This is a genomic window from Pseudonocardia endophytica (genome assembly GCF_004339565.1).
In the GTDB taxonomy this organism is placed as follows: Bacteria; Actinomycetota; Actinomycetes; order Mycobacteriales; family Pseudonocardiaceae; genus Pseudonocardia; species Pseudonocardia endophytica.
In genome coordinates this window covers 1256926-2177754 of record NZ_SMFZ01000002.1, presented here as the reverse complement: position 1 = coordinate 2177754, position 920829 = coordinate 1256926, and the positions used below count along the sequence as shown (strand labels likewise).

Sequence of the window (920829 nt, the reverse complement as noted above, 5' to 3'; positions counted from 1 at the left end):
TGCGTTCGGGCCGGGCCTCAGGCCAGGACGGCCCGGATCTCGTCGGCCGCCGCGCCACCGAACGTGTCACTCAGGCGGGTCAGCGCCGCGTCCACGTCCCACGCCCACTCCTGCGGACCGTCGGACTCCAGGACCAGCGTCGCGATCAGGGCGCCGAGCTGGGCCGAGCGCTCCAGCGACAGGCCGCCGCCGAGGGCGGTGAGGAAGCCGGCACGCCACGCGTCGCCGACGCCGGTGGGGTCGACCTGCGCCGTCGGCGGCACGACGTCGACACGGGTCTCGGTGCCGTCCTTCGTGACGATCACCGCCCCCTTCTCGCCGTAGGTGGTGATCCGGGTGTCGACCTTCTCGGCGAGCTCGGCGGCGCTCCAGCCGGTCTTCTTGAGCAGCAGCTCGTACTCGTAGTCGTTCGTGACCAGGTACGTGGCGCCCTCCACCAGCTTCTTGACCTCGGGGCCCTCCATCCGGGCCAGCTGCTGGGAGGGGTCGGCCAGGAACGGGTAGCCCTTGGCGCGGCACTCCTCGGTGTGGCGGACCATCGCGTCCGGGTCGCTCGCACCGATCAGCACCAGGTCGAAGCCGCCGACGCGGTCGGCGATCGGGGCCAGCTCGATCTCCCGCGAGCGGGCCATCGCGCCGGTGTAGAACGACGCGATCTGGCGCATGTCGTCGTCGGTGGTGCAGACGAAGCGGGCGGTGTGCACGTCGTCGAACGTGTGCACCCCGGAGGTGTCGACACCGAGGTCGTCGAGCACCTTCTTGTAGTCGGCGAAATCCGGACCGACCGCCCCGATGAGCACCGGGGACTGCTTGAGCACCCCGAGGGCGAACGCGATGTTGCCCGCCACTCCGCCCCGGCGCACGACCAGCTCGTCGACCAGGAAGCTGACCGAGATGCGGTCCAGCTGGTCGGCGAGCAGCTGCTCGGAGAACTTCCCGGGGAAGTGCATCAGGTTGTCGGAGGCGATCGATCCCGTCACGGCAATAGGCACTCGGGCACCCTACGACAGCGCGCGGGCCCCGTCAGGATCGGAGTGATCCCGACGGGGCCCGCGCAGCGCCGTGAACTGGGGTTTTGCTACCCGTCAGTTGAACGAGTCACCGCAGGCGCAGGAGCCTCCTGCGTTCGGGTTGTCGATCGTGAAGCCCTGCTTCTCGATCGTGTCCACGAAGTCGATCGTCGCGCCCTGCAGGTACGGCGCGCTCATCCGGTCCACCCCGACCTGGAGGCCGTGGAAGTCACGGAAGAGGTCACCGTCGAGCGAACGGTCGTCGAAGAACAGCTGGTAGCGCAGGCCCGCGCACCCGCCCGGCTGCACCGCGATGCGGAGGTGCATGTCGTCACGGCCCTCCTGCTCGAGAAGGGTGCGGGCCTTGACGGCGGCGGCGTCGGTCAGCTCGACGCCGTGGGTCTGCTCGGTCTGGGTGCCGGCGGCGTTCTCCACGGTCATGATTCTCCCAACAGCGTGCGGGACCGGCGTGTTCCCGGCGTCCTGCAACCAGGATAGGCCCAACCCCCGACAACGCGAGGGATCGCACCGGGGGTGAGCCGTCTCACCCGGCGTGTCACCGCGACCAGCGCGCCGCCACGTCCTCCGCCAGGGCCGACAACGTGCCCGCCGGATCGGCCATCGACGCCTCCAGACCGGCCGCGTCCGCAACGGCGTAGGCCGCGGCCACGCCCGCGGCGCCCATCTCCCGCCGCCCGACGGACACCTGCCCGGCCAGCACCACGCACGGCACGCCGCGCTCGGCCGCCCCCGCGGCGACCGTCGTGACGAGCTTCCCGCGCAGCGACTGCCAGTCGAAGCTGCCCTCGCCGGTGACGGCCAGCTGGGCCGCGTCGAGCTCGGCGTCCAGGCCGGTCAGCGAGCGGACCAGCCCGGCCCCCGGTTCGACGGTCGCGCCGAGCGCCAGCAACGCGGCGCCGAGCCCGCCCGCCGCACCGGCGGCGCGCTCGTCGGCGACGCCGGGGCGCAGCCCGGCGAGCACCGTGCCGAACACGGCCAGCGCACCGTCCAGCTCGGCCACGGCGTCCGCGTCGGCGCCCTTCTGCGGGCCGAACACGGCGGCGGCCCCGTGCCGCCCGAGCAGCGGGTTGTCGACGTCCGCGGCCGCGACGAGCGTGACGCCGTCGAGCACTGGCGTCCCGTCCAGCCGGGCGCACCGGACGAGAGCGGCGCCGCCGTCCTCGAGCGGGGCGCCGCCGTCGTCGACGGGGACGGCACCCAGGGCGGCGAGCATCCCGGCGCCGCCGTCCGTCGTCGCAGAGCCGCCGAGGCCGACCACGATCCTCGTCGTTCCCGCGTCGCGCGCCGCGGCGACCAGCTCGCCGACACCACGCGACGTCGCGCTGCGGGCGACGTCCGGCGTGCGCTGCTCGCGCGGCACGTGGTGCAGCCCGCACGCCGTCGCCGACTCGACGTAGGCCGTGTCCCCGACCTCCAGCCACGTCCCGTCCACGGGCGAGCCGAGCGGGCCGGTCACGGACAGCTCGTGCAGCGTCCCGCCGAGCACGGCGTGCAGGACGTCCGCGAACCCGGTGCCGCCGTCGGCGAGGGGGACGGCGCGAACGTCGTCGGCCGGTGCCCCGCGGCGCCATCCCGCGGCGATCGCCTCCGCCGCGTCCGGGGCGGTCAGCGTCCCGCCGAAGGAGTCGGGCGCCACGACGACGTGCATTCCCGGACGATAGTGCGCGTCCGTATCCTGACCGGTGTGAGGTTCCTGCGCCGTTCCGAGAACGCCGAGTCCGCGTCCGACACGACCACCGTGGACGAGGAGACGGACGACGGGCGCACGCCACGCGGGCACACCACACCGGGCAAGGGCCGCGCGACGCCGAAGCGGCGCGACGCCGAGGCCGGCGGGCGCCGTCGTGGCCCCGCGCCGCCCCCGCCCCGCACGCAGCGCGAGGCCTCGAAGCTCGCCCGGCAGAACCGGCCGTCGAAGGAGGCGCGCCGCGAGGCGTCCGCCGACCGGCGCCGCCGGATGGACGCGGGCGACGACCGCGTGCTGCTCCCCCGCGACCGCGGGCCGGTCCGCGCCTACGTGCGCGACATCGTCGACTCCCGGCCGCACGTGATCGGGCTGTTCCTGCCGCTCGCGGCGCTCGTCGTGGTCGCGGCGCTGATCCAGGTCCCGGCGATCCAGAGCTACATCACGCTGTTCACGTTCCTGATGCTCGCCGTGATGATCGTCGAGGGCACGCTGCTGGGCTACCAGACGACCCGCAGGGCGCGCGCGAAGTTCCCGGGCGAGAACGTCAACCCGCTCGCGACCGGCTGGTACTCGTTCTCCCGGGCCACCCAGCCGCGCCGGATGCGGGTGCCGAAGCCGAAGGTGGAGCGCGGCGCGACCGTCGCCTAACCGAGCACCCGGCCGTCGATCCGGGCGGTCAGCGCCGGGGTCTCCCCCGCGCGGACGACCACCGGCCCGTCGGCGCCGACCGCGTCCAGCACGGCGCGCACGCGGGCCGGCTCGGGGTGCTCCAGCACGAGCTCGTCGAGCGTCGCACCGCCCGGCAGCGATGCGCTCGGGTGCGCCGTCGTGCCCCAGTCGATGAGGAACGGCATCACGCCGCCGAGATCGTCCGGCGGGAACGCCAGGCGCCAGGCCAGCAGCTCCCCGTCCGGTCGCCGTCGCGACATCGCGCGGGCGACACCCGGGTCGTGCCCGGTGCCACGGGCCGCCTCCAGCGCCGCGTCCAGATCGGGCACGCGCACGGCCCAGGTGACCAGCCGCGCGTCGGTGAGCTCGTCGATGTGGAACGGGCGGGGCGCGTCCGGCTCCGGCTGTTCCGGATCCGGGCCGACCACCTCGAGGTAGCGACCGGGGCCGAGCCCGGCGAGCCGGTTGCGGGTACCGACGCCGATGTGCGGGCCACCGTCGACGAGCGTGATCCCGTCCCGCGTCACCGCGACGCTGGTCGCGTCCAGGTCGGGGGTGGCCAGCACGAGGTGATCGAGCACGGGGGGACGATAGCCCGGTGAGCCCGCACCGCACGCTCGTCCTCGGCGGCACCCGCTCCGGCAAGTCCGGGTACGCGGAGAACCTGTTCACCGCGGGCGACCAGGTCCGCTACGCGGCCACCGCCCGTCGCATCCCCGGCGACGACGAGTGGGACGCCCGGATCGCCGCCCACCAGCTCCGCCGTCCGCCGGACTGGGTGACGGTCGAGGAGCCGGACCTGGTCGCGGAGCTGGCGCGGCCGGGACCACTGCTCGTCGACGACCTCGCGACGTGGCTGACCGGCGTCCTCGACGACTCGTCCGCCTGGACGTCGGCCCAGCCACCCCCGCCCGTCGGCTCCGCGGTCGACGGGCTCGTCGCCGCGGTGCGGGACACGGCGGCGCGGGTCGTCCTCGTCTCCGCGGAGGTGGGTCTCGGCGTTGTTCCGGAATCGCGGTCCGGACGGCTGTTCCGCGACGCACTCGGCTCGCTGAACGCGGAGCTCGCGGGCGTCTGCGACGAGGTGGTGCTCGTCGTCGCCGGTCTCCCCCTGCGTCTGCGCTGACCCCGGCGCGGTAGGAAGGGCGGGTGAGCACCCCACAGGACTCCGCCGTCCCGGCCACTGACGCGACGGGCGAGACGGCGCACGCCGGAGCCGGGACGCCGGTCCGGCGGCCGGACCAGAACGTCCGCCGGGAGGCCGTGGCCCGCGTCGCCGAGCTCGCCATCCCGCTCGGCGGTCTCGGCAGCCTCGCCGAGCTGGGGTGCTGGCTGGCGGCCTGCCAGGGCGAGTGCCCACCGCGACCGCCGGTGCGGGCGCGGGTACTGCTGCTGGCCGCCGACCACGGCGTGGCGGCGGCGGGTGTGTCCGCGTATCCGGCGTCCGTGGGGCGGGCGCGGGCTACCGCCGCGGGCTCCGCGCGGCTGCCGGTCGCCGCGGCGGCGCGGGCGGCCGGAGCGGCCGTGCGGGTCGTCGACGTCGGGCTCACCGAGCCGGCCGGGTCCGGCGAGGACGGGCACGTCGTCGTACGCGGTAGCGGCCGGATCGACCGCGAGGACGCGCTCGACGAGCAGCAGGCCGAGCGCGCCTACCAGGTCGGGCAGCTGCTGGCCGACGAGGAGATCGACGCGGGCGCGGACGTCCTTGTCCCGGCGTCGCTCGCGGTCGGTGCGACCACGCCGGCGTCGGTACTGGTGGCGGCGCTGACCGGGGCGGAGCCGGTCGCCGTCATCGGACGTGGGAGCGGGATCGACGACGCCGCGTGGATGCGCAAGGCGACCGTCGTCCGGGATGCGCTGCGCAGGGCCCGCCCGTACGTGCGCGACCCGCTCACGTTGCTGCGCAAGGTCGGCGGCATCGACATCATCGCGTTGGCCGGTGTGCTCGCCCGGGCCGCGGACCGGCGGGTGCCGGTCGTGATCGACGGTCTGACCGTCGGGGCTGCGGCGCTGATGGCCGAGGAGGTCGCCCCTGGCGCGCGCGAGTGGTGGCTGGCCGCGCAGGCGTCGTCGGAGCCCGCGATGACGCTCGCGCTGGAGCACCTGTCGCTCAACCCGGTCCTGGACCTGGGGATCCGCACCGACGACGGCACCGCCGCCGTCGCCGTCCTCCCGCTGCTGGTCGCGGCGGCCGGTTTGCTCGCCGAGACGGGCACGGCCGCCGACACCGGGATCGTCCCGCTCTCCGGGTGAGCCGCGTCGTCGTCACGACGGCACCGCCGGTCGGGCGGTGGACCGCCGCGCGGTCGGGTGGCGTCCCGTGCTCACGTGGTCGCACGCTCACCGGAGCGGCGACGCACATCGACCGGGTCGCCCTGCCGTCGGCCCGCGTCCCCTCTCCGAGCCGGGCCGGCGCCACCGGTGCGGCTCCGGACGGCAGCCGTCTCACTGCGGTACCTGCCCGCCCGCGGACGGAGCCGTCCCGGTGAGCCGGGTCGTCGGCGGGGCGGCACTGGCGGTCAGCTGGCTCACCGTCGTACCGGCCCGTGTCCGGACCGAACCGGACGGGTCGCTCCCCGACGGGGCCGCGCCGTGGGCACTGCGCTGGGCACCGGTCGTCGGACTCGTCCTCGGCGCGGCGGGCGGAGGGTTGCTGCTCGGGCTCGTCGCGCTCGGCGTGGCGCCGTTCGTGGCCGGGCTGCTCGTGGTCGGTGCGGGCGCGCTCGGCACCCGCGGGATGCACCTGGACGGGCTCGCCGACACGGCCGACGGCCTGGGCACCTACGGCCCATCCGAGCGCGCGCTGTCCGTGATGTCCGACGGCGGCGCGGGCCCGTTCGCCGTCGTCACCGTCGTCGTGGTGCTCGGCGCCAGAGCCGGTGCGCTGGCGCAGCTGGCGGGTGCCGAAACCCCGTCCGTCCTCGCCGCGTGCGCCGTGGCGGCGGCGACCGGGCGGGCGGGGTTCTGCTGGGTCGCGCGACGCGGGGTGCCGCCCGCCCGACCAGGCGGACTGGGCGCGACGGTCGCGGGTTCGCAACCGTCCTGGATCGCTCCGCTGTGGTGGGTGGTGCTGGCCGCCGCGTCCGTTCCGCTGCTCGGCTACGCGCCCGCCGTGGGGATCGCGCTCGCCGGGGTCCTGGTCGTCGGGCTGGCCGCACACACCCGTCGGAGACTGGGCGGGATGAGCGGCGACGTCCTCGGCGCGGCCTGCGAGATCGCGACGACGACGGTCCTCGTCACCCTCTCCGCCGCTCTGGGCTGACCACCCCCGGCCGTGATGGGCAGGCTCCCCGAACCGCATGATCACCCGTTGCGGAGCCGGTCGTTCGTCCGCCGAACGCCCCGCCCCACAACTGCGGATCATCGATTCCCGGCATGCGCCCCGGACCGCATGATCACCCGTTGCGGAGCGGGTCGGTCGCTGGGCGGACGCACAGCTCCGGAAGAGTCGATCGTGCGGCTGATGCCGAGCGGTGCCGGATCGGTCGGGCGTTCGCGGCCGCACACGGTTCGGCCGGTTCGTGCCCGCCGTCACGGGCGCGCGGCCATCGTCGTCGCGTGATACTCGCCGATCTGCTCCGACGACAGGACGGGCTGCTGAGCCGTGACCAGGCACGACGGTCGGGCGTGTCCCTCCAGGCCGTTCGACGCCGGGTCCGGTCCGGCGTCTGGGCCGAGGTGCACCCTGCCGTGTACCTCGTCGCGGGGCACGAGTTCACCCGACGTGGCCGCGTTCGTGCCGCATGGCTCTGGGCCGGCCCGGACGCGATCGTCGACGGCACCGCTGCGGCGTTCTGGTTCGGGATGACGGACCGTCCGCCGCCCGTCGTCGGCGTCACGGTGCCGCCCCGGACACGGCGTACGCCGCCGGACGGGATCAGGATGCGTCGCCGCACCGTTCCGGCGCCGGACCGGGCACGCCGCGACGGCATCGCGCTCACCGGAAAGGCACTCACCGTTCTCGAGACCGCAGCGGTGCACCCGGACGGGATCACGTTCCTCGATCGCGCTCTGCAGGTCAGCGTGACGGCCGGCGACCTCTACGCGGCCTACTGCCGGAACGCCGGTGCGCACGGCATGCGCCGGGCCCGCGCCATGTTCGTCTCGGCCGCCGACGCAGCGGAGTCGGTCACCGAACGCCGGCTCGTGGCCGGACTGCGCCGAGCCGGGATCGAGGGGTTCGTGCAGGGGCTGCCGCTCGGTGACTGGAAGATCGACATCGCGTTCCCGGCGGCCCGGTTGGCCGTCGAGATCGACAGCTGGGCGTGGCACACCGATCCCGTCCGCTTCGCCCGCGACCGGGCCAAGGGCAACGCGATCGTCGCCGCGGGCTGGCGGCTGCTGCGCTTCACGTGGCGCGACGTGACCGAGCACCCCGACCGGTGTGTCGACCTGATCCGCTCCGAGCTGGCCCGGGCAGCATGATCCCCGGTCCCGGAGCAGGACGTTCGGGGAACGACTCCATAACCGCCGATCAGCGGACCGGGACCGTCGCCCCCGGATGGCGTGATCACCGGCTTCGGAGCAGGGCGTTCGGCCGGCGAACGATCCGCTCCACGACGGCTGATCACGGCGTGGGAGGGCGCTCCGGCGGCATGATCGCCGGTTCAGGAGCGCCGCGTTCGGCGAACGAACGGTCCGCTCCACGACCGCTGATCATGGAACCGATGACCGGGGTCAGACCGACGCGGGGGCTCCGACCAGCGGGTACATCCAGCCGTGCAGGTCGGGCGCGGAGCCGCGCTGGACGGCGGTGAGCCGCTCACGCAGGGCCATGGTGACCGGGCCCGGTTGCCCGTCGCCCATCGTCACCGACCCGCCGTCGTGCTTGACCGTGCCGATCGGGGTGATCACGGCCGCGGTGCCACAGCCGAAGGCCTCGGTGAGCACGCCGGAGGCCGCGCCGCCGAGCCACTCCTGGCCCTGGATCCGTCGCTCCACGACCTTGATGCCCATGTCCTCGGCGATCGCGAGCAGCGAGTCCCGGGTGATGCCCGCGAGGACGGCGCCACGCAGGTCCGGCGTGACGAGCTCGACCGCGTCGCCCGCCGTGAACACGAAGAACAGGTTGTTCGAGCCCATCTCGTCGATCCAGATGCGCTCCTCGGCGTCGAGGTAGGCGACCTGGGCGCACCCGTGCTCGGCGCCGATCGACTGCGGCAACAGCGACGCGGCGTAGTTACCACCGCACTTCGCCTCACCGGTGCCGCCGAGCGCGGAGCGCGTGTACGTGGTCTCCAGCCACACGTCCATCGGCTTCACGCCACCCGCGAAGTACGGGCCCGCCGGCGAGGCCAGCACGGCGTACAGGTACTCCGACGACGGGCGGACACCGAGCCCGACCTCCGTCGCGATCATGAACGGCCGCAGGTAGAGCGAGTCCTCGCCGCCGGCGGCCGGGACCCATTCGGAGTCGACCGAGAGCAGCGCGGACAGCGACGCGAGGAACAGTTCCTCCGGCAACTCCGGCATGGCGAGACGCCGCGCGGAGCCCTGGAAGCGGGCCGCGTTGCGGTCCGGGCGGAACGACGCGACCGACCCGTCGGGCTGGCGGTAGGCCTTGAGTCCCTCGAAGATCTCCTGCCCGTAGTGCAGGACCATCGACGACGGGTCGAGCACGAGCGGTCCGTACGGCTTCACCTCGAAGTCGTGCCAGCCGCGGCCCGCCGTCCACCGGATCGTCGCCATGTGGTCGGTCATGTACCGGCCGAAGCCGGGGTCGGCCAGGATCTCGGCGCGCCGCTCCGGGCTCGTCGGTGCGGGGTTCTGTGTGACGGCGAACTGCGGCGCGCTCATCCCTCGACGGTATCCCGCCGCGCAACGCGGTTGAAGTGCAAGCCCCTACCGGACGTGCGAGGTGACGAACGGCGGCTTCACCACCTCGGCCGGCAGCGACCGCCCGCGCACCTCGATCGACACCTCGGAGCCCGGCGACACCCCGGCCGACGTGTCGACAAGGGCGAGCGCGATACCCGTCTTCAACGTCGGCGAGAACGTGCCGGACGTGACCGTCCCGATGGTCCGACCGTCGGCGGAGGGTTCGAGCACGGACATCCCGGCCCGGGGCACCCCACGCCCGGTCGCCCGCAGGGCCCGTAGACGCCGGACCGGGCCGCGCTCCTTCTCGGTCAGCAGCGCGTCCCGGCCCCAGAACGCGGGCTTCGACCAGCCGACCGCCCAGCTCGAGTTCGCCTGCAGCGGGCTGATCCGGTCCGACAGCTCGTGCCCGTGCAACGGATAGCCCATCTCGGTGCGCAACGTGTCCCGCGCGGCCAGCCCGCAGGCCAGCCCGCCGACGTCGCGCACGGCGGCCAGCAACGCGTCCCACATCGGGGGCGCCGCGGCCGCGTCGAGCACGAGCTCGTAGCCGTGTTCGCCGGTGTACCCGGAGCGGCAGACGCGCACGGCGCCGCCCTCGAGGTCCCGGAACGCCATGTAGTCCAGGTCGTCCAGCACGCCGGCCGCGTCGCCGAGCGCGGCAGCCAGAGCCTCCTGCGAACGCGGTCCCTGCACGGCCAGGACGGCCATCTCCGCGTGCCGGTCGGTGACCGTGACGCCGTCCGGCGCGTCGGCCTGCAGCATCTCGACGATCTGCGACGAGTTCGCGGCGTTCGGCACGAGCAGCACGTCGTCCGGGCCGGACAGGTAGGCGATCATGTCGTCCAGCACGCCGCCACCGGTGGTGCACGCCATCGTGTACTGCGCCTTGCCGGGGCCGATCTTCTCCAGGTCGGCGGTCAAGCAGGCGTTCAGGTGCGCGGCCGCGCCGGGGCCGACGACCGGGACGGTGCCCAGGTGGCTGACGTCGAACAGGCCGGCGGCCTCGCGGACGGCGGTGTGCTCCGCGACCGTGCCCTCCGGGTACGAGATCGGCATCGACCATCCGCCGAACTCGCCGAGCGTGGCGTCCAGGGCGGTGTGCCGGTCGTGCATCGGGCTGGTCAGCAAGTCCTCGGCGTCGCTCACGAGTGGACCGTACAGGCGGGCACCGACAGTCCTGATCAGGCCGCCTGCTCGTCCGGACCGTCGGTCTCGACGGGCTCGGAGCCGGCCCTGCGTCGCAGGTGCGCCGACCACGCGCTGGCCAGCCAGCCCGCCACCAGCAACGACACCGTCGCCACCACCGCCCAGATCGGCAGCGTCACCGCGAGGGCCGTGCAGGCCACGATGCCGACGGACGCCACGGCCGTCGCCCTGCGGGTCCGTCGCTCGAGGTACAGCACCGAGGCGTGCAGGAGCGCGTAGTAGACGAGCAGCGCGCACGCGGAGACCGCCAGCGCCGTGACCGGCCCGACCAGCACCGTCACCAGCACGGTCGCCGCGCCGCCGAGGAGGTCGGCCACCCACGGCGTCCCGCGCGGACCGGTGCGACCGATCCAGCGCGGCAGGTCCCCGGCCTGCGCCATCGTCGACCCGGTGCGGCTCGCCCGGGACAGGACGCCGAGCAGTGCCGATGCTGTCGCGACGGCGGCGCCGATCCGGACCAGCACGCCCAGTGCGGGGCTGCCGCCGTTGTCGATCAGCGACGCGAGCGGCGTCGAGGACTCCGCGAGCCGCTCGGGGCCGAGCCCGTTCAGCAGCGCACCCGTCACGCCGAGGAAGATCACACCGGCGAGCAGGACGGCCACCGCCGAGGACGTCCGGACCGTGTGCAGCGGGTCCCGCAGGCTGCCACCGAGCTCGGCCGCGCGGGACACGCCGGTGAACGCGACGAACACGAACGCGGTCGCGGTCAGCACACCCAGCGGCCCGACGACCGGTGCCGCCTGCAGGGTCGCCACGGCGGGCTCGGCCGCGGTGCCCGCCGCGGCGGCCGACTCCACCGCCGACGACGGCCGCTCGGCCGCCGGGAAGATCCCGACGATCATCACGAGGACCAGGACCACCAGCGAACCCGCGACCAGCGCGCGCGACGCGCCGACCGAGATCCGCACGCCCGTCGCGTTCAACCCGACGACGACGAGTACCGCGACCACGGCGACCGGCAGCGGCTGGGACGGGAGGACGTAGGCCCCGAACACGCCCGCCGCCGCGGCAGCGGCCGCACCCCGCGCCACCAGCCGCGCGATCCCGGCCAGGCGCGCTGCCGGGTGGGGCAGGTCGGTGGGCAGCACCTCGCTGCCGGGGCGGGCCGCGGCGAGGTCGGCGACCGAGGACGAGTTCAGCAGCGCGACGAGCGCCGCCGCGACGACGGCCAGCGCCAGCCACGGTCCGGCGGCCGCCGCGGCGGGCGCGAACGCCGCGTAGAGACCGGTGCCGAGCATCGCCGCGAGCACGACCGCGACGGCGGACGCAGTCGTCAGACGACGGATCGACGTGGACACGGCGCCACCATCCCATCCGACCCGGTGTCCGCGGGCGGTACGGGGGTGTCATTACCATTTCGGTCCGGTCTCACCGCGGCGCTCCACCGTCGCGGTCCCCCCGATCGGATCGACCCGCAGGAGCCGCACGTGAGCCAGCCGACCAGCCCGTCCCCGTCGTCCCCGGACCCCGGCCCGCTCGTGACGCTCCCCCGGCTCGACGCGCTGGGCGGATCTCCGTCGACGGCCTCCGCGGACGCCGTCGTGATCGGGATGTTCACCCGGTCCGGTGACGGCGACGGGTCGGCTCCCGTGCTCGCACCCGGCGCCGCGGACGTCGACGCCGCGTTCACCGGCGGGCTGGCCGACCTCCTCCACACGCTCGGCGCGACCGGGAAGGCCGAGCAGGTCGTCAAGGTGCCCGCGGGCGGTGCGCTGACGACTCCGCTGCTGGTGGCCGTCGGGCTCGGCGCGCAGCCGGACGACGACGATCACGCTCCCGACCCCGACCTGGTCCGCCGCGCGGCGGGTGCGGCGTCCCGCGCGCTGGCCGGCACCGGTCACGTCGTCAGCACGCTGTCCGCCGTGGACGCGGACGCGGCCGTGCAGGGCGCCGTCCTCGGCGGCTACGTGTTCGACGCGTTCCGCTCCAAGCCGACCGACGCCGCGTCGGCACCGGTGGGCAGCTGGGAGTTCACCGGCACCGACGCCGAGAGCGTCCGCCGGGCGGGCTTCGTCGCCGAGGCCGTCGCCACGGCGCGGTCGCTGGTGAACACCCCGCCCAGCGCGCTCTACCCGGAGACGTTCGCGGCGCGCGCCGTCGAGCTCGGAGAGGCGGCCGGGCTGACCGTCGAGGTGCTCGACGACACCCAGCTGCGCGACGGCGGCTACGGCGGCGTGACCGGTGTCGGCCAGGGCTCGTCGCGCAAGCCGCGGCTGGTGCGCCTGACCTGGTCCGGGGGCAGTGGAACCGGCCCCGTGCCCAAGGTGGCACTCATCGGCAAGGGCATCACCTTCGACACGGGCGGGATCTCGATCAAGCCCGCGGCGAGCATGGACCACATGACGTCCGACATGGGCGGCGCCGCGGCCGTGATCGCGACGACCGTGCTGGCCGCCCGCCTGGAGCTGCCGGTGGCCGTCACGGCGACCGTGCCGATGGCCGAGAACATGCCGTCGGACACGGCGTACCGCCCGGGTGACGTGCTGACCATGTACGGCGGCACGACCGTCGAGGTGCTGAACACCGACGCCGAGGGCAGGCTGATCCTGGCCGACGCGATCGTGCGGGCCGGCGAGGACTCCCCCGACTACCTGCTCGAGACGTCCACGCTGACCGGGGCGCAGCAGGTCGCGCTCGGCATGCGCACGATCGGTGTGATGGGCTCCGACGAGCTGCGGGACCGGGTCGCCGCGCACGCCCGGGCCACCGGTGAGGACGGCTGGGCGATGCCGTTGCCCGGCTACCTGCGCTCGGACCTCGACTCGCGGGTCGCGGACATCGCCAACGTCACCGGGCAGCGCTACGCGGGCATGCTCGTCGCCGGGATCTTCCTCAAGGAGTTCGTCCCGTCCGGCCTGCCGTGGGCGCACCTGGACATCGCCGGCCCGGCGTTCAACGCCGGCTCGGCCCGCGGCTACACGACGAAGGGCGGCACCGGCGTCCCGGTCCGGACCCTGCACGCGTTCCTCGAGGACGTCGCCGCGAACGGCTGACGGTCAGCGCCAGCCGTCGAGCACGGCGTCGACTCCCGCGCGGATGCGGTCGCGGGCGTCCTCGCGGGCGACGCCCGCGGCGAGCATCGCGTCGTAGTCCGTGTCCTCGTGCCGCACGGACGCGACGACGGCGGCGGCCAGCGCGTCGTCGTCCAGAGCCCGTCCCGCGGCGCTGCGCCCGACACGCCCGCTGCCCCGCAGCGCCGTGTGGTCGGCGATCGCGCGGGCACGGTCGGCCGGGCAGCCGGGGAACAGCTCCCCGATCCGGGCGGTCATGCGCTCGACCAGCTCGGCGTCCTGGCGGACCGCCCGCTCCCTGGCGCGCTCGCGCTGACGGGCCCGCGCGTCGGCGTCGGTGAGCAGGCTCGCCTCGGCCCGCTCCAGCGCGTCGACCTCGACGAGGGCGCCGCGGCGCTCGTTGCGCTTGCGCCGCCGGTTCCACCGCACGACGACGGCCGAGAGCGTGCTCTGCGCCCGCGCCCGCCGGGTGAGCGTGGCGTCGCCGGACGGCAGGAACACGAGGTGGTCGAGGTCCGCGCAGGTCAGGCACACCGGCCCGCGCTCCTCCTCGGTGAACAGCCCCTCGTCCGCGCCGCACCCGACGCACGTGAACGCGAACACCGGCTCGACCACGATGAGGTCCGGCGTCTTGTTCTGCTTCTCGACGACACGGTCGCGCTTCGCCGCGGTCAGGTCCGGCGAGAGCCAGTGCGTGCGCATCGCGAGCTCGAGCGCGGGCGGGCCGTCCTCGGCGAACCGCAGGGGGCGGCGGTCCCGTCCGACCGTCAGCTGCTCACCCTCGACGGCCTGCAGCCCCCGCTCCGCAGCCCAGCGACCGGCGACGTCGAGGACCGAGGTGACCCGCTCCAGCGGTACCGGGAGCACCGACGCCAGGTGCGGCATCCGTCCGGACCGCCAGCGCTCGACGTTCGGCGGCGCGACCCAGCCGAGCCCGCACAGCACGTCGCACGGGGTGACCACGCCGGACGCGGCGAGCGCCTGCTCGGCCGCGGTCCGCACGCGGTTCTGCAGGGACGGCACGCGACCATTGTCCACTCCCTACCGACCGGTAACTCCTACCGGCATACTGCGCGCCATGATCCGGCGAGCACCGCACACCGTCCCCTCGCACGCCCCGCGATCGGCCGTCGTCACCGGCGCCGCGCGCGGCATCGGTGAGGCCATCGCCCGCGAACTGGTCCGCAGCGGCTACCGGGTGCTCGTCACCGACCTCGACGAGGCCCAGGCCACGGACACCGCCGAGCGGATCGGCGCCGCGGGCGGGGCCGCCTACGACGTCACCGACCCGGCCGCCGCGCGCGACATCACGGCGCAGGCCCGCGAGATCGCCCCACTGGGCGCGTGGGTCAGCAACGCAGGCGTCGGGTTCGACGGCACGGTGGCCGACATGGACGAGGGCAAGCTGCGTGCGCTCGTCGAGATCAACATGCTGGGCCAGCTGTGGGGAGCCCGCGCGGCCGTCGCGGCGTACCGGGAGCAGGCCGCGACGGGCGTCCGCGGCGGCGAGATCGGGGCGACCGTCTCGCTCTCCGCGCTCGGCCCGGTGCCGGGGCTGTCGGTCTACGCGGCGTCGAAGGCCGGGGCGCTGTCCGCCATGAGCGCGCTCGCCTCCGAGGTGCGCCGCGAGGGCATCCGGGTGCACGTGATCAACCCGGACGGCGTGAACACCGAGTTGCTGCGGTCGATGGAGCCCGGCGGTCAGGGGCAGGCGCTCGTCCGCTCCGGGATGCTCGTCACACCGGAGCAGGTCGCGAGCGGACTCGTCGGCATGTTCGGCACGAGCCGCGTCTACCGGACGCTCCCGTCGTGGCGGGGCGCGATCCTGCGCCTGACCGGGTTCGCCCCCGGCCCGGCGCTGCGGATGGAGCCGGCGATGCGCGCGATCGGCGCCCGGAAGGCGCGCTCCCTGCGCGCGCCCCACTGACCCGCGCCCAACCCGACCCGAACGAACGGCACCTTCGGGCAATCACATTGCTCGAAGGTGCCGTTCGTTCGGGAAAGTGGGAAGGGCGGGGCGAGTCAGGGACGGGGCGGGGCGTCAGGCCGGGTCCTCGCCGAGCAGCTTGCGCAGGTCGTCGTCGGTGATGCCGCGCAGTTCGTCGCGCTCGGCGCGCTTGCGCTCGATCCGCTCGCGGGCGTCGTGGTCACGCATGCGCTGCGGGTAGCCGACCACCTGCACGTCGTAGATCGGGATCTTCAACGACCGTGCGAGCTTCGCCGCCCGCGACGGGTCGCCGACCCGCCGTCGCGTCCACTCCCCGTCGTGCGCGACCAGCACGACGGTCGTCTCGGTGATCACCGTCTGCGGCTCGACGAACGCCTCCACGCCGATCCGCGCCTGCGTCCAGCTGCGCAGATGTGCCTCCGCACCGGCCGCGGCCTTCCTGTCGGGCTTCGGCTTGCGGGACCGGAACCTGTCCAGCAGACCCATGCCATCCCCCTCCGTCCCCACCCGGGTCACACCTGATCTCCCCCGACAACGCGCGAGGCGCCGGATTCGCTCCCGTGCCGGCGTCCCGGCGCGGCGGCCGCCGACCTCGGTGCCCCACATGGCGGCGTCGGGCATGGGTGACAAGATGGGCGTCGCGGGTGGTCACGTGCGTCGAGAGGGGTGTGTCGGTGGCCGAACAGACAGCCGACCTGGTGATCCTGGGCGGTGGGTCCGGCGGCTACGCCTGTGCGTTGCGGGCCGCCGAGCTCGGCCTGTCGGTCGTGCTCGTCGAGAAGGACAAGCTCGGGGGCACGTGCCTGCACCGCGGCTGCATCCCGACGAAGGCGCTGCTGCACGCCGCGGAGGTCGCCGACCACGCCCGCGACGGGGGACGCGTCGGCGTCCGGTCCACGCTGGACGGCATCGACATGGAGGGCGTCAACTCCTACAAGGACGGTGTCGTCTCCAAGCTCTACAAGGGACTGCAGGGGCTGGTGTCCTCCCGGGGCGTCACCCTGGTCGAGGGCGCGGGCCGGTTCGTCGGTGACCGCACCGTGGCCGTCGGCGACGACCGGTACACCGGCACGAACGTGGTGCTCGCCACCGGTTCCTACGCCCGCACGCTGGACGGGCTGGAGATCGGCGGCCGGATCGTCACGTCCGACCAGGCGATCTCGCTCGACGAGGCACCGCAGCGGGTCGTGGTGCTCGGCGGCGGCGTGATCGGCGTCGAGTTCGCCAGCGTGTGGCGCTCGTTCGGTGCCGACGTCACGGTCGTCGAGGCGCTGGGGCACCTGGTGCCGAGCGAGGACGAGTTCGCGTCGAAGCTGCTCGAGCGCGCGTTCCGCCGTCGCAAGATCAAGGCGAAGACCGGCGCGACGTTCGCGGGCGCCCGGCAGACCGACGACACGGTGACCGTCGCGCTGGAGTCCGGCGAGGAGATCGAGGCGGACCTGCTGCTCGTCGCCGTCGGACGGGGCCCGAACACCACCGGCCACGGCTACACCGAGGCGGGCCTGACCATGGAACGCGGCTTCGTCGTCGTCGACGAGCAGCTGCGCACGAACCTCGACGGCGTGTACGCCGTCGGCGACATCACACCCGGCCTGCAGCTCGCGCACCGCGGCTTCGCGCACGGGATCTTCGTGGCCGAGCGGATCGCCGGCCTGGCGCCCGCACCCGTCGCAGAGGCAGGCATCCCGCGCGTGACGTACTGCGAGCCGGAGGTCGCGTCCGTCGGCCTGACCGAGGCGCAGGCCCGCGAACAGCACGACGACGTGCGCACCGTCACCTACGACCTGGGCGGCAACGGCAAGTCGCAGATCCTGCAGACCTCCGGCGCGGTCAAGCTGGTGCAGGCCGGCGAGGACGGCCCGGTCGTCGGCGTGCACATGGTCGGCTCCCGCGTCGGTGAGCTGATCGGCGAGGCCCAGCTCGTCTACAACTGGGAGGCGCTGCCGACGGACGTGGCGGCGCTGATCCACGCACACCCGACCCAGAACGAGGCACTCGGCGAGGCCCACCTGGCCCTGGCCGGGAAGCCGCTGCACACCCACGGCTGAGCCCACCACCCCGACCCGCGAACCCCCACAGGGAAGAGGAGCACGACCCGACATGGCGACCACCGTTCAGATGCCCGCCCTCGGTGAGAGCGTCACCGAGGGCACGATCACGCGCTGGCTCAAGGCAGAGGGCGACACGGTCGCGGTCGACGAGCCGTTGCTCGAGGTCTCCACGGACAAGGTGGACACCGAGATCCCGAGCCCGGCGGCCGGTGTGCTGCAGCGGATCGTGGCCGCGGAGGACGAGACCGTCGAGGTCGGTGGAGACCTGGCCGTGATCGGCGACGAGGGCGAGGCCCCCGCCGACTCCGGCGGCAGCGACTCCGGCGAGGCCCAGGAGGAGGCGCCCGCGCAGGAGGAGGCGCCCGCCGAGCAGCAGGCCGCCCCGGAGCCCGAGCCGGAACCCGAGCCGGAGCCGGCTGCGGCGTCGTCCGGATCGAGCGGCGCCTCCGGCGGGAGCGGCGGTGGCGAGGGAACGCCGGTCACGATGCCCGAGCTGGGCGAGAGCGTCACCGAGGGCACGATCACCCGCTGGCTCAAGCAGGTCGGCGACGAGGTGGCCGTCGACGAGCCGCTGCTCGAGGTCTCCACGGACAAGGTGGACACCGAGATCCCGTCGCCGGTGGCGGGCACCGTGCTCGAGCACACCGTGAACGAGGACGACACGGTCGAGGTCGGCGGACAGCTCGCGGTGATCGGCGACGCGTCCGCGGCACCGGCCGGTGGGTCGTCCGGCGGCGGCTCGTCCGACGGTGAGCAGCAGAAGACCGAGGAGAAGGCGCCCGAGCCGGAGCCCGAGCCGGCCCCGAAGGCCGAGCCCGCCCCGAAGGCCGAGCCGCGCACGGTCGTCGAGGAGAAGGCCGGTTCGGAGCCGAAGCAGCAGGCCTCGCCGCCGCAGGAGGACTCGCCGGCTCAGGAGGACGCCGCCCGCCAGGAGGCCGCGCCGTCCGGGAACGGCTCCGGCGGAGACAGGCCCTACGTCACGCCGCTGGTGCGCAAGCTGGCCTCCGAGCACGGGGTGGACCTGTCGTCGCTGACCGGCAGCGGTGTCGGCGGGCGCATCCGCAAGCAGGACGTGCTGGCCGCGGCGGAGTCGAAGAGCGCGCCGGCCGCCTCGCCGTCCGCGCCCGCTTCCGCGACGGCTCCGCAGGGCGGTGGCGCCCCGAAGGAGCCGCAGACCGTCCCGACCCGCGCCGAGGGCTCCCCGGAGCCGGGCACGACGGTCAAGCTGCCGCGCCTGCGCCAGGTGATCGCGCAGCGGATGACGGAGTCGCTCGCGACGTCCGCGCAGCTGACCACCGTCCAGGAGGTCGACCTCACCCGGATCGTCAAGCTGCGCAACCGGGTCAAGGACGAGTTCCGCCGCCGCGAGGGCGCCAACCTGACCTTCCTCGGCTTCATCGCGAAGGCCACCGTCGAGGCGCTCAAGGCGTTCCCGTCGGTCAACGCGTCGATCAGCGAGGACGGCAAGCAGGTCACCTACCACGGTGCCGTCCACCTGGGCATCGCCGTGGACACGCCGCGCGGCCTGCTCGTCCCGGTGATCAAGAACGCGGACGACCTGTCCCTGGCCGGCCTGGCCAAGAAGATCGCCGACGTGGCGGGCCGCACCCGGGACGCCAAGATCGGCCCCGACGAGCTGTCCGGCGGCACGTTCACGATCACCAACATCGGCTCGGCCGGGGCGCTGTTCGACACCCCGATCATCAACCAGCCGCAGGTCGGGATCCTGGGCACCGGTGCGATCTCGAAGGAGCCGAAGGTCGTGCAGGGGCCGGAGGGCGACGACGTGATCGCCGTCCGCTCGGTCTGCTTCCTGCCGATGACCTACGACCACCGCCTGGTCGACGGCGCCGACGCGGGCCGGTTCCTGTCGGCCGTCAGGGCACGCCTCGAGGAGGGCGCGTTCGAGGCCGAGCTGGGGCTGTAGGCACGCTCGGAGGTGGGGTCCGTCGCACGCGGCGGACCCCACCTCGCGCGATCTTCGACCCTCCGGAAGGATTCCCGCCGTGCGAGTCGTCGTGGCCGGTTCGTCCGGCCTGATCGGAACCGCCCTGGTCGCCCACCTGCGGGGAACCGGGCACGAGGTGCTGCGCCTGGTGCGCCGCTCCCCCGCCGCCCCCGACGAACGCGGGTGGGACCCGCCGTCCGGGACGATCGAGGACGGTGCGCTGGACGGCGCCGACGCCGTCGTCAGCCTCGGCGGCGTCGGGATCGCGGACCGGCCATGGAGCGGCGCCCGCAAGCAGGCGATCAGGGACTCCCGGACGGTCCCGACGGACGTGTTGGCGACGGCCGTCGCCCGGCAGGGTGTGCCGGTCATGGTCAGCGGGTCGGCCGTCGGCTACTACGGCGACACCGGGGACCGCGAGGCCGACGAGTCGACGCCGTCGGGTAACGGCTTCCTCGCCGACGTCTGCCGCGACTGGGAGGCCGCCGCGGAGCCGGCGCGTCAGGCCGGTGCCCGCGTCGTGAACGTCCGGACCGGCCTGGTGCTCTCCCCGTCGGGCGGGCTGATGTCACGGGTCCGTCCGCTGTTCAAGGGTTTCCTGGGCGGCCGGATCGGCGACGGCCGCCAGTACTGGCCGTGGGTCTCGCTGGACGACGAGGTGAACGCGATCACGTTCGCCGTCGAGAACGACGCGCTGTCCGGCCCGGCGAACGTCACCGGCCCGGTGCCGGTGACGAACGCCGAGTTCACCGCCGAGCTGGGTGCCGCGCTCGGGCGTCCGACGCCGCTGCCGGTGCCCGCGTTCGCGATCACCGCGGCGGTCGGTGAGATGGGTCGCGAGATGCTGCTCACCGGCCAGCGGGCGGTGCCGAAAGCGCTGCTGGACGCGGGGTTCCAGTTCCGGCACCACACCGTCGGCGACGCGCTGTCGGCGGCGGTCGGGTCGTGAGCTCTCCCGCCGGCGCCGTCCGTCCCGCTGAAGCGGCGCTCCGTCCCGCCGGGGCGGCATGAGCACCGCGGAGCCGGACGCGGACGTCCTCGTGGTCGGGGCCGGGCTCGCCGGGCTGCGCGCGGCGCGTGTGCTGCAGCGCGATGGGCTCCGGGTCCGGGTGCTGGAGGCGTCCGACCGGGTCGGCGGGCGGATGGCGACCGACGTCGTCGACGGCTTCCGCTGCGACCGCGGTTTCCAGGTCCTCAACACGTCCTACCCGGCGCTGAAGGCCGCGCTGGCTCCACACGGCCTGGATTCGCTCGGCGCCCGCAGGTTCGCGCCCGGTGCCGCGATCCGGGCAGGCGACGGCGAGCTGCACCGCTTCGTGAACCCGCTGCGCCGCCCCGCGCAGGCGCCCGCGACGGCGACCGACGACCTGTTCGGTCCACTGGACAAGGCACGGCTCGTGGCCTGGACCTCGCGGGTGCTGGGCTCGCCACCCTCCCGGACGGCGACCCGGATCAAGCGGTCCGGTGCCGACGACCTCGCCGCGGCCGGCCTCGGCGGTCCGGTCACCGACCGGTTCCTGCGCCCGTTCCTGTCCGGCGTGCTCGGCGAGACGGCGCTGGAGACGTCCGAGGCGTTCGTCCGGCTGGTGTGGCGCAGCTTCGCGCTCGGCACGATCGTCGTCCCCGACGACGGCATGGAGGCCCTCCCCCGCCGTCTCGCGACCGGGCTCCCGATCTCGCTCGGGGTGCGGGTGCACTCCGTGCACGGCGGGTCGCAGCCGTCGGTGCGCACCGACGACGGGTCGCTCTCGGCCAGGGCGGTCCTCGTCGCGGCGGACCCGCGCACCGCGGCGTCGCTGCTGCCCGGCGTCGCCGAGCCGACGATGAACGCGCTGACCACGTTCTTCCACGTCCCGCCGCACGCCCCGACGTCCGAGCCGCTCCTGCACCTGGACGGCACCGGTGGGCCGGTGGTCAACACGATGGTCATGACCGCCGCCGCACCCGGCTACTCGTCCGACGGGAGGCCGCTGGTCGCGTCGTCCATCGTCGGGACGGAGATCGACGGCGGGGAGTCCGCCGTGCGCCGCGAGCTCGCCCGGATCTGGGGCGTTTCGACGGGTGACTGGGAGCACCTGCACACCGCCGAGGTCCCGGAGGCCCTGCCGCTGTTCCCGGCCGGACGACCGGTCCGCCGTGACGTGGAGCTGGGCGACGGCCTGTTCGTCGCCGGGGACCACCGGGACACCCCGTCCACACAGGGAGCCCTGGTCAGCGGCCGTCGCGCCGCGCAGGCCGTCCTGAGCGCGCTGGGCCACTGATCCCTCGCGCGTCGCCCCTCGCGCCCGTGATCAGCAGACGGGTCTGCTTCACGGCCAGGTCCCGCCTCGATCCGGACCGACCCGCCGATCATGGACCGGGATCGAGGTACGGCCCCGCCGCGGGAGTGGACCGGGTCCCGACCGACCGCGGCGTAGCCTGACGCGCATGGGCGCGCACGGGACCTGTCGCAAGGGTGATGAACCGGTCCGGGTCGACCGGCTGGGGACCGTCGAGTACCTCGAGGCGTGGGACGCACAGCGGGCGAACGCCCAGGCGCGCCGCGACGGCACCGGTCCGGACGTGCTCATGCTCGTCGAGCACCCACCGGTCTACACAGCGGGCCGTCGCACGCAGCCGGAGGACCGGCCGACCGACGGGACACCCGTGGTCGACGTCGACCGTGGCGGTCGGATCACCTGGCACGGGCCGGGGCAGCTCGTCGGGTACCCGATCGTCGGGCTGTCCGAGCCGATGGACGTCGTGGACTACGTGCGACGCCTGGAGGAGGCTCTGATCGCCGTCTGCGCGGATCTCGGGCTGGACGCCGGACGGGTCGACGGGCGCAGCGGCGTCTGGCTCGCGGCCGACTTCCCCCGCCCGGAGCGCAAGGTCGCCGCGATCGGGGTGCGAATCTCCGGCGGCGTCACCCAGCACGGCTTCGCGATCAACGCGAACCCCGACCTCGGCGACTACGGCCGGATCGTGCCCTGCGGGATCGCCGACGCCGGTGTGACGTCGCTGTCCGCGGAGCTCGGCCGGGACGTGACCGTCGAGGAGATCACCGACGCCGTCACGACAGCCGTACTGGACGCGTTGGACGGACGGCTCCCGGTGCGCGACCACACGCTCGCGCGACCGACGGCTGCACCCGCGCACTGATCGGCGTCCGGGTACCGGAACGGCAGGCTCCGGACGACGACCCGGCGGTCAGGTCGGCGCCCGTTCCGAGCCCGCCGGTCCCGGCCCACCGCCCCGCCATCGCCCCGCCACCGCCCCTCCATCGCGAACGAACGGCGCCTTCGAGCAATGGCATTGCTCGAAGGTGCCGTTCGTTCGGGAGATGGGTTCGACGGGGCCGGTCGGCGCCGGTCGGCGCCGGCTCTCCGGTCGTCGCCCGGCTCGTCACAGCTGCGAGGCGACCTCCGACGCGAACTGCTCGACGTGGTCCAGGTCGGCGACGTCGAGCACCTGCAGGTACACCCGGGTGACGCCGATCTCGGACCATCGCCCCAGCGCGTCGACCAGCTCGCCGGTCGTCCCGCCCATCGTCGAGGACCGCACCGAGTCGGGCGCCCACCCGATCGCCCCCGCCCGTCGGGACACCTCGGCCTCGTCCCGCCCGAGCACCAGCGTCTGGGCCACCGAACGCACGATCTCCGACGGCTCCCGCCCGGCCGCGCGGCACGCGTCGTCGACCCTCGCGAACTGCGCCGCGCACTCGTCGACCGGCGAGAACGGGATGTTGAACTCCGAGGCGAAGCGCGCCGCGAGCTCGGGTGTCCGCTTCTTCCCCTTGCCGCCGACGATCACCGGCGGGCCGGGCTGCTGCACGGGCCGGGGCAGCGCGGGCGAGTCCGTGATCGTGTAGTGCTTGCCGGAGTAGGAGAACCGGGAACCGGGCGGCGTCGCCCACAGTCCGGTGAGGATCTCCAGCTGCTCGGTGTAGCGGTCGAAGCGCTCGGCCAGCGACGGGAACGGGATTCCGTACGCCGTGTGCTCGGCCTCGAACCAGCCGGAGCCGAGGCCGAACTCGATCCGGCCGCCGGACATCTCGTCGGCCTGCGCGACGGCGACGGCGAGCGGGCCGGGCAACCGGAACGTCGCGGACGTCACGAGCGTGCCGAGGCGGATCCGGGACGTCTCGCGACCCAGCGCGCCGAGCGTCACCCAGGAGTCGGTCGGGCCGGGCTCCCCGGACCCGTCGCCCATCGCGAGGAAGTGGTCGGAGCGGAAGAACGCGTCGTATCCGGCGCTCTCGGTGGTCTGCGCGACGCGCAGGAGGTCGGTGTAGGTGGCGCCCTGCTGGGGCTCGGTGAAGATCCGGAAGTCCACGCCCACGCACGCTAGCGGCCGGGATCCGGTGGTGCCGCACCCCGCTCCGGCGTGCCGCACCCGTCGCACCAGGTGCGACACGCCGAGCAGCGGTGCGGCACCGAGCCGAGGGGTGCGGTACGGGGCCGAGGGGTGCGACACCGAGCCGAGGCGCGTGCGACACCGAGCCAAAGGCTGCGACACCGAGCCAAAGGCTGCGACACCGAGCCAAAGGCTGCGACACCGAGCCAAAGGCTGCGACACCGAGCCAAAGGCTGCGACACCGAGCCAAAGGCTGCGACACCGAGCCAAAGGCTGCGACACCGAGCCAAAGGCTGCGACACCGAGCCAAAGGCTGCGACACCGAGCCAAAGGCTGCGACACCGAGCCGAGGGGTGCGGCGCACTGCCTGGGGCCTCCCCCGGGACGGAACGTCGAGCACCCCGGCCGGAATGGTTGGTGTGCCGGGCCGACGGATACTGGTCGGCGATACGGTCCGCGCGTGTACGCGTTGCCTGATCTGTCCGGTCGGACCGTGCTCGTGACCGGGACGACGTCCGGGCTCGGCCTCGCCGCGTCGACGGCGCTGGCACGGGCCGGCGCACGGGTGCTGACGACGGCGCGGGACCCGGAGCGCGGGAAGGTCGCCGCAGCGCAGGCGGGCGGAGAGCTCGTCCTGCTCGACCTCGCCGACCTGACGTCCGTGCGCGCGGCGGCCGACGAGGTGCGGGAACGCACCGGCGACCGACTCGACGTCCTGCTGAACAACGCGGGCGTCGCGATGGGACCGCGACGCGAGACCGTCGACGGGTTCGAGCTGCAGATCGGCACGAACCACCTGGGGCCGTCCGCCCTGACCTGGCTGCTGATGCCCGCCCTGCGCGCGGCGGGCGACGGCGACGACTTCGCCCGCGTCGTGACGACGACCAGCCTCGGGCACCGCAACGGCGGCCTCGACGTCGCCGACCTGCACTGGGAACGGAGGCGCTACCGCCCGAACGCGGCGTACTGCGCGTCGAAGCTGGCGAACCTGCTGTTCTCCGCCGAGCTGGACCGCAGGCTGCGTCTGGCCGGTGACCCGGTCGTCTCGGTGGCGGCGCACCCCGGGATGACCGAGTCGCAGCTGCTGGCGAACGGAACCCGTCGCGGCCGGACGCTCGAGGCCGCGCTGTTCGCGCCGTGGGACCGGTGGCTCACCCAGCCCGTCGAGGACGGCGTGGCGCCGCAGCTCGCGGCCGCCGCGGGTCCGGTGCACGGCGGCGACTTCCTCGGCCCGTCCGGCCGGATGGAGCTGCACGGTCCGCCGGCACCGGCCCGTCGCAGCAGATCCGCTGCGGACCCGACGCTCGCCGGGCGGCTCTGGCACGCGACCGCGGAGGCCACCGGGGTGACCCCCGACCCGGCATAGGCCAAGGCGGGTCGCACGCGTCACAGCGGGGCGTCGTGCGGCCGGTCGGTCGATCACCCGGGGCGTACGGTGGACGCCGTGACCGTTGCTCCGGAAGGCCGCAAGCTGCTCCGTCTCGAGGTCCGCAACGCGGAGACCCCGATCGAGCGCAAGCCGTCCTGGATCCGCACCCGGGCGCGCACCGGTCCGCAGTACACCGAGCTCAAGGGCCTGGTCCGCTCCGGTGGGCTGCACACGGTGTGCGAGGAGGCCGGGTGCCCCAACATCTACGAGTGCTGGGAGGACCGGGAGGCGACGTTCCTGATCGGCGGCGAGCAGTGCACGCGGCGCTGTGACTTCTGCCAGATCGACACCGGACGTCCCGCCGACCTGGACACCGACGAGCCCCGCCGGGTCGCCGAGTCGGTCCGCCAGATGGGCCTGCGCTACTCGACGGTGACCGGTGTCGCCCGCGACGACCTCGACGACGGCGGCTCCTGGCTCTACGCCGAGACCGTCCGGCAGATCCACGAGATGAACCCGGGCACCGGCGTCGAACTCCTGATCCCGGACTTCAACTCCCGCGACGACCAGCTCGGCCCGGTCTTCGACGCCCGCCCCGAGGTGCTCGCGCACAACCTCGAGACCGTCCCGCGGATCTTCAAGCGGATCCGCCCCGCGTTCCGCTACGAGCGCTCGCTCGAGGTGATCACCAAGGTGCGCGACGTCGGGCTGGTCACGAAGTCGAACCTGATCCTCGGCATGGGCGAGACCCCCGACGAGGTCACCGACGCGCTGCGCGACCTCCACCAGGCCGGATGCGAGATCATCACGATCACGCAGTACCTGCGCCCGACCAAGCGCCACCACCCGGTGGAGCGCTGGGTGAAGCCCGAGGAGTTCGTCGAGCACTCGACGGCGGCCGAGGAGATGGGCTTCGCCGGGGTGATGGCCGGGCCGCTGGTGCGCTCGTCGTACCGGGCCGGGCGGCTCTACGCGCAGACCGTCGCGCACCGCGGCGAGGAGCTGTCGCCCGACCTGGCGCACCTGGCCGAGTCCGGTCCGGCGTCCCAGGAGGCCAGTTCCCTGCTCGCGCGGAGCTGATCGGACCCCGACTGTAGGCTGGTCACATGGCCGGCAAGCCCACCAAGGAAGAGAAGAAGGCCGCGCGCGCGGAGAAGCGTGCCGCGTCCCGCCAGCGCTACAAGCAGATCTGGCAGGCCTTCCAGATGCAGCGCCGCGAGGACAAGACGCTGGTCCCGATCATGGTCGGGATCGTCGTCGCGGCGGTCGTGGTGCTCAGCATCGTGGGCTTCCTGTTCTTCGACCCGGTCACGGCGTGGACGTTCGTCGTGCTCGGCGTGCTGGCCGGTGCGCTGGGCGCGTTCTCGTTCTTCGGCCGACGGGTCCAGAAGTCGGTCTACTCGAAGGCCGACGGGCAGCCGGGCGCCGCCGGATGGGCCCTGGAGCAGATGCGTGGCCAGTGGCGGGTGTCGCAGGGCATCGCCGGCACCACGCACCTCGACGCCGTGCACCGGGTGATCGGCCGGCCCGGGATCATCTTCGTCGCCGAGGGCGCCCCGCACCGCGTGAAGACGCTGCTCGCGCAGGAGAAGAAGCGCCACGCGCGGGTCGCGGGCAAGACGCCGATCTACGACGTGATCGTCGGCAACGAGGAGAACCAGGTCCCGTTGGGCAAGCTGCAGCGGCACCTGATGAAGCTCCCGCGCAACATCGCCGCGAAGGACATGGACACCCTGGAGCAGAAGCTCACCGCGCTGGGCAGCAAGGGTGCCGCGATGCCGAAGGGACCGATGCCGCAGGGCGCGAAGATGCGGTCGGTCCAGCGCACGGTCAAGCGCCGCTGAGTCAGCGGGTCCGGACGGCGATCGTCGTCGACGCGCGGTCGTGCCAGCCGCGGCCGTCGCCGTCGCGGGCGAGCGGTGGCAGCACGAGCACGATCAGCAGCGTGCGCAGCATCGCGCGCGGGACGCCCACGAACTGCGCCATGTCGGTCCGTGCGACCCGGATCCTGGCCACGACCTTGCCCGGCGTCATCCCGATCACCGCGACGCCGAGCACGGTGATCACGTACCAGATGGCCAGCACGATCCAGCGGATGTTCGGGTCGGCGAGACCGTCCACGCCGAGGAAGGCGAGCGCCACCAGGTAGGCCAGGATCCAGTCCAGGAACAGCGCGACGAAGCGGCGGCCGAGCCCCGCGACGGCGTTCGGCCCGTCGGCGGGCAGTCCGAACTTCTCCCCCGGGTGTGTCTCGGCGGCGTCCGTTCCGGCGGGTGATCCGGGGAGCCACGACTCGATCCAACGGGCCATGACCTCTAGCCTAGGCGCCGAACCTGCGATGCGACCGGGCCGGATGTGAGCTTCGTCCAGGTCGGTCCCGTTAACGTCCGTGAAACCGACGGGTGACGGGTGGGCAACACGCGAGCCATAGCGTGCCCGCAGTCGCGCAGTAGACAGCGAAGGAGCGCATCAGCGTGTTCAGCAACTCCGAAGAGGTACTCAAGTACATCTCGGACGAGAAGGTCGAGTACGTCGACATCAGGTTCTGTGACCTGCCCGGCGTGATGCAGCACCTGACCGTCCCGGCGACCACCGCAGGTGACCTGCTGGAGAACGGCGCCGCCTTCGACGGCTCGTCGGTCCGCGGGTTCCAGGCGATCAACGAGTCCGACATGGCGCTGTTCCCGGACTCGGCGACGGCGCGGCTGGACCCGTTCCGCAAGCACAGGACGCTGAACATCAACTTCTTCGTGCACGACCCGATCACCGGTGAGCCCTACTCCCGTGACCCGCGGAACGTCGCCCGCAAGGCCGAGGAGTACGTCGCGTCGTCGGGCATCGCGGACACGGCGTTCATGGCGCCGGAGGCCGAGTTCTACCTGTTCGACTCGATCCGATTCGGCGAGGACGCGAACCAGTCGTTCCACCACATCGACTCCGCTGAGGGCTGGTGGAACACCGGCCGCGACGAGGAGGGTGGCAACAAGGGCTACAAGGTCGGCTACAAGGGCGGCTACTTCCCCGTCCCGCCGGTCGACCACTACGCCGACCTGCGCGCCGACATCGTCTCGAACATGATCACCAGTGGCTTCGAGGTGGAGCGCGAGCACCACGAGGTCGGCACCGCCGGGCAGGCGGAGATCAACTACAAGTTCAACACCCTGCTCCACGCGGCCGACGACATCATGCTGTTCAAGTACCTGGTGAAGAACACGGCGTGGGCGGCGGGCAAGACCGCGACGTTCATGCCGAAGCCGCTGTTCGGTGACAACGGGTCCGGCATGCACGTGCACCAGTCACTGTGGAAGGACGGCTCGCCGCTGTTCCACGACGAGGCAGGCTACGGCGGGCTGTCCGAGACCGCGCGCTTCTACATCGGCGGCCTGTTGCACCACGCGCCGTCGCTGCTGGCGTTCACGAACCCGACGGTGAACTCGTTCCACCGCCTGGTCCCGGGCTTCGAGGCGCCGGTCAACCTGGTCTACTCGGCGCGCAACCGCTCGGCCTGCATCCGGATCCCGCTGTCCGGCGACAGCCCGAAGGCCAAGCGCATCGAGTTCCGTTGCCCCGACTCGTCGGGCAACCCGTACCTGGCGTTCTCGGCGATGCTGATGGCCGGTCTGGACGGCATCAAGAACAAGATCGAGCCGGCCGCGCCGATCGACAAGGACCTCTACGAGCTCCCGCCGGAGGAGGCCAAGGACATCGCGCAGGTCCCGTCCAGCCTCTCCGCGGTCATCGACCGGCTCGAGGAGGACCACGAGTACCTGCTCGAGGGCGGGGTGTTCACGCCGGACCTGATCGAGACCTGGATCGGCTACAAGCGGGAGAACGAGATCGACCCGCTTCGCCTGCGTCCGCACCCGTACGAGTTCGCGCTCTACTACGACGTGTGATCCCGAGGTCCTCGTGACCTCGTGACGGACCGCGGAAACGGTGGTCGACCCGCACGAACGCTCGCCGGCGTTCGTCGGCGTCGACCACCGTTTTCCGTTCACCCCCCAGACCGCCCCGGACTGTCGACTGTGGACGTCCGGGCGGCTGGCTGCCGGTCGACGGGGCTCGGGTCCCGGTCGGCGCCCTGCTCGCCGGTTCGGCTCCGGTCGGAGGCTCGCGCGTGGTCCGCGGGCCGGCGGACAGGCAGGCTGGTCGACATGGACGTCAAGAAGCTCGAGGCCTTCTGCGTTGTGGCCGACCAGGGATCATTCACCGCCGCGGCGGCCACGCTGCACATGACCCAGTCGGCAGTCTCCCAGCAGATGTCGAGCTTCGAGCGGGAGATCGGTCAGGACCTCATCCGGCGGCATCCGCGCGGGGTCTCGCTGACCGAGGTCGGCACCACGCTGGCCCGACGAGGGCGGCAGATCCTGGGTGATCTCGCCCAGCTCGAACGCGACCTGACCAGGATCGCGACGCCACGCACGAGGGTCGGTCTCGGCCTGTTCACCACGGCGGGCGCGTTCCTGGCGCCGACGGTGGTGCACGCGTTCCGGGAGCGCCACCCGGAGATCGCTCTGGAGATCCGGCCGTGCCAACCCGACGAGCTCGCCACCCAGCTGCGCGCCGGGACGATCGACGTCGGACTGAGCTGGGACTACGACTTCATGGCCCGGCCGCTATCGGCGTTGCGCCGTATCCACCTGCTCGACGACCCGATGCACGCCGTGCTGCCGTCCGATCACCCGATGGCGGACGGTTCGCGTCCGGTGCGGCTCGACGAGCTCCGCTCGGAGCCGTGGGTCGAACGGGTCCACGCGGAGCCGTACCGGCACGTCGGAACGGAGATGTGTCGCATCGCGGGCTTCGAGCCGGACGTCGTGTTCGAGACCGAGGACTACCAGTCGGTGCAGGGACTCGTCGCCGCGGGCGTCGGAGTCGCGGTGGTGCCGCGGCTCGCGTTGACCACCCGCCGGCACGACATCGTCAGCCGTCGGATCGTCGAGCCGGGGTTCCTGCGCCGGATCGAGGCCGTCGTGCTGCCGACGAGCACGTTGAGCGATCCGGTGTCGTTGATGGTGGACCTGCTCGTCGAGGAGTGTCGGGCGCTGGCGACCCCGCCCTCCGCGGAGTGACGTCCGCCAGGACGGGGTTCACATGTAGCCGCCACCGTTGACCGCCACGACCTGGCCGGTGATCGGGTCCGACGCGGGCGAGACGAGGAAGACCACGGTGTCGGCCAGGTCGTCGGACACCAGCGCCGCAGGCAGTACCTGGCCGGCGGTCGCCTGCGCGTACCGGGCCTCGGTGGGCTCGGGCTCGCTCAGCACGATCCCCGGCGCGATCGCGTTGACCCGGATCCCGGAGGGTCCGAGCTCGGCAGCCAGGGTCCGGGTGAAGCCGAGCACCGCCGACTTGCTCGCGACGTAGTGGATCCGGTTGGGCGAGCCCTTCAGGGCCGTGTCCGAGCTGACGTTGAGGATCTTCCCGTAACCCTGCCGGCGCATGTGCGGGACGACGGCCCGGCATGCGAGCCACGTCCCGCGGACGTTGACCGCCATCATGCGGTCCCACTCGGCGATCGAGATCTCGTCGAACGGCACCCGCGACATCCCGACGGTCAAGAAGATCGCCGCGTTGTTGACCAGGATGTCGATCCGGCCGAAACGTGCCGCCGCCGCTGTCGCCATCGCCTCGACCAGAGCGCCGTCACCGACGTCGACCGGCACGGCCATGGCCGTGCCGCCCTCCCGCCCGATCCCGGCCGCAACGTGCTGCGCGCCCTCCTCGTCGAGGTCGGCAACGACCACGGAAGCGCCCCGCTCGGCGAGGCGGCGGGCGTAGGCCCGGCCCAGACCGTTCGCCGCTCCGGTCACCACCGCCACGCGCCCGTCCAGCAGACCCGGTCCCGGGTTCACGCGGCACCTCCCGGCGCCGCGCGCAACGACAGGTTCTTGGTCCGGGTGAAGCTCAGGAGCTCGTCCAGGCTGTTCTCGCTGCCCAGCCCGCTGAGCTTGTAACCGCCGAACGGCGCGCCCAGTGGCCGTTCCCCGGCTCCGTTGACCCACACGTAGCCGGCCTGGACCTGCTTCCCGAACGACACCGCACGTCCGAGGTCGTTGGTCCACAGGTTCGCAGTCAGGCCGAGCGGTAGCTCGTTGGCGATCCGCAGCGCCTCGTCCTCGTCGGTCCAGCCGAGCACGGCCACGACCGGACCGAAGATCTCCTCGCGGGCGATGATCATGTCCGGAGTGACGTCGTCGAACACGGTCGGCGCGACGAAGTAGCCCCTGGACAGCCCCGTGGGGCGTCCGGGGCCTCCGGTGACCAGCCTGGCGCCCTCGGAGACGCCGCGGTCGACGTAGCCGAGCACCCGTCGGTAGTGGCTCTCGAACGCCAGCGGGCCCATCGCCACCCCCGGGTCGAGCGGGTCACCCACGGTCAGCGCCTCCGCGGCGGCCACGAACGCGTCCACGAAGTCCCGGCGGATCCTCTCGTGGATCAGCATCCGGGAGGGCGACCCGCAGGACTGTGCCTGCCCTCGGTTGAAGTTCATCGCGGTCACCGCGGCGCGAGCGGCGGTCTCGACGTCGGCGTCCGGGAACACGACGAGCGGGTTCTTGCCACCCAGCTCGAGGGTGACGGTCTTCAGGCGTTCCGCCGCGGACCGGACGACCGCCTGTCCGGACCGGACGCTCCCGGTGAACGCGATCCGCCCGACTGCGGGATGGTCGACGAGTGCCGCACCGGCCTCTCGTCCTCCGGTCACCACATTCAGCACGCCCGGTGGCAGCACGCCCTCGGCGAGCTCGGCCAGCCGCAGCGCCGAGATCGGGGTCGTCTCGCCGGGCTTGAGGACGACGACGTTGCCCGCCGCGAGGGGTGCCGCGATACCGCTCGCCGCGAACTGGACCGGGTGGTTGAACGGGACGATCCGTCCGACCACCCCGAACGGCTCGCGCAGCGTCATGTTCAGGGCCGGACCGGGCACCTCGATCGTCTGCCCCTTCAGCTCGCCGGCGAGCCCGGCGAAGTACCGCAGCGTGTTGACCCCGTTCGCGACGTCCTTCGCCATGCCGTCCACGGGGATGCCGGCGTCGACGGCGTCGATCCGGGCCAGCTCCCCCGCGTGCTCGGCGACCAGGTCGGCGAGCGCGGCGATCCGGGACGCCCGCTCCTGCCATCCGCACGCCCACCATCGGGGCGCGGCCTCGATTCCCGCGGCGACCGCGCCGTCGACGTCGGCCGCCGACGCCACGGCTACCGACGCCGTCGCCTCCTCCGTGGTCGGGTCCACGCTGTCGGACCGGGACCCGTCGCGCGCCGCGATCCAGCGGCCCCCGACGTGGAGGCCGTATCGCTCGCGGATCCCTGCCCGTTCGCGCCGGACTGCGGCGCGTTCACGATGCCGCATGCTCATGACCTTCTCCCTCCTGTCGGTCGACGGCCCGGGTCCGGCCATCGTGCGGGAACGTCCACGAGGTCTGCCCGTGGAGGTGTGGGGTTCGGCGGTCACCCGTCGAGGCGGGCGCGGAGCCAGTCCGCGGCGGCCGGACGGATCCGGTACCCGATGTTGTGCAGGACGTGGTTGCCGTCCGGCTCCAGCGTCAGCTCCCCGTCCGGTCCGAAGTGCTTCGCCATGCGCTCCGCCTGCTCGGTGTCGAACAGCCGGTCCCGCTCCCCGTGGACGACGAGGAACGGGACGCCGCCCCGCGCGGGAGCGCTCGCCAGGGTGAACCGGTCCGCCTCGGCGGACGCCGCGTCCATGTCGGAACTGCGAGTGCGCACCCGGAACGCGTCCCGGCTGAGGTGCTTCAGGTGGGGCCACGACTCGCCCATGCTGTAGCAGCCACCGAGGGACACCCCGGCCCGGATGCCGTCCGCCCGGGCCGCGGTGCGAGCCGCGTAGTGGCCACCGAGGCTCACACCGACGACGCCGACACGCGCGCGATCAACCTCGTGGCGGCCGCGAAGCACGTCCAGGACCGCCTCGGCGACCTCCTCCCACTCCGCGGTCAGCGGCAGGTCGAACTCGCTCTCGCCCTGCCCTGGACCGTCGACGACCATCGTCGCCATGCCGCGGCGGAGGAAGACCTCGCTGAGCAGGTGCAGCTCCTCCTTCGCGGCGTCGAGGCCCGGCACGAGCAGCACGGTCGGTGCCGGCCCGCCGGCTGCGGGCGTACGGAACACCCCGGGGAGCGTCCGGTCGCGGTACGGGACGTCGAGGACCCGCCCCGGCCATGGCAGGCGGACGAGAGCCCGCCGGTACGCCCCGGCCGCTCGCTCCGTTCCGCGCCGCAGGGCAACGACGTCGTGGACGAACAGGAACTTCCCGAAGTGGAACTCGAGCGCGGCCACGAGGCGTAGCTCGGCCGCGGTCTGGTGCGCCCCGGCTCGGTCCGCGGCCTCGGCCTCGGCCATGCGGGCGTCGCCCGACCGCTGCCACGCCTGGTTCCAGGAGGACCAGTCCGTCAGGTCGCTGCGGATCTGCTCCACGTCGGCCAACGGCACACCGTTGCTCACGAACCGGTGCACGAGATGTTCGAGCTGCGCGACGGCGTCGGGCTGGCTCATCGCCCTTCCTTTCGGGTCGGCGGATCGGAGGTTCTGCCGGTGTGGCCGGGCCCAGCTCGAGCCGGTCCGGGCCCGGCCACCCCGCTCAGCCGACGCTGCCCGACCAGAACGTGAGACGGTTCTCCAGCCAGGCGACCCCGCGGGTCAGGACCACGGCGACGACGGCGATCACCCCGATCGCGGCCATCGCGTTGTCCATCTCGAAGTTCGACGTCTCCGCCTGGACGACGTAGCCCAGACCGCTGGTGCCCATGAACAGCTCGGCGACGATCGCGCCGACCAGTGTCCGGCCCACGGCCTGCCGCAGACCGGCCAGGATGTACGGCATCGTCCCGGGCAGGGCCACCGACCACAGGGTGCGGACCCGTCCCGCGCAGAAGCTCCGGGAGACCTGTAGATAGCTGGCGTCGAGATTACGGGCCCCCGAGACCACGTTGATCATCAACGGGAAGATCGCGCTCCAGACGACGATCACGAGGCGCGCCGAGTCGTCGATCCCGAACCAGAAGATGATGATCGGCAGGAACACCACGAACGGCACCGAGTACATGATCCCGATCAACGGTTCGAGCAGGCCGTGCAGGACCACGCTGCGGCCGATGACCAGCCCGAGCGGGATACCGGCGGCCATCGAGATCAGCAGGCCGAGACCGACCGAGCGGAGCGTGTCGAGAGTGGGGGCCACCAGGTTGCCCGACTCGTAGAGGTGCCCCAGCCCGCCGAGGGCCCCCAGCGGCGACCCGCTGAACGCCGGGTCGACCCATCCGGCCCAGACCGTGGCCTGCCAGACGGCCAGCACGACGAACCCGCCGACCAGGCCGAGCAGGACGTCGCGGTTGCGCGCGAGGAAGGTCGGTCGCCGGTCGAACGCCGTCGCCGGCAGCACGCCGTCCGGTGTGGACAGATCCGCGTCCCGGGTGTCCGATCGCGTCATCGCGCCTCTCCCCTGCTGATCGCGGCCTGCTCCATCACCAGGCCGAGCACGTGCTCGTTGAGCCGGGCGAACTCCGCCGACCGCTTCACCTCGGGAGGCCGCGGACGGGGGAGGTCGACCGTGACCGACTCGACCAGCCGCCCAGGACTCGCCGAGAACACCAGGACGCGGTCGGCCAGGTAGACCGCCTCGGGAACGTCGTGCGTGATGAACAGCGCGGTCTTGCCGCCACCTGCGGTGTCGGCCTGCCAGACCCGCGTCAGCTCGTCCTGCATGACCTCACGGGTCTGCGCGTCCAGCGCGGCGAACGGCTCGTCGAGCAGGAGCAGGTCGGGATCGGTCGCGAGGGCCCGGGCGAGGTTGACGCGCTGGCTCATCCCACCGGACAGCTCCCGCGGGTACTTGTCCTCTTTGCCCGCCAGCCCGACCAGCTTGACCAGCTCGTCGACCCGCCGCGAGCCGCTCTCGTCGAGCCGGCCCTGCGCCTCGAGCCCGAATCCGACGTTCGCCGCGACGTCGCGCCACGGGAACAGCGAGTGCTGCTGGAACACCATCGAGCGGTCCGGACCGGGCGCGGTGATCGGCCGGCCGTTCAGGTCGAGGTCACCCTCTGCGATCGAGAGGAGCCCGGCCACCGCGGACAGGAACGTCGTCTTGCCGCACCCGCTCGGCCCGACGATGGCGATGAACTCATTGTCTCGGATATCGAACGTGAGATTCTCGACGGCAGCGAAGAAGCGGCCCGACCGCCGTTCGCGATATCCGATCCGAACGCCTCGTACCGATAACTTCACCACTCGATCGTCGACCGAGATCTTCTCGACCGTGCCGCCGCTCGAATCGGGTCCACCATGACCCACGACATTCACCTCCGGCCTTGCGTTGTCGGCTCGTTCATTGAGCTGCCACCGGCCGATCGCCAGTCACACTGTCGACACTTGACCTGTCGCGAGTGAAGCAGGCGCAGCCACGACCTGTCCAGAGACCGCCGATCGCTCCCACTTACTGACGTTCTGACCCAAAAAATCGCTGGTCATTGCCATGATTCACCGGCCGCTTCGTCCGACCCGAGACCCTCCGTCCCTCGCAAACTGTCGACATACGAGGACTCTGCGTGACAGAGCACCTCAGGCCGGAATAGAACCGTCCGGACCAGCGATCCTCCGAAAGGAACCTGGCGGACTCGACATGACGACGTACCGGCGTCAGCCGACGTTCTCGTCGACGGCCAGCAGATGCCCCATGCGTTCCTGCTTGGTCCGCAGATAGCGGATGTTGTGCCGGGTCGGTGTCGCGGGCAGGGCGATCCGGTCGACGATCTCGAGTCCGTACCCGGTCAGCCCGCGGTACTTGACCGGGTTGTTGGTGAGAAGGCGTACACGGGCGATCCCGAGATCGGACAGGATCTGGGCACCGGTCCCGTACGAGCGGGAGTCGACCGGCAGGCCCTGCGCCGTGTTGGCGTCGACCGTGTCCAGTCCGGAGTCCTGGAGAGCGTAGGCACGGATCTTGTGCGCGAGACCGATCCCCCGGCCCTCGTGCCCCCGCAGGTAGACGACGACCCCGGCCCCTTCCGCGATGACCGCGCGCATCGCGTGCTCCAGCTGGGCGCCACAGTCGCACCGGAGGGATCCGACGATGTCGCCGGTGAGGCACTCGCTGTGCACCCGCACGAGCACACCGCGCTCCGTACGGCCGGCGGCAGCCGCGTCGCCGTGGACCAGAGCGAGGTGCTCGGATCCGTCCCACGTCGAGCGGTAGGCGACAGCGCGGAACTCGCCGAACGCCGTGGGCATCGCGGCGGCGGCGACCGTCTCGACGGACCGCTCGGTCGCCCGCCGGTACCGCACCAGGTCGGCGATCGCGAGCACCGGCAGCCCGTGCTCGGCGGCGAAGCGCTCGAGCTCGGCGCCGCGCGACATCGCCCCGTCCGGCGCGACGATCTCACCGATCACGCCCACCGGCTCGCACCCGGCCAGGCGCAGCAGGTCCACCGTCGCCTCGGTGTGCCCGGCCCGCACGAGCACCCCGCCGTTGCGTGCCCGCAGCGGGAAGACGTGCCCGGGCCGCCGGAGCTCGCCGGGAACGGTCGCCGGCTCGGCCAGAGCGCGAACCGTCAGCGCGCGGTCCCCCGCCGACACCCCGGTGCCCGCCTCCCGGTGGTCCACGGTCACGGTGAACGCCGTGCCCTGCGCATCGGTGCCCTCCGGAACCATCAGGGGCAGGCGCAGTGCGTCCGCCCGCTCCGCCGGCATCGGCGTGCAGATGATCCCCGTCGTGTGGCGCACCATGAACGCGATCTGATCCGCGGTCGCGGTCCCCGCCGCAACAATCAGGTCGCCCTCGTTCTCCCGATCGGCGTCGTCGGTCACGACGATCATCCGACCGGCCGCCAGCGCGTCCACGGCACGCTGCACCGCGAAGGTGCCGGGAAGCGAACCAGGCGGTACGGCCCGCGTATCGGCGGGGACAGTGGTCGGAGTGGTCATCTCCGGCTCCTTCCGAGGTCAGGTCGGTGCAGGCCGGCGCCGCTGCGCGATGTGCTCATGCGAGGGCGACCGCCGACGCCCCGTCGGCGCGGCGGCGGGCGAAGCCGGTCAGCTGGTCGGCCAGGACGTCGAGCTGCCGGACCAGATGGGGATCCGTCACCCGTCCCTCCGGGTCGACCGGCGGGACCGAGGAGTTGACCGTCACCCCCAGCGGGGTCGGCCACCCGCGCAACGCGTGGACCGTCGAACGCAGGGCGGCGAGCGTGCTCACCGCGGCTTGCCATCCGGCTGCCGCCACGATGCACCCGACAGCCTTGTCGTCCAGGTACGGGCGGTCGTCGCCGGCGAGCTCCTGCAGGAAGTCGAGCGCGTTCTTGAGCAGGCCCGAGACGCCCCCGTGGTATCCGGGTGTGGCCACGATCAGGCAGTCCGCGGCACGGACGGCGGACAGGTACCGGTCGACGGCCGGGTCGCCGCCCGGGTACGGCGGGTCGTACATGGAGAACTCCAGCTGATCGGCTGCGATCAGCTCGACCTCGGCGCCGCGCGCACGGCAGGAGCCGAGTGCCGCCCGCAGGAGGCGGTTCGACGAGGACGACGACCGCTGGGTGCCGCCGATCCCGAGGATCCGGGCCGGGCGGGCAACGGCACTGGTGGTGGGACTCATGGGCGACTTCCTGGCTCGACGGGTGCGCGGAAGCGCGACTCAGGCGGGAACGGCGGTGCGCGGGCCCACGGGATCGAGCCCGAGCTCGCCGCGCAGGGTGTCGTGCTGGTAGTCCTCGTGGAACAACCCGCGGCGCTGGAGCTCCGGCACGAGCAGGTCGACGACGTCGTGCAGGCCGGACGGCAGCATGTCGATCATCAGGGTGAAGCCGTCGGCACCTCCCGCCTCGAACTGGCGTTGCATGGTGTCGGCAACCTGCTCCGGTGTCCCGATGACCTCCTGGTGGCCGCCGCCGTAGCGCATGCTCAGTTCCCGCGTCGTGAGCCGTTCGGTCACGGCGAGATTGACGATGCTGCGCCGGAAGCCGATCGACCCGGAGAACTCCGACTCGGGGACGAGCTGGTCGATCGGGAACGGCCGATCCGGGTTCGCCTGCAGTACCTCGAGCGAGACCCCGACCCGGCGGGCGAGCTTGGCCAGGTTCGGGCCCAGGCCGAGGGCTTCCTCCAGGGACCGCTTCCGCGCCCAGGCGTTCTCCTCGGTGTCGCCGAGGATGATCGAGAGTCCGGGAAGGATCTTGATCTGGTCGGCGGGTCGCCCGGCCCGCTCGGCCCGGGTCCGCATGTCGTCGCGGAAGGCGATCGCGTCCTCCAGCAGATGCGCCGCGGTGAACACCGCGTCGGCGTGTGTCGCCGCCTGCGCTCGTCCGAGCTCCGACGAGCCGGCCTGGAAGATCACCGGTCGCCCCTGGGGGCAGCGCGCGAACGGGAGCGGGCCGCGCACCGAGAAGTTCTCGCCAACGTGGTTGATCTCGTGGACCTTGGTCGGGTCACCGAAGATCCTGGCGACCTTGTCACCGACCAGCGCGTCGGCCGCCCAGGAGTCCCACAGCTTCTCCACCACCTCGAGGAACTCCTCGGCGCGGCCGTACCGGTCGCCGTGATCGGGGTGCCGGGTACTGCCGAACTGCTCGGCCGTGTGCGGGTTCTGGGTGGCGATCGAGTTCCAGCCGGCCCTGCCTGCGCTGAGGTGGTCAAGGGTCGCAAACCGCCGTGCCAGCTCGTAGGGCTCGTTGTAGGTGGTCGAGGCCGTACCGATCAGGCCGACGCGCTCGGTCGCCGCGGCCATCGTGGCGAGAACCGTGATCGCGTCCAGGGTGCCGCACGGCCGGTCGACGCCGTTCTCCTGGTTGGTGATCTGCTCGGCCAGGAAGACGGCGTGCAGCTTGCCGCGCTCCGCGGTGCGGGCGAGGTCGAGGTAGAGCTCCGGCGAGACGTAGTCCGTCACGTCTCCGTCTCGCGCCATCCAGGCACCGAGGTGGATTCCGAGACCGTGCATGAGAGCGGCCGTGACGATCATCTTCGGCTGGGCTTCAGACAATTCTGTGCCCCTTTTCGAGAAGGATTTCCGGCACCCTCGGGTCGAGCGTCGCATCGCGCTTCTGACGAATGCCGGTCGAATACGTATCAGCCTAGGTCCGGTCTCGGCGCACGACAATCAACGTCTGCTTGGGCCTGCCATCAGCCAGGCTCATGGCGGCGACCGTCGACCCGTCCGTCCCATTCCGGCGGCGCCACATCCGGGATCCCGGCCCGGCTCAGCGCCCTGCGCACCGTGTGGTCGACGATGTCCTCGGCGGTGCGGGGAAGGGTGTAGAAGGCAGGGACCGGCGGCATGATCACGGCGCCGTTCTCGGCGGCGGCCGTCATCGTCCGCAGGTGCCCCAGGTGCAGCGGCGTCTCCCGGACGAGCAGCAGCAGCGGCCGCCCCTCCTTGAGCATGACGTCGGCCGCCCGGCCGATCAGGTCGGCCGCGTAGCCGTACGCGACCGCGGAGAGTGTCTTGATCGAGCACGGCAGCACGAGCATGGCGTCCACCCGATACGAGCCGGAGGCGATCGTCGCGCCGATCGCCGTGGGCCGGTGGACGACGTCGGCGAGCCGTTCCACGTCCCGTACCGACCAGCCGGGGCACTCGTGCGTCACTGTCATGCCGGCCGACCGCGACATCACGAGGTGGGTCTCGATGTCCGCCCTGCCGCCGAGGATCTCCAGCGCTCGCACCCCGAAGGGCGCACCGCTCGCGCCGGTCATCGCGACCACGACCCGCATCCGAACCTCCCGTTCCGGTGCCCGTGGTCCGTGCGGCGCCCGTGTGGACGACGTACCGGTCCCGGACCGCACGATCTTGACCCCGCCGTAAGTCGACACTTGAGACGCTAGGGATGCGCTGCCGCCGACGTTACAGGTCGTTCCGGCCTCGCCATACGATCGGCCGCATCCGGCGCGCCATCGTGCCCAGCACAGCAACTACCTGGTCATCTGCCGTCACCTGAAGCAGCCGCGCGGCACGGACTCGCCGCGCCGACCTGAACCGGCGGAGTTCCCTCTTGACGACACCTGCTGTCGACACTTTAAAGTGTCGACAGTTCTTCGTGGCAGTCGCCACGACATCCGTCGCCACCGTGGTCGACAGGCCTCGACGGCTCGACGCGGACAGCCGATCTGAGAGGTGTGGGATGCGCAGAGGAACGGGCGTGATGGGCGTGCTGGCGACCCTGTCGTTGCTGCTGGCCGGGTGTGGCTCGGGAGCGGGCGGCAGCGACGGGGGGCTGCGCTCGATCCGGGTGGGATACCCCTCGGACACGGCGTCGTACGGGGACCTGTACGCATGCCAGGACCAGGGGATCTTCGAGAAGCACGGGCTGAAGGTCGAGCTGACACTGCTGAAGACCAGCTCGCAACTGCTGGCCGGGCTGACGAGCGGATCGGTCCAGGTGGCAGGGGGCGACGGGACGGCGATCGCTGCCGGCGCCCTCGGCGGCACCGACGTGAAGATGGTGGAGCTGAAGATCCCGGTCTACTTCACCGAGCTGTGGGCGGGGCCGGAGGTGCGTTCGCTGGCCGATCTCGCCGGGAAGAAGGTCGGGGTGACCGCCCCCGGCTCGGTGACCGACAAGTCGACCCGGACGATGCTGGCCGACCAGGGCCTGGACAAGGACGTGCAGGTGGTCAACCTGAACTCGCTGCCCGCCCTGCTGTCCGCCGGTCAGAACGGCGCCGTCGACGCGCTCGTCACCGCTCCGCCCCAGGGGGCGACGACTCAAGCATTCGGTTGGCACAAGGTCACCGACACAACGAAGTATCCGACGGCCGCGAGCGTGTACACGGTCACCGGATCCTATGCTGCCGAAAATCGCGACGTGGTCTCCGACTTCGTCGCGGCCGACGTGGAATGCCTGCAGTTCGTGAAGAACCCCGCGAATCGTGACGCGACGGTCGCCTCCATCGCGAAGTACACGAAGACCGATGATCGCGCGCTCGCTGAGTACGGATACGACTTCTTCTCGAAGGTCTGGACGACCGAGCCGGTCGTGGACGAGAAGCTCGTGAGGCAGACGATGCAGGACGTGGCAGGCAGCAACCCGGTTCCGGACGACATCTCGCCCTTCATCGACAACAGCTTCGTGGAGGCCGCTCTGGCCGGCACCAGCGGAGCCGGGCGATGAGCACCGGGACCCCGGGGCAGATCGACGACCTGCGGGCGTGGCTGGACGCCGCACGGGATCTCGGAGACGTGCGCGACGTGCGGGGGGCCGACTGGAACCTCGAGATCGGCGCGGCCTCGGAGGTCAACTACCGCTCGGCGAACCCGGCGGCGCTGCTGTTCGACAGCATCGAGGGCTACCCGGACGGTCACCGCGTGCTGACCGGCAGCATGTCGAACGCGCGCCGGCTCGCACTCACCCTGCGGCTCGGATCCGATCTCGACGACCACGCACTGGTTCGGGCGCTGCGTGGGAAGCCCAGCGAGTGGATCGCCCGGGCCGTCGACTTCCCACCCGTCGAGGTCGCCTCGGGACCCGTCACCGAGATCGTCGAGTCCGGCGACGACATCGACCTGACCGCGTTCCCGGCCCCGCAGTGGCACGAGGACGACGGTGGCCGGTACATCGGAACCGGATGCGCCGTGTTCACCACCGATCCGCACACCGGACACGTCAACGCGGGCGCCTACCGGATGCAGGTCCAGGGGCCCCGCCATGCCACGATCAACATCGAGGCGGGCAAGCACGGAGCGATGCACGTGCGCGAGTGGTTCGCCGAGAAGGGCCGGTGTCCGGTCACCGCCACCCTCGGCAGCGACCCGCTCCTGGTCATCGCGGCCGGGACCGAGGTACCGGTGAACGTCTCCGAGCTCGCCTACGTCGGCGCGATCCAGGGCCATCCCGTCGAGATCGTCCCGGGCCAGGTGACCGGCCTGCCCGTGCCGGCCAACGCGGAGATCGTCGTCGAGGGCTGGCTGCACCCGGACCGCCGCTCGCACGAGGGTCCGTTCGGCGAGTGGACCGGCTACTACAGCGGTGGCGGCGGCCGGGAGGAGGTGCTCGAGCTCGAGATCGAGCGGGTGTACCGCAGGCCCGACCCGATCCTGCTCGGGACCCCGCCCGGCAAGCCACCGCACGACTACTCCTACATGCGCAGCGTCATGAAGTCCTCGATGATCCTGGACGCGCTGGTGGCAACCGGTCTCCCGGAGGTCCGCGGGGTCTGGGCGCACGAGGAGGGCGGCGGTCGGCAGCTGCTGGCCGTGGCGATCGACCAGAAGTACCCCGGCCACGCACGGCAGGCCGGCCTGCTCGCCTCACAGATCCCCGCGGCCGCGTACATGAACAAGTTCGTGATCGTCGTGGACGGCGACGTGGACACCCGCAGTCTCAGCGAGGTGATGTGGGCGGTCTGCACCCGGACCGAGCCGGGCCAGGACATCGAGGTGCTCCGACGGACGTGGGGCAGCCGCGTCGATCCGCTCGATCCGGGCGACGGGCCTCCGTTCAACACCCGGGCGGTCATCGACGCCTGCCGGCCGTTCGAGCTGCTGGACAGCTTCCCGAAGGTCGCAGAAGCCAGCGCCGACCTGTGCCAGAAGGTCGTCGCCAAGTGGCCCGACGTCCTCGGGGGGCGCTGAGATGGCGCACCCGGTCACCGGTGACGGCGCCATCCACGCGCTGAGCCGGGCCGAGCTCCTGCGGGTGCTCAACAAGCAGTCCGGTTCGAGCCTGGTGGACGAGATCATCATCAAGGTCGGCACCGACATCATCGAGGGCCGCATCAAACCGGGCGACGACCTCAACTCGGTCGAGCTCGCGCGGACGTTCAACACCAGCCGCACACCGGTCCGGGAAGCGCTGCTGACACTGCAGCGGGAGGGTTTCGTCGAGATCGCCGCCCACCGGAGGCCGCGGGTCGCACCGCTGTCGCTCAGCGAGGTCCAGGACATGTACCGGGTCCGGGCCTATCTCTACGAGATGGTCAGCCACCAGGTGGTCGACCGCGCGACCGATCGTGACCTCGACGCTCTCGACGAGGTCCAGCAACGGTTGGAGGCAGCCGCGGCGACCGGGGACGTCGACGGCTACTTCTGGACGAACGTGGAGTTCCGCAACACCGAGGCGGGCCTGGCACGCAACCCGACCCTGGTCCGGGTGATCGACACCATGGGTCTGAGGATGCTCCGGCTGCGCCACCTCAGCCTGTCGATGCCAGGACGTCTCGCGACCTCGGTGGAGGACCACGAGCGGCTGATCCGTGCGTACCGCGACCGGGACGGCAAGCTCGCCGCGGCGTTCTCCGCGTCCCTGGTCATGCGCGGTCTGACCACCATCGAGGGGTCCGGCTGGGTGGGCATCGAGACCTGAGCGGCTGGACGCAACCACCCCGCTCAACCCGGGATCGAGGAGGACTCGTTGAAGGCGATCACCGCCGCGGCCGCCGTGCTCACCGCGGTACTCGCGCTCGCGGGCTGCGGGACACCGGCCGGCACGACCGCGGGCCGGACGGGACCGGCCGGCACGATCACGGTCGGCTACTCACAGCAGGGTGCCGCGTACTCCGACCTGTACACGTGCGTGGACGAGGGGGTGTTCGACCGGAATGGGATCCATGTCGAACTGACACAGCTGAACTCGAGCTCGCAGATGCTGGCCGCGGTGTCCAGCGGGAGCGTGCAGATCGCCGTCGGGCTCGCGGAGGCGATGGCGTCCGGGGCGCTCAAGGGTCTCGACGTCCGCTACATCGCCGTTCCGATCGACCGGTACTACCTCGAGATGTGGGGAGCGACCGACATCGGCTCGCCCGCCGATCTTGCGGGCAAGCGGGTCGCTGTCAGCTCACCGGGTTCGCAGAGTGACATTGCACTGCGCACGATGCTGGCGGACGAAGGTCTGACCGGCCGCGTCACGGTCCAGTACCTCAAGACCGTCTCCGCCGAGATCACGGCTCTCGAGCAGGGCGCGGTGGACGCCATCGTGAGCCAGCCCCCGAACGCCACCAGGACCGGCGAGCGCGGATTTCACAAGATCCTCGACTTCACCGGTTACCCCGCCGCCGCGAACGCGTACTCGGTGACCGGGGATTTCCTCGACACGAACCGGGACGAGGTGGCCGCGTTCGTCCGGTCGCAGGTCGAGTGCACCTCACTGCTCAAGCAGCGCGAGGCGGAGTCGGTCGCGAGCATCCGGCGGCACAGCGGCACCGACGACCAGGAGCTGGCCACCTACGCGTGGGACTTCTTCCGCCGCCTGATGCGCGAGAAGCCGTACGTCGACGAGGAGTTGTTGCGCGCGTCGTTCGAGAGCGCGGCGGACAAGCAGGACACCACCGCACCGCAGGACGTCTCGAAGTACGTCGACAACAGCTTCCTCGACGAGCTCGACCGGTCCGGCTTCATCGACTCGCTCTACGGGCGATGAGGCCGGATGGCCCGGCGCCACGAGGGGATCCGGCGGGCCGCGACCGCACCGGGTCGTCGCCCGGTGCAGCCCTGACCATCGCCCGCCGCAGGGGCGGGACGAGCCGAGAGGAACGAACGTGACCGACGAGCCGACACCGGGGACCGGCGTCCCCGTCGTCGACTGCCACGCCCACACGGTCCCCGAGACCTTCCTGGCCGACCTCGCGCGACGGCCGGCCGGAGGCGGGATCGAGGTGTGGCGGACCGACGGCGGCTTCGCCATCGTCGTGCCCGGCGCGCCGGAGCGCCAGATCCGCCCACGGATGTCCGGGCTTGCGCCCCGACTGGCGTCGATGACCGAGCAGCGGATCGACCGCCAGCTCGTCGCACCGTGGCTGGACATCCAGCCGACGGCCGCGATGCCCCCCGCGGACGCCCGCAGCTGGGCACGGCGGATCAACGACGCACTGCTTGGGATGGCCGACGAGGGGGCGGCGGCGGCCGCGGGAGTGTTGGGCAGCGTCGCGCTGCACGATCCCGACCATGCCGCCGACGATCTGGACACGGCGGTCGGCGCCGGGATGGCCGGCCTGATCCTGAGCACCGATCCCGCGCACTGCGACACGCTCGGCGACCCGCGCCTCGAACCGGTCTGGGCCGCAGCCGAGCAGCTCGGGATCCCGGTGATGCTCCACCCGTCGGCCGACGGCCCGTCGCGGGCGCTGCCGGGGAGCGCTGCGTTCGGCAACGTGTACTGCCGCCTCGTCGACACCAGCTTCGCGGTCGCCCGGCTGATCCTCGCCGGGGTCCTGGACCGCCATCCGAAGCTCCGGCTGATCACCGTGCACGGCGGCGGGCTGGTGCCGTTCCAGAGCGGGCGGCTCGATGGCGGGCATCGCGCGGACGCCCTGTCGTCGTACCGGATCGACCGGGACCGCCCGTCGGACTATCTCGCCGATCTTTACTACGACACGGTGGCCCTGTCCCCCGCCGCGATCCGCTTCCTCGTGGAGGCCGTCGGGCCGGGCCGGGTACTGCTCGGCACCGACTACCCCTTCGCGCTGGGAGACCCCGACCCGGTCGGAGCCGTCGAGTCGGTCCAGCTCGACCGGACCGACCGGGACGCCATCCTCGGCGGGAACGTGCTGTCCATCCTGGAGAGGAACTGACATGTCACCGTTGTCTCATGTGGATGGACCGGCCGGGCGGATCGCCTACCGGCGGCGTGGCGACGGCGACCCGCTCGTACTCCTGCACCCGCTGGCGCTCTCCGGCGCGGTCTGGGAACCGGTCGTCGACCTGCTCGCGAATCGCTACGATGTCATCGCACCGGACGCCAGGGGCCATGGCGCCAGCGGGTGGGACGGGGCTCCGTTCGACGTCGGAGACATGGCCGACGACCTGATCGCCCTGCTCGACGGGCTTGGCCTCCCGCAGGTGCACCTGCTCGGAATGTCGATGGGCGGCAGCGTCGCGATCGACGCGGCCGGACGGCACCCCGACCGGGTGCGGACCCTCGGCCTCGCCGACACCACCGCCTGGTACGGCGACGACGCCGTCCCGGCCTGGAACGAACGTGCCGACCGCGTGCTGGCCACCAGCCGGGCCGACCAGGTCCCGTTCCAGGTCGACCGGTGGTTCACCGAACGCTTCCGCCGAGAGCGCACGGACGAGGTGCAACGGGTCGTGACGATCTTCGTCGGCACCGGCTCCGAGGCGCATGCGCACGCCTGCCGAGCACTTGGCGCGATGGACGGCCGTGCCCTGCTCGACCGCATCACGGCTCCGACCCTGGCCTTCGCCGGAGAGGAGGACTACGCCACGCCACCGGAGATGGGCCGGGCAGTGGCCGACGGGGTCGCGCGAGGGCGGGCGATGACCCTGCCCGCACTGCGCCACCTGTCGATGATCGAAGCACCCCGGCTGGCCGAGCTCGCGGCGGCACACATCGAGGGTCGCCCCCTGCCCGACCCGGCGGCCCTCCAGACAGTGACGGGTGCGGTGCGATGACGCTCCGCCCCCGACTTGTCGCAGCCGGGGCCGTCCGCCCGGCAGCGGACGCCCCGCGGTGGACGAGCGACCCGGGCACTCGCCCGGGGGCCCGTTCGGTGGACCGCCCCGGCCTACCGGGTCTCGCCGAACGTCGACGCCAGGCTGGTCAGCAGCGCTGTGGTGCGGTCCCAGTGCTCGACGTGCGCGATCTGCGCGCTGGTCCGGAAGCTGATCGGGTCCAGCGGGATCCCGAGGCTGTCGGCGAGCACGGCGACCGGCGTGAGCTCGCAGCCGAGGATCTCGCCGTCGGTGCGGTGACCGGTCAGCGTGGCCTTCACGTAGTGGGCCGTCGTGCCGCCGACGGTCACGAGGGTCGCTCTCCGGGTACGCAGCAGGTTGCTCGCGGTGCGGCGGCTCGCCACCGCCGCCAGCACGCGCTGTCGGTCCGGCGTGACGTCCAGCTCGGTGCGCGAGAGCAGCGCGACGTGCGGGAAGCCCTCGAGGTCGGCGGTGAGCAGCGGGAACGCCTGCTCCCGGGCGTCGAGCCCCGGCCGGCCCTCCAGCTGGTCGGCGACCTCGGCGGGGAGGACCTCGTGGCTGCCGTGCGGAGTCATGCCCCGAACGTAGCCGCCGGGAACGGCCGGTGACCGCGACCGTCCCGCTCGGGACGCTCCGACCGGTCGTCGAGCTGCGCGGCGACGAGATGGCGCGGGTGATGTGGGATCTCGTCCGCGACCGCATCGTCCTGCCGTTCCTCGACGTGGACCTCGTGACGTTCGACCTGTCCCTTCCGGAGCGGGATCGCACCGCCGACCGGATCACCGTCGAGGCCGCCGAGGCCGTACGGGACGCCCGCGTCGGGACGAAGTGCGCGACGATCACCCCGACCGCGGAACGGCTCGGCACCGGAGAGGTACGCCGGCTGTGGCCGTCGCCGAACGGCACGATCCGTCGCACGCTGCGCGGCGTGATCTTCCGGGAGCCGGTCGTGCTGGGCGCCGTCCCACGGGTCGTGCCCGGCTGGACCCAGCCGATCGTGATGGCCCGGCACCCCTACGGCGACCAGTACCAGGCGGTCGACTTCGCCGTCCCCGGCGCCGGTCGGCTCACGATGACCTACGTCCCGGACGACGGCGGTGTCGCGGTCGAGCACGAGATCACCCGATTCGGGGCGGACGGTGGTGTCGCGCTGGGGATGCACAACGTCACCGACTCCATCCGCGAGTTCGCCCGGGCCTGCTTCGCCCACGGCCTGACCCGCGGACTGCCCGTCTACCTCTCGACCAAGGACACCGTCCTGCGTTCCTACGACGGCGCGTTCCGGGACACCTTCCGCACCGTCTTCGAGGACGAGTTCGCCGACCGGTTCGCGGCCGCGGGCCTGGCCTACGAGCACCGGCTCATCGACGACATGGCCGCCTCGGCGCTGAAGTCCGGCGGCGGGTTCCTGTGGGCCTGCAAGAACTATGACGGCGACGTGCAGAGCGACGTCGTCGCCCAGGGTTTCGGGTCACCGGGCCTGATGACCTCGGCGTTGCTGGGTGAGGGTGGCCGGGTGCTGCTCACCGAGGCCGCCCACGGCACGATCGCCCGGCACCATCGGCGGTGGGTCGCGGGCGAGGACCCGTCGACCAACCCCACCGCGACGATCCTGGCCTGGAGCCGGGCACTGGCGCAGCGGGCGCTGCTCGACGACGCGCCGCAGGTCGGCGACTTCGCAGAGCTCGTCGAGCGCGTCACCGCGGGCGCGATCGAGTCCGGGTGCATGACCCGCGACCTCGCCTCGCTGGTCGGGCCCCACCAGGCCCACGTCGGCACCCGGGAGTTCGTCGACGAGGTGGCCCGCCATGTGCGCGACGAGCTGCACCGCACGCGTACCCGTGCTCACGCCGACGGCCCGGCGGGTCGCGCGGGGATGGTCTCGTGACCGGCACCCCCCGCCCCGAGCTGGTCGGGTTCCAGGCCGCGGTACCCGGTTTCCGCGCCGGCCGGGACACCCCACGGGACTTCCTGGAACGATCCCTGGAGCGGCTGCAGCGGTGGGAACCGGCGCTGCAGGCGTTCGCGGCGCTGGACCTGGCGGCGGCGCGGGCCGCCGCCGACGACGCCACACGGCGATGGCGCTCCGGCCAACCACTGTCCACCGTGGACGGCATGCCGGTCGGTATCAAGGACGTCATCGGAACCGCGGACCTGCCCACCGGTCTGGGCATCGGCGTCCTCGCCGACCACCGTCCGCCGGTCGACGCCGCGGCGACGGCGGGGCTCCGGCGCGCGGGTGCCGTGGTCGTGGGCAAGACGGCCACGACGGAGTTCGCGATGACCCATCCCGCGCCCACCCGCAACCCACACGACCTGGACCGCACGCCGGGCGGGTCCAGTTCCGGCTCCGCGGCCGCGACCGGGGCGGGGATAATCCCGGCTGCGCTGGGCACGCAGGCGATCGGGTCGATTCTGCGCCCGTCGAGCTTCTGCGGCGTCTTCGGCTACAAGCCCAGCGTCGGGTCCATCAACCGCGGTGGCAGTCACGACACCCAGAGCCAGAGCGTGATCGGCGTCCTCGCCGCGAGCCTTCCGGACCTGTGGTGCACGGCGTGGGAGATCGCCGCCAGGGTCGGTGGTGACCCCGGTGCCGCCGGTCTGACGGGCGACATGCGGCCGACCCCGGCGACAGCTCCGTCCGCGGTCGTGCACCTCGAGACGGACGGGTGGGCGGCCGTGTCCGACGTGGCCGGCGAACGGTTCGCCCGGACCCTCGATACCGTGGCCCGTGCCGGTGTCCGGATCCGGCACCGCCGCAACGACCCGGCCGTGGCCGAACTGGAACTGGCGCTCCGCGGGGCACTCGACCGGGCCCGCACCTTGATCAACATCGAGTCGCTGTGGCCGCTCGAGCAGATCGCCGCCCGCTACCCGGGGAGCCTGAGCGAGACGCTCACCGAACGCATGCAGACGGCCGCCGCGGTCGGGCGGGACGGCTACCGCTCGTTGCTGGAATGGCGTCGTACCGCGCGCACCGCGTACACGAAGGCGATCGGCGAAGGCGACCTCGCCGTGACGCTGGCTGCTCCGGGCCCGGCGCCCCGCGGTCTGGCCGCGACCGGCGACGCGGCGTTGACCGTGGCGGCCACCGTGCTCGGCGCACCGGCGCTCTCGCTGCCGGTCTACGAGCAGGACGGCATGCCGGTCGGGCTCCAGGTGATCGGACGACGGGACCACGACGCCGCACTGTTCGGGATGGCCGACTGGCTACGGCAGCGCGCGTGACAACGTCCGGTACCGCGGCACCCACCCGACCGGCGGACGACTCCACGCCGCTTCGGCCGCTCACGACGGATCACCATCACCGCCCTGCTCGCCGAGTGCCGCCTCGACCGGCAGCACCTCCCGCAGCGGCCGAACTCGCCGTGACAGCGCTTGTCAGCGCGGTGAGGCGTCGGACGTGGTGCCGAATCCTTGGACCACCCGGTTCGTGGACGCGGTGACCGCAGAGCGCAGCGCACGGAACGCGGCCAACCCGAACGCGACCGTCGAGGTGTACGACGGACCGCTGGCGGCGTGCTCGAACGCCTCTCCGCCGACGCCGAGCTACTCGTCGTCGGTCACCGCGGCCGAGCCGCGATCGCAAGCCGGCTGATCGGCTCCGTGAGCCTGAGCCGCGTCGTTCACGCAGCGTGCACCGTCGTCGTCCGCGGGTGCCGCCCAGCGCATCACCTCGGGCGAGCAGAGCCCCACGATCCACCAGGGCTATCCGGCGTTCCTCGGCCTCGAGATCGCCGCGTCCGGTACGGGCACCGGCGCGACAGGGGCGGTGATCTCCGGGGTCGTGAGCTCGTCGCCCGCCGCGGCGGCCGGGCTGACCGCGGGCGACACGATCGTCTCGGCCGGCGGGACGTCGGTCGCGAGCTCCGACGGGCTCTCCGCCGCGCTGGCCGACCGGCAGGTGGGCGAGCACATCTCGGTGGGATGGCTCGACGCCTCGGGCGCCCGCCACACGACGACCGTGACCCTGGCCGCGGGCCCGGCCGACTGACCCCGGCTGCTGACGGTCCCTGGCGAGCGGATTCGGCCGAACAGGCCCGGGGACGTGGGCTTTCCTGCATAGTCGTCACGGAGCGGATGCCGTCTCCGGGAGAGGTGCGATGAGCGGGCCGACACGCACGACACCGGCGCGCCGGCACGGTGATCTCGTGTTCGGGCTGATCGCGGCCGTCATGCTGGGCCTGTCGACGGCGACGTGGGCGGTCGGACGCGGTGTCCCGCCCCAGATCCTGCCCAGGACGGGTTCGGTCACGGTGAGCGCGGTGGCCACCGTGGTCATCGTGGTCGCCCTCGTGATCGGTCTGCGACGGGCGCGGGTCGCCCGACGGGTCGTCGTCGCCACCGGGTGGGCGCTCGGCGCGGTGACGGCGTGGCTGCTGCTCGGCCTGATCACCGGCACCGACCTGCTGATGCTGTTCGCGCTGATGTTCACGGTGATGTTCACGTACTGCCTGCTCACCAGGACACCGGCGCCGGCGGGCCGGTCGTGACCACATCGGACACGGTGACGGCCTCGCTGCGACGGCTCCACGACCGGGCGGCGCAGGCCGCGGCGAGGGCCGCCGCCGCGACCGCACTCATGCCGCCAGCCTGCGAGGGAGCCGACCCCACCTGCGCCGTCGCCGTCACCCTCGACGCCACGGGTCTTCCGACGGCCGTCCGGGTCGCCGCCGACTGGCCGCGACGGGTGGGCCCGGACGCGTTCGGCGCTGCGGTGACGGCCGCCTGCCGGAACGCGCAGTTCGCCCGGCTCGACGAGTGGGGCGACCGTCTCGTCCGTCATCCACTGGCACGCTCCACTCCGGACGAGCCGTCGGCGGGGTCGGGCACCGTGACGACCGTGGAGGACCTGCAACGCAGGCTCCACCACGCCACGTCGGCCCCGCCGGCGACCATCGAGTGCGCCGGACGCGACACGACCGGACGCATGGGCGTCACGATCGGTCCCGATGGCGTGCGCGGATGTACCGCCGACGCCCGGTGGGTCGCCGACCGGAGCGCCGCCCGCCTCGCCACGGCTGTCGCGGAGGCGATCCGGCAGGCCCGCGAGGAGCGAGACGTCCGCGCCGCCGAACCGGATCCGGCAGAGGGTGCTCCGCGGCATCGGGGAGGACGCGGTGGCCCTGCTGAGGCACCTCGCGAGGACGGCACGGTGAGCGTCCCGACCCCCGACCAGGTCCGGGTCGCCACGAACACGCTGCGCGCCGAGGCCGAGCGCTGGGACCAGCAGGCCACGGTCCTGCGCGAGACCGCCGCGCGGGCCACCGACCTCGGGATGAGCGGGCTCGAGGCCGGCGTCTTCGCGATGCTCACCTCCACCTACCGGCTCGCCCAGGCCCAGATCGCCGGACGCGCCCAAGAGGCCGCTCCGGCCATGACGCGCGTCGCCACGACACTGCGCGACGTCGCCGACACCTACGACCGCGAGGAAGCCGCCAACGAGCACCGCTTCCGCAACCTGTACTGACATGTCCGACGACGCGGTCGCCACCGAGCGGGTCATCGACGAGATCCGCCGCGGCGTCGACGACATCGCGCGCTACGCCTCCGAGATCCCCACCGCCGTCGACGAGGTGCTCACCCGCATCGTCTTCTCCCCGCCGGTGCGCGACTTCCTCGTCCGGGCCGCAGTCGAGGCCGTCGAGCTCGTCACCGAGACCCTCGACACCCTCCACCAGCTGCTCGTCGGCGCCGCGGCACCGATCTGGTTCTACGAGTACGCGCACCGCTGGCAGGACCTCCGCGGCACGACCACCGGCGTCACCGGCGCGCTCGACCCGGACCTCATGCCCGCCGCCTACACCTGGTCCGGCCGCGCGGGCGACGCCTACACCCGCGCCACCGGACCCCAGCGGGACGCCGTCGACCGCCTGTCCACGCTCGCGGACGAGATCAGCGGTGCTCTCACGTTCTGCGCCACCGCCGGGGTCGCGTTCTACGTCGCTCTCGGCGTCGTGGTCGTCCAGTTCGTCGCGAGCCTCGTCGCCGCGCTCGCCGCCATCGCCACCGGCGTCGGCGCCCCGGTCGGACTCGCCGGGCTGCTCGCGAGCATCAGCGTCGACACGTTCGCCGTGATCAGCGCCGTCACCACGCTGACCGCCGTGCTCGCGGTCGCAGCCCAGCAGATGACCGCCCTGCACGGCGAGGCCGTCGACGACGGCACGTTCCCCGGGGGGCACTGGCCCGACCCGGTCACCGCCGCCTACTCCGACGGCACCGTCACCGACGGCGACGCCGACTGGAGCCTGCACCACTAGACAACCGGTGCCCGCCGCGCAGAGGTCCGTCGAGGAGCACACTGTGCGTCGGATCGGGGGGTGCACGATGGCGACGGCGGCAACGGCGGAGGCGCCCGGCGAGGCGCCGGACACCACCGGACGGCGGGCGATGGCGCTGTTCGCGCCGTACAAGGGCCGCCTCCTGCTGATCGCGCTGGCGATCCTGACGACGTCGGCGCTCGGCGTCCTCACCCCGTTCCTGACCCAGCGTGTGTTCGACGACGCGCTGTTCGTCCCGGGTGGTCCGCGCGTGGGCCTGCTGGCGTGGCTGGTCGGCGCCATGATCGCGATCGCGGTCGTGTCCGCGACGATCGGGATCGGGCAGACCTACCTGACCACCATGCTCGGCAACGAGGTCATGCAGTCGTTGCGGGACAGGCTGTTCGAGCACCTGCAGCGCATGCACCTCGGGTTCTTCACCTCGACGCGCACGGGGTCGATCCAGTCCCGTCTGGACAACGACGTCGGCGGCGTCCAGTCGGTCGTGACCGACACCGCGTCGTCGATCCTGGGCAACGTGGTGACGGTCGTGGCGTCGGTCGTCGCGATGCTGGCGCTGTCCTGGCAGCTGTCGCTGGTCGCGTTCGTGCTGCTGCCGGTCTTCGTCGCGCTGCAGGTGCGGGTCGGGCGGGTCCGGCGCCGGATCGCGTCGAGCACGCAGTCGTCGCTGTCGGACATGAGCGCGATCACCCAGGAGACGCTGTCCGTGTCCGGGGTGCTGCTGGCCAAGGTGTTCGGCAGGCAGGACCACGAGATCGCCCGGTACCGCGAGGAGAACCGGCGCCAGACCGAGCTCCAGGTGCGGCAGACGATGAGCGGGCAGTCGTTCTTCGCCGTGGTGACGGGCTTCTTCGCGCTCATCCCGGCCGTCGTCTACCTCGTCGCGGGTCTGCTGGCGTCCGGCGGCGGCGCGGGGCTGTCCGCGGGGACGCTGGTCGCGTTCACCACGCTGCAGACGCGGCTGCTGTTCCCGATCGTCAACCTGCTGCGGGTGTCGCTGGACGTGCAGACGTCGCTGGCCCTGTTCCGGCGGATCTTCGAGTACCTCGACCTCGTCCCGCAGCTGCGCGACTCCCCCGCCGCCCGGCCACTGAGCAGGACCGAGGCCCGCGGGGAGGTCGAGTTCCGCGACGTGTGGTTCCGCTACCCGGGCGAGGACGCGGGCGCCGAACCCGGCCCGTGGGCGATCGAGGACCTGTCGTTGCGGATCGCACCCGGTCAGCTCGCCGCCGTCGTCGGACCCAGCGGTGCGGGAAAGACCACGCTGTCCTCTCTGGTCCCCCGGCTCTACGATGTCGACGCCGGCGCCGTGCTGCTCGACGGGAACGACGTCCGCGACCTGACCCTCGGGTCGCTGCCCGACCTGGTCGGGATGGTGACGCAGGAGAGCTACCTGTTCCACGCCACGATCGCCGACAACCTGCGCTACGCCGCACCGGACGCCACCGACGAGCAGCTGCGCGCGGCAGCCCGGGCGGCGAACATCGCCGAACACATCGGGTCCCTGCCGGACGGCTACGACACGATGGTCGGCGAACGCGGCTACCGGCTGTCCGGCGGGGAGAAGCAGCGCGTCGCGATCGCCCGCGTGATCCTGTCCGACCCGCGCATCCTCGTGCTCGACGAGGCGACGTCCGCATTGGACACGACGAGCGAACGTCTCGTGCAGCAGGCGCTGGAGACCGTGATGGCCGGGCGCACCACGATCGCCATCGCGCACCGGCTGTCCACGATCCTGTCCGCGGACGTGATCTTCGCCCTGGACGGGGGCCGGCTCGTGGAACACGGGACGCACGACGAGTTGCTCGACCGCGGCGGCCTCTACGCCCAGCTCTACGCCGAGCAGTTCGGCGGTGGCGCCGTCGAGGCCCGCTGCGCCGACGGCGTCCGCTTCTCCGACGGGAAGGTGCTGGCCCAGCGCGCGACGAAGGGCCCGAACGCCGCCTGATGCGACTCAGGCCCGTCCGGCGGCCCCGCCGCGTCGATGACGGCCTGCAGGGCCGTGACGTGCGTGGCGAACGCACCGCGCCCCAGCGGCGTCGTCGCGTAGCGGGTCGTGCGGCGCTTGCCCCGCCACGACTCGGTCGTGGCGGCGTACCCGGAGTCGACGAGGACGGCCAGGTGGGCCCCGAGGTTGCCGTCGCTCAGCCCGAGCGTGCGGCGCAGCGCCGTGAACGTGATCGACGCGCCGTCCGGCAGCCCGTTCAGGGCGGCCTGCAGGCGGAGCCGGACCGGGTCGGTGAGCACGGCGTCGAACGGGCTCCGCAGCAGCTCCGCGATCTCGTCCGGCACCGGCGGCTCCGGCCCCTTCACCGGACGGCCCGCATCCGCACGAGCCCCACCCCGACCGTCGCCGCGCCCCAGCCATCCACGCGACACCCCACAGGGTCAGCGGTACCGCGGAGAACCCGGCCCGGGCGAACCGGCTGGTCCGGGCGCCGATCGCGTCCAGCTCGTCCAGCGTGCGGGCGGCCTCGGACGCGCTCGGCTCCGACCGGCCACGAGCCTGCTCCGGCATGCGGACGCCCTCCCGTCACTCTGCCGGGCAGAGCATTCAAGCCCTACGGCGCAGAGCGGCCGTACCGGAGGTCCGACGATGACCGCTCCCGCACCGCTCGTCCGCACGCACTCCCCGCGCGACACCTGGACGGCCGTGGCCGGCGTGACGCTGCTGTCGTGGGTGGTGATCGGCATCGGCTGCTTCGGGATCGGCGCCGCCGTCGTCGCAGCGGGATTCGGCCCGACCGTCACCGGGCCTGATCCAGGGCATCCTGTTCGGCGTCGTCGCGATGACGGCGTGACCCGGCCCCTGGGACACGGTCCCCGGGAGTCAGCCCGGCCGGGTCGCCGTCACCAGGCTCGTGCCCGCCCACGGACCGCCGTACCAGAACCGCCAGCCCATGCCCCGGCGCTGCGGCGCGAGCCCACGCTCGGTGAGCCGCGCGGCGTAGTCGCCGGTGTGCCGGAAGTCCGCCACAGCCAGCCGTCCTCCCGGCGCGAGAACGCGCACGATCTCGTCCATCGCGGCCTGCCGTCCGTCCGCCGACGGGATGTTGTGGACGGCGAGACTGGACACGACCACGGAGAACTCGCCGTCGGCGAACGGGAGCGAGGTCATGTCGCCGGTGTGCAGCTCGATCCGGTCGGCCACCCCCTCCGCCTCGGCGTTGGCGCGGGTCGCCTCCTCGGCGTTGCCGGACTGGTCGGCGCTGCGCCACAGGTCCACACCGACGGCGCGGCCGGTCGGCAGGCGCTCGGCCGCGAGCAGCAACACGGCTCCGCGCCCGCAGCCGACGTCGAGCAGGCGCTCGTCACCCCGCAGGTCGAGGCCGTCCAGAACGTCCGACCACACGGCGAACTTGCCGCGACGGGTGGTGTAGAGGTAGCTCGCGGCGAACCCCAAGAACAGCACGCCGGGGACAAGGAAACCCCAGTCCCCGAGCACGATCCCCAGCACGACGCCGACGAGCCCGACCGCCGCGAAGACGCCGGGCACGTAGGGCGCGTCTACTCCGTAGTCGCCACGCCGCCGGGTCACGACGGGATTGTTGCACAGCGCAATCCATCCGGCGTCGTCGACGCGGTGCGGGGACCGTCTCCGCCGCGGCCCGGGATCCGGACCACGGCGGAAGAGCCGGCGCTGGGCACCGACGGCGTCAGCCCAGCGTGAAGCCGGCAGCCCCCGGAGGCGGCGCCGACGCCTGGCTCGCCCGGTAGAGCGCCCCCCACGGCGCGGGTGTCCCCGGCAGGCGGGCGTCCTTCGCCGGGTCGTCCAGGGCGAGGTCCAGGCGTCCACCCTGGACGGTGACCTTCTGCCCGGAGATCGTCGGCAGCCAGTCGTTCGTCATCGGTATGCCCGGCTGGATCGTCCCGATCTCGACGGCGAGCGAGTGCCCCTCCCGCAGCGTCCAGTCCGTCGACCTCAGCTGGAGCGAGGTGCTGCCCGGCCGCAGCGCGGACACCTGCTGGTTGACCATGACCGCCTTCCCGTCCGGCGCGACGTCGTGCAGCCGCACCATCACGTTGCCGGTCCCCTGCGTCGTGAGCGCGACGCGCGGTGTGCTGGTCAGGCGGGTCGGTCGCGCCACGGGCTGCGAGCGCTGCGTGTACGACGACGTCGCGCCGTCGTCGGTGTAGGACCCGCCCGCCAACGGCACGGTCGCGGTGCGGTCGGCCCGCGGCCAGCGGCCCTCGGAGCGCCAGGCGCCGGTGCTGTCCTCGACGGCGACGGCGGGATACCTCGTCGGGGGCGCGACGCCCTTGAGGTACTGGTCGTAGAACGAGAACACCTCGTCGAACCAGCCCTCGCGCCCCAGCTCCAGGCGCCCGTCGGCGGTACGTTCACCGCCGCGCTTGTGGTCCCACTGCCCCAGCCAGGCCCGCTGCGGACCTTCGTGGTTCGTGAGGAACTCCTGCATGCCCTCGGCGTCGGTGTTCCATTCCAGGAAGCCCTGGGTGACGAACAGCGGCGTCGTCGTTCCCTTCGCCCGCTCAGCCAGGTTGCGGACCTTCCAGGCGTCCGCCGCCGGGTTCGGTTCCGTGTACGTCGCCGTGTTCAGGATCGAGCACTCCGGGTGCGGTCCCGTCGGGCCGTCGTACGCGGCGTTAGCCCGGTAGCGCGGGTCGTCGTCGGGCATCTGCGGCTGCGTGGCGATCGTGTTGTAGATCGTCGCGACGGAGTTCGTCGTCGACCGCGGCACGCCGCCGGAGCGCATGTTCCGCTGGATGTCCCAGATCGGCTCCTGCGCGATCACGGCCTTGAGCGCCGGGTGCCTGAGGTTGTTCCCGACGAGTGCGGTAACGCCGTCGAGCGACTTGCCGTACATGCCGATCGACCCGGTGGACCATGGCTGGGCGGCGGCCCAGTTCAGCGACGCCGTCACGTCCGCCTGGTCGGCCGCCCCGCCGAGCATCTCGGTGCAGCCGCTGGAGCCGCCGAACCCGCGCACGTCGACCATGACCAGGCCGTAGCCCCGCTCCAGCAGGCGACCCTCGCCGGTCAGGTCGTCGAAACGCTGCGACGGGCCGGTGTGCGCGAAGCCGTCGACCGCCAGCTGGCCGGAGTGGCCGAAGTAGGACCCCGCGGACAGCACGAGCGGGACCTTCGCGCCTCCCGGCAGGTTCTCGGGCAGCAGGACGTCGGCGTGCAGCTCCACGCCGGGCGCCGACGGGAAGTAGTGCTGGGTCCAGCTCGCGCCCTCCGGGACGCGGCCGTTCTCGGCGTGGGTGACAGCGCGGGTGTCGGTGGCGACGACGGCGGCGGGCCCGGCGGCCGCGGTCGTGCATCCGGTGAGCGTCGCGACCGACAGCGCCAGGACACCCGCGGCAAGCAGCCGCCTCACGACAGCACCACCATGGCGAGGGCGAGCCCGTTGCAGACCACGTGGGCGAGGACGCCGGGCCAGACGGACCCGGTGCGCCGCAGCAGGATCGCGGCAAGGAAGCCGATCACGGCCGCGGACACCACACCGACCGACGCGGTCGGCAGGAACATCCAGACCAGCAGGGCCGCGCCGGCGCTGAGCACGGTGCTGCCGAGGATCCCGGCGACCGCGCCGTGGCGCAGCAGGGCGGTGGTCACGACGCCGCGCAGCAGCAGCTCCTGCGCGACCGGGATGGCGAGGCCGAGCACGACCAGACCCAGGACCGTCGTGTCCGGGCGCGCGCCGGCGGCCGGGACGCCGAGGCTCTCCAGCCCCGCGGTGATCCCGATCGTCGCCGCGAGTGCGACGACGCCCAGCCCGACGCCGGCGAGCAGCGCACCGGGTGACGCTCCGCGTATCCCGATCGCGGGCAGCGTGCGGATCCGGGGCCGTGCGGCGGCGAAGAACCCGCTGAACGCGGCGACCGCGGGCAGCGCGAGTAGCGCGACGTCGGCCCAGTGGCCGAGCGCGGCCGCGTTGTCCCGGATCACCGGGGGCAGCCGGTACAGCGCGACGCCCATCAGGACCAGGCCGGCGACGATCTCGCCCCAGCCGGGTGCGCGGGCCGCTGCGGTGTCCGTCGGGGGCGTGGTCGGTCGGGTCGTGGTGAACATGGACCGGACGCTAGGAACGCCACCCGGCCGCCCGGATCGATCGGCGGACCACGGCTCCGGCGTCCGAAGTCGGAGCCGCGTCCGACTTCGGACGGAGTGACGCCCGGCCGCGGATCAGCCGACAGCGTGCAGCGTGGGCCGGTAGACGAGCTCCTGGGTGTTGCCGTCGAGCGTGCGCTGTTCGAGCAGCTCCAGGTCGAAGTCGTCGGCGCCGCCGAAGATCGGGTCCTCCCCGGTCCGGCCGGTGACCACCGGGAACACCGTCACCTGGAGGCGGTCGACGAGGCCCGCGGCCATCAGAGCCCAGTTCAGCGACAGGCTGCCGTGCGAGCGCAGCGGCACGTCGGACTCGGCCTTCAGCCTGCGGACGACGTCGACGGCGTCGCCGCGCGCGACCGTCGCGTCCGGCCAGTCGAACGGTCCGTCCAGCGTGGACGACACGACCGTCGTGGGCATGCCGCGCATCCGGCTCACCCACGGGTCGCGCACGTCGTCGCCCTCCGAGCTGGCGGCGAGCATGTCCACGAACCCCCGGAACGTGGTGGAGCCGAAGACCATCCGGTGCTCGGCGTCGAACGAGCGCAGGCGGTGCTCCAGCAGCTCGGGGCCCTGTTTGCCCCAGTAGCCGCCCCAGTCGCCGTCGCCTCCGTAGGAGCCGTAGCCGTCGAGGCTGGAGAAGACGTCGAACGTGTAGGTCGCGGTCATGATGATCCCCCTGTGATCCTCGAGCGTCGGGACTGCAGGAACGCCCGTTCGGTGTCGTTGGTGGTCAGTGCGATGGCGTCGTCGTAGGCGGCGCGGGCCTCGTCGGGCCGGTCCAGGCGGACGAGGAGGTCGGCGCGGGTGGCGGGGAGCAGGTGGTAGCCAGGCAGGTCGAGACCGGCGATCTCGTCGAGGGCGCGCCCGGGTCCGTGGACCTCGGCGACGGCGACCGCCCGGTTGAGCACGACGACCGGGGTCGCCTCGATGCGCAGCAGCTGGTCGTAGAGCGCGAGCACCTGGGCCCAGTCGGTGGCGTCGCCGTCGGTGTGCACGGCGCCGATCGCCGCCTGGATCTGGTACGGGCCGGGCCGGTTGCGCCGCAGGCACCGCCGCACGAGCTCGTGGCCCTCGTCGATCATCTCCCGGTTCCACAGTGCACGGTCCTGGTCGGACAGCCGGACCAGCTCACCGGACGGTCCCACCCGCGCCGGGCGGCGCGCCTCGGTGAGCAGCATCAGGGCGAGCAGCCCGAGCACCTCGGGCTCGTCCGGCATCAGGTCGGCGAGCGCCCTGGTCAGGCGCACCGCCTCGGTGGACAGGTCGGTGCGCAGCAAGGGGCCGGTGGTCGCGGCGTAGCCCTCGTTGAAGATCAGGTAGAGCACCGTCAGCACCGGTGGCAGCCGGTCGGGCAGCTCGGCCTCGCCGGGCACCCGGTACGGGATGGCGGTGTCCCGGATCTTCTTCTTGGCCCGCACGATGCGCTGCGAGATCGTCGCCTCCGGCACGAGGTAGGCCCTGGCGATCTCCGGCACCTCGAGCCCGCCGAGCAGGCGCAGCGTCAGCGCGGTCTGCGCCAGCGGCGCGAGTGCCGGGTGACAGCAGGTGAAGATCAGTCGTAGCTGGTCGTCGCGCACCGGTCCCACCTCCTCCGGCTCGTCCGGTGTGTGCAGCAGCAAGGCCTCGGCGTGGCGGGCCTCGCGGGTCGACTCGCGGCGCAGGCGGTCGATCGCCCGGTTCCGGGCGGTGGTGACGATCCAGGCGCCGGGGTTGGGCGGCAGCACCTCCCAGCGCTGCATCGCCACCGCGAACGCGTCCTGCACGGCCTCCTCCGCGAGGCCGATGTCGCCGAGGACGCGGGTCAGGGTGGCGACGCACCGGCCGTACTCGGCCCGGTAGACGCTGTCGAGGTCCATGACCGGTCAGTCCTGGGACGCCTCGTCGAACGGGCGCACCTCGACCGGGGCGCCGCAGGCCTCGGTGCACTTGCCGGCCCAGGCCAGCGCCGCGTCGAGGTCCGGCACGCGGATCACCCAGAACCCGCCCAGCTGTTCCTTCGTCTCGGCGAACGGCCCGTCGGTGATCGTGGTCCGGCCGTCGGTCACCCGGACCACGGTCGAGTCGTCCGGCGGTCCCAGCCCGCCGGCGAAGACCCAGATCCCGGCCGACTGCATCTCGTCGTTGACCCGTCCGACCCGGTCGAACATGACCTGCAGCTCGTCGTCGGTGGGCTGGGGGCTGCCGTCGTGCTGGACGGCCATGAAGTACAGCATCGTCGTCTCCTCCTCCGTTCCGGTCCGGTGTCGTCCGGGTCAGGACCGCAGGCGGCGGGCGACGGCGGGGATCACGATCGCGGCGGCGACCAGGTGCGTGACCATCAGCAGCGCCTTCGTCGACGTGGCGGCGTCGGCGAGCACGTCGGGCACCAGCGACAGCGCCGTGAGCACCACGGTGGTGCGGATCCACGCCGTGCGCGGGCTGCCGGCGAACCGTCGCAGCACCAGCGCGATCAGCAGCCCGACGACCGAGAAGATGCCGGTCAGCACGGCGAAGCCGGACACAGGGATCGGGGCGCCGGACATGTCCAGGCTGATCCCGGCGGCGTGTCCCGCGGCGGCGACGACGGCGGTGGCGGCCGCGGCGGCGACGGTGGCCCCGATCCCGCCGCGCAGGAGCGAGCCGACCGACGGCGCGGTGACGGTCGTGGTGGCGGCGGTGTGGGTGGTGGTGGACATGGTGACCTCCGGTGGTGGTTGTCGACCGGCCCGTGTGTGCCGGTCTCTACTCAGACCACGAACGGGCGCCGGACTGTTCGACATCTCCCGGAGAAATTCTTGTCGAGTCGTACGCTGGCCCCCATGCCGCAGGCCGTCGACTTCACCACCGTCTCCACCGCAGGGCTGGAGTCGTCCCCGTTCCCGGACGCGCTGGCGGGCCTGCGCGCCAACGAGGCCCGCTACTTCAAGAACAAGTTCGACCACGAGTTCACGGTCGACCCGGCGGCCGAGGCGACGGAGCCCGTCGACCGGGTCACGCGGGTGCTGTCCGAGGAGCGGGGTCTCGAGATCGCGGCCCGCCCGCTCGAGGCGACCACGTTCGTCGTCGACGGGACCCGCTTCGACTACGTGTTCTACGAGTCCGGTCTGGTGATCAACCTGATGTACGCCCTGGAGGACGGCGGGAAGCGGGCCGTCGGGTTCAAGCTGTCCGACGGCATGCCGGTGCCCGACGAGCTGGAGTCACGGTTCAGGTTCGCCCGCCAGCGCTCGAAGCTGGCCGGGACCATCCGCGGCAGCTTCTTCGTCGTCAAGGGCACCTACTGATCCCTCACGCGACGGCCGGGCCCGCCGCGGCGACGACCTGACCGGCCCGCACGAGCGCCGTCGCGGCCTCGACCTCGGGTGCGAGGAACCGGTCCGGCCCCGGCCCCGCGACGTCGGCCCGCAGGCGGTCGCGCACGGCTCCGGTGGCCGAGGCCGGCGTGAGCGGTGCACGCAGGTCCAGCGCCCGCGCCGAGACCAGCAGCTCGACGCCGAGCACGGTCGCGAGCCCGTCCAGCGCCTGGCGCAGCTTGCGCGCGGCCGACCAGCCGAACGAGACGTGGTCCTCCTGCATCGCGCTCGTCGGGATGGACTCCACCGACGCCGGGACGGCGAGGCGACGTAGTTCTCCGACGAGCGCGGCCTGCGTGTAGTGGGCGATCATCACGCCGGAGTCGACCCCCGGCTCGGAGGCCAGGAACGCGGGGAGGCCGTGGCTGCGGGCCGGGTCGAGCATGCGGTCGGTGCGGCGTTCGGCCATCCCGGCGACGTCCGCGGCGGCGATCGCGAGGAAGTCCAGCACGTAGGCGAGCGGGGCACCGTGGAAGTTGCCGGAGCTGCGGACCTGCCCGTCCGGTGTGACCACCGGGTTGTCCACTGCGGACGCCGCCTCCCGCTCGGCGACGACGACGGCGTGGTCGAGCGTGTCCCGGGCGGCGCCGTGCACGGCCGGGACGCAGCGCAGGCAGTACGCGTCCTGCACCCGGGTGTCCGACGGTCCACTGTGGCTCTGCACGATCGCCGACCCGGCCAGCAGCGACCGGAGCGCTCCCGCCGACGCGGCCTGGCCGGGGTGCGGCCGCAGCGCCTGCAGGTCGGCCGCGAACGCCGCGTCGGTGCCCAGCAGCGCCTCCACGCTCATCGCGGCGGTGACGTCGGCGGAACGGAGCAGCAGGTCCAGGTCGGCGCAGGCGAGCATGACCATGCCGAGCATCCCGTCGGTGCCGTTGACCAGCGCCAGGCCCTCCTTCTCCACCGGGACGACGGGCGTGAGCCCGGCCGCCGCCAGCGCCGGGCCGGCCGGTCCGCGCACGCCTGCGGCGTCCCGGACGACGCCCTCCCCGGTCAGCACGAGCGCGCAGTGCGAGAGCGGCGCCAGGTCCCCCGAGCAGCCGAGCGAGCCGAACTCCGGCACGCACGGGACGATCCCGGAGTTGAGCAGAGCGGCGTAGGCCCGCGCCGTCGAGACCCGCACGCCGGTGTGGCCGGTGGCCAGTGTGGACAGCCGCAGCGCCATCATCGCCCGCACGACCTCGGGTTCGACGTCCGCTCCGGCGCCCGCCGCGTGCGAGCGCAGGATGCTCTGCTGCATCCGCGTCCGGTCCGCGGCGCCGACCCGCGTGGTGGCCAGCGCCCCGATGCCGGTGGACACGCCGTAGTGCGGGTCCGGACGGTGGGCGAGCTCGTCGACGACCGCCCGTCCGGCCGTGATCCGCTGCTCGGCCTCCGCGGTCAGCTCGACGTGGGCGCCGTGCCGCGCGACGGCGACCACGTCCGCGCAGGAGAGCGGACCGGGCCCCACCCCGACCACCGGTTCGGTACGACGCAGGGAACTGACCATCCCGTCAGGCTAGGCCGGGGCCGGGCCTGCCCGGCAGTCTCGACAATCCCGCTCCGTGAGGGTAGGAGCACGGAGCGCGCTCGACCGGCGACGGAGAGGAGCACGGTCACCCGGCAGACCGTCGCCGGACAGCGGTCACTGGTCGTCTCGCGGCGCCACGACACGCCACTCGACCGGCCCCGGGCGATCGAGTGTGACGTTCCGGCGGGTTCAACCGCCACAACCCACCACTCGATTCGTCCGGGGCCCGTCGAGCGGGACGTTCCGGCGATCACGACGACCACGGCGGCAGCCGAGGCCGCCGTCAGGAGTCGGGCGTCAGCCGCAGCCGGCTCTCGGCGGCGGCGAGGACCGCGTCGCGGGTGTAGGCCAGCGGGAACGCCTCGCCGTCGGCCCACATTCCGAGCTGGTCGTCGTAGTGCGACGACCGCGGGTCACCGGACTGTCCCGGCGAGTTCAGTACCAGCGTGGAGTCCCACTCCCCCACGTCGACGGCGATCCGGAAGCTCGAGCCCATCACGGCGTTGAACGACGGGTCGTGCCCGGTGAGCCCGACCGTGTCCCCGCTGCCGGCGCGCGGCACCGACGGCAGCGCCCGCCACCGCGGCGGCGCGTCCGGGACGTGCGAGAACACCGCGTGCCGGAGCTCGGTGCGGTGCAGCGCACCCCACGTCCACTCCGCGTCCCCGAGCAGGTCGACGATGTCGGCCAGGGCCGCGCCCAGCGTCGCGTCGACGCCGTCCCGGAGGAGCTCCGCGTCCTCGGGGCCGAACAGCGCGACCATCCGCAGGTCCGGGCGCAGCTCCGAGAACAGCGTGTCGGCGCGCAGGAGCCGGTGCCGGGCCGCCGTCGCCGCGGCGGGGTCGGCCCCGAGCCGCTCCAGGCACCGGTCGACCAGCCACGGCCGCAGGTGCCTGCGCACCCAGACCTGGAACACCAGCGCGGCACGGGAGTCGGCCGTCTCGACGCCGTCCCACGCCTGCAGCGCGGCCCACTCGTCGGCGTGCCGCATGTCCCCGGTCACCGTGCTCAGACGGTCGAGCAGGCGACGTCCGTGCAGGTTCATGGCGTCACCCTGCATCCGGACGCTGGCCACGACGTCCACCGGGTCGTCGCCGCCGAGCAGGCCGACGAGGCGCTCGTGGCGCGCACTGGAATACCAGTCCGTCGTGATCGTCGGACCGTCGTAGCCGTCCGGGGAGTTCTCCTCGTTCGACGTCGAGAACCAGCCGGCGTCCGGGTTGCCGACGCCGGGCAGCTCCTCGAGGCGCGCGAACCCGTCCCACTCGTAGCGGCCGTCACCGGGCACCGGCACCGAACCGTCCCACCCGGGCCTGCGCGGCACGAGTGCGCACGCCTGCCACCCGATGTCACCGTCCGCGGACGCGAACAGCTGGTTCGCGCCGGGCGCGCCCCATCGGCGCAGCGCGCGCCGGAACTCGTCGACGTCCTGAGCCTCCTGGTATTCCAGGCTGGCCAGGTAGGGCGCCATCCCGGGCTCCAGCCAGACCGCCCGGACGGCGACCGCCACGCGAGCAGCCGGGTCGACGTGCACGACCGGACCGTGCCGGGAGTACGTGAGCCGCACCGTCTCCGGGTCGCCGCCCGCGACGTCGGTGGTCTCCTCGACCACCGTGAACGCCTCCCACGCGCCGCGGTAGCGGTAGCGCCCGTCGTCGTCGGGGTGGAGCTCGTAGACGTAGAGGTCCTCGTGGTCGACCGGCCAGATCGTCAGCCCGAAGGCGACCCGCCCGTTGTGCCCGATCGACACGCCCGGCAGGTTCGGCTCCCCGGCACCGATCACGCTCATGCCCGGCGCCTCGAGGTGTGTGAGGTAGCGCAGCGACGGCACCGTGACCGCCCGGTGCGGGTCGTTCGCCAGCACCGGCCGTCCGGTGCCGGTCCGGTCGCCGGACACGACCCAGTTGTTGCTGCCCGACGGCGCCGACGACCCGGCCGACCCTGCCGCCCGCTCCGGGGCGAGCTCCGAGAAGTCGGCGGGGGCGAACGCCAGGCGGTAGACGTCGAGCACCCCGTCGGTCAGGTGGGCCAGCGCGTCCGCGTCCGGGACGACGAGGTCGGTGTGCGGGTCGCGGACCGAGCGGAGCTCCTCGGCCGCCGCGCCGAGGTCGCGCACGGTCAGCGCGCGGCCGAGCTCCTGCTCGGCGTTGTAGAGCAGGCCGTGCGTGCGGATCCGGACGACGTCGTCGGGCGCCCAGTGCGCCGGGGTGTGCCCGAGCGCAGCGAACTCCGGCGGCAGGCGCTCGTCGGGCACCTGCAGGGCCCAGTCGACGTAGGCGTTCACGCCGGACACGAACGCCGACACGACGTCCCGGGCGGCGTTGCCGTAGGCGAGCCACTCGGAGCGCATGTCACCGCGGTAGAGGAACAGCCGGGTCGCCCGGTCCTGGGCCAGGAACCGGCTGCCGAACACCTCGGACAGCCGGCCGAGGCCCCGTCGTCGCCAGAGGTCGATCTGGAACAGCCGGTCACGCGCGGCCTGGAACCCTTGCGCCACATAGGCGTCGTGCCGGGTCGTGGCGTACACGTGCGGGACGCCCCACCGGTCGGTGATCACCTCGACGTCGCCGTCCAGCCCGGGCACCGCCCGCGACTCGGTCGGGACGTCATGAGGCGCCGTCATCAGGCCCAGCCGGAGTCGGCCGGCGCGGGCTCGACGCCGCGGACGTCGGGCAGCGCGAACTTCGCCTCGTCGGTCTCGTCGTCGACCCAGGCCTTCGCGATCTCCTCGATCGTCGCGAACCAGACGCCCTCGTGGCCCGCGATGTACTCGACGAGCCGCTCGTACCAGAGCATGTGATGCGCCTGGCCGATGATCTGCGGGTGGACGCACGTCGCGAACACGGGGTTCGTCTCGTTCGCGTACCCGTAGTCGAAGATGTCCTTCCACCGGTTGTAGATCGTGTTCGAGTCCTGCATACCGGCCTGCGGACCGGTGTAGGCCAGCGGCGGGAAGTCGTCGAGGTACCAGTTGACCGGGATCTCGAGCACCCGGCTCGCCCGGCCCGCGACGTTGCCGCGCTCCCAGCGCACCTGCCAGCGCTGCGGGTGGTACGGGTGGAAGTCGCGGCCCATCAGCGACGTGTCGTAGATCAGGCCGGAGTCCTCGATGATGTCCAGTGTGGACTCGCTGTAGTCCCAGTACGGCGACCGGTAGCCGACCGGCCGGATGCCCAGGACGTTCTTGAACGTCTCGAACGCGAGGTTCACGAGCCGGCGCTCGGTGTCGCCGGAGATCATCGTCGGGTTCTCGTGGTAGTAGCCGTGGTGGCCGAACTCGTGACCGTCGTCGAGCACCTTCTTGCACGCCTCGGGGAACGTGTCGATCGAGTGGCCCGGCGTGAACCACGTCGTGCGTACGCCGTAGCGCTTGTAGAGCGACAGCAGGCGCGGCACGCCGACCTCGGCGCCGAACTCGCCGCGCGACATCGACGCCGGGGTCGGCCGGTTGAACGCGCCGAGCCAGAGGCACTGGGCGTCGAAGTCGGTGCCGAGGTTGACGGCGATCTTCTTCCCGGGTGGCAGCTGCAGGTGTCCCATCACGTCTCCGATCGTGGGCGGGTCTCGGTTTCGGAGAAGCTAGGAACGATCGGACCGCCTGCCATCGTCAGATGTACGTAGCGCATCGTCAGGTGCGCATCCGTAGGGCATGCTCGACGGGGAGGGCGGGAGGTGCCGCGATGTGGTCAGGGGCGGCCTTCACGGTCCAGATCCGGCCGGACGGCGGCCTCGGGCTGGCCGACCGCGGCACGCACGACGACGTGCCGCCGGAGCTCGTCGCGCTGGCCGCCGCGATGGGACGGGCGGAGCTGGCCCGCTGCACGTTCCACTGGCGGGTACCGCTGTCCGGGAGGCTGTGCCGGGTCGTGCTGGAGGCGCGGTCGGAGCACGGCTTCGACCACGTCGTGCTCAGCGGGGAGCCGGTGGACGAGCTGCCCGCCCGGCTGTCGCCGCGTGAGCTGGAGGTCCTGACGATGCTCGTCGTCGGGCTCTCGAACGCCGAGATCGCGCGCGACCTCGGCATCACCCAGCGCACGGCCGCCACCCACGTCAACCACCTGATGCTGAAGCTGGACGCACCGACGCGCACGGCCGCCGCCACGTACGCGCTGGACACGGGCCTGATCTGCGTCCCGCTCCCCGGCCCCGCCGCCCACTACGCGCACCTGTCCGTCGGGCGCCTCGTCGCGGCCACGGACGCACCGGTCACGCGCAGGCCCCGGGTCCCGGCTCCGCGGCGCGAGCTCGTCGTCGGGGCCGCGCTGCCGCTGTCCGGTCGCGGCAGCGACGACGGGCGCGAGATGGTCAACGGCCTGCGGCTGGCGATCGAGGAGATCAACGCCGCCGGAGGCGTCCGCGGACGCCGGATCCGCGCCGTCGTACGCGACGTGGAGGTGAGCAGCGGCGCGTCGGTCGAGACGGCGTTCGGGTCGCTGATCCGGGACGGGGTCGACGTTCTGACCTCCGGCTACCTCGCGGCGCAGGAGATCGGCCACGAGCTCGCCGCGGCGTCGGGAATCCCGTACCTGCACGCCGCGACGAGCGGCGCGATGGAGCGCATGGTCTCCGGCGACCCGGCCCGGTTCGGCCGGGTGTTCCAGGTGTGCGCCAGCGACACCGGCTACGCGCCGCGCTTCGTCGAGTTCCTGACGGCGCTGCGGGACTCCGGCGAGTGGGTCGCCCCGTCGCACCGCCTGGCTGTCGTCGTGAAGCACTGGCACGGCGTCGACTTCGGCATCGGGCGGGCCCGCGTGGACGCCGAGGCGCAGGGGTGGGAGCTCGACGTCGTGCCCGTCACCGGCACCGACGACGGCTGGACCCGCGCGATCGCCACCGCCGTCCGGGAGCCCGCGGCCGCCGTCATGATCGGCAGCTTCTTCGTCGACGACGCCGCCGCGGCCGTCACCGCGCTGCGCGCGCTGGGCTCGACCGCGCTCCCGTACGGCATCTACGCGCCGTCGGTCCCGGCGTTCCGCCACTGCCTCGGCCCGCTGGCCGATGGCGTCGTGTGGGCCACGACGACCGGCACGTACTCCGACGCCGTCGGTCACGGCTTCGCCCGCCGCTACCGGGACCGGTTCGGCGTCGTCCCCGGCCGGTCGCACGCCGGGCTGGCCTACGACCGGATGCAGCGCGTGGCGCGCGCGTGGGCGTCCTGCGGCGACCTGTCCGACGGCGAGGGCGTCGCCGCCCACCTGCGCGCGGAGCCCTACCGCGGCGTCAACGGCACCTACAACTTCGACACCCCGAGCCAGACCGCGCTCGGCATCGACGACCACGGCGACCCGTCACTGGCCCAGCCGCAGCTCGTCTACCAGATCCAGGACGGACGCCAGGTCATCGTCGGTGGCGGGCCGTTCCGTACCGGGTCGTTCCGGGTGCCCGGCTACCTGGCGTGCCGCTGATCCACCACCGCGTCGTCCGGCCCGACGTCCCGCCCGCGTCTCGCGTCCCGCGCCCATGATCGGCAGTCGGGTCCAGGTCAAGGCACTCCACCGCCCCGATCCGGACGCGGTCACCGATCATGGTCGGTTCGGCTCCGCCCGCCGACGCCCGGGACCGCGCCACGCGTAGGCGCCGCGGAGCTCCCAGCCGCGCCAGCGGGCGAGGAGGGTGACGGCGGCACCCACCGTCGTGCCGGCCACCAGTCCGGCGGCCGGTGCTCCGACGGCGTGCAGGGCCACCATCGTCGCGGCCCCGATGAGTGCGGACGTCGCGTACAGCGTCGTCCCTCCGAAGATCAGCGGGATGCGGCCGAGCACCACGTCTCGTACGGCGCTGCCGCCGACGGCCGTGACGATCCCCAGCAGGATCGCCGCCCACCAGGCGAGGCCCGCGCCGAGCGTCTTCTGCGCACCGGCGGTCGCCCAGCAGCCGACCGCGCACGCGTCGACGACCGGGAAGCACCGACGCCACAACGCGCCGTCGAACGGCAGGAAGAACGCCACCAGCGCCCCGGCCGACGCCGTCCCGATGTAGGCGGGGTCGACCAGGGCGACCGGCGGACCGAACTGCAGCAACGTGTCCCGGATGATCCCGCCGCCGAGCCCGGACAGGATCGCCAGCACGACGAAGCCCACCGGGTCGAGGCCGCGGGAGCGGGCCAGGACGCCACCCATGACGGCACAGCCGAACACGCCGGCGAGATCGAACCCGCGCAGGACCTCGCCGACCATCGTCGTGTTCAGACGGTCGCGGGCTCGGGCAGCGCCGCGACGAGCGCCCGCACGCGGGCCAGTGCCTCGCCGCCGAGCGGGTTCAGCGGCTCACGGGGCGGGCCGACCGGGAGACCGCGGGCGCTCAGCGCCGCCTTCACGCCGGGGATGAAGGCCGTCGACAGGAGCGTGTCGATCAGCGGGTAGATCCGCTCCCACTCGGCGCGGGCACCGGCCAGGTCGCCCGCCGCGATGGCTCGCTGCACCGCGACGAGCTCGGCTCCGACGACGTTGGCCGTCCCGCACATCGCGCCCGCCACGCCGTCGCAGAGGGCAGGGAACGCCAGGCTGTCCCAGCCGACGATCGTCGAGATGACGTCGCCGTGGTAGCGCACGAGCTGGCCGGCCTGGGCGAGGTCGCCGCTGGTGTCCTTGACGTAGGCGATGTTCCCGACCTCGCGGGCGAGCGCACCCACGGTGTCCGGGTCGAGGTTGACGCCGGTGGCGGGCGGCAGGTTGTAGAGCATCACCGGGATGTCGAGGGCGCCCGCGACGGTGCGCAGGTAACGCAGCGTCTCGTCCATGGTCAGCGGCTCGTAGAACGGCGTGACCAGCATCAGCACGGACGCGCCTGCGGCCTGGGCGTGCCGGGAGTGCCCGACGGCCTCGGCGGCGGTCAGCCCACCGGTCTGCGCGACGACCGGGACGCGCCCGGCCGTGTGCTCGACGACGGTCTCGACGACGTGGCGGCGCTCGTCGGCGGTCATGGCGGCGAACTCGCCGGTCGACCCGCAGGCGACGACACCGCCGACGCCTGCGTCGATGCTGCGGTCGACGACGGCGCGCAGCAGGGTGTCGTCGATGCGGCCGTCCGCGTCGAACGGCGTGACCAGTGCGGACAGGATGCCGGACAGCTGGGACATGGTGCGGGTCCTCTCAGGAGAAGGGGAGGGCGTGCTCGGAAGCCAGGACGGTGCGGACGTCCTGTGCTGCAGTGAGTCCGGTGCTCACGGCCGTCTCGGTGTAGAGCGTGCCGAGGTAGTCGCCGGCCAGGAAGACGACGCGGCCGCCGCGGCGGCGGGTCAGCGTCGGCTGGAGCTTCGCGCGGCCGGGGAAGCTGTAGGGCGACCCGTTCGGCCAGCGCCGGACGTGCGCCTCGACGATCGTCCGGTCGACGCCCGGCAGGACCTCGGACAGGTCCGTGCGGAAGCGGCGGAGGATCTCGTCGTCGTCGAGGTCGATCACCGCGCGCGCGGCGTCGGCGGGCGAGAACACCATCAGGCTGCTGCCGGGCACGCGCTCGGACGAGCCGCCGTGCACCACGTTGGACATGTTGAGCACGACGTTGAACGAGCGCTTCGGCGTCGCGATCGCGTACGAGTCGTCCCAGCGCTGCGGCGACGTCTCGCCGGTCAGGAACGCGGCGCTCACGAACGGCCCGTAGACGATCTCCGACAGCGCATCGCGCAGGTCCCGGTCCAGGTCGACGGCGATCCGGCGGGTGACGTGCGCCTGCGTCGCCAGCACCGCGGTGCGGGCCTCGACCTCGTGGTCGACGCCGCCGTGGCGGTAGCGCACGACGACCGACGCGTCCCGCTGGACGACCTCGTGCACCGCCGCGCCGCGCTGCACGCGCTCGCCGAGCGTCTCGGCGATCGACCCGGTCAGCGTCGACGGCCCGCCGAGGATGTTGCGGTTGAGCCCGCCACCGATGTTCCAGACGAGGCTGAAGTACCCGACGCCGGCACCGGCCGCGATCTGGTCCAGGTTCCCCGACGAGCGGGTCACCGTGGGCTCGAACAGCGCCCGGGCGTCCGCGGGCAGGTCCCCGACGAAGTCGGCGAACGACCGGTCGTTCATGAAGTCGTAGACGCGCTGCTGGCGGGCGGCCTCGCTCTCGCCGGTCCGCCGGGCGAGCACGCGCGCGTAGCGGGCGACGGCGAGCCGGACCGTGAGCCCGGCGCGGGCCACGTGGAACCGGTCGTTCCAGGACATCGGGATCCGGAACGGGAACGTCTCCACCCGGCCGCGGGTCAGGGTCCTCCCGTTCATCGACAGCCCGGCCAGCGAGCCCGGCACCTCGGCCGCGTCCACGCCGACGTCGTCCAGCAGCCACCCGGTGGCCGAGTCGCCGCCCGCGTAGACGTGCCCGCCCCAGTTCAGCCAGTGCGCTCCGCGGCGCTGCGACTCGACCCGGCCGCCGACGCGGTCGGCCGACTCCAGCAGCAGCACGTCGGTGTGCCGCAGGCGCCACGCGGCGGACAGGCCGGCCAGGCCGCCGCCGACGACGATGACGTCCTTCATCTCATGCTCCCGTGCGTCGTGGTCCGGCCCCGACGATGACGGCACGCTGGTGCCCGGCACTTCCGACAGCGTCACGAAACCTCGGCCCCGGCGTCCGACACTCTGTCGGAACGACAGCCCTACGCTGCGCGGACCGTGTGACCCTGCTCCGACGGCGCGCCCCATCGGAGAGCGGATGCGTCACGATGGGGGCCGACAACGGGGAGCGCGCATGACGATCCACAGCTCGCACTGGGGAGCCTTCCGGCCGCGCGTCGAGGACGGCCGGCTGGCCGAGGCCGTCCCGTTCGAGCTCGACGGCGACCCGTCACCGATGCTGAGGTCGGTACCGGAGGCGGTGCACGCCGCGAACCGGGTGACCCGGCCCGCCGTCCGCGCCTCGTGGCTCGACGGGTCCGGCGGACGCCGGGGGGCCGATCCGTTCGTCGAGGTCGGCTGGGACACCGCCCTGGACGTCGTCGCGGACGCCCTGCGCAGGACGTACGAGCGGCACGGCCCGTCGTCGGTGTTCGGCGGGTCGTACGGCTGGTCCAGTGCCGGACGGCTGCACCACGCGAAGACGCAGGTCGGGCACTTCCTGGCCTGCCTCGGCGGGTTCACCGGACACGCCGGCAACTACAGCTACGGCGCCGCCGACCACCTGCTGCCCTACGTCGTCGGCGACGCGAGTTCGGTGACCGGCCAGGTCACGACGTGGGCCGAGATCGCCGAGCACACCGACACCGTCCTGATGCTCGGCGGGGTGCCCGCCAAGAACTTCCAGATCGAGTCCGGCGGGACCGGCGACCACACGTCGCGCCTCGGGCTCGACGCCGCGCTGGACGCGGGCACCCGGCTCGTCAACGTCAACCCGGTGCGCTTCGACGCGCCGGAGCGCGCCGAATGGTTCCCGATCCGTCCGGGCAGCGACGCGGCGCTGCTGCTGGCGCTCGTCCACGAGCTCGACCGCACCGGTCGCCTCGACGAGGACTTCCTGCGCCGCTGCACCGTCGGGCACGAGCGGTTCCTCGCCTACGTGCGCGGCGCCGACGGCGGTCGGGCCAGGACGGCGCGGTGGGCCGCGACGATCACCGGTGTGCCTGCCGAGCGGATCGAGGACCTGGCCCGGCGGATCGCGAACGGCCGGACGCTGGTCACGGCGACCTGGGCGCTGCAGCGCGCCGAGTCCGGGGAGCAGCCGTACTGGGCGGTGATCGCGCTCGCTGCCTGTCTCGGACAGATCGGGCTGCCCGGCGGCGGGTTCGGGTTCGGCTACGGGAGCATCGCGGGCACCGGCAACACGTACCGGCCGTTCGGGACGCCCGCGTTCCAGGCCCGGAAGAACCCGTGCTCGGCGCGCGTCCCGGTCACCCGCCTCACCGACATGCTGTCGGATCCCGGCGGCACCTACGAGTTCGACGGCGCCGCCCACCGCTACCCGGACATCCGCGTCGTCTACTGGGCGGGCGGCAACCCGTTCCACCACCACCACGACCTGAACCGCCTGGTCGAGGCGTGGCAACGCCCGGAGACCGTCGTCGTGCACGAGCCGTGGTGGACCGCGACGGCCCGGATGGCCGACGTCGTCCTGCCGGCCACGTCGTCGCTCGAGCGCGACGACATCGCGGCCGCGTCGAAGGAGCCCTACGTCGTCGCGATGAAGCGCACGGTCGACCCGCCGGGCGAGGCCCGGACCGACCGTCAGATCTTCGCCGCACTCGCCCGCCGCCTCGGCGTCGAGCAGGAGCACAGCGGCGGCCTCGACGACGCGGGCGCGCTGCGGGCGATGTACGAGACGGCCAGGACGTCGTCGATCGAGCACGGGCACCCGCTCCCGGAGTTCGACGAGTTCTGGGAGCGCGGGCACCACCGCTACGAGCTGCCGGCTCCCCCGCCGCCGTTCGCCGCGTTCCGGGCCGACCCGGACGCCGCGCCGCTGGCCACGCCGTCCGGACGGATCGAGCTCTACTCCGAGACCGTCGCCGCATACGGCTACGACGAGTGCCCCGGCCATCCGGCATGGGTCCCCGGCAGCGAGTGGAGCGGCACCGCCGGCACACGGCACCCGATCCACCTGCTGTCGCCGCAGCCGTCGTCGCGCCTGCACAGCCAGCTCGACATGGCCGGGGTCAGCCGCGAGTCCAAGATCGACGGTCGGGAACCGGTGGTGCTCAACGCCTCCGACGCGCGAGCACGCGGCATCGCCGAGGGCGACGCGGTCCGCCTGTTCAACGACCGCGGCGAGACCTACGCGGGTGCGGTGCTCTCCGACGACGTGCTCGCCGGCGTCGCCCTCCTGGCCACCGGTGCCTGGTACACGCCAGCCGACCCGGCCGCGACCGGATCGGCGGAGCTGCACGGGAACCCGAACGTGCTGTCCCAGGACCGGCCGACGTCGCGGCTGACCCAGGGCAGCACGGCCCAGTCCGTACTGGTGCAGGTCGAGCGCGCCGAGCGGGCCCCGTTCCGCGACCCGTACGCGCTACCCGCGTTCGTCACCCGGAGGTAGGCGCCACCTCGAGCAGCCGCGCGGCGAGGACGGTGTTGCGCAGCAGCATCGCGATCGTCATCGGTCCGACGCCGCCGGGGACCGGGGTGATCTGCGACGCGACCTCGGCGACGGCGTCGGTGTCGACGTCGCCGCACAGTCCGGACTCGAGGCGGTGCATGCCGACGTCGATCACGACCGCGCCGGGCTTCACCGCGTCCGCGCCGATCATCTTCGGCACGCCGGCGGCCGCGACGAGCACGTCGGCCCGCCGCGTCACCTCGGCGAGGTCCCGGGTGCGGGAGTGGCACGTCGTGACGGTCGCGTTGCGCTCCAGCAGCATCTGCGCCTGCGGCTTGCCGACCAACGACGACCGTCCGACGACGACGGCCTCGCGGCCCTCGAGCTCGACGCCCGCCCGGTCCAGCAGGTACATCACGCCGGACGGGGTGCAGGGCCGCAGGCCGTCCTTGCCCAGGATCAGCTTTCCGGCGCTGCGCTCGGTGAGCCCGTCGACGTCCTTCTCCGGCGGGATCATCGCCAGCAGCGCGTTCGTGTCCAGGTGCTTCGGCACCGGCAGCTGCAGCAGGATGCCGGTGACCTCGGGGTCGTCGGCCAGTCCCTCGAGAACGCCGGACAGCTCCTCCTGCGAGATGTCCGCGGGCAGGTGCTGGTGCAGGTCCCGGATGCCGACCTCGGTCGACATCCTCCGCTTGTTCTTGATGTAGATCGCCGACGCGGCGTCGTCGCCGACCAGGAGCGTGGCCAGTCCGGGGGCGGTCGGCAGGCCGGCGACGTCCGTCGCGACGTCGGCGCGCAGCTCGGCGGCCGCAGCCTTGCCGTCGATGATCGCTGCGGTCATCGGGCACCACCGGCGAGCGTCGCGGCACCGGATGCGAACCCGGTCACCTCGATCCCGAACTCGGATCCCGCGTCGAGCAGCATGTCGGCCAGGAACTGGCCGGACGACCGCTCGCAGTGCAGGAGATAGGACAGCTCGCCGTCGACGTCGTCACGAACCATGTCGGTGACGATACGGGCGACGGACGTCCGCAGTGCCGACCCGTCCGGCACCGAGTCGTCGGCGAGGTCGATACCGCAGACCTTCGCCAGCGTCCGGCGCGCGTCCGGACCGTGCAGCCGGACCAGGCACCGCCCGTGCGTGATGTCGACGGCCGAGGCGAACTCACCGCTCGCGGCCAGGCGCTCGTGCAGGTCGCCGAGCAGCCGGATGCCCGACCCGATCGGTCCGAGCACGACCCACTCCCCCGGCGCGGCGCCGACGACGAGCACCTGCCCGACGCCCGCGACGTCGGCCCGGGTCGTCCGTCCGAAGGAGACACCGAGATCGGTGCGGACCGCGCCGGTGAACGGCGCCCGCACCACGATCTTGGACAGCGGGGACTCGTCGCGCAGCGTCAGCCGGGCCGTGCTCACGCCCGCGCCGATCTCCCAGCCGTCCCGGACGCGCCCGTTGACGACGGCGACGGCGCTGCGCGACACCGGTTCTCCTGCGTTGTACTGATCAGACACGCTGACGCTCCCCCTCGGGGTCGACGTGGGTGGTGCCGGTGACCTCGGCCGTGACGAGACGCCCGTCCCGCAGGCGGACGCGTACCGACGTGCCGAGGGCGGAGAGGCTGCGGTCGATCTGGGCCAGGCAGATCGACCGGCCGAGCGTCGGCGAGTGCCGCGACGACGTGACCCGCCCGGCGATGGTGCCGTCGCGGTGCAGGATCTGGCTGGCCTCCTCCGGGACGACTCCCCCGTCGTGCGGGCGCAGACCGACCAGCGTCGGCCCGTCGCCGCGCTCGTGCTGCCACTCCAGCTCCGGCTTGCCGACGAAGTCGTCCTTGTCCAGCTTGATCAGCCCGTCGATCCCGGCGCTGAACGCCTGGGTCAGGCCGTCGGTGTCCTGCCCGACGATGAAGTGGCCCTTCTCCAGACGCAGCACGCGCTGGGCCTCGACACCGAAGGGCGTGACGCCGAGGTCGGCGCCAGCGGCCATCAGCGCCTCCCAGACGTGCAGGCCGTACCCGGCCGGGACGTGGATCTCGTAGGACAGCTCGCCGGTGAAACCGATGCGCCACAGCACGCAGTCGGGCACCCCGGCGACGGTGCCGGTGCGGACGCGCATGTACTCGAACGCCTCCGCGGACAGGTCGACGTCGTCGCACAGCCTCCCGAGCAGCTCGCGCGAGCGGGGTCCGGCGATGTTGATGCTCGCGTACGACGTCGTGACCGGCGTGACGTGCACCTGCCACTCGGGGTGCCCGGTCTGCAGGTGGTCCTCGACCCACTCCCAGACCGTCGCGGCACCCGAGGACGTGGTCGACATCAGGTAGTGGTCCTCGCCGAGCCGTCCGGTGACGCCGTCGTCGAGCACGACGCCGTCCTCGGCGCACATCACGCCGTACCGCACGCGGCCGACGTCGAGCTTCGACCACTTGTTGACGTAGAGCAGGTTGAGCAGCTTCGCCACGTCCGGGCCGCGCAGGTCGAGCTTGCCGATCGGCGTCACGTCGATGATCCCGACCCGCTCCCGCACGGCGCGCACCTCGGCCACCGGGTCGCCGTAGTGCTCGGGGCGGATCCACTGTCCCGCGACGAGCGGCACGGCACCGTGGCGCTCGTGCCACGGCTGCATCGGGGACACCCGCCGGGGCTCCGTCGGCCTGCCGGCCAGCGCGCCGAGCGTGACCGGTGCGTACATCGGCCGCCACGTCGTCGTCCCGGTCTCGGCGATCGTGGCCCCGGTGGCCTGCGCCAGGATCCCGACCGTGTTGACGGTCTCGAGCTTGCCCTGGGTGTGGCCCATGGTGACGGTCGTGTAGCGCTTGATCAGCTCGACCGAGTCGTAGCCCTCGGCGATGGCGGTCGTCAGGTCCTTCGCGCTGACGTCCTCGCAGAGGTCGACGAAGCCGCCGGTGCTCGCCGTGAACAGCTCCGGGTGCCGGGCCGCTGGCAGGTCAGGAACCGCGGGAGCGGCACCGTCCACCGTCGACCCGAACTCGACGCCGGGAGCGGCGACGAACGACCCGCGGGTGGCGGCCGCCCGGTGCGCCGCCAGCGCGCCGACGGCAGAGCCGTGCCCGGCCAGCTCGTCGGTCGTCCCGTCACCGAGGATCCCGCCGGTCACGAGCACCTCGTCGGGCAGCCGGGCCGGGTCCGGCCGGAACCGGGCCGTCGACGGGTCGTAGGTCGGGTCGTGCCCGGACTGGTTGATCAACGACGTCGGCGCCGTCCAACCGGTGGCCGTGACGAGCAGGTCGCAGTCGATCCGGCGGCCTCCTCCGAGCTCCACCGACGACAGCGCGCCACGCCCGTGCGCCCGCACGACGCGACCACCGGTGCGGGCGTCCACGACCTCGGCGACGTCGACGCCCGCGGCGGCGAGATCGCCGGCCGTGGCGTCGCCCGCGTCGTTCGCGGTGAACACGACGGCGCGGTCACCGGGACGGACGGAGTACAGGTTCGTCAGCCTGCGCGCCGCGCCGGAGAGCATGACGCCGGGCAGGTCGTTGCCGCCGAACACGTACGGGCGCTCGATCAGCCCGGCCGCGACGACGAGCGTCTTCGCCCGTGCCTTGATCAGTCGCTCGTGGACACCCGGCAGGTTTCGCTGGACGACCGGGATCCAGTTGTCGTCGTAGCGCGCGAGGGCGACCGAGTCGGTCAGCACCTCGATCGCGGGCTCCGCGGCGACCCGGGCGACGAGCTCGCGCAGCGCGGCCTGCTCGGCCGGGTCGCTCGTCCAGCGCAGGTGTCCGCCGAGGCCGTGCTGCTCGTCGACGAGCATCACCTGTGCCCCGGCGCGGGCGGCGGCGACGGCCGCCGACAACCCGGCGGGACCGCCACCGACGACGAGGACGTCGGGGTGGGCGTAGCGCTTGTCGAACACCGGCTGCTCGGTGTCCCGCGAGACCTCGCCCGCGTGCACGAACTGGCGCAGGACCTTCTCGTATGCCGGCCACAGGCGTTCCGGCTTGATGAACGTCTTGTAGTAGAAGCCGGTCGCGAGGAAGCGGCCGGCCAGGCCGTTGACGGCCTTCAGGTCGAACTCGAGCGACGGCCAGGTGTTCTGCGAGCTCACCTGGATCCCGTCGCGCACCTGCACGTGCGCGCCACGGACGTTGGGCTCGTCGCCGACCTGGACCAGGCACCCCGGGTCCAGCCAGTCGGCGGTGACCAGGCCGCGCGGGCGGTGGTACTTGTAGCTGCGCGAGAACACCCGCACGCCCGCCGCGGCGAGCGCCGAGACGATCGTGTCGCCGGGGTGCGCGCCGTACGGCCTGCCGTTCCAGGTGAAGCGCAGCGTGCGACCACGGTCGATCACCTCGCCGGGACGGCCGGGCAGGCGGTGGGTCTGCGGTGGCGCCTCCGCGGCCGCGCTGCGGCGTCCGGGCTGAAGGAGGGTCATGGGATGCGCACCTCGTTGGTGGCGGTGTCGCGCTCGGCGGTGAAGTACTTCCGGCAGCCCGCCGAGTGGTACCAGGTCTCGGTGTCCCACCCGCGCCGGTTCGGCTGGGTGTAGAGGTAGCGGCGCCACTGTTCCGGGGTCGTCGTCCCGGGGTCGGGGCGCGTCGTCGCGGTTCCCCCGTACCGGAACTCGGTGACGTTGCGCGGCCCGCAGTACGGGCACGGCAGCAGCATCATGGCAAGCGTCCTTCCACCTGCGGCTCCGTGGGCTGCAGGGATAGTCCTGACGTTCCGGTGTCCGTCCTCAGTGGCCGACGGCGGCCGCACCCTTCTCCCCGACGAGCCTGCCCGCGGCGAAGCGGTCGATCCCGAACGCGGAGATGATCTCCGGCGGGCGGCCGTGCGCGATGCAGTCGGCCATCGCCTCGCCGGACACCGGTCCCGCCTTGAACCCGTAGGTGCCCCAGCCGACGTCGACGTAGAAACCGTCCACATCGGTCGGACCCATGATCGGCGAGTAGTCGGGCGTCATGTCGCACAACCCCGCCCACTGGCGCAGCAACCGCATCTTCGACAGCGCCGGCATCAGCTCCAGCACGTGCCCGCCGAGCCCCTCGGTGAACTCCAGCGACCCGCGGATCGAGTACGACGCGAACGGGTCCACCGACGCGCCGAACACCAGCTCGCCGCGGTCGGTCTGGGAGACGTACGTGTGCAGCGTGCCGGACACGACGACGGTGTCCAGGAACGGCTTCACCGGCTCGGTCACCGCCGCCTGCAGCGGGAACGTCTGCACCGGCATCTCCACCCCGGCCATGTCCGAGATCAGGCTCGACCAGCCCGCCGTGCAGTTCACGACGACCGGCGCCGAGATCCGGCCGCGGTCCGTCCGTACGCCGGTGACCTTGCCCCCCTCGACGTCGATGCCGGTGACCTCGGTCTTCTGGTGGATGTGCACGCCGTGCGCGTCGGCCGCACGGGCGTAGCCCCAGACCACGGCGTCGTGCCGGATGATCCCGCCCGGCGGGTGGTAGAGCGCCCCGAGGATCGGGTAACGAGCTTCCGGCGAGACGTCCATGAACGGCACGAGCTTCGCGATCTCGTCCGGCCCGATCACCGAGGAGTCGACGCCCTGCACCTTGTTCACCTCGGCGCGCCAGTGCATGGTGCGCAGCGAGGAGTCGTTGTGCGCCAACGTCATGTGCCCGCGCTGGGAGAACATGACGTTGAAGTTCAGGTCGGCGGCGAGGTGCTCGTAGAGCTTCACCGAGCGGTCGTAGAACCGCACACCCTCTGGCGTGAGGTAGTTGGACCGGATGATCGCGGTGTTGCGACCGGACCCGCCGCTGCCGATGTAGGACTTCTCCAGCACGGCCACGTTCGTGATGCCGTGGTTGGTCGCCAGGTAGTACGCGGTGGCCAGACCGTGCACGCCACCTCCGACGATCACGACGTCGTAGCTGTTCCGGAGGTCGTGGTCGTGCCAGGTGCGCGGCCATTCGGGACTGGCCGACAGGCCCTTGCGGAACAGCTGCCACGCCGAGTAGTCGCGCAGCCGGCCCGGGCGGTGGCCGTTGCCGTTCCGTCCGCTGCCGTTGTGCGACGGGTGGCCGTTGGTCGAGCTGGCCATGGATGCGATTCCTTCGGGTCAGGACGGTGTCAGGACTGGGTCAGGTAGCGCTGGATCTCCCAGTCGGACACGACGGAGTGGTACTCGTCGAACTCCCGCTGCTTGACCGTCGCGAAGTAGTCGATGAAGTCGCCGCCGGACACCTTGCCCAGCGCCGCACGGAGGACGTCGTCGTCCACGAGCTCCTCGACCGCGCGCTCGAGCGTGCTGGGCAGCTGGCGGATGCCGCGGCGGCGGACCTCGTCGGTGGGGAGCTCGAACAGGTTGTCGTCGGTCGGCGCGCCGGGGTCCATCCCGCCGTCGATGCCGTCCAGTCCGCTGGCCAGCAGCGCCGCCGTGGCCAGGTACGGGTTGGCCGAGCCGTCGACACCCCGGTGCTCGATCCGGCCGCCCTCGGGTACGCGCATCATCAGCGTCCGGTTGTTGCCGCCGTGCGCCACGTAGGCAGGCGCCCAGGTCGCGCCGGAGGCCGTCGACCCGACACCGATCCGCTTGTAGGAGTTGACCGTCGGGCAGATCACCGCGGCACAGGCGCGGCCGTGCTCGACGAGACCGCCGAGGTAGCTCCGCCCGAGCGCGGACAGCCCGAGCCCACCGCCGTCGTCGGCGAACAGCTCCTCGCCGTGCGCGCTCCACAGGCTCTGGTGGATGTGCAGGCCGTTGCCGGTCTTGTCCCGGAACGGCTTCGGCATGAACGTCGCGACCATGCCGTTGTCGTGTGCCAGCATGTGGATCATGTAGCGGAAGAACACGGCGCGGTCCGCCGTGGTGAGCGCGTCCGAGTAGTGCCAGTTGTTCTCGAACTGGCCGGTGCCGTCCTCGTGGTCGTTGGCGTAGTTGCCCCACCCGAGCGCGTTCAGGTTCTTCGAGACCGCGGACAGGTGGTCCCACATCCGGGTCAGGCCCTTGATCTCGTAACAGGGCTTGTGCGACGTGTCGTGCGGGTCGGCGAACTCCAGCGAGCCGTCCTCGGCGCGGCGCAGCAGCGTGTACTCGAGCTCCATGCCGGTCTTCATCGTCCAGCCGCGACGCTCGGAGAGGTCGTCGAGCAGGCGGCGCAGGATCACGCGCGGCGCGTACGGCCACGGCTTCCCGTCGACCCACGGGTCACAGTGCAGCACCGCGAGACCCGGCTTCCAGGGCAGCGGGGTGTACGACGACGGGTCCGGCACGGCAGAGATGTCCGGGTCGGCGGGCGACTGGCCGAGGTCACCGGCGGCGTAGCCGGCGAACCCGGCCCCGCCGCCCACGAGCAGGTCGAACGCCTCGATCGGCACCGCCTTGGCGCAGGGCTTGCCGTGCAGGTCGACGAACATCGCGAGGAAGAACTCGATGCCGTCCTGCTCGGCCCGGCGACGGAGGTCCTCGTGCGCGTCTGCCATGTCCATCTCCCTCGTCCGGCGGCCGGATTCCTTGATGGTGTGGTGTTAGAACCATTGCAGAGGCAACACCCGGCGTCGACGGATGTCAACCCCGTCACATCGTGTTCACGAACGTCCCCGCAGGCCGGCCCGGGTAGCCTCCGGACCATGGCGAGACCGGTGACGTCGACGACGCTGGCCAAGGCCGTCGCCGACCACCTGCGCACGCTGATCCACCGCGGCGAGGTCGGCCCCGGCGGACGGCTCCCTCCCGAGCGCGAGCTCGCGGAGCAGCTCGGCGTCGCCCGGATCAGCCTCCGCGAGGCGATCAAGCAGCTCCGCGAGGAGGGGTACGTCGAGGTCCGCAGGGGCGCGACGGGCGGCACGTACGTCACGCAGCTCGACCAGCCGGCCGCCGCATGGCAGGCCCGGATGCGCACGCAGACCGGCGAGATCGACGACATCCTGGACTTCCGGATCGCGCTGGAGACCGAGACCGCGGTGCTGGCCGCGCGCCGCCACGTTCCCGAGGACCTGGACGTCCTCTCCGACGCGATCGCCTCGCTGAAGAACGTCGGCGGGCGCACGGCGTTCCGCCAGGCCGACTCGCAGTTCCACCTCGGACTCGCCCGCGCCGCCCGCAGCGACCGGCTCGCGGAGGCGATCGAGGCCTGCCGCGGTGACCTGTTCAGCCCGCACGACCTGCTCCCGTTCGCCGACCCGGTCGAGGAGACGCTGCGCGACCACCAGGAGATCCTCGACCTGGTGGCCGTCAGGGACGCGGACCGCGCGAGTGCGGTGATGCGCGAGCACCTGGACCGCACGCGCGCCCAGCTCCGCGCGATCGTGTTCGGCCCGGACGGCGACCCGGCGTCCCCGGACGTCGCGGCGCGCGGGAACGCCTCCGCCGGCTGATCGCCCGCGGCCCCCACGACCCGGGGTTGACTTTCCTCGACGTTGCGTGTTGCCTTCCTCAAAGGTACTAAGACAACACCTTCAGTTCTCCGGCCCGCACCGTCGACCGCCCATCGGTGTGACGACTCCCGACGACGGGCCGTCACCGCCGACTGCGTGAGAGGCAACGCCATGCCCGACCCAGCCGTCCTGCCCCGCCAGGACGCGATCCGGACCGGACCCCGCACGGGCCGTGACAGGGGTGTCGACACCGCCCGCCTCCTGACGTCCTGTCAGGACGGTCCCGGGATCGTCGCGGCGATCACGTCGTTCCTGCACGCGCGCGGCGCGAACATCATCGCCTCCGACCAGAACTCCACCGACGCCGAGGGCGGCACGTTCTTCCAGCGCATCGAGTTCCACCTGCCGGACGTGAGCACCAGGCTGCCGGAGCTGGAGCGGGAGTTCGACGCCGAGGTCGCGATCCGCTTCGGCATGACGTTCCGGCTGCGTGCCGCCGAGGTCCCGCAGCGGGTCGCGGTGTTCGTCTCGAAGTTCGACCACTGCCTGCTGGACCTGCTGTGGCGCTACCGCCGGGGCGAGCTGCCGGTCGACATCGTCCAGGTAGTGTCCAACCACCCCGACCTCGCCGAGGACGTGGAGTCGTTCGGCATCCCGTTCGCGCACATCCCGGTCACGAAGGCGACCAAGCAGGAGGCGGAGGCCAAGCAGCTCGCCCTGCTCGACGGCCGCGTCGACCTGATCGTGATGGCCCGCTACATGCAGATCCTGTCCGGCGACTTCCTCGACCAGGTGGGCGTCCCGGTGATCAACATCCACCACTCGTTCCTGCCGGCGTTCGCCGGGGCGAGCCCGTACGAGCAGGCCAAGAACCGCGGCGTGAAGCTCGTCGGGGCGACGGCGCACTACGCCACCGTGGACCTCGACGAGGGCCCGATCATCGAGCAGGACGTCGCGCGCGTGACCCACCGCGAGTCGACCCACGAGATGACCCGGCGCGGCGCGGACATCGAACGCCTCGTGCTCGCCCGCGCGGTGGCCTGGCACTGCGACGACCGGGTCCTGCTGCACGGCAACACCACCATCGTCTTCTGACCATCTCGAAGGAGGGTTCCCATGTGCGGGATCGTCGGACTGCACCTCCGTGACGCCGAGCTGTACCCGCAGCTCGGACGGCTGCTGGAGGAGATGCTGGTCGGGGCGACGGAACGCGGCCCCGACTCGGCTGGCATCGCCGTCTACGGGGACCGTTCACGCTGCCCCGACGGTCATTCGGCGGTCTCCGTGCTCGGCGCATGGGCGAATCCGGTCGCGGACCTGCGACAGGTGCTGCCCGGCGTGGCCGACGTCGACGTCCGGCGGGCCGGAGCCACCACCGTGATCACGGCGCCGGTCGGTCCGGACGCGCTCGCCGCGGCGGTCCGGGCCGTCGCGCCGGACGCGAAGGTCGTCGGGATCGGCACCGACCTCGTCGTCTACAAGGACGTCGGGCACCCCGGTGACCTCGCGAAGGCCTACGACCTCGCGTCGGCGACCGGCTGGCAGGCGCTCGCGCACACCAGGATGGCCACCGAGTCGGCGATCACGCCGGAGGGCAGCCACCCGTTCTCCGTCGGGGCCGACCAGTGCCTCGTCCACAACGGATCGTTCTCCAACCACGCCACGATCCGCCGGGAGCTCCGACGCGAAGGCGTCGTGTTCGACTCGGAGAACGACACCGAGGTCGCGGCCCGCTACGTCGCCGCGTGCCTGGCCGACGGCGACGACCTGGAGAAGGCGCTGCACCGCCTCGGGGGTGAGTTCGACGGCTTCTACACGCTGCTGGTGACCACGGCCGACGGGTTCGCCGTCGTCCGCGACGAGATCGCCTGCAAGCCCGCGATCGTCGCGGAGCACCCGCGCTGGGTCGCGATGGCCTCGGAGTTCCGGTCGCTGGCCGGGCTGCCGGGCCTGTCCGAGGCGACGATCTTCGAGCCCGAGCCGGGGAGGGTGTACGCATGGCAGCGCTGAGTGCGGGGGCCGACCACGCGAACGACCACGTGATCGACCTCGCGTCGACGAGCGTGCGCAAGCTGAACGCCGAGCTGCACGCCCCGACCGCGACGCGGTACCGCGTGCTGTCCCCGCGCGGCGCGCACGCCGTCGCCGTGGGCATCGACGACGACCTCCACGTGCATGTCGAGGGCGACGTGGGCTACTACTGCGGCGGCATGAACCAGGGTGGCCACATCGTCGTCGACGGCATGGCCGGTCCCGGCCTGGCCGAGAACATGATGTCCGGCACCGTCCGGGTGCGCGGCGACGCGTCGCAGGGTGCGGGCGCGACGGCCCGTGGCGGGCTGCTCGTGATCGAGGGCAGGGCGTCCATGCGCTGCGGCATCTCGATGAAGGGCGTGGACGTCGTCGTCGGCGGCGACGTCGGCCCGATGAGTGCGTTCATGGCACAGGCCGGCCGGCTGGTCGTCTGCGGCGACGCGGGCGACGGCCTCGGCGACTCGATCTACGAGGCGCGGATCTACGTGCGCGGCAAGGTCGGCACGCTCGGCGCCGACTGCGTCGAGAAACAGATGCGCGACGAGCACCGCGACGAGCTCGCAGAACTGCTCCGCAGCGCGGGGGTGGACCACGACCCGTCGGAGTTCCGCCGGTACGGCTCGGCACGCACCCTCTACCACTTCACCAGCGAGCACTCGGGGAGCTACTGATGACCTCGCCATCTCAGCGCGGCCTCCGCGAGTCCGCGACGTTCGACCGGGCGACGATCGCCGCGATCCAGCACGCGGCCGACACCGGCGTCTACGACATCCGCGGCTGGGGCGCCAAGCGCGCCGTCCCGCACTTCGACGACCTGCTGTTCCTCGGTGCCTCGATGTCCCGCTACCCGCTGGAGGGTTACCGGGAGCGCTGCGACACCGACGTCGTGCTGGGCGACCGGCACGCCGAGCGGCCGCTGCACCTGGCGACGCCGGTGACGATCGCCGGCATGAGCTTCGGTGCGCTGTCCGCACAGGCCAAGGAGTCGCTCGGGCGCGGGGCCAGCGAGGTCGGCACGTCCACCACGACAGGTGACGGCGGCATGACCGACGAGGAGCGCGGCCACTCGAAGACGCTCGTCTACCAGGTCCTGCCCAGCCGGTACGGGATGAACCCGGATCACCTGCGCGCGGCGGACGCGATCGAGGTCGTGCTGGGCCAGGGCGCCAAGCCCGGCGGGGGCGGGATGCTGCTGGGGCAGAAGATCTCCGACCGGGTCGCCGAGATGCGCACGCTGCCGGCCGGGATCGACCAGCGCAGCGCGTGCCGGCACCCGGACTGGACCGGCCCGGACGACCTGGCGATCAAGATCCTCGAGCTGCGGGAGATCACGGACTGGCAGAAGCCGATCTACATCAAGGTCGGCGCAACCCGCACGTACTACGACGTCAAGCTCGCCGTCGCCGCGGGCGCCGACGTCGTCGTCGTGGACGGGATGCAGGGCGGCACGGCGGCCACCCAGGACGTGTTCATCGAGCACGTCGGGATCCCGATCCTGGCCGCCATCCCGCAGGCCGTGCAGGCGCTGTCCGAGCTCGGTCTGCACCGCAAGGTGCAGCTGATCGTCTCCGGTGGCATCCGCACCGGCGCCGACGTCGCGAAGGCGATGGCGCTCGGGGCCGACGCGGTCGCGATCGGCACGGCCGCGCTGATCGCGTTGGGCGACAACCACCCCCGTTACGCCGCGGAGTACGAGAAGATCGGCTCGGCGGCCGGCTACTACGACGACTACCAGGACGGGAAGGATCCGGCCGGGATCACCACCCAGGACCCGGAACTGTCCCGGCGCCTCGACCCGGTCGAGGGCGGGCAGCGGATCGCGAACTACCTGCGGGTGCTCACGCTGGAGGCGCAGACGATCGCCCGCGCCTGCGGCAAGGCCCACCTGCGGCATCTCGAGCCGGAGGACCTCGTCTCGCTGACGATCGAGGCGGCCGCGATGGCCCGCGTCCCGTTGGCGGGCACCAGCTGGATCCCGGGGCAGACGGGCCCCTGAGTCGGGGCGTCCCCGTTGCGCGGTGCAGCGGTGACCCTTGACACAGCGTAGCCACGTCGCCGTATTGTCCACGACCGAGGTATTTGGTCCGGACCGAAGACCATCGGGCCGGACGGCACGACGCCCGACATCCGTCCCGACGACGTGACGCACTGCTGCACAACGTCTGTCACCGCTCGTCGGCAGGAGCCAACGGAGGCTTCGTTGAAGACATTCGAGGCGCGCATCGACAGCCTGCTCAGACGGGACCGGATCCTCGCGGTGGCGTTCGCCGTCGCGATGTGGGTCGTCCTGGTGTTCGTCTGCGCGGTCGCCCTGACCACCTCGCCGAGCCCGAGCATCTCCGTCGCGCTCGTCGTCGCGGCGATCCTGCTCGGCGGGTTCAACACGGCATCGGTGGCGGCGATGGTCCGCCGCTACCGGCTCTCCAAGGAGAGCGTCTACGGCCCGGACATCGAGTTCTCCGACCGGCTCAGGGAAGCCAGACAGCAGGCGCGCAACGCGAAGCGCGGGAGCGCGTCGTGAGCGCCCCGAGCGAGCGGAAGGCGCCCTACGAGCCGCCGCGCCAGTCCCTGCGCGGGCAGCTCCTGGACGCGGCCGTGATCCTGGTGCTGATCTTCGCGACGCTGTTCGTCACGACGTACCTGACCGGTGACGAGAGCGAGGACGCCACCGGCACGTCGCAGGTGCGGTCGGTGAGCCAGCTTCCGGTGACGCCCGGCGAGAAGGCCCAGTACCAGAAGATGATCGACACCGGTACGGCCGACCTGCCGACGATCGCCGCGGGCGTCGAGGCCAACCAGCCGGACCCGCACAAGTACGACATCGACTGGCTCGCACTCGTCGGCACGGCCGTGCTGCTCGCCGTCTACCTGGGCTTCGTCTACCGCGTCTCCTTCAGGGAGTACCGCGAGGTGATCGAGGAGAGGTTCGGGCCCCGCTCCCGTTCCGATGAGGAGGTGTCCGGATGAGTGTCGTCGGCATCGTCGAACTGCTCGCCTGGCTGATCAGCGCCGCGATCGCGATCTGGATGGCGCAGGACATGATCCGGGTCGCCCGGGGCCACGACGAGGCCTCCCTGGTCAACGCGCCCGACCCGCTCGAGGAACCGTACGAGCCACCCGCCACGGCGGAGAGGGGATCCGCATGAGCGTCGAGGAAGCACCTGCCGAGCGCACGTCGGCGGCCGGCGCCGAACGACCGGCACTGCGGCGGGTGCTGTCCCCCTTGCACATCTGGGCCCTCGGCGTCGGCATCGTGCTCGTCGGCGAGTTCATGGGGTGGAACTTCGCCGTCGAGAAGGGCGGCATGTACGGCGCGCTCGTCGCCGGCTGGGTCGTCGGGCTGCTCTACACGTGCATCGTGATGATCAACTCCGAGATCACGTCGGCGATCCCGGCCGCCGGTGGCCAGTACGCGCAGGCCAAGCACACGGTCGGGCCACTGATGGCGTTCAACGTCGGCCTGTACCTGACGCTCGCCTACACGATGCTCGAGGCGTCCAACGCGAACGTGCTCAGCTACCTGCTGACCACGCTGGCGAACCTGATGGGCTCCACGGAGGAGCTGTCCCCCTACCCGTTCGCGGTGCTCGCCATCCTGGCGCTGGCGTTCCTGAACTACCGGGGCGTGTTCGCGACGCTCACGCTGAACTTCGTGATCACCGGGTTCGCGTTCGTCACGCTGCTCCTGCTGTTCGTCGGCCTGCAGGGATGGAACCCGACCGCGTCGCTGGACCTCTCCGGCCTGGCCGGCTCCCTGGACAACGGCCTGCCGTACGGCTGGATCGGCGTGATCGCCGCGTTCCAGTTCGGGATGTGGTTCTACCTCGGCATCGAGGGCACGGCACAGGCCGCCGAGGAGTGCCGGTCGGCGCCGCGGTCGGTGCCGCTCGGCAGCATGGCCGGGATCATGACGCTGATCATCGCGGCGTCGCTGACCTGGTTCCTCTGCGCGGGCCTGCTGCCGTGGCACTACCTCGGCACGGCGATCACACCGTTGTTCGACGCGGCACGACTGTCCGGCAGCGGCGTGCTCGTCGTGCTCCTGCTGCTCGGGACCCTGTGCGCCACACTGGCATCGGCCAACGGATGCATCAACGACGCGTCGCGGGCCTGGTTCTCGATGGGTCGGGACCGCTATCTGCCGGAGTGGTTCGGCGCGGTGCACCCGAAGTACCACACGCCGTTCCGGGCGATCGTGTTCCTAGTGCCGGTCGCGATCGCGTTCGCGATCCTGCCGGTCCTGCTGGACCAGCCGACGCTGCTGTCCACAGTGATCACGTTCTCGATCCTGTCCGGACTGCTGATGTACAGCTTCATGGGCCCGAACTTCATCCGGTTCCGCACGCTGTGGCCGATCGGGTCGATCAAGCGGGCCTACACGCTGCCGCTGCACCCGGCCCCGGCGATCGCGCTGCTGGTCCTCGCCGCCGCCGTGTTCTTCGCGACGTTCCTCGGATACGGCGCAGCGCTGCTGTCGATGCTCACGTTCTACCTGCTGGCGTCGATCTGGTTCGTGGCGCGGCGCTACAAGTTCGTCCGCCGTGGAGCGCAGTTCACCGCCGACCTGCCGCGTCCGCGCGGTTACTGAGGGGCGCGCCGTGTCCCTCACGTTCCTGGGCGCGCTCGCGCTGGTCGCCCTCGCTGTCGCCGTGCTCGGCACCGTCCACGCGGGCGCCCGCAACGCCGCGATGCGCGACCGCGCCCGTGTCTTCGACGACGTGCTGTCGGCCGTCGAGGACCCGGTCGTCCTCCGCGGCGACGGAATCGACTACCCCGAGCTGCGCGGCCGGGTCGGCGGCCACCCGGTCCGGCTGCGGGTGATCGTCGACGCGCTCGTGCTGCGCAAGCTGCCCGTGCTGTGGCTGGAGGTCGTCGTGCACCAGCGCGTACCGGTCACCGGCACCGTCAGCGTGCTGCTGCGCCCGCACGGTGGCGAGTACTTCTCGTCGAACCCCGGTTTCCGCTTCGAGCTGCCGACGCCGGCGTCGTTCCCGCGGACGGCCCGGGTGGCCGCGTCCACACCGGACACCTCGCTCGACGTGCTGGAACCGTTGGCGGCGTTCGTCTCCGAGCCCGAGACGAAGGAGGTCGGAGTCGGCCCGGGCGGTCTGCGCGCCGTGCGGCTGCTCGCCTCCGCCGACCAGGGCGCCTACCGGGTGAGCAGGCGGGCCTCGTTCTCCGGTGCCCGGGTGCCCGCCTTCGAGCTTCTGCGGACCGTGGAACTGCTGACCCAGAGGGAGGTCACGACGTGAGACGCCCGTGGGTGGTGCTCCTGGTGGCGATCGTGCTGCCGGGCGTGGGCCACGTACTGAACCGGCTGCCGACCCGCGGCCTGATGTTCGTCTTCTACACGATCCTGCTCGGCGTGATCACCTGGCACCTGACCACACCGGACCACTCCCTGGTCGGCCGTCTGGCCGGAGGCCTGTTCGTCTACGCGATCAGCATCGTGGACGCCTACCAGTGGGCCGCCGTCCGGGCGAGGTCGACCGCCGTAGCGGCCGGCACCGGGGTCCGCGCCGGTTCGTAGCCGACGGGGCGACGCGGTTCGCGCTGTGATCCGGTGTTCGCGCACCGGTCCGGAGTTCGCGCGCGTCCCGGCACGCGCGTTCACCGGATCACCACGCGTTCACCGGATCACCGTGCACGGGTCGTGGCACCCGGCGAGCGGCTGGTCCGGCCCGGGTGAGATGACGTCCATGGCTGGCCGGCTACCCCGGGGGAACCACCGGCGTCATCTCACGGGGATGGTCGATCCGGTCCCGGACGAGAGCAGCTCTCGCGCCTCCACATCGGATCGGCGGAGCTCTCGTCCACCACGGTCGGGGCTCCGCGTCACCACCCGTCGTGGACTCGCACTGTGATCCGGGCTCGCACCGGTCGGGGGTTCGCACGCCGGTCCGAATTCGCACGCCGGTCCGGAGAACGCACCCCGGTCCGGAGTACGCACGCGTCCCGGCACGCGCGTTCCGCCGGATCACCGCGCGTTCCTCGGATCACCCTGCGCTCCCCGGATCACCGGCCGCTCCCCGGACCACCGCGCGCTCCCCGGATCACCGGCCGCTCCCCGGACCACCGCCCGCTCCCCGGACCACCGCCCGCTCCCCGGACCACCGCGCGCTCCCCGGATCACCGGCCGCTCCCCGGACCACCGCGCGCTCCCCGGATCACCGGCCGCTCCCCGGACCACCGCGCGCTCCCCGGATCACCGCGCGTTCACCGGATCACCGCGCGTTCACCGGATCACCGTGCACTCGGGTCGTGGGACGCGGCGCGCGACGGTCCAGGCCAGGTGGACGACGGTGGTGGCCGACCGGCTGCGTCGGCGGCATGATGATCGCGAGCCGGTGCGGATCCGGCCACACACACGGCTGTCGTTGCACCGAACCGATGACCCTCAGCCGGCGGAGCGCTCGCGGGACGACGCCCGGGTTGCACGCCGGACCGGCTGGGCCCTGGCACGGACGCACCGCGGCGGGGATCAGAGCAGCCCTCTGGCCCTCGCGTTCGTGATCACCTGAGCGCGGTTGCGGGCGTCGAGCTTGCGCATCACGTTGTGCAGGTACGTCTTCACCGTGTTCGGGGACAGGCTCAGATCCCGGCCGACCTCGCCGTTCGTGTGCCCGGTCGCGACGAGGCGCAGCACGTCGTACTCGCGAGGGGTGAGCGGCGCCCGTTCCGGGTCGGGCACGCGGCCGCGGTAGCCGCCGGTGCGGGCGACCTCGCGGATCGCGTCGCCCAGCACCGTCGCGGACGCGTCCTTGACCAGCAGTCCCACCGCACCGGCGGCGAGCGACGGCGCCACGGCCGAGTGCTCGGGGAACGCCGTGAACAGCAGCACCCGGCTGGCCGGCGACACGGCGTGGAGGCGCGGGACCACGTCGGCGGCGAGCGCGTCCGGCAGGCGCAGATCGAGAAGCACGACGTCGGGTCGTTCTGCGGCACAAGCCGTCTCGGCACCGGTAGCGCTCGCGGCGTGACCGACGACGTCGATGTCGCTGTAGCGCCCGAGCGCGGTGACGACGCCGTCGCGGACGACGGGGTGGTCGTCGACGACCAGCACCCGGACGGTCCCCGCCCTCAGCACGGCAGCTCGAGCCGCCACGTCGTACCGCCCTGCGGATCGGGGACGACGCGCAGCGTGCCGCCGAGCCTGCGCACGGCGTCGGTGCTGGCGGTGAGCCCGATGCCGGGCGTGCGGCCCGCGCCGATCCCGACGCCGTCGTCGGTGACGGCGACGACGAGCACCCCGGACCGGACCGCCACGCTGACGACGACCGCCGACGCGCCGGCGTGCTTCTCCACGTTGAGCAGCGCCTCGCGCACGGCCGCGACGACCGCCTCGCACCGGGACGGCGCGAGCGCGGGCGGGTCGTCGAGCATCACGAGCTCGGCGGGGACCCCGGTGCGGTCGCTGAACGCGTGGCAGTCCGCGCGCAGCGCCACCGACAGCTCCAGCGCCGCGGGTGAGGCACGCAGCGTCCGCAACGAGTCGCGCAGTGCCGCCGACGCCTCGTTCGCCTGGTCCTGCAACCGCTGCAGCCGGGTCGCGAGCTCCGGGTCGGCGCCGACCGCGTCGGAGAGGCCGGCCACTCCGGACCCGATCGCGAACAGCAGCGCGCCGACGCTGTCGTGCAGGTCGGCGGCCAGGCGGGTGCGCTCCTCGTGCACCGCGACCTCGCGCGCGAGCCGGGCCCGTTCCGCGACGGCGACGGCGAGCGCCACCTCGTCGGCGACGGCCTCGGCCCGCTCGGCCGCGCGCCCGCCGAACGACCCGTCCGACCGCGCACCGACGGCCAGCACGCCGAGCAGCGTGCCGTCGCGCTGCACGGGCACGGCCAGCAGCCTGCGGATCCCCTCCAGGTCGATCAGCCGGTCGAACGTGTGGGTGATCTCGGCGGAGCCGAAGTAGTCGTCCACCCACGCCGGGGTCGCGGTGCCGTGCACCTTGCCGGTCAGACCGAGACCGCGGGACACGGCCAGCCCACGCAGCAGCCCGGTGTGGTCGCCGGTGACCTGGGCGAGCGTCAGTTCGGGGGCACCCGGGTCGACGGACTCGCCGAGCCACGCCACGTCGCCCTCGGCACTGAGCAGGTCCAGCGCCGCCCGCACGGCGGCGCGGCGGTCGAGCAGGCCGACGAGCTCGGTGTGCTCGCGCGTCAGCCGCTCCGTCGGGTCCACGGTTCCATGGAACACCGGTGCTCCCCGGGTGTCACGGGGTGAACTTCTTGATCAGCTCGCGGCGCATGATCTTGCCGGTCGACGTGGCCGGGAGCGCGTCCACGAACCGCACCATGCGGGGCCGCTTGTAGGCCGCGAGGTGCTCCCCCGCGTACCCGACGAGCTCGTCCTCCGTCGGGTCCGTCCCCGTGGCGGGCACCACGTAGGCGCAGGCCAGCTCGCCGCGCACCGGGTCCGGCACCGGTCCGACGGCGACCATCGCGACCGACGGGTGCCCGGCCAGCACCCGCTCCACCTCGGCCGGGTAGACGTTGTAGCCACCGGTGATGATCATGTCCTTGCGCCGGTCGACGACGAACACGTGCCCGGTCGCGTCCATCGTCGCGACGTCGCCGGTGTGCAGCCAGCCGTCCGGCTCGATCGTCTCGGCGGTCGCCTCCGGGTTGCCGTGGTAGCCCGACATGACGATCGGGCCACGTACCATGAGCTCTCCCGGCTCCCCCGTCGGCGCGTCACGGCCGACGTCCTCCAGGTCGGCGATCCGCAGCTCGACCCCCGGCAGCGCCACCCCGATCGAGCCCGGCACCGGCGGCGCGTACAGCGCGTGCGTGGTACCCAGCCCGGCCACCTCGGTCATCCCCCACAGCTCGATCAGCGGGGCGCCGGAACGGGTCTGCCAGCGCTCGATCGTCGAGATCGGGATCGTCTGGCCGCCGACCGTGCAGCGGGTCAGCGACGAGAGGTCGGCCCCCGCGAGGTCGGGGTGGGCCAGCAGCATCGCGTACATGGCCGGGACGCCCTCGAACAGCGTCGCGCGGTGCTCGGCGATCAGCCGCAGCGTCTCGGCCGGGTCGAAGCGCTCCATGAGCACGACCGTGCCGCCGGCCAGGAACGTCCCGTTGATCACGACGTTGCCGTAGACGTGCGGGGCGGGCAGCGCGGTCACGACGACGTCGTCGTCGCGGCGTCCGTGCATGGTCGCGGTCAGCGCGCAGTTCAGCAGCACCGCCCGGTGGCTCTGCACGGCGCCCTTCGGGTGCCCCGTGGTCCCGGACGTGTACCCGATCGTCGACGGCGCGTCCGGGTCGGTCTCCACAGAAGGGACCGGTCCGTCGGAGGCCAGCAGCGCGTCGAACGCGAGCGCGCCCTCCGGGGCGTCGCCGAACGCCACGACCGTCGACAGGCCGGGCAGGTCGCGGGTCAGCTCCAGCACCGTCGACGCCTGCTCGGCGCTGGTGAACACGGCCGCAGCACCGCAGTCGCGCAGCACGAACGCCAGCTCCTCGGGGGTGAGCATGACGTTGACCGGGTTCACGACGGCGCCCGCCTTCAGCGCGCCGTGGTAGGCCACCACCCACTCCCAGCGGTTCTGCGCGTACAGCGACACCGGGCTGCCCGGCCGGACGCCACGAGCCGCGAGCCCGGCCGCGACCCGGTCGCTGAGCGCGTCCAGCTCGGCGAACGTGAGCGTCCGCGTCCGCGTGACCAGTGCCGGCTTGTCCCCGTACCGGGGTCCGACCGTCCGCAGGATGTCCCCGGGTCCGTGCACCGCTGCACCTCCATGTCGACGTGGCGGCAGCACATCGCACCCGGGACGGCGGCGGCACACCCGAACGGGTGTGGCGGCGGCCACGGTGCTGCGTAGCGTCGGAACGCATGACGACGACGTCGGTGCTGGACGAGGCACAGCTCGGTCACCTGAAGCACTGGGACAACCTGTCCCGTCGGCTGCCGCACGACTGGTCGCTGATGCAGGGCAAGGGCGCGGGCGAGGACGACTTCGGGAGCTACCGCTTCCAGCTCGCCTACATGATCTACGGGCTGGCGCTCGCCCACCGCCACCGGCTGCCCGCCGCGCCGGGGCTGTTCCGCCCGACGATCCAGCGGCTGATCGACAAGCTCCTGATGCCCGACGTCTGGTTGTACTGGCGCGACGTGTCGCGCGGCGGGATGGTCTTCAACGCCCACCTCGCGGACGGCTACCACGAACAGTGGGACCCGGTCGCCCGCGACAACATCATGTACTCCGCCTACGTGCAGTCCTGCGCGCTGCTGCACGACCACCTGTTCGCCGACGACCGCTACGCGCAGCCGGGTTCGCTGACGTTCGAGCACTGGTCGTTCTTCTGGGGTGGCGAGGAGAAGCGCTTCTCCTACGACCGGGACTCGCTCAACGAGCACCTCTACTGGCAGATGGTCCAGAACGGCTACCTCGGCGTGGCGTGCGAGCCGAACTGCGTGTTCCAGATCTGCAACCAGCCCGCCATCCTCGGCTTCCGGCTGCACGACGTGATCACCGGAGGCGACCGCGCCGACGAGGTGGTCGCCGGCTACGAGAAGGCGTGGGCCGACTTCGGCCGCCTCGACGACGCGGGCCACTACAACCAGATGATCCTCGAGGACTCGAAGGTCGTCTCCGGAAACGCGATGACGTTGCCGTGGGTGGACGCGTGGTGCGGCGCGCTGATGAACACCTGGAACCGGGACTTCGTGCACACGAACTACCCGACCCAGGTCACCGACTTCCTCGTGCCCGGCCCGGACGGCACGTTCTCGGTGCGTTCCGGCCCGACGCTCAACGTCATGGGCCGCGACGTCGTCACCGACACCTGCGACACCGGCTGGGTCGCCGCGTGGGCCGCCGAGATGGGTGATCGCTCCACACTGGACGGCATCCTCGCGCATGCCGACCGCTTCATGTCGCCCACCTGGGCCGACGGCGGGCTCTACTACCCGCGCAACGACACACCGGCCGACGCCGACGGCCACCGCACCGAGATGGAGCCGATGACCGGCAACGTGCTGCTCGGCTACGCCCGCCTCGACGTCCCGGACGGGTTGCACCTGCTGTACCAGAAGCCATGGGGCGCAGAGCACTTCGCGGAGCCAGCGCTCGTCGGGGTGGGTCGCGACGTCGAGGTGAGCCGCGCCGAGGTCGTCGACGGTGTGCTGCATGCCCGGCTGCGGCGGACCGGCGGCGGCGAGACCACCGTCGAGATCGGACGCGTCCCGGACGGCGCCCGGCTGCGGATCGACGGGCAGGAGGTGGCGGCCACCACCGTCCGTACCGGACTCACCCTCGACGTCCCACCCGGCCCGGCCCACGACGTCGAGCTCGTGCCGTGACCGCCGCACCCACCGACGTCGCGTTCGACCTCCTCGACCACCACGGCACGCCGGTCGGCATCGACTCCTACCGCGGCGACTGGCTGCTCGTGCAGTTCGGGTTCACGTCCTGCCGGGTCGTCTGTCCGCGGGCGCTGACGAAGCTCACCGCGGCGCTGGAGGAGCTGGGGGCCGACGCGGCCCCGTTGCGCCCGCTCTACGTCAGCGTCGACCCGGAACGCGACACCCCGGACGTCATGCGGGACTTCCTCACCGCGTCCTACCCGCGCTTCACCGGGCTCACCGGTACGCCCGACCAGGTCGAGGCCGCCAAGCGCGCGTTCCGTGTGTTCGCCCGGCGCCGCGCCGACCCGGAGGACCCCGACGGCTACGCGATGCCGCACACGGCGATCACCTACCTCGTCGACCCGGCGGGTCGCCTCGCGCGGCACTGGCCGGATACGGCGGACGCCTCGACTGTCGCGGACGGCCTGCGCGAGGCACTGACCGGCTGAACCGTCTCTCAGCGGGCCCTCAGCGACGGAGACCGTCCTCAGCCATCCCACAGGAGACGCCGTCTACTTTTCGTCCCGTGCGCACGGTTTCGGTCGTCGATGGGATGCCGGTGATGGATGCTGCCCATTCCGGTGACGCCGACGCCGCCGTCACGGCACTCGTCGATCTCATCGAGCAGCTGGAGCGGACCAGCGCGGAGCTCGCCTCGGCCGTCGAGCGCGCCCACGAGATCGTCGCGCTCCGGGAGGACGGCCGGTCCTGGCAGGAGATCGTGAGCGACGAGGAGCGCCCGCTGATCATCGAGCGGGTCAGCCGCGTGCTCGCCGAGCTCGGGACGGCCGGCAACCGTGTCCGCCGGGAGCAGGCCCGCGCGCTGATGCGCGAGGACCTCACCGTCACCGCCGTCAGCAAGCTGTTCGGCGTCACGCGGCAGCGGATCTCGATCCTGGTCCAGGACGAGTCGGCCGAGGGGCCCGATAGGTGAGCCGTCGCAGCAGCGCCTCGAACGGGCCGGGGAGTCCCGCGCGGCGCAGGAGGTCCGCCGCGACGACGGTGACGAGCCAGGTCGCGACGCCGACGCCCGCCGCGGCGGCGACACCGAGGTCGTTGCCGACGTCGAACAGCAGCGGTTCGGTCGCCACCAGCCAGACGACCGACTGCGCGAGGTAGCAGGTCATCGAGCGCTGACCGCAGGCCGCGAGCGCCGTCGTCACCGGCCCGCGCCGGTCCCCGATCCGCTGGGCGACGAGCGCGAGGACGGCCGCGTAGGCGAGGCCGCCCGCGACACCGGTCAGGTTGTGCAGCGCGCCCGCGCCGAACCCCACCGTCGGCGACGCCGGGCTCCAGAGCCCGACGGCCTGCAGCGTGACCGGCAGCGCCCCGAGGACCGTGACCGGCAGGCCGATCCAGGCGGTACGGCGCAGCAGCGCACGGTGCCGACCGGGGAACTCCAGCAGCCGCGCGCGCCCGGCCCAGATCCCGAGCAGCACCGGACCGACCGCGCTCAGCACGCTGACCGGGAGCAGCGGCACCGCGCTCAGTACCCGGTCGGCCGCGTTGACCAGCGGGTTCGGCGACAGCTCCAGGGTGCCGCCGAGCGTGAGGACGAGCTGCATCCCGCCGTAGAGGAGGGCGCCGACCGTCGTACCGACGGCGATGCCCCACCACAGGCGGCGGCCGGACCACGCCACCGCACCGGCGAACAGCACGGCGACCAGACCGTAGACGCCGATGACGTCGCCCGCGTACAGCAGCACGACGTGCACGAGGCCGAACACGACCATCCACGCGCCGCGACGGCGCAGCAGGCTCCGGATCCCGCCCCCGTCGATGCCCCGCTCCGCGCTGCGCCGCGCGATCTGCGCCAGCCCGTATCCGAACAGGACGGCGAACAGCGGGTAGGCGCGGCTGTCGACGAACGTCGTCGTCAGCGCCTGCGCGACGACGTCGAGCGGACCGCCCCCGGCGGGCACGCTGAGCGCCGACCCTCCGATGTGGAGCAGCCGGGTGTGCGCGAGCGCGATGAACAGCAGCATCACGCCGCGCGCCAGGTCGGGGGCCAGCGCCCGTTCCGCCTGCGCGGTCGGGACGGCGGAGTGTGCGGCAGAGAGCGGGGCTGGCATGCCCTCATGGTCGGGACGCCGTCCGGTCGCCCGGATCGGCCGGGCGGATCGGTTTCCGCGACCGAAGGACGAGTCGCAGTGGCCACCAGGAGGAGGCCCCGGAGCACCGGCTCCGCCTACGCTCTGCGCCATGAGCCGGCTTCCGGAGCGACGATGGTCGTGGCCCCCACGAGCCAGGGACGTCGCGCTGATCGTGCTCCCGGCACTGGTCGGGCTGAACGCCGTGCTGAACCGGGCGGAGATCCTCGCGCCGGTGTCGTCGTGGCTGAACACGCTGGATCTGGTCGCCGGCGTGGTCGCCTGCGCGAGCCTGTGGTGGCGGCGACGGTTCCCGCTGGTCGTGGCGTCGCTCGCGGTCGCGATGAGCACGTTCGCCGAGTCGGCCTCGCCGGCCGCGCTCGTCGCGCTGTTCACCGTGGCGATCCACTGCTCGGTACGGGCGACGGCCACGATGTTCGTGACGAACCTGGTGGCCCTCGGGGGCTACGCGGCCCTGCGGCCGGACCCTGCGGTCCCGTTGTGGGCGCTGGCCGGGCTGTTCGTGTCCGGGACGGCCGCCGTGGTCGCCTGGGGACTGCTGATCCGCAGCCGCCGCCAGCTCGTCGCCTCACTGCGGGAGCGCGCCGCGGCGGCCGAGGTCGAGGCGACGCTGCGCGCCGAGCGCTCCCAGCACGAGGCACGGGAGACGCTCGCCCGGGAGATGCACGACGTGCTCGGCCACCGGTTGTCGCTGCTCAGCGTGCATGCGGGCGCGCTGGCCTACGCCCGGGAGGCGTCGCAGGAGGAGACCGCGCGCGCCGCGGACGTGATCCGGGAGAACGCGCACCGCGCGCTGCAGGACCTGCGCGAGGTGATCGGCGTGCTCCGCGCCCCCGTCGGTGAGCTGCCGCTCCCGACGGTCGAGGACATCGCGGAGCTGATCGAGGAGGCGAGCCGGGCCGGGACGCCGGTCGAGCTCCGCGACGGGCACGGCGTGACGACCGGTGGACGCGCCGTCGGGGACACGGTGGGGCGCACGCTGTACCGCTTCGTCCAGGAGTGCCTGACCAACGCGCGCAAGCACGCGCCCGGCGCGCCGGTGGTCGTCCGGATCACGGGGGACGACCACCTCGTCAGCGAGGTCGAGAACCGGGAGCCACCTCCCGGAACCGCCGATCGGGTGGAGCATCCGGCCGGCTCCGGGGAGGGGTTGCGGGGGCTGGCCGAGCGCGCGGCGCTCGTCGGCGGCGACGTCGAGTACGGCCCGACGACGTCCGGCGGGTGGCGGACGAGCATGCGGCTACCGTGGCCGGCGTGAACGATCCCGCCCCGGACGTCGACGTGCTGGTCGTCGACGACGATCCGGTCGTCCGGTTCGGACTGACGATGATGCTGCGCGGCGCACCCGGCCTGCGCGTGGTCGCCGAGGCGGGCGACGGCGCGGAGGCGATCGAGCTGGTCGACCGGCACTCCCCGGACGTGGTGCTGATGGACATCCGGATGCCCGGCACCGACGGCCTCACCGCGACCGAACGCCTGCGCGGCCGCCGGGAGGCACCCCAGGTCGTCGTGCTCACGACGTTCGACGCCGACGAGCACGTCCTGCGAGCGCTGCGGGCCGGCGCGGCCGGGTTCCTGCTCAAGGACACCCCTCCGGACGAGCTCGTGCTCGCCGTCCGGCACGCCGCCGAGGGCCGCCCGGTGCTCTCGCCGGAGGTCACCCGCAGGCTGATCGACCGCGTGGCCGGGTCCGATCAGGACACCACCCGCGACGCGGCCCGCCGCCGTCTCGGGCTGCTCGCCGACCGGGAGCGGACGATCGCGCTGGAGCTGGGTGCCGGGCGGTCCAACGCCGAGATCGCCGCGCGGCAGCACCTCAGCGTCGCCACCGTGAAGACGCACGTGTCGGCCGTGCTCACGAAGCTCGACCTCAACAACCGCGTGCAGGTCGCGCTGCTCGTGCACGACGCGGGCCTTGACGCGCCGGAGTAGTCAGCCGAGCAGCGCCGATGCGAGGACGGCGACCGCACGGTCGTCGTCGGTGGACAGTCGCGTGAGGACGTCGCGAACCGCGGCGGCCGGCAGCTCGGCGAGCGCCTGGGTCAGGCGTCGCCGGACCGTGACGTCGGCGCCGTCCAGCTCGGCGACGACGGCGGTGGTCACCCGCTCCTCACACCCGCGCTCGCGGGACAGGGCTCCGAGCGCCTCGGCCGCGTCGACGTCGTTCGTGCCGGCCACCACCATGGCGACGAGCACCGGCACGGCCGCGGTCACGCCGCGGACCCCGGACGCCAGCGCGGCGGGCCCGCGCACGCCGGGATCGGCGTCGTCGAGCGCGTCCGCGAGCGCCGCCGTCGCCTCGTCACCGGGCATCTCGGCCAGCGTGCGCACCGCGCGCCCGCGGACACCGGCGTCCGGCGACGACAGGCCGGCTGCCACGCTCGCGACGCCGTCGTCGCCGGCCCGCGCGAGCGCCCACCGCAGCGCGCCCGCGACGTTCGGGTCGGGCTCCGCGAGCACCGCCTCGGCCAGCCGCTCCACCGGGACGCCGTCGTCGGTCGGGGCCAGCACGGCCTGCTGACGACGGGTGGCGCTCGGCGAGGCGAGGCCGTGCAGCAGCTCGACCATGCGCAACACGCCATCCCAGCCGTCCGGCGCCGACGCGTCCACCGCGCGCAGCCGATCGAGCAGCTCCTGCTCGGCGCGCAGGCGCTCCTCGGTCCGGTCGATCAGCTCACCGATCAGCTCCGACGGCGCGAACGCCGGGTCGTCCAGCGCCCGTCCGATCTGGCGTAGCGACAGCCCCAGCGACCGCAGGCACTCGACGTGGAAGATCCGGCGGATGTCCGGGTCCGCGTACTCGCGGTACCCGCCGACCGTGCGGCCGGTCGGGCGCACCAGCCCCAGGGTGTCGTAGTGCCGCAGCATGCGGCTGCTGACCCCGGAGCGGCGCGCCACCTCGCCGATCAGCACCCGTCGATCTCCTCGTCCGGGCCGAGCGCGACGACCCGCCTGGCCTCGTCGACGGCGACGTCGAACGCGGCCTCGGGGTCGCGCAGCAGCCGTTCGGTCGCGCGGACGTGCACGCGCACAGCGGGATCGCCGCTCGCGAGCGCGGACCGGAGCACCGGTTCGACGACGTCGCCGAGCTCGACGAGCGCCCGGCTCAGACTCCGCTGCACGGTGCGGTCGCCGCGGCCGAGCTGCGTGGCCAGGTCCGCCGCGAGACCGGCCCGCTCCCCGTCCGGCACGAGGACGACGGCGGCGCGCCACGCACTGCGGGCGACCTCGTCGTCGGTGTCCCGCAGCAGCGTCCGTGTGATCGACGGCCACGCACTCCGGTGCCCGACCTTGGACAGCGTGTGCAACGCCTGGCTGCGGGCCTGGGCCCGCTCGGAGGTCAGCTCCGCGACGAGCCGGGGCACCGTGACGTCCGCCGGCAGGCGCGTCAGGGCCCAGGTCAGCATGTCGCGCACGAAGAAGTCCGGCTCGACGGCACACCGTGCGACGAGCGCGTCGACCGTCCCTGGCCCGGGGCGGGTGCCGATCCGCAGTGCCGCGGAGAGCCGCGCGGACGCGTCGCCTGCGCCGAGCTCGTCGAACAGGCTCGTGGTCCGTGGGGTCCCGGCCGTCGTGGTCATGGGACCAGTGAAGGCCTTGTCACCGTGTCAGGGTCAAGCAGGTTCGCCGATCGTCCACGCGGACACGTCGGCGAGTGCGACCTGCCAGAGCGTCCCGCGCTTCGACGTCGGGTCGACGCCGGACGGCGTGAGCGTCGCGTCCGCGAGGTAGGCGTGGTGGATCGACGACATCAGCGCCCCGGTCGGGAGGTCGCCGTCGTCGCGGCGGGCGGCGTGCGTCTCGAAGATCCGCGCCACCGGGTCCTTGCCCTCCGGCGGACCCGGCCGGGACCGGATCTCGGCCGCCATCCGCCGCAGCCAGACGGCCGGGTGGACGGCGCGACCGTTCAGGACACCCGCGGGGACGGCGAGCGTCAGCATCACCGACGCCGCCTCGTCCTGGTGGACCGGCGCCAGGATCGAACGCAGGTAGTCCGACGCGCCGACGTCGGGCACACGGGACTCGCTGGAGCTGCTCACCGGACCGGGTTCCCGCGGATTCCGCCGACAAACCCGTGCCCACCGGGCGTCGGTCGTCGCCCTCCGCCCGCGACCGGCGATCGCAGCGGCCGTCCCTATCTCGACGCCGGGTCGTGAGGCCGGATCGTGAGGTGCCGGATCGCGTCGCCGTCGAACCGGAACGTGAACTCGAGACGGACCGGGCTGCCCGGGAAGTCGCCGGCGATGTCGGCGATCGCCTCCTGTCCGTCCGGGGTCGGCCCGACCCTGCGCACGGAGTACGTCACGGACGGGACGGCGGTCCGCCAGGCCCGGACGGCGTCGATGCCGACGTGTCGCTGCCCGTCGTCCTCGACGACGGCGTCGCGGCTGAACTGGGCGTGATAGGCCTCCAGATCGGGGTCGGCGGCGAGGGCGAAGTAGCGGTCGACGAGTTCTCTCATGACCTCGACGCTGGGGGCTCCCGTAGCGGGAGGGTCCAGCCGGTGTGACGGCCGCCACCCGGCGCGGACCCTCCCCCGACGGGAGGGTGCAGGCTGACCGACGTGACCGCGCTGCTGTCCATCGGCGAGTTCGCCACGGTGACCCACCTGAGCGTGAAGACGCTGCGCCACTACCACGACAGCGGTCTGCTGGCGCCCGAGCGCGTCGATCCGGGCTCCGGCTACCGCTACTACTCCCCCGACCAGATCGCGACGGCACAGGTCATCCGCCGCTTCCGCGACCTGGACATGCCGGTGCGCGACATCGCCCGCCTGCTCACCGCCGCCGTCGACGAGCGCGCCGCCCTGCTCACCGACCACCTCGAACGGCTGGAACGCCGCCTGGCCGCCACCACCGACGCCGTCCGCACCCTGCACCGGCTGCTCGCCCCGGATCCGCCGCGCCTGCACGTCGAGCACCGCCACCAGCCGGCGCGACGGGTCACCGGGATCGTCGGCGACGTCCCGCACGACGGTGTCCTGGACTGGTACGCGGCGGCCGTGGCCGAGATCGACGACGCGGTCGCCGCGGCCGGTGCCCGTGCCGTCGGGCCACCGGGCGGCCTGTACGACAACGCGTTGTTCACCCACGGCGCCGGCCGGGCGACCGTGTTCGTCCCGACCGACGCAGGCGTCCACACCGGACGCGTCGAGCCGCTCGACCTCCCGGCGCGCGACCTCGCCGTCACCGTCCACCACGGACCGCACGACGACATCGACGTCACGTACGGGGCGCTCGGCACGTACCTCGTCGAGCACGCCATGGTCGTCGACGGACCGGTCCACGAGACCTACCTCGTCGGTCCACGTGATGTCGACGACCCGTCCGCATGGCGCACGGAGATCGGGTGGCCGGTGTTCAGCACCACTCCGGGCACCGGCCCGGCTTGACCACGGGCCGTCGGAGCAGCAGGATCGCGCACGTCGTCGGGCCGTCGTGGCCCGCAGGAGGTGGAGCGTGTACGGGCGGGTTCTCGTCGGTCGCCTCCACGTCGACCTGATGCGCATCAGCAGCGCGGTCTGTCGTACCGCCTGAGCCGCTACGTCCGTCGTCGGACGGCCGCTCCGACACGCACCCCCGCCGTCCGGGTCCGCTCGGCGGCGTCGCACGGTCGGATGCCGGGCCCCGGGGCGGCACCGGTACACCGACCGGCAAGCTGTACGTGATCACCACACGAGCACCGAGAGGACACACCTCATGACCCTGCAGATCGGGGAGACCGCGCCCGACTTCGAGGCGGAGACGACCGAGGGCACCATCTCCTTCCACGAGTGGCTCGGCGACTCGTGGGCCGTCCTGTTCTCCCACCCGCGCGACTTCACGCCCATCTGCACGACCGAGCTCGGCACGCTGGCGAAGGCCAAGCCCGAGTTCGACAAGCGCGGCGTCAAGCTGATCGGCCTGTCCGTCGACCCGATCGACAACCACGCGAAGTGGGCCGAGGACATCGCCGAGACCCAGGGCGCGGCCCCGAACTACCCGCTGATCGGCGACTCCGAGTTCGTCGTCTCGAAGCTGTACGGGATGCTGCCGTCCGACGTGGACGGTGACCCGACGCAGCGCACGCCCGCGCAGAACGCGACCGTGCGCAACGTGTTCGTGATCGGCCCGGACAAGAAGATCAAGCTCGTCCTGATCTACCCGATGACGACCGGCCGCAACTTCGACGAGGTGCTGCGCGTCGTCGACTCGCTGCAGCTCACGGCGAACCACAAGGTCGCGACGCCCGCCAACTGGAAGCAGGGCGACGACGTGATCATCGCGGGCTCGGTGTCCGACGAGGACGCCAAGAAGATCTGGCCCGACGGCTGGCAGTCGCCGCGGCCGTACATCCGGATCGTTCCGCAGCCGCAGAACAGCTGATCCAGACGCGCGGGGCCCGTCGCCGGTACGCCGGTGGCGGGCCCTTCGCGCGCAGCATGATCACCCGTTGCGGAGCCGGCCGATCGGTCGGCGAACGAGTCGCTCCGCAACCCGGGATCATCGCCTCCGGCTCAGCGGTCCTTCAGGCCGCCGATCCCGAGCGTCCCGTCCCCGGTGGGCTCGTCGGTGGCCGTCGGCAACGGCGGCGGGTCGTCGAGCAGGTCGGCGGACGGGACGAAGAACAGCCCGCCGGTGACCGCCGTCGAGACCTCGAGCAGACGGTCGGTCGTTCCGGGCGGCTCGCCGACGAACATCCGGGTGAGCATCCGCTCGGTCACCGACGGGTCCGCCGCGTAGCCCGCGAAGTACGTCCCGTACTCGCCCCGGGCCAGCGAGCCGAACGGCATGTTGTCCCGCACGATGTCCCGCTCGGTGCCGTCCGGGTCGGTGATCGTGGTGAGCGTGACGTGCGAGTCCGGTGCCTTCTCGTCGTCCGGGATCTCGAGGTTCTCCAGCATCCGGCGTCCCACCGAGCACTCCCGCTCCTCGACCGGCTTCGCCGTCCAGGCGTCCAGGTCGTGCAGGTACTTCTGGACGATCAGGTAGGAGCCGCCGGAGAACGCCGGGTCCTCGTCGCCGATCAGCGCGGCCGACGCCGCGTCACCGCCGGTCGGGTTCGCCGTTCCGTCGACGAAACCGAGCAGGTCGCGCCGGTCGAAGTACCGGAACCCCACCACCTCGTCGGCGACCTCGACCGCATCGCCCAGCGTCGTGACCACGCGTCGGGCCAGCTCGAAGCACGGGTACGGGTTGGTCGAGCGCAGGTGCAGGAACAGGTCCCCCGCGGTGGCCGGGGCGCGGTGCCGGTCACCGGCGATCTCGCGGAACGGGTGCAGCGAGCGGGGCCGCGGCCCGGACAGCAACCGGTCCCACGCGTCGGAGGAGATGCCGAGCACGCAGTGCAGGTCCTCGCCGGGGTGCGGGAACCCGACGGACTTCACGAGGTCGCCCAGATCGGGCAGGAAGTCGTGGACGGTCGACTCGTGTCCGGGGTGGACGGTCAGGGTGAGGAACAGGGCGCTGTCGGTGAGCGGGGCGAGCACGTCCTGCGGGGTGGGCACGGGGCCTCCGTGAGGGTTTCGGGGCGGGCCGGGAGAACGTACTCCGGCCGACGGTGGCGGAGCGTCACCTACGCCGTTCGGCGGTACCAACAAATCCGTCGTGCGGGCCCGGTCGGAATCCGTGACGACTCGTCCTTCCGCAGGTCAGCGGTTACCCCGGCCAGGACATGGACGGCGAGCGAACGTGCCGTCCCCTGGACGCAGCTCCGAGTCGGGGATACCGTTCGGTCGGGCCACGATGATCCGCTCCTACACGGATCCCTGGTCGACCTTCCGCGGGGTTCACACATGACGCTCCGGGGCCACCGGCACTTCCTCGCCGGGAAGCTGCCCTCCCGTCAGGGGCCCTCATGCGCGACCCTGTTCCGCTCGACCCACACGACGTCCCGCTGCTGAGGATGTCGGTCAGTCGGGACGGCCCGGGCGCCTACGACGACCTTCTCCCGGCCCTGGGGGCGCACGCTGCGGCGAACGCCGACGACATCGGGTACCGCGAGCGGCGCGACGAGCTCGTCACCGCGTTCCTCCCGTTGGTGCGCAACCTCGCCCGGCGCTACGCCTCCGACGGCAACGCCGACGACATCGAACAGGTCGGGATCATCGGTCTGATCAAGGCGATCGACCGGTACGACCCGGAGCTCTCCCCGCGCGGGCCACTGTCCTATCTGGTCCCGAGCGTGCAGGGCGAGATGAAGAGGCACCTGCGTGACCGCACATGGTCGGTCAAGGTCCCCCGCGGCACCAAGGAGCTGGCGGTCGCGGTGGACCGGGCGTCCACCGCTCTGACGAACGAGCTCGGCCGCAGTCCGCGCGTCAGTGAGCTGGCCACTCGGCTGGAGGTGACGGTCGACGACGTCGTGGACGCCCTGAACGCTCTCGACTCGTACCAGACCCGGTCGCTCGACGTCTCCGACCCGGTGACCGGGACGTCCCTGGGCGACCGGGTCGGCAGTGAGGACGACACGTTGGGCGTCGCGGAGATCCGCGGCGACCTGCGCCGCGCGATCGCGGCGCTGCCCGACCGGGAGCGGACCGTCCTGCTGCTGCGCTTCTACGGCAACCAGACGCAGTCCGAGATCGGGCAGCGGATCGGCGTCTCCCAGATGCACGTGTCCCGGCTGGTCACGACGTCGCTGGCGCTGCTGCGCGAGCACCTCGACGGGCCCGCCGACCTGCCGGACGCCGCCGCAGGGTGATCCCGTCGGCTGCGGTACGGCGTTTGGCGCGCAGGGGCAGGGGTAGTTGGCCCTCCGAAGGAAGGAGGGCACGTGCCGATCACCTCCCTGCTCGACGACGGCCCGCCGTCGCCACCGGACGGCGACCGTGTCGCCGCCGTGGTGCGGTACGCCCGGATCGGCGAGCTCACGCTGCCCGCTCCCGGCGCCGGTGACACGACCGGCCGCTGGCGGGCACTGGCCGGGTGGGGTCGCGGCGACCTGCCGTCGGCGCGGCTGGCCGAGGGACACACCGACGCGCTCGCGATCCTCTGCGAGGCGGGCGCGCGGCCACACCCCGGCGCGGCGTACGGCGTCTGGGCGGCCCGCTCCGGCGGGACCGGCGCGAACCTGCGCGCCGGGCGTCTGGAGGGGACGGTGCGGTTCTGCTCCGGCGCGAACCTGCTCGACCGGGCACTGGTCGTCGCAGCGGGGCCGGACGGGTCGCAGGTGATCGACCTCGACCTCACCGTTCCTGGGGTCCGCCCGGTGCGCGGCACCTGGCGGGCGGCCGGAATGGAGGCCAGCGACAGCACGGACGTCGCGTTCGACGGCGTGCTCGTCGACCCCGCGACCATGATCGGGCCGCCCGGCTTCTACACCGGGCGACCCGGGTTCTGGTGGGGCGGCGCCGGTGTCGCCGCGGTCTGGCTGGGCGGCGCAGCCGGCGTGCTCGACGGCGTCCTGGCCGCCCTCGGCAACGACCCCGACCCGCACACGCTCGCCGCCGTCGGGACGCTGCACACGACCGTCGCGGCCACCGACGCCCTGCTCCTGCGACTGGCCGCCGCGATCGACGCCGATCCGCTGCACGACCACCGCGGCGATGTGTGGACGGCAAGGGCGGCCGCCGAGCGGACTGCCCGCGCGATCGTCGACATCGGGCCGGAGGCGGCCGGCGTCACAGGTCTGAGCAGGCACGACGGGCTCGCCGCGAGGATCGCGGACCTGCAGGTCTTCGTCCGCCAGCACCACGGAGGCCGCGACCTCGCGGCACTCGGCGGCGCTGTCGTCGAGGCGTCACGTGTGCGGGAGCCGGTGTGAGGCCGGACTGGAGGACCGCCCTCGACGAGCGCGTCACCCGCACAATCGATCCCGGGGACGCCGAGCGCACGGTCGTCGTCGCGGCACACCCGGACGACGAGACGCTCGCGGCCGCCGGATACCTGCGGGCCGCCGCCCACGCCGCGGGCGTCCGGGTGGAGATCGTCGTCGCGACCGACGGCGAGGCCGCGCTACCCGAGCACGACGACCTGGACCGCGCGGCGCTGGGACGGCGCAGGCGGACCGAGCTGCACTCGGCACTGGATCGGCTCGGTCTCGGCGACACGCCGGTGCACTGGCTCGGGCTGCCGGACTCCGCACTGGACGCGGACGTGCTCGCGCCCCTGCTCGCTCCGCTGCTGGCGGACGCCGACACGTGCCTGGCTCCGTGGGCACTCGACCCGCACCCGGACCACGCCGCCGCGGGTCGCGCGACGTCCGTGGCCGCACCCGTGTCGGCGCACCGCTGGCAGTACCCGGTCTGGATGTGGACCGGGCGCTCCCCCGACGACCCGGACCTCCCCTGGTCACGGGCTCACCGGCACGATCTCGGTGACGAGGACCGGGCAGCGAAGGCGCGGGCGATCGAAGCGTTCTCGTCGCAGACCGCGCCGCTCGTCGCGGGTGGACGCGCGGTGCTGCCGCCCGACGTGCTCGCGCACTTCGGTACCGGTCGCGAGCTGTTCTTCCGTGACCCCGCAGGAGGTAGCGCGCCCGCCTCGCGTTTCGCCGGGCTGTACCGCGACGGCAACGACCCCTGGGACGTCCGGGACAGCTGGTACGAGCAGCGCAAGCGCGACGTCGTGCTCGCCTGCCTGCCGCAGCGGCACTACCGCCACGCGGCCGAGCCGGGCTGCGGGCTGGGTGAGCTGACCCGCGAGCTGGCCGCGCGCTGCGACCGCGTCAGCGCGTCCGACTACACCGACGACGCCGTACGAGCCACCGCGTCCCTCGCCGGCGGGCTGCCCGGTGTCGAGGTCGATGTGGCCGCACTACCCGGACCGACGGCGCTGCCGGACGGTATCGACCTCGCCGTGCTCTCCGAGGTCGTCTACTACCTCGGAGAGGACGACGTCGGCGCCACGGTCGACCGGCTGGCCGCCACGCTCGTCGTAGGAGGCGACCTGGTCCTCGCGCACTGGCGGGGATGGCCGGTCGAGGCGCCCGCGGACGCGGCGACGGTGCACGCCCGGTTCACCGACGACCCGCGGTTCGACGTGCTGGTCGAGCTCGTCGACGAGGAGTTCCTGATGCACGTCCTGCGCCGCCGGTGAGCGCGCTGATCCGCGCCGTCGGGGTGCTGGTCCCGGCCCGCGACGAGGAGGACGGCCTCGGGCGCTGCCTGGACGCCGTGTTCGTCGCGCTGCGGCACCTGCCGTCGGATGTGACCGCCGCCGTCTGCCTCGTCGTCGACCGGTCCCGGGACGACACGGCCGGGGTCGCACACCGGGCGATCCGCCGGTCCGGCCGCGGCCGGGCCGTCGACGTCCTGGTGAACGGGCAGGAGGTGTCGGTGGGCGCCCTGCGCAACCGGGCCGCGCGACGGCTGCTGGAGCGGCTCGCGCCCGCGCCACTGTCGTCGACGTGGCTGCTCAGCACGGACGCCGACAGCCGGGTCGACGCGGACTGGGCCCTACGGCACCTTGCCCTCGCCGACGCGGGTGCGGACGCGGTGGCCGGCGGGGTGCGCCCGGACGGGCCCGTCACCACGTGGGTCGACGACCCGGAAGGCCTGTACGCGGCGAACCTCGGACTGCGGGCGGGCCCGTTCCTGCAGGTGGAAGGATTCCCCGAGATACGTTTCGGGGAGGACGGCGGGGTGGTGCGCCGGTTCCGGTCGACCGGGCACCAGGTGGTCGTCGAGCCCGGGCTCACCGTCGCCACGAGCGCTCGGCTGGTCGGACGGGCCGACGGTGGTCTGGCCGATCTGCTCTCCTCGCAGGCCCGGATATCGCGGCCGGACGCGGGTACGCCCACTCCATGACCGACGCGAACGAGACCGTCCGGGTGGCCCTTCTGGTCGTCGGCGGTGGTCCCGCCGCGCTGTCCGCCGCGCGCGCCTACGGCGAGAACGGCGGGCAGGGCCCGGTGTGGCTCGTCTCCGACGACGACACGGCGCCCTACCTGCGGCCACCGCTGTCCAAGGAGTACCTGCGGGGCGAGAGCGGCGAGGACGACCTGCCGCTCGAGTCCGACGCGTTCTGGTCCGACGTCACGCTGCGGCTGCGGACGATGGTGACGACGCTGGGTGCCGACGACCGGTCCGCCGTGCTGGACGACGGTACCGAGATCATCTTCGACCACTGTGTACTCGCCACCGGCAACTCACCCGCGCCGCTGCCGGTCCCGGGCGCCGACGACCCGCGGGTGCGCTACCTGCGGTCGCTGGCCAGCGCCCGCGCGCTGCGGGAGGCGGCGGGGGACGCACGGTCGGCCGTCGTGGTCGGCTCGGGGTTCATCGGTTGCGAGGCGGCGGTGTCGCTCGCGCGTCTCGGGCTGACGGTGACCGTGTGCAGCCGGGAGCCGGCGCCGCAGTCGACACGCCTCGGCGACGACGTGGCCGGCCGGCTGGCCCGCTGGCTGCGCGAGGAGAACGTGGTGCTGTTCGGCGAGACCGGCGTGACCGGCATCGAGGACGGGCGGATCGCGCACGTGCCGGGGCACCCGCCGATCGTCGCCGACCTCGTGCTCGTCGCGGCCGGGGTGGAGCCGAACAGCACGCTCGCCGTCGCCACAGGGCTGGACATGGAGCAGGAGCGGGTCGTGGTCGACGAGGGCATGCGGTCCTCAACGCCGACCGTGCTCGCCGCCGGCGACGTGGCGTTCGCGCGCAACGCCGCCGCGGGCAGGCACCTCCCCGTCGAGCACTGGGGCGAGGCGGAGGCGATGGGCGCGATCGCGGGCGCCACCGCCGCGGGCGCGACCGCGAGCTGGGACTCCCCGCCCGGATTCTGGACCGTGATCGGCGACCGGGTGCTGAAGTACGCCGGCTGGGGCGACGGGTGGGACGACGTCGAGCTCGTCGGGCACGACGACGGCGGGTTCACCGCCTGGTACTCGTCGGACGGCACGATCGTCGGTGTCGCCACGCACGAGGCCGACGACGACTACGAGCGTGGCTCGGAGCTCGTCCGTACCGGGGCGAGCGTGTCCGAGGTCCGCCGGGCCGAGCAGGCGTCGCAGGTCTGAGGGCCTCGCCCCGTCCGTGCGGCGACGGTCCGCCGGGGTCACGCGCGACCCACCGATCCCGTCTGCGGGCTGAGGTCGGCCCGGCTCGCTCCTGCGCTGCGGGACCGCCGGCTGCCGTCTGTCGGCGAGCCGGGCGCGGCCGGCTCGCACGGAACCTGCCGCGGGCATGATCGGGCGTGGTCGGGCACCCGGCGGGGGTGGACCGACCGCGAACGGAACCGGCACCGGAACCCGTGACCAGGGGGCACCGGGCCGTGTCACCGCGGGGACCCGGCCACCGCGACGACGGTCGGTTTCCCGCCGGAGCCACGGGGGTATCCCCCGCTGATGGTCTCGGAACGAACGTCCTGGACGGTCCTCGCGATGTCCGACGTCGGTCGTGTCGCATGACGGGTGTGAATCCCGACGCCCTCGTCGTCGCGCTGCGTGACGCCGCGCGCTCCCTGACGGCGGACGAGGGGGCGGCGCGCGAGGTCGACGCCACGCTCGACGAGCTGGTCCATCTCGCCATCGAGACGATCCCGCTCGTCGAGGAGGGCGGTATCTCGCGCACCGGACGCGGGACCGTCACGTCCGGACACGCCACCAGCGAGGGCGTGCGACGGCTCGACGAGCTGCAGGCGGAGCTCGGCGAGGGGCCCTGCGTCACGGCGGCCGACGACGCGCCGGCGGCCGGCATCGTCGTCGCGGACGACCTGGCGGGACCGGACGCCGAACGGTGGCCGCGGTTCGCGCCGGGAGCCGTGCGCGAGGGCTACCGCTCGCTGATGTCGGTCCAGCTGACCCTGCACGGGCCACAGAGGTCCGCGCTGAACCTCTACGCGCACGAGCCGGGCGTCTTCGACGAGTCCGCCCGGCTCACAGCCGGACTGTTCGGGCTGCAGGCCGCGATCCTGCTGTACGGCACGGAGCACGCCGCCAATCTCGGCCACGCCGTCACCACCCGTGACGTCATCGGACAGGCCAAGGGCATCCTGATGGAGCGGTTCACAGTGGACGACCAGACCGCGTTCCGGATGCTGGTGAACAGCTCGCAGGACACCAACCTCAAGCTCGTCGACGTCGCCCGCTGGCTCACCGAGCAGGCGGTCCGCGCCGCGGAGAACGCGACGACGGGCGAACCACGGCTGCCAGCGCCGGAGATGGGATGACCTTCCGGTTACGGCGCGACCACCCGGGTACCCGGGTCGGCATGTCGGAGGATCCAGCGCGCCGTCTGTCCCCACCGGAGCAGCGGGCCGCGGCCGAGGCGTTGCGTGCGGGTCTCGCGCTGAGCGGACTCGACGTCGGCGACCTGTGGAGGGCGTCGATCGCCCTCGACCAGGACGCCGTTCCGCCGGCCGAGCTGCACCGGATCCTGCAGAGCCGCGAGGACGCCGTCCGGCTCACCGCGCACGAGCACGACGTCCTCGCCCAGGCCCTCAACGACCACTTCGTCGAGCGGGGCGACGGCCATCCCGTCCGGTACTCGACCGAGCTGCGGTACTTCTGAGCGGCAGGCGTCGCATCCCTCTACGGTTCGCGGAGATCGGAACGCCGAGCAGGAGGGGACCACATGGCGACGACCGTGGCCGACCAGCTGATCGAGGTGCTGGTCCGGGCCGGTGTCCGGCGGATCTACGGGCTGGTCGGGGACAGCCTGAACCCGATCGTCGACGCGGTGCGGCGCTCGGGCGGCGCTGCCGAGGGCGGGATCGACTGGGTCCACGTGCACAACGAGGAGTCGGGCGCGCTGGCCGCGTCCGCCGAGGCGCAGCTGACCGGCACGCTCGCCGTCTGCGCCGGGAGCTGCGGGCCGGGCAACACGCACCTGATCCAGGGCCTCTACGACGCGCACCGCTCCGGCGCACCGGTGCTCGCCATCGCCTCGCACATCCCGTCGACCCAGATCGGGACCGGCTACTTCCAGGAGACGCACCCCACGGCGCTGTTCGCGGAGTGCTCGTCCTGGGTCGAGCTCGTGTCGTCGCCCGCGCAGATGCCGCGGCTGCAGCGGATCGCGATGCAGACCGCGCTCGCCGACGGCGGCGTGTCCGTCCTGGTGATCCCCGGTGACGTCACGGCGGAGGCGGTGGCGCACCCGACCGGCGCGTCGGATCTCGTCGCGCCGACGTCGGTCGTCGTGCCCGCCCGCGACCGGGTCGAGGCGCTGGCCGGGCACGTGAACCGCGCCCGGTCGGTCACGCTGTTCGTCGGGGCCGGCGCGCGGGACGCACGTACCGAGGTGCTCACCTTGGCGGACAGGGTGAAGGCGCCGGTCGGGCACTCGCTCGGCGGCAAGGAGTGGATCCAGTACGACAACCCGTACGACGTCGGCATGAGCGGCCTGCTCGGGTACGGCGCCTGTTACGAGGCGTGCCACGAGGCCGACCTGCTCGTGCTGCTCGGCACCGACTTCCCGTACGACGGGTTCCTCCCGCAGGCGCACACCGTCCAGATCGACCGCGACGGGCGCCACCTCGGCCGCCGCACGCTGCTCGACCTCGGCGTCGAGGGCGACGTCGGCGAGACGCTGCGGATGCTGCTCCCGCTGCTCGACGAGAAGGCCGACCGCTCGTTCCTGGACCGGATGTTGCGCCACCACGCGGACGCGCTGGAGCACGTCGTCGACGCGTACACCTCGAAGGTCGAGGAGCACACACCGGTGCACCCCGAGTTCGTCGCGGACGTGCTGGACGACGAGCTCGCCGACGACGCCGTCGTCACCGTGGACACCGGAATGTGCAACGTGTGGGCCGCCCGCTACATCTCCCCGACCGGCCGCCGCCGGATCATCGGCTCGTTCCGGCACGGCACGATGGCCAACGCACTGCCGCAGGCGATCGGCGCGGCGACCGCGTTCCCCGGACGACAGGTCGTGTCGATGTCCGGAGACGGCGGGCTGACCATGCTGCTCGGCGAGCTGCTCACCGCCGCCGAGCACGACCTCGACCTCACCGTCGTCGCGTTCAACAACGGCGCGCTCGGCATGATCCGGCTCGAGATGATGGTCGCCGGCTACCCGTCGTTCCAGACCGACCACGGGCCTGCCGACCTCGGCGCGCTGGCCGCAGCGGCGGGACTGCACTCCGCGACCGTCACCGACCCGCGCACGCTGCGCGGCGCCCTGCGCACCGCGCTCGACCACAAGGGACCGTCCTTCGTGGACGTCCGGACGGACCCGAACGCGCTGTCCATCCCGCCGCACATCACGGGCGAGCAGGTGCGCGGGTTCGCTCTGGCCGGGATGCGCACGGTGCTGGCCGGCGGCGTCGGGAAGATGGTCGACCTCGCGCGGTCGAACCTGCGCTCGATCCCCCGCCACCCGCTGCGCTGACGGTCACCCCGGCGCCGGTCCGGTGCGCTCGGCGTCGGGCGGAGCGTGCGTTCGTGTCCGGCGGGGCGGTCGCCGGATCGGGGTCGGCGGGCAGCGCCGCGGCGAGCAGGGGCGCCGACGACGGCGAGGCTCGCCCCCTGCCCGGCCAGGCAGGACGACGCGTGCGCGGCGTCGCCGGAGCGGGCCTGTTCGCCCGCGGTGCGGACGGCAGGGGGCGTCCGGGAACCGACACCGGCACGTCGCGGTCACCTCCGTCGCACGTTCGTGCACGGCCGGTCGCCCTGCGTTCCGGCCCGGACACGACCGGTGGACCTCCGGCACACGGCGTCACCGCCGTCTCGACCCGTCGTTGACCGGCACATGGCGAAGAAGCACCTGGTCCTGCTCGCGAGCGTTGCGGCCGCACTGGCCGTCGGGGCCCCCGCGGCGATGGCCGCCGACGCGGCGCCGGCCGCGCCCGCGATCCCCGGCGTCCCCTCTCTCCCGGCCCTGCCGGAGCTCCCGGTCGGTGCCCCCAACGGCGGCGACTGCAGCGTCGAGCCGGGCTCGGCGACGGCGCAGTCCGACACCCCCGGCGCGGTGCAGGCCCCGGTGCCCGGCCTCAACGACGGCAACGAGGGCAACTGCCAGTCGCAGGGCAACGACCAGGGCAACGACGTCGAGGACGGCCTTCCGGCAGGCGCCGGCCTGCCCGGCATCCCGCAGTAGGAACGGTCTGCGCCGCAGCGGCGGGCCCCGACCGGGGTCCGTCGCCCGGCATTGCTACCCCTACCCCCTAGGGGTACCCTCTGGGTCGTGAATCCGGTCCAGCGGCTGTGCACGTTCGGCGCCGCCGTCGTGCTGCTCGCCGTGGGGGCGTTCGCGGTCGGGTCGGCCGTCGAGCCCCCCGCGACCGCGGAGCCGGACTCCCCGACGGCGAACGCCGCGCCCGCGCCCGCCGTCTCCGACGAGCCGGCGGGCCTCGCGTCCACGCGAGACGGCTACACGTTCGTACCCGCGGCGACGACGCTCCCGTCGGGGACACCCACCGAGCTCGCGTTCCGGATCACCGGGCCGGACGGTGGCACGGTCACCGCCTTCGACGTCGAGCACGAGAAGCGGATGCACCTGATCCTCGTCCGCCGGGACACGTCGGGCTTCCAGCACGTCCACCCGACCCTCGGCGACGACGGGACCTGGCGTGTGCCCGTCACGCTCGCGACCGGCGGCGCCTACCGGGCGTTCGCCGACTTCGCGCCGACCGGCGGCGCACCGGTCACGCTCGGGACCGACCTGTTCGCCCCGGGCCGCTTCACGCCGGCCTCCCCCGCGCCGAGCCGCACCGCCACGCTGCCGGACGGCTACGCGGTCCGTCTCGACGGCGACCTCGTACCCGGCCGCTCGTCACCGGTGACGCTGACCGTGACCCGTGACGGCAGGCCGGTCGACGATCTGCAGCCGTACCTCGGCGCGTACGGCCATCTCGTCGCGCTGCGCGGCGGGGACCTCGCCTACCTGCACGTCCACCCGGACGGCACGCCCGGCGACGGTGTCACCGCGCCGGGGCCGGGGATCCGGTTCCACATCGAGGTCCCGTCGACGGGCACCTACCGGTTGTTCCTGGACCTCCGGCACGACGGGCAGGTCCGGACGGCGGCGTTCACGATCCCGGCCGCCGGATCCACCGCACCGGTCCCGGAGCCGGGCGGTGCCGGCGGGCACGGGCACGACGGCGGGCACTGAGAGCGTCGGACGCGGTCACCGGACGCGGGCGCCATCACCCGTCGTCGCACCCCGGAACACGAACCACCGCAGCGCGCAGAACAGGAACACCGCCTCCGCGCACGCCGCGAGGATGCGCGCGAGCTGCAGCGGCACACCGGCCCAGGCCAGCCCGCTGCCCAGCGCCAGCACGAGGACCGCGTAGTTGACGCCGACCGTGAGCGCGTACCGGGCCGCCTGCGGGCCGACGTGCGCGTGCGACGGGAAGTTCAGCCACCGCTGCAGCACGAAGCCCAGCGACAGCGCCACCGCGTAGCCGATCGTGATCCCGACCGGGACCGGCCAGCCCATGGCGTCGCGCATGATCGTGAGCAGCAGCAGGTCCAGTCCGAACGTCGCCGCGTTGACCACGGCGTAGCCGATCAGCTGGCCGGTCACGTACCGGGCGAGCCGCGCCGGAAGCATCCGGGAGAGCCGCGTGCAGACGCGCCGGAACACGTCCGCGGCCGAGCCCCGCCGCGTCGTCCGTGCCGTCACACCACCCCACCGTAGGGCCGACCCGGCCGACCACGAGGCGAACTCCGCGCGCTGATCCCGCGAACGCACGGTGATCCGGAGAACGCGCGTGCCCTGGCGCGAGCGAAGGCCCGACCGGCGCGCGGACTCCGGACCACCGCGCGGAGAAACCCGTACGGGACGGCGCTCGGCTGAGCCCTATCCGCCCGCGGACCAGCTGCGCCGCACGAGCTCCGCGAGGACGTCACGGTCGACGTCGTCCGGACGCCGTCGGCCCGGCGCGCGTCCGGTGCCGCGTCGAGACAGGCCAGGACGTCGCCGGTCGGCTGTGCGCTCACGCCACCTGGCACGGTCCCGCTTGTCCCGTATCCGCAATGTCGGGCAGCTCACCGCGTCAGTGCCGCGACTCCCTCGCCGTCGAGCTCGCCCGCCGCGACCGGACGTCCGGAGAGCGCGAGCAGCAACGAGAGTGCCGTTCCGCGCACCTCCGGGCCGTCGCCGAGCGACAGGTCGGCGTCCAGCGCGCGGAGCCGGACGCCCGCGACGCGCTCCTTCGCCCCGCCGAACGACTCCGACGTGCGCGCCTGGAGTCGCAGCGCACGCACGACCGCCTCGATCGGGTAGGTCCCGGTGAGCCCGAGTGGCCGCCGGACGTCCTCACCGTGCACGACGGCCTCGACCAACCGTGTGTCCAGCGGCGCCGGCGGCGTCGCGGTCAGGGTCAGCGTGGCGCGCAGGCTGTCGAGCGTCTCGGGCGGCGTGGTCCCGCGCTCGCGCCGGACACCGTCGGCGTTCTGCCTGTCGAAGTCGAAGCGCGCCCGGACCATGCCGACGACGAACCCGAGCCGCGTCGTGCGCGCCGTGTCCACGAGGTGCGCGACGACGTCGTGCACCGTCCACCCCGGACACGGCGACGGCGTCTCCCACGCGCGCTCGTCGATCCCCTGCAGATCGGCGAGCAGCGCGGCCCGCTCCGCGTGCACGACCGGCCAGACGTCGTCCATGGTCCCCTCCGAAGGAAAGCCCGTTCCTGCCGGACCAGACCGGATCGGAGGCGGGAACTGAGCGGTCAGGCCGGAGCGGTCTCCCGCAGGCGACGCTTGAGGATCTTGCCCTGCGGGTCGACCGGCAGCTCGTCGACGAGATGCACGGCCTTGGGCACCTTGTACGAGGCGAGCTCGACCCTGCAGTGCGCGATCAGCTCGTCCGGCGTGAGCGTCCGCCCCGGCCGGACGACGACGAACGCCGTCACCGCCTCCGACCAGTACGGGTCCGGCATGCCGACGATCGCGGCGCGCTCGACGGCGGGGTGGCCGTAGAGGACGCGCTCGACCTCCTGCGACGAGACCGTTCATCCCGCCTGACTTGATCATGTCCTTGAGCCGGTCGTGGAAGAACAGGTTGCCGTCGGCGTCGATGCGGACCATGTCGCCGGTACGCACCCAACCCCCGCGGAACACCTCGGCCGTGCGCTCCGGGTCGTCGAGGTAGCCCAGCATCGCCGACGGCGTGCGGCAGACCAGCTCACCGACCTCGGCGTCGTTGTCCTCGGCGTCGACGACGCGGATCTCCAGGTGCGTGACCGGCTTGCCGATCCACGTCGGGTCGGCGCCGGGCACGTCGTCGAGCGTGCGGAAGAACCCGACCGTGCCCAGCTGGGACAGCTCCGACTGTCCCCAGTACGTCCCCCACATCACGTCCGGGGCGGCCGCCGACCACGCGTCGATCACGTGCGGCGGGATCTGCCCGCCGTAGGTCATGCAGCGACGGACCTGCCCGACGGTGTCCGGTCCGAACGCCCCCTGCGCGGCAAGTCCGATGTAGAACGTCGGGGTCTGGGCGATGACCGTGACCCGCTCCCGTCCGATCACCTGCACGGCCGTCGCCGGGTCGGCGGTCGCGGGCAGCACGAGCGTCGCGCCCATCAGCGTCAGGCTGGTCATCGAGCCGAGGCCGGCGATCGTGTGGAACGGCATCACGAACAGCCACGTGTCCTGCGGCCCGGTCTGCAGGCCCCAGCCCCAGGCCGGCGCCGTGGAGGCGAGGTAGTTGCGGTGCGGGATCAGCACGCCCTTCGGCGCGGCCTCGGTGCCGGAGGTGTAGACGATCAGTGCGACGTCGTTCTCGTCCAGTTCGACGGCGGGTTCCTCGGCCGGCTGGGTGTCCAGCAGCACGTCGAGCTCGGGGCCGTAGCGCAGGAGATCCAGCTCAGGAGCCGCCGCCGTGACCACGCCGGCGAACGCGTCGTCGGCGAGCACCAGCCCGGCGCGGCTGTGTCCGAGCTGGTGGGCGACCTCCGGCTCCCGGTAGAGCGGGTTGACGCCGGTGAACGCCGCCCCGATCTTCAACGCGCCGTAGTAGGCGGCGACGACCTCGACGCCGTTGCCCGCCATCGACGCGATCCGCCCACCGCGCCCGATCCCGCGCGCGAGGAACAGCTGCGCGTAGCGGTTCGCGCGCTCGTCGAGTCGGGCGTAGGTCGTCTCGGAACGGGTGCCGTCGGCGCCGTAGGAGACGAACGCGACCTTGTGCGGCTGGGTCCGGGCGTGCCGGCGGAGCTGGTCGCCGATCGTCGCGCGGCCGAGCAGCGTGCGGTGGTGTGCGGCGAGCTCGGCCATCAGACTCCGGCGCCCTCGAAGTAGGGGGCGCCGTACGTCTCGGACGACACGATGTCCTCGACGGCGGATCGGGTCAGCTTGCGCGGGAAGCCCTTCGCCGGGTAGCCGATCGCCACGTGCGCCGCGGTGAGCACGCCGTCGGGGATCTCGAGGAGCTCGCGGACCTGGGCTTCGTGGTGGCACAGCAGCGTCGTCACGGCGGAGCCGACGCCCTGGTCGCGCAGGGCCAGACAGAAGTTCTGCACCGTCGGGTAGATCGACGCGCCGCCGACGACGGAGACGCGGTCCAGCTCCGTGTCGGTGGGGTGCAGCCCGTCGATCTCGGCGCAGACGACGACGATGGCCGGCACCTCGGCCAGGTGCTCGGCGAAGTGGTCGGCGTCCTGCACCGTCGTCGGCAGCGCGCCGACGTTCACCGTGCCGTCGCCGATCGCGCCCAGGTAGGCCTTCCACATCGGTAGGTAGAGGTCGGTGAGCGCCTGCTTGCGGGCGGCGTCGCGGACGACGATCCAGCGCACCGGCTGACGGTTGCCGCCCTGCGGACCGAACCGCGCGACGTCGAACGCCCGGCGCAGCACCTCGTCCGGCACCGGGTCGGCCGTGAAGTACCGGCAGGTCCCCACGGTCCGCATCGCCTCGGTCAGCTCCATCGCCAACTCCCGCCTATCCGCAGTTAGGTTGTGGCGGCGATGCTGGTGTGACGCGATCGCGGTGTCAAGGATCGTGTCGATCGACAATCTAACGGCGGGTAGGTAACTTCCCGCTCGTGACCGACGACCTCGCCCGCGCGCTGGACCACGCGAACCTGCCCTCCCTGGTGCCGGCGCTCGTCCAGCTCACCGGCGACCGGCGCTGGCTGGACGAGCCCTACCGGCCGACCCGCAGCCGCGGCATGGAGAACAACGACTCCGGCGGCTTCCCCGACGCCGTCGCGGCCGAGATCAGGCAGGCCGTGCTGGACGCCGTCGCCGCCCACGAGGCCGGCGTCCCCGCCGCGATCCCGGCGCCGACCGGCGCGCAGCTGCAGGAGCTGCTCACGCTGGCCAACGGCGAGCCCGCTCCCCCGGAGTACGCCGACATGCTGGCCGAGGACCTCGGGTTCGCGCCGGCCCCGGCACCGGTCGCGCCGACGGGGACCGATGTGGACGCCGTCGTCGTCGGGGCAGGGGTGTCCGGGATGCTGGCCGCGATCCGGTTGCGCGAGGCCGGGATCGACCACGTCGTGCTGGAGAAGAACGACGAGGTCGGCGGCGGCTGGTGGGAGAACACCTACCCGGGCGCCGGCGTCGACACCCCGAGCCACCTGTACTCCTACTCGTTCGCGCCGCGGCACTGGAGCACGCACTTCGGCAGGCGCGACGAGGTCGAGCAGTACCTGCGCGATGTCGCCGACGACCACGACCTGCGCCGGGTGATCCGGTTCGGTACCGAGGTCACGGGCGCGACCTACGACGAGGACGCCGCCACCTGGACCGTGCACACGGGCGCCGGCGGGTCGCTCACCGCGCGCGTGCTGATCACGGCGACCGGCGCGCTGAACCGGCCGAGGGTGCCGGCGATCCCCGGGCTGGACACGTTCGGCGGGCCGGTCTTCCACACCGCCGAGTGGCCTGACGGCCTGGACCTGAGCGGGAAGCGGGTCGCCGTCGTCGGGGCCGGGGCGAGCGCGATGCAGGTCGTGCCCGCCGTCGCCGGTTCCGTGGAGCGGCTGACGGTGTTCCAGCGCTCTCCACAGTGGATCGCGCCGAACGACGTCTACTTCGAACCGATCGACGAGGCGGTACACCTGCTGATGGACCGGGTGCCGTTCTACCGCGAGTGGTATCGCGCGCGCCTGGCCTGGAACTTCAACGACCGCGTGCACTCCAGCCTGCAGGTGGACCCGGGGTGGGAGCACCCGGACCGTTCGGTGAACGCGGTCAACGACGCGCACCGTCGTGTGTTCACCCGCTACCTCTGCTCCGAACTCGACGGACGACCCGACCTCGTCGAGAAGTCGCTGCCGGACTACCCGCCGTTCGGCAAGCGGATGCTGCTGGACAACGGCTGGTTCCGGGCGATCCGGCGGGAGAACGTCGAGGTCGTGACGGAGGCCGTCGTCGAGGTCACGCCGACCGGGCTGCGCGGCGACGGCGGAACCGAGGTCGACGCGGACGTGATCGTGCTGGCCACCGGGTTCCACACGCACCGCTTCCTGTGGCCGATCGACGTCCGTGGCCGCGACGGCGCGAGCCTGTCCGACGTGTGGGGCGACGGCGACGCGCACGCCCACCTCGGGATCACCGTGCCCGGCTTCCCGAACCTGTTCGTCACGTGCGGGCCCGGCACCGCGCTCGGCCACGGCGGCAGCTTCATCACGATCGCCGAGTGCCAGGTCCGCTACATCGTCGACGTCCTGACGACCATGGCGCAGCGCGACCTGCGCGCCGTCGAGGTCCGCGACGACGTCGAACGCGAGTACGTCCGCCGTCACGACGAGGCCCACGCCCGCATGGTGTGGACGCATCCCGGCATGACGAACTGGTACCGCAACGCCGACGGCCGGGTCGTGTCCACGATGCCATGGCGGATCGTCGACTACTGGCGGATGACCCACGAAGCCGACCTGGACGAGTTCGTCGTGGAGAAGCGGTGACCGACTCCCTGCCGGTGAGCCGCCGCAAGCGCACGGCGGAACGGCGCACCGAGATCGTCACCGCCGCCGCGCGGATCTTCGCCGACCAGGGCTACGCCGCCGTCGGCATGCGCGACATCGCGGACACGATCGGCATCCGGGGCGCCAGCCTCTACCACCACTTCCCCTCCAAGGAGGAGATCCTCTACGCGATCTGCCTGACCGTCACGAAGGAGCCGGTCGAGCGGAACCTGCCGCTGCTGGACGGCCCCGGCACCCCGGCCGAGCGCCTGACCGCGCTGATGACGGCCCACGTGCGGCACCTGCTGCACCGGCGCGTCGAGTACATGGTCGGGCTCCACGAGCGCCCCGCGCTGACGCCCGAGCACCGCGCCGAGATCGACCGGTACCTCTACTACTACAACCGCCGCGTCCGGGACCTGCTCGTCGCCGGGATGCGCTCCGGCGAGTTCCGCGAGCTCAACCCGTCGGTGGCCGCGCTCGGTATCCTGGACATGCTCAACGGCGTCAGTAGCTGGATCCGTGGCGACACCGACGAGGACACCGACGAGGTCGTCGTGACGTACACCGCCATGCTGTTCGACGGTCTGCGGGCCTGACCAGGCGTATCGATCACTCGAACGGGTAACCGGATCGAGTGACCGAACCCGCCACGTCCCTCTCCGACGTGGCGCGTGCGCGCTCACGCCGACGCCCGTCCGATCTCGGTCCGGCCCTGCCGACGCCGCTCCGCGTCGCCGCGGCGTGGGGCTGGCGGTTCCTGGTGGTGGTCGCCGTGGTCGCGGTGCTCTCCGTGATCGTCTGGTACCTCGCGTCCATCGTGGTGCCGGTCGCCATCGCGCTGCTGCTGGCCGCGCTCCTCTCCCCCGCCGTCGGGTGGCTGCAACGGCATCGGGTCCCGCGCGGCGTGGCCACGGCAGTCGTGATGCTCGGCGGGCTGGCCGTGCTCGGCGGAGTGCTCACGTTCGTCGTCGCCGCCGTCGTGAACGGGCTTCCCGAGCTCGGTACCCAGGTCTCGGCCGGGCTCGACGCGATCGTCGGCTGGCTCAGCCGCACCGGGCCGCTGCACCTGAGCGAGCAGGAGCTCGTCCAGTACCGGACGGAGCTCATCGACGCCGCCCGGGCCAACCAGGGCGCGATCACCGCCGGGGCGCTGACGACGGCGCTGACGATCGGCGAGGTGCTCACCGAGTCGCTGCTCGTCGTCTTCGCACTGATCTTCTTCCTGCACGGCGGCACGGCCATCTGGCGGTTCCTGCTGGGCGCGGTGCCCGCCGGCATCCGCACCCGTACCGACGTGGCCGGCAGACGCGGGCTCGCCGCGCTCGTCAGCTACGTCCGGGCCACGGCTGCGGTCGCGGTCGTCGACGCCGTCGTGCTGGGGATCGGGCTGGCCGTCCTCGGCGTCCCGCTCGCCGTCCCGCTGGCCGCGCTGGTGTTCCTCGGCGCGTTCGTCCCGATCCTCGGCGCGGTGGTCAGCGGCGCCGCGGCGGTGCTCGTCGCGCTCGTCGTGCAGGGTCCGGTCATCGCGCTCGTCGTCCTCGCGCTGCTGATCGCGATCATGCAGCTGGAGGGGCACGTCCTGCAGCCGCTGCTGCTCGGGCGAGCGGTGAAGCTGCACCCGCTCGCCGTCGTGCTCGCCATCGCGATCGGGCTGGTCGTCGCCGGGATCGCGGGCGCCCTGCTCGCCGTCCCGCTGCTGGCCGTCCTGAACTCCGGCATCCGGTCGCTGCGCAACGACGCCGACTCCGACGCCGACCCCGAACAGATCCACACCAGCGAACCGGAGGACGCCGCCCCCGGGAGTGACCCCTCCGAGGCCTGACGACGCGCTCGATCACACCGTTCCCGGCGCTATCCTGGGACCAGGGACGGGGGGCCGCCATGAACAGCGACGACGTAGGGCAGCATCACCCGGCACCGCGGTCCGGGATCACCCCGGCGGTCGCGGTGCTGCTCTGGGTGTTCCCCGGCTGGCCGATCTCCTGGGTCCTGCTGGCGGCAGCGGGAGTGCCGGTCGGCATCCTGTTCGGGATCGGCATCACGATCGCGATGATCGTGTACGTGAGCCGTGCCGGAAGCGCGCCGCGGCCGGTCGCCTACGTCCCGCCGCAGGCTCTCCCCCGCCATCTCACGGTCCGGCGCGAGGTCGAGAGCCTGGCCGTCGTCGACGCCGCGGGCGGGTGCGGCTGGTGCGGGTCCCGGATCGCGCACGTCAACGACGACGGCCACCTGATCCCGCCGCGCTACTGGCACACGGTCGAGATCGAGGAACGGATCCGGACCAAGCTGCAGGGCTAGCCCGCCGCGTACTCCTCGTCGGTGACGTGCCTGCCCCACGTCACCACCTCGCCGGACTCGTCCTGCTGCTGCATCGCGATGTGCACCATGAACCGGGCCGGCGCGGCGCCGTGCCAGTGGTTCTCCCCCGGCTCGAAGAACACCCGGTCCCCCGGCCGGATCTCCTCGACCGGACCGCCCTCCCGCTGGCAGCGCCCGACTCCCTCGGTCACGAAGATCGTCTGGCCGCGCGGATGGGTGTGCCACGCGGTGCGCGCACCGGGTGTGAAGTGCACGGCCGCGGACGCGAACGTCGACGTGCCGGCCGGGACGGCCACCTGGTCGAGGTACACGTCGCCGGTGAAGTAGTCGGCGGGCGCCTTGCCGGTCTCGTTCTCGCTGCTCCGGGTGATCTGCACGGCCCGGATTCTCCTCCGGCCGGTCGTCGCCCGCGCGCCGTCGTCACCGTGCGGGTGCGCGGGCCACCACGGACTCCACGTAGGACCGGACCGGTGTCGCGGGGCGGCCGAGGATCCGCTCGAGCGTCGGGTCGGTGACCGCGAACTCGCCCCGGCGCGCGGCCCGGAACATCCCGAGCGTGAACTCGGCCGCGGCGGCGGGCATGCCGCGCTCGACGGCGGAGGCGACCCACTGCCCGTCGTCGACGACGACGCGGTCGATCCGCCGGCCGGTGACGTCGCCCAGGGTGTCTGCGACGGCCGCGAGGTCCAGCGCCTCCGGCGCCGTGAGCGGCGCGGTCACGCCGTCGAGCACACCCGGCTCGGCGAGCGCGACGACGGCCGCGTCGGCCAGGTCGTCGTGCGCCGTCCAGGAGACCGGGCCGTCCTCCGGCAGCGCGAGCAGGCCGGTGTCCAGCGCCTCGTCCAGGTACGTCGCGAGCGTGCTCACGTAGAAGCCGTTGCGCAGCGCGGTGAACGGCACGCCGAGCCCGGCCAGGTGCGCCTCGGTGGCGGCGTGCGTGAGCTGCGGCGCGAACAGCGAGGTCGGTGACGACGCCTGGTGGCTCGTGTAGAGGATCCGGGTCGCCCCGGCGGCACGGGCGGCGTCGATCGCCGCGATGTTGGCCTCGGCCGCGCCGTCCCCGCGGATCGCGGCGGACACCACGAGCACCTGGTCGGCAGCCTGGAACGCGCGTTCCAGCGTGGACGGATCCGTGAAGTCCCCCTCGCGCACACGGACCCCGCGCGCGGCGAGTGCGTCGGCGCTCGCGGCATCGCGCACGCTGACGCCGACCTCCTCCGGGGGCACCCGCTCCAGCAGCCGGTCGACGATCCGGGATCCGAGGCGCCCGGAGGCACCGGTGACGACGATCATGACACTCCTCCGTATCACTGATAACGACACGACGTTATCAGTGAATTTCCAGTGATACCAAGTTACTGTTATCGTCGATACATGACCGAGCGAGCGACGATCGTCGAGGCCGCCACGCAGCTGCTGCGCGAGCACGGCTCCGGTGCGGTCACCACACGCCGGGTCGCGCGGGCCGCCGGCGTGCAGGCCCCGACGATCTACCGCCTGTTCGGCGACAAGGACGGCCTCGTCGACGCCGTCGCCGAGCAGTTGATGGCCGAGCACGTCGCCGCCAAGTCCGCGGCCGAGCCGCTCGACGACCCGGTCGAGGACCTGCGGGCCGGGTGGTTCGGGCACGTCGAGTTCGGGCTGGCGAACCCGGACCTGCACGCCCTGCTGGCCGGCCCGGGACGCACGTCGCCCGCGACCGAGGCGGGCGTCGTCCTGCTGCGCGCCAAGGTCCGCAGGCTGGCCGCCGCTGGCCTGCTGCGCGTCGACGAGGACCGTGCCGTCGCGATGATCCACGCCGCCGGAGCGGGGACCGTGCTCGCGTTGTCCGACATGCCGCCGGACGCCCGCGACCCGAAGCTGGCGGACGCGATGTTCGACGCCGTCTGCGCCGCCGTCCTGACCGACGCCCCGGTGACGCAGGACGGCGGCCCGCGCGCGGTCGCGGTCACGTTCGCCGCGGTGGTGTCCGAGCTGCCGGCGCTGTCCGACGCGGAACGCGCGCTGATGACCGAGTGGGTCGCGCGCGCGCTCCGGCAGATGGGCTGATCAGAGGAACCCGAACAGCTGCCCCGCCACCCGTCGCATCTGGACCTCCTCGGCGCCCTCGGTGATCCGGTAGCGGCGATGGTGGCGGTAGATGTGCTCGAACGGCTCGTGCCGCGAGTACCCGAGCCCGCCGAACACCTGCATCGCGCGGTCTGCCGCCTCGCAGACCAGGCGGTTCGCGCGGTAGTTGCACATCGACACCCGGTGCCCGACGGTCACGGCGGGCACGCCGTCGGCCTTGCAGCGGTCGAGGTCGGCGGCCGTGTCGCGGATCAGCGAGCGCAGCATCTCGGCCTCGGTGTGCAGCTCGACCAGCGGCCACTGGACCGCCTGGCGGGTGGAGAGCGCCCGCCCGAACGTGTGCCGTTCCTTCGCGTACCCGACGGCGCGGTCGATGCAGTACTGCGCGGCGCCCAGCGACGACGCGGCCTGGCGGATCCGGTTCTCGTGCACGAACGTCTGCGCGACGGCGAGCGCGTCGCCCTCGGCACCGAACCGTGCGGAGTCGGGGACCCGGACGTCACGCAGCACGACCTCGCCGTGGTCGGTGGGCATGGTGAACGTCCACCAGTAGAACGGGACCTCGAAGCCGGGCGAGTCCGTCGGGACCAGGAACGCGGTGATCCCGCGCGCCTTGCCGGACTCCCCTGACGTCCTGGCGAAGACCAGGTCGTGGGTCGCGGCGTGGATGCCGGTGTTCCAGCGCTTCGCGCCGTTGATCACCCAGTCGCCGCCGTCGCGGACGGCCGTGGTCTCCAGCCACGTCGCGTCGCTGCCGTGGTCCGGTTCGGACAGTCCGAACGCGATGCCCTTCTCGCCGGTGATGCAGGCCTCGATGAGCTCGGCGCGCTGATCGTCCGTGCCGAACAGGTGCAACAGCTGCGGGAAGATCAGGTTCCCGACGACGGAGTGCTCGTTCTGCAGGTCGTTGTGCAGCCCGAGGCCCTGGTGAGCGAGGTGCTCGCGGATCGCGGCCATCGCCACGTCGGAGCCGTCGCGCCCGCCCAGCTCGGACGGCAGCGCGTAGCGCAGGAACCCGGCGGCGTCGGCGCGGCGGCGGGCTTCGGCGAGCAGCGCCTCCCACTCCGGGCGGGGCAGGCCGTCGTTCTCGAAGTCGGTGCGCGCCCACTCCCTGCGGTGGTCGAAGAACCGCTGGTTGTCGTCCTGTTCCTGCAACGGCGCGATCTCGGCGGCGACGAACGCGTCCAGTTCGGACAGCAGATCGACCACATCGGACGGCAGACCGCTCACGACCCGAACCTCCTTGAACGATCGTTCGACGAACGGTAGATCCGACGAGCTCTGACGTCAACAGACTGTCGAACGATCGTTCAATGATCTACGGTGGACCGATGCCGAGGACACGGACGGTGCCGACCGCCGTCACGCCGAGCGTGCTCACACGCCCGGACGACGAGCCGACGGCCGCCGCGCTGATCGCCGCGGCCGTCGAGACGATGGCCGTACACGGCTACCACGGCACGTCGGTCCGGGACGTCGCGGCGGCGGCCGGGACCAGCCCCGCCGTGCTCTACCACCACTTCGAGTCCAAGCAACGGCTGCTCGTCACGCTGCTCGACCGCGGGCTCGACGTACTGATCGCGGCCACCGAGGAGGCGCTCGACCTGGCCGGGGACGACCCGGCGGAGCGGCTCGGCGCCGTCGTCGGCGCGCACGTCGGGGTGCACCTGGAGTCCCAGCGGGAGAGCCTGATCGGGCAGAGCGAGATCCGCTCGCTGGAGCCCGCCGGACGCGCGCTCGTCGTGACCAAGCGCGACGTGCAGCAGCGCACGTTCGAGCGGGTCGTGCGGGACGGCGTGCGGCGCACGGTGTTCACGACGGCGACGCCGGACGACACGGCGCGCTTCGTCAGCGCGGCGTGCACGTCGGTGGCCGGCTGGTACCGGCCCGGCGGACCTCTGGACGGCCCGACCGTGATCGCCCGCTACCGCGCGATCGCCCTGGACGCCGTGGGGTACCGGCCGTGAGCCCGCACGACGCCGCCCTGGCCTCGGCACTGTCCGATGTGGTCGGCGCGCAGGTCACGAACCTGCGGCGGCTGTCCGCCGGGGCGAGCCGGGAGACGTGGTCGTTCGACGCCGGCGGGCGCGGCCTGGTCCTGCGCCGGGACCCGCCGGGCGTCCCGCGGCCCGTCGAGATGGCCCGCGAGGCGGAGTGCCTGCGCGCGGCCGCGGCGGCAGGTGTCCCGGTGCCGGCGCTCGTCGCGCACGGGAGCGAACCGGTCGGCACCCCGTTCCTGGTGATGGAGCGCGTCGACGGCGAGACGCTGCCGCCACGCCTGCTCCGCGACGACCGGTGGGCGCCGGTCCGGGGGCTGCTGCCGCGCCAGTTCGGCCGGGCGCTCGCCCGCATCCACGCCGTCGATCCGGACGCCGTGCCGTCGTGCACCCGCGTCGAGGACCGGCTGGCGGAGCTGCGGGAGCGCCACGACGCGTTCGGTGAGCCCCGCCCGGCCCTGGAGCTGGCCTTCCGGTGGCTCGACGCGCACCGGCCGGCCGCCGTCGCACCGACGCTCGTGCACGGCGACTTCCGCAACGGCAACGTGATCGTCGACGACGACGGTCTGCGTGCCGTGCTGGACTGGGAGCTCGTGCACGTCGGCGACCCGCGGGAGGATCTCGGCTGGGTGTGCACCCGCGCGTGGCGGTTCGGCTCGCGGGAGCCGGTCGGCGGGTTCGGCGGTCTCGACGAGCTGCTCGACGGCTACGCCGAGGTCGCTGGTCACCGCCCGGATCCGGCTGACGTGCGCTGGTGGCAGGTGTTCGGCAGCGTGCACTGGGCGGTGATCTGCCGGATCCAGACCGAGCGCCACCTGTCCGGTGCCGAGCGGTCGTTGGAGATGGCCGTGCTCGGGCGCCGCGCCGTCGAGTCGGAGTACGACGCGTTGCTGGAGCTCGGGGTGGTCGCGCCCGGCCCCGTCGCCCTCCGGGAGACCGCCGTCGAGGACGGTCCGGACCGCCCCACTCCGGACGAGCTGCTGGACGCGATCGCCGGGTTCCTCACCGACGAGCTGACCACCGACGACCCGCGCAGCCGTTACCTCGCCAAGGTGGCACGCACGGGCGTCGGGATCCTGCGTCGCGAGCGGGCGTCCGGGCCGCGGATCCGGGAGGAGCACCGGGCCCGGCTGGCCGGCATCGGGTGCGCGGACGATGCCGCTCTCGCCACCGGGATCCGGGACGGCACGCTGTCCACGGAGGACGAGACCGTCGTGGACGTCGTACGCCGGGCCGTGCTGGACCGGCTCGCCGTCGCGAACCCGCGCTACGCGGAGAGGGAGCAGTGATGCGCGCCGTACGCGTGACCGGCACCGGCGGACCGGGGGCAGTCGAGGTCGCCGACGTCCCGGAGCCGACACCCGGCCCGGACGAGGTCCTGATCGACGTCGCAGCGGCCGGGGTGAACTTCCCCGACCTGCTGCTGACGCAGGACCGCTACCAGTACAGGCCGGAGCGGCCGTTCACGCTCGGCGGCGAGCTCGCCGGGACCGTGCGCAGCGCACCGGACGGTTCCGGGTTCTCCGCGGGCGACCGGGTCGCGGCGATCACGGCGACCGGCGCGTTCGCCGAGGTCGCCGCCGCCGGGACGACGGCGGTGTTCCCGCTCCCCGACGGCGTCGCGTTCCCGAGCGCGGCGTGCCTGCCGATCAACTACCTGACGATGACGTTCGCGCTGCACACCCGGGGCGGGCTGCGCTCCGGCGAGACCGTGCTGGTGCACGGCGCGGCGGGCGGCATCGGCACGGCCACGATCCAGCTCGCGGCGGCGCTCGGCGCGCGGGTGATCTCGGTGGTGTCGACACCGGAGAAGGCGGAGTTCGTGCGCGGCGTCGGCTCGCACGAGGCGGTGCCGGCCGACGGTTTCCGGGACGCCGTGCGGGAGCTGACCGACGGCGCAGGCGTGGACATGGTCGTCGACCCGGTCGGCGGGGACCGGTTCACGGACTCGCTGCGCAGCCTCGCCCCGCTCGGGCGCCTGCTGGTGATCGGGTTCACCGCGGGCGACATCCCGACGGTGAAGGTGAACCGGCTGCTGCTGAACAACGTCGACGTCCGCGGCGTCGGCTGGGGCGCGTACGCGAACCCGCGGCCCGGCTACCAGCGCCGCGAGTGGGACGAGCACCTGCTCCCGCACGTCCGCTCCGGTGCGGCCGACCCACCGATCCAAGAGATCGTCGGGCTGGACCGGGCCGGTGGGGCCGTCGCCGCGCTCGGAGAGCGGGGCGTGCTCGGCAAGCTCGTCGTCGAGCCGGGGCGCTAACGGCTCAGCAGGTCGTCGGACCACGGCGCGCCGCGGAGCACCTGCGCGCGGAACAGCCGTTGCAGCAGGGGGTGGTTCGCGCCGCCCGCGAGGTGCAGGGCGGTACCGCGGTGCGTCGCGCGCCGGTCCAGCTCGAGCAGGGCCCGCACGCCACTGGGCGTGAGCGGCTCGACGCCGCGCAGGTCGATCACGACGTGGAGCACCTCGCCGGTCGGGTCACCGACGTGGACGTCGAGAGCCAGCACGGTGTCCTCGTCCAGCACGCCGGACGGCCGTACGACGAGCACCGTCGGCAACGGGCGGTGGACGGCGACGGTGATGCGCGCCGGAGCGCCCGAGTGCGCGGGGCGCTCGGGAAGTCGAACGGGATCGCCCACGAACACCGTCCCCGGGACAGGCCGTCTCGAGTGACGACGGCGGGCCGACGAACCGGGGCTTCGGGTCTGAACCCCATCACGGCGGGTCCCGCCCCGGGCGGGGCGACACCGGACCGCCGGACGACATTCCCACCGGCTCCCGGGGCTGTCCACTCGGAGCAGCGCGCCGCGCCGGTCCCGCGTCGTGGCCGACCGGCGGGCCGGTCGTCGCTCGTCAGACCGGGACGGCCGTCCGCTGCTCGACCGGGGTGCGCGGTTCCGGGAAGTCGACGGCGACCGGACGCGGAGTGTGGGCGGCGATCGCGGCCTCGGCCGTCGGGAACGTGCGGTGCTCGGTCAGCGCCTGCTGCACGGCCAGCGGCAGCAAGGCCCTGCGCCCGCCGCATCCGGTGAGGCACAACGCGAACCCTCCCCGCCGAGCCCGGTCGCGTGCGTGCGCGAGATCGCGGAACGCGACGGCGTCGAACGTGGTCACGCCGTCGACGTCGACGAGGACGGCGGCCAGCGACCGGCGGCCGTGCCGCACCAGTTCGGCCTGCGCGTCGATCAGGCGCAGCAGCGCGGCCGCCGCGCCGCGATCGAGGACGCCGTTCGCCCGGATCAGCACGACCCGCTCGTGTGGTCGTTCCACCGTGACCTGGACCTGCCGACCGAGCATGGGTTCGACGACCTCCTGCAGCGCTTCGTGTGCATATCGCTACCCAGAGCATCGAGGCGACCGCGATGTCCGTTCCCGCACCGGACCCGGCCGTCGGTGAGCGGTCGTCCGGACCGATTCCGAACGGCGGTGAGCGGTCAGGGACGGCGGGCCGCGAGGACGCAGAACTCGTTGCCCTCGGGATCGGCGAGCACCACCCAGCTCACGTCGTCGCCCTGGCCGACGTCGACGCGCCGGGCGCCGAGCCCGAGCAGGCGCCGGACCTCGTCGGCCTGGTCCCGGTCGGTCGGGTTGACGTCGATGTGCAGCCGGTTCTTGACGGTCTTGCCCTCCGGGACGGGAGCGAACGTGAACGACGGCGGCACCGGCCCGGAGTGCTCCTCGTCCTGCGGCGCCGACGGAGGGCCGACGACGACGAGGCCGTCCTCGGAGTCCAGCACCTCGTAGCCCAGCACCGCGCACCAGAACCGGGCGAGGCTCGCCGGGTCGACGCAGTCGATCGCGAGCTCGGTGAACTTGCTGGTCACGATCGACAGCCTGCCCTGGCCCCGATCGCCGGCCAACCTCATTTCCGTCCGGTCGCCGTGCTGTCGCGCCATGATCGTCGGAAGTGGCGGTTCCGCGCCGGACTCGGCGTGTTCCGACCACTCGGCCCGATCACGCGCGCAGTCGCTCGATATCGAGCACGTCCGGTAGGTCCGCCCCCAGCGCCACTAGTGCCGCATCGCGAAACGTCCGGCACCGATCTCGGATGCCCAGGCGCCCGCAGGCGGCGTTGCCGCCCTTGCGAAGACGCCCGGTATGAGCTGCGGGCGGCGCCGTGCCTGCGAACGCCTGGATCCGCCGGTTCCGGCACCAACGTTGCGCGACACGGCACTAGATTGGGCCGGTGGCCTCCCGACCGTCCCGGCTCGTGGGGCGCGACGACGTCGTCGCGGCCCTGCGGTCGCGGCTGTCCGCGGTCGTCGACGGCGGGCCCGGCATGGTGACCGTGCACGGCGTCGCGGGCGTGGGCCGGACGGCCCTGCTCGACGAGCTCGCCGAGGCCCACGACGGGCCGGTGCTGCGTGCGCGGGCGGCGGACTGGGAGACCGGCTGCGCGTACGGCGTGCTGTCCCAGCTCGTCGGCGACGAGGTCGCGGGCGATGCGTTCGCGGCGGCGCGACAGCTGGTCGAGAGCGTGGTCGACGGGTCGGACGCTCCGACGCTCGTGCTCGTCGACGACGCGCACGTCGCCGACGCCGCGTCGCTGCACGCGCTCGACACGGCCGTCGCGCACCACCCGCGGGCGGCGATGCTCGTGGTGTTCTCCGCCCGGCGGACGGAGGAACCCGGTCCGCACGACGTGCGGCTCGGCGGGCTGACGGCCCCGCAGGTGGCGGAGCTGGCCGCCGCGTCCGGACGGGCGCTGGGCGACCTCGCCGCGGAACGGCTGCGCCGGCACACCGGCGGGATCCCGAGGCACGTCCTCGCGCTGCTCGACGAGGTGCCGGACGAGCAGTGGGCCGACCCGTACGTCCGGTTGCCCGCCCCGGCAGCCGTCGCCGCCGTCGTGCGGCCGACGCTGGAGGCCTGCTCGCCCGGTGCCGCCGCGATCGTGGCCGCCGTCGCCGCCCTCGGGGAGGCCGCAGAACTGCACGAGGTCGCGTCCGTCGCCGGCCTGGACCATGACCGGGAAGACGTGTTCGGCCCGCTCGACGAGGCCGCCAGGGCCGGGCTCGTGAACCGGGCGGGCGGACGGCGCGGGCCGATGGCGACGACACCCGACCCGATGGTCCGCGCGGCCGTGCTCGACCACATCGGCCCGGCCCGCGCCGCGGCCGTCCGGTGCCGGGCGGCCGAGGTCGTCACCGACCCGGCCCGCAGCCTGCGCTACCGGGCCGCGGCGACACCGGGACGCGACGACGCGCTGGCCGGACACCTGGACACCCAGGCCGCGCGGGCGGCGGCGAACGGCGCGTGGAGTGCCGTCGCGGCACTGCTGGCCGACGCCGCCCGGCTCACCCCGGCCGCCGAGCTGCGCGAGGAACGCCTCGTCAGATCCGTGGACGCGCTCGTCGGCGCCGGGGAGGTCCGGGACGCCGGTGCGATGCTGCCCGCTGTCGAGAGCGCGCCGGAGAGTCCGCTACGCGAGGCGGTGCTCGGCTACCTCGCCGTCAACCGCGGGCACGCCGCGGAGGCACGGAGCAGGCTGGACCGCGCGTGGAAGCTCGTCGACGCACTGGCCGACCCGAACACGGCCGCGATGATCGCGACCCGGCACGTGCTGGACGCGCTGGCCCGCGGGCACGGCGGTGACCTCGTGCGATGGGCCGACCGCGTCGCCGGGCTGGCCGTGCCCGGGGCGCCCGCGGCCGTCGAGGCGGCCGTCGTCCGTCCACTCGGGACGGCCGCGTCCGGGCGGCTCGTCGAGGCCGCCGAGGAGTACCGGGCCGTCGCCGCGTCGATCCCGCACGGCCCGCAGACCCAGCGCGTGACGATGGGGCGGGGCTGGCTGGACGTCGTCGGCGACGACGTCGACGAGGCCCGTTTCGCGCTGGCGAGCGCCGTGCCGAACGCGCCGCTCGGCGGGTCGTCGCGGATCTCGTTGTGGGCGTTGGGCTGGCTGGCGCGGGCCCGGTTCCTGTGCGGAGAGTGGCGGCTCGCACTGTCCGTCGTGGACCAGGGCAGGGCGCTGGCCACCCGTACCGGGATCGTGCTCGCCACCCCGCTGCTGGAGTGGACCGCGGCGCAGATCCACGCGATGCGCGGCGACCGCGACCGGGCCGAGGAGGCGATGCTGCGGGGCGAGGCCGGGCCGCTGGACTACGAGGTCATGCGGATCCCGAGCCTTCTGGCCCGCGCGCAGGTGGCCGAGATCGGGGCCGATCACGCCCGCGTCGTGCGCAGGTTGGAGCCGCTCACCCGGCTCCCGCCGGACGGCACCGTCGGCGAGCCCGGCTGGTGGCCGTGGGCGGACGCGTACGCGAACGCGCTGGTGGTGCTCGGGCGCACGGGCGAGGCGGACGCGTTCCTGCGACCGCACGAGGAGCTCGCCGCCTCGCGCGGCCACCGGTCGACGCAGGCCCGCCTGGGGTACGCGCGCGGCCGATGGCACGGCGCCACCGGCGACGTCGACGCGGCCCGCACGGCGTTCGAGACCGCGCTCGGGCATCTCGACGGCCTGCCGCTGCGCTACGACCGGGCCCGGATCGGGCTCGCGTTCGGGCAGACCCTGCGCCACACCGGACGGCGCCGCGAGGCCGACCCGGTCCTGCTGGAGGCCCGCGAGCAGTTCGAGGCGCTCGGCTCGGTCGTGCACGTCGGGCGCTGCGACCGCGAGCTGCGGGCAGGCACCCGAGAGGACCGCGACGAACCCGGCGGCGGTCCGGAGCTCACGCCGCAGGAGTCCGCCGTGACCGACCTCGTCGCAGGTGGCCTGACGAACCGCGAGGTGGCCGCCGAGCTGCACGTGACGATCAAGACCGTGCAGTACCACCTGACCCGCGTCTACACGAAGCTCGGCGTGCGCTCGCGCTCCGAGCTGGCGGCCCGGCGCCGGGCCTGAGCCCAGGAGCCGCGTCGACCGGCGTTCGACGGGCCCCTCGGCGACCCGTGGTCGAACAGCCGTGATCAGCTGCCGCCCGGTGCTTCCCGCAGGTGATCCGGGTCGTCGCGCAGCTCCGGCGGTCCGGCCGGGCCGCCGCGGCCCTACGCGGGAATCCGGTCGGGGCGGCCGGTGAGCTGGACCCGCAGGTCGCGCCAGCTGCCTGCGCCGCGGTCCTTGGGGCTGATCACGGTGGGCGGGAGCGGCCAGCGGATGTCCAGGTCCGGGTCGTCCCAGCGCACCGACACGTCCTCGGTGGGGTCGTGCTCGGCGTCGATGCGGTAGCAGGTGTCGACCGTCTCGGTGAGCGCCTGGAAGCCGTGCAGGCAGCCGGCCGGGATGTGGAGCTGGTGCATGTCGACGTCGTCGAGGCGGAACGTGGCGACCCGCCCGAACGTCGGCGATCCGGGACGGGCGTCGACGACGACGTCGAACATCGCGCCGTGGGCGCACCGCACGAGCTTCGCCTCGCCGCTGCCGGTCCGGCCGTGCATGCCGCGGACGACGCCGCACATCGAGCGCGACTGGGAGTCCTGGACGAAACGCGACGCGTCGATGCCGTGCCGCAGCGCCACGGAGGTGTCGAACGTCAGGGCGCGGGAGCCGTCCACCCCGATCGCCGATGGCACGAGGAGCAGCACGCCGTCGATCACCGTCCGGTGAACCTGCACTGAAACCAGACCTCCCGGACGAATGGTGGATCCACCCTGCGTGAACCCCGCACGACGATCGGACCATCTTCGTCCTGTGGTTTCGCTGAGCGCGTGCTCCGACCAGGTGAGCCCGCGGGGTCGGAGATCACAGCACCCCCCGTTGCGCCCCCTTTCCGTCACGCTCAGGAGATCGGTCGCCGACGATCGGTGAACGGCAATTCGCGGCGCGTGCCCTCGAGAGAACGCGCGACCGACCGGGACGAGCACGTGACCGGGCGGACGCGTCCGCCGGATCAGCGCGCGGCGGCCGAACCGGACCGCGTCCACCGGATCAGCGTGCGTCCACCGGATCAGCGTGCGTCCGCCGGATCAGCGTGCGTCCGCCGGATCAGCGCGTGCCATGGGTCGGCGCACGTCCCTCGCGCCGGCAGCGCGGGAGGACCGACCAGGTCAGCCGTGCAGGGCCAGGTAGGGCGCCAGCGCCAGGAGGACCACGATCAGGACGGTCTTCAACGTCCGGGTCGGGAGGGCCCGCGCGATCCTCCAGCCGACCAGCACCCCGGCCAGCTCCGGGATGCCGACGAGTGCGGCCAGGCCCCAGTCGATCGACCCGTTCGCGAGGTACCCGACCGTGCCGACGCCGGCGATCACGATCGACTGGACCTGCGCCGCCGCCAGCGACTCCAGCACCGGCGTGCCGAGCGCGATCAGCAGCGGCACGGTCAGCATCGGCCCTCCGATGCCGACGATCCCGCTCGCGACGGCGACGGCGAGCCCGATCCCGCCGATCGTGACGGGATGCGGGTGCGGACGCGACGACGCCGACGGGTGGGCCTCGCGGTACCAGAGCAGCAGCGCCACGACGACCACGAACGCGGCCAGGACCAGGCCGAACACGCGCGTCGAGACCAGGCCGTTGACCAGCACCCCGACCGGCGTGCCGATCACCGCGGTCCCGACCAGCACGAGCGCCGTGCGGCGGATCGCCGGCTCGCGCAGGTGCCCGGACCGCCGGTAGGCCGCCGCGCCGAGGGCGCCGGTCGCGACGTGCGTGACGATCGCCGTGCCCGCCACCTGCGACGGCGCCAGGTCGGTCAGCGTGAACAGAGCGATCGTCGGCAGCACGCCGCCGGGGCCGAGCGCGGTGATCCCGATGCCGCCGAGGAGGCCGGCCAGCGCCAGCAGCACGAGCACCGGGACCGTCACGCCCGGATCGTCACACGGGCGTCAGGCGGCGGCGTGGCAGCGGCACGCCCGTCCGTGCTGGCAACCGCACGAGCAGTCGGGGGAACATCCGCACGTCGCATTGCCGACCGGGCGCAGGTGCGGGCGCCGCGGGGCGCACACCGGGACGTCGATCCGCAGGTGGTCGCCGGTCACCGGGGGCGCGTCGCCTGCCCGGCGGCGGGTCAGCTCGTCCAGCTCACGCGCGGCCGTGGCGAACTCGCGGCACGGAGCGCACCGGTCCAGGTGGTTGTCGACGATCAACCGGTCCCGCGGCTCGTCCTCGCCGTCGAGGCCCGCCGACACGGCCTCACGACATCGCTGGCACCCGTTCATGTCCGAGCAGTCGTCCCGGTGATCGCGATGGTTCCCATGGATCGCAGTGTCGCAGGAACGCGGCGCGCCGGCACGGATCAGGGGGCCAGCACCAGCGCGACGGCACCGCACGTGAGCACGACCATCGCCCCGAGCATCGGGTACTGCATGCGCTGTGCGGAACGAGGCGGGTAGAGCCGCAGCGCCCGCTCGTGGGCGGCGACGGCGGCGGCGACGTGCCCGAGCACGATCGCGAGGAGCTGGACGGCGGCGATCGCGCCGACCCCGACGACCGTGTAGTCGACGGCGCGGCCCGCCGTGCCGAACAGGTCCGCCCCGGTTCCCCACGGGTCACTGGCCAGCACGAACGGCAACTGCCCGTCGAACACGAGCAGGGAGAAGTAGTGCGCGACGGCGTACCCGGCCGCGATCGGGACGATCGTGTGCGCGAACGCGACCGGCACCGGCGCGCGGTCGGCCGGGCGGGACGGCTCCGTGCGCCACGTGCCGGCGAGCCACAGCCCGACGACGACGGCGGTCACCCCGGCGAACCCGAGCGTGCCCCACAGCGGGCTGCGCGGCACGGCGTCCGTCCACAGCGACGAGCGGGACAGCCCGTCGAACGCCGTCGTCCCGACGAGCACGAGGACGACGGCCGCCAGGCCCGGCTGCGGCCGGACGGCCTCCAGCCCGTCGAGCGGGTTGCGGAGCACGAGCCGGCCGTCGGCGCGACGACCGAGCGGGGACAGCGCGGCGAGGAGCGTGGACCAGATCTCGAAACCGTCGGCGCGCGCGAACCACGTCCGTCCGCAGAGGACACCACCGGCCAGCTGGACGACGGCGTAGCCGGTGAGCACACCCGCGACGAGACGGGGGTCGGACGGCTCCGGCGCGACCAGCTCCAGCCAGCCGAACAGCGCGAGCGCCACGGCGGCGGGCCACAGGCCGATCCGCGGGGGGAGCGCGACGATGCCGCGCTCCGGGTCGACGCGCAGCAGGCGGGCCAGGCCGGCGTGCAGCGTGCGCAGCGGGTTGAGCACCTTCCAGACCCGTCCGAACAGGACGGACACGGGCACCAGCCCGACCCAGAACGTCACGTAGAACACCCAGGGCGCGAGATTGTCCGGTGTGGACGGCGGTCCGGTGAACCCGACCGCGACGACGAGCAGTGCCACGAGCAGTACGACGGCGCGCAGCACGCCCCGGGTCACGCGCGAGTCGATCACGGCGGCGAGAGCGGACGGCAACGGGCGCCCGCCCTCGGCGCCGGTCAGCCGCGGCGCCCGCCACAGGACGCCCAGCAGCACGAACGTCCCGACCAGCACGACGCCCGCGGCGGCGGCCGCGTACTCGACGGGGACCGGCAGGTCACCGCGGGTCCCGACGCCGTGGGCCGGGACGCTCACCGGACCTGCAGCGTGGCCAGCGTGTCGCCGGAGTGGTGGAACTCCAGCTCGAACTCCCCGGGGACGTCCGCGGTGAACTCGAGCGTCGCTGTGCCGCCCGCCGGGATCAGGGCCTCCTTGTCGTAGCCGTGCAGGTGGACCTCCTCGGCCTCGTCGGACGTCACCTGGATCCGCACCTCGCGGCCGGCCGGGACGGCGACCGTGCCGGTGTCGCCGGTCACCTGTCCGCCCTTCGCGACGATCCGCAGCGTCTGCACGGCCTCGGCCGCGGGTGCGGGCGCCGGCGCCTGGGCGGAGGCGGGCGCGGGGGCCGCCGGGGTGTGCTGGTGCGGGGCCGAGGCGCATCCGGCGGCGACGAGCAGGGCGGCGAGAGGGATCAGGAGACGCGAGATCAACGGTGTTCCTCCGGGACGGGGGTGGGGGCGGGCTCCTGGTCGAGGTCGTCCGGGGTCATGGCGCGCAGCACGGCGAAGCCGGTCAGGAACAGGCCGGCGCCGATGCCGACGGCAGCGACCGTCGCGACCCGGTCGAGCGCGGGATCCCAGCCGTAGGGCAACACGGCACGGACGAAGCTGCCGGTGTCGAACACGGTCACGAGCGCGAGCACGGCGCCGCCGAGCGAGGACAGCAGCAGTCCCCACTGCACGCGCACGACCGTCAGCACGGCGCCGACCAGCACGACGACCCACGCGCCGACACCGATCCCGGCCGTCCCGAACACGGTGGGCCAGTACGCGGCGTCGACCGGGACGAGCGCGGACCCGAGCACGTGCACCAGGTGGGCGACGACCGCGGCGAGCGCCAGCACCGCGATGCCGAGCGCCGCACCACGACGGGTGGGCGCACGGGAGCCGAGCAGGGCGGTCGCGGCAGCGACGACGACCGTCGCGACCCACCAGGCCCATCCGGCCGGTGCGGGCGGCCAGACCGTCTCGCCACGCAGCGTGACCGCCTCGGACCCGACGAACAGCGGTACCGACCACGCCACCGGCGCGCCGTCCGCCGGCCGCTGCGTGGAGACGACGACCCGCCGGTCCGCCCAGTGGTCGCGTCCGCCCGGTGCGACGGTCGGTTCCTCGACGACGGCCAGCCCGTCCGGTGGGAGCACCCGCACCGTCTCCGTCGTGGCGTTCACGATCTGGAACCGGGCGCCGCCCTCGACGACCGTGACGGTCAGGCCGGGCACCGGCGGGTCGAGCGCGAGGACCCGTGGCAGGGACGCCTCCGCGGACAGCCCTGCGCTGTGCGCGGACGCCGGACCGGCGGACAGACCGAGCAGGACCAGCACGCCCACCACGACCGTGGCGAACCGGGTGAGGCGGATCATGGGTCGGTGTCCAGGGCCTTCGTTCTGTCGGTCCCGGTGGCCGGGATGTGGTCGAGCAGCGCCGCGACGGTGTCGTCGGTCAGGCGGTAGAGCCGCGACTGGCCGTCGCGCGTGGTGTCGACCGTCCCGTAGACACGCAGCACGCGGAGTGCGTGCGAGACGGTCGTCGGCTTCAGCTCGGTCCGGTCGGCGAGATCACCGACCGAGATCGGGCCCTCGCGGTGGATGAGCCGGAGCAGGCGGAGCCGGTTGAGGTCGCCGAGCACGGCGAACCGGTCCGCCCACTCCTGGTCGTGACTCTTTCCGGGCACGACGCCGATGGTGCCCGTCAGAGCTGCCCGGCCTCCACCGACGCCCGGCCGGCCCGTCGCGCGCTCCCGTCGACGAGCGCGCCGAACAGCAGTCCGATCACGGCCCAGAGCACGACGTGGATGCCGAGCGTGGACAGGCGGAAGTCGTACAGCACGACGGCCGGGAAGTCCTGCGGTGTCTCGGCGATCGTCGGCAGCAGCGCGCCGACGATTCCGATCACGACCGCATAGCCGACGACGGCGAGCAGCACGCCGTTCCACGTGCCGAACCGCGCGACGAGCCTGCGGCCCACCCAGACCGCCGCGACGGCCACCGCCACCGACAGCAGGACCATCAGCACGTAGGTGCCGGTCCGCGTGCCGATCGTGTCGTCGTCGCTGGAGGCGGGCGGGTTCGACGGGTACTTCAGGAACGGCACCAGGATCACCACGACGAACCCGACCAGCGCCAGGACGGCCGACGTGGCCCGCGGGCTCAGCCGCCCGATCCGGCCGTACACCGCGGCGTAGACGAGCGCGAAGATCCCCCCGATCGCGATGCCGTAGATCAGCACGCCGACGCCGAGCCCGAGCGTGCTCTGGATCCCCCGGCTGACCAGGGGCTCCTCACCCGCTTCGCCGGACGCCGCGGACACCATGTCCTCGTAGGCGATGCCGCCGTCCAGCGCCGGCTCACCGACCAGGTACGCGAACACCCAGGCCAGGACGGCCGCGGCCAGCCCGGACAGCATGCCGCGGACCAGCAGGGTCCTCACCATCGTCTCTGTCCCTCCTCCGAACCGGCGCGACTAGTGGCAGGGGAAACCGAGCAGGTGGCGGCCGTCGTGCACGAACTCGTGGATCATCGAGCCCGAGAACAACGACGTCGCACCCTGATCCATCCCGACCAGGTACAGCAACGCCAACAGGATCACTCCGGCGAACACCGCCCACGGCACGAGCTCCCGCAACGGGACGACCGGCAACGCCGGAGAGGACGGAACGGGAAAGGCAGCCTGCGACACGGGGAGACCTCCGATGGATGTGGCAACGTCTGAATAGATACTCAGATGAGTAGGGTCCGCAGATGGACCGTTCGTGTCAAGAGGGACCGGTGTCACATGTCGAATCCGGTCCGGGAAGGTCGGCGGTTGTGCCCGGATCGACCCGTCTGACGCTGCTCGTCCACGGCTCGACGCGGGCGACGGCGGAGGCCGCCTTCCCGGCGGACGACGCGCTCGAGGACCGGGCGCGGACCCTGGCGTCGGCGGTACTCCTCCCCCGCGCCGACCACCTGGTCCGCGGCCCGGAACGGGCGTGCGGCGAGACGTGCGACGCGACCGGCGCCGCCGACGTCGTCGTCGACGACGACCTGCGCGGATGGGACGCCGGCCGGTGGAGCGGGCGGACGCTGGACGAGCTCGCGGCCGAGGACCCCTCCGGGCTGCAGGCCTGGCTCACCGACCCCGCCGCCGCACCGCACGGCGGCGAGTCGCTGACCGCCCTGCTCGAACGGGTGGAGCGCTGGCTGGCCGACCGGCCCGCCGGACACACGCTCGCCGTCTGCGGGCCCGCGGTGCCGCGCGCCGCCGTCGTCGTCGCGATGGGGGCGCCCGCGACGGCGTTCTGGCGCGTCGACGCCGCGCCGCTCACCGTCACCGACCTGCGCGGAGGCCCGTCGCGCTGGACCGTGCGGGCGACCGGCCGGGCACCGGCGTGATGCCGGTACCCCCTAAGGGTATAGTTGAGGTCGATCGAGGAGGGACGCGATGGACGGGACGCCCGGTTACAGCGACAGCAAGGAGGCCCACGTCCGGCGGATGCGCCGGATCGAGGGCCAGGTCCGCGGGATCACGAAGATGATCGAGGCGGACAAGTACTGCATCGACGTTCTCACGCAGGTCTCGGCCGTCAACAAGGCGCTCGAGGCCGTCGCGCTGAACCTTCTCGACGAGCACCTCACGCACTGCGTCACCGACGCCGTCAGCGAGGGCGGCGAGGTCGCCGACGAGAAGATCAAAGAGGCGTCCGCGGCCATCGCCCGCCTGGTCCGTTCCTGATCCCTCCCGCTCCCCGGAAAGGACACCCATGAGCACCGCCACCTACACCGTCAGCGGCATGACCTGCCAGCACTGCGTCGCGTCCGTCACCGAGGAGATCGGCGAGATCGCCGGCGTGACCGGCGTCGACGTCGACCTCGCCTCCGGCGCGGTCACCGTGACCAGCGAGACCGAGATCACCGACGATGCCGTGCGCGACGCCGTCGTGGAGGCCGGTTACGAGGTCGTCGCGGCCTGACGCGACGATGCCCCGGATGACCGGGTGAGGAAGGAGCCGACGTGACGACGACACTGCCGCAGGCGGGCGGCGACCTCGAGCGGGTCGAGCTCGTCATCGGCGGGATGACGTGCGCGTCGTGCGCGAACCGCGTCGAGCGCAAGCTGAACAAGCTCGACGGCGTCACCGCCACGGTCAACTACGCCACCGAGAAGGCGTCCGTCACCGGCCCGGTGCCCACCGAGGACCTGATCGCGACCGTCGAGGCCGCCGGGTACACGGCCACGCTGCCCGCGCCCCCGGACGGCCGGGACACCGGTTCCCCGGACGGCGCGGACGGGCCCGACCCGACCACCGACCTGCGGCACCGCCTGCTCGTCTCCGCGGCGCTGGCGCTGCCGGTCGTCGTGCTCGCGATGGTCCCCGCGCTGCAGTTCACGTACTGGCAGTGGCTGTCGCTGACGCTCGCCGCGCCGGTGTGGGCGTGGGGTGCCGCGCCGTTCCACCGGGCGGCGTGGACGAACCTGCGCCACGGCGCGGCGACGATGGACACGCTCATCTCGCTGGGCACCACGGCCGCGATGGCGTGGTCGGTGTACGCGCTGTTCCTCGGCACGGCGGGCGTCCCGGGGATGGTCCACCCGTTCGAGCTGACCGTCGCGCCGTCCGACGGGGCCGGGAACCTCTACCTCGAGGTCGTCGCGGGCGTCGTGACGTTCGTGCTGGCCGGCAGGTACTTCGAGGCCCGCTCGAAGCGGCGGGCCGGCGCGGCGCTGCGAGCGCTGCTCGAGCTCGGGGCCAAGGACGTCGCGGTGGTGCGCGGCGGCGTCGAGCAGCGGATCCCGATCGCCGGGCTCGGCGTCGGCGACCGGTTCGTGGTCCGTCCCGGCGAGAAGATCGCGACCGACGGCACGGTCGTCGAGGGGCGCTCCGCCGTGGACGCGTCGATGCTGACCGGCGAGTCGGTCCCTGCCGAGGTCGCGGTCGGGGACACGGTCGTCGGCGGGTGCGTGAACGCGGGCGGCCGGCTGGTCGTCGAGGCGACCCGGGTCGGCGCGGACACGCGGCTCGCGCAGATGGCCACGCTGGTGGAGCAGGCGCAGACCGGCAAGGCGGCCGTGCAGCGGCTCGCCGACCGGGTGTCCGGCGTGTTCGTGCCGGTGGTCATCGCCGTCGCGAACGCGACACTCGGGTTCTGGCTCGGCACGGGCGAGGGCGCGACGACCGCGTTCACCGCCGCCGTCGCCGTCCTGATCATCGCGTGCCCGTGCGCGCTCGGGCTGGCGACGCCGACGGCGTTGCTGGTCGGGACCGGGCGCGGTGCCCAGCTGGGCATCCTGATCAAGGGCCCCGAGGTGCTGGAGTCGACGCGGCGGATCGACACCGTCGTCCTCGACAAGACCGGCACGGTCACGACCGGGACGATGGCGCTGATCGCCGTGCACACGGCCGACGGGGTGGACCGCGCGGAAGCGTTGCGGCTGGCCGGTGCCCTGGAGCACGCGTCAGAGCACCCGATCGCGCGGGCGGTCACCGGCGCCGCAGAGCGCGAGGGCGACCTGCCCGTCGTCGCGGACTTCGCGAACCACGAGGGCCTCGGGGTGCGGGGCGTCGTCGACGGGCGGTCGGTGCTCGTCGGACGCCCGCGCCTGCTCGAGGAGCACGGCATGCCGCTGACCGGCGCGCTGGCCGACGCCGCCGAGCGGGAGGCGGCGCGCGGGCACACGGCCGTCGCGGTCGGCTGGGACGGGCGGGCGCGGGCCGTGCTCTCCGTCGCGGACACGGTCAAGGAGACGTCGGCCGAGGCCGTCGAGCAGCTGCGCGCGCTCGGGCTGGAGCCGATGCTGCTGACCGGGGACAACGGGGCGGTGGCCGAGGCCGTCGCGGCCGAGGTCGGGATCGAGCCGGACGCGGTGATCGCCGAGGTGCTGCCGGAGGAGAAGCTGGCCGTCGTGGAGCGGCTGCGGGCCGAGGGCCGCGTGGTCGCCGTCGTCGGCGACGGGGTCAACGACGCCGCCGCGCTCGCCGGCGCCGACCTCGGGCTGGCCATGGGTACCGGCACCGACGTGGCCATCCAGGCCGCGGACATCACGCTCGTGCGCGGTGACCTGCGGGCCGCGGTGGACGCGGTCCGGCTGTCCCGCCGCACGCTCGGCACGATCCGGGGGAACCTGTTCTGGGCGTTCGGCTACAACGTCGCCGCGATCCCGCTGGCCGCGCTCGGGCTGCTCAACCCGATGATCGCCGGCCTGGCGATGGCGTTCAGCTCGGTGTTCGTGGTCGGCAACAGCCTGCGGCTGCGCGGGTTCCGCAGCGTCTCCGGGTGACCGACACCGATCGCGACGCCTGGTTCGACACGCACACCTGGCAGTACCCCGGACGTGGCGTTGCCGAGCTGCGCGCGCTCAAGAAGGGACGCCGGGTCTCGGTGGTGCTGCCCGCGCTGGACGAGCAGGCGACGGTCGGCGCGCTCGTCACCGGGCTCGTGCCGCTCACGCGCGGCGACGCTCCCCTGGTCGACGAGCTCGTCGTCATGGACTCGGGGTCCACCGACCGCACGCGCGCCGTCGCCGCGGAGGCCGGCGCACGCGTCGTCGCACGGGAGGACGTGCTGCCCGGCCTCGACGTCCGTCCCGGCAAGGGCGAGGTGCTCTGGCGCTCGCTCGCCGCGACGACCGGCGACCTGATCGTGTTCCTGGACTCCGATCTCGTCGAGATCGATCCCGAGTTCCTGGTGCCCGCCCTGCTGGAACCGCTGCTGGCGCGGCCGGACGTGCGGCTGGTGAAGGGGTTCTACCGGCGCCCGCTGCGGCTGGGCGCCACGGAGGCGGACACCGGCGGCGGACGGGTGACCGAGCTGCTGGTCCGGCCCCTGCTGGCCGCGCTGCACCCCGGCCTGACGGGCGTCGTGCAGCCGCTGGGCGGCGAGTACGCGGCCACGCGGGCGCTGCTGGAGTCGCTGCCGTTCGCGCCCGGTTACGGCGTCGAGATCGGATTACTGCTGGACACCCACACCCGCCACGGCCTGCACGCGGTGGCGCAGGCGAACCTCGGCGTCCGCAAGCACCGCAACCGTTCGCTGCTCGAGCTCGGCGTGATGTCCCGCCAGATCCTCGCGACCGTGCTGCGCCGCGGCCCGGACGTCGACGGCGGTGATCCGCTCGTGCAGTTCCGCCAGCAGCAGGGCGCCTGGACGCCCGTCGAGCACACCGTGGAGGAGCGGGAACGCCCGCCGATGCGCGAGGTCCGCGTCCGATCCGTGTGACCACCCGTGAGCGCCGCGGCCGGGAACCCGCTGTGCGGAACCTATGCTGGCCGGATGGACGGGTCCGGCGAGAGCGATCTGATGCTCTCCGAGCAGCTCTGCTTCGCGCTGTACTCGGCGTCACGCGCCGTGGTCGGGTGCTACCGGCCGTTGCTGGAGGAGATCGGCCTCACCTACAGCCAGTACCTCGTGATGCTCGTGCTCTGGGAGCACGACACCGTCGACTTCGGACGGCTGTGCGGCGACCTGTATCTGGACAGCGGCTCGTTGTCCCCGGTCGTGAAGCGCCTGGAGGCGAACGGGCTGCTGACCCGGCACCGCCGCGCCGCCGACGAGCGCACGGTCGAGGTCCGCTGCACGACGCAGGGACGTGCACTGCGCGACGAGGCGGTCCGGGTGCAGCGGCAGGTCGAGGAGGCGACGGGGCTGTCCCGCGACGAGCTGGTCCGGATGCGCGACGACCTGAACGCGCTCGGCGCCCGGATGCGCGGCGACGCCGCCGTCGCCCGCTGACCGGTCGTCAGGCCTGCACCACCTCGCCCCGGAAGCTCTCGATGATCTCCATGAACTCCGTGGTCTCCGCGTCCGGGACACCGCAGTAGTTCAGCGTCGCGACGATCTCCGTGGCGACCGCGTCGAAGTCGTGGTCGTTGAGCTTCATCCCGTCGTGGGCCTTCACCATGTCCAGACCCGGGTAGCACTGTGGCCCGCCGGCCGCCTGGATCGACCAGGCCGTGACCAGGAACCGGTAGCCCGGGATGTTCGCCGGGTCGCTGTGGTGGGTGTTGACGACGGGATTCGCCTTGACGTTGGCGTTCTCGAAGAGGCGATCGACGAGGATGTCGACGGCACCGGAGATCGCGTAGACACCGCCCAGGCGGTCGTACAGGGATTCGGCCATCGGATGCACTCCCTGGTGGTGGGATGGGCGCGCGTGTGATGCGGTGCACTCTCCCGTCCGGTAGTGCGCTAGTCAATCGGAAGCAAGCGATCACGCGGGCTCGACGCCGACCGGACCGACCACCGCCTCCCCCTGCCCCGGCAACGCCGGTGCGGCGACCACGAGATCGACGTTCACGCACCGACGACGACCACATCCCGTCCGACACGGGCGCTGATGTCCTCCACCGCGCATCTCAGACTTCTGATGTCTTACTGAGGTCGGATAGAGTATTTGTGCCTACACAGCGTGGTCCCTACCGTGGTCGGCATGGAGCTCCGGCAACTGCGCTACTTCGTGGCCGTCGCCGAGACGCGCCATTTCAGCCGGGCCGCCGAACGTCTGCACATGGCCCAGTCGCCGCTCTCGCAGGCGATCCGGCAGCTGGAGGCGCAGATCGGGGCGACGCTGTTCGAGCGGACGACCCGCCGCGTCGACCTCACCCCTGCTGGCGAGGCGTTCTACCGCGACGCGCTGCGCATCCTGGACTCGGTCGAGACCGCGAAACTGCGGGTCGGGCGCGTGGCGGCCGGGGACGCGGGCGTACTCACCGTCGCCGCCACCGGTCTGGCCGCGTACCGCGTGCTGCCCCGCCTCGGCCGGCTGGCCGCCCGGGAGATGCCGGGTGTCTCGCTGCGGTTCGTGCCCGGCCTGCTGACCACCGGCCAGGAGGACGCGCTCGTCGAGGGGCGGATCGACGTCGGCGTGCTGCGTCCCCCGGTCGTCCGCCCCGAGCTGTCCGTGCGCCCGCTCGTGCGGGAGCGGTTCGTCGCCGTGCTGCCCGAGGACCACCGGCTGGCCCATCGTGACGGGCTGCGTCTGGCCGACCTGGCCGACGAGCCGTTCGTGCTCTACGGGACGCCCGGGTCCGTCGTGGACTCGATCGTCGCGAAGGCGTGCCTGGACGCCGGGTTCCTGCCTCGGCGCGCCCAGGAGTCACCGGACACGCCGATCCTGCTGACCCATGTCGCGTCCGGTGCCGGGGTCGCCGTGCTGCCGGAGTCGGTGAGCGCGCTCGCCGCCGACGGCGTCCGGTACCTGCCGGTGGCCGACGACGTCGAGGTCGAGGTCGCGCTCGCCTGGCGCACCGACGACCCGTCCCCCGCACTGGCCGCACTGCTCGACACCGTGGCCGGCCACCCCGACCTCGCCGGAGGACCCGCGTGAAGATCGAGCTACTCGACGCCATGGGCGGTCATCCCGACCTCACCGGAGAAACGTCGTGAAGATCGAACGGATCGAGGCGGTCCCGTTCGCCGTGCCGTACCGCAAGCCGCTGCGGTTCGCCAGCGGCGAGGTGCACACTGCCGACCACGTGCTGGTCCGGGTGCACGGCGAGGACGGCGTCGTCGGCGTCGCGGAGGCCCCGCCGCGGCCGTACACCTACGGCGAGACGCAGGCGTCGATCGTCGCGGTGATCGAGCAGGTCTTCGCACCGGACGTCGTCGGTCTGTCGGTGTTCGACCGCGAGCAGATCCACGCGCGCCTCGACCGCACGATCGCGAACCCGGCCGCGAAGGCGGCGCTGGACATGGCCGTCTGGGACGTCGTCGGACGCACGCTCGGCGTGCCGGTGTCCTCGCTGCTCGGCGGGTACACCGACCGGATGCGGGTGTCGCACATGGTCGGGTTCGCGCCGGACTCCACAATGGTCGCCGAGGCGCAGAGGATGCGTGACGAGTACGGCATCACCACGTTCAAGGTCAAGGTCGGGCGGCGGCCGATCTCCCTGGACGTCGGCGCCTGTCGCGCGCTGCGCGAGGCGCTCGGCCCGGACGTCGAGCTCTACGTGGACGGCAACCGCGGATGGACCCCGTCCGAGGCCGCCCGCGCGCTGGACGCGATGTCCGATCTGGACCTGACGCTGTCCGAGGAGCTGGTGCCCGCCGACCAGGTGCTCGGGCGCCGCTGGCTGACCGGGCGCACGTCGATCCCGACCGTCGCCGACGAGAGTGCCACCCGCCCCGGCGAGGTGACCCGCGAGCTGCTCGACGGCGCCGCGAACATGATCAGCATCAAGACCGCCCGCACCGGCTTCACCGGTTCGCAGCGCGTGCTGCACCTGTGCGAGGGACTGGGTGTGGAGGTCGTGATGGGCAACCAGATCGACGGCCAGCTGGGCACGGCGTGCAGCGTCGCGTTCGGCGCCGCGCACGCGCACACGTCGCGCCGCGCGGGCGAGCTGTCCAACTTCCTCGACATGTCCGACGACCTGCTCACCGAGCCGTTGCGGATCACCGACGGCGAGCTGCGGCTACCACCCGGTCCGGGGATCGGCGTCGAGGTCGACCCGACGAAGCTCGAGCACTACCGCCAGGATCGCTGAGAGCAGCGTGCCGAACGAACATCAACACTGAGTCACCGAACTGTTGGGAGACACCACCATGACCACCACGGAGCACGCCACCGCCGCCGGTTCCGGCGCCTCGGCCACCGAGACGTTCCGCAGCAAGGCCCGCGGCGAGGGCCATGTCGACCACGCGCGCGTCGCCGCCGTCGCGACCGATGCGCTGACCGCGCTGCACGATGTCATCCGCAAGCACGACCTGACCTACGACGAGTACGACGCGCTGAAGGCGTGGGTGATCCGCGTCGGCGAGGACGGCGAGTGGCCGCTGTTCCTCGACGTCTTCGTCGAGCACGTCGTCGAGGAGGTCAACAGTGCCCACCGCAGGGGCGCGACCGGCACCATCGAGGGCCCGTACTACGTGCCCGGCGCCCCGGAGTCGACCGGCGAGACGACGCTCGCGATGCGGCCCGACGAGGCGGGCACCCCGTTCCTGTTCCAGGGCACGGTGTCCGATCTGGACGGCAACCCGCTGGCCGACGCATGCGTGGACATCTGGCACGCCGACGACGCCGGCTACTACTCGCAGTTCGCGCCCGGCATCCCGGAGTGGAACCTGCGCGGCCGGGTGCACACCGCCTCCGACGGCACGTACAGGATCCACACGGTCAGGCCGGCGCCGTACCAGATCCCGAACGACGGGGCGACCGGCGCGCTGATCGACGCGGCCGGGTGGCACTCGTGGCGCCCCGCCCACATCCACGTGAAGGTGAGCGCCCCGGGCAAGGAGCTGATCACGTCGCAGCTCTACTTCGACGGCGGCCAGTATGTCGACGACGACATCGCCCAGGCCGTGAAGCCGGAGCTGATGCTGTACCCGGAGCCGGCGACGTCGGGTGAGGGCGAGCAGGTCACGTACGACTTCGCACTGGACCCCGCATGAGCCGACCGACGCACTCTCTCCCGGGGAGGCCGCGTTGACACAGACCTTCGCGGTCCGCATGGTCGTCGACCTCCCGCCGGACATGGACCCGGACGCGCGCACCGAGCTGCTCGGGCGGGAGAAGGCGTACGCGCAGGGCTGGATGCGTTCCGGTCAGTGGAAGAGCATCTGGCGGTGCGCGGGCGAGTACGCGAACCTGTCGATCTTCGAGGTGGAGGGCAACGCGCAGCTGCACGAGATCCTGTCCGGGCTGCCGTTGTTCCCGTACATGACGATGCAGGTCACGCCACTGTGCAAGCACCCGTCGGACATCAACTGAGAGGCACGTGATGGACAAGACGGTCGCGTCCGCGGCCGAGGCGGTCGCGGACATCGCCGACGGCTCGTCGCTGGCGGTGGGCGGGTTCGGCATGTCCGGCGTGCCGACCGTGCTGATCGCGGCCCTGATCGACCAGGGCGCGACCGATCTCGAGGTCATCTCGAACAACCTCGGGGTCGACGGGTTCGGGCTCGGCACGCTGCTGTCCGCCGGGCGGATCCGGCGCACGATCGGGTCCTATGTGGGCAACAACAAGGAGTTCGCCCGCCAGTACCTGGCCGGTGAGCTGGAGCTGGAGCTCACCCCACAGGGCACGCTCGCCGAGCGGCTGCGCGCGGGCGGAACCGGCATCCCGGCGTTCTACACGCCGGCCGGGGTCGGCACGCTCGTCGCGGAGGGCGGGCTGCCGTGGCGGTACAACAGCGACGGCTCGGTCGCCGTCATGTCGCCCGAGAAGGAGGTCCGGGAGTTCGACGGCGTGCGCTACATCCTGGAGCGGGCGCTCGCCCCGTCCTTCGGTCTCGTCCATGCGTGGAAGGGCGACCGGCACGGGAACCTCGTGTACCGGCACGCCGCGCGGAACTTCAATCCGGACTGTGCGGCGGCCGGGAGGGTGACGATCGCGCAGGTCGAGCACCTCGTCGAACCGGGGGAGATCGATCCGGACCACGTGCACACCCACGGCATCCACGTCCAGCGGGTCCTGCACGTGCCGGACGTGGAGAAGCCGGTCGAGTTCAGGACGGTGTCATCGTGAGTCTCACTCGTGACGAGCTGGCGGCCCGCGTCGCCGACGAGCTGCCGGACGGCTCGTACGTCAACCTCGGCATCGGCATGCCGACGCTCGTGCCGGGGCACATCCCGGCCGGGCGCACGGTGGTGCTGCACTCGGAGAACGGGATCCTCGGCGTCGGACCCTACCCGAGCGACGACGAGGTGGATCCGGACCTGATCAACGCGGGCAAGGAGACGGTCACCGTGCTGCCGGGCGCGAGCTACTTCGGCAGCTCGGACTCGTTCGGCATGATCCGCGGCGGGCACGTCGACGTCGCCGTACTGGGCGCGATGGAGGTGGCCGAGAACGGCGACCTCGCGAACTGGGCCATCCCCGGCAAGATGATCAAGGGGATGGGCGGGGCGATGGACCTGGTGCACGGCGCCCGGCGTGTGATCGTGATGACCGACCACGTGGCCAAGGACGGCAGCCCGAAGATCGTCGAACGCTGCTCGCTGCCGATCACCGGCCTCGGCTGCGTGAACCGGATCGTCACCGACCTGGCCGTCATCGACGTGACGCCCGACGGCTTCACGCTGGTAGAGACCGCCGACGGCGTGACCGAGGACGAGGTCCGCGAGAGGACCGGCGCAACCCTGCACTGAGCTGTGTCCCGGGCAGCCCAGGCCCATCCCACCCCCATTTCCCAACGAACGGGCCGTTGGAGCAATCACACTGCTCGAAGGTGCCGTTCGTTCGGGGAGGGTGGAGGCTCGACCGGGGAGACCCCGCGAACGAGGGTGCCGTTCGGGCAATCTTATTGCTCGACGGTGCCGTTCGTTCGCCGACGACGGAGGAGGAGTGACCACCCATGCGGGACGCGGTGATCTGTGAGCCGGTGCGGACGCCGGTCGGCGGCTTCGGCGGGGCGCTGAGGGACGTACCGGCACACTCGCTGGCGGCGACGGTGATCTCCGCCCTGGTGGAACGGACCGGGCTGCCCGGCGACGTCGTCGACGACGTCCTGCTCGGGCACTGCTACCCGACGATGGACGCCCCGGCGATCGGCCGGGTCGCCGCGCTGGACGCCGGGCTGCCGGTGACCGCGTCCGGGCTGCAGATCGACCGTCGCTGCGGGTCCGGGCTGCAGGCCGTGCTCTACGCGGCGATGCAGGTCCAGACGGGCGCATCCGAGGTCGTGCTCGCCGGCGGTGCGGAGTCGATGTCCGGCGCCGCGTTCTACTCGACGTCGATGCGCTGGGGTGTCAAGGGCGGCGGGGTGATGCTTGAGGACGCGCTCGCCCGCGGCCGGGTCACGGCGGGCGGGGAGAACTTCCCGGTGCCCGGCGGCATGCTCGAGACGGCGGAGAACCTGCGCCGCGACTACTCGATCCCCCGCGAGGAGCAGGACGAGTTCGCCGTCCGCTCCCACCAGCGCGCCGCCGCCGCGCAGCAGGCCGGCCGGTTCGCCGACGAGATCGTCCCCGTGACCGTTCATCAGCGCAAGGGCGACGTCGTCGTGGACGCCGACGAGCACATCCGGCCGGACTCGACGGTCGAGAAGCTCGCCACGCTGCGCCCGGTGCTCGGGAAGAACGACGACCAGGCGACGGTCACCGCGGGCAATGCGTCCGGGCAGAACGACGGCGCGGCCGTCTGCATCGTGACCAGCCCGGAGAAGGCCGAGGAGCTGGGCCTGCGCCCGCTGGTACGGCTCGTGTCCTGGGGCCTGGGCGGGGTGCCGCCGACGACGATGGGCATCGGACCGGTCCCGGCCACCGCGCAGGCGCTGTCCGCGGCGGACCTGTCGCTGGCCGACATCGACCTGATCGAGCTCAACGAGGCGTTCGCCGCCCAGGTGCTGGCCTGCCTGCGGGAGTGGAAGTTCACCGACGCCGACCACGAGCGGCTCAACGTCAACGGCTCCGGCATCTCCCTCGGCCACCCCGTCGGCGCCACCGGCGGCCGGATCCTGGCCACGCTGAGCCGCGAGATGGTCCGCCGCGACGCCCGCTACGGCCTGGAGACGATGTGCATCGGCGGCGGCCAGGGCCTCGCCGCCGTCTTCGAGCGCGTCTGACCCGTCGGCCCGGACCGGAGCCGTTCTCGTACGGCGCGGCCGACCACCGGGCCGGACGGGAGCACCTCTCGCGCGCCCGGGCTGGACGAGCGGAGCGCTCGCCGAGCCCAGCCGGGTGGCGCGGGACCGGCACGCCGTCGCACACGCACGGTGATTCGGTGCCCGCGCGCGGCCGGGCACGCGCGGACAACGGATCAGCACGCGTCCTGCGGATCAGCGCGCGTCCTGCGGATCAGCGCGCGTCCCGCGGATCGGAGCGCGTCCCGCGGATCAGCGCGCGTCCCGCGGATCAGCGCGCGTTCCGATCGACGTCGCCGGCCGCGGCGGGCTGGCCCCGGTTCGCACGCCGCTCCGGCGTTCGCACACCTCCGGGCGCTCGCGTTCGCCAGATCAGCGCGCGTTCCACGCATCAGCGCGCCTTCCGCGGATCAGCACGCGTTCCGACCCGACGGCGCCAGCCGCGGCGGGCCGTCCTCGGTTCGCGCGCCGCTTCGGCGTTCGCACACCTCCGGGCGCTCGCGTTCTCCGTATCAGCGCGCCTTCCGCGGATCAGCGCGCCGTCCGCAGATCAGCGCGCGTTCCGCGGATCGGGGCGCGTCCCGCGGATCAGCACGCGTCCCGATCGACGGCGCCGGCCCGGCGGGCCGTCCCCGGTTCGCACACCGCTCCAGCGTTCGCACGCCTCCGGGCGCTCGCGTTCTCCGTATCAGCGCGCCTTCCGCGGATCAGCGCGCCGTCCGCAGATCAGCGCGCGTTCCGCGGATCGGGGCGCGTCCCGCGGATCAGCACGCGTCCCGACCGACGGCGCCGGCCCGGCGGACCGTCCCCGGTCCGCACGCCGCTCCAGCGTTCGCACGCCTCCGGGCGCTCACGTTCTCCGTATCAGCGCGCGTCCCGCGGATCAGCACGCGTCCCGATCGACATCGGCGGCCGCGGCGGGCAGGCCCCGGTTCGCACGCCGCTCCGGCGTTCGCACACCTCTCGGCGCTCGCGTTCTCCGTATCAGCGCGCGTCCCGCGGATCAGCGCGCGTCCCGCGGATCAGCACGCGTCCCGCGGATCAGCACGCGTCCCGCGGATCAGCACGCGTCCCGCGGATCAGCACGCGTCCCGCGGATCAGCACGCGTCCCGCGGATCAGCACGCGTCCCGCGGATCAGCGCGCCTCCCGCGGATCGGGGCGCTCTCACCGGACGCGCGCGCTCCGATCGACGGAGCCGGCCCTCGGCGAGTCGTTCCCCGGTTCGCGCGCTGATCCGGTCACTGCACGCCGGTCCGGCGTCTGCACGCTTCCAGACGCTCGCATTCTCCGGATCGGAGCGCGTTCTCCGGCGGTGCGCGCGGACGAACACCGCCGTCGGCCGACGGGCACGGGTCAGACCGGTGCCGGACCGCCCGGGGCGGGTTCGGACGCGCCCGCCGAGGGCTGCGCCGCCTTCCGCATGCTCATGGCCAGGCCGATGTCGGCGACGCCGCGCAGCAGGAAGCCCAGCGCCACGAACACGGCGATCAGGCCGAGCGCGGTGCCAGGGGACACGAGCAGGACCAGCCCCGCGAGGATGCCGAGCACGCCGACGGCGATGTTCCAGCCGCGGTGCTCGCGCTGGGATCCGGCGACGACCAGGTCGTGGACGCCGGCGACGAGGAACCACAGGATCAGGCCCCAGACCAGGATCAGCACGCCCCCGCCGGGCCGGAAGACCACGAGGATCCCGGCGATCAGGGCGACCACGCCGAACGCGCCGATCCAGCCGCGTCCCGCGGTCCCGGTCGGGGCGCGGACCGCCACGACGATCTCCAGCACACCCTGCACGACCAGGCCCAGACCCAGCGCTATCGCCGCCCCGATGATCGCCGCGCCGGGGAACAGCAGCGCCACGATCCCGAGCACCACACCCACGATGCCCGAGGCCAACACCCAGCCCCAGCCGGTCGCCTCGCGTCGTACCCGCATCCCACCCGTCGCGGTGTCGGTCACCGTGCGCTCCTTCCGAACGACCTCGGTTGTCGCTCGGCAGCCCGGGTACGAGCCGATCGGTCGACCGGTACGCATCGGGATGCCGCCACTGTCGGACTCGCCACCGAGCGGCGACGCGTTACGGGTGCAACATGATCGACGCGCGTGTCACGTTCACGTGGCGCGTTCCGAGTACGCAGTGGGAGGGCCGATGCTGATCACGGTGACGGGCGTGCGTGTGCCCGTGCTCTGGATGCTGGGTGCGTTCGTCGTGACGTTCGTCGTCACGCGCCTGATCGTCCGCTCGATCCGGCGCGGGAGCAGCACGTTCAAGGACACGACCGTCGGCGGAGTGCACGTCCACCACCAGGTCTACGGGATCTTCCTGCTGCTCGGGGTCGGGGCGGCCGAGTTCACCTACCGGCCGCCGTCACCCTGGCTGGAGGTGCTCGCCGCGCTGTTCGGCGTCGGAGCCGCGCTCACGCTGGACGAGTTCGCGCTGTGGCTGCGCCTCGACGACGTGTACTGGGCGGCTGAGGGCAGGCGGTCGGTGGACGCCGTGCTCGTCGCGGCCGCCCTCGGTCTGATGCTCATGGTGGGCGCCAACCCGTTCGACGCCGACGACGCCGGGCCGGGCTGGGGTGTCATGGTCACGATCGGCATCAACGTGCTGGCGTCGGTGATCGCGATCGGAAAGGGACGGATCGTGCTCGGACTGGTCGGGGTGCTGCTGCCGGTCGTGTCCTGGGTCGCGGCGCTGCGGCTGGCCCGGCCGCGTTCGTTCTGGGCGCAGAAGTTCTACCGAGCCGGAGGGGAGCGCGCCACGCGGGCCGAGCGCCGCTTCCCGCCGGGTTCGCGCAGCCGGTGGGACCGCGTGGTCGACCTGTTCGCCGACGCGCCGGCGCCCCGCGCTGCCCGGCCGCGCACCGACGGACCCGGTACCGGAGGACCGCACGCCGACGATCAGTCCCCCGCCGGTCGCTGATCACGGGTCTACGGTCTGGTCGCATGCCGATCGCGCACCCGCCGTCCGAGTCCGATCCGGACCGTCCCGGCGTCCCGGTGAACCCGGTCTTCGCCCGCGAACCCGTCGAGATCCCCCGCTTCACGCTGCCCGACGACGGCCTCGACCCGGACGTCGCCTACCAGGCCGTGCACGACGAGCTGATGCTCGACGGCAACGCCCGGCTCAACCTGGCCACGTTCGTCACCACGTGGGGCGAGCCGCAGGCGCGGCGGCTGATGGAGGAGTCCTTCGACAAGAACATGATCGACAAGGACGAGTACCCGCGCACCGCCGACCTGGAGCAGCGGTGCGTGCGGATGCTCGCCGCGCTGTGGCACGCGCCGGACCCGGCGACGGCGATCGGGTGCTCGACGACCGGTTCCAGCGAGGCCTGCATGCTCGGCGGGCTCGCGCTCAAGCGCCGCTGGCAGCAGGCCCGGCGCGCGGCCGGGAGGCCCACCGACCGCCCGAACATCGTGATGGGCGCGAACGTCCAGGTCTGCTGGGACAAGTTCGCGAGCTACTTCGAGGTCGAGCCGCGACTCGTGCCGATGGAGGGCAACCGGTTCCACCTGGGGGCGGCGGAGGCCGTCGCGCACTGCGACGAGAACACGATCGGCGTCGTCGCCGTCCTCGGCTCCACGTTCGACGGCAGCTACGAGCCCGTCGAGCAGATCTGCGCCGCGCTCGACGAGCTGGCCGCGGGCGGCGGACCGGACGTCCCGGTGCACGTCGACGGCGCGTCCGGCGCGATGGTCGCCCCGTTCTGCGACCCTGACCTGCGCTGGGACTTCCGCCTGCAGCGCGTCGCGTCGATCAACACGTCCGGGCACAAGTACGGGCTCGTGTACCCGGGTCTCGGGTGGGCGCTCTGGCGGGACACGGCCGCGCTGCCGGAGGAGCTCGTGCTGCGGGTGAACTACCTCGGCGGCGACCTGCCGACGTTCGCGCTGAACTTCTCCCGCCCCGGCGCGCAGGTGATCGCCCAGTACTACAACTTCCTGCGGCTCGGACACGACGGCTACCGCCGGGTCCAGCAGACCTGCCGCGACGTCGCGACCCGGCTGTCCGCGACGATCGCCGATCTCGGCCCGTTCCGGCTGATCACCGACGGCTCGCAGCTTCCGGTGTTCGCGTTCACGGTGGACGACGGTCAGCCGTTCTCCGTGTTCGACGTGTCCGGCGCGCTGCGCGAGCAGGGCTGGCTGGTCCCGGCATACACGTTCCCGGCGGACCGGACCGACGTGGCCGCGTTGCGGATCGTCGTGCGCAACGGCTTCTCGCACGATCTCGCCGACCTGCTCGTCGACGACCTGCGCCGGGTCCTGCCCCGGCTGTCCGCGCAGGCCGGGCCGCAGCGTGGACCGGAGGGCGCCTCGTTCGCGCACGGGGCGGGCAGGCCGACGGGAGACGACGGGCGGCACGGTTCGTAGCGCCGTACTCGAAAGTGGGTATGCCTCTTCTGCCCCCTGGGGGATCACCACAACCGGACCTATCGTGCGGTGGGTGACGGACGAGGTCGCGACGCACGCGGACGACCAGCGGGAACGGCGCCTGCACAAGCTCGAAGCGCGCCGGGCCGAGGGCACCGACTCCTACCCGTACCGCTTCGACACCGACCACACGCTGGCCGGCCTCCGCGAGGCGCACGGCGACCTCGGGCCGGACGAGCGCACGACCGGACGGGTGCGGGTGGCCGGCCGGCTGGAGCTGATCCGGCGTCAGGGCGGGCTGTCGTTCGGACGCCTGCGGGACCGGACGGGCGCGCTGCAGCTGTTCGTCGACTCCCGCGAGTGCGGCGCGGACGAGCACCGGCGTTTCGACGACCTCGACCGCGGCGACTGGGTCGGCGTCGAGGGCACCGTGATGACGACGAAGCGCGGCGAGCTGTCGATCGCCGTCGAACACGCCGTCCTGCTCGGCAAGGCGCTCGCCGAGCCGCCGGACAAGCACCGCGGTCTGGGCGACGTCGAGACCCGCTACCGGCAGCGCTACCTCGACCTCGAGGTCAACGAGCGCACCCGGGAGATCTTCCGGATCCGGCACACGGCGATCCGCGCGATCCGCCACCACCTCGAGGAGCGGGGCTTCACCGAGGTCGAGGGTCCGGTGCTGGGCACCATCCAGGGCGGCGCGTCGGCCCGCCCGTTCATCACGCACCACAACGCGCTGGACATCGACCTCTACCTGCGGATCGCGCTCGAGCTGCACCTCAAGCGCCTGATCGTCGGCGGGCTGGAGCGGGTGTTCGAGATCGGGCGGGTGTTCCGCAACGAGGGTATCGACACCCGGCACAACCCCGAGTTCACGATGCTCGAGGCCTACCAGGCGTTCGCCGACTACCACGACATGATGGACCTGGTCGAGGGCATGGTCGTGGCCGCAGCCCGCTCCGCGCTGAACAAGCCGGAGGGCCCGCTCGTCGTGCACTACGGCGGGCACGACCTCGATCTGGCCGCCACGCCGTGGCCCCGCGAGCGCTTCGCCGACATGATCGCGAACACGACCGGCGAGCGGATGCACCCCGGCATGCCGGTCGCCGACGCGCGGTCGGCGCTGGACCGGCTCGGGCTGGCCTACGAGCAGTCCTGGGGTCCCGGTCGCATGATGAAGGAGGTCTACGACGAGCGGGTGCAGCACGACGTCGTCGGGCCCGTGTTCTGCATCGACTACCCGACCGAGGTCTCCCCGCTGGCCCGCGTGCACCGTGACGACCCGGACTACGTCGAGCGCTTCGAGCTGATCGTCGCCGGGTTCGAGCTGTGCAACGCCTACTCCGAGCAGAACGACCCGGTCGCCCAGCTCGCCGCGTTCACCGAGGAGGCGAAGGCCAAGGCGGGCGGCGACCCGGAGGCGGGCGACATCGATCTCGACTACGTGCGCGCCCTGGAGCAGGGCATGCCGTGCACCGGCGGGCTCGGCATCGGCATCGACCGGCTCGTGATGCTGCTGGCCAGTGTGGACTCGATCCGCGAGGTGGTGCTGTTCCCGACGCTGCGCCCGGAGTTCACGCCACCGGACGGCGGACCGCGGGGCGCGCCGCGCGCCGTCGTCCCCCCGACGCCGCTGCCCGCCGACGGCATCCCGGCCCAGCCGCTGGCCATGCCCTCGCCCGCGGAACCGGCGCACGCCGGAGCCGGCGCGACGAGCAGCCGCGCCCCGGCCGCCGCGGTGACGGGCAGCGCGGCGGTGACCGGCGGCGCGGTCGCGGGAGGAGCCGGGGTCGCGACGGGCGGTGTCGTCGCAGCGGGAGGCGGCGCCGGGACCGTCGCCCCACTCCGGTCCGGTGACGCCGTCGCTCCACCGCCTCCGGTGGAGCCAGAGCACCGGGGTGTCCGGATCGTCGCCTGGCTCACGGCGCTGTCCGGACTGCTGCAGCTGATCTCCACCCTGCCGGTCGTGCACGCCAGGCTCGGCCCGACCGAGGGCGCGCTCGGCCCGCTGTGGGTGCCGGTCGCCGGGCACGTCGCGTCCGTCCTGATCGGACTGCTCCTGATCCTGCTGGCCGACCAGCTGCGCCGTCGCAAACGGCTGGCCTGGCGGGTGGCCGTCGTGCTTTTCGCGCTCGGGCTGGTGCTGCACCTGCTGAAGGGACCGCACCCGGTCGCGGCGCTGATCGCGGCCGGTCTGCTGGTCACGCTGATCCTGCTGCGCGAGCAGTTCCGCGCACCGGCCGACCCACCGTCGTTGCTGCGGCTGTTCCGGTTCGTGCCGATCTACCTGATCGCCGTGATCGTGTTCGGCGTCGTGGCGCTGTTCCTGGAGCGGGGCCGGATCTCCCCGGACCTGTCGCTCGGCGGCGCGCTCGGCACCGTGTTCGCCGGGCTGATCGGGCTCGACGGGCCGTACACGTACGCCTCCCCCTTCTTCGACGAGTTCTTCCCGGCCGCCCTGCTCGGTCTCGGCATCCTCGGCGTCGCCGTGCTGGTGATCCTGATCTTCCGGCCGATCGCGCAGGCCAGCCCGCACACCGGGGACGACTGGGCGCACGCGGAACGGCTCGTGCACACCTACGGCTGGGACACGCTCGCCTACTTCGCGCTGCGCGACGACAAGAGCTTCTTCTTCTCCCGCGACGGTGAGGCGATGATCGCCTACACCTACCTCGGCGGGTACGCGCTCGTCTCCGGCGACCCGATCGGGCGGCCGGAGTCGGTGCCGGTGGTGCTCGACGAGTTCCTGGCCATGTGCGACGAGCGCGCCTGGCACCCGGCGCTGCTGGCGGCACGCGAGCAGAGCATGCCGCTCTACGCGTCGCGCGGCTTCTCCGCGTTCTACCTCGGCGACGAGGCGATCATCGACTGCCGCGCGTTCACGCTGGAGGGGCCGGAGCACAAGAGTCTGCGCGCGGCCGTCCGGCGCGTCGGGCGGAGCTACTCGTTCAGGCTCGTGTCCGAGGCGAACGCGTCGACGACGCTCGTCGGACAGCTCAACGCGATCAGCGCACGCTGGCGCGGCAAGGCTCCGGAGCGCGGGTTCACGATGTCGCTGTCCCAGGACATCGCGGGTGCCGGCGAGAACCCGGAGTTCCTGCTGTGCGTCGCCGTCGACGCCGACGGCGTGCCCGGCGGGTTCCTGCGGCTGGTTCCGGCCTACGGCACGTCGTTCGGGTACACGTTGGACCTGATGCGCCACGACCCGGGCGCGCCGAACGGGATGACCGAGTTCCTGATCGCGTCGACGGCCGCGGCGCTGAGCGACCGCGGCGTCTCCCGGCTGTCGATGAACTTCGCCATGTGGGGCAGGCTGTTCGCCGACGACGTGCCGTTCACGCCCGCGCAGCGGCTCGCCCAGCGCGCGGTGCGGGTGCTCAACCCGTTCTTCCAGATCGAGTCGCTGCGCGCGTTCAACGAGCGGTTCGACCCGCGGTGGCTCCCCCGCGTGCTGGCCTACCGGCACCGGCGCGACCTGCCGCGGGTCGGGCTGCTCTACGCGGGGGCGGAGGGCTTCCTCGCCGTACCCGGGCTCGGTGAGCTGCTCGTGCCGCGCGCGGTCGGCGGCGTGACGTCGCCGTCGGCGCCGGACACCGTCCGGGACGCGGCGGCGTGAGCGACGATCCGTGGCCGACCGGGCGCCGCGGCATGACTGCGCCGCCCGCCGCCGGGGCCGCGGCATGACCGGGCCGCCCGCGCCGCCCGCCGGCAGGACCGCGCCATGACCGGACCGCCCGAGGACCCCGCCTCCGAGCCGTGGCCGACGGGCCGCCACGCCCCGTTGGACGAGAGCTCCTCTCGCACGACCCCGCCGGACGACAGCGGTCCTCGCGCAACATGGGACGCCGGAACCACTCCCGCGTCCGCGTCGGACGAAAGCTCCGCTCGCAGCACCGGGCCGGACGACAGCAGCTCTCACGCAACGTGGGGCACGGTGCTGGGGGGTGCGGTGCTGCTCGGGGTGGTACTCGCGACGCTCGCGATCGTCCAGTGGGCCGGGGACACGGACCAGGCGCCGTTCGAACCCGGGTCGGCGGCCGACGTGATCGGCGCGGTGGGACGGGCCGGCCTGCAGGTCTGCTCCGTACGCGACGAGCCGGACCCGCTGGCCCGGCAGGCGACCTCGTCGTCGACGGTCCGGATCTCGACCGACTGTGCTGCCCCCACCCCGCAGGCTTCGCCCGCTGCCGCTCCCCGGAGGACCTCCGACGACGCGACCGCCGTGATCGACCGGTACGCGACGGCGGCCGACCGCGACGCCGTCGCCCGCGAGCTCACCGCCCGGATCCGGCCCCGCGGCAGCGGCGTCGTCTACACCTGGAGGGACATGACGGTCCTGGTCCGCGGGGACGCCGACGACACGGTCCGGGAGCGGCTGGAGTCGGTGCTGCGCGGGTCGGGTGCGGTGTGACCGCCGCCCGCACGGCGAAGCTCGGCGTCCTGTCGCTGGCGATGATCAACGTCGCGGCGATCGTCAGCGCCAGGAACCTGCCGGTGATGGCCGAGTACGGCTGGGCGATGCTGGCGCTGTTCGCGTTGTCCGCCATCGTGTTCCTGATCCCGATCGCGATGGCGGCCGCGGAGCTCGGCACGGCGTGGCCGCGCGAGGGCGGCGTGTACGCGTGGGTGAAGGAGGCGTTCGGCGGGCGGGCCGGGTTCCTCGCGGTGTGGTGCGACTACTCGGAGAACATCGCCTGGTTCCCGACCGTGCTGTCGTTCATCGCCGCGTCGCTCGCCTACGCGATCAACCCGGCGCTGGCGTCGGACAACCTGTTCCTGGTGCTCGTGATGCTGACGTTCTTCTGGGGCACGACGGCGGCGAACCTGTTCGGCGTGCGCGCCTCGTCGGCGATCGGGGCGATCGGCACGGTCCTCGGGTCGATCCTGCCCGCCGTGCTGGTGGTGATCCTCGGCGCGGCGTTCCTGCTGGCCGGCAACCCGTCGCAGATCCCGTTCTCCGCCGGGGCACTGGTGCCGGACGTGTCGCTGGGCAACCTCGCGTTCCTCGGCGGGATCATCCTGCTGTTCACCGGCATGGAGATGGCCGGGTTCCACTCGAGCGAGACACGCGACCCCGGTCGCGTGGTGCCCCGCGCGATCCTGCTGGCCGTCGCCGTGACGCTCGTGTTCAGCGTGCTCGGCTCGCTGTTCATGGCGTTCGTGCTGCCGTCGGAACAGATCAGTTTGGTGGCCGGGACGATGGAGCTGTTCGCACATGTGCTGGACACGCTGTCGGTCGGCTGGCTCCTGGTGCCGCTCGCGCTGCTCGTCGCGTTCGGCGGCGTCGCGCACCTGACCCCGTGGATCCTGGGACCGGCCAAGGGCGTCGCCGCGGTGACGCGGGAGGGTCTGGCGCCTGCGGCACTGGGCCGGGTCAACCGCAACGACGTGCCGGTCACGCTGCTGCTGGTGCAGGGCGTCGGCGGGTCGGTGTTCGCGCTGCTGTTCCTGTTCGTGCCGAGCGTCAACACGTCGTACTGGATGCTCTCCGCGGTCACCGCGCAGATCGTGATCGTGATGTACGCGCTGATGTTCGCCGCGGTGATCCGGCTGCGGTACACGCGCCCGAGCGTCCACCGGCCGTACCGCATCCCGGGTGGGCTGCCCGGCGTGTGGGCGGTCGGCGGGATCGGGCTGGTGGGGTGCGTCGTGTCGTTCCTGCTCGGGTTCGTGCCGCCGAGCCAGCTCAAGACCGGGGACACGGTCGCGTACGTCGTGCTGCTGGCGCTCGCCGTCGTCGTGCTCTCGTTGCCGCCGTTCGTGTTCGCGTACCTGCGCCGTGGCAGGCCGGCGGCCGATACGGCGTCGCCAGAACCCGTGGCGGCACCGTGACCGCGCCAGAGGCGTCGCCGGGGGCGGAGTCAGCCCGGCACCCGGGCCGGGGTGGCCGGCGTCGCCCGGGCCGAGGAGCGCGCCAGGGCGGCCGTGGCCACCGCCATCACCACGGCGATGACCGCGATCAGCACCCACTCCGCGCCGGAGCTCTGCACCTGCTCGTCCAGGACGGCGATGCCGAGCACGACGGCGACGACCGGCTCCCCCACCGTCACGATCGGCAGCGACGCACCGAGCGCGCCCGCCTGGAACGCCGACTGCTGCAGCAGCGTCCCGACCGTCACGACGACGATCAGCGCCCATGTCTCCCACGCCGTCAGCACGGCGAGGACGCCATCGTCGAGCAGGCTGACCACGCCCTTGATCAGCGCGGCGGTGGCGCCGTACATCAGGGCCGTGCACGTGGCCAGCAGGACGGCGCGCACCGTCCCGCGGCGCAGCGCGGCGCCCACCAGGCATCCGGCCAGCACGACGACGATCGCGACGACGGCCGGGAACCAGCGCTCCGGCGACGCCCGGTCGGCGCCTGCCGTCGGCTCCCCCACCACGACGAACACGGCCAGCGCGACGACCAGCACGAGCGCCCACCCGCCGTCGGAGCGCGAGAGCGGCCGTCCGGCCCACCGCGCGCTCAACGGCAGCGCGAACAGCAATGTGGTCACCAGCAAGGGCTGCACCAGCAGCAGCGACCCGAGGCCCAGCGCGGCGGCCTGCGCGACGAACCCGCCGCCGTCGCCGAGCGTCCCGACCCACCACAGTGGACGACGGATCAGCGTGCGCATCAGGCCGAGCCCGCGGGCCGCCTCGTCGGGCACGTCGGCGGCGGCGCGCTGCTGGGCCGCGGACGCGACCGCGAACAGGGCGGCGGCGAGCAGCCCCAGGAACGCCGCCACGATCGTCATCCGGACATCCTGCCGTGACGCCCGACATCTCGGTGGTGCCGATCGCCGACTGGTGGCCCGTCGGTCCCGTGCTGCTGGTCCTGCTGGGTCTCGCCGTGCTGTGGTTCCACCGCGGCTCCCGGCGGCTCGTGCGGGGTGCGGCGCGGTCGGTGATCGTGCTGCTGGTCGTGCTGCAGATCGGGAGCATCGTCAACGCGCACTTCGAGTTCTACCGTACGATCGGCCAGGCCTTCGGCGAGCCGCCAGCGGACGTGGTGAGCCTGGCCGAGGCGCGCGAGGAGGAGGGCCGGGTCCCCGACGCGGGCCAGATCGTGTCACTGGACGTGCCGGCCACCGCGTCCCGGTTCTCCGCCCGCCCGACGCAGGTCTACCTGCCACCCTCGTGGTTCGCGAAGGACCGCCCGCTGCTGCCGGTCGTGATGCTGCTGCACGGCACGCCCGGGTCCCCACAGGACTGGATCGACGGCGGCCAGGCACAGACCACGGCGGACGCGTTCGCCCGGGCACACGGCGGCCTTGCGCCGGTACTGGTGCTCCCGGACGTGAACGGCTCGCTCGGCGCGGACACCGAGTGCGTGGACAGTCCACTCGGGAACGTCGAGACGTACCTGACCGTCGACGTCCCGACGGCCGCCGTCCGCGTGCTCGGTACCCGGGACCCCGGCCCGTCGTGGGCCGTCGCCGGGCTGTCCGAGGGCGGCTCCTGCGCGCTCATGCTGGCGCTGCGGCACCCGGACCGGTTCGGCGCGTTCGGCGACTTCAGCGGCCTGCTCGGGCCGCGTCTCGGCGACACGAACGCGGACACGGCGAGCACGGTCGCGCAGCTGTTCGGTGGCTCGCAGCAGGCGTTCGCGGCGCACGAGCCGATCGACCTGCTGACCGCGGGGCGCTACCCCGGACTGGGCGGTTGGTTCGAGGTGGGCGACGCCGACCAGCAGCCGTACGCCGCGATCGAGCAGCTGGTGCCCGCCGCACGGTCCGCGGGGATCACGTCGTGCCTCGTCGTGCTGCCCGGAGCAGGGCATACGTTCGACGTGTGGAGCGACGCGTTCTCCCGTTCGCTCCCGTGGCTGTCCGGACGGGCCGGGCTGTTCGGGCGCAACGCGCCGTCCGCGTCGTGCCCACAGGGGTGATACGCCCCTCCGACCGGACGGGCGTCACACCCCCCGGGCCTGTCCGGCCGGGGGGCTCCGCTGGCCGGGAGACCGGATCGCGGGCATCATCCTCACCCGGTGGGCCGGGTTCCGCCCCGGTCCGTGACGTATCAGGACGCCGCCGTCCAAGGGAGGTTTCAGGTGTCGGACCAGCAGGGACAGGCCGCTACGAGGACCTACCCGCCCGACCCGGAGTTGAGCAAGTCGGCCAACGCCCGGCCGGAGATGAAGGAGCAGGGCCTCGAGGAGTTCTGGGACGAGCAGGCCAAGCAGCGGATCAGCTGGTTCGAGGACTACGACACGGTTCTCGAGTGGAACCAGCCGTACGCGAAGTGGTTCGTCGGCGGCACGCTGAACGCCTGCTACAACTGCGTCGACCGGCACGTCGAGAACGGCAAGGGGGACAAGGTCGCCCTGCACGCCGTCCCGGACGACGGGCCGGACTCGCCGGACGCCCAGGACATCACGTTCTCCGATCTGCAGAGGCGGGTCGTGGCGTTCGCGAACGGCCTGCGCAAGCTCGGCGTCGGCAAGGGCGTGCCGGTCGGGATCTACATGCAGATGATCCCGGACGCGGTCGTCGCGATGCTGGCCTGCGCCCGTCTCGGCGCACCGCACACGGTCGTGTTCGGTGGGTTCAGCGGCAAGGCCGTCGCGGAGCGCTGCAACGACCTCGAGTGCACGGTCCTGGTCACCCAGGACGAGGCGCTGCGCGGCGGCAAGTCGTTCCCGCAGAAGGTCAACGCCGACGAGGGCCTGGACGGCGGGCCGACGTCGGTGGAGAAGGTCGTCGTGTTCCGCCGCACCGGCGGCGACGTGCCGATGGGTGACCGCGACGTCTACGCCGACGAGCTGATGTCCGACGTCTCGGACGACCCGTCGGAGTGCCCGTGCGAGCCGATGGACGCCGAGGACCTGCTGTTCCTGCTCTACACCTCGGGCTCGACCGGCAAGCCCAAGGGCGTCGTGCACACCACCGGCGGCTACCTGACCGGCGTCACGACCACGCACAACCTGGTCTTCGACGTCAAGGAGGACTCGGTCTACTGGTGCGCCGCCGACATCGGCTGGATCACCGGGCACAGCTACATCGTGTACGGGCCGCTCTCCAACGGCGTCACGTCGGTGCTCTACGAGGGTGTCCCGGGCTACCCGGACAAGGACGTCTGGTGGAAGATCGTCGAGAAGTACGGCGTCACGATCCTCTACACGTCGCCGACCGCGATCCGCTCGCACATCAAGTGGGGCCCGGAGCACGCGCAGAAGCACGACCTGTCCACGATCAGGATCCTCGGCAGCGTCGGCGAGCCGATCAACCCCGAGGTCTGGGAGTGGTACCACGAGCACATCGGCGGCGGTAAGGCGCCGGTCATGGACACGTGGTGGCAGACCGAGACCGGGCACATCCTGATCACACCGCTGCCCGGTATCACGACGCTCAAGCCGGGCTCCGCGCAGCAGCCGTTCCCGGGCCTGGAGTTCGAGGTCCGCGACGACGAGGGCAACGCCCTCGGGGCGAACGAGCCGGGCAACCTGGTGCTGACGCGGCCGTGGCCGGGCATGATGCGCGGTCTCTACAAGGACGACCAGCGCTACCGCGAGACGTACTGGTCGAAGTACTCGGACGCGTACTTCGCCGGTGACGGCGCCAAGTTCGACGACGACGGCGACCTGCAGCTCATGGGCCGCATCGACGACGTCACGAACGTGTCAGGGCACCGCATCTCCACGTTCGAGGTGGAGAGCGCGCTCGTCGAGCACGAGAAGGTGGCCGAGGCCGCCGTCGCCGCGCGGCGCGACCCGGACACCGGGCAGGCGATCGTCGCGTTCGTGTCGCTCAAGGGCGGCAACGAGGGCGACGACGAGCTCAAGCAGGTCCTGCGCGAGCACGTCGCCAAGCAGATCGGCAAGCTGGCCCGCCCGGCCGAGCTGATCTTCGCATCGGACCTGCCGAAGACCCGGTCCGGCAAGATCATGCGCCGGTTGCTGAAGAACATCGCCGAGGGCGAGGAGCTCGGCGACACCTCGACGCTGGTCGACCCGACCGTCGTCGAGGACATGAAGAAGCAGGTCGGCGCGAAGTAGCCGGCACGCACGACACGACCCCGGCCGGAACTCCGGCCGGGGTCGTTCGTCGTCCTGCTGCCGTACCCGCTCAGCGACGGCCGTTGCAGGACACCGCCGCGTAGTTGCCCTTTCCCGCGTCCTCGGCGACGACGGCGCCGTCGATGGTGATCTTGCAGGAGATGTCGCCGCCCCCGTCGCCGGACACGGCCGTCAGCGAGTAGTCGGACTCGCCCTGCGCGGCGGGCGAGACCTGCTTCCAGGGCAGGTCGGCGCTCTGCGCCTGCGCCACGGCCTGCCCGCGCCCGAACGTGATCGAGTTGGCCTTACCGTCGCCGGTGACCTCGTAGGTGACCTGCGGTCCGGCAGGCGCCTGCTCGCCGACCGGTGCTCCGCCCGGCTGGGAGGCCTGCGCCGCGTCGGACGTACCGAGGCCCGCGGTCCCCGAGGTGCCGGAGGTGCCGGACAGCAGCGGGGACTCGGTCGAGCTGTCGCCCCCACCGCTGCCGCCACCGAGCAGGGCCATCCCGACCGGCACGGCCACCGCACCCGCGACCGCCGCGGCGCCGACCATCCACGGCCACCGCCGTCGCGGGCGGTCCTCCTCGACCTGCCCGACGGCGACGGCGGGGACCTCGTTCCCGGTCAGCGTGCCGTCCATCGGCGACAGGTACTCGTCGTCGTCGGGAGCCCTGCGACGGCCGGGGCGGTACCCGTCGGGGCCGTACCCGGCGGCGTAGCCGTAGGCCTCGTCCCCCGGCGCGTCCTCGTGTGCCTGCCCCTCGCCGCGCGGGTCGGGGGCGACGTCGTCGTACGCCTCGACGGGGTAGCCATCGCGGTCGAAGCCCTCGCGGTCGAACCCGTCCCGGTCGAAGCCCTCACGGTCGAAGCCGTACATGTCGAACCCGTCGCGGTCGAACCCGTCGCGGCCGAGACCGTCCAGGTTGTACCCGTCGGTGTCGAACTCCTCGGGATCCAGACCGTCGAGATGGTCGGGGGCCGCACCGTCCCCGTGACGGGGACCGGCGTCGCGACCGCCCTCGGGCACAGGCGCGACCGCCGCCTGCCCCGGACGGGGTGGCCATCCGGGCTCGGCGTGGTCACCGGACGCACGGCCCGGCCCCGGCCGGGGCACCGGCCGGACGGCGGTCGCGTCGATCCGGGACGTCGGGTCCGGAGTGGACATGCCCGCTGCGTCGGCGCGGCCGGTGTCCCGGCGGTCCGTGCCGCGCCGGCCGGTCGCGGACAGGTCCGCCACCGTCGGATCGGTACCACCGCGGTCGGTGGAGGGCCGGTCCGTCGTGCGCGGGTCCACGCCGCGCCGGTCCACGCCGACGCGGTCGAGGTCGAGGTCGAGGTCGAGGTCGCGCGGAGCGAACCGGCCGTCCTCGCGCCGGTCCGCCGTGAACCGGTCCCCGTCGCGCCGGTCCGGGGTGGGCGCGCCCACGCTGCGCGGAGCCGTCTCGGGATGCCCGACGTCACGCGCGCCGGGCCGATCGATGCCGGCCCTGGCGTGGTCGTCATGATCCGCATCGGTCGGGTTCCAGGCGCGCCGGTCCCGGTCGCGTCCGTCGACGTCCCGGCGGTCGTGCCGATCGGGGTCCGGAGCGCGCCGATCCGCGTCGGTTCGATCCCGGCCGGAGCGGTGCGCGTCGAACCGATCGGCCTCGGGCACGTAGGCCTCGGGGCGGGCGCCACCGAGCCGATCGCTGCTGAGCCGGTCGCTGCTGAGCCGATCGCCACCGAGTCGATCGCCCTCGAACCGGTCGCCCTCGAACCGGCGTTCGCCGCCCCGGCCGTCGGCGAACCGGGGCCGGCCGTCGCGATCCGCGTCGAACCGATCCCGGCCGCGTGCCTCGGCGGCGTCGCCGCGGTCGTGCCGATCGACGTCGCGCCGCCCCGCGGCGGACCGGTCGTCGGCGGTCCGGGCCGTACGCGAGTCGGCCCGGTTGCCGTCGCGCCCCTCGCCGACGGACCGGACGGCGTCGAACCGGCCCGTGTCGCGCCGACCCCTGTCGATCCGGTCGGCATCGACGTCGGCCCGGTCGCGGGGGTCCCGGCCGCGCCGATCCTCGACGAGCCGACCATCGAGTCCGTCGGCGCCGGGACGACCCGGCTCGAACCGATCAGCAGCAGCTGAGGCCCGGTCGTGGCCGTCACCGTCGGGCCCCTCGCCGGCAGGCCGGCCGCCGAACCGGCCCGTGTCGAACCGGGTCGCACCCGAGTCCGCCTGGCCACGGCGGTCGCCGTCGCGCCGATCGTCGACGGGCCGGGCGCCGAACCGATCAGCGTCGAACCGGCCCGTCTCGAACCGGATCGCACCCGAGTCCGCCCGGTCGTGGCCGTCACCGTCGGGTCCCTCGCCGACAGGCCGGCCGCCGAACCGGCCCGTGTCGAACCGGATCGCACCCGAATCCGCCCGGTCGTGGCGGTCACCGTCGCGCCGCTCGCCGGCAGGCCGGCCGCCGAACCGATCAGCGTCGAACCGGCCCGTGTCGAACCGGGTCGCACCCGAGTCCGCCTGGCCACGGCGGTCGCCGTCGCGCCGATCGTCGACGGGCCGGGCGTCGAGCCCGTCGGCAGCGAAACGGCCCGTCTCGAACCGGTCCGGCTCGCGCCGGTCCGCGGCGAACCGGTCCGCACCGGGGTGGGCCGCACCGGGGTGGGCCGCACCGGGGTGGGGCGCACCGGGGTGGGCCGGCTCGCGAACGCCTCCGTCGCGCCGGCCGTCATCGAACCGATCGGAGTCGAATCCATCGGCGCCGAACCGGTCGGAACCGACCGGGGCCCGGCCGTAGCGGGCGCCATCGCTCCTGCCGTCGTCGAACCGGTCGGCGGGTCGATCGGTCCGGTAGCCCCCGTCGTGGGGGTCCGGAGCGCGCCGGTCACCGTGCAGATCGTCGCGGGCACGCTCAGCGGACCGGTCGGTCCGATGGCCCCCCTCGTGGGCGTCGGGAGGGCGCCGGTCACCGGGCCGGTGGTCGTCGCGCTCCCGATCGGTGTGGTCGGCGCCGAACCGGCCGTGGTCGGGCCGGTCCACGTCGTACCGGTCCCGGTCGTCGTAGCGGTCCGGATCGAAGCGGGCCGCCCGGTCACGGTCGCCCACGTCGGACGGCCGGGCGTCGCGCCGGTCCCGGCCGTACCGATCGCCGTCGGCCCGGTCCGGGAGGGACGCGTACGCCTCCGGGGGACGCGGCCCGGCATCCCCGCCGTCCCGGCCGCTCCCGCGCCGGTCGTCGGCGTCCGCCGGGTGCAGAGCGGTCCGCACGGGTCCGCCACCGGATCCGACGACCCGGTCGGCATCCGCCCCGGCTGCCGTGTCGGGCGAGCGGTGGTCCGTCGCCCCGTTCACCCCGCTGCGGTCCCCTGCGTCGGCACGGCCGTACCGGGCGCCGTTCGCGTGCCCGTTCACGACGCGGAGCGGAGCGCCGCTCCCGTCGGCGTGGACGGCGCCGTGCACGCCGGAGGGCTCGCTCGCGCGCACGGACGCGGTGCCGTTCCGGTGGACGGCCGCGGCGTCGCGCAGGTACGCGGCGCCGGCGTCCGCGGAGCCGTCCGCCTCGCCGGTCCCGGCCTCGGCCTCGCCGTCCCCGGCCAGCCCGTCGTGCCAGCGACGGTCGAACTCGCCGGGACGGATCGACTCGGGCAGGTCGGTCCGGTGGACGGACGGGCCGTCGCGCCGGTCACGGCGGTCGGCGCGGGCGGGCGGCCGACGGTCGGACCCGTTCGGGCCGTCGTGCGCACCACCGACGTCGCCGGAGCCGAGCGGGTCCGGGCGCACCGGGTCGAGCAGCGCCCAACCGCCGTCGTGTCCCGGCGGGCGGGGAGCCGCGGCCCCGTCGAGCCCTGCGTCGACACGGGGCGCACGGGCGTCCGGGGCATCGCCCCGGGCGGCCTCGAACGTGGAGGGACGGGGGTCTCGCCCGCCGAATCCCACCTGTGTAAGCTCTTCGGCCAGCGACGACGAGGTCGACCGGTCCCTGCTGTCGGTGCCCGGACGGTCGATGACGTCGACCGACCGACGCCGGTTGCGGCGATGCGCCGGGGCGTCTTCCTCACCCTCGAACAACCAGCGGCGTTTGTCCGGGTCCCACGTCGGTTGTGACATGACGTCCCCCTCCGATGCCGTTCCTGGTCAAACGACCGGACGGAATGAGGGTTACGTTTCGTTTGCAGTTGTGGGCCGAACGAGTGTCCTAGTAGCCCGGGATGCGCTCACCGTCGGTCTTCTCGGCATCGCCGACACGGACGTGCACCGACGTGACGCCGGGGCTCAGCACGGTGACCTCGAGATCGTGCGGACCGGCCCGCCCCGGCACGAGGTCCCTGCTGAACGTGTACCACTCGCACGGCTCGTCGTCCGGGCAGCGGACGTCGAGCGTCCGCTCCTCGTCGACCAGAGACCGGCCGTCCGGTCCGCTCATCCGCACGTGCACGCGGATCGGCTCGGTGATCCTCTCCGACGACTCCGGCGCGACCATCAGGTCGTGCTCGGCCGTCGCGTGCTGGACGACGAACGGGAAGCTGGTCGTCGACGGCACGGCCGCACCCGGCCCGTCGGCCTCCACCTCGTACAGCGTCTGCCCGGCCACGTCGGAGTCGAGGAAAGAGAAGACGCCCCCCAGGGCGACGCATCCCACGAGCAGCCAGATCGGCGCCTTCCACGAGACCTGCCGCCACGGCATCCGGCGCGCCTGCTCGTACACGGCCAGCCCGCCGAACAGCAGCCCGGACGCGACGGCGGCCAGCAGGATGATCATGCTCGTGGACATCACGCCCAGGCGATCACGCGCGGGCGGCGCCGGTCATCGCCAGTACGGACGATCTCCGCTCAGCCGACGTGCCGGATCTCCGGCCACAGCCCGCCCCACGGCCGCAGCGGGCCTCGGCAGACCCACACCGTCCGGCCCTGCTCCTGGTTGTCCAGGCCGACGCCGTTGTCGATCCGGGCCGCCGGCACGACGTCGCCGAACCACCGCTGCAGGACCGGCCGTTCGTAGCCGACGGCGACCACCGTCGTCGCCCTGGCCGGCGGGACGCCCCAGTACGCGTACGCGTTCTGTCCGCTGTAGACGTCCAGGTCCGGCGCGAACCGCTGCAGCGCCCCGGCCTCGCCGTAGTTCCCGGTGAGGACCACCGTGCCGGGCGGCTGCGCGCGGGCGACGTCACCGACGGTCGTCGCGAACGCGGGCCACCCGACCGTCTCCCCGACGTCGGCGACCATCGCCGTGATCGGCGTCCGGGCCAGCTCGTCCTCCGGCACGACCGGCAGCATCAGCATCACGTTCACGACGGCGGACAGCGCGACGGCGAGCCCGAGCAGCGTCGCCCGCACCCGCGACGACGCCCAGCGCAGCACCGGACCGGCCCCGGCGGCGAGCAGCACCGGGTACAGGCCGCACAGGTAGTACGGCTTCCCGCCGGTCACCGTGAACACGACGGCCAGCAGGACGAACGCGATCGGGAACGCGCGCAGCGTGCGGTCGCGCGCCAGGGCCACGACCCCCGCCACCCACACCGGGATCAGCAGCGGCGAGACGAGCACCGCCTGGAACGGCACGACGAGCCACCACGGCTCGCTGGACGTCGACCCGCCGCCCGCGATCGAGTCCGCGAGCGTCAGCAGCGGCGCCCCGTTCGCGGCCTGCCACAGCAGGAACGGCAGCCACAGCACCACCGCGACGGCGCCCGCGACCCAGAACCACCGGTCACGCAGCGGCCACCGGGGGCCCGCCACGAGCAGCGCGACGACGAGCGCGCCCAGCAGGAACGCGGTCAGCGGCTTGTTCAGCAGCCCGACGCCCGCGGCGAGGCCGACCGGGATCCAGCGCGCTCCCCCGCCGCCACGCAGCGCCCGGACGGCGAGCCAGGTCACCAGCGTCCAGGCCAGCAGGTCGGTGGTCGTGGTGGACAGCAGGTGCCCGGTCTGCAGCAGGATGGCGGACACGGCCGTGCAGACCGCCGCGAACGCCTGTTCAGCGCGCCCCCCGCCGAGGTCCCGCGCGATCGTCGCGGTCACCAGCACCACCGCACCGGCCAGCAACGCCGGGATCACCCGCAGCCCGACCAGCGAGTCACCGAACAGCTCCGTCGCGATCCGGGCGAACAGCGGGGTGAGCAGCCCCTGGTCGACGTAGCCCCACGCCAGGTGGCGGCCCGCGGCGAGGAAGTACAGCTCGTCGCGGTGGTAGCCGTAGCCGCCGGACGCGAGGAGCAGCACGACCGCGGTCAGCGCGGGTAGGCCCCAGCGCCCGAGGCGGGAGACGGGGGCGGCGGCCGGCGCGGCGGTCGTCGTCACCCGCCCCAGTCTGCCCGTGTTCGTGGCAGTCAGGCGCCGTCAGTCGCGCGCGCTACGCAGCAGAGGGCGCACGGGTCCCGGGGCGGGCGGGCTGGGTCAGGATCCCAGGGCGAGCACGTTGCAGACGTCGCCGCGCGGGCCGGTCGCGGTCAGGCCGCGCTGGGAGCGGATCCGCTCGGCCAGGTGCTCCGCGTCGGCGCCCACACCGGACAGCCGCCCGGAACCCCACGTCCACTGCCAGGGCAGGCCGAGGAAGTAGAGCCCCGGTGTGCTCGTCGTACCGCGGGAGTGTGACGGGACGCCGCGGCCGCTGAACACCGGCACGTCGATCCAGCGGAAGTCCTGACGGAACCCGATGCACCACACCACGGACGTGATCCCGGTGTCGGACAGGCGGAGCTCGGTGACCTCATCGGACGGACGCCAGACCGGCGTGTAGCGGTCCTCGACGGGCGCGTCGACACCCTGCTCCGCGATGTGGCCGTCGATCGTGTCCTTGATGGACTCGCTCACCTCGTCGGCGTGGTCGAGCGACGCGGTCAGGCTGGGCTTGAAGTGCAGCACCCCGTCACGGTGGTCGGTCATGATCCCGTAGAGCCGCATGCCGTCGCGGGCGTGCGCGCGCAGGTCGATGTCGCGCCCGCCGTCGCGCCCGGTCACGTAGTGGTTCGCCTGCGCGCGAACGGCTTCGCGGCGAGGATGCTGGGTGACGGGCATGTCGTAGTAGCCCATCTCGTCGAGCCAGTCGGTGACGTCGCGGCCGCGGTAGAAGCGGGCCACCCGAGGTGCGTCGCCGACGACGAGGTGCACCGCGCGGCCCTCGAGGTGCAGGTCCTCGGCGATCTGGGCGCCGGACTGCCCGGACCCGACGACGAGCACCTCGCCGTCGGGCAGCTGCGCGCCGGAGCGGTAGTCCTGGGACTGCACCTGCGTGATCGACGGCGGCAGCGGCTCGGACATCGGAGGCGTGATCGGCGTGTGGTAGCCGCCGGTCGCGACGACGACCTGGTCGGCCGTGCACTCGCCGGCCGTCGTGACCAGGCGGAACGTGCCCCGCATGTCCCGGGTCAGCGACGTGACCTCGACCCCCTCGACCAGCGGCGGGTCGACGAACGCCCGGTAGGCCTCCAGGTAGTCGACGATCTGGGAGCGGACCATGAAGCCGTGCGGGTCGTCGCCCGCGTACGGGAAGTCCGGCAGGTTGCACTGCCAGTTCGGCGTGACGAGGCAGAACGTGTCCCAGCGGTACGACTTCCACGAGTCGGCCGCGGTGGCGCGTTCGAGCACGAGATGGTCGATGCCGCGCTTGCCGAGGCAGCGGCTCATGGACAGGCCGGCCTGCCCTCCGCCGATCACGATCACCGGGCGGTGCTCTCCGGACAGGTCTGTCATCGAAACCGTTCCCACAACATCGAGACGGTGATCGCGACGTGTTTCCGGGTCGTGACGGGCGGACCACGGAACCGTTTCCGATTGTTTCGTAACATGATCCACACAGAGTCGGCCGGACGACCCGCCGTCGTAGTCAGGAGTCAACACCACCGAAATACACGCTCGCTTCGATGGTCACCAGCGCATCCCCCCACTCTCGAACTCCCAGGAGGACAGCAGCATGACCAGCACCGAGCTGACAGACGTCGAGAAGAAGAGCCTCGAGGAGATCCCGCACCCGTCGTTGCCGGAGGGATCGAGCATCTACGGCGGGACGAAGGTCTTCCCGGATCTGCAGGCGGAGAGCGGGGAAACGTATTTCACGCTCGTGCACGGAATCGCGCACGAGTCGTCGGTGTCGTTCGTCGCCGTTCTGCAGGCCACCCGCGCGCTGCGCAAGGGATTCGAGTCGGCCATGTACTTCTACGGCCCGGGCTCGCTGAACTGCCTCGCCACCCGCGGGTTCCCGACGACCGGGACGTCCGCGTTCCCGGGTGAGCACAACATCAACGACCAGCTCAAGACGTTCATGTCAGAGGGCGGCAAGGTGTTCTGCTGCCGCTTCGGCCTCTCGCTGCACGGCGCCCGCGAGGAGGACCTCATCGAGGGCGTCATCCCGACGCACCCGCTGGACGTCCAGGACGCGCTCATCTACTACGCGCGCAAGGGCGCGATCATCAACTCGACCTACCAGCTCTGAGCCCTCCCGCCGGGGGTGCGGTCCGGTGTGGACCGCAGCCCCGGCGTGGTCACCCGCGTTCGAGTTCCGGAGGTCCCATGTCCGCCCCGTCCGACGAGAGAACCGACCTCGGCCTGCGCGCCAGAGCCGAGATGGCCGTTCGCGGCGTGGCGATCGACCCTCCCACCGTCACCGACCTCGGGTCGGTGATCCCGCTGCGCCGTCCAGGGGGTGCGGGCCCCTCGGCCGACGGGCACGTGCTCGTCGACGGGCTGAGGACCACCGTCCCGATCGTCGCGGACAGCCCGTTCCGGCTGCGCGACGGGCGGCTCGTGCGCCGCGACGTCGGAGGCGTCACGGACATGGGCGTCGCGGTGGACACCGTGGACCGCCCCGCGTTCTACGACCTCACCACCGCCGACGGCGTGCCCTACGAGAAGATCGCCCGACTGCACGGGAACGACGTCCTCGCGTCCACCGTGGTCCAGACGTGCGTCCGCTACGCCGAGGCCGACCGCTGCCGCTTCTGCGCGATCGAGCAGTCCCTCGACTCCGGCGCGACGACGGCGGTCAAGTCCCCCGCCCAGCTCGCCGAGGTCGCGGACGCGGCCGTGCGCCTGGACGGCGTGACCCAGATGGTGCTGACCACCGGCACGTCGAACGGCCGCGACCGTGGCGCCCGCCACCTGGCCCGCTGCGTCCGCGCGATCACCGCGGCGGTACCCGGCCTGCCGGTCCAGGTGCAGTGCGAGCCGCCGGCCCCGGACGACCTGGCCGCGATCACCGAGCTCCGCGACGCCGGCGCGGCCGCGATCGGCATCCACGTCGAGTCGCTCGACGACGCCGTGCGCCGCCGCTGGATGCCGGGGAAGGCCACGGTCCCGCTGTCCCAGTACCGGCTCGCGTGGGACGAGGCCGTCCGCGTGTTCGGCCGCAACGCCGTGTCCACGTACCTGATCGTCGGGCTCGGCGAGGACCCGGACGAGCTCGTCGACGGCGCCGCGGAGCTGATCGCGCGCGGCGTGTACCCGTTCGTCGTCCCGTACCGCCCGATCCCCGGCACGCTCGCGTTCGACGATGGCATCCCCGGCCCCGACCCCGACCTGCTGGCCGACGTCACGGCGCGGGTCGCGGACATCCTGCGCGCCACCGGGATGCGCGGGTCCGACCAGGCCGCGGGCTGCGCGGCCTGCGGGGCGTGCAGCGCGCTCTCCGCGGCCGGGGGCTGAGCGTGACGCTCCTCGAACACACCTGGTCCCCCGTCCCCCGCTGGGTCGCCGACGAGCTGCTGGGCGGCCGCCCGGTCGACGCCCGGCCGTCGTCGACGATCACCGAGGCCTGGGCCGACGACCGCCGCGACCCGCTCGTCGCGGCCTACCGCGCGTTGCGCCGCAGCGTGTTCGTGCACGAGCAGGGCCTGTTCGACGGGGACTCCGACGTGGACGACCACGACGCGGACCCGCGTGCCGTCGTCCTGCTCGCCCACGACGGGCACGGCGCGTTGCTCGGCGGCGTCCGGCTCGGACCGGCCGATCCCGGCGCCGACGACATCGGCTGGTGGACCGGGAGCCGGCTCGTCGTCGCCCCCGACGCGCGACGCCGCGCCGGTGCCCGGGTCGGCGCGAGCCTGGTCCGCGCCGCGTGCGCCCGCGCCGAGTCGGCCGGGGCGTTGCGGTTCGAGGCCGACGTCCAGGCACCGAACGAGCGGCTGTTCGCCCGGCTGGGCTGGGACCGGCTGCGGGACAGCACCGTCGCCGGCCGCCCGCACGTGCGGATGCGGTTCCCGATCGACCGCGTCCGGTCCCTCGTGGCTGCCACGAAGGCGCCGCTCGGTGCGCTGCTGGGCCCCGTCGGACCGCCCGGCTTCGTCGGCGACGACGGTGCCCCCGTCCCGGGCAGCGACCTCGTCGCCGCCTGCGACGCGATCGTGCCGGCCATGGTCGAGCGCGACCCGGAGTGGGCCGGCTGGTGCGGCGTGCTGGTGAACGTGAACGACCTGGCCGCCATGGGTGCGCGGCCGGTCGGGCTGCTCGACGCGGTCGGGGCGCGGGACGCGTCGTTCGCGCATCGTGTGCTCGCGGGCGTCCGGGACGCCGCGGCCGCGTACGGCGTGCCGCTGCTCGGCGGCCACACCCAGCTCGACGTGCCCGCGTCGCTGTCGCTGACCGCGCTCGGGCACACGCCGCACCCGGTCCCCGCCGGTGGTGGCCGTGCGGGACAGCGGGTCCGGCTCACCACCGACCTCGCAGGCGGGTGGCGCCCCGGCTACACCGGTCGTCAGTGGGACTCGACGACGTCGCGCAGCGCGCCGGAACTGTCCACGATGGTCGGTGCGATCGGACCCGGTGCGGCGCACCGCCCGTCGGCGGCGAAGGACGTGTCGATGGCCGGGCTCGCCGGGACGCTCGGCATGCTCGCCGAGGCCTGCGGCACCGGCGCCGTGCTCGACGTGGCAGGCGTGCCCCGGCCGTCGAACACCTCGGTCGGCGACTGGTTCACGTGCTTCCCCGGCTTCGGGCTGCTCACCGCGGACGACCCGGGCGCACCGCCACCGGATGCCGGACCCGCGACGACCGCGGAGTGCGGGGAGCTGACGGGCGAGCGGGGCGTCCGGCTGCGGTGGCCGGACGGCGAGACGACGACGGCCGTGACGGGCTCCGTCACCGGCATGGGACGCGCAGGGGGACGGTCATGAGCCGCACGACGTTCGCCGCCGCGGCGGCCGGGTTCGTCCGCGACGTGGAGGAGGACTTCGCCCGGATCGGGCGGATCGTCGCCGAGGCCCGCGCGGCGGGCGCCGACCTGCTCGCGCTGCCGGAGGCCGCGATGGGCGGCTACCTGTCGTCGCTGTCCGGGGACTCGCCGGACGGCCCCCCGCAGCTGGACCCGGACGGCCCCGAGGTCGCGCGGCTGGCCGCGCTGGCCGGGGACATGGTCGTCACGGCCGGCTTCTGCGAGCGCGGCGACGACGCGAGCGGCGGGCTGCCCTACAACAGCGCGGTCGCCGTGACCGGCGACGGTGTGCTGGGCAGGCACCGCAAGGTGCACCAGCCGCTCGACGAGCACCACTCGTACGCGGCGGGCGACCGGTTCACGGCGTTCGACACTCCGGTCGGCCGGATCGGCATGATGATCTGCTACGACAAGGCGTTCCCGGAGGCGGCCCGCGCGCTGGCGATGGACGGGGCGCGGACGGTCGTGTGCATGTCGGCATGGCCGGCGTCGCAGACCGACCGCGCGCCGGTGCTCTCCGAGGACCGCTGGGCGCGGCGCTTCGACCTGCACGACCGCGCGCGGGCGCTGGAGAACCAGATCGTCTGGGTGTCGGCCAACCAGGCGGGGACGTTCGGCGACATGCAGCTCGTGGCGGCGGCGAAGGTCGTCGACCCGGGTGGGGAGATCCTCGCGACGACCGGACCGGAGGCCGGGCTCGCGGTCGCCGCCGTGGACGTCGACGACGCCGTGGACCGCGCCCGGCGGCACATGGGACACCTGCGCGACCGGCGCCCGGCCAGCTACGCGGTCGCGGACGCCTGACCCGTGGTGCGCCTCGCCGCGGCGGCGGCCGCGTTCACCCGGGACGTCGCGTTCGACCTCGAGCGGGTCCGGGTGATCATCACCCACGCTCGGGAGGCGGGCGCCGCCGTGCTGGCCCTGCCGGACGGCGCGCTCGGCGGGTACGTGCACGACCTGCGCAACCCCTCACCCGACGAGCTGCCGCCCGCGCTGGACCCGCACGGTCCGGAGATCCGGGCCGTCGCCGCGATGGCCGGTGAGATGGTGGTCTGCCTCGGGTACTGCGAGTACGGCGGCTCCGACGACGGCGGCCCGGTCCGCTACAACGCCGCCGCCTGTGTCAGCGGCGACGGCGTGCTCGGACGGCACCGGAAGGTCCACCAGCCGGCGGGCGTCGCGGGCGTGTTCCGCGGCGGAGAGGGCTTCGCCGCGTTCGACACCCCGGCGGGCCGGATGGGCATGCTGATCGACCACGACAAGACGTTCCCGGAGTCGGCCCGCGTGCTGGCGCTCGACGGCGCCGAGCTCGTCGCGTGCCTGTCCGCGTGGCCCGCGTCGCTGACCGACCGGGCGCCGCGGATGGCCCAGGACCGGCAGGCGCGGCTGTTCGACCTCTACGACCAGGCCCGCGCCGCCGAGAACCAGATCCTCTGGCTGTCGGCGAACCAGAGCGGGCGGGGCGGGTCGCTGCACTTCCTGGGGCGGGCGAAGGTCGTCGGGCCGGGCGGGGAGATCCTGGCCAGGACGTGGTCGAAGGGCGGGCTGGCGGTCGCCGACGTCGAGCCGGACCTGATGATCACTTCGGCGCGGGCGGTGCTGCACCACCTCAAGGAGCGGCGCCCGGACACATATCGGGACGCCGGGGGTCGGCAGCCGGCGGAGCCTGCGGGGCGGGGAGAACACTGAGGATCCGGCTCTCGACGTACTCGACGAAACCGCGTGGCGGCGTCGTGCACACGCTCGCGCTGGCCGAGGCGCTGGCGCGGGCCGGGCACGATGTGACGGTCTGGTCGCTCGCCCGCGGCGGGGACACGACGTTCTTCCGGCCCGTCGACCCGGCCGTCACGCTCCGGCTGGTGACCGTGCCGGACGTCGACGGCGAGTCGGTCGGCGCGCGGATCGTGCGCTCGATCCGGCGGCTCGCCGACGCGCTCGGCACGGCCGCGCCCGCCGACGTCCGGCACGCCCAGGACTGCCTGTCCGCCAACGCCGAGGGCGCCGCGCACGGGTACCGGACCCTGCTGCGGACGGTGCACCATCTGGACGAGTTCACGACGCCGGAGCTGGCCGCCTGCCACGAGCGCGCCGTCGTCGAACCCGGGGGTCTGGTGTGCGTGTCGGCGGCCGTCGCGGACGAGGTGCGGACCGGGTGGGGCCGGTCGCCGGACGTGATCCCGAACGGCGTGGACGCCGCCCGGTTCGCCGCGGCCGCCACCGACGGGTCGGGCGCGCGCTGGCGGGAGCGGTTCGGCCGGTACGTGCTGGCCGTCGGCGGGATCGAGCCGCGCAAGGGCACGCACGACCTCGTCGAGGCGATGGCCCTGTTGCCCGACGTGCCACTCGTCGTCGCGGGCGGGGACTCGCTGTTCGACCACCGCGCCTACCGCGACGCCGTCCTCGCCCGCGCGGCGGAGCTGCCGCGGCCACCCCAGGTGCTGGGGCCGGTGGACGACCGGGAGCTGCCGGGTCTGATGGCCGGCGCGTCGGCGTTCGCGTTCCCGTCGACGAAGGAGGGGTTCGGTCTGGCGGCGATGGAGGCGCTGGCAGCAGGCATCCCGCTCGTCACACGGGACCTGCCGGTGCTGCGGGAGGTGTTCGGGCGGGCGGCTCGGTTCGCGACGACTCCGGCCGGGTTCGCCGCGGCATTGTCCGAGGCGCTGGCGTCACCGGACCCGGCGCGGGCCGCCGCGGGACGGGAGCTGGCGTCGTCGCACTCCTGGGACACGGCCGCCGCGCGGCAGGTTCGGACCTACGAACGGTTCGAACGCACGACAGCGCCGCCCCGGACCACGAGCCCGGGACGGCGCGGACGGTCAGGCTGCTAGCCGCGGACCTTCTTGCGGCCGGTCACCTTGTTGTAGATCACCAGCACGACGATCGCGCCGATGATCGAGCCGATCCAGCCGGCGGGCTGGAAGCCGTTGAAGCCGGTGAAGATGCCCGCGATCGCACCGAACACCACCGAGCCGAGGATGCCCAGCAGGATCGTGCGCAGGATGCCGATGTCGTCCTTGCCGGGCACGACCGCACGGGCGATGAAGCCGGCGACGAGCCCGAGGACGATCCATCCCAGAATGGTCCACAGCATTGGACGTACTCCCTTCCCACGCTCCCCCGGGTCCACACGGGACCCATGTCCGACCGAGAGTAACCCTGAGGCGACCACTCGGCATCGAACTTCACCCGCGTCCACGCCGACGGGTGCCGGAACGTTATGTGTTCAGTTGTCCGGGTGACCCGCGTGAGCGCAGGATGGACGCATGACCTCGGCGATCCCCGTCCTGTCCCTGGACCGCGCACGCGGCGCCGACGGCGCGTTCGACCCGGCGTTCACCCGGCCCCTCGCCGAGGCGCTGCACGCGCCCGGGTTCGTCCAGCTGACCGGCTACGGCGCTGCTCCCGGCCAGGTCAACGAGCTGTTCGCGGCAGTCACCGAGTTCTTCGACCGACCGCTCGAGGACAGGCTCGCGCTGGACAACCGCGAGTCGCCGCACTTCCGCGGCTACACCCGCCTCGGCCACGAGATCACCGCAGGCCGTCCGGACGCCCGCGAGCAGATCGACTTCGGGCCGGAGCTGCCGCCGCGCCCGCGCGCCGAGTGGGACGCGCCGTACCGCGCGCTGGAGGGCCCGAACCGCTGGCCGGACGCGACCGTCCCGCAGCTGCGTCCGCTCGTGCTGGCCTGGGCGGACCTGCTGACCGGCGTCGGGACGGAGCTGACCCGGGCGCTCGCGCACGGGCTCGGCGTCGGGGAGAACCGGTTCGACCCGGCGTTCGACGGCGACGCGCACTGGTTCGGCAAGCTCATCCGCTACGTCGGCCGCGACGAGGACGGGCCGGAGGCCCAGGGCGTCGGGCCACATGCGGACTGGGGCTTCCTGACGCTGCTGCTGCAGGACCGGGTCGGCGGGCTGCAGGCACTGCCGACCGGCTCCCGGGACTGGGTGGACGTCGAGCCGGTGCCCGGCGCACTCGTCGTCAACGTCGGGGAGATGTTGCAGGTCGCGACGCGCGGGCACCTCGTCGCGACGCAGCACCGGGTCCTGCCGTGCCCGCCGGGACGGACCCGGCAGTCGATCGGTTTCTTCTGGTCCCCTCGCCTGGACGCGACGCTCGAGACGCTGCCGCTGGAACCGGTTCCCGGCGCCGACGAGATCGCCGCCGCGGCCGACGTTCACGCCCGGTTCGGGGACAACGCGCTGCGCGGCTGGGTGCGCTCGCACCCCGAGGTGGCGGCGCGGCATCATCCGGACCTGGCGTCTGCACAGTCGTTGTAGCGGACCGGTCACGCTCGGCCACCACGCGTTGACAGACCGCGGATGCGGCTGATTGACTGCACTCACGGTGTTCCACGTCACACGGCAGAGTCACCCGGCCCACCCGCCGAGGTGAGTCGCCGACCGTGACCCGCGGGTCGTCACCACACCCGCCGCCGGATCGAACCCCACCAGACGTGCACGTGCGTTCACGCGCGCGTGCCACCACCGCGCCCCCGGGCTGACTCGTCGCCCGGGGGTGCGGCTCGTAGCTCGGCGCCGCGTGACCGCCTCGGTGGCTACTCGGCGCCGGTGACCGCCGTCAGGCCCACCGACTCGATACCGGCCACGGCGGCCGCCTCGTCGTTCAGCGACGCGTCGCCGGTGACGCCGACGGCGCCGAGCGTCCGCCCGTCGGCGTCGCGGACGAAGACTCCACCGGGCACCGAGAAGATCTTGCCCCCGGCCAGGCCCGCGACGGACGTGAAGAACTCCGGCGAGTCGGCGGCCCGGGCCGCGATCGCCCGGTTCGTCATGCCGAGCGCGAGCACGCCGTTGGCCTTCCCGACGGCCAGGTCCGGGCGCAGGTAGCCGGAGCCGTCCTGGCGGCCGAGCGCGACGATCGCGCCGCCCGGGTCCAGCACGGCGACGGTCAGCGGGTTGAGGCCCTGCTCGGTGCCGTGCAGGTGGGCGGCGGAGATGATGCGCTGGGCCTGGTCGAGCGTGATCGTCATGCCGGGAGCCTGTCAGGCGGCCGGGGTGAGGGCGAACAGCGGGATGGTGCGGATGCCCTGGGTCTTGCGGTCGTACTCCGCGAAGCCCTCGTTCGCGTCCGTGATGCCCTTCCAGATCCGCGCACGCTCGTCGCCGGTCAGCTCCTCGGCGTGCACCTTCTTCGTCTCGACCGTGGCCTCCTTGCCGTGGCCGATCTCGACGGTGATGTCCGGGTTGGCCTTCAGGTTGTGGTACCAGGCCGGGTTGTCCGGCATGCCCGCCTTGGACGCGACGATCACGTAGCGGCCCTCGCCGCCGTCGAACCAGACGAGCGGGGTGATCCGCTCGGTACCGCTCTTCGCGCCGATGTGGTGGACCAGGATCATCGTCGCGCCCTCGAACGGCGGGCCGACCTGCCCGTCGTTGTCCCGGAACTGGCCGATCACGCGGTTGTTGAAGTCGTCGAAGTCGTTCGCCATACGGTCGATCCTTCACCCGGCGCGGACGCGATGCCCGGCGAGGGTGAGGGATGGCACGATCCGGGGACGTCGACTCCGCGGTCGGGAGGACCACCATGCAGATCGCGATCCCGCTCTATCCCCGGCTGACCGTGCTGGACGCCGTCGGGCCCTACGAGGTGCTGCAACGCGTGCCCGGCTTCGTCCCGGTCTTCGTGGGCGCCGAGCGTGGCACTGTGCGCAGCGACACCGACGCGCTCGGGCTCGTCGTCGACGCCGCGTACGACGAGGTGCCGTCGCCGGACGTGGTCGTCGTGCCGGGCGGCCCGGGATCCCGGGACCACCTCGACGGCGGACCGCTCGTCGACTGGCTGCGCCGCGTGCACCCGGGAACCCGGTACACGACGTCGGTGTGCACCGGGTCGCTCGTGCTCGGTGCGGCGGGCCTGCTCGACGGCCTGGACGCGACGACGCACTGGGGGTCGCTGCAGGTCCTGGAGCGGTTCGGGGCGCGGCCGACGACCCGGCGGGTGGTCGAGCAGCTCGACCACCGGATCGTCACGGCGGCGGGGGTCTCGTCGGGGATCGACATGGGGTTGCGACTGATCGAGCTGCTGGCCGACGAGCTCGCGGCCCGCACGGCCCAGCTGTGGATCGAGTACGACCCGCAACCGCCGTTCGACAGCGGGCACCCGGACCGGGCCGACGACGCGGTCCGCGCGAAGATCACCGAGGACAGCGGCGGTCGTCTGGTGGTCCCGCCACCGCGGTGACCCGTGACTCGGACCGCCGCGGGGAGGCGCTGATCCGCAGTTCGCGCGCGTCCGCGGAGAACGCACGCGTCCGGTCGCACGCGTTCTCCGGGTCGGAGCGCGTTCTCCGGATCGGAGCGCGTTCCCCGCGTCAGAGCGCGTTCCCCGGATCAGAGCGCGTTCCCCGCGTCAGAGCGCGTTCCCCGGATCAGAGCGCGTTCCCCGGATCAGAGCGCGTTCCCCGGATCAGAGCGCGTTCTCCGGATCAGGGCGCGTTCCCCGGGTCAGAGCGCGTTCCCCGGGTCAGAGCGCCTTCTCCGCGGGCGTCGGGAGCGTGGCCGTCGTTCCGGCTCAGGCGGGAGCGCCCGCCGGCCCGAACACGACCCACAGCGCTCCGGCCGTGACGGCCCAGGACGCGAGCAGGAACATGCCTGCCCACACGGCGCCGGACAGCGGCGTCAGCTCGGCGAGCCGGTCCGCGTCGGAGTGCCGCAAACGCCCCCGACGACGGCCACGTCGCAGCTCCGCGCACGCCCGCACGCCCCCGAACAGCAGGAACCAGCACAGCGCCGCCGCGAACCCGACCCGCCACTGCGGCTCGGCCCAGACCGCGACCACCGCCAGCAGGCCGCCGGACAGCAGCACGGCGAGCGCGCCGAACGCGTTGCGGATCTGGAACAGCGTGGCGACCAGCAGCACGATCCCGACCCAGAGCGCCACCTGGTCCAGGTCGGCCGCGACCAGCACCGCGCCGCCGAGCCCGAGCAGCGGCGGCATCAGGTACCCGGCGAGGAACATCGCGACCACGCCGGGACCGCGGCCCGCCCCGGTGGAGTACGTGACACCGGACGTGTCGGCGTGCAGCCGGATCCCGGTCAGGCCCCGCCCCACCAGGACCGCGACGAGCGCGTGCCCGCCCTCGTGGGCGATCGTCACCGCCGTGCGGGTCATCCGCCAGGTCGGCGTCCACAGCACCACGACGAGCGCGACCACGGCCGAGAGCAGCGACGCGGGCTTCGCGGCGAGCAGGTCGTAGACCTGGCCGAGCACGTCGACGGCGGAATCCGGGGCGGCGGGCACCTCGTCAGTGTGCCGTCAGCCGGCTGCGTCGAGGATCCGGGTCGCGAGATCGAGCATCGTCGCGGCGTCGTCGGCCACGTACATGAGATCGACGAACGCGTGTCCGATCTCCGTCTCCTCGGCCACCCTGCGCAGCGTCGCGACGACGTCGTCGACGCCCTGACCGGTGCGGACGTTGATCCGCAGGATCGCGTCGAGCGCACCCGGGTCCCGTCCGGCGTCCGCCGCCATCCCCCGCACCCGCTCCCACGGCGTCGTGACCGCCTTCGCCAGGTCGCCGACCCCCGGCACGATCACCGGCAGGAACCCGTCCGCGCGCTCGGCGACCCGGCGGCGGGCCCGCTCGGCGAAACCGGCCAGGTAGATCGGCACGCCGTGCGGCTTGACCTGCACATGTGACGGCGCGATCGTCGCGACCTTCCCGACGTGCCGGACCGGGTCGTCGTGCCACCAGGTGGCGAACACGTCCAGGCACTCGTCGAGGCGGTCGCCGCGCTCGCCCATCGGGACGCCGACCGCGTCGTACTCCTCGGGCGACCAGCCGGTGCCCAGCCCGAGCAGCAGCCGTCCGCCGCTGATCCGGTCCAGCGTCGTCGCCTGGCGGGCCAGCAGCGCCGCCGGGTACCACGGCGCGTTCAGCGTGCTCGTCCCGACGTGCACCCGGCTCGTCGCCGCGGCCGCCGCGGTGATCAGCGCCATCGGGTCGTGCGCCGCCCGCATCTGCCTCGGGATGCCCGGCCCGCCGGCGTAGCCGACGCGTGGGTCGACGGCGGCGAGCAACCGGTCCCCTGCCCACACGCTCGCCGCCCCGCGTTCCTCGATCGCCGCGGCGAACCGCATCGTCCCGTCCACCTCCTCGGCCGCCCGCCCGAACTGCGGCAGACCGAATCCGATTCGCACTTGACCCTCCAGTGGCTGGAACCCCGATGCTCTGTCCTGTGACCGCATCACACACCACCACTCCGGTGTCGCTGACCATCGGGCAGCTGGCCCGCCGGACCGGGGTCCCGGTCCGGACGATCCGGTTCTGGTCCGACGAGGGCCTCGTGCCCTCGGACCGGACGGCCTCGGGGTACCGGTGCTACGACGCGGTCGCGGTGGCTCGGCTCGATCTCGTCCGCACGCTGCGGGACCTCGGGATGGGGCTGGAGGACGTGCGCGAGGTGCTGGCCCGACGACGGGGGGTCGACGAGGTGGCGTCCGCGCACGTCCGGGCCATCGACGAGCAGATCCGTGCGCTCCGCGTCCAACGCGCGGTGTGCACGCTGCTCGCCAGGGGGGACACCGACGACAGGGGGATGATCCTGATGAACGACCTGGCCAGGCTGTCCGCGGCACAGCGGCAGCAGATGATCGACGACTTCGTGGACGACGTGTTCGCGGGCGTCGACGACGACGCACCGGGCGCGGGCATCGCGAACGGCATGAAGATGCTCCCTGCGGAGCTGCCCGACGACCCGACCCAGGCGCAGGTCCAGGCGTGGGTGGAGCTGGCCGAGCTGGTCGGCGACCCGGCGTTCAAGGCCCGCTGCCGCGAGATGGCCGTCGAGGGCTCGAAGGGCGACGCGAACCGGCCGCCGCCGTACGACGCGTGCGCGATGCTCGAGCACGCCGAACCGGCCCGCGCCACCGGCGTGGCCCCGGGATCCGCCGAGGCCGAGGCGGTGCTGGGCCGGATCGGCCTCGGCGAGCTGGACGCGTCAGGACGGGCCGGGCTCGCCGGCACGATCGAGACGTTCTCCGACCGGCGCGTGGAGCGCTACTGGGAGCTGCTCGGCGTGCTCAACGGCTGGCCGGCGCGGGAGACCCCGCCGTCGGTCCCGGCCATGGAATGGGTGGCCGCCGCGCTGCGGGCCTAGCTAGCGCGCGGGCACGGGTGCCGCGCCGGCTGAGGTCGGCGCGGCACCCGTCGTCGCACCCGGGCGACCGGGCAACGTGAGCGAGACGAGCGCTCCGAGGGCGGTGAAGCCGGCCGCCCACCAGAACGACTGCTGGAAGGCGCCGGCCAGCGCAGGGGCCGAGGTGGCCGAGGCCGACGCCCCGGCGAGGACCACCGCGAGCACTGCGGTGCCGAACGAGCCGCCGACCTGCTGCGCGATCCGGGTGACGATGCTCGCGTCCGGCACCTCGTCGCGCTCCAGGCCGCGGAAACCGGACGCCATCAACGGCACGACCACCACGCCGAGACCGAGACCCCGCACGAACAGGCAGGCCATCAGCAGCCACAGGGACGTCCGCGCGTCGGCGAGGGCGAACGGCACCGTGCCGAGAAGCACGACGCCGAACCCGGCGACGGCGAGCAGGCGCGCGCTCACGGTGTCCGACAGGCGCCCGGCGAGCGAGCGCGAGGCGAGCGTGCCGAGACCCTGCGGGACGAGCAGCAGGCCGGCCTCGAGCACGCTCGCCCCGCGCAGCTCCTGGAAGTACAGGGGCATCAGCACCATCGCGCCGTAGAGCGTGATGCCGGACAGGAACAGCAGCAGCGACGACGACGCCAGCGCGCGGTGCCGCAGCAGCATCAGGTCGACGAGCGCCCGCCCGCGTCGGCGCAGCGCCCAGGCGACGAACGCGGCGAGCAGCACGAGCCCGACGGCCAGGGGAGCGAGGACGTCGGCGCGGGCGAACGCGCCGGGCCCGGCCGTGTTCGACAGGCCCCAGAGCACACCGACCAGGCCAGGGGCCATCAGGGCGAAACCGACGACGTCGAGCGGCGCCCGGCGTACCGGTCCGTCCGACGGCAGGAACAGCACGGCGAGCACGAGTCCGACGACGCAGAACGGGACGTTCACCCAGAACATCCACGACCAGTGCAGGTGCGCCAGGATCAGGCCTCCGACGACCGGGCCCAGGATCGGCCCGAGCACGGCGGGCAGGCTGACCACGGCCATGATCCGCCCGAGCCCGCGGCCGCCGGCGGCCTGCATGACCATCGTCGACATCAGCGGCATGAGCAGCCCGCCCCCGACGCCCTGCACGACGCGGAACGCGATCAGGCTGCCCACGCCCCACGCGAGGCTCGAGAGCACCGAGCCCGCCAGGAACAGCGTCAGCGCGACCAGCCACAGACGCTTCGCACCGATGATCCGCTGCGCCCACCCGGCGATCGGGACCGTCACGCCGAGCGCGAGCAGGTAGCCCGTGCTGACCCACTGGACCGTGGCGACCGACGCGTGCAGCTCGCCGGCGAGCGTGTGCAGCGCGACGGCGACGATCGTCGTGTCGAACAGCACGGCCAAGCCGCCGACCAGCACCGTCCACACGGTGCGCCACACGACGGGGTCGATCCGGGTGGCGTCGGGCTCGGACATCTCAGACTCCTTGGATACACTCTGACTCTTATACGAGAGTAGACCCGCGAGGATTAGATACGCAATGTCTCCTAAGGACGGGGAGCGAGCGCCGCAGCGGCGACGGGGAGCCGCGCTCGAGAACGCGCTGCTGGACGCCGCATGGGACGAGCTCGTCGAGAAGGGCTACACCGACTTCACGATCGAGTCGGTGGCCGAACGCGCGCGGACCAGCCGCGCCGTGCTCTACCGCCGCTGGCCCTCGAAGCCCGAGCTGGTGCGCGCGGCCGTCGGGCACGCGCGCGACCGGGAACCCGTCACGGTCCCGGACACCGGCTCGCTGCGCGACGACATGGTCGAGCTGCTCCGGCGCGCGAACCGTTCGCGCGCATGGCTCGGCATCGTGATGGCGCTGCAGCTGTCCGGCTACTACGCCGAGACCGGCACCGGGCCGGCCGACCTGCGCGGCGCGTTACTGGCCGGCCGCGGCAGCGCGGTCGCGGAGCTGCTGTCCCGCGGCGTCACGCGGGGCGAGGTCGATCCGGCGAAGCTCAGCCCGAGGGTGGAGGCGGTCCCGTTCGACCTGTACCGCCAGGAGCTGCTGATGACCCTCAGACCGGTACCCGACGACGTGATCGAGTCGATCGTCGACGAGGTGTTCGTGCCGCTCGTGCGGCCGTGACCCGTGCAACCGCGTCCGCGTGTGGTGCGACGTCAGTCCCTGCGGCCGGTGACGGCCAGCCCGAGGCCCATGCCGGCGATCATCAGCCCGCCCGTCCCGCCGACCGCGGCCAGGCGGGCGGGCGACGTCGCGAACCACGAACGGGCGGCGCTCGCGGCGAGCCCCCAGCACCCGTCGAGGGCCGTGGCGAGCACGCAGAACAGCACGCCCAGCACCACGATCTGCACCGGCACGCTGCCCTTCGCCGGGTCCGCGAACTGCGGCAGCACGGCGGCGAAGAACACCAGGGCCTTCGGGTTCGTGACGCCGACGAGGAAACCCTGCCGCAGGAACCGGCGGTCGGTCGTCGACGCCTCCCCCGCCACCGTCGACAGGGCGGCCGCCAGCTCACGGCGGCCGCGGAACGTCCTCACGCCGAGCCACACCAGGTAGGCGGCACCGGCGAGCTTGATCACCTCGTAGACGACGACGGAGCGCTCGGCGAGCGGGCCGAGCCCGACCGCCACGACCGCGATCAGGACGAGGACCCCGCCCAGGTTCCCGAACACCGACTGGATCGCGGCCCGCCGCCCGTGCGCGAGCGCGCGCCCGACGATGAACAGCACGCTCGGGCCGGGCACGACGACCAGCACGATCGAGGCGAGTGCGAACGCGATCAGCGTGGACGTCGACGGCACCGGATCACACTAACGCCGCGGCCCACCGGATTTCTCCGAGTCCTCCCAGCCGTAGAACACGCGCTCGACGACGGCGCGTGCCCGCCGTGCGGTACGCCGGTAGTCGTCGGTGAAGACGCCGGGGTCGCCGCCCGCCGGGTAGCCGAGCGCCGCCGCCACGGCGGACTGCTCGCGTCCCGAGCGCGGGAGCTGGTCCCCCGGCTTGCCCTTGACCAGCATGATCGCGTTGCGGGCGCGCGTGGCCGAGCGCCAGCCGGCGATCAGCTCGTCGGAGTCCTCCATGCTGATCAGGCCGGCCTCCCGCGCCTCGCGCAGACCCTCCAACGTGGACGTGGTGCGCAGCTCCGGCATGTCGCCCGCGTGCTGGAGCTGCAGGAGCTGCACGGTCCACTCGACGTCGGCGAGACCGCCGTGACCGAGCTTCGTGTGCGTGGTGCGGTCCGCCCCGCGTGGCAGCCGCTCGGCGTCCACCCGGCCCTTGATCCGGCGGATCTCCGCGACGGCCTTCTCCGGGATCCCGTCGGACGGGTACCTGATCGGGTCGATCAGCTCGGTGAACGCGTCCCCCAGCTCGGCGTTCCCGGCGATCGGGCGCGCGCGCAGCAGCGCCTGCGCCTCCCACATCTCGCTCCAGCGCGCGTAGTACTCGCGGTAGGAGCCGAGCGTGCGGACCAGCGGGCCGTTGCGTCCTTCCGGCCGCAGGTCCGCGTCGATCGGCAGCGCCGGGTCCGGGCTGGGCGAGCCGAGCAGCTTGCGCACCCGCTCGACGATGCCGGTCGACCACTTCGCGGCCTCGTGGTCGGTGGCCCCGCCCCGCGGCTCGCAGACGAACAGCACGTCGGCGTCGCTGCCGTAGCTCATCTCGTAGCCGCCGAGCCGACCCATCCCGATCACGGCGATCGTCGCGGGCGGGTCGTCCGTGCGTGCCGACACGACCGCGTCCAACGTGGACGCGACGACGGCGTCGGTCAGCGACGACAGCGCCACGCAGACGTCCTCGACGTCGATCAGCCCGAGCAGGTCCGCGCAGGCGATGCGCAGCATCTCGTGACGCCGGTAGGACCGCGCGGTCGCGACGGCGATCTCCGGCGTCGGCTGGCGGGCGACGGTCGTGCGCAGCGCGACGGCGACCTCGGTCGGGTCGCGGGTCAGCTCGGGGCTCGCGCCCGCCGAGTTCGTCGCGAGCATCCGCAGGACCTCGGGCGCACGCCCGAGCAGGTCCGGAACCAGCGCGGACGTCCCCAGCAGGATCATCAGGCGCTGGGCGACGGCGCCCTCGTCGCGCAGCAGGCGCAGGTACCAGGGGGTGTCCGCGAGCGCCTCGGACACGCGGCGGTAGGCGAGCAGGCCGCGGTCGGGATCCGGCGAGTTGGCCAGCTCGTCGAGCAGCACCGGCAGCAGCGTCCGCTGGATCGCGGCGGCCCGGGACACGCCGCCGGTGAGCGAGCGCAGGTGCCCCAGCGCACCGTCCGGGGAGACCCAGCCGAGCGCCGCCAGCCGCGCCTTGGCGGCATCGGGAGAGAGCTGCCCGGCAGTGCCGTCGGCGCCCTCCGCGGCCAGCCGGGACACCGACGTCAGCAGCGGGCGGTAGAACAGCTTCTCGTGCAGGCGGCTGACCCGTCCGGCGTTGCGCTTCCACTCGGCGAGCAGCACGCCGACGACGTCGCGTCGCCCGTCGCTGCGGATCCGCGCGGCCCTGGCGAGCCAGCGCAACCCGTCCGTGTCGTCGGTCGCGGGCAGCAGGTGGGTACGGCGCAGCTTCTGCAGCTGCAGGCGGTGCTCGAGCAGGCGCAGGAAGCGGTACGACGCGGCCAGGTTCGCGCCGTCGTCGCGCCCGACGTAGCCGCCCGCGCTCAGCGCCGCAAGGGCTTCCAATGTGGACGGCGAACGCAGCGACTCGTCGGCCCTCCCGTGCACGAGCTGCAGCAGCTGGACGGCGAACTCGACGTCGCGCAGCCCGCCGCGGCCGAGCTTGAGCTCCCGCTCCTGCTTGTCCGACGGGATGTGGTCGAGCACGCGGCGGCGCATCGCCTGGACGTCGGTGACGAAGTCGTCGCGCTCCGCGGCGTGCCAGACCAGCGGGCCGACGGCGTCGATGTAGAAGCGGCCCAGTGCGGGGTCGCCCGCGATCGGGCGTGCCTTGAGCAGCGCCTGGAACTCCCACGTCTTGGCCCAGCGCTTGTAGTACGAGACGTGCCCGTCCAGCGTCCGCACGAGCGCGCCCTGCTTGCCCTCCGGCCGCAGGTTCGCGTCCACCTCGAAGCACGCCTCGCCCGCCACCCGCATCACCCGCGACGCGATCTTGGTCGCGGGCTGCGTGAGGTCGCCGCCCGGCTCCGCCACGAAGATCACGTCGACGTCCGAGACGTAGTTCAGCTCGCGCCCGCCGCACTTGCCCATCCCGATCACGGCGATGCGCATCTCGTCCGGCGGGTCGTGCTCGGCCATCGCGATCGCGAGGGCCGCGGTGATCGCCGCCTCGGCGAGGTCGGCCAGCTGGGCGGCGACGTCGTCGACCTCCATCACCGGCAACGCCGGGTTCCCGACGGCGGCGAGATCGGCCGAGGCGAGCCCGAGCAGCTCGTCGCGGTAGGCCAGGCGCAGGGCGGCGACGCCGTCGGAACCCGTGACCGTGGCCCTGGCTCCCCCTGCGGATCCCGGCGGCGGCGCGGACGGGTCGGCGCCCACCGCGCGCAGCAGGTTCGCGGTGCGCTGTTCCAGGCCCGGCGCCGGGTTGCGTCGCTCCGGGGTGTCGGCCAGCAGCAGCCAACGGTCCGGGTGCGAGATCAGGTGGTCGCCGAGCGCCGTCGACGAGCCGAGCGTGGCGAACAGCCTGCCGCGCAGGCCGGCGTCGTCGTGCAGGGCCTTCTCGATCTCCGGCCAGGGCTTCGTCCGGGCGAGCCGCTCGACCGCCCGCAGCGCCAGCTCCTGGTCGGGACTGCGGGCCAGCGCCCACATGATCTCCTCGGCGCCGCGGACGGGTCCGTCGTCGTTCCACCACCCCAGGTCGGTCAGCGTCTGCCCGGCGCCGGAGCCGGTCAGGCCCAGGCGTGCCAGCGACGTCCCTGTCCGGCGGTCCACCACGCGCACGATCCTGCCTCATCCCGGCCGCTGCGACGACGCCACGGGGCTCGTCGACGCCACCACATCGTGACCGCCGGATCCCCGGCCCGCTCCGGCGCCACGTCGCGGCTGCGGGCCCGACCACGAGGTGACAGCGGATTCTCCGCGGTGTCCCCGGCGCGGCGTGTGGGGGCCGCAACCGGACCGACCGGCGGCCGTGCGGTGGCCGATAGTGTCCGCTCCGGGACCGAGGCGGGAGGCTGACGTGCGACGTGAGCCGGGCCCGCGTGCCGGGGGCCGACGGGCGGTCGTCGTGCTCCGGATCGTCGCCGTCACGGCCCTGCCGTGGGCCTGGTTCGGCCTGCGCGACGCGTTGGGCCTGGCCGGGGACGTGCTCGCGATCTTCCTGCCGGCGCTGGCCGTCGTCGCGGCGGTGGGCCTCGTCGTCGTGAACCGCCGGCTCGGGGTGCCGCCCGCCGTGTCGGTCCTGCTGGCCGGGGCGGTCGCGGTGGCCGGGCCGTGGACGCCGGCGGACGCGGGCGCGGTGGCGCCCGGCCGGGGTGTGACGGTGGCCGGCGCCAACGTGACCGGCATGCCGGGGACGCTGCCCGCCCTGCGCGGTGTCGATCCCGACGTGCTCGCCGTCGTCGAGGACGCGCCCGAGCTCGACGCCCAGCTGGCGCCCGACCGCCCGTACCACCTGGCGGCGAGGGCTCCGGGGATCGGCGTGTACAGCAGCTTTCCGCTGCGCCCCCTGGAGCGGCCCGGCCCGGACTTCCCCGGGATCCGGGCCGTGGTCGCCGCGCCGACGCCGTTCGTGGTGTATGCGCTGCACGTCCCGAAGCCGTGGGTGCCGGTCGGCAGCGGCTACTTCACCTCCCCGGCGAACCACCACCGCCTGGTCACCGAGGTCGCCGCGCGGGTGGCCCGCGAGCGGCGGCCGGTCGTGATCCTCGGGGACCTCAACTCCACCGACCGCGCACGCGACTACCGGCTGCTGACCGGCGGAACCGGACTGACCGACGCGATGCGCGACGGCTGGGCGGGCCCGACGTCGGTGACGACGTGGCTGCCGCTCCTGCTGCGGATCGACCACGTGCTGGTCGGGCCGGGCTGGTGCGGCGACGCGGGGCGCCGGTTCACGCTGCCCGGCTCCGACCACGACGGTGTCGTCGCGACCGTCGGGCCGTGCTCGTGAGCACTCGACCCGCGGCCGGTCGGCGCGGCATGCTCCCCGGGTGGACGTCACGGTCGTCGGGGGCGGGATCGGTGGGCTGGTCACGGCGCTGGAACTGCACCGGCGCGGGATCCGGTCGGTCGTGTACGAGCAGGGGTCGGCGCTGCGCGAGCTCGGAGTGGGGTTCAACCTGCTGCCGCACGCCGTGCGCGTGCTCGACGACCTCGATCTCGTCGACGCGCTCGACGCCGTCGCCGTCCGGATCGGGCAGCTGACCTACGCCCACCGGCTCGGGCAGCCCGTGCTGCAGCGCGCGTGCGGGCAGGCCGCCGGCTTCGACGAGCCGCAGTTCTCCTGCCATCGCGGGCACGTCCAGCGCGTGCTGGCCGACGCCGTGCGCGAGCGGCTCGGCCCGGACGCACTGCGGCTCGGGCACCGGGTGACCGGCGTCACGCAGGACGGTTCCGGCGTGCGAGCGCGGTTCGAGGACGGCACGGAGGCCGACTCCGACGTGCTGGTGGCCGCCGACGGGATCCACTCCGCGGTGCGCGCGTCGCTGTTCGGGGACGAGGGCCCGCCCCGCTGGAACGGCGTGCAGATGTGGCGCGGCGCGACCGACTGGCCCGCGTTCGGGCGCGGCGACCTGCTCGGCCGGTCGATGATCGTCGCGGGCGGGACGGACGCGAAGCTCGTCGTCTACCCGATCGGCCCCGGCTCGTCCCCCGGCACGGTGCTGACGAACTGGGCGATCTGCGTCCGCACCGGCCGCGACGGGGATCCGCCGCCCCGTCGCCAGGACTGGTCGCGGCCTGCCGACCCGGCCGAGGCCGCCCGGCACGCGCGGCGCTTCCACCTCGACGAGGTCGACCACCACGCGCTCGTCGCGGCCACCGCGGAGATCTTCGAGTTCCCGATGTGCGACCGCGATCCGCTGCCGCACTGGGGCGGCGGCCGGGTGACGCTGCTCGGCGACGCGGCGCACCCGATGTTCCCGATGGGTTCCAACGGCGGTGGCCAGGCGATCCTGGACGCCCGGTCGCTCGCGGCGCACCTGGCGCTCTCGCCGCACGACCCGGAGGCCGCGTTGCGGGCCTACGCGGACGAGCGCCTGCCGGTCACGGCGGACATCGTGCTGCGCAACCGGACCGGCGGCCCGGAGATGGTGATCGACGAGGTGGAGCGGCGGGCACCGGACGGCTTCGACCGGCTCGAGGACGTGATGAGCACCGACGAGCGGGACGCGATCGTCGCCGGCTACGCGCAGGCGACCGGAGCGACGCCGGAGCAGATCCGCCGGGGGTGAGGCTCAGGGCAGATACTTGACCGCCTCGCGCCGGACGAGGCCGGGCACGCGGTCGCCGTGGTCGTCGAGCCACGCCGCGACGAGCTCGGGCCTCCGCTTGCCGGTCTCTCGCAGCACCCACCCGATCGCCTTGCGCACGAAGAATTCGCGTTCGTCCACCATGGAGTCGGCGTAACGGCGGAAGCGCTCCCAGTCCCCTACGCCGTCCCGCAGCGGACCGAGCAGGGCGAGCAGGGCGGAACGTCGGATCCAGAAGTGCGGGTCGGCGGCCCAACGGTCCAGCGTCGGGCCGGCGGCCGGATCGCGCACGACGACGTCGCCGGCCGCCTTCTCCGCCAGCGGATCGACGAGCGCCCACGTGCCCGCGGCGCGCAGCCACCGCTCGATCGCGTCCAGGTCGTCGGCCACGAGCACCCCGGCCCGCACGACGAGCAGTTCGACCGCGGCCAGGCACCGCTCGTGCACCTCGCCGGTCGCCCACAACGCCGTCGCCACCGCGAGGACGTCCTCGCGGGCCGCGACGCCCTGCTCCCCGGCGACCAGTCGGACGGTCCGGCGGACGTCGGGCACACGTACGCCGAGATGGCGCCGCGCGCTCTTGAGGTACGCCGCCTCGCCCGCCGCACGATCCGGGTCGGAGACGTCGCCGAGGCGCGCAACGATCTCCTCGGCGACGTCCGCCGCGCTCACGGACGCCGCCGCACGGCCGCCGTCGCGCCATGATCGGCGGACCGGTCCTGATCGGGGCGGGATCCGGCCCCCGGCCGGACTCCGACGCCGATCATCGGACGGACCCGGCGCCGTCGTCGACGATGGTCATCGGGACACCGGTGCTGCCGGACGGCGCGCGGGCAGCTCTGGCGTCCTGACCGACACGGGCTCAGTCCGCGCCGGGCACCGAGCCGGGCGGGAGGAAGTCCACGTCGTGCTCGGCCGAGACCCGCACGACCTCCTCCGGGTCGGTGAGGTCGTGCAGCTTGTCGAACAGCTGCGCGAGCCGCCCGGCCGGGCTGACCCAGAACAGGGCGCGGGCGTTCTCGTCGCCCCTGTTGTAGTAGGCGTGCGGCAGGCCCTTCGGCATCCGGACCGTGTCGCCGGGGCCGGCCTTCTCCCACTGGCCGTCCAGATACAGCGTGAACACGCCGCCGAGCACGTAGATGTGCTCGTCCTGGGTCGGGTGCACGTGCGGCGGGACGCCGGTGCCGGGCGGGTCGAGCGTCTCGAACGCGAAGCTCGTCTCGCTGGCCGCCTTCATCCAGTACGTGTGGCCCAGCACGTTCCACTTCCGACGCCACTGCGCGTCGTCGGAGTGGGTGATGCCCGCCGGGAGCGCTCCCAGGACGATCTCGTCGTCGAAACCTGTCACAGCACGGGAAGATACGTCGCCAGCTCGTGCGGCGTCACGTTCCTGCGGTAGGCGTCCCATTCCGCGCGCTTGTTGCGCAGGAAGAAGTCGAACACGTGCTCCCCGAGGAACTCGGCGACGAGCTCGGAGCGCTCCATCACGTCGAGCGCCTCGGTGAGGTTCTGCGGCAGCAGCTCGTAGCCCATCGCCTTGCGCTCGGTGTCGGTGAGCGCCCAGACGTCGTCCTCGGTGGCGGGCGGCAGCTCGTAGCCCTTCTGCACGCCGGTCAGGCCGGCACCGAGGATCACCGCGTAGGCCAGGTACGGGTTGCAGGCACTGTCCAGCGTGCGGACCTCGATGCGCCGCGACGACGACTTGCCCGGCGAGTACATCGGCACCCGGATCAGGGCGGAGCGGTTCGCGTGGCCCCAGCTCACTGCCGTCGGGGCCTCGCCGCCGACGACCAGGCGCTTGTAGGAGTTCACCCACTGGCAGGTCACCGCGGAGATCTCGCGGGCGTGCTTGAGGATCCCGGCCACGAACGCCTTGCCGGTGGCCGAGAGCTCGTACGGGTCGTTCGGGTCGTGGAACGCGTTCGTCTCGCCCTCGAACAGCGAGAAGTGCGTGTGCATCGCGGAGCCCGGGTGCTGGGAGAACGGCTTCGGCATGAACGACGCCCGCACGCCCTGGGTCAGCGCGACCTCCTTGACGACGTACCGGAACGTCATCAGGTTGTCCGCCATGGTCAGCGCGTCGGCGTAGCGCAGGTCGATCTCCTGCTGGCCCGGCCCGCCCTCGTGGTGGCTGAACTCGACCGAGATGCCCATCGACTCGAGCGTCTCGATCGTGTTCCGACGGAAGTGCGGCGCGACGTCGTGGCTGGCCTGGTCGAAGTAGCCGCCGGAGTCCGCGGGCACCGGGGGCCGCCCGTCGTCGGGCAGGTCGCGCAGCAGGTAGAACTCGATCTCCGGGTGCACGTAGCAGGTGAACCCGGCCTCGCCCGCTTTGTTCAGCGCCCGGGTCAGCACCTGCCGCGGGTCGGCCCAGGACGGCGAGCCGTCCGGCATCGCGATGTCGCAGAACATCCGCGCCGAGTAGTGCTCCCCGGACGAGGTCTCCCACGGCAGCACCTGGAACGTCGACGGGTCCGGCCGGGCGACCATGTCCGACTCGTAGACGCGCGCGAAGCCCTCGATCGCCGAGCCGTCGAACCCGATGCCCTCGCTGAACGCGCCCTCCAGCTCGGCCGGGGCCACCGCGACCGACTTGAGGAAGCCGAGCACGTCGGTGAACCACAGCCGGACGAACCGGATGTCGCGCTCCTCGAGCGTGCGGAGGACGAACTCCTGCTGGCGATCCATGGTCGCGGAGCCTAGGAAGCCCGGGTTACATCCATGTTTCCGGGGCCCCCATCAGGCGGGTGGCAACGAGCACTGTGCCCCCTCGTCGGGCTCCTTCAGGTCGATCAGGTAGGAGATCACCTTCGGGTCGATGCACGGGTCGCCGCGCAGCGACGCCGTGTGCTGGTTGCCCTCGACCTTGAGCAGGCTGCCGCCCAGCTGCTGGGCGAGGTCCACACCGGCCTGGTACGGCGTCGCCGGGTCACCGGTCACCGAGACGACCAGTGTCGGCGGCAGGCCTGGGGCGTTCGGCGTGTGCGGCGTCTGGGTCGGCGGGACCGGCCAGAAGGCGCAGGCGTCCTTGGCGGCGACCGCTCCGCGGCCGGTGGACCGGAACGGCGCGGCCTGGTCCGTGCGGTCGGCCAGCTCCTTGACCTGCGCCGGGTCGGTCACCGGCGGCTGGTTCACGCACGTGATCGCCTGGAACGCCTCCAGGCTGTTCGTGTAGCGGCCCTGCTCGTCCCGCTCGTAGTAGGAGTCGGCGAGCAGGCCGAGGACGCGGCCGCTGCCGGTGGCGACCTCGGAGATGCCGCGCTGCAGGATCGGCCAGTAGTCGGACAGGTACAGCGCCTGCGTGACGCCGGTGAGCGCGTCGTCGAAGCCCAGCGTGCGTCCGTCCCCGATCGGGACCGGCTTGTCGAGCAGCGGCCGCATGATCGCCTGGAAACGGGCGGTGGCCTGCGCCGGATCCGTCCCGAGTGGACAGTTCGGCTTCGACGTGCAGTCCTTCGCGAAGTTGTCGAACGCCAGCTGGAAGCCTGCCGACTGCTTCACCGACGAGTCGATCGGCGACTGCGTCGGGTCGATCGCGCCGTCCAGCACGAGGGCCCTGACCCGCTGCGGGAACGCCTCGGCGTAGGCCGTCCCGAGCTCCGTCCCGTAGGAGAAGCCTGCGTAGGTGAGCTTCTCGTCGCCGACGGCCGCCCGCATGACGTCCATGTCCCTTGCGACGTCGCGGGTGCCCATGTACTCCAGCTTGTCCCCGCCGGTCTTCTGAGCGCACCGGTCGGCGAAGAGCTTGGAGTCCGCCTCCGCGGCCGCTACCCCGCCGGGCGACGGGTCGGAGAACGTCTTCGTGCGCTCCTCGTCGTTCTGCTCGTCGTCCAGGCAGTCGATCGCCGGGCGGCTGGCGCCGACGCCGCGCGGGTCGAACCCGATCAGGTCGAACCGCTTCCCGAGCGGACCGTCCCCGAGCGACTTGGCCTGCGAGGCACCGAACGACGTGCCGGACACGCCTGGCCCGCCCGGGTCCATGAACAGCGACCCGATCTTGTCGCCGGTCGCCTTCCTGCGCAGCAGGGCGACCTCGGCCGTCGCGCCCTGCGGCTGGTCGTAGTTCAGCGGGACGCGCACCCGGGTGCAGTCCAGCGACGGGTCCTGGAACGACGACGCGTCGGACGAGCTGGACGCGTAGTCGGTGCACGGACCCCACTGCAGCTTCTGGCTGTAGAACGCGGCGAGCTGGGCGGGCTCCGGGGGCGGCGGCGCGGTCTGCGCCGTGTCGTCGGTCCCGGAGCACGCGCCGAGCAGGACCGTCAGGACCGCCAGCAGTCCGGCCACCGCGACCGATTTCCGCCGGACGCCCCGCTGGGGAGGCGGTCCGGACGATCTCGGGGGGAGCAGTCGGGCCAGCATGGGGGGAGCATGCCAGCCGCCACCGACGGTCCCTGTGAGGCCCCGGACCGGGTGAGGGTTCCCACACCGCGGCGCCTCGCGGGCTCCGCGCTGCCACGCTGGCGTTCGCCATGTCCTGTGAACCCGGGGACCCGCCGCGCGGGCCTCGAGGTAGGGAAGGGAGCTCACCGATGAGCACAACGTCCGAGACGCCGTCCGCCCCGCGCCGCACGCGGGTGCACCACCTTCTCGAGTGGAAGCGCGAGGGCCGGCGCTGGCCGATGCTGACGGCCTACGACGTGTACACCGCCGAGATCTTCGACGACGCCGGGATCCCGGTCCTGCTCGTCGGCGACTCGGCGGGCAACAACGTGTTCGGCCACCGCAACACGATCCCGGTGACCGTCGACGAGCTGCTGCCGCTCACCCGAGCCGTCGTGCGCGGCGCGACGAACGCACTCGTCGTCGCCGACCTCCCGTTCGGGACCTACCAGATCTCCCCCGCGCAGGCGTTGGAGACGGCGTTCCGGTTCATGAAGGAGGCCGACGCGCACGCCGTCAAGCTCGAGGGCGGCGCCCGGTTCGCGCCGCAGATCGAGGCGCTGGCGGGATCCGGCATCCCGGTGATGTCGCACCTGGGGTTCACGCCGCAGAGCGAACACGCCCTCGGCGGGTTCCGGATCCAGGGCCGCGGGGACGCGGCGGACCGGCTCGTCGAGGACGCGCTGGCGATGCAGGAGGCGGGCGCGTTCGCCGTCGTGCTGGAGATGGTCCCGGCCGACGTGGCCAAGCGGGTCACCGCCGAGCTGACCGTGCCCACCATCGGGATCGGCGCCGGCCCGGACTGCGACGCGCAGGTGCTGGTGTGGCCGGACATGGCCGGCCTGAACCGTGGGCGGGTGCCGAAGTTCGTGCGCCGCTATGCCGATGTCGGCGCCGTGCTGCACGATGCGGCGTCCCGTTTCGCCGAGGACGTGCGGGGCGGCGAGTACCCGGCGGACGAGCACTCCTACAGCTGAGGAGGCCGGTCGCGGGTCGGTCCCGGCAGGCCCGCGACCGGTTCTCCCCGTTCGTGCCGGGCGAGCATCCGCGCCGCGGGGGTGTCCCGGCGTTCCAGGCGGTCACGCAGCAGGGCCAGCCGGTCGTCGTGCTCGGGTTCCCCGGACAGGGCGGCCGCCGCAGCGTCCAGGACGGCGGCGGACCCGGCCCGCACCCGCGCGTCGTCCCATCCCCGCCGGGCGACGTCCCGGTGCGCGGCCGTGTCCGGGGTCCGGCGGCGCCCGGTCAGCGTGTCGTCCCGCAGCAGGCCGGTGAGCAGCGTGAGGAGCGCTTCGACGAGCCCGGTGCCGTCGGGACCGTCGCCGGGATCTCCGCACGGGTCCTCCCCCGGCACCACCGGCACCGCGTCGAACGCCTTGAACTCGATCCGCCCGATCTCGACCGGGATCCCGGCGTGCCGGGTCAGGGTGGGGTCGGTGCGCAGCAGCGGCGCGGACGGGTCGAGGTAGACGAGTGCCGCGGGCCGCGCCCCGGTGCGCCGCAGCGTGCGGGCCGACAAACCGCCCCACGCGCGGCCGTCGCGGAACGGCGACGAGAACGACCACGGCACGAGGTACGGGCTGTAGTAGGTCAGCTTGGCACCGGCGTCGGCGAGCGTCTCCGGGTCGGTTCCGGACTCCGGGAACGACAGGTTGAGGTCGGGTCCGTAGGTGACCATGTGCAGGTGCGCCGTGCGCTCCTCCGGCGAGTCGCGCATCTGCGCCTGCTCGTAGGTGTTGGCCGGCGGGTCGAGCCGGTAGGCCGAACGGATCGGGTTGTGCCCCACGGCGACCGGGCGCAGTCCGTGCCGGGCGGCGACGGTGCCGAGCAGCGCAGCGTCCCGGGCCAGCGCGTCGCGGGCGGCGCCGACGGAGTCGTGCACCCTGGTGCGGATCTCGATCCCCTTGGGGTCGAACCGGATCAGCTCGCCGCACTCGTCGACCCGCTCGTATCCCTCCGCGTACCAGCGCTTGCGGCGGATGCCGGCGTCGCCGACGCGCAGGTCCCCGTGGTCCGAAGGGTCCTCCGGCAGCTCGTCGACGACGGCGGCGACCTCGGCGTGGGTGAGCGTCGTGAAGTCGGCCGGTGACCCGTCGTCGCGGAGGAGTGCCAGTTCGTGCTCGACGCCGTAGCGCGCTGGGCCCCGCACGTCGTACCCGCACTCCTTCTCGATCGTCTTCGGGGGACCGGGTGAGCCTACCCTTCCTCGGGCAGGCCACCGCTGCCTCTGGACATCCCCGCCGCGGGCGTTCAGCCTTGATGTGACTTCAGCCGTCGAACGGACACGGCCAGACCGGCACGGAGGCGTCATGAGACTGGGTCGCAAGCTCTCTGAGGGATTCGCCGTGGACCGGGAGGCGGACTCCGCCGTGCCGGCACCGGTCACCGACCGCTCGGACGAGGCCGGGCGTGCCGTCCCGGTCGCCGCCGAGCCCGACCACTTCGCCGGAACCGGGGCGCCGACGGTCGCCGCCGGGCAGCCGCCGGTGGGCTGAGGCGGTGCTGCGGTTCAGCCGCACCCCTCAGGAACGTCCGGCCGGTCCGCTCGTCGGATACAAGCTCGCGTACCCCATGCTCTCGGCGGACGGGACGGTCGCGGCGTTCAGTGGCGTGACGCTCGGGCGGGCGCACGTCTACCGCTGGGTCGACGACGCGATCTGCGCGCACGGCTCCCGCCACGAGTGCCCCTCTCGCTGGTGCGACTGCGGTTTCTACTGCTTCCACGAGGTCGCCGACGCCCGCGAGCTGGCCTGCGCCCCGGAACACCAGGGCGCCGTGCAGCTCGAGATCGTGGCGTCCGGGCGCTTCCGCCGCTACGAGCTCGGCCTGCGTTACTCGCGGCAGCGCGTGCGGTCGGTGCGGCTGCGCGCCTGCCGGTGCGGGCGAGCGGGAACCGTGCTCGCCGACACCGGGTCCGGGTCGGCGGGCTGGCGGCGGCTGGACCCGGTGTGCCCCGCGTGCGCCGGGCACCGGCCGGTGCTGACGCCGGACGACTTCGGCCGGCTCGCCGGCGACGTCCGCGTGCTCTGCGACGAGGCCGCCGGTCCCGTCGTGTCGACGGCGCTCGGCCCTGTCCCTCCGGCCGAGGTCCCGCAGGACGCCGGGGCGGTCGCGGTCCTGACCGCCGAGGTCGCGCTGCTGCAGGCACAGATGGAACGCATGCAGCAGCGGCTCGACGAGCTGGAGGGACGCTAGCTCTCCGGAGCCGTGCCGTTCGCCGGAGCCGGGCCGCTCACCGGGGCCGGGCCGCTCGGCTAGAGCCAGGCCGGGAGCGGGCCGGGCTTCTTGCCGTCGGGTCCCCGCAGGCCGGTGCCCTTCGTGCGGCCGAGCAGCCACGCCGCCAGGTCCGGCGCCGCGCCGCGCACGGTGCCGACGTCGCCGCCGCCGGGACCCGGTCCGATCTCGACGATCTCGCCGGTGTCGCTCGCCTCCAGCAGGACGTGCGGGCAGCCGTCCCGGGTGGACATGTGCGCGCCGACGTCGGCGACCAGCACGGTGAGCATCGGCTGCGGCATGTCGGCGAACGACGCGCCGACGTCGAGGTCGACGGCGTGGATCCATACCTCGCGGGCCCGGCCCCACGGGATCATCGTGGCCGGCAGCCGGATGCCCTGCGGCGTCTCGACGACCGTCGACCACGCCTGTTCCGGCATGCTCCGGACGGCGTCGGCGAGCCGGTCCGACGAGTCGAGCACGTCGGCACGGATCTCCTCCGGGGAGCGCATCGCGCCCGCCTCGATGTCGCCGTCCCGGCCCGCCCGGCTCGGGTAGGCGAGCGTCGGCTCCCCGGTCTTCGCCCACGTCACCAAGTTGATCATGGCGTCGGCGTTGCGGGCCACGTGGGTCAGCACGTGGGCCCGCGTCCAGCCGGGGAGCAGCGACGGCGCGCGGAACGCCTCGTCGCCCATCCGGACCATCAGACCGCGCAGGTGAGCGGCACCGTCACCAGCCCAGGCGAGCGAGTCCGCGCGGTCCGGCAGCCGGAGCGCAGCACTCACGGCGCGACCTCGCTTCGTCCGATTCCCTCTCCGGCGCTCGGTCGACGGCTCACTGCGAGGCCCGGCAGACGTTGCGGCACTCCCCCACGCCCTCGACCGCGACGACGATCTCGGCGCCGTCGGAGAGGTAGCGCGGGGGTGTGCGCGCGTGTCCCACGCCGCCCGGTGTGCCGGTGGCGATCACGTCGCCCGGGTTGAGCGTCACGATCGCCGACAGGTACTCGACGAGCTCGACCGCGCCGAACACGAGCTGGTCGGTCGTGGAGTCCTGCATCGTCTCGCCGTCGAGCGTGCTGGAGATCCGCCACCCGCCGTCGGGCAGCTCGTCGGGGGTCACCAGCACCGGCCCGAGCGGCGTGGAGTGCTCCCACGTCTTGCCCTGCAGGAACTGCTTCGTGCGGTTCTGGAAGTCGCGCATGCTGACGTCGTTGAGGACCGAGTAGCCGGCGATCGCCGCGCGCGCCTCGTCGGTGTCCGCGCGACGGACCGAGTGCCCGATCACGACGACGAGCTCGGCCTCCCAGTCGACCTTGTCCGACTCCTTCGGCAGCTCGATCTCGTCGCGGGCACCGACGAGCGCCGGGGCGAACTTCGCGAACACGGTCGGGTACTCGGGCAGCTGGTTGCCCATCTCCTGTACGTGGTCGCGGTAGTTCATCCCGACGCAGATGATCTTCTCGGGAGCCGGGACGAGCGGCGCGTGGTCCAGCGTCGCGACGTCGTGCACCGGCCCGGCCGCCGCCGCGGCGTGCTCGGCCCAGTCGGGGCGCTCCAGCAGGGCCCGGACGTCGGCCTCGCCGGTCTCGACCGCCGAGTCCCCGTCCACCCGGACGGCCCGGGTGCCGGTCGCGGTCCGGATCGTGGCCAGCCTCATCGCACGCACCTTCTCGTCGTCGCACTGCTCACGACGAGAGTCTGCGTCACGGCACCCCGAGGTGCGGCCCGGGGGTGGGGGCCGACCCAAGAGCGGGGCGCCGCCCCTGGGGGCGCCGGCACGGGGCGCCGTCCCGTGCGCACCGTCCCCTGGGGCGCCATCCCGTGGGCGCCGGCACGGGGCGGGCCCGCCCGACGGCATACGGATGGGGGCGCTCCCGTCATGATCGGTGTGTACGGAGGATCGCGGCAGCACGTGGCCGGAATCCTCCGTGGTCGCCGATCACCGGCCCGGCGTCAGATGGCGCCGGTCTCGTCCGCCTCGTCCGCCCCGCCCGGGCGGACCGGGAGGTCGTCGAACACGTCCGGCGGCTCGTGCCAGGTCGGCTCCGGGGACCCGGACGTCGCGGCCTGCACAGCCCGCCAGATCCGCTGCGGCGAGCACGGCAGGTCGACGTGACGCACGCCGAGGCCGGACAGTGCGTCGACGATCGCGTTCTGCACCGCGGGCGTCGACCCGATCGTCGCGGACTCACCGATCCCCTTGGCGCCCAACGCGTTCATGTGCGTCGGCGTCTCGGTGGTGGAGGTCTCGAACGAGAACAGATCGGCCGCGGTGGGGATGTGGTAGTCGGCGAGGCTGCCGGTCAGCGGCTGGCCGTCGTCGTCGAACAGGACCTCCTCGTAGAGCGCCTGCGCGATGCCCTGCGCCAGCCCGCCGTGCTGCTGGCCCTCGACGAGGAGCGGGTTCACGATCCGCCCGCAGTCGTCGACGGCGACGTGGCGCAGCGGCCGGACGCGACCGGTCTCCGAGTCCACCTCGACGACGGAGACGTGCGCGCCGAACGGGAACGTCGCCCCGGCCTGCTCGGCGTCCAGCCCGGCGGCCAGGTCGGCGCCCTCGGCCGCGGCGTGCTCGACCAGCTGCGACCAGGTGATCGTCGCCGACGACGGCACACCGGTCACGCCGAACTCCCCGGTGTCGGTGAGCTCGATGTCGTCGGCCGCGGCCTCGAGGATCGTGGCCGCCCGCTTGCGCGCCTGCTCGTAGACGTCGTTCGCCGCCGCGGCGACGGCCGTGCCGCCCATCTGCAACGACCGCGACCCGCCCGTGCCGCCGCCGCGCGGGACGGTGGCCGTGTCCGACTGCACGTAGGTGATCTTGTCCATCGGGATGCCGAGCCGGTCCGACACGAGCATCGCGAACGACGTCGCGTGCCCCTGGCCGTGTGCGGACGTGCCGGCGGAGACGGTCGCCGTGCCGTCCGCGTTGATCGTCACCGAGCCGTACTCGCTACCGCCGCCGCCCGCGGTGACCTCGACGTAGACCGAGATCCCGATGCCGAGCCGGACCGGGTCGCCGGAGTCGTTGCGGCGCTTCTGCTCCGCGCGCAGGTTCTGGTAGTCGACCAGGCGCAGGGCCTCGCGGAGCGGGAGGTCGTAGTCGCCGACGTCGTAGGCGGCCCCGACCGGCGTGGTCAGCGGGAACGACGCCGGGTCCAGGAAGTTCTTGCGGCGCAGCTCGGCCGGGTCCATGTCCAGCTCGACGGCCGCCATGTCGACCAGCCGCTCCAGGTGCGCGGCTGCCTCCGGGCGGCCGGCCCCGCGGAACGCGCCCATCGGCGTCGTGTTGGTCAGCGCCGCGGCGGCGTCGTAGCGGACGTTCCTGATGTCGTACACGCCGGGCGCCATCAGGTAGGTCATGTGCAGCGGCAGCGCCCCGCCGAACCCGGCGTAGGCCCCGGAGTCACCGATCACCCTGGCGCGCAGGCCGACCATCGTCCCGTCCCGCGTGAGGCCCAGCTCGTAGTAGCCGACCTGGGCACGGCCCTGCGGCATCGAGACGAGGTTCTCGGTGCGGGTCTCCACCCAGGACACCGGCAGGCCGAGCCGGCGCGCGGCGCCGATCACCACGGTGTGCTCGGAGAGCATCCCGGCCTTGGCACCGAACCCGCCACCGACGTGCGGGGCGATCACCCGGACCTGCTCCTCACCCAGACCCAGGATCCCGCAGAGCTGGCTGCGGAACCCGTGCGGCATCTGGGTGGACACGTGCACGACGAGCTCGTAGTCGCTGTCCGTCGGGTCCGCGACGATCGCGTTGCCCTCCAACGGCACCGCCGCGACCCGCTGGTTCAGCATCCGGGCCCGGACGACCACGTCGGCGTCGGCCAGCGGGTCGCTCTCCGGCGCGCGCAGCCCGGCCGCGATGTTCGTACCCGTCTCCGGGAACTGGAGTTCGGCGCCCTCGGACAGCGCCTCCTCGATGTCGGTGACCGCGGGCAGCGGGTCGTAGTCCACCTCGACCAGCTCGGCGGCGTCCACGGCCGCGGCCTTCGACTCGGCGACGACGATCGCGACGGCCTCGCCGACGAACCGGACCCGGTCGGTGGCCAGCGGCGGGCGCGGCAGGTTCGGGTTGAGCACCATCAGGCCGTGGTGCGCGGGCAGATCCAGGTCCGCGGCGGTGAACACGCCCAGCACACCCGGCGCCGCGGCCGCCTCGGACGTGTCGATCGACCCGACGAGCGCGTGCGCCATCGGGGACCGGACGAACGCGGCATGGCCCATGCCCTCGAGCCGCAGGTTCGTGACGTAGGTGTTCGCGCCGGTGATGAGGTCGACGTCCTCCACGCGGCGGACGGACGTTCCGAGGATCGAGCCAGGCATGACCGCACCGTAGCGCGGGTCATCGGCAGTGTCGCCCTCTAACCGGAGGAGCCTTCGGTTACTCCGCACGTTCGTTTCGTCTCTCGATCCGTGCCCGCACCTGCGCGGCCGGTAGCGTCCCGGGCCATGCCCGAGTTCCACCACACGGACGTGCTTCCGCTCGGCGCCGACGAGACCGAGTACCGCGAGCTGGACCTGCCGGCCGGTACCACCGTCGAAGCAGCCGGGCGCACGTTCCTCGAGGTCCCGCCGGAGACCCTGACCGGCCTCGTCCGAGCCGCCGTCACCGACATCCAGCACCTGCTGCGCCCGTCGCACCTGGCCCAGCTGCGCGCGATCGTCGACGACCCGGAGGCGTCCGGCAACGACCGGTTCGTCGCGACCGACCTGCTGCGCAACGCGTGCGTCTCGGCGGGCGGCGTGCTGCCGATGTGCCAGGACACCGGTACCGCGATCGTCATCGGCAAGAAGACCGAGACGGTCCTGACGGGTGGCGACGACGAGGCCGCCGTGTCGCGCGGGATCTTCGAGGCCTACCAGGAGCTGAACCTGCGCTACTCCCAGATGGCGCCGCTGACGTTCTGGGAGGAGCGCAACACGGGCACGAACCTGCCGGCGCAGGTCGAGCTGTACCAGAAGCCGGGACGCGACCCGTACTACGAGTTCCTCGTGCTGGCCAAGGGCGGCGGGTCGGCGAACAAGACGTTCCTCTACCAGGAGACGAAGGCGCTGCTGAACCCGAAGCGCCTGGCCGCGTTCCTGGACGAGAAGCTGCGCTCGCTCGGCACCGCGGCGTGCCCGCCGTACCACCTGGCGATCGTCGTCGGCGGCACGTCGGCGGAGTACAACCTGAAGGTCGCGAAGCTCGCCTCGGCCCGGTACCTCGACGGGCTCCCGACTTCCGGCTCGCCGCTGGGCCACGCCGTCCGGGACACCGACCTGGAGCAGCAGGTCCTGGAGCTGACCCGGCAGTTCGGGATCGGAGCGCAGTTCGGCGGCAAGTACTTCTGCCACGACGTGCGCGTGATCCGCCTGCCGCGACACGGCGCGTCGCTGCCGGTGGGGGTCGCGGTGTCCTGCTCCGCCGACCGTCAGGCCAAGGCGAAGATCACGCCGTCCGGCGTGTACCTGGAGCAGCTGGAGCGGGACCCGGCGCGCTACCTGCCCGACACCGAGCACGAGGACCTGTCCGACGACGTGGTGCAGGTCGACCTGAACCGGCCGATGGACGAGATCCGGGCCCAGCTGTCGTCGCTGCCGGTGAAGACGCGTCTGTCGCTGACCGGCCCGCTCGTCGTGGCCCGGGACATCGCGCACGCGAAGATCGCCGAGCGTCTCGACGCGGGCGAGTCGATGCCTCAGTACCTGCGCGACCACGCGGTCTACTACGCCGGACCGGCCAAGACGCCGGAGGGCTACGCGTCCGGGTCGTTCGGCCCGACGACGGCCGGCCGGATGGACTCCTACGTGACGCAGTTCCAGGAGGCGGGCGGCTCGCTCGTGATGCTGGCCAAGGGGAACCGGTCCAAGCAGGTCGTCGAGAGCTGCCGGGACAACGGCGGCTTCTACCTCGGCTCGATCGGCGGGCCCGCGGCGCGACTCGCCCAGGACTGCATCCGCAAGGTCGACGTGCTGGAGTACCCGGAGCTCGGCATGGAGGCGGTCTGGAAGATCGAGGTCGAGGACTTCCCCGCGTTCATCGTGATGGACGACAAGGGCAACGACTTCTTCGCCGACACCTCCGCCCCCACCCTTCAGGTCACGTTCCGGACCTGACCCCGCTCCACCCCTTCCGAACGAACGGCACCTTCGGGCAATGGCATTGCTCGAAGGTGCCGTTCGTTCGCGGGTTGCGGGGTTGCGGGACGTACGAGCGGAGCGCTCGTCCAATCCGGGACGGGGCGGCGCACGTGGCGGCCGAGGCGGTCCGCCCACCCCGTCACTGCGTGCCGCACCCCCTCTCGGCGTGCCGCACCCGTTGCAGCCGGTGCGACACGCCGGGCCGGGGTGCGGCAGTTCACGCATGGCTCGCCGTGGCCGGCGTGGCCGGCGTGGTGAGCCTCGGCGGCTTCCACCGGCTCAGCGGAGGCGGCGGGGGCCCGCGTCGTCGCGGGTCGGGGGTGGGCCGAGCGTGATCCGGGCGCTGGTCACGAACGCGCCGTCGGCCGACGCCAGGATCGGGTCCAGAACCAGGGAGCGGACCTGCGGGACGTCCTCGGCGAGCTGACCGATGCGTAGCGCGAGGTCCTCGAGGGCCTCCATCCGGACCGGTTCGGTGCCGCCGTACCCGGTCAGCAGCGGTGCGGCCCGCGGGGCCCGCACCAGCCGTGCCGCGTCCTCGGTGGAGACGGGCAGCACGCGGTAGGCGCGGTCGTCGAGCAGCTCGGTCGCCAGCCCGGCGAGACCGAACGAGAGCAGCGAGCCGAACGACGGGTCGTCGGACACCGCGAGCACGCACGACGTGCCCTTGGGCGCCATCCGCTGCACGTGGACGTCCGGCGAGCCGGTCAGACGTTCGAGCTCCTCGTGCGCCGTGCGGACGGCGTCGTCGGTGGTGAGGTCGAGCCGCACGCCGACGAAGTCGCTGCGATGCCGCCAGCGCTCCCCCACCGCCTTGAGGGCCACCGGGTGTCCCAGGTCGGCGGCCGCCGCCACGGCCGAGTCCGCCCCCGTGACCAGCCGGAACGCGGGCACCTCCACGCCGTAGCAGCGCAGCAGGGCGACCGCCTCGTCGTCGCTGAGCACACGGTCGCGCTCGGCACCGAGCCGTGCCACCAGCGACCGGGCCGCGTCCGGGTCCACACCGTCGGGTACGACGAACTCACCGACCGGGGTCCGGCGCCACTCGGCGTACCGGGCGACCCGGGCGAGCGCCGACGCCGCACGTTCCGGGCTCGCGAAGCTCGGCACCGAGCCGGGGCCCGGCGACCCGTCCGGCCCGGGGACGGAGAGCTCGCCGGGCACGCCCTCGACGGCGAGGAACACGGCGAGCACCGGGATGCCCGCGCCCTCGGCCGCGTCGCGCAGCGCCTGGGCGTACTCGGCGCCGGGCACCGCCACCGGCGGGACGAACACCGCGATCAGCGCGTCCGGTGTGTCGGCCCCCTGCAGTGCCATCCGGACGGCGGAGGCGAACTGCTCGGGGCTCGCCGCGACGCCGACGTCCACCGGGTCGCCGGCAGGCTCCAGCCCCTCGTCCAGGAGGCCGTCGGTGACCAGCAGGTTGAGCGCCGTGGAGTTCCCGACGACGGCGACGCGCCGCCCGTTCGGCAGCGGCTGGTAGGCGAGCACGAGCGCGGTGTCGAACAGCTGCGGCAGCGTCTCCACGCGGATCACGCCGGACTGGTCGAACAGCGCCTTGACACTGGACTCGTCGATCGGCGCGGACATCGTCGCGTGCGACGGCACCGGCGCCGTGTGCCGGCCGCTCTTCACGGCGACCACCGGTTTCGTGCGGGCCAGTCGCCGCGCCACCCTGGCGAACTTGCGGGGGTTGCCGAACGTCTCCAGGTAGAGCAGGACGACGTCGGTCTGCGGATCGGTCTGCCAGTACTGCAGGAGGTCGTTGCCGGAGACGTCGGCCCGGTTGCCTGCGGACACGAACGACGACAGCCCGAGACCGCGCTCCCTGGCGCTGGACAGGATCGCGATCCCGAGCGCGCCGGACTGGCAGAAGAACCCGGTGCGTCCGTGGCCCGGGATCAGCGGCGCGAGCGTCGCGTTCAGCCGGACGTCCGGGGCGGCGTTGGCCACACCGAGCGCGTTCGGGCCGACCACGCGCATGCCGTGCGCCCGCGCCTCGGCCACCAGCCGCCGCTCGGCCACCGTGCCTCCGCCGCCGGCGTCGGCGAACCCGGAGCTGATCACGACGAGCGCGCGCACGCCCTTGGCCAGGCAGTCGTCCATGACGTCGTCGATCCCGGCGGCCGGGATGGCGACCACGGCGAGGTCCACCTCGTCCGGGATGTCGATCACCGACGGGTACGCCCGCACACCGCGCACCGAGCGGGCGTCCGGGTTCACCGGATACACCGGCCCGCTGAAGCCCGCCCGCAGCAGGTTCGTCAGGACCGCATGCCCGATCTTCGTCTCGTCGGCCGACGCCCCGATCACGGCCACCGACGACGGCCGGAGCAGGTTCGCCACGCTGCGGGCCTCCGCGGCCTGTTCACGGGAGTCCCGCACGGCGATCGAGCGGTTCGTGGGGTCGATGTCGAACTCCAGGTGCAGCACGCCCTCGGCGAACGCCCGCTTGACCTGGTATCCGGCCTCGCGGAACACCCGGACCATGCCGTGGTTCTCCACCAGGACCTCGGCTTCGAACCGGGACAGTCCGTTCTCCCGTGCCGCGGCGGCCAGGTGCTCCAGCAGGATCGATCCGAGGCCGCGGGCCTGGTGGTCGTCGCGGACCACGAACGCGACCTCGGCCGACGTGACCGGCGGCTCGTCCGCGCCCAGCCCCTCGTACCGGCCGACCGCGATGATCTCGTCGCCGAGCAGCGCCAGGAACGCCACCCGCGTCCGGTGGTCCACGACGGTGAACCGATCGAGCTCGCGCTGGCTGATCCGCGGGTGCGGGCCGAAGTAGCGCAGGTAGCGGGTGCGATCGGAGAGCTTCCCGTGGAACTCGAGCAGAGCGTCCGCGTCACTGGGCAGGATCGGGCGCAGGTGCACGATCCCGCCGTCGGAGGCGACGATGTCCGCCTCCCAGTGCCGCGGGTACGGCGCCTCGGGCGGCCCGGCCCCGTGCCGTGCGGCGCCGTTCGTGTCCTGTCCGGCGGGGACGGTCGCGGTCGGGGTCCCCGCGGGCGGGGTGGCCGGACCTCGGTCGTCGGTCACGTCAGTCCCGGGGGTCGTCGGGGTCGAGGCCGTGGAGCGGGAACACGGCCCGGCGCGTGTCGCGGATGGTGGAGTCGACGCGGTCGCCGCCTCCGTCCTCCCACGGCTCGTAGGACGCGTCGGCGCCGTCGCTCATCGCCACCGGCAGCGGCGCCCGGGTGTGCCGGGCGGCGCGGGCCGTCCAGCCGGCCGGGATCGAAGTCTCCGGGGCGACGTCGCGGTCCAGCGCGACGGCCTGCAGGTGGGTCCAGGACCGCGGCACGACCCGGAACAGCGCGTACCCGCCGCCGCCGAGCACCAGCCACTTGCCGCCCGCCGTGGTCTCGGCCAGGTCGCGCAGCGCCAGGTAGATCGCGCGGTGCCCGTCCACCGACAGCTCGAGGTTGGCCAGCGGGTCCTCGGCGTGGGTGTCCGCGCCGCACTCGGTGACGAGCACCTGCGGCTGGAACGAGCGCAACAGCCCCGGCACGATCGCGTGGAACGCCCGCAGCCACCCCGCGTCGCCGGTGCCGGGCGGCAGCGCGACGTTGACCGCGTAGCCCTCCCCGTCACCGCGCCCGAGCTCGCCCGGCCAGCCGGTGCCCGGCCACAGCGTGAGCGGATGCTGGTGCATCGAGATCGTCATGACGCGCGGGTCGTCGTAGAACGAGGTCTGGACGCCGTCCCCGTGGTGGACGTCGACGTCGACGTAGGCGATACGTTCGTAGCCCTGCTCGAGCAGCCAGGAGATCGCGACCGAGCAGTCGTTGTAGACGCAGAACCCGGCGGCCCTGTCGGGCATCGCGTGGTGCAGCCCGCCCGCCATGTTGACGGCGCGGTCCGCGCGTCCCTCGTGGATCTCCCGGGCGGCCCGCACGGAGCCGCCCGCGATCAGCGCGGCCGCCTCGTGCATCCCGAAGAAGATCGGGTTGTCGGACGTGCCGAGTCCGTGACCCACGCCGAACGGCGCCTCGGGGGCGGACCGGACCGCCGTCTGGAACCCGGGCGTGTGCACCCGGGTCAGCTCCTCGTCCGTCGCCGGGGCGGGCTCGATCAGCTCCACCCCGTCCAGCACGCCCAGCTCCCGGGACAGCTCCATCATCAGGTCCAGCCGGACCGGGTTGAGCGGATGGTCGTCGGAGAGCTGGTAGGTCAGGAACTCCGGCGTCCACACCACGGCCGTACGCGCGCTCATGGCCGACGACCGTAGGCGACGACGACCGGGACGGCCATGCGCGTCACGGTGACTCCCCGGTGGCGGCCGGGCGGTCCGGGTCGGCGCTCCATTCCGACCAGGAGCCCGGGTAGAGCGCGGCCGGAGCGTCGACCGGCGTGAGACCGGCACGCTCGAGGGCGAACACGAGCGAGGAGGCCGTCACCCCGGATCCGCAGTAGGCCCCGACCGGTCCGGCGCCGTCGGCACCCGCCGCACGGAAGCGGGCGGCCAGCTCGTCGGGCGGGAGCCACCGGCCGTCCTGGCCGGCGTTGCCGGCCGACGGGGCGTTGCGGGCGCCCGGGATGTGCCCGGCCCGCGGGTCCACCGGTTCGGTCTCGCCGCGGTAGCGCGCCGCGGCGCGGGCGTCGAGCAGCACCCCGGTCCGGGCGAGCCCGGCGGCGGCGTCCGCGTCGAGCACCGGCATCCCGCCGGGCCGCACGACCACGGTCCCCTGCTCCCTCGCCGGTTCCGGTGCCGCCTCACCGGCAGGCACGTCGTCGCCCGCCGCCGAGCAGCCCTCGGCCAGCCAGGCCGCGAAGCCACCGTCCAGGATCGCGACCCGGTCGGCCGCGAACCCGGCCCAGCGCAGCAACCACCAGGCACGAGCGGCGACCGAGCCGTCCGCGTCGTCGTACACGACGACCGTCGAGGAGTCGTGCACGCCCACCCTGCGCAGCGCCTCCTGCAGGCGTTCCGGCTCCGGCAGCGGGTGGCGACCGCGCGGCGCACCCGGCCCGGCGGGTGCGGCGAGCTCGGTGTCCAGGTCGACGAACGCGGCGCCGGGGACCCGCCGGGCGGCGTGGTCCGCTCGGGCGGACGGACCGCCGAGCCGCCACCGGACGTCGAGCACGACGGGTGGTGGATGCCCTGCCAGCGAGTCGGCCAGAGCCCGGGGTGTGATCAGATCGGCCACATCGCCCATCCTGCCTGGGAAGGTCGCCCGCTGTCCGGGGCGTTGCGGGGCTAGACTGGGTGACGAACGAAGGGGCCCGAGTTGAACGAGCTCATCGACACCACAGAGATGTATCTGCGGACCATCTACGAACTCGAGGAGGAAGGCGTCGTCCCGCTGCGTGCGCGGATCGCCGAACGCCTCGGTCAGAGTGGACCGACCGTGAGCCAGACCGTCGCTCGCATGGAGCGGGACGGTCTGCTCGTCGTGGCCGGGGACCGACACCTCGAACTCACCGACGACGGCCGCGGTCGCGCCGTCGCCGTCATGCGCAAACACCGCCTCGCCGAGCGCCTGCTGATCGACGTGATCGGGCTCGAGTGGGAGCTGGTGCACGCCGAGGCGTGCCGCTGGGAACACGTCATGAGCGAGGACGTCGAGCGCAAGCTCGTCCGCCTGCTCGACAAACCCACCATCTCCCCGTACGGCAACCCGATCCCCGGGCTGGACGACCTGGAGAAGGACCCGCCGGATCAGACGTCCGGCTCGGTGCCGCCGAGCCTGGAGGTCGGGCTGCAGCGGCTCGACGAGCTGGCCCGCCGCGGCGGTGGCCCGGTCGAGGTGCGCCGGATCGCCGAGCACGTGCAGGTCGACCCGGACCTGATGGGCGAGCTGAAGCTGGCCGGGATCGTGCCGGGCAACACCGTGGAGGTGCAGGCGATCCCGCGCTTCGGCGACGCGGTGCCGGTGGTCGCGGACGGCGAGAAGGCGACGGTCGCGCCGTTGGTGGCGCACGCCGTACTGGTCCGAGCGAAGTAGCGGACCGCCGGTCGACGCGGTGACGGGCTCTCCTGCCGGGCGTGAGAACGTCGTCCGGTACCGAGAACCCAGGAGGTCCCCGTGAGGCTGCTCGTCACCGGCGGTGCGGGATACGTCGGTAGTGTGTGCGCCGCGCACCTGGTCGAGACCGGCCACGAGGTGGTCGTGCTGGACGACCTGTCCACCGGTCACCGCGACGCGGTTCCGCCGGACTGCAAGTTCGTCGAGGGCGAGCTCGGCGAGGCCGCCGGGGACGTGCTCGCCGAGGGCTTCGACGGCGTCCTGCACTTCGCGGCGCGCTCGCTGGTCGGCGAGTCGGTCGAGCGCCCGGAGCTCTACTGGAACGGCAACGTCGTCGCCTCGTTCCGGCTGCTGGAGGCGATCCGCGCGCACGGCACGCCCCGGCTGGTGTTCTCCTCCACCGCGGCCACCTACGGCGAGCCGGAGCAGGTCCCGATCCCGGAGTCGGCCCCCGTGCGTCCGACGAACCCGTACGGGGCCAGCAAGCTCGCGATCGACCACATGATCTCGTCCTACGCGGCGGCGCACGGCCTGGCCGCGACGAGCCTGCGCTACTTCAACGTCGCGGGCGCACACGGCGCCTACGGCGAGCGGCACGCCGTGGAGACGCACCTGATCCCGCTGGTCCTGCAGGTCGCGGCCGGCACCCGCGAGTCGATCTCGGTCTACGGCGACGACTGGCCGACGCCCGACGGCACGTGCGTGCGCGACTACATCCACGTCGACGACCTCGCCGACGCCCACCGGCTGGCGCTGACCCACGCCACGGCCGGACGGCACGACGTCTACAACCTCGGCAGCGGCCACGGTTTCTCGGTCCGCGAGGTGATCGAGGCGTGCCGCGCCGTCACCGGCCACCCGATCCCGGCCGTCACGGCGCCGCGGCGTGCCGGTGACCCGGCGGTGCTGGTGGCGTCCAGCGCGCGGGCCGCCGAGCACCTCGGCTGGACCCCGAGCCGGACCGACCTGCACCGGATCGTCGGCGACGCGTGGACGTTCGCGCAGGGTGGTCACGGTCGGCCGTAGGCCCGCTCGAGGATCCGGCGCAGGCCGGACGGGCCGGTGAGGCCGCGCAGGGACGCCTCCACCGCACCCGCGACCGGGTGCCGGGGCCGCGCCTCGAGCGCCCGCTCGACCGCGATCGCGGCGAGCGCGCCGTCGCCGCGCAGCAGCGCGCAGACGGCGAACAGCGCGGACGGATCGGCCCGCTCCGGCGACGGCATCGCGCGCGACAGCGCCGCCCACAGCTGCTCGGCGGCCGGCGCGTCCGGGCCGAGGCAGAGCCGCACGGACTCGTCGCGGATCGTGGACGAGGTGAATGCCGCGCAGAACCGGACGACCGTGGCGTCGTCCACCGCGAGCCGGCACGCCGCTGCGTCGGACACCGCCCGGCGCAACAGCTCCCGGTGCTCGCCGGTGCGGTCCGGCTCCGGCCCGCCGCCGGACCGGGACGTCACGGCGTCGAGGTGCATGGCCCACAGACCGGCCCGCCGGTCCAGTTCCTCGTCACCGTCCGCGGCCAGCACGTCGGCGACGGCGGCGCGGTCGGGGAGCACGTCGTGGCCGCGACGGGCGGCCGCGGCGGCGAGCACCTCCGGCGGTGGCGCGGGGACCTCGCCGCGGCACCCGCAGTCCTGCCCCGGCAGGTCGTAGCAGGCCCACTCCGTACCCGGTCGCGTGCCGGACGCCCAGAGCACGGCGAGCGGCTCGATCCCGGCCTCGACCAGCGTCCGCTGCGCCGCGGCGGCGACGTCCGGCCGAGCCGGGCGCCCACCCGGGCCCGCCCGCCCGCCGACGACGACCACGGCCGCGCCGGTCGGCCCGTCGGTGACCAGCGCCGACACCGCGTCGGCGCACACGCCCGCGACGTCGTCCGGCGGCGGCAGGTCGGTCCGCACCGTCAGCCCGACCCGCTGCGTCGACCGGCCCCCGAAGCCGACCAGGACGATCGACTCCGCCGGATGGAAACCCAGCAGTACGGGCAGCGCGGCGACGAGCTCCTCGCCGCCGCGCAACCGCAGCACGACCGACGGCGCCGGGTCGGTGCCGAGGAGGCCGGCGAGGTCGTCCGCGCCGCTCAGCCCGTCGAGCCGGGCGAGGTCGGTCAGGTCGGCGTGGTCGGTGACGTCGGCGTGGTCGGTGACGTCGGCGAGGCCGGTCGGAACGGGGAGAGCGTCCGGTCCGACGGGATCGGCGCGACCGGCGGGCGGCGGCACCGGGTCGTCGGGGTGGGCGGGCGAGGACGGCGCAGGAGTCATGCCGGCAGCCTGGGCGCCGCCGGGGCCACGAGCGACGCGTTCGGCCGGACGGCTGTGGACGGCCATCCCTCCCGGTCGTCACCCGGGCCGGTTGTGGACAACCGCCGCGCATCCGGCCGATCCCGGCCCGGAACCGTCGGGGTCCGGGAGGAGGATGTGATCCGGGGGACCCCACCAGTGGCTCACCGATCGGCGGGCCACCCGCGAGGTCACCCGCGGCGGGAGCTCCCCCGCACGGTGAGCGTCGCGTCCAGCACGATCCGCTCGGCGGGGCGTTCCGGCTCGGCGATCCGCTGGAGCAGCAGCCCCGCCGCCTCGCTGCCGATCCGGCGGGCGGGCTGGACCACGACGCTGAGTGCCGGGTCCAGTACGCGGCCCCACGGTCCGTCGTCGAACGCGACGACGCCGACGTCGCGCCCGGCCAGCAGCCCCCGCTCGGCCATCGCCTCGAGCACGCCGATCGCCGTCGCGCTGTCGGTGGCCAGCACCGCGTCCGGCGGCTCGTCGTCGGCCAGGAACCGCCGCGCCGCCTGCAGCGCGCCGGATGCCCCGTGGCCGTCGGCCTGCCACCCCAGTCCCCCGCCGTCCCCGCGACCGCTGGTGCGCAACGCGTCCCGGAAGCCGTCGAGCCGGTCATGGGCGGCGGTTCCGCCGTTCGGACCGGCCAGGCAGGCGATCCGGCGGTAGCCCTCGGCGAGCAGGTGCGTGGTCGCCTCGCACGCCGCGGTGCGGCCGTCGACCGAGACCTGGTCGACGGCGGCGTCGGGCGGCATCCGGTCGACGACCACGACCGGTGTCCGACGCTCGCGCAGCGCCGTCACCCCGACACCGGCGGCGGTCGGCGAGAGCACGACACCCGCCATCCGCTCCTGCAGGGCCACGTCGACGTAGCGGCGTTCCTTGTCCGGGTCCCCATCGGAGTTGCAGAGCACCACCGAGTACCCGGCGCTCAGCGCGCAGTCCTCCACCCCACGCGCGACCGCCGTGAAGTACGGGTTCTCGACGTCCGGGACGATCAGGGCGAGCACCGTCGTCGCCTGCCTGCGCAGGTTGCGGGCCAGGCTGTTCGGCCGGTAGTCGAGCTCGGTCGCGGCGCGGAACACCCGCTCCGCCAGTGCGGGGTCGACCGTGGACTTGCCGTTGAACGCACGTGAGACGGTCGCGGTGGACACACCCGCTCGAAAGGCCACGTCGCTGATCGTCGCCATGGCGCACCCCTCCCCTCCGGGTCCGGGACAGCCGGACCGGAGCGTCACATCCCCCCACGGGACTGACGAGCCCGCACACACCGGACATCACGGGTGCTGATCACCCGGATGTGCCGTCCGGCTGCTTGAACGGTCGGGTTTCTCGTCGACAGTGAGCGAACTGTACCGGGACCGTCACACCATCGTGCAGCGACCCCGGCAGAAGGGACACCGTGTCGCTGAAACCCTGCGTGACGTGCTGTTCACCCGTCGCGGGTTGCCTGTGACCGGGCATGCGACGACGCTGGTCGCCACGGGGGCCGGGTAGGGCGCGTCCCCCGCCGCGGGAGACGACGACGGGAGCCCGACGCGTGTACGACTACGACCTGATGGTGATCGGCTCCGGACCGGGCGGGCAGAAGGCGGCCATCGCAGCGGCGAAGCTGGGCAAGCGGGTCGCGGTCGCCGACCGCGGCAACATGATGGGCGGGGTCTGCGTCAACACGGGCACGATCCCGTCGAAGACGTTGCGCGAGGCGGTGCTCTACCTGACCGGTTTCTCCCAGCGGGAGATGTACGGCGCCAGCTACCGGGTCAAGTCCGAGATCACGATCGGTGACCTGCTGGCCCGGACACAGCACGTGATCGGCCGCGAGGTCGAGATCGTGCGCAACCAGCTGATGCGCAACCACGTCGACATCCTCACCGGCACCGCCCGCTTCACCGACCCGCACACGGTCGTCGTCGAGGGCACGGGGCGCGGGGACCACAACACGGTCACCGCGGAGAAGTTCGTCATCGCCACCGGTACCCGCCCGGCGCGCCCGGACGTCGTGCAGTTCGACGGCGAGCGCGTCGTCGACTCCGACCAGGTCCTGCAGCTCACCCGGGTGCCCGGCTCGATGGTCGTCGTCGGGGCGGGCGTGATCGGCATCGAGTACGCGTCGATGTTCGCGGCGCTCGGCACGAAGGTGACCGTCGTCGAGAAGCGCCCGCAGATGCTGGACTTCTGCGACCCGGAGGTCGTGGAGTCGCTGAAGTTCCACCTGCGCGACCAGGCCGTCACGTTCCGGTTCTCCGAGGAGGTGTCCTCGGTCGAGGTCACCGACATCGGCACGATCACGAACCTGGCCAGCGGCAAGCGGATCCCGGCCGAGACCGTCATGTACTCGGCGGGCAGGCAGGGGCAGACCGAGGCACTCGACCTGGAGAACGCCGGCCTGACCGCGGACAACCGCGGCCGGATCGCCGTCGACGGCCACTACCGGTCGAGCGTCGAGCACATCTACGCCGTCGGAGACGTGATCGGCTTCCCGGCGCTGGCGTCGACGAGCATGGACCAGGGCAGGCTGGCGGCCTACCACGCGTTCGGCGAGCCGGCCCGCGAGCTGCGCGAGCTGCAGCCGATCGGCATCTACACGATCCCGGAGATCTCGTTCTGCGGGCGCACCGAGGAGGAGCTGACGAGCGAGACGGTGCCCTACGAGGTGGGGCTGTCGCGCTACCGCGAGCTCGCCCGCGGCGCGATCGTCGGCGACTCCTACGGCATGCTGAAACTGATCGTCTCCACGGCCGACCGCACGCTGCTCGGCGTGCACGTGTTCGGCACGAACGCGACCGACCTGGTGCACATCGGGCAGGCGATCATGGGATGCGGCGGCACCGTCGACTACCTCGTCGACACGGTGCTGAACTACCCGACGCTGTCCGAGGCCTACAAGGTCGCCGCGCTCGACGTGAGCAACAAGGTCCGGGCGGTGGAGGCGTTCCAGCACCGCCAGAGCACGCTCGCCGCGCCGCCGTCCGTCGCCGGCCCGGCGTCGAACGGGAGCGGCATCTCCGAGCCCGTCCCCGACCCCGTCTCGGAGCCCGCCGCGGGAGACTGAGACGGCGGTGGATCAGGTGTAGCGGAACCCGTGCTCGTCGAGCCAGGGCTTCGGGTTGATCTTCGTCCCGTCCTGGACGACCTCGATGTGCAGGTGCGGCCCGGTGCTCTGGCCGCGGTTGCCGACCTCGGCGATCTGCTGACCCGCACTGACCTTCTCACCGACGGACACAAGCGACCGGTTGATGTGGCCGTAGACGGTGATCGTGCCGTCGTCGTGCTGCACCCGCACCCACAGGCCGAACCCGCTGGCCGGGCCGGAACTGATCACGGTGCCGGCGAGCGGAACGTGGATCGGCGTGCCGATCGGCGCGGCGATGTCGAGACCCATGTGCCCTGTCCCCCACCGCTGGCCGAAACCGGAGGTGACGCGGCCGGAGAGGATCTGCACGCCACCGCCGGCGGCGGCCGTCGCGGCGGGCGCGCCGGGGTCGCCTCCGGACGCTGCGGGTGCGGCCTGCGGTGCGGCCGCGGCGGCCCGGACGTCCTGGATTCCCTTGCGGGCGCCCGCGACCGCGGACGCCGGACGACCGGCGGCCGGGGCCGTCGCGCCGGTCAGGGCCGTCGCGGCGGTCGACCGGGCGGACGCGGGGGCCGCGAGAGCGGCCAGTGTCGAGCCGTCCGCGATCGTGGCGTCGGCCGCGGTGCGCGGCTCGGGAACCGACGCGGCCGGGGCCGGCTCGGAGGAGGCGAACCAGCCCGCCATCTCCTGGGTGTCGGGCAGGAACGTGCCCTGGACCGACGCGTGGGCGGCGCCGGCCACGCCACCGACCGCGACGACCGCGGCAGCGACCCGGGACGAGCGCGACTGCAGCGGGAAACCTGACGAGGTGCCGCGGGCATGCCGGACGTGTGGGCCGCCGACGCGGTAGCCGCCGGCCGCGCCCGCTCCTGTCACCGCGAACTGCGGTGACAGGAGCGGGAGGCTCGGGCGACGGCTCTGGGGGGAGCGATGCCGTGCCACGATATTCCTCTCGGCGTCACGCCCGGCCGGACTTCCCGCTGGGGACGGGGCGGCTCATCGGGGGTTGAGCCGTGGTCCGTTTCGTAACCGGTTCGTGATGCGAGACCTACGTTAAGCCGGTCGAAACCCGCCGTCATCAGAAATGTCGAGATCGACAGGTCACCGGACGGGTCGGGGCGACGAGTGGACGCAACCTCCTCGATCGCCGTCACTCACCGTTCACCGTGCCGTCGCCCGGCGGACGAGCGGAAAACCGGGCCCTGAGCTGCCCGGACACATCCGGCGGCCGGTCCGGTGAGCGGGCGGCGCCGCCGCTCGTCGTCACTCGAGGTGTCGGTCACCACATCCCGGTCCGGGCCGTTCCCGCCCGGCGCGGGAGCCCGCCCTCAACCGCCGGAGACGCCGAGCTCGGCCAGCCGCCGCCGGTAGCGCTCGACGCCGGCGAGCTTGACCTCCTCGTAACCACGGATCTCCTCGGCGGCACGTGCGGCGGCGACGGCGGTGTCGTAGTCGGACCCGTGGTCGGACCCGTCGCCGGCCCGCAGCGAGCCGGCCAGCCGCAGCACCATGGCCCGGTACCCGTCACGCAGCTCGCGTTCGAGGCGGCGGATCTCCGTGCGACCGAACGGGTCCAGCGGCGTACCGCGCAGCACCTTCCCGCGCGCCAGGCCACGCAGCACCGGGCGCATCCACGGCCCGAGCGCGATCTTGCGGTCCCGGCCGAGCGAGCGCAGCACCGGCGGGTGCAGCCGGTAGCGCATGGCGGTCCCGCCGGGCACCTCGGCCGCCAGCCGGGCCTCGAACGCCGGGTCGGTGAGCAGCCGGGCGACCTCGTACTCGTCCTTGTAGGCGGTGAGGCGGTGCAGCCCGGCGGCGGCGGCCTCGGAGAACGCCGATCCGAGACCGGCAGCGCGCTCCGCGGACCGGATCGCGCGGACGTCGGAGACGTACCGGCGCGCCGTCGTCGCGTCCTGGAACGCGGCCAGCTCCGCGGCGCGGTGCCGCACGATCCGGGCCAGCTCCGGTGCGTCGTCGAGGTCGTCGAGCGAGATCCCGGCCGGCAGCGCGACCGGGGAGGTGGAGGCCTGCGGCGCACCGGTCGCCGCGGCGAACGCGGCCGGGTCGGCGACGGCGACGCGGCCCCATCGGAACGCGGCCGTGTTCGCCGCGACGGCGACGCCGTTGAGCTCGATCGCCCACTCGATCGCGGACGCGGACAGCGGCAGCACGCCGGACTGGTAGGCGGCACCGACGAGCATGAGGTTCGCCGGCATCGTGTCGCCGAACAGCGTGAGGGCGGCCGCCGAGGCGTCCATCGCGACGACCGACGCCGTCGCCGATCCGATGCGTTCCACCAGGGCGGCCGAGTCCGGCGCGGACACCGACGCGTCGCGCACCTGGGCGCCGGTCGGCGTCCGGCTGGTGGACACGACGGCCGTCGTGACGTCCGGGGACGCGACCGACCCGAGGTACCGGGAGTCGGAGCCGACGAGCACGTCGAACGCCAGGTAGGCGCCCGCCGCTCCGACCCGGTTGGCCGGGCCCAGCCCGTCCGCGGACGCGGCCACCCGCAGGTGCGACACGACCGGCCCGGCCTTCTGCGAGAGCCCGGTCTGGTCGAGCCCGTGCACGGCGCGCACGTCGCGGACGGCGGCCGAGCCGAGCACCTGGTTGACCGTGACGATCCCGGTGCCACCGATTCCGGCCAGGAACAGGTCCCCGCTCGCCGGGTGGCCGACGTCCGGGACGGCCGGTGGTTCGGGGCGTTCCCGCCGCGCGGAGCCCGACGACGTGGCGGGCGCCCGCACCGTCACGAACGACGGGCAGTCGCCGTCCAGGCAGGAGTAGTCGGTGTTGCACGACGACTGGTCGATCCGGGTCTTGCGGCCCAGCTCGGTGTCCACCGGCTGCACGGACAGGCAGTTCGACTTGTGCCCGCAGTCCCCGCAGCCCTCGCAGACCGCCTCGTTGATCACGACGCGGGTGGCGCGGACCGGGATCTCGCCGCGCTTGCGCAGCCGCCGGGACTCGGCGGCACAGCGCTGGTCGTAGATCAGCACCGTGACGCCGGGGGTGGATGCCAGCGTGGACTGGGCGACGTCGAACCTGTCGCGGTCCCAGAGGTCCACACCGCGCGGGAGCCGGGCGAGGGAGCGGTACCGGCCGGGCTCGTCCGCACACACGATGATCTTCGTGACGCCCTCCGCCAGCAGCTTCGCGCAGATCTGCGGCACCTCGAGGCCGCCCTCGGCGTCCTGGCCTCCGGTCATCGCGACGGCGCGGTTGTAGAGCAGCTTGTAGGTGATGTCCACGCCGGCCGCGACGCACGCCTGGATCGCGAGCTGCCCGGAGTGCGCGAACGTCCCGTCGCCCATGTTCTGGAACATGTGCCCGGCGGAGGTGAACGGGGACTGCCCGATCCACTGCGCGCCCTCGCCGCCCATCTGCGTGATGGACGTGACCTCGGACTCCGGACGCCCGGTCAGCGCGACCATCGCGTGACAGCCGATCCCGCCTCCCGCGACCGAACCGGAAGGGACGACCGTCGAGCGGTTGTGCGGGCAGCCGGAGCAGAAGTACGGCGTGCGGGCGACCGGCAGCAGCTCCAGCGACGGCGGTCGGCGCACCGGGTCGGCGAGCTCCACCCGGTCGCCGAGCACGCGCCGCAGCGGCCCGGCCAGCGCCGCCGCGGTCAGCTCCCCCGCCGACGGCACGAGCGGGCGCCCGTCGACGTCGAAGGACCCGATCACCGACGGCGCGGAGTCCATGCCGTACAGCACGTCCCGGACGCCGGTCTCGACGAACGGCGTCTTCTCCTCGACCACCAGGACGGTCTCGCAGCCGGAGGCGAACTCGCGCACCGCGGCGCGCTCGATCGGCGAGATCATGCCGAGACGCATCAGCCGGATCCCGGCGGCGGCGAGCTCGTCGTCGCCGAGGCCGAGGTCGGCCAGCGCCTGCCGGACGTCGGTGAAGGCCTTGCCCCCGGCGACGATGCCCAGCCACGCGCCGGGCGCTGAGACCTCGACCGTGTTGATCGGGTTGGCGGCCAGGAACTCCTGCAGCATCGCCGTGCGCGGGCCGTAGAGCGCCTCCTCCGCGCGCAGCGACGCTGGCGGGGCCAGCATCGGGACCTGCTCGCGCTCCCAGCGCCGCCCCTCCCACTCCAGCTCCGGCACGGTGACGTCGACCGTGCCCGCGTCCGCATCGACCGTCGCCAGCCCGTCCGCGACGTCGGCGGTGATCTTCATGCCGACCCACATGCCGGACGCGCGGGACAGGGCGACCCCGTAGCGGCCGAGCCGGACGATCTCGGAGGCGGAGTCCGGGTAGAGCACCGGGAGCCCGTAGCCGTAGAGCGCGCGCTCGGAGATGCACGGGATCGTCGAGGACTTGCAGCTCGGGTCGTCCCCTGCCAGCACGAGCACGCCGCCGTTCGGGTGCGCGCCGCAGATGTTGCCGTGCCGGATCGGGTCGCCCGCCCGGTCCACGCCGGGCGCCTTGCCATACCAGACCCCCACCGCTCCGTCGACGCTGCGACCGTGCTCGGGCACCTCGACCTGGCTGCCCCACACGGCCGTCGCGGCCAGCTCCTCGTTGACGCCCGGCACGAACCGCAGGCCGGCCGAGTCGCGCAGCTCGTCGGCCGCCGCGGCCAGGGTGGTGTCCAGCCCGCCGAGCGGGCTGCCCTGGTAGCCGGAGACGAACGACGCCGTCGTCAGCCCCGCCTCGGCGTCCGCCGCGTGCTGCTCGGCGAGCAGGCGCGGGATCGCCTGGACCCCGGTCAGCAGCACCGGGCCGGAACCCGGCCGGTAGCGGTCGGCCAGGGAGAACTCGACCGTGGAGACGGACGGGTCGGACGTGGTGGTCATGCGCGCCTCCGGTGAGAGCTACTGCCCGCGTTCGAGCGCGGCGGACACGGTGGCCGCCGCGCGCCGGACGCTCTGCACCACGGCGACCTTACGGGGACCGAGCACCCGTGGCGTCGGTCCGACGATCGAGATCGCCGCGACCGCGACCTGCCGCTCCCCCCGCCGCAGGACGACCGGTGCCGCGATCGACGACATGCCCATCGTGTGCTCGTCGCGGGACGCCGCGAAGCCGTCCACCCGGACCTGGCGCAGCACCTGCCGGTACCGGGCCGGGTCGACGATCGTGAACGGCGTCCGGCGCTCGAAGCCGCGCTCCAGGATCGCCCGCGCCATCGGCGGGTTCACCGCGGCCATCGCCTTGCCCGCGCTCGAGGAGTGCCCCGGACCGCGCCGGTACATCTCGCTGTGGAACAGCGTCCCGACACCGGTCGACTCGAGCCGGTCCACGTACAGCACGTCCGCCCCGACCGGGACGGCCAGCTGCGCCGTCTCGCGCAGCACCTCGCGCAGCTCGCCGAGCACCGGCAGCGCGACGTCGCGCAGCATCAGCCGGTCCACGGCCAGCTGGCCCATCTCGAACATCCGCAGGCCCAGCCGGTAGCGCCCGGACGAGTCGCGCTCCAGCATCCCGCCGGTGGCGAGCGCGGCCAGCATCCGGCTGGCCGTGCTCTTCGCGACGCCGAGGCGGTGCGCGACGCGCGTCGGGCCCAGCTCCGGTTCGGTGGCGAAGCAGTCGAGCACGGCCATCGCGATCGACACCGACCGCAGCGTCCCGTCGCCGCCTCCGTCCGGCGCCGGTTCCAGGACCCCCGCACGCTCCGGGGTGATCGGTGGCGGGGCGTCCGGTACGGCACTCGCGAGCAGGCGCTCGTCGACGTCACCGGTCAGGGTCATCGCGGACCTCGTCTCCCTGGTCGGCCCCGTCGTTGGAGCCGGTTGAGATGGCGCACACGGACGACTATGCCGTCACGACTCCCACTGCGGGAACTCGTCCTGCGGCGGGACGTGCACCTCGGTCACCCGGTTGCGGTAGGAGACGAACGCCGTCCGGCCGCCCTCCCGCAGCTTGACCCGGATCTCCTCGGTGTTCAGCGGTTCCCCCGGGTCGTACCCGTGCGCCCAGGTGGCGAACGCGCGCATCGGCCCGGAGTGGGTCGCTGCGACGATCTTGTGGTTGCCCGCCGCGAGCTCGTCCGGCGGGATCTCCGAGACCAGGCGCTGGAAGCCGCGCCAGAACCGTCGCACGCACAGCGCGGGCGGCTCGAAGTACATCATCGGGATGGTCAGCCACTCCTGGATCGGGTCGGCGCCGCCCAGCTGGGTCCGGTAGAACCGGTCGATCTCGACGAGCCACCGCGGCCGGTCGCCGACGGCCATCCGCTCGAGGGTCTCCATCGTGGACTGGTACTGCCGGAACGCCGACGTGACGTCGCGCAGCCCGTCCGGGGTCCAGACGCCGAAGTTGCGCAGCTCCGGGATCGGCTCCGGGTCGGTGATCGACACGTCGTGGCCCCACATGCCGAGGCCGTCCGTCGCGCCGCGGAACACCTGGTGCGCCGTCTGGCGGGCCCGGTTCGTGTCCGCGCAGACGAGCCGGACCCGGTCCCCGTCGTTCCAGCGCCGGGCCAGCTCGTGGCCACGGCGGTGCGCCTGCCACCCGCCCATCGGCGTCAGGCCGGCGTCGGTGGAGTAGCCCTGCGTGATGCCGTGCCGGAGGATCGAGATCTCACAGACGATCTTCTCCGACGACCGTCGCTCGCGCGGGGCGGCGATCTCCTTGCCGCGGCTGGCGGCGGCCAGCGCGGGGGTGAACTCCGCGCCGTCGAACTCGACGCGCGGCTGCGACGGCACCGCGGCGCCGCGCTGCCGGAAGCGGCGCAGGTACAGCGGGACGTCAGATCCGTCGACCGTCTCGGCGGTGTCGGCCGGGTCGGACGTCTCCACGGCACCGGCAGGCACGTCGGCCGCGAAGCGCGACGAGGGAGGGGCCTCGGCGCCGTTGCGGTTCTGCCGCTCGCGGTAGCGCGCCAGGTAGTTGGGTGCCTCGTACCGGTCGACGCGCCGGGCGTCCGGGCGCTCGGTGGTGCTCATGTGGTGGAAGCCCCCGCTCAGGAGTGGACGGTGAAGAAGCGTTCGTTGACCTGGCGGTGGTAGTAGAAGATCGCCCGGCCCATCTCCTCCTCGGTCCAGGTGATCGGCTCGAAGTCCGGGTCCACCCAGTACCCGCCGGTGAACAGCTCGTTGCGGTTCCCGACGGGGTCGAAGAAGTACGTCGTGTAGCCGCGGGTGACGCCGTGCCGCGTGGGCGCGACGTCGATCGTCACGCCGTGGTAGGCCAGCGTGTCCGCCGCGTCGCGGATGCCGTTCCAGTCGTCCATCCAGAACGCGAAGTGGTGCAACGCGCCGTTCGGGCCGGTGATCACGGCTATGTCGTGCGGGGTGTGGCTGTGCTCCAGGAACGTGGCGAGCTGGTGGCCGTCGTTGGCCAGGATCTGCTCGGTCATCCGAAACTCGAGGAGCTCGGTGAAGAACGCCGTGAACGCCTCGACGTCCTCGGCCATCACGAACACGTGGTCCAGCCGCGGCGGCGCGATCCCGACCAGGTCCTGCGGGCGGGGTGGCGGGTTCGTCATCGGCAGCATGTTGCCGACGCGCTCGGTGCCGTGGGTCAGCTCGACGAGGTGCCCGGACGGCGATTCGAAGCGCAGCGCCTCACCCCAGCCGGGGCCGAGCTCACGGAGCGCGTACCGCTTCGTGGCGACGCCCGCGGCGCCCAGCTTCTGCTCGAAGTACTCCAGATCGGACGCCTCGTTCAGCTTGAACGACATGTGGTCCAGCCCGTGCGTGGGCGCCTCGCGCAGGATCACCGAGTGGTGCTCGCGCTCGTCCCAGCACTTGAGGAACACGCGGTCGGCGCCGTCGCGGTTGTCCCGCGCGGACTCGATCAGTCCCAGGACCTCGGTGTAGTAGGCGGTCGCCAGCTCCAGGTCGGGCACACGGATCTCGACGTGCTGGAGGCGGAGGATGCGATCGGTGCTCATGGTGTGGTGGGCTCCCCGAGAGCTGTGTTGATGGTTCGACCCTGACGAGCAGGTCTCACGTGTGCATGCGCAGGAAGCGCTGGCTGATGACGTTCTCGTAGTAGAAGAGGCCCTTGCCGAAGTTGTCCTCGGTCCAGGTGATGATCTCGGTGTCCGGGTCGACCCAGTAGCCACCGGTGAACACCTCGTTGCGGATGCCGAGCGGGTCGAAGAAGTAGATCGTGTTTCCGCGGGTGACGCCGTGGCGCGTCGGGCCCTGGTCGATCTGGACGCCGTTGAACGCGAGCGTGTCGGCGGCCTTGCGGATGTGGTCCCAGTCGTCGAGCCAGTAGGCCCAGTGGTGCAGCGCACCGTTCGGGCCGTTGACGATCGCGATGTCGTGCGGGGAGTTCGTGCGCCCGGCCAGCCAGACTCCGAGCTGGTGGCCATTGCCGTCGAGCACCTGCTCGGTCAGCCGCATCCCGAGCACGTCGATGAAGAACGAGCTCGCCTCCGCCACCTCCTCGGCGTTGACCAGCATGTGGTCCATCCGCGGCGGCGCGATGCCGGCCAGGTCCGGCGGCGGCGTCGGACGCGGGTTGTGCTTGCCGAGGATGTTGCCGGTCTTCTCGATGTCCCAGACCAGCTCCATGATCTGGCCGCTGGGGACCTCGAAGCGCAGCGACTCGCCCTGGCCGACGGCGTCACCGCGGGAGACGCGGGTGGTCGGGCAGCCGTAGGCCTCGACCTTGCGCTCGAACTCGTGCAGGTCGTCCTCAGCCTCCACGCGGAACGTGAAGGAGTCCATGCCCGCCCGCGGGTCGTAGCGCATCCGCAGCGAGTGGTGGTCCTCCTCGTCCCAGCACTTGAAGTACGCCTCCTCGGCGGTGCGCTGCACGGACTGCAGCCCCATCACCTCGGTGTAGTAGGCCGCGGCGAGGTCCAGGTCCGGGGTACGGACGTCGATGTGCGCGAGGCGGAGGATTCCCACGGTGCGACTCCTGTATCGGGTCGGGGATCGTGGGACCGACGGTAGGCGCGACCTCGTTCCGGGAGGTAGACCTGCCGTTCCGGTATCCGGAAACCGGCGTCAGCGCGCGGCGGTCGGAGCGCCCTGCAGCACCGACGTGAACAGCGCCAGCCCGTCCGTCGACGGGCCGGTGAGCGGGTCGATCGCGTGCTCGGGGTGCGGCATCAGGCCCATCACCCGGCCGTCCGCGGAGCAGACGCCCGCGACGTCGCCGACCGAGCCGTTCGGGTTCTCGCCCGGCGCGTAGCGCACCACGACCTGGCCGTTCGCCTCCAGCTCGGCCAGCAGGTCCGGCCCGGCGTGGTAGCGGCCGTCCATGTGCTTGATCGGGATCGTGATCGTCGACCCGGCGGCGAGACCGGCCGTCCACACCGACCGGGAGCGCTCGACGACCAGCCGCTGCGGGCGGCACACGAAGCGTCCCTGCGCGTTGCCGAGCAGCGCGCCCGGCAGCAGCCCCGCCTCGCACAGGATCTGGAAGCCGTTGCAGATCCCGAGCGCCGGCATCCCGCCGCGCGCCGCCTCGACGACGGCGGACGTCATCGGGGCCAGGCCGGCGATCGCGCCCGGACGCAGGTAGTCGCCGTAGGAGAAGCCGCCCGGCAGGACGACGGCGTCGACGCCCGCGAGGTCGGAGTCCCCGTGCCAGAGCGCCACCGGCTCGGCTCCCGAGCGGGTCACGGCGCGCTGGGCGTCGGTGTCGTCCAGGGAGCCGGGGAAGGTCACGACGCCGATGCGCACGGACACCACGGTACTGCCCGCGCCGGAGCGCTCCGGCGGGACGTCCGTCACCCGCCCGAACCCACCACTCGAGCGGCGACCGGGGATCGAGTGTGACGTTTTGGCGGGCCGGACCGCCCGAACCCACCACTCGATTCGCAGTCCGGGACGGCCGATCCGCGCTGCGGAACGCCCGCGGTGTCGGCCTTGACGGCCCGCGAGCACCCTCCTAGCGTCCGAGCACCCGGTGAGAAGAGAGGTGACCGGTGTCCGAGCAGCCGGTCCCCGGCCCCGAGAAGATGCGCGCGGCCGTCGCCCAGTACGTCGCCGACCTGCACCGCGCCTACCTCGCCCAGGCGGACACGTTCCCGCCGGCCGCGCGCGGTCGGATGCCCCTGGCGGCAGGGTCCGCCACCGGCGGTCGCGTCCAGGTCGCCGCGATCGGCCTGCGGAACCTGCACCTGATCGCCACCCGCGAGGACCTCGGTCCGCTGCGCGGCCAGGAGGTCGAGGAGTCCGGATCGCTCGAGGGTCTCGAGTGGACGCTGCGCTTCTACGACCCGATCGTGATCCCCGCGCTCGGGCTCGTCGACGAGTCGGCGGGCCCGCGCCAGGCCGAGGTCCGCGGCGTGCTGGGTGTGCAGACGACCGTCTACCACGTGGTCACCCAGCCCGGCTCCGGCCTGTCCCCGCACCACGCACAGCACGTCGGGACCGGGCTGGCGTCCAGCCACTCGTCGGCGATCCGGGACTTCGACACGATCCGCAGCCGCGTGCGCGGGCGCGAGCACCTCGTCGACGAGATGGTCGGCGCGTCGGTCGCCGGGCTCCCCCGCGCCCAGGCGCTGCTGGCGCGCGCGATCAGCCCGCACGACGACGGCGTCCGCGCCATGGCCGAGGACACCGACCCGGATCCGGACAGGGTCCGCGCCGCGCTGCTCGCCGCCGTCGGTGGGCGGCGCGAGTGGACCCCGCCCGAACCGGACGGGACGCGGTGACCGACGCGCTCCTGTCGACCGTGCGCAACGCCGCGCGGCTGCTCAAGGAGTTCCGTACCCGGGAGGAGGCGCTCGGCGTCTCCGAGCTGTCGCGGCGGCTCGGGCTGGGCAAGTCGGTGGTGCACCGGCTGCTGGTCACGCTCGCCGCGGAGGGCCTGATCGAGCACGACGAGCGCGGCTACCGCCTCGGGATCGTCATGTACGAGCTCGGCGAGGCGGTGCGGGTGCACATGGACCTGCACGCCGCGGCGGCCCCGGTGCTCGTGCACGTGCGCGAGCAGACCGGCGAGTCGGTGCAGGTCGGCGTGCTCGACGGCGCCGAGGTCGTCTACGTCGACCGGCTGGAGAGCGCCCACTCGCTGCGGCTGCTCACCGAGACCGGGCGCCGCGTCCCCGCGCACTGCACGAGCTCCGGGAAGGTGCTGCTCGCGCACCTCGACCCGGTCGCCCAGGAGGGCCATCTGGAGCGGCCGCTCGCGCGGCTGACCCCGCACACGATCACCGAGCCGGACGTCCTGCGCGCCGAGCTGCGACGCGTGCGGGCCCAGGGCTGGGCGTCCGCCGTCGACGAGCGCGAGGTCGGCGTCGCGTCGCTGGCCGCGCCGGTGCGCGACGCGTCCGGCGCCGTCGTCGCCGCCCTGTCTGTCGCGGCACCGGTCGCGCGCGTCGGAGCGAAGCAGCGACGGAAGATCGCCGCCGACGTCGTCGAGGGCGCGGAGGCCGTGTCGCGGCGGCTCGGGCACTCTCCCGAGCGAAGTGTTCCGTCTTCCGGAACCGTCACGGTGACCGGCGTCGTCCCGCCCGTCAGGCTCGGTCCCGCACCTCAGCTCAGCACCGACAGGAGTGACGCCTGATGTCCGTGACCGATGCGCCGGGAAAGGCCAGGGCGCTCTACGACGCCCGCCGGTCCCGGGTCCCGATCGCCCCGTTCACCGACGAGGACCCGTCGCTCGGCATGGCCGACGGCTACGCCGTGCAGCGCGAGCTGATCGCACTGCTGCTCGCCGACGGGGACACGATCGTCGGGCACAAGGTCGGGCTGACGTCGAAGGCCATGCAGGCGATGGTCGGCGTCGACTCCCCCGACCACGGGCCGGTGCTCGCGTCCACGATCTACCGCGACGGCGACACGATCGACCTGAGCTCGTTCATCGCCCCGAAGATCGAGGCGGAGATCGTGTTCGTGCTCGGCGAGCGGCTGGCAGGCCCCGGCGTGACGCTGCTGGCTGCGCGCGCCGCGATCGCCGGCGCGGTGGCCGGGATGGAGATCGTCGACTCGCGGATCGCGGACTGGCGGATCAAGCTCGCGGACACCGTCGCCGACCTGGCGTCGAACGGGGCAATGGCGACGTCGTCGCAGCTCGTGCCGCTCGGCGGCTGGGACCCGCGGCTGGTCGGGATGACGCTGACCCGCAACGGCGAGCTGATCGACTCCGGGGCCGGGGCGGCCGCGCTGGGCGACCCGGTCGCCGTCGTCGCGTGGCTGGCGAACGTGCTCGGCGAGCAGGGCGTCGCGCTGGAACCGGGTCACCTGATCATGACCGGAGCGCTGCACGCGGCCGTCCCGATGACGCCCGGCGACGTGTTCCGGGCCGAGTTCGACCGGCTGGGTCCGGTCACCGTCCGCGTCGGAGGTACCGCGTGAGCACCGCCGGCGCACGTTCTTCCGCAGAGGCGGTAGCCAACACTGCGGAGCTCGCGGCGCGGCTGTCCAAGGCCGTGTCCGACCGCACCGCCATCGAGCAGCTCTCGTCCGACGTGCCGGAGCTCGACCTGCCGACCGCCTACCGCGTCCAGCGCGAGCTGCGGGACGCGGCCGGGCCGCTCGTCGGGTGGAAGCTGGGCGTCACGTCGCGGGCCAAGCAGGCCCAGGTCGGCGTCAGCGACCCGGTCTTCGGGTTCCTGGCCGGCACCGGGGCCGTCGACCTCGGCGAGCCGCTGGACACCTCCGCGCTGATCCAGCCGCGCTGCGAGCCGGAGATCGTGTTCGTGCTCGGCCGCGACCTGTCCGGTGAGCACGTCACCGCGACCGACGTGCTCGCCGCGACGTCCGGTGTCGCCGTCGGGATCGAGGTGCTGGACTCCCGCTACACCGACTACCGGTTCACGATGGCCGACGTCGTCGCGGACAACACGTCGGCGGGACGGTTCGTGGTCGGTACGCCGGTGCCGGTGGACGGGATCGACCTGCGGCTGGTCGGAGTGGTGCTGGAGCACAACGGCGAGATCGCGGCGACGGCGTCCGGCGCGGCCTCGCTCGGGCACCCGGCTGCGGCGGTGGCGTGGCTGGTCCGCCAGCTCGCCGCCGAGGGCGAGGGCCTGCGCGCGGGCGAGATCGTCCTGTCCGGCGGGCTGACCGCCGCCGTTCCCGTGACGGCCGGCGACGTCGTCGTCGCCTCGATCGACCGGCTCGGGACGCTCGAGCTGGCCTGCCGCTGATCGTCGACGAAGGAGGAACGCGATGCCGCTGATCCAGGTGACGCTCGCCCGCGGTCGCAGTCCCGAGCAGCTCAAGGCACTCGGCGAGGCGCTGACGAAGGCCGCCGAGGAGTCGATCGGCGCGAAGCCGGAGGCCGTGCGCGTCGTGCTCAACGAGTGCGAGGCCGAGCACTGGTTCGTCGGCGGCGAGTCGCTGGCCGAGCTGCGCGCCTCCGGGCGCAGGTGAGTTGCTCCTGCCACTGACCGGCCCCGGCGTCCTGACCTCGGACGACGGGCGCCGGTTCGTGGCGTTCCGGGTCGACGACGGGCCGCGGGGGTGGCGGGTGACCGACGCCGCGTGCCCGCACAACAAGGGGCCGCTCGACCAGGGCTGGGTGCGCGACGGGCACACCGTCGTGTGCCCCTGGCACTGGTACCGCTTCGACCTCGACACCGGAGAGTGCGAGACGTCCCCGCAGCACGTGCTGGGTGTCTATCCGGTCGTCGACGTGGACGGCGTGCCGCACGCCGACGTCGGCGCCCCACCCGCGCCGCAGAGCTGGGCCGAACGGTTGCGCGCGCACGCGCGCGGGCAGAGCTGACGCCTCCGGACGGGGCTCGATCTGCCGGAGCACCGAGCGCACACGGTATGAACACCGGTCCGCACCACATCGGACCGCCGATGGGTGACCGACCGACGTGGTCGCCGTACGAGGTCAGCCACGACCGCAGCGACGGCAGCCGGCTGCCGCAGCTGGAGGGGCTGGTACGTCGCCCCGGTCGCGGCGGACGCCGTCCCGGGCCCGGCGCTCTCCCCGCCGTGGCTCGAGGGCTGGGCGGCGGACGACACGCCGGCCGGCCAGGAGGTCCGCGGCACCCGAGCCCACCCGATCGGCAGACAGGCCGGGTCCCGGGCGCGACGGGAGTCGACACCGTCGGGGGCTTGTGGCCGCATCACGGGAGAAGCTGGGATGGAACGGTGCGCCGACTCCTGCTCCCGCTGCTCGCGAGCCTGGCGCTGATCGTCGCGATCGCCCCGGCCGCTCTCGCCGCACCGGCCGCACCGGTGGACTATGTCGCGCTCGGCGACTCCTACGCCGCAGGGGTCGGGGCGCGGCCGGACGGTGGCAGCGGCGACTGCAGGCGCAGCGACCGCTCCTACCCGGCCCGCTGGGCCGCCGCGCACGACCCGGCCACGTTCGTCTCCGTCGCCTGCAGTGGCGCGACGACGGCCGAGGTGCTGTTCAAGCAGGTCCGAACCGTCTCGCGGAACACCGACCTGGTGACGATCACGGTGGGCGGCAACGACATCGGGTTCGGCCCGGTGCTGGGCATCTGCAGCACCGCGCAGCGCGACGAGGACTGCGAGCGCGCGGTGCGGGACGGGGAGCGGCTGATCCGCTACGCACTGCCCTCGGGCGTCGTGCCGATCATCGCCGGTGTGCGGCTGCAGGCGTCGCCGACCGTCCGGGTCGTCGTCACGGGGTACCCGCGGCTGTTCGAGCCCGGCCCGGACTGCGCCACGCCGCTCGCCCCGAACGCCGCCCGCCGCGCGGCGCTGAACCGGGCCGCGGACACGTTGAACGCGACGCTGCGTGACGCGGCGGGCCGCTGGCGCGCCCAGTTCGTCGACGTGACACCCGCGTTCGCCGGCCACGGGGTGTGCAGCGGCGACCCGTGGATCAACCCGCCGACGAACCCGCCCGGCCCGGGCAGCTACCACCCGACCTCGGTCGGCTACGCCCGCGGCTACCTCCCCGCACTGGACGCGGCGCTCGACCGGGCCTGAGGGATCACGCGTCGGCGAGCAGCGCCGCGAGGTCCACGTCGATCGGGAATCCGCCGCGGCCCGGTCCTCCGGCTCAGTGCTCCGGCCCGGTGCTCCGGCCCGGTGCTTCGGCTCAGTGCTTCGGCTCAGTGCTCCGGCTCGTGCCCGACGGCCGTCGCGCCCGTCGTCGTGACCTCCCCGGTCCAGTCGCAGGAACCGCACCAGCAGTAGAACCGCCGGTCGTCGCCCTCCCAGAACTCCGTCGCCAGGCTCAACGCCCCCGCGCACCGCGGGCAGTACCGCGGGGCGTCGCGGCGGTGGGCGTCGGCGTCCGCGGCGAACCGGCGGTCGACGACCGCCGGTTCCCATGGCGCCGGGTTCGAGCTCACCGCTCCGCCTCCTTCCCCACCGGACCGGAGTCGACCTGCGCCTCGGTGTCCGGCGCGAGCGTCGCCTCACCGATGCCGCCGACCGGCGTGAACGACTGCCGCCCGGCGGCCTTGTCCTTGCCGACCTGCTCGGCGGCGCTGATGTGCACCTTCTTGATGGTGTCCAGCATCGGCGAGAACCGGGTCGAGCCCATGTCACAGAAGTCCAGCGCGAACTGTGCGCCGCCGGCGTGGAACTTGTCCTTCTCGCACGGCAGGTCGATCCGCTCGTGCGGTTCGCGGATCACGCCCAGCGGGTCCTCACCGCGCTCGACGGCCTCCATCGACTGGCGGAACATCTTGCGCAGCAGGGCGACCCCGATGTCGCTGCGGCCGAGGTGCTCGGTGGTCCGGTCCGTGATCGGACCCTGCGTGCACCAGGCCATGATGTCCTGGCCCTCCACGTAGTTGACGACGTGGTTGCCGCGGGCGTCGAACACCGGGATCTCGTAGTCCGGGACCGTCGGCTGGTCGATCGCCTCGTAGCCCTCCGGCGCGTGCACCGTGTAGAGCATGAACCGGGTGGTGGTCCGGTTGATCGGGACCCGGATCTGCATCTGGTGGATGCCACCGCCGCCGACCCGCATGTTGTACGGGAAGACGAGCGGGTGGCCGACCTTCCAGTCGTCGTTGTCCTCGGACGCGCCGGCCAGGACGCGGCGCTTGATGATGCCCCACTCGAACGCGTCGAAGCCGATCCGCTGGTGCTCCTTGCCGAACGACGCGGGCGCGGTGAAGCCCTGGTGCTGCCCGATGAACTCGAAGTAGCGGCCGTGCAGGAACTCGACGTGGTGCGGGTCGACCGCGTTCTCCATGATCTGCACGTAGTTGCACGGCAGATCGGCCCAGCCGATGTCCCGGAAGCCGTCCATCACGTACGTGTCGAAGCGCGGCAGCTCCGGCGCCGGGTCCGGGCCGACGTAGGCCCAGACCAGCCCGCCCATCTCCTCGACCCGACCCGCCGTGGCGCGCACGCGGTTGCGGAAGTTCGTGTTGTCCTTCTCGGCGGGCTGGTCGGTGCACGCGCCGTCGGTGTCGAACTTCCAGCCGTGGTACGGGCAGCGCAGGCCGTCGTCCTCGACGACGCCGTAGGCCATCGACGCCTTCCGGTGCGGGCACGGCTCGGGGATGATCCCGTACCTGCCGCGCGGGGAGCGCCACAGCGCGAAGAACTCGCCCAGCAGCTCGACCCGCTTGACCGGGAACTCGGTCAGCTCACGGGTGAACGCGACCGGGTACCAGTACCGGCGGAGGACCTCGCCCATCCGCGTCCCGGGCTCGACCTGGGTCAGTTCGTCGTTCTGCTCGGCGGTCAGCATCGCAAGCGGCTCCCCTGGCTCGTGGTGGGTACCGACGACTATGCGAGGCCGCAGCACCACGGACAAGGAGTGTTTCCCGCATGAAGGGAAAGCGTCAGGTCGTGGCGGCCGTCAGGGTCGTCTCGAACGCGGCGGCGGCGAGCCGACCGGCGGGTACTCCGGCCGACACCGCGTTGATCGCGACCTTCTCGACGGTCACCTCGACGAGGTCGGGCGACACGGTCGCGACGACGTCCGACGGGTCGCGCCCGCGCCCTCCAGCATCCGCGCGGGTCGGCCCGACCACCGGCAACCCGTCCGACCAGCCGCGCGCGAACAGCGCCCGTCCTACCCGCCCCGTGGGCTCCGCCCGCTACCGTCCCCCGGGGCCTCGTCGTCCACCGCGGTCAGCTCGATCCGCCTGGCGCGCGACGAGTCCACGCGCGTGCGGATCAGCCGCTCGCCGGCGAACCCCGGATCCTCGGTGCGCGAGCCGCAGCCGGGCCGGTACTCGGGCAGGCCGTCACCCAGGCCGCCGACGCCGGCGAGTTCCTCCCACGCCGGCCGCAGCCAGCCCTCCGCGCGCGCCGTCTCGGTCCCGCCGTCCAGGCGCAGCAGCGTCGGCACGACCGTGACGTCGAGCGCGAGGCTGACGTCGAGGTCCGTGTCGTCGACGGCCGCCACGGTGTCCGGGAACGCGGGATCGTCCTGTGTGTACACGGTGACGCCGGGCAGCTCGGCCAGCACCGGCGCGACGACGACGCACGTCGGGCAGTCGCGTCTGACGACGGCGACGAGGCCGTCGCGGGGCACCCGTGCCACGCCGGGAGTCTAGCCTTCCCGCATGACGGGAAACCCTGGCTGGAGGCTGTCGTCGGTGGCGAACGCCGCCCGGCTGCTGAAGGAGTTCTCCCGCGACGACCGCGAGCTCGGCGTCTCCGAGCTGTCCCGCCGCCTCGGTCTCGCGACGTCCACCGTGCACCGCCTGCTGGCCACGCTCACCGACGAGCGGCTGCTCGAGCGCGGCGCGTCCCCGGGCGGCTACCGGCTCGGGCTCGCGCTGTTCGACCTCGGCGCGAGCGTCGCGGCCGGTGGCGACCTGCACGGGGCGGCGCTTCCGGTGATGGCGACGCTGCGCGCGTCGACGGGCGAGACCGTGCAGCTCGCCGTGCTGGACGGGCTGGAGTCCGTCTACATCGACCGGTTGGAGAGCCCGCACACGGTGCGGATCTTCTCCCGGGTCGGCACCCGGCTGCCCGCGACGACGACGAGCACGGGCAAGGTGCTGCTCGCCGCGCTGCCCGCCGACGAGCTCGCCAGCCGGCTGACCGCGTGGGAGCCGCGCCGGATCACGCCGCACACGATCGTCGACGCGGTCACGCTGTGCTCCCGGCTCGCCGAGATCGCCGAACGGGGCTGGGCGGAGAACCTCGAGGAGTCGCGGATCGGCGTCGTCTCGGTCGGCGCGCCGGTGGTGCGCGGGGCGGACGGATCGGTCGTCGCGGCTCTGTCCGTGGCCGCTCCCACCGACCGTGCCGGGCCGTCCGCCCTGCGCCGGATCCGGGCGTCGGTGATCGAGTCCGCCGCGCTCGTGTCACGGCGCCTCGGCGCGGCGGGCGTCAGCTGATGGTGCCGTTCGCGGCGCCGATCCCGAACACGACCAGGATCAGGACGATCACCCCGATACCGATCCAGCCGAGCACGATGCCGGCGACGGCGAGACCGTCACCGCCCTCCCCGCGCTCGCGGATCTGCTGGCGGGCGAGGTAACCGAAGATCAGTGCGAGGATGCTGCCGATCCAGTAGATCCACAGGATGCCCAGCACCAGCGACGCGACGGCCATGCCGTTCGTCGGCCGGTAGGGCGGGGCGTACGGGTACGGGGCGGGGTACTGCCCGCCGTACGGCGGGTACTGCCCGGGGGGCTGCTGGTAGCCCTGCGGGTACGGCGCGGCGGGGTACTGCTGCGGGTACGGCGCGGCCGGGTACTGCTGCGTCGACGGGTCCTGCCACGCCGACTCCGGGACCGGTTCGCCGTGCACTCCCTCGCGGTATCCCGAGTAGCTCGGGCCGGACGGGTACGGCGAGCCGTACGGGTCCTTCGCCGCATCCGGATCGTCGCCGGTCCGCCCCGGCTCGTTCGTCCCCATGACGACGATTCTGCCGGTTCCGGCCCGGGAGAGGCCCCGGCGCGGCCGGTCCGCGACGAAGTCGCAATCCGGCCGGCCGGGGCCCGCGTCCCTACCGTCCCGGGATCGCCTTCCCGCTGAACACGAACTTCTGCGCGTTCGCCACCGGGTCGTAGGCCGTGGGGGCCTTCTCCCCGGACGTCACCGTCACCGGGCGGGACTGCACGATGCAGACCGGGTCCCCGGACCGTCGGTGCCGCGAGATGACCCACTCCACGTCGACCGGGTAGCCGTAGTGCTTCTCGATCGCGCAGACGGCCTCGACGATCGCGCCGACCTGCTCGTCGTCGAGCACCTTGCGGTCGGCCAGCTTCTCCGGCATGTCGATCTCGGTGACGCGGCCCTCCGCGTAGTCGAACGCCGACACGATCCGCTTGTTCGCGACCTGGTACTTGAGGATGCGCCCGTCGGACTTGCCGACCTCGATGTGGTCGGGGTCGACGACGCCCTGTACGACGGCCTCCCCCCAGCCCCAGTTCGTCTCGATGACGACCCGGTCCGGCTTCCCGGTGACCGGGTGCACGGAGAACGCCACTCCGGACGCGCGGGCGTGGATCAGCTCGATCACGCCGACCGCGATCGGCATGTCGTGGTGGCTGATCCCCTTGCGCAGCCGGTAGGCCAGCGCGCGGCCGGTGAACAGCGAGCCCCAGCAGTCGCGCACGGCCTGGAGCACCCGCTGCGGCCCGGAGACCCCGAGGTAGGTGTCGAAGATCCCCGCGAAGCTGGCGTCCGCGGCGTCCTCCCCGGTGGCCGACGAGCGGACCGCGGTCGGCACGTTGACCTCGGCACGGCGCAGGCACAGGTCCTCGTACGCCTCGGTCAGCACCGCACCGAGCTCGTCGGACATCGGCGTGTCCGCGAACAGCTGACGGATCGTCGCGGATGCCTTCTCGACGGCGGCGTCGTCCGGTGCGACGCCCAGCCCGGAGATCACCTCGTCGATCCGGCCGTCCAGCCCGGTGTCCGCGCAGTGCGCGCGGTAGGCCTCGACGGTCACGGCGAAGCCCGGCGGGACCTCGACGCCCGCGTGGTGCAGTTCGGTCAGCCGGCCCATCTTGGAACCGGCGGCGGCGACCGCGGTGGCCGGGTCGACCTCGTCGACCCAGACCACCGCGTCCTTCGGCTGTGTCACCTGTCCTCCTCGCTGGCGCTCGTCGACCATGTGACAGGTAGTGCTGTGTTGAATGGTGAGCTCGCAAGCTCGCTCACGCCCGGCCCGCCCCCACGGTCTCGTCGCTCGCCGCGTCCGCGGCCCGCTTGAGGACGGTCACCGTGCCGGTCGAGCCGTCGACCTGCACCGTGTCCCCGTCCTTGATCGCGAACGTCGCGATGCCACAGGCGGTCACCGTCGGCACGCCGTACTCGCGCCCGACGATCGCGGCGTGGCTGAGCATGCCGCCTCCGTCGCAGACCGCCCCGGCGATCTTGCCGAACGCCGGCGTCCAGGACGGCGACGTGGACTCGCACACCAGGATCGAGCCCGGCTCCAGGCGGTGCATGTCGTCGGACGACTGCAGCACGCGCGCGACGCCGGTGGCCTGGCCCTTCGCGGCGGCGAGCCCGGTGATCGTGGTCTCCTCGTGGGCGTTCGGGTTCTGCACCGCCCGCACCGACGCCGGGTTCAGGCCGAAGATCTCGATCAGCACCGGGTCCTCGACGGCCTCCGGGATCGTCCCGAGCACCTTCGGCATCTCGCTCCGTCTGGCGCTCCAGTGGTCGAAGTACTGACGGCGGTCGGAGACCAGCGACTTCAGCTCGCCGGTGTACGGCTTGCCGTTCGCGACGTCGATCAGCTCCGGCCAGAACAGGTACAGCAGGTCGTCCTTGTGGTCGCCACCGACGCGGGACGAGAGCTCCTGGCAGACCCGCCGCAGCGGGATCATGACCTTGAGATCGATGTAGTAGTTGTGGTCGTCCTGCCACCACGGGAAGTTCGCTTCCTGGTTGGACTTCAGACCGGAGTCGAAGACCTCCTGCTCCTCCTTGGTCAGGCCGGAGCGGGCCGCCTCGATCGCCTCCTCGCGCTCGGACATCGCGTTGCGGGCCGCGGCCTCGAAGTCGTGCTCGTCCTCCTTGAGCACGAAGCTGCGGATCATGTCCAGCGGGATCTGGTTGTCCTCCTTCCAGGACGGCACGCCGACGTCGCAGGTGGCCTCCTGACGGTCGCCGTAGACCTCGAGGAAGTCGTCGAAGTCGGTCAGCCACTGCGACGCCGAGCCACCCTCGGCGGACAGCGCGCTCCGCAGCGACGACCCGTCGTTCTTCTCGAACACCGACGCGAGACCGGCCTGCTTGGCCTTGATCGCGAGCTTGTAGAGCTCGCGGTCGGTCTCCATGATCTTGGTGTCCTCGCCCTGGAGGAACTTGCCGATCTGGTTCGTGTCGATGCCCATCTCGGCGCACGCGCCGTAGAAGCCGAGGAAGTTCACCAGCAGCGGGTACATCACGCCGAAGTGGATCTCCATCGAGCGCTTGTGGTAGTAGCGCGTCTGGCGGAGCAGCTCCGGGAAGTCCGACGTCGGGGCCTGGGTCAGGTCGAGCGCCTTGAAGTGGTCCCACGTGGCCTCGAGCTCGTCGCGGCCCGCCGCCCAGATCGACTGGTAGTTCTGGAGGAACGCGGGCAGGTTCGTGCCCAGCCGGTTGGCCCGGGCGCCGATCTCGCGGGGATCGGTCTCGTCGATGGCCGAGCCGTAGAGGTGCGGTCCGGCGAAGCGGGACGTGATGCCGCGCCCGGGCGGCAGCGGCAGGTTCTCGGCGGCGTGCTGGGTGCCCCAGCAGTAGCCGTCCTGGCCCCAGGTGTACGTGGCCAGCGGCGTCAGGCCCCGCGACCAGTGGAAGTCGAGGAACCAGAACTGGCCCTCGTCGGACTTCGAGAACGGCCGGGTGCCGTCCATGATGTACGGCCCCTCCATGAACTCCGGCTTGTAGCCGGGGTACCACTCCCCGGTGAACTCGTCCAGCGAGACGACGTTGGCCATGTGAACTCCTCCATCGGCGCCGGCCGCGTGGCGGGGCGGCCCGGCTGTTCCGCAGGACCGTGACAGCGGCCACACGCGGACATCAAGCAAGCCGTTCCCCCAGCCGGAACGCGCACGTCATCTGGCGTTCTCCGGTGCGACGGGCGGTGCGTTCCGGGGCACGCAACGCTCACCTTCCCGCTGCGCGGCGCGGTGCCTACCGTCCCGGACCATGCTGAGCGAGGAGAAGAACCGGCGGCTCACCCAGGTCGGTCCGGGCACGCCGATGGGCGAGTTGCTCCGCCGCTACTGGTGGCCGGTCGCCACGCACGACATGGCCACCCGCATCCCCGTCAAGCGCCGCCTGCTCGGCGAGGACCTGGTCCTCTACCGGGACGGCAACGGCACGGTCGGGCTGCTCGCCGAGCAGTGCCCGCACCGGCGCGCGGCGCTGTGGCTCGGCTGCACCGAGCAGGACGGGCTCCGCTGCGGCTACCACGGCTGGCGGTTCGACGCGGACGGCCGGTGCCTGGAGCAGCCAGGCGAGCCGTCCGAGTCCACGTTCTCCGACCGCATCCGGGCGACCGCCTACCCGGTGCGGGAGCTGGGTGGCCTGGTGTTCGCCTACCTCGGCCCGTCACCCGCCCCGGAGCTTCCCCGCTACGACCTGTTCGTCTGGGACGACGCGTGGCGCGACATCGGGCACGCCGAGCTCCCCTGCAACTTCCTGCAGATCATGGAGAACTCCGTCGACCCGTACCACGTGGAGTGGCTGCACGGGCGCTACGGCAGCTTCCTGAAGGAGCTGGGTGGCGGCGGCCCGGTCCCGGTCGTCACGAAGAAGCACGTCAAGGTCGCGTTCGAGGTGTTCGAGCACGGCATCCTCAAGCGCAGGGTGCTGGAGGGCCACACCGAGGACGACGACGACTGGAAGGTCGGCCACCCGCTCGTGTTCCCGCACATGCTGCGCGTGGGAGCGGCCGGGCTGGCGACGTTCCAGATCCGCGTGCCGATCGACGACGAGACGACCTGGCACGTCTGGTACCAGACCTACCGTCCCGAGGGCGGCGCACCGGCACAGGGGCCGATCCCGACGTACGAGGTCCCCCTCTACGACGACCGTGGCGAGCTGCTGCGCGACTACGTCGACGGCCAGGACATCTGCGCGTGGATCACCCAGGGAACGGTGTCCGACCGGTCGAAGGAGCACCTCGGCAAGTCCGACCTCGGGGTCATCCTGCTGCGCAAGCTCTACACGGAGCAGATGAAGCGGGTCGAGGCCGGCGAGGATCCACTGTGCACGTTCCGGGAGCCGCACGATGTGATCGACCTGCCGATGGAGCGGGACAAGTTCGGGTCGGCCGTCGAGTTCCGTCAGATGTGGACGCGGGAGAGCTCGATCCGCTTCTCCCCGATCCGCGACGAGATCCACGAGCTGTTCGGTGACCCGGAGCCGGCGTGGGTGTGAGGTTCTGTCCCGGGTGCGGAGCGGCTCCGGAGTTCGTCCAGGAGTACTGGGTGGGCTCCGACCGGCACTTCCTGTGCTGGTGCGCGGCGTGCGGCATGCTGTCCACGGTGGTCCTGGCGGCGCAGCTCGTCTCACACGAGCCCGAGCACTGATGGCGGAGCGCTGATGGCCGACCGCGCGCTGCTGCTCGACCTGGGTGGCACGGTGTTCCTGTCCGGCGTGGAGCTGCTCGGCTCGCTCGGTGCCGCGCACCCCGCGGCAGCGGCCGTCGCGGCCCGGCGCGGACCGCTCGGCACCGAGCCGGATCCGCTGTGGGACACCATGATCGCCGAGGAGATCACGGAGCGGGACTACTGGCGGCGCCGCAGCGAGGAGGTCGGTGCCGCGCTGGGCAGGCCAGGCTGGCCGCTGCAGGAGTTCATGCACCTGCTGTGGGGGCTCTCCGACGACATGGTGCGCCCGTCGGCCGCGGCGATCGTCGCGGACGCGCGCGCCGCCGGGATCGCGGTCGGCGCGCTGACGAACGACCTGCGCGCGTTCCACGGCGACGGCGCGATGTCGAGCCATCCGCTGCTGTCGCAGCTGGACGTCCTCGTCGACGGGTCGGACACCGGGGTGCTCAAGCCGGACCCGCGGGCCTACGCCATCGCCGTCGAACGCATCGGGCACCCGGCGGAGGAGATCGTGTTCGTGGACGACATGCCGTGGAACATCGTCCCGGCGAAGGCAGCGGGCATGATCGCGCTCGAGCTGGACCTGTCCGACCCGTCCGAGGTGTTCGACCGCGCCCGCGCCGAGCTGGGCCTTGCCCCGGCACCATGATCGGCGATCCGGCACGGAACGGTGCCACCCACGGCGCCCGACGACACCGGACCGGCGATCACCGACGTGAGGAGATGGACCCATGACCGGAACGGCCGTGGTGGTGGGCGCCTCCGGCGCGCTCGGGTCGGCGATCGCGGACCGGCTGCGCGCCGACGGGCTGCACGTCGTCGCCGTGGCACGCACACCCCCGGTCGGCGACGGGTGGTGCACCGCCGACATCGGGTCGGACGACTCCGTCGCGGCCGTCGCGGCTGCCGTGGCGGACACGCCGGGGCCGGTACGGATGGTCGTCCAGGCGGCCGGCCTCCCCGCCGCCGGGCCGCTCGAGCGGATCGAGCCGGACGCGCTCGGCCGGGCCGTCGCGCTGAAGTGCGGTGGCCTGCTGCGCCTGGTCCGTGCCGTCGACGACCGGCTGGCCGACGGGTCCCGGATCGTCGCGCTCGGCGGGCACTTCGGCGTCGAGCCCGCGCCGTACGCCTGCGCGGCCGGGGTCACGAACGCCGGCCTGGCGAACCTCGTCCGGCAGCTCTCGATCGCCTACGGTCCGCGCGGGGTGACCGCACACCTCGTCGCACCAGGGCCTGCGGACACACCCCGCCTGCGCGGCCTGTCCCAGGACACCGCGGACGAACGCGGCGTCACGCTGGACGAGGTGCTCGCCGAACGCGCCGCCGAGTCCCCGCTGGGACGGCTCGTGACGCCGGACGAGGTCGCATGGGCCGTCGGGACGCTGCTCGACCCGCACGCCGGCGCGCTGGCCGGCTCGACCCTGTCCCTGGACGTCGGCGCACGGCGCGGGATCTTCTGACACCGGCCCCGGCGGGGGCCTCAGGCCGGATACGCCTCGATGACGCCGGTCGGCCCGCCGGTCTCCACGGTCCCGACGTAGGCCAGGCCCGCCGCACCCAGGAGTGCGACGTACTCGGCCTCGGTCCGCTCGCGGCCGCCCGTCGTGACGAGCATGTGCAGGTCGTGCAGGCTGGCGAGCTCGCCGTCCTGCTCGTCGTCGGGGAGCAGCTCCTCGATCACCAGCAGCCGCGCCCCGGGGTGCATCGCCGTGCGGACGGCGCGCAGCAGCGTCAGCGCGTGCTCGTCGTCCCAGGAGTGCAGCACGAACGACAGGAGGTAGAGGTCGCCGCCCGCGGGGACCTCGGCGAGGAAGTCCCCCTCGGCCACGTCGGTGCGCGACGCGAGCCCGGCGTCGGCGAGCGAGGTGCGCGCGCGGTCCGTGCCGCCGGGCAGGTCGTAGAGCAGGCCGCGGATGCCGGGGTGCGCCCGCAGGATCTCGCCGAGCAGCGCGTCCGAGCTGCCCCCGACGTCGACGACGACGCCCCGCTCGCCCAGCTCCCGGGTCGCGGCGATGCGCTTGGCCTCGGGCTCGCTGATGTCCGGCGCCACGCGCTCGAACAGCGACGACAGCCCGTCCGGCCCGCCGGGCAGGTCGACCCCCGACCAGCCGGACCGGACGTCCACGGCGCTGCTGCTGCGGCACAGGCAGTCCGCCAGGTGTGCCCACATGGGGTAGAAGAACTCGGCGGTGACGAGCGCCCGCTCGTGCGCCCCACCCGTCGCGCCCGACTCGAACGCCCGGCCGAGCGCGGTCGTCCGGTAGCCCTCCTCGCCCACCGTGCACAGGCCGATGCCGACGAGTGCGCGCATCAGGCGGCCGAGGCTCGAGCGGGACAGGCCGCACTCTGCGGCCATCTCCACGAGCGTCAGCGGACCACCGGCGAGCAGGTCCGCGACACCGAGACGGGCGGCCGTGCAGAGGACCTGGCTACGCCAGTAGCCGTTGAGGAGGTCGTGCAGGCCGGCCGCCGCGTCGAGGACCTGCTCCTGGCGTGGTGATGTCACGCGAGGAGGGTGATCCGCTGCGCTATGAATTCCCTATGAAACACCGGTCACCCGGTCAGGGTAACTCCGCCCTTCACGCAGAGGATCGTACGCGGCCGGTGGTCGCCGGATCCGAGCTCCCGGGATCTCCGACGACGGGCGGGAGGGCTCCCGGTCAACCCCGGCCGGACCGGGCCCTGGCGTCGATCTCCGCACGACGCGCGGCGCTGGCCGGTGTCCCGCCGATACCCCAGTCGTCGGGGTCGACCGGCACGATCCGTCCGCGCACCGACGCCCGCTCCACGCCGAGGTGGTCGACGATCAGGTCGGTGAAGTCGGCCAGCAGGCGGTGCCGCTGGGCGACCGGACGTCCGGCGAGCACGAGCGCCGTGAAGTACGGCGCCGAGCGCCCCGCCTCCCCGCCGGTGAGCCACAGCTCTGGCGGGTGCAGCTCGGCGAACGCCCTGATCCGTTCGACCGGCGACTCCAGCACCGCGGCATAGCGCTCGGTGAGCGCGGAGAGCAGCCGCGACACCTGGCCCGCGGGATACCGGCCTTCGAGCAGGTGGACCGTCACGATCGGCACGGGCAGAACCCTAGAGCCATCCGCCCACCGGGCTCCCCTGGTGTTCGGGGACGGGGAACGCCGCTGGATAGACTTGCGTCCGTCCGGCACTCGTCGGTCCCCGCGTCGAGAGGAACCGATGTACCCGGTTCGGCGGATCGCACCACTGCTCCTGGTGGGTGCGGTCGTCGCGGGTTGCGGCAGTTCGATCACCCAGGTCACGCCGCGCACGGCAGCGCCGACGCAGGCGCGCGCGGTCACCCCGTTCTGCGACGCGATCGACCAGAACCGGAAGGCGGCCGAGCCGCTGTCGCGCGGCCGGATCGGCTCGCGGGTGGAGAACATCGAGCAGGTCGCCGACCAGATCCGGTCGGCGAACCAGCAGGTCGGCGCGCTGGCGCCACCGGAACAGAAGGCCGACGCGGACCGGATCGTCGCCGTGCTGGACCGTCAGCTGCGGGTGCTGGTGGACAACGACGGCGACACGGCGGCGCTCGCCCGCGACCCGCAGATCGAGCAGCTGACCCGGGACCCGGAGTACGCGGCCGCGAACCGCCGCCTCTCCGAGTACGTCCGGTCCTCCTGCTAGGAGCCTTCGACGACCGTCGGCCGGGACCGCCGCCAGCCGATGTACCGGTCCGCCTCGACGAGCAGCGAGCCGCCGAGCCACATCGCGACGACGGCGTCGTCGCCGAGCCCGAGCACGGACAGGAACATCTCCGGGATCACGTCCACCGGCGACACGAGGTAGACCAGCGCGATCGCCCACAGCAGCAGGCGGCTCCGCCCCATCTCCCGGTACGTGCCGGACATGGTGTCCGACAGCATGTCCGGCATCGCTCGCAGGCGTTCGCCGTTGCTCGGCTCGCCCGGCCGTCCCCGGGTCGAGAACGCACGCCGGAGCGTGCGGAACGCAGACAGACGGCGCGAGGTCGTCACAGCATTCATGTCCGGTGCAACGCGCCGTCCGTCCGTTTCGTTCCGTCCGGTGACGGGGAGTCAGGCGTTCTCACGCTCCGCGGCCAGCGAGATCGCCACGTCGATGATCATGTCCTCCTGGCCGCCGACGAGCCCGAGCTCGCCGCAGCGCTTGAGGATCTCGTGGGCGGGGACCTTGTAGCGCTCGGCCGCCGTCTCGGCGTGCAGCAGGAACGACGAGTACACGCCGGCCCAGCCCTGCACGATCGCGTTGCGGTCCATCTTCGGCCAGCGGTTCAGGTAGGGGCGCACCACGTCCTCGGCCGCGTGCAGCAGCGCCATCACGTCCAGGCCGGTGTCCACGCCGAGCCGGTCGAACACGGCGGCCAGCACCTCGGTCGGGCTGTTGCCGGACCCGGCGCCGAGCGCACACAGCGACCCGTCGATGTACCGGACACCGACCTCGTGGGCGATCACCGAGTTCGCGACGCCGAAGCTGAGGTTCTGGTGGCCGTGGTAGCCGACCCACGCCTCGTCGCCGACCTCGGCCAGCAACGCCTCGAACCGCGCCCTCGCCTCGTGCATGAGCAGCGCGCCCGCCGAGTCCGTGCAGTACGGCGCCTGACAGCCGGCGTCGACCATGATCCGGGCCTGCTTCGCGAGATCCTCCGGTGGCGTGCGGTGCGCCATCATCAGGAACCCGGCCGTCTCCATGCCCAGGTCGCGGGCGGCCGCGAAGTGCTGCGGCGAGACATCGGCCTCTGTGCAGTGCGTGGCCACCCGGACCATGCCGGCACCCGCGTCGCGGGCGCGCTTGAGGTCGTCGACGGTGCCGATGCCGGGCACCAGCAGCACCGCGATCGTGGCCTGCTGCGCCTCCTCGCGGGCGGCGGCGATCAGGCGCATCTCGTCGGTGTGGCTGAAGCCGTAGTTGAAGCTCGACCCGCCGAGACCGTCGCCGTGGGTCACCTCGATGACCTCGACGCCTGCCCGGTCCAGCGCGCGCACCGTGTCCCGGACCTGGGTCTCGGTGAACTGGTGGGACATCGCGTGACTGCCGTCGCGCAGGGTCGTGTCGACGACGCGGACGTCGTGGGCGAGCTCAGGGCGGCTCATGCGGGCACCTCCACACACGCGCGGGCCTTCAGCTCGCCGACGCGCGCGGCGGCGGCGGTCATGATGTCCAGGTTCCCGGCGTAGTCCGGCAGGTAGTCACCCGCGCCCTTGACCTCGAGGAACACCGCGACGCGCGCGTTGCCGCCCCAGGACTCGCGCGGCTCGTCGAACTGGGGGTCGGCGCGCAGCGTGTAGCCGGGCACGTACTGCGCCACCTCGGCGACCATGTCGTGGACCGAACGCGTGATCGCCGCGCGGTCGGCGTCGCCGGAGATCATGCAGAACACCGTGTCCCGCATGATCATCGGCGGCTCGACCGGGTTCAGGATGATGATCGCCTTGCCGCGCTCGGCGCCGCCGACCTCGGAGACGGCCCGGCCGGTGGTGTGCGTGAACTCGTCGATGTTCGCCCGGGTTCCGGGACCGGCACTGCGCGAGGCGACCGACGCGACGATCTCGGCGTAGGGCACCGGCGTCACCCAGGACACGGCGTGCACCATCGGGATCGTCGCCTGCCCGCCGCAGGTGATCATCGAGACGTTCGGGGCGTCCAGGTGGTCGTGCAGGTTCACCGGCGGGCACACCATCGGACCGAGGTGCGCCGGGGTGAGGTCGACGGCGGCGATGCCGGCCTCGGCGTACCGCGGCGCGTTCGCGATGTGCGCCTTCGCCGACGTCGCCTCGAACACGATCCGCGGCAGCGGGTCCTGGCGCAGCAACCAGTCGACGCCCTCCGCGCTGGCCTGGACACCCATGTCACGGGCGCGGGCCAGCCCGTCGGACTCCACGACACCGACCATGTACCGGACGTCGATCACCGGACTGTCCGCGAGCTTGGCCAGCAGGTCCGTTCCGATGTTGCCCGGCCCGACGATCGCGGCCGTCACCTTGGGGCTCATAACGTCCGAGCGTGCCGGGTCCGCGGCCGTCGCGGAACCGGGGCGTTCCGATGAGCGGAACCGTTCGTCAGCGGCTCGCCAGGTAGATGTCGCGCAGGACCCCGGTCTCGGTGGTCATCTCGGCCAGCCGCTGGCGCACCACGTCACCGATGCTGATCAGCCCGCGGATGCGCCCGCCGACGACGACCGGCAGGTGCCGGTGCCGGGAACGGGTCATCGTCGCCATCACCTCGGCCAGGGTGTCCTCCGGCGTGCAGCTCTCCGGGAGGTGCACCATCACGTCGCCCACGGTCCGCTCCAGCAGCGACGGCCCGTCGGCGGCGAGCCTGCGGACGACGTCGCGTTCGGACACGATCCCGTCGAGGCGGCCCCGCCCGTCGTCGGACACGACGAGCGCGCCGATCGCAGGCGGACCGGAGAGCAGCTGTACGGCCTCGGCCATCGACGTCCAGGACGGCACCGTCGTCACGTCGTCGCCCTTGATCCGCAGGATGTCGGCCACCTTCATCGCGCACTCCCTCTCGACGTTCTCCCCGTGATCCAATTGTTGCGCTGGCGCACTAGTTGCGCAAGCTAAAGTGTTCCCCAAGAGGGGGTGAGGTCGGCATGACCCGAACCGACCAGCTGGTCGACGCCGTGCTGGACGCGGCGCGTGTGCTGGTGGCGATCAGCGTGCGGTCGCTGGCGGCCACCGGTGACGTCGTGACCGTGTCGCAGCTGCGGGTGCTGATGCTGGTGGCCGGTCGGGCGGGGGTGAACGTCGCCGACGTCGCGGCCGAACTCGGGGTGCACCGCTCGAACGCGACCCGGGTCGTCGACCGGCTGGTGCGGGCCGGACTGCTCGGCCGGCGGGCCGATCCCGCGGACCGTCGCCGGCTGGTTCTCGAGCTGACCGTCACCGGACGGAACCTGGTCGCGGACGTCGACGCCCACCGGCGCGACGAGATCGCCGCCGTCCTCGGCCGGATCCCGCCGGCGGGCCTGGACGGCGCGGAGGCGGTGTGGCGTGCGTTCGCGGACGCGGGATGAGCTGGTTAGCGTCTCGGCCCGTGGCTGATGTGACCGTCGCGTCCGACGTGCTCGACGTGCTCCGTTCCGCGGGAGCGACGACCGTGTTCGGCCTGCCGGGCGTGCACAACCTGCCGTTCTGGGGTTCGACGGCCGGGGCGCCGGTCGTGGTGCGGCACGAGCAGGCGGCGGCGTACGCGGCGGACGGATGGGCCCGGCGTTCCGGGGCGCTCGGCGCGGCGGTGGTCACGACCGGACCCGGCGCGACGAACGCGCTGACCGGGTTCGGGGAGGCGGCGGCCGCCGGGTCGCCGATCGTGCTCGTCGCCTCGGAGATCCCCCAGCGGCTGCGACGGCCGGGGCGCCTGCGGGGTGTCCTGCACGAGTCCCGCGACCAGGCCGCGCTGTTCGCGCCGCTGGCGAAGACCGTGTTCACGCCGCGCACGCCGGACGAGACGGCCGTCGCGATCCGGGAGGCGGTCGCGGTCGCACTGACGCCGCCGCGGGGACCGGTCTACGTCGACGTGCCCGCGGACGTGCTGGGTCAGGCAGCCGGTCCGGTGCCACCGGCCGCCGGATCCACGTCCTCCGCCGCCGATCGGGCACCGACACGGGCGCCGGACGACGGGCGCCACGGGCACGCGCCGGGCGCCGGCGCTCCCGACCGGACCGACGCCCTGGTGCGCGCCCTCGAGGGCCGGGCCGTCGTCGTCTGGGCGGGCCGCGGCGCGCTGGACGCCCCGTCCGAGACCACCGAGCTGGCCCGGACGCTCGGCGCACCCCTGGTCACCTCGTTCCACGCGCGCGGGCTGCCCGGCGCGCTGGACGTGCCGCCGCACGAGCCTGAGGTCGCCGCGCTGATCGGCTCGGCGGACGTGCTGCTGGCCGTCGGCGGCGACCTGGACGGCATGCACACGCGCAACTGGACGATGCCGCGGCCGCCGGTACTGGCCACTGTGGATGCCGCTCCCCCTGCCGACCCTCCGGAGTGGGACGCGGACGTCGCCGTGCACGGACCGCTTCCCGGTGTTCTTGCGGCACTGGTTCACGCGGTCGGCACTCGTCGGCCGTGGTCCGGGAAGGACGTGTCCGACCAGGTGCGCTCGCGACTCGCCGACGACCCGTCCTGTGCCGACGCGCTGGCGCTGCTGTCCTCGGTGGACGCCGTGGCCGCGCGTGGCGCCGCGCTGGTCTGCGACATGGCCGTCGCCGGGTACTGGACCGGCGGCTACGCCCGCCCGGCCGGACCGCGCGGGCTCGCGTACCCGGTCGGCTGGGGCACGCTCGGGTTCGGACTCCCCGCCGCGATCGGGGTGGCCTCGACGGGTGTCCCGACGCTCGCCGTGTGCGGCGACGGCGGTCTCGCGATGGCCCTCGGCGAGCTGGCGACGATCGTGCAGGAACGACTGCCGGTCGTCGTGCTTGTCGTCGACGACGCCGGGTACGGCATGCTCCGGTTCGACATCGAGCGGAGCGCGGGCGGAGCGAGCATCGACACGGCCCGCGCGGGACACCCGCACACGGGAATGGACCTGCACACGCCGGACCTGGTCGCGCTCGCCGCGGCGTTCGGCATGCCCGCCACCGAGGTCACCGGGACCGGGCCGGAGCTCACGCGGGCGCTGACCGGCGCCGTCGACGCCGGTGGACCGCACCTCGTCCGCGTCCCGGCCCGCCTGATGCCGCCGCGCACCACGTCGCCGCGCTGGAACGACACGCCGTGACGGCCCCGGTCGCCTGCGGCGTGGAGCTCGGTCTCGACGACGTGTGCGCCGTCGCCCGCGACCGGGCGCCCGTCGAGCTCGCGCCGGGTGTCGAGGAACGCCTGCGCGCAGAGCGGAACGCCGTGGACGCGGTCGTCGACGGCGGCGTCCCCGCCTACGGCGTCACGACCGGACTCGGCCCGCGCTCCGGGTACGCGCTGACCCGCGACGAGCTCGCCGCGTTCAGCCTCCGCACGATCCGCGGCCGGGTGAACGCCGTCGGCGAGCCGCTCCCGACGGACACCGTGCGCGCGGCGATGCTGCTGCGTCTGGGCGGGATCGCTCGTGGCGGGAGCGGCGCGAGCCCGGCCGTCGCCCGTCAGCTGGCCGGGATGCTGAACGCCGGAGTGCACCCCGTCGTGCCCCGGACCGGATCGATCGGGGCGGCGGACCTGTGCCAGCTCGCGCACGTCGGCGAGGTGGTGATCGGCGAGGGACGCGCCGAGCTCAGCGGTGAGATCCTCGACGGCGCCGAGGCGTTGCGCCGCGCCGGTCTGGAACCGCTGACGCCCGGCCCGAAGGACGGGCTCGTGCTCTGCACGACGAACGCCGTGACGGCCGCGATCGCGGCGCTCGCACTCGCCGACGCCGAGGACGCATTGATCGCTGCGCAGGCCGTCGTGTCCGTGACGTACGAGGGGTTCCGGGCGAACGTCAGTCCACTGGACCCCCGCGCGCAGGCCGCACGCCCGTCCCCCGGGTCCCCGGAGGCCGCGGCGCACCTGCTCACGCTGCTGCGCGGCGGGCGGCTCACCGACCCGGCCGCCGCCCGACGCGTCCAGGACCCGATCAGCATCCGGTGCGCGTCCCAGGTTCACGGTGCGCTGGCGTCCACACTGGACACGGTGCGGCCTGCGCTGGACGCCGAGATCAACGGCTCCGGCGACAACCCCCTCGTGCGCGACGACGGCACGATCGCCTCCACCGGCAACTTCCACACTCCCGCGCTGGCACTGGTCCTGGACACGCTCGCGCTGGCGTTGCACCGGACGGCGTCGCTGTCGGTGCAGCGGATGCAACGCCTTCTGACCGGCCGCCTGTCCGGCCTGCCCGACGACCTCAGCGCCGTCGGCCCCGGCTCGTCCGGCTTCGGACCGCTGCTCAAGATCGGGCAGGCGCTGCTCACCGAGATCCGGCACCGGGCCACACCGGTGTCGCTGGACAGCCCGTCGGGCGCGGACGGCGTCGAGGACGACGCGTCGAACGCCTCGTACGCGGCGGCGCGCCTGCCGGGCATGCTGCGCCGGTTCCGGCTGGTGCTGGCCGTCGAGGCACTGGCCGCGACGCAGGCCGTCGAACTGGCCGCACCGGCCGCACTGGGCGACGGCCCGTCGCTGGTCACACGCGCGGTGCGCGAGGCCGCGGCTCCGTTGACCGACGACCGCGCGAGCAGCCAGGACGTGGAGCGGGTCGCCGCGACGGCACTGGGCCCTGACCTGATCGCCGCGGTGCGCACGCTGGATCCCGCGTACCGCCGCGGCGGGCGGTAACCCGGCGTCGCAGGAGATCCTCCGACCTCGCAGACCCGGCAGACGCTGCGAGATCGGGCATCGCACTGCGCGGTGCCACCGTCGGCGGTCGTCGTGGGCCGGATCCGCCGCCACCGCCGTCGTCCACGGCAGACTCGGGTGTGTGACCGGCGACCCCGACGCGCGCTTCCACGACCTCTGCCTCACGTTCGCCGATCAGCCGGACGTCGAACAACCCGGCGGCGACCGCGCGTTCGGCTCCGCCGCGCTCACGACCGGCAGGAAGATCTTCGCCATGCTCGTGGGCGGACGGCTCGTCGTGAAGCTGCCCGCCGCCCGCGTCGCCGAGTCGATCGCCGACGGCACCGGCGAGCGGTTCGAGGGCAGCCGCGGGCGGCCGATGAAGGAATGGCTGACGGTCGCCGACACAGCCGACTGGTCGGCGATAGCTCGGGAAGCGCATGCGTTCGTAGCTCGTCGCTGACCCGTTTCCGCAGCTCAGCCAGCTCTCGCCGGCTGATTCACCACTCGACGCGACGCTCGGGGTTGCATCATCGAGCAGTCGCGATATATCGTGATAGCACGCGAGCCGATCGAAGGAGGCTCACACGAGAAGGAGTACGATCATGAACGCATGGAACAACCCAGGTGACGGACCGTTCGGTGGACGCGGACGTGGTCCGCGAGGCCGCGGACGGCCCCCGTTCGAGCGGATGGCCGAGAAGCTGAGCCTGGCCGCCGAGGCAGCCCAGGCGGCGGGAGACGAGATGGACGACGAGGGACCCGGCCCCCGAGGGCGCGGACGCGGTGGCCCGCACGGCCGCGGCGGCCCGCACGGCCGCGGACGTCGTGGCGGGTTCGGCCCGCGCGGTGGCCCCGGCTTCGGCCCGGGTGGCTTCGGCCCCGGTTTCCCGCCCGGACCGCCCCCCGGCTTCGGCCGGCGTGGCGGGCGCCGCAACCGCGGTGACGTCCGGACGGCCGTCCTGGCCGTCGTGGCGGACAACCCGCGGCACGGCTACGAGATCATCCAGGAGATCACCGAGCGCAGCGGCGGGCAGTGGAAGCCGAGTCCCGGCTCCGTGTACCCGACGCTGTCCCAGCTCGAGGACGAGGGTCTCGTCCGCGTCGAGCAGACCGAGGGCCGCCGGGTCGTCCACCTCACCGAGGAGGGCACCCGTTACGTCGAGGAGCACCGCTCCGAGATCGACGCGGTCTGGTCCGGCTTCGACGGGGACACCGACGGCGACCCGGCCCACGAGCTCTGGCAGGAGCTCGGCCAGGTGCACGCCGCCGCCCACCAGGTGATGGCGGCCGGCACCCCCGAGCAGATCGCCACCGCGACCGAGTCGCTCGCCCAGGCGCGCAAGGCCATCTACCGCCTGCTCGCCGAGTAGGCGTGCTCACGCCCCGAGGGCCCGGCATCCACTGTGGATGCCGGGCCCTCCGGCGTCCGGTGGCTCGTGCCGCACCCCGGCCCGGCGTGCCGCACCCGTTGCAGCCGGTGCGACACGCCGAGGCGGGGTGCGACACCACGCGGCGAGGTGCGGCACCGCGCCGAGGGGTGCGACGGACCGACGCCGGGTGCCGCGCCGGCCGGGCGATCGGTAGCAGCGGCGCCCCGTCACACCTCGCGACGTGCGATGCGTGGAATGCCGCGTACCGACACGGGGCGCCACGGGTCGGTGCCGGCTGCGGCCTCAGCTGCGGTCGAGCACGCAGGTCGACGTGCCGCACCCCGGCCCGGCGTGCCGCACCCGTTGCAGCCGGTGCGACACGCCGAGGCGGGGTGCGGCACCAGGCCCCGGGGTGCGGCGTGCCCCGCCGGTCGGGGCGAGCGGCGTCCCCCGGCTCCGTCTGGGCGGAGCCGGTCAGCAGTCGCGCAGTTCCGGCGTCTGGTTCAGGACCTGGCCGCGGGGGCTCACGAACTCGCGGTAGATCTCCGAGTCGACGGCGGCGGGGCGGAACGCGGCGACGCGGTGGCAGTTCTGGAACGCGAGGACGACGCCGAAGTGCCGCTCCAGCGCACCGCGGATCGCGTTGGACGCCAGCGCGCGCAGCAACTGACCGCGCTCGGCCTCGGACGGCGGCGGGACCTCGTGCTCGCCGAACGGCGCGTCCGGGCGGGCGTCGCCGTCGGCGGCCGCGGCCGACACGACCTGCCACGCGTAGGGCAGCGAGTCGCGGACGACGCCGACGAACGCGGCGTCGTCCATCTCGCCGCGGCGGGCGTCGTCGAGGACGGCAGTGGGGACGTCGAGGGACACGGTGACCTCCTGGGGACGTACTTCTCCGGACCGGTCGGTCCGGGGTCGGTGGGCGCGACGGCACGCGGGGCCCGTGACAGGCGCCGGGGGCATGCCGGGCGGCGGCTGCGCTGCGGCGTGCAGGACGCAACGGGCGCACGCGGAGATGCGACGGCGTCGCGAGCACAGAGGTGCGGTGGACGCAGGAACACGACGGACGACTCAGCGCGCTCCGGCGGGCGCCGAGAGCCCGGCGGGCGCCGAGAGCCCGGCGGGCGCCGGGAGCCCGGCGGGCGCCGGGAGCCCGGATACGACGGGCGGCACATCGCCGACCTCGACGCGTCAGACGCGCGCGGGCGCGGGGCCCGGCACGTAGTCCGGCGCGACCTGAAGCGCCAGATCAACCCCGGTCGCGGCGTTCGCCCACGACCGGGCGTTGCGCAGGTGGAACGCGACCGTGTCGCGGTGGTAGGCGGCCCAGTCCCTGCTCCGGGCATCCACATCGGACCGGAGCTCGTCGCAGACGGCGCGGTTCGCCGGCTCCAGTTCGGACACCGGGAGCGCCCGGCCGCGCTCGGCCGCCCGCACCCACGCGGACTGACCGATCCAGCCGATCAGCGCGTCGCCGACCTCGTCGCGGAGGTAGTCGACGTCGGAGGAGTCCGCGACCTTGTTCCCCAGCACCCGCAGCGCGACGCCGTACTCGGCCGCGTGCCCGGCGTACTGCCGGTAGACGCCGACGCCGCGGCGGGTCGGCTCGCAGACCAGGACCGTGAGGTCGAAGCGGGTGAACAGGCCGGAGGCGAACGCGTCGGCACCGGCGGTCATGTCGACGACCACGTACTCGCCAGGACCGTCGACGAGATGGTTCAGGTACAGCTCGACGGCGCCGGTCTTGGAGTGGAAGCACTTCACGCCGACGTCGTCCGCGTCGAACTCCCCGGTCACGACGTACCGGACGCCCCCTTCCGAGCGGGACAGACGGGCGAGTACCGGGTCTGACGAGTCCAGTGTGGATAGACGCGAGCCGGGACCCGGCGGCGTCGTCTTGACCATCTCGTCCGACGAGCCGATCAGCGGGTTGTCGCCGCGCAGGTGTTCCTTGAGCCACGGCAGGTCGGCGGCCAGCGACGGCGGCGGGGTGCCGTCCGGGTCGGCCCCGAGCGCGACGCCGAGGTGCTGGTTGATGTCGGCGTCGACGGCCAGCACCGGCGCCCCGGTCGAGGCGAGACAGCGGGCGGTCATGGCCGCCGTCGTCGTCTTCCCGCTGCCGCCCTTGCCCACGAACGCGATACGCACAACGGTAACGGTATCCGTTCTCACTAACGAGTGATCGAATCGGGGTCTATCCCCTGCGGATCTCCCGGCGGCGCTCGCGTTCCGCCCGTCCGAGGACCTCACGCAGCGGCGGCACGTGCGTGCCCCCCTCGGCGAGGAACCGGCGGGCCTTGCGGCGCGCGACGAGCACCCCGACCGTCGCGAGGATCCACACCGGGAACTGCACGAGCCAGGCCAGCCGGAACGCGTCCGGCGTGAACCCGCCCGCCACCCCGAGGACGGCACCGACGGCCAGCGTGGCGAGCAGCGTCGTCGTGAACCCGCCGACGTTGACGATGCCGACGGCCGTGCCGCGCCGGTGGTCCGGGTTGAACGTGCGGGCGTAGTCGAACCCGACGGCCGAGCACGGCCCGTTGCACGCCAGCACGGCGACCAGCACGACGAGCAGCCACGACGGCGCGGGCGGCGGCACGAGCAGGACGGCCGCCCACGCCGCGGCCGTCGCCCCGATCACGCCGAGGACGAGCCACGACCGTCGCAGCGGATGCCGGGCGGTGAACTCGCCGAACACCGGGCCGGCGATCGCGCCCGCCGCGACGAGCACGGTGAGCAGCACCGACGCCGTCGTCGACGACAACCCCTGTCCCGCGACGAGGTACGGAACGCCCCAGAGCAGCGCGAACACCATGCCGGAGAACTGCGTGCCGGCGTGCGTCCAGAGCCCGAGACGGGTGCCGGGCTGGCGCCACGACGTCGTCAGTGCCTCCAGCACCTCCCGCGGCGAGGCCGCGGGCTCCGGCGCGGGCGAGCCCGGCGGCCGGTTCGCGAACACGGCCGCCACGGCGATCGCCGCGACCACGCCGAGCGCAGCTGCGGACAGGAAGGCGGCCGTCCACCCCGCCGAGTGCAGGACGGTGGCCAGCGGGATCGCCGAGAGCACCTGCCCCAGCTGCCCGAGCAGCGCCGTCAGCTGGGTCATCAGCGGCACCCGTCGCGGCGGGAACCACACCGACACGACGGACAGCACGCTGATGAACGTCAGCGCGTCGCCGACCCCGACCAGCACCCGCGCCGCGATCGCCAGCGGCAACGACGTCGCCAGCGCGAGCAGGACCTGCGCCGCGGCCATCGTGACGGCGCCCGCGAGCACCATCCGCCTGGCGCCGAACCGGTCGAGCAGCAGGCCGACCGGGATCTGCAGCGCGGCGTAGACGAGCAGCTGCAGGACGATGAACCCGGAGAGCACGGCGGGTGCGGCGCCGAAGCGCTGGGCGGCATCCAGACCCGCGACGCCGAACGAGCTGCGATGCATCACGCCCACGAGGTACGCGAGCAGACCGGCGGACCAGACCAGATAGGCGCGACGTGGGTGCGGCATGACGACTGTCCATTCTGCGCGACCCGGGCGCCGGACCCATAGGGTGTGCGGGCGGGCTCACGTCGTCGCAGGGCTCGGGGAGAATCTAGAGATCGCCGACCCGACGGAGGAACGTGGTGCTCGACCCCTCGCAGCTCTACCAGGTGGACCCGGATGCACCGCGTCTCGACGAGCCGGTGCTGGTGGTGGTTCTCGACGGCTTCGTCGACGCGGGCAACGCCGGCACGCTGGCCGTCGAGGCGCTGCAGGAGAACCGCGAGGTGCGGCCGGTCGCGTCGTTCGACGTGGACCAGCTCGTCGACTACCGCTCGCGGCGGCCTCCCCTGCGGTTCGAGACCGACCACTGGGAGTCGTACACGCCGCCCGCGCTGGACGTCGTCGCGCTGACCGACACCGGCGACACGGACTACCTGCTGCTGTCCGGGCCGGAGCCGGACACCCAGTGGGAGCGGTTCGTGGCCGCGATCGGGATGCTCGTCGAGCAGTTCGGGGTCCGGCTGGTGATCTCCCTGCAGGGCATCCCGATGGCCGTGCCGCACACCCGCCCGATCGGCGTCACCGCGCACGCGACGCGCTCCGAGCTCGTCGAAGGACACACGCCGTGGTTCGCGACGGCGGACGTACCCGGCAGTGCGACCGCGCTGATGGAGTTCCGCCTCGGCCAGACGGGTCAGGACGCGATGGGCTTCGCCGTGCACGTGCCGCACTACCTGGCGCGCTCGGCGTATCCGCAGGCCGCCCGGGTGCTGCTGGACCACGCCGGCCTGTCCGGCGGGCTGTACCTGCCGACCGAGAGCCTCTCCCGGGCCGCCGAGCAGGCCGAGTCCGAGATCTCCGCGCAGGTCGGTGAGTCGGAGGAGGTCGCGCAGGTGGTGAAGGCGCTGGAGGAGCAGTACGACCAGGTCGCCGCCGCGCGCGAGGAGGGCGGTCTCGCCGAGGGCCTTGGCGGTGACCTCCCGAGCGGCGACGAGCTGGCCGCCGAGTTCGAGCGCTTCCTCGCCGACTCCGCGGACGGTGTGCAGGACAAGACCGGCCCGGACGTCCCGCCTGCGCCGCACGAGCCTCCGGGCCCTGCCGCTCCCCCGCCCCCGCGCGACGACGACGGCCCGGACACCCCGCCCGCGACCCCCGCCTGACCCCGGCACCCACGGCAACCCCGCGCCCGCCGCGCGCCACCCCGCGCCCGCCGCCGCACCGCCGCGCACCGCCCCGCGCTCACCGCCCCTCCACCTTCCGAACGAACGGCACCTTCGAGCAATGTCATTGCTCGAAGGTGCCGTTCGTTCGGCTGTGGGGGGTACCCCGGAGCGGCGAGTGCCCCGGGGCGGCGGGTGGGGCGGGTCGGCGCGGGTGGGAACGTGCGGCGGCGGGTCCGGGGCGGCCTCAGAGCAGGTCGAGCGCCGCTCCGACGACCCCGTCGGCGTCGATGCCGTGGTAGCGGTACACGCTGGCCAGGTCGCCGGACTGCCCGAACCGCGTCACGCCGAGGTGCGTGGCGCGGACCTGGTTCACCCCGGCCAGGAAGCTCAACGTGTGCGGGTGCCCGTCGAGGAGCGTGACCATCGGCGCGGCCCGGCGGGCCGGGAAGGCGGCGTCCAGGATCCACGGCTCGCTCACCCCGGGCACCGGATGCCCGGAACGCGCCTGCATCGCCTCGAACAGCAGACCGCCGCTCGTCACGACGACGACGTCGGCCTCGGTCCCCTGAGACGCCAGCCGGTCCGCGGCGGTCAGTGCCTCGGTGACCATCGCGCCCGCGACGACGATCGTGACGTCCGGACGGTCGCCGGACGCCCGCCGGATCATGTAGGCCCCGGCCACGACCTGACGGCGACGGCGCTCCCGCGCGGCCGGGTCGGTCGGGACGGACGCGAGCGTCTGGTCCACCGGACGGGTGGACAGCCGCAGGTAGGCCGACACCCCGTCCGCGCGGCCGAGCCGGGCCAGCGAGGCCAGCAGCGACCACTCGACGTCGATCGCGAACGCCGGCTCGTAGGTCACCACGCCCGGTTGCTCGAGTCCCACCGACGGCGTCGTGATCGACTGGTGCGCCCCGCCCTCCGGCGCCAGCGACACGCCGGACGGCGTGCCGACCAGGATCGACTGCCCTCCGGCGTAGACGCCGAACGCCCACGGTTCCAGCGCGCGCTCGACGAACGGGTCGTACAGCACCCCGATCGGCAGCAGCGGGCGTCCCCAGCGCGACCATGTGGCGCCCAGCTCGCCGAGCGCGCCGACCAGGTTGCCCTCGGCGATGCCCAGCTCCAGGTGCTGGCCGGTGGGCCGTTCCCGCCAGTGCAGGATCGTCTCCGGGTCGTCGTCGAACCAGTCCTTGGCCTCGCGCGCGGCCCACACGCCGACCTTGTTCACCCAGCCACCGAGGTTGGTCGTCGACGACACGTCCGGGCACAGCGTGACCACGCGCCCGGAGGCCTCCGGCGCCTCCCGGGTGAGGTCGAGCAGCGCGCGGCCGAGCGCGGCCTGGGTGGTGGCCCGGCCGGACGGCGTGCGGCCGATGTCGGTCGGCAGCGTGACGGGGGGCAACGGCAACGGCTCGGTCCGGTGCAGTCGTGCCGCGGTGCCGGCGCACAGCCGGGCGGGTGCACTGTCCGGCGAGAACCGGGCCCACGGGTCGTCCAGGGAGGCTCCGACCGTGCCGGCGAGCTCCTGCATCTGCGCCTCGGTCAGCAGCGAGCCGTGGTTCTGCGGGTGGCCCTCCGTCGCCAGCCCGTACCCCTTCACCGTGTAGGCGAGGACCACGGTCGGTCGGTCGTCGTCGATCCGGGCGAACGCGTCGCCGAGCGCGGCGATGTCGTGCCCGCCGAGGTTGCGGACCGCGGCCAGCAGAGTCTCGTCGTCCAGCCCGTCGACCAGCGACGCGAGCCCGGAGTCGTTCGAGGTGCCCGACGGCAGCCGCTTCCGGACCTCGGCCGCGTCGCAGCGCAGCAGGCGCTGGTACTCCGGGTTCTCCATGCCGTCGATCCGCTCGCGCAGCGCCTCGCCGCCGGGACGGGTGAACAGCTCGTGCAGCAGGTGCCCGTACTTGACGGTGAGGACCTGCCATCCGGCGGCGGAGAACATGCCCTCGATCCGCGGCGCCCCGATGTTCGGCACGACCCGGTCCAGCGACTGCCGGTTCAGGTCGACGATCCAGACGACCTCGCCGAGCCCGGCGACCATCGGGTCCAGGATCGCCTCCCAGACGGCCCCCTCGTCGAGCTCCGCGTCGCCGACCAGCGAGTACTGCCGCCCGGACCCCAGGCCGCCGAAGTGCGCATCGGCGTAGCGGCGGGCCAGCGCGCCCCAGATCGGGGCCGTCGCGCCGATCCCGACCGACCCCGTCGAGTAGTCGACCGGGTCCGGGTCCTTGGCCCGCGACGGGTAGCTCTGCAGGCCGCCGAACTGGCGCAGCGTCGTGAGCCAGCGCTCGTCGAGCTCTCCGAGGAGGTAGTTGATCGCGTGCAGCACCGGTGAGGCGTGCGGCTTCACCGAGACCCGGTCGCCGGAGCGCAGGTGCTCGAACCACAGCGCGGTCATGATCGTCACCAACGACGCGCTGGACGCCTGGTGTCCGCCGATCTTGATCCCGCTCGGGTCCTTACGGTGACGGTTCGCGTGGTCGATGATCGCCGACGAGAGCCACAGCACGCGTCGCTCCACCTCGCGCAACGCCTCGCTCGGCTCACCGGTGGCGGGGTCGGACGGCGCGGGCGCGACGGTGCTCATCGGGTCCTCCCTGGACGCGGACACAGCAGCTTGCTCAGCAAGCGCACCACTGCGACGATCGATGCACAAGTGGAACCGTCCCCGGTGAGCATTCTGCGCATCGGGGATGGACCAACCCGGCGAGGAGCGCGCAGAGTGCCCACCGAACTCGACGAGCGGGACGCCCGTCTGCTGCTCGCGCTCGCCGAGAACCCGCGCGGGACCGTGCTCGCGCTGGCCGACCAGGTCGGGCTGTCCCGCAACACGGTGCAGGCCCGTCTCGCCCGGCTCGAGGAGCTCGGCGTGCTCGGCACGTTCGAGCGGCGCATCGACCCGGCCGCGCTCGGTTACCCGCTGACCGCGTTCGTGACCGTGCGCGTGGTGCAGCGCGAGCTCGCCGAGGTGGCGGATGCGCTGGACCGGGTGCCGGAGGTGCTGGAGGTGCACGGCATGTCCGGCGAGGGCGACCTTCTCGTGCACGTCGTCGCCCGTGACGCGGACGACCTCTACCGGATCGCCGGGCAGTTACTCGCGACCGAGGGCGTGGAACGGACGACGACGTCGCTGGTCATGCGCTCGCTCGTCGGCTTCCGGACGGCACCGTTGCTGCGGCGCCTGGCCGGGTCCGAGCCCCCGACCCCGTGAACGAGGGTGCCGTTCGAGCAGTCGCATTGCTCGAAGGTGCCGTTCGTTCGGGACGGGACGGGGCGGGGCGGGGCGGGACGGGAACGGCCGGGATGGAGAGGGCCGGGCGGGCCGGCCCGACTACGCTCGGGTCGTGTCGGCTCTGCTCCCCTCCACGGCCCGTCTCCTGGTCGCCCGCACCGCCCGCGCCCAGCGCGACGGGCGCGTCCCGTCGCTGGTCGCGGGCGTCGCCCGGGACGGAGGGCTCGCGTGGTCGGCCGGACACGGCGACCTGCCCGGGCCGGCGGACGACACCCAGTACCGGATCGGGTCGCTCACCAAAACGATCACCGCGATCACCGTCCTGCGCCTGCGCGACGAGGGCCGTCTCGACCTGGACGACCCGCTCGAGACGCACCTGCCCGGCACCCCGCTCGGCGACCGCACGATCGGCCAGCTGCTCGGACACCTCGGCGGAGTGGCCGCGGAGAGCCCCGGCCAGTGGTGGGAGCGCAGCCCGGGCGGGTCGCTCGACGAGCTCGGTCTGACCGACGACGAGCGGGTCCTCCCGGCCGCGCGCCGCTTCCACTACTCGAACCTGGGCTTCGGACTGCTCGGCGACGTCGTCGCCGGCGTCCGCGGTCGCGCGTGGGCCGACGTCGCGCACGAGGAGGTGCTGGTGCCGCTGGGCATGGTCCGGACGACGACACGGCCGGTCGCGCCCGCGGCCACGGGGTTCGCCGTGCACCCCTGGTCGCAGACGCTGCTGCCCGAGCCGGAGCACGACGCGGGCGTGATGGCACCCGCCGGGCAGCTGTGGTCGACGCTCGCCGACCTGGCACGTCTCGCCACGTTCCTCACCGGCGACACCGGCGACGTCCTGTCCCCCGCCACGGTGGAGGAGATGACGGTGCCGGCCGGCGTCGACCCGTCGCAGCCGGTCTGGGCCGGGTACGGGCTCGGGCTGCAGGTCCAGCGCGTCGACGGCGTCACGCTCGTCGGGCACGGCGGGTCGATGCCGGGGTTCCTGGCCGGGATCTGGGTGGACCGCGAGCAGGCGACCGGCGCGTTCGTCGCGGGCAACACGACGTCCGGGATGGACGGCGGCGTCCCGGCCACGCTGCTGGCCGACGTGCGCGCGGCCGAGCCACGCGTCGTCGCACCCTGGACGCCGGAGGCACCGCCGGTCGACCCGGCCGTGCTCGGGCCCTGGTACTGGGGCCCGTCGCCGTACGTGCTGCGCGCGGTCCCCGGTGGGTTGCTGCACCTCGGCGGGCTCGGACGGCCCGGCCGCTCGTCGCGCTTCCGCCCCGGCCCGGACGGTACCTGGATCGGGATGGACGGCTACTTCGCCGGCGAGACGCTCCGCGTCGGACCGGACGCGCTGCACCTGGTGACCTACGTGTTCACCCGGTCGCCGTACGACCCGGCCGCGCCGATCCCGGGCGGCGTCGATCCCACAGGGTGGTCCCCCGGCCACTGAAACGGCACGGCCCCTCGTCGACACCGAATCGAGACCTGGGCCCCGCACGACGCGGACCAGCGGGAACAGGCAATACGGGCAGAACCGGCGGACGACAGAAAGCTCGTCGTTACCTACACTCCGGGACAATGTTCGCGAATTGTCCGTTCATGCACGGTTGTGACGTCGGAGGGGAGGAGCGCCCGCACGGGCGTATCCAGTCATGACACAGGTGGAACCCACGAAGGGGGCCGACGCCCCCGATCCCGGAGGGACGGCGGCCGACGAGCCCCGTCCCCGCACCGACTGGACGATCTTCGCCGTGGCCGGCGGCGTCGTCGGAGTCTTCCTGCTCTGGGGCCTGATCGGTCCCGACTCGCTGAGCGGCGCCGTGAGTGCACTGCTCGACGGCCTGATGCGCGGCGGCGGCTGGGCCTTCATCCTGGCCGCGACGGCGTTCGTCGTCTTCGCGCTCTGGCTGGCGTTCAGCAAGTTCGGCAAGATCCGCCTCGGCACCGACGCGGAGAAGCCCGAGTTCCGCACGGTGTCCTGGATCGCGATGATGTTCAGCGCCGGCATGGGCATCGGCCTGATGTTCTTCGGCGTGAACGAGCCGCTGTCGTTCTTCACGACCTCCACCCCGCCGGGAGCCGCCGAGCCGCTGACGCCGGACGCGGCGAACGTCGCGATGGCGACGTCGTTGTTCCACTGGACGCTGCACCCGTGGGCGATCTACGCCGTGGTCGGCCTGGCCATCGCGTACTCGACGTTCCGCAAGGGCCGCCGCCAGCTGATCAGCCAGGCGTTCATCCCGCTGATCGGCAAGAAGGCCGCGGAGGGCGGCGTCGGCAAGGCGATCGACATCCTGGCGATCTTCGCCACGCTGTTCGGGTCGGCCGCGTCGCTGGGGCTCGGCGCCTACCAGATCGGCGGCGGCATGCAGTCGGTCGGCTGGACCGACGGGGCGCCCGGCGCGGGGATCCTGGCGATCATCATCGTGGTGCTCACCGCGGCGTTCATCCTGTCCGCGGTCTCCGGTGTGGCGCGCGGCATCCAGTGGCTGTCGAACATCAACATGGTGCTCGCGGGCGTGCTGGCGCTGTTCGTGTTCGTGCTCGGCCCGACGGTGATCATCCTCGACCTGATCCCGACGGCGGTCGGCGCCTACTTCACCGACTTCTTCGAGATGGTCGGCCGCACCGAGGCCTCCGGCGGCGAGCCGATGCTCGACTGGCTGTCGTCGTGGACGGTCTTCTACTGGGCCTGGTGGATCTCCTGGACCCCGTTCGTCGGCATGTTCCTGGCCCGGATCAGCCGTGGCCGCACGATCCGCGAGTTCGTCGGTGGCGTGATCCTGGCGCCGAGCATGGTGTCGCTGGTCTGGTTCTGCATCTTCGGCGGTGCCGCGATCACACAGGCCAAGCCGGTCGCCGACGGCGGCGACGGCCGGGTGTTCTCCGAGGACTCGAACGCCCAGCTGTTCGAGGTGCTGCAGGCCTACCCGCTGGCGACGATCACCGGTCTCCTGGTGATGATCCTGGTCGGCATCTTCTTCGTGTCCGGTGCGGACGCGGCGTCGATCGTCATGGGCACGCTGTCGCAGCGCGGCACGATCGAGCCGAGCCGGTGGATCGTGGTGTTCTGGGGTTCGATCATGGGCGCCGTCGCGGTGCTGATGCTCGTCACCGGCGGCGAGGACGCCTTGAGCGGCATCCAGAACCTCACGATCCTGGTCGCGGCCCCGTTCGTCGTGATCATGATCCTGCTGTGCTTCGCACTGTCCAAGGACCTGCGGCGCGACCCGATGATCCTGCGCGACGTCAAGGGCGCGGAGATCATCGAGCAAGCCGTGGACTACGCGACGGCACGCCACGGCACGGACTTCTACCTGCGCGTCCGGGCGTTCCCGGACGGGAAGAAGGCCGAGCTGACCGCCGAGGAGTACGACGCCAACCACGGTCCCGGAACCGGCCCCGGCTACCAGATGACGGAGCCAGGGGAGACCGAGGAGGTCGTGGCCGCCGAGGACGGTCCGGACGCCGACGGCTCCTCCCCCGACACGTCGGGAGGCAGCAAGGCGCCGGTCGCCGGCGACTGAGACACGGGCTCCCGACGGGCCGGGTGGGCGATCACGCCCACCCGGCCCGTTCGTCTCGCCGAGCGCGACCGGACGAAGTCGGGGTGTGACCACGACCGGACCCGCTCGTTGTACCCGTGGAGGGCCCGGGCAGGCGTCCGGGAGCGCCCGCGGAGCGTCGGAGTGGATCATTTCGACCCCGGAACCGAGCACACGGAGGGACCTGACAGAGTGGCCCGAATGCGTCTCGTGTTCACCCCCGGAGACGACCAGGGGTATGCCGAGGCCCGGCACGGACTACTGGAGCAGTTCCACGTCTGGGCCCGGCATCGCCGGGTCGAGGTCGACTCGTCGCTCGTCGCGGCCGCCGTCGACTACAAGTACGCCCGGGACCGTCGTCTGGGCCGCTGGCACCGCTCACACGTCGCGGACGCGCTCGGGATGTGGTTCCCGCGCAAGGTGACCGTGCGCGAGCCGGAGGACGTGCCGCCCGCGTTCCACGCGCTGATCGACTTCCTGGCCGACCACGAGTGGCTGGACACGCTGTCCGCCCCGCCGGCCGACCTGCACGAGCAGGTGCGCGACTCCACGCCCGCGCTGCACGACGGGCTCGCGGACGAGCGCAACTACGACCTCGGCAAGTTCTGGGGCGTGCAGATGCTGCGCAACGGCGTGGACCCGGCCGACCCGGTCGCCGTGCAGCGCTTCCTGAACCGCGCGGGCTCGGGCGAGGCGGACGTCGACCGGCACGCGCTGGACGAGATCATGCGACGGCACAACCGGCCGTCGGACCCGCTCGGCCGTCCGGAGTGGACACCCGACCTCCCGCCGGTGCTGCTGCCCGGCGCCGCGACACTGGTGTCGGCCGCGCAGCGGAGCCCCGCGCTGGACCACCTGCGGCGCCTGACGCGCTGGGTGCGGGCCGGCCGACGCCTGACCTCCGACGGGCGGCTCGGCCGCACCGACGCGCTCGACCTGGCCGCGCACCTGCAGCTCGACCACCTCTACCGGGACTCCGCGCGCACCAGCGACGACCTGCCGGAGGTCTCGCTTCTGCTGCGCTGGGCCCGTGCGGCGCGCCTGGTCCGCCCGGTGCGCGGTCGGCTGGTGCCGGTGAAGAGCGCCGCGCGTGTCCTGGACCGGCCGATCGAGCTGTGGCAGAGGGCGTTCGATGCGGTCGGGCGGCTCGGCGACAACCTCGGCGGTACGGACGTGTTCGGCTCGCCGTCGCTGTTCGGGATGTCGATGTCCGAGGCGTTCCCGATGCTGTGGGTGAGCCTGTACGCCACCGGCGGCGGCCCGGTCCCGCTGGAGCACTTCCACCGGCTCGTGCGCGACACCGTGAACGCCGAGTGCGGCTGCGTCGTCGACGACCTGGCCGGGGACGTCGAGCAGCGGCTCTGGCGCCGCGACGTGACAGCCCTGCTAGACGCGTGCGAGATGCTCGGCGCGATCGAGCTCGGCGAGACCCTCGACGGCGACGAGCTGGACCGGCTCGCCGAGGTGGCCCAGCGCGAGGACCCGGACCCGACGGTCGTGTCGCTGACGCCGATGGGTGTGTGGGCGGTGCACCAGATGCTCGTCGAGCAGGGCATGCACGTGCCGGAGCCGGGCGAGCTGACCGACGAGGACGTCGAGTACGTCTGTGTGCGCCTGTCCGGCGTGCGCCGCGAGGTCGCCGAGGCCGAGCTGACGGCGTGGGCGGAGGCCCGGCACCCGTCGGATGCCGCGGCCGAGCTGGACCGCTACCTGCGCCGCTGCGACGATCCGGCACTGCGCTCGCTCGCACTGCACACGCTGGGCCAGACCGGCGCCCCGGGGCGCACCGTCGCCGCCCGGCACCGCTCGCACGTCACCGACCCCACGGCCCCCGCGCAACGGCGGGGACACCCGGACGGACCGGCGCACCTGCCGTTGCAGCGGGACCTGGAGCCCGCGGGCTGAGGTCCTACGGCTCCAGCACGACCTTGCCGGTGACGACGCGGTCGTCGATCCGGGACAGCGCCTCACCCGCCTTGTCGAAGGAGAACGTGCCGCTGATCATCGGGTTCAGCGCGCCGGAGGAGATGTGCGGCAGCATCTCGTCCCACTCCCACGCGACGTAGCCTTCCCGGGCCAGCGCGAACGCTCCCCAGCCGACGCCGCGGACGTCGATGTTGTTCAGCAGCAGGCGGTTCACCTTGACCGTCGGGATGTCGCCCGCCGTGAACCCGACGACCAGCAGCCGTCCGAGCGGGGCGAGGCTGCGCAGCGAGTCGGTGAACCGGTCCCCGCCGACCGGGTCGACCACGACGTCCACACCGGAGGAGCCGGTGAGGTCCTTCACGGCATCCTTGAAGCCGTCGACGCCGATCGCGTGGTCGGCGCCCGCCTGCCGCGCGACGTCCTGCTTCTCCGGCGACGACGCGACACCGATCACCGTGGCGCCCAACGCCTTCGCCATCTGGATCACGGCCGTGCCGATGCCGCCGGCCGCGCCGTGCACGAGCACCGACTGGCCCTCGCGCAGGTCGCCGCGCACGGCGAGCGCGAAGTGCGCGGTCAGGTAGTTCATCGGCAGGCACGCGCCCGCGGCGAACGACACGCCGTCCGGCAGCGGCAGCACGGCCCACTCGGGCACCGCGACCGTCTCGGCGAACACGCCGGACATCGTGAACGCGACGACCCGGTCTCCGACCGCGTACCGGCTCCCCTCCGGCGCCTCGCGCACCGTGCCGGCGCACTCCGAGCCGAGCGTGAACGGCGGGTCCGGCTTGTACTGGTACATGCCCTTGGTGAGCAGGACGTCCGGGAAGTTGACGCCCGCCGCGGCGACGTCCACGAGGACGTGTCCGTCCGGGCGCTCCGGCGGTTCGATGTCGGTCACCTGGACCGACGACGGACCGTTCAGCTCGACGACCTGCACTGCGCGCACGCGCTCCCCTTCCGCGGATCCGACCGGCGTGCGCATCGAATCACGGGCCGCGCGGGGCGTGCGAGCCCGGACGTCCGTCAGCGCGTGCGCTGGCGCGGGATCGCGTCGTGCAGGACGGCCCGACCACGCTCCGCGGCGTGGTCGGTCGTCAGGTGGAAGTGGCCCTTGCGGGAACGGGAGCACAGGTAGGAGCGCTGCGGGCGACCGCCGAGTGCCTCCAGTTCGCGGGCCGCGCACTCGGCGGCGTCGCGGTCCGGGTAGATGACCTTGCCGTCGTTGCCGAACACGGCCGACCGGGGGTCCAGCGCGATGCGCTCACGACGGCCGGGCAGGCAGACCTCGGGGCGGCCGCTGCGCATGAGCCGGGCGTACCGGGCCAGCACTCGTCCGCGTTCGCCGTCGACCACACCGCGCGACGGGACCGGACGCGGCGCCGGCACGGACGGCATCGGCTCCACCGCACCGCGCGGACGCGGGATCGCGCCCGGGTCCAGCGGAGCTGCATCCGGCCTGCCGTCCATGTCGCCTCCACGTCGTCGTCACCTGTGGAATCGCACGGGCCATCCTGCACCGTTACGGGGAGCGTCCGGAGTCGCACGATCGTGTCGTGTTCATCGTCGATGCGTGACGTTCCGTGAGCACCGGTCGCGATCACGCCCGTCACCCGGCACGGTGACGGCACGGGAATCGGCGTTCACGCCGGCCCGTTCCGCCGTATCCTGGGACTCCGATCCCGCGCACGGTGCCCGGCGGCGCCTCGGCCCGGATCGGCCGAGCGGGTGCGGGGGAGCACACATGGCGATCCAGTTCGAGGACGACCGGGAGACCGTCACACAGGGCCCGTCGTGGACCGACGTGCTGATCGCGTCCGAGATCTGCGACGGCGTGTTCGACGTCCGGTGGGACGTCCGGCCCCGCCTGCGGCGCTGGCTCGCCGCGCACGACCTGCCGACCGCATGCCTGCGCGAAGCGCACCTGCCCTCCGTCGACGCGTGGGCGCTGCTGGACGGCGGGGTGATCAGCGTGTCGTCGGTGACGGTCGCCGGGGCGACTCCCGAGCCGGCCTGGTCCCCTCCCCTGTCCGCGGGGATGCGGGTGATCGGGTTCCGGGCGTTCCGCCTGCTCGTCGCGGAGCTCGCGCTGGCCGGCCCGTCGTCGACGCTGCCCGGCGAGCCGTCCACCGACCCGGACGCGCTGCGCGCCGCGTTCGAGGGCCGCGTCCCGGACGGCGCGACGACCGAGCAGGCCGAGCTGCTCGCGACGTGCACCGACCGCTCGTCGCTGCGGTGGGTCGCGGCCGCGCTGGCCTCCCCCGGCTGACGTGTCCCGCTGGATCCTGCACGTCGACCTCGACCAGTTCCTCGCCGCGGCGGAGATCCTGCGCCACCCGGAGCTGGCCGGGCGGCCGCTCGTCGTCGGCGGGACGGGCGCTCCCGGCGAACGGACGGTCGTGGCGACCGCGTCCTACGAGGCCCGCGCGCACGGCGTCACGTCCGGGACGCCGATGCGCCTCGCCCGCCGCCGCCTGCCAGACGCGGTCTTCCTGCCCGCCGACAAGCCGTACTACGAGTCGGTCTCCGACGACGTCATGGACACCCTGCGGGCCACCGGAGAGCCGGTCGAGGTGATCGGCTGGGACGAGGCGTGGGTCGGCACCGACGGCGACCCACGCGCACTGGCCGAGCGCATCCGGCACGACGTCCGTTCACGCACCGGTCTGTCCTGCGCGGTCGGCATCGGGGACAACACCCTGAAGGCGAAGACAGCGACCGGATTCGCCAAGCCCGGCGGGATCCACGAGCTGACCGCGCGGAACTGGTTCGCGACGATGGGCGCGCGTCCGACGGACGCGCTGCCGGGGCTCGGTGCGAAGACGGCGGCCAAGCTCGCCGAGCTCGGCATCACGACCGTCACCGAGCTGGCCGAGTCGCGCCCGGGTGTCGTCGCGGCCCGTCTGGGGCCGCGGATGGGGCCGTACTACGTGTCGCTCGCGCGCGGGATGGGCCGCACGGAGCTGGAGACCGGCCGGTACGTCCCGCGCTCGCGCAGCCGGGAGACGACGTTCGCCGAGGACATCACGGACCAGGACGTGCTGCGCGCGGAGATCGTCGAGCTGGCCCACCGCGTGGCCGAGGACGTGGCGTTCGAGGACCGCGACGTCGCCCGCGTCGGCGCGAAGGTGCGCACGACCGGCTTCCACACCCGCACCCGCAGCGCCCCGATCGAGCTCCCCGGCCGCGACGGGCACGCCATCGCCGCGATCGCCACGACGCTCCTCGACGAACTGGCCCCGACCCGCCCGGTCCGCCTGCTGGGCGTCCGCGCCGAGTTCGTCGAGGCCTGACGGCGCCGCCGCTCCCACCGCCACTCCGTCCACTCGCCACGCCGCGCGCGAACCCGCTCGGCCCCACCGAGCCGCGCGGTGATCCGGCAGACGCGCACGCCTGCGGAGAACGCACGCGCCCGGACGCGTGCGTCCACCGAACGGGCGCGCGTTCTGCGGATCAGCGCTCGCCACGCCGCCCGTACGCGACCGTGCGTACCCGCGCACCCGCGCCGAATGTGACATCCGTGCGCATCATCGGCACGGGTGCCGCGCTCGTCCCGGAGGTCGGCGGCCTCGTAGGGTCGGAGGCGTGGGCGAGACCTGGACCAGCGCGGAGTGTGCGGAGTTCTGGGGTGTGAAGACGCCGACGTTCCTGGGGTACGTCAGCCGCGGGCAGGCACCCGCACCGCTGGACGGGACCGACGGACGTCGCAGACTCTGGGACGCCGACGAGGTGCGGGCGTTCCCGCGCCCCGGCGCCGGGCACAGTCGCGCGGGTGCGGGGCCGGAGGCCGAGGCGCTGCTCGACGAGATGCGGGCGGCGGCCGCAGCGGGCGACCGGGAACGTCAACGTGATCTTCTCGCCGACGGTCGACGTCGTGGCCTGGAGATCTCCACGATGGCCGATGCGCTGGGCGTATCCCGGCGCACGGCACACACGTGGCTCGCCCGGTGACGGCGCTTGCGCCCGGCATCCGCACGCGGTTCACTCATGCCGTGATGCGCACCTGGCTCGAGCCGTTCTGGCCCAGCCGTCGCGTCGTGCAGTTCGACGAGTTCTGTCGCACGGCCGCGTAGCGCGGCTGATCCCCGGCCGCCGCGCGGCCTCTCGTGACCCACCCCTGAGTCGTGGGCACGTGCCCGCGACGTCGTCATCCTGGAGTTCCCATGTCCGTCACGGACGACCTGCTCGCCAACAACGCCACCTACGCCGCGGGCTTCTCCGGCCCGCTGCCGCTGCCGCCGTCGAAGGGCGTCGCCGTCGTCGCCTGCATGGACGCGCGGCTCAACGTCTACGGCGCGCTCGGCCTGAACGAGGGCGAGGCGCACGTCATCCGCAACGCGGGCGGCGTGATCACCGACGACGAGATCCGCTCGCTCGCGATCAGCCAGCGCCTGCTCGGCACGACCGAGATCATCCTGATCCACCACACCGACTGCGGCATGCTCACGTTCACCGACGACGGCTTCAAGAAGTCCATCCAGGACGAGACCGGCATCAAGCCGGAGTGGGCCGCCGAGGCGTTCGGGGACGTGGACGCCGACGTCCGCCAGTCGATCGCCCGGATCAAGGCGAACCCGTTCGTCCCGCACAAGGACTCGGTGCGCGGCTTCGTGTTCGACGTCGCGACCGGAAAGCTCAACGAGGTCCTCCAGATCGGCTAGCGTCGTCACCGGCCCGGCCCCGTACACGGGTGCCGGGCCGGTTCATGTCGCCGACCTCCGGAGGACCGTTGACCGAACCCCGTCCGTCCACGTCGTACGCGGGCGCCACGGCGCACTACCTCTCCGAGGACCGCCGGGACGCGGTCAAACGGCACTGGGAGGAGCCGGCGACACGCGGCATGATCGCCGCGGTGCTGGACGCGCTCGGGCCGCCCGGGCACGGAGGTCCGCTGCGGGTGCTCGACGTCGGCGCCGGGACCGGCGACGCCCTGCGCCTGCTCGGCGAGACGGTCGGCCCGGCCGAGGTCGACTACCTCGGCATCGACACCGACCCGGACATGGTCGAGACGGCGACGGAGCTGCACGACGGCCGCCCGGGTGTCGCGTTCACGCGGCACGACGTACGGGAGCCGCTCCAGGACGGTCCGTTCGATCTCGTGCTCTCCACCGGCGTGCCGTTCTCCCACCTGCGACCGGACGAGTTCCGCGCGGCTCTCGCCGCGTTGTTCGCCGCCGTACCGCGCGGGCACCGGTGCGCCGCCGTCGTCGACGTGCTGGGGCGGTTCTCGCTGGAATGGACACCGAACTGGGACCGCGCGACGTGGCGGTACGCGATGTCGTTCTTCGCCGGCACCGACGACGTGCTGCACAGCGAGATGACGTTCCACTCGCGGGAGAGCCTGTGGTCGGCGATCGGCGGCGCCGCCGCGGACGCCGGAGCACGGATCGCGACGGCCGCGTTCCACGACCGTTCGGTCGCCGTCGGCAGGCACACCGCGACGGCCGAGTTCGCCCCGGACGTCCGGCCGTACCGGACGCTGGTCAACCGGCTCTACGACGGCGACGTCGCGCTCGACGTCGGTGACCTCGCGATGCGCGTTCCGGACGGCCACGCCCCCGACGCCGTGCGCCGGTTCTTCGGCCGGTTCACCGACGCGTGGAACGCCCGTCTCGTGGATGCGCGGTCGCTGGAGCGGGAGCTGGGCACGACGCCCGCGGGCCGGGTCGCGCTGGCCCGGTCCCTGCAGGCGCTGGAGCACGGCATGCAGAGCGGCCTCGGCACGGCGCACTCGCTGTCCGCGCTGCTGGTGGTCGAGCGCTGAGAGGTCGAGCCCTGACCGGTCGGGCGCTGCCGGGTCGGAGCGGTCAGCCCGACGACGCGCACACCGACGTGAGGGACAGGCCGAGCGCCGACCTGTGCACGTCGTCCAGCGGCTTCGCCGCGTCGACGGCCGCCTGCGCCAGTCGCCCGGCGCACGCCTCGTGCGAGCGCGCCGGAGCCGCCTGCGCCATGGCCGCCACGAGCTCGGTGCCGATCCGGTCCAGCTCGGGACGGATCGTCGCCAGGGCCGGTCGCTGCGCGGGCTTCGTGTCCGGGCGGTCGGTCCACTGCCTCAGCAGGTCGTTCTGGACCTGCGTGCTGGCCGCGATCTGGTCGGTGAACACCCGGGCGGCCCACTCCGGGTCGACGCGGTCCTTCTCCGCCTCGGTGCGCGCGGCCGCGATCACGGCGGCCTCGCGGGGCGGGTCGGTCACCGGCTGCCCGGTGCCCACCTTCGCGGCGGCGACCTGGTCGGACACGACGACCCGTCGGGCGGCCAGCGCCACGATCCGGTCGAGACCCTGCCCGCCGTCCTCGGGCAGCGGTCCCTGGCTCAGCGGCGGCGTCCCGCTGCAGCCCGCGAGCAGCGCGAGCAGCAGGACGGCTCCAGCAACCGAACGACAGCGGATCACCCGTCGAGACTAGTGCCGTGTCGCGCAACGTCGGTGCCGGGATCGGCGGATCCAGGCGTTCGCAGGCACGGCGCAGCCCGCAGCTCCTACCGGGCGTCGTCGCACGGGCGGCAACGCCGCCTGCGGGCGCCCGGGCCTCCGAGATCGGTGCCGAACGTGTCGCGATGCGGCACTAGTCATCCGGCTCGGGAACCGTGACCGGCGCCGGTACCGGCTGCCCGAACAGCTGCGCGACGACGTCGGAGACGGTGCGCACGCCGCCGGGCAGCGTGCCGGGCGAGGGCTGCTGGTCGGTCACGGCCACGACGTAGCGCTCGTCCGGCCCCGCGAACCCGGCGGTCGCCGTCACCCAGTGCTCGCCCCAGTCGTCGCGCTCCTGCGACCAGCCGTCCTTCGTGCCGGGTCGCTGGTCGGCGCCGGCGGCCCACACGCCCCAGTGCTGGTTGCCCGCGACGCCGCGCATCGCGTCCACCAGGTACGCGCGGTCGGCGGGCGCAGCGCGGTCGAGCACGTAGCGGACCATCGCGGCCAGATCCGCCGTCGAGCACTTCACGAAGCCCCAGTAGGTGCTCGACGTGAAGCCGGGCTGGAACGCGACCGAGCGCATGCCGAACGTCGTGCGGAACCGGTCGAGCATCGCGTCGCCGCCGTGGCGCTTCCACAGCCGGTCGGTTGCCCTGTTGTCCGACGAGTGCAGCATCGCGTCCATGTCGGCGCGGTCGGCGTCGGACAGGCCACCCTGCTCGCGCAGATCGGTCGCGATCGCCACCTTGATCGTCGACGCCGTCCATCCCGGACGGTCCACGTCGCCCGCCGTCCAGGTCGCGCCGGTGACGCGGTCGACGACCGTCGCCGCGACGAACCCGGGGGCGTCCGGGCGTCCGTCGATCGTGCGCTGCGCCGCCGCGAAACGCTCGGACCACTCGCAGGGGAACCCGGCCACGGGGGTACACGATGCCGCCACCGTCGTGACCGGCGCCGACGAGGGTGCGACGGGCGACAGCGCGGGTGCCGCGGACGGCGCTACGGTCGGCGTGCCGCCGCATCCGGCGAGCACGAGCGTCACGAGTGCGGTGATCAGGACCGCGGCCCGGGGAACGACGGCCACGGTCGCGGGACGCTACCTGTCGGCCCGCGCCCGTGCGCCGCGGCGCGCCCGGTCTCGACCGCCCGCCGCCCGGACGAGTCCGCCGACGATCGTCTCGGCCCACGCGGCGTCCTTCACGATCGCGACGACGGCGTTCTCGTAGCGGTCGATCCCGGCGACCGGGTCCGGGTCGCCCGGCACATCGGTCCACGGGCCACCGCCGGCGGGTCGACCGGGTCGGTGACACCGTCGCGCAGCTACCCCGGCCCGTGACACGCGGGCGACCACCACGCAGACTGCTGTGCGCCAAGCACACCGCTCGAGGGGGAGCAGATGGACGCACGCACCGCACACGATCCACGGACGAGGTCGGCGGTCCGGACCGCCACCGTGCGCCTGCTGCCGATCCTCGGGCTCGCCTACCTGCTCAACTACGTGGACCGCGTCAACGTCGGCTTCGCCCAGCTGACCATGGGCCCCGACCTGGGCCTGTCGGCGGCCGCGTTCGGGCTCGGCGCCGGCCTGTTCTTCATCGGCTACTTCTTCTTCGAGGTGCCGAGCAACGTCATCCTGCACCGGGTCGGCGCGCGGCTCTGGATCGCGCGGATCATGGTCACCTGGGGTCTGGTCGCGTCCGCGACGGCGTTCGTGCAGGGCGAGATCAGCTTCTACATCGTGCGGATCCTGCTCGGGTTCGCCGAGGCAGGCTTCTTCCCCGGCATCATCCTGTACCTGAGCTACTGGTTCCCCCGCGTCGACCGCGCCCGGATCGTCGCGCTGTTCTTCCTCGCCGTGCCGCTGTCGTCGGTGATCGGCGGGCCGGTGTCCACGCTGCTGATCCAGAACGGCGACGGCGTCCTCGGCTTCGACGCCGGGTGGCGGTTCATGTTCTTCGTCGAGGGCATCCCGGCGATCCTGGTCGGCATCGCGGTGCTGTTCCTGATGCCGGACAAGCCGTCCAAGGCGAAGTGGCTGCCCCGCGAGCAGGCCGCCGCGCTGGAGGCGACGGTCGCCGCCGAGGACGAGAAGCAGGTGCCGCACACGACCGGCATCCGCGCGGGCCTCGCCGACCGGCGGGTGGTGGCCCTGGCCGCCACGTACTTCGGCATCGTGTTCGGTCTCTACGTGCTCGGCTTCTTCCTGCCCGAGGTGATCAAGCAGTTCCAGGCGCTGTACGGCGTGAAGTACTCGCTGGTCCAGATCGGACTGATCACGGCGATCCCCTACGCGGTGGCGTCGATCGCGATGTTCCTGTGGTCGCGGCACTCCGACCGCACCGGCGAGCGGGCGCTGCACGTGGCGATCCCGGCGCTGGTCGGCGCCGTCGGGATCGTCGCGGCGCAGCTGGCCGGGTCACCGCTGACGACCATGGTCTTCGTGACGGTCTGCGCGGTCGGCGTGTTCATGGCGATCCCGCCGTTCTGGTCGCTGCCGAACGCGTTCCTGACCGGCGTCGGCGCGGCCGCGGGCATCGCGCTGATGAACTCGTTCGGCAACCTGTCCGGGTTCGCCGGTCCGTTCGTCTCCGGCTGGCTGCAGGACCTCACCGGCAACGCGCGGGCCGGGTTCTGGGTGGTGGCGGTCATGATGGCGATGTCCGGCCTGATCGCGCTCGGATTCCGGCGTACCGCGCGCGAGCAGGTGTCCGGCGACACCGACGGCTGACCGTCCGGCGAGCGGCAGTACGGTCGAGCCGTGCTCCCCCGCCTCGTCCGTCTCGCCGCGCCGGTGCTGGCGCTCGGCCTGCTGGCCGGCTGCTCCGGCGGAGGCGGCGGTGACGCCCCACCGGCTCCGGACGCGTCCGCGCAGGCCCGCGACGCCGTCACCGCGACGTTCACGGCCTACAGCCAGGCGTTGCTGCGCCGGGACTTCACCACGGCGTGCCTGTCGCTGACCGACGACGCGAAGAAGGCACTCGTCGCCGACCTGAACCAGCGCAACATCCCGGCCCAGACCTGCGAGCAGTCCTACGCCGCGCTCTACGCGACGGACGCGGCCACCGCGCTCGACGAGCAGGGCCGCACGATCACGGTCACCGACGTCAAGGTCGACGGCGCCTCGGCGTCGCTGACCTACTCCGGCTCGGTGAAGGGCAAGCAGCTGACCCAGACCCTGCGCGCCGTCCAGGTCGCGGGCGGCTGGCAGATCGCACCGGGCGCCTGAACACGCCACCCGACCCTCGTGTCCGGTCGAGTGTGACGTTGCGGCGGTACCGACCGCCCGAACCCGCCACTCGGCGCCGCGGACCCGTCGGGTGTGACGTCGCGCGGGAACGCGGGACCGGCCGGCCGGCGTTGGACCCGGCATGGACCGGACGACGCTGGAGGCCGGGCGGGCACGGGTCGCCGAGCGCGCGGCGTCGCTGGAGCGCGAGCTCGGGTCGCTGGCCGAGCAGCAGTCGCTGACCAGCCACGACGACGAGCACGATCCGGAGGGCGTGACGATCGCGGTGCAGCGGGCGCAGCTGCAGGGCCTGCTGGAGGCGGCCCGCGTCGAGATCGCCGAGCTGGACCGGGCCGTGACGCGGCTCGACGACGGAACGTACGGGTTCTGCGCGACGTGCGGCGACCCGATCGCGCCGGAGCGTCTCGAGGCGCTGCCCGCCGCGACGACGTGCATCCGGTGCGCGGAGCGCCGTCGTCGTCCACGATTCTGATGACGTATCCCACCGTTCGGACGTACTCCACTACGCTCACGACGTGCTGATCAGCGGCTCGGCGACGTCGGTGAGCTGGATCCCGTCCGAGGCGGTCACCGGCATGACGAAGGCGTCCTTCACGACGGGCGTCACGCACTACGACGAGCCGCCGTCGGACCGCGCGGGCACTCTTGCGCAGCTGGACGCCGCGGGCGCCGAAGATCGCTTCCGCTTCGCGAACCGCCTCTCCGCGTGGGCCGAGGTGTCCGGCGGGAGGATCGTCGACGCCGGGTTCTCCGACGACAGCCGCGGCGTCATGGGCGGCACGACGCTGCGGTTCGGCCCGCTGTCCACCCGCCTCGCCGCGATCGCGCTGCCGCACCAGCGCGAGCAGCTGATCGGGTCGGACACCCGGGTGACGTTCCGGCAGACCTACGGTGGACGCCCGGCGATGCCGTTCCCGCGGCGCGTCTCCTACCCACCGTACGTGCAGGTCAGCGGCCCGCTCGTGTGGACGACGCTGGAGCTGGACCTGCATGCCGACGGCCGCGTCGTGCACCGGCTGGCCGGCGCGAGCCGGTTCCCGCGGCACTGGGTCTACGACGCGTCCGGTGTGCTGGACCAGAAGTCCGGCGTCGCCGACTTCGCCGAGTGGGCGAGGACCAGCTTCGGCGAGCACAGCCCGTGGGGCGGGCAGGACTCCCCCGCGTTCGTGTCCGCCGTGGAGACGGCGCTGGAGCGCGAGGTCGCCGACGTGATCATGCGCGGCGGCGCCCGGCCGGCGATCCGCACGTTGACCCGCGGCGAGACGCTGACCCGTCAGGGCGATCCGGCCGCCGAGCTCTACCTCGTGCTCGACGGCGTGCTCTCGGCAGCCGTCGACGACCAGGAGCTCGGCCTGCTCGGGCCCGGCTCGGTGCTCGGCGAGCGCGGGCTGATCGAGGGTAGGCGCACCGCGACCCTGACGGCGGAGACGGCCGTGCGCGTCGCCGTCGCGCCGTCCGAGGCGGTCGAGTTCGACGCGCTGCACGCGATCAGCGAGGGCCACCGGCGCGAGGACGGGCTGGCGGCGTGGGACACCGGCGAGGTCCGTGGCTGAAGAGCAGGACGCGCGCGTACGCGTCGAGCGCCGCGTCGTCACCCTGCTGTTCGCCGACCTGGTCGGTTTCACGTCGCTGTCCGAGCGGCTCGACCCCGAGGACGTCGCGTCCATCCAGGACCGCTACTTCGCGCTGGCCCACGACGCGCTGACCGACCGGCACGGGCGCGTGGAGAAGTACATCGGCGACGCCGTGTTCGGGGCGTTCGGCGTGCCGCAGGCCGGCGGACAGGACGCGGCGGACGCGGTCGCGGCCGGACTCGCCGTCGTGGACGCGGTGGCGGCGCTCGGCACCGAGCTGGGGCTCGCCACCGGCGTGCTGCAGGTCCGGGTCGGGCTGACGACCGGCGCCGTCGTCGTCACGCACGGGCCGGGAGCGGACTGGCGGCTGACCGGCGACCCGGTGAACACGGCGGCCCGACTGCAGTCCGCCGCCGACCCGGGGTCGGTGCTGGTGGACGCACCGACGGCGCTCGCGGTGGAGGGGGCGTTCGACATCGCGCCCGCCGGGGCGCTGGAGCTCAAGGGCAAGGCCGATCCGGTGCCGGCGTGGTTCGTGCGCCCCCGCACCGGCGACGACCGCCCGGCCGGTCCCGGACGGCGGGTCGCGCTCGTCGGGCGCACCCGCGAGCTGGCGCTGCTCGGGACCGCACTCGACGAGCCCGGTCCGCGACGACGGCTGGTGGTCGCGCCACCGGGCGTCGGCAAGACCCGGCTCGTCCAGGAGTTCGCGGAGCGGGCAGGCGCGGCCGGCAGGCCGGTGCGCTACACCCGCGTCCCGGCCACGCCGGGCAGCGGCTACGAGCCGATCGCCGGGCTGATGCGCGCCGGCGGGATCGTGGCCGGACCGGAGACGGCACGTCACCTGGCCCGCGGTGCCGAACCGGGGCCGCGGGAGGAGCGCGCGGCCGGGTTCCTGCGCGCGTTGCTGGACGGGCGACCGCTGGACGCGACGCCGGAGGACCTCTACGCGTCCTGGACGATCGTGCTGGAGGCGAACGCGGCCGAGGCGGACGCGGTCTGGATCATCGACGACGCCCACCTCGTCGGCCCGGACCTGGTCGGTTTCCTCACGCACGTCACGAACCGGCCCCGCAGCCCGCTGGTGGTGTGCGCCGGGCGGCCGGCGGCCACCGAGCTGATCGGCTGGAGCGGGGACGCGCTGCTGCACCTCGACCCGGTGGGCCGGGCGGGCACGCTGGCGCTGCTCGACGCGCTGACCGGGCCGGGCGTGCTACCGGACGGCGTGCGGGACGCGGTGGCCACGGCGTCCGGTGGGAACCCGCTGTTCGTGGAGGAGCTCGTCCGCTCCTGGGTGCAGTCCGGGACGCTCACGGCGGCTCCGGACGGGTGGGTGTTCGCCGGCACCGACGCCGTCACGGCGCTCCCGCTGTCCGTGCACGCCATCTACCTCGGCCAGCTCGACGGCCTGCCGCCGGAGCAGCGCCTGCTCGTCACCACCGGCTCGGTGCCCGGCCGCACGTTCCCCGCGCGGGCGGTCCCGGACCTCGGCATCCGCGAGCCCGGCGAGTCGCTGACCCGGCTGGCCGGGGCGGGCGTGCTGGTCGGCCCGCACGACGACCCGGTCGACTCGGACTCCTACACCTACCGCCACGGCGTGCTGCGCGACGTCGCGTACGCGTCGCTGGCGCGGGCCGAACGCGCGTCGCTGCACCTGCGGTTCGCGCGGTGGGCGCAGGACCGCGAGCCGTTCGCGGGCGTCGTCGACCTGATCGCGACGCACCTCGACGAGGCGTGCCGGGCCGCGCCGTCGCTGCGTGACCGGGCCGCGCGGGACGCACTGGCCGCGGAGGCCGCCGACTGGCTGGAGCGGGCGGCGGCGCTGCACCTGTCGTCGTCGCCGCAGCGGGCGGTGCAGCTGCTCGGCCGAGCCGTCGCGCTCACCCCGGACGACGACCCGGAACTCTCCCGGCGGCTGCTCGGCCTGGCGGAGGGACTGCGACGGGCCGGCGCGATGGACGACGCCGCCCGTACGTTCGCCCGCGCCGTGGACGCGGCCCCTGACGACGCGTCGGTGCTGGTGGACGCCGCGCTCGGGCACGAGCAGGCGATGCTGGCCGGGCGGCTCGTGCGCGACGGCGACGGGGCCGGTGAGCGCGGCATCGGGCTCCTGGAACGGGCCGCGGAACGGGCGCCGCGGCCGTGGCGCTCCCGGGTGCTCGCGGCACTCGGCCAGGCCCGCTACTACGCCGGGGACGCCGACGGCGCCGCGCGCACGTGCGCGGAGGCGCTCGAGGTCGCGCGCGCCGACGACGACGCGGGCGCGCTGGCCGTCGCGCTGCTGGCCTGGCGCACCACCCGGTCCGGACCGGACGGCCTGGCCGACCGGCTGGAGGCCTCGACCGGTGCCGCCGCCGAGGCGCGCCGCGACGGCGACCCGGAGACCGAGCTGGACGCGTCACGGCTGCGGATGGTCGACCTGCTGGAGCACGGCGACGGCGACGCCGCGGCCGCCGAGCAGGCGACGGCCACCGCGCTCGTGCACGCGCTGGGCAGGCCGATGTTCTCCTGGTACCCGTCGATGTGGACGGCGATGCGGGCGTTGCTCGCCGCCGACCGGGACGCCGGGACGGCGCTCGAGGAGTTCCGCGAGCAGGGCGACCGCTGGGGGTACGCGGACGCGGGCCAGGTGCACGCGATGCAGCTGCTCCTGTTCGCCGCCGACCACGGCGTGACGGCGACGACGCTGCCCCGGATCGAGGCGGCCGTCGCGGACGCGACCGCCCGCGGCGGGCCGCCGGTGCGCGGACGCTGGTCGGCGGCGCTGGCGTACGCGTGGGCCCTCGCCGGGCGGACGGCCGACGCGCGCGCGGAGCTGGACCTGCGCGCCGCCGACCGGTTCGCCGCCGTCCCGGACGACCTGGCCCGGCTGCACCAGCTCTGCCTCGGCGCGGACGCCGCCCACCGGACCGGCCACGCGGCCGCGGCGACAGCGCTGCTGCCGCTGCTGGCACCGTGGGCGGGGCACGTCGTCGTGCTCGGGTCCGGCGCGGCGTGCGTCGGCGCGGCGGACCACTTCCTCGGCCTGGCCGCCGCGACCGCGGGCCGCACGGACGCCGCGGTCGGGCACCTGCGCCGCGGGATCGCCGCCAACGAGCGGCTCGGGGCGCACGGGTGGGCGGTGCGCGGACGGGTCGCGCTGGCGTCCGCACTGCGCGGCGACCCGGAACGCGCCGGCGAACTGACCCGCGCCGCGACCGGAGCGGCCGACCGGCTGGGCCTGCCGGCGTTGATCTCCTGAGAGGCTTACCGGGCGGCCGTCGACTCCGGCCCTTCGGCACAGCGAGAGGAGCGACATGCTCGACACCGCGACGGCCCGGACGGCGCTGGCCCGCGAGTGGACCGACACGCTGGACCGTCTCGACGCGCTCGACCCGGCGGGCTGGGACCGCCCGACGCGGTGCGCGGGCTGGACGGTCGCCGACCTCGTCCGCCACACCGTGTGGGGCGTGTCGATGGAGGCCGACGCCGTGTCCGGCGCCCGCGCCCGTCGGGACACCCCTGCCGACGGGACGACGGTGACGCCGTCGGCCGGGGTGTCCGTGCTGACCACCGCACTGCGTGCCGCGGCGGCCGACCTGGTCACCGGGATCGGCGCGCTGACGCCGGAGGACGAGGACGCCCAGGCCCCGATGCCGTACGGCCCGGTGCCGCTGCCGATGGCGTTGACCGTGTTCGTGATGGAGGCCGGCGTGCACGGCTCCGACCTCGCGCACGCGCTCGGCGAGCCGGACGTGCTGGCGCCGGACGTCGTCGCCGCGACCGCGACGAGCCTCGCCGCGTTCGTGCCGCTGCTCGCGTCGAACGGGTCCGGAGCGCCCGACGGCGCCGTGCTCGCCGCCGCCGGTCCGTCGGTGGACCTGCGGATCGCGGCGTCCGGCGGGAGCTGGGCCGCCGATCCGGAGGCGACGCCGACGGCGACCGTGCGCGGCTCGGACTCCGACGTGCTGCTCTACGTGCTGGGCCGGATCCCGGTGGACGCGCCCGGCCTGACCGTCGAGGGTGACACCGAGCTCGCCGCGCGGTTCAAGCAGTACGTGCCGGGCCCCTGAGTCAGCCGAGACCGGGGAGGTAGCCGGACGCCGCGTACCCGGCGACCCCGACGGCGAGCGCGCACACCACGAACGTGGCCAGCGCGAACGGCCAGGACGCCCGCCGGTCCACGATCCGGACGATCGTGACCGCGAGCCCGGCGAACCCGGCCGCGATCGCCACCACCACCGGCCCGCCGACGGACACCAGCGCACCCGTCGCGCTCGCCGGCGGATGGGCGGCCAGCAGCACGGCCACCGTCACACCGACCGCGACGACCGCCCCGGCGAGCACGAGCGCGACGACCGAGCACACGACGTCCCGGACGAGCAGTCGCGCTCGCGGCAGGGTCGTCGGACCGGCGGTCAGCACACGACGACGCTACTCGGTACGGACGGATCGGGACAGACCGGACATCTCACACGGCAGGGTGGCCGCGCTCACCGGTCGACAGGGGGCCGGACGGCCAGGACCGACCCGGACACGTGCGCGGCCACGTCGCTGCACAGGAACGTCACGAGACCGACCAGGTCCTCCGGCTGCCCGACCCGGCCGCCCGGATAGCGGGACGCGACGCGCTCGAGGTGCTCGTCGGTGACGACCTCGCGCATGCCCGGCGTCACGGTCAGCCCCGGCACGAGCGCCGTCGTGCGGACGCCATGGCCGGCGAGTTCGGTGTGGACGATCGCCGCCAGCGAGTTGATCGCGGCCTTCGCACCCGCGTACGCCGAACCGCCGGCGTTGGCCTGCAACGACGCCGCCGACGACAGGTAGACGATCCGGCCGCCGCCGGAGCGGATCATCAGCGGCGCGAACCGCTTCGTGCACACCACGGCGCTGACCAGGTTGGACCGCAGGATCTCACCCAGCTCCGCGACGTCGGTGTCCAGCACCGGCATGCCGGTACGCATCCGCCCGGCGTTGTTGACCAGACCGTCGAGCCCGCCCCACGTCCGGTCCACGAGATCGACGGCGGCGGCGACGGCCGTCTCGTCGGCCGCGTCGGCCTCCAGCGCGAGGGCCTCGCCGGGGAGAGCCTCGATCTCGTCGACGACGGCCTGTGCCCGCTTCCCGTCGCGGGCGAGCACGCCGACCCGCGCACCCTCGGCGGCCAGCCCGAGCGCCAGCGCGCGCCCGATGCCCTGCGCCGCGCCGGTGACTACGACGACCTTGCCGGACAGGTTCACGTCCATTGCCCATCTCCAACGTTGCGGTTGTAGTTTGACCGACGGTACTCCAACCACAACGTTGGAGTCGAGTAGGCTGGCGACATGGCCTGGGACACCGAGGGCACCCGGCGGCGGCTGCAGGAGGCGGCCACCGAGGAGTTCGCCGAGCGCGGCCCGGCCGGGACGACGATGGCGCGCATCGCCGAGCGCGCCGGGATCAACAAGGAGCGCCTGTACAAGTACTTCGGCGACAAGCAGGCGCTGTTCGAGACCGTGCTCGCCGACGAGCTGGCCCGGCTGTCCGCGTCCGTCCCACCGCCGGACGGCGGGCTCGCCGACATCGGCGAGTTCGCCGGGCGCACGTTCGACTACCATGCCGCGAACCCGCACCTGGCCCGCCTGCTGCTCTGGGAGGGCCTGGACGGGACGACCGTCGACGAGCAGAACCGCACCGCGCACTACCGGGACAAGGCGGCGGCGTACGCGGCCGCCCAGGCCGACGGCACGTTCGACGACGACCTCGACCCCGCCCGGCTGGCGTTCCTGGTGATCGGGCTGGCCGCGTGGTGGATCTGCGCGCCGCAGCTGGCCCGGATGCTGACCGGCGCCGACGGCGACGACCCGGACGAGCACACCGCGCGCCGCGCGTTCGTGGTGCGGGCGGCGGAACGGCTGGCGCTACCGGCCCGACCCGTTCAGTCCTGACAGGACGGACACCAGAACAGGTTGCGCGCCTGGTGCGTGCGGTGCCGGATCGGCGTGCCGCACACCAGGCACGGCTGTCCCGTCCGGCGGTAGGCGTAGACGACGCTCGCGCACACCGCGCCGCTGTCCGGCGGTTCGAGGAGTGCCGGGTCGTGCTCCGGGCGCAGCGTCTCGATCCTCCCGCGCCGCTCCCCCTCGACGAGCATCTCGGACAGGTCGGCCCACAGCGCGTCGAACCGCTCGCGGTCGAGGTCCCGCCCGGTCGTCATCGGGTCGAGCCCGGTCCGGAACAGCGTCTCGGCGCGGAACACGTTCCCGACGCCGGCGATCACCGACTGGTCCATCAGCAGGCTGGCCAGCGGCGCGCGGGACCGACCGATCCGCGCCCAGACCCGCTCCGGGTCGGCGTCGCGGCGCAGCGGGTCCTCACCGAGCCTCGCGTGCAACGCCGTCGCCTCGACGTCGGTGAGCAGCTCGCAGGCCGACGGCCCGCGCAGGTCGGCGTAGTACTCGTCGCCGACCATGCGCATCCGCACCTGCCCGCGCGGCTCCTGCTCGGGCCGGCGCCGGTTCCCGAAGCGGCCCCACAGTCCGAGGTGGACGTGCACGACGAGGTCCGGTCCGTAGATCTGGAACAGGTGCTTGCCGTGCGCCTCGACGTCGGACAGCACCCGCCCGTCGACGACCTCGGCACCGGCCGTGAACCGCCCCTGCGGGCTGGACACCGCCACCGGACGCCCCGCGTACCGCCTGCGTTGCAGACGCGCCAGGCGGTGCACGGTGTGGCCTTCGGGCATGACCTCCACGCTGCCTGCTGCCGACCCTTCCCGCGCGCCGAGGGCGGGCTCCGCCGCGGCACCCCGCGCGGCAGCCGCCGCCCGGGTCGCCGCAGCACCCGACAGGGGAGCGCGGCGCGGCCGCCGGTGGCCCGAGTTGCCGGGCGTCCGTCGGGGGGTTTGGGTCGACCGGTGAGTGACTACTCCACGCTCTCCCATCTCGAGTGCTCCCGCGACGGTTCGACGCACGACGCCGACCGGGTCCAGGGCGTCTCCCCCGCCGGCGCACCGCTGCTCGCCCGCTACGACCTCGACCGGGTCGCGGTGACGCCGAAGGAGATCGCCGGCCGCCCGCCGGACCTGTGGCGCTACCACGAGATGCTGCCGGTCCGGGACCCCGCGCACGTCGTCACGCTCGGCGAGGGCATGACGCCGCTGCTCGACCTCCCCCGGGCCGGCGCCCGGCTCGGCGTGCCCGGCCTGCGGATGAAGGACGAGGGCCTGGTCCCGACGGGCGCGTTCAAGGCCCGCGGCGCCGCCGTCGGCGTGTCCCGCGCGGCGGAGCTGGGCGTGCGCGGCGTCGCCATGCCGACGAACGGCAACGCGGGCGCGGCGTGGGCGTCCTACGCCGCGCGAGCCGGGCTGGGCGCGCTGATCGCGATGCCGGTGGACGCGCCGGAGATCACCCGCCGCGAGTGCGTCGTCGCCGGTGCCGAGCTGTACCTGGTGGACGGTCTGATCGGGGACGCCGGGAAGATCGTCGCGGAGGCGGTGCCGCGGCGGCAGGGCTGGCAGGAGACCTCGACGCTCAAGGAGCCCTACCGCATCGAGGGCAAGAAGACGATGGGCTACGAGATCGTCGAGCAGCTCGGCTGGCGAGCACCGGACGTGATCCTCTACCCCACCGGGGGCGGCGTCGGCATCATCGCGATCCACAAGGCCCTGAAGGAGATGCGCGAGCTCGGGTGGCTGTCCGGCGACCTTCCGCGGCTGGTCGCCGTCCAGGCTTCCGGATGCGCGCCCATCGTGGACGCCTTCGAGGCCGGTTCGTCCGAGTCCGTGGCGCCACCCGACCCGCACACCGTCGCGTTCGGGATCACCGTGCCGAAGGCGCTCGGCGACTTCCTCGTGCTGGACGCGGTACGCGACACCGGAGGCACCGCCGTCGCCGTCACCGACGAGGAGCTGCTCGCCGCCGAGCACGCGCTGGCCCGCGACGAGGGCACCTGGATCTGCCCGGAGGGCGGGGCGTGCATGGCCGCCGTCGGGAAGCTGCGCGAGTCCGGGTGGCTGGACGGGTCGGAGGACGTCGTCGTGCTGAACACCGGCAGCGGGCTGATCTATCCGGACACGGTCGCCGTCGACGTGCCGACGCTGGCCAAGGACGGCCGGATCGCATGACCGCGGGCACCGGGCAGCGCGGCATCATCGGGCTCGTCGAGCGGGTCGGCAACCGGGTCCCGCATCCGTTCTTCCTCTTCGGAGTACCTGCTGCTGGTCCTGGCCGTCGGCAGCGCCGTGCTCGCCGCCGTCGGTGCGACCGCACAGCTACCCGGTGCGCCCCCGGCCGAACCGGTGCACAGGGCGCTGGACGCGAACCTGGCCGCCGTGTCGGAGAAGGTGCGCCGCCGGGGACGCCGCCCGGCGTCGAGACGTCGGTGCTGATGAACTACGTCACGGTGCTGTGGGTGCTGATCCTGGCGTTGTTCTACGTCACGGACACACCCCTGGGCCCCGGCACGACCATCCGCATCTGAGGTACCCCGGCCGACATGAACGTGACGGCTGTCGAGCCGCGATCTGGCGACCGTCATGTTCACGTCGACGGTCCGAAGGGGTGCAGCGGCGCCTCACGGATCGCGGCGGCGTCACGTCGTCCGGGACAGCCGTCGTTCGTGCCGTGCAGGTAGCGTGAGCTGCACCGCCATGGTGCGGGCGACCTCGTCCGCCAGGACGCCTCGTCGAGGGACACCTGCCCCGCGGTACCCGGTGCGACGACCATCCGGCACCCTGGTCGCATGCGTCTCCGTTCGGCACCGGAACCGCCGCCCACCCCGCTGTCGCGATACTGGAACGGCCGGGTCAAGGAGTGCTCGTCGAGCGTGGCGCGGTTCCACCGGATCACCGAGGCGCTGCCTGCCGGTCAGGTGCAGACGTGGCTGGGCGAGATCGGCTCGCGCCTGGACGCCGAGCTGGAGGCCGTGCGACGGCTCGCCACGGTCGGTGACTCGATCGAGCCGTCCCGCTTCCGCCTGCGCCTCGGTCCGGCCAGGCGGATCGCCGAGCGCCTTGCCACCGCGCAGCAGGCGTTCACCGACGCCGTCACCCAGGCCGCCGAGATCGCCGAGCAGGTCGCTCTGGACCCGACGCACAACGACGTCCGCGTCCACCTCGAGGTGCTCGGCCGCCAGGCCACGCAACTCGCCGTCGCCGCCCCGGACGCCCAGGAGCCGGAGGTCCCCCGCCGCCGCTGGCGCCGCAACGCGTCGTAACCGAGCAGCTCTCGCGCCTCCGGCCGCCGGCGCACCGCCCCCGGTTCGCACGCTGATCCGGAATCTCCGGGCGGATCCGGAGTTCGCACGCGTCCGAGCGCTCGCGTTCCCCGGATCGGCGCGCGTTCTGCGGATCAGCGCGCATTGCGGGGCAGGAGCGGGCCGAGGGGGCCGAGCTCCAGGTTCAGGTCCTCGGCGGTCAGGCCGAAGCGCTCGGTCAGCTCGTCCATCGCCTCCTCGAGGTGCATCAGAGCCGTGCCGAGGTCCTCGATCTGGTCGTCGGAGAGGTCGCCCTGGTCGACGCGGCGGATGACCTGGCGCTCCATGAGCTGGCGCAACAGCTCGATGATCGTCAGCACCAGCTTCATCAGGTCCCGCTCGACGGCGTCCTTGTCGATCTCGACCTTGCGGGCGACCCCGTCCTCGCCGCTCACCGGACACCGTCCCGGGCCGTGCGGGCCTCGAGCGCGGGCGGGTTCGTCCACTCGACCGGCGGTGGATCGATCGAGGTGTCGGCCGGCGCGATCGACGTGACGAGCGCCCGGAGCGAGATCCGGATCAGGTCGACGCCGGCCAGCGAGATCGTCACGTCCCCCGCGAGCACGACGCCGGACGACAGCACCCGGTCGAGCAGGTCGACGAGTGCCACCTCACGATCACCGAGCAGCCCGCCGGTGATGTCAGGGGACGCGCTCACCGCGAGCCCTCGTCGACGAACGAGTACGGGACCCACGGCCCGGTGACCTCGACGGACAGCCCGCTGCGCTCGCCCGCCTCCTCGACCGCGGCACGCCACCGGTCGACGTGTCCGGTGTGGACGAGGTAGGCGCCGTTGAGCACCATCGGCTCGGACCGGCCGGACAGCGCCGGCTCGTGCAGGCGGTGACGACGGGCGGCGTCGGCTCCCCCGGCGGCCGTCCCGTGCAGCTTCTCAGCGGCGTCGAACGCCACGTCCGTCTCGCGCTCGGACTCGCGCAGGACGGCCCGGCGCCGGCGCAGGTACTCCGCCCCGGACGACGCCCGTCCGCCCTCGCTGCGCTGCGGCGCCGATCCGGCCCAGGCCTTCACTCCCCACTCGGCACGGCCGCGGAGCCGGTCCAGCACGGCCGCGAACGCACCCGCACGCTCCCGCAGGATCTGCTCGACCCGCGCGTCGTCGCGGTACACCGTGGCCAGCGCGAACGGCGCGACGACCGCCTGCGCACCGACGACGTCCACGACCCTGTGGTGCGCCCGCGCCGTCTCGGAGATCCACGCGAGGTCCTGCAGCCGCTCCTCGATCTGCTCGGCCGTGAACTCGTCGGCCGGAACGGACCCGACGACCGCGGCGATCCCGCCGTCCTCGACCAGGCGCACGGGGTGGTCACCGATCCCCCTCAGGTCGGCGACCACCCCGCGCGGGATCCGGACCCCGACGGCGTACACGTAGCTGAGCTCGTCCCCCACGCGTCACCTCTCCCGCGTCGTGGATCGCTTGCTTCCCGGTTTGCGACGGACCGGCGCCTCCCGGTCCGCGCCGTCACTCGCCCGCGCCCGGCCGCGACCGCCCCGGCTCCGACCGGATCCGCCTCCCGTGTCCTCGGCGGCGTCGCCCTCGTCGGAGTCGGCCTTCGCACGGGCGGCCCGGCCGGAGCGGCCGTTGCCCCCCGTCGGTCGCTCGTCGTCGGCCGGGCCGTCGTGCCGGTCCGGTTCCGCGTCGTCCGGTTCCGCGTCGTCCGGATCCGCGTCGTCCGGATCGCTCTCGTCGAGATCGTCGACACGGTCGTCCTCGACGTCGGTGTCCTCGACGTCGGTGTCCTCGACGTCGCCGAGGTCCTCGTCCTCGTACGGCTCGTCGACGACGTCGTCGGGCTCGTCGTCCGCGGGCGCCAGCTCGCGGCTACCGGCGTCGCGGTGGCCGTTCCGTTCCAGCGCCTCGATGCGCGCGCGCAGCTCCTTGTTCTCGTCCTCCAGCTCGCGGCGGCCCGCGGAGAGCGTCGGGTCGCGCTCCCACCAGTCGATGCCCATCTCCTTGGCGCGCTCGACGGACGCGACCACCAACCGGATCTTGATCGTCAGCAGCTCGATGTCCAGGAGGTTCACCTGGATGTCGCCGGCGATCACGATCCCCTTGTCCAGCACCCGTTCCAGGATGTCGGCGAGGTTTGCGCCGTCGGCCCGGCCGTTCGACTGCTGGGCGCGCTGCTGCTGCGGGGGTGCGGGCCCGGCCCACCGGGCTGTCTCGCTCATCGGATCCTCACTCGTCGTCGCCCCGGCCGCGCGGGTAGCGGCGCACCCGGCGGTAGGACATCAGTTCGGCGTCGGCGTCCAGTTCGGCGTCGTAGATCGCGAGCACGTCGGCGGAGTCGGGAATCCGCTCGGTCTCGACGACCTCCACACCGACCAACCACCCGTCGTCGGTGCGGGTGACGGAGGTGACGCCCTCCGGGCTCTTGCCGGTCATCTCCACGACCTGTTCGACGGCGGCGCGTGCCACCGCCCGCGCTCCCAGCTTCTTCGGGGGACGCCCGTTCCTCTCCGGCCCGGACTCGTCGTCGGCGGGTTCGTCGGCCTGCGCGTCGTCGACGGCGTCGTGGCCGTCGTCCTCGTCGACGGGCTCGGGCTCGGGCTCGTCGTCGGGCTCGTCGCCAGCTTCGTCGTCGGGCTCGTCGGCCTGTGTGTCGTCGTCGACGGCGTCGTAGTCGTCGTCCTCGTCGACGGGCTCGGGCTCCTCGGCCGGTTCGTCGGCGGCTTCGTCGCCGGGTTCGTCGGCGGCTTCGTCGGCGGCTTCGTCGCCGGGTTCGTCGCCGGGTTCGTCGCCGGGTTCGTCGGCGGCTTCGTCGCCGGGTTCGTCGGCGGCTTCGTCGCCGGGTTCGTCGGCCTGCGCGTCCTCGTCGACGGGCTCGTCCACGTCCGCTCCGATGTCGTCGGCGTCGTCCTCGTCGACCAGCCCGTCGTCGCCGTCGGAGTCCTCGGGGGCATCGAGTTCGTCGACGTCACCCGGCGCCGTGTCCTCGACGACCTCCTCTTCCTCGACCGGCCGATCGTCGCCGGCGGGTGCGTCGTCCCGCTCGGGACGGCGGTTCTCGGACCGCCGCCGAGCCGGTCCGCCGGAACGGGCCTCCCCGGGTCGGCGGCGCAGCGGTCGGTCCTCGTCACCGCCGTCCGGCTGTCGGCGACGGGTCGGCCGCTCCCGCGGGTCCTCCTTCGCCGAGCGCCGACGGGCCGGCCGCTCCCGCGCGTCCTTCTCCGAGGACGGCCGACGCCCGGGTCGCCGCCCGGAGTCCCCGTCCGGGGACCCCCGGCGCCCGCGCGACTCCGGCTCCTCGCCCTCCGACGACCTCCGGCGAGCAGGCCGATCTCCGGCGTCACCCCCCGACGAACGCCGGCGAGCAGGCCGGTCTCCGGCGTCACCGTCCGACGAACGCCGGCGAGCAGACCGGTCTCCGGCGTCACCCTCCGACGACCTCCGGCGAGCAGGCCGATCTTCGGCGTCACCCTCCGACGACCTCCGGCGAGCAGACCGGTCTCCGGCGTCACCCTCCGACGACCTCCGGCGAGCAGACCGGTCTCCGACGTCACCCTCCGACGACCTCCGGCTACCCGGACGCTCGTCGGTGGACCGTCGACGGGTCGGCTGCTCCTCGGCCTCACCGTCCGAGGACCGACGCCGGGAGGGCCGCCCTCCGGCCGAGCCGTCCGACGACCGGCCACCGCCCGGACGCTCCTCGGTGGACCGTCGACGGCTCGAACGCTCCTCCGCCCCCTCCTCGTCGGACGAGCGGCGGCGTCGAGGAGCACCGTCGCGAGGCGCGGACGTCCGGGACCCGTCGTCACGACGGGGACGGTCGGTGTCGTCCTGACCGCCCGCCTCGGACGATCGCCGACGCGGTCGTCCACCGGGGCGACGCCGGGGGCGGTCACTCATCGTCCACCGGACGGGATCGGCCCATCAACCGCTCGAGCAGCTCCTCCTGCTGCTCGTCGCGGTCGGACTCGGAGATCTCGCCGCGCTCGTGGGCCCGGTCCAGCTCGTCGATCTTCGCCCGGAGGACGCCCGGATCGTTCATCTGCGCGTCCGCGCGGTCGTGCAGCTGCTCGGCGATCCACACCACGCCGCGGACCGGCGCGAGCGGGAGCGTCAGCAACCCCGTGAACAGACCCACGTCACGACTCCTCGGCCGGCTGCGGCAGGAAGTCGTAGGGCGCCACCGGGCCGATCAGCCGGAGCGAGACGCGGGAGTCCCAGTCGTCGCCCAGCGAGTCGACCGCCTGCTCGAAGTCCGAGCGCTTGTCCCGGCGGACGAGCGCGGCCAGGTGCACCGCCCCGTCCTCGCCGTCGACGTCCTTCGCGACGATCGCCTCGGTGAACGGGCCCAGCCACTGCTCGGCCGTCGTCGCGTCCACTGCACGGGCCCCGTCGACCTCGCGCGAGATCGCCTCGCCGAGCCGGATGCGCTCGTAGTACGTCGCGTCCGGGTCCTTGCCGCGGACCTGTTCGGACAGTCGCGCGATCTCCGAGTTCTGCTCCAGGATCTGTCCGAACAGGACGTCCTGGTCGTAGCGGCCGTGCAGCACGAACTCCACGACCCCGTCGAGCTCGTCGAGCGCGCGCGAGAACCAGTCGTGGTGCTCGGCGAGCAGCTCGTCGATCACCGCACGGTCGTCGGACACCACGCCGCCGAACCGCATCGGCAGCACGGTCGTCTCGGCCGCGATCGTGTTGACCACCCGCTCGTGGGCCATCAGGTCGGCCCGTTTGCCGAGTGGCTTGTCCGTCGGCACGTCGCTGACCACGGCGGCCAGGTCACCGTGCTCGATGATCGCGATGCCGTCGGCCGATCCGCCGACCGGCTCCAGGTCGGCCGGCAGGTCCGCGTCGGCGGCGACGACGGCGTACACGTACGTTCCCGTCCCCTCGCTCACGAGCGCTCCTTCTTCCGGTCGCCGCGGAACTCGTCGTACTTCTCCTTGCCGGCCTCGAGGGCGCCCTTCGTCGCACCCTTCGCACCGCGACGACCGGTACCCTCGGCCATGCCGCCCATCACCTCGCCGAGGTCCTTGCCGCCCTTCTGGTGGAGGTCGAGACGGTTCGTCGCCTCGGCGAAGCGCAGGTAGGTGTCCACACTGGCCACCACGATCCGCGCGTCGATCGTCACCAGCTCGATGCCGACGAGCGACACCTTGACGAATATGTCGATGACCAGTCCCTTGTCCAGGATCAGGTCGATGACCTGGGCGAGGTCGCCCATCTGCGCGCGGTCGACACGGCTACTGCCGCCCTGTCGCTGACTGACGGTCACGTGATCACATCCCCTCGTCGCTGCACGCGGACGTGCAGGTCACCCACGCGCACCCGCGCGGGCCCGGCGTCGCGTCCCGGTCCGGCGGCCCTCGTCGGGCTCCGGCTCGTCCTCGTCGACGACCTCGCCGTCGATCACGTCCTCGTCGGACGCGTCCGGGTCGTCGTCGACCGGCTCGTCCTCGTCGGTAATCTCGTCGTCGTAGTCCTCGCCGGACTCGTCGGCGTCCTCGTCGGAGTCCTCCACGTCGTAGGAGTCCTCCTCGTCGTACGGCTCCCCGTCGAGGTCCTCGTCCTCATCGGACTCGTCGTCGTACGAGTCCTCGTCGTACTGCCCGTCGTCGAGGTCGTCGTACTCCTCGTCGTCGTACGAGTCCTCGGAGTCCTCGGAGCCGTAGTCGTGGTAGACGTCGCGGGCGGTCTCCTCCTGCTCGATGGCCTCCTCGTGGGTCACGACGACCTCGCTGTCGCGGATCTCGCCGCGCCAGCCCTCGAGCTCCTGGCGCTCCATCAGCGTGTGCACCATGACCTGACGGCGGTAGTGCTTGAACTCGAGCCGCGCACGGCGCCCGACGGCACGCCAGAGGTTCGCCGTCTTCTCGAACAGCCCGACCGGGTAGTACTCGAGGACGAGCAGTACCCGGGTCAGGCTCGGCGCCAGCTCGTGGAACGACACGATCCCGTTGACGTAGCCCTTCTGGCCTGTGGAGCGCCAGATGATGTGCGTGTCCGGGATCTGCTCGATGATCGTCGCCTGCCAGTTGCGCTTCGACCACCAGACCTGGGCGTACCAGTTGGTCTTCTCGTCGGACTCCTGCTCGACGGTGTGGACCTTCTTCATGAAGCTCGGGAAGTCCGCGAACAGCGTCCACTGGTCGTAGGCCACGCGGATCGGCACACCGACGTCGAGCTCCTCGACGATGTTCATGAACTTGAACTTGCCGGAGCCGCCGCCACCGCCGCTGTTGCCCGCGCCGCCGCCGCTGCCGCCGCCGAACAGGCCCTTCACCTTGTCCGTGACGGAGGACAGCCCGCCCTTGATCGCGCCAGTCACCGGGTTCTCGCCCTTCGCCGCGGCCGCGCCCCCTCCGAGTGCGGCCTTGAGTCCGACGCCGCCGTTGTCGGCGACGTCGGTCAGTCGTCCGGCGAGGCCCTCGACCTGGTCGAGCGCCGCACCGACGGCCTTGTCCGCCGCCGTCTTCAGCAGCGTCTGCCCCGCCTCGCGGAGCTTGTCCGTGGGCAGCTGCGAGAGCAGCGACCCGGATCCGCCGTCGTGCTCCGTCGTGTCCTGGTCCGTGTCAGGCATCGGCCCGGTCCTCCCCGCTGCGCGCGGAGCCGCCGCGACCGGATCCGGACGTCGAACCGTTCGACGACCGTCCGGAGCCCGAGGCCTTCACCGAGCCCGTGCTGCGGCGCACCGACGACGTCGACGTCGTGCCGTTGCGCGACCCACCGGACGCCGTACGGCGCTTGGTCGACGACGACCGGCCCGACGACGAGCTTCCCTCCGATGTGGACCGCCGGCGCGTCGTGGACGACGAGGACGACGACGAGGACCCCTCCGAACCGGACCGGCGGGTGCCGGTGCGGCGGCCGGACGACGACGACCCCGAACCCGACGAGCCCGACGAGCCGGAGGACTTCCGGGAGCCCGACGAGTCCGAATCGGACTGTTCTCCGACGCGAGCCGACGCGGAGCCTGCGCCGCCCCTGGTGCGTGCGGCCGCGGTCCGCCCGGCCCCGGCGGCAGCCCGACCCGCCTTCCCGGTCGTGCGCCCCGCGGACCTCGCGGCGTCGCCAGCGGTCTCGACGGCCTCTCCAGCCGCGTCCCCGGTCTTCCCGACCGCGTCACCGGTCTTCCCGGCCGCGTTCCCGGCCTGTTCGACGGCGGCGCCCGCGGTGTCGCCCGCCTTCTCGACGCCGGCACCGGCCGCGTCGCCCGCCGCGCCCGCGACCTGCTCCACCGGCTTGCCGAGGTTCTCGACGCGGTGCACCAGCGAGTCGGTCAGCGACTCGAGCCGGTTGCTCGCGGCGGCGACGGCGGCCTGCTTGCCCGCGTCCAGCAGCCGGCCGCGCACCGCGTCGGACAGCTTGCTGAGCTCGGGGGACGCCGCCACCACCTTGGAGCCCTGCGACAGCAGGCCGGACGGCGACAGGTTCAGCTTCCGGCCGGCCAGCGCGCCACCCAGCATGATCGCCAGCTTCGCTTTCTTGGTCCGGCCCAGGACGTAGCCGCCGACGACGGCCATCCCGATCTTGGAGGCGTTGCTCATGTTCGGATCACCTTCTCGTGATGTCGGGACGGCCCACAGACACGGATTCCCAGGAATCAGAGAACGAAACCACGTCTCGACTGTGCCCGCGAAACGAAGCACCCCCCTCACGCGAGCGCTCGCCACGACGAAGAAAACTGTTGTCAGGCGGCGGCGACGTTACATCGAGATCGACTACGCGGTGCGACGGCCAGCCGGTCGAACTTCACGATCAGGCATGCGGACGTGCCCTATCGGCCGAACGGACGCGGGTACAGCACGATCCCGATCGAAATCGATTTCGATCGGGTCAGCGGCGGCGCCGGCGTTCCCGCAGCTCGACGACCTCGGCGGACATCGGCCCCGCGGGGTGATCGCACCGCCCCCGGCCACCGGTTCGACCTGGTCGAAGATCGTTTGTCGGACAACGCTTTTCGGACACCCCACTCCGAAAGACCTCCACCGTCGTCGACCTCCTCATCCGCACCTCAAACCCTCCGTTCGGCCCAATCTCGCTTGCTCTCCCACAATGCAATCGACGAAGGCGTCTGCAGGGTCGAATGCACATGCGCCGAACGGAGCGGCGCCCGACTTCCGATTCACGCCGATCAATTGGGACAACGCGTCGCAGAGTCGTTAACAATCCACTCAGGACTTTAACCGAAAGATAAGATGATCCACAAAGGACAATCACTCGTCGCACCGTGACATATTGATTGCGAATCTTCGCCTGCAGGCCCCCGTGCAGCAGGAACGCCGCTGCGGTAGATCGTTCTCGGGCACGTCTGTGATCCGGTTTCCGACGAGGGCGTGTGCCGGACCCGCCGCGGAAGGGCAGGATGGGTGCATGACCACCACCGAGCCGAAGCCCTCCGGCCTGGACCTCCAGTGGGTCGACCCGGACGTCCGGCCCCAGGACGACCTGTTCGCGCACGTCAACGGCCGGTGGCTGCGCACCCACGAGATCCCCGAGGACCGGTCCCAGGACGGGGCGTTCCGGGTGCTGCGCGACCGCGCCGAGGAGCAGGTCCGCGCGATCGTCGAGGAGTGCGCGGCCGGTGACGCCGCCCCCGGAACCGACGCGCAGCGCGTCGGGGACCTGTACTCGTCCTTCATGGACACCGCACGCGTCGAGGAGCTGGGCACGGCGCCGCTGCGCCCGCTGCTCGACGACGTGTACGCCGCCGCGGACAAGGCCGCGCTGGCCGCAGTGCTCGGCCGCCGCCAGCGGGAGGGCCGCGCGTCGCTGTTCGGCGACTTCGTCGCCACCGACGCCAAGGACTCCACCCGCTACCTGGTCAACCTCAACCAGTCCGGTCTCGGCCTGCCCGACGAGTCCTACTACCGCGACGACGACTCGGCGGACATCCGCACGGCGTACGTCGCGCACCTGGAACGGCTCGCCGAGCTCGCCGGCCTGGCCGACCCGCCGCGCGTCGCGCAGCAGGTCATGGATCTGGAGACGGCGCTGGCCGCCGAGTCGTGGGACCGGGTGACGAACCGGGACGCGGAGAAGACCTACACGCTGATGACCGGCGCCGAGCTGCGTGCGCACGCATCCGGCTTCGACTGGGACGCATGGCTGGACGCGCTCGCCGTCCCCGCGGGCTCCTACGACGAGGTGGTCGTCCGCCAGCCGAGCTTCGTGGCCGCCGCGGGACGGCTGTGGGCCGAGCGCCCGCTCGAGCAGTGGCAGGCGTGGCTGGCGATCCGCACCACGTCGGCCTGCGCGGACCACCTGTCGAGCGACCTCGTCGAGGAGGACTTCGCGTTCTACGGCCGCACGCTGTCCGGCACGCCCGCCCTGCGCGAGCGCTGGAAGCGGGGCGTGTCCCTGGTCGAGGGCTCGCTGGGCGAGGCGGTCGGCGCGCTGTACGTCGAGCGGCACTTCCCGGCGGCGGCGAAGGAGCGGATGGTCGAGCTCGTCGCGAACCTCGTCGAGGCGTACCGGCAGTCGATCACCACGCTGGACTGGATGAGCCCGGCCACCCGCGAGCGGGCGCTGGAGAAGCTCGGCAAGTTCACGCCGAAGATCGGCTACCCGGAGAAGTGGAAGGACTACTCGGAGCTGACCATCGACCCGGCTGACCTGCTCGGCAACGTCGCGCGCGCCGGGATCTGGCGCAACGACTTCGAGTACGCCAAGCTCGGCGGCCCTGTCGACCACGACGAGTGGCTGATGACCCCGCAGACGGTCAACGCCTACTACCACCCGCGGATGAACGAGATCGTGTTCCCGGCCGCGATCCTGCAGCCGCCGTTCTTCGACGCCGACGCCGACGACGCGGCCAACTACGGCGGCATCGGCGCCGTGATCGGGCACGAGATCGGCCACGGCTTCGACGACCAGGGCTCGCGCTACGACGGCGACGGCAACCTGACCGACTGGTGGGAGGCCGCGGACCGCACCGAGTTCGAGAAGCGCGCCCAGACCCTGATCGAGCAGTACAACGGGCTGTCGCCGATCGGCCTGCCCGACCACAAGGTCAACGGCGCGCTCACCGTCGGCGAGAACATCGGCGACCTCGGCGGCCTGACGATCGCGCTGAAGGCCTACCGGATCGCCTGCGGGGACGCCGAGCCGCCGGTCATCGACGGCCTGACCGGGCTGCAGCGCGTGCTGTTCGGCTGGGCGCAGGTGTGGCGCGCGGTGACCCGGGACGCGGAGGCGATCCGTCGGCTGACGACCGACCCGCACTCGCCGCCGGACCTGCGCTGCAACGCCGTCGTCACGAACCTGGACACGTTCCACGAGGTGTTCGACGTGACCGAGACCGATGCCCTGTTCACCGAGCCGGGCAGGCGGGTGCGCATCTGGTGAGAGGTCGTCAGAGCCTGCGGACGCGGATCACGCCCCACAGGCCCTCGGCCAGCGCCCACCGCAGCGCACCGCTGCGGTAGGCGTAGTCGCCGGGCCCGCCCGCGGTGAACGCGATGGAGCGCACGGCACCGGCCGCGAGCCCCCCGGTGGTCCCGACGCGCGGGGCGTCCGGGTGCTCGTCGCACGGCCAGTCGTGGCCGTGCACGGTGAACGAGTGGGCGCCAGCGCGGTCGGTGGCGGCCACGACGTGCACGCGCAGGCGGTCCCCCGGCGCGCAGGCCAGCACCGGTGTGGGCGGGTTCGGGTCGGCCAGCGACGGCCGGTCCGGCACCAGGGCCGCGCTGCGATGGTTGAACGCGGCGCTCCCGGACACGGCCGTCTCCGGGAGCGGCCGGTCCGGGCCGCCCGCGCGATGCAGGCGCAACCCGTCGGAGAGCAGCAGCACCAGCTCGCGCTCCGTCGTCCCGTCGGTGCGCCGCAGCAGCGCCTGCTCACCGACCCACCCGCTCCCGTGCCCGGACGGGTGCACGGGCGTCACGTCCGGCGGCTCCACGACCAGCACCCCGACCAGGCCCCGGTGCCGGTGGGTGCGGACGTCCGCGCGGTCGGACAGCAGGACCGGACCCGGCGCGTCGGCGAACCAGCGGTAGGTGACCGAGTGGCCGGGCTTGACCGTGGAGTCCGGGTTCGTGCCGGCCGCCGTGCCGTCGGACCCGCGGACGTCGTGGCGCAGGCCCACGGCGTGCAGGGACACCCGGTCCGACACGACCCGCTCGCCGGGGTCCTGCTCACCGGACAGGAGCGGGTCGGCGGAGGCGGCGGACGGCGGGCCGGACAGCTCGTTCGTGAGCGTGACCTCGACCCATTCGCCCGCGTGGGCGCGGAGGACGAGCGCACCGGGTCCGTCGGCACCGTCGGCACCGTCGGCGCTGTCCACGGTGTACACGAGCGCGAGCGGATCGGACCGTCCCCTGCCGTGGTCGCGAGCCGCGGCGCGGACGGTGACGCGGTACCGGCGGACCGGACCGCGCTGCGGATCCGGGGGGACCGGGAACGCGCCGGGAAGCGTCGGCAGGTCGGACATCGGCCGGTCGTGCACGCGCAGCAGTCCCCACGCGCCCGGCCAGGCGTCCTCGCCTGCGGAGAGCGACCAGAGGTGGTCCCCCGGCCCGCCCAGGTCGTCGACGTGCAGGTCGGCGGCCTGTCCCGGGCCGAGCGTCCACTGTGAACACGGCGGCGACGACGGGTCGCCCGGCCGCGACGGCCAGCGCAGACCGTGCGCGACGACGCCGTGCCGCCCGGTCCCGGCGCCCTGGTAGAGCCGGATCCGCACCCGCTCCCCCGGGTACGCCCGCGGGAGCGGGGTGCCGGGGTCGCCGTGCTCGCGGCTGGAGAACCGGTCGGCCGGGTCGCCGGGCCGCTCGTCCAGCGGCTCGCACCGGTACCCGACGGTGGCGCGGCCGGGCGCGTGCGGTTCCGGCGCGGCGCCGTGCGGGTGGCGGCGCAGCGGCACCCCGTCGGCGACGGCGAGCACCTGCTCACGGAACGACGAGCCGTCCGGCAGCGTCACGACGGCCGCCTCGGCCGACGTGACCTCTCGGTCCGGGTCGTGCGGATCGGTCCACCGCGCCCCCGCGGGCTCGACGACCAGGCTGCCGAACAGCCGTCGTTCCGGCAGCGCGTCGGTGAACACGGCCGTCCCGAGCTCACCGTCGCAGTACCAGCGGACGGTGCGGGTCCGGCCCGCTGCCACGCCGGACGCGTAGTTCCAGCCGACGGCGGCACCGTCGGCGACCAGCGGGTCGTGGCCGAGGAGGTGCACGTGGGCGCCGACGTCAGGGCCCTCCGGCAGCGCGTTCGTCAGCGCCAGCTCGACGACCTCGCCGGCCGCGGCGCGGATCGCCACCGGGTGCACGTCGCGCTCACCGGACGCGAGCTGCGCGCGGAACGCGTCGACGCCGCCCGCCCGCGCGACGTCGTCGGCCGGCACGTAGAGGACGCCGGAGTCGTCGCGGTGGTCGGCGCGTTCCCCGCGGTGATGGTGCAGGACGCCCTGCAGCGCGAGCAGGTGGTAACGGCGGACCGGCACGTCCACGGGCCCGACCCGGGTGAACGCCTCGCCCGGCCGCGGGTCCGCACAGAACGCGGCACGCTCCAGTTCGGACGGTTCCCGGTCACCGTCGGAGGGCGTCGACGGGGTCCGGGGTGGACGCGGCGGGGGTCCGGGGTGGACACCGGCGACGAACGTCGGGAAGCCGGGGCGCTCCGGCGTCGGCTCCGGCGGCGGTCGGTGGCCGGGCAGCGGGCGCAGCGCCGGGATCGGTGTGCCGTCCGGATGGTGTCCGTTGCCGTCCAGGGCGACGTCGAACACCCGCAGGACGCCCCAGACGTCGGTGCCGGGGAACTCCCACATCGCGTCCCCGGCCGCGCCGTGCACCGAGCCCGCGCCGCCGACCGGCTCGATCGTGAGCGCCTCCTGCGGCCCGAGCCCGACGGCGTCGACGGCAGGCGCCCCTGCCGACGTCCGCCACCGGTGGCCGTGCAGGTGGAACACGCGGCTGTCCCGCAGGCCCGCGTGCACGAGGCGGATCAGCGTCCGGTCGCCCGCGTAGGCGCGCAGCACCGGCGTCGCCGGGTCGCCGTGCGTCCAGGAGCTGTACCGCCGGTCGTCCGCAGGGCGCCGCGACACCGGCTCGCACCGGTATCCGGAGAGCGCGACCGGCGGCCCGTCGTCGTTCGCTGCGGCGTCCTGCAGGAACGTCACGAACTCGCGGAACGCCGTGCCGCCGGGGACGTGCACGTCGGCGGACAGACCGTCCGGCAGCGGTGCACCCGTCTCCGGGTCGGTCCAGGTGGCGCCCTCCGGTTCGACGACGAGCGCGCCGAACAGACCGTGCGCCTGCGAGCCGTTCTCGCATCCGCGCAGGTCGGCGAGGTCGCCGAAGAAGAACACGCCCTCGTTCGGGCAGTCCCAGACGTAGCGGCGGCGCCCACCCGGCTCCGCGGCGGAGTCCGGGTTGCAGCCGACCACGCCACCGTCCGCGCGTTCGACGTCGTAGCGCACGCCCTGCGGGTGGATCCCGGCACGGTGCCCGGTGTCGTTGCGGAACTGGACGACGACGCGCTCGCCGACACGGGCCCGCAGCACGAGCGGGCGCACGAGCGGGTCCGGGCGGTCACCGGTGACGGCACGCAGCGCGACCGCGTGCTCGGCGAGCGCGAAGACGGACCCGTCGGTGGTGCGGTCGCCGTGGGCGTTGTAGGCGATCGGGACGGTGAGGGCGACGACGTCGTAGGTCCGTGGCTCGGTCATGGCTCGTTCCTCGTCAGTGCGGGCCGTCGCCGTCGCGGGCGTCCGCGGCCACGCTTGTGGGCGAGTACCACCCCGTCGGCGACGATGTCGCCTCCCCAGACACCCCACGGCTCGCGACGGGCGAGCGCGCCGGCCAGGCACGCGGCCCGGACGGGGCATCCACGGCAGAGCTCCTTCGCTCGCTCCAGGAGCACGGACGACTCGGCGAACCACAGGTCGGGATCGTGGGTGCGGCACGGAAGGGAGAGGGGCTCGTCAGGATCGGGCCCGGTCACGTCACGGCGACGGGCTCACCGCCGCGCTACGGAACGCCCGCGCGATGGGCGCGGCGGACCCCTCGTCCGCCGCGCCATCCGCGGTTCGAGCGCCCGGGAGCCCTGCGGTGACCGGCCCCCGACGGGCGACCGCCCCCCTTGTGATCGCCCTGGCGCGGTCCGCCGCGGGGCTCCCGGACGTGCACCCGGGCGGATCGCCCCGCCCGGGACGGCAGCACGCGCGGGTACCCACCGGTGCGGTCCGGGGTACTCGCCTCTGCCATGTCACCGAGGCTGCCGGATCCCGCTACGAATCCGCTTTCATGCCGCTGCGGCGATCACTCCGGGTCCGGGTCGCCCGTCAGTTTCTCCGCCTCGGCCCGCATGGCCTCCGCGGACTCCTCGTCGCCGAGATCGGTGTGCACGCCGACGAGCAGCGCCAGCGTCGACGCCTGCTCCACCGGCAGCTCCAGCTCGCGCCACCGTCGCAGGGCCGACGTCAGCGAGTCCAGCGCGTCCGACGGGCGTCCCAGCGCCTGCTGGGCCTCACCGAGCCCGCAGAGGCTGAACGCCTCTCCGAAACGGTCCCGGTGCGCCCGGCGCACGACGACGGTCTGCTCGAACAGCTCGCAGGCCTCCGCCGGCGTGCCCTGGCGGAGGCGGACGAACGCCAGACGCTCCCGGAACGCGGCGACGTCGACCGGCATCGCGTCGTCCCCGAGCACCCGGACGGCCTCCAGCTGGTACTCGGCGGCCCGGTCCAGGTCGCCGCGGTCGCGGTGCAGCGTGCCGAGCCGGGACAGTGTCCACGCGAGCGTGCGGGGATCACCGACCTCGCGCAGCTCGACGAGCGCGGCCTCCAGACGCTCGCGCGCCGCGTCGAGGTCACCCCCGGCGGTCAGCGCGGCCCCCAGCCCGGAGCCGCAGAGCGCGGCGCCGAACCGGGATCCCGCCTTCCGGAAGCAGTCGATCGCCTGCTCGAACTGCGAGCGCGCGTCGTCGACCCGGTGGCGCATCAGCGACAGCTCGGCGAGCGCACGCAGGGCCATCGCCTGCCGGAACGGGTCGCCGACCCGCCGCGCGGCCGTCAGGGAGTGCTCGGCGATGTGCCGCCAGTCGTCGAAACGGCCACGGACCACGAAGAACGGACCGAGGCGGCCGCCGAGCGCCATGACCAGCTGGTACCGCTCCTGCGCGAGGGCCTGGTCCAGGACCGCCAGCAGCGCGGGCCACTCGGTCTCGTACCAGCCCAGCGGATCGGTGGCCATCCTGTCGAACGCGCCGTCCTCGGCGCGCCACCCGTCCGCCGGGAGATGGACGATCCCGAACGACGCGCTCTGCGTCAGCGCGGACGCCTTCTCGGCCCCGTGGCACCACCCGTCGAACGCGCGGGCCAGTGCGGCAGACGCCTCCTCCGGCGTCTCGTCGCGACGGGCCAGCTCGCGGGCGTAGAGCCGCAGCAGGTCGTGGAAGCGGAAGCGGACCGTGCCGCCGGGCCCGCGCGCGCCGTCCAGCAGGCGGGCGCGGACGAGCGCGTCGACGAGCTGCCCGGCGCGGGCCTGGGAGACGTCGGCGAGCGCGGCAACCGTCCACGGCGCGAAGTCAGGGGCCTCGAGCAGGCCGAGCCTGCGGAACGCCTGCTGCTCCTGTTCGGACAGGCCGTGGTAGCTCAGGGCAAGGGTCGCGCGCACCTCGAGGTCGCCGATGGTCAGCTGGTCGAGCCTGTGCCGCTCGTCGGCGAGCAGACCGACCAGGTGCGCCGCGCTCCAGAACGGGTTGGCCGCGAGCTTCGCGCCGGCGATCCGCACGGCGAGCGGGAGGTACCCGCACAGGCGCACGATCTCCTCGCCCGCCTGCCGCTCGTCGGCCAGCCTGCCCGGTCCGGCGGCCTTCTCCAGCAGCTGGAACGCCGCGTCCGGCTCCAGGATCTCCAGGTCGACGAGCCGGGCCCCCTCGAGCCCCGCGAGCCGCCACCGGCTGGTGACCAGCACGGCGCATCCCGGCTCACCGGGCAGCAGCGGCCGGACCTGGGCCTCGTCGGCCGCGTTGTCGAGCACGACGAGCACCCGGCGCCCGGCGAGCCGGCTGCGGTAGAGCTCGCCGCGTTCCTCGACGGTCTCCGGGACCCGCGCCGGAGCGACGCCGAGAGCGCGCAGGAAGCGGGCGAGGACCTCCGACGGGTCGGCGGGCCGGTCCTGGGCGCCGTGCAGGTTGACGTGCAGCTGGCCGTCCAGGAACGCACTCCGCATGCGGTGCGCGGCGTGCACGGCCAGCGACGTCTTGCCGATGCCCGCCCGGCCGGCGATGAGCGCGACGGCGACGGCCGTCGGTGGCTCGTCCGGGTCGTCGTCGCGCCTGCCGAGTGCGCCGCACACCTCGACGACCTGCTCCGCGCGGCCGGTGAAGTCGAGGATGTCCGGTGGCAGCTGGGCGGGCAGCGGCACGCCCGGCGCGTCCGGCGCCGCCGACGGGGGCGGTTCCAGCGTCGGGTCCGAGACGAGGATCGCCTTCTCCAGCCGCTGCAGCTCCGGTCCGGGGTCGAGCCCGAGCTCCTCGGCGAGGATCGTCCGGGCCTCGCGGTACACGGTCAGCGCCTCGGCGGCACGCCCGGCGCGGTACAGCGCGAGCATCAACTGCCCCCGCGGACCCTCACGGAAGGGATGGGCGGCGACGACGTCGCGCAGCTCGGTCACCAGCTCCTCGTCGCGACCGAGCCGGAGATCCGCCTCGATCCGGCCCTCGAACGCGGTGAGCCTGCGCTCCTCGAGGCGGTCCCGCGCCGGCTCCAGCGTGCCGGCCACCCCGCCGAGCGCCGGCCCGTGCCAGAGTTCCTGCGCCTCCCGGTACGCGGCGGTGGCATCCTCGGAACGTCCCGCGGCGAGCGCCTGCGCCGCCTCGGCCGTCCGCTGCTCGAACACCGTGAGATCCAGCTCGCCCGGCCGGACGTCGAGCCGGTAGCCGGCGGGCTCGGTCACGATGACCTGGCGGCCCGGGTCGGCCATGACGAACTGTTTGCGCAGCGCAGAGACGTATCCCTGGATCTGCGTGCTCGCCGTCGCGGGCGGGTCGTCCTCCCAGATCAGCTCGGCCAGCCGCGCCGGTCCGACGACGTGGCCCGCGTCGAGCGCCAGCACGGCGAGCAGCGTCCGCGGCTTCTGCCCGCCGAGCTTCAGCGAGCGGTCGCCGTCGCGCACCTCGACCGGCCCCAGCAGCCGAAACTCCATCGGGTCCCCATCGGAGGAGGGACTACGGACCGTCAGCGAGCGCGGGACAGGAACTCCACGAGGTGGCCGAACACGTCCCGCGCTGCGTTGCGGCCCATGAACACGTCCTGATGACCGTACCCCTCGAACACACGGAGTTCGTGACCCCGCACGCCCATATCGCACAGACGATCGTGACAGACCACGTTGGAATCCGTGAACACGCGATTGTGTGATCCCGTCACCAGGAGAATGTCCGTTTCCAGCTGCGACGCGGCTGCCAGATAGTCGTCCGGCAACGCAGCGTGTTCGCTCCGGTGCGGACGGAAACGGACAGCCCGCCCGGCCCGCACCATCTGGTGCATGTGCCGGTAGTAGTGCAGGCCGCTCGGTCCGAACAGGTCGGCGGCGCGCGCGTGGGTCCGATCGTCCAGGTTGGCGTGCTCGTAGAGCGCGGGCCACCCGGTGCCCCACATCATGCTGAGCAGGTGGCAGGCGGACACGTCGCACTCCCGGTGCGCGGCCGAGACCGCCCTGGCGACGACACGGCCCTTCCACGACGTCGTCCGCTCGCTCCACGACGGGTCCAGCACGTCGATCCCGACGGCGCCGAACAGCGCGGGCCCGAGCGCCAGCTTGACCGACGACCACCACGGCACCCGCGGGGTGAGCGCCACGCTGTTCAGCACGACGCTCGCGATCGGACCCGGCAGGAGCCCGGCGGTCATGCTCATCGAGAACGTCAGCGCACCCATGCAGTGCGCGACGACGTGCAGCGGCCGCCCGCCGGTCTCGCGCCGCACGTACGCGACGGCTGCCGGGTGGTCGTAGTGCGCGCCCTCGTCGAACGTCGTGCGGTGCGGCCGGCTGTTGTAGGGGTGCCGCATGCTCATCCGGCCGTCCAGGCACCACACGTCGAAGCCCTCGTCGAGCAGGTGCGTCACCAGGTTGCGGTGCTCCGGCATGACGAACATGTCGGTCGAGGTCGTGAGGCCGGGTATCAGCAGCACCGCGTCGCCCGACGTCTCCCGGGTGAACCGCATCAGGCTCAGCTCGAGCCCGTCGTCTGCGGTGAACGGGTGAGCGCTGACCGCGGCGTCGGACACCCCGTCGAGCGTGAACCGCGCGATGGGGGGCTGGGCGCGCATCGTGCCTCCTCACCGGCCGATCCTGGAATGGATCAGCGTGCGCGATCTCGCTACGACGGCTCTACGGGTGCGCTACCGGGCCGGTAGCCGACCCGTAGGGCCACCCGTCACCGTAGGACGTTCCCCGGCGTCGCCGGGCCTCGACGAAGGAGGCGAGCGTGACCACATCCCCCACCGGCGACGAGCACGTCGACGTCGTCGTCATCGGTTCCGGGTTCGGCGGCGCCGTGACCGCCTACCGCCTGGCCGAGGCCGGGCGGGAGGTGGTCGTCCTGGAACGGGGGAAGGCGTACCCGCCGGGATCGTTCCCGCGCTCCCCGCGCGAGATGAGCACCGCGTTCTGGAACCCGGACGACGGCAACTACGGCATGTTCGACGTCTGGAGCTTCGACGGCCTGGAGTCGATCGTCTCCAGTGGCCTCGGCGGCGGGTCACTGATCTACGCCAACGTCATGCTGCGCAAGTCCGAGAAGTCGTTCGTGCGCGAGGACCCGCTGCCCGACGGCGGCTACGAGTCGTGGCCGGTCACGCGCGCGGACCTCGACCCGCACTACGACGCCGTCGAGGCGATGCTCGGTGTCACGCGCTACCCGTACGCCCGCACGCCCAAGACCAGGGCGATGCGGGAGGCCGCGACGGGGCTCGGTCGCCCGTGGACGCGGGCTCCGCTCGCCGTCTCGTTCGCGCCACGGCGCGGCACCGTCCCGGAACCGGGCCTGATCCTGGACGATGCGGAGTACCCGAACCTGCACGGCAGGCCGCGCCGCACCTGCGATCTCGGCGGCAGCTGCGACATCGGGTGCAACGAGGGCGCGAAGAACAGCCTCGACCACACGTACCTGTCCGCGGCCAAGCACCACGGGGCGGATCTGCGGACGCTCTGCGAGGTCACCGGCATCGCCGCCGTCGGAGAGCGCTACGAGGTGCGCTACCGCCGGCACCGTCCGGACGACCCGCAGGCGCCTCCGGACGAACACCGGGTCGTCGCGAACCGGGTGGTGCTCGGCGCGGGGGCGTACGGCACCACCTACCTGCTGCTGCGCAGCAAGGACGGGCTCCCCTGGCTGAGCCCGGCGCTGGGCAGCCGCTTCTCCGGCAACGGCGACCTGCTGGCGTTCCTCATGCCCGGGACGACGGAGCGGATCTTCGACGCCAGCAGCGGCCCGGTGATCACGAGCGTGATGGAGGGTCGCGGCCGGCACGGGCGCGACTTCGTCGTGGAGGACGGCGGGTTCCCCGCGTTCGTGAACTGGATGATCGAGGCCCTTGGACCGGCGCAGACGGCCAGGACGGCCCGGTTCGCGGGCAACTGGCTGGTCCGCCGGTTCACCCGGCACGAGGACCCCCGGATCTCCGACGAGCTGGCCGACCTGGTCGGGGGCGGCTCGGTCTCGGCGGGGTCGTTGCCGCTGCTGGGCATGGGTCGCGACGTGCCGGACGGCGTGATGAGGCTGGACGGCAACCGTCTTGCGGTCGACTGGACGACGGAGACGAGCACGCCGTACTTCGACGGGGTACTGGACGGGATGGGCGACATCGCCCGCGAGCTCGGCACCGAGCTGCGGGAGAACCCGCTCTCGCACCTCCGACGGGTGGTGAGCGTGCACCCTCTCGGCGGCGCGCCGATGGGTCACCACCGCACCACCGGTGTATGCGACGACCACGGCCAGGTCTTCGGCCATCCGCACCTCTACGTCGCCGACGGTGCCGCGATGCCCGGACCGGTCGGGACGAACCCGTCGCTGACGATCGCCGCGTTCGCCGACCGGGTGGCCGACGGGATCCTCTCCGACCTTCCGCCGCAGGTGTCCACACCTCCCGGCAGGCCGGTCCACGGATCCACGCCGCCCACCGGGCTCTCGTTCACCGAGGAGATGCGCGGGCACGTCACGCTCGAGACGGACGAGGGGACGCGCGAGATCGACGTGGCCGTCCATCTCACGATCACCGTCGAGGACGTCCTGACGTTCGTCAGCGAACCGGGACACCGCGCGACCGTGGAGGGCTGGGTCGGGTCCAGGACGCTCGGGTGGTCCCGCACGATCGGAGAGGGGTCGTCGTTCAACCTGTTCGTGCCCGGGGCGGACGCGAGCTCGCGCCGGATGCTGTACCGGCTCCTGTTCACCGACAACGACCAGAACCACCGCACGCTGGTCGGCCACAAGGAGATTCGGGACGACCCGGGACCGGACACCTGGCGGGACACGACGACCCTGTTCACGCGGCTGCTGGACGGGACGTTCCCGGACGCGCTGCCCGTCGAGGACGGCGACGCAGGCGAACCGCTCGTCGGCGAGGGGGTCCTGCGCATCACGTGGGCCGACCTGATGGTCCAGCTGACGACGTTCCGGACGACCGGCCCCGGCGGGTTCGAGGCCCTGTTCCGCTTCGGGCGGTTCTTCTTCGGCCAGCTGTGGGACGTCTACGGGTTCGGTGCCCCGGAGGCCGACCCGCCGGGAGGGGCGAACCCGCCGACCGACTGATCGACGGCGAGCTCGGCGTCGTCCGCCGGCACCGCCTGCGCCCGCTCCGGGTCATGATCGGCGGAAGTGGCACCAGGGCGACACCAGTGGCGCGATCCGACCGGTTCCGCCGATCACCGGGCCCCGGCCACCGTTGCACGACCGGTGAGGTTCGACGGCCGCGGCGCGGGTATCCGGCGTCCATGACGCAGAAGTTCGCGAAGGGCACGAAGGTCGCCTGGAACTGGGGCAACGGCCGGCCGGAGGCCACGGTCGTCGACTCGGCCACCGACCGGATCGAGCGGACGATCAACGGGTCGGAGCAGAGCCGCAACGGGACCGAGGACAACCCGGCCTACGTGCTCGAGCAGTCCGACGGGCAGACCGTGCTCAAGCTGCACAGCGAGCTGGAGAAGGCCTGACGCGTCACGCCGGGACGGGCCGGCGGGTGAACCCGACGACGAGCGCGACCAGGACGGCGACCGGCAGCACCGCGAAGATCAGCGGAAGCTGGTAGCCACCGGGGTTCGACGCCACCCGGAACGCGACGTACGCGGAGATCACCAGCGAGACGACGGCGGCGGCGAGCAGCGGCCGGGGCCGCCCGGTCAGCGCCAGGATCGCGCAGACGCCGGTCGCGACCGCCATCAGAGCGACCGCTCCCGCGACGCCGAGCGCCTCGCTCGTCGACATCGGTTCGGCGTTGTCGGCCGTCAGCCCCATGCCGACCGCGCCGAGCAGGCTGACGCCCGCGTGCAGGAACGCCAGTACCGCCGCCGTCACGACCCACGCCCGCATTGCCGCCTCCGCTCCGTGACGGCTCTCCGGCGCCGATCGCCTGCCGTCCTCGACCACATCGCGATCAGCCTCGCGAACGTGACATCCCGGGCGGATCCGGGGAACTACGCGATCCGGCGCTGGGCCCACGCGACGTCGTGCCACGCGTCGTGCTTCCAGCCGACCGCGCGGTGCGTGCCGACGTCCTCGAAACCCACCGCCCGGTGCAGACCGACGCTGGCGTCGTTGGGCAGTGTCATGCCGGCCACGGCGATCACGAAGCCGCGTCCGGCGAGCACCGCGAACAGCTCGTCGTAGAGCGCCCGCCCGGCGCCGGTCCGCCGCCGTCCGGTGGCCAGGTAGATGCTGACCTCGCACGCGAAACGGTAGGCCGCGCGGGACTTCCACGTCCCGCCGTACGCGTAGCCGACGACGTCGCCACCGTCCTCGGCGACCAGCCAGGCGTGCGCACGGTTGGCCGCGGAGATCCGCTCGGCCATCTCCGGCGCGGTCGGCGGGACGTCCTCGAACGTGATCACGGTGTCGGTGACGTACGGCCGGTAGATCGCGGCGCAGGCCGCGCCGTCCTCCGCGGTGGCGTGTCGGATCAGCACCGCCACTACGTTAGCAGCATTCGCCACTATAGTGGCGCCCATGGAGCTCACCGACGCGCTGGCGCAGGTCGTCGCGGCCCGACGCGCGGAGCTCGGCCTCTCACCGACCGATCTCGCCCGTTCGTCCGGCGTCTCCCGGGCGATGATCGGCAAGATCGAACGTGGTGAGGCCGCGCCGACGGCCGCGTTGCTGGGCCGGCTGTCCGGCGCGCTCGGGATGACGTTGTCCCAGCTCGTGGCACGCGCCGAGCAGCCGGCGGGCCGGGTCCGCCGCGCCGTCGACGCGCCCGTCTGGACCGACCCCGCCACCGGCTACCGCCGCCGCGCGGTGTCCCCGACGACCGGAGGCCCGCTGGAGCTGGTCGAGGTCGACCTCCCGCCCGGCGCGGAGGTCGCGTTCCCGGCCGACACCTACGCGTTCGTGCACCACCAGATCTGGGTGCTGGACGGGCACCTGCGCTTCCGCGAGGGCGAGCAGACGCACGAGCTCGACGCCGGGGACTGCCTCGAACTGGGACCGCCGCAGCCGTGCGCCTACGTCAACCCGGGCACGACGGCCTGCCGGTACCTCGTCGCGCTCACCCGGTCGCGGTGAGGACGACGCCCGATCGTGGAATGGCAGCGGGGACGGGCGCCTTGTGTCGGTAGTGACGACTCATTCCGGACGATCGACATGAGCCGCCCGGACCAGGCCGGCCCGGACCACACCGGCACGGAGCACGGCACCACGGTCACCGCCGCGCCGCGGGACCCGGCGCCGACGGCGGTGCTCGCCATCGTGCTCGGCCTGCTGTTCGGCCTCGCCGGCACCAGCACCTCCGGCGTCACGGTGGCGCTCCCCCAGCTCGCCGACCAGCTCGGCGTGTCCACGGCGGCCGCGACCTGGGTGGTCAGCGCGTACGCCGTCGCGCTCGCGGTGGCGACGCCGCTGCACGGACGGCTCGCCGACATCGTCGGCATCCGGGCGCCGCTGTGCGGGGGCGCGGTGCTGATGGTCGTCGGCGCGCTCGGCGCGGCCGCCGCGCCGAACCTGACCGTGCTGCTCGTCGCGCGCGTCGTGCAGGGCGTCGGCGCGGCGTCCGTGCCGGTGCTCGCGTCCGCCCTGCTCTCCGCCCGCCTCGACGGGCCGCGCCGGGGAGCGGCTCTGGGCCGGCTCGCGGGCACGTCGGCGACGCTGTCCGCGCTCGGTCCGCTGATCGGCGGCGCCCTGGAAGCCGTCGGCGGCTGGCGTGCGGCCGTCGCGCTGCCTGCCGTGGCCCTGCTCGCGGTCCCGTACCTGTGGCGGCGCTCGGCCGTACCGGGGGACGGGGCGCGCCTCGACGTGCCCGGCGCACTGCTGGTGGCCGTGGCCGCGAGCGGGCTGGTCCTCCTGATCCAGTCGCCGTCGACGGGCGTGGTCGCCGCCGTCGTCGGAGCCGTGCTGCTCGCGACGGGCGCACCGGCCGTGGCGGCTTGGGTGCGGGCACGCCCGGAGGGCTTCCTGCCGAGAGCGGTCGTGACGAACGCCGGCGTCGTGCGCAGCGCGCTGTGCGCGTCGGCGATCCCGGCGAGCTGGTTCGCGCTGCTGCTCGGCATCCCGCTCACGCTCGCCGAGCTCGGCTGGTCCCCGCTCACCACCGGTCTGGTGCTCGTCCCCGCGGCCGCGCTCGGCCTGGTCTCGCCGTACATGGCCGCCGCGCTGCTGGGCCGGATCGGGCCCCGGCGCACGATCCTCGCCGCCTGCATCACGACCGCGACCGGGCTCGTCGTCGCCGCAGGTGGCGTCGCGCTCGGCTCGGCGTGGGTCCTCGGTGTGGCGGTGCTGCTCGTGACGGCCGCGTTCGGCACCGGCCAGCCGGCGATGATCGCGGCGGTGGGCGAGGCGGTCGAGCCGGAGCGCAGGGGCGGGGCGATCGGCGTGGCGACGCTGGCGTTCCTGACCGGTGCCGGCATCGGGGCGGCCGTGGTCGGCGGGCTGGCCACGGTGATCGGCATCGCGCAGGCGCTGCTCGTACTGCTGGTGCTGCCGCTGCTCGGGACGGCGCTACTGCTGCTCGGGCGGACTCCGACTCCCGCCTCAGCGCACTGACCGCCCGTCGGCGTCGACGGGCGAACGACCCGACGAACGGTGGCATCATTGTGCCGTGCAGCCGTTGTTCGATTTCCTCGCGCATTACTGGTGGTTGGTCTTCGTTTTCGGAGGAACCATCGGCGGCGCGGTGAAGGCGGTCGGTCGTGCCAACGAGCGCCGCATCGACCGACGTCAGGAGCGGTACCGCCTGAAGCAGCAGACGAAGATCGCGGTGGCGCAGGCGAAAGCCCAGGACCAATCCGACGAGGCGGCACAACGGCGCCAGATCGACAAGACCGTCAGCGAACATCAACAGATCGACGCGCGGTGGTTCGCCTACGAGATCGATCCGATCACGCTGCTCGACTTCCCGCTGATGACCGACATGCGCGAGCCGTTGACCGCCGACTTCCACCGGGCGCGCAGCCGCGCGGAGCTGCTCCGGCCGTCGGATCCGGAGACACTCGTCGGGGACCGCAAGGCGCAGACCGACTACCGCGAGGCGGTGCACGCCTACGTCACCGCGTTCGACATCGCCGAGTCCGAGGCGAGGCGCCGCAGGCGCGGCGGGTTCACGAGCGACGAGCAGGAGCACCTGGCGCGCGCCCAGAGCCTCCTGAAGCTGGCCATGGACAGCGGCGCCACGCCCCAGGAGCGCCAGAACGCCTACAAGAAGGCGCAACGCGAGCTCGTGGGGCTGATCGACCTCCCGGCCCCGATGCAGGCGCAGATCGAACGCCGCATCGCGGGGCAGATCGAGGCCTGACCGCGCTCCGGGTCAGGACGCCACCACACCGGCCGCACGGTAGACCTCGCCCGGCATGTCCCTGCGCAGCTTCCAGGTGATCGCGATCGGCTTCTCGCCGTGGTGGGACACGTACTCGCAGGCCCCCAGGCACAGGAACGGCGCTCCGTCACCCATGTCGTCACCAGGGGTGTCACGCACGAACAGCACGACGTGGCTGCCCTGCGCGCCGTGGTTCAGGTAGCGACGGCCGGTCTCGGACGTCGTCGACGTGGCGTTCTGCGACTCCCAGTGGAACAGGTCCGGTGCGAGCGCGAAGTCGCGGTACATCGTCGTCGGCGAGAAGTCCCGCTCGGTCTTGTGCAGGTTGACCAGCAGCGCGTCGACGCCGGTCTCGGGCGCCCAGGCGACGCCCCCGGCGTGTCCGTAGGCCTTCCGGTGCAGCGACGCCCAGTCCAGGCCGGCGAGGATCTCCTCGCGCCGGTAGTGGGCGTGGCTGCGCAGCGGCAGGTGCTGCAGCCCTTCGCCGAGTGACTGCGGCAGGTGCCGGGCCTGGTCGAGCGTGTACCGGGTGAGCTCACCGATCTCCGCGCAGACGGCCGGGTGGCGACGCAGGTGGTCGAAACCGGCCTGGTAGCCGTCGAACCCGCCGAGATCGGGCCACAGCTGGAAGAACAGCATGCGGGCCAGCCGCTGGTCGCGTTCGGCCAGCTCGGCGTAGGCCGGCCCGACCGGATCGGCGAGCCGCGCGTAGAGGTCGGCCCGTTCCGGGTCGTCGACGTGGGTGAGGTTCTTCAGTCGCCGCAGCAGCGTGGTCTCGTCCGGCCCCTCCGGCGGGACGGCGATCCCCGCCTCCCGTCGCACCGACGTCCAGGACCCCCTGTTCCGGTACACATCGGACAGCTCACTGCCGGACTCGTCGAGGTAGGCACCGAGCGCGGACGTTCCGTGTGAACGAACGTCGGCTACAAGATCCCGGCGGGTCAGCCGTAGCCGGCTCCGGACGTTGTCCAGCACGATCCGTTGCGCGACCGGGTCGAGCACCATCGCCGAGCCGGACGGCAGGAACGGGAAACCCTGCTCGACATCACGTTCCACCCCGCGACGGCTGCTGCCGGTGAGGGCCCGGTAGCGCAGGTCGAACCGGAACTCCCGCCGGTGCTGCCCGATGAAGTCCAGAACCGTGAGCACGGCCTTGCCCTCGGCGCGGCGCAGACCCCGGCCGAGCTGCTGCAGGAACACCGTCGCGCTCTGTGTGGGGCGCAGCAGGAGAACCGTATCGACCTGTGGCACGTCCAGGCCCTCGTTGAAGACGTCGACGGCGAACAGGCAGTTCACCTCGCGCTCACGGAGACGTCGTAACGCGCCGTCGCGGTCCTCGGCCGCCGTCCGGCCGGACACCGCCTCGCTGGGGATGCCGGCGCGCGTGAAGACGGCGGCCATGTACTCGGCGTGCGCGACCGACACGCAGAACCCGAGCGCCCGCATGCGTCCGACGTCGGCGACCTTGTCGCGCGTCTCCCGAATGATCTTCGCGGCCCGCGCGTCGTTGCCGGTGTAGAGGCCGTCCAGCACCGTCGTGTCGTAGCTGCCGCGCTTCCACTCGACGCCGGAGAGATCGACGTCGTCGGAGATCCCGAAGTAGTGGAACGGCACGAGCAGGTCGGCCGACAGCGCATCCCACAGGCGCAGCTCGTACGCGCTGCGCCCACCGAACCGGTCCCGGACGTCGACACCGTCGGTCCGTTCCGGCGTCGCCGTCAGGCCCAGCAGTTCGACCGGCTGCAGATGGTCGAGCAGGCGCCGGTACGTCGCCGCCTCGGCGTGGTGGAACTCGTCGACGACCACGACGTCGAAGTGGTCCGGCGGGATGTTCTCCACCCCGTAGGCAGCCAGCGACTGGACGCTCGCGAACACATGGCTCCAGCGGTGCGGGCGGTCACCTCCGACGTAGGTCTCGCCGAACGCGCCGTCGGCGAGGACGCCGCGGTAGGTCCTCCGGGACTGGTCGAGGATCTCCTTGCGGTGCGCGACGAACAGCAGCCGGGCCCGCGGCAGCGTCTCGGCCAGCCGCCGGTAGTCGAGCGCGGCGACGACCGTCTTGCCCGTACCGGTGGCCGCGACGACGAGGTTGCGGTGCCGGTCGTGCACCTCGCGTTCCGCCGCCAGTGCCTCCAGGATCTGCGCCTGGTGCGGGTAGGGGCGCACCTCCAGGCCGGTGAGTGTCGGTGGCGCGCCGGTCTGCTGGCTGCCCAGTGCCTCGGCCAGACGTTCCGAGTCGGCCGGGATCTCCGGGTCGTAGGACACGAAGTCCGGTGCGGCCCAGTAGGTGTCGAACGTGGTGATGAACTTGCGGATCAGGTCCGGCGTCGCGACAGAGGACAGCCGCACGTTCCATTCCAGGCCGTCGACAAGGGCCGACTTCGACAGGTTCGAGCTGCCGACGAACGCGGTGTCGAACCCTGATTCGCGGCGGAACAACCATGCCTTGGCGTGCAGGCGGGTCGTCGCGGTCGCGTAACTGATCTTCATCCGCGCGCCGTAGCGGCGGACGAGATCGTCGACCGCGCGCTGCTCCGTGGCCCCCATGTAGGTCGTCGTGATGACACGGAAGTCGACGCCGCGGTCGTGCAGCATCGCCAGCTCGGTCTCCAGCAGCCGGATGCCGTGCCAGCGGATGAACGCGCACAACAGATCCACGCGGTCGGCCGAGGTGAGCTCCGATCGCAGGGAGACGTGCAGCGTCGGCTCGCCTGCGGCGTTCGTGAGCAGCGCCGCGTCCGAGAGCGGCGTCAGCGGGCGCTCCAGACGGTGGACGCCCGGAGCGATCTCCCTGGTCAGTGCGACGAGCTGCTGCAGTTCGGCGTGTAGCCGCTCGTCCGCGGCGTTCTCCACGACCTCCACCAGCCGGTTCACCAGCGCGACGCGGTCCGCAGGGTCGGCGTGCGCGGCGAGCGCTCGCCGGACGACGGAGGCGATGTGGCGCGACAGCACCTCGGGCTGGGTCGCGTCGGCGACGCCGTCCCAGCGCGGCCGGAGATCGCCGGCGACGCGGGCGAGCTCGTCGTCGAGGCGTGCCGTGTGCAGGCGTTCGTGGACGCCCGCACGGAGCGGTTCGGTCACGGCGCGGAGCGTAACGATCAGCACCGACACTTCTGGGCGGCGGGCGGCACCGCACGAACGGCCTCAGGCCCTGCTGGACGTGACCTCTACCCTGCCTGCGTGAGCAAGCGACCTCCCCGCTCCCCGCGGCGTGGCTCGACGAGGTCACACGGCTCCCGGCGCCCGTCACACGGTTCCGGCCGGGCGCCCGGTCCCGAGCAGCCCACGCTGCTGACCGAGGTCGCGGTCGCGCTCGACGACGGTGAGCCGCTGTCCCTGCTGGCAATGGTGAGCTCCTTGTTGAGCGCGCTCGACCGCCCGCGGCACCCACTCGACGAGCCCGGGTCTCCCGAGCTCCCGACGCGAGCGGATCTCGTCGAGAGCTTCCTCGACGTGCAGGAGGTCGAGACGTCCGCCCTTCTGGTGGCGGTCGCCGAGCTGACCGGTGACGACCTCCTGCGACGACGGGTCCGCACCGAGATCGAGGGCCGCGGGCACCCGCTCCCCGTGTGGCTGACCGAGCTGCACCGGGCCTCGACCGGCCGTGTCGTCGAGATGCGACACGTGCTCGGCGACGGCGACAACCTCATGATCGAGGTCGCGCTCGTCCCGGACGCGCACCTCACGGTCGTCGTCTACATCGACCACAACATGGGCACGCTGGTCAAGGACGCGTTCGTCCTGCCGGAGCCGCTCGACGCCGTGGTCGGCCACATGCGGGAGCTCGCCGAACACGAGCCCGACACGACGTGGGCCGACGTCGACCCGGCTCTCGCACGGTCGCGGATCGAGGAGGCCGTCGAGCTGGGAGCGATGACCTATCCGCCGCTGGAGACCGAGTCGTGGCCGGCGTGCCGCCCGCTGGTCGACTGGGCGGTGCGCGGGCTGCCCGCCGGTGGTCCGGGCCGGGAGCGGCCCGAGTGGGACGAGACCGCGCTGGCCTCGCTCGCCGACCGCTTCTTCGCGTCACCGTTCGGCGCCGGCCACGACGACGCCGGCACGCAGGATCTGCTGGAGATGCTGCTGTCGTTCGGGACGGAGTCCGGGCCGGGTGATCCGCTGCGTTGGAGTCCGGTGGTCGTCGAGGTCCTGCTGCTGGACTGGATCCCGCGCACGATCGTGGCCGATCCCGGGTTCCTGGCGGGTGCACCCGATCTCGTGCGCCGGTTCGTCCGCTTCTGCCACCGGGAACGCGGTATCCGTTCCGAGCTCACCGAGGAGACCGTCGCGGCCGTCGACCAGTTCGAGCCGGAGTTCCGAGCCGTCGTCGGGCTGCCGTTCGACGACGGCCCGGTCTCAGTCGCCGAGATCGTGCGCACCCGGGCGGTCCGGGCGGTCGGTGAGGGCGCGCTGGACGGGCTCGGCACCGAGCCGCTGCCGGACGAACCGCTCGACCGTTCTTCGATCCCGACGGACGTCCAGGGCGCGGTCGACGAGGTGGCCGGCCTGGTGGACCGGTTCTGTGACGAGCGGCTCGACGTGGAATACCGGACGGCCTGTCGCCGGTTCCTCGGCAGGGTCGCCGTCGGCGATCCGCGGATCTTCCGACGGCGCGCACGTGCCGGGACGACGGCCGCAGCCCTCGTCTGGGTGATCGGGAAGGCGAACGACCTGTTCCACTCACCGGATCTGCAGGTCAAGGACATGACCGCCCACTTCGGTGCCCCTCAGAGTGTCTCGCAGCGGGCCGGAGCCATGCTGGCGGCCGTCGGGGTGGACCCGCACGACCAGTTCGGCGAGATGAACCTGGGTGCGCCCGACCTGCTCGTCTCCCGTCGCCGCCGGGAGATCGTCGAGCTCCGCGACCGGTATCGCGGAACGGAGTGACCGGCTCCGCCCGTCACGCCCACGAGCTGCCGTGCGGCCAGGCGAAGTCGCGCAGCGTCTCCGGCCGGATCTCCGACGAGTACCCGGGTGCGGTGGGCGGCAGATAGAACGACCCGTTCATCCGGACCGGGTCGACGAAGTGCTCGTGCAGGTGGTCGACGTACTCGACCATCCGGTCCTCGGCGCTCCCGGAGACCGCGACGTAGTCGAACATCGACAGGTGCTGCACCAGCTCGCACAGCCCCACCCCACCGGCGTGCGGGCAGACCGGGACGCCCCGCGCGGCAGCGAGGAGCAGCACGGCGACGGCCTCGTTCACGCCGCCGAGCCGGCAGGCGTCGAGCTGGCAGATCCCCATCCCGCCGGAAGTCAGGAACTGCTTGAACATCACCGCGTTGTGGCCGTGCTCCCCGGTCGCGACGTGCGTGGGCGCGATCCGTCGGGCGATGGCCGCGTGCCCCAGCACGTCGTCGGGACTGGTCGGCTCCTCGAACCACCAGACGTCGAACTCCCGGAGCCGTTCCCACCACGCAACGGCCTCGTCGACGCCGAGCGTCTGGTTCGCGTCGATCATCAACCGCCGGCCGGGGCCGATCGTGTCGCGCACGATCCGGCAGCGGCGCACGTCGTCGTCGACGTCCGCACCGACCTTGATCTTGATCGAGTCCCAGCCCGCGTCGACGGCCTCCCGGCAGAGACGGGCGAGCTTCACGTCGTCGTAGCCGAGCCAGCCGGCGCTCGTCGTGTAGGCCGGATACCCGTTGTCCCGCAGCGTCTGCTCACGTTCGGCCCGCCCAGGTTCGGCACGTTCCAGCATCGCGCGGGCGGCATCCGGGGTGAGCGCGTCGCGCAGGTAGCGCCAGTCCACGAGATCGACGATCTGCGCCGGCGCCATGTCCGACAACAGCTTCCACACCGGCTTCCCGGCCCGCTTGCCGGCCAGGTCCCACGCCGCGTTGACGACGGCCGCCGTGCCGAGGTGGATCGCCCCCTTGTGCGGACCGAGCCAGCGCAGCTGCGAGTCGCCGTCGAGGTGGCGGGCGAACGCGCCGAGATCGCCGACGACCTCGTCCACGTCCATCCCGACGGCGCGGGCTCCGACGAGCTCGGCCGCCTGCACCGCCAGCTCGTTGCCGCGCCCGATCGTGAACGTGAACCCGTGCCCGTCCGGGGTGTCGCCCTCGGTGCGCAGGACGACGTAGGCCGCCGAGTAGTCCGGCGCCTCGTTCATCGCGTCCGACCCGTCGAGCTCGCGTGACGTCGGAAAACGCAGGTCGACGGTCTCGACGCCGGTGATCACGGCACCCATGCCACTCCTCGTTACTGGTGTCGATGGCGTTCTCGTGCTCCTGGTCGTGTCCGATCCTGCGTGGAGCGGATCACACGGTCCAGTGAATCCCATCGTGGTGACCACGCCTGCTACTTAGGGTCGGGCATGACCGACATCCCGGTACCGCCCGCCTTGCGGGTCACCTTCGGCAGATGGGTCGAGAACGGTCGTCCGACGCAGGAACCCGTCAGGTGGCGACGGGCCACCTGGGAGAAGCAGTTCTCCGCGAACGTTCTCGTGCACAGGGAGCCGTACATCAGCCGGCCCGATGTCGCGCACTACGCCGGGTCGATCGAGACCGACGACGACGCGGTCCGCGCGTTCATCGCGTCGATGATCTGGGGATACGGAACCGTCGGCTATGGCGCCTACCGGACGAGGAAGATCCTCGAGGAGAACCCGGGGGCGGACGCGCGACTGCTCGAGGTGGCCCGCCTGGCGAGGACCGGCGACTGGGGCGCGGCGTTCACCGCGGCGTCCGACCCGGGGCTCACGTACCTCGGCGTGGCCTTCGGGACGAAGTACCTCTACTTCTGCAGCCTGGCCGCGGGGGTCGACACGGCGATCGCCCCCGTCCTGGACGGCGTCGTGGCGCAGTGGCTCGCCATGAACACCTCGTTCCAGCCGACGACGTCGGGATGGAACCTGGCGGACTACCGACGGTACGTCGAGCTGATGCACGGTTGGGCCGACGAGCTCAGCGGTGCCGCGGACCAGATCCCCGTGCGGGCGGACGACGTCGAACAGCTGATCTTCGACTCGGAGTGGGAGCCGCCGGAGACGCTGCAGTCGCCGAGGGCTGAGATCACCTCCCTGCTCGCGCGCCTGCGCCTGCTCGTCGGCGAGCTCGAGTCCGACTCGACCGAGGAGTGGGAGCCGCACATCGACGAGCTCCGCCGGCTCCTCGACGAGGAGGGTCCGGCCGACGACGCCGGGTGACCGACCGTCAGGCGACATCGACGAGCGCGGGTTGTCGGCGTGGTCGTTGTTGCGGGTCGATCCATCGTGGAGGGACGAACTCCGGTAGTCCGTCGCGGATGCGGACCAGCCAGTCGGCGTGGTGGATCTGTCGGTGATGCATCTTGCACAGCATCACCAGATTCCCGAGCGTGGTCTCGCCACCGTGTTCCCACGGGATGACGTGGTGGATCTCGCACCAGCTCGGCGGCCGGTCACAGCCCGGATGCGCGCAGCCCCGGTCCCGTGCGGTCACCGCCCGCCGCAACCCGTCCGGGATCGTGCGCCGGATCCGCCCGACATCCAGAGGCTGACCGGCACCGTTCATCACGACCGGCACGATCCCCGCGTCGCAGGCCAGCATCCGCAGGGATTCCGGGGTGACGGCGCCGGCGACGTCGAGGACGGCGGCGCGGGCCCGGTCCTGCAGATCCTTGAGGGTGATCAGGACGCTGATCACCGGGCGCCGCCCACCGGTCTCCGGTAACGGGGCGTGCTGCAGTGCGTGGGAGCACACGTCCGCCAGTGCTTCGGCCTGGCGTTCCGCGGGTGAGCGCTGGTCGAGGCCGTCCCGTGGTGCGGCGAGGGCGTCGACGGCGGTGGTGATCGCCTCGAACAGTGCGGCGTCGTCGAACCGGCCGGAGAGCCGACCACCCGAACCGGACCGGTTGGCGGTGATCGTGAGCTCGTTGACCTGAGGTGTCGGGTGGTCGTCGGGTTCCGGGCCGTCCTGGTCGAGCGCCTCGACCAGGCGGGTGGCCCAGGTGCGCAGCTCGTTCGGGGTGTACAGGCACGCGTGCTCGGCGATCGTGCGCTCCGCCCCGGCCAGCCTCGCCGGATCGATCCGACGCGCGGCTCCCGAGTTCAGCACCGCCGCGATCACGTGCACGTGCTCGAGCCCGATCGCGCCCGCAGCGAACCGCTCGGCGGTCGCCGGCAGCGCTTCCGGGAGCTCGGCCCCGTCCAGGCCCGTTCGTGGGTGGACATGCTCTGCGGCGCAGGTGATCCGGCGGGCATCGCCACGGTCACAACCCAGCAGATCCATCACCGCCGCAGTCGGGTTGCGGTACCCGCGCTCGGCGAAGGTGCCCCGCCGGTCCAACCTGGACGCCGCCGCCACACTGATCCGGTCCAGGCGCCGCTGCACGCCACGGCACAGCGGCAGCACCGCAAGCAGATCAGCATCCACCGCGCCCGCACCGGCAGCAGCCTCCAGCGCGTCGACCGCCTCGACGAGCAGACGGTACGCGTCAGCGACCGGACCGGAGGACATGCATTTATTCTACAGGAACATACGTTCGAATCAAGCCGTTGACGTCGAATGGAGTAGCCGGGACGCGGTCAGCCCGAGCCAAGGGACCGGGCCGTCTCCCGCACCTCGTCGCAGTACCGGGACCACAGCTCGGCCGATCGCTTCGACCACACCAGGAGCGGATCCGTGTCGGGCCCGTCCCGGGTCGAGATCTCGTCGACGTAGACCCGGAAGCACCCCTGGATGCCACGGACCAGTCCGCTGACCAGGCTGCGACCGGGCTCGCGAGGGTCGAGGACGGTCACGATCAGGCGGTGCCCGTGCTCGTCCGCCTCGACGGGCGGCGGGCCGTATCGGTCCGGGCAGAACAGGAGCCGTCCGCGCCCGGCCAGCACGGCCTCGTGCAACAGATCCCACACGACGTCGGCGTCGCTGTTGCCGGAGGCCATCGCCAACGCGCTCCTGGCAACTCCCAGGTCCTCGTGCTCGATCGCCTCGGCCAGCGCGATGACGTCCGCGGGAGCGTGCCCGACGACTCCGGCGGTCACCGTGCTCGCGGCCCGCAGCCAGCGCAGCGCGGCGATGCCCGCCGCCGTCGGCTCCACCGTCGTGTGTAGCTCCGCCGGACCGAGCGGCTCGTCGAGCAGCAGCGCATGGGCCACGGCGATCTGTTCGTCCTGCGCCTGCGGCCGTGGATGCTCGACCGCCTGCTGCGCTCGTCCACCCAGGTCACCGCCGTCGGCGGCACGGACGGCCTCCACCTCCGCGGTCACGTCGCGGACGATCGCCTCCCGGAACGCGCGACCGGGCGCCCGGGCCACCAGGCGGCCGATCTCGTGCGCCGCCTCCAGACGACCGTCGTCCTCGTGCTGCACCAGGGATCCGATCGGGAGGAACGGTCGTCGTACCGCCTCAGGGAGCTGCCGGAGCGGGATCTCGTCGACCTCCTCCTCCGCGTACGCCAGCCACAGGCGGGCGGACAGGACGGAGAGCGCGCCTGCGGTCTGTCGCGCCTGCTCGGGCGCCCACGACGGCGGCACCCGCGCCACCTTCTGGGCGACGGCGCCGTCGCCGGTCGACCAGACCGCGACGATCGCCGAGGTGGCCGGGTCGTGCCCGTAGATGGTCACGTCAGTCCCACCAGAAGTGCCAGGACCGGGTGCCGCGCAGCATCTCGGCGTACCGGCTCAGCGTGAAGAAGTCGCCGTTCTGCGGGTCCTGCTGGTCCGGGCAGAACGCGAAGTGCTCGGCGGCGACGCGGCGGCAGGCGGCGTCGGTCGTGGGCGGATGCGCGACGGAGAGGTGCAGCCGGGAGCGGTCGATGTGCACGAGCAGGGCGCCGTACCGGTCCTCCCACCGGCGCAGGACAGCGCTGAGCCGGACGTGGTCCTGGTACGGGTGGTAGTTGCAGAAACCGGCCCACCCGAGGACCGCAGGCGTGTCGGCCGGCCGCGTGGCGTCGACCACGGTGAGTGTCGCCAGTGGACCCGGCTCACCGAGGAGGTCGACGGCGTCGTCCAACGTCTCCGGGCTGCGGGACAGGTCGGGGTAGGTGTCCCCGAGCGGGTCCGGCGGCAGCTCGGCCGGAAGTCGCTCGCCGCAGGGACACTCCGGCAGGCACGCCGATCCCGGCCACCACCCGGCCAGGACCTCCTCCGCGTCCGTACGGTCGATGGCGGCGATCACGTCGTCCGGCTGCTCGAGGACTCCCGCCATCTCCAGGGCGCCGGAACCGAGCAGCACCGGGCATCGGCCGGTCCGACGGGCGTCGCGGAGCAGGGGCCCGTAGCGGGCGGGATCGACCTCGTCGTGGTCGGTGGTCGTCTGTGTCATGCCGCTTGGACGGAATCCGCGCCGATTCGGTTCCGAAGATCGTCGATCGGGAACCGGGCGCCGCGGAAATCGGCCGTCACGCCGCCCCGGCGGGCGCCACCAGCTCGCGAACCTCGGCGTCGAAGCGTTGCCGGACCTGCTCGTCCCGGTACGGCTCGGCGCACCGCGGGTCGGAACCGGACCGCCCCTCTCCGCCCTTCGCGACCCGCTCGTTCCAGGGGCGCACCGGCACGCGGGCCGCCGTCGTCGACGTAACGTCCGACGTGGACGGAGCGAGTCGGGTACATGCCCGACAACGTGCTCCCCGCACCGGCGGTGGATCTCGCCGCCCTCATCCCCACTCAGCGCGTCGCCGAAGCCGAGATCGCCGAGCCCGAGATCGCCCCCGCACCCCAGAACGTCGAGACGTCAGGTCCGGAGCGCCTCGCCCTCCTCTGGACCCTCCTCGGTGCCGTCGCCGGTTCCGCGATCGTCGCCGTCGCGTTCCTGGTGATCCTGACGCTTCTCCCCTAGCACCCGCACGAGCACGGCCGCGGCCAGCGGGACCGCAGCGAGGAGCGGAACCGCCCACGGCACGGTCCCGAGCAGCGCCGCCGCCGTCGTCGCACCGAGGACGAGCGCGCCGAGCTGGCGCACCGCACTCCACCGCCCCCTCCCGTCGACGACGAGTGCGGCGACGGCCCCGGTGAGCGTTCCCGTCAGGTAGGTGGTCGACTCCCCCAGGTCGAGGGCGATGCTGCTCTGCCCGCCCATCGCGATCGAAGCCACCGCGAGCAGCACCGGCGCCGGCGCGTCGAGCGGCCAGGCGACGGCCAGCGCCACCAGCAGGACCAGTTCCGAGGCGAGCAGGACGAGGACCGGCGCGCGACGGCGTCGGGCGAACGACCACACGCCCACCCCGACCGCGAACCCCACCACCGCCACGGCGGGCGCGACCAGATCACGGACGTCCAGCAACCCCAGCGCACGCCCGACGGTCACGAGGTTCCCGGTCACCACACCCGCGAACGCGCCGCCGAGCGATGTCACCGCCCACAGGTCGACGACGCCGGCGCACGCCGCCATCAGCGCGAGGACGATCGCGGTGGACCGGGAGGACGTCACGCGGGCGGGACGGCCTGCTCCTGCACGAGCGTGGACACGCGCTGCCTGCTCACGCCGAACATCTTGCTGATGTCGGTGATGCTGACGTCCTCACGGGCCAGCGCCAGTGCCTCCTCGCGGCGGAACCGGCTGCCGGCGACGCCGAGGTCGTCGAGCGCCTGGCTGATCCGCTCGATGATCAGCGGCCGTTGCTCGGCCCGGACGATCTCGACCCAGGTATGGCCGGAGTTGCGCAACGCGACGAGCTCGTGCGCTCGTTCCACCGCCTGTCCCAGCTCGGCGCGGGTGCGCATCAGCTGGTCGACGAGCGCGTTCAGGGCCTCGACGGCGGCGTCGTCGGGCGGCTGGGCCACGGAACCTCCAACACGGACGGGGGACCTCAAGTCTGGCACGGGTCACCGATCGAGCGCCCGGGACGTCCGGTTACGCTTCTACCCGCAATAGCTATTGCGGGCGACCGGGAGGCAGGGACACGTGGCGAGCGAACGCTTCGACTTCATCGTCGTCGGCGGCGGGTCGGCGGGGTGCGTGCTGGCGAACCGGCTGAGCGCGGACCCGTCGCACCGGGTGCTCCTGCTGGAGGCGGGCGGGTCGGACCGGCGCTGGGACCCCCGCATCAACATGCCCGCGGCCTACGCGTTCCTGGTCGGGAACCCGACGTTCGACTGGTGCTACACCTCGGAGCCGGAGCCGTTCATGAACGGGCGCCGGATGAGCCACCCACGGGGCAAGGTGCTCGGCGGCAGCAGCTCGATCAACGCGATGAACTACCAGCGCGGCAACCCCCGCGACTTCGACCGGTGGGCGGCCGAGGGCGGCGTCGCGGACTGGGACCACGCGCACTGCCTGCCGTACTTCAAGCGCCTCGAGTCCAGCGACGGCGGGCTGCGCCAGACGTGGCGCGGGTACTCCGGCCCGCAGCCGGTGGAGCGCGGATCGGCGCGCGGGCCGCTGCTGGACGCGTTCTTCGACGCGGCCGTGCAGGCCGGGCACCCGCTGGTCACCGACCTGAACGGCCCGGAGCCCGAGGGCTTCGCGCCGTACGAGCGCACGATCCGCCGCGGCCGCCGGATGTCCGCGGCGCGCAGCTACGTGCACCCGGTGCGCGACCGCCAGAACCTGGAGGTGCGCACGCACGCCCTGGTGACCGGCGTCGTCCTGCGGGACGGCCGCGCGGTCGGCGTGCGCTACCGGCAGCGCGGCATGGAGCGGACCGTGTCGGCCGGGGAGGTCGTCCTGGCCGGCGGCGCGATCAACTCGCCGCAACTGCTGCAGCTCTCCGGCATCGGGAACCCGGGCGACCTCACCGCGGCGGGCGTCCGGCCGATGCACGAGCTGCCGGGCGTCGGCGAGGACCTGCAGGACCACCTGGCCGCGCACGTCCAGCACCGCTGCACCCAGCCGATCACGCTCGGCGTCCTGCGGGAACGACGGCAGTGGCCCGCGATCGGCGCGAAGTGGCTGTTCGACCACAGTGGACCCGCAGCCACGAACCTGCTCGAGGCGGGCGCGTTCCTCAGGTCCACGCCGGACCAGCCGTTCCCGGACCTGATGTTCGGCTTCGCCGCGGTGGCGATGCAGTTCGAGCAGGACCGCCCGGTCGAGGCGCACGGCTACCAGCTGCACATCGGCGCGATGCGGCTCGAAGCGCGCGGCAAGATCACGATCCGGTCAGCTGACCCGACACGGCACCCGTCGATGCTGTTCAACTTCCTGTCCACCGAGGCCGACCGCCGCTTCTGGGTCGACGCGTTCCGGGTCGCGCGGAACCTGCTGGCCCAGCCCGCGTTCGCCGGGTTCGACGCCGGTGAGGTGTATCCCGGCGAACGGCTCGACGACGATGACGACGAGGCCGCGATCCGCTGGATCGCCGAGCGCGGTCAGACCGGCCTGCACCCGACGTCGACGTGCCGGATGGGCACCGACGCGATGGCCGTCGTCGACCCGTCGACGATGGGCGTGCACGGCGTCGACGGCCTGCGCGTCGTGGACGCGTCCGTGATGCCGTTCTGCCCCAACGGCGCGACGCACGCGCCGACGATGATGATCGCCGAGCGCGCGTCGGACCTGATCCTCGGCAACACGCCGTTGGCGCCCGAGAAGGCACTGAACGTCAGCGCGTAGCGCGGGACCGCCACAGCAGGTAGACGAAGTACGGCGTGCCGATCAGCGCCGCGAGCAGGCCGGCGGGCAGCTGCGCCGGCGCGATCACGGTGCGGCCGATCGTGTCCGCCACGCACACCAGCAACGCGCCGAGCAGCGCCGCGACCGGGAGCACCCGGGAATGACGCGGCCCGACGAGCGCCCGCGCGGCATGCGGCGCGACCAGCCCGACGAACGAGATCACCCCCACCGCGCACACGGCGGCCGCGGTGAGCAGGCAGGCCAGCCCGAGCAGCAGCGGCCGCGAACGGTCCGTGCGGACGCCGACGATCCGGGGCAGGTCCTCGTCGACGGCGACGAGGTCGAGCGTGCGGTGCCCGGCGCGCATCAGCACCGCGGCCAGAGCCAGCACCAGCAGCACGGGCAGGACCTGGGAGAACGTGCGCCCGTACGTCGAACCGGACAGCCAGGTCAGCGCCTTGGCGATGTTCCACGGGTCGCTGACCACGATGATGAACGTGATCATCGCGAGCGTCCCGTAGGACATACCGACACCGATCAGCACGAGCCGGTCGGAGTCCAGCCCGGTGCGCACGGCCAGCCCGAACACGATCAGCATCGCGACGGCGGCACCGGCGAACGCCGCACCGCCGATCGCGGCCGCCCCTGCCGTCGGCACGAACGTGATCACCAGGACGGCGCCGACGCCCGCTCCCCCGGTGACGCCGATGATGCCGGGCTCTGCGAGCGGGTTGCGGCACACGGCCTGCAGCATCGCGCCCGCGACGGCCAGCGCCGCGCCGGCGACGAGCGCGGCCAGCACGCGCGGCGCCCGGGCGTCGAGCACGTACGTCACGACCGGCCCCGCCCGGCCGGTGAGCCGGTTGACCAGGTCCCCGCCGAGCAGCATCGCGTCGCCGAGCAGCAGGCCGCCGAACGCCGCACTCGCCGTCGCGACACCGGCGACGGCGAGCACGACGAGGAAGCCGCGCCTGCTGCGCATCCGCGACCCGTGCGCGGCGGGCGCCTGACGTGGTCTGCCCGCGCGCCGGAACCGTCCGGCGAGCACGACCAGGAACCCCGCGCCGACGATCGACGTGACCACGCCGGTCGGCACCTCCACACCGCCGACCTGGGACCCGAGTGCGTACCGGACGACGATGTCCGACCCGAGCACGACGACCACACCGGACAGTGCGGACACCGGCAGCAGGGCGCGGTGCCGCATCAGGCCGGGCACCCGCGGCGCGAGCAGGCGGACCAGTGCCGGGGCGGCGAGCCCGACGAACCCGAGCGGTCCGGCAACGGTCACCGACGCGGCCGAGAGCAGCACCGCGAGCACCACCACCAGCGACCGCGTGCGCTGCGGATTCAGCCCGAGCACGGCGGACGCGTCGTCGCCGAGGCCGTGCACGTCGAGCCTTCCGGAGATCGCGAGCAGGGCCACCGCGCCCACGCCGACGATCGGGCCCATCCAGAGCAGCGAGCTCGTCGTGTACTGGCCGAGCGAGCCGCCGCTCCACGCGTACAGCCCGACCGTCTCCTCCCGGAACAGCAGCAGGAGCGTGATCGTCAACGACGACAGCGCCAGCGCGACGGCGGACCCGGCCAGCACGAGCCGGGTCGGCCCGGATCCGGCGCCGCCGGCGAGCGCCAGCACGAGAGCCGCGGCGGCCAGCCCGCCGACGAACGCCACCGCACCCGCGAACGGCGCGGGCAGCGCGACCCCGAGCACCCCGGCGATCACCAGCCCGACCCATGCCCCCGCGTCCACGCCGAGCGTGTCCGGGGCGGCGAGCGGGTTGCGCGCCACCGACTGCAGCGCCGCGCCAGCCATCCCGAGCGCGACGCCGGCGAGCAGCCCGGTCAGCAGCCGCGGGATCCGGGAGGCGACGACGACGGCGGCGGCCTGCTCGTCGTCGGCTCCCGTGAGCAGGCGTACCAGGTCGAGCGGGCCGACGTCCGCCGTGCCCTGGGTGAGGTGCACCGCGGCGAGCGCGGCGACCGCAGCCACGGCACCCACCACGACCGCGGCCACCCGCAGCGGCCGGGTCGGTGCTCCGGCGGCGACCGGCGACCGCAGGTCGGTCACGTGCGCAGCGTGCCCACGACGGCGTCGACGTAGCGCTGCACCGACGTCGGGCCGCCGAACATCCAGATGCCGTCCGGCAGCCGGTGCACGTTCCCGCTCTTCACGAACGGCAGGGACTTCCACACGGCGTTGCCGGCCAGCGCCGTCGCGAACGGGTCGCCGCCGTCGCGGTCGTTGGCGATGTAGAGGAACGTCGCGTCGCCGACCCTGGTCAGCCCCTCCACATCGGACTGTCCGAGGCCGTACACGCCGTCGCCGGGCTCGGTCCAGGCGTTGCGCATGCCGAGCCGGGTCGTGACGTCGGACAGCATCGACCCGTTCGCGAACGGGCGGATCGAGACCTGGCTGCCCTCGAGGTAGCCGTCCGCGAACAGGAACGGCTGCCCGGCGCGGGCGGCCAGCGCGGTGCGGCCCCGCTCGATCGTCGCGTCCATCTCGGACAGCAACGTCGCCGCCTCGGCCTGCTTGCCGAGCGTCGTCGCGACGATGTCCAGGTTGCGCCGCATCTGCCCGAGGCCGTCCTTCGCGTCGCCGCCCTTGACGAACACGACCGGTGCGAACCGCTCCATCTGCTGCACGGCGGAGCCCGGCAGCTCGTCGGTGGCCAGGATCAGGTCGGGGCGCAGCGAGGCGATCGTGTCGATGCTCGGCTCGCCGCGGACACCGACGTCGCGCACCGAGGCGTCGAGCGGCTCCGCGGTCACCCACTTCCCGTAGCCCTCGACGTCCGCCGCGCCGACCGGCATCACCCCGAGCGAGACGGCGTGCTCGACGACGTTCCACTCCAGACCGACGACGCGGGTGGCCGGCGCCTGCAGCGTGACCTGCTTGCCGCGCGCGTCGGTGACCGTGACCGGCCCGCCCGCGGCGGCCTGCCCCGGTTCCGGCGCGGACGGTTCGGTCGTGCCGCAGGCGGCGAGCAGCGCGACCAGCATCGCGAGCGGGACGAGCAGGGTTCTCCTCATCGAGGACCTCCGGTGTCGGGGATGCGAGGCCCGTGGCGCCCGACCGGGCGGGTCCGCAGCGCGCCCGTGCGCGGGTCGCGGTCCACCTCGATCCGGATTCCGTAGACCTCGGTGAGCAGTGCGGGGGTCAGCACGTCGTGCGCCGGACCGCGAGCACGCACCCTGCCCTCGTCGAGCAGGACGATCTCGTCGGCGACCCAGGCGGCCTGGTCCAGGTCGTGCAGCACCAGCCCGATCGCGATCTCGCCGGTGTCCGCCAGGTCGCGGACGAGGTCGAGCATCTCGACCTGGAAACGCAGGTCGAGGAACGTGGTCGGCTCGTCCAGCAGCAGCACGGACGTCTCCTGCGCGAGGCAGCAGGCGAGCCACACCCGTTGCAGCTGGCCGCCGGACAGCTCGTCGACGGGGCGGTCGGCGAGCGCCTCGACGCGGGTGCGTTCCATGGCGCGTGCGACGGCGGCGGCGCCGGTGGAGTCGGCACCGCGCCACCGGCCGCGGTGCGGGTGCCTGCCGAACCCGACGACCTCGCGCACGGCCAGCCCGACCGGCGTCTCCCGGCTCTGCGCCAGCAGCGTGACCCGGCGGGCGAACTCGCGCGAGGTCAGGGCCAGCGCGTCGTCGTCACCGAGTTCCAGGGATCCCGACGACGGCCGGTGCAGCCGGGCCAGTGCGCGCAGCAGCGTCGTCTTGCCGCTGCCGTTCGGCCCGACCAGGGCCGTGACCCGGCCGGGCTCCAGCCGCACGTCCGCGTCGTGCACGACCGTGCGGTCTCGGTAGCCGAGTTCCAGGCCAGCGCCCTCGAGCCCCGCCGAGGGCGCGACGGGACGCGCCACGGGCGGGATCGGGTGCGACATGCGGAAGATTCAGACATGTCGCCCTTGATGAAGCAAGCCTTACCTCACGAAATGTGAGGCTCCACGCCGAGGGTCAGTGGGCTGCGCGGTCCCCCGCCGGGTCCCCCAGGCGCAGGTCCGCCCGGGCCGGCGCGCCCGGCGGGACGCGGACCTCGGCCGACGCGGGCGCCAGCAGGCTGGCGACGACGGTGTACGTACCGGACCGGATGCCACCGAGCTCGTAGTTGCCCTCGTCGTCGGTCGTCGCACGGGCCACGACCTGCCCGTCCGGCCCGGTCACGACGACCGTCGCGCGCGCCAGCGGCCGGGCGTCCGGTCCGGTCACGGTGCCGGTGACCGAGCCGATCGAGGACGCGAGCACGAGGTCCGCCGTCGTCTTCCCGGCGTGGTCGACGTCGACGGTCACGGCGTCCGGCTCGAACTCCGGAACGCTCGCGGCGAGGGTCGTCGGTCCGACCGGGAGGCCGGCCATCCGGAACGACCCGTCGGTCGCCGTGTTCGCCCGGCCGACGACCGTGCCCTCGGCGTCCGTGGCGATCACCAGCGCCCCGGCCCGCGCGCACCCGTCCGGCCCGGTGACCGAGCCGGTGACCACACCGTTGCCGTCGAGCGCGAAGTCGCGGACCACCCCGACGCCGTTCAGCGTCACGGCCGCGACGGCAGGCCGGAAGCCGGGCGCGGTGGCCACGGCCGTGTACGTCCCGGGCGGGAGGTCGTGCACGGCGTACTCGCCGTGGGACGCCGTCGTGCGCGCGATCTGGTGGCCCTCCCGGTCGGTGATCGTGACGATGCCGTCCGGCCCGCCACCGGTGCTCAGGTGCCCGATCAGCTCACCCGCCTTGGCGAACCGCGGACGGTCCGCCTCGAAGTCGTCGGTGACCAGCTCGGACGGCCCGCCGGCTTCTCCGGCGACGGCCGCCAGCTCACCGCCGACCGACTCGTGCTCGGCGCCCAGGCTCGTTCCGTCTGCGCTGCTCTCGCTCCGGCGGACCTTGCCGCCCGCGAACCAGGACGCGATCGCGGCGACCACACAGGCGATCACGGCGAACGTGAACGCGGCCGTGATGCCGTCGGCGAACGGGCCGGTGATCAGCTGCGGGAAGAAGCTGCGACCGGTGAGGAACGACGCCTGGTCCGGCGGCAGCGAGCCGAGAACCGGCCCGAGCAGCTGCTGGATCGGGTTGTAGCCGAGGAACGCGGCGAACAGCACGGCCACCGGCGGCAGCCCGGCGATCTGCGACGCCTCGGCGGCCGGGACGCCGTGCTGGGTCAGCCCGGCCTCCATCACCGACGGCAGGTGCTGGGACAGACCGCCGATCATCAGGCTGAAGAAGAAGCCGATCGAGAGCACCATCGCGGCGTTCTGGAACGTCGCGGTCATGCCGGAGCCCGCGCCGCGCGACTCGGCGGGCAGGCTGTTCATGATGTCGGCCCGGTTCGGGGACGCGAACAGGCCCATGCCCAGGCCGTTGACCAGCAGGATGACCGCGAACGGCAGGTAGCCGAAGTTGATCGGCAGGAACAGCATCAGCAGGAAGCTGACCGCGGACAGCAGCAGGCCGCCGGTGGAGAACCAGCGGGCGCCGAACCGGTCGCACAGCACGCCGGAGATCGGCGCCGCGATCAGGAAGCCGACGGTCAGCGGCAGCATGTAGATGCCCGCCCAGAGCGGCGTCTCCTCGAACGAGTAGCCGTGCTGCGGCAGCCAGATGCCCTGCAGCCAGATGATCAGCATGAACTGCAGGCCACCTCGGCCGAGCGAGCCGAGCAGGTTCGCGATGTTGCCGAGCGTGAACCGGCGGTTGCCGAACAGCGACAGCGTGAACAGCGGGTTCGCGACCTTGCGCTCGATCAGGCAGAACGCGACGAGCACGATCACGCCGCCGATCAGGCAGATCAGCACGGTCGGACTCCCCCAGCCCATGACCGAGTCGCCGTAGGGCTGGATGCCGTAGGTGATGCCCACCAGGATCGCGATCAGCCCGATCGCGAACGTGATGTTGCCCCACCAGTCCATCTTCGCCGGGCGGCGCTCACCGGTGTCGCGCAGCTTCAGGTAGGCCCACACCGTGCCGAACAGGCCGAACGGCACCGAGACGAGGAAGACCAGCTTCCAGTCGACCGGGCCGAGCAGGCCGCCGATGATGAGGCCGAGGAACGAGCCGGCGATCGCCGCGACACCGTTGATACCCAGCGCGAGGCCGCGCTGTTCCCGCGGGAACGCGTCAGTCAGGATCGCCGACGAGTTCGCCATCAGGAACGCACCGCCGATGCCCTGCACGATCCGCCAGCCGATCAGCCACAGCGCGGCCGCGTCGCCCTGCTGCCAGGTCAACCACAGCAGGATGGAGGCCACGGTGAACACGGCGAAGCCGAGGTTGTACATCCGCACCCGGCCGAACATGTCGCCGAGCCGTCCGAAGCCGACCACCAGCACCGCGGTGACGACCAGGAAGCCCATGATCATCCACAGCAGGTAGCTGGTGTTGCCAGCCTCCAGCGGGTTGATCCCGATGCCGCGGAAGATGTCCGGCAGGGCGATCAGCACGATCGACGAGTTGATCGTCGCCATCAACATGCCGAGCGTGGTGTTCGACAGCGCGATCCACTTGTAGTTCGGACCGGGCCCGGCGGGCTGCTGCACCACCGGCTCGGCACCGTGTTCGACGGCGGTCACGGACGTCCCCTCGATCGCGTGATTAGTTGCCTGATGCTAACCACTCAGGCCCGACCATTGCATCACACAACGAGGACGTCACATCACCGACGGACGGGGGCGTCTGCGGCGCTCGGGTCTCGCCGATATTGCCCGGTCTCACATCAGACCGGCCATGCGGTAGAGCACGAGCGAGCCCGCGACCGCGACGTTGAGGCTCACACCGCGACCGGTCATCGGGATCGCGATCGTCTCGTCGGCCGCTTCGAGGGTGTCCGGCGGGACGCCGTGGTGCTCGTGGCCGAGCAGGACGACCGTCCGCTCGGTGCGGGCGGTCGCACGGGGCAGCGGCGTCGCGTCGTCGGTCAGCTCGACGGCGACGACGCGGCTCCCGCGGCGGCGTTGCTCGTCGAGCCAGCCGTCCTTGGTCGGCGCGACCGGGTGGACACACGTACGCCCGGGCACCGTGTTCCCGCGCGCGAGCGCGGCGCGGTAGTGCGGCGTCCAGGGGACGGCCATGCACGCGCCGACGGCGTCGCAGGTGCGCAGCAGGGTTCCGAGGTTCGCGTCGTACGCGACCCACAGCGGTGCGACGACGAGGTGGTCGCGGCAGCCGTGCCGACGGCGGCTGCTCGAGGGCCTGCGGCGGCCCATCAGACGGGGCGGGACACGCTCCGGAGATTCATGTGACAGGTGCTTCGCGGCGCACCCGGGCCATCGACGGGAGGGGTCGACTGTACCTCCCGTTCCGCGGCCACCCACGCTCTCGCCGCCCCCACCAATCCGGGGCCGGCGCGCGGAACGCGCTGATCCCACCGGCGCACCGTGACCCAGCGACGCACGGTGATCCGGCCAGCGCACGGTGATCCGCAGAACGCACGCGTTCAGACGCGGGCGTTCCGCGGATCAGAGCGCGTCCTTCGGATCAGAGCGCGTCTCGCGGGTCAGCGCACGTCCCCCGGATCAGCGCACGTCCCACGGATCAGCGCACGTCCCACGGAACAGCGCACGTCCCACGGAACAGCGCACGTCCCACGGAACAGCGCACACCCCTGGATCAGCGCGCGGCGCGGCGGTGCGCCCGCCCGTGGTGCGCCCGCCCGTGGTGCGCCCGCCCGTGGTGCGCCCGCCCGTGGTGCGCCCGCCCGTGGTGCGCCCGCCCGTGGTGCGCCCGCCCGTGGTGCGCCCGCCCGTGGTGCGCCCGCCCGTGGTGCGCCCGCCCGTGGTGCGCCCGCCGGCGGTGCGCCGTGGCGACGAGGCGTCGGCCGGATCCGTTGCGCCGGACCGCCGCTCGCGCCGGTCGGTGTGGCCCGTGCCCTGGCTCGCGGGTCAGTGGTTGCCGTAGACCTTCGCCGGGTGGACGAGAACGGCCGCGCGGCCCTCGTCGCGCATGGCGGTGTCGTAGGCGTCCCAGTCGTCGTGCGTGCCGCCCGCAGCGGTGAAGACCTCCCGCAGCAGCAGGCGCAGACGCTCCGCGTCGATGCCGTCGGCCGGGTCGTCCGGCCCGATGATCTCGCTGGTGCCGTCCACGCCGACCCAGCGCCAGCCGGCCCGGAACAGGATCGACGTCGCGGGGCGTACGCGCAGCGTGCGCAGCTTCACCGGGCCGTAGGTCACGTACCCGACGACCGGCTCCCCGGTCGTCGGGTGGTCCAGGACGCCGGCGTTGACCAGCGAGGAGTGCGGGGACCCGTCCGCGCGGACCACGCTCACCGAGCACAGTCCGTGCTCTGCGGGGACGATGCGGCGGACCGGGTCGAGGTCGAGGCTGCTCACGCCCCGGAGTGTGGCAGAGCGGTCAGCGCCAGCCGAGCTTCTTCGTGCAGGCGGGCCACGCCTTCCAGCCCTGCTCCTCCTGCACCTTCTTCGCGACCTCGATCTGCTGCTCGCGGGAGGCCTGGTCCGGCGTCGCGGCGTGCTCGGTGCCGCCGAAGCGCTTCCAGGTCGACGGCGTGAACTGCAGGCCGCCCTTGAACCCGTTGCCGGTGTCGGCCTGCCAGTTGCCGGTGCTCTCGCACTCGGCGAGCTTGTCCCAGGTGGCGTCCTTCGCCGCAGAAGGGGCGGCGCCGCCGCCGGCGTCGGGCGCCGCCATCGCGGTGCCCGCCATACCGAGCGGGGCGGCGGCCATCATCGTCATCGCGCCGGTGCGAGCGATGAAGCGGCCGGTGTTCGTGGGTTTCCGGTGCCGTCCAGCCATGACTGGTCTTCTCCGAACGCTTGGGGAGCAGTTCCGCCGACCGCACGGGGGAGCGGGCCGGACGCCGAACACCGTAACCACGCCGAGATCTGGGCCGGCAACTCGACGTTGCCTCCCGGACGCGACATCGCGGTAAGTGGTCGAACTGTGGCGGCCAGTGGCGTTTCCGAGGCCCGTTCGGCGGCAATCGACGGGCCGTACGGGCGTACGCACCGTCGACCGCGCGAATGCGACGGGTCGTCGCCCGGGCGTGGCTCAGGTGGCGGCCGTCGCCGGCGCCCGGTCGGCGACGACGCGCCCCAGCACGGCCGCCGTCAGCGCGACCACGGCGACGGCCGTGCCGTAGACCTCGAACGTGACCCCCAGCCCGAACGCCGTCGCCGCCGTCCCGGCCACCACGGCGGGCACGCTGAACGCCAGGTAGGCGATCGTGTAGGCGGTCGCGAACAGCATCCCGCGCTCGTGCGGGTGCGCCAGACCGGCCAGCGTGCCGAACGTCCCGTAGGCCGCCGACCCGAACCCGACGCCCGCGACCAGCGTCCCGACGGCGGCCAGCGCCACCGAGCCGAACACCGGGGAGGCCAGCGTGACGGCCGTACCGAGCACGAGCAGCAGCGCCGCCGGGACCGTCACACGGGCGGGGGCGCGGCGGCGCAGCGCGAACGCGGTCACCGCGCCGGTGCCGCACAGCATCGTCACGACGAGTCCTCCGACGAGGTGGCTGTGCAGGCCGAACAGCCCGGACGCGACGGACGGCCCGAGCGAGAGGTACAGCCCGCCGAGAGCCCAGCTCGCGATCAGGATCGGCACGATGGCGACGAACGGCCGCCGGATCCGGGACGGGACGCCGATCCGCGGGCGCAGCGAGGCGAGCGCGCCGGGCCGCCGGTCGATCGTCTCCGGCATCAGCGCGACGACGGCCGCCGCCAGCACCATCCCGGCGATCAGCACGGCCCACACGAGCTGCGTCGGCGCCGGGGCGTACTCGACGAGCACGCCGCACCCGAGCGCGCCGAAGCCGAGACCGGCCAGCGGGGCGACGCCGTTGATCAGCCCGGCCCGCCCGCGCTTCGGTTCCATATCGACAAGCGTCGCCGGCAGCGCCGTCGTGGCCGCCCCGGTGGCCACGCCCTGGACGACACGTGCCACGAGCAGCATCCCGACGCCGTCGGCGACCAGGAACAGCACCAGCGACACGATCTCCAGCCCGATCGCCCCGAGCAGCACCGGCTTGCGTCCGATGTGGTCGGACAGCGCGCCGACGACGAGCAGGGTCGCGATCAGCGCCAGCACGTAGACGGCGAACACGAGCGTCAACGTGGTCTCGGTGAACGCGAAACGCTCCTGGTAGACGACGTAGAGCGGGGACGGCGCGCTGGACGCGGCCAGGAACCACACGAAGATCGCCGCGACGCCGGCGAACGCGACCGGACGGGACAGGGCGGGTGAGCCGGGCATCGAGCGCTCCTTGAAGCACGTATCATTGCGTTAGGACGGACGATAGCACCTCGATCGCAACGATCACTGCGTTAGGAGGGTCACGTGACCGCGGAGCAGGTGGACGCGCCCCGGGCCCGGCCCGGAGGGCGGTCGGCGCGCGTGCGAGCGGCCGTCCACCGGGCAGTGATCGAACTGCTGGCCGAGGGACACGACGGCGCGCTGTCCGTCCCCGTCGTCGCGACCCGCGCCGGCGTGCACGCGACGACCGTCTACCGGCGCTGGCCGACACTCGCCGAGCTGCTGGCCGACGTCGCGAGCAGCCGCTTCTCCGGCGACATCGTGGTGCCCGACTCCGGCGACCTGCACGACGACCTGGAGCGGTGGGTGACCGACGTGGCCACCGACCTCGCCGACCCGGACGTCCTCGCGCTGACCCGCGCCGCGATCGGCGCGGCGGGTCCGGAGGGCGGGGACGCGTGCGTCGCGGACCGGCACCTGCAGCTGACGGCCATGCTCACGCGGGAGGCGGAACGCGGCGGCACCGTGCCGACGACCGAGCAGGCCGCCGACGCGCTGCTCGGCCCCCTCTACTACCGGGCCGTGTTCATCGGGCGCCCCGGCGACACGGGCTGGGCGCGCGGGCTCGTGTCCCGCCTGCTGGCGGACTGAATCCGGGCACACGACGGCCCCGGTCGCGTTCGTGGCGCGATCCGGGGCCGTTCGGTGCGACGGGAGCGGTGGTGGTCACCCCCGCCGGGTCGTCAGGAGGCGACTCAGGCGTCCTGAGTGTAGCCGGCGGCCTGCGCCTGCCACATCCAGCGGGCCTCCTCCAGCGCACGTGCGATCTCGATGAACAGGTCCTGCGTGACCGGGTCGGTCTTGTCCGTCTCCTCGATCCGCGGACGCAGGCGGCGCACCGCGGCGTCGACCGTCTCGAAGATCGTCAGGACCGTGTCGCGGTCGGAGACCCAGCCGTTCGGGAACTCCGGCAGGCCGGTCTCCGTGGAGACCGTCCCGGCGCGCCCGTCCGGGGACACGCCGATCGCGGCCGCACGCTCCGCCGCGTTGTCGGTGTAGGTCCGGGCCGTCGTGACCAGCTCGTCGAGGTGCAGATGGATGTCACGGAACTGACGCCCGACGAGGTTCCAGTGCGCCTGCTTCGCGACCAGCGACAGGTCGACGAGGTCGACCACCGTCTCCTGGAGGGCGCGGCCGGTGATGTCGCGCGCGCCGTCGTCGAGCGGGCTCGTGATGGGTGCCATGTGGTGCTGGCTCCTTTCGCGTCGTTCGGGTCGTGCACACCGGATCCGCGGTGCCGCACACCTCGTTCAGCGCTCGGTGCGCCTCGTGTATGCCCGGTCGTGGCGGGCCCCACACACGCCGCACGACACCTCAGGATGCGGCCGGATCCCCCGACTCCGCGAAGCGCCGTCGCCGCGCCGCGCCGCCGAACCGCTGCTGGACGGCTTGTTTCGACGTCCCGTACAGCTCGCCGATCCGGGTCCACGTGGTGCCGGACTGACGGGCCGACTCGATCGCGCCGAACTCGAACTCCTCGGCCGCCTCACGCAGGCGTCGCGCGGCGTCCAGTGTGGACGCGGGACCCACGGCGGACTCGCATTCGGAGAGCGCCTGCTTCACGCGCTTGAGGGAGCCCCGTGCGGCCATGCGTCAAGCATAGCTTGACAGGCTCCGAGTCAATGATACGTTGACGTAAGTCAATGGCTCGTTGACGAGGATAGCGGAACGGACACGAGGAGGTGACCGGATGGGCAAGAAGAAGAAGGACAAGAAGGATAAGAAGGGCAAGAAGAAGAAGTGAGCGTGTGGCCGCAGTGCGGCCGAGCCTCGACGGGCCCGTGGATCCGGCGGCGACGCCGGTCACCACGGGCCTGTCGTACGTCCGGACCGGCCCGCTACGGGGCGGCGGGGGCGAACAGGCGAGGGAGCAGCTCGCGGGCACCGGCGCGCAGGTCGTCCAGCGCCGCGCCGGAGCCCGAGAGGTGCCGCAGCAGCGCCTGCTGGAACAGCCCGTCGAATGCGGCGTAGGCGAACGACGGGGTACACGTCGGGGCGGTCCCGGTCAGCTCGGAGTACGCGACGACGACGCGCCAGACCATCCGCTGCAGGCTGTCGTCGATCTCCGCGACGTCCTCGCGGAACGACTCCTCGAACAGCGACTGGGACCGCAGGTCGTACCAGAGGCGGTGCATCAGCGCGTCCTCGGACAGGGTCGCGGCCAGCCCCTCCCCGAACGCCTCGGCGAGCGCCGCCGGGTCCGACGCCTCTGCCGCGATCCCGTCGTAGCGCAGCACGCAGGTCGCCTTGTACTGCCGCACGCAGTACGTGATCAGCTCGACCTTGTTGTGGAAGTAGTAGTGCAGCACCCCGTGCGAGAACGCCGAGTTCTGTGCGATCTCGCGCAGGCTCGTCCGCGCGTAGCCGAGGTCGGCGAGCGTCATCAATGCGGCGTCGGCCAGCTCGCGACGCCGGTCCTCGAACTTGTCGGCAGGGCGTCGCGTGCTCCGTGCCTCGGGCTTCGTCACGTGGTCATCCCGGATGGGCGGGCGGCGGTGGTGTGACTCAGCGTCCACGGCGCCTGGACACTCGTCAAGAATTTCCGTGACGGTTGTCCAGGAAACTCTTGACACTCGTCCAAACTCCCGGCCACGGTGTGCCCCACATCACGCGATGCACGACGCAGTGGATCACAGGAGGACGTACACATGGCCGGGTTGGATCTGACCGGACGGGTGGCGCTGGTGACCGGGGCCGCACGCGGTCTCGGCGCCGGTGCGGCGCAGGCGCTCGCGGCGGCGGGGGCGCGGGTGATGATCGCCGACGTTGCGAAGGACGTCGGCGAGCAGACGGCGGCCGGCATCGAGGGAGCCGCGTTCGCCGAGCTCGACGTCACCGACGACGCGCAGTGGGAGTCCGTGGTCGCGCACACCGTGTCCGAGCTCGGCGGGCTGGACGTCGTGGTGAACAACGCGGGCATCGAGGTGACCTCGCTGATCGCCGACGCGGAGCCGGACGCGCACCGCGCGATGTTCGACGTGAACCTGCTGGGCACGCTGCTCGGCACCAAGCACGCGTTCCGCGCGATGCGCCCCGGCGGCGCGGCGGGCAACGGCGGCGCCGTGATCAACGTGGCGTCGGTCGCGGCCGACATCGCGTTCCCCGCGATCGCCGGCTACTCGGCCACCAAGTCCGGTGTGGACCGGCTGACGCGGGTCGCGGCGATGGAGTCCGGCAAGCTCGGCTACGGCGTGCGCGTCAACTGCATCCACCCGGGCCTGGTGCCCACCGACATGGGCGTCAAACTCGCCGTCGAGACGTCCGGCCTCGGGCTGTTCGAGAGCCCGGACGCGGCCGTCGGCGCCGTCGTCGAGCTCACGCCGTCCGGCCGGCTGGCCGACGTGTCGGACATCGCGGACGGCATCGTGTTCCTCGCCTCCGACCAGTCCCGCTTCGTGAACGGCGTCGGCCTACAGGTCGACGGCGGCATGGGCATGTGACCAGGGGCTGACATGGCTGTGAGGTCGGGACTGACGTCCTACCTGGACAAAGGCGCGTCGCTCGGACCGGACGCACCGTGCCTGACCGCAGGCGGGACGTCGCTGTCCTACGGCGAGGTCGTCGACCTCAGCCACGCGGTCGCCAGGGCGCTGCGGCGCTCGGGTGTCCGCCCCGGCGACAAGGTCGGCGTCCTCTCCGGCAACGACCCGACGGCGTTCTCCTGCGTGTTCGGGATCGCCAGGTCCGGCGCCGTGTGGTGCCCGATCAACCCGCGCAACGGGGCGGCGGAGAACCAGGAGCTGCTGGCGCTGTTCGACTGCGCGGCGCTGATCTTCCAACCGGCCTACGACGGGCTGGTGGCCGAGATCGCGCCGGACCTTCCCGAGCTGCGCACGCTGGTGCGTCTGGGGCCCGACGGCGACGGTGCGGCCGGCTTCGAGGGGTGGCTGGCCGCAGCGCAGGACGACCCGTCCGCCGAGGCGGCACCGCCGGACGAGGTGGTCGCGCTCGTCGGAACCGGCGGCACGACCGGCAGGCCCAAGGGCGTGATGCTCACCGACCGCAACCTCGAGACGATGTCGGCGATCACGCTGATGAGCTACCCGTTCGAGGGCAGGCCGACCTATCTCGCGCTGGCCCCGCTCACGCACGCGGCGGGCGTGCTGTGCTTCCCGGTGATGGCGCTCGGGGGCGAGATCGTGGTGATGTCCCACCCGGACGTCGGCGAGTTCCTCGAGCTGGTGGAGCGGCACCGCGTCACGCACACGTTCCTGCCGCCCACCGTGATCTACATGGTGCTCGGGCACGGGGCGCTCGACACGACGGACCTCTCGTCGCTGCAGTGCTTCTGGTACGGCGCGGCGCCGATGTCGGCGTCCCGCCTCGAGGAGGCGCTGAACCGGATCGGGCCGATGGCGCAACTGTTCGGGCAGTCCGAGGCGCCGATGATGGTGTCCACGCTGTCGCCGTCCGAGCACCGCAACCCCGACGGCTCGGTCGCCGTCGAGCGGCTCTCCTCGGCCGGGCGCCCGACGCCGCTGGTCACGGTCGGGATCATGGCGGACGACGGCACGCTCGTCGGATCCGGGGAGCGCGGCGAGATCGTCGTCCGCGGCTCGCTGGTGATGGCCGGCTACTACCGCAACCCGGAGGCCACGGCCGAGGTGTCCGCACACGGCTGGCACCACACCGGCGACATCGGCTACCTCGACGCCGACGGCTTCCTGTACATCGTGGACCGCGCGAAGGACATGGTGATCACCGGCGGGTTCAACGTCTACTCCGCCGAGGTGGAGCAGGCGCTGATGGCGCACGAGGCGGTGCGCGACTGCGCCGTGGTCGGGCTGCCGGACGAGAAGTGGGGCGAGCGCGTCACGGCCGTCGTGCAGCTCCAGCCCGGTGCGCACGTCGACGTCGACGAGCTCGTCGCGTTCGTCAAGGCGCGCACCGGGAGCGTGAAGGCGCCGAAGCAGGTCGAGTTCTGGCCCGACCTGCCGAGATCCACGGTGGGAAAGGTGCTCAAGACCGACATCCGCGCGGAGCTGCTCGGCTCCTGACGTTGCCCGCCCGCTCCCGACGCGAACGAACGGCACCTTCGAGCAATCCCACTGCACGAAGGTGCCGTTCGTTCGGTGTGGGGAGGACCGGCGCACCGCGGCCCGGGCGCTACCCCCTACGTGCCGAGGAACTCCCGCAATGCCTCCGCGACCGGTTCCGGGTTCTCCAGCTGCGGCACGTGCCCGGCGCCGGGGACGGTCACCAGGCGGGCGTCGCGCAGCCGTCCGGCGAACGCGTCGCCGTAGGCCGGGTGCACCAGCCGGTCGGCCTCACCCCAGAGCAGCAGCGTCGGCGCCGCGATCCGGTGGATGCGCCGGTCCAGGCCCTTGTCCGGGATAGGCCAGATGAAGTGCAGCACGCTCGCCATCCGCATCGCGGCCTCGAACTGCGCCTGCGGGTCGTCGGCGGGCACGGTGAGTGCCTCGGCGAGCGGCCCGGTCGGGTCGGCCAGCACCAGCGCGGGCAGGTCGGCGGGCGGGATCCCGGCGATGTCCGGGATCGGGTGCTCGTCGAGCCACAGCCCGATCGGCGCGATCAGCACCAGCCGCTCCACCCGCCGCGGCGAGTTCGCGGCCAGCTCGGCCGCGACCATCCCGCCGAACGAGTGCCCGACGACGGTGACCCGGTCCAGGCCCAGCGCGTCCAGCAGCTCGTCGTAGAACAGCACGAGCTCCCAGATCCCGGTCAGGTGCGACAGGTCGTCGGCCTCCCCCGAGCCGGGATGGTGCACCGCGTACACGGTGTGCGAGCCGGCCAGCCCCTCCAGGAACGGGTCCCACATCAGCCCGCCCGCGCCGTGCAGGTACAGCAGCGGGGCGCCGGTCCCGGCGACCAGCACCCGAGCGGTGATCGGCCCGACCTCGACGGTCCGCTCCTCGACGTGTGTCCCGGTGGTCGTCTGCGCTGTCATCGTCTCCCCCTCACGCCTGCGCGGCCGGCTCGCCGACGCATGCGCGGACCGCCGCCCCGGACGGCCACCACTCGTGGGTCCAGCCCTCGTCGTCCCAGACGCCGCGGATCCGCGGCATGACCTCCTCGGCGAACAGCGTGATGTTCTTCTTCGTCAGCTCGTGCGGCATGGACCCGATCTGCAGCAGGGCGTGCAGGTTGCCGACCCGCAGCGTCTTCGCGACCTCGATCAGCCGGTCGGCGACCGTCGACGGGCTGCCGGCGATGATGAAGCCCTCCTCGACGAGCGTCTTCCAGTTCTTCTCCAGCGCGGCGGCCGCCGCGATCGCGCCGGGCTGGTTCGTCTTGATCGCGAACTCGGTGGACTTGCGGGTCCGGTAGCCGGGCGCCTCGAAGAAGTACGGCGGGATGTGCAGGCACTTGTTGAAGAAGTACGTGACGTGCTCGAGGTACTCCTGCTCGGCGCGCTCGTCGGTCTCGGAGACGCAGATCTGCTGCGCGAAGCCGGCCCGGAACGGGTTCCGGTCCACACCGAGCTCGTCCATCTTCGCCCAGAACCCGTCCATCAGCTTCTTGCCGAACTTGGCGCCGAAGAAGCTGAGGTAGCTGTAGGTGTAGTTCTTGCGTGCGGCCAGCTCCCACGTCTCGACGGACCCGCCGCCGGCCAGCCACACCGGAGGGTGCGGCTTCTGCAGCGGCTGTGGCCACGGGTTCACGTAGCGCAGCTTGTTGAAGCGCCCGTTGAACGTGAACGGGCCCGGCTCGGTCCAGGCGCGGGTGATCAGCTCCTCGGCCTCGCGGAACCGGGGCCGGGTCTCGGTCGGCGTCACGCCGTAGCAGAAGTTGACGTCCATCGACGTCCCGACCGGGAAGCCGGCGGCCAGGCGTCCGTTCGACAGGACGTCGAGCATCGCGAACTCCTCGGCCACCCGGGTGGCCGGCGCGTAGAGCGCGAGCGTGTTGCCCAGCACCATGATCGCCGAGTTGTTCGGGGTGCGGCGGGCGAGTGACGCGGCCATCAGGTTCGGCGAGGCCATGAAGCCGTAGCCGTTCTGGTGGTGCTCGTTGACCCCGACGCCGTCGAAGCCGAGCCGGTCGGCGAGCTCCAGCTCGTCGAGATTCCACTGGTAGTACTGGGCGACCTTGCGCGGGTCGCACAGCTCGGTGTTCGGCGGGGTGACCCAGATCGACTCGTAACGCTGCTCGAAGTCGGCGGGAAGGTCCCGGTACGGCATCAGATGAAAGAAGATCGACTTCATCGTCGCTCCCTGTGTGTGGCGTAGGCCACTCCATCGTGCGGTGCGCGACAGGGGAACCGCACCGCCGACCGGCTGACGCGAAGCCGCCCGCGTCCGGGCGGACGCGGGCGGTGTTCGGTCGTGGTCGACGCGGTCAGGACGTGTGGTGCGACTCCTGCAGGGCGTACACCGGTGTCGGGATGCCCTCCTGGCGCGCCTTGAGCTGCAGCGCCAGGTACAGCGAGTAGAACCGGCTCTGGTGCAGGTTGCCGCCGTGGAACCACAGGTTCTGCTGCTGGGTGGGCTTCCACATGTTGCGCTGCTCGCCCTCCCACGGACCGGGGTCCTTGGTCGTGTCCGAGCCGAGGCCCCACACCTTGCCGACCTTGTCCGCGACCTCCTGGCCGACGATGTCCGCGGCCAGACCGTTCATCGAGCCGTAGCCGGTCGCGAACACGACCAGGTCGGCGTCCAGCTCGGTGCCGTCGGCGAGCTTGACGCCCTTCTCGGTGAACTCCTGAACCTGCCCCTTGGCCAGCTTGACCTTGCCGTCCGCGACGAGATCGGCCGCGCCGACGTCGATGTAGTAGCCGGAGCCGCGACGCAGGTACTTCATGAACAGCCCGGAGTCGTCGTCGCCGAAGTCGAGGTCGAACCCGGCGTTCTCGAGCCGGGAGTAGAAGTCGGCGTCGACCTCGCGGGCCTTGTCGTAGACCGGCTTCTGGAACCCGGCCATGATCCGGTACGGCAGCGAGGCGAACACCATGTCCGCGGTACGGGTGTCCACACCGGACGCCACCGCACGCTCCGAGTACAGGTCACCGAGGCCGTACTCCATGAGCGTGTCCGACTTGATGATGTGCGTCGAGCTGCGCTGCACCATCGTGACGTCGGCGCCGGTCTCCCAGAGCGCGCCGCAGATGTCGAACGCCGAGTTGTTCGACCCGACGACCACGACCTTCTTGCCCTTGTACGCGTCCGGACCCGGGTGCTGCGACGAGTGCTGCACCTCGCCGGAGAAGTTCTCCTGCCCGGGGAAGGTCGGGATGTTCGGCTTGCCGGACACGCCGAGCGCGAGCACCAGCTGGCGCGGCTTCAGGGTGATCTTCTCGCCGTTCCGGTCGACCTGGACGGTCCACCGGCCGGACGACTCGTCGAACGTCGCGGACTCGGCTGTCGTGGAGCCCCAGTAGTTGACCTCCATGATCCGCGTGTAGAACTCGAGCCAGTCGCCGATCTTGTCCTTCGGCGCGAACACCGGCCAGTTGTCCGGGAACTTGAGGTACGGCAGGTGGTCGTACCAGACCGGGTCGTGCAGGGCGAGGCTCTTGTAGCGCTTGCGCCACGAGTCGCCCGCCCGCTCGTTGCGCTCGACCACGACCGTCGGCACGCCGAGCTGGCGCAGCCGCGCACCGAGCGCGATGCCGCCCTGGCCGCCGCCGATGATCACGACCTCCGGGTCGCGGCTGCGGCCGAGCTCGGTCAGCTCCTCCTCGCGGCGCTCCTTCCAGGTCACCCGCTCCGGGTTCGCGCCGTGCTCGGTGCCGAACGGGCGGTTCTCCCGCATCGGCTCCTCGTGGCCCTTCAGCTCGTCGAGCGTCGTGAGCAGTGTCCAGGCCTTGCCGTCCACGATCCGGACGTGCCCGCTACCACGGCCGACGGCCGTCTCGAAGTACAGCCACGCGTCGGTGACGCCGTCCGCCTCGGTCGGCTCCGCGGAGAGGTCCCACGCCGACGGATCGGTGTTCTCCAGCGTCTGGTCCAGCAGGTCGGTGACCCCGTCGTGACCCTCGACCGTCTTCATGTTCCAGGTGAAGGCGATCAGGTCGCGCCAGTAGCACTCGGCCGCGAAGAGGGACACGGCGCGCTCGACGTCGCGGGCGGACAGGGCGTCGGCGAACGCCGTCAGCCACGTCTCGGCCGTCGTGCGGGCCGCCGACTTCTCCAGGGTCTCGGTCACTCCAGGCACCTCCTGCGAGCGGTCGACAACGACCGTGGCGGGCGCTCGCGGGCCCACGCGATCCCACGGTCGTCGTGGTCTCGAGCGGCAGTCAACACGACGGGGGTGGCCCACACCACAGGTTGGACGAACGTTGCAACCGCCGCCCGGACGACAAGGTGAGGGGCCATCCCCCGGCTCAGAACGAGAGGACGGCCCGGCCCCGCATCCCGCCCGCCCCCGGCGCACGGTGCGCGTCGGCCGCCTTGTCCGCCGGGTGGGAGCCCGCGACACGCGGCGTCAGCCGCCCGGCCGACGCCGGCGCGCGCAGCGCGTCGAGCCGGTCGCGGCGTTCGACCACGATCCGGCCCCCACCGGGTGCCACGTGGTCCCGCGCTCCGGCGGCCCCTCGTGGCCGCGGTGCGGGGCGCGGGTTCACGGCGCGAACCGCGCCCCGATGCCGTCGAGCACGAGTGCGAGCTTGCGCTCGACGTGCCGCACCGGGTCGTCGACGATCGCTTCGACGACGGCACGCAGGTCCGGCGCGCAAGCGTCCAGCACGGCGCGCATGGGCTCCGACGGCCGGTCCGGGTCGTCCGGGTCGCGCAGCCGCGCAGCCTGGTCCGCGGCGTCGTCGATGAGGTCGAGGACGGCGTCGACGGCGGTCATCGCGTCGGTGAGCGAGAAGCCGCGCGCGGTCAGCCCGCGCACCAACCGCTCCATCCGCCGGGCCGCGACCCAGACCAACCGCCCCTCGTAGCGGCGCACGAGCCCGGCGTAGCGGAGCAGCAGCGACCACCGCGTCCACGCCTCCGTCTCCAGGAACGCGCGCCAGTCGCTGTCGTCCGGCGGCAGCGGCGCCTCACCGAGGATCCGCTCCAGCCCGGCCGCGACGAGGTCGTCGCGCCCGGAGATGTAGCGGTAGAGCCCTGCCGGCGCGACACCGAGCGTCGTCGCGACCGCGCCGATCGACACGGACTCCACGCCCATCTCGACGGCGGCGTCGACGATCAGCTCCCGGCTCAGCCTCGGCTTCGGTCCCGGACGGCGGCCGGGCCGCACGTGCTCCACGGCCACGCGACGATCGTAGTGCCGATGATTGCGAATTGTCTTCACAGATGACTAAGGTGTGCCTAACCAGATCGACCGGGGAGGCTCCGATGCTGTACGCGACCGTGTCCGTCGCCGAGGTGCGGGACGTCGGTCCGCACCTGCGCCGCGTCACGCTGGAGGGCGACGGGCTCGCCGGGTTCCGGACGATCGCGCCGGACCAGCAGGTGAAGCTGTTCTTCGCGCGCGACGGCGGCGTCCCTGAGCTGCCGGGCACGCCGAAGGACATGAGCGAGGTCGCCGACTGGTACGCCCGCTACCTCGCGATGCCGGACGAGGTCCGGCCGTGGATGCGCACGTACTCGATCCGGCGGGCGATGCCTGACGAGCGGCGGGTGGAGATCGACTTCGTGCTGCACGCGGACTCCGCGGGACCGGCGTCGGCGTGGGCGGCTGCGGCCGCACCGGGCGACGTGATCGGGCTGCTCGGGCCCGCGCAGAGCCGATACCGCGAGCCGCAGCCGGGCGATCCGCTCCTGCTGGCGGGAGACGAGACCGCGCTGCCCGCGATCGCGGCGTGGCTGGAGTCCCTGCACGCCGACGACCGCGCGTCCGTCCACATCGAAGTGTCCGGACCGGACGACGAGCAGGACATGGTGTCGACGGCGGACGTGACCGTCCACTGGCACCACCGCGGCGACGCCGCGCCGGGCACGTCGGACGTGCTGCTCGACGGCGTGCGCGCGGCCGCTCCGGCGCCGCCGCTGTTCGCGTGGGTCGCCGGAGAGGCGTCCGCGGTCCGGGCGCTGCGCCGCCACCTGGTCGGCGAGTGCGGACTGGACAAGCGCGCCGTCGCGTTCACCGGCTACTGGCGCAGGCGGATGACCCAGGACGACGCGCCGACGGCCGAGGACGCGGCCGACGCCGCCGAGATCATGGCCGATCTCGAGACGCAGGGGGCCTGACCGTGTCCACCGCCGTCGCCGAACCTCTCGCCGAGGCACCGCCCGCGGACGCCGAGCCGTCCGCGAAGGAGCTCGCGAAGGCGTCCTCCTCCGCACTGGCCCGCCTACGCGCCCCGGTCATGGGGCGCACCCGGATCGCGATCGTGCTCGCCGCGCTCGGTGCGCTCGCCGCACTCGTCCCGTTCGTCGCGCTGGCCCGGCTGGCCGAGCTGCTGCTCGCGCCCGGCCCGGTCGACCGCGGCGAGGTGGTCACCGTCGTCTGGCTCGTCGTGGCCGGGCTCGGCGCGCGCGGCCTGCTCTCCGGCGTGGCACTCGCGATCACGCACCTGGCCGACACGTCGCTGCAGGCGCACCTGCGCCGCAGGATGATCGACCGTCTCGGCCGGGTGCCGCTGGGCTGGTTCTCGGACACGTCGTCCGGGATGGTCCGCAAGTCCGCGCAGGACGACGTCGACGACCTGCACCACCTCGTCGCGCACCACTCGGTGGAGCTGACCGGCGCCGTCGTGCTGCCGATCGGCGGCCTGGCCTACCTGGTCTGGCTGGACTGGCGGCTCGCCCTGCTGGCGATCGCGACGCTGCCGGTCTACGGCGCCGCCTACGCGATCATGATGCGCGGCTACCAGGACCGGATCGCGCACATGAACGTCGCGTTCGGACGGATCAGCGCGGCCGTCGCCGAGTTCGTCGGCGGCATCGCCGTGGTGAAGGCGTTCGGACGCGCCCGGCGTGCGCACGAGGCCTACCGGCGCACCGCCGCCGAGTTCGGCGAGACCTACGCCGGGTGGGTCGGGCCGATGCTGAGGCTGTCGTCGCTGTCCTCGATGGCACTGGTCGGACCCGTGATCGCGGTCGTGAACCTGGCCGGCGGGATCTGGTTCGTCGCCGAGGGTTGGGTGACGCCGGTCGAGGCGATGACCGGGCTGCTCGTCGCCCTGATCCTGCCGTCGACGATCACCGCTCTCGGGTTCGGCGCCCAGTCGCGGCGCACGGCGGCTGCCGCAGCGCTGCGGGTGCAGACGTTGCTGGACACGCCGCCGCTGCCGGTCGCTTCGGAGCCCCGCGTGCCGGACGGTCACCGCGTCGAGTTCTCCGACGTCCGCTTCTCCTACGACGGGCGTTCCGACGTCCTGCGCGACGTCACGTTCGCGATGGAGCCGGGCACGGTCACCGCGCTCGTCGGACCGTCCGGATCCGGCAAGTCCACACTGGCCACGCTGCTCCCCCGGTTCCACGACGTCACGGCCGGCGCGATCCGCCTCGGCGGTGTCGACGTGCGCGACGTCGCGCCCGAGGAGCTCTACCGGCACGTCGGGTTCGTGCTGCAGGACGTGCAGCTGCTGCGGATGTCCGTCCTGGACAACATCCGGCTCGGACGGCCGGACACCTCGGACGCCGCCGTCCACGCCGCCGCGCGCGCCGCCCAGATCGACGCCCGGATCCGGGCGCTGCCGCGGGGGTACGACTCGGTCGTCGGCGAGGACGCCGTGCTCTCCGGCGGTGAGGCGCAACGGGTCTCGATCGCCCGCGCCCTGCTGGCCGACACACCGGTGCTCGTGCTCGACGAGGCCACGGCGTTCGCCGATCCCGAGTCCGAGGCCGCGATCCAGGACGCACTGTCCGAACTGGCCAGCGGCCGGACGCTGCTGGTGATCGCGCACCGGCTGTCCACGATCACCGGCGCGGACACGATCGTCGTGCTCGACGACGGCCGCGTCGCCGAGTCCGGGACCCACGAGCGGCTGCTCGCCGCCGGAGGTCGCTACGCCCGCATGTGGGAGGCCGCACGATGATCCGCGACCTGGAGGCGATCCTCGGGGCGGAGCACCGCGGCGCCCTGCGCACCTACCTGGCGACGGTCGTCGCGCACGCCGTGTGCCAGGGCCTGGCCATGGTGCTGCTCGTGCCCGCGCTGGAGCGCCTGTTCGCCGGTGACACCGCCGGTGCCGTGCGGTGGACGGCCGCGCTCGCCGTGGCCGCCGTCGCCACCTGCGTGCTGCACTACGTCGCGGCCATGCGCGGGTTCGCCGTGGCGGTGACCGTGCTGCGCACGCTGCAGGCCCGCGTCGGCGACCACGTGGTGGCGCTGCCGCTCGGCTGGTTCTCCGCGGAGCGGACCGGTCGTCTGTCCAAGATGGTCACCGGCGGAACGGTGTCGCTGGCCGGCATGTTCGCGCACCTGCTCGCACCGCTGATCGTCGGCGTGGTCACGCCGGCCACGATCGGGCTGGCGATGTTCGTCTTCGACTGGCGGCTCGCCCTGTGCGCGCTGGTGGGGGCACCGCTGCTGTTCGTGATCTTCCGCTGGTCGGCGGGCCGGATCGGCCGCAGCGACGAGCTCACCGACGCTGCCGCCGTCGCCGCAGGGGACCGTGTCGTCGAGTTCGCGCGGACCCAGCGGGTACTGCGCGCGTTCGGCCGCGGCGCGGAGGGGCACCGTCCACTGGAGACCGCCGTGGAGAACCAGCGCGCAGCCGGACGGCGCGCGGTGTGGTCGTTCGTGCCGGGCACGATCGCGGGCGGGTTCGGCGTGCAGCTCGTGTTCTCCGCGCTGATCGTCGTCGGCGTGCTGCTGGCGCTCGGCGGCGACCTCGACCCGGTCCGGCTCGTCGCCGTGCTGGCACTCGCAGCGCTGTTCGCCGGCCCGCTGTCCGAGGTCGTCGAGCTCTCCGGGGCGACCCGCATGGCACGCAACGACATCCGCCGGATCGCGGACGTGCTGGCCGAGTCGCCGCTGCCCGAGCCGGACGTCTCGTCGCCGACGACCGAACCCGGCGCGGTCGAGTTCGCGCACGTGACGTTCGGGTACGACCCGGCCGTCCCGGTCCTGCGCGACGTGTCGTTCCGGGTGCCGCCGCGGACGATGACGGCGCTGGTCGGCGCGTCCGGGTCGGGCAAGTCCACGATCGCGCGGCTGACGTCCCGGTTCTTCGACGTCGACGGCGGCGTCGTGCGCGTCGGCGGCGTCGACGTGCGCGACCGGTCGACGGACGACCTGATGGCGCAGCTCGCGCCGGTGTTCCAGGACGTCTACCTGTTCGACGACACGCTCGAGGCGAACATCCGCGTCGGACGCCCGGACGCCTCCGACGCCGAGGTGCGCGACGCGGCCGCCCTGGCCGGGGTCACCGAGATCGTCGACCGGCTCCCGGACGGGTGGGCGAGCCGCGTCGGCGAGGGCGGCACGTCGCTGTCCGGCGGTGAGCGCCAGCGGGTGTCGATCGCGCGCGCCGTGCTCAAGGCCGCGCCGGTGGTGCTGCTCGACGAGGCGACGGCGGCGCTGGACCCGGAGAACGAGCGGGTGCTCTCCGAGGCCGTCCCGGCGCTGATGGAGCGCTCGACACTGCTCGTGATCGCGCACCGTCTGTCCACGGTGGTCGCGGCGGACCAGATCGTCGTGCTCGGCGACGGTGACGACGCCGGCCGGGTCGTGGAACGCGGCACGCACGACGAGCTGCTCGCGGCGGGCGGGCGCTACGCCGCGTTCTGGCACGAACGCAGCCGCTCGACCGGCTGGCGGCTGTCCACCGGGGCCGCGCAGTGATCCGCATGGCGCTCGCGGGGGTGGCGGTGGTGCTGCTGCTCAGCGGGTGCGGCGGGGCCGCTCCGTCCTCGCCGTCGGCGGTGGCCGACGACGGCGCGTTTCCGGTGACGATCACGCACGGGCAGGGCACGGTGACCGTCCCGGCCCGGCCGCAGCGCGTCGTCGTGCTCGGGTTCGCGGACGCCCAGATCGCGACGGCGCTCGGCGCACCCGTCGTGGCGGCGGCCCGCAACCCGTCGAACCCGGACGGGAACTGGGCCGGCGTGACACCGCCGCTGCCGCCGGACGTGACGGTGCTCGACGGCGTGACCCCGAACCTGGAGGCGATCGCCGCCGCGCAGCCGGACCTGATCCTGATGACGACGGCGCAGCCGACGTTCGCCGCGAGCTACCCGCAGATCTCCGCGATCGCACCGACGCTGTCCCACCTCGGTCGCCTGCTGGAGGACCCCGGCGACGAGCTGGTGCGCGCCATCGGCCGGGCCACCGGCCGCACCGCCGAGGCGGACGCGCTCGTCGCACGCTCGGACGCGACGATCGCCGCGGCGGCGGCCCGCCATCCGGAGCTGCGGGGGCGGTCGTACGCGTTCGGCCAGTACTACGGTGGACAGACGTTCGTCGTCGTCGCACCGGACGGGCCGACAGCGGAGTTCTTCGGCCGTCTCGGTATGCGGGTCGCACCCGGGCTGGCGCGCCTGCCGGTCCAGCAGGCGGGCACGGCCGTGCTGCCGCCGGAGAACCTGGCGGCGCTGGACTCGGCGGACGTCGCGTTCTTCGGGCTCTACGCGCCGGGCGACGAGCAGCGCTTCCGCTCGCAGCCGCTGGCGCGGAACCTGGGTGTGCTGCAGGGCGACCGGTTCCGGGTGCTCACCACGGACGAGGCGAGCCTGTTGCTCGCTCCGAACCCGGCCACGACGGAGGCGATCCTGGCGCTCGTCGAACCCACGCTCGCGCGCCTCGGCTGAGTCTCGTCTCTTGTGACGATGTGATGCCGGTCACCACTGCTTCAGGCTCTACGCGGGGTCGAGCGGAGGGAGACCGGCCATGACCGGAGTCGTGAACACGGCGGGCGGCGTGCAGGCTGCACCGATGAACCCGTTGCAGGACCGGACGTTCGTGACGGACATGACGATGGAGGACGACGTCGCCCGGCCGGTCGTCGACGGAACGCGGATCCGTCTGACGTTCCGCGCGGGTCGCCTGGACGCGAACGCCGGATGCAACGCCGTCGGCTTCCCGCTGACGGTCGAACCCGGGCGGCTGCGCACCGGCGAGTCGATCTCCACGCTGATGTTCTGCGGCGAGGAGCGGATGGCGCAGGAGACGTGGCTGACCACGTTCCTCGACGCCGATCCGGAGTGGTCGCTGTCCGCGAACGGCCTGCTGCTGCGCTCCGGCCACGAGTGGATGGAGCTGACCGAGGAGATCGGCGAGCCCCGCCCGCTGTGGGACCGCCGCTTCCGGTCCGTCTCGGTGACCGGCACGCCGCAGCCGCTCGTGCCGGGCACCTCGATCCTGCTCACGTTCACCGAGGCCGGGAGCCTGGTCGTCGAGGCAGGGTGCAACACGATGACGTTCCCGTACACGACCGGCGGGGACGCCGCGCTCATCGTCGGCAACCCGAGCGGGGCGACCGAGATGGCGTGCTCGCCGGAGCGCATGGACCAGGACGGCTGGATCGCCCGGTGGCTGCCCGAGGAGCCGTTCGACGGGCTGCGGGTCGTCGGCAACACGATGACGCTGACGCGACGCGACGCCGAGCTGGTGTTGACCGAGGAGCCCGCGCAGGACACGGTCCCGGGTGTGCCGGAACCGACGTCGTCGCCCGAGGCGCCGGGCGGGAAACCGATCCTGGAGAACCGGCGCTTCCGGTCGGTCGAGGTCACCGAGAACGGGGCCCCGCGGCCGCTCGTCGAGGGCACGGTGATCGACCTGACGCTGTTCTCGGACAGCCTGTCCGCCAACGCGGGCTGCAACACGATGGGCGCGTCGCTGACCGTGACCGCGGACCGGCTCGTCGTCGGTCCGGTGGCGTCCACGCTGATGTTCTGCGGACCGGAGCTGACCGGTCAGGACCAGTGGCTCGCCGGGTTCCTCGGGTCGGGTCCACAGTGGTCGGACCCGTCGGCGGGCCTGCGGCTGACGTCGGGCACGACGACGATCGTGTTCACCGAGGTCGGTCTCGGGTTCGGCATCGAGCCGACGGAGCTGTGGGGCACGACGTTCGACTCCGTCTCCGTGAGCGAGAAGGGGATCGTGCCGGCCCCGGTCGTGCCGGGCACGACGATCACGCTCACGTTCACCGCGCCGGACCGGCTCACGGCGCGGGCCGGGTGCAACACCCTCGGGTTCCGGGTCGTCGCCGGGACCGACCGGCTGACCGTCGACGACGACTTCTCCTCCACCCGCATGGCGTGCACGCCGGAGCTGACGGCGCAGGACGAGTGGCTGGCGAAGGTCCTCACCGACGACCCGGAGTACGTGTTCACCGGCAAGGCGCTCACGCTCACCCGCGGGAGCACCTCGATCGACCTGGCGCCCCGGATGGGCAACAGGGAGGGCTGAGTCAGCCCGCCATCGTCAGGCCGCCGCTGACGGACAGCACCTGGCCGGTGATGTACGACGCGTCGTCGGAGGCGAAGAAGCGCACCGCGGCGGCGATCTCGGCCGGCTGGGCGAGCCGGCGGAACGGGATCGCCCGGATCAGCGACTGGGCCAGCTTCTCGTCGACACCGTCGTGGAACAGCGGGGTGTCGGTCGGGCCGGGACACACGACGTTGACGCCGATCTGGTGACGCGCCATCTCCCGGGCCAACGACTTGGAGAACGCGATCACGCCGCCCTTCGCCCCGGCGTAGATCGTCTCCCCGGAGCTGCCGACGCGGCCGGCGTCGCTCGCGACGTTGACGATCCGGCCACCGTTCCCGGCCTCGACCATGGCGGGCAGGAACGCGCGGCACACGTGCACCTGGCCGAGGTAGTTGATCGCGACGACCTTGTCCGCGAACTCCGGCGTGGCGTCCAGGAACGGGCCCGTCTTGTCCCAGCCCGCGCAGTTGACCAGCACCGACGGCGTCCCGAGCTTGTCGGCGACGGCGGCCGCGAGGTTCGCGACGGAGTCCGGGTCGGCGACGTCGACGGACTCGGCGACGATCCTGTCCGGGTTCTGCTCGACGGTCCCGGCCGCGCCCTCGTCGGACAGGTCGGCCGCGACGACCCGGTCCCCGGCTCCGGCGAGCGCGATCGCGACAGCCCGCCCGATCCCCGACCCGGCTCCGGTCACCACGGCGATCCGGTCGCTCATCCGCGCACTCCCTGTTCGTCGACGACGGCGTCCCCGGCGAACCTATCCGCTCCCCACTGCGCGACGCTCGGGCACGCCCGCACGATGATCGGAGGTCCGGCCCCGATCGGCGCCACGAGCGGCATCGATCCGCACCGATCCTCCGATCATGTGCCGCGCCACCCCGGGCCGGCGGTCGAGGCGAGCAGCGCCGCCGGAACTACACCGTCTGTCGCCGGGGCAGCACCCCGGCGGACCCCATGATCAGCGGTCCGGCGTCGACAGGTGCCACCAACGGCCTCGATCCGCACCAGAACGCCGATCACCCGCCACCGCCGGGCCGACCGGACACCGGTGATCGACCGTCCGGCAGCGATCCGTGCCACCCACGGCACCGGTCCGCGCCCGACCGGCGATCACGCCGGGACCGGGCCTCCCGCCCAGCGCGTCGACGGCCGGAGCGCCGCCAGCCGTCGGTACTGCTCCAGCACGTCGCGGGCGGCGGGCACGAGGATCACGCCGGACACCCCGGCGTCGGCGAGCGCGTTCAGGCCGTCCGCCACCTGCTGCTCACCACCGACCAGCGCCCACCGCTCCAGGGCGTCGAACGGCAGGCCGTACTGGCCGCCCACGAACGCGGCGGCCTCGTCGCGGGCAGCGCTGTCGTCGCCCGCACCGTCGCCGACGTGCACGAACAGCATCATCAACCGGCTCGGAACCGGTCGTCCGGCGTCGGCCGCGAACTCACCGAGGCGCTCACCCACCTCCCCCGCCCGCCGCGCCGACATCCAGACGCCCATCCACGCGTCGCCGACCCGGGCAGCACGGCGCAGCGCGGCGTCCGACCGCCCACCGACGACGATCGGCGGTACCGCGGACGGCGCCGGTTCCAGCGCGGGCGACCGGGTCGGCAACAGCGGACCCCGGTGGTCCACGGCCTCACCGCGCAGCAGCGCCGTCACGATGTCCAGCGACTCGTCGAGGCGCGCGCCGCGCTGCGCGACCGGGACGCCTGCGGCCTCCCACTCCTGCGGGTTCTCCCCGCCGACGCCGACACCCAGCAGCACCCGCCCGGGGGCCAGAGCGTCCAGGGTGGACACCTGCTTGGCCGTCCACACCGGATGGCGCATCGGGAGCAGCAGCACGCCGGTGCCGAGCGCGATCCGCCGCGTGCACCCGGCCGCGCCGGACAGCGCGCCGAGCGCGTCCAGCAGCGGCGGGTGGAAGCTCAGGTGGTCGCCGACCCAGCCGGAGTCGAACCCGAGCTCCTCGGCGAGCGCGGCGCCGGCGAGCAGCGGGATGCTGCCGGCCCGGAACGGGTCGAACGTCGGGATCATCACGCCGTACCCGCACTCCGCCATGCCGCTCCCCCGTCCGTTGACGCCCGGTCCGCACCGAACGTAGCGTCGCCCCTCCTGGCGATCGCGAAGGGGCGGGATGGACTTCGGCTTCACCGACGAGCAGGAGGCGTTCCGTGCCGCCCTGCGCGAGTTCGGCGCCAAGGAGCTGGCGCCGCACTACCGCGCCGACGACGTCGCGGCCCGGATGCGCCCGGAGCTGCCCGCGGCGATGGCCGGGATGGGCCTGACGGGGCTGCGGATCCCCGAGCGGTTCGGCGGGCAGGACGCGGACGCCGTCACGACCGGTCTGGCCGCCGAGGAGATCTCCCGCGCCGACTTCAACTCCTGCTACCTGCTGCTGAACTCCGCACTCGTCGCGGAGATCCTGCTGGCCGGCGCCACCGAGGAACAGCTGTCGCGCTGGCTGCCGCCACTGGCGCGCGGGGAGACCGTCCCGGCCCTGGTCCTGACCGAGCCGGACCGCGGTTCGGACGCCGCCCACCTCGGGCTGCGCGCCGAGCCGGACGGCGACGGCTGGCGGCTCGTCGGCGAGAAGACGTCGATCTCGCTCGGGATGTACGCGCACGTCGGAGCCGTGTTCGCACGCACCGGGCCGGAGGGCGCCCGCGGCGTCTCCGCGTTCATGGTCGACATGACCGACCCCGCGCTGTCCCGCACGGCGCTCGACGATCTCGGCAGCCGTGCGATCGGGCGCGCCAGCCTGTACTTCGACGGCGTGCGGGTCGGCCCCGAGGACATGGTCGGCGAGGCGGGCGAGGGCTTCCGGGCCGTGATGCGCGGGTTCGACTACTCGCGCGCCGTGATCGGGTTGATGTGCCTGGGCGTCGCGTCCGCGGCACTGGACGACGCGCTCGACTACGCCCGCGAGCGGGAGGCGTTCGGGCAGCCGATCGGCCGCTTCCAGGGGCTGGCGTTCCCGCTCGTCGAGTTCGCGACGCAGGTCCGTGCGGCCCGTCATCTCTGCTACGAGGCCCTGTCGCTCAAGGACTCGGGGAAGGATCCGGCCGTGCCGGCCAACATGGCGAAGTGGTGGGCACCGAAGCTGTCCGTCGACGCCGTGCACCAGGCCCTGCTCACGTTCGGGCACGCCGGGTGGTCCACCGACAACCCGGTCGGCCAGCGCCTGCGCGACGTGATCGGACTCGAGATCGGCGACGGGACGGCACAGATCGCCAAGCTCGTCGTGGCGAGACACCTCCTGGGCCGCGAGTACGCGCCCTGACCCTCCTCGCCCGCCGACCCCCCTCGCCCGCCGACCCTCCACGCCCGCCGACCCTCCACGCCCGCCGCCTCGGCTCAGACCCGGACGGCGGACTCCGCTCCCAGGCGGCCGAGCTCACCGAGCCGGGCCGCACAGTCGTCGATCATCCGGCGGGTGATCTCCGCGGCGGGCGCGAGCTCGGCGAAAGCGCCGACGACCTGTCCGATGTAGTACGACTCCAGCGCCGTCGCGCCGGGGTGCCCGGCCTCCGCGGCCTCGTCGATCCGATCCCACGCGTCGCCGGTCAGCATGGGCTGCAACGGCATCGGGAGCGGCGCCGGGCTACCCGGGCGCTCCCACTCGTCGTGCCAGGCACTGCGCAGCTGGCGGGCGGGCTTGCCGGTCCTGGCCGGGGACCGCAGCGTGTCACTGCTGCTCGCGGACAGGAACTTGCGCTTCACGGAGTCCGGCGTGATGTCCTCGTGGCTGGCCAACCAGACCGATCCGCACCACACGCCGGACGCGCCGAGCGCCAGCGCCGCGGCCATCTGCCGACCGGACGCGACACCGCCCGCGGCGAGCACCGGCGCGTCGCCCGCCAGGTCGACGATCTCGGGCGTGAGCACCATCGTCGTGATCGTGCCGGTGTGCCCGCCAGCCTCGGTGCCCTGCGCGACGAGCACGTCGACGCCGGCGTCGAGCTGGCGGCGCGCGTGCTCCGGCTTGCCGACGAGCGATGCGACGGCCACCCCGGATGCCTTGGCGCGCTCCACCATCGTCGCGGGCGGCGGGCCGAGCGCGTTGGCGACGAGCGCGACCGGGTGCGCGAACACGACGTCGAGCAGGGCCTCGACGCCGGTGGCGTCGAAGTTCGCCAGCAGCTCGCCGCCCTGCTCGTGCGGGCGGGAACGGGCCGGGATCTCGTAGCGCTCCAGAAGCTCGTCGACGAACCGGACGTGCTCGTCGGGGATCTGGGCGCGCAGGCTCGCGAGCAGGTCGGCCGGGTCACCGTGTGCGACGTTGCCGGGCACGAGCAGGTCCACGCCGTACGGGCGCCCCTCGACCTGCTGCTCGATCCACGTCAGCTGCGCGTCGAGCTGCTCGGGCGTGTACATCGTCGCGGCCAGCACGCCGAACCCGCCGGACCGGCTGACCTCGGAGACGACGCCGGGTGAGCGGTTGAACCCGACCAGCGGAGCCTCGACGCCGAGCAGGTCGGTGAGGGCGGTGCGCATCGGCGTCTCCTGATTCGTGCGACGGCATTTCCTGAACGATGGTCGTCCGTAACCGGCTCGGACGATAAGGTGACGGTCGTCGTTCAGCAACCCCCGGAAGGTCCGCGATGAGCCGCCCGTCGACCGAGTGCAGCGAGGGCGCGCGATGAGCACCGCCGCCGGTCGCCCGCGGGACCCCGAGGTCGACCGCCGGATCGCCGACGCCGCCGTGGACCTGTTCGGGCGCACCGGATGGGCCGGGTTCTCGATGGACGCGGTGGCCCGCGCGGCGGGCGTCGGCAAGGCGTCGATCTACCTGCGCCACCCGTCGAAGGAGCGCCTGCTCGCGGACGCGCTCACCCACCGGCTGGCCGACGTGGCCGACGTGGACACCGGCACGCTCCGCGGCGACCTGGTGCTGCTCACCCGGCAGCTGCTGGACATCTACCGCGGCGAGAGCGGCCGGGCCGTGCTGCGTCTGATCGTCGAAGCACCGTCCATCCCGGACGTCGGATCGCGGTGGGAGTCGCTGCGCGAGTCGCAGGTGCTCGCGGCACGGGCGATGGTGCGGCGCGGCATCGGGCGCGGCGAGATCCCGGCGGAGACGTCGGTCACGATGCTGCTGGACACGCTGTGCGGCGGAGTGCTGATGCACGTGTGGTCGGCGCCGGAGCATCTGCAGGCCAGGATGGCCGCCGACGTCGAGTCGTACGCCGCCGAGCTCGTCGACTTCCTGGTCGGTGCCGTGCGCAGGGACATCTGACCCGCCGTTGTCGCGCGGCACCGCCTCCGGTTACCGTCGATACGGACGGAGACCGTTCAGGAATAGGAGGTCCCGTGATCGACCCGAGCACGCCGGTCCTGGTCGGCGTCGGACAGGCCTCCGAGCGGATCGACGACGACGGCTACCGCGGCCTGTCCGCCGTCGACCTCGCCGCCGAGGCCGCGCGGGAGGCTCTGCGCGACAGCGGCGTCGACCTCGCCGGCCCTGTCGATGCAGCCGCGCGGGAAGCACCGCGCGACAGCGGCGTCGACCTGGCCGACGCGATCGACGTGGTGGCCGCCGTCCGTCAGTTCGAGGTGTCGACGCCGTTCTCGCACGCGCCGCTCGGGCGCTCGGACAACGTGCCGCGCTCGGTCGCCGCACGGATCGGCGCCGACCCGGCCCACGCGATCCTGGACGTCACCGGCGGGCAGTCGCCGCAGCACCTGGTGACCGAGATGGCGCAGCGCATCGCCGCGGGAACCTCCGAGGTGGCACTCGTCGTCGGCGGGGAGGCGATCTCCACCGCCCGTCACCTGTCCGGGCGCGACGACGCGCCGGACTTCTCCGAGGCCGTCGCAGGACAGCTCGAGGACCGGGGCTACGGGCTTGCCGGTGTCGCGACGCGGGCCGAGCTCGCCCACGGCCTGACCACACCGGCGCACCGGTACGCGTTGCTGGACAACGCCCGTCGAACCCGGCTCGGTCGCACCGCGGCCGAGTACGCGGCCGAGATGGGCGCACTGTTCGCCCCGTTCAGCGCCGTGGCGGCGACGAACCCGCACGCCGCCGCGCCGACCGCCCGCACGGCCGACGAGCTGGCCACGCCGGACGAGCGCAACCGCCCGATCGCCGACCCGTACACCCGCTACCTCGTGTCCAGGGACCAGGTGAACCAGGGCGCGGCCGTGTTGCTGTGCTCGGTGGGCACCGCCCGGCGGCTCGGCGTCGCGGAGGACCGGTGGGTGTTCCTGCACGGGTACGCCGACCTGCGCGAGCGCGACCTGATGGACCGCCCGGACCTGGGCACGACGCCGGCGTCGGCCACGGCCGTCCGGGCCGCGCTCGACCGTGCCGGGATCGACGTCGACGACCTGTCCACACTCGACCTGTACAGCTGCTTCCCGATCGCCGTGTCCGCGCTGTGCGACGCGTTCGGCATCGCACCGGACGACCCGCGCGGGCTCACGCTCACCGGCGGGCTACCGTTCTTCGGCGGCCCGGGCAACGACTACTCGCTGCACGCCATCGCCGAGACCGTGCAGCGCTGCCGGGCGGCTCCGGGCACGTTCGGGCTGGTGGGAGCGAACGGCGGGATCGCGTCGAAGTACTCGGCGGGCGTCTACGCCACCACACCGACGCCGTGGCGGACGCACGACGACGCGGAGCTGCAGTCCGAACTGGACGGCGTCCCGGCGGCGCCACGCGCCGAACACCCGGACGGTCCGTCCACGGTGGAGTCATGGACGGTGCTGCACGGGAAGGACGGGTCGCGCACCGGCGTCGTCGTCGGCCGCCTCGACGCCGACGGTCGCCGTTTCCTCGCCCGCGTGCCGGACGGCGACGAGGAGACGCTCGACCTACTGGCCGGCGAGCCGGCGGGTGCGTCGGTCTACGCGCGCTCGTTCGGCCACGGGAACCGCGTGACGACGGACCGGGAGCGGATGGACGCGCTGTGCCCGCGCCGGTCCGTCGGGTTCGGAGGCGGCTACGAGCACGTCCGGATCCACCGCGACGGGCACGTGCTCGAGGTGACGATCGACCGCCCGGACGCGCGCAACGCGGTGCACCCTCCGGCGAACGACGAGCTGGACGAGGTGTTCGACGCGTTCTTCGCCGACGACGACCTGTGGGTCGCGATCCTCACCGGCGCGGGCGACACGGCGTTCTCGGCCGGCAACGACCTGCGCTGGACGGCGTCCGGCAAGCCGATGTGGACGCCGAAGAACGGCTTCGCCGGGCTCACGGCCAGGCAGGCGATGACGAAGCCGGTGATCGCGGCCGTGAACGGCTACGCGCTCGGCGGCGGGTGCGAGATCGCGATGGCCTGCCACCTCGCCGTCGCCGACGAGACCGCGTCGTTCGGCCTGACCGAGGTGAGGGTCGGGCTCGTCGCCGCCGCGGGCGGTGTGGTGCGCCTGCCGCGGATCGTCGGGCCGCGCCTGGCCACCGAGATGATCCTGACCGGACGGCGCCTGAGCGCATCCGAGGCGCTCGACGCCGGTCTGGTGAACCGCGTGGTCGGCGCCGGCAAGGCCCTCGACGGCGCTCGCGAGCTGGCCGGGGAGATCCTGGCCGGCTCGCCGACGTCGGTGCGGCTGTCGTTGCGCATGATGGCCGAGGCGGACGCCGTCCCGGACACGGTCGAGGCGGCCGCGGCCCCGTCGTCCGCGGTGGACGAGCTGATGCTGCACGCCGACACGATCGAGGGCGTCACGGCGTTCGCGGAGAAGAGGGCTCCGGTCTGGCGGAACCGCTGACCTCGGCGCCGGGGATCAACCGCAGGCACACCCGCCGCAGGACGCCGCGCAGCTCGTCGTCGCCGAGGTGGGTCAGCGCGGTCGTCACCGGTCGGAGATCGTTCAGCATCCGGAACCCGGCGATCTCGTCCACGGTCGGGTGCTCGCCGAACAGCAGGCGCATGCCGCGCTCCCAGAGCTCGTCGATCCGCGCCTTCGCGGTGGGCCGGTTGCGCACCCCGGGATCCGACGGGTCCACCGGCGCCAGTGCGCGGTGCGAGCGGACGACCTGGTCGACGAACCCGTCGACGACGATCCCGATCCGATCCGCCCGGCCGGACGCCGCCTCCGCCCGGTCCAGGACCGCCTCCACGGCGTCGACGTGCTGGCTCATGAGCGCGTCGAGCAGGGCGTCCTTCGTGCGGAAGTAGTAGTAGACGTTCGCCTTCGTCACACCGTGCTCGTCCGCGATCCGCTGCAGCGACGTCGCCGTGTAGCCGTGCGCCGCGAACAGCCGCCGCGCCGTGTCGAGGATCCCCGCGCGGGTCCGCTCCGCCTGCTCCGCCCGCGTGACCACGCCCGGATGCTACAGTCGTTTCATTAGCCGATCGGCTAATGAAATCGAGGAGGCGTCATGACCGTGCTCGTGACCGGCGGGACCGGGTTCGTCGCCAGCTGGTGCGTCAGGGCGCTGCTGGAACGCGGTGAGACGGTGCGGACCACAGTGCGCGATCTCGGTCGGGAACCTCGCGTGCGCGCCGCGGTCGGCGAGCCGGGCGACCGGCTCGAGGTGGTCGCGGCCGAACTGCTCGCCGACGACGGCTGGGCCGAGGCGATGAAGGGCTGCACGCGCGTCCTGCACGTGGCGTCCCCGATGGCGGCCGGAGACCCGGCCGATCCGGAGGAGCTGATCGCGCCCGCCCGCGAGGGCGCCGTCCGCGTGCTGCGCGCCGCCGCCGACGCCGGCGTGCCGCGCGTCGTCATGACGTCGAGCTGCGCGGCCGCGACTCCCCCGCCGGGAACGGAGGGCGACGTCGACGAGCGCCTGTGGACGGACCCCGAGCAGGCGGGACTGGACACCTATCGACGGTCCAAGGTACTGGCCGAGCGCGCCGCGTGGGACGCGGCCGCCGGGTTCGGCGGGACGACGCTGACCACCGTGCTGCCCGGCGCCGTCTTCGGACCGATCCTGTCGCCGGACGGGCGCGGGTCGGTGGAGGTGATCGGCAGGCTGCTGCGCGGGATGCCGGGTGCCCCGCGGATCGGGCTGAACGTCGTCGACGTCCGGGACGTCGCGGACCTGCACGTCCGCGCCGCGTTCGCGCCGGAGGCAGCGGGGCAGCGCTACATCGCCGTCGGCGGTTTCCTCTGGATGTCCGAGGTCGCCGCCGAGCTGCGGGAGCGTCTCGGCGGGCAGGCCCGCCGGGTGCCGAGGCGCACGCTGCCGGACGTCGCGCTGCGCGTGCTGGCCCGCTTCCGGCCCGAGCTCGGCGGGATCGTGCCGATGCTCGGCCGGCGCTACGGCTACGACACGACGAAAGCGCGCACCGAGCTCGGCTGGTCACCGCGCCCGGCGCGCACGACGGTCGTCGACTGCGCCCGCAGCCTCATCGACCACGGGGTGGTGTGAGCCTCAGGCGAGGTCCGGCCGCAACGGCGTGCGCTCGCCGGCCTCGACCGGGACCGTGACGGTGTTGCCCGCGGGCGGGAGCGGGCAGGTCGCGTGCGCGATGAACGCGCACGGCAGGTTCACCGTGCGGTTCAGGTCGATCACGAGCGTGCCGTCCGCGCCCGGGTCGTCCACGCGCAGGATGCGACCGCCGCCGTACGTCTCCTGCCCGGACGTCGCATCCCGGAAGTGCAGCCCGAGTCCGCCGTCCTTGCCGGGCAACGCGCGCAGCGTCTGCGTCGCACCGCCGAGCTCGAACTCGACCGTCCCGACGACCGTCGGATAGTGGTGCAGACCCGCGACGACGGCGTCGACGGTGATCGTCTCCGGCTCGTCGTACGGGGTGAAGCGCCCGGTCACGACCCAGCTCTCGTCGACCGGGAAGACCGGCACCCCGGAGAACGCGGTCCGGGTGATCGCCTGCGGGTCGCGGACACGCAGCGCGTAGTCGTCGGTGCGCCGCGCGATCTCGACGACCTTGTCCCCCACCGACACCATCACACCCGGCAGCCCGTCGACCGGCTGCATCCCGACCGACCCGCCCACCGGGCGGTCGTCGAGCCGCACCTCGTCCTCGGCCGTGACGCCGGACAGTTCCACGGTGTCCGCGTCACGCACCCGCCATGTGCCGGGCAGGCCCGCTATCTCCGTGGGCTCCGAGGTCAGCCAGTGCAGTGCCGTGATGCTCAGCCAGCCGTGCGGCTCCTGCAGCCACTGCTCGCGCTCGTCGTGCCATGCCTGCCACGTGGTGCGCAGATCGTGCTCGGTGGTGGTCATCGCTCTCCCAACCCAGGCGTCGCCGTCCCCGGCCGCAACGCTCCGCACCGCCCGGACCTTCCCGCGCGCGGAACCGGCTCCCGCGTGGTCCGCAGCGCACGCGGCAGCACCACGATCCGCGCGGGACGCCTCAGTGCACCCGCGACGGGCGTTCTCGGTCCGGGTCGGACCGGGTCAGGAGCAGGACACCGGCGAGCGCGAGCACGACACCGACGGCGGCGGGCACCTCCCACCCGTCGCGGATCCGGTCGCCGAGCAGCACCAGCCCCACGATCCCGGGGACGACGACCTCGGTCACCGACAGCACCGCCGTCGCCGTCCCCACGGACCCGTCCCGCAGCGCGGCGGCGAACGCGAGCACGCCGAGCACGCCCATCACGACGACGGCGTACACGAGCGGGTCGCGCAGCAGGTCACCGATGGAGCTCCAGGACACCGGGCCCGGGTGCAGCGCACGCACCGCCAGTGCCGTGCCGCCGAACCCGAGGCCCGCCAGGAGCGCCAGCAGCATCGGTCGCCCGACCCGCCACACGAACGGGGCCGCGACCAGGAGCAGTCCGAACGACACCAGCAGGATCGGGGTGGCCGCCTCCGGCAGGTCCTCCGGCCGGTCCGGTGCCGCGCTCCCCGCCACCAGCACCAGACCGGCGAGCACGGAGACCACGCCGACCCGCTCCCGTCGCACCAGGTTCCACGGGCTCCACCCGTTGTCCGCCAGCGTGGTCAGCGCGATCGCCCCGGCCAGGATCGCCTGCACCGCGAACACCGGCAGGAACCGCAGCGCGACGACCGTGAGCAGCCAGGCCAGCACGTCGGCGACGAGACCGGCGATGAACCACGGCTGCAGCCACAGTGCCCGGCCGTACCGGGCGAGCCTGCTGCCGCGGGCCTCCCAGAGCGCGGCGACCGTGTTGCCGACCATCGCGCCGGCGGCGGCGAGCAGGGCGAGGATCGTCATGCGTGCGAGTGCTCAGGCCTTCGGCAGCAGGACTTCGCCCTCGAGCCCGTCCGGGTCGCGGAAGAACGTGCTGTAGACACCGCCGAAGTCGTTGACCTGCCCGTCCCCCGCCCCGGCCGCGACGATCCGCTCCCGGATCGCGTCGAACGCGTCGCGGCTCGCGGCCTGCAGGCCGACGTGGTCGATCCGGCCCCGGCCCCACATCGGGGTCTGGCGGTCGGCCTCCGTGTTGCCCTCCTGGACGACGATGTTCAGCTCGGTGTGCGGGCCGATGCGGATCGTCGTCATGGTCTCGCCGGGGCCGTGGTCGCGGGTCGGGCCGACCTCCGCCTCGAACACGTCGGTGTAGAAGCGGCCCAGACGGGCCACGTCCTTGGAGATCCAGGCGATGTGGTTGACGCCGTCGAGCAGCACGGTTCCTCCCCGGGTCGGTCCCCTCGATCCTCGCCGCCCCGGGCGCGGCCCACCACTCCGGCGCGCCGCGCGTCCTCGCTTTCTGTCGGTGGGTGATGCGAACATATGTTCGTGCGAGGCGCGGCGACCATCCTGCATGCCGATCTGGACGCGTTCTACGCGTCGGTCGAGCAGCGGGACGACGTGCGGTTGCGTGGCCGTCCGGTGATCGTCGGCGGTGGGGTGGTGCTGGCCGCGAGCTACGAGGCGAAGGCGTGTGGCGTGCGCACGGCGATGAACGGGCGCCAGGCGCGGGCGCTGTGCCCGTCCGCACGGGTGGTCCCGCCGCGGATGGAGGCCTACTCGGCGGCGTCGAAGGCCGTGTTCGCGATCTTCCGGGACACCACGCCGTCCGTCGAGGGGCTGTCGATCGACGAGGCGTTCATGGAGGTCGGCGGCCTGTGGAAGATCGTCGGCTCGCCGGAGGAGATCGCGCGACGGCTACGGGCCCGCGTGGCGACGGAGGTCGGGCTCCCGATCACGGTCGGGGTGGCGCGCACGAAGTTCCTGGCGAAGGTCGCGAGCGGGGTGGCCAAGCCGGACGGGCTGTTGGTGGTGCCGCCGGACGGGGAGACGGACTTCCTGCACCCGCTCGCCGTGGAGCGGCTGTGGGGCGTCGGACGGGTCACGGCCGAGAAGCTGCACGCGCTGGACGTGCACACGGTCGGCGAGGTGGCCGGGCTCGGCGAGCGCGCGCTGGTGTCGTTCCTGGGCAAGGCGTCCGGGCGGCACCTGCACGCGCTGGCCCACGGGCTGGACCCGCGCCCGGTCGACACCGGGAAGCGGCGCAGGTCGATCGGCTCGCAGCGGGCGCTCGGGCGTCGGCCGCGCAGCGAGGAGGAGCTGGACGCGATCCTGGCCGGGATCGTGGACCGGCTGGCCCGCCGGCTGCGCGGCGGCCGGGACTCGCCGACCGAGGAGGAGGACACGCCTGCTCCCGACGCCACGGGCCGGATCGAGGACACGGAGTTCGACGTGCCGGAGTCCGACGGGGCGGTCGCCGTCGGCTCGGGGCCGGTGCCGGAGCCACGAGCCCGCCGCGGGCGGGTGTGCCGGACCGTCGTGCTGCGCCTGCGGTTCGGGGACTTCACCCGGGCGACCCGCTCGCACACGCTGGCGGTGTCCACCGCGCACACGCCGACGCTGCTGGAGGCCGCCCGTGCGCTCCTGCTCACGGCGATGCCGCTGATCCGCGAGAAGGGCATCACGCTGCTCGGCCTGTCACTGTCCAATCTCGACGGAGACGGCGCGGTGCAGCTCGAGCTGCCTCTGGACGCGCACAGCGGCCCGGCGCTGGACGTCGCCCTGGACGCGGTGCGGGCGAGGTTCGGCAGCTCGTCGGTGAGCAGAGCCGTGAACATCCACCGCGACGACGGCCTGCTCGTCCCGTTGCTGCCGGAGCACCAGTAGGGAGGTCAGCAGGAGGGCGCGTTGGCGTGATCGCCGTTCGAGCGGATGTAGTAGTTCGTCACCCAGCCCTCCTGCGGGGAGGCGATGCGGTACCAGACGGGATCGCCCTGCACGGCCTCGCCGCGCGACCAGCACCGGACGCGCACCGGGGTGTTCGACTCCGGGATCTTCGCGACGAGCGAGGACCCGGTCGTCGGCCCGGACCGCACGGCGACACCCGGGATGCTGGTGCGTGCGCATCCGGCCACGAGCACGACGAGCAGGAGGGCGGGAACCACGCGGAGAAACCGGCGCGCCATCGGTCCCCCTCGTCGCATCACTCGTTCGGGTCGCTGTGACGACGGAGAGTAGGACTTCCGGCTCGATCCACCCGCCAGCGACACGCTCCGGAGTGGCTCGGACCGCAGGTTGGCACGCTGATCCGGACTCCGCGCTCCGGTCCGGCGTTCGCACGCGTCCGACCGGCAGCACTCGCCGGATCGGCGCACGTTCCGCGGGACCCCGCGCTCTCCGGAGCTCCTCGCGCGGCCTCGGGACACTGCGCGGCCGGGCCCGGCCGAGCCCGGCCGCGCAACGCCCGGATTCGCGCGCTGATCCGGTCTCCGCGCGCTGATCGGGAGTTCGCACGCGTCCGACCGGCAGCGTTCCCCGGATCAGCGCGCGTTCCCCGGATCAGCGCGCGTTCCCCGGATCAGCGCGCGTTCCCCGGATCAGCGCGCGTTCCCCGGATCACCACGCGTTCCCCGGATCACCACGCGTCCGGGCCGCCCGGCGAGGCGACGACCGCCCTCACCGCGTCGTGACGCTCCCCAGCATGGACTCGGGGCCGGCCGTCGAACCGGCGGCGACGTCGACGCCGTCGGCGGTCGCGCTGCCCGCGGCCCAGACGTCGGCGCCGTCGAACGCGGGGCTGGTGAGCCGGTAGTCGAACGTCCGCAGGACCGCGTCCGGCCGATGGCGGCGCGGGATCTCCAGCGCGAGCATCGCCAGCAGCGGGCCCTGCACGACCAGGCCGGGGTAGCCCTCGACGCCGGTCGCGTACTCGCGGTCGTAGTGGATCCGGTGCGTGTTGTAGGTCAGCGCGCTGAACCGGAACAGCAGTTGCGGCGTGGCGGGGATCCGGAACGCGTGGTCGTGCGCGGGCTGCGGGACCGGCTCCGGAGCCGGGGTGCCGCGGGCCGTTCCGGCCGGTTGCGAGCGGTACACGATGTCCTGCTCCTCGGTGAGCAGGTGCCGGTCGTCGGCGGCGTCGTGGAACGCGTGGCTCAGCGTCACGAACGCCATCTCGCCGCTGCGCCCGGACTTGACGTTCACTCCGGTGATCGACGTGCGGCGGCGGACCGGCACCCCGACCCGTATCGGCTCGTCCACGCGCAGCCGTCCGCCGGCGAACATCCGCCGCCGGTCCGGAACCGGCGGCAGGAAATGACCGTGCGCGGGGTGTCCGTCGTCGCCGAGTTCGGATTCCGCCGGGTGGTCGAGGAACGCGAACCAGTGCCACAGCGGCGGGACCGCCTCACCCTCTGCGGCTGCGCTGCCCGGCAGGTCGAGCATCCCGGAGAACGCCGCGACGTCCCAGGCGCCGACGGCGTCGACCGTCTCGACGGGATCCGGGGTCCACCCGTCCAGGGCATCGGCGAGTGCCGTCACGACTCCTCCAACCAGCGAAGGATCTGCTCGGTGTGCTCCCCGGCGTCCGGGACGCCGCCGTCCGGCTCCGCCCAGCCGGAGGTCACCGGCGGGACCGGCATCCGGACCGGGCCGCCGGGCGTCGGTGTGTCCCGCCAGCGGTCGCGGGCGGCGAGCTGCGGGTGCTCGGCGAACTCGCCCATCGTGCGCTGCTGCGCGTTCGCGACCCCCGCGTCGTCGAGCCGTCGTCGAGCCTCGCCCGCGGGGAGCCCGGCGAACGCGGCGTCGACGATCCGGGCGAGCTCGTCGCGGTGGGCGTTGCGGGCCGCGTTGCCGGCGAACCGCTCGTCGGTCGCCAGCTCGGGGCGCTCCAGCACGTCGGCGCAGAACCGTTCCCACTCGCGCTCGTTCTGGATCGCCAGCGTCAGCACCTCGCCGGTTGCGGTGGTGACCGGACCGTACGGCGCGATCGTCGCGTGGCTCGCGCCCGCGCGCACCGGATCGGACCCGCCGTAGTGGCCGTACAGGTACGGGAAGCCCATCCACTCGCCGAGCGCCTCCAGCATGGAGACCTCGAGGGCCTGACCTTCGCCCGTCGACGCGCGCTGGTGCAGGGCGGCGAGCACGCCGGAGTAGGCGTACATACCAGCGGCGATGTCGGCGACCGCGATCCCGGCCTTGGCCGGGTGCTCCGGCGTCCCGGTCACCGAGACGAACCCGGCTTCGCACTGGATGAGCAGGTCGTAGGCCTTGCGCTCGGAGTACGGTCCGCCCGCGCCGTAGCCGGAGATGTCGCACGCGACGACCCGGGGATGGCGTTCGACGAGCTGTGCCGCCGTGATCCCGAGCCGTTCGGCCGCCGACGGCGCCAGGTTCTGTACGACGACGTCGGCGCGCGCGACCAGTCGCTCCAGCGTGTCCCGGCCGCCGTCGGACTTCAGGTCCAGGGTCACGCTCTCCTTGCCACGGTTCAACCAGACGAAGTGGCTCGACTGCCCCAGGACGACCGAGTCGTAGCCGCGGGCGAAGTCGCCCTGCCCCGGACGTTCCACCTTGATCACGCGGGCGCCGAGGTCGGCCAGCTGCCTCGTCGCGAACGGCGCGGCCACGGCCTGTTCGACGGCGACGACGAGAGTGCCCGCCAGCGGTCCGGGTGGACGGGTCGGTCGGGTCACCGTGGCACTCCTGAGGGTCGGGGCGATCTCCCGCACCGTACGACCGGGCACCCGGCCGTGCGCGGTGTCACCCGTCACGGCTCCGGTGGCCCGCGCGGAGCAACCGCGACAGGACCGTTCGGATGAGTCGCCTACGTCGGTCGACGGATGCACTCGGACGGCCCGGAAAGGCGGCCTGACCTGGGCCTTGCCGCCGTCGACGTCGCTGCCTAGCGTCGATCACATCATGACCCGTTCGGTCCGGTTCCGGTCGCCGTGACACGCGCGGACACACCATCCGATCGACCGGAGATCGGGTCCACTCCCGCCGGGGTGTCGCCCACCGCCCGCTGGGAGATGCCGCGTCCCCGCGCGACGACGGAGGGCGAGACGCCGCCCGGCAGTGCACCGGGTCCGAGCGATACGCCGGCACCGCGCCCCGCCGAACCGGAGATCGGATCGCCGGCCGCGGCGCAGGACACCGGCACCGCGCCACACGACCCCGTCGCAACAGCGACGAGTGACTCGTCGGACAGCTCCGCACCGATGTCCACCGCCGCCGCGCCGGTGGCGTGGACGGGCCGTGAGCGCGGCATCGAGCCCGACGCGGCTGCCGCGCCCGCTGCCGCTCACTGGCCGCGAGCCGCGGAACGCCGTGCCGCGGCCCGCGCGGCGGCCGACGAGCGCAGGGCAGCCGACGAGTGCAGGGCAGCCGACGAGCAGGCCGCCGCACTGGCGACGGCACGCCGGGCCGCGGCGACGCGGGACGCCACGAACCGCGCCGCCCGCAGAGCCGCCGCACGCCGGTCCACCCGCGGCCGGATCCGGAGGTTCCGTACACCGGTGGCGGCCGCGGTGCTGGGCGTCGCCGTCGTCGCGGCGACCGGAACGGCGAGCACACCGACCGGCACGCTGCTCGACGTCCACGCCGGGCCACCATCGGGTGTCCGGTCCGACCCGCGGACCGTACCGCCGGTCACCGCGTCGCCCGCCACGACGACCGTCCCGTCCACACCGGACTCCTCCGTGCGCGGTCCGGCTCCCGGCGCGCCCGATCCCGCATCGGGATCCGGGGCCGAGCCGGTGAGCGTGCAGCCGGCGTCCGTCGCGACGACGCTGCCGGACGAGCGAGCGCGGACGGCGATCCGGGTCGCGATGTCGCAGATCGGCCTGCCCTACGTCTGGGGCGGCGACGGTCCGGAGGCGGGCGACGCCGGCTTCGACTGCTCCGGGCTGGCCCACTTCGCCTACGGCGAGGCGGGCATCGCTCTCCCCCGGACCGCCCACACCCAGTTCCGCGCCGGCCCCCGTGTCCCCGACGGCGCGCCACTCCAGCCGGGTGACCTGGTCTTCTACGGGACCTACCGGAAGGTCCACCACGTCGGCATGTACATCGGCGACGGCCGCATGGTGAACGCGCCGACGTTCGGCGAACCCGTGCAGACGGCCTGGTACCGGTGGAACGGCGACGACTACGTCGGAGCCACCCGCCCGGCGTCGTCGGAACGCGGCACGGCGCCCCTGACCGACGTCCCGGAGGTGCCGGACCCGGCGGAGCCGCCGTCCCGCGACGAGTTCGTCGCCCCGCCCGCACCGCGGCCGTCGGCCGTCCCGGAACCACGCGAGCCGCAGCCCCGCGAGCCCGACTCGGCCGACGAGAGCCGCGCCGGCTCGGACGCGGACATCGCCGCCGGCCGGGTGCCTGCTCCGCCGCCCGCGGTGTCCTCGCGCACGACCACCGCCGTTCCCGGTGCGACGACGCCGCCCGCCCGGGTACCTCCTCCGACCTCGCCGTGGGCGGCGGCCGCACCCGAACCGCCCAGACCGGTCGTCGCGGCGGCCCCGACGGCGACGCCACAGGCCGTGCCGGCTCCACCGGCCGCGACCGCGCAGTCGGCCGTCGCGCCGGGGAGTCCTCCGGCCTCGGTGACCCCGCAGAGCGCCGTCCCGTCGACGCTGCCGGATCAGCCCGTCGCACCCACTGTCACTCCGGCCGCACCAGCCGTACCGACATCGACAGGGCAACCGGCCGCGACCTCGTCGAACCCGCCGGCACCGGCTGCTGCGACACCACCGGCAGTCCGGCCACCCACGACCGGCGCAACTCCGGCCACGAGCGAGCCCGCCGGGGCCACCGCGGGGACGGCGACCCCACCGGCGCCGACAACGAGACGGCCCGCCGCAGCGCCTGCGACGAGCGCCTCGCGGACCCCGGCGAGCCCCGCTCCGGTGACGCCGTCCGCACGCCCGACCCCGGCGGTGTCGTCGGCGCACCCCGCGACGGCAGCTCCGACGTCGTCGGCATCGGCACCCGCTCCCGTGAAGGAGCCCGCACCGACGACATCGTCACCGGCGCCGTCGCACTCGACCCCCGCCCCGACGACTCCCGCGTCGCCGACACCGACCGCGCCCACGACCGGCTCGACGCCACCGAGCACGACACGTCTCCCGGCGGCCACGTCCGATGTGGACGCTGCGCTCGTGGTGGGCGGCGCACGGATACCGACGGCACGCGTCGGGACGGGCACGGACGGCCTACCGACCGGCGCCGGCGTCGTACACGGCGAACACGGTTGGATCGTGCAGCTCCGCGCCCCGCTCGCGATCGCGCCCGGTACGCGCGTCGAGTTGCACCTGCCGGACGGCCGCACGGTCGTGGGAGCCGTCGCGTCGCGGTCGGCGCCGGGTTCCCGAGCGGGTGCGTCCACCTCGGACGCCCCGCTCACACTCCTCGTTCCCGCCGTCGGCGGGCGCTGGATCGTCGTCGCCGTCCGCTGACTCGGCCACCGGATCGGCCGGCACGTCGCGGTCACCGTGCACGCCGGAACGTGACGCCGAATCCATGTACCGAACTCGGCGCAACGACGTGACAACGGGATCCGATCCGCCGCCCCGGCCGTGCCCACCTGTCCGACCGGCGTGCCGCACCCCGTCCCGGCGTGCCGCACCCGCTGCGACCGGTGCGGCACGCCGGAGCGGGGTGCGACACGCCGGGGCGGGGGTGCGGGGCGGCCCGGGGACGGCGGCGGCGGTCGGGGCGGCGGCGGGTCCGGGACGGCGGCGGCGGTCGGGGCGGCGGCGGCGGTCGGGGCGGCGGCGGGTCCGGGACGGCTCAGGCACCCTCGGACGTGACCGGGGCGTGCCTCGTGACCTGCAGGATCGTCCACGCGACGAGGGGTGGGTCGTCCACCATCGGTACGTGCCCCACACCCGGGAGCACGACGAGCTCGGCCTGGGGGACGGCGTCCATCATCGGACGGCCGTAGCGGCGGAACGGGATCATCCGGTCCGACCCGCCCCAGGCGATACGGACGGGGCAGTGCGGGGCGTCGAGAGCGCGGATCGGGCCGTCACCGTGCGCCCTCGCCAGCATCGGTTCCAGGATCGTGCACCCGGCGAGGTCGGAGAACAGCACGTCGACGTCGTCCGGGGAGTACCGCTCGGCGTGCTCGGCGACGGCGAGCATCAGCATCCGGCGGATCCAGCCCACCGTGGCAAGGCGCCGGACCGCAGGCCACCCCGTCACGCAGGCGCCGAGGCGGAACAGCACCTGCAGGCGGTACATGTCGCGCGGCACGGCCCACGCACCGGCGGGCGACAGCGCGACCACCGAGCGCGCACGGCCTCGCCGGGCCAGCTCCAGGGCGATCCAGCCACCCAGCGAGTTGCCCGCGACGTGCGGGGCGTCCAGGCCGAGCTCGTCGAGCTGGTCGCACACCTCGTCGACGAGCGCCTCGATCGACGGGGCCCGGCCGGGGTCCCACGGGCGTCCCTCGACGTGGCCGGGCAGCGTCAGCGCGACGACCTCGTGATGCCGTTCGAGCTCGGGCAGCACCGGTCGCCACGCCCGCCACGACGACGTCATGCCGTGCAACAGCACGAGCGGCGAGCCGGAGCCACCGCGGTGGAGACCGCTCATCTCGGCAGCTCCGGCGACGCGGAACCCGGGTTCAGCGCCAGAACCTCCTCGAAACCGCGGACCAGGCAGTCGGCGAACAGGTCCCGGTCGCTGATCGCGGCCGCGTCCAGGTTGGCGCCGATGCAGACCGTCTTCCCGTGCGTGATCCCCGAGATCATCGCCGCGCAGCCGGGCAGCGGCGCGTACGGGTAGACCCGCTCGATCCGTCCGCCGCAGAGGAACACGTCGTGCTGCAGGCCGGGGATGTTGCTGGCCTGGACGTCGCTGCCACTGGTCGAGCCGCCCGCGATCGTCGTCAGGACCGGCCCGGGCAGGCGGGCCAGCAGCGGCGCGACGGCGTCTGCGCTCTCCAGCGCGGGCTCGGCGCGGGCCCCGCGCATCAGCTCGCCGACGGCACCGATCCGTTCCGCCGGATCCGTGATCCCGAACGGAGCGGCCAGCCGGGCGGGCGCGAAGTGGTTACCGCCCGCCGCGTCGGACTCCTTGCGGATCGACACCGGTACGGACAGGCGCAGCGTCGCGTCCGGGGCGACCGGGTACCCGGACGCGACGTGGTAGAGCCGCAGGGCACCGAGCAGGCCGGCGAGGAAGACGTCGTTGAACGACCCGCCCGCGGCCTTCCCGGCGGCGCGCAGGTCGGCGAAGTCGACGTCGACGGCCGCGAAGCGCCAGGACATCCCGCGCGGGCGCAGCAGCTCGGACCCACCACCCGACGGCGGCGACAGCACCCGCACGGCCGAGTCGAGGTAGCGGATCGTCTCGGTCACCGCGCTGACCGGACGGGACAGCGCTCCGACGACGTCGCGCGTCATCCGCGCCGCGGCCGGCAGCACGCCGGCCTCGCGACGGAGCAGTCGGTCGACCTCGGCGAGCCGGTCGACCTCCTCCGGGTCGCGGGCGGGCGGCTGCGGCTTCTCGTCGTCGTGCTCGCGACGTCGCGAGTGCAGCTGGGACAGCAGCTGGACGATGCCCAGCCCGTCGGTGATCACGTGATGGATCTTCAGCAGGTAGGCCGCACGCCCGCCGGACAGGCCCTCGACGAGCATCGCCTCCCACGGCGGACGCTCCCGGTCGAACGGCGTCATCATGAACCGCTCGGCCACATCGGACAGTTGCGACCAGCTCGCGTCACCCGCGAGGCGCACGCGTCGCAGGTGGTAGTGCAGGTCGAACTCGCGGTCCTGGATCCAGTACGGCGTGCCGAAGCCGCCGAGCGCGTCGCGCACGCGTTCCCGGAACCGCGGCACCATCCGCGACGCCCAGTCGTGGGCCGCGACCAGCCGGTCCCACTCCGGGGTCCGGTCCAGGATCTCCAGCGCCATGACGGGCGAGCGCATCTTCGGGTCGGACTCGGCGCGCCACATCATCGCCTCGAACGGCGACATCTCACGGGCCGTACCCCACGGCAGCGGGGCGTCGCTCATGGACGCTGCCCCAGCGTCTCGACGAACCGCGACCGCACGTCGTCCACATGGGACTGGACCGTCTCCGCCGACCAGGCGTGCGTGTCGATCGGGGGCAGCACGGTCACGTGCACGGTCCCGCCGCGCACGGTCTGCGCGCCCCGCCACATGATCTCGCCGGCGTTGTGGATCACGACCGGCACCATCGGCACCTCGGCCTGCATCGCGATGTGGAACGCACCCTTCTTGAACGTCCCGAGCCGCGGCGTCGCCGAGCGGGTGCCCTCCGGCGCGATCACCAGGGAGATCCCCTCGTCGCGCAACGTGTCCACGGCGGGCTGCAGCGCCTCGCGCGCCTGCCGGGTGTTGCCCCGGTCCACGAACGCGACGTCGGCGATCCGGAACAGCTGGCCCCACAACGGGATCGAGGCCGCCTCCCTCTTCGCGACCCCGGTGAAACCGCCACGCAGCAGCTTCATCAGCACCGGGACGTCGAACTTGGACTGGTGGTTGAACACGAACACGCACGGCCGCGACGAGACGAGGTGCTCCGCGCCGGTGACCTCGACGTCGATACCGGCGAGGCCGAACCCCACGTCCGCACCGACGCTGCACGCCAGGTCCAGGAAGGGGCGCTTGGACCCGCGCAGCAGGCCCGCCCCGAGGCCGGCGGACAGCCCGCCGAGCAGCCCGCCGTAGAACACGGCGGTGCGCGCCACGTCGGTCCCGGACGGGAACAGCCCGCCGCGCGGGGCACAGTCCAGGATCGGCCAGTCCATCTCGGTCGCCAGCCGTCGCAGCTCGTCGGTCGGCGACACCGCCACCGGGTTCCCGACGGCGGACAGGAAGTCCGCGTCCTCGGTCCCGTTCGCGTAGGCGAAGCAGTCACCGAGATCGACGCCCCGGTCCGCCGCGTCCTTGCGCACGGCGGCCGCCTTGCCGGGACCCCACAGCGTCATGCCGTCCGCGCGACCGGTGAGCACGCCGTCCGAGACCTCGAGCTCGGTGCACAGCAGGCCGTCGGCGCCGAGCTCGTCGGCCATCGGCTGCACCTGGAACCGGGTCGCCGAGGACGCCATCACCACCAGGTGGCCCCGTTCCTGGTGCGCCGCGACGAGCTCCCACACCTCGGCGTGCAGCTGACCGGCGATCTCGTCGCGGAACAGCGTGCGGCCCAGCTCGTGGAGCTCGTCGGTGGTGCGTCCCTTCCACGTCTCGAGCGTGAGCGCGAGGAACTCGCGGAAGTCGTCGTCGGTGCGGATCCCGCGCATGCCGGCCGCGATCGTCCGGACCAGCTCGACCGGCCCGACGTCGAACTCGCGCAGGCGCTTGCGGTAGAACGCGCCCGCCGAGTAGCCGTCGATGACGGTGCCGTCGTAGTCGAAGTAGGCCACGGTCCCCGGGCCCTGCGGGACGGCGCGGATCGCCCGCAGCCGGTCAGCCTGCGACACCGGAGCTCCCCTCGTCGGTTCTGCGCAGAGATTACGTGCGGGTGGCGATCACCGCGCCGTCAGCTGGCGACGCCCGAGCTGCCCTCGGCCGTCTCGCCCGCCCCGTCCGGCGAGTCGCCCGCCCCGCCGAGGACGACCTCGAGCCGGGCCCGCTCCAGGCGCGCGAGCCGTCCCATGTCGTCGATCAGCGAGGTCAGCTCCTCCTGCCAGGCCCGCCGACCCGCCACGAGAACGTCCGCGTCGCCGTCCGGCGCGACCAGGTTCCGGTTCTCGGCCAGCCGCAGCGCCGTCGCGTACAGCTCCCGGGACACCGAGTCCGCTCGATCCAGCCTGTGCTGCAACAACATCTGTCGCCCCACACCCAGGCACGTCTCCAGGAACGCCTTCTCGTCGGTCATCGGAGCCTCGCCCATCTCCGCGAGCTGCTCGGCCACGACGAGCTGCGCGTCCAGGAACGACCGCAGCGTCCCGGGCGCGACGAGCAGCGGCACCCGTCGCAGGATCGCGCGCGCGTCCGCCGGGCGGGCCGGGCTCGTCTCGCCCCGTCCCGCCTGCGTCGCGAGCTCCGCCGGCTGCCGTCCCCCGAGGCGCCAGTCCGCGTCCATCAGCTCGAACTCGCCGAACACCTCCTCCCGCAGCGCCTTGCGGTCGGAGAAGAAGAACTCGAACTTGAGCAGGTCGCGCAGCCGGTTCAGCTCGTCCCACGCCCGCTCGGCCAGCTCCTCGCCGGGCGTGCCGTCCGGCATGTCCCCGACGCGCAGCAGCGCGACCTCGGTCAGCGCGCGGTTGAGCAGGTGGTGCAGGGCGCCGTTGCGGTAGAACGCCGCCACGTGGTGGCGCCCGCGGGCGATCGAGAAGACCGGCTCCGTGCCACCGGAGTAGATCTCGACGACGCGCGCCTCGGCCAGCTGGTCGAGCGTCATCCGCAGACCGTGCCGGGTGCGCAGCTCGGCGACCGGCACCGGGACACCGCGCGCGTCCAGGTAGTCGGCCAGCGGTGCGACGACGTCGCGCACCTGCTGCAGCGTCAGCGCCCGGTCGCGGGCGGTCAGCAACGCGAACGTCGCCAGCGACGTCGCGGTCGCGGCGCTGACCTTGTTGATCCCGACGCAGACCCGGAACGCGATCTTCTCCAGCTGCGCCGACCCGTCGCCGGACTCCTCGAGCGCCTGCCGGAACGAGATCGGCTCGGCGAACCGGACGCGCGCGGTTCCGATGTGCCGGCGCTGGTCGCGGAAGTAGCCGGCCAGCCAGCCCAGTCCCTCGGACTTCTTCGCAGCCCCGCGCTGCTCGGCGGCCATGGCGCCGACCTCGTGCAGCTGGTCGTAGACGATCGACACCGGCACCAGCACGGCGTCCAGCCCCGGCCGGTCCTGCAGCGCCGCGGCCAGGTAGCGCAGCAGCCCGTAGCGCGGGCGGCGGAGCTTCCCGGTGCGGCTGCGGCCGCCCTCGATGTACCACTCGAGGTTGAACCGCTTGGACAGCAGGTGGCCCAGGTACTCCTGCATGGCCGCCTTGTAGACGGTGTCCCCGCCGAACGAGCGTCGGATGAACACGATCCCGGCGCGGCGGCCCAGCGCGCCCATCGGCCAGAACGACAGGTTGTTGCCGCCGAGCACGTGGTTGCGCGGGAAGTTCCGCTCGTGCAGCACCTCGGCGAACAGCAACGGGTCCGAATAGGACCGGTGCGACGGCAGGAACACGAGCGCGTGCTCCTTGTTCAGCTCGCGGAGGCGCTCCAGCCCGGACTCGTCGACGTGCACGTCCCACGCCTTGGCGTGCAACGGACCCATCATCGCCCGGAACACGTCGATGGCGGGCGGGCTCTGGACGGCGGCCATCTCGTGGAAGCTGCGGCGCAGCCGGCGCTCGACCTCGTCGCGCGGCGTGCCGGTCTCGCCGACCAGGCGCCCGACGAGCTCGGAGAACCGCGACGACGACGTGATCTGCTCGACCATCCGCCGCGGCACCTTGTACCGGTCGCCGAGGACGCGCCGCTCCGCGCGATCGCAGGCGAGCACGGCCTGGCGCACGACGAACCGGGCGAACGCGGACGACCCGCTGCGGTCCTGCACCTGTGCCGCGAACCGCGACATGAGGTCGGCGACGGTCGCCGGCTCCCCGGCCACGACCTGCGCGGCCTCCGGACGGTGCCGCGCCAGCTGCGGGTGCAGCCGCCACCACGCGTTCCGCATGACCGCCCCGGTCGCCAGACCCGCCATGCTGCGGACCGGCCCCGCGTCGTCGTCCTCCGGCGGGACCCACGTGACCCGCACCGGCACGACGAGCGTCGCGTCGCCGTCGAGCGAGCGCTCCAGCGCGGACGGCGGCTCCGAACGCGAGCCGAGCTGGATCATCTCCGCCGACGGGAAGTGCTCGGACACCCAGGTCCGCAGCAGCATCCGTTCGGTCCCGGAGCGCGCCGAGGACAGGACCACCGTCCGTGTCCCGTCCGCCGTTCCCGCTGCCAAAGAGAGCCCCCGATCCGGGTACGCGGCTGTCGTCCGTCGGAGAACATAAGCCGCGCCGGGACGGGGAACAACCGCGACGGGTCAGGCGGCGCGGGTGAGGTCCGCGCTGAGCAACTCGACCGTGCCCATCGAGTCCCGGACGTCGTCGTCGAGCGTGCGGCCGTACCGCCGGGCCAGGTCCCGCACGGCACCCGAGCGGACGTCCCAGCCGTGCGTGGACAGCCACGCGTCCGGTCCCTCGCCGCGCGGCTCGTCGAAGAACAGGCCCGCGACGTCCGTGCCGACCAGGCGCTCGGACAGGGACCGGAAGTTGGGGTTGGCGAGGATGTCGTCCACGCTGTCCGCGAAGTGCTCGACGGCGATCCGGCTGCCCGGCGCGGACAGCTCCTGCACGCGCTCGAACAGCAGGCGCTCGGCGTCCGCGGGCAGGTACGGCAGAAGGCCCTCGGCCAGCCAGACGGTCGGGCGCGACGGGTCGAACCCGGCCGCTGTCAGGGCCGCCGGCCAGTCGTGGCGCAGGTCGACGGGCACGGCGACGCGGGTCGCCTCGGACGTGGCGCCCGCGTCGGCGAGGACCCGGTCCTTGAACTCCAGCACGGCGGGCTGGTCCACCTCGTAGACGGTGACGCCGGACGGCCATCCGAGACGGCACCCGCGGGTGTCCAGTCCGGCCGCCAGCAGCACGACCTGTGACGTGCCGGCCTCGACGGCGGAGCCGAGCGCGTCGTCGAAGAACCGGGACCGGATGCCGAGGTAGCCGGCCTGGGCGCGCAGGACGTCGTCGCCGGCCGGGTCGTCCGGGAGCGGCAGGGCGTCACCGGCCGCGTCCACGAACGCCTTGGCGTACGGGTCGTCCACCAGCCCGTCGGCGCGCGTGGTCTCGATCGCGCGCCCGACGGCCACCGCCAGCGCGGTCGCGCCGACGCTCGTCGTGATGTCCCACTGGTCGTCATCGGTCCTCATGATCATGGACTACCCGACCACTTAGCGAGGCTAACGACGACGTGAGCGGGGTCACCGCCGCGACGAGTCCTGCTCGTCGAGCCTGCGGCGGCGCTCCAGCTCCCGCTGGCTGTAGGCGGCCTGGCGGACGGCCTTCTCGTCGGCGAACCCGGAGCCGAGCGCCCCGGCGACCGTGCCCATCGAGCAGGAGAGCCAGGCGATCATGAGGTAGTCGTCGACGCCCCACTCCCGGCCGAGGTTGCTCGCCAGGTAGTGGCCCGGGATCACGATCACGGATCCGACCAGCGCGATCACGAACACGAGCACGAACATGCACAGCACGCCGACGGCCACGGTCAGCACCGTCGAGGCGTTGGACAGCGTCGCCTCCTCGCGCAGCGACCGGTCCGTGCGACGCTCCCAGAGCCGGTTGTTCAGGATCAGCCACACGACCATCGCGACGAGCGCCATCACGCAGACGACGACCTGACGCCAGATACCGAGCGCCGTGGCCAGCGACCAGATGTTGGAGTAGAAGATCCCGAACGCGGCGCCCGCAGCGGCCGCCGCGAGCGCGGGCGCCAGGCTCGGCACGAGCCGCCACGGCCGGTTCGCGCGGACCAGCCCGAGGAGCAGGCGCATCCGCCCGCGGGCGCCGGTCATCGCGAGCCGGACGTCGATCGCCTCCTCGGCGCCGCCGGATCCCGCGTCGTCGGTGTCCTCGGGGTCCGCGTCCCCGCCGGTCCGTTCACCACTCGCGTCCAGCCGGGTCAGAGCGGCCGCCGCACCGGAGCGGGTGTCGCCGCCACCGGGCACGAGATGGTCCGCGACGAGTCGCAGCACCGTGTCCCTCGCCCTGCGGTACTGGGCGACCGCACCGAGCGCGGGCAGCGACAGCAGGCCGACCCGGTGCCCCGTCGCGCCGTCCGCGGCAACCGGTTCGGTGCCCGCGCGTCGCGGCAGATCGGAGATCAGTACGACGGCATCCCATCCGCGGTCGTCGAGTGCCCGGCTCCCGATCTCGACGACGGGCAGCGCGCCGTTCTCATCGAGCTCCAGCTCGGTCTCGACGGGCTCGACGCCCCACGACCCGCCCACCTGCCTCCCGAGCAGGTCGGGAAGATCCCGGCCGAGCCGGCGGGCGAGCTCGGCGGCCGCGCCCGGGTCGGCGAGCAGGCCGACGGTGCGACGGGCGGTCGGGGCCCGTTCGGGAGCGTGCTGGTCGGAAGCGCTTGCGGTCACCACGCGGACGGTACGTCCGGCCGGTGCGTCCGGCCCGGCGAAATGTCCGGCCAGCGCCGCGTAACGGGCCGTGTGCGCAGAGCGAGCACCCGGAATGGACCTCCGCCGCGTCACCGGCTACGTCGCGCTCGCGCTGCTCGCCGGGTACTGGGTGTGGATCCTGTCCCGCACCTCTCCCGAGCTGCGCCGGGGCACCCGGGACCGGGGCCTGCGGATGAGGATCCTGCTGGTCAAGACGGCCGCGGTGGTGCTCACCGCACTGGTCGTCCTGACGATCCACTTCTGGGCGACGGCCGTGTGGCAGGTGCTCGTGACGGTGCCGGTCGCGATCGGGGCCGGGTACCTGCTGCGGCGGGTCTACCGTCGGCTCGTCGCGGTCCCCCGGCACCGGCTGCCGCTCGCCCAGCGGGTCCGCCGCGCGGGCCAGCTGCACGTGATCGCCCCGCCGCACTCCCGGACGCCGTCGCACCGCGTGGTCGCGGCGACCGTCGTCCCCGCTCCGCGGCAGACGGCCGAGACCATCGCGCCGGTCACCCCGGCGCCCGGCCCGCTCCCGGCGACCGACGTGGTCCCGCTCTCGTCGCAGGTGACCGGGCCGACCCCCACCTGACCCGCGCTCAGCCGGTGATCGCCGCCCGGGCCGGGGCGTCGTCGTGCCCCTGGATCTCCGACGCGAGGTCGGCGAGCCGGGCGCGGTCGGTGTCGTCCCGGACCGCGATCGAGAACTCGACGTCGGTGACGACGTCGCCGAAGCGCTCCAGCAGCTTCGCACCGATCTCGTCGTGGGTGCCGATCACGGCGAACCGGTCCAGCACGTCGTCGGAGACCAGTGCGGGCAGCTCCTCCCAGCGCCGCGCGCGGGACAGCAGCGTCGCCTCCCCCGCCATGTCCTCGAGACCCAGGTGCTCGAACGCGGCCAGGTAGCCGCGGGTGGACGCGTAGAACGCGATCCGGGCGCGGGCGTCGCGCACCGTGCGCTCCAGCTCCTCGTCGGTGCGCGCCGACGCGACCAGCGGCTTCATGCAGACCCGGAACCCGTCCAGCGACCGGCCGGACCGCGTGGCACCGCGCCGGGCGGCGGGCAGCATGACCTCGCGGATGTAGGACGGCGTGCACACCGGGTGCGGGCGGATGCCGTCGGCGACCTCGCCCGCGACCGAGCACATGTACGGGTTCACGGCGGCCAGGTGCACCGGGACGTCCGGGTGCTCGATCGGGCCCGCGTCGAACAGCGGCACCATCAGTGACAGGTCGTAGTGCTCGCCGTGGAACTCCAGCGGCGTGCCGTTCTGCCAGGTGTCCCACACGGCGCGCACGGCCTGCACGTACTCGCGCATCCACGGCCCCGGCGCCGACCACGCCATCCCGTAGCGGCGCTCCACGTGCGCCTTGACCTGCGACCCGAGCCCGAGCGTGAACCGGCCACGGGCGAGTTTCTGCAGCGTCCAGGCGTGCAGCGCGGTGATCGTCGGGCTGCGCGGGAACGCCATCGCGACGGCCGTGCCGAGCCGCAGATCCGTCGTGGCCTGCGCGGCCAGCGCCAGCAGGACGTACGGGTCGTCCTTCGTTTCCTCGACGACCATCCCGCCGTAGCCGACGGTCTCCAGCAACTCCGCGTTCGCGGCCACCGCGTGGATGTCCAACGGCCGGTCGGGGGCCCGCAGGCCCGGGTCCACCTTGCCCAGCGGCAGCAACGTCTCCAGGCGCATGCGTCAGAACCTACGTCCTGACAGGATCGCCGCCATGGCAGACGAGAGGCTTGAGGCCCGCCGCACCATCGCGGCGCCGCCGGAGGCCGTGTTCGCGATCCTCCGCGACCCGCAGGGGCACGTGACGATCGACAGCTCCGGGATGCTGATGTCCGCCACCGGGTCCCCGGTGAGCGCCGTCGGCGACGAGTTCGTGGTGCACATGGACCGGGAGGCGCTCGGCGACCGCCCGATCGGCGAGTACCAGGTGACCGTCCACATCACGCGCTACGAGCAGGACCGCGAGATCGCCTGGACGATCGAGGGCGGCCTGCTGGACCCGCCGCTCGGCCACGTCTACGGCTACCGCCTGGAGCCGACCGGCGACGGCGGGACCGACATCGTGTCCTACTACGACTGGTCCGAGATCAACGAGCGCTACCGCGGCCGGATCGAGTTCCCGGTGATCAACCCGGAGTCGTTGCGCGCCACGCTCGGCATCCTCACGCGCACCGTCGCGAACCCGTCGTCGACGTCCTGACGCGCCGCCGTTCGGTGGTCCGGCGCCGGACCGGCTAACCGCCGTCCAGCGCGTCGCCGACGACGCCGCGGGTGGCCGCGCGGACCGCCGCCGACAGGTGCGCGAGCATGTCGTCGACGAGCCGCGGGCCGGGGCGCGCGGCGACCGACGCCGCGATGTCCTCGGTCGCGATCCGCAACGCCGCGTTCAGCGCCGCCGCCTGCACGCGGGTCTCGACGTCGTCCGCGGACCGGCCGAGCCGTCCGGCGATGATTTCCGCCAGCACCGGCTCCGCCCGCTCGTTCACGACCAGCCAGATCGCCCGCAGTGCGGGCTCCTCGCGGGACAGGCGCACGACGGCCAGTACCAGCTCACCGTCCGTCGGCTGTCCGTCCTCGGAGAGGCGGTAGTCGGCGACCAGGTGCTCGTCGAGCGACCGGTCCTCCGGCCACCGTGCCAGGCAGGCCAGGAACGCGTCCGTGGACAGGCTCAGCACCGGCTCGACGCAGCTCTCCTTCGTCCGGAAGTAGCGCCACAGCGTCCGCGCGGACAGTCCACAGGCCTCGGCGATCTGCTCGCCGCTGGTCCGGGTCACGCCCTGCTCGCCGAACAGCCGGATCGCCTCGCGGGAGATCTCCAGCCGCTGCAGCGCGCGGCGCCGGTCGGACATCGGCCTGCGGCCACGGCGCGGCGCCGGACGGTCGTCCGCGGCGCCGGCCCCCTGCCCTGCCACGTGTGCCTCCCCTCGCCGTCCCTGGCGACGCCCGGCGGCGTTCACCTCCGGGACACGAACCGCACAGGCTAGTGGGCCGCCGTCACGGCGTGCGGGGTCGTATCGTCGCGCCCGGCGACGATCATCGGACCGGGGGTGTGGTGATGACGGAGGGCGTCCTGCGCTGGCTCTCCGCGGAGTTCGCCCCCGCACCCGTGCCGGACGGGTGGGCCGGCGCCGTCCGAGCACTCGGGGCGTTGCGCCCGTCGGACATCAGCCACAACGACCTGGCGGCGCTCGAACCGTCGCCGCGCCAGGCCGCCGTGCTCGTCCTGCTCGCCGACGACGGCCCGGACGGTCCCGACGTGCTGCTGCAACGACGGTCGGGCGGCCTGCGCTCGCATGCCGGGGAGGTGTCGTTCCCCGGGGGCCGTCGCGAGGACGCCGACCACGGCCCGGTCGACACCGCGCTCCGGGAGGCGGCCGAGGAGACCGGGCTCGATCCGTCCGGTGTGGACCCGCTGGTGCTGCTCCCCCGGCTCGTGCTCGGCACCGGCTACCACGTCACGGGCGTCGTGGCGTACTGGCGCACACCGGTTCCGGTCACCGCCGTGGACCACGACGAGACGGCCGAGGTGTTCCGGATGCCGCTCGCCCGGCTCGCCGACCCGGCCGTACGGCTGGCGGTGCACCACCCGATGGGCTGGTCGGGCCCGGCGTTCGACGTCGAGGGGATGGTCATCTGGGGCTACACGTCCGAAGTGCTCGGTGCCGTCCTGCGCGCGGGCGGCTGGGAGCGGCCGTGGACGCCCGGCGAGTCGGTCGAGCTGGACCGCGCGTGGGAGCGGGCGCGGCGCCGCTGACCCGCCGTCAGCCGACCGGCAGCGCCCGGGTCGATTCCCGCGCGTCGACGCCGTGGATCCAGGCCAGCCACGGGTCCAGCCCGGCCAGGCGGGCGTCGCGCGCGGCGGCCTCGTCGCCGTCGGGCAGATGCAGCAGGTCGGACGTGACGAGCGAGCTGCGCTGCACCTTGCGGGTGCGGGCCCTGCGGAGGCGCTCGTAGCGGGCGAACGCCGCGGCGTGCCCGCCGGTGCGGGCCTCGGGCGCCACGAGCAGGTCGGCCAGCACGGCGGCGTCCTCCAGACTCTGGTTCGCGCCCTGGCCGTGGTGCGGCAGCATCGTGTGCGCGGCGTCCCCGATCAGCACGACGCGCCCGTCGGACCAGCGGTTCAACGGCGGCAGCGTGTAGAGCGGCCACCGGTCGCTCTGCGGCACGGCGGTGACCATCTCCCGCACGGCGGGCGCCCAGCCGCCGAACGCGGCGGCGAGCGTGCCGTCCGGCACCGCCTGCGGCCCCGCGCCGCCGGACCACTCGTCGGGGCCCTCGAGGACGGCCAGGAAGTTGATCCGGCCGGCGTCCGGGTCGATCGCGTAGTGCAGCAGGTGCGCGTCCGGGCCCATCCAGAACTGGATCGCCGTCGGGTCGGGCAGCGAGGGCACGTCGGCCACCGGCACCAGACCGCGGAAGCCGCTGGTGCCGGTGTAGACCGGGCCGGACCCGGGCGCGACGCTCTGCCGCAGCCGCGAGTGCACACCGTCGGCACCGACCGCGACGGCCGCGTGCGCGATCTCGTCGCCGGCCAGCCGCAGCTCCACGCGGTCACCGAGGTCGACGACGGACTCGACGCGGCTACCCAGGCGGATCATGCCGTCCGGGCAGGCGCCGGCCAGCACGCGCTGGAACTCGGCGCGGTGGATGCCCAGGTAGGGCGCACCGAACCGGGCGCGGTACGACCCGTCCACACCCACCGCGAACCCGGTGATCCGGTCGTGCGTGCGCCAGCCGCGGTGGATCAGCTCGGACGGCTCGGTCGCGACGGCGTCGAGCTCGTCGAGCAGGCCCAGCTCGGCCAGGGGTCGCAGGCCGTTCGCGGACAGCGCGACGGCGGCCCCGACCTCGCGGAGCTCCGTGGCCTGTTCGTGGACGGTGACCGGGACGCCCCTGGCGTGCAGCGACAGGGCGAGCGAGAGCCCGCCGATCCCGGCACCGACGATCGCCACTGACCCGTCCATCTCCGGATTCTGGCACGCATACCGGGGCCGTTTTCCGACCTCGTCCGTCTGAGTGCTGACCCGTCCCGACTTCAACCGCCTTCGCCGGTACTCGGACCCGTCACGTCCGGATCGGCACGGAAGCCGTCCTGATCGGACGCCCGTGTGGACCTGTCGCCCGCCGTCGTCGCACAGCAGAATCCGGTGACCCCGATCACCCTGTGGAGAAGAGGATCCGATGTCCGAGACGTTCGTGCTGGTCACCGGCGCGTGGCACGGCGGGTGGGCCTGGCGGCCGACGGCCGAGCACCTGCGCGCGGCCGGGCACCGCGTGTTCACCCCGACGCTCCCCGGCCTGCACGACGGCGACGACCCGACCCGCCTCCACCTGTCCGACACCGTCGACGCCGTCGTCGACCTCGTGGAGCGCGAGAGCCTCTCCGACGTGACGCTCGTCGGGCACAGCTGGGGCGGTTACGTGATCACCGGTGCGGCGCACCGCCTCGCCTCACGGTTGCGCAAGCTCGTGTACTGGAGCGCGTTCGTGCCCGCCGAGGGCCGCCCGCTCTACGACGAGGTGCCGCCGCCGTACCAGCAGCTGTTCGACGGGCAGGCACAGGCGTCCGGCAACAACTCCGTCGCGATGCCGTTCGAGGTGTGGCAGCAGGCGTTCATCAACGACGCCGACGAGCCGATCCAGCGCCTGACCCACTCGCTGATAGTGCCGCAGCCGATGCAGTACTTCACCGAGACCGTCGACCCGATCGACCCGGCCACGCTCGGCGTCCCGGTGTCCTATGTGCTCAGTTCCGAGGACATCGCGCTCCCGCCCGGCGAGTTCGGCTGGGACCGCTTCGCGGCCCGCCTCGGCGTCGAGCCGCAGGCCGCCCCGGGCAGCCACGAGGCCTGCTTCACCCGACCCGCGGGCCTGGCCGAAGCCCTGATCAAGGCCTGACCCGCCGTTTCCGGTGCCACGTCCGGCGACACGGCACTAGGGTCGGGGCATGAACGAGCGGTCGTGCGTGATCTTCGATTTCGGTGGGGTGATCACGGCGTCGCCGTTCGAGGCGTTCCGCGCCATGGAGGAGGAGCGGGGCCTGCCGCGCGATCTCGTCCGCCGGATCAACGCGACGAACCCGGATACGAACGCGTGGGCGCGCTTCGAGCGCGGCGAGATCGACGAGGACCGGTTCGACGAGCTGTTCGGCGACGAGGCCCGCGCGCTCGGCCACGAGCTGCCAGGGCGCGACGTGCTCGCGCGGCTGGCGGGTGACCTCCGGCCCCGGATGGTGACGGCGCTGGACCGGCTGACCGACCGCGGCTACCGGCTCGGCTGCATCACGAACAACATGCCGTCCGGGCACGGGGCGCAGATGTCCCGCTCGACCGAGGCGGCGGACGCGATCGCGGACGTCATGAAGCGTTTCGGGCACGTCGTGGAGTCGAGCAGGGCCGGCGTCCGCAAGCCCGACCCGCGCGTCTACGAGATGGCCTGCGCCGCACTGGGTGTCGAGCCCGGGACGTGCGTCTACCTGGACGACCTCGGGATCAACTGCAAGCCCGCCGCCGCGCTCGGCATGGTGGCGATCAAGGTGACCGGCGAGGAGCAGGCGCTGGCCGACCTGGAGACGGCGCTGGATCTCGCCGAGGGGACGCTCGCCGCGTCTTGACGCGCCCCCGGTGGTCTCGCGACGCTCGGGGACATCCCGGTGAACGGAGGACACATGGACGTGTCGTGCGCGTTTCCCACGGCCCTGAGCTCACCCGACGACATCGCGCTCGCCGAGCGCATCGGCTACGACCGCGCGTGGGTGTACGACACCCCGCAACAGAGCCCGGACGTCTGGATGACGCTGGCGCTGGCCGCCGACCGGACGGAGCGGATCGGACTCGGCCCCGGCGTCCTCGTCCCGAGCCTGCGCCACCCGATGACGAACGCGGCCGCCACGGCGACGCTCGCCGCACTCGCCCCGGGTCGCGTCGCCGTCTCGTTCGGCACCGGGTTCACCGGCCGCCGCGCGATGGGATACCGGGCGATCACCTGGAGGTTCATGGACGCCTACATCCGGGCGTTCCGCGGGCTGCTGCGCGGCGAGACCGTCGAGTGGGAGGGCGCCCGGATGCGGATGCTGCACCCGGACGGCCATGCCCCTGCCCGGCCGGTCGACGTGCCGGTGCTGGTCGGTGCGCTCGGGCCGAAGGGCGACTCCGTCGCGCGCCGGCTCGGCGACGGCCTGTACGCGACGCTGTCCACACCGGACTTCATGACCGAGTACGACTGGGTCGCCTACCTGGCGTGGGGCACGGTGCTCGACGACGGCGAGTCCCCCGACTCCGACCGCGTGCGCGCCGCCGGTGGTCCCGGATGGGCGCTGGCCTACCACGGTGCGTACGAGTTCGGCGGCGCGGACGCCGTGCGCGGGCTGCCCGGCGGCGACGCGTGGATGGACGTCGTGGAGCGGACGCCGGAGGCCGAGCGGCACCTGTCCGTCCACTCCGGACACTGCGTGGAGCTGAACGAGGCGGACGCTGCGGCGTGGTCGGCGGGCGGGCACGCGATGCTGCGCGACGCCACGGTCAGCGGCACGGCCGACGAGGTCCGTCGCACGATCGACGACCTGGCCGCGAAGGGCGTCACCGAGATCGTGTTCCAGCCGTGCGGCCCGGACACGGCCCGCGAGCTGGAGCGCTTCCTCGACGCCGCCCGCGCCGCCGCGCCCGCCTGACCGGTCCCCGCAGCGTAGGGCCGGCGCCCCGCCCGCGGCGACACCCCGCTGCCCTCGCGCACCCCCCGTCGGCGTGTCGCACCGGTTGCGACGGGTGCGACACGCCGGGGCGGGGTGCGGCACGAGGTACCGGGGTGCGGCGGTGCGGCCGGGGTGCGGACCACCCCGACGCGAACGAGGGGCACCTTCGAGCAATCTCGTTGCTCGAAGGTGCCCCTCGTTCGGAATGGGGAGGGACGTCGTCGTCAGTGCACCGCGGGCGAGATCGCCACCGGCTCGCGGCGCGGGCGGTGGTGGTTCGCGTTGGGCGGGGTGGCCAGCACCTCGCTCGTGCGGTTGTCGAGCGCGACCTGGTCGGACAACGCGCCGTTGGACGAGAGCACGGTCTCCAGGGCGTTGAGCCAGTGCTCGTAGTAGTTCCACGGCTCGGAGTGCGAGCCGTCCTCCCACTGCTTGATCGACTCGATCAGCGAGAGCTGGAACTCGCTCCACCCGTAGTGGCCCTCGTGGTACGCGGCGACGGCCATGGCGAACGCCCGGAGCTCCCACGGCTCGTCGAAGCCCTTGTCCGCCTGGGGCATGTCGCAGAGCAGCCGCTCCACGCGCCTGCGGGCGTCGCCGATCTCCGTGGTGTCCTGCCGGAAGCCTCCGCGATCCTCGCCCACCTCGGTGGCGTCGAGGTCCTCGTAGGCCTCACCGTCGGCGAACGGGAGGCGGCCGTGCTCGTGTCCGTGGCCGTGACCCTCGCCCATCAGGGCTGCTTCGCGTAGGCGACGCCGATCATGGACTCACGGGTGACGAGCGCGGCCAGCTGCTCCTCGGTGAAGCCGTCGGTGCCGGCCGGACGCTGCGGCAACACCCAGTAGCGCATCTCCGAGCTCGAGTCCCACACGCGGACCTCCACCGAGTCCGGCACGTCGAGCCCGAACTCCTCGGACAGCACCTTGCGGGGCTCGCGCACGACGCGGGCGCGGTAGGCGGGCTCCTTGTACCAGTTCGGCGGCAGGCCCATCACCGGCCACGGGTAGCAGGAGCACAGGGTGCAGACGATGACGTGGTGCAGGTCGTCGGTGTTCTCGACGGCGACCATGTCCTCGCCCTGCAGGCCGCCGATGCCCATCTCGGCGCACGCGGTGGACGCGTTCTCCAGCAGGCGCTTCTTGAAGTCCGGGTCGGTCCACGCCTTCGCGACGACCTTCGCGCCGAGCTGCGGCCCGACCTCGTTCTCGTAGATCTCGGCCAGACGGTCCACCGCGGCGGTGGTCATCAGGCCCTTCTCGATCATCAGGGACTCGATCGCCTTCACGCGGGCGGCGATCTGCTCCTGGTGCGTGGCCTTTTCCGTGGTGCTCATCAGACTGTGTCCCTCGTAGGTCAGGCGGCCGGACGGATGTAGGGCTCCCACACGTCGAACGTGACGGTGCCGTTGGGCTCTGCGGCCTCGGCGCCCCAGAGCTCCTCGTTCGTGAACTGCACGGTGTAGACGTGCTCGGGCGCCTCGCCCTGGTTGTTGCCCGCCGTGTCCGGGTAGATCATCTCGCCGTGGGCGAGCACGACGACGCCGGTCCTGCCCCGGATGTAGCTCGCCTTGCGGGTGTGCCCGCGCGGCGCGTCGGAGGTGACCGTGACGGTGTCGCCGACGGAGAACTTCGCGGCCTTGCCGGTGTCGCGGCCCGCGGGCACGCCCGCCGGGATGGCGGCGTTCAGGAACGCGATCAGCTCGCCGTCCGGGTCCTGGTCGGGCGGCAGCGGCTCGTCCGGGTTGGACAGGTAGTGCTGGTAGCGCTTCTCGATCTCCTCGGCGGTCCAGAACCCGGTGCGCTCGCCGTGGTAGGCCACCGAGTCCACCCAGTGCTCGTAGTACGGCGAGGTCAGGTAGTGGACCGGCGGGATCAGCTCCATGCCGAAGCGGAACTGGTCCACCCCGAACATCCCGGCCTTGAACGCCAGCGGGAAGAACGTGTGGGCGTGCTTCTCCCACTCCGCCTTCCAGACCGGTTCCGACTCCGGGGGTGCGACGGCCCCGAGACCGTCCCGGCCACCCAGATCGTGGATTCCGTTCACGCCTGTCCTCCCACTGTCGTCAGTGCCGGCGGAGCGGGGAACCCGCCCACCGCTTTCTCGTACGCGTGCGCCCCACGCAGCACCGTGGCGTCGTCGAAGTTCTTCCCGACGAGCATCAGCCCGCACGGCAGCCCGTCGACGAGCTCGGCGGGCACGGTGCACGCGGGGTGACCGCTGACGTCGAACGGCGCGCAGTTGCCGATCATCGACAGGGCCGTCGTGAGGTAGTCCCCGAGCGGGGCGTCGTAGCCGAGCAGCGGGCGGGCGGTGTACGGCAGCGTCGGCATCGCGAGCAGGTCGTAGGACGAGAACGCCGCGTCGTAGGCCGCCCGCAGCTCGAACGCGAGGTTGCGGGCCATCGCGTACCACTTGCCGCCGCCGACCTTGTACGTGTGGCCGCCGGACAGCCCGACCAGCTTCACGGTCTTGGACAGCTCGGACCCGCGGGTGATCCGCTGGGCGCCGTAGTGCTCCATGAGCTCGGGGTCGTACAGACCCTGCGAGTTCATGCCGTAGGCGTTGCCGTCGATCATCTGGAACGCCGCGCCCTCGGTGGCGATCACATTCCAGACCGCCATCCCGTCGAGGTGCCATGGAATGGAGATCTCGTCGACGCTCGCGCCGGCCCCGCGCAGCACGTCGATCGCGGCGCGGACGGACTGGTCGACGCCCGCGTCGCTCTCCGGACGCCCGAAGCCCTCGGTGACCACGCCGATCCGGAGCCCCTCTGCCCCGCCGGACAGCGCGGCCGTGTAGTCGACGGGTGCGATCGACGTCGGCTGGCGCGGGTCCTGACCGTCCACGCCGGCCAGCACGCCGAGCATCAGCGCGGCGTCGGCGACCGTGCGGGTCATCGGACCGAGGTGGTCGATCGTCTGCTCGATCGGGAACGCGCCGGTGTAGGGCACCAGGCCGTGCGTGGGCTTGTGCCCGACACCGCCGGAGAACGACGACGGGATCCGGACCGATCCGCCCTGGTCACCGCCGAGCGCGAGGTCGACCTCCCCGGTGACGACGAGCACGGTGCTGCCGGCCGACGATCCGCCGGCGTTGCGGCTCGGGTCCCACGGGTTGCGCACCGGCCACGGCCTCGACGTGAAGCTCGCGCCGGAGAAGCAGAGGTCCTCGCACATCGACTTGCCGGTGATCGTCGCGCCCGCCGCGAGCAGCCGCGTGACGCTCGTGGCGTCCCGCCGGGGCACGAAGCCCTCGACCGAGGCCGAGCCGTTCGTCATCGGCACGCCCGCGACACTGACGTTGTCCTTGATCGCGACGGTCTTGCCAGCCAGCGGTCCGTCCGCGGCACCGGGGATGTTCGTCGTCACGTACCAGGCGCCGAGCGGGTTGTCGGTCGGCTCGGCCCACTCGCGGTTCGGGGTCTGCGGGGCGGTGGCCTGGTAGAGCTCCTCCACCCGCTCGGACGCGGCGAACGTGGACACGACGGCCGGGCCCATCTCCTCGAGCTCCGCGTCGGAGAGTCCGAAACCGAAATGCTCGTTCAGTGCCGCCAGACGGGCGGGGTCGGGGGGAGGGATCGCCACGGGCACTCCTCTGGTCGGCGGATGGGACTGAAAACTAGAAGCCCCCGCCGATCATGTCAATGCGAGCTGACGCGTTGACATGGAGTTAACCGGAACGCATCGAGCCGAACGTCGCACCCGTTGCGGCCGCCAGGTGCAACGGCGGCGCGACGGTGTCCGTCTCGTCCAGGACGACCGTGCCCCGCGGCAGCTCGTAGCGGCCGGCCCGCATCGCGTCGGCAACCGGCCCCGGCTCGGTCGTGCGGGCACGACGGGCCGCAGCGGCCCACATGTGGATCGCCTCGAACACCGACTCCGACAGCGACGACAGCGGCGGCGCCCACGGCCCGAACGTCCGCCGGTAGCGCCGCAGCAACGACGTGTTGCGCTCGGTGTCGAGGTGTTGGAAGTAGCCGGAGACGCCGTGGATGCCGGACCCGGCGCGGGCGCCGATCCGCTCCAGCGTCGCCTCGTCGATGGCCGGGGCGAGGCTGACCGCACGGTCTCGCAGTCCCATCGCGTGGCACTCGCGCTCGAACGCTGCGCTGTCCGCGCCGACGAAGGTGTTCAGCACGATGTCCGCCCCGGACGCCGCGACGGCCTCGACGATCGGCGCGAAGTCGGTGGTGCCGAGCGGGGCGTAGCGCTCCCCCACCAGCTGCCCGCCGTGTCGCGGCAGCACGGCTCTGGCGGCGGCGTGCACGCTGCGCGGCCACACGTAGTCGTTGCCGGCCAGGAACCAGCGCCGCCCGCCGGCGGCGCGCTGCAGCGGCAGGACCGCCGTCGCGAGCTGGGCGGCCGGGCGCTCGCCGAATCGCAGCCGCAGCCGGCTCTCGCCACCGCCCTCGTTCATGTGCGGCTGCACGACGAGCACGCCGGACCCCTGCAGTGCCGCGGACACCGCGTCGTAGGTCGCCGACGTCGTCATCAGCACGATCACCCGGCAGCCGGCGCGAACCAGCCGCCTGGCCTCCAGCGCCCCGGTCGCGGGGTCGGTCGCGTCGTCGCCGACGAGCAACTCGACCGGCCGCCCGTCGACCCCGCCGTCGTCGTTGATCTCCTCGACGGCGAGCGTTGCGACGTTCTGCGAGGCGGAGGCGAACAGCCCCCCGGAACCGGAGCGGCTGCTGATCAGCCCGATCCGCGGACCGGTCGCGGCACCCGGCGGGACGGCGAGGCCCTGCCTGCGCATCAGCCACTCCAGGCCGCGCTCGTCGATCTCGGCGTGCAGCCGGATGCGGGTGCCGCCCGGCGCCCTGTCGAAGCGCAGGCGGATCCGGCCCCGCCACGGCAGGTCGTGCGTGATCGTCAACGCGTGCGGGCGGCGCACGTCGCTGATCCGGCCGACGATCTCGACCGGCCCGGACGACCCGATCGGCGGACGCAGCGTCACGACGGCGCCCGCGGTGACGCGGTCGCAGACGGCGCCGAAGAGCCAGCCCGCCTCCGGGCCCGCGCCGAACCGGTCGAACACGACATCCGGCGGGGCGGAGGCGAACTCCTCCACCGAGACCGCGACGGCCTCCACGGCTACCGCGCTCGCACCATCATCATCCGGCCTCCGCCACGTCGGTGACGGGTCCATCCTCGACGGCCGACCGCGCGTCGCGCAACGAGTCGCGGAACAGGCCGTGCAGCAGGCGGATGACCTCGGCGGCCGCGCCGGACGGGTCGATGGAGTAGTAGCGGAAGCGGCCCTCACGCCGCTCGGTCACCAGACCGGCCACGCGCAGCACGCGCAGGTGGGTGGACACGGCCGTGCGCCCGACGCTCGTGATGCGCTCGGCCAGCGCACCCGCGCTCGTCTCGTCCTCCTCGGCGAGCACGCCGAGGATCTCCCGGCGGACGGGATCGGCGAGCGCGTCGAAGGCGAGGTCGGCGCCGGACCCGGGGTCCGACGTGTCACGGTCCGATGACATGGGCCTACGATAGCGCGCGATCCCGCCCCGGGCTCAACCCCGTTCCGTCTCCGGAGGCGATGTGTCCTGCGTCTCGCCGGCGTCCGTCGCCTCGTCGTCGCCGGTTTCGGCCAGCGTCCCGACGTCGTTCTCGGACACCACGCCGTCGTCCGGCTCGGGATCCACACCGGACCTCTCGTCGATGCGTTCACCGATGTAGCGGAGGACCTCCGCGACGACGGCCGCGACCGGCACCGCGAAGAACGCGCCCGCGATACCGAACAGGCTGCTGCCTCCGGTGACGGCCAGGATCACGACGGCCGCGTGCAGCCCGAGCCCCTTGCCCTGCACGAGCGGCTGCAGCAGGTTCCCCTCGATCTGCTGCACGGCGAGGATCAGGATCAGCACGAACAGCGCCTGCAGGGGCCCGGCGGACACGAGCGCGACGAGCACCGACAGCGCCCCGGCGACCAGCGCGCCGACGATCGGCACGAACGCGCCGAAGAACGTGAGCACGGCAAGGGGCAGCGCGAGCGGGATCCCGAGCAGCACCAGTCCGATCCCGATGAACACGGAGTCGACGAGCCCGATCAGCGCCTGGCTGCGGATGAACCCGCCGAGCCGACCCCACACCCGGACGCCGACGGTCGACAGGTGAGCGCCGGCGGTCGGGCCGCTCAGGCGCCGCAGCCACGGCAGGAACCGGGGGCCGTCCTTGACGAACAGGAACGCGACGACGACGGCCAGCACGATGTTGACCAGCCCGGTGGCGACGGTCGAGATGCCGGTGACGACGCCACCCGCGATCGAGGCGGCGTTCTGCTGCAGGCGCTCGGTGGCGACCTGCACGGCCTGCCCGATCTGGGTCTGACCGAGGTTGAACGGCGGCCCGGCCAGGAACGCCTGCACCTGGTCGATGCCGCCGATCGCGCCCTGCGCCAGCTGCGGTGCCTGGTCGGCGACGGTCGGGATGATCGCGACGACGACACCGACCAGGATCCCCAGCGCCAGCAGGAACACGACGGCCGTCGCGAGCAGGCTCGGCCACCCCCACGCCCGCAGGCGGGTGACCAGCGGCTCGAACACGCTCGCGATCAGCAGCCCGAGGAACACCGGGAACGCGACCGGCCACAGCCACCCGACGATCAGCCCGAGCAGCACGAGCGCGGCGGCGATCAGCAGGAGCTGCCCGCTCCACCGGGCCAGGCGACGGGCACCGTCGTCGATGACCCGTTCCCGGGTGGGGCGCGGCTCGGTCGTCATGTCGCGCAGTCTCGCAGGGACCCATCGGGCACGCCCGCAACCGCGCCCGGTCGTCGCTAGACTTCCCGGCTCGTGGCCGATCCCCGCACCCGCGCCGACCTGACCGCCGACCTGCGCGGACTCGGCCTGACCGCGGGGGACGCCGTGTTCGCCCACGGCGCGCTGCGCAGCGTCGGCCCGCTGATCGACGGCCCGGACACCCTCGTCGGCGCGCTGCTCGACGCGGTCTCCCCTGGCGGGACCGTGCTGGCCTACACGGACTGGCAGGCCCCGTACACCGACCTGCTCGACGACGACGGCAGGCTGGCGGAGCGGTGGCGTCCGCACGTGCCGGGGTTCGACGCGGCGACGTCGCACGCGATCCGCGACAACGGCGCCCTCCCGGAGTTCCTGCGGCAGTGGCCCGGCGCGCGTCGCAGCGGCTCCCCCGGCGCGTCCGTCGCAGCGCTCGGAGACCGCGCGGAGTGGTTCACCGCCGACCACCCGGTCGACTACGGCTACGGCCCCGGCTCGCCGCTGGCCAGGCTCGTCGAGGCGGGCGGGACGGTCGCGATGATCGGCGCGCCGTGGGACACGATGACGCTCCTGCACCACGCCGAGCACCTGGCCGACCTGCCCGGCAAGCGGATCGTCCGTTCCGACGTCCCGTTCGCGACGCCGGACGGCATCCTCTGGCGGACGGTCGAGGAGTTCGACACGTCCGACCCGATCGTCGACGGGTTCGACGACGACTACTTCGGCACGGTCGTCGGAGACTTCGTGGCGGCGGGGAACGGCCGCACCGGACGGGTCGGCGACGCGGACTCGCTGGTCGTGGACGCTCGGGCGATGTGCGCGTTCGCGGTGCGGTGGATGGAGGAGCGGGCCGGGCGGCCGTGACCCGGCGGAGCGGGTCACCCGGGAAGCTCAGCAGCGGGTGGACGGTGACGACGTCGGTGTGCACCCGCAGGGTCCGGGCGACCTCAGCCGACGGCGCTCGCGTGCGCCGCGACGACCCGCCAGCCGTCCACGGCGTCGTGCGCCCACGCCCTGGTGTAGCGCACCAGGGCCGCGAACGGCACACCACCCGCGACGCCCTCGACCTCGCCGAGGAACCAGGTGACACCCGTCGTGCCGGTGACCGCCAGCCGCAGCTCGTGCTCGTCGACACGGCGCAGGACCTGGTGGCCGCCGCGGTGCGCCGCGAGGTCGTCCTGTTTGGACAGGAGCGCGCCGTCCGGGCCGGTGAACAGCGCGTCGTCGTCGATCAGCGCGTCGAGAGCGGCGACGTCGGACGCGAGCTGGGCGGCCTGCAGGCGCCGCTCGGCGGCGCGGAGGGTCTGGGTGTCCGGCACGTCGCCGACCCTAGGGTTGTCCCGGGACGGACGCGCGGGCGTTCACCTGTGGCGCAACCGGTTCGCCGTGAGCGAACGCCCGACGACGTCGAGCACGGCGGCCGCGACCACGTCCGGCGTCTCGTGCACCGGCGTGTGGCCCGCCTCGACGATCCGCAGCTCGGCGTCCGGCAGCGCGTCGGCGAGCTCGCGGGCCTGGCCGACGGTGCGCGTCGCATCCTGGGTCCCGTGCACGACGACCGCAGGCACCGTCAGGCGAGCCAGCTCCGCGGTCAGGTCGAGGTCACGCTGGCTGCGCAGCACCTCCAGCACCGCCTCGCGCGGGACCCGGGCGGCGTAGGCACGCAGGGTCTCGCCGAACGCGTCGGGCAGCGGGGTCGCGAAGCTGCGGCGCAGGATCGCGTCGTGCAGGTCCGGTCCCCAGTCGCGGTCGACCCGGTCGACGATCGCGTCCACGTCGCCGTGCCCGCGCATGTGCGCCCCGGTCCCGACGAGCACGAGCCCGGCGACGAGATCCGGCCTGCGCACGGCGAGCTGCAGCGCGATCGCGCCGCCGGTGGAGTGGCCGAGCACGATCGACGGTGCGTCGAGCCGGGAGGCCAGCCGCTCGGCGACGGCCGGGACGGTCCACGGACCGGGTGCGGTCATCCAGTCCGCCGCGACCGGCCGGACCCGTCCCTCGAGACGCGCGGCGAGCGCGTCGAAGACGGCGGGTGAGCACAGCGTCCCCGGGATCGCGAGCATCGTCTCCACGGTCACCTGTCTACCCTCGAACGCGTGGGACAGCCGGTGCACGACATCGACACACTCGTCTTCGACATCCTCGGCACGCTCGTGGACCACACCGCCGGCCTGCGCGACGCGCTCGGCGCGCTGGTGCCGGCCGCCGACGTCGACGACCTGGTCACCCTGTGGGGCACGACGATCGGCGCCGAGCACCGCCGCATCGTCGACGGCGGGCGGGAGTACGCGACGACCGCGGTGCTGGACGCCGAGGCCGCGCACGCCGTCGTCCGCGCGGCCGGCCTCGAACCCGGAGCGGTCGACACGCTCGTCCGGGCCGCCGGACACCGGCCCGCGTGGCCGGACACCGCCGACGCGCTGGCCGGGCTGGCCGGCCGTTTCGAGCTGATCGGCCTGTCCAATGCGGACCGGACGTCGCTGCTGCGGATGAACGCGTCGGCCGGTCTGCGCTGGCACACCGCCCTGTCGACCCAGGCTGCCGGCTCCTACAAGCCGGACCCGGCCGTGTACCGGCTGGCGATCGACTGTGCGGGCAGGCCGCCCGAGCGGATGCTGATGGTCGCCGCGCACGCCTGGGACCTGCGCGGCGCGCAGGGGGCCGGGATGCGCACGGCGTTCCTGGAACGCCCCGGAGCCGACCGGCCGGTTCCCGGCGACGCGTTCGACCTGCACCTGGAGACTCTGGCGGACCTCGCCGCGGTCAGACGGTGAAGCCCTCCCGTGCCGCGATCCGCACGAGCGCACCGAGACGTCCGATCGGCTCGCGCGTCGGGTCGATCGTCTCGTAGACGTTGACGACGTTCTGGGCGATCCGGCTGCTCTCGTTCAGCCCGGCCCACGGCCCGAGGTCGATCGACTCGATCGCCTGGTCGACGTCCAGGCCGTCGTCGAACCGCTTGCGCGCCTCGGTGTCCACGAACAACAGGTACTCGCGGACACGCTCCACGTCGGACTTCGAGCCGACCGGGCCGTGCCCCGGGACGTACCGGTCCGCGTCCAGGTCCAGCATCCGCTCGCAGGCCGCGACCCAGCGCCCGACCGGACCGGCCCAGACGATCGGCGTCCCGCCGATGAACAGCACGTCCCCGGCGTAGACCAGGCGCGCGTCCGGGACGTGCACGATCGCGTCGCCCGGCGTGTGCGCCGGCCCGACCTGGATGAGCCGCACCTCCCTGCCGCCGACGTCGAGGCTCGTCTCGCCGGTGAACGTGCGGTGCGGCGGTGTCGCGGTGATCCCCTCGAACTCGAATGCGCCGAACACCGCGCGCACGAAGTCGCCGCGACCGTCCGGGAGCTTCTTCGCGGCCGCGAGCATGTCCACCTCCTCCTGGCTGATCAGCGCGGCGGCCGCCTCGGTCGCGACGATCTCGACGTCGCGGGCGGCGAGCAGCTCGTTGCCGTGCGTGTGGTCGCCGTCGGAGTGCGTGTTGACCAGCGTCGTGAGGGGGTTCGCGTCGGTGACCGACGTGATCCCGTCGAGCATCCGCTGTGTCAGGGCGAGGTCGAACAGCGTGTCCACCATCAGGCTGGTGCCGCCGCCGGTGATCAGGCCGGAGTTGCTCCAGCCCCAGCCGCCGTCGGGCTGCAGCCAGGCGTGGCAGCCGTCGCCGAGGTCGTGCAGGCCGAGCGTGTAGTCGGACATCGGGGGTTCTCCTCAGTATCCGGAGCGGAGCGGGACGATCGGGGTGCCCGCGACGACGGTCTGTCGCGTCTCGCCGAGACCCTCGCCGCGCAGGGACACGACGTCGCCCGGCCGCAGCCAGCGCGCCGACGCGACGTCCGGGGTGTCGACGTGTTCGAGCAGGCAGCCACCCGGCACGGTGCCGGAGCAGATCACGTCGCCGGGCACGACGTCCGTGCCGCGGGACGCGAACGCCACCATGTCGGCGAACGTCCAGTCCATCGCGTCCAGCGAGCCGGACGCGAGCTCCTCGCCGTTCAGCGTGGCGGACAACGAGAGCGCGAGCCGGCCGTCGCGGCGGTGGTCCTCCAGCTCGTCGACGGTCACGAGCGCCGGCCCGAGCGTCGACGCGCTGTCCTTGCTCTTGCCCATGCCGATCCCCTGCGCCATGTCGCGCATCTGCACGTCGCGGGCCGACCAGTCGTTGAACAGCGTGTACCCGACGATGTGCCGCTCGGCCTCGTCGGCGCGCAGGTCCCGCCCGCCCCGGCCGATCACGGCGCCGACCTCCAGCTCGAAGTCGAACATCGCGCACCCGGGGGCGACCGGTACGTCGTCGTGCGGTCCGACGATCGACGTGACGTTGGCGAAGTAGTACGCGGGCGTCTGGAACCAGGCGTCCGGCAGATCGGTCGGCCGTCCGAGCGCCTTGTAGCAGCCGCGCAGGTGGTCCAGGAAGCCGAGGCTGTCGCGCACCGACGGCGGTCGCGGCAGCGGCGCGAGCAGGCGCACGTCCTGCAGCGCAACCACTTCCGCCGGATCCCGCCGGGCGCCGTCGCCCGCCTCGCCGAGCTGGTCACGCTCCAGGAGGTCCAGCAGCGTCGTCCCGGCGGCCAGACCGCGCACGGTCTCGCCGTCCAGGATCCCGGTGCGCTGCCCGGCACCGGCGTCGTAGGTCACCCAGCGCATCCCCAGCCCCTCTCAGAACCGCACCGGCAGCGTCTGCCACCCGCGTGCGACCTTGTTCGCCACCCGACGATGCGCGGGTCCGCTGCCCGGCGCAATGCCCGGGAACCGTTCCAGCAGCCGGGTGAAGATGATCTCGCCTTCGAGGCGGGCCAGCGGCGCGCCGATGCAGTGGTGGTAGCCGGGCAGGAACGTGAGGTGCCGGTTCGGTGAGCGGGCCGGGTCGAAGCGGCCGGCGTCGTCGAACGCGCGCGGGTCGCGGTTCGCCGCGGCGATCACGAGCCACAGCAGCGACCCGGCCGGGATCTCCTCGCCGCCGAGCACGACGTCGCGCGTGGTCTTGCGGATGTCCAGGTGCAGCGGCGGGTCCATCCGCAGCATCTCCTCGACGAGCGCCGGGATCGTCGCCGGGTCGTCGGCCGCCTTGCGGGCCCCCGGCTCGGAGAACAGGAACGACAGGCCGTTGCCGAGCAGGTTGACCGTCGTGTCGTTGCCGGCCGTGAGCAGCAGCGCGACGGAGCCGAGCAGCTCGTCGGTCGGCAGCGGGTCGCCGTCCTGGTCCCTGGCGGCGACGAGCACGGACGTCAGGTCGTCGCGCGGGTCGCGGCGGCGCGCGTCGAGCACGGTCCGCAGGTAGTCGACCATCTCGTTCGCCGCGTGGATCGCCCCGGTGCGGGCCTCGCCCTGGATGCCCGGGTCGAACGTCGCGGCCAGCGCCTGCGACCACCGACGGAACTCCGACTGCTCGGACTCCGGCACGCCCAGCACGTCGGCGATGATCGCGACGGGCACGGCGCCGGCGAAGTCCGCCATGAAGTCCGCCTCCTGGCCGGGCTCGAACCGGTCCAGCAGCGCCCCGACCCGTGCCTCGACGATCGGGCGCCACCGCTTCGTCGCGACGCCGGTGAACGCCGGCATCATCGCCGAGCGCATCCGGCTGTGCGACGGCGGATCGTGGAACATGAACTGCTGCGCGCTGATCTCCATGAACGACGCCTGCACCGGGTCCGACGGGTCGTGGATCCCGGCCGGGGAGTCCCAGAAGTGCTCCGAGCTGTACGTCGCGTTGTCCTTGCCGATCGCGGCGACGTCCTCGTAGCGGGTGACGAACCAGCCCAGCGGGTCGAACGGGTGGACACCGCCCCCGGTCTCGCGCAGCTCGTCGTAGAGCGGGAACGGGTCGGGCTCGTCGCCCATCAGGCGACCCAGGATGGTCGGCGCCGTCGACGTCATCGTCTGCTCCTCGTTCGGGGTGCGACGGACGCTAGGTCGGGACCGGACGGTCCGGCTCGGACCAGCGCGCAGGGCATCCTGACCAGCGCGCAGACGCTGGTACCCGGCCGGGAGGCTCAGTAGCCTGCGAACGTCCCGTCCCACCACGGCAAGGACGCCCGGGGATGACCTACGACGTGCAGACCGTCTCGACCCGCCGGGTGCCGGCCGCCCACCGCACCGAGCTCTGGAGCGAGACCGTCACGACGTTCCAGGGCACGCACGCCTACGGCTACCCGAGCCCCGAGTACTTCCACGCGCGCGCCACCCGCCAGCGCTCGTCGCGGTTCCAGCTGGTCACGTGGCACATCGAGCAGGAGCAGACGATCAGCCGCACGCGTGCGCAGATCCGCGCGGGCGTCGAGGAGGAGTACCGGCTGCTGTTCCCGCTGGCCGGGTCGGCGGACCTGCGGACGGAGCGCGACGACGCCCGCCTCACCCCGGCCGCGGGCGTCCTGTTCGCGCCCGGCGAGCCGTTCGCGCTGCGACTCCCGCCGGGCAGCCGAGGGCTCGTCGCGACGTTGCCGCGCAGCGAGTTCGACGACCGGTCGGCCGCCGCCGGCCGTCACCACCGCCTGTCGCTCGAGCGCGGTCCCGGCCGGGTGCTCGCGCTGATGCTCACCACGCTCGTGCACGACCGCGACCACCTGACCGGCCTCGCCTTCGACACCGTCTGCGGGCAGGCCGCCGAGCTCGCCCGCCTGCTCGGCGAGGACCGCTCCGCGGTGCCGGAGCACGGTCTCGTCGACCGGATCCGGCTCGTCGTGCGCCACCACGCGTCGGACCCGGAGCTGACCGGGGCCGACGTGGCACGGCACGTCGGATGGTCGCTGCGCCAGGTGCAGGCCGTGCTGCACCGTGCGGGGACCACGCCGAGCGCGCTGATCCGGGAGGCACGTCTGGACCGCGCACGCTCTCTCCTGGACAGTCCTGATCGGACGGTCACGGCCGTGGCGGGTGCCAGCGGGTTCCACTCGATCGACGCGCTGGAGAAGGCCTTCCGACGCCGCTTCGGCCTGTCCCCCAGCGACTACCGCCGGAACCGCGCCTGACGCGTCACCTCCGCGAGCGGCGGCGCGCCGCCAGCCCGTCGATGACGAGGCCGACGCCGATCCCGAGCAGCCACACGTCCTTGGCGATCGGGGTGCCCTGCTGCGTCGGGCGGATCCCGTTCCGCATGCCCGGCGTGCGGGCGTAGAGACCGAGCAGGCCCGCGGCGAACCCGGTCAGCCCCGCACCGGCCACGGCGGGCGGCACGACCGGCGCCAACAGTGCGGCGCCCAGCCCGATCTCGGCGCCGGCGAGCACCTTGAGGAACGTCGGCGGCTCGATCGACGCCAGGAACGGATAGGTTCCCGACGCCATGCCGTGCACCCCCGCCGCGGTCTGCTCGTCGGCCTTCCACTTGGTCAGCCCCGAGTTGAGGATGAACGCGCCCGTGACCAGGCGGGTGGGCAGGTGGGACAGGTTGGCCATGGGAGCCTCCGACCAGATGAACGTTCAACTTTATCGGGACGCTACACCCCTCCACGGGCCCGATCGACCGCGGCGCGGGCGTCGTCGCGACGCAGGCCCAGCGTGATCAGGTGCCCGAACGCGACGTCGGACTCGTCGCCGTCCCAGCGCCCGTGCTCTGCGGCCCGCAGGTAGGCGGCCGACCCGCCCTCCAGCACCTCGGACAGCATCCGGGCGTCCGTGTGCGTGGCGAACACGCCGAGCTCCTGGCCGCGCCCGACCAGCTGCGCCATGACCGCGGAGAACGGCGCCATCGCGGCCCGCACCTCGTCGTCCATCGTGCGGCGGGCCAACGTGACGAGCGGGCCGTAGCGGCGGGCCGTCCCCCAGGTCCGCATGACGGCCGCGGCCAGCTCGGCGGCCGGGTCCGGGCTGTCCGGCAGGACGTCGCCCACCCGCTCCCGGAAGTCCGCCGCGGCCGTCCGCACCAGCTCGGCGACGAGCTCCTGGCGTCCGGCGAAATGCCCGTAGAGCGTGCGACGCACGACGCCCGCGCGGGCCGCGACGTCGTCGAGGGTGGCATCGGGATCGGCACGCAACACGTCGTAGGCCGCGTCCAGGATCGAGCGCCGGTTGCGCTCCCGGGCCGACGGACCTTTCCTCATCCGTGCATTTTTGCACGACGCGTGCAATTCTGGGAGCAGGAGCGGCGAGCGAGTAGGAGCGGACCATGACCATCGATCAGGACAGCAGGCCGATCGTCCTCGACGAGACGTTCTTCGACGACCCCGAGGCGCTCTACCGTGAGCTGCGCGTCGACCGGCCGGTGGCCAGGGCCGTCGCGCCGACCGGCATGACGTTCTGGATCGTCAGCCGGTACGACGACGCCCGGCCAGCGCTGAACGACCCGCGGCTGTCCAAGGACGCGGCGCGGATCCCGGAGGTCATCGCCCGGAGCGGCGACGACGCACCGCCGCCGCGGGCGTTCGCCGAGTCGCTGGTGGCGCACATGCTCAACGCCGACCCGCCGGACCACACGCGCCTGCGCAAGCTCGTCGGCAAGGCGTTCACCATGCGCGCCATCGCCCGGCTGCGGCCGCGGATCGAGCAGCTGGCCGGCGAGCTCGCCGACTCGATGGCCGCGGCGGGCCCGTCGGTCGACCTGCTCGACGAGTTTGCGTTCCCGCTCCCGATGACCGTGATCTGCGAGATCCTCGGCGTCCCGCAGGAGCGGCGCGAGGAGTTCCGGGACTGGTCGAACACGCTGCTCTCCGGTGCGTCCGACGAGGAGCGCGGGGCCGCGGCCGGGGCGATGGCGCAGTTCCTGTCCCAGCTCGTCGCGGACAAGGCCGCGAACCCCGGCGACGACATGCTCTCCGACATCGTCCGTGCCTCCGAGGACGGCGACACGCTCAGCCCGGGCGAGACGACGGCGATGGCGTTCCTGCTGCTCGTCGCCGGACACGAGACGACGGTCAACCTGATCGGCAACGGCATGCTCGCGCTGCTGCGCCACCCCGACCAGATGGCCCGGCTGCGCGCGGACCCCGACCTGATCCCGGGCGCCGTGGAGGAGTTCCTGCGCTACGACGGGCCGGTCAACCTCGCGACGTTCCGGTTCACCACGGAGCCGGTCGAGATCGCGGGCACGACGATCCCGAAGGGCGAGTTCGTGCTCGTCTCGCTGATCGGGGCGAACCACGACCCGGACCGCTACGCCGACGCCGAGCAGCTCGACGTCGAACGCGACGCGTCCGGGCACCTCGCCTTCGGCTACGGCATCCACCACTGCCTGGGCGCCCCACTCGCCCGGCTGGAGGGCGAGATCGCGTTCCGCACGCTGCTCGACCGCTTCCCGGACATCGCGCTCGACGGCGAGCCCGGCTCGTTCCGCATGAGCACGTTGATCCACGGGCTCACCCGGCTCCCGGTCCGGATCTGACCGGACGTCGCGGCGCATCCCGCCGACCCGGGCCGGCTGTCGTCACGTCGACGTCGCGCCGTTGGCGCGGCCGGCGGGCGGCGGCCCCGACGTGTGCCGCGCGAGCACGTTGATCCACGGGCTCACCCGGCTCCCGGCCCGTATCGGCACCCACCGCCCGGTGCCGGGCGGCGGATCGGCCCCCAGCATCGCGATCCGTTCGTCGACGATCCGGTCGAGCTCACGCTTCCAGGAGTCGGCCGCACCCGGGTCGTTGCGCAACGCGGCGGCGCAGAGTTCCTGCACCGCGCGCCACGTCTCGGCGAGCGAGTCCCGCCACCGGGCAGGCGGGTCGTAGGCCCTGGCCCGCTCGTCCGTCGCGTCGATCAGGCGCAGGGACGCGCCCGCCATGCCCTTCCAGTAGGAGTGCCGGAGCCCGGTGAGGTTCTCGTAGTAGACGTCGACGCCGTCCGCTTCGCTCGCCCCTCGTACGCGGGAGTGCAGACCCGGATCGTCGGCGAAGCGGGGGAACGTCGCAGGCGCGCGGTCCGGTGCCGTGCCCGCGTCGGACGTCGCCCGGATCACCGGCAGCCGCGTCCGCCAGTCCGCGTGGTCGGTGCTGTACCCGTGCAGCAGGCGGACGTCGTCGAGGTCCTCCGTCCACCCCGGGTTCGACGGCGTGTCGGCCCGGTGCCGCGCGAAGTCCCGCAGCAGTGCGAGGAGATGGGTCGACATCAGGTACGTCAGCAGGTCGTACGGCCGGCGCTCCCAGCGCTCCCGCCCGGGGAACGTCCGCTCCAGGAACTCGACGTACTGCCGTGTCCCGCGCAGGCCGTTCAGGTCCTGGTCGCCGGCCGACACCCACTCCTCGTACTCGGCCAGTACGGCGGGCGACGAGCGGCTCACCGCCCGCTCCAGGTAGCGGACGGCGCGGGTCGCCGCGTCCGCGTCGACGGCCGTGTGCCCGCTCGACCGGACGGCCCCGGCCTCGTGGGGGCGGCGCAGCAGCAGGACGGCGAACGCGGCCGCGACGTTGTAGTTGTCCTGCCATCCGCTGCGCACCAACGGGTTCCACTCGAGCGCGGCCAGGAGCCTCGCCTCGATCGCCCGGAGATCGGCCGGCGGCCACGCCGACCCCACCAGATCGCGGAGACGATCACCGTCCGTGGTCAGCGGCGGTTGCCCGTCGCTGACCATCAGCAGGTGCAGGGGCGCCCAGACCCGCAACACGTCGAGCGAGGTCTCGCTGATCGGCATGCCCGGTACCCGGCGGCCCCGGGACCAGGCGTAGTCGCGGGCGAGGTCGCCCGCCTCGACCGTCGCCACGTACCGGAGCAGGCGGGAGAGGATCCTCGCGCGCCGGTCCGCGTCCCGGAGATCCAACAGGGCCGCGTACGTCGACGGGTCGGTGCCGCCGGGCGACGCACCGAGGAACCGCTGGTAGTGCGGCTCCAGGAAGAACGACAGCCGCTCGCGGAACTCCTTCCGCTCGCGCCTGCGGATGGTGTTGATCTCGTCAGGTTCTTCGACGACGCGTGTCCACTCATCGATCACCCGGTCGCCGTTGACCAGCGCGCAGACCAACCGGTACCGGGCGATCATCAAGATCTCCAGGCCGTCGCGCCGCCGGGACCAGGACGGCCGCGGTCGACGGGGCGCCGGCGCCTCGTCCGGATCGGGGCCGTCGGCGAGCCGCTCCCGGAGCCGCCGGTCGACGCGCTCCGACTCCGCACGGATCAGGTCGACGTACCCGACCAGCGCCCCGAGATAGTTCCCGAGCTTCTCCAGGAGCTGGCAGACCTCGATGCGGATCGGCGCGTTCCGCGGGTCCAGCTCGAGTGCCCGGTAGAAGCGGTCCAGCGCCTCCTCGTAGCGGCGCTGCCGGACGTACTCGTGCCCGTCCTGGTGGGCCCGCAGGAGCTCGGGGTTCAGCTTCCGTCCCCGCCACGCCGACCAGGGACCGCGCCGGCACAGCCCGGTCCGGGTCAGGACGTAGGCGCCCGCCACGTCGGCGGCCCTCCGGGCGACGTCCTCGCGGCTCGCCCCGCGCACGGTGACCCTGCGCACCGGACCGGAGGGCTGGGCCTGCACCTGGACGACGAGTGCGTGACCGAGCGGGCCGGAGTGCTGCTGCAGCTCGGCGGACACCTCGTATCCGGTGGTCACCTGCAGCCAGCCGAGCACACCCGGGATCGCCTCGACCCACGTCGTCGCCGACCCGGATGCGGTGTGGAACGCCTGGATGACGGTGTGCGGGTTGGCGGCTCCCGGCACTGGCGTCGGTGCGCTGAGGCTCAGGGCACTCAGTTCGCGGCGGAACAGCGCGGTGACCTGGTCCGCATGCCGTTCCGAGTCCGCGTCCTGCGCGGTGAACGGCCGGACCTCGACGGCGCCGGGCCTGCGCGCCATCACCGCGTAGAGCGACCGCCGTGCCGCCCACACGGCGCCGACGCCCAACAGGGCGGCCGATCCGAGCCGGACCCCGTTGTGTCCCAACGTCGTGTTCACGATCTCGAGGACGAGACCCGATCCCTGCCGATGGAGCGCCACCAGGTCGGCGATGGCCAGTCCCGCGAGCAGCAGGGCCAGCAACGCCCATCGACCGGGACGCGGCAGGTCCACCTCGTCGTTCCGGTCCGTCCTCCTACGGGCCGTGTCGATGGCACGCATCGTGCCGGACCTCCGTCGCTCGTGGCCGTCGTCGCCGGTCCGACCAGGCTGAGGCAGACCGCGCGAGGATCCATCGCCAAATTGGACGAGAATCCGTTCCGCGTGCGAATCGTCAGGCGACGTCGACGAGCGCGGGTTGTCGGCGTGGTCGTTGTTCGGGGTCGATCCATCGTGGAGGGACGAACTCGGGTAGTCCGTCGCGGATGCGGACCAGCCAGTCGGTGTGGTGGATCTGTCGGTGATGGATCTTGCACAGCATCACCAGGTTCCCCAGCGTGGTCTGGCCGCCGTGTTCCCAGGGGGTGACGTGGTGGATTTCGCACCAGCTCGGCGGCCGCTCACAGCCGGGGTGGGCACACCCGCGGTCTCGTGCGGTGACCGCGCGGCGGAGCCCGTCGGGGATGGTGCGCCGGACCCGCCCGACGTCGAGGGGCTGCCCGGCGCCGTTCATGACGACCGGCACGATCCCGGCGTCGCAGGCCAGCATCCGCAGCGATCCGGGGGTGATGGTGCCGCCGAAGTCCAGCACAGCGGCCCTGGCCCGGTCCTGCAGGTCCTTCAGGGTGATCAGAACACTGATCACCGGACGCCGGCCACCGGTCTCCGGCACCACAGCGGACGACGCGTGATCGAGAGCGAATGCGCATAACTCGCCCAACGCCTCGGCCTGCCGCTCGACCGCGGCACGCTGATCCAGCGAGTCGCGGGGTGCGGAGACGGCATCGAGGGCAGTGGCGACGGCGTCGAACATCGCGGCGTCGTCGAACCGCCCCGAGATCCGCCCACCCGAACCGTGATCAGCGGTTCAGTCCGGTTCGGGGTGAGATCCCGCCACGAACCGGACGCAGTTGCCGATCACGGCACCGGGATGCGGCCCGTCGACAGACGCCGTACCACCCACCGTCGCCGATCACGGCACGAGATTCCGGCCGTCGACCAACGCGCCTACTGCCCCGCCGTCGCCAGGTCGATCCCCTTCGTCTCCGGCAACAGGTACACGGTCACACCGGAGATCAGGAGCAGAACGATCGTGTAGCCGAGGAACAGTCCCGGTCGTCCGATCTCCGAGAACAGCGTCTGCAGGTACGGAGCCGTGCCACCGAACAGGGCCACGGCCAGGGAGTACGGCACGCCCAGCCCTGCGGCGCGGATGCCCGTCGGGAACATCTCGGCGTAGAGCGCGGGCCCCACGGCACACGCCGACCCGACGAGTACCAGGGCGATCGCCATCGCGACGAACAGCGACCATCCGTCGTGGATCATCGCGTCCAACGGGAAGATCAGCAGGACCAGGAGCGCGCCGGGGACGAGCAGCGTCCGCCGTCGTCCGAACCTGTCCGACACCGCTCCCCACGCCGGCAGCACCAGCATGAAGATCGCCAGCGCCCCCGCTCCGGCCCACAGCGACGCCGACGGATCGACCCCGCGGGAGGAGATCGCGTACGCGGGCGCCGCGACCGACCAGACGTAGTAGACGACGGTCAGCCCGCACGTCACGAACACCACCTGCGCCAGCGCCTTCGGACGGGCGACGACCTGGCGCCACAACGACGGCCCGGACTCCGCGGTCCGGGTGGCCGCGTCGTCGGAGTAGGTGTCGGATTCGCGCATCCGCAGGCGCATGACCAGCGCGTAGAGGCCGAACAGTCCACCCAGGACGAACGGCACGCGCCAACCGAACGACGCCATCTGCTCCGTGGTCAGAACACTGGACAGGACCGCGCCGAGCACGGTGCCGACCAGGATGCCGAACGTCCCCGAGAAGTAGATGAGGCTCGACCAGAGCCCGCGCCTCTCCCGCGGCGCCATCTCCGCCAGGTACGTCTGCGCCGCGGGCAGCTCCCCGCCGTGCGCGAGCCCCTGTGCGAGACGGGCGATCAGCAGCACCAGCGGTGCGGCGAGCCCGATCGTCGCGTACGTCGGGACGAGACCGATCACCAGGCTGCCCACGGCCGCCGTCGCGACGCAGAGCGCCATCGACGCCTTCCGGCCCCTCCGGTCGGCGACCCAGCCGAACACGAACCCGCCGAACGGCCGGGCGAGGAACCCGACGGCGAACACGGCCAGCGTCTTGAGCAGCGCGGAGCCGGTGCTGCCGCCCGCGAAGAACTGCGGCGCGAAGAACGCGGAGAACGTGGCGTAGACGTTCCAGTCGAACCACTCCATCGCGTTGCCGGAGCCGATCCCGAGGATGGTGCGACGGCGGTCGGCGCGGGTTCCGGTCGGCGCGGCGGCGCCCTCCACGGCGCTCATCGCGCGCCCACCAGACGCGACGCGGCGAGCGCGGCGTAGAGGGCGGCGGCGTCGCCGAGGACGTCGTCGTCGAAGCGGGCGCGCGACGAGTGGTTCATCGGCGCCCGCGACGGATCGGTGTCGGGCGGACACGCACCCATCCCCAGGAACGCGCCCGGAATCGCGGCCAGCACCTTCGAGAAGTCCTCCGATCCGCTGACCGGGTCCGGCGCGAGAGCGAACCGCTCCTCGCCGAGCAGCTCCGAGGTCACGCCCGCCGCGAACGCGGCCTCGTCGGCGTCGTTGACGGTGCGCGGGTACTCGTCGCGCCATTCGACGTCGACCTGGACGCCGTGCGCCGCGGCGACGCCGTCGCACACCTCACGGACCAGCCGCGGCAGCAGCGCCGCGTGCGCGTCGGAGAACGAGCGGACGGTCGCCTCGAACCGGGCGGTGTCCGGGATGACGTTGCGCCGCGTCCCCGCGCTGACGACGCCGACGGTGAGGATCACCGGGTCGAACACGTCGAAGCGCCGGGTCACCATCGTCTGCAGCGCGATGATCATCTCGGCGGCGGCCGCGATCGGGTCGCGGGCGGTGTGCGGGTTCGAGCCGTGACCGCCCGCCCCGCGGACGGTGACGTCCAGCCCGTGCGACGCGGACAGGAACACGCCGGGCCGGGTCGTCACGACGCCGCGCGGGATCCGGTTGGAGAACACGTGCAACGCATAGGCGTGGTCGGCGCGGCGACCGGCCGCCTCCAGGACGCCCTCGTCGATCATCCGGCCGGCGCCGTCGAAGCCCTCCTCGCCGGGCTGGAACATGAACGCGACGTCGCCAGCCAGCCGGTCGCGGTGCGCGCTGAGCAGCTGCGCCGCACCGACGAGCGCGCTGGTGTGCAGGTCGTGCCCACAGGCGTGCATGGTGCCGGTCCCCGCGGCGAAGTCCTCACCGGACGCCTCGTCGACCGGGAGACCGTCCATGTCCCCGCGGAGCAGGACGACCGGTCCGTCCGCCTCGCGGGCGGCGCCACCGCGGAGGATGGCGGTGACCGACGTCGTCGCGGTCCCGGTGGACACCTCGAGCGGCAGTCCCTGCAGTGCGGTGAGCACCCGGTCCCGGGTCCGCGGCAGTTCCAGGCCCACTTCGGGCTCGCGGTGCAGGTCGCGTCGCAGCGCAGCCAGATCCGGCTGCAGCGACCGGGCGTCGTCGTGGAGATCCATGCGGCTTCCTCGCCCCCATCGGCTCGGTGCGACCGGGGTCACGGTGCCTCGGCGCTGCCGGTCAGTCTCCGTACCCGCTCGGCACGGACCGTAGAATCGACCGATCCGATCTGAGACGGCGCTATGACCGACGAGAACGTTCGCGATCACCTGTCCGAGGACGACATGGCGCTCGTCCATGCCCTGCAGGTGCATCCGCGGGCGAGCTGGTCCGGACTCGCCCCGGTGCTCGACGCGGCGCCGGTCACCCTGGCCCGCCGATGGCAGCGGCTGCGCGACGCGGGCTACGCGTGGGTGACGAGCTACCCGGTCGTCGGGGCGGAGTCGATGCAGGTCGCGCTCGTCGAGGTGGACTGCGCGCCCGGACGTCTCGACGAGGTGGCCGCGGCGCTCGACTCGGAGCCGTCGGTGATGACGATCGAGCACGCAGCCCGCGGGCGGGACCTGCTGCTCACGGTCAACGCACGCTCGTTCCACGCCCTGTCCGCGCTGGTGCTCGACCACCTCGGCCGGGTACCGGGCGTGGCGTCCACCCGCACGCACCTCGCCGCGGGCGTGCACGTCGAGGGCAGCCGGTGGCGGCTGGACGCGCTCGACGGGGGCCAGGCCGACGCCGTCCGCTCCCTGCGGCAGGCCGATTCGCCCCGCGCCCCTGTAGCGGTCGACCTGTTCGGCGACGTGTACGGGCCGATCGTCCGGGAGCTCGGCGCCGACGGACGGGCGGGCGCGGCCGAGGTCGCGGCCCGTCTCGGACGCCCGGCGTCGACGGTCCGTCGGCAGCTCTCGACGCTCGTGAGGTCCGAGAAGCTGGTCTTCCGGTGCGAGGTCGCGCAGCTGCTGACCCGCTGGCCGATCTGCGTGACGTGGTGGATCCGGCTCCCCACCGCCGACGTCGGCGATGCGGTGCAACGGGTCCGCGCCGACCAACGGGTCCGGCTGTGCCTGTCGCTCACCGGGCCGGCGAACTTCCTCGTGACCGCGTGGACGCACACGTTGCCCGAGCTCGTCGCGCTGCAGTCGCAGCTCGAGCACGCCCTGCCGGTCGCCGAGATCGTCGACACGTCGGTGATCCTGCGGACCCGCAAGCGCATGGGCTGGCTTCTGCACCCGGACGGCCGGAGCACCGGCCGGACCGTCCCGCTGTTCCCGGGCTGACTACCGCAGCGGCCTCCCCAGCCGGGACGCGGTCGCCTCGGCTTCGGCACGCGCGGCGTCGGCCTCGTCGCCGGGTGCGGATCGCTCGCGCAGCCGAACGGCCCGGTACCCCGCGGGGAGGTACCGGGCCGGCAGGCGGTCAGGAGCGTGCGGGTTCCGCGGTGGACGGACGGTCCGGGTCCAGGCGCTCGACCCGGTCGATGATCACCAGGAACGCCAGGAAGCCCAGCGCACCGAGGGCACCGACGAACACCAGCGCGCCGTTGAACGAGCCGGTGGCGTCCAGGATGATCCCGATGACGATCGGGACGATCGCGCCGCCCAGGTTCGTGAAGAACCCGAACACGCCGCCGGACAGGCCCATCATCCGCACCGGCGCGACCTCGGAGGCCAGCGTCCAGCCGATCGCGCTCATGCCCTGCGCGAAGAACGCCACCGCCATCACGGTGATCACCAGGCCTGGCGCGTCCGTGTAGTTCGCCAGGATGATCAGCGACGAGCCGGCGAACCCGATCATCATCGGCAGCTTGCGGGCGAACGTCCGCGAGCGGCCGCTGCGGAGCAGCCAGTCGGACAGCGTGCCGCTGAACAGCACGCCGACCAGCGCGGCCAGGTACGGCAGCGACGCCAGGAAGCCGGCCTTGACGAACGACATGCCCTTCTCCTGGACCAGGTAGGTCGGGAACCAGGTGAGGAAGAACCACATGACGCCGTTCGTGCAGAACTGCGCCAGGTACATGCCGAGCATCCGGCGCTTGCGCAGCAGGTAGCGCAGGTCCTGCCAGGTCGCGCGGCGCGGCTGCTGCGGGGCGGCGTCGGCCGCGGTCAGCTCGGTCTCGGCAGCGTTGACACCGGGGTGGTCGGCGGGCTTGTTGCGCGCGAAGCGGAACCACAGCGCGGAGATCACGACGCCGACGAGTCCGGTGAGGAGGAAGACGACGTGCCACGTGTAGGTCGCGACGAGCCAGGCCAGCACCGGCATGAACAGCGCAAGGCCGATGAAGTTGCCGGAGTTGTAGACCGCGGTCGCCCGCGCCCGCTCGCTCGACGGGAACCACGCGGTGACCAGCTTGTTGTTCGCCGGGAACGACGGCGCCTCGGCCACACCGAGCGCGATCCGCAGCCCGAACAGGCCGGCGAACCCGCCGGCCAGCGCCATCGCGCCGGTGGCGATCGACCAGGACAGGATCGAGATCCCGTAGACGATCCGCGCGCCGTAGCGGTCGAGCAGCCAGCCGCCGGGGATCTGGCAGAGCACGTAGGCCCAGGAGAACGCGGACAGGATCAGACCGGCCTCGGTACCGGTGAGCCCGAACTCCGTCCGGATGCTGGGCATCGCGATCGACAGGACCGTGCGATCCAGGTAGTTGATCGCCGTGACGATCAGGACGAGGCCCAGCATCCGGTAGCGGACCCGGGTCGGCCGCACCGTGAGCGTGGTGGGGCCGGATGGCTTCAGTGCCATGTGGATGACTCCAGAAAGGACAGACGGCCACCGTGGCCGCACCGTGGAGAGGGGGTCAGAACTCCCGGAGGACCTTTCCCGGGTTGAGGATGCGGTTCGGGTCGAGCGCGGACTTGAGCGTCCGGTGCACGCCGAGCCCGACCGGGCCCAGCTCTCGCTCGAGCCAGCCGGCCTTGAGCACGCCGACGCCGTGCTCGCCGGTGATCGTGCCGCCGAGACGCAGGCCGAGTGCCATCACGGCCTCGAAGGCCTCCTGCGCGCGACGGGTCTGGTCGGCGTCGGCCGCGTCGAAGACGATCGTGGGGTGCATGTTGCCGTCGCCCGCGTGGCCGGTGCAGGCGATCGTGACCCCGTAGCGGGTGCCGATCTCCCCGACACCGCGCACGAGCTCGCGCAGGCGGGTGCGGGGGACGCACACGTCGTCGTTGAGCAGGGAGCCGAGCTTCTCCAGCGCGAGCCCGATCGAGCGGCGGGCGGCGAGGAACAGCCGTCCCTCCTGCACGCCGTCGGCGACCATGGACTCGCCGCCGTTCCGTGCGGCGGCGGTGGTGAAGGCGTCGATCACGCCATCGTCGTCCGACCCGTCGGCCTGGACCAGCAGCACCGTGTCGGTCCCGGGCGGGAAGCCGAAGTCGCGGTGCTTGCGGACCTCGGCCAGTCCGACCGGGTCGATCAGCTCCAGCAGCGACGGGCGCACGCCGGACGTCATCACGTCGGTGACCGTGGCGCACGCGGTGTCGATGTCGCCGAAGAACGCGATCGCCGTGCGCGGTGCCTGCGCGGCCGGGCGGAGCGCGGTGGTGATGCCGGTGACCACGCCGAGCGTGCCCTCGGACCCGACGAACAGGCGCGTGAGGTCGTAGCCGGCGACGCCCTTGGCCGTGTCGCGGCCGGTCCGCAGCACCTGGCCGTCGGCCAGCACGACCTCGAGACCGCGGATCCAGTCCGCCGTCACGCCGTACTTCACGCAGCACAGGCCGCCCGCGTTCGTCGCGACGTTCCCGCCGATCGTCGACATCTCCCACGACGACGGGTCCGGCGGGTAGAACAGCCCCCGCCCGGCGACCGCGCGGGAGAAGTCCGCGTTGATCACGCCGGGTTCCACCCGTGCGATCTGGTTCTCCGCGTCGATCTCGAGGATCTCGTTCATGCGCTCCAGCGAGAGCAGGATCGAACCGTCGACCGCGTTCGCGCCGCCGGACAGCCCGGACCGGGCGCCCTGCGGGACGACCGGGACCCGGTGCGAGTCGGCGTACCGGAGCACCGCGGCGACCTCGTCGGTCGACCGTGGCCGCACCAGGGCGACCGGGATCCCGGTGGCGCACAACGACGCGTGGTCGTTGCTGTGCGCCGCCAGCACGTCCGGATCGGTGATCACGGACGCCGGCGGGAGGACGGCACGCAGGTCGGCGGCCGTCCGATCGAGAGACGTGGTCACGGGAGCTCCTTCGCTGGAAGACGGTGACCGGGGCCGGATCAGGAGGCCGGCTGCACACCCGGGGCGAGCAGCCCCGCGGCGTCGAGCGCGGCGGCCAGCTTCGCGCTGGCCTCCGGGCTCACCGGGTCGACCGGACGTCGGGGCAGACCCCCGTCGCGGCCCTGCAGGCGGAGCGCCTCCTTGATCGTCGACGGCTGGTTCGGGCCGTCGATCGCGCGCCAGATCGGGAGGATCTGCTCGTGCAGCTTCGTGGCCAGCGCCAGGTCACCGTCGGCCACAGCGTCCCACAGCGCGGTGGACAGGAACGGGGTCACGGTCGGGATCGCCGCCAGCGCACCCTGCGCGCCGAGCACGAACGCCGGCAGGTGCAGGTCGTCGACGGCGGCGAGCACGTTGATCCTGTCCGACACCGTCATCACGAGGTCGGCGAGCTTGTGCATGTCGCCGCCGGACTGCTTGATGCCGACGACGTGCGGCAGGTCGGCCAGGCGCGAGACGACGTCGGGCTCGACGAGCGCCCAGGGGACGACGTTGTAGATGATGATCGGCAGGTCGGCCGCCTCACCGATCTCGCGGTAGTACTCCACCGTCGAGTCCGGGCTCGGCGCCCAGAGGTAGTGCACCGGCGTGACCTGCAGCGCGTCGACGCCCGCGGCCTTGAGCGCGTGGGCGTAGCGGATCACCGAGTGCGTCGAGTTCTGGATGATGCCGCCGACGACCGGGAGCCGCCCGGCCACCTCGTCGACGACGATCGCGCAGACCGTCGCGCTCTCCCCGGCCGACAGCGCGTTGCCCTCGCCGGTCGTGCCGCAGGCGCAGAGCCCGGAGATGTTCGCGCTCAACAGGTACCGGACCTCGGCCCGGAGCTTCTCCTCGACGATCTCGCCGTTCTCGTCGAACGGGGTCACGACGGTTGCGATGATCCCGGTGAACCGGGGGTCGGGCGAACTCGACACGGGGCTTCTCCCTCGAAGGCTGGCCTCACTGAGATCTGAAACTTCAGATCTGGTCGACGGGATGTGTAACAGACCGGACAGGTGGCGTGCAATACTTCAGATCGCAGTGACGTGCCGTGAGCGGAGGTCGACGGAATGACGGTGTCGCGTCTCGTCACGGAGTCCTTGCCGGACCGGATCTACCGCATCCTGCGCGAGGAGATCACCAACGGGCGTCTGGAGCAGGGCGAACGCGTCGACGTGACGGCGCTGGCCGAGTCCATGGGCGTATCGAAGACGCCGATGCGCGAGGCGATCAGCCGCCTCGAGCGCGACCAGCTGCTCGTCACGCGGCCGCGGTCGGGCACCTACGTCGCGCACATCACGGACACCGACATCGACGAGATGTGCGGGCTGCGCAAGGCGATCGAGGGGTACGCGACGTACGAGGCGACCCACCGGATGCCGTCCGAGGTGAAGCTCGCGCTCCGAGACGAGATCGAGCAGGCCGACCGGGCGATGGCCAGCGGCGACTTCCAGCCGTTCTTCCGCTCGGACATGAACCTGCACCGCTCGATCATCGAGCACGCCGGCAACGCCCGGATGCTGGCGATCCGGGACAGCGTCGAGGCGTACCTGGAGTGGCTGCGGATCGCGGCCGCCACCGGTCCTGGCCGCAACGCCGACGCCGCGGCCCGGCACCGGGACATCATCGGCGCGATGATCGACGGGGACGCCGACGCCGCGCAGCGCTACGCGGTCCTGCACGTCGAGGAGGTCCGGGTCGCCACGCTGGAGGACTTCCACGCCGCGACCCGGACCGCCGTCTGATCTACGCGCCCCCCGCCCCCGACGAGGGGCACCTCGCTACGCGCCCCGCCGACCCCCATCCCTAACGAGGGGCACCTTCGAGCAATGTCATTGCTCGAAGGTGCCGTTCGTTCCGGTCGGGGTCGGCGTCAGACGCGCGGGGCGCCGTCGACCCGGCGCGGGCCGGTGGCGTCGTCGCGGAGCTCGGCCGGCAGCAGGTCCTCCGGCAGGTTCTGGTACGCGACCGGGCGCAGGAAGCGCTGCGCCGCAGCAGTTCCGACGGACGTGTGCAGTGGCGCGGTCGTCGACGGGTAGGGCCCGCCGTGGTGCTGCGCGTCGCTGACCGTGACGCCGGTCGGCCACCCGTTCCAGAGCACCCGCCCGGCGTGCTCGGCGAGACGCGCGATCACCTCGGCCGCGTCCGGGTCGCCCGGCGCGCCCTGCACGGTCCCGGTGAGGTGCCCGCCGACGACGTCCAGCACGGCCAGCGCCTGGTCCACATCGGAGTACTCGACGACGAGTGCGGCCGGCCCGAACACCTCCTGCTCCAGGATCTCCGGACGGGCGAGCACGTCGTCCGCCCCGGCGCGGAACAGCACCGGTCCGCCGGACGCGACGTCGCCGCGGACGACGGTCGCCGCCGTCGCCATCTCGCAGGCCGTCGACCGGAAGCCGGACTCGATGCGCGCGTTCAGCATCGGCCCGGCCGAGAGCTCCGGCACGGCGGCGAGGAACGCGTCGGCGTCCGGGACGAGCAGCACTCCGGGCTTCGTGCAGAACTGCCCGGAGCCGAGCGTCACCGAGCCCGCGAACCCGGTCGCGATCTCCTCGGCCCGCGTGGCCCACCCCGCCGGGGTCACGACGACCGGGTTCGTCGAGCCGAGCTCGCCGTAGAACGGGATCGGGTCCGGACGGCCGACGGCCAGGTCGAACAGCGCCCGCCCGCCTCCGGTGGAACCGGTGAAGCCGACCGCGCGGATCCGGCTGTCGCGCACCGCGTCCGCGCCCGCCTGCTCGCCCTCGACCATCCCGAACACGCCCTCCGGGAACGCCTTCCCGATCAGCGACGCGGTGCGGCGGGACAGCTCCGGGTGGCCCGGGTGCGCCTTCACCACGACCGGGCAGCCGGCCGCCAGCGCGGAGACCGTGTCGCCGCCGAACACGGAGAACGCGAACGGGAAGTTGCTGGCCGCGAACACCAGTACCGGCCCGATCGGGACGGACGAGCGGCGGATGTCGGGCCGCGCGCCCATCGACCAGTCCGGGTCGGCGTGGTCGATCCGGACGTCGTGCAGCAGGCCCCGGTCCAACCGGTCGGCGAACAGCCGCGCCTGGAACGTCGTGCGCGCCAGCTCACCGGTCAGGCGCGCCTCGGGCAGGTGGGACTCGCTCATCGCGAGCGGGACCAGGTCGGCGGCCGCGGCGTCCAGCGCGTCCGCGGCGCTGCGCAGCCATCCGGCGCGGTCGGCCGCGGACGTGCGGGCCGTCGGTCTGGCGGCGGTCGCCGCCGCGGCCAGCGCCCGGTCGACGGTGGTCGGGATGTCGGTCACAGGACTCTCCAGCTCGTGAACACTGTCTGGCTTCTGATATTTTAGCGCTCAGATCCTAGCGTGCCGACGATCGCCACACCCGGAGAACACCTGATGAGCTTGCCCTTCCATCCGCACGAGGGGGACCCCGTCCCGCCCGCGTTGCGCGGGTTCGCCCGTGCCCACGCCGACCTCGTCGAGCTGTCCGAGTCCCCGGCCTATCTCGTTGCGCGGCAACGCCACCCGGACCGCCGGGTCGGCCTGGTGTCCGGTGGCGGCTCGGGTCACGAGCCGATGCACGCCGGATTCGTCGGCGCCGGGATGCTCGACGCCGTCGCGCCCGGCAAGGTGTTCGCCTCCCCGCACAACGCGCAGGTGCTCGGCGCCTCGCGGGCCGCGGCCGGTCCGGACGGCGTCCTGCACGTCGTGAAGAACTACACCGGCGACCGGATCAACTTCGGTATCGCCTCGGAGCGGCTGCGGTTCGAGGGCGTCGACGTCCGGCGCGTCCTCGTCGACGACGACCTCGCCACCGAGTCCGACGAGACGGCCACCGGTCGTCGCGGGACCGGCGCCACCGTCGTCGTCGAGAAGATCCTGGGTGGTGCCGCGGACGCCGGTCTCGGCCTGGACGAGCTGGCCGAGCTCGGCACGCGGGTCGCCGGTGCGTCGCGCAGCCTCGCCGTCGCGGCCCGCGCGCAGACGTCGCCGCACACCGGGATGCCGGCGTTCGAGCTCGGCCCTTACGAGCTGGAGTACGGCGTCGGCATCCACGGCGAGCGCGCCCAGAAGTCGATCACCCGGCCGTCCACGGAGGATCTGGTCGACCGCATGCTCGACGAGCTGACGGCCGCGCTGCCCGGCGACGGCGAGCGGGTGTTGGCCGTCGTGAACGGGCTCGGCGGCACCACCGGGCTGGAGCTCTACGGCCTGCACGACCTGGTCTCCGACGGGCTGGAGCGCCGCGGCCTGGCGATCGCCGGGCGGCTCGTCGGCACGTTCGTCCCGGCGCTGGACATGGCCGGTTTCTCGCTGACGCTCACCCGCGTGACCGACGAGTGGCTCTCGTGGTGGAGCGCCCCGTCCGACACGCCCGCGTTCCCCCGCAAGGAGATCCGATGACGTTCGACCAGGAGGCGGTGCTGCGCGCGTACGCGCGGTCCGCGGAGGACGGTCACACCGCGCTGACCGAGCTCGACCAGCGCAGCGGAGACGGCGACTTCGGCGACAACCTGCGCGGCGGGCTGCGCGCCGCCGTCGCACGCTTCGACGAGGGCGGCACCAGCGCGTTCGGTGCGCTCGGCTCGGTGTTCCTCGACGAGGTCGGCGGCACCAGCGGCCCGCTGCTCGGCCTGCTGTTCAGCGAGATCGCTCGCGCCCTTGACGGCTCCGACGATCCGGTCGCGGCGTTCGCCGACGGCGCGCGGGCCGGGCTGGAGGCGATCCAGCGCGTCGGCGAGGCGCAGGTCGGCGACCGCACGCTGGTCGACGCCCTGTCCCCCGCCGTCGACGCCGCACCGTCCGGACTGGCCGCGGCCGCCAGGGCCGCGTCCGACGGCGCCCGGCACACGGCCGAGCTGCGCGCCCGCATGGGCCGGGCCAGCTACGTCGGCGAGCGCGCGGTCGGCGAACCCGACCCCGGGGCCGTCGGCATCGCGATGCTGTTCCGTTCCGCGGCGGCCGTCGCCGAGCCGGACGTCGACGTCCCGGCACTCGTCTGACCCGCGCCTGGTCGGGCCCGCGGCTCCCCGCGGGCCCGACCTCGGAACATGATCGGCGATCGGGCGCGGATCAGGGCCGCTCACGGCCGCGATCGACACCCGACCGCCGATCAGGACGTGGCCTCCGCCGGACAGGTGGGCAGCCGGACGATCGCCCCGCGGCCGGCGAGCCGCCCCTGCACGAACCCCACCGGCACGTCGCCCGGGTCGACGGCCGTGACCGCCGCCATGGCCGCGGTCACGCCGGCCGCCTCCCCGGTGGCGAAGCATGCGGCGGTGATCCGGAGCGTCCCGTTGGCCGCGTGATCGCTGGACAGGCACCGGCCCGCGACGAGCAGGTTCGGGACCCGTGGGACCAGGAGCGCACCCAGCGGGATCTCGTAGCCGCTCCCGACGCCGTCGGTGTGCGCCATGGTAGGGCTGTCCGCGGCGTGGACGTCGATCGGGAACGCGCCGCACCCGATGGCGTCGGCGAACGAGGCGCCGGCACGGACCTCGTCACCCCGCACGGTGTACGCGCCGAGGACCCTCCGCGATTCACGGACCCCCACCCGGTCGGCCACCGCGCTGAGGTGGCACGCCCCGAAGCCCGGCACCCGGTCCCGGAACCACCGCACGAACTCCAGTACCTGCGCGCTGAGCCGGGCGTGCACCTCGCCGCTGCGCCCGCTCGCCGGCGTCCGGGTCACGTTGACCACGACCTCGCGGCGCTGCGGCCACGCCGCGAGGTGGAGTTCCCTGCGGTGCAGGCTGAGCAGGCCGTCCCGGTACCCGTCGCCCAGCAACGTGCGCAGGCCCCAGATGTTGGCGTGCGCGGCACCGTCGTCCGCGACCACGCTGCCCGGCCGCAGCTCGTCGGGATGGTCGCGCAGGTAGGCGAACAGGGCTCCGACGTCCACGGACCCGAGCTTGAAGAGCAGGGAGACCGGCTGCGTCGCCCCGGTGTCGGGCTGCATGGGCGCCCCGGCGAGCGCCGCGACGGCGGCATCGCCGGTGGTGTCCACGACGGCGGCGGGCCGGAACCGGCGCGGGCCGTCCCGCGTGTGCACCGTGAGCTCGTCCACGCGACCGTCAGGTCCACTTCGGACGTCGATGACCGGCGCCTGGAGCACCACCGCGACACCCGCCTCGTCGAGCATGATGGACTCGGTCAGCGCCAGCTCACCGTGGTCGACGGGTGTGCGTCCGACCGTGTACCCGACGTCGTCGCGGACGTGGCCGGGCGAGCCGCCGTTCGCCGCCAGACGGTCGACCAGTCGTTGGGCCCAGCCCGCGACGACCTGGGAACCGGTCACGCTGTGGAAACCTGCGACGTGCTCCAGGTACTGCCATGCCAGCGTGCCGCCGACCGAGCCGGACGCCTCGACCAGCACCGTCCGTGCGCCCTCCTCGGCGGCGGCGCACGCGGCCGCGACGCCCGCCGACCCGCCGCCTGCGACGAGCACGTCCACATCGATCGGTTCGGCTGCGGTCATGTCCTCACTCCTCACACGGGAAGGCGGCGGTTCACGAAGCCGCCGTACATCACGGTCGTCACCACGAGCAGGACCGCGGCGACGATCAGGGCCGGGACGAATCCGCCGGCGCGGTCGACGATCACGCCGGTGGCGATCGGCGCGAAGGCACCGCCGAGGAACCCGGCGAAGTTCTGGATGCTGCCCATCGAGCCGACCATCCGGTCGGTGGTCACGACGTCCGCGGCGAGCGCCCAGTACGACGCCGTGGTCAGGCTGTAGGTGAACATGCCGAGCGTCAGCAGCACGACGGCGAGGACCGGCCCGTCGCTGAACGCCGTCGCGACGAGCGCGAGCCCGGTGAGCAGCGCACCGCCCGCGATCGTGCGCCTGCGGGCGTGCATCGCGAGCATGCCGCGCTTGACGAGCCGGTCCGAGAAACGGCCACCGATGATCACCGCGACACCGCCCGCGATGTAGGGCAGCGCCGAGATCAGCCCGGCCGCAGTGATCGAGAAGTTCTGGGCCGACTCCAGGTAGCTCGGCAACCAGGTGATGTAGAACCAGAACACGTACTGCAGGCAGAACGCGCCGAGCATCATCGCCCAGACCGTCGGGTACCGGAACAGCCGTGCCCAGTCGCGTCCCACGGAGCGGTGCGCGACCGCGACCGGCTCGCGGCGGTCCACGCCGATGTACTCGCGCTCCTCCGGGCTCAACCGCGGGTGGTCCTCGGGGCGGCGGTAGACCACGACCCACCCGACGACGCCGACGAACCCGAGCAGCCCGACCAGGACGAACATCAGCTCCCAGCCGAACGCGAGCATCAGTGCCGTCGTGATCGGGGGCGCGATCGCGAGGCCGACCTGCGTGGCGGCGATGTAGATGCTGGTCGCCCGGGCCTTCTCGTGCTCGGGGAACCACTCGCTGGTCGCCTTCAGCGCGGCCGGGAACAGCGGCGCCTCGGCCACGCCGAGCACGACCCGCAGTCCGAGGAACACCCCGACCCCGCGCGCCGCGCCGGTCAGCGCGCCGGCGATCGACCACAGCCCGGCCGCCAGGGTCATGATCAGGCGCGGACCCCACCGGTCGACCGCCCAGCCCGCGGGCAGGTTCATGATCGCGTACGGCCAGATGAAGGCCGAGAGGATCAGGCCCATCTCGGTGTTGGAGAACCCGAGGTCGTCCCGGATGAGCGGGGCCGCGACGGACAGGTTCCCGCGATCCAGATAGTTCGTGATCGTCAGGACGGTGATCGCACCGATCACTGCCCAACGGAGGTTCTTCCCCCTCGGCCGGGCCGGAGGCCCGGACTCCACCGCCGGGTCGGGGACCCGGTCGCTCTTCTCCACGGACACGCTGTCACCTCGATGTGCCGAACGCACGGATCGGGCACCACGACGAAGGATCGCCCGTCGAGATGTCACCGGTTACATTTCGCATGACAACACACCCACACCCGTCCGTGTCAACCTGTCGCTCCGCTCGCGGACGGCGAACGCCTGGCTACGATCACGCCCGTCCGGTGAGGAGGTCTGCAGTAGTGGCGAGCATCCGCGACGTGGCCCGGGCCGCCGGGGTGTCGACCGCGACCGTCGTGCGCGTCCTCAACGGCGGCGCGAAGGTCGGCCCGGACCGCACCGAGCGCGTGCTGCGCGCGGTCGAGGAGCTGGACTACGTCACGAACGGCGTCGCGGCGAGCCTGTCCCGCGGCCGGACCCGGCTGCTGGGCCTGCTCGTGTCCGACATCGCGAACCCGTTCACGGCACAGGTCGCGCGCGGCCTGGAGGACGAGGCGCTGCGGCACGGCTACCAGGTCCTGATCTCGAGCTCCGACTTCGACCCGCAGCGCGAGGCGCAGATCCTCGAGTCGTTCGCCCGCCGGACCGTCGACGCGGTCGCCCTGCTGTCCGCCGGCGAGGCGGCCGACGGCGTGCGCCGGCTGGTGCGTGGCGGGATCCCGCTGGTGCTCATCGACCGCCGCCCGCCGGACGTCGCGTCGGTGCCGGTCGTACGGACCGACAGCCTCACGGCCGCCCGCGACGCGGTCCGGTACCTGATCGAGCTCGGACACACCGACCTCGGGATGATCAGCGGCCCACCCGGCATGGCGACGGCCGACCAGCGACTGGCCGGCTTCCGCGACGCGTGCGGCGCGGCCGGGTTGACCGTGCGCGAGGAGTGCGTGCGGCGAGGGTTTCTCGGAGTCGACGGCGGTCACCGGGCGATGCTGGAGGTCCTCGATCTCGACGTCCGCCCGACGGCGGTCTTCTCGTTCAACAACATGCTCGCGATCGGCGCACTCGGTGCCCTGCGTGAACGCGAGGTACGGCTCCCCGACGACCTGTCGTTGATCACGTTCGACGACACGGACCTGTTCCCCTACGTCGACCCGCCGATCACCGCGATCGCACAGCCCGCCCGCGAGATCGGCGCCGCCGCCGGCCGCATCCTGTTCGACGAGCTCGCCGGCGCGGCCCCGGCCGGCGGGGACCGGGACGTCGTGCTCCCGACGGAGCTGCGCATCCGGCGCTCCTGCGCGCCTGTGACGCAGACGGGCTGACCGCTCCTTGACACCGGGACCGGTGGACGGCCACAGTCGAAATGTCACCGGTTACATTTCGTCGCTCGAAGCGCTGCGGACCGGACCACCCCACTCCCCGGAAGGGATCTCGACGATGACTCTCGACCTCCACGGCATCATCCCGCCCCTGGTCAGCCCGTTCACCGCCGACGAGCAGCCCGACCTGGACGCGCTGCGCGCCGAGGTCCGCTACCACCTCGACCTCGGAGTGCACGGCATCTGCGTCACCGGCAGCACCGGCGACGGCCAGATGCTGTCGCTCGAGGACTCCGTCGCGATCGCCGACACCGCCGTGCGCGAGACCGCGGGCCAGGTGCCGGTGGTCGCCGGGATCATCCAGGACAGCACGCGCGAGGTGGTGCGCTACGGCACGGCGATCGCCGGGACCGGTGTGGACGCCCTGCAGGTCACGCCCGTGCACTACCTGTTCCAGCCGGACGAGGAGCGGACCGTCGAGTACTACCGGCGGATCGCCGACGAGACCGGCCTGCCGATCGTGATCTACAACGTGATCCCGTACGCGCTGATCCCGGCCACCACCGTCGCCCGCGTGCTGAACGAGGTACCGGACGTAGTCGGCGTCAAGCAGTCCGGCGGCAACATCCACCAGCTGGCCGACCTGCTGCACATGGACCCGGCCGGCGGGACCGTACTCACCGCCGTCGACGACCTGCTCTACCCGAGCTACCTGTTGGGCGCCAAGGGTGCGATCAGCGCGACCCTCACCGTCGTGCCGGAGCTGTGCCTGGCGCAGTGGGACGCCGTGCAGCGCGGTGACCTGGCCGCGGCGCTGGAGCTGCACAACAAGCAGCTGCCCGTGTGGCGCGCGATCGACGGTCCGAACATGACCGTCCGGATCAAGGAGGCGCTGGCCATGCAGGGCCGCAACGGCGGCCACGCGCTGTCCCCGCTGACGCCGGTCAGCGACGCCGAGCGCCAGGCACTGCGCGCCGCCCTGATCGCCGCGGACGTCAAGCTCGCGTCCTGACACGTCCGGCCGGGGCGGAGCTCCTCACCGCCCCGGCCCGCTCCGCCCGACCCGGCGCGGCCCGTCCGCGCTCCCGGCGGGTGTGCATGATCAGCGGGATCGGCCGGAACGCGCCATCCGTGTCGCGCCCGTGCCACTCCCGCCGATCATGGCGGGGACCGCTCCCCCACCACACCGCACGCACGCACGCACGCCGAGACCAGCGTGATCGGCGGAACCGGTCAGAACGCGCCATCCGTGTCGCGCCCGTGCCGGTTCCGCCGATCATGGCCGGCCCGCCACCGGCGTGATCGGCGGAACCGGTCGAAACACGCCGTCCGTGTCGCGCCCGTGCCACTCCCGCCGATCATGGCCGGCGGGAGGGACCGTGCCCCGCCGGGAACTCACCAGACCTCGGGCAGGAGCAGGTCGGCAGGAGGGTTCTCCGGTCGGAACTTGCCGGAGCGGGCGCCCTCGTGGATGTCCTGCTCGGACAGTCCCTGGGCCCGCGCCTCGACGAGCTGATCCGGGTCGAACCACTCGCCGATCGGGTTCTCGGCGAACTCGCGGGCGGCCCACATCCACTCCTTGGACACTGCCCAGTCGCCGAACGCGTCGAACTGGATCTCCACGCCGTTGCCCTCCGGGTCGGCGTAGTACATCGACATCGTGATGCCGTGGTCCAGGCACATGAACGGGACGATCCCGTTGTCGCGCAGGCGGACGTAGTTGTCCAGCCACTGGTCGAACCGCTCGTACTCGAACGCCGTGTGGTGCAGCCCCGCGCTCGTCGGCTTGTCCACCGCACGCTTGATCGCGGGGTGCGAGATCAGCGCGATCCGGTGGTTGGCCTCGTCGTTGGTCAGCCAGGCGGCGGCCTCGCTGTAGTGCACCGGCTTCAAGCCGGCGACGAGGCCGTACCAGCGGACCATCTCGTCGAGCTTGAGGGTCAGGAACGTCGCGTGGTGCAGCTTCGGCGGGATGATCGGGGCGTCGCGTCGGTCGGTCATGTCTCCTCCTTCTGGCCGGCGAACGCGGGCGCGGCGCCGCGCACCCGGTCGAGCAGCGCGTGTGGGTCGGACGGGAGCTCGTCGCCCTGCCAGGCGACGTGCTGGTCGGGGCGGACGAGCACGTACCGGTCCAGCGGCGATCGCCGGACCGCGAGCGGGACACCGGCGGCATCCGCCGCGTCCACCATGGACGGCGCCGGATCGCCGGGGGTGAGCAGTGTGAACCCGGGACCGAGCAGGTCGTGCAGCGCGCGGCCGTCGTCGAGCCACCGGTGCTGGAGACGGGCCCCGCCGCCGTCCACGATCGGCGAGTCCGGGTAGGACACGTCGAGCACGAGGTCGAGCGCGTGGAACTCGGCGTGCTTCGTGGCCTGGATGCGGTCGTGCGCGGTCCGGCGGGCCGCGTCGCCGACCGGGCCGTCGCGGTCGACGTCGTCGACGACGAGATCGGCCGACAGTGTCCGCATGTTCGACTCCGCCTCGCGGATCACCCGGTCCTGCACCGGCCGTCGTTCCGCCTCGTAGCTGTCCAGCAGGCCCGGCCCGCCCCAGCCGCGCAGCACGGCGGCGAGCTTCCAGCCGAGGTCGACGGCGTCGCCGACGCCGGTGTTCAGCCCGTGCCCGCCGAACGGCGGGTTGAGGTGCGCGGCGTCCCCGGCGAGGAACACCCGGCCGGACCGGGCCCGGTCGACGAGCATCATCCGGGCCGTCCAGGGGTCGGTGGAGAGGATCTCCGCGTCCGTACGGACACCCGCGGCCGCATCGATGATCTCCCGGCCGCGGGCGCGACCGTCGGCCTCCTCGACGCCGAACGCGATGATCCACCACGTCGCGTCGCGGTCGATCGGCCCCATGAGTGCCGGCGCGTCCGCGTTCACGGTCCAGTACTGGACGGCCGGTCCGTGCCGGACGGAGTCCCGGAGCCGCGGTGCCCGGAACACCATGCCGAAGTTGGGCCGCAACGCTATCCCACCGACGTAGGCCGAGCCGATCGCGTCGCGCACCGTGCTGCGGGGACCGTCGCAGCCGAGCACGTAGTCGGCACGGACGACCTGCTCGCGCCCGTCCAGGACCACCGACACCCGGGCCTCGTGGTCGTCCTGCGCGACGCCGGCGACCGACCCGGTGACGAGCCGGCCGGTGGGCAGGCCGGCGACGACGTCGCGCAGCAGCTCCTCGAGCACGTACTGCGGCGCCTGCTGGCCCGGCTCCGCGGACCGGTCGCCGGGGTCGAGCCCGAGCACGCCGGTGAACCGCGACAGCTCGCGCCCGGCCAGCGACGTGCAGAACACGACGTCCGACGACCAGGACACGGGCAGCGGCGCGAGCGACCGGAACTCCTCGGCGATCCCCCAGCGGCGCAGGTGCTCCATCGTCCGGACGTTGACCGTCTTGCATCGTGGCCGGGCGTGCGACACGGCCGGACGCGGCTCGACGACGACGCAGTCGACGCCTCGCGACCCGAGCTCGACGGCCGCGGCGAGGCCGACCGGCCCTCCCCCCGCGACGAGGACCTCGGTGCGGTCCGGGAGCGTCATCCGTCGTCCACGGTGGACACCCACTCGACGACGGTCTCGGTGAACAGCTTCGGGTCGGCGCCGTGCATCGAGTGCGGCGTGTCCGGGAAGGACCGGTAGTCGATCCGCTGACCGGTCGCGGCGACCAGCTCGCACACGCGCCTCGCCTGCAGGTCCGACGTGGCGCCGACCAGCCGTCCGGTCTGCTCGTCGACCGTGCGGAAGTGGTGCGTGTACAGCACCGGGACGCGGACCCGGCCGAGCATCGCGGCGTGGTCGTTGGACGCCGTCGCGGAGCCACTGAGGAACGCCCTGCCCCACTCCGGGTCGTACTCGCGCAGGTTCTGCGGCGGGCCGTCGGCCGGTGCACCGTTCTCGTCCGGCGGGCTCATCCGGGCCATGGCGCGCAGCATCTCCGGCGGCATCTCGGTCCCCATCGCCCGCTGCATCCCGGCCGCGTCCCCGATCGACCACTGGTCACCGAGCCACTTGTTCAGCACGGCGAACAGCGGGCCCATGCCCTGGTGGATGCCCTGCCCGGTGGCCGGCGTCGTCTGCGACGCGAACAGCGGCGGGTCCTCCCACACCGCGGCGCGGACCTGGCCCGGCTTCGCGAACGCGGACAGCCACGCGGACAGCACGCCACCGGACGACAGTCCGCTGACGAACGTCGGGCGCCCGATCACCAGGTCGACGAACCGCACGAGATCGTTGCCGAAGTTGTCGATCGTGTACCGGCCCGGCGTCCACGTGGACCGGCCCTGCCCACGCAGGTCGACGGCGTGCACGTGGAAGTGCTCGGCGAGCAGCCCCATGGCCTGCTCGTAACCCCACCAGGACTCGGTCTGACCGGGGATCAGCAGCAGGGCGGGCGACGCCGGGTCGCCCGCCACCGCGTAGTTCATCCGGATCTCGCCGAGGTCGGCGAGCTGTTCCGGGTAGGCGTGCGGGACGAACGTGTCCGCGCGGTCGGCGGCTTCGATGTAGGTCATCAGGGAGCTCCTCAGGATCGGGCGACGAACCGGTGGTGCATCTCGCCGATGCCGGCGCACCAGGTGGCGAGCTCGTCGCCGTCGTGCAGGAATCGTGGCGGCGTCATGCCGGCGCCGATCCCGGCCGGGGTGCCGGTGAACACGACGTCCCCGGGCAGCAGCGTGACGACCGCCGAGAGCTTCGCGACGATCGCCGGGACGGCGAAGATCATCGACGACGTCCGCCCCTTCTGGACGGTGTCGCCGTTGACCCGGCAGCCGAGCTCGAGGTCGTCCGGGTCCAGGCCGTGCGCGCGCAGCTCGTCCGCGGTGACCAGGGACGGACCGATCGGTGAGAAGCCGGGGAACGACTTGCCGAGCCCGAACTGGGCGGGCGGCGCGACGAACTGCGCGACGCGGTCGGACAGGTCCTGCCCGACGGTCAGACCCGCGATGTGGTCCCACCCGTCGGACTCCGGGATCCGGTGCCCGCCGCGTCCGATCACGGCGACGAGCTCGACCTCCCAGTCCACGTTCCCCGGTGAGAGCGCGACCTCGCCGCGCGGTCCGGTGAAACTGGACGCGTACTTCGTGAACACGACCGGCTCGGACGGCGGCTCCATCCCGGACTCCGCGGCGTGGTCGCGGTAGTTCAGACCGATCGCGAACACCTGCGGCGGGCGGGGCGCGACCGGGCCGAGCGCATCGGCGTCCACATCGGACGCGTCGTCGAACGCGGCCGTCGCGGTCCACCCCCGGAACGCGTCCCACTCGTCGTAGACGGACTGGGGGTCCGGCCCGAACCGGCCGCCGGACGCCCGCTCGACGTCGACGGCGCGGTCGCCGCCCGGTTCGATGAGCACGAGCCGGCCGGCCAGGTTGGCGATGCGCATTTCCACGTCCTCCCGAGACGTCTCAGACGAGTGCGGTGACGCCGTCGGTCAGCCCGAGCAGCGCGCGTCCGTAGACCTCGGAGGAGATCGCCGGACTGATCACGGCGTGCCGGGACGCGACCTCGGAGTCGCGCCAGATCCGCTGCAGAGGGCTGACCTCGGCGAACGAGCCGGCACCGTGTGCCGAGACGAGCGTGCGGATCGCCTCGCGGGCGTTCTCGATCGCGGCGCCGGTGTCCATCCGCACGCGGGCGCGGGCGGCGTAGTCCGGGTAGACGCCGTCGACGGCGGCCTGGTCGATGTCGGCGGCCGCCCGGTAGGCGAACAGGTGCGCGGCGTCGACGAGCGAGGCCGCCTTGGCGACGGCGAGCTGGAACGTCGGGGCGTCGGTCTGGGTGTCGTAGAACGTGTAGGACACCGAACGCTTCGGCGCCTTCTCGATCACCATGTCCAGCGCGGCCTGCGCGAGACCGAGCTGCGGCCCGGCCAGCACGAGCGCCGCGACCGGGACGAACGCCGAGCGGTACAGCACCTCGTCGGCGTGCTCGGTGGCGTAGCGCCCCTGGATCGCGGCCGGGATCGAGATGACCCGGTGGTCCGGGACGAACACGTCGCGGGCGTGGAGCGTGTTCGATCCGGTGCCGCGCATCCCGGCCACGAACCAGGTGTCCTCGATGGACAGATCACCCATCGGCACCAGGGCGAGCCCCTGGTCGACGATCTCGCCGTGCTCGTCGGGCACCGGGAGCCCGACGACGGCCCACTGCGCGTGCAGGCACCCGGACGCCCATCCCCACGAGCCCGTGATCCGGAAGCCGCCGTCCACCTTCGCCGCCTCGGCCGACGGGGCGAGCACGCCGGCGATCCGGTTCCCGGGCGCGTCCGCCCAGACGTCGCGTTGGGCCCGGTCCGGGTACAGCCCGCCGAAGAACGCGCACACGTTCATCAACGTCGTCGCCCACGACGTGGAACCGCAGCCGCGGGCGATCTCGCGGGAGACCTCCAGCTTCGTGCGGAAGTCCGTCTCGAGCCCGCCGAGTCGGCGCGGCCTCATGATCGAGAAGAGTCCGGCGTCGTCGATCAGGGAGATGTTCTCCTCGACCACCCGGCGGTCCTCCTCGGTGCGGGCGGCGTTGCGCGCCAGCACCGGCACGATCTCCGACGCGCGACCGACCAGCTCCGCCCGCAGCGCGCGGGCGTCGTCGGACGTGCCGGGACGGTCGAGAAGATGGGCGGGCATCGCGCCTCCTTCGGACGGTCGGCCCCGCATCGGTGCGTGACCTGCGACACGCCGAACGCTACGTGCCTAAGTTATAAGATGTCAACGTGGTGTAGATTCAACGACCGTGTCCGGAAAGGAGGCCACGTCCATGACGGACCAGAAGCGGCCCGGCGTGCAGTCGGTCGTGTCCCGTAAGGCCTCCGCCGTGGACCTCGTGCTGCACGAGATCCGCCGCTCGATCCTGTCCGGCGAGCTTCCCCCCGGTCAGCCGTTCACGGTGCCCGCGCTGACCGATCAGCTCGGCGTCAGCCACGTGCCGGTCCGCGAGGCCCTGCGGCAGCTCGAGGCGCAGGGCCTGATCGTGCTCAGCCCGTCGCGCAGCGCCATCGTCACCCCGCTCGACGAGGACGACCTGCGGTCGATCTACCGGCTGCGGATCATGGTGGAACCCGAGCTCGCCGCGCTGTCGGCTCCCGGCCGGACCGACCGGGACGTCGACGAGCTCGACCGGATGGTCCGTGCGACGTTCGGAGACGTTCTCGGCGAGGCGTTCTGGGCGCCGCACCGCGAGTTCCACGCGGCGCTGATCGAACCGGCCGCGTCCGAATGGGACCGGCGGATGCTGGCCCCGCTCTGGGACGCGTCCGAGCGCTACACCCGCCTGGTGTTCGACCCGGTCGACGCACCCGACTCGTTCGCCACCCGGCGCGCCCACGCGCACGACACGCTCGTCGAGGCGGCCCGGTCCCGTGACCCGGACCGGATGCGCTCCGCCGTGCGGGAGCACCTGGAGAACAACGTGTCGACGATGCTCGCGGCGATGGGACACGCGACGCAGCCGACCTGGGACGACCGGGACGCGTCGGCGTAGGTGCCGCGCGACCCGACCGCAACCGTCGCGTCACACCGGTGCCGCGTGCCGGCGCGTGGCGGGGCTGCCGGTGAGGAGCCGTGCGACCGCGTCGGCGATGGGCTGTCCCGTGTTGGCCTCGAAATAGCTGAACACCGGGCTCGGGTTCACCTCCAGGCAGACGACGCGTCCGTCGGACGGGAACTTCAGGTCGAGCCCGGCCACCTCGAGCCCCAGCGACGCGGCGAAACGCACGCAACGCTCCGCGACGTCGTCGGGGAGCGTGAACGGGCTGAACCGGGCCGGCTGCCCCGCCTGCTGCGACGCGTAGCGGTAGTCGACGGCGTCGGTGTCGACGATGGTCGCGTACACCTCGTCGCCGACCGTGTGGACCCGGACGTTGGGCCCGTCGACGAACGCCTGGAACTGGACCGGACACCATCGGATGCGCTCCAGCCGCTCCCGGTCCGACCGATCGAGGGCCGCGACGATCGAGCGCTCGCCGCTGATCGACTTGTAGACGAGCCTGCCGTGCTCGTCGGCGAACGCGTCGACCCGGTCGGGGTCATTGGTGATCAGCGTCGCCGGGACGTGGAACCCGGCCTCGCGGAGCAGCTGCGACTGGAACGGTTTGCTGAAGTTCGATCCCATCGCCCCGTACCGGTTGACGACCCTCGCCTCGGCGTGTTCCGCCCAGTGTCCGATGTGGTCGTGGAGGACGCGGCTGGAGCGCCGCGCCGGCGAGTCCTCCGGCTCCCCGACGAGTTCGGGGAGGCGCCGGTCGTCCATGAAGCGCAGGTAGACGCCACCGACGTCGTCGAGGTCGACGCCGAAACCCGGTCCGGTGAGACGACCGCCGAGGCCGCTGGAACCGGTCCGCAGCTCGAGTGCGAGGTCACGGACCTGTCGCTGGTTGACCACGACGTGCGGCAGTTCCCGCCTGCACAGGGCTTCGATGACCCGTGCCAGCGAGGTCTCGCTCGGGATCCCGCAGACGAGGATCATGCCGCCAGCTCCGCGGCGATCGCCGTGACGCCGTCCTCACCGGCCGACGACAGGTCCGGGTAGGGAGTGGCATCGAGCAGGCGCCAACCGTTCTCGCCGGGGACGGCGCCGTCGAAGCGCAGTCCGAGGATCGGCGTCTCGGCGAGCGAGAGGAGCCGCGCCGCCGCCGCCCGCACGTCGTCCGGTGCGTCGCGCACGAGCATCTCGCCACCGACGGTGAGCACCGTGGATCCGCCGGTGGGATCACCGTCGGCCGTGGACGGATCGGCGCTGTCGACGGCCAGGTCCACGACGGGAAGGCCGGCTCGCCGCGCGAGCACGCGCCAGCCGGGCGCCGGCCGCCACCGCCCGCTCAGCCCCTGTGGCGTCGGAGGGTTGACGACCCGCGGTGCCAGCCCGCGTACCCAGCTCGCCGCGAACGACGTGAGCTCGCTGCGGGCGTAGTCCTCGTCGCCCTCGACGGCTGCGAGGGTCTGCGTCGCCGGTGCGCACACCATGCGGTTCAGGACGGCGTCGATCTCACCGTCGCGCAGGGTGCGTCCGTCGCCGAGTGTGATCGTCATGTGCACCCCCTCGTCGCGGATCTCCTGGCACCAGACGGTCGACGGGTCGGCGAGAGCCTCGACGAAGACGAGCTGCACCTCCCGGCGCGCGCGGGCGCCGAGACGTTCGGCCACCCATCGGGCCGAGTGGTCGCCGACATGGCAGAGAACGAGGATCATGCGTGTCCGCCGTGGTCGGGCTCGTTGCTCAGGGCACCGCCGCGGAGGTCGGGCCGCTCGTCCTGCTCGATGAAGTGCCGCAGCACGCGGGCGGACTCGTCGAGCGCGTCGGCATGGGCCAGCAGGATCCGACGGTCGAACGTCCCGGGGAGCGGGATCAGCTCGGGCTCCTTCTCCGGTCGTTTGGACTCGTGCTCCGGCTTGGCCTCCTTGTCGTCCTTGAACTCGTCCTTACCCTCCTTCGCCTCGTCCTTCTCCTGCTTCTCCTTCCACTCCTTGCCCTCGTCCTTCGACTCGTTCTTCCCCTCGGACTTGGGGTCCTTCTCCCCCTCGACCTTCGTCTTCTCGTTCAGCTCACCCTTGGTGGCGTCCTTGCCCTGCTTGTACTCGAGCCACTCCTGCTGGATCTTCTCCTGCTGCTCCTTCTCCTCCTTGAGCGTGTCCTTCGCAGGCGGCCCCTCCCGGAAGTTCTCCTTCTGCTTCTCGGGCGGGTCGAAGGCGCCCTTCGTCTCGAGTTGGTTCCGGGTCACTGTCCGCCGCCTTCGGGGGTGGTCCCGTCGGGCTCGTTGCCGAGCGGGCCGTCGGCGAGATCGGGACGCTCGCTCTGCTCGATGAAGTGGCGCAGCGATCGTGCGGCCTCCTCGAGCGCGTCGGCGTGGCGACGCAGGCTCTCGCGGTCGATCGGCGGATCGATCCGCGGCCCCTCCCCGACAGGCTTCTCCGCCTCGCCCTTGGCGTCCTTGTTCTCCAGCTTGAACTCTTTGTTCTCGAGCTTGAACTCCTTGTTCTCCCGTTTGAGCTCTTTGGTCTCCAGCTTCTCTACCTTGAACTCCTTCCGCTCCTCCTTCTCGAACTTGGCCTCCTTGGACTCCTTTCGCTCGACCTTCTCCTTCCCCTCGACCTTGAGCTCCTTCTCCGGCTTCTCCTTGCCTTCCTTGACCTCGGACTTCTCGTTCTTTCCCTCCTTGATCTCGAGCTTCTCGTTCTTGAACTCCTTGATCTCGATCTTCTCGTTCTTGACGTCCTTGTTCTCCGGCTTCTCGGACTTGATGTCCTTGCCCTCGAGCTTGTCGTTCTTGATCTCACCGGGCGGGCGGGCGCCCTCGTCGCCGGGCGCGCCGCCGGCGCGCTGCGCGTCCGGGTCGTCGCCGGGCTGGTTGCCGCCGGGACCACTCATGATCGGCTCCTCGGATACGGGATGAGGCGAGGACCGATCGCCGGTCTCGCCGCGGGGATGGACGGAGCAGGGAACGGTGTCGATGCGAACGGCGTGACGAGGCCGCGAGCGGGCCGCACGGTCCCACCGCCAAGAGTGGCGGCCGTCACACACTGGGGCATCGCCAACATTGGGGACCTCACCGGGGCTCTACCAGAACCTGAAGGCGAAGCTGCCGCAGGCGAGGATCGTCGTGATCGGCCCGATGTACCTGGGCGACACCGTGCCCGCGAACGTGGCCGCCGTGCGCGACTCGATCCGGGAAGCGGCCACGACGGCGCAGCTCCCGTTCGTCGACCCGATCGCCGCCACGTGGTTCGTCGGCAGCGACCAGGACGGCATCGCGGCGAACGAGCTGGATCTCAACGACAAGGGCCAGCAGCGCCTGTCCCAGCTCGTCGACGAGGCGCTGAAGCGCACCGGCGCCGTCCCGAACCGACTCAGGCTGCCCTCCACGTGAGGATGCGGACCTCCTGGACGAACCGGTAGCCGTCGGGCCCGCGGCAACCGGCCAGGTAGTCGCCCAGCGGACCACCGGACTCCATCCGGTCGAGCGGCACCGAGTCGTCGAACACGCAGCGCTGGAGGAAGCCCTCGACGGCCGTTCGGTCCGAACCGGACACGGTGTACCGGATCTCCTGGACCGACGGCGTCACGCCGCAGGCCTCGAGCGACGCCGCGACCTGCTCGACGCTGCTGAACGGCGTGGCGTCCGGCGCGTGCGCGGCGCGGAACAGCTCGGCGAACCGCAGGTAGTGCGACGACGTGGTCGCCTGCACCACCGCCCCGAACCCGCCGGGCCGCAGCGCCGACGCCATCCGGGCCATGCCGTCGTCGAGCTCGGAGGGCGGGATCGCGTAGAGCGCGTGGGTGGCCCACGTGGCGTCGAAACCACTGTGGACGGGGTCGAGGTCCTGCAGCCGGACCTCGTGCTCGGCGACGGGGACGAACGGCGGCCCGAGCACCGACCGCGCCTCGGCCAGCGAGAACGCGGACGGGTCGAGCAGGTCGACGTCGATCCTCACCCCGCCCAGCGCGTCGGCCAGCCCGCGGCGCATCAGCTCCGCCGGGAACTTGCCGCTGCCGCACGCCACGTCCAGCGCGCGCACCCGGCCGTCGCGGGCGACGTCCCGGAAGTCGGCGGCCCAGTCCCGGGCCGCGACCATCTGCCGGTAGTCCTCGGTGGCCAGAGCGTAGAACGACTCCATCCCGGCGCGCCCCTGTTCGGCCCAGTGCGCCAGGCTCCGCTCGAACGTGTCCGGACGGTCGACCGTGCTCATGGTGATCCTCTCCGATCTCGGGTCGTCCCGCCGCGGCACTCCGGGTGCGAGAATCCGCACCGGGGACCGTGTCCGGGGAGAACGATGCTCGCGCTCGTCGTCATCATGCTGATCCTGCTCGCCTGGGCGCTGGTCGCGGGGCGCCTCGCGCGGTTCAGCGTGACGATGCCACTGGCCATGCTCGCGGCGGGCGTCCTGCTGACCGCCGGATCGGATCCGGTGTTCGTCTTCGACATCGACGTCGAGCCGGCCGAGCACGTCGTCGAGGCCATCCTCGCGATCCTGCTGTTCACCGACGCGACCGAGGTCCCGGGTGGTGTGCTGGGCCGCGAGCCGCGTCTGACGCTGCGGCTGCTGCTGATCGCCCTGCCGCTGTCGCTCGTGCTGGCCTGGGGCGCGGGCGCTCTGCTGCTCGGCGGCGTGGCCGACGTGTGGTTGCTGGCCGTGATCGCGACCGTCGTGATGCCGGTGGATCTCGCGCCCGCCGTCGCGTTCCTGCGCGACCCGCGCGTACCGGAACGGCTGCGGGCGCTCGCGAACGTCGAGAGCGGGCTCAACGACGGCGTCCTCGCCCCGGTCTTCCTGCTCACGCTGGCCGCCGCGACGGCAGCGGGCGGGGACTCGATCGCGGAGGCCGCTCTGGACGCCGTCCCGTCGCTCGGGATCGCGATCGGCGTCGGTGTGGTCGTCGGGGCCGTCGCCGCACGCGTGCTGCGGCGGTCCATGGACACCGGGTGGAGCCAGCCGTCGGCGTTGCGGATCGGGGTCCTGGCGCTGCCCCTGCTCGCCTACGGGACGGCGATCGTGCTCGGCGGCAACGGGTTCGTCGCGGCGTTCGTCGCCGGTGTCCTGTTCGGACCGGCGGCACGGCGGCTACCGCCCGGCACGCTGCACCTCGCCGAGGACGTCGGTCACCTGCTGTCGCTGGCGCTGTGGTTCGTCTTCGGCGCGATCGTCAACCAGACGCTCGCCGGCGGCTCGATCACCTGGCGGATCGTGCTGTACTGCGTCCTGGCGCTGACCGTGGTGCGCGTGCTGCCGGTCGCCCTGTCGCTGGTCGGGACGACCCTCTCCGCGCGCGACCGGTTCGTCCTCGGCGGGATCGGCCCCCGCGGCATCGCCACCCTGGTGTTCGGCATGCTCGCGTTCATCGACCTGCCCGATCCCGAGAACGACCTCGTGCTCACGGTCACCGTGGTCACGGTCGTCGCCAGCATCGTGATCCACGGCCTGTCGACGGGGCTGGTCACCCGCTGGTACGGACGGTCGCCCGCGGGCGGGGCGCCCGTGACAGGGTCACCCCCGTGACCGACGACCTGCCGCTGCTCGGGTTCGGCCTGCCGGTGTCGGGGAACTGGGCGACCCCGGAGACGATGCGGTACGTCGCCCGCAGGGCGGAGGACCTCGGCTACGCGTCACTGTGGACGTTCCAGCGCACGCTGTGGCCGGTGGACGGCGGCCTCGAGCCGTCGCACTGGTCGGTGTTCGACTCGGTCGTCGCGCTCGCGCACGTCGCGGGCGACACCGAGCGGATCGGCATCGGGACGGCGACGCTCTGCGCGCCGTTCACCGCGCCCGCGCTGCTGGCCAAGACGATGACGTCGCTGGACGTGCTGTCCGGCGGCCGGCTGACCGTCGGCGTCGGGATCGGGTGGATGCCGCAGGAGTACGCCGCCGCGAACGTCCCGTTCGAGCGGCGGGGCGCCCGGATGGACGAGTACCTGCGCTGCCTGCGTGCACTGTGGACGGAGGATCCGGTCGAGTTCGACGGCGAGTTCTACACCGTGCCACGCTCGCACGTCCGCCCGTCGCCGGTGCAGAAGCCGCATCCACCGATCCTGGTCGGCGGCCGGGCCGCTCCCGCACTGCGACGAGCGGGGCGCCTGGCCCAGGGCTGGATCGGCAGCAGCCGCCAGGACCTCGCCGAGGTCGGAGCCTGCGCGGAGACCGTGCGTGACGGGGCCCGGGAGGCCGGGCGCGACCCGGACGCCGTGCGGATCCTGCTGCGCGGCCTCGTCGATCTCGTCGACCGGGATCCCGGACCGGACCGCAGGCCTCTGCACGGCACCCGCGACCAGATCGTCGACGACCTGCGGGATCTCCGCGCCCGCGGTGTGACCGAGGTGTTCCTCGACCTCAACCTCTCGCCGCACGTCGGGTACCCGGACGTCGAACCCGCCGCGGCGCTGTCCTACGCCGATCACGTGCTCGACGCGTTCGCGCCCGGGCACCCCTGAGCGGCCGTCAGGCGGCCAGCAGCCGCTGCATCTCGGCGATCTCGGCCTGCTGGGAGTCGACGATCCTCTGAGCGAGAGCCCTGGCCTCCGGGTTCGTGCCGGACGCCAGCTCGGTGCGGGCCATCTGGACCGCGCCCTCGTGGTGGCGGATCATCAGCTGCAGGTAGAGGCGGTCGAACACGGCACCCCGCGCCTGGTCGAGCTGTCCCATCTCCTGGTCGGTCATCATGCCGCCACCCATGCCGCTGTGGTCCATGCCGGACATCCCGGCGGCGGACTCGGGCGCGCCCCACGCCGCGAGGAACCCGCGCATCTGCGCGATCTCCGGGGCCTGGGCCTGCTCGATGCGGGCGGCCAGCCCGGCGACCTGGGGGTCCGCGCCCCGTTCGGCGGCCGGGCGGGACATCTGCACCGCCTGCTCGTGGTGCGGGATCATCCCCTGCGCGAACGCGACGTCCGCGTCGTTGTGCGCGCCCGTCGACGCCGACGACGTCGCGGACGCCTGCGGTGCCGGGGCGTGCGGGGCCTGCGACGAGCCGCAGGCGGTCAGGACGAGGGCAGCGGCGAGCGCCGCCGCGGCTCCCGCCACGGTGGTGGTCCTCATGGGTCTGCTCCGGGTTCGTGAGCGGTGATCGGTCCGGTCCAGCGCTCTGCCGCGCTGGAGGCCGATCAGTTCCGCATCACGCAGAGCCGTGCCAGCCGTACCGACGTCGGAGGTGGTCGGACGGGAGGTTCCCGGCGCCCTCGTCCCCGCTCGGCCGTGGTCGTGACGGCGGCCGGTTCCGTCCGGAGGAGGGCGATCCCGAGCAGCAGCACCATCAAGCCGGCCAGGACGGCCAGGCACAGGTGCAGCATCGGATGAGTGGACGGGCCGTGGTCCCCGTGCGACGCGTTCACGGCCGGCATCGCCGCCGGTCCCTCCCCGGCGCGGTCCACGCTGCGCGGTTCCGACGGCGCCGCTGCCGGGATCGAATCCATCGACATCGGCGCGTCGCGCATCCCGGCATCGCCCACGACCAGGGCGTGCATCCCGAGCAGGCCGAGGACCAGCGCGACGACGACCGGCAGCAGCCGTGTCGCCGTCGCGGTCATGCATCGAGCGTATCGATCACCGGGAACCCACGTGGCGCCCGGCGATCGGCGGTCCGGCCGGAAGGCCGGTGGGACCGGGCCACATGGGGGCCGGTCTACGCTCGCCGGATGACCGCTGCGGACTCCGGCGACGACACCGACCAGTACGCCCAGCTCCAGCCCGAGGACACGCTCGTCGAGGCCGGGGTGTCCGACGTCCTGGACGAGGGCTACTCCCCGCCGGAGCGGCCGTGGAACGACCGCGACCACGAGTCGCTCGACGAGCGCCTGGCCGACGAGGAGCCCGACCCCTGGAACGCGGCCGACCCGGCGCTGGCCGGGGACGACGACGAGTCCGACGTCGACGACGCCACCGGGGAGTACCTCGGCGACGCCTCCGACACGGACGGCGAGCTGCGCGACGACGAGGTCGGCGACCGTCGTGCCGGACGACTGACCGTGGACGACGCGACGTTCGACGGCGAGCCCGGCGGGACGAAGGACCTGATCGCCGGCGACGCGGGCATCGACGGCGCCGGCGCGTCGGCGGAGGAGGCCGCCGTCCACCTGGCCGACGAGGAGTGATCAGAGCGCAATGATCACCTCCTCGGCCTTCGCCACCAGCGGGAGCACGTCGTAGCCGAGCACCGGGCCCGGGTTCGCGACGAACCCACGCCGGTGCGTCCTGATCGCCATGGCGGCGAACACGACGGGCGCCTCCATCGCGACCCCGACGACACGCGGCAGCAGCACGGTGAGGTCGATCTGGCCGGTGTCGTCGTCCGGGCGCAGCACGATCGTCAGCAGGTAGCCGAGCGGGCTGTCGACACGGGCGATGTCGGCGCCGAACCGCTCGATCGTGCCCTCCGGTCCCTCGTAGGTCAGCTTTCCGCCCTCGTGCCCGGGCTGCAGCGGGCCCGGCGTCTCGGGGAAGAACGTGATCGTGGTGCGGTCACCGGTGAACGTGACCATGTTCGCGCCCAGGTCCTGTGAGCTGGGGACGAGATCGGTGGGTGTCGCGGGTGTGGCGGTCATGACGGTTCCTGTCGTCGACGGGCCGCTCCGCCGCCGGGATGCACGGGCATCGGCCGTGCGGTGCTCGCCATCGCTCCGACGTGAGCGGCGATCCAGGTCGTCGGCCGGGACTACGGCCGGCGGGGACCACCATGACCCCGCCGCCGTGCCCCGCTCATCGCCAACGTTGACGACCCGCCGGGACGGTTTCGGACAGCCTCACCGGAACCGTCGCAAGTGTCACGACGACGTCCCGGCGCGCAGGACGTCCGAACCGGACAGGCGTGCGTAGACCGCGGCGACCGTGGGCACCATCGCGAGCGCACCAGCCGGGTCGAGCCGGTCCTCGCGCTGGGTCAGGATCCCGGCCATCCGGCGTTCCGGCGGCACCTCCTCGCCGCGGGCGGCGACCAGCGAGTGGAAGTGCGGGTTGGCCTCGCCGAACGTCAGGACGTAGGTGGCAGGTGCGCCGGTGACCTCGGTGACGGCGCCGACGAGGTCCCGCGCCCGCCGGCCGTAGGTGGCCAGCTCGGCGTCGGTGAGCGCGCCGATCCGTAGCGCGTGGCGGCGCACCCGCAGCACGAACCACCCCGGGACGTCGAAGCCGGGGACGACCTCGCACGCCCACAGGTCGTCGCGGAACACGACGGCGTCCGGGTCGGCCTCCTCCATCCGGCAGGGCAGGCAGTCGCTCACGCCGGTTCCATCGTCTCGTGGAGGTAGTCCTCGACCGTGCGCGGCGCACGACCGAGCACCCGCTCCACGTCCGCGGTGACGAACTCCGACTCCCCGTCCCGGAACAGCTGGTACATCTCCTGGAAGTGCTCGGCCTCCCAGAGCGCCATCCCGCGTCCGAGCAGGTTCTCCCGCACGTCGGCCGGGGTGATGTCGATCGTGGCGGCGCCGAGCTGGTCCGCGATCTCGGCGAACGTCACCGCGCGGGAACCGGTGAGGACCAGGGTCTCTCCCGCCCAGACGTCGTTCAGCAGGACCTCGGCACAGACCTCGCCGATGTCGCGGGCGTCGACGAAGCTGATGCCCGCCCCGCCGATCGCGTTCGGGATCTTCCCGGTTTCCCGGACGGCCGGCAGCATGATCGTGCCGATGAGCGTCTGCATGAACGCGTTCGGCCGGATCACCGACCACGGCTGACCGGACGCGGCCAGCACGTGCTCGATCTCCCAGTGCTGCCGGCAGGTGTAGGGCCCGTCGGGGTTGATCGCCGAGCTCGTTCCGGACAGCTTCACGATCCGGGCTCCGGTGCGGCGCAACGCCCGGATGATCCGCAGCTGCAGGTCGGACATGTCGTGGTCGTGCTCGGAGAGCAGGAAGACCGCGTCGGCGCCCTCTGCGGCGGCGGCGACCGTCGAATCGTCGCCCGGATCGCCTTCGACGAGCTCGGTCCCCGCCGGAAGGATCGTGCGTGCCCGGGCCGCGTTGCGGGTCAGGACACGCGGTCCGGCGCCGCGGCCGAGCAGCGCGGTGACGACGTGCGGGCCGACCGTGCCGGTGGCACCGAGGACGAGGACGCCCATCAGTCGAACACCTCGACCGTCGCGTTCTCGGGAACGAAGTCCTGCACGCGGACGGTGTCGTCGGCGCGACGCCAGATCTCGTACCCGTTCTCGCGGCAGATCTTCCCGTCGCGGCACTCGAACGCGTGCACGAGCCGGATGCTGCAGCGCGTCCCCTTCGGGAAGGGACAGTTGCGGAAGCCGTCGGTCAGCAGGGTGACCTCGAAGATGCTGTCGTCGAAGACCCAGTCCTCGGTCGCGAACCGGTGCAGGTTCGTGATCGTGTGGACCTTCATCGCCTCGAAGATCTTCAGGTACTCCGCCTTGACGGTCTCCTTGTCCCGCAGGACGAGTCCCCGCGCGGGCACCTCCCAGACGATGTCGTCGGTGTAGACGCCGACGGCCTTGTCGATGCCGTCGGGGTTCTCGTTGTGGAAGTGCACGTCGACGGCGGCGAGGTTGCGGGCGACGATCTCCTCGCGGCTGAGTTCGCTGGTGCTCATGGGTCCTCCTCGCTGAGTCGCTACGATATACGATAGCGTGGTATCGACTCTGGCAAAGGAGTCGGCCGAGCACAAGCCTCGATCGGCCAACCCGCTATCGTATAAAGATCATCGACGGCCGGAGGGAGAGCACGTGGCCGAGCGAGCGTTCCGACCGGTCAAGGACCACCAGGTGTCGGCCGTCGACCTCGTCACCGTCGAGGTGCGGCGTTCGATCCTGCACGGCGTCCTCGCGCCGGGCGAGCGCTTCTCCGTCGCCGAGCTCGCGCGCCAGCTCGACATCAGCCACATCCCCGTCCGCGAGGCGCTGCGGCGGCTCGAGGGACAGGGACTGATCGAGCTCAACCACGGCCGCAGCGCGGTCGTCGTACCGCTGTCCGTCGAGGACCTGCGCGGCATCTACGGCCTGCGACTGCTCGTGGAGCCGGAACTCGCGGCACGCGCCGCCGCCCTGCACACCGAGGCTCAGATCGAGAACCTCGCGGCCCTCATCGAGTCCTTCGAGGACGACGATCCCGAAGCCGTCTGGCAGGCCCACCAGCGATTTCACCTGGACCTGGTGCGGCCGGCCGCCTCCGCGTGGGACCTCAGGACGCTCGACCAGCTCTGGGCCGCCGCCGAGCGCTACACCAGGCTGGTCTACGACTTCGCCGAGATCGCCCGCACCGAGCGGACCCGGCGGGAACGCATCCACACGGGAGTCCTCGACGCCGTCCGTGCCCGCGACGCCGGCCTGACCCGTCAGGCGGTGACCGACCACCTCGTCGGAAACCAGGAGGAGCTGACCGAGCGGATCGGGCGGCTCGAGCCGGAGGGCGAGCGCGCCGCGGGTCGCGACAGCGCCTGAGGCGATCGACCGCATCCTGCGCGACGTCGGAACAAGCGTGGGCGGCGCTCCTGTTGGACGAGACGTCGTCGCACAGCCGTCAGGCCGTGACAGCAGAAGGAGAGCCGGTATGCCGACCCCCGATGTCCCGCTCGAGAAGCTCGGCTTCCTGACCATCGGCCTGTTCGACGGCGACGATCCGGCGCCGGGGCACGAGAACGTCCTGCAGGTCATCGAGCTCGGCGAGCAGCTCGGCTTCGACAGCGCCTACCTGCGCCACCGGCACTTCCAGACCGGCATCTCCTCGCCGATCGCGATCATGGCAGCGGCCTCGCAACGCACCCACCGGATCGCGATGGGTACGGCCGTGACGCCGCTGGGCTGGGAGAACCCGCTGCGCATGGCCGAGGACCTCGCCACCGTCGACATCCTGTCCGGAGGACGCCTTGAGCCCGGCTTCTCGGTCGGCCCGCCGATCCACTGGGACGACGTCAAGGCCGCGCTCTACCCCGACACCGCCGACGCCGAGGACCTCTCGTCGGAACGGGTCGCACGGCTGCTGCGCATGATCCGGGGCGACGCCGTCAGCACGTTCTCCGGCACCTCGGGCTTCGAGGAGTTCTCCGCACGGGTGGAGCCGCACTCCCCCGGTCTGGCGGCCCGCGTCTGGTACGGCTCCGGCAGCGCCCGATCGACCCGATGGGCCGCCGAGCAGGGCCTGAACCTCCTGACCAGCAACATCCTCAAGCCCGAGCAGTCGGACCTCGAGACCGACGGCCGGTGGGACTTCGCCGCGATCCAGCAACGCCAGATCGCCCTGTTCAAGCAGCACCACCCGGACGGCGACGCCGCGCGCGTCTCACAAGGGCTCGTCGTGATCCCCACCGACACCGCGACCCGAGAGCAGAAGGCGAGGTACGAGGCCTACGTCGAGAAGCGCACCCCACGGACCGTCGCCCCGATGGGCCCGCCCGGACCCGGCCTGCTCGCCGCGCCCGACGTCCTGGGAACCTCGCAGGAGATCGCCGAGAAGCTCTACGGCGACGCCGCGTTCCGCGAGGTGCGTGAGGTCGTGTTCGCCCTGCCGTTCAGCTTCGAGCACGCCGACTACGTCCAGATCCTCACCGACATGGCCACCTCGCTCGGACCGGCCCTCGGGTGGAAGCCACCCGCGTGAACGGCCACTGACCCGGTCCGGCTCAGGCCGGCGACGGGACCACGACGACCTTGCCGCGCAGCGTCCCGGCATCGGCTTCGGTGTGGACCGAGGCCAGGTCGGCCAGCGCGACCCGGCGGTCGACGCCGATCCGCATCTCGCCACGATCGACCCGCGCCACCAGCTCGGCCAGCTGCCCGGTGTCGCTGCGCACGAAGAGGTCCACCGCCCGGACCCCGCGGGTCTCGTCGGCGGGCGCCGGCGTCGCGGGAACGGTGTTCACGACGACGCCGCCGTCGCGGACCAGCCCGAGAAGCGCCGTCAGGTCCGTCGGGGTGAGGTTGAGCAGGACGTCGACCGGTTCGTCGACCGCCGCGGTGAGACCGGTGGTGGTGTGGTCGACGACCTCGTCGGCGCCCAGCTCGCGAAGGCGTTCGCCACTGCGCGGACTGCCGGTTGCGATCACGTGGGCACCGGCGTGCTTCGCGAGCTGGACCGCGTAGCCGCCGACCGCGCCCCCCGCCCCGTTGATCAGGATCCGCTGCCCGGAGGCCAGAGCCGCGGCGTCGACGAGGGCCTGCCAGGCGGTGAGCCCCGTCATCGGCAGCGCCGCGGCGTCGACGAGCGGCACGCTCGTGGGAGCCGCGACGAGCACGTCCACCGGTGCGACGACGTACTCCGCCGCCGCACCGTCGCCGATCATCGGCAGGAAGCCGACGACCTCGTCGCCGACCTCCGGCTCGGACACACCGGCCCCGAGCGCGTCGACGGTCCCCGCGACCTCGATGCCCGGCGTGTGCGGCAGCGCCACCGGGAAGGGCCCTTGCAGGTAGCCGCCGCGGATGCCGTCGTCGACGGGGTTGAACGTCGTCGCGGCGACGCGGATCCGCACCTCTCCGGGCCCCGGATCGGGCTGGTCGACGTCCTCGAACCGGAGCACGTCGGGACCGCCGTACTCGTGGAACCGCACTGCCTTCACGTCGGGCCTCGTTCCCGTTCGTCATGCGCTTCAAATCTGAAGTACCTTCGCCGACCCTAGCGATGCTTCAGTCTCGAAGCAAGTAGGGTCCGGGGATGCCCGACGCGCCACACCCGGTCGACCCCGTCCAGCTCGGCGCCTACTTCGCACTGATCGACGTGTCGAGCCTGCTGCGCCACGCGATCGAGCAGCAGCTGCACGTGGACGGCGACCTGACATTCGTGCAGTTCCAGATCCTGCGGCGCCTGCAGCTGTCGTCGAGCGGCAGCGCGCGGATGACCGCCCTGGCGGACTCCATCGTGATCAGCCGCAGCGGCCTGACGTACCAGGCGGGCACGCTCGAGCGCCGGGACCTGGTCACCCGGGGCCCCTCCCCGGACGACGAGCGCAGCGTCATCATCTCGGTCACCGACGCCGGCCGGGCCCTTGTCGACGCGGTCCTGCCCGGCCACGAGGCCGTCGTCAAGCAGATGTTCTTCGACCCGCTCTCCCGCGACGGCGCCCGCTCCCTCACCGACCTCCTGGGCCCGGTGGGCGAGCACATGCGGACGGCGCCCCCGCCGTCGGCGGCGCCCCGGCGTCGCAAGCGCGGGTGACCCGCCCGCTCCCGCGCACGCCCCGACCGGGCACCACCACCGACCACGACCGAGCCGGCTGACCCACCGGCGTCAGGGACGCGTCAAGACGGCCCGTCCGGGCGTCAAGCAGTCGTAGCCGGACCCCGTCCGCCCCACGGACCGGACGCACGATGCGTCGGCTCCCCCGGAAGGACCGGTCGGGAGGTACGAGGAGACGTCCGTGGCCGACCTGGCATTCGCCGTGCTGCTGATCGCGAGTTTCGCGCTGTTCGCGTTGCTCCTGCGCGGTCTGGACAAGCTGTGATCGCCGACATCGTGGGCGGGCTGATCGCGCTCGCCCTCCTCGTGTACCTGGTGATCGCACTGCTGAGACCGGAGCGGTTCTGATGAGCTCGACCGTGGCCGGCCTCCTCCAGGCCGGCGTCCTCGTGCTTCTACTGGCGCTGGCCTACACGCCGCTCGGTGCCTGGATGGCAAGGGTCTACTCCGACGAGCGGCACTGGGGCGTGGAGCGCGCGCTCTACCGGCTCGTCCGTGTGGATCCGGACGTCCGGCAGCGCTGGACGACCTACGCCGCCGGCGTGCTGGGGTTCTCCTTCGTCTCGATCGTGCTGCTGTACCTGATGCAGCGGCTGCAGCCGCTCCTGCCGCTCGGATTCGGCCGCGGCACCGACGGCGCGAGCACCGTCTCGCCCGCGATGGCGTTCAACACGGCCGTGTCGTTCGTGACCAACACGAACTGGCAGTCCTACGTCCCGGAGTCCGTGCTCGGGCACACCGTCCAGATGGCCGGGCTGACCGTGCAGAACGTCGTGTCGGCCGCGGTCGGCATGGCCGTCGCGGTTGCGCTGGTGCGCGGCTTCGCCGCCCGGGTGAGCGGCGACGCGGAGGACCGCGGCCGGATCGGGAACTTCTGGGTCGATCTCACCCGTGGCGTCGTCCGGATCCTGCTGCCGCTCTCGGTGGTCGCGGCGGTCGCGCTCGTCGCGACGGGCGTCGTGCAGTCCCTGCGCTCCGGCGTCGACGTGACCACTGTGGACGGGTCGCGACACACACTGGCGCTCGCGCCGGCCGCGTCGCAGGAGGCGGTCAAGGAGCTGGGGACGAACGGCGGCGGGATCTTCAACGCGAACTCGGCGCACCCGTTCGAGAACCCGAACGCGCTGTCCAACCTGTTCGAGATCCTCCTGCTGCTGGTCGTCCCGGTCGCGCTGACCCGCACGTTCGGGATCCTGGTCGGCGACCGGCGCCAGGGACACGTCCTCGTCGCCGTGATGGGCGCGATCTGGGCCGTGTTCGTCGCCCTGACCTGGCTGGCCGAGGCGTTCCCGAACGGCCCGGCCGCGCTCGCCGCGGGCGGCGCGATGGAGGGCAAGGAGGTCCGGTTCGGCATCCCCGGCTCGTCGCTGTTCGCCGTGTCCACCACCGGCACCTCCACCGGCGCGGTGAACTCCATGCACGACAGCCTCACCGGAGCGGGCGGCGGCGTCGCGCTGCTGAACATGCTGCTCGGCGAGGTCGCGCCGGGCGGCGTCGGCGCCGGGCTCTACGGCATCCTCGTGCTCGCGATCATCGCGGTGTTCCTGGCCGGGCTGATGGTCGGCCGGACGCCGGAGTACCTCGGCAAGAAGCTGGGCCGGGTCCAGGTCACCTACGCGGCGATCTCGATCCTCGCGATGCCCGCGCTGGTGCTGCTCGGCGCCGGGCTCGCGATCGCGTTGCCCGGCACGGCCGACGCGCTGAACAACGACGGCGCGCACGGCTTCTCCGAGGTGCTCTACGCCTACGCCTCCGCCGCGAACAACAACGGCAGCGCGTTCGCCGGCATCACCGTGACCAGCGACTTCTTCCAGGCGTCGCTGGGTGTCGCGATGCTGTTCGGCCGCTTCGTGCCGATCCTCGCCGTGCTCGCACTGGCCGGATCGCTGGCCGAACAGCGCCGCGTCGAGCCAGGCGCCGGGACCCTTCCGACGCACGGCGCCCTGTTCGCGACGCTCGTCGGCGGCACCGTCCTGCTGGTCGCCGCACTGACGTTCTTCCCGGCGATGGCGCTCGGGCCGATCGCCGAGGCCCTGTCATGAGCCGGCCCGCCACCGAGGAAGGACCCGACGTCGTGAGTACCGATACCCGGACGGAGCCGCGTCCGGACGCCGCTGCGGCCACCGCGACGCCGGTCGCCGCCGGGGCGTTCCACTGGGCCCAGCTCGTCTCCTCGCTGCCCGACGCCCTGCGCAAGCTCGACCCGCGGGTGCAGGCGCGCAACCCGGTCATGTTCGTCGTCTGGGTCGGCTCGGCGCTGGTCACCGTGCTGGCCATCGTCGACCCGAGCGTGTTCGCGATCCTGATCGCGATCTGGCTGTGGTTCACCGTGCTGTTCGCGAACGTGGCCGAGGCCGTCGCCGAGGGACGCGGCAAGGCGCAGGCCGCGTCACTGCGCGCGACGAAACGGGACACGATGGCCCGCCGCCTGCGCTCCGACGGGTCCGAGGAACAGGTTCCTGGCACCGCGCTCGCGGTCGGCGACCTGGTCGTCGTCGAGGCGAACGAGACGATCCCGGGCGACGGCGACGTCGTCGAGGGCATCGCGACCGTCGACGAGTCCGCGATCACCGGCGAGTCCGCGCCGGTCGTCCGCGAGGCGGGCGGGGACCGCAGCTCGGTCACCGGCGGCACGACGGTCCTGTCCGACCGGATCGTGGTCGAGGTGACGACCCGCCCCGGCGAGTCCTTCGTGGACCGGATGATCGCGCTGGTCGAGGGCGCGGCACGGCAGAAGACGCCGAACGAGATCGCGCTGACGGTACTGCTCTCGGTCCTGACGATCGTCTTCCTGCTCGCCGTCGTGGCGATCTCGCCGATGAGTGCCTACGCCGGCTCGCAGGTCTCGCTGATCGTGCTCACCGCACTGCTGGTCTGCCTGATCCCGACCACGATCGGCGCCCTGCTGTCGGCGATCGGCATCGCCGGCATGGACCGGCTCGTGCAGCGCAACGTGCTGGCCACCTCCGGGCGGGCCGTCGAGGCGGCCGGTGACGTGGACACGCTGCTGCTCGACAAGACCGGCACGATCACGTTCGGCAACCGCCGGGCCACCGAGCTCCTCCCGGTCGGCGGGACCCCGGCCGAGGAGCTGGCCCGTGCGGCGCGACTGTCGAGCCTCGCCGACCAGACCCCGGAGGGCCGCAGCATCGTCGCGCTCTGTGCCGGCCGGTACGGGCTCGCGGCCGAGGCGGACGCGGGCGAGGCGGTGGCCGGGTTCGTCCCGTTCACCGCGCAGACCCGGATGTCCGGCATCGACCTCGCCGACCACGTGATCCGCAAGGGTGCCGCGGCTGCCGTACTGGCCTGGGCCGAGGCCGGCCGGCCCACCCCCGGGGCCGATGCGCCCACCCCCGACCCGAACGAGGGTGCCGTTCGGGCAACGACATTGCCCGAAGGTGCCGTTCGTTCGGGAAGGGAGGGGGACGGAGGGGACGGAGGGGACGCCGGCGTCGCCGCCGAGGTCCGGCGGCTCGTCGAGACGATCTCCGACGACGGCGGCACGCCACTCGTCGTGGCGGCCGCGTCCTCCCCGGACGGTACGGGCGCACACGTGCTCGGCGTCATCCGTCTGTCCGATGTGGTCAAGCCGGGCATGCGGGAGCGGTTCGCCGAGCTGCGCGCCATGGGCATCCGCACCGTGATGATCACCGGGGACAACCCGCGCACGGCGCGCGCGATCGCGGCCGACGCCGGCGTGGACGACCATCTGGCCGAGGCGACGCCCGAGGACAAGATGGCCCTGATCCGCAAGGAGCAGGAGGGCGGGCGGCTCGTCGCCATGACCGGCGACGGCACGAACGACGCACCCGCGCTGGCCCAGGCCGACGTCGGCGTCGCGATGAACACCGGGACGGCCGCGGCCAAGGAGGCCGGCAACATGGTCGACCTCGACTCGAACCCGACGAAGCTGATCGAGATCGTCGAGATCGGCAAGCAGCTCCTGATCACCCGTGGCGCGCTGACCACGTTCTCGATCGCCAACGACCTGGCCAAGTACTTCGCCATCCTCCCGGCGATGTTCCTGGCGCTCCACCCGTCGCTCGGCGCGCTGAACGTCATGCGGCTCGCGACGCCGGAGTCCGCGATCCTGTCCGCGGTGATCTTCAACGCGCTGATCATCGTCGCCCTGGTGCCGCTCGCCCTGCGCGGAGTGCGCTACCGGCCGTCGTCGGCGGCGAACCTGTTGCGCCGCAACCTACTCGTCTACGGGCTCGGCGGGGTGGTGACCCCGTTCGTCGGGATCTTCCTCATCGACCTGCTCGTCCGACTCGTCCCCGGGATCTGAGAGACATGCTGACCACGCTGCGCCGCCAGACCGGAACCGGGCTGCGCCTGCTGCTCGTGTTCACGGTGCTGTGCGGCATCGTCTATCCCTTGGCGATCTGGGCGGTCGCCCACCTTCCCGGCCTGTCGTCGAGCGCGGAGGGCTCGATCGTCGGCGGCACCGCAGGCTCGTCGCTGATCGGGATCGACCCGGTCGCGGCGGACCCGGCGGCCGACCCGTACTTCCACACCCGTCCCTCCGCGTCGTCGGAGGGCGTGCTGGGGCCTGCCGACACGACGACCTCCGGCGGCTCGAACAAGGGCGGTTTCGACGACGAGCTGCTCGACCAGGTCCAGCAACGCCGCGCCCTGATCGCCCAGCGCGACGGCGTCGACCCGGCCACCGTCCCGGCCGACGCGGTCACCGCATCGGCGTCCGGACTGGACCCGGACATCAGCCCCGCCTACGCCGCCCAGCAGGTCGCCCGCGTCGCACGGGTCACCGGCCTGCCGGTCGCCACGGTCCGCTCGCTGGTCTCGGACGCCACCGAAGGCCGGGTGCTCGGCTTCCTCGGCGAGCCCGCGGTGAACGTCACGGAGCTCAACCTCGCCGTCCGCGACGCGCGCGGGTAGAGAATCGCCGACGTGACCAAGCGGGGTGAGCTGCGCATCCACCTGGGGGCGGCCCCGGGGGTGGGCAAGACGTACGCGATGCTCGGCGAGGCGCGGCGGCGCCTGGAGCGCGGCACCGACGTCGTCGTCGGCGTCGTCGAGACGCACGGTCGGGCCCGGACGGCCGCGCTGCTCGACGGGCTGGAGGTGCTGCCGCGCAGGCGGATCGAGCACGGCGCGACCGTGCTCGACGAGTTCGACCTCGACGCGGCACTGGCCCGTGCCCCCGCGGTGATCCTGGTCGACGAGCTCGCCCACACCAACGCTCCCGGCGGTCGGCACGCGAAGCGCTGGGAGGACGTCGAGGACCTGCTCGACGCCGGCATCGACGTCATCTCCACGGTCAACGTGCAGCACCTCGAGTCGCTCGGAGACGTCGTGCACACGATCACCGGCGTGCGGCAGCGAGAGACCGTGCCGGACGAGGTGGTCCGGCGCGCCGACCAGCTCGAGCTCGTCGACATCACACCGGAAGCGCTGCGCCGCAGGCTCGCCCACGGCAACGTCTACGCCGCCGAGAAGGTCGACGCGGCACTCGCGAACTACTTCCAGGTGCCGAACCTGATCGCCCTGCGCGAGCTCGCCCTGCTGTGGGTCGCCGACGAGGTCGACGTCGCGCTGCGCCGCCACCGCACCGACAGGAAGATCACCGACGTCTGGGAGACCCGCGAGCGCGTCGTCGTCGCGCTGACCGGAGGGCCGGAGTCGGAGACCGTCCTGCGCCGTGCGACCCGGATCGCCAAGCGCGCCGGGCAGGCCGACCTGCTCGCCGTGCACGTCCTGCGCGGCGACGGGCTGGCCTCCGCGCCGGTCGGCGCGAACACCGCGCTCCGGCGCCTCGCCGACGACGTCGGCGCGTCGTTCCACACCGTGGTCGGGGACGGCGGAGCCGACGCGGTGACGACGGCGCTGCTCGACTTCGCCCGGGGCGCGAACGCCACCCAGCTCGTGCTCGGCACGTCGCGACGTTCGCGGGTCGCCCGGCTGTTCGACCCCGGCATCGGGGCGCGGGTCGTGCAGGAGTCCGGCCCGATCGACGTGCACATGGTCACGCACGACTCGGCCGGACGCGGGCTGCGCCTCCCCCGGCTCACGGGCGGGCTCCCGGCATCGCGACAGGCCGCCGGATGGGTCCTCGCCGTACTGGCCCCGGCCGTGGCCACGCTGATCGGGGTGGGCCTGCGCGACGTGATCGGGCTGTCCACCGACGTCGTGCTGTTCTTCCTCACCGCCGTCGTCGTGGCGGTCGTCGGCGGGTTGGGCCCGGCCCTGCTCGCGGTGCTGATCGGCGGCCTGGCGCTGAACTTCTTCCTCACCCCGCCGCTGTACTCGCTGACGATCGCCCAGACCGAGAACCTGATCACCGTGGTCGCGATGCTCGTCGTCGCCGTCCTCGTCGCGCTCGTGGTGAACCGGGCCGCGCGCCGCGCCGAGCAGGCGGCCCGCGCACAGGCCGAGGCGGCACTGCTGGCGTCGTTCGCCCGGACCGTGCTGACCCGCACCGATCCACTGCCCCGGCTGCTGGAGAAGGTCAGCGAGGCGTTCGGCCTCCGGAGCGTGGCGCTGCTCGAGCGGCCGGACGGCGCAGCGGGCTGGTCCCTGGTCGCGGTGTCCGGCCCGCGGGAGTGCGGGCGCCCGGACGCCGCCGACGTCGACGTCGAGGTGGAGGACGGCCTGCACCTGATCGGCACCGGCCGGTCCCTGCCCGCGGCCGACCGCCGTCTGCTGGAGACGGTCGGCGGTCAGGCGCTGCTGGCGCTGCGCGGCCAACGCGCCGCCGCCGAGACCGAGCGGGCCGAGCGCCGCGCTGAGGTGAACGAGACGCGCGGAGCGCTGCTGTCGGCCGTCGGGCACGACCTGCGCAGCCCGTTGACCTCGATCAAGGCGGCCGCGGGCAGCCTGCGCGACCCGCTGCTGCGCCTGTCCGGCGCCGACCGCGGCGAGCTGCTGGCGACGATCGAGGAGTCCGCGGACCGTTTGACCGGGCTGGTGGACAACCTGCTGGACTCGTCGCGCCTGGCCACCGGGGCGGTCCATCCGCAGCTCGCTCCCGTCGGCTACGACGAGGTCGCCGTCCGGGCGCTCGTCGGTGTCGAGGGTGCCGAGCGGGTGAGCGTCGACATCGACGTGCAGCTCCCGGACGTCGTCGCCGACGTCGGCCTGCTCGAGCGGGTGGTCGCCAACGTCGTCGACAACGCCCTGCGCCACGGCGCAGGCGCCCCGGTGGCCCTGCGCGCCAGCGCCCACGCCGACCACGTCGAGCTCCGCGTGGTCGACCGCGGTCCCGGCGTGCCGCGCGGATCCCAGGACGACCTGTTCGCGGCGTTCCAGCGCCTCGGCGACCGGAACGGGACCCCGGGCGTCGGGCTCGGGCTGTCGGTCGCCCGCGGCCTCACCACCGTCATGGGCGGAACGCTGACCGCCGAGGACACCCCCGGTGGGGGGCTCACCATCGTCGTGTCGATGCCGTCGGCGGGTGCCGTGCCGGAACCGGAGGTCATCGGGTGAGCGCCCGGCCGTCCCGCGACCAGCAGCCGCTCGCGGTCGGGTCGGCGGGTCGCGGTGCTCGAACCAGCAGGAACCGGCCCCGTCCGGCGGGCAGCTCGATCGCGTCCATCCCGATCGCCACCAGCAGCGCGGCCGTCCCGGCGCCGTCCGGGCCGCTGCACCCGTCGCTCGGCCACGCTCACCGCACACCGCTCCCGCAGGTGCCCGACGACCGTCGTCGACATGGTCTCGACGTCCGCCTCCGCGGTGAATGGCGCCATATGGCGCCATAGATGGCGCATATCTCTTGACGATGGCACCAATGTGCGCCACGCTATGCGCCATGGAGTTGGACGGATACGTCGACCGCCTGCGGACCGAGTTCGCGGCCATCAGCGAGGTGGCAGGGGACGACGTGCGCGAGGTCGCGGAACGCCTGGTGGGACCGCTCGACTCGGCGGTGCGGTTGGTGCTGCTCGAGGCGCTGACGGCCGCCGCCGACGAGATCACCCTGGAGCTCGTGCCCGGCTCGGTGCACCTGCGCCTGCGGGGTTCCTCCCCCGACTTCGTCGTCACGACCGCGGCCGCTCCGGCGACCGCCGCTCCGGCCGCCACCACGCCCGCACCACCGGCCGCTGCGACGGAAGGCGACAACGGCGCCGTCGCACGCATCAACTTCCGGCCCCCGGAGAGTCTGAAGAACCGCATCGAGGAGGCGGCGGGCCGCGACGGCCTGTCCGTCAACACCTGGCTGACCCGCGTGGCCACGGCCGCGCTCGACCAGCCAGCACCACACGCGCCGCCGTCCGGCAGGGCCGGGCGCGTCGGCTGGTTCGGCTAACCGCAGGACCCACCCACTCGCGGCGCCGCGGCGCCGAGGAGGCGATCGACCATGTCCACGTTCGACACACCCGGACCGATCACCGCAACCGTCGAGCTCCCGATCGGGGAGCTGCACGTGGTCGCGTCGGACCGCACCGACACGGTCGTCGACGTGCGCAGCAACGCCGAGGACCGCAAGCAGGCCGAGGACGTCCGCGTCGAGCTCGTCGGGGACGAGCTCCGCGTCACCGGGCCCACGCTCGGCCTCCTGCAGAAGCTCACGCCGAAGACCCCCGGCCGCTCGCTCGAAGTCGAGATCGCCCTCCCGGCCGGCTCCTCGCTCACCGCCCGGTCGGGATACGGCGGCATCCGCGCCGAGGGCCGCCTGGGCGCCTGCGCCGTCCACACGAAGTACGGCGACGTCCGGATCGACGACGCGCGGTCGGCGACACTGTCGGTCGGCTACGGGCTGGTCAGGGTGAACGGGACCGTCGACGGCGACGCCGACCTGACCGCCGACCACGGCGGCGTGCAGGTCAAGCGGGTCGGCGGCGCGGCGAGCATCCGCAGCAAGCACGGCGCCATCCACGCCGACGAGATCGGCGGCGACGCGCAGCTGACCGGCGGTTACGGCGACATCGACATCGACGATGCCCAGTCCGACGTCCGGGTCCGCACGACCTACGGCAACGTCCGCCTGGGACGCGTCGCCCGCGGCGAGGTGTCGCTGACCAACAGCCACGGCCGGATGGACGTCGGGATCGCCGGGACCAGCGCGGCGTGGCTGGACGTCGACACCACCGGCCGGTTCAGCAACGACCTGTCCCCGCGCGACGACCCGGACGGCTTCGCCGAGACCGTCTCGGTCCACGCCCGCTCGCAGGACGGCGCCATCGTGATCCGCCGGGCCTGAGCCCGCCCTCCCCTCCGCAGTTCGAGCCGCCCGACCGTTCCCGGTCCGGCGGTCACCCCGCCCTGCCCTCACCAAGGAGCGCACCCATGACGAACGACCCGGCGATCACGATCGCCGACCTGCGCAAGTCCTACGGATCCCAGACCGTCCTGGACGGGATCGACATCGAGGTCCCGGCCGGGACCGTGTTCGGGCTGCTCGGCCCGAACGGCGCCGGCAAGACGACCGTCGTGAAGATCCTGTCCACATTGGTCCGCGCCGACTCCGGCACGGTCCGGGTCGCCGGGCACGACGTCGTCGACGCACCGGACGCCGTCCGCGCCGCGATCGGCGTGACCGGGCAGTTCTCCGCCGTGGACGGCCTGCTCACCGGCACCGAGAACCTCCGGTTGATGGCGGACCTGCACCACCTGTCCCGCACCGGCGGGCGGGCCCGCGCCCGCGACCTGCTCGAGCAGTTCGACCTCGCCGACGCCGCCGGCAGGCCCGCCTCCTCGTACTCCGGCGGCATGCGACGGCGCCTCGACCTGGCGATGACGCTCGTCGGCGACCCTCGGGTGATCTTCCTCGACGAGCCGACGACCGGCCTGGACCCGCGCAGCCGCCGTGACCTGTGGTCGGCGGTCCGGAGCCTCGTCGACGGCGGCGTGACGGTCTTCCTCACCACGCAGTACCTGGAGGAGGCCGACCACCTCGCCGACGACATCGCCGTGCTCGACCACGGACGCCTCGTCGCACACGGGACGCCGGCCCAGCTCAAGGCCCGGGCGCCCGGCGGACACGTCGAGATCCGGTTCGCCGACCACGCGGACCTGGCCACGGCCGGCGCCGCCCTGCCCGCCGCGGTACCGGACCCGGACGCCCTGACCCTGCAGGTCCCCACCGACGGGTTCCCGGCGCTGCGTGCGCTGCTCGACCGCCTCGACGCGGCCGGAACCCGACCCGAGGCGCTGACCACCCACACACCCGACCTGGACGACGTGTTCCTCGCGCTGACCGGCCGGCCCGCCACGTCCGACACCCGCTCCGACACCCAGAAGGTGACCACGTCATGACCACGATCGCCGCCGCTCCGACCGCCCGCCCCCAGGCCCTGCGGGACTCGCTGACGATGGTGCGCCGCCGCCTGCTCCACATGCGGCGCTACCCGTCGCTGACGATCATGTTGATCGGTCAGCCGCTCGTGTTCCTGCTGCTGTTCGTCTACGTGCTCGGCGGACCGCTCGGCGCGGGCGTCGCGGGCCCCACGGCCGGGCGCACGCAGTACCTGGCCTACATCACCCCGACCATCCTGCTGATCACCGTGGCGAGCATCGCGCTGGCCACCGCGATCGGGGTCGCCACCGACATGACCGAGGGCGTCGTCGCCCGCTTCCGGACGATGGCCATCGCCCGCGTCAGCGTCCTCACCGGACACGTCGTCGGGGCGTTCGCGCAGACCGTGGTCGCGCTCGTGGTGGTCACGGGCGTCGCGCTCGCGCTCGGCTTCCGGACGGACGCGACGGTCGGCGGCTGGCTCGGCGCGCTCGGGATCCTGGCTCTGCTGACGCTGGCCCTGACGTGGCTCACCGTGGCGCTCGGGCTGGCCGCGAGGACCGTCGAGTCGGCCAGCAACACCCCGATGTTCCTGCTCCTGCTGCCGTTCCTGAGCAGCGGATTCGTCCCGACCGAGTCCATGCCGACCGTGCTGCGCTGGTTCGCCGAGTACCAGCCGTTCACCCCGGTCATCGACGCCCTGCGCGGACTCCTGCTCGGATCGGCGACGCCCGGTCTCGGCACCAGCGTGATGCTCGCCGTCGGGTGGTGCGTGGTGATCACCGTGGCCGGCTACCTGTGGGCCGAGCGCCTCTACAACTCCCGGACGGACGGCTGAGACGGTGAGCCCGCACCGCGTCCGCACCGCAGGACGCGCCCCGGGGAACGCGTCGATCCGGTTGAGATGGCGCTGACGGCTGCCCGGACCGTGATCGAACAACCCTCACTGCCATCTCACCCGGATTCGCGTGACCTGACACTCCCGTGGACTCAGCGGAGGTGCAGAACCGTCGTAGTCGTCCTGCGTCGGATCACCATCGAACGTCCGACCGCTTGTTCGGTCGAAGTAGCCCCGGTCTGCGCCGACCTCCGTGACCGCGGCGACCATGGCGGACGGCGATGCGTCGATACCGACGACCCCCGCCACTCCCGTGGCAACCAGCGCGTTCGTCTCCTCCCTGGTCTGCGGGCCGACGATGACGATCGCTCGCATCCGGGGCTGACGCCTGCGCAGCCCGGCGAGCATCTGCGGGCCGAGCGGTCGCTCCCCCTCCCCGGTCAGATCGATCAGGACGATCGCCGGACGGAGGTCAGCGCACAGCCGGACCAGCTCCGAGGTGGTGGCTGCCTCGGCGATGACGTCGATCGCGTCCTGGGTCCGTAGCAGGAATCGAAGCCCGCATCGCACCAACGTCGACCGCGAGAAGACCAGGAGCCGTGTGCTCGCGGCCGGCTCGTCGTCCGTGGCCCAGATGCCGTCGCGGGCACCCTGGTCGCTCGCCGATCCGCCCCGCGACTCCTCGATGTCCCTCCCGGCGCTGCAGACGGGCCCGGTGTGCGCCGCCACGATCACCCGGACCGCGGGTCCGCGATCGTGACATCCAGGCTCGCGACCAGCTCCGCGCGCAGATGGGCGGACAGGGCGTTGCGGTTCGACGGCGAGTCGCGAGCGACGGTCGCTCGACCGCCCTCGACCTCGTGGTGGACGAGCCCGGTCATGCCGGCACCTGGACCGTCGCGAGCTGGTCGGAGGTCGTCAGCGGCGCGTCGGTGGCTGCACGCACCTCGTCCTCGGTCACGCCGGGGGCAACCTCCGCCAGTACGAGTCCGCCGTCGGTGACGTCGATGACCGCGAGGTCGCTGATGATCCGGTCGACCACCTGCAGCCCGGTGTAGGGCAGCGTGTTCTCTCGGAGGATCTTGGGACTGCCGTCCTTGGCCGTGTGCTCCATCAGGACGATGACCCGCCGGGCGCCATGGACGAGGTCCATGGCGCCTCCCATGCCCTTGACCATCTTGCCGGGGACCGACCAGTTCGACAGGTCGCCCTTCTCGGAGACCTGCATCGCACCCAGCACGGCGACGTCCAGGTGGCCGCCGCGGATGACACCGAAGGACAGCGCCGAGTCGAAGTAGGACGCTCCGACGCGGACCGTGACGGTCTCCTTGCCGGCGTTGATGAGATCGGGGTCGATCTCGTCCGGATGCGGGTAGGGCCCCGTCCCGAGGATCCCGTTCTCACTGTGCAGCACGACGTGCACGTCGTCGGGGAGATAGCCGGGGATCAGGGTCGGCAGCCCGATGCCGAGGTTGACGTACTCGCCGTCGTGCAGCTCCGCGGCCGCACGCGCTGCCATCTGCTCGCGGGTCAGGCTCATCGCACTCCCTCGCTACGCTCGGTCGGCGCTTCGCGGAGGCGCTGTATCGATGACTCGCTCGCACGCTCGCTCATCGGACGGTCTCCGTGGTCGGCCGGGTGACGGTTCGCTTCTCGATGCGCTTCTCGACGCCGGGCGCGTGCACGACGTGCTGCACGAACACCCCGGGCAGGTGGACGTTCTCCGGGGCGATCTCGCCGGGCTCGACCAGACGCTCGACCTGCGCGACGGTGACGGTCCCGGCCATGGCGCAGAGGGGGTTGAAGTTCTGGGTCGTCTTGTCGAAGACGAGGTTGCCGTCCCGGTCTCCCACCGTCGCGTAGACCAGCGCGAAGTCCGTACTGATGGCCTCTTCCAGCAGGTAGTCCCGATCCCGGAACGTGCGCTTCTCCTTGGGAGGCGACGCGACCGCGACGGACCCGTCCTCGGCGTAGCGCCACGGGAGACCGCCGTCCCCGATCTGGCTCCCCACTCCGGCCGGGGTGTAGAAGGCGGGAATGCCACATCCGCCGGCGCGGAGGCGCTCGGCGAGCGTGCCCTGGGGGCAGAGCTCGACCTCGAGCTCGCCGGAGAGGTACTGCCGGGCGAACTCCTTGTTCTCCCCGACGTACGAGCTGGTCATCCGGACGATGCGGCGGTCACCGAGGAGCAGACCGAGCCCCCAGTCGTCGATGCCGCAGTTGTTGGAGACGACCTTCAGCCCACCGACACCTCGTCGATGGAGCTCGCTGATCAGCGCCATCGGGATGCCGCAGAGGCCGAAGCCGCCGACGGCGATGCTCGCCCCGTCGGTGATGTCGGCCAGGGCCTGTTCGGCCGTGACGACCTTGTCCATGCCGCTTGTCCTCCTGTGAACGGTCGGGAGCCGAAGAGCTAGATCGCCGCAGGTGCCGGCGACCGCTGTCCCGCGGGGCGACCTGCCAGACGGTGACCCGCCCGGGCAGCCCGGTCGGGCCGGCCGTCGTGAACCGGGCGCCCGCTGGGCAGGCCGGTCACGCGACGCGCTTCGGTCCGGGGCGAACGCGGCTGGGAACGGCGACACCGAGCGGCACCGGACGCCGGTGGGTCGGTGGCACGGTCTTCCGCGGGGGGCGCCCGGCGCAGAGGTCGCAGAGCGGGAGGCGGTCGAGAGGCTTGTCCTCCCAGATGCAGACCGCGTCACAACGGTCACAGCACAGGACGTAACTCATTCGCACCACCTCGGGCGAGAGCGATTCGGATGTCGACAGGCCGGCGGCCCGCGGCGAAAGCGGTGAACGCGCCTGCGCTGCTCCGCCGATAGCAGAAGACTCCCAACCGGGTGGCGTGCTCCCCATCTCTGGTCCAGACAACATCGCTCCCGGGTGTTGTCTGAGCGAGACAGCGTCGGCATTGCCGGCCGTCGATAGCGTCGTCGGTGACCGCGGCGTCCGATGCCGCACTTCGTCACCCGCGAGAGGACAAGCCATGACTCAGGCGCTGCGGCCCGGTGGGGCCCTCGGGCTGATCGAGACTCGCGGCCTCGTCGGCGCCATCGAGGCAGCCGACGCGATGGTCAAGGCCGCCAACGTCATCGTGGAGGGTTACCGGACGCTGAAGAACGGACAGGTGTCGGTACTCGTCCGCGGCGACGTCGGTGCCGTGACCGCCGCGGTCGATGCCGGACGTGCGGCCGCGGCACAGGTCGGCGATCTTTACGCCAGCCACGTGATCCCCCGCCCTGCGGGCGGCACCGAGGACGTGATCGGCGCGGCCGTCCTGCCGACTCACTGATCAGATCGGTACCGATCTGATCAGAACGGCGACATCGGTCCGTCCGGAATCACGGGAACTCGGGTGGGTCGGTGTCGTTGTCGTTCATGGCCTGCGAGACCTGAAGGAGCCGTAGCGCGAAGTCCGCACGCATTCGGTCGTCGTGGCGGGACAGATCCAGTCCGGTGAGCTGTCGGATTCGCTCGAGCCGATACCGCAGTGTCTTGTGATGGACGAAGAGCCGTTCCGAGGCGACACGCTGTGAGCAGTCCGCGTCGAAGAAGGCCCGCATGGTTGCGATCAGCGCCCCGTCGTGGTCACGGTCGTAGGCGACCAGCGGGCCCGTGACCTCCTCGAGGAACGTGTGCAGGTCCGGATCGTTCCCGGAGCCGAGAAGCAGCCGGATGATGCCGAGTTCCTCGTAGAAGAACACACTCTGGCCGCCCAGCCGTTTGGCTGCCGCGAGTGCTGTTCGCGCCTCGTCCAGCGCGGTCGGCAGTTCGAGCACGTCGCGGTGCGCGCGGCTGACGCCCCAGGTCAGCTCCAGCGCGGGCCACTCCTGATGGATGGCCTCGGAGTACGCCTCGACCTGGGCACGTGCCGCGACGCGGTCGAGGTCGGCCGCCACCGCCACGAGCAGGTCACCGCGAAGGCTGACCAGCGCGAGTTCGCGGCCCTCGAGCGTGCGAACGGTCCGGAGAACCTGGCGACGAGCGCGATCGGTCTGCGATGTGTCCCAGCCGAGTTCCGCTGCGAGCGTCTCCACGTTGGCGATCCGGGCGTGAAGGACGCGAAGATCACCGGCGAGACTGACGTTGAGCTGCTGAGCCCGGCTGCGGGCGGCGAGGCGATGTTCGACCGGCCCGTGCAGCAGGTCCCACAACACCTGCTCGGTCGCCTCGGCGCGGGCCCGGCTGGCAGCTCGCTCCCGGAGCAGGGCGAGCGAGCACGCCATCGCCACCTGGCCCACCACGGCGTCGGCCACGGCATCGACACGGAGGTCCTGTCGGACGAGCACCTGGCCGATGCGGTCGCCGTCGGCGTACACCGGGCGCGCCCATGTCCGATGATCTCCTTCGACGATCGCGTGCCCGTTCCCGTTGGTACTCCGGCCGGTCCGGGTCGAGCTGTCGGTCGGAGGGACGACGGCGGGCAGTGTCGACTGCAGGTGGCGACCGCTGTGCGCGGCCAGCAGGCCTCCGTCCGGTCCGTAGACACCGATCTCGCAGTCGAGCTCGGCGGCGACGCTCCGGGTGACCGCGGTCAGCCCACCGCCCTCGATCACCGTCTGGAGCAGCTGGTGCTGGAGGCGAGACGCACCGTCCAGGACGGCGAGCTGGCGCTGCAGCTCGGCACGAGCCTCGTCCGACTCACGCGCGGCTGCGGCCTGCTCGTCGTACAGGCGGGCGTTGTCGATCGCGATGGAGGCGAAGTCGGCGAACGTCACCATCCGACGCTGATCGCGTTCGGTGAAGACCGATCGGCGGCGTCGCCAGACCTCCAGGACACCGACGAGCTCGCCCTGCAGACGGAGCGGCACCGCCATCGCGGACCGCGTCTCCTCCTTGGCCGCCAACGACATGAAGTCGTCGCTGATGGTGCGGTCCTCCAAGTAGGTGTCGACCTTCGCCGGCTCGCCGGTCAGGAAGACCAGACCCGCGACTCCCTGGCCGCGATGCATGACCAGCCTCGCGGTCTCGGTCGCGCGATTGCCCACGCACGCACGCATCCGGACCACGTTGTCGTCCCGCAGCAGCACCCCGCAGATGTCGGAGTCGAGCAGCCGGAGGGTCCGCTCGGCGATCGAGTGCAGGACCTGGTCGAGGTCGCGGACGGAGAGCAGCTGCCGGAACACCTCCCGTAGCGCGGCAGCCTCGGCTTCCGCGTCGTCGACCTGTTCCCGAGCCGACTGGGCCAGCTGCCGCAGCGAGAGCCACGCGCACGCGGTCAGCAACAACTCGTGCGTGTCGTCATCGACGTGCGTTTCGGCGGCCCAGCACAAGGCGGCCGTTCCACCGGCAGAGACGATCATCCCTGGTCGATCGACGGTGGTCGTCTCTGGTGGGCCGTCGGCGGGCAGACCGGCGAGCCCCGTACCGGCGCCCGCAACGACCGTCCAGCGGTTCTGCGCCCAGAGCGCGACGGTCACCGGGGCACCGATCGCGAGAGCCGCGCGCGGCGCGAGGGCGCTCGCCGCCGACGGTCCGTCCCGAGGCACGGTCTTGACCAACGATGCGAGGTCCAGCGGCCCGGTCGGCGTGGCGTCGAGGACGTTGTCGGACGAGGCGGTCTCCTCGCCGTTCAGTTCATCAGCTGTCATCGCAGGAGTCGGCTAGAGGGTCAGAAGTGACTTGAGGGTGTGTCGCTCGGACATACGGCGGTAGGCATCGGGCGCCTGATCGAGAGCGACGGTCTCGGACGCGACCACGGTGGGGTCGATCGCCCCGGACCGCACGAGAGCGGTGAGCTGTTCGGCATCACGCATGAGATCGCCGATGGCGAAGCGGACCGTCAGCTCGTCGGCGAAGGCACGGTCGACGGGTAGCGGCCACGACGCATCGGTGTGCACACCGACCGAGACGACGCTGCCGCGCCGCCGGATGAGCGAGAACGCGGTCTCGAGGCCGCGCGGGCCACCGATCGCGTCGACCACGGCGTCCGCGCCACGGCCGTCGGTCAGGTCGTCGACCACCCGTCGCGCGTCGTCGGGTCCGGCGACCACGGCGCCCTCGGTCGCCGCGAGCTCACGACGTGCGGTCACGGGCTCGACCAGGACGACGACGCCGGCCGAGCATGCCTGGGCCGCGAGGCTCGTCAGCTGCCCGACGGGCCCGCCCCCGATCACGACGACGGTGTCTCCCGGACGTAGCTCCGCGCGCTGTACTGCTGCGTAGCCGGTCGCAAGGGTGTCGCCGAGGAACACGGCGGCGTCGAGCGAGACCCCGTCCGGCACGGCCCGCAGGACCGTGTCGGCGAACGGAACGCGGACCAACTCGGCCTGGGCTCCCTGCAGAGCAGGCCCGAACGATGTCCCGGTCCCGAAGAACTGCCGGTCGGCACATTCCCAGTGGTCTCCACGGCGGCACCACCAGCACGATCCACACGCGGTGAAGTCGGCCCCGACCACGAGATCACCGCCTGCGTGCCCGGAGACCGCAGAACCGACCTGGACGATCTCGCCGACGAACTCGTGTCCGAGGACGGTCCCTCGTGGGACGTCCTCGGGATGCGCGAGCAGGTGCAGATCGGTCCCGCACACGGCCGCCCGACGCACGCGCACGAGCGCATCCGTGGGGTCGATGATCTCGGGGTCTGCCACCGAGACGACCCGCACGGCGCCGTCTCCGGCGTGCTCAACCGCTCTCATGCTCGCCTCCCTCGATGTGCGCCCGGGTGCCCGTGAGTGGTCGGGGATAGCTCGGTCATGCGGCGGCGAGCTCCGCGAGCCTCTCTCGGATGCGGTCCGCCGCGGTACGGAGTGCGGCGAGCTCGTCCTGCTCCAGGTCGAGCTCGACGATCTCCTGCAGGCCTCCGCGACCGAGTCGCGCTGGCAGTCCCACGTAGACGTCACGGATGCCGTACTGACCATGTGCGAGCACGGCGGAGGGCATGACCTCACCCGAGTCACGGGCCATGGCGAGCACCATCCTGGCGGCCGACATGCCGGGCGCCATGAACGCACTACCGGACTTCAGCAGCCCGACGACCTCGGCTCCCGATCCCCTGGCGCGGTCGACGATCGCGTCCAGCTCCGCAGCCGGCACCGCGTCGCGTAGCGGCCGGCCGTCCGCGGTCGCCTGGGAAAGCGGGATGACCATCTCCTCGCCGTGGCTACCCAGGGCCCAGGCCTGGATCCGATCCGCCCGCGCGACTCCGGTGAGGGCCGTGAGTGCCTGGAAGCGCGCCGTGTCGAGGACGCCGGCCATCCCGAGCACTCGCTCGGACGGGAATCCGGAGGATGTCCAGGCGTGCTGCGTCATCTCGTCGAGCGGGTTGGTCACGACCACGATGACCGCGCGCGGCGACGTTCGCGCGACGCGCGACGCCACGTCGCCGACGATCGCGGCGTTCGTGCTGATGAGATCCGAACGGCTCATTCCAGGCGTACGCGGCTTGCCGGCGGTGATGACGACGTAGTCGGCTTGCCCGGCCTCCTCGACGGTTCCGACTCCCCGGATGCGGGTGTCGAACCCACCGAGAGCGGCGGTGTGGGTGAGGTCCAGCGCCACGCCGGCCGCGCGGCCCTCGTCGATGTCGACGAGGACGACCTCGGAGAACCGGTCCGCGTCGGCCAGGCGCATCGCGGCGATCATGCCCACGTTGCCGGCGCCGACCACGACGACCCGCCCGGAGCCACCGGCACCACCGCTCCCCGGACGTACCGCGTCCGGCAGCGGCGCTCCGCGGCGGAACAGGGCACCGGACGGCGGACGGATGGGCGTCGGGGGTGGTGTGGAGAGTCGCGGGGAGAGCCCGGTCGGCGACGGGCGCGGCGTCCTGGGCTCGGACCTCGGAGGTGGCACGGACGCGGCCGGCCGCGGTGGCGGCGGCGCTCCGGTCGGACCTGTCGTGGCGGGCGACCGGGTGGCAGGCGCGCTCGACGTGGTCGCCGCGCTCGTGGTGGTCCCGGTGCCGGCAGAGGTCGGAACGGGAGCGGACCCGGCCGGGGGTGTCGAGCCGGCGAGGATCTCGACCCCCAGTTCTCGGGCCCGCTCCCGGGCCAGGGGGGTGACGATGTCGCGCGTCTCGACGCGCAGGACTCCGCCACCGCTCGTGCCGGACGCCGCCTCGACGGCGCCGACTCCGTACACGGTCATCGCTTGGCCTCCTGGCCGTGGATGCCCTCGAGGGCGAGCACCGCGGCGTCCCGGGCGGCCTGCACGTCGCTCTCGTTGCCGGAGAGGAACATGCGGCCGAACCGGCCCACCGCCCGCAGTTCGATCACCGTGATGTTCGCCGCCTTCTCGGCCTCGTTCGCGGCCACCGAGATGTACGCCGCCGGTGCACACTCCATCACGAAGAGGCTCTGCCCCGGCATCAACATGGATCCCTTGCGCCACTTGTTGAGCAGCTGCGCCTGGTAGGGATGCACGTTCGTGATGAACTGGGTCGACGCGATCGCCGGCTTGATCCGGTCGGACTCGGACATGCCCAGCTCCGCGAGTACCGCGTTACCGGCGGCGATCACCTCGGCCTGCTGCTCGGAATGGATCTCGAGCAGGCCGAACTCACGCTCGATGATCTGCAGGGCTGGCCGAACACCGGAGGCTTTCAAGGCGATGTCCGCGGCGCGGAACACCTCGTTGCCGGGAGCCATCTCGATGTACAGCTCGGCCATGCCGGCGATCGGCACGTCGCCGGGGCTGGTGGCCGCGATGTGCGCCGCGCACTGCGGCTGCATGCGGTCGACGAACGCGTAGGTACGTAGCGTGGCGCTACTCATCGTGGTGTCCTCTCGGCGCTCCGGGCGATCCCCAGCGGGGTGATCAGCAGCGCGTGCGGGTAGGTCACGACGGTCCGGTCGAGGTACTTGGCCAGCACCTTCTCCGCGCCGGCGATCATCAGAGCGCCGCCGGCGATGTGCAGGGGCAGGTCCTCGTGCCCGACCGTCAGGGCACGGACGTTCTCGGCGATCCGCTGCAGTCCGGGGACCAGGATCGGGAAGGCCTCGTCGGGGTGGGCGCGCTTGTAGGGTTCGGCGTCCTCCAGCGGAAGGTCGAGCGCGCCGGCGAGCATGAGGTCGAGGTGGTGACCACCACCGGCCCGGTCGTCGAGCGCGGTCAGCTCGCCCCCGCGGAACACACCGACGCCGGTGGAACCCCCACCGACGTCGACCACGACGCCGTCGGAGACCTCGAGGGTGCGCCCCGCCGCGCTGACCTCGTCGACGAGCGCGACATCGTCGAAGCCGGCCGTCTCGCAGACGTAGGTGCACGCCTTGGCGTCGTTCTCCGGGATGCACGGCGGGTAGGCGGTGGCCGCTGTCCGCAGCTCGAGGCCCAGGTCCTCCTCAGCCCGGTTCTTGAGCCGGCGAATCGTGGTGGTCGCCTTGGCGAAGTCCACGACCACCCCGTCACGCAGTGCGCCGGAACCGGCACTGCCGACCCAGACCGGGCGCTCGTCGGAGAGCACGACGAGCACGCAGTTGGCCGTGCCCAGGTCGACCCCGACGCGGACATCGGCTCCGGAGGACGTGGACCCCTCCACGGGGCCACCCGCGGCCACGGCGGCGGCACGACCCAGCAAGTCGTCCGGACTCATCGACCTCTCCCGCGTGCTGGTCGGTGCTGCGGTGGTCATCTCTACAGCTCCACCGGGTCGTACACGGTGCGCCACGGGCGGACCTCGTGCGCGATCCGCTTGATGTTGATCAGGTGCAGCGGTGTGACGTTGTCCGAGCAGATCGAGCCGCTCCACGTCCCCGTACCCAGCTGGAACGACGGGTCGACCTCGGTCGAGTAGCCCATTCCACCGAACAACGCCGGCGTATTGATCACGATCCGGCCGGCCGGGAGCGAACCGAACGGTGCGATCTCCTCCGGATCGGACGCGTGCACGGCCGTCGTGTGCCCCTCGCCGTCCAGCGCCAGGATCTCGCGGCAGCGCTGCCACCCCGCGCTGGCGTCCTCGGCCCGGTAGACCGACAGCACCGGGCCGAGGATCTCCCGGGACAGCGGCGTGTCCGCGCCGACGCGGTCGAGCGTGCAGGCGAGTACCCGGGTGGACGACGGCACGGCGAACCCGGACAGCTCCGCCAACCGGATCGCGGTCTGACCGACCGCGTCGGGACGCAACGCCCCGCGCTCGTCGAACAGAACCGTGACCAGGGCCGCCTGCTGAGCCTCGTTCATCCAGTAGGCGCCGCGGGCCTCGAACGCGGGCAGGAACGCGCCGGCCACCTTCTCGTGCACGACGACCGACTGCTCGGCGACACATGCCGTGCCGTTGTCGAACGACTTCGACGTGATGATCATTTCCGCCGCTTCGGCGGCATCCGCGACGCTCGCACCGACATAGGCCGGGACGTTCCCGGCGCCGACGGCGATCGTCGGCTTGCCGCTGGAGTAGGCGGCGCGGACCATCCCCGGCCCACCGGTGGCCAGCACGACGGCGATCTCGTCACGCCGCATCAGCTCCTGCGTGAGAGGCAGGGTCGGGGACTCGATGCAGGAGACCAGACCCTCTGGCGCCCCGGCCTTCACCGCCGCCTCCGCCATGACCTCCGCGCTGCGCCGGGTGCAGCGGGCGGCCCGCGGGTGCGGTGCGTGCACGATCGCGTTGCCCGACTTGACCGCGGCCAGGCTCTTGAACAGCGTGGTCGACGTCGGGTTGGTCACCGGGATGATTCCGGCGATCACACCCATCGGCGACCCGACCGCGGTCACCCGCGCCTGGTCGTCGGTCCACAACACACCGACCGCCCGCCGCTCGAGCATCCACTTCGCGACGAAGCCGGTGTTGTACCGGTTCTTGTAGATCTTGTGCTCGTACACGCCGTAGCCGGTCTCGTCCACGGCGAGCCGGGCCAGCTCCTCGGCGGCTTTCGTCCCGGCGAGGGCCATCGCCCGCACCCAGCCGTCCAGCGTCTCCTGGTCGACGCCCTCAAGCTGCTCGAAGGCACGACGGGCGGCGCGGGCCTTCGCCCGCACATCGGCCAGTCCGGCCAGATCGGCATCCAACGACGCGGTCATCTCCACACCTCAGCTCGAAAGGAAGCTCGCCACGCACGCGCGGCCGGCTCTGCGCCCGGATGGCGGGTCGCTCCACTGTGGATCCGTCGTCGGCTACTTCGGGCGCGCCAGCACCGTCAGGATGTTCTCGGTCTCGTCGTGCGGCCGCGGGATGACGTGCACCGAGATGACCTCGCCCGCCTTCTCCGCGGCGACCGCGCCCGCGTCGGTAGCGGCCTTCACAGCGCCGACGTCCCCGCGGACCATCACGGTCACGAGACCGCCGCCGATCTCGCGGTGCCCGAGCACCTGCACGTTCGCGGCCTTGACCATCGCGTCCGCGGCCTCGATCGCGCCGACGAGACCCTTGGTCTCGATCAGGCCGAGCGCGCCACGCAGGGCGGGTGCCGCCGCGGCACCGGTGGGCGTTGACATGTCTTCCTCCAGTTCATGAGCAGGATCGTGTCGCGTTGTGGAGCTCGGAGCGGCATCCGCATCGGGAGCCGCAGCCCCGGTCGCTCGTGCGCCGGTCGGCTTTCGGCCGGCGCCACGGCGTGGGGGCTTGGAGCGGGGGGGCGGGGTACTCATGACTTCCGGTAGGTCACCTGCCCGGAATTGATCACGGTGTCGGCTATGCCGATCACCGCGAGATCGGTCGGGACGTCCGCACCGGCAGCAACGCGTGCGGCGCCGCCCGAGCTGACGACGACGAGCTCGCCGACACCGGCGCCGACCACGTCGACAGCCACATGGCTCGGGCCGTCGGTCCGCGCAGCGTCTGTCGACGAGACGTCCTGTACGACGAGGAGCGTGAATCGCCCCAGCCCGGGCTCCTTGACCGTCGAGACGACCTGGCCCAGCACCTTGGCCAACTGCATGCCCCGGTCACCTCCGTCGGTCGGATCATCGACGGCGGAAGACCCCACCGTCTCTGGTCGGCGACAGTAGGATCGGCTGTCACACAGCCGCCTTATCCAGACCAGACAACGTCCGCATGACGTGTTGTCTGAACTCGTCCTGTCGAGTAGGTCGCCGAGACGCCACTGTGCTCGGGACAGGTTCGGATGCCGGCCACGTCCTGCATCACGCCGTGCGGTCGCGGCTCGCGCGACGCACGACGGGGCCGATGACACGGCCCACCCGACCACTCCCCCTGCCCGAGGAGGTTCACAGATGATCCGCCCCGAGGACGCGCAGTTCCACGCTCCGACCAGCGACGACCCGCTCTGGGCCGAAACCAACTACTTCGGTCTCTATGCCGGCCAGGACACCGACACCCCCATGAACATCGGCCTCTACGGCTTGTTCCGGGAGCCGTTGGGCGTGGTCGGGTCCACCGTGTCGGTGAACAGCCGCAAGGTGATAGCTCCGTGGGAGGCGGACTACTGGGAGTCCCAGGAGCACCTGGTGGTCCCGCAGCCGTCGAACCTCATCGACTACGAGTTGGCGAACGGACTGAAGGTCGTCGCCACCGATCCGCACAAGATCTGGGACGTCTCGTACTCCGATCCGGCTGCCGACCTGGAGATCCGCTTCCGGTACACGGCGCTGCACGAGCCGTTCGACATCAACGACCCCGACCAGGATCCGCTCGCGGCCGGGCGGGACATGGACAAGACCTGGGGCCACGCGTATGCCGGACACTTCGACCAGTCCGGACACTACGAAGGTGAGATCAGGCTGCGCGGCGTGACGACCCCGATCGACTGCGTGTCCACGATGGACCACAGCTGGGGCGTGCGGGCGGAGCGGCAGACGTCGCGCCTGTCCTGGATGCACGCTCACGTCTCCCCGGACCTGTTCGTGCACGGGCTGTTCGACTTCACCACGGAGAACGGCCCGGACGGCGACTCGCCGCTGCGGCTCACCCATGGCTACGTGTTCGACGGCGGCACGCTGTACGGCCTGAAGGCGGGAAGCGGCCTGACCCGGCGGTCCCGTCTGTACCCCGAGCACATCCAGATCACCGTGACCGACGAGCGCGACCAGAGCTGGGATGTCGAGGGGCATGCGCTGACCACGTTCCCGTGGCAGTCGCAGCCCGGTGTCGTCGGCCACAACAGCCTGCTGCGCTGGACGCTCGGGCGCTCCGGCGAGTCCGGCCAGACCGGTTACGGCGAGTGCATGGACTTCATCGGCCTCGGCGAGCTCGGCGACGTGTACCACCGCGTGAACGCCGGCGCGTAGCGCGCGAACAGGGAAGCGAGTCAGATGAGCGGTACCAACGCGCCCACGGCACCGGTCGAGGCGGTGATCTTCGATCTGGACGGCACGCTGGTCCAGACCCGGGTGGCGTCCTGGACGATCTTCTCCCAGATCAACGACCGGTTCGAGTTGGGCGTGGACGGTCCGGAACAGTACTTCGACCTGTTCCGCGGCAACGTCTACTCCTCGCTGGCGAAGCTGTGCCGGGACGAGAGTCACGCCGGCGAGGTCAAGTCGGCGTTCCTGGATCTGTTGCGCAACGAGTACGACCCGCCGCTCGTGCCGGGGCTCAGCGACGTGGTCCGCCGTCTCGCCGGGCACTGCACGCTGGCGGTCATGTCGTCGAACGCGATGCAGGTCATGCGCCGGGTGCTGTCCGCGAACGAGCTGGCGTTCTGCTTCGCGCACGTGTTCGGAGGCGACGTCACTCCCGACAAGCGCACGGCGATGAGGCTGTTCCTCGACGACGCGGGGAACAGCTTCGGCCGACGCTGCTCGGCGGACTACGACGAGACGGGCGCCCGGCAGGCGCCCGGCCTGTCCACGACCGTCCTGGTCACCGACACCGCCGGTGACGTACGGGACGCGCGCGACGTCGGCATACGCGCGGTCGGCGTCGCGTGGGGGATGCACTCGGTCGACGAGCTGCTCGCCGCGGGGGCCGAGTTCGTCGCGCTCTGGCCTCAGGAACTCACCAGCCATCTGCTCGGGGACGGCGCTGCGGCTCCCGCGTCAGGCGCCTGTGCGATTCCCGCGCCCGCCGGCCCCGACGACCAGGGTGGTTGCGGCTGTGACACGTCCACTCCGGTCGTCGCGTCGGCCGATGCGACGGCCGACGACGCCGGTGCGGCGCGCCGGCGCAGGCGACGGCAGGCCGCCCGGGTGCTGGCACGGGGAGTCGGCACTGACGAGGTGACTTCGGCGCGGCGGGCCATCGGTGACGTTCCCAGTGCCGAGGCCGACGCGGCGGAGTCGTCGTCCCCGACCGAGCGGCGCTCGCACACCGACGGCGGCCGCAGGGTCCACTGGACTGCCGGGCCCGCGGACGAGCTCCTCGTCGCGGTCCGCCGGGTGATCGGGTGACGCCGGGCCGGGTCACCCCGGCCGAGAACCTGCACGACACGCTCGGCCTACGCGACCTCGGAGGATTGCGAGCCGGTGCCGAGCACCGCGTTCGGCCCGGCGTTCTGTTCCGGGGCCGTTCGCCCCACACGGTCACCGACATGTCCGCGGGCTACCTTGCCGACGATCTGTGGCTGGAGTTGGTACTCGACCTCCGGCCCGGTGGCAGTGCCGCCGCGCACGGCCGTGGCCCGCTGTCCGGCCGACCGGTGAGCTATCTGAACGCGCCGCTCTCCGACGTGACGCTGGATGCCGTACCGGATCATGAACGAGGCCTGCGGTTCTGCCTGCATCACCTCGCCGCCACGGACTCGCCGCTGTCCACGGCGGTCCGGTCGGTCTGCGCCATGGCCGGCCGTCCGCTGCTGCTCTGCTGCGAGACGGGGACGGGGCGCACCGATCTGCTCGTCGCGATCCTGCTCAGGATCGCCGGTGTCGACGACGACGAGATCTCGACGGACTACGTGCGCGTGGGATCGAGGCCGCCGTACACCATCCGGGCGCTGTTGGGCGCCCTCGACAACGACTTCGGCGGTGCCCTGGCATGGGCGCGACACCGCGGCATCTCAGCGCTGGACTGCCGCCGGCTCCGTGACGGGCTGCTCGTACCGGGCTGACATCGAGCGTGCAGCAGGTGGAGCGGCTGACGTCCGTGATGTCGCCCTACGGGCCTGCCGTCGCTGCCCGTCCCGACGAAGCGGTCGCGCCTGCCCCGCCCTGATCGGGCGGGGCAGGCACGATATCGGCCGGCTGGGGTCAGCCTGCGCCGAGCGCGGCCTTGCCCAGAGCGAGAACCAGCGGCCGTGTCTCGTCGAGATCGACGGCGTAGCGGCGGAAACCGAGCTGGTAGAGCTGTGTGGCCGCCGTCTGGGGGACGGAGCCGGTCAGACGCATGCCGACCGGGACGGTCCCGGTCTGAGCCTGCGCGATCCGCCCGAGCAGCTCGTGCGTCGACGTGTCCAGCTCGATGCGGGGATCACAGCTCAGCAACTTGCGCTGCAGGTAGCCGTCCAGCGGCTCCGAGGTGAGCAGCTGCCGGGCCGGGATGCCGAACATGGCCGCCTGGAGCGCCCGGACCTCGACCCAGACGTTGTCGGATGCCGCGACGATGTCACGTGCCCCGAACGCGGCCCGCGGACTGGTCAGGTAGGCCCCGACCGGAACGTTCCCGCCTTCGGCATCGGCCAGCTGTCGTAGTGCCACGGCCTCGGCCGGGTCGCCGACGTGCCGCACCGCGAGATGGACGCGCGGCGAGACGCCGCAGTCGCGAACCGCTGTCGCGAGACCGCGGAGCTGTGCCGCGATGAGAGCCGGCCGGCCCAACGGCACCGACAGCTCCGGGTGCCGGGTGGTGACTGCGGTCTGCTGCAGCATCTCCCGCGATTCGTCGGCGACGAGGTCGATCGCCCGCACGCCGACCTCGATGCCGTCGGCCGAGGCCAGGAGCGTCGTGAACTCCTTGGCCACGAGGTCCGCGACGCGCTCGAACCGCTCGTTCCCGTCACCGTCCCCGAGCAGCTGCTCGGCCAGCCCACCGAGGTGGCCGGTCGCGGCCAGGACGTCGTCGATCGCGGTCACGAGGCCCGTGGCGCCTGCCTGGCGTGCGATCTCGACGTCCGACGGGAGTGTGACGCGCGTCAGCACGCTGCATCCGGACGCCTCGGCAGCCGTCGACAGCACCGCGCCGAGCGCCCCTGTCGCGGCCGCCGGCGTCGAGCTGGCGATCTGCCCCGTGAACAGCTCGCCGCTGGCTCCGTCGAGAGAGACCTCGTCCCCTTCGGAGACGACCACGTCTCCGATCGTCACCGTCCGGGCGGACTCGTCGACCGCCATCGCCGCCGCGCCGACGACGCAGGCTGTGCCCAGCGCACGTGCAACGACGGCCGCGTGGCTGGTCGAGCCACCCGTAGCGGTGACGATGCCGTTCGCGGCGATCATGCCGTGCAGGTCGGCCGGGCTCGTGACGGCTCGGGCGAGGATGACATCCGCTCCCTCGTCGGCCTGGCTCTTCGCACGATCGGGATCGAGCACCAGCGCACCTGAGACCTGCCCCGGGCAGGCACCGATGCCGGTGGTCAGCAACCGCCCGGCCGTGCGTGCGTCGGCGAGCTCGTCCTCGTCGAAGCCGGGTCGCTGCACCTGGCGGACCTGCTCGGTGGAGAGATTCCGCAGGGCGACCGCCGGCGGGACGGTGCCCTCGGCAAGGAAGTCGGATGCGATCCGCACCGCAGCCTCTGGTGTGCGTTTGGCGCTGCGGACCTGCAGGAAGAAGAGCACGGACCGCTCGACGGTGAACTCGATGTCGAGCACGTCGCCCTGCGCCTGCTCCAGATCGGCACAGGTGTCACGTAGCTCGGCCAGGATCCCCTGCGCCAGCGCGTCGACCACCTGGTCCGGAGTGCGCGTCCCTGCGACGACATCCTCGCCCTGGCTGTTCGCCAGGTACTCCCCGAACAGGCCCGGCTCGCCGGTGGCCGGGTTGCGCGTGAACACCACACCGGAACCGGAGTCGTCGGAGAGGTTGCCGAACACCATCGACTGCACGACGACGGCTGTGCCCAGGTCGTGCGGGATTCCGTGGTGATCCCGGTAGGTGCGTGCGCGGCGGGTGTTCCACGAACGGAACACCGCCTCGATCGCGCCGACGAGCTGATCCTGGGGATCCGACGGGACGGAGTCACCGGAGTCGTCGGCCAGCTTCGCCTCGCATGCCTGCCAGATCCGGTCGTAGGCCTCGCCCGCGTCGTCGCCCGGGTCGACAGCGGCGACCAGATCGTCGATGTCGCTCCCGCCGGCATCGAGTGCTCCGAGCACGGTGTCCGCGTACATGGCGTGGAACCGGGCCACCACGTTGGCCACGAACCGGCTGTTACCGGTCGCCCGGCCCAGTGCGCTCGCGGCGTCGCGGTTGAGACCCAGGTTCAGGACCGTGTCCATCATGCCGGGCATGGAGATCGGCGCGCCGGAACGGACCGAGAGCAACAGCGGGACCGGTCCTCCACCGAACGCCTTACCGGCTTCCTGCTCGAGGTTGGCCAGACGAGCCGACACCTCGTCGAGCAGGCCCGCCGGCACCGCTCCCTCGTCGAGATAACTGCGGCAGGCGCTGGTCCCGATCACGTAGCCCGGCGGGACCCGCAGACCTTGCTGACTCATGCGGGCCAGGCCACTTCCCTTGCCGCCCAGCCAGTCCACGTCGTCGGGATCGGCTTCGGCGAATGCGCGAGTGAAACCGGAACCGGAGACGGTCGAGGTCGGTTCGCTCACTGTGCCTCCCTCACTCGGTACGTTCGCGGCCGAGGGTGCGTAGCAGGTCCTCGTGGAACTCGAACCAGATGTTGTGGACCGAGTCCGCCGTCGGCGACGACACGAGGTCGTGCTGCCCGGAGTCGATCGCCTGCATGGCCGTGGTGAATCGCTCGGAGTAGCGGCCGAACCGGGGGTCATGGCTGCCGAGCGCCTCGATCAACGAGGTCAGGCGCTGGATCAGCTTGTCCAGCCTGGCGATGACCTTCTCGTCGTAGTCCGGGTCGGAGTGGTCGTTGGTGACCTTCCTGCCGCCGACCTCGATCTGCTGCCAGGACGACATCGCGCCCAGGAACTGCGAGTTCACGGTCTCGAACTTCTCGTCGAGCGCCGCCACGTCCGGGTCCGCACGCACCGCGGCGTAGCGGCTCTCGGCCGCCTCCCGCAACGCGGGCTCCGCTCCGTCGCCCGGGAGGACGGAACCTCCGACGTCGACGACGTGCCCCTGCTCGGCAAGGCGTTCGAATGCCTGGGTGATCTCCCCCTCGGAGAGCCCCGTCGCACCGGCGACGGATCCGGCCGTCGCCATCTTCTTCAGCACTACGACGTTCAGGACGGCGTAGTCGGTGTCGTCCAGCACGGTGGCCGTCATGGTCACGATCCTTCACGCGGCGGGGGCGCAGGCGACGCGGCGCACGGCCACACCTCCTGCGCCCCCGGGTATCTGGGACGGTCGGGGTCGGTCCGGGTCAGAGCACCCGGTACTTCGAGCGGTGCGGGCTCACGCCGTCCGGGAAGGGCAGGTAGCCGGCGCCCGAGAAGATCTTGGACGGCACCGTCTCCTGCGCGAACCCACGCTTGGTGATGTCGTAGTAGTAGTTCGCGACCCGCTGGTCGATCTCCCACAGGTCGTAGTCGCGGCAGGCCTTCTCGTAGGTCCCGGCCTTGCGCATGTGCGGGAGGATCATGTCGATGTAGTAGACGTACTGCCCGTTCCAGATCAGGTCGCGGCGGCACATCTTCGACGTCTTCGCGTACAGCTTGATGGTCGCGGTCTGGACCCGACCGAGGTGCTCGGCGAGCTCGTCGATCGCGATGTTCTGGACCTCGCCCATCGGGGTGTCCCACTTCGGGCGGGCGAACACCGTGCCACCGACGATGGCGTCGATGTAGTTCTTCGGGCGGGTGAACGTCGTGGAGATGTCGTTGACCCGGATCTCGTTGAGCCCCATCTTCTCCGGGTCGATGATCATCGCCAGGGTGTAGGAGTAGGGCAGGCCGGCGTCCTCGGAGACGTCGGACCAGTGGTAGATGTCCTCGTTGACGAACAGGTCGCGCAGGATCAGCAGGTTGCCGTCCGGCAGCTCGTACGGGCCGGTGTCACCGAGCCCGAGCCGGTTGTCGTAGTGGTGCAGGAACGCGAGCAGTTCGGCCGCGGCGTTGAACTGGGTGAAGGCGTGGTGCTTCGGGCTGCCCGGCTCCAGCTCCTCGACCTGGTTGACGAGCTGGTCCAGGAAGTCCTGGTCGTGGATCCGGCAGCGGTAGCGGTCCTGGGAGTTCAGGATGTAGCCGTCCTGACGCTTGCCCCACAGCACGCGCTGCATGAACTTGAGGATCTCGTTGGACTCGGCGACGTACTCGTCGGGCTTGATCGCCTCGAGCGCCAGCAGACCGCAGCGGCCCATGCCGAACCCGACCGCACCGATGCACCAGTCGTGCACCGAGTTGACCTTGGTGCCGATCTCCCGCTTCGCGGTGGCACCGATGTCCATGATCCCCTGGGCACCGACCTCGTCGGTGGTCATGGCGAGGAGCTCCGGCCAGCGGTAGAACTCGTGCATGAAGGCCAGGATCTCGTACTCCTGGCGGGGGATCATGCCGCTCACGCCCTCGGTGGCGCGCATGACCAGCACGTCCCAGATGTTCCAGGCGAGGTAGTTGTTCAGATCGTTGAGCTCGTCGATCGTGAAGGTGTCGTGGAGGACGTCCTCCTTGGACACCTTCTCCAGCACGCCCGACCTGGCGCGCGCCTTCATCATCTTGTCGCCCTTGATCCCGTCCGTGACCGGCTCCATGCCGACGAAGTTGCCGGTGTAGGTCAGGTCCTGGAACCGCAGGCCGTCGTCGGCCTCGTTGTAGCGGTCCTTGTAGGTCGCCTTCTTGCCCTCAGTCGTCGTCACTGACTTCTGCTCCTGTTCGTTGTCTCGGCCCGGAAGGAAGGGAACTGGTGCCGTGTCGCGCAACGTGGTGCCGGGACCGGCGGATCCGGGCGTTCTCAGGCCCGGCGCCGCCCGCAGCTCGTTCCGGGCGTCTTCGCAGGGGCGCAACGCCGCCTGCGGGCGCCTGGACCTGGCGAGGTCGGTACCGAACGTTCCGCGATGCGGCACCGGCTGCTCGGCGCGGGCATCAGTCCTCGGCGACGACCCGGCCGGTCTCGTCGTCGGTGCAGTCCAGACGGACCTTGCGGCCGTCGAGCGCCTTGGCGATCTCGACGAAGTGCGCCTCGTCGGTGGAGCCGACGACGTAGCGGGACTCGCTGGACGTCAGGTGCGCGGTCATCACGCACGGGGTCTGGAACTCGCGCGACAGGATGCCCAGGTGCGACTCGGGAGCACCGGACATCGTGATCACGCCGATCGCGCCCATCGACAGCGCCGGGGCGAGGAACGTCGTGGTGCCGCCGCGCACGAGCAGGATGTGCTCGGCGAGCTTCCCGGACTGGATGAGCCCGATGACCTCCTGCGGGGACTCCAGATATTTCACCGTGCCGCTCGGCGACTTCTTGGTGTCGAAGACGTTGTAGCCCTCGGCCAACACGTCGGCCATGGAAGTTCCTCCTCGAACTTGATCGACTGACACACCGCTTCACGGTGAGGACCGAGCTCCTCACAAGCCAGCGTTGTGGCGGTCACAGTGCCGTCTGTCACCAGAGGCTCCGATGGGCGACTCAGATAAATCTCGGTGAGGGCCTTGTCGCAGTGAGACAGAATCCCAGGTCACGCCGCTGGTCAACAGCGCGTGCAGCACCGTGCACAGCGACGGTCGTGGCCCTCGGCACCCCGGACGTTCGTCGCCGTAGCCTGAGCGGGAAAGGATCTTCGCGAGCCGCGTACGGAACCGGCCCCGGACCGTTCGAGCTGGTCGCGGGGCCGGGTCCGTAGCGGGTCGGGTTCGAACCGACGACCTGACGGATCCCATGTCCGCTGTGCGACGACGTTCTGTGCGAGTCCGCCGACGTTGTATCCGCTGATCAGCAGCGGTGAGGATGTTCGGCGGTACTCGGCGGTGTACGCCCCGAGCGCGACGTGATCGTCGGCATTCTCGTTGTCATCAGCCAAGGTCCCGGACGATGACGCGTCCGCTTCCCGTGCGCGGGAACGTCGAGTGCCGGCGGACGTGGTCGGGCGTCCCCCGCTTTCCGACGTTGTCGCGGCACCACACGAGGAAGTCCTGTTCGGTGAAGTCCCGTCGGGGTATGACGTGTGCGACGACCGCGGCCCCGAGTGTGTCGTCCGCGCACGACGTGACGGCCACATCGACGATCAGAGGGCACGAGCGTAGGTCGGCCTCGAGGGTGTATGTGGAGAGGTTCTCGCCGCCTCGACGGATGATGTGCATGGCTCGGCCGCGGAACTCGAAACGTCCGCCGGGGTGACGGATCATTTGGTCGCCGGTGCGAAGCCACCGACCGTCCACGACCGTCTCGGCGGTCGTGTCGGGCTGCCGGTGATACCCGAGCATGAGGGTCAGACCGGGTATGCCCTTCACCCAGAGCTCGCCCGGCAGCCCGTCCGGGACGTCCTGGCCGTCGTCGCCGACGAGGCGCACGCCCTCGACTCCGAGGAAGGGACGCCCGATGGTCGCGCGGTCGTCGATCTCCCACGGGGCTCCACCGAGGACCCCGGTCACGGACTCGGTCTGTCCGTAGATCTGTCGCATGTGGATCTGCGGTACGCGGCGGTCCCACTCCGTCCAGTCGGCGGCCGAGAGAGTCATTCCGTAGTGGACGGCTCGAAGGGGCCCGGGATCGATGTCACCGCCCCGCTCGATCGCCTTGAGCAGGGCCATCCGCATCGGTGGGGCGACCATGGACGCGACGGTGACGCCGAGCTCGCGGGCGTCGTCGAACCACCGGGTCGCGCTGAACCGCGGGACGATCGCGATCGAGCCACCGGTGATCAGAGGCGGCGCGCAGATGTAGGCCTGCGCGTTCGTGTGGAAGAACGGCGAGCACAGATAGTGCCGGTCGGAGGGCAGGTATCCGCCGTTGCGCGCGAGCCGCTCAGCTGCGGCGACGAGGTTTCGGTGGGTGAGCTGCACTAGTTTCGGGGCGCCGCTGGTGCCCGAGGTGGGTAGCAACGAGGCGATCTGGTCCGGATCGGGGTCGGGTGCGGCGGCGGCGGGACCGAGTTGATCGAGGTTCGCGTCGCGCAGCTCGTCGGTCGAGGCGACGATCAGCCGGGTCCGGCTGCCGGTGCGATGGATGGCGTCGGCGAGGACCGCGGCGTTGGCGTCGGTGGCGACGGCGAGTGCCGGAGCGGTTGCGGCGCAGGCGCGCTCCAGGGCGAGCAGGCCCGAGTCCGGGTCGACGACCTGTACCGTCGCTCCGTTCGCCGGGACGGCCAGCCATAGGGCGATGGTCAGGCGGGTGTTCGGCAATGCCACCAGCACCGTGTGACCGTCGATCGCACCGGAGCCGGCCAGGCGGGCGCGCAGTGCGGCGACGTCGGTAGCGAGCCGTTCCCAGGTGATCGTGCCGTCGGCGTCGACGATGGCCGGTTCGGCGGAGCATGTCGAGGCCCGGTGTCCCAGGAGCTCGAGAAGTGTCCGGTCAGCCGCGACATCGGTGGTAGGCAAACTCGATCTCCTTGGCGGACAGGTCCGGTGCGGCCGTGCTCTGGTGAAGACGGTCGGGTCCTCGCCTCCACCACGACGTATGGCTAGTTGCTGACGAGGGGGCCGTGGCCGGCGAGTTCGCCGCCGTCGACGACGATCTCGGTACCGGTGATGAAACTGGACTCGTCGCCGGCCAGGTAGACCACCAGGGAGGAAACCTCCTGGGGGTCTGCCTTGCGGTTCATCGGGTTGAAGCCGCTGACGTCGAGGCCCTCGTTCATCGGTGTGGCGATCGTGCCGGGACAGATCGTGTTGACCCGAACATTCCATCCTGCCAGCTCCAGGGCCGCTGACTTGGTCAGTCCGCGCACTCCGAACTTCGATGCGGTGTAGCCGTGGAGGGCGGCGATGCCCTCGATTCCCTGGGTCGACGAGATGTTGATGATCGACGACGGCGCGGCGGCAATGAGGTGGGCGACCGAGGCCTTCATCCCGAGGAACTGTCCGGTCAGGTTGATGCCGATGATCCGGTTCCAGTCGTCGAGGGAGTAGTCGAACAGGCTGCCGGTACTGCAGATCCCGGCGTTGTTGACCAGCACGTCGAGCTTCCCGAACGTGGCGGTCGCCAGCTCGACGGCGGCCGCCCAGTCCTCCTCGAGCCTCACGTCGAGGAAGGCGAACCGGGTGCCGTTCCCGAGTTCGTCGCAGAGCTCTTTGCCCTCGGTGTCGAGCACGTCCCCGACCACCACCGAGCCGCCTTCTCGGACGATAGCCCGCGCGTGGGCGGCGCCCATTCCGCGCGCTCCGCCGCTGATCAGCGCGACCTTTCCTTGTAGACGTTGCACGTGTCACTCCTGGTTCGAACGAGAGGGTGGGGCGGTGTGGCGGGTGACTCGAATCGCCCGCGAGGGGCAGAGCTCGGCTGCGTACTCCGCGGCCTCGACGGCCTCTGCGGGAAGGTGCGGGGTGAAGACCATCTCGCCGTGCTCGTCGACGTCGAACACGGTCGGCGCGTAGTAGGTGCACTGCAGTGTGTAGACACAGCTGTCCGTGTCGACGTCGACCCGCGCTCTCCGTCCGGCCGCCATGTCAGGTCGCGGGCGTGAGATCGAGCAGCAACCTGCGCGGGGCCCGTGTGAAGACCCCCTCCTCGACAGGAACGAAGCCCTCGGACAGCCGGATATCAGACGTCCGGTCGAGCAGGACGTTGATCCCGACTTCGACCTCCTGCTTCGCGAGCAGGGACCCGACGCAGAAGTGTCGGCCGTGCACGAACGCCAGCTGCTTGGACGCGCCGGAGAACTCGCGGGCCGCGTCGACGTCTGTGCGGTGGATGTCGAAGCAATCGGGCGCGGCGAACGTGGCGGGATCGCGGTTGGCCGAGGCGATCAGACAGATCACGGTGCTGCCCTCCGGTATCGACGTGCCCGCGATGTCGATTTCCTCGGCCGTCTGGCGCATGACCATGTGCAGCGGCGGCGCGACCCGGAGGGTCTCCGCGAGCGCGGCGGCGATCAGCGACCGGTCCCGTCGGACGTCGGCGAGCTGGTCCGGGTGTTCGACGAGTTTAGCGACGAGGCTGGTGAGGACCTTGTCGGTGGTCTCCCCGCCCGCGGTGAGAAGTAGGCTGGCGAAGGACTTGATCTCCTCGTCGGACATTCGTGTGCCGTCCACCTCGGCGGTGCAGAGCGTGGACAGCAGGTCGTCGCCCGGGTTCTCACGCCGGTCGGCGATGATCGGCAGCATGTACTCGGCCATCGCGTCGCGGGCGCGGATCCCCGCCGCGGCGATGTCCTCGTCGCCGGTGAGGTTGCCGAGGAAGTCGATGATCGCCGTGTACCAGCCCCGGAACGTCTCGAGGTCCTCGACGGGCAGCCCCATCATGTCCGCGGTGACGTTGATCGGATACAGGCGGGAGAACTCCGAGGAGTACTCGCAGCCCCCGCGCGCGACGAACTCGTCGACCAGCCGGACTGCGTTCGTTTCGATGATCGGGGCGAGCTGCCCGAAGAGCACCTTGGGGCGGAACGACGGAGCGACGATCGCGCGTTTGGTGGCGTGTTCGCGACCGTCCATTTGGACGATGGTGCGTCCGTGTACCGGTTCGAGCTGCCACTCGTAGTTGCGGTTGGTGAACGCCGGGTCCTTGAACGCCCGCGCGACGTCGGCGTAGCGGCTGAGCACGTACGCCTGCAGCTGGTCGTCGTAGTAGACCGGCGCTTCGTCTCGCATGAGTGAGTAGGAGCTGTAGGGGTCCGCCTCGAACTCCGGCGCCAGGATCCCGGGGATGTGTGCGGCGAGGGTCGGCGTCATTGCTGGACCTCCGATGGTGGGCCGTCGCGACAGCGACTGATCGGGTCGGGCCGCACGGGCCCGGGCCGAGGTGGCTCGGGCCCGTGCGGTTCCGGTGTAAGACCTCAGTTGCCGGCGGTGACGCTGAACGGCAGCTGGATCTTCGGGGCGACCTCCTGCGCGATCAGTCGCAGCGACTGGAACCACGGTGCCGGGTCGTCCATGTAGTCGTGGGTCTCGACCTGCAGAACGCCCCAGCCGCCGGTGAACTCGTAGAGCTTGTTCAGCTTCTCGATCACCGTCTCCGGGGAACCGACGACCCACACGTTGTCGCAGATCCACTCGAGGTCGACGTCCGACGGGTCCCCGCCGACGTCCTTGATGTAGCCCTCGAGCATCCCGAAGCGCTCCCAGATCGGCCACAGGTAGCGCTCGAACGCATAGCCGATGCCACCTTCCATGGCGAGCTTCTTGGCCTCGGCGTCGGTCTCGGCCACGAAGACGGTCTGCGAGACGTGGTAGCGGCTGCGGTCCGGGGTGTGCCCGTGCTCCAGCGCGGCCTTCTCGTACGTCTCCCAGTGCGTCTTGAGGATCGACGAGCCCGAGTAGATCGAGACCGGCATGAAGCCCCGCTCGCCGGCAAAGCGGATCGACGGCGAGTTGACGCTGAGTCCGGTGACGGCGATGTCCATCGTGCCGCCCCACGGGCTGTAGTCGGCGATCTTGTGGTCGTCGTGGCCCTGACCGTCGTCGACCTCCTCCGGGTAGCCCGCGTTCCAGAACTGGCCCTCGTAGTGGAAGGGCTCGCGCTTCCAGATCTTCTCCATGATCTCCAGCGACTCACGCACCCGCGCCGGGTTCGTGGAGACGTCGGTGATGCCGTGCAGCTCGGCGGCCTGGGGGTAGGCGCCGGCGCCGATCCCGAGGAAGTAGCGGCCCTCCAGGATCTGGGAGAGCCATCCGACCTGGATGGCCAGTTGGGCGGGGTGATGCTGCGGCAGCAGGTGCGCCATCGGCGCGAACTTGATCCGCTCGGTCTGCACCGCGGCGGCGGCGATCACCAGCTCCGGGGTCGGGATGCACTCCCACTTCTGTGTGGCGTGCTCGGCGACCATGAACTCGGTGAAGCCGGCCTGGTCGGCCTCACGGGCGTTGGCCAGCGCCCAGTCGAACGTCTGACGCGAGGTGCGCTCCGGGCGCATGTACGGGATGTGGATGAGTCCGGATTCCATCGGTTCTGTTCTCCTGACAGTGCTGGGACTGGTCGTACTGGACAGTCGGAGGGGATGCGGTCCTGCCGGTGCCCGCTGCTGGGCGGCCCCGGCCCTTCGCGCTAGGAGGCGAAGAAGATGTCGTGGGCGTGTTTGGTGTCGAGGTACTCGTGGACCTCGGCGATTCGCCCGTCCGGCGCGACGTGGAACAGGAAGTGGCAGCGGGGGTTGTAGACCCGCCCGTCCTTGAGCTCGGCGTAGGAGTCGGCCTCGACGGCGACCTTGTCGCCCTCGGCGACCATCGAGATCGGAGTGATCCGCAGCGGTGCGGTGTAGACGTCGGCGACCCCGCCGATGAGCTGCCCGAACCCCTGCTTGTCGTAGGAGCCGGACATCCCGTCGAGCTTCCCGGAGACCCACCAGGTGACGTCGTCGCTCAGCGCGGCGAGTGTCTTCTCGACGTTGCCCTCGGAGAAGATCTCCAGGAACGTCGTGACGGCTGACTTGGTGCTCTCGGTACTGGGCATCGTTGCCTCCCTCGGTGTGACGTGATGGCGGTCAGATGAAGCCGCCGGCGGCGTCCTTGCCGGCGAAACGCGGGGCGACCTCCTCGGCGAACCGCACGAGTTCCGCGTTCTGCCGCTCGGGTTCGAGGTGGCCCTGGCCGAACATCAGGAAGCACTCGTTGAAGCCGAGCCGCTTCTGCGCGTCCTCGATCTGGCGGGAGATGTCGTCCGGGGTTCCGATGAGGACGTTGGGGAACTGCTGGCCGTGCGGGATGAACCACTTGTCCCAGAACCAGCGGTGCTCCGCCTCGAGCGCCTGAGCCTCGTCCTTGCTGTCGGTGAGGATGAGGAACCCGCCCCACGCGCCGATCTCCTCGCGGGGGACGTCGCGGCCGGCCTTCTTGGCGGTCTCGGCGTAGCGGTTCCAGAGCGCTTCGCAGAAGTCCATGTCGTTGGCGAACACGACCTGCTTACCGCCCTCGCGAGCCCACATGTCGACGGTGCGCATGCTGTAGGCGAACTGGCCATACATCCTCGGGTGCGGGTCCGTGTACGGACGCGGGGCGATGCCGATCTCGCGGACGACGCCGTTCTCGTCCTGCCCTGCGCCGAACTCGGCGTAGCCCGGGTGGCCGGCGGAGCCGTCCTCGGGCGGGAACTGCCAGTACTTGCCCTTGTGCGTGAAGGTCGAGTTCTCCCACGCCTTCTTCAGGATCTGGACGGACTCCTCGAAGATCTCCCGGTTGATCGCGTCCTGCTCGTCCCTGGCCTTGGCGTGCGCCACGTTGGTCGCGCCGCTGCCGCGGATCGCGGCGTAGGCGTCGACCCAGCGGGCGTGGTAGCCGCGGGCGAACCCGACGATCAGCCGACCCTGGAGCATGTGGTCGAGCGTCGCGATCTCCTCCGCGACGCGGACCGGGTTGTGGGTCGGCAGGACGTAACCCAGCAGGCCGGCCTTGAGGCGCTTGGCGTGCTGGCCCACGAACAGCCCCATCATCCCGGGGTGGTTGGTGATCTCGAAGCCTTCGATCTGGAGGTGGTGCTCCGGGGAGCAGTACGACTCGTAGCCGAGCTCGTCGGCGAGCTGCACGTAGCCCTTCATCTCCTCGAGGAACCGTTGGTAGAGCTCGGGCCGCTGCCCGGCCATCCCGGCCTCGAGTTCTTTGCGCCGGCCGATGACACCGGTCTGCATCAGGTGGAACTTCACCGAAAAGACTCTCCTTGCGGTCGTCGCGGGCGGTTCGTCGGCGGGCCGTCAGGCGACCGCCCCGGAGGCTTCGGCCGCCACGTCAGCGGACGAGGTCGTCTCGGGGACCCGGACACACAGGGCCGTCTGGACCGACAAGGGGTTGTAGAGGTCGCCGGCCGACCGGATTCCGAGGTCGGCAAGGATCGCGGACGTGATGGCGGCGTCCTGCCGGGTGAACGGGGCGCATGCGACCTCGCTGCGGTTGACCAGACGGCTCACCGTCGCGTCCTGCTCCTGCAGGACGCGAAGTGGGCTGTTCGTCCCGGGGCGCAGGTAGACGACGATGCCGCGGCCGCCGGCGGCGATCTCGCGCATGGCGGCGTCGAGGTGGTTGCAGCACTGGCAGCGGTGCGAACCGAACACGTCGCCGAGCAGGCACTCGACGTGGACGTGAACCGGGACGTCGTGGCCACCGAGGACCTCCCCGGTCACCAGCGCGAGGTGTTCTCCGCCGTCCGGTGTCGTCCGGTACCCGATGGTCCGCCCGGCCCCGGCGCGCGTCGGCAGGTCGGCGTCGGCGACCCGTTCGACCGACACCTCGCTCCCCCGCCGGTACTCGGCCAGCTGCGCTACGGAGACGATCGCCAGGCCGTGCTCGGCGGCGAAGTCGACCAGTTCGTCGCGGCGCGCCATCTGCGAGGGCTCGCGGACGCTGACGATCTCGCACAGGACGCCGGCGGGGCGCAGACCCGCGAGGCGGGTCAGGTCGACGGCGGCCTCGGTGTGCCCTTCGCGCTCGAGCACGCCACCCGGGCGCGCCGCCAGCGGCACGACGTGTCCCGGTCGTGAGAAGTCCGTCGCCGTCGTCGATGGGCGGGCGAGCAGCCGCGCGGTGTGCGCGCGGTCCCGCGCGGAGATCCCGGTCGAGATCCCGTCGACCGCGTCGACGGTGACCCGGTAGGCCGTGCGGTAGGCGTCGGAGTTGCTGTGGTGCAGCGGCGGCAGCGCCAGACGCGTGCACTCCTGTTCGGGCAGGGCCACGCACACGAACCCCGAGGTGTGGCGCACGAGGAAGGACATGGTGGCGGCGTCGACCCGCTCGGCGGCGACGATCAGGTCGCCCTCGTTCTCGCGGTCCTCGTCGTCGACGACGACGACCGGGCGGCCGGCTGCGATCTCGGCCAGGGCCGTCTCGACCTGCCGCATCACACGGCCGCCAGCTGCCGGAAGCGGCTGCCGTGGAAGACCAGCGGGGCTCGGTCAGGGTCGGCGCGAAGGGCGTGGATCGACAGCAGCACGATCTCGTGGTCGCCGGCGGTGACCTCGGCGTGGATCGAGCAGTCCAGCCAGGCGACGGCGCCCCGCACCAGGATCCCGCCGTCGTCGGTGCCGAACCAGTCGAGCTCGGCGAACCGGTCGCCCTGCTTCATCGCCAGCCGCTGCGCGGCGGCGTTCTGCTCCTCGGCGAGCACACTCACCCCGAGCCGCGGCAGGCGGCGGAGGCGCGGCCAGGTCGTCGAGGAGCTCTGCACGCACACCGAGACCAGCGCCGGCTCCACCGACACCGACGTGAAGGAGCTCGCCGCGATACCCACCGGCGTGCCGGTGGCGTCGAGTGCACAGATCGCGGTCACCCCGCTGGGGAAGCACCCGTAGGCGCGTCGTAGCTGGACCGGATCCCCGGTCATCGCGTCGAGCTCGGTCATGCCTCTCCTTCGAGGTCGTGCCGTGGCGTCCGAAGGCGCGCCGCGCACGGTCCAGAACCGGGCCCGCGGCGACGAACCAGAAGCTATCTACACAGACGTAAACTGTCAACGTCGACGTAAACCAGAGTCGGCAACGACTGTTAGCTGCGACAACGATCCGCGTAGCCGACCCACCGACGACCGTTGACCGTTTACACGAACGTAGATACTGTCGGCGTCGTCTGCTCCCAGGGAGGCGGCGGCCACGGCGATCGGACCTGTCCGGATCGGGCCGGCTCGGGTCGGCCAGCGTCGGCACCCCTCCCGCCACGACCGCGGAGGGAACCGCCTGTGACGACGACCCAGAAGTCCACCGATGCACTCGTCGCCGAACTCGTCGAGACCGAGAAGGTGCACCGGCTGCTGTTCGACTACGCCTTCCACCTCGACATGAACCACCCCGACGAGATCGCGGCGCTGTTCACCGAGGACTGCTACGTCGCCTATGGGCCGGACTTCGGAGCGGAGGGCCGCGCGGCCTACCGGGAGACGCTGTCGGGCATCGGCAGCTTCTTCGCCGCCACCAGCCACCACGTCTCGAACATCGTGGTCGACTTCGGGCCGGATCTCGCGACCGCGACCGTGCGATCGGCGCTCTACGCGTGGCACAGCTACGTGAAGGACCGCCCGGACGGCCACTTCTTCGGCCAGTACCACGACGAACTCGTCCGAACCGAGGACGGCTGGCGCTTCGCCCGCCGCGAGCTGCGGGCCGCGGGCGTCGTGGACTTCCACGTCAAGAAGCAGATCCCGATCGGACGCGCCCAGTCGTGACCGCCGTCGCCGAGCCCCCGGCGCAGCCCGACTACGCCTACCTCCGGATCGAGCACCGCGGGCCGATCTCCTGGATCGTCCTCGACCGCCCGGACAAGGCCAACGCCCTGTCGAACGCGATGCTCGACGAGTTCTCCGACGCGCTCGCCCGGCTGGCCGACGACGGCGGACCCGTGATCGGGATCCGGGGAGAGGGCAAGGGCTTCTGCGCCGGCTACGACGTCGACCAGGTCGGCACCCCGAAGGCCGCCGACCCCGTCGCCGACCGGGAGCGGCTGGCCCGCAACGTGAACCGGTATCTCGCGATCTGGGACCACCCCAAGCCGGTGATCGCGGCGGTGCATGGCTACTGCATCGCGGGAGCGACCCAGCTGTGCGTGTTCACCGACCTGACGATCGTCGCCGACGATGCCCGGATCGGTGAGCCGGCACTCCCGCTCGGCGGCGGCTACATCGCACCGCTCTGGGCGCCGCTGGTCGGACCGAAGCGCGCCAAGGAACTGGCGCTGCTCCCCGGCAACACGATCGACGGCACCACGGCTGTCGAGTGGGGCTGGGCCAACCATGCCGTTCCCGCCGACCAGGTCGTCTCCACCGTCGAGGAGATGGCGGCACGCATGGCGCGGATCCCGGCCGACGTGCTGCGGATCAAGAAACTGTCGGTGAACCGCACGATGGACGCCATGGGTGTCCGCACCGCCGCTGCGGCGGTACCCGAGATGGACGCCCTGCTGCACCTGTCGCCGTCAGTGCAGCAACTGCGCGAGTGGATCGGCGAGGTCGGTCTCAAATCCGCGATCTCCGAGTTCAGGAAGCCACCAGGAAGGACCCAGCAGTGAGCTCCGGCATCGAGTTCGTCAAGGACGGGCACATCGCCCGCGTCACGCTGAACAACCCGAAGGCGCTCAACGCGATCTCGCCCGCCATGGACGACGCGCTGGCGGCAGCATGGATCGAGATCGACGACGACCCCGACATCTGGGTCGCGGTCCTCTCGGCCACCCCGGGAAAGGCCTTCTGCTCCGGAGCGGACGTCTCCGGCGGAACCGACCGCGACGGGCGGATGGCCCTCGGCGGCGGCCTCACCGGAGTCGGCGGCCCGCAGTATCACCTGCGCACCCCCCTGATCGCGGCCGTGCACGGCTACGTCATCGGAGGCGGCTTCGAGCTCGCGATGTGCGCGGACATGATCGTCGCCGCGGACGACGCGCAGTTCTTCATCCCCGAGGTGAAGGCCGGGATCATCGGCGAGGCCGGCATCCTGCACCGCGCGGTCCGCCGCCTGCCGCACCACATCGCCATGGGCATGATCCTCACGGGTGACCGCCTGCCCGCCGCCAAGGCCGAGCAGTTCGGCCTGGTGAACGAGGTCGTCGCCCCCGACGACCTCGCCGCAGCCGCGGAGCGGTGGGCAGGCAAGGTGATCGCCTGCGCGCCTCGCGCGGTGCAGGCGGCCAAGCACGCGACGCTGACCGGCCTCGGCATGCGCCTCGAGGACGCCCTGACGACCCGGTACGAGCCGATCGAGGCCTACGCCGGCACGAAGGACCAGCAGGAGGGCCTGGCCGCGTTCGCCGAGAAGCGCAAGCCGGTCTGGACCGGACACTGACGACCGGATCGTGGTCATGGTCCGGAACAACTGCCGCCGCCACTCAGGACGGTTTCCGCAGCCCGTCGAAGAAGATCGCAGAGAACGTGTCGATCGTTTCCTGGGCAGTGTACTTCCCCTCGCCGGGCTTGAACCAGCGGTGCGTCCAGTTGACCATTCCGAACAACGCGTTCAGGACGAGTGGAACGGACAGATCGTCGCGGAGCTCGCCGTTCTTGATACCCGACTCGATGACGCCGATGACGATGCGGTCGAGCTTTCGGGTCTTGCGGACCATTTCCTTGGCCGACGGCGTGGACTGGAACGTAACCTTCGCCATGTCCTCCTGGATGTAGACATAGACATAAGGGTAGTTCGCCTCGTACGAGGTGATCAGGAGTTCGATCAGCCTGCGCAGCTTCTCCTGTGCGGTCGCCTCGAGCGCCGCGATGCCGGCCGCTTCGGTGAGGTTGTCGTCGAGGACCCGCTTGGCGGTGGCCTGGAAGACCTCCTGGAACAGTTCCTCCTTGCCCGCGAAATAGTAGTAGATAGCGGCACGATCGGTCCCGAAGCGGCTCGCTATGTCGTTGAGGGTCGCCGCCTCGAAACCTTTCTCCTTGAAGACGTCACCGGCGATCTGCAGGAGCTCGTTACGCTTGGCGAGATAGACCGCGCTGCCCTCGACCTGAGCACTGCGCCTGCGTTGCGACAGCCCACTTCCGGAAGCGTGCGGAGGGCGTCGAGCAGGGGAGGCCATGGATTCGATGTTACCACCGTGACCGGGCCAGAAAGACACTCCCTCGCTTCCGGAAATTCCGGAACAATAGGCGGCGAGTCCGCCGGAATCAGACCGACACCCACACCGCTGTGCGATGCCAGGAGGATCCCGTGACCGGTACGGCCCGCTGGACGGAGGTGTCGACCGTCGGCGACCTGCTCGCCCGGTCCGCCGACCTGCACCCCGACCGCGACATGCTGGTGTTCCCCGGCCTGCGCGCGACCTACGCCGCGGTGTTCGAGGGTGCTCGCAACGTCGCCCGCGGTCTGCTCGCACTCGGAGTTCGCCCCGGCGACCACGTCGCCCTGCTCGCGCCGAACGGCGTGGAGTACGTCGAGGCGTTCTTCGGCATCAGCCTGCTCGGCGCGGTCGTGGTGCCGCTCAACGCCAGACACCGAGCCGACGAACTCGGCCATGTGATCGCCAACGGCGACGCGGTCGCGTTGCTGACCACCGCGAGCGAGGGCCAGTACAGCGACCTGGCCGGCGCGCTGCGCGCGGGCCTGCCCTCACTCGCCGGCGCCGACGACCCGACCCGCCTCACCCTCGACGAGGCGCCGCGCCTGCGCACCGCGGTCCTGATCGCCGGCGAGCACAGCGACGGGTTCCTCCCCCGCTCGCGGTTCGACGAACTCGTCGAGACCGTCGACCCCGCGGAGATCGACCGGTTGCGCGCCCGGGTCCGCGTCCGGGACACCGCAGCCATCATGTACACCTCGGGCACGACGGCGAACCCCAAGGGCTGCGTGCTCTCACACGAGGCGATGACCCGCGGACCCGTCGAGCGGGCCCGGTACCGGCTCGGCACCGGCGAGCACGACGTGACGTGGTCCCCGGGCCCGTTGTTCCACATCGGAACGCTCGCCCCGTTCCTCGGCGTCATCGGTTCGGCGGGCACGTTCGTCACCGACGTCCACTTCGAGCCGTCCCGAGCCCTGGCCCTGCTGGCCGGCGAAAAGGCGACCGTTGCGTTTCCGTGGTTTCCGGCGCTGCTCCAGCCGCTGCTGGATCACCCCGACTTCGACTCCGAGGCCCTGGCGGCGCTACGTTCGATCTTCCTGATCGGTCCGGGAGTGCTGCTCGAGCGGGTGCAGGCGCTGCTGCCGGGATGTGAGCTGGTCGCCGCCTGCGGGATGACCGAGGCCGCCGGTATCTACGCGATCAGCGATCCCGACGACGATGTGGAGCTTCGCGCGAGAGCGCAGGGCAAGGCCTGTCCCGGGATGGAGATCCGCATCATCGACGTCGAGACCGGCGACGACGTCGGTGCTGGCGTGATCGGCGAGATCCTGGTGCGCGGGTACTCGGTGATGGAGGGCTACTACCGGTCCCCGGAGAAGACGGCCGAGTCGATCGATGCGGATCGCTGGCTCCACACCGGCGACCTGTACAGCTTCACCCCGGAAGGACAGGTCGCCTTCCACGGCCGCCTCAAGGACATGCTCAAGGTCGGCGGCGAGAACGTCGCGGCAGTCGAGATCGAGGCGTTCATCGCTCGCCACCCGGCCATCGAGTGGGTCGAGGTCGTCGGCAGACCGGACCCTCGCCTCGACGAGGTGCCGGTGGCCTTCGTCGAGATCAAGACCGGGCACACCGTCACCGAGGCCGAGATCCTGGACTTCTGCGCGGGTCGGATCGCTCGCTACAAAGTGCCTCACGAGATCCACTTCCTGGCGGCCGACGAATGGCCACGCTCCGCCACGAAGATCAACAAGAACGGTCTCAGGGAGCGCCTGGGGACGACAGGACCACAGCAGCTCACCAATGCCGGCGGAGCCGCACGGCCCCAGGGATGACCCGCCCGCACTGACAGCCGGGCGGTTCACAACGAGGCGCCGTCCCGACGAGCCGGGCTCGTCGGGGCGGCGCCTCGGAAGCGTGGTTCGCGCGCGACGGTCACTTCACCAGGAAACCGGCATCGACCGGGAGCTGCACACCGGTGACGAAACGGCCGGCGTCAGAGGCCAGGAAGACGATGGCGTTGCTGATGTCCACCGGGTCCACGGCCGGGACGGGCAGCGCGTTGAGGACGAGCTTCGCGAAGCCCTCGTTGACGCCCATGTACTTCTCGACCACGTCGTTCTCGACCATCGGCGTGTGCACACCCGTCGGATGGACGGTGTTGACCCGGATCATGTGCGGTGCAAGGTCCACGGCGAAGTTGCGCATCAGACCCACGACGCCGTGCTTTGCAGCCGTGTAGGCGTTCATCGCCAGGCTCTGGTTCGCGGCCGACTTCGAGGCGGCGGTCGAGGCGGTCAGCACGATCGCACCACCGTTGCCGGCCCCGATCATGATCGGCGCGGCGGCGTCGACCGTGTTCCACACACCGGTGAGATTGACGTCGATCGTGTCCTGCCAGAACCGTCGTCGCTCAGACGGATCGGTCGGCTCATCGAGCGTCAGCGCGTACACCCCCGCGTTGGCGCAGACGATGTCGAGCCGTCCGAGCTCGGCCACTCCCGCATTGACGGCCTCCCGCAGCGCCAGCCCGTCCCGGACGTCGGCGACGGACGCGACGACCCGGCGATCCAGAGCTTCGACCAGGCGCACGGTCTCGTCGAGGTCGTCCTTCGTCGACATGGGGATCTCGACCGAGTCGATCTGCGCGCAGATGTCGACCGCGATCACGTCCGCACCCTCCTCGGCCAGGCGTACGGCATGACTGCGTCCCTGACCCCGCGCGGCTCCCGTCACCAGCGCGACTTTGCCTTCCAGTACTCCAGCCACAGGTCTGCTCCTCAGATCTCGACCACAAGAGGGACGCTATCAACGTCAGCGTAAATCGTCTACGCTCGTGTAAATTGACGGAAGCAGCTGACCTGCAACGAGGCTCGCGGGCATACTCTCCAACTCAGTCCGTCACGGTCAGCCCTGTGGGGTCGGCGGACTCGTAAGACGTCACCCCAGGTCGTCGGCGAGCGTCGCCATGTCCGTCGGATGTGATCACCTGGACCGCGGGGCGGGTCACCATCGCTGAACCCCGGACCGACTCGGTACTCCGACAGTCGTCGCACGCGCCGCTATCGCCTCCAACCGCTACAGGCGGTACAGGAGACAGGCTCTCCTCGTGTCTACCGATGAGGCACGACGAGCCCATGAGCAGCAAGGCAGCAGGGCGTCGCGGCTAGAGCGTGTTTATGAAGTCGATCTTTGGTTTCGGAGTCGCGTGTCGGTGACCTGAGACAGGTGAGGTCTCCGGTAGATGGATCAACGACCAAGAAGACCATCCACCCGGAGACCTCGTGGGGACCGTACCCGCGGGCGGACGCAAGGACCTCACCGACGCGCAGTGGCGGCTGCTGGAGCCGTTGTTGCCGCCGGTGAGCGCGCTCGGGCGACCCCCGATCTGGACCCGCCGCCAGCTGATCGACGGGATCTGCTGGCGGATCCGCACCGGCGCCCCATGGCGCGACGTGCCTGAACGCTACGGCTCCTGGCAGTCGGTGTACGGGCTGTTCCGTCGCTGGCAGCGCGACCAGACCTGGGCCGGGGTGTGGGCGGCGCTGCAGCGGCTCGCCGACGGTCTCGGGCTGATCACCTGGGACCTGTCGGTCGACTCCACGATCGCGCGAGCCCACCAGCACGCTGCCGGCGCCCGCCGACAACCCGAGCTCCAGCGGGAGCCGCCCGGCGGACACGGCGCCCCCGAACCCGACGATCATGGACTCGGACGCTCCCGTGGCGGCCTGTCCACGAAGATCCATCTCGCCTGTGAACAAGGCCGCAAAGCACTCTCGCTGATCGTGACGGCTGGTCAGGCCGGGGACAGCCCGCAGTTCGGCCCGGTGCTCGACCGGGTCCGGGTCGCCCGCTTCGGGCCCGGCCGTCCGCGGGTGCGCCCGGATCGGGTGCTGGCCGACAAGGCCTACAGCTCCCGGGCCAACCGGGCCTACCTACGACGACGCGGGATCGCCGCCACCATCCCCGAACCCGCCGACCAGATCGGGCACCGCCAGCGCCGCGGCAGCCGAGGAGGCCGTCCACCGATGTTCTGCGCCGAGACCTACAAGCAGCGCCACGCCGTCGAGTGCGGCATCAACCAGCTCAAACAACACCGCGCCGTCGCCAGCCGCTACGACAAACTCGCCGTCCGCTACGAAGCCACGGTCCACATCGCCACCATCAACACCTGGCTCCGCAACTTATCAAACAGGCTCTAGATGTAAGTCCCAGCAGGGTTGTTGACGCGGGTGATGGGTGGGTGGCCGCCGAGCGCGGTGTGGCTGCGGTGGTGATTGTAGGTGTGGAGCCAGGCCGGGAGCTGCGCTGCTCGTTCGGCGTTGCTGGCGAACGGGCGCTGGTAGGCCCACTCGTCGAGCATGGTCCGGTTGAACCGCTCGGCCTTGCCATTGGTCTGGGGCCGGTAGCGGCGGGTGAACCGGGCCTGGGCGCCGAGCTCGGCCAGGGCGTCGCGCCAGGCCGCGGAGCGGCGGTAGACCAGGGCGTTGTCGGTCATCACCCGCTCGACCCGGGCGATGCCGCGGGCGGCGAACCAGGCCGCGGCGCGGCGCAGGAACGCGGCGCAGGTGGCGGCCTGCTCGTCGAGGTGGACCTCGGCGTAGGCCAGGCGGGTGTGGTCGTCGATCGCGGCGTGGATGTAGTCGAACCCGACCCGAGACCCGTAGCGAGCCCGACGGTGTTCGAGGCTGTCGCGGCCATGCGCGCGCCAGCCGCCGCCGCCGCGGAGTCGGCCGAGTTTCTTCACATCGACATGGACGAGCTCGCCGGGGCGGTCGCGTTCGTAGCGGCGGATCACCTGCCCGGTGGAGCGGTCCACCCAGGCCAGCCGGGACAGCCCGCGGCGGACCAGCACGGCGTGCACGGTCGAGGCGGCGAGCCCGACCAGCGGCCCGATGCGGTGCGGGCCGAGCTTGCGCTCGCGGCGCAGCCCCACGATCAAGGTTTCGAGTGGGGCGCTGGTGCGGGCCGGGACCCGGTGCGGGCGGCTCGATCGATCGGCCAGGCCGGCCGGGCCTTCGCGGCGGTAGCGGCCCCACCACTTGTAGCCGGTGGCACGGGAAACACCGAGCTCGGCGGCGACGTGGGCGACCGGTCGACCCGAGCGGACACGCTCGACGAGCAGCATGCGCCCATGCACGGTGAGGCGGGCATTACGGTGGGCCACTGAGACCTCCGGGTGGTTCGGGGTGAGCGTCGACAACTCACACCCCGCCCGGAGGTCTCCCCGATTTCAAGCCACCACGCCGTCAACAACGTGGATGGGCACTACATCTAGACCCGGGTGGTCGCTGTGCCTGCCGGCCCTGGAGCTCGGTGCGTCACTGGCGGTCTTGCAGCTGGCGCTCATGCTGGCCTCCCGATCATCGTCGGGCCTGTCGGCCCTGGTCCCCATGCGGGTGGCGGGCGCTGTCGGTGCGTCGACGTCGACGACGTCGACGACGTCCTAGATTTCCCACGGCGTCACGTTCACCACCGAAGGGACCGATTCGATGTCGTTCTCCCCCGATGAGATCGCCTACCTGAGCTCGAACGGGATGGGGCGGCTCGCGACGGTCGACGGCCACGGCCAACCGGACGTCGTTCCGGTGGCCGTCGAGTTCGACGGATCCGTGTTCTGGGTCGGCGGCGGAAGCACCGTCACCGCCACCCGCAAGTTCCGCAACCTCGCCGACGGCAACCACAAGGTCGCGCTGGTCGTCGACGACATGCCGTCGTTCGACCCGTTCATCGCGCGAGGCATCCGGGTCTACGGGGACGCCGACGGCCCACACGAGCGCGTCGGGATGGTCGGACCGGGTACCTACATGCGGATCACCCCCACGATCTCCTGGAGCTGGAACATGACCGGCGCACCCATCGGCGAGAACGGATTCGAGCCCACTCGCACGCTGCACTCCTGACCGGGAGACCGCCGTCGGCGAGTGATACACGGGTTCGGCGGCGGGGCGGACACGATCACCGACATCGGCGGCCCTGAGTCCGTCCAGGACGTCAGGCTCCAGGCGCTGCGCCGATCATGGAATGGGTTATGAGTTCCATGATCTCGAAAGGCGCGTTGACCTGCACAAAGTGGGGCGGGCCGGATTCGAGCCGGCGGCCTGACGGGTCCCGAGTCCGCTCGACAACGGCGGTCAGGCGCGATCGGTGGTGGTCGTCCGCGCAGGTCGACAACGCTTTGGACGTTCGGCGGTGGACGACCGCGATCGGGCGAGGCACGGCGAAAGCGTTGGCATTCTCGTTGGTTCTGATCATGTACCCGGAGTGGCTGGGCACCGGATCGGCTCTCAAGACGTCCTGCCCGCGTCGACTGCGCCCGGACGGCCGTGGGCGTACCGGGCCGACCTTGTCCGCATCAGCGCCCAGGTCACGGGCTTTCCTCATCGACCCCCGGGCCGCAACCCAGGAGTTCGCGCGCCTGCTGTCACTAGATGAACAAGTTCACGCGGCGTACCAGCTGATCCGGGACTCGTTTCTGTTCACCGATCGGCGACTCATTCTCGTACGAGGTTCAGCCGCTGATGAGCACTTATGTGACTCGCTGACCGGGGACGCGGCAGGTCCCTGAATGCTTCACCTGCTCGCGCTTCCCGCTATTCGGTCAGCTTTGGATGGCCGGGACCGGCCGCCACGACCCACACGACGCGACGGTCCTCGTCAGGGCAGTACCAGATGCGGCCTCCGGCGGTGACCTCGTACTGCCACTGGTCGAGCGTGCGGCCTGCGATGTGACGAGTAGCGAGCCGACCGCGGAGCCGATGCTGGCGCGAGGGGTTCTCGGGGCGAGTAGGTCGTTCGGTGAGCACGATCCACGCTTCCCACGTGTTGCCACGGGCCACCCGGCACAGCTCCTCCCATCCCTTGGCCGCCTCCGATGTCGCGAACCGCGCTTCCCAACCATGGGGAGGCCCGGGCGGAGCAACACGGTCGCCGCGCTTTGCTGGCAAGTCTCAGGCACCTTCTGGCGCCGGCACGGGGCCGTGGTCGTCGTCCAGGGGGCGGGTCAGCTCGTCGAGCAGAGCCGGATCGGCATGGATCGATGCGGTGGCCCTCCACTCGACAACGACCTGCGCGAGGACGGACCAGCGCCCCAACTCGGCCGAAGCCTCCACCGCACGAACGAAGTCGGTGGCGAACTGCCGTCGGTCCGGCTCGGGCAGCAGATCCAGCCAGGAGAACTCCTCGGTCAGCACCGTGACGCCTTCCTCAGCCGGCAGGTGCGCCAGAGCGTTGCGCAGAGCCCGGGCGGCACTCAGCGCGCCCACGGTCGCGGACTCGGCGGCGTCCTCGCTGATCAGAAGCAGCGGAGCACCGTCCCTGCGTCGAACGCGAACGTCTCCCTTGTCGGCCAGCGCGGCCACGCCCTTGGGGTCACGCTGTAGCTCGCTCCACTGGACCTCGGTAGTCACGAGACCAGTCTGAACTTATTCAGAAGTCCACGCAAGGCAGGCGAACGACCCGTGGCCAGAGCTGTCGACCGAGCGACCTCGGTACATGAACTCCACTGAACGCAACGCTCGCGTCGACGTGGGGTTATGAGTCCCATGATCGCCACCTGGGTCGCTGACCTGCTGAGAGTGGGGCGGGTCGGGTTCGAACCGACGACCTGACGGGTCCTACGTCCGCCGTATTGCGGCGGTCTGCGATGATCGCTCAACGTTATTTCCGCTGATCAACCGCGATCCAAGTACTTCCCGAGCGTCAACGGTGTTTGGCGGTCAGCGGTAGTAATCGTGGGGATAGTCGTGGGATTCGATCATGGCTCCGCCCAGCCGCGCCGAGCCCGGCCGGCACCGCGTGGATCCCCGGTCCCCTGCTGCAGCGTTGGTGGCCGGGAGCAGGAACAGCAGTCGACGTCAGCCCGGCATCGAGAAGGGCCGCGACGACCGGGCCGTCGCCCCGTTCGATCGCGACTCCGGTGATCTGGTGGCACTGCAGCGCGGTGACCAGTGTGGACAGTCCGGGTGTTGTGTGGGTGACGGCGAAGCGTTCGATCGCGGCGCCGCTGTCGTCGATGACGCAGACGGCGTCTTCGGGCCAGGACCAGTCCACACCGGCCCAGCGGATCGGCCCTTCGCCCGGTGCCTCGTTGCTGTTGTGGCTGGTGGTGGCCGGTTCCGCCCCATTCATCGGTGCTGGCGCTCCCGTCGCGGAGATCGGCGTCCCCGGTTGGGCGCGGCTACCGGTCGGTCACTGAAGCGCTCTCAGAGCACAACCCCATCGCCGGTCAGCACGCCCCGTCCCGCCGGGCCTCGCGTTGTCAAGGCGGACCTCGACAGCCACGCGAGCCTGGGCGATGACCCGACGGTCCGGGACACGCACCGGACCCGACGGATCCGGCAGAGCCAGCTTGCCTCCACTGACATCCAGCCTCCGCAGCGTTGACAGGCGCTCCGCGCGGAGCGGGAACGCACGCCGCCACCAGGGACGAGGCCGACAGACCCGGCGACTCTACGAAGGCCGAGCACCTGCTTAGCCTTTGGGACGCGATGTACCCATAACCGATTACACGCGCGGTGTAACTTGCTGAGCCGCGTATTCACCAAACTCACCCAGCTTGGCGACAAGAGCGGCAACATCCGCCCGGTCGTACTGTTCAGACCTCTCGGCGTATCTGGCGCTGCCACGGATGGCCGCAAGCCGAGCGTATAGCTGCTGAAATTCTTTGGGTACGTTTCCCATCTCCGACTCGCGAGCAATCCAATGATCCCGCCGACGATGCGACCCCCGGCCAGCATTTGCGGTCTCATCGAACCGACCCATAAGACACTCGATCAGCAACTCACACGCCGCGTGCGCGAGATCGATCGCCGGGGCTTTCAATTCTAGCTCCACCGCAGCGTCCGCCGCAGAGCGATACTGGTCAAACCGCTTCAGGACTTTCGCCGCACGTCCCAGATTGCGTCGAAAGTCGAACGCCACCATGCGTCTGCCGTCAGGGAGCTTCGCAACAGCAACCCAACCCGCATCCGGATCAGGGACGACAGGATGAAGGTCAGTAAGGTCTGATATGTCGGCGCTAGTAACTTCTTCGCCGTAGGCAATATCGCGAGCAGCACGGAACGTCGCCGACATCTCGAACTCGTTATCGAGAAGAACTCTAAGCTCGCCCGGCGCGGGAGGGAGCACTACGAGCGCCCTAGTGAAACTATCTCTCTCGACTTCTCGACGATCTGTCTCGGGATTTAGGAAGTGCTCATAGATTTGTTGAACTACGTTCTCGGCGAACTCATTGTCCGACTCCGCCTCCGGTTCCTGCGAGTCGCCCTCGGTCATCTTGATCCTCTCAACAGCTCTTCTCGCGGTATGCCGATAATCAGACGGTCAGCGTAGGCTACGACTAGCGAACGGTCGAACATATTTGCGCTCAGACGCAGCTGCCGGATGGGCGAGTCTGACAGCTAGCCGTGACAGCAACCCCGTCTACGCCCTTGGACCTCCTGCCGACCGCTGGACGCCGCGACGCTGGTGATGGACGGCGCAGGACACCTCCTCACCGCTTTGAAAGCGCGCAGTCCTGCGAAGGAGTGGTCCCTGCTGGGGACATCTGGGGACCACACGTGGTGCGCGCTGCTGAACTTCCCCAGCATCGGCACCCGTTCGAAGCCGCTCGACACGCTTGACGTGCGGAAACGCCAACGCACACCTCCTGGGGGTCAAGTGGTGATCGTCGGCAGCGTTCCGGCAGCGGGCGCATGGGCGTCGCCCAACGGCTGCTGGTACGCGGTGACACATTGCCGCAGGTCGAGGCGCGTACCTGATGGCCGCTCGCGGCACTCAGCGACTCCAGTCAGACGCCTTTCGGTCAGCGGGGTCATGGCGGCCGGCTCGTCGATAGTTGCCGGAGGTTCATCGACGTATTCGGGATGAAAGCTGTCCCGACGTGAGCCACCGCCAACGAGGCCCGCTACGGGATCATGTGGGGCGCGATGGGCGCTGCCCGTGACACCTACCTCGCCGCGTTGAACTACGCGAAGCAGCGCGAGCAGTTCGGCACTCCGATCGCAGCGTTCCAGCTCACCCAGCGCGAGCTCGTTGACATGGTGCTCGAGATCCAGAAAGGCATGCTCGTCGCGCTCCACACCGGCCGTCTCAAGGACGCCGGCCGACTGCGTCCGGAGCAGATCAGCTTCGGCAAGCTCAACAACGTCCGAGCAGCCATCGAGATCTGTCTCGAGGCCCGCACGATCCTCGGCGGCAACGGCATCACCCTCGACCACTCCCCCGTGCGCCACGCCTGCAACCTCGAGGGCGTCCGCACCTACGAGGGCACCGACGAGATCCACACCCTGATCATGGGACGGGCGATTACCGGCATCTCATCGTTCGGAGCGGCTGCCGGGTGACGACATCGGGTCGGTAGTGGTCTCCGGCCGACATCTCCGGTCAAAGGGGGCACGAGTACCTACATCGCTGCGGCGGCAGTTCAACGGAGCCGGGTGCGATCATCAAAACCGATGATCTCCACGGCGAGTTGTCCGAGTCATCCCGATTCGCCAAATGAGGCAGTATCCCTAACCCGGAAGGGTCGTTAAGGTCGTCGACTACCGCCCCACGATCGGAGCTACGAGTGGCCCGCACTCTAATTTCCGCAGTACTCACAGCAGTAATACTGCTTGTTTCGACCGTATGGTTGTCGTCTTCCGCCATGGCCGGGCCAGGGTGCCCTGATGTCTCGATTGTAACCGTTCCAGGTAGCCATCAAGGCGCAGCCAACGGGGACTCTTACGGTGGCGGCGTCGAGGTCGACTCGGTCATTGGGCGAGTCCGGAAAACTATAACTTCAAAGCGGCCAAATATCTCGTATAGTATCCACCCGACTGACTATCCTGCGAAGCTGGATATCCACTACTTCGAGTCAAAGAACGAAGGCTACAACACCACCTACGAATGGCTCCAGAATTTTCGTGACTGCAAGAACACCAAAGTCATTATTGCGGGCTTCTCCCAAGGTGCCCACATTGTAGGCGACCTGCTAAACACGATTGCGCGCACAAACAGCCCCATTCCGCAGGACAAGTTGCTGGGCGGCGTTCTGATCGCGGATCCTGGCTTCAACGCAGGATCGCCGGGCGCCACTCGAATCGGCTTCGGCTTTGGCGAGGGCGTTGCAGGCGCTCGACCGCCGTTCCCGAGCAGCATGCCAGTTAAGTCGGTTTGCCTCAGAGGCGACCTTGTGTGTGATAGCTACATACAGAGGCTCGCGCTTGCGCCGCCTCCCGCGCGGGCCACAGTCATCGGGCTGCAGGTGTTCGCCGAGCTGCGCAATAAGGATCACGAGAGCCGGTATCTGTATACCGACTGGCCCGGAACCAAGTCTACAATCTCCGAATACCTGGGCGGGTGGCTAAGCGAACGGGTGCTCGCCACTACTAAGTAGAGACTTAGAGGGCCGCATCTGCATAGGCGGGACCCATCCCCATACTGTCCGTGCGGATCACCTAGAACCTAGCAGTTAGAGCCACGGCCGTAATGATCAGGCCATCGGACTCGCAACGATCAATGCCCCCGTCGGGTGCGCCGAACCGAGGGGCGGTCCATCTGGTCACCGATCAGCTCCCAGGCCAAGCGGACGACGTAGCCGCGGGTCGCTTCGTCCATCTGCTCGCAGTAGTCCGCGAAGTGCTCGAGCAGGGCTGCGCAGTGCTTCGCCACCTCGGGCTCGGACAGCACGGCGATCGTGCCGCGCGCCGGTTGCTCCAGGACCCAGGCCGCCGCGGCGCGAAGTATCTCTTGGTGGGCACGTAGCCGGTCGATCTCGCGTAGGCGTCGCTGGGTCGGCAAGCTGGATCCCCCGGGATTCTGTGGTGCGGAGTGCTGGTCCCGGGGGAAGCGGGACACGTTCAGGCTCGGCAGCGACGAGTTCGGGCGCAACCCTCGCCAGCCCCTCGTGAGGGTGATCTCAACTGGGCCAGTCGCCGCCCGCCGATGTCCGCGCGGATCCGTCACCGCAGGTGAACCGTGGTGATCTGTCGGTGCGTCGTGCCACCCTGCTGGTGTGACGGCGGTCGACGCGGAGCAGATCGAGCGGATTCCCCGCGGGAATCTGCGGGTCCCGCGCGCCGAGTTCATCGCGGTCTGGGCGACGGCTACCGAGTCCGACTCGTCGGACTCCGACGCTCAGAACTGGTACGCGGGCGGCGTCGCTGCGACGTGCCAGTGGTTGGCCTGCGCGATCTACTCCCCACCGTGGGGCCGACCGCGCCCTCCACGGGCGCCGGCAACGGGGACGCGACAGTTCGCGTTCGAGGAACTGATCGAGCGCGAGTACCAGGCTGCGGAACGGCTCGCCGAACGCCGACCGACGCTGCTGGTGAGCCAGCCCGGCTGGTGCGAAGGCGTCCGCGCGACGCCGCGCTGGGCATGGCGGCACGACGGTCCGGCTCCCTTCGACTCGGACGGGCGCCCCACGGCCTGGTCGCCGAACAAGGGTCACAGTCGGTCATCCCCGGGCGACGGCCCCTCGTAGACGTCGACGAACTCGTCGTCGTCCGCAACGCCGGCGTCGGCGGTCTGATCGTCGACGTGCCAGCGAGATAGTTCCTCACCGCGTCGGTCGACGTCGTCGCCCTCCTCGGCGGAATCGCGGTAACTGATCTCGTCGAGTACCCGCTCGGCCCGGTCCAGGCTGCGAGCGGTCGCATCCGCGTCAGGTACCTGGACGACGTCCTCATCGAGCGGTTGTGGCTCGGCGGCGGCCTCGTCCCGTAGGTCGGACTGGCGGGACTCGGCCGCGTCGGCTGCACGATCGTCGCGCGCCTCGTCGCCCTGGTCGGCGGCCTCCGCATCAATCGGCCGTGTGTCGACGTCGTCCTCGGTGACGTCGCGGTGCTGCTCGTCCTCGGCGATCGCGGCGTCGTGGGCGGCCTTCCACTGAGCAGCCGTCACGCGCTCGTCGGGATCCTCGTCGGCGTCGCGCGCCGACAGCTCAGTCCGGGACAGCTCGGCCTGGCTGCGGGTCTGAGCGGTGTGCACGAGCCAGCGGGCCCGGGCGTCGTCGACCTCCTGCAGATCGGCCGCTCGCGTCTCGAGCGTGCCGGCCAGCGCTGTTGCCTCGGCTGAGCCTGTTGCGCAAAGGAGCTGACGGTGGGATCTCAGGCTGGCTGGTGGTGATCCGGATGGCGCGCTCGGTGGTGTCCGGTGCGGGTCGGTGTTCAGATGGCAGTGGCGCGGTAGAGCTTGAGCAGGTTGTGGGTGGCGGCGATGAGCTTCCACTCGGCTCGGGCGGCGACCAGCCCGCGGCGGGATAGCTGTCGGATCCCGCGGCCGTGTTTGATCTGTCCGAAAACCGGCTCAACGCTGGTCGAGCGCATCCGCATCATCTTCTTGCCGGTGTCGGTCTTGAGGCGGGCGGTCATCTGTTCGACCAGCGCCGTGGTGGTGGCCTCGCTCGGTTTGCCATCTTGTCGGGGTTTACCGCGCCGGCCGTGTCGTGCGACCGCGATGTAGAGCGTCGGACCATCGGGGCGTGCGAGGTCGGGGTGGGAGGCGTTGACGTTCTCGGCGCGCCAGTAGCCGGCGTCGGCGACCAGAGCATCGATCGGCTCGGTGATCCCGGCGGCGGTCAGCCCGGCGCGGGTGGCGCTCAGCATTGGTGCGAGTTGGGCGACGTCGTTGCTGTCGGTGCTGACCTCGGCGGCCACGATGATCTGCCCGGCGGTCGTGACGGTCTGGGCGTTGAAGCCTTGGACTCGGCCATGGCGAGACTGCATCGGGCGACTGTCCGGGTCGGTCAGATTCGTCGTCGTTCCCGGCTTGGGTGCCTCGTCGCGAGCTCGGGGCCGGAACTGGCGCGGCGGCTGTCCTTTCGCCGCGCGGGCGGCGTTGAGCTGGGCGGAACGGGCCTCGAACCGAGCAGCGCGGTCAGCGGCGACGACCTCGAGCCGCGTCCGAGCCGCTTCGAGTCGCTGGCGTGCTGCGTCGAGCGCGGCCCGACGGAGCGCCGGATCCACCGCCGGTCCCGACTCGCTCTGGTGGTCCTGATCGGACGCCGCGTCCTCGGCGGCATCGATCTCGGCGGCCTCCGCGAGGATCGCGGAGATCTGTTTGCCGAGTTCCTCACTGGTCCGGTTGCGATCGATCGAGGCGTTCGCGGCGATCTTCGTGCCGTCCACGGCGATCGCGCCGAGCGAGACCAGCCCGGCCTCGGCGCACAGCCGTAGGGAGTCCACGAACACCGCGGCCAGCGCGTCGGCGTGGCGGGCCCGAAACCTGGCCAGGGTGACGTGGTCCGGGGCCAGGCCGGCGGCCAGGATCCGATAGTCGATCTGTTCGAGGCAGCGGCGCTGGATCTGGCGACTCGAGCGCACACCGGTGCAATAGGCGTACAGCAGCACCGCCACCATCACCGCAGGGTCGTAGGCGGCACGACCGTGCCCGTCAGCTCGGTAGGAGCGGTGGAACGCGTCCAGGTCGAGAGCCTCGACGACGTCGATCACGAACCAGCACAGGTGCTCCGGGGCCAGCCAGTCCCGCATGTCCGGCGCCAGCAGAAACCGCTGCTCACGATCACCCGTGACGTAGTTCAAACCCACCCGCCGATCCTGCCACCAAAGATCAACAGAGCGTTGGCCGGTAGGTAGTTTCTGCAACAGGCTCTGTCGTGTCAGATCGTTCGCGATTGTGAACTGACATCGAGCTTCCTCCTGTGCCTCAGCACCGCGTAGGCGGCACGATCACAGGAGAACCCCGGAATGCACGAGGGACCCGGACAAACTGTCCGGGTCCCTCAGAGATCGCGATTGATCACGGAAAATCTAGCTGTCATTGATGATCCGGTCAACGATTGTGAGTATCGAGTCCCACGGCAGCCGGCGGTCCGGCGGCGCCTGCCGCGGTTCGTGAAGGACCCATACGTCCGGTCCGTACACGAGGTGGACCCCGCCGGCGCGGAGCGCAGCCAGGTGTCCCTCCCAGGCGGGGTGGCGGGCGAGCGCCGCGTTCACGCGCGGAAACACGACGACCGGCGTGGCCGGATTGCCGATCGCCTCCCCAACGGTGGTGAGCGCCTGGTTGTCAGCGATACCGAGCGCGAGCTTGGCGACGGTGTTCGCCGACGCCGGCGCGACGACGTAGCAGTTGACCGGCGGGTGCGGGCTGCGTTCGCCGGGCTGCCGCGGCGCCACCCGCACCGGGAGCCCCGTGAGGTGCTCGAGCTCGCCAGACTTGTCCAGCCACTGGCCAGCGGTCGGCGTCAGTGTGACGGCGACCCGCCAACCGCGGTCGAGCGCCGGGGCGACAAAGTCGGGCCGGATCGTCTCGACGCCACCTACCGCACCGGCGACGAGACCGACGACCGGTGCGTCGTCGGTCATCGCACCGCCCGGCACCGCTGTGCCAGGCCAAGCAAGCGTGACGAGCGGCTGCCGCCGGTCACCGGCGCCCGTCGGTGCATGTTCTTCACCGTCTCCCGTACGACGGCGCTGTGGCGTACCAGCGCCGGCGCGGTCTGCTCGGCGCTGAGCAGCAGGGCCAGAGCATCGTCGTCCCGGGCCAAGTACGAGAGGGCGCGAGCAAGGTCGATCATGTGCGTGACCTGGCGCTCGATCGGGAGGTGCGAGACGTCGACGTCCTCGCCGCGGTTGGCTACCCACGTCATGTCGCCGAGGTCTAGCCCTGCCGACAGGCGGTGGAGTTCGACGTTCGCCGGCCCGAACCCCGTCTGCCAGTAGTTCGCATCCTCCCCGAGCCGCTCAGCCGAGCGCTCCGCTTGGTTGAGAAGGTCGTCGGCGGAGGTGCGGTCCTGACGGCGCGCAGCCGCGACGGCTGTACGCAGATGCAGCATCCCGAGCAGGCTGAGTGCGTTCGGATCGCCGGCCTCCACCTGCGGAACGAGCCAGCTGGCCGCGGTCTCGCCCAGGCTCAACGCGTCGTCGTAGCGTCCGACGGCCAGAAGGGCGTGCGTTGCGGCCCGGGCTGCGGACGCAAGGACCAGCGGGTCGTCAGCTTCGTCTGCCGCCTTCATCGCGCGCTCCGCCGCGATCCACGACAGGTCTGCCTCTCCGACCTTGCTCAACGTCGTCGCCGCGAGGTGGTGTGTGCGGGCAGACATCGCCCAGGACCGACGGCGATCATCCGAGTCCCGGCCAGCCGCGGCGTCCTCCAGCTGTTGGGCAGCCTGGATCAGGCGAGGAAGCTGCTGGACGACATCGCCGATGCGTCCGCGCTGGTAGTCGGCCCACAGGAACTCGACGAGCTGCTCGGCTTGGCGAAGGTCCGGCGGCGCTCCCTCCTCCGAGGCGAACAGCACCCGGGACAGCCGGCCCGGCGCCATGAGCGCGTCGCGGATAGCTGGGATGTCGTCCCGCTCGTCGTCGTCCTCCATGAGGACGGGCTGGCCCATGAGATCGCCAAGCGAGACGCGCAAGGCGGCGGCCAGCTCGGTCAGAACGTCGACGCGACGAGCCTGGCGTTCGCCGCGCTCGATCTTGCTCAGCCAATCTGTACTGCGGCCGACGAGCCCCGCGAGCTGGCTCTGTGTGTAGCCACGACGCTGCCGGTAGAAGGCGATCCGTTCGCCGATCTGCATCTCGTCACCAGCCCCACGCACGGCTCCAGGCTACCGCTACGTGCGACGCCCTTCGGACACGTTCCCACGAAGGGCATTTCCAGGAGGTGCGAACCTGCGACCCTTTACGAAGGTAAACCGATTCCAAGCCTCTCATCTGACGACGGGCTCCTGGTGCCGAACAGCCGGACGAGCCAGGCCGAGTGACGATTCATGTTCCCAACGTATACGGTCGCTGTTGTCGCGATCCTGCTGACGATATCCGCTTCACCTGCGGGCGCAACTCACAGCCCACACTAAGTCGACGCCTCGATGGGAATATCGAGCAGGATCACATCAATCTCGCCAGGAAGTGCATGCGCACAAAAGTCTGGGCCAGAGTCGACAGTTTCTTGACATCGAACGATCTTCGTCTGAAACAAAGCAGCTGGGTTGGATCGATCTATCCGTTGATGATTCGCTGGCCATGCACCCAAGCTCTAGCCCAGTTCCCGTACGAGCCAAAGGAACTCGAACAATCAGGGTCGATCGCGACATTTCTGTTGACAGCCTGCCAGAATTTACTGATCCCAATAAGCTCTGATATCACGGCTTCTGACATGCCGGCGAGACTGCCGCTTACCTCGAAGTCCAACAAGGCAAGCCAGAGGAAGATCGGCTTCGCCTCCTCGACGACTTCCGCAAAGCCAATTGCCGGAGATCCCCAGTCAAGGCTCCATCCCACGTGCTCTGAATACAATACCTTCAGCACCTCGTCCGCGATGACATGACTAACGTGCACCTTGGTTCGCCGCCAATAGTAGCGAAGTAGACCTCTGTGCCAATCATCGATTAGGCGCCACTCGCCATCAATAATTGATACGATGACTCGTAGGGCAACGCCGGGCAATACCCCACCAAAACCTTCAGTTAAGAGGGACGGTTCAGCGCGGCGGACGTTCGGGGCATCTACGATGAGCTCGCCCGGAGATACGACGTGCCTTAGCAACCACAAGTCGACGATAGCCTGATCTATACTCAAGCCATGAGTAGCGACATATCGCATCCAAGGAACTTCTTGGAACCGACTATTACCGCCCTCATTTGCATATAGAAGCGGGCGTACTTCGTCAGCCCACCCGGCATCGAATTGATCAGCGCTACCGATTAATTCAAAGCGCGCCCACCTGCGATCTATCTCATACTCAAGGCGACCGCTTTTCGCGTGATCACGCCCGTCCAGCATCTTAGCGCGAGCGTCCCGATGTAGCTCAAAAAGAGCCGCTGATGATCGGTTCGTAGTCTTAACAGGACCAGCTTCGCGCCAGAAATCTAGACACATCTGCGGCAGGAGATCAATAATAGCTCGAGACATTGCGCAGACATTGACTGTACGCAAGCAAAGGGTGAGATAGTTGTCCGCGACAACTCCTGTCCGCCCTCTCGTCCCGCGAGCAACAAGCAACCGTAAGACCTTTTCAGCGCCACGCTCTACTCTTTCATCAAAGGCTTGGACCATAACCTCTGGCACAACAGAGCTCGGATTCGAGCGGAATACCTTCTCGATTCTATCTACTAGATGTTCTATACCATCGCTGCGACGCACGAACGCCTCAGCTGCGTAATACTCCATAAAGGTTCGATGAGTAAAGCTATAAAGTCGCCGTCCGCGAGCGTCCGTTCCCAGCCGGGAGAGGAGCCATGCGCGTCCAGAACAAAACTCAAGGAAAAGGCGTGCCCGGCGGGTACTCTCGTCTCGGTCAAGACCGGCAGTGTTCTCGAAGAAGCGGGCGATGAGGCCGGTCAATTGCGACTCCTCTACGCCAGCTTGAGCAGTTTGGTTCTCAAAGAAGAATAGGGCGATCTCATGCATGAGATAGTTGCCGTGCTGACGATGGTCAGTCGGCTGCTCGATCTGGCGACTGGCATCCCACCGCGTAAACAATAGGTCAGCGCATTCTCGATACACTAGCCGTCGGTTCCGTGGGATGTACCCCCGAGCTTGATATAGGCCACACAGGAGAGACAACATGAGCGGGTTGCTCCGAATGTCGGCGACCGACTCCGATTCTGCAATAAAGGCGTTGCGCTCAACATCATCGCGGCGAGTCAGAGCAAACCAACGCCGAACATATTCTAGGAACTGCCTGTAATCGAATTCGGCCAACGAGTACGTCTGAAAGTCATCACTGAAGCGCGCTTGTTCGTAGCCGACTTTCCTACTAGTTGCGAGAACGCTGACGGCCGGAAACTCCTCAGCGAACGCCTCGATTCGACGAATTAGCGTGCGCCGCCGAGTATGATCTAGTACTTCGTCGATGCCATCGAAGATGAGACACGCCTTGCCCAGAAGAAGCAAGTCGCGGATCTGGTTCACATTCAAAGTTAGCGAATGGTCAGCGCTCAACCGCCGCACGACGTGCTCGACAATGGAAACATCTTCCCCGCTAGGCGCCCCAATTTTCTTACAAAGCAGCACTATCGGAGTCAGCCCCAGCTCGATATCGCTTGACAATTGGAGGGCCATATGGCCAATAAGCGTACTCTTACCAACGCCAGGGTTACCGATGATCACGGCTCGGCCGCGGACGTGAGGCCTAGTAAGTTCTTCGCTATGGATGGGCGCCACCCCTGGGGCCTGCGAAACTTGACCGTCACCCCGGAACGGTCGAATAGTCCTTTGCACATAGAGTTGCGAGTCTAGGAAACGGTGATCATCCTGGATCTGCGTCATGGGGAGCTCTTCGTAGCGTCGACGCATCGCAGCACTGATCATGCTGCCAGCTTCTAAGGCGTGAGTGATTCGGCTAGTGTCGCGGAAGACTTCCGTAAGGCTACGAGAATACGAACCGAAATCGCGATGTGAGCCTCTTAGCAACTGCGAAGCGAAGACCGCCCCCTGAGTGAACTGAGCCCCATGACGAGTGTCCCTCTGCATGTACAATCGTACGCGCTCAGTTGCGGAGTCGAGCTCGCCCGCCATCAGACGCCATATGTCCAACGCAAGTGTGTGCCAGGCGTCGGTCCGATTTTCGGAACACCACCTGCCTGCAATTTCTTCGAAGGCTTCTGCGATCGCGCTTCTAGATTCCTCGGCGGCGGCCGTGTCGGATTCGCCTAGACCCGCAGCAGCGGTCGTAATAATGAGGTACGACTCGCAGATACTTCGTACTTCAGGGCGGGCTAAGAACAAGTCGATATCCCTGACTTGTGCTGTAGATAGCAAGCCAACCGGCTCATTGTCGGCATCGCGAAGCTCAAATATGCCAACATCTGCGTCGATAGAAGTAGCCAAGGCTGCCGCACCCTCTGGCCCTAGAACCGCACTTAGCGACCGCGCAGTGGCCCGTCCAGCGACTGCGCCCAGAAGCGATCCAAGTGCATCTACCAAGGCAACCCCCTCACCGATCTGACGCAATCGCACAGATGTCTGACTCTATCGCTGGTCCTGAGTAGCCGAAGGGATACGGCTGCTTCGGACTTTAGTCGTCGTACCAGCGGTGCGCTGGCCGACAGCGCACAGTCGCTGACGCCGGACCGCACCTTTGCTGACGCGCAGACCTCGACCAGGCAGCGTGGCGAATCGACGCGCAGACTGCCCTCTCGGGCACTGCAAGTACCCGACGAACGCAACGGTTGCGCCGCCGAGATCTGCCGCTCAAGATCGCCTTTCTGTCTAAGGTCGAGCTCGATTTTCCGTCATCCCCTGACATCGGCGATCAAGAGCCGATACTCAGGGCTGCCTCAGCCGTGACGAAGCGGGTGTGCGGTGGAGGCCTCTCTGCGCTAAGGCTCGCTACCCAAGGGCACCCGCGCCTGCACACGAGGCGCTCTACTCGAGCCGTCCAAGCCCGGCAGCCGACCCTTCTGGCTAGCCCCCGATGAGCCGGTGCGCGCCCTAACCGACTCATCGGCCGGTGAGTATAGGAGGTGCGACCGACGAGTGGCGCAGATCGGGCTGTTCGAGGCCCAATCCGGACCCACGCTCCCTAGGCACTGCTGTTCTGGCTCCATCGCACCCGGATCGGCACCATCAGAGGAGCACTCATGAGCTCGGCCCCATTCCTAGCCAGACCTCCGATCAATCGTGTCCCGACGGCTGGCCGCAGTCCGCTCGGTACCTATCTCGAGCACCAGACCCGGCCGTGGGGCGGTGTGCCGGTCCCGGTCGCTGGCCCGGTTCGGGCAACCATCTGGTTCATCGGCGTCGCAAACGCAGGCCTCGCTGCGTGGCTCGCGTTCGTGTTCCTCGACGTCCTGCCTTGCTCGGGCCCGGCCTGCGCGATCGCGACCTGGGGGCACCCGGTCGCGCTGCTAGTCCTCGCTGGACTCTCTCTCGCCCTGCTCGCTGGCGCTGCCTTCGTCACCCATGGCCTGTCAGAGACCGGCGTCGTTCCGCTTTGCGTGATCGTGGTGGGAGCAGGTTGCGGTGCGATCGCGGTGTCCGGCCTAGTTGCGCTCGTGCTGATTGCTCTCGCCACGTCTGTCCTGACGTTGGCCGTCGTGGCCGCCGTCGTTGAGCGGCTCTGACCGCTCCCTGTCGACGATTGGAGTCGCCATGCACTCGACTGATCTATACACCGACGTCCCGCCCCCGCGCCGGTACGACCTGACCCGGCTGTCGGCCCACCTGCACTTCCGTCACCCCGAGCTGCCCAGTCCCGTCGTTCTCCACTGGAGCGACGAGCCGGTGCTGCTCCTCGACGCCGGCCGTCCGTGGCTCTACGGCCCGGCCGGCCGGGATCCGGCTGCCGTGGACGGTCGGGCCGTGCTGCCGCGGCGGCAGGTCCGCCGTCTCGCCCAGTTCGCCGGACACGGCATCGCCCTTCATGCACTCGCCATTGCTCACGAGCTGGATCCAGCCGGGCCGGTTGCCGAGCTAGTGCCCGACCTCGCCGACGGCCCGCGGACTTGCACCGACGAGGTCGCACGCGTCGTCGTCGGACCAGTCCCGGCACACCCAGCTCTCGCGCGAGCCACACGACTGCTGGAGGGTGTGGTGCGCACGACTGCCGATCTCCTCGACCCGATCGTTTTCGGGGTCGTCGGAACCTGCAAGCCCGAGCACGGCGACCTCTGTTTGTTCTACCCCCTCACCGCTTGGCGGTGGTGACGATGCTGCGAATCGCACCCCGCCCGTCCGGGGTTGAACTCCCGCGCGGGAGCCGCCGGGTCTGCTGGTGTCTTGCCGTGCTCGACGCCGGCGTAGCGGCTTGGATGTCGGCCACCGGACCGTGGTTCGACGAGACGTCGGCACTTACGAGGGTCATCACACTCGGTGGACATCACGTGATCCTCTTCTGGGTTGCCGTCGCAGCCGTGGCGACGCTCCTGTCCGCCGCGGTCCTGACGGCGAACTTCACGACCGTCGGGCGCGCCGCGGGCACGGTGCTGACGGCAGCGATCGGCCTGTCCGTAGTGGCCCTGGCAGGTCTCGCGTCAGTCCTAGCGCTCGCCGCGACGGTCGTGTTGCTTGTCTCCGTCCTTGGGCGCGCCGTCCGCTGATCGGTCCCGGTCAGTCCTTGAGGCGGGCCGGGACCGCCCGTCATTTGGCTAGAGTCGCGTCGGCGACAGCCAGCTCGGCGACGGTCAGTCCGCCAGAGTCGTGTGCGGCATCCGGACCGCCCGGCCGAGCACTCGCACGCAGCCACTCGAGCAACGGCTCGTCGTCCATCGACGCGAACCGGTGCAGGTTCCGAAGGGACGGTGCGCCATTGCAAACGGGATCACCTTCTGGACCGTCTGCTCCGTCCCGCAACCCGACGACCGCGTCCCGTAGAAGGGGCGCAATCTCGGCCGGACGCACCGGCATCAGCACGAGCCCGCACAGCTGCCGCCACCCGCTCAGCAACGTCACGGCCTTACGTGCGCGGCGCAGGCCAGCGTCGTCGTCGTCGCTGGCCGGTTCTCGGACGACGAACACATCGAAGAGGTCGGCCCGCACCTGGTTAGGGTCAATTCCGACGAGCGGGACACGCGCCTCGAATACCGCGCGGCCCCGTGACCTCCGTCCCGGAGACAGGAGCGCGTGACCACCAATACGGCCCGAGTTGCGCTCGACGAGGCGCACCATCAGACGCGACAGCATCTCCGGCGCAACCCGGGCACCGAACGCGGCCGCGCGGACGGCGACCGTCCCGGCATCGATCTGCCCACCGGAAGTGACGCTGACCTCGGCGAGAGTCGGATCCGGGGATATTGCGAACGTCCTGGCACGCGACTGCCGTGGGTCGATCATGCTCGCGCCGGCACCTGGTGCGGCTCGGACGGCGGTCGCTGCAGGGAGTTCGAAACGCCGGGTGACCGTCCGCCGAGTCAGGTCCGCGGTCAGGTGCTCGCCTGCGGCGACGACGGCGTCGAGAGCGTGATCCTCGCCGACGACCTCGTTGGTTAACGCGGCGTATCCGTCGACCAGCGTTCGCAGTGCGGCTCTAAGAGCTGGGGCGACGGTCGCGTCCACAGCCTGCAGGAACCGGACCAGCCCGCCGGACGCCCGCCGGGCTAGCAGTAGAGACTCACTCATTACCGCGGACCGTGCGGGACCGTCGGGCAGACCAACGGCGGCGCGCATGCGGCTGACTGCGCGCTCGGCATCGAGCAGTGACTGGTCGAGCGTGAGGTGGACCCACTGATCCACCGCATCGACGACCGCGACTCGCAGCCACGGGCCGGCGCCAGCGATGTCGACGGCGACCGTCCCATCACTGCCGCCTATAGGGCCTATGTCGCCATCACCCAATCCATCGGCAGCAGACTGCCCAAGCAGGCGGGTCAACACCGGTGCCGCGCCCTCCGAGCCCAACGGGAAGGTCAGCCGCCGCCAGTGGCACGGCGCCATGAGGTCGACGTCAAGGTAGACACCGGCCCCGAGATGCACCCTGTGGACAAGGACATCGTCCATCACCGCGTATGGCGGACCGACCTCGACAAGCGCGCCATGCTCTGCATCCTCGGTCGGCAACACCGCGACGTGCACCGAACCACCTCGCACACCGCAACGTATTGCACACGACAGGGTTCCGGCATCATCGCATCAGCGCCCGTCAGGTCCAAGCAATCCGGTCCCCGCGCGCCCCCCGAGCGTGCTCCCACAATCGCTGGCAACCGGGACGTACCGGGACGGTCTCCGCACCGCGGGCGTTCCGCCACGGCGCCGGTGATTCTGCCTCACCTAGGTACGCAATCAGTTCCGCGAACCACGCCTCGTACCCTCCGGCCATCCGCCAAACCCTCGAGCTGAGGTCGACGGGTCCTGCATTCGGACGGTCGAGTCGAACGATGACCGTCGCGCGCTCGCACAGCGCTTTCCGCTGGCGAGGGGTCGGTACTGGGAATCGCGTGTGTCGGCGATCCCGGACTGCAGCGAGGAAGAAGATGTCGTGCGTCGTCCACGTGGCCTCCTGTCCGATCGCTTCGAGGAAGGCATCCGCTGGCTCGATCTCCTTGACCCGGATCGTCAGACGATCGATGCCGTGCTGCTCGCGCCACAGCAGGCGAGCGAGTCGGGCCACTGCATCGTCCACGTCGTCCGATTCGGGGGCCGGCCGTAGCGCCGCACGGGGGCATCCGTCCCCCGGGTCGGGCAAGCGGTACGCCTTCGGCAGCCGGCGCACCGCACTCCCGAATGACTCCTTGGCCCTCAGAACGTCTCCCCGCGCAAGCGCCCACAGACCGTGGGCCACTGTGAGCAGCAGCGGCGTCATTACCGCGAGATCGCTGGAGCCCAGGACAGCCACGACCCTCCAGTGCGGATCAAGCACGCGCCTGAAGTCACCGGCTTCCAAGCCGAGCACCGCCCACAGCAGCACAGACCGTGGTTCTGGAGCCGACTCGGCGACGCGCATGCCTGCCTAGCCGGGGGTGGTAGAGGTCTGAGCACGGACCTGCGTGACGGCCGCGGGGCGGCTCTGCGAAAGGACGTTCCGATCCATGCTGACCCGCCTTCTCGCCCGTAGGCGCAACCCGCTACCCTGGCCCTAGGTAACAACTTGCCTCACCCAGGGCAAGCAGGATAAGTGCATAGCTGATCGCTAGGCAAGTCCGGTTAGTAGTCAACGTTCGCGACAGGTAGCAGCCAATGTTGCCTAGATACTAGGCAAATCGGGTTAACCACGGCAGTATGTCTGCCATTCGGGTGATGAGCGACGAGGAGGCGGCGGTGGCACTCAGCAGTAGTGAGGCGGCCGACCTGGCTGGCATGCTTCGGCGCCTTCGCGAGTCGCACTGGCCAGACGACGAGGTCACACAGGGACAGCTCGCCGCGGCCATCGGGGTGACTGCCGCGACGATCAGCACCTGGGAGTCGAGCAAGAGCACGAAGTCCCCGAATGCCGAGCGACTGCGGGCCTACGCCCGCTTCTTCGCCACCAGACGGTCGATCGAGGGCGATCCGCGACTGATCCTGGACAAAGATCTCGACGACGGCGAGCTGGCCGAGCTCCGCCGACTGGAGAGCCAACTGATAGGCGCGCTCGGGGGTGATACCAACGAGCGACCCGGGATCTTTACGTTCTCCAGCGGCCCGGTCACGATCATCTGTCCGGAGGCTCCGAAGGACGTCCGAGGAGCGCTGGCGAGCCGGAACGCCCCGAACTTCACAAAGCTGCAGCAATACGCGGACCTGGACGCGCTGATCGAGATCCACGGTCACGTGCGCGCCATGAACCCCTCGCTCGACGTGTTCCACCGGCTCGCGTCCGAAGCCAAGCCGGATGACCTGTCTACCCACGTCATCCTGCTGGGCGGTGTGGGATGGAACAAGGCGAGCAGGCGCTTCCTACACGCTCTGGAGCAGATGCCGATTTCCCAGATCAACGATCCCGATCTGACGGGCGATGACGAGGACTACGGCGAGATCTTCCGCGCACGCGACAGCGACGAGGTCAAGACGTTCCGTCCGATCTGGGAGGGAACCGACGAGGATCGGGAGCTGACTGAGGACGTCGCCCTGCTCGCGCGGATCCCCAATCCGTTCAACGGCACGCGGACGTTGACCATCTGCAACGGAGTGCACAGCCGAGGGGTTCTCGGCGCGGTCCGGTGCCTGACCGACGCCCAGATCCGCGACGCGAACGAGCAGTTCCTTGCCGACCGGTATCCCGACGGGCGGTTCGCGCTCCTCCTGCGCGTGCCAGTCGTTGAGAATGAGACACTCTCCCCCGACCTGCAGAATGCCGAGACTCGGTTGTTCGAGTGGTCCCCCGAGGACGGAGTCCCCGCGTGAGCACCCCCATGCTGTCCCGGACGGGGGTGCGTCAGCTCCCCAGCCACGCACGCCTGTACGCCGACGCCCCAGCCACCCGTGCCGAGCGGATGAGCCGGGGCAGTGCTCCGGCGGCGATCGTCGTTCCGGCGTCCCGCCCGGCATCCTCGCTGGCCCACCTGATCGACGTGGCAGCACAGATGGGGGCGTTCCTGGTCGTCCTGTGCAGCAAGCAGGCGAACGTAGACCAAGTCTCTCAGCGGATGCACGAAACACTAGGGTCACGCGGGGTTGCGATTCGGGTCGACGAGTATGAGTTCCCCGGGCTGACGTTCACGACATCCGGCCCGGAATTCTCGAGCGTCAACGGCGGACGGCGCAGCGACCTCAGCATGAAGCGCAACGTCGGCCTGTGGCTCGCCCGTCTGCTCGGCTGGGAGAAGATCGTCTTCGTCGACGACGATATGACCATTCTGCCGAGCGACATCAGCCGGATCGTCCACCAGCTCGATCGATTCCCCATCGCCGGAATGCGATCACTGGCCTACCCGGACAACTCGGTTGTCTGTCACGCGCGGCGTTTGGCTCGTATGGACCAGGACGTGTTCGTCAGCGGTGCGGTGCTCGGGGTGAACTGCGCCCGTCGGGACCTGGCCTTCTTCCCCGACATCTACAACGAGGACTGGTTCTTCTTCGGGGAGGCGGCTGCCACCCGTGGCCTTCCAAGGCCGGGCGTCGCGAAGCAGGAGGTGTACGACCCGTTCGACACCGCGCGGGCCGGTCACGAGGAGTTCGGAGATCTCCTCGCCGAGGGTCTCTACTCCCTGATCGAGCAGAGTGGTGCTGACTCCTTCGAGCAAGTCGTCGAGCTCGCGTCGAGCACGTATTGGACGGACTTCATCGACGTCCGCCATAACGCCATCCTGGATGTTCGGGGACGGCTGGGACACCTCCTCGATCGGCTCGACTACGACGACCGCACGATTCATGCCGCCACAGTCGCGCTCGACTCCAGCCGAACCCGCTATGATGGACCTGCGGCGATCGCTCCAGGCCAGTGTGCCGAGTTCCTTGAACGGTGGCGCAAGGACACCAACGACTGGCGGAACGCGTTACCGGAGCCGATGCGGTACCGCTCGCTCGCTGGCGCATTGGACGGTCTGCAGATCACCGTTTGGCGCCCGGTTCGCTGAACGTCACCACCCGCCAACGTCGAGCTCAAACCGCCGCTCGATCCGGTTGCCATCCGCTGGAAGTGGCTGCTCCTCCCCGGTCGGCTTGAATCCCACGCTCGTATATGCACAGCGAGCGACGTGGTTGTTGCCTACCACCCACAGATACAGGCTGTCCCATCCAGTGGCTCGGCCGATCTCCACGGCACGACCGAGCAGAGTGCGGAACACCCCGAGCCGACGGTGGCTAGCGTCCACCCAGATCGACTCGATGTGCGGAGCCTCGGGCTCGTCCCCGACAACGAGACCGGCCATACCGATGATCGCTCTGCCGTCAACGGCCACCAGCCACGTGGCCTGTTCGAGCCGCCGCCGCCACTGGCTCTCGTCGAGGTGGGCCTCGTCGAAGTACGTCGAGGCGAACGCCTGCGGCGACTCCCACAGCGCGCGCAACCGGGTAGTCCGCAAGATCTGCCACTCCCCCGGCGACAGTTCGCGGACCGCCGGCCCCCGTTTCGACATCTCCACCCTGTCCCTGCAATCCCTAGGCCACCGAGGGCCCACTCGTCACCCGACCGAGGCACTGTTACCGCCCCGAACGGGTCTGCGCGACCGCTGGGCGTCGTCGCGGTCACGACGCGCCGCGGCGATCTACCCGTGACCAGCCCACCAACGCGACACCGGCGACTACAGCGGCAGTCGAGAAAGCGATCGGGTAACCGCCGAGATCGGCCACGACGCCGACCAGCAGCGGACCTACGACGGCGCCGGCGTCACCGACCATCTGGAATCCGGCCAACGCGGCGCCGCCGCGACCGCCGGTCGGCTGCCGGTTGACGAGGTCACCGACCGCCGCGTTAGCCGGCGGCGCGATCAAGCCGGTACCGACACCGGAGAGTGCCGAAGCGACTAGGAACTCGGCTATTGACGAACTCAGGCCCAACCACACGGCTGTCGCGGCGAGAACTGTCGTCCCGAGCAGCGAAGGGAGACGCCGCCCGATCTGATCCGCCATCCAACCGGCGATCGGCAGGCCAGCCGCGGTGCCCGCTGCAAACAACGCCAGCGAGGCCGCGGCCCAGCTGCTCGTCCGGTCGAGCATCTCAGTCACAAACACCGGGACTAGCACCACCCTGATCCCGTGGACCGTCCATCCATCGAGGAAATTGCTCGCCAAGGCCGCCCGGAACGCCCGGGTCTTGCAGGCCGTCCAGAACGTCGTAGCTCCGGACGCCACAAGACGTTCCTGGGGAACATGGGGTGGAGTGCATGCAGCGAGAAACAAGGCGACCACGGCGGTCGCGACGACGAGGAGCCCGCCGTAGACGATGAAGGGCAGGCGGTCCCCCCACGGAACGAGCACTGCCCCCGCGACAGGGCCGACAACGCTACCCAGGAGGAATGCCCCCGCCAACGCCGCCGACGCCCGGCCAAGCATTGTCCGGGGGGACATCCGGAACAGCATTAGATCGGACGACACCGTGAAGAAGGTCGACCCGATCCCACCGGCAGCCCGGAACACCAGGAGCTGCCAGAACTCAGTCGCGGCGGCGCAGGCCAAGCTGGACACCCCGACGATGAGCAGGCCCAAGAATAAGAGGGGTAGCTCGCCCAGTTTCTCCACCAGTCGACCACTCAGCGGGGCGAACAGGATACGGACCACGGCGAAGGCACCGATTACCGTCGACGTCGCGGTCAGACCGACATCAAATGAGCGGGCGAACACCGGTAGTACCGGAGCGACGATCCCGTAGCCGACGGCCACCGTGAACGACATGCCGACGAGGACCCTCACCCCGCTAGGCAGGCGGGCCGACCTGTCGGACAACGTAGTCGCCCATTCCCCGGTCTGACCGACCCGGCAGCGCGGTGTCTTACCATCATATCGCCAACGTCTGGCTGCGCTACCCGTACGCCTTACTAGACGGAGCACCCACCCTCGGCGCGGGCCTCATCGCAGAACGAAGGTTGCCGATCACATTAAGCTCTCGATCCCGGTGCTCGCATATAAGAGAGAGCAGGACCGGATTGAGGCTGATACCGTCAAATGATGACCCTTCGCGGTCCACCAGGACAGATGATCGAGCAACGGGGCGCATTGGTCCTGAGCAGCACATAGGAGTTCTTATTAAAAAACCACTTTCGATATGACACCTCGTCAGTGGCTCACGAGTCCATCCATGCCGCGTCCATAACCGCGGCACCAGCTGGGTGCAACTCGCCGCGAGCCACGTAGATATCGGTCAGTGTGCTGATCTTCGCGTGACCGGTTAGATCGGCCTTCTGGCGATCGGTCAGCACGCCTGAGTCGTGCCAGATCGTCGCCGCGGTCTTGCGGAACGTATGACTCACGACCGGCCAGTCCATGCCAGCGGCTTCGCGCGCCTCGCGGATGTAGCGGTTGATGTTGTTCGGATCCTTCCAGTTGAAACCGCTCTTCGCTGACGCGGCCGGGAATACCGGAACGTCCGGCCCTTTGGCTGGCCGAGCGCGCAACATCGTGACGACGAAGTTCGGCAAGGGAACGATCCGAAGCGAGGTGGTCGTCTTGCCGTCGTGTCGGTGAAGGCCCTTTCCGCGGTGGCGGACCACGTTGCCGGTGATCGCAACGATCGGAACAGACATCAGACCATCCGAGCTCTCGACCGGGATTCCCTCCAGGTCGAGGTCACGCTCGCGGACCGCGAACGCCTCGCCGACGCGCACCCCTGTGCCGATCATGAACGTGATGAGGTCCGGCAGGTCCCGCCGACGAGCAGCGGCTTGAGCTCGAGCTTCTATCGGGTCGGACGACGTTCCGGCCATCCATGCGAGGAAGCGGCGCCGCTCCTCGGTGGTGAGAGCACGTGGTCGCCGCGGCCCGCGCTCGATCGGGTCCAGATGCCGGATCGGGTTGTCCTGCAATGCCTCATGCTGAACGGCAACCCGAAGGACAAGTGACACCACGGTGCGGATCGTCTTGCGGGACTCCGGACTGTGCTTCGCGGCGAGTCCGGAGAAGAACGCGTCGACGTTCGGGACCGTGCACTCGTAGAGGCGCCACTGCCCCATGGCCGGCAGGACGACCGAGCGGAGTCGCTGCCGGTAGGTGTCCGCCGTCGTCACTGCGCGGGTTCCGTCGGCCACCTGAGCGTCGAGCTTGCGCAACCAGGTCTCGGCTGCACGCTCGAACGTGTCACTCGGACGCAGAGGCGCGGACGGGCTACCCGTCCGAGACCGGATCTCGTCCTGGATCGACCGTGAAGCAGCGGCCTTCGTCGACCCGCTGCGTTCGAGCCACCGAGTGACGCCGTCGTAGTCCCGGAACCGGCACCGTGCGACAAAACTGCCACGAGCGACGCCATCGCTGGTCGTCCGTCGCTTGATCGAGATTGAGCCGTGGGTCCCCATGGCCAGCGGTGGTCGTGCCATGCGCGGCGATCCGTCCCGACGTCCCCACGCATTCGTTTCCGTGGGGTTTCCGTGTGATTGGATCAGTATACGGCGCTCTGCGGGGACGCGCGATACCCTCTGAGCGGCTAGTATGTGGGGCGGGTCGGGTTCGAACCGACGACCTGACGGGTTATGAGTCCGCTGCTCTGACCAGCTGAGCTACCGCCCCTCGACACGGGAGCCTAGCGAGGACGTCCACCACGGACCGTCGTACCCGGTTGTCCCCCGGGACTCGGTGCGCTATCCCAGCACACATGGCCGACCGAGCCGACGAACGGGCCGCGATGGCCGCTCGCTTCCGCGAGCGGGGCATCGCCGACGAGCGGGTGCTCGCCGCCGTGCGTTCGGTCCCCCGGCATGCGTTCGTCCCGGAACCCCACCGGTCCGGCGCGTACGATGAAGTCCCCTGGACGATCGGCGACGGCCAGACGATCTCCGCGCCGTGGATCGTCGCGTTCAGCGCCGAGTCGCTGCGGCTTCCCGACGAGGCGCGGGTGCTGGAGATCGGTACCGGCTCGGGCTACGGCGCCGCGGTCCTCGCGGCCGCCGGAGCGTCCGTGGTCACCATCGAGCGTCACCCGGGTCTGGCCGGGAGCGCCCGGGAGGCCCTCCAGAATGCCGGGTACGGCGACGTCGACGTGCGCGTCGGCGACGGTCACGCCGGCGTTCCGGACCGGGCGCCGTACGAGGGCATCGTCGTGACCGCGATGGCCCAGGACGAGCTGCCGCCGGCACTCGTCGAGCAGCTCGCGCCGGGAGCGTCGCTCGTGTGTCCGGTCGGCCGCGGCGGCCACGGAACACTCTTCCGGTATTGCGACGGCGTCGTCGAGAAGCTCCTCGACGTGCGGTTCGTGCCCCTCGTCGCAGGGTGAGCGGCGGGGTACGAGAGCGGACGAGCGCAGAATCGGATGATTCGACCGCGTCGTACGAGGTACCCGCGGAGATGACCGAGCGATCCGAGCTGCCGATCCCCGACTACGACCACCTGCCCGAGAACGGGCTGGCGAACCGGATCCGCACGCTGGACACGGACCAGATCGACGTGTTGCTCGACTACGAGCGCGCGCACGCGAACCGGCTGCAGGTCGTCATGCTGATCGAGCAGCGTCGTGACGCGTTGCGCTCCGGCGAAGCCCAGCCGACGCCGGGCGACCCGGCCGGCACGCAGTTCGAGACGCCGTCCACGCCGGACCGCGGATCGCCGGTCGAGGACCGCGACCAGCAGCAGTACAACCAGCCGCTCCGGCACGGCGTCGCGGAGCAGACGCCGAACCGCCCGACCCGCTGAGCGAGGAGCACCACGATGACCCGACGTGACGACGCCCGCGTTGAGAAGGCCCTCCAGGGAGCCGACTTCCCGGCCGGCAAGCAGGACCTGCTCGACTACGCGCAGACCCGCGACGCCGGCGAGGAGACGCTGCAGGGCCTGCGGGCACTCCCCGACCGCGAGTTCGCGAATCTGCGCGACGCGGTCGACGCCGTCCCGCAGGAGCCCGAGGGCTCCGATGTTCCCGGTGGCACGGAGCGCGTCCCGGACATCTGAGCCTGGCCGCAGAACGGCGGCGCCCGTATGGTCGTGATCCACGTCACCGACGTCGTGGAGTGATCATGGGCGTAGCCGCAGGCACCGGGGTTCTCGGTCGCCTTCGCGCGCTCACCCCCGTGGACATGGCGTTCGCGGCGAGTGTCGACGTGTCCGGCTCGTCGTTCGTGCTCGACCGCTTCGACGGCGCGCGCAGCGGCAGCCTGCGCGGCGTGCGCAGTGCCGTCGGCGACGGGCTCGGCGGCCGGTGCATCGCGCTGGCCCGGCCCGTCTACGTCCGCGACTACGTCGCCGCCCGCGGCATCACGCACCAGTACGACGGCGCCGTCAGCGCCGAGGGTCTGCGCTCGATCATCGCCATCCCCGTCTTCGACGGCGACGTGGTCCGTGAGGTCGTCTACGCCGGCAGTCGCGGTCGGTCGGGTTTCGGCGAACGGCTCGTCGACCGCACCGTCGAGATCGTCCGCCGGCACACCGACACGAAGCCGGACGTCCGCGCCGAGCTCCGGGACATCGCCGCGGCCGTCTCGGATCCGGCGTTGCGACGCCGTCTCGAGGACCTCGTCGACCGCGTCGGCGAGCAGCCCGAGCCGGAACCCCCGGTGGTGGCACTGACCCCGCGCGAGCACGACGTGCTCGTCGAGGTGGCTCTCGGACACGGCAACAGGACTGTCGCGCAACGCCTCGGGCTGACCGAGCAGACGGCCAAGTCCTACCTCAAGTCCGCGATGTCCAAGCTGGACTCGCACACGCGCGGCGAGGCCGTGCACCGGGCGCGGGAGTCCGGCCTCCTCCCCTGACCCCCACGATCGTGGGTGTTCCCGGCGGGACGTCGTTCCTACGGTCGGTCGGGACGTGGTGACGAGGAGGCCGCTGTGGATGTTCCCGGGCTCATGCGACAGTCGGTCGCGCTGCACGCCGACCGCCCCGCCGTCCTGACCGAGCACGGCAGGTACACGTTCGCCGAGATGTGGGACCGCGGCGTCCGGACGGCGAACGCGCTGATCGCGGCCGGTGTCCGGCCCGGCGACCGGGTGGCCGGCCTGGAGGACAACAACCTCGGCGCCGCCGACCTGTTCCTCGGCGCCGCGATCGCCGGCGCGGTGCGGGTGCCGCTGTACGCCCGCAACTCCGCGGAGGCGCACGCGCACATGATCGCCCAGACGGACTCCGTCGTCGTCATGACCGACGCCGCGTACGCCGACTCGGTCAAGGGCCTGGACACCCACGTGATCGTCCGCGACGCCGGCTACGAGGACTGGCTCGCCGCGCAGTCCGATGTGGATCCGATGGTCGAGGTGGGTCCGGACGACTGGTGCGTCATCCGGCACTCGGCGGGTACGACGGGCCGGTCCAAGGGCGTCGGCTACACCCAGCAGGGCTGGCTCGTGAACTGCCGAAACTGGCTCTACCGGCTGCCGAACCTGCGCTGGGGCAGCGTCGTCGGGCACGCCGGGCCGATCTCGCACGCGTCCGGCTACCTGTTCCTGCCGGCATGGCTGCACGGCAGCACGAACCTCCTGTTCGGGGCGTTCGAGCCGCGCAAGGTCCTCGACATGCTCACCGAGCACTCCGTCACACACATGTTCACCCCGCCGTCGATGGTGCAGATGCTGGCCGCGGAGGCAGGCGGACAGGCGTTCCCGGCGCTCGAGTGCGTGCTCGTCGGCGGCGCGCCGATCACCGACGCGACCGCTCTCGCCGGCCGCGCTGCCTTCGGCGACGTCCTCTACCAGGTCTTCGGCCAGACCGAGGCCGTCCCGCTCACGATCATGACACCCGAGGAGTGGTTCGGCGATCACCCCGGCTCGCAGCCGATGCGCGCGGCCGGACGGGTGCTGCCGTTCGCGCGCATGCAGGTCCGCGACGAGGACGGCGTCACCGTCCTGCCGCTGAACAGCGAGGGCGAGCTGTGGGCCCAGGTCGAGGGCCAGATGATCGAGTTCTGGGGCGACGAGTCCGGCGAGCTGACCGCGGAACGCCTCGTCGACGGCTGGGTGCGCACCCGCGACATCGGCCGGATCGACGCCAACGGGTTCGTCTACGTCCTCGACCGCGCCGACGACATGATCGTCTCCGGCGGCTTCAACATCTGGCCCGCCGAACTGGAGACGGTGATCGCCGACCACGCGTGCGTCGTCGAGGTGGCCGTGTTCTCGATCCCGCACGAGCGCTGGGGCGAGACGCCGATGGCGGTCTGCCGGGTCGACGACCGCGACGCCGTCACCGAGCAGGAGATCATCGAACTGGTGACCGAACGGCTCGGGTCGTACAAGAAGCCCGGCGCGGTCGAGTTCGTGACCGAGCCGCTGCCGAAGAACGTCGTCGGAAAGCTGTTGCGCAAGGCCCTGCGGGAGCCGCACTGGGCCGGGCGCGAGCAACGAGTGAGCGGAGCCTGATGACCGGGTTGATCGCGGGGTACGACCTGCCATGGGCGTTCGAGCAGCACCACCTCGACTGGCGGGACACGGTGCGGAAGTTCTGCGCCGACGAGGTCGCACCCGGTGCGGCCGGGCGCAGCATCGCGTCGCGCTTCGATCCGGACCTGGTCCGCGCCGCCGGCCGCCTCGGCGTGTTCGGGCTGCTCGCACCCACCGAGTACGGCGGAGCGGGCGCCGACCTGCGGACGCACTGCCTGACCGTCGAAGAACTGGCCACTGTGGACTCATCGCTGGCCGTGACCGTCCACGTGCAGGCGATCTGTGTCTCGCTGCTCGCACACCTGGCGTCGGACCGCCCGGAGCTCTGCCGCCGCATCCTGCCCGAGGCGTGCACCGGCGAGACGTTCGTCGCCGTCGGGCTGACCGAGCCGACCGGCGGCTCCGACGCCGGCAACATCGCCACGCTCGCGCGGCAGGACGGCGGCGACTGGGTCATCAACGGCGCCAAGCAGTTCATCACGAACTCCGGCACGGAGTTCTCCCGCTACGTGATCCTCCTGGCCGCCGTCGGACGCTCCGACGACGGCCGCCCGCCGGTCTCGGCGTTCCTGGTCCCGCTGGACGCGCCCGGCGTCACGGTCGGGCCGGCCTACCCCAAGGCCGGCTGGCGCTCGTCGGACACGCACCCGTTGTTCTTCGACGACGTCCGTGTACCCGGCGAGGCGCTGCTGTCCGAACCCGGGCGCGGCTACCGCGACGTGCTGGAGTTCCTGACCTGGGCACGGTTCCCGATCGCCGCGATGAGCGCCGGGCTGGCGCGCGGCTGTCTGGAGGACGCCGTGCGCTTCACCGAGGGCCGGACGTCGTTCGGCCGGCCTCTGGCGAGTCATCAGGCCGTCGCGTTCCCGATCGCGCAGATCGCCGCGCTCGCGTCCACGGCCCGGACGATGACCTACGACGGCGCCTGGAAGTACGACCAGGGCATGTCCATCCGCGACGAGGCCGCGGTCGCCAAGCTCGTCGCGTCCGAGATGGCGGTGGAGGCGGCGAACCTGGCCACGCAGCTCGAGGGCGGGTACGGGTTCGTCGAGGAGTCCGCCGCGACGCGGCACCACCAGGACGCCAGGATCCTGACGATCGGCGAGGGCACGTCGGAGGTGCAGCGCATGCTGATCGCACGGTCGCTCGGACTGTCCGTCTGAGCCACCGCCGAACCGGACGATCCACTCTCCGGTACCGATCTCGGTCCGATCCCGGATAAAGTGCCGTGTCCCGCAACGAAGCGGGACGACGACGCTGGAGCCGCCTGATGGCCGAGAGCACCGCGACGGCGACCGAACTCCCCAGCCGGCACCTGCCCGGGGTCCCCTACGCCGACCTGCCGGAACCGCAGGGTCTGCGGCGCTACCTCGGGGCGAGCGTCATCCTCACGGCCACCGCGCTCGGGTCCGGCGAGCTGGTGCTCTGGCCGTACATCACCACGCAGGTCGGGCCCGGCATCATCTGGCTGGCCGTACTGGGCATCACGATCCAGTACTTCCTGAACATGGAGATCGAGCGGTACACGCTGGTCACCGGCGAGACGGCGGTGACCGGGTTCTCGCGGCTGTGGCTGCCGTGGGGCGTGCTGTTCGTGGCCGGCGCGATCCTGCCGAACCTCTGGCCGGGGTGGGCGTCCAGCGGCGCGACCGTGTTCACGTTCATCTTCGACCTGTCCGACTCCGCCGTCCCGGTCGTCGCCACGATCTTCCTGCTCTCGATCGGGCTGGCGATCACGGTGTCGCCGGTCGTCTATCAGATGCTCGAGAAGGTCGAGGGTCTGATGGTGGTGCTGATCCTGCTGTTCGTCCTGGCGGCGATCGTGCTCGCGACGAAGGCGAGTGCGTGGTCCGCCGTCGTCACCGAGGCACCCGGGACGGTGAGCGAGCTGCCCGCCCTGGTCACCCAGCTCGGCGCGGCGTCGCTGTTCGGCGCCATCGTGTTCGCGGGCGCGGGCGGGGCGAACAACCTGGTGCAGAGCAACTACATCCGGGACAAGGGCATGGGGATGGGGGTGCGGATCCCGAACGTCGTCTCCCCCATCACCGGCCAGGAGGTCGCGGCGCCGTCGCTCGGCTACATGGTCCCGAGCACGGAGGACAACGAGCGCCGCTGGCGGCAGTGGTGGAAGATCGCGAACACCGAGCAGCTGATCACGTTCTGGTTCGTCGGGGCGCTGCTGCTGGTGTCGATGTCGGTGCTGGTGTTCTCGACGGTCGGGCTGAACGAGGACCTCGACTCGGAGCTGTCGTTCCTGAAGACCGAGGGACAGGCACTGGGTGAGCTGGTCGCCCCCTGGTTCACGACGGCGTTCTACGTCGCCGGGTTCCTCATGCTGTTCTCCACGAACATCGGCGTCGTCGACTACGTCAGCCGGCTCGCCGGGGACTCGCTCAAGGTCACCTTCCTGAAGGACAGCACGTTCTGGAGCGAGAGCAAGATCTACATCACGGTCGTGTGGATCCTGATCGTGACCGGGTCGGCGATCATCTGGACCGGGATCGAGCCCGTCGTGCTGCTGGTGATCTCCTCGGCGGGCGGCGGGTTCGTGATGGCGTTCTACTCGGTGCTGGTCATCATGATCAACCGGCGGTTCCTGCCGGAGTTCGCCCGCCTCAAGGGCTGGCGGCTGCCGGTGATGGTGTTCGTCGCGCTGTTCTACATCGCGTTCTCGGTGTTCCTGATCTACCAGATGGTCACCGCCGGCCCGGCGTCACTCGCCTGATGGGGACGCTGCGACGGCTGTGGCTCACGCTCCTGCTGGCCCTGACGATCTTCGTGGCGCTGACCACGATCGCGTACGTGACGGGCCTGCTCGGCTGACGCCGGGAACCTCGACCCGCACTCCGGTCGTTCCTCCGGGGAACGATGACGACGAGGGGGTCATGGGATGTACGAGTACAAGGTCGTCGAGATCCGCGAAGGACTGATGGGCGGCAAGATGTCCGGCGACAAGCTGGAGCGCATCCTCAACGACCACGCCGGGCAGGGCTGGCAGCTCAAGGCCATCACGGCGGCCGAGGTCAAGGGCCGCATCGGACCCGGCGGGGTCGACGGGATCCTGGTGACGTTCGAGCGGCAGCGGGGCTGACGGGCGCCTACACGGCGGTGACCGTCCCGAGCGCCGTCCGTCGCAACCGCTCCTTGTTCTCCGCGAGGGCGACCGCGGCGTTCAGCCGCTCGACGGCGCCTCCGGTGCGGCGCTTCAGGCCGAACACCCGCAGCGTCTCCCGGTGCAGTTCGTCGAGCTCCATGCCGCCGGTGGACCGGGCCAGCGCCGCCATCGCGTTGACGATCTCGCGCAGCGGGACGTCCTCGATCGCACGCGACGCACCCTCCGGGGCGGGCCGGTAACCGGTCCACGTCTCCGGATCGCGTGTCGCGGGCCACGCGACGGTCTCGACGCGGTCGCACCGCAACCCGCGGGGAAGCTGGTGCAGGATCGCGTCGCGTCGCGAGGCATGCAGCTTCGAGAGGTCGAACGACTGGCCGACGAGCCGGGCGAGACGGTCGAAGTGGATCGGCCCCTCGGCCTCCACGACCGCGACAAGTGCTTCGCGGACCTGCGCGGCCGCCGCACGCCCGGGCAGGGCGTCGAGCACATCTCTGCCTCCCAGGCGTCGGCCGTGCCACGGCACGAACTCGGTCGCGTCGCCCGGCCATGTCGCGTCCATCACGGGGCGAGCGGGCGCACTCGACGCGAGAGTTGGGATGGCACCCGACGGGCGGGGCTCCGGTTCCGGCCGGGACACCTCCGGGCGGACCGTCGGCGCCGGGGTCGAGGTCGGCACGGGCTCCACCGTGGACCGTGCCGGGCCGTTGTCCCGCACGACCGCCATCAGCCGCGTGACCACGGAGTCTTTGTCGGCCAGCCATTCCGGCAACCACACCCGCTCCACCCGCGGCCAGCCCAGGATGTCGCCCAGCACCTCGCGCGGCAGCCGGTCCCGGTCCCGAGCCGTGAGGCGACGGCTCCAGCCCGGACCGTCGAGAAGGACCGCGACGTGCGGGCGGCCGTCGCGCTCGAGGACCAGGTCCAGGGTGAAGTCGGAGAGCCCGACGTCACAGCGCACGTCCAGACCCGCGGCACGAAGCGCTTCGGCGACGTCGTCACGGTGGCGGTCGACGACCGCCCGCCTGCGCCGGTCGGCGGGGAGCGCCGACGGTCCCCGGTCCGCCATCTCCAGGTAGGTACGGAGGTGCCTGAACCCGACGGACGATGTCTCCGCGGTCCGCATCTGCTCCGGGTCGAAGCTGGAGAACACGACGATCTGCCGCCGGGCACGGGTCACCGCGACGTTGAGCCTGCGCTCGCCGCCCGCGCGGTTGAGCGGTCCGAAGTTCGACGGAAGCACGCCGCGCTCGTTCACGCTAAACGCGGTGGAGAACAGGATCGTGTCCCGCTCGTCGCCCTGCACGTTCTCGAGGTTCTTGACGAACAGCCCGTCCGGGTCGTCGAGCGCCTCGGCGACCCGGACGTCGTCCAGGTCGCGCAGGAGTCCCTCGACGTACGCGCGTTGTTGCTGGTTGAACGTGACCACTCCGATCGACGGCAGGGCGTCCGGCGAGTCGGCGAACCGGCGACGGATCTCTGCGACGACGGCCTGCGCCTCGATCGGGTTCGTCCGTAACAGCGGTCCCTTCCCGCTGCGGTGGAACGTGCCGTCCACGCGCACGAGCGAGACCGCGGCTCCGACGGACGACGGTGCAGGGAACGACGAGAGGTCGCCGGCGTAGTAGTGGTGGTTGCTGAACGCGATCAGCGACTCGTCCTGACTTCGGTAGTGCCAGCGCAGCCGCTGCGACTCGACCCGTGCCTGCACGCACTCGGTGAGGATCGACTCCTCGTCCTCGACGGCACCCTCGATCGGTTCGGCGTCCGGGTCGTCGTCGACGCCCGAGCTCTCCGCGAACGCGGTCGGAGGCATCTGCTTGCTGTCCCCGACCACGACCACGGACCGTCCCCGCCCCATCGCACCGACCGCGTCGGCGACACGGACCTGGGACGCCTCATCGAACACCACGATGTCGAACTGGTCGGCGACCGCCGGGAAGAATCGGGCCAGCGAGTCCGGGCTCACCAGGACGCATGGCAGCACCCGCGTGATCAGGTCGCCGTAGGCGCTGATCAGCTCCCGGATCTTCTTGCCACGGCGGCTTCCGAGCTGGCGACGCAGCTCGCCGACCCGGCCGCTGACCGCGCCGGCGTCGAACTCGCGTCCGGCCAGGACCTGGTGCGGCAGTACGGACACGAGGTTCCGACGTACGACCGTCGACGCGACACCGAAGCGCTCGACGGCCCGCTCGTGTGCCCGCCGGTCGAAGCCGTCCAGCCCGGTGGTCTGCAGACGCTCGTCGACCGAGGCCCGCGCGAGACCCAGCTCGAACGAGCGGCGGGCCTCGTCGACGTCGAGACCACCGGCCAGCACGGCGGATCGGGTTGCGTGCATACCGTTGTGCCGCAGCGCATCCACGGCACCGAGGAGGTCAAGCCACTGCCGGAGGCTTTGCATCCGCGGACCGCAGGGCCCGCGGCGCGGTCCGGTCCGCCGCCAGTGCCGGAGCAGCCCATCGTCACCCGCCCACGGGCCGAGCGAGTCCGGCGGCACCCCGCAGGCGGTCGCGAGGTCGGAAGCAGCCGATGCCGCCTCCACCACCGGCCGGGTGTCCGCACCGACACCGGCGCGCAGGCTGCGGCGCAACGGTTCCCGGAACCGCTCGCGCACGGTGCCGTCCGGGTCGACGACGGCGGCGAGACCGCGCAGCCGCTCCACCCGGCGGTGCAGATCCGCCCGCGCCGCATCGTCGAACGGGTTCCACCCCGCAGGCAGCTCCAGTCCGGGGATACGCACGATGTCGACCGCCAGCGCGTCGACCCGCGTCCGGAGCGTGACCAGCGCACCGGTCGTCACTACCAGCTGCTTGCGCGCCACGGTCGCACCGGGACGGAGGGCGGGCGCCAGGGTCGCCCGGACCGCATCGACCCGCTTGCGGCGCCCGAAGAAGCCCGACGCCGCGGCCTCGTTCGCCGCACGGTCGATCTCGGCGACCGGGAGGCCGAGGGCGGACGGGGACAGCACGTCCAGGCCAGGATGCTGCTCGGACCGGAACCGGTCGACGTCGCCGAGCACCTGGTCCACCGCCGCGTTCCACCGACCGGATCGCACCTCGTCGAGCACACCGAGCGGCACACCCGCGGCGACGAGGTCGGCCAGCAGCTGCAGCTCCCGTGGCGTTCGGGCGGCGTCCAGCCCGGGCGCGAGCACGGGCGGAAGGGCGCCGAGCACGGCGTCCAGCCGTCCGGCGGCGTACCCGGCCGCGGCGACGTCGACCGCCGCCGGTCGGTCCACGAAGGACCACGGGTGGCCCGGACCGGGACGCGCGACGTCGACGACGGCGGGCAGCGCGCCGAACATCTCCCGCAGACGTGCGGCGCCGGTGCTGTCGGTTCCGGACGGGACCGACAGCGGTACCGGGATCAGGTCGGCGTCGTCGTGGGCGAGCTCCGCGCACCGCGCGTCGTAGAGCGAGAAGTCGGCCGCGTTGCGCTCGGACATCCCGAACGCGTAGCGGGTCAGCGGCCGGCGCGCGGCACGCAGCTCCTCGACCCGTCCGGCGTGCTCCGCCCGGTCCGCCTCGACGGCGAGGTCCAGCGCGGCCGCGATCTGCTGCTTCACAGCGACCGGCTTGCTCCCCTTGTCGTGCAGGTCGAGCGACAGGGGTCCGAGCCCGACGGCGTCGAGCCGGGACTGCACGACGTCGAGCGCGGCGCGCTTCTCGGCCACGAACAGGACCCGGCGGCCCTGGGCGATCGCATGCGCGAGCAGGTTCGTGATCGTCTGCGACTTCCCGGTTCCCGGCGGCCCCTCGAGCACGAACGTCCGGCCGGCGACGGCGTCGGACACGGCCCGCAGCTGCGAGGCGTCGGCCGGGACAGGGCAGTCCTCGTCGAGACCGTCCAGGTCGCTGGTGACCGGGGCCGGAACCGGGTCGGCGAAGGCCTCCGTCGGCGTGTGCAGGAGATGCGCGACCAGCGGGTTCGACGCGAACGCGCGCCAGTTCTCGTCGAGGTCCTTCCACAGCCGGAACTTGGCGAACTGCAGGACGGCCAGGTGGGCGGTCGGCTCGACGCGGAAGGCCAGGCCGCGCTCCGCGATCGTGCGACGGGTGGCGTCGAACGCTGCGTCCAGGTCGATCCCGGCGCCGTCCTCGGCCGGCTCGGCGAGACCGGGGATCGTCAGGCCGTGAGTCTGACGCAGCTTCTCGATCAGGCAGTAGTTCGGCGTCGACGTGCCGGCCTCGTCGAGGGTCAACCGGTAGTGACCGCCGCGGGACGCCGCCCGGAGCGTCACCGGAACGAGGATCAGCGGCGAGCGCAGCGACCGGCCGTCGAGGTCCCAGACCAGGGTGCCGAGCGCCAGGTAGAGGTTGTTGGCGCCGGTCTCCTCGGTGATCGTCCGTGCCTTGTAGGCGAGCCCGCGCATGCGGGCCGGATACGCTTCTCCGGTGACGTCGGCGTGCACACTCCGTTTGCCGTGCAACAAGTCCTGAAGCACGGCCTGGGGAAGGTCGCGTGCCGACCGCAGTCCTCGGGCCCCTTCGACGGCCGCGAACTCGTCGGAGGCCCGCAGCGTCACGGACGTGTTCTGGTGCAGCAGGTCCTCGATCACCGCGGCGCCGCCGTCCGGGAGCAGGAGCTCGAGACCGGCCCGTTCGGTGAAGTGGATCAGCCGGTTGCGCAGGCTCAGGTCGAGCAGCGCATTCTTCCAGCGGGTGACGCGCGGCGGCTCGGACGGGGCGGTACGCCTGCGCGGCTCCCCGACCGGCGCGGACGTCGGCACCGCAGCCGGGGTGTGGACGGCCGGTGTGTAGGTGGTGACCCGGACCGCACCGTCGGCGTCGCGGCTGCGCGCCGGCAACGGCACCACCCGGTCGAGGCGGGCGCGGTGGACGTCGACGATGCCGACGACGTGCGCCAGGTCCCCGGACAGGTGCAGGGCGGCGGGTGTGCGGCGCGCCTCGGCGACCGGGACCCGGTGTGCGCCCCGGGTCAGCGACGTCGTCTCGACCAGGGCGATCTCGCCCAGGTCGACCCGGTTGACAGCCCCGGCGACGTCTAACTCGGCGGCGGTGGCCAGCGACGACTCGTCGCGCCAGTAGCCGAGGAACGCGTGGCCCTCGACGACCCAGAGCAGCGGACGGACGCCCGCCTGTTCGAGCACGGCCGCCATCGTCACGACGGTGTCGAGGCACGTCCCGATCCGGCCGTCCAGGACCTCGCCCGGCGTGCGGACCTTCTGCCCCTCGTCGGCCCAGCTCGCGGGCGGCTCCGCGTAGCCGATGCCCCTGGCCTGCATCACCTCGTAGACGGCGTCGACGATCCGGTCCACCCGCTCCGGACCGGCCTGGTAGCCCTGTAATGACGGATCACCGGTCGTGGCGGCGAGACGGTCGGCGACCTCGGAGGCGAGTGCCGTGATCGCCGGGTGGTTCGGCATGACGTGCGCGGCGAGCATCTCGAGCGCAAGCCCGACCGGCCCGGCCGTCCACTGGTGGGCGGCGAGCAGCTGCACGGCCGTGACCTGCTCCGCCCACACCTGGCCGTCGACGTCGAGGCGCGCCGTGACGGTACCCGGGCGCTGCTCCTCGACCTGCAGCATCGCCGTCGGGTCGAGCGCCAGTCGCAGGTCAGACAGCACGGCGGAGTCGCCGGCGCGCAGATCCAGGAGGACCTCCTGCGACTCGCCGATCGGGCCGGTGGCGTCGGAGACCTGCACCTGCAGCCGGGCACCCTGCACGTCGCCCGGCGCCGGGCTGACGACGATCCGGGTGACCACGGCGATGCCGTTGTGCGCCATGGCGTAGCTGAGAACGGGCCGCACCTCGAGGTCGATCGTCATGCCGCTCGGCCGCACTGCTCTCCCCCGATCTCGTGACCAACGGTGTGTCGCCCGTCGGAACCGTCCCGTTACCGTCCGGGTGCGGCGATCGTCCGACCCGGAACGGCGCATGGCGCAGTCGATATTGCGACAGACGGGCGCACGGTCACCACCATTACCCGGGCTACTACCGTGCGCAAGACCGCGATCACCGGGGGTGCCGATGCTCAAGGCCGAACGCGGCCTCTACGACCTGCTCGTCGAGCGCCTGCTGGCCGACGCGGCGGTCGACGACGACGTCGCCGGTCTGGTGCTGGCGGCATGGTCCGGTGAGCATGACCTCGACGAGGCGCTGGCCGGTCGGAACACCGAGGCGGCCGACCCGCACACCGCTCTCCCCGCCCCGGAGCGCCCGGAGGCCTATCTGGCGGCGGTTCACGTCGAGGGCTTCCGCGGCATCGCCGAGCCCGCGACGTTGCCGCTGCGGCCCGGACCGGGGCTCACGCTCGTGACCGGGCGCAACGGCTCAGGCAAGTCCAGTTTCGCCGAGGCGGCCGAGCTGGCGCTGACAGGCGACAGCGCCCGGTGGTCGAACCGCGGCTCGGTCTGGCGCGACGGATGGCGCAACGTGCACGCGACCGGTGGGACGAGCGTGGCGGTGGACCTGGTGACCGCCGGGTCGACCGGGACGACGCGCCTCGAGCGCCGGTGGTCCGCGGACGCCGACCTGGACGACGCCCGCTGGACGCTGCAGAAGCCGAAGGCCCGTCGTGTGGACCACGACGGCGGACCCTGGCGCGCGGACATGGTCACCTACCGGCCGTTCCTGTCCTACGGCGAGCTCGGAGCCCTGATCGACGGCAAGCCGAGCGAGCTGCACGACGCGGTGTTCGCGCTGCTCGGACTCGGACCCCTGACCACCGCGCACGACCGGATCCGGTCGGCCCGGAAGGTCCGCGACTCGTCCGCCCGTGCCGTGGGCGCGACCCGCCGCGAGCTCCGGTCCGACCTCGAGGCCTGCGACGACGAGCGGGCGGCCCACGCGGCCGAGCTGCTGAAGAAGACGGCACCGGATCTGGCGGCCGTGGCCGACCTGGCCTCCGGCAGTGACCTCGACACGGAGGCCACCGGCCGCCTGCGGGCACTGGTGGAGATCACGCTGCCGGACGCCGACGAGGTGGGGGCGGCAGCGGAGCGGTTACGCGACGCCCAGGAGGAGCACGACCGGATCGCCACGACCGAGGCCCGAGCCGCGGACGAGACTGCACACCTGCTCCGCTCCGCCGTGGAACACCACGACGGGAACGGCGACGGGCCCTGCCCGGTCTGCGGATCCGGCGCGCTCGACGCCGAGTGGCACCGCCGCGCGACCGAACGGGTCACCGAGCTCGAGGAGACGGCGTCGTCCCTGCGCGCGGCCAGGCGGCGCCTGACCGACGCCCGCGACGCGCTGCGGCAGCTCCCCGTTCCGCTACCGGCCGCCGTGTCCGGCGCTCCGGTCGACACCGGTGAGCTGGTCGCGGCCTGGAGCGCGTGGACGGACGCGGAGGGGGCCGCCGCTGCCATCGCCGCGTTCGGGCCCGCCGCGGCCGCGCTCGAGTCGACCCGCAAGGCCGCCGAGGCCGAACTCGCGCACCGCGACGAGGTCTGGGCGCCGCTGGCGCGGAGGCTCGCCGCGTGGCACGACGACGCGCTCGCGGTACGCGGCGGCCAGCCGGTCCTCGACCGCCTCGCCGTCGCGGACACCTGGCTGACTGCCACCGCGGGCGAGCTTCGCGACCAACGCCTGGCGCCGTTCGCCGAGTCGTCGCGGCACGTGTGGAGCGCACTGCGCCAGCAGAGCAATGTGGACCTGGGCCCGGTCCGCCTCGACGGACGCGCAACGCGGCGCCGGGTCGCGCTCGACGTCAGCGTCGACGGCTCCGACGGCGGCGCGGCACTCGGGATCATGAGTCAGGGCGAGCTGCACGCGCTCGGGCTGTCGCTGTTCCTCCCCCGCGCCACTGTCGAGGAGAGCCCCTTCCGCTTCGTCATGATCGACGACCCGGTGCAGGCGATGGATCCGGCCAAGGTGGACGGTCTGGCCACGCTGCTGTCCGAGATCGCGCGCGACCGTCAGGTGATCGTGTTCAGCCACGACGACCGCCTCGCCGACTCCGTCCGTCGGCTCCAGGTCCCGGCCGTGATCTGGGAGGTACAGCGCCGGGAGCGGTCCGCGGTCGAGATCCATCCGAGCGGCGACCCGGTCCGTCGCTATCTCGGGGACGCCTCCGCGCTCGCCGGCGCGGGCGGTGTCCCGGCCGATGTGCGCGGTGAGCTCGTCGCGACGTGCTGCCGCAGCGCGATCGAGGCCGCGTGCCACACCCGGATCCGTCGCACCCGCCTGTCTCGGGGCGAGACCCACGCCGCCGTTGAGGCGGCGATCACGGCGGCGCACACGACCCACCAGCTGGCGACACTCGCCCTGTTCGACGACATGAGCAGGGGCTCGGAGCTGTTGCGGCGCATCACGTCATCGCAGGGGAGCCGGGCGACCGACACGTTCCAGACCTGCAAACAGGGAGCGCACGCGGGACTGACCGGTGATCTGCGACCGTTCCTGCGCGACGTGGAGAAGCTGGCGCTGTGGCTGCAGGGGTGACCTCGGCGGCCGAGCGGCTCGCCGTGGCGGACCGGCTGCTGCGCGAGCCCGAGCTGGTGGAGCGCGCCGTGTGGCCGCGGGCCTGCACGTGGCTGATCCGCCTGGCCGTCGAGCACGCGATCGACGGGTACTGGACGCACCACTGCCCGGAGCTGGTCTCGACCAACCGCAGGGCGCAGCTGATCGTGCTGAGGCACCGCGAACCGGACGTCGGCCCGATCACCGCCGAACTCTGGTCGCGTCTCAGCGGTGCTGCGCACCACCACGCCTACGAACTGGCTCCGACCGCCGACGAGCTCCGCGCCTGGCACGGCGAGGCCACACGCGTCGTCGAAGGGCTCGTGCGCTGATCCACAGGTACCTGTTCGGGTGCACTTCGGGAAGACTCCCCGCACCCACTGGCTCACGACTTACGGTCGAAACCGACGTCGGACCCTGGAGGAACTGGTGAACGACCTGATCCCCCCACCGAACGATCTGAATCCGGAGGAGGACGGCCATCCCCAACGCCCGTCCTCATGGAACCCGCAGGCCTGGTTCAGACAGCTACCTGACCACCGTGAGTTCCTGGAACAGCTGCCGAACCCGATCTCCCGCGAGGGTGTGACGGACTTCTTCGGCGAGGCCCACGTCGACGCATCGACAGCCGTGCACGCCTTCCTCGCGTCGATGGTGTGGGGCTACGGCCCGGTCGGGTACGGCGCCTACCGGACGAAGCGTGTGCTGGGCCTCAACCTGGACGCGGGCGAGCGCCTCCGCCGTGTCGTCGCCGTTGCTCGTGACGACGGCCCGATACCGGCGTTCCGGGTGATTGCCCGGAACCGGTTGACCTACCTCGGGCCGGCCTTCGGCACCAAGTTCCTCTACTTCGCCACCCGCGCGAACCGTGCCGCCCACGGTGACCGGACCGCACCGGTGCTCGACCAGGTCGTCCGCCGCTGGTTCCTCCTGCACGCCGACGTGCGATTGGACGGGACGTGGTCGGTCGCCAACTACGAGCGCTACGTCGGACTGCTCGAACACTGGGGCGACGAGCTCGGCATCTCGTCAGATCATGTCGAGGAGATCGTCTTCGAACGCCAGGTAGCACGCAACAGCGGGCGGACGACCCCACCACAGTCGCCGACCGGCGTCGAGGACGACGCAGGAGACGGCGACCCGCTGGAGGCCCTCCGGGTCGTGATCGCCCAGAAGCGGGCACGTCTCGACGAGGCGACCGAGCATCTCGACGCACTCGCCGAGATCCTCGGCTCGTCCTGACCGGCCGGCCCGCGCCGCGATGGCACGGGCCGGCTCGGTCTCACGCCATCGCGGTCGCCCCCGACGACGAGGTCTCGAACCCCTCGTACCCCTTGGCCGCCACGTCGTCGCAGAGTCCCTTGTAGACCCCCACGCCACCCATGTACGGGTAGATCCGGCGGGTCTTGCCGGGGATGTTCGCACCAACCCACCAGGAGTTCGCCTGGTCGAGGAGCGTCATGGCGCCGACCTCGTCGTGGTGCGAGATCCAGCCGTCCTCGGCGGCGAGCGTGTTCTCGATCCGGTCCCGGCCCTGCTCCCGCAACCAGCGCAGACAGTCGGTCACCCAGTCCACGTGCTGCTCGATCGAGACCACCATGTTGCTCATCACCGACGGGCTCTGCGGACCGGTCAGCATGAACAGGTTCGGGAAGCCGTTCGTGGTCAGGCCGAGGTAGCTGCGCGGCCCGGCCTCCCACTTGGCCTTCAGCGTGACGCCGTCGCGGCCGGTCAGGTTCAGCCGGAACAGCGTGCCGGTCATCGCGTCGAAGCCGGTGGCGAACACGATCGAGTCGACCTCGTACTCGACGCCGTCGACGACGACGCCCTTCTCCGTGATCGAGTCGATCGGCGTCTCCCGGACCCCGACGAGCGTGACGTTGTCCTTGTTGAACGTCTCGTAGTAGCCGTTCTCCAGCGGCGGGCGCTTGGTGAAGAACGGGTGGTCACGCGGGGAGAGCTTCTCCGCCGTCTCCGGGTCGCGCACCACACCGCGGATCTTCTCGCGGAGGAACTCGGCGGCCGTGGAGTTCGCGTCGGCGTCGAGCAGCAGGTCGTTGAACGTGGTCCCGAGACGGAACCCGCCGCGGGCCCACGCCTCCTCGAAGATCTCCCTGCGCTCCTCGTCGGAGACCGAACGGGCCGGGCGGTCCGCGATGTCGTACGGGAAGCCGAACCCGGTCTCGCGGGTGCGCGCCCAGATGTCGCGGTAGTTGGACTTGATCTCCTTGGCGTCCGCCTCGGTCATCGGGCGGTTGCCACCCGCGATGTCGTAGTTCGGCGTCCGCTGGAACACGTAGGTGTGCGCGGCCTGCTCGGCGATCTCCGGGACGGCCTGCACGGCCGTCGCGCCGGTACCGATCACGGCGACCCGCTGGCCGGTGAAGTCCACGCCCTCGTGCGGCCACTGTCCGGTGTGGTAGCTCTTGCCGCGGAACGAGTCCCGGCCCGGGAAGTCCGGCAGGTTCGTCGTCGACAGGCAGCCGACGGCGGTGATCAGGTACCGCGCGCTGGAGCGGCGGCCGTCGGACGTGTCGACGATCCAGCGGGTGCCGCCCTCGTCCCACGTCGCGGCCGTGACGGTCGTCGAGAACCGGATGTCGCGGCGCAGGTCGAAGCGTTCGGCGACGGTCTGCAGGTAGCGCAGGATCTCCGGCTGCGCGGCGAACCGCTCGCTCCAGGTCCACTCCTGCAGCAGGTCCTCGTCGAGCCGGTCGGAGTAGCTGTAGAAGTAGCTCTCCGAGTCGCACCGCGCGCCGGGGTACCGGTTCCAGTACCAGGTGCCGCCGACGTCGTCGGCCGACTCGATCACCTCGGCGCGCAGGCCGAGCGTGTCCCGCAACCTGTGCAACATGTACAGCCCGGAGAAACCTGCCCCGACGACGATCGCGTCGAGATCCGGTGTGTCGTGCTCGGCCGTGCTCATGGGCGCCTCCTGCGGCGATCGTGGGTCGGTCCTCAGGTCGGGGCGGGGAGCGTTCTCGGAGAGGTCAGAAACGGGCGATGCGGCGCAGCCAGTCGACGCGGGCGGCGCGGGCCTGCCGCGACAGCGGGGCGTCCGGCGCGAGCGAGTCGAAGCCGTGGAAGCCGCCCGGCCACACGTGCAGCTCGGTCTGCACGCCTGCGCTGCAGAGCCTCGAGGCGTAGGCGATGTCCTCGTCACGGAACGTCTCGGTGCTGCAGACGTCGACGAACGCGGGCGGCAGCCCGGCCAGCTCCGCCGCGCGGGCGGGCGCGGCGTAGGGCGACACGTCCCCGGTGCGCCTGCGGTCGCCGAGCAGCATCGTCCACGCGGTGTCGTTCGAGATCCGGTCCCAGATCCCGATGCCCTCGAACTGGTCCGCAGAGGGGGTCTCGTTCCGGTCGTCGAGCATCGGATAGATCAGCATCTGGGCCGAGATCGACGGCCCGCCGCGGTCCCGGGCCATCAACGCCAGGCCGGCGGCGAGCCCACCGCCCGCGCTCCCCCCGGCCAGGACCAGGCGCGCCGGGTCGATGCCCAGCTCGGCGGCGTTCGCGGCGGTCCAGACGAGCCCGGCGTAGCAGTCCTCGATCGGCGCCGGGTCCGGGTGCTCGGGCGCCAGTCGGTACTCGACGGTGACCGCGACGACGCCGAACTCCAGCACCCAGTCGCACAGCTGGTCGACGCCGGTGAACCGGTCGCCGAGGATCATGCCGCCGCCGTGCGTGTGGTAGACGCCCGGCGCGTTCTCGATCCTCTTCTTCGCCGGCCGCAGGATCGTGACGACGACGTCCGGGGCGCCCTCGGGCCCGGGGATCGTCCGGTCCTCGTACTCGATCGCCCGGCCCGCGATCACCTCGTCGATCGGCAGGAACGCGGCGGAGACCTGCTCGCGGACCCGTTTCAGGTCGTCGGGCCGGATGCTCGACGGGAGCACCTCGTTCACCGCGGGCAGCAGGGCGGCCAGCTCCGGGTCGTACGGCGGACGGACGGGCGCAGTCGTCATCGGATCTCCGGATCCCCGGGCGTCACCGCTGTGTGACGCCGCTCTCCTTCCGACTCTGCACCACGCCCCGGGAACCTTGCCATAGGCAACTTTATGCGATCAGGGATCACCTATCGGTTGCGCCAGCGCGGCCACCTGGTCGGCGAACGCGTCCAGCGCGGCCAGCGCGGCCTCCCCGTCGCGGTCGACGAGCCAGGCCAGCGTGACCCCGTCGGTGACCACGATCAGCATCCGGGACAGACGGCCCAGCGGTAGCGACCAGGTGACGCCGCACGCGTCGGCAATCGTTTCCAGCACCGTGCGGGCGGTGCGGTGGTAGGCCTCGTACTGCGCCTCGGCGACACCGGCGAGCTTCGGGTCGGCGAGGGCGTGCTGCGTCAGCGCCATCAGCACCGACTCACGGTTCGGGTCCGCCTCGACTCCTCGCCAGTACTCGCGCAGCGTCGCCCGCAGCGAGGCGGCGACGTCGCTGCCGACCACGATCCCGTCGGTCTGGATGTCGACGAGCTCGGCGAGCGTCTGCTCGGTCAGCTCGACCAGCAGCGCCTGCTTGGAGTCGAAGCAGTAGTGGAACGCGGCCAGCGGCGCGCCCGCCTCGGCGCAGACCCGGCGGGTGGTCGCGGCGGCGAACCCCTCCCGGCCGATCACCCGGAACGCAGCGGCCACGAGCTGGCGACGGCGTTCCTCGACGGGCACCCGCGGCATCGCACCTCCCGAGTTGGTCAAGTGTCCCAGACGGTTGACTCAGATTGTGCCGCGTCGCATGCTTCCGCGCATCCACTCCGGTGTGGGAGGTCGCATGGACGAGTTCGGCTACGCCAGCCAGTTCCCCCGCGTGCTGCGGCGGTTCGCGCTGTTCGCGATCGCGTTCTCGATCGTCTCGATCACCACGGGGATCTTCGTCAACTACTCGTACGGCATCACCCAGCTCGGACCGGCCGCCGTCTGGCTGTGGCCGGTCGCCGCCGTCGGGCAGCTGCTGGTGGTGCTCGTGCTGGCCGAGCTCGCCGGACACATGCCGCTCGCCGGGGCGAACTACCAGTGGGCCGCGCGCCTGGTGGACACGCGCTTCGGCTACGTCGTCGGCTCGCTCGGCGTGCTCTACGGCGCCGTCGGGCTGCCCGGCATCGCGCTGATCGGCCTCGCGCCGTTGACCGCGACCGTGTTCGGACTGGATCCGTCGGACACCCGGGTGGTCGTGTTCATCGCGGTGCTCGCGCTCGTCGTCGCCTATCTGATCAACATCGTGCGGGTGCAGCTGGCCGCGCGGGTGAACAACGTGGCCGTGTTCGCCGAGATCGTCGGGACGGTGGTGCTGTCGGTCGTCGTGTTCGTCGCCTGGGTGCAGGGCGGGTCCTCGGCGCCGGATCCACACGGGTTCGGGTTCCTGTCCGTCGCCTCGCCCGCCGAGGCAGGGACGCCGTTGACCGACGCGATCGTCGGCGGGGCGCTGATCGGGATCTTCACGCTCGTCGGGTTCGAGGCGGCCGCGGACATGGCCGAGGAGGCGGTCGACGCCCGCCGGACCGTCCCGCGAGCGATGTTGCTGTCCGTCATCGTGTCCGGCGTGCTCGGGATGGCCGCACTGATCGGCTTCACGCTCGCGATCCCGGACCTCGGACAGATCCAGCAGTCGGAGGTACCGCTGGCCGACATCGCCGGCTACTGGCTCGGCCCGACGCTCACCACCGTGTTCCTGGCGATCGTCGTGTTCTCGATGTTCGCGCTCGTCGTGGTCGCCGCCGCGTCGAACTCCCGGCTGATCTTCGCGATGGCGCGCGACGGGCTCCTTCCGGGCTCGCGGCTGCTGCGTCGCGTCAACGAGCGCACCGGGACGCCGGTACCGGCGCTCGTCGCCTCGCTCGTCGTCTGCCTCGTGCTGCTCGCGTTCGGGACGCTGGAGGGCGACGCGTTCGGCGTGCTCGTCGGCGCCACGGCGCTGGTGCCGTACCTGGTCTACCTGCTCACGCTCGGCGGCTATCTCGCCCGGCGGAAGCGGCTGCTCGCGCTCGGAGAGGGCGGGTTCCGGCTCGGCGCGTGGGCGATGCCGGTGGCCGGGCTCGCGTTGCTGTGGCTGGTCGCCGTCGTCGCGTCGCTGACCGTGCCGGAGGCGTTCCGCGGTGCCGACTACGTCGTGCTGGCGGCGCTGGCTCTGGCCGGCATCTGGTACGTCGCGGTGCTGCGACGACGGCTGCGGGACGGCACCGCCGGTCTCGGCACCGGTACGCCGTCGGAGGAGAAGGAGCCCGCGTGACCATCTCGGCTCGCGCACCCCACGTCCGCGTGCCGCACCCCACCCGACAGGTGCGGCGTGCCGGGGAGCGGTGCGGCACGACGCGAACGCGCCAGGGAGACGGCCGATGAGCTGGAGCAACTGGGCAGGCAACGTCCGCACCGACCCGGCGTGGACCGTCCACGCCCGTGACACCTCCGAGGTGGCAGGAGCGGTGAAGGCGGCGGCGCGCGAGGGAATGCGGGTCAAGGCACTCGGCAGCGGACACTCGTTCACCCCGATCGCCGTCGCCGACGGCGTCGCCGTGCGCGTGCCGTCGGGCCCCGGCCTGGTGCGTGTGGACGGTCCTCGTGCGACGGTCCCGGCCGGGATCACGTTGCGGGAGTTGAACCCGCTGCTCTGGCGGCGCGGTCTCGCCCTGCCGAACCTCGGGGACATCGACGCGCAGACCGTGGCCGGCGCGATCTCCACCGGCACGCACGGCACCGGCGCCGGCTACCGCAGCATCGCCGCCCAGGTCCGTGCGCTGGAGCTGGTGCTCGCCGACGGGTCCGTGCTGTCCTGTTCGGACACCGAGAACGCCGACGTGTTCCGGCACGCAAGGGTCGGCCTCGGCGCGCTCGGGGTGATCACGACGGTCACGCTCGAGTGCGTACCGGCGTTCCGGCTGCACGCCGTCGAGGCGGCGCTGCCGCTCTCGCGCGTCCTGGCCGAGGTCGACGAGATGGCGTCGGCCAACGAGCACTTCGAGTTCTACTGGTTCCCGCACACCGACATCGCGGCGACCAAGCGCAACAACCGCACCGAGGCCGACGGGCCGGTGCGCGGCCGGGTCGCCGAGTGGGTCGGCGACGACCTGCTCGGCAACGGCGTGTTCGAGCTGACCTGTCGGCTGGGCGCGCGGGTCCCGTCGCTGGTGCCGCGGATCAACCGCCTCGTCGCGGACCAGTTCGCGGCCGCCGAGTACGTCGACCGCTCCTACGACGTGTTCTGCAGCCCGCGCCGCGTGCGGTTCCTGGAGATGGAGTACGCGATCCCGCGCGAGGCCCTGCCCGAGGCGTTCGCCGGGCTGCGCGCGGCCGTCGACCGGCACGGGCAGGCGGTCACGTTCCCGGTCGAGGTGCGCGTGCTCGACGGCGACGACATCCCACTGTCCACATCGTCCGGACGCGACACGGCCTACATCGCCGTCCACGTGTTCCGCGGGCAGCCGCACGCCGCGTACTTCGGTGCCGTGGAGTCCGTCATGACCGCGCTCGGCGGCCGTCCGCACTGGGGCAAGATGCACACCCGGACCGCGACGTCGCTGCGCGCGTCCTACGACGGGTTCGACGCGTTCGTCGCCCTGCGCGACCGGCTCGACCCGGAGGGCCGGTTCCGCAACGCCTACCTCGACCGGGTCCTGGGGGTGCCCGCCACGTGCGCGTCGGAGACCTGACCACGCCCGCCCTGCTCGTCGACGTCGACGCGCTGGACGCCAACCTCGCCGACATGTCCGCGGCCCTGCCCGGGTCGAAACTCCGCCCGCACGTCAAGGCGCACAAGACGACCGCACTCGCCGCCCGACAGGCCGACGGTGGGCACACCGGCTTCACGTGCGCCACGATCCGCGAGGTCGAGGGCATGGCGAAGGCCGGGCTCGGTCAGGACCTGCTGCTGGCCAACGAGGTGCTCGACGCCCGTCGGCTCGGTGCGCTCGACGCCCGGGTCACCGTCGCGATCGACTCCCCGTCCACGTTGCGGGCCGCGGTCGACGGCGGGGTGCGGGAGGTACTCGTCGACGTCAACGTGGGTCTCCCCCGCTGCGGGATCGCGCCCGACCGCGCGGGCCGGCTGGCCGACGACGCCCGCGCGGCCGGGCTCACCGTCCGCGGTGTGATGGGCTACGAGGGGCATCTGATGATGCTGGCCGACCCGGTGGAGAGGGCGCGGCTCACCGAGGAGTGCATGGGGCGCCTGCTCGCCGCGCACGCCGACGTCGGCGGCGACGTCGTCTCCGGCGGCGGCACCGGCACGTACGCGATGAACACGTGGGTCACCGAGCTGCAGGCCGGCTCGTACGCCTTGATGGACACGGCCTACACGGCCGCCGGGCTCCCGTTCCGGCAGGCGCTGACGCTGCTGTCCACCGTGGTGTCGACGACGGACGCGGCCGGCGAGATGCCGGCGTTCGCCGTCGCCGACGTCGGGCTCAAGTCCCTTGGCATGGACCACGGCAACCCGACCGTCCAGGGTGGACACGTGTGGTTCTGCTCCGACGAGCACACGACGTTCGGGCCGGAACGACGCGTGTCGGTCGGCGACCGGGTCACCGTCCTGCCGGCGCACGTCGACCCGACGATCGCCCTGCACGAGCGCATGCACCTCGTGCGCGGCACCGACCCGGACGCCGAGGTCCTCGACACCTGGGCGGTGGACCTCCGGGGCTGGTGATCGACTCCGGCTGACATGGCGGTGATGGCTGTTCGGACGTGTCCGCGACGACCATGGGTGACATGTCGACCGGATTCCCGCTACTTCGGTGCGTTCGCGACGACGGTGGTCATGACCATCGACGCGGCCTCGTCCGCGCGACGACAGAGCTCGTCCATGCCGTAAGGCGGGTTCGGTATGGCATTGGCCTGCACGCGAACCGTCTGCCCGGGCGCGACATCGATGGCCAGCTGGCAAATCGGCGGGGAGCCAGGCAGGTCCGGCACATTCCGGACCGCACCGAAACCGTTGACCTGGGTGATGACCGCCCCGGGGACCGGGATGGCGACCTCGGCACCGATCGGAATGAACTGTGCGCTGATGCCGCCGTCATTGCCGAGCCATTTGCAGGCTGGCGATGGGAGGCCGTCCACAACCGCATCGCTGGGAGTGGGATGGCGAAGACCGAGGCGTTCGACCTGGTCGGCGACAAGCATGCGGCATGGTGGAGTCCGGTCAGCAGTCGCCGATACCGGGCGGGGCGGGAGCGTCGGGCCTGACGGAGGAGTCCCCGGACCGCTCGCCGCCGAGCATCCGGCAATGAGAGCCATCGCCACGCCCGCTATGAGCGTCGGGACGGATCTCCTCATCGAGTCGGCTTCGCAGCCAGGGAACGCTGAATCTCGTCCTCTGCATGTCCATAGGTCCGAGCTGCCTCACGCAGTTCCCCGGCCACTGCGTCGAGCTCCTCCCAATGTTTCCAGTGGACGTCGAGGAGCTGGTCGATCTTGCCACCGAAGGACTGCGGGCCAACAGCGGCGCGAGACACCGGGTCCCCGCCGCACAGGCCGAGTGCCGAGTTCACGCCGACGTCAAGCAAGTACGCACGCAGATCGTCGGCGTGATCCTGGAACGCACGGTGCACCGCCAGGACGTTGTCGCGACTGACCTGGAGCATCAAGTTGTCCATCGCCTGCCGAAAGGCGGGGTCCGCTCCGGGTGCCACGCGCAGGACAGTAGTGCGGAACAACCACCGAACGGCGCCGTTCCCGACAACCCGTTCACAGGCGCACGGATAACGAAGGCGGCACGAGCGTCGAGAACTCCCACGTGCCCGTCGGCGAGTCCGGCGACGACCCTCCCGCACGCCTCGGCCGTTCGTAGGTGATCCACACCGGTTGACATGGCACTCATGGCTGTCCGAGTGGGTCCGCGACAACCATGAGCGCCATCTCGACCGGATTTCCGCTACGTCGGTACGTTCGCGACGACGGTGGTCATGACCATCGACGCGGCCTCGTCGGCTCGATGGCAGAGCTCGTCCATGCCATAAGGCGGGTTCGGTATGGCATTGGCCTGCACCCGGACCGTCTGCCCGGGCGCGACGTCGATGGCCAGCTGGCAAATCGGCGGGGAGCCAGGCAGGTTCGGCACATTCCGGACCGCACCGAAACCGTTGACCTGGGTGGTCGTCGCCCCCGGGAGGTTGAGAGCGACCTCAGCGCCCACCGGGATGAACTGCACGTTCGTACCGCCATCACCGCCGAGCCACGTACAGCTGGGCGACTGGACCCCTTCGACGATTCCTTGGCCAGGAGTGGGATGCCGCAATCCCAACTGGTCGGCCTGATCGGCCTCCAACATCGTGCACGGTGGTATCCGGTCGGCGGCGATAGAGACCGGTCGGGGCGGAAGCGTTGGGGAAGGGGGTGTGGGAGAGGCGGTCGGTGAGCATGCCGCCAGCACGAAGATTGCCATGCTCGTGACCGCGGCGGTGGCAGAAGCCCTCATCGGTTCCGCTCGGAGGCCAGAGAGCGGGCGATCTCTTCATCGGTGTGCCCGTAGGTTCGTGCGGTCTCACGCAGTTCCCCCGCGACGGCGTCCAGCTCCTCCCAGTGCTTCCAGTGGACGCCGATCAGCTTTCCGACCTTGCCACCGAACGACTGCGGACCAGCAGCATCCCGGGACACCGGGTCGCCGCCGCACAGACCGATCGCAGCGTTCACCTGCACCTCGTACAGGTACGCCCGCAGGCTGTCCGCATGCTCCCGGAACGCGCGGTGCACAGCGAGGACGTTGGTCCGGTCGACCTGGAGCATCAGTCCGTCCATCGCCTGTCGAAACGCGGGGTCCGCACCGGGTGCCACGAGCCGGAGAGTAGTGCCGCCGAACCACCCCACGGCGCCGTTCCCGACAACCCGTTCACGACCGCACGGATCAGGTAGGCGGCACGAGCGTCATGAACTCCCACGTGTGCCCGTCGGCAAGCCCCGCCAGAGCGCGCCCGCAGGCCTCCGCCGTGCCGGCGCCGACGAGGAAGTGCTGGCTGCCGGCGTGCATGTCGCGGAAGTACATCTGCAGCGCACCGGCGCGCAGGGCCGTCGTGCCGGCCGCCTGGTAGACCTCGCCGCTGATCCGCTCGGCGGCCCACGTCGCGTGGTGCAGGGCGAGTCGCGCGCGGGTGCGCTGGTCGTGCGTCGGTCTCCCGCCGGAGGCGAGCGCGTCGGTGATCTCGCCCCAGACCTGGTGGACGAACGCGTGCGCTCCGTGCCAGGCGCCCTCCAGCTCTCCGTACGACGCGTGGAACCGCGGGCTCTCGGCCAGCGTCCCCGGGCGTCCCGCCCTGTCCCGCACCAGCGAGGACAGCTCGTCGAGCATCCGGCGGGACACCCCGAGCGCCCATCCGGAGTGGACGATCAACGCCAGGTGGATGATCCCGAGCCCGAACAGCGGCCCGCCGCGCAGGGGTGTCTCGGTCGTGGCCGGGTGGCTGAACGCGGACGGGACGTGCACGCCGTCGAGCGTGTAGTCGATGCTCGCGGTGGCGCGCAGGCCGAGCACGTCCCAGTTGTCGATCAGCTCCGCCTGTTCGACGGGCAGCACGAAGATCCGGGCCTCGCCCGCGCTCTCGTCGACGCCGAGCGTGTGGATCCACTGCGCGTGCCGCAGCCCGGATCCGAAGCTCCACGCGCCGGACAGCCGGTGCCCGTCACCGTCCGGCACGGCGCTGCCGGGGCGGGTTCCCTGGCCGGCGACCACCGGGAAACGGTCGCCCGCGAACAGGACCTCGACGGCGTCGTCGCCCAGGTAGGCACCGCCGGTCCCGGTCGCGAGGGCGGCAGCGCCCACGACCCAGGCGCAGGACGGGTCCGCCTCGGCGAGCGCCTGCCCGATCCGCAACGACGTGACCGGGTCGGCCTCCGCGCCGCCCAGCGCGGCAGGCGTCCACATACCGAAGAACCCGTGCCGGTGCAGGGCGTCCACGACGGGCGCGGAGAGCACTCCGGCCGCGTCGTGGCCCGCGGCGGAGGAGCGCAGGAGCGGCTGCAGTTCCCGTGCGCTCGCCAGCAGAGCGGTACCGGTCAGCTCGACGGTCGACGTCATCGTCACCACCTCGGTGGCAACGGTGCGTGCCGCTCACACCGGTGTCAAGCGGCGAAACGGGCGCGCAGCGCCTCCAAACCGGCGGCGAACACGCCGTTGGCGAACAGGTCGATCAGGTCGCCCTCGTCGGCGGCGTCCGCGTCGAAGTCGACCCACCACTCCCCGAACGTGTGCCCGACGGCCGTCACCGGGGCCAGGCGCACCGTGGAGACGTAGCGGCGCACCGCGAACGGCGACTCGACGATCTCGTAGGTGAGCGCGTGGTTGCGCTCGTCCAGGGCCAGCAGGTTCTCGACGACGACGCCCCCGTCGCCGAGCGTGAGTCGCCGCTGGGCGCCGATCTCGGCGTCCGAGCAGCCTCGGGTGAGCTCGGCCTGCTCGATCGCGGGATGCCAGCGGTGGATGCCGCCGAAGTCACGGACGAGCGGCCACACCTCCGCGAGCGGAGCCGGGATCACGGCACTGGAGTACGGGCGGGGCATCAGGGCTCCTGGCGGGTGAGACGGGTCTTGAACAGTCGTGTCTGCTCGGTCAGCGCCTGCTCGGTGGGCAGGCGTTCCATCGAGGACGCGCCGTAGAAGCCGTGGCAGTGCTTCGCGTTCGCGAGCACGTGGGCGGCGTCGTCGGGCATGGCGATCGGGCCGCCGTGGCAGAGCACGAGCACATCGTCGCGGACCTCCAGCGCGGCTTCCGCCCACTCGTCGACGAGCGCGACGCAGTCGTCCAGCGTCTTCGACGTCTCGGCACCGATCGCGCCGCCCGTGGTCAGTCCCATGTGGCACACCACGATGTCGGCTCCCGCCCGGGCCATCGCGCGGGCGTCGTCGGCGGAGAAGACGTACGGCGTGGTGAACAGGTCGGCCCCGCGTGCGGCGGCGACGAGGTCGACCTCCAGCCGGTAGCCCATCCCGGTCTCCTCCAGGTTGGACCGGAACGTGCCGTCGAACAGTCCGACCGTCGGGAAGTTCTGGACGCCGGCGAAGCCGAGATCGTCGAGCTCACGCAGGAACCGGTCGGTGATCATGAACGGGTCGGTGCCGTTGACGCCGGCCAGCACCGGCGTGTGCTGCACGACCGGGAGCACCTCGGACGCCATCTCGACGACGATGTCGTTCGCGTTGCCGTAGGCGAGCAGCCCGGCCAGCGAGCCGCGGCCGGCCATCCGGTAGCGGCCGGAGTTGTAGATGACGATGAGGTCGATCCCGCCGGCCTCCTCGCACTTGGCGGACAGGCCCGTCCCGGCACCTCCACCGACGATCGGCTCGCCGCGGCGGGCCATGTCGGAGAAGCGTTCCACCAGCTCCGCTCGCTGGAACCTCATTGGGCGATCACCTCCCGCCACGCGGCCACGACCGCGTCGGCGAACTCGGGGTCGTTGATGTTGTGCGGCACCCGCGCGATCCGCTCCGGACGAGCCACGGTGGACTCGATCGTGGCGAACAACGCCTCGTCGGTGGAGGGATCGTGGAACGGCTGGCCGGGCGCGTCCAGCAGGCTCACCCCGCCGGTGGGCAGCAGGAACAGCAGCGGCCCTGCGCACGCGTCGATCTTGCGGGCCAGGAACCGTCCGATCTCGACGTTCTCCTCTGCGGTCGTGCGCATGAGCGTCACCTGGGCGTTGTGCTCGTAGAACAGACGCCCGGCGAAGCGCTCCGGGACGGTGTCCGGCGCGCCGAAGTTCACCATGTCGAGCGCTCCGCACGACCCGACGTACGGGATCCGGGTGCGCGCGATCGCGTCCATCCGGTCCTCGCCGGCCGCCATCACCCCGCCGACGACGAGGTCGGCGATCTCGGTGGTGGTCAGGTCCAGCACCGAGTCCACGAGGCCGGAGTCGACGAGCTTCTCCATCGCCCGCCCACCGGTGCCGGTCGCGTGGAACACGAGCGGGTCGACCTCGTCGCCGAGCCGGTCGCGGACCTGCGTGACGCACGGCGTGGTCACGCCGAACATCGTCATCGCGGCGGCCGGGCGGTCGTCGCCGGCCGGGATCTCGGCACGGACCGCCCCGGCGAGCATGTGGGCGGCGTTGCCCAGCACCCGTCGGGAGATCCGGTTCAGGCCGGCCACGTCGGTGACCGAGTGCAGCATCGCGATGTCCGCTGCGCCGACGTAGGGCGCGGTGTCGCCGGAGGCCACGGTGGAGACCATCAGCTTCGGCACGCCGACCGGCAGCGCCCGCATCGCGGGCGTGACCAGCGCCGTCCCACCGGAACCTCCGAGCGCGAGGACGCCGCCGACGTCGTCGCGCCCGGACAGCCACCGCTCGAGCGCGACGGCCATCGCGCCGACGGCGCTGCCGCGGTCACCGGTGAACACGGCGTCAGGGCCGTCCGGGTGAGCCGCGGCCACTCCGCGGCGGTGACGTCGACATCGGCGGAGCCGGAGTCACCGCCACCGGACGTGGACACGTCCACCCGCGTCACCGCCACCCCGGCGGCATCCGCCAGACGGGCGACGTAGCCGAGCTCGTCGGATTTCGTGTCGTGCGTGCCGATCACGTACGCGGTAGCCACACAGCGCTTTCTAGCGCCCTCTCACCGGGATGCGCCACCCGAGCAGACCAGTGACCTGCACACCCTCGGTATCGTTTCCCCATCATGCTGCGTCAAACCGATCCGGCCCGCGGAGTGGTGCTCCCCCTCGACGCACGCACCGGCGAGCTGCCCGTCGGTGCGCCGGTCCGCGTCCCGGCCCTGGCCGTGGGGTGGCGTCCGGAGCCGGCCGCGACCGGCCGGCTCTGGGGCGACGTCGTGGCCGCGGGCAGCGAGCTCGCCCGGCTGCTCGGTCGCGTCGTGCACCGGCGGCCGGGCGACGGCACGGTCCTCGACGGCGGGCTGACGTTCCGCCTCGCCCTGCCGGAGGGGTTCGGCGCGGAGCCGCTGCTCGCTCTCACCGACCGCACCCCGGCGCCGGTGGACCGGGCGATCGGCCCGGTGCGGCTGCCGCTCGCCTCGCCGCAGCCGACGGCGCCCGCGACCGGCGCGTCGCTCGGGCTGCTGGCGCTCACGCTCGTCGTCGAGATCGCGGCGACCGACGTGCAGAACCGCGTGCTGCACGACGTGACCACCGCCGTCGCAGAACTCGCCCCGCAGTGCCCGACCAGCCTCGACGCGCGGGTGCGGGCGGCCGAGGAGACGCTGCGCGGGGCACAGACGGCGCTGCTCGACCGCGGCACGATCGGCGAGGACGTCGCGCTCGGCACGGCGGCGGCCAACCTGTCCGTGCTGCGCCACCAGACCGTCGCGCTGCTCGCCGGCTGGGAACGCGTCGTCGACGGACTCGACCGGTCGGGCACGCCCGGCAGCGTGGTGCGCGAGTCGCTGGGCGAGGTCGGCCGTCTGGGATGGGCCGGCTTCCCGGGCGCGGTGCACGGGGCCTACCAGGCACTCGTGCTGGACGCCCGCCGGTTGCTGCTGACCGCCGCCGAGCAGCACCTGCGCACGCCGGAGCGGTCGCTGACGTCGATGCGGCCGCTGGTCGAGCCGGACCTGGCCGCGCGCGCCGCGGATGTCGCGCGGCTGCGGCGGCTGCTGTCCCGCCTGTCCGTGACGCCGCTGTCGGTGCGCAAGCGCTCCGGCGGGATGCTGCCGAACCTGATCGCGGACGCCGCGCTGGAGAACTCGCGGACCCAGGCCCTGTTCACGCGGATGGCGAACGCGCTCACGCCGCGGGCGGGCGTCGGGTCCGGCGTGCACGACGTCGAGGTCGAGTCCCGCGCGACCGGCGACCTGCAGATCCTGCGCCCGCTCTAGACGCACGAACGCCCGGGCCTCCCGTGGAGACCCGGGCGTATCGCGGAAACGCGCTATCTGGCTGCCGCCTTCGCGCGCTTCCGCGCGTCCTTGGCGGCCGCCTTCGCCTGCTTGGCCGTCTCGGCGCCGACCTCGGACGCGCGGTCCGCGACGTCCGAACCGATCTTCGCGGCCTGCGCCTGCGCCTGGCTGGCCAGTGTGGACAGACGGTCCGCGTACTGCGGCGCCCGCTTGCGGGCGGTCTTGGCGGCGCGCTCGGCCTGCTTCTCCCAGCGGGCGCGACGCTTCTCCGCCTCCTTGATCCACCGCTCGCCGCTACGGCCGGCGGCCTTCTCCCACTGGTTGCCGCGCTTCTCGACGGTCTTCTGGAGCTTGGCCCCGCGCTTCTCGGCGGCCTTGGCCTTCTTCTGGGCCTGGATCGCGGCCTTCTCGGCCCGCTTGCCCAGCTCCTCGGACAGCCCGGAGGCACGCTCCGAGACGACCGACCCGAGCGTCGCGGCCTGCTCGGAGGCCCGTCCGCCCAGCTCGACGGCGCGCTCGCGCACGGTCGGGCCGTACTCGTCGACGGCCTCGCTCGCCTTCTGCCCGAGCGTCGACGCGGTCGCGGCGATCGTGCTGCCCGCACCGGCCAGGCCGGCCGAGATGCGGTCGGCCGTGTCCGACGCGGAGTTGCTCGACGAGGAGAACGTGTCCGCCAGCGACGCCTGGGCCCGCTCGGCGGCCTTGCGCGTCCGGTACGCCGCGGACGGCTTGCCGTGGGTGTCCGCCGCGGCGATCATCAGCCCGCCCAGCAGACTGACGTTCTTGAAGAAGTGGACCTGCTGCGCCGCACGGGTCTCCGGGTCCGTCTCCTCCCAGAACCGGTGTCCGGCGAGGGTCGTCGGGATCAGCGAGGCGGCGAGGAGCGTCGAGGCCGTCCGCGGCATCTTGCCGAGCGCGAGCATGCTCCCTGCGACGATCTTCACGCCGGCATCGATCTTGACCAGCGTCTCGTCGTCCGGACGGCGGTCGATCGGGGCGGCCTCGACGATCCGGTCGACAGCGGGGGCGGCCTGGTCGAGAACGGGTTTGGCGGCCTTGACGTGGTCGCCCGGCGAACGCAACGCGTTGATGCCGCCGCTGATGAAGACGGCGGCGAGCATGGGGCGGGCGACGCGACGGAGCACTGGCATGGAGGACCTTTCCCCGATCGACGGTCCCGCAAACCCCGCGGCGGCTGGCGCTGCGGCGTCGTCGTCGCAATCATGCGCACGTGACTCGTGAGGCAGGTGGACGGCGGGCGATCGGGCTCGACATCGGAGGGACGAAGGTGGCGGGGGCGATCGTGGCCGACGATGGCACAGTCACCGCCGAATGCCGGCGCGACACCCCGGAGACGTCGGACTCCGCCACGATGACGTCACTCCTTCTGGAGATGGTCGACGACCTGCGAGGACGCGACGACGGCGTGGAGGCGATCGGGGTCGGCGCGGCGGGCACCGTGGAGTGGCCGGCCGGGCGGATCCGGTGGGCGCCGAACAACTCCTACCGGGACTGGAACGTGCGCGCGGAGCTGGAGAAGGCGACCGGGCTGCCCGCCGTGATCGACAACGACGCGAACGTGGCCGGGCTCGCCGAGGCCCGCCTCGGCGAGGAGCGGTACGACCAGATGATCCTGGTGACGGTCGGCACCGGGATCGGGACCGGGATCGTGCTCGACGGGCGCATCTACCGCGGTCCGAACGGCCTCGGCGCCGAGGCCGGGCACATGAACGTCAACCCGGACGGTCCGCAGTGCGGCTGCGGCAACTACGGGTGCCTGGAGGCGCTGGCGTCCGGCACGGCGCTGACCCGGATGGGGCGCAGCGCGGCGGCGGGCGACCCGGACGGGATGATCGCCTCGCTGGCGCGCGAGTCCGGCGCGGAGGTGACCGGCCAGATCGTCACGATGGCCGCGATGGCGGGTGACTCGACGGCGGCGTCGCTGTTCGCCCGGCTCGGCCGCGCGCTGGGGATCGGGATCGCGTCGCTGAACGCGATCTTCGAGCTGGAGGCGATGGTGATCGGCGGCGGGCTGGTGGACGCCGGGGACCTGCTGCTCGAGCCGACCCGGCGGGCGGCCCGCGAGTTCGCCTACGCGCCGACCGCGCGCCCGATCCCGCCGATCCTGCCCGCCACCTACGGCGGCGACGCCGGGAAGATCGGCGCCGCGCTGCTGGCCCTCGAGGACGCCGGAACCCTCTGAGCGGTCCTACAGTGTGCGCGTGACGCTTCTGCTCGGACCGGTGCTGCGGCACGTCGACGAGACCTCCGCGCAGGTGTGGGTGCAGGTCGACCGGCCCTGCCGGGTGGAGGTGCTCGGCTGTTCGGCCGACACGTTCGAGGTGTGCGGGCTGCACTACGCCCTGGTCGGCGTGACCGGGCTCGAGCCGGACACCCGCACGCCGTACGAGGTGCACGTCGACGGCGAGCGGGTGTGGCCGCTCGCGACGTCCGCGTTCCCGCGGAGCGCGATCGCCACCCGGGGTCCGACGAGTGCGTCGCGCCAGCGCGTGGTGTTCGGCTCCTGCCGCTACGTCAAGCTCTCCGACCCGAAGCTCGCGCGGCAGTACGGGCTCGACGCGCTGGACGCGTACGCGACGCGGATGGCCGGCGAGGACCCGTCGGAGTGGCCGACGGTGTTGCTCCTGCTCGGCGACCAGGTCTACGCCGACGAGCTCACCCCGCAGACCCGCCGCCGGATCGGCGGGCGCAGGGGGCGGCACCCGGACTGGCCGGAGGACGAGATCGTCGGCTTCGACGAGTACTCGGGCCTCTACCGGGATACGTGGTCGGACCCCGAGGTCCGCTGGATGATGTCCACCGTCCCCACCGCGATGATCTTCGACGACCACGACGTCCGGGACGACTGGAACACCAGTGGCGTGTGGCGCAGGACGATCCGCGAGCTTCCCTGGTGGCGCGACCGCATCCGGGCCGGGCTCGCCGCGTACTGGGTCTACCAGCACCTGGGCAACCTCTCCCCCTCCGAGCTGGCGGCGGACCCCTACTGGCGGCGCGTGCAGGCCGCCGACGGCGACGCCTGGGACGTCCTGGTCGAGATGGCCGACCACGCCGACGTCGAGGTCGGTGCCGGAGCCGACGCGCACAAGGACGTCCGGTTCAGCTTCTGCTGGGAGCTCGGACGCTCGAGGCTCGTCGTGATCGACTCGCGGAACGGGCGGATCGTCGAGTCCACACCGCGCAAGATGGTGTCCGACAGTGAGTTCGACTGGATCAGCGAGCGGGTGCTCGCGCCCGGCCCGGTCGACCACGTGATGATCGGGACGTCGGTGCCGTGGCTGCTGCCGCAGGGCATCTCGGATCTGCAGGCCGCGAGCGAGAAGGCGGCCAGGAGGGGCGGGCGGGTCGGCCGCGCCGCCGAGCACCTCCGCCAGGAGGCGGATCTGGAGCACTGGCCCGCGTTCGGGCACTCGTTCGCCCGGCTCGCGGCGCTCCTGCGCCGGGTCGGCACCGAACCGTCCGCGCCGGCCACGGCCAGCGTCCTGTCCGGCGACGTGCACCACAGCTACGCCGCCCGCGCGTACCTGAACGGCAGCCTCACCGAGACCGGCACCGCCAGCTACCAGCTGACCTGCTCGCCGGTGCACAACGTGGTGCCTGCGTTCATGCGCGTGCTGTTCCGGCTGAGCTGGGCGCGTGCGCTCGCGATGCTCACCACGCGGTGGGCGCGCGGCACGGGCGCCGAAGCGGCCGCCGTCGCCTGGGAGCGACGACTGGGCCCCTACTTCGGCAACGTGATCGCGACCCTGGAGACGGACGGGCGCACCGCGACCGCACGGTTCGAGAAGCCGCGCACGGCCTCGACGCTGCGGGACGCGGGGTCGATGCGCCTGACCGGTCTCACGCCGGTGGTCGCGGCCTCTGGCGATCGCGCCTGAGGCGCCTCACGGCCCGTCGGTCATCGCCGCCAGTCCCCCGACGAGCAGGTCAAGGCCGAACCGGAACCGGTCCTCGCCGTCACCGGTGGCGAGCTTCGACGCCAGCGCCGTCGTCGTCGGGAAGCGATCCGGTGGGAGCTCGGTGAAGTACTTGTGGACCTGCGCGTAGTACTGCACCGGGTCCCGCCCGGCTCGCTCCTCGCGGGCGTCGATGGAGCCCTCGATCGCGTTGGCCGCCACGTACATCCCGATCACGTCGACGGCCCACGCCGCGGCCTGCTCCGGTACACCGCCGAGCCGTAGCAGCGTCAGGGTCGTCTCGGACAGGCGCATGGCGTTCGGCCCGAGCGGGACCCGCCCGAGCGCGACGCGGGCGATGTCACCGTTGGCCATCACGGCGTTCCGCGTGTCCGTCCAGAGCTGGGTCACCTGCTCGCGCCACCGCGCCGGATCCGGTTCCGGCAGCGGGACCTCGCCGGACACGTCGTCGAGGAGCAGTTCCAGCAGCTCGTCCTTGTGGGCGACGTGCGCGTAGAGCGACGCGGGCCCTGTCCCGAGCTCGGACGCGACCCGGCGCATGCTCAGCGCGTCGATCCCCTCGTCGCGCAACACCGTCCGGGCCGCCGCGACGATCGCCTCCCGGTTCAGCGAACGGCGCGCCACGGTCTTGCGCGGTGTCCACCACGGCGGTTCGAGCTCCGTCACGCCACGAATCCTAGTTGACGCGAACACCGTTCCCGGAGTAGAACACTGTTCGTCAACGAACGGTGTTCGTTACGCGGTCCGAACGTCTCAGCCCTGGAGTGGTCATGCCCGAACCCGCCCCCTACCGCTGGCGCTGGCTCGCGCTGGCCGCCGTCCTCGTCGCCGAGGTGATGGACCTGCTCGACGCCACGGTCGTCGCGATCGCCGCGCCGTCGATCCGCGAGGACCTCGGCGGCACCGTCGCCACGATCCAGTGGATCGCCGCCGGCTACACGCTCGCGTTCGCCATCGGGCTGATCACCGGCGGACGGCTCGGCGACCTGTACGGCAGGCGCCGGATGTTCCTGATCGGGCTCGGCGGGTTCGTCGTGATGTCCGCGCTGTGCGGGCTGGCCGTCTCGCCCGGCATGCTGATCGTCTGCCGTGTGCTGCAAGGGTTGTTCGGCGCGATCCTGATCCCGCAGGGCTTCGGGATCATCCGGTCGACCTTCGACGACGACGAGGCCGGCACGGCGTTCGCGGCGTTCGGCCCGACGATCGGGCTGGCCGCAGTCTGCGGCCCGATCCTGGCCGGCGCGCTGATCGCGTGGGACCTCGGCGGGGCGGGCTGGCGCACGATCTTCCTGATCAACGTCCCGATCGGCATGGCAGGCATGGCGCTCGGTCTCGCGACGATTCGCGAGTCCCGTTCCGAGGACGGCCCGCGTCCCGACCCGGTCGGCATGGGTCTGGTCTCCGCAGGCGTGGCGCTGCTGGTGTTCCCGCTCGTCGAGGGCCGCGAGCTGGGCTGGCCCGTGTGGTCGTTCGTCCTCATGGGACTGTCCGTTCCGGTACTGATCGTGTTCGCCCGGCACCAGTTGCGGCGCAGCAGATCCGGACGCGCTCCGCTGGTCGAGCCCGCACTGTTCGCCGCACGTGCCTACGCCGGCGGGCTGGTGGTGGTCCTGGTGTTCTTCGGGGCGATGACCGGCATGGTGTTCGCGTTCGGGCTCTACCTGCAGGTCGGTCTCGGGTGGAGCGCGCTGCACGCCGGGCTCGGGCAGGCGCCGTGGGCGCTCGGCATCGCGGTCGGGTCGGCACTGTCCGGTGCCGTGCTCGGCCGCAGGTACGGACGACGCGTGCTCCAGATCGGTGCGCTGATCGCGGCCGCCGGTGTGGTCGGCATGGTCGCGACGTTCACCTCCGCCGGTACCGGCGTGACGGTCTGGGAGCTGGCGCCGACGCTGATCGTCACCGGCCTCGGCATCGGGCTGCTGCTGGCCCCGTTGTTCGACATCGTCCTGGCCGGCGTGAGCCTGCCGATGGTCGGCTCGGGGTCCGGCGTGCTGAACGCGATGCAGCAGCTGGGTGCGACGGGCGGCGTCGCGGCCCTTGGCACGATCTTCGCCGGTGGGCTCGAGAGCGGCAACGCACTCGGTGGGCTGCAAGCGGTGCTGATCGTGACGGCGTGCCTCATCGCCCTCTGCGCGGCGCTGGCGTACCTCCTGCCCCGCCGCGCGAGGCCCGGGACCGACGCTCTCCCGTCGCCGGACGCCGCTCCCGCCACGGCGTAGCCCGCCCACCCGCGGTGGTGGGGCTCGGACCGCTGACGCGAGAACTGCTCTCGTCCGACACTGTGGCGCGAGCGGAGCCCTCGTCCCACCGCGGGCGGAGACCCGGGATTCGATCCTCGCGAACACATCCGTGACGAGGTCGCCCGCCTGCTCGTGGACGCGTTCCGCTGTGCGCTGCACGGGAGGTGAGCGTCGTCGAGCCGGGTCCACCGGAGTCCTCGACGCCTGCGCTCCGCGGCCGGGGCGAGGTCACGGCCTTCCACCGGACCGACCCCGGCCGCGTTGCGGCTACGCCCGGGCCGAGTACGAGTGCGCTCCGGTGCCTGCGAGTTTGCCGCCGTCGACGATGAGGTACTCGTCGCGGATCGCGGTGCCGTCGAGGAAGTGTTCGAGGATCTCGCGGGTGCCGGCGGCGTAGCGGGCTTGTGCGGACAGGCTGGAGCCGGAGATGTGTGGGGTCATGCCGTGGTGGGGCATGGTGCGCCAGGGGTGGTCGGCCGGGGCGGGTTGCGGGTACCAGACGTCGCCGGCGTAGCCGGCGAGTTGCCCGCTCTGCAGGGCCCGCACGACCGCGTCCCGGTCGACGATCAGGCCGCGGGCGGTGTTCACCAGGTAGGCGCCGCGGCGCATGGTGGCGAGCAGGTCGTCGTCGAACAGGTTGCGTGTCTCGTGGTGCAGCGGCGCGTTGATCGTCACGACGTCGCAGTGCGGGACCATGGCCTGGGCGCTGTCGTGGTAGGTCAGGTTCAGTTCCTGCTCGATCTCGGTGGGCAGGCGGTGTCGGTCGGTGTAGTGCAGCCGCATGTCGAACGGGGCCAGGCGGCGTAGCACGGCCAGCCCGATCCGGCCCGCGGCGACGGTGCCGACGTCCATGCCCTCGACGTCGTAGGAACGGGACACGCAGTCGGCGATGTTCCAGCCGCCGTCGAGGACCCACTGGTGCGACGGCAGGTAGTTGCGTACCAGCGACAGGATCATCATCACGACGTGCTCGGCGACGCTGATGCTGTTGCAGAACGTCACCTCGGCGACGGTCACGCCGTGCTCGATGGCCGCGTCCAGATCGACGTGGTCGGAACCGATCCCGGCGGTGAGCGCGAGCTTGAGCTTGGGTGCCTTCGCGATCCGCTCGGCCGACAGGTACGCCGGCCAGAACGGCTGAGAGATCACCACGTCGGCGTCCGCGAGGTGCCGGTCGAACTCGGAGTCGTCGCCGTCCTTGTCCGACGTGACGATCAGCTCGTGGCCCTGCGCCTCCAGGAAACCGCGCAGCCCGAGCTCACCCGACACACTGCCCAACAATGCACCGGGCGTGAAGTCGATGGCGCTGGGCGAAGGGAGCGACTGCCCATCCGGATAACGCTCCAGAGCCGGAAGACCGGCCCGAGGGAACTGCTCCGGGTAGCCGTTCACCGGGTCGTCGTAGAGCACACAGAGAACCGTTGCCATCATTGCCTCCTCGTCGTGACCAACCGCACCACCTTCACCCGTCGGCCTCCTGGGATCAATTGCGTGACAATGAGTCCTGTCGATCTGGTCATCGGTAGGATCGATCAGGCTGGCCCGGTACGCTGACAGAATGGCCGGAGACATCCAGCTACGACAGTTGGAATACCTCACCGCGCTCGCCAGGGAGCAGCACTTCGGCCGCGCCGCGGCGGCGTGCCATGCGAGCCAGTCGTCGCTGTCGGCCGCGCTGCGGGCACTGGAGCGCCAGCTCGGGGTCACGATCGTCCAACGCGGGCGTCGCTTCGGGGGGTTCACCCCGGAGGGGCAGCGGGTGGTGGGCTGGGCCCACCGCATCCTGGCCGAGCGTGCGGCCCTGCGCAGCGATCTCGACCGGATGCGCGACGGGCTCAGCGCCACGGTCCGGATCGGCGCGATCCCGACCGCGGTACCGGCCGGCCCCCGGCTGACGGAAGCGCTCACCGCCCGGTACCCAGCGGCCCGCATCCGCTTCGAGGTGCTCTCCTCCCGCGAGATCATCCACAAACTCGCCGAGTTCGAGCTCGACGCCGGGCTGACCTATCTCGACGGGGACGAGATCATGCCGGGAACCCTTCGTCTGTACCGGGAACGCTATCTCCTGCTCGCTCCGGAGCAGGCATTTCGCGGACGCGACGACGTGGGGTGGTCGGATGTCGCGTCACGTCCCGTATGTGCACTGACCCGGAGCATGCAGAACCGCCGGATAATCGACGACGCCATGGCCGCTCAGGGCCTGTCGATGGACGTCGTCGTCGAAACCGACACGGTGGCCGCTCTCTATGCCCACGTGTCCACGGGACGGTGGTCCGCGGTAATCGCCAACACCTGGTTGGCGGCATTCGGAAATCCGGCCGGAATGCGGGCGCTACCGATCCGGGACGCGGGCCCGCGGCCGTGGGTCGGACTGATCGTCGGCCGCCAGGGGCCGACGTCGCACGTGGCGCAGTCGCTGATGGACGCCATCGCCGGAACCGACGCGTTCCCGGAGCCGGACCGCGGCGTCGCGTGCGACGCTCCACGCGATCACCCGGTCGGTGCGGGCGATGCCGCCCGGTGGTAGGCGGCGAGGACGTCACGGTGATCGATCCAGCCCAGCAGGACACCTCCTCCGGTCCGGTCGAGCACCGGAAGGCCGGTCGCCTCGTGGTCGGACACGAGCACCGTGACGTCGTGCAGGGGCTGGTCGGCGAGCAGGACCGGCAGTGAACGCGCGCAGTCACCGGCGGTCCCGGTCGTCCCGGACCCGTCGCCGATCGACTCCGGTCCGATCTCCGTCGCGACCAGTGCACCGGCGTAGCGGTCGTCGTCGTCGCACACGGGTATCGCCCCGTAGTGCGCCTCCGCGAGCGCGAGCGCCGCGTCACCCATCGGCGCCGACGAGCGCACCGTCCGCGGTGCTGCGCGCATGGCGCCGGCGACGGTGAGCCCCGACAGGTCGTGGTCCGCACGGCGGTCGGCGTCGATGTCGATCCCCCGCCGGATCAGCTTGAGCGTGTAGATGGTGTCCCGGGAGACCAGGTGGCTCAGCCCGGTGGCGAGCACGACGCTGGCCATCAGCGGCAGGATGATCGAGTACTGCCCGGTCAGCTCGAACACGATCAGGACCGCGGCGATCGGCGCGTGGCTCGCGGCCGCGAACACCGCCGCCATCCCGACCAGTCCGAACGCGCCGGGAGACAGGTCCAGCCCCGGGAACACGGCGTTCGCGGCGACGCCGAACGCGGTTCCGAGCATCCCGCCGATGAACAGTGACGGCGCGAACACCCCGCCGGACCCGCCGATCCCGATGGTCAGGCTGGTGGCGACCATCTTGCCGAGCATGAGGACGACCAGGAACCCGACCGCGTACTCGCCGGAGATCCCGTCCTCGAGGACCGGGTACCCGACGCCGTACATCTGCGGCAGGGCCAGCAGCAGGCCGCCCAGCAGCAACCCGCCCACACCGGGGCGCAGCCACTCCGGCCCGCGCCACACCGCGTCGCAGAGGTCCTCGATCCGGTAGAGCACCCGCGCGAAACCCCATCCGGCGATGCCGGCCAGCAGTCCGAGCAGCCCGTAGAGAGGTAGCTCGACGGGCGAGCCGAGACCGAACGCGGGCAGGTGCAGGATGTGGTCCTCGCCCACGATCGACCGAGCGACGACGTTGGCGGTGACCGACGAGAGCACCACGATCCCGAACGCCTCCGCACTGAACCGGCGCAGGATCACCTCGAGGCCGAAGAACACGCCCGCGATCGGCGCGTTGAACGTCGCCGAGATGCCGCCTGCCGCGCCGCACGCCACCATCAGCCGCAGACGGTGGTCGGGGACCCGCAGCCACTGGCCGATCGAGGAGCCGAGCGCCGACCCGATCTGGACGATCGGGCCCTCCCGGCCGACCGATCCGCCCGTTCCGATGCACAGTCCCGAGGCCAGCGACTTCACCGCCGCGACACGCGCCGGGATCCGCCCGCCGTTGCGGGCGACCGCGACCATCACCTCGGGCACGCCGTGCCCGCGGGCCTCCGGCGCGAACCGGTACACCAGCGGGCCGTAGATCAGTCCGCCCACGACGGGCACCAACAGCAGGAACCACGGACCGAGTGCGGGCAGGTGGCTGCTGGCCACCCGCCCGGCGTCGCTGTAGTCCTCCCGGCCGGTGACCAGCCATGTGATTCCCAGGATCAGATAGCGGAACACGACAGCGCCCAGTCCCGCGCCGACACCGATGATCAACGCGAGCCCGACCAGCCCGGACTGGCTGCCGACCAGCCAGCCGTGCAACCGTCGCGGGGCATCGAGCAGCGCGCCACGGACGGAGCCTGCGGCGGGTCGCCGCGCCGACTGCTCGGACGTGCCGGTCACGCCGGCCCCGGCGCCGTCGTCGTGACCTCGTCGCGACGGCACCACTCGTCAACCGGGTTCGTCGCGGCCGCCTTCCAGCTCTGCACGTCGGGAGCCAGGCCGGCGACCGGCCCGACCACGACGATCGCGGGTGGCTGGACGTCCTGCTCACGGACCACCCGGCCGACGGTGCTCAGCGTGGCGCGCACCGAACGCTGGATGCGAGTGGTCGCGTCCTGCACGACCGTCACCGGTGTGTCGGCCGGGCGGCCGGCCGCGATCAACGTTTCGGCCACCTGTGCGAGGTTCAGCACGGCCATCAGCAACACGATGGTGCCGCGCAGCCGCCCGAGCGCCGTCCAGTCCACCAGGCAGTCCGGGTGGTCCGGGGCGACGTGGGCGGACACCACCACGAACTCGTGCGCCACACCGCGATGGCTCACCGGAACACCTGCGGCGGCCGGGCCGGCGATCGCGCTCGTGACCCCGGGGACCACGGTCACCGGGACCCCGGCCTCGGTGCAGGCGATCACCTCTTCGTATCCACGGCCGTACACGAACGGATCCCCGCCCTTGAGCCGGACGACGAACTTGCCCGCCCGCGCGTGCTCGACCAGCAGGGCGTTGATCTGCCCCTGGGGCAGGGCGCGGCCGTACGGGATCTTCGACGCGTCGATCACCTCGACGTTCCGGCCGAGTTCCTCGAGAACCTCGCGAGGGGCCAGCCGGTCGGTCACCACCACGTCGGCGCGGGCCAGCAGGCGGCTCCCCCGCACGGTGAGCAGCTCGGGGTCGCCCGGACCGCCACCGACCAGGGCGACACCGGGGCGTACCGGCTCGGCGTCGTGCTCGGACACCCGACCACTGCGCAGCGCCTCCACCAACGCGGCGCGGACCGAGTCCGCGCGGTCCGGCGAGCGCGACAGCACCCCGACCGACACACCGTCGTACTCGCCAGTGGGAGGCAGCACGACCGACCCGGGCGACGGACTCCCGTCCACGGATTCAGCTGCAACGCAGAAGATCCGCCGGCGATCCGCCGACCGGGCGACCCGAGCCCCCAGCTCCGCCCCCGGGGCGCACACGACGACGAGCCAGGCGTCGTCGAGGTCCTCGTCGTCGTAGGACCGGGGCAACCAGGTCAGTTGACCGGACGCGGCGAGAGCCTCGACCGCCGGACTCACCTGCGGTGCGACCAGCAGGATCTCCGCGTCCGCCGCCAGCAATCCGGGTAACCGGCGCTGGGCCCGGACGTCCCCTCCGATCACCAGCACACGGCGACCGGCCAGGATCAGCCCGCTCATCAACGGATGCACAGTCCACGTCGACGTCATCTCTTACTGGCCCCCTTCGTCCGGGATTCCTCGCCCGGAACAGGCAGGTGAGTTGTGGAGGGCGAGGTCTGACTCACCGGGGAAGCCCCCGGACACAGTGGCGAGACCGTCCCGGAATCGCACCGGGTTCTCGCGTCTCCGAGCTCGCCGGAACACTAACCCAGAGAGAGCTCGCCACCCAGCCTCACAACCATAATTCTTGCGTGAAGGTGAGATTTCCGCTCTAGTGTGACCCCATGCCACAGCCGGCGCGCGGACGCAGCGACACCTGCCCGGGCGTGTCGTCCCTGCACCCCGCAGAGGACGGGTATCTCGCCAGGATCCGCGTTCCCGGCGGAGTGCTCAGCCGCCAGGGGATGGACGCTGTCGCCGAGTGCTCCACCACGTTCGGAGACGGACGCATCCATCTCACGTCGCGGGCGAACCTGCAGATCCGCGGGTTGCGCAGCACGGACGCCAGTGGCGTCGCCGGGTGTCTCAGCGGGGCCGGCCTGCTTCCCTCGGTCGCCCACGAGCGTGTCCGGAACATCCTCGCGTCGCCTCTCAGCGGCCTGGTCGGCGGCACGGCCGACGTCCGCGGGACGGCCGGCGAACTCGACCGGGCGCTGTGCGCCAGCGCCTCACTGGCCGCTCTCCCCGGTCGCTTCCTCTTCGCGATCGACGACGGGCGCGGTGACGTCGCCGCCGAGGACCCGGACGTGTGCTGGCGTGCTGTCGACCCGTACCGGGGCCGGCTCGAGATCGGCGGCATCGCGACCGGGATCGTGATCGACCGTGAGGACGTCGCCGACCGCCTCGCCCGTGTCGCCGAGCTGTTCCTGCAGGTGCGCGAACACGTCGCGCCCGGAGCATGGCGGGCCGCGGAGCTCCCGGACGCCGCCCGGCATCTCGGTGCGGCGCTCACCGGTGCCGACGTTCCACCGCCCGGGGCGGACCGCCCGGTGGCGGCCGCGGCGGGTGCGCCCCCCGCGATCCCGGGCCCGGTCGGCCGCCTCGTCCGCGACGACGGCGGGACCGCGCTCGGATTCCTGCCCCTCCTCGGCGAGCTCACCGCCGTCCAGCTGCGGCGGATCGCCGAGCTCGTACCCCAGGTCGTGGTCACCCCGTGGCGCACCCTGGTGCTCGCCGACGCCCCACGGGATGTCGTGCGCCACCTCGACTCGCTCGGTCTGGTGACCGACCCGGACGATCCGGCCGTCGGGCTCAGCTGCTGTACCGGGCGCCCGGGATGCGCCAAGGCCCTCTCCGATGTCCGCACCGACGCCCTGAACCTGCTCGCCGCCCGCCCCGGGCAGCGGCGGCGCGCCCATCTCTCCGGGTGCGCACGTCGGTGCGGGCATCCCCGCACCGCACACACCGACGTCGTTGCCGACGGCGACGGCTACCACGTCGACGGGACCCGGGTGCCGTCCGACGGGCTCGCCGCCGCACTCTGGAGGACCGTGTGACCGCCTACCTCCGTGACGGTACGGAGATCTACCGTCGCTCGTTCGCCACGATCCGGGACGAGTCGGACCTGGGCCGCTTCCCGCCCGACGTCGCCGACGTGGTGGTCCGCATGATCCATGCCAGCGGACAGACCAGCCTCGCGGCGGACGTGGCGTACTCCCGCGGCCTGGTCGAGACGGCCCGCACCGCACTCCGCGCCGGCGCGCCGATCCTGTGCGACGCCCACATGGTCGCCTCCGGGGTGACGGCGGCCCGCCTCCCCGCGGGGAACGAGGTCGTCTGCACGCTGCGCGACCCGTCCGTCCCGGCCCTCGCCGCCGAGCTGGGCACCACCCGCAGCGCGGCCGCCGTCGAGCTCTGGAGGCCGCGGCTCGAGGGCGCCGTGGTGGCCGTCGGGAACGCGCCCACGGCGTTGTTCCACCTGCTCGACCTGATCGACGGTGGCGGACCGCGGCCGGCCGCGGTGCTCGGCATCCCGGTCGGGTTCATCGGGGCCGCCGAGTCCAAGGCCGCGCTGGCGGCACGCCCGGATCTGGAGTACCTCGTGGTCCACGGGCGGCGTGGCGGATCGGCGATCACGGCGGCGGCCCTCAACGCGCTCGCCCACGAACGGGAGATCATGGCATGAGCGCCGGAACCCTGTACGGCGTCGGCGTCGGGCCGGGCGACCCGGAGCTGACCACGATCAAGGCCGCCCGGCTGATCGGCGACGCCGACGTGGTCGCCTATCACTGCGCCCGGCACGGTCGCTCGGTCGCGCGCGGCATCGCCGAGCCCCACCTGCGCGGATCACCCATCGAGGAGGTGCTCGTCTACCCGGTCACGACGGAGGACGTCGGACACCCCGACGAGTACCGCAGGGCGATCGACGAGTTCTACGCCGCGGCGGCGGCCCGCCTGGCCGCGCACCTCGACGCCGGACGCGACGTCGTCCTCCTCTCCGAGGGCGATCCGTTGTTCTACGGCTCCTACATGCACATGCACAAGCGGCTCGCGCACCGCTACCCGACCGTCGTGGTGCCCGGTGTGACGTCGGTCAGCGCGGCCGCCGCCGCCGTGGGCAGGCCCCTGGTGGAGCGCGACGAGGTCCTCACCGTGCTCCCGGGCACGCTGCCCCGCGGGGAGCTGGCCCGCCGCCTCGCCGACACCGACAGCGCGGCGATCGTCAAGCTCGGGCGGACGTTCCCCGCCGTGCGCGACGCGCTCACCGACGCCGGTCGCCTGGACGAGGCGATCTACGTCGAGCGGGCCTCGACGGCGCGCGAGCGCAGCGGCCGGATCGTCGACGTCGACCCGTCGACCGTCCCCTACTTCGCCGCCGCCCTGCTGCCGGGCCGGATCGCGAGCGGCCACCTGGACACCGCGACCGGCGAACCTGCCGGGAGGCCGACCGGAGTCCCGGTGACCGGAGCCGGCGAGCTGACCGTGCTCGGGACCGGGCCCGCGGGCCGGGACTGGATGACACCACAGGCGGCCGCCGCCGTCGCCGAGGCCGACGATCTCGTCGGCTACGGCCCGTACCTGGACCGCCTGCCGGCGAACCCGCGCCAGTCCAGGCACCCGTCGGACAACCGGGTGGAAGCCGAGCGGGCCGCGTACGCGCTCGACCTCGCGGCGTCCGGACGCCGCGTCGCGGTCGTCTCCGGTGGCGACCCCGGCATCTTCGCGATGGCCGCCGCCGTGATGGAGGTCGCCGCCGCCCCGAAGTACTCCGACCTGCGCGTCCGGGTCCTGCCCGGCGTCACCGCCGCGCACGCCGTCGCCGCGGCCGTCGGCGCACCGCTGGGCCACGACCACATGGTCCTGTCGCTGTCCGACGTGCTCAAGCCGTGGGAGGTGATCGCGGAGCGACTGCGGGCCGCGGCCGTCGCCGACGTCGCGATCGCGATCTACAACCCGCGGTCGAGCGTGCGCCCGTGGCAGGTCGGCGCCGCCCGCGACCTGCTGCTCGAGCACCGGGATCCGGACACGCCCGTGGTGCTCGGGCGCGAGGTCGGCCGGGCCGGTGAGCAGATCACCGTCACGACCCTCGAGGGACTCGATCCCGAGCAGGTGGACATGCGCACGCTGATCATCATCGGGTCGTCGACCACGCGGGCGATCTCGAGCCCGGACGGCAGCGCCAGCGTCTACACACCTCGCCACTACGGACGATGACCGGACGCGAGCCCGCCGGACCCGGCCTGCGGCGCGGATGGACGACCGGGGCGTGTGCCACGGCCGCCGCCACCGCGGCCTACACGGCGCTGCTCACCGGGTCCTTCCCGGATCCGGTGCAGATCACCCTGCCGAAGGGTCATCAGCCCCGCTTCGGGCTCGCCCGCCGCGAGCTGTCCGCGGGACACGCCTGCGCCGCGGTCGTCAAGGACGCCGGTGACGACCCGGACGTGACCCACGGCGCCCTCGTCGGGGCCACCGTCCGTCCGGGCCCGCCGGGGACCGGGGTCCGGTTCGTGGCCGGTGACGGTGTCGGCACGGTGACCCGCCCCGGTCTGCCGCTGGCGGTGGGCGAACCCGCCATCAACCCGGTTCCGCGCAGGCTGATCACCGAGTCCCTGGTCGGGATCGCGACGGACAACGACGGTACCGCCGACGTCGTTGTCGAGGTCTGGATCGTCGGCGGTGCCGAGCTCGCTCGGCACACGTGGAACCCCCGGCTGGGGATCGTCGGCGGGCTCTCCGTCCTCGGCACGACCGGCGTCGTCATCCCGTACTCGTGCTCGGCCTGGATCGACAGCATCCGGCGCGGCGTCGACGTCGCGCGTGCGGTCGGGTTCCATCACGTCGGAGCAGCCACCGGCTCCACGTCCGAGGCGACGATCAAGCAGCTCTACGGGCTCGGCGACGAGGCGATCCTCGACATGGGCGACTTCGCCGGGGCGGTCCTGACCTACCTGCGGCGCCACCCGATCGACCACCTCACGGTCGCGGGCGGGATCGGGAAGCTGGTCAAGCTCGGCGACGGCCACGTCGACCTGCACTCGCGGCGCTCGCAGGTGGACCTCGGGCTGCTCGCCGCCACCATCCGCGACGCGGGCTGCGACGAGGCGACGGTCGCCGCCGTACGCAGGGCCAACACTGCGCTCGACGCGCTGCGGCTGTGCACGGACGCCGGTTTCGACCTGGGGACCCTCGTCGCCGGGCGCGCCCGCGCAGCCGCACTGGGACACCTGCGTGGCGCCCCGGTCACGGTCGATGTCGTGGTCATCGACCGAGCCGGCCGGGTGGTCGGCCGGTCCGGGGACGTCCCGGAGCCGTCCGGCGGCTGACCCCGGTCAACCGGGGAGGCGGACCCGGGTGTCCGAATAGAGGTGGCTGCCCGGGAACTGCTCGGCGGCGAGCGCAGGCCCTGCCACGATGACCGCGGTCCGCAGGATGCCCGCCTCCCGGACCGCCCCGGCGATCGAGTCCAGGCGCCCGCGCAGCACGATCTCGTGCTCCCGGCTCGCGTGCGCGACGACGGCGACCGGGCAGCAGCCGCCGTGGACCGCGGTCAGGTCGGCGACCACCTCGTCGATGCGGTGGACGGCCAGATGGACGACCACGGTCCCGGCGGCGGCGGTCAGCGAACCCAGGCCCTCGTCGGCGGGCATCGGCGTGGCCTGCGCGGCCACCCGGGTCAGGGTGACCGTCTGGGCGACCGTCGGCACGGTGAACTCCCGTCCCAGTGCGGCGGCGGCGGCCGCGTAGGCCGGCACGCCGGGGCACACGTCGAACGGCACCCCGGCCGCGTCGAGCCGCCGGATCTGCTCGGCGATCGCGGAGAAGACCGACGGGTCCCCGGACACCAGCCGGACCACGTCAAGGCCCTCCTCGTCGGCCGCGAGCATCTCCCCGACGATCTCGTCCAGGCTCATCAGGGCGGTGTCGACCAGGCGCGTGCCCGCCCGGCACGCATCCAACATCGCCGTCGGCACGAGACTTCCCGCGTACAGGCAGACCGGGGACGCGGCCAGGAGTTCCCGCCCCCGGATCGTCAGCAGGTCCGCGGCGCCGGGGCCCGCACCCACGAAGTGGACGGTCACGTCGTCGGTCCGATCACGTCTTCTCCACACATATCCATGCCCACCACCGTGATCTGCTCTTGCACGTGCACCCGCCTCAACCGTTCTTGTCGGTCACGCCGGCCGAGTCGAACGTTGCGACGTCGTGCAGCGTTCGTGCGGCGGCGGCGACGATCGGCATCGCCAGGAGTGCTCCGGTGCCCTCCCCCAGCCGCAGCCCCATGTCCAGCAGCGGCTCGAACCCGAGGGCCGCCAGCGCAGCGGAGTGAGCCGGCTCGGCCGAGCGGTGCCCTGCCAGGCAGTACCCCGTGACGTCGGGTGCGAACGCGCTCGCCACCAGCGCGGCGGCGCCGGCGCTGACTCCGTCGAGCACCACCGGCACGCGCAGCGCGGCCCCGCCGAGGACGAACCCGGCCAGCCCCGCGTGCTCGAGTCCACCGAACGCCGCCAGCAGCCCGACCGGGTCACCCGGCCCGGCCGGGTTCCGGGCCAGTGCCCGTTCGACGACGTCGGTCTTCCTGGCGAGCGTCCGGTCGTCGATGCCGGTCCCGCGGCCGGTGATCCGGGCGGGGTCGGCGCCGGTGATCCGGCAGATCAACGCGGTCGCCGCGGTCGTGTTGGCGATCCCCATGTCCCCGGTGACCAGGCAGCGGTTACCGGCGGCGACCAGGTCGCGGGCCGTCTCGATGCCGGCCTCCACCGCGCGGCGCGCCTGATCGCGGGTCAGCGCCGGTCCCTCGGTCATGTCCGCCGTCCCGGCCGCGACCTTGCGCGGGAGCAGACCCGGTACCGGATCGAGGGTGGCCGCGACGCCCATGTCGACGACGCACACCTCTGCCCCCAGCTGGTTCGCGAACGCGTTGACCACGGCGCCACCGGCCAGGAAGTTCCCCACCATCTGCGCCGTCACCTCCTGCGGCCACGGCGTGACACCCTGGGCGTGCACGCCATGGTCACCGGCGAAGACCGCGACCACGGCGGGCTCCGGCACCGGCGGCGGGCAGCACCTCGCGATCCCCGCGAGCGTCACGGCGACGTCCTCCAGACGTCCCAGCGATCCACGGGGCTTGGTCATCCGGTCCAGCTGGTCGCGAGCCGCGTCCCCGGCCGCGGGGTCGACCGGACCGATCGCGGCGAGGGTCTCGCTGAGCAGGTCCATCGGTCGCTCCCCGGGTAGGCCACGGTTGCCGAACGTGTCGTCGTGCACCGCCCAGCTCAGCGGGCGGCGCGCCGCCCACCCGGCGGTCGCCAGCTCCGGTTCGGCCGGGAACTCCCCGACGTGGCCGACGCACAGGTACGCCACGACCTCGAGGTGGTCGGGCAGCTCGAGGAGCGCGGCGAGCTCACGCTCCCCGGACGGGCTGAAGAAGCTGACCCAGCCGACGCCCAGACCTTCGGCGCGCGCGGCCAGCCACAGGTTCTGCACGGCGAGCGCCGCCGAGTAGGACCCCATGCGTGCCTGGCCGAAACGGCCCAGTGTGTGCCGGCCGCCCCGGGTCGGGTCGCACGTCACGACGATGTTGACCGGTGTGTCCAGGATCGCCTCGACCTTGAGGGCACGGAAGGCGGCCGCCCGGGGCCGGGGTAACGAGTCCGCGTACGCGCTGCGCTGTGCCTGGACCAGGTCGCGGACGCGGACCCTGGTCGCGGGGTCGCGGACGACGACGAAGTCCCACGGCTGGGAGAACCCGACGCTCGGTGCGGCGTGAGCGGCGGCCAGCACGCGAGTCAGCGCGTCCGGATCGACCGGCAGATCCGGACGGAATCCGGAGCGCACATCGCGCCGGCCGTGGACGACCCGGTAGAACGCCTCCGCGTCCCCCGCGCCCATCACATCTCCGCCGAGCCGCGCGAGGACGGCGACGCGATCACGGTGGACAGGTAGGGCAGCGGGTCCGACGGGTGATCGGGCAGGCCGAGCGGGATCGGCTGCCCACCGCTCGATCCGTGGATCGCCCGTGTGAGCCGACCGGCCGACCCCAGCATCCGCGCCGTGTCGTCCAGCCGTCCCCCGACGCGTTCGACCACGACGCAGTCGAAGTCCTTGAGCGCCGTGCGCAGGCCCGCGTCGTCGACGGTCCCCGGGAGCACCGCCAGCGTCTCACCCGGTTCCGCCAGCGAGCGCCCGTCCCGCGCGGCCAGCGCCTGCATCGGTGAGATGCCCGGAGTGAGCTCGACCCGCAGACCCGCGACCTCGTCCTGCACGCATCGGGCGAACCGCGGGAACGCCGAGTGCAGGCAGACGTCCCCGGTCGTGGCGAACACCGCCAGCGCTCCCGGGCGCGACTCCAGCCAGGAGGCGACCTGCCTGACGGCAGCTGCCCACGCCACCTCACGTCGGCCGGGGACGGCGCGATCGTGCGGGCCGAGGACGACCTGCTCGATCCGCCAGGCCTCGGCGTAGTGCAGCGCGACACGCTCGGCGTGTCCGGTCCGTTCCGGGCTGAGGACAGGGACGAACACGACGTCGGCACCGGCCAGCAGCTCGCTGGCCCTGACGGTCACCAGATCGGGATCACCCGGACCGACGCCGACCCCGTGGAGAACGCAGGGGCGATCGGCGTGGCCGGCGCGGTGATCGTGGTTCGTCGGTGAGCTGCGGTCGTCCATGTGCTGGTCGTCTCCTCGGTGTACGACGGCTGCTGTCGCCCTGGCGCGGTCCGGGCGGCGGACGGAGTTCCGGGCGCCGCGCGCCGCGCGTGAGTTCGTGCCGCGTCCACGAACCGGGCGACCGGCCTCCCGGGTAGCCGAGGGTCACGCGCCGACGGAGTGCCGCCATCAGGCCGGTCGCGATCGTGGTCTTGCCCGAACCGGACGACGGGGCGGCGGCCACCAGCGCTCGCGCGATCACCACTCGATCCCTCGCCGGGGTCGGGGACGGCGCTGGCAGGTGGTCGGCCGGTCCGCCGGCTCGACCAGGACCCGTCCCTGCGGCATCGCCCCTCCAGGCTCGCGTCGTTGCGGAGGCCCGCGCGCCGGACCCGGATCACAGTTTCTCACGTTAAGGTTAAATAATGAAGCCCCCGTGCCATGTCCGGGGGTGCGCCGACGCGCACCACTCGGCAGCACGGCATGGCTGGTCGTCGGGACTCGCACGAGCGATCCGGGTGCCGGATCGCGGTGCGAACCACCACGATCTGCCATCATCGATGTCGGTCCGGAAATCTGCTCCGGACGGAGGTTGTGGAGTACGTCAGAACACCGATCACGGAGGTATCCCGATGAACACGGACCTGTCGCCCGCCGACCTGGACGGTGGAGCCCTCGACGCGGTGACCGACCTCGAGACGCGGATCGGCGCGCCGGTGGTCGCCTACCGCGACAGCTCGCCCTACGCCCGTCTCGACGACGAGCAGCTCGCGCAGCTGCAGGCCACCGAACAGCGTCTGGGGCTTCAGCTCCTCGCCTACCAGGACTGACGCCACGCGGCGGGCTCCGCCTCCTGTCGAGCACGGACGCCGGAGCCCGCCTCGGCGAACCGGATGTCGGGTCCGGGAGTCGTGACCGTCGTCGCCGACGTCATGTCGCCGTGAGGCCCGAGCCGGCCGCCACTAGCGCCACGGTCGTGCCCAGCTCCGTGACCGCGCCCAGCACGTCACCGTTCATTCCGCCCAGACGGCGCCGGACGTGCCCGGACAGGACGACCACCACCGCGGCCGCACCCAGCACCGCGATCGGCGCGCAGGTCACTCCCGGTACGGTCACGGCACCGACCACGGCCAGGGCGGTCCACCACGCAGGCGCCGTCCACGCCGGCTGCGCGTCGGCGACGAGGGCGCCCATACCGTCCGGTCGCGCCGCCGGAACGCCTCTCCTGCAGCACCATCCGAGACCGGACCGTCCGACGGCCCCGGCCCACGCCACCACACCGATCGACGACCAGTGCACGGGCAGCGCCGCCAGCGCCGACATCTGCACGGCGAGCACGACGACGATCGTCGCGACCCCGAAAGGCCCGATCGGGCCGCTGCGCATCACGGTCAGCGCCCGTTCCGGCGGTCCGTAGCAGCCGAGACCGTCGGCGGTGTCGGCCAGCCCGTCGAGATGCATGCCCCGGGTGGTCAGCAGCAGGGTGCCCACCGCGAGAGCCGCCGCCACCGCGGCCGGAACGCCGAGCAGCCGTGCGGCCACGAGCACGGCCCCTCCGGAAGCGCCCACCGCCGCGCCGATCACGGGTGCCCACCGGACCGCGGAGGCCGCCCGCGCCCGATCGACCGGCTGCACGGGCAGCGGTAGCACCGTCAGCATGCTCGTGGCCAGCGCAGGCCCGCGCAGGCCGATGCCGATCGCCCGGCGACGCCGCCCGGAACCGGCGGCAGAGCTCCCGCTACTCAAGTCGTGTCCGCACGACCGGCATGGCGGGGGTGCCCCGACAGATCAGGTTCTCCAGCGCCGCGGTGTCGAGGTGTGCCTCGACGAGATCGCCGAGCAGGTCCAGCTGCCGCTCCCGCTCGGCGGCGAAGCTGGTCCCGGAGTCGGCGACGAACCCGGTCCGGCCGCTCTGTTCCGCCCATCGGGCCAGCAGTTCGCGGCGGAACCCGTCGTTCTCCAGGAGGCCGTGCCAGTGCGTGCCGGCAACACACCCCGCGTCCGATCCCTCGGCGACGTCGGTGATCAGCTGCGGGTCCGACGAGCGCACCACCCTGCCGTGGTGGATCTCGTATCCGCGGACCGGATGGCCCAGCGCCACGCCGACCGGGGTGGCGAGGTGCTTGTCCCGCTCGAACTCGATCTCGAGGTCGAGCAGGCCGAGCCCGTCGACGACCGAGCCACCGGCGGCCTCGACGCCGGTCGGGTCCACGATGCGCTTGCCCATCATCTGGTAGCCCCCGCAGATTCCGAACACGGGCCTTCCGGTGCCCGCATGCTCGACGACCGCCGCCGCGACACCGCTCCGGCGCATCCAGTCCAGATCCGCCACCGTCGCCTTCGTGCCCGGAAGGATCACCACGTCCGCATCGACCAGCCCCGACGGCGTCGACACGTACCGTGCGAGCACACCCGGCTCACACGCCACCGCGTCGACATCGGTCGAGTTGGAGATGCGCGGGAAGCGCACGACCGCCACCCTCAGCCACATCGAACCGCGCGGCGCAGCCGCCGGGCCGATCCCGTCACCACTGCTCGTCGACAGGGAGTCCTCGGCGTCGATCCAGACCCCGGGCGTCCACGGCACCACGCCGAGCGTGGACCGGCCGGTCAGGGTGCGAAGCTGTGACAGGCCCGGGGCCAGGATCGTGGGATCACCGCGGAACTTGTTCACCACGAATCCGCCGATCCGCGCCTGGTCCTCGGGATCGAGGGCCGCGACGGTTCCCAGCAGGTGGGCCAGCAAGCCCCCTCGGTCGATGTCGCCGACGAGGACGGCCGGTAGTTCCGCCGCCGTGGCGAGCGCCATGTTCGCCACGTCGGTCGGCCGGAGATTGATCTCTGCCGCGGAGCCGGCGCCCTCGCAGATGACGACGTCGAACGCGGCACGCAGAGCGCCCAGCTCGCCCACCACGATCTCCCGCAGGACCTCGGCCCGGTCCCGGTACGAACGCGCGGTGACCTGCCCGACGGCCCGACCCTTCAGGACCACCTGGGCCGTGTGGTCGGTGGCGGGTTTGAGCAGAACCGGGTTGAACGCCACGCTCGGTTCCAGCCCGCAGGCGCGCGCCTGCATCGCCTGTGCCCTGCCGATCTCGCCGCCGTCGGTCGTGACGACGGAGTTGTTGCTCATGTTCTGCGCCTTGAACGGCGCCACCCGGACACCGCGACGACGCAACCAGCGACAGACCCCGGCAACCAGGGCGCTCTTGCCCGCGTCCGAGCTCGTCCCCACCACCATGAGTGAACCGACGACGTCGCTCACCGTCACCGCAGTGACCGTCCCACCCGGTCGTCGGCAGTGGTACCGGGCCACGGTGCGGGGTCTCCCCCGCCCACCGCGTGGAGGGTTCGCAGCCGATCCAGCAGGACGGTGCGGGCAGAAGCCTCCCGTCCGCGGTCGCCCCGCCACTGGGCCAGCACCGGATCGGTCAGCGCTCGCCCGATCGCGAACCCCGGACGAGGGGAACGGAGCGCACGGAGAGCATCCAGGTTCCGAGCGAACCGCTTGAACGGGACGGAACCGCACAGGAACCCGACGGCACCCGGGTCCACCGGAACGTTCCGCAGGGCGGTAGCGGTTGCCGCCGCCACCTCCGACGGCTCCGCACGGGTCGCGCCTCCGGCCCCCTCGATGGCCACACACGTCACGAGAGCGACCTGGCTCGCTCCGACGTCGTGGGCCGCGATCGCGTCGAACAGGTCGCCGAGGAGCGACCCGATCACCTCGGCGCAGCGCCAGACGTCGTGATGTCCGTCGGTCAGCACGTCGACGATCAGCAGTGGGACGAGCCCCGCCCCGAGGCACGCCCGCGCGAACCTGGCCATGGTCGCCGTGTTCACGCCGACGACGGTCGGCGACGGCGTAGCACGGCCGCGTCCCTCGCTGATCACGAAGACGCCCCGCCATGACGCGTACGACGCGCCGGCCGAGGCCAGGTGTTCCAGGCGGGGCCCGAGGTTCTCCAGACCCCGGGTGACCGACTCGCCGGAGTGCCCGCGCAGTGGTTGCACTCCGCGGTCGGCACGAGCCCCGAACAGCAGTCCCGCGGGCGTGTCCCGGCCGGCCAACCGGTCCAGCTGCTCCACCGACAGCTGCACGGCGGCGACGTGCTCGCACAGGCCTTCCGCACCGAGCAACAGCTCGTGGTACCCGTCACGGAGCGATGGCTTCCCGGGGATGCCGTGTCGCCGCAGACGACGGGAGAGCTCCCTCTCCTGGTCGAGCAGCAGGATCCCCCTGGCGTCGGCGAACAGCGCGGCGGGTGCCGTCGCCGACCCCGGGCCGGGTCCGTCACCACGGTGGGTGCTCTCTCGCATGGTGGCCTCAGTTCGCCTGCCGTGCAGCGGCGACGCAGTTCTTCATCAGCCACACGTCCGTCACCGGTCCGACACCACCCGGCACCGGTGTGGCCGCCCGGGCCAGGTGCAGCACGGCGGGCAGGTCGATGTCGCCCACCAGCCGCACACGCCCCGTGTTCGAGTCGGTCACGGGATTGATCCCGACGTCGATCAGGACCGCGCCGTCCGAGACGTGCTCGGCGCTGATCAGGTCCGGCACGCCCGCCGCGACGACGAGGACGTCGGCACGCAACGTGAACTCGGCCAGGTGTCCGGAGCGGCTCGCCCACTCGTCGCAGGAGATCACCACGGCACCCCGCGCGTGGCCGAGAGCCAACGTGGGCTTCCCGACGTTGTTCGACCGTCCGACCACCACGATCGTCGCGCCCTTGTAGAAGCGGTCGCGATCCTGCCCGCTCTCGTCGAGCCATCGGTCGAGGATGTGGAAGACCGACGCCGGAGTCGACGGCAGGAACCGCGGCGTGCCCAGCGCGAGCAGGCCCGCGTTCTCCGGGTGCAGGGCCTCGATGTCCTTGCACGGGTCCAGCTGCGAGAACAGCTGCGGCTCCGGGACGTGCACCGGCAGCGGACGCAGCAGCAGGATGCCGTGCACGCTCGGGTCGGCGTTGAGCTGGTGCACGACGCGTGCCACCTCGTCGTGCGACGTCTCGGCGGCGAGCCAGTAGTGGCGGTAACGGATCTCGAGCGCGTCCGCCAGGCGCCGGAGTCTCCGCTCGTAGGCCGCGGCCGAGTAGTCGTCTCCGACCATCACGGTCGCCAACCCGCACTCGTGGCCGGACGCCCGCAGCTCGTCCAGCTCGTGGCGGACCTCCTCCTTGAGCTCCTTGGCGACCAGACGCCCGTCGAGCAGCTCGGAACGGGGTGGCAGTCCGATCCCAGGGGTCACGGGAGGAGCCTCGCCGCCACGCCGGGAAACCGTGCCGTGGCCTGGTCGGCCGACCCCCGTGCTTCGGCGGCCGCCTGCACGGCACGATCGCGGCGGGGGTCGTCCGGGACCCTCGACAGGTTGTCGACCACCATGATGGCGGCCGTCGTGGCCGCCGAGGCCGCCATCAGGGCCGCGGCCGCGGCGTCCCCGCGGAGGTTCTTGTTACCGCGCTCGACCAGTTCGGCGGCGATCCGCGCGACCTCCGCGGCCGCCTCCGCCGTGGCCAGCGGTACGTCGGCGGCGGCCGAGGTCGCCTTGATGATCGCTTCCGACCGTGCGGCGGGATCCGGCTCGCGCGGGAGCCGGACGGCCCGCAGGTAGCCCTCGTAGGCCTCCCCGTCCGCGTCCGCCAGCGGTGCGGCCTCGTCGCGCAACCGGTCGGCGGCCCGGACCATCTCGGAGATCGCGACGGTGTCGTCGCTGTCCTCGGCCTTGCGTCCCAGGCTGTACCGCCCGGCCATCGCCGCCAGGCCGGCCGCCTGGGCGACCACGATCGCCGCGACCGCACCCCCTCCGGGCGAGGGCGCGTCGGAGGCCACCGACCAGAGGAACTGGTCGACCGTCATGTCACTGAACGAACTCACGGGACACCTCCACCTCCCGGCCACCCGCCCACACGGAGTGCAGGAGTGGGGCGCCGGCCCAATAGATGACTTCGCTGGGATCGTCGGCATCCCAGAACGCCAGGTCGGCGGGAGCGCCGACGTCCACGGTGCCGGTGCCGTCCGCCAGGCCCAGCGCGCGGGCCGCGTGCACCGTCACGCCGGCGTAGGCCTCGGCGGGCGTCATCCCCAGCAGCACGACCCCGAGGTGCGCGGCCAACGGCAGACTGCCCAGCGGGGACGTACCGGGGTTGAGCCCGGTCGCGATCGCGACCGGGACACCCGCGGCCCGCAGCGCGCCGATGTCCGGCCGATCGGACTCACCCAGCTCGAGCACCGAGCCCGGCAGCGCCACCGCCGTCGTCCCGGACTTGGCCATCGAGCTCAGCGCCGCCTCGTCCGGGAAGTTCAGGTGGGCGGCGGCCTTGGCGTAGAACGCGGGCGCCAGCGAGGCTCCCGCGCTGTCGCTGAGGTGGTCGGTCTGCAGCCGGGTCGGCGTCTTGGTCTTGTACGCGGTCTCGAGCACGGTGCTCGCGTCGTCGAGCGTGAAGCCGCCGTCCTCGTCGAGGTACACCTCGACGGCGTCGACCCCGATCTCCCGGGCGGCGGGCAGCAGGTCCTTGCAGAGCGTCGTGATCCACTCGGCGGTCTGCTCCTCGTCGTCGCGGTCCACGCCGTCCGGGTACACGTGCCCGGCCAGCAGCGTGATCCGGACCCGCACGGGCAGCTCCTCGCGCAGCCGGTGGCACAGCCGCAGCAGCCTCAGCTCGGCGTCCGGCTCGAGCCCGTATCCCGTCTTGACCTCGAGCGTGGTGACCCCGCTGCGGATCAGCCAGCCGGCGCGCCGCCGGGCCGCGGCCAGGAGCTCGTCGTCCCCGGTCGCGCCGGTCGCCGACACCGTCGCCCGGACGCCGGAGGCCGCCCCGGCGAGCTGGTCGCGGTAGGTGCCGGATCCGGCCGCCCGCTCGGCGAACTCGGCCCGGCGGTCGCCACCGAACAGCAGGTGGGTGTGGCAGTCGACCAGCCCGGGCGTGACCAGCCGTCCCTCCGCGGACCACCGCCCGAGGCCCGACCACTGGTCGGGGATCTCGTCCTGGGGACCCCGCCAGGCGATGGTTCCGCCGTCGACGACGACGGCGTGGTCACGGTGGACCTCCTCGCCCGACACGGCCACGGCGGCGTCTGTGATCACGGCCGACTCTGGCACGATGATCTCCTTACGTGAACGTACGAAATTTCGGTCCGCGGCACGCTACACCGGGCGAACGCGTTCATGTGACCAGCACCGCGCGGAAGTCGTTGACGTTGGTCAGCGTCGGTCCGGTGACGACCTGGTCCCCCAGCGCCGCGAAGAACGCGTGTCCGTCGTTGGCCGCGAGTGCGGCCTCCGGGTCGAGGCCGAGCCGCTCGGCCCGGTCCAGCGTGTCCGGCGTGACGACCGCCCCGGCGACCTCCGCGGCACCGTCCACACCGTCGGTGTCGCACGCGATGGCGTGCACCGGGTTCCCGCGGGCGGCCGTGGCGAGCGCGAGCAGGAGCTCCACGTTCGGGCCACCGGACCCCTCGCCACGCACGGTGACCGTGGTCTCCCCGCCGGAGAGCAGGACGCACGGCGCGCCTGCCGGCTGGCCGTGCCGCCGGACCTGTGCCGCGATCCCGGCCAGCACCCGACCGACCTCACGGGACTCGCCCTCGATGGCGTCGCCGAGCAGGACCGGGGTCACGCCCGCCGCCCTGGCCACGGACGCGGCGGCCTCGAGGGACTGCTGCGGAGCGGCGATGATCTCGTGCGGGACGTGCGGCGGCGGCCCGTCCGGCGCGGCCCCGGCCAGGACGCGACGCACCTCGTCCGGCACCGGGATGCCGCGACGGTCGAGCACCGCCGCGGCGTCGGCCCGGGTCGAGCCGTCGGCCAGCAGGGGGCCCGAGGCGATCACGGCCGGGTCGTCGCCGGGGACGTCGGAGACGACGAGCGCGCGGACCGGCGCCGGGGCGCACGCCATGGCCAGCCCGCCGTCCTTGACCAGCGACAGGTGCCGACGGACGAGGTTGATCTCGTCGATCGGCGCGCCGCTGCGCAGCAGCGCGGCACCGATCTCCTGCTCGTGCGCCAGCGTGAGACCCGGAAGGGGTGCCACCAGCAACGCCGAGCCGCCACCGGACACGAGCGCCAGCACGCGGTCCGCGGGACCCGCCGACCGGGCCAGCTCCAGTATCCGGCGGGTCGCCCGCTCCCCCGCGCCGTCGGGCACCGGATGGCCGGCCTCGTGGACCTCGATCCGCTCGCAGTCGACCCGGTGGCCGTAGCGGGTGACCACCGCGCCCACGAGCGAGCTCCGCGGGGCGGGCGCCGCCGACCACGCCGCCTCCACCGCGCGGGCCATCGTCGCCGCCGCCTTCCCGGCGCCGATCACGATCGTGCGCTCGCCCGCCCAGTCGGACGGCCCGAGCACCTCCGGGATCCGGACGGCGGGGTCGGCGGCGGTCACGGCCGCGTCGAACATGCTGCGCAGCAGTGCCTCCGGTGCGCCGACCCCGGTCGCACGGACCGCGGTCACGCCACTCGACACGGTGGCGGCCGTCCCTCGAGGAACGCGGTGAGGTTGTCCAGGACCATCTCGCCCATCGCCACCCTGGTCTGCCACGTCGCGCTGCCCAGGTGCGGCAGCAGCACCGCGTTCGGCAGCGCCCGCAGGGCCTCCGGGACCTCCGGCTCGGTGTCGTAGACGTCGAGACCCGCCCCGGCGATCGTGCCGTTCGACAGCGCCTTCACCAGAGCGCCGGTGTCGACGATGTCGCCCCTCGCCGTGTTGATCAGGAACGCGGTCGCCTTCATCCGGGCGAGCCGCTCCGCGTCGATCAGCCGCGAGTTGCCGGCACCACCCGGCATGTGCAGGCTCACCACGTCCGCCTGCTCGAGCACCTCCTCGACGGTGCCGACACCCCGCGCGTCGGGCACGCCGGCCGAGGCCGGGTCGGTCACGTTCGGGTCGTAGTAGACGACCGGCATGTCGAACCCGAACCGGGCCCTGCGGGCGACCGCGGATCCGATCCGGCCCATGCCGAGGATCCCGATCGTCCGCCCGGTGACGTCGCTGCCGAGCAGGTGCGTGGGCCGCCAGCCGGTCCACCGGCCGTCCCGTACCTCGCGCTCGCCCTCGCCGGCGCGGCGCGCGGTCATCAGGACGAGCGTCATGGCCGTGTCCGCGGTGGCGTCGGTGAGCACGCCCGGCGTGTTGGTCACGACCACCCCGGCTGCCGCGGCCGCGTCGACGTCGATGTGGTTGAAGCCGACGCCGAAGTTGCCGAGGAACCGGGTGCGCACACCGCCGGCGAACATCTCGGCGGGGAGCCGGTCGGAGACCGTGGGCAGGACGACGTCCGCCTGCTGCAGGGCCTCCCGCAGCCGGTCCGCACCGAACGGTGTGTCGTCCGTGTTGAGCTGCACGGACGAGAAGCGCTCCCGGAGCTGCCGCTCCACCGGCTCCGGCCACCGCCGGGTGACGACGACGGTCGGGTCGCCGTCACTCACGCCGGCACCGCCAGCAGGCCCCGCTCCCGGAGCACGGCGGCGACCGTCGTGCCCATGCTCGACGGGTCCGGCACGGTGGTCACGCCGGCGTCGGCGAGCAGCTCGACCTTCTCCTGGGCCGACTCGCCCGCCGCGGAGACGATCGCTCCGGCGTGGCCCATCTTGCGTCCGGGCGGCGCGGACAGGCCCGCCACGTAGGCCACCACCGGCTTGGTCATCTGCTGGCGGACGAACGTCGCGCCCTCGGCCTCCTGCGGCCCGCCGATCTCGCCGATCATGATCACCGCGTCGGTCTCCGCGTCGTCCTCGAAGCGCGCCAGGTGGTCGCGGAACGACGAGCCGTTGATCGGGTCCCCGCCGATGCCGACCGAGGTGGACACACCGATCCCCAGAGCGCTGAGCTGGGAGGCCGCCTCGTAGCCGAGCGTCCCGGACCGCCCGATGATGCCGACCCGTCCCGGGGTGTAGATGTGCCCGGGCATGATTCCCAGCATCGCCCGGCCCGGTGAGATCGTGCCGGCGCAGTTCGGCCCGGTCAGCACCATCCGGTTGGCCGACTTGTAGCGGCGCATGTACCGCTTCACCCGCATCATGTCCTGCGTCGGGATGCCGTCGGTGATGCACACGCAGTACCGGATCCCCGCGTCCGCGGCTTCCATGATCGCGTCGGCGGCGAACGGCGGGGGGACGAACACGATCGACGTGTCGGCGTGGGTCGCCACGACGGCGTCCTTGACGGTGTTGAACACGGGGCGGTCGAGCACCCGCGTGCCCGCACGGCCGGGTGTCACACCGCCGACGACGTTCGTCCCGTAGTCGATCATCTCCTGTGCGTGGAACTGGCCGATGCGCCCGGTCAGGCCCTGGATCAGGACCCGTGAGGACTCGGTGAGCAGAATCGCCATGACTGGTCTCCTCGGATGTCGGGGTCAGGCCGGGACGGCGGCGTTCTGCTTGGCCTCGACGACCAGGCGGGCCGCTTCGGCGAGGGAGTCGGCGGTCAGGATCGGGAGCCCGGACTCGGCGATGATGCGCTGTCCCTCCTCGACGTTCGTCCCGGCCAGCCGGACGACCACCGGGATCGTCACGGACAGGCTCGTGTAGGCGGCCACGACACCCTCCGCGACCCAGTCGCACCGGTTGATGCCGGCGAAGATGTTGACCAGCATCGCGGCGACGTTGGTGTCGTTCAGGACCGCGCGGAACGCCTTCAGCACGCGGTCCGGCGACGCGCCGCCCCCGATGTCGAGGAAGTTCGCGGGCTCACCGCCCGCGAGCTTGATCATGTCCATCGTGGCCATGGCCAGGCCGGCCCCGTTGATCATGCAGCCGATGTCGCCGTCCAGTCCGACGTAGGCGAGCCCGCGGTCCTCGGCGTGGGCCTCGCGCGAGTCCTCCTGGCTGCGGTCGCGCAGCTCGGCGACCTCCGGGTGGCGGAACAGGGCGTTGTCGTCGAAGGAGAGCTTGGCGTCGAGGGCGAGCAGGGAGCCCTCGCCCGTTGCGACCAACGGGTTGATCTCCAGCATCGTCGCGTCCAGGTCGGTGAACACCTGGTAGGCGCGGCGGATCACCCGAGAGGCGTCCGAGATCTGGCCCGGCTCGAGGCCGATCCCGAAGGCGATCTCACGGGCCTGGAACTCGGTGATCCCGACGGCCGGCTCGACGACCGTACGGACGATGGCCTCCGGCGCGCGGACCGCGAGCTCCTCGATGTCCATCCCGCCCTCGCCCGAGGCGATGATCAGGATCGTCTCGGAGGCGCGGTCCAGCACGAACCCGAGGTAGAGCTCCCGGGAGATGTCGGTGGCCTCCTCGACGTAGACCCGGTAGACGAGCTTGCCCGCGGGCGCCTGCCTGGTGACGAGGCGCTTGCCGAACAGCTCGTCGGCGGCGGCGAGGACCTCGCCGTCGGAGTGGCAGAGCTTCACTCCCCCTGCCTCACCCCGACCGCCGCTGTGCACCTGGGCCTTGACGACCCATCCCGAGCCGCCGATCTCGGTGGAGCGGTACGACGCCTGCTCCGGGCTGTAGGCCAGCCCGCCCTTCGGGACCGGGACGCCGTAGCGCGCCAGGATCTCCTTGGCCTGGTACTCGTGGATGTCCACCGGCGATCAGCCCCTGCCCGCCGCGCGGATCGCGTCGTCGGTCGCGATGATCGTCTCCGCCATCCGCTCGGACGCCGCGTCGATCATCTTCCCGTCCACCGACGCCGCACCCTTGCCCTCGGCCTCCGCCTCGCGCAGCGCGGCGATGATCCGGCGGGCCTTGTCGACCTCCTCGGCCGGCGGGCTGAACACCTCGTTCGCCAGCTCGATCTGGCTCGGGTGGATCGCCCACTTGCCCTCGGCGCCGAGGGCCGCGGCCCGCCGGGCACCCGCCCGGTAGCCGTCCGGGTCCGAATAGTCGCCGAACGGCCCGTCGATCGCCCGCAGGCCGAACGCGCGGCAGGCCACGATCATCCGCGTCAGCGCGCCGTGCCACTGGTCGCCGGGGTAGTCCGGGTTCAGCCCACCGATGCTGACCGTGCGGGCCCGGTTGCTGGCCGCGTAGTCCGCGACGCCGAAGTGCAGCGCCTCGAGACGACCACCGCGGGAGGCGATCGACTCGACGTTCGCCATCCCCAGCGCGGTCTCGATCAGCGCCTCGATCCCGACCTGCGTGCTGAAGCCGCGCGCCTTCTCGATCTGCGAGGCGAGTGCCTCCACCAGGTACAGGTCGGCGGCGACGCCGACCTTCGGCACGAGGAGGGTGTGCACCCGGTCCCCGGCCTGCTCCAGCACGTCGACGACGTCGCGGTAGCAGTACTCGGTGTCCAGCCCGTTGATCCGGACCGAGACGGTCTTGCCCTTCGCGGCCCAGTCGATGTCGTTCAGCGCAGCGATGACGTTCTTGCGCGCCTGGTCCTTCTCCGGCGGCGCGACCGCGTCCTCGAGGTCCAGGAACACGACGTCCGCCGCGCTGTCGGCGGCACGGTCGATGAATCCCATGTTGGACCCGGGGACGGCCAGCTCGCTGCGGTGCAGGCGGGACACGCGTGGCGTGTACAGGGTGTAGCTCATCGTTGTCTCCTCGCTTCGATGGTGTGGGACCGGTCCGGGCGCCGTCAGGCCGCGGACGCGAGACCCGCGGCGGACGACCGGTACCAGGACTGCGCGGCGGCCACGCCCGCACCGAGCTCGACCTTCGCCCCGGCGTCGGCCAGCGACATCTCGGCCGCGGCCAGCGCCGCCAGGCAGGACACCTCGTTCAGGTCACCCAGGTGACCGATCCGGAACACCTTCCCCGCGACCTGGCCGAGCCCGCCCCCGAACGACGTCCGGTACTGCTGATAGCCGATCCGGCACACGTCCGCGCCGTCCACGCCGTCCGGCGTGCGGATCGCGGTGACCGTGTCCGAGTGCCACTCCGGCGCGACGGCGCACAACGACAGGTCCAGCGCCGCGACGCCACGGCGGACCCCCTCCGCCAGCCGGTGGTGCCGGGCGAAGACCTGGTCGAGGCCCTCGTCGACCAGCAGCATCCGCAGCGACGCCCGCAGGCCGTAGAGCAGCGGGAGCGGCGGCGTGTAGGGGAAGTACCCCTGGTCGTTGGTCTTGATCATGTCGGTGAAGTCGAAGTAGCAGCGTGCGCTGCCCTTCTGCGACGCGGCCACGTCCAGCGCCTTGCGGCTCACGCCGAGCATGGCCAGGCCGGCGGGGAGCATGAACCCCTTCTGCGAGCCCGCGACGGCCAGGTCAACGCCCCAGGCCTCCTGCTCGAACGGCAGGGACCCGATCGACGACACGCCGTCGACGAACAGGAGGGCGTCCGAGCCGGCCGCGTCCAGCACCCGGCGCACCCCTGCGACGTCCGACGTCACGCCGGTCGCCGTCTCGTTGTGCGTGGCGAACACCGCCTTGATCGACGGGTCGTCGGCGAGGACGGTCGCGAACCGGTCGAGCGGGACGCCCGCGCCCCACTCGACGTCGCAGCAGACGACGTCCAGGCCGAGGCGCTCCGCCATGTCGACCCAGAGGTGGGAGAACTGCCCGAACCGCGACATCAGCACGCGGTCGCCGGGGGCGAGCGTGTTCTGGATCGCGGATTCCCATGCCCCGGTCCCCGACGAGGGGAACAGGAACACCCGGCCGGTCTCGTTGCCGAAGACCTTCTTGACGTCGGCGAAGAGCGGGAGCGTGAGCTCCGGGAAGTCCGGGGCCCTGTGGTCGCCCATGGGCACGTTCATCGCCTGCCGGACGGCCTCCGGCACGTTCGTCGGACCGGGGACGAACAGGTGGGTCTGACCGGCTCCTGACATGGCGCCTTCCTTTCGGTAACGATCGTCGGGCACTGGGGCCCGGGGACAGCTCAGCCGGTGTTGCGCAGACCGGCGGCGATGCCGTTGACGGTCACGAGCAGTGCGCGCTGAAGCTCCGGGTCGGGAGCGTCGGTCGCACGGCGCCTGCTGAGCAGCTCCACCTGTAGGTGGTGCAGAGGTTCGAGGTAGGCCTCACGGACCTCGAGGGTCTGCCGCAGGACGGGGTGCGCCGCCAGCAGGCAGGCGTCACCGGTCAGCCGCAGCACCTCGTCGAGCGTGCGTTCGTGTTCCTCGCGGATCCGGTCGAAGATCACGTGCAGCCCCGGGTCGACGAGCCTGTGCACGTAGTAGCCCGCGATCCGCAGGTCGGTCTTGGCCAGCGTCATCTCGACGTTGCCGAGCAGGTTGACCAGGAACGGCCACTGCCGCATCTCGTCGAGCACGTCGTCGAGCCCGGCCTCCCGCGCCGCCCGCAGGCCGCTGCCGAGGCCGAACCAGCCGGGGATCACCATCCGGGTCTGCGTCCATCCGAAGACCCACGGGATCGCCCTCAGGTCGTCGAGCGACCCGGTGCCGGCGGTTCCCCGGCGCGACGGGCGGGACCCGACGTTGAGCAGCGACAGCTCGGCGACCGGTGTGGCGTCGGTGAAGAACTGCCAGATCCCCGGGGACTCGACGAGGTCCCGGTAGGCCCGCGACGCCGCGTCGCTGACCACGTCCATCGCGGCGTCCCACCGGCTCAGCACGTCCTCGCGCACCCGGGACTCGCGGTGCAGCAATGACGCGTCGAGGACTGCCGCCAGCATCAGCTCGAGGTTCTCGGCGGCCAGGGCGGGGGACCCGTACTTGTCGGAGACGACCTCGCCCTGCTCCGTCACCTTCATCGAGCCGTCGACGACGCCGAACGGGCTGGCCGCGACCGCCTCGGCCGCCGGGCCGCCGCCGCGGCCGACCGATCCGCCGCGGCCGTGGAACAGGCGCAGCCGGACCCCGTGCGAGGACGCGACGTCCCGCAGGTTGCGCTGGGCACGGTGGATCTCCCACTGCGACGTGGTGATCCCGACGCCCTTGTTCGAGTCCGAGTACCCGAGCATGACCTCCTGCACGTCGCCGCGGGCCCGCACGATGCGCCGGTAGGGCTCCTCGCGCAGCAGGCCGTCGAGCAGCTCGCCCGCGCGGGACAGCTCGGTCGCGGTCTCCAGCAACGGGACGAAGTCCACAGTGGAGCGGGTCTCGCCGCCCGAGCCGCTGTCCACCAGGCCGGCCTCGCGGGCCAGCAGGACCGCGGCCAGCACGTCGTCCACCCCGCGGCACATCGAGATCACGTAGGTGCGCACGGACTCCGCGCCGTGCAGCTCCTGTGCACTGGCCATCGCGTCGAACGTGGACAGTGCGAAGTCGACGACCTCCGGCAGCGCGGCGCGGCGCGGCGCGAGCGGGCGGTCCGCGGCCAGCTCGCCGGACAGCAGCGCGACCTTCTCCGCACGGTCCAGCTCCGGGTAGCGCCCGGCCTCGGCACCGAGACGCGCGTACAGGCCGGCGAGGCCGTCGTGGTGGACGTCGCTGTGCTGCCGGACGTCGAGCTCGGCCAGGGTCAGCCCGAGCACCTGCGCCGCCCGGACCGCACCGGTCAGCAGGCCGTCGGCGATCCGGCCGCCGAGGTGGGCGCGCAGGGACCGGTCCATGACTCCCAGGTCCCGCAGGTACTCCTCGACCCCGAGGTAGTCGCAGCCCTCCTGGTGGTGCCGTCCGGCGGCGATCCGGTCCCGCGTGTTCTCCAGGCGAGCGAAGATCATGCCGCACTTGAGCCGGTACGGTTCCCCCGCGTTCCCCCGCACGTAGTGGTTGTGCACCTCGGGGAGGTACCGCCGGTCCCCGGCCAGGCTGCGCCGCAGCTCGTCGGTCACGCCGGCGATGCGCGTGGACATGCTCAGCTGGGCACCGAGGCTCTCCACCAGGCGCAGGTGGACGTCGAGGGCACGCCGCGCGTAGAGCGCGAGACAGTCGAGGGTCGTCTGCGGCGTCACGTTCGGGTTGCCGTCGCGGTCGCCGCCGACCCAGCACCCCAGCCGCAGCGGCCGGGCCCCCTCCGGCAGCTCCATCCCCACCGCGTCCAGCGCCGTCTGCAGCTTCTGCAGCACGCGCGGGGCGGTCCGGGCGCCGATCTCCTCCAGGTAGCGGCTGATCGCGGCCGCCTCGTCGACCACGGTCGGGCGGTGCGGTCTGATCTCGTCGGTCTGCCAGAGCGCGTCGACGGCCCCGGCCAGGTCCTCGTCCGACGCGCCGTCGGTGAGTCCCTCCGCGACCTGGCGGAGGATCCCGCGCACGGACAGCCGCGACGACTCGGTCGGGTGCGCGGTGAACACCGGGCGCAGCTCCAGCCGGCTCAGCACCTCCTCCACGGCGGCGCGGTCGGCCTCGTCGTCCACACGCCGCAGCAGCTCGACCAGACCCGGACGGCGCAGGTCCCCGCTGTCGCGCCTGCGCTGCAACTCACGCACCCGGTGGACCTGCTCGGCCACGTTGGCCAGCCGGAAGTAGCAGGAGAACGCGCGGGCGAGCTCGACGGCGGTGCCGGCATCCAGGTCGGCGAGCAGTGCCGCGATCTCCCCGCGGTCCTCGCCCTCCTCGACCTGCGTCCCGGGCTGCTCGCCGGTCGCCCCGGCGGCGAGCACCCGGACGTGCTCGACCAGCTCCAGCATCGTCGGCCCGACGTGCGCGACCAGCGTCTGGCCCAGCATCGTGGCCAGCCGCCGGATCGCCGCCCGGAGCGCGTCGTGCTCGTCGCGCGAGACGACGCCGGCGTGGGTGGCGACCGACTCGCGCGCGAGCAGGGCGGTGTCCACCTCGGGATGGACGGCGCTGCTCATGTCGCCCGCCCGGACAGGCCCGCGAGGTCGATCGCGGGGTAGAGCGGGTGGCGCGCGAGCAGGTCACGGACCCGCGACCGCACCGCGGCCCGCACCTCGTCGCGCAGGTCGTAGTTCGCCTTGCTCACCGAGGTGGACGTGGTCCGGGGCTGCGCGGCGGCCAGCGCGACGCACACCAGCTCGGCGATCTCGCCGATCTCGTCGTGGCCCATGCCCAGCGTGGTCACGGCCGGCGTGCCCAGCCGCAGCCCGGACGTGTACCACGGACCGTGCGGGTCGCCCGGCAGCGCGTTGCGGTTGACGGTCAGCCCGCACTCGCGCAGGACCGACTCCGCCTGCCGGCCGGTGAGCCCGAACGACGCCCACACGTCCAGCAGGACCAGGTGGTTGTCGGTCCCTCCGGTGACGATCACGCCGCCGCGCCGGGCCAGCTGGTCGGCCAGCGTGCGGGCGTTGTCCACCACGGCGGCGGCGTAGCTGCGGAACTCCGGGCGCAGCGCCTCCCGGAACGCCACGGCCTTCGCGGCCATCGCGTGCGACAGCGGCCCGCCCAGGACCATCGGGCACCCCTTGTCCACCGCGTCGGCGAGCTCGCCGCCGGTGAGCACGAGGCCACCGCGCGGTCCGCGGAGGGTCTTGTGCGTGGTCGAGGTGACGATGTCGGCGTGCGCCACCGGGTCGTGGTCACCGACCAGGGCCTTGCCGGCGACCAGCCCGGCGAAGTGCGCCATGTCCACCATGAACGTCGCCCCGACCTCGTCCGCGATCTCCCGGAACGCCGCGAAGTCGATCGCGCGGGGATAGGCGCTGTACCCGGCCAGCAGCACGGCCGGGCGCACCTCGCGGGCGCGGGCCCGCACGTGGTCCAGGTCGAGCAGGCCCGTCCGCGGGTCCACCGAGTAGCTGTGCGCCTCGAACAGCCGGCTGGAGATGTTGTGCCGGTAGCCGTGGGTCAGGTGCCCGCCGGAGTAGAGGTCCATCCCGAGCAGGCGCTGGCCGGTGGTGGCACGGCGGAGGTTCTCCCAGTCCTCGGCGGACAGGTTCGCCGGGTTCTTCTCGCCGAGCTCGGCGAGGGCGGGGGCTTCCACCCGGGACGCGAGCACGGCCAGGTAGGCGACGAGGTTCGCGTCCGCCCCCGAGTGCGGCTGGACGTAGGCGTGCTCGGCGCCGAACAGCTCCCGGGCCGCCGCGGCCGCGCGCGACTCGATGTCGTCGACGTTGTCGCACCCGGCGTAGAACCGGTGCCCCGGGTAACCCTCCGCGTACTTGTCCGTGAGCAGGTTCGCGTGCGCCGCCTGCACGGCGGGCGAGCAGAAGTTCTCGCTGGCGATCAGCTTGACGTTCGAGCGCTGGTCGGAGAGCTCACGCAGGATCGAGCGCGCGACGTCCGGGTCGACGGCGGCCGTGGCGTCCACCGACGCGAGGAACGAGACGGCCCCGACGTCGGGCTCCGCTCCGCCGAGGGCGGCCAGGTAGGTGTGCAGCAGCCGACCCGGCTCGGGTTCGGCTCCGCTGTCCGGCCCGTTCGGCCGGACCGCCGTGGTCGTCTCGCTCATCGCTGCCTCACTCGTGTCGACTGATCCGTACCGCCACCGACGACGGCGTCCACCGACCCGGTGTCGCCGACCGGGCACACGGGGCCGCCACCGGCCCGCATCGCCGCGGCCACCTCCGCGGCGCGGACCGAGCGGGCCACGTCGTGGACCCGCACCCCCCATGCCCCGGCGCCCGCGACCACCGCGGTCACGGACGCGGTCAGCTCGTCGCGGTCGGCCGTCGGGCGGGGCGCGCCGGGGCCGGCCCCGAGCTCGCCGAGGAACGCCTTGCGGGAGGCCCCGACGAGCACCGGGTATCCGAGCGCGCCGAGGCGCTCCAGCGACCCGAGCAACGCCCAGTTGTGCTCCGCGCGCTTGGCGAAGCCGAGTCCCGGGTCGACCACGATCCGGTCGGCGTCGACCCCCGCCTCCCGGGCGGCCTCCACGCATCCGGCGAGCTCCTCGACGACCTCGGCGACGACGTCCCGGTAGACCGCCCGCTCGACCATGTCGAGGCTCGGCCCGCGGGAGTGCGCGAGCACCAGCCGCACACCGGCCGAGGCGACGTAGTCGATCATCGATGGGTCGGCACGGCCGCCGCTCACGTCGTTGACCATCACGGCGCCCGCCGCCACGGCCGCCTCGGCCACGACACGCCTTGTCGTGTCCACGCTGACCGGGACGCCGGTCGAGGCGAGCTCGGCCACGACCGGGACCACGCGCAGGAGCTCCTGCTCGACCGGCACCCGTGAGGCGCCCGGCCGGGTCGACTCGCCGCCGACGTCGATCACGTCCGCGCCGTCGGCCCACATCTCGAGTCCGTGCGTGACCGCGTCCTCGTGGTCCTGGTGGCGGCCGCCGTCGGAGAACGAGTCCGGGGTCACGTTGAGGATCCCCATGACCGTGCACCGGTCGGCGCCGGCCCAGCGGACGCTACCCATGTCCGACATCAGGACAGGTTGACGATGTTGCCGTCGGCGTCGATGTCGATCTCGTGCGCGGCCGGGTTCGCGCCAAGGCCGGGCAGCGTGCGCATCTCGCCGCACAGCGGGTAGATGAACCCGGCACCGACCGACGCGCGGACCTCGCGCACCGGCATCCGCCACCCGGTGGGAGCGCCCTTGAGCGACGCGTCCGACGAGATCGACAGATGGGTCTTCGCGATGCAGACCGGCAGGTTGCCGAAGCCGTTCGACTCGTAGCGGTCCAGCTGCTTCGCCGCGGCCGGGGCGATGTCGACCCCGTCGGCCCCGTACACCTTCCTGGCGACGATCTCGATCTTCTCGCGCAGCGACGCCTCGGACGGGTAGAGGAACTGGAAGTCCGACGGCTCGTCGGCGGCCTCGGCCACCGCCTGGGCCAGGTCGGTCGCTCCCTTGCCGCCCTCCGCGAAGTTCGTGCACACCGCGGACCGCGCGCCCATCGACTCCGCGATCTCGGCGATCGCGGCGTGCTCCGACGGGTGGTCGCCGGGGAACGCGTTGATCGCGACGACCGGCGACACACCGTGCAGCCGGATGTTCTCGATCTGCTTGCGCAGGTTCGACCCGCCCTGGTGGACCTCGTCCGGGTTCTCCGCCAGCAGCGCCTCCGGCAGCTTCTGTCCCGCGACGATCCGGTGGTTGCCGGAGTGCGCCTTGAGCGCGCGCACCGTGGTCACGACGACCGCGGCGTCCGGGACCAGGCCGGAGGCACGGCACTTGATGTTGAAGAAGCGCTCGGCGCCCATGTCGGCGCCGAACCCGGCCTCGGTGATCAGGTAGTCGCCGCCGCGGATGCCGATCAGGTCCGCGACCACCGAGGAGTTGCCGTGGGCGATGTTGCCGAACGGGCCGGCATGCACCAGTACCGGCGTGTTCTCCAGCGTCTGCATCAGGTTCGGCTTCAGAGCGTTGATCATGATCGCGGCCATCGAGCCGGCGCCCTTGAGGTCCTCGGCCGTCACCGCCCCGCCGTCCGGGCGGTACCCGACGACGATCTTGCCCAGCCGCTCGCGCATCTCCGGAAGCGACCGGGACAGTGCCAGGATGGCCATGACCTCCGACGCCGCCGTGATGTCGAACCCGGTCTGGCGCGGGATCCCGTCCAGCTTGCCGCCCAGCCCGACGATGATGTTGCGCAGCGCCCGGTCGTTCGCGTCGATCACCCGTCGCCAGGTGATCTCGTGCTGGCTCAGGCCGGACGCGTTGCCCTGGAACAGGTGGTTGTCCAGCACGGCGGAGAGCATGTTGTGCGCCGCGGTCACCGCGTGGAAGTCGCCGGTGAGGTGCATGTTCAGGATGTCCATCGGAACGACCTGCGAGTAGCCGCCGCCCGCGGCGCCGCCCTTGATCCCGAACGTCGGCCCCATGGACGGCTGGCGGATGGCCACGGTGGCCTTCTTGCCGATGTGCGAGAACGCCTGACCGAGGCCGACCGTGGTGGTCGTCTTGCCCTCGCCCAGCGGTGTCGGCGTCACCGCGGACACGACGACGTACTTCGCCTTCGGCCGGTCGGCGAGCTCGTCGACCGCGCTCAGCTTGATCTTCGCCACGTCGTCGCCGTACGGCTCGAGCAGGTGACTCGGGATGTCGATCGAGCCCGCCACCGCGTCGAGCGGCTTGAGCGTCGCCGACCGTGCGATCTCGAGATCCGACGGGAATGCCATAGCGTTTCGTCCTTTCGGCAGGTGCCGGGCCGATCGTCGGCTCGGGGGGACCCGGTCAGAAGATGTCGTCGAAGTCGATCCGCACGCGGTCGGTCCGCGCGCGGGACAGGCAGGCGAGTACGACGCCTTCCTGCAGGTCGTCCGGGCGCAGTGTCTGCAGCACCCCGGGCCTGATCCGGACCTTGCCCTCGGCGAGCTTGACGATGCAGGACGCGCAGGTGCCCTCCTGGCAGGAGAACGGCACGTCCGCGCCGGAGCGCAGCAGCGCGGACAGCAACGGCTCGTCGGCCTCCGTCTCGGCCTCGTACTCCTCCCCGCCGACGACCGCGATCACCCGCGCGGCTACCGGCTCCTCGGTCCCGTCGGCGGCGTCGTCCGGAACGAGCAGGTCGTCGGCGCCGTCGTCGTCCGAGTCGTTGAGGACGAGGTCGAAGCTCTCCTTGCGGATGTCGTTGATGTCCACGCCGCGTTCGACGAGGAACTCCTCGGCCGCGGTCATGAACTCCTCCGGTCCGCAGAGGAACACCGACAGCGGACGGGGGTCCGCGAGCGACTCCCACAGCCCCTTCAGATAGGCGGGATCGACACGGCCCCGGTCGCCGATCCAGTCCTCGCCCGGGCGGGACAGCACGTGGCGCACCTGCACCCGCGGGTGCGTGGCCAGCGCGTCCACCTCCTCGCGGAGGATGATGCCGTCCTCGGTCCGGTTGCCGTAGAGGAACGTGATCCGGTCGTCCCCGCCGCCGTCCAGCACGTGCCGGGCGATCGCGACCAGCGGCGCGACGCCGCTGCCGGCGGCCAGGATCAGGTAGTGGCGCGGCTCGTCGGTGGGGACGTAGAGCCGCCCACGCGGTGGGGCGATCTCCAGCAGGTCGCCCTCACTCACCCGGTCGACGAGATACGTCGACATCGCCCCGCCGTCGATCCGCTTGACGGTGATCCGCAGCCACGGGTCCGTCCCCGGCACCGAACTCAGCGAGTACTGACGCGAGATGTCCTCGCCCGCCGGATCGTCCTCGACCGCGACGAACTGGCCCGGCCGGTACCCGAACGTCGTGGCGAGGTCGCCGGGGACCCGGAAGTACAGGCTGACCGTGTCGTCGGTCTCCTGGACCCGCTTGTCCACGCGGAGTGTGTACGTCGCCATTGCTCGTCTCCTCCGTCCCGGCGTCTCCCGGAACCGCGTCGTCGGGGTTAGCTCGGGTACTCGTTCGCGAGCTTGAACATCTTCAGGAGGGCGTGGTTCTCCGGGAGCTTGTGCCCGTCGAGCTCCTGGGCCGCGAACCCGAAGAACACCTCGGCGCTGCCGGCGATGTGCGCGATCGCCCGCGACTTCTCGATCACCCCGTAGTGCAGGAAGTCACCGCCGTACGCCCGGCAGGCGACCAGGGCCGCTCCCAGCGAGTAGTTGATGTACTCGCGTCCCAGCTCGCGCAGGCCGGTCCACTGCGAGATGCAGTTGGAGAACGCGCAGCCCGCCGGGTAGCCGAAGCGCTCCCGGACCGCGGCGATCCCCCGCATGCACGACCCGACCGACGGCGCGTCCATCGTCCCGAGGTCGGCGATCGGAGCGGTCACCCCGATGTCGTCGAGCATCGGCTTGTAGAACTCCTCGATGAACGTGCAGCAGCCGTCCGGTGACGGGTCGGCGCCGTCGTTGGCCATGATCATCACGGCCCCCGGACGGTGCTTGCGCAGCGCGTCGAGCTCCTCGTCCTCGGTGTCCATGTTCAGCGAGGCGAACACGCACCGCTCCAGTACCCCGAGGTCGGCGGCGGTCTCCAGGCCGGCGATCCGCACCTCCGCCTCCGACGCGTTGATCAGCATCGGGGCGCGGCTGCGCTCGGCGACGAACGGGAGGAACGCCTGGATCGCCTCCGGTGACGCGGCGATCACGTCGTAGGCCATCTGCACGCCGTGCGCCGCGGCCGCCTTGTCGGCGCGCTCGATCAGCGTGTTCGCCCGGTCCCGGTCGAACTCGCCTGCGAAGGCGTCGGTCACGACGGAGTGGTTGTCGTAGAAGATCGATCCGACCATCAGGCCGGTGCTCGACCCGAGCGGCCCGCCGATCGTGACGTCGCCCAACGTGATCTCGTGCAGTTCCATCCAGCCTCTCCCGGTTGTCGTCGTACGGCCCGCGGCGCAGGTCGTCCGATCAGTCCACTTCGGTCACGATTCGGCCGTCGTTCCCGACGTCGAACCGTCCGTCGCTGAGCGCCGTGGCCCACGTCGCCGTCGGCACCACGGCTCCGAACGGGAAGAAGTGGACGGCCGAGATGAGGCTCTCCTCGTCGCGGGCCACGGCCCGCGCGACGCCGGCGAACGTGTCGGCCGGGCGGTAGACCTGGGTGGCGAGCTTGAACACGCCCCCGCTCTGCTTGCGCAGGACGGCCAGCGAGGGGCCGATCCCGCAGGACAGGCCGAACTTGAGCAGCTTGGCCGGCGACGTCAGCCCGGGAAAACCCACGTGCACGGGAAGCTTGTTGCCGTTCTCCCGCATCCGTCGTTCCCACTCGATGATCGGCTCCGCGGCGAAGCAGAACTGCGTCACGATGTGCAGGGGGAGACCGAACTCGTCGGCGATCTTGTTCTTCCTGGCGATCGCGTCGTCCACCGTCCCCGGGTCGACGCCCGGGTTCCCCTCCGGGTGCCCGGCGACCCCGATGCTGGCGAACTCCCTGCGCTGCAAGCAGTTCGACTCGAGAACCTGCATCGTGTTGTCGATCGATCCGGCCGGAGAGGAGATCGAGCCCGCGATCAGCAGGATGTCGGTCACCCCGCGATCGACCAGCTCGCCGAGCATCCGATCCATCTCGTCGAGGTCGCGGACGCCCCGGACCGCGATGTGGACCACGGGCCGCAGGCCGACCCGGCGGGTGCCCTCTGCGGCACCCAGCACCCGCTCGAACGGCACGTTGCCCAGGTACGTGATGTACACGGGCGCACCAGGGGCCAGCACATCGGCGACCTCCGGCAGCTTGCCGGCCTCGCGCGGAGTCACCTCAAGGCTGAACCCTCCCGCGAGGCGCCGTGCGGCGGCGCGCACCTCGTCGGCACCGAGCTCATCGTTCACCATCGAACCTCCCGTCGTCGGCGGCGCCGTCCGGCGCGCCGATCCAGCGACGCCCGGACAGTATCTTACGTAAACGTCAGATATCCAGAGACACGACGAACTTCTTCGGAACTTCTTCTCCGGCCTGCTGCTCGGAGGTCCCGCGCCGCGGGTCAGGCCCCGGCGGCCGCGTCCGGCCGGGACCGGGCCGACCCGTCCAGCGCCGCGTCGAGGACCGGTCCGATCTCGTCGGCGGCCGTGGCCCCGTAGGCCTCCCGCAGCCGGTTCGCGGCGTCCGCGGGGTCGATCACCCACTCCTGCGTGCCGGTGGTCTCCAGCACGTGGGTGGCCACCAGGGAGCCGAGCTGCGCCGAACGCTCCAGCGGCAGGTCGGCCGCGATCCCGGCGAGGAAACCGGCCCGGAACGCGTCGCCGACACCGGTGGGGTCGACCACCCGGCGGGCCGGGACGACATCCACGTGGCGGGTCGTCCCGTCGGACTCCACCAGGTCCACGCCCCGGTCGGACAGCGTCGTGACGCGCAGGCCGACCCGCGCGGCGATCTCCCCGGCGTCCCATCCGGTCCTGCGGGTCAGCAGCTCCCACTCGTACTCGTTGGTGAACAGGTAGGTCGCCCCGTCGACGAGCGTCCGGCACTGCTCGCCGTCCAGGCGCGGCAGCTGCTGGGACGGGTCGGCGGCGAACGCGACGCCGAGCGCCCGGCACTCCTCGGTGTGCGCCAGCATCGCGTCCGGGTCGTTCGCGCCGACCAGCACCAGGTCGACCCCGTGCGAGCGCACCAGCGGCTCCAGCCGGATGGATCGGGCCTCGCTCATCGCGCCGGCGTAGAACGACGCGATCTGGCACTGGTCGTCGTCGGTCGTGCAGGTGAAGCGCGGGGTCTGCGCCGACTGCGAGATGTGCACCCCGGCACAGTCGACCCCGTGCTTCCCGAGCCAGTCGCGGTACTCGGCGAAGTCGGTTCCCACGGCGCCCACCAGCACCGGAGCCTGCCCGAGCACGCCCATTCCGAACGCGATGTTCGCGGCGACCCCGCCCCGCCGCACCTCGAGATCGTCGACCAGGAAGCTCACCGATATGCGGTCGAGACGGTCGGCGACCAACTGTTCCGAGAACCGACCCGGAAAATGCATGAGATGGTCGGTGGCGATGGATCCGGTAACGGCAGCGGTGACGCTCACGAGAACTCCTGCGGGCTCGGCGTTGGACGGATCATTGTCTCGTCACCGCCCGCCGCTTTCTTCGTGCCGACGGACAACGCACGGGAGCGCCGGTTGTGCGGCGTCACAGCCGGGTACCGCATCTCCGGTGGCCGGATCGCCTGGCCCGCAACGCAAACGGGCCCGGATGAGGATCACCCACCCGGGCCCGGTGCCCGGCGTCGGACCGCAGCGACAGTAGTCTCAGACGCCCAGCTTCTCGGCCGCCGCGCGGACGCCCTCGACCCGGTTGTGAATCTTCTGGAACGCGATGTCCCGCGCGAAGTCCGGGGATCCGTGACTCGGCTTCTCGTCGATCGAGAACGGGGAGAAACCGCAGTCGTCGGTCGCTCCGAGCTGTTCGCGCGGAATGAAGTTGGCGGCCCGCACGATCGCGTCGCGCACCTCCTCCACGCTTTCCACCCGCGGGTTCAGCGGGTTGATGACCCCGACGAACGCGGTCTGCGCCACGCCGTTCGCGTCGGACCGGACGTGCTTGCCGATCGACTCGTAGACCGGGTCCTTGTCCCGCTCGCTGGCCAGCTGGATCAGGAAGTACCCGGCGTTCATCTGGAACATCTTCGGCAGCAGGTTGCTGTACGGCACGTCCGCCGAGTGCACCGAGTCGCGGTCACCACCCGGACAGGTGTGCACGCCGATGTTCTTGCGCTCCTCGGGGGTGAACCGGTCGAGCACCCAGTTGTTGATCTCGATGAAGCGGTCCAGCAGGCCGGCCCCGGTCCACGGGTTGCGCGGGTCGTTGCGGGTCGCCAGCCTGCCCTCGGTGAAGTCGATCGACACCCGGGCGGCGCCGGCCTCGAACGCCTTGCGGATGTCCCGCTCGGTCTCGTCGGCGAGGTCGCGCTCGAACTGCTCCTTCGGGTAGCCCGGCACCTCATCCTCGAGCGGGTAGAGCAGGTAGAGCATCGACGGCGCGATCACCGCCTGCTTCATCGGCCTCGTCGCGTAGCCGATCGACTTCGAGAAGGTGTCGGCGGCGTAGGTCTTGTACCGGAACGGTCCTCCGGTCAGCCGCGGCAGCTGGCGCCCGTGCCCGTCGGCGAAGATCGCGAAGAACTGACCGCCCTCCCCGGAGAGGTTGTCGGCCAGCCCGGTCCCGCTCAGGGTGTCCGTGATCGGGTACGTGGCGAAGCTGGACCAGCGCTGCTCGCCGTCCGAGACGATCGGCGACCCGGCGGCCTCCTGACCCGCGATCGAGTTCTTGACCGCCTCGTCCTGCACGGCCTCCAGTTGTTCCTTGCCGATCTCCCCCCGGTCGTAGGCGCCGAAGGCGTCCTGCAGCTTCTGCGGCCTGGGCAACGAGCCGACCTGCTCGGTCGGGATGCCCGTCGCCTGCCTAGGGTCGTATCCGCTCACGGGTGCGTACCTCCAGTGTCCGTCGTTGGCTCAGTGGTGTGGCGCGAACGTGTGCGTCGCCGTCGCGGCGACGCATCGGATCATATGAATGAGACAGACCGGTCTCTCTCAAGACCGGGACAGTAGGACGTGACATGACTCACGTCAAGATCGCGCGGCGATCGGTACCGGTTCAGCTCCGCAACGGCTGGGACGACGCTGCCGCCCGGCACGCCGTGACGAGGCGCTCGACGTACCCCACGTCAGCGGCCTCCGTGCCGCACACGACCAGCCCCTGGGCTCGCTCGGCGATGCCGGTCGCGAGCTCGGCGGCGATCCGGCGCCCGACCTCACGGCCCTGCGCCCCGGCGCGTTCGAACTCGCGCACCGTGGAGTCCGGGATCCGGACGTCCGGGATCTCGTGACGCAGGTACTCCACCTCGTCGAACGTCGTGAGCGGTCGCAACGACACGATCACCGGCGTGCGTCGCGGGTCGAACTCGGCGAGCAGGCGGTCGAGCCCGTCGAGCTCGTAGACCGGCTCGGTCAGCAGGAACCCGGCACCGGCGTCGACCTCGGTGTGCGCCTGGCGCAGCGCCGCGTCCAGATCGTCGCGCCCGAGGTTGACCCGTGCGCCGATCTCGAACGTCGTCGTGGCGGTGAGGCCCACGCCGTTGTGGTCACGGCCTGCGTTCAGGGCGACGAGCAGCTCGATCAGTCCGACCGAGTCCACCTCCCACACCCCGTCGACGCTCGGGTAGTCGCCCAGCAGCGGTGGGGAGCCGGTCTCGCACACGATGCGTCGCACGCCCAGCGCGTGCGCGCCGAGCAGGTCCGCCTGCAACGCCATGATCGTCCGATCCCAGGTCGGGACGCTGACGACGGGGTCGACCCCGGCCCGGTCGCCGAGGTGCACGGCCAGGTTGACGGTGCTGACCCGGGCGCGCGGGGCTCGCGAGGCGGCGACCACCACCGTGTCCACCCCGACCTCGCGCAGCGTCCGCGCCGTGGAGACCATGCGGTCGGTCTCCCCCGGCGCCGGCGGGACGAACTCGGCGGCGACCAGGAACGGGGTGCGACCGGCAACGGCCGTGGTGCCCGCTCCGGACACCACCTCCCGCACGCCGCCGACCGCGGCGGGCGTCGCGGCCGGCGCCCGCCGGTACTCGCGCACGATCTCGACCACGGCACCGATCTGCGCCGGGGTCGTCCCGCAACAGCCACCGACGACGGCCGCGCCCGCCTCCACCAGCTGCCGCACGTAGCGGACCAGGTAGTCGGAGTCGATCACGTACTCGAACCGCGAGGGGCCGACCCGGCGGGGCAGGCCGGCGTTGGGCTGCGCGATCAGCGGTGCGGTGGTGTGCCTGCCCAGCTCCCGCACCACCGAGAGGCAGCCCTGCGGTCCCAGCGTGCAGTTCGCGCCCAGCGCGGCGACCCGGTGCGGGGGCACCGCCCGCGCCAGATCGGCCACCGTGTGCCCGCTCAGCATCCGCTCGTCCTCGGCGAACGTCGCCTCGGCGATCACCGGGACGCCCCGCCCCTCGGCGATCCCCACTGCTTCCACGAGCTCGTCCAGGTGCCCGAACGTCTCCAGCACCAGGGCGTCGACACCGGCGCTGACCAGCACGTCCATCTGCTCGGCCAGCGCCTCGGCGCGCGCGGCGGCCGAGACCCGGCCCCGCTGGTGCACCGTGATCGCCGGGGAGACCGACCCGGCGACGAGTACCGGCCTGCCGACCGCGACGGCGGCCTGGCGGGCGATCTGGGTACCCGCGCGGTTGATCTGCTCGGTGCGCGCGGCCAAACCGGCCTCGTCCAGCCGCAGGCGGGTGGCGCCGAACGTGTTCGTCTGGATGATGTCCACACCGGAGTGCAGGTAACTGTCGTGCACCGCCCGCACGAGCTCCGGGTCGGACACGTTGAGATGCGGCAGCTGCTGGTCCAGCGGGCGCCCGGCGGCGTGCAGCATCGTCCCCATCGCGCCGTCGCAGACCAGGACGCCGGCGCTGCCGGCCAGAAGTGACTCGATCATTGCTCCCCCGACGGGACGAGGATCTCCACCGCGACCTGCGCCAGCAGCCGATCCTGGTAGGAGTTCAGGGACAGGCCGGTGAGCTCCTCGATCCGCCGGATCCGGTAGCTGACCGTGTTCGGGTGCACGTGCAGGCTCGTGGCCGCGCGCCGCGGACTGCAGTTCTCCCGGAAGTAGGCCGAGAGCGTGCGCAGGTGCTCCGACCCGCCGCCCGCGTCCTGCTCCAGCACCGCACCCAGGACCTCGTAGGCGAACGCGCGCAGGTCGGCCACGTCGGGAACCTGCAGCAGCAGGCGCTGCACGCCGAGCTCGGCGAACGCCACCACCGCTCCCCCACTCGTCCGGCGGCGGATGGTCTCGAGCGATCGACGGGCCTGGCTGTAGGACTGGGCGATCTCGTGCGGGCGCAGGCACCGCCCGCCGATGCCGGTGGCCGTGACGATGCCGGGGTGCCGGCGTTCCGCCTCCGCGCGGCATCGCACGGCGAGCTCCTTCACGTGCGGCAGGCCCGGCCGGCCGGCCGGGGCGGGCACGATCCCGACCACCTCGTCCTCGCGGGCGGCGACGATCGCGTCCGGCGCGTGCTGGGCGAGGAAGTTCTCGATCGTGGCGTGTGCGGCGGTCAGCGGCTCAGCCACGTCGGAACGCCCGTCATGTCCGGGTGGCCGGGCGCGCGCACACGTCGCCAGCACGTGGTGGTCCCGCCCCTCGGCGAACCCGAGATGGCCCGCCCATCTGGCGATCTCGCCCTCCTCCCTGGTGCGGCCGTGCAGCACGCCCTCGATCAGCTCCCGGCGCGCCCGGCCCGCGGCCGCGGCCACCACCCGCTCGCGACCGAGGACGACGCCGCAGATCAGCGCGGCGTGCTCGGTCAGCAGCACCTGGACGTCGTCGCCGAAGCCCTCGTCCCCGGTGCTGAACGTGACCAGGTAGGCGACGATGTCCTCGCCGGTGCTGATCGGTGCGACCACGGCCGACGAGGCGGGGTCCGCGGAGCCGGGCAGCGTCAGCGCGCGGCGGGCGCGGGCGACGGTGGTCAGCACCGGCCCCAGACCGCGCTGGGCCGCGTGTGCCCGCAGCCGGTCGACCGGCCCGGCGTCGCTGTCCTCCCCACCGGCCGAGGCCAGCACGGTGAGCGTCGGGCTCAGCACGGCGACCGCGGAGCCGACGACCCGTGCGAGCAACCGGGTGACCGCGGCCAGGTCGGTCCGTTCGGTCGCCAGAGACGACATCCGCCCGTACGCGGACACGATCTTGCGCAGCGCCGCGGACTCGCCGAGCTCCGCGGGCACGACGGCCGTGACCGGCTCGCTTCCCGGCAGGCTCACCGGCACCTCCGGACGTCCCGGTTCGAGCACTGCCCCACCGTTGGTCTCCGATCACAAAGTCGGGCTGCATCCGGCTGTGACCCCGGCCCCATCGCCCGTCTGCGCTCCGGCGGCGCGGGCAGCGCCCCCGGCGCCGCGGAGCGTACTCGGAGGTCGAGCCGCCGAGAACCGGCTTCCACCGCACACCCGCCACGACACCGGTCGGTTGTCGCCCCGACACAATGATCGACTGCTGTTCTTTGGGATCGCCGCCGATGACGGTGACCTGGGTCTCAGAGCACGCTCTCCGTCACGACGCCGACCGGAGACGCTCCGGTCCGCAAGGCCCGGATCTGCGGGCCGGCCGGTGCACGAGGACCGGCGCTGCGACGGACGACCGGCGGCCGTCGCCTCCGCTCAACGCCGACAGGAGGCAGTACATGCTCGTGGACTTCCGTCCGCACACACGCCTGCGGAGCCAGAAGACACCGATCACGATCAGCGACTCGCTCGGCCCCGTGGTGGACGCCCTCAGCGAGAGCTCGACCGACCTGTCCCGGGTACGCGTGGTCTGCGACTGGGTGCAGTACCGGCAGAACTTCCGGGACGCCGTCGAGCTGCGCCCGATCGTCTCCGCCGGGTCCGGCTCCGTGGAGCCGCAGCCGGTCCCGGAAGGCGTCCGCGACGACGACCTGGAGATCGCGATCGACGTGCGGCGCAGCGCGGACCACTCGTTGCGGGACCTGACCCACGCCGCGCTCTCCGCCCACGCCGACGGCGGCCGGGACTCCGGCCACGTCCCGCTCGAGGACTGGCGGCCCACCAGGGACAGCTGCATCTGGGACTTCAACGCCCTGTACTGGTCCGCCCTCGACCTGTGGGAGAAGGCGACCGGCCAGGCCTACGAGCAGGCGCTGCCCGGCGGCGAGAGCGACGCGCGCAACCGGGACGCCGCCCGCTCGCTGATCGACGAGCTGTTCGCGGTGTGGGACGGGCTCGCCGACGGCGACGCCCTCCCGCCCGAGCTGTACGTGGTCGAGCTGGGCGTGGGCAACGGCAACCAGGCCAAGGTCTTCCTCGACGAGTTCCGCGAGCGCGACGGCGAACACGGCCGGGGCTACTACCGCCGCCTGCAGTACCTGATGTGCGACTACTCGCCGCACGTGCTGGACCTGGCCCGGGAGACGGTCGCCGACCACGCCGAGCACGTCAGCTCGTTCGTGCTGGACGCGACCCGCCCGCAGTCCACTCTCGGGTTCCTGCAGTTCAAGGTCTTCCTGGTCTACATCTCGAACGTCTACGACAACCTCCCCACCGACGAGGTCGCGCAGCTCGGTGGGCGCACCTACCTCGTCGAGTCCCGGGCCTACCTGCCCCGGGACGAGGTGACCGAGCTCGCCGAGCTGGTCCACGCACGCCCGGACCAGATCGGCGAGCTCGTCCAGAAACTGCTCCGGCTGGGCCCCGCCCTCCTCGCCGAGGCCCGGCCGGAGCACCTCGGCGGCCCGGACGCCGCCGTCGAGTTCTGGCGCAGGGCCTGGTCCGCGGTGCGGCTCGAGGAGCGCTACGTCGCGCTGCCCGGGCTCGATCTCTACGAGCTCGCGCCGACGGTGAGCGGAGAGGCCCTGCGCCCCCTCGTCGAGTCCGGTGCGGACATCCGGATGCACGTCAACAACGGCGCCGTCGCCAGCTTCGTGGAGACCCTGCCGCTGCTGCACCCGTTCGGACGGCTGATCTGCCATGACATCTTCGTGACCGACGCCGGCGCGTACCGCACCGGCTTCAAGGGACCCGGCAAGTACGACGGCTCCGTCGTGAACTGGGTGAACGGGCAGCTTCTCGCGCACGTCGGCCGGCGCCGCGGCTTCGACGTCACCTACGCCCCCTTCGCGCACCGGACCGGAACCAACATCATCACGATGACGGCGCAGGTGAGGGACTGACATGGACACCCGCACCCTGCTGCCCACCTCGGTCGTGGGCTCCTGGCCGGTGCCGGAATGGCTGGAGCGGCTCAAGACCGACTACTTCCGCGGCCGGATGAGCCGCTCCCAGCTCGAGGAGGTCCACGACACCGCCGTCAAGGCGGCGATCAAGGACCAGGAGCTGGCCGGCATCGACGTCGTCTCCGACGGAGAGCTGCGCCGGGACAACGACGTCGACTACCTGCTCGCCCGGATCCCCGGCATCGAGATCCCGGTGCCCAGCAAGGAGTTCTACTACGACTACTACGACGTCCGGGCAGGAAAGCTGGCAGTTCCCTCGGACGCCGTGGGGCTGGGTCTGGACCGGGACTTCGCGTTCACCCGCTCGCAGACCGACCGGCCGGTCAAGTTCTCGTTCACCGGACCGTTCTCGCTGTCCCGCCGCGTCACCGACCACGCCTACGACGACCCCGCCGAGCTCGTCCGCGCCCTCGCACGGGTGCTCTCGGACGCCGCGCACGCGCTGGCCGAGTCGGGCGCGACCCTGCTGCAGATCGACGAGCCGTTCCTGGCCGGCTACCCCGACCAGGTCGGGCTGGCCGTGGAGGCGATCAACACCGTCGTCCGGGACGTGGACGTCACGTGGGCGCTGCACGTCTGCTACGGCAACCGCTATGCGCGCCCGCTCTGGCAGGGACACTACGACTTCCTGTTCCCCACGGTCCTCGACGCCCATGTCGACCAGCTCGTGCTGGAGTTCGCGCGCAAGGGGTACGAGGACCTTCCGGTGATCAAGCGGTCCGGTTGGGACCGCACCATCGGGCTGGGCGTGGTGGACGTGAAGTCCCGCGAGATCGAGCCGCCCGAGCTGATCGCCACCCGGATCCGGCGGGCGCTCGAGCTGGTCCCCGCCGACCGGCTCGTCGTCAACCCGGACTGCGGGTTACGCAACCTCCCGCAGCACGTGGCCACCGCCAAGCTGCGGGCCATGGTCGAGGGCACGGCCCTCGTCCGAGCCGAGCTGCCGGATCCGGCGCCCCCGGAGCCGGAGCCCGCCCCGGAACACCTGTCGAACGGCGTCCCCGGCCACGACGACGGCGCCGGGACACCGGCGGATCCCGGCGAACCGGCGGAGGCCGGCGCCGCCGCCCCGAGTACCGATCTCTCGACCACACGAGGAGCGTAGGAATGACCCAGTCAGTTTCGTCCGAGTACCTGTTCACGTCGGAGTCGGTGACCGAAGGGCATCCGGACAAGATCGCGGACGCGATCTCGGACGCCGTCCTGGACGCCGCGCTGGCCGGTGACCCCGGTTCCCGCGTGGCCTGCGAGACGCTGATCACCACCGGCATGGTCGTGCTCGCCGGCGAGATCACCACCAGCTCGCAGATCGACTACACGCAGACCGTGCGGGACACCGTGAACCGGATCGGCTACGACGACGGCCGCTACGGCTTCGACGGGCACAGCTGCGCCGTCCTGACAGCGCTGGACAAGCAGTCCCCTGACATCGCGCAGGGCGTGGACCAGGCCGCCGAGGCACGGGCGCTGTCCGAGGACGAGCTGGACTCGGCGGGTGCCGGCGACCAGGGCATGATGTTCGGCTACGCCACCGACGAGACCACCGAGCTGATGCCGATGCCGATCGCGCTGGCGCACCGGCTGTCCCGGCGGCTGGCCGCGGTCCGCAAGGACGGCACGCTGCCCTACCTGCGTCCGGACGGCAAGACCCAGGTCTCGGTGCGGTACCGGGACAACGTCCCGGTCGCCGTCGAGCGGGTGCTGGTCTCCACCCAGCACGCCGAGGAGGCGACCAACGAGCAGATCCGCGACGACCTCTGGAAGCACGTCGTCGCGACCGAGCTCCCGCAGGACTTCTACGACGCCGACAAGCTCCAGGAGGACCTGCTGATCAACCCCACCGGCCGGTTCGTCATCGGCGGCCCGGTCGGCGACGCGGGCCTCACCGGCCGCAAGATCATCGTCGACACGTACGGCGGGTACGCCCGGCACGGCGGAGGGGCGTTCTCCGGCAAGGACCCGTCCAAGGTGGACCGCTCGGCGGCCTATGCGGCGCGCTACGTCGCGAAGAACGTCGTCGCGGCCGGGCTGGCGGCCAGGGCGGAGGTCCAGGTGGCCTACGCGATCGGCGTGGCCCGGCCGGTGTCGGTGCTGGTGGACACGTTCGGCACCGAGCGGCTGGACCGCACGGTGATCGAGAAGCTGGTGTCGGAGCACTTCGACCTGCGCCCGGCCGCCTTCCGCCGCTACCTCGACCTGCAGCGTCCGATCTACTCGCCCACGTCGGCCTACGGGCACTTCGGGCGCGAGGACGGCGACTTCCCGTGGGAGCGCACCGACAAGGCCGCCGACCTGCGCTCGGCGGCCGGGCTCTGACGAGCCGACGAGAGAGGAGACGTCACCGATGACCGCATCCGAGACGAGCCACCCGAAGCTGCAGCACGCTGGCGGGCTCGATTTCGCCATCGCCGACATCACCGAGGCGGAGTACGGCCGTAAGGACATCCGGCTCGCCGAGAACGAGATGCCGGGTCTGGTCGACCTGCGGCGCGAGTACGCCGAGGCGAAGCCGCTGCACGGTGCCCGGATCGCCGGTTCGCTGCACATGACCACCCAGACCGCCGTGCTGATCGAGACGCTGGTCGCGCTGGGCGCGGACGTGCGCTGGGTGTCGTGCAACATCTTCTCCACCCAGGACTACGCGGCCGCCGCGGCCGTGGTCGGCCCGCACGGCACCCCGGAGAACCCGCAGGGTGTGCCGGTGTTCGCCTGGAAGGGCGAGTCGCTCGAGGACTACTGGTGGTGCACCGAGCAGCTGTTCAAGTTCCGCGACGAGAACGGCAACGTGGTCGGCCCGAACATGATCCTCGACGACGGTGGTGACGCCACCCTGCTGGTGCACAAGGGTGTCGAGTTCGAGAAGACCGGTGTCGTGCCGACCGTCGCCGACGACGACCTGACCGTCGCCGACGAGGAGCGCGTGGTGCTGGCGACGTTGCGCCGCAGCCTGGCCGAGGACCCGCAGCGCTGGACCACGATCAACTCCGACATCCGTGGTGTCACCGAGGAGACCACGACCGGCGTCAACCGGCTCTACCAGTTGGCCGAGCGTGGTGAGCTGCTGTTCCCGGCGATCAACGTCAACGACTCGGTCACCAAGTCGAAGTTCGACAACAAGTACGGCATCCGGCACTCGCTGATCGACGGACTGAACCGGGCGACCGACGTGTTGCTCGGCGGTAAGGTCGCGGTGGTCGCCGCCTACGGCGACACCGGCAAGGGGTCGGTGGAGGCGCTGGCCGGGCAGGGTGCCCGGGTCATCGTCGCCGAGGTGGATCCGATCTGTGCGCTGCAGGCGTTGCTCGAGGGCCACGAGGTCAACACGCTCGAGAACGTCATCGACAAGGCCGACATCCTGGTCACCGCGACGGGGAACAAGGACATCGTCACCGTCGAGTTGATGAAGCGGATGAAGCACCAGGCGATCGTGGCGAACGTCGGTCACTTCGACAACGAGATCGACATGGCCGGGCTGGGCCGGGTCGAGGGCATCCAGCGGATCACGATCAAGCCGCAGGTCGACGAGTGGATCTTCCCGGACGGGCACTCGATCATCGTGCTCTCCGAGGGCCGGCTGATGAACCTGGGCAACGCGACCGGGCACCCGTCGTTCGTGATGTCCAACAGCTTCTCCAACCAGGTGATCGCGCAGATCGAGCTGTTCACCAAGCACGAGGAGTACAACAAGGACGTCTACCGGCTGCCCAAGCACCTCGACGAGAAGGTCGCCCGCATCCACGTGACGGCGCTCGGCGGGGAGCTCACCACGCTCTCGAAGGACCAGGCCGAATACATCGGCGTGGACGTCGAAGGCCCGTACAAGCCGGAGCACTACCGCTACTGAGGTAGCACCACCGGCACCGACCGCCCCGGGGGTCGGCGGGACGCCCCGCCGACCCCCGGGTGCACCGACCGCCGTCCACCCGGCGGCGCGACACCGGAAGGAACCGACGGTGAGTGTGTTCGGCGACGTCGAGCTCGATCTCCTGACCGAGGGTCTGGAACCACCCCCGCGAGCCGAGCTGATCGACGGGCGGAGCGTCGCCCGGCGCCTGCGGGCCGAGGTCCGGCGCGAGATCGCGCGGCTCCCGGACGAGGCCGCGACCTGCGGGCTGGCCACCGTGATGGTGGGTGTGAACGAGGCCGCGGCGGTCTACGAGCGACGGCTGCGCGCCCTCGCGGGCCGGCTCGGCATCGGGTACCGCCATCTCTGGCTGGCCGACGGCTGCCCGACCCGGGACGTGGCCCGGGTGGTCGACCAGCTGAACTCCGACCCGAGCGTGCACGGCATCCTGCTGCTGCGCCCGTTCCCGTCCGGCGTGTCCGAAACGGACGTGTTCGCCCGGCTCGACCCGGCCAAGGACATCGAGGCGGTGCACCCGGAGAACGCCGGCCTGCTCGCCATGGGTACGCCGCGGTTCGAACCGTCGACCCCGGCGGCCGCGTTCCACATGCTCGACACCTGGCTCGACGCGACCGGTCAGGACCGTGCCCGGTTCTACCGGGGTGCGACGATCGTCGTGGTCGGCCGGTCGAACAACGTCGGCAAGCCGGCGCTGGCACTGGGGCACGCGCGCGGCGCGATCGTGGTGTCCTGCGACGAGTGGGCGTCGCGCACCGGCAACCTCGCGGAGGTCACGCTCCGGGCCGACGTGCTGATCGTGGCGGCCGGCGTGCCGAACCTGATCGGGCCGGAGCACGTCGCCGACGGTGCGGTGCTCCTGGACGTCGGGATCAACCCGGTCACCGACCCGGAGAGCGGCCGGACCCGTATGGTCGGCGACATCGACCTACCCGCCGTACTGCACCATGCGCGCGCCGCGACCCCGGTTCCCGGCGGTGTCGGACCGGTCACCGACGTGTGGCTGATGCGCAACTGCGTCCGTGCCGCGTCGCTGCGTGCCGGTGGCGAGGGGGCGGCGTGCGCTACGACCCCCGGGCGCTGACCGGGATCCCCACCGAACCGGTGGGGTCGCTGCCGCGGCCGGCCGCGCTGCAACAGGCCTACCTCGACCACGACGCCGGCCGGATCGACCGGGCGACGCTCGAGGCGGCCCAGGAGTCGGCCGTCCGGCAGACGATCAGGAGCTACGAGGCGACCGGGGCGCCGATCATCAGCGACGGCGAGCAGCGGCGGGTGTCGTTCGCCACCTACCCGGTCACCCAGACGCCGGGCACGACGGGGCTCGCGCCGACGCTGGATCCGGACGGCCAGATCCTGGCGATCTTCGAGGACGGGCACGGCCGGCGGCTCCCCCGCCTCGCCCGCGGGCCGTTCGCGTACGCGAACTACGCGGCCGACCAGCTCGCGACGTCGATCGGCTACACGACCAGACCGATGAAGCAGGCGGTGATCTCACCGTCGACCCTGGCGCTGCTCTACCCGCTCCGGGAGCGCGTGCCCGGCTACAGCCGCGACGAGTTCGAGACCCGGCTGGTCGACGAGTGCGAGCGGGACATCCGGTCGGCGTTCGAGGTCGGCGCGGCGCGGGTGTCCGTGGACTTCACCGAGGGACGGTTGGCCACCCGCGACGATCCCCGGAACCCGTGGACCGGAGCCGGGCTGCTACCGCACTTCATCGAGCTGATCAACGCCGTGATGGCCCGGTTCGACGCGCGCGAGCGGGCGCACATCGGCGTGCACACCTGCGCGGGGGCCGACCGCGACACGGCGCACTCCGCGGACGTCCCCTACCCCGGTGTGCTCGCCGAGCTCTTCCGGATCGACGCCGGCTACTTCCTGATCCAGCTGGCCGCCGAACCCGACAGGGACACGGTCTGCGCGGCGATCGGCGAGCACCTCCGCACCGACGCCCACGGCGTCACGCAGATGGCCTACCTCGGGGTCGTCGACCCGCGCAGCCCCCGGGTGGAGAGCCCCTGGGAGATCGCCGACACGCTCACCCGCGCGGCCGACTTCATCCCGGCCGAGCAGCTCGGCTCGACCGACGACTGCGGGTTCTCCCCGTTCTCGAACGACGAGAAGCCCCGGCACGGCTCACCCGACATCGCCCGCGGCATCGCGTTCCGGAAGATCAAGAGCAGGGTCGAGGGCACCCGGCTCGCCGCGGAGAAGCTCGGCATCGCCTGACCGGAGCCGGTCGGACGGCCCGGTCAGCCTCCGACGGCTGGCTCGACGTCGATCCCCTCGGTCTGCAGGAGCAGCACGCCGACCGCCCGTGCGGCCGAGGCGGCGTCCCGGTCGCCCTCCTGCGCGGCCATGATCGAACCCTTCATCAGGATGTGCCACTGGCGGGCCAGCAACGCCGGGTCGGCGACACCGGCCGCCGTGGCCAGCTCCCGCAGGTAGGCGCGGATCCGCCCCAGATGTTTCACCGCGGCGCGGAAGACGGGTGTGTCCGGGTCGTTGATCTCGACCATCGTGGTGAGGAAGACGCAGCCCTCGAAGTCCGAGCGGGCGAACCATTCGCCGAACAGGTCGAACACCGCCAGCAGCTGGTCCTGCGGGCGCGCTCCGCGCTGACTGCTCTCGTGCATCAGCCACTGCTCGGTCCACAGCTTCTCGCGGCGCGCGAGGTAGTCGAGGATCAGGTCGTCCTTCGACGGGAAGTTGCGGTACAGCGTCATCTTGGCCGTACCGGCGCGGTCGACGACGGCGTCCACCCCGACGTCGCGGACGCCGTGCCGGGTGAACAGCTCGTAGGCGGCACGGCTGATCCGTTCGCTGCCGCTCGGCCGTTTCGCCACACCCGCGGCGTCGCCGTCTGCTTCCACGTTCATCCACCTTACCGTGACACGGATGTCACCGATCCACGCGACGGGCGGCCCGACGCCCGTCTCGCGGACCGTCGTGCCTGCTCAGCCCGCACCGTCCCGGGTGTCCGGCGCTCCCGCGGCCGGCTCCGGTCGGTCCGGGTCCCAGGTGAGGCTGAGGATGAACGCCGAGTCCAGCTCCCGCTCGCAGGGGCACTCCGGGCAGTCCAGCCGGTTCGGCTTGTTCGGGCAGTTCCAGCACGTCCGGACGAGCCGTTCGGTCTTCTCCAGGTCGGCCAGCATGTAGCGCAGGCCGGCCAGGCTCTGCCGGAACGTGGTGCGGATCTCGCCGAAGACGTCGACGAGGGCGTGGCTCGACTCCTCGCCGGTTCCCGACGACGGCCGGGTCTGGGCCAGCCGGGCGATCGTCTTGATCGGGACACCGAGCCCGGCCAACCGGACGCACACCTCGAGCCTGCGGACGTCGAAATCGGAGTAGAAGCGGGTGCCCTTGTCGGTCCGCCTGGGCGAGACCAGGCCCTGCTCCTCGTAGTAGTGGACGGTTCGCGGGGTCACCCCGAGCAGTTCCGCCACCTCGCCGGCGGACTGGTAGCCTCGCCGTCTCGCCTCGCGGACATCCACCGCGCCACCGCTCCTCTCGCCCGACCTCGGACGCGCCGCCGGAACGGCTCCGCCCCTGGGCGAGGGCCACCGGGTCCCGGCGACGCCTCACGCACAGATCTCCAGTCTACGTGCAGGTCCGATACATCGCACCGATCCCGCCCGGGGGCGTCGTGTGGCGATCAGCGCTCTTCTGCCCCCTGGTTCGCGTCGGCCACCCGGCGCAGCTCTGCGGCGAACGGGTTCGGCTTGGTCAGCTTCAGCGCCGCGTCGCAGGAGTCCCCGCCCCGGCGCCCCTTGCGCCGGGGCGGAGCGGGGGACGGCGCCGCCGCCGAGCGGGTCATCAGACCGACCGTGGCGGTGAACGTCTTCGTCATGCGCCCACCGCAGAGCACGCAGACGAGCTCCAGCCCGGCCACGGTCTCGTAGCGGGCACGGACCTCACGGGTGGCGCCGCAGGCGTCGCATCGGAAGTCGTACGTCGGCATCCGTCCTCCTCTCCTACCGGGTCAGGCCGAAGCCTCGACCCTGTCCTTGACCAACGACACGGCCGCGTTGGCGTCCGAGCCGTACTCGATCCCCATCTCACGCGCGATCGGCCGGTTCGCCGCCGCGCCACCGCACATCAGCAGGTACTTGCCGCCCAGGCCCTTCTCCTCGAGCAGGTCCTTGGTCTTCTGGACGTAGACCGTCGAGGAGTTGGTCATCACCGACATGCCGATGGCGACCGCGTCGTTCTCCTCGGCCGTCTGCACGAACTGCTCGGGCTTGACGTTCTTGCCGAGGTCGATGACCTTGAACCCGTTCGCCTTGAGCATCAGGCAGACCAGGTTCTTGCCGATGTCCTGGGTGTTGCCGCGGACCAGGCCGACGACGACGGTGCCGGTCGGGCCGTCACCGGAGCCAGAGGCCTCCAGCAGCGGGATCAGGATCGGCATGGCCTTGTCCATGGTCTTCGCGGCCTTGAGCATGTCGGTGACGAAGCGCTCGTTGCGCTCGTACATGTCACCGACGATCTTCATGCCGAGCGAGAGGCCGTCGAACACGATGGCCTGGGCGCTCATGCCCCGGTCGAGGCCGATCTGCGTCCACTCCTTGGCCTTCTCGCCGTCGTAGTCCATGATCGCCTCGACGAGCTTCTCGTTCACCTCCTCCTGCGAGCCCTCCTCGGCCTTGTGCGCGGCCTTGCCGCCCGCCACCGACTCGTCGGCCGCGGTGGAGTTGTCCCGGGTACCGGGGTGCTTCGGGTGACCGGCGAGGTACACGTTGGACAGGTCGCCCAGTGCGGCGACGTCCATCGGGTACTTGATCGACGCGCACGTGTCGATCATCGCGTGCATGTTCTCCTCTGGCACGTTCCAGTCGATGTCACAGCCCGGCATGCAGACGAACCCGCCGTTGTAGCCGACCTCGGCGGCCAGCTTCTTCACCTCGTTGGCGACGTCCTCGGTGGAGCCGTGCACCAGCGTCGAGAACGGGCTCAGCGTCCCCATCAGCGAGATCTCACCGCCGATGACCCGCTTCGTGTGGTCCATGCCCGGGTACATGTCGCCGTTGAAGTTCACGCACCCGTTGTCGGCGATGTCGCGCCAGATCGGCTGGGTGAACGTGCAGGTGTGGGTGAGCCCGAGCCCGCCGATCTCGTTGATGTAGGAGAACAGCCGCTTCTGGTAGGGCAGGCCGAACTCGCGGTAGACCTCCGGCGGCAGGATGTCGCTGGAGTTGAACGGGTCGAGGATGTTGCAGGCGTCCAGGCCGGCCTCGAACATCATCCGCACCACGTTCTTCACGCAGTCCAGGGCCAGCTCGATGACCTCGTGGGCGTACTCCGGGTCGGTGTCCAGGTAGGTCAGGAACTCGCTGGACCCGGTCATCAGCTGCGCGGTCGTGATCGGACCACCGACCGGCGTGACGAGGACGTGCGTGTTCTTGTACCCCTCGCGCACGTACACCTGGGCCTCGGCGGCGATCGTGCGCAGCCGCCCGGCGTCCGGGTTGAAGCCCTTCGAGTGGTACTCGTCGCGCAGCCGGTAGAAGTCCTCCTTCGTCGGCGTCGGGTGCTTGACCAGCGACGGCTGCGCGTAGGGCAGGTAGTCCAGCTCGGCCCCCAGGTTCTCCACCGGGGTGAACAGGTCGGTGCCCGGGATGAGCACGTCGCCGCCGAACTTCTTCAGGGCCTTGATCTTCGCCTGGGCGGCGGCCTCCGGGTCACGCTGCGCGACGTCACAGGTCACGCCACCCTCGCGCAGGCCACGGGTCATCAGCAGCGGCACGCAGGGCACCTGGTCGGGGAGCTCCTTCATGGTGATGGCCGCGACCATCCGCTCCCGGCTGGACATCGTGTCAGGCACTGGCATCTCCTTGTGTGGTCCCCGGGCGGATCCCGGGGTCGGGGGACATCTCCTCTGGCAGGTTCGGCGGCGGGCGGGTACGTCCGTGCTCCTGCCGTGCGTGCGGCTCAGGTACCGGCACGCACCGTGTGGGCGGGTACGGGGGTCACCACGGGCCGGGTACCGGCAAGCTCCGGCAGCGGGGCGGCCATGGCGTGCTCGCGCGCGTTCCGCAGCACCGACGCGACCGGACCGACCGCGCGCAGCGTCTCCCAGTCCGTGGCGTCGATCGCGCGCAGGAACGCCGACGCGCGGGACGCCAGCAGCAGCTCGTCCAGACCGGCCATGCTGTCCACCGGCGCCGCCACGACCGGCCCCGACGCGGCGAGCTCGGTGGTCAGCACCGCGATCGAGCGGGCGTCGCCGTCCTGCACGGCCCTTCCGAGCGCGACGAGGTCGGTGAAGCCGTGCAACACCACCCGGTCGCCGATCTCACGGCGGACCTCGTCGATCACCATGCCGCGCGCGTCGTACTGCAGGTTGAGCAGCTCGACGCCGAGCTCGGCCAGGTCCGGCAGGATCGGGCGGATCGCGCCGCAGCTGTGGAAGCAGACCGCGGCCGAGGTGGCCCGTCGGATCCGGGAGAGCAGCGTGCGCAGCCGAGGGCGGACGAACGTCCGGAAGTCCTCGTCGGAGAGGAACATGCTGGCCTGGTAACCGAAGTCGTCCCCGTAGACGATCATGTCCGGCTGCTCGGGCAGGGCCGCGAGGTAGTGCTCGTACCCGGCGGCCACCGTCTCGGCCGCCCAGTCCAGCAGCGCGGACGCCTCCCGCCAGTTCTCCGTGAGGTCGGTGAGCAGCTGCCAGCTGTTGCGCAGCGAGAAGCTCGTCTCCAGCAGGCCGGAGCACGGCGCGTCGGCGACGACGACCTGGTCCGACGCGTCCGTCGCCAGCTGTACCTCCGCGGGCCACTCCGGCCGGGGGTGACCCGCGATCCCGAAGATGTCGGCGGTCTCGAGCGGGTGGTGCAGTGGCGCTGGCTCGCCGTCGGCCCACAGCCAGGTCACGCCGAACTGGTCCACGAACTGCTCGTCGACGATGGTCGGGGGCGGGAACAACGGCCCCACCCTCGCGAAGTCGGAGCCCGCGGCACGCGTGTCGTCGGCCGCGAGGGCGACCGTCTGGAGCACCCGGTGGCCCACCACACCGACCTGGCCGGCCAGCACCGGCGCTCCGGTCGCCCGCACACCGGTCACCGTCGAGGTGCCGATGTCGACGAGCATCTCTCCGTCCGGCTTCCCGGCGAGCAGCCTGCGGAACCGCTCCCGGGCGCTCACGTGATGGCTCCGGCGCCGTCGATCAGCGTTCCGGACATCGGACCTCCTGCCGTCGGGGGTGTCCCGTCATCGATGCCACCGGCGACGCGAGGACTCCGGTGACCGCACTCACATATACACCTTACGTGTACGTGAGATTCGCACAACCCTTGGGCCCTGTCGATGCCCACCTGATGCAGGCACCGTGGTGGACGAGCCCCGGCGTCGGGCCGACGCAGGTCCGGGCGGACGGCGTGGCGGGCCGGCGGCGGACGGCGGACGGCGGACCGACCGCGAGCCGGTCGTGCACGCCGTGGAGCGGAGGGGACGCCGCGGAGCGGTCAGAGGAGCGAGCGGCCCGACCGTGACGGCTCCGCGACCTCGACCTCGACCTCGGCGGCATCGGCGACATCGGCGGCATCGGCGGCCTGCGGGGTTTCCGGGGCCGTCCGAGCCACGTGCCCGTCCCGCGTCGCGGTCCCGCGCGCCCCGTCCGCGCACGGCTCGCCCCCGGCCGGGTCGTCCGCGTCCGGGTCGTCCGCGGGCGTCGACGAGACCAGTTCCATCAGGGCGAGCGAGATCCGGGTCGAGAGCTGGACCCCGCCGGGACGGGCGGCGGCCCCCGGGCCCGCCGCCCCTCGCCGGACCAGGCCCTCGACCTCCTCCAGGGCGGCGAGCAGGTCACGGAGCGCGCGGACGTCCTCCCGGAAGCGTGCCCGCATCTCGGCGAGCGTGTCGGAGAGCGCGCGGCCGTACTCCGCACCGGTGGTCGCCCCGACCCGCGCCTCGATCAGGTCCCGTACGGTCCGCAGCGGGACGCCGAGGCAGGCGAGCCGGACGCACACCTCGAGCCGGCGCAGGTCGGCCTCGGTGTAGAAGCGGGTTCCCCGACTGCTGCGGCGCGGGCTGACCAGGCCCATCTCCTCGTAGAAGTGCACCGTCCGCGGGCTCACGCCGAGCAGCCCCGCGACCTCGCCCGGCGCGATGTAGCCGCACTCCCGTGCCCGTCGCGCGTCCATCGTCATCGGCCGGACCCCGGGTCGGTCCGGATCCCCGGTCCCGACCTCGAGGCCGCGTCGTCTCCCATCCTCCGGTGCGTCGACCCAGCATAGCCGCCGGAGGGGGGCGCACTCTACGGCGAGGATCCATCCTTGACGTCAGATTTCTCGTCGCTCGACCGGGCTGCCGCCCGCCTGCCGCCCTGGCCGTACCGGTCCACGGCCCACCGCAGGCCGGCGGCGGCCGCGAGCAGTACGGCGGCACCGAGCGAGATCGTCAGCGCGGCGGCGAGCGGGTCGGACACGCCGGCGACGAACGGGACGAGGACGGTCGCCAACGCCGGCGGGACCGGTGCCCGGAACGCCCACATCAGCGCCGACACGACGGTCAGCGCCACCGCGGCGGCCACCCAACCGGGCTGCACCAGCACGGCCGCGGCGACACCGGCGGCTCCCGCGACGCTGAGCAGCGCCCATCGCCGCACGCCCGGCCCGGGAGCCGCTCCGGCCTGCACGAACTCGAGGCAGGCGACCAGCAGCGGCGGAGCGGCCGCGAGCGGGAGGAGCCCCAGTACGGGGACCAGCGCCAACCATCCGCAGGCGCACACGCCGAACACGGCGAGCACGCGGGCCGGCCACCTGACGGGCCGCACCGGAACCGGTGCACGCGGAGCGGTCACCGCGAGCAGCGTGCACATCGCCGCGACCAGGACGACGTAGGCGAGCTCCCCGGTGCCGAACCACACGGGGAGGACCGCAGCCGACAGTGCCGGCGACAAACGGCTGCGCAGCAGGAGCAGGAGCACCAGCGCCGCCGCGAGCGCGACGATCGCCAGCAGTGAGCGCGGCCCCGGAAGCAGCCCCACGAGCACGCCGAGTCCGGCGCACGCGGTGGGCAGCACCGCGATCCGCCAGCGCGACGCGAGCCAGTCTGGGCGGGCCGTGACCCAGACCCCGAGTGCCAGTGCGATGCCCTCGGGGAACAGCAGGGACGGCTCGCCCAGCAGGCCGGCGGTCGCGACCATCGCGACGGCGTACAGCACCGGCAGCGCCCGGACCGCCACCGCGCGCCCGCCCGCCAGCGGGGCGCGGGCCGTGCGCGCGATCATCGCCGTGTCGCGGCGGCGGCGGCCACCGGCCTCGGCGACGGCCGGGTACCGGCGTCGCCCGGTTCGGGCGCGACCTGGCCGAGCAGCCGGAACGAGCCGGTCACGACCACCGGGCAGCCGGGGGTGGCCAGCGCACACGCCCGGGTCAGCGCCTGTCGCGGGTCGGGCACCGTCTCGACCAGCGGCACCCCGTGGGCCATGGCCGCCCCGGCGATCGCCGAGGCGGGCACCGCCCGCGCCCCGGACGGTCCGTGGGCCGCAGGCACGGTCTCGGTGGCGACCAGCGCGGCCGCCTGACCGGCGAGCGCGGCGACGCCGGCGTCGACGTCCTTGTCCGCGGCCATCGCCAGCACCCAGACGCCGCCGTGCCGACTCCCGTACCGTCCGCGCACCGCCTCGGCCAGCGCGGACAGCTTGTCCGGGTTGTGCGCGCCGTCCAGCACGACCTCGCAGCCGTGCCAGCTCCGCCGGTCGAACCGCCCGGGCAGCCGGACCTCCGCGATCGCGGCGGACGTTGTCTCCGCGTCCAGCCGCCACCCGTCGCGAGCCGCGAGCTGCTCGGCGACCTGCACGGCCAGCAGGGCGTTGTCCAGCTGGTGGCGGCCGGGCACGGGGGGTGCCAGCCACGTGCGTCCCGCCGCCCCCCTGTACAGCCCGCGCCAGCAGCCGTCGGCGGTGCGGTGCGCCAGCTCGACCGACCGGTCGGGGGTGCTCCACACGAGGCGGCAGCGGCGGCGGGCCGCCGTCGCGGCCACGACGTCGTCGACCTCGGGGGCCCGGCCGCCGCTCGCGACCGCGATACCGTCCGGCGCGACGATGTCCGCCTTGTCCGCGGCGATCTCCGCCAGGCTCGTTCCGAGCACGTCGGTGTGGTCGAGCCCGACGGACGTGAGCACGGCCAGCTTGTCCGGGCGTGCGATCGCGTTGGTGGCGTCGTGCCTGCCGCCGATTCCGGCCTCCACCAGCCCGTAGTCGACGGCCCGCTGCGCGAACAGCTCGAACGCGGTCGCCATCGTCAGCTCCGCGTAGCCCGCGCCGCCGATCCGCTGCTGGTCAGGGTGGACGGCCGCCTCCGCCACCGGGTCGACGACGCCGTCGAGCTGCTCCGGCCGCACCGGGCCACCGTCGATCTGGAAGCGTTCCAGGACGCTGAACACGTGGGGCGACAGGTGCGCCCCGACGAGGTGCCCGTGCGCGCGCAGGACGGCGGCCAGCAGCGCGACGACCGACCCCTTGCCCGCGGTGCCGGCCACGTGCACGGACCGGAACTGTTCCTGCGGATCGCCGAGCCGCCGGAACAGGGCCCTGGCCCGACGCCCGCCGGCCCGCCGGCCCGCCGCGGCGGGGACCGCCAGCCCGGCGAACAGCCGGTCCACGTCGGCCGCCGTGGTGATCGCCGGGCGGGGCGAACCGGCCGGTGCGGCGATCCCTCCGCCGATCTGGGCCGCCTGGCTCACTCCCGCTCCCCCGCCGCCCGGCCGACGTTGCGGAGCAGCAACGCCGTCGTCACCGGTCCGACCCCGCCGGGCACCGGGGAGAGTGCGGTGACGACGGGCCCGACCGTGCTCGCCTCCACGTCGCCGACCAGGCCGCCGTCGTCGGTGGGGTTCGTGCCCACGTCGACCACGACCGTGCCGGGCACGACGTGCTCCGACGTCAGCAGCCCCGCCCGTCCGACGGCAGCCACCACGACGTCGGCCGCACGGGTGTGTCCGGCCAGCTCGGTGGTGCGGGAGTGGCAGACGGTCACGGTGGCGTCCCGCGCCAGCAGCAGCTGCGCGAGTGGCCTGCCGACCACCGGGGACCGCCCCACCACGACGACGTGACGGCCGGCCAGGCCGATCCCGAACGCGTCGAGCAGCGTGACCACCGCCTCCGCGGTGGCCGGGGCGAAGGCCGGCAGCCCGACGGTCAACCGGCCGAGGCTGACGGGGTTGGCGCCGTCCACGTCCTTGGCGGGGTCGATCGCCTCGCTCGCCCGCGCGACGTCCACGCCGTCGGGCAGGGGCGTCTGCAGGATCACCGCGTGCACGTCGGGAGCCGCCGAGAGCGCGCGGAGCTCCTCGTGGATGCGGTCGGCCGAGGCCGCCGCTCCGAGGTCGCGGATCTCGCAGTCGATGCCGACCGAGGCGGCCGCCCGGCTGATCGACCGCACGTACCACGCGCTGGCGTCGTCGTCGGTCGCGACGACGACGGCGAGCCGCGGTCTGCCGCCCGTCTCGGCGAGAGCCGCGCAGGTGGCCGCGACCTCCTCACGGATCGTGCGGGCGAGTTCGGTACCGGCCAGTGGCTCGGCGCCCATCCGGATCGTCCCTTCTCATCGTCGTGTCGTCGCGGGCCTCGCCGGCCCGCCGTCGAGCTCCCGGAACGCACGCAGCACCCGGGTCACCGTCCGGGTCTGCCGGGGCCGGTACGGAAGGCCGCACACCCGGGCGACCCTCCGGATCCCGCCGACGTCATCGACGAGCAGCAGCGCCGCGCACTCCACGAGGTCGTCGAGGACCAGTTCCCCGATCCGGTAGCCGACGCCGGCCGCGTCGAGCGCGTCGAGGAGCCGCTGCCGGCCGATCCACGGACGCACCCGGCCGTCGAGCGGGGGCAGGACCGGGGTCGCACCGAGAATGCCGACGACGCCGGCGCGGGTCGTCTCCAGGATCCGGTCGTCGGCGTCCACCAGGAGCGCGTCGGCGGCGGGCGGCAGCCCGATCTCGATCTCGGCCTCCACCGACCGGTCGGCGTAGGCGTACCCCGCCCGGCGGGCGTCGTCCACGCGTCGGACGTGCAGTACGGCGTCGCCGGGAACGGCGTGGTCCCGCGGAGCCACGGTGATCCGCACGTGGGCCGGGTCGTCGGGCACCGCGTGCACCCGGGCGAGGAGCGGCCCGGGACGCCCGCCGAGCGCCCGGCGCAGCGCGGACACGATGTCGGCCGTCAGCTCGGTGCCGTAGCAGTCGCCGTACGAGCGGCGCAGGCGGGACACGTGCTCGCTCAGCGCCGGGGCGCTCCCGTCCTCGACGGCGACCGTCTCGAGCAGGCCGCCGCGCTTCCTCCCGTCCGGCTCGGACCGGTCGTCCACGTCCAGCTCGCCGTCCAGGCACCGCAGCAGCGGCGCCGCCTTGTGCAGGCACTCCGCCCACTCGGCCGCCGGGCGGGAGTCGGCGGTGATACCGGCGCCCACCCCGAGCCGGGCGCTGCCGTCCGGACGTACCTGCAGGGTGCGGATCGCGACCGCCAGTTCCAGCCCGGCCAGCGGGCCGGCGTAACCGAGCGCGCCGGTGAACAGCCCGCGTGGGTCCTCCTCCAGGGCGTCGATCAGCCGGGTCGCACTGGTCTTCGGCGCTCCGGTGACCGAGCCGGGCGGGAACGTCGCGGCGAGCAGCCCGGGGTCGTCGACGTCCGGGCACAGCTCCCCGGTCACGGTGGACACCAGATGCCACACGCCGGGGTGCGGCTGCACCTCGAGCAGCTGCGGGACCCGCACCGAGCCGGTGGCGCACGCCCGGGACAGGTCGTTGCGCATCAGATCCACGATCATCACGTTCTCCGCCGCCTCCTTCGGCGACGCCGCCAGCCGCGACCGTTCCGTCCGGTCGGTGTCGGCCCCGGTCCGCGGACGCGTTCCCTTGATCGGCTCGGTGCGTACCCGGCGGCCGTCGCGGTGGAGGAACAGCTCCGGGCTGGCGGACACGGCGGCCGCCACGGTGTCCGCGACCAGTCCGGCCCTGGCCGGGGCGAGCGACTCCACCAGCCGCGCCCACGCCGCGTGCGGTGAGCCGGAGAGCTCGAGCTCGATGCCGACCGCGATGTTGGCCTGGTACACCTCACCGCGCCGGATCGCTTGCTGGCACTTCTCGACCGCGCCCAGGTAGGCGGCGCGGTCGGGCAGAGAGCGCAGCCGCACGTGCGGGGTCTCGGTGCGGCCCGGCCCGGCGAGGTCGGCGACGAGCCCGGCGAGGCGCCGCGCGGCCCCGGCCCGGTCGAGTCCGCTGCCGGCGCCGCCCGGGTCGTCGACCAGTGCCTCGTACCACCAGCGGTGGCCGTCGTGCCGGAGCACGTCCGGGTACCAGCCGAACGACGACGCGGTCGTGGCGATGTCCGGGTCGACGCCGGGGTAGGCCAGGTACCCGAACCAGCCGCCACCGACGGCGTCGGGACGTGCGGGGTCGGGCCGCACGTCCGGGACTCTGGCCAGCGCACCCGCGACGTGCGCGGCCGGCCCGCGCACGACCTCGGTCGGGTCACACGTGACCACGGACCCCCGTGACCACCGCCCTGACCATGCGGTGACCCTCGTGCGGTGGGCCAGCCGCCGCACGAGGTCCGCCACCCCGGTCGTCGGCGCGACCGGCAACGGTTCGACCACCAGGCGCGTCCACCGCCCGTCCCCTGGCGAGCTCGCCTCCGAGCCGGTTCCGAGAACCGCCGTCACGTGATCCGCTCCGCTTCCGGCCGCGACGCCGTCCGGTGGTCGAGGGGCGCGGGCTCGGCCGGGACGGGTCCGGGAGAGATCGTGTGCACGGTGCCGTTGACCGGGATGTGGGTCGGCATCCGTTCGACGCCGAGCCCGAGCGCTGCGGCGAACAACGCGCGGATCGTCTCGCCGTGGCTGACCACGACGACGTCCGGCCCGGTCGCGGCGACCCGGTGCGGGGCGCCGGCGTTCAACGCGCCCAGGAACCGCCCGGCCCTGCCGAGCAGTTCCCGCGGGGTCTCCCCACCGGCCGGCGCCCAGTCCGGATCGGCGGCGGCGAGCACCGCGGCGCGTCCGGCCACCGGGGTGCCCTCCCATATCCCGTGGCACTGCTCGCGCAGGAGCACCGAGCGGCGGACCCGCAGGTGGTGCCGGGCCGCGACGAGCTCGGCGGTCTGCACACACCTCAACTGATCGCTCGTCCAGACCTCGCCCACCGGTTCGCGTTCCAGTGCCTCGGCGACCGTGAGGGCCTGCTTCACCCCGTCCGGGCTCAGCGGCACGTGCAGGGTCTGCCCCTGCAACAGGCCCTCGGCGTTCCAGGTGCTCTGGCCGTGTCGGACGAGATGCAGGCGGGCCCCGGCGCGGCGCCCCGCCCAGCGAGCGTTCACCGCAGCAGACCGGCGGCCCGGACCGCCAGCGGATCGAGCTCCGCCCGGCCGTCCGCGGCGACCGCCAGCAGCGCCTCGATCATCCGCGGCTCCCAGAACGTCCGCATGTGATCGGCGATCTCCCGGGCCGCCGTGTCCGGGTTCCGGTCCGCGAACTGCGCCGCGATCTCGTTGGCGAGGCGGGCGCTGGGGGCGGGGCCACCGCTCATGTCCCGGCCACCGGGACCGGCTCGGCGGCCCGGTGCTCCTGGGCGGGCACTCCGTCCCCGCCGGTGCGCAGCTGGACCTGGACCGCGGTGACCTTGTACTCGGGGCAGTTCGTCGCCCAGTCCGAGTTCTCCGTGGTGACCACGTTCGCCCCGGTGGTCGGGTGGTGGAACGTCGTGTAGACCACGCCGACCGGCATCCGGTCGGAGATCGTCGCGCGCAGCGTGGTGTCCCCGACCCGGCTGCTCAGGCGCACCTCGTCGCCCTCGCCGATCCCCCGCTCCTCGGCGTCGTGCGGGTGGATCTCGAGGAGGTCCTCCGGGTGCCATGCGACGTTGCCGGTGCGGCGCGTCTGGGCCCCCACGTTGTACTGGGACAGGATGCGGCCGGTGGTGAGCACCAGCGGGAACCGGCGGGTGCTGCGTTCCGAGGTCGGCACGTAGGTGGTGGGCACGAACCTGCCCTTGCCACGCACGAACCCGTCCTCGTGCATGATCGGCGTGCCGGTCGGTGCGGCGTCCGTGCACGGCCACTGCACGCTGCCGACCTCGTCGAGCTTCTCGAACGAGACGCCGGCGAACGTCGGCGTGGTGGACGCGATCTCCGCCATGATCTCGCGCGGGTGGGTGTAGGACATCGGACGGCCCATCCGCTCCGCGATCGCGGCGACGATCTCCCACTCGTGCATCCCGGTCCGCGGCGGCATCACCGGCCGGACCCGGTTGATCCGCCGTTCGGCGTTGGTGAACGTCCCGTCCTTCTCCAGGAACGACGTCCCCGGCAGCAACACGTGGGCGAACGACGCCGTCTCGTTGCGGAACAGGTCCTGGACGACCACGAGGTCCATCGCGCTCAGCGCGGCGTGCACGTGGGCCGTGTTCGGGTCGGACTGGGCGATGTCCTCGCCCTGCACGAACAGCGCGCGGAACGAGCCGTCGATCGCCGAGTCGAACATGTTCGGGATCCGCAGTCCCGGCTCCGGGGAGATCGTGGCGCCCCACACCGACTCGAAGACCGAGCGGACCGCGTCGTCGGAGACGTGCCGGTAGCCGGGCAGCTCGTGCGGGAAGGAGCCCATGTCGCACGAGCCCTGGACGTTGTTCTGCCCGCGCAGCGGATTGACCCCGACGCCGTCGCGACCGATGTTGCCGGTGGCCATGGCCAGGTTGGCCATCCCCATCACCATGGTCGAGCCCTGGCTGTGCTCGGTGACGCCGAGCCCGTAGTAGATCGCCCCGTTCGGTGCGGTGGCGTACAGCCGCGCGGCCTCACGTACCTGGTCGGCCGGCACGCCGGTGATCTCCTCGACGGCCTCCGGCGCGTTCTCCGGCCGCGCGATGAACTCGGCCCACTCCGACCAGCCCTCGCAGCGCTCGGCCACGAACGCCTCGTCGGCCAGCCCCTCGGTCACGACGACGTGCGCGAACGCGTTGATCATCGCGACGTTCGTGCCGGGGGCAAGCGGCAGGTGGTGGGCGGCCTCGACGTGCGGGGACCGGACGAGGTCGATCCGGCGCGGGTCGAGGACGATCAGCTTCGCGCCCTCGCGCAGCCTGCGCTTCATCCGGGACGCGAACACCGGGTGACCGTCGGTCGGGTTCGCCCCGATCAGCAGGATCACGTCGGCCGCGGCGACCGACCGGAAGTCCTGCGTGCCAGCGCTGGTGCCGAACGTCTGCTTGAGGCCGTACCCGGTCGGCGAGTGGCAGACCCGCGCGCAGGTGTCGACGTTGTTGTTCCCGAAGACCGAGCGCACCATCTTCTGGACGACGTAGACCTCCTCGTTGGTGCAGCGCGAGGACGTGATGGCGCCGATCGACCCGACCCCGTGCTCGTCCTGGATCTCGCGCAGGCGCCGCGCGGTGAAGTCCAGCGCCTCCTCCCAGGAGACCTCCCGCCACTCGTCGGTGATCCGCTCGCGGACCAGCGGGTTCAGCACGCGGTCCGGGTGGCTGGCGTAGCCGAACGCGAACCGTCCCTTCACACAGGAGTGGCCCTCGTTGGCGCCGCCGTCCTTGGCCGGGACCATCCGGACGACCTCGTTGCCGCGCATCTCGGCCTTGAACGAGCAGCCGACACCGCAGTAGGCGCACGTGGTCAGCACCGTGCGGTTCGGCATGCCGAGGTCGACCACGCTGCGCTCCTGAAGCGTGGCCGTCGGGCAGGCCTGTACGCAGGCACCGCAGGAGACGCAGTCGGACTCCAGGAACGACTCCCCCGCGCCCGCGGTGATCTTCGTGTCGAAACCGCGGCCGTCGAGGGTCAGTGCCAGCGTGCCCTGGACCTCGTCACAGGCCCGCACACACCGTGCGCACGAGATGCACTTCGACCCGTCGAAGTCGAAGTACGGGTTCGACGTGTCCTTCGGCGCGTCGGCGTGGTTGGCGCCGTGCTCGTCGTAGCGGACCTGGCGCAGGCCGACGGTCCCGGCCATGTCCTGCAGCTCGCAGTCGCCGTTCGCCGAACACGTCAGGCAGTCCAGCGGGTGGTCGGAGATGTAGAGCTCCATCACGCCGGTGCGCAGCTTCGCCAGCCGGGCGGACTGCGTCGTGACCCGCATGCCCTCCTCCACCGGCGTGGTGCACGACGCGGGCGTGCCGCGCCTGCCGTCGATCTCGACCACGCACAGCCGGCACGACCCGTAGGCCTCGAGATTGTCACTGGCGCAGAGCTTCGGGACCGGTACGCCGGCCTCGACCGCCGCGCGCATCACCGACGTGCCCTGCGGCACGCTCACCGGCACGCCGTCGATCACGACGGTGGTCGTCGCGTCCCCGGAGCGGGCCGGGGTTCCGTAGTCGGTCTCCTTGAGCAGGCTCATGCCGTGTGCTCCTCCCTGGTCGGCGACTCGTCGGCCGGTCGTCTCCGGTCGAGGAAGTCCTCCCCGAAGTGCTGGACGGCGCTGCGGACCGGGAACGGGGTCATCCCGCCCATCGCGCACAGCGAGCCGTCGGTCATCAGCTCGCACAGGTCGTCGAGCAGCGCGAGGTTGTCGTCGACGTCGGACCCTTCGATGATCTTGTCGATGGTCTCGACCCCGCGGACGGAACCGAGCCGGCACGGGGTGCACTTCCCGCAGGACTCCGCCGCGCAGAACTCCATCGCGAAGCGGGCCTGACGTGCCATGTCGACGGTCTCGTCGAACACGACGATGCCGCCGTGCCCGACCATGGCCCCCGCCTCGGCGAACGCCTCGTAGTCCATCGGCAGGTCGAACCGGTCGACCGGCAGGTACGCGCCGAGCGGACCGCCGACCTGCACCGACCGCACCGGACGACCGGTCAGCGTGCCGCCCCCGAAGTCCTGGACCAGCTCGCCGAGCGTGATCCCGAAGGCGGTCTCGACGATGCCCCCGCGGGCGATGTTCCCGCCGAGCTGGAAGACCTGCGTGCCGCGCGAGCGGCCCATGCCGTACGACGCGTAGGCCTCGGCTCCGTCGCCGAGCACCGTGGTGGCCGCGCAGAGCGTCAGCACGTTGTTCACCACGGTCGGCTTGCCGAACAGCCCGCTCAGGGCCGGGATCGGCGGCTTCGCCCTGACCATCCCGCGCAGACCCTCGAGGCTCTCCAGCATCGCGGTCTCCTCGCCGCAGATGTAGGCCCCCGCGCCGACGCGCACCTCGATGTCGAAGGCGAACCCGCTGCCCAGCACGTCCGGGCCGAGCCAGCCCTGCCCGCGAGCGATCCCGATCGCCGACCGCAGCGTCTCCACGGCGTCCGGGTACTCCGAGCGCACGTAGACGAAGCCCTCGGACGCCCCCACGGCGTACGCGGCGATCGTCATGCCCTCGAGCAGCTGGAAGGGGTCCCCCTCCATCACCATCCGGTCCGCGAACGTCCCGGAGTCGCCCTCGTCGGCGTTGCAGCACACGAACTTGACCGCCGCCTGCTCCTGGCCGACGGTCCGCCACTTGATCCCGGCCGGGAATCCGGCGCCGCCCCGGCCCCGCAGGCCGGAGGTGACCATCTCCTCGACGACGTCCTCCGGCGCGAGGGAGAGCGCGCGTCGCAGTCCGCGAAGTCCGCCGTGGTCGGTGTAGTCGGCCGGGTCCAGCGGGTCGACAACGCCCACCCGGGCGAAGGTCAACCGGTTCTGGCGGCGCATCCAGGGCAGTCGCTCGACCGGTCCCAGGGATGCGCCCTCACCGTCGAACAGCCCCGCGTCGACGAGCGCGGGGACGTCTCCCGGAGCGACCGGGCCGTAGCCGACCCGTCCGTGCGGGGTGGCCACCTCGACCAGCGGCTCGAGCCAGAGCATGCCTCGCGACCCGGTCCTGACCAGGTCGATCGCCCGCCCGCCGCGGCGCGCGGCTGCCAGCAGCCCGGCGGCGACGGAGTCGGCACCGACCGAGCGGGCCGCACTGTCCTGGGGCACGTAGACCGTGACGGTGTCGCTCATGCCGCACCCGTCCTCGTGCTCACCGCGCCCGCGAGCAGGTCGTCGAGCCGCGCGACGTCGGTGCGCCCGTGCAGGACCCCGTCCATCTCGACGGTCGGCCCGAGCGCGCAGTTGCCGAAGCAGAACACCTCCTCGACGGTGAGGGCGATGCCCGCGTCGCCGGAGGACCTGTCCTCCCAGCCCCTGGCCGCGCCGTAGAGCTCCTCGGCGCCCACGGCCTGGCACGCCTCGCCCCGGCACACCCGCAGCACCGTCGACCCGGCCGGTTCGCGACGGAAGTCGGTGTAGAACGACACGACCCCGTGCACCTCGGCCCGGGACAGGTTCAGCTCGCGGGCGACCACGTCGAGCGCGGTGTCGTCGACGCGACCGAACTCCCGCTGCACCTCGTGCAGGATCGGCAGCAACGGACCACGCGCGTCGCGGTGCCGGTCGATCAGGTCCCGAACTCGGGACTCCGACGCAGCAGCATCGGGTCGATCAGGCATCTTCGCCCTCCATGGCCTCACAATATCGTACCTAAGCGTGAGATATCTTGAACCACGGTCGGCAAGAAGGGCAACCCGACTCCTCCGAGAACGATCACGATGGGGGCGTCCCGCTTACCGCCGCTTGGGAAGCATCGCCCGCCGAACGGTCGCCGCTCGCAGCACACTTGTTACCCTGACGTTAACGTCATATGTTACGTGGCGTGGCGGACGACCTGCAGGGCGCTGGATCCGGACCGGACGTACCGTCGTACTTCCGCCGCATGGTCGGCAGGAACCCTCCGGTCGACCAGGTGCCCCACCATCACGTGGCCTACGCGGCGCTCGGCGCACTTCTGGGACTGCTGGCCGTCGAGGTGCCGGCGAGGCTCGCGTCGCTCCCTTCGGCCGGCCCGCTCTTCCTGGTCGGATCGATGGGCGCCTCGGCCGTCCTCGTCTACGGAGTGCCGCAGTCACCCCTGTCGCAACCCCGCAACCTCGTCGGCGGGCACGTGCTCTCCGCTGTCGTCGGCGTGTCCTGCTACCGACTGCTGCACGTCGACGCGGGGCTGGTCGGGGCCATCGCCGTAGCCGTGGCGGTGGCGGTGATGCTGCTGGCGCGGGCGGTCCACCCACCGGCCGGAGCGACGGCACTCATCGGGGCGACCACGGAGTCGGTCCATCCACTCGGTTACGGCTACGTCGTCACGCCGGTGCTCAGCGGCTCCGTGGCACTACTGGTGGTCGGGCTGCTGCTCAACAACGTGAGCACCGACCATCGACGCCACTACCCGACACGCTGGTGGTGATCCGAGACGCCCGGGTGCGGGTGCGAACCCCTTGCGCGCGAACCACTCTCGTCCAGCCGGGTCGGACGGGCGGAGCTCTCGCCCGATCGTCGTGGCCGGGTCAGAAGCCGGTGCGGGCCAGCCAGGTGGTCCAGGTCTGCTTGTCCCCCAACACCTCCAGGCGGTCCGAGTCGGCAGGGATGCGGCGCAGCGTGCCGAGGAGCAGGTCCGCCGCCGGGCCGCGGACGGCCGCGTCGCCCTTGCCGTGCCCGTGCTCCCAGACCACCGCGCCGCCGTCGGAGCGGATCAACCACTCCCCGGCGGCGCCGAGGGCGTCGTCGGTGGCGTGCAGGTGCAGGGTCGCTCCGTCCGCGAGCGGAGGTTCGTCCCCGACGGGCCGGGCGGCGAGCAGGTCGAGCCACTCGGACACGCCGTCCGCCGCGACGTCGGGCGCGATGTCGAACGCCCGGCCGAGCGCGATCACGGCGTCACCGCGGTGCACGGTCGCCTCGTGCAGGCGGCGGCGCACCCACCACGCGGAGGGCTTCGGTCCGGTGAACGTCCACACAGGAGCGTCGACGCCGACGGACTCGACCGCGTCGAGGAGCTCGGTGACGCTGTCGCGCAACCACTCCGCAGCTCCCTCGGGCCCGCCGGCCGGCGGCTTCCCGCCGACGACCTCGCGCGGGTCGAGCACATCGGTGGCCCGGGAGGCGACCATCTGCGCCGCCCAGCGATGCCCCCGCCCGACGTGCTTGAGGAGCTGCGAGAGATCCCAGCCGGGACACGTCGGGACGGGCGCCGACGGGTCGGCCTCGGCGAGCAGTGCCGCCAGCCGGTCGTTCTCCGTGGTGAGAGTGGCGGCGTACGGGCCCGCCGGGGACTCGGACATGGCCACAACGTAACGTCTCGGGCGAGTTCCGCCCCAATCCGCATGTTGATCTCCGGAATGGGGTAGAGATCTTCCATGCCCGTTCACCGTGACTGGACGCGACACGGGGTGGGGCGTGCCCTGTTGTGGTGGCCGTTCCTGGCGTTCGTCGCGGTGGCCGCCTTCCCGGCCCTCGCCGTGCCGGGCATGATCGTGACGGGCGTGTTCCTGATCGTCGTGGGCGTCGTCGGAGGAGCGGTCCGTCAGTACCGCCGGGACCGGCGCGCGCACGAGGCTCGGCAGACCATCGCCCCGTTCGCTCCGCGCAGGATCCGGGAGGCTGTTCCCGCGCCGCGCGAGGCGCGGCAACACGCGCGGACGACCGCCGGATCCGACGACGACACGGAGGACGACCATCCCTCTGACCTGCGCTGGCGTGCCGCATAGCCCCACTCGGGTGTGACCGGCCGGACACTTGTACGTCCGATACTAGGATGTCAAACTAAATCCCGCCGGGCGCTCCGACCTGCCCGGCGGGAGGAGCGGGTCGATGGCCGACTCGGAGCTGCACGTACCCACGAATCCGGTCCGTTTCGTGACCGCCGCCAGCCTGTTCGACGGGCACGACGCCGCGATCAACATCATGCGCCGGATCCTGCAGAAGCAGGGAGCCGAGGTCGTCCACCTCGGACACAACCGTTCGGTGGACGAGGTGGTGACCGCCGCGATCCAGGAGGACGCGCAGGGCATCGCCATCAGCTCGTACCAGGGTGGGCACGTCGAGTACTTCTCCTACCTGGTCGAACTTCTCTCCGAGCGCGGCGCCGGGCACATCAAGGTCTACGGCGGCGGCGGGGGCGTGATCGTCCCCAAGGAGATCGAGCTGCTGCACTCGCGTGGCGTCGCCCGCATCTTCTCCCCGGAGGACGGCCAGCATCTCGGCCTCCCCGGAATGATCAACATCATGATCGAGGAGTGCGACGTCGACCTGAGTGCCGAGCCGCCGTCGTCGTACGACGGCGTGTTCTCCGGCGAGGCGGCGACCCTCGCCCGCGCCCTCACGCTGGCCGAGGCCGGCACGCTCCCCGACGACGTGAAACAGCGGATCAGCGAGTCCGAGCGCTCCGTCCCGGTCCTGGGCATCACCGGAACCGGCGGGTCCGGAAAGTCGTCGCTGACCGACGAGCTCGTCCGTCGCATCCGCCTCGACCAGGAGGACAAGCTCCGGATCGCCGTGCTGGCCGTCGACCCGACCCGTCGCAAGGGTGGCGGCGCGCTGCTCGGCGACCGGATCCGGATGAACGCGCTCTCCGGCGACCGGGTGTTCTTCCGGTCGATGGCCGCGCGCGGCACCGACAGCGGGCTGCCGGAGAACCTGGGCGACGCGATCTCGGTGCTGAAGGCCGCCGGGTTCGACATGGTGGTCGTCGAGACGCCCGGCATCGGGCAGGGCGACGCCGGCATCGTGCCGTTCGTCGACCACTCGCTGTACGTGATGACGCCGGAGTTCGGCGCCGCGTCGCAGCTCGAGAAGATCGACATGCTGGACTTCGCCGACGTCGTCGCGATCAACAAGTTCGAGCGCCGCGGCGCCGAGGACGCGCGACGTGACGTCGGGCGCCAGCTCGTGCGCAACCGCGAGGACTTCGGCGCGAGCTGGGAGGACATGCCGGTCTTCGGCACGTCCGCCGCCACGTTCAACGACGACGGCGTCACCGCGCTCTACCAGCACCTCGTCGGGATCCTGGCCGAGGACGGGCTGACCCTCGGCGAGGGCAGGCTCCCGAGGGTGGAGGGCAAGACCTCCACCGAGTACGCCGCCGTGATCCCTCCGGAGAAGGTCCGCTACCTCGCGGAGATCTCGCAGACCGTCCGTGGGTACCACGAGGACACCGACGCCCACGTCGACGCCGCGCGCACCCGTCAGCACCTGCGCACGGCCAGGGAGCTCGTCGGCGACTCGGTGGACGAGGCGCTGCGCAAGGCCGAGAAGAAGCTCCCGGCGGAGTCCGGCGAGCTGCTGGAGAACTGGCCGTCTGTGGTCGAGGACTACTCCGGCGACGAGTGGGCGTACACCGTGCGGGACAAGGAGATCCGCGTCCAGCTGACGAAGGAGACGCTCTCCGGCAACAAGGTCCGCCGGGTCTCGCTGCCGAAGTACACCGACGACGCGGAGCTGCTGCGTTTCCTGCGCAAGGAGAACCTGCCCGGGTACTTCCCGTTCACGGCGGGCGTCTTCCCGTTCAAGCGCGAGGGCGAGGACCCGGCGCGCATGTTCGCCGGCGAGGGCGACCCGTTCCGCACGAACCGCCGTTTCAAGTACCTCTCCCAGGACTCCGACGCCAAGCGGCTGTCCACGGCGTTCGACTCGGTGACGCTCTACGGGCACGACCCGGAGACCCGTCCCGACGTGTACGGCAAGGTCGGCACGTCCGGCGTCTCGATCGCCACGCTGGACGACCTGAAGGCGCTCTACGACGGGTTCGACCTGTGCTCGCCGACGACCTCGGTCTCGATGACGATCAACGGCCCGGCGCCGACGATCCTGGCCTACTTCCTGAACACCGCGATCGACCAGCAGGTGGACGCGTTCCGCTCCGAGCACGACCGCGAGCCCGACGAGGCCGAGCACGAGGAGCTGACGGCGCGCGCGCTGCGGTCCGTCCGCGGCACGGTGCAGGCCGACATCCTCAAGGAGGACCAGGGCCAGAACACCTGCATCTTCTCCACCGAGTTCTCGCTGCGGATGATGGCCGACATCCAGGAGTGGTTCATCGCCCACGAGGTGCGGAACTTCTACTCGGTCTCGATCTCCGGGTACCACATCGCCGAGGCCGGGGCGAACCCGATCAGCCAGCTGGCGTTCACGCTCGCGAACGGCTTCACGTTCGTCGAGAGCTACCTGGCGCGCGGGATGGACGTCGACGACTTCGCGCCGAACCTGTCGTTCTTCTTCTCCAACGGGATGGACGCCGAGTACTCGGTGATCGGCCGCGTGGCACGGCGGATCTGGGCGGTGGCGATGCGCGACCGCTACGGGGCGAACGAGCGCAGCCAGAAGCTGAAGTACCACGTGCAGACCTCCGGTCGTTCGCTGCACGCGCAGGAGATGAACTTCAACGACATCCGCACCACGCTGCAGGCGCTCTGTGCGCTGTACGACAACGCGAACTCGTTGCACACCAACGCCTACGACGAGGCGGTCACGACGCCGTCGCAGGAGTCGGTGCGCCGCGCGCTGGCCATCCAGATGATCATCAACAAGGAGTGGGGCCTCTCGATGAACGAGAACCCGCTCCAGGGTTCGTTCGTCATCGACGAGCTGACCGACCTCGTCGAGGAGGCCGTGCTCTCCGAGTTCGACTCGATCGCCGAGCGCGGCGGCGTGCTGGGCGCCATGGAGACCGGCTACCAGCGGGGCAAGATCCAGGACGAGTCGATGCTCTACGAGCACCGCAAGCACGAGGGCAGCCTGCCGATCATCGGCGTGAACACGTTCCTCAAGCCGGAGAGCGCCGACGGCGAGGAGCCGCAGGAGCTCGAGCTCGCCCGCGCGACCGAGGAGGAGAAGAAGTCCCAGCTGGAGCGGCTGGAGGACTTCCAGACCCGCAACCGGACCGAGGCGGAGCAGGCCCTGCGGCGTCTGCAGGACGTCGCGACCGGTGAGGGCAACGTGTTCGACGAGCTGATGCGCGCCGCGCGGGTCTGCTCGCTCGGGCAGTTGACGAACGCGTTCTTCGAGGTCGGCGGTCAGTACCGGCGCAACATGTGATCTAGCCGAGAAGCATCTGGATCCCGGCGAGCACGGCGAACAGGGTCGGTCCGCGTGACAGGTCCTGTACCAGCTCGACCGGGATCGAGATGCCCATCGGCGTCTCGTAGAGCGTCATCGTCGCGGCCCGTGGCGGTCGCGTCGCGTGGCGTGCGACGACCGCGAGTGCGCTGAGAGGGAGCAGCAGGAGCGACGCGGTGGTCCCGGCAGATGCGCAGACCGGCACCGTCCACACCGTGACCGCGAGCAGCGGCACGACACCCTGCAGCACGAGCAGTTCACGGTCACCACCGCCGACGATGCGACGGAGCGCGGCGGACCCGGCGACGGCGCGCAGGGCCGTCGCGAACCGGGAGCAGACGACCGTGGCGCAGGCGAGCTGCACCACCGGGACGACGAACGCCGGGGCCATCAGCGCCGCGGCGTAGGGCACGACGACCAGTCCCGCCGACCACGCCCACGCCGAGCGGTGTCGCAGGGCCGCGACAGCCGACGACCGGATGAGCGCCCGCCGACGGCCCGGCCGCCGGTTCCGTCGGGAACGGACGACCGGCCGTCGTCGCAGACGACGTTCCTCGACCACCGACGTGGCGACGCCCGCATCGAGCGCGACCGACGACGACCACAGTGCCGCGACGAGCGGGGCGCCTCGGGTGAGCGACGGTGTCCCCACACGGTCGAGCCGCCGGAACGCGACGACCCCGACGATCACCGCCGCCGGCGCGGGCGCGACGATCGCGACCACCGGCACCGCGCCATCGACGGGCGGGGGCGTGCCGCCGGCCCGGGTCACCAGCACGAGCACGAGGACGGCCAGGAGCGACAGGCCCAGCCCGGCCCTGGCGATCCCGGCAGCCCACCGCGAGACAGCGGCGCCCGCGGTCTGGACCAGCACGGCCGTCGTCGCGATCAGGGCGCCCACCGCGGCACCGACTCCCGCGACCGGGAGAGGCTCCTGGCCGGACACGCTCGCGGCGACCAGCGCGGCCACACCCGCCGCGAGGACCGCCGTCCCGGCGACGACCGCGGCGGACCGCGCGCCCAGCAGGTCCCGGCGCCGGAGCGGGGACGGCAGCAGCCAGGATGCCGTCGCCGGCCCCGCGACGATCGGCCCGAGACCGACGAGACCCGTTGCCAGACAGGCGGTCCCGCCGACCGCCAGCGCACCAGCCAGCCACCCCGCGGTCCCGCCGGACGGCGTCGCGAACGTGCCGATCGCATGGCTCAGGGCCGTGACCAGCACTCCGCCGGCGATGAACGCGTACAGCAGGTACTCGTAGACCAGGCCCAGGATCGCGCGCGGCGAGCGGGTGCCGTGGCTGCGCCGCACCGCGCGCAGGTGTCGCCGGACCGGGGTCCACGCGACAGCGGCCGTCATGTGCCGAGCCGGACGACGTCGTCGGCGACGTGCTCGATCAGCGCGCCGTCGTGGCAGGCGAACAGCACGGCGACGCCGTCGCGGGTCTCCCGGCGGAGACGCTCGGCCAGCCAGGCGCGGCCGTCGGTGTCCAGGCTCTGCTCCGGCTCGTCGAGCATCAGCACGCGACGTGGGCGGACGAGGCACGACGCGAGCGCGAGCCGCTGCCGCTGCCCGCTGGACAGCGTGACCGGCAACTGGTGCGCGACGGCGGCCAGTCCGGTCTCGTCGAGGACGGCGTCCACCGCGGCGGAGGGGCGCTCGACGTCGTGCGCGCAGGCCAGCAGGTCCAGGTGCTCCAGCACGGAGAGCTCGGCGAACGCGCTCAGCTCCTCGATCGACGCGGCGACCGAGGCGCGGACGGCCGGGTCACGCTCGTCGAGCGGCTCGCCGTCCAGGGACGCCACGCCGTCGTCGAACCGTTCGGTGCCGAGCACGCACCGCAGCAGCGTCGACTTGCCGGTCCCGTTCGGGCCGACGAGCGCGGTGGCGGTCCCGGCGGGCACGTCGAACGAGACGTCGCGGAACAGCGGGACCGGCCCGTACGCCTTGGTCACACCACGGACCTGCAACACGGCTGCTCACCCCCGGGCCACGCTATCGCCGATACTGGACGGCGTGACGCAGCCCGGTCGGAACGTCGTGATCGCCTGTCAGGGTGGCGGCAGCCACTCCGCGTTCGGTGCCGGGGTGCTCGGCCGCCTGCTCGGCGCCCCGGAACTCGCCGGGCACCGGGTCACCGGGATCTCCGGCACGTCCGGCGGGGCGATCTGCGCACTGCTCGCCTGGACCGCGCTGCGTGACGGCGACCCGTCAGCGGCCGCCGCGCGGCTGGACGCGTTCTGGGAGGACAACGCCGCCGACGGGATCGCGGCGGGCGTGCTCAACGCCGGCACGGTCGCCGCTGGCGTACTGCAGAACCTCGACGCGCTGCCCGGTGTCAGCCCGTACGCCGTACCGGAGTTCGCCGCCGCCGCGTTCCGGGAGCTGCTCGAGCGCCACGTCGACTTCACGCGCATCGCGGCCGACCCGGACGCGGCGTTCCCGCTGCTCGTGATGGGCGCCGTCGACGTGCTGACCGGCGACTTCCGCGCGTTCTCCAGCCGTCGCGAGCGGATCACGGTGGACAGCGTCGCGGCCTCCGCGGCGATCCCGAACCTGTTCCGCGCCGTGACCACGGCGGGCGGCACCTACTGGGACGGCCTGTTCTCGCAGAACCCTCCGGTGCGCGACCTGCTCGCCGCGCTGCCCGACGAGCTGTGGGTCGTCCAGATCACGCCGTCCACCGTGGACGAGGTGCCGCGCACGCTCACCGAGATCGCGGACCGCCGCGGCGAGCTGTCCGGGAACCTGTCGCTCTACCAGGAGCTCGCGTTCGTCGAGACGCTCAACGCGCTGATCGACGACGGGCGCCTGTCCCCCGGCGGGGAGATCGGCCGGACCGTCGTGCGGGTGATCGAACTGCCGCGCAGCGTCCTGCCCAGGACGCTCGGCGCCGCGTCCAAACTGGACCGGAGCCCGGCGTTCCTGCACCGGCTGCGCGACGCGGGGCGGGGCCAGGCGGATCGGTTCCTCGCCGCGCTGGAGTTCGAGCGGGCGTGGACCGGCGGCGACGCCGCTGCCGTCCGCAAGCTGGCCGCGGACGAGGCGACCCTGGTGTCCGACACGCCGTTCCCGCCGCACGGGCGAGGCACGCGGGCGCGCGTCCACGACGTCGTCGACGACGTGCTGGCGGCCGCGACACTGGACACGGCACGGATCCAGCGGGTGGGCGACGACGTCGTCTGGGCCGCGCGACGCGACGACCACCGGGGCGTGATCAGCGCCAGGTTCGACGACCGCGGCGGGCTGACCGGGCTACACCTCGGTCGCCGCCGGTAGATCTGGAACGTCCACCCGCCCCGACACGGGCCGACGTCGTGTGTGCGATCAGCGGCGGACCGGCTTGCGCCGGCCGCGGTTCCAACCACCGAGAATGCCGACGGCCTCGACGACCGACTCGGCGGCCTTGGACAGCGCACGTCCGAAGTTCTTCACCGGGAGTTCCTCCTGATGTCTTGCTGCTGGGGGCGATCTCCACGTTGCCAGATCGATACATGGACCCGCACGCGGGTCGCTGGGCCGATCGGGGGACGAATCGGACAGGCGGCGGTTCCGGATCGGCGAGATGAGGCACCAACGGCCGATCAGTTGCCGGCGTGTCGGCCGATGGCATACCCCGGTCGGCCGACAGCACCCCGTGCTCCGACGGGGCGTGGCGACGGTCGAGTGATACCACGCACTCAGCGCGCCGGACGCAGCCGATCGACCGCAAGGCCCGTCGAGACCAGGGGACCGAGCAGTCCGGACGCGCCCCGCCGTGGTGACGCGGCGATCGTGGCGGCGTCGCCGGGCAGCGTGCGGTGCTCACCGGCCGCCACACGGCCCGCGATCTCCAGCGCGGCGAGGTGGTGGGTGTCCAGCGCGCTGTGACCGGTCGCGGACAGCGGCACGAGCACGGCGTCCTGGGCGAGCCCGACGATCCGTTCCGCGATCGGGCGGGGCGTCCGGAGGTCACGGTCTCCGGACACGACGGCGAGCGGCCACGCGAACGACCCGAGCGCGTCGGGCAGGTCGAACGGCTCCCCCGCGAACTCCGGCGCGTCCCGCGCGGCGCCGGCGAACGCCCGCTGCGGGTCCAGCGGGTGCCCGTCCGGCGGCAGGCCGAAGCCGAGCTCGCCGAACGCGATGCCGCGCACCAGATCCGGTTCGTAGACCAGCGGTCGCCCCGGGCCGTCGACCTCGCTCGTCCCGATCCGGACGATCTCCCGCCAGGTCAGTCCGGCACCACGGCGGGATCGCGTCCCGAGCAGCCGCGCGAGCAGCGCCGGGCCGCCGAACTCGTAGGCGATCTGGACCGGCAGGCCGATCTCGTCCGCGGCCACGACGCCGTCGGAGACCATGCGGCGCAACAACGCGGCACTGCGCGCGGTGTCCGGGTCCAGCCCGTCCCACAGCAGGCGGCGCAGGTGGGCACGGACGGTCGCGAGGTCGTCGACGACGGAGAGCATCGGCGAGTCGAGCACCATGCCCGCGACGCGGTCCGGGTGGCGCACGCCGAACGCCTGCGCCAGGTAGGTGCCGTAGGACGATCCGTACACGACGGCGCGGGCGACGCCCGCCGCGTCCAGAACGGCGGCCAGGTCGTCGACGGCGTCGGTGACCGTGACGTGCTCGACCGCGAGGTCGGTGCCGTCGAGGTCACGCCGGGACAGACCGATGCCGCGGTGCTCGACCATGATCAGATCCAGGCCGCGCCGGGTGGCCCTGCGCCGCAACGCCCGGTACGGCAGCACGGACGCCAGTCCCGGTCCACCGGGGATCGCCAGCACCGGCGGGAGGTCGGCGCGCGGCGCGGTACGGACCCAGCGCACCAGGAGGCGGGCGTCCGGACCGGCCGGGCGCTCCACCGCGCCGCCGCCGCGCGCCACCTCCGAGCGTGCGAGACCGGACCACGTCTCGACCGTGCTGCGCGCCATGCCGCCTCCCCACCTCACCCGAACGACGTACGACGACCGTCGCCGGTTCCCGTTCCCTCCCCGACCGAGGCGGCGATCACACGGCGGACGATCACACACGGCGGACGATCACACGGCGGCGCGGACGCGTCGGAGCACGAGGGCCAGCACGAGCGCGGCGGCGAGCAGCGCGGAGACGTAGACGACGAGACCCAGCCAGCCGAACCCGTCGAACGCGAGACCGCCCGCGGCGCCACCGGCGCTGGACCCGGCGTAGTAGCCGAGCAGGTAGAGCGACGACGCCTGGGCCGGCACCCCGCCGTCGAGCAGCGCGGAGCGCCGCCCCACCCAGCTCGACGCGACCGAGTGTGCGCCGAAGAAGCCGACCGTGACGAGCAGCAGGCCGACCACGATCGTAACCAGCGAGTCCGGCGCGGTGATCCAGACACCGGCGATCGCGGTCAGCACCGACACCCACAGCACCCGCCTGCGGCCGAACCGGTCGCCGAGGCGACCGGCCGTCGTCGACGCGCCGCTGCCGGCCAGATACCCGAGGAAGATCAGCCCGACGACCGTGCCCGGCAACAGGAACGGCGGCCCGAGCAGGCGGAAGCCGAGGTAGTTGTAGACGGAGACGAACGACCCCATGAGCAGGAACGCGATGCCGAACAGGCAGAGCAGGCCTGGGTCGCGCAGGTGGCGCCGCAGCGGTCCGCCGAGGTCGCGCAGCCGGGTGTGGCTCGGCGCTGGTGCGGTAGCGGGCGGCAGCAGCATCCGGAACGCGACGGCCGCTCCGACCGACACGACGCCGACCGCGGCGAGCCCGGCGCGCCAGCCCGCGACGTCGGCGACGGTGCCGGCCACCAGCCGTCCGGTCAGCCCGCCGAGCGTGTTCCCGGCGATCATCAGCCCCATCGCGCCGCCGAGGTGGCGGGGGCTGACCTCGTGCGTCAGGTGCGCCATGGACAGCGCGGGCAGGGCGGCCAGCGTGATGCCCTGCAGCGCGCGGACGACGAGCAGCACCTCGAACGTCGGCGAGAGCGGCGCCAGCACGGCCAGCACGGCGGACGCGCCGAGCGCCCAGGTCATCACACGGACCCGGCCCCACGACTCGACGACGGCGGACAGCGGCAGCACGGCCAGCGCGAGCGTCCCGGTCGTCGCGGACAGGGCGAGGCTCGCCGTCGACGACGAGAGCCCGAACCGGTCCGCCAGCGTCGGGAGCAGGCCCTGCACGCTGTAGACGAGGACGAACGTCGCGAGTCCCGAGCACCACAGCGCCGCGCCGAGCCGCCGGTAGCCGGGGGTGCCCCGCTCGTGGGGCGCGGTGGTGCGGAACTCGGTCGTTGTCATTGCGCACGACCGTAGATCTCCGACGTTCGATGCGTCCAATGCATGTCAGAGACGATTACGATGCAGCGATGCATGAAATGCTGGCTCCGCGGCTTCACCAGTTCGTGGCCGTCGCCCGTGCCGAGCACATGACGCGTGCGGCAGTGCGGATCGGTGTGCCGCAGCCGACGCTGAGCCGGGCGATGACGCGGCTCGAGGCGGATCTCGGCGTCGCACTGTTCGCGCGCAGCGGGCGGGCGATCCGCCTGACCGCGGCCGGTCGCACGCTGCTCGCCGGTGCCGAGACCGCGCTGGCCGAACTGGCCGCCGCCACCGACGAGCTGACCGGCGACACGGACCCCGCGCACGGCAGGGTGACACTCGGCTTCCTGTCCACATTGGGCACCGATGCGGTGCCGCGGCTGTTGCGCGCGTTCCGGGACGCGCATCCCGGCATCCGGATCGAGCTCCTGCAGGGCAGGCACGCCGTGCTGCTGGACCGGCTGCGCGACGGCGTCGCGGACCTCGTGCTGACGTCCCCGCTGCCGGACGAGCCGGGGCTGGTCGCGACGGCGCTGGCCGAGGAGGAGGTGCGCCTCGCCGTCCCGTCCGGGCACCGGCTCGACCGTGGCGACGCCCGGCCGGTGCCGCTGGCCGAGGTGGCCGGGGAGCCGTTCCTGGCGTTCGCACCCGGGTACGGGCTGCGCACCCCCGTGCTGGGGTGGTGCCGCGCGGCCGGGTTCGGGCCGCGGATCGCGTTCGAGGGCGGGGACGCCGCGACGTTGCGCGGGCTGGTCGGCGCGGGGCTGGGCGTGACGCTGCTGCCGCTCGCGCCGGACGTGCCGGGCGTCGTCCAGCTGCCGGTGCGCGACCCGCGCCCGGTACGCACGCTCGGCATGGTGCACCGCGGCGGGGACAGCCCGACACCCCCGGTCCGCGCGCTGCGCGCGTTCGTCGCCGCCCGCGCTCCGGCCGTTCTCGCGCACGCGTAGCGGCGCGTCGCGGCGCTAGGGTCGGGTCATGGCCGACTCGATCGACGTCATCGACGACGAGGGACGCGCCGTTCCGGTTCCCGCCGACGTCCGGCGGGTGGTCTCCCTGGTGCCGTCGCTGACCGAGGCCGTCGCCGAGACGGCACCGGGACTGCTCGTCGGCGCCACCGACTGGTGCACGCACCCCGCCGACCTGGACGTACCCCGGATCCGCGGGACGAAGAACCCGGACGTCGCCGCCGTCGCCGCGCTGGAGCCGGACCTGGTGCTCGCGAACCAGGAGGAGAACAAGCCGGGCGATCTGGACGCGCTGCGCGAGCGCGGGATCGCCGTGTACGTCACCGACATCCGCGACGTCGACGGCGGCATCGGGTCACTGGGCCGCATGCTCGCCGCGTGCCGGCTCGACGAGCCGGGGTGGCTGAGCGAGGCACGGTCGCTCTGGGCGGCGATCACGCCCGCGTCCCCACGACGTCGCGCCGTCGTCCCGATCTGGCGCAGGCCGTGGATGGCGGTCGGGTCGGACACGTTCACCGGCGCCGTGCTGGACCGCCTCGGCGTGGACAACGTGCTCGACGACTCCCCGGAGCGCTACCCGAAGTTCGACCCGGCCGACCTGCCGGCGCACGACCTCGTCGTCCTGCCGGACGAGCCGTACACGTTCACCGCCGAGGACGGGCCGGAGGCGTTCGACGCGCCGTCGGCGCTGGTCAGCGGCCGGTTGCTGACCTGGTACGGACCGAGCCTCGTGGAGGCGGCGCGGGTGCTGCCGTCGGCGCTGCTGCCGTGACCGACGTCGACGCGCTGCTCGGGCGTCTGGACCTGCCGGCCAAGGTCCGCCTGCTCACCGGGGCGGACTTCTGGTCCACCGTCGCGGAGCCGGCGATCGGGTTGCGGCGCATGGTGCTCTCCGACGGACCGGCCGGCGTGCGCGGCGAGTCGTTCGACGAGCGCGACCCGTCGCTGTCACTGCCCTCCCCGACCGCGCTCGGCGCCACGTGGGACACCGACCTGGCCCGTCGCTACGGCGCCGCACTCGGCGCGGAGGCCCGGAGGCAGGGCGTGCACGTCGTCCTCGGGCCGACGATCAACCTGCACCGCACGCCGTTCGGCGGCAGGCACTTCGAGGCGCTCTCCGAGGACCCGACACTGACGGGCGCGCTCGCGGCGTCCTACGTGGACGGGCTCCAGTCGCACGGCGTGGCGGCCACGCCGAAGCACTACGTGGCGAACGACGCGGAGACCGACCGGTTCACCGTCGACAACCGGATCGGCACGCGCGCGCTGCACGAGCGGTACCTGGCCGCGTTCGAGCCGGTCGTCGCGCGCGCCTGGGCCGTGATGTCCGCCTACAACGCCGTGAACGGCGCCACGATGAGCGAGAACCCGCTGCTCGACGAGCCGCTCACCGGCACGTGGGCGTTCGACGGCCTCGTCATGTCCGACTGGGGCGCGGTGCGCACGACCGAGGCGTCCGCGCTCGCGGCCCAGCACCTGATCATGCCCGGCCCGTCGCCCGTGTGGGGCGACCGCCTGGTGGCGGCGGTGCGCGCCGGGCGGGTGCCGGAGTCCGTCGTGGACGACAAGGTGCGGCGGCTGCTGCGGCTCGCCTCACGGGTGGGCGCGCTGGGCCCCCCGCCTTCCGCGGACCCGACCGCCGAGGACGGGCGGGCGTTCGCCCGCGAGGTCGCCGCGGCCGGGACCGTGCTGGTGCGCAACACCTCGGAGCTCCCGTGGGACGCCGGGACGATCCGGTCGGTCGCGGTGCTGGGACACGGCGCGTCGCTCGCCAGGACCCAGGGCGGCGGCAGCGCGACGGTCCGCCCGTCCGCAGTGGTGTCCCCTCTGGACGGACTGCGGGCCGCGCTCGGCGACGACGTCGTCCGGTACCGGATGGGTGCGCGGGTCGCCGAGGGCGTGCAGCCGTTCGCGCAGGCCACGATCACGAACCCGGTGACCGGCGGGCAGGGTGTGCGGGCCGTGTTCCGCGACGCGGACGGCACCGAGCTGCTGGCGCAGGACCGGCTCGCGTCGACCCTCGTCTGGCTCGGGCCCGAGGTGCCGGCCGGCACCGACCACGTCGAGCTGCGGGCCCGGTGGGCCGCACCGGCGGGGACGCACCGGGTCGGCGGCGCCGGGGTCGGCGCGATGACGCTGACCGCGGACGGGATCACGCTGCTGGACACGACGACCACGCTCCCGGACGGTGCCGGGCCGGGCGCGGAGATCTTCGAGCCGCCCGGAGCGACCGCCCCGCTGGACACGGCAGGAGATCCGGTCGATCTCGCGCTCCGGCTGCGGCCGCGGGTCTCGTCGTCCCTGCCCGCGGTGGCCGTGACGCTGGGAGAGGAGATCGTCGTCGACGACCCGGAAGCCGAGATCGCCGCGGCCGCGGAGCTCGCCGCGGGGAGCGACGTCGCACTCGTCGTGGTCGGTACGGACGTCGAGAGCGAGGGCACCGACCGCACGTCGCTCGCCCTGCCCGGCCACCAGGACGCGCTGGTCCGTGCCGTCGCGCGGGCGAACCCGCACACGGTGGTGCTGGTCAACACCGGGGCGCCGGTCCTGCTGCCGTGGCGCGACGAGGTCGCCGCCGTCCTGCTCGGGTGGTTCGGCGGGGAGCGGTTCGGCGAGGCCGTCGCGGACGTCCTGCTCGGCGAACGCGAACCCGGCGGACGGCTGCCGACGACCTGGCCGGCCACCGGCAGCGAGTCCGCCGTGCTCACCGGCGTGCCCGACGACGGGGTCCTGCGCTACGAAGAGGGCCTGCACGCCGGGTACGCGGGCTGGCTGCGCAGCGGGGAGGTGCCGGCGTACCCGTTCGGGCACGGGCTCGGGTACACGTCGTGGACGCTGGACGCGCTCACCGTCGACGGCCCGGACGTGACCGTGGCGCTCACGAACACCGGTACCCGTGCGGGGCGTCAGGTCGTGCAGGTCTACCTGTCGCGCGACGACTCCTCCGTGGAGCGACCCGCGCGGTGGCTGGCCGGATGGGCCGTCGTCGACGCCGGGCCGGGCGGGACGACGGTCCGGGTGCCGATCGACGCCCGCGCGTTCCGCCACCACGACGGGTCCGGATGGGCCGTCGAGCCGGGCGAGTTCACCGTGCACGCCGGGTTCTCCGTCACCGACACGCCGCTGACCGCCCGGATCCTGACAGGGTGAGCACCATGGAGCAGACGCCGGTCCGTATCGACGAGCAGGACGGTCTCGCGGTCGTCACGGTGGACGCGCCGCCGTTGAACCTGTTCGACGACGCGATGCACCTGGCCCTCCTCGGTGCCCTCGACGAGCTGGAGAGTTCCCGGCCGCGGGCGGTGCTGTTCCGCTTCGAGGGCCGGATCGTGACCGGCGGCGTCGACATCGCGATGTTCGAGCGGCTCGACCGGGAGACGGCGGCGGAGGTGTTCGCGTCGCTGATCTCGATCACGCGGCGGACGGCGGCCCTGCCCGCGCCGACCGTGTTCGCCGCGCACGAGCGGTGCCTGACCTGGGGCGTCGAGCTGGCGCTCGCGTGCGACCTGATCGTCGCCGCCGACGCCGCGCGGTTCGGGCTGATCGAGGCGACCGTCGGACTGACGCCCGCGATGGGCGGGACACAGCGCCTCGCCGAGCGGGCCGGCATCGGCCGGGCCACCGAGTTCGTGCTGACCGGCGACCTCTACGACGCCGCGACGCTGCACTCCTGGGGCGTGGTCAACCAGGTCCTGCCCGTCGAGGGCTTCGACGACGCCACCCGCGCGCTGTCCCGCCGTCTCGCGTCCGGGCCGACGGTCGCGCACGCCGCGACGAAGGCGGTGCTGGCGTCCTATCGCGACGGTGGTGTGGAGGGCGCCGACGCGGACGTGCCTGCGATCGCGGGGGCGCTGTTCGACACCGAGGACCTCCCGGCCGCACTGCGGACGTTCCGCGAGTCCGGTCCGGGGCGTACGGAGTTCCGCGGGCGGTGACTTTGCGCGACACCCTCCGCCGTTCGGGGGGTGCGCCGGGTCACGTTCGGTTGAATAGGTCCCGAAGATGGTTCGCTCACGAGTCCTGCGGCGATGCACCTGGTGTCGGACAACGGAACCGAGCCACGGAGGACACGATGGACAGCGGCTACGAGCAGCGCACCCGCACCACCGCGACGACCGTCGCGGCCCCGACCACGTCCGTTCCCAGCCCGCGGAGCGCACCCGCGACCGAGTCGGCGGGGCCGGACATCACGCCGGTCGGCACCGCGCCCGTCGACACGACCGTCGACACCGGACCGATCCCCGTCGTCGCCGCCCCGGCCGTCGACACGCTGGTCGACACCGGACCGATGGCGCCGATCCCGGCGGGGCCGCCGCCCTCGGACGCCCCGCCCGCCCCGGCGCCGGTGACGAACCCGTGCCGCTGCGGCCACGACCGTGACGTGCACGAGCACTTCCGCCGCGGCACCGACTGCGCGACCTGCGACTGCGCCCGCTTCCGCGGCCCCGGCCTCCTGTCCCGCCTGCTCGGCTGAGGCCCGCCGGCCGCCCATGATCGGCGGAACTGGCACCAACGCGCCACCAGTGGCGCGATCCAACCGGTTCCACCGATCACCGCGGGTAGGATCCCGCCCCGCCGTGCGCCTCCTTCAGGAGGTCCGAGCACTTCTCGCCGATCATCATCGTGGTGATGTTCGGGTTGACCGCCGGAAGGAACGGCATGGCCGACCCGTCGGCGACGCGAAGGTTCGACACGCCGCGGACGCGGAGTTGCGGGTCCAGGACCGCGTCCGGGTCACCGTCCGGCCCCATCCTGGCCGTGCACGCCGGGTGGTAGACGGTGTTGTGGGTCTTCATCAGGTAGTCGGCGAGGTCGTCGTCGGTGACGGCGTCCGGGCCGGGCGCGAGCTCCGAGGCCACCCACTCCTTCAGCGCGGGCTGCTCGGCGATCCGGCGGGCCAGGCGGACGCCCTCGATCATGACGCGCATGTCGTGGCCCTCCGGGTCGGTGAAGTACTTCGGGTCGACCCGGGCCCGGTCGCGGAAGTCCCTGGTGCGCAGCCGGACCGTGCCGCGGGACCGGCCGCGCGTCACGTTCGGGGTGAGGCAGAACCCGTTGTCGGTCGTCGGGTAGCCGTGCCGGACGGTGTTCAGGTCGAACGGCACCGAGCCGTAGTGCATCATCAGGTCCGGCCGGTCCAGCCCGTCCTCGGTGCGGTGGAACAGACCGATCTCCCACCACTGCGTGGACTCGGTGACCATCGGGCGCGCCGCGTCCCACATCACCAGGCCTTCGACGTGGTCGTCGAGGTTGGCCCCGACACCCGGAGCGTCGACGCGGACGTCGATCCCGAAGTCGCGCAGGTGTGAAGCCGGCCCGATGCCGGACAGCATCAGCAGCTTCGGCGTGTCGATCGCACCCGCCGAGAGGATCACCTCACGGGTCGCGGTGATCGTCTCCCGGCCCGGCCCGATGCCGCGCTGGTACTCGATGCCGGTGGCCAGGGTGCCGTCGAACAGCACCTGCGACGCCCAGCAGTCGGTCCGGATCTCCAGGTTCGGCCGGGAGTCCATGATCGGGTGCAGGTACGAGTGCGACGACGACGCGCGCGTCCCGTCCGGGAACCGGTTGACCTGGAAGAACCCGGCGCCCTCTGTGACCGTGACGCCCTCGTTGAACCGCACCGTCGGCAGCCCGACGGCGGCACAGGCCTCCAACAGGGACACACCACACGGGTCGTGGGGCGGGATCTGCATCAGGTTGACCGGGCCGGAGCGGCCGTGGCCGTGGTGGGCGGGACCGTGCCACTGCCCGTCGTTGGTCTCCAGACGACGGATCAGCGGCCAGCAGTCGTCGGCCGACCAGCCGGTGAGGCCGGAGGCGGCCCACTCGTCGAGGTCCTCGCGTGGCGTCCAGAACGCGATGCACGAGTTGTGCGACGAGCACCCGCCGAGCACCTTCGCCCTGGCGTGGCGCATGTGCGAGTTGCCGCGCTCCTGCGGCTCGATCGGGTAGTCCCAGTCGTAACCGCTGTCCAGCAGGTTCATCCAGTCCGCGAGCTGCAGGATCGCCGGATCGCCCACATCGGACGGTCCCGCCTCCAGCAGCACGACGGAGACGGACGGGTCCTCGGAGAGCCGCGCGGCCAGCGCACACCCGGCCGAGCCGCCCCCGACGATCACGTAGTCGGCGGTCGTGCTCATCCCATCCCCTGTTCGATCTCGGCGGCGCGGTGCTCCGGCAGGCATCCCAGCTGGTTGCGTCCCTTGAGCAGGAACCAGGCGAGCCCGCCCAGCGCCACGATGCCGATGAAGATGAACGCGATGAACCGCAGCCAGCCCGCTCCGTAGACGTCCTCGCGCGGCCAGGCCAGGTTCAGTGCCATCGCGGCGCCCCAGACCACGGCGACGATGTTGACCGGCAGCCCGAGCTTGCCGAGCGTGAAGTAGCCCTTCTGCCCCTCGTCCGGCCACTCACCGCGGAACCGCTTGAGCAGCAACGGGATCGTCACCAGCAGGTAGGCCAGATAGATCATGATGATCGCGACGCTGGTGACGGCCGTGAACACCTCGGGCACGCCGGCGTTGGCGAACAGGATCGCGATCGCGATGACGCCGATCAGCACCGACGGGATCACCGGCGTCTTGCGCACCGGGTCGATGCGGGCCAGCACGGAGCCGGCGGGCAGCGCGTTGTCGCGCGCCATGGCGAACATCAGCCGGATCGCCGCCGTGTGCACGGCCAGCGCGCAGACGAGCACGGCGATCACGATGGCCACCAGGAAGATCGGCCCGACGATGCCACCGAACACCTGCAGCAGCACCTGCTGCCCGCCACCGGACTTCTCGCCCAGGTTCGGGTCGCCGAGGTCCGGCGCCGCCAGGATGATCCCGAGCAGGATCAGGCCGCCGATCACGAACGACGCGACGACGGCGCGCAGGATCGCGCTCGGCGCCGTGCGGCGCGGGTCGACCGTCTCCTCGCCGAGCGAGCTGGCCGTGTCGAAGCCGTACATGACGTACGCGGAGGCGAGCGCCGCGACGAGGAACACGCCGAGATAGCCGGACGAGGAGCCCTCGCCGAGGCCCTGCGTGTCGAACAACACCGACGGCGGGTTCACGACGTTGACGAACAGGCCGATCACGATGGCGACGGCGGCGACCAGCTCGATGAACACGCCCGCGGAGTTGATGCGGGCCATCAGCTTGACCCCGATCGCGTTCACGATCGTGGTGAACACGATGAGGATCGCGCCGAGCAGCACGCCGTTGAGCGCCGCGTCGTCGGCGTCCGCCGCGTCACCGATGATCTGGAAGCCGGACCACAGCTGGGGAAGCACCAGCTGCCAGGCCAGCACGACCGCGGAGATCGTCACGACGGACGCGGTGAGCATCATCCAGCCGGCCATCCAGGACGTCGCGGGTCCGCCGAGACGCTTGGACCAGTTGTAGACCGAACCGGCGACCGGGTAGCGCCCGGCGAGCTCGGCGAACGACAGCGCGATCGTGAACTGCCCGACGAAGACCATCGGCCAGGACCACCAGTACGGCGCGCCGCCGGTGCCGAATCCGAAGTAGAACAGCTGGAACGTGCCGGTCAGGATCGAGATGTAGCTGATCCCGGCCGCGAAGCTGGCGAACTTGCCGATGGACCGGTCGAGCGTCTGGCTGTAGCCGAACTCGGCCATCCCGTCGTCGGTACTGCTCTTCTCCGCGCTGCTCACGCTGGGTCTCCCTCGTGACTGTGCCGCTGGGTCACTCCGCTAGCTGGAGTTCCGGAGAACCAGCGCTGGGGTTCGGGTGCCGTGTTGTTCCAGACGTGCTTGATCTCCTGGTACTCCGCGAGACCGGTCGGTCCGAGCTCGCGGCCGTTGCCGGAGCGGCCCATGCCGCCCCACTCCGCCCCGGGGAAGTAGGGGTGGAAGTCGTTGATCCAGACGGTGCCGTGCCGCAGCGCGGACGACACCCGGTGTGCACGTCCCATGTCCTGCGTGAACACGGCGCCTGCCAGGCCGTAGTGCGTGTCGTTGCCGAGCTCGATCGCCTCGGCCTCGGTGGTGAAGCGCTCCACGGTCAACAGTGGACCGAACGTCTCCTCGCGGATCACCCGCATGTCACGCGTGACGTCGGTGATCACGGTGGGCAGGAAGAAGAACCCGTTCTTCAACGACGGGTCGTCCGGCCGGGTGCCTCCACAGCGGATCGTCGCACCCTCGGCACGGGCGGACGCCACGAAGTCCTCGATCTTGGCCAGATGTGCCGCCGAGACGAGCGGGCCGACCTCGACGCCGTCGTCGAGCCCGTTGCCCTGCCTGATGTACGACGCACGCCGCACGACCTCGTCGACGACCGCGTCGGCGATCGACTCCTCGACGATCAGCCGGGCGCCCGCCGAGCACACCTGTCCGGAGTGGAGGAACACGGCGAGCATCACGTAGTCGACGGCGAGCTCGAGATCGGTGTCCGCGAACACGATGTTCGGGTTCTTGCCGCCCAGCTCGACGGCCGTGCGCTTCACCGTCTCCGCGGACGCCCGGATGATCGCCTGCCCGGTGCTCAGGCCGCCGGTGAAGCTGACCATGTCCACATCCGGGTGCGACGTCAGTGGCGCACCGACGCTCGGCCCGTCGCCGAGCAGGATGTTCACGACGCCCGGCGGGATCCCGGCCTCCTCGCACAGCTCGACGAGCGTGATCGACGTCAGCGGCGTGACCTCGCTGGGCTTGATCACCATCGTGTTACCCGCCGCGATCGCCGGGGCGACCTTCCAGGACAGCTGCAGCAGCGGGTAGTTCCATGGCGTGATGAGCGCGCACACGCCGACCGGCTCGTGCACGACGCGGGCGACGACGTCCGCGTTGCCGGTGTCCACCACCCGGCCGGCGTCCTTGTCGGCCAGGCCCGAGTAGTAGCGGAACACGGCCGTGACGTCATCGACGTCGATCCGGCTCTCGGCGAGCGTCTTGCCGGTGTCCAGCGTCTCCGTGCGGGCGATCTTCTCCTTGTCCCGCTGCAGCATCTCCGCGATCCGGCCGAGGATCGCGCCGCGCTCGCCCGCGGTCGTCGCGCGCCACGGACCGGAGTCGAACGCGGCGCGGGCGGCCGCGACCGCGCGGTCCACGTCGTCCGTACCGGCCTGGTCGACCTCGGTGACCACGCTCGCGTCGTAGGGATTGACGACCGGCGCCGTGCCGGCCGAACCGCTCGTCCAGTGTCCGTCGATGTAGAGGTTCGGCACCGGACGACTCTGTACCGGAGAGTTGTGCAGCGCAAGACCCGTCCGGATCGGACACCGGGGTACGAACGGACGCCCCGCGCACGTGCGGTCACCCGCTCCGCGACGGACGTGAGTAGGGTTGCGCCATGAGCAACCCGACGCGGGGGCGCGAGACGGGTGTCCAGTCCGTGGACCGGGCGATCACCGTGCTGGAGATCCTCGCGCGGCGTGGAGAGGCGGGCGTCAGCGAGATCGCGGGCGAGCTCGACGTGCACAAGTCCACCGCGTTCCGCCTGCTCGGGGCGTTGGAGGAGCGCGGGCTGGCCGAGCAGATCGGCGACCGCGGCAAGTACCGGCTCGGGTTCGGGCTGATCCCGCTGGCCGGGCGCGTGTCCGAGCGGCTCGAGGTGACGCAGCAGGGCCGGTCGGTGTGCGAGGAGCTGGCGGCCCGGCTCGCCGAGACGGTCAACATCGCGATCCTCGACCAGGGCGTCGCGGTGAACGTCGACCAGGCCCGGGGCCCGTCGACCGTGACCACCTACAACTGGCTGGGCCGGATCACCCCGCTGCACAGCACGGCCAGCGGCAAGGTGCTGCTCGCCGCCGTCGACCCCGCCGACCGCGCCGAGCTGCTGAAGGACCTGGTGCGCACGACGCCGCGCACGCTCGTCACGCCGGCCAAGCTGGCCGCCGACCTCGACGACGTGACGTCGCTCGGCTACGCGTGGGCGCTCGAGGAGTGGGAGGTCGGGCTGAACGCCGTCGCGGCGCCGATCCGGGACCACTCGGGCACGGTGGTGGCCGCGCTCTCGGTGTCCGGTCCGGCCTACCGCCTCCCGCCGGACCGGATCGAGGAGATCACGGCGGACACCGTCGCGGCCGGTGAGGAGATCAGCCGGCGCATGGGGCATTGGTTGCGTTAGAGCCGCTCGAGCACCGGGGGGAGCGTCCGTTCCAGCTCGTCACCCAGGCGCTCGATCTCGCGCCTCAGGAACGGCGCGGCCAGCTTGACCAGGCCCTTGAACCTGAGGTCCGTGTGGTAGGTGACGGTGCTGCCGCCGTCGTCGGACTTCTCGACGTGGATCTCGTCGGTCGCCGTGACGGTGCTGTTCTCCCCGACGAACGTCAGGCGGTTCGACGTCCGGGTGACCAGGCGGTAGGTCAGCTCGGTCTCGCGCCCGTTGAACACCGAGATGTTGCGCCACGTGCTTCCGACGTCCACGGGGCCGCCGTCGTCGGCGCGGGTGCAGGAGCGGGTGCCCGGGTCCCAGACCTCGGCGTGCCCGAAGTCGGCGAGGTAGCCGAGCACGGTCTCGGCCGGCGTCGACACCGACATGACGCGCTCCACGCTGACCACCCGCGCTCACTCCCTTCCGGTCCGCCGGGAACCGCCGACCATCATGGCGTGCGCGGGTCCGTCCGGCCAGATGATCGCACGACCGCCCCGCCATGATCGACTCGCGGTCGGGGCGATAACGGGTGCAACCCCGTTTCCGTCGTACGCCCACGGGGGCGGGTGTCCGGATGCCAGGCTCGGTTCTCCGCGGTGACGTACGACGTGAGGGAGGTCGCGATGGTCGAGCCCGACGTGCGGGTGAACCCGGTCGATCTCGACGCGGCCGGCTCCGAGCTGGTCGAGCTCGGTACGGCACTGGCCGACGCGATGCGCTCCCCGGACGCGCTCCGCACGGATCCCGCGTTCTCCGCGGGGTTCTCGTCGGTCGGCGCCACGGCCCGGCTGGCCGAGCTCTGGCGGTCGGACATCGTGCGGCACGCCGACGAGGTCGTCGGCCAGGGGAACGCGATGCGCGCGGCGGCCGACGCGTGGCGGACGGCCGACGGCGCCGTCGCGGACCGCCTGCGGGCGGGCTGACCGGGCCGTGCCGACCTACACCGACCTCGTCGACGTCGACCCGACGGCGTGGCTGCACCAGGCACGGGCATGGGACGGTCTCGCCCACGACCTGGCCGACCGCGCGGACCGGTTGCGCGCCACGGGCGCCCGGCTCGCGGAGACGTGGGGCGGCGCCGACGCCCGCGCGGCCACGCGACGTCGCGACGAGCTCGTCGGCGAGCTCGACGCCGCGGCCGATCGTGCGGCCGCCGTCGCCGCCGTGCTGGGCCGACACGCCGGCACCGTGATGGCCGCCCAACAGCGGGTCCGCGAGGCCGTCGCCGGCGTGAACCCCGTCGTCGCACGGGTGACCGACGACGGCACGGTGCTGCCGGTGCTGGGATCCGCGCTGTCCGGCCCCGGGGCGGTGGGACTGCTGGACGCGTACCTGCGCGAGGCCCGCCGGGTCTCCGGCGTGATCGCCGACGCGCTGGACGACGCGGCCCGGTCGGACGCCGAGACCGTCGAGGCGCTGCATCGGCTCGCGCCCGCGGATCCGGACCGGCCGCCGCCCGGTGGATCGCTTCCTCCGGACGGCATCCCGCCCGACGGGACCGCGCCCGCAGCCGTCACCGACTGGTGGCGACGGCTGCCTGCCACCGAGCGCGACCGGCTCGTGAGTGAGCACCCCGATCGCATCGGCGAGACGGACGGCATCCCCACCGTCGACCGGGATCGCGCGAACCGCATGCGGCTGGACGGCGAGCGCATCCGGCTGCGACGACGGCGGATGCGGCTGGACGGCATCGGCGACGGTGTCGAGCGGGACCGGATCGACGACGCGCTGGACGGCATCGACGTCCTGGAGCGCAGGCTCGCGCTCCCGGGCACGTTGCTGCTGGGCTTCGACACCGACGGCGACGGACGCGCCGTCGTCGCGGCGGGCGACCCGGACCGCAGCGACAACGTCGTCACCTACGTCCCGGGCGTCGGGGCCGGGCTCGGGGCCGTCGGCATCGACCTGTCGCGCTCGGACGCCGTCGCGGGTGCGGCCAGGGCCGCGGACCCGGGTGCCGACACGGCCGCGGTCACGTGGATCGGCTACCGCGCCCCGTCGTCACTTCCCGCCGCCGCGGGCGACCGGGCGGCGCACGACGGCGGTGCGGCGCTCGTCCGCTTCCAGGACGGCCTGCGCGCGACCGGGCCGGACGACCGCGCCCGGCTGACCGTGCTCGGGCACAGCTACGGCTCGCTCGTGGCCGGACGTGCGGCGGCGACCGGCCGGCTGGCCGCCGACGACCTCGTGCTCGTCGGGAGCCCGGGGACCGGCACCCGTGGCGACGTCACCGACCTCCGGATGGACCCGGCCCAGGTGTGGGCCACGGTCGCGGGCAACGACCCGATCAACCACATCCCGGGCGCGCCCGCGGCAGGCACGTCGGACCCGTTCCCGCAGGCGCGGCAGCTGGCCTACGGCACCGACCCGACGGATCCCGCGTTCGGCGCGGAGGTGTTCGCGTCGGCGCCCGGCACGCTCGGGCCGGCGGCCGACGATCCCGACACCGACGACGACGAGACGTCACCCACAGCGGCCCACGGGCAGTACTGGGACCCGGGATCCCCGTCCCTGGAGGCGATCGGACGGATCTCCGTCGGGAGGCGGGACGTCCAGCGTTGACGACAGGGGCTCCGGATCACCACGCGCGTTCGGGCGACTGCGCGGAGCGATCGTGGCTTTGACGGGTACGAGATGATGTGACGCAACAGATCTCCGCCGTTCATCGTAGTCGTCGGTACCTCGACGACTATCCGTTTGAGTGTGCGTATCATTCGGGGCGTGACCGAGGTGAAGACTGCACGGCGGACGGGGCGGCCGCCGCTGACGGATCGGACCGCGCTGTTGGGAGCCGCCCGGGAGATCGGGTTTCCCGGACTGACCGTCGGTGCCGTCACCGCGAAGGTCGGGGTGAAGTACTCGACCTTCTACCGCCACTTCCCGAGCCTGGAGGCCCTGCTGGCCGCCCTGGTGGAGGACGTGCTGGAGGAGGCCAAGTTCCCCGAGCCGACCGGACCGTGGCAGGACCACGTCCGGGGGACGTGCTCGGTCATCTTCGAGCTGTTCTCCCGGCACCCCGGGCTGGCGGCGGCGATCGTCCGTCTGCCGGAGCTGCCGCGCCGCGGGATCGAGGCCTACCAGCAGATGACCGACCTGATGCTCGAGGCCGGCTTCTCCCCGGCGGACGCCGCGATCGGCGCGAACGCCGCGCTCGAGACCGTCGTCATGCCGTGGGTCACGGCAACCGACCGCGGGGCCGGTCTGGTCCGCCGTCGCCAGCAGACGACCGACACGCCGGTCGCGCTCGACGAGCGGATCCGCGACGCCATCGGCGAGACACTGGACGACCCGCCGGTCAAGTGGACCACCAGCAAGATCGACCTGCTGATCGCGGGACTGGAGCTGCGTCTCGCGGGGTGATCTCCGCTACCGTCCGGATCCATGGCAACCCGTGACGTCGACGTCCTGGAAGCGCTGGAGAACGTCCCGCAGCTGGCGGACGCGCAGATCTGGGAGATCGCGGCCCGGTGCAGGGCCTACCGCGCGCGCACCTCGGACGGCGAGGACCAGACGGTCGAGATCGAGATGAGCGTCGACACCGCGGGCCGCTGGATGATCGTGGCGCGCGACGAGGAGCGCGGGCTCACGGCCCAGGGCCCACCGATGCCCGGCCTGAACGGGGCGCTGGGGCTGGTGCCGTGGTACGAGCTGGAGGATCCGGCGAAGGACTGAGCCGGTCCGATCGCGGCCCCGCCGGTCGGCGGGGCCGCGAACCGGATCAACCCGGAACGACGTCGGACGCCTGGGGGCCCTTCTGTCCCTGCGTGACCTCGAAGGTCACGGACTGGCCCTCTTCCAGGGACCGGTACCCGGAGGCCTGGATCGCGCTGAAGTGCACGAACAGGTCCGCTCCTCCCCCCTCGGGGGTGATGAAGCCGTACCCCTTCTCCGCGTTGAACCACTTGACGGTGCCCTGTGGCATCCGGGTCTCCTCACCTTGCCGGCGTCCTACGGGCACGACCCTACCCATGCCGGGCCGGTTCGCTCAGCGGACATGTGCTGTCAACTGCTGCGACGGCCGGGAGCGGTCTGGCCCGCACGTGGGTGCGTCCTACTGGCGGATGCCGGCGTACAGCGCCTGCTCGAACTCGCCGTACAGGCCGAGCGCCTCCGGCGTGATGAACGGCAGCGAGTTCGAGTAGATCGACGCGCAGATGCCGGTCGTGCGGTCCACGAAGAAGTGCGTGTTGAACAGGCCCGCCCACGCGCCGGTGCCTGCCCGCCGTCCGCCGGGCTGGTCCTCGGTGTTGAGCAGCAGGCCCCAGCCCCACTTCCAGCCGGGGCCGAGGTTGAACGGACCGGTGATCGGGTCGTCGGCGGACGCGATCGCGTGCGGGAAGTCCAGGTCGCCGATCTGGTTCGTGAACGCCTCGTCGACGGTCTCGGACTTCAGTATCCGCTCGCCGTCGAGCTCGCCGTTGCGTAACAGCGCCCGCTCGAACCGGATGTAGTCGCGCGGCGTGGAGTGCAGGCCGTGCCCACCGGCCCACCACTGCGGGTCGTCCGGCAGGACGTTGCCGGCCGAGAACCACGCCCCGTCCTCGCCCTTCATGTGCACCGGGGTCTTGTTGCCCTGCTGGGAGTCGCTGAGGGCGAACTCGGTGTCGTTCATGCCGAGCGGGCCGGTGATGCCCTCCTTGACCACCACGTCGAGCGTCGTGCCTGCGACGGCCTCGACGACGCGGCCGAGCCAGTCGGTGTTGATGCCGTACGTGTAGCGCTCACCAGGGTCGTGCACCAGCGGGGCGGTGAACGCGGACATGTCGCCTGGCACGACGTTCGGCGTGCCGGTCAGCTCCTCCCAGCGCTTGATGTCCTCGTTCCAGAACCAGTACCCGAGCCCCGATGTGTGCGTCACCAGGTGCTTGACCGTGGCCTTGGTCTTCGGGGCACGGAGCTTCGGCCGGTCGCCGTCGAAGCCCTCGAGGACCTGGAGGTTCGCGAACTCCGGGACGTAGTTCTCGACCGGCGCGTCGAAGTCCAGCTCGCCGCGCTCGCGCTGCTGCAGCGCCGCCGTCGTCGCGACCATCTTGGTCATCGACATGATCCGGAAGTGGGTGGACGTGGAGACCTGGTCGCTCTCCCCCGCGGCCCGCGGGCCCGCCCCGAACTCGTAGAGAACGCCGTCCCGGTCCGCCGCGATCGCGGCGACGTGCGGGACGGCGCCGTTGTCCACGGCCGCCTGCAGTACGCGGTCGATGCCGCTGCCGTCGACTGAGATGCCCATCGGTCCTCCTCTGCGCTGAAGAGCGCTGACTGGTCGCATGACGCGCGCCACACGGTGCAGGTGCATCGTTGCGTTCTCGGCCGCTCGCCGCTACCGACGATCACCCGCGGTTTTCGCGGTCACGCCTCGCCGGACGGCGGGTCCGGCGGCCCGGCCCCGCCGATCACGCGGCTGCCGTCGTGGGCGCGCGACGCCGGAGGCCCGCCGCCGCCGGCCAGTGCGTCGAGCACGCGAGCGGCGAAGGCCTGCGGCATGGCGGCACGGGCCTCGTCCGCTGTCAGCCACGCGACGGCGGACGTCTCCTCCCGCGGTCCCGCATCGCCCGCAACCGGACGACAGCGGTAGGCGAGCACGACGACGTCGCGCACGACGTTCTTGTAGACGCCCGTCAGGCGTTCGACGGCGACCGTCACACCGGTCTCCTCGAGGACCTCGCGCGCGACGCCGGCCTCGAACGTCTCGCCGGACTCGAGCACCCCGCCGGGTGGCTCCCACCGGCCGTTGTCACGGCGACGGGCGGCCAGCACGCGCCCGTCGTCCCGCACGACGACACCGACGACGGCCACCGAGTGGATGCGGTCCATGGGCACCACCCTGCGACACTGAGCCATGCGGGTCGGCATCGCGCACCACTTCGGCTGGGCTGTCGCGGTCACGGCCGCTCCCGATTTCCGGGTCGTCGACCGGCGGCGGATCGAACTGGTCGAGCCCGGCACGCCGCCGGCGCCGGTGCACCACGACGGCGTCGATCTCTCCGACGACGCGCTGGCCGCCCTCGTGTCCGACGTCCGGGCGTCCGCCGTGCGTGCGACGTCCGCGTCCCTCGACGCGCTCGCCGCCGACGTCGGGGACCCGATCGTCTCGCTCTCGCTGCGCGCATGGCCGCTCGACTTCCCGACCGACATCGCCGTCGTCCGCCGCGTCCCGTACGAGGCGCGGGCGGACTCCGTCATGTACCGGCAGGTCCTCGACGACGTCGCCCGCGCGCGGGGCTGGGACGTGCACGTGTTCGACGCGGGCTCGGTGCTCGATCGGGCGACGCGCATCGTGGGCGAGACCGTCCTGTCCGGGCCGAGGGCGACGCTCGGTCCACCGTGGACGAAGGATCACCGGATCGCGCTGGCGGCGACCGTCCTGGCCGGTCAGACCTCCTCGAACACGTAGGTCCCTGGCGCCTCGGTGATCGCCGGGTGCGTCGTGTTGCCCGGCTTCTTCGGCGCCTGCTGCGCTCGTCGCCGGTCGCGGCCAGGTGGTTCAGCGCCGCCGCCGCGGTGATCCCGCCCGCGCACAGGCCCATCAGGTTCACGTCGGGCGAGCCGGTGACCTCACGTACTTGTTGATCTGCGGCACGACGATCACGAGCGGTCGCTCGTGGACCGTCGCCGTCGTCGGCGTGTACTGGATGACCTCGGCGACCTCGTCGCGGTCCACGACGGCGCCCGGGGAGAGTGCGAGATCCCGGCCGACGACGAGCGCGTCCTCGAAGATGTGCGACGGCATGCCCTTGTTGGTGCGCAGGTCCCCCGCCCAGTTGCGCAGGCCGGCCAGCACGCTGCCGCCGCCGGTCTCGAACGCGCGCTTGAGCGCGGCCGGGTTGCCGAACAGCGAGTTCGTCGGGGACAACGCCGAGGTCAGGACGTCGGCGACGAACTGGACGCGCTCCTTGTCGCGCCAGTTCAGGTCGGCGCCCTTCACGAACCCGTCGATCGCCTGCTGGCAGGCGAGGTACTCCTGCTTGAGCCTGCGGTAGAGCGGGTGGTCGTCCCAAGTCGGGTCCCGGAAGCGCTTGTCGCCCTTCTCGGGCTCCACCTCGGACGTTCCGGCGACGACCCGCCCGGTCTCGCCGGCCAGACCCGCCGTCGTCGACGCGATGCGGCCGACCTGCGTCGCGAGCTGCCAGACGGTCTGCAGGCCGGGGATCCTGGTCGTTTCCTCGCTCACGAGTACCTCCGGGCGGTCGAGATCAGCGGAGGTTACGTCGGAGTTGCCGGACCGGGTCGGCTTGCCCGGTCGACCAGCTTGCATCTCAGATACAGATCTGACCTCGACTTCGAACGTCAGTTCGAGTACCCTGGAAGCGTGACAGTTCCCGAGAGTCGCGACGTCCCGGACGCCCCGCCGTCCGGACCGCTGGAGGCCGTCCTCGGTCCCCTGCGCGCGGCGATCGCCCATGCCGCGAGCTGGTCCCCTGCGCGCTTCGAGCGCGCCGAGCAGATCGACGGGATCGCCGGGCTGGAGACCGTGAGGAACGCGGTCGAGGCGCTGCAGGCGGAGTGGACGCTGGGATTCGCCACGGCCGAGGCGGCGCACCAGACCCGGAACGGCCAGGTCGAGCCCGAGAAGATCGAGCGCAGCATCGGGGCACAGGTCGGACTCGCCTGCCGCGTGTCACCGACGGAGGGCCGCAGGCGCGTCCGCACGGCGCGGGACCTGAACGACGGGCTCGACCACCTGCGCGGCCTGTTCGGCGCGGGCGAGGTGGGCGGGTACCGGGTGTCGACGGTCGTCGGCGCCACGTCGCATCTCGACGCCCGCGAACGAGCCGAGGTCGACCGGTTGCTCTCCGACTGGGACATCACGCGTCTCGGAGTCGGGCGGCTGCGTGATCTGGCCCGGAAGTTCGCGGCGCAGGTCGCGCCCGACAAGTTCCGGACCCGCTGCGCGGCAGCACGTTCCGGCCGGCGCGTCACGCTGCGCCCGGCTGCGGACGGCATGACCGACCTGATCGCCCACCTCCCCGCCGAGCAGGGCGCCGCGTGCTACGCCGCCCTGCAGAGGGCGTTCACGGAGGAGCAGGTGAAGCCCGCTCCGATGACCCGCGGCCGCGGGCAGGTCATGGCCGACACGCTCGTCGAACGTGTCACCGGACAGACCACCGCCGAAGCCGTCGGGCTCCAGGTGCAGGTCGTCGTGCCGGTCGAGGCTCTGGTCGACCCGGCCAGTCCGCTCCCGGCCGAGATCCCCGGCCACGGACCCGTCCCGGTCGATCTGATCGCGACCGCGGCGGGCCGCAAGACATGGCGACGGTTCGTCACGCGTGACGGCGTCGTCATCGGTGGCGACTCGAAGCAGCAGAGGTTCACCGGTTTCCTCGCCGAGCTGGTCCGGGCCCGCGACCGATGGCGATGTTCCGAGCCGTACTGCGACGCACCCGTCCGCCAGATCGACCACATCCGTCGACGCGCCGACGGCGGCCCGACCACGTTCGACGACGGCCGCGGCACCTGCGTGCTCCACAACCTGCTCCGCGAGGATCCGGAGTGGACGGTCGAACGCGTCCCGGACGGCGTGCGCACGACGACGCCGACCGGCCACCGGTACACCGCACGTCGCGGACGATGACGTCAGCCCTGCGCGGTCGGACGCACGACGATCTCCCCGACGTCCACGTCGGACGGTTGCTCGATCGCGAACGCGATGGCGCGGGCGACGGCGGCCGGTGGCATCGCCATGTCGAGCAGGTGTTGCGGGGCGGCGGACTTCGTGACGAACTCGGTCGACGTGACGCCCGGCGAGACCGCGGTGACCCGCAGGTTCGGGCCCGCCTCCTGGCGCAGCCCCTCGGACAGCGTGCGGACGGCGTTCTTGGTCGCGGCGTAGACGACCTGGTCCGGGACGATCCGCAGCCCGGCGGTGGAGACCACGTTGACGACGTGCCCGGAGGACTGCGCACGGAACACCGGCAGCGCCGCGGCCAGGCCGTGGAGCACCCCGCGCAGGTTGACGTCGACCATCTCGTCCCAGCCGACGACGTCGAGGTCGTCGAGCGGGCGGACATGGGCGACGCCGGCGTTGTTGACCAGCACGTCGAGCCGGCCGTGGGTCTCGACGGCAAGGTCGACCAGTGCCTGCACGTCCTCGCGCCGGCGCACGTCCGTCACGCGGGTCACGGCACCGGTCGCGGCCGCGACGGTGTCCAGACGGTCGGCGCGGCGCGCTCCGAGCACCAGCCGCGCCCCTCTCCCCGCGAGCTCGTACGCGGTCGTCTCGCCGATCCCGCCGCTGGCACCGGTGATCACGACTACCGGGTCGTCCATCGGAACGCCTCCTGAGTGATAGGGCTATCGCTCTATACGATAGACCTATCACATCGTCGGGAGGAGGCGCTGTCGTGCCGGGAGGTCCGCGGAGCCGGGGCCGCTACCACCACGGTGACCTGCCGTCCGCGCTGCTCGACGCCGGCCTGGTCCACCTGGCCGCGGCAGGACCGTCCGGGTTCTCGGTGGCCGAGGTGGCGCGGAGGGTCGGCGTCAGCACGGCGTCGCCCTACCGGCACTTCACGAACCGGGACGGGTTCCTCGCCGCCGTCGCGGCCCGGGCGGCGAACCTGCTGGCCGCGTCGCTGGCCGAGGCGACGACCGCCGCGGGCGCCGATCCCGGCGACCGGCTGGCTGCCGCGGCCGGCGCGTACGCGGCGTTCGTGTCCGAGCGCCGCGTCGGCCTCGACACGATCTTCTCCCCCGCCCTGCGCTCCGTACAGGACGTCGACCTCGCCCAGGCAGGCCGTGCGGTGATGGACCTGTTCCTCGACCCGGCCCGCGAGCTCGCCGGCGAGCGCGGGCTCGCCCTGACCGAGAGGGTCGTCGCCCTGGCGCACGGCTACGGCACGCTCGACGCCGACGGTTTCCTGACCGCGGACCGTGTCACGGACGAGCCGACCGCCACCCGCGCCCGTCGTGCCGCCCGCGCCCTGATCGACGGCGACATGATCTAGACATGCCCCACCTCGTCGTGGACTCGAGGCGCGATCGGTTCCCGGCTTCGGTCAACCCTTCGCGCGGCGTTCCACATGCCGTCGGTGACGATCTCTGGGGCGGATCTTGGTTCGCCCCGGAAGACGGGCCTGACCTGGGGAGGAAGCTCCTCCGACTGGACTCGAACCAGTAACCGCCCGATTAACAGTCGGGTGCTCTGCCATTGAGCTACGGAGGACCGTGAGCCACGAGAGAATGCCCCGCGACGTCGTAGACGGTACATCACCACCCCCACGCGATCCGATCCGGGGGCCGTGCCGCGCAGGGCCCGAGGATGCCCCCGGTACGGTCGCGTCAGGTGGAGGTGAGGGGCATGGTCAGGTTCATTCTCGGGGTGGCTCTGGGCTACGTGCTGGGTACACGCGCCGGGCACGAGCGGTACGAGCAGCTGGTGCGCGCGTACCAGCGCACGGCCGATCACCCCGCGGTGCAGGGCGCGGCCGGTATCGCCCGCGCGACGGTGGAGGGTGCGGTGCAGAACGTCCGCAAGGGGCCGGAGGACCGCTAACGGTCGGGCCGCGTCTGCTCGGGGATGCGGGCGGTCTGCTCGGCTGCCGCGAACAGTCGTTGGAGACGGGCCGCGAGCGCGTCCCGGCTCAGTGGCGGGTCGGCGAGGCGGCCGAGCTGCGCGAGCGACAGGTCGGCGCGTGCGGCGCGGAGGCGGCCCGCTTCCCGCAGCGACTCGGGCGCCGCGTCGCCGAGCACGTCCAGGGCGCGACGTGCCCGCTCGGCGGCTGCCGCGCCGGCGGATGCCGCGCGTTCGGCGTTGCGGGCGTCGAGCTCGTCGACCCCGATCGGCGCGACCGGCCCGTCGGGCCCGCGCACGGCGTCCGCGGTGACCGGAGCGCCGGTCGCCCGGAGGAGCATGGTGAGGCTGTCCGGGTCGCGGACGAGCACCTGGTGCCGGTCCGCGGTCTCGCGGTCGCGGACCGCGACGCCGAGCACGCGCGCGGCGCCGACCAGGGCAAGCGCGACGTCCTGACCCGGGCAGACGACCTGGACCTGCGCGCGCCCGCGCCACCACCCGACGCCGCCGCCGGCGAGCAGAGCACCGCGCCATACCGCCGCCGCGGTCGTCGCGTCGGCCGACGACACGACCGGGAATCCGGCGACCGGAAGGCCGTTGCGGTCGACCAGCCCGGTCGCGCGGGCGAGATCGGTGCCGGGCGCCACGACCCGGACACCGCAGCGCAACGTCCCCTCCGGACCCGCGATCGTCTCGACGATGCCTCCTCGTCCGTACATCGAGGCGATCCCGTCGCGCAGACGCGTCGCGACCTCCGGCACACCGAACTCGGCTCGGATCGTCGTCCGGCCGCCCGCGGTGGACACGTCGCCGGCGATCCGGAGCATGGTCGCGATCTCCACGTGCCGGGCGGGCGGACGTCCGGCGTCGGCACGGGCGAGCTCGTCGACGAGCATCGCGGTCGTCGTGACGGGGTCCAGCATCTCGCCTCCCGCTGAGGTGGTGACCGGGACGGGGCCCGCCCCCGAGGGAGCCCCGTCCCGGCCGGGCGGCGGTGGAGGCAGCAGGCCGAGCTGCGTCACCGCGGGTCGGATGGGGTCAGTGGCGTGCGTGCATCTCGCACCGGGGGTCGACGGCCGGCTCGTCCGACTGCCCGGACCGGAAGGCGGCGTTGGCGAGCACCGAGCAGCGGCAGCCGCGGCTCTTCGCCCGGGGCCCGCCCGGCGCCATGTCGCTGGCCGGGTCGAAGCTCGGCTCCGGGCCGCGGTCGTCCGCACCGTCAGTCATGCGTTCCTCCGTCCGGTGCCGCCGCCGACTGCGGCCGTCGACGCACTTCAGCGCGCCGCCGGACGGTATCTTATACGAGCCGTAACGGGTAACCGGGCAGAGGTTGCGCTCAGTGCGTGCCGAATGGCGAGTCCGGGTCCAGGTGGACGCCGTAGAGCCGCGCGGCGCCCTCGATCTGGACCCAGACGAACGTGGTCAGCTGCTCGGTGACCTCGTCGCAGTCGATCGTCCTGGTCTCGAGCCACCACTCCGCCGTGTTCTGCACGAAGCCGACCAGCCCGTGGGCCCACACCTTCCCGGTCTCGGGATGCACCGCGATCCCGGCGGACCGGATGTACTCCGACAGCACCCCCGCGAGCGCGGACGCGACGAACTCCTTGTGGGCGCGGACCACGTCGCGCCCGGTTCCGGCCGCCGCCCGGGCGAAGAGCCAGTACACGTTCGGCGACTCGTCGAGGAACCCGATGAACGCCCCGATCACCGCGCGGATCCGGGCGAGGTTCGCGACCTCGGAGTAGAGGGCCGGCATCATGCGCTCGGCGAGCTGGTTGGTGGCCCGCTCCCCCATGGCCTCGATCAACGTGGCGCGGTCGCCGAAGAACCGGTAGATCACCGGCTTGCTCAGACCGGCCCGCGCGGCCACCTGCTCGAGCCCGAACTCGGGTCCGGTCTCCGCCAGCAGCTCCAGCGCGGCGTCGACGATCTTCTCGCGGCGTTCGGCCCGGTGCGCCGCCCACCTGGTGTTCCGGCCGTCCGCACGGGAGGTTCCGGACTCGTTGTCCGACACGGTCCGCACACCTCCCGTCGCATCCGCGTCAGGTGATCCTGCACTCCCGGTGACCGCGCACCCGACGCGGCCCCACCCGGTCGTGCGGTCAGCGGACGTGCGCGACCACGAAGATGCGGCGGAACGGGAACCACGTCGACCCGTCCGCCGACGGCGGGTAGGCGGCGCGCAGCCGTGGAGCGAGCTCGTCGGCGAACCTCGCGTACGCGGCGTCGTCGAGGGCGTCGCGCACCGGGCGCAGGGCGGTGCCGCTGATCCAGCGCAGCACCGGGTCGTCGCCGGTCAGGCGCTGCAGGTACGTCGTCTCCCACGCGTCGACCTGCGCGACGGGCGCGAGCGCGTCCGCGTAGCCGGGCGGGTCGTACACGGTCTCGGCCCCGCGCAGCGCGACCCGGTCCCGCCACCGCGGGCCGGCGGCGACGTCGCGGGTGAGCGCGTGCGACGGCGCGTCGAAGTTCCCGGGGACCTGGACGGCGAGCCAGCCGCCGGACGGCATCGCCTCGGCCCAGCGCCGCATCAGGGCCAGGTGCGTCGGCTCCCACTGCAGCACCGCGTTCGCGACGACGACGTCGGTGTCCGGTCCCGGCGTCCAGTCGACGACGTCCCGCACGACCGCGTCGACACCGTTGTCGCGGGCGGCGAGCACCATGTCCGCCGACGCGTCGAACGCCTCGACGGCCGCGTCCGGCCAGCGCCCGGCCAGCACCGACGTCAGGTGGCCCGGCCCGCAGCCCGCGTCGACCACGCGGCGCGGGGCCGTGGCGCCCACACGGGCCAGGAGGTCGTGGAACGGGCGGGAGCGGTGGTCGTCGAAGCTGCGGTACAGCGCCGGGTCCCAGGACGCTCTCGTCACCGGGCCTCCCCGATCCGTTGCGCGACACCGAGCGCCAGCTGTTCGACGGCGTCGGGGTCGGTCTCCGGATCCGGCCAGACCTGCATGAGCATGCCGTCGCGTCCTGGCACCTTGCGCTGCAGCACCCACGCGCCGCCGCGGGGCAGGTCGCGGTGGCTGCGCGAACGGATCGAGCCGGTGACCCGTTCGTGCACGGTCTGCGGGACCCTGCCCGGGTCGTCGAGGCGGAACCGCCGGGCCGGACGGTCGGTGAGCAGGACGGTGCCGGCACCGACCTCGCGCGCGGTCGTCGGGATCACGACGAGCGCGCCGTGCTCCCAGGTCGCCTTCGCGATCTCGTGCCAGCCGATCCGTTCCGGCACGTCGCCGGGGGTCCAGATGCCCCACGTCGTCACGACGAGCCGGCCGGCCGGAGCGACCGTGGCCATCGCGACCACCCGCTCGTCGCCCTCCAGGCGGGACGCGACCTCGGCCGGGACCGGCTCGCGTCGCAGCAGCCTGTCCAGGAACGTCACTGGGCCGCTCCCGCCGCCTGCTCGCGCAGCGCGATCCGGTACTGCTCGAGCGGCACGAGGTCGCCGAACAGGTCGTTGTAGATCTCCGGGTCGGTCTCGAAGTTCGTCCGCTGCAGGCGCGACTTGATCTCGGTGATCTGCCTGTCGACCAGCGCCATCCGCACGCCGGCGAGCAGGCCGCCGACGTAGCGGGCCTCGTCGGTGTTGCGGCGCGGCAACTCCAGGTCCTCCACGGCGAGCTCGGACACCAGGCCGCGGATCTCGTCGGTCGTCGTCTCGGCGGCGACGGCGGCGGGCCACGCGGCGCCCTCGATGCCCGCGCACACGCCGCCCGCGGCGGCGATCGCGCGGTGCACCGCGGCGAACGCGGGGTGACCGAACGCGGCCTCCGGCAGCTCGTCGAACCCGGGGCCCGCGATCGCCGGGATCTGCAGGGCGGCCTTGAGCGCCTGGCGCTGGATGTGCAGGTGCGGGTCGTCCCGGCGGGGAGCGGCGGGGGGCGCGGGCCGACGCCGGCCCGAACCGTCGACGGGGGCTCCCGCCGTCTCGCGGACCCGGCGCACGACCGTCGCGATGTCCTCCCAGCCGGTCCAGCCGGCCAGGCGGCGGGCGTACTCGTCGCGCAGCTCCTCGCGCTTGATCTGCGCGACCAGCGGCACCGTGCGCTGCAACGCGGCGACCCGGCCCTCCGCGGTGTTCAGGTCGTGCTCGCGCAGCTCGGCCCGGATGGCGAACTCGAACAGCGGCTCGCGGCGGGCGACGAGGTCCCGGACGGCCGTGTCACCGTGGTTGTTGCGCAGGTCGCAGGGATCCTGCCCGTCCGGGGCGACCGCGACGAACGTCTGCGCGGCGAAGCTCTGCTCGCCGTCGAACGCCTTCTTCGCGGCGGCCTGACCGGCCGCGTCGCCGTCGAACGTGTAGATGACCTCGCCGCGGTCGAACGAGTCGTCGCCGATCAGCCGCCGGATCACCGACACGTGCTCGGAACCGAACGCGGTGCCGCACGTCGCGACGGCCGTCTTCACGCCGGCCAGGTGCATCGCCATCACGTCCGTGTAGCCCTCGACGACGACGACCTGGCGGCTCTTCGCGATCTCCCGCTTCGCCAGGTCGAGTCCGAACAGGACGTGCGTCTTGCGGTAGACCGGCGTCTCGGACGTGTTGAGGTACTTGGCATCGATGCGGTCGTCGTCGAACAGGCGTCGCGCGCCGAAGCCGACGACGTCTCCCCCGAGGTCCCGGATCGGCCAGAGCAGGCGGCGGTGGAACCGGTCGATCGGGCCGCGCTGGCCCTCCCGGCTGACCGCGGCCTTGATCAGCTCGTCGAGCTGGTAGCCCTGCGCGAGCAGGTGTTTGGTCAGCGTGTCCCAACCGGACGGGGCGTAGCCGCAGCCGAACAGGTCGGCCGACGACGCGTCGAACCCGCGCTCGCTGAGGAACCGCATCGCCGGCGCGCCCTCCGGCGTGCGCAGCTTCTCGGCGTAGAACTCGGCGGCCTTCTTGTTGATCTCGAGTAGCCGGGAGCGGGTGCCCCGGTCCTTCTGCACGGAGCTGCCGCCGCCCTCGTACGTCAGGCGGACACCCACCCGCTCGGCGAGCCGCTCGACCGCCTCCGGGAAGCCGATGACCTCCATCTTCATCACGAAGTCGATCACCGACCCGCCCTCGCTGCAGCCGAAGCAGTGGAACGTGCCGTGGCTCGGGCGCACGTTGAACGAGGGCGTCTTCTCCTCGTGGAACGGGCACAGGCCCTTGAGCGACCCCGCCCCGGCCCGTCGCAGCGCGACGTACTCGCCGATCACTTCCTCGATCCGGGTGCGGTCACGGACCTCGGCGATGTCGCTGTCCCGGATCCGGCCTGCCACGACTCGATTGTAGGCGCGCGGCCGACACCGCCCGGCCGCCGGTGCGCCGCGTCAGCCGGGCGGGTCTCCGCCGGCCCCGGCGCGGACCGGCTCGGCGTCGCGGGCCGCCCCGCGGCGTCGCACCATCCCGAGGCCGACGTACATGCCCACCAGCGCGATCGCGAGGCCGATCACCGCCCGCACGGTCAGCGACTCGCCGAGCAGCGGGACGGCCAGCAGCGCCGTCGTGGCCGGCGAGAGGTTCAGCAGGGCGCTCACGTGCACCGTCGAGCGGCGCCTGAGCAGCACGAACATCACGGCGAACGTCCCCGCCGAGTTGGCGACGCCCAACCACAGCACCGACAGCCACCCGCTGGTCCCGGACGGCGCCCACTCGGCGCCGAGGAACGGCATCGCGACCAGGATCGCGACGCAGGAGGTCACCATCTGGACGACGACGGCGGCGCTCACCGGCGTGTCGTCGTTGAAGCGCTTCTGGTAGAGCGTGCCCGCGGTCAGGAACAGCATGCCCATCACCGGCAGCACGATCGTCGCGTCCACCCCGCCCGCGGTGAGGTTGCCGGACACGACGACGTACACGCCGACGGCGCCGATCAGCAGTCCGATCACCGGTGCGGCGCCGATCCGGGTCCGCAGCACGAGCGGTGTCAGCAGTCCGACGAACAACGGCGCCAGCCCGACGATCAGGCTGGTCAGGCCGGCCGGCACACCGCGGGAGAGCCCGGTGAACACCGACGAGAACACACCGACCTGCAGCAGCAGCGCGGTCACGACGAGGTGCACCAGGTTCCGGGGCCGCGGGATCCCCGGCTTCAGCACGAGCGCCGCGACACCGGTGACCACCGTCGCGATCACGAACCGCCACAGCAGCACGGTCGGGACGTCGGTGGTCCGGGTCGAGATCTTGGCGGCGATGAAGCCGGACGACCACAGCAGCAGGAACGTCACGCTGAGGACGGGGATCGTCCATCGATCGGCCGTACGGCTCATCCGCTCACTTCAACGCAGTGCTAAGTACCGGCGCAACCGGGAGTGACCGGGCGTACCGTCCGGCGGTGTGACCACCGGGACCGACCAGCTCGCCGCGCGGTTCGAGGAGTCCAGGGCGCACCTGCTCGGCGTCGGGTACCGGATCACCGGCAGCCTCGCCGACGCCGAGGACGCCGTGCAGGAGGCATGGCTGCGCCTGGCCCGTTCGGACGACCCGGAGTCCGTGCGGGACCTGCGCGCCTGGTCGACGACGACGGTCGCGCGCCTGTGCCTGGACCGGCTGCGGTCGGCGGCGGCACGCCGGGAGCGGCACGTCGGACCGTGGCTGCCGGAGCCGCTGGTCACCACGCCGGACGACACCGGGCCGCTGGCCGAGCTCGTGCGCGCCGAGGACGTCCGGATGGCCGCGATGGTCGTGCTGGAGCGGCTCGGCCCGGCCCAGCGGGTCGCGTTCGTGCTGCACGAGGCGCTGGACCTGCCCTACGACGAGATCGGCGCGGTCCTCGGCTGCTCCGCCGACGCCGCCCGCCAGCACGCGGCCCGCGCCCGTCGCGCGATCGCCGACGAGCCCGCGCCGCCGCGGGCACCGGACATCGTCGCCGCGGCCGCGCTGCAGCGGTTCGCCGAGGCGCTGGCCGGCGGCGACGCGAGCGCGCTCACCGCGGTGCTGCACCCGGACGTCGTCATGGTCAACGACGGCGGTGGCCGGGTCTCGGCGGCGCGCAGGCCGATCGCGGGCCCGGACAAGGTGTCCCGGTTGCTGTTCGGACTGCTGGGCCAGTACGGGCCCGGCCTCATGGACGGCCGCCCGGTCCTGGTCAACGGGGAGCCGGGGTTCCTGGTGCCCGGGGACGGCGACGTCTCCACGTCGGTCACCGTCCTCACCCTGCAGGACGGTCTGATCCGGTCCATCCACAGTGTCCTGGATCCGGAGAAGCTGACCCGGCTACCGGCCGGAGAATGACGACAGCCCGGGGCGGCGGAGCCCCCGAAGGCCGAGCACGGCCCCGGGCTGTCACGAAACGACCCCGCCATCTCCCCAGTACAGCGGGGCCGTCGAGTTTCGTTCTGCGAGCAGACTGTCCACTCCACGTCCGGCCGAACCCCGATCCCGCGAGTACTCGGCCGAACGGTGCGTGTCACTCGGTCGGCGGGGTCCGTCCCGCGCCGGACGGCGTGTCGAGCCGGATCCTGCACGCCGCGTCGAAGCCCTGGTCGGTGATCCCCAGCGCGTGGTTGGCCCGCGCCCGGTGGTTCTCCACCGCGATCATGGTGGTCAGCTCGACGACGCCGGCCTTTCCGAAGGCCCGCTCGAGGTCGGCGACCTGGGCGTCGGTGACGGTCATCGGCGTGGCGGTCATGGCATCGGCGTAGGCGATCGCGCGGCGCTCGTCGTCGGAGTAGAGCGGGCTCGTCGCGTACTCGTCGATGTGCGCGAGGCGCTCCACGTCGAGGCCCTCCAGGCGCTGCAGCATCGTGCCGAAGTCGACGCACCACGAGCAGCCGACGACCGTCGCCGTCCGGTAGACGGCCAGCTCGCGCACCGAGGCGGGCAGACGGGTGGCCGCCCGCTCCCACCCCAGCTCGGCGATCATGCTGGTCCAGAACACGCCGGTGTGGTGCAGCGCGACCGCGAACGGTTCCGGCATCGAACCGAACCGGCGCTTCGCGAACCGGTACACCAGCTTGCCCACGGGCCCGGCCTGCTCCTCGGTCACGGCGGGAATGCGTGCCATCTCGTCCTCCCTCTTGTCGGGTCGTCATGGGGACGGGATCGCCGCGCCCCGCGTGACGTGGTGTGGCGACGGTCACGCTCACCTTGCCTTCGAGTGTGCTCGAAGCCGTAGCGTCTCCTGTCGTGACGACGACGGCCGATCTGCGCACCGACCAGCCCACGACGCCCGCCGTGACCGCGGCCCTCGCCCGCCTCGAACGTCAGAACTCCGCCGCGCTCGCGGACGGCGAGCGCCTGGACATCGCGTCGGTGGCCGAGCGGACCGGCGTCACGGCGCACACCCTGCGCTACTACGAGCGGATCGGGTTGCTCTCGATCGAGCGCGACGCGTCCGGGCACCGCAGCTACTCGGCGGCGGACTACGGCCGGGTCGTGTTCCTGACCCGCCTGCGGATGACCGGCATGCCGGTGCGGGACATGCAGCGCTACGTGGCGCTGGCGGCAGAGGGCGAGCACACCGTGCCGGAGCGGCTCGCGCTGCTGCAGGACCACCGCGACCACGTGCGTGCCCAGATCACCGAGCTCACGTTCGCGCTGCGCACGATCGAGACGAAGATCGACACCTACGGGGGCGAGCTGGCGCCCTGATCCCGGCACAACCTGCGGTGCCAGGTGACCGACTGCTGGTCGGTCAGCACGGCCACCTGGTCCACCACGACCCGTAGGCGTGCCCGGTCGTCCGGCGCGGCCGTCCAGTCCTCGGCACGTACCGGGTCCAGGACGTCCGGGGCGCGGTCGAGCAGCACCGTCGCCAGCTCGGTGAGCATCTCGCGCTGGCGCGCCTGCACCTCCAGGCGCGCGCGGTCGCTCATCACGTACCGCGTGGCCAGCACCTTCAGCAGCATCACCTCGGCCGCGACGGCGTCCGGGACCCGCAGGTCCGCCTCGTGGCGGTGCAGCGGTCGGTCGCCCTCGACGTCCAGCGTCGCGTCCGTCGCCGCACGGACGAAGCGACCGACGAGCTCGCTGGTCAGCCGTTTGACGGCGGCATGTGCGGCGCTGCCCGCCCGTGCGACGTCGAACCCGTGCACCGCGCGGACGACCGGCAGCGCGTCGAGGCGGCGGGCGGCCTCCTCGGCGGCCGCCGGGTCGGCACCGAACGCGACGGCGGCGGCGCCGGCGAGCGCGGACCGCTCGTCGGCCGACGACAGCACGGCCAGATCCATCCGGCCGGACAGCACGGCGTCCTCGACGTCGTGCACCGAGTACGCGACGTCGTCGGCCCAGTCCATGACCTGCGCCTCGATGCACCGCACCCCAGGACGTGCGCCCTCGCGCACCCACGCCAGAACGTCCGCGTCGTCGGCGTAGGCGCCGAACTTGCGTTCCGTGCCACGCCGGGTCCACGGGTACTTCGTGGACGCGTCCAGGCTCGCGCGCGTCAGGTTCAGACCGCCCGGCCCGCCGGCCTCGAACGCGGCCTTCGGCTCCAGACGGGTCAGGATCCGCAGCGTCTGGGCGTTGCCCTCGAAACCGCCGCAGACATGCGCGAACTCGTCGAGGGCGCGCTCGCCGTTGTGCCCGAACGGCGGATGCCCGATGTCGTGTGCCAGCCCGGCCGTCTCGACGAGGTCCGGATCGCATCCCAGGTCCTCGGCGATGCCGCGACCGATCTGCCCGACCTCCAGCGAGTGGGTCAGCCGGGTCCGCGGGATGCCGGTGACCTCGGCGCCCTCCCCCGGCCCGACCACCTGGGTCTTGCCCGCCAGCCTGCGCAGCGCCGCCGAGTGCAGCACCCGCGCACGGTCCCGGGAGAACGGGCTGCGCCGGTCCGGTCGCGTCCGTTCCCCGAGCCCGGCGCCCTTCGGGAGCTCGGGCAGCATCCGCTCGACGTCGGCCGGGCGGTAGCCGACCGCACCGGGGACGATCTCCTGCGGCGTGGCGGACACGGTCGCCTCAGCCCACCTCGCTGGTGGCGGTGTCCACCGGCGCGTGCGTGAGCTCGTAGAACAGCAGGGCACCGGTCTCCCGGTAGATGTAGCGCAGCTGGGTCTCGCGCGTCTGCACGATCGGCCCGCTGCGGGTCGGCGACGTCCAGGCGTCCAGACCGGCGTCGCGCGCCATCGTCCGCGCCCGCAGGCTGTGCCACGGGTCCGAGACCAGCACCGCCGTCTCCCAGCCCTGCTGCTCGGCCAGCACCGCGACCGCCTCCAGGCTGCGCAGCGTGTCGGTGCCCTCGGGGACCATCTCCACGGCGTTCGCCGGGACCCCGCGGCGGATCAGGTAGTCCCGGCTCGCCTCGGCCTCGGTGTACCGGTCGCCGTTCTGGCTGCCGCCGACGGTCACGATCCGCGGGGCGAGACCCTCGGAGTACAGGTCGGCAGCGTGCCGCAGCCGAGAGGCGAGGATCGCGCTCGGTTCGCCGTTGTACTGCGCCGCCCCGAGTACGACGACGGCGTCCGCGGGCTGCTGGTCGTCGATCCGGGCGACCTGCCATACGCGCAGCGCCGTCGTCCCGACGACCGCGACGACCATCAGCAGGCCGCCGATCAGGATCCGGGTCGGCCAGCCCAGGCGGCGCATGCGGGCCGCGTCCGGGGTGCCGCGCCCGCGGACCGGCTCGCTCGGCGGGTCGGCTCCGCGCCGGCGCCGGGTGGGAACGCTCATGTGCCGATCCGCCCCGACGTCCCGGCCAGCACGCCCGCCGTACGCCCGGCCCGCCGCGCGATCACCTCGGCGACGATCGACACGGCCGTCTCGGCGGGCGTCCGGGCGCCGAGGTCCAGGCCGACCGGCCCGTGGATCGTGGCCAGCTCGTCCTCCGTGATGCCGGCCGCGAGCAGCCGTTCCCGGCGTTTCGCCTGCGTGCGGCGTGACCCGAGCGCGCCGAGGAAGCCCCGCCCGTGCCGGATGCCGTCGATCAGCATGGCGTCGAAAGCCGGGTCGTGGTCCAGCAGCACGACGACGTCCGCGTCCCCGAACGCGGACACCGCGGCCCGCGCCTCGTCCAGGTCCGTGACGGTGCGCGCCGTCCAGCCAAGGAGCGCCGCCTGACCGTGCAGGGCCGCGCCGAGCGCGCCCTCGCCGACGACGACCATCTCCGGGACGGGCACCCACACGTCGACCAGCACGTCGGAGCCCGCGGCGGCGACACGCTCCGTGGCCGTCGCCCCGCGCTTGAGCAGGCCACGGGCGGCCTCGGCCGCCTCGGCGTCGACGGCCTCCGCGCCCAACGTCCCGTGCGCCGTCTCCAGCGCAGCGCCGGTCAGCACGAGCGCGCCGTTCCCGTCCACCGTGGACAGCAGTGCGGCCGGGCGGGCGGCTTCGAGCTCGGCGCCGAGCGCGGCGGCCGGGCCGGCGGGCAGCGGGTGCCCGAGCAACGTCGCTCCGCCGGCGCAGGCGAGCCCGGCGGCCACCGCGGGCGACTCGGCGACGTGCGCCTCCCGGGTGCCGGGGCCGGTCACGGCGTCCACGGCCAGCGACCGCGCCGTCTCGTCCAGCGCGCCGCGGTAGAGCAGCCCGCCGACCTCGCCCCCGGCCGTTCCGGCCAGAAGCTGACCGGACTCGACCGAGCCGAAGCCGTGCCGGTCCAGCACCCGGACCACCCCGACGGCGGCGTCGCCGCTCCCGGCCCAGCGCAGCAGGGCGGCGCCCAGCTCACGGCGGGGGTCGGGATGCGCGTCGCGCGGGGCGGCCGTCGTGGTGCTCACGTCGCTCAGGGTAGCGACCGTCACCGACAACCCGGTGCCCCCGCGGGGCACCGGGCTCAGTTCCGCGCGGTCGTGGTGGTCAGGTTGACCGCGTTGCCGTCCGGATCCTTCACGTGGGCCACGCGCTGGCCCCACGGCATGTCGTTCGGCGGGCCCTCGACCGTCCCGCCCAACTGCTCGACCCTCGGCAGGAACGCGTCGACGTCCTCGACCTCGATGCTCACGAGGAACCGCTGCGGACCGTCCGGGGCACCGTCGTCGGAGACGAGGCCGAGGGAACCGGAGCCGATCGCGATGCCGAGGTAGAACACCGGGCCGTCGGGTGGCACGCGGTCGGTCTCGGTCGTGCCGAGCAGGTCGCGGTAGAAGGCACCGAGGCGTTCCGCGTCCTTCGTGACGAGGATCGGCGTGATGGAGGTGGTCATGGACGTCAGACCGTGATTCCGTCCGCGACTCATCGGGCAGCGCCGGGATTCCTGTCGGTCGGGAACCGTACGATCCGGACAGCCGTTGACCGGTCAGCCGCCCACGAGCCAGGAGCCATGGACACCCCCAGCGACAGACCCAGCCCGCTCACCCATGACTCCGACGAGCGGGTGAGCGGACGATGATCGGAACGATTCTCTCGATCCTGCTCGGCATACTCGTCGTCCTGGCCATCACGGCCGCGACGGGGTACTTCGTCGCGCAGGAGTTCGGCTACATGGCCGTCGACCGGTCCCGGCTCAAGGCCAGGGCCGCGGACGGCGACGCGGGTGCTCGCCGGGCCCTCGACATCACGCGACGCACGTCGTTCATGCTCTCCGGCGCGCAGCTCGGGATCACGGTCACCGGTCTGCTGGTCGGTTACGTGGCGGAACCGCTGGTCGGCAACGGCGTCGGCGAGCTGCTCGGCGTGGCCGGCGTGCCCACCGGCGTCGGCATCGCGATCGGCACCGTGCTGGCCCTGCTGCTGTCCACCGGCGTGCAGATGGTGTTCGGCGAGCTGTTCCCGAAGAACCTCGCGATCGCCCGTCCGGAGCCGGTCGCCCGCAGCCTCGCGCTGTCCACCCGCGTCTACCTGGCCGTGTTCGGCCCGGTGATCACGCTGTTCGACGCCGCGTCGAACCTGCTGCTCAAGGCGCTCCGGATCGAGCCGGTGCACGACGTCGAGCACTCGGCCACCCCGCGCGACCTCGAGGCGATCATCGACGACTCGCGCGACTCCGGCGACCTGCGCCCCGAGCTGGCCACGCTGCTGGACCGCGTCGTGGAGTTCTCGGACCGCACGGCCCGCGCGGCGATGATCCCGCGGCCGCGGGTGTCCTGGGTGCGCGCCGACGACACCGTCGACACGCTCGTCGAGCGGATGGCGGCCGGACACTCCCGGTACCCGGTGCTGGGTGCCGGATCGGACGCCGAGGACTCCTACGAGCTCGTCGGTGTCGTCTGCCTGCGCGACGTGCTGGCCATGGGCGACCGCCACCCGGCCACCGTGCCGGTGTCCGAGTTGATGCGCACGCCGGTGCTGGTGCCGTCGTCGCTGCCGCTCCCGACGGTGCTGGAGCAGCTCGAGGAGGCCGACGAGGAGATGGCCTGCGTGCTCGACGAGTACGGCGGCCTGGCCGGCGTGATCACGGTCGAGGACGTCGCGGAGGAGCTCGTCGGCGAGATCACCGACGAGCACGACGCGGCCGGTTCCGACCAGGCCCACAAGGTCGACGGCGGGTGGGTCGTGCCCGGCAACCGGCACGTCGACGAGGTCGGGCGGTTGATCGACGCCGACCTGCCGGAGGGCGACTACCAGACCGTCGGCGGGCTGGTGACGGCCGAGCTGCAGCGACTGCCGGAGCCCGGCGACGTCGCCACGCTCACGATCATCGGGGACGACCCGGACGAACCGGCCCGCGGCCTGCGGATCACCGTCCGGGAGGTGGACCGTCGGGTGCCGTCCAGCGTGCATCTGGTGTGGACCGAGCCGGGAGCGGCCGGCACCGAGCAGCAGGACGAGGAGGCACGGGCATGAGCGTCGTCGAGATCGTGGTCTCGGTCGCGCTGATCGCGGCCAGTGCGTTCTTCGTGGCCGTGGAGTTCGCGCTGGTCGCGGCGCGCAGCTACCGGCTCGAGGAGGCCGCCAGGACGAGCGCGTCCGGGCGGGCCGCGCTGCGCAGCTCCAAGGACCTGTCGCTGCTGCTGGCCGGCTCGCAGCTCGGCATCACGCTGTGCGTGCTCGGCCTCGGTGCGGTCACCAAGCCCGCCGTGGACCACGCGCTGCAGCCGCTGTTCGAGGGCTGGGGGATCCCGACGGCGGTGGCGGGCGTCGTGTCGTTCGTGCTGTCGCTGATCGTGGTGACGTTCCTGCATCTCGTCGTCGGCGAGATGGCGCCGAAGTCCTGGGCGATCTCGCACCCGGAGCGGTCGGCGATCCTGCTGGCCCTGCCGATGCGGGCGTTCATGGTCGTCACCCGCCCGCTGCTGGTGGCGCTGAACGGGATGGCCAACCGGTGCCTGCGCCTGGTGGGCGTGGAGCCGGTGGACGAGATGGCGTCCGGTCGGAACCCGGACGACCTGCGCGAGCTCGTCGACCACTCGGCACGCACCGGCGCGCTCGACGAGGAGCGCCGCAGCCAGCTCGTCACGGCCCTGGAGCTGGAGCGCACGCCGCTGCGGTCGCTCGTGCACGACCCGGTGGGCGTCGGGGCGGACGACGACGTCGAACGCATCCGCGAGGTCGCCCGCGAGACCGGGCACCTGCGGCTGATCGTCCGCGACGGCGGCCGCCCGGTCGGCTTCGTGCACGTTCGGGACACGCTGACCCGTCCGGAGGGGACGACCGCGCGCGACCTCATGCGGCCGGTGCTCACGCTGGCCGCGGACACGCCGTCGTACGCCGCGGTGAGCACGATGCGCGAGCGGCGCAGCCACATCGTGCTGGTCGAGTCCGAGGGGAAGCAGATCGGCCTGGTCACGCTCGCGGACCTGGTGGACCGGCTACTGCCAGCGGGGGCGCCCGCGTCGCCCGCCGCGTCCTAGCAGCCGATCAGCCGTGCCGCGAGGTACGACTCGACCTGGTCGAGCGCGACCCTTTCCTGCGTCATCGTGTCGCGCTCCCGGATCGTCACCGCCTGGTCGGTGAGCGAGTCGAAGTCGACGGTGAGGCAGAACGGCGTGCCGATCTCGTCCTGGCGGCGGTAACGACGGCCGATGGCGCCCGCGTCGTCGAACTCGACGTTCCAGTTCCTCCGCAGCGCGGTCGCAAGGTCGCGCGCCTTCGGCGACAGATCGGCGTTGCGCGACAACGGGAGCACGGCCGCCTTCACCGGCGCGAGCCGGCGGTCCAGCTTCAGCACGACGCGCTTGTCCACGCCGCCCTTCGCGTTCGGCGCCTCGTCCTCGGTGTAGGCCTCGATCAGGAACGCCATCATCGAGCGGCCCACGCCGGCCGCCGGCTCGATCACGTACGGCGTGTAGCGGGTGTCGGTGGCCTGGTCGTAGAACGACAGGTCGACGCCCGAGTGGTTCGAGTGCGCCGTCAGGTCGAAGTCGGTGCGGTTGGCGATGCCCTCCAGCTCGCCCCACTCCTGGCCGGTGAAGCCGAAGCGGTACTCGATGTCGACGGTGCGCTTCGAGTAGTGGGAGAGCTTCTCCTTCGGGTGCTCGTAGTGGCGCAGGTTGTCCGCGGCGATGCCGAGGTCCGTGTACCAGTTCGTCCGCTCGTCGATCCAGTACTGGTGCAGCTCCTCGTCGCTGCCCGGCTCGACGAAGTACTCCATCTCCATCTGCTCGAACTCGCGCGTGCGGAAGATGAAGTTGCCCGGCGTGATCTCGTTGCGGAAGCTCTTGCCGATCTGGCCGATGCCGAACGGCGGCTTCTTGCGCGACGTGGTCTGCACGTTCAGGAAGTTCACGAAGATGCCCTGTGCCGTCTCCGGGCGCAGGTAGTGCAGGCCCTCCTCGGACTCGACGGCGCCGAGGTGCGTCCGCAGCATCATGTTGAACTCGCGCGGTGCCGTGTACTGGCCGCGCGTGCCGCAGTTCGGGCAGGGGATCTCGGCCAGGTCGTTCGGGTCGGCCTGCTCCGGGTCGCGGCCCTTGCGGGAGGCGAACTCCTCGGCCAGCTGGTCGGCGCGGAAGCGCTTGTGGCAGGACGTGCACTCGACCAGCGGGTCGGTGAACGTGCCGACGTGACCGGACGCGACCCACACCTCGCGCGGCAGGATCACCGAAGAGTCCAGGCCCACGACGTCCTCGCGGCCGGTGACCATGGAGCGCCACCACTGCCGCTTGATGTTGTCCTTGAGCTCCACGCCGAGCGGCCCGTAGTCCCACGCCGAGCGCGTACCGCCGTAGATCTCGCCCGAGGCGAAGACGAATCCGCGGCGCTTGGTGAGCGCGACGATGGTCTCGATCGTGGACGAGGTCGGCTTGGCCACTGGCGATGCTCCTGGATGGATCGTGCGATGCGTCCCGCCGGGGCTACCGAGCGGACGTCCCAGATTACCGCCCGCACCCGGGCCTCCGAACCTCGGTTCCACGCCACCTCGAGGACTTCCCCGGTCCCGCGCGCGACATGTGCTCCCGCTCGTTCCGTGTCGCGCGCGGGAACCGGAACTCGCGCGCGGGGACGTCAAGCCCGGCCGAGCAACTCCCGCAGACGGGACGCCAGCTCGTCGAACTCCTCGACGTCACGCCACGTCCAACGCACGACGGTCCGGACGCCGGGCTGGGCGCGCAGCGCGTCCTCTCGCAGCTTCTCCCGGTACACGACGGTCGAGGCGTCCTGGCCGGGACGCAGGAGGCGGCCGTACTTGATCTCGCCGTCGTACTCCCCGATCACCCCGGCGTGCGGCCACCAGAAGTCGACCTGGCCCACCCGTCGGCCGTTCCGGTCGCGGACGACGTGTTGCAGGACCGGCCGGGGCAGGCAGGCGAGCTGCATTCGGACGCGGCTCCGGGACTCGCCGGGGCCGTCCGAGAGCCCGTCCGCGAACGCGACGACCCGCCGGGACGCCGGTCCCCCGCTGCGCCGACCGGCTCGCACCACCGCGGCGTCGAGTTCGTCGCGCGTGCACAGCTCCGCCTTCAGCGCGGCGTCCGCGATCACGACCGCCGACTCGAAGCGCACGGTCCGCGCGATGTCCACGACGGTCCGGGCCGGCGACGTCACCTGCAGACCTCCGATCGTCAGCACCTCGTCCGGAGCGATCGGCGCCGGGTGGACGTGCAGATGGCGGGTACGACGGCCGCCGGACGACGCCTCGCGTGTCACGTGCACGGTCCGGAGCGGTACGCCCCACAGGGGGAGCTCGTACATGGCGGCGGCGGACAGGTGACTCACGATCGGAGTCCCGTCGAGACGGAGCACGGTGGCGAGGACGAGCTGGACGTGGCGCTGATCCGGGTCCGCGAGTACCGGGTCGTCGGCGCGCAGGTAGGCGCCGGGACGCACCGGGTGCCACAGGCCGTTCCGCACCGCGCGACGCATCTCGTCGTCGGTGACCCCGGCGCGGAGGAGATCCCGACGGAGTGCCGGCTCGCCTGCTCTGATGTCCATTCCCCGAGCGTCCGCGACGGTGGCACCACCGAAGGCTCGATCAGACGATCTGTGGACGCCCGGGTCGGGTTGGGGACAGATCCGGTCCCGCGCGCTGCGTCGTGGTCCCGCGCGCTCCATGACCGTCGCGGGAGCCGAACTGTCGCGCGGGATGAGCTCAGTCGGTGCGCAGGGACTCGTGCGACTCCGTCGGGGCGTTCGGGGCTCGGGAGAGCAGGGTCTCGTACGCGCTCGGCGTCGTGGTGTCGGCCTCGGCGAGGAGAGGGTGGACGTGCTCGCGGACCGGGAACGGGGTCAGGGCGCGGCGGTAGGCGTCCACCGAGCGGAAGCGGAGGGTCAGGACCCAGTACGACGGGTCGTCGACCGCACGTCCGATCTCGCCGCCCAGGAAGCCGTCGGCGTCACCGAGCAGGTCCAACGCCCGGTGCGCGCGGGCGACGAAGCGGTCCGACGAGGGCGGGTCGACGGTGAAACGGCACACCAGGAGCACGCGCAAACGATAACGATACGCATATCATGCAGGCGCGGCCGGGACGCGGCCGTGAACCGGGGAACGGACATCCGATGTCGATCGCAGCCCGAGTCAGCACGCCTGCTGGCGACGCCGAGTGCGCCGAGGAACGCGCCTCCGCGACGCCGGGGCCGACGCACACCCCGCGCACCCTGGCCGCCGCGGGCGACCTGCTGCGCGCACTCGCCGCGCCGGTACGGATCGCCATCGTGCTGCAGCTGCTCGAGGACGCGCGCTGCGTGCACGACCTGGTCGACGCGCTCGGCGTCACCCAGCCCCTGATCAGCCAGCACCTGCGGGTGCTGAAGGCGGCCGGTGTGGTGGAGGGGGAGCGCCGGGGTCGCGAGGTGCTGTACTCGCTGGTCGACGACCACCTGGCGCACATCGTCGTCGACGCCGTCGCCCACGTCGAGGAGGATGCGTGAGCGCCCCCGAGCGGTCCACGGCCGGCCCGCGCGGCCAGCGGGCCACCCGGCAACGGGCCGCGGTGTCCGCGTTGCTGGACCGGATCGACGACTTCCGGTCCGCCCAGGAGTTGCACGAGGAGCTGCGCCGCACCGGGGAGGGCATCGGCCTGACGACGGTCTACCGGACGTTGCAGACGCTGGCCGACGGCGGTGAGGTGGACGTGCTCCGCACCGCGGCCGGCGAAGCCGTCTACCGCCGCTGCGAGACGGCCGAGCACCACCATCACCTCGTGTGCCGCCGCTGCGGGGCCGCCGTCGAGATCGAGGGACCGACCGTCGAGTCGTGGACCGAGAAGGTCGCCGCGGAGCACGGCTTCACCGAGGTCGGGCACACGCTGGAGATCTTCGGGCTGTGCCGGACCTGCTCCGCGACGCCCGTCTCATAACGAGATCCCCGTCACGTCCGGCCGCCGTTAACCTGCGGCGCGGCCCGCCGGAATCGGCGGTGTCGGAACGTGAAGGAGTTGGTCGGCGATGACCGAGACCGAGGAGACGGCGGGCGCACCGGCGCCGTCGTCCGTGCGGCGGATCGACACCCCGGAGTCCGGGGAGCTCGCGCAGCTCGCCTCGGTGTTCGAGGACCTGCAGTACGTGCTGCGCTGCTGCGAGCACCTGGTCACCGCGCTCGGGTCGCCGGACTCCGGCCCGGTGCGGGTGGACAACGACCCCGCGCTGGTCGAGGCGCTGTGGACCGGCGCGCTGATCGGCTACGTCCGGTGCTTCACCGGCCGCACGAAGACGCTGACCACCGACGACCTCGCCACGCTCGAGCTCGACGGCGACGTGTCCGGCTTCCACGACCTGGTGCTCAAGCTGCGCGACCACTACGCGTCGCGGCACTCGAACCCCCGCGAGTCGTTCGAGATCGGTGTGGCCCAGTCCAACGACGGCACGCCGCAGGGCGTCGCCGTGGTCTCCACCCCGCGCCCGCTGGTGGACGACACGACGGTCCGCCTCCTCGGCCGCGTCGCCTACGCGCTGTCCGGCCTGGTCGACGCCCGGATGAAGAAGGCGCAGAACGACGTGCTGGGCGTCGCCCAGGGCATGACGCCCGCCCAGCTCGCGGACCTGCCGATCGTGAACCTGTCCGACGACGCGGAGCCGGAGGCGCCCGGCCCGCCGTCGGAGTGATCGCGATGCATGGAACGGGTCGCAGCGGGAAGCCTCCGGGGTCACCGAGAACCGGACCCCAGGAGGCTCCCCTATGGCACCCCGCACGACCGCGGAGGCCGTGACCACCGCCCTGACCGACGTCGACTTCCCGGCCGACAGGGACGCGCTGGTCAGCGGCGCCGAGCGCAACAACGCCGACCCGGACACCGTCGGCGCGATCCGTTCCGTGCGGCCGACGAGCTACGAGAGCGTGCGCGACGTCGTCGCGGCCGTGCAGATCACCGACGAGGATCGGGAGACCGAGGAGCAGCTGCGCGCGCAACGCCGCACGCAGCACACGCACCCGGGGCTGTCCGAGTCCGAGAAGGACGTGCAGCCGGTGAACCCGATCGCCGAGGAGCTGGGCACCAACCGCAAGAAGTGAGCGTCCCGGGCCGGTCGTCAGCCGTCGACCAGCTCGGCCCGCATGCTCGACGCGCTCGACACGACGAGCATCAGCAACGTGCCCATCGGGTGCTCGCCGAGGCCGACGGCCGGGAAGGCGTAGCGCAGCGTCACGTCCCAGCCGCGCTCGCCGCGGATCACCCGTGGCGTGCCGAACAGGCCCTCCCCCACGCCGAGCGCGACCCGCTGCGGCACGTCCGACGAGGCCGGCAGGTCCCAGGCGACGACGCAGGTCAGGTTCAGGACCGGCAGCCCCGGTTCCAGCTCCGTGCCCTGGACGACGCACAGGACGCCGCCGTGCGCGAACGTGATCGCGCCGTCGTCGCCGATCTCGACGTCGTGGAAGCGCTCCAGCGCCGCCTTCGCGACCCGCAGCATGTCCGTGATCACCGGGTCACTCACGAGGCTCCCTCACTGGCGTCCGTGTCGATGCTCGTTCCGCCTGCGCTCCACTCGGAAGCCCCGCCGAAGCGACGGTCACGGCGGGCGTAGATCTCGATCGCCTCCCAGATGTGCCTGCGGTCGAAGTCCGGGAACAGCGTGTCCAGGAAGACCATCTCGGCGTAGGCGCTCTGCCACAACAGGAAGTTCGACGTCCGCTGCTCACCCGACGAGCGCACGAACAGGTCCACGTCGGGCATCTCCGGCTCGTCCAGGTACCGCCGGATCGTCCGCTCGTCGATCTTGTCCGGCTTGATCCTGCCGGCCGCGGCCTGGCGGGCGATCTCGCGCACCGAGTCGACGATCTCCGCGCGGCCGCCGTAGTTCACGCACATGGTGAGCGTCAGGACGTCGTTGTGCCGGGTCTTCTCCTCGGCGACCTCGAGCTCGCGGATCACCGACCGCCACAGCCGCGGACGCCGGCCCGCCCAGCGCACCCGCACACCCATGGCGTGCATCTCGTCCACCCGGCGACGGATCACGTCCCGGTTGAAGCCCATCAGGAAGCGGACCTCGTCGGGACTGCGGCGCCAGTTCTCGGTGGAGAACGCGTACGCCGACAGCCATTTCACGCCGATGTCGATGCACCCGCGCGCGACGTCCATCAAGGACGCCTCGCCGCGCTTGTGCCCCTCGGTGCGTGGCAGGCCACGGGCGTTGGCCCATCGGCCGTTGCCGTCCATCACGAGCGCGACGTGGTTCGGGACCAGCTCCGGGGGGATCGCCGGGGGCCGCGCACCGGTCGGGTGCGGCGGGGGCGGCTGGAAGGGCACGGACCGCACCTTACGTGCGGGCGCCGACGCCTCCTCCGAGGCCGGGCTCAGCGCGGGCCGGGTGCCTCGTGCACGGTGGCGACCGACGGCGTGCCGGTGGGCTGGGCGGCCTGGGCGTCGGTGCCGCCGAACGCGATCGTCACGACGGTGGCGATCGCGGCACCGACCAGGAGCAATGCCTGCAGGCCGCCGATGAACGCGGTCGCGACGACGGCGGCCACGGCCGCCAGCGCGGCGAGCGAGCGCAGGACGACGACGGCGGCCAGCAGCAGGGCGCCGACCGCCACGACGGCCAGGAGCGCGGTGCCCGACGAGGGGCCCACGGCGTCGGTGGCCGGTGCGGCGATGCTGGCGTTCATGACGGGTCCTCCTCGGCTCCGGTCGCCGCGGGTCCCGCGCGTCCGGTGAGCTCTCCCCCACAAGAATTGTGTGGGGACAATTGGAATGCGCGCGGAACGGACCGTCAAGGATTCTTTTGTTCACTGAATACAGTCCGATTCGGGAACAGTTACAGGAATACTGTCCCCACGCTGAAGTCGGGCTGTATACACTCGGGGTGAGGCGGGGCCACCGGACTTCAGCCGACTCTAGTCAATTTCAGCGAAGTACATCCCACTCGTGTGCGGGGCGGCGTAGCGTCGTTGGTGACCGGGTGTCGGGGCGGAGCGTGGGGCATGAGCGTGACGGGGTGGGCCACCACGAGGGACACGGGCGCGCTCGCGTCCGCGCAGCTGGCGGCGCGGTTGCGGGCGCTGCGGCGGTCACACTGGCCGGACCGGCCGGTGCGCCAGGCCGAGCTGGCGGCGGCGTTCGACGTGAGCCCGTCGTCGATCTCGTCGTGGGAGAAGACCGACGCGCCGACGCTGCCGCCGGAGCACCGCCTGGACATGTACGCGCGGTTCTTCGCGACGCGTCGCTCGGTCCTCGGAGCCTCGCCGTCGCTGCTGGCGGACTCGACACTCACCGACGACGAGTCGACGCTGCGTGATGCGCTCTACCGGGAACTGATGGCGCAGCACGGGCTCGCCACCGGGCTCGACGCGCAGCCCGACGACATCGACGACTTCTGGACGTTCGCCGACGGGGGCCCGATCCGCGTCGTCTGCGGGGTGCTCGACGAGGCCGAGCGCGGGCCGTCGGCGGACGCGGCCAGCCCGCACTACGTCGAGCTCGGCGCGTACGCGGACCTGGACGCACTGTTCGAGCTGTCCGGGCACCTGCGGATGCGCAACCCGTCGTCGGACGTGCGGGTCGTGCGCGCGGACCGGTACGACGCCGAGGACCTGCAGGCCCACGTCGTGCTGCTGGGCAACCCGGCCCGCAGGGGCGGTGGCGGCGGGCTCGTCGTCGAGGAGAGCATCCCGGTGCGCCGACGGACCGTCGACGACGCGGTGGGCGACGTGTTCGAGCCCGTCCACGACGGCGGGGAGCTGCGGCCACGCTTCTCCGACGGCCGGCTGGTCGAGGACGTCGGCATGTTCGCCCGCACCCGCAACCCCTGGTACAGCACGCGCACGCTGACCGTCTGCAGCGGTCTGTACACCCGTGGCGTCTACGCGGCGGTGCGCTGCCTGACCGACGCGGGCCTGGGCGAGGAGAACGCGCACTACCTGCGCGGGCTCGCGGCGCGCGCGGACACGTTCGGCGTCGTGATGCGGGTCCGCACGGCCGACCACATCGTGCCCACGCCGGACCTGCGCGACCCCCGGAACCGCCTGTTCGAGTTCCCGGCCTGACGCGGGCTCAGCTCTGGGGCGGGTAGAGCGTCCCTGGCGGGTCCTCGCGCTCCGGCCACGCGGGGGCGTCGTGGTCGCGATCCTGCCAGGTCTCCATGTGCTCGCGCAGCTCGCGGACACCGCGCTGCTCGCGCACGCGGTCGACCTCGGACAGCGGCTCGGCGTCCGGCTTGATCACCGGCAGCATCGGGATGGCGGGCCACGCGCCGTCGTCGGCCTTATGGCGGACCTGGCGGATCGCCCGGGTGGGCCGTCCGGGGTCGGTCTCCGGGATCTTCTCGGTGTGCGAGGCGGGGAGCTGCTGCGTCGCGCCGGCGTCGGCGGCCGGGAGCTTCTCGGTGCGCGCGGCGGGGATCCGCGTCGTCGGTTCGGCCTCGGTCGGTGGTCCGGTCGGGCGGGGGCGCCGGTCCCCGGGTCGGGCTGCGTTCACGACTGCCTCTTCCGGTGGGGTGGACGTCGTCCTCACTCCGAGTATCGACCATCGCCGTCGGCCGGTTACAGTCCGGCACCCTCCCGATCGGGCGGTTCGCCCGTCACCCTGGGTCGCTCCCTCATCTGGCGTTCCACCAGCGGGAGTGACCGGAGCTGCCGTTCCATGTGCCACTGCAGGTGCGCCGCGACGAGCCCGCTCGTCTCCCGGCGGACGGCGGCCGTGGCGGCGTCGGCGACGTCCCAGTCGCCGTGCAGCAACGCGTCGAGCATCCCGAACGTCTCCGCGGCCGGGGTGACCGAGCCCGGCGGCCGGCACCGCCCGCACACGGCGCCGCCACCAGCGACGCTGAACGCGCGGTGCGGGCCCGGCTCCGCGCAGCGGGCGCACTCCGAGATCGACGGCGACCACCCGGCGTGGCTCATGCCGCGCAACAGGAACGCGTCCAGCACGAGCGACGGCTCGCGCACCCCGTCGGCCAACGCCCGCGCCGCGCCCAGCAGCAGCAGGTACACCCGCAGCGCGGGCTCGCCCTCCTCGGCGACCAGCCGGTCGGCCGTCTCCAGGATCGCGCAGCCGCACGAGTACGCCCCGTAGTCGGCGACGACGGCCGGCGCGAACGCGTCCAGCGTCTGCGCCTGGGTGATCACGTCGAGGCTGCGGCCGGTGTAGCACTGCACGTCCACGTGGTTGAACGGCTCCAGCCGTGCACCCCAGCGGGAACGGGTGCGGCGAACGCCCTTCGCGACGGCGCGGATCTTGCCGTGACGGCGGGTGAGCATCGTGACGATGCGGTCGGCCTCCCCGAGCTTCTGCACACGCAGGACGATGCCCGCGTCCCGGTAGAGGGCCACGGGGCCAGGATACGGGCCGGCCCGCGCCACGGTGTCCGTGACGCGGGCCGGGTGAGGTCGTGTCTCAGGGCATGATGTCCTGGTGGATCGCATCCATGTCGGGCGTCGCCGGGTTCGACGGCGAGCCGGCCGGCTGGATGCTGGTCGACGGGTTCTCCTGGCCCGGCTGGGTCATCGGCGGCGGGATCTCGTCGTTGGCGTAGGCCGCGCCGGCCGTCGCCAGCCCGATCCCCAGCGCGACGGCGGTGGCCGCCGTCGCGGCGCTCACGCGCCTGCGGACACTGCGCTTGTTCGTGTTCTCAGCCATGGACCGAACCGTAGGGACGACTCCCGGGAGGCCTCCCGAGATCAGAAACCGAGGCGGCGCAGCTGCTTCGGGTCCCGCTGCCAGTCCTCGGCGACCTTCACGTGCAGGTCGAGGTAGATCTTCGTGCCGAGCAGGGCCTCGATCTGGCGCCGGGCGTCCGACCCGACCTGCCGCAGCCGCGACCCGCCCTTGCCGATCACGATGCCCTTCTGGCTGGAGCGCTCGACGTGCAGCACGGCGTGCACGTCGAGCATGTCGTCGCGCCCGTCGTGCGGGACCATCTCGTCGATCGTCACGGCGATCGAGTGCGGCAGCTCGTCGCGCACGCCCTCCAGCGCGGCCTCCCGGATCAGCTCCGCGACGAGCGTCTCCTCGGGCTGGTCGGTCAGGTCGCCCTCCGGGTAGAGCGGCGGGCCCACCGGCAGCTGCGCGACGAGCAGGTCGGCGAGCAGCGCCACCTGGAACCCGTCCTGCGCCGACGTCGGCACGATCTCCACGAAGTCCATCAGCTGCGCGACCTCGGCCAGACGCTCCGCGACGACCGGCGGCGCGACCAGGTCGGTCTTCGTCACGACGGCCAGTACCGGCGTGTGCGAGGCGATCCTGCGCAGCTCGTCGACGATGAACCGGTCCCCAGGACCGACCTTCTCGTTCGCCGGCACGCAGAACCCGACGACGTCGACCTCCGCCCAGGTCTCGCGCACGATGTCGCCGAGCCGGGACCCGAGCAGCGTACGGGGCTTGTGCAGCCCCGGCGTGTCCACGAGCACGATCTGCGCGTCCGGGCGGTGCACGATCCCCCGGATCGCGTGCCGGGTCGTCTGCGGGCGGCTGGACGTGATCGCGACCTTCTGCCCGACGAGCGCGTTCGTCAGCGTCGACTTGCCGGCGTTCGGGCGGCCGACGAAGCACGCGAACCCGGAGCGGAACCCGTCCGGCGGGGTGACGAAGCCGGTCACGCGCTCAGCGGTCCGGGGTTGTCGCCGGTCAGCCGCTCCAGGATCTCCCGCCCGATCGGCAGCGCCGCGGTGGCCGCGGGCGACGGCGCGTTCAGCACGTGCAGCACCGATCCCGTGCCGGTCCCCTGGTCGAGGAACAGGAAGTCGTCGACGAGCGTGCCGTCGGCCTTGACGGCCTGCGCGCGTACGCCCGCTCCTGCCGGGTGCAGGTCCTCGGCACGGACGTCGGGGAGCATCCGCTGGATCTGGCGGACCATGGCCCGCCTGGACAGCGACCGCTGAACCTCGCCGATGCCGTAGCGCCAGTGCTTCTGCGCGACCTTGATCATCCCGGGGTAGGTGAGCGTGCCCAGCAGCTCCTTGGGCTTGATCGTGCGCCAGTCGTAGCCTTCGCGGGCCAGCGCCAGCACGGCGTTCGGGCCGGCGTGCACGTGCCCGTCGACGCCCCGGGTGGCGTGCACCCCGAGGAACGGGAACGCCGGGTCCGGCACCGGGTAGATCAGCCCGCGGACCAGCGACGCTGCGCGGTCCGAGAAGCCGGTGTACTCGCCGCGGAACGGCACGATCCGCACGCCGGGGTCGGCGCCGGCCAGCCGGGCCAGCTCGTCGCAGCGCAGGCCACCGCAGACGACGACCTGCGTGCCCAGCAGGTCCCCCTGGTCGGTGCCGATGCTCGTGGCGCCTGCGCTCCTCTCGGTCCGGACGATGACGTCGTCCGGCCGCCGGACGATGCCGGTGACAGCGCGGCCGAGGTGGATCTCGCCGCCGTCCTTCTCGATCAGCTCGCCGAGCTTCTCGGCGATCGTCCGGTAGTCGCAGATGCCGGTCGACGGCACCCACAGGGCCGCGAGCCCGCGCACGTCCGGCTCGTGCTCGCGCATGCCCGCCTCGTCGACGCGGTGGTTCTCCACGCCGTTGGCGTTCCCCCTGCGCTGCAGCTCCTCCATCCGCGGCAGCTCCTCCGGCTCGGTCGCAACGACGAGCTTGCCGGACACCCGGTGCGGCAGGTCGTGCTCGCGGCAGAACGCGACGGTCTCGGCGCAGCCCGCGACGGCCAGCCGCGCCTTGTAGCCGCCGGGCGCGTAGTAGAGCCCGGAGTGGATCACGTTCGAGTTGTTGCCGGTCTGGTGGTTCGCCAGGCGCGGCTCGCGCTCGACGACGGCGACCGAGCGCCCGGTCCGCACCGCGGCATGCGCGGTGGCCAGGCCGACGATCCCGCCACCGACGACGACCAGGTCGAACGTCGGCGTGCTCATGCGCCCACCCCCGCGACGGTCGCGACGAGCGCGCCCCGGCCGTCGGCGACCAGCACCGGGGCCGTCGGGGTCAGGTCACGCACCGCGGCGACCGACTCGCGGTCCGCGTCGCCGGAGTCGTTCACGACGGCGGCGGCCTCCAGGCCCTCGGCGCCCGCGGCGACGGCGGCCGCGACGGCCGCCTGCAGGGCGGTCAGCCGCAGCGACGGAAGCTCCACCGTGGCCGCGGCGTAGGTGCGGCCGTCGGTGTCCCGCACCGCGGCGCCCTCGACGGCGCCGATCCGGCCGCGGGCCGACCGGGCCAGCGTCACGATCTTGGCGTCCTCCGGGGCGAGGTCGCCGGACTCACTGTCGGGCATCGGTTCCCTCCTGCGGGGCGACGAGCGCCCCGGTCGCGCCGAGCTCGTCGGCGTCGGGTCGTTCGAGTGCGTGGCCGGCGTCGTCGGAGTCGCCGGGCTCGGCCTCCTCGGGACCGGCCTCGACCGGGTCCAGCGGCGTGACCAGCACGGACGTGATCCGGGTCCGGCCGCGGGCGTCCTTGCCGCCCTCGCCGCGCAGGTGCAGCCCGGCGACCTCGGCCTCGGCACCCGGGAGCGGCACCTTGCCGAGACGCTGCGCGAGCAGCCCCCCGACGGTGTCCACGTCCGCGGCCTCGAGCGCCTCGCGCAGCTCGGTCTCCCGTGCCGTGCCGGTGAACTGGGCGGCGAACAGCTCCTCGAGGTCCTCGACGGGCAGGCGGGCGGCAACCCGCAGCGTCCGGCCCTCGACCTCGGAGACGTCCGGGATCTCCTCCTGGTCGTACTCGTCGGCGATCTCGCCGACGATCTCCTCCAGGATGTCCTCGATCGTCACGACGCCCGCGGTGCCGCCGTACTCGTCGACGACGACGGCCATGTGGTTGCGGTGGCGCTGCATCTCGCGCAGCAGCTCGTCGCTGCGCTTGGAATCCGGCACGAACACGGCCGGCCGGATGATCTCGACGAGCGACTGGCGGGCCCGCTCCTCGCGCTCGGCCTCGTCCCGGGCCCGGACCAGGTCCTTCAGGTAGGCGATGCCGATGACGTCGTCGATGCCCTCGCCGAGCACCGGGATCCGGGAGTACCCGCTCTTCAGTGCCAGGCGGAGCACCTTGTCGACCGGGGTGTCCCGCTCCGCCCAGACCACGTCCGGGCGCGGCACCATGATCTCCCGGACCGGCGTCTCCCCCAGCTCGAAGACGGAGTGGATCATCTTCCGCTCGCCCTCGTCGACGACGCCGCGGGTGCTGGCCATGTCCACCAGCTCGCGGAGCTCGACCTCCGTGGAGAACGGTCCCTCCCGGAAGCCAGGGCCCGGCGTGATCGCGTTGCCGACGAGGATCAGCAGCTTGGACAGCGGCGAGAGCAGCGTACCGAGCGCGCGCACCGGGGCGGCGACGAGCAGGCCGACCCGGTAGGGATGCTGGCGGCCCAGCGTGCGCGGGCCGACGCCGATCAGCACGTAGCTGACCACGACCATGATCACGCCGGCGAGCAGGACGCCGATCCACGGACTCGAGAAGACGGGAGCGAGCGCGACGACGATCAGCACGGTCGCCGCCGTCTCCGCGGTCAGGCGCAGCAGGAGCAGCAGGTTCACGTGCCGCGGACGATCGGCGACGACGGCGGCCAGCGCCCTCGCCCCGGCCCGCCGGGTCCGCACGACGGCGTCCACCCGCGCCCGGGAGATCGACATCAGGGCGGCGTCCGCCGCGGCGAAGATCCCGGCCAGCAGGATCAGCACGACCGCGGCGACGATCAGCCACACCGTCATCGGGTCGGCTCGTCCTCGAAGCCCGCGGCGCCGAGCAGACGGTCGTCGCTGCGTTTCCGGCGGTCCTGTTCCCGCGCCCGTTCCCGGCCGTGGCGCCACTGCCCGAGCAGCCGGTCCTGCAGGCCGAACATCTCCCGCTCCTCGGCGGGCTCCAGATGGTCGTACCCCAGCAGGTGCAGCACGCCGTGCACGGTGAGCAGGTGCAGCTCGTCGGCCAGCGTGTGCCCGGCCGTCTTGGCCTGGTCCTTCGCGAACGCCGGGCAGAGCACCACGTCACCCAGCAGGGCGGGCCCGAGGTCGGGTGCGTCCGGACGGCGGCTGTCCTCGGCCAGCGAGTCCATCGGGAACGCCATCACGTCGGTGGGGCCGGGCTCGTCCATCCACCGCTCGTGCAGCTCGGTCATCGCGTCCAGCCCGACGGCGGTGATCGCCAGCTCGACGGCCGGGTTCACCTGCATGGTCTCCAGCGTGAACCGCGCGACGGACACCAGTGACGCCTCGTCGACGGTGACGCCGGACTCGTTGACGACCTCGATGCTCACTGCTGCGGACGACCCCTGTCGATTCCTGCTCCCCCGGACGCCCCCAGGGTAGTCCGGGGCACCGACGGTCCCGGCGGCCTACCCCTGGGGACGGCGGCGCTCCCGGCGGTTCTGGACCGGGCCGTTGCGCGGCGCCGACGCCATCGCGGCCCGGCGCTGGCCCGCGGCGTCGAAGCGCGCGTAGGCGTCCACGATGTCGCCGACCAGGCGGTGCCGCACGACGTCCGCGCTGTCGAGCTGCGCGAAGTGCACGTCGTCGATGCCGTCCAGGATCTCCTGCACCACCTGGAGACCGGACCGCGATGCCCCTGGCAGGTCGATCTGCGTGACATCGCCGGTCACCACGATCCGCGACCCGAATCCCAATCGCGTCAGGAACATCTTCATCTGTTCCGGAGTGGTGTTCTGGGCCTCATCCAGAATAATGAACGCATCATTCAAGGTCCGGCCCCGCATGTACGCCAACGGCGCTACTTCAATTGTTCCGGCGGCCATCAGTTTCGGAATGGACTCCGGATCCAGCATGTCGTGCAACGCGTCGTACAGCGGGCGCAGGTACGGGTCGATCTTCTCGTACAGCGTTCCCGGCAGGTAGCCGAGCCGCTCACCGGCCTCGACGGCGGGCCGGGTCAGGATGATCCGGTTGACGGCCTTGGCCTGCAGTGCCTGCACGGCCTTGGCCATCGCCAGGTACGTCTTGCCGGTACCGGCGGGCCCGATGCCGAACACGATCGTGTTCGAGTCGATGGCGTCGACGTAGCGCTTCTGGTTCAGCGTCTTCGGACGGATCGTCTTCCCGCGCCGGGACAGGATGTCCAGGCTCAGCACCTCGGCCGGGGACTCGCCGATCGTCTCGGCCGGCCCGGCGAGCATGTCGACGGTCCGGCGCACGGTGTCCGCGCCGACCATCTGCCCGCGCTCGGCCAGCGTGATCAGCTCGGTGAACACGCGCTCGGCGAACGCCACGTCGGCCGGCTCACCGGTCAGCGTCAGCTCGTTGCCCCGCACGTGCACGTCCGCGGTCAGCGCGTCCTCGGCGGCGCGCAGGCTCTCGTCCCGCGATCCGAGGAGGGCCAGCAGCGCCGTGTCCGGGACCACCATCCGGGACCGCGCCTCCCCGTTCCGCGCGTCGGTCCGGGGGTCGTCGGGGCCGGGTTCGGTACCGGTCAAGGGTGCGATCGCCTGCTTCCTGAAGTCAGCCCTCGTGTCGCGGCCGATGGTACCCACCCCCACCGACATCGCACCCGTCGATATCCGGTGCCGCGCCCTAGGTGATCAGGCGCTGAACGTCGCGGAAACGCGGGTGGCCGGAGTGCTCCAGCCATTCGAACAGCACCATCTCGGTCGTCAGCACCTCGGCCCCGTGCTCGCGCGCCCGCGCCAGCGCGGCGTCCCGGTTCGCCGTCGTCCGGGAGCCGACCGCGTCGCCGACCAGCAGCACGCGGTACCCGCGTCCGCGCAGTCCGACCACGGTCTGCAGCACGCAGACGTGCGCCTCGCAGCCGGCCACGACCACGTGCTCGGTGTCCGGTGGCAGCAGCGTGTCGAACGTCGGCTCGGACGTCGCCGCGAACGACGTCTTCGGCAGCACCGTCCGCGGGTATCCGGCGAGCGCCTGGACGGTCGGACCGAGTCCGGCCGGGTTCTGCTCGGTCGCCACGATCGGCACGTCCATCATCCCGGCGGCCCGCGCCAGCCGGTCGGAGTTCGCGACGACCTCGTCCCCGCCGGAGATCGCGGGCATCAGCCGTTGCTGCAGGTCGACGAGCAGCAGCACGGATCCGGCGGCGGGCACGAGCACGGCCGGATCCTATGCCGCGAGCCGGTCCAACGCCGCCAGCGACGCCGTCCAGCCCGGAGAACGGACGTCGATCAGCGCGCCGTGGTCCGCGCCGTCGACGCGGACCAGCTCGGAGCGGTCGCCCGCCGCCTTCGCGCGCTGCACGAACGACTCGCTCTGCGAGATCGGCACGACCTCGTCCGCGGTGCCGTGCACGCAGATCGTCGGGACCTGCAGCGGCACCCGCTGGATCGGCGACGCGATCGTGTAGCGGTCCGGGGCCGACTGCGGCGTCCCGCCCAGGAGGTCGACGACGGCGCCGTCACCGAGCCGCACGGCCGATGCGAGGTCGAGGACACCGGCCTGGGACACCACACCGTTCAGCGTCACCTGCGGGTTCGCGCCGGGTGAGCCCGGCGGAAGGCCCGGCCGGGCCGCCAGCCAGGCCGCGAGGTGACCGCCCGCGGAGTGCCCGAGCGCGAAGATCTTGTCCGCCGGGATGCGGGCGCTGGCGAACTGGCTGACGTGGTCCATGGCGAGCGCCACGTCGTCGAACGTCGAGGTCCAGCCTCCGCCGTCACCGACCCGGCGGTACTCGACGTTCCACGCCGCCCAGCCGGCCGACACGAGCGCGGCCGCCAGCGGCCGGCCCAGGTCCAGCCCGAACTGGGACCGCCAGTACCCGCCGTGGACGATCACGACCAGGCCCTTCGCGACGCCCGTCCCGGTCGGCGCGGTGTACTCCCCGAACTGGCTGGGGTCGCCGCCGTAGGGGACCTTCTGCGGCCCGGTCGGCTCCGCCACGGCGGGACGTTCCGGCGCGCGCACACCGCACGCGGCGATCGCCGGGAGCGCGGCGAGAGCGAGCGCCCCGAACCGTCGTCGGCTGATCGGGGTACGGCACGGGCCGCCTCTGTCCTGCATGTCGGGATCGTGGCACGCCCCGACCTGCACGGACGGAAACTACGCGGGTCCGATCGAGTGAGGGCGCCATCGGCCGGCCAGCACTCCGAGCGCGCCGAGCGCGACACACGCCGCCGTCGACGCCCGCAGCACCTCCGGCCCCATCCGCACGACACGGGCACCGGCGTCGGTGAGCGCCGCGAGCTCGCCGTCGTCGACACCGCCCTCGGGCCCGACGACGAGCAGCACGGTCCCGGCGGACGGGATCGGCACCGACGCCAGCGACTCGTCCGCCGACTCGTGCAGCACCAGCGCCAGGTCCACCTCCGGCACCCGGCGGGCCAGTTGCGCCGTCGTCACCGGCTCGGCGACCTCGGGCGTCCACGGGCGGCGCGACTGCTTCGCGGCCTCCCGCACGGTCGCGCGCCAGCGGGCCAGCGCCTTGTCCCCGCGCGGACCGGACTCCCAGCGCACGACGGACCGGGCCGCCCGCCAGGGGATCACCTCGTCCACGCCGGCCTCGGTCGCCGTCTCCACGGCCAGCTCGCCGCGGTCGCCCTTGACCAGTGCCTGCGCCACGGCGACCCGGACCAGGGGTGGCTCCACGCGCTCCACGCCGGTGACCGTCAGCTCCAGGGAGTCCTTGCCGGACGCACCGGCCTCGGCGTGTGCGAGCCCGCCGCGTCCGTCGGTGAGCACGACGACCTCGCCGGGGCGGATCCGGCGCACGGTCGCCGCGTGCCGTCCCTCCGGTCCGGTCAGCGCGGTGCTGCTGCCGGGGGCCGGAAGGTCGTCGACGACGAAGAGCGGCGGGTTCGTCAGCGGTGGCCCCAGTCCCGCAGCCGGGAGAACAGACCGTGCCCGTTGCGCGAGCCGCCCACGAGGTCCGGCTGCTCCTCACCGCGGAGCTGGGCCAGCTGGCGCAGCAGCTCGGTCTGCTCCCGGTCGAGCTTCGTCGGCGTCGCGACCTCGACGTGCACCATCAGGTCGCCCTGACCGTCCACCCGGCCGGTGGAGCGCAGCCGGGGCATGCCCTTGCCGCGCAGCGTCCGGACCGTGCCGTGCTGCGTCCCGGCCTCGATGTCCAGCTCCTCGACGGTGCCGTCGAGCAGTGTCAGCGGCAGCGTCGCGCCCAGTGCCGCGGCCGTCATCGGCAGCGGCAGCGTGCAGTGCAGGTCGGCACCGTCGCGCGAGAAGATCTCGTGCGGGCTCTCCTCGACCTCGACGTACAGGTCACCGGCCGGGCCGCCGCCCGCACCGACCTCGCCCTGCCCGGCCAGGCGCACGCGCATCCCCTCGGCGACACCGGCCGGGATCCGCACGCCGACCGACCGGCGGGAGCGCACGCGTCCGTCGCCCGCGCACTGGCGGCACGGGTCCGGGATGACCTCCCCGAAACCACGGCACGTCGGGCACGGACGTGCCGTGACGACCTGTCCGAGGAACGAGCGCTGCACGCTCTGGATCTCGCCCTGGCCGCCGCAGGTGTCGCAGGCGGTGGGGTGGGTGCCCGGCGCGCATCCGGAGCCGGAGCACTCGGAGCACAGCACCGCCGTGTCCACCGTCAGGTCGCGCTGCACGCCCGTCGAACATTCCTGCAGCGTGAGCTGCATGCGGATGAGCGCGTCCGCGCCCGGCTGGACCCGGCTGCGCGGTCCGCGGCCGCGGCCTCCTCCGGCACTGCCGAAGAACGCGTCCATGATGTCGCCGAAGCCGCCGAACCCGGCGAACGGGTCACCGCCCCCGCCGCCTCCGCCGCGGCTGTCGAGCGGGTCGCCGCCGAGGTCGACGATCCGCTTCTTCTCCGGGTCGCTCAGTACCTCGTACGCCGTGCTGACCTCGCGGAAGCGCTCCTGCGACTCCGGGGCCGGATTGACGTCGGGGTGGAGTTCCCTGGCCAGACGCCGGTAGGCGCGTTTGATCTCGTCGGGTCCCGCGCCCTGTTCGACGCCCAGGATCCCGTAGTAGTCGCGTGCCACCTGGTTTGTGTCCTCAAGTCCTTCGTGTCGTCGGCGGGCTGGAGGCCCTCACTAACGCCCGGTCAGGATCTCACCCACGTACCGGGCGACGGCATGCACCGCCGAGATCGTGCCGGGATAGTCCATCCGGGTGGGCCCGACCACACCCATCCCACCGAGCGGGGTGCCTGCGCCGTAGCCGATCGTGACGACCGACGCACCGCGCAGGTCCTCGGCCTCGTTCTCCTCGCCGATCCGCACCGTGACCAGGCCGGAGTCCTTCGAGGCGGCCAGCAGTCGGAGCACCACGACCTGCTCCTCCAGCGCCTCCAGCACCTGCCGCAGCGTGCCCGGGAAGTCCGCGTGGCGGGTGAGGTTGGCCGTGCCGCCGAGCACGAGCCGCTCCTCGGGGTGCTCGACGAGCGTCTCGATCAGCACCGTCGCGATCACGGTGAGCGGCATCCGGAGGTCGGCCGGCCCGGTCTCCGGGAGCTCGGCCACCTTGGCCGACGCCTCGCCGAGGCGCTGGCCGGCCAGCGCGCCGTTGAGGATGTCGCGGATCCGGGCCACGTCGGCGTCGTCGAGCACGTCACCGAGGTCGACGACGCGCTGGTCCACCCGGCCGGAATCGGTGATCAGCACGAGCATCAGGCGGGCCGGCGTCAGCGCGACCACCTCGAGGTGGCGCACCGTCGAGCGGGTCAGCGTCGGGTACTGGACGACGGCGACCTGCCGGGTCAGCTGGGCCAGCAGCCGGACGCTGCGGCGCAGCACGTCGTCCAGGTCGACCGCACCCTCGAGGAACGTCTGGACCGCTCTACGTTCGGCCGGCGACAGCGGCTTGACCTGCGAGATCCGGTCGACGAACTGGCGGTAGCCCTTGTCGGTCGGGATCCGGCCCGCGCTCGTGTGCGGCTGGGCGATGAGCCCGTCCTCCTCCAGCACGGCCATGTCGTTGCGGACGGTGGCGCTGGACACACCGAGGTTGTGCCGGTCCACGATCGCCTTCGACCCGACGGGCTCGTGCGTGGAGACGTAGTCCGCGACGATCGCCTGCAGGACCGCGAAGCGACGCTCGTCGGCGTTCATCGGCGCCCGGACCCCCTTCCCCTGCTCGTCGGTTCATTCTAGGCGCCGTAATCGGCGACGGGGGCGTCGTGCCGGGTTGTGGCACGGTGGAACGTGTGTCTCCTCCCCGCCGCTTCGGGCGCAGGTGGCTGCTGGTCGGTGCCGGCGCCACCGCGCTGCTCGCGGCCGGGTCGGCGGACCGCTGGCTGCCGGTGAGCGAGGCCTCCGGGCCCGGCTCCGACCCCGCGCGGCTGCGTGACGCCGTGCTTTCCGGTGTGGTCCCGCACACCGGGGTGGCGAGCAGCGCGGGCGGACTCGGCCTGCCGGACATCCCGAACCTGGAGACGACGGCGGCGCTGCTGTCCACCACGACCCGGATCCGCGTGCAGGTCGCGGCCGCCGACCGGTGGCGGATCGACCAGCTCACCCCCGTCGGGGAGATCGACGCCTACCGGGCCGGCGACACCGAGTACGTCTGGGACTACGGCTTCACGCGCCTGACGACCGTGCGCCCGATCCCGCCGGTCCGGCTGCCGCGCGCGTCCGACCTAGCGCCCGCCGACCTGGCTCGCCGCCTGCTCGGCATCACCGTGGCCGATCCCGTCGTCGCGCTGCCGCCGCGGCGGATCGCCGGGTACGACGCGCCCGGCCTGCGCGTTTCCCCGTCGGACCCGGACACGACGATCTCCCGGATCGACGTGTGGGCGCTGCCGGTCGCGGGCGGTGCCCTGCCGCTGGCCCTACGGGTGGGCGCGCGCGGCGTCCCGGACTCCGCGGCACCCGTCGTCGACACCGAGTTCGAGACCGTCGACCTCGGCGCCCCTCCGGACTCCGCGATCCGCCCGACGGCCCCGCCCGGGGCGGAACGGGTCGTGGCGCAGCCCGGCGACCTGGCCGCCGTGCTGCGCGGGCTGGACGCTCCCCCGCCGCCGGACACGCTCGCCGGCAGGCCGCGGGTGGACCTCCCGGTCGACGAGAGCTTCGGCGTCCTGCCCGGCGTCGCCGTGTACGGCAACGGAATCGGACGGTTCGTGCTGGTCCCGGCCGGACGCGACGTCGCGCGCCAGATCATCGCGAGCGCCGGGTCGGCCGGGGGCGGGCCGATCCTGGGATTCCCGCCGGACCGGGCGGTCCGGGTCGCGACGCCCGCGCTGTCGGTCGTCGTGATGCGACGGCGGCGGGGCGGCTATCTGCTCGCCGGCACCGTCGCCCCGCACGTGCTCGAGCTCGGTGCGACCCGGCTGCTGAACGAGGTCCGCCCGTGAACGTGATCGAGACCCACGGCCTGACGAAGCGCTTCGGACGCGTGGTGGCCGTGGACGGCGTCGACCTCGGCGTCCCGGCCGGGTCCCGGTTCGGGCTGCTCGGGCCGAACGGGTCGGGCAAGACGACGCTGGTCCGGATGCTGCTCGGGCTCGTGCACGCGACGTCCGGTGAGATCGAGATGCTGGGGTCGCCGATGCCGCGCTCGGCCTCGACCGTCCTGCCGCAGGTGGGGGCACTGGTCGAGTCGCCGGCCGCGTGGCCCGCACTGTCCGGACGGTCGAACCTGCGGATGCTCGACGCCGCAGGACGCCTGTTCTCGAGTCCCGCGGCCCGACGGCGGCGGGTCGAGGAGGCGCTCGAGCAGGTCGGCCTGGGCGGGGTGGACCGGCGCCCGGTGCGGGCCTACTCGCTCGGGATGCGTCAGCGCCTCGGCATCGCGGCCGCGTTGCTGCGCCGTCCGCCCCTGCTGCTGCTCGACGAGCCGACGAACGGCCTCGACCCGCGCGGCATCGGCGAGATCCGCGAGCTGCTGAACGGGCTGAACACCGGCGGGACGACCGTCGTGCTGTCCAGCCACATGCTCGCCGAGGTCGAGGCGCTCTGCACCCGCGTCGGTCTGATGGACACCGGACGGCTGGTGCTCACCGACGAGATGGCCGCGCTGCGCGCACCGACCGGCCGGGTCCGGGTCGGCACGCCCGACCCGGACGGCGTGTCGCGGCTGCTCGGGCGGGCCGTCGACGAGCGGGACGGCGACGCGCTTCTGGTGCGGGCGGACGACCCGGCGGCGCTGAACGCGCACCTCGTCGGCGCGGGCGTGGTGGTCACCGAGCTGGTCGCCGAGCGGCGGACGTTGGAGCAGGTGGTGCTGGAACGCACCGGAGCCGGCGCCGACCGGTTCGGGTCGACCGGGCCGGGCGTGCTGGACACGATGACCCGGCCGCTGCGCGCCGGACCGCCGCCGCCCGACCGCGGCGCCCGGGATCCGGACGACGCTGCTCCCCCGCCCCCCGATCCCCGCCGCACCGGCCCGCCCCACCGGCCTGACGACCCGAGCGGACGGGTCCGCCGGTGATCGGGGTCGAGCTGGCGCTGATGCTGCGGCGCCGACGGGTGTGGCTCTGCTGGGCGCTGCTCTGCGCGCTTCCGGCGCTGGTCGCCGTGCTGCTGGCGGTGACGGGGCTCGCGCCCCCGCCCGGGCGCGGTCAGGCGTTCCTGTCCGCGGTCGTGTCGAACGGGCAGATCTACCCGGCGGCGGCGCTCGCGCTCGTGCTGCCGGTGTTCCTGCCGATCACGGTGGCCGTCGTGTCCGGGGACGCCGTGGCCGGTGAGGCGTCCACCGGGATGCTGCGCTACCTGCTGGTCCGCCCGGTCAGCCGGTTGCGGCTGCTCGCGGCGAAGCTCGTGTCGGTCGCGGTGTTCACGCTGCTGTCGGTCGCACTGGTGACGGTGACGTCGTACATCGTGGGGATCGCCGCGTTCGGATTCGGTGGTTCGACGGGCGGGGCGACGCCCACCGTCGTCGGGTTCGGCGCGGTGCCGTCGCTGTCCGGGCCGGTGATCGAGCCCGTCGACCTCGTGACCCGGACCATGCTGACCGTCGGTTACCTCGCGCTGTGCATGCTCGCCCTCGGCGCGATCGGGATCTTCTTCTCGACGCTCACCGACTCGCCCCTGGCCGCCGCGCTCGGCGTGCTGGCGGTCGTCGTGACGAGCGCGTCGCTGCAACCGCTGGACGCCGCGGGCGCAATCGAGCAGTTCCTGCCGACGACGCACTGGCTGGCCTGGGTCGACCTGTTCCGCGACCCGGTGCTCTACGACTCCGTGAGCACCGGCGCGCTCGTCCAACTGTCCTATGTGGCCGTCGCGTTCGGTGCGGCGTGGGCGAACCTGGCCACGAAGGACGTCACGAGCTGACCCATCCGCCCGACCGGGCCGGACGAGAGCTCCGCTCGCGCCGACCGGGTACGCCCGCCCCGAACGGGGAAGCGGCGTCAGGCGGCGGCGCGGAGGGTGCCGCAGTCGGCGGGGGCGGCGCCGATCGGGTCGGTGGACAGGGCCCGCCGGACCAGGCCGGTCACCGCCGGGTCGCTGGGCAGGCCGGAGTGGGTGACCGCGGCGCCCGGGCAGAACCGCTGGAGTTCGACGTTCGTCGCGCCCTCCAGGCGGGCGCTGTCCGGCGGGGTGACGGTCTCGTCGCCGGTGGTCCAGACCGAGAGCCACGGCACGCTCACCGGCGCCGCGTCCAGCTCCCCCAGCAACGACGATCCCGGCGCGAGCTGACGGCACGCGTCCGGGCAGGCGTCGGGCACGAACGTGGAACCGAGCGCGGCGATCCGTGCCCCGTGCAGCGGCGAGCCGAGCGTGACGATCCGCCGGGCCTTCGACGCGCCGTCGTCGCGGGCCGCCCAGAGCCCGGTCACCACCCCGCCCGCCGAGTATCCGACGACGTCGACGGACGGCGCGCCGGCGGCGAGCGCGTCGTCGACGGCACGGTCCAGCAGATCGACCTGGCGGTTCAGGTCCCCGGTGCCGTCGCCCTCCAGCGTGAGCACGTCCGCCTGCCGCCCGGAGGCCTGCAGTCGCCCGGCCAGCGCCTCGAGCGATGTCCGGTTCCCGCCGTAGCCGGGCACCAGCAGGACCGGACCGGGTCGGTCCTGCGCCACCGGCCCACCGGACGCGGGTCCCCGGCCGCCGACGGACACCAGCACGACGACCAGCACGACCACCACCAGGCCGCCCGCCAGCAGGAGCACCAGCCGTCGTCGCGGACTCACGGCGAGCCCTCGCACACGATGTGGCGCTCTCGCACACGCCCCAGCGTGTGCGAGGCCACCGGAACCTGTGCGAGGGCGGTCACGAACGCACCGGCGCGGCTGTGAGCAGGTCGGTCACGACGCGGTCGGCCAGGAGGCGGCCGCGGCGGGTCAGGACGGCGCGGCCACCGGTGAAGGGGCGCAGCAGGCCCTCGCCGCGTGCTCGGTCGGCGGCCGCGCGGCCCGGTGCGTCCAGGAGGCCGAGATCGAGCCCCTCGGCCAGCCGCAGGCGGAGCATGACCCGCTCGGTGTAGCGCTCGTCGTCGGTCAGCTCCTCGCTCCCGTCCGACGGGGACGCTCCGTCGGCCAGCAGGGACGCGTACCGGGCCGGGTGCTTCACGTTCCACCAGCGCACGCCGTCGACGTGCGAGTGCGCGCCGGGCCCGACACCCCACCAGTCGCCGTCGCGCCAGTAGCCCATGTTGTGCCGGCACTCGGCGCCCGGCAACGACCAGTTCGACACCTCGTACCAACCGAAGCCGGCCGCGTGCAGACGGTCGTCGAGCAGCTCGTAGCGGGCGGCCGCGACGTCGTCGTCCGGGCGCGGCACCTCGCCGCGACGCACCCGTCGGGCCAGTGCCGTCCCGTCCTCGACGATCAGCGCGTACGCGGACACGTGGTCCACACCGGCGTCCAGCACCGCGTCGGCGGACCGGCGCAGGTCGTCGTCGGTCTCGCCGGGCGTGGCGTAGATCAGGTCCAGGTTGACGTGCTCGAACCCGGCCGCCCGCGCCTCCCGCGCGGCCTCCACGGCGCGGCCCGGCGTGTGCCGCCGCTCCAGCAGCGCGAGCACGTGCGGCGCGGCGGACTGCATGCCCAGCGAGACGCGCGTGAACCCCGCGGATCGCAGGTCCGCGAAGAACTCCGGCGACGTCGACTCCGGGTTGGACTCCGTCGTCACCTCCGCGTGCGGCACGAGACCGAATTCCGAACGGATCTCCTCCACCACCGCGCCGAGTCGCGACGCCCCGATCAGCGACGGCGTGCCCCCGCCGACGAACACCGTCTCCACCGGCCGAGGCCCCAGCCTGCGTGCGGCCATGGCGATCTCCCGCCGGGCGGCCTCCAGCCATCCGTCGGGGGACGCGCCGGAACCGTCGAGCTCGGACGCGGTGTAGGTGTTGAAGTCGCAGTACCCGCACCGGCTCGCGCAGAACGGCACGTGGACGTAGACACCGAACGGGGTCACGCCTCCACGGTAGACGCGCCCGCCTCCCGGGCGTCCGCCCGCGGCGATCCCGCCGAGATGCGGCTCAGCGGGAGCTGACGATCACCGCAGCCCGTTGAACCGCATCTCGGCGGCCGCGGACGCCTGGTGCGTCCCGCCGGTCGGATCCGTCGGGCCGGCGCGGTCACGACGATCCTGCGACGACGAGCCGGTCCCCGCTCCGACGTCGACGACCGTCCCCGCGCCGAGTGCGGCCTCGATCCGCTCCACGAGCCGCGCGTCGGGCCGACGCGCCGACGCGTAGCCGACACCGAGCTCGTCGTACGGATCCCGGACCACGATCACGCCCCCCACCGAAACGGCCGCTGGCCACCGTCGATCCGCGATGTCACCATCGAGGTGTGCAGGCACGCCCGGACGAGGGTTCGACCGTCGGGCGGCACGTCGTTGTGAGACCTCTCCCACCAGCTGGACATGCGTTGGCTGATGTCCGGACAGCATGGCACTCTGACAGGGTGACCGCTCTTCGTCTGCGTCTCGTGGCCCGTCGCCACGTCGACCTCCGCAGGACGAACAGCGCGCTCTGTCTGCGTTCCTGCTGACGGCCCCCTGCACGATCTTTCCCGGCGCCGCATGACGTCGCGCTCTGCGCTGCGCCGGAACCCGACTTGGGAGCACCCACCACATGGCGCCCACCTCCGCTGACACGAAGCCTGCCCGCGCCAAGGGCCAGGGGCAGTGGAAGCTCGGCCACCGCGAGCCGTTGAACCCGAACGAGCGGAGCAAGAAGGACGACAACCCGCTCAACGTCCGGGCGCGGATCGAGAACGTCTACGCCAAGCGGGGCTTCGACTCGATCGACCCGGCCGACCTGCGGGGCCGCTTCCGCTGGATGGGCCTCTACACGCAGCGCCGCCCCGGGATCGACGGCGGCCGCACGGCTGCGCTCGAGCCCGAGGAGCTCGACGACGAGTACTTCATGATGCGCGTACGTCTCGACGGCGGCGGGGTCACCGTCGCGCAGCTGCGCGCGCTCGGTGAGGTCTCGACGCGGTACGGCCGCGACACCGCCGACGTCACCGACCGGGAGAACATCCAGTACCACTGGATCCGCGTCGAGGACGTCCCGGCGATCTGGAACCTGATCGAGCCGCTCGGCATGCAGACGACCGAGGCCTGCGGCGACTGCCCGCGCGTCGTGCTCGGATCGCCGGTGGCCGGTGTCGCCGACGCCGAGAAGGTCGACGCGACCCCCGCCGTCGACGAGATCGTCCGTCGCTTCATCGGCGACCGCGAGCTCTCGAACCTGCCGCGCAAGTTCAAGACCGCGATCTCCTGGCAGCAGGACGTCGCGCACGAGGTCAACGACATCTCGTTCGTCGGCGTCGAGCACCCGGAGCACGGGCCCGGTTTCGACCTGTGGGTCGGCGGCGGCCTGTCCACGAACCCGAAGATCGCGCAGCGCCTCGGGGCCTGGGTGCCGCTCGACGAGGTGCCCGACGTGTGGCACGGCGTCGTGCAGGTGTTCCGCGACTACGGCTACCGGCGCCTGCGTCACCGTGCCCGGATCAAGTTCCTGATCGCCGACTGGGGCGCCGAGGAGTTCCGCCGGGTCCTGGAGGACGAGTACCTGGGGCGCAAGCTGATCGACGGCCCCGCGCCCACGACGCCCGATCGGCCGATCGACCATGTCGGCGTGTACAGGCAGAAGGACGGCCGCAACTACGTCGGCGTCGCCCCGCCGTCCGGCCGCGTGTCGGGAACGACGCTGACGGCCGTCGCGGACGCCGCCGAGCGCGCCGGCTCGGACCGGATCCGGTTCACGCCGTACCAGAAGATCGTCGTGCTGGACGTCGCCGACGAGAAGCTCGACGACCTGCTGGCCGAGCTGAACACGCTGGGCCTGCCCGCCCAGCCGTCGACCTGGCGTCGTTCGACGATGGCGTGCACCGGCATCGAGTTCTGCAAGCTGGCGATCGTGGAGACGAAGGAGCGGGCGATCCGGGTCGTCGAGGACCTGGAGAAGCGCCTCGCCGACGTCGTGCCCGACGTGCCGATCTCGTTGCACCTCAACGGTTGTCCGAACGCCTGCGCCCGCACGCAGGTCGCCGACATCGGGCTCAAGGGCCAGATCGTCACCGACTCCGACGGCAACCAGGTCGAGGGCTTCCAGGTGCACCTGGGTGGCGGGCTCGGGCTGGACGCGGGCTTCGGACGCAAGCTGCGCGGCCTGAAGATCACCAGCGCCGAGCTGCCCGACTACGTCGAGCGGGTCGTGCGGAACTTCGCCGCCCAGCGCGACGGCGAGGAGCGCTTCGCGCAGTGGGTCCTGAGGGCCGAGGAGGCCGACCTCAAGTGATCTTCGCGACGATCGGCGGTGTTCTGGCATGAGCGAGCGCGCCGTCCCGTTCCACTGCCCGTACTGCGGCGAGGAGGACCTGCGTCCCGCCGAGCGCACCGAGAAGGTGCCCGGCGCGGCGTGGTGGTGCGCGAGCTGCCTGCGGACGTTCGTCGTGACGTTCGTCGGCATCGGCGTCCCCGACTCGCCCACCCAGACGACGGGAGCACAGTCATGAGCGTCACCACGGCCGGCGAGCTGCGCGCGACCGCCGAGCGCGGCGCCGCCGAACTCGGCCCGGACGCGTCGGCGAAGGACGTGCTGGTCTGGGCCACCGAGACGTTCGGTGACGGGCTGGTCGTCGCGTCGGCCATGCAGGACGCGATGATGATCGACCTGGTCACGTCCGTGAAGCCGGACGTCGACGTGCTGTTCCTGGACACCGGCTACCACTTCGCCGAGACGATCGGCACGCGCGACGCCGTCAAGCTGGTCTACGACCGGATCCGGATCGTCAACGCGCAGCCGGACCAGACCGTCGCCGAGCAGGACGCGACCGAGGGCAAGGACCTGTTCGCCAGCCGTCCGGACCGCTGCTGCCACCTGCGCAAGGTGGTCCCGCTGCAGCGCTCGCTCGCCGGCTACGACGCGTGGGTCACCGGTGTGAAGCGCGCCGACGGGCCGAGCCGCGCCGACACCCCACTCGTCACGTTCGACGAGAAGTTCGGTCTGGTGAAGATCAACCCGGTCGCGGCGTGGACCGAGGAGGAGGCCGAGGAGTACGTGCGCGAACACGGCGTTCTGGTGAACCCGCTGGTGGGGGCCGGATACCCGAGCATCGGGTGTGCGCCCTGCACGGCGAAGGTGGAGGTCGGCGCCGACCTGCGCTCCGGCCGCTGGGCCGGCCAGGCCAAGACCGAGTGCGGGCTGCACTCGTGACGACCTCGTTGGACGCGCTCGACGCGCTGGAGTCCGAGGCGATCCACGTCTTCCGCGAGGTGGCCGGCGAGTTCGACCGGCCGGTGATCCTGTTCTCCGGCGGCAAGGACTCGACGCTGCTGGTGCACCTGGCGGCCAAGGCGTTCGCGCCCGCACCGGTGCCGTTCCCGCTGCTGCACGTGGACACCGGGCACAACTACCCCGAGGTGATCGAGTTCCGCGACGAGATCGCGGAGCGCCTGAACCTGCGGCTCGAGGTCGCGCACGTCGAGGACTACCTCGCCGACGGCAGGCTGACCGAGCGCGCGGACGGGACCCGCAACCCGTTGCAGACCCAGCCGCTGCTGGACGCGATCGCCGAGCACCGTTTCGACGCCGTGTTCGGCGGCGGGCGCCGCGACGAGGAGCGGGCACGGGCCAAGGAGCGGGTGATGAGCCTGCGCGACGCGTTCGGCCGCTGGGACCCGCGCAAGCAGCGCCCGGAGCTGTGGAACCTCTACAACGGGCGCCACGCACCCGGCGAGCACGTGCGCGTGTTCCCGATCTCGAACTGGACCGAGCTCGACGTCTGGCGCTACATCCGCCGCGAGGGCATCGAGCTGCCGTCGATCTACTTCGCGCACGAGCGCGAGGTGTTCCGGCGCGACGGCATGTGGCTGGCCGAGGGCCCGTGGGGCGGGCCCCGCGACGGCGAGTCGCTGGAGACGCTCTCGGTGCGCTACCGGACCGTCGGGGACGGGTCGTGCACCGGCGCCGTCGAGTCGACGGCAGCCTCGCTGGACGAGGTGATCGACGAGGTGACCGCCTCCCGGCTGACCGAGCGCGGCGCCACCCGGGCCGACGACCGGATGTCCGAGGCCGCCATGGAGGACCGCAAGCGGGAGGGCTACTTCTGATGGTGGACTCGGCACAGCCACGCGACCTGCTGCGCTTCGCGACGGCGGGCTCCGTCGACGACGGCAAGTCCACTCTGGTCGGACGCCTGCTCTACGACACGAAGTCGGTGCTGGCCGACCAGATCGAGGCCGTCGAGCGCGCGTCCGTCGACAAGGGAATGTCCACACCGGACCTCTCGCTGCTCGTAGACGGCCTGCGCGCCGAGCGTGAGCAGGGCATCACGATCGACGTCGCGTACCGGTACTTCGGGACGCCGACCCGCGAGTTCGTCCTGGCCGACACGCCGGGACACGTCCAGTACACGCGCAACACGGTGACCGGCGCGTCCACGGCGGAGCTCGCGGTCCTGCTGGTCGACGCGCGCAACGGCGTCGTCGAGCAGACCCGCCGGCACGCCGCCGTGCTCGCGCTGCTGCGCGTGCCGCGACTCGTGCTGGCCATCAACAAGATCGACCTCGTGGACTACGACGAGACGACGATCAACGCGATCGCCAAGGAGTTCGCCGAGCTGACCCGCTCGCTCGGGTTCCCCGACGAGTCGGTGCAGATCATCCCGGTATCCGCACTGGTCGGCGACAACGTGGCGAGCCGCAGCGACAGCACGCCGTGGCACGACGGCCCGACACTGCTCGAGCACCTGGAGTCGGTGCCGGTCGACGGTCCCGACGTCGGCGCGCCCTTCCGGATGCCGGTGCAGTACGTGATCCGTCCGGGAATCGACTTCCGCGGTTACGCGGGCCAGGTCGCCTCCGGCACCGTCCGGCCGGGCGACGAGGTCGTCGTGCTGCCGGAGGGCCACCGGACGACGGTGACCGAGGTGCGTACCGCGGACGGGCCGCTGGACTCGGCGACCGCCGGCCTCTCGGTGACGATCCTGCTCGACGACGACATCGACCTCTCCCGCGGCGCGCTGATCGCCGCGGCCGACGACGCACCGACCGTGACCGACGAGCTGGACGCGACGCTGTGCTGGCTGGCCGAGAAGCCGCTCGTTCCGGGCGCGCGCCTGCTGCTCAAGCACGGCACCCGCACGACGCAGGTGATCGTCGGCGCGCTCGGGTCCCGTCTCGACACCGAGACGGTGTCCTACGTGGACGGCACGGACCAGCTGACGATCAACGACATCGCGCGCGTCTCGCTGCGGACCGCCGACCCGGTGCCCGCCGACGACTACGCCCGGGTCCGGACCACCGGCGGGTTCCTGCTGATCGACCCGCAGTCCGGGAACACGCTGGCCGCCGGCCTGGTCGGGGACCCGCTCGCGCTCGTCCCGGCCGCGTCCTGACGGTCCGGGGTGTCCTGAGGATGTCCGTTCCCGCGCTGGTCGCGGTCGCGCACGGCAGCCGCGACCCGCGCTCGGCCGCGACGATCACCGCGCTCGCCGCCGAGGTGCGCGGGCAGGCACCGGACCTCGACGTGCGGGTGTCCTTTCTGGACCTGTCCGCCCCGCGTCTCGGCGACGTGCTCGACGGCGTCGCGGCGGACGGGCACCGGCACGCGGTGGTCGTACCGCTGCTGTTGGGCAACGCGTTCCACGCCCGCTCGGACGTGCCGGGCCTGGTCGCGTCCGCCGCCTCGCGGAACCCGCTCCTGCACATCGACACGTCCGACGTCCTCGGCCCCGACCCGGGCACCGACGCGGCGGCCCTGTCCCGGCTCCGCGACGCTCTCGCCGCGGGCCCGCACCTCGCAGGGCATCCGGTGACGTCGCAGGCCCGGCACGTCCTGCGCGGAACGGGGTTCCCCTGCGAGGACGGGGCTCGGCCGCGCGGCGGCTCGCACGTCGCAGACGGTTCGCCGACCTCGCAGGTGCTGCACGGCCTGCGCGGTCCGGATATGCCCGGCGAGGACCCGTTGTGCGACCCGGGGCTCGGGGTGGTGCTGGCGTCCGTGGGGTCGTCCCGGGCGGACGCGAACCGGGTCGTCGCGGACCGGGTCGACGGGTGGCGCGAGCGGTTCGGATGGGCCGCCGCGAGCGCCGCGTACGTGACGGCCGCGGAGCCCACCCCGGCGCAGGCGATCGAGGCCGTTCGCGCGGCCGGGGCGCGCCGGGTCGTGGTCGTGCCGTGGGTGCTCGCGCCCGGTCGTCTGCCGGACCGGATCGTCGAGGCCGCGGCCGACGGCGGCGCGCTCGTCGCCGATCCCGTCGGACCCCACCCCGACCTCGCCGCCGCCGTGCTGCGGCAGTGGGCCGCCGCCGTCGAACACGGGTCGGCCGCCCGCAGAGTGGGCTGAGCCACTGGTCGGGAACCCGCAGCTCAGGCGTGGTTCCCGCCGAGTTGTCCGGACAGGTTATGGCCTATCCCGCACCTCGGACGTCCGGTTGTCCTGTCGCTGTCCGGGACGGACGATGGATGCCGTGACCACGATCGAGTGCGCCCCCGACCGGGTTCCCGGTGCGGCGGCGAACCCCTCGTCGTCGTGGCATCTGGACGTGCATCTCGAGTGCTTCTGGCCCTCCCGGCGCGTCGACGAGTTCGACGGCCTCTGTCCCCTGCGCTGACGACCCCGACCTCCTGGCCGGCGTGACCGGGCACCTCCGCGTGCCCGCGCGCCCGGCCGAGTCCCGCGCAGGAAGCAGGCCCCAGCAGTGCACATCGACCTCCCCGTGACCGTCGCGGGTCTCGTCGTCGGGATCCTGGTCGGGCTGACCGGGATGGGCGGCGGCGCGCTCCTGACACCGCTGCTCGTCCTGGTGTTCCGGGTCAGCCCGCTGGCCGCGATCTCTTCGGACCTGCTGACGTCGCTGGTGATGAAACCGGTCGGGGCCGCCGTGCACGCGCGGCGCGGCACCGTGAACTGGACGCTGGTCGGCTGGCTGTCCGCGGGAGCCGTCCCGGCCGGGTTCGCCGGCGCGGTCGTCATCGGGATGATCGGCCACGGCGCAGGCGTCACCGACCCGTTGAAGCTGATCATCGGGATCGCGCTCTGCGCGGCCGTCGCCACCACGGTGTTCCGCCAGGTCATGGACCGCAGGGCGGCCCGGCGTGCGGAGCCGGTCGACGGAGCGCCGCCGGTGCGGCCCGTGGTGACCGTCCTGATCGGCGTGGTCGGCGGGTTCGCCGTCGGCCTGACCTCGGTCGGCGCCGGTTCGCTGATCATCGCGATGCTGCTCGTCGCGTACCCGGGGCTGCGCCCGTCGCACCTGGTCGGGACGGACATCATGCAGGCGATCCCGCTGGTCGCGGCCGCGACGGTCGGGCACCTGATCTTCGGTGACGTGCAGTTCGCGCTCACCGCGTCGCTACTGCTGGGCGCGCTGCCCGGCGTCTACCTCGGGGCGCGGCTGTCCGCACAGGGCCCGGTCGCGGTGATCCGCCCGGTCGTCACGGCCGTCCTGCTGGCTTCCGCGCTGGCCCTGCTCGACGTCGCTCCGGGCTGGATCGTCGTCGGCACCGTCGGCGCGCTCGTCCTGACCGCCGGGCTGTCCCGCACGCCACGCCACGTACTCCCGCCGGTCGACGACCGGGCACCCGAGCCCGCAGGCCGCACCTGACGACTCACAGAGGATTCCTCCCGTGCGCACTCTGATCATTTTCGCTCTCGTGGGCTTCGGCGCCCAGCTCGTCGACGGCGCCCTCGGCATGGCCTACGGCGTCACCTCGACGTCGTTGCTGCTGCTCGCCGGCATCAGCCCGGCGACCGCCAGCGCGTCCGTGCACCTGGCCGAGGTCGGCACGACGCTCGTGTCGGGTGCGTCGCACTGGCGCTTCGGCAACGTCGACTGGAAGCTCGTGCTGCGCCTCGGCGTTCCCGGCGCGGTCGGCGCGTTCCTCGGTGCGACCGTGCTGTCCGCACTGTCCACCGAGGACGCCGCACCGTGGATGTCCGGCATCCTGCTGGCGCTCGGCGTGTACATCCTGCTGCGTTTCTCGGTGCGTCCGCCGAAGGTCGCCTCCGCCCGCCGGTCGCCGCACCGTGCCCGGTTCCTGTCCCCGCTGGGCCTGGTCGCCGGGTTCGTGGACGCGTCCGGTGGCGGGGGTTGGGGACCGGTCGCGACGCCCGCGCTGCTGACCGCGGGCAAGACCGCGCCGCGCACGGTGGTCGGGTCGGTGGACACGTCGGAGTTCCTGGTGGCGCTCGCCGCGAGCATCGGCTTCCTGGTCGGTCTGGGCACCGAGGTGCTCGACCCGTTCACCATCGGCGGTCTGCTGCTCGGTGGTGTGCTCGCCGCGCCACTGGCCGCGTGGCTGGTCACGAAGGTGCCGGCGCCGGTGCTCGGCACGGCCGTCGGCGGGATCATCGTGCTGACGAATGCGCGCACGATCCTGACGGCGTTCGACGTCACCGGCGCGGCCCTGACCGCGGTCTACGCCGTGATCGTCGCGCTGTGGGTGGCCGCGGTCGCCGTCGCCGTGGCGAAGCTGCGCCAGACCCGCCGCACCGAAGCCGTCCAGGAGGAACCGGTCCCCGCCGGCGTCGACGACTGATCTCGACCGGCGAGCGACCCAGGTCCGGGCCGAGTCTGGTTACGCCGACATCGGCGACCGAGGCAGGCGTGATCAACAGTTGTGGAGCGCGGCGTTCGAGCGGCGAACGATGTGCGCCACGACGGTCGATCACCCACCTCGCGGCGCTCCGTTCGTTCGCGGAGAGGGGCGGGCGCGAGGCTGAGAGGGGCGGGCGAGACGGATAGGGCGTCGCCGGCCGGAGCGTCGAACGACAGAGCGTCGACCGACAGAGCGTCGACGTCGGCGCGCGTCCGCGTCAGGCGGCCGGGGACTCCGCGGACGCTTCCGGCAGGGCGGCGAGGACGGCGCGGGCGACGGCGTCGTTGTAGCGCAGGCTCTGTGCGTTCATCCCGGGCCGGGTGAACGCGCCGGCGACCTTCACCGTCGTGTGTGGACCGACGGCGAAGCGGCGCGGGTGCGGGCGTCCCTGCGCGTCGAGCACGGCGCCGTCCGCGGGGCGGACGTCCAGCAGGCCGGTGTTGCGCAGGACCGTGCCGTCGTCGTCGACGAGCGCGTCCTCGGCCGCCTCCCCGCGCGCGAACAGCCCGCCGAGCAGCGGGTCGACCGTCCGCGACAGGCTCGGGTCCGGCAGGCGGGCGTCGACGAGGATCGTCGACTCGACGGGCGGGGCACCCTCCAGGGTCGAGCTCGTCGCGCGGAAGGCGTCGTCGGCGATCTCCACCTGCATCCCGGCACCGAGGAACTTCAGGAACCCGGCCCGGCACAGCGCCAGCATCTCCCGCACGCGGAAGCCGGGCGGGCCGCTGGCCACTGAGTTGAAGAAGCTCTGCCACCACGGCATGTCCACCGCGCGCGATCGGGCGGTGAGCGCGCCGGAGCCGGCGAGCCGGGTGGTCTCCGTGTAGACGGACAGCATCGCGACGAACGCGCCCAGGTGCGGCGTGTGCCGCTCGTCGACGTGCTGGCGCAGATCCTCGGCGATCCGTTCGCGGACAAGGGGTTGCAATGCGTCCAGATCGGACGCGCGCACATTCTCCAGTGGACGGTCGAGCGCGACGAGGTCGAGCCGGTCCAGCGGGTCCGGCACCGTCTCGTCGATCAGGGCGGCCATCGCGTCGGAGTCCCAGTCCAGCTCGGCGTAGCGCGTGGAGAACTCGTCCCAGGTCGCCCGCACCTGCTCCGGATGGCCGGCGAACAGCTCGTGGTACCAGCCCCAGCCGATCTCCTTGGCCATCAGCGGCCACACCTGGGTCGCGACGTCGACGCGGCCGGTCGCGATCAGCGCGTCGGTCGTCTCCGGCGTCAGGAACCGCGGCAGCGGCGGGCGACCGGCCTTGAGCTGGTAGTGCGTCTTGGAGTGGTACGTCGCCCCCCGCGGCGAGCCGCCGACCAGCACCGGCTCATTCCCGGACGGCACGTACCGCAGGCCGTCGCCGTCCGGCTCGAACCGCCCGCCGCGACCCTCGAACAGCAGCACGACGAGGTCGACGAACGCCAGCCCCAGCCCGCGTGCCAGCACGGTCTCGCCGGGGCGGATCACGGACAGGTCGGTGTCGGTGGTCTGCTCCGGCACGAGGTAGCGCAGGCCGCGCTCGCGCGCCGCGTCGTGCAGCGCGCACTCGTCCGCGGTCGGCGTCGCGTCCAGATGGCCGGAGGCGAGCACGACGACGTCGGCGCGCAGCACCGTGCCGTCCTGGAGCGTCACGACCTGGTCCGGGCCGTCGTCGCGCAGGTCGGTCGCGACCGTCCGGTGCACGTGGACGCGCAGCCCGTCCGGGGCGCGGGAGATCACGTCGTCGAGCACGAACTGCAGGTAGAAGCTCTGCAGGCGCCGGGTCGGGAACGTGGCCGCGGTGACCGCCCGCAGCTCGGCGGCGAGCTCGTCGCCCATCACCGCCTCGAGTCGCCCGCCCTCCCCGCCGTTCTCGCGGACGTCCTTCGCCCAGTCCCAGAACGACGGGCCCGGCGCGATCGGCCCGTCGCAGACCACCGTGTCGTCGGTGTACATCGTGACGTCCGCGGCCATCGAGTTCATCGCCAGCAGCGGCGACTGCTCGTGACGCCAGATCCGGCCGGCGCCCGCCGGGTGCGGGTCGACGAGGTGCACGTCGACGCCGTCGCCGGACAGCGCGGCGCCGAGCATCTCCGGCGCGCTCGCGACCATCCGTTCCAGGACGCCCGCGCCCCGGGGACCTGCGCCGACGATCACGACGGACGTGCTGGCGGGTGACCTCATGGGTTCCTCTCGGGCGGGTGACGGGCGGGTGTCACTCCGCTCGCAGCGCCGCCTGCGTGCGCGCGAGGTCGACGTGTCGACGTCGCACCAGCCGCAGGCCCATGCCTCGACTGTAAGCGGACGGTGTGTCCGACGGCCAGCGCTCGCGATCCGTCCCACGTCCGGGAATCCCCTAGCCGGTCCCGGTGTTGCGCGGGTCATGCCGACGATCCGGGTGCCGCTCGTGCGGCGTGCCTGGCTGGATCTGGGACGGGTGTGGTCCGCGGCGAGTCGGCCGCGTCGACCCTAGCCCCCACCAGCGGAAGGACACCTGTCATGCCCGTCGAGTTCCTCGGTATCGGCGCCACCAACGACGGCACCGAGACCACCCCTCGCAGCGGACCCGCGTTCGACCCGGACTACACGCTCGCGCTGGCCCGCGCGCACGAGGAGACCGGGTGGGACCGCGTGCTCACCGCCTACGGCTCCGGCAGCGCCGACCCCGCGCAGGCGGCGGCGCACATCGCCGCGCACACGTCGTCGTTGCAGCTGCTGCTGGCCCACCGGCCCAACGTCAGCTACCCGACGTTCGCGGCGAAGACCGTCGCGACACTCGACGCGGTCAGCGGCGGCAGGCTCACGATCCACGTGATCACCGGCGGGAACGACCACGAGCAGCGCCGCGAGGGCGACACGCTGCCCAAGGACCAGCGCTACGACCGCACGCGCGAGGCCATCCAGATCTACAAGCGGGCCTGGACCGAGACCGAGCCGTTCGACTTCCACGGCGAGCACTACTCGTTCGACGACTTCGTCCTCGACGCCCGCCCGGTCCAGCAACCACGACCGCGGATCTCGTTCGGCGGGTCCTCCGAGGCGGCCTACAAGGTCGGCGCCGAGGAGGCGGACATCTTCGCTCTGTGGGGCGAGCCGCTCGCCGGGACGAAGCAGCAGATGGACACGATCACGGCCATCGCGAAGGCGGCCGGACGCCCGGCGCCGACGTTCCAGGTCGCGTTCCGCCCGATCCTCGGCCGCACCGAGGACGCGGCGTGGGAGAAGGCCTACGACACGGTCGCCCGGATCAGGGAGCGCACCGCGGGCGGCGAGCAGCTCACCCGTCGGCACAAGCTGACCGACCCGGAGAACACCGGCTCCCAGCGGCTGCTGTCGGTCGCCGAGCGCGGCGAGCGCCATGACCGGGCACTGTGGACGGTGACGGCGCAGGCCACCGGCGGCGCGGGCAACTCGACGGCGCTGGTCGGGACGCCGGAGACGGTCGCGGCGGCGCTGATGGACTACTACGACCTCGGCGTGCGGATCCTGTCCGCCCGCGGCTACGACCTCATCGAGGACGCGAGGGAGTTCGGACGCGAGGTGATCCCGCTCGTCCGCCAGGAGGTCGCGCGGCGGGACGCGGTCGCGGCCTGACGGCGTCCGGCGGAGTGCCGCCGCACCCCGCCGTGGGCTCACGCACCCCCGTTCGGCGTGTCGCACCCGTTGCGACGGATGCGACACGCCGACACGGGATGCGTCGGCCTCGCCTCACATCTCGGCGGCGGCCGGGATGACCTCCTTGCCCATCACCCGCAGCGGCTCGAGCTCGGAGACGCGCGGGATCATCGAGTGCACGTGCTGCACGCCGAGCGCCGCATAGCCCTTCAGCTCCTCGACGGTCGCCTGCGGGTCGTCCGGGTCGAGGCGGGCCATCACGGTCTTCTCGATCGTGTCGTAGTCGCGCCCGACCTCGTCGCAGCGCTGCTTGAGCACGTCGAGCTTGCGCGACAGGTCCGGGCCGCCGAACAGGTTGCAGGCATCGGCGTACTGCGCGACCAGGCGCAACGTCTTCTTCTCGCCACCACCGCCGATCAGGATCGGCGGGTGCGGGCGGGACAGCGGCTGCGGCACGTTCATCGTGCGGGTCAGCTGGTAGTGCTTCCCGTCGAACGGGCCGTCGTCGTCGCTCCACATCTGCAGGCAGATCTGCAGCGCCTCCTCGAGGCGCTCGAAGCGCTCCGCCGTCGGCGGGAAGTGCAGGCCCAGGCCGGCCGACTCCTCGTCGTTCCAGGCGGCGCCGATGCCCAGCCACGCGCGGCCCTTGGACAGCACGTCCAGCGTCGTCACGCACTTGGCCAGCAGGCCGGGCGACCGGTAGGTGACGCCGGTGACCCAGGTCAGCAGGTCGACCTTCTCCGTGCGCGCGGCCAGGTAGCCCAGCGCGGTGTACGCCTCCAGCATGTCGTTCTCGATCGGGCCGACCGGCCGGATCTGCCAGACGTGGTCCATCACGCTGACCCGGGAGAATCCCTGTTCCTCCGCGGTCACCGCGATCCGCGTCAGATCGTCCGCCAGCCCGGTCGGACCGTTCGGATAGGTGAAGTCCGCGATGTGCAGTCCGATCTTCACGTGCTCTTCCTCTCGCGTGGAAGGTGGTTCCGGGGCGACGCTATGCCTGTCGACACGCGGGCGCCCGTTCTCAGCCTGGCCCTGCCGATCCCACCCACGACCAGGGAGTCCTCGACCGTTCGACCGCTCGGCGCCGGGTTCACACGGGGGTAACGCCACTCACGACCGGTCAGCGCCCGACTCCGTCCGGCCACAGTGTGCTGTGTCGCAGACCGGCATTTCACCGGGTTGGGAATCGTGGATGAGGAGTACAACAGGGAACAGGTGGTGACCGACCGCCGCACATCCTGACCGCCCCTACGCGTTCAATGGAGAACGTCGATGACTCCAGAGCTCGCCCGGCCCGAGTCGCCTCCCGCCGACCGGTCGTCGGTGCACCGGATGCTCGACGCGATCGACGACCTGGTCCGCCGCCACCGCGCCCTCGCGGCCCACGACGGCGAGGACGACGCGCTGCACACCGAGCTCATCGCGGCCGAGCTGACCCAGCAGATCGCCATGATGCGGACGTTCCCCCGGCAGAGCGCCTGACCCCCTACGAGGCGTTCGGCGGCCAGGACAGGCACCCGAGCCCGCTCGCCTACACGCTGGCGTCGCTCTCGTCGTGCAACCAGGTCAGACGGCACCGACGAGCAGGTCGCGAAGCCGGCGGAGGAGACCGAGCGCCGCTGCCCGGTCAGCCAGCTGTTCGCGCAGGCCGGTGTGTCGATCACCAGCAACGGGAAGAAAGCCTGACGGCTACGGTGCCGGGCGTGAGTGAATCCGACACGTCCGGCACCGAGCTCGTCCATCTCGACGTCGCCTCGGGCGTCGCCACGATCACGCTGGACTCCCCGCACAACCGCAACGCGCTCTCCGCCCGGCTGCGTCGCGAGCTGCTGGCCCACCTGGACGCCGCGATCGCCGACGACGCCGTCCGCGTGATCGTCCTGACCCACACCGGAACGGTGTTCTGCGCGGGCATGGACCTCAAGGAGTCCCGGGGCGCCGACGCGCAGCAGCAGGGCGTGACCGAGGTCCCGCGGATCCTGCAGACGCTCTGGGACTCCCCCACCCCGGTGATCGCGCGGCTCTCCGGCCCGGCGCGTGCGGGTGGCGTCGGGATCGTCGCGGCCTGCGACGTCGCGATCGCCGCCGAGGACGCGACGTTCGCGTTCTCCGAGGTGCGGATCGGCGTGATCCCGGCGGTGATCTCGGTGACGGTGCTGCCCCGGCTGTCCGCGCGCGCCGCGCACGAGCTGTTCCTGACCGGCGAGACGTTCGACGCGGCCCGCGCCGCCGCCGTCGGGCTGATCAACCGCGCGGTGCCAGCCGACGGGCTCGACGACGAGGTCGCCCGCTACGCGCACATGCTCCGGCTCGGCGCCCCCGGCGCGCTGGCCGGCGCGAAGGAGATGCTGCGGCGCGCACGTCCGGCGACGATGGCCGAGGACTTCGCGGAGATGAACACGCTGTCCGCCTGCTACTTCGCGGGCGAGGAGGGACAGGAGGGCATCCGCGCGTTCGGGGAGAAGCGCACGCCATCCTGGGTGCCTCAGGGCTGAGGGTTCCGGCCGGCGACGGCCAGCGCGCGGTCGAACGCCGGCGCGTCGTCGGCGACGGTGACCTCGGGCCCGATCCACCCGGCGTCGCGGCCCATCCCGGCCATGGCGGTCATCGACTCGAGCGCGACGTCCGCGAGTCCCGGCCCGACCTCGATGGTGCGGCCGGTCGCGGTCGCCAGGTCCCAGGCGTGCACGGCGAACTCGCCGCTCATCATCGAACCGATCATCGCGGCCGGCATCGCCGCGCCGCCCATGTGCGACTCCCCCTCCCACGCCGATGGCGACTCCCACGCCGCGACGACCGTCTTCCCCGCCTCGACGCACGCGTCGGCCCACTGCTCGCGCGGCAGCCCGTCGAGCACGGGGGCGGGCGAGTCGGCCGTCCACGACGGGTCCCACGGCTCCCGGTTCCCGCTGCACCGCGCCAGCACGAAGCCGAACGCGAGGTGGTTGACCAGGTCCGCGACGGTGAAGTCGGTGCACGGGGTCGGGTCGTCGTAGCGGTCGACCGGCGTGTCCCGGATGACGGAGACGGCGAGGTCGACGGCGGTACGCAGGTGCTGCTCGTGATCCATGCGTGAAGGATGGCGCGGCCGGCGGGCCCACGGATTGCAGAAACGCGACACCGCGGCCGCGCGCCTACCCTGGAACGCGTGACCGATGCCCGCGCGCTGCTCGACGGCCGGCGGCTCGTCGTCCTGACCGGCGCCGGGTTGTCCACCGACTCCGGCATCCCGGACTACCGCGGGCCGGACTCGCCGCCGCGGCGCCCGATGACCTACGCCGAGTTCGTGTCCGGCGAGCCCGCGCAGCGTCGCTACTGGGCGCGCAGCCACGTCGGGTGGGCCCGGATGCGGCGCGCGGAGCCGAACGCCGGGCACCGCGCGCTCGCCGCGCTGCAGTGCCCGCTGATCACCCAGAACGTGGACGGGTTGCACGGCGAGGCCGGACACCGGGACGTCGTCGACCTGCACGGGCGGATCGACGAGGTGATCTGCCTTGGCTGCCGCCGGGTCGGCGGCCGGGACGACCTGCAGCGCAGGCTGACCGAGCTGAATCCGGGTTTCACCGAGTCGGTCAGCGCCGAGATCGAGTCGGCGCCGGACGGCGACGCCGCGCTGGAGGCCACCGACGGGTTCCGGATCGCTGCCTGCCGCGCGTGCGGCGGGGTGCTCAAGCCGCACGTGGTGTTCTTCGGGGAGAACGTGCCGCGCGACCGAGTCGCGCACTGCTACGCCATGGTGGAGGAGCTCGAGCCGGACACCGGCGCGCTGCTCGTCGTGGGCTCGTCTCTGGCGGTGATGTCCGGGCTGCGGTTCGTCAAGCACGCGGCCAAGCGCGATGTGCCGGTCGTCATCGTGAACCGTGGGTCGACGCGCGGCGACGACCTCGCGACGGTTCGCGTCGACACGGGCTGCAGCGAGTTCCTGGCCGAGCTGGCCGCCGAGCGGTCCGCCTACCCCACCTCACCCCCGAACGAGGGGGCCGTTCGAGCACTGTGACTGCTCGACGGTGCCGTTCGTTCGGGATGGCGTGTGGGCCCGGGGACTACCGACGGTCCGCCGGGCTGTCGAAGCGCGACGTCAGCCTGTCCAGGCCCGCGGCGATCAGCGCGCACACCGGGATCACCACCAGGATCACCAGCACGACCTGGAAGCCGAACGCGAGCTGGGTCACCCACAGCTCGACCGCGTCCCACCAGTCCGCCAGCTCACGCACGTCCCACACGGTAGTCCAGGGCCGGGCGGGCTAGGTTCGGGGCCATGTTCGCCGTCTACGCAAGTGAGCCCAACGCCGACTCCCCGCTCGACTCCCTCGTCGTGGGCGAGCGCCCCGAGCCCGAGGTCCCCGACGGCTGGGTCGCCGTGAACGTGCAGGCCGCGAGCCTGAACATGCACGACCTCTGGACCCTGCGCGGCGTCGGGATCAAGCCGGAGCAGTTCCCGATGATCCTCGGCTGCGACGGGGCGGGGACGACCACCGACGGCACCGACGTCGTCCTGCACTCGATCATCGGCGACCCGGACTGGAAGGGCGACGAGACGCTCGACCCGAAGCGGACGCTGCTGACCGAGCGCCACCAGGGCACGATGGCCGACCAGGTGATCGTCCCGAAGCGCAACGCGATCCCGCGGCCCGACGGGCTGAGCGCGGCGGAGGGGGCCGTGCTCGGCACCGCGTGGCTCACCGCGTACCGGATGCTGTTCACCAAGTCCGGTCTGCAGCCCGGCCAGACGATGCTCGTCCAGGGCGCGTCCGGCGGCGTGTCGACGGCGCTGATCCAGCTCGGCCGCGCGGCCGGTCTGCGGGTCTGGGTGACCGGGCGCGACGAGGAGAAGCGCGGTCTGGCCGAGAAGCTCGGCGCGCACGCCACGTTCGAGTCCGGCGCGAAGCTGCCGGAGAAGGTGGACGGCGTGTTCGAGAGCGTGGGCGAGGCGACCTGGTCGCACTCGATGCGCGCGCTCAAGCCGGGCGGGATCATCGTCATCTGCGGCTCCACCAGCGGGCCCAATCCACCGGCCGACCTGCAGCGTCTGTTCTTCCTCCAGCTGCGCGTCGTCGGGTCCACGATGGGCACCCGCGACGAGCTGGCCAACCTGATGTCGTTCGTCGCGACGACCGGCATCAAGCCGGAGATCGGGACCGAGGTCCCGATGGACTCGGCGGCCGACGCGTTCGGCGCGATGCTCGACGGGAAGACCGCCGGGAAGATCGTGCTCACCCGCTGAGCGTTACCGAGATCAGAGTGTGATCTACCTAAAATCAACTACGCGATGCACATCCACCCTGGTAGCGGCAACGGCAATCACCGCAGTGTGACGACCGTCCACCGCTACACCCCGATTTCCGCAGGACACGGTCGGATTTCGGGCAGATGACAAGTACAGTCCGTCATCGTGTCCGAGCCTTATAGTCGACGGGCGCCGGGGACGGCCACTGCGGCCGCGCCCCCGGCGCCTGCCACGGGTGTCGTCGAGTTCCTGGACCGGGTCGACCACGCCGTCGCCACCGCCCTGTCCACGACACCCGACGCGGCCGACGTCAGCCGAGACGGCTGGCGCGTCCTGCTGATGCTCGCCCGCGGCACCGGCCGCAGCATGGGCGAGATCGCCAGCCACACGGCGCTTCCCGCCCCGACCGCGACGCGGATCGTCGACCGGCTGGTGAGCCAGCGGCTGGCGTACCGGTCCGCCGACCCGCTGGACCGCCGCCGGGTGCTCGTGCACCTGGGTGCGGACGGCCGGTCGGTCGTCGAGTCGGTGTGCCACGGCGTGCAGCGGATGCTCACGCCACGCCGCGCGACCGTGCACAGCAGGCCGTCGTCGATGAACGACGGCGCCATCCCCGGCCCTCGTACCGGCGCGCTGTAGCGCGCCGCTCCCCCACTCCCCCCGACCCCGCCCGGTATCCGGGCGGGGTTCACTACTTCTTCGGCTTCTCCGTCGCCTGCCCGCCGCCGGTGGACAGAGCCGCGACGAAGGCCTCCTGCGGGACGTCGACCCGGCCGATCGTCTTCATCCGCTTCTTGCCCTCCTTCTGCTTCTCCAGCAGCTTGCGCTTACGGCTGATGTCGCCGCCGTAGCACTTGGCGAGCACGTCCTTGCGGATGGCGCGGATCGTCTCCCGGGCGATGATCCGGGACCCGACGGCCGCCTGGATCGGCACCTCGAAGTTCTGCCGCGGGATGAGCTCGCGCAGCTTGGAGGCCATCGTCGTGCCGTAGTTGTAGGCGAAGTCCTTGTGGACGATCGCGGAGAACGCGTCCACCGGCTCGCCCTGCAGCAGGATGTCCACCTTCACCAGATCCGCCTGCTGGTCACCGGCCTCCTCGTAGTCGAGGCTGGCGTAGCCGCGGGTGCGCGACTTCAGCGCGTCGAAGAAGTCGAAGATGATCTCGCCGAGCGGCATCGTGTAGCGGAGCTCCACACGGGACTCGGACAGGTAGTCCATGCCGCCGAGCTGGCCGCGCCTGCTCTGGCACAGCTCCATGATCGCGCCGACGAACTCCGACGGCGCCAGGATCGTGATCTTGACGATCGGCTCGTAGACCTCGCCGATCTTGCCCGTCGGCCAGTCCGACGGGTTGGTCACGGTCAGATCCTCGCCGTCGTCGGTGACCACCCGGTAGACGACGTTCGGCGCGGTGGAGATCAGGTCCAGGTCGTACTCGCGCTCCAGACGGTCCCGGGTGATCTCCATGTGCAGCAGGCCGAGGAACCCGCAGCGGAAGCCGAACCCGAGCGCGGCCGACGTCTCCGGCTCGTAGGACAGCGCTGCGTCGTTGAGCAGCAGCTTGTCCAGCGCGTCGCGCAGGTCCGGATACTGTGAACCGTCCACCGGATACAGTCCGGAGTAGACCATCGGCTGCGGTTCGCGGAAACCGGTCAGCGCCCTGTCGGCACCCTGCTTCTGGGTGGTCACCGTGTCGCCCACCTTGGACTGGCGGACGTCCTTCACACCGGTGATCAGGTAGCCGACCTCGCCGACGCCGAGGCCGTCGGACGGCTTCTGCTCCGGGGACACGATGCCGATCTCCAGCAGCTCGTGCACGGCGCCGGTGGACATCATCCTGATCCGCTCGCGCGGCGTCAGCTTCCCGTCCACGACCCGCACGTAGGTGACGACACCGCGGTACGTGTCGTAGACCGAGTCGAAGATCATCGCGCGGGCCGGGGCGTCCGGATCGCCGACCGGCGGCGGGATCTGCTTCACGACCTCGTCGAGAAGCGCCTCGACGCCGTCGCCGGTCTTGGCGCTGACCCGCAGCACGTCCTCGGGCTCGCACCCGGTGATGTGCGCGATCTCGGCGGCGTACTTGTCCGGGTCCGCGGCCGGAAGGTCGATCTTGTTCAGGACCGGGATCAGCGTCAGGTCCTTCTCCATGGCCAGGTACAGGTTGGCCAGGGTCTGGGCCTCGATCCCCTGCGCGGCGTCGACCAGCAGGATCGCGCCCTCGCAGGCTTCCAGCGCTCGCGACACCTCGTAGGTGAAGTCGACGTGGCCAGGGGTGTCGATCAGGTGCAGGACGGTCTCCTGCTCACGGCCGTCGTCGTCCTTGACCGTCCAGGGCAGGCGGACGTTCTGCGCCTTGATCGTGATCCCGCGCTCGCGCTCGATGTCCATCCGGTCCAGGTACTGGGCGCGGTAGTCACGAGCCTCGAGTACGCCCGTCACCTGCAACATCCGGTCGGCCAGGGTCGACTTGCCGTGGTCGATGTGGGCGATGATGCAGAAGTTCCGGATCCGCTCCGGCGGGGTGAACGTGCGGTCGGCGTACGTCGTCACTCATGATCCATTCGCGTCGGGTCTCACGACCATCGTCCCATGTCCACGGACCCCGCACGTGCGCCGGCGGTCGGGCCGTCCGCAGCGGGTTCCGCCCGGCCCGGCGGGCCGTCCGCGACCGGCCGCCTGCCTACCGATCGCAGACGGGCCGGCCCGTCGCGCCACCCACCCGGCCGCGGGCTTCGTGATGGCCGGCCCACCGGCGCGACCGGCACCTCACGTGGCCGGCCGCCGCGGCGACCGGCGGCTCCCCGTTGCCGGGGCGGCCACGATTCGCCACGATCGTCTGCACGGTCACCGCCGAGGCATCGTCGCCGCCCCTCCCGTCCGTCCCACACCGGAGGCACCCGTGCCCGTCGCCCCTCTCCCTCCCCTCGACCGCCTCGACGCGGCCCGTGCCGTGCTCGCCGCCAAGAAGCGGCTCGGACTGCACTGGGACAAGATCGCCGAGACCGTCGGCCGGTCCCTGGAGTGGTCCACCTCCGCTCTGCTCGGCCAACAGCCCCTGTCCCGCGAGCAGGCCGAGGCCGTCGGCTCGCTGCTGGACCTCGACGACGACGTCGTCGACGCCCTGACGCTCCCGCCGGTGCGTGGCGAGTCCGCCGTGGACATGACGGACCCGCTCGTCTACCGGCTCAAGGAGATGGTGCAGGTCTACGGCGCGACGATCTCCGAGCTGGCCCGCGAGGAGTTCGGCGACGGGATCGTGTCGGCGATCGACTTCGAGCTCGACTTCCGGCGCGTCGAGGACCCGAAGGGCGATCGCGCCGTGATCACCCTCAACGGGAAGTTCCTGCCCTACCGCGTGTGGTGATCGTCAGACCGAGTCCCAGAACCGGGTGAGCACCTCCACCCCGCGGTCCGGGTCCTGGGTCATCCACCAGTGACCCAGCCCGTCCAGCACCTCGGTGCGCGCTCCGGCCCGCCCGGCGGCGCGGCGACGTTGCGGTTCGGTACCGACCATGTGGTCCTCCGTCGCGAGCAGGGACAGCCCCGGCCGGACGCCCGCCCGCTCCAGCTCGGCCCCGCGCCGTGCGACGGCCGGCTGCGCGGCGGACCGGTAGAGCGTGAGGATGCAGCGGCCCATCGCCCCGTCGACACCTGCGGCCACCTTGCGCGCGACCGACGCCTCCATCCCGCGCTCGGCGAGGCGCTGCGCCTGCAGGTCGGCGGGCGCGTCGACGAGCGCGGCCACGGCCTTCTCCCCGACCTCCGGCGTCTGCCAGGCCTGCGCGAGGTCGTGCCAGACGTAGTCCTCGTCGAACACCCCGACGATGTCGCTCGCCCAGGTACGGACGAGATCGGGGCGGAGCAGCACGGCGTTCACCGCGTGCCCGCCACCCCAGTCGTGCCCGACGAGGTCCACCGGGCCGACGTCCGCGCCGAGCGTCTCCAGCTCGGCGACCAGCCAGTCCCGGTAGCCGTCCATCGTCGCGTCGAACCCGTCCGGGACCGGGGCGCCGAAGCCGGGCGGGGACAGGCACACGACCTCCCGCCCGTCGAGGCGGTCCACCAGCGGCCCCCACACGTCGGCCGTCTCCGGGTTACCGTGCACCAGCACCACCGTCATGGGGGGAGACTAGGTCCGACCCCCGACAGGAACGTGCGCGGCCGCTGCTAACATTGACCGTCGAGCGCTCGGTGTGCTCGCCCGGAACGGCTGGTTTCGTCCAAAGCCGTCCGGCGCCGCCGGAGCCGGACAGACTCGAGCAGCAGGCCGATCCCATCAGGCAGGAAGACCAGAGGCAGACGCGTGGCCAACATCAAGTCCCAGATCAAGCGGGTCAAGACGAACGAGAAGCGCCGCCAGCGCAACAAGGCGGTCAAGTCCTCGGTCAAGACGGCGGTCCGCCACTTCCGGGAGGCCGCAGCGACCGGTGACGTGGACACCGCCGCCGAGGCGCAGCGCAAGGCCGCCAAGGCCCTGGACAAGGCCGCCGGCAAGGGCGTCATCCACCGCAACCAGGCCGCGAACCGCAAGTCGGCCATGGCCCAGCGGCTGAACAAGATCGGCGCCTGAGCGCCCGGTCTCCGACGGCGCCGTCCCACCTCGTGGGGCGGCGCCGTTCTCGTGTCTGCCCACGGCCCGGGATGATCGACGGTCCGGTCCGGATCGGTGCCGCACACGGCCTCGACCCGTGCCAAACCGCCGATCATGGGTCGGGCGTGCGGGCGCCGGTCGGGCGGTCAGGCGGTCAGCGCATCTCGCGGGCGTCCAGCACGGCAACCACGGCCCGCTCCAGGGCGTACTCGGGGTCGGCCGCGACACCCTTGACGTCCGCGTTCACCTGGGCCGTCGCGGCGACGGCGACGGCGAGCGACTCCGGGCGCCACGACCGCACCTGACCCTGGGCCTTGCGGATCTTCCACGGCGGCATGCCGAGCTCCCCGGCCAGCCGGTTCGGGTCGCCGCGTCCCGCCGAGCCGACCTTGGCCAGCGTGCGCACCGCGTCCGCCAGCGCGTCGGCGATCAGGACGTGCGGGGTGCCCAGCACGAGCGCCCAGCGCAGGGCCTCGAGCGCCTTGACCCGGTCACCCGCAATCGTCGCGTCGGCGACCGCGAAGCCGGTCGACTCGGCCCGTCCGCGGTGGTAGCGACGCACCTCCTGCTCGTCGATCCGCCCACCGGTGTCGGCCACCAGCTGGCTCGCGGCCGACGCGAGCTCGCGCAGGTCGGACCCGACGGCCTCGATCAGCACCGGAACGGCGTCGGCCGTGATGCTGCCGCCGTGCCTGCGGACCTCGGCGCGCACGAAGTCGGCCCGCTCGTCCGGACGGGAGATCCTGTTGCAGGTCGTGGTCTCGGCGCCGGCCTTGCGCAACGTGTCGACGACGGCCTTGCCCTTCGCGCCACCCGCGTGCTGGGCGACCAGCACGATGCCCGGCGCCGGGTCCGCGGCGTACTCGGCGATCGCGGCGACCATGTCCTTGGTCGCGTCCTGCGCGGCGGTGAGGACGATCACCCGACCCTCCGCGAACAGCGACGGGCTCAGGTGGCCGGCGAGCTCGCCGGGCGCGACCTCCGAGGTCCGCAACCGCCGGAGCTCGGCCTCCGGGTCGTCGGACCGGACACGCCGGACGATGTCCTCCACGGCTCGCTCGCCCAGCAGTTCCTCCTCGCCGACGACGAGCTGGAGCGGCGCGGGAGGGCCGCCGTCACGGGACGCTGGGCTCACCCCGCCATGGTGTCCCACCTCCCGTCGAAGCGGTGACCCGGCTCTCGGATGGTGGGCGTCGGGTGGAAATCCGACAGGGCCGTGCCGTACCGTCCGATCAACCGCCCGGTCCGATGCCGCAAGCGGACAACTGAAGATGGCTCATCCAGAGGGGCAGAGGGAACGGCCCGTTGAAGCCCCGGCAACCGGCGTCGCACGACGATCCGCCCCGTCACGCCTGACGGCGTGGCCGGACGTCGACGAACACGGTGCCAATTCCGACCCGCGCCTCGCGGGACAGATGAGGAGATCTCGTGACTCTCACTGCTGCCCAGGCTCTGTCTGCTGACGACCGGACGTCGTACGACCTCGGCCCGGCGCGCGCCCTCTCGTGTCGTGAATGCGGCCACCAGGTTCCGCTCGCCGCGGAGTTCGCCTGTCCGCAGTGCTTCGGCCCGCTCGAGGTGGCCTACGACTTCCCGGCGGTCACCCGACAGCAGATCGAGGCCGGCCCGAAGTCGATCTGGCGCTACCGCGATCTGCTGCCCGTCCCGTCGACCGTGGACACGCACCCGAACACCGAGCCCGGCCTGACCCGCCTGATCGAGGCCGACAACCTCGCCGCCGCGCTCGGCGTGCGCAAGCTGTGGGTCAAGGACGACACCGGCAATCCGACGCACTCGTTCAAGGACCGCGTCGTCGCCGTCGCACTGGCGGCCGCCCGCGAGCTCGGCTTCACCGTGCTGTGCTGCCCGTCGACCGGGAACCTGGCGAATGCCGTCGCCGCGGCCGCGGCCCGCGCCGGCTGGGACTCGGTCGTCCTGATCCCGTCCTCCCTGGAGCAGCCCAAGATCGTCACCACCGCCGTGTACGGCGGGACGCTGCTCGCCGTCGACGGCAACTACGACGACGTCAACCGCCTCGCCACCGAGCTCGCCGCGGAGCACGAGGACTGGGCGTTCGTGAACGTCAACGTCCGCCCCTACTACGCGGAGGGCTCGAAGACGCTCGGCTACGAGGTCGCCGAGCAGCTGGGCTGGCGGCTGCCGGAGCAGATCGTCGTCCCGGTCGCCTCCGGGTCGCAGCTCACCAAGGTGGACAAGGGGTTCACCGAGTTCGGCACGCTGGGGCTCGTCGAGCCGACCCCCTACACCGTGTTCGGTGCGCAGGCCACGGGGTGCTCGCCGGTCGCCTCCGCGTTCGAGGCCGGGCACGACGTGATCCAGCCGGTCCGACCGGACACGATCGCCCGATCGCTGGCCATCGGGAATCCGGCCGACGGGCCGTACGTGCTGGACTCGGTGCGCCGCACCGGCGGATCGGTCGGCCACGTCAGCGACGAGGAGGTCGTCGACGGCATCCGGCTCCTCGCCCGGACCGAGGGAGTGTTCGCCGAGACCGCGGGTGGCGTGACCGTCGCGACCGCGAAGAAGCTCCTCGCCGAGGGCAAGCTCGACCCGGACGCCGAGACCGTCCTGCTGATCACCGGGGACGGTCTGAAGACGCTCGACGCGGTGTCCGGCCAGGTCGGCCCGACGGCGACCGTACCGTCCAGCAGCAAGGCCGTCCGCGAGGCGCTCTCGCACCTCGGCTGATCGTCCCTGCCCCGGCCGGCACCGCACGCACCACCGGCTGCCGTCCCCCGTCGAGCTCATCGGTCGGCTCCGCTCATCGCGAGCCTCCGGACCGGCGGGGCGACGGCATCGGGTCACCGCGCGTCACCAGGGCGAGATCGGGACGACCGTCCCGGTCGGCGTCCGGTGCGGCGACGACGGCCGTGTCCCCCGCCTGATCGGTGCGCCTGACCTGCACGCCCGACCCGGCGAGGATCTCCATCAGCGCCGGGTTCGGATGCCGGTAGGTGTTCCCGGCCCCGACGCTGACCAGCGCCGCCCGCGGCCGGACGGCTCGCAGGAACGCGACGGACGTGTAGCGGGAACCGTGGTGCGGGACCTTCAGCACGTCGGCCCGCAGGTCCACACCGGAAGCCAGCAGGTCGGCCTGCGCGGCCAGCTCGACGTCGCCGGTGAGCAGAACCGTCCCGGCCGGCGTCGACGCCCGCAGGACGAGCGAGGTGTCGTTCACCGCGGTGCCGTCGTCGGCGTCCACCGACCGCGGCGGGTGCACCGGGCCGAGCACGTCGATCCGCAGAGCGGGCCAGGCCAGCGTCCGTCCGGCGACCAGCTCGACGACGGGTGCCCCGGCCGCGGCCGCCGCGGCGGCGATCGTGCGCATTGTCCACCCCGCGTCGTGCACCGGCCCGACCGCGACACCGGACGTCGGCCGGTCGCGCATCGCTCCGGCGATCCCTCCCATGTGATCGGCGTGCAGATGGCTGACCAGGAGCAGCGAGATGCCCCGCACGCCGAGCCGGTCGAGGCAGGCGTCGATCGGACCGTCCTCGGGTCCGGCGTCGACGACCACGACCCGTCCCGGCACGCCGGTCGCGAGGACGAGCGCATCGCCCTGTCCGACGTCGCACGCCACCATCGCCCACCCACTCGGCGGCCATCCCGGCGGGACCACCCGCGTCGGGACCAGGACCAGCATCAGGCCGAGCAGCACGGCGACCAGCAACGCCCGGATCCGGCGGTGCCGGGCGAGCAGCACCAGCACCAGCAGCACCCCGGCCAGGAGCAGCGACCCGGTCAGCCCCTCCGGCCACGGCACCGTCCCCCCGGGTACCGCCGCCGCCCGGTCCGCGATCTCGACGAGCCACCGCACGGCCGGACCGGCGAGCCAGGCGCATGCCTGCGCGGCGTCCGGGCTCAGCGGCGAGAGGACGGCGGCGAGGACACCCAGCACCGTCGCCGGCGCCACGGCGGGCGCGGCGAGCAGGTTCGCGACGACCGAGACGAGGCTGACCTGCCCGCCGAGACCGGCGATCAGCGGCGCCGTCGCGAGCGCGGCCGCGACGGGCACGACGAGCGCCTCCGCCACCCCGGCCGGTGTTCCCCGCGCCCGCAGAGCGGCCACCCACGGGGGGCCGAGCAGCACGAGCGCACCGCTGGCCGCGACGGACAGCGCGAAGCCGGCGTCCACGGCCAGTGCCGGGTCGATCAGCAGCAACGCGAGGACGGCGGCGGCCAGTGCGGGCACCGCCGAGCGCGCCCGGCCGAGTGCCAGCGCGAGCAGCACCACCCCACCCATCACGGCGGCCCGCAGCACCGACGGAGACGGGCGCGCGAGGATCACGAACCCGACGAGCGCCACACCTGCCAGTACGGCGGCGGCCCTCGGATCAGCCCTCGCGAACCGCAGCAGGAGCAGCACTGTCCCGGCGATCAACGTGAGGTTGGCGCCGCTGACGGCCGTCAGGTGCGTGAGACCGGCCGTCCGGAAGTCCTGCTCGACCTCCGGCGCCTGGTTGCGGGTGTCGCCGACGGCCAGTCCGGGCAGCAGCCCCGCCGGAGCCGGGTCGAGAGCACGGGCCGACGCATCGCGGAGCCCGTCCCGCAGACCACCGGCCGCCGTCTGCCACCACGAGGGCGCCGTGACCTCGGTGGGCGGCCCACGGACCCGCAGTGCGGCCACCGTGAGGTCCGACCGCTGCGCCGGCGCGAGCAGCCCCTGCGCCGAGACCTCCTGCCCGGGGAGCAGTCCCTGCCACCCCTCGGCCGGCGTCAGCAGGACCATCCGACCGCCGAGCGACCACCGGCCGTCGCCCGCGACCGCCTCGACGAGCGTGACCGGCACGAGCATCCGCGTGGCGCCGCCGGCCTGCCCACCGAAGCCCGCCTGCTGCAGGGGCCGCGGGTCGTCGGTGAGACGCACCCGCACCTCGGCCGCTGAACCGCGCTCCGCGGCGGCGCGCAGCGGGTTCTGTTCCAGTGCCGACGCGTGCACCGTGATCAGGACGGCGGCCGCCACGGCACAACCGCCCGCGGCCAGGAGGCCGGACCGGTACCGCGCGGCCCGCGGGGCGGTCCGGGCCAGCATCAGCCCGGTGATCAGCACCGTCGCCGAGACGAGCGCGGCCGCGATTCCACCCGCGGCCCCGCCGAGCAGCCCGCACAGCACGGAACCCCACGTCCAGAGCGCGGCGGGGACGAGGCGCAGGTCCGCGCGAGTCGCTGGCTCGTCGAGGTGATCCGGCTCGTCGAGGTCGTCCGGGGCGACCGGCTCGGCGAGATCGTCCGGGACGACCGGCTCGTCGAGGTCACCGCCGTCGAGGTCACCGCCGTCGAGGTCACCGCCGTCGAGGTCACCGCCGTCGAGGTCACCGCCGTCGCGGTCACCGCCGTCGAGGTCACCGCCGTCGCGGTCACCGCCGTCGAGGTCACCGCCGTCGCGGTCACCGCTGCGCCGGCCCCCCACCGGCCCGCAGTTCACACCGTCACCAGTCCGCTGAGCTGCGCATACTTGCGCTCGCCGATGCCGTCGACCTCGCGCAGCTGTTCGATGCGCGTGAACCGGCCGTTCTTCGCTCGCCAGTCCAGGATCTTCGTCGCGGTGGCCGGGCCGACGCCGGGCAGGGCGTCCAGGTCGGCGGCGGTCGCCGTGTTCAGGTCGACCTTCCCGCCGGGAGCGGTACCTCCTCCTCCGCTCGATGCCCCTCCCGGGGCCGCGCCGGACGCCGATCCGCTCGCCGGAAGCGGCTCTCCGGGTGCCGCACCGGGCTCCCGTCCGGACGCCGGGCCGGCTCCCGGCGCGGCATCCGACGCGGGTGGTACGCCCACCGCGATCTGCTCGCCGTCGCCGACCCGCCGGGCCAGGTTGAGCACCGACATGTCCACCCCGGGCAGGGCCCCGCCGGCGGCGTCGACCGCGTCCGCGACCCGGGCGCCGTCGGTGACCCGGACCAGACCGGGCCGGGCGACCTTCCCGACGACGCTCACCACGACCGGGCTCCCGGGCGCGGCCGGTGGGGCGGCGCCGCCCGGAGTCGCCTCGGGCGGTCCGGCCGCGGCCGCGGCCCCACCGGACACCGCTGGCAGGCCGCCGATCGGCTGCACCTCCGGACGTGCCGCCCATACCCCGACGGCAGCGACGACCGCCGCGACGACGACCACCAGCACGAGCGCGACCGCTCCCGCGCGCCCGGGGTCGAGCCGCGCCGCGATCGGGGCCGGGAGCCACCGGACCACCAGGCGGTCGACACGGCGGCGTGGCTCGGGCGTGTTCCGGCGCGCCCGGCCGCGGCGGGACGGGCTGCGGTCGGTTCCGCTCCGATCCCGGTCGGCCCGATAGCCGGCGCGCTCGTCCCGACGGCCGTCGCGCTCGTCCCACGTCGGACCGGATCGACCCGACCGGCGCACTGGTCCGTCCCACTCCGGGTCCGCCCAGCCGAGGTGGTCGGGCTCGACGGCGTCGTCCCACTCCGTCCCGCTCCGGTCAGCCGGCTCCGCGACGCCGCGATCGCCACCTCCTCCGTCCGAGCGCGAGGGGAACCCTCCCGATCGGGCGGGCCGAGATGATCCGCCCTGGCCCTGTGGGTCGGGTCCGTCCTCGCGTCGCCACTGCGCCGAGACCGGTGCGGGCCTCTCCCACCGAGGCCCGCTCCGGTCGGATCGGGCCTGCGCCGGCCCAGGTCTCCGTGCGCCGTCCGGAGGCACCGGGGCCGATCTGCGCCCGTCACGACGCGCCGCTTCGTGCGCGGCGTCGACCTCACCGAGGTCCGTCGCTCCGACCCCGTCGCGACGTGATCGGCCGGGCTCCGGGCGATCCCGCGTCGGGTCGTCCGCCGGCCCGGCTCGCGTGGCGCGGCCCGGCTCGCCGGGTTCGTGGGGGTCCGGGCGTCGGCCGCCCCGCCCGCGGTCCTGTCGGTCGGGCTGCGGATGAACCGATCCATCCGACCGATCCGCCCACGCCGAGCCGGGCCGTCCCGCCGTGATCCATGCCGACCCGACTCGATGCCGATACGGCCCGGCTCGCCATCGAGCGCCCTGACGCGGGTCCTCCGGCCCGGCTCCGAACGACGTGGGCTCACGGGCTTCCTCACCCGGTCGGGACAGTGCGGCCGGACGGACCGGCACGGTGTCCGGGGCGTTCCCCGGAGCGGTCGCGCGTGGCGGCGCCCCGGCAGTCCCGAGTGCCGCCGGACCCGGTGCCGCGGATGCCGGCGCCGCACGCAGAGCGGCCAATCGGCTCGCCGGGTCCCGCCCGCCGTCTGTCCTGGACACGCCGTCGACGCTAGGTCCACGCACGCCCCTCGCCAGGGCGGATGTGCTGTCTGTGGACGCGTCGACCGGGTTGGGGACAACCGCCGGGCGGATGGTCGATCACACACCGATGTCGTCGGGGCGGTGTGCGAGGGTGGGCCGCCGGCCGTACCCGGCGGTGTGGAGCAGGAACCGGGCCGGACCTCGCAGGCCGCCCGTCGACCTCGCAGACCTTGTGGGACCTGCGATGTGCGGCGATGCCCTGTGACGACGGTGGGTGGGCCACGGAGACGGGCTCGCCGACCTGGAGGTGTTGCGCCGGGAGCGATGCCGGTGGAGCGGCCCCGCTGTGCACCCTCGACCCGGCACCGCTGGATGGACCGGACCATGATCAGCGGAACCGGCACCAACGCGCCCCCAGTGGCGCGCCCCGGCCACTCCCGCCGATCACGAGCCACGCCGCTGCCGCACAACACACCCGCGAGCGCCATGATCAGCGGAACCGGCACCAACGCGCCACCACTGGCGCGCTCCAGCCACTCCCGCCGATCACGAGCCACGCAGCCGGCCGCGCAGCACACCCGCGAGCGCCATGATCAGCGGAACCGGCACCAACGCGCCACCAGTGGCGCGCTCCGGCCACTCCCGCCGGTCATGCGATGGGTCGGCGACGCACGCATCCCCGTGATCAGCGGAACCGGCGCACACCCGCCACCAGTGGCGCGCTCCAGCCAGTCCCGCCGATCACGGGCCGCTCCGCTGGCCGCGCAGCACATCCGCGACGCACCCCGCGATGGCCTGGGACGTCAGGGCTGCATCCGGGCAGGACCGGGCGGAAAGGAGCGGGGCGGGCGGGCCGGGCCGGAGCGGGCGGGCGGGCCGGAGCGGGGCGGAACGGGCAGAAGCCGGGCGAGCCGAGCAGCAGCCGGCCGAACCGCGCAGCAGCCGGGCGAGCGGGGCAGCCGGGCAGGAGCGAGGCGGCACGAGGCGGGCCGGGCCAGAGCCGGGCGAGCCGCGCAGCAGCCGGCCGAACCGGGCAGCAGCCGGGCGAGCGGGACAACCGGGCAGGAGCGAGGCGACACGAAGCCGGCTAGCACGGAGCGGGCCGGGCCAGAACCGGCCGAGCCGCGCAGCAGCCGGCCGAACCGGGCAGCAGCCGGGCGAGCGGGGCGGGCCGGGCAGGAGCGGGGCGCCACGGAGCGGGCCGGCACGAAGCGGGCCGGGCGGGCCGCGCAGCAGGCGGGCGGGCCGCGCAGCAGGCGGGCGGGCAGAAGCCGGCCGGGCCGGGCAGAAGCCGGCCGGGCCGGGCTGGAGCGGGCCGGGCTGGAGCGGGGCGGGCTGGAGCGGGGCGGGCTGGAGCGGGGCGGGCTGGAGCGGGGCGGGCGGGACAGGGACCTCAGGGCACGTACAGGTCCGACAGACGGCGTTGGGCCTCGCGATAGCGGGCGTGGGCGTCGTCGTAGAGGTCACGCACTGCGGGGTCGGGCACGAACTCGCACTCCGTACGGACCATCCGCGCAGCGAGTTCCGGGATCGTCGCCGCCTCACCTGCAGCGAGGGCCCCGAGCATCGCGGCCCCGAGTACGCCCGCGTCGCGTTCGGCGGTCCGGCGCAGAGGACGGTCGAGCACGTCGGCCTTGACCTGGCACCACAGGTCGCTGGCCGCGCCACCCCCGCAGACGGCGAGCGACGACGCCGTCGAACCGCCCGCCGACTCGACCGCCTCCAGGACGTGCCGAGCCGCGTGCGCGACGCCCTCCAGTCCGGCGCGCGCCAGCTCTGCGGGTCCGGTCTCGGACGTTGCTCCGATCCAGTGGGCACGCAGATGCGGGTCCCACAACGGCGCGCGCTCCCCGGCCAGTTGCGGCAGGAACACGACGCCGCCCGCCCCGGGGCCGGTGGATGCGGCGAGGGCGAGTGCGTCGGTGAGCGACCGATCGAGAAGGCGCGCGACCCAGTCGAGCGCGTCGCCACCGGCCTGTGTCGGCCCGGCGTGGACGTGCAGGTCGCGCCACGGAGGGAACGTCACGATCCCCGGGGCGCCGCCGCCCGGACCGGACGCCATCGCGACGACCTCGGACGTGCCGGCGATGTCGATCGCGTCGCCCGGCCCGGCCACGCCGCCGCCGAGCAGGCCAGCCCAGGCGTCCATCGTTCCGTGCGCGACAGGCAGTCCGGGCGGGAGGCCGCCCGCACCCGTCGTCGTCCCGGCGACCGCTGCCGGGTCGCCGAGCGGCGGCAACAGCGCCGTCAGTCCGGGCACCAGCGAGTCCAACCAGGATGGATACGTACCGGACGCGTCGACCAGACCGATCGACGAGATCGGGTCGGCCGCCGCGGTCCCGGTGAGCCACAGGACGAGCAGGTCCTTCGGCGACAGGAGCCACCGCGCGGAGTCGCGTGCGGACGGCCGGTTCGCGGTGAGCCACTCCAGCCGCGCGGCGGGATGCGTCACGTCGATCGTTCCCAGCCCACCGCGAACGTCCGCCCGGGCGGACGGCGAGAGGCGCGACTCCAGGGAGGACAGAACGGACGCGCACCGCCGGTCCTGCCACGTGATGGCCGGGTGCAGGGCCTCCCCGGAGGAACCACACAGCACGTGCGTGTTGACCTGACTACAGACACCGACGGCGGTCAGCCCGTCGAGAGCATCCGACAGCGAGGAGATCACCGACGAGAGCCCGTCCCACCAGTCCGACGCGTGCTGCTCGGCGAAGCCGGGTTCCGGCCGGTGCGTCGGGTGCGGCCGGGACGCTCCGGCGACCCGCGTGCCGTCGGGACGGAACACGGCGGCCTTGACCGACGTCGTGCCGAGGTCGATGCCGAGGAACGTCACGTCAGGATCCCGGACAGCTCGACGGCGAGCGCCTCGCCAACGGCCCGGTGCCCCGCCCACCCCCAGTGCATCCCGTCCGGGTTGCCGTACCCGGCGAGGACGTGCTCCGCGACCAGCGGCGCGACGTCCAGCTCCGCCACCCCGTGCGCACGCGCCCACGACCGGACGGCACGAAGGGTCGGCGGGCGGTGCGGGTGCGCACCGCCGTAGACCCCGGCCCTGTGCACCGACGGCAGCAGCGTGAGCAGCGGCAACCCCGGCCGGACGGCGCCCACCGCCACCCGGCAGCGCTCCAGGTAGTCGACGGTCAGCCGCGCGGGCAGGCCGGCGGGCCCTCCCCCGGGCAGTGTCGCGAACGCGCGGGACAGCCGGGGCTGCGCCCGCAGGTACCCGTCGCGGACGACGCGGCGTAGCGGCGCGGGCCGCAGCGACGGGATCAGCTCGCGCACCGCCGTCGGCAACGGCGACGGCAGCGCGTCCATCCCGGACGCGCCGAGCACGAGGACGTCGGCGTGCCGCAGCAGCACCCACACCCGGGGGTCCTCGGCCACGGCCTGCCAGACGTGCCGCGCCGTCCACCCCGAGCGGGCGACGATCTCCGCGCGCCCGCCGAGCGCGGCGGCCGCGACGTGCGGCCACAGCCGCGGGTCGTCGGCGGGCTCCGGGCGGTCGGGCCCGTGGAAGGCCAGCGAGTCCCCGAGTACGACGACGAGTGGGTCAGGCACCGATGTTGTACCCGGACAATCGCCAGCGCGGATGGTCGTCGCGCCGGGCCACGACCGCCCACTTCGCGTTGCCCATCCCGCCGATCACCGGCCAGCTGGACTCGGGCAGGTCCAGCAGGCCGCAGGTCAGTCCGGCGATCATCCCGCCGTGCGCCACCAGCAGCACCGCTCGGGCGTCCGGGTCGGCCGCGAACTCGGCGTCGAGCTCGTCGACCAGCGGCATCGACCGCGCGACGACGTCCACACGGGACTCGCCGCCCGGCGGGGTCCACCGCGGGTCGGCCCGCCAGGCGCCGATCGCGCCCGGCGAGTCCTCCTCGATCTCCCGGGTGGTGCTGCCCTGCCAGTCGCCCAGGTGCGTCTCGCGCAGCCGGACGTCCGTGGTCACCGGCAGCCCGACGCTCGCGGCGACGGCCAGTGCCGTCTCGTGGGCGCGGGACAGGTCGGAGCTGACGATTCGGTCCAGCGGGATCTCGGCCAGCACCGGAGCGGCCGCCGCGGCCTGTGCCTGACCCTGCTCGGTGAGCTTCGTGTCCAGATGTCCCTGCATCCGGCCGTCCAGGTTGTACTCGGTCTGGCCGTGCCGCATGAGCACGATCCGCCGCAGCGTCATCCGGCGTCGTTCCCGGCCGGCACGTCGTCCGGGAGCTCGATCCGCGGGCAGTCCTTCCACAGCCGGTCCAGCCCGTAGAAGCCGCGCTGCTCGGTGTGCATCACGTGCACGACGATGTCGGTGAAGTCGAGCAGCACCCAGCCGCCGTCGGGTGTGCCCTCGCGGCGGGTCGGCTTGTGCCCGCGCTCGCGGAGCTTCTCCTCGACGGCCTCGACGATGGCGTCCACCTGGCGCTCGTTCGGCGCGGACGCGAGCACGAAGCAGTCCGTGATGACGAGCTGGTCGGACACGTCGAGCGCCACGATGTCGGCGGCCAGCTTGTCCGCCGCGGCCGCGCCCGCGACCTTCGCCATCTCGATCGACTCCGGTGTCGCCGTCACTCGCCTCACGTCTCCCGCCGCTCGTTGACCGCGGACGGTCGGCGCCCGCGCCGTCCAGTGTCCCAGCCCGCACCAACCGGACGAGCTCCGGACCACAGAACGGTACCGATCAGTTCCGTATCGGTGTACGGTACCGATCGTGCCCACCGATGCCCGCGCCCGGCTGCTCGCCACCGCGGAGGAGATGTTCTACGCCGAGGGCGTCCGCGCCGTCGGCGTCGACGCGCTGCTGGCGCGCTCCGGCGTCGGGCGGGCGTCGTTCTACCGTCACTTCCCGAGCAAGGACGACCTGGTGACGGCCACCATCAAGGCGACGGGGGCGGCGTTCCGCGCCTGGCTCGCCGACGAAGTCGCAGCCCGTGGCGGGCACCCGCTCGCCGTGTTCGACGCGCTGGACGACCGGTTCGCGTCCCCCGGCTTCCGCGGGTGCGCGGCGATCAACGCGATGGTCGAGGCGGCGGAACCGACCAGTTCCGCGCACCTCGCCGCCGCCGACCACAAACGATCGGTCACCGACTACCTGGACGGCCTGCTCAGCGCCGCCGGGTACGCCGGCCACGCCCGGCTGGCCGACCAGCTGATGCTGCTGGTCGACGGCGCGATGGTCACTGCACTGCGCAGGCCGGGGGCGGCGGGCGACGCCCGCCGGATCGCCGAGGCACTGCTGGATCCCGAGGAGAGACGATGAGCCGCTTCGCCCAGCTCGCATACACCGACACCGTCCGGGCCCTGCAGCACGAGAACGGCAGCGACCGGGCCAACCGCATCGGCACCGAACCCGAGCCCGACGACCTGCTCGGCGAGCCGGAGCGCCGGTTCCTGAGCACCCGCGACGGGTTCCACCTGGCCAGCGTCGGCGAGACCGGATGGCCGTACATCCAGTTCCGCGGAGGGCCGCCCGGGTTCGTGCACGTCCTCGACGAGCACCGGTTCGCGTTCGCCGACGTGCGCGGCAACCGCCAGTACGTCACCACCGGCAACCTGCGCACCGACGACCGGGTCGCGGCGTTCTTCATGGACCACCCGACACGGACCCGGGTGAAGCTCCTCGGCCGCGCCCAGGTCGTGCCGGCGATCGAGGGTGACCCGCTGACCGAGCGCCTCACCGCACCGCGGACCGACGGGCGCGTGGAGCGCCTGATCGTCGTCCGGGTCGAGGGCGTGGCCTGGAACTGCCGTCAGCACATCACGCCGCGCTGGTCGGCCGACGAGCTCGACGAGGTCTGGGGCCGGCTCACCGACCGGGTCACCGAGCTCGAAGCCGAGAACGCGATGCTGCGCGAGCGCCTTCTCGCGGGATAGGTTCGCCGCTGCGGCGCGGCGATGAGGAGATGCGAGATGGCCCTGGCCCCGGACCTGACGGGAACCCGGAGCGAGCCGGTGAGCTTCGTGTGGGAGCGCGACGATGTCCTGCTCTACGCGATCGCGGTCGGCGCGGGCGGCGCCGACCCGACGGCGGAGCTGGCGCTCACGACGGAGAACACGGCCGACGTGAAGACGCAGGTGCTGCCGACCTACGCGAACATCATCACGCGCGGCGCGCGCGTCCCGCTCGGCGACTTCGACCCGGCGATGCTCGTGCACGCCGAGCAGTGGTTCCGGGTGCACCGCCCGCTGCCGCTGTCCGGCCGGGCACGGGTGACCGCGCAGGTCACCGACGTGCTCGACAAGGGGTCCGGCGCGCTCGTGCGGACCGAGTCGGAGGCCGTCGACGCCGAGACCGGCGCCAAGCTCGCGACCACCGCGCAGACCGTGTTCATCCGCGGTGAGGGCGGGTTCGGCGGCTCGCGCGGCGAGTCGTCGGCGTCACCGGTGCCGGACCGGGCACCCGACCACGAGATCACCTACCGGACCCGGCCCGAGCAGGCGCTGCTCTACCGGCTGACCGGTGACCGGAACCCGCTGCACTCGGACCCGGCGTTCGCCGCCCGCGGCGGCTTCGACCGGCCGATCCTGCACGGCATGTGCACGTACGGCTTCACCGCCCGCGCGCTGCTGGAGACCGTCTGCGGCGGCGACACGACCCGGTTCTCCGCGATGGACGCGCGCTTCACCCGCCCGGTGCTGCCGGGCGACGAGCTGACCGTCCGGATCTGGGACGAGGGTCCGACGGCGTTCTTCCGCACGACGAGCGGGGAGCACGTCGTGCTCGACCGCGGGCGTCTGGACCTGTCCGGACGCTGAGGCTCAGCCGGGCCCGGCACCGTTCGTCGACATCAGCGCGTGCCGGGGCGCGGGCCCCTCGATCTCCGGCACGGGCACCGGCCCGCCGTAGGCGAGCATGCCGAGCGCGTCCAGCGCGGCCAGCTGCGGGTAGATCCGGCCGGGCTCGTCGCGGTGCGGCCAGCGGTGGTCGAGATCGCGGAACGAGACCGCCCTGCGGCGCAGGACGGCCAGGAAGCTCGGGTTGTCCCGCAGGAACCGCGCGTAGGCCGCACGCAGGTCGTCGCGGCGGACCAGGTCGCCGCAGACGAACCCGAGGACGTCGGCCCCGATCTCGTAGACGTACTCCCCGCACAGCGCGACGACGAACGGCGCCGTCCACGGCTCGTCGGACGCGAACAGCTCGCGCACGGCGCGCTGCCGGGTGCCCGCCCGGTCGCTGCGGGTCATCCACGCCGCGAGGACGGTCTGGGCGCGCCGGTTCTGCCGCGCCGTGCGTGCGGACGACGGCCACGGGTGCGAGAGCCGGTAGGGCAGCTGGACCAGGCGGCCGTCGACGTGCAGGTCGTGGTCGGCGACTCCACCACCGGTGTCCTGGACCAGCTGCGGGGTGACGTGCCCCCACGGTGCCAGCATCCCGAGCGCGACGTGCGCGTCGCGGCGGACCGGCGCCGGTACGGACCGCAGCAACAGGCCCGCGTACACGGGCGTCGGTAGCTGCGGCACCACCACACGGTACTTCGATCGGAGGACGCGACGGTCACCGACCGTCCGTACATCCGGCGTACCACCACTCGTCCGGCGGGAGGAGCGCTGTCCGGCGCAGCACCACCGCCCGCCGTCCGAGGCGGCACCCGGGCGCCGGGTGTCGCGCCGCGCGCTGCTCAGGACGCTCGGGCCGGCGCGGGTGCCGGGCCCGACGGCACGGTGCAGACTCCGGGCCGTGAGCCGTGCCAACGAGAAGCAGATCCAGAGCTGGGACGGTCCGGGCGGCGGGTTCTGGGCCGCGCACGCCGGGCACTTCGACCGCGGCGTGGCCGCCTACCAGTCCGATCTCGAGGACGCGACCGGCGCGGGCCCCGGCGACCGGGTGCTCGACGTCGGCTCCGGGAACGGGACCACCGCCATCGGGCTGGCCGGCCGCGGGGCGGGCGTCCTCGGCATCGACGTCTCGCGGTCCATGCTCGCCGTGGCCCGCGAGCGCGCCGCTGTCGCAGGCCTCCCCGGCGTGGAGCTGCTGTGCGCCGACGCGCAGACCCATCCGTTCGAGCCCGGCTCGTTCGACGTCGTCGTGAGCCGCCACGGCGTCATGTTCTTCGACGACCCGGCCGCCGCGTTCACGAACCTCGCCCGGGCACTGCGACCGGACGGCCGCCTGGCGCTGCTCGTCTGGCAGCCGCTCGAACGCCAGGAGTGGCTGGTCGCGTTCATGGGCGCACTGCGGGCGACCCCGCCCGGACCGGACGGGCCGAGCCCGGTGTCGTTCGGCGATCCGGAGAACGTGCGCCGGCTGCTGGACAGCACCGGCTTCGTCGACGTCGACGTGTCCGGACTGGACCGTCCGATGTGGTACGGCGACGACGTCGGCGACGCGACCGCCTTCGTCGAGGGACACTTCTCCTGGGCGCTCGAGGCGCTGGGCCCCGGCGAACGCGCGACGGCCCGGGACGCCCTCCGGACGGTGATGGCCGAGCACGAGACACCGGACGGCGTACTGTTCCGGTCCGCGTGCTGGCTGGTGACCGCCCGCAAGGGGCCCCGGCGGTAGTCGTCAGAACGTGATCAGTGGCTTGACCACGTTGTCGGACTTGGTCCGCATCATCTCGAACGCGGCCTCCGCGTCGCCGATGCCGACACGGTGCGTGGTCATCGGCGTCGGGTCGACCTTGCCGGTCGCGAGCAGCCGCATGATCCGTTCCATCCGGTCCCTGCCGCCGGGACACAGGTCCGTGGTGATCCGCTTGCCGGCCATGCCCAGCCCGAACGCGTCCAACGGGATGGTGAGCGTCGGCCCACCCTCGCCGTGGTAGCCGACGTTGGAGATCGTGCCGCCCTCCTTCGTCGCGTACAGGCAGCCCTCCCACGTGGCCTGCGAACCGAGCGCCTCGACGGCCGAGTCCACGCCGCCGTGGGTGATGTCGACGATCTGCTCGGCGACGTTGCCGTCCGCCGGATCGATCACGATGTCGGCGCCGAACTGCTTGGACAGCGCCGCACGGTTCGGGATGCCCTCCACCGTGATGATCAGCCCGGCGCCGAGGAGCTTCGCGCCGATCGTCGCGGACAGCCCGACGGCGCCCTGCGCGAACACGGCGACGGTGCCGCCCAGCGGGATGTGCGCGTTCTGCGCGCCCGCGAACCCGGTCGAGAGCATGTCGCAGGCGTAGACGGCGACCTCGTCGGCCAGGCCCTCCGGGATCGGGGCGAGGTTGTAGTCGGCGTCGTTGACGTGGAAGTACTCGGCGAGGTTGCCGTCCTTCTGCACGGTGAAGCGGTAGCCGCCGAGCGGCCCGCCGCACTGCGACGACAGCCCGCGCTGGCAGTTGTCGCACGTCCCGTCCGGTGTCACGGCGTTCACCGCGACCCGGTCGCCGACCTTCGCCCGCGTGACGCCCTCGCCGACCTCGTGCACGACGCCGACGCTCTCGTGTCCGAGCAGCCGCCCGTAGGGCACCGGCAGCACGCCGGCCACCGTGTGCACGTCGGACGTGCAGATCAGCGACGCCGTCGAACGCACGACGGCCTCGCCGGGGCCGGCTTTCGGGATCTCCCGGTCGATCAGCTGAACCGTCCCCGCGTCGACGAACGCGAGGCACTTCATGGTGTCCGGCACGGTGCGTCTCCCTATGAGTCGAGCAGTTCGTTCAGGTGCTGGTCCACCTGGCCGATGTAGGTCGGGGCGACGCCGAACAGCCCGAGGTGGCCGAGGACGTCGTCGATGATCCGGAGCTGGGCGTTCGGCGTCAGCTCCAGTTCGGACTCGTGGTCGCGGACCGGGAAGAACATGTCCTCGTTGATGGGCATCACCCGGGCGGTGGCCCGGTTGCGTCCGAGCGCGGCGGCGAGGTCGCCACCGGTGTGCCGGGCGACGTCGCCGCGCTGCCACTTCCAGGCCATGCACAGCAGGTCGTTCGGGTCCATCGCGGTGAAGTACGGCTCCAGGAAGCCCTCCATGAAGGCCTCCTTGGACTCGAACTCCAGCGCCCGCCAGACCTCCTGCTTCCAGAACTCCGTCGAGAAGCCCATCACGGCCCAGATCCCGGCATGGCGTTTGAGCCCGGCCTCGACGTCGGCGTTGGACGAGTACTCGCCGTCCTTGAATCCCGGATCCGAGGTGATGGCCTCCATCAATGCCTTCGTGTAGAGGAAGTCGTGCGGAGTGTTCTGCGCGGTGCCCGCGATCGGCGCCGCGCGCCGCACCTTCTCGGGGAAGCGCACCATCCACTCGTAGGTCTGCTGGGCGCCCATCGACCCGCCGACGACGAGCTGCAGCTGCTCGATCCCGAAGTGCTCGCGCAGCAGACGCTCCTGCGCCACGACGTCGTCGCCGATGCGCACGTGCGGGAACTTCGACATCCCGATCGACGCGTTCGCACCCGACGCGTTGTGCGGGGACGTGGACAGCCCGTTGCCGATCTGGTTGATCACCACGATGAAGTACCGGTCGGGGTTCAGCGCGTGGTCGGGACCGATGTAGACGTCGCGGAAGATCTGGTGCGTCCCGGAGTACCAGGTGGTGACCAGGATGGCGTTGTCGCGTGCCTCGTTGAGCGTTCCGAAGGTGGCGACGGCGAGGTGGCAGTCCGGGATGGACCCGCCCTCCTCCAGGTCGAGCCGGCCGATGCCGATCAGCTCGTAGTCCCCGTGGAACTCGGGTGTGTAGTACGCGTTCTCGATCACTGCAGGGCCTCCTCGCGCGGGTCGGCGTCGACTCTGTTCCCGCGCGACGACCCGGACGTGTCCCAATCCCGGACACGCCGCGCCCTTGACGTTGCCGTCACCATGTGACGAGGAGCACACGGAGGTGCGAGATGGGCACGGACGGCGACCAGCGGGAGCTGCTCACCACCGCTCTGGCCGAGTTCCTGACCGAGGGCGCACTGCCGGAGCAACGGGGAGTCCCCAACCACGTCGCCGCGTCCTGGCGGCGCAGCGTGTCGCGGGGCGTGCAGCCCGACGTCGTGGAGAACGACTACTACTCCGAGCTCGACGTCGACTCCCGGCTCGTGCGCTGCGCCCGCCCGGAGATCGAGCACCTGGCCGAGCAGATCAGCGCGATCCCGGCCTGCGTGGCCCTCACCGACGACAGGGCCCGGATCCTCGGACGCTCGGACACCGGCCCCGGGTTCGGCCGCGTCCTCGATCACGTCTACTTCGCCCAGGGCTTCGGCTACGCCGAGAACACCGTCGGCACGAACGGCGTCGGGACGGTGCTGGAGTTCGGCGAGTCGGTACACATCGTCGGCGCGGAGCACTTCGTCGAGTTGCTGCACCCGTTCGCCTGCGCGGGCGCACCGGTCCGCGACCCGTTCACCGGGCGGATCGAGGGTGTGCTCGACATCAGCTGCCAGGCGCAGCACTCGCACCCGATGCTGCACACGCTCGTCCGTACCGCGGCGTCCCGGATCGAGCGCAACCTGCTGCTCGACCGCGACCGGGTGCCGCAGGCGCTGTTCGACGCCTACAGCCGCGTCGACGCCCGCACCCGCGGTGCGGTGCTGGCCGTCGGCCCGCGAATGGTCACCGCGAACACGGCGATGCAGACCCTGCTCGACGGCCCCGACCAGGAGGTGCTGCGTGAACACGCCCGCTTCCTCATGCACGGCCGGGCCGCCGTCGACGACCGGATCGACCTCCCGTCCGGTGCGCGGGTGCGGATGCGGGGGTCGACGGTGCGGGTCGGCGGCGATGTTGCCGGGCTCGTCTGTGTCGTCTCGGTGCTCGACGAGATCGACGCCCGCCCGGCCGCACCGCAGGTCAGGGCGCCCCGTACGGGTCTGGCCCCGAGCAGCTCACCCGCCTGGCTGGCGGCCGCGCAGACGGTGGAGGGCGCGCTGCGCGACGGAAGCCCGGTCGTCGTGCTCGGAGAGCCCGGCAGCGGACGCAGGCGTCTGCTGTGCGAGCTGTTCTCCCAGGTCGGCGGCCGCGCCGTCCCGGTACCGGCGGACCGCATCGAGGCCGGTCCGGCCGAGGCCGTGACGCGCCTGCGCGGTGACAGCGGCGACGCCACCGGCTGCGCCGTGCTGCCGGTGCTGTGCGACCTCGACCGCCTGTCGCCGGAGACCGTCGCCGCGCTGCACCGGGAGCTACAGGAGCCGGGGAGACCGGTCGTGGCGGCGACCTGCTCGGGCACCGTTCCCGAACCGCTGCTCGGCCTGTTCCGTGTGTCCGCCGCCGTCCCCGCGCTGCGTCACCGCGGCGGCGACGTGGCCGCGTTGGCGGCGTCGCTGCTCGGGGACCTGACCGCCCACCGCGACGTCCGGCTGAGCCGGGACGCCGAACGCCTGCTGACCCGGCACCGCTGGCCGGGCAACGTGGCCCAGCTGCGGGACGCGCTCGCGGACGCGCTGCGCCGCCGCCCGGTCGGCGTGATCGAGGCGGCCGACCTGCCGGCGTCGTGCCAGAGCACGCCGCGCAGCACGCTGCGCCCGGTGGACGAGGTGGAACGCGACGCCATCGTCGCGGCCATCCGGGAGGCGGGCGGGAACCGCAAGGCGGCCGCCGCCGCGCTCGGGCTGGCCCGGTCCACGCTCTATCGCAAGATCCGGCAGTACGGCATCGACTGCTAGGTCCGTGTCCCGAGTTGGGACACGCCGTCGCCCGCACCCGGTCGCACGATGGCCGGACCGCGAGGGAGACGAGGTGGACACGATGACGAACGCGACGGCCACGGAGACCGTGGACGCGGTGGTGCTGGGTGCCGGGGTCGCCGGGCTGTACCAGCTGCACCAGCTGCGCGAGCAGGGCCTGACCGTGCGGGGGTTCGACGCCGCGAGCGACGTCGGCGGGACGTGGTGGTGGAACCGCTACCCCGGTGCCCGCTTCGACTCCGAGAGCTACGTCTACCAGTACCTGTTCGACGAGAGCCTCTACAAGGACTGGTCCTGGAGCGAGCGTTTCCCCGGCCAGCCGGAGATCGAGCGGTGGATGCACTACGTCACCGACCGGCTCGACCTGCGCAAGGACATCCGGTTCGACACCCGGATCACGGCCGCGCACTACGACGAGGACCGCGGTCGCTGGACCGTCCACACCGACCGGGGCGACGTCGTCGACACCCAGTTCTTCGTGTCGTGCGCCGGCATGCTGTCCGCGCCGCTGAAGAACATCGAGGGCACCGACGACTTCTCCGGCGAGCTCGTGTTCAGCTCGTCCTACCCGGCGGAGGGGCTCGACCTGGCCGGCAAGCGGGTCGCCGTCGTCGGGGTCGGGGCCACCGGCATCCAGATCATCCAGACGATCGCGCCCGATGTCGGGCACCTGACCGTGTTCGCGCGCGGACCGCAGTACGTGCTGCCGATGAAGAACCCGTCCTACGGCCCGCAGGAGCAGGAGGCCTACAAGGCCCGCTTCGACGAGGTGAAGGCGACCCTCCCGCACACGTTCAGCGGGATGGAGTTCGAGTGGGAGCACACCTGGGAGGGCACCAGCCCCGAGCGGCGCGACGAGATCCTCGAGGAGATCTACCAGGACGGCTCGCTCAAGCTGTGGCTGGCGAGCTTCGGCGAGATGTTCTTCGTCGAGGAGATCAGCGAGTACGTCTCGGAGTTCGTGCGGAACAAGATGCGCGAGCGCCTGAACCACGACCCGCACCTGGTCGAGACGCTGGTGCCGACGGACTACGGGTTCGGCACGCACCGGGTGCCGCTGGAGACGAACTACCTGGAGGTCTACCTGCGCGACAACGTCGATCTGGTCAACGTGCGGGACAACCCGATCGCGCAGATCCGCGAGGCGGGCATCGAGCTCGCCGACGGCACGCTGCACGAGTTCGACGTGATCATCCTGGCCACCGGGTTCGACGCGGGTACCGGCGCGCTCACCCGCATCGACATCCGGGGGCGCAACGGCCGGTCGCTGACCGACGACTGGGGCCGCGACATCCGCACGACGATGGGCCTGGCGAAGCACGGATACCCCAATCTGCTGACCACGGCCGTCCCGCTCGCCCCGTCGGCGGCGCTGTGCAACATGACCACCTGCCTGCAGCAGCAGACCGAGTGGATCTCCGACGCGATCAGGGACCTCAAGGCCGACGGCAAGACGACGATGGAACCGACGGCCGAGGGCGAGGACGCCTGGGTCTCCCACCACGACGAGGTCGCGAACGCGACGCTCGTCGCGAACACGACGTCGTGGTACCTGGGCTCGAACGTGCCCGGCAAGCCCCGACGGGTGCTGTCCTACATCGGCGGCGTCGGGACCTACCGGCAGAAGTGCGACGAGGAGGCCGCGGCCGGGTACCCGGCGTTCCGCCGAGAATGACGGGCGTCAGGAGCCCAGCCATCCGGCGAGGTCCAGCCGGGCGCTCCCGGCCGGTTCGAGGTCCCGCAGCGCCGTGAGCAGCGCGTCCATGCGCTGGGCGCCGAGGGTCCCGGTCCGTGCCGCGAGCGCCCGGTCGAACGCCGCGGCGGACTCCCGCAGAAGCCCCCGGCCGTCCGCCGTGATCGTGACGATCTTGCGGCGGGCGTCCTGCGGGTCCGCCGCGCGCTCGACGTAGCCGCGCTCGGCGAGCCGGTCGATCGTCTTGCCGGCCGCCTGCTTGCTGACGCCGAGGCGGTCGCCGAGCTCCGCGGCCGTCGCGCCCGCGGGACCGATGGCCTGCAGCGCGAACCCGTGGACGGGCCGCGCGTGCGGGTGCCCCGCGCGGGCGAGATCGGCGTGCACGTCGTCGACGAGCGCACGGAACGCTCCGAGCAGGCCGAGCGCGAGGTCCGCGCCGGGCGAACCGGAGCTGGCGTTATCCGACAACATGGTTTACCTTTTCGACAACCATGTTGTCGATTATACGGGAGACCACCGTGACCGTGATCCGCCACGCCGACGCCCGGTGCACCAGCACGCCGAATGCGACGATGACGACCCTCGCCTCACCCACTCAGGGCGGCACCGACCAGGCGCTCTGGCGCGTCGAGATGACTCCCGGCGCGGTCGGGCCGCTGCACGCCATGGACGGCGAGCAGGTCTGGACCGTGCTCGACGGCGCCGCCCACGTGGATGTCGGCGACGCGACCGAGGAGCTGAGCGCCGGGGACACGCTCGTGCTGCCCGCCGGCGTCCTGCGCCGCATCCACGCCGACCCGGACGCCGGGATGACCGCCGTCGTCACCGGACGTGGCGGGTCGGTCGCGTCCGGTCCCGACCGCGACCCCGTCGTTCCCGCCTGGATCTCCTGATTTGCCTGGCCGTGGTGGGATATGACCGTGTTGACCGCGCGCAGCAAGGGCATGTGGAGCCGGGAGTACGAGATCGACCTCGACGGGCAGGTCGTCACGTCCTTCCGGTCGAGCTGGTGGGGCAACGGCGGGACGTTCACCGTCGAGGGCCACGAGTACACGGTGAAGAGCAACGCCTGGGGCGCGAAGTTCGGCATGGCCATGGCCGACGGGACCGTCGTCGCCCGTGCCGAGAAGGTCGGGCGGAAGAACTGGAGCGTCGACGCCGAGGGCCGGACGCTGCGTTTCCGCCGCACGTCGATGTGGACCGCTGAGCAGGCGCTGATGGACGGCGACCGGGAGGTCGGGTCGATCCGCAAGCGCAGCATGTGGCGCAACGACGCGGTGGCCGACCTGCCGGGACTCGACCCGGCGCTGCAGATCTTCGTCGTCGCCGTCGTGGTGACCCACTGGGAGCAGAGCGCCGCGGCGGCCGCCTCGTCCTGAGACGTTCGACGGGCGTCGGTCCGGGTAGCGTCGGCTCGTGACCTCGGACGTCGACCTGTCGACCGTGCTCGGGCAGCTGCTCCCGCACGGCACCGTGCACACGCGGGCGATCGACCGGCTCGCCTACGCCCACGACGCGTCGCACTTCGCGCGCACGCCGCGGGCCGTCGTCACGGCCGCGTCCGCGGACGACGTCGGACGTCTGTTCCGCGCGGCGTCGACGACGGGTGTGCCGCTGACGTTCCGCTCCGGCGGGACGAGCCTGTCCGGCCAGGGTGTCACCGACGGGATCCTCGTCGACACGCGCAAGCACTTCAGGGGCATCGAGATCCTCGATGACGGCGCGCGCGTCCGGGTGGGGCCGGGCGCCACGATCCGCGCGGTCAACACGCGACTGGCCCGGTTCGGGCGGATGCTCGGACCGGACCCGGCCAGCGAGTCGGCGTGCACGCTCGGCGGTGTCGTCGCGAACAACTCGTCCGGGATGGCGTGCGGGACGGTCGCGAACAGTTACGCGCTGCTGGACTCGCTGGAGCTCGTGCTGCCGTCCGGGACCGTGCTGGACACCGGCGCGCCGGATGCCGACGACCGGCTCCGCGCGCTCGAGCCGGACCTCCACTCCGGACTGTCCCGGCTGCGCGACCGGCTGCGCGGTGACGAGACGGCGCGCAAGGCGATCGCCCAGCAGTTCTCGTTGAAGAACACGATGGGCTACGGCCTGAACTCGTTCCTCGATCACTCGTCGCCCGCGGCGATCCTCACGCACCTCGTCGTGGGCAGCGAGGGGACGCTCGCGTTCATCGCGTCGATCACGATGCGCACCGTGCCGGTCCTGTCCCACACCCGCACCGGCCTGCTGATCTTCCCGGACCTGCCGTCGGCGAACCGGGCGCTGCCATCGCTCGTCGACTCCGGGCCGGCGACGATCGAGCTGCTGGACGCGACGTCGCTGCGGGTCGGGCAGGGCGACGCGGACGCCGACCCGCGCCTGCGCGCGCTCACCGTGCGCGACCACGCGGCGCTGCTCGTCGAGTACCGCGGGTCCACATCGGAGGAGGTCGACGCGCTGGCCGGACCGGCCGCGTCCCTGCTGTCGACGCTGCCGCTCGACGGCGCGGCCGAGCTCTCCGGCGACCCGGCGGCCAAGGCGCGGCTGTGGCACCTGCGCAAGGGGCTCTACGCCGCGGTGGCGGCAGCCCGCCCGTCCGGCACGGCGGCGCTGCTGGAGGACGTCGCGGTGCCGGTGCCGGAGCTGCTGCCGACGTGCGAGGGGCTCGTCGAGCTGTTCGGCAGGCACGGCTACGAGCACGCGGTGATCTTCGGGCACGCGAAGGACGGCAACGTCCACTTCATGCTCACCGAGCGTCTCGGCGACGGCGGCGGGCGCGACCGGTTCGGACGCTTCACCGACGACATGGTCGACCTCGTGCTCGGCCACGGCGGCACGCTCAAGGCCGAGCACGGCACCGGCCGGATGATGACGCCGTTCGTGCGCCGCCAGTACGGCGACGACCTGTACGACGTGATGCTGGAGATCAAGCGGCTGTGCGACCCGCGCGGCGTGCTGAACCCCGGCGTCGTGCTCGACGACGACCCGACCGCGCACCTCGACAACCTCAAGTCCGCGCCGACCGTCGAGTCCGAGGTGGACCGGTGTGTCGAGTGTGGATTCTGCGAGCCGGTCTGCCCGAGCCGGGACGTGACGCTCACGCCGCGGCAGCGGATCGTGCTGCGCCGCGAGCGGGAGCGCGCGCTGCAGGCGGGCGACCACGCGCTCGTCGCGGAACTGGACGAGGCCTACCGCTACGACGGCGTGGACACCTGCGCCGTGGACGGCATGTGCGCCACCGCGTGCCCGGTCCTGATCAACACCGGTGACCTGGTGCGACGGCTGCGCGCCGAGCGTCCACAGAAGACGGCGGCTCGCGGGTGGGCGTTCGCGGCGAAGCACTGGGGGGCGACGACTCGTCTGGCGGGCACGGCGCTCTCGGTGGCCGGCGCGTTGCCGGGCGGGGCGGCGGGAAAGGTGACGACCGCGCTGCGCAAGGTCGCCGACCCGGAGCAGGTGCCGATGTGGTCGCCGGACCTGCCGTCGTCGGGGAGCGCGCCGCGGGTGCCCGCGCTCGGCGTCGGCACGGCGGCGGCGGTGCTGTTCAGCTCGTGCACCGGGACGATGTTCGGCTCGGGGTCGGGAACGGGGGCGACGGAGGCGTTCGCCCGTCTCTGCGACCGCGCTGGCCTGACGCTGACCGTGCCGGACGACCTGCCGTCGTTGTGCTGCGGGACGCCGTGGAAGTCGAAGGGACTACGCGACGGCGCCACCGCGATGGCCGACCGGGTGCTGCCCGCGCTGTGGGAGGCCACGGGTCAGGGACGGCTGCCGGTCGTGTGCGACGCGTCGTCGTGCACCGAGGGGTTGCGGGTGATGGTCGCCGCGAGCCCGTTCCGAGGTCTCGAGGTGCTCGACGCCGTGGAGTTCACCGCGACGCACCTGTTGTCCGCACTGGACGTGCGCGGGCGCCTGGACCGGATCGTCCTGCACCCGACGTGCTCGGCGCAGCAGATGGGACTGACGCCTGCGCTGCGCACGCTCGCCGGGGCCGTCGCCGACGACGTCACCGTCCCGGACGCGTGGGGCTGCTGCGGATTCGCCGGCGACCGCGGGCTGCTGCACCCGGAGCTGACCGCGTCGGCCACCGCGCCCCAGGCCGCCGAGATCGCGACGATCGACGCCGACGCGCACGCGTCCTGCAACCGCACCTGCGAGCTGGGCATGAGCCGAGCGACCGGTGAGACCTACGTGCACGTCCTGGAACTCGTGGAGCGCGCCACCCGCGCGTAGTGCCACCTCCGCCTGCTCCCCCATTGGCGCGGGCGGGACCAGCGGGGCGGGTGGGACGAGCGGGGCCAGCAGGCGATGCAGTGGCGGCGGGCGACGCGCGGGGTGGTCAGTGGACGGCCGGGGCCGTCCAGAGCCGGTGACCGACGATCACGCCGTAGACCAGCAGGAGCGCCAGTCCGACGAGGAAGCCGAGCGGACCGAACCCCTTCGCACCCGCCATCACGACGGCCACGGCGACCGGCAGCGCGACGGTCCACCACCGGACCACGCCGGCCCGGGCCAGGCCGACCGCCAGCACGATCGGGCCGAGCGTGAAGCCGACGACCATCGGGAGCATCCAGCCCGCGGTGAGCGCCGGCATCGCCTCGACCTCGGCGCCGATCTCCATGGCCGTGTCCGGCCCGAACATCGCGGCCTCCCTGGCGGCGAACCAGTCGATCACGACGCTGCCCGACAGGTTCAGGAACCCGAGCCCGCCGAGCGCGCCACCGGCCCACGCCCAGATCCGGCCGCGTCGGGTCGCCACGGCCAGGCCGGCCAGCAGCAGTCCGACGCCGATCGCGAGGAATCCGTAGTGGAGGATCGTCGCCGCGACGTCCGCGCCCGCCGGGTCGGCTCCGTACGCGACGTACATGCCGCGCGGCTCCGGCTCGGTCGACGGCGGGTCGAAGATCGTGCTCACCGCGGCGAGCACCGCACCCAGCGGCAGGACCACGGCGGCGGCCCGACCGACCGGGCGGAACACGCGTCGCTCCGGGGCGGTCTCCGGCAGGACGGTGACGGTGGCGGCGGTCGGCTCGGTGGTGGTCATCGGGGGCTCCTCGGCTCGTTCTCCCTGGACGACGCAGAGAGTGCTCCGGACTCCGGTCGCGGTCTGTGCCCGCCGACGCGCTCGTTGTGTCGCATCGGCGACACAACGGGGCAAGTGACCGCCCGGATCGGTCCCCGACCATCGACGTCGCACCGATCGCGGTGCGGACCGCCCTCGAACCGGCATACGTGTGACGTCCTGTCCTCCGACATCGCACTCATCGCGGTGAGGATCGTGGTCCGACCGCGATGGGTGCGATGTCGACCGGGATGCGGCCGACCCCGATGCGGCCGACCCCGATGCGGCTGACCCGGACCCCGCCGACCCGGGACGCGGCCGACCCGGGACGCGAGCGACCGAGACGGATCGGCCTCGCGGACGGCGGGTGCGTCGAGGCGGGGTCGGCTCACCACACGGGCGGCGTGGACGTCGCACCTGCGAACGACCTGGCGGAACCGACCCGGCAGACGGGTCGGCCGACGACCCTGGGCCCATGACCGTGCCGGGGTGGCCGACCGTGTTCCGGGGTTCGGACGCCGTCGCGGCCGGCCTGGTGACGTGGGCCCGGTTGCTCGGACCCGGGTTCGAGCGCCTGCTGCCGGACACGTACGCCGCGGCCGGACACGAGTCCGGCCTGCTCCTGCGATCGGTCGCGGCGTCCCGGTGGTCACGCGGGCGCGGGGTGCTCTCCGGCTACTCCGCGGCCGAGGTGCAGGAGGCGTCGTGCGGGCCGCTCGGGGCACCCGCCGAGATCACGGTCGCCGAGCACGTCCTGCGCAGCCGGGCCGGTGTGACCGTGCGCCGAGGCGAGCTGCACCCGGACGAGGTGACGATGGTCGACGGCCTGCTCGTCACGACACCGCTGCGGACAGCGTTCGACCTGGGCAGGCGGCTCGAGTTCGTCGAGGCCGTCGTCGCGGTGGACGCGCTCGCCCGGGTGCACCGGTTCCCGCCCGATCTGCTGCTCGGCGTCGCCGTCCGGTACCCGCGCCGGCGAGGTGTGAGCCGCCTGACGGACGTGCTGTCCGCGGCCGACGCCCGGTCCAGTTCGCCGCCGGAGACCCGGCTGCGGCTCGTGCTCACCGGGGCCGGGCTCCCGCGTCCGGCCGTGCAGCACCCCGTCCTCGACGACGACCGTCGCCGCGCCGTGTGGCTCGATCTCGCCTACCCCCGGCACCGGCTCGGTATCGAGTACGACGGCGGCGACCATCTCGATCCGAAGCAGGTCGTGAAGGACATCGAACGCCACACCCGTCTCGCCGCCGCGGGATGGCGCGTCCTGCGCTACACCGCCCGGGACATCCGGCGTGACCCCGGACGGATCGTCCGGGAGGTCGGCGCCGCCCTGACGCAGCCGGCGGCAGGCTGACGCCACGACCTGGTCGTGCGCCTCCCCGGACGAGTCGCGACGGTGCCGTGGGCACCTCAGGCCGGCTCGTCCCGCCGCGCCGCAGGGTCACGGGCGGGTCCTGTGTGGTTCGCGCCGGACCCGCCATGCCGGGCGACGCCCGGCCGACATCACAGCCATCGCGGTAGCCGCCGCCTCCGGACCGCCACACGTGCGATGCCGACCGGACAGGGTCCGGCCGTGTCGCACCCGCTACACAAGCACTAGCGTCCGGTCCGTGCGCTGGTCCATCTCGATCCCGCAGCAGGACCCCGACGGCGTCGACGACGTCGGGCTCACGGAGTACCTCGCCCGTGCCGAGGAGCTGGGCTTCGAGGCCGGGTGGGTGATGGAGCAGGCCATCGGCCCGACCCCGATGCTCGCCCCGCTGGAGCTGCTGTCCTACGCGGCGGCGTGCACCAGCAGGATCCGGCTCGGCGTCGCGGTGATGGTCACGTCCCTGCACGACCCGTTGCAGCTCGCCGCGGCGGCGACCACTGTGGACCGACTGTCGCACGGCAGGCTCGATCTCGGCGTCGCGCCGGGTGGCGGGTTCCGGCAGTTCGCCGCGTTCGGGGTCGACCGGGAGACGTTCGTGTCCCGGTTCGTCGAAGGCCTGGACCTGATGAAGGCCGCGTGGTCCGACGAGCCGAGGGTCACGTTCCACGGCCGGTTCCGCCAGCTCGACGACCTGCCGATCCAGCCGAAGCCGGTGCAGCGCCCGCACCCGCCGATCTGGTTCGGCGCCAACGCCCCGACGGCGCTGGCGCGCGCCGTGCGGCACGGCGACGCGTTCCTCGGCGCCGGGTCGGCCACGACGGCGTCGTTCCGGGAGCAGGTCCCGGTCCTGCGCGCCGAGATGGAGCGCCACGGGAAGCGGGAGTTCCCGATCGGCAAGCGCGTCTACCTCGTCGTCGACGACGACCCGGAGCGAGCCCGGGAGCGCGTCGTGGACGGGCTGCGCGGCATCTACGGGCCGATGCGCGGTATCGAGGACGTCCCGGTCAGCGGCACGCCCGACGACGTGGCCCGCGGCCTGCGCGAGGTCGTCGACGCCGGCGCCGAGACGATCCTGCTCAACCCGCTCGGCGGCAGCCTGGGCGGCGACCGTGAACAGATGGAGCGTCTCGTCGCCGACGTCCTCCCCCGCGTCGACGAGCCGTAGCCGCCGTGGGCCTGCTCTCCGACATGTCCGAGGAGGACCGCCGCGAGGTGCTGGACAGCGGACGGGTCCGCCGGTTCGCCGCGCGCGAGGTCGTGTTCCACGAGGGCGACCCGGCGGACACGTTCCTGCTGATCGAGGCCGGACGGCTGGCCGTGCGCGCGGTGTCCCCCGCAGGCGACACGGTGACGTTCGGCGTGTTCGGGCCGGGCGAGGTGGTCGGCGAGCTCGCCCTGATCTCTGACGGCGGGCGGCGCAGCGCCACCGTCGTCGCGCTGGAGGCGACCGAGGTCCGGTCGTTCACCGCCGCGACGTTCCACCGCCTGCGCCGCACGAACGCGGGGGCCGATGCGTTCGTCCTGCGAACGCTCGCGGCCGACGTCCGGCGGCTGTCCGGGCTGCTGCTGGACGCGCTGTACCTGCCGGTGGAGACGCGGGTGCTGCGACGGCTGGCCGACCTCGAGCCCCGCTACCGCCGCGGCGTCGTGGGGCCGACGGCCGTCCCGCTGACCCAGGACGAGCTCGCGTCGCTGGCCGGCGCGAGCCGCGCGACCGTGAACCGGGTGCTGCGCGGCGCGGAGGCCGAAGGCCTGGTGGAGCTGCGTCGGGGTCGGATCCTGGTCGTCGACCCGGACGGTCTGCGCCGGCGGGGCGACGAGTAGTTGTTCGGACAACTCCGAGGGGCACGACCACCTGCTGAGTGCGACGCCGAGCCGAGCCCGGAACCTGTACGGACAGCACGCCGTCCGTTTCCTGACAGATGGACGAATACTTGTCCGCGGTCGGAGCGGCGCGCACCCTGATCGGGTGACGACGTGCCCGGGACGGCCATCGCGTCCCGGCATCCACCGGGACGACCATGTCGTGCCGCCATGGGACCTGGAGCCGTTCTGGCCTTCGCGCCGCGCTCCGCTGTTCAGCGAACGGTGTCACTGAGACCCCTCCTGCCCGGCCTCCGGCGACGCCGTGTCCCGACCCGCGCGTCCCTCCCCGAGGCGCCTCCGCGCGCCTACCCGAAAGGACCGCACGACCCATGTCCCCGCGCACCACCACCCGCTCGCGCTCCCTGGTCGTCCTGCTCGCCCTGCTGGCCGTCGTCGGCCTGCTGTCGGCGTGCTCCCGTGCCGACGACAGCAGCTCCTCCGCCGCGGGCGGGCAGACCTCCCCCGCGCAGGAGGTCAAGCTCGGCTACTTCCCGAACATCACCCACGCCCCGGCGCTGATCGGTGTCTCGCAGAACTTCTTCGCCCAGGAGCTGGGCCAGACGAAGCTGACCACGCAGACGTTCAACGCCGGACCGGACGAGGTCAATGCGCTGCTCGGCGGCTCGCTCGACGTCGCGTTCATCGGCTCCAGCCCGGCGATCAACGCGTTCGCCAAGTCCAAGGGCGAGGCCATCCGGCTGATCGGCGGTTCGACGACCGGTGGCGCGCAGCTGGTGACCACACCGGACATCACGTCGCCGCAGCAGTTGCTGGGCAAGACGATTGCGACGCCCCAGGCCGGCAACACCCAGGACGTCGCGCTCAAGAAGTGGCTCAAGGAGAACAACCTGCCGATCGGCACCGGTCCGAACGCGGTGACCGTCCAGAACATCGACAACCCGCGCACGCTCGACCTGTTCAAGCAGAAGCAGGTGGCGGGCGGCTGGCTGCCGGAGCCGTGGAGCTCCCGGCTGGTGGACGCGGGCGCCAAGGTGCTCGTCGACGAGAAGTCCCTGTGGCCGGACGGCAAGTTCCCGACCACGGTGATCATCGCGCGCACCGACTTCGTGAACCAGCACCCGCAGACGATCGAGGCGTTGCTGCGCGGCGAGCAGAAGGCGATCGACTTCGCGACGTCGAACGCGGCCCAGGCCAGGACCGTCACGAACGACTCGATCAAGCAGGTCACCGGCTCGTCGCTGAGCCCGAAGGTGCTCGACCGCGCGTTCAACGAGCTGTCCTTCGACTCCGACCCGCTGGCCGCGACGTTCCCGCAGCTGTCCAAGGACAGCGTCACGGCGGGGGCCACCCCGAGCGAGACCGACCTGAAGGGCTTCCTGAACGTGACGGCGCTGAACACGGTCCGCCAGGCGGCGGGCAAGCCGGCGGTCGACACGGCCGGGCTGGAAGCCGCGCAGTAGCGGTAACGGTGCAGCTGCAGGACCGAGTACCCACACCCACGAGGAACGGGACGAGATCATGACGGTCGAGATCGAACAGGCTCGCCGCGAGCGGACCCGGCACACCGCGGTCGAGCTGGCCGGCGTCGGCAAGACGTTCGGCACCGGACCGGACGCGGTGACCGCGCTGCGCGGGATCGACCTGCGGGTTGCGCACGGCGAGTTCGTCTGCCTGCTCGGCGCATCCGGCTGCGGCAAGTCGACGCTGCTCAACCTGCTCGCCGGGCTGGACGGAGCGACCGGCGGCACGGTCGCCGTGTCCGCGTCGCGGCCGTCGTTCATGTTCCAGGAGGCCGCGCTGATGCCGTGGCTGACCGCGGCACGCAACGTGGAGCTGCCGCTGCAGCTCGCCGGCTGGTCACGGCACGCCCGCCGGGACCGGGCGGCCGAGCTGCTCGGGCTCGTCCGCCTGGACGGCGTCGGGGCCAAGCGGCCGCACGAGCTGTCCGGCGGCATGCGCCAGCGGGTGTCGCTGGCGCGTGCGCTGGCCGCCGCCACGTCGTCGGACTCCGACGAGGGTCCCGGGCTGCTGCTGATGGACGAGCCGTTCGCGGCCCTGGACGCGATCACCCGCGACGTGCTGCAGGGCGAGCTGCTGCGCGTGTGGGAGGCCACCGGCACGACGATCGTGTTCGTCACGCACGACGTCCGCGAGGCCGTCCGCCTCGCCCAGCGCGTCGTGCTGCTGTCGTCGCGGCCCGGCACCGTGGTCAAGGAGTGGGACGCCCGCTCGCACCGCGACGGCCTCACCGACGAGATCACCGGCCGGCTCCGGCAGGTGATCACCAGCCATGCCGCCTGAGGACCGCGACGGCGGAGCCAACGGCACGGGGATCACGGTCGTCGAACGCGAGAACGACTCGGCGGCCGCGGTCGCCGGTCTGGACGCGCTGGACACGCCGACCGTTCAGCAGAGGCCCTGGTGGCGGCGCGCGCTCTCGGCCGGGCTGCCGCCGCTGGGCGCGCTCGTCATCGTCGTCGTGGTCTGGCAACTGGTCTGGGCCTCCGCGATCCTGCCCGTCTACCAGCTGCCCTCCCCCGGCGACGTCGCCGGGAAGTTCGGCGAGATCGTCGCCGACGGCAGCATCTGGTCGATCCTGTGGACCTCGATCAGCCGCGGCGTGCTCGGGTTCCTGCTCGCCCTCGTCATCGCCACCCCGCTCGGGCTGCTCGTGGCCAAGGTCAGCGTCGTGCGGCGGGCGATCGGGCCGCTGCTGTCCGGGCTGCAGTCGCTGCCGTCGGTGGCCTGGGTCCCCGCCGCGGTCCTCTGGTTCGGGCTGACCGACGCCACGATCTACTTCGTCGTGCTGGCCGGCTCGATCCCGTCGATCGCGAACGGGCTCGTCGCCGGCATCGACCAGATCCCGCCGATCCTGCCCCGGGCGGGTCAGGTGCTCGGTGCCCGCGGGTTCGCGTCGGCCCGGCACATCCTGCTGCCGGCCGCGCTGCCCGGCTACCTGGCGGGCTGCAAGCAGGGCTGGGCGTTCTCCTGGCGCTCGTTGATGGCCGCCGAGATCATCGCCGCCGGCCCGCTGCTCGGCGTCGGCCTCGGCGCCTATCTCAAGAACGGCAGCGACTTCAACGACATCTCCGTCGTCTTCGCCGCCGTGCTGCTGATCCTCATCGTCGGCATCGGGATCGAACTGCTCGTGTTCCGGCCGATCGAACGCCGCGTCCTGCGGGCGCGCGGCCTGGCCCCGGCCGCCTGATCGCACGTCCACAGAGCGGGATCCGGCCCGCCGGACCGGTCGACCTGTCCGGTCCGGCGGGCCGTCCTCCCGCGATCTGGGAGCACGGTGTGTCCGTTGTCCCCCAGCGCTTGCGACGTTGCTGTCCGGTCCGGACCCTCGTTCGGGTGACCGACCGCTGGGACCTGACGTGGCGCCTGCACGTCGACCTCATGCGCACGGCCGGCTACACCTGTCGCTGACACACGCCGCCCCCCGACCGCTCCGTCCCCCCGGGAGCCCGTGTGTCCACCACCCATCCCCTGCCCTCGGCCGCGTCCGGGGCGCAGGTCCCCCGCGGCGCCACGCCGCGCGTCGGACCGGCCGTGCGCCGGATCGACCTCCGGCGCTGGATCTCCCCGATCGCGATCCTCGTGATCTGGCAGCTGGCGTCGTCCACCGGCCTGCTCGCCGAGGACGAGCTCGCCTCGCCGTGGCGGGTCGTCACGGCCGCCGTCGACGTCACGGTCAGCGGCGAGCTGCCGGAAGGCCTCGGCGTCTCCCTGCTGCGCGTCGTCGCGGGCGTCGCGATCGGCCTCGTCGCCGGCGTCGGTTTCGGGCTGCTGTCCGGCCTGTCGAACTGGGGCGGCCTGCTCGTCGACCCGCCCGTGCAGATGCTGCGCACGCTGCCGCATCTCGCGCTCGTGCCGCTGTTCATCCTCTGGTTCGGCGTCGACGAGACGCCGAAGGTGCTGCTCGTCGCGCTCGGCGTGCTGTTCCCGATGTACCTCAACGTCCACGCCGGCGTGCGGGGCGTCGACCCGAAGCTGCTCGAGGCCGCCCAGGTCTCCGGGTTCACCCGCTCCGAGCGGCTGCGTCACGTCGTGTTGCCCGGTGCGATGCCGAGCACGCTGACCGGGCTGCGGCTGGCGCTGGGCATCGCGTGGCTGTCCATCGTGGTCGCGGAGACCGTGTCCGCGGACTCCGGCCTCGGCTACATGATCATGAACGCACGGGAGTTCCTGCGCACCGACGTGATCGTGGTCGGCCTGGTGGTCTACGCGCTGCTGGGTCTCGGCACCGACGCGCTCGTGCGCCGTCTGGAGCGTCGCGCCCTGCGGTGGCGGCCCTCGTGACCGCCCGGGTGACCGGCCTCGTCCGCGAGTTCGCTGCCGGTTCTCGTTCCGGCAAGCCTGCTCCCGGTGGACGGCGGATCCTCGACGGCCTCGACCTGACCGTCGGCGACGGCGAGTTCGTCGCGCTGCTGGGTCGCAGCGGCTCCGGGAAGTCCACGTTGCTCCGGATCCTCGCCGGACTGGACACCGTCGGCGACGACGGCGTGTCCGGCACCGTCGACGTGCCGGGCTCGGTCGCGATGGCGTTCCAGGAGCCGCGGCTGCTGCCGTGGAGGTCCGTGCGCGACAACGTCTCCCTCGGCCTGCACCGCGACGACGCGGCCGGCATCACGGACCGCACGCTCGCCGAGGTCGGTCTCGCCGAACGCGCCGATGCGTGGCCGCTGACGCTGTCGGGAGGCGAGGCGCAACGCGCGTCGCTCGCGCGGGCACTCGTCCGCGAGCCGGAGCTGCTGCTGCTCGACGAGCCGTTCGGAGCTCTCGACGCGCTGACCCGGATCGCCATGCACCGGCTCGTCCTGGATCTGTGGACCACGCACCGGCCCGGCGTCCTGCTCGTCACGCACGACGTCGACGAGGCACTGCTGCTCGCCGACCGCGTCCTCGTGCTCGACGGTGGCGTGATCGGCCAGGAGCACCGCCCCGGCCCGCGCCCGCGACGGCCAGAGGACCTCGTCGAGCTCCGCCGTCGGGTCCTCACGGAACTGGGGGTCGACGACGATGCGGCCTGACCCGGCGCACCCCGTCGGCTCCTCGCGCACCCCTCCCCGGCGTGCCGCACCGGCTGCAACGGATGCGACACGCCGGAACGGGGTGCGGCACGGACCGGGGACGGCCGCCGCGCACCCGACCGGATCGCGCCGGCTCGTCGGTGCGGCGGGGCTGCTGCTGGCGCTCGCGGTGCTGACCGCGTGCTCGTCGGTGCCGCGGGAACGCCCTCCGGTGCAGCCGCCCGTCGACCCGGCCGCGCTGACCGGCGTCACGCTGCGGGTCGGCGACCAGAAGGGCGGGTCACAGTCGCTGCTCGCCGCGGCCGGCCTGCTGGACACCCCCTACACGATCCAGTGGTCGACGTTCACGTCCGGCCCGCCACTGATCGAGGCGGCCCGGGCCGGGGCGATCGACGTCGGCGCCACCGGGAACACCCCGGTGATCTTCGCGGCGGCCGCGCGGGCGCGGGTCCAGTTCGTCGCCGCGAACCGGGGCAACGTGGTGAGCGACGCCGTGCTGGTCCGGCACGACTCGCCGCTGCGGTCGGTCGCGGACCTGCGCGGCAAGCGGGTCGCCGTCGCCAAGGGCAGCTCGGCTCACGGACAGTTGCTCTACTCGCTGCGCGCGGCCGGGATGACGCTCGACGACGTCGACCTCACGTTCCTCGCCCCGGCCGACGCCTACGCGGCGTTCCAGCAGGGCGACGTCGACGCGTGGGCCACGTGGGACCCGTACACCGCGCAGGCCCAGAACGACGGGGCCCGCACGATCGCCACCGGCGAGGGCACGGCGAACGGGTACGGCTTCCAGGTCGCGTCCAACGCCGCGCTGGCCGATCCGGTGAAGCAGGCCGCCGTCGGGGACCTGCTGGCCCGCGTCGCGGCCGCGCAGCGCTACTCCGACACCCACCGCGCGCAGCGGGCCCAGGTCTGGAGCAGGGAGACGAAGCTCCCGCTGCCGGTCACGATGGCCGCCGCGAACCGCGGGCCGGACCTGCCGATCCCGATGGACGACGCGATGGTCACGTCCGAACAGGAGCTGGCCGACGCGTTCTCCGACGCGGGCGTCATCCCCGGCCGCGTACGCTTCGCCGACTTCGTGGACCGCCGTTTCGAGGCCACCACGCTCGCCGCCCGTGCACCGACGACGACTGGAGCACCGTGAGCATCGTCCCGCACTGGTTCCTGCCCACCTCCGGCGACGCGCGCACGATCGTCGCGCGCCGGCACGCCGACCGCGGGCAGGCCGGCACCACCGAACGCCCCGCCGACCTGGGCTACCTGTCCCAGATCGCCCGCGCCGCGGAGTCGCTCGGCTTCCACGGCGTGCTCACCCCGACCGGCACGTACTGCGAGGACGCCTGGCTGACGACGGCCGCGCTGCTGCGCGAGACGCGCACGCTGCGCTACCTCGTCGCGTTCCGCCCGGGAGTGCTGTCGCCGACGCTGGCCGCGCAGATGGCGAGCACCTACCAGCGCCTGTCCGACGGCAGGCTGATGCTCAACATCGTGACCGGCGGCGACGCCGTCGAACAGCAGCGGTTCGGGGACTGGGCCGACCACGGCGAGCGCTACGCCCGCACCGGCGAGTTCCTGTCCGTGCTGCGCGCGGCGTGGGGCGAGGAACCCTCCGACTTCACCGGCGACCACTACACGGTGGCCGGCGCGACGACCCTTGCACCGCCGGACCCGCTGCCTCCGGTCTACTTCGGAGGGTCGTCGGACCCGGCGCTGGACGTCGCCGCCCGGCACGCCGACGTGTACCTGACCTGGGGCGAGCCGCCGGACGCCGTCGCCGAGAAGATCGGGCGGGTGCGCAAGCTCGCCGCCGAGCACGGGCGCGAGCCACGGTTCGGCATCCGGCTGCACGTGATCACCCGGGACACGGCAGGCGAGGCGTGGGCGCGGGCGTCCGACCTGCTCGCGGCGCTGGACCCGGCCGAGGTCGAACAGGCGCAGGCCGTGCTGCGGACCAGCGAGTCGGTCGGCCAGCAGCGGATGCTTGCGCTGCACGGCGGTCGCACCGACCAGCTGGAGATCAGCCCGAACCTGTGGGCCGGGATGGGGCTCGTCCGCGGGGGCGCCGGGACGGCGCTGGTCGGCAGCCACGCCGAGGTCGCGGACCGGGTCGCCGAGTACCACGAGCTGGGCATCGAGGAGTTCGTCCTCTCCGGCTACCCGCACCTGGAGGAGGCGTACCGGGTCGGCGAGGACCTGCTCCCGGAGCTGGGCCGCCGCGGTCTGCTGGCGCCCCGGCCGGCCTGACCGCACCCCGGGCGGGCGCGCAACCCGTCGTCGCATGGCATCCCGCGAGTTCGCAGGACCTGCGACGCCTGCGAGATCCGGTCCTCCCTGCGAGGCGCGTCGGCGGGCTGCCCGGCCGAGATCTCCGCGCCCCGTCCCGCGTGCCGGGCGCCACACCGCCACGGGCTCTGGTTGACAGCGGCGCCGGGGCGGCGTTGTCTCGATGACGTGACGCGCATCCAGCTGCTGACGCGCCGTCGTCACGTGGACCTGCGCCGGGTCACGTCCCAGGGCTGTCGCTGAGCACGGAACCCGACCCGTCGCCGTTCGCCCGGAAGGCAGTCCCTCCATGTCCGACCCGGACCTGCATCTCGCCGTCGCGCTGGCCGACTGCGGCTGGCACCCGGCCGCGTGGCGCGAGCCGTCCGCCCGCCCGGACGCCGTGCTCGGCGGCCGCTACTGGACCGAGCTCGTCACCGAGGCCGAGCGCGGCCTGGCCGACCTGGTCACGATCGAGGACGGCCTCGGGCTGCAGTCGAGCTCGCCGTTCCGCCCGGACGACCGCACCGACCAGGTCCGCGGCCGCCCGGACGCCGTGCTGGTCGCGAACCGGGTCGCGCCGCTGACCGGGCGGATCGGCATCGTGCCCAGCCAGGTCGTCACGCACACCGAGCCGTTCCACGCGTCGAAGGCGATCGCGACCCTGGACTGGGTCAGCGAGGGGCGCGCCGGTGTGCAGGTCCGCACGTCGTCGCGCCCGGACGTCGCGGAGCTGTTCGGCCGGCGCACGATCCCGGCGTTCGACCGGGACGCCCCCGGCGCCGACGACGAGGGCCCGATGGCCGAGATCTTCGACGAGGCCGCGGACTACGTCGAGGTCATGCGCAGGCTGTGGGACAGCTGGGAGGACGAGGCCGAGATCCGCGACGTCGCGACCGGCCGGTTCGTCGACGTCGACAAGCTGCACCACATCGACTTCGAGGGCGCGTACTTCTCGGTGCGCGGGCCGTCGATCACGCAGCGCCCGCCGCAGGGGCAGCCGCTCGTCGCCGCGCTCGCGCACCGCACGGTCGCCTACCGGCTCGCGGCCCGCTCCGCCGACCTCGTGTTCGTCACCCCGCACGACGACACGGACGCCGTCGGGATCCTGGAGCAGGTGCGCGACGAGCAGGAGCGGGCCGGGCGCGGCGGCGAGCCGGTGCACGTGCTCGGCGAGCTGGTCGTGTTCCTGGAGCCGGAGACGCGCGCCGCGCACGACCGCAAGGACCGCCTGGACGCCCTCCTCGGCCGCGCGCTCGTCAGCGACGCGTACGTGTTCGTCGGCACACCGTCCGAGCTGGCCGACCTGATCCTCGACTGGCGGCAGGCCGGCCTGTCCGGCGTCCGGCTGCGCCCCGGCGTGCTGCCCGACGACCTGCACCGCATCACCCGCGAGCTCGTCCCGGAGCTGCAGCGCAGGAACGCGTTCCGCACCGGGTACACGTCGGACACGCTGCGCGGCCACTTCGGACTCGACCGACCGTCGAACCGCTACGCGGCATAGGAGGAACCCATGCCCCGCAAGCAGATCCACCTCGCCGCGCACTTCCCCGGCGTGAACAACACGACCGTCTGGAGCGACCCGGAGGCCGGCAGCCACATCGAGTTCTCGTCGTTCGCGCACTTCGCGCGCACGGCCGAGCGGGCGAAGTTCGACTTCCTGTTCCTCGCCGAGGGCCTCCGCCTGCGCGAGCAGGGCGGCAAGATCTACGACCTGGACGTGGTCGGCCGCCCGGACACGTTCGCGATCCTGGCCGCCGTCGCCGCCGTGACCGACCGGCTCGGACTGGCCGGGACAATCAACTCTACGTTCAACGAGCCGTACGAGGTGGCCCGCCAGTTCGCCTCGCTCGACCACCTCTCCGACGGCCGCGCCGCCTGGAACGTGGTCACGTCCTGGGACGAGTTCACCGGCGAGAACTTCCGCCGCGGCGGGTTCCTGCCGAAGGAGAAGCGCTACTCGCGGGCCAAGGAGTTCCTGTCCGCCACCGGCGTGCTGTGGGACTCCTGGCGCGGCGACGAGGTGCTGGCGGACAAGTCCTCCGGCGAGTTCCTGTCCGACCCGGACGCCGGGCGGTTCCGGGTCCGCTCCGACCAGTTCGACATCGCGGGCCGCTTCGGCGTGCCGCGCAGCCCGCAGGGCCGCCCGGTGATCCTGCAGGCAGGCGACTCCGAGGAGGGCCGCGAGTTCGCCGCGTCCAGCGCGGACGCGATCTTCTCCAGGCACGCCGAGCTGGAGGCAGGCCGCGCGTTCTACGCCGATCTGAAGGGCCGCCTCGGCGCGTACGGCCGCGACCCGGAGGACCTGAAGATCCTCCCGGCGGCCACGTTCGTGCTCGGCGACACCGACGCCGAGGCCGCCGAGAAGGCCGACGTCGTCCGTCACCAGCAGGTCAGCGGCGCCACCGCGATCGCGTTCGCGGAGCAGCTGTGGAACCGCGACCTGTCCGAACTGGACCCGGACGGCCCGCTTCCGTCGTTCGACCCGGCCGTCGGCGACGAGCTGCTGTCCAAGGGGCGGGCGAGCGTGCGCCAGTACCGGGACCCGATCGCCACGGCGAACGAGTGGCGACAGGTCGCCGAGGCCAAGAACCTCTCGCTGCGCGAGCTGGTGATCCACATGACCGGGCGACAGACGTTCGTCGGCTCGGCGGCCACGGTCGCCGCGACGATCGACGAGTTCGTGCAGACCGACGCCAGCGACGGCTTCGTGCTGGTCCCGCACGTCACGCCCGGCGGGCTGGACGCGTTCGCGGACACCGTCGTCCCGCTGCTGCAGGAACGCGGGTCCTTCCGCACCGAGTACGAGGGCACGACGCTGCGCGAGCACCTCGGCCTCAAGCCGAGCCCGACGACCGTCGCCCCGGCCGACGTCGACGCGTCGTAGTCCCGAGTTGCGCGACGGCGGCGGCTCCGGCCCGATGGGCGTAGACCCGCCGACGGAAGCGAGACCATGAGCGACCACCCCCGGACCACGGTCGGCGCGTACCTGGCCACCCGCCTGGTCCAGCTCGGAGCCGACCACCTGTTCGGCCTGCCCGGCGACTTCAACCTGTCCCTGCTCGACGAGATGCTCACCGTCGACGGCCTGGACTGGGTCGGGTCGACGAACGAGCTGAACGCCTCCTACGCGGCCGACGGGTTCGCCCGTGTCGGGCGCCGGGTCGGCGCGTTCCTCACGACGTACGGCGTCGGGGAGCTGTCCGCGCTGAACGGGGTGGCGGGCAGCTACGCCGAGGACGTGCCCGTCGTGCACGTCGTCGGGATGCCGTCGCGGTCCTCGATGGACACCGGCGCACCGCTGCACCACACGTTCCTCGACGGCGACTTCCGCCGCTTCGAGCGGATGTCCGCGGAGATCACGGCGCACCGGACGGTGCTGGACACCGACGACCCGGACGATCTCGTCGCCGAGATCGACCGCGTGCTGCGCGGCGCGCTGGAGTCGGGCAAGCCGGTCTACATCGGAGTCCCGCTGGACGTCGCGACGGCGGCGGTGCCGTCCGGTCCGATCGCGACACCGCTGCGTGCCCCGCAGAGCGACACGCAGGCCGTCGCGGAGTTCACCGACGCGCTGCGCCGCCGGTTCGACGACGTCGACCGCGCCTGCCTGCTCGTCGGGCCGAAGGTCCACCGGTGCGCCCAGGAGGACGCGATCTCCTCGATCGCCGCGCTACCGGGCGTGCAGGTCGCGACGCAGTCCGGCTCGAAGGCGATCCTCGACGAGACGCACCCGGCCAGCCTCGGGACCTACCTCGGCGCGACGACCCGCTCGGACGCGGCGCGCGAGGCCGTCGACACGGCGTCACCGCTGGTCATGGTCGGCACCGTGCACAGCGACTTCACGACCGGCTTCTTCACCCACGGCTACGACCCGGGCGCCGCCGTCGAGCTGGCCGTCGACCGGGCGCGGATCGGGCGCGCCGTCTACCCGGGCGTGCGGATGGCCGACGCGCTGGCCGCGCTGCGCGACGTCGTCACGGCGAGTCGCCTGCCGCAGCTCGCGCCCGTCGACCTCCCGGCGACCGCCCCGGACACCGTCGAGGGCGACACGCTGGACCAGGAGCGGTTCTGGGGCGAGGTGCAGCAGTGGCTGCAGCCGTCGACGACCGTGATCGCGGAGGCCGGCACCGCGTTCTACGGCGCGCTGGACCTGAGTCTGGCCCCGGACTCGGACCTGCTCGGCCAGCCGGTGTGGTCCTCGATCGGCTACACGCTGCCGGCCACGCTCGGCGCCGGGCTGGCCGCGCCCGGCCGCAGGCCGGTGCTGTTCATCGGCGACGGCTCCGCGCAGCTGACGATCCAGGAGCTGGGCACCGTGTTCGCCCGCGGTCTCACACCGGTCGTGTTCGTGCTGAACAACAGCGGCTACACGGTCGAGCGGGAGATCCAGAGCCCGGACGCGGTCTACCAGGACATCGTCGGGTGGAACTGGACACAGGTGCCGTCCGCGCTCGGTGCTCCCGGCGTGACCTGCATGGCCGCGACCACGCCGGACGAGCTGCGGGACGCGCTGGCGAAGGCCGCGGGATCGCCGGACGCCGCGTTCCTGATCGAGGTCCACCTTCCCCGCCGCGACGCCCCGCGCCTGCTGGCCGAGCTGGCGCGCGGGATCAACACGTCGAACGCGTAGGCCGCGCACCCGTCGGCGACGGCGTGCGTGGGCCCCGGCCACGGATCCGGGGGCACGCACGCCGTCGCCCGTCCTCTACGCGGGCCCGCGGCGCAGCGCCCGCCGGGCCACGGCGAGCTGCATCGCCACCTCGGCCGTGATCAGCTCCGCGTGCAGCGGGGCGGCGTCGTCGTGGGCGAGCGCACGGTGGCGTTGCACCAGTGCCTCCAGGCCGTCGAGCAGCGTGCGGGCGGTGTCGGGGGTCGTCGCGGTGGTCATGATGTCTCCAGTCGAGGTCGTCGCGGGGTCGCCGGTTCCGGTCGGCGACGACACAGCGCCGCGTGCGTCCGCCCCTGGTCGACGTGCCTGCGGCGGGAGAGCGAGCTGCCGGTCACGACGCGACCGTCGCCTCGACCCGGGCTCCCCGCGACCACGACGCGAGACCCAGGTGGTCGCGCAGCGTCGACCCGTCGTAGGCCGTGCGGAACGCGCCCCGCCGTTGCAGCTCGGGCACCAGCTCGTCGGTGATCCGGTCCAGATCGGACGGGAGGCGGGCCGGGCGCAGCCGGTAACCGTCCAGTCCGGACCGCTGCCAGGCCGTCAGCATGTCCGCCAGTCCGGACGGCGTGGTGGCGACGACGGCGGCGTCGGAGTACAGCATCTCGTGCGCGTCGAGGAGGTCGAGGCGGTCCCGGGCCGCGAGGTCGGTGTCCTCGAGCAGGACGACCATGTCGCCGAGGATCCGCAGCGGCGGTCCGGTGCGGCCGACGTGGTGCTCGGCCTCCCTGACCTGCTCGACGACCGCGGCCGCGCCGAATGCGTCCACCGGCGTCGTGAGCACGACGTCCGCGGCGCGGGCGGCGAGACGGAACGTCTCCCACCCGTGACCGAGGGCGACCACCGGCGGATGACCCTGCGGGGGCCGGTCGGCCGCGCCGCCACCCGCGGACCAGCGCAGACGTACGGCGGCGACGGCGGAGGCCAGGTCGTCGAGCTGCTCGGCGTGCCGTGCCCGTGCGGCGGGTGTGCCGAGCGCGCGGTCGCCGGGAAGGCGGGTCTCGTCGGCGGGTGTGGTCAGCCGCCAGCCCGCGCGGCCGACCGAGTCGTGGTCCAGCGCGGCCAGCGCCGCGGCCAGGGGCGCCGTCCCGGTGGCGGTGACCGTCGGGACCAGCCCGATCCGGGTCGTGGACGGCGCGACGAGTGCGGCCACCCGCAGCGCGTGGTTGCGGGAGTCCGGGCCGTCCTCGACGGTGACGAGGTCGAGCAGGCCGCGCTCGGCCGTCGTGGCCAGGTCCACCCAGTGCCGTGCGGAGGCCGGGTCGGTGACGCGGGCGTCCGGGTCGTGCCGGGCGGCGGGATGCCATCCGACCCCGTCGAGCGCGACGGCGAGGTGCAGCGGCGCGCGCACGGGCGCGCCGGTATCCGATGTGGACATTCGGGATCGCTTCCTGCGGCACGGTCGGCCGCGGGGGTGGGGTCAGGTCCGGGGCGATCCGCCCTGACAGGCGGCGCTGGTCACCCGGAGCAGGTCGACATGGCGTCGGTAGCGCCCGCAGTACCCGGGGCGCCGCTCCGTCCTGCTCATCCCACGTCCTCCATCGTTCCCGGCGTGAGCACCTTCGCCCGCATCGGCGGGGGGTTGCTGCGGCGTCGTCGAGCCGGGTCTCTCGGCCGCTCTGGATGGTGCGTACTCCAGGGTAGGAACGCCCTCGCCCGCGAGCAACCGAACTTCCACCAGCCGGGAACGCCCGCCCCTGTCCGGACATCTCGCGCCGACCCACCACCCCCGAGTCGAACGACAGCTCCGTTCGCTCAGCCCCGAGGCGCGAGAGCTGCTCACATCCGGCGCGCGGTGTTCCCCGCCGGCACGGGTCGGCGTCGGACGCTTCGTCCTACGCCGGGACCGGGCCGTGCGGATGGTCCCCGTCGACGACGACGCGGTGCGCGTGCGTCCATCCCCGCCCGCTGCGGTGGGTGGTGGCGAGACGGACGTGCTCCGACACGTCGTCGTGGCGGTGGCGGACGAGGTCGCCGCCGCGGACCGGCCAGAGCGCAACGGCGATGCCCGCGCCGGCGAGGGCCAGCACGGCGAGCACACCCCACGCCACGCCGAACCCGGCCGAGGCGGCCAGCCAGCCGGTCAGCGGATAGGTGATCAGCCAGCACGCGTGCGACAGCGAGAACTGCGCGCTGAACAGGGCGGGCCGCTGAGCCGGGCCGGACGACCCGCGCAACAGACGCCCGGTCGTGACGGTGATCCACCCGGGCCCGAACCCGATCAACGCCCAGGCCACGACGGCCAGCGGCCAGGACGGCAGGGCGGCCAGCAGGAGGGCAGCCGTGGTCGCCCCCAGAGCGAGCACGGCACCGCCGAGCATCACGCTCCGGTCCGGCAGACGCCTGCTCACCGCAGGCGCGGACACGGCCGCGAGAGCGGTGCCCGCCCCGGCCGCGGCGAGCAGCAGCCCGACCGCCGACTCGCCGGCGCCGAGCAGGTCGCGCACCACGTTGACGGTCGTGACCAGGGAGATCGCGCCGGTCGCGGCCACCACCATGTTCAGCGCCAGCAGACCGCGCAGCTGCGGCGTGGACCGGAACAGGCGCAGCCCGAGGGACAGCCGGTCGGCGAACCGGCCCTGAGCGCGCTGCGCGGCCGGGACGGCCGTGGCCAGCACGAGGGCGGCCGAGCCGAGGAATCCCACCGCGGTGCCGACGAACAACGTCGAGTACGTGGTCACCGCCAGCGCGGCCGCGGCGAGCAGCGGGCTGAGCACGTTCTCCAGGCTGACCGCGACCTGCGAGGCGGACAGCGCCCGCGTGTAGCCCTCCTCGTCCGGCAGCACGTCGGGCAGTACGGACTGGAACACCGGCGTGAACGACGCGGACGCCGCCTGCAGCACGGCGATCAGCGCGTACACCTGCCACACCTGGGTCACCCACGGCAGGACCAGCACCACACCGGCCCGCGTCAGGTCGGCGGCGATCATGATCCGCCGTCGCGGCACCCGGTCGGCGATCGCGCCGACCAGCGGCGACACCACGACGTAGGCGACCATCTTGACGGCCAGGGCCGTGCCGAGCACCAGTGCAGCGCGCGAGCCGGCGAGATCGTAGGCGAGCAGGCCGAGCGCGACCGTCGTCAGCCCGGTTCCCACCAGCGCGACGACCTGCGCGGTGAACAACCGACGGAACCGCCCGTTGGCGAACAGCACGGAATACCTCCGGAATCGTCTCGCGATCAGCGTAGAGCGACAATTCCATTGCGTCGACGAATCAGATGCCAGAAGGAGGCAGTAAAGAGGTCGAGGCGACTGATATCGCAGGTCAAACGCCAGCTGGTCGCCGGGATGGTGCAGTTCCGCCAACGCCCGAAGAACCGTGTCGTACAGTTCCGCACCGAGCCGGCCCCGAACGTCGTCGTCGGCCTCGGCGATGGCGTCCCGTCCGATCCTGCGCGGCCGGTCGCCCTCTGCCGTGACGCGCAGTTCCGCGGTCCGGCCGCGCCCGCCGTCGCCGTCGCCGTCGCGCGTGACGGCGCCGCGCCGCTCCAGCGCGTCGACCGTGGGCCGTCGTGACCGTGCTGATGATCGTCCGTCCGGGCTCGACGACCGGCGCCTGACCCGTCACCCGAGATCGATGGCGGACAGACGCGCCGGGTCGGCGAGGATGTCGATCCCGGTGATCAGACCGTCGGAGACGGTGAACGCCAGCAACGCCTGCGGCCGCCCGTCGAGCACCCCGAGCGCGCCGGGGCGGCCGTCGACCAGCACGGAGTGACGGACCTGGTCGCCGGTGCGGTAGGCGGCCGCCTGCCCGGCCACCCGCTCCGCACCGTGCACCTCGCGGACCCCGCCGCCGGCGTCGACGCGCAGCACGACGTCCGGGGACAGCACCGCGACCAGGCCGGCGATGTCCCCGCGGTGCGCGGCGGCCAGGAACGCGTCGGCGACCTCCCGACGCTCGGCCCGGCCCCGCGGGTCCGGCGTCGCACCACGGACACGTCGCCGGGCCCGGCTGGCGAGTTGACGCGCCGCGGTCGGGGTGCGTTCGACGAGCGGGGCGATCTCGTCGAACGCCCATCCGAACATGTCGTGCAGCACGAACGCCAGCCGCTCCTCCGGGGCGAGCGCGTCCAGCACGACGAGCAGCGCCAGCCCGACGGCGTCGGCCGTCTCGGCGCTGGACTGCGGGTCGTCCGGCCCGTCCCGGACGACCACCGGATCCGGCAGCCGTTCCGGGAACTCCTCGCGGCGTGCCGTCCGCGACCGCAACTGGTTCAGCGCGACGCGCGACACGACCGTCGTCAACCAGGCGCGAGGGTTCTCGATCGTGCCGGTGTCCTGCGCGGCCCGCACGCGCAGCCACGCCTCCTGCACGGCGTCCTCGGCCTCGGCGTGCGAGCCCAGCACGCGCAGAGCCACCCGGCTCAGGTGTCCCCGATGCTCCTCGAACCCGCTCTCCAGATCCATCGCCGTCACATCCTCCTCGTCCGACGTGTCCTCCTTCCGGACACGCCGGATCCGACCGGTGTGACGACCCGAGGAGCAACCGTGACCGCACGCATGCAGAACCCCGTCCTCGTCGTTCCCGGCGCGATGGACGCGCTGATGGCGCTGGGCAAGGCCGAACGCGCCACCGGCATCTCCGAACACGTCCTCGAGCTGGTGCACCTGAGGGCCAGCCAGATCAACGGCTGCGGCGTCTGCCTGCACATGCACGCGGCCGCGCTGCGCAAGTCCGGCACCGCGGAGGAGAAGATCGACACGGTGGCCGGGTGGCGGGACGCGCCGTTCTTCTCCGACGACGAGCGCGCCGCACTCGAGCTGGCCGAGTGCATGACCCGGTTGGCCGACCGCGGCGACCCGGTTCCGGACGCCGTGTTCTCCGAGGTCGCGTCGCAGTTCGACGAGCGGCAGCTCGGCGCCCTGATCCTCTCGATCGCGCAGGTCAACCTGTGGAACCGGCTGAACGCCACCACCCACCAGGTGGCGGGCGCCTGGTGAGACGAACCTTGCCGGCTTGACACAGCTTTCCCCGTAGCGCACGCTTTCCATATAGAAAGTAGATGCAGACGGGAGAGAGCCATGTCGAACCCCTCCGAGCTGGACCAGGTCGCCGAGGCACGGCGGCGGATCGCGGCGCACGCCCAGTTCCCGCGCGTCTACTGGGTGCTCTACGTGCCCGTACTCGTGCTGATCACGGGCATGCCGCTGTGGATGTCCTACCTGCCGGGATCGTGGACCTACCTCTCGTGGGCGCTCGCGGCGGTGGCGCTCGCGTCCGCCGCGTACTCGGTGACCCGCCGGCGCAGGTCCGGGGTGCAGCTCGCGCGCGGGATCGGCGCGTACCCGTCGGCCCGGAAGTACTGGCTGGCCGGGATCGTCGTCGCGATCGGCGGCTACGTCGCCCTGCACCAGCTGGTCGGGAGCGGTCACCGGGGCATCGGGCTCGCGCTGCTGGTGCCGATCGCGGTCGTCGTGTTCGTCACGCAGGTGGCGACCCGGTCGGCCATGCGCGCCGACATCGAGGCGGGCCGGGTGCTCGGATGACCGACGGCGACACCGCGGACACCGGTGACGGGGCGCCGGGCCGGGACCCGCTGCTGGAGACCGGACCGCGCCTCGCCCTGTGCGCCCTGCTGCAGGGCGCCGAGTGGGTCGACTTCGCCACCGCGCGCGACATGCTCGACGTCAGCGACTCGGCGATCTCGAAGCACAGCCGCACCCTCGAGGACGCCGGCTACCTCGACGTGCGAAAGGGGTCGATCGGACGCCGTCCCCGGACCTGGTTCCGCCTGTCCCCGCGCGGCCGCGTGGCGTTGACCGGCCATCTCGCCTGGCTGACCAGCCTGAGCCGCGCCGTCGGCGATCGGGACACCGACGCGGCCGCGGCCGACGCCGGCGGCGGCGCGTGACCAACGCCACGGACCGGGTGTCGACCTCCGCCGGTACGGGTACGCGACGGTCATGACCGGCTCGCCGGAGAACACCCAGACCACCACGACCGTCCCCGAACTCGTCGGACTCCCCGCCGCCGAGGCGCACGACCGGGCTCTCGACGCCGCGTTGCTCGCTGTCCCGCGCAACGCCACGCACACCGGTGCGGGACGCGGCCCCGTCGCCGACCAGGACCCCGCCGCGGGCGAGATGCTGGAGCGCGGCGGCACCGTCCGCATCTGGATCGAGGGCGGTGCCGCACGGTCGGCGACCGACCCCGGCGACGGGCCGGACGGCTCCGGTGGCGGCGGGGGCGGCGGTGTCGGGCCGAAGCCCGCGCCGGTCGGACCCGCGGGCGGTGGCGTCGCCGGATAGGCGACGGTGTAGATCTCGACGGGTGCGCCGCAGCATCCATCTGAACGCCTTCGCCATGAACTGCGCCGGCCACCAGTCGGCCGGGCTCTGGCGCCACCCCGACGACCAGGGACACCGCTACACCGACCTCGAGCACTGGACGGAGCTGGCCCGGACCCTCGACCGGGCCGGCTTCGACGCGCTGTTCCTGGCCGACGTGCTCGGTGTCTACGACGTGTACGGCGGCAGCCGCGACGCCGCCGTCCGCGCCGGGACGCAGATCCCGCTCGGCGACCCGTTGCTGCTGGTCCCGGCGATGGCCGCGGTGACCTCCCGGCTCGGGTTCGGCGTCACGGTCTCGACCAGCTACGAGCACCCGTACGCGCTGGCCCGCCGGTTCACCACGCTGGACCACCTGACGAAGGGCCGGGTCGGCTGGAACGTCGTCACCGGCTACCTGCCCAGCGCCGCGGCGAACCTCGGGCTCCCGCACCGCCCGCACGACGAGCGCTACGCGATCGCCGACGAGTACCTCGAGGTCTGCTACAAGCTCTGGGAGTCCTCGTGGGAGGAGGACGCCGTCGTCCGGGACGCGGCGAACGGCGTCTACACCGACCCGGCGAAGGTGCACGACATCGACCACCACGGTACCTGGTTCGACGTTCCGGGGCCGTTCCTCTGCGAACCGTCGCCGCAGCGCACGCCGGTGATCTTCCAGGCGGGCGCGTCGCGGAGCGGGACGGCGTTCGCCGGGCGCCATGCGGAGGCCGTGTTCGTGTCCGGGCCGAGCACGGCGATCGTCGCGAATCAGGTCGCCGGCCTCCGCGACGCGGCCGCATCGGCCGGGCGCGACCCGGACTCGCTGACGGTGTACGTGCAGCTCGCACCGGTCGTCGCGCCGACGCGGGCCGAGGCGCACGAACGCTACGACGCCTACCGCGCGGCGAGCTCGCGCGAGGGTGCGCTGGCACTGTTCGCCGGCTGGACCGGCGTCGACCTGTCCGAGATCCCGCCGGACCGTCCGCTGCGCTGGGTGGAGACCGACGCCGGACGGACGGCGCTCGCGTCGTTCACCACCGACGACCCCGATCGCGAGTGGACGGTCGCCGAGATCGCCGACCACCTCGCCGTCGGCGGCCGGGGGCCGGTCTCCGTCGGGTCGCCTGCCGACGTCGCCGACGAGCTGGAGCACTGGGTCGACGAGACCGGCGCCGACGGGTTCAACCTCGCCTACGCGACGACTCCCGGCTCGTTCGTCGACGTCGCCGAGCTCGTCGTCCCGGAGCTTCGACGACGGGGGCGCATGCCAGCCGAACCGCCGTCCGGTTCGCTGCGCGAGGTCGTCGGCGGAGCCGGTCCGCGCGTCCCGGACGACCATCCGGCCGCCGTGCATCGCCCGCCGCGACCGCGGAACGCCGGGTAGGCCTCACGCCGCCCGCTCGCGGCGCAGCACGGTCAGCGTCGTCACCCCGTCCGGGTCGGCGACGGCGGACTCGCGGAACCGGAACTCCGACGGCGCGTCCCGGTCGAACAGCCGGTCCCCCTCGCCGACGGCGACCGGGAACGTGATCACGCGGTACTCGTCGACGAGGTCGGCGGCGGCCAGGGCACGGACCAGCGAGAAGCTCCCGATCACGACGACGTTGCGACGGGAACGCTCGTCGGCGACCCACTCCAGCACGTCGCCCTCGATCGCCTCCGAGTTCGACCAGGCCGAGGTGTCCACTCCGGACCGGGTCGCGACGCGCTTCGGCACCTCGTTCATCAGGCGCGCGTAGTCGGTGTCGCGGCCCGGCCAGACCTGGGCGAAGCTCTCCCAGGTGCGCCTGCCGTAGAGCTGGACGCCGTGCTGCATCCGCTCCCCCAGGCGGAACTTGTCGTCAGCGACCGGTCCCGTCCCGAACCGGAACGCCCAGCCGCCGTACCCGGTGCCGGACCGGCCGTCCGGGTCGGAGACCACGCCGTCGAGCGTGGCGAACGCGATGACGATGACGTCGGACATGGCGGGCTCCCTGGCGATGGGGCGGCCGCCGTCCGGCCGCCCGTCGAGACCACATACCGGTGGGAGGCGGCGGACTCATCGCGGTCGTACCCTCTTCCTCCGTGACGGTGGCCCCGGTCGACGAGCGGCACGAGGCGTATCGCGCCGACCTGCTCGCGCACTGCTACCGGATGCTCGGCTCGTTCGACGAGGCCGAGGACCTGGTGCAGGAGACGCTGGTCCGGGCGTGGCGCGCGTCCGACCGGTACGACCCGCAGCGCGCGTCGCTGCGCACGTGGCTGCACCGGATCGCCACGAACGCGTGCCTCACCGCGCTGGAGGGACGCGCCCGCCGCCCGCTGCCGAGCGGGCTGGGCCCGGCGGGAGACGACCCGCAGGTGCCGCTCGTCCCCCGCCTCGACGTCCCGTGGCTGCAGCCGTTCCCGGACGCCCGGCTCGGCGACCCCGCCGACACGGTCGCGGCGCGATCCGGCGTGCGCCTCGCGCTGGTCGCGGCGCTGCAGCTGCTGCCGCCGCGTCAGCGCGCGGTGCTGGTCCTGCGCGAGGTGCTGCAGCTGCCCGCCGCCGAGGTCGCGCAGATCCTGGACGGCACGGTCGCGTCCGTGAACAGCGGCCTGCAACGGGCGCGTGCCACCCTGCGAGACGCCGGGCTCACCGTCGACGACCTGCAGGAACCGTCCGATCCGGGCGAGCGCGCCGTCGTCGAGAAGTACCTGGCGGCGTTCGAGGCGGCCGACGTCGCCGGCCTGACCCGCCTCCTGGCCGACGACGTCGTGCTGGAGATGCCCCCCGTGCCGCTGTGGCTGCGGGGCCGGGCGCACTACCGCGAGTTCATCGACCGGGTGTTCGCGATGCGCGGCACCGGCTGGCGGCTGCTCCCGGTGCGGGCCAACGGCAGCACGGCGCTGGCCGCGTACGCGCCGGACCCGGCCACCGGTGGGGTGCGGGCGCACTCGCTCCAGGTGTTCGACGTGGCCGGCGGTCTCGTCCGGCGGTGCGTCACGTTCGCCGATCCCGCGGTCCTCGACCGGTTCGACGTGCCGGCCTCACGTCGCCGTTGAACCGAGCCGCTCGGTCGCCCGGCTCGCGCCGGCCTTGAGCCTGCCGTACCCCTCCCCGATCCGGCGGGTGAACAGCTCCCGACCGAGCAGGTCACGGGTGACGCGCAGCTCGTAGGCGGTCGCCCCGACGTGATCCATGTTGGACGCCCGCAGCGCGACCTCCTTGAGGACGGTGGTGAGCTCGGCGCCGTGCTCGGCGATCTGCCCGGCCAGCCGCAACGCGGACTCGTGCAGCGTCCCGACCGGCACGACCTCGTCGACGAGTCCCACGCGGTGCGCCTCGTGCGCGTCGATCGGGTCGCCGGTGAAGAACATCCGGCGGGCCCGCTGGGTGTTCGTCCTGCGCAGCAGGCCGTGGTAGAAGCCGTTCATCGCGTACTTGACCTGGGTGGACCCGAACGCCGCGTTCTCCGACGCGATCGTGACGTCGCACATGTTCGCCAGGTCCATGCCGTAGCCGGGGGCGACGCCGGCGACGGCCGCGACCGTCGGCTTGCGGAAGTCGTAGATCGTCACCATCAGCCGGTGCGCGAGGTCGGTGAAGCGGGTCAGCGTCGCGTCGTCCGCGCCGTTCAGGACGTCCAGCGCCCACCCGGCACAGAAGTACTCCTCGTTGCCGATCATCAGGACGGCCGCGACGTCGTCGTCGTAGGCCCATGCCTCGAACGCGGCGATGATCTCCTCGTGCAGCTCCCAGCCGAGCGCGTTGCGCTTCTCCGGGTGGTCGAGCGCCAGGATGCCGACACCGTCCTCGACGGTCGTGCGCAGGTACATCAGGTCTCCTCCTCCTTCGCGGCGACGGCGGCCGAGAGGCAGTCCGCCGTCGTGGCCGGGTGGTCGGCGTCCGCGCCGAAGCGCGATACGGCGTCCCAGTCGATCCGCGTCGATCCGGCGGAGCGTTCCCACCGCAGGACCGACGCCCATCCCCCGCCGGTCTCGACGACCTCCCCGGTCAGCGGGCAGGACGGGTGCGCGAGCCCGAGCACGACCGGCGACACCGCCTCGGGGGTCAGTGCGGCGGCGGGCGACGAGCCGAACACGTCGCGGGTCATGTCGGTCAGCGCCATCGGGGCCACCGCGTTGACCCGGATCCCGCGACGGCGCCCCTCGATCGCGAGCGACTTCGCCAGCCCGATCACGCCCGCCTTGGCGGCGGCGTAGTTGGCCTGCCCGAAGTTGCCGTGCATCCCGGCGCCGGACGTGGTGAGCACGATCGCGGAGCCGTCGTCGAGATGCGGCCACACGGCGGAGCACGCCGCGTACGCCCCGCCGAGGTGCACGTCGACGACGTCGTCGAACTCCTCGCGGGTCATCCTCGCGAACGTCCGGTCCCGGACTCCGCCGGCGTTGACGACGAGCGCGTCGATCCGGCCCCACGCGTCCAGGGCGGCGCCCGCGATCGCGTCGCCGTCGCGGACCTCGGCGACGGCGGGGACGGCCTGCCCGCCCGCGCCGCGGATCTCCTCCACCACCGCGTCCGCCGCCCCGGTCCGCCTGGCGTGCACGACGACCCGGGCGCCGGTCGCACCCAGGTCCAGCGCGTAGCGGCGCCCCAGCCCGCGCCCGGCGCCGGTGACGACCACGACGCGATCCGCGAAGGAGGGCGTCACGACCCCGACCGCAGCAGCGACATCACGTACCCGCTGCCGGTCCGCGTCCCGCGCGGCGGGATCGCGCCGAGCTGCTCGAGCATGCCGACGATGTCGTAGGCGCCGAGGTAGTGCGCCAGCCGGTCGCCGGAGAACGACAGGAAGATGTCGCAGCCGTGGCTGCGGAACCGCCGGTCGGTCCCGAACGCGGCGGGGGCTCCGCCGGTCTGCTCGAACAGCACGAGGCCGCGGGAGCGGTCCGGGTTGACGAACCGCTCGATCTCGGTCCACGCCACGTCCGGCATCGCCTGCCAGATCTTGTCCATGTAGGACCGGAGCTCGTCCTTGCCGTGGATCACGTCCGGCCAGAACACCCGGTCGTCCCAGACGACGTCCTCGTCGAGCAGCGCGAACACCTGCTCCGTGTCGTGGGAGTTCCAGGCGCGCAACCAGTCCACGGCGAAGCGGTGCAGGAACTCCTCGGTCACGCCCCGTCCCCCTTGATCCGCCGGTACGCCGCCCCGATCCGGTCCACGACGTCCGGGTGCCAGATCACCTCGCGGTAGGCCAGCGTCTCGTAGGTCAGGGCGCTGATCGGGTCCATCGCCGGCGAGCGCCGGGCGATCTCCTTGTTGTTGACCGCCGAGCGGGTCCCGGTCTCGGCGATCGACCGGGCCAGGGCGGTCGCCGCCTCGACGACGCCCCCGGCCGGCGCGTGCCGGTCGACCAGGCCGATCCGCAGCGCCTCGGCCGCGTCGACCCGGTCACCGGAGAACGTGAGCAGCTTCGCCTGGCTGAGCCCGACGATCTTCCACAGTGGAGAGAAGTACGGCGTCAGCCCCATCTTGATCTGCGGGAAGCCGAACACCGACCCGGGGTCGGCGATCCGGATGTCGCAGAACACGGCGATGTCGCAACCGCCGCCGAGCGCCGGACCCGCGATCGCGGCGATCGTCGGCTTCGGGTGGTCGAGCAGCGTCCCGTAGGCGCGCAGGCACGCCTCGGAGTAGACGGCCCTGGTCTCCTCCGTGAAACCCGACTGCAGGTCCAGGTCGAGCCCGGCACAGAACATCTCGGGTCCGCCGGTGACCACGATCGCGGCCACGTCGTCGTCGGCGGCGAACGCGTCCAGCGCGTCGGAGAGCGCGGTGAGCATCGCGACGCTCAGCGCGTTGCGCCGCTCCGGGCGGGCGAACGTGATCGTGCCGACCCCGTCGGCGATGGTGGTGGTGACGTCGGTACCGGAAGTCATGCGGGTCCTCGTCTGTCAGCGGGTGGGGGCGGGAGCGGAGTGCCAGGTGTCGAGATCGGTCAGCTCGGGCAGGCGGTGCTTCTGGACCTTGCCGCTGGCCGTCGCCGGGATGTCGTCGACGACGTGCCACTCGACGGGGATCTTCTGCCGCGCCAGCCCGCGCTCGTCGAGATGGGCGACGAGCGCGGTGACCCCGTCCCGGCGGGTCGCGTCGTCGAGCACGACCCAGGCCCCGACGGCCTCGCCGAGACGCTCGTCCGGCACCGCGGTGACGGCGACCCGGGCGACCCCGGGGTACGAGGCGACGGCCATCTCGATGTCCATCGTGGAGAACTTCTCGCCGCCGCGGTTGACGATGTCCTTCGTGCGGCCGGCCATCTGGACCCAGCCCTCGTCGTCCACCCGGCCGACGTCGCCGGGGTAGAACCAGCCGTCGTCGTCGATCTGGGCGGCGCTCACGACCGGGTCCGTGTACGCGGTGAGCAGCTGCGGCCCGCGGATCCGGAACCGGCCGAGCTCTCCGGGCGCGACCAGCGCACCGTCGTCGTCGACGACCTGCATCTCCATGCCGCGCAACAGCCGGCCGTCCCACGCGCGGCGCCGCCACAGCGGATCCGCCGACGACGCGGCGGACAGCACGCCCGCGGTCTCGGTCATGCCGTACGCCCGCACCACGTTCACGCCGACGGCGGCGGCGCGGTCCACGAGCTCCGGTGCCACCGCCGCCCCTGCCGCGGCGTAGACGCCGAGCCGGTGCTCACCGGGCGGGCCCTGCTCGTAGCGGGAGACCATGTCCGCCAGGAACACCGTCGCGCCCATCATCAGCGTGACGCGCTCGTCGGCGAGCACCTGCATCGCCTCGTCGGGGCGCCAGCCGGTCATGATCACCGATCGGCCACCGAGGAACGCCGGGAACACGACGGCCGCGACGAACCCGCCGAGGTGCGACAGCGGCGTGGCGGCGAGCGTGACGGTGTGCTCGCCCGCGCCGAGCACGTCCCGGAAGTTGACCATGTGCGCGACGACGGCGCGGCTGGACAACAGCGCACCCTTCGGCGCCGCGGTGGTCCCGGACGTGTAGAGCAGCAGCGCCGGGGCCTCCGGCGGCGCCGGATCGGGTAGCTCGACGGTCGCTCCGTCCGGCCCGGGGACGGAATCCCAGCCGTCCTTCGCGCCGCCGACCAGCCACTTCACCGGTGGCCGCAGGCCGAGCTCGTCGAGCAGCGCGTCGAGCTCGTCGACGGGCGCCCGGTCGCCGAGCGCGGCCGCCGTGCAGACCGCGGCCGGGCGGCAGTCGGCCAGGATCTGGCGCATCTCGTGCTGCCGGTAGATCGGCACGACCGGCACGTCCACGGCGCCCGCCCGGAACGCCGCGATCTGCACGACGAGCGCCTCCAGGCAGTTCGCCAGCTGCACCAGCACGCGGTCGCCGGGGCGCACCCCGGCGCGGACCAGCTCCGATGCCGCCGCGCGCGTCCAGCGCTCGAACTCGCCGTAGGTCACCCTCCGGCCCTCGAACGCGAACATCTCCCGGTCGGGATGGCGGGCGGCGGCGTCCGGCACGAGCGAGCCGAGCGTCGCGTCCGTCCACAGACCCGTCGCGCGGTATCCGGCCGACCGGTACGCGGCGGCGAGGTTCGTCGTCATCGACCAACTCCCTGGGACTCGAGACGTGCCGCGCACGGTATCTAGTGAATATTCACTAGGCAATGGGTACGCTGCTCCCGATGACGACCTCGGGCACGCGCAGCCGCAAACCGGCGGACCAGCGCCGCCGCGAGCTCGCCGAGGTCGCCGCCGGCCACTTCCACCGCTACGGCTTCCACGGCGTCTCGCTGGCCGCCGTCGCCGCCGACGTCGGGATCACCGCCCCCGCGGTCTACCGGCACTTCCGGAACAAGAACGCGCTGCTCTCCGGCGCGATCTCGACCGGGCTCGACCACGTCGACGCCGGGCTGGCCGGTGCCGGGTCGCTGGACGAGGCGGTGGACCGGCTGGCCGGAGCGGCGCTCGCACGGCCGGACGTCTGGGTGCTGCTGCAGCGCGAGATGCGCCACCTCGACGACGACGCCCGCTCCGCCGCCACGGCGCGCTTCCGCACGCTGGCCGCGGCGTTCGCCGACCACGTCCGGCGGGCACGCCCCGACCTCGACGAGGGTCGGTCCGGCCTGCTCACCACCGCCGCGTTCGCCGTGCTCGCGACGCCGTCGGTCCGCCCGGTGCCACTCGGCCACGAGCGGTACCGCCGGGCGCTGGCGGGGATCGCACGGGCGGTCTGCGCGGCCGAGATCCCCACAGGCACCGCCGTGCCAGGGCCCGCTCCGGCGGCCCGCCCGGACGACCGCCTCCTCGACGCTGCCGTCGGGCTGTTCCAGCGCTACGGCTACGCCGCCGTCCGGATCGACGACATCGGCGCCGCCGCCGGGATCGCCGGACCGAGCGTCTACCACCACTTCGGATCCAAGATGGACATGCTGGTTCGGGCGTTCCGGCAGGCCGCGGCGCTCCGGCCGGACCCGGCCGGGCACGACCTCGACTCGCTCGTGCGGTCCTACGTCGACGTCGTGATGGCCGAGCGGGAGCTGTTCGGCGTCTACGCGACCGAGGAGCTCCACCTGCCCCCGGACGCCCGCCGCGAGCACGAGACGTCGCTGGGCGAGCAGACCCGCCGATGGGTCTCGACGCTGCGCTCGGCCAGGCCCGAACTCGACGACACGGAGCGGGAGCTGCTCGCGCACGCCGCCCGCGCGATCGCGCACGACGTGGCGCGCGTCGGGCGGCTGCACACCCGCCCGGCGGTCGCCGACGAGACGACCGCGGTGGCGCTGCGGGCCGTGCGGGGCTGAGTACGCTCCCGGCGCGTGACGACGAACCGTTCCGCACCGCCGCCGACGGTCACGCCCGTGCTGGTCTATCCCGACGTGCGTGCCGCCGTCGCGTTCCTGGAGGCGGCGTTCGGGTTCTCCGAACGCGTGCGGATCGGCGACGCGCACCGCTCCCAGATGCGGGTCGGGGCCGACGGCGCCGTCGTCGTCGCGGACGACGGCGGCGACCGCAGGGCACCGTCACCGGACGGGTACTCGCACGAGATCAAGCTCCGGGTCGACGACGTCGACGTCGCGTTCGCCCGTGCGCTGGAGGCGGGCGCCGTCGTGCACCAGGAACCGGTGACGCACCCGTACGGCGAGCGGGCGTGCGTCGTCGAAGACCCGGGCGGGCACCGCTGGGAGCTGACCCGGACCGTGCGCGACGTGGATCCCGCCGAGTGGGGCGGGACCGTCGTCGCTCCCTGGTGAGTCAGGCCCCGGCCTCGCGCGGCCCGACGTAGCCGGTCTGCCCGGCCTCCGACCCGAGCGCCAGCACCGGGCCGTCCATCTTCTCCTGCCACACGAGCGACTCCATGCCGATGTGCAGCGGGTGGTCCTGGACGGTGTAGACGGCGATGCCGTCCGGGCCCTCGTAGTGCGCGTGCTCCAGCCAGCCGGGCGCGGAGAGCAGCAGATCGCCTGCCTCCCAGCTGATGTCCTGCCCGTCGACGGTGCTGAACCCGGTGCCCCGCACGTGGTAGTTGATCGCCGCCGACGAGTGCCGGTGCCCGGGTCCGCGCGGGCGCGGCGGGCGTCCGGGCGGCATCGACGTGGCCGTCACGAAGAAGTTGTGCGTGGCGCCCTGCCTGCGCTGCGACGCCGGGTTGTACAGCGCCATGATCGTCCGCCTGCCGTCGCCGAGCGTCTGCGACAGGTGCGGCGACACCTCGGCCCACGGCCAGTGCAGCGCGCGGGAGTCGACGACCTCGATGTCGACGAGGTGCTCGTAGCCGCGCAGCCGGGCGCCGGAGTCACCGATCGCGATGTCCGGCGCGGTGACCCGGGTGTACTGGTCGTCCTGTTCGGACACCGGCGTGGAGGACCACACCCGGTCCACGTCCTCGGCGTAGTGCACGCCGAGCTGCTCCAGCAGCGCCGCGTTCGAGTAGGACAGGCGCGCCCACACGTCGGGGCCGTCGTTGCGGAACCGGAACGGCTTCATCGACGGCAGGTTCGCGACGTCGAGGTGGGCGAGCGCGATCTCCCCGTCGCCGGTGTCGATCCGCCCGGACCCGGCGATGCCGATCTCGACGCGGTGGGCGTTCTCGCGCAACGGGTCCGCCTGCTCGCAGGGGTTCAGCACCTCGATCGCGACCGAGATCCCGGGCGCGAACCCGAGCCCCGGCGCGGTGGCCGACGGGTGCACGATCCGGCCGACGCGGCGCCCGTTCGCCGGCCGGGGCGCGGACGCGAGGCGGTCGATCTCGGCCTCGATCTCGGCGCGGGTGACCTTGATCGGCGCCCACGGCTGCGGTCTGGACGCCGGGTCGCCGGACAGGTCGACCATGCGGGCCGCGGTACGGGTGTCGGTGATGCTCACGGGAGTTCCTTTCCGGGTTCGAGCAGGTGGGCGCCCTCGTCGAGCAGCGCTCGGACGTCGGGGACGCGGTCGGAGCCGAGCGGGACCAGCGGCGGCCGCACGTGCGGCGAGGCCAATCGGCCCTGCTGGTGGAGCACCCACTTCGCCGGAGCCGGATTCGTCTCGACGAACAGCAGGTCCACCAGCGGGTGCAGCGCGTAGTGCAGATCGCGGGCGGTCTCGTGGTCGCCGGACTCCCACGCGTCGTACATCCGGGCGACGGCCCGCGGAGCGAGGTTGGCGACCGCGGAGACGAACCCGGCGCCGCCGAGCGCGAGCAGCGGCAGGCCGAGCAGCTCGATGCCGGACCAGACGAGCAGCTCGCGCCCGCAGCGCTGCAGGACGCGCGAGAAGTGCTCGAAGTCCTTCGTCGTCTCCTTGATCCCGACGACGTTCTCGTGGTCGCGGAACAGCCGCTCCACGGTCTCGGGTGCGACGTCGACGGCGGTCCGCGACGGCACGTTGTAGATCACGATCGGCAGGTCCGGGAACTCGACGGCGACCGCGGAGTACCAGCGGTACAACGCTTCCTGCGTCGGACGGGCGTAGTACGGCGTGATCACCAGGGCCGCGTCGGCACCGGCGTCGCGGGCGGCGGCCGTGATCTCCAGCGTCTCGTCCAGCTTCGCCGAACCGGTGCCGGGCAGGACCGGGACGGCGTCGTCGACCTCGGCGGCGACGGCGCGGATCGCGTCGATCCGTTCGGCGACGGTCTGCGCGGACGGCTCCCCGGTCGATCCGCCGATCGAGATGCCGTGCGAGCCGGCGTCGAGCTGCCACCGGACGAGCGTGCGGAGCGACGCGAGGTCGGGTGCGCCGTCGTCGGAGAACGGGGTGACGACCGGGGCGATCGAGCCGCGGATGCGCGCGGGGTCGCTGCGGAACTTCACGCGGCACCCCCGACGAGCAGGGCGGCGACGGCCAGGTCGGACAGGCCCATCCCCATCGGCTTGAACACGGTGCAGCGCGGCTCGGCCGGGCGCGTCACCTTGTCGGTGACGAGCTCGGCGAGCGTGTGCACGGCGTCCCACCTGTCGTGCTCGCGCAGCTCCCGCGACGCCCGCCGGGCGTTCTCCTCGCTGTCCACGACGACGGGTGCGGCGTCATCGAGCAGCGCGGGCTCGAACTCGGCGTGCGACGGCAGGATCGCGCCGACGGCGTTCAGGTGCGCACCGACGGCCAGGTGCTCGCCGCGCAGGAACGGCTCGGCGGCACGCGTCACGAGCGTGACGACCGGCGCGTCCCGGGTCGCGTCCTCCACCGTCGCCGCGACCCGTGCCTCGAGTCCCAGCTCGTCGCGAACCTGACCGGCGAGCGACTCCGCGCGGTCACGGGTCCGGTTCCACACCCGCACCAGCCGCAACGGGCGCACCGCCGCGACGGCCTCGACCTGCCGCAGCGCCTGCCGTCCCGCACCGAGCACGGCGAGCTCGTCGGCGTCCGGATCGGACAGACGTCGCGTCGCGACACCGGACACGGCCGCCGTCCGCAGCGCACCTGCCGTGCCCGCCTCCGCCACACCGAGCGTCGCGCCGTCGGACGCCGCGAACAGCGTCATCAGCGCGCTCGCACCGGACGGGGTGTTCACCCACGTCTTGAACACGGCCAGGTCGGCGTCACGGTCCACGGCGCCGAGCGCGTGCGCGCTCCCCCTGGCGTCGCCGACCGGCCAGGTGGCCATCGTCTTGTCCAGGTTCCACGCGGCGCCCGTGGCCTCGTGCGTCAGGATCCGCTCCACGGAGCCGATGGCCTGCGCCATCGTGACCTGCGCCCGGACGTCGTCCTCGGTCCAGAACCTCATGTCCCCTCCTCGTCCACGACGCCGTGGCGCAGCACCCCGACCCCGGACACCTCGACCTCCAGCTCGTCCCCCGGCCGCAGGAACCGCGGCGGGTCGCGCCGGAACCCGATCCCCTTCGGTGTGCCGGTCGCGATCAGGTCGCCGGGCCGCAGCGGCGTGAACGTGCTGACGTACGCGACGAGCTCGGCGAACCCGAACGTCAGCCGGTCGGTCGCGTCGTCCTGGACGGTCTCGCCGTTCAGGCGCGTGGTGACCCGCAGCGGCGCCGTGCCGATCTCGTCGGACGTCGTGACCCACGGGCCGACGGCGCCGCTGTGGTGCCAGTTCTTGCCCGCCGTCGCCTGGTTCGAGTGCAGCTGCCAGCCGCGGACGCTGTTCTCCGCCACGCACGTGACACCGGCGACGTGGTCGGCCGCCTTCTCCGGCGGGATCCGTCGCCCCGGCCTGCCGATCACGAGCGCGGCCTCTCCCTCCCAGTCCAGCGAGTCCTCGCACGCCGGGCGGACGACGGGCGTCCCGGCACCGACGAACGAGTCCCCGAAGCGCGTGAACAGCGTCGGGTGCTCCGGCGCCTCGACCGCCCGGTCGGACTCCCCGGCGTGCGCGGCGTAGTTGAACCCGACACAGACGATCTTCGGATGGTCGCCGAGCGGCGGCTCCCAGGCGAGGTCGTCGATCGACACACGGGGGTCGTCGGGCCGGGCGGGTTCCGGCGCGGCGAGAAGGTCCGCGAAGGACGGGACCCGGTGGTCCAGCCGGGCGACGGCCCCGTCCCCGACCACCCCGAAACCGCGGGAACCGGAGCCGGTGCGGAAGCGCGCCAGCCTCATGCGACGCCCACCGGCTGCGCCACCGGGGCCCGCAGGCCCGCCTTCTCCAGCCGCGGCAGCACGTCGGCGGTGAACGCGGCGAGCCCCTCGTCGTAGTCGACCCAGGTCAGCAGCGCCCCGTCGATCCCGGACGCGCTCAGCGTCTCCAGCTTCTCCGCGATCGTCTCCGACGTCCCGACCAGCGGGAACCCACCCGCTCCCGCGGCGAAGCGCTGGCGCATCGCCGCCAGCACGTCGGGCGGCATGACCTGGGTGTTCGCACCCTGCAGACGCATCCAGGCCTCGATGCTCTCGACGTCCTCGTACTCGACGGAGAACCGGCGCAGGTACGCCTGCGCCTCGGCGTCGGTGTCGCGCTGCACGACGACCGTGTGCGTCCACACCTGGACCTCGCGGCCGAACTCGTCGCGGGCCATCTGCTTGTAGCCCTCGACCTGCTCGCGGATCGCCGCCTCCTGTTCGGAGTGGACGATCACGAAGCACAGGTCGGCGTGCTCGGCGGCGAAGCGCATGCCCCGCGGCGACCCGCCGGCATTCATGATCGGGACCCGGGACTGGAGCGGCTTCGGCTGCGAGACGCCGCCGACGACGTCGAAGAACGCGCCGTGGAAGTCGAACTCGTCGGTCTCCGCCCACAGTGTCCGCAGGACGTGCAGCCACTCGGCGAGGTGGTCGTAGCGCTCGTCGTGCTCACGCAGCGCCGCGCCGAACATCTCCAGCTCCGGCCGGTTCCAGCCGCCGACGACGTTCAGGGCGAACCGCCCGCCGGAGATGTGGTCGACGGTCGCCGCCTGCTTGGCGGCGACGATCGGGTGCAGGGTCGGGGCGTGCGACGTCGCGAACACGCCGATGTCATCGGTGGCCGCGGCGATGCCGGCGGCCCACGTGAACGGGTCCATCACGCGTCCGGCCCGGTGCTCCGGCCGGTTCTCGGCGTAGCCCTTCCAGCGCGCGAACGGGACCACGGCCTCCAGACCGGCGCGGTCGGCCGCACGGGCCGTGCGCAGCGACATGTCCCAGGACATCTCCGGCGCCTCCGGCACGAGCGTCTGCGACGCACCGGACCCGTTCGTGCAGAACAAACCGAGCTTCAGTGCGTTGCCGCCGAGCAGCGGGTTCATCTCGGGACCTCCTCGTCCGTGGTGGGCTCCGACGACGCTAGGGCGACACGACCCATAGCACTACGACGAATGTCCGGCTCTATCGATAAGCTCTGCCGTATGGACCTGCAGATGCAGCTGCGCCGCCTGGAGTTGTTCTGCACGGTCGTCGACGAGGGCGGCGTGACCCGGGCCGCCGAGCGGCTGCAGGTCGCGCAGCCGTGGGTGTCGGCGCAGCTGCGGATCGTGGAGAAGGCCGTGAACGCGCCGCTGTTCGTCCGCGACGGGCGCCGGATCGCCCTCACCGAGGCGGGCAGGCGGTTCCACGCGTGGGCCAGGGAGGTGCTGGCCGGCAGCGCGCGGGTCCAGCGCGACATCGACGACCTGACCAGCGGCGCGGCCGGCTCGCTGTCCGTCGCGTCGAGCATGGCGATCGGCACCTACCTGCTGCCGCCGCTGATGACCGACCTGCGCCGGGACCGGCCGGGCGCGGACATCACCGTGCACATCAACGAGCCGGCGCGGGCGTTGCGCAGCACCGAGATCGGCGAGGTCGACTTCGCCGTCACCACCTGGTTCGACGACGTCGACCCCGGCCCGCTGCACCCGGAGAAGCTCTGGGACGAGCCGCTGGTGCTGTGCGCGGCCGTCGACGGCCCGCCGGACGCGGACGAGATCCCGCTCGCCGATGTCGCCGGGCTGCCGGTCGTCGGAGTTCCCGCCGGGGTCGCGATCGAGCGGACGCTCGCCGACCAGCTGGCCGCCCACGGCGTCGGACCCCTGTCCTACGTGATCCGGCTCGGGCACGCCGAGTCGCTGAAGCGGGCGGTGATCGCCAACGGCTGGGTCTGCCTGGCGCCGGAGTACTGCGTCGCCGAGGACGCCGCGCTCGGGCGCCTGCGGGCCGTCCGGTTCACCGACGCCACGCTCGTCGAGAGCATCGGCCTGTTCCACCGCGAGGCGCAGTACTTCTCCCCGTTGCAGCGCGCCGCCGTGGACGCGCTGCGCGCCGTCGCCGAACGGAAACTCGCCGGTCAGGCCTGAGCCCGGACCGGCAGCGTGGACAGCGCCGGGAACATCAGCGACGGGTACCGCTCCGACGGCCCGTCCGGCTCGATCCGGCAGAACCGTCGCGCCAGGCCGGCCACGGTCTCCTGCAGCTGGATCCGGGCCAGCGGGGCGCCGAGGCAGTGGTGCAGCCCGCCGCCGAACGACAGGTGCTTCGACGCGTTCGCCCGCCTCGGGTCGGCGCTGCCCGGGTCGTCGAACGTGCGCTCGTCGAGGTTCGCCGAGCCGAGCACGCAGAGCGTGTGCGCACCGGCGGGCACCGTCGTGCCGTCCGAGACGACCCGGTCCTCGGTCAGGATCCGCGGGATCAGCTGCACCGGAGCCCGCAGCCGCAGCGTCTCCTCCGCCGTCCCCTCGACCAGCGACGGGTCCGCGCGAACGCGGTCGTGCAGGCCCGGCACCGTCGCGAACAGCTCGACCGCGTTGGAGATCGACGTCCGGGTCGTCTCGAACCCGGCGTCGAGCACCGTGTGCAGGAGTGAGAGCACCTCGTCGCGGGACAGCTCACCGGCCTGCTCGGCGTCCAGCAGCCGCCGCACGAGCTCGGTCGGCTCGGCGGCGCGTCCGAGGAGACCATCGAAATAGTCGAAGTAGAACTGCGCCACCTCGTCCAGACGGTCGCGCCGCGCGTCGTCGAGCGGGAACGGGGAGAAGATCATCAGAAAGTCGGTCTGAGCCGCGAGGATCGGTTCCCAGTCGTCGTCCGGCATTCCGATCAGAAGGCGCAGGACGCCGCGCGGCACCCGGGCGGCGAGCTGCGTGACGGCGTCGAACGACCCTCCGGACGAGGTGAGGGCGTCCAGCTCCGCCGTCACCTCGGTCGCCGCGGCCTCGCGGAGTGTCTCGACCCTGCGTCCCGTGAACAGCGGTGCGACGACGCCGCGCAGTCGCGTGTGGACCGGACGATCCGTCTGGACCATGTTGGCGCGCAGTCGGCGCAGCGCCGGTCCGTGCTCCATCCACGGTGGAGCGTCCTGGCCGGCCTCCTGCATGCGGCCGGACGTGTCCCGCAGGACGGCCTGGACGTCGTCGTACCGGGTGATCAGCCGGGTCGGTGCGTCCGGCTCCCCGACAACGAGCACGGCGCCTCCGTCGCGCAGTGCGCGGTACTCGTCGTGCCGGTCTCCGGTCAGGAAGCCGGAATCGGTCAGATCGAGCGTCGCGGGCATGGTGGGACCTCCTCGTCACATCGGGCGACCCACCCTATGAATTCGTGTTCACCTCCCACCAATACGGAATCGGGGATGGAGCCATCCGATTTCCGTGATGCATTCCGCGGCCCGATCATTTTTCGGTGACGCCCGCCCGATCGACTGCGAGTCCGCCGTCGGTCAGGTCCAGGGAGGCCGCGATCGCCGGGCCGGAGGAGCGGAACCTGCGCAGGGCGTTCGCCGCCGGCGGAGTCAGCGTCGAGGGTGGATGGTGCGGTGCACCGTCCACAGCAGAACGGCGAGGCTCACGACGGCGACCACCCCGGTCACGATCAGCGACGGCGCCGCGTCCCACGCCGTGTGCAGCGCGACGGCGACCACGAACGCCCCGACGAACGCCCAGAACTTCCGGCCCGTCCACCCGCCCGCGGCCGCGGTGAACAGCGCGGCCGCCGAGATGCCGGTCCACGTCATGTGCCCGGCCGGGCTCATCACGCCGCGCAGCAGCAGCACGTCGACGGTGTCGGTGATGCTGCCCCGCGACTGGATCAGCGTGGTGAACGCGTAGCCCATCGTCTCCAGCGCCGCGAACCCCGCGCCGGACGCGACGCCGAGCAGCAGGCCGTCGGCCCTGGTCCGCAGGCGCGGGACGAACAGCAGCACGGCCAGCGGGAGGACCAGCTTGCTGGCCTCCTCGATCAGCCCGATGCCGACCGTCGGAAGCACGCCTAGGTCACGCTGCGCGTCGAACTCGAGCGTGCCCGCGACCACCGTGCCGATCACGCCGCCCAGCAGGACGGTGCCCGCGACGACGGACGCCGGGACGTCGTAGGGCAGGCGGCGGCCGTAGACGAACGTCAGGAACGCGGCGGGCACGATCGTCGCGCCGAGCAGGATCGCCGACGGAACGAAGTTCGGGTTCTGCGTGGCGACCAGCGTGCGCTCGACGACCAGGAACAGCGCCACGCCGACGACGAGCACGAGGATCCAGCCGTGCCGTCGCATCCCGGTGGGAGCCGCCGGTCGGGTAGCGGACGTTGTGGCGGGCACGGGCGTCTCCTCATGTGGTCGGTGCGGGTGTCCCGAGCGCGCCGGTCGGCGTCGCGAGCGGGTCCGGGGACATCCTCGCGCGGTACGACGGCCTGCACGAGCACCCAAGCCCCGATCTCCCCCTTTCACGGTCGACGGAACGGCACGGACGGAGCGCGAGCGGACCACCCCATGGGCACACTCCGACGGGTGATCCGCTCCTCCGGCAGTGCCGCGGAACACGGGGTGCGATCCGGGCGATACGTCCGGTGATCGGGCCGTCACCCCGCCCCCGGAGAACCGTCTCTGAGCTGCGACAACGCTGCCGAACCGGACATCGCGGCACCCCCGCAACGGCCGGTGCTACTCTCGCTCGGCAACGCCCATTGCGCATCGAGGCAGGGGAACCGTCGGTGATCACGATCTATCTCAACCGGGACATCTCGGACGACGAGCGTCGTCAGTCGTTGTTCTCCGGGGACTTCCACCTCTACAGCGGCCGCCCTGGCGCGCTGGCCTTCGTGGACCATGCGAAGAACCTGATCTCCGAGGCGTTCACCGGTCTCGACCCGGAACGCGCGCAGTACGAGATGGACGTCGAGGAGTTCGTCCGCCGGGTCGGCCCGCTGAAGTCCGAGTTCACCAACGGGCAGCGCACGAAGGAGCTGTGCCAGCAGTTCGCGGTGGACCTGGGCATGGACCCGGAGACCACCTACTTCGACATCCCCCGCCTGCGCGTGATCCCGGCCGACCAGTTCCTCACCGCGGGCGTCAGCTACAACTACAAGGCCCACCGCGACATGTGGTACGGCCACCCGCAGCAGCTCCTGAACTACTGGACTCCGGTGTTCCCGGTCGTCGGCGGCAACGTGATGAGCATGTACACCGACTTCTTCGACAAGCCGGTGCGCAACGCGTCCAACGCCTACGACTACGAGGAGTGGGTCGCCAAGCACCGGCACGCGGCGGCCGAGAAGCTGTCCAAGGACGACCGGCCGCACCCGGTGCCGCTGGAGGACTTCGACAGCCGCAGCGAGATCCGCATCGCGGGCGGGTCGGGCGACATCTTCATGTTCTCGTCGAACCACCTGCACGCGTCGGCCCCCAACACGTCCGGCGTCACGCGGTTCTCCTACGACCTGCGCACGATCAACATCGACGACGTCCGGGAGAACCGCGGGCCGCGCAACGTCGACAGTGGAGCGACCGGCACGACGCTCGGCGACTTCCTGCGCGTGTCCGACCTCGCCCCGCTGAACGTCGACGACCTGATGGTCGCGTCCGCGACCCGGTGACCGACCCGCACGCCGCGCCGATCTCCACCGCCTGCCCGGCCTGCGCGACGCCGGCGAACGAGCCGTTCATCGCGCTGACCGGGCTCCCGGTGCACGGTACGGCCGTGTTCGACACGCCGGAGGCGGCGCGCCGGGTCACCGTCGGGGACCAGGAGCTGTGCCTCTGCCCGGCGTGCGGTGTGGTGTTCAACCGCGCGTTCGACCCGGCGCTGCTGGACTACACCGGCTCGCACGAGGAGTCCCAGCACAACTCACCGCGCTTCGCGGCGTACGCGGCGGAACTGTCGGCGGACTGGACCGCCCGGTACCGGCTGACCGGCACCCACGTCGTCGAGATCGGGTGCGGGGCGGGTGACTTCGCCGTCGAGATGCTCCGCGCCGGGGTGGGCGGCGTCACCGGGATCGACCCGCACTTCGCGGCCGACCGGGTGCCCGCCGATCTGACCGGTCGCCTGACGGCGCTGCCCTCCGAGTTCGACGCGCGGCAGATCGAGCCGGGCACGTCCGCCGTCGTCTGCCGGCACACGCTCGAGCACATCCCGGCGCTTCGGTCGTTCGGCGACGAGATCGTCACCGGTATGCGCAAGGCAGCGGTGCCCGCGTTCCTGGCCGAGGTCCCGGACCTCGGCCGGATCCTGGCCGAGGGCGCGTTCTGGGACCTGCAGTACGAGCACTGCTCGTACTTCACCCCGGAGACGGTGACCGGCTACCTGCGCGGCATCGGCTTCGGCGAGGTCGCCGCCCGCACGACCTACGACGACCAGTACGTGGTCGCCGAGGCGACGGCCCCGGACGCCGGTCCGGACGGGTCCGCCGCGGTTCCCGCCGGGACGCTGTCCGATCTGGACGGTGCGTGCCGGGCGTTCGCCGACACGGTGCGCGACGGTGTGCGGTCCTGGGGCGCGTGGATGGGCGAGCGCTCCGCGGCGGGCGATCCGGTCGCCGTCTGGGGCGGAGGGGCCAAGGGGCTCACGTTCCTGGCCATGCTCGGCGCCGACGCCGCGCCGGTGCGGGCCGTCGTCGACATCAACCCCGGCCTGCAGGGACGCTACATCGCGGGCCCCGGCCTGCCGATCGTCGCGCCCGCGGACCTCACCCGAACGCCTCCCCGGTCGGTCGTGCTGATGAACCCGATCTACCGCGGCGAGGTGCGCGCCGACCTGGACCGGCTCGGCCTGCAGAGCACGGAGCTGCTGGCTCTCTGACCGGCGGCGCTCCCCGGCCGCCTCACGTTCGGGGGCGTCGTGCCGAGCCGTGCCCGTCCTGGGCCACGTCGGCGGCAAGGCGGAGCTGATCGCCGAGCCGCCCGGCCGGAGTTCCCGCTGCCGCCCTCATCGGCGCCGACTTCGAGCCGCCGCAGCACTAGGGTCGAGGGCATGGCCGAGTTCTCGTTCGCCGACTCCGTCCTCGTCGACGCACCGCCGCAGCTGGTGTACACCACCGTCTCCGACGTGACGCGCACCGGCGAGTGGAGCCCGATCTGCGTCGGCTGCGACTGGGAGGACGGCGACGGCCCGCGGGTGGGCGCCCGGTTCACGGGCCACAACCGCAAGCCGGACCGGGAGTGGAGCACCACCGGCGAGGTCGTCGTCGCCGACCCCGGTCGCGCGTTCGCGTGGGAGGTCAACGGCGGGCTGGTGCGCTGGGGCTACGAGATGGAACCCGAGGGCGACGGCACCAGGCTGACCGAGACGTGGGAGTTCCGCGAGCGGGGGCGGACGTTCTTCCACGAGAAGTACGGCGACGACGCCGAGCACGAGATCGCGGTGCGCGTCGCCGACGCCCGCTCCGGCATCCCGGCCACGCTCGCGGCGATCAAGCGCGTGGTCGAGGGAGCGGTCTCCGGGTCGTCGTAGACCGTCCATCGCTCTCCGCCCGACCGTTCCAGACCGGTTCGGACTGACGGCATAAAGGTTGGGCCGAATATGTCACGATGCGAACACCACATCAGCCGTTGTCCGGAGTCGGCCGCACCCAGATAGCGGTTCCGGTTGCACCCGGGCAGCGGCCGTTCGCGTCTGCGAACCTCCGATCCGGTCGCACTCACTGTCGAGGAAGGGGCAGCATGGATCCCGAGGAGTTCACCGACGTCGTCTACGAGGTCGACAACGGCCTGGCCTGGATCACGATCAACCGGCCGGAGCGCTACAACGCGTTCCGCGCGCAGACGGTCGACGAGCTGGTGCTCGCGTTCAAGCTCGCGTGGGCGGACGACGGGGTCGGTGTCATCGCGCTCACCGGCGCCGGGGAGAAGGCGTTCTGCTCCGGCGGCGACCAGAAGCAGCGGATGGAGACCGGCGACTACGGACCGTCGCAGACCGGGCTGTTCGAGGTCGAGGCCCTGCACCGGGTGATCCGCGACGTGCCCAAGCCGGTGGTCGCCGCCGTGAACGGTGTCGCCATCGGCGGTGGCCACGTGCTGCACGTGCTCGCCGACCTGTCGATCGCGGCCGACACGGCGACGTTCGGGCAGAACGGGCCGCGGGTCGGCTCCTTCGACGCCGGGCTCGGGTCCGGCTACCTCGCCCGCGTGGTCGGCGAGAAGCGCGCCCGGGAGATCTGGTTCATGCTGCGCCGTCTCTCCGCCGAGGAGGCCCTGGACTGGGGACTCGTCAACCGCGTGGTCCCCGCCGCGGAGCTGCGCGACGAGGTCCGCACGTGGGCGGACACGATGCTGGCCTACTCCCCCACCGCGCTGAAGGTGCTCAAGCAGTCGTTCAACACCGACACCGAGCACATGGTCAGCATCGGGAACATGGCCTTCACGACGCTGAAGCTCTTCGGCGAGAGCGACGAGGCGCGCGAGGGCATCACCGCGTTCAACGAGAAGCGCCGGCCCGACTTCTCGACGTACCGTTCGCACTGAGGCGCAACAGCGGGCGTGATCGGCGGGTCGGGAGGATGACGGCCACCAGTGGCCGGATCGCTCCGCGCCCGCCGATCACACGGGGAGGCGAGCCCCGCGGTCGTTCAGCCGAACGTCGGTGGGCGCTTCTCCACGAACGCGGACAGCCCCTCGGCCGCGTCGGCGCCGGAGAACAGGGCGTCGACCTGCTGGGCCTCGTAGCGCATCCCCTCGGCCGGCGGACGGTCGAACGCGGCGTCCACGGTCCGCACGACGGCGGCCAGCGCCGGACGCGACCCCGCGGCCAGCTGCGTAGCCAGCTCGACGGCGGCATCCCGGGCACCGCCTGCGTCGACGAGCCGGTCGACGAGCCCGATCGCGTGCGCCTCGGCCGCCGGGACCTGCCGGGCCGTCGCCATGATGTCGATCGCCCGCCCGCGGCCGACGAGCCGTGGGAGCCGTTGCGTGCCACCGGCTCCCGGGATCAGGCCGAGCCTCGCCTCGGGCAGGCCGAACGCAGCGTCCGCACCGGACACCCGCATCGTCGCGGCCATCGCCAGCTCCAGCCCGCCGCCGAGCGCGACGCCCTCGACGGCGGCGATCGTGACCAGGTCGGGTCCCGCGATCCGGTCCAGCAGCGTCCGTAGCCGCTCGCCGTAGGCCGCGAACCCGGCCGCGTCGATGCCGGTCATGTACCTGATGTCCGCGCCGGCCACGAAGAACCGCGGGATCGCCGAGGTCAGCACGAGCGCGCGGAAGCCGCGGCCGGCCTCGTCGACGGCGGACTCCAGCCCCTCGATGATCGGCGGGCCCAGCGCGTTGGCGGGCGCCCGGTCCATCGTCGCGACGAGGACGCCGCTCCCGGCGTCCTCGGTCCGCACCACATCGGTCATGAACTCCTCCTCGGGACACGGTCGGCCCGCCGCTGACCGACAGGGTCTGGCCGGTGATGGAGCCGCCGCCGTCGGACGCGACGACCGCGACGGCGTCGGCCACCTCGTCGGGGTGGGCGAGTCGCGTCATCGGCACGGCGCGGGTCGTCCCGCCGAGCACCGTGTCGGCGTCCTGGCCGGAGTCGTCGGCGGACGTCCGGAGCGCGGGGGTGTCGGTCGGGCCGGGGCACACGGTGTTCGCGGTGACCCCCTTCGTCGCGACCTCGCGGGCCGTCCTGGTGAACGCGATGATGCCCCTCGGCGCCCGAGTACACCTCTTCGAGGGAGGATCCGACCCGTCCGGCGTCCGAGCCGACGGTCACGACCGGGTGGTCGATCGACCGGGGCGCGCCCTCGACGGTGACGGCGGTGCCGCCCGCGTCGCGGATCGAGGGCGCGGCGCCCTCGGAACAGGCCTGCGCGACCGTCGGACTCGTCACGGTCGCGACGGGGCGATCGGGAGCGGGCCGAGCCGGACAATTTTCGGTCTGACCATTGATGCATTCGACCTGATCTGGCTACGCTCGTGGCCTCGGTCACAGGTCTGCGATGGAGCTGCTGATGGTCACTGCGGAGTCCCCCGCCCTGTCCGTGCACGACCGCTACGACGACGCGTCGATCGAGGAGTTCCGTCGACGAGGTTGGTGGAAGGGCGGCTCGGCCGCCGCCCTGTTGGATCGCTGGGCCGACGAGACGCCGACCCGGCGTTTCGTCTCCGACGGGGTGGTCGAGCTGGACTACGCGTCCGTACGTGAACGGGCCCGCGGTCTCGGCGCCGCGCTGCTGCGAGCCGGAGTGCGGCCGGGTGACCGGGTGGCGATGCAGCTCCCGAACTGGGCCGAGTTCGTCGTCGGTTACCTGGCTGTCGCCCGGATCGGCGCCGTTCTCGTCCCGATCATGACGGTCTACCGCAAGACCGAGGTCGGGCACGTCCTGCGCAACTCCGGTGCCGTCGCAGCCATCACCACCGGCGAGTTCCGCGGGTTCGACCACGCTGCGATGTTCCGCGAGCTGAAGGACGGCTGTCCGGCGCTCGGGACCCTGGTGATCGCCCGCGCCGAGGCCGGAGACGGTGAGCTGAGCTTCGACGCCGCCTGCACCACCGAGACCGACGACGCCGAGCTGGGCGCGTTCCCGGGCCCCGACGACGCGCACGTCATCGTGTACACCTCCGGCACCGAGTCCACCGCAAAGGGCTGCGTGCACACGTGGAACACGCTGGACTTCTCCGCACGTGGCCTCGCCCACGAGGTGTTCCAGACCCGCCCCGACGACGTCATGTTCATGCCGTCCCCCGTCGCGCACGCCACCGGGCTCGTCGTCGGGGTGCTCGGGCCACTGGCCGTCGGCTCCGAGACCCACCTGCTCGACGTCTGGGAGCCGGGCGAGGGCCTGCGCCGCATCGAGCAGTACCGCTGCACCGCCAGTGCGACCGCCACACCCTTCGTGCGGATGGCGCTCGACGCCCAGCGCGACGCCGAACGGGACCTGTCCTCGATGCGGTTCTGGCTCTGCGCGGGTGCCCCCATCCCCACCGCGCTGGCCTCCGAGTTCCACGACGCGTTCGACGGCGGTGTGCTCATGCCGCTCTACGGGTGCACCGAGATCATGGCCGGCACCTGCTGCCATCCGGGCGATCCGCTCGAACGACGCGCGGGCTCCGACGGTTCCACCGCTCTCGACGGTATCCGGATCAAGCTGGTCGGCCCCGACGGGCACGAGGTCCCGACCGGCGACGAGGGCGAGATCTGCTACTGGGGCCCCGGCGGGGTCCTCGGGTACTGGCGGGACCCCGAGCGGACCGCGGCCACGATCGACAGCGACGGCTGGCACCACACGGGCGACCTCGGCCGCTCCGACGAGCACGGCTACCTGCGCGTGTCCGGCCGCCTCAAGGACATCATCATCCGCGGCGGCACGAACATCAGCGCGGCGGAGGTCGAGGGGTACGTCGCGGCGCACCCGGCGGTCGCGCAGGTCGCCGTCGTCGCCTACCCGGACGAGAGGCTCGGCGAGAAGGTCTGCGCCGTCGTCGTACCGAAGCCGGGCGAGACCCCGACGCTCGAGGGCATCACGACGTTCCTGCGGGGCCGCGACATCGCGCTGCAGAAGCTCCCGGAGAAGGTGGTCGTCGTCGACGAGATGCCGATGACCGCCACCGGCAAGGTCCAGAAGTTCGTCCTGCGTGACACGGTCCGGGAAGCCTGACGCGATGGAGTCCGCCGTCACCGACGAACGACGGGACCTGGTCGCGGCCGAGTGCGACGAGAACCGCGCGATACGCGCCGTCCTCGTCCAGGCCCTCTGACAGCCCTCTGACGCCGCCGCGGGGCGGTCGTCGCCACGCCCGGTATCTTTTGGGTCCGACCTTCAGACCGGACAGGAGCGCACCATGGCCGCCGACCCGGCTCGATCGGAGATCCGGCTCTCCCACATGGAGGTGCCGAAGGCGTCCGACGTGCTCGCCACCGAGCTGCGCGAGCGCATCCTGTCCGGCGAGTACGTCGAAGGCACACCGCTCCCACCGGAGCGCGAGCTCGTCGTCCAGACCGGGATGAGCCGCACCACCGTGCGCGAGGCACTCCGCATCCTGGAGGTGCAGGGTCTCATCAGGATCAAGGCCGGACGCGCCGGCGGGGCGTTCGTCCGCACGCCTGGCGAGGAGTCCGTGGCCAACTCCCTGGAGCTGCTGATCCGGGGCCGCCAGATCCGACTGGCCTCGGTGCACGAGACCCGCGAAGCGATCGAGCCGTCCTGCGCCCGGCTCGCCGCCGAACACCGCACCTCGGAGGACCTCGACCGACTCGAGGCAGCGAACTCCCGGATCGCCGAGGCGGATGGACTGGACGAGTTCCTGCAGGCCAACGTGGACTGGCACGTCGGGGTCGCCACCGCCAGCCACAACGAGATCCTCACCGGCGTGATGCTCGCGCTGTCCCGCGCGATCTACACGGCGACGAACAACGAAGGCTTCGTCGACGACGAGGTCCGCGCGATCACGGTGCGCGCGCACCGCTCGGTGACCCGCGCGATCCGCGACAACGATCCGGACGCCGCCGTACGCCGGATGAGCAGGCACGTCCGCGCCTACGCGGCCGCGGCGCTGGAGATGGAGAGCCGCACCGCGATCCCCGTCGGCGCGGAGGACCGCTTCCTTCGCTGACCGACCGTGTAGCGCCGGCCGCGCCGGGCACGCAACGTAAGGGGCCCCGAGCGCGCATGTCGCGCTGCCCGCCCAGGGCCCCTTCGGGAAGTCCGAGCGCTCGCATCGCCACCGTGGAGGCGCCTGGACCATGTCGATCAGCCCATCGATGGGCCGAGTCCGAGCGACTGCGGCGTGCTGGAGTCGGGGCTGGGTTGGGGGATTCCTTCGTCGAGTTCGCCGTACTCGGTCATCAGTGCCTTGTTCCACGGTGTCTGTTCCTCGGCCACGAGCGAGTTCGTGGTCAGGATCAGACCGGCCACCGACGCGCCGTTCTGCAGCGCCTGGCGCACCACGCGCAGCGGGTCGATGATCCCCATCTCGACCATGTTCCCGAAGCGGCCCTCGAGCGCGTCGAACCCTTCGTCGACGCCCATGTCACGGACCTGCTTGACGGCGTCCGAGCCGTCATAGCCCGCGTTCGACGCGATCAGGCTGGCCGGCTCGCCCAGCGCGGCCCGCACGATCTCCACGCCCGTCCGGTAGTCGCCCGTGACGTCCAGCGAGTCGAGCGCGCCCTCCGCGTGCAGCAGCGCCGCACCACCGCCGGCGACGATGCCCTCCGCCATCGCCGCGCGGGTCGCCTGCAACGAGTCGTCGACCCGGTGCCGGATCTCCTTGAGCTCGGCGTTCGTCGGCGCCCCGACCTGCAGGATCGCCGCCTTGCCGGACAGGCGGGCGATCCGGTCGTTGAGCCAGTCCTCGTCGGTGCCGATGCTCGCGCGCTCCATCTCCGCGCGCAGCTGCTGCACCCGCTGGTCGCGGGCGGCCGTGTCGCCGAGCCCGCCGATGATCGCGGTGTGCTCGTTCGTGGCGCGGACCTGGGTGGCCCGCCCGAGATGCTCGACGGTCATCTGGTCCAGCGAGAACGACGACGCCTTGGAATGGACCTTGCCCCCACACAGGGCCGCCATGTCCTCGAGCATGTGGACGCGCTTCTCCCCGAAGCCAGGCGCCTGGATCGCGGTGACCTTGAGGTGCCCGTTCACGTGGTTGTGCACCAGCATCTGCAGGGCCGTGCCCTCGACCTTCTCGGCCACGATCACGAGGGGCTTCGGGTCACGCATGATCTTCTCGAGCACCGGCATCAACAACCGGACATCGTTGATCTTCTCGGCGGAGAACAACAGGTACGGGTCGTCGAGGACCGCCATCATCGAGCCCGGGTCGGTGACCAGGTACGGCGACACGTAGCCGTTGTCGAACTCGAAGTCCTCGACGAAGTTGACCGACAACCCGAGCACCGGCGCATCATCGACGGTGATCACACCGTCGTCGCCCACGGTGTGCAGCGTCTGCGCCACCACCCGCCCGATCGACTCGTCGTCGTTGGCCGAGATCGCAGCGACCCGCGACAACGACTCCACATCATCCACCGGGTGCGCGACGGTCGCCAGATGCTCCACGACCCGGGCAACCGCGACGTCGATGCCGCGCTTGACCAACACCGGGTTCCCGCCCGAGGTGATCGCCCGCATACCCTGGTGCACGATCGCCTGAGCGAGCACCGTCGCCGTGGTCGTACCGTCACCGACCACATCGTTCGTCTTGACAGCGGCTTCCTTGAGGATCTGCGCGCCCATGTTCTCGAACTGGTCACGCAGGAAGATCTCCCGCGCGATCGTCACACCGTCATTGGTGACCTCCGGGGTCCCGGTGATCTTCTCCAGAACGACGTTGCGACCCTTCGGACCCAGGGTGGACTTCACCGCCTCGGCCAGTTGATCGACACCGGCGGTCAGCCGGTCCCGGGCTTCCTGCCCGAACTTGAGTTCCTTGGCCACGATGGCCCTCCTGGGATGCTGCGCGGGTGTACATCACCGCCGAGGCAAGAGGCGGTCGTTCGGAATCACATCGGGTCGCCGACCGGTGCGCTGTCACGGTCGGCGACCCGACAGGTCGGGTGACGGTTCGTCAGGACACCTTGGGAGGCAGCATGTCGCCGATGAACTCGGCGGCCTCCTCCAGATCACCGAACATGATCGTCCGGTCATCCATGTGGACCATCTTCCCGTAGTGCGTCGACATGTTCTCCTCGAACTCGGCCGCGTCGTAGAAGTCGTCGTCCTCGCCCAACGCCTCGCAGATCTCCGAGTACACGAAGTCCATCCGGCCGACACAGTCCACCCGGATCATCGACGGCAGGTGGGATACCTCCACGTTCTCCTGCCGGCTCATGACCTCGGCGACAACGGCGCCGACCTGGTTGTTCATCAGCGTGACGCCGGCCTTGCCCGAGGCGCTGTTGTCGGCCTTGAACGGGCTCTCGGCGGTCGTGAACTGCTGGGTCACTGGGAAAGCTCCTTCGGGGTCTCGAGTCCGAGGTCGTTGATGATTCCGGCGAACCGGCTCTTGGCCCGGTCGAGGCTGTCCTCGAAGCGCGGGGGCTTCGCGTCCGGCAGCGACCAGATGGGCTGCAGCGTCCGGGCCGCCTCGAGGCACTGCGGGACCCAGTGCGAGAGCCAGCCCTGCATCAGCTGCTTGTTGTGGTCGGCGAACTCCCGATCCTGCGTGAGCGGGCCGAAACAGGCCTGCGTCCAGCGCAGGTCGCGCTGGGCGTAGTCGTACTCGGCGGCACCCATCACGGTCGGGGTGACGAAGTCACCGTTGCCGGCCGCGGCCTGCATGACCAGGTTGGACCGGAACAGCTCACCGATCAGCGGCTCGAACACGACGTTCGTGGCGAACACCGACTCGCCCCAGTCGTCGTCGACCGCGGTCAGCGCCTCGGCGACCTTGCGCACGCCCTGCCACTCGGCGTCCTCGTTCCACGCCGGCAGGTGAGCGGTGCCGTCGAAGCCGTCGATCTCCTCGGTCAGCGTCAGGTTGTACAGCGCGAGGTCCTGCGCGAACCGGATCTTGTGCATGCTGTTCACCGCGAACGCCGTGTTGTGCATGTTCGTCGGACCGGACCGCTGGACCGCTGCGAAAACGTAGAGGCCGAGACCGTGCTCGACGTGCATCCAGGCGCCGACGTTACGTTCGACGAACTGCTTCCAGTTCGACGTCCAGTTGTCGAACGCCTTCGCGTTGCGGGCGTTCTCGATGTTCTGCTGGACCTGCCGGACAACGTTCGCGTTGTACCGGTAGAAGGTCATCTCCCATTCTTCGTTCGGGTCGCGGAACTCGTGCCAGCCGTGCGCCGGCCACTCGAAGTTCTTCGGCAGACCGCCGGTGCCGATACCCCGCTCGGGTGCCGGGTCGTCGACGCCCCACGCCTTGAGCTTCGTCCAGTCGAGCGGGTAACCGGCGGATCCGTCCCCGAAGCCGTAGATCCAGCCCTGAGCGAGGTAGTGCCGCGGATCCGGCTGGACCTCTACGGTGACGTCCTCGTAATGCGTCTGCTTACGCTTGGCCGGCCGGTAGTAGTTGTATCGGCGGGCTGCGGGGCCGGAATCGGGGAAGTCCCGTGCCCCGGCCTCCGCATCGGTGAACTGGGGCTTGGGGACGCTCCGCTGGGTCTTGCTGTCCGACGTGTCCGACTGCGTTGTGGTCACTGACCGTCCTCTGCTTGCTCGGCGGTGGTGGTGAACTTGTCGAAGAAGATGTTGTCTTCCTTCACTCCAAGTTGCGTCAGCGTCGCGATCGCCGCGTCGACCATCGGCGGCGGACCGCAGACATAGGCATCTGCTCCCTTCAGATCTGTCTCCTCGGCCCGGACGACCTCGGTGATCAGTCCGGTCCGCCCTGTCCATGTGGCATCGCCGGGTTCGGACAGAGCTGGGACATAGCTGAAATCGCTCGGCAGCCTCTCGCCGAGCTCGGTGATCTCCTTCTCGAAACAGAGGTCATCCGCGGTACGGGCTCCGTAGTAGAACGTCGACTTCCGCTCCACGCCCCGTTCGGCGAGCGAGCGGAGCAGGGACAGGATCGGGGACAGGCCAGCCCCGCCGCCGACGAAGATCAGGTCGCTGGTGCGGTTCTCGCGCAACGTGCAGGTCCCGAACGGTGCCTCCACCTCGAGCCGATCCCCCACGGAGAGACGTTCGGCGAGGAACTGGGAGAACAGACCGTCGGGATAGATCCGGATGACGAACTCCAGGAGCCCCTCACGGTTCGGCGTGTTGGCCATCGAGAACGAACGGCTCTCGTCGGTACCCGGAACCGTGAAGTCCATGTACTGACCCGGGAAGAACTTGATCTCGACCGGGTCGACCATCTTCACCACGAGATGGCGCATGTCGTGCGTGACCGGCTCGTTCGAGACGACCTCGACCGTGCCCTTCGTCAGGGGCAGGCCCGACCGGATGACCTCCTCGTCGAAGTTGAGGAGCTCGATCGTCAGGTCCTCGTAGGCGTGCGCCCTGCAGAGGAGGGTCGAACCCTCCTCCCTCTCGTAGTCCGGCAGCGCGAACGTCGAGTAGGAGTCGTACTCGATGTCCTCGCCCTCCAGCACGAAGGACTTGCACGCCGCGCACTGGCCTTCCTTGCACCCGTGCATGAGCTGCACACCCTGCTCGGCTGCAGCGCGGAGGATGTTCTGGTCCTCGTCGACCTCGATCTCGATCCCGACCGGCTCGAACCGAACGGTGTGCTTCTCGCCCATCGTCTTCTCCTCGTGGCGTCGTCCGGGTTCCCGGGCACCGGCGAGACGATGGCTGATCTCGTCCGGTGCCCGGGTGCTGATGCGCGCCGTCGCCGGACCGGCTCGGGGACGACCCGGGTGTTCGGCGCAGACGCTGCTGGGTGTCGTCAGACAGGGCTGAGGACAACCGGCGGATCGGCAGGGAAGGTGCCGCCGGAAGTGTGGTCCGCCGGCACCTCCCCCTCGCCTGACCCGCGCTCAGGCGTTCAGTTCGCCGGCGCCGGACGTCCGGCCGGCCCCTGCTTGTTGTAGTCCGCGACGAAGGCGGCGCGACCGGCGTCGTCCATCTCGTTAAAGAGGACGTTAGGGCTCTGCAGCGGAGCGAGCCGCCGCATGTGGTCCAGCGTCCACATCTTCTTCGGGTCGAGATCGAGGTGCGGCTGAGCGGTCATGGTCTTGCCGTCGTCGCGGACGAAGCCCATGTCCTGGACCACGTCGGCCCAGTTCCAGCCGTGGTACAGCGTCTCCCACTCACGCTTACCGACCAGCTTGCCCATGTTCGGGGTCTCGCGACCCTGGTACGTGGGCCGGAACGCCTCGGCGTCGGTCCAGCGGCACATCTCGTGGCAGTACGTGCGGTGCTGGCCGTCGACGTAGTCCACGACCATGTCCTCACGCACCAGACACGGGACCATGCACGTCCAGCAACGCGCCGGGTAGACGTAGTCCACGTCCTCGGCGACGATCGGGTTGTGCCCGTTCGGCTTCGCCAGACGGTTGTAGTTCTCCCACCACTTGCCGTACTTGTCGTACCAGCCCGGGTACTTGTACTCGAACCACTCGAAGTCCTCGTCGGTCATGCCGTCGATGCGCCAGTAGTTGGCGAGCCAACCGGTGGCGAAGAACTGCGCGACCTCGTGGACGTAGCCCTTCTCCCAGATCTGCTTCCACGACTCCTCGACGAGGTCGTGGGGGATGACCAGGCCGTACTTCTCGAGCGGCACCAGGTAGGCACGGTAGTAGTCGTCGTAGATCCAGCGACGCCACATCTCCGCGTAGGACTCGCGGTCCTTACGACGGTCCTTCGTGCCGTACTCGATGAACGTACCGATGGCGGCGTCCACCACGCGGTGGTTGTTCCACCACGCGTAGCGCAGGTCACGCTCGAGCAGCGGCCGGTTGTCCTCGTCCGACAGCGCCATCAGAAGCGTGGCGTAGCCGTTCGAGATGTGCCGCGACTCGTCGGACTGCACCGAGTGGAACACCGTCGGCAGCAGGTAGTCACCGTTGGCCGCGGCCTCGGCCGGCATGGCCACGAACAGCGTGTTCGTGAACGCCGTCTCGGCCAGCACGGTCAGATAGATCGACGCGGCCGTGATCGCGTCACCGGTGATGAAGCCCTCGGCGAACTGACGGCCGATCGTGCCGCAGTAGTCCGAGTGGAAACTGCGCAGCGAGTTGTTGAAGCCCGCCGGGTCGATGTAGTTGTTCATGTACAGGCGCTTCAGGTTCTGCTGGATCGTCGAGTGACGCACCTCGTCGATCATCTGAATCGCCTGGCCGTTGTGCAGCTCCGGGTTCGGCACGGCCTGGAACAGCATCGGCATCGCCCGCGCGGCCGAGATCTCCGGGAGCGGGATGATGGACAGGAACAGCTTCTGCCACTCCAGCCAGCGCTCCTGGACCTGCCGGAACATGTTCCCGCGGATCGCGCCGTCCTGGGCGCCGTAGACGCGGTGGTCCTTCTCCTCCTCCATCGGGAAGTAGGACCTGAGCACCTGCTTCAGGGGGTCCTTCTTCGCCGCCTTACGGAAGGTGTAGTCGGTTCCGTACTTCATGTACGGCTCGTGGTACTGCGGCTCCCAGGAAAGCTCCTGGATCTTCTGGTGAGCCTTCGCCAAGCTCTGACGACTCACAACGTCTCCTCACAGTGGTGGAATCGGGCCGAGGCGTACCTCACGGCCGTCACGAGCCGGGCCACGGCTGGCGCGGGAACCGCGTTGCGCCCGGCTCGCGATATCGATCCCAACTCACGGTCCGCCGTGTCGGGGGTCACGTCTCATCCTGAGAAGAACGCGTCGACGGTCCCGGGCTTAACTTGGCCGAGGCCGCCACGACCCCCTCCGTACACCGGGTGTGGCCGGCCGGGCGAGACGAAAGGACTCGGTGATCTGTGCAGGAGTGGGACACGGCCGACAACGGCTCGGACCGGACGGTGCAGGCGCCCGCCGTGCGCATCGACGACGCGGGTACCCGTGACGCGGCCCGGGCGCGGTCGGCGTTCTTCGGTCGGAACGTCATCGATCAGAGTCGCGTGCGGGCGCCGATCGCGGCGTCGTGGCAGCGCGCCCGGGAGCGGCACATCGATGTCGACCGGGTCGAGCAGGGCACGGTCGCCGATGTCGATCCGGACTCGATACTCGCTCGCGCGGCCCGGCCGATCATCGAGGACATGGCCGAGCAACTCGCCAACGAACCGACGAGCGTCATCCTCTGTGACGCCCAGGGGGTCATCCTCGAACGCCGTTCCGGCGACTCGTCGTTGACCCGGTATCTCGACACGGTCGGCCTCGTCCCCGGTTTCAGCTACGCGGAGCAGTTCGTCGGGACCAACGGCATCGGAACCGCTCTCGAGGACGGGGAACCGATCCGGGTCTTCGGGCACGAGCACTACGCGGAGGGCCTGGTGCGGCTGGCCTGCGCCGGCTATCCGATCAAACATCCCCAGAGCGGCGCTGTGCTCGGTGTCGTGGATCTGACGTGCTGGGGGGCCGACGCGAACCGGTTCATGACGCACGCAGTCACCAACATGGCTCGCCGGGTCACCGGCGTTCTGTGGGAGGAGACGAACTCACGGCAGCTCAGCCTGGCGCGCAGGTACCTGACGGTCTGCGACGAGGCACAGGGCGCCGTGTTCGCCGTCGACGACAACCTGCTGATGATGAACGAGCAGGCGCGCACGCAGTTCTCGGCCGGCGACCACGCCGCCCTTCTCGCCGGTGCCCAGCCGGTTCTCGAGGCGGGGACCCAGCGACGCGTCATGGTGGACCTCCCGAGCGGCGCGACCGCTCGCGTCCACTGCCTGCCGGCCGCGGGCGGTGGCGCCCGCGGGATCCTGAAGGCACGAATGATCACCGACGGCACGACCAGACCGCCGTCGTCGGGGGTCGTGGCGCCCTATGCGCGATTCGGGGTCGTCGGCTCCGCACCCCTGTGGGGGCGGTGCACCGCCGCGATCGACCGGCACATCGGCGAGGACAGCTGGATGATGCTGGAGGGTGAGTCCGGAGCCGGGAAGACGGCGCTCGCCGTCGCCGCGCATCGACTGCGCAGGCCCACCTCGCCGCTCGTCGTGGTGGACCTGGCAGAGGAGGTGGACTGGCACGACAGGGTCGACGAGGGAATGAACGGCGACCACACCACGGTCGTCCTCCGCCATCTCGAGTCGCTCGACTCGGCCGGTGTGAGCGCGCTCGTTGATCTGCTGGAGCCACACCGTGAGTCGCACGATCCAGGTCGGCCGACCGTGATCGCGACATTCACGCCCTCGGACGGGCACGACGTCGATCTCGGCGTGGTGATGGAACTACTGACGGTGAGCGTCGCCGTGCCTCCGTTGCGGCACCACATCGAGGACCTGGACGAGCTCATCCCCCACCTGCTCGGCATGCTCGGACACGGCACGAACCTCTCGTTCACCCCGGCTGCGGTCCGGAACCTCAAGCGCAACCACTGGCCGGAGAACGTGCGTCAGTTGCGTCAGGTCGTGCTCAAGCTGCTCTCCCGGCGCAGATCGGGCGTCGTCGACGTCGATGACCTTCCGATCGAATGCCGCCTCACCACGCGGCGGGTGCTGACGCCGCTGGAAGCCATCGAGTGCGACGCGATCGCCACGGCGCTCAACGACGCCAGTGGCGACAAGGTGTCTGCGGCCCGCCAGCTGGGGATGTCCCGCGCGACGATCTACCGGAAGATCCGCGAGTACGGCCTCAGCATCGCGTGAGCCGACAGGCGTCCACGTCGGTGGAGTGCCCACCCCCCTCTGCGAACGAACGGCACCTTCGAGCAGTCACGTTGCTCGAAGGTGCCGTTCGTTCGGGAGTGCGGCTAGTGGTTCGCCGCCTCGGGTGCGTAGCGGATCTTCAGCAGGGACTTGCAGTACTCGCCGTTGGTCTCGATCCCGACGCGCTGCAGCCGGGCCCGGCGCAGGTGCAGCGGCACCTGTTCGGTGGTGACCCGGCTCCCGTCGGGGTGCAACAGCAGTGGGGCGTCGTCGCCGGCCGGGAGACCGATGGCCTCGCGGCGTGTGCGCATCCGGCCCAGTTCCGCGGTGTCGGCGTCGGTGCCGGCCAGCTCGCCGAGGGTCATCGCGGCCAGCTCGTCCGGTCCGGCGCCGGCGTCGACCAGGGGTTGGGCCACCCGGTCCTGGCCGGCCATCGCGGCCTTGGACAGGAACGTGCGCCGTAGCTCGTCGAGCTCGGCCGCGGCCTCGCCGTTGACCGAGCCCTCGAAGGACTTGACGAACCCGGCGTGTGCGGCGACGCCCCCGTTGATCTCCTCGGAGGCGGAGTGGTCGGCCAACGTCACGGACGCCCTGTTCACTCCCGGGATCGCCATCACCGCGTCGTAGGCGTCGGCGACCATCAGGAACGAGAAGTTCGGGGCGCAGAAGAACGTCGGCAGCCGGAGCCCGACCGTGACGGCGACACCACCGGCAACACCACCGGCATCACCGCCGGTGTCACTGTCAGGGTCGGGCTCGGGGGTGACGGTGCACGTCTCGACGAAGTCGAGGTCGGTGATCGGCTCGTCCAGTTCGGGATCGAGCACCGTCCCCAGTGCGGACCACACGGCCTGCCGGTCGACTGTGCCGCGGTCGGCGTCGAGCGCAGGCCCGGCCGTCATGCCTGAGCCACCGCCTCGTCGGAGAGCTGCATCTCGGCCGGGACCGGGATGTCGTAGAGGCGGGCGGCGTTCAGGCCGAGGATCTTCTTCTTCGACGCGGTGGTCAGGCGCGGGTAGTCGGCGAACTGGTCGTCGTCGGGCATCTGCCAGTCGACCAGGCCCTCGACCTGCCACTTCGGTGTCCAGATGTTGTAGTCGCCGCCGAAGAGCATCTTGTCCTCACCGACCCAGAACAACAGCTCGCCCATGACCTTGGCGAAGAACTTCGGGCGGGCGTGCATCAGGCCGCCGACGACGACCGACAGGCCGGCGTAGACGTTGGGCTCCTGCACCGCCATGAAGCAGAAGTCCTCGATACGCGGCAGGCCGACGTGCTCGACGATGAAGTTCAGGCCCTGGAAGTCGGTGGCCGCGTGGTCGACGTCGGCGACGTCGAACGCGTCCTTGTCCAGCGGCCAGATCGTCGGGCCCTTGTGCACGTGCACGTTCTTGACGCCCAGGTCCTGGGCCGCCTGCAGGAAGCGGTACGCCTCCGGGTCGGTCAGCTTGTAACCGCGGGAGTCGCCGTTCCACTCCGCGGTGTAGAGCTTCACACCCTTGTGGTGGTACTTGGCCATGTCGGCCTCGAGCTGCCTGAGTCCGGCGTCGCCCTCACGGGGGTCGAAACGGCCGTTGACGATCAGCCGGTCGCCGAAGCGCTCCAGCAGCGCGGCGTTCTGGTCGGCCGTGTTGAAACCGTTCTTGTACCAGGCCTTCAAGTAGGTCGACTGGAAGATGGCGTGGTCGACGTGGCCCTCGGTGAACATGTCGCGCTCGAAGTCCTCGGGCGAGACCTTCAGGTAGTGCTCCCAGTCCCAGTGGGTCTCCGGCGGCCCGAGCTGGTGGTAGCCGTAGAAGCAGTCGATCCAGCCCTTGGCGTACTGCTCGGCGCCCTCGACCCAGTTCTCCCGGGACGCGTCCCAGAAATGGACGTGGGAGTCCACGACGAAGTACTTCTCGCCATCCTTCTCGTACGACATGCGAATCCTCCTGCTGCGACGGCCGTGCCGCCTGGTGGTGGGTAGGAGCTCTCGTGCGGCGGGTGCGACGACACCCGCCGAAGCGTCAGGGAACGAGGATCGCCCGGCCGCGGACCTTGCCCGCGTCCAGGTCGTGCAGGGCGTCCAGCGCCGAGTCGAGCGGGTACTGCTTGGTGTGCAGCGTGACCTTCCCCGCCTGGGCCAGGACCATCAGCTCGGCGAGGTCGTTGTAGGTGCCGACGATGTTGCCGATCACGTTCTTCTCGCCCGCCACGAAATCCAGCGTGGGGGCCGTGAACTCGCCGCCGTAGCCGAGCATGAACTGGTAGCCGGCCGGGCCGGTCATCTGCCACGCGTCGAGCTCGGCGCCCTGCTCGGCGACGAAGTCGAACACGACGGTCGCGCCGCCACCGGTGAGATCCTGCACCGCGGCGACGTGGTTCCCGTCGGCCACGACGGTCTCGTCCGCGCCGATCTGCTTGGCCAGCTCGAGCGCGTCCGGGTTCTTGTCCACCACGATGATCTTGGTGGCGGTCAGCGCGGCGAGCGACTGGATGCCGATGTGGCCCAGCCCGCCCGCGCCCTGCACGACGGCCGTCGTGCCCGGGTAGAGGAACGGCACCGACTTGCGCACCGCGTGGTACGCGGTGATGCCGGCGTCGGCCAGCGCGGCCACATCGGCCGGGTTCGTGCCCGGGTTCAGCTTCACGCAGGCCCGCGCCGTGGTCCGCAGGTACTCCGCCATGCCGCCGTCGTTGTTCGACAGGCCGGGGAAGAACGCGTCGCCGGTGCACTGCATGTCCCGGCCGTAGCGGCACATCGTGCACAGGCCGCAGGACGGCTGCGGGTGCAGGATCACGGTGTCGCCGACCTTGACGTTGGTGACCCCCTCGCCGACCTCGTGCACCCAGCCCGCGTTCTCGTGACCGATCACGTACGGCAGGTCCGGGTTCTGGATGTCCTTCCAGTCACCGTTGACGATGTGCAGGTCGGTGCGGCACACACCGGCGCCGCCGATCTTGACGATGACGTCGAGCGGCCCCTGGATCGTCGGTTCGGGGATGTCGTCGAGCTTCGGGTCTTCCTGATACGCGTGCACCCGCACGGCCTTCACGCGGTACCTCCTTCGTCGGGGTCCTGGACCATCCGAACGCATGGACGGACGCCGGGGGGAAGGGATCTCACGATGAGAATCTGTGCGGGCCGTGGTCAGCGAGCGGAGTCGACCGGACGGATGCTCGCCGACGTGCTGATCGACCTCGCCGATCCGTGCGGGCGCGGCGCGACGCCGGACGTCGATGGCTATCGCGCTATCAGCCCTGCGAGCTCTCGGGGACGCGAGGCGAAGGGAGAGTGGCTCGTGTCGATCCGCGCAACCCGAAAGGAATTGCCCGGGGTGAGCCGGTCGGCGTCGTCGATCATCATGCGTTGCAGCGCCGGGCTGACGACCCGGTCCCGTTCCGTCTGTACGTAGGTGCGGGGAATCGCGCCCCACCGCTGCGCGGTGGCCGCGACCACGGCCGTGGCCATACCGGTGGGGTTGTCGGGGACCAGAGACGTGGCGTATGCGAGGAAGCGGTGCTCGTCGACGTCGCCGTAGAACACCTCGTGCAGTCTCGCGCGGTACCGCTCGTCGGTGCTGCGCGGGTTGAGCCGGGTCGCCCCGATGGCCGTTGGATCGCCGATGTAGAGATCCGGGTAGCGCGGGCCCGCCTCGGGCAGCCGCAGGTATGCGGCGGCCGATCCCAGCCTCGTCGGGACGAGCGCGGCGACGTAGACGAGCTCGTCGATCAGGTGGGGGGCCTTCTCGGCGGCCCGGGTCGCGGTGATCCCGCCGAGACTGTGTGCCACCACGACGATCCGTCGGCATCCGTGACTTCGGATCCTGCGCAGCACTGCCAGGACGGCGTCGGCGGTCTCCTCAACGGTCAGGTCCCGCAGCGGGGAGACCTCGGTGTCGAGCCCCGCCTGCCCCTCCCGCAGGTACGAGGTCGGGAACCGCGCGTGCGGGCCCGCGCCCGGCAGATCGACGGCCAGCGCACGGCATCCGCCCGACTCGAGCTCGGTCACCACCTCCGTCCAGGCGGCGCCACTGTTCCAGGCTCCGTGCACGAGCACGAACACCGTCTCGCGTGCCCCGGGCACGAGCCGACCTGCCGCCAGCGCACCGGCGCTCGCCAGCGCGCTCCCCAGGACCGTCCGTCGTCCGACCTTCCCTATCCCCACGACCTGTCCCGTCCGCCTGCCTCGGTCCCTGGAGGGCCGTCCGTCTCGTCGGCCCCATGCTCGTTGCGAGCGGCGTCGCGGGCGACGAGGTACGCGAACGTCACCGCGGCCCCGATCCGGCAGCCCGGGCCCGGGTACTCCGACGCCGTGAACGAGCGGGCGTCGTCCCCGCAGGCGTAGAGGCCGGGCACCGGCCTACCCGACTCGGTGATTACACGACCCGCGTGGTCCGTCCGGACCCCGTAGGTCGTCGACAGCGGGGTGGGCACGACGGCGACCGCGTAGAACGGCGGCGTACGGATCGCACCGTGCGTGACACCCGTCTGGCCACCGCCCCCGGCCCGGCCGACCGTCGCGAGGGTGTCGTCCAGCCCGTCCGGATCAACACCTATTCGCGTCGCGAGCGCGCGCGCCGTCGACCCGACGACGAGATACCCCTCGTCCAAGTGGCGGCGGAGGCCGATCACGGGCAGGTACGGACGGACCAGGCCGAGTCCGTACCGGCGTAGACCTGGGGCGTCGGTGACCAGCCAAGCGGGGATGGCTGGAGCCTGCGCCCGCGACGCGGAGTACATGGCCCGCACGAAGCGGTGGTAGGAGACGGACTCGTCGACGAAGCGTCGCCCGTCCCGGGCCACGGCCACCAGTCCGGGACGGGCTCGATCCCAGATGTGCGGGTGGACCGCCGTGCTCCCGTCGCGCCGCCGACCGACGGAGCTGGGAAACCACATCGCGTTATCGGTGTCGTGGTCCCCGAGGGAGCCACCGGCGGACCGGGCGAGAGCCAGCGACTCGCCCGTCGTCTCGGGCACCGCGGGACTGAACTGAGGGGTCGGGTCGGGGCAGAGTTCGGCTCGGAGCCGCTGGCTCGCAGCGAAACCGCCGCACGCCAGGACGACACCTCGCCGAGCGCGGATCCGGACCGCGCGCCCGCGCCGGACGGCCCGTACACCGGAGACCCGTCCCCCGGCGTCGACCACCAGCTCGTCGGCACGGGCGGTGAACCACACCGGCACCGACGCCGCGAGCAGCCGTTCGTACAGGGCGGCGACCAGGGCGTTGCCCAGCGTCAGCCGGGTGCCACGGGGATAGCCCCGCCCCCGGTCGGCCACCCATCGGGCACCGAGCCGCGCCGCGGTCCGCATCGCACCGAGCGCTCCGGCAGGGAACGGAGTCAGTAGCCGTTCGGCCTCGGCCCGGCGGAGCATGAGGGAGCCGCCGAGCAGCGCGAACTCGGGTAGCGGAGCGCGCACCCGGCCGAACGCGGCTCGACCGAGCCGCCGCCCGTCGAACGGGCACGGCTCCAGCGCCCGCCCGACACCGGCACCGGGGACGTTCGGGTGGTAGTCGACCGCACTTACGGCATGCCGGAACCGAACACCCAGCCGCTCCAGGTGTTCCACCGCTGCGGGAGCGTGGGTCAGGTAGGACTCGCGCAGGTCCGACCGGCCGTGGTCGCCGACCAGCTCGTCCAGGTAGCGACGCGCCGCAGCGACGTCGGCCGTGCCGTCCTCGGTGTGCCGGTGTCCGGGAACCCACACCGTGCCGGCCGAGCGGGCCGTGGTTCCGCCCACCCACGGGGACTTCTCCAGGACGAGCGCCGACAGCCCCTCCGACGCGGCGACCAGCGCTGCGGTGAGCCCCGCGCCACCTGCCCCGAGGACGAGGAGGTCGACCTCGTCGTCCCATCCCGTCATACCCACGCCTCCTTCGTCGATCGGCACGTCCCGCGTGTCCGGCTCAGTAGTTCGCACGACCGCCCGACAGGTCGTAGGTGAATCCGGTGGTGAACGACGCCGCCGGGGAGACGACCCACCGCACAAGGGCGGCGACCTCCTCGACCGTTCCGAGCCGACCCATCGGGATGAGAGTCCGCAGGGCGGCGAACTGGTCGTCGGGGATGCCGTCGACCAGTGCTGTTCTGATCATGGTCGGAGCCACCGCGTTGACGGTCACCCCACTGAGCGCGAACTCTTTCCCGAGGGCCTTGACCATTCCGATGAGCCCTGCCTTGGAGGCGGAGTACCCCGTCATGGCGGGGTTGCCGTCCTTGCCCGCCTGGGAGGCGACGTGGACGAGCCGTCCGTAACCTCCGTCCACCATGACCGACAGAACGGCCTGCGACAGGACGAACGCCCCGATGAGGTTGACGCGCACGAGCCGCTCGAAGTGGTCGACCGTTTCGTCGGCCGCCGGCGAGGGGTCGCCCAGGACACCGACGCAGTTCACGACCGCGTCGATGCCTCCGAGTACCTGCACCGCAGCCGTGACCATCGCGGGCACGCTCGCGGGGTCGGCGAGGTCCACGTCGAGCCATGCCGCCGTTCCGGGCCGGCTCGCGGGGACGCCGGGGAGGTCGCTGCCGACCACCAACGCCCCCGACGCGAGCAGCAGCTCGGTGACACCTGCACCGATGCCGTGACCGGAACCGACGACCAGGATCCGGTGACCGCCGATCCCGTAGCCGTCGACGGCCGGTTCGGGAGTCCGACCGGCGCTCACGATCCCCCTCCCGACCGGTCGGCAGGCTCTCGTGTCTCGGGGCTGGCCAGCACTGCTCCGGTCGAAGCCAGCGCGAGCAGCAGTACGAGAGCCGCCACCGGCCAGAACGAGCCGGATGCGGCGACCAGCGCGGTGGCGATCAGCGGTGTGAAGCCACCCAACGGATCGGAGATCGAACGAGCGACGTTGACGCCCGTGTTGCGGATCCGAGGCTCGAACATCTCGGCGAGGTAGGCACCGGCGACCGCGAGGACGATCTTGAGCCCGAGGCCGTAGGCGAGCGTCAGCGCGACGACGACGAGCAGCGGCTCACGGGTCTCGAGCAGCCAGAAGAACGGGAACACGAACGCGGCCGTGAACAGCAGGCCGAACAGGAACACCGGTCGCCTGCCGACGCGGTCGGCCAGCTGCCCGGTGAGGGGGATGACGGCGAGACCGACGGCGTTCCCGAGCAGGACGCCGGTCAGCGCCGGCCCGGCATCCATGTCCAGCTGCTGCGTGCAGTACGAGATCGCGAAGACGTTGAACAGTTGGGCGCACACCGCCTCCGTCGACCGGGCCAGTGACGCCAGCGCCAGGTTCTTCCGGCTGCCGCGGAGCAGCTCGCGGATCGGGTTCCTCGTCACCGTGCCGGTCCGCTTCAGCTCCGCGAACTCCGGTGACTCGTCGACCCGCAGCCGCAGGTAGAGGCCGACGAACACGAGACAGAAGCCGAACAGGAAGGGCAGGCGCCAGCCCCAGATGAGGAAGTCGGCGCGCGGCAGCAGCGACAGCAGGCCGAACACACCGGTGCCGAGCATCACTCCCAGGGAGACCCCGAGCGCGGGCACGGTCGCGAACAGCCCGCGCCGACCGGGGGCGGAGAACTCGGAGGTCATGGTGACCGCCGTGCCGTACTCCGCCCCGGCACCGAGGCTCTGCAACAGGCGCAGGAACACCAGCAGGATCGGGGCGATCACGCCGATCTCGGCGTAGGTCGGGAGCAGCCCGATGGCGGCGGTCGCGACGCCCATGAGGACGAGGCAGAACACCAGCAGCTGCTTGCGCCCGACCGTGTCGCCCCAGCGGGCGATCACCATGCCCGCCACCGGACGGAACACGAAACCGATCGCGTAGGTGGCGAAGGCCGCCAGTGTGCCGGCGAGGGGGCTCTCGGAGGGGAAGAACAGCGGAGCGAACGCCAGTGCGGTCGCCGTCCCGAAGACGTAGAAGTCGTACCACTCGAGAACGGTGCCGATGAGGTTCGCGGCGACGGCCCGCCGTCGCGAACGGGAGCTCGCCGTGGGGAGTTGGGTGGATGCGGGTGTGGTCACCGGTGACCGCCTTCGATGAGCTGGGCTACAGGAGGATGAACCGTTCCGGCTGGGACGCCGCGGTGGTCAGGCCGTGCTGCCGAGCAGCGGGGAGTCGACGACGGCGCCCGCCTCGCGCAGCGCCGTGCGGAGGCGGTCGGTCGGGACGTCCCGGGGCTCGACGGACTCGGCGACGGCGATCGCCGCCGCGGTGCCCGCCGCCTGCCCGGTCGCCATCGCGGTGCCCATGTGCCGGGTGGCGCCCATCGCCCGTCCGGTCGCGGACAGGCACCGCCCGGCCACGAGCACCCCGTCGAACCCGCGCGGTACCAGGCACCGGTACGGGATGGAAAACGGTGCGGGCGGCTCGACGAGGAGTAGCCCACTGCCGGTCGTGTCGTGGACGTCCAGCGGGCCGCCGCCCTGGGCGACGGCGTCGTCGAACTGGCGGCCCTGAAGGACGTCGTCCTCGCTCAGGAGGAACTCGCCCCGGATGCGCCAGGTCTCCCGCACTCCGATCCACGGCGCGACGGCCGCGAGGTGGCAGCCCTCGAACCCCGGGACCGACTGACGCAGGAACTCGACAACCCCGCGCACCTGCTCGCGTCCGCGACGCTCGGCGGCGGTCAGGTCCCGGCTGTCGGAGCCGTCCAGCCCACTGACTCGCGTCATGAGGATGAAGGCGTCCGTCCCGGCAGGGGAACCCACGAGTGACAGCAGCTGCTGGTTCAGCGCACCGGACTGCATGCCCTCGAGGGCCAACCGGCGCTTCTCGACACGCGGGAGGGCCCGGAAACCCGGCACGTCGACGTTCGAGAGGCGGGCCATCATCGTCATCGGCTGCCGGTCCCGCCTCCGTTCGACCTGGTTCTCGGTGGCGCAGCCGGCCCGGCGGCAGAGCACCGCGTCGGCGGTGGCGTCGACGACCACGCGCGCCCGGACTGCCGTGCGCGAGTAGAGGTCCTGGGTGACCAGCCCCAGGACCGTCGTGCCGTGGACGAGGGGGTCGACCGCCTGGGTGTGCAGCGCTACCTCGACCCCGCTCTCGGAGGCCATCTCGTCCAGGACGAACTTGAGCACCTCCGGATCGAACGGGAACGTCCGCACCGCGACCGGGTTCTCGCTCGCCTCGGCGAGAACGTAGGGGGTGAACCCGGTCGCCCCGCCCGCGGCGACCAGCCGTTCGGTGATCTCGTGTCCGATGCCCCCGCCGACGAGTCGGTCCCGCCAGTAGAAGCCCATGAAGCTGGCCACCATCGCGCCGGTCGCGGTTCCGCCGAGGAAGGGGGCCTTCTCGACGAGCACCGTCCGGGCACCGGCCCGTGCCGCGGCCACTGCCGCGCAGAATCCGGCCGGGCCGCCGCCCGCGACGGCGACGTCCACCGTGCGGGAGACCGGGACGGACTCGGCCGGCAGCACGACCGTCTCCTGGCCTGCGCCCATCGCGTGCGGCAGATGCATGTCTCCTCCGTCACCGAGCTCGGTCATGAACTCCGACTACGGTCTTCTGCCGGGGTCCGCCGCGGTGAGCTGTTCCGGATGGCAGAACGACTACGCTCTGATCTGCGACGACGGGTGCGGTGAGGAGGAGCGGGAATGGGCCGGGCACCGAGCTATCCGCTGAAGTCGGTCGATCACGCGCTGCAGGTGTTGACGACGCTGCAGACCGGAGCCACGCTGCGGGTCGGCGAGGTCGCCGGACTTCTGGGCATCGGCCGCTCCAGCGCCCACCGGCTCCTCAGCGCGCTGGTGTACCGCGACTTCGCGGAGCAGGGGGTGACCCGCGCCTACCGGGCGGGTCACCGCTTGGCGGTACACAACACCGCCCACGACCCGCTGGAGCAGTTTCGACTGCTCGCCCTTCCGGCGTTGAGGACGCTGGTCGACGACACCGACGAGACGGCGTTCCTTCAGGTCCTGCGCGGCCGGGACGTGCACTTCCTCGCCACCGTCGAGTCCGGGCAGGCAGTCCGCGTCGGGGATCGGACCGGTCTGGTCCTTCCCGCCCACATGGTGTCCGGCGGCCGGGCCATGCTCGCGACGATGAGCGACGAAGACGTGGTCGATCTCTACAGCGGGTCACGCCTCGTCGCGGACCCCCGCAGCCTGCGCAGGACACTGGAAGAGGTGCGCAGCAGGGGCTTCGGCACCAACGTCGCCGAGACCGCGTCCGGCTTCGTCGCGCTCGGGGTGGCCACGAGCGGCGATGGCGACCACGCCCGGTTCGCCGTCTCTCTCGGCGTCCCCGAGTTTCGTTACCGCCCGGAGCTGCTCGGGCAGTACGTATCCCAGCTACGACACACTGCATCGGCAATCGAGCACGACGCTCTACCCGCTGATCGCGAACAGCGTCCTGCTCGGGATCCGGACCGAGCGGGCGACGAGGACGCGACGCTCTGACTCGCCCCGGTGCCGCAGCTGCGGTCAGCTGCATGTGACCGCGGCCGACCGGCAGCGTGCGCCAGCGGGTTCGACGCTGGTTCCGGTACTGCTTGCCCTACCGGGTGCGCGAATCTTGCAGATCGACCTGTCGGAGGTGCTTTGCGAGACGGGTCAGCAGGTACACCTGCGCGACGATCGCCGCCGAACCGACGAGCGCGGCGGTCAGCGACGCGGGCAGCATGAATGCGGTGTGGGACACAAGGATCCCGCCTAGGAGCCAGATCCGGTGCGGGTCGGTCCAGTTGGGTGCCGCCTGCCAGCGCAGCACCAGCCAGCCGAACGGAACGGCGGTCATCACCGCGATGATCAGGCGTTGGACGGGGGACATCAGGTCGCCGAGCAGCATCGTGGAGCCGAGGCCGAGCGGGAGCAGTGTGGTGAGGAATGCCATGGTCAGGTACCCGGCCACGACTCCGACCACGGCCGGGCCGGGTGCGCGCCGGGCCCCTCGAACGCGTCCGGTGACGTCGCGGCGCGGGACGACCACCAGTGCGACCACGCCGAGCCCGGCGATGAGCGCGAGGAACAGCATCGTGAAGCCCCAGGGGGTCTGGTAGCCGGGGTCCTGGGTCGCGGAGATCAGGTAGTGGAGCCCGAACACCCCCAGGACCGCGAGGGCGCCCGCGCCGGCCAGGCCCCGGTTGCTCAGGTAGGGCCGGGCCCGCTGTGCCGGGAACAGGAGGTTGGTGATGGTGATCGGTACCAGGACGCTGAGCACGACGTGCACGCCGATCTGCGACTCCCAGTAGGTCCAGTTCAGGCCGAGCGCCCGGAATCCCCAGTCGGCGGCGCCGTACATCCGGGGGCTGGTCAGGGCTTGCAGGCCCAGGCCGTCCTCCGCGAGCTGGTAGGCCACGCCCAGTAGCGCGAGGCTCAGCCAGCCACCGCCGACCCGCACGGTCGCCTCGCGGAGCACGAGGACCCCGGCGCCGTACATCACCATCAGCAGCGGTACGAGCAGCCATGTGAACGGCACCGCGATCGCGGTGAAGGTGAGCTCCGCGCACGCCGTGGTCAGCAGTGCGAGCGTCCAGGGCGCCCTGTTCCACCGCCGGTTCCTGATCCAGTTCATCGGGTGTCTCCTCTCTGTGTTCGGGTGGTGCGGACCGCGGTGGGGTCAGCGACCGTCGTGTGCGTGCAGGAGCTCCTCGAGCTTCGCGTTCTGGGCGCGGGCCATGGCCGTGGTCTGCTGCTCGACGACCGCCCGTTCGGCCGGGTCGTCCGGCATCGGCGGGGCGACGTCCGGGTGCAGGCGTGAGGCGCGCAGCCAGGTGTCGATGTCCGGGTTCGCCGCCCAGCGCAGCTGTTCCGCGTTCGCCGAGAGGGTGAACCGGAGCCAGTCGACGTCGGTGCTCGGGTTGGGTGTGACCGGGCAGAGCTCGTTGCGCACGGTGTCGTCGGGACGGGTCGCCTCCACGTGCGCGACGAGCGCGGCGCTGAACACCGGCTGGCACGCGCGGACCGGCTGCAGGGTGATCAGCCCGTCCTGGAAGATCGGCACGACGGGCAGCTGCTTCACGGCGTCGGCGGTGCAGTCCACGTGCAGGACGCGGGGGCCGGTCGGGAGCGTGCCGCCGTCGAGCTCGACGGCCGTCGCGTCGACCCGCTTGACCCGGCCGAGGCGGACGACGTCGGTGATCCTGCGCAGCTGTTCCAGCTCGGCCCGCGAGACGGTGGCGCAGCGGAACGCCGTCGGCCGCTCGTCCGGGGAGATCCTCAGCAGCGCACCGGCGACGTCGAGCCGGTCGAAGAGGTCGCGTACCGACTCGGCGCCCATGATCGCGTCGTGCTTCGCGGCGTACTCCGACGCGATGTCCTCGGCGCGGCGCAGCGGCATCGGCTGCACCGTCGCCCGGTCGATGAGCCACGGTGCGCGGGGCATGATCCAGGTCAGGTCCGCAGGGTCGACGCCCTGCTCCAGCAGCCAGAGACAGGCGTCGATCCCGGTCTTGCCCGCGCCGACGACGACGTAGCGGTCGTAGGGCTCGCGAACGTCGGGCAGCTCGTTCGGCGGCACGACGGGGATCCCGTCGGCGACCGGGAACTCCGGCGGCTGCATCGCGGGCACCGTCACGCCCTGGTAGGTGGTGTCCACGATCCTGCGCCGCACGGTCACCCGGTACTGCGTGCCCGAGGTCGTCAGGTGGAACCGTCCGCCACCCCGGTACTCGGCCATCGGGAAGTAGGAGACCCGCCCGGTCGGCAGGAACGTCTGCCGCATCACCTGGTCGAAGTAGCTGCAGATCTCGGCGGCGCCCGCCAGTTCGTACATCCCGGCGTTCCAGCCCGTCCGGTCGACCCGGTCGTCGCCGAGCGGGCGGGAGTTCACGCCGTACATGGCCGACGGCTGGTGCAGCCGTACGAAGGGGTAGGCGACGGTCCAGTGCCCGCCGGGCTGGTGGTAGCGGTCGACCATGGTCACGGTCGCCCGCGACTCGGTCAGCAGCGTGTCGACGAACGCCATCGCGGTCGCGCCCGCGCCGATCACGAGGTAGTCGGTGTCGATCTCGGTCACCATCGTGTCGCTCCTGTCTGTCTGTTCGGTCGGTTCAGCCCGAGGCGGCCATCGCGGCGATGGCGCCGCGCGTCCGGGCGACGGCCTTGCGCACCGCGGGACTGACGGACTGGCCTGCCGCGATCTCGTCCATACGCTTTCGGACGTGCCTGCGTTCGCCCGTGGGGAGCGCCCGACGCCACAACGTCGCGGCGTGCAGCACGCCGACCAGCGCCGCGGTGCGCTCACTCGGTTCGTGTCCATCGAGGACGGTCTCGGCGAGCCTGGTGCGGATCTCGGCCCTGGTAGAGGTGTCCCGTGCCGGGTAGCGGTGTGCCGGGATGATGCCGAGCAGGCGGGTTCGTTTCCGGTGGAGCACACCGCGTTCGACGAGGGCGCCGATGGCGCGGCCGGGTGCCCCGGTGCGTGTGCGGCGCAACAGTGTCGAGACCTTCACCCCGCCTCCCACCTCGGCGAGCACGGCGTCCAGGTGTCCGGACCCGGTCGGAGTCGCGTCCGCCACGGTGATGACGTCGCCGGCGCCGACGGTGATCCTCTGGGTGAGGGCCAGTTCGGCGATGGCCGCGCCGGCCACTGCCCAGTCGAGGCCCAGGCGGGTTCTGCCTCCGCCGGTGTCCTCGTCGAGGGCGATCAGGACGACTTCTTCGGCAACGGTGAGTGCGGGCACCGTGTTCTCCTCTCCCGAGTCATTCGCCGGCGCGCAACGGGGCGCCGGCGTCGTGGAGGTGGCGCAGGGCCTGCCGGTAGGAATCCACCAGGCTCGTTTCGTGGTAGGAGACGCCGATCTCGGCGCAGTACTGCCGCACCACCGGCGCCGCCCGGCGCAGGTTCGGCGAGGGCATGCTCGGGAAGAGGTGGTGCTCGATCTGGTGGTTCAGCCCACCGAGCACGGTGTCCACGAGCCGGCCGCCGCGCACGTTCCGGGAGGTCAGCACCTGCCTGCGCAGGAAGTCCGGCCGCTGGTCACCGCTGAGCACGGGCATTCCCTTGTGGTTGGGCGCGAAGATCGACCCCAGGTAGATCCCCCACAGGCCCTGGTGCGTGCAGGTTCCAGCCCTCGAGCGTGAGCAACGGGAAGAACAGGAATGCCTGCCACTTCCCGATCAAGCGAGGCAGCCAGCGGCTGGCCATGGCCTGATCCTTCGACCAGACCAGGATGTCCGGGGCGACGTCGGGATCGAGTTGCGTGTGGTTCCGATTCGCGTGGTGGCGGGTGTGCTTGTTCGTCCACCAGCCGTAGCTGATGCCGATCGCGAGGTTTCCGGCCAGCCGGCCCGCCAGTTCGCAGGCCCAGGCCGCGGATGCGGCGGGACAGCTGCGCGAAGTCGCCGGCGGTTCGCGGCGATGGAGGTGCGCTGGAATGCATGATCGCCTTACTCGTTGAGTACGTCGTATCGAACTACGCGTACACTGTCTCCGAGCCGACGAACACGTCAATACGAGCAGCTAAGGCGGCTGTAAGAAGTGCACTAGTCCGGCCCGATTGAACTAGTTCACTGACGTCGGCTCCGCGAATGGATCAGGAGGTGTGCATGTCGTCAGATGCCCGGCCGGAGCCGCTGTACCGGCGGATCGCCGAGGAACTCGCGGCCAGGATCCGGTCCGGCGAGCTGCAGCCAGGGGACCGGCTGCCGTCCATCCGCCAGATCGCCGACCGCTGGGAGATCGCGATCGCGACCGCGACCAGGGTGCTCGGCACACTGCGCGACGACGGACTGGCCGAAGCACAGGTCGGGTCGGGGACGGTGGTCAGCGCTGCCCCCGGAACTCCACGACCGTCCAGTCGAGCGAACGCGCCCGCCTCCCGGCTGCCGACGCGTCCGGTCAGGGGCGCCAAGCGGGCGCTCAGCCGCGACCACCTGCTGCGGACCGCGATCGCGGTCGCCGACGTCGAGGGCGCCGGGGCGGTGTCGATGCGACGGGTCGCCGCCGAACTCGGGGTAGGCCCGATGTCGCTCTATCGCCACATCGCGAACAAGGACGACCTGGTCATGCAGATGGCCGACCTCGTCTTCGGGGACGCGGAACTACCCTGTCCGGGACCCGCCGGCTGGCGGGCCAAGCTCGAACTGGTCGCGCGACGGCAGTGGGCGCTGTTCTGGCGGCACCTGTGGCTGGCCAAGGCGGTCTCGTTCACGCGGCCCTCGCTCGCCCCGAACATGATGGAGCACACCGAGTGGACTCTGCGGGCGCTCGACGGTCTCGGCCTGTCGCTGCGGACGCGGATGCAGGAAGCGATGGCGCTGCACTCACTCGTGCTCAACGTCGCGCTGTCCACGGCCGACGAGGTCGAGGCCGAGCAGGAGACCGGAGTGACGCTGGCCCGGTGGTTGCAGGCGCAGCGGGAGCGGACCGAGGAACTGTTCGCCAGCGGGCGCTTCCCCCTGTTGGCGAAGGTGCACCAGGAAATCACGCCGGACCTCGACGAACTGTTCGAGTACAGCCTCGCCCGGCACCTGGACGGGTTCGCCGTCATGGCGGTGGACGAAGAGGCCGGATTCAACCGCCGTTGACACCGGGACCGGGTGCGAGCTCCTGGAGATGCGCGCACGGATCTGCTGCGAGATCGGCCATCGGCTCTCTCTGAACCGCGCCCCCATCATCGTGGAGACTGATGCTGATCGGGTCTCCGTCGAGCACGTCGCCACTGTGGGGCGACGGTCGAGTGACTGAATAGTGGGCACCACAGATGACGGCAAGGGCGTAGCGCGCTCACGTTGCCCGGACCAGCGGAAGGAATACGTCGTCGACGATTCCGGCGACGGCCTCGGCCGACATCGGCTCCCTACTGAGGAGGTATTCGCTCCTCAGGAGATCGATCGGCAGCCGGACGACCCGGGCGGGCCACTCCCGTGGCGGAACCTCGCCCCGCTCCAGGCCCCGCCGCAGGATCGTCCTGGTGATCTCGTGCACCCGTGAGCCCGCCAGGTGCGTGCGCACGTCGTCGAAGAGGTCGGGGTCGTCGTAGGTGTCGGCGATGAGCCCCCGCACAGCTCCGTCGGGCAGCAGCTCCAGGATGTCGAGGATCCGCCCCAGAAAGATCATCAGGTCCGTGCGCACGGATCCGGTGTCGGGCGCCTCGACGGTGACAGAGAAGCGCTTGAGGGCGACGAGAACCAGCTCGGGTTGACTGCGCCAGCGGCGATACACGACGGGCTTACTGGCGCCGGCCCGCGCTGCAATGCCACTCATCGTGGCCTTGTTGTAGCCCGCTCGCGTAGCTCCCCCCAGGTGCTTACCGGGTCAGGGAAGGATTTCTTCACCGGGCCGAGAGATCCGGCCGGCTCGCTGATGTGGCAGCGCGACGCCGGCCTGGGGGTGATCGACGCTGGCCGCCAAGTAGCACGCAGGCTGGTCTGGGACCTGCTCGATGTCGAGATCCCCGTCGTCGCCGCACTGAGGAGCGAGGCAGCCACTTCGGGGGCCACCATCGCGCTGTCCTGCGACGCGGTGTTCATGGCAGACACTGCGACCCTCCGCGACCCCCACGTGCAGATCGGAGTTGTCGCAGGCGACGGTGCGGCGGCCATCTGACCGCTGGCGATGGGACCTGCGCTCGCCAAACGCTACCTGCCCGCCGGCGACCCGATCACCGCGTACGAGGCCGCTCGGATCGGGATCGTGACCCACGTGTGCACCGACGACACCCTCCTGTCCGAGGCGACCGCCTTCGCCGATCGTCTCGCCGAGGGACCGCCCCCTTGCGATCCGTGGCACCAAGATGACCGTCAACAAGGTCATCAAGGACGCGATCGGGGGCGCGTTCGAGCAAGGCCTCGGCTACGAGATGCCGACGTTCATGAGCGATGACATGGTCGAAGAGCTCACCGCGGCCCGCCAAGAGGGCCCTGGTCGTTCCCGCCGGCGACCCGCAGCGGCGCCACCGAGGCGGATCACCGTTTGCCTGTTGACATCAGAAAAACTACGTCGCACACTATAGATATTCCGAGGTGCCTGTGGGGCAGGTCACCCACACCGCGCGGTGGCTCGGCCCTCGCACACATCGGTAGTTGAACAACTCGATGGCGGCGCCCGGTCGGGTGCCGGAACAACGACAGGCGTGCTCACCCTGGGTGGACTGCCCGCGACACCGTCCCGGGGTGAGCTGGGGAAGGGAGTGACCTGTGATGTTGATGCGGACTGATCCGCTGCGGGAGTTCGATCGGCTGGCCCAGCAGGCCTTCTCCTCGGCGGGGACGTGGTCGCGGCCGGCGGCGATGCCGATGGACGCGTGGCGCCACGGCGACGAGTTCGTGGTCGAGTTCGACCTGCCGGGGGTGGATCCGTCGGCGGTGGAGCTCTCGGTGGAGCGCAACACGCTGACCGTGCGGGCCGAGCGCCGGCCCACCCACCACGAGGACGGCACCGAGACCATCGCGTCCGAGCGTCCGCTCGGGGTGTACTCGCGGCAGCTGTTCCTCGGCGACTCGCTGGACACCGACAACATCGGCGCCTCCTACGACGCCGGGGTGCTGACCGTGCGGATCCCGGTCGCGGAGAAGGCCAAACCGCGCACGATCTCGATCCAGTCCAGCCCGGCCGCCGACCACAAGGCGATCAACGTCTAGAACGGCCGCCCAACCGGCACACGCGTCCGGCGACCGTCCGCGTCTCGGGAGGTGAGCAGCCATGTCGGCAATCGGATACCACATCGCACCCACCGACGCCGCACCCACCGACGCCGCAGCCGGCGGGACCGCACGCACGGCGGTCCCCGATCGGGAGCGGCGGCACACCACGATCGGACTGGCCGAGCTGGTCTGCGCGGACCCGCAGTGGCTGCACCGCGAGTTCGCCGAGCTGATCGCGGCCAACTACCCGCCATCGGCGGCCGCCCCGGCCCGCACCGGCCCGCCCGGCGGCCCGAGCGTGGCCACCCACCGGCCGCGGCCGACCCGCAATCGGCTCGGCGGGCCACAGGCGCCGCGGCCCGGCCCTCGAACCCGGCACGGCCGCGACCCCGCCCCGGCAGACGGCCGCGCCCGGCAACGCAGCCCTCCGAACCGCCACACCCGCCGGCGTCACCGGGTCGACGAGTCTCGACCCGGGTGACCCCACTACGACACACGACGATGATCGGGATCCGCGAGGTCCCGCGGGGAGGTGATCGAATACCGACACGAACCGATCCGGGCTTCTCTCATCTCTGTCCGCGGCCCCGGCCGGCTCTTTCGTGGCCGGGGCCGCACCCCAGGAGCTTCAGGGACGGGTTGACAACATCTGCAGCGCGCGCTTCAATTTCGAGCGCACTCGGAAGATGTCGACAAGCGCCACCGGGACGGCGCCCCGATCGACCCACTGCGGGAGGTGATCGCCTGCGAACCATCGACAACAGTGATCATCCACCAGCACGTTGATGCGCCAGCGGGGCCCGGCCGACAGTTGCCGGGCCCCGCTTCGCATATCACGACCCGCCCGCCCGTCCGAACACGGCGCGGAAGACGCTGAGGCCGCGACACCACCGAGCCGATCACCGAGAGCGGCGCGCAGGAGGCAAGTGATGGGTGTGTCCCGCCTCGATGACGAGGACTACCCGGCGCTCACGATGGGCCAAGCCGCGGAACTGCTCGGTGTGCAGCCGGCGTTCCTGCGCAGTCTCGACACAGCCGGCGTGCTCGCCCCGCACCGCTCCACCGGCGGACACCGCCGCTACAGCCGTCGTCAGCTCGAGATCGCCACCCGGATGCGGGAACTGTTCGACCAGGGACTGTCCCTCGATGCCGCCACCCGGATCCTGAACCTCCAAGACCAGCTCGACGACGCCCACGCCCGCATCACCGAACTCGAGCACCCCACCACCGACCCCGACCACAACCCCGATACCCGTCCCGATCCCGACCCCGCCCGCGAGCCCGCTCCCCACACCCATCGGGGAGCCGAATCCGGGCGACGAGCCGACACCTGAACTCCGTTGCCCGGCTCGAGCCGCCGTGGCCGACGCCCGAACAGCCGGCCACACCGGGCAACAGCCCGATCAGGAAGAGGGCGCGGCCGGGCTCGCCCTCACCAGGGAGGTTTCGCGATGAGCCTGACCAACATCTGGATCCAGACCCGGGCCGACGGCCTCGTGCGCGCTGACCAGGTCAGCGGGATCGAGGCCCACCGGACACCGGCCCTGGCCGGCAAACCCTCACGCTGGCTGCTCGATATCGTCCTGCCCGCCGTGACCGGCAGCGGCACCGCCACCGCTGGCGAGGGCCCCGCCTGGGCGCTCGGCCCGACACATCGCACCATGATCCAAACCCCGGACGACCCCGGCGACGCCCCAACCGCGCTCGCCCGACTCCTCGCCCAGCTCGACCCCGTCCACGCCGCCGGCGTCATCACCGCCGCGATCGCCAGCCCGCCTGCCAGGGCCAGCGACTCCCCACCCGGAGACCCCCACCGCGATCGAGACGCGACCGCCGTAGCCACGACCAGCCGGATCCGCTTCCAATTCCACCCGTTCCCACACCCACCCACAGCCAGCCACGACACCGAAGCCCACTACCTGTAAACCACGACCACCCCCATCGTGGCGCGACGGCACGGCACTGTCGTTCTCCCGTCGTTCCACACATGGAGAAGTAGATCGGGATGTGGGGCAACAGCAATGATGTCCGTGGATATCTGGCAGTGCGGTTGATCGATGAGCGCGACGCTGCTGTGCGGGTGGAGGCGCGCAGCAACAGCGAACCCCGCCCGGTAGCGTTTTCCGGCGCAGCTGTCGGGTAGCCCAGACGTGCTCAAGACGGTGTCAAGCAAGGGCCTCCGTCACACGCACCGCTCGACGGCCGCGGGTAACGCGGCCGCCGGAGAGGAGCATCGTTGACAACAGCACGCAAGATCATGCAGCCGACCGCCGAATGCGTCCGCACAACCGACACCGCCGGTCAGGCCGCCCGGCGGATGACCGAACTGGGGGTCGGCGCCCTGCCGATCTGCGGCCCTGACGACAAGATCAAGGGTGTGGTCACCGACCGCGACCTGGTCCGCAAGGTATTCGGGCAGGGCCGGGACTCGTCGTTCCCGGCCGGTGACCTCAATCAGGCCGAAGCCGTCACGATCGGCGCGGACGATTCAGCCGAGGACGTACTGGCCACGATGACCGATCATCGGATCCGTCGGCTGCCCGTCATCGACAACGGGCGACTCGTCGGCATGGTGGCACTGTCCGACGTCGCACGCTCGCTGTCGAACCCGCAGGTCGGTGAGCTGGTCGAAGCACTCAGCGCGGACTGACGTCTCGGGGCCGGGCCGGGATTTCCCGGCCCGGCCTGCCAGCCAAGAAGGCGCTCCGGGAACGCAGGCACTCGAGATCAACCAGTGCGATCACGGTGACCACGGCCAGCGCCCAGGGGAACCACGCCAAAGCCGGTCGTACCGCGACCACCACCCCGACCACGCACACCACGAGGCCGAAGCCGGCCAGCAGCGCGCAGTGTGAGTGCGCTACGCTCGGGTTTCGCACCTCCGACGCCGGCTGTCGGGTCGTGGTTCGGGCACGGGCCTCAGATGATCACTCCCGGCTTCCGGGGCCGAGCGGTGAGCACAACCGACGTCCAGGGCGCGGACCGGGGCACGAGTAGCGGGCTACTCAGGCGCCCTGCTTGGGCGGCGCCCCGCCACGGCGGTGTCGGCGCAGTGCCGGCAGCAGAAGAAGCGACCGGCGGCGTGCACGCCGTGCCCGATCATTCGGCAACCACAGTGCTCGCAGGTCGGAGCCATCCGATGGATGGCGCACTCGAAATCGACGGTGAGCTCGTCCGCGACCTGGACCAGGCCACTCCACCCGCCTCCCGTTGGCACTTCGTCGGCCGTTGACGCTGCAGTGCCGGCCCAGGCGTTGTGATCCGCCGGCACAGATCCGCCGGGCTGGGCTCGACGCCCGTGATATCAGCCGGGTACGGTCACTGTCGGCGCGGTGTGATGGCTGCTCATGCAGCCGGACGGTGCAAGGCGGACATCGACGCGCCGGTCAGCAGCCAGAGGTTCACCCACGAGTCCCGGCTTCCCGTCGACGCATGGCGACACCCGTGCGTCCGGATCCGAAGGACCCGACGTGATGACCACGCCGCCGCACGACGCGATGCGCACGCCACCGGATCGGCCTTTTACCGTCGTCGCGCCGGCTCCGGACGCGGCACGCGCCGCGGGCAAGCCGGACGACGATGACGCGCCGCCGGGGAGCGGTGTGCGCGTCCGGATCACTCGCACGCGGCCGGACGTCACGGTTGTCACCCTCGCCGGGGACCTGGACATCGCCACCGCCGACGTCGCCGCCACCGCGCTCGCCGACACCGTCATCGCCGGCGCGGGTGGATGGATCGTGCTCGACCTCAACCACGTGAGCGTCCTGTCCGCACACGGGCTCGCCGTCATCCTCGCCTCCCGTGACCATGCCCGCCACCACGGCGGAACGGTGGTCCTCGTCGTCGACCAGGCCGCGCCCGCGTCCCGGACCCTGCGGTTCCTGCACCCCGCCAACGCGCCGGCCACCTACCCGACACTGACCACCGCGCTCACCGCGCTCACCGGCCCGGAGCCGGAATGACCGCCGCATCCGGAGACGCGGACGACCCGCGCGAGTTCACCCGCCACCGCGACGACGTGATCGCGGCCCTCGGCCGGCTCGCCGAGGGCACCTTCGCCCGCTGCGACATCTGCGGAGTACAGATCTCCGACCGGCGGCTACGCCTCGCGCCCGCCGCTGACCGCTGCGAACAGCACCTGCTCGACCGTGCACCCCAGACACCCGCAGAACCCGACACGCACGCAGATCCCACCGACCAGCCCGACGGCGCCGCGAGGCACGACGAGGACGGTGACCGGCCATGACCGCGACCTCGAATAGTGGGCCCGCCACCGGCGACGAACCATGGTGGGACGCCGGGCTGCGACTCGAGAGCCTGCGAGTCGGTCTATCGCCCAGCCCGGCGAGCGAACACCCCGACCCCGACCCCGACCAACCTGAGCACGACCGGGTCGAGCAGGAGCTGGGCGGGTGGGAGCGGCATCTGGGCGAGCTGCTCGCGCCGTTTGTGGCGTGGCTGGCGACCCAGGGCCTCGACGAACCCGAGCGGCGGCGCCACCGCGACGCCGCCGAGCGGTTCCTGCGCTGGAGCTACACCGACCCCGGCCCAGTCGAGAGCCGGCGCCGCCGCTACGAAGACCACCTCGGCGGCCACGACCCCGGCCACCTCGCCGACGCCCGCGCAGGGTTGGGGTGGTGGACCGACCACCGTCAGATTCTCGCCCGCACTCAGATGGCCGACCGCAACGGCCACCAACCGCACTTTCCGCACAAGCAGCGCTAGCCGGCGCAACGACCGAGCGGACAGTGGGTGGCCGGTCGTACGGCGGGTACCCCGGGCGTACGGGGGCCGGTCGCCCGGGCGAGCGGCCCGCGTAGGCCCCGGGTGTTCACCAGCGCAGCGCGCGGGGCCGCCCCACACCGATCCCGGCCCGCTCCCACGCCGGTCGCCGGGCGCTCACCGAGTAGGTGGGCCGGCCCGGCCCCGGGGGGCCTCGTCGAGCAGCCAGGCGGCCACATCACGGAGCTTCAGGTTCGTCTCCTGCGAGCTGCGCACCAGCATCGCGAAGGCCTGCTCCTCGGACAGAGTGAACCGCTCGATCAGGATGCCCTTCGCCTGACCGATCACGTCCCGGGTCCGCAACGCCTCGCTCAACCCGGCCGCCCGCTGAGCGCCGTGCAGCGCGAGCGCCGCGTGCGAGGCGAACAGCGCCCCCGTGTCCAGCGAGGACTCGTCGAACGCGCCCGCGCGCCCCGCGTAGAGGTTCAACGCACCCGCCGTGCCGTCGTCGCGGGTGAACAGCTGAAATGAGCACATCGTGGCCACCCCACGCGCGATCGCGGTCGGCGCGAACCGCGGCCACTGGTCGGCGCCGGCGGCCGCCATGTCCTCGATCAGGACCCGGTGCTCATGGCGGATCGAGTCCCGACACGGGCCTTCCCCGAGCTCGTTCTGCAACTCGTCCAGCTCGGCGACAATCCCGTCAGTGGGGGCCCGAGAGGAGACCGTGCCGTCCGGCTCGATCAACGAGATTCCCGCCCGGTCCACGTGCGGGATCGACGCGACCGCCCCCGCCACGATCAACTGCAGGATGTCCTCGACAACGTCGTCACCGCTGTCCCGGCGCGACAGCAGATCCCGGGCGGCGGCGTCGAGAACCCGCGCCAGCTGCGCCCCGACCCGCTGATCGCTGGTCTGCCCGGCCTGGCTGCTCACACGCTCGTCTCGGCCACTCATCGCCGCAACAACCTAGTCGCCAGCCACCGGCCCACACCATCCGCCACGAACTGCATGATGGCCCAGGCCGATAGCGCTGTCCGATCTGAGCGGGTCACGGCGTCAGCGTGTTGGTGATCCGGCCAGTTGTGTCGGGGTCGGCGCGGAAACGGGCCAGAACCTCGCGCAGCTTCTGCTCGCCGGCCTGCCCGGCGGGATAGGGACGCGCCTCGATGAGGACCTGGGCCCAGTACTCCGGGTCGTCGACGTCGTTGGTGCGCAGCGCGGCTTGGACGTCCTTGACCGACGCCATGGCCAGCGAGGTGCGTTGCGTGGCGCCGGCCGGGCCCGGCGCCACACTCGCGGGGCCGGGCACTCCGGGCTGGTCGGTACCGCCGCGACCGCTCCCACCCGCGCAACCGGCTACACCGATCACCGAGGCCAGCAAGAGCGCGAGGGCGGCATGGCGAGAACGGCGACTGAAGCAGGACACAGTCTGGCCTACCCGTCTGATTCGCCAGCTACACGAGGCCGCTGACATGCTCGGGTCAGTGATGCTCGCGGCGTCGCCGGTCGGGGTCGCGGTCAGATCCAGCACCGCGGTGGAGGTCGACCCGGCAGCCTCGGTCTGCACGTGCCCGAACCGGCGCAGCAGCGCGGGCACGGCGGGGTTCTCGCTCAGGTACTCGGCCCGCGGGGCCGTGATTCCCTCCTCGCGGGCGCGCCGACACAACACCCGCATCAGCTCCCGGCCGACCCCGCGGCGCTGCCAGGCGTCGAGCACGACGATTACCAGCTCGGCGCAGCCCGGGCCGGCAGTGTCGCGGATGTAGCGGGCGATGACCACCCCGTCCCCGGATCCCACGGTGACCGCCCCGAGCGCCTCGTGGTCGCGGTGATCGACCGCGGTGAAATAGCGCACCTGCCGTTCCGAGAGCTGTGGGAGCACCGTGAAGCACCGCTGGTAGGCGCTGGTCGCGGACCATCATGCTCACCGGCGACGCCCACGACCAAGCCCGAGCAGCACACGTAGGCGGCGCCGAACGACACCGATCCCCTATCCACCACACGCCAGGCACGGGCACACGTGAACTCGCCCCGCGCCGAGACGGCGAACTCGTCCACGACCGCGACTGTGAGCCTTTGCCAACCTGGTGGACGGGCAGGTCAAGGGCATGTGGACAAGCTGCCTGCCGGCCGCCAGGCCCTGCTCGTGGTCGCCTACCTGCGTAAGGGCGAGACCTACGCCGACCTGGCCTGCGGCTTCCGCATCGGGACCCCGACCGTCTACAACGGCCTCGACACCGGCATCTCGACCGGTACCGCCGCTGCCGTGTGCGCACCCGACGAAGGACGAGCTCGTCACCACCCGGATCCGGCAGAACTCCCTCGGCACCATCGCGGCATCCGAGCGCCTTTGGCGACCCGGCCGAGGTCAGCGATGTGCGCAGCGCGATCCACACCTGTAACCGGAAACGACGGTATGAGACCGAGGTGCCGACGATCGACGAGCTGCTGGGCTGAGCCGCGGCCCACGATTCACGCTCGGCAGCCGGACACCGACGTACCGCCACTCTCAGCGAGCCGGGTGCGCTGGGGCACCACGGTGTAGGCGGGGTCGCGGGCCGAGGCCATCCCGGCCTCGAACACACCGTAGCGGGTGGCTGCGGCGGACGCGTTGAGCAGCAGCCCCCCGAGCGCGCCGGCGATTCGGCCGCGGCGCCCTCGAAGCAGGCCGGACGCCGTGGCCGCGAGACCGCCGAGCGCCGTGCCGGCACGTGCGGCCCGCAGGACCGTCCCGGCCCGGCCGGTCCGGTACGCGCGGGCGGAGTAGCCGATCCGGCGTTCCAACATCTCGGACACGGCCAGCTCGGCAACCGCACCGGCGACCGCCACTCGACGGGCCGGACGGACCTCGCGGTCGGGCAGCCCGGCCAGGAGCCCGACTCCGCCGCCGGAGGCGAGGGCGCTGGCGGCGAACAGGTACGGCAGCTCGCGGTGCGCGTCGTGCCAGGCGGGGACCGCCGTGTCGGAGAGCAGAACTGCGGTGTAGGTCGTCAGGGCAGGCCCCAGAAGCCCGGCTCCTGCGCCGGTGAACCGGGCGACACCGGGAAGCAGCCCGGTCACCTCGGACGCGGCCGTCGCTCCGGCCAGCGCACCGAACGGTGCCAGGATCCACGAGCCCACCGACAGCGGTGAGGTCGGTTTGATCACCCGCATCATGTTCAGGAAGCGTTCCGAACGGCCGAGGTCGTGGATCAGGAACACGACGCTGGCCACGGCGCCGCCCGCGGATGCAAGCCGACCGACCCGGCGCAGCGCGGGACGCCCCGACACCGAGCCCAGCTCGCCCAGCATCGCCGTCACACCGGCCATTCCACCGAGGTAGAGGTAGCCGGGTACGTCGGGCACCTTCCACACCGGCGGTTTGATGATCGGCCGGTCGTAGTAGGACCGAAACTCGGCCTCGGGCACCATCAGCCGCTCGCCGCGGCCGCCGCGACGGCGCTTCTCCCGCGCGCTCACCGCCGCGCTCCCAGGAACGCGACCGCGACCGCTGCGCCGGCGGTGAGCGCCGCGGCGGCCGCGTGTCGCCACATCGACGGCAGGTCCCGCGTCGTGACGACCGGATCGGGTGGCAGGCCGTAGACCTCCGGCTCGTCGAGCAGCAGGAAAAACGCTCCGTCCCCGCCGACGCCGTCGTTGTCGTCGTGACCGTAGAGCCGGGCTTCCCCGACGCCACTGCCGTGCAGCTCATCCAGGCGGGCGTTCGCGCGTTCGCGCAGCTCGTCGAGAGGCCCGAACTGGATGGACTCGGTGGGACACGCGGTCGCGCAGGCCGGCATGAGACCTTCGCCGAGGCGGTCGTGGCACATCGTGCACTTGAACGCGCGCCCGTCACCCTGGCGCTGGTCGATCACGCCGTACGGGCAGGCCGGGATGCAGTAGCCGCAGCCGTTGCAGATGTCCTGCTGCACCAGGACGGTGCCGTGCTCGGTGCGGATCAGGGCGCCGGTCGGGCAGACGTCCAGGCAGGCGGCGTGCGTGCAGTGCTTGCAGACGTCGCTGGACATCAGCCAGCGCACCTCGGTCGCGTCGGCACGGTCCACACCGGACTCGACGGCGCCGGGCAGATCCATCGCCGGCATGCCGAGGTCGACCTGCGGCGACTGCCGGGCGGGCACCCGCTGCTCGACGAACGCGACGTGCCGGTACGTGGACCCGCCCAGCCCACCGGTGTTGTCGTAGCTCATGCCGGTCAGGCTCAGCACGTCATCGCCGGGACGCTCTGTGCCCGCACCGTCGGCGGGTAGCGCGTTCCACTCCTTGCAGGCCACCTCGCACGCCTTGCATCCGATGCAGACGCTCGTGTCGGTGAAGAACCCGACCCGCGGTGGATGATCAGCGGCGTAGCCGGCGTCCGCGCTCGGGTCGGCGAGCGGGCCGGACCACGAGTTGGGCATTCAGTCCTCCAGACCGGCGCGACGCCGGTAGTCGGCCAGGTAGTCCACGAGCGACGGCCCGTGCGGGCGTCGCCCGGGGCGGATGTCGCACGTCGCGGCCTTGGTCTCCATGATGTGCACGTTCGGGTCCAACGCCACCGACAAGAGCTCGTTCGCAGCGTCCCCTGTGGACAGACCGTTCGGGCCCCAGTGCCACGGAACGCCGATCTGGTGGATCGTCCGCCCCCCGGCGCGCAGCGGCTTCGCGCGCTCGGTGACCAGCACCCGTCCCTCGACGGCCGAGCGCGCGGACACGACATGCCCCCACTGCCCGTTCTGCAGGCCACGCTCGCTCGCCAGCTCGGGCGAGACCTCGAGGAACATCTCCGGCTGCAGCTCGTTGAGGTGCGGCGTCCAGCGGCTCATCCCGCCCGCAGTGTGGTGCTCGGTGACCCGGAACGTGGTGAACACGTACGGGAACACGTCCGCACCCGGGGAGCCCGGGCCGGGGTTGTAGCGGTTGCCCGTCGCATCGATCTCCTGGCGCGCGGGGTTCGCACGGTGCGACGGGTACAGCAGGTTGTCCACAGGGGACTCCTGCGGTTCGTAGTGCGTCGGCATCGGACCGTCCGCCAGACCGGCCGGCGCGAACAGCCACGCTCGCCCGTCGGCCTGCATGATGAACGGCTCGTCGCCTCCGAGCGCCTCCTCGGCCCTGGCGCCCGCCGGCGGACGGTATCCCGGTGCAGTCGAGGCCGGGAAGTCCGCAACATCGTCTCCGGCCCAGCGTTCGCCGTCCCACCACAGGAGGCGCTTGCGGTCGCTCCACGGGTTGCCGTCCGGATCGGCAGAGGCCCGGTTGTAGAGGATCCGCCGGTTCATTGGCCATGCCCAGCCCCACTCCGCGGCGATCAGATCCTGCTCCGCGCCCGGCCTGCGGCGGGCCGACTGGTTGACCTCGTCGGCATAGACGCCGCAGTAGATCCAGCAGCCCGACGACGTCGAGCCGTCGTTTCGCAGGGCCGTGTAGCCGGGTAGGGCGTTTCCGTCCGCGTCGACACCGTTGATCTCCCGCAGCACGGCGTCGGCGCTCGGGTCGCCGTGACCGTCGACCGGGTAGTCCCAGGTCAGGTCCTGCATCGGGCGATCGCGAGGATCGGCCGAGCCTGCCAGACGCTGCTTCAGCCGCCGGCCGAGCTCGTAGTAGAACCACAGGTCCGACGTGGCGTCACCGGGCGGCTCGACGGCCTTGTGGTGCCACTGCAGCAGCCGCTGGGTGTTCGTGAACGTGCCGTCCTTCTCGGTGTGGTTCGCGGCCGGCAGGAAGAACACCTCGGTGCCGATGTCCTCGGTCACCATCTCGCCGGTCTCGATCTCCGGCCCGTCCTTCCAGAACGTCGCCGTCTCGATCATGCTGAAGTCACGCACGACCAGCCATTCCAGGTTCGCCAGGCCTGCCCGCTGCATCCGGGAGTTGGCCGTGCCGACGGCCGGATTCTCACCGATCACGAAGTAGCCCGGCACGTTCCCACGCGCCTGCCCGGCGACCGTGTGGAAACTCGAGTGGTCGCCGTCGAGACGCGGCAGATGGTCGAAACAGAAGTCGTTGTCCACCGTCGCCGCATCGCCGAACCAGGCCTTGAGCAGGCTGACCAGGTAGGCGTCCATGTGCCCCCAGTAGCCCTTCTCACCGGCGTTGGAGTCCACGAACGACTCCAGGTCCTGATCACGGTGCGCGTGCGGCATCGGGATGTAGCCGGGCAGCAGGTCGAACAGCGTCGGGATGTCGGTGGAGCCCTGGATGCTCGCGTGCCCGCGCAGCGCCAGGATCCCGCCGCCCGGGCGCCCGATGTTGCCCAGCAACGCCTGCAGGATCGACGCCGCCCGGATGTACTGCACGCCGACCGTGTGGTGGGTCCAACCGACCGCGTAGCAGAACGCGGACGTGCGCTCCCGCCCCGAGTTCGACGTCAGCGCGGCGGCCATCTGAACGAACGTCGCCTCAGGGATGCCACACACATCGGCCACCACCTCCGGCGTGTAGCGGGCGTAGTGGCGCCGGAGCTGCTGGAACACGCAGCGAGGGTCGGTCAGCGTGTCGTCGCGGTGCGGGACGGGATCCGTCGGGGCGCCACCGGCCCCGGCGATCTCGCCGCGTTCGTGGTGTGGTGGCTCGTCGCGTGCGCCTGCGGCCGCCTCGACGTCAGAGTTCTCGTACTGCCAGCTTGTCGTGTCGTAGGCGCCGATCTCCGGGTCGAAGCCGGAGAACAGGCCGTCGAGTTCCTCGGTATCGGCGAAGTCCTCACGCAGGATCATCGGCGCGTTCGTGTAGGCCCGCACGTACTCCTCGAAGTACGCGCCGTTCTCCAGAACGTGGTGGATCAGCCCGCCGAGCAGGGCGATGTCGGTGCCCGCCCGGATCGGGACGTGCAGGTCCGCGACGGCCGACGTGCGCGTGTACCGCGGATCGACGTGGATCACGGTGGCGCCACGGCGCTTGGCCTCCATCACCCACTGGAACCCGACGGGATGGGCCTCGGCCATGTTCGAGCCCTGGATGACGATGCAGTCGGAGTTGACCAGGTCCTGCTGGTAGTTGGTGGCGCCGCCACGGCCGAACGAGGTCCCCAGACCGGGGACGGTAGAGGAGTGTCAAATGCGGGCCTGGTTCTCCACCTGGATCGCGCCGAGGGCGGTGTAGAGCTTCTTCATGAGGTAGTTCTCCTCGTTGTCGAGGGTCGCCCCTCCGAGGCTCGCGATGCCCATGGTGCGTCGCAGGTGCCGTCCATCCGGGTCGGTGTCCTGCCAGGTCTTGCGTCGGGTTTCCAGGACCCGGTCGACGATCATGTCGACGGCGGTGTCCAGGTCCAGGTCCTCCCACTCGGTGCCATGGGGCCTGCGGTACCGGACCGTCGTGACCCGGGACGGCGACGTCACCAGTGACAGCGACGAGGACCCTTTCGGGCACAACCGCCCCCGGCTGATCGGGGAGTCCGGGTCTCCCTCGATCTGGGTGACTCTCCCGCCCTCCGTGTACACATTCTGGCCACACCCGACCGCGCAGAACGGGCAGACCGACTTCGTGACGCCATCGGCGTTACGGGTGCGGGCCCGCCACCGCTCGGTTTCCGACGAACGGGACGCCGTCCCGCGCCCGAGCGGGTCGCCACCGGTCAACTGTCGATAGACCGGCCACGACTCGATCCAGGTCCTCATGTTCACGGTCACGTTTTCCCGCCGGCCCCCTCACCAAACAAGACAGCACTCTCACGAACCAGCCCACCCGAGGTGGGATACGCGCGGATCCACCGCCCCGCGGCCGCCGTCGACCACAATCGGTCAGGATGAGCCGGAGACCTCGTGCGGCCGAGCCGCATGTCCGGTGCTCCCGCGGGTCCGGCGACGCTCCTTGGTCTCGGCTTCCATCACGTGGCGGCGTCCGCCGACCAGCGCGTCTCGCACCGCGCGGTCCATGTCGCGAAACGCTTGGTAGTAGCCGTCGTCGTACTCCTCGACGACCTGGAACGACCATCGGCCGGCGATCACGTTCAGCCCGATCAGCTCTTCCGAGATCCGGGCGGCCACGTCGGGCCGTCCAGCCCGGGTGAGCCCGTCGACGATGCCGTCGAGGATCTCGTCGGCGTAGCCGGTCAGCTGGTGGAACGCGTACAGGTGCCCGCGGGCACGCTCGATCAACTCCACAGCCTCGTTCATCTTGCCCACCGTCGCGACAGCGTCGTCGGAGACACCGTCCGGGCGAAGGTGGAGCGGGTCCGGCTCATCGGCTGCTTGCATATCGTCGGTCACGGCAGAGGACTTCCCCCCGCACAGACCCGATAACCGACGTGTGACTACACGTGTGCGGGCCGGCCGGCGCCACCGTCGCGTTGCTCGGTTGTCGAGGTCGGGGCGGCAGCTGCCGGGTCCAGCCCGCTCAGGCACGTGGTTGCCGTTTCTGAGAATCATCTCGGGAACGCGGCGATATGAGGCTTATCGTCACCCAGGGTAGCCCGCCGGCCCACGACAAGCCCACGTGATGGGTAGCCGCGACTCACGCCGAGGTGCACCCGCCGCGTTGCACCGTTCCCGACGTGATTCCGGTCAGGAGCCGCCGCGTGACGTGAGAGTCTCGTCCATCTTCGCGACCGCGAAGCCCCAGGCCTGGGACACGGAGGTTCTCGGCGGCAAGGAGATCTCGTCGGCGTTCACGACGACGTCGAGCAGCGACGGCCCATCGTGGGCCAGCGCCTCGACGACCGCGTCGTCGACGTCGCCGGGCTTCTCCACTCGCAGCGCGTGCAGACCGCACGCACGGGCCACCGCGGCCAGGTCCGGGTTCGCGAGCTCGGTGCCGTGCTCGGGCAGCCCGCCCTGCTCCTGTTCCAGCTTCACCATGCCGAGCCGGGAGTTGTCGAACACCACGACCGTCACCGGCAGCCGGTGGGCGACCGCGGTGATCAGCTCGCCGAGCAGCATCGTCAGGCCGCCGTCGCCCGCGCAAGCGACGACCTGGCGCGTGCGGTCGGTCGCGGACACTCCGAGAGCCTGGGGCAACGCGTTCGCCATCGAGCCGAGGTTGTAGGAGCCGAGCAGCCGGCGGGTCCCGCGGAACGTGACGAACCGGGACAGCCAGACCGTCGGCATCCCGGTGTCGGTGGTGAACACCGCGTCGTCGGCGGCGTGCCGGTCCAGGGCGTCGGCCAGCTGCTCGGGGCGGATCGCGTGGTCCGGGTTGTCGAACAGACGCCGCAGCCGCCCCGTGGCCTTGCGGTCGTGGTCCGGGTCGGCCAAGGCCTCCTGCCGCCCGGCCCAGCTCGTGTACCGCTCACGCGACGACTCCAGATGCGCCCGGTCGGTGGGCCCGGCGAGCAGCGGCTGCAGCGCGGCCAGCGTGGCGGCGGCGTCGCCGACGAGCCCGAGATCGACGTGCGTGCGCCGCCCGATGTGCGCGCCGTCGGCGTCGATCTGGATCACCGTCTTGCCCGACGGCAGCCACTCCGGATAGGGGAAGTCGGTACCGACCATGAGCAGCGTGTCGCAGTGCTCCAGCGCGTACTGCGCCGCCGGGTTCCCGATCAACCCGGACTGGCCGACCTGGTACGGGTTGTCCCGCTCCAGGCCCTCTTTCGCCTTGAGCGACAGCACCACCGGCGCGGCCAGCTCCTCGGCGGCGGCCAGCAGCTCGTCGCGGGCCTCCCGCGCACCGATACCAGCCAGCATCGTCACCTTCCGCCCGTTCAGCGCATCGGCGGCGCGTTGAACCAGCGACGGCGCCGGGGTACCCGGCGGGTACTGCTCGACGAACCGCAGGTCGGCCGCGTCGCCGGGGACCTCCGCGCCACCGACGTCGCCCGGGATGGTCAGCACGGCCACACCACGCCGGGCGTAGGCCGTGTTCACGGCCAGCTCCAGCAGAGATGGCAGCTGCTCCGGGGTCATCACGGTCTGGGCGAACACGGCGACGTCGCTGAACAGACGATCGTTGTCGACCTCCTGGAAGTAGTCCGAACCGATCTCCGCGCGCGGGACCTGCCCGCAGATCGCCAGCACCGGTGTGTGCGACTTCTTCGCGTCGTAGAGGCCGTTGAGCAGGTGCACCGAGCCGGGGCCGACGGTGCCGGCGCACACGCCGATCCGGTCGGTGACCTGGGACTGGGCACCGGCGGCGAACGCGCCGGCCTCCTCGTGACGGACACCGATCCACTCGATGCGGTCCTCGCGGCGGATCGAGTCGGTGACCGGGTTCAGGGCGTCACCGACGACGCCCCAGACGGTGGACACGCCGTGGTCGGCCAGGGCCGAGACGAGCAGCGAGGCGACAGTGGGCATGGGTGGGGAACCTCCAGGGACCGGGTTCTGTGGGCGATCGACCTAGCTGCGGACGAACGTCCCGCCGGTGACCGCGACGGTGTCGTAGTAGACGCGCAGAGCGGTGACGGCGTCGGCGGACGGGTCGATCTCCAGCACGGTCACACCGCGGTAGGTCGTCGGGTGGCCACCGGCGGGGACGATGTCGCTGTCCCACTCGAGAGCCACCTCTCGGTCGTTCTCGACGGCGTTGCGGAACGTGGTCGAGACCCGCTCGAACTGGTCGCGGTACTCGCGCCAGAACGCCTCGACGTCGGTGCGCTCCGCGCGGCCGTCGAGCCGCCACACGGTCGCCCCGTCGGCGAACTGGGCGACCAGCCCGGACGGGTTCCCGTCCTGCTCGAAGCTGCGCAGCGCGGCGACGAACTCCCGTGCCCGCGGGGTGTCGATGTGGTTGTCCTCGTGCTCCATCAGCTCTCCCCCTCCGGGGACGGCGCCGCGACGACGTAGTCCTCGGGGATCGGTTCGCCGGCCAGGTGGGCACCGACGATCTCGTGCACGCCCGCGACGATCCGGCGCTGCGCCTCGACGGTCATACCGGAGTAGTGGATCGTCATCGCGTGCCGCGGCATGTCCCGCCACGGGTGGTCGGCCGGAGCGGGCTGCGGGTACCACGTATCGCCCGCGTAGCCGGCCAGGTGCCCGGACTCGCACGCCTTCCGGACCGCGTCCGCGTCGGCGATCGCGCCGCGCGCAGTGTTCACCAGCCACGACCCGGGCTTCATCGCTTCCAGCCGCTCGGCGTCGAACAGCGCGCCGGAGCCGGGATTCAACGGCAGCGCCGCGCAGATCACGTCGGACTCGGCGACCAGGTCGTCGAGGCGCGCGTACCTGACGCCGAGCGTCGCCTCGTCGGCCGGGCTGCGGCGGTGGTTCGCGTAGTACAGCGTCGTCACGTCGAACGGCTTGAGACGCAGCGCCGTGCGGGCGCCGATCGCGCCGAGGCCCACGAGCCCGACGGTCTTGCCCTCCAGGTCGTGCGCCTCCTGAGCGGCGTCCGCGACGTCCCACCGGCCGTCGAGGACCTGCTGGTGGGCGGGAACGAAGTTGCGCACCAACGCCAGGATCTGCAGCACGTTGTGCTCCGCCACACTCACCACGTTCGAGTCGGTGACCTCGGCGACCGTGATGCCGTGCTCGGTGGCCGCGGAGGTGTCGATGTGGTCGGACCCGATGCCCGCGGTGATCACGAGCTTCAGGTTCTTCGCATTCTCGATGCGCTCGCGGCCCAGGTAGAGCGGCCAGAACGGCGTGGTCACGACGACCTCGGCGTCGGCCAGGTGCTCGTCCAGCCCATCGCCGGTGTCGCTCGTGCTGGCCATCTCGTGGCCGTCGGCCTCGAGCCGCTCGGCCAGGTCCAGCCCGCGTGCGGTGCTGGCCGCGACGTCGGGATGGCGGTCGGGGTTGTCGTCCGGGTAGAGGACGGCGACGACCTTCACGTCGGATCTCCTCCAGGGGTTCGGGTTCTCGGACGGCTACCCGCATACGACACCGTCATGCGGCCAGGCCGGCACCGATGTCGATGGACTCGCCCAGGTGTCGAGGCGCTGAGCGGGTAGCTCCGGCCATGGCTCCTCCCGGGAACGCAACGGTCGGCCTACTCGTCATCGGCGGCGGACCGGCTGCTCACAACGCGGCAACCGCCTACGCCGAGCACCTCTCCGTCCCGGTACAAACCATCTATTAGTGGCGTAAGAAGGGATACGGCCCGCCTGGTCGACGGGCCAACGTGGCCGATCGGCGGGCCGTCGCCGACGTCCGGAAGACGCATGTGTTCCGACGACCGGGGTCCGGTCTGGTATGTACCTTGCTTGTACCCAGCGATCATGGGCGGTCGAGAGCCGCAGGTCAGGGCCCTGTTTCCCGGTAGAGATTCCGCTTGGAGATGTACTGCACGACGCCGTCCGGGACCAGATACCAGACCGGGTGCCCGGCGGCGACGCGCTCGCGGCAGTCGCTCGACGAGATCGCCATCGCCGGCACCTCGACGAGCGACACGGCGCCGTCGGGCAGGTGGTCGTCCTCCAGCTCGTAACCGGGGCGCGTGACGCCGACGAAGTGCGCGTGCCGGAACATCTCGTCGAGCCGCTTCCACGACAGGATCGCCTGCAGCGCATCCGCTCCGGTGATGAAGAACAGCTGGTCGTCTGGCATCGCGGCGTGCAGGTCGGCGAGCGTGTCCGCGGTGTAGGTCGGGCCCGCACGGTCGATGTCGACCCGGCTCACCGAGAACCGCGGGTTCGACGCCGTCGCGACGACCGTCATCAGGTAGCGGTCCTCGGCGGGCGACACCTCGCGGCTGGACTTCTGCCACGGCTGACCGGTCGGAACGAAGATCACCTCGTCCAGGGCGAACCGGTCCGCGACCTCGCTGGCCGCGACGAGGTGTCCGTGATGGACGGGATCGAACGTCCCGCCCATCACGCCGATCTTGCGCTGCATCGGCGCAGACTATGCGCTGCCCCGATCGGTCGGCGAGCCTGCAGGACCCGCCGGTCAGGCGAACTGCGGCATGATCCTCTCGGCGATCAGCCGCAGCTGGTCGTCGACCGAGGCGATGCCCGGGATGTCACGACCCATGAACGTCTTCACCAGGGTCGCGTCGGTGATCGCGCAGATCATGTGGTTCGCGCCGCCCGCCTTGATCTCCTGGATCTTCGCGACGCACTCCTCCGGCGTGCCGGCGATCGAGAGCTTGTCGGCGAGCTCGTCGGACGTCGCGTCGATCGAGCCGGCCAGGTCGCCCCCGAGGAACTTGTCCATGACCGGCTTCATCTCGCCGGGCGAGACGCCGTTGCGCTCCAGCAGCGACTCCGGCATCGCCGAGGCGTACAGACCGACCATCGACTTGGCCGCCTCCTTGGCGACGGCCGAGTCCTCGCCGACGGCGAACACGCACCAGGCGGCGAGATCCAGGTCGTCGACGTTCTTCCCGGCCTTCTCCGCGCCGATCTTCACGTTGTCGTACATGTACTGGTACGCCTCGCGGGTGTAGCCCAGCGCGTGGTGACAGCCGTCGGAGACCTCGCCGGCCACCTGGAACGACCGCGGCCCGGCCATCGAGCCGATCTTCACCGGCACCCGCCCCGCCGGCCGGGCGAACGTGAACAGCCCGTTGTAGGTGAAGAACTCGCCGTCGAGCGTGATCGCGCCCTCGTCGAGCAGGGTACGGACGACGTGTGCGCCCTCCTTCACCCGAGACAGCGGCTTCTGGGTGGTCCAGTCCATGCCGTACTGCGCGAGCAGGCCGAAGTTGCCCGAGCCGAGCACGACCTCGGCACGGCCGTTCGTGAGCTCGTCGAGCGTCGCGGTGGCTTGCGCGACCAGAGACGGCTCGCGCAGCACCACACCGGACACGCTCGGACCCATCCGGATGTTCGTGGTCTTGTCCGCGGCCGCGGCGAACAGCAGCCAGAGGTCCTTGTGCCACGTCTCGTCCGCGGCGTAGACGGCGTGGAAGCCGAGCTGGTCGGCGAGCTGGATCGACGCCAGCGACTCGGTCAGCGGGTAGTCGGGGAGCATGACGTAGCTGAACTTCACGGGGCACTCCTTGCGCGTGTCGGTGGCAGGCCCGGGGCGTGACCGCTGCGGACCGAGCCCACGTCTGTGGTGCGGGTCACGCCGACAAAACATATAGAAGCAGATCTAAAACGCCGCGAAAAGGGCAGACGGGAGTTCGTCTCGCCGTCGTAGCCCTGACGTAACTCCGCCCGCGGCCCGTCGCGCTCCGCTCAGCGGTGCAGCAGGCGCAGCAACGACCCGGTGTCGCCCAGGTCGGTCAGCCGGAACCCGTCCGGGATCTCCGGCAGGCGATCGCCCGCCAGCAGGCGGCTGGAGTTGCCGACCAGGACCCCGTTGTGCGGGTTGAGCACGGCCGCCTCGCCGGGGATCCGCCGCAGGATCGGCAGCAGCACGCGCTCGAGGTCCCGGACCCGGATGTCGATGCCGGCGGCACCGACCGCGCGTCCGTGCGCGACGGCCTGCACCGTCAGCGTCACGATGTACTGCTCGACGCCGAGGTAGTCGATGTACGGACCGGCGATCCACGGGCGGCCGTCGTGGTAGGCGCGGGTGAACCACTCGAGCCGGTCGTACTCGTAGAACCGGGCCCCTGCCGGGTCGACGCCGAACTGGCATCGGCCGACCTCCCCGTCCGGTCCGCGCTCCCACCACTCGATGGCGCTCGGCGAGCCCGCGTCGTCCGGGCGGGCGAACACCAGCCCGGCGCCGTCCGCGCTCGGGTGGTCGGCGAGGAAGCGACGGGCGCGTTCCCCCAGCGGGTCCCGGGCCGCGTCGGCCAGCCGCGCGACGTCGTCGCCGGGGCTCGTGTGCCGTTCGATCTCCGCGCTGAAGTCGCGGTTCATCGTCCCGATGTCGGCGAACGTGTCCGCGAACCAGCGGGCGAGGTCGCCGACGGGATCGTCGAGATCGGGTGTCACGGTCGTCGGCCTCTCGTCGTCGACGGGACGTCGGGCCCGCCATCCTGGCCGAGCGCGATCTTGGCGTCGATCAGGAGGTAGGCGCAGCGGTGGACGTGCTCGCCCATCAGCCGCTCGGCGGCGCGGGCGTCGCCGTCCCGCACGGCCTCGACGACGCGCACGTGCTCGGCGTGCACGAGACCGGGCGCGTCCGCGTCGGCCACGACGTCGGACCAGTACAGCGCGCTGATCTCGCTCTGCAGCCGCAGCTCGGAACGCAGCAGGCGCGGTGACTGGGCGAGCACGGCCAGCTCGATGTGGAAACGGCTGTCCGCGACGGCCCGCTCCTGCGCGGAGCGTGCCCTGGGGAGCCGGTCCGCGAGCTCGAGCAGCCCACCGACGGCCGCAGCGGGGATCCGCGAGGCGGCCAGCTTGGCCACCGCCGACCCGATCGCGACGGACTCGTCGTGCAGGTCACGCAGGTCGACGACGCTCGTCCCGACCAGGGCCGTGACCACCTCGTCGTCGGTCGGGAACGGCGCCGCCACGACGAACGTGCCCCCGCTGCGCCCGCGCCGCGTCTCCACCAGCCCGCGCTCGCGCAGCACCGCCAGCGCCTTGCGCAGGGTCGCGACCGCGACCCCGAACTGCCGGGCCAGGTCGATCTCGGTCGGCAGCCGCTCGCCCGGCGAGTACAGACCGAGCGACATCGACGACGCGAGCCGGTCCGCGATGCCCGGCCCGCTCGCCGTCGCGCCGGCGTCCTCGACCATGACGGGCAGGAGCGTCTCCCGATCGGACACCGCCGTCCCCTTCGTGACCGGATGGTCGTTCTTGCGGGCTAATACCTTCACTTGTAGTTTATTCTCGCGTCGTCTCCGGATGGAGAGGGAAAGCACAGCATGGACCACGTCTCGGACGTTCCGTACCTCGACATCTCCGACCCGGCATTCTCGATGCACTCCGAGGCGGTGCGCGAAGCCAGGGAGCGGTCCTGGTTCGCCCGCACCAACTACGGGCTCGCCGTACTGCGCTACGCCGAGGTCAGGCAGCTGCTGAAGAACCCGTCGCTGTCCCAGGGCAGCGCGCGCTGGCCGGACCACCACGGCGTGCACGGCGGCACGTTCCACGAGTGGTGGGTCAGGAACCTGCTCGTGCTGGAGGGCGACGAGCACCACCGGATCCGGCGGCTGCTGACGCCGGCGTTCACCGTGGCGAGCGCACGGCGCCTGGAGCCCGCGTTCGCCGAGGTCGCCGAGGAGCTCGTCGCCGGGTTCGCCGGACGCGGCCACGCCGAGTTCGTGAGCGAGTTCTCCGAGCCCTACGCGGCCCGCGCGCTGTGCACGATGATGGGCCTGCCGCACGAGGACTGGACGTTCATCGCCGAGCACGCGAACACGATCGGGCTCGCCCTCGCGGTGAGCATCCGCGACGACATCGACCGCATCGACGAGGCCGTGTCGGCGCTCTACGAGTACGCCGAGAAGCTGATCGCGGACCGGCTCGCCCACCCGTCCGACGACATCGTGACGCGGCTGGTCCACCACTCCGAGGACGGCGACAAGCTCTCGCAGGCCGAGCTGCGCAACGCGCTGGTGCTGATGGTGTTCGGCGGCATGGACACCACCCGCAACCAGCTGGGTCTGATCCTGCGGACCTATCTGCACGACCCGGCCCAGTGGGAGCTGATCGCCGAACGCCCCGAGCTGGCCCGGCCGGCGATGGAGGAGGCGCTGCGCGTCGCACCGACGACGACGTGGGTCACCCGCGAGGCCGCCGAGTCGTTCGAGTTCCAGGGCCTGGAGATCGAGAAGGGGACGACGGTCCACCTGTTCGCCTACGCCTCCGGCACCGACCCGGAGGTCTACCCGGACGGTGACACGGTCGAGGTGACCGCGGAGCGCAGCCCGCACAACACGTTCGGCGGCGGCATCCACCACTGCATCGGCCACCAGATCGCGCGCGCCGACATGAGCGTCGCGCTGGCGACCCTGACCCGGCGGCTCACGAACGTCCGCGCGGCGGGTGGCGACGAGTGGCTGCCCGACTCCGGCAACACCGGCCCGATCCGCTACCCGATCACGTTCGACGCGCGCTGATCCGCACCGATTCCCGAGGAGCCCCCCATGACGATCGCCGAGGATGTCACCGCGGGCCGGTTCGGTGAGGACCTGCGCGCGGCGCTCGCCGACCGGGACGCGTTCGACCGGCACCGGTCGTCCAACACCGACCCCGCCACCGTCGCCCGGTGCCAGGACGTCCTCGGGTCCGCCGTGGAGTTCGTCTACTACATGGTCCCGACGATCGGCGGGCGGACGGTCGCGAAGGTCGTGCCGGCCGGGCACCTGGAACGGATGCTCGCCAAGGGGATCTGCTTCCACCGGACCGCGCTGACCGACCTGCAGTCCACACGCGACGGTGACCTGGTCGGCGGTGGCATCGAGGCCCGCGAGTTCTGGGGCCTGCCGCAGCCGGAGACGCTCCAGGTGCTGCCGTGGGACCCGACCGTCGCGCGGGTGTTCTGCCGCGCCTACGAGCCCCCGCACCTGACCGGTGTCGGCGGCCGGATCATGGCGCTGGACACCCGGGCCCTGGCCCAGGTGGCGCACGAGGGGTTCATCGCGCGGACCGGGCTGGAGCTGCGCAGCGGGCTGGAGCCGGAGATGACGTGGGCCGGACCGGGGATGGAGGTACAGACGAAGGACGGCCAGAGCCCGGCCTACCAGGTGGAGAACCTGGAGCGGATGCGTCCGGTCTTCCAGCGCGTCATCCGCTACGCCCGCGCGCTCGGGCTGGACATGATCCAGGGCGACTACGAGGACGACGGCCAGCTCGAGCTGAACTGGGACTTCGACCGCGCCGACACGACGGCCGACCGCCTGATCACCTACCGGCAGATCTGCAAGCAGGTGGCCCGCGAGCTCGGGCTGCAGGCGAGCTTCATGCCGAAGCCGACGAACGGGAAGATGGGCAACGGCTGTCACCACAACCTGAGCCTGTGGCGCGGTGGGCAGAACGTCGTCGAGGACGGCCGTGTCGAGCTGCACGTGACCGAGCAGGCCCGGCAGGCGATCGCCGGGATGCTGGTGCACTCCCCCGGCGCCGCGCTGGTCATGGGCTCGACGGTGAACTCCTACAAGCGGTACTGGGACGTCGGCCAGTTCGCTCCGGACGAGCCGACCTGGGGACTGGACAACCGCGGCGCGGCCGTGCGGATCTCGTCGAACGGCCGCATGGAGCACCGGCTGCCGGACGCCGCGGTGAACCCGTACCTGTCGATGGTCTACCTGCTGGCGTCCATCGAGGACGGTCTGGCGCGTGAGCTGGACGCCGGGGAGCCGGACGTCGCGGGCGGGGACGTCGCGGGCATCCGCCTGCCGCGCACGCTGGGTGAGGCGATCGAGGCGTTCCGCGCCGACGCCTACCTGATGGACGCCGTACCCGCCGAGCTGACGTCCGTCTACCTCGAACTGAAGTCCGACGAGTGGGCCCGGTTCTGCGGGACGATCACGCAGTGGGAGTTCGACCAGTACTGGGAGATGCTCCCGTGACCCCGGCGATCGGGCTGCGGCCGCTGCGGCTGGCGTGCATCGACTCCGAGGCGCCTCCGCTGTTCCACCGCACCCCGGACGGCCGCACCCGCACCGGCTACGAACCGGACGCCGCGTCGCTGGTGGCCGGCCGTCTGGGGCGCGACGTCGAGTGGGTGTTCCTGCCGTGGGACCAGCTGCTCGTCGCCGTGACCGACGGGCGGGCCGACGCCGTCTGGTGTGGACAGGGAGTGACCCCGGAACGCGCCGCGCAGGTGGACTTCACCCGGCCGTACGCGGTCTTCGGCGAGACGCTCGTCGTGCGGTCGGGCGACCCGGCCCGTGCCCCGGAGGATCTCGCCGGCTACCGGATCGGCGCGATCGAGGGCTCGATCAACGAGAAGCTGGCGCGCACGTTCCCGGGCATCGAGCTGGTCGGGTTCGGGAGCAGCGACGACGTGTTCGGCGACATGATCGCGGCCACCCGCGACGGGACGATCGACGGCTTCGTCGACGACGACGTCGTCAACGTCCCGCTCGTCGAGGACGACCCGGACCTGATCCAGGCGTTCGACGGCGGCACCCGCAACCCGTGGGCGGCCGGTGTCCGCCCGGGGGACGACGAGCTCCGGCTCGCGATCGACGGCGCGCTGGACGCCACGATCGCCGACGGATCCCTGGCCGAGGCGTGGACGCGGTGGATGCCGTCGCTGCCGTTCCCGCTGGTGCCCGCCCGGTGACCGTGCCGCTGGTCGGCGTCACCGGGATGTGGTCGAACCGCGTCCACGGCCTGCGGTTCGACGGCAACGCGGTCGCCGTGCAGGTACTGCGCAGCATCGTGCGGGCGGGCGGCGAGCCGCACGCGCTGTTCGCCGAGAGCCCGCTCGACCCGGCCGAGCGGGTGCGCCGGTTCGACGCCGTCGTCGTGCCCGGTGGTGCGGACCTGTCGCCGTCCACCTACGGCGCCGCACCGCACCCGCGCACGACACCCGCGGACCACGACGGCCAGGACGAGTTCGAGGCCGGGATCATCCGGGCGGCGATCGAGCAGGACGTCCCCCTGCTGGCGATCTGCCGCGGTTTCCAGCTGCTCGACGTGCTGTCCGGCGGCACGCTGCACCAGCACCTCGACGAGTCCGGTGTCCACCGCGACGGCCTGCACGACGTCGAGGTCACCGACGGCAGCCGCCTGCGCGGCATCGTCGGCGCCGACCGGATCTCCGTGTCCTCCTACCACCACCAGGGCATCGACCGGGTCGGCGACGGGCTGACGGTCACCGCCGTCGCACCCGACGGCCTGGTGGAGGGGCTGGAGATGCCGGGGGCCCGCGTCGTCGCGATCCAGTGGCACCCCGAGGACCGCGCCGAGACCGTCCCGGCCGAGCAGGCGCTGTTCGACTGGGTGGTCGCCGAGGCCGTCAGGCCCGCCGCGTCCGTCCCCGCATCGCGAGGTACACCGCGCCGCTGACCAGGAACCCGACCTCGAACGCGATGTCGCCGACCTGCGGCACCGCGGCCGGGACGAGACCGGTGAACGACACCTGGTTGGAGAACAGCAGGATCGACACGACGATGCCGGCCAGCATCGCCACCGGGCCGGCCGCGTTGCGGTTCCCGGTGTCGAACAGCAGGTGCTCGGTGGGCTGCCCGCGGCGCAGCCACATGTCGGCGAACACGACAGCCAGCCATGGCCCGATCCAGTAGGCGATGATCAGCAGGAAACTCTCGTAGGCGTGGCCCGCGTCGCTCAGCCCTGCGAGGGCCACCAGGAAGCCGAGCACGCCGAACACCCCGACGGCCAGTGCCCGTCGCAGCGTCAGCGGCAGCCGGATGCCCAGCGCCACGAACGACAGCGCGCCGGAGTAGATGTTGATCGCGTTGGCGGCGACGGCGCCGACGGCGATGCAGAGCAGCGTCAGTGCGGCCAGCCAGCTCGGCAGGTGCGCGGTGAACGCCGCCGTCGGCGACGCATCCGGATCGGACACCAGCGTCGCCGAGGCGGCACCGACCGTCTCCAGGACCACGCAGGGCACGAACACCCCGAGGCCCGCGGCAAGCCCGACCGAGCGCGGGCTCGTCGACGGCGGGAGGTAGCGCGTGTAGTCCGTGGCGTACGGGTTCCAGCCCGCGGCGTAGCCGAACGTCGCGCCGACGGTGAGCAGGAATCCGGCGAGCGATCCGTTCGGCTGCCCGTCGGTGGGCACGTAGGACGGGTCGACCTGGGTCAGGATCACCACCGACGTGATCGCGAAGACCACGGCCAGCACCGGCAGCACGATCTTCTCGAAGTTGTGGATCAGGTTGTGCCCCAGCAGCGCCACCCCGATCTGCACGACCGCGACGATCAGCAGCCCGAGCCACGCGGGCACCCCGGTCAGCGTCGACAGCGCGAGCGCCCCGGACACGCTGTTCACCGCGAACCAGCCGATGCCGCCGACGATCGCGTTCAGCCCTGCGGGCAGCACGTTGCCGCGGAAGCCGAAACCGAGCCGGGACAGCACCATCATCGGCACCCCGGCCCGCGGGCCGCGTGCCGAGAGCAGCCCGTGGGTCAGCGACCCGAGCGCCGTCCCGACGACGATCCCGGCCACCGCGCCCCAGAAGCCCAGGCTGAACGCGCTCACCGCGAGAACGCCGACGAAGATCGTCGCGAACTCGAGGTTGGGCGACGCCCACGTCCAGAACAGCTGCCGCGCCCGTCCGTGCCGTTCGGCGAGCGGGATGAACTCGGCCCCGCCGGGTTCGACGGCGACGACGCGGTCGCCGTAGACGCCGTCGCGCAGAACGACGTCGGCGGGTTCCTCGGTGATCGACATGGTCCTCCCTAGTGCCGTGTCGCGGAACGTTGGTGCCGGGATCGGCGGATCCAGGCGTTCGCAGGCAAGGCGCGCCCGCAGCTCATACCGGGCGTCTTCGCAAGGGCGGCAACGCCGCCTGCGGGCGCCCGGGCCTCCGAGATCGGTGCTGAACGTTCTGCGGCGCGGCACTGGGCACCGTGATCTGGGCGAGCTTCCCGGCCAGGTATTCCGCCGCCCGGACCGGCGGAGCGGCGTGCCCGGCCGGCTCGACCCAGGTGTCCGGATCGAGCTCGTAGAAGAAGACGAGAGACACCAGGTCCTCGTCCGGCGCCGCCGCCTGCGGCGGCAGGACGCGGTGGCGCGTCGACCGCCACCGCCCACCGGTCCAGAGCGACAGCAGGTCGCCGACGTTGATCGTGAACGCGTCCGGGCGGTACGGCGCGTCGACCCACCCGTGGCCGGGCACGTCGACCTGCAGGCGGCCGGCGCCCGGCTCGCGGTCGAGGACGGTGAACGTCCCGAAGTCGGTGTGCGCGCCGATCCGGAACTGCCCGTGGGTGGGCCGCCCGACCTCGGTCAGCGGCGGATAGTGGTTGATGTTGAGCGTGTAGCTGGGGTTGCCGGTGTGCCGGGTGAAGAAGTCCTCGTCGCGGCCGAGCGCGACGGCTCCGATCCGCAGCAGGTCGTCGGCCAGCGCCCGCATCGCTCCGACGTGCCGGACGACGGCGGCCCGCAGGTCAGGGACCTCGTCCGGCCACACGTTCGGCGGGAACCAGAACCCGTCGAGGTCCGGGTCACCGGTCGGGGTGTCGGCGCCGACCGCGTAGGTCTCCTTCAGGTCCGGCGGCGAGGTGACGCCCTCCGCCGCGGCGTTCGCCTCGACACCGGGCGGGAGCCATCCGCGCCCGCCGACGGTCACCGCGTAGCGGGCCTTCACGTCGTCGGGCAGGGCGAAGAACCGGCGCGCGAGGTCACGGACGGCGGCGCGGTCGTCGTCGGGGACACCGTGGCCGGTCACCAGCAGGAACCCGGACGTGCGCAGCGCCGCGTCGACGGCGGTGGCCACCGACTCCCGTCCCGCGGGATCGCCGCCGGCCCACGGCGCGATGTCGACCAGTGGCACCGGTGCGCTCGCCGGGATGGCTGGGGCGGTCTCGGTCACCGGTCCAGCGTCGGACGCCCGGGTACCACCTGCGTGACGGTGGCGTTACGAGCCGAAACCCTCGCGGTCAGCCCGTCGGTGTGACGCGGTAGAACGCGACGCCGTGGGCGGGCACGGTCGCCGCGAGATCGGGGGACGCGGTCGTCGCGGACGTCCCGGCCCACACGTCGGACACCCGGTACGCGGCGCTCGCTGGCAGCCCCGCCTCCGACGCGCTCGTCGCGATCGACGTCGGCGCGTCGCCGCGGTTGAGCAGCGCCACGGCGACGGACCCGTCGGCGAGCGGGCGGGCCCAGACCTCCGCGCGCCCGTCGGTGCGCAGCCGGGTCGCCTGCCTGCCCAGCGGGTCCTGGTCGACGGCGACGGCGCCCGGTGCGGTGAGGACGTCGCGCACGTCGGCGGGCATCGCGGTGACGTCGTTGCCCGCCATCAGCGGCGCGGCCATCATCGCCCACATCGTCATGTGCGCGCGGTTCTCGTCCGGGGTGAACGTGCCGCGCACGCCGACCTCGAGCATGTCCGGGTCGTTCCACCGGCCCGGTCCCGCGCGGCCCGCGAGCGGGGCCTGGGCGTCGAGGATCTCGGTCACGCCCATCGCGCAGTCCGACACGCAGCCGGTCGACCAGGCGTCGGCGACGTCCTCGGTGGTCCGCCACAGGTCGGCGACCCGGCCCCAGTCGTAGTAGGGGCCGCTGTTGAAGTGGGCGCTGTTCGGGTTGATCGAGTAGACGATGTCCCGGCCGGTGGCCCGCAGCGCGCGGTCCATGGTGGCGAACGCGGTGACCTGGTCGTCGATCGTGCCGTGTGGGGAGCACCAGTCGTACTTCAGGTAGTCGACGCCCCAGTCCGCGAACGTGCGGGCGTCCTGGTCCTCGTGACCGAGCGCGCCGGTGGCGCCGAGCAGCGTGCCGCCGTACTCGGCGCACGTCTGCTCCTCGGGTGACTGGTAGATGCCGAACCGCAGTCCCATCGCGTGGATGCGGTCGCCGAGCCACGCCATCCCGTGCGGGAAGCGCACCGGGTCGGCCTGCAGCGCACCGTCGGCGGCGCGCGCCGGCGCCTGCCAGCAGTCGTCGACGACGACGTAGCGGTAGCCGGCGTCGCGCATGCCGGACGTCACGAGCGCGCCCGCCGCGGCGAGGATCCGGTTCTCGTCGATCGCGCAGCCGAACGTGTTCCAGCTGTTCCAGCCCATCGGCGGGCGCGCGACCGCGCTCGTGCGATGGCCGGGGTCGGGCGGCGAGGCGCAGGCGCCGGCGAGCAGGAGCAGCGCGAGCAGCCACCCGACCGCGTTACCGGACCGCGAGGACAGGCCGTTCCCCCTCGACGTTCTCCGGCCGCCCGTGCGTCCGGTGCCCGGCGAACACCTCCGACCGCGCGAACGCGCGGAGCGTGCCGATCGCGGCAGGGCCGGGCGGGGCGCAGACCTGCAGGATCGCGGTCCGGGCCCGGGCGGTCGGCAGGGACAGCCGCCACCGGGAGCGGGTCGTGGCGTCGTCGTGGGGTTCCACGTCCCCAGGGTCCCGCCCGACACCCGCCGGAAGCTGTGCCGGGGTGATGAACTCGCTGTGCGTCAGCGCTGCCCCGTCGCGCGCAGGAAGTCCTCCGTGGAGTTGACGTGCGGGAACGGCTCGTCCGGCACCGGCACGCCGAGCACGTCGCAGAGCGGGCCCCACCCGTCGCCGACCGTCCAGTCGATCAGGCGACCGGCCGGGGTACCGGAGCGCACGGCCGCGTTGTGCCGGACGTAGGCGTCGATCATGCCGTCGCGGTCGTCGAGGTCGTGGTGGAAGTGGCGGTGGAGCAGGTCGAACGCCATCCGCCCGGCGTGCTCGCCGCGCGGCTCGGCCGTCCCGGCGTCGCGCAGTCCGGCGACGATCGTCGGTGTCATGCTGGTCCACCACCGCTCGGGGGTGACGTGCGAGGACAGCAGCACGACCGAGTCCGGCCAGTGCGCATGCAGCTCCCGCCACGGCATCGCCGCCACGATGTCGGTGGCCGCGACGTGCCCGTCGAAGACCGCGTCCCAGTCCGGCGTCCCGCCGTCGGCGTAGTCCTGCAGACCGGCGATCGCGGCGGGCTCGTGGATCACCTCCCACATGTGGCTGCACGACCCGCCGAGCAGCCGCTCCAGCGCGAGCTTCAACGAGTGCGTCCCCGTCCGGCACAGACCGGCGCCGACCACCTGCAGACCCATGTCCGACCTCCCCGGCGCACGATCATGGACGCCGGGGGCCCGTCACGCCATCGGACGCACCTCCCGTCGTCGTGCGCCGTCGCCGTCCGGATAGGCGTGCCGGAACTGCACGCTGATCCGCGGCCCGCACGGCCCGCTCACCTTCGGCACGCTGTGCTGCCAGGTCCGCTGGCAGGACCCGCCCATCACCAGCAGGTCGCCGGACGCGAGCGGGAACGCCACCGACGCGCCACCGCCGGTGGGGCGCAACCGCAACGGACGGGTCGCCCCGAGCGCCACCAGCGCGACGACCGCGCTCGGCAGCTCGCGCGCCACCCGGTCGCCGTGCCAGGCGACGCTGTCCGACCCGTCGCGGTAGAGGTTCGCTCCGACCTGGCTGAACCGGACGCCGTACCGGGCGCTCAGCGCGCCGGCCATCGCCACCAGCTCGGCTGGCGGCTCGTCGGCGTCCATCCGCCACCGGTGCGTCAGCCGGGGCTCCGCGACCACCTTGTCGTACATCCGCAGCTCGTGCGCCGCCCACGGAGTGCCGCCGAGCACCCGGTCGAACAGCGCGCCAGGGCCACGCACCCACCCCGGCACGACGTCCACCCAGGCCCCGTGCGCCAGCTCGTGCCGGCACAGGCCCTCGAAGCCGGGCGCGGTGCCGGACTCCTCCGGCTCTCCCCCGTCCAGCAGCGAGGGCTGCCAGCTCAGGTCCATCGTCACCCGGCCAACGGTACCCGAAATCGAACGTCAGTTCGAGTCCCTTCCTGCGACGATCTTGGTCATGCCCTCGACGTCCGGCACCGAGGCCCGGAACGCGGTCCTGTCCTACGTCGGTCTGCGACGGGCGGTGGGCGTGATCGGCATCGCGCTGCCGTTCGTGCTCGCGATCGGCGACCTGCTGCTCGCCGGGGAGGGCCTGCGCGGCTCGCTGAGCAGCTACTACTACACCGGCATGCGGGACGTGTTCGTCGGCAGCCTGTGCGCCGTCGGCGTGTTCCTGTTCTGCTACCGCTACGAGCGCTCCGACGACCTGCTGGCCAACCTCACCGGCATCGCCGCGATCGGGGTGGCGCTGTTCCCGACCCGGCCGGAGGGGCCGGTGAGCACCGCGCAGGTCGTGATCGGGTGGCTGCACCTCACGTTCGCGGCCGCGTTCTTCGCGCTGCTGGCGTGGTTCTGCCTGGTGCTGTTCACCCGCGACGACGGCGCGCCGACGTCGCGGAAAGCCCTGCGCAACACCGTCTACCGCACCTGCGGCGTGGTGATCCTCGCGAGCCTGGTGCTCGCCGTCGTGACCGGACTGCTCGGCATCGACGCGCTGTTCTGGCTGGAGTCGCTCGCCGTGCTGGCGTTCGGCGCCGCCTGGTTCGTCAAGGGCGACACGGTGCTGCGCGACCGGCCCTGATCACGCGCCCAGCGCGGCGACCACGACGGCCAGCTCGGCGTCCATCCGGTCCGACGGGGCGTCCGGGGTGTGCCGGGCCGTCGCGTGCCGGTGACCGATCGCGGCGGCGAGCAGCCGGGCCGCGCCGCGGACCCGCTCCGAGTCCCCGTACCCGGTCGCGGTCCGGATGACCTCCTGCACGGCGGCGACCAGCTCGTCGAACCGGCGGTTCAACGCGTCCCGCACGGCCGGATGGGTGTCCGCCTCGCGCCACAGCAGGTGGGACAGCACGTAGGAGGCGTCCAGCGAGCGGTCCAGTGTGGTGACCAGGCGCTCCAGGCTGGCCGGGAGGTCGTCGACCACGATCACGTCGGAGCACCGGACGACGTCCGCGGGCAGCCGCTCGACCAGCGCCTCGAGCAGGTCGGCCTTGCGACGGAAGTAGTAGTGCACGAGCCCCTTCGGCACGCCCGCGCGCTCGGCGATCCGCGATGTGGGCGTCGCGTCGAAGCCGTGCTCGGCGAACAGCTCCTCGCTCGCGGCCAGGATCCGCTCGCGAGCCGGCTCGTCGCCGGTCCCCGGGTCGGTCATCGCGGCCTCCTCTCGCACGGACATCCTCCCGCGCGCACGACGCGGGCCGCGACCGTCTCCGGTCGCGGCCCGCGTCGGTTCGATGGGGATCAGTGGGCGGCGATCGCTCCGCGGTGCGCGGCGTTCGCGGCCGGCAGGGCCGCCGCGGCCACGATCACCGTGAGGACACCGGCGACCCAGGACGTCCAGGACGCACCGCTCAGGTCGCTGTAGCCCATCACCCAGGGGGCGATGAACAGCAGCACGCCGAGCACCCCGTGCACGTACTCACTGGCCACCGAACCCGGCGACCCCAGCGACCAGAGCCCGGTCGCCGCGATCAGTACACCCAGCACGACCAGCGTCCACGCGGCGGCGGCATCAGTCGTCGTCACGAGGGGAGACAGTGCCGTCAGCACACCGATCACGAGCGCGGCCCAGTCCTGCCAACGCTGCCATGACCTCTCGACCATCGCGATACACCTTCTTCGTGAGCCCCACCTGGGGGAGTCCTCTGTGGGCTGATCTCAGGTCTACTCTTGGTTGGCCGGCCGGTCAATACCGTCCCGCGAGTGTCGCCGATCACCCGCCCGGTAGCGTCGGGCCACGTGTCCGCTCCCGACTCCGCCCCCGACCGGACCGGCACCGACGATGCGCCGTGGCCCGTGATGCGCCGGTCGAGCACGCGTTTCGTCCGCGCCTGCCGGGGGATCGCTGTCGTCGCGCTGGTCTACGGCCTGTACGTCGTCCTGCTCGCCCTGCGTGACCTCGGCTCGTCGGCCTGGCTGTGGATCGCGATCGTGGTCGGCGCGCTGGTGCACCTGGCCGGCGTCGTCGGGCTGTGGTTCCTGCCGCCGCGCTCCCCGTCGCGCCTGCTCCCCCGCCCCGGCAAGCCCGGGTTCGGTACGCCGTCGGCACGGGCCGCCGCGCGGAAGTCGCTCCTGGCCTACGAGGAGCTCGACGCGGACGGGCGCAGGCTGGTCGCCCTGGAGGTGGCCGGGAACGCCCGCCTGCCGCTCGTGGTGGCGGGCGCGTTCGCGATCCTCGGGCCGGTCGCCATCGGTACGCCGAACACGGCCCACCCGCTGCCGTGGCTCGGTCCGGTCGTCGCGGCGCTGGTGCTCGTCGTCCTCGTCGTGCTGGCCCTGCAGGTGCGGGCGGCGCGCCGCTTGCACCGCGCCGCCCAGCGTGCCGACGCACTCCCGACGATCGAGGACGACGAGGAGGACGGCACGGTCCTCTTCACGCCCTGACCTGGGCGGACAGCGGCTGCAAGCCGCCTGCAAGTCCCCGGACAGCGCACCGGCGCACGGTAGGGCTCCCGACGAGAGGAGCTCGACATGACCACCGCCGACGCCACCCGCACCGCCGACCTGACCGGCATCGCGATCGCGCACCGCATGATGCGCACCGACCTGCACCGCCTCGTCCCGACCGCCGAGCGGATCGCCGACGGCGAGGCGTGCGACCGCAAGCGTGCCGCCGCGCTGGCGACGTGGGTGGAGAAGCTGTGCGAGGAGATCCACCACCACCACACGGCCGAAGACGACATCGCGTGGCCGGTGATCGCCCGCCACGCCGGCCAGGCCGTCGACCTGTCCGAGCTGTCCGACGACCACGCCGCCCTCGACCCGCTCCTGGACGGCCTGCGCACGACGGCGAAGGCTCTGCGCGGCGCCACCGACCTCGGACGCGCGGACGTCGCCCTCTCGCTGGCCCGACGCCTGGCCGCCCTGCGCGACGAGATCGACGAGCACCTCGACGCCGAGGAGACCGACCTGTTCCCGATCATCGAGCGCTACGTCCCGGCCGAGGAGTGGGACACGGTGATCGCCGGCGTGCAGAAGGGCGGGCCAGGGCTGCGCTTCATGCTGCCGCGGGTGCTCGCCGTCGTCACCGACGAGGAGCACGCCGTGCTGAGCAAGGAGGGCGGGCCGGTGCTCGTCGCACTCGCCTGGCTGCTGCGCCCCGGCCACCGGCGCCGCGAGCGCCTGGTCTTCGGCTGACCCGCCGCTCCCGGCCCGCGCCGCGGCCCTCCCCCATCCCGAACGAAGGTGCCGTTCGCGCAATGACACTGCTCGAAGGTGCCGTTCGTTCGGTCAGGGGGTGACGGTCGGGTCCTCCGCGGCGAGGGCGGCGAGGGCCTTCTCCGCCCTGGCGCGCCAGAGGGGAGCGCCTGCCGCGTCGGCGACGGCGACGGCGTTGCGCAGATGCGCGACGCGCTCGGTGTACGGGCGGCCGACGAGCGCCGCCAGGTCGGCCAGCACCAGGTCGACGGGGCCGAGCGTGACCGTCCCGCTGGAGACGCCGGCGAGCATGCCCGCCCAGCCGGCGAGCTCGTCGTAGCAGCGGCGCCCGACCTCGACGTCACCCAGCCCGACGGCGACCTCGGCCCGCACCGACGTCCACAGCAGCCAGTAGTAGCTGCGCGACAGGAACGAATCCGGCCGCCACACCTCGCGCGCCCGGTCCGGCCGCCCGGCCGCGAGGAACGCGCCGGCCCGGAAGTCGCCGAACGTGGGCGGGAGCCGGTCGGCGAGCGCCTCCAGGGCGTCGGTCACCTCGCCGAGGCGCCCCTGGGCGTGCCGGACGACGAACCGCCCGACGACACCCATCGCGTATCCGTTCACCGAACCCGTCGCCACCAGCCGCTCGGTGACCGCGTCGTAGATCGCCTCGGCGCGCTCCAGGTCCCCGGCGATCAGCGCGCGCATCGCGGAGTAGACCTCCGCCCAGCCGAGCGTCATGCCGAGCTGTCCGGCCGGTGCGGCGGCGATCGCGGCGTCGACGTGCCGCTGGGCGCCGTCCAGGTCGTGCCGCGCGGCCTCGACCATGCACAGCACGTGGTGGCCCTGCGTGGTGTAGCCGGCGTGGCCCGCCTCGGCCGCGCGTTCGAGCAGCTCGGTGCCGACCGACTGCATCTCGTGCCACAGGTCCGGCCCGAGCGCGGCGAAGAACCGCCCGTTCAGCGCGACGCAGCGCAGCACCGGGTCGTCGTGGTCCTCGGTCAGCGCGACGGCCTCGGCGCTCGCCGAGCGGACGCGCTCGTCGTCGTCGCCCTCCAGCTCGAACACGAGCGCGGACAGCAGGCGCGTGCGGAGCGCGACGTCGGTCGTGCGGTCCAGTTCGGACTCCAGCAGCGCGACGAGATCGCGGTCGACACGCTGGTCGGGCCGGATCGTCCAGGACACCGGCGCGTCGTAGCTCACGAGCACGTCGGAGATGCGGTCGGTGCCACGGGCGCGGGCCATCGCGTCACGCCGGGCGGCGATCGCGGCGAACCCGTCCCCGGTCTGCGCCAGCGCCGTCACAAGCGCGCACCGCAGTGAGAGCTCGCGGTCGAGCGACGCACCGGCCGGTCCGGCGAGACCCACTGCGGCGCCGAGGAACCGGGCCGCCTCGCGGTGGCCTCCGAATGCCGCCGCGCTGTGCCCGGCCGCCTCGACGAGGTCCAGTGCGAGGTCCGGTGCGACGGCGGTGCCCGCGGCGAGCGCGTGGTGGCCGAGCGGGACGGCGTCGTCGGGGTGGACCCGCACGAGCGCGTCCAGCGCGGCCGCGTGCAGCCGGGCCCGGCGCAGCCGCGGGACGTCCTCGTAGAGCGTGTCGCAGACGAGCGCATGCGAGAACCGGATCCGGCCCGGCCCCGGCTCCAGTAGCAGTCCACTCAGGACGCCGATCTCGAGCGCGTCCAGACCCGTGTCCGGGTCGCCGGCGAGCTCCAGCGCGACGTCGACGTCGGCGTCCCGACCGAGAACCGCGATCCTTGACAGCGCGGAGCGCGCCGATCCCGGGAGCCGGGCCAGCCGCCGTCGCAGCACGTCCCGGACGCCCGCGGGCACGGTGTGCTCGGCCGCGGCCACGCCCTCGGAGGCGATCAGCCGGGCCAGCTCGCGCACGAACAGCGGGTTGCCGGCGGTGCGCTCGGCGACCAGCCGCGCCGTCGCGGGCGACGGGTGCGCGACGCCGTGGCGTTCCAGCAACATGACGACGTCGCCGGTGCCGAGCGGGGCGAGCCCGATGCGGTCGGCGATCGGGTCGGCCAGGGCGGCCAGCGCCGCTTCCAGGTCCTGGCCGATCTCGGCCCCGCGCAGCGTCGCCAGCACGAGCACCGGCGCTCCCGCCAGGCCGGTGACGGCGGCGCGCAGGATCTGCAGCGTCTCGCCCTCGGCGCGGTGCAGGTCGTCGAGAACCACGAGCAGTGGTCCGTCCGCGCTCGCCGCCGCGAGCAGGTCGACGACGGCGCGCCCGGCCCAGAACGTCCGCTCCCCCGCGCCGCCCGCGTCCTCGAGGGCGGCCAGCCGCTCGGCCGTCGCCGGGTCGGCCGGATGCGTGGCGAGCACCGCGTCGACGATCTCGCGCCATGCCCAGCCGGGCGGCGCGCCGGCGGCCTCCGGGCAGCGACCGGTGACGACGGTCCACCCGTCGGCGGCCCGTTCCGCGGCGAACGCGGCGGCCAGTGCGGACTTGCCCGCGCCCGCGTCGGCTGTGACGAGCACGAGCTGCGTCCCGTCGTCGACGCGGTCGGCCCTGCGTCGCAACCGGTCCAGCTCGGTCGCCCGTCCGACGAGCTCCGGCTGCTCACGCTGTCCGCGCCCGGTGGGGCGGGTGACCGCATCGATGCCGGCCGTCGGACCGGTGGGCGCTTCGACGCCCGTAGCCGGACCGGTCCCGGACGCGGCGGGCGGCGAGGTGACGTCGTGCGCGAGCACCGCCCGTTCCAGCTCACGCAGCTCCGGTCCCGGGTCGACGCCGAGCTCGTCGGCCAGCAGCCGGCGGGTGCGGTGCAGCACGGTCAGCGCGTCGGCCTGCCGCCCGGCGCGGTACAGCGCGAGCACGAGCAGCGCCACGGCGCCCTCGCGCAGCGGGTGGTCGTGCACGAGCCGTTCCAGGTCCGGCACGGCCGCGTCCGGGCGGGCGAGCTCGAGTCGGGCCCGCGCGCGTCGTTCCGTCGCGACGAGCCGCAGTTCCTCCAGGCGCCCGGCCTCCGGGGCCGCCCACGACGCGTCGGAGAACCCGGCGAACGCCGCACCCGACCAGCAGGCGAGCGCCTCGCCGAGCACCGACTCCGCCTCCGCGGGCGGCAGTTCCGCCGCGGACTCGACGAGCGCGGCGAACCGGCGGCTGTCCAGCGCGTCCGGCGCCAGCGCGAGCGCGTACCCGGGCGGGTCGCTGACCAGCACCGACGCCGGCGCCCGCGGCGGGCGGTCCGGTTCCAGCACCCGTCGCAGCCGGGAGACGTGCACCTGCAGCGCACCGAGTGCCTTCGACGGCGGCTCGCCGTGCCACAGGTCGTCGATCAGCGCGTCGGTGGACACCACGTCGCCACCGGCGACGGCGAGCCGGGCCAGCAGCTCCCGCTGGCGCCCACCTCCCGCGTCGACCGTCCTGCCGCCGACGTCGACCCGCAGCGGACCGAGGACGCGGACGCGCACGTCAGGTCCGCTCCCGTCCACGCGGACAGGGTAGGTGGTGATCGCCTCGATCACACGGGGAGCAGGCCCTCCACCACGTCGGTGAGCTGGCCGACCGTGCGGCACTCGTGCATCGGCAGCACGTCGGCGTAGCGCAGCGCGGCCGAGTCACCGCTGCCCCACTGCCGTCGCGGCTCCGGGTTCAGCCAGTGCGCGTGCCGCGCCTGCCCGGCGAGCCGTTTGAGGACGCGCAGGTTCGGGTCGCGGTAGTTCGTGCGCCCGTCGCCGAGGATCAACAGAGACGTCTTCGACGTGACCGTGGAGCCCCAGTGCTCGGCGAACCCGCCGAGCGCGTTGCCGTAGTCGGAGTGCCCGTCGAACGCGGTCAGCTTCGCCTCGCGCAGCACCCGCTGCATGACGCCGGAGAGCTCCGCCCCTGGCGCGAACAGGTGCGTCACCTCGTCGGTGCACTCGACGAACGCGAACACCCGCACCTTGGAGAACTGCTCGCGCAGCGCCTGGACGAGCAGCAGCGTGAAGTGGCTGAAGCCGGCGACCGAGCCCGACACGTCGCAGAGGATCACCAGCTCCGGGCGGCCCGGACGGCGCGTGCGGTAGGCCGGGTTCATCGGCACGCCGCCGGTGGACATCGACCGGCGCAGCGTGCGCCGCATGTCCAGCTGCCCGCGCTTGGACCGCTTGCGCCGCACCGCCAGGCGGGAGGCGAGCCGGCGGGCCAGCGGGTGCACGGTGCGCCGCAGCTGGGACAGCTGGTCGGCGTAGGCGGTGAGGAACTCGATCTGCTCGGTCTGCTTCGGCACCGACGAGCGGGCGACCTGGTCGCGACCGCGCTGCTCGGCGGTGCGGCGGCGCACCTCGTCGCGGATCATCTGGCGGAAGCGGGCGATCCGGTCCCGGATCTCGCGGCGGCGCACCTCGGAGACGAAGTCCGACTCGCCCTCCTGCTTGAGCCCGTCGAGGATCTTGGCCAGCAGCGTGTCCGGGGACAGCGCGTTCAGCGCCTGGTAGGCCGACCAGTTCGGACGGGCGGCCTGACCGCGCACGCCCTGCCCGGCCGCACCGGACGTGCCCATGGCGTCGACGGCGGCGCGGGCGAGGTCGCGCAGCGTCTCCTCGTCGCCGTCGCGCAGCAGATCGGCGAGGATCTCGCGCAGCGCGTCGACGTCGACCGGACCGTTCCCGTCGCCGTTCTCGCCGTCGTCGATCCTCGGAACGTCCACCTCGGACGCCCCGGCACCGATCACGGGTGGGAACCACAGGTCGAACAGCGCGTCGAACGTGTCGCGCTGGCCGGAGCGCCGCAGCAGCGCGGCCGCGAGGCCCTCCCGGAGATGGTCGCGCCGCAGCAGGTCCACCGCGCCGAGCACCTCGGCGGCGTCGACGGTCTCGCCCGGCCCGACCGCGACGCCCGCGGTCCGCAACGCGGCGACGAACCCGACGAGGTGGCCGGGCAGGCCGTGCTCGGAGGCCCGGGGCGAGCCGGTCGGTGCGGTCATGTCCTCATCATGCGTCGCGGTTCACCCGTGGGCCAACCCGTGGCCGGGCGCGGGACTCGTGCGCCGTCAGGTGCGTCGCGCGCCACAGCGGGCGTTCGAGTACCGATCGTGGCCGGACACACCGGAGCGCCGGACCGTGATCGGTCCGGCGCTCCGGAGGGGACGGCCGGTCGGGGCCGACCTGGTCCGTCGCCCGGCGGGGAGCGATCGGCCACGCGGCGGTTCGACGACGCTGTCGAATCCGCCGGGGCCGACCACACCGGGCTCGGGAGATCAGCTGTCCGAGCCGGAGTCCGATCCGGTGTCGGCGGTCCGCTGCGCCTGGTCGGTGGCCGGCGTGGCCTGGTCGGTGGCGCCCTGGTCGACGTTGCCGCCGTTGGAGCCCAGGTCGGACAGCAGGCCGTTGCCGGCCAGCCCGGTGAGCGCGTCGGCGGAGACCGGGAGGCCGGCCGTCGGCAGCGCCTGGGTGTTGGCCAGGCCGTCGGTCACGGACAGGTTCGGGGCCTGCGGCACCGCGCCGGTCAGGGCGTCGGTGGGCAGGGACTGGTCGAACGCGTTCTGACCGTCCGGGCCCTGCTGGAGGTCCTGCTCCAGCGGCGCAGCGTTGGCCAGTCCGGCACCGGCACCGAGCGCGGTCCCCACGCCGGCGGCAATCAGAACCGCGCGGCTCGCGAGGTCACGTCGCATCGTGTCACTCCTTATTCGACGACAGGTCTGTCACGAGGCCAACGCGGCCGCCCGCGGCACGGTTACTGTCCGCAGAGGGCCGATTGCAGATCCCCCGCGCACAGCGTCGATGTTCACCCGTTCGAGTGGGCAACCTCCGAGGCGGTCACGCAGAGCGGCAGCATGGTTGCGGCGAGTCGGCGAATCGGACGCTCCGGACGACCTTCACGCCGACGTACCGCGCGACCGCACTCGGCGGGAGCCGGTGACACCGCGCCCGATCACACGGCCGTCCCGCGGGACGGGGACGGTCTGCACAGAACCTTCACAGCGACTCCGCCCGCGGCACACATCCGGCTCCTACGCTGCCGCCATGACCCCGGACACACCGGCACGACGGGTGCTGGTCGTCGACGACGAGCCGTCGATCGCCGCCTCGGTCGCCGCCCGGTTACGAGCGGAGGGCTTCGTCGTGGACGTCGCGCACGACGGACCGGCGGCCGTGTCGCACGCCGCCGACGAGCCGCCCGACCTGGTCGTGCTCGACGTGATGCTCCCCGGGTTCGACGGGCTCGAGGTCTGCCGCCGGATCCAGGCCGTCCGCCCGGTGCCGGTCCTGATGCTCACCGCGCGCGACGACGAGACGGACATGCTGGTCGGCCTCGGCGTCGGCGCCGACGACTACATGACCAAGCCGTTCTCGCCACGTGAGCTCGCCGCGCGGGTACACGCCCTGCTGCGCAGGGTGGAGCGGTCGGCTCCGTCCACACCGGACCCCTCCGCGCCGGTCCTGCTCGGGGAGCTGGAGATCGACCACGCCGCGCGACGGGTGTCCATGGCCGGGGAGCCCGCCCACCTCACACCGCTGGAGTTCGACCTGCTGACGGCCCTGGCCGGGCGCCCGCGCGAGGTGCACGCCCGCGAGGTCCTGCTGCAACGGGTGTGGGGCTGGACCACCGGACCGGGCGCGCCGACCACCAGGACCGTGGACAGCCACGTGAAGGCGTTGCGGCGCAAGCTCGGCGCCGACCTGATCCGGACCGTGCACGGCGTCGGCTACGCGCTGGAGGTGCCCCGGTGATCGCTGCGCTGCAGAGGACGCTGCCCCGGCCGCTCGACCCGATCTCGTCGATCAAGGTCAAGCTGTGCCTGCTGCTGCTGGGCTCCGGCGTGCTCGGGATCGCCTACCTGTGGAACACCTACCGCTGGCTGCCGCCCGCGTCGGTCGTGCTGGTGACGGTCGCGATCGTGCTCGGGTCGGCGCTGGTGCTGGCGAACGGGATGACCCGGCCGCTGCGGGAGATGACCGAGGCCGCCGACCTGATGGCCCGCGGCGACTACTCGCGACGGGTGCGGGCCACCTCGCGCGACGAGGTCGGCAGGCTCGCCGAGGCGTTCAACCGGATGGCCGCCGACCTGGACACCGCGGACCGGGCGCGCCGCGAGCTCGTCGCGAACGTGTCGCACGAGCTGCGGACACCCATCGCCGTGCTGCAGGCCGAGCTCGAGAACGTCGTCGACGGCGTCGTCGAACCGGATCCGGAGACGCTGCGCACCGCACTGGCCCAGACCGAGCGGCTCGGTCGCCTGGTCGCCGAGCTGCTCGATCTGTCCCGTGTGGACGCCGGGGCGCAGGCGCTGGACGTCGACGACGTGCCGGTGCACGAGCTCGCCGGGGCCGCGGTCGCCGAGGTCGCGGTCGGTGCCCGGGTGGCCGGGCGGCGGATCGCGTTCCGGGTCGAGGTCGACCCGCCGGACGCGACGGCGCGCGCCGACCGCGCCCGCCTGCACCAGGTGCTGGTGAACCTGCTGGACAACGCCGCCCGGCACGCGCCGGGCGGGACCGAGGTCGTGCTGCACGCGCGACGGGCACAGGGGGAGCTCGTGATCGACGTGACGGACGATGGTCCGGGGATCGACGAGGCGGACCGGGACACCGTGTTCCACCGGTTCACCCGCGGGGAGCGGGCGGCGGGCGGCGGGACCGGTCTCGGGCTGTCCATCGCCCGGTGGGCGGTCGAGCTGCACGGCGGGCGGATCCGGGTGGTGGACCCGCCGTCCGCGTCCGGCTCCGGCTCGTCCGGCGACGGCCCGGGGTGCCGGATCCGCGTGACGCTCCCGGAGGCGTCGTGAGTGCCGGCACGTCGCGTACCGACCCGGCCGGGAACGGCTCCCGGGACACCGAGGGCCCCGCGGCGACCACGTCCCGGGACACCGACGGCGCCGCCGGATCCGCCGGCGCGCACACCGGCGCCGGGCTCGGTGTGGTGGCCCCCGGACCGGATACCGGCAGCGGGTCGGTCGCGGTGACCCCCGGGCCGGACACCGGAACCGCGGGTACGCCCGGTGTGCGGGCCGGTGCCGAACCCGCGCGGATCGGCTCCGTCGCACGGCCCGCCTGCATCGAGGCGGCGGTCGGGATCCGCCGACGATCGACCGCCGCCGGTGCAGGCGGCGCGACCGGCACGGTCGGTACAGACAGCGCGACCAGTACAGACGGCCCGGCCGATCCAGACGGCGCGACCGGTCCAGGCGGCACGGCCGGTTCAGGCGGCACGGCCGGTCCAGGCGGCACGGCCGGTGCAGGCGGCGCGACCGGTGCAGGCGGCACGGCCGGTGCAGGCGGCGCGGCCGGTCCAGGCGGCGCGACCGGTGCAGGCGGCACGGCCGGTCCAGGCGGCGCGACCGCCGCAGGCGGCACGGCCGGCGCAGACGGCACGGCCGGCGCAGACGGCACGGCCGGTACAGATGGCGCGACCGCCGCAGACGGCACGGCCGGCGCAGACGGCACGGCCGGTACAGATGGCGCGACCGCCGCAGACGGCACGGCCGGCGCAGACGGCACGGCCGGCGCAGACGGCACGGCCGGTACAGGTAGCGCGACCGCCGCAGACGGCCCGGCCGGCGCAGACGGCCCGGCCGGTACAGGTAGCGCGACCGCCGCAGACGGCCCGGCCGGCGCAGACGGCCCGGCCGGTATAGGTAGCGCAGCCGTTCCAGGCGGCCCGGCCGGTCCAGACGGCCCGGCTGATCCAGACGGCGCGACCGGTGCGGTCGGTGCATGCGGCGCGACCGGTCCAGGCGGCGCGGCCGGTGCAGACGGCGCGGCCGGCGCAGGCGTCGGAGCCGGTGCGGGCATCGGAGCCGGTGCAGGTGGCGCGGCCGGTCCGAGCTTCCGCTCTGCGGGGAACGGAGCCGGACTCCTCGCTCTTCCGGGCGGCCCGACGGCCGGGTTGACTCCCGCCGGCAGGCCGTGGCTGCCGGCCGGACCGGTTCCCGTCCGGGTGCTCGTCACCGCGGCCGTGGTCGGCGCCGTGCTGGCCCTCACGCTGAGCGGCACGGTCTCCGGGGTGGGCTGGACGCTCGCGGCGCTGGCCGTCGCCGTCGCGATGCCAGTCGTCGGGTGGCGCCCGCAGCGGGCCGTCGGGGCGCTGCTGCCGCGCCGGGTGGCCGTCGCCGAGTCCGGCTGGATCCCCGTGGCCGTCGCGCTGGCCGTCGTGCCGTCGGTGCGCGACGCGCCGTGGCTGGCCCTGCTGTGCCTGGCGGCGGCGGTCGCGGCGGGATCGCTCGGTGTCGTGGGGCGGTCGTCGCGCTCGGTCGTCGGCGGGATGCTCGCCGTCCCGTTCGCGATGGTGCGCGGCGCGGCGTGGGCGGCCCGCGGTCTGGGTGGGCTGCGCGGCGTCGCGGGCCTGCCGCGGCTCGGTATGTCGTTGCTGGCGGGGGTCGCGCTGCTGGTCGTGTTCGCGCCGCTGCTGGCCGGTGCGGACCCGGCGTTCGGTGCCCTGCTGGACGCGCTCGTCCCCCGCTTCGACGGGTCGTACGCCGTCGCACGGATCGTGTACTTCGCGCTCGGGGCCGCCGTCGTGCTCGCCGCGGCCGTCCTGGTCGCGGCGCGGACTGTGCCGCCGCTCGGCCCGGCCCGGCCCTCCCCGCTGCGCGGCGTGGAGTGGGCGCTGCCGATCGGGCTGCTCGTCGCGCTGTTCGCCGCGTACGTGGTGACGACGCTGTCCACGCTGTTCGGTTCCGACGAGCACATCCGGACGACGACCGGGCTCACCTACGCCGAGTACGCCCGCGGCGGGTTCTGGCAGCTGCTGGCCGTGTCCGCGTTGACCATGGCCGTCGTCGTGGCCGGGCTGCGCTGGACGCCGCTGCGCACGCCGGGCGATCGGCTCCGGGTCCGGCTGCTGCTCGGCGGGCTGGTCGCGCTGACGCTGGTCGTGGTCGGCTCGGCGCTCTACCGGATGTGGCTCTACCAGCAGGCCTACGGACTGACCTCGCTGCGGCTCGTGGTGGCCGCGACGGAGGTGTGGCTCGCCGCCGGGTTCGTGATCATGCTGGTGTCGGTGCTGCGGCTGCGTCCGGACCGGCCGACCCGCGGTGTGGTCGCGGCCGGGATGCTGACGCTGCTGGTGCTGGCGGTGCTCAACCCGGACCGTCTCGTCGCGTCACAGAACGTCGAGCGGTGGAGGGAGACCGGGAAGATCGACGTCTCCACCCTCGGCGAGCTGTCCGCGGACGCCGCACCGGTGCTCGCGACACTGCCGGAGCCGATCCGGTCCTGCGCGTTGACCGGTCTGCCGCCGTCGCTGGACCGGGCGGCCGCGGACGGGTGGCGGGCGGCGAACCTGTCCCGCGCCTCGGCCGCCGACCTGCTGGGTGGCTCGCGGCCGAGGTGCCCGGACGGGCTCTACCGGGGTCCGGCCCTCCTCACCGGCGAGGACTGATCCCGGGTGCCGTGACCGCCGGCCCTGAGCAGCGATGATCCTCAGTCGTGGAGCACGACGTTCGACGATCGAACGCCCGGCTCCACGGGTGCGGATCATCGGGCGTCGGTGACCGCGGGGCCGACGTCGAACCTCGCCACGCCGACCAGCGGCCCTCGTGCATGTTCGGCCGGCCGACGCCGCTGCATGATCGGTGATCCGGTGCGCATGCGCGCCGCCCACGGCGCACATCCGCGCCCGACTGCCGATCACCGGCGGGCCGGGCTCCCGTTCGCGTCCCGTCCCGCCATGACCGACGTTCCGGCGCGGATCCGGGGGTTCACGTGCCGGCGCGGATCCGGGGATCGACGTGCCGGCGCGGATCCAGGCGTTCGCGTGCCGGCGCGGATCCAGGCGTTCGCGTGCCGGCACGGATCCAGGCGTTCGCGTGCCGGCACTGACCCGGGCGTTCGCGTGCCGGCGCGGACCCGGGGATCGACGTGCCGGCGCGGATCCGCGCCACCACGGCACCGATCCGCGCCGGACCGGTGATCACCCCGTCGCATCGCCCCGGTGCGATGGTCGACGGTTGGGGAGCTGGACGTCCGCCGACCGAACGCCCAGCTCCACACGTGCGGATCACCCCGCGTCGGAACGGTCGTTCTCGCCGCCGCCCCTCACGCACCCCGTGTCGGCGTGCCGCACCCGCTGCAACCGGTGCGGCACGCCGGCGGAGGGTGCGGCACCTCGCGGAGGGGTGCGGCACCTCACCGAGCCGGGTACTCGTCGTCGAGCAGCTCCTGCGGGACCCGAAGAAGTCGTGGATCGCGCGCGGTCGCGGCATCGTGGTCAGCGCCGTGGCGCCGACGTACCAGTGCGCGGACATGACAAGGATCGCCCGTAGTCGCGGCACGGACTCGCCGAACGCCCGCCACGCCGCCGTGCGGCGGTCGTCGGACATGGCGTTCGTCGGGTTGCCGTGCCCCGGGAACGCCGCGGGCATCACGTCCGTCGGGAAACCTAGTTCAGCCGCAGCTCCGCGGCCGCCTTCTCGGCGTCGGACTGGTGCTTGAGCACGACGCCCAGGGTGGCGCGCACGGTGTCGTCGTCGAGCGTGTCCAGCCCGAGCGCTAGCAGCGTCCGGCCCCAGTCGATCGTCTCGGCGACACTCGGCACCTTGCGCAGCTCCATGGCGCGCAGCACGCGGACGGTCCGGACGAGCGCATCGGTGAGCGCCTCGGTGAGCTCCGGGACGCGGGTGAGCACGATCCGGCGTTCCAGGTCGGCGTCCGGGAAGTCCAGGTGCAGGAACAGGCAGCGCCGCTTGAGCGCCTCGGAGAGCTCGCGCGTGGAGTTCGACGTGAGCAGCACGAACGGCGTGCGCGTCGCCGTCACCGTGCCCATCTCCGGGATCGAGACCTGGTAGTCGGACAGCACCTCCAGCAGGAGTCCCTCGACCTCCACGTCCGCCTTGTCGATCTCGTCGACGAGCAGCACGGTCGGGTCCTCGCGCCGGATCGCGGTCAGCAGCGGGCGCGGGAGCAGGAACTCCTCGGAGAACACGTCGTCGCGGGTGGCGTCCCAGTTCTCCTGGCCCTGACCGGCCGTGATCCGCAGGAGCTGCTTGGCGTGGTTCCACTCGTACAGCGCGCGGGCCTCATCGATGCCCTCGTAGCACTGCAGGCGCACCAGCCCGGAGCCGGTGGCCTCGGCGACGGCCTTCGCCAGCTCCGTCTTGCCGACGCCGGCCGGTCCCTCGACCAGCAGCGGCTTGCCGAGCTTGTCGGCCAGGTAGACGGTGGTCGCGACGCCGGTCGAGGCGAGGTAGCCGACCTGGGCGAGCCGCTCCGCGACGTCGTCGACGGAGCCGAACTGCGGCTTCTGCGGGGCACTCACGCGGATCATCCTGCACGGTCGACCCCCGGTGTGCCGCACCGCCGGCCGCTGCCGGTGACCCGAGTCACAGGCCCTCTCGGGCCGATGATCGGTGGGATCGGCCGATCCGCGCCATCCGTGGCGCGATCGGGACCGATTCCGCCGATCACCGGGCTCCGGCCGGGGAACTGTCGGGGGTCGGGTCCACCATGGGATCCGTGACGACCACCGAGCAGGACCTCCGTGCCCGTGCCGAAGAGGTGCTGTCCACCCTCGCGGGTGAGGACGCCCGGCTCCGTGAGGACCAGTGGACGGCGATCGAGGCGCTGGTCGCGCAGCACCGGCGCGCGCTCGTCGTGCAGCGCACCGGGTGGGGCAAGTCGGCCGTGTACTTCGTGGCCACGGCGTTGCTGCGGGAGCAGGGCGCCGGACCGACGGTGATCGTGTCGCCGCTGCTGGCCCTGATGCGCAACCAGATCGACGCCGCGATCCGTGCCGGGATCGTCGCGGTCACGGTGAACTCGGCGAACAACGACGAGTGGGACGCGGTCTACGCCGACATCGAGAACGGTGACGTGGACGTCCTGCTCGTCAGCCCGGAGAGGCTGAACAACCCGGACTTCCGGGACCGCGTGCTGCCGAAGCTCGCGGCGAGCGCGGGCATGCTCGTCGTGGACGAGGCGCACTGCGTCTCCGACTGGGGGCACGACTTCCGGCCGGACTACCGGCGCCTGCGCACGCTGATCGTCGAGCTGCCGTCCGGGATCCCGGTGCTGGCGACGACGGCGACGGCGAACGACCGTGTGGTCACCGACGTGTCCGAGCAGCTGGATCTCGGCACCGGCGAGCAGACCCTGGTGCTGCGCGGGTCCCTGGACCGGGAGAGTCTGCGGCTCGCCGTCGTGCCGTTGCCGACGCCCGCGCGCAGGCTGGCGTGGCTCGCGTCCAAGCTCGACGAGATGCCCGGCGCCGGGATCGTCTACACGCTGACCGTGCAGGCGGCCGAGGACGTCGCGGAGTTCCTCACCGAGCGCGGGTTCGCCGTCCGGTCGTACTCCGGGAAGACCGCCCCGGACGAACGTCTGGACGCCGAGGCGGACCTGCTGGGGAACCGCGTGAAGGCCCTGGTCGCGACGAGCGCGCTCGGCATGGGCTTCGACAAGCCGGACCTCGGGTTCGTGGTCCATCTCGGGGCGCCGGCGTCGCCGGTCGCCTACTACCAGCAGATCGGCCGCGCCGGTCGCGCGCTGGAACGCGCCGAGGTCGTGCTGCTGCCGGGCCGCGAGGACCGCGACATCTGGGCCTACTTCGCCTCGCTCGCGTTCCCGCCGGAGCCGCTCGTCCGCCAGACGCTCGGCGTGCTGTCCGACCAGCCGCTGTCCACCGCATCGATCGAGACGCGCGTCGACCTGTCGCGCACCCGGCTGGAGATGCTGCTCAAGGTGCTCGACGCGGACGGCGCGGCGAAGCGGGTGAAGGGCGGCTGGATCGCCACCGGCGTCGACTGGCACTACGACGCCGAGCGCCACCGCCGGGTCGCCGAGGCCCGCAGGACCGAGCAGCAGGCGATGCTGGACTACATCGCCACCGACGAGTGCCGGCTGGTGTTCCTGCGCCGCCAGCTCGACGACCCGGATCCCACGCCGTGCGGCCGCTGCGACACGTGCACCGGCACGGTCTGGTCCGACGACGTGTCCGCCGACGGCGAGGCGGCCGCCGACGAGCGACTGTCCCGCCCGGGCGTCGAGGTCCCGCCGCGCAAGATGTGGCCCAGCGGGATGGCCGAGCTGGGGGTCGACGTGTCCGGGAAGATCGCGGCAGGCGAACTCGCCGGCGTCGGCCGCGCGATCGGCCGCCTCTCCGACATCGGCTGGGGCACACGGCTGCGTGAGCTGCTCGGTTCCGAGGACCGGCCGGCCGACGACGTGCCGGTCCCGTCCGACGTGCTCGACGCCGTCGTCCGGGTGCTCGCCGGGTGGGGCTGGGAGCGGCGCCCGGTCGGCGTGATCGGGATCGGCTCGCGCACCCGGCCGCACCAGCTCGAGCATCTGGCCCGGCGGATCGCCGAGATCGGCCGGCTTCCGCTGCTCGGCACGCTGCCGCCCGTCGGGGAGAAGCCGGGCGCGCGGGAGAACTCGGCGCAACGCCTGGCCGCGGTGTGGGGCGGTCTGGACACGGCGGCGCTACCGGATTTGTCCGGTGTGGACGGCCCGGTGCTGCTCGTCGACGACGTCCTGGACACCGGCTGGACGATGACCGTCGCGGCCCGTGCGGTGCGGCGGGCGGGTGCTCCGGAGGTGCTGCCGCTCACGCTCGCCGTCGACGGCTGAGCCGTTCGGCCGCACTAGAGTCGGGTCATGCCCCACGACCTCGTGCTCAAGGGAATGAACGCCGCCCACCGCGTGCTCATCGCCGTCACCGGTGGCCGGGTCGGTCACGACGCGATGGGGATGCCGGTCCTGGAACTGACGACGACCGGCCGCCGCTCGGGTGAGCCGCGCACGGTCCTGCTCACGGCTCCGCTGACCGAGGGCGACGCCTACGTGGTGGTCGCGTCGCGCGGCGGCGACGACCAGCACCCGGCGTGGTTCCTCAACCTGCGCGACCGCCCGGACGTCGAGGTGGCGGTCAAGGGCGGTGCCCGCGAACCGATGCACGCCCGCATCGCCGACCCGGAGACCCGTGCACGCCTGTGGCCGCAGATCGCCGGGCGCTACCGCAACTACGCCGGCTACCAACGCCGCACCGAGCGGGAGATCCCCCTGGTGCTGTTGGAACCGCGCGCGACCGCCTGAGACCGCGCCGCTCTCCGCGCCGCCCCCTGCGCCGGCCCCGACAGGTTGGCGCCGTCATGATCAGCGGAACTGGTCGGAACGCGCCATCCGTGGCGCCTCAGTGCCACTCCCGCCGATCATGACTGGGGCAGACCCCGCATGATCAGCGGGACTGGTCGGAACGCGCCACCAGTGGCGCCCTGGTGCCACTCCCGCCGATCATGACCCAGCCTCGACGGGCGCACCGCATGCAGCGACGGGCCCGGGCGCGCGGCGACCAGCATGATCGGCAGAACCGGTCAGATCACGCCGCCTGTGGCGCGTCCATGCCACTCCCGCCGATCATGGAGAGGCGGGCCACCTCTCGGCCGGGCAGGCGCGGCCGGGCAGGCGCGGCCGGGCAGGTGGCGCCGAGCTCACCCAGCCCGGCAGATGGCGCCGAACTCACCCAGCCCGACACCTAGCACCGAACTCACCCAGCCCGGCACGTAGCGCCGAGCTCGCCCGGGCCGTGATGCCGGGCAGACGCAGCCGGGCAGACGCAGCCGGATAAGTGGTGGCGGACAAGCGCAGCCGGACAGGTGGCTGGTGGACAAGCGCAGCCGGACAGGTGGGGGTGGGATCGGCGATTGTCACGGTGTGCGGATGCGCAGGCGTGCCGACTGCGTGTGTACGACGGTGTCCAGGCCGGGCCCGGTCGTGGCCTCGGAAAGGGTGTCGCCTGTGGAGCCCGGACCGACGTCCGCCTCGATCCGCAGGTCGGCAGCTTGCGGGTGCCCCGCGGCGATCCAGCCGTCGACGAGTGCGGCGAGGCGGGTCGCGGCCCGTGCACCGCCGTCGCCGAAGCCGTGGATCGTCCGCTCCGGGTCGCTGACGAGGAGGGCCACGCCGTCGTCGCACGCGAGCCCGACGGCGAACCGCCCGGCGCTCGAGCCGAGCAGCGAGCGGCCGAGTGTCGACTCCGCTGCCGGCCCCTCGGCCAGGAGCCGGAACACGGCCGGGTCGGCGATCGCGCACCAGAGTCCCAGCCCGTCCCACACGTCGGCGGCCGACGCGGGGCACCCGGACGGGATCTCGGCCGTGACGGGTCCGGTGAGCGCATCGTCCACGCACGAGTTTGCCTCGGACAGCTGGACCGACCAGCCGGGAGTCCCGAGCGCGACCGTCCCGGAGTCGCCGGCACCCACCCCACGGAGGCGGACGAACGCGCAGCCGCGCACCGACACCGACTCCAGCCGCCGGGGGCCGGTGCGCGCGAACGCGATCGACAGCTGGCTGCCGCGGACCGCGAGCGGTAGCAGGAGGCGACCGTCCGAGGTCAGCTGGTCGACCCACTCCGGACGGATGTCGGTCGCCCCGACGGTCAGCTCGATCCGGTCGTACGGGGCGCCCGGCGGGTGACCCACCGCGCCGTCGGCGACCAGGGCGTCCACACCGGACACACCGGCGGCGGCGAGGTTCTCCCGGGTGCGGGCGACGAGGTCGTCGTCGATGTCCACGGTCGTCACCGTGCCGGTGGGGCCGGTGATGCGGGCCAGCAGCGCGGCGTTCCAGCCCGCCCCGGCACCGATCTCGAGGATCCGGTCCCCCGGCTCGACACCCAGCTGCTCGAGCATGATCCCCACCATCGACGGCTGGGACACCGAGCTGAGCGTGACGCCGTCGGCGATCTTGATCGGGACGGCCTCGTCCGCGTAGGCGTCCTCGGGTTCGAGGTCGGGCAGGAACAGATGTCGGGGCACGGTCGACAGTGCCTCGGCGACCGGGTCGCTGCGCACCCGACCCTCGCGCATCAGCTCCGTGACCAGGTGGGCACGGGCGCGGGCGACGGCGTCCGGCATGGGGCGCATCCTGCCGAGGACGACCGTCCCGCGACAAGCGGGGCGGCGCCTACAGGAGAACCAGGTCGTCGGCGTGCACGATCTCCCGCCGCTGCTCGGGCGGCAGGTCCCGGGAGCGCCTGCCGATGATCGACGGGAGCTCGTCGGCGTCGTAGCTGACCACACCGCGCCCGACGACCCGGCCGTTCGGCCCGAGCAGCTCGACGACGTCGCCGGCGTGGAACTCCCCGGAGATCCCGTGGACGCCGGCCGCCAGCAGGGACCGCCGACGCTTCCGGACGGCCTCGACGGCGCCGTCGTCGAGATCGAGCGCGCCCCGCACGTCCGCGGCGTGCCGCAGCCAGAACCGCCGTGCCGACATGCGGCGCCCCGACGAGCGGAACGCGGTGCCCACGCCGGGCTCGTCGGACAGCGCCTCGACGGCGTGTTCCGACGATGCCAGCAGCACCGGGATCCCGGCCGCGGACGCCATCGCTGCGGCCGTCACCTTCGTCGCCATCCCGCCGGTCCCCAGCCCGGAACCGGCCCGGGTCACGCTCACCTCGGCGAGCGTCTCCGCCGGATCGTCCACCTCGGACAGCAGGCGGGCGCCGGGGCGGCGCGGGTCGTCGTCGTAGAGACCATCCACGTCGGACAGCAGCACGAGCGCGTCCGCCCCGACGATGTGGGCGACGAGTGCTCCCAGCCGGTCGTTGTCGCCGACCCGGATCTCGTCGGTGGCGACCGTGTCGTTCTCGTTCACCACCGGCAGCGACCCGAGCCCGAGCAGGCGCTCCAGCGTGCGCTGAGCGTTGCGGTAGTGCGAGCGGCGGATCATGTCGTCGGCGGTCAGCAGGACCTGGCCGATGCCCTGGTCGTAGCGGGCGAAGGACGCCGAGTAGGCGTGTGCGAGCAGCAGCTGCCCGACGGCGGCCGCGGCCTGCTGGGTGGCCAGGTCGCGCGGACGGCGGCGCAGTGCGAGCGGGGCGAGACCGGCAGCGATCGCTCCGGAGGACACCAGCACGATCTGCGTGCCGTTCTTGCGACGGCCCATCAGCGCGTCCACGAGTGCGTCGAGGCGCGCCGGGTCGAGACCGCCGGACAGGCTCGTCAACGACGACGACCCGACCTTGACCACGATCCGCCGGGCCGCCCCGATCCGTTGCCGGGGCGACCCGGTGTCGGAGGAGGTGCTCATCGCTCGGGGTCGTCGAGCTCGTGGTCCGACGCGTACCGCGCCCCCGCGGCGAGCTCGGCGTCGGACAGGTGCGACCGCCGGGACGCCCGGTCGCGCTTGCGCTGGTCGGCGCCGATGCGGTCGGTGGCGTCCAGCCGCGTGTCGGTGCCGCGGCCGGACATCGTCATCGCGACACCGGCCGGGGTGCTCGGCTCCCAGTCGAACGTCATGTCGCCGATCGTCACCGGGCAGCCGGGCACGGCACCGGCCTTCGCCAGCGCCTCCTCGACACCGAGGCGGGCGAGCCGGTCGGCGAGGTACCCGACGGCCTCGTCGTTGTCGAACGCCGTCTGCCGGATCCAGCGCTCCGGACGGTCGCCGCGCACGACGAACCCGCCGTCGACCTCCGGATCGACCTCGACCGTGAACCCGCTGTCCCCGACGGCCTTCGGCGTGATCACGACGCGGGACGCCTCGCGCGGGGTTTCGGACGCCCGGTGCGCGGCGACGGCCGCACCCATCGCGAACGACAGCTCGCGCAGCCCGGCCCGGCTCGCCGTGGAGATCGGGAAGATCGGCCAGCCGAACCGCTCGTCGAGGTCGGCGCGCACGATCTCGACGAGCTCGGCGGCGTCCGGAACGTCGATCTTGTTCAGCGCGATCAGACGCGGACGGTCGTCGAGCGACCCGCCGAGCGCTGGGGTGTAGCGGGCCAGCTCGGCCTCGAGCGCCTCGATGTCGGCGACCGGGTCGCGCTCGGTCTCGAACGTCGCGCAGTCCACGACGTGCACGAGGACCGAGCACCGCTCGATGTGGCGCAGGAACTCCAGGCCGAGGCCGCGACCGTCGGACGCCCCGGGGATCAGCCCGGGCACGTCCGCGACGGTGAACGTCTCGTCGCCTGCGCTGACGACACCGAGCTGCGGCACGAGCGTCGTGAACGGGTAGTCGGCGATCTTCGGACGGGCCGCGGACAGCACCGAGACCAGCGACGACTTGCCGGCCGACGGGAAACCGAGCAGGCCGACGTCGGCGAGCGACCGCAGCTCGAGCGTGAGCGTGCGCTCCTCGCCGGGCTCGCCGAGCAGCGCGAAGCCGGGGGCCTTGCGCGCCGGGGAGGCCAGCGCCGCGTTGCCGAGCCCGCCGCGACCACCCTGCGCGGCGACGAACCGCGTGCCGTCTCCGACGAGGTCGGCGAGGATCTCGCCGTCGTCGTCGAACACGACGGTGCCGTCCGGTACGCGCAGCTCCATGTCCTGCGCGTTCGCTCCGGTCTTGAACGCTCCCTGGCCCTGCGTACCGCCACGGGCCCGCTGGTGCGGGTGGTGGTGGAAGTCCAGGAGCGTGTGCACTCCCGTGTCGACGACCAGCACGATCGATCCGCCCCGGCCGCCGTTGCCGCCGTCCGGACCGCCGAGCGGCTTGAACTTCTCACGGTGCACCGAGGCACACCCGTTGCCGCCGGCGCCCGCGGTTGCGTGCACCACGACGCGGTCCACGAACCGGGACATCGCTTGCTCCTGCCTTCACCGATCGAAACAGACGAACGGCGGGCCATCCCCCATCGCTGGGGGCTGACCCGCCGTCGGCGCGTGCTGGTGTGCGGCGCGGGTCTCAGACCTCGGCCGGCACGATGTCGACGACCTTGCGGCCGCGACGGTGACCGAACTGCACCGATCCTGCGATCAGCGCGAACAGCGTGTCGTCCTTGCCGCGGCCGACGCCGACACCCGGGTGGGTGGCGGTGCCGCGCTGGCGGATCAGGATCTCGCCGGCCTTGACGGTCTGGCCGCCGAAGCGCTTCACGCCGAGGAACTGGGCGTTCGAGTCGCGACCGTTGCGCGAGCTGGACGCACCCTTCTTGTGAGCCATGGCTGCGTCTCCTCTACTTGCCGATGCCGGTGACCTGGACCTTCGTCAGCGGCTGACGGTGGCCCTGACGCTTGTGGTACCCGGTCTTGTTCTTGAACTTGTGGATCCGGATCTTCGGACCCTTGGTGTGCTCGACGACGGTGGCCGTGACCGCGGAGGTCAGGCCGCTGACGTCGGTGGTCACCTGGTCGCCGTCGACGAGCAGCACCGCGGGCAGCGTGATCTCGGCGCCGGGCTCACCGTCGATCTTCTCGACGGTGACGACGTCGTCCACGGCCACCTTGTACTGCTTGCCGCCGGTCTTGACGATCGCGTACATCGTTGACGCACGACTCCTGATGATCGGGGGACGCTTGCGCGCTTCCGGGCTTCTCGCACGCCCGTTCCGGCGCGCACGCCACCACCCGATGTCTGGCTCAAGTGGGGCTTCCGACGTCCCAGGATACGGATGCTGATTTCCTAGGGTCAAACCGGGTCGGACTCGCCGTTTCCCCCGGTCTGCGGGCTGTCACCCGGCTCGGCCTCCGCGGGCGGCGGCCCGGCCGGACGGGAGGCCGCCCGGCGCGGACGGCGCGTCCGCGTCGCGACGGTCGGCGGCTCCGGCTGGGGTGCCACCGGCGGCGGCGGGGCCGCGGGCGGCTCCGGCTCCGACGCGGACGTGGTGATCACGACCGGCTCGGCCGTCGCAGCGGGCGATCCGGCGGAGCGCACCACCCGTCCCCGACGACGGCGCTGGGCCGGCTCGTCGGCCGCGCCGTCGCCGTTGCGGTGACCGGCGTCCTCGACCGTCGACTCCGCCGCGGCGGGCGCCGTGACCGGCTCCGGCATCGGCTCGGAGGCCGGCACCGGCTCGGCCGCCGTGGCGGCCCCTTGCTCCGCGGCGGGCGCCGTCTCCGCGGCAGGCGCCGACCCGGCGGGGGCGGCCGGAGAGGGCTCCTCCGGCACCGTCACGGACGGCGTCACGGCGGCGACCTCGGCGTCCGGGCCGGTCGTCGACGCCGTCGCTGCGACGGCGTCGGCCGTCCCCGCGGCGGCCGTCTCCACGGCCACGGACCCGTCCGTCTCGGCGGCCGACCGGTTCACCCGGCTCGCCGCCTCGACCAGCGCCACACCGGCCACGGCCGAGCTGGTGTCCACCTCGACGGGCTGGCGGTCCCCGCCACCGCGGCGGCCCCGGGAGCGCGACCGGCGCCCGTTGCCGTCGCCGGACCCGTTCTGGCCGTTGCCGTTGCCACTGCCGTTCTGGCCGTTCTGCCCGTTGCCGTTGTGGCCGTTGCCGTTCCCGCTGTGACCGTGGTCGTGCCCGCCGGACAGCGTGCCGTCCGTGGAGACGATCACGCCGCGGCCGCGGCAGTGCTCGCACGGCGTCGAGAAGTGCTCGAGCAGTCCGCCGCCGACCCGCTTGCGGGTCATCTGCACGAGCCCGAGCGACGTGACCTCGGCGACCTGGTGACGCGTGCGGTCCCTGGCCAGGCACTCGGTGAGCCGGCGCAGGACCAGGTCCCGGTTCGCCTCGAGCACCATGTCGATGAAGTCGACGACGATGATCCCGCCGATGTCGCGCAGCCGGAGCTGGCGCACGACCTCCTCGGCGGCCTCGAGGTTGTTCCGGGTGACCGTCTCCTCGAGGTTTCCGCCGGAGCCGGTGAACTTGCCGGTGTTCACGTCGACGACGGTCATCGCCTCGGTCCGGTCGATCACCAGCGTGCCGCCGGAGGGCAGCCAGACCTTGCGGTCGAGCGCCTTGAGCAGCTGCTCGTCGATCCGGTGCTCGGTGAACACGTCGGACGTGCCGGTGTGCCGGTGCATCCGGTCGCTCAGCTCGGGCGCGACGTGCTGCACGTAGCCCGCGACCGTGTCCCACGCGTCGTCACCGGAGATGATCAGCCGGGAGAAGTCCTCGTTGAACTGGTCGCGCACGACCTTGACCAGCATGTCCGGCTCCTCGTAGAGGAGTGTCGGGGCCTTGGGCGCGCCCTTTCCGGTCTTCTCGGACTTCTCCTTGACGACCTCCCACTGCGCCTGCAGCCGTCGGACGTCGCGCTCCAGCGCCTCGTGGCTCACACCCTCCGACGCGGTCCGGATGATCACACCCGCGTCCGAGGGGACGATCTCCTTGAGCATGTCCTTGAGCCGCTTGCGCTCGGTGTCGGGCAGCTTGCGGCTGATCCCGGCGGCGCTCCCGACCGGCACGTACACGAGGAACCGGCCGGCCAGGCTGATCTGGGTGGTCAGCCGCGCGCCCTTGTGCCCGACCGGGTCCTTCGTGACCTGCACGAGGACCTGGTCGCCGGACGACAGCGCCTGCTCGATCTTGCGGGCCTTGCCGTTCAGGCCGGCCGCGTCCCAGTTCACCTCACCGGCGTAGAGCACGGCGTTGCGGCCGCGCCCGATGTCGACGAACGCCGCCTCCATGCTGGGCAGCACGTTCTGCACGCGACCGAGGTAGATGTTGCCGACCATGCTGCCGTCGCCGGAGCGGCCGCCGGTGATGAAGTGCTCGACGAGGACGTCGTCCTCCAGCACGCCGATCTCGGTGCGATCGGACAGCTGACGGATCACCATCGAGCGGTCGACGGACTCGCGCCGGGCCAGGAACTCCGACTCGGACAGGATCGGCGGACGGCGCCGTCCGGCGTCCCGTCCGTCCCGGCGGCGCTGGCGCTTGGCCTCCAGGCGGGTGGAGCCGCGCACGCCCTGCACACCGTCGTCGGAGGAGTCGGAGTCCTTGTCCTGGGTCCGCGGCTGGCGGACCTTCGTGACGGTGTTCGGCGGGTCGTCGTCGCCGCGATCGTCGCCGTTGTCCGATCCGCCACGACGACGACGGCGCCGCCTGCGCTTGGATCCGCCGCCGTCCGATGAGTCGTCGGTCTCGGAGTCGGTGGAGTCGGAGTCCTCGGTACTCCCGGACTCGTCGTCGGAGTCGGACGACGAGTCGGACGTGTCGTCGCCGTCCTCGCCGTCGGTCTCCTCGCCGTCGGCGCCGCGGCCACGTCCGCGACCACGACGTCCCCTGCGACGACGCCTGCGGGCGCCGCCGTCGTCGTCGGAGTCGTCCTCGGACCCGTCGCCGGAGGCCTCCGACGCGTCCTCGTCCTCGGCCTGCGCGGCTGTCTCCTCGGCCTGCGCAGCCGTCTCCTCGGCCTCCTCGACGGCCGGCTCGGCGTCCTTCTTCCGTCCGCGCTTGCCGCGGCCGGACTTGCCGGACGGCTTGGCCCGGTCCGCGGACTCCACCTCGGCGGTCTCCCCGTCCGCGGCCGGCGCCGTGGCCGCGGAGCCGGATCCCGGGGCCTGGAACATCGGCGCCGCGTTGAAGACCGGCGCGAGACCGGCCGCGCGCTTCGCGGGCGCGTCGGCGGGCGGCGCCACGGCGGCGGCGAGTGCGGCAAGGTCCGGCGTGTCGTCGGTCTGCGCGTCGGTCGCGGGGGTGCCGAGCTGCGAGGCCTCGGGCGACGGGTCCGGCGCGGCCGGCTCCTCCGGCGCGGCCGCCGCGGCGGGGGCGGCCTCCTGCTCACCGAGCCCCGGAACGGCCTCCGCCACGCCGCCGAGTGCGGCGATCACCTGCTCGGCGGTGGCGCGCGTCACGCTGGACTGGGCGCTGCGCACCTCCTGCCCGAGCTCGGAGAGCGCGGACAGCACCTGCTTGCTGGTCCTGCCGACGAGGCGGGCCAGTGCGTGCACCCGCAGCTTCTCGGGGAGGTCCGGTGTGGTGGGGCCGGACACCCCGGACTGCCCACCGGTCTCCCCGGCGGGCGAATCATCGATCGACATTGAGCTCCTTCGTCCCCGGGCGCCTTTCTCGAAGGCGGCCGCGCAGGGACCTTGCGTTCTTCTCCGCGCCGCGCTCGGGTGCGCGGTGCGGCACATCTGGTGTGTCGCCGACACCGGCTTGCAGGTGCTGCCGCGACGGCGTGGCGAGGTCCTCCCCGTCGGCCGGTGGGCCGGCGGCGCCGGTCAGACCCGGGTCGCCGGGACCGGACCGAGCGGATCCGCGAGATGTCCCGAGTCGTCGAGCAGTCCCTGCGCCAGCCGGGTCGCCGTCACCGGGACCGGAGGCGTCAAGCCTGCGACAACGCCGAGCGCACCCAACACGTCATCGGGTCGAACGGTTGGTGTCGTCTGCCGTACGACCGCCGTCAGTATCGCACAGTCCGGTCCGCCGCCGCCCCGTCCCGGCTCGGGTCCGGTGTCGCCGCCGGGCTCCGGGGCGTCGACGGTCAGTGCGACCAGCGCCGCACGCACGTCGATCTCGCGACGACCCGATGGTGTGACTCGTGTCACAATCAGCGAGTCGGTGTCGAGAAGCGCCGTCACGGCCGCCTCGGCCTCGGCGACCGGCACGCCGGTGACCTGCAGCCGCCACCGTCCGGCGTCGATCCGGTCGGCCAGCGCGGGCGCCTCGGCGGTCGTCGCGTCCAGCACGTCGAGGCCGTCCGGCAGCGCCGCGTCGAGCGCCGCGCGGACCTGCTCCGGGTCGACCTCCCTGGTCAGGCCGATCTCGACGTACTCGGCCTCGCTGGCCGCCCCGGTCGGCGCCGCACCGACCCAGGACAACCGTGGGTGCGGACTGAACCCGTGCGAGTGCGACACCGGGATCCCGGCCCGTCGCACCGCCCGCTCGAAACTGCGCGCGACGTCACGGTGGGACAGGAACCGCAGCCGTCCGCGCTTCGCGAAACGGAGGCGGACCCGCTGCACCGTCGGGGGTGCCGGGTTCGCCGCCGCTCCCTGCCGGACCCGTGCCATGGCGCCAGTCTGTCACTCGTCGCGATGGTCACCGGGGTAGGGCCGGTCGGCACGCACCGGGAACTCGCCGGTGTAGCCCATGCGCTCGTTCGCCGCGACCATCACCCGCCGGCGCACCAACAGCCAGCCGATGACGAGCAGGATCGCGATCACCGGGATCGCCGCGACCGTGTACGTGCCGACCGGGTAGTCGACGGCCATCAGGACGAGCACGGCCAGCAGGAACAGCAGCACCAGCCCACCGCTGTACGGCGACCCCGGGAGCCGGAACGACGGTCGCCGCAGCACTCCGGCCTGCGCCATCCGCACGAACCGCATCTGGCAGAGCACGATCGTCCCCCAGCTGGCCAGGATGCCCAGCGACGCGATGTTCAGCACGATCTCGAACGCCTCGTCCGGGACGACGAAGTTCAGGCCGACGCCCAGGAGCGTGACCACCGCGGTCAACCCGATCCCGCCGTAGGGCACGCCCTGCCGGTTCATCCGCTCGGTGAACTTCGGCGCGGAGCCGTTCTTCGCCATCGAGCGCAGGATCCGGCCGGTGGAGTACAGGCCGGCGTTCAGGCTGGACAGCGCCGCCGTGAGCACGACCAGGTTCATGATCGTGCCGGCGCCGGGGACGCCGATGCTGGCGAAGAACGTGACGAACGGGCTGGTGCCCTCCTTGTACGCGGTGTACGGGAGCAGCAGCGCGAGCAGGACCAGCGAGCCGACGTAGAACAGCGCGATCCGGGCGATCACCGAGTTCACCGCCCGCGGCATGATCTTCTCCGGGTTCTCCGTCTCCCCCGCCGCCGTGCCGACGAGCTCCGTCGCGGCGTAGGCGAACACGACACCCGAGGTGATCACGACGACCGGCAGCAGCCCGGTCGGGATCAGCCCGCCGTTGTCCGAGATCACCGAGAACCCGGTCTCCTGGCCGTTCACCGGGAAGCGGCCGGCCAGGAACACGACGCCGACCACGAGGAACGCCACCAGCGCGATGACCTTGATCATCGCGAACCAGAACTCCATCTCGCCGAACAGCTTCACCGAGACGAGGTTCGCGCCGAGCACGACGACGAGCGCCACCAGTGCGATCACCCACTGCGGGATCGCCTCGAACGCGCCCCAGTACTTCATGTACAGCGCGATCGCGGTGGTGTCGACGACCGAGGTGAACGCCCAGTTCAGCCAGTACAGCCAGCCCGCGACGTAGGCGGCCTTCTCGCCGTAGAACTCACGTGCGTAGGAGACGAACGAGCCCGACGACGGCCGGTGCAGCACCAGCTCGCCGAGCGCCCGCAGGATCAGGAACACGAAGAAGCCGCAGATCGCGTACACGATCGCCAACGCGGGCCCGGCCGACGCGAGACGGCCACCGGCCCCGAGGAACAACCCGGTCCCGATCGCACCGCCGATGGCGATCATCTGCAGCTGACGCTTGCCGAGACTCTTCTGGTAGCCCTCCTCCTCGTGATGGAAGGACTGCCGGTGCTCGGTACCGGACTCCTGTTCGGACTGGGTCATGCGGTCCCCCGGCTCCCCCGGCCCGGCGCGCCGCTCGCGCCGGAGATCAGCGGGACGTTAACCGTTCCGCACCGCAACGGCGCGACGTAACGGGAACTCTCGTGTAACGACCAGACTTCGCTCCCGCTGATCACGGCAGGGCGTCGAGGTCGATCTCCGCGGCGGTGCGGCCATCGGCGCCCCTCCTCGATCTCGCGAGGGAGTGTGCCGGTGCCCACCGACAGGAACGGGGAGCTCAGCCGCTCGCGTGCGGGTCGAGCACGAGCAGGGTCTCGTCGGCCGGGGAGAAGCCGGCGCGCCGGTAGAACGCGGCACTGCCGGACGTCGGGGCCAGGATCAGGCGACGGTAGGAGCGCTCCCTGGCGTGCGTGATCACCGCCGCGAGCAGTGCCCGCGGCACGCCTGCCTCGGTGAACGAGGCGAGCACGAACGCGTTGCCGACCTGCCCGGCCCGTGCCGTGCGCCCGCCGGGGCGTGGCATGTGGACCGTCTCGACGACGTTGATCGACCCGACCGGCGTGTACCCGGCCCGGTCCGAGCCCGCCTCGGCGACCCAGTGCCAACGCCGCGGCTGCTCGACCCGCCACCACTGCGCGAACGACTCCTCGAACCCGGGGTCGGGCACCGGGCGTCCGGCGCGCTCCTCCAGCCACTGGCGCCGCAGCCGGGCGAGCGCGGACACGTCGCGCTCGTCGGCGATCCGGACGCGCAGCCGTCGTCCCCCGGACTCCCAGCTGGTCGCGTCCACCACCGAGGACGGGTCCGGGATCGAGGAGCGGTTATCGGTCACCGGACGCCGTCGGGTTCAGGACGGTCAGCGGCAGCAGCGTGGTGCCGCTCGGGCCGACCTCGATGTCGGTGCCGGTGGACGGGCAGACGCCGCAGTCGAAGCACGGGGTCCAGCGGCAGTCGTCCTGCTCGCGGCCCTCGAGCGCCTCCTGCCAGTCGTCCCAGAGCCAGTCGCGTTCGAGCCCGGAGTCCAGGTGGTCCCACGGCAGGATCTCGTCGCGGCCCCGCTCGCGGGTGGTGAACCAGGCCAGGTCGACGCCGCGCGGCTCCAGCTCGGCGGCCGCCGCGTCACACCAGCGCGCGTACGAGAAGTGCTCCGACCACCCGTCGAAACGTCCGCCCTCGCGCCACACCCGTTCGATCACCGCACCGACGCGACGGTCGCCCCGGGCGAGCAGGCCTTCGATCAGGCTCGGCTCGCCGTCGTGGTAGCGCATGCCGATGTTGCGGCCGATCTTGCGGTCGGAGTTGACGGCCTCGCGCAGCTTGCGCAGCCGGGCGTCGACGGTCTCGGGGTGGCACTGGGCGGCCCACTGGAACGGCGTGTGCGGCTTCGGCACGAACCCGCCGATCGAGATCGTGCACCGCACGTCGTTGCGCCCGGACGCCTCGCGGCCCGCCTTGATCACGCGGTGCGCCATCCCGGCGATCTCCAGGACGTCCTCGTCCTCCTCGGTCGGAAGGCCGCACATGAAGTAGAGCTTCACCTGCCGCCAGCCCTGGGCGAACGCCTCCGAGCAGGTCCGGATCAGGTCGTCCTCCGAGACCATCTTGTTGATCACCCGGCGGATCCGCTCGGACCCGCCCTCCGGGGCGAACGTCAGGCCGGAGCGGCGGCCGTTGCGGCTGATCTCGTTGGCGAGGTCGATGTTGAACGCGTCGACGCGGGTGGACGGCAGGGAGAGCGACGTGTTCGTGCCCTCGTAGCGGTCGGCCAGGCCCTTCGTGATGTCGGCGATCTCCGTGTGGTCCGCTGACGACAGCGAGAGCAGGCCGACCTCGTCGAACCCGGAGGCGCGCACCGCGCTGTCGACCATCTCGCCGACGCCCTGCAGCGACCGCTCCCGGACCGGACGGGTGATCATCCCGGCCTGGCAGAACCGGCAGCCGCGCGTGCAGCCGCGGAAGATCTCGACGCTGGCCCGCTCGTGCACGGTCTCCGCGAGCGGGACGAGCGGGGCCTTCGGGTACGGCCAGTCGTCGAGCTCGATCGTGGTGCGCTTCTGCACGGTGCGCGGGACGCGCTCGTCCACGGGTTCGACGGCGGCGATCGCGCCGTCCTCGCCGTAGGTCACGTCGTAGAGGCCGGGCACGTAGCAGCCCGGCGTCCCGGCGAGGCGCAGCAGCAGCTCCCGGCGCCCGCCGGGGCTGCCATCGGACTTCCAGGCGGCGATCACGTCGGTGATGTCGCCGACGACCTCCTCGCCGTCGCCCAGTGCGGCGACGTCGACGAAGTCCGCGACCGGCTCCGGGTTGAACGCCGCGTGCCCACCGGCCAGCACCACCGGGTGCTCCTCGGAACGGTCACCGGAGTGCAGCGGGATACCGGCCAGGTCCAGCGTGGTCAGCAGGTTCGTGTAGCCGAGCTCGGTGGAGAACGACACACCGAGCACGTCGAACGCACCGACCGGGCGGTGCGCGTCGACGGTGAACGCGGGCACGGCGTGCTCGCGCATCAGCGCCTCGAGATCCGGCCAGACCGCGTAGCAGCGCTCGGCCAGCGCGTCGGGACGCTCGTTCAGGAGTTCGTAGAGGATCTGCACGCCCTGGTTGGGAAGGCCGACCTCGTAGGCGTCCGGGTACAGGAGCGCCCACCGGACGGCAGCCTCGTCCCAGTTCTTGACCTGGGAGTTCCCCTCACCACCGACGTACTGCACGGGTTTCGAGACCGCGGGCAGGATCGGCTCCAGGGCGGGGAAGACGGACGTGGGTGCCACGCTGTACCAGCGTAGACGCGGTCCGGTGTTCCGAACCGCGGGGGCGGACCACCCGAATGCCGTCCGTGATCTCCGCGACCGACGAGCAGTTCACGACCGTGCCCGGCGGCATCCGGCTCTGCCACCAGTCGTTCGGCTCCCCCACCGATCCGGCGGTCCTGCTGATCATGGGGCTCGGGCTGTCCATGGACTGGTGGCGCGACGACTTCTGCCGGTCACTCGCCGCGCGCGGGTTCCACGTCGTGCGGTTCGACAACCGTGACGTCGGCCGCTCCACGCACGTGCGCGGGCCGGGGATCAGCGCGTGGGGCTTCCTCACCCGCCGGGCGCGGCCGGTGTACACGCTCGGTGACATGGCCGACGACGCCGCGGGCCTGATCGAGGCGCTCGACCGGCGCGGTGCACACGTGGTCGGGGCGTCGCTGGGGTCGACGGTCGCGCAGGAGGTCGCGATCCGGCACCCGTCGCGGACGCTGTCGCTGACGTCGGTGATGGGGCGGCCGGGTGACGGGACCGGGACGGTGTCCTGGCGGATGGTGCCGGAGTTCCTGCGCCCGCCGTCGTCGGACCCGGTGGAGGGGATGGTCGCGTCGTTCCGCCGGATCGGGTCCCGGGAACGGACGCCCGCCGACGACGAGGACGTGCGCGTCACGATGCGTCGATCCCGTGACCGGGAGACCGGCGACGGCACCGGGTCCGGCCGTCAGCTCGCCGCGATCGTCGCGGAGCGGGACCGCACGGCCGACCTGGCGCGCCTGACCTGCCCGGCGTGCGTGGTCCACGGGCTCGACGACCGGATCATCCGGCCCTCCGGCGGGCGGTCGACGGCGGCCGCGATCCCGGGCGCCGAGCTCGTCGAGGTACCGGGGATGGGGCACGACCTGCCCCACCGGGTCTGGCTGCGACTGATCGACGCGATCACCCGCACCGCCGCCCGCGCCTCCACGTAGGCCTGCTCACGCGCCCGGTCCCACCGCACGGATGTCGCGCCCGTCCGCTTCGACGACACGGACGCCACACTCGCCGCCGCGCCGGACGTGGACACGCCAGCTCCCGCCGGCCGGGCGGGAGCAGCTCTCGCCGGGATCAGGCGGACGCGCGGGCGGCGGCGAGGGCCTCGAGGGCGGCGCGGGTGGGTGCATCGGCGGGGAGGAACGCCTCCAGCGCCAGCTCGGCGAGCGTGACGTCGTGGGGCGCGCCGAACGTCGTCATCGTGGAGTGGAACGCGAGGTCGCCCGCGTCCGTGGCCAGGTGCAGCGGCAGGAGCACGTCTCCGGCCGGTGAGGGCAGCGCGGGCGTGTCCGGGGCCGGGTACGAACGGCACTCGGCCAGGAGCTCGCCGAGCCGGACGTCGGCCGTCACCCGTACCTGGCGCTCCAGCCGGTGCAGCAGGTGCTCCCGCCACTGCGCGAGGTTGCGGATCCGCGGCGCGAGCCCGCCCGGGTGCAGGCTGACCCGGTAGACGTTGACCGGCGGGCCGAGCACCTCCGGGTCCAGGCCGTCCAGCAGGGGTGCGACCGCGGGGCCGGCCAGCTGCACGTCGCCCCACCGGTCCACGACGAGTGCGGGGTACGGGTCGTGCGCCGCGACGAGCTGGTCGAGCGCGTCGCGGACCGGCCCCAGCGAGTCCAGGGGACGCTCCGTGTAGGCGGGCGCGTAGCCGGCGGCGAGCAGCAGCGCGTTGCGCTCACGCAGCGGGATGTCCAGCTCCTCGGCCAGCGCACCGAGCAGCTCGCGGCTGGCTCCGGACCGGCCGGTCTCGACGAAGCTCAGATGCCGGGTGGACACGCCGGCGGCGTGCGCGAGATCCATCTGGCTCACCCGGCGCCGGGCACGCCAGAACCGCAGCATCTCTCCCGGTCCGCCCGGTCGTTCCGGCCTCGCGCTCTGCCCGCTCACGGGTCGCACGCTAGGTGGCGGATCCGGGCCCCACCATGACCTGCGGGGTAATCGGACCCGTTACCCAACGGGTCATCGCGAACGTTCCCTCGTCGACCGCAGGCTCGGAGCCGTCAACGAACCGAACGAGGAGGACACCATGACCGACTTCACCGATCTGGCCCAGCGCTACATCGCCGCGTTCAACGAGTCCGACGACGCCACCCGGCACGACCGGATCGCGGGCCTGTTCACGCCGGAGGCCACCTACACCGACCCGATGGCCGCCGTCGCGGGTCACGACGGCATCGCCGGCTTCGTCGGCGCCGCCCGTACCCAGCTGGCCGGGTTCGAGTTCCGTCTGCTCGGGCCGGTGGACGCGCACCACGACCAGGCCCGGTTCCGCTGGGAGGCGGGCCCCACCGAGGTGCTCGACGGACCGGGCGACGCTCCGGTGATCGGGTTCGACGTCGTCGTGGCCGGCGACGACGGGCGGATCGCGGCCGTGCACGGCTTCCTGGACGCCGTCCCCGCGGCGTGACCACGGACGGGTGCGGGAGCGGCCACCCGCGGCCGATCCTGCACCCGGACGGCGATCACCGTGCTCGCGGGTTGGGCGCCGGGCGCCCCGTGACGGAGCTGATCACCGGCGGCCCCGTCGGTGCGCTGCGGACGATCCGCCTCGACGTGAACGTCATGGTCGTCACAGCCGCGCTGGACGACCGTGGTGTTCATCTCGGCGAGGGTGATCTGCGCCCCCGGCGGACCGGACGATCCTCATCGACGGCCGGACGGCAGCGCCAGGCGGTTGATCGTCCCGAGCACCTGCGCGTACTGCTTCCACAGCGGACCGGACGTGTACTCCAGCCCGTACTCGCGGCACAGCTCCCGCACCTCGGGCGCGACCTCGGCGTACCGGTTCGACGGAAGGTCAGGGAACAGGTGGTGCTCGATCTGGAAGCTGAGCTGGCCGGTCATCAGGTGGAAGAACCGACCGCCGTCGAGGTTCGCCGAGCCGAGCAGCTGCCGCACGTACCACTCGCCACGCGTCTCGCCCTCGAGCTGTTCCTCCTCGAACTGCACCGCGCCCGTCGGGAAGTGGCCGCAGAAGATCACGGCGTGCGACCAGACGTTGCGCACGAGGTTCGCGGTCAGGTTGCCGAACAGCACCGGCGCGAAGAACGGGCCGGCCAGCGCCGGGAACGCGACGTAGTCCTTGAGGAACTGCTTGCCCATCTTGCGTCCGATGCCCTTGATCTGCTGCCAGACCCGGGCCACCGGCTTCTCGCCGGAGACGACCTTCTCGACCTCCAGGTCGTGCAGCGCGACGCCGTACTCGAAGAACAGCGACAGGAGCAGGTTGTAGACCGGGTTGCCGAGGTAGTACGGGGTCCAGCGCTGCTCCTCGGAGAGACGGAGGATCCCGTAGCCGACGTCGCGGTCCTTGCCGACGACGTTGGTGTACGTGTGGTGCATGTAGTTGTGCGAGATCTTCCACTCGGCCGATGAGGACACGTTGTCCCACTCCCAGGTCGACGAGTGGATCTTCGGGTCACGCATCCAGTCCCACTGGCCGTGCATGACGTTGTGCCCGATCTCCATGTTCTCCAGGATCTTGGCGATCGAGAGCATGGCGGTGCCGGCGATCCAGGCGGGTGGCAGCACGCCGGCGAACAGCAGCGCGCGGCCGCCGATCTCCAGGTAGCGCTGCCCGTCGACGACCTTGCGGATGTAGGCGGCGTCGCTCTCGCCGCGCTCGGACAGGACGCGGTCGCGGATCGCGTCGAGCCGTCGGCCGAGCTCCTCGATCTGGTCGGCGGTCAGCGACGTGGTCGCGGCGACGTCCTCCCGGCGGCTCGACGGGACGAGCTGCAGCGTCGGGCGCAGCGGCTGCTGGTCGGGGCGCAGGTCGTTGACGGGGGTCTCGAGTGTCGCAGTCATCAGCGGCGCTCCTTCGGGTCGGTGTCCAGGACGGCGTCGCCGCTCGCCCCGGAGATGCAGGTCTGGACGAGGTCACCGGGCTCGCCGTGCACCTCGCCGGTGCGCAGGTCGCGGACCTGGCCGTCGCGCAGCGGGAGCACGCAGCCGAAGCAGATGCCCATCCGGCAGCCGGACGGCATCAGCACGCCCGCCGCCTCGCCCGCCTCGAGCAGGCTGGCGCCGGGCTCGACGTCGACGGGCCTCTCCCCGTAGACGACCGAGCCGCCGGTCCCTCCGGTGCTGCGCGCGGGTGCGGTGAAGCGCTCGACGCGCAGGCCGGGCCACTGCTCGGTGAACGCGTCGAGCATCTCGGCCGGGCCGCAGGCGTAGGTGAGGCGATCGGCCCGGTCGGGGACGAGCGCGTCGACGTCGGCGGGGGTGAGACGTCCGTCGGAACGCGTGTGCCGCAGGTGGACCCGCAGGCCCGGCCAGCGCTCGGCGAGCGCGTCGAGCTCGCGGGCGAAGATCACGTCGTCGACGGTCGGGGCGCTGTGCACGAGCCTCACGTCCGGCCGGGCACCGGCCCGGTCCAGGGTGCGCAGCATGCCCATCACCGGCGTGATGCCGCTGCCGGCGGTCACGAACAGCAGCGACGACGCGGGCTCTGCGAGCAGGAAGTCCCCGGCCGCCTGCTCGAGCTGGACGATCGTGCCGATCGGCAGGTCACGCACGAGCTTGCGGGAGACGACGCCGTCGTCGACCTCCTGGACGGTGATCGTCAGGTGCTCGTCGCCCTCCGCGCCGGAGAGCGAGTACGAGCGCCAGTGGCGGACGCCGTCGACGTCGATCCCGATCCGGACGTACTGGCCGGCCCGGTGACCGGTCCACGCCCGGCCGGGCTCGATCGTGACGGAGACGGCACGGCCGGTCTCCCGGCGGCGGGCGACGACGCGTCCGCGCAGCTGGGTGGTCGACCACAGTGGATCGACGAGCCCGAGGAAGTCCTCGGGGAGCAAGGGGGTGGTCAGCGCGGACGCGGCGGCCAGCAGCCGGTGGCCCGCGCGCGGAGCCTGCGGAGCGGCGCCTCGGCGCTGTCGGGGCGGGGCGACTCTGAACATGACATCGAGAGTGCATGAGTTGATGTTACATAGCAAGTCAATCGAAGAGAATTCTGTGTCACATCGACTCCTGCTAAGCTGTGTCCCATGCCCGAGGACGACGAGCATGACGGATGGCGGACGATCGACGAGCTGGCCCGTGTCAGCGGCGTCACGGTCCGGAACATCCGCGCATACCAGGCACGCGGGCTGCTCCCCCCGCCGCAGGTCAAAGCCCGGACCGGCTACTACGGGCCCGGTCACGAGGCACGTCTGGAGCTGATCCAGGACCTGCAGGACGAGGGCGTCAAGCTCGACACGATCAAGAAGCTGCTGGACACCACGGGCGGGTCCACGGAGCAGGTCGTGCACTTCATCCGGACCGTGCGCGGACTCTTCGCGGCCGAGGAGCGCCAGGTCGTGCAGACCGCGGAGCTGGCCGAGCGGTTCGCGACCGACGACGTCGAGCTCCTCAAGCGCGGGCAGAAGATGGGGCTGCTGCGCGAGCTCGGCGACGACACCTACGAGGAGGTCAGCCCGCGGTTGATGAACGCGGCCGCGGACCTCACCGGCCTGGGCATCCCGGTGGGGCGCTCGCTCGACGTCGTCGAACAGCTCCGCAAGCACGCCGACGGCATCGCGAAGATCTACGTCGAGCTGTTCCTCGGGGAGGTCTGGCAGCCGTTCGACGCGTCCGGGCGGCCCTCGGACCAGTGGCCGCGGGTCTACGAGACGATCGAGCAGCTGCGGCGGATCTCCGGAGAGGCGATGCTCGCCGTGCTGGAGCTGGCCGTCTCCGAGCGCCTCGACGTCACGTTCGGCCGTGACATCGTGCGCAACGTCAAGACGTCGAGCGCCCCGGCCGCCGAGGCCGCTCCCGAGACGGAGTGATCAGCTGAGCAGCCCGGCCTGGCGCAGCGCGGCCCGGACGTCCTCGTGGTGCCACGCGTCGAGCGTGACGAGCGGGAGACGGATGCCGTGCTGGATCAGGCCCAGCTCGGCCAGTGCCCACTTCACCGGGATCGGGTTCGGGTCGGTGAACAGCGCGGAGTGCAGCCCGGACAGTTCGTTGTCGAGCGCGGACGCGTTCTCCGAGTCCCCCGCGACGGCCGCCTTGCACATCCGCGCGTTCGTCTCCGGGGCGACGTTCGCGGTCACCGAGATGACGCCGTGGAACCCGGCGAGCATGCTGGCCCGCGCCGTCGAGTCCTCGCCGGAGTAGAGCGCGAAGTCCGGCAGCTCCAGCGCGACGAGCTCGCGCACCCGCTCCAGGTCCGGCTTGGCCTCCTTGAGCCCGACGATGTTCGGGATCTCGGCCAGCCGGGCGACCGTGGACGGGAGCATGTCGACGGCGGTGCGACCCGGCACGTTGTAGAGGTACTGCGGGATCGAGACGGCCTCGGCGACGGCCTTGAAGTGCTGGTACAGGCCCTCCTGCGGGGGCCGGTTGTAGTACGGCGTGACGAGCAGGCACGCGTCCGCGCCGGACGCCTTCGCCGCGCGCGTCAGGTGGATCGCCTCGCTGGTCGAGTTCGCGCCAGTGCCGGCGATCACCGGCACCCGTCCGGCGGCCGCCTCGATCGTGCCGTGCACCACCTCCGTGTGCTCCAGCACCGACAGCGTCGCCGACTCGCCGGTCGTGCCGACCGAGACGATCGCCGCGGTCCCGGCCGCGATCTGGCGTTCCACCAGGCTGCCGAGCGCGTCGTGGTCGATGTCGCCCTTCGGCGTCATCGGGGTGACGAGCGCGGTGATGCTTCCGGTGATCATGGTGGTCCGCCTTCCGTGTCGACCGTGTCGCGACGGTAGCAAGCCACGGGAACGGTTTACGACGGTTCAGCGCCGATGCGCAGCTCCGCAGGCTCCGTGCTCAACCGAGCGCGACCCGCCTCGGCTGTACGGAGCGCGAGATCCGGCGGATCGCGGTCACCGCCACGAACGCCATGGCGAGGACGGCGACGAGCTCGACGGCCAGTGGCCGGTCGTTCGCGACGACGCCGGCCAGCGCCCACACGACGGCGGCGGCCAGGCCCGCGATGCCGGTCGCCGAGTTCGTCACGGCGACGACGGTCAGGGTCAGGCCGACGAGCAGCACGATCGAGGCGACGATCGTCAGCGCGCCGTCCGACGGCAGCCCGATCCACACCCCGGTCGCCAGCGTGCCCTGGACGAGCGCCGCGGCGACCCAGCCGGTGTAGAGCGAGACCGGGACCCGGAACACGACCTGCTCCAGACCGCTCTCCGCCGGGTCGGCGGACAGCCGCACGAACACGACGGTCAGCACGACGGCCAGGACGATCAGCACCAGCTCGGCCAGCAGCAAACCGTCGGCACCGAACAGCGCGATCCACGCCATGTTCGCCAGCGCCGACACGGCGAGCCACCAGCCGCTGCGGCGGTGCACCCGGCGTCCGCGCTGCCCCGGGAGGAGCTGGAACGCGCCGTAGGCCAGGAAGCCGAGATAGATCAGTGCCCAGATCGAGAACGTCCAACCGGCCGCGAGGACCGGCGACGGGTTGGCGTTCGCGACCGCTCCGATCCCGGAGCCGGCGAACGCCGACACGACGATCTGTGCGACGGCCAGCAGGGCGACGACGATGCTGCGCACGAGATCCAGCGCCGTCGGACGTGAGGTGATGACCGTCATGGCGTCATGGTGGACCCCCGCGCACGGATCGGCCATCCGACGGCCGGGCGGATCACTCGGGTGGCCGCGGTCGTTTCCGTCACGGTCCGGGACGGACCAGCGCACGATGGAACAGGTGGACGTCCCGGGCGTCGCCCGCGGACAGCCGCACGCCGTTCGGCAGCACGCCGGTGAGCTCCCACCCGCGGCTGCGGTAGAACTCCGGCAACGACGTCCCACCGCGGGCACCGAGCGTGAGCTGCTCGAGTCCCATCGCGGTGCCCTCGGCGACGGCGGCGTCCAGCAGGACCGTTCCGAGGCCGTGTCCCTGCAGGTCGGGGCGCACCATCAACCGCCCGACCTCGCCGCGGTGCGCCGTGATCCCGGTACCGGGCGTGACGAACACCGTGCCGTCCGGGTCCGACGGGTCACCGACCACGATCATCCGGGACCGGCCGGCGCGGACGGCCGCGATCAGCTCCTCGGCCTGCGCCCGGATCTCGTGTTCCGGCCAGCCGGGCACGAAGTCCACCGCGCCGCCCGCCTCGGTGACGGCGATCCACAGCGTGCCGAGCGCGTGCGCTGCCCCCGGCGGCGGATCCGTGACCACGCCCGCCGTGGGGCGCGACGTCACAGGGACGGGAACCAGAGCTTGATCTCCCGGTCGGCCGACTCCGGCGAGTCGGAGCCGTGCACCAGGTTGGAGCCGGTCTCCAGCGCGAGGTCACCGCGGATGCTGCCCGGGGTCGCCTTCTCCACCGGGTCGGTCCCGCCGGCCACCTGCCGCCAGGCCGCGATCGCCCGCGGTCCCTCGACGACGGCCGCCAGCACCGGCCCGGACGTGATGAACTCGAGCAGCGAGGAGAAGAACGGCTTGCCGTCGTGCTCGGCGTAGTGCTGGGCGGCCAGGTCGCGTTCCACGGTGCGCAGATCCATCGCGACGATGTCGAGGCCCTTGCGCTCGATCCGCGAGATCACCTCGCCGACGAGCTTGCGCTCGACGCCGTCGGGCTTGACCAGGACGAGAGTGCGTTCAGTCACGCGCAGAGCGTAGCGACGCCCCGGTGACGGGTTGTCGGCCGGTCGGCCGCCGGCGACGGATGATCGACGGTTGCGGAGCGGCGCGTTCGCCACGCGACGGACGGCTCCACAACCGGTGATCAGGTCAGCCGCTGTCCTGCTGCGACGGGAGGCGGCCCTCGGCCATGCGCTTGCCGACGTCGTACCGCATCCAGAGCAGGATCGCCCAGACCAGGGCGAACACCAGCCCCATGATCCCGAGCGCGGTGACCAGCCAGAACCCGGCGACGATCGTCACCACCTGCAGCGCCAGCGCGATCTGGAGACCCCGGGGACGCCGTTGCAGACCGCTCGCGACGATCATCGCCAGTGCGATCACCACCATCGTCGTGACGCCGGCCGCCGTCGCGCCCTCGCCGAACTTCGGCAGGACGAGCAGCGCCAGGAGGACGACGATCGACTCGAGGATCAGCGTCGCGGCGAAGATCCCGCGGATGCCCTTCATCGGGTCGGTCGGCGGCGGGCGGACGCCACCCTGCTCGGCGGAGGTCACGCCGGTTCCTTGCCGAACAGCGTGCGGGCCTCGCCCGCGGTGACCACGGACCCGGTGACGACGACGCCGACGCCGGAGTCGCCCGCCTCCTCGGCCAGGCCGCCCGCTTCCTCGATCGCCTGCTGCAGCACCGGCTCCACGCTCACCCGGTCCGGGCCGAACACCTCGGTGGCCAGCGCGCCGAGCTCGTCCGGGTCCATCGCGCGCGGCGACCCGTTCGTCGTCACGACGACCTCGTTCAGCACCGGCTCCAGCGCGGCCAGGATCCCGCGCGCGTCCTTGCCCTCCAGCACGGCGACGACGCCGACGAGCCGCTCGAACCGGAACTCCGAGCGCAGGGCCGTCGCGAGCGCCGTCGCACCGGCCGGGTTGTGCGCGGCGTCGACGAGCACGGTCGGCACGCCCTGCCCGCCGCGCACCGGCTCCAGGCGCCCCGGCGAGGCGACCGACGCGAACGCCTGGCGCACGGCCTCGATGTCCAGCGGCTGTGCCTCACCGGCCCCGACGAGCGCCTCGGCCGCAGTCAGCGCGATCGCCGCGTTCGACGCCTGGTGCTCGCCGTGCAGCGGGAGGAACACGTCGTCGTAGCGGCCGGACAGGCCCTGCAGGTCCAGGCGCTGCCCGCCGACGGCGATCTCCCGGTCCCGGACGCCGAACTCGGCGCCCTCGCGCGCGACCTGGGCCCCGACCTCGGCGCACCGCTCGATCAGCACCTCGGCGACGGCCTTGTCCTGTGCCGCGAGGACCGCGACCGAGCCCTCCTTGATGATCCCGGCCTTCTCCCGGGCGATGCCCAGGACGTCGTCGCCGAGGTACTCGGCGTGGTCCAGACCGATCGGCAGGATCACGGCGACGTGCGCGTCGGCCACGTTCGTCGCGTCCCAGCGCCCACCGAGACCGACCTCGACGACGGCGGCCTCCACCGGCGCGTCGGCGAACGCGGCGAACGCCATGCCGGTGAGCACCTCGAACTTGCTCATCGCCGGGCCGGCTCCGTCTCCGGTCGTGGCGGCCTTGCTGTCGACCAGCTCGACGAACGGCTCCACCTCGCGGTAGACCGCCACGTACTGCTCCGCCGTGATCGGCCGGTTGTCCAGGTTGATCCGCTCGGTGGCCCGCTGCAGGTGCGGGCTCGTGTAGCGGCCGGTGCGCAGCCCGATCTCGGTGAGCAGCGCGTCCAGCATCCTGGCGGTGGAGGTCTTCCCGTTCGTGCCGGTCAGGTGCGCGATCGGGTAGCCGCGCTGCGGATCGCCGAGCGCGTCGCACAGCGCGGAGATCCGGTCCAGCGACGGCTCCATGACCGTCTCCGGCCAGCGCCGGTCCAGCGCGGCCTCGACGGCCAGGAACTCCGCGTACCCGGCCACCGACGACTGCGCGGGCACGACGTCCGGGGCCTCACCACCGCGGATCTCGTCCAGGACGCGCGCGATCACCGCCTCCTGGGCGGTCCTCTCCTCGGACCCGTCGTCCGCGGACGCCGCTTCGTCCGCGCGGTCGGGCTCGTCCCCGGTCTTCGGGTCGTCGGTCGACTCGTCGCGCGGTTCGGCGTCCTCGTCGCCGAACCCGCCCTCGGCCCAACGGTCACCGCCGTACTGGGGTGAGTCCTCCTCGTCGAACTGGTCGTACCGGTCCGGGTCGCTCGGTCCCGTCACGCCTCACGCCTCCGGCAGGGCGGCCAGCCGCGCCCCGATCCGCTCGATGTCCGCCAGCGCGGTCTCCCGGCGGGCACGAATGCCGTCCACGACGTCGGCGGGGGCCTTCTCCGTGAACTTCGGGTTGCCCAGTTTCTTGTCCGCCTGGTCGCGTTCCTTCTCGGCGGCGGCGAGGTCACGCCCGAGCCGGGCCCGCTCGGCGGCGACGTCGATCGCCCCGGACGTGTCCAGCTCGACCGTGACCGGACCACCGGACGTCGAGACCTCGAACGTGGCCGTGGCCGCGAAGTCGTCGGACGGCTCGTCGAGCCGGTTCAGGAACCGCAGCGACCGCTCGTGCGCGGACAGCCCGGCGCCGGTGAGCCCGGTCAGGCGCGCGGCGACGGACTTGCGGTCCGGCAGGCCCTGCTCGGTGCGGAACCGGCGGACCTCGGTGATCACCTTCTGCGCGTCGGTGACCCGCGCGGTGGCCGCCCGGTCGACCGGCGCGCCGGTGTCCTCGGCCGTCGGCCACGCCGCGGTCACGACGGTCTCCCGGCCGGTCAACGCCCGCCACAGCGCCTCGGTGACGAACGGCGTGATCGGGTGCAGCAGTCGCAGCAGCGCGTCCAGCACGTGCCCGAGCACGGCACGGGTGCCGTCGGCCGTCGCCGGGTCGTCGAGCTGGGTCTTGCAGAGCTCGACGTACCAGTCGGCCAGCTCGTCCCACGCGAAGTGGTAGAGCCCCTCGGTGGCCTTCGCGAACTGGTAGGCCTCGAGCAGCTCGTCGGTCTGCTCGCGGACCTCGGCGAGCCGGCCCAGGATCCAGCGGTCGGCGTCGGTGCGGTCCGCCTCCGCGGGCAGCGGCAGCGCACTGTCGGCACCCTTGGACAGCGCGAACCGGCTGATGTTCCACAGCTTCGTCGTGAAGTTGCGGGATCCGGCGACCCACTCCTCGGACAGCGACATGTCGGTGCCAGGGTTCGAGCCACGGGCGATCGTGAACCGCAGCGCGTCCGCCCCGTAGGCGTCCATCAGGTCGAGCGGGTCGATGACGTTGCCCTTGGACTTCGACATCTTCTTGCCGTGCTCGTCACGGATGAGCCCGTGCAGGTAGACGTCCCGGAACGGCGTCTCGCCCATGGCGTACGTCCCGAACATCATCATCCGGACGACCCAGAAGAACAGGATGTCGTAGCCGGTGACCAGCACCGAGTTCGGGTAGTACTTCGCCAGGTCCGGCGTGTCGTCCGGCCACCCGAGCGTGGAGAACGGCCACAGGCCCGACGAGAACCACGTGTCCAGGACATCGGAGTCCTGCCGCCAGCCCTCACCGGTCGGCGGCTCCTCGTCGGGCCCGACGCACACGACCTCGCCATCGGGGCCGTACCAGACCGGGATCCGGTGCCCCCACCAGAGCTGACGGCTGATCGTCCAGTCGTGCATGTTGTCGACCCAGTCGAAGAAGCGCTTCTCCTGCTCCTTCGGGTGCAGCGTGGTCGCGCCGGACCGGACCGCGTCGCCCGCCGCCGTCGCCAGCGGCTCGACCCTGACGAACCACTGCAGGCTCAGCCGCGGCTCGATCGGGACGCCGGTGCGCGAGTCGTGGCCGACCGAGTGCACGTACGGCCGCTTCTCGGCGACGATCCGGCCCTGCGCGCGCAGCTCCTCGCGGATCGCCTCGCGCGCGGAGAACCGGTCCATCCCGTCGAAACGCGTGCCGGAACCCGCGATGACACCGGACTCGTCCATGATCGTCGGCATCGGGAGGTCGTGCCTGCGGCCGACCTCGAAGTCGTTCGGGTCGTGCGCCGGGGTGATCTTGACCGCGCCGGAGCCGAACGCCGGGTCGACGTAGTCGTCGGCCACGACCGGGATCCGACGGCCGGTGATCGGCATCTCGATCTCGCGACCGACCAGCGCGGAGTAGCGCTCGTCGTCCGGGTGGACCGCGACGGCCGTGTCGCCCAGCATCGTCTCGACCCGCGTGGTCGCGACGACGACCGAGGCGTCGCCGTCGCCGTAGCGCATGGAGACGAGCTCGCCGTCGACGTCGTAGTGGTCGACCTCGATGTCCGAGATCGCACTGCGCAGCGCCGGGGACCAGTTGACCAGGCGCTCCGCGCGGTAGATCAACCCGTCGTCGTACATCCGCTTGAACACGGCGCCGACGGCGCGGGACAGCCCGTCGTCCAGCGTGAACCGCTCGCGCGACCAGTCGACGCCGTCACCGAGGCGCTGCATCTGCCCGAGGATCGAGCCGCCGGACTCGGCCTTCCACTCCCAGACCTTCGCGACGAACGCCTCGCGGCCGATCTCGTGCCGGTCCGGCTCGCCCGCGGCGGACATCCGCCGCTCGACGACCGACTGCGTCGCGATACCGGCGTGGTCCATGCCGGGCAACCACAACGCGTCGTACCCCTGCATGCGACGACGGCGCGTCAGCGCGTCGATCAGCGTGTGGTCCATCGCGTGCCCGAGGTGCAGGCTGCCGGTGACGTTCGGCGGCGGGATGACGATGCAGAACGGCGGGCGCTCCGACGCCGGGTCCGCCTCGAACAGCCCACGCTCGACCCACCCGCGGTACATGTCGCCCTCTACCTCGCCAGGCGTCCACTTGGCGGGCAGGTCGGCGGCGCGTGTGGGAAGGGTCTCGGTCACGCTGTCAAGTCTACGAGCCACCCACGACAGGAATTCTGCGCGCCCCAACGCCGGGCTTGACCTGAACCCGAGTCCAGTTCGTACGTTTCGCCGCGACCGATGAGTTCGTCGGAAAGCTCCGGTCACAGCATCCGAAGGGGACGGGTGAGGACATGGCGACGGCGACTCTGGACCTGCGGCACGGCACGCAGCGGGTGTTCGCGCACCTGCTGGCGAGCACGCTGACCGTCTCGGTCGTGAACTTCACGGTGTGGTTCGCCGTGACGTTCTGGGTGTACATCGAGACGCGCTCGGTGATGGCGACCGGCCTGATCGCGGGGATCTTCCTGGCCGCGACGAGCCTGACCGGGATCTGGTTCGGCAGCATCGTCGACGGGCATCGCAAGCGGTCGGTGATGCAGGGCTCCGCCGCGGTGTCCCTGCTGTTCTACGCGGGCTGCCTGGTCGTGTACCTGTCGACGCCGGACGAGACGTTCCGCGACGCGTCGAGCCCGGTGCTCTGGGCGTTCGTGGTCGCGCTGATGCTCGGCGTGATCACCGGCAACCTGCGGACGATCACGCTGCCGACGATGGTCACGCTGCTCGTCCCGGCCGACGTGCGGGACAGGGCGAACGGGCTGGTCGGGACGGCGACGGGACTGTCCTTCCTGGTCACGTCCGTGATCTCGGGCCTGCTCGTTGCGTTCGACGGCATGCGCTCGGTCCTGCTGCTCGGTATCGCCGTGCTGGGGTTGTCGCTGCTGCACCTGTCCCGGATCGAGGTTCCCGACGGGCGCGGGGCCGTCGCGCGGGCCGCCCCGGGATCCGACGCGGAGCCGCAGCGGTCCGGCGTCGACCTGCGCGGGACGCTGCGCGTGGTCCGGTCGGTGCCCGGCCTGCCCGCGCTGATCCTGTTCACCTGCGTGAACAACCTGGTCGGCGGCGTGTTCATGGCGCTGATGGACCCGTACGGCCTGTCCCTGGTGTCGGTCCAGACGTGGGGCCTGCTGTGGGGTGCCCTGTCCGCGCTCGTGATCGTCGGCGGGCTGCTGGTGGCCCGCACCGGGCTCGGCTCGCGGCCGATCCGGACGCTGCTGCTGGTCAACGCCGTGCTGTGGACCTCGACGATGCTGTTCCCGCTGCAGGCCTCGATCGTGCTGCTGACGCTCGGGATGGCGGCGTTCATGCTGCTCATGCCGTTCGCCGAGGCGGCCGAGCAGACCGTGCTGCAACGGGTCGTCCCGTACGAGCGGCAGGGCAGGGTGTTCGGGTTCGCGCAGAGCGTCGAGCAGGCGGCGTCGCCGCTGACGGCGTTCCTGCTGGCCCCGTTCACCGAGCTGGTCGTGGTGCCGTACATGAGCGGCGACGGGTTCGGGGCCCGCACGATCGGCCCGTGGTTCGGCACCGGCACCGACCGTGCGATCGCGCTGGTCTTCGTGGTGGCCGGTGTGATCGGGCTGGCGATGACGCTGGGCGCGCTGGCCAGCAGGCCGTACCGCAGGCTGTCCGCGGCCTACCTCGCCGCGCCGTCCGACGGCCCGTCGGACCCGGACACCTCGACCACCGCCTCCGAAGCCGAGCGCGAGGACGGCGCTGCCTGCCCCGAGCCGACCGTCGCCTGACCGCACCGGCGCCTGCCCCGAGCGACGGTCGCCCGACGCCTGTCCGGCGTCTGCTCCGTTGCGCGTCGTCGCGCCGCCCGGCCCTGACGACCGCGGCGCTCGACGATCTCCGCACGACGCCGTCGCCGCACATGGCCGCGCCGACGGTCCGGGCGATCACCCCACACCGGTTGACCGGCGCGATCGTGCCACCCGATCCCGCCGGCAGATCGGCAGCGACGTCGCGGTCGTCGCGACCGCCCGAACGTGCCACCCGATCGGTCCGGCGGATCGAGGGGAACGTTGTGGTCGTCACAATCGCGCGAACGTGCCACTCGGTCCACCCGGCCGGTCGAGCGGAACGCCGGCGTCGCGGGTCGGCGCCCGGACCGTGCGGACGGACCTGCCGTGTCCGCGACGTACGAGGCCGCGCGACGACGTCCCGGCCGCGCGCCTACCCTCGCCGCGTGACCGACACAGCGACGCTGACCCCCGAGGTCGTCGAGTTCCTCAACCACGGCACGCGCACCGGGATGCTCGGATGGACCGCGAGCGACGGCCGCCCGCTGGTGGCGCCGGTGTGGTTCCTCGCCGAGGACGGCACCATCGTGTTCAACACCGGCGGCGGAACGGCCAAGGCGAAGGCGGTCGCCCGGGATCCGCGGGTCGTGCTGACCGCAGACCTGTCCGAGCCGCCGTACGCGTTCGTGCAGGTCCAGGGCGTCGCCGAGATCGTCGAGGACCTCGACGAGGTGCGCAGGGTCGCCACGGAGCTCGGTGGCCGCTACATGGGTGCGGCGCGCGCCGAGGAGTTCGGCGAGCGCAACGGCGTGCCCGGCGAGATCGTCGTGCGCATCCGCCCGACGAAGGTCAACGCGTCCCTGGACATGACGGCCTGAACCCACCTCGTGATCGCCGGTCCGGCGCGGATCGGCGCCGCTCGTGGCGCGGATCCATGCCAGTCCGCCGATCATGGCCGGCCGGCCCGGGGCGGGCAGGCCCGGGCCGGGGCGGAGCGGGGGCGGCGACGGCCCACGCCACCACCAGCATGATCAGCGCCCCGGTCCGGATGAGGGCGAGATCCCGCCCCGATCCGGACCAAGCTGCCGATCATGGCCGCGTGGGACTGGCCAGCGGCGCCGAGTCACGGTGATCGCCGGTTCGGCGCGGATCGGTGCCGCTCATGGCATGGATCCGCGCCGATCCACCGATCATGGCCGATGTGGCCGGGAGCGGCGACGCCCGGCAGGAGAGCCGGGAGAGGGCGCTCAGCCGAAGAGCGCCGGGATCTTGATGATCAGTTCGTACAGGCCCCAGGCGAACGGGACTCCCACCCAGAGCCACGCCACGATCGCGATCGCCCACATGCCGGGGGTCCAGCCGGCGGTGGTGGCCTGCTGCTCGCTCATGCCTGCGCCTCCGCGGTCTCGGTGGTGCTCTGCTTCGGTTCGTGGAACTTCGACGCCACCGGGCGGATGAGCTCGTTGGCGACGAACCCGACGATCAGCAGGACGACCATGACGATGAACGCCGGCGTGTAGCGCGGCGGTCCGTCGATCCCCGCCCGCGCGTCGGCGATCGCGTTCACGATCAGCGGTCCGAGCACGCCCGCCACCGACCACGCGGTCAGCAGGCGGCCGTGGATGGCGCCGACCTCGTACGTGCCGAACAGGTCACGCAGGTAGGCCGGGACGGTCGCGAAGCCCGCGCCGTAGAACGACAGGATCAGCATCGCCGCGATCAGGAACAGCACCTTGCTGCTGTTCCCGGCGAGCAGCACCAGCAGGTACAGCAGGGCGCCGACGCCCAGGTAGATCCGGTACATGTTCTTGCGGCCCAACGGGTCCGACAGCGACGACCAGCCGATCCGGCCCAGCGAGTTCGTCAGCGAGAGCATCGCGGCGAACCCGCCGGCCGCGGCCGTCAGCGCCGCCGCGGTGAGCCCGCCGGGGAAGAAGTCCTTCCAGATGTCCTGGGCGCGTTCCAGGATGCCGATCCCGGCGGTGACGTTGAAGCACAGCACCACCCACAGCAGCCAGAACTGCGGCGTGCGGATCGCGTTGCGGGCCGACACGTTCGCGCTTCCGACGACGGCGGCGCCGGGTGCGGGCGGCGTCCAGCCGGCCGGGCGCCAGTCGGCGGCGGGCACCCGGATCAGCACCCAGCCCAGCGACATGAAGACCAGGTAGATCAGGCCCATCGTGAGGAACGTGGCCGCGACGCCCGGCGCGCCGGCCTCGCCCTTCGCGGTACCGCCGAACGCGGACAGCAGCTGGTTCGTCAGCGGCGTGGCGATCAGCGCGCCGCCGCCGAAGCCCATGATCGCGATCCCGGTGGACAGACCGGGGCGGTCCGGGAACCACTTGATCAATGTAGACACCGGCGAGATGTAGCCGATGCCCAGGCCGATACCGCCGATGCCGCCGTAGCCGAGGACGACCAGCCAGTACTGCCCCGTCGCGACGCCGAGCGCGGAGACCAGGAAGCCGAGCACGAACGCCGAGGTGGCGACGACCATCGCCCACCGGGGGCCGCGGGCGTCGACGGCGGTGCCGAACACGGCCGCCGAGATGCCGAGCATGACGATCGCCAGCTGGAACGGCAGCGCGGACAGCACACCCGAGTTCGGGTCACCGGCCAGCACCGTTCCGGTCAGCGCGGTCTTGTACGCCGTCCAGGCGTAGGCCTGGCCGATCGCCAGGTGGACGGCCAGTGCCGCCGGCGGGATCAGCCACCGGCTCCATCCGGGTGGAGCGATAATCCGCTCCCGGGTCAGGAATCCCGCCACGTCGTGCCCCCAGGTTCGTCCGGCAGAGTCCGTGAGAACCTATGCACCGGACAACTACGGGGCAAACGCGGGTCAGGCCGAGCGGTCGCGACGCTCCCTGCGGGCGGGCTGACGGGGCACGATCGTCGGGTTCACGTTGTCCCGCACGGTCTGGTCGGTCACCACGACCTTGGCCACGTCGTCCCGGCTCGGGATGTCGTACATGACCGGGAGGAGGACCTCCTCCAGGATCGCGCGAAGGCCGCGGGCGCCGGTCTTGCGCAGCAGCGCCTGCTCCGCGACGGCCGACAACGCCTCGTCCGAGAACTCGAGCTCCACGCCGTCCATCTCGAACAGCTTCTTGTACTGCTTGATCAGAGCGTTGCGCGGCTCGGTGAGGATCTTGATGAGCGCTTCCTCGTCGAGCTTCGAGACGACGGCCGTGACCGGCAGACGCCCGATGAACTCCGGGATCAGCCCGTACTTCACGAGGTCCTGCGGCATGATGTCGTTCATGGAGCGCACCTCGCGCTCCTCGGCACCGACGACCTGCGCACCGAAGCCGATCCCCCGGCGTCCGACCCGCTCGTCGACGATCTGCTCGAGGCCCGCGAACGCGCCGGCCACGATGAACAGCACGTTCGTCGTGTCGATCTGGATGAACTCCTGGTGCGGGTGCTTGCGCCCACCCTGCGGGGGCACGCTCGCCGTCGTCCCCTCCAGGATCTTCAGCAACGCCTGCTGGACGCCCTCGCCGGACACGTCGCGGGTGATCGACGGGTTCTCCGACTTGCGGGCGATCTTGTCGACCTCGTCGATGTAGATGATCCCGCGCTCGGCCCGCTTCACGTCGTAGTCGGCGGCCTGGATGAGCTTGAGCAGGATGTTCTCGACGTCCTCCCCGACGTAGCCTGCCTCGGTCAGCGCCGTGGCGTCCGCGATCGCGAACGGGACGTTCAGCTGCCGGGCGAGCGTCTGCGCCAGGTAGGTCTTGCCGGAGCCGGTCGGGCCGAGCATCAGGATGTTCGACTTCGCGAGCTCGACGTTCTCGGCGTCGCCGCGGCCGTTCTCACCGGCCCGCAGGCGCTTGTAGTGGTTGTAGACCGCGACGGAGAGCATCTCCTTCGTGCGGTCCTGGCCGACCACGTACTGGTTCAGGTACTCGTGGATCTTGGCCGGGGTCGGGAGCTCGTTGAGGTCGACCTCACCGGCCTCGGCGAGCTCCTCCTCGATGATCTCGTTGCAGAGATCGATGCACTCGTCGCAGATGTAGACGCCGGGACCGGCGATGAGCTTCTTGACCTGCTTCTGACTCTTCCCGCAGAACGAGCACTTCAGCAGGTCCCCGCCGTCACCGATGCGTGCCATCTGTGTCTTCCCCAGTCCTGGTCCGGCGTGTTCGTGTCAGGGGGCGCCCTGCAACGCGGTGCAGTGCCGTCGTGCGCTCCGGTCCGTGCGGGCGGAGCTGCGATCGTCCGTCAGACGGTACCTGCCCGAGCCCGTCACCGGGGGACTTCACACTGTCCGATTTCGGTGACGGGCCGGGCGGCACGTCCGGAGCCGATGGTCGCTCCACGAGCTCCGCTCGCAGAGCCGACGCTCGCTCCGCGAGCGTCGCTCAGCCGACGGCCGAGAGCTTCCGGCTCTGCACGATCTCGTCGATCAGGCCGTAGTCCTTGGCCTCCTCGGAGGTCAGGATCTTGTCCCGGTCGATGTCCTCGTGGACCTGCTCGACGGAGCGGTTGCTGTGCTTGGCCAGCGTCTGCTCCATCAGGCGGCGGATCCGGGAGATCTCGGTCGCCTGGATCTCGAGGTCCGACGCCTGGCCGTACACACCCTCTGTGGCCGGCTGGTGGATCAGGATCCGGGCGTTCTCGACGGCCATCCGCATGCCGGGAGTGCCGGCCGCGAGCAGCACCGCCGCCGCGGACGCCGCCTGGCCGAGGCAGACCGTCTCGATGTCCGGGCGGATGAACTGCATCGTGTCGTAGATCGCCATCAGCGACGTGAACGACCCGCCGGGGGAGTTGATGTACAGCGAGATCTTGCGATCCGGGTCGAGCGACTCGAGGACCAGCAGCTGGGCCATCGTGTCGTTCGCGGACGTGTCGTTGATCTGCTCACCGAGGAAGATGATGCGCTCCTCGAAGAGCTTGTTGTACGGGTTGGACTCCTTGACCCCGTAGCTCGTCCGCTCCACGTAGGACGGGAGGACGTAGCGCGCACGCGCGAGGTCGGGCGCCGTGCCGCCGGGGCGGAGGTCGCCCATCGACGCGGGGTGGCGCGGGTCGAACGTGCTCATCAGGCGCTCCCGTTCTGCGAACCGAGGCCGCGGACCGCGGTGGTCACGACGTGGTCGACGAAGCCGTACTCCTTGGCCTCGTCGGCCGAGAACCAGCGGTCGCGGTCCGAGTCCCGCTCGATGGTCTCGATCGACTGCCCGGTGTGCTGGGCGATCAGCTCGGCCATCTCCTTCTTGGTGCGACGGAGCTGGTCGGCCAGGATCGTGATGTCGGCCTCGGTGCCGCCGATGCCGCCGGACGGCTGGTGCATCATGATCCGCGCGTGCGGCAGCGCGTAGCGCTTGCCGGGGGTGCCCGCCGACAGCAGGAACTGGCCCATTGATGCGGCCAGGCCCATCGCCGTCGTCGCGACGTCGCACGGGATGAGGTTCATGGTGTCGAAGACGGCCATGCCGTCGTTCACCGAACCGCCCGGTGAGTTGATGTAGAGCTCGATGTCCTTCTCGGGGTCCTCGGCCGCGAGCAGCAGCATCTGCGCGGCGATCCGGTTCGAGATCTCCGAGTCCACCTGCTGGCCCAGCACGATGATCCGCTGCTGGAGCAGGCGCTCGTAGACCGAGTCGGAGAGGCTCATGCCCGCCGTGGCGGCGGACCGCATCTGGATCGGCGCCGGTGCGCTGCGGCCCGCGTACCGCGGGCCGGTGTCCTGCTGGCTCACTTCACCCTGCCTTCTCGAAGTTCGGGGGCCTTCAACTCGCTGTCCCGCCTCGGGTATGTGAACCCGCTGAGCGTCCCCTCGGGACGCCGTCCGGGCCGACCCTACGCGGGCCGGACGGCGTCCGCGGCGACGCGCCGCCGATGTTCGCCGAGAGCGCACGAACAGGGGTGAAGGTGCTGCTCAGGCCTTGGCGTCGGCCTTGTCCGACGAGCCATCGCCGGACTGCTCGGAGGCCTCGGAAGACTCGTCGGAGACCTCGACGACCTCGCCCTCGACGGTGCCGGTGGCCGCGGCGTCATCGGCCCCGTCAGCGTCGTCGTCCTCGGAGCCGAACAGGTCGGACAGGTCGACGGCCTCGCCGTTCTCCAGCGTCACCGTCGCCGCCCGCACGACGGTCATCAGCGCCTTGCTCCGGCGGACGTCCTGGTAGATCGCACCGAGCTGGCCGGCCTGCTGGATCTGCTGGACGAACTGCTCCGGCTGCATGCCGTACTGCTGGGCCTGGAAGACGATCCGCTCGGTGAGCTCCTGGTCGCCGACCGAGACCTCCTCGGCGTCCGCGATCGCGTCCAGCACCAGGCGGTAGCGGACGGCCTTCTCGGCCTCGGACTTCGCCTCGGCGTCGAACTCCTCGCGCGTCTGGCCCTGCTGGGTCAGGAACTCCGCGAAGCGCTCCTCGTCGTGGTCGAACGCGTGCACGGCGTCGTGCGTGCGCGACTCGACCTCGGAGGCGACGACGCTCTCCGGCAGCGGGACCTCGGTGTTCTCGACGATCTGGTCGAGCAGCTTGTCGCGGGCCTGCGTGGCCTGCTCCATCCGCTTGGACTGGCCGATCCGCTCGCGCAGGTTCTCGGTCAGCTCGTCGAGCGTGTCGTACTCGCTGGCGAGCTGGGCGAACTCGTCGTCGGCGTCCGGCAGGTTCCGCTCCTTGACGGCGGTCACCTTCACCGTGATGTCGGCCTCGCGGTCGGCGTACTCACCGGCGACCAGCGTCGACTGGAACGTCTTCTCCTCGCCGGCCGACATGCCTTCGAGCGCCTCGTCGATGCCGTCGATGAGGCCGCCCTGGCCGATCTCGTAGGAGAAGCCGGTGGTCGCCGCCTCCTCGATCTCGTTGCCGTCGACGGAGGCGGACAGGTCGATCTGGACGTAGTCGCCCGTCGTGGCCGCACGCTCGACACCGCTCAGCGTGCCGAACCGGGCCCGCAGCTGGTCGAGCTGCTCGGTCACCGCGTCGTCGTCGACCTCGACGTCGTCCACCTCGACGGTCAGCGCGTCCAGGTCGGGGAGCTGGATCTCCGGGCGGACGTCGACCTCGGCCGTGAACGCCAGGCGCTCGTGGTCGGCGATCTCGGTGACCTCGATGTCCGGGCGGCCGATCGGCGTGACGCCCTCGGCCTCGCTGACGGCCTCCGAGTACTTCGACGGGATCGCGTTGTTCACGACCTCGTCCAGCACCGGACCGCGGCCGATCCGCGCCTCGAGGATCTTGGCCGGGGCCTTGCCGGGACGGAAGCCCGGGATCTTCACCTGCTGGGCGATGTTCTTGTACGCGCGGTCGAAGTCGGACTTGAGCTCGTCGAACGGCACCTCGACGTTGATCCTGACGCGCGTCGGGCTGAGGTGCTCGACGGTGCTCTTCACGGTGGTACTCCTTGACGATGCCGGCTGTGCGGACCCCCGGACCCACGGCCGCTCGCAGTGCGGCCGGCCCACGTCGCGTCGCGCGACGTCAGGGGCTCGCGCGAGTCTAGGCGAGAGCCGACGGGCCCGTCGGGGCGGGCGGTACCTGCGGTTCGACGGGCGCGGCGCCGACGTCGGAGAACGTCACGTCGACCGGCACCGGACCCAGCACCGAGCGCACCCGTCCGGCGATCTCGTCGGCCAGCGCGGGGAACGGCCTACCCAGCGCGACGACGACGGCGACCTCGGTCGGCTCGTCGCCCGCACCGATCCGCACGCCGGGCAGGCGACGGCCGGGCAGGTGCGACGCGACGACACCGAACGGCCCGCCGTCGAGCCGCAGCACCGACGGGTGCGCGAGCACGGCGTCGGCAACGGCGGCGGGATCGGGGGTCACGGGCGCCGATCGTAGGGACCCGCGTACACGGGGGCACCCCCGACGGGATGCCGCCGGGGGTGCCGTCGCCGTGCCGCGGGGGCGATCAGGGCTTGAACGCGTCCTTGATCTTCTGACCGGCCTGCTTGATGTTGCTCTTGGTCTGGTCGTTCTTGCCCTGGAGCTCGAGGCCCTCGTCGTCGGTGGCCTTGCCGATGGCCTCCTTGGCCTTGCCCCCGAACTCCTCGGTCTTGTGCTCGATCTTCTTCTCGGTGTCGCTCTTCTTCTCGTCGCTCATGGCAGACCACCTTCCGTCGTGACCCCGGGTCGGGTGACCCGGTGGCGATCGGCGCGCACCGCTGGGAGCGGGCCGCTACCGTCGCCGAGCACCGGGGAGTACCCGCCCGGAACCCTTTCCACCCGAATGTGACCCGAGCCACACTCGGGTCGGCCTCTTCATCGACGAACGGAGCCGGGTGCAGGCCACGATGGACGCCGGACGCGCGAGCTCGAGGGGCCGCGGCCCGCGCCGGGCGCCGCACGCCCCGCCGGCCTCCACCGCCCCGCTGCGCGACGCGCGGGAGGTGCGTGCCGAGCTCGACGAGCCCACGCTCGTCGTGCGCGCGCAGGAGGGCGACGTCCACGCGTTCGAGGAGCTGGCGCGGCGCCACCAGGACGCCCTGTTCCGCGTCGCCGTCCGGATCACCGGGGACCGCTCCGACGCGGAGGACGCGTTGCAGGAGGCCCTGATCGACGGCTGGCGCCGGATCGGGACGTTCCGCGCCGAGGCCGCGTTCTCCACCTGGATGTACCGCATCGTCACCCACCGCTGCACGCGTCAGCTCCGCACGAACCGGGACACCGTCCCGGTCGCCGACGTCGGCGACCAGCGCGCCGGCGACGGGTCGCCGGAGCGCGCCGCCGAGGTCGACGCGGAGATGGAGGCGCTCGGGCGTGCCGTCGCCGGCCTGCCAGAGGAGCAGCGGACGTCCTGGGTGCTGCGCGAGATGGAGGGCCTCGGCTACGCCGAGATCGCCGAGATCACCGGTGCGGGCGAGACGGCCGTGCGCGGCCGGATCCACCGGGCCCGCACGGCGCTGGCGGAGATGATGCGGGCATGGCGGTAGACAGCGAGGGTGGGCGGATCGACAGCGCGGACCTGCTGGCCTGCGGCCGGGACGCCGCCCGGGTCTGGGAGCACGCGGAGGCGGGCACGCTCGACGAGCACGAGCGCGACTGCCCGCACTGCCGCTCGACCGTCGCCGACCGGGAGCGGCTCGCCGGCATCGTCGGGCGGATGGCCGCGCAGGAGCTGCGGCCGCCGCCGAACCTGGTCGAGCAGGTGGTGGCCGCCGTCGTCGCCGACCTGCGGCCGCACGACCTGCTCGACCTCGGCGACGGGTCGTTGCTCTCCCGTCCGGCCGCCGCCGCGACGCTGCGCCACGTCGTGGACTCGATGGACGGGCTGCGCGCCCGCAGCTGCCGGATCACCCAGGCCGCGGCCCCCGCTCCTGGCGAGCCGGGGGCGCTGCACGTGACGGTCGGTGTGACCGCCCGCTTCGGCGTGGACCTGGCGTCGGTCACCGCCCGGGTGCGGCAGGTCATGATCTCGACGGGCGACCGCGCGTTCGGCGTCGCCGTGGCACGGGTGGACATCCAGGTGGTCGACGTGTGGGACGAGCGATGACCGGCCGCGTCCGGTTCCACGTCGGTGACCAGGCGGTGGCCCGGATCGCCGCGCGGGCGGCACGCCGGGTGCCCGGCGTCGTCGCGCTGCGCGCCGACCTGCAGCAGACGCTGCTCGGCATCGCGGGCAGCTGGACGTCGACCGCGCCGGTGCCGCCCGAGCTGACCACCGACGGCGTCGTCGCGGCGGTGCACGGCGGCGCGGCCGAGGTGGGGGTGACGGTCGTGACCCGGCTCGGCTTCCGTGCCCGCGACCTGGCGGCGGCCGTGCGTGCCGCCGTCGCCGACGAGGTGCTCGCGACGACCGGCCTGCCCGCGACCGTGCGGGTGACCGTCGCCGACATCGAGCTGGACTAGAGGCCGGGCGGGCTACCGGCGTCCCTGCAGGACGCAGTCGCCGCAGAGCCCCCCGCCGGGGACCCGGTAGTAGAGGCAGCAGGACCGCCGCCGGAAGCCCCACTCGGTGTCCGGGCGGTCCTCCTCCAGCCGCAGCAGCCGTCCGGTCCCGGCCAGCGGCGCCCGGTCCATGAGGCCGGCGAGCACGCCGAGCAGCGCGGGCCGCGCGCCCGGCCGCGCCGGGTCGAGCACCCGTCCCGCTCCGGACAGCGACGACGCGACGTTGCCCCACAGCACGTGCGCGGACACCGGCACCAGCGACCGGACGGCGTCGACGAGCGGAGCCACCAGACCGTCGACCAGCCCGTCGGACAGGAGCGCGGCCGCCCCGTCCGGGTCGCGCACCGGGTCGGGCGTCCGCACCCCGGTCACCTCGGGCAGCCCGGGCGCCCACGGGTCGTCGGCACCCGGCCTGCGGGACAGGTCGTCCGTCGCGGGCAGCACGCCGTGCAGCACCACGGCGGCCAGCGGCGCCGCGACGAGCCGGGCGACCAGGCCCTGGAACGCGATGGACGCCGCCACCCGTTCCCCGGCGCCGAGCGCGGCCGCCACCCGGGCGATCCGTTCCCCGAGCGGGCCGGGATCGGTGTGCAGGCGGGCGAACGGGACCCAGTCGTCACGATCGTCCGTTCCGGGCGTGGCCAGCTCGAAGAACGGACCGAGCAGGGCGACGTCGGCGAGCACGGAACCGACACCCGCGCGGCTCGTATCGGTCGGCACGGGGTGCAGTCTCGCGCTCCGGGTCACTGTTCGCTCATCGCCGGGACACGGTTCGGCAACGTTTCCGTGGTTCGATCAACCTGGGCGCTCCACATCACATCTCCCCGGCCGGTCATCGGTGGCGCAAGCGGCGGAGCGCATGCGACTCTGTGCCTTCCAGATCGCGTCCGCCGGGGTGCGCGATCGAGCCGTGCCGCGGGAGAAAGGCCGGGTAGAAACAGTGCCCGGCCGCTAGTCGTGCCCGGAAGTCGCTTCCGGTTCCCGACCCTTTCACCCACGGCACGGTGCACCCGAACGGCCCATGTCGGACGGCACAAACGGAGCAGCTCTGTAATCTGCACACTCTGTTTGGGACCAACCAGGTCCACGTCGTCCCGATGCTGGAGTCGGGGTGCACCGAGACGACAGGAGGAGCAGTTGGCCGCGATCAGTGACCAGACGCGTCGCCCCTCGCCCGGTGGTCTGTACGCCGCCGATCACGAGCACGACGCCTGCGGTGTGGCCATGCTGGCCGACCTCACCGGACGGCGCGATCACGCCATCGTGCAGAAGGCCGTCACGGCCCTGCTGCGCCTGGAGCACCGCGGGGCCCGCGGCTCCGAGCACAACACGGGCGACGGCGCCGGGATCCTGATCCAGGTCCCGGACGAGTTCTACCGCGCCGTCGTCGACGTCGAGCTGCCCGCGCCGGGCGCGTACGCGACCGGCATCGCGATGCTGCCGCAGGACGCCGACGAGGCGGCGGCCGCCATGGCCGCGATCGACGCGCTGGCCGCGGAGGAGAACCTGCGCGTCCTGACGTGGCGGGAGATCCCGACCGACGCGAGCTCTGCCGACCTCGGCCCGTCCGCGCTGGCCGCGATGCCGGTGTTCCGGCAGCTGTTCGTCGCGGCCGTCGAGGACGGCGTGGAGGGCATCGAGCTCGAGCGCATGACGTTCTGCCTGCGCAAGCGCGCCGAGCACGCCACCGACACGTACTTCGCGTCGCTGTCCCCGCGCACGATCGTCTACAAGGGCATGCTCGCCGAGGAGCAGGTGCCGGTGTTCTACCCGGACCTGGTCGACGAGCGCGTCACGTCCGCGCTGGCGATCGTGCACTCCCGGTTCTCCACGAACACGTTCCCGGCATGGCCGCTGGCCCACCCGTACCGCTACGTGGCGCACAACGGTGAGATCAACACGTTGCGCGGCAACCGGAACTGGATGGCCGCCCGCGAGGCGCTGCTCGAGTCCGCGCTGCTGCCCGGCGACCTGCAGCGGCTGACGCCGGTGGTCACGCCGGACGCGTCGGACTCCGCGACGTTCGACGAGGTGCTGGAGCTGCTGCACCTCGGCGGGCGCAGCCTGCCGCACGCGGTGCTGATGATGATCCCGGAGGCGTGGGAGAACCACGACGAGATGGACCCGGCCCGCCGGGCCTTCTACGAGTACCACGCCACGCTGATGGAGCCCTGGGACGGACCGGCGCTCGTCGCGTTCACCGACGGCACGCAGATCGGTGCCGTGCTCGACCGCAACGGCCTGCGCCCGGCCCGCTACTGGGTCACCGAGGACGGCCTGGTCGTGCTCGCCTCCGAGGTCGGCGTGCTCGACGTCGAGCCGGACAAGATCGTGCGCAAGGGCCGGCTGGAGCCGGGCCGCATGTTCCTGATCGACACCGAGCGCGGCAAGCTCGTCGACGACGACGAGATCAAGGGCGAGCTCGCGTCGCTGCACCCCTACGAGGACTGGCTGCACGCCGGGCTGATCCGCCTGGAGAACCTGCCGGCGCGCAACCGGGAGACGCCCAGCCCGGAGGCACTGACGCTGCGCCAGCAGGCGTTCGGCTACACCGAGGAGGAGCTGAACGTCCTGCTCCGCCCGATGGCCGTCACCGGCGCGGAGCCGATCGGGTCGATGGGCAACGACGCGCCGCTGGCCGCCATCTCGCAGCGTCCGCGCCAGCTCTACGACTACTTCATCCAGCTGTTCGCGCAGGTCACGAACCCTCCGCTGGACGCGATCCGGGAGGAGCTGGTGACCTCGCTGCAGAGCCAGCTCGGCCCGGAACAGAACCTGCTGGACGCGACGCCCGCGCACTGCCGCACGATCGTCGTCCCGTTCCCGGTGCTGACGAACGACGACCTCGCCAAGGTCGTGCACATCAACGACGACGGGGAGTTCCCCGGCTTCGCCTCGCACGTCGTCACCGGCGCGTTCCGCGCGTCGGAGGGTGGTCGTGGCCTGCGCGCCAGGCTGCGCGAGATCGAGGTCGAGGTCTCCCGGGCGATCGAGGACGGCGCGCGGCTGATCGTGCTGTCCCAGCGCGGGGTGGACGCCGAGCACGCGCCGATCCCGTCGCTGCTGCTCACCGGCGCCGTGCACCACCACCTGGTCCGGGAGCGCTCGCGCACCCGCGTCGGGCTGATCATGGAGTCCGCGGACGCCCGCGAGGTGCACCACATCGCGCTGCTGCTCGGCTACGGCGCGTCCGCGGTGAACCCGTACCTGGCCATGGCCACCGTCGAGGATCTCGCCGAGCGCGGGGACGTCCCCGGCACCGACTCGTCGACGGCGGCGAAGAACCTGGTCAAGGCGCTCGGCAAGGGCGTGCGCAAGACGATGTCCAAGATGGGCGTCTCCACCGTGGCGTCGTACACCGGGGCGCAGATCTTCGAGGCGGTCGGGCTCGGGCCGGAGGTCGTCGACGCCTGCTTCACCGGCACGACGTCGCGGATCGGCGGCGTGAACTTCGAGGAGCTCGCCGAGGAGGTGCTCGCGCACCACCGCCGCGCGTTCCCGTCCGACGACGTCCGCGCGTCGCACCGGGCGCTGGCCGTCGGCGGCGAGTACCAGTGGCGCCGCGAGGGCGAGCTGCACCTGTTCAACCCGCAGACCGTGTTCAAGCTGCAGCACTCGACGCGGGCCGGGCGCTACGACGTCTTCAAGCAGTACACGCAGGCCGTCGACGACCAGGCGAAGCGCCTGATGACGCTGCGCGGGCTGTTCTCGTTCAAGGAGGGCGTGCGCGAGCCGGTGCCGATCGACGAGGTCGAGCCCGTCGAGTCGATCGTCACCCGGTTCGCGACCGGCGCGATCTCCTACGGCTCCATCTCCCAGGAGATGCACGAGACGCTGGCGATCGCGATGAACCGGCTCGGCGGACGGTCGAACACCGGCGAGGGCGGCGAGGATCCGGACCGGTTCACGGTCGACCCGAACGGCGACTCCCGGCGTAGCGCGGTCAAGCAGGCCGCGTCCGGGCGGTTCGGCGTGACCAGCGAGTACCTGGTCAACGCCGACGACATCCAGATCAAGATCGCGCAGGGGGCCAAGCCGGGTGAGGGCGGTCAGCTGCCCGGCGGCAAGGTCTACCCGTGGATCGCGACGACCCGGTACTCCACGCCGGGCGTCGGCCTGATCTCGCCGCCGCCGCACCACGACATCTACTCGATCGAGGACATCAAGCAGCTCATCCACGACCTGAAGAACGCCAACCCGCGTGCCCGCATCCACGTGAAGCTGGTCAGCCAGGTCGGTGTCGGGACGGTCGCGGCGGGTGTCGCGAAGGCGCACTCCGACGTCGTGCTCATCTCCGGGCACGACGGCGGCACCGGCGCCTCCCCGCTGAGCTCGATCAAGCACGCGGGCGGCCCGTGGGAGCTCGGCCTGGCCGAGACCCAGCAGACGTTGCTGGCCAACAACCTGCGCGACCGGATCGTCGTGCAGGCCGACGGCCAGCTCAAGACCGGCCGCGACGTCGTCATCGCGGCGCTGCTGGGTGCCGAGGAGTTCGGGTTCGCGACGGCGCCGCTGGTCGTGTCCGGCTGCATCATGATGCGCGTCTGCCACCTGGACACCTGCCCGGTCGGCGTCGCGACGCAGAACCCGGAGCTGCGCAAGAAGTTCGACGGCAAGGCCGAGTACGTCGTGAACTTCATGCGGTTCGTCGCCGAGGAGGTGCGCGAGTACCTGGCTGCGCTGGGCTTCCGCAGCATCGCCGAGGCGATCGGGCACGCGGACGTGCTGGAGACCGGCGAGGCGGCGCAGCACTGGAAGACGAAGGGGCTCGACCTCTCGCCGATCTTCCAGGTCGGCGACTACGCCGACGACGTGCCGCGCCACCAGACCCGCAACCAGGACCACGGCCTGGACAAGGCTCTGGACAACACGATGATCCAGCTCGCGGAGGGCGCGCTGCGCAACGGAGACCAGGTCACCCTGGACCTGCCGGTGCGCAACGTGAACCGCACCGTCGGCACCATGCTCGGCTCCGAGCTGACCAGGGCGCACGGCGGCAAGGGCCTGCCCGACGACACGATCGACATCACGCTCACCGGCTCGGCCGGGCAGAGCTTCGGCGCGTTCGTGCCCAAGGGCATCACGCTGCGGCTGGTCGGCGACACCAACGACTACTTCGGCAAGGGCCTGTCCGGCGGGCGGCTCACGCTGCGCCCGCACCCGGACGCGCCGTTCGTGGCCGAGGAGAACATCATCGCGGGCAACGTGATCGCCTACGGCGCCACGTCCGGCGAGATGTTCGTGCGCGGCATCGTCGGCGAGCGCTTCTGCGTCCGGAACTCGGGCGTGCAGGCGGTCGTCGAGGGCGTGGGCGACCACGGCTGCGAGTACATGACCGGCGGCCAGGTGGTCGTGCTCGGGCGGACCGGGCGGAACTTCGCGGCCGGCATGTCCGGCGGCGTCGCCTACCTGCTCGACATGGACACGAAGCGGGTCAACCCGGAGATGGTCGACCTCGACCCGTTGGAGGACGACGACCGGGAGATCATCCGGGCGGCGGTGGAGAAGCACCACCGCGAGACCGGGTCCGCCGTCGCGCACGCCCTGCTGGCCGACTGGGACGTCGCCGTCGAGCGCTTCGGCAAGGTCATGCCCAAGGACTACAAGCGCGTCCTGCAGGCCCAGGAGGCCGCCGAGCGCGAGGGCCGCGACGTCAACGCGGCGATCATGGAGGCCGCTCATGGCTGAGCACTGCCGCAAGGGCCACGACGTCAATGCAGCGCTGTGTCACGGAGGTGCCGCTCATGGCTGACCCGAAGGGCTTCATGACCACGCCCCGGGAGACCCCCGTCCGGCGCCCGGTCGACCTGCGCCTGATGGACTGGAACGAGGTCTACGAGGACTTCCCGCGCGCCACGCTGGAGAAGCAGGCCGGGCGCTGCATGAACTGCGGCATCCCGTTCTGTCACCAGGGCTGTCCGCTGGGCAACCTCATCCCGGAGTGGAACGACCTCGTCTGGCGCCACGACTGGCGCGAGGCCATCGAGCGCCTGCACGCCACGAACAACTTCCCGGAGTTCACCGGCACGCTGTGCCCGGCTCCGTGCGAGGCGGCGTGCGTTCTGGCGATCAACGACGACGCGGTGACGATCAAGCAGGTCGAGATCGAGATCATCGACCGGGCCTGGGACGAGGGCTGGGTGGCCCCGCAGCCGCCGCGGACGAAGACCGGCAAGAAGGTCGCCGTCGTCGGCTCCGGACCGGCCGGGCTGGCCGCCGCGCAGCAGCTGACCCGGGTCGGGCACGACGTCGTCGTGTTCGAGCGGGCCGACCGCATCGGCGGGCTGCTGCGCTACGGCATCCCCGAGTTCAAGATGGAGAAGAAGCGCCTCGACCGCCGTCTGGAGCAGATGGTCGCCGAGGGGACGCACTTCCGGGCGTCGGTCGACGTCGGCACGGACGTCACGGCCGAGCAGCTGTGCGCGGACTTCGACGCCGTCGTGCTCTCCGGTGGGGCGACCGCGTGGCGGGACATCCCGGCCGACGGCCGCGACGCCGAGGGCGTGTACCAGGCGATGGAGTTCCTGCCGTGGGCCAACCACGTGCAGCAGGGCGACATCGACGCGCCGGAGATCACGGCCGAGGGCAAGGACGTCGTGATCATCGGTGGCGGTGACACCGGCGCCGACTGCCTCGGCACGTCGCACCGGCAGGGCGCGCGGTCGATCACCCAGCTCGAGATCATGCCGACGCCGCCGGAGCACCGCACCGAGAACATGCCCTGGCCGACGTACCCGATGGTCTACCGGGTCAGCTCGGCGCACGAGGAGGGCGGCGACCGGATCTTCTCGGTCAACACGACCGAGTTCGTGAAGGACGCCGACGGCAAGCTCGCCGGCATGAAGATCGTCGAGGTGAAGCGCGGCGACAACGGCTTCGAGCCGGTCGACGGCACCGAGCGGGACCTCCCGGCCCAGCTCGTGCTGCTGGCGATGGGCTTCGTCGGCCCGGAGAAGGGCGCCCTGCTGAACGACCTGGCCGTGGACCTCGACGAGCGCGGCAACGTCGCGCGCGACGAGCAGTACATGTCCAGCGTGGACGGCGTGTTCGTCGCGGGCGACATGGGCCGCGGGCAGAGCCTGATCGTCTGGGCGATCGCCGAGGGCCGCGCCGCCGCGGCCGGGGTGGACCGCTACCTCACCGGACGCGACGTCCTCCCGAGGCCGATCGAACCGACGGACCGTCCGATCGCCTGAGCCCGTCGTCGCCTGCCGGCCCGCCCCCCGTCGCAACGAACGGCACCTTCGAGCACTGTGATTGCTCGAAGGTGCCGTTCGTTCGTGGGTGGGGCGGGTCAGAGCGGGTCCAGGGCGTCCCGGTCCGGGGTCGGCGGGCGGTGGCAGCTCGTGGCGTCGAGGTAGAACAGCGCCGTGGACGCGACGTCGTCGGTGCGCGGCAGGTACCGGCCGTCGCCGCGCCAGCCCAGCGCCTGCACGTCGACGCGCAGTGCGGTGGCGAACCGGATCGGGTCCGGCACGTGCCAGCGGTACAGGCCGAAGCGCTGCTGGCTGTCGTACAGGCCGTCCGGGCGGATCACCTGGTGCAGGCCCAGATACGGGGTCGTGTACTCGGTGTACCCGCGGCCCGGCACGTCGAAGTTCCAGGCGCCCCCGACGTAGTCCTCGGTTCCGGTGCCGCAGATGGTCGGGAAGTCGCCGTCGTCGTCGAGGTAGAACTTGACCTCGCCCTCGCCCCACCAGCCGCGGGCCTGGACGCCCCACGCGAGATAGGTCCCGACGTACTGCCCGGCGCCGCGCACGTCGTCGACCAGCGTGTGCACCGCCCCGGACACCGGGTTCGACCGCCGCCACTGCGCGTGCAGGTAGCCGTCGGAGTCGCCGACGTCGCCGGTCTCGTACGTCAGCTGGTGGTAGACAACGGCCGGTGCGGACGCCAGGTTCTCCAGCGTGATCCGAGCGCCGGTGCGGAACGGCATCGGCCAGTAGGAGTTGAACCCGCCGTGCGGGTTGACCGCGACCATCGACGACGACAACTGCGCGAACCGGCACCAGCCCTGCCCGAAGAAGTCCCCGACCGGCACCTCGACGGCGGGTTCCGGGTCGCCGTCCCAGTGGGCGCGCAGCAGCAGCGAGCGCCAGTGATCCGGATGCGTGGTGAGCCAGAGGTGCGTGACGCGGCCGGGGCCGGCGATCGTGGCCAGGTCCACCGTGGACTTCGCCGGGATCTCGATGCTCGGCGACACCTTCCAGCCCGTGCCCAGCTCCCGGGCCGCCGCCGCTCCGGTGCCGGTGGTGGCCCGACCGCCGCGGCCGGGTTCGCCGGTCGGGTTCTCCGGGCTGATCGAACGGGTGCGGGCGGCGCGGATGCGCGAGACGTCGGACATGACGGCAGCGTCCCTCACCGAGCCCGGCGCGCGTCGCCGGTGAACGCGACCACCGAACGCTCGTCACCCATCGGGAAGGGCGCGGGCGGCGCGGTCGGGCGGCGCGGTCGGGCGGCGCGGTCGGGCGGCGCGGTCGGGCGGCGCGGGTCAGCGGCGCGGGTCAGCGGCGCGGGTCAGCTCAGGCGGAAGACCGGGAAGCCGGGGGCGATGGACGCCAGTTGCGCGTCCGTCGCGTCGGCCGTGACGCCGTCGAAGAAGCGGCCGACCTCCCAGCCCCAGCGGCGCAGGTACTCGCGCAGGATCGGGGTCTTCACGGCGTCGTCGACCTCGACGGCCGTGAACTCCTCGACCCGACGTCCGAGGCGTAGCTCTCCCCCGCCCGCCGCACGCAGGTTGCGCACCCACTGCGCGTGTCCGCGCGGCGCGACGAGGTAGCGCTCGCCGCCGAGCGTGAGCAGGTTGACCGGGACGGTCCGCCACTCCCCGCTGCTCCGCCCGCGCACCGCGAGGACCCGGCTCCCGGCGACCGAGACGCCGAGACGGGTGAGGCCGCTCATCGCGGCCATCACGACGCGGTCCGCGCGGCCCGGACGCAGGTAGCGGGTGCTGTTGTCGGCGATCATGGCTGCTCCTCGGTCTGCGAGAGCACTGCTCTCCCTGTGATGCGAGAAGTAGACACCCGTCCCATGCTCCACGTCAAGAGCAGTGCTCTCGAATGTGGTCAGGACTCCCGGAGCTCGAGCTCGAACGCGTCGTCGCCGATCCAGATCCGGAGACCCTCGGCGTCGTCGGTGATGTAGCCGTCCTCCTCCTCGCCCAGCTCGCGGATCGCTCCGAGCGCACGGGTGCTGAACTCGACGACCCCGCCCCCGACGTCCATCGGCCGGTACTCGCGGGCCAGGCGCGCGGTGCGGCACTCGGTGGCCAACCACTCCGCGTTCTCGTCGCCGACCTCGACCCGCCACACGTCGTTGCGCATGCGCGCAGTATGGCCGGGCTCACGCGGCCGGTGGAACCTCGTCCTCCGAACGGCCCGCACACAGGACGCATCGGACACGCCCGGGTTGCTCCCGTTCGACGAGTTGGTCATGCCGACCGGCGCACCGTTCGCACACCTCGCGGGGCGCACAGCCTCCCGCCGACGGTGACGTGCCATTCACTGTCCGTGCGCGTCGTGCCACAACTCGAACCCGATTCACGCGTTTAATGCTTACCGGCATCTGTGGAACCGGGAGCCCCTGCAGATGCCGGGCCATCGGGACGTCGGGGCCGCGGCCTTGCCGGCCGCGGTTCCGAGTCTCGATGCGACCCGGTCTACCTGGCGGCGAACGCGGGACGCGCCGTCGCCGCGGCCACCGGCGAGCGCCGCCGCAGGACCGCCGCCCGGATCCGCGCACCGACGGCGTAGGCGCCCGCGGTGACGACCGCCATCACCGCACCGGCGGCGACGCACATCAGCGGGTTCCCTCCGGTCATCGGCCCGACCGCGAACCCGATCACCAGCATGTAGACCGACCACAGGACCGAGCTGACGGCGGAGCCGAGGAGCAGGCGTCGCAGCGGGAGGCCGAGCCGTCCGGCCGCCGCCGTGCTGACGAGCCGACCGCCCGGCACGAACCGGGCCCCGACGAGCGCGACGACGGGCCGCCGGAACAGGTTCGCCCGTACCCACGCGGCCAACCCGTTCTCCGCGTCCGCGGCACGGGGCAGGATCCTCGTCGACGTCCGTCCCATGCCGAACACGGCGAGATCGCCCAGCACGGACCCGGCCAGCGCGGCCACGAACAGGCCGGCCACGCCGAGACCGTCGTGCGAACCGAACGCGGCCGCCGCCGCCGACATCAGGAGCGTCTCGCTCGGGAGCATCGGCACCGGGCCGTCGATCGCGATCAGCGCGACGAGCGCCGGCAGCAGCCACGCGCTGTGCAACACGGCGTCCATCAACGGCTGGACCGCCTGGAGCGTGGCGAGCAGATCCACACGGCTCCTCGGGGAGAGCGGGTCGGGCGACGGGCGGACCCAGCGTCGCAGAGCGAACGGCCTCGCCGGAGGGGGGTACACCCCCGGTCACCGCTCCGCTCGGTGAGCGGTCCACCGGCGCGGTGAGCGCGGCCACCCTGCGTTTCGACACCCCCGCACCGGGTAGCCCCACACCGGACGAGGGCGCCCGGGAGACCTCGAGCCTCCCACGGGGACGCCCCACAGGTACGCAGAGCAACCAGGGAGGATCCGATCATGGCCGACCGTCACGTCGTCCCGGTCGACGACGGCTGGCACGTCGAGAAGGACAAGGCGCAGCGGGCGAGCGCCAAGGCCGCCACGCAGGCCGAGGCCGTCACGCGCGCCGTCGAGATCATCGCCAACGACGGCGGCGGTAACCTGATCGTGCACGGGACCGACGGTTCGGTCCACGAGACCCGTGCCGTCGAGGCGAACAGCGACGAGACCGCGTCCACCGCCGCCAGGGCGACGGCGTCGGCGACCGCCACCGGCGCCCAGGAGACGGCGAAGGAGGCAGCCGACAAGGCGGGCCGCACGGCCGACGCCGTCGGCTCGGACGCCGCCACCACCGGCCGCCGGGTGGCGGGCGAGACGAGGACCGCGGCGTCGAAGGCAGCGGGCACCGCCCGTTCCGGTGCGAACCAGGTCGCCGCGGAGGCCGACAAGGTCGCCACGAACGGCAAGGCGGCGGGCAACGCGGGCAAGGCCGCGGCGGATGCGGCACGGCAGACCGGCGAGCAGCTGGCCGGTCAGGCGTCGCGCACCGGACGTCAGGTCGGCGGTGAGCTCCGCGCCGTGTCCGAGCGGTCCGCGTCCCGGGCCACCTCGGCCACACGCGAGGGCGCCGACCAGGCGGTCTCCGCCGCGGACCGCGCCGCCCAGGTCGCGGGGACGGCCGAGGACGAGATCGACTCCGTCGGCACCCGGTGGGCGAAGATCGTCCAGTCGTCCAGCGAGCGCGCCGCGGAGCAGGTCGACGACGCCGTCGAGCGGCTCACGAAGGCCGCGCGGCCGTTCAACCCGATCCGGGTGGCCGGGCGCGTCGCCGCGGGCACCGTGTCGACCGCGTTCGGCCTGACCGGCGCCGTCGTCTCCCGCACCGGCAGGACGGCACAGCGCACCACCCGCAGGGCGGCCGGTCGCGGCTGACTCCGCCCCGCTGTCCGGGACAGGCCCGCACGGTCCGCCGTGTGGGCCTGTTCGTGCGCCGGCAGATCAGGACGGCAGGCGCAGCAGGTAGTCCCCGCGGTCGTCGTCCCACTCCATGTCGACGAGGCCGCGTGTCCTGGCGGCCGTCGCGAACGCCAGGAAGCTGCCGAAGCCGTAGCGCTTCTCGCTGAACTCCGGGACCCGCTTGCGCAGCTGGTTCTTCAGCCCGCTCAGCTGCGGTGGGCCGCCGCCGGACCGCGTCAGGTCCCGCACGACGTCGACGAGCAGCGTGAACGCCTCGTCCTCCGCCGTCGACGTCTCCGGGAACGCGACCTCGGGGTCCCCCTGCGCCGACCCCGCCGACAGCGCGAGGACGCCCTGGTTCTCCAGGTTGCGCAGCAGCTCCCCGAAGCCGCGGAAGCCGTGGTCGGACTCGTCGAACGTCGGGTCCTTGCGCAGGATCGCGCGCTTGAGACGGGACGCCAGCACCGGCCCGTCGGCGTGCCGGAGCAGCCCGGTCAGCGTGCTCCCGACGAGC

General features: G+C 72.4%; 858 protein-coding genes, 2 tRNA genes, 12 pseudogenes and 3 riboswitches (1 of these 875 only partly in view). Of the genes and pseudogenes, 376 read left to right on the top strand and 496 right to left on the bottom strand.

The annotated features are described in order from the left end of the window. Window positions 1-17: 17 nt before the first annotated feature. The 3 genes from EV378_RS29060 to EV378_RS29050 form a co-directional block, all read right to left on the bottom strand. Window positions 18-950 (bottom strand): carbohydrate kinase family protein, encoded by a 933-nt coding sequence (locus tag EV378_RS29060; RefSeq protein WP_132432897.1) that lies wholly within the window; start codon window positions 948-950, stop codon window positions 18-20. Window positions 951-1085: 135 nt separating this feature from the next. After that, window positions 1086-1451, bottom strand: a complete 366-nt coding sequence (locus tag EV378_RS29055) for a HesB/IscA family protein (RefSeq protein WP_132430560.1) — start codon at window positions 1449-1451, stop codon at window positions 1086-1088. A 115-nt stretch (window positions 1452-1566) separates the two neighbouring features. Further along, window positions 1567-2679, bottom strand: a complete 1113-nt coding sequence (locus EV378_RS29050; RefSeq protein ID WP_132430559.1) for a glycerate kinase family protein — start codon at window positions 2677-2679, stop codon at window positions 1567-1569. 36 nt (window positions 2680-2715) lie between these two features. Between EV378_RS29050 and EV378_RS29045 the strand changes: the two genes are divergently transcribed. Further along, complete coding sequence (locus EV378_RS29045; RefSeq protein WP_207908894.1) at window positions 2716-3366, top strand: DUF3043 domain-containing protein; 651 nt, start codon at window positions 2716-2718, stop codon at window positions 3364-3366. Here the strand turns inward: EV378_RS29045 and EV378_RS29040 are convergent. Further along, window positions 3363-3968, bottom strand: coding sequence for a VOC family protein (locus EV378_RS29040; RefSeq protein ID WP_132430558.1), 606 nt, complete (start codon window positions 3966-3968; stop codon window positions 3363-3365). The two genes, EV378_RS29045 and EV378_RS29040, sit on opposite strands and share 4 nt — an antisense overlap. A 17-nt stretch (window positions 3969-3985) precedes the next feature. On the opposite strand from EV378_RS29040, the gene EV378_RS29035 reads away from it, so the two are divergent. The 4 genes from EV378_RS29035 (at window position 3986) to EV378_RS29020 (ending at window position 7812) form a co-directional block, all read left to right on the top strand. Beyond that, entirely contained in the window at window positions 3986-4513 is a 528-nt protein-coding gene (locus EV378_RS29035) for a bifunctional adenosylcobinamide kinase/adenosylcobinamide-phosphate guanylyltransferase (RefSeq protein ID WP_132430557.1), read from the top strand. Between the two features lie 23 nt (window positions 4514-4536). Continuing rightward, entirely contained in the window at window positions 4537-5640 is a 1104-nt protein-coding gene (locus EV378_RS29030) for a nicotinate-nucleotide--dimethylbenzimidazole phosphoribosyltransferase (protein ID WP_132430556.1), read from the top strand. A 232-nt stretch (window positions 5641-5872) separates the two neighbouring features. After that, on the top strand, window positions 5873-6649 hold the full coding sequence (locus EV378_RS29025; RefSeq protein WP_132430555.1) for an adenosylcobinamide-GDP ribazoletransferase: 777 nt from the start codon (window positions 5873-5875) through the stop codon (window positions 6647-6649). Between the two features lie 296 nt (window positions 6650-6945). Further along, window positions 6946-7812 carry a type IV toxin-antitoxin system AbiEi family antitoxin domain-containing protein gene (locus tag EV378_RS29020; RefSeq protein WP_165922529.1) on the top strand — a complete coding sequence of 289 codons (867 nt, stop codon included), beginning with the start codon at window positions 6946-6948 and terminating at the stop codon, window positions 7810-7812. Between the two features lie 252 nt (window positions 7813-8064). On the opposite strand, the gene EV378_RS29015 is transcribed toward EV378_RS29020, so the two are convergent. The 3 genes from EV378_RS29015 to EV378_RS29005 are packed head-to-tail and all read right to left on the bottom strand — an operon-like array spanning window position 8065 to window position 11711. Beyond that, window positions 8065-9183 (bottom strand): branched-chain amino acid aminotransferase, encoded by a 1119-nt coding sequence (locus EV378_RS29015; RefSeq protein WP_132430553.1) that lies wholly within the window; start codon window positions 9181-9183, stop codon window positions 8065-8067. A gap of 45 nt (window positions 9184-9228) precedes the next feature. Then, on the bottom strand, window positions 9229-10353 hold the full coding sequence (gene gcvT / locus EV378_RS29010) for a glycine cleavage system aminomethyltransferase GcvT (RefSeq protein WP_243653820.1): 1125 nt from the start codon (window positions 10351-10353) through the stop codon (window positions 9229-9231). Between the two features lie 35 nt (window positions 10354-10388). Next, on the bottom strand, window positions 10389-11711 hold the full coding sequence (locus EV378_RS29005; protein WP_132430552.1) for an APC family permease: 1323 nt from the start codon (window positions 11709-11711) through the stop codon (window positions 10389-10391). 180 nt (window positions 11712-11891) lie between these two features. Here EV378_RS29005 and EV378_RS29000 point away from each other — a divergent pair, with 180 nt between their 5' ends. Further along, window positions 11892-13406 (top strand): leucyl aminopeptidase, encoded by a 1515-nt coding sequence (locus tag EV378_RS29000; protein WP_132432890.1) that lies wholly within the window; start codon window positions 11892-11894, stop codon window positions 13404-13406. 3 nt (window positions 13407-13409) lie between these two features. Here EV378_RS29000 and EV378_RS28995 read toward each other — a convergent pair whose 3' ends face one another. Then, window positions 13410-14447 (bottom strand): DUF2293 domain-containing protein, encoded by a 1038-nt coding sequence (locus tag EV378_RS28995; protein WP_207908893.1) that lies wholly within the window; start codon window positions 14445-14447, stop codon window positions 13410-13412. 55 nt (window positions 14448-14502) lie between these two features. On the opposite strand from EV378_RS28995, the gene EV378_RS28990 reads away from it, so the two are divergent. After that, entirely contained in the window at window positions 14503-15351 is an 849-nt protein-coding gene (locus EV378_RS28990; protein ID WP_132430551.1) for an SDR family NAD(P)-dependent oxidoreductase, read from the top strand. A 114-nt stretch (window positions 15352-15465) separates the two neighbouring features. Here the strand turns inward: EV378_RS28990 and EV378_RS28985 are convergent, their stop codons facing one another. Next, the gene (locus EV378_RS28985) at window positions 15466-15858 is read right to left on the bottom strand and encodes an oxidoreductase (RefSeq protein WP_132430550.1); all 393 of its coding nucleotides are present in this window, start codon (window positions 15856-15858) and stop codon (window positions 15466-15468) included. Window positions 15859-16046: 188 nt separating this feature from the next. Between EV378_RS28985 and lpdA the strand changes: the two genes are divergently transcribed. The 5 genes from lpdA to lipB all read left to right on the top strand — a co-directional run bounded on the left by lpdA (window position 16047) and on the right by lipB (window position 22512). Further along, complete coding sequence (lpdA, locus tag EV378_RS28980; protein WP_132430549.1) at window positions 16047-17420, top strand: dihydrolipoyl dehydrogenase; 1374 nt, start codon at window positions 16047-16049, stop codon at window positions 17418-17420. A 52-nt stretch (window positions 17421-17472) separates the two neighbouring features. Next, complete coding sequence (sucB, locus tag EV378_RS28975; protein ID WP_132430548.1) at window positions 17473-19350, top strand: 2-oxoglutarate dehydrogenase, E2 component, dihydrolipoamide succinyltransferase; 1878 nt, start codon at window positions 17473-17475, stop codon at window positions 19348-19350. A 79-nt stretch (window positions 19351-19429) separates the two neighbouring features. After that, window positions 19430-20320, top strand: coding sequence for a TIGR01777 family oxidoreductase (locus tag EV378_RS28970; protein WP_207908892.1), 891 nt, complete (start codon window positions 19430-19432; stop codon window positions 20318-20320). Between the two features lie 58 nt (window positions 20321-20378). Further along, complete coding sequence (locus tag EV378_RS28965) at window positions 20379-21632, top strand: NAD(P)/FAD-dependent oxidoreductase (RefSeq protein WP_132430546.1); 1254 nt, start codon at window positions 20379-20381, stop codon at window positions 21630-21632. 166 nt (window positions 21633-21798) lie between these two features. Next, window positions 21799-22512 carry a lipoyl(octanoyl) transferase LipB gene (gene lipB / locus EV378_RS28960; RefSeq protein ID WP_132430545.1) on the top strand — a complete coding sequence of 238 codons (714 nt, stop codon included), beginning with the start codon at window positions 21799-21801 and terminating at the stop codon, window positions 22510-22512. A 243-nt stretch (window positions 22513-22755) separates the two neighbouring features. Here the strand turns inward: lipB and EV378_RS28955 are convergent, their stop codons facing one another. Continuing rightward, window positions 22756-23685 (bottom strand): LLM class F420-dependent oxidoreductase, encoded by a 930-nt coding sequence (locus EV378_RS28955; RefSeq protein WP_207908891.1) that lies wholly within the window; start codon window positions 23683-23685, stop codon window positions 22756-22758. Window positions 23686-24166: 481 nt separating this feature from the next. Here EV378_RS28955 and EV378_RS28950 point away from each other — a divergent pair, with 481 nt between their 5' ends. The 3 genes from EV378_RS28950 (at window position 24167) to EV378_RS28940 (ending at window position 26919) form a co-directional block, all read left to right on the top strand. Then, window positions 24167-25072 (top strand): SDR family NAD(P)-dependent oxidoreductase, encoded by a 906-nt coding sequence (locus EV378_RS28950; protein ID WP_132430543.1) that lies wholly within the window; start codon window positions 24167-24169, stop codon window positions 25070-25072. Window positions 25073-25150: 78 nt separating this feature from the next. Continuing rightward, on the top strand, window positions 25151-26155 hold the full coding sequence (gene lipA, locus EV378_RS28945; protein WP_132430542.1) for a lipoyl synthase: 1005 nt from the start codon (window positions 25151-25153) through the stop codon (window positions 26153-26155). Between the two features lie 26 nt (window positions 26156-26181). Further along, complete coding sequence (locus EV378_RS28940) at window positions 26182-26919, top strand: DUF4191 domain-containing protein (RefSeq protein WP_132430541.1); 738 nt, start codon at window positions 26182-26184, stop codon at window positions 26917-26919. Between the two features lies 1 nt (window position 26920). Here the strand turns inward: EV378_RS28940 and EV378_RS28935 are convergent, their stop codons facing one another. Continuing rightward, a complete protein-coding gene (locus EV378_RS28935; RefSeq protein ID WP_132430540.1) occupies window positions 26921-27385 on the bottom strand; it encodes an RDD family protein in 465 nt (154 codons plus the stop codon). A gap of 164 nt (window positions 27386-27549) precedes the next feature. On the opposite strand from EV378_RS28935, the gene glnA reads away from it, so the two are divergent. After that, complete coding sequence (glnA, locus tag EV378_RS28930) at window positions 27550-28971, top strand: type I glutamate--ammonia ligase (RefSeq protein WP_132430539.1); 1422 nt, start codon at window positions 27550-27552, stop codon at window positions 28969-28971. Window positions 28972-29229: 258 nt separating this feature from the next. After that, the gene (locus EV378_RS28925; protein WP_132430538.1) at window positions 29230-30147 is read left to right on the top strand and encodes a LysR family transcriptional regulator; all 918 of its coding nucleotides are present in this window, start codon (window positions 29230-29232) and stop codon (window positions 30145-30147) included. Window positions 30148-30165: 18 nt separating this feature from the next. On the opposite strand, the gene EV378_RS28920 is transcribed toward EV378_RS28925, so the two are convergent. From EV378_RS28920 to EV378_RS28880, 9 genes are all read right to left on the bottom strand, one after another. After that, on the bottom strand, window positions 30166-30930 hold the full coding sequence (locus EV378_RS28920) for an SDR family NAD(P)-dependent oxidoreductase (RefSeq protein ID WP_207908890.1): 765 nt from the start codon (window positions 30928-30930) through the stop codon (window positions 30166-30168). Then, window positions 30927-32426, bottom strand: a complete 1500-nt coding sequence (locus EV378_RS28915) for an aldehyde dehydrogenase family protein (RefSeq protein WP_279389688.1) — start codon at window positions 32424-32426, stop codon at window positions 30927-30929. Before EV378_RS28915 ends, EV378_RS28920 begins: the two co-directional genes overlap by 4 nt. A 98-nt stretch (window positions 32427-32524) precedes the next feature. Continuing rightward, window positions 32525-33586, bottom strand: a complete 1062-nt coding sequence (locus tag EV378_RS28910) for an alpha/beta hydrolase family protein (RefSeq protein ID WP_132430536.1) — start codon at window positions 33584-33586, stop codon at window positions 32525-32527. An 85-nt stretch (window positions 33587-33671) separates the two neighbouring features. Then, window positions 33672-34520: an ABC transporter permease gene (locus EV378_RS28905; RefSeq protein ID WP_132430535.1), complete on the bottom strand. Its 849-nt coding sequence runs from the start codon at window positions 34518-34520 to the stop codon at window positions 33672-33674. Further along, window positions 34517-35380: an ABC transporter ATP-binding protein gene (locus EV378_RS28900; RefSeq protein ID WP_243653819.1), complete on the bottom strand. Its 864-nt coding sequence runs from the start codon at window positions 35378-35380 to the stop codon at window positions 34517-34519. Before EV378_RS28900 ends, EV378_RS28905 begins: the two co-directional genes overlap by 4 nt. Window positions 35381-35725: 345 nt before the next feature. After that, window positions 35726-37009, bottom strand: a complete 1284-nt coding sequence (locus tag EV378_RS28895; protein WP_132430534.1) for a bifunctional 3,4-dihydroxy-2-butanone-4-phosphate synthase/GTP cyclohydrolase II — start codon at window positions 37007-37009, stop codon at window positions 35726-35728. 55 nt (window positions 37010-37064) lie between these two features. After that, window positions 37065-37676 carry an NADPH-dependent FMN reductase gene (locus EV378_RS28890; protein WP_132430533.1) on the bottom strand — a complete coding sequence of 204 codons (612 nt, stop codon included), beginning with the start codon at window positions 37674-37676 and terminating at the stop codon, window positions 37065-37067. A gap of 39 nt (window positions 37677-37715) precedes the next feature. Then, window positions 37716-39014: an NtaA/DmoA family FMN-dependent monooxygenase gene (locus EV378_RS28885; RefSeq protein ID WP_279389687.1), complete on the bottom strand. Its 1299-nt coding sequence runs from the start codon at window positions 39012-39014 to the stop codon at window positions 37716-37718. A 182-nt stretch (window positions 39015-39196) separates the two neighbouring features. After that, a complete protein-coding gene (locus EV378_RS28880) occupies window positions 39197-39787 on the bottom strand; it encodes a UbiX family flavin prenyltransferase (protein ID WP_132430532.1) in 591 nt (196 codons plus the stop codon). Window positions 39788-40215: 428 nt separating this feature from the next. On the opposite strand from EV378_RS28880, the gene EV378_RS28875 reads away from it, so the two are divergent. From EV378_RS28875 to EV378_RS28850, 6 genes are all read left to right on the top strand, one after another. Then, window positions 40216-41184, top strand: a complete 969-nt coding sequence (locus EV378_RS28875; RefSeq protein WP_243653970.1) for an ABC transporter substrate-binding protein — start codon at window positions 40216-40218, stop codon at window positions 41182-41184. Then, a complete protein-coding gene (locus tag EV378_RS28870) occupies window positions 41181-42644 on the top strand; it encodes a UbiD family decarboxylase (protein WP_132430530.1) in 1464 nt (487 codons plus the stop codon). Before EV378_RS28875 ends, EV378_RS28870 begins: the two co-directional genes overlap by 4 nt. Window position 42645: 1 nt before the next feature. Further along, window positions 42646-43374, top strand: a complete 729-nt coding sequence (locus EV378_RS28865; protein ID WP_132430529.1) for a GntR family transcriptional regulator — start codon at window positions 42646-42648, stop codon at window positions 43372-43374. Window positions 43375-43422: 48 nt separating this feature from the next. Then, the gene (locus EV378_RS28860; RefSeq protein WP_132430528.1) at window positions 43423-44427 is read left to right on the top strand and encodes an ABC transporter substrate-binding protein; all 1005 of its coding nucleotides are present in this window, start codon (window positions 43423-43425) and stop codon (window positions 44425-44427) included. Window positions 44428-44545: 118 nt separating this feature from the next. Beyond that, entirely contained in the window at window positions 44546-45577 is a 1032-nt protein-coding gene (locus tag EV378_RS28855) for an amidohydrolase family protein (protein ID WP_132430527.1), read from the top strand. 19 nt (window positions 45578-45596) lie between these two features. Next, the gene (locus tag EV378_RS28850) at window positions 45597-46418 is read left to right on the top strand and encodes an alpha/beta fold hydrolase (protein ID WP_243653817.1); all 822 of its coding nucleotides are present in this window, start codon (window positions 45597-45599) and stop codon (window positions 46416-46418) included. A gap of 113 nt (window positions 46419-46531) precedes the next feature. Here EV378_RS28850 and EV378_RS28845 read toward each other — a convergent pair whose 3' ends face one another. Continuing rightward, window positions 46532-47014: a hypothetical protein gene (locus tag EV378_RS28845; protein WP_132430525.1), complete on the bottom strand. Its 483-nt coding sequence runs from the start codon at window positions 47012-47014 to the stop codon at window positions 46532-46534. A gap of 29 nt (window positions 47015-47043) precedes the next feature. On the opposite strand from EV378_RS28845, the gene EV378_RS28840 reads away from it, so the two are divergent. The 8 genes and pseudogenes from EV378_RS28840 to EV378_RS28805 all read left to right on the top strand — a co-directional run bounded on the left by EV378_RS28840 (window position 47044) and on the right by EV378_RS28805 (window position 54668). Beyond that, on the top strand, window positions 47044-48327 hold the full coding sequence (locus EV378_RS28840; protein WP_243653816.1) for an NADP-dependent isocitrate dehydrogenase: 1284 nt from the start codon (window positions 47044-47046) through the stop codon (window positions 48325-48327). Next, window positions 48324-49667: an amidase family protein gene (locus tag EV378_RS28835; RefSeq protein WP_132430524.1), complete on the top strand. Its 1344-nt coding sequence runs from the start codon at window positions 48324-48326 to the stop codon at window positions 49665-49667. The genes EV378_RS28840 and EV378_RS28835 overlap by 4 nt, the downstream gene beginning before the upstream one ends. Before the next feature lie 291 nt (window positions 49668-49958). Beyond that, a pseudogene (locus EV378_RS37160) lies at window positions 49959-50030 on the top strand (hypothetical protein); the annotation flags it as partial. A gap of 79 nt (window positions 50031-50109) precedes the next feature. Beyond that, entirely contained in the window at window positions 50110-50433 is a 324-nt protein-coding gene (locus tag EV378_RS28825) for a PDZ domain-containing protein (protein ID WP_132432878.1), read from the top strand. Window positions 50434-50542: 109 nt separating this feature from the next. Further along, window positions 50543-50932, top strand: a complete 390-nt coding sequence (locus tag EV378_RS28820) for a hypothetical protein (protein WP_132430523.1) — start codon at window positions 50543-50545, stop codon at window positions 50930-50932. After that, complete coding sequence (locus EV378_RS28815) at window positions 50929-51909, top strand: hypothetical protein (protein WP_132430522.1); 981 nt, start codon at window positions 50929-50931, stop codon at window positions 51907-51909. Before EV378_RS28820 ends, EV378_RS28815 begins: the two co-directional genes overlap by 4 nt. A 1-nt stretch (window position 51910) precedes the next feature. Next, window positions 51911-52699, top strand: coding sequence for a hypothetical protein (locus EV378_RS35615; protein WP_165922525.1), 789 nt, complete (start codon window positions 51911-51913; stop codon window positions 52697-52699). Window positions 52700-52766: 67 nt separating this feature from the next. Next, a complete protein-coding gene (locus EV378_RS28805) occupies window positions 52767-54668 on the top strand; it encodes an ABC transporter ATP-binding protein (protein WP_132430521.1) in 1902 nt (633 codons plus the stop codon). Here EV378_RS28805 and EV378_RS28800 read toward each other — a convergent pair. From EV378_RS28800 to EV378_RS28765, 8 genes are all read right to left on the bottom strand, one after another. After that, window positions 54554-55012: a transcriptional regulator gene (locus tag EV378_RS28800; RefSeq protein WP_165922524.1), complete on the bottom strand. Its 459-nt coding sequence runs from the start codon at window positions 55010-55012 to the stop codon at window positions 54554-54556. The two genes, EV378_RS28805 and EV378_RS28800, sit on opposite strands and share 115 nt — an antisense overlap. Before the next feature lie 538 nt (window positions 55013-55550). After that, the gene (locus EV378_RS28795) at window positions 55551-56258 is read right to left on the bottom strand and encodes a class I SAM-dependent methyltransferase (protein WP_132430519.1); all 708 of its coding nucleotides are present in this window, start codon (window positions 56256-56258) and stop codon (window positions 55551-55553) included. Window positions 56259-56376: 118 nt separating this feature from the next. Next, entirely contained in the window at window positions 56377-58062 is a 1686-nt protein-coding gene (locus tag EV378_RS28790) for a CocE/NonD family hydrolase (protein WP_243653814.1), read from the bottom strand. Next, window positions 58059-58757 (bottom strand): CPBP family intramembrane glutamic endopeptidase, encoded by a 699-nt coding sequence (locus tag EV378_RS28785; RefSeq protein WP_132430518.1) that lies wholly within the window; start codon window positions 58755-58757, stop codon window positions 58059-58061. The genes EV378_RS28790 and EV378_RS28785 overlap by 4 nt, the downstream gene beginning before the upstream one ends. A 114-nt stretch (window positions 58758-58871) precedes the next feature. Further along, window positions 58872-59462 carry a dihydrofolate reductase family protein gene (locus EV378_RS28780; RefSeq protein WP_132430517.1) on the bottom strand — a complete coding sequence of 197 codons (591 nt, stop codon included), beginning with the start codon at window positions 59460-59462 and terminating at the stop codon, window positions 58872-58874. Next, window positions 59459-60652, bottom strand: coding sequence for an RNA polymerase sigma factor (locus EV378_RS28775; RefSeq protein ID WP_132430516.1), 1194 nt, complete (start codon window positions 60650-60652; stop codon window positions 59459-59461). Before EV378_RS28775 ends, EV378_RS28780 begins: the two co-directional genes overlap by 4 nt. Window positions 60653-60658: 6 nt before the next feature. After that, entirely contained in the window at window positions 60659-61009 is a 351-nt protein-coding gene (locus tag EV378_RS28770; RefSeq protein ID WP_132430515.1) for a YciI family protein, read from the bottom strand. A gap of 39 nt (window positions 61010-61048) precedes the next feature. Continuing rightward, window positions 61049-61471 carry a DUF6069 family protein gene (locus tag EV378_RS28765; RefSeq protein WP_132430514.1) on the bottom strand — a complete coding sequence of 141 codons (423 nt, stop codon included), beginning with the start codon at window positions 61469-61471 and terminating at the stop codon, window positions 61049-61051. A 123-nt stretch (window positions 61472-61594) separates the two neighbouring features. On the opposite strand from EV378_RS28765, the gene EV378_RS28760 reads away from it, so the two are divergent. Further along, window positions 61595-62059: a phage tail protein gene (locus EV378_RS28760; RefSeq protein ID WP_132430513.1), complete on the top strand. Its 465-nt coding sequence runs from the start codon at window positions 61595-61597 to the stop codon at window positions 62057-62059. Window positions 62060-62063: 4 nt separating this feature from the next. On the opposite strand, the gene hutH is transcribed toward EV378_RS28760, so the two are convergent. The 3 genes from hutH to EV378_RS28745 all read right to left on the bottom strand — a co-directional run bounded on the left by hutH (window position 62064) and on the right by EV378_RS28745 (window position 67178). Further along, window positions 62064-63617, bottom strand: a complete 1554-nt coding sequence (gene hutH / locus EV378_RS28755) for a histidine ammonia-lyase (RefSeq protein WP_132430512.1) — start codon at window positions 63615-63617, stop codon at window positions 62064-62066. Window positions 63618-63921: 304 nt separating this feature from the next. Continuing rightward, a complete protein-coding gene (locus EV378_RS28750; protein ID WP_132430511.1) occupies window positions 63922-66261 on the bottom strand; it encodes a penicillin acylase family protein in 2340 nt (779 codons plus the stop codon). After that, entirely contained in the window at window positions 66261-67178 is a 918-nt protein-coding gene (locus tag EV378_RS28745; protein WP_132430510.1) for a polysaccharide deacetylase family protein, read from the bottom strand. Before EV378_RS28745 ends, EV378_RS28750 begins: the two co-directional genes overlap by 1 nt. 140 nt (window positions 67179-67318) lie before the next feature. Between EV378_RS28745 and EV378_RS28740 the strand changes: the two genes are divergently transcribed. After that, complete coding sequence (locus EV378_RS28740) at window positions 67319-69043, top strand: ABC transporter substrate-binding protein (RefSeq protein ID WP_165922523.1); 1725 nt, start codon at window positions 67319-67321, stop codon at window positions 69041-69043. A gap of 117 nt (window positions 69044-69160) precedes the next feature. On the opposite strand, the gene EV378_RS28735 is transcribed toward EV378_RS28740, so the two are convergent. Genes EV378_RS28735 through EV378_RS28725 form a run of 3 tightly spaced genes read right to left on the bottom strand, consistent with a single transcriptional unit; the run spans window position 69161 to window position 72097 of the window. After that, window positions 69161-69814 carry a trimeric intracellular cation channel family protein gene (locus EV378_RS28735; RefSeq protein ID WP_132430508.1) on the bottom strand — a complete coding sequence of 218 codons (654 nt, stop codon included), beginning with the start codon at window positions 69812-69814 and terminating at the stop codon, window positions 69161-69163. Window positions 69815-69822: 8 nt separating this feature from the next. Further along, entirely contained in the window at window positions 69823-70716 is an 894-nt protein-coding gene (locus EV378_RS28730) for a dihydrodipicolinate synthase family protein (protein ID WP_132430507.1), read from the bottom strand. Window positions 70717-70729: 13 nt separating this feature from the next. After that, window positions 70730-72097 carry a flavin monoamine oxidase family protein gene (locus EV378_RS28725; RefSeq protein WP_132430506.1) on the bottom strand — a complete coding sequence of 456 codons (1368 nt, stop codon included), beginning with the start codon at window positions 72095-72097 and terminating at the stop codon, window positions 70730-70732. 211 nt (window positions 72098-72308) lie between these two features. On the opposite strand from EV378_RS28725, the gene EV378_RS28720 reads away from it, so the two are divergent. Continuing rightward, a complete protein-coding gene (locus EV378_RS28720) occupies window positions 72309-74585 on the top strand; it encodes a molybdopterin-dependent oxidoreductase (protein ID WP_132430505.1) in 2277 nt (758 codons plus the stop codon). On the opposite strand, the gene folD is transcribed toward EV378_RS28720, so the two are convergent. The 6 genes from folD to glnT form a co-directional block, all read right to left on the bottom strand. After that, a complete protein-coding gene (gene folD, locus EV378_RS28715; RefSeq protein ID WP_132430504.1) occupies window positions 74572-75426 on the bottom strand; it encodes a bifunctional methylenetetrahydrofolate dehydrogenase/methenyltetrahydrofolate cyclohydrolase FolD in 855 nt (284 codons plus the stop codon). The genes EV378_RS28720 and folD overlap by 14 nt on opposite strands. Beyond that, window positions 75423-76097, bottom strand: coding sequence for a sarcosine oxidase subunit gamma (locus EV378_RS28710; RefSeq protein WP_132430503.1), 675 nt, complete (start codon window positions 76095-76097; stop codon window positions 75423-75425). The genes folD and EV378_RS28710 overlap by 4 nt, the downstream gene beginning before the upstream one ends. Further along, on the bottom strand, window positions 76090-78984 hold the full coding sequence (locus tag EV378_RS28705; RefSeq protein WP_132430502.1) for a 2Fe-2S iron-sulfur cluster-binding protein: 2895 nt from the start codon (window positions 78982-78984) through the stop codon (window positions 76090-76092). Before EV378_RS28705 ends, EV378_RS28710 begins: the two co-directional genes overlap by 8 nt. Further along, entirely contained in the window at window positions 78981-79220 is a 240-nt protein-coding gene (locus EV378_RS28700; RefSeq protein ID WP_132430501.1) for a sarcosine oxidase subunit delta, read from the bottom strand. The genes EV378_RS28705 and EV378_RS28700 overlap by 4 nt, the downstream gene beginning before the upstream one ends. A gap of 67 nt (window positions 79221-79287) precedes the next feature. Continuing rightward, entirely contained in the window at window positions 79288-80613 is a 1326-nt protein-coding gene (locus EV378_RS28695) for a sarcosine oxidase subunit beta family protein (protein WP_132430500.1), read from the bottom strand. Between the two features lie 29 nt (window positions 80614-80642). Beyond that, entirely contained in the window at window positions 80643-81995 is a 1353-nt protein-coding gene (gene glnT / locus EV378_RS28690) for a type III glutamate--ammonia ligase (RefSeq protein WP_132430499.1), read from the bottom strand. A 147-nt stretch (window positions 81996-82142) separates the two neighbouring features. Between glnT and EV378_RS28685 the strand changes: the two genes are divergently transcribed. The 11 genes from EV378_RS28685 (at window position 82143) to EV378_RS28635 (ending at window position 90453) form a co-directional block, all read left to right on the top strand. Continuing rightward, window positions 82143-82889: a FadR/GntR family transcriptional regulator gene (locus tag EV378_RS28685; RefSeq protein ID WP_132430498.1), complete on the top strand. Its 747-nt coding sequence runs from the start codon at window positions 82143-82145 to the stop codon at window positions 82887-82889. Between the two features lie 171 nt (window positions 82890-83060). Further along, the gene (gene purU, locus EV378_RS28680; RefSeq protein ID WP_132430497.1) at window positions 83061-83984 is read left to right on the top strand and encodes a formyltetrahydrofolate deformylase; all 924 of its coding nucleotides are present in this window, start codon (window positions 83061-83063) and stop codon (window positions 83982-83984) included. Window positions 83985-84005: 21 nt separating this feature from the next. Then, on the top strand, window positions 84006-84899 hold the full coding sequence (locus EV378_RS28675; RefSeq protein ID WP_132430496.1) for a class II glutamine amidotransferase domain-containing protein: 894 nt from the start codon (window positions 84006-84008) through the stop codon (window positions 84897-84899). After that, entirely contained in the window at window positions 84887-85594 is a 708-nt protein-coding gene (locus EV378_RS28670; RefSeq protein ID WP_132430495.1) for a glutamate synthase, read from the top strand. The genes EV378_RS28675 and EV378_RS28670 overlap by 13 nt, the downstream gene beginning before the upstream one ends. Next, window positions 85594-86919, top strand: coding sequence for an FMN-binding glutamate synthase family protein (locus EV378_RS28665; RefSeq protein WP_132430494.1), 1326 nt, complete (start codon window positions 85594-85596; stop codon window positions 86917-86919). Before EV378_RS28670 ends, EV378_RS28665 begins: the two co-directional genes overlap by 1 nt. A gap of 204 nt (window positions 86920-87123) precedes the next feature. Beyond that, on the top strand, window positions 87124-87444 hold the full coding sequence (locus EV378_RS28660; RefSeq protein ID WP_132430493.1) for a hypothetical protein: 321 nt from the start codon (window positions 87124-87126) through the stop codon (window positions 87442-87444). Continuing rightward, the gene (locus EV378_RS28655) at window positions 87441-87890 is read left to right on the top strand and encodes a hypothetical protein (protein WP_132430492.1); all 450 of its coding nucleotides are present in this window, start codon (window positions 87441-87443) and stop codon (window positions 87888-87890) included. Before EV378_RS28660 ends, EV378_RS28655 begins: the two co-directional genes overlap by 4 nt. Beyond that, window positions 87887-88069, top strand: coding sequence for a hypothetical protein (locus tag EV378_RS28650; RefSeq protein WP_132430491.1), 183 nt, complete (start codon window positions 87887-87889; stop codon window positions 88067-88069). Before EV378_RS28655 ends, EV378_RS28650 begins: the two co-directional genes overlap by 4 nt. After that, window positions 88066-89511, top strand: coding sequence for an APC family permease (locus tag EV378_RS28645; protein ID WP_132430490.1), 1446 nt, complete (start codon window positions 88066-88068; stop codon window positions 89509-89511). Before EV378_RS28650 ends, EV378_RS28645 begins: the two co-directional genes overlap by 4 nt. A gap of 10 nt (window positions 89512-89521) precedes the next feature. After that, entirely contained in the window at window positions 89522-90175 is a 654-nt protein-coding gene (locus EV378_RS35610; RefSeq protein ID WP_165922522.1) for a hypothetical protein, read from the top strand. Further along, window positions 90172-90453, top strand: coding sequence for a hypothetical protein (locus EV378_RS28635; protein WP_132430489.1), 282 nt, complete (start codon window positions 90172-90174; stop codon window positions 90451-90453). The genes EV378_RS35610 and EV378_RS28635 overlap by 4 nt, the downstream gene beginning before the upstream one ends. Before the next feature lie 951 nt (window positions 90454-91404). Here EV378_RS28635 and EV378_RS28630 read toward each other — a convergent pair. From EV378_RS28630 to EV378_RS28620, 3 genes are read right to left on the bottom strand one after another with little or no spacing between them, the layout of a single operon-like run. Next, the gene (locus EV378_RS28630) at window positions 91405-92010 is read right to left on the bottom strand and encodes a response regulator transcription factor (protein WP_132430488.1); all 606 of its coding nucleotides are present in this window, start codon (window positions 92008-92010) and stop codon (window positions 91405-91407) included. Further along, the gene (locus tag EV378_RS28625) at window positions 92004-93104 is read right to left on the bottom strand and encodes a GAF domain-containing sensor histidine kinase (RefSeq protein ID WP_132430487.1); all 1101 of its coding nucleotides are present in this window, start codon (window positions 93102-93104) and stop codon (window positions 92004-92006) included. Before EV378_RS28625 ends, EV378_RS28630 begins: the two co-directional genes overlap by 7 nt. A gap of 31 nt (window positions 93105-93135) precedes the next feature. After that, window positions 93136-94653, bottom strand: coding sequence for a class I adenylate-forming enzyme family protein (locus EV378_RS28620; RefSeq protein WP_132430486.1), 1518 nt, complete (start codon window positions 94651-94653; stop codon window positions 93136-93138). Window positions 94654-94760: 107 nt separating this feature from the next. Between EV378_RS28620 and EV378_RS36555 the strand changes: the two genes are divergently transcribed. The 3 genes from EV378_RS36555 (at window position 94761) to EV378_RS28605 (ending at window position 97209) form a co-directional block, all read left to right on the top strand. Further along, window positions 94761-96230 carry a linalool dehydratase/isomerase domain-containing protein gene (locus EV378_RS36555; protein ID WP_132430485.1) on the top strand — a complete coding sequence of 490 codons (1470 nt, stop codon included), beginning with the start codon at window positions 94761-94763 and terminating at the stop codon, window positions 96228-96230. Further along, entirely contained in the window at window positions 96227-96724 is a 498-nt protein-coding gene (locus EV378_RS28610; protein ID WP_132430484.1) for an SCO family protein, read from the top strand. The genes EV378_RS36555 and EV378_RS28610 overlap by 4 nt, the downstream gene beginning before the upstream one ends. A gap of 113 nt (window positions 96725-96837) precedes the next feature. Continuing rightward, window positions 96838-97209: a hypothetical protein gene (locus EV378_RS28605; protein ID WP_132430483.1), complete on the top strand. Its 372-nt coding sequence runs from the start codon at window positions 96838-96840 to the stop codon at window positions 97207-97209. On the opposite strand, the gene EV378_RS28600 is transcribed toward EV378_RS28605, so the two are convergent. Beyond that, window positions 97148-98347: a DUF418 domain-containing protein gene (locus EV378_RS28600; protein WP_132430482.1), complete on the bottom strand. Its 1200-nt coding sequence runs from the start codon at window positions 98345-98347 to the stop codon at window positions 97148-97150. The two genes, EV378_RS28605 and EV378_RS28600, sit on opposite strands and share 62 nt — an antisense overlap. Window positions 98348-98477: 130 nt before the next feature. Here EV378_RS28600 and EV378_RS28595 point away from each other — a divergent pair, with 130 nt between their 5' ends. Beyond that, entirely contained in the window at window positions 98478-99644 is a 1167-nt protein-coding gene (locus EV378_RS28595) for a sensor histidine kinase (RefSeq protein ID WP_132430481.1), read from the top strand. Continuing rightward, window positions 99632-100318: a response regulator gene (locus EV378_RS28590; RefSeq protein WP_132430480.1), complete on the top strand. Its 687-nt coding sequence runs from the start codon at window positions 99632-99634 to the stop codon at window positions 100316-100318. Before EV378_RS28595 ends, EV378_RS28590 begins: the two co-directional genes overlap by 13 nt. Here the strand turns inward: EV378_RS28590 and EV378_RS28585 are convergent, their stop codons facing one another. The 4 genes from EV378_RS28585 to EV378_RS28570 all read right to left on the bottom strand — a co-directional run bounded on the left by EV378_RS28585 (window position 100319) and on the right by EV378_RS28570 (window position 102848). Then, entirely contained in the window at window positions 100319-101299 is a 981-nt protein-coding gene (locus EV378_RS28585; protein ID WP_132430479.1) for a MerR family transcriptional regulator, read from the bottom strand. After that, window positions 101293-101967: a HEAT repeat domain-containing protein gene (locus tag EV378_RS28580; RefSeq protein ID WP_132430478.1), complete on the bottom strand. Its 675-nt coding sequence runs from the start codon at window positions 101965-101967 to the stop codon at window positions 101293-101295. Before EV378_RS28580 ends, EV378_RS28585 begins: the two co-directional genes overlap by 7 nt. Window positions 101968-102000: 33 nt before the next feature. Then, a complete protein-coding gene (locus EV378_RS28575) occupies window positions 102001-102426 on the bottom strand; it encodes a hypothetical protein (protein ID WP_132430477.1) in 426 nt (141 codons plus the stop codon). A gap of 95 nt (window positions 102427-102521) precedes the next feature. Further along, window positions 102522-102848, bottom strand: a complete 327-nt coding sequence (locus tag EV378_RS28570) for a nuclear transport factor 2 family protein (protein ID WP_132430476.1) — start codon at window positions 102846-102848, stop codon at window positions 102522-102524. A gap of 102 nt (window positions 102849-102950) precedes the next feature. On the opposite strand from EV378_RS28570, the gene EV378_RS28565 reads away from it, so the two are divergent. Together EV378_RS28565 and EV378_RS28560 are read left to right on the top strand one after the other, a co-directional pair. After that, the gene (locus EV378_RS28565; protein WP_243653813.1) at window positions 102951-103778 is read left to right on the top strand and encodes a MerR family transcriptional regulator; all 828 of its coding nucleotides are present in this window, start codon (window positions 102951-102953) and stop codon (window positions 103776-103778) included. A 307-nt stretch (window positions 103779-104085) separates the two neighbouring features. Continuing rightward, window positions 104086-104751, top strand: coding sequence for a peroxiredoxin (locus EV378_RS28560; RefSeq protein ID WP_132430475.1), 666 nt, complete (start codon window positions 104086-104088; stop codon window positions 104749-104751). 131 nt (window positions 104752-104882) lie between these two features. On the opposite strand, the gene EV378_RS28555 is transcribed toward EV378_RS28560, so the two are convergent. Next, window positions 104883-105872, bottom strand: coding sequence for a Dyp-type peroxidase (locus EV378_RS28555; protein ID WP_132430474.1), 990 nt, complete (start codon window positions 105870-105872; stop codon window positions 104883-104885). A gap of 398 nt (window positions 105873-106270) precedes the next feature. Here EV378_RS28555 and EV378_RS28550 point away from each other — a divergent pair, with 398 nt between their 5' ends. From EV378_RS28550 to EV378_RS28505, 10 genes are all read left to right on the top strand, one after another. After that, a complete protein-coding gene (locus EV378_RS28550; protein WP_165922521.1) occupies window positions 106271-107068 on the top strand; it encodes a SigB/SigF/SigG family RNA polymerase sigma factor in 798 nt (265 codons plus the stop codon). Window positions 107069-107140: 72 nt separating this feature from the next. After that, window positions 107141-108130 (top strand): acyl-CoA dehydrogenase, encoded by a 990-nt coding sequence (locus EV378_RS28545; protein ID WP_243653812.1) that lies wholly within the window; start codon window positions 107141-107143, stop codon window positions 108128-108130. After that, window positions 108127-109404 (top strand): bifunctional PIG-L family deacetylase/class I SAM-dependent methyltransferase, encoded by a 1278-nt coding sequence (locus EV378_RS28540; RefSeq protein WP_132430472.1) that lies wholly within the window; start codon window positions 108127-108129, stop codon window positions 109402-109404. The genes EV378_RS28545 and EV378_RS28540 overlap by 4 nt, the downstream gene beginning before the upstream one ends. After that, window positions 109401-110114, top strand: coding sequence for a glycosyltransferase family 2 protein (locus EV378_RS28535; RefSeq protein WP_165922520.1), 714 nt, complete (start codon window positions 109401-109403; stop codon window positions 110112-110114). The genes EV378_RS28540 and EV378_RS28535 overlap by 4 nt, the downstream gene beginning before the upstream one ends. Further along, window positions 110111-111319 carry an NAD(P)/FAD-dependent oxidoreductase gene (locus EV378_RS28530; protein WP_132430470.1) on the top strand — a complete coding sequence of 403 codons (1209 nt, stop codon included), beginning with the start codon at window positions 110111-110113 and terminating at the stop codon, window positions 111317-111319. Before EV378_RS28535 ends, EV378_RS28530 begins: the two co-directional genes overlap by 4 nt. Before the next feature lie 395 nt (window positions 111320-111714). Then, window positions 111715-112470, top strand: a complete 756-nt coding sequence (locus tag EV378_RS28525) for a GAF and ANTAR domain-containing protein (RefSeq protein WP_243653811.1) — start codon at window positions 111715-111717, stop codon at window positions 112468-112470. A gap of 41 nt (window positions 112471-112511) precedes the next feature. Further along, complete coding sequence (locus tag EV378_RS28520) at window positions 112512-112811, top strand: hypothetical protein (protein WP_132430468.1); 300 nt, start codon at window positions 112512-112514, stop codon at window positions 112809-112811. A 63-nt stretch (window positions 112812-112874) separates the two neighbouring features. Next, the gene (locus EV378_RS28515) at window positions 112875-114635 is read left to right on the top strand and encodes a pyruvate dehydrogenase (protein WP_132430467.1); all 1761 of its coding nucleotides are present in this window, start codon (window positions 112875-112877) and stop codon (window positions 114633-114635) included. A 360-nt stretch (window positions 114636-114995) separates the two neighbouring features. Continuing rightward, window positions 114996-115343 (top strand): hypothetical protein, encoded by a 348-nt coding sequence (locus EV378_RS28510; protein WP_132430466.1) that lies wholly within the window; start codon window positions 114996-114998, stop codon window positions 115341-115343. A gap of 87 nt (window positions 115344-115430) precedes the next feature. Continuing rightward, window positions 115431-116357: a hypothetical protein gene (locus tag EV378_RS28505; protein WP_132430465.1), complete on the top strand. Its 927-nt coding sequence runs from the start codon at window positions 115431-115433 to the stop codon at window positions 116355-116357. A 15-nt stretch (window positions 116358-116372) separates the two neighbouring features. Here EV378_RS28505 and EV378_RS28500 read toward each other — a convergent pair whose 3' ends face one another. From EV378_RS28500 to EV378_RS28485, 3 genes are all read right to left on the bottom strand, one after another. Beyond that, window positions 116373-116873 carry a GtrA family protein gene (locus tag EV378_RS28500; protein WP_243653810.1) on the bottom strand — a complete coding sequence of 167 codons (501 nt, stop codon included), beginning with the start codon at window positions 116871-116873 and terminating at the stop codon, window positions 116373-116375. 365 nt (window positions 116874-117238) lie between these two features. Continuing rightward, window positions 117239-119470 (bottom strand): AMP-binding protein, encoded by a 2232-nt coding sequence (locus EV378_RS37155; RefSeq protein WP_207908887.1) that lies wholly within the window; start codon window positions 119468-119470, stop codon window positions 117239-117241. Further along, window positions 119470-120120 (bottom strand): nitroreductase family protein, encoded by a 651-nt coding sequence (locus EV378_RS28485; RefSeq protein WP_132430463.1) that lies wholly within the window; start codon window positions 120118-120120, stop codon window positions 119470-119472. Before EV378_RS28485 ends, EV378_RS37155 begins: the two co-directional genes overlap by 1 nt. Before the next feature lie 116 nt (window positions 120121-120236). Here EV378_RS28485 and EV378_RS28480 point away from each other — a divergent pair, with 116 nt between their 5' ends. Genes EV378_RS28480 through EV378_RS28465 form a run of 4 tightly spaced genes read left to right on the top strand, consistent with a single transcriptional unit; the run spans window position 120237 to window position 124406 of the window. After that, on the top strand, window positions 120237-122105 hold the full coding sequence (locus EV378_RS28480; protein ID WP_207908886.1) for a flavin-containing monooxygenase: 1869 nt from the start codon (window positions 120237-120239) through the stop codon (window positions 122103-122105). Continuing rightward, complete coding sequence (locus EV378_RS28475; RefSeq protein WP_207908885.1) at window positions 122102-122704, top strand: TetR/AcrR family transcriptional regulator; 603 nt, start codon at window positions 122102-122104, stop codon at window positions 122702-122704. The genes EV378_RS28480 and EV378_RS28475 overlap by 4 nt, the downstream gene beginning before the upstream one ends. Before the next feature lie 38 nt (window positions 122705-122742). Further along, window positions 122743-123930 carry an AI-2E family transporter gene (locus EV378_RS28470; RefSeq protein WP_243653809.1) on the top strand — a complete coding sequence of 396 codons (1188 nt, stop codon included), beginning with the start codon at window positions 122743-122745 and terminating at the stop codon, window positions 123928-123930. A 59-nt stretch (window positions 123931-123989) separates the two neighbouring features. Further along, window positions 123990-124406, top strand: coding sequence for a hypothetical protein (locus EV378_RS28465; RefSeq protein WP_132430461.1), 417 nt, complete (start codon window positions 123990-123992; stop codon window positions 124404-124406). On the opposite strand, the gene EV378_RS28460 is transcribed toward EV378_RS28465, so the two are convergent. Together EV378_RS28460 and EV378_RS28455 are read right to left on the bottom strand one after the other, a co-directional pair. Beyond that, window positions 124403-124804, bottom strand: coding sequence for a (R)-mandelonitrile lyase (locus EV378_RS28460; RefSeq protein WP_132430460.1), 402 nt, complete (start codon window positions 124802-124804; stop codon window positions 124403-124405). The two genes, EV378_RS28465 and EV378_RS28460, sit on opposite strands and share 4 nt — an antisense overlap. A gap of 43 nt (window positions 124805-124847) precedes the next feature. Further along, a complete protein-coding gene (locus tag EV378_RS28455; RefSeq protein WP_132430459.1) occupies window positions 124848-125720 on the bottom strand; it encodes an NmrA family NAD(P)-binding protein in 873 nt (290 codons plus the stop codon). Between the two features lie 81 nt (window positions 125721-125801). Between EV378_RS28455 and EV378_RS28450 the strand changes: the two genes are divergently transcribed. Then, window positions 125802-126476 carry a TetR/AcrR family transcriptional regulator gene (locus EV378_RS28450; RefSeq protein ID WP_132430458.1) on the top strand — a complete coding sequence of 225 codons (675 nt, stop codon included), beginning with the start codon at window positions 125802-125804 and terminating at the stop codon, window positions 126474-126476. On the opposite strand, the gene EV378_RS28445 is transcribed toward EV378_RS28450, so the two are convergent. After that, window positions 126477-127727 (bottom strand): acyl-CoA dehydrogenase family protein, encoded by a 1251-nt coding sequence (locus tag EV378_RS28445; protein ID WP_132430457.1) that lies wholly within the window; start codon window positions 127725-127727, stop codon window positions 126477-126479. 101 nt (window positions 127728-127828) lie between these two features. Between EV378_RS28445 and EV378_RS28440 the strand changes: the two genes are divergently transcribed. From EV378_RS28440 to EV378_RS28430, 3 genes are read left to right on the top strand one after another with little or no spacing between them, the layout of a single operon-like run. After that, window positions 127829-128464, top strand: coding sequence for a TetR/AcrR family transcriptional regulator (locus EV378_RS28440; RefSeq protein WP_132430456.1), 636 nt, complete (start codon window positions 127829-127831; stop codon window positions 128462-128464). After that, complete coding sequence (locus tag EV378_RS28435; RefSeq protein WP_132430455.1) at window positions 128461-129783, top strand: phosphotransferase family protein; 1323 nt, start codon at window positions 128461-128463, stop codon at window positions 129781-129783. The genes EV378_RS28440 and EV378_RS28435 overlap by 4 nt, the downstream gene beginning before the upstream one ends. Beyond that, entirely contained in the window at window positions 129783-130757 is a 975-nt protein-coding gene (locus EV378_RS28430; RefSeq protein WP_132430454.1) for an NADPH:quinone oxidoreductase family protein, read from the top strand. The genes EV378_RS28435 and EV378_RS28430 overlap by 1 nt, the downstream gene beginning before the upstream one ends. Here EV378_RS28430 and EV378_RS28425 read toward each other — a convergent pair. From EV378_RS28425 to EV378_RS28415, 3 genes are all read right to left on the bottom strand, one after another. Further along, the gene (locus EV378_RS28425; RefSeq protein WP_132430453.1) at window positions 130754-131134 is read right to left on the bottom strand and encodes an STAS domain-containing protein; all 381 of its coding nucleotides are present in this window, start codon (window positions 131132-131134) and stop codon (window positions 130754-130756) included. The two genes, EV378_RS28430 and EV378_RS28425, sit on opposite strands and share 4 nt — an antisense overlap. 214 nt (window positions 131135-131348) lie before the next feature. Next, window positions 131349-131792, bottom strand: coding sequence for an STAS domain-containing protein (locus EV378_RS28420; RefSeq protein WP_132430452.1), 444 nt, complete (start codon window positions 131790-131792; stop codon window positions 131349-131351). Window positions 131793-131929: 137 nt separating this feature from the next. Then, entirely contained in the window at window positions 131930-132319 is a 390-nt protein-coding gene (locus tag EV378_RS28415) for a VOC family protein (protein ID WP_132430451.1), read from the bottom strand. Window positions 132320-132681: 362 nt separating this feature from the next. Between EV378_RS28415 and EV378_RS28410 the strand changes: the two genes are divergently transcribed. Continuing rightward, window positions 132682-135339 (top strand): helix-turn-helix transcriptional regulator, encoded by a 2658-nt coding sequence (locus EV378_RS28410; RefSeq protein WP_132430450.1) that lies wholly within the window; start codon window positions 132682-132684, stop codon window positions 135337-135339. Between the two features lie 143 nt (window positions 135340-135482). Here the strand turns inward: EV378_RS28410 and EV378_RS28405 are convergent, their stop codons facing one another. The 9 genes from EV378_RS28405 to EV378_RS28365 form a co-directional block, all read right to left on the bottom strand. Beyond that, window positions 135483-136049 carry a dTDP-4-dehydrorhamnose 3,5-epimerase family protein gene (locus EV378_RS28405; RefSeq protein WP_132430449.1) on the bottom strand — a complete coding sequence of 189 codons (567 nt, stop codon included), beginning with the start codon at window positions 136047-136049 and terminating at the stop codon, window positions 135483-135485. A 432-nt stretch (window positions 136050-136481) separates the two neighbouring features. Further along, complete coding sequence (locus EV378_RS28400) at window positions 136482-137237, bottom strand: sulfite exporter TauE/SafE family protein (RefSeq protein WP_132430448.1); 756 nt, start codon at window positions 137235-137237, stop codon at window positions 136482-136484. Window positions 137238-137258: 21 nt separating this feature from the next. Then, complete coding sequence (locus EV378_RS28395; protein ID WP_132430447.1) at window positions 137259-137591, bottom strand: zf-HC2 domain-containing protein; 333 nt, start codon at window positions 137589-137591, stop codon at window positions 137259-137261. A 77-nt stretch (window positions 137592-137668) separates the two neighbouring features. Further along, a complete protein-coding gene (locus EV378_RS28390) occupies window positions 137669-138976 on the bottom strand; it encodes a hypothetical protein (protein ID WP_132430446.1) in 1308 nt (435 codons plus the stop codon). Then, entirely contained in the window at window positions 138973-139371 is a 399-nt protein-coding gene (locus EV378_RS28385; protein ID WP_243653808.1) for a cupredoxin domain-containing protein, read from the bottom strand. The genes EV378_RS28390 and EV378_RS28385 overlap by 4 nt, the downstream gene beginning before the upstream one ends. Beyond that, window positions 139368-140303 (bottom strand): hypothetical protein, encoded by a 936-nt coding sequence (locus EV378_RS28380; RefSeq protein ID WP_132430445.1) that lies wholly within the window; start codon window positions 140301-140303, stop codon window positions 139368-139370. The genes EV378_RS28385 and EV378_RS28380 overlap by 4 nt, the downstream gene beginning before the upstream one ends. Then, window positions 140300-140614 carry an ArsR/SmtB family transcription factor gene (locus EV378_RS28375; protein WP_207908884.1) on the bottom strand — a complete coding sequence of 105 codons (315 nt, stop codon included), beginning with the start codon at window positions 140612-140614 and terminating at the stop codon, window positions 140300-140302. Before EV378_RS28375 ends, EV378_RS28380 begins: the two co-directional genes overlap by 4 nt. 17 nt (window positions 140615-140631) lie before the next feature. Next, complete coding sequence (locus tag EV378_RS28370) at window positions 140632-141372, bottom strand: CbtA family protein (protein ID WP_132430444.1); 741 nt, start codon at window positions 141370-141372, stop codon at window positions 140632-140634. Between the two features lie 30 nt (window positions 141373-141402). Beyond that, window positions 141403-141618, bottom strand: a complete 216-nt coding sequence (locus EV378_RS28365) for a CbtB domain-containing protein (protein ID WP_132430443.1) — start codon at window positions 141616-141618, stop codon at window positions 141403-141405. A gap of 128 nt (window positions 141619-141746) precedes the next feature. On the opposite strand from EV378_RS28365, the gene EV378_RS28360 reads away from it, so the two are divergent. From EV378_RS28360 to EV378_RS28335, 6 genes are all read left to right on the top strand, one after another. After that, window positions 141747-142313, top strand: a complete 567-nt coding sequence (locus EV378_RS28360) for a histidine phosphatase family protein (RefSeq protein ID WP_243653807.1) — start codon at window positions 141747-141749, stop codon at window positions 142311-142313. Between the two features lie 49 nt (window positions 142314-142362). Next, window positions 142363-142653: a metal-sensitive transcriptional regulator gene (locus EV378_RS28355; protein ID WP_132430441.1), complete on the top strand. Its 291-nt coding sequence runs from the start codon at window positions 142363-142365 to the stop codon at window positions 142651-142653. A gap of 28 nt (window positions 142654-142681) precedes the next feature. Beyond that, window positions 142682-142891 carry a heavy-metal-associated domain-containing protein gene (locus EV378_RS28350; RefSeq protein WP_132430440.1) on the top strand — a complete coding sequence of 70 codons (210 nt, stop codon included), beginning with the start codon at window positions 142682-142684 and terminating at the stop codon, window positions 142889-142891. 104 nt (window positions 142892-142995) lie between these two features. Beyond that, window positions 142996-145197: a heavy metal translocating P-type ATPase gene (locus tag EV378_RS28345; RefSeq protein WP_132432860.1), complete on the top strand. Its 2202-nt coding sequence runs from the start codon at window positions 142996-142998 to the stop codon at window positions 145195-145197. Continuing rightward, window positions 145194-146135, top strand: a complete 942-nt coding sequence (locus EV378_RS28340; RefSeq protein ID WP_132430439.1) for a glucosyl-3-phosphoglycerate synthase — start codon at window positions 145194-145196, stop codon at window positions 146133-146135. Before EV378_RS28345 ends, EV378_RS28340 begins: the two co-directional genes overlap by 4 nt. Window positions 146136-146189: 54 nt before the next feature. Then, window positions 146190-146648: a MarR family winged helix-turn-helix transcriptional regulator gene (locus EV378_RS28335; RefSeq protein ID WP_132430438.1), complete on the top strand. Its 459-nt coding sequence runs from the start codon at window positions 146190-146192 to the stop codon at window positions 146646-146648. Window positions 146649-146655: 7 nt separating this feature from the next. Here the strand turns inward: EV378_RS28335 and EV378_RS28330 are convergent, their stop codons facing one another. Next, the gene (locus tag EV378_RS28330; protein ID WP_132430437.1) at window positions 146656-147036 is read right to left on the bottom strand and encodes a group I truncated hemoglobin; all 381 of its coding nucleotides are present in this window, start codon (window positions 147034-147036) and stop codon (window positions 146656-146658) included. A gap of 309 nt (window positions 147037-147345) precedes the next feature. Here EV378_RS28330 and EV378_RS28325 point away from each other — a divergent pair, with 309 nt between their 5' ends. From EV378_RS28325 to EV378_RS28295, 7 genes are all read left to right on the top strand, one after another. Then, the gene (locus tag EV378_RS28325; RefSeq protein ID WP_132430436.1) at window positions 147346-148242 is read left to right on the top strand and encodes a LysR family transcriptional regulator; all 897 of its coding nucleotides are present in this window, start codon (window positions 147346-147348) and stop codon (window positions 148240-148242) included. A gap of 55 nt (window positions 148243-148297) precedes the next feature. Further along, window positions 148298-149401 (top strand): mandelate racemase/muconate lactonizing enzyme family protein, encoded by a 1104-nt coding sequence (locus EV378_RS28320; RefSeq protein WP_132430435.1) that lies wholly within the window; start codon window positions 148298-148300, stop codon window positions 149399-149401. Between the two features lie 58 nt (window positions 149402-149459). After that, window positions 149460-150305 (top strand): catechol 1,2-dioxygenase, encoded by an 846-nt coding sequence (gene catA / locus EV378_RS28315; RefSeq protein WP_132430434.1) that lies wholly within the window; start codon window positions 149460-149462, stop codon window positions 150303-150305. Window positions 150306-150363: 58 nt separating this feature from the next. After that, window positions 150364-150624 (top strand): muconolactone Delta-isomerase family protein, encoded by a 261-nt coding sequence (locus EV378_RS28310; protein ID WP_132432858.1) that lies wholly within the window; start codon window positions 150364-150366, stop codon window positions 150622-150624. Window positions 150625-150634: 10 nt separating this feature from the next. Further along, on the top strand, window positions 150635-151381 hold the full coding sequence (locus EV378_RS28305; RefSeq protein WP_132432856.1) for a CoA transferase subunit A: 747 nt from the start codon (window positions 150635-150637) through the stop codon (window positions 151379-151381). Then, window positions 151378-152004, top strand: coding sequence for a CoA transferase subunit B (locus EV378_RS28300; protein WP_132430433.1), 627 nt, complete (start codon window positions 151378-151380; stop codon window positions 152002-152004). The genes EV378_RS28305 and EV378_RS28300 overlap by 4 nt, the downstream gene beginning before the upstream one ends. 206 nt (window positions 152005-152210) lie before the next feature. Continuing rightward, window positions 152211-153419, top strand: coding sequence for an acetyl-CoA C-acetyltransferase (locus tag EV378_RS28295; RefSeq protein ID WP_132430432.1), 1209 nt, complete (start codon window positions 152211-152213; stop codon window positions 153417-153419). A gap of 1373 nt (window positions 153420-154792) precedes the next feature. Here EV378_RS28295 and EV378_RS28290 read toward each other — a convergent pair. Continuing rightward, window positions 154793-155395 (bottom strand): HdeD family acid-resistance protein, encoded by a 603-nt coding sequence (locus EV378_RS28290; protein ID WP_165922518.1) that lies wholly within the window; start codon window positions 155393-155395, stop codon window positions 154793-154795. A gap of 190 nt (window positions 155396-155585) precedes the next feature. On the opposite strand from EV378_RS28290, the gene EV378_RS28285 reads away from it, so the two are divergent. From EV378_RS28285 to EV378_RS28270, 5 genes are all read left to right on the top strand, one after another. Further along, window positions 155586-156359 carry a hypothetical protein gene (locus tag EV378_RS28285; RefSeq protein WP_243653806.1) on the top strand — a complete coding sequence of 258 codons (774 nt, stop codon included), beginning with the start codon at window positions 155586-155588 and terminating at the stop codon, window positions 156357-156359. Between the two features lie 23 nt (window positions 156360-156382). After that, a complete protein-coding gene (gene gad, locus EV378_RS28280) occupies window positions 156383-157813 on the top strand; it encodes a glutamate decarboxylase (RefSeq protein WP_132430430.1) in 1431 nt (476 codons plus the stop codon). Window positions 157814-157886: 73 nt separating this feature from the next. Next, entirely contained in the window at window positions 157887-161429 is a 3543-nt protein-coding gene (gene lysS, locus EV378_RS28275) for a lysine--tRNA ligase (protein WP_132430429.1), read from the top strand. 318 nt (window positions 161430-161747) lie between these two features. Then, entirely contained in the window at window positions 161748-162224 is a 477-nt protein-coding gene (locus tag EV378_RS35605) for a hypothetical protein (RefSeq protein WP_165922517.1), read from the top strand. Then, on the top strand, window positions 162221-163645 hold the full coding sequence (locus EV378_RS28270) for an amino acid permease (protein WP_165922516.1): 1425 nt from the start codon (window positions 162221-162223) through the stop codon (window positions 163643-163645). The genes EV378_RS35605 and EV378_RS28270 overlap by 4 nt, the downstream gene beginning before the upstream one ends. A 29-nt stretch (window positions 163646-163674) precedes the next feature. On the opposite strand, the gene EV378_RS28265 is transcribed toward EV378_RS28270, so the two are convergent. Beyond that, window positions 163675-164550, bottom strand: a complete 876-nt coding sequence (locus EV378_RS28265) for a DMT family transporter (RefSeq protein WP_132430427.1) — start codon at window positions 164548-164550, stop codon at window positions 163675-163677. Window positions 164551-164564: 14 nt separating this feature from the next. Here EV378_RS28265 and EV378_RS28260 point away from each other — a divergent pair, with 14 nt between their 5' ends. Both EV378_RS28260 and acs read left to right on the top strand, forming a co-directional pair. Continuing rightward, window positions 164565-165683 carry an alpha/beta hydrolase gene (locus EV378_RS28260; protein WP_132430426.1) on the top strand — a complete coding sequence of 373 codons (1119 nt, stop codon included), beginning with the start codon at window positions 164565-164567 and terminating at the stop codon, window positions 165681-165683. Between the two features lie 162 nt (window positions 165684-165845). After that, entirely contained in the window at window positions 165846-167789 is a 1944-nt protein-coding gene (gene acs / locus EV378_RS28255; protein ID WP_243653805.1) for an acetate--CoA ligase, read from the top strand. Window positions 167790-167859: 70 nt separating this feature from the next. Here the strand turns inward: acs and EV378_RS28250 are convergent, their stop codons facing one another. From EV378_RS28250 to EV378_RS28235, 4 genes are all read right to left on the bottom strand, one after another. Continuing rightward, a complete protein-coding gene (locus EV378_RS28250) occupies window positions 167860-171876 on the bottom strand; it encodes a hypothetical protein (RefSeq protein ID WP_132430425.1) in 4017 nt (1338 codons plus the stop codon). An 88-nt stretch (window positions 171877-171964) separates the two neighbouring features. Then, window positions 171965-172540 carry a hypothetical protein gene (locus tag EV378_RS28245; RefSeq protein WP_132430424.1) on the bottom strand — a complete coding sequence of 192 codons (576 nt, stop codon included), beginning with the start codon at window positions 172538-172540 and terminating at the stop codon, window positions 171965-171967. Window positions 172541-172599: 59 nt separating this feature from the next. Continuing rightward, the gene (locus EV378_RS28240) at window positions 172600-174066 is read right to left on the bottom strand and encodes a glycosyltransferase family 39 protein (RefSeq protein ID WP_132430423.1); all 1467 of its coding nucleotides are present in this window, start codon (window positions 174064-174066) and stop codon (window positions 172600-172602) included. Between the two features lie 96 nt (window positions 174067-174162). Then, complete coding sequence (locus EV378_RS28235) at window positions 174163-175458, bottom strand: MSMEG_0569 family flavin-dependent oxidoreductase (RefSeq protein ID WP_132430422.1); 1296 nt, start codon at window positions 175456-175458, stop codon at window positions 174163-174165. A gap of 220 nt (window positions 175459-175678) precedes the next feature. Here EV378_RS28235 and EV378_RS28230 point away from each other — a divergent pair, with 220 nt between their 5' ends. The 6 genes from EV378_RS28230 to EV378_RS28205 all read left to right on the top strand — a co-directional run bounded on the left by EV378_RS28230 (window position 175679) and on the right by EV378_RS28205 (window position 181737). Beyond that, complete coding sequence (locus EV378_RS28230) at window positions 175679-176197, top strand: MSMEG_0572/Sll0783 family nitrogen starvation response protein (protein WP_132430421.1); 519 nt, start codon at window positions 175679-175681, stop codon at window positions 176195-176197. A 77-nt stretch (window positions 176198-176274) separates the two neighbouring features. Continuing rightward, window positions 176275-177405, top strand: a complete 1131-nt coding sequence (locus tag EV378_RS28225) for an MSMEG_0568 family radical SAM protein (RefSeq protein WP_132430420.1) — start codon at window positions 176275-176277, stop codon at window positions 177403-177405. Window positions 177406-177407: 2 nt separating this feature from the next. Beyond that, a complete protein-coding gene (locus tag EV378_RS28220) occupies window positions 177408-178871 on the top strand; it encodes an MSMEG_0567/sll0787 family protein (protein WP_243653804.1) in 1464 nt (487 codons plus the stop codon). Further along, complete coding sequence (locus EV378_RS28215) at window positions 178868-179713, top strand: carbon-nitrogen hydrolase family protein (RefSeq protein WP_132430419.1); 846 nt, start codon at window positions 178868-178870, stop codon at window positions 179711-179713. The genes EV378_RS28220 and EV378_RS28215 overlap by 4 nt, the downstream gene beginning before the upstream one ends. Before the next feature lie 3 nt (window positions 179714-179716). Continuing rightward, window positions 179717-180598, top strand: a complete 882-nt coding sequence (locus EV378_RS28210) for a carbon-nitrogen hydrolase family protein (RefSeq protein ID WP_132430418.1) — start codon at window positions 179717-179719, stop codon at window positions 180596-180598. Next, window positions 180541-181737, top strand: a complete 1197-nt coding sequence (locus EV378_RS28205; protein ID WP_341540466.1) for an MSMEG_0565 family glycosyltransferase — start codon at window positions 180541-180543, stop codon at window positions 181735-181737. The genes EV378_RS28210 and EV378_RS28205 overlap by 58 nt, the downstream gene beginning before the upstream one ends. Here the strand turns inward: EV378_RS28205 and EV378_RS28200 are convergent. After that, a complete protein-coding gene (locus EV378_RS28200) occupies window positions 181734-182000 on the bottom strand; it encodes a GlsB/YeaQ/YmgE family stress response membrane protein (RefSeq protein ID WP_132430417.1) in 267 nt (88 codons plus the stop codon). The two genes, EV378_RS28205 and EV378_RS28200, sit on opposite strands and share 4 nt — an antisense overlap. 172 nt (window positions 182001-182172) lie before the next feature. Here EV378_RS28200 and EV378_RS28195 point away from each other — a divergent pair, with 172 nt between their 5' ends. Continuing rightward, entirely contained in the window at window positions 182173-183189 is a 1017-nt protein-coding gene (locus EV378_RS28195) for an isopenicillin N synthase family dioxygenase (RefSeq protein ID WP_132430416.1), read from the top strand. A 278-nt stretch (window positions 183190-183467) separates the two neighbouring features. On the opposite strand, the gene EV378_RS28190 is transcribed toward EV378_RS28195, so the two are convergent. Next, window positions 183468-183902 carry a GlcG/HbpS family heme-binding protein gene (locus tag EV378_RS28190; RefSeq protein ID WP_132430415.1) on the bottom strand — a complete coding sequence of 145 codons (435 nt, stop codon included), beginning with the start codon at window positions 183900-183902 and terminating at the stop codon, window positions 183468-183470. Window positions 183903-183914: 12 nt separating this feature from the next. Beyond that, window positions 183915-184361: a nitroreductase/quinone reductase family protein gene (locus EV378_RS28185; RefSeq protein WP_132430414.1), complete on the bottom strand. Its 447-nt coding sequence runs from the start codon at window positions 184359-184361 to the stop codon at window positions 183915-183917. A 50-nt stretch (window positions 184362-184411) separates the two neighbouring features. On the opposite strand from EV378_RS28185, the gene EV378_RS28180 reads away from it, so the two are divergent. Then, the gene (locus tag EV378_RS28180) at window positions 184412-185113 is read left to right on the top strand and encodes a DJ-1/PfpI family protein (protein ID WP_243653802.1); all 702 of its coding nucleotides are present in this window, start codon (window positions 184412-184414) and stop codon (window positions 185111-185113) included. Between the two features lie 330 nt (window positions 185114-185443). Here the strand turns inward: EV378_RS28180 and EV378_RS28175 are convergent, their stop codons facing one another. Together EV378_RS28175 and EV378_RS28170 are read right to left on the bottom strand one after the other, a co-directional pair. After that, window positions 185444-186172 (bottom strand): M50 family metallopeptidase, encoded by a 729-nt coding sequence (locus EV378_RS28175; protein WP_132430413.1) that lies wholly within the window; start codon window positions 186170-186172, stop codon window positions 185444-185446. Between the two features lie 15 nt (window positions 186173-186187). After that, entirely contained in the window at window positions 186188-187072 is an 885-nt protein-coding gene (locus EV378_RS28170) for a TIGR03619 family F420-dependent LLM class oxidoreductase (RefSeq protein WP_132430412.1), read from the bottom strand. A gap of 38 nt (window positions 187073-187110) precedes the next feature. Between EV378_RS28170 and EV378_RS28165 the strand changes: the two genes are divergently transcribed. Next, complete coding sequence (locus EV378_RS28165; RefSeq protein WP_243653801.1) at window positions 187111-188031, top strand: MerR family transcriptional regulator; 921 nt, start codon at window positions 187111-187113, stop codon at window positions 188029-188031. On the opposite strand, the gene EV378_RS28160 is transcribed toward EV378_RS28165, so the two are convergent. Beyond that, complete coding sequence (locus EV378_RS28160; RefSeq protein ID WP_132430410.1) at window positions 188032-189480, bottom strand: MDR family MFS transporter; 1449 nt, start codon at window positions 189478-189480, stop codon at window positions 188032-188034. Window positions 189481-189544: 64 nt separating this feature from the next. Between EV378_RS28160 and EV378_RS28155 the strand changes: the two genes are divergently transcribed. Then, window positions 189545-190141 carry a TetR/AcrR family transcriptional regulator gene (locus EV378_RS28155; RefSeq protein ID WP_132430409.1) on the top strand — a complete coding sequence of 199 codons (597 nt, stop codon included), beginning with the start codon at window positions 189545-189547 and terminating at the stop codon, window positions 190139-190141. Between the two features lie 32 nt (window positions 190142-190173). Here the strand turns inward: EV378_RS28155 and EV378_RS28150 are convergent, their stop codons facing one another. Both EV378_RS28150 and EV378_RS28145 read right to left on the bottom strand, forming a co-directional pair. Continuing rightward, window positions 190174-190818 carry a LysE family translocator gene (locus tag EV378_RS28150; protein ID WP_132430408.1) on the bottom strand — a complete coding sequence of 215 codons (645 nt, stop codon included), beginning with the start codon at window positions 190816-190818 and terminating at the stop codon, window positions 190174-190176. Window positions 190819-190827: 9 nt separating this feature from the next. Next, the gene (locus EV378_RS28145) at window positions 190828-193902 is read right to left on the bottom strand and encodes a bifunctional [glutamine synthetase] adenylyltransferase/[glutamine synthetase]-adenylyl-L-tyrosine phosphorylase (protein WP_132432845.1); all 3075 of its coding nucleotides are present in this window, start codon (window positions 193900-193902) and stop codon (window positions 190828-190830) included. A 244-nt stretch (window positions 193903-194146) separates the two neighbouring features. Between EV378_RS28145 and EV378_RS28140 the strand changes: the two genes are divergently transcribed. Beyond that, window positions 194147-195079 (top strand): endonuclease/exonuclease/phosphatase family protein, encoded by a 933-nt coding sequence (locus tag EV378_RS28140; protein ID WP_132430407.1) that lies wholly within the window; start codon window positions 194147-194149, stop codon window positions 195077-195079. Between the two features lie 40 nt (window positions 195080-195119). Next, window positions 195120-196361, top strand: a complete 1242-nt coding sequence (locus EV378_RS28135) for an FAD-dependent monooxygenase (protein ID WP_132430406.1) — start codon at window positions 195120-195122, stop codon at window positions 196359-196361. A 3-nt stretch (window positions 196362-196364) separates the two neighbouring features. On the opposite strand, the gene EV378_RS28130 is transcribed toward EV378_RS28135, so the two are convergent. Then, a complete protein-coding gene (locus EV378_RS28130; protein ID WP_132430405.1) occupies window positions 196365-197051 on the bottom strand; it encodes a DNA alkylation repair protein in 687 nt (228 codons plus the stop codon). A 29-nt stretch (window positions 197052-197080) separates the two neighbouring features. On the opposite strand from EV378_RS28130, the gene EV378_RS35600 reads away from it, so the two are divergent. Then, window positions 197081-197230 (top strand): hypothetical protein, encoded by a 150-nt coding sequence (locus EV378_RS35600; RefSeq protein ID WP_165922515.1) that lies wholly within the window; start codon window positions 197081-197083, stop codon window positions 197228-197230. A gap of 11 nt (window positions 197231-197241) precedes the next feature. On the opposite strand, the gene EV378_RS28125 is transcribed toward EV378_RS35600, so the two are convergent. The 3 genes from EV378_RS28125 to EV378_RS28115 are packed head-to-tail and all read right to left on the bottom strand — an operon-like array spanning window position 197242 to window position 200666. Beyond that, window positions 197242-197727, bottom strand: a complete 486-nt coding sequence (locus tag EV378_RS28125) for a cupin domain-containing protein (protein ID WP_207908883.1) — start codon at window positions 197725-197727, stop codon at window positions 197242-197244. After that, complete coding sequence (locus tag EV378_RS28120; RefSeq protein WP_132430403.1) at window positions 197724-199067, bottom strand: glutamine synthetase family protein; 1344 nt, start codon at window positions 199065-199067, stop codon at window positions 197724-197726. Before EV378_RS28120 ends, EV378_RS28125 begins: the two co-directional genes overlap by 4 nt. 51 nt (window positions 199068-199118) lie before the next feature. After that, window positions 199119-200666, bottom strand: a complete 1548-nt coding sequence (locus EV378_RS28115; RefSeq protein ID WP_243653800.1) for an alpha/beta hydrolase — start codon at window positions 200664-200666, stop codon at window positions 199119-199121. A 245-nt stretch (window positions 200667-200911) separates the two neighbouring features. Here EV378_RS28115 and panB point away from each other — a divergent pair, with 245 nt between their 5' ends. After that, window positions 200912-201739: a 3-methyl-2-oxobutanoate hydroxymethyltransferase gene (panB, locus tag EV378_RS28110; RefSeq protein ID WP_132430401.1), complete on the top strand. Its 828-nt coding sequence runs from the start codon at window positions 200912-200914 to the stop codon at window positions 201737-201739. Here panB and EV378_RS28105 read toward each other — a convergent pair. Then, window positions 201730-202908: a glutamate-cysteine ligase family protein gene (locus tag EV378_RS28105; RefSeq protein WP_132430400.1), complete on the bottom strand. Its 1179-nt coding sequence runs from the start codon at window positions 202906-202908 to the stop codon at window positions 201730-201732. The two genes, panB and EV378_RS28105, sit on opposite strands and share 10 nt — an antisense overlap. A 160-nt stretch (window positions 202909-203068) precedes the next feature. Here EV378_RS28105 and EV378_RS28100 point away from each other — a divergent pair, with 160 nt between their 5' ends. Continuing rightward, a complete protein-coding gene (locus EV378_RS28100) occupies window positions 203069-203254 on the top strand; it encodes a hypothetical protein (RefSeq protein WP_132430399.1) in 186 nt (61 codons plus the stop codon). Window positions 203255-203258: 4 nt separating this feature from the next. Further along, window positions 203259-203954: a hypothetical protein gene (locus EV378_RS28095; RefSeq protein ID WP_132430398.1), complete on the top strand. Its 696-nt coding sequence runs from the start codon at window positions 203259-203261 to the stop codon at window positions 203952-203954. 59 nt (window positions 203955-204013) lie between these two features. Here the strand turns inward: EV378_RS28095 and EV378_RS28090 are convergent, their stop codons facing one another. The 3 genes from EV378_RS28090 to EV378_RS28080 all read right to left on the bottom strand — a co-directional run bounded on the left by EV378_RS28090 (window position 204014) and on the right by EV378_RS28080 (window position 208300). Beyond that, the gene (locus EV378_RS28090) at window positions 204014-204757 is read right to left on the bottom strand and encodes a maleylpyruvate isomerase family mycothiol-dependent enzyme (protein ID WP_243653799.1); all 744 of its coding nucleotides are present in this window, start codon (window positions 204755-204757) and stop codon (window positions 204014-204016) included. A gap of 49 nt (window positions 204758-204806) precedes the next feature. Further along, window positions 204807-205631, bottom strand: coding sequence for a fumarylacetoacetate hydrolase family protein (locus EV378_RS28085; protein ID WP_132430397.1), 825 nt, complete (start codon window positions 205629-205631; stop codon window positions 204807-204809). Between the two features lie 296 nt (window positions 205632-205927). Further along, window positions 205928-208300, bottom strand: a complete 2373-nt coding sequence (locus EV378_RS28080; RefSeq protein ID WP_132430396.1) for a xanthine dehydrogenase family protein molybdopterin-binding subunit — start codon at window positions 208298-208300, stop codon at window positions 205928-205930. Window positions 208301-208426: 126 nt separating this feature from the next. On the opposite strand from EV378_RS28080, the gene EV378_RS28075 reads away from it, so the two are divergent. Further along, complete coding sequence (locus tag EV378_RS28075; RefSeq protein WP_132430395.1) at window positions 208427-210076, top strand: fumarate hydratase; 1650 nt, start codon at window positions 208427-208429, stop codon at window positions 210074-210076. 303 nt (window positions 210077-210379) lie between these two features. On the opposite strand, the gene EV378_RS28070 is transcribed toward EV378_RS28075, so the two are convergent. From EV378_RS28070 to EV378_RS28060, 3 genes are read right to left on the bottom strand one after another with little or no spacing between them, the layout of a single operon-like run. After that, a complete protein-coding gene (locus EV378_RS28070; RefSeq protein WP_132430394.1) occupies window positions 210380-213139 on the bottom strand; it encodes a bifunctional acetate--CoA ligase family protein/GNAT family N-acetyltransferase in 2760 nt (919 codons plus the stop codon). 1 nt (window position 213140) lies between these two features. Further along, window positions 213141-214313 carry an acetoin utilization protein AcuC gene (locus EV378_RS28065; RefSeq protein ID WP_132430393.1) on the bottom strand — a complete coding sequence of 391 codons (1173 nt, stop codon included), beginning with the start codon at window positions 214311-214313 and terminating at the stop codon, window positions 213141-213143. Between the two features lie 43 nt (window positions 214314-214356). Continuing rightward, window positions 214357-215247, bottom strand: a complete 891-nt coding sequence (locus EV378_RS28060; protein WP_132430392.1) for a sulfurtransferase — start codon at window positions 215245-215247, stop codon at window positions 214357-214359. Between the two features lie 81 nt (window positions 215248-215328). Between EV378_RS28060 and EV378_RS28055 the strand changes: the two genes are divergently transcribed. Then, window positions 215329-216045 carry an iron-dependent transcriptional repressor DtxR gene (locus tag EV378_RS28055; protein WP_132430391.1) on the top strand — a complete coding sequence of 239 codons (717 nt, stop codon included), beginning with the start codon at window positions 215329-215331 and terminating at the stop codon, window positions 216043-216045. 81 nt (window positions 216046-216126) lie between these two features. Continuing rightward, window positions 216127-217092 (top strand): UDP-glucose 4-epimerase GalE, encoded by a 966-nt coding sequence (gene galE / locus EV378_RS28050; protein ID WP_132430390.1) that lies wholly within the window; start codon window positions 216127-216129, stop codon window positions 217090-217092. Here galE and EV378_RS28045 read toward each other — a convergent pair. Then, the gene (locus tag EV378_RS28045; protein WP_132430389.1) at window positions 217077-218324 is read right to left on the bottom strand and encodes a DUF4192 domain-containing protein; all 1248 of its coding nucleotides are present in this window, start codon (window positions 218322-218324) and stop codon (window positions 217077-217079) included. The two genes, galE and EV378_RS28045, sit on opposite strands and share 16 nt — an antisense overlap. A gap of 209 nt (window positions 218325-218533) precedes the next feature. Beyond that, entirely contained in the window at window positions 218534-219532 is a 999-nt protein-coding gene (locus EV378_RS28040; protein WP_132430388.1) for a LacI family DNA-binding transcriptional regulator, read from the bottom strand. A gap of 350 nt (window positions 219533-219882) precedes the next feature. Here EV378_RS28040 and sthA point away from each other — a divergent pair, with 350 nt between their 5' ends. Continuing rightward, on the top strand, window positions 219883-221397 hold the full coding sequence (gene sthA / locus EV378_RS28035; protein ID WP_279389667.1) for a Si-specific NAD(P)(+) transhydrogenase: 1515 nt from the start codon (window positions 219883-219885) through the stop codon (window positions 221395-221397). A gap of 12 nt (window positions 221398-221409) precedes the next feature. Here sthA and EV378_RS28030 read toward each other — a convergent pair whose 3' ends face one another. The 7 genes from EV378_RS28030 to purQ form a co-directional block, all read right to left on the bottom strand. Beyond that, window positions 221410-222294, bottom strand: a complete 885-nt coding sequence (locus EV378_RS28030; protein ID WP_243653798.1) for a M23 family metallopeptidase — start codon at window positions 222292-222294, stop codon at window positions 221410-221412. 452 nt (window positions 222295-222746) lie between these two features. Beyond that, entirely contained in the window at window positions 222747-226232 is a 3486-nt protein-coding gene (locus EV378_RS28025; RefSeq protein WP_132430386.1) for an indolepyruvate ferredoxin oxidoreductase family protein, read from the bottom strand. A gap of 18 nt (window positions 226233-226250) precedes the next feature. Continuing rightward, complete coding sequence (locus tag EV378_RS28020) at window positions 226251-227126, bottom strand: IclR family transcriptional regulator (RefSeq protein ID WP_132430385.1); 876 nt, start codon at window positions 227124-227126, stop codon at window positions 226251-226253. A 72-nt stretch (window positions 227127-227198) separates the two neighbouring features. Then, a complete protein-coding gene (locus EV378_RS28015) occupies window positions 227199-228323 on the bottom strand; it encodes a histidine phosphatase family protein (RefSeq protein ID WP_132430384.1) in 1125 nt (374 codons plus the stop codon). A gap of 17 nt (window positions 228324-228340) precedes the next feature. Further along, window positions 228341-229273, bottom strand: a complete 933-nt coding sequence (locus EV378_RS28010) for a catechol 2,3-dioxygenase (RefSeq protein ID WP_132430383.1) — start codon at window positions 229271-229273, stop codon at window positions 228341-228343. 55 nt (window positions 229274-229328) lie between these two features. Continuing rightward, entirely contained in the window at window positions 229329-230243 is a 915-nt protein-coding gene (locus tag EV378_RS28005; protein ID WP_132430382.1) for a catechol 2,3-dioxygenase, read from the bottom strand. Between the two features lie 99 nt (window positions 230244-230342). Further along, on the bottom strand, window positions 230343-231029 hold the full coding sequence (gene purQ, locus EV378_RS28000; protein ID WP_132432839.1) for a phosphoribosylformylglycinamidine synthase subunit PurQ: 687 nt from the start codon (window positions 231027-231029) through the stop codon (window positions 230343-230345). 239 nt (window positions 231030-231268) lie between these two features. On the opposite strand from purQ, the gene EV378_RS27995 reads away from it, so the two are divergent. From EV378_RS27995 to EV378_RS27965, 7 genes and pseudogenes are all read left to right on the top strand, one after another. Further along, entirely contained in the window at window positions 231269-232000 is a 732-nt protein-coding gene (locus EV378_RS27995; RefSeq protein ID WP_243653797.1) for a hypothetical protein, read from the top strand. After that, window positions 231997-232854: an IclR family transcriptional regulator gene (locus tag EV378_RS27990; protein WP_132430381.1), complete on the top strand. Its 858-nt coding sequence runs from the start codon at window positions 231997-231999 to the stop codon at window positions 232852-232854. Before EV378_RS27995 ends, EV378_RS27990 begins: the two co-directional genes overlap by 4 nt. Then, the gene (locus tag EV378_RS27985) at window positions 232854-233645 is read left to right on the top strand and encodes a 2-keto-4-pentenoate hydratase (protein ID WP_132430380.1); all 792 of its coding nucleotides are present in this window, start codon (window positions 232854-232856) and stop codon (window positions 233643-233645) included. Before EV378_RS27990 ends, EV378_RS27985 begins: the two co-directional genes overlap by 1 nt. Then, window positions 233642-234439 carry a 2-keto-4-pentenoate hydratase gene (locus tag EV378_RS27980; protein ID WP_207908882.1) on the top strand — a complete coding sequence of 266 codons (798 nt, stop codon included), beginning with the start codon at window positions 233642-233644 and terminating at the stop codon, window positions 234437-234439. Before EV378_RS27985 ends, EV378_RS27980 begins: the two co-directional genes overlap by 4 nt. Before the next feature lie 19 nt (window positions 234440-234458). After that, window positions 234459-234665, top strand: a pseudogene (locus EV378_RS27975) (2-hydroxymuconate tautomerase); the annotation flags it as partial. 1 nt (window position 234666) lies between these two features. Beyond that, a complete protein-coding gene (locus EV378_RS27970; protein WP_132430378.1) occupies window positions 234667-235020 on the top strand; it encodes a Rieske (2Fe-2S) protein in 354 nt (117 codons plus the stop codon). Window positions 235021-235397: 377 nt separating this feature from the next. Continuing rightward, window positions 235398-236207 carry an SGNH/GDSL hydrolase family protein gene (locus EV378_RS27965; protein WP_165922514.1) on the top strand — a complete coding sequence of 270 codons (810 nt, stop codon included), beginning with the start codon at window positions 235398-235400 and terminating at the stop codon, window positions 236205-236207. Between the two features lie 125 nt (window positions 236208-236332). Here the strand turns inward: EV378_RS27965 and EV378_RS27960 are convergent, their stop codons facing one another. The 4 genes from EV378_RS27960 to EV378_RS27945 all read right to left on the bottom strand — a co-directional run bounded on the left by EV378_RS27960 (window position 236333) and on the right by EV378_RS27945 (window position 238734). Continuing rightward, the gene (locus EV378_RS27960; protein ID WP_132430376.1) at window positions 236333-236575 is read right to left on the bottom strand and encodes a hypothetical protein; all 243 of its coding nucleotides are present in this window, start codon (window positions 236573-236575) and stop codon (window positions 236333-236335) included. Further along, window positions 236572-237933 (bottom strand): Rieske 2Fe-2S domain-containing protein, encoded by a 1362-nt coding sequence (locus EV378_RS27955; protein WP_132430375.1) that lies wholly within the window; start codon window positions 237931-237933, stop codon window positions 236572-236574. The genes EV378_RS27960 and EV378_RS27955 overlap by 4 nt, the downstream gene beginning before the upstream one ends. Window positions 237934-238027: 94 nt before the next feature. Beyond that, window positions 238028-238219: a hypothetical protein gene (locus tag EV378_RS27950; protein ID WP_132430374.1), complete on the bottom strand. Its 192-nt coding sequence runs from the start codon at window positions 238217-238219 to the stop codon at window positions 238028-238030. A gap of 41 nt (window positions 238220-238260) precedes the next feature. Continuing rightward, window positions 238261-238734 carry a thioredoxin family protein gene (locus EV378_RS27945; RefSeq protein ID WP_132430373.1) on the bottom strand — a complete coding sequence of 158 codons (474 nt, stop codon included), beginning with the start codon at window positions 238732-238734 and terminating at the stop codon, window positions 238261-238263. A gap of 22 nt (window positions 238735-238756) precedes the next feature. Here EV378_RS27945 and EV378_RS27940 point away from each other — a divergent pair, with 22 nt between their 5' ends. After that, on the top strand, window positions 238757-239539 hold the full coding sequence (locus EV378_RS27940; RefSeq protein WP_132430372.1) for an IclR family transcriptional regulator: 783 nt from the start codon (window positions 238757-238759) through the stop codon (window positions 239537-239539). On the opposite strand, the gene EV378_RS27935 is transcribed toward EV378_RS27940, so the two are convergent. From EV378_RS27935 to EV378_RS27925, 3 genes are all read right to left on the bottom strand, one after another. Further along, a complete protein-coding gene (locus EV378_RS27935) occupies window positions 239532-240062 on the bottom strand; it encodes a DUF4190 domain-containing protein (protein WP_132430371.1) in 531 nt (176 codons plus the stop codon). The two genes, EV378_RS27940 and EV378_RS27935, sit on opposite strands and share 8 nt — an antisense overlap. A gap of 91 nt (window positions 240063-240153) precedes the next feature. Next, a complete protein-coding gene (locus tag EV378_RS27930; protein WP_243653796.1) occupies window positions 240154-241236 on the bottom strand; it encodes a PEP/pyruvate-binding domain-containing protein in 1083 nt (360 codons plus the stop codon). Between the two features lie 73 nt (window positions 241237-241309). Next, entirely contained in the window at window positions 241310-243082 is a 1773-nt protein-coding gene (locus EV378_RS27925; protein ID WP_132430369.1) for a PEP-utilizing enzyme, read from the bottom strand. A gap of 211 nt (window positions 243083-243293) precedes the next feature. On the opposite strand from EV378_RS27925, the gene EV378_RS27920 reads away from it, so the two are divergent. The 4 genes from EV378_RS27920 to EV378_RS27910 all read left to right on the top strand — a co-directional run bounded on the left by EV378_RS27920 (window position 243294) and on the right by EV378_RS27910 (window position 246162). Further along, window positions 243294-244529 carry a Rieske 2Fe-2S domain-containing protein gene (locus EV378_RS27920; protein ID WP_132430368.1) on the top strand — a complete coding sequence of 412 codons (1236 nt, stop codon included), beginning with the start codon at window positions 243294-243296 and terminating at the stop codon, window positions 244527-244529. Beyond that, window positions 244526-244681: a hypothetical protein gene (locus tag EV378_RS35595; RefSeq protein WP_165922513.1), complete on the top strand. Its 156-nt coding sequence runs from the start codon at window positions 244526-244528 to the stop codon at window positions 244679-244681. The genes EV378_RS27920 and EV378_RS35595 overlap by 4 nt, the downstream gene beginning before the upstream one ends. Before the next feature lie 13 nt (window positions 244682-244694). After that, window positions 244695-245351, top strand: a complete 657-nt coding sequence (locus EV378_RS27915; protein WP_132430367.1) for an HAD-IA family hydrolase — start codon at window positions 244695-244697, stop codon at window positions 245349-245351. 82 nt (window positions 245352-245433) lie between these two features. Next, entirely contained in the window at window positions 245434-246162 is a 729-nt protein-coding gene (locus EV378_RS27910) for an SDR family oxidoreductase (protein WP_132430366.1), read from the top strand. Window positions 246163-246182: 20 nt separating this feature from the next. On the opposite strand, the gene EV378_RS27905 is transcribed toward EV378_RS27910, so the two are convergent. Both EV378_RS27905 and EV378_RS27900 read right to left on the bottom strand, forming a co-directional pair. Beyond that, complete coding sequence (locus tag EV378_RS27905; RefSeq protein WP_132430365.1) at window positions 246183-247208, bottom strand: methyltransferase; 1026 nt, start codon at window positions 247206-247208, stop codon at window positions 246183-246185. A gap of 154 nt (window positions 247209-247362) precedes the next feature. Continuing rightward, window positions 247363-247773, bottom strand: a complete 411-nt coding sequence (locus EV378_RS27900; protein WP_132430364.1) for a tautomerase family protein — start codon at window positions 247771-247773, stop codon at window positions 247363-247365. 118 nt (window positions 247774-247891) lie between these two features. Here EV378_RS27900 and EV378_RS27895 point away from each other — a divergent pair, with 118 nt between their 5' ends. Next, window positions 247892-248341, top strand: coding sequence for a hypothetical protein (locus tag EV378_RS27895; protein ID WP_132430363.1), 450 nt, complete (start codon window positions 247892-247894; stop codon window positions 248339-248341). Here the strand turns inward: EV378_RS27895 and EV378_RS27890 are convergent. From EV378_RS27890 to EV378_RS27875, 4 genes are all read right to left on the bottom strand, one after another. After that, entirely contained in the window at window positions 248338-248580 is a 243-nt protein-coding gene (locus EV378_RS27890; protein WP_165922512.1) for a YkvA family protein, read from the bottom strand. The genes EV378_RS27895 and EV378_RS27890 overlap by 4 nt on opposite strands. 171 nt (window positions 248581-248751) lie before the next feature. After that, the gene (gene dmpG / locus EV378_RS27885; RefSeq protein WP_132430361.1) at window positions 248752-249786 is read right to left on the bottom strand and encodes a 4-hydroxy-2-oxovalerate aldolase; all 1035 of its coding nucleotides are present in this window, start codon (window positions 249784-249786) and stop codon (window positions 248752-248754) included. Beyond that, window positions 249783-250685, bottom strand: a complete 903-nt coding sequence (locus EV378_RS27880) for an acetaldehyde dehydrogenase (acetylating) (RefSeq protein ID WP_132430360.1) — start codon at window positions 250683-250685, stop codon at window positions 249783-249785. The genes dmpG and EV378_RS27880 overlap by 4 nt, the downstream gene beginning before the upstream one ends. 67 nt (window positions 250686-250752) lie before the next feature. Then, the gene (locus EV378_RS27875) at window positions 250753-251193 is read right to left on the bottom strand and encodes a CBS domain-containing protein (RefSeq protein WP_132430359.1); all 441 of its coding nucleotides are present in this window, start codon (window positions 251191-251193) and stop codon (window positions 250753-250755) included. A 98-nt stretch (window positions 251194-251291) separates the two neighbouring features. On the opposite strand from EV378_RS27875, the gene EV378_RS27870 reads away from it, so the two are divergent. The 5 genes from EV378_RS27870 to EV378_RS27850 all read left to right on the top strand — a co-directional run bounded on the left by EV378_RS27870 (window position 251292) and on the right by EV378_RS27850 (window position 256319). Then, the gene (locus tag EV378_RS27870) at window positions 251292-251714 is read left to right on the top strand and encodes a MarR family winged helix-turn-helix transcriptional regulator (protein ID WP_132430358.1); all 423 of its coding nucleotides are present in this window, start codon (window positions 251292-251294) and stop codon (window positions 251712-251714) included. A gap of 20 nt (window positions 251715-251734) precedes the next feature. Next, a complete protein-coding gene (locus EV378_RS27865) occupies window positions 251735-253417 on the top strand; it encodes a thiamine pyrophosphate-binding protein (RefSeq protein ID WP_165922511.1) in 1683 nt (560 codons plus the stop codon). Continuing rightward, window positions 253414-254946, top strand: a complete 1533-nt coding sequence (locus EV378_RS27860; protein ID WP_165922510.1) for an HAL/PAL/TAL family ammonia-lyase — start codon at window positions 253414-253416, stop codon at window positions 254944-254946. Before EV378_RS27865 ends, EV378_RS27860 begins: the two co-directional genes overlap by 4 nt. Window positions 254947-255088: 142 nt before the next feature. After that, the gene (locus EV378_RS36535) at window positions 255089-255409 is read left to right on the top strand and encodes a hypothetical protein (protein WP_243653795.1); all 321 of its coding nucleotides are present in this window, start codon (window positions 255089-255091) and stop codon (window positions 255407-255409) included. A 229-nt stretch (window positions 255410-255638) separates the two neighbouring features. Further along, complete coding sequence (locus tag EV378_RS27850) at window positions 255639-256319, top strand: PadR family transcriptional regulator (protein WP_243653794.1); 681 nt, start codon at window positions 255639-255641, stop codon at window positions 256317-256319. 474 nt (window positions 256320-256793) lie between these two features. Here the strand turns inward: EV378_RS27850 and EV378_RS27845 are convergent, their stop codons facing one another. The 3 genes from EV378_RS27845 to EV378_RS27835 form a co-directional block, all read right to left on the bottom strand. Continuing rightward, on the bottom strand, window positions 256794-257189 hold the full coding sequence (locus tag EV378_RS27845) for an SCO5389 family protein (RefSeq protein WP_132430355.1): 396 nt from the start codon (window positions 257187-257189) through the stop codon (window positions 256794-256796). 321 nt (window positions 257190-257510) lie between these two features. Further along, window positions 257511-258467: an ATP-binding protein gene (locus tag EV378_RS27840; RefSeq protein WP_132430354.1), complete on the bottom strand. Its 957-nt coding sequence runs from the start codon at window positions 258465-258467 to the stop codon at window positions 257511-257513. 46 nt (window positions 258468-258513) lie between these two features. Beyond that, window positions 258514-259824 carry an MFS transporter gene (locus tag EV378_RS27835; RefSeq protein ID WP_132430353.1) on the bottom strand — a complete coding sequence of 437 codons (1311 nt, stop codon included), beginning with the start codon at window positions 259822-259824 and terminating at the stop codon, window positions 258514-258516. Between the two features lie 113 nt (window positions 259825-259937). On the opposite strand from EV378_RS27835, the gene EV378_RS27830 reads away from it, so the two are divergent. Next, window positions 259938-260960, top strand: coding sequence for a proteasome assembly chaperone family protein (locus EV378_RS27830; RefSeq protein WP_207908881.1), 1023 nt, complete (start codon window positions 259938-259940; stop codon window positions 260958-260960). A gap of 247 nt (window positions 260961-261207) precedes the next feature. Here the strand turns inward: EV378_RS27830 and EV378_RS27825 are convergent, their stop codons facing one another. Next, window positions 261208-263550: a transketolase-like TK C-terminal-containing protein gene (locus EV378_RS27825; RefSeq protein ID WP_132430352.1), complete on the bottom strand. Its 2343-nt coding sequence runs from the start codon at window positions 263548-263550 to the stop codon at window positions 261208-261210. Between the two features lie 135 nt (window positions 263551-263685). Between EV378_RS27825 and EV378_RS27820 the strand changes: the two genes are divergently transcribed. The 4 genes from EV378_RS27820 (at window position 263686) to EV378_RS27805 (ending at window position 269636) form a co-directional block, all read left to right on the top strand. Then, a complete protein-coding gene (locus EV378_RS27820) occupies window positions 263686-264174 on the top strand; it encodes an Lrp/AsnC family transcriptional regulator (protein ID WP_132430351.1) in 489 nt (162 codons plus the stop codon). A 133-nt stretch (window positions 264175-264307) separates the two neighbouring features. Continuing rightward, the gene (locus EV378_RS27815; RefSeq protein WP_132430350.1) at window positions 264308-265636 is read left to right on the top strand and encodes a serine hydrolase domain-containing protein; all 1329 of its coding nucleotides are present in this window, start codon (window positions 264308-264310) and stop codon (window positions 265634-265636) included. Between the two features lie 202 nt (window positions 265637-265838). After that, entirely contained in the window at window positions 265839-267713 is a 1875-nt protein-coding gene (locus tag EV378_RS27810) for a BCCT family transporter (RefSeq protein WP_132430349.1), read from the top strand. Window positions 267714-267932: 219 nt separating this feature from the next. Then, window positions 267933-269636 carry a hypothetical protein gene (locus tag EV378_RS27805; protein ID WP_132430348.1) on the top strand — a complete coding sequence of 568 codons (1704 nt, stop codon included), beginning with the start codon at window positions 267933-267935 and terminating at the stop codon, window positions 269634-269636. Between the two features lie 4 nt (window positions 269637-269640). On the opposite strand, the gene EV378_RS27800 is transcribed toward EV378_RS27805, so the two are convergent. Both EV378_RS27800 and EV378_RS27795 read right to left on the bottom strand, forming a co-directional pair. Then, window positions 269641-270606, bottom strand: a complete 966-nt coding sequence (locus EV378_RS27800; protein ID WP_165922509.1) for an NADPH:quinone oxidoreductase family protein — start codon at window positions 270604-270606, stop codon at window positions 269641-269643. 77 nt (window positions 270607-270683) lie between these two features. Then, window positions 270684-271127 (bottom strand): hypothetical protein, encoded by a 444-nt coding sequence (locus EV378_RS27795; protein WP_132430346.1) that lies wholly within the window; start codon window positions 271125-271127, stop codon window positions 270684-270686. 274 nt (window positions 271128-271401) lie between these two features. Here EV378_RS27795 and EV378_RS27790 point away from each other — a divergent pair, with 274 nt between their 5' ends. The 5 genes from EV378_RS27790 (at window position 271402) to EV378_RS27770 (ending at window position 275421) form a co-directional block, all read left to right on the top strand. Continuing rightward, window positions 271402-271926 carry a hypothetical protein gene (locus EV378_RS27790; protein ID WP_132430345.1) on the top strand — a complete coding sequence of 175 codons (525 nt, stop codon included), beginning with the start codon at window positions 271402-271404 and terminating at the stop codon, window positions 271924-271926. A gap of 1 nt (window position 271927) precedes the next feature. Then, entirely contained in the window at window positions 271928-272950 is a 1023-nt protein-coding gene (locus tag EV378_RS27785; RefSeq protein ID WP_132430344.1) for a DNA polymerase IV, read from the top strand. Between the two features lie 292 nt (window positions 272951-273242). Further along, window positions 273243-273608, top strand: coding sequence for a hypothetical protein (locus EV378_RS27780; RefSeq protein ID WP_132430343.1), 366 nt, complete (start codon window positions 273243-273245; stop codon window positions 273606-273608). A gap of 212 nt (window positions 273609-273820) precedes the next feature. Continuing rightward, entirely contained in the window at window positions 273821-274318 is a 498-nt protein-coding gene (locus EV378_RS27775) for a beta-class carbonic anhydrase (protein ID WP_132430342.1), read from the top strand. 68 nt (window positions 274319-274386) lie between these two features. Continuing rightward, window positions 274387-275421 carry a class I SAM-dependent methyltransferase gene (locus tag EV378_RS27770; RefSeq protein WP_165922508.1) on the top strand — a complete coding sequence of 345 codons (1035 nt, stop codon included), beginning with the start codon at window positions 274387-274389 and terminating at the stop codon, window positions 275419-275421. A 43-nt stretch (window positions 275422-275464) separates the two neighbouring features. Here EV378_RS27770 and EV378_RS27765 read toward each other — a convergent pair whose 3' ends face one another. From EV378_RS27765 to EV378_RS35590, 3 genes are all read right to left on the bottom strand, one after another. Further along, window positions 275465-276052, bottom strand: coding sequence for a chorismate mutase (locus tag EV378_RS27765; RefSeq protein WP_132430340.1), 588 nt, complete (start codon window positions 276050-276052; stop codon window positions 275465-275467). 172 nt (window positions 276053-276224) lie between these two features. Next, window positions 276225-277160: a serine hydrolase gene (locus tag EV378_RS27760; protein ID WP_132430339.1), complete on the bottom strand. Its 936-nt coding sequence runs from the start codon at window positions 277158-277160 to the stop codon at window positions 276225-276227. 12 nt (window positions 277161-277172) lie between these two features. Beyond that, window positions 277173-277340 carry a hypothetical protein gene (locus EV378_RS35590; protein ID WP_165922507.1) on the bottom strand — a complete coding sequence of 56 codons (168 nt, stop codon included), beginning with the start codon at window positions 277338-277340 and terminating at the stop codon, window positions 277173-277175. Between the two features lie 132 nt (window positions 277341-277472). Here EV378_RS35590 and EV378_RS27755 point away from each other — a divergent pair, with 132 nt between their 5' ends. From EV378_RS27755 to EV378_RS27730, 6 genes are all read left to right on the top strand, one after another. Then, complete coding sequence (locus EV378_RS27755; RefSeq protein WP_132430338.1) at window positions 277473-278804, top strand: MFS transporter; 1332 nt, start codon at window positions 277473-277475, stop codon at window positions 278802-278804. A gap of 30 nt (window positions 278805-278834) precedes the next feature. Continuing rightward, entirely contained in the window at window positions 278835-279302 is a 468-nt protein-coding gene (locus EV378_RS27750) for a nuclear transport factor 2 family protein (RefSeq protein ID WP_132430337.1), read from the top strand. Between the two features lie 142 nt (window positions 279303-279444). Beyond that, complete coding sequence (locus EV378_RS27745; protein ID WP_132430336.1) at window positions 279445-279795, top strand: TraR/DksA family transcriptional regulator; 351 nt, start codon at window positions 279445-279447, stop codon at window positions 279793-279795. 43 nt (window positions 279796-279838) lie between these two features. Continuing rightward, on the top strand, window positions 279839-280876 hold the full coding sequence (locus tag EV378_RS27740) for a cyclic nucleotide-binding domain-containing protein (protein ID WP_132430335.1): 1038 nt from the start codon (window positions 279839-279841) through the stop codon (window positions 280874-280876). Beyond that, complete coding sequence (locus tag EV378_RS27735; protein ID WP_132430334.1) at window positions 280869-284138, top strand: ATP-binding protein; 3270 nt, start codon at window positions 280869-280871, stop codon at window positions 284136-284138. Before EV378_RS27740 ends, EV378_RS27735 begins: the two co-directional genes overlap by 8 nt. Window positions 284139-284193: 55 nt before the next feature. Further along, window positions 284194-284949 (top strand): maleylpyruvate isomerase family mycothiol-dependent enzyme, encoded by a 756-nt coding sequence (locus tag EV378_RS27730; RefSeq protein ID WP_132430333.1) that lies wholly within the window; start codon window positions 284194-284196, stop codon window positions 284947-284949. A gap of 1 nt (window position 284950) precedes the next feature. On the opposite strand, the gene EV378_RS27725 is transcribed toward EV378_RS27730, so the two are convergent. Next, entirely contained in the window at window positions 284951-285301 is a 351-nt protein-coding gene (locus EV378_RS27725) for a hypothetical protein (protein WP_132430332.1), read from the bottom strand. 68 nt (window positions 285302-285369) lie between these two features. After that, window positions 285370-286122 carry an SDR family NAD(P)-dependent oxidoreductase gene (locus EV378_RS27720; RefSeq protein ID WP_132430331.1) on the bottom strand — a complete coding sequence of 251 codons (753 nt, stop codon included), beginning with the start codon at window positions 286120-286122 and terminating at the stop codon, window positions 285370-285372. 78 nt (window positions 286123-286200) lie between these two features. Between EV378_RS27720 and EV378_RS27715 the strand changes: the two genes are divergently transcribed. Further along, a complete protein-coding gene (locus EV378_RS27715) occupies window positions 286201-286803 on the top strand; it encodes a TetR/AcrR family transcriptional regulator (RefSeq protein WP_132430330.1) in 603 nt (200 codons plus the stop codon). Here EV378_RS27715 and EV378_RS27710 read toward each other — a convergent pair. Next, window positions 286794-287600, bottom strand: a complete 807-nt coding sequence (locus EV378_RS27710; protein ID WP_132430329.1) for an Fpg/Nei family DNA glycosylase — start codon at window positions 287598-287600, stop codon at window positions 286794-286796. The two genes, EV378_RS27715 and EV378_RS27710, sit on opposite strands and share 10 nt — an antisense overlap. A gap of 171 nt (window positions 287601-287771) precedes the next feature. Here EV378_RS27710 and EV378_RS27705 point away from each other — a divergent pair, with 171 nt between their 5' ends. Next, window positions 287772-288980: a threonine synthase gene (locus EV378_RS27705; protein WP_132430328.1), complete on the top strand. Its 1209-nt coding sequence runs from the start codon at window positions 287772-287774 to the stop codon at window positions 288978-288980. Between the two features lie 617 nt (window positions 288981-289597). Then, window positions 289598-290071 (top strand): hypothetical protein, encoded by a 474-nt coding sequence (locus tag EV378_RS27700; RefSeq protein ID WP_132430327.1) that lies wholly within the window; start codon window positions 289598-289600, stop codon window positions 290069-290071. Between the two features lie 134 nt (window positions 290072-290205). Here EV378_RS27700 and EV378_RS27695 read toward each other — a convergent pair whose 3' ends face one another. From EV378_RS27695 to EV378_RS27645, 10 genes and pseudogenes are all read right to left on the bottom strand, one after another. After that, the gene (locus EV378_RS27695; RefSeq protein WP_279389666.1) at window positions 290206-290505 is read right to left on the bottom strand and encodes a gas vesicle protein K; all 300 of its coding nucleotides are present in this window, start codon (window positions 290503-290505) and stop codon (window positions 290206-290208) included. After that, window positions 290502-290768: a gas vesicle protein gene (locus EV378_RS27690; protein WP_132430325.1), complete on the bottom strand. Its 267-nt coding sequence runs from the start codon at window positions 290766-290768 to the stop codon at window positions 290502-290504. The genes EV378_RS27695 and EV378_RS27690 overlap by 4 nt, the downstream gene beginning before the upstream one ends. Continuing rightward, the gene (locus EV378_RS27685; RefSeq protein WP_132430324.1) at window positions 290765-291517 is read right to left on the bottom strand and encodes a GvpL/GvpF family gas vesicle protein; all 753 of its coding nucleotides are present in this window, start codon (window positions 291515-291517) and stop codon (window positions 290765-290767) included. The genes EV378_RS27690 and EV378_RS27685 overlap by 4 nt, the downstream gene beginning before the upstream one ends. A 369-nt stretch (window positions 291518-291886) precedes the next feature. Continuing rightward, window positions 291887-292300, bottom strand: a pseudogene (locus EV378_RS27675) (gas vesicle protein); the annotation flags it as partial. 7 nt (window positions 292301-292307) lie between these two features. Next, complete coding sequence (gene gvpO, locus EV378_RS36530; RefSeq protein ID WP_243653793.1) at window positions 292308-292961, bottom strand: gas vesicle protein GvpO; 654 nt, start codon at window positions 292959-292961, stop codon at window positions 292308-292310. A 1009-nt stretch (window positions 292962-293970) separates the two neighbouring features. Then, complete coding sequence (locus EV378_RS27665) at window positions 293971-294216, bottom strand: gas vesicle protein GvpG (RefSeq protein ID WP_132430323.1); 246 nt, start codon at window positions 294214-294216, stop codon at window positions 293971-293973. Between the two features lies 1 nt (window position 294217). After that, the gene (locus EV378_RS27660) at window positions 294218-294976 is read right to left on the bottom strand and encodes a GvpL/GvpF family gas vesicle protein (RefSeq protein WP_132430322.1); all 759 of its coding nucleotides are present in this window, start codon (window positions 294974-294976) and stop codon (window positions 294218-294220) included. Then, window positions 294973-295353 (bottom strand): gas vesicle protein GvpJ, encoded by a 381-nt coding sequence (gvpJ, locus tag EV378_RS27655; RefSeq protein WP_243653792.1) that lies wholly within the window; start codon window positions 295351-295353, stop codon window positions 294973-294975. The genes EV378_RS27660 and gvpJ overlap by 4 nt, the downstream gene beginning before the upstream one ends. Window positions 295354-295392: 39 nt before the next feature. Further along, window positions 295393-296658, bottom strand: coding sequence for an SRPBCC family protein (locus EV378_RS27650; protein ID WP_132430321.1), 1266 nt, complete (start codon window positions 296656-296658; stop codon window positions 295393-295395). Beyond that, window positions 296651-297625, bottom strand: a complete 975-nt coding sequence (locus EV378_RS27645) for a hypothetical protein (protein ID WP_132430320.1) — start codon at window positions 297623-297625, stop codon at window positions 296651-296653. Before EV378_RS27645 ends, EV378_RS27650 begins: the two co-directional genes overlap by 8 nt. A gap of 826 nt (window positions 297626-298451) precedes the next feature. On the opposite strand from EV378_RS27645, the gene EV378_RS27640 reads away from it, so the two are divergent. Continuing rightward, window positions 298452-300425, top strand: coding sequence for a M13 family metallopeptidase (locus EV378_RS27640; protein ID WP_132430319.1), 1974 nt, complete (start codon window positions 298452-298454; stop codon window positions 300423-300425). Window positions 300426-300432: 7 nt separating this feature from the next. Here the strand turns inward: EV378_RS27640 and EV378_RS27635 are convergent, their stop codons facing one another. The 4 genes from EV378_RS27635 to EV378_RS27620 all read right to left on the bottom strand — a co-directional run bounded on the left by EV378_RS27635 (window position 300433) and on the right by EV378_RS27620 (window position 308343). Continuing rightward, complete coding sequence (locus tag EV378_RS27635; RefSeq protein ID WP_132430318.1) at window positions 300433-303738, bottom strand: multicopper oxidase domain-containing protein; 3306 nt, start codon at window positions 303736-303738, stop codon at window positions 300433-300435. Further along, the gene (locus EV378_RS27630) at window positions 303735-304013 is read right to left on the bottom strand and encodes a WhiB family transcriptional regulator (RefSeq protein WP_132430317.1); all 279 of its coding nucleotides are present in this window, start codon (window positions 304011-304013) and stop codon (window positions 303735-303737) included. The genes EV378_RS27635 and EV378_RS27630 overlap by 4 nt, the downstream gene beginning before the upstream one ends. A 317-nt stretch (window positions 304014-304330) precedes the next feature. Next, window positions 304331-307216 carry an AfsR/SARP family transcriptional regulator gene (locus EV378_RS27625; protein WP_132430316.1) on the bottom strand — a complete coding sequence of 962 codons (2886 nt, stop codon included), beginning with the start codon at window positions 307214-307216 and terminating at the stop codon, window positions 304331-304333. A gap of 32 nt (window positions 307217-307248) precedes the next feature. Then, a complete protein-coding gene (locus EV378_RS27620) occupies window positions 307249-308343 on the bottom strand; it encodes an alpha/beta fold hydrolase (RefSeq protein WP_132430315.1) in 1095 nt (364 codons plus the stop codon). Between the two features lie 158 nt (window positions 308344-308501). Between EV378_RS27620 and EV378_RS27615 the strand changes: the two genes are divergently transcribed. Together EV378_RS27615 and EV378_RS27610 are read left to right on the top strand one after the other, a co-directional pair. Further along, window positions 308502-310826, top strand: a complete 2325-nt coding sequence (locus EV378_RS27615) for an FAD-dependent oxidoreductase (protein ID WP_132430314.1) — start codon at window positions 308502-308504, stop codon at window positions 310824-310826. 182 nt (window positions 310827-311008) lie between these two features. Continuing rightward, complete coding sequence (locus tag EV378_RS27610) at window positions 311009-311227, top strand: hypervirulence associated TUDOR domain-containing protein (RefSeq protein ID WP_132430313.1); 219 nt, start codon at window positions 311009-311011, stop codon at window positions 311225-311227. 4 nt (window positions 311228-311231) lie between these two features. Here EV378_RS27610 and EV378_RS27605 read toward each other — a convergent pair whose 3' ends face one another. After that, window positions 311232-311603 (bottom strand): hypothetical protein, encoded by a 372-nt coding sequence (locus EV378_RS27605; RefSeq protein ID WP_132430312.1) that lies wholly within the window; start codon window positions 311601-311603, stop codon window positions 311232-311234. A 104-nt stretch (window positions 311604-311707) separates the two neighbouring features. Continuing rightward, entirely contained in the window at window positions 311708-312193 is a 486-nt protein-coding gene (locus EV378_RS27600) for a GNAT family N-acetyltransferase (RefSeq protein WP_243653964.1), read from the bottom strand. A 43-nt stretch (window positions 312194-312236) separates the two neighbouring features. Here EV378_RS27600 and EV378_RS27595 point away from each other — a divergent pair, with 43 nt between their 5' ends. The 3 genes from EV378_RS27595 (at window position 312237) to EV378_RS27585 (ending at window position 315012) form a co-directional block, all read left to right on the top strand. Next, window positions 312237-312791 carry a helix-turn-helix domain-containing protein gene (locus tag EV378_RS27595; protein ID WP_132430310.1) on the top strand — a complete coding sequence of 185 codons (555 nt, stop codon included), beginning with the start codon at window positions 312237-312239 and terminating at the stop codon, window positions 312789-312791. 78 nt (window positions 312792-312869) lie between these two features. Beyond that, complete coding sequence (locus EV378_RS27590; RefSeq protein WP_132430309.1) at window positions 312870-314264, top strand: MFS transporter; 1395 nt, start codon at window positions 312870-312872, stop codon at window positions 314262-314264. Window positions 314265-314319: 55 nt separating this feature from the next. Then, complete coding sequence (locus tag EV378_RS27585) at window positions 314320-315012, top strand: hypothetical protein (RefSeq protein WP_132430308.1); 693 nt, start codon at window positions 314320-314322, stop codon at window positions 315010-315012. Window positions 315013-315024: 12 nt separating this feature from the next. Here the strand turns inward: EV378_RS27585 and EV378_RS27580 are convergent, their stop codons facing one another. Beyond that, window positions 315025-318114 carry a DEAD/DEAH box helicase gene (locus EV378_RS27580; protein ID WP_132430307.1) on the bottom strand — a complete coding sequence of 1030 codons (3090 nt, stop codon included), beginning with the start codon at window positions 318112-318114 and terminating at the stop codon, window positions 315025-315027. A 99-nt stretch (window positions 318115-318213) separates the two neighbouring features. Here EV378_RS27580 and EV378_RS27575 point away from each other — a divergent pair, with 99 nt between their 5' ends. Next, window positions 318214-319920, top strand: coding sequence for a DUF6398 domain-containing protein (locus EV378_RS27575; protein ID WP_132430306.1), 1707 nt, complete (start codon window positions 318214-318216; stop codon window positions 319918-319920). 13 nt (window positions 319921-319933) lie between these two features. Here EV378_RS27575 and EV378_RS27570 read toward each other — a convergent pair whose 3' ends face one another. After that, window positions 319934-321229, bottom strand: a complete 1296-nt coding sequence (locus tag EV378_RS27570) for an enolase C-terminal domain-like protein (protein WP_132430305.1) — start codon at window positions 321227-321229, stop codon at window positions 319934-319936. A gap of 126 nt (window positions 321230-321355) precedes the next feature. Between EV378_RS27570 and EV378_RS27565 the strand changes: the two genes are divergently transcribed. Continuing rightward, window positions 321356-322189, top strand: coding sequence for an 8-oxoguanine DNA glycosylase OGG fold protein (locus EV378_RS27565; RefSeq protein WP_132430304.1), 834 nt, complete (start codon window positions 321356-321358; stop codon window positions 322187-322189). 7 nt (window positions 322190-322196) lie between these two features. Here EV378_RS27565 and EV378_RS27560 read toward each other — a convergent pair whose 3' ends face one another. The 6 genes from EV378_RS27560 to EV378_RS27540 all read right to left on the bottom strand — a co-directional run bounded on the left by EV378_RS27560 (window position 322197) and on the right by EV378_RS27540 (window position 326749). Beyond that, the gene (locus tag EV378_RS27560) at window positions 322197-323480 is read right to left on the bottom strand and encodes an HNH endonuclease signature motif containing protein (RefSeq protein ID WP_132430303.1); all 1284 of its coding nucleotides are present in this window, start codon (window positions 323478-323480) and stop codon (window positions 322197-322199) included. 68 nt (window positions 323481-323548) lie between these two features. Next, window positions 323549-324589, bottom strand: coding sequence for a hypothetical protein (locus tag EV378_RS27555; protein WP_132430302.1), 1041 nt, complete (start codon window positions 324587-324589; stop codon window positions 323549-323551). Window position 324590: 1 nt separating this feature from the next. After that, complete coding sequence (locus EV378_RS27550; RefSeq protein WP_132430301.1) at window positions 324591-325292, bottom strand: DUF4253 domain-containing protein; 702 nt, start codon at window positions 325290-325292, stop codon at window positions 324591-324593. Window positions 325293-325368: 76 nt separating this feature from the next. Further along, the gene (locus tag EV378_RS35585) at window positions 325369-325524 is read right to left on the bottom strand and encodes a hypothetical protein (RefSeq protein WP_165922506.1); all 156 of its coding nucleotides are present in this window, start codon (window positions 325522-325524) and stop codon (window positions 325369-325371) included. Between the two features lie 176 nt (window positions 325525-325700). Then, window positions 325701-326396: a DUF1275 family protein gene (locus EV378_RS27545; RefSeq protein WP_132430300.1), complete on the bottom strand. Its 696-nt coding sequence runs from the start codon at window positions 326394-326396 to the stop codon at window positions 325701-325703. Further along, window positions 326393-326749, bottom strand: coding sequence for a helix-turn-helix domain-containing protein (locus tag EV378_RS27540; protein WP_132430299.1), 357 nt, complete (start codon window positions 326747-326749; stop codon window positions 326393-326395). The genes EV378_RS27545 and EV378_RS27540 overlap by 4 nt, the downstream gene beginning before the upstream one ends. Before the next feature lie 121 nt (window positions 326750-326870). Here EV378_RS27540 and EV378_RS27535 point away from each other — a divergent pair, with 121 nt between their 5' ends. Next, entirely contained in the window at window positions 326871-328520 is a 1650-nt protein-coding gene (locus EV378_RS27535) for a choline dehydrogenase (RefSeq protein ID WP_132430298.1), read from the top strand. Here EV378_RS27535 and EV378_RS27530 read toward each other — a convergent pair. The 8 genes from EV378_RS27530 to EV378_RS27495 form a co-directional block, all read right to left on the bottom strand. After that, window positions 328510-330591, bottom strand: a complete 2082-nt coding sequence (locus tag EV378_RS27530; protein WP_132430297.1) for an iron ABC transporter permease — start codon at window positions 330589-330591, stop codon at window positions 328510-328512. The genes EV378_RS27535 and EV378_RS27530 overlap by 11 nt on opposite strands. After that, entirely contained in the window at window positions 330588-331556 is a 969-nt protein-coding gene (locus EV378_RS27525; RefSeq protein ID WP_132430296.1) for an ABC transporter substrate-binding protein, read from the bottom strand. Before EV378_RS27525 ends, EV378_RS27530 begins: the two co-directional genes overlap by 4 nt. Further along, complete coding sequence (locus EV378_RS27520) at window positions 331553-332389, bottom strand: ABC transporter ATP-binding protein (RefSeq protein WP_279389665.1); 837 nt, start codon at window positions 332387-332389, stop codon at window positions 331553-331555. Before EV378_RS27520 ends, EV378_RS27525 begins: the two co-directional genes overlap by 4 nt. Before the next feature lie 94 nt (window positions 332390-332483). Further along, complete coding sequence (locus EV378_RS27515) at window positions 332484-334988, bottom strand: MFS transporter (RefSeq protein ID WP_132432822.1); 2505 nt, start codon at window positions 334986-334988, stop codon at window positions 332484-332486. Window positions 334989-335225: 237 nt separating this feature from the next. After that, window positions 335226-335720, bottom strand: coding sequence for a TrmH family RNA methyltransferase (locus EV378_RS27510; protein WP_132430294.1), 495 nt, complete (start codon window positions 335718-335720; stop codon window positions 335226-335228). A 675-nt stretch (window positions 335721-336395) separates the two neighbouring features. Continuing rightward, window positions 336396-336842 carry a pyridoxamine 5'-phosphate oxidase family protein gene (locus EV378_RS27505; protein ID WP_132430293.1) on the bottom strand — a complete coding sequence of 149 codons (447 nt, stop codon included), beginning with the start codon at window positions 336840-336842 and terminating at the stop codon, window positions 336396-336398. Between the two features lie 22 nt (window positions 336843-336864). Next, window positions 336865-337263 carry a transglycosylase family protein gene (locus EV378_RS27500; RefSeq protein WP_132430292.1) on the bottom strand — a complete coding sequence of 133 codons (399 nt, stop codon included), beginning with the start codon at window positions 337261-337263 and terminating at the stop codon, window positions 336865-336867. Between the two features lie 255 nt (window positions 337264-337518). Beyond that, window positions 337519-338721 (bottom strand): MFS transporter, encoded by a 1203-nt coding sequence (locus tag EV378_RS27495; RefSeq protein ID WP_132430291.1) that lies wholly within the window; start codon window positions 338719-338721, stop codon window positions 337519-337521. 84 nt (window positions 338722-338805) lie between these two features. On the opposite strand from EV378_RS27495, the gene EV378_RS27490 reads away from it, so the two are divergent. Continuing rightward, a complete protein-coding gene (locus EV378_RS27490; protein ID WP_243653791.1) occupies window positions 338806-339372 on the top strand; it encodes a TetR-like C-terminal domain-containing protein in 567 nt (188 codons plus the stop codon). 104 nt (window positions 339373-339476) lie between these two features. Here the strand turns inward: EV378_RS27490 and EV378_RS27485 are convergent, their stop codons facing one another. The 3 genes from EV378_RS27485 to EV378_RS27475 form a co-directional block, all read right to left on the bottom strand. Further along, window positions 339477-339965 (bottom strand): Dps family protein, encoded by a 489-nt coding sequence (locus EV378_RS27485; RefSeq protein ID WP_132430290.1) that lies wholly within the window; start codon window positions 339963-339965, stop codon window positions 339477-339479. Between the two features lie 130 nt (window positions 339966-340095). Beyond that, window positions 340096-340371, bottom strand: coding sequence for a hypothetical protein (locus tag EV378_RS27480; protein ID WP_132430289.1), 276 nt, complete (start codon window positions 340369-340371; stop codon window positions 340096-340098). 248 nt (window positions 340372-340619) lie between these two features. Next, entirely contained in the window at window positions 340620-341249 is a 630-nt protein-coding gene (locus tag EV378_RS27475) for a TetR/AcrR family transcriptional regulator (protein WP_243653790.1), read from the bottom strand. A 180-nt stretch (window positions 341250-341429) separates the two neighbouring features. Here EV378_RS27475 and EV378_RS27470 point away from each other — a divergent pair, with 180 nt between their 5' ends. Both EV378_RS27470 and EV378_RS27465 read left to right on the top strand, forming a co-directional pair. Next, window positions 341430-342221 (top strand): SDR family NAD(P)-dependent oxidoreductase, encoded by a 792-nt coding sequence (locus EV378_RS27470; protein ID WP_132430288.1) that lies wholly within the window; start codon window positions 341430-341432, stop codon window positions 342219-342221. Window positions 342222-342233: 12 nt separating this feature from the next. Continuing rightward, window positions 342234-343778, top strand: coding sequence for an acyl-CoA synthetase (locus EV378_RS27465; RefSeq protein ID WP_132430287.1), 1545 nt, complete (start codon window positions 342234-342236; stop codon window positions 343776-343778). Between the two features lie 116 nt (window positions 343779-343894). Here EV378_RS27465 and EV378_RS27460 read toward each other — a convergent pair whose 3' ends face one another. The 5 genes from EV378_RS27460 to EV378_RS27440 all read right to left on the bottom strand — a co-directional run bounded on the left by EV378_RS27460 (window position 343895) and on the right by EV378_RS27440 (window position 348942). Beyond that, a complete protein-coding gene (locus EV378_RS27460; protein WP_132430286.1) occupies window positions 343895-344689 on the bottom strand; it encodes an alpha/beta fold hydrolase in 795 nt (264 codons plus the stop codon). 10 nt (window positions 344690-344699) lie between these two features. Next, window positions 344700-345947 carry an LLM class flavin-dependent oxidoreductase gene (locus EV378_RS27455; RefSeq protein WP_132430285.1) on the bottom strand — a complete coding sequence of 416 codons (1248 nt, stop codon included), beginning with the start codon at window positions 345945-345947 and terminating at the stop codon, window positions 344700-344702. 133 nt (window positions 345948-346080) lie between these two features. Further along, the gene (locus tag EV378_RS27450; RefSeq protein ID WP_132430284.1) at window positions 346081-347886 is read right to left on the bottom strand and encodes an NAD(P)/FAD-dependent oxidoreductase; all 1806 of its coding nucleotides are present in this window, start codon (window positions 347884-347886) and stop codon (window positions 346081-346083) included. Between the two features lie 178 nt (window positions 347887-348064). Further along, the gene (locus EV378_RS27445; protein ID WP_132430283.1) at window positions 348065-348250 is read right to left on the bottom strand and encodes an MDR/zinc-dependent alcohol dehydrogenase-like family protein; all 186 of its coding nucleotides are present in this window, start codon (window positions 348248-348250) and stop codon (window positions 348065-348067) included. A gap of 50 nt (window positions 348251-348300) precedes the next feature. After that, entirely contained in the window at window positions 348301-348942 is a 642-nt protein-coding gene (locus EV378_RS27440) for a TetR/AcrR family transcriptional regulator (RefSeq protein ID WP_132430282.1), read from the bottom strand. A gap of 83 nt (window positions 348943-349025) precedes the next feature. Between EV378_RS27440 and EV378_RS27435 the strand changes: the two genes are divergently transcribed. From EV378_RS27435 to EV378_RS27415, 5 genes are all read left to right on the top strand, one after another. Beyond that, the gene (locus EV378_RS27435; RefSeq protein WP_132430281.1) at window positions 349026-349880 is read left to right on the top strand and encodes a siderophore-interacting protein; all 855 of its coding nucleotides are present in this window, start codon (window positions 349026-349028) and stop codon (window positions 349878-349880) included. 2 nt (window positions 349881-349882) lie between these two features. Next, the gene (locus tag EV378_RS27430; RefSeq protein ID WP_243653789.1) at window positions 349883-351673 is read left to right on the top strand and encodes an ABC transporter ATP-binding protein; all 1791 of its coding nucleotides are present in this window, start codon (window positions 349883-349885) and stop codon (window positions 351671-351673) included. Continuing rightward, window positions 351670-353424 carry an ABC transporter ATP-binding protein gene (locus EV378_RS27425; protein WP_132430280.1) on the top strand — a complete coding sequence of 585 codons (1755 nt, stop codon included), beginning with the start codon at window positions 351670-351672 and terminating at the stop codon, window positions 353422-353424. The genes EV378_RS27430 and EV378_RS27425 overlap by 4 nt, the downstream gene beginning before the upstream one ends. Window positions 353425-353429: 5 nt before the next feature. Further along, window positions 353430-354389 (top strand): ABC transporter substrate-binding protein, encoded by a 960-nt coding sequence (locus EV378_RS27420; RefSeq protein ID WP_132430279.1) that lies wholly within the window; start codon window positions 353430-353432, stop codon window positions 354387-354389. A gap of 79 nt (window positions 354390-354468) precedes the next feature. Next, window positions 354469-355989, top strand: a complete 1521-nt coding sequence (locus EV378_RS27415; protein WP_132430278.1) for an META domain-containing protein — start codon at window positions 354469-354471, stop codon at window positions 355987-355989. Between the two features lies 1 nt (window position 355990). Here the strand turns inward: EV378_RS27415 and EV378_RS27410 are convergent, their stop codons facing one another. Both EV378_RS27410 and EV378_RS27405 read right to left on the bottom strand, forming a co-directional pair. Continuing rightward, window positions 355991-356728, bottom strand: a complete 738-nt coding sequence (locus tag EV378_RS27410; RefSeq protein ID WP_132430277.1) for an SDR family NAD(P)-dependent oxidoreductase — start codon at window positions 356726-356728, stop codon at window positions 355991-355993. A gap of 395 nt (window positions 356729-357123) precedes the next feature. Further along, the gene (locus EV378_RS27405; RefSeq protein ID WP_132430276.1) at window positions 357124-358068 is read right to left on the bottom strand and encodes an LLM class flavin-dependent oxidoreductase; all 945 of its coding nucleotides are present in this window, start codon (window positions 358066-358068) and stop codon (window positions 357124-357126) included. A 76-nt stretch (window positions 358069-358144) separates the two neighbouring features. Here EV378_RS27405 and EV378_RS27400 point away from each other — a divergent pair, with 76 nt between their 5' ends. Beyond that, window positions 358145-359290 carry an acyl-CoA dehydrogenase family protein gene (locus tag EV378_RS27400; RefSeq protein ID WP_132430275.1) on the top strand — a complete coding sequence of 382 codons (1146 nt, stop codon included), beginning with the start codon at window positions 358145-358147 and terminating at the stop codon, window positions 359288-359290. A gap of 74 nt (window positions 359291-359364) precedes the next feature. Here the strand turns inward: EV378_RS27400 and EV378_RS27395 are convergent, their stop codons facing one another. After that, complete coding sequence (locus EV378_RS27395) at window positions 359365-360504, bottom strand: NAD(P)H-dependent flavin oxidoreductase (protein WP_132430274.1); 1140 nt, start codon at window positions 360502-360504, stop codon at window positions 359365-359367. A 145-nt stretch (window positions 360505-360649) separates the two neighbouring features. Here EV378_RS27395 and EV378_RS27390 point away from each other — a divergent pair, with 145 nt between their 5' ends. Both EV378_RS27390 and EV378_RS27385 read left to right on the top strand, forming a co-directional pair. Then, a complete protein-coding gene (locus EV378_RS27390) occupies window positions 360650-361246 on the top strand; it encodes a TetR/AcrR family transcriptional regulator (RefSeq protein WP_132430273.1) in 597 nt (198 codons plus the stop codon). A 74-nt stretch (window positions 361247-361320) separates the two neighbouring features. Then, window positions 361321-363726: an acetyl-CoA acetyltransferase gene (locus tag EV378_RS27385; RefSeq protein ID WP_243653788.1), complete on the top strand. Its 2406-nt coding sequence runs from the start codon at window positions 361321-361323 to the stop codon at window positions 363724-363726. Here the strand turns inward: EV378_RS27385 and EV378_RS27380 are convergent. After that, window positions 363680-364282 (bottom strand): TetR/AcrR family transcriptional regulator, encoded by a 603-nt coding sequence (locus EV378_RS27380; RefSeq protein ID WP_132430272.1) that lies wholly within the window; start codon window positions 364280-364282, stop codon window positions 363680-363682. The genes EV378_RS27385 and EV378_RS27380 overlap by 47 nt on opposite strands. Window positions 364283-364339: 57 nt before the next feature. On the opposite strand from EV378_RS27380, the gene EV378_RS27375 reads away from it, so the two are divergent. Continuing rightward, window positions 364340-365335 (top strand): NAD-dependent epimerase/dehydratase family protein, encoded by a 996-nt coding sequence (locus tag EV378_RS27375; protein ID WP_132430271.1) that lies wholly within the window; start codon window positions 364340-364342, stop codon window positions 365333-365335. A 3-nt stretch (window positions 365336-365338) separates the two neighbouring features. Here the strand turns inward: EV378_RS27375 and EV378_RS27370 are convergent, their stop codons facing one another. The 3 genes from EV378_RS27370 to EV378_RS27360 all read right to left on the bottom strand — a co-directional run bounded on the left by EV378_RS27370 (window position 365339) and on the right by EV378_RS27360 (window position 367523). After that, window positions 365339-366151 (bottom strand): DUF1684 domain-containing protein, encoded by an 813-nt coding sequence (locus EV378_RS27370; protein ID WP_132430270.1) that lies wholly within the window; start codon window positions 366149-366151, stop codon window positions 365339-365341. A gap of 130 nt (window positions 366152-366281) precedes the next feature. Then, entirely contained in the window at window positions 366282-367109 is an 828-nt protein-coding gene (locus EV378_RS27365) for a hypothetical protein (RefSeq protein ID WP_132430269.1), read from the bottom strand. 12 nt (window positions 367110-367121) lie between these two features. Then, window positions 367122-367523 (bottom strand): VOC family protein, encoded by a 402-nt coding sequence (locus EV378_RS27360; protein WP_132430268.1) that lies wholly within the window; start codon window positions 367521-367523, stop codon window positions 367122-367124. Between the two features lie 105 nt (window positions 367524-367628). On the opposite strand from EV378_RS27360, the gene dinB reads away from it, so the two are divergent. Next, complete coding sequence (gene dinB, locus EV378_RS27355; protein WP_132430267.1) at window positions 367629-368972, top strand: DNA polymerase IV; 1344 nt, start codon at window positions 367629-367631, stop codon at window positions 368970-368972. Window positions 368973-368977: 5 nt separating this feature from the next. On the opposite strand, the gene EV378_RS27350 is transcribed toward dinB, so the two are convergent. The 3 genes from EV378_RS27350 to EV378_RS27340 form a co-directional block, all read right to left on the bottom strand. Next, a complete protein-coding gene (locus EV378_RS27350; protein WP_165922505.1) occupies window positions 368978-369250 on the bottom strand; it encodes an SH3 domain-containing protein in 273 nt (90 codons plus the stop codon). A gap of 511 nt (window positions 369251-369761) precedes the next feature. After that, window positions 369762-370622, bottom strand: coding sequence for an HTD2 family dehydratase (locus EV378_RS27345; protein WP_243653787.1), 861 nt, complete (start codon window positions 370620-370622; stop codon window positions 369762-369764). Beyond that, a complete protein-coding gene (locus EV378_RS27340) occupies window positions 370619-371776 on the bottom strand; it encodes a CaiB/BaiF CoA transferase family protein (RefSeq protein WP_132430265.1) in 1158 nt (385 codons plus the stop codon). Before EV378_RS27340 ends, EV378_RS27345 begins: the two co-directional genes overlap by 4 nt. A 1098-nt stretch (window positions 371777-372874) precedes the next feature. Here EV378_RS27340 and EV378_RS36520 point away from each other — a divergent pair. Further along, a pseudogene (locus EV378_RS36520) lies at window positions 372875-373252 on the top strand (C40 family peptidase); the annotation flags it as partial. A gap of 1615 nt (window positions 373253-374867) precedes the next feature. Here EV378_RS36520 and EV378_RS27330 read toward each other — a convergent pair. The 6 genes from EV378_RS27330 to EV378_RS27305 all read right to left on the bottom strand — a co-directional run bounded on the left by EV378_RS27330 (window position 374868) and on the right by EV378_RS27305 (window position 383183). Beyond that, a complete protein-coding gene (locus EV378_RS27330) occupies window positions 374868-375674 on the bottom strand; it encodes an alpha/beta fold hydrolase (protein WP_132430264.1) in 807 nt (268 codons plus the stop codon). Continuing rightward, window positions 375671-377098 carry a wax ester/triacylglycerol synthase domain-containing protein gene (locus tag EV378_RS27325; RefSeq protein ID WP_132430263.1) on the bottom strand — a complete coding sequence of 476 codons (1428 nt, stop codon included), beginning with the start codon at window positions 377096-377098 and terminating at the stop codon, window positions 375671-375673. Before EV378_RS27325 ends, EV378_RS27330 begins: the two co-directional genes overlap by 4 nt. Further along, window positions 377095-378528 carry an HAD-IB family hydrolase gene (locus tag EV378_RS27320; protein WP_132430262.1) on the bottom strand — a complete coding sequence of 478 codons (1434 nt, stop codon included), beginning with the start codon at window positions 378526-378528 and terminating at the stop codon, window positions 377095-377097. The genes EV378_RS27325 and EV378_RS27320 overlap by 4 nt, the downstream gene beginning before the upstream one ends. A 59-nt stretch (window positions 378529-378587) precedes the next feature. Further along, a complete protein-coding gene (locus EV378_RS27315; protein WP_132430261.1) occupies window positions 378588-380999 on the bottom strand; it encodes a glycerol-3-phosphate 1-O-acyltransferase in 2412 nt (803 codons plus the stop codon). 81 nt (window positions 381000-381080) lie between these two features. Next, complete coding sequence (locus tag EV378_RS27310; RefSeq protein ID WP_132430260.1) at window positions 381081-381962, bottom strand: class I SAM-dependent methyltransferase; 882 nt, start codon at window positions 381960-381962, stop codon at window positions 381081-381083. Window positions 381963-382013: 51 nt separating this feature from the next. Next, window positions 382014-383183, bottom strand: coding sequence for a hypothetical protein (locus tag EV378_RS27305; RefSeq protein ID WP_132430259.1), 1170 nt, complete (start codon window positions 383181-383183; stop codon window positions 382014-382016). Between the two features lie 94 nt (window positions 383184-383277). Between EV378_RS27305 and EV378_RS27300 the strand changes: the two genes are divergently transcribed. Further along, the gene (locus EV378_RS27300; RefSeq protein ID WP_132430258.1) at window positions 383278-383793 is read left to right on the top strand and encodes a hypothetical protein; all 516 of its coding nucleotides are present in this window, start codon (window positions 383278-383280) and stop codon (window positions 383791-383793) included. A 7-nt stretch (window positions 383794-383800) separates the two neighbouring features. On the opposite strand, the gene EV378_RS27295 is transcribed toward EV378_RS27300, so the two are convergent. Continuing rightward, complete coding sequence (locus EV378_RS27295) at window positions 383801-384892, bottom strand: TIGR03617 family F420-dependent LLM class oxidoreductase (protein ID WP_132430257.1); 1092 nt, start codon at window positions 384890-384892, stop codon at window positions 383801-383803. 34 nt (window positions 384893-384926) lie between these two features. Here EV378_RS27295 and EV378_RS27290 point away from each other — a divergent pair, with 34 nt between their 5' ends. Then, on the top strand, window positions 384927-385412 hold the full coding sequence (locus EV378_RS27290; protein WP_132430256.1) for an SRPBCC family protein: 486 nt from the start codon (window positions 384927-384929) through the stop codon (window positions 385410-385412). A gap of 34 nt (window positions 385413-385446) precedes the next feature. On the opposite strand, the gene EV378_RS27285 is transcribed toward EV378_RS27290, so the two are convergent. After that, window positions 385447-386124, bottom strand: coding sequence for a TetR/AcrR family transcriptional regulator (locus EV378_RS27285; RefSeq protein ID WP_243653786.1), 678 nt, complete (start codon window positions 386122-386124; stop codon window positions 385447-385449). 143 nt (window positions 386125-386267) lie between these two features. Between EV378_RS27285 and EV378_RS27280 the strand changes: the two genes are divergently transcribed. After that, window positions 386268-386966, top strand: a complete 699-nt coding sequence (locus EV378_RS27280; RefSeq protein WP_132430255.1) for an NUDIX hydrolase — start codon at window positions 386268-386270, stop codon at window positions 386964-386966. A 7-nt stretch (window positions 386967-386973) separates the two neighbouring features. Here EV378_RS27280 and EV378_RS27275 read toward each other — a convergent pair whose 3' ends face one another. Next, a complete protein-coding gene (locus tag EV378_RS27275) occupies window positions 386974-388176 on the bottom strand; it encodes an FAD-dependent monooxygenase (RefSeq protein WP_243653785.1) in 1203 nt (400 codons plus the stop codon). A gap of 217 nt (window positions 388177-388393) precedes the next feature. Between EV378_RS27275 and EV378_RS27270 the strand changes: the two genes are divergently transcribed. From EV378_RS27270 to EV378_RS27260, 3 genes are read left to right on the top strand one after another with little or no spacing between them, the layout of a single operon-like run. Next, window positions 388394-389110: an alpha/beta hydrolase gene (locus EV378_RS27270; protein WP_132430254.1), complete on the top strand. Its 717-nt coding sequence runs from the start codon at window positions 388394-388396 to the stop codon at window positions 389108-389110. Window positions 389111-389159: 49 nt separating this feature from the next. Continuing rightward, the gene (locus EV378_RS27265; protein ID WP_132430253.1) at window positions 389160-389825 is read left to right on the top strand and encodes an HAD-IA family hydrolase; all 666 of its coding nucleotides are present in this window, start codon (window positions 389160-389162) and stop codon (window positions 389823-389825) included. A 54-nt stretch (window positions 389826-389879) separates the two neighbouring features. Further along, the gene (locus tag EV378_RS27260; RefSeq protein WP_132430252.1) at window positions 389880-390881 is read left to right on the top strand and encodes an LLM class flavin-dependent oxidoreductase; all 1002 of its coding nucleotides are present in this window, start codon (window positions 389880-389882) and stop codon (window positions 390879-390881) included. A 245-nt stretch (window positions 390882-391126) separates the two neighbouring features. Here EV378_RS27260 and EV378_RS27255 read toward each other — a convergent pair whose 3' ends face one another. The 7 genes from EV378_RS27255 to EV378_RS27225 form a co-directional block, all read right to left on the bottom strand. Beyond that, window positions 391127-391633 carry a nitrile hydratase accessory protein gene (locus EV378_RS27255; protein WP_132430251.1) on the bottom strand — a complete coding sequence of 169 codons (507 nt, stop codon included), beginning with the start codon at window positions 391631-391633 and terminating at the stop codon, window positions 391127-391129. Then, window positions 391633-392235: a nitrile hydratase subunit alpha gene (gene nthA / locus EV378_RS27250; protein WP_132430250.1), complete on the bottom strand. Its 603-nt coding sequence runs from the start codon at window positions 392233-392235 to the stop codon at window positions 391633-391635. Before nthA ends, EV378_RS27255 begins: the two co-directional genes overlap by 1 nt. Before the next feature lie 20 nt (window positions 392236-392255). Then, window positions 392256-392945, bottom strand: coding sequence for a nitrile hydratase subunit beta (gene nthB, locus EV378_RS27245; RefSeq protein WP_132430249.1), 690 nt, complete (start codon window positions 392943-392945; stop codon window positions 392256-392258). Further along, complete coding sequence (locus tag EV378_RS27240) at window positions 392942-394486, bottom strand: amidase (RefSeq protein WP_132430248.1); 1545 nt, start codon at window positions 394484-394486, stop codon at window positions 392942-392944. Before EV378_RS27240 ends, nthB begins: the two co-directional genes overlap by 4 nt. A gap of 85 nt (window positions 394487-394571) precedes the next feature. Then, on the bottom strand, window positions 394572-395993 hold the full coding sequence (locus EV378_RS27235; protein ID WP_207908878.1) for a substrate-binding protein: 1422 nt from the start codon (window positions 395991-395993) through the stop codon (window positions 394572-394574). A 22-nt stretch (window positions 395994-396015) separates the two neighbouring features. Next, the gene (locus tag EV378_RS27230) at window positions 396016-396384 is read right to left on the bottom strand and encodes an ArsR/SmtB family transcription factor (RefSeq protein ID WP_132430246.1); all 369 of its coding nucleotides are present in this window, start codon (window positions 396382-396384) and stop codon (window positions 396016-396018) included. Window positions 396385-396417: 33 nt separating this feature from the next. Next, entirely contained in the window at window positions 396418-397626 is a 1209-nt protein-coding gene (locus tag EV378_RS27225) for an AI-2E family transporter (RefSeq protein WP_132430245.1), read from the bottom strand. A gap of 72 nt (window positions 397627-397698) precedes the next feature. Between EV378_RS27225 and aac(3) the strand changes: the two genes are divergently transcribed. Further along, window positions 397699-398505: an aminoglycoside 3-N-acetyltransferase gene (gene aac(3) / locus EV378_RS27220; RefSeq protein ID WP_132430244.1), complete on the top strand. Its 807-nt coding sequence runs from the start codon at window positions 397699-397701 to the stop codon at window positions 398503-398505. A gap of 83 nt (window positions 398506-398588) precedes the next feature. On the opposite strand, the gene EV378_RS27215 is transcribed toward aac(3), so the two are convergent. Then, complete coding sequence (locus EV378_RS27215) at window positions 398589-398960, bottom strand: nuclear transport factor 2 family protein (RefSeq protein WP_132430243.1); 372 nt, start codon at window positions 398958-398960, stop codon at window positions 398589-398591. Window positions 398961-399002: 42 nt separating this feature from the next. Further along, complete coding sequence (locus EV378_RS36825; protein ID WP_279389664.1) at window positions 399003-399719, bottom strand: alpha/beta fold hydrolase; 717 nt, start codon at window positions 399717-399719, stop codon at window positions 399003-399005. A gap of 18 nt (window positions 399720-399737) precedes the next feature. On the opposite strand from EV378_RS36825, the gene EV378_RS27205 reads away from it, so the two are divergent. Beyond that, window positions 399738-400415 carry a haloacid dehalogenase type II gene (locus EV378_RS27205; protein ID WP_243653784.1) on the top strand — a complete coding sequence of 226 codons (678 nt, stop codon included), beginning with the start codon at window positions 399738-399740 and terminating at the stop codon, window positions 400413-400415. Here the strand turns inward: EV378_RS27205 and EV378_RS27200 are convergent. Genes EV378_RS27200 through EV378_RS27190 form a run of 3 tightly spaced genes read right to left on the bottom strand, consistent with a single transcriptional unit; the run spans window position 400405 to window position 403524 of the window. Then, on the bottom strand, window positions 400405-401346 hold the full coding sequence (locus EV378_RS27200) for an MBL fold metallo-hydrolase (protein ID WP_132430242.1): 942 nt from the start codon (window positions 401344-401346) through the stop codon (window positions 400405-400407). The two genes, EV378_RS27205 and EV378_RS27200, sit on opposite strands and share 11 nt — an antisense overlap. Before the next feature lie 12 nt (window positions 401347-401358). Beyond that, window positions 401359-402294, bottom strand: a complete 936-nt coding sequence (locus EV378_RS27195) for a fumarylacetoacetate hydrolase family protein (protein WP_132430241.1) — start codon at window positions 402292-402294, stop codon at window positions 401359-401361. Window positions 402295-402306: 12 nt separating this feature from the next. After that, window positions 402307-403524 carry a cytochrome P450 gene (locus tag EV378_RS27190; protein ID WP_132430240.1) on the bottom strand — a complete coding sequence of 406 codons (1218 nt, stop codon included), beginning with the start codon at window positions 403522-403524 and terminating at the stop codon, window positions 402307-402309. Between the two features lie 164 nt (window positions 403525-403688). Here EV378_RS27190 and EV378_RS27185 point away from each other — a divergent pair, with 164 nt between their 5' ends. Further along, complete coding sequence (locus EV378_RS27185; protein WP_132430239.1) at window positions 403689-404615, top strand: helix-turn-helix transcriptional regulator; 927 nt, start codon at window positions 403689-403691, stop codon at window positions 404613-404615. A 4-nt stretch (window positions 404616-404619) separates the two neighbouring features. Here the strand turns inward: EV378_RS27185 and EV378_RS27180 are convergent, their stop codons facing one another. Together EV378_RS27180 and EV378_RS27175 are read right to left on the bottom strand one after the other, a co-directional pair. Then, window positions 404620-405039: a hypothetical protein gene (locus tag EV378_RS27180; RefSeq protein WP_132430238.1), complete on the bottom strand. Its 420-nt coding sequence runs from the start codon at window positions 405037-405039 to the stop codon at window positions 404620-404622. Window positions 405040-405080: 41 nt separating this feature from the next. Then, on the bottom strand, window positions 405081-405683 hold the full coding sequence (locus EV378_RS27175) for a TetR/AcrR family transcriptional regulator (protein WP_132430237.1): 603 nt from the start codon (window positions 405681-405683) through the stop codon (window positions 405081-405083). A gap of 65 nt (window positions 405684-405748) precedes the next feature. On the opposite strand from EV378_RS27175, the gene EV378_RS27170 reads away from it, so the two are divergent. Continuing rightward, window positions 405749-406960, top strand: a complete 1212-nt coding sequence (locus EV378_RS27170) for a cytochrome P450 family protein (RefSeq protein ID WP_132430236.1) — start codon at window positions 405749-405751, stop codon at window positions 406958-406960. 42 nt (window positions 406961-407002) lie between these two features. Here EV378_RS27170 and EV378_RS27165 read toward each other — a convergent pair whose 3' ends face one another. The 4 genes from EV378_RS27165 to EV378_RS27150 all read right to left on the bottom strand — a co-directional run bounded on the left by EV378_RS27165 (window position 407003) and on the right by EV378_RS27150 (window position 413064). Further along, entirely contained in the window at window positions 407003-409609 is a 2607-nt protein-coding gene (locus EV378_RS27165) for a tetratricopeptide repeat protein (RefSeq protein WP_132430235.1), read from the bottom strand. Between the two features lie 112 nt (window positions 409610-409721). Next, a complete protein-coding gene (locus EV378_RS27160; RefSeq protein ID WP_132430234.1) occupies window positions 409722-410360 on the bottom strand; it encodes an HNH endonuclease signature motif containing protein in 639 nt (212 codons plus the stop codon). A gap of 194 nt (window positions 410361-410554) precedes the next feature. After that, the gene (locus tag EV378_RS27155) at window positions 410555-411862 is read right to left on the bottom strand and encodes an MFS transporter (RefSeq protein WP_132430233.1); all 1308 of its coding nucleotides are present in this window, start codon (window positions 411860-411862) and stop codon (window positions 410555-410557) included. Then, window positions 411859-413064 carry a M20 metallopeptidase family protein gene (locus tag EV378_RS27150; RefSeq protein ID WP_132430232.1) on the bottom strand — a complete coding sequence of 402 codons (1206 nt, stop codon included), beginning with the start codon at window positions 413062-413064 and terminating at the stop codon, window positions 411859-411861. Before EV378_RS27150 ends, EV378_RS27155 begins: the two co-directional genes overlap by 4 nt. 123 nt (window positions 413065-413187) lie before the next feature. Here EV378_RS27150 and EV378_RS27145 point away from each other — a divergent pair, with 123 nt between their 5' ends. Next, on the top strand, window positions 413188-414219 hold the full coding sequence (locus tag EV378_RS27145) for an Lrp/AsnC family transcriptional regulator (RefSeq protein WP_132430231.1): 1032 nt from the start codon (window positions 413188-413190) through the stop codon (window positions 414217-414219). Between the two features lie 139 nt (window positions 414220-414358). On the opposite strand, the gene EV378_RS27140 is transcribed toward EV378_RS27145, so the two are convergent. From EV378_RS27140 to EV378_RS27130, 3 genes are read right to left on the bottom strand one after another with little or no spacing between them, the layout of a single operon-like run. Next, window positions 414359-415684, bottom strand: coding sequence for an MFS transporter (locus EV378_RS27140; RefSeq protein WP_132430230.1), 1326 nt, complete (start codon window positions 415682-415684; stop codon window positions 414359-414361). Window positions 415685-415739: 55 nt separating this feature from the next. Beyond that, the gene (locus EV378_RS27135; RefSeq protein ID WP_132430229.1) at window positions 415740-417122 is read right to left on the bottom strand and encodes an FAD-binding oxidoreductase; all 1383 of its coding nucleotides are present in this window, start codon (window positions 417120-417122) and stop codon (window positions 415740-415742) included. 38 nt (window positions 417123-417160) lie between these two features. Further along, window positions 417161-418078 (bottom strand): dihydrodipicolinate synthase family protein, encoded by a 918-nt coding sequence (locus EV378_RS27130; protein ID WP_132430228.1) that lies wholly within the window; start codon window positions 418076-418078, stop codon window positions 417161-417163. A gap of 135 nt (window positions 418079-418213) precedes the next feature. Here EV378_RS27130 and EV378_RS27125 point away from each other — a divergent pair, with 135 nt between their 5' ends. Beyond that, the gene (locus EV378_RS27125) at window positions 418214-418888 is read left to right on the top strand and encodes a GntR family transcriptional regulator (protein ID WP_132430227.1); all 675 of its coding nucleotides are present in this window, start codon (window positions 418214-418216) and stop codon (window positions 418886-418888) included. A 128-nt stretch (window positions 418889-419016) separates the two neighbouring features. Here the strand turns inward: EV378_RS27125 and EV378_RS27120 are convergent, their stop codons facing one another. Then, window positions 419017-420417, bottom strand: coding sequence for an aldehyde dehydrogenase (NADP(+)) (locus EV378_RS27120; RefSeq protein ID WP_132430226.1), 1401 nt, complete (start codon window positions 420415-420417; stop codon window positions 419017-419019). A gap of 93 nt (window positions 420418-420510) precedes the next feature. Here EV378_RS27120 and EV378_RS27115 point away from each other — a divergent pair, with 93 nt between their 5' ends. Continuing rightward, complete coding sequence (locus EV378_RS27115; protein ID WP_132430225.1) at window positions 420511-421518, top strand: dihydroxyacetone kinase subunit DhaK; 1008 nt, start codon at window positions 420511-420513, stop codon at window positions 421516-421518. Further along, a complete protein-coding gene (locus EV378_RS27110) occupies window positions 421515-422117 on the top strand; it encodes a DAK2 domain-containing protein (RefSeq protein ID WP_132430224.1) in 603 nt (200 codons plus the stop codon). Before EV378_RS27115 ends, EV378_RS27110 begins: the two co-directional genes overlap by 4 nt. A 110-nt stretch (window positions 422118-422227) precedes the next feature. Here EV378_RS27110 and EV378_RS27105 read toward each other — a convergent pair whose 3' ends face one another. Continuing rightward, window positions 422228-423592 carry an FAD-dependent oxidoreductase gene (locus tag EV378_RS27105; RefSeq protein WP_132430223.1) on the bottom strand — a complete coding sequence of 455 codons (1365 nt, stop codon included), beginning with the start codon at window positions 423590-423592 and terminating at the stop codon, window positions 422228-422230. 11 nt (window positions 423593-423603) lie between these two features. Next, entirely contained in the window at window positions 423604-424929 is a 1326-nt protein-coding gene (locus EV378_RS27100) for an MFS transporter (RefSeq protein ID WP_165922503.1), read from the bottom strand. A gap of 185 nt (window positions 424930-425114) precedes the next feature. Here EV378_RS27100 and EV378_RS27095 point away from each other — a divergent pair, with 185 nt between their 5' ends. Beyond that, window positions 425115-426134, top strand: coding sequence for a LacI family DNA-binding transcriptional regulator (locus EV378_RS27095; RefSeq protein WP_165922502.1), 1020 nt, complete (start codon window positions 425115-425117; stop codon window positions 426132-426134). A gap of 115 nt (window positions 426135-426249) precedes the next feature. Further along, window positions 426250-427143, top strand: coding sequence for a dihydrodipicolinate synthase family protein (locus EV378_RS27090; RefSeq protein ID WP_132430220.1), 894 nt, complete (start codon window positions 426250-426252; stop codon window positions 427141-427143). Window positions 427144-427526: 383 nt separating this feature from the next. Here the strand turns inward: EV378_RS27090 and EV378_RS27085 are convergent, their stop codons facing one another. Genes EV378_RS27085 through EV378_RS27065 form a run of 5 tightly spaced genes read right to left on the bottom strand, consistent with a single transcriptional unit; the run spans window position 427527 to window position 432753 of the window. After that, complete coding sequence (locus EV378_RS27085) at window positions 427527-428132, bottom strand: VOC family protein (RefSeq protein ID WP_132430219.1); 606 nt, start codon at window positions 428130-428132, stop codon at window positions 427527-427529. After that, window positions 428129-429670 carry an FAD-dependent monooxygenase gene (locus tag EV378_RS27080; RefSeq protein WP_132430218.1) on the bottom strand — a complete coding sequence of 514 codons (1542 nt, stop codon included), beginning with the start codon at window positions 429668-429670 and terminating at the stop codon, window positions 428129-428131. The genes EV378_RS27085 and EV378_RS27080 overlap by 4 nt, the downstream gene beginning before the upstream one ends. Next, on the bottom strand, window positions 429667-430641 hold the full coding sequence (locus EV378_RS27075) for an alpha/beta fold hydrolase (protein WP_132430217.1): 975 nt from the start codon (window positions 430639-430641) through the stop codon (window positions 429667-429669). Before EV378_RS27075 ends, EV378_RS27080 begins: the two co-directional genes overlap by 4 nt. Window positions 430642-430652: 11 nt before the next feature. Next, the gene (locus EV378_RS27070) at window positions 430653-431513 is read right to left on the bottom strand and encodes a fumarylacetoacetate hydrolase family protein (protein WP_132430216.1); all 861 of its coding nucleotides are present in this window, start codon (window positions 431511-431513) and stop codon (window positions 430653-430655) included. Between the two features lie 22 nt (window positions 431514-431535). Beyond that, window positions 431536-432753: an acyl-CoA dehydrogenase family protein gene (locus tag EV378_RS27065; RefSeq protein ID WP_132430215.1), complete on the bottom strand. Its 1218-nt coding sequence runs from the start codon at window positions 432751-432753 to the stop codon at window positions 431536-431538. A gap of 130 nt (window positions 432754-432883) precedes the next feature. Here EV378_RS27065 and EV378_RS27060 point away from each other — a divergent pair, with 130 nt between their 5' ends. Then, complete coding sequence (locus EV378_RS27060) at window positions 432884-433606, top strand: GntR family transcriptional regulator (protein WP_132430214.1); 723 nt, start codon at window positions 432884-432886, stop codon at window positions 433604-433606. 30 nt (window positions 433607-433636) lie between these two features. Here EV378_RS27060 and EV378_RS27055 read toward each other — a convergent pair whose 3' ends face one another. The 4 genes from EV378_RS27055 to EV378_RS27040 are packed head-to-tail and all read right to left on the bottom strand — an operon-like array spanning window position 433637 to window position 436489. Continuing rightward, entirely contained in the window at window positions 433637-434590 is a 954-nt protein-coding gene (locus EV378_RS27055; RefSeq protein WP_132430213.1) for an MvdC/MvdD family ATP grasp protein, read from the bottom strand. After that, entirely contained in the window at window positions 434587-435312 is a 726-nt protein-coding gene (locus EV378_RS27050; protein WP_132430212.1) for a hypothetical protein, read from the bottom strand. Before EV378_RS27050 ends, EV378_RS27055 begins: the two co-directional genes overlap by 4 nt. Then, a complete protein-coding gene (locus EV378_RS27045; RefSeq protein WP_132430211.1) occupies window positions 435309-435842 on the bottom strand; it encodes a hypothetical protein in 534 nt (177 codons plus the stop codon). The genes EV378_RS27050 and EV378_RS27045 overlap by 4 nt, the downstream gene beginning before the upstream one ends. After that, window positions 435839-436489: a hypothetical protein gene (locus EV378_RS27040; protein WP_132430210.1), complete on the bottom strand. Its 651-nt coding sequence runs from the start codon at window positions 436487-436489 to the stop codon at window positions 435839-435841. Before EV378_RS27040 ends, EV378_RS27045 begins: the two co-directional genes overlap by 4 nt. Window positions 436490-436658: 169 nt before the next feature. On the opposite strand from EV378_RS27040, the gene EV378_RS27035 reads away from it, so the two are divergent. Continuing rightward, window positions 436659-436988: an SGNH/GDSL hydrolase family protein gene (locus tag EV378_RS27035; RefSeq protein ID WP_132430209.1), complete on the top strand. Its 330-nt coding sequence runs from the start codon at window positions 436659-436661 to the stop codon at window positions 436986-436988. On the opposite strand, the gene EV378_RS27030 is transcribed toward EV378_RS27035, so the two are convergent. Further along, complete coding sequence (locus EV378_RS27030; RefSeq protein WP_132430208.1) at window positions 436969-437808, bottom strand: class I SAM-dependent methyltransferase; 840 nt, start codon at window positions 437806-437808, stop codon at window positions 436969-436971. The genes EV378_RS27035 and EV378_RS27030 overlap by 20 nt on opposite strands. An 84-nt stretch (window positions 437809-437892) precedes the next feature. Between EV378_RS27030 and EV378_RS27025 the strand changes: the two genes are divergently transcribed. Further along, window positions 437893-439116, top strand: coding sequence for a cation:proton antiporter domain-containing protein (locus tag EV378_RS27025; RefSeq protein WP_132430207.1), 1224 nt, complete (start codon window positions 437893-437895; stop codon window positions 439114-439116). Further along, window positions 439113-440045 carry a TIGR03619 family F420-dependent LLM class oxidoreductase gene (locus tag EV378_RS27020; protein WP_132430206.1) on the top strand — a complete coding sequence of 311 codons (933 nt, stop codon included), beginning with the start codon at window positions 439113-439115 and terminating at the stop codon, window positions 440043-440045. The genes EV378_RS27025 and EV378_RS27020 overlap by 4 nt, the downstream gene beginning before the upstream one ends. A gap of 7 nt (window positions 440046-440052) precedes the next feature. On the opposite strand, the gene EV378_RS27015 is transcribed toward EV378_RS27020, so the two are convergent. Beyond that, a complete protein-coding gene (locus tag EV378_RS27015) occupies window positions 440053-440649 on the bottom strand; it encodes a DUF305 domain-containing protein (RefSeq protein ID WP_132430205.1) in 597 nt (198 codons plus the stop codon). Between the two features lie 65 nt (window positions 440650-440714). After that, complete coding sequence (locus EV378_RS27010) at window positions 440715-441137, bottom strand: DUF6153 family protein (protein ID WP_132430204.1); 423 nt, start codon at window positions 441135-441137, stop codon at window positions 440715-440717. Window positions 441138-441245: 108 nt separating this feature from the next. Between EV378_RS27010 and EV378_RS27005 the strand changes: the two genes are divergently transcribed. After that, complete coding sequence (locus EV378_RS27005; protein WP_132430203.1) at window positions 441246-441701, top strand: DUF5709 domain-containing protein; 456 nt, start codon at window positions 441246-441248, stop codon at window positions 441699-441701. Here EV378_RS27005 and EV378_RS27000 read toward each other — a convergent pair whose 3' ends face one another. The 4 genes from EV378_RS27000 to EV378_RS26985 form a co-directional block, all read right to left on the bottom strand. After that, complete coding sequence (locus EV378_RS27000; protein WP_132430202.1) at window positions 441702-442151, bottom strand: hypothetical protein; 450 nt, start codon at window positions 442149-442151, stop codon at window positions 441702-441704. Between the two features lie 219 nt (window positions 442152-442370). Next, entirely contained in the window at window positions 442371-442826 is a 456-nt protein-coding gene (locus tag EV378_RS26995; RefSeq protein ID WP_207908877.1) for a hypothetical protein, read from the bottom strand. Then, window positions 442823-443665, bottom strand: a complete 843-nt coding sequence (locus tag EV378_RS26990; protein ID WP_132430201.1) for an NmrA family NAD(P)-binding protein — start codon at window positions 443663-443665, stop codon at window positions 442823-442825. The genes EV378_RS26995 and EV378_RS26990 overlap by 4 nt, the downstream gene beginning before the upstream one ends. Continuing rightward, entirely contained in the window at window positions 443665-444147 is a 483-nt protein-coding gene (locus EV378_RS26985) for a nuclear transport factor 2 family protein (protein WP_132430200.1), read from the bottom strand. The genes EV378_RS26990 and EV378_RS26985 overlap by 1 nt, the downstream gene beginning before the upstream one ends. Window positions 444148-444280: 133 nt before the next feature. Between EV378_RS26985 and EV378_RS26980 the strand changes: the two genes are divergently transcribed. Beyond that, window positions 444281-444994 carry a GntR family transcriptional regulator gene (locus EV378_RS26980; protein ID WP_132430199.1) on the top strand — a complete coding sequence of 238 codons (714 nt, stop codon included), beginning with the start codon at window positions 444281-444283 and terminating at the stop codon, window positions 444992-444994. Window positions 444995-445103: 109 nt separating this feature from the next. Further along, window positions 445104-446150 (top strand): LLM class flavin-dependent oxidoreductase, encoded by a 1047-nt coding sequence (locus tag EV378_RS26975; RefSeq protein WP_132430198.1) that lies wholly within the window; start codon window positions 445104-445106, stop codon window positions 446148-446150. A gap of 22 nt (window positions 446151-446172) precedes the next feature. On the opposite strand, the gene EV378_RS26970 is transcribed toward EV378_RS26975, so the two are convergent. Next, on the bottom strand, window positions 446173-447108 hold the full coding sequence (locus EV378_RS26970; protein ID WP_132430197.1) for an NADP-dependent oxidoreductase: 936 nt from the start codon (window positions 447106-447108) through the stop codon (window positions 446173-446175). A gap of 95 nt (window positions 447109-447203) precedes the next feature. On the opposite strand from EV378_RS26970, the gene EV378_RS26965 reads away from it, so the two are divergent. From EV378_RS26965 to EV378_RS26920, 10 genes are all read left to right on the top strand, one after another. Continuing rightward, window positions 447204-447704, top strand: coding sequence for a MarR family winged helix-turn-helix transcriptional regulator (locus tag EV378_RS26965; RefSeq protein WP_132430196.1), 501 nt, complete (start codon window positions 447204-447206; stop codon window positions 447702-447704). 282 nt (window positions 447705-447986) lie between these two features. After that, window positions 447987-448073, top strand: coding sequence for a K(+)-transporting ATPase subunit F (gene kdpF / locus EV378_RS36020; RefSeq protein WP_207908990.1), 87 nt, complete (start codon window positions 447987-447989; stop codon window positions 448071-448073). Continuing rightward, window positions 448073-449767 (top strand): potassium-transporting ATPase subunit KdpA, encoded by a 1695-nt coding sequence (kdpA, locus tag EV378_RS26955; RefSeq protein ID WP_132430195.1) that lies wholly within the window; start codon window positions 448073-448075, stop codon window positions 449765-449767. The genes kdpF and kdpA overlap by 1 nt, the downstream gene beginning before the upstream one ends. Then, a complete protein-coding gene (gene kdpB / locus EV378_RS26950; RefSeq protein WP_132430194.1) occupies window positions 449764-452013 on the top strand; it encodes a potassium-transporting ATPase subunit KdpB in 2250 nt (749 codons plus the stop codon). The genes kdpA and kdpB overlap by 4 nt, the downstream gene beginning before the upstream one ends. A gap of 5 nt (window positions 452014-452018) precedes the next feature. After that, window positions 452019-452624: a potassium-transporting ATPase subunit C gene (locus tag EV378_RS26945; RefSeq protein ID WP_132430193.1), complete on the top strand. Its 606-nt coding sequence runs from the start codon at window positions 452019-452021 to the stop codon at window positions 452622-452624. Between the two features lie 12 nt (window positions 452625-452636). Then, the gene (locus EV378_RS26940) at window positions 452637-455171 is read left to right on the top strand and encodes a DUF4118 domain-containing protein (protein WP_243653783.1); all 2535 of its coding nucleotides are present in this window, start codon (window positions 452637-452639) and stop codon (window positions 455169-455171) included. Window positions 455172-455493: 322 nt separating this feature from the next. After that, window positions 455494-455991 (top strand): hypothetical protein, encoded by a 498-nt coding sequence (locus tag EV378_RS26935; protein WP_132430192.1) that lies wholly within the window; start codon window positions 455494-455496, stop codon window positions 455989-455991. 51 nt (window positions 455992-456042) lie between these two features. Then, window positions 456043-456885, top strand: coding sequence for a DUF4097 family beta strand repeat-containing protein (locus EV378_RS26930; RefSeq protein WP_132430191.1), 843 nt, complete (start codon window positions 456043-456045; stop codon window positions 456883-456885). Window positions 456886-456971: 86 nt separating this feature from the next. Continuing rightward, a complete protein-coding gene (locus tag EV378_RS26925; protein ID WP_132430190.1) occupies window positions 456972-457940 on the top strand; it encodes an ATP-binding cassette domain-containing protein in 969 nt (322 codons plus the stop codon). Next, the gene (locus EV378_RS26920; RefSeq protein WP_132430189.1) at window positions 457937-458758 is read left to right on the top strand and encodes an ABC transporter permease; all 822 of its coding nucleotides are present in this window, start codon (window positions 457937-457939) and stop codon (window positions 458756-458758) included. Before EV378_RS26925 ends, EV378_RS26920 begins: the two co-directional genes overlap by 4 nt. Before the next feature lie 105 nt (window positions 458759-458863). Here the strand turns inward: EV378_RS26920 and EV378_RS26915 are convergent, their stop codons facing one another. The 4 genes from EV378_RS26915 to EV378_RS26905 all read right to left on the bottom strand — a co-directional run bounded on the left by EV378_RS26915 (window position 458864) and on the right by EV378_RS26905 (window position 461133). Further along, window positions 458864-459487, bottom strand: a complete 624-nt coding sequence (locus EV378_RS26915) for a response regulator (RefSeq protein ID WP_132430188.1) — start codon at window positions 459485-459487, stop codon at window positions 458864-458866. 2 nt (window positions 459488-459489) lie between these two features. Continuing rightward, window positions 459490-459639, bottom strand: coding sequence for a hypothetical protein (locus EV378_RS35580; RefSeq protein WP_165922501.1), 150 nt, complete (start codon window positions 459637-459639; stop codon window positions 459490-459492). Next, complete coding sequence (locus EV378_RS26910; protein WP_132430187.1) at window positions 459636-460298, bottom strand: CoA transferase subunit B; 663 nt, start codon at window positions 460296-460298, stop codon at window positions 459636-459638. The genes EV378_RS35580 and EV378_RS26910 overlap by 4 nt, the downstream gene beginning before the upstream one ends. Window positions 460299-460368: 70 nt before the next feature. Continuing rightward, window positions 460369-461133, bottom strand: coding sequence for a CoA transferase subunit A (locus tag EV378_RS26905; protein WP_132430186.1), 765 nt, complete (start codon window positions 461131-461133; stop codon window positions 460369-460371). Window positions 461134-461744: 611 nt separating this feature from the next. Between EV378_RS26905 and EV378_RS26900 the strand changes: the two genes are divergently transcribed. Next, window positions 461745-462050, top strand: coding sequence for a BMC domain-containing protein (locus EV378_RS26900; RefSeq protein ID WP_132430185.1), 306 nt, complete (start codon window positions 461745-461747; stop codon window positions 462048-462050). A 49-nt stretch (window positions 462051-462099) separates the two neighbouring features. Here the strand turns inward: EV378_RS26900 and EV378_RS26895 are convergent, their stop codons facing one another. The 8 genes from EV378_RS26895 to EV378_RS26860 form a co-directional block, all read right to left on the bottom strand. After that, window positions 462100-464349 carry a helix-turn-helix domain-containing protein gene (locus tag EV378_RS26895; RefSeq protein WP_132430184.1) on the bottom strand — a complete coding sequence of 750 codons (2250 nt, stop codon included), beginning with the start codon at window positions 464347-464349 and terminating at the stop codon, window positions 462100-462102. Window positions 464350-464361: 12 nt separating this feature from the next. Continuing rightward, window positions 464362-465396 carry an alcohol dehydrogenase catalytic domain-containing protein gene (locus tag EV378_RS26890; protein ID WP_132430183.1) on the bottom strand — a complete coding sequence of 345 codons (1035 nt, stop codon included), beginning with the start codon at window positions 465394-465396 and terminating at the stop codon, window positions 464362-464364. 55 nt (window positions 465397-465451) lie between these two features. After that, window positions 465452-466846 (bottom strand): malate dehydrogenase, encoded by a 1395-nt coding sequence (locus EV378_RS26885; RefSeq protein ID WP_132430182.1) that lies wholly within the window; start codon window positions 466844-466846, stop codon window positions 465452-465454. Further along, complete coding sequence (locus EV378_RS26880) at window positions 466843-467430, bottom strand: BMC domain-containing protein (protein ID WP_243653782.1); 588 nt, start codon at window positions 467428-467430, stop codon at window positions 466843-466845. The genes EV378_RS26885 and EV378_RS26880 overlap by 4 nt, the downstream gene beginning before the upstream one ends. A 38-nt stretch (window positions 467431-467468) precedes the next feature. After that, a complete protein-coding gene (eutJ, locus tag EV378_RS26875; RefSeq protein WP_207908876.1) occupies window positions 467469-468290 on the bottom strand; it encodes an ethanolamine utilization protein EutJ in 822 nt (273 codons plus the stop codon). Window positions 468291-468331: 41 nt separating this feature from the next. Continuing rightward, window positions 468332-469720 carry an aldehyde dehydrogenase family protein gene (locus EV378_RS26870; RefSeq protein WP_132430179.1) on the bottom strand — a complete coding sequence of 463 codons (1389 nt, stop codon included), beginning with the start codon at window positions 469718-469720 and terminating at the stop codon, window positions 468332-468334. 93 nt (window positions 469721-469813) lie between these two features. Continuing rightward, a complete protein-coding gene (locus EV378_RS26865) occupies window positions 469814-470134 on the bottom strand; it encodes a BMC domain-containing protein (protein WP_132430178.1) in 321 nt (106 codons plus the stop codon). Between the two features lie 149 nt (window positions 470135-470283). Beyond that, window positions 470284-470577, bottom strand: coding sequence for a EutN/CcmL family microcompartment protein (locus tag EV378_RS26860; RefSeq protein ID WP_132430177.1), 294 nt, complete (start codon window positions 470575-470577; stop codon window positions 470284-470286). Between the two features lie 295 nt (window positions 470578-470872). Here EV378_RS26860 and EV378_RS26855 point away from each other — a divergent pair, with 295 nt between their 5' ends. The 3 genes from EV378_RS26855 to EV378_RS26845 are packed head-to-tail and all read left to right on the top strand — an operon-like array spanning window position 470873 to window position 473643. Further along, window positions 470873-471886: a DUF7064 domain-containing protein gene (locus EV378_RS26855; RefSeq protein ID WP_132430176.1), complete on the top strand. Its 1014-nt coding sequence runs from the start codon at window positions 470873-470875 to the stop codon at window positions 471884-471886. A gap of 24 nt (window positions 471887-471910) precedes the next feature. Beyond that, window positions 471911-472987: an HAD family hydrolase gene (locus EV378_RS26850; protein ID WP_132430175.1), complete on the top strand. Its 1077-nt coding sequence runs from the start codon at window positions 471911-471913 to the stop codon at window positions 472985-472987. Beyond that, window positions 472984-473643: a tyrosine-protein phosphatase gene (locus EV378_RS26845; RefSeq protein WP_132430174.1), complete on the top strand. Its 660-nt coding sequence runs from the start codon at window positions 472984-472986 to the stop codon at window positions 473641-473643. The genes EV378_RS26850 and EV378_RS26845 overlap by 4 nt, the downstream gene beginning before the upstream one ends. Window positions 473644-473782: 139 nt before the next feature. Here the strand turns inward: EV378_RS26845 and EV378_RS26840 are convergent, their stop codons facing one another. From EV378_RS26840 to EV378_RS26780, 13 genes are all read right to left on the bottom strand, one after another. Continuing rightward, window positions 473783-476293 (bottom strand): pyruvate, phosphate dikinase, encoded by a 2511-nt coding sequence (locus EV378_RS26840; protein ID WP_243653781.1) that lies wholly within the window; start codon window positions 476291-476293, stop codon window positions 473783-473785. A gap of 10 nt (window positions 476294-476303) precedes the next feature. Then, window positions 476304-476924 (bottom strand): hypothetical protein, encoded by a 621-nt coding sequence (locus EV378_RS26835; RefSeq protein ID WP_132430173.1) that lies wholly within the window; start codon window positions 476922-476924, stop codon window positions 476304-476306. 97 nt (window positions 476925-477021) lie between these two features. Further along, window positions 477022-478452, bottom strand: coding sequence for a hypothetical protein (locus EV378_RS26830; RefSeq protein ID WP_132430172.1), 1431 nt, complete (start codon window positions 478450-478452; stop codon window positions 477022-477024). A 226-nt stretch (window positions 478453-478678) separates the two neighbouring features. Further along, window positions 478679-479098, bottom strand: coding sequence for a PEP-utilizing enzyme (locus EV378_RS26825; RefSeq protein WP_132430171.1), 420 nt, complete (start codon window positions 479096-479098; stop codon window positions 478679-478681). A 504-nt stretch (window positions 479099-479602) separates the two neighbouring features. Further along, the gene (locus EV378_RS26820) at window positions 479603-481129 is read right to left on the bottom strand and encodes a class I adenylate-forming enzyme family protein (protein WP_132430170.1); all 1527 of its coding nucleotides are present in this window, start codon (window positions 481127-481129) and stop codon (window positions 479603-479605) included. 83 nt (window positions 481130-481212) lie between these two features. Further along, the gene (locus tag EV378_RS26815; protein WP_132430169.1) at window positions 481213-481953 is read right to left on the bottom strand and encodes an SDR family oxidoreductase; all 741 of its coding nucleotides are present in this window, start codon (window positions 481951-481953) and stop codon (window positions 481213-481215) included. Between the two features lie 3 nt (window positions 481954-481956). Continuing rightward, a complete protein-coding gene (locus tag EV378_RS26810) occupies window positions 481957-482196 on the bottom strand; it encodes a ferredoxin (RefSeq protein WP_132430168.1) in 240 nt (79 codons plus the stop codon). A 1-nt stretch (window position 482197) separates the two neighbouring features. Further along, window positions 482198-483421, bottom strand: a complete 1224-nt coding sequence (locus EV378_RS26805) for a cytochrome P450 (RefSeq protein ID WP_132430167.1) — start codon at window positions 483419-483421, stop codon at window positions 482198-482200. 104 nt (window positions 483422-483525) lie between these two features. Then, window positions 483526-484632, bottom strand: a complete 1107-nt coding sequence (locus EV378_RS26800) for an LLM class flavin-dependent oxidoreductase (RefSeq protein WP_132430166.1) — start codon at window positions 484630-484632, stop codon at window positions 483526-483528. Window positions 484633-484733: 101 nt separating this feature from the next. After that, window positions 484734-485138: a nuclear transport factor 2 family protein gene (locus EV378_RS26795; RefSeq protein WP_132430165.1), complete on the bottom strand. Its 405-nt coding sequence runs from the start codon at window positions 485136-485138 to the stop codon at window positions 484734-484736. 31 nt (window positions 485139-485169) lie between these two features. Continuing rightward, entirely contained in the window at window positions 485170-486324 is a 1155-nt protein-coding gene (locus tag EV378_RS26790; RefSeq protein WP_132430164.1) for an LLM class flavin-dependent oxidoreductase, read from the bottom strand. Between the two features lie 48 nt (window positions 486325-486372). Continuing rightward, a complete protein-coding gene (gene ribB / locus EV378_RS26785) occupies window positions 486373-487512 on the bottom strand; it encodes a 3,4-dihydroxy-2-butanone-4-phosphate synthase (protein WP_132430163.1) in 1140 nt (379 codons plus the stop codon). Continuing rightward, a complete protein-coding gene (locus EV378_RS26780; protein WP_132430162.1) occupies window positions 487512-488012 on the bottom strand; it encodes a flavin reductase family protein in 501 nt (166 codons plus the stop codon). Before EV378_RS26780 ends, ribB begins: the two co-directional genes overlap by 1 nt. Before the next feature lie 330 nt (window positions 488013-488342). Between EV378_RS26780 and EV378_RS26775 the strand changes: the two genes are divergently transcribed. Genes EV378_RS26775 through EV378_RS26765 form a run of 3 tightly spaced genes read left to right on the top strand, consistent with a single transcriptional unit; the run spans window position 488343 to window position 490434 of the window. Then, the gene (locus EV378_RS26775; protein WP_132430161.1) at window positions 488343-488825 is read left to right on the top strand and encodes a nuclear transport factor 2 family protein; all 483 of its coding nucleotides are present in this window, start codon (window positions 488343-488345) and stop codon (window positions 488823-488825) included. Next, window positions 488822-489664: an enoyl-CoA hydratase-related protein gene (locus EV378_RS26770; protein ID WP_132430160.1), complete on the top strand. Its 843-nt coding sequence runs from the start codon at window positions 488822-488824 to the stop codon at window positions 489662-489664. The genes EV378_RS26775 and EV378_RS26770 overlap by 4 nt, the downstream gene beginning before the upstream one ends. Next, window positions 489661-490434 carry an enoyl-CoA hydratase-related protein gene (locus tag EV378_RS26765; RefSeq protein ID WP_132430159.1) on the top strand — a complete coding sequence of 258 codons (774 nt, stop codon included), beginning with the start codon at window positions 489661-489663 and terminating at the stop codon, window positions 490432-490434. Before EV378_RS26770 ends, EV378_RS26765 begins: the two co-directional genes overlap by 4 nt. 43 nt (window positions 490435-490477) lie before the next feature. On the opposite strand, the gene EV378_RS26760 is transcribed toward EV378_RS26765, so the two are convergent. Then, a complete protein-coding gene (locus EV378_RS26760; protein WP_132430158.1) occupies window positions 490478-491170 on the bottom strand; it encodes a TetR/AcrR family transcriptional regulator in 693 nt (230 codons plus the stop codon). 131 nt (window positions 491171-491301) lie between these two features. Here EV378_RS26760 and EV378_RS26755 point away from each other — a divergent pair, with 131 nt between their 5' ends. Then, a complete protein-coding gene (locus EV378_RS26755) occupies window positions 491302-492987 on the top strand; it encodes a class I adenylate-forming enzyme family protein (RefSeq protein ID WP_207908875.1) in 1686 nt (561 codons plus the stop codon). A 100-nt stretch (window positions 492988-493087) separates the two neighbouring features. On the opposite strand, the gene EV378_RS26750 is transcribed toward EV378_RS26755, so the two are convergent. Then, window positions 493088-493921 (bottom strand): mycofactocin-coupled SDR family oxidoreductase, encoded by an 834-nt coding sequence (locus EV378_RS26750; RefSeq protein ID WP_132430157.1) that lies wholly within the window; start codon window positions 493919-493921, stop codon window positions 493088-493090. A 515-nt stretch (window positions 493922-494436) separates the two neighbouring features. On the opposite strand from EV378_RS26750, the gene EV378_RS26745 reads away from it, so the two are divergent. Then, on the top strand, window positions 494437-495354 hold the full coding sequence (locus tag EV378_RS26745) for an IS5 family transposase (protein WP_132421081.1): 918 nt from the start codon (window positions 494437-494439) through the stop codon (window positions 495352-495354). On the opposite strand, the gene EV378_RS26740 is transcribed toward EV378_RS26745, so the two are convergent. Beyond that, complete coding sequence (locus tag EV378_RS26740) at window positions 495351-496319, bottom strand: IS481 family transposase (protein ID WP_132432794.1); 969 nt, start codon at window positions 496317-496319, stop codon at window positions 495351-495353. The two genes, EV378_RS26745 and EV378_RS26740, sit on opposite strands and share 4 nt — an antisense overlap. Before the next feature lie 325 nt (window positions 496320-496644). On the opposite strand from EV378_RS26740, the gene EV378_RS26735 reads away from it, so the two are divergent. Then, entirely contained in the window at window positions 496645-497055 is a 411-nt protein-coding gene (locus EV378_RS26735; protein WP_132430156.1) for a PPOX class F420-dependent oxidoreductase, read from the top strand. Window positions 497056-497146: 91 nt separating this feature from the next. Here the strand turns inward: EV378_RS26735 and EV378_RS35575 are convergent, their stop codons facing one another. Further along, window positions 497147-497407 carry a hypothetical protein gene (locus EV378_RS35575; RefSeq protein ID WP_165922392.1) on the bottom strand — a complete coding sequence of 87 codons (261 nt, stop codon included), beginning with the start codon at window positions 497405-497407 and terminating at the stop codon, window positions 497147-497149. 91 nt (window positions 497408-497498) lie between these two features. Here EV378_RS35575 and EV378_RS36510 point away from each other — a divergent pair. Continuing rightward, window positions 497499-497657 (top strand): annotated as a pseudogene (locus tag EV378_RS36510) (PH domain-containing protein); the annotation flags it as partial. Between the two features lie 445 nt (window positions 497658-498102). Here the strand turns inward: EV378_RS36510 and EV378_RS26720 are convergent. From EV378_RS26720 to EV378_RS26710, 3 genes are all read right to left on the bottom strand, one after another. Continuing rightward, on the bottom strand, window positions 498103-498561 hold the full coding sequence (locus EV378_RS26720; RefSeq protein WP_132430154.1) for a hypothetical protein: 459 nt from the start codon (window positions 498559-498561) through the stop codon (window positions 498103-498105). A 292-nt stretch (window positions 498562-498853) separates the two neighbouring features. After that, window positions 498854-499282 carry an IS110 family transposase gene (locus tag EV378_RS26715; protein ID WP_132430153.1) on the bottom strand — a complete coding sequence of 143 codons (429 nt, stop codon included), beginning with the start codon at window positions 499280-499282 and terminating at the stop codon, window positions 498854-498856. A 375-nt stretch (window positions 499283-499657) separates the two neighbouring features. Further along, window positions 499658-500428 (bottom strand): hypothetical protein, encoded by a 771-nt coding sequence (locus tag EV378_RS26710; RefSeq protein WP_132430152.1) that lies wholly within the window; start codon window positions 500426-500428, stop codon window positions 499658-499660. A gap of 620 nt (window positions 500429-501048) precedes the next feature. Here EV378_RS26710 and EV378_RS26705 point away from each other — a divergent pair. Both EV378_RS26705 and EV378_RS26700 read left to right on the top strand, forming a co-directional pair. Then, window positions 501049-501498: pseudogene (locus tag EV378_RS26705) on the top strand (acyl-CoA dehydrogenase family protein); the annotation flags it as partial. A 302-nt stretch (window positions 501499-501800) separates the two neighbouring features. Further along, window positions 501801-502532 (top strand): cutinase family protein, encoded by a 732-nt coding sequence (locus EV378_RS26700; RefSeq protein ID WP_132430150.1) that lies wholly within the window; start codon window positions 501801-501803, stop codon window positions 502530-502532. Window positions 502533-502651: 119 nt separating this feature from the next. Here EV378_RS26700 and EV378_RS26695 read toward each other — a convergent pair whose 3' ends face one another. The 6 genes from EV378_RS26695 to EV378_RS26670 all read right to left on the bottom strand — a co-directional run bounded on the left by EV378_RS26695 (window position 502652) and on the right by EV378_RS26670 (window position 510372). Then, window positions 502652-502936, bottom strand: coding sequence for a hypothetical protein (locus tag EV378_RS26695; RefSeq protein WP_132430149.1), 285 nt, complete (start codon window positions 502934-502936; stop codon window positions 502652-502654). A gap of 648 nt (window positions 502937-503584) precedes the next feature. Beyond that, complete coding sequence (locus EV378_RS26690) at window positions 503585-504367, bottom strand: hypothetical protein (RefSeq protein WP_132430148.1); 783 nt, start codon at window positions 504365-504367, stop codon at window positions 503585-503587. Then, on the bottom strand, window positions 504307-505686 hold the full coding sequence (locus EV378_RS26685; protein ID WP_132430147.1) for a transposase: 1380 nt from the start codon (window positions 505684-505686) through the stop codon (window positions 504307-504309). Before EV378_RS26685 ends, EV378_RS26690 begins: the two co-directional genes overlap by 61 nt. A 222-nt stretch (window positions 505687-505908) precedes the next feature. Next, on the bottom strand, window positions 505909-506466 hold the full coding sequence (locus EV378_RS26680; protein WP_132430146.1) for a flavoprotein: 558 nt from the start codon (window positions 506464-506466) through the stop codon (window positions 505909-505911). Beyond that, window positions 506463-507701, bottom strand: a complete 1239-nt coding sequence (locus EV378_RS26675) for a helix-turn-helix domain-containing protein (RefSeq protein WP_132430145.1) — start codon at window positions 507699-507701, stop codon at window positions 506463-506465. Before EV378_RS26675 ends, EV378_RS26680 begins: the two co-directional genes overlap by 4 nt. Window positions 507702-508101: 400 nt before the next feature. Next, window positions 508102-510372 (bottom strand): NACHT domain-containing protein, encoded by a 2271-nt coding sequence (locus EV378_RS26670; protein ID WP_165922500.1) that lies wholly within the window; start codon window positions 510370-510372, stop codon window positions 508102-508104. A gap of 1313 nt (window positions 510373-511685) precedes the next feature. Between EV378_RS26670 and EV378_RS26665 the strand changes: the two genes are divergently transcribed. The 3 genes from EV378_RS26665 to EV378_RS26655 all read left to right on the top strand — a co-directional run bounded on the left by EV378_RS26665 (window position 511686) and on the right by EV378_RS26655 (window position 513143). Further along, on the top strand, window positions 511686-512168 hold the full coding sequence (locus EV378_RS26665) for a hypothetical protein (protein WP_132430143.1): 483 nt from the start codon (window positions 511686-511688) through the stop codon (window positions 512166-512168). A gap of 28 nt (window positions 512169-512196) precedes the next feature. Continuing rightward, window positions 512197-512751: a hypothetical protein gene (locus EV378_RS26660; RefSeq protein WP_132430142.1), complete on the top strand. Its 555-nt coding sequence runs from the start codon at window positions 512197-512199 to the stop codon at window positions 512749-512751. Between the two features lie 77 nt (window positions 512752-512828). Further along, on the top strand, window positions 512829-513143 hold the full coding sequence (locus EV378_RS26655) for a hypothetical protein (protein WP_132430141.1): 315 nt from the start codon (window positions 512829-512831) through the stop codon (window positions 513141-513143). Between the two features lie 40 nt (window positions 513144-513183). Here EV378_RS26655 and EV378_RS26650 read toward each other — a convergent pair whose 3' ends face one another. Beyond that, window positions 513184-514614 (bottom strand): hypothetical protein, encoded by a 1431-nt coding sequence (locus EV378_RS26650; protein WP_132430140.1) that lies wholly within the window; start codon window positions 514612-514614, stop codon window positions 513184-513186. 67 nt (window positions 514615-514681) lie between these two features. Beyond that, window positions 514682-515446 (bottom strand): hypothetical protein, encoded by a 765-nt coding sequence (locus tag EV378_RS26645; protein WP_132430139.1) that lies wholly within the window; start codon window positions 515444-515446, stop codon window positions 514682-514684. A 329-nt stretch (window positions 515447-515775) separates the two neighbouring features. Here EV378_RS26645 and EV378_RS26640 point away from each other — a divergent pair, with 329 nt between their 5' ends. Then, window positions 515776-516861 (top strand): helix-turn-helix domain-containing protein, encoded by a 1086-nt coding sequence (locus EV378_RS26640; protein WP_165922499.1) that lies wholly within the window; start codon window positions 515776-515778, stop codon window positions 516859-516861. Beyond that, complete coding sequence (locus EV378_RS26635; protein WP_132430137.1) at window positions 516858-518033, top strand: glycosyltransferase family A protein; 1176 nt, start codon at window positions 516858-516860, stop codon at window positions 518031-518033. Before EV378_RS26640 ends, EV378_RS26635 begins: the two co-directional genes overlap by 4 nt. A 3-nt stretch (window positions 518034-518036) precedes the next feature. Here the strand turns inward: EV378_RS26635 and EV378_RS26630 are convergent, their stop codons facing one another. From EV378_RS26630 to EV378_RS26615, 4 genes are all read right to left on the bottom strand, one after another. Further along, the gene (locus tag EV378_RS26630) at window positions 518037-518534 is read right to left on the bottom strand and encodes a GNAT family N-acetyltransferase (RefSeq protein ID WP_132430136.1); all 498 of its coding nucleotides are present in this window, start codon (window positions 518532-518534) and stop codon (window positions 518037-518039) included. Between the two features lie 109 nt (window positions 518535-518643). Next, the gene (locus EV378_RS26625) at window positions 518644-519807 is read right to left on the bottom strand and encodes an MFS transporter (protein WP_132430135.1); all 1164 of its coding nucleotides are present in this window, start codon (window positions 519805-519807) and stop codon (window positions 518644-518646) included. A gap of 371 nt (window positions 519808-520178) precedes the next feature. Further along, window positions 520179-521423 (bottom strand): tyrosine-type recombinase/integrase, encoded by a 1245-nt coding sequence (locus EV378_RS26620; RefSeq protein WP_132430134.1) that lies wholly within the window; start codon window positions 521421-521423, stop codon window positions 520179-520181. Between the two features lie 115 nt (window positions 521424-521538). After that, window positions 521539-521613 (bottom strand) — tRNA-Ile (locus tag EV378_RS26615). Window positions 521614-521698: 85 nt separating this feature from the next. Between EV378_RS26615 and EV378_RS26610 the strand changes: the two genes are divergently transcribed. From EV378_RS26610 to EV378_RS26575, 8 genes are all read left to right on the top strand, one after another. Then, a complete protein-coding gene (locus EV378_RS26610; RefSeq protein WP_132430133.1) occupies window positions 521699-522316 on the top strand; it encodes a protein-L-isoaspartate(D-aspartate) O-methyltransferase in 618 nt (205 codons plus the stop codon). A 71-nt stretch (window positions 522317-522387) separates the two neighbouring features. Next, entirely contained in the window at window positions 522388-522732 is a 345-nt protein-coding gene (locus tag EV378_RS26605; RefSeq protein ID WP_132430132.1) for a DUF8129 domain-containing protein, read from the top strand. A gap of 15 nt (window positions 522733-522747) precedes the next feature. Continuing rightward, window positions 522748-522987 carry a DUF2795 domain-containing protein gene (locus EV378_RS26600; protein WP_132430131.1) on the top strand — a complete coding sequence of 80 codons (240 nt, stop codon included), beginning with the start codon at window positions 522748-522750 and terminating at the stop codon, window positions 522985-522987. 65 nt (window positions 522988-523052) lie between these two features. Continuing rightward, window positions 523053-523787 carry a helix-turn-helix transcriptional regulator gene (locus EV378_RS26595; protein WP_132430130.1) on the top strand — a complete coding sequence of 245 codons (735 nt, stop codon included), beginning with the start codon at window positions 523053-523055 and terminating at the stop codon, window positions 523785-523787. 75 nt (window positions 523788-523862) lie between these two features. After that, complete coding sequence (locus EV378_RS26590; RefSeq protein WP_132430129.1) at window positions 523863-525386, top strand: class I adenylate-forming enzyme family protein; 1524 nt, start codon at window positions 523863-523865, stop codon at window positions 525384-525386. Then, window positions 525386-526570, top strand: a complete 1185-nt coding sequence (locus tag EV378_RS26585; protein WP_132430128.1) for an acyl-CoA dehydrogenase family protein — start codon at window positions 525386-525388, stop codon at window positions 526568-526570. Before EV378_RS26590 ends, EV378_RS26585 begins: the two co-directional genes overlap by 1 nt. A 107-nt stretch (window positions 526571-526677) precedes the next feature. Further along, window positions 526678-528132 carry an Nramp family divalent metal transporter gene (locus EV378_RS26580; protein ID WP_132430127.1) on the top strand — a complete coding sequence of 485 codons (1455 nt, stop codon included), beginning with the start codon at window positions 526678-526680 and terminating at the stop codon, window positions 528130-528132. A gap of 165 nt (window positions 528133-528297) precedes the next feature. Beyond that, window positions 528298-528498 (top strand): DUF4177 domain-containing protein, encoded by a 201-nt coding sequence (locus EV378_RS26575; RefSeq protein ID WP_132430126.1) that lies wholly within the window; start codon window positions 528298-528300, stop codon window positions 528496-528498. Between the two features lie 7 nt (window positions 528499-528505). Here the strand turns inward: EV378_RS26575 and EV378_RS26570 are convergent, their stop codons facing one another. Beyond that, the gene (locus EV378_RS26570; protein ID WP_132430125.1) at window positions 528506-534307 is read right to left on the bottom strand and encodes a DUF3320 domain-containing protein; all 5802 of its coding nucleotides are present in this window, start codon (window positions 534305-534307) and stop codon (window positions 528506-528508) included. Between the two features lie 202 nt (window positions 534308-534509). Between EV378_RS26570 and EV378_RS26565 the strand changes: the two genes are divergently transcribed. The 3 genes from EV378_RS26565 (at window position 534510) to EV378_RS26555 (ending at window position 538187) form a co-directional block, all read left to right on the top strand. After that, on the top strand, window positions 534510-536927 hold the full coding sequence (locus EV378_RS26565) for an AAA family ATPase (RefSeq protein ID WP_165922498.1): 2418 nt from the start codon (window positions 534510-534512) through the stop codon (window positions 536925-536927). After that, window positions 536912-537277: a hypothetical protein gene (locus EV378_RS26560; RefSeq protein WP_132430123.1), complete on the top strand. Its 366-nt coding sequence runs from the start codon at window positions 536912-536914 to the stop codon at window positions 537275-537277. The genes EV378_RS26565 and EV378_RS26560 overlap by 16 nt, the downstream gene beginning before the upstream one ends. Before the next feature lie 97 nt (window positions 537278-537374). Then, window positions 537375-538187, top strand: coding sequence for an 8-oxoguanine DNA glycosylase OGG fold protein (locus EV378_RS26555; protein ID WP_132430122.1), 813 nt, complete (start codon window positions 537375-537377; stop codon window positions 538185-538187). A gap of 40 nt (window positions 538188-538227) precedes the next feature. Here EV378_RS26555 and EV378_RS26550 read toward each other — a convergent pair whose 3' ends face one another. The 3 genes from EV378_RS26550 to EV378_RS26540 form a co-directional block, all read right to left on the bottom strand. Then, window positions 538228-539871, bottom strand: coding sequence for a flavin-containing monooxygenase (locus tag EV378_RS26550; protein WP_132430121.1), 1644 nt, complete (start codon window positions 539869-539871; stop codon window positions 538228-538230). Window positions 539872-539935: 64 nt separating this feature from the next. After that, window positions 539936-540913, bottom strand: coding sequence for an alpha/beta hydrolase (locus tag EV378_RS26545; protein WP_132430120.1), 978 nt, complete (start codon window positions 540911-540913; stop codon window positions 539936-539938). A gap of 99 nt (window positions 540914-541012) precedes the next feature. Beyond that, window positions 541013-541618 carry a TetR/AcrR family transcriptional regulator gene (locus EV378_RS26540; RefSeq protein ID WP_132430119.1) on the bottom strand — a complete coding sequence of 202 codons (606 nt, stop codon included), beginning with the start codon at window positions 541616-541618 and terminating at the stop codon, window positions 541013-541015. A 94-nt stretch (window positions 541619-541712) separates the two neighbouring features. Here EV378_RS26540 and EV378_RS26535 point away from each other — a divergent pair, with 94 nt between their 5' ends. The 3 genes from EV378_RS26535 to EV378_RS26525 all read left to right on the top strand — a co-directional run bounded on the left by EV378_RS26535 (window position 541713) and on the right by EV378_RS26525 (window position 545579). Beyond that, window positions 541713-543167: an APC family permease gene (locus EV378_RS26535; protein WP_165922497.1), complete on the top strand. Its 1455-nt coding sequence runs from the start codon at window positions 541713-541715 to the stop codon at window positions 543165-543167. 106 nt (window positions 543168-543273) lie between these two features. Further along, window positions 543274-544584, top strand: coding sequence for a D-arabinono-1,4-lactone oxidase (locus EV378_RS26530; RefSeq protein ID WP_132430117.1), 1311 nt, complete (start codon window positions 543274-543276; stop codon window positions 544582-544584). Beyond that, entirely contained in the window at window positions 544566-545579 is a 1014-nt protein-coding gene (locus EV378_RS26525; RefSeq protein ID WP_132430116.1) for an alanine racemase, read from the top strand. Before EV378_RS26530 ends, EV378_RS26525 begins: the two co-directional genes overlap by 19 nt. 80 nt (window positions 545580-545659) lie before the next feature. Here EV378_RS26525 and EV378_RS26520 read toward each other — a convergent pair whose 3' ends face one another. The 8 genes and pseudogenes from EV378_RS26520 to EV378_RS26485 form a co-directional block, all read right to left on the bottom strand. Further along, window positions 545660-546169, bottom strand: a complete 510-nt coding sequence (locus EV378_RS26520) for a DUF3558 domain-containing protein (protein WP_243653960.1) — start codon at window positions 546167-546169, stop codon at window positions 545660-545662. Window positions 546170-546204: 35 nt separating this feature from the next. Then, the gene (locus tag EV378_RS26515) at window positions 546205-546564 is read right to left on the bottom strand and encodes a hypothetical protein (RefSeq protein WP_132430114.1); all 360 of its coding nucleotides are present in this window, start codon (window positions 546562-546564) and stop codon (window positions 546205-546207) included. Between the two features lie 242 nt (window positions 546565-546806). Continuing rightward, on the bottom strand, window positions 546807-547316 hold the full coding sequence (locus tag EV378_RS26510) for a DUF3558 family protein (RefSeq protein ID WP_165922495.1): 510 nt from the start codon (window positions 547314-547316) through the stop codon (window positions 546807-546809). A 29-nt stretch (window positions 547317-547345) separates the two neighbouring features. Beyond that, window positions 547346-547705, bottom strand: coding sequence for a hypothetical protein (locus tag EV378_RS26505; RefSeq protein WP_132430112.1), 360 nt, complete (start codon window positions 547703-547705; stop codon window positions 547346-547348). 70 nt (window positions 547706-547775) lie between these two features. Beyond that, window positions 547776-548942, bottom strand: a complete 1167-nt coding sequence (locus EV378_RS26500) for an acyl-CoA dehydrogenase family protein (protein WP_132430111.1) — start codon at window positions 548940-548942, stop codon at window positions 547776-547778. A 44-nt stretch (window positions 548943-548986) separates the two neighbouring features. After that, the gene (locus EV378_RS26495) at window positions 548987-549424 is read right to left on the bottom strand and encodes an SRPBCC family protein (protein WP_132430110.1); all 438 of its coding nucleotides are present in this window, start codon (window positions 549422-549424) and stop codon (window positions 548987-548989) included. Beyond that, complete coding sequence (locus tag EV378_RS26490) at window positions 549424-550263, bottom strand: phosphoenolpyruvate hydrolase family protein (protein WP_132430109.1); 840 nt, start codon at window positions 550261-550263, stop codon at window positions 549424-549426. The genes EV378_RS26495 and EV378_RS26490 overlap by 1 nt, the downstream gene beginning before the upstream one ends. Then, a pseudogene (locus tag EV378_RS26485) lies at window positions 550260-551458 on the bottom strand (Tm-1-like ATP-binding domain-containing protein). The gene EV378_RS26490 and the pseudogene EV378_RS26485 overlap by 4 nt, the downstream one beginning before the upstream one ends. A gap of 84 nt (window positions 551459-551542) precedes the next feature. Here EV378_RS26485 and EV378_RS26480 point away from each other — a divergent pair. Further along, entirely contained in the window at window positions 551543-552697 is a 1155-nt protein-coding gene (locus EV378_RS26480; RefSeq protein WP_132430108.1) for a hypothetical protein, read from the top strand. A gap of 53 nt (window positions 552698-552750) precedes the next feature. Here the strand turns inward: EV378_RS26480 and EV378_RS26475 are convergent, their stop codons facing one another. Continuing rightward, complete coding sequence (locus tag EV378_RS26475; protein WP_132430107.1) at window positions 552751-553869, bottom strand: DoxX family protein; 1119 nt, start codon at window positions 553867-553869, stop codon at window positions 552751-552753. 80 nt (window positions 553870-553949) lie between these two features. On the opposite strand from EV378_RS26475, the gene EV378_RS26470 reads away from it, so the two are divergent. Together EV378_RS26470 and EV378_RS26465 are read left to right on the top strand one after the other, a co-directional pair. After that, window positions 553950-554921 (top strand): ROK family protein, encoded by a 972-nt coding sequence (locus tag EV378_RS26470; RefSeq protein WP_132430106.1) that lies wholly within the window; start codon window positions 553950-553952, stop codon window positions 554919-554921. A 19-nt stretch (window positions 554922-554940) separates the two neighbouring features. After that, window positions 554941-556617, top strand: a complete 1677-nt coding sequence (locus EV378_RS26465) for an alkaline phosphatase D family protein (protein ID WP_132430105.1) — start codon at window positions 554941-554943, stop codon at window positions 556615-556617. Window positions 556618-556623: 6 nt separating this feature from the next. Here EV378_RS26465 and EV378_RS26460 read toward each other — a convergent pair whose 3' ends face one another. Next, window positions 556624-557322, bottom strand: a complete 699-nt coding sequence (locus EV378_RS26460; protein WP_243653780.1) for a TetR/AcrR family transcriptional regulator — start codon at window positions 557320-557322, stop codon at window positions 556624-556626. Between the two features lie 104 nt (window positions 557323-557426). Here EV378_RS26460 and EV378_RS26455 point away from each other — a divergent pair, with 104 nt between their 5' ends. Beyond that, entirely contained in the window at window positions 557427-558875 is a 1449-nt protein-coding gene (locus EV378_RS26455) for an MFS transporter (protein WP_132430104.1), read from the top strand. A 288-nt stretch (window positions 558876-559163) separates the two neighbouring features. On the opposite strand, the gene EV378_RS26450 is transcribed toward EV378_RS26455, so the two are convergent. Further along, window positions 559164-560324 (bottom strand): NAD-dependent formate dehydrogenase, encoded by a 1161-nt coding sequence (locus tag EV378_RS26450; protein WP_132430103.1) that lies wholly within the window; start codon window positions 560322-560324, stop codon window positions 559164-559166. A 130-nt stretch (window positions 560325-560454) separates the two neighbouring features. On the opposite strand from EV378_RS26450, the gene EV378_RS26445 reads away from it, so the two are divergent. Then, window positions 560455-561423 (top strand): LysR family transcriptional regulator, encoded by a 969-nt coding sequence (locus tag EV378_RS26445; RefSeq protein WP_132430102.1) that lies wholly within the window; start codon window positions 560455-560457, stop codon window positions 561421-561423. Here EV378_RS26445 and EV378_RS26440 read toward each other — a convergent pair. Then, complete coding sequence (locus EV378_RS26440) at window positions 561387-563207, bottom strand: chloride channel protein (RefSeq protein ID WP_341540455.1); 1821 nt, start codon at window positions 563205-563207, stop codon at window positions 561387-561389. The genes EV378_RS26445 and EV378_RS26440 overlap by 37 nt on opposite strands. Continuing rightward, complete coding sequence (cobA, locus tag EV378_RS26435; protein ID WP_243653779.1) at window positions 563204-564490, bottom strand: uroporphyrinogen-III C-methyltransferase; 1287 nt, start codon at window positions 564488-564490, stop codon at window positions 563204-563206. The genes EV378_RS26440 and cobA overlap by 4 nt, the downstream gene beginning before the upstream one ends. Window position 564491: 1 nt before the next feature. Continuing rightward, a riboswitch (cobalamin riboswitch) is annotated at window positions 564492-564693 on the bottom strand. A gap of 63 nt (window positions 564694-564756) precedes the next feature. Between cobA and cobG the strand changes: the two genes are divergently transcribed. The 4 genes from cobG to EV378_RS26415 are packed head-to-tail and all read left to right on the top strand — an operon-like array spanning window position 564757 to window position 569238. After that, window positions 564757-565968: a precorrin-3B synthase gene (gene cobG, locus EV378_RS26430; protein ID WP_132430100.1), complete on the top strand. Its 1212-nt coding sequence runs from the start codon at window positions 564757-564759 to the stop codon at window positions 565966-565968. Beyond that, window positions 565965-566597, top strand: a complete 633-nt coding sequence (locus EV378_RS26425) for a precorrin-8X methylmutase (protein ID WP_132430099.1) — start codon at window positions 565965-565967, stop codon at window positions 566595-566597. Before cobG ends, EV378_RS26425 begins: the two co-directional genes overlap by 4 nt. After that, window positions 566594-568126: a precorrin-2 C(20)-methyltransferase gene (locus tag EV378_RS26420; RefSeq protein ID WP_132430098.1), complete on the top strand. Its 1533-nt coding sequence runs from the start codon at window positions 566594-566596 to the stop codon at window positions 568124-568126. Before EV378_RS26425 ends, EV378_RS26420 begins: the two co-directional genes overlap by 4 nt. Then, entirely contained in the window at window positions 568123-569238 is a 1116-nt protein-coding gene (locus tag EV378_RS26415; protein WP_132430097.1) for a cobalt-precorrin-5B (C(1))-methyltransferase, read from the top strand. The genes EV378_RS26420 and EV378_RS26415 overlap by 4 nt, the downstream gene beginning before the upstream one ends. Window positions 569239-569244: 6 nt before the next feature. Here the strand turns inward: EV378_RS26415 and cobM are convergent, their stop codons facing one another. The 4 genes and pseudogenes from cobM to EV378_RS37205 all read right to left on the bottom strand — a co-directional run. After that, window positions 569245-569994: a precorrin-4 C(11)-methyltransferase gene (gene cobM / locus EV378_RS26410; protein WP_132430096.1), complete on the bottom strand. Its 750-nt coding sequence runs from the start codon at window positions 569992-569994 to the stop codon at window positions 569245-569247. A gap of 76 nt (window positions 569995-570070) precedes the next feature. Next, on the bottom strand, window positions 570071-571804 hold the full coding sequence (gene cobT, locus EV378_RS26405) for a nicotinate-nucleotide--dimethylbenzimidazole phosphoribosyltransferase (RefSeq protein ID WP_132430095.1): 1734 nt from the start codon (window positions 571802-571804) through the stop codon (window positions 570071-570073). After that, window positions 571804-572583: a precorrin-2 C(20)-methyltransferase gene (locus EV378_RS26400; RefSeq protein ID WP_132430094.1), complete on the bottom strand. Its 780-nt coding sequence runs from the start codon at window positions 572581-572583 to the stop codon at window positions 571804-571806. Before EV378_RS26400 ends, cobT begins: the two co-directional genes overlap by 1 nt. Before the next feature lie 148 nt (window positions 572584-572731). Next, window positions 572732-572824: pseudogene (locus EV378_RS37205) on the bottom strand (nucleotide-binding protein); the annotation flags it as partial. Between the two features lie 370 nt (window positions 572825-573194). Between EV378_RS37205 and EV378_RS26390 the strand changes: the two are divergent. Further along, entirely contained in the window at window positions 573195-573392 is a 198-nt protein-coding gene (locus EV378_RS26390; RefSeq protein ID WP_132430092.1) for a hypothetical protein, read from the top strand. A gap of 100 nt (window positions 573393-573492) precedes the next feature. On the opposite strand, the gene EV378_RS26385 is transcribed toward EV378_RS26390, so the two are convergent. From EV378_RS26385 to EV378_RS26275, 23 genes are all read right to left on the bottom strand, one after another. Then, window positions 573493-574308 (bottom strand): adenosylcobinamide-GDP ribazoletransferase, encoded by an 816-nt coding sequence (locus EV378_RS26385; protein ID WP_243653778.1) that lies wholly within the window; start codon window positions 574306-574308, stop codon window positions 573493-573495. After that, entirely contained in the window at window positions 574301-575803 is a 1503-nt protein-coding gene (locus EV378_RS26380; protein ID WP_132432784.1) for a cobyric acid synthase, read from the bottom strand. The genes EV378_RS26385 and EV378_RS26380 overlap by 8 nt, the downstream gene beginning before the upstream one ends. Before the next feature lie 26 nt (window positions 575804-575829). Continuing rightward, window positions 575830-576882 (bottom strand): class I fructose-bisphosphate aldolase, encoded by a 1053-nt coding sequence (locus EV378_RS26375; RefSeq protein ID WP_132430091.1) that lies wholly within the window; start codon window positions 576880-576882, stop codon window positions 575830-575832. 7 nt (window positions 576883-576889) lie between these two features. Beyond that, entirely contained in the window at window positions 576890-577810 is a 921-nt protein-coding gene (locus tag EV378_RS26370) for a bifunctional 5,10-methylenetetrahydrofolate dehydrogenase/5,10-methenyltetrahydrofolate cyclohydrolase (protein ID WP_132430090.1), read from the bottom strand. Continuing rightward, complete coding sequence (locus tag EV378_RS26365) at window positions 577807-578436, bottom strand: cyclodeaminase/cyclohydrolase family protein (RefSeq protein ID WP_165922493.1); 630 nt, start codon at window positions 578434-578436, stop codon at window positions 577807-577809. The genes EV378_RS26370 and EV378_RS26365 overlap by 4 nt, the downstream gene beginning before the upstream one ends. After that, window positions 578420-579661, bottom strand: coding sequence for an imidazolonepropionase (hutI, locus tag EV378_RS26360; protein ID WP_165922492.1), 1242 nt, complete (start codon window positions 579659-579661; stop codon window positions 578420-578422). The genes EV378_RS26365 and hutI overlap by 17 nt, the downstream gene beginning before the upstream one ends. Before the next feature lie 64 nt (window positions 579662-579725). After that, complete coding sequence (locus EV378_RS26355; RefSeq protein WP_207908874.1) at window positions 579726-581012, bottom strand: glycerate kinase type-2 family protein; 1287 nt, start codon at window positions 581010-581012, stop codon at window positions 579726-579728. Further along, window positions 581009-581935 carry a 2-hydroxyacid dehydrogenase gene (locus EV378_RS26350; protein WP_481404380.1) on the bottom strand — a complete coding sequence of 309 codons (927 nt, stop codon included), beginning with the start codon at window positions 581933-581935 and terminating at the stop codon, window positions 581009-581011. The genes EV378_RS26355 and EV378_RS26350 overlap by 4 nt, the downstream gene beginning before the upstream one ends. Before the next feature lie 47 nt (window positions 581936-581982). Then, the gene (sucD, locus tag EV378_RS26345; protein ID WP_132430086.1) at window positions 581983-582891 is read right to left on the bottom strand and encodes a succinate--CoA ligase subunit alpha; all 909 of its coding nucleotides are present in this window, start codon (window positions 582889-582891) and stop codon (window positions 581983-581985) included. A gap of 24 nt (window positions 582892-582915) precedes the next feature. Next, on the bottom strand, window positions 582916-584091 hold the full coding sequence (locus tag EV378_RS26340; RefSeq protein WP_132430085.1) for a malate--CoA ligase subunit beta: 1176 nt from the start codon (window positions 584089-584091) through the stop codon (window positions 582916-582918). 6 nt (window positions 584092-584097) lie between these two features. Beyond that, window positions 584098-585045, bottom strand: coding sequence for an HpcH/HpaI aldolase/citrate lyase family protein (locus EV378_RS26335; protein WP_132430084.1), 948 nt, complete (start codon window positions 585043-585045; stop codon window positions 584098-584100). A gap of 44 nt (window positions 585046-585089) precedes the next feature. After that, complete coding sequence (locus tag EV378_RS26330) at window positions 585090-586283, bottom strand: pyridoxal-phosphate-dependent aminotransferase family protein (protein ID WP_132430083.1); 1194 nt, start codon at window positions 586281-586283, stop codon at window positions 585090-585092. 50 nt (window positions 586284-586333) lie between these two features. Beyond that, window positions 586334-589153 (bottom strand): phosphoenolpyruvate carboxylase, encoded by a 2820-nt coding sequence (ppc, locus tag EV378_RS26325; RefSeq protein ID WP_132430082.1) that lies wholly within the window; start codon window positions 589151-589153, stop codon window positions 586334-586336. Continuing rightward, window positions 589150-590709, bottom strand: coding sequence for a glycine hydroxymethyltransferase (locus EV378_RS26320; protein ID WP_132430081.1), 1560 nt, complete (start codon window positions 590707-590709; stop codon window positions 589150-589152). Before EV378_RS26320 ends, ppc begins: the two co-directional genes overlap by 4 nt. Then, complete coding sequence (folP, locus tag EV378_RS26315; RefSeq protein WP_424511258.1) at window positions 590706-591638, bottom strand: dihydropteroate synthase; 933 nt, start codon at window positions 591636-591638, stop codon at window positions 590706-590708. The genes EV378_RS26320 and folP overlap by 4 nt, the downstream gene beginning before the upstream one ends. Next, on the bottom strand, window positions 591638-593335 hold the full coding sequence (locus EV378_RS26310) for a formate--tetrahydrofolate ligase (protein WP_132430080.1): 1698 nt from the start codon (window positions 593333-593335) through the stop codon (window positions 591638-591640). Before EV378_RS26310 ends, folP begins: the two co-directional genes overlap by 1 nt. 55 nt (window positions 593336-593390) lie before the next feature. Then, window positions 593391-594482: a ferredoxin--NADP reductase gene (locus tag EV378_RS26305; RefSeq protein WP_132430079.1), complete on the bottom strand. Its 1092-nt coding sequence runs from the start codon at window positions 594480-594482 to the stop codon at window positions 593391-593393. Window positions 594483-594529: 47 nt separating this feature from the next. Then, window positions 594530-595441: a tetrahydromethanopterin S-methyltransferase subunit H family protein gene (locus tag EV378_RS26300; RefSeq protein WP_132430078.1), complete on the bottom strand. Its 912-nt coding sequence runs from the start codon at window positions 595439-595441 to the stop codon at window positions 594530-594532. A gap of 49 nt (window positions 595442-595490) precedes the next feature. Next, window positions 595491-596411, bottom strand: coding sequence for a methylenetetrahydrofolate reductase (locus tag EV378_RS26295; RefSeq protein ID WP_132430077.1), 921 nt, complete (start codon window positions 596409-596411; stop codon window positions 595491-595493). Window positions 596412-596560: 149 nt separating this feature from the next. After that, the gene (locus EV378_RS26290) at window positions 596561-597541 is read right to left on the bottom strand and encodes a carbohydrate kinase family protein (protein WP_132430076.1); all 981 of its coding nucleotides are present in this window, start codon (window positions 597539-597541) and stop codon (window positions 596561-596563) included. 270 nt (window positions 597542-597811) lie between these two features. Further along, a complete protein-coding gene (locus EV378_RS26285; RefSeq protein WP_243653777.1) occupies window positions 597812-598984 on the bottom strand; it encodes a cobalamin-independent methionine synthase II family protein in 1173 nt (390 codons plus the stop codon). Between the two features lie 172 nt (window positions 598985-599156). After that, window positions 599157-600998, bottom strand: coding sequence for a bifunctional homocysteine S-methyltransferase/methylenetetrahydrofolate reductase (locus tag EV378_RS26280; RefSeq protein ID WP_132430075.1), 1842 nt, complete (start codon window positions 600996-600998; stop codon window positions 599157-599159). Beyond that, a complete protein-coding gene (locus EV378_RS26275) occupies window positions 600995-602326 on the bottom strand; it encodes a PucR family transcriptional regulator (protein ID WP_132430074.1) in 1332 nt (443 codons plus the stop codon). Before EV378_RS26275 ends, EV378_RS26280 begins: the two co-directional genes overlap by 4 nt. A 419-nt stretch (window positions 602327-602745) precedes the next feature. Between EV378_RS26275 and EV378_RS26270 the strand changes: the two genes are divergently transcribed. From EV378_RS26270 to EV378_RS26245, 6 genes are all read left to right on the top strand, one after another. Next, window positions 602746-604248: a class I SAM-dependent methyltransferase gene (locus EV378_RS26270; protein WP_132430073.1), complete on the top strand. Its 1503-nt coding sequence runs from the start codon at window positions 602746-602748 to the stop codon at window positions 604246-604248. 1 nt (window position 604249) lies between these two features. After that, window positions 604250-605416: a uroporphyrinogen decarboxylase/cobalamine-independent methonine synthase family protein gene (locus EV378_RS26265; RefSeq protein ID WP_132430072.1), complete on the top strand. Its 1167-nt coding sequence runs from the start codon at window positions 604250-604252 to the stop codon at window positions 605414-605416. Between the two features lie 2 nt (window positions 605417-605418). Beyond that, window positions 605419-606627: a methionine adenosyltransferase gene (metK, locus tag EV378_RS26260; RefSeq protein ID WP_132430071.1), complete on the top strand. Its 1209-nt coding sequence runs from the start codon at window positions 605419-605421 to the stop codon at window positions 606625-606627. A gap of 28 nt (window positions 606628-606655) precedes the next feature. Next, entirely contained in the window at window positions 606656-608155 is a 1500-nt protein-coding gene (gene ahcY / locus EV378_RS26255; protein WP_132430070.1) for an adenosylhomocysteinase, read from the top strand. 109 nt (window positions 608156-608264) lie between these two features. Continuing rightward, window positions 608265-609257 carry a bifunctional 5,10-methylenetetrahydrofolate dehydrogenase/5,10-methenyltetrahydrofolate cyclohydrolase gene (locus tag EV378_RS26250; RefSeq protein WP_132430069.1) on the top strand — a complete coding sequence of 331 codons (993 nt, stop codon included), beginning with the start codon at window positions 608265-608267 and terminating at the stop codon, window positions 609255-609257. After that, entirely contained in the window at window positions 609233-610402 is a 1170-nt protein-coding gene (locus EV378_RS26245; RefSeq protein WP_243653776.1) for a uroporphyrinogen decarboxylase/cobalamine-independent methonine synthase family protein, read from the top strand. Before EV378_RS26250 ends, EV378_RS26245 begins: the two co-directional genes overlap by 25 nt. 23 nt (window positions 610403-610425) lie before the next feature. Here EV378_RS26245 and EV378_RS26240 read toward each other — a convergent pair whose 3' ends face one another. The 15 genes from EV378_RS26240 to EV378_RS26170 form a co-directional block, all read right to left on the bottom strand. Next, on the bottom strand, window positions 610426-611052 hold the full coding sequence (locus tag EV378_RS26240) for a TetR/AcrR family transcriptional regulator (protein ID WP_132430068.1): 627 nt from the start codon (window positions 611050-611052) through the stop codon (window positions 610426-610428). A gap of 78 nt (window positions 611053-611130) precedes the next feature. Then, a complete protein-coding gene (locus EV378_RS35570; RefSeq protein ID WP_165922491.1) occupies window positions 611131-611667 on the bottom strand; it encodes a MerR family transcriptional regulator in 537 nt (178 codons plus the stop codon). Between the two features lie 161 nt (window positions 611668-611828). Further along, window positions 611829-612134, bottom strand: a complete 306-nt coding sequence (locus tag EV378_RS26230; protein WP_132430067.1) for a zinc ribbon domain-containing protein — start codon at window positions 612132-612134, stop codon at window positions 611829-611831. 21 nt (window positions 612135-612155) lie between these two features. Next, window positions 612156-613997, bottom strand: a complete 1842-nt coding sequence (locus tag EV378_RS26225; protein WP_207908873.1) for an MtaA/CmuA family methyltransferase — start codon at window positions 613995-613997, stop codon at window positions 612156-612158. A gap of 107 nt (window positions 613998-614104) precedes the next feature. Beyond that, window positions 614105-615313 (bottom strand): uroporphyrinogen decarboxylase family protein, encoded by a 1209-nt coding sequence (locus tag EV378_RS26220; RefSeq protein WP_132430065.1) that lies wholly within the window; start codon window positions 615311-615313, stop codon window positions 614105-614107. A 320-nt stretch (window positions 615314-615633) separates the two neighbouring features. After that, window positions 615634-616317, bottom strand: a complete 684-nt coding sequence (locus EV378_RS26215) for a MerR family transcriptional regulator (protein ID WP_132430064.1) — start codon at window positions 616315-616317, stop codon at window positions 615634-615636. A 107-nt stretch (window positions 616318-616424) separates the two neighbouring features. After that, window positions 616425-617399, bottom strand: coding sequence for a hypothetical protein (locus EV378_RS26210; RefSeq protein ID WP_132430063.1), 975 nt, complete (start codon window positions 617397-617399; stop codon window positions 616425-616427). Further along, window positions 617396-618856 carry a bifunctional folylpolyglutamate synthase/dihydrofolate synthase gene (locus EV378_RS26205; RefSeq protein ID WP_132430062.1) on the bottom strand — a complete coding sequence of 487 codons (1461 nt, stop codon included), beginning with the start codon at window positions 618854-618856 and terminating at the stop codon, window positions 617396-617398. The genes EV378_RS26210 and EV378_RS26205 overlap by 4 nt, the downstream gene beginning before the upstream one ends. Further along, the gene (locus EV378_RS26200; RefSeq protein ID WP_132430061.1) at window positions 618853-619701 is read right to left on the bottom strand and encodes a bifunctional 5,10-methylenetetrahydrofolate dehydrogenase/5,10-methenyltetrahydrofolate cyclohydrolase; all 849 of its coding nucleotides are present in this window, start codon (window positions 619699-619701) and stop codon (window positions 618853-618855) included. Before EV378_RS26200 ends, EV378_RS26205 begins: the two co-directional genes overlap by 4 nt. A 15-nt stretch (window positions 619702-619716) precedes the next feature. Then, on the bottom strand, window positions 619717-621828 hold the full coding sequence (locus tag EV378_RS26195; RefSeq protein ID WP_132430060.1) for a chorismate-binding protein: 2112 nt from the start codon (window positions 621826-621828) through the stop codon (window positions 619717-619719). After that, window positions 621825-622481: a histidine phosphatase family protein gene (locus EV378_RS26190; RefSeq protein WP_132430059.1), complete on the bottom strand. Its 657-nt coding sequence runs from the start codon at window positions 622479-622481 to the stop codon at window positions 621825-621827. The genes EV378_RS26195 and EV378_RS26190 overlap by 4 nt, the downstream gene beginning before the upstream one ends. Then, on the bottom strand, window positions 622478-622690 hold the full coding sequence (locus EV378_RS26185; RefSeq protein ID WP_132430058.1) for a formate dehydrogenase subunit delta: 213 nt from the start codon (window positions 622688-622690) through the stop codon (window positions 622478-622480). Before EV378_RS26185 ends, EV378_RS26190 begins: the two co-directional genes overlap by 4 nt. Beyond that, the gene (gene fdhF, locus EV378_RS26180) at window positions 622687-625509 is read right to left on the bottom strand and encodes a formate dehydrogenase subunit alpha (RefSeq protein ID WP_132430057.1); all 2823 of its coding nucleotides are present in this window, start codon (window positions 625507-625509) and stop codon (window positions 622687-622689) included. Before fdhF ends, EV378_RS26185 begins: the two co-directional genes overlap by 4 nt. After that, window positions 625506-627086, bottom strand: a complete 1581-nt coding sequence (locus EV378_RS26175; RefSeq protein ID WP_132430056.1) for a formate dehydrogenase beta subunit — start codon at window positions 627084-627086, stop codon at window positions 625506-625508. Before EV378_RS26175 ends, fdhF begins: the two co-directional genes overlap by 4 nt. Further along, complete coding sequence (locus tag EV378_RS26170; RefSeq protein ID WP_132430055.1) at window positions 627083-627574, bottom strand: NAD(P)H-dependent oxidoreductase subunit E; 492 nt, start codon at window positions 627572-627574, stop codon at window positions 627083-627085. Before EV378_RS26170 ends, EV378_RS26175 begins: the two co-directional genes overlap by 4 nt. A 203-nt stretch (window positions 627575-627777) precedes the next feature. Here EV378_RS26170 and EV378_RS26165 point away from each other — a divergent pair, with 203 nt between their 5' ends. Next, entirely contained in the window at window positions 627778-628362 is a 585-nt protein-coding gene (locus EV378_RS26165) for an HPP family protein (RefSeq protein WP_165922490.1), read from the top strand. A 100-nt stretch (window positions 628363-628462) separates the two neighbouring features. On the opposite strand, the gene EV378_RS26160 is transcribed toward EV378_RS26165, so the two are convergent. Then, window positions 628463-629233, bottom strand: coding sequence for a maleylpyruvate isomerase family mycothiol-dependent enzyme (locus tag EV378_RS26160; RefSeq protein ID WP_132430053.1), 771 nt, complete (start codon window positions 629231-629233; stop codon window positions 628463-628465). A 75-nt stretch (window positions 629234-629308) separates the two neighbouring features. Here EV378_RS26160 and EV378_RS26155 point away from each other — a divergent pair, with 75 nt between their 5' ends. Then, window positions 629309-629659, top strand: coding sequence for a hypothetical protein (locus EV378_RS26155; RefSeq protein WP_132430052.1), 351 nt, complete (start codon window positions 629309-629311; stop codon window positions 629657-629659). A gap of 103 nt (window positions 629660-629762) precedes the next feature. Beyond that, a complete protein-coding gene (gene icmF / locus EV378_RS26150) occupies window positions 629763-632984 on the top strand; it encodes a fused isobutyryl-CoA mutase/GTPase IcmF (RefSeq protein WP_132430051.1) in 3222 nt (1073 codons plus the stop codon). 1 nt (window position 632985) lies between these two features. On the opposite strand, the gene EV378_RS26145 is transcribed toward icmF, so the two are convergent. Both EV378_RS26145 and EV378_RS26140 read right to left on the bottom strand, forming a co-directional pair. Beyond that, window positions 632986-634362, bottom strand: coding sequence for a DUF6297 family protein (locus EV378_RS26145; protein WP_132430050.1), 1377 nt, complete (start codon window positions 634360-634362; stop codon window positions 632986-632988). Continuing rightward, on the bottom strand, window positions 634359-634958 hold the full coding sequence (locus tag EV378_RS26140; protein WP_207908872.1) for an ABC transporter ATP-binding protein: 600 nt from the start codon (window positions 634956-634958) through the stop codon (window positions 634359-634361). Before EV378_RS26140 ends, EV378_RS26145 begins: the two co-directional genes overlap by 4 nt. 61 nt (window positions 634959-635019) lie before the next feature. Here EV378_RS26140 and EV378_RS26135 point away from each other — a divergent pair, with 61 nt between their 5' ends. Next, a complete protein-coding gene (locus tag EV378_RS26135; protein WP_207908871.1) occupies window positions 635020-636282 on the top strand; it encodes a patatin-like phospholipase family protein in 1263 nt (420 codons plus the stop codon). Window positions 636283-636683: 401 nt separating this feature from the next. Here EV378_RS26135 and EV378_RS26130 read toward each other — a convergent pair whose 3' ends face one another. Together EV378_RS26130 and EV378_RS26125 are read right to left on the bottom strand one after the other, a co-directional pair. Beyond that, entirely contained in the window at window positions 636684-637919 is a 1236-nt protein-coding gene (locus EV378_RS26130; RefSeq protein WP_132430048.1) for an alpha/beta fold hydrolase, read from the bottom strand. Window positions 637920-638027: 108 nt separating this feature from the next. Continuing rightward, on the bottom strand, window positions 638028-639251 hold the full coding sequence (locus tag EV378_RS26125) for an MFS transporter (RefSeq protein ID WP_132430047.1): 1224 nt from the start codon (window positions 639249-639251) through the stop codon (window positions 638028-638030). 68 nt (window positions 639252-639319) lie between these two features. Between EV378_RS26125 and EV378_RS26120 the strand changes: the two genes are divergently transcribed. The 5 genes from EV378_RS26120 to EV378_RS26100 all read left to right on the top strand — a co-directional run bounded on the left by EV378_RS26120 (window position 639320) and on the right by EV378_RS26100 (window position 644714). Then, on the top strand, window positions 639320-640222 hold the full coding sequence (locus EV378_RS26120) for a LysR family transcriptional regulator (RefSeq protein WP_207908870.1): 903 nt from the start codon (window positions 639320-639322) through the stop codon (window positions 640220-640222). A 28-nt stretch (window positions 640223-640250) separates the two neighbouring features. Further along, window positions 640251-641012, top strand: coding sequence for a helical backbone metal receptor (locus EV378_RS26115; RefSeq protein WP_132430046.1), 762 nt, complete (start codon window positions 640251-640253; stop codon window positions 641010-641012). After that, entirely contained in the window at window positions 641009-643390 is a 2382-nt protein-coding gene (locus EV378_RS26110; RefSeq protein ID WP_132430045.1) for a beta-glucosidase family protein, read from the top strand. Before EV378_RS26115 ends, EV378_RS26110 begins: the two co-directional genes overlap by 4 nt. Window positions 643391-643395: 5 nt before the next feature. Beyond that, the gene (locus EV378_RS26105; protein WP_132432770.1) at window positions 643396-644175 is read left to right on the top strand and encodes an enoyl-CoA hydratase/isomerase family protein; all 780 of its coding nucleotides are present in this window, start codon (window positions 643396-643398) and stop codon (window positions 644173-644175) included. A gap of 137 nt (window positions 644176-644312) precedes the next feature. Further along, entirely contained in the window at window positions 644313-644714 is a 402-nt protein-coding gene (locus EV378_RS26100) for a hypothetical protein (RefSeq protein WP_132430044.1), read from the top strand. Between the two features lie 76 nt (window positions 644715-644790). On the opposite strand, the gene EV378_RS26095 is transcribed toward EV378_RS26100, so the two are convergent. The 3 genes from EV378_RS26095 to EV378_RS26085 are packed head-to-tail and all read right to left on the bottom strand — an operon-like array spanning window position 644791 to window position 649417. Continuing rightward, window positions 644791-646383 (bottom strand): GMC family oxidoreductase, encoded by a 1593-nt coding sequence (locus EV378_RS26095; RefSeq protein WP_132430043.1) that lies wholly within the window; start codon window positions 646381-646383, stop codon window positions 644791-644793. After that, complete coding sequence (locus tag EV378_RS26090) at window positions 646380-647867, bottom strand: APC family permease (protein WP_132432768.1); 1488 nt, start codon at window positions 647865-647867, stop codon at window positions 646380-646382. The genes EV378_RS26095 and EV378_RS26090 overlap by 4 nt, the downstream gene beginning before the upstream one ends. A 32-nt stretch (window positions 647868-647899) precedes the next feature. Beyond that, a complete protein-coding gene (locus EV378_RS26085) occupies window positions 647900-649417 on the bottom strand; it encodes an aldehyde dehydrogenase family protein (protein WP_132430042.1) in 1518 nt (505 codons plus the stop codon). A gap of 125 nt (window positions 649418-649542) precedes the next feature. Between EV378_RS26085 and EV378_RS26080 the strand changes: the two genes are divergently transcribed. Then, window positions 649543-650319 (top strand): IclR family transcriptional regulator, encoded by a 777-nt coding sequence (locus EV378_RS26080; RefSeq protein WP_132430041.1) that lies wholly within the window; start codon window positions 649543-649545, stop codon window positions 650317-650319. Here EV378_RS26080 and EV378_RS26075 read toward each other — a convergent pair. Next, window positions 650316-650744, bottom strand: coding sequence for an SRPBCC family protein (locus EV378_RS26075; protein ID WP_279389684.1), 429 nt, complete (start codon window positions 650742-650744; stop codon window positions 650316-650318). The genes EV378_RS26080 and EV378_RS26075 overlap by 4 nt on opposite strands. 225 nt (window positions 650745-650969) lie before the next feature. On the opposite strand from EV378_RS26075, the gene EV378_RS26070 reads away from it, so the two are divergent. From EV378_RS26070 to EV378_RS26055, 4 genes are all read left to right on the top strand, one after another. Next, a complete protein-coding gene (locus EV378_RS26070; protein ID WP_132430039.1) occupies window positions 650970-651269 on the top strand; it encodes a hypothetical protein in 300 nt (99 codons plus the stop codon). 7 nt (window positions 651270-651276) lie between these two features. Next, the gene (locus tag EV378_RS26065; protein WP_132430038.1) at window positions 651277-652908 is read left to right on the top strand and encodes an alpha/beta hydrolase; all 1632 of its coding nucleotides are present in this window, start codon (window positions 651277-651279) and stop codon (window positions 652906-652908) included. Window positions 652909-653067: 159 nt separating this feature from the next. Then, complete coding sequence (locus EV378_RS26060) at window positions 653068-653706, top strand: TetR/AcrR family transcriptional regulator (protein ID WP_165922489.1); 639 nt, start codon at window positions 653068-653070, stop codon at window positions 653704-653706. Window positions 653707-653727: 21 nt separating this feature from the next. Next, a complete protein-coding gene (locus EV378_RS26055; RefSeq protein WP_132430036.1) occupies window positions 653728-654018 on the top strand; it encodes a hypothetical protein in 291 nt (96 codons plus the stop codon). Window positions 654019-654064: 46 nt separating this feature from the next. Here the strand turns inward: EV378_RS26055 and EV378_RS26050 are convergent, their stop codons facing one another. The 3 genes from EV378_RS26050 to EV378_RS26040 all read right to left on the bottom strand — a co-directional run bounded on the left by EV378_RS26050 (window position 654065) and on the right by EV378_RS26040 (window position 656157). Continuing rightward, window positions 654065-654268, bottom strand: a complete 204-nt coding sequence (locus EV378_RS26050) for a cold-shock protein (protein ID WP_132430035.1) — start codon at window positions 654266-654268, stop codon at window positions 654065-654067. A 129-nt stretch (window positions 654269-654397) separates the two neighbouring features. Next, a complete protein-coding gene (locus EV378_RS26045) occupies window positions 654398-655573 on the bottom strand; it encodes a serine hydrolase domain-containing protein (RefSeq protein WP_132430034.1) in 1176 nt (391 codons plus the stop codon). A gap of 119 nt (window positions 655574-655692) precedes the next feature. After that, on the bottom strand, window positions 655693-656157 hold the full coding sequence (locus EV378_RS26040) for an NUDIX hydrolase (protein ID WP_132430033.1): 465 nt from the start codon (window positions 656155-656157) through the stop codon (window positions 655693-655695). A gap of 25 nt (window positions 656158-656182) precedes the next feature. On the opposite strand from EV378_RS26040, the gene EV378_RS26035 reads away from it, so the two are divergent. Continuing rightward, on the top strand, window positions 656183-656737 hold the full coding sequence (locus EV378_RS26035) for a hypothetical protein (protein WP_132430032.1): 555 nt from the start codon (window positions 656183-656185) through the stop codon (window positions 656735-656737). Between the two features lie 138 nt (window positions 656738-656875). Here EV378_RS26035 and EV378_RS26030 read toward each other — a convergent pair whose 3' ends face one another. Beyond that, the gene (locus tag EV378_RS26030; RefSeq protein ID WP_165922488.1) at window positions 656876-657514 is read right to left on the bottom strand and encodes a hypothetical protein; all 639 of its coding nucleotides are present in this window, start codon (window positions 657512-657514) and stop codon (window positions 656876-656878) included. Window positions 657515-657652: 138 nt separating this feature from the next. Here EV378_RS26030 and EV378_RS26025 point away from each other — a divergent pair, with 138 nt between their 5' ends. Then, window positions 657653-658915, top strand: a complete 1263-nt coding sequence (locus EV378_RS26025; protein WP_132430030.1) for an HNH endonuclease — start codon at window positions 657653-657655, stop codon at window positions 658913-658915. A 2-nt stretch (window positions 658916-658917) separates the two neighbouring features. On the opposite strand, the gene EV378_RS26020 is transcribed toward EV378_RS26025, so the two are convergent. Continuing rightward, window positions 658918-659610: an SDR family oxidoreductase gene (locus EV378_RS26020; protein ID WP_132430029.1), complete on the bottom strand. Its 693-nt coding sequence runs from the start codon at window positions 659608-659610 to the stop codon at window positions 658918-658920. Between the two features lie 74 nt (window positions 659611-659684). Here EV378_RS26020 and EV378_RS26015 point away from each other — a divergent pair, with 74 nt between their 5' ends. Then, window positions 659685-660287 (top strand): TetR/AcrR family transcriptional regulator, encoded by a 603-nt coding sequence (locus tag EV378_RS26015; protein ID WP_132430028.1) that lies wholly within the window; start codon window positions 659685-659687, stop codon window positions 660285-660287. A gap of 146 nt (window positions 660288-660433) precedes the next feature. On the opposite strand, the gene EV378_RS26010 is transcribed toward EV378_RS26015, so the two are convergent. Further along, window positions 660434-660505, bottom strand: a tRNA-Asn gene (locus EV378_RS26010). 135 nt (window positions 660506-660640) lie between these two features. Here EV378_RS26010 and EV378_RS26005 point away from each other — a divergent pair. Continuing rightward, window positions 660641-660835: a hypothetical protein gene (locus EV378_RS26005; protein ID WP_132430027.1), complete on the top strand. Its 195-nt coding sequence runs from the start codon at window positions 660641-660643 to the stop codon at window positions 660833-660835. Here the strand turns inward: EV378_RS26005 and whiA are convergent. The 7 genes from whiA to EV378_RS25970 form a co-directional block, all read right to left on the bottom strand. Then, window positions 660832-661776 carry a DNA-binding protein WhiA gene (whiA, locus tag EV378_RS26000; protein ID WP_132430026.1) on the bottom strand — a complete coding sequence of 315 codons (945 nt, stop codon included), beginning with the start codon at window positions 661774-661776 and terminating at the stop codon, window positions 660832-660834. The genes EV378_RS26005 and whiA overlap by 4 nt on opposite strands. A gap of 115 nt (window positions 661777-661891) precedes the next feature. Next, the gene (locus EV378_RS25995) at window positions 661892-662080 is read right to left on the bottom strand and encodes a hypothetical protein (RefSeq protein ID WP_132430025.1); all 189 of its coding nucleotides are present in this window, start codon (window positions 662078-662080) and stop codon (window positions 661892-661894) included. Window positions 662081-662189: 109 nt separating this feature from the next. Further along, window positions 662190-662867 carry a TetR/AcrR family transcriptional regulator gene (locus tag EV378_RS25990; RefSeq protein ID WP_165922487.1) on the bottom strand — a complete coding sequence of 226 codons (678 nt, stop codon included), beginning with the start codon at window positions 662865-662867 and terminating at the stop codon, window positions 662190-662192. An 88-nt stretch (window positions 662868-662955) separates the two neighbouring features. Continuing rightward, the gene (locus EV378_RS25985; RefSeq protein ID WP_132430023.1) at window positions 662956-663720 is read right to left on the bottom strand and encodes a trans-aconitate 2-methyltransferase; all 765 of its coding nucleotides are present in this window, start codon (window positions 663718-663720) and stop codon (window positions 662956-662958) included. Then, window positions 663717-664235 carry a hypothetical protein gene (locus EV378_RS25980; RefSeq protein ID WP_132430022.1) on the bottom strand — a complete coding sequence of 173 codons (519 nt, stop codon included), beginning with the start codon at window positions 664233-664235 and terminating at the stop codon, window positions 663717-663719. Before EV378_RS25980 ends, EV378_RS25985 begins: the two co-directional genes overlap by 4 nt. Further along, window positions 664232-666100 (bottom strand): DNA primase, encoded by a 1869-nt coding sequence (dnaG, locus tag EV378_RS25975; RefSeq protein WP_132430021.1) that lies wholly within the window; start codon window positions 666098-666100, stop codon window positions 664232-664234. The genes EV378_RS25980 and dnaG overlap by 4 nt, the downstream gene beginning before the upstream one ends. Before the next feature lie 51 nt (window positions 666101-666151). Next, window positions 666152-667090: a DMT family transporter gene (locus EV378_RS25970; RefSeq protein WP_132430020.1), complete on the bottom strand. Its 939-nt coding sequence runs from the start codon at window positions 667088-667090 to the stop codon at window positions 666152-666154. A gap of 67 nt (window positions 667091-667157) precedes the next feature. Between EV378_RS25970 and sigJ the strand changes: the two genes are divergently transcribed. Next, window positions 667158-668054, top strand: coding sequence for an RNA polymerase sigma factor SigJ (sigJ, locus tag EV378_RS25965; protein WP_132430019.1), 897 nt, complete (start codon window positions 667158-667160; stop codon window positions 668052-668054). Window positions 668055-668229: 175 nt separating this feature from the next. Here the strand turns inward: sigJ and EV378_RS25960 are convergent, their stop codons facing one another. Further along, the gene (locus tag EV378_RS25960; RefSeq protein WP_132430018.1) at window positions 668230-668826 is read right to left on the bottom strand and encodes a carboxymuconolactone decarboxylase family protein; all 597 of its coding nucleotides are present in this window, start codon (window positions 668824-668826) and stop codon (window positions 668230-668232) included. A 122-nt stretch (window positions 668827-668948) separates the two neighbouring features. On the opposite strand from EV378_RS25960, the gene EV378_RS25955 reads away from it, so the two are divergent. Further along, window positions 668949-669413, top strand: a complete 465-nt coding sequence (locus tag EV378_RS25955; protein ID WP_132430017.1) for a MerR family transcriptional regulator — start codon at window positions 668949-668951, stop codon at window positions 669411-669413. Here EV378_RS25955 and EV378_RS25950 read toward each other — a convergent pair. From EV378_RS25950 to EV378_RS25935, 4 genes are all read right to left on the bottom strand, one after another. After that, window positions 669389-670648: a deoxyguanosinetriphosphate triphosphohydrolase gene (locus EV378_RS25950; RefSeq protein WP_132432766.1), complete on the bottom strand. Its 1260-nt coding sequence runs from the start codon at window positions 670646-670648 to the stop codon at window positions 669389-669391. The two genes, EV378_RS25955 and EV378_RS25950, sit on opposite strands and share 25 nt — an antisense overlap. Window positions 670649-670721: 73 nt before the next feature. Next, window positions 670722-671348 carry a YdcF family protein gene (locus EV378_RS25945; RefSeq protein WP_132432764.1) on the bottom strand — a complete coding sequence of 209 codons (627 nt, stop codon included), beginning with the start codon at window positions 671346-671348 and terminating at the stop codon, window positions 670722-670724. 80 nt (window positions 671349-671428) lie between these two features. Then, a complete protein-coding gene (locus EV378_RS25940; protein ID WP_243653774.1) occupies window positions 671429-672475 on the bottom strand; it encodes an XdhC family protein in 1047 nt (348 codons plus the stop codon). Between the two features lie 56 nt (window positions 672476-672531). Next, window positions 672532-672900 carry a VOC family protein gene (locus EV378_RS25935; RefSeq protein ID WP_132430016.1) on the bottom strand — a complete coding sequence of 123 codons (369 nt, stop codon included), beginning with the start codon at window positions 672898-672900 and terminating at the stop codon, window positions 672532-672534. Between the two features lie 182 nt (window positions 672901-673082). Between EV378_RS25935 and EV378_RS25930 the strand changes: the two genes are divergently transcribed. Both EV378_RS25930 and EV378_RS25925 read left to right on the top strand, forming a co-directional pair. Further along, a complete protein-coding gene (locus EV378_RS25930) occupies window positions 673083-674480 on the top strand; it encodes a hemolysin family protein (RefSeq protein ID WP_132430015.1) in 1398 nt (465 codons plus the stop codon). Continuing rightward, entirely contained in the window at window positions 674477-675487 is a 1011-nt protein-coding gene (locus EV378_RS25925) for a hemolysin family protein (protein WP_132430014.1), read from the top strand. The genes EV378_RS25930 and EV378_RS25925 overlap by 4 nt, the downstream gene beginning before the upstream one ends. Here EV378_RS25925 and EV378_RS25920 read toward each other — a convergent pair. From EV378_RS25920 to EV378_RS25910, 3 genes are all read right to left on the bottom strand, one after another. After that, on the bottom strand, window positions 675484-676887 hold the full coding sequence (locus EV378_RS25920; protein WP_207908869.1) for a glycine--tRNA ligase: 1404 nt from the start codon (window positions 676885-676887) through the stop codon (window positions 675484-675486). The genes EV378_RS25925 and EV378_RS25920 overlap by 4 nt on opposite strands. Before the next feature lie 194 nt (window positions 676888-677081). Then, a complete protein-coding gene (locus EV378_RS25915) occupies window positions 677082-678008 on the bottom strand; it encodes a type IV toxin-antitoxin system AbiEi family antitoxin domain-containing protein (protein WP_132430013.1) in 927 nt (308 codons plus the stop codon). Window positions 678009-678165: 157 nt separating this feature from the next. Continuing rightward, window positions 678166-678498: an antibiotic biosynthesis monooxygenase family protein gene (locus tag EV378_RS25910; protein ID WP_132430012.1), complete on the bottom strand. Its 333-nt coding sequence runs from the start codon at window positions 678496-678498 to the stop codon at window positions 678166-678168. 74 nt (window positions 678499-678572) lie between these two features. Between EV378_RS25910 and EV378_RS25905 the strand changes: the two genes are divergently transcribed. The 4 genes from EV378_RS25905 (at window position 678573) to EV378_RS25890 (ending at window position 680523) form a co-directional block, all read left to right on the top strand. Next, window positions 678573-678944: an ArsR/SmtB family transcription factor gene (locus EV378_RS25905; protein WP_132430011.1), complete on the top strand. Its 372-nt coding sequence runs from the start codon at window positions 678573-678575 to the stop codon at window positions 678942-678944. Beyond that, the gene (locus EV378_RS25900) at window positions 678941-679372 is read left to right on the top strand and encodes a Fur family transcriptional regulator (RefSeq protein WP_132430010.1); all 432 of its coding nucleotides are present in this window, start codon (window positions 678941-678943) and stop codon (window positions 679370-679372) included. Before EV378_RS25905 ends, EV378_RS25900 begins: the two co-directional genes overlap by 4 nt. A gap of 88 nt (window positions 679373-679460) precedes the next feature. After that, the gene (locus EV378_RS25895) at window positions 679461-680117 is read left to right on the top strand and encodes a hypothetical protein (protein WP_132430009.1); all 657 of its coding nucleotides are present in this window, start codon (window positions 679461-679463) and stop codon (window positions 680115-680117) included. Between the two features lie 73 nt (window positions 680118-680190). Then, window positions 680191-680523, top strand: coding sequence for a DUF2795 domain-containing protein (locus EV378_RS25890; RefSeq protein ID WP_132430008.1), 333 nt, complete (start codon window positions 680191-680193; stop codon window positions 680521-680523). A gap of 17 nt (window positions 680524-680540) precedes the next feature. On the opposite strand, the gene EV378_RS25885 is transcribed toward EV378_RS25890, so the two are convergent. Genes EV378_RS25885 through EV378_RS35565 form a run of 3 tightly spaced genes read right to left on the bottom strand, consistent with a single transcriptional unit; the run spans window position 680541 to window position 682116 of the window. After that, on the bottom strand, window positions 680541-680921 hold the full coding sequence (locus tag EV378_RS25885) for a hypothetical protein (protein ID WP_132432758.1): 381 nt from the start codon (window positions 680919-680921) through the stop codon (window positions 680541-680543). A gap of 20 nt (window positions 680922-680941) precedes the next feature. Continuing rightward, window positions 680942-681757 (bottom strand): isoprenyl transferase, encoded by an 816-nt coding sequence (locus EV378_RS25880; protein WP_207908868.1) that lies wholly within the window; start codon window positions 681755-681757, stop codon window positions 680942-680944. 47 nt (window positions 681758-681804) lie between these two features. Further along, on the bottom strand, window positions 681805-682116 hold the full coding sequence (locus EV378_RS35565) for a hypothetical protein (protein ID WP_165922391.1): 312 nt from the start codon (window positions 682114-682116) through the stop codon (window positions 681805-681807). Window positions 682117-682431: 315 nt separating this feature from the next. Here EV378_RS35565 and EV378_RS25875 point away from each other — a divergent pair, with 315 nt between their 5' ends. Further along, entirely contained in the window at window positions 682432-683493 is a 1062-nt protein-coding gene (locus EV378_RS25875) for a helix-turn-helix domain-containing protein (RefSeq protein ID WP_132430007.1), read from the top strand. Between the two features lie 7 nt (window positions 683494-683500). On the opposite strand, the gene EV378_RS25870 is transcribed toward EV378_RS25875, so the two are convergent. From EV378_RS25870 to hrcA, 14 genes are all read right to left on the bottom strand, one after another. After that, complete coding sequence (locus tag EV378_RS25870; RefSeq protein WP_132430006.1) at window positions 683501-683923, bottom strand: hypothetical protein; 423 nt, start codon at window positions 683921-683923, stop codon at window positions 683501-683503. 65 nt (window positions 683924-683988) lie between these two features. Then, complete coding sequence (gene recO, locus EV378_RS25865) at window positions 683989-684777, bottom strand: DNA repair protein RecO (protein WP_132430005.1); 789 nt, start codon at window positions 684775-684777, stop codon at window positions 683989-683991. A gap of 64 nt (window positions 684778-684841) precedes the next feature. After that, window positions 684842-685084, bottom strand: a complete 243-nt coding sequence (locus tag EV378_RS25860) for a hypothetical protein (protein ID WP_132430004.1) — start codon at window positions 685082-685084, stop codon at window positions 684842-684844. 41 nt (window positions 685085-685125) lie between these two features. Next, window positions 685126-686043: a GTPase Era gene (gene era / locus EV378_RS25855; protein ID WP_132430003.1), complete on the bottom strand. Its 918-nt coding sequence runs from the start codon at window positions 686041-686043 to the stop codon at window positions 685126-685128. Further along, window positions 686040-687299, bottom strand: coding sequence for an L-2-hydroxyglutarate oxidase (gene lhgO / locus EV378_RS25850; RefSeq protein WP_132430002.1), 1260 nt, complete (start codon window positions 687297-687299; stop codon window positions 686040-686042). The genes era and lhgO overlap by 4 nt, the downstream gene beginning before the upstream one ends. Beyond that, window positions 687296-687658, bottom strand: coding sequence for a cytidine deaminase (locus EV378_RS25845; protein ID WP_132430001.1), 363 nt, complete (start codon window positions 687656-687658; stop codon window positions 687296-687298). The genes lhgO and EV378_RS25845 overlap by 4 nt, the downstream gene beginning before the upstream one ends. Beyond that, window positions 687645-689090, bottom strand: coding sequence for a hemolysin family protein (locus tag EV378_RS25840; protein ID WP_132430000.1), 1446 nt, complete (start codon window positions 689088-689090; stop codon window positions 687645-687647). Before EV378_RS25840 ends, EV378_RS25845 begins: the two co-directional genes overlap by 14 nt. Beyond that, window positions 689087-689632 carry an rRNA maturation RNase YbeY gene (gene ybeY, locus EV378_RS25835; RefSeq protein WP_132429999.1) on the bottom strand — a complete coding sequence of 182 codons (546 nt, stop codon included), beginning with the start codon at window positions 689630-689632 and terminating at the stop codon, window positions 689087-689089. The genes EV378_RS25840 and ybeY overlap by 4 nt, the downstream gene beginning before the upstream one ends. A 78-nt stretch (window positions 689633-689710) precedes the next feature. Beyond that, window positions 689711-690802: a PhoH family protein gene (locus EV378_RS25830; protein ID WP_424511257.1), complete on the bottom strand. Its 1092-nt coding sequence runs from the start codon at window positions 690800-690802 to the stop codon at window positions 689711-689713. Window positions 690803-690899: 97 nt separating this feature from the next. Next, window positions 690900-691433, bottom strand: coding sequence for an isochorismatase family protein (locus EV378_RS25825; protein WP_132429997.1), 534 nt, complete (start codon window positions 691431-691433; stop codon window positions 690900-690902). Window positions 691434-691442: 9 nt separating this feature from the next. Then, complete coding sequence (locus EV378_RS25820) at window positions 691443-692336, bottom strand: alpha/beta hydrolase family protein (RefSeq protein ID WP_132429996.1); 894 nt, start codon at window positions 692334-692336, stop codon at window positions 691443-691445. Window positions 692337-692375: 39 nt separating this feature from the next. Beyond that, window positions 692376-693137, bottom strand: a complete 762-nt coding sequence (locus EV378_RS25815) for a 16S rRNA (uracil(1498)-N(3))-methyltransferase (protein WP_132429995.1) — start codon at window positions 693135-693137, stop codon at window positions 692376-692378. Continuing rightward, on the bottom strand, window positions 693134-694294 hold the full coding sequence (gene dnaJ / locus EV378_RS25810; protein WP_132429994.1) for a molecular chaperone DnaJ: 1161 nt from the start codon (window positions 694292-694294) through the stop codon (window positions 693134-693136). The genes EV378_RS25815 and dnaJ overlap by 4 nt, the downstream gene beginning before the upstream one ends. 51 nt (window positions 694295-694345) lie before the next feature. Next, window positions 694346-695362 carry a heat-inducible transcriptional repressor HrcA gene (gene hrcA / locus EV378_RS25805; protein WP_132429993.1) on the bottom strand — a complete coding sequence of 339 codons (1017 nt, stop codon included), beginning with the start codon at window positions 695360-695362 and terminating at the stop codon, window positions 694346-694348. A 95-nt stretch (window positions 695363-695457) separates the two neighbouring features. Here hrcA and EV378_RS25800 point away from each other — a divergent pair, with 95 nt between their 5' ends. The 3 genes from EV378_RS25800 to EV378_RS25790 are packed head-to-tail and all read left to right on the top strand — an operon-like array spanning window position 695458 to window position 698524. Further along, complete coding sequence (locus EV378_RS25800; RefSeq protein WP_132429992.1) at window positions 695458-696606, top strand: hypothetical protein; 1149 nt, start codon at window positions 695458-695460, stop codon at window positions 696604-696606. Then, window positions 696603-697682 (top strand): ABC transporter ATP-binding protein, encoded by a 1080-nt coding sequence (locus EV378_RS25795; protein WP_243653772.1) that lies wholly within the window; start codon window positions 696603-696605, stop codon window positions 697680-697682. The genes EV378_RS25800 and EV378_RS25795 overlap by 4 nt, the downstream gene beginning before the upstream one ends. Then, window positions 697679-698524: an ABC transporter permease gene (locus EV378_RS25790; protein WP_132429991.1), complete on the top strand. Its 846-nt coding sequence runs from the start codon at window positions 697679-697681 to the stop codon at window positions 698522-698524. The genes EV378_RS25795 and EV378_RS25790 overlap by 4 nt, the downstream gene beginning before the upstream one ends. Window positions 698525-698601: 77 nt before the next feature. On the opposite strand, the gene EV378_RS25785 is transcribed toward EV378_RS25790, so the two are convergent. The 3 genes from EV378_RS25785 to EV378_RS25775 all read right to left on the bottom strand — a co-directional run bounded on the left by EV378_RS25785 (window position 698602) and on the right by EV378_RS25775 (window position 700936). Further along, window positions 698602-699384, bottom strand: a complete 783-nt coding sequence (locus EV378_RS25785; RefSeq protein ID WP_132429990.1) for an esterase/lipase family protein — start codon at window positions 699382-699384, stop codon at window positions 698602-698604. Window positions 699385-699463: 79 nt separating this feature from the next. Continuing rightward, window positions 699464-700660, bottom strand: a complete 1197-nt coding sequence (gene hemW / locus EV378_RS25780; protein ID WP_132429989.1) for a radical SAM family heme chaperone HemW — start codon at window positions 700658-700660, stop codon at window positions 699464-699466. A gap of 33 nt (window positions 700661-700693) precedes the next feature. Further along, window positions 700694-700936 (bottom strand): hypothetical protein, encoded by a 243-nt coding sequence (locus tag EV378_RS25775; protein WP_132429988.1) that lies wholly within the window; start codon window positions 700934-700936, stop codon window positions 700694-700696. Window positions 700937-701276: 340 nt separating this feature from the next. On the opposite strand from EV378_RS25775, the gene EV378_RS25770 reads away from it, so the two are divergent. From EV378_RS25770 to EV378_RS25735, 9 genes are all read left to right on the top strand, one after another. Continuing rightward, entirely contained in the window at window positions 701277-702950 is a 1674-nt protein-coding gene (locus tag EV378_RS25770; RefSeq protein ID WP_132429987.1) for a nitrite/sulfite reductase, read from the top strand. A 28-nt stretch (window positions 702951-702978) separates the two neighbouring features. Continuing rightward, on the top strand, window positions 702979-703167 hold the full coding sequence (locus EV378_RS25765) for an Insertion element protein (protein WP_132429986.1): 189 nt from the start codon (window positions 702979-702981) through the stop codon (window positions 703165-703167). Next, on the top strand, window positions 703164-703868 hold the full coding sequence (locus EV378_RS25760; RefSeq protein WP_132429985.1) for a phosphoadenylyl-sulfate reductase: 705 nt from the start codon (window positions 703164-703166) through the stop codon (window positions 703866-703868). Before EV378_RS25765 ends, EV378_RS25760 begins: the two co-directional genes overlap by 4 nt. Next, window positions 703865-704764, top strand: a complete 900-nt coding sequence (gene cysD, locus EV378_RS25755; RefSeq protein WP_243653770.1) for a sulfate adenylyltransferase subunit CysD — start codon at window positions 703865-703867, stop codon at window positions 704762-704764. The genes EV378_RS25760 and cysD overlap by 4 nt, the downstream gene beginning before the upstream one ends. Next, the gene (locus tag EV378_RS25750) at window positions 704764-706050 is read left to right on the top strand and encodes a sulfate adenylyltransferase subunit 1 (RefSeq protein WP_132429983.1); all 1287 of its coding nucleotides are present in this window, start codon (window positions 704764-704766) and stop codon (window positions 706048-706050) included. Before cysD ends, EV378_RS25750 begins: the two co-directional genes overlap by 1 nt. 20 nt (window positions 706051-706070) lie before the next feature. Beyond that, window positions 706071-707000, top strand: a complete 930-nt coding sequence (locus EV378_RS25745; RefSeq protein WP_132429982.1) for a sirohydrochlorin chelatase — start codon at window positions 706071-706073, stop codon at window positions 706998-707000. A 124-nt stretch (window positions 707001-707124) separates the two neighbouring features. Beyond that, the gene (locus EV378_RS35560; RefSeq protein WP_165922486.1) at window positions 707125-707268 is read left to right on the top strand and encodes a hypothetical protein; all 144 of its coding nucleotides are present in this window, start codon (window positions 707125-707127) and stop codon (window positions 707266-707268) included. Window positions 707269-707373: 105 nt separating this feature from the next. Continuing rightward, window positions 707374-708261, top strand: coding sequence for a sulfite exporter TauE/SafE family protein (locus EV378_RS25740; RefSeq protein ID WP_132429981.1), 888 nt, complete (start codon window positions 707374-707376; stop codon window positions 708259-708261). A gap of 22 nt (window positions 708262-708283) precedes the next feature. Further along, complete coding sequence (locus EV378_RS25735) at window positions 708284-709195, top strand: sulfite exporter TauE/SafE family protein (protein ID WP_132429980.1); 912 nt, start codon at window positions 708284-708286, stop codon at window positions 709193-709195. Between the two features lie 277 nt (window positions 709196-709472). On the opposite strand, the gene EV378_RS25730 is transcribed toward EV378_RS25735, so the two are convergent. Further along, window positions 709473-711413, bottom strand: a complete 1941-nt coding sequence (locus EV378_RS25730; protein ID WP_132429979.1) for an FAD/NAD(P)-binding protein — start codon at window positions 711411-711413, stop codon at window positions 709473-709475. Window positions 711414-711728: 315 nt separating this feature from the next. On the opposite strand from EV378_RS25730, the gene EV378_RS25725 reads away from it, so the two are divergent. Further along, complete coding sequence (locus EV378_RS25725) at window positions 711729-712823, top strand: LLM class flavin-dependent oxidoreductase (RefSeq protein ID WP_132429978.1); 1095 nt, start codon at window positions 711729-711731, stop codon at window positions 712821-712823. Window positions 712824-712937: 114 nt separating this feature from the next. Here EV378_RS25725 and EV378_RS25720 read toward each other — a convergent pair whose 3' ends face one another. After that, on the bottom strand, window positions 712938-713798 hold the full coding sequence (locus EV378_RS25720) for an LLM class F420-dependent oxidoreductase (RefSeq protein WP_132429977.1): 861 nt from the start codon (window positions 713796-713798) through the stop codon (window positions 712938-712940). 321 nt (window positions 713799-714119) lie between these two features. On the opposite strand from EV378_RS25720, the gene EV378_RS25715 reads away from it, so the two are divergent. Continuing rightward, window positions 714120-714329, top strand: coding sequence for a hypothetical protein (locus EV378_RS25715; protein ID WP_132429976.1), 210 nt, complete (start codon window positions 714120-714122; stop codon window positions 714327-714329). 221 nt (window positions 714330-714550) lie between these two features. Next, window positions 714551-715342, top strand: coding sequence for an enoyl-CoA hydratase-related protein (locus tag EV378_RS25710; RefSeq protein ID WP_132429975.1), 792 nt, complete (start codon window positions 714551-714553; stop codon window positions 715340-715342). Here EV378_RS25710 and EV378_RS25705 read toward each other — a convergent pair. Further along, a complete protein-coding gene (locus EV378_RS25705) occupies window positions 715333-715917 on the bottom strand; it encodes a TIGR03086 family metal-binding protein (protein ID WP_132429974.1) in 585 nt (194 codons plus the stop codon). The two genes, EV378_RS25710 and EV378_RS25705, sit on opposite strands and share 10 nt — an antisense overlap. A gap of 9 nt (window positions 715918-715926) precedes the next feature. On the opposite strand from EV378_RS25705, the gene EV378_RS25700 reads away from it, so the two are divergent. Continuing rightward, window positions 715927-716844 (top strand): NAD-dependent protein deacetylase, encoded by a 918-nt coding sequence (locus EV378_RS25700; RefSeq protein ID WP_132429973.1) that lies wholly within the window; start codon window positions 715927-715929, stop codon window positions 716842-716844. Between the two features lie 46 nt (window positions 716845-716890). Here EV378_RS25700 and EV378_RS35555 read toward each other — a convergent pair whose 3' ends face one another. Then, window positions 716891-717061: a hypothetical protein gene (locus tag EV378_RS35555; RefSeq protein ID WP_165922485.1), complete on the bottom strand. Its 171-nt coding sequence runs from the start codon at window positions 717059-717061 to the stop codon at window positions 716891-716893. 44 nt (window positions 717062-717105) lie between these two features. Between EV378_RS35555 and EV378_RS25695 the strand changes: the two genes are divergently transcribed. Further along, window positions 717106-718071 carry a zinc-binding dehydrogenase gene (locus EV378_RS25695; protein WP_132429972.1) on the top strand — a complete coding sequence of 322 codons (966 nt, stop codon included), beginning with the start codon at window positions 717106-717108 and terminating at the stop codon, window positions 718069-718071. 168 nt (window positions 718072-718239) lie between these two features. Then, entirely contained in the window at window positions 718240-718713 is a 474-nt protein-coding gene (locus EV378_RS36820; protein WP_132429971.1) for a MarR family winged helix-turn-helix transcriptional regulator, read from the top strand. A gap of 52 nt (window positions 718714-718765) precedes the next feature. Here EV378_RS36820 and lepA read toward each other — a convergent pair whose 3' ends face one another. Next, on the bottom strand, window positions 718766-720628 hold the full coding sequence (lepA, locus tag EV378_RS25685) for a translation elongation factor 4 (protein ID WP_132429970.1): 1863 nt from the start codon (window positions 720626-720628) through the stop codon (window positions 718766-718768). A 349-nt stretch (window positions 720629-720977) separates the two neighbouring features. Here lepA and cynS point away from each other — a divergent pair, with 349 nt between their 5' ends. Next, window positions 720978-721442 (top strand): cyanase, encoded by a 465-nt coding sequence (gene cynS / locus EV378_RS25680; protein WP_243653768.1) that lies wholly within the window; start codon window positions 720978-720980, stop codon window positions 721440-721442. A 3-nt stretch (window positions 721443-721445) separates the two neighbouring features. On the opposite strand, the gene EV378_RS25675 is transcribed toward cynS, so the two are convergent. Next, on the bottom strand, window positions 721446-722198 hold the full coding sequence (locus tag EV378_RS25675; RefSeq protein WP_132429968.1) for an alpha/beta fold hydrolase: 753 nt from the start codon (window positions 722196-722198) through the stop codon (window positions 721446-721448). A gap of 183 nt (window positions 722199-722381) precedes the next feature. Here EV378_RS25675 and rpsT point away from each other — a divergent pair, with 183 nt between their 5' ends. Then, window positions 722382-722648, top strand: a complete 267-nt coding sequence (gene rpsT / locus EV378_RS25670; RefSeq protein WP_132429967.1) for a 30S ribosomal protein S20 — start codon at window positions 722382-722384, stop codon at window positions 722646-722648. A 175-nt stretch (window positions 722649-722823) separates the two neighbouring features. Here the strand turns inward: rpsT and holA are convergent, their stop codons facing one another. After that, complete coding sequence (gene holA / locus EV378_RS25665; protein ID WP_165922484.1) at window positions 722824-723804, bottom strand: DNA polymerase III subunit delta; 981 nt, start codon at window positions 723802-723804, stop codon at window positions 722824-722826. Between the two features lie 138 nt (window positions 723805-723942). Beyond that, a riboswitch (SAM riboswitch) is annotated at window positions 723943-724091 on the top strand. Window positions 724092-724097: 6 nt separating this feature from the next. Here holA and thrC point away from each other — a divergent pair. Continuing rightward, window positions 724098-725378: a threonine synthase gene (gene thrC, locus EV378_RS25660; protein WP_243653767.1), complete on the top strand. Its 1281-nt coding sequence runs from the start codon at window positions 724098-724100 to the stop codon at window positions 725376-725378. A gap of 73 nt (window positions 725379-725451) precedes the next feature. Here the strand turns inward: thrC and EV378_RS25655 are convergent, their stop codons facing one another. From EV378_RS25655 to rsfS, 6 genes are all read right to left on the bottom strand, one after another. After that, a complete protein-coding gene (locus tag EV378_RS25655) occupies window positions 725452-727842 on the bottom strand; it encodes a DNA internalization-related competence protein ComEC/Rec2 (RefSeq protein ID WP_132432750.1) in 2391 nt (796 codons plus the stop codon). Window positions 727843-728111: 269 nt separating this feature from the next. After that, a complete protein-coding gene (locus tag EV378_RS25650; RefSeq protein ID WP_165922483.1) occupies window positions 728112-728870 on the bottom strand; it encodes a ComEA family DNA-binding protein in 759 nt (252 codons plus the stop codon). 2410 nt (window positions 728871-731280) lie between these two features. Beyond that, window positions 731281-732720, bottom strand: a complete 1440-nt coding sequence (locus EV378_RS25640) for a xylulokinase (protein ID WP_165922482.1) — start codon at window positions 732718-732720, stop codon at window positions 731281-731283. Further along, window positions 732717-733445, bottom strand: a complete 729-nt coding sequence (gene octT / locus EV378_RS35550; RefSeq protein ID WP_165922481.1) for a diglucosylglycerate octanoyltransferase — start codon at window positions 733443-733445, stop codon at window positions 732717-732719. The genes EV378_RS25640 and octT overlap by 4 nt, the downstream gene beginning before the upstream one ends. Beyond that, entirely contained in the window at window positions 733438-734058 is a 621-nt protein-coding gene (locus tag EV378_RS25635; protein ID WP_132429963.1) for a histidine phosphatase family protein, read from the bottom strand. The genes octT and EV378_RS25635 overlap by 8 nt, the downstream gene beginning before the upstream one ends. Next, on the bottom strand, window positions 734055-734438 hold the full coding sequence (gene rsfS / locus EV378_RS25630) for a ribosome silencing factor (RefSeq protein ID WP_132429962.1): 384 nt from the start codon (window positions 734436-734438) through the stop codon (window positions 734055-734057). Before rsfS ends, EV378_RS25635 begins: the two co-directional genes overlap by 4 nt. Window positions 734439-734577: 139 nt before the next feature. Here rsfS and EV378_RS25625 point away from each other — a divergent pair, with 139 nt between their 5' ends. The 3 genes from EV378_RS25625 to EV378_RS25615 are packed head-to-tail and all read left to right on the top strand — an operon-like array spanning window position 734578 to window position 736622. Next, window positions 734578-735126 (top strand): TetR/AcrR family transcriptional regulator, encoded by a 549-nt coding sequence (locus EV378_RS25625; RefSeq protein WP_132429961.1) that lies wholly within the window; start codon window positions 734578-734580, stop codon window positions 735124-735126. Continuing rightward, window positions 735123-735740: a pyridoxamine 5'-phosphate oxidase family protein gene (locus tag EV378_RS25620; RefSeq protein WP_132429960.1), complete on the top strand. Its 618-nt coding sequence runs from the start codon at window positions 735123-735125 to the stop codon at window positions 735738-735740. The genes EV378_RS25625 and EV378_RS25620 overlap by 4 nt, the downstream gene beginning before the upstream one ends. Window positions 735741-735776: 36 nt before the next feature. Next, complete coding sequence (locus EV378_RS25615) at window positions 735777-736622, top strand: MaoC/PaaZ C-terminal domain-containing protein (RefSeq protein WP_132429959.1); 846 nt, start codon at window positions 735777-735779, stop codon at window positions 736620-736622. A 3-nt stretch (window positions 736623-736625) separates the two neighbouring features. Here EV378_RS25615 and EV378_RS25610 read toward each other — a convergent pair whose 3' ends face one another. Further along, window positions 736626-737327, bottom strand: coding sequence for a hypothetical protein (locus EV378_RS25610; protein ID WP_132429958.1), 702 nt, complete (start codon window positions 737325-737327; stop codon window positions 736626-736628). A gap of 217 nt (window positions 737328-737544) precedes the next feature. On the opposite strand from EV378_RS25610, the gene EV378_RS25605 reads away from it, so the two are divergent. Next, window positions 737545-738369, top strand: coding sequence for a class I SAM-dependent methyltransferase (locus EV378_RS25605; RefSeq protein ID WP_132429957.1), 825 nt, complete (start codon window positions 737545-737547; stop codon window positions 738367-738369). 3 nt (window positions 738370-738372) lie between these two features. On the opposite strand, the gene EV378_RS25600 is transcribed toward EV378_RS25605, so the two are convergent. After that, window positions 738373-739434, bottom strand: a complete 1062-nt coding sequence (locus EV378_RS25600; RefSeq protein WP_207908867.1) for an alcohol dehydrogenase catalytic domain-containing protein — start codon at window positions 739432-739434, stop codon at window positions 738373-738375. An 11-nt stretch (window positions 739435-739445) separates the two neighbouring features. Then, window positions 739446-740501 (bottom strand): alpha/beta fold hydrolase, encoded by a 1056-nt coding sequence (locus tag EV378_RS25595; RefSeq protein WP_132429956.1) that lies wholly within the window; start codon window positions 740499-740501, stop codon window positions 739446-739448. Window positions 740502-740632: 131 nt separating this feature from the next. On the opposite strand from EV378_RS25595, the gene EV378_RS25590 reads away from it, so the two are divergent. After that, entirely contained in the window at window positions 740633-742390 is a 1758-nt protein-coding gene (locus tag EV378_RS25590) for a sigma-54-dependent Fis family transcriptional regulator (protein WP_132429955.1), read from the top strand. An 82-nt stretch (window positions 742391-742472) separates the two neighbouring features. After that, the gene (locus EV378_RS25585) at window positions 742473-744086 is read left to right on the top strand and encodes a flavin-containing monooxygenase (RefSeq protein WP_132429954.1); all 1614 of its coding nucleotides are present in this window, start codon (window positions 742473-742475) and stop codon (window positions 744084-744086) included. A 6-nt stretch (window positions 744087-744092) separates the two neighbouring features. Here EV378_RS25585 and EV378_RS25580 read toward each other — a convergent pair whose 3' ends face one another. Next, complete coding sequence (locus EV378_RS25580; protein ID WP_132429953.1) at window positions 744093-744575, bottom strand: MarR family winged helix-turn-helix transcriptional regulator; 483 nt, start codon at window positions 744573-744575, stop codon at window positions 744093-744095. A 47-nt stretch (window positions 744576-744622) separates the two neighbouring features. On the opposite strand from EV378_RS25580, the gene EV378_RS25575 reads away from it, so the two are divergent. From EV378_RS25575 to EV378_RS25565, 3 genes are read left to right on the top strand one after another with little or no spacing between them, the layout of a single operon-like run. Continuing rightward, the gene (locus tag EV378_RS25575; RefSeq protein WP_132429952.1) at window positions 744623-744997 is read left to right on the top strand and encodes a cupin domain-containing protein; all 375 of its coding nucleotides are present in this window, start codon (window positions 744623-744625) and stop codon (window positions 744995-744997) included. A 21-nt stretch (window positions 744998-745018) separates the two neighbouring features. Then, on the top strand, window positions 745019-745483 hold the full coding sequence (locus tag EV378_RS25570) for a calponin homology domain-containing protein (RefSeq protein ID WP_132429951.1): 465 nt from the start codon (window positions 745019-745021) through the stop codon (window positions 745481-745483). A 37-nt stretch (window positions 745484-745520) separates the two neighbouring features. After that, window positions 745521-748325: an FAD-binding and (Fe-S)-binding domain-containing protein gene (locus EV378_RS25565; RefSeq protein ID WP_165922480.1), complete on the top strand. Its 2805-nt coding sequence runs from the start codon at window positions 745521-745523 to the stop codon at window positions 748323-748325. Between the two features lie 106 nt (window positions 748326-748431). Here the strand turns inward: EV378_RS25565 and EV378_RS25560 are convergent, their stop codons facing one another. Continuing rightward, window positions 748432-749136, bottom strand: a complete 705-nt coding sequence (locus EV378_RS25560; RefSeq protein ID WP_132429950.1) for a hypothetical protein — start codon at window positions 749134-749136, stop codon at window positions 748432-748434. Between the two features lie 493 nt (window positions 749137-749629). Here EV378_RS25560 and EV378_RS25555 point away from each other — a divergent pair, with 493 nt between their 5' ends. The 14 genes from EV378_RS25555 (at window position 749630) to EV378_RS25495 (ending at window position 764278) form a co-directional block, all read left to right on the top strand. Then, complete coding sequence (locus tag EV378_RS25555; protein ID WP_132429949.1) at window positions 749630-750505, top strand: DUF559 domain-containing protein; 876 nt, start codon at window positions 749630-749632, stop codon at window positions 750503-750505. Between the two features lie 256 nt (window positions 750506-750761). After that, window positions 750762-751688 (top strand): LLM class flavin-dependent oxidoreductase, encoded by a 927-nt coding sequence (locus EV378_RS25550; RefSeq protein WP_132429948.1) that lies wholly within the window; start codon window positions 750762-750764, stop codon window positions 751686-751688. A 5-nt stretch (window positions 751689-751693) separates the two neighbouring features. Continuing rightward, window positions 751694-752347, top strand: a complete 654-nt coding sequence (locus tag EV378_RS25545; RefSeq protein ID WP_132429947.1) for a Crp/Fnr family transcriptional regulator — start codon at window positions 751694-751696, stop codon at window positions 752345-752347. A 371-nt stretch (window positions 752348-752718) separates the two neighbouring features. Further along, window positions 752719-753810, top strand: coding sequence for an ABC transporter substrate-binding protein (locus EV378_RS25540; RefSeq protein WP_132429946.1), 1092 nt, complete (start codon window positions 752719-752721; stop codon window positions 753808-753810). A gap of 58 nt (window positions 753811-753868) precedes the next feature. Beyond that, a complete protein-coding gene (locus tag EV378_RS25535; RefSeq protein ID WP_132429945.1) occupies window positions 753869-754651 on the top strand; it encodes an ABC transporter ATP-binding protein in 783 nt (260 codons plus the stop codon). Continuing rightward, complete coding sequence (locus EV378_RS25530) at window positions 754641-755558, top strand: ABC transporter permease (protein WP_132429944.1); 918 nt, start codon at window positions 754641-754643, stop codon at window positions 755556-755558. Before EV378_RS25535 ends, EV378_RS25530 begins: the two co-directional genes overlap by 11 nt. A gap of 263 nt (window positions 755559-755821) precedes the next feature. Then, window positions 755822-756652 (top strand): ABC transporter permease, encoded by an 831-nt coding sequence (locus EV378_RS25525; RefSeq protein ID WP_424511256.1) that lies wholly within the window; start codon window positions 755822-755824, stop codon window positions 756650-756652. An 8-nt stretch (window positions 756653-756660) separates the two neighbouring features. Further along, a complete protein-coding gene (locus EV378_RS25520) occupies window positions 756661-757383 on the top strand; it encodes an ABC transporter ATP-binding protein (RefSeq protein WP_243653955.1) in 723 nt (240 codons plus the stop codon). 82 nt (window positions 757384-757465) lie between these two features. Next, window positions 757466-758527, top strand: coding sequence for an ABC transporter substrate-binding protein (locus EV378_RS25515; RefSeq protein WP_243653766.1), 1062 nt, complete (start codon window positions 757466-757468; stop codon window positions 758525-758527). Then, window positions 758524-759627 (top strand): LLM class flavin-dependent oxidoreductase, encoded by a 1104-nt coding sequence (locus EV378_RS25510; RefSeq protein WP_132429941.1) that lies wholly within the window; start codon window positions 758524-758526, stop codon window positions 759625-759627. Before EV378_RS25515 ends, EV378_RS25510 begins: the two co-directional genes overlap by 4 nt. A 207-nt stretch (window positions 759628-759834) precedes the next feature. Next, complete coding sequence (locus EV378_RS37150) at window positions 759835-759909, top strand: putative leader peptide (RefSeq protein WP_424511276.1); 75 nt, start codon at window positions 759835-759837, stop codon at window positions 759907-759909. 46 nt (window positions 759910-759955) lie between these two features. After that, window positions 759956-761149: an LLM class flavin-dependent oxidoreductase gene (locus tag EV378_RS25505; protein ID WP_132429940.1), complete on the top strand. Its 1194-nt coding sequence runs from the start codon at window positions 759956-759958 to the stop codon at window positions 761147-761149. A 9-nt stretch (window positions 761150-761158) separates the two neighbouring features. Continuing rightward, entirely contained in the window at window positions 761159-762532 is a 1374-nt protein-coding gene (locus EV378_RS25500; protein WP_132429939.1) for an NtaA/DmoA family FMN-dependent monooxygenase, read from the top strand. Window positions 762533-762598: 66 nt separating this feature from the next. Then, window positions 762599-764278 carry an alpha-keto acid decarboxylase family protein gene (locus EV378_RS25495; protein WP_132429938.1) on the top strand — a complete coding sequence of 560 codons (1680 nt, stop codon included), beginning with the start codon at window positions 762599-762601 and terminating at the stop codon, window positions 764276-764278. A gap of 75 nt (window positions 764279-764353) precedes the next feature. On the opposite strand, the gene EV378_RS25490 is transcribed toward EV378_RS25495, so the two are convergent. The 3 genes from EV378_RS25490 to EV378_RS25480 form a co-directional block, all read right to left on the bottom strand. Continuing rightward, window positions 764354-764536: a hypothetical protein gene (locus EV378_RS25490; RefSeq protein WP_132429937.1), complete on the bottom strand. Its 183-nt coding sequence runs from the start codon at window positions 764534-764536 to the stop codon at window positions 764354-764356. A gap of 112 nt (window positions 764537-764648) precedes the next feature. Continuing rightward, window positions 764649-765692 carry an LLM class flavin-dependent oxidoreductase gene (locus EV378_RS25485; RefSeq protein WP_132429936.1) on the bottom strand — a complete coding sequence of 348 codons (1044 nt, stop codon included), beginning with the start codon at window positions 765690-765692 and terminating at the stop codon, window positions 764649-764651. Between the two features lie 157 nt (window positions 765693-765849). Continuing rightward, window positions 765850-765944, bottom strand: a riboswitch (SAM riboswitch). A gap of 205 nt (window positions 765945-766149) precedes the next feature. Then, a complete protein-coding gene (locus tag EV378_RS25480; protein WP_132429935.1) occupies window positions 766150-767469 on the bottom strand; it encodes an MFS transporter in 1320 nt (439 codons plus the stop codon). 135 nt (window positions 767470-767604) lie between these two features. On the opposite strand from EV378_RS25480, the gene EV378_RS25475 reads away from it, so the two are divergent. Further along, on the top strand, window positions 767605-767832 hold the full coding sequence (locus EV378_RS25475; RefSeq protein ID WP_132429934.1) for a hypothetical protein: 228 nt from the start codon (window positions 767605-767607) through the stop codon (window positions 767830-767832). 48 nt (window positions 767833-767880) lie between these two features. Here EV378_RS25475 and EV378_RS25470 read toward each other — a convergent pair whose 3' ends face one another. After that, window positions 767881-768726, bottom strand: a complete 846-nt coding sequence (locus tag EV378_RS25470) for a sigma-70 family RNA polymerase sigma factor (protein WP_132429933.1) — start codon at window positions 768724-768726, stop codon at window positions 767881-767883. 81 nt (window positions 768727-768807) lie between these two features. Here EV378_RS25470 and EV378_RS25465 point away from each other — a divergent pair, with 81 nt between their 5' ends. From EV378_RS25465 to EV378_RS25445, 5 genes are all read left to right on the top strand, one after another. Then, window positions 768808-769260, top strand: a complete 453-nt coding sequence (locus EV378_RS25465; RefSeq protein WP_132429932.1) for a carboxymuconolactone decarboxylase family protein — start codon at window positions 768808-768810, stop codon at window positions 769258-769260. An 81-nt stretch (window positions 769261-769341) separates the two neighbouring features. Further along, window positions 769342-769806: a hypothetical protein gene (locus tag EV378_RS25460; RefSeq protein ID WP_132429931.1), complete on the top strand. Its 465-nt coding sequence runs from the start codon at window positions 769342-769344 to the stop codon at window positions 769804-769806. Then, a complete protein-coding gene (locus EV378_RS25455) occupies window positions 769803-770171 on the top strand; it encodes a winged helix-turn-helix domain-containing protein (RefSeq protein WP_132429930.1) in 369 nt (122 codons plus the stop codon). The genes EV378_RS25460 and EV378_RS25455 overlap by 4 nt, the downstream gene beginning before the upstream one ends. A 52-nt stretch (window positions 770172-770223) precedes the next feature. After that, window positions 770224-770568 carry a PASTA domain-containing protein gene (locus tag EV378_RS25450; RefSeq protein WP_132429929.1) on the top strand — a complete coding sequence of 115 codons (345 nt, stop codon included), beginning with the start codon at window positions 770224-770226 and terminating at the stop codon, window positions 770566-770568. Between the two features lie 22 nt (window positions 770569-770590). Continuing rightward, window positions 770591-771970 carry an LLM class flavin-dependent oxidoreductase gene (locus EV378_RS25445; RefSeq protein WP_279389663.1) on the top strand — a complete coding sequence of 460 codons (1380 nt, stop codon included), beginning with the start codon at window positions 770591-770593 and terminating at the stop codon, window positions 771968-771970. Window positions 771971-771973: 3 nt separating this feature from the next. Here EV378_RS25445 and EV378_RS25440 read toward each other — a convergent pair whose 3' ends face one another. Then, window positions 771974-772549 carry a dihydrofolate reductase family protein gene (locus EV378_RS25440; RefSeq protein WP_132429928.1) on the bottom strand — a complete coding sequence of 192 codons (576 nt, stop codon included), beginning with the start codon at window positions 772547-772549 and terminating at the stop codon, window positions 771974-771976. A gap of 101 nt (window positions 772550-772650) precedes the next feature. Here EV378_RS25440 and EV378_RS25435 point away from each other — a divergent pair, with 101 nt between their 5' ends. Further along, window positions 772651-773610, top strand: coding sequence for an RNA polymerase subunit sigma-70 (locus EV378_RS25435; protein WP_243653765.1), 960 nt, complete (start codon window positions 772651-772653; stop codon window positions 773608-773610). Here EV378_RS25435 and EV378_RS25430 read toward each other — a convergent pair. The 5 genes from EV378_RS25430 to EV378_RS25415 are packed head-to-tail and all read right to left on the bottom strand — an operon-like array spanning window position 773596 to window position 778098. Next, entirely contained in the window at window positions 773596-774384 is a 789-nt protein-coding gene (locus tag EV378_RS25430) for an enoyl-CoA hydratase/isomerase family protein (RefSeq protein ID WP_132429927.1), read from the bottom strand. The genes EV378_RS25435 and EV378_RS25430 overlap by 15 nt on opposite strands. Next, window positions 774384-775220, bottom strand: a complete 837-nt coding sequence (locus EV378_RS25425; RefSeq protein WP_165922479.1) for an SDR family NAD(P)-dependent oxidoreductase — start codon at window positions 775218-775220, stop codon at window positions 774384-774386. The genes EV378_RS25430 and EV378_RS25425 overlap by 1 nt, the downstream gene beginning before the upstream one ends. Next, the gene (locus EV378_RS35545) at window positions 775217-775687 is read right to left on the bottom strand and encodes a nuclear transport factor 2 family protein (protein ID WP_165922478.1); all 471 of its coding nucleotides are present in this window, start codon (window positions 775685-775687) and stop codon (window positions 775217-775219) included. Before EV378_RS35545 ends, EV378_RS25425 begins: the two co-directional genes overlap by 4 nt. Next, window positions 775684-776451, bottom strand: coding sequence for an enoyl-CoA hydratase/isomerase family protein (locus tag EV378_RS25420; protein WP_132429925.1), 768 nt, complete (start codon window positions 776449-776451; stop codon window positions 775684-775686). Before EV378_RS25420 ends, EV378_RS35545 begins: the two co-directional genes overlap by 4 nt. 15 nt (window positions 776452-776466) lie before the next feature. Next, window positions 776467-778098 carry a class I adenylate-forming enzyme family protein gene (locus EV378_RS25415; RefSeq protein WP_132429924.1) on the bottom strand — a complete coding sequence of 544 codons (1632 nt, stop codon included), beginning with the start codon at window positions 778096-778098 and terminating at the stop codon, window positions 776467-776469. 80 nt (window positions 778099-778178) lie between these two features. On the opposite strand from EV378_RS25415, the gene EV378_RS25410 reads away from it, so the two are divergent. Both EV378_RS25410 and EV378_RS25405 read left to right on the top strand, forming a co-directional pair. Continuing rightward, window positions 778179-779297 carry a TetR/AcrR family transcriptional regulator gene (locus EV378_RS25410; RefSeq protein WP_165922477.1) on the top strand — a complete coding sequence of 373 codons (1119 nt, stop codon included), beginning with the start codon at window positions 778179-778181 and terminating at the stop codon, window positions 779295-779297. Between the two features lie 15 nt (window positions 779298-779312). Further along, on the top strand, window positions 779313-779747 hold the full coding sequence (locus tag EV378_RS25405) for a VOC family protein (protein WP_132429922.1): 435 nt from the start codon (window positions 779313-779315) through the stop codon (window positions 779745-779747). 1 nt (window position 779748) lies between these two features. Here the strand turns inward: EV378_RS25405 and EV378_RS25400 are convergent, their stop codons facing one another. From EV378_RS25400 to EV378_RS25380, 5 genes are read right to left on the bottom strand one after another with little or no spacing between them, the layout of a single operon-like run. Beyond that, window positions 779749-780858 (bottom strand): AraC family ligand binding domain-containing protein, encoded by a 1110-nt coding sequence (locus EV378_RS25400; RefSeq protein ID WP_243653764.1) that lies wholly within the window; start codon window positions 780856-780858, stop codon window positions 779749-779751. Beyond that, window positions 780855-781787: a 4-hydroxy-tetrahydrodipicolinate synthase gene (gene dapA, locus EV378_RS25395; protein WP_132429921.1), complete on the bottom strand. Its 933-nt coding sequence runs from the start codon at window positions 781785-781787 to the stop codon at window positions 780855-780857. Before dapA (EV378_RS25395) ends, EV378_RS25400 begins: the two co-directional genes overlap by 4 nt. Beyond that, window positions 781784-782698 carry an ornithine cyclodeaminase family protein gene (locus tag EV378_RS25390; RefSeq protein ID WP_132429920.1) on the bottom strand — a complete coding sequence of 305 codons (915 nt, stop codon included), beginning with the start codon at window positions 782696-782698 and terminating at the stop codon, window positions 781784-781786. The genes dapA (EV378_RS25395) and EV378_RS25390 overlap by 4 nt, the downstream gene beginning before the upstream one ends. Then, window positions 782695-783528 (bottom strand): fumarylacetoacetate hydrolase family protein, encoded by an 834-nt coding sequence (locus EV378_RS25385; RefSeq protein ID WP_132429919.1) that lies wholly within the window; start codon window positions 783526-783528, stop codon window positions 782695-782697. The genes EV378_RS25390 and EV378_RS25385 overlap by 4 nt, the downstream gene beginning before the upstream one ends. Continuing rightward, a complete protein-coding gene (locus EV378_RS25380; RefSeq protein ID WP_132429918.1) occupies window positions 783525-784649 on the bottom strand; it encodes an LLM class flavin-dependent oxidoreductase in 1125 nt (374 codons plus the stop codon). Before EV378_RS25380 ends, EV378_RS25385 begins: the two co-directional genes overlap by 4 nt. 99 nt (window positions 784650-784748) lie before the next feature. Here EV378_RS25380 and EV378_RS25375 point away from each other — a divergent pair, with 99 nt between their 5' ends. Continuing rightward, on the top strand, window positions 784749-785672 hold the full coding sequence (locus EV378_RS25375; RefSeq protein ID WP_132429917.1) for a LysR family transcriptional regulator: 924 nt from the start codon (window positions 784749-784751) through the stop codon (window positions 785670-785672). On the opposite strand, the gene EV378_RS25370 is transcribed toward EV378_RS25375, so the two are convergent. Together EV378_RS25370 and EV378_RS25365 are read right to left on the bottom strand one after the other, a co-directional pair. Next, window positions 785663-786865 (bottom strand): cytochrome P450, encoded by a 1203-nt coding sequence (locus EV378_RS25370; RefSeq protein WP_132429916.1) that lies wholly within the window; start codon window positions 786863-786865, stop codon window positions 785663-785665. The two genes, EV378_RS25375 and EV378_RS25370, sit on opposite strands and share 10 nt — an antisense overlap. A 234-nt stretch (window positions 786866-787099) precedes the next feature. Continuing rightward, window positions 787100-787897 (bottom strand): PrsW family intramembrane metalloprotease, encoded by a 798-nt coding sequence (locus EV378_RS25365; protein WP_243653763.1) that lies wholly within the window; start codon window positions 787895-787897, stop codon window positions 787100-787102. Between the two features lie 392 nt (window positions 787898-788289). Between EV378_RS25365 and EV378_RS25360 the strand changes: the two genes are divergently transcribed. From EV378_RS25360 to EV378_RS25345, 4 genes are all read left to right on the top strand, one after another. After that, window positions 788290-789171: a hypothetical protein gene (locus EV378_RS25360; RefSeq protein WP_132429915.1), complete on the top strand. Its 882-nt coding sequence runs from the start codon at window positions 788290-788292 to the stop codon at window positions 789169-789171. Further along, a complete protein-coding gene (locus tag EV378_RS25355; protein WP_132429914.1) occupies window positions 789168-790376 on the top strand; it encodes a methyltransferase domain-containing protein in 1209 nt (402 codons plus the stop codon). The genes EV378_RS25360 and EV378_RS25355 overlap by 4 nt, the downstream gene beginning before the upstream one ends. Window positions 790377-790547: 171 nt before the next feature. Further along, window positions 790548-791027 (top strand): SRPBCC family protein, encoded by a 480-nt coding sequence (locus EV378_RS25350; protein WP_132429913.1) that lies wholly within the window; start codon window positions 790548-790550, stop codon window positions 791025-791027. 209 nt (window positions 791028-791236) lie between these two features. After that, window positions 791237-792037 (top strand): enoyl-CoA hydratase-related protein, encoded by an 801-nt coding sequence (locus EV378_RS25345; protein ID WP_132429912.1) that lies wholly within the window; start codon window positions 791237-791239, stop codon window positions 792035-792037. Between the two features lie 104 nt (window positions 792038-792141). On the opposite strand, the gene EV378_RS25340 is transcribed toward EV378_RS25345, so the two are convergent. Together EV378_RS25340 and EV378_RS37145 are read right to left on the bottom strand one after the other, a co-directional pair. Then, window positions 792142-792909 carry an enoyl-CoA hydratase/isomerase family protein gene (locus EV378_RS25340; protein ID WP_132429911.1) on the bottom strand — a complete coding sequence of 256 codons (768 nt, stop codon included), beginning with the start codon at window positions 792907-792909 and terminating at the stop codon, window positions 792142-792144. 82 nt (window positions 792910-792991) lie between these two features. Beyond that, window positions 792992-793198 (bottom strand): annotated as a pseudogene (locus EV378_RS37145) (SDR family oxidoreductase); the annotation flags it as partial. A gap of 311 nt (window positions 793199-793509) precedes the next feature. Here EV378_RS37145 and EV378_RS25330 point away from each other — a divergent pair. Further along, window positions 793510-795156, top strand: coding sequence for an AMP-binding protein (locus EV378_RS25330; RefSeq protein WP_132429910.1), 1647 nt, complete (start codon window positions 793510-793512; stop codon window positions 795154-795156). Window positions 795157-795340: 184 nt separating this feature from the next. Then, window positions 795341-796111 (top strand): FadR/GntR family transcriptional regulator, encoded by a 771-nt coding sequence (locus EV378_RS25325; protein WP_207908866.1) that lies wholly within the window; start codon window positions 795341-795343, stop codon window positions 796109-796111. 137 nt (window positions 796112-796248) lie between these two features. Here EV378_RS25325 and groL read toward each other — a convergent pair whose 3' ends face one another. From groL to EV378_RS25300, 5 genes are all read right to left on the bottom strand, one after another. Beyond that, on the bottom strand, window positions 796249-797934 hold the full coding sequence (gene groL, locus EV378_RS25320) for a chaperonin GroEL (RefSeq protein ID WP_132429909.1): 1686 nt from the start codon (window positions 797932-797934) through the stop codon (window positions 796249-796251). Between the two features lie 130 nt (window positions 797935-798064). After that, window positions 798065-798442, bottom strand: coding sequence for a propane 2-monooxygenase effector subunit MimD (gene mimD / locus EV378_RS25315; RefSeq protein WP_165922476.1), 378 nt, complete (start codon window positions 798440-798442; stop codon window positions 798065-798067). After that, window positions 798439-799647, bottom strand: coding sequence for an aromatic/alkene monooxygenase hydroxylase subunit beta (locus EV378_RS25310; protein WP_132429908.1), 1209 nt, complete (start codon window positions 799645-799647; stop codon window positions 798439-798441). Before EV378_RS25310 ends, mimD begins: the two co-directional genes overlap by 4 nt. Beyond that, entirely contained in the window at window positions 799644-800696 is a 1053-nt protein-coding gene (locus EV378_RS25305) for an FAD-binding oxidoreductase (protein ID WP_132429907.1), read from the bottom strand. Before EV378_RS25305 ends, EV378_RS25310 begins: the two co-directional genes overlap by 4 nt. Before the next feature lie 245 nt (window positions 800697-800941). Continuing rightward, window positions 800942-802576, bottom strand: coding sequence for a ferritin family protein (locus tag EV378_RS25300; RefSeq protein WP_165922648.1), 1635 nt, complete (start codon window positions 802574-802576; stop codon window positions 800942-800944). Between the two features lie 272 nt (window positions 802577-802848). On the opposite strand from EV378_RS25300, the gene EV378_RS25295 reads away from it, so the two are divergent. Next, window positions 802849-804678 carry a sigma-54-dependent Fis family transcriptional regulator gene (locus tag EV378_RS25295; protein WP_132429905.1) on the top strand — a complete coding sequence of 610 codons (1830 nt, stop codon included), beginning with the start codon at window positions 802849-802851 and terminating at the stop codon, window positions 804676-804678. A gap of 104 nt (window positions 804679-804782) precedes the next feature. Here EV378_RS25295 and EV378_RS25290 read toward each other — a convergent pair whose 3' ends face one another. The 8 genes from EV378_RS25290 to EV378_RS25255 all read right to left on the bottom strand — a co-directional run bounded on the left by EV378_RS25290 (window position 804783) and on the right by EV378_RS25255 (window position 814080). Then, on the bottom strand, window positions 804783-805580 hold the full coding sequence (locus EV378_RS25290; RefSeq protein ID WP_132429904.1) for an iron-sulfur cluster assembly protein: 798 nt from the start codon (window positions 805578-805580) through the stop codon (window positions 804783-804785). Next, entirely contained in the window at window positions 805577-806599 is a 1023-nt protein-coding gene (locus tag EV378_RS25285; protein WP_132429903.1) for an amidohydrolase family protein, read from the bottom strand. The genes EV378_RS25290 and EV378_RS25285 overlap by 4 nt, the downstream gene beginning before the upstream one ends. Before the next feature lie 85 nt (window positions 806600-806684). Next, window positions 806685-807713: an NAD(P)-dependent alcohol dehydrogenase gene (locus tag EV378_RS25280; protein WP_132429902.1), complete on the bottom strand. Its 1029-nt coding sequence runs from the start codon at window positions 807711-807713 to the stop codon at window positions 806685-806687. A 188-nt stretch (window positions 807714-807901) separates the two neighbouring features. After that, window positions 807902-808825 carry an alpha/beta fold hydrolase gene (locus EV378_RS25275; protein ID WP_243653762.1) on the bottom strand — a complete coding sequence of 308 codons (924 nt, stop codon included), beginning with the start codon at window positions 808823-808825 and terminating at the stop codon, window positions 807902-807904. Continuing rightward, window positions 808816-810522: an FAD-dependent oxidoreductase gene (locus tag EV378_RS25270; RefSeq protein WP_132429901.1), complete on the bottom strand. Its 1707-nt coding sequence runs from the start codon at window positions 810520-810522 to the stop codon at window positions 808816-808818. The genes EV378_RS25275 and EV378_RS25270 overlap by 10 nt, the downstream gene beginning before the upstream one ends. A gap of 43 nt (window positions 810523-810565) precedes the next feature. Further along, window positions 810566-811327: an SDR family NAD(P)-dependent oxidoreductase gene (locus EV378_RS25265; RefSeq protein WP_207908865.1), complete on the bottom strand. Its 762-nt coding sequence runs from the start codon at window positions 811325-811327 to the stop codon at window positions 810566-810568. Continuing rightward, entirely contained in the window at window positions 811324-812640 is a 1317-nt protein-coding gene (locus tag EV378_RS25260; protein WP_132429900.1) for an MFS transporter, read from the bottom strand. Before EV378_RS25260 ends, EV378_RS25265 begins: the two co-directional genes overlap by 4 nt. A gap of 66 nt (window positions 812641-812706) precedes the next feature. Then, the gene (locus tag EV378_RS25255; RefSeq protein ID WP_243653761.1) at window positions 812707-814080 is read right to left on the bottom strand and encodes an FAD-dependent oxidoreductase; all 1374 of its coding nucleotides are present in this window, start codon (window positions 814078-814080) and stop codon (window positions 812707-812709) included. A 135-nt stretch (window positions 814081-814215) separates the two neighbouring features. Here EV378_RS25255 and EV378_RS25250 point away from each other — a divergent pair, with 135 nt between their 5' ends. Continuing rightward, complete coding sequence (locus tag EV378_RS25250; protein ID WP_132429899.1) at window positions 814216-815019, top strand: IclR family transcriptional regulator; 804 nt, start codon at window positions 814216-814218, stop codon at window positions 815017-815019. A gap of 97 nt (window positions 815020-815116) precedes the next feature. On the opposite strand, the gene EV378_RS25245 is transcribed toward EV378_RS25250, so the two are convergent. The 4 genes and pseudogenes from EV378_RS25245 to EV378_RS25230 all read right to left on the bottom strand — a co-directional run. Further along, a complete protein-coding gene (locus EV378_RS25245) occupies window positions 815117-816133 on the bottom strand; it encodes a hypothetical protein (protein ID WP_132429898.1) in 1017 nt (338 codons plus the stop codon). Between the two features lie 45 nt (window positions 816134-816178). After that, the gene (locus EV378_RS25240) at window positions 816179-817579 is read right to left on the bottom strand and encodes an NAD(P)/FAD-dependent oxidoreductase (protein WP_132429897.1); all 1401 of its coding nucleotides are present in this window, start codon (window positions 817577-817579) and stop codon (window positions 816179-816181) included. A 31-nt stretch (window positions 817580-817610) separates the two neighbouring features. Next, window positions 817611-818243: a GOLPH3/VPS74 family protein gene (locus EV378_RS25235; RefSeq protein WP_165922475.1), complete on the bottom strand. Its 633-nt coding sequence runs from the start codon at window positions 818241-818243 to the stop codon at window positions 817611-817613. A 19-nt stretch (window positions 818244-818262) separates the two neighbouring features. Next, window positions 818263-818860: pseudogene (locus EV378_RS25230) on the bottom strand (acyl-CoA desaturase); the annotation flags it as partial. Between the two features lie 248 nt (window positions 818861-819108). Here EV378_RS25230 and EV378_RS25225 point away from each other — a divergent pair. After that, window positions 819109-820089, top strand: a complete 981-nt coding sequence (locus EV378_RS25225; protein WP_243653760.1) for a TetR/AcrR family transcriptional regulator C-terminal domain-containing protein — start codon at window positions 819109-819111, stop codon at window positions 820087-820089. Between the two features lie 199 nt (window positions 820090-820288). Here EV378_RS25225 and EV378_RS25220 read toward each other — a convergent pair whose 3' ends face one another. After that, window positions 820289-820807: a TetR/AcrR family transcriptional regulator gene (locus tag EV378_RS25220; RefSeq protein ID WP_279389683.1), complete on the bottom strand. Its 519-nt coding sequence runs from the start codon at window positions 820805-820807 to the stop codon at window positions 820289-820291. Between the two features lie 60 nt (window positions 820808-820867). Here EV378_RS25220 and EV378_RS36500 point away from each other — a divergent pair. The 7 genes and pseudogenes from EV378_RS36500 (at window position 820868) to EV378_RS25185 (ending at window position 824797) form a co-directional block, all read left to right on the top strand. Next, window positions 820868-821386: pseudogene (locus EV378_RS36500) on the top strand (enoyl-CoA hydratase/isomerase family protein). Continuing rightward, window positions 821298-821516, top strand: a complete 219-nt coding sequence (locus tag EV378_RS35540; RefSeq protein WP_165922390.1) for a hypothetical protein — start codon at window positions 821298-821300, stop codon at window positions 821514-821516. The pseudogene EV378_RS36500 and the gene EV378_RS35540 overlap by 89 nt, the downstream one beginning before the upstream one ends. A 187-nt stretch (window positions 821517-821703) precedes the next feature. Beyond that, window positions 821704-822144 (top strand): Hsp20/alpha crystallin family protein, encoded by a 441-nt coding sequence (locus EV378_RS25205; RefSeq protein ID WP_132429893.1) that lies wholly within the window; start codon window positions 821704-821706, stop codon window positions 822142-822144. A gap of 61 nt (window positions 822145-822205) precedes the next feature. Then, on the top strand, window positions 822206-822628 hold the full coding sequence (locus EV378_RS25200; protein ID WP_132429892.1) for a hypothetical protein: 423 nt from the start codon (window positions 822206-822208) through the stop codon (window positions 822626-822628). A gap of 448 nt (window positions 822629-823076) precedes the next feature. Next, entirely contained in the window at window positions 823077-823481 is a 405-nt protein-coding gene (locus EV378_RS25195) for a helix-turn-helix domain-containing protein (RefSeq protein WP_132429891.1), read from the top strand. A 117-nt stretch (window positions 823482-823598) separates the two neighbouring features. Next, on the top strand, window positions 823599-824072 hold the full coding sequence (locus EV378_RS25190) for a hypothetical protein (protein WP_132429890.1): 474 nt from the start codon (window positions 823599-823601) through the stop codon (window positions 824070-824072). Window positions 824073-824404: 332 nt separating this feature from the next. Continuing rightward, window positions 824405-824797: a CBS domain-containing protein gene (locus tag EV378_RS25185; RefSeq protein ID WP_132429889.1), complete on the top strand. Its 393-nt coding sequence runs from the start codon at window positions 824405-824407 to the stop codon at window positions 824795-824797. A gap of 351 nt (window positions 824798-825148) precedes the next feature. On the opposite strand, the gene EV378_RS37140 is transcribed toward EV378_RS25185, so the two are convergent. Beyond that, window positions 825149-825364 carry a hypothetical protein gene (locus EV378_RS37140; RefSeq protein ID WP_424511275.1) on the bottom strand — a complete coding sequence of 72 codons (216 nt, stop codon included), beginning with the start codon at window positions 825362-825364 and terminating at the stop codon, window positions 825149-825151. A 256-nt stretch (window positions 825365-825620) separates the two neighbouring features. On the opposite strand from EV378_RS37140, the gene EV378_RS25175 reads away from it, so the two are divergent. The 3 genes from EV378_RS25175 to EV378_RS25165 are packed head-to-tail and all read left to right on the top strand — an operon-like array spanning window position 825621 to window position 826872. Beyond that, entirely contained in the window at window positions 825621-826109 is a 489-nt protein-coding gene (locus EV378_RS25175; protein WP_165922472.1) for an STAS domain-containing protein, read from the top strand. Beyond that, window positions 826106-826393, top strand: coding sequence for a TraR/DksA C4-type zinc finger protein (locus EV378_RS25170; RefSeq protein WP_132429886.1), 288 nt, complete (start codon window positions 826106-826108; stop codon window positions 826391-826393). The genes EV378_RS25175 and EV378_RS25170 overlap by 4 nt, the downstream gene beginning before the upstream one ends. After that, on the top strand, window positions 826390-826872 hold the full coding sequence (locus EV378_RS25165) for a hypothetical protein (RefSeq protein WP_132429885.1): 483 nt from the start codon (window positions 826390-826392) through the stop codon (window positions 826870-826872). The genes EV378_RS25170 and EV378_RS25165 overlap by 4 nt, the downstream gene beginning before the upstream one ends. Before the next feature lie 174 nt (window positions 826873-827046). Here the strand turns inward: EV378_RS25165 and EV378_RS25160 are convergent, their stop codons facing one another. Together EV378_RS25160 and EV378_RS25155 are read right to left on the bottom strand one after the other, a co-directional pair. Further along, complete coding sequence (locus EV378_RS25160; RefSeq protein WP_132429884.1) at window positions 827047-827826, bottom strand: GAF and ANTAR domain-containing protein; 780 nt, start codon at window positions 827824-827826, stop codon at window positions 827047-827049. A gap of 94 nt (window positions 827827-827920) precedes the next feature. Next, complete coding sequence (locus tag EV378_RS25155) at window positions 827921-828754, bottom strand: GNAT family N-acetyltransferase (protein ID WP_132429883.1); 834 nt, start codon at window positions 828752-828754, stop codon at window positions 827921-827923. Window positions 828755-828988: 234 nt separating this feature from the next. Here EV378_RS25155 and EV378_RS25150 point away from each other — a divergent pair. Next, a pseudogene (locus EV378_RS25150) lies at window positions 828989-829096 on the top strand (transposase family protein); the annotation flags it as partial. Window positions 829097-829344: 248 nt separating this feature from the next. On the opposite strand, the gene nrfD reads toward EV378_RS25150, so the two are convergent. From nrfD to EV378_RS25090, 11 genes are all read right to left on the bottom strand, one after another. After that, a complete protein-coding gene (gene nrfD / locus EV378_RS25145) occupies window positions 829345-830331 on the bottom strand; it encodes an NrfD/PsrC family molybdoenzyme membrane anchor subunit (RefSeq protein ID WP_243653759.1) in 987 nt (328 codons plus the stop codon). Beyond that, window positions 830328-831269 (bottom strand): 4Fe-4S dicluster domain-containing protein, encoded by a 942-nt coding sequence (locus tag EV378_RS25140; protein ID WP_132429882.1) that lies wholly within the window; start codon window positions 831267-831269, stop codon window positions 830328-830330. The genes nrfD and EV378_RS25140 overlap by 4 nt, the downstream gene beginning before the upstream one ends. Continuing rightward, entirely contained in the window at window positions 831270-834470 is a 3201-nt protein-coding gene (gene fdh, locus EV378_RS25135) for a formate dehydrogenase (RefSeq protein WP_243653758.1), read from the bottom strand. Window positions 834471-834587: 117 nt separating this feature from the next. Then, window positions 834588-834962 carry a hypothetical protein gene (locus EV378_RS25125; protein ID WP_207908863.1) on the bottom strand — a complete coding sequence of 125 codons (375 nt, stop codon included), beginning with the start codon at window positions 834960-834962 and terminating at the stop codon, window positions 834588-834590. A gap of 387 nt (window positions 834963-835349) precedes the next feature. Beyond that, the gene (locus EV378_RS25120; protein ID WP_132429879.1) at window positions 835350-837077 is read right to left on the bottom strand and encodes a thiamine pyrophosphate-dependent enzyme; all 1728 of its coding nucleotides are present in this window, start codon (window positions 837075-837077) and stop codon (window positions 835350-835352) included. A 42-nt stretch (window positions 837078-837119) separates the two neighbouring features. Further along, on the bottom strand, window positions 837120-837527 hold the full coding sequence (locus EV378_RS25115) for a nuclear transport factor 2 family protein (RefSeq protein ID WP_132429878.1): 408 nt from the start codon (window positions 837525-837527) through the stop codon (window positions 837120-837122). After that, entirely contained in the window at window positions 837527-838555 is a 1029-nt protein-coding gene (locus EV378_RS25110; protein ID WP_132429877.1) for an NAD-dependent formate dehydrogenase, read from the bottom strand. The genes EV378_RS25115 and EV378_RS25110 overlap by 1 nt, the downstream gene beginning before the upstream one ends. Window positions 838556-838964: 409 nt before the next feature. Continuing rightward, the gene (nadD, locus tag EV378_RS25105) at window positions 838965-839558 is read right to left on the bottom strand and encodes a nicotinate-nucleotide adenylyltransferase (RefSeq protein WP_132429876.1); all 594 of its coding nucleotides are present in this window, start codon (window positions 839556-839558) and stop codon (window positions 838965-838967) included. Window positions 839559-839612: 54 nt separating this feature from the next. Further along, entirely contained in the window at window positions 839613-840656 is a 1044-nt protein-coding gene (locus EV378_RS25100) for an LLM class flavin-dependent oxidoreductase (protein WP_132429875.1), read from the bottom strand. Window positions 840657-840847: 191 nt separating this feature from the next. Next, on the bottom strand, window positions 840848-841555 hold the full coding sequence (locus EV378_RS25095) for a cache domain-containing protein (protein ID WP_132429874.1): 708 nt from the start codon (window positions 841553-841555) through the stop codon (window positions 840848-840850). Next, window positions 841552-842337: a FadR/GntR family transcriptional regulator gene (locus EV378_RS25090; RefSeq protein WP_132429873.1), complete on the bottom strand. Its 786-nt coding sequence runs from the start codon at window positions 842335-842337 to the stop codon at window positions 841552-841554. Before EV378_RS25090 ends, EV378_RS25095 begins: the two co-directional genes overlap by 4 nt. Before the next feature lie 99 nt (window positions 842338-842436). On the opposite strand from EV378_RS25090, the gene EV378_RS25085 reads away from it, so the two are divergent. From EV378_RS25085 to EV378_RS25070, 4 genes are read left to right on the top strand one after another with little or no spacing between them, the layout of a single operon-like run. Beyond that, the gene (locus EV378_RS25085) at window positions 842437-843633 is read left to right on the top strand and encodes a cytochrome P450 (RefSeq protein WP_132429872.1); all 1197 of its coding nucleotides are present in this window, start codon (window positions 842437-842439) and stop codon (window positions 843631-843633) included. Window positions 843634-843660: 27 nt separating this feature from the next. Continuing rightward, window positions 843661-845085, top strand: coding sequence for a glutamine synthetase family protein (locus tag EV378_RS25080; protein ID WP_132429871.1), 1425 nt, complete (start codon window positions 843661-843663; stop codon window positions 845083-845085). Continuing rightward, window positions 845082-845804 (top strand): ABC transporter substrate-binding protein, encoded by a 723-nt coding sequence (locus EV378_RS25075; RefSeq protein WP_207908862.1) that lies wholly within the window; start codon window positions 845082-845084, stop codon window positions 845802-845804. Before EV378_RS25080 ends, EV378_RS25075 begins: the two co-directional genes overlap by 4 nt. Beyond that, complete coding sequence (locus tag EV378_RS25070; RefSeq protein ID WP_132429870.1) at window positions 845801-846532, top strand: gamma-glutamyl-gamma-aminobutyrate hydrolase family protein; 732 nt, start codon at window positions 845801-845803, stop codon at window positions 846530-846532. The genes EV378_RS25075 and EV378_RS25070 overlap by 4 nt, the downstream gene beginning before the upstream one ends. Here EV378_RS25070 and EV378_RS25065 read toward each other — a convergent pair. The 6 genes from EV378_RS25065 to EV378_RS25040 all read right to left on the bottom strand — a co-directional run bounded on the left by EV378_RS25065 (window position 846483) and on the right by EV378_RS25040 (window position 851923). Beyond that, window positions 846483-847880: a purine-cytosine permease family protein gene (locus tag EV378_RS25065; RefSeq protein WP_132429869.1), complete on the bottom strand. Its 1398-nt coding sequence runs from the start codon at window positions 847878-847880 to the stop codon at window positions 846483-846485. The two genes, EV378_RS25070 and EV378_RS25065, sit on opposite strands and share 50 nt — an antisense overlap. An 82-nt stretch (window positions 847881-847962) precedes the next feature. Further along, on the bottom strand, window positions 847963-849024 hold the full coding sequence (locus EV378_RS25060) for an isopenicillin N synthase family dioxygenase (RefSeq protein WP_243653757.1): 1062 nt from the start codon (window positions 849022-849024) through the stop codon (window positions 847963-847965). Between the two features lie 67 nt (window positions 849025-849091). Then, window positions 849092-850219: a glycoside hydrolase family 27 protein gene (locus EV378_RS25055; RefSeq protein ID WP_132429868.1), complete on the bottom strand. Its 1128-nt coding sequence runs from the start codon at window positions 850217-850219 to the stop codon at window positions 849092-849094. A gap of 97 nt (window positions 850220-850316) precedes the next feature. Then, the gene (locus EV378_RS25050) at window positions 850317-850535 is read right to left on the bottom strand and encodes a hypothetical protein (protein WP_132429867.1); all 219 of its coding nucleotides are present in this window, start codon (window positions 850533-850535) and stop codon (window positions 850317-850319) included. A 62-nt stretch (window positions 850536-850597) separates the two neighbouring features. After that, window positions 850598-851221 carry a sulfotransferase family protein gene (locus EV378_RS25045; protein WP_132429866.1) on the bottom strand — a complete coding sequence of 208 codons (624 nt, stop codon included), beginning with the start codon at window positions 851219-851221 and terminating at the stop codon, window positions 850598-850600. Between the two features lie 42 nt (window positions 851222-851263). Next, on the bottom strand, window positions 851264-851923 hold the full coding sequence (locus EV378_RS25040; RefSeq protein WP_132432712.1) for an alpha-ketoglutarate-dependent dioxygenase AlkB: 660 nt from the start codon (window positions 851921-851923) through the stop codon (window positions 851264-851266). A gap of 67 nt (window positions 851924-851990) precedes the next feature. Between EV378_RS25040 and EV378_RS25035 the strand changes: the two genes are divergently transcribed. Continuing rightward, window positions 851991-852614: a DUF998 domain-containing protein gene (locus EV378_RS25035; protein ID WP_132429865.1), complete on the top strand. Its 624-nt coding sequence runs from the start codon at window positions 851991-851993 to the stop codon at window positions 852612-852614. Here EV378_RS25035 and EV378_RS25030 read toward each other — a convergent pair whose 3' ends face one another. Further along, complete coding sequence (locus EV378_RS25030; RefSeq protein ID WP_207908861.1) at window positions 852615-853184, bottom strand: TetR/AcrR family transcriptional regulator; 570 nt, start codon at window positions 853182-853184, stop codon at window positions 852615-852617. 89 nt (window positions 853185-853273) lie between these two features. Further along, window positions 853274-853636: an SPW repeat domain-containing protein gene (locus EV378_RS25025; RefSeq protein ID WP_132429863.1), complete on the bottom strand. Its 363-nt coding sequence runs from the start codon at window positions 853634-853636 to the stop codon at window positions 853274-853276. A 135-nt stretch (window positions 853637-853771) separates the two neighbouring features. Between EV378_RS25025 and EV378_RS25020 the strand changes: the two genes are divergently transcribed. Then, window positions 853772-854416 carry a hypothetical protein gene (locus EV378_RS25020; protein WP_132429862.1) on the top strand — a complete coding sequence of 215 codons (645 nt, stop codon included), beginning with the start codon at window positions 853772-853774 and terminating at the stop codon, window positions 854414-854416. An 87-nt stretch (window positions 854417-854503) separates the two neighbouring features. Further along, a complete protein-coding gene (locus tag EV378_RS25015; RefSeq protein ID WP_132429861.1) occupies window positions 854504-855169 on the top strand; it encodes a hemerythrin domain-containing protein in 666 nt (221 codons plus the stop codon). Between the two features lie 93 nt (window positions 855170-855262). On the opposite strand, the gene EV378_RS25010 is transcribed toward EV378_RS25015, so the two are convergent. From EV378_RS25010 to EV378_RS25000, 3 genes are all read right to left on the bottom strand, one after another. After that, the gene (locus EV378_RS25010) at window positions 855263-858616 is read right to left on the bottom strand and encodes an ATP-binding protein (RefSeq protein WP_207908860.1); all 3354 of its coding nucleotides are present in this window, start codon (window positions 858614-858616) and stop codon (window positions 855263-855265) included. A 29-nt stretch (window positions 858617-858645) separates the two neighbouring features. Next, window positions 858646-860091 (bottom strand): vWA domain-containing protein, encoded by a 1446-nt coding sequence (locus EV378_RS25005; protein WP_132429860.1) that lies wholly within the window; start codon window positions 860089-860091, stop codon window positions 858646-858648. Window positions 860092-860364: 273 nt separating this feature from the next. After that, window positions 860365-860778 (bottom strand): hypothetical protein, encoded by a 414-nt coding sequence (locus EV378_RS25000; RefSeq protein ID WP_132429859.1) that lies wholly within the window; start codon window positions 860776-860778, stop codon window positions 860365-860367. A 352-nt stretch (window positions 860779-861130) separates the two neighbouring features. On the opposite strand from EV378_RS25000, the gene EV378_RS24995 reads away from it, so the two are divergent. The 3 genes from EV378_RS24995 to EV378_RS24985 all read left to right on the top strand — a co-directional run bounded on the left by EV378_RS24995 (window position 861131) and on the right by EV378_RS24985 (window position 865484). Next, window positions 861131-861838, top strand: coding sequence for a response regulator transcription factor (locus EV378_RS24995; RefSeq protein ID WP_132429858.1), 708 nt, complete (start codon window positions 861131-861133; stop codon window positions 861836-861838). Next, entirely contained in the window at window positions 861835-862890 is a 1056-nt protein-coding gene (locus EV378_RS24990; protein WP_132429857.1) for a sensor histidine kinase, read from the top strand. The genes EV378_RS24995 and EV378_RS24990 overlap by 4 nt, the downstream gene beginning before the upstream one ends. 1151 nt (window positions 862891-864041) lie before the next feature. After that, a complete protein-coding gene (locus tag EV378_RS24985) occupies window positions 864042-865484 on the top strand; it encodes a DUF4153 domain-containing protein (RefSeq protein ID WP_132429856.1) in 1443 nt (480 codons plus the stop codon). 999 nt (window positions 865485-866483) lie between these two features. Here the strand turns inward: EV378_RS24985 and EV378_RS24975 are convergent. Then, window positions 866484-867368 (bottom strand): AAA family ATPase, encoded by an 885-nt coding sequence (locus tag EV378_RS24975; RefSeq protein WP_132429855.1) that lies wholly within the window; start codon window positions 867366-867368, stop codon window positions 866484-866486. A gap of 179 nt (window positions 867369-867547) precedes the next feature. On the opposite strand from EV378_RS24975, the gene EV378_RS24970 reads away from it, so the two are divergent. Together EV378_RS24970 and EV378_RS24965 are read left to right on the top strand one after the other, a co-directional pair. Continuing rightward, on the top strand, window positions 867548-869668 hold the full coding sequence (locus EV378_RS24970) for a RecQ family ATP-dependent DNA helicase (protein WP_132429854.1): 2121 nt from the start codon (window positions 867548-867550) through the stop codon (window positions 869666-869668). A gap of 27 nt (window positions 869669-869695) precedes the next feature. Beyond that, window positions 869696-870133, top strand: a complete 438-nt coding sequence (locus EV378_RS24965) for a nitroreductase/quinone reductase family protein (RefSeq protein ID WP_132429853.1) — start codon at window positions 869696-869698, stop codon at window positions 870131-870133. Window positions 870134-870744: 611 nt separating this feature from the next. Here EV378_RS24965 and EV378_RS24960 read toward each other — a convergent pair. From EV378_RS24960 to EV378_RS24915, 10 genes are all read right to left on the bottom strand, one after another. Then, window positions 870745-871953, bottom strand: a complete 1209-nt coding sequence (locus EV378_RS24960; protein ID WP_165922470.1) for a methyltransferase domain-containing protein — start codon at window positions 871951-871953, stop codon at window positions 870745-870747. A 49-nt stretch (window positions 871954-872002) separates the two neighbouring features. Further along, window positions 872003-873130, bottom strand: coding sequence for a glutamate 5-kinase (gene proB / locus EV378_RS24955; RefSeq protein ID WP_132429851.1), 1128 nt, complete (start codon window positions 873128-873130; stop codon window positions 872003-872005). Continuing rightward, window positions 873127-874620: a GTPase ObgE gene (obgE, locus tag EV378_RS24950; RefSeq protein ID WP_132429850.1), complete on the bottom strand. Its 1494-nt coding sequence runs from the start codon at window positions 874618-874620 to the stop codon at window positions 873127-873129. Before obgE ends, proB begins: the two co-directional genes overlap by 4 nt. Window positions 874621-874723: 103 nt before the next feature. Further along, window positions 874724-874981, bottom strand: a complete 258-nt coding sequence (gene rpmA, locus EV378_RS24945; protein WP_132429849.1) for a 50S ribosomal protein L27 — start codon at window positions 874979-874981, stop codon at window positions 874724-874726. 13 nt (window positions 874982-874994) lie between these two features. Continuing rightward, complete coding sequence (gene rplU / locus EV378_RS24940; protein WP_132429848.1) at window positions 874995-875300, bottom strand: 50S ribosomal protein L21; 306 nt, start codon at window positions 875298-875300, stop codon at window positions 874995-874997. A 146-nt stretch (window positions 875301-875446) separates the two neighbouring features. Continuing rightward, window positions 875447-878752, bottom strand: coding sequence for a translation initiation factor IF-2 N-terminal domain-containing protein (locus tag EV378_RS24935; protein WP_132429847.1), 3306 nt, complete (start codon window positions 878750-878752; stop codon window positions 875447-875449). A gap of 183 nt (window positions 878753-878935) precedes the next feature. Then, complete coding sequence (locus EV378_RS24930) at window positions 878936-879727, bottom strand: TIGR03936 family radical SAM-associated protein (protein ID WP_132429846.1); 792 nt, start codon at window positions 879725-879727, stop codon at window positions 878936-878938. 12 nt (window positions 879728-879739) lie between these two features. Beyond that, window positions 879740-881236 (bottom strand): amino acid permease, encoded by a 1497-nt coding sequence (locus tag EV378_RS24925; RefSeq protein ID WP_132429845.1) that lies wholly within the window; start codon window positions 881234-881236, stop codon window positions 879740-879742. A gap of 235 nt (window positions 881237-881471) precedes the next feature. Then, window positions 881472-882026, bottom strand: coding sequence for a GNAT family N-acetyltransferase (locus EV378_RS24920; protein WP_132429844.1), 555 nt, complete (start codon window positions 882024-882026; stop codon window positions 881472-881474). Beyond that, on the bottom strand, window positions 882016-883962 hold the full coding sequence (locus tag EV378_RS24915; protein WP_132429843.1) for a TIGR03960 family B12-binding radical SAM protein: 1947 nt from the start codon (window positions 883960-883962) through the stop codon (window positions 882016-882018). Before EV378_RS24915 ends, EV378_RS24920 begins: the two co-directional genes overlap by 11 nt. A gap of 65 nt (window positions 883963-884027) precedes the next feature. Here EV378_RS24915 and EV378_RS24910 point away from each other — a divergent pair, with 65 nt between their 5' ends. Beyond that, window positions 884028-884912, top strand: a complete 885-nt coding sequence (locus tag EV378_RS24910) for an alpha/beta fold hydrolase (RefSeq protein WP_243653755.1) — start codon at window positions 884028-884030, stop codon at window positions 884910-884912. A 136-nt stretch (window positions 884913-885048) separates the two neighbouring features. On the opposite strand, the gene EV378_RS24905 is transcribed toward EV378_RS24910, so the two are convergent. Further along, window positions 885049-885861: a helix-turn-helix domain-containing protein gene (locus tag EV378_RS24905; protein ID WP_341540453.1), complete on the bottom strand. Its 813-nt coding sequence runs from the start codon at window positions 885859-885861 to the stop codon at window positions 885049-885051. 139 nt (window positions 885862-886000) lie between these two features. On the opposite strand from EV378_RS24905, the gene EV378_RS24900 reads away from it, so the two are divergent. Beyond that, on the top strand, window positions 886001-886381 hold the full coding sequence (locus EV378_RS24900) for a nuclear transport factor 2 family protein (RefSeq protein ID WP_132429841.1): 381 nt from the start codon (window positions 886001-886003) through the stop codon (window positions 886379-886381). 236 nt (window positions 886382-886617) lie between these two features. On the opposite strand, the gene EV378_RS24895 is transcribed toward EV378_RS24900, so the two are convergent. Both EV378_RS24895 and EV378_RS24890 read right to left on the bottom strand, forming a co-directional pair. Then, window positions 886618-887781 carry a fatty acid desaturase family protein gene (locus EV378_RS24895; protein WP_132429840.1) on the bottom strand — a complete coding sequence of 388 codons (1164 nt, stop codon included), beginning with the start codon at window positions 887779-887781 and terminating at the stop codon, window positions 886618-886620. Then, a complete protein-coding gene (locus tag EV378_RS24890) occupies window positions 887781-888878 on the bottom strand; it encodes a ferredoxin reductase (protein ID WP_132429839.1) in 1098 nt (365 codons plus the stop codon). Before EV378_RS24890 ends, EV378_RS24895 begins: the two co-directional genes overlap by 1 nt. An 87-nt stretch (window positions 888879-888965) precedes the next feature. Here EV378_RS24890 and EV378_RS36010 point away from each other — a divergent pair, with 87 nt between their 5' ends. Continuing rightward, entirely contained in the window at window positions 888966-889748 is a 783-nt protein-coding gene (locus EV378_RS36010; RefSeq protein ID WP_132429838.1) for a MerR family transcriptional regulator, read from the top strand. On the opposite strand, the gene dapA (EV378_RS24880) is transcribed toward EV378_RS36010, so the two are convergent. From dapA (EV378_RS24880) to EV378_RS24850, 7 genes are all read right to left on the bottom strand, one after another. Then, complete coding sequence (gene dapA, locus EV378_RS24880; RefSeq protein ID WP_132429837.1) at window positions 889749-890627, bottom strand: 4-hydroxy-tetrahydrodipicolinate synthase; 879 nt, start codon at window positions 890625-890627, stop codon at window positions 889749-889751. It abuts the gene before it with no gap. A 100-nt stretch (window positions 890628-890727) separates the two neighbouring features. Further along, entirely contained in the window at window positions 890728-891504 is a 777-nt protein-coding gene (locus EV378_RS24875) for a hypothetical protein (protein WP_132429836.1), read from the bottom strand. 79 nt (window positions 891505-891583) lie between these two features. Then, window positions 891584-892117, bottom strand: coding sequence for a GNAT family N-acetyltransferase (locus EV378_RS24870; protein WP_132429835.1), 534 nt, complete (start codon window positions 892115-892117; stop codon window positions 891584-891586). Then, a complete protein-coding gene (gene ndk, locus EV378_RS24865) occupies window positions 892114-892524 on the bottom strand; it encodes a nucleoside-diphosphate kinase (protein ID WP_132429834.1) in 411 nt (136 codons plus the stop codon). Before ndk ends, EV378_RS24870 begins: the two co-directional genes overlap by 4 nt. Window positions 892525-892648: 124 nt before the next feature. Beyond that, window positions 892649-893056 (bottom strand): DUF4233 domain-containing protein, encoded by a 408-nt coding sequence (locus EV378_RS24860; protein ID WP_132429833.1) that lies wholly within the window; start codon window positions 893054-893056, stop codon window positions 892649-892651. Then, window positions 893053-894708 (bottom strand): bifunctional folylpolyglutamate synthase/dihydrofolate synthase, encoded by a 1656-nt coding sequence (locus tag EV378_RS24855; RefSeq protein WP_424511255.1) that lies wholly within the window; start codon window positions 894706-894708, stop codon window positions 893053-893055. The genes EV378_RS24860 and EV378_RS24855 overlap by 4 nt, the downstream gene beginning before the upstream one ends. Before the next feature lie 3 nt (window positions 894709-894711). Further along, entirely contained in the window at window positions 894712-897348 is a 2637-nt protein-coding gene (locus EV378_RS24850) for a valine--tRNA ligase (RefSeq protein WP_132429832.1), read from the bottom strand. 152 nt (window positions 897349-897500) lie between these two features. Between EV378_RS24850 and EV378_RS24845 the strand changes: the two genes are divergently transcribed. Both EV378_RS24845 and EV378_RS24840 read left to right on the top strand, forming a co-directional pair. Beyond that, a complete protein-coding gene (locus tag EV378_RS24845) occupies window positions 897501-898949 on the top strand; it encodes an MFS transporter (protein ID WP_132429831.1) in 1449 nt (482 codons plus the stop codon). A 446-nt stretch (window positions 898950-899395) separates the two neighbouring features. Continuing rightward, window positions 899396-899827 carry a PPOX class F420-dependent oxidoreductase gene (locus tag EV378_RS24840; RefSeq protein WP_132429830.1) on the top strand — a complete coding sequence of 144 codons (432 nt, stop codon included), beginning with the start codon at window positions 899396-899398 and terminating at the stop codon, window positions 899825-899827. Between the two features lie 369 nt (window positions 899828-900196). On the opposite strand, the gene EV378_RS35530 is transcribed toward EV378_RS24840, so the two are convergent. The 8 genes from EV378_RS35530 to EV378_RS24805 form a co-directional block, all read right to left on the bottom strand. Next, window positions 900197-900337 (bottom strand): MFS transporter small subunit, encoded by a 141-nt coding sequence (locus tag EV378_RS35530; protein ID WP_165922389.1) that lies wholly within the window; start codon window positions 900335-900337, stop codon window positions 900197-900199. Then, on the bottom strand, window positions 900334-901716 hold the full coding sequence (locus EV378_RS24835; RefSeq protein ID WP_243653754.1) for an OFA family MFS transporter: 1383 nt from the start codon (window positions 901714-901716) through the stop codon (window positions 900334-900336). Before EV378_RS24835 ends, EV378_RS35530 begins: the two co-directional genes overlap by 4 nt. 72 nt (window positions 901717-901788) lie before the next feature. Continuing rightward, window positions 901789-903063: an ATP-dependent Clp protease ATP-binding subunit ClpX gene (gene clpX, locus EV378_RS24830; protein ID WP_132429829.1), complete on the bottom strand. Its 1275-nt coding sequence runs from the start codon at window positions 903061-903063 to the stop codon at window positions 901789-901791. 250 nt (window positions 903064-903313) lie between these two features. After that, on the bottom strand, window positions 903314-903964 hold the full coding sequence (locus EV378_RS24825) for an ATP-dependent Clp protease proteolytic subunit (protein WP_132432700.1): 651 nt from the start codon (window positions 903962-903964) through the stop codon (window positions 903314-903316). A 32-nt stretch (window positions 903965-903996) separates the two neighbouring features. Beyond that, entirely contained in the window at window positions 903997-904596 is a 600-nt protein-coding gene (locus tag EV378_RS24820; protein ID WP_132432702.1) for an ATP-dependent Clp protease proteolytic subunit, read from the bottom strand. A gap of 240 nt (window positions 904597-904836) precedes the next feature. Beyond that, window positions 904837-906300, bottom strand: a complete 1464-nt coding sequence (gene tig, locus EV378_RS24815) for a trigger factor (RefSeq protein ID WP_132429828.1) — start codon at window positions 906298-906300, stop codon at window positions 904837-904839. Window positions 906301-906406: 106 nt separating this feature from the next. Continuing rightward, window positions 906407-906736: a hypothetical protein gene (locus EV378_RS24810; RefSeq protein WP_132429827.1), complete on the bottom strand. Its 330-nt coding sequence runs from the start codon at window positions 906734-906736 to the stop codon at window positions 906407-906409. Between the two features lie 85 nt (window positions 906737-906821). After that, window positions 906822-907013, bottom strand: a complete 192-nt coding sequence (locus EV378_RS24805; RefSeq protein ID WP_132429826.1) for a CsbD family protein — start codon at window positions 907011-907013, stop codon at window positions 906822-906824. A gap of 178 nt (window positions 907014-907191) precedes the next feature. On the opposite strand from EV378_RS24805, the gene EV378_RS24800 reads away from it, so the two are divergent. From EV378_RS24800 to EV378_RS24790, 3 genes are read left to right on the top strand one after another with little or no spacing between them, the layout of a single operon-like run. Then, window positions 907192-907842: an RNA polymerase sigma factor gene (locus EV378_RS24800; protein WP_243653753.1), complete on the top strand. Its 651-nt coding sequence runs from the start codon at window positions 907192-907194 to the stop codon at window positions 907840-907842. After that, on the top strand, window positions 907833-908402 hold the full coding sequence (locus EV378_RS24795) for an Asp23/Gls24 family envelope stress response protein (protein ID WP_132429825.1): 570 nt from the start codon (window positions 907833-907835) through the stop codon (window positions 908400-908402). Before EV378_RS24800 ends, EV378_RS24795 begins: the two co-directional genes overlap by 10 nt. Further along, window positions 908399-908758: an Asp23/Gls24 family envelope stress response protein gene (locus EV378_RS24790; RefSeq protein ID WP_132429824.1), complete on the top strand. Its 360-nt coding sequence runs from the start codon at window positions 908399-908401 to the stop codon at window positions 908756-908758. The genes EV378_RS24795 and EV378_RS24790 overlap by 4 nt, the downstream gene beginning before the upstream one ends. 12 nt (window positions 908759-908770) lie before the next feature. Here EV378_RS24790 and EV378_RS24785 read toward each other — a convergent pair whose 3' ends face one another. After that, entirely contained in the window at window positions 908771-909517 is a 747-nt protein-coding gene (locus EV378_RS24785) for a (2Fe-2S)-binding protein (RefSeq protein ID WP_165922469.1), read from the bottom strand. Window positions 909518-909934: 417 nt separating this feature from the next. On the opposite strand from EV378_RS24785, the gene gltB reads away from it, so the two are divergent. Both gltB and EV378_RS24775 read left to right on the top strand, forming a co-directional pair. Next, window positions 909935-914485 (top strand): glutamate synthase large subunit, encoded by a 4551-nt coding sequence (gene gltB / locus EV378_RS24780; protein WP_132429822.1) that lies wholly within the window; start codon window positions 909935-909937, stop codon window positions 914483-914485. A 56-nt stretch (window positions 914486-914541) separates the two neighbouring features. Continuing rightward, window positions 914542-915993, top strand: coding sequence for a glutamate synthase subunit beta (locus tag EV378_RS24775; RefSeq protein ID WP_132429821.1), 1452 nt, complete (start codon window positions 914542-914544; stop codon window positions 915991-915993). Between the two features lie 98 nt (window positions 915994-916091). On the opposite strand, the gene EV378_RS24770 is transcribed toward EV378_RS24775, so the two are convergent. The 4 genes from EV378_RS24770 to EV378_RS24755 form a co-directional block, all read right to left on the bottom strand. Further along, entirely contained in the window at window positions 916092-917141 is a 1050-nt protein-coding gene (locus EV378_RS24770; RefSeq protein ID WP_132429820.1) for a glycoside hydrolase family 172 protein, read from the bottom strand. Between the two features lie 173 nt (window positions 917142-917314). Next, window positions 917315-917764, bottom strand: coding sequence for a nitroreductase family deazaflavin-dependent oxidoreductase (locus EV378_RS24765; protein WP_132429819.1), 450 nt, complete (start codon window positions 917762-917764; stop codon window positions 917315-917317). Window positions 917765-917862: 98 nt separating this feature from the next. Further along, complete coding sequence (locus tag EV378_RS24760; protein ID WP_132429818.1) at window positions 917863-918120, bottom strand: hypothetical protein; 258 nt, start codon at window positions 918118-918120, stop codon at window positions 917863-917865. A 335-nt stretch (window positions 918121-918455) separates the two neighbouring features. Then, complete coding sequence (locus EV378_RS24755; protein WP_132429817.1) at window positions 918456-919121, bottom strand: DedA family protein; 666 nt, start codon at window positions 919119-919121, stop codon at window positions 918456-918458. Window positions 919122-919376: 255 nt separating this feature from the next. On the opposite strand from EV378_RS24755, the gene EV378_RS24750 reads away from it, so the two are divergent. Next, complete coding sequence (locus EV378_RS24750) at window positions 919377-920291, top strand: DUF2188 domain-containing protein (RefSeq protein WP_132429816.1); 915 nt, start codon at window positions 919377-919379, stop codon at window positions 920289-920291. Window positions 920292-920357: 66 nt separating this feature from the next. On the opposite strand, the gene EV378_RS24745 is transcribed toward EV378_RS24750, so the two are convergent. Next, a protein-coding gene (locus EV378_RS24745) for a PIN domain-containing protein (RefSeq protein WP_132429815.1) crosses the window boundary here: on the bottom strand, window positions 920358-920829 show its 3' portion. 626 nt of this gene lie beyond the right edge of the window; 472 of the gene's 1098 nt are visible here — the last part of the coding sequence; its start codon lies beyond the right edge, outside the window — the gene reads right to left on this strand; it ends in the stop codon at window positions 920358-920360.

What these genes read in the sequence shown, in the direction of transcription:
- EV378_RS24825 (WP_132432700.1), bottom strand. Translation starts at nt 903,964, where the DNA reads ATGGGCGACCTCCGCCCCGGCGGCACGGCGCCCGACCTCGCGCGTGCG.
- EV378_RS26855 (WP_132430176.1), top strand. Translation starts at nt 470,873, where the DNA reads ATGATCCGCCCCGAGGACGCGCAGTTCCACGCTCCGACCAGCGACGAC.
- kdpB (WP_132430194.1), top strand. Translation starts at nt 449,764, where the DNA reads ATGAGCCGGCCCGCCACCGAGGAAGGACCCGACGTCGTGAGTACCGAT.
- EV378_RS26310 (WP_132430080.1), bottom strand. Translation starts at nt 593,335, where the DNA reads ATGGCATTCCCGTCGGATCTCGAGATCGCACGGTCGGCGACGCTCAAG.
- EV378_RS28905 (WP_132430535.1), bottom strand. Translation starts at nt 34,520, where the DNA reads ATGACGCGATCGGACACCCGGGACGCGGATCTGTCCACACCGGACGGC.
- EV378_RS27940 (WP_132430372.1), top strand. Translation starts at nt 238,757, where the DNA reads ATGACGGGAAACCCTGGCTGGAGGCTGTCGTCGGTGGCGAACGCCGCC.
- EV378_RS25915 (WP_132430013.1), bottom strand. Translation starts at nt 678,008, where the DNA reads ATGGACATCAGAGCAGGCGAGCCGGCACTCCGTCGGGATCTCCTCCGC.
- EV378_RS25340 (WP_132429911.1), bottom strand. Translation starts at nt 792,909, where the DNA reads ATGACCGATGTGGTGCGGACCGAGGACGCCGGGAGCGGCGTCCTCGTC.
- EV378_RS26130 (WP_132430048.1), bottom strand. Translation starts at nt 637,919, where the DNA reads ATGGCGCGCAGCACGGTCGAGACGTGGTCCGGTCTCGCACGCTCGGAG.
- EV378_RS26510 (WP_165922495.1), bottom strand. Translation starts at nt 547,316, where the DNA reads ATGGCAATCTTCGTGCTGGCGGCATGCTCACCGACCGCCTCTCCCACA.
- EV378_RS26570 (WP_132430125.1), bottom strand. Translation starts at nt 534,307, where the DNA reads ATGACGATCGACCTCGAGGTGCGGCCCGTTCTCAGCTACGCCATGGCG.
- EV378_RS24900 (WP_132429841.1), top strand. Translation starts at nt 886,001, where the DNA reads ATGACCGACTTCACCGATCTGGCCCAGCGCTACATCGCCGCGTTCAAC.
- EV378_RS25750 (WP_132429983.1), top strand. Translation starts at nt 704,764, where the DNA reads ATGGTGGACTCGGCACAGCCACGCGACCTGCTGCGCTTCGCGACGGCG.
- EV378_RS26200 (WP_132430061.1), bottom strand. Translation starts at nt 619,701, where the DNA reads ATGGGCGCCGAGCCACTGGCCGGTACCGAACTCGCCCGCACGATCCGT.
- EV378_RS28045 (WP_132430389.1), bottom strand. Translation starts at nt 218,324, where the DNA reads ATGACTCCTGCGCCGTCCTCGCCCGCCCACCCCGACGACCCGGTGCCG.
- EV378_RS28550 (WP_165922521.1), top strand. Translation starts at nt 106,271, where the DNA reads ATGTCGGTCAGTCGGGACGGCCCGGGCGCCTACGACGACCTTCTCCCG.
- EV378_RS27775 (WP_132430342.1), top strand. Translation starts at nt 273,821, where the DNA reads ATGTCCGTCACGGACGACCTGCTCGCCAACAACGCCACCTACGCCGCG.
- EV378_RS25760 (WP_132429985.1), top strand. Translation starts at nt 703,164, where the DNA reads ATGAGCGTCACCACGGCCGGCGAGCTGCGCGCGACCGCCGAGCGCGGC.
- EV378_RS35615 (WP_165922525.1), top strand. Translation starts at nt 51,911, where the DNA reads ATGTCCGACGACGCGGTCGCCACCGAGCGGGTCATCGACGAGATCCGC.
- EV378_RS28885 (WP_279389687.1), bottom strand. Translation starts at nt 39,014, where the DNA reads ATGCACGGTCTCGGAATCCACCTCGGTGCCTGGATGGCGCGAGACGGA.
- EV378_RS25590 (WP_132429955.1), top strand. Translation starts at nt 740,633, where the DNA reads ATGGGCACGGACGGCGACCAGCGGGAGCTGCTCACCACCGCTCTGGCC.
- EV378_RS25745 (WP_132429982.1), top strand. Translation starts at nt 706,071, where the DNA reads ATGTCCGTTCCCGCGCTGGTCGCGGTCGCGCACGGCAGCCGCGACCCG.
- EV378_RS28510 (WP_132430466.1), top strand. Translation starts at nt 114,996, where the DNA reads ATGGCGAAGAAGCACCTGGTCCTGCTCGCGAGCGTTGCGGCCGCACTG.
- EV378_RS27165 (WP_132430235.1), bottom strand. Translation starts at nt 409,609, where the DNA reads ATGCGTGCCATCGACACGGCCCGTAGGAGGACGGACCGGAACGACGAG.
- EV378_RS28225 (WP_132430420.1), top strand. Translation starts at nt 176,275, where the DNA reads ATGTCCGCCCCGTCCGACGAGAGAACCGACCTCGGCCTGCGCGCCAGA.
- EV378_RS26520 (WP_243653960.1), bottom strand. Translation starts at nt 546,169, where the DNA reads ATGGCTCTCATTGCCGGATGCTCGGCGGCGAGCGGTCCGGGGACTCCT.
- EV378_RS27010 (WP_132430204.1), bottom strand. Translation starts at nt 441,137, where the DNA reads ATGACCGCGACGGCGACACGGCTGCTGCCGGTCGTCGTCGCGCTGGTC.
- EV378_RS28190 (WP_132430415.1), bottom strand. Translation starts at nt 183,902, where the DNA reads ATGACGATCACGCTCGACCAGGCCCAGCGCATCATCTCCGCCGCCCAC.
- EV378_RS28265 (WP_132430427.1), bottom strand. Translation starts at nt 164,550, where the DNA reads ATGACGATCGTGGCGGCGTTCCTGGGGCTGCTCGCCGCCGCCCTGTTC.
- EV378_RS25255 (WP_243653761.1), bottom strand. Translation starts at nt 814,080, where the DNA reads ATGCATCTGCCGCACGCGATGGGCGCAGGCCAGGAGACGGTCGTGCTG.
- EV378_RS25615 (WP_132429959.1), top strand. Translation starts at nt 735,777, where the DNA reads ATGGCCCTGGCCCCGGACCTGACGGGAACCCGGAGCGAGCCGGTGAGC.
- EV378_RS24805 (WP_132429826.1), bottom strand. Translation starts at nt 907,013, where the DNA reads ATGAGCGACGAGAAGAAGAGCGACACCGAGAAGAAGATCGAGCACAAG.
- EV378_RS25455 (WP_132429930.1), top strand. Translation starts at nt 769,803, where the DNA reads ATGACCGACGGCGACACCGCGGACACCGGTGACGGGGCGCCGGGCCGG.
- EV378_RS25585 (WP_132429954.1), top strand. Translation starts at nt 742,473, where the DNA reads ATGACGAACGCGACGGCCACGGAGACCGTGGACGCGGTGGTGCTGGGT.
- EV378_RS25055 (WP_132429868.1), bottom strand. Translation starts at nt 850,219, where the DNA reads ATGGGCTGGAACAGCTGGAACACGTTCGGCTGCGCGATCGACGAGAAC.
- EV378_RS28155 (WP_132430409.1), top strand. Translation starts at nt 189,545, where the DNA reads ATGTCTCCTAAGGACGGGGAGCGAGCGCCGCAGCGGCGACGGGGAGCC.
- EV378_RS26860 (WP_132430177.1), bottom strand. Translation starts at nt 470,577, where the DNA reads ATGCAGTTGGCCAAGGTGCTGGGCCAGGTCGTCTCGACGGTCAAGGAG.
- EV378_RS25285 (WP_132429903.1), bottom strand. Translation starts at nt 806,599, where the DNA reads ATGTCGTACGAGAAGGATGGCGAGAAGTACTTCGTCGTGGACTCCCAC.
- kdpA (WP_132430195.1), top strand. Translation starts at nt 448,073, where the DNA reads ATGAGCTCGACCGTGGCCGGCCTCCTCCAGGCCGGCGTCCTCGTGCTT.
- EV378_RS35575 (WP_165922392.1), bottom strand. Translation starts at nt 497,407, where the DNA reads ATGATCAGAACCAACGAGAATGCCAACGCTTTCGCCGTGCCTCGCCCG.
- EV378_RS27790 (WP_132430345.1), top strand. Translation starts at nt 271,402, where the DNA reads ATGGCGATCCAGTTCGAGGACGACCGGGAGACCGTCACACAGGGCCCG.
- EV378_RS26975 (WP_132430198.1), top strand. Translation starts at nt 445,104, where the DNA reads ATGCCGACCCCCGATGTCCCGCTCGAGAAGCTCGGCTTCCTGACCATC.
- EV378_RS26710 (WP_132430152.1), bottom strand. Translation starts at nt 500,428, where the DNA reads ATGACCGAGGGCGACTCGCAGGAACCGGAGGCGGAGTCGGACAATGAG.
- EV378_RS27055 (WP_132430213.1), bottom strand. Translation starts at nt 434,590, where the DNA reads ATGATCCTCGTCTGCGGGATCCCGAGCGAGACCTCGCTGGCACGGGTC.
- EV378_RS28665 (WP_132430494.1), top strand. Translation starts at nt 85,594, where the DNA reads ATGACCTCGCCATCTCAGCGCGGCCTCCGCGAGTCCGCGACGTTCGAC.
- proB (WP_132429851.1), bottom strand. Translation starts at nt 873,130, where the DNA reads ATGAGCACCTCCTCCGACACCGGGTCGCCCCGGCAACGGATCGGGGCG.
- EV378_RS26850 (WP_132430175.1), top strand. Translation starts at nt 471,911, where the DNA reads ATGAGCGGTACCAACGCGCCCACGGCACCGGTCGAGGCGGTGATCTTC.
- EV378_RS28925 (WP_132430538.1), top strand. Translation starts at nt 29,230, where the DNA reads ATGGACGTCAAGAAGCTCGAGGCCTTCTGCGTTGTGGCCGACCAGGGA.
- EV378_RS27195 (WP_132430241.1), bottom strand. Translation starts at nt 402,294, where the DNA reads ATGCGCTGGGTGACCTACGACGCCGGTGCCGGGCAGCGCACCGGGATC.
- EV378_RS28600 (WP_132430482.1), bottom strand. Translation starts at nt 98,347, where the DNA reads ATGCCAGCCCCGCTCTCTGCCGCACACTCCGCCGTCCCGACCGCGCAG.
- EV378_RS28770 (WP_132430515.1), bottom strand. Translation starts at nt 61,009, where the DNA reads ATGCTGTACTTCATGGCCGTCCAGCACGACGGCAGCCCCCAGCCCACC.
- EV378_RS27510 (WP_132430294.1), bottom strand. Translation starts at nt 335,720, where the DNA reads ATGGGCCGCCGCAGGCCCTCGAGCAGCCGCCGTCGGCACGGCTGCCGC.
- EV378_RS25485 (WP_132429936.1), bottom strand. Translation starts at nt 765,692, where the DNA reads ATGTCCACATCGGATACCGGCGCGCCCGTGCGCGCGCCGCTGCACCTC.
- EV378_RS26800 (WP_132430166.1), bottom strand. Translation starts at nt 484,632, where the DNA reads ATGGAATCCGGACTCATCCACATCCCGTACATGCGCCCGGAGCGCACC.
- EV378_RS27015 (WP_132430205.1), bottom strand. Translation starts at nt 440,649, where the DNA reads ATGAGGACCACCACCGTGGCGGGAGCCGCGGCGGCGCTCGCCGCTGCC.
- EV378_RS28180 (WP_243653802.1), top strand. Translation starts at nt 184,412, where the DNA reads ATGGCACGATCCGGGGACGTCGACTCCGCGGTCGGGAGGACCACCATG.
- EV378_RS27875 (WP_132430359.1), bottom strand. Translation starts at nt 251,193, where the DNA reads ATGAAGGTGGCCGACATCCTGCGGATCAAGGGCGACGACGTGACGACG.
- EV378_RS28705 (WP_132430502.1), bottom strand. Translation starts at nt 78,984, where the DNA reads ATGACCCTCCTTCAGCCCGGACGCCGCAGCGCGGCCGCGGAGGCGCCA.
- lhgO (WP_132430002.1), bottom strand. Translation starts at nt 687,299, where the DNA reads ATGAGCACGCCGACGTTCGACCTGGTCGTCGTCGGTGGCGGGATCGTC.
- EV378_RS25345 (WP_132429912.1), top strand. Translation starts at nt 791,237, where the DNA reads ATGGATCCCGAGGAGTTCACCGACGTCGTCTACGAGGTCGACAACGGC.
- EV378_RS27435 (WP_132430281.1), top strand. Translation starts at nt 349,026, where the DNA reads ATGCTGTACGCGACCGTGTCCGTCGCCGAGGTGCGGGACGTCGGTCCG.
- EV378_RS28650 (WP_132430491.1), top strand. Translation starts at nt 87,887, where the DNA reads ATGAGTGTCGTCGGCATCGTCGAACTGCTCGCCTGGCTGATCAGCGCC.
- EV378_RS25390 (WP_132429920.1), bottom strand. Translation starts at nt 782,698, where the DNA reads ATGAGGTTCTGGACCGAGGACGACGTCCGGGCGCAGGTCACGATGGCG.
- EV378_RS26490 (WP_132430109.1), bottom strand. Translation starts at nt 550,263, where the DNA reads ATGAGGTTCCAGCGAGCGGAGCTGGTGGAACGCTTCTCCGACATGGCC.
- EV378_RS28785 (WP_132430518.1), bottom strand. Translation starts at nt 58,757, where the DNA reads ATGTTCACCACGACCCGACCGACCACGCCCCCGACGGACACCGCAGCG.
- EV378_RS28595 (WP_132430481.1), top strand. Translation starts at nt 98,478, where the DNA reads ATGAGCCGGCTTCCGGAGCGACGATGGTCGTGGCCCCCACGAGCCAGG.
- EV378_RS24820 (WP_132432702.1), bottom strand. Translation starts at nt 904,596, where the DNA reads ATGCGGTCCGCCGCCACGGCGGGCATGAGCCTCTCCGACTCGGTCTAC.
- EV378_RS26735 (WP_132430156.1), top strand. Translation starts at nt 496,645, where the DNA reads ATGTCGTTCTCCCCCGATGAGATCGCCTACCTGAGCTCGAACGGGATG.
- EV378_RS26965 (WP_132430196.1), top strand. Translation starts at nt 447,204, where the DNA reads ATGCCCGACGCGCCACACCCGGTCGACCCCGTCCAGCTCGGCGCCTAC.
- EV378_RS25555 (WP_132429949.1), top strand. Translation starts at nt 749,630, where the DNA reads ATGACCGTGCCGGGGTGGCCGACCGTGTTCCGGGGTTCGGACGCCGTC.
- EV378_RS25035 (WP_132429865.1), top strand. Translation starts at nt 851,991, where the DNA reads ATGCCCTCGACGTCCGGCACCGAGGCCCGGAACGCGGTCCTGTCCTAC.
- EV378_RS27565 (WP_132430304.1), top strand. Translation starts at nt 321,356, where the DNA reads ATGACCGACATCCCGGTACCGCCCGCCTTGCGGGTCACCTTCGGCAGA.
- EV378_RS24875 (WP_132429836.1), bottom strand. Translation starts at nt 891,504, where the DNA reads ATGACGGTCATCACCTCACGTCCGACGGCGCTGGATCTCGTGCGCAGC.
- EV378_RS27415 (WP_132430278.1), top strand. Translation starts at nt 354,469, where the DNA reads ATGACCGGAGTCGTGAACACGGCGGGCGGCGTGCAGGCTGCACCGATG.
- fdhF (WP_132430057.1), bottom strand. Translation starts at nt 625,509, where the DNA reads ATGAGCCTGCTCAAGGAGACCGACTACGGAACCCCGGCCCGCTCCGGG.
- EV378_RS28775 (WP_132430516.1), bottom strand. Translation starts at nt 60,652, where the DNA reads ATGGACCTCGACAGCGTCTACCGGGCCGAGTACGGCCGGTGCGTCGCC.
- EV378_RS26620 (WP_132430134.1), bottom strand. Translation starts at nt 521,423, where the DNA reads ATGGCACGACCACCGCTGGCCATGGGGACCCACGGCTCAATCTCGATC.
- EV378_RS25715 (WP_132429976.1), top strand. Translation starts at nt 714,120, where the DNA reads ATGACTCCAGAGCTCGCCCGGCCCGAGTCGCCTCCCGCCGACCGGTCG.
- EV378_RS25535 (WP_132429945.1), top strand. Translation starts at nt 753,869, where the DNA reads ATGACGGTCGAGATCGAACAGGCTCGCCGCGAGCGGACCCGGCACACC.
- EV378_RS25420 (WP_132429925.1), bottom strand. Translation starts at nt 776,451, where the DNA reads ATGACTTCCGGTACCGACGTCACCACCACCATCGCCGACGGGGTCGGC.
- EV378_RS27625 (WP_132430316.1), bottom strand. Translation starts at nt 307,216, where the DNA reads ATGGAGTTTCGGCTGCTGGGGCCGGTCGAGGTGCGCGACGGCGACCGC.
- EV378_RS26595 (WP_132430130.1), top strand. Translation starts at nt 523,053, where the DNA reads ATGGGCGTAGCCGCAGGCACCGGGGTTCTCGGTCGCCTTCGCGCGCTC.
- EV378_RS26265 (WP_132430072.1), top strand. Translation starts at nt 604,250, where the DNA reads ATGGACACCCGCACCCTGCTGCCCACCTCGGTCGTGGGCTCCTGGCCG.
- EV378_RS26400 (WP_132430094.1), bottom strand. Translation starts at nt 572,583, where the DNA reads ATGGACGACCGCAGCTCACCGACGAACCACGATCACCGCGCCGGCCAC.
- EV378_RS27640 (WP_132430319.1), top strand. Translation starts at nt 298,452, where the DNA reads ATGACCACCACCGAGCCGAAGCCCTCCGGCCTGGACCTCCAGTGGGTC.
- EV378_RS24965 (WP_132429853.1), top strand. Translation starts at nt 869,696, where the DNA reads ATGCCCCACGACCTCGTGCTCAAGGGAATGAACGCCGCCCACCGCGTG.
- EV378_RS25530 (WP_132429944.1), top strand. Translation starts at nt 754,641, where the DNA reads ATGCCGCCTGAGGACCGCGACGGCGGAGCCAACGGCACGGGGATCACG.
- hutH (WP_132430512.1), bottom strand. Translation starts at nt 63,617, where the DNA reads ATGGTCAGTTCCCTGCGTCGTACCGAACCGGTGGTCGGGGTGGGGCCC.
- EV378_RS28940 (WP_132430541.1), top strand. Translation starts at nt 26,182, where the DNA reads ATGGCCGGCAAGCCCACCAAGGAAGAGAAGAAGGCCGCGCGCGCGGAG.
- EV378_RS27460 (WP_132430286.1), bottom strand. Translation starts at nt 344,689, where the DNA reads ATGACAGCGCAGACGACCACCGGGACACACGTCGAGGAGCGGACCGTC.
- EV378_RS24890 (WP_132429839.1), bottom strand. Translation starts at nt 888,878, where the DNA reads ATGTTCAGAGTCGCCCCGCCCCGACAGCGCCGAGGCGCCGCTCCGCAG.
- EV378_RS27920 (WP_132430368.1), top strand. Translation starts at nt 243,294, where the DNA reads ATGCTGAGCGAGGAGAAGAACCGGCGGCTCACCCAGGTCGGTCCGGGC.
- EV378_RS27805 (WP_132430348.1), top strand. Translation starts at nt 267,933, where the DNA reads ATGCGTCTCGTGTTCACCCCCGGAGACGACCAGGGGTATGCCGAGGCC.
- EV378_RS27610 (WP_132430313.1), top strand. Translation starts at nt 311,009, where the DNA reads ATGACGCAGAAGTTCGCGAAGGGCACGAAGGTCGCCTGGAACTGGGGC.
- EV378_RS25380 (WP_132429918.1), bottom strand. Translation starts at nt 784,649, where the DNA reads ATGAACCCGCTGCTCGGCGGCAACGCACTGAAGCTCGGTTTGTTCTGC.
- EV378_RS28700 (WP_132430501.1), bottom strand. Translation starts at nt 79,220, where the DNA reads ATGATGCTGCTGCCGTGCCCGTACTGCGGGCCGCGCAACGTCACCGAG.
- EV378_RS28305 (WP_132432856.1), top strand. Translation starts at nt 150,635, where the DNA reads ATGGACAAGACGGTCGCGTCCGCGGCCGAGGCGGTCGCGGACATCGCC.
- EV378_RS28915 (WP_279389688.1), bottom strand. Translation starts at nt 32,426, where the DNA reads ATGCGGCATCGTGAACGCGCCGCAGTCCGGCGCGAACGGGCAGGGATC.
- EV378_RS28285 (WP_243653806.1), top strand. Translation starts at nt 155,586, where the DNA reads ATGCTGATCACGGTGACGGGCGTGCGTGTGCCCGTGCTCTGGATGCTG.
- EV378_RS25330 (WP_132429910.1), top strand. Translation starts at nt 793,510, where the DNA reads ATGGTCACTGCGGAGTCCCCCGCCCTGTCCGTGCACGACCGCTACGAC.
- EV378_RS27870 (WP_132430358.1), top strand. Translation starts at nt 251,292, where the DNA reads ATGACCCGAACCGACCAGCTGGTCGACGCCGTGCTGGACGCGGCGCGT.
- EV378_RS25475 (WP_132429934.1), top strand. Translation starts at nt 767,605, where the DNA reads ATGGTGCAGTTCCGCCAACGCCCGAAGAACCGTGTCGTACAGTTCCGC.
- EV378_RS27070 (WP_132430216.1), bottom strand. Translation starts at nt 431,513, where the DNA reads ATGCGCATCGCCAACCTGGCCGGCCGGCTCGTGCTCATCGAACCGGGC.
- EV378_RS25675 (WP_132429968.1), bottom strand. Translation starts at nt 722,198, where the DNA reads ATGACGGTGGTGCTGGTGCACGGTAACCCGGAGACGGCCGACGTGTGG.
- EV378_RS26885 (WP_132430182.1), bottom strand. Translation starts at nt 466,846, where the DNA reads ATGACCGTGTACGGAGTCGGCGCCGTCGAGGCGGCGTCCGGCACGAGC.
- panB (WP_132430401.1), top strand. Translation starts at nt 200,912, where the DNA reads ATGAGCACAACGTCCGAGACGCCGTCCGCCCCGCGCCGCACGCGGGTG.
- EV378_RS26585 (WP_132430128.1), top strand. Translation starts at nt 525,386, where the DNA reads ATGACCGGGTTGATCGCGGGGTACGACCTGCCATGGGCGTTCGAGCAG.
- dmpG (WP_132430361.1), bottom strand. Translation starts at nt 249,786, where the DNA reads ATGAGCCGCCCTGAGCTCGCCCACGACGTCCGCGTCGTCGACACGACC.
- EV378_RS25240 (WP_132429897.1), bottom strand. Translation starts at nt 817,579, where the DNA reads ATGGTGACCGAGATCGACACCGACTACCTCGTGATCGGCGCGGGCGCG.
- EV378_RS26270 (WP_132430073.1), top strand. Translation starts at nt 602,746, where the DNA reads ATGCTCGTGGACTTCCGTCCGCACACACGCCTGCGGAGCCAGAAGACA.
- EV378_RS26420 (WP_132430098.1), top strand. Translation starts at nt 566,594, where the DNA reads ATGAGCGCCGGAACCCTGTACGGCGTCGGCGTCGGGCCGGGCGACCCG.
- EV378_RS27025 (WP_132430207.1), top strand. Translation starts at nt 437,893, where the DNA reads ATGCTCGCGCTCGTCGTCATCATGCTGATCCTGCTCGCCTGGGCGCTG.
- EV378_RS27890 (WP_165922512.1), bottom strand. Translation starts at nt 248,580, where the DNA reads ATGCTGTCGGACACCATGTCCGGCACGTACCGGGAGATGGGGCGGAGC.
- EV378_RS28450 (WP_132430458.1), top strand. Translation starts at nt 125,802, where the DNA reads ATGACCGAGCGAGCGACGATCGTCGAGGCCGCCACGCAGCTGCTGCGC.
- EV378_RS25470 (WP_132429933.1), bottom strand. Translation starts at nt 768,726, where the DNA reads ATGGATCTGGAGAGCGGGTTCGAGGAGCATCGGGGACACCTGAGCCGG.
- EV378_RS26580 (WP_132430127.1), top strand. Translation starts at nt 526,678, where the DNA reads ATGGCCGAGAGCACCGCGACGGCGACCGAACTCCCCAGCCGGCACCTG.
- EV378_RS28330 (WP_132430437.1), bottom strand. Translation starts at nt 147,036, where the DNA reads ATGGCCGAATCCCTGTACGACCGCCTGGGCGGTGTCTACGCGATCTCC.
- EV378_RS27550 (WP_132430301.1), bottom strand. Translation starts at nt 325,292, where the DNA reads ATGACACAGACGACCACCGACCACGACGAGGTCGATCCCGCCCGCTAC.
- EV378_RS24775 (WP_132429821.1), top strand. Translation starts at nt 914,542, where the DNA reads ATGGCTGACCCGAAGGGCTTCATGACCACGCCCCGGGAGACCCCCGTC.
- EV378_RS26145 (WP_132430050.1), bottom strand. Translation starts at nt 634,362, where the DNA reads ATGACGGCCGCTGTCGCGTGGACCCCGGTCCGGCGACACCTGCGCGCG.
- EV378_RS27470 (WP_132430288.1), top strand. Translation starts at nt 341,430, where the DNA reads ATGGCCGGGTTGGATCTGACCGGACGGGTGGCGCTGGTGACCGGGGCC.
- EV378_RS27700 (WP_132430327.1), top strand. Translation starts at nt 289,598, where the DNA reads ATGCGTCTCCGTTCGGCACCGGAACCGCCGCCCACCCCGCTGTCGCGA.
- EV378_RS27310 (WP_132430260.1), bottom strand. Translation starts at nt 381,962, where the DNA reads ATGAGGACCGATGACGACCAGTGGGACATCACGACGAGCGTCGGCGCG.
- EV378_RS27810 (WP_132430349.1), top strand. Translation starts at nt 265,839, where the DNA reads ATGACACAGGTGGAACCCACGAAGGGGGCCGACGCCCCCGATCCCGGA.
- EV378_RS25730 (WP_132429979.1), bottom strand. Translation starts at nt 711,413, where the DNA reads ATGAGGTCACCCGCCAGCACGTCCGTCGTGATCGTCGGCGCAGGTCCC.
- EV378_RS26475 (WP_132430107.1), bottom strand. Translation starts at nt 553,869, where the DNA reads ATGCCAGTGCTCCGTCGCGTCGCCCGCCCCATGCTCGCCGCCGTCTTC.
- EV378_RS28335 (WP_132430438.1), top strand. Translation starts at nt 146,190, where the DNA reads ATGGACGGGTCCGGCGAGAGCGATCTGATGCTCTCCGAGCAGCTCTGC.
- EV378_RS26390 (WP_132430092.1), top strand. Translation starts at nt 573,195, where the DNA reads ATGAACACGGACCTGTCGCCCGCCGACCTGGACGGTGGAGCCCTCGAC.
- EV378_RS28455 (WP_132430459.1), bottom strand. Translation starts at nt 125,720, where the DNA reads ATGATCGTCGTCACCGGTGCCTCCGGGCGCCTCGGATCCCGGATCGTC.
- EV378_RS28780 (WP_132430517.1), bottom strand. Translation starts at nt 59,462, where the DNA reads ATGACCGCGACCTACACGTTCGACGTCTTCTCCAGCCTCGACGGCTAC.
- EV378_RS28875 (WP_243653970.1), top strand. Translation starts at nt 40,216, where the DNA reads ATGGGCGTGCTGGCGACCCTGTCGTTGCTGCTGGCCGGGTGTGGCTCG.
- EV378_RS29060 (WP_132432897.1), bottom strand. Translation starts at nt 950, where the DNA reads ATGCACTTCCCCGGGAAGTTCTCCGAGCAGCTGCTCGCCGACCAGCTG.
- EV378_RS25305 (WP_132429907.1), bottom strand. Translation starts at nt 800,696, where the DNA reads ATGGGCGAGAAGCACACCGTTCGGTTCGAGCCGGTCGGGATCGAGATC.
- EV378_RS28325 (WP_132430436.1), top strand. Translation starts at nt 147,346, where the DNA reads ATGGAGCTCCGGCAACTGCGCTACTTCGTGGCCGTCGCCGAGACGCGC.
- EV378_RS25025 (WP_132429863.1), bottom strand. Translation starts at nt 853,636, where the DNA reads ATGGTCGAGAGGTCATGGCAGCGTTGGCAGGACTGGGCCGCGCTCGTG.
- EV378_RS28370 (WP_132430444.1), bottom strand. Translation starts at nt 141,372, where the DNA reads ATGGTGAGGACCCTGCTGGTCCGCGGCATGCTGTCCGGGCTGGCCGCG.
- EV378_RS27850 (WP_243653794.1), top strand. Translation starts at nt 255,639, where the DNA reads ATGGCCGAGAAGCTGAGCCTGGCCGCCGAGGCAGCCCAGGCGGCGGGA.
- EV378_RS26605 (WP_132430132.1), top strand. Translation starts at nt 522,388, where the DNA reads ATGACCGAGCGATCCGAGCTGCCGATCCCCGACTACGACCACCTGCCC.
- EV378_RS27955 (WP_132430375.1), bottom strand. Translation starts at nt 237,933, where the DNA reads ATGCTGACCGCCGAGCAGAACGACGAACTGACCCAGGTCGAGCCCGGG.
- EV378_RS29050 (WP_132430559.1), bottom strand. Translation starts at nt 2,679, where the DNA reads ATGCACGTCGTCGTGGCGCCCGACTCCTTCGGCGGGACGCTGACCGCC.
- EV378_RS26895 (WP_132430184.1), bottom strand. Translation starts at nt 464,349, where the DNA reads ATGACAGCTGATGAACTGAACGGCGAGGAGACCGCCTCGTCCGACAAC.
- EV378_RS24765 (WP_132429819.1), bottom strand. Translation starts at nt 917,764, where the DNA reads ATGATCGCCGACAACAGCACCCGCTACCTGCGTCCGGGCCGCGCGGAC.
- EV378_RS28310 (WP_132432858.1), top strand. Translation starts at nt 150,364, where the DNA reads ATGGTCGTCGACCTCCCGCCGGACATGGACCCGGACGCGCGCACCGAG.
- EV378_RS26715 (WP_132430153.1), bottom strand. Translation starts at nt 499,282, where the DNA reads ATGAATGGGGCGGAACCGGCCACCACCAGCCACAACAGCAACGAGGCA.
- EV378_RS28515 (WP_132430467.1), top strand. Translation starts at nt 112,875, where the DNA reads ATGGCGACGACCGTGGCCGACCAGCTGATCGAGGTGCTGGTCCGGGCC.
- EV378_RS27145 (WP_132430231.1), top strand. Translation starts at nt 413,188, where the DNA reads ATGACCGACGAGAACGTTCGCGATCACCTGTCCGAGGACGACATGGCG.
- EV378_RS35540 (WP_165922390.1), top strand. Translation starts at nt 821,298, where the DNA reads ATGACCGTCAACAAGGTCATCAAGGACGCGATCGGGGGCGCGTTCGAG.
- EV378_RS26055 (WP_132430036.1), top strand. Translation starts at nt 653,728, where the DNA reads ATGGCAACCCGTGACGTCGACGTCCTGGAAGCGCTGGAGAACGTCCCG.
- EV378_RS27390 (WP_132430273.1), top strand. Translation starts at nt 360,650, where the DNA reads ATGAGCACCGCCGCCGGTCGCCCGCGGGACCCCGAGGTCGACCGCCGG.
- EV378_RS28530 (WP_132430470.1), top strand. Translation starts at nt 110,111, where the DNA reads ATGACCGACGCGAACGAGACCGTCCGGGTGGCCCTTCTGGTCGTCGGC.
- EV378_RS28820 (WP_132430523.1), top strand. Translation starts at nt 50,543, where the DNA reads ATGAGCGGGCCGACACGCACGACACCGGCGCGCCGGCACGGTGATCTC.
- EV378_RS27300 (WP_132430258.1), top strand. Translation starts at nt 383,278, where the DNA reads ATGGACCTCCGCCGCGTCACCGGCTACGTCGCGCTCGCGCTGCTCGCC.
- rplU (WP_132429848.1), bottom strand. Translation starts at nt 875,300, where the DNA reads ATGTACGCGATCGTCAAGACCGGCGGCAAGCAGTACAAGGTGGCCGTG.
- EV378_RS28120 (WP_132430403.1), bottom strand. Translation starts at nt 199,067, where the DNA reads ATGGATCGCCAGCAGGAGTTCGTCCTCCGCACGCTCGAGGAGCGCGAC.
- EV378_RS36010 (WP_132429838.1), top strand. Translation starts at nt 888,966, where the DNA reads ATGCCCGAGGACGACGAGCATGACGGATGGCGGACGATCGACGAGCTG.
- EV378_RS28160 (WP_132430410.1), bottom strand. Translation starts at nt 189,480, where the DNA reads ATGTCCGAGCCCGACGCCACCCGGATCGACCCCGTCGTGTGGCGCACC.
- EV378_RS28010 (WP_132430383.1), bottom strand. Translation starts at nt 229,273, where the DNA reads ATGAGCACCGATCGCATCCTCCGCCTCCAGCACGTCGAGATCCGTGTG.
- EV378_RS26990 (WP_132430201.1), bottom strand. Translation starts at nt 443,665, where the DNA reads ATGGGCGTCCTCGTCCTCGGTGCCACCGGCACGGTCGGCCCGCACGTC.
- EV378_RS25875 (WP_132430007.1), top strand. Translation starts at nt 682,432, where the DNA reads ATGAGCGTGACGGGGTGGGCCACCACGAGGGACACGGGCGCGCTCGCG.
- EV378_RS28645 (WP_132430490.1), top strand. Translation starts at nt 88,066, where the DNA reads ATGAGCGTCGAGGAAGCACCTGCCGAGCGCACGTCGGCGGCCGGCGCC.
- EV378_RS28725 (WP_132430506.1), bottom strand. Translation starts at nt 72,097, where the DNA reads ATGAAGGACGTCATCGTCGTCGGCGGCGGCCTGGCCGGCCTGTCCGCC.
- EV378_RS25375 (WP_132429917.1), top strand. Translation starts at nt 784,749, where the DNA reads ATGGACCTGCAGATGCAGCTGCGCCGCCTGGAGTTGTTCTGCACGGTC.
- metK (WP_132430071.1), top strand. Translation starts at nt 605,419, where the DNA reads ATGACCCAGTCAGTTTCGTCCGAGTACCTGTTCACGTCGGAGTCGGTG.
- EV378_RS25270 (WP_132429901.1), bottom strand. Translation starts at nt 810,522, where the DNA reads ATGACGGGATGGGACGACGAGGTCGACCTCCTCGTCCTCGGGGCAGGT.
- EV378_RS25700 (WP_132429973.1), top strand. Translation starts at nt 715,927, where the DNA reads ATGGCGCGGCCGGCGGGCCCACGGATTGCAGAAACGCGACACCGCGGC.
- EV378_RS28235 (WP_132430422.1), bottom strand. Translation starts at nt 175,458, where the DNA reads ATGACAGACCTGTCCGGAGAGCACCGCCCGGTGATCGTGATCGGCGGA.
- EV378_RS27325 (WP_132430263.1), bottom strand. Translation starts at nt 377,098, where the DNA reads ATGAGCGACGCCCCGCTGCCGTGGGGTACGGCCCGTGAGATGTCGCCG.
- EV378_RS28465 (WP_132430461.1), top strand. Translation starts at nt 123,990, where the DNA reads ATGAACAGCGACGACGTAGGGCAGCATCACCCGGCACCGCGGTCCGGG.
- EV378_RS25125 (WP_207908863.1), bottom strand. Translation starts at nt 834,962, where the DNA reads ATGAACGAGGCTGTGGAGTTGATCGAGCGTGCCCGCGGGCACCTGTAC.
- EV378_RS27465 (WP_132430287.1), top strand. Translation starts at nt 342,234, where the DNA reads ATGGCTGTGAGGTCGGGACTGACGTCCTACCTGGACAAAGGCGCGTCG.
- EV378_RS25840 (WP_132430000.1), bottom strand. Translation starts at nt 689,090, where the DNA reads ATGACGGTGTGGCTGATCGTCGCCGCGGTCGTGCTGATCCTGCTGGCC.
- EV378_RS25030 (WP_207908861.1), bottom strand. Translation starts at nt 853,184, where the DNA reads ATGACCGACCCGGGGACCGGCGACGAGCCGGCTCGCGAGCGGATCCTG.
- lipB (WP_132430545.1), top strand. Translation starts at nt 21,799, where the DNA reads ATGGGCGCGCACGGGACCTGTCGCAAGGGTGATGAACCGGTCCGGGTC.
- EV378_RS27090 (WP_132430220.1), top strand. Translation starts at nt 426,250, where the DNA reads ATGACTCTCGACCTCCACGGCATCATCCCGCCCCTGGTCAGCCCGTTC.
- EV378_RS27365 (WP_132430269.1), bottom strand. Translation starts at nt 367,109, where the DNA reads ATGACGATCCTCGCCCTGCTCGCCGCCGCCGGCGCGATGGTCGGCAAC.
- EV378_RS27330 (WP_132430264.1), bottom strand. Translation starts at nt 375,674, where the DNA reads ATGAGCGGTCTCCACCGCGGTGGCTCCGGCTCGCCGCTCGTGCTGTTG.
- EV378_RS28065 (WP_132430393.1), bottom strand. Translation starts at nt 214,313, where the DNA reads ATGAGCGCGCGTACGGCCGTGGTGTGGACGCCGGAGTTCCTGACCTAC.
- EV378_RS25290 (WP_132429904.1), bottom strand. Translation starts at nt 805,580, where the DNA reads ATGACGGCCGGGCCTGCGCTCGACGCCGACCGCGGCACAGTCGACCGG.
- EV378_RS27150 (WP_132430232.1), bottom strand. Translation starts at nt 413,064, where the DNA reads ATGGATCTCCACGACGACGCCCGGTCGCTGCAGCCGGATCTGGCTGCG.
- sucD (WP_132430086.1), bottom strand. Translation starts at nt 582,891, where the DNA reads ATGGCGATTCTGCTCACCGAGTCCTCACGGGTCCTGATCCAGGGCCTG.
- EV378_RS26905 (WP_132430186.1), bottom strand. Translation starts at nt 461,133, where the DNA reads ATGGACAAGGTCGTCACGGCCGAACAGGCCCTGGCCGACATCACCGAC.
- EV378_RS25620 (WP_132429960.1), top strand. Translation starts at nt 735,123, where the DNA reads ATGAGCCGCTTCGCCCAGCTCGCATACACCGACACCGTCCGGGCCCTG.
- EV378_RS28245 (WP_132430424.1), bottom strand. Translation starts at nt 172,540, where the DNA reads ATGTCCACGAGCATGATCATCCTGCTGGCCGCCGTCGCGTCCGGGCTG.
- EV378_RS25415 (WP_132429924.1), bottom strand. Translation starts at nt 778,098, where the DNA reads ATGACGACGAACCTCGCCGCCGCGTACCGGTCGGCCGGATACCGCGCG.
- EV378_RS28865 (WP_132430529.1), top strand. Translation starts at nt 42,646, where the DNA reads ATGGCGCACCCGGTCACCGGTGACGGCGCCATCCACGCGCTGAGCCGG.
- EV378_RS28760 (WP_132430513.1), top strand. Translation starts at nt 61,595, where the DNA reads ATGCCGCAGGCCGTCGACTTCACCACCGTCTCCACCGCAGGGCTGGAG.
- EV378_RS28765 (WP_132430514.1), bottom strand. Translation starts at nt 61,471, where the DNA reads ATGTCCACCACCACCCACACCGCCGCCACCACGACCGTCACCGCGCCG.
- EV378_RS27425 (WP_132430280.1), top strand. Translation starts at nt 351,670, where the DNA reads ATGATCCGCGACCTGGAGGCGATCCTCGGGGCGGAGCACCGCGGCGCC.
- EV378_RS26540 (WP_132430119.1), bottom strand. Translation starts at nt 541,618, where the DNA reads ATGCCGCGGGTGCCCGTCGAGGAACGCCGTCGCCAGCTCGTGGCCGCT.
- EV378_RS25960 (WP_132430018.1), bottom strand. Translation starts at nt 668,826, where the DNA reads ATGGCACGCATTCCCGCCGTGACCGAGGAGCAGGCCGGGCCCGTGGGC.
- whiA (WP_132430026.1), bottom strand. Translation starts at nt 661,776, where the DNA reads ATGCTGGACCCCGTCACGACGACCGCGATGCTCGTCGACGAGCTCGCC.
- EV378_RS26565 (WP_165922498.1), top strand. Translation starts at nt 534,510, where the DNA reads ATGCTCAAGGCCGAACGCGGCCTCTACGACCTGCTCGTCGAGCGCCTG.
- EV378_RS25120 (WP_132429879.1), bottom strand. Translation starts at nt 837,077, where the DNA reads ATGCCCACTGTCGCCTCGCTGCTCGTCTCGGCCCTGGCCGACCACGGC.
- EV378_RS25695 (WP_132429972.1), top strand. Translation starts at nt 717,106, where the DNA reads ATGTTCGCCGTCTACGCAAGTGAGCCCAACGCCGACTCCCCGCTCGAC.
- EV378_RS25845 (WP_132430001.1), bottom strand. Translation starts at nt 687,658, where the DNA reads ATGCCCGACAGTGAGTCCGGCGACCTCGCCCCGGAGGACGCCAAGATC.
- EV378_RS28750 (WP_132430511.1), bottom strand. Translation starts at nt 66,261, where the DNA reads ATGACGGCGCCTCATGACGTCCCGACCGAGTCGCGGGCGGTGCCCGGG.
- EV378_RS26865 (WP_132430178.1), bottom strand. Translation starts at nt 470,134, where the DNA reads ATGTCAACGCCCACCGGTGCCGCGGCGGCACCCGCCCTGCGTGGCGCG.
- EV378_RS25015 (WP_132429861.1), top strand. Translation starts at nt 854,504, where the DNA reads ATGACCACCGCCGACGCCACCCGCACCGCCGACCTGACCGGCATCGCG.
- EV378_RS27370 (WP_132430270.1), bottom strand. Translation starts at nt 366,151, where the DNA reads ATGACCACCACCGAGCACGATCTGCGCACCACGTGGCAGGCATGGCAC.
- EV378_RS27270 (WP_132430254.1), top strand. Translation starts at nt 388,394, where the DNA reads ATGTCCGAGACGTTCGTGCTGGTCACCGGCGCGTGGCACGGCGGGTGG.
- EV378_RS28735 (WP_132430508.1), bottom strand. Translation starts at nt 69,814, where the DNA reads ATGGTCGGCGAGGTCCTGCGCGGGTTCGATCTCGCCGGCGTGTTCGGC.
- EV378_RS27720 (WP_132430331.1), bottom strand. Translation starts at nt 286,122, where the DNA reads ATGGACGTGAACCTGTCCGGCAAGGTCGTCGTAGTCACCGGCGCGGCG.
- EV378_RS25160 (WP_132429884.1), bottom strand. Translation starts at nt 827,826, where the DNA reads ATGAGTGGCCGAGACGAGCGTGTGAGCAGCCAGGCCGGGCAGACCAGC.
- EV378_RS27175 (WP_132430237.1), bottom strand. Translation starts at nt 405,683, where the DNA reads ATGAGGAAAGGTCCGTCGGCCCGGGAGCGCAACCGGCGCTCGATCCTG.
- EV378_RS27105 (WP_132430223.1), bottom strand. Translation starts at nt 423,592, where the DNA reads ATGACCGCAGCCGAACCGATCGATGTGGACGTGCTCGTCGCAGGCGGC.
- EV378_RS26155 (WP_132430052.1), top strand. Translation starts at nt 629,309, where the DNA reads ATGCCCGTTCACCGTGACTGGACGCGACACGGGGTGGGGCGTGCCCTG.
- EV378_RS27455 (WP_132430285.1), bottom strand. Translation starts at nt 345,947, where the DNA reads ATGAAGTCGATCTTCTTTCATCTGATGCCGTACCGGGACCTTCCCGCC.
- EV378_RS27290 (WP_132430256.1), top strand. Translation starts at nt 384,927, where the DNA reads ATGGCAGACGAGAGGCTTGAGGCCCGCCGCACCATCGCGGCGCCGCCG.
- EV378_RS27935 (WP_132430371.1), bottom strand. Translation starts at nt 240,062, where the DNA reads ATGGGGACGAACGAGCCGGGGCGGACCGGCGACGATCCGGATGCGGCG.
- EV378_RS27925 (WP_132430369.1), bottom strand. Translation starts at nt 243,082, where the DNA reads ATGGCCAACGTCGTCTCGCTGGACGAGTTCACCGGGGAGTGGTACCCC.
- EV378_RS25490 (WP_132429937.1), bottom strand. Translation starts at nt 764,536, where the DNA reads ATGACCACCGCGACGACCCCCGACACCGCCCGCACGCTGCTCGACGGC.
- EV378_RS25820 (WP_132429996.1), bottom strand. Translation starts at nt 692,336, where the DNA reads ATGCAGGACAGAGGCGGCCCGTGCCGTACCCCGATCAGCCGACGACGG.
- EV378_RS27255 (WP_132430251.1), bottom strand. Translation starts at nt 391,633, where the DNA reads ATGGGCGAGGGTCACGGCCACGGACACGAGCACGGCCGCCTCCCGTTC.
- EV378_RS26610 (WP_132430133.1), top strand. Translation starts at nt 521,699, where the DNA reads ATGGCCGACCGAGCCGACGAACGGGCCGCGATGGCCGCTCGCTTCCGC.
- EV378_RS26170 (WP_132430055.1), bottom strand. Translation starts at nt 627,574, where the DNA reads ATGCCTGATCGACCCGATGCTGCTGCGTCGGAGTCCCGAGTTCGGGAC.
- EV378_RS26640 (WP_165922499.1), top strand. Translation starts at nt 515,776, where the DNA reads ATGAGCGACGAGGAGGCGGCGGTGGCACTCAGCAGTAGTGAGGCGGCC.
- EV378_RS25570 (WP_132429951.1), top strand. Translation starts at nt 745,019, where the DNA reads ATGACCGTGTTGACCGCGCGCAGCAAGGGCATGTGGAGCCGGGAGTAC.
- EV378_RS27515 (WP_132432822.1), bottom strand. Translation starts at nt 334,988, where the DNA reads ATGTTGATGGCGACGATCAACTCGTCGATCGTGCTGATCGCCCTGCCG.
- EV378_RS27200 (WP_132430242.1), bottom strand. Translation starts at nt 401,346, where the DNA reads ATGTCCGACTACACGCTCGGCCTGCACGACCTCGGCGACGGCTGCCAC.
- EV378_RS27180 (WP_132430238.1), bottom strand. Translation starts at nt 405,039, where the DNA reads ATGGCCAACCTGTCCCACCTGCCCACCCGCCTGGTCACGGGCGCGTTC.
- EV378_RS27155 (WP_132430233.1), bottom strand. Translation starts at nt 411,862, where the DNA reads ATGAGCGCCGTGGAGGGCGCCGCCGCGCCGACCGGAACCCGCGCCGAC.
- EV378_RS28990 (WP_132430551.1), top strand. Translation starts at nt 14,503, where the DNA reads ATGATCCGGCGAGCACCGCACACCGTCCCCTCGCACGCCCCGCGATCG.
- EV378_RS25540 (WP_132429946.1), top strand. Translation starts at nt 752,719, where the DNA reads ATGTCCCCGCGCACCACCACCCGCTCGCGCTCCCTGGTCGTCCTGCTC.
- EV378_RS26870 (WP_132430179.1), bottom strand. Translation starts at nt 469,720, where the DNA reads ATGACCGCGTCGTTGGATGCCGATCTGGCCGGACTGGCCGATGTGCGG.
- EV378_RS25170 (WP_132429886.1), top strand. Translation starts at nt 826,106, where the DNA reads ATGACCGCCGCATCCGGAGACGCGGACGACCCGCGCGAGTTCACCCGC.
- glnT (WP_132430499.1), bottom strand. Translation starts at nt 81,995, where the DNA reads ATGGCAGACGCGCACGAGGACCTCCGTCGCCGGGCCGAGCAGGACGGC.
- EV378_RS26040 (WP_132430033.1), bottom strand. Translation starts at nt 656,157, where the DNA reads ATGGACCGCATCCACTCGGTGGCCGTCGTCGGTGTCGTCGTGCGGGAC.
- EV378_RS26230 (WP_132430067.1), bottom strand. Translation starts at nt 612,134, where the DNA reads ATGCCGACGTACGACTTCCGATGCGACGCCTGCGGCGCCACCCGTGAG.
- EV378_RS27295 (WP_132430257.1), bottom strand. Translation starts at nt 384,892, where the DNA reads ATGCGCCTGGAGACGTTGCTGCCGCTGGGCAAGGTGGACCCGGGCCTG.
- EV378_RS27595 (WP_132430310.1), top strand. Translation starts at nt 312,237, where the DNA reads ATGGAGCTCACCGACGCGCTGGCGCAGGTCGTCGCGGCCCGACGCGCG.
- EV378_RS26045 (WP_132430034.1), bottom strand. Translation starts at nt 655,573, where the DNA reads ATGGGCATCTCAGTCGACGGCAGCGGCATCGACCGCGTACTGCAGGCG.
- EV378_RS28420 (WP_132430452.1), bottom strand. Translation starts at nt 131,792, where the DNA reads ATGCTCGGTCGGCAGGTCCAGGTCACGGTGGAACGACCACACGAGCGG.
- EV378_RS28380 (WP_132430445.1), bottom strand. Translation starts at nt 140,303, where the DNA reads ATGATCCGCCTCACCCGGTTCGCCACGGTCGTGGTGGGCGTGCTGGTC.
- EV378_RS26240 (WP_132430068.1), bottom strand. Translation starts at nt 611,052, where the DNA reads ATGAACGTGGAAGCAGACGGCGACGCCGCGGGTGTGGCGAAACGGCCG.
- EV378_RS27635 (WP_132430318.1), bottom strand. Translation starts at nt 303,738, where the DNA reads ATGACCGAGCCACGGACCTACGACGTCGTCGCCCTCACCGTCCCGATC.
- EV378_RS26450 (WP_132430103.1), bottom strand. Translation starts at nt 560,324, where the DNA reads ATGGCAACGGTTCTCTGTGTGCTCTACGACGACCCGGTGAACGGCTAC.
- EV378_RS27115 (WP_132430225.1), top strand. Translation starts at nt 420,511, where the DNA reads ATGAGCTTGCCCTTCCATCCGCACGAGGGGGACCCCGTCCCGCCCGCG.
- EV378_RS27060 (WP_132430214.1), top strand. Translation starts at nt 432,884, where the DNA reads ATGACGGACCAGAAGCGGCCCGGCGTGCAGTCGGTCGTGTCCCGTAAG.
- EV378_RS28580 (WP_132430478.1), bottom strand. Translation starts at nt 101,967, where the DNA reads ATGACCACGACGGCCGGGACCCCACGGACCACGAGCCTGTTCGACGAG.
- EV378_RS25000 (WP_132429859.1), bottom strand. Translation starts at nt 860,778, where the DNA reads ATGCGACGTGACCTCGCGAGCCGCGCGGTTCTGATTGCCGCCGGCGTG.
- EV378_RS26290 (WP_132430076.1), bottom strand. Translation starts at nt 597,541, where the DNA reads ATGCATTTTCCGGGTCGGTTCTCGGAACAGTTGGTCGCCGACCGTCTC.
- EV378_RS28185 (WP_132430414.1), bottom strand. Translation starts at nt 184,361, where the DNA reads ATGGCGAACGACTTCGACGACTTCAACAACCGCGTGATCGGCCAGTTC.
- EV378_RS24935 (WP_132429847.1), bottom strand. Translation starts at nt 878,752, where the DNA reads ATGTCGATCGATGATTCGCCCGCCGGGGAGACCGGTGGGCAGTCCGGG.
- EV378_RS26500 (WP_132430111.1), bottom strand. Translation starts at nt 548,942, where the DNA reads ATGACGTCGACCGTCGAGCTGACCGGTACCGCTCTGCTGGCGAGCGCA.
- EV378_RS25195 (WP_132429891.1), top strand. Translation starts at nt 823,077, where the DNA reads ATGGGTGTGTCCCGCCTCGATGACGAGGACTACCCGGCGCTCACGATG.
- EV378_RS25995 (WP_132430025.1), bottom strand. Translation starts at nt 662,080, where the DNA reads ATGACTGACGGTGCGGACGACCGCGGCCCGGAGCCGAGCTTCGACCCG.
- EV378_RS25225 (WP_243653760.1), top strand. Translation starts at nt 819,109, where the DNA reads ATGTCGTCAGATGCCCGGCCGGAGCCGCTGTACCGGCGGATCGCCGAG.
- EV378_RS27895 (WP_132430363.1), top strand. Translation starts at nt 247,892, where the DNA reads ATGTACCCGGTTCGGCGGATCGCACCACTGCTCCTGGTGGGTGCGGTC.
- EV378_RS27225 (WP_132430245.1), bottom strand. Translation starts at nt 397,626, where the DNA reads ATGACGACCGAGCCGCGCCCCACCCGGGAACGGGTCATCGACGACGGT.
- EV378_RS27050 (WP_132430212.1), bottom strand. Translation starts at nt 435,312, where the DNA reads ATGATCCTCGTTCTCTGCCATGTCGGCGACCACTCGGCCCGATGGGTG.
- icmF (WP_132430051.1), top strand. Translation starts at nt 629,763, where the DNA reads ATGGCCGACTCGGAGCTGCACGTACCCACGAATCCGGTCCGTTTCGTG.
- EV378_RS25190 (WP_132429890.1), top strand. Translation starts at nt 823,599, where the DNA reads ATGAGCCTGACCAACATCTGGATCCAGACCCGGGCCGACGGCCTCGTG.
- EV378_RS28605 (WP_132430483.1), top strand. Translation starts at nt 96,838, where the DNA reads ATGGATGCTGCCCATTCCGGTGACGCCGACGCCGCCGTCACGGCACTC.
- EV378_RS25430 (WP_132429927.1), bottom strand. Translation starts at nt 774,384, where the DNA reads ATGTACCTGCGCACGACCGTCGAGGACGGTGTCGGCATCCTGGCGCTC.
- EV378_RS24760 (WP_132429818.1), bottom strand. Translation starts at nt 918,120, where the DNA reads ATGCGCAACGACGTGTGGCGGGTCGAGGTCGGCGACGAGAACGCGGAG.
- EV378_RS26050 (WP_132430035.1), bottom strand. Translation starts at nt 654,268, where the DNA reads ATGCCACAGGGCACCGTCAAGTGGTTCAACGCGGAGAAGGGGTACGGC.
- EV378_RS25895 (WP_132430009.1), top strand. Translation starts at nt 679,461, where the DNA reads ATGACCGAGACCGAGGAGACGGCGGGCGCACCGGCGCCGTCGTCCGTG.
- EV378_RS25505 (WP_132429940.1), top strand. Translation starts at nt 759,956, where the DNA reads ATGTCCGACCCGGACCTGCATCTCGCCGTCGCGCTGGCCGACTGCGGC.
- EV378_RS28890 (WP_132430533.1), bottom strand. Translation starts at nt 37,676, where the DNA reads ATGAGTCCCACCACCAGTGCCGTTGCCCGCCCGGCCCGGATCCTCGGG.
- EV378_RS28040 (WP_132430388.1), bottom strand. Translation starts at nt 219,532, where the DNA reads ATGGCGACGATCAGCGACGTGGCCTTTCGAGCGGGTGTGTCCACCGCG.
- EV378_RS26910 (WP_132430187.1), bottom strand. Translation starts at nt 460,298, where the DNA reads ATGAGCCTGACCCGCGAGCAGATGGCAGCGCGTGCGGCCGCGGAGCTG.
- EV378_RS25560 (WP_132429950.1), bottom strand. Translation starts at nt 749,136, where the DNA reads ATGACCACCACCGAGCCGACCGCCGCCACCGTCACCGTCCTGCCGGAG.
- EV378_RS26700 (WP_132430150.1), top strand. Translation starts at nt 501,801, where the DNA reads ATGGCCGGGCCAGGGTGCCCTGATGTCTCGATTGTAACCGTTCCAGGT.
- EV378_RS26600 (WP_132430131.1), top strand. Translation starts at nt 522,748, where the DNA reads ATGACCCGACGTGACGACGCCCGCGTTGAGAAGGCCCTCCAGGGAGCC.
- EV378_RS25080 (WP_132429871.1), top strand. Translation starts at nt 843,661, where the DNA reads ATGACGATCGCCGAGGATGTCACCGCGGGCCGGTTCGGTGAGGACCTG.
- EV378_RS27480 (WP_132430289.1), bottom strand. Translation starts at nt 340,371, where the DNA reads ATGGCCGCACGGGGCTCCCTCAAGCGCGTGAAGCAGGCGCTCTCCGAA.
- EV378_RS25945 (WP_132432764.1), bottom strand. Translation starts at nt 671,348, where the DNA reads ATGCGCCGCCTGGGCTGGCCGACCCGGATCCTGATCGGCGGCCTGCTG.
- EV378_RS25200 (WP_132429892.1), top strand. Translation starts at nt 822,206, where the DNA reads ATGTCGGCAATCGGATACCACATCGCACCCACCGACGCCGCACCCACC.
- EV378_RS27265 (WP_132430253.1), top strand. Translation starts at nt 389,160, where the DNA reads ATGAACGAGCGGTCGTGCGTGATCTTCGATTTCGGTGGGGTGATCACG.
- EV378_RS25325 (WP_207908866.1), top strand. Translation starts at nt 795,341, where the DNA reads ATGGCCGCCGACCCGGCTCGATCGGAGATCCGGCTCTCCCACATGGAG.
- EV378_RS26780 (WP_132430162.1), bottom strand. Translation starts at nt 488,012, where the DNA reads ATGACCGAGCTCGACGCGATGACCGGGGATCCGGTCCAGCTACGACGC.
- EV378_RS28560 (WP_132430475.1), top strand. Translation starts at nt 104,086, where the DNA reads ATGACCCTGCAGATCGGGGAGACCGCGCCCGACTTCGAGGCGGAGACG.
- dinB (WP_132430267.1), top strand. Translation starts at nt 367,629, where the DNA reads ATGTTCGTGCGAGGCGCGGCGACCATCCTGCATGCCGATCTGGACGCG.
- EV378_RS27230 (WP_132430246.1), bottom strand. Translation starts at nt 396,384, where the DNA reads ATGTCATCGGACCGTGACACGTCGGACCCCGGGTCCGGCGCCGACCTC.
- EV378_RS25370 (WP_132429916.1), bottom strand. Translation starts at nt 786,865, where the DNA reads ATGCCCGCGACGCTCGATCTGACCGATTCCGGCTTCCTGACCGGAGAC.
- EV378_RS26575 (WP_132430126.1), top strand. Translation starts at nt 528,298, where the DNA reads ATGTACGAGTACAAGGTCGTCGAGATCCGCGAAGGACTGATGGGCGGC.
- EV378_RS27495 (WP_132430291.1), bottom strand. Translation starts at nt 338,721, where the DNA reads ATGCCCGGCTCACCCGCCCTGTCCCGTCCGGTCGCGTTCGCCGGCGTC.
- EV378_RS26160 (WP_132430053.1), bottom strand. Translation starts at nt 629,233, where the DNA reads ATGTCCGAGTCCCCGGCGGGCCCGTACGCCGCCACTCTCACCACGGAG.
- EV378_RS27560 (WP_132430303.1), bottom strand. Translation starts at nt 323,480, where the DNA reads ATGTCCTCCGGTCCGGTCGCTGACGCGTACCGTCTGCTCGTCGAGGCG.
- EV378_RS27605 (WP_132430312.1), bottom strand. Translation starts at nt 311,603, where the DNA reads ATGCGGGCGTGGGTCGTGACGGCGGCGGTACTGGCGTTCCTGCACGCG.
- EV378_RS26530 (WP_132430117.1), top strand. Translation starts at nt 543,274, where the DNA reads ATGAGCTGGAGCAACTGGGCAGGCAACGTCCGCACCGACCCGGCGTGG.
- EV378_RS26900 (WP_132430185.1), top strand. Translation starts at nt 461,745, where the DNA reads ATGACTCAGGCGCTGCGGCCCGGTGGGGCCCTCGGGCTGATCGAGACT.
- EV378_RS27710 (WP_132430329.1), bottom strand. Translation starts at nt 287,600, where the DNA reads ATGCCCGAAGGCCACACCGTGCACCGCCTGGCGCGTCTGCAACGCAGG.
- EV378_RS25495 (WP_132429938.1), top strand. Translation starts at nt 762,599, where the DNA reads ATGAGCGACCACCCCCGGACCACGGTCGGCGCGTACCTGGCCACCCGC.
- EV378_RS26835 (WP_132430173.1), bottom strand. Translation starts at nt 476,924, where the DNA reads ATGACGGCCACCGTGCTGGACGACACCGACTACGCCGTCCTGAACGTC.
- cobA (WP_243653779.1), bottom strand. Translation starts at nt 564,490, where the DNA reads ATGAGCGGGCTGATCCTGGCCGGTCGCCGTGTGCTGGTGATCGGAGGG.
- EV378_RS27075 (WP_132430217.1), bottom strand. Translation starts at nt 430,641, where the DNA reads ATGACCTACATCGAAGCCGCCGACCGCGCGGACACGTTCGTCCCGCAC.
- EV378_RS24845 (WP_132429831.1), top strand. Translation starts at nt 897,501, where the DNA reads ATGGCGACGGCGACTCTGGACCTGCGGCACGGCACGCAGCGGGTGTTC.
- EV378_RS26760 (WP_132430158.1), bottom strand. Translation starts at nt 491,170, where the DNA reads ATGGCCTCCCCTGCTCGACGCCCTCCGCACGCTTCCGGAAGTGGGCTG.
- EV378_RS26185 (WP_132430058.1), bottom strand. Translation starts at nt 622,690, where the DNA reads ATGAGCGGTGGCCCCGCCCCCAGCGCCCGCCTCGCCAACGAGATCGCG.
- EV378_RS25065 (WP_132429869.1), bottom strand. Translation starts at nt 847,880, where the DNA reads ATGTCGATCACCGAGGAACCCGCCGACGTCGTTCTGCGCGACGGCGTC.
- EV378_RS26280 (WP_132430075.1), bottom strand. Translation starts at nt 600,998, where the DNA reads ATGATCGAGTCACTTCTGGCCGGCAGCGCCGGCGTCCTGGTCTGCGAC.
- EV378_RS25385 (WP_132429919.1), bottom strand. Translation starts at nt 783,528, where the DNA reads ATGAGGCTGGCGCGCTTCCGCACCGGCTCCGGTTCCCGCGGTTTCGGG.
- EV378_RS28250 (WP_132430425.1), bottom strand. Translation starts at nt 171,876, where the DNA reads ATGTCACAACCGACGTGGGACCCGGACAAACGCCGCTGGTTGTTCGAG.
- EV378_RS24790 (WP_132429824.1), top strand. Translation starts at nt 908,399, where the DNA reads ATGACCGGCCGCGTCCGGTTCCACGTCGGTGACCAGGCGGTGGCCCGG.
- dapA (WP_132429837.1), bottom strand. Translation starts at nt 890,627, where the DNA reads ATGATCACCGGAAGCATCACCGCGCTCGTCACCCCGATGACGCCGAAG.
- EV378_RS28020 (WP_132430385.1), bottom strand. Translation starts at nt 227,126, where the DNA reads ATGACCCTGACCGGTGACGTCGACGAGCGCCTGCTCGCGAGTGCCGTA.
- obgE (WP_132429850.1), bottom strand. Translation starts at nt 874,620, where the DNA reads ATGTCCCGGTTCGTGGACCGCGTCGTGGTGCACGCAACCGCGGGCGCC.
- EV378_RS25005 (WP_132429860.1), bottom strand. Translation starts at nt 860,091, where the DNA reads ATGACCGCACCGACCGGCTCGCCCCGGGCCTCCGAGCACGGCCTGCCC.
- EV378_RS24750 (WP_132429816.1), top strand. Translation starts at nt 919,377, where the DNA reads ATGGCCGACCGTCACGTCGTCCCGGTCGACGACGGCTGGCACGTCGAG.
- nadD (WP_132429876.1), bottom strand. Translation starts at nt 839,558, where the DNA reads ATGCAGCGCAAGATCGGCGTGATGGGCGGGACGTTCGATCCCGTCCAT.
- folP (WP_424511258.1), bottom strand. Translation starts at nt 591,638, where the DNA reads ATGTCGGACATGGGTAGCGTCCGCTGGGCCGGCGCCGACCGGTGCACG.
- EV378_RS27590 (WP_132430309.1), top strand. Translation starts at nt 312,870, where the DNA reads ATGAGCCGCCCGGACCAGGCCGGCCCGGACCACACCGGCACGGAGCAC.
- EV378_RS26295 (WP_132430077.1), bottom strand. Translation starts at nt 596,411, where the DNA reads ATGGTGAACGATGAGCTCGGTGCCGACGAGGTGCGCGCCGCCGCACGG.
- EV378_RS28215 (WP_132430419.1), top strand. Translation starts at nt 178,868, where the DNA reads ATGAGCCGCACGACGTTCGCCGCCGCGGCGGCCGGGTTCGTCCGCGAC.
- EV378_RS25040 (WP_132432712.1), bottom strand. Translation starts at nt 851,923, where the DNA reads ATGGACCTGAGCTGGCAGCCCTCGCTGCTGGACGGGGGAGAGCCGGAG.
- clpX (WP_132429829.1), bottom strand. Translation starts at nt 903,063, where the DNA reads ATGGCACGCATCGGTGACGGCGGGGACCTGCTGAAGTGCTCGTTCTGC.
- EV378_RS27620 (WP_132430315.1), bottom strand. Translation starts at nt 308,343, where the DNA reads ATGCGCGCCCAGCCCCCCATCGCGCGGTTCACGCTCGACGGGGTGTCC.
- EV378_RS29055 (WP_132430560.1), bottom strand. Translation starts at nt 1,451, where the DNA reads ATGACCGTGGAGAACGCCGCCGGCACCCAGACCGAGCAGACCCACGGC.
- EV378_RS27835 (WP_132430353.1), bottom strand. Translation starts at nt 259,824, where the DNA reads ATGCCGCACCCACGTCGCGCCTATCTGGTCTGGTCCGCCGGTCTGCTC.
- EV378_RS24975 (WP_132429855.1), bottom strand. Translation starts at nt 867,368, where the DNA reads ATGATCCGCGTGAGTGCCCCGCAGAAGCCGCAGTTCGGCTCCGTCGAC.
- EV378_RS25185 (WP_132429889.1), top strand. Translation starts at nt 824,405, where the DNA reads ATGCAGCCGACCGCCGAATGCGTCCGCACAACCGACACCGCCGGTCAG.
- EV378_RS28745 (WP_132430510.1), bottom strand. Translation starts at nt 67,178, where the DNA reads ATGGGACACCTGCAGCTGCCACCCGGGAAGAAGATCGCCGTCAACCTC.
- catA (WP_132430434.1), top strand. Translation starts at nt 149,460, where the DNA reads ATGACCACCACGGAGCACGCCACCGCCGCCGGTTCCGGCGCCTCGGCC.
- EV378_RS24895 (WP_132429840.1), bottom strand. Translation starts at nt 887,781, where the DNA reads ATGACTGCGACACTCGAGACCCCCGTCAACGACCTGCGCCCCGACCAG.
- sucB (WP_132430548.1), top strand. Translation starts at nt 17,473, where the DNA reads ATGGCGACCACCGTTCAGATGCCCGCCCTCGGTGAGAGCGTCACCGAG.
- EV378_RS27570 (WP_132430305.1), bottom strand. Translation starts at nt 321,229, where the DNA reads ATGGGTGCCGTGATCACCGGCGTCGAGACCGTCGACCTGCGTTTTCCG.
- EV378_RS25950 (WP_132432766.1), bottom strand. Translation starts at nt 670,648, where the DNA reads ATGCTGCCCGAGCTCCCGAAGGGCGCCGGGCTCGGGGAACGGACGCGA.
- cobT (WP_132430095.1), bottom strand. Translation starts at nt 571,804, where the DNA reads ATGGGCGCGGGGGACGCGGAGGCGTTCTACCGGGTCGTCCACGGCCGG.
- EV378_RS27375 (WP_132430271.1), top strand. Translation starts at nt 364,340, where the DNA reads ATGACCGTGCTCGTGACCGGCGGGACCGGGTTCGTCGCCAGCTGGTGC.
- EV378_RS28895 (WP_132430534.1), bottom strand. Translation starts at nt 37,009, where the DNA reads ATGACCACTCCGACCACTGTCCCCGCCGATACGCGGGCCGTACCGCCT.
- EV378_RS25500 (WP_132429939.1), top strand. Translation starts at nt 761,159, where the DNA reads ATGCCCCGCAAGCAGATCCACCTCGCCGCGCACTTCCCCGGCGTGAAC.
- EV378_RS26125 (WP_132430047.1), bottom strand. Translation starts at nt 639,251, where the DNA reads ATGACAACGACCGAGTTCCGCACCACCGCGCCCCACGAGCGGGGCACC.
- EV378_RS26080 (WP_132430041.1), top strand. Translation starts at nt 649,543, where the DNA reads ATGAGCAACCCGACGCGGGGGCGCGAGACGGGTGTCCAGTCCGTGGAC.
- EV378_RS28025 (WP_132430386.1), bottom strand. Translation starts at nt 226,232, where the DNA reads ATGACCACCACGTCCGACCCGTCCGTCTCCACGGTCGAGTTCTCCCTG.
- EV378_RS29015 (WP_132430553.1), bottom strand. Translation starts at nt 9,183, where the DNA reads ATGAGCGCGCCGCAGTTCGCCGTCACACAGAACCCCGCACCGACGAGC.
- EV378_RS26455 (WP_132430104.1), top strand. Translation starts at nt 557,427, where the DNA reads ATGCCCGAACCCGCCCCCTACCGCTGGCGCTGGCTCGCGCTGGCCGCC.
- EV378_RS28295 (WP_132430432.1), top strand. Translation starts at nt 152,211, where the DNA reads ATGCGGGACGCGGTGATCTGTGAGCCGGTGCGGACGCCGGTCGGCGGC.
- EV378_RS26920 (WP_132430189.1), top strand. Translation starts at nt 457,937, where the DNA reads ATGACCACGATCGCCGCCGCTCCGACCGCCCGCCCCCAGGCCCTGCGG.
- EV378_RS28100 (WP_132430399.1), top strand. Translation starts at nt 203,069, where the DNA reads ATGAGACTGGGTCGCAAGCTCTCTGAGGGATTCGCCGTGGACCGGGAG.
- ribB (WP_132430163.1), bottom strand. Translation starts at nt 487,512, where the DNA reads ATGCGGCAGGTCGAGACGGCCCTGGCCGAGATCGCAGCCGGCCGCCCG.
- EV378_RS27485 (WP_132430290.1), bottom strand. Translation starts at nt 339,965, where the DNA reads ATGGCACCCATCACGAGCCCGCTCGACGACGGCGCGCGCGACATCACC.
- EV378_RS26825 (WP_132430171.1), bottom strand. Translation starts at nt 479,098, where the DNA reads ATGGCCGACGTGTTGGCCGAGGGCTACAACGTCTTCGACACCAAGAAG.
- EV378_RS25410 (WP_165922477.1), top strand. Translation starts at nt 778,179, where the DNA reads ATGACGACCTCGGGCACGCGCAGCCGCAAACCGGCGGACCAGCGCCGC.
- EV378_RS27645 (WP_132430320.1), bottom strand. Translation starts at nt 297,625, where the DNA reads ATGAGCAACGCCTCCAAGATCGGGATGGCCGTCGTCGGCGGCTACGTC.
- EV378_RS27190 (WP_132430240.1), bottom strand. Translation starts at nt 403,524, where the DNA reads ATGACGTCGACGGCGCCGACCATCCTGGGTCGCCTGATGGGCGACGAG.
- EV378_RS28740 (WP_165922523.1), top strand. Translation starts at nt 67,319, where the DNA reads ATGTGGTCAGGGGCGGCCTTCACGGTCCAGATCCGGCCGGACGGCGGC.
- EV378_RS28670 (WP_132430495.1), top strand. Translation starts at nt 84,887, where the DNA reads ATGGCAGCGCTGAGTGCGGGGGCCGACCACGCGAACGACCACGTGATC.
- EV378_RS25905 (WP_132430011.1), top strand. Translation starts at nt 678,573, where the DNA reads ATGTCGATCGCAGCCCGAGTCAGCACGCCTGCTGGCGACGCCGAGTGC.
- EV378_RS25140 (WP_132429882.1), bottom strand. Translation starts at nt 831,269, where the DNA reads ATGCCCAACTCGTGGTCCGGCCCGCTCGCCGACCCGAGCGCGGACGCC.
- EV378_RS26070 (WP_132430039.1), top strand. Translation starts at nt 650,970, where the DNA reads ATGGTCGAGCCCGACGTGCGGGTGAACCCGGTCGATCTCGACGCGGCC.
- EV378_RS28570 (WP_132430476.1), bottom strand. Translation starts at nt 102,848, where the DNA reads ATGAGAGAACTCGTCGACCGCTACTTCGCCCTCGCCGCCGACCCCGAT.
- EV378_RS26330 (WP_132430083.1), bottom strand. Translation starts at nt 586,283, where the DNA reads ATGTCAGGAGCCGGTCAGACCCACCTGTTCGTCCCCGGTCCGACGAAC.
- EV378_RS28805 (WP_132430521.1), top strand. Translation starts at nt 52,767, where the DNA reads ATGGCGACGGCGGCAACGGCGGAGGCGCCCGGCGAGGCGCCGGACACC.
- EV378_RS25175 (WP_165922472.1), top strand. Translation starts at nt 825,621, where the DNA reads ATGACCACGCCGCCGCACGACGCGATGCGCACGCCACCGGATCGGCCT.
- EV378_RS27275 (WP_243653785.1), bottom strand. Translation starts at nt 388,176, where the DNA reads ATGGACGGGTCAGTGGCGATCGTCGGTGCCGGGATCGGCGGGCTCTCG.
- EV378_RS24930 (WP_132429846.1), bottom strand. Translation starts at nt 879,727, where the DNA reads ATGGCACGGGTCCGGCAGGGAGCGGCGGCGAACCCGGCACCCCCGACG.
- EV378_RS28720 (WP_132430505.1), top strand. Translation starts at nt 72,309, where the DNA reads ATGACGATCCACAGCTCGCACTGGGGAGCCTTCCGGCCGCGCGTCGAG.
- EV378_RS26945 (WP_132430193.1), top strand. Translation starts at nt 452,019, where the DNA reads ATGCTGACCACGCTGCGCCGCCAGACCGGAACCGGGCTGCGCCTGCTG.
- EV378_RS26005 (WP_132430027.1), top strand. Translation starts at nt 660,641, where the DNA reads ATGGTCAGGTTCATTCTCGGGGTGGCTCTGGGCTACGTGCTGGGTACA.
- EV378_RS25580 (WP_132429953.1), bottom strand. Translation starts at nt 744,575, where the DNA reads ATGTTGTCGGATAACGCCAGCTCCGGTTCGCCCGGCGCGGACCTCGCG.
- EV378_RS28935 (WP_132430540.1), bottom strand. Translation starts at nt 27,385, where the DNA reads ATGGCCCGTTGGATCGAGTCGTGGCTCCCCGGATCACCCGCCGGAACG.
- EV378_RS28350 (WP_132430440.1), top strand. Translation starts at nt 142,682, where the DNA reads ATGAGCACCGCCACCTACACCGTCAGCGGCATGACCTGCCAGCACTGC.
- eutJ (WP_207908876.1), bottom strand. Translation starts at nt 468,290, where the DNA reads ATGAGTCCGGACGACTTGCTGGGTCGTGCCGCCGCCGTGGCCGCGGGT.
- EV378_RS26680 (WP_132430146.1), bottom strand. Translation starts at nt 506,466, where the DNA reads ATGACCGACGACGCACCGGTCGTCGGTCTCGTCGCCGGTGCGGTAGGT.
- EV378_RS27110 (WP_132430224.1), top strand. Translation starts at nt 421,515, where the DNA reads ATGACGTTCGACCAGGAGGCGGTGCTGCGCGCGTACGCGCGGTCCGCG.
- EV378_RS24925 (WP_132429845.1), bottom strand. Translation starts at nt 881,236, where the DNA reads ATGACCCAGTCCGAACAGGAGTCCGGTACCGAGCACCGGCAGTCCTTC.
- EV378_RS27185 (WP_132430239.1), top strand. Translation starts at nt 403,689, where the DNA reads ATGACCTACGACGTGCAGACCGTCTCGACCCGCCGGGTGCCGGCCGCC.
- EV378_RS25860 (WP_132430004.1), bottom strand. Translation starts at nt 685,084, where the DNA reads ATGGCTGAGAACACGAACAAGCGCAGTGTCCGCAGGCGCGTGAGCGCC.
- EV378_RS28845 (WP_132430525.1), bottom strand. Translation starts at nt 47,014, where the DNA reads ATGACTCCGCACGGCAGCCACGAGGTCCTCCCCGCCGAGGTCGCCGAC.
- EV378_RS27005 (WP_132430203.1), top strand. Translation starts at nt 441,246, where the DNA reads ATGACCGCTGCGGACTCCGGCGACGACACCGACCAGTACGCCCAGCTC.
- EV378_RS28695 (WP_132430500.1), bottom strand. Translation starts at nt 80,613, where the DNA reads ATGGCCAGCTCGACCAACGGCCACCCGTCGCACAACGGCAGCGGACGG.
- EV378_RS26935 (WP_132430192.1), top strand. Translation starts at nt 455,494, where the DNA reads ATGGAGTTGGACGGATACGTCGACCGCCTGCGGACCGAGTTCGCGGCC.
- EV378_RS28200 (WP_132430417.1), bottom strand. Translation starts at nt 182,000, where the DNA reads ATGCTGTGGACCATTCTGGGATGGATCGTCCTCGGGCTCGTCGCCGGC.
- EV378_RS27650 (WP_132430321.1), bottom strand. Translation starts at nt 296,658, where the DNA reads ATGCCTGACACGGACCAGGACACGACGGAGCACGACGGCGGATCCGGG.
- EV378_RS28080 (WP_132430396.1), bottom strand. Translation starts at nt 208,300, where the DNA reads ATGCCTGGCTCGATCCTCGGAACGTCCGTCCGCCGCGTGGAGGACGTC.
- EV378_RS26375 (WP_132430091.1), bottom strand. Translation starts at nt 576,882, where the DNA reads ATGCGAGAGAGCACCCACCGTGGTGACGGACCCGGCCCGGGGTCGGCG.
- EV378_RS28730 (WP_132430507.1), bottom strand. Translation starts at nt 70,716, where the DNA reads ATGTCCCAGCTGTCCGGCATCCTGTCCGCACTGGTCACGCCGTTCGAC.
- EV378_RS25450 (WP_132429929.1), top strand. Translation starts at nt 770,224, where the DNA reads ATGACCGGCTCGCCGGAGAACACCCAGACCACCACGACCGTCCCCGAA.
- EV378_RS28345 (WP_132432860.1), top strand. Translation starts at nt 142,996, where the DNA reads ATGACGTGCGCGTCGTGCGCGAACCGCGTCGAGCGCAAGCTGAACAAG.
- EV378_RS28085 (WP_132430397.1), bottom strand. Translation starts at nt 205,631, where the DNA reads ATGAGGCTGGCCACGATCCGGACCGCGACCGGCACCCGGGCCGTCCGG.
- EV378_RS24995 (WP_132429858.1), top strand. Translation starts at nt 861,131, where the DNA reads ATGACCCCGGACACACCGGCACGACGGGTGCTGGTCGTCGACGACGAG.
- EV378_RS25115 (WP_132429878.1), bottom strand. Translation starts at nt 837,527, where the DNA reads ATGGAGCACGAGGACAACCACATCGACACCCCGCGGGCACGGGAGTTC.
- EV378_RS27405 (WP_132430276.1), bottom strand. Translation starts at nt 358,068, where the DNA reads ATGGCGGAGTGCGGGTACGGCGTGATGATCCCGACGTTCGACCCGTTC.
- EV378_RS25930 (WP_132430015.1), top strand. Translation starts at nt 673,083, where the DNA reads ATGATCGGAACGATTCTCTCGATCCTGCTCGGCATACTCGTCGTCCTG.
- EV378_RS24795 (WP_132429825.1), top strand. Translation starts at nt 907,833, where the DNA reads ATGGCGGTAGACAGCGAGGGTGGGCGGATCGACAGCGCGGACCTGCTG.
- EV378_RS25770 (WP_132429987.1), top strand. Translation starts at nt 701,277, where the DNA reads ATGGCGCCCACCTCCGCTGACACGAAGCCTGCCCGCGCCAAGGGCCAG.
- EV378_RS25885 (WP_132432758.1), bottom strand. Translation starts at nt 680,921, where the DNA reads ATGCTGCGGGTCGCGAAGGCGGCGCTGGAGCGCTTCCACGACGTCGAG.
- EV378_RS28430 (WP_132430454.1), top strand. Translation starts at nt 129,783, where the DNA reads ATGCGCGCCGTACGCGTGACCGGCACCGGCGGACCGGGGGCAGTCGAG.
- EV378_RS26670 (WP_165922500.1), bottom strand. Translation starts at nt 510,372, where the DNA reads ATGACGCAGATCCAGGATGATCACCGTTTCCTAGACTCGCAACTCTAT.
- EV378_RS26985 (WP_132430200.1), bottom strand. Translation starts at nt 444,147, where the DNA reads ATGAGCACCAGCGAACTCAGCCGCGAGGAGATCGTCGCCCGCAACCTC.
- EV378_RS26035 (WP_132430032.1), top strand. Translation starts at nt 656,183, where the DNA reads ATGCGGGTCGGCATCGCGCACCACTTCGGCTGGGCTGTCGCGGTCACG.
- EV378_RS26660 (WP_132430142.1), top strand. Translation starts at nt 512,197, where the DNA reads ATGCACTCGACTGATCTATACACCGACGTCCCGCCCCCGCGCCGGTAC.
- EV378_RS26020 (WP_132430029.1), bottom strand. Translation starts at nt 659,610, where the DNA reads ATGGACGACCCGGTAGTCGTGATCACCGGTGCCAGCGGCGGGATCGGC.
- EV378_RS28685 (WP_132430498.1), top strand. Translation starts at nt 82,143, where the DNA reads ATGGCGAGACCGGTGACGTCGACGACGCTGGCCAAGGCCGTCGCCGAC.
- EV378_RS26930 (WP_132430191.1), top strand. Translation starts at nt 456,043, where the DNA reads ATGTCCACGTTCGACACACCCGGACCGATCACCGCAACCGTCGAGCTC.
- hrcA (WP_132429993.1), bottom strand. Translation starts at nt 695,362, where the DNA reads ATGAACGCCGACGAGCGTCGCTTCGCGGTCCTGCAGGCGATCGTCGCG.
- EV378_RS27080 (WP_132430218.1), bottom strand. Translation starts at nt 429,670, where the DNA reads ATGACGCTCCCGGACCGCACCGAGGTCCTCGTCGCGGGGGGAGGGCCG.
- EV378_RS35600 (WP_165922515.1), top strand. Translation starts at nt 197,081, where the DNA reads ATGATCGGCGGACCGGTCCTGATCGGGGCGGGATCCGGCCCCCGGCCG.
- EV378_RS27395 (WP_132430274.1), bottom strand. Translation starts at nt 360,504, where the DNA reads ATGCGCACCGCCCTCACCGACCTGCTCGGCGTCGAGGCTCCGCTGGTC.
- EV378_RS28985 (WP_132430550.1), bottom strand. Translation starts at nt 15,858, where the DNA reads ATGGGTCTGCTGGACAGGTTCCGGTCCCGCAAGCCGAAGCCCGACAGG.
- cobG (WP_132430100.1), top strand. Translation starts at nt 564,757, where the DNA reads ATGCCACAGCCGGCGCGCGGACGCAGCGACACCTGCCCGGGCGTGTCG.
- purU (WP_132430497.1), top strand. Translation starts at nt 83,061, where the DNA reads ATGCCCGACCCAGCCGTCCTGCCCCGCCAGGACGCGATCCGGACCGGA.
- EV378_RS25350 (WP_132429913.1), top strand. Translation starts at nt 790,548, where the DNA reads ATGGCCGAGTTCTCGTTCGCCGACTCCGTCCTCGTCGACGCACCGCCG.
- EV378_RS28520 (WP_132430468.1), top strand. Translation starts at nt 112,512, where the DNA reads ATGTCGGAGGATCCAGCGCGCCGTCTGTCCCCACCGGAGCAGCGGGCC.
- EV378_RS27755 (WP_132430338.1), top strand. Translation starts at nt 277,473, where the DNA reads ATGGACGCACGCACCGCACACGATCCACGGACGAGGTCGGCGGTCCGG.
- EV378_RS26550 (WP_132430121.1), bottom strand. Translation starts at nt 539,871, where the DNA reads ATGAGCACGGCCGAGCACGACACACCGGATCTCGACGCGATCGTCGTC.
- EV378_RS27795 (WP_132430346.1), bottom strand. Translation starts at nt 271,127, where the DNA reads ATGGACGGCAGGCCGGATGCAGCTCCGCTGGACCCGGGCGCGATCCCG.
- EV378_RS26105 (WP_132432770.1), top strand. Translation starts at nt 643,396, where the DNA reads ATGGAGCAGACGCCGGTCCGTATCGACGAGCAGGACGGTCTCGCGGTC.
- EV378_RS28075 (WP_132430395.1), top strand. Translation starts at nt 208,427, where the DNA reads ATGCCCGAGTTCCACCACACGGACGTGCTTCCGCTCGGCGCCGACGAG.
- EV378_RS28395 (WP_132430447.1), bottom strand. Translation starts at nt 137,591, where the DNA reads ATGAACGGGTGCCAGCGATGTCGTGAGGCCGTGTCGGCGGGCCTCGAC.
- EV378_RS27880 (WP_132430360.1), bottom strand. Translation starts at nt 250,685, where the DNA reads ATGAGCCCCAAGGTGACGGCCGCGATCGTCGGGCCGGGCAACATCGGA.
- EV378_RS25970 (WP_132430020.1), bottom strand. Translation starts at nt 667,090, where the DNA reads ATGAGCCGTACGGCCGATCGATGGACGATCCCCGTCCTCAGCGTGACG.
- EV378_RS27745 (WP_132430336.1), top strand. Translation starts at nt 279,445, where the DNA reads ATGGACCGGACGACGCTGGAGGCCGGGCGGGCACGGGTCGCCGAGCGC.
- EV378_RS26810 (WP_132430168.1), bottom strand. Translation starts at nt 482,196, where the DNA reads ATGGCGGCCGGACGGAGAGCGCGGGTCGACGTCGACACGGACAGCTGT.
- EV378_RS27715 (WP_132430330.1), top strand. Translation starts at nt 286,201, where the DNA reads ATGGCCTGGGACACCGAGGGCACCCGGCGGCGGCTGCAGGAGGCGGCC.
- EV378_RS27160 (WP_132430234.1), bottom strand. Translation starts at nt 410,360, where the DNA reads ATGTTCGACGCCGTCGCCACTGCCCTCGATGCCGTCTCCGCACCCCGC.
- EV378_RS26100 (WP_132430044.1), top strand. Translation starts at nt 644,313, where the DNA reads ATGGACAGCGGCTACGAGCAGCGCACCCGCACCACCGCGACGACCGTC.
- EV378_RS24960 (WP_165922470.1), bottom strand. Translation starts at nt 871,953, where the DNA reads ATGCCGGACGCCGTCGCCCGCGCCCGTGCCCACCTGGTCACGGAGCTG.
- EV378_RS27525 (WP_132430296.1), bottom strand. Translation starts at nt 331,556, where the DNA reads ATGAGGAGAACCCTGCTCGTCCCGCTCGCGATGCTGGTCGCGCTGCTC.
- ahcY (WP_132430070.1), top strand. Translation starts at nt 606,656, where the DNA reads ATGACCGCATCCGAGACGAGCCACCCGAAGCTGCAGCACGCTGGCGGG.
- EV378_RS26380 (WP_132432784.1), bottom strand. Translation starts at nt 575,803, where the DNA reads ATGGTGGTGGGGACGAGCTCGGACGCGGGCAAGAGCGCCCTGGTTGCC.
- EV378_RS28880 (WP_132430532.1), bottom strand. Translation starts at nt 39,787, where the DNA reads ATGCGGGTCGTGGTCGCGATGACCGGCGCGAGCGGTGCGCCCTTCGGG.
- EV378_RS27825 (WP_132430352.1), bottom strand. Translation starts at nt 263,550, where the DNA reads ATGAGCACCGTCGCGCCCGCGCCGTCCGACCCCGCCACCGGTGAGCCG.
- EV378_RS28230 (WP_132430421.1), top strand. Translation starts at nt 175,679, where the DNA reads ATGACCAGCACCGAGCTGACAGACGTCGAGAAGAAGAGCCTCGAGGAG.
- EV378_RS25085 (WP_132429872.1), top strand. Translation starts at nt 842,437, where the DNA reads ATGGACCACGTCTCGGACGTTCCGTACCTCGACATCTCCGACCCGGCA.
- EV378_RS26215 (WP_132430064.1), bottom strand. Translation starts at nt 616,317, where the DNA reads ATGACGATGGACGCGCGACGGGCACGGGAGTGCGGCTACATCGCGCCG.
- EV378_RS26120 (WP_207908870.1), top strand. Translation starts at nt 639,320, where the DNA reads ATGCATGAAATGCTGGCTCCGCGGCTTCACCAGTTCGTGGCCGTCGCC.
- EV378_RS24770 (WP_132429820.1), bottom strand. Translation starts at nt 917,141, where the DNA reads ATGTCCGACGTCTCGCGCATCCGCGCCGCCCGCACCCGTTCGATCAGC.
- EV378_RS27030 (WP_132430208.1), bottom strand. Translation starts at nt 437,808, where the DNA reads ATGAGCACGGTCGACCGTCCGGACACGTTCGAGCGGAGCCTGGCGCAC.
- EV378_RS35565 (WP_165922391.1), bottom strand. Translation starts at nt 682,116, where the DNA reads ATGAACGCCAGCATCGCCGCACCGGCCACCGACGCCGTGGGCCCCTCG.
- EV378_RS26335 (WP_132430084.1), bottom strand. Translation starts at nt 585,045, where the DNA reads ATGAGCTACACCCTGTACACGCCACGCGTGTCCCGCCTGCACCGCAGC.
- nthA (WP_132430250.1), bottom strand. Translation starts at nt 392,235, where the DNA reads ATGAGCACCACGGAAAAGGCCACGCACCAGGAGCAGATCGCCGCCCGC.
- EV378_RS26495 (WP_132430110.1), bottom strand. Translation starts at nt 549,424, where the DNA reads ATGCCCCGCCCGTACTCCAGTGCCGTGATCCCGGCTCCGCTCGCGGAG.
- EV378_RS25635 (WP_132429963.1), bottom strand. Translation starts at nt 734,058, where the DNA reads ATGACGCTGCGGCGGATCGTGCTCATGCGGCACGGCCAGACCGAGTAC.
- EV378_RS25440 (WP_132429928.1), bottom strand. Translation starts at nt 772,549, where the DNA reads ATGTCCGACGTCATCGTCATCGCGTTCGCCACGCTCGACGGCGTGGTC.
- EV378_RS26175 (WP_132430056.1), bottom strand. Translation starts at nt 627,086, where the DNA reads ATGAGCGACACCGTCACGGTCTACGTGCCCCAGGACAGTGCGGCCCGC.
- EV378_RS25935 (WP_132430016.1), bottom strand. Translation starts at nt 672,900, where the DNA reads ATGACCACCTCCATCACGCCGATCCTCGTCACGAAGGACGCGGAACGC.
- EV378_RS27260 (WP_132430252.1), top strand. Translation starts at nt 389,880, where the DNA reads ATGGACGTGTCGTGCGCGTTTCCCACGGCCCTGAGCTCACCCGACGAC.
- EV378_RS25725 (WP_132429978.1), top strand. Translation starts at nt 711,729, where the DNA reads ATGCCCGTCGAGTTCCTCGGTATCGGCGCCACCAACGACGGCACCGAG.
- EV378_RS28015 (WP_132430384.1), bottom strand. Translation starts at nt 228,323, where the DNA reads ATGAGCACCACCGAGCGCCCGGACGCCCGGCGCGTCGACCGGTACGAG.
- EV378_RS25250 (WP_132429899.1), top strand. Translation starts at nt 814,216, where the DNA reads ATGGGCCGGGCACCGAGCTATCCGCTGAAGTCGGTCGATCACGCGCTG.
- EV378_RS28675 (WP_132430496.1), top strand. Translation starts at nt 84,006, where the DNA reads ATGTGCGGGATCGTCGGACTGCACCTCCGTGACGCCGAGCTGTACCCG.
- EV378_RS26115 (WP_132430046.1), top strand. Translation starts at nt 640,251, where the DNA reads ATGGCCGACTCGATCGACGTCATCGACGACGAGGGACGCGCCGTTCCG.
- EV378_RS27000 (WP_132430202.1), bottom strand. Translation starts at nt 442,151, where the DNA reads ATGACCGCCACACCCGCGACACCCACCGATCTCGTCCCCAGCTCACAG.
- EV378_RS26665 (WP_132430143.1), top strand. Translation starts at nt 511,686, where the DNA reads ATGAGCTCGGCCCCATTCCTAGCCAGACCTCCGATCAATCGTGTCCCG.
- EV378_RS28195 (WP_132430416.1), top strand. Translation starts at nt 182,173, where the DNA reads ATGACCTCGGCGATCCCCGTCCTGTCCCTGGACCGCGCACGCGGCGCC.
- EV378_RS26300 (WP_132430078.1), bottom strand. Translation starts at nt 595,441, where the DNA reads ATGGAACTGCACGAGATCACGTTGGGCGACGTCACGATCGGCGGGCCG.
- EV378_RS35580 (WP_165922501.1), bottom strand. Translation starts at nt 459,639, where the DNA reads ATGACCGGGCTCGTCCACCACGAGGTCGAGGGCGGTCGAGCGACCGTC.
- EV378_RS27040 (WP_132430210.1), bottom strand. Translation starts at nt 436,489, where the DNA reads ATGAGTGGTCCCGGCGGCAACCAGCCCGGCGACGACCCGGACGCGCAG.
- EV378_RS26795 (WP_132430165.1), bottom strand. Translation starts at nt 485,138, where the DNA reads ATGCCCAGTACCGAGAGCACCAAGTCAGCCGTCACGACGTTCCTGGAG.
- EV378_RS27915 (WP_132430367.1), top strand. Translation starts at nt 244,695, where the DNA reads ATGGCCGACCGCGCGCTGCTGCTCGACCTGGGTGGCACGGTGTTCCTG.
- gad (WP_132430430.1), top strand. Translation starts at nt 156,383, where the DNA reads ATGCCGATCGCGCACCCGCCGTCCGAGTCCGATCCGGACCGTCCCGGC.
- EV378_RS26535 (WP_165922497.1), top strand. Translation starts at nt 541,713, where the DNA reads ATGGACGAGTTCGGCTACGCCAGCCAGTTCCCCCGCGTGCTGCGGCGG.
- EV378_RS25925 (WP_132430014.1), top strand. Translation starts at nt 674,477, where the DNA reads ATGAGCGTCGTCGAGATCGTGGTCTCGGTCGCGCTGATCGCGGCCAGT.
- EV378_RS26090 (WP_132432768.1), bottom strand. Translation starts at nt 647,867, where the DNA reads ATGGCCGAGTTCGGCTACAGCCAGACGCTCGACCGGTCCATCGGCAAG.
- EV378_RS28485 (WP_132430463.1), bottom strand. Translation starts at nt 120,120, where the DNA reads ATGGAGCTGACCGAGGCGATGCGGACCGTGGGGACCTGCCGGTACTTC.
- EV378_RS26925 (WP_132430190.1), top strand. Translation starts at nt 456,972, where the DNA reads ATGACGAACGACCCGGCGATCACGATCGCCGACCTGCGCAAGTCCTAC.
- EV378_RS28965 (WP_132430546.1), top strand. Translation starts at nt 20,379, where the DNA reads ATGAGCACCGCGGAGCCGGACGCGGACGTCCTCGTGGTCGGGGCCGGG.
- EV378_RS26630 (WP_132430136.1), bottom strand. Translation starts at nt 518,534, where the DNA reads ATGTCGAAACGGGGGCCGGCGGTCCGCGAACTGTCGCCGGGGGAGTGG.
- EV378_RS27500 (WP_132430292.1), bottom strand. Translation starts at nt 337,263, where the DNA reads ATGGCTGGACGGCACCGGAAACCCACGAACACCGGCCGCTTCATCGCT.
- EV378_RS27170 (WP_132430236.1), top strand. Translation starts at nt 405,749, where the DNA reads ATGACCATCGATCAGGACAGCAGGCCGATCGTCCTCGACGAGACGTTC.
- EV378_RS25205 (WP_132429893.1), top strand. Translation starts at nt 821,704, where the DNA reads ATGTTGATGCGGACTGATCCGCTGCGGGAGTTCGATCGGCTGGCCCAG.
- EV378_RS26320 (WP_132430081.1), bottom strand. Translation starts at nt 590,709, where the DNA reads ATGAGCGAGACGACCACGGCGGTCCGGCCGAACGGGCCGGACAGCGGA.
- EV378_RS25165 (WP_132429885.1), top strand. Translation starts at nt 826,390, where the DNA reads ATGACCGCGACCTCGAATAGTGGGCCCGCCACCGGCGACGAACCATGG.
- EV378_RS27065 (WP_132430215.1), bottom strand. Translation starts at nt 432,753, where the DNA reads ATGCCCGCCCATCTTCTCGACCGTCCCGGCACGTCCGACGACGCCCGC.
- rpmA (WP_132429849.1), bottom strand. Translation starts at nt 874,981, where the DNA reads ATGGCTCACAAGAAGGGTGCGTCCAGCTCGCGCAACGGTCGCGACTCG.
- EV378_RS26415 (WP_132430097.1), top strand. Translation starts at nt 568,123, where the DNA reads ATGACCGGACGCGAGCCCGCCGGACCCGGCCTGCGGCGCGGATGGACG.
- EV378_RS26805 (WP_132430167.1), bottom strand. Translation starts at nt 483,421, where the DNA reads ATGACGCCGACCCTCGCCGCACACATCCCCGGGATCCTGGCGCCGGAG.
- EV378_RS25890 (WP_132430008.1), top strand. Translation starts at nt 680,191, where the DNA reads ATGGCACCCCGCACGACCGCGGAGGCCGTGACCACCGCCCTGACCGAC.
- EV378_RS25045 (WP_132429866.1), bottom strand. Translation starts at nt 851,221, where the DNA reads ATGGGTCTGCAGGTGGTCGGCGCCGGTCTGTGCCGGACGGGGACGCAC.
- EV378_RS25765 (WP_132429986.1), top strand. Translation starts at nt 702,979, where the DNA reads ATGAGCGAGCGCGCCGTCCCGTTCCACTGCCCGTACTGCGGCGAGGAG.
- EV378_RS27410 (WP_132430277.1), bottom strand. Translation starts at nt 356,728, where the DNA reads ATGAGCGACCGGATCGCCGTGGTGACCGGAGCCGGGTCGGGGATCGGG.
- EV378_RS26095 (WP_132430043.1), bottom strand. Translation starts at nt 646,383, where the DNA reads ATGAGCACGACCGCCGACTACGTGATCGTCGGGGGCGGCTCGGCCGGG.
- EV378_RS27400 (WP_132430275.1), top strand. Translation starts at nt 358,145, where the DNA reads ATGGACTTCGGCTTCACCGACGAGCAGGAGGCGTTCCGTGCCGCCCTG.
- EV378_RS28910 (WP_132430536.1), bottom strand. Translation starts at nt 33,586, where the DNA reads ATGAGCCAGCCCGACGCCGTCGCGCAGCTCGAACATCTCGTGCACCGG.
- EV378_RS35530 (WP_165922389.1), bottom strand. Translation starts at nt 900,337, where the DNA reads ATGAGCGAGCAGCAGGCCACCACCGCCGGCTGGACCCCCGGCATGTGG.
- EV378_RS25460 (WP_132429931.1), top strand. Translation starts at nt 769,342, where the DNA reads ATGTCGAACCCCTCCGAGCTGGACCAGGTCGCCGAGGCACGGCGGCGG.
- EV378_RS26445 (WP_132430102.1), top strand. Translation starts at nt 560,455, where the DNA reads ATGGCCGGAGACATCCAGCTACGACAGTTGGAATACCTCACCGCGCTC.
- EV378_RS27140 (WP_132430230.1), bottom strand. Translation starts at nt 415,684, where the DNA reads ATGGCACTGAAGCCATCCGGCCCCACCACGCTCACGGTGCGGCCGACC.
- folD (WP_132430504.1), bottom strand. Translation starts at nt 75,426, where the DNA reads ATGACCGCAGCGATCATCGACGGCAAGGCTGCGGCCGCCGAGCTGCGC.
- EV378_RS27730 (WP_132430333.1), top strand. Translation starts at nt 284,194, where the DNA reads ATGCTCGACACCGCGACGGCCCGGACGGCGCTGGCCCGCGAGTGGACC.
- EV378_RS27085 (WP_132430219.1), bottom strand. Translation starts at nt 428,132, where the DNA reads ATGACCGACCGACGCGACGCCCCGATCATCCCGCCGAAGCTGCACCAC.
- EV378_RS24970 (WP_132429854.1), top strand. Translation starts at nt 867,548, where the DNA reads ATGGGATCCGTGACGACCACCGAGCAGGACCTCCGTGCCCGTGCCGAA.
- EV378_RS26210 (WP_132430063.1), bottom strand. Translation starts at nt 617,399, where the DNA reads ATGATCGCGCGCACGGCCCGCGCCCCGCTGGCGGGCGGGCGCGCGGTG.
- EV378_RS25705 (WP_132429974.1), bottom strand. Translation starts at nt 715,917, where the DNA reads ATGGATCACGAGCAGCACCTGCGTACCGCCGTCGACCTCGCCGTCTCC.
- EV378_RS28870 (WP_132430530.1), top strand. Translation starts at nt 41,181, where the DNA reads ATGAGCACCGGGACCCCGGGGCAGATCGACGACCTGCGGGCGTGGCTG.
- EV378_RS36555 (WP_132430485.1), top strand. Translation starts at nt 94,761, where the DNA reads ATGACGACGACGTCGGTGCTGGACGAGGCACAGCTCGGTCACCTGAAG.
- EV378_RS27910 (WP_132430366.1), top strand. Translation starts at nt 245,434, where the DNA reads ATGACCGGAACGGCCGTGGTGGTGGGCGCCTCCGGCGCGCTCGGGTCG.
- EV378_RS26890 (WP_132430183.1), bottom strand. Translation starts at nt 465,396, where the DNA reads ATGAGAGCGGTTGAGCACGCCGGAGACGGCGCCGTGCGGGTCGTCTCG.
- ppc (WP_132430082.1), bottom strand. Translation starts at nt 589,153, where the DNA reads ATGAGCAGCGCCGTCCATCCCGAGGTGGACACCGCCCTGCTCGCGCGC.
- EV378_RS27420 (WP_132430279.1), top strand. Translation starts at nt 353,430, where the DNA reads ATGGCGCTCGCGGGGGTGGCGGTGGTGCTGCTGCTCAGCGGGTGCGGC.
- EV378_RS26305 (WP_132430079.1), bottom strand. Translation starts at nt 594,482, where the DNA reads ATGGCGACGTACACACTCCGCGTGGACAAGCGGGTCCAGGAGACCGAC.
- EV378_RS27985 (WP_132430380.1), top strand. Translation starts at nt 232,854, where the DNA reads ATGTCCGTGACCGATGCGCCGGGAAAGGCCAGGGCGCTCTACGACGCC.
- EV378_RS27280 (WP_132430255.1), top strand. Translation starts at nt 386,268, where the DNA reads ATGACGGAGGGCGTCCTGCGCTGGCTCTCCGCGGAGTTCGCCCCCGCA.
- EV378_RS28355 (WP_132430441.1), top strand. Translation starts at nt 142,363, where the DNA reads ATGGACGGGACGCCCGGTTACAGCGACAGCAAGGAGGCCCACGTCCGG.
- EV378_RS26880 (WP_243653782.1), bottom strand. Translation starts at nt 467,430, where the DNA reads ATGCAGCCGCAGTGCGCGGCGCACATCGCGGCCACCAGCCCCGGCGAC.
- EV378_RS26480 (WP_132430108.1), top strand. Translation starts at nt 551,543, where the DNA reads ATGCTGCGTCAAACCGATCCGGCCCGCGGAGTGGTGCTCCCCCTCGAC.
- EV378_RS37155 (WP_207908887.1), bottom strand. Translation starts at nt 119,470, where the DNA reads ATGGCCGAGCTCGCCGCACACCACCGCACGCTGCTCGGCCGCGCGACG.
- EV378_RS26545 (WP_132430120.1), bottom strand. Translation starts at nt 540,913, where the DNA reads ATGACGACTGCGCCCGTCCGTCCGCCGTACGACCCGGAGCTGGCCGCC.
- EV378_RS27125 (WP_132430227.1), top strand. Translation starts at nt 418,214, where the DNA reads ATGACGGTGTCGCGTCTCGTCACGGAGTCCTTGCCGGACCGGATCTAC.
- EV378_RS28440 (WP_132430456.1), top strand. Translation starts at nt 127,829, where the DNA reads ATGCCGAGGACACGGACGGTGCCGACCGCCGTCACGCCGAGCGTGCTC.
- EV378_RS25245 (WP_132429898.1), bottom strand. Translation starts at nt 816,133, where the DNA reads ATGAACTGGATCAGGAACCGGCGGTGGAACAGGGCGCCCTGGACGCTC.